This window comes from Bradyrhizobium sp. AZCC 1588 (assembly GCF_036924735.1).
Taxonomy (GTDB): domain Bacteria; phylum Pseudomonadota; class Alphaproteobacteria; order Rhizobiales; family Xanthobacteraceae; genus Bradyrhizobium.
Genome location: NZ_JAZHSC010000001.1, coordinates 397,128 through 1,313,592, shown reverse-complemented (window position 1 = coordinate 1,313,592; position 916,465 = coordinate 397,128). Strand labels below are relative to the sequence as shown.

The following is a 916,465-nucleotide window of genomic DNA, read 5'->3' as shown; positions in this document are numbered from 1 at the left end:
GGAAGCGCTGCAGGATGATCTCAACTCTTGGTCCTTGTTGCGGGCGGAGTCGCAAAAAAATTGCGGTTGCGCCCCCGGAGTTCTAGGATTGGATAGGGCGCAATCGGCATACGTCCGCGGGGCTGGCGGAAGGCCCCATGAGGGCGAGTGTTCAGTATGAGTGATGCAAAGCACGAACGATATGTCGGCCCGAACGATCCGGCATATTATGCGCCGCGTGAGCAGAGGGAACGGACGAGCAGCGATCAACCGGGCACAATGCTGATGCAGAACGACGATGGCTGGCGTCCGCGAACGCCAACGGAAGGACCGCCCTTGCAGCCCTTCAGCAAGCCCGCACGCCGCCAAGATTCCGAAATGTTCACCAAAGCCGTGGCCCAGGCCATGCAGGAGGCGAGGGAGACCGCGCCGGTCGAAGCGCCATCCGTGCTCCGCGACCTGTCGGGACGCCGCGCGCTGTTCCAGCAGGTCATCCGGTTCTCGATCGCCGTGGCGATCGCGGCGAGCATCGCGATGCTTCTCGTCATGGCCATTCCGTCGTCGCAGCGCCCGGCCAACCAGGATAATGCGTCGCTTTCGGCCGCCTGGCAGTCGGTGAAATCGTCGGTGCTTCCGGCGCCGCAGCCGCAGCCAGCGAGGCGTACGGCGACCTTGGCCGTACAGGACGGCAGCGGGTTCGCCAACGATCCCGTGCCGCTCGGGATCCACGTCGGCTCTCCGCCGCCCGACGCCTATGTATCCATCAATGGACTTACTGCCGGCGCACGGCTCACATCCGGCAAGCGTGTCGGTCCGAGCGAATGGCGCGTGTCGGCGACGGAGATTTCCGGCGTTTCGGTCATTCCGCCGGATGGCTTCACCGGCCAGATGCTGGTGACGGCGGAACTGCGTGACGGCAACGGCGTGGCGCTCACCGGCACCTCCACGCGGCTGACCTGGGCGCCTGTGCCAAAGGCCCCCGTCGCTGCGCCGCCGGTTGCCGCGCCAGCCCCGGTCATTGCCGCGCCGGTTGCTGTAGCGCCGGTCGCCGCACCGCCGCCGGTCGCCATGGCCGCAGCCGCGCCGCCGATGCCGGCCGTGCGGCCGCAGGCGGAGGTCGTGCGAAGCCTCGATCCGAAGGAGATCGCTGCCCTGATCAAACGCGGGCAGGACCTGCTCGCCGCCGGCGATGTGCAGTCGGCGCGGCTGGTGCTGATGCGTGGAGCGGAAGCGCAGGATGCGCGCGCGGCGCTGCTCGTCGGCTCGACCTACGATCCGGCGCGGCTCAGGCAGATGGGCGCCGATGGCCCGCTGGCGGACGTCGCGCAGGCCCGTATCTGGTATCAGCGAGCAAAGGAATGGGGCGAACCCGACGCGCAGCGACGGCTCGACGCGCTGGCGCTCTCGCGCTGATCTTTTCGACGGGCGCACTACGCGCGCCCGTCGAAATCGCACAGTCACCCGCCATCCATCTGCGAGACCATGAACTCCGTGAAGGCCTTGACGCGTGGCGCGCGGTGACGGCCGGGTACGGTCACGACGTGAACCGGAAACGGCTCGCTGAGATGGCTGTCCATCAATAGCGGCACGAGCGTGCCCTCCTGCAACGCGCGCGCGACCACGAAATCCGCCAGTCGCGCAATGCCGAGCCCCGCCACCGCCGCGTCGAGCAGCAGGTCGGCATTATCGCTCGCAAGCGTGCCTGAGATGGCAAGCCGGTTGATGCCTTCGCTGGTGTGGAACGGCCATTGGTTGAACTGCCCAAAGCCGGTGATCGTCAGGCAATTATGCTGCAACAGATCGGCGGGCACGCGCGGCGAGCCGTGTTTCTGCAGATAGTGCGGGCTGGCGCAGATCAGGCGTCTGGCGTCGTGGAGCTTGCGCGCCACGAGGGTGGAGTCGCCGAGCCATCCGGAGCGGATGGCTATATCCACTTGCTCGGCAACAAGATCGATTTGCCGGTCCGAAACAAGAAGCTCTACAGTGATCTCAGGGTAGCGGGCTAGGAAGAGCGGCAGCGCGGGACCGAGGATCTGCTTGGCATAGGTCGTTCCGACACTGATCCGCAAATGGCCGCGCGGCGCGCGGCTGGCCGCCGTGATCTCGGCTTCCGCGGCCTCGATCGATGCAAGTATTTCGCGGCTGCGGGCGACGAACAACTCGCCTTCAGCGGTCAGGACCAGACGGCGCGTGGTGCGCGTCAGCAGGCGGACGCCGAGCCGGTCCTCGATCCGGGTTACGAGCTTGGAAAGCGCCGACGGGGTGATCCCGAGATCGTCAGCCGCGGCGGCAAAGCTGCCGCGCTCGATCACGCGCACAAAGGCATTCATCTCGTCGGAGGTACTGTTCATGAAATCATTTCACGAATGAAGCGAAATTATATGCGATTATCTCCTTTGTGGGAAGGAATAGATTGGGTCCATCGACTTCATGGAGACCCAGACGATGTTAGCGCATGAGATTCTGAGTGGCGGTTCGAAACGGCTCGCCGATGGCGATGGCGGTGCCGTGCTGCGCCATGCCAATGGCAGCATCAATGTCGCGGCCTATGCAGCGATGGCGCACCGTCAACGGGCGGCAGCGATTGCGTCATCGATTCAGTCAGCAGTTCGACGGTTACGCGACGCCTGGCAGGCCATCGCCTTGCGGCGTGACCATCAACGAACCGCTGCGGCGAAACCCTGCGGCTGATATCGGGAGATGAACGGCGGGGCTGCGAGGAAACCCGCCGTGAAGCTGCACGAAAATTGCGAAAGTTCTGCCAGAGAGCCGGCGTGAGATCTCACTCACGCCGGCTGATTGTCTCGGCTGTCCCTGCCGAGCCGGCAGCGACAGGATCGCCTCACGCCGCCGCGTTCGGGAAGCGGTAGCTCTTGAACTGCTCGCGCAGCGCCGTCTTCAGGATCTTGCCGGTTGCGGTGTGGGGGATACCGTCGACAAAGACGACGTCGTCGGGCATCCACCATTTCGCGATCTTGCCATCCATGAATTTCAGGATGTCCTCGCGGCTTGCCTGCTGGCCGGCCTTGAGTTGCACGATCAGCAGCGGACGTTCGTCCCATTTGGGATGATAGACGCCGATGACGGCGGCTTCCGCGACCGCGGGATGGCCGACGGCAAGGTTTTCGAGGTCGATCGACGAGATCCATTCGCCGCCGGACTTGATGACGTCCTTGGAGCGGTCGGTGATCCGCATGTAGCCATGCTGGTCGATGGTGGCGACGTCACCGGTGTCGAAATAGCCTTCCTCGTCGAGGATGTCGGTATCGACCTTGAAATAGGCCTTGGCGACCGCCGGCCCGCTCACCTTGAGGCGGCCGAAGGTCTTGCCGTCCCACGGCAGTTCCTTGCCGGCATCGTCAGTGATCTTCATCTCCACGCCGAACGGCGGGTAGCCCTGGGCCTGCAGGATGTCGAGCCGCTCCTCGCCGGTGAGTTCGGCGAACGGCGGCTTCAGCGCGGCTACGGTTCCGATCGGGCTCATCTCGGTCATGCCCCAGGCGTGGCGCACGCGCACGCCCATGTCGACGAACGACTTGATCATCGAGCGCGGCATCGCCGAGCCGCCGCACACCACGCTCTTCAGGTGAGGCAGTTTCAGATTGTTGGCCGACATGTGGTTCAGCAGCATCAGCCACACCGTCGGCACGCCGGCGGTATGGGTGACTTTCTCGGTGTCGAGCAGTTCATAGACCGAAGCACCGTCGAGCTTGGCGCCGGGCATCACGAGCTTGGTGCCCATCGAAGGCGCGGAGAATGCGATGCCCCAGCTATTGGCATGGAACAACGGCACCACCGGCAGCATGGTCTCGGCGGCGCTGGTGCCGAGCGCGTCGACGTTGTTGGCCATCAGCCCGTGCAGCACGTTGGAGCGATGCGAATACAACACGCCTTTGGGGTCGCCCGTGGTGCCCGAGGTGTAGCACATCGCGGCCGCGGTATTCTCGTCAAAGTCCTTCCACGTGAACTTGCCGTCCGCTTCCGCGATCCAATCCTCATAGGCGACCGCGTTCTTCAGCGTGGTCTGCGGCATATACGCCTTGTCGGTCAGCACGATGTAGCGCTCGACGCTCGGCAGGTTGGCCGCGATCTTTTCCAGGATCGGCACGAAGGTGGTATCGGTGATCACCACGCGGTCCTGCGCGTGGTTGATGATCCAGGCGATCTGGTCGGGGAACAGCCGCGGATTGACGGTGTGGCAAATCGCGCCGATTCCCATGATGCCATACCAGCATTCGAGATGGCGCCAGGTGTTCCAGGCGATGGTGGCGACACGGTCACCGAGCTTGATGCCGTCGCGGTCGAGCCGTTGCGATACTTTCAGCGCGCGTGCATGAATTTCGGCGTAATTGGTGCGATGAATGGGACCTTCGACCGACCGCGTGACGACCTCTTGCGTGCCGTGATACTTCGCCGCGTGTTCGATAATCCGATGGCAAAGCAAAGGCCAGTCTTGCATCAATCCGAGCATACGCACTTTCCTCCGATGGTTTGTTTGTTGCCGCACGATCCGCCGAACATTGTCCGCGGATCGGGGTTAAGTTCATGGAATTGAAATGAACTTTACCGCGCAGAAAGCAAGCCGAAAATGGGCTAATGGCGCCTTTGGCCGCATTGCAGCGGCAATGGTTACCACTGCCGCCGCGGCGCTGTTGATTGGCATGCCAGTCGAGCCGGCCTGGGCGGCGAAAACCTCGCGCGCCGCGCCGTGGGATGACCTGTTCAGGGAATTCCAGCCGCGTGCGCGAGGAAAGGCGCGCCGTGTGGCTGTGCCGCTGCCGAAGCCGCGTCCCGCTGAGGCGCCGTCTGCCAAGCCCGAGAAGCCGGCCGAGAGGGAGCAGGCGTCGCCTGAGAAAGACAAGGCCAAGGAGCAGGCCGCGCCTGCACCGGAGCCCACGCCACAGCCCTCCGAGTGCCGCCTGGCGCTGACGGACGAAGTCGCCATTGCGCCCAGCATCCCGGACATCCGCGGCGCCAATGGCTGCGGCGGCGAGGATCTGGTGCGGCTCGAGGCGATCGTGCTGCCGGACAAGCGACGGGTGTCGGTAAAGCCGGCGGCGATCCTGCGCTGTACCATGGCGTCCGCGCTGGCCGAGTGGATCCGCAAGGACATCGCGCCGCTGGCAGAACGCCTCGGCAGTTCCGTCTCCGATCTCGACAATTTCGATTCGTTCGAGTGCCGCGGTCGCAACCGTATCGTCGGCGCCAAGCTCTCCGAGCACGGCCGCGCCAACGCGCTCGACGTTCGCGCCTTCAAGCTCGCCGATGGCACCTCGATCTCGCTGACCGACCGCACCGTGCCGCGGCAATTGCGCGAGGCCGTATTGCATTCCATGTGCGCGCGGTTTTCGACCGTGCTCGGCCCGGGCTCGGACTGGTACCACGAGGACCACATCCATCTCGATCTGATGGAACGACGCGGCAATTACCGGATCTGCCAATGGGACGTCTGGGACCCGCTGCCGCAGAGAGCGCCGCTATTGCCGGCCGAACGGCCCGAGGAAGCCCCGCCGCGCGAGGTCGCCGCCAAGCCCGACGACGCCAAATCCGACGCGAACAGGTCTGACAAGCCTGATGCAAACAAGTCTGGTGCGAAGCCCGATGCGGCCAAACCGGACGCTGAATCAAATGGCGAGAAATCGGAAAAGGCCGAGCCGGCGCGCGAGGAGAAGCCCGCAACGAAAAAGCGCCGGAAAAACCGGCGCTCTTGATCTTCCACTGCAGTGTAACCGGCGTCGGCTACTGCGCCATCGGGCCGCTGTTGCCGCCGCCCTGCAGCGCCATCTTGGAATTGAACGGCGAGTCACCCTGCTTGGGCTCGAGCACGACGACCACGGTGCCCGTCTTCACCCGGCTGTAGAGGTCGATGACGTCTTCGTTGGTCATGCGGATGCAGCCCGACGAGATCGAGGCGCCGATATATTCCGGCTGGTTGGTGCCGTGGATGCGGAACAGCGTGTCGCGGTTGCCCTGGTACAGGTAGAGCGCGCGGGCGCCGAGCGGATTGTCGACTCCACCGGGCACCGAAGCCGGCAGGCCTTCGATACGCTTGTGAATGTCGGCGGTCGGCGTCCATTTCGGCCATTCCGCCATGTTGCCGACGCGCGCGATGCCGGAGAATGCGAGGGCTTCCTCGCCGACGGTGACACCATAGCGGATCGCCTTGCCGCCGTCCTGGACCAGATAGAGGTAATGGTTGTCGGAATCGACAACGATGGTACCGGGCAGTTCCTTGCGGTGATAATCGACGATGGCGCGGCGGAACGGCTCTGGGGGCTTGACCGCAGCGTAGCGCGCCTTGGCGAGCTGGGCCTTGTCGTTCGGCTTGAGGGTGGCTTCAGGGGCGGCTTGATAGGTGGTTGCCGGCATGCAGCCAGACAACGCAAGGCCGGCGGCGAGCAGCCCCAAAATTACTTTCAGCGACGACATGGTTACACTTCCAATCGAAAGTCAGGCGTTCGCAAGCCGCAATCTTGCGCCTCAAACGCGACGATTCCATTAATCTCATTATCCGCAAAAGCCGGCTGATATGCCAGCATTTGCGCGTCCATTCTGCGCTGCGGAAGGCTGGCTGTGGCTTTTATGCCGCAAATTTTGCGACTTCTGGTTGTTTTCCGGGCAGGTATGGCGCAGGGCCAAATCGCGGCCGCGCCGCCGCCACCCCGCTGCCATAAATATCGACCGCCGGTTAATGCGAGGGTCATGAAGCGCTTGCCAGAATCGGGTTTAGTGCCCTGGGTGGGATTTCCGCCGGTTCCGGAGTTGCCTATGTTTTCGGTGTTTGTTCCCTTCGAATCTACCCTGAAGAAGCTCCCGGCCGTGGACCCGGCGGCATTGCCGGACAATGCGGTCTGGATCGACCTGTTGAACCCGACGGGGCAGGAGGACCGCGCGGTCGAGCGGCTGGCCCGGATCGCGGTGCCGACCCGGGAAGACATGCAGGAGATCGAGATTTCCAGCCGGCTCTACATTGAGAGCGGCGCCCGCTACATGACCGCGACGCTGATGTGCCAATCCGACACCGATATGCCGAAGACCACGGCCGTCACTTTCATCCTCGCCGGTCACCGTCTGGTAACGGTGCGCTACGACGAGCCGAAGCCGTTTGCGCTTGTTGAGCACAAGCTGGCGCGCTCATGCCTGCCGGGGATATCGGGCGAGATGGTGCTGATGGAACTGCTCGACGCGGTGATCGACCGCTGTGCCGACATTCTGGAGCGCGCCGGCGCCGAGGTCGACCAGGTCTCGCACGATATCTTCGAGCCCGAAAGCGCACGGCATGGCCAGGCCAAGCGATACTCGCAGATCCTGATCGCGATCGGGCGCAAGGGGGATCTGGTCTCCAAGATCCGCGAGAGCCTGGTCTCGATCGGCCGCGTCGTCACCTTCCTGTCGGCGGTGGTGGAGGGTGTCAAATGGTCCAAGGACATGCGCGAGCAGCTCAAGACCATGCAGCGCGACGTCGGTTCCCTGACCGATCACGCCTCCTACCTCTCCAACAAGATCACCTTCACGCTCGACGCCATGCTCGGCGTCGTCAATCTCGAACAGAACAACATCATCAAGCTGTTCTCGGTGATGGCGGTGGTCTTGATGCCGCCGACCTTGATCGCCTCGGTCTACGGCATGAACTTCAAGGTGATGCCGGAACTCGAATGGCCTCACGGCTATCCGATGGCGCTCATCATGATGCTCATGGCAGCAGTGCTGCCGTACTTGTTCTTCAGATGGAAGAAGTGGTTGTAGATCACAGTTCCGTGCGGTTCCCGATGTGCGAAAGATCGGCTCAATCCCACCGCTAAAATTTGAGCGGTGGACTGAACGAATGGTCGAAACTTGTCTGCGATAACGTGTCTCTCAGGCCGCGAGGATCCCATGGTTGAGAAACTCATAATGTCGCCACGCAACGTCATCGATCTGGCCCGCTATCAGCAGGGCCGCAGCGTTGGCAAGGCGCAGGCGTTCTCGACGCGGCTTTGCCGGCACTGCGGTGCTGTGCTGGCGGACGGCGAGAACGAGGACGAGTGTTCGAGCACATCCAACGTCGCTGCGACGACTGCTCTGCGCACTGCGCAGCGGAAGTCTTGCGCGGAGTGAATGGCAGCGATCTTGTAGGGTGGGCAAAGCGAAGCGTGCCCACCATCAAGCAGCGCGGTCGGTGATAGATGGTGGGCACGTCGCTAGCGCTCCTTTGTCCTACTGCGTCACGAGCGCTTTCTGACATATCGAGCGGCACGGGCTCCGCAACAGGGGCATCGCGGGAGCCACTTTGTAAGCGCTTTGATCAAGCGTGCACGCATGGTCGCGATCGAGTTTGGAATGTGGCGTTCAGGCCGCAAGGGCGGATCCGCGGGGTCGATAACCGTCGGGTAATGCAGGCGTCGAGAGCAGCGCGGGGGAACGAGGTCCTGAGGGGGGAATCGCGGCTCGCTCGGAGACCAGGAACCCATAGGCCGCGATGCAGAGCGTTGCGTGATGATGGAAGCCACGCCATCCGCGCCCTTCGTAGTGCCCAAGCCCGACCTCCTGCTTGAGTTCCTGATAGTCGCGCTCGATCCGCCAGCGCATCTTGGTGATATCGACGAGCTGGCGGAAGCTGATCTCTGCCGGCAGTGTGGAGAGCCAGTATTTGTATTTGCTGAGCTTTGTTTCGCCCTCCGGCCACTCGATCAGCAGCCACTCCTCTGCGACCTGCCCGGGGATTGCACCATTGTAGCCGACGCGTACGCGCACCCGTGCAAAGCGCGAGGACAGCCAATCGGCCGAGCCTTCGCGCCAGCGGATCGTGCGCCAGGCGTGCTCAGGTAGAGCACGCACCACTTCTTGGGCCGAGATCAGATCGGGCTCATTGCGTCGGCCGTTATTGTTGAGCGATTTGTCGGGCCGCTTCGGACCGGTGCCAGGCGCCCACATCAACACGTTCGGCTGAATGCCCGCCACATAGCTCAATCCCAGGGCAGACACGCTCGTGCGCAATCGCGAGTCACGGCCGTAGTCGAGGTCCATCAACAGCACTCCCAGCGGAAGGCCTGCCGCGTGCGCCCGTTGGATCAACTCGAGCGCAATCTGCTGTTTGGTCTTGAAGCGGATGTCCTCAGGCACCCCGGCCCGATCCCGACGCGCGCGATCCTCGGCCCACTCTTTCGGCAAATAGAGCCGATACCCGACCGGCAAGCTGGCAAAGTGGTTCGCAATCGACAGCGACACTGCCACTTGGCAATTGGCTTCCTTGCCAAGCTGCCCGCAATACTGCGGCTTCACCCCAACCGAATGTCGGCCCTTCTTCGGGATGCCGGTGTCATCGATGATCCAGGCCTCGATCGGCCCGTGCTTCGTGATTGCCGGAACCACCAGTTCGCTGATCTTGGCCAGCACCTTCTCGTCCGACCAACCGCCAGCACCGACAAAGTGCAGCAACGACTGGTGTTGCGCAGAGACACGCGCTGGATCGGTCCGCGCCGCCATCGGCTCTACGCTCTTGCGCTCGCCCGGCAGGATCAGCCCGGTGCAGTAGTCGCGCAGCGGTCGAGCCCGATCCGCCTGACCCATCGCGCTCGCAAGTTCCTCAACATAGGACGCAAACCGGATATCGAGATTCATCTTAGCCTCCACGCTGAGCTTGAATCTCGCAATTATCTGATTCTTCTAGTCGATCGCCCGCGACCCTCTGACTCAGTAGGGTTTGCCCACCCTACGAGATACGTCGCACTAAACGTGCTGGCCGCCGTTGATGTGAATCTCGGCGCCGTTCACATACGAACTGGTTTCCGTGCACAACACGTAGATGATCTTCGCCACCTCGTCCGGCGTGCCGAGGCGGTGCATCGGAATCTGCTGCTCGACGATCTTCTCGGTGCCCGGCGACAGGATCGCAACCCAAGCCGATATAAGCCCGCAGCATTGCGAGTCGCTGGCCGATGATCCCGTTGACCTCCCGACGGCTTATATGGATGATCTGCACTTTCTGGTTGAGGCGCGTAGGTAGGCCTGTAGGCCTGCATCTCTTCGCTTTGTCCGCTGCGCGCCACGGATACTTTGGAGATTGAGTGATGGATCACACCACGCTTTTTCTTGTTGTTCTGGTTGGCGGGTTGTTGGGACTATTCGCGCAAGGCTTGAGAGCTGCTAGCGGCCTCTCGCGGCTGCGGGATACGGCGTCGCGCATGAGCCTGCGTTTCCGTGATCTTTTCGTGCCGAGCCGCTTGATCGTCAATCTGCTAATCGGCTTCGTTATCGGGATTGTGGCAACATTTATCGTCGGCGTTGAGAAGCTGATCCCATTTGATCGGAGCAGCTGGATCGGGCTCGCTGGGATTGTAGTCTCAAGCTACTCTGTAACCGATATCATAGACCATCTTCTACGAGCTCTGAATATCTGGAAGCCCAAGAAAGCGCAGGCCTCGCCACCGAGCGGTGAGGAATTACCATCGCATCCAGCCTCGGACGAACTCCTGAAGTTGATTTTGAGCCAGTTGTCGACGGGAACGCCGACTAGCACCTGGTCGGCCCGTCAGATCGGCAGTTCGACGGATCCCTCCAGTGCGGAAAACCGCGACAACGTCGCAGGCAGCGAGGTCGCATCGCTCCGCTACAACAATCCCGGGGCCCAATATCCCAGCGCGAGTGCCGCGCGCTTCGGCCAGATCGGCAGGTCTACAGATCCCTCCACCGCGGAAAACCGCGACGATGTCGTAGGTAGTGAGGTTGCATCGTTCCGCTACAACAATCCCGGCGCACAATATCCCAGCGCGCGCGCCGCGCGCTTCGGCCAGACCGGCTATGGCATCATCGGTGGCGGCCACAAGATCGCGCGCTTTCCCTCGCCGGTGAACGGCGCTGCCTCGAACTTCGACCTGTTGTCGCGCAGCTATGTCGGCATGCGGATCGGCGAGGCCGGAACGAAGTGGACCGGCGCCCACGGTTTCGGCGTGCCCGGCTATGACGCGAACGCCATCCTGACGAAGGAGATGGTCGACGATGCCGTGCAGGCCGTTGCCCTGCTGAAAGCCATCGCAGGCCGCGAGTCGGGCAAAGGCAATAACCTGACCGAGGAGCAGTGGCGTCAGGCCCATCGCATGTACAAGGCCGGCAGCGCCGACGCCTTCTTCGACGGTCTGCCTGCCGTAGCCGTTGCCCAGCCGCCCGCGAGCGGTGTGCCCTCGGGTGCGGGCCTGGTGCAGCGCGCCCGCGCGCATATCGGCGAGCAATACGTCAACACCCAGGTGCCGAAGGACGATCCGCATTGGCATGGCCCGTGGGACTGTGCCGAGTTCGTCTCATGGCTGGTCTATCAGGAAGCCGGCACGCTTTACGGCTGCGTCGACCACACGGCACAGCCGGCCAAGGCCGATGCCTATACCGGCGCCTGGAAGGCTGACCTCGAGCGGCTCGGCAAGCGCGTTTCGGTGGAGGAGGCGGCGGCGACCGTCGGCGGCATCGTGCTCCGCTATCCGCCGGGTCCGGGCAAGATGGGCCACATCGCGGTATGCGACGGCAACGGCGGCACCATCGAGGCCAAGGGACGGCGTTACGGCGTGGTGGCCGACACGGTGCATGGCCGCGGCTGGCACACCGGCATCCTGATTCCTGGCATCTCCTATGACAATGCCGCGCCGATCAAGGTCAGCTCGCCTGCCGTCATCTACGAGGTCGGTGCGCCGAACATGGATATGGCCGTGGTTGCGCGCATCCAGGCGGCGCTGGCCGCCAAGGGCTTCGATCCCGGTCTGATCGACGGCGAGTTCGGATTGAACACGCAAGCTGCCGTGCTGCGTTTCCAGGAAGCCGAGGGCATGGTCGTCGATGGCGCGGTCGGGCCGGAGACGGCGGCAGCGCTCGGCGTCTCGCTCGGGGTCGAAACCGTCAAGCCCGGCGTTACGGTCGCGGAGACGGGTCCCGCCGCTGGCGCTGCCGCGCTCGACCTGCAGCAACGGCTGCCACTCCTTCTCATGTTGCTATCGAAGGAGAAGCCGATGGCCGCCGATCCAGCCAAGCCGGGCCAAGGCCTCGAACTGTTGCTGCCGCTGATTCTGCAGTCGGCGCTTACCGGCAAGCAGCTCGACATCATGCAGCTTCTTACCGTGCTTGCGACCGGCAAGCCGGCGCCGGCGGTCACGCCGATCGCCAACGCGCCGGCGCTCGCGCAACCGGTCAACACCGTCCCGGCGCCGGTCGTCTCGCAGCCGGCAACACAGCCTGGCGCCGCTGCGCCGGTCGATCCCATCACCGTGCTGATGCCGCTGCTCTACGAGCGGTTGACCGGCAAGCCGCTTCCAGGCACCGAAAAACCGGACAAGCCCGCCGAGCCGCTCGCGCCGGCCATGTCGCGGCTGAGAGGTAAGCTGTTCCCGGGCACCGACAAGCCGGATAAACCCACCGAACCGCTTGCGCCAGCCCTGACGTCGTCCTTCCTATATGCCACCAACCGCAGGGCATCGTCCGACGAAGCCTACTTTTCAGGAGAACGAGCCGACGAGATCACCTACGGCACCGCAAGTGTCCAAATTCCCGAGGCTCACAAGATCGGCAAGGTCGAGCTGCCATTCAAGCTGAGCGTGCTCTCGTTCACCTTCTACGAGGAAAGGCTGGATCCTCAGAAGCACTTCACCATCAAGAGCGTCGATGTCCGGCCGGTCGAGGACTGGATGAAGCTCATCTCGTCATCGAGCAAGAGTAGCGCTCTCGTGTTCGTGCACGGTTTCAATACGACATTTCGAGACGCGCTTTACCGCGCCGGACAGATCTTCTGGGACCTGCAGTATCAGGGCATTCCCGTTCTGTTTTCATGGCCGTCGCGGGGCGCTGTCCTTGATTATGTTTATGACCGCGACAGCGCCTATGGTGCGCGCGATTCCTTCGTCGAAGTTTTGCGAAAGCTTCGCTCCGCCGGCGCGATTCGCGTCGACATTCTGGCTCATAGTATGGGCAACCTTGTGGTGCTGGAGGCGCTCGCCAATCATCAGCATGCGAACGATCCGCTCGGAATTGCGGAGATACTGATGGCTGCGCCCGATGTCGACAAGGATAACTACAGAAAGATCGTAGCTAAAGTCAGAGCGGCCGTTCCCGGGATGACCCTATATGCGTCATCAGCGGATCGTGCGTTGGCTGCATCGAAAAGGATTGCCGGCAATATCGCCCGGGCCGGAGACGTGTCTGAGAGCGGACCACTTCTTGTCGACGGAATTGATTCAATCGACGTGACCGCAATTGGAGAAGAGTTGTTCGGCTTGGGTCACAGCCCCTATGCGACCACAGTCTCCCTCCTCAACGACATCTCGATACTGATCACGCAAGGTACGCGGCCGCCGAATGCGCGTCAGCCGGTGGAGATCAGTGGCATGCCTATGGGCCAGCTTCCTCCGAGCTGGTGGCGTCTTAAGCCGCGCTAGGCGATCCGCGGGAGCCAACGAAAGTGAGCGCCGCCGACTTGCGCGACAGTCAAACGTGCTGGCCGCCGTTGATGTGGATCTCGGCGCCGTTCACATACGAACTGGTTTCCGTGCACAACACGTAGATGATCTTCGCCACCTCGTCCGGCGTGCCGAGGCGATGCATCGGAATCTGCTGCTCGACGATCTTCTCGGTGCCCGGCGACAGGATCGAGGTGTCGATCTCGCCGGGCGCGATCGCGTTGACGCGGACGCCGACGCGGCCGAAATCGAACGCCATCTCGCGCGTCAGCGCGGCAAGCGCCGCCTTCGAGGTCGCATAGGCCGCGCCCGCGAACGGGTGCACGCGCGAGCCCGCGATCGAGGTGACGTTCACCACCGCGCCCCTGGCGTGTTTCAACTCCTCGAGCAGTCCGCGCGCGATCATGATCGGCGCGAAGAAGTTGACGTGAAAGACGTGGTTCCAGGTTTCGACATCAGTGTCCATGGTGCCGAGCCGCCCGCCGTCCGGCGCCTTCGGCGAGATCGCCGCGTTGTTGACCAGCGCGTGCAGCTCGTCGTTCTCCAGCCGCCTGCGAATCTCCGAAATCGCGCGCACGGTGTCGTCATGGCTGCCGAGGTCGACCTCGATGTGATCCTCCGGGCCGGCGCCCCACGGGCAGACTTCCGGGAAGGCATGCCGCGAACAGGTGATGACGCGCCAGCCGGCCGAGGAAAACCGGATCGCGGTGGCATGGCCGATGCCGCGGCTGGCACCGGTCAGGAGCAACGTGCGCCGCGGCGCGTTGGATGAAGAGGGCATTTAGGTCCTTCAGCTTTGAACGTCGTCGCGTGCGTTTGACATCATGGATAGAGCCTTACCTTGGACCATGCGCCATCGGGCGCATCGCGGCGGAATTCGATGCGGTCGTGCAGGCGGTACGGTCGGTCGTGCCAGAATTCGAAACGCTGGGGCGTAATGCGCCAACCGCTCCAGCCGGATGGGCGCGGCACTTCGCCGATGAAGTATTTGGCCGCGACCTTGGCGATTGCCTGCTCGAAGGCGAAGCGGCTCTCCAGCGGCTGCGACTGCTTGCTGGCCCAGGCGCCGATCTGCGCCTGCTTCGGCCGCGTCGCGAAATACGCATCGGCTTCCTGGTCCGTCACCGGCGTCACGCTGCCGCGGATGCGCACCTGACGGCGCAGCGACTTCCAGTGAAATAGTAAAGCGGCCTTAGGATTTGCGGCGAGTTCGCGGCCCTTCTGGCTGGCGATGTGGCTGTAGAACACGAAGCCATCCGCATCATAGCCCTTCATCAGCACCATCCGGACATCGGGCAACCCGTCGGCATCGACGGTCGCCAGCGCCATCGCGTTGGGATCGTTCGGCTCGGACTTCACGGCTTCCGCAAACCACTCGGCGAACAGCGCAAACGGTTCCTCGGCCGCGGTAAAATCACCCGATGTTAACGGTGTCGGGTGTTTGATGGAGGTCGTGTCCGTCATGTCAGGAGTCCCAGTTGCGTACCCTCGCGTCCCAGAACGCGTTGCAGCCCCGATACGGGCACGCCCTATATAGGGCATGGGGACGCGTTGGCCTATCGGCGATCGGGCCGAGGGGCGCTGTGATGACGTTGATTTTGATCGGTCTCGGCTCGGGCGGCTGCAGCCTGTCGCGGCCGGATGCCTACGCCAGGATGCACGCTGCCGACGTCACGGGGGCGCTGGGCAAGCAAGCGGCGACGCCGGTGCCGACCGAGAGCGATCTCGCCTTTGCCCGCACCGCCGCCTCCGACGTGCTGACCAAGGGCGACAAGGATTCCAGCCAGCCCTGGGAAAATCCGGAGACCGGCGCGCGCGGCTCGGTGACGCCGCTGTCCCAGGCCTATTCTGCGGAAGATGGCCGCACCTGCCGGGATTTCCTGGCGAGCTACGTCAACGGCCGCTCGGAAAGCTGGCTGCAGGGCGCCGCCTGCAAGGCCGGCCATGGTCGATGGGAAATCCATACGATTAAGCCGTGGACGAGGGGATAACGCCTCAAATCGACTTCAAGCGACGTGGTAGTTGCAAAAATGCAACTGGCTCCCCAGATGAAGCCAAAGCGGGCGAATTGCCCTAAGCTTCAAGAACCGAATTTCCGTGAAGGAGACGTGACGGATGCGCGACCCCTATGAGGTCTTGGGGGTGCCGCGAGGCGCCAGCGCTACGGCGATCAAGAGTGCCTACCGCAAGCTCGCCAAGAAGCATCACCCCGACAACAACAAGAACGATCCGAAGGCTGCGGCGCGATTTTCCGAGATCAACGCGGCCAACGAGATCATCGGCGACGAGGACAAGCGCAAACAGTTCGATCGCGGCGAGATCGATGCCGAGGGCAAGCCGCGCTTCCAAGGTTTTCCTGGTGGCGGCTTTTCCGGCGACCCGCGCGGCCGCGCCGGTGGAGGCGGTTTCGAATCCTACACTTTCCGCAGCGGGGGCGGCCCCGGTGGCATGGGCGGCGCGGGCTTCGAGGACATCCTCAACAGCATGTTCGGCGGCGCAGCCAGGGGCGGACGCGCCGGCGGCGGCCGGACCTTTGAATTCGACACCGGTGGAGTCGGCCTCGATCTCGATCTGAACGTCGCCATGACGGTGTCGCTGGAAGAGTCGGTCAAGGGCGGAGAAAAGCGCGTCCGTTTGCCGACCGGCAAGGAGCTCAACGTCAAGATCCCCGCAGGCGTCACCGCCGGTCAGCAGATCCGGCTAAAGGGGCAGGGCGAAACCGCGCCAGGCCACCCGCCGGGTGATCTCCTGATTACGGTCAGCATCGCCCCGCATCCCTTCTTCAAGGTCGATGGCAGCGATTTGCGCCTGGATCTGCCCATCACGCTCTATGAGGCGGTGTTGGGCGGCAAGGTCCGCGTGCCCACCCTGGGTGGCGCGGTCGAGCTCTCGATCCCGAAAAATACCTCGAGCGGCCGTACCTTCCGCCTCAAGGGCAAGGGCCTGCCCAAGCCCGGGGAAACCGGGGACCTGCTCGTGACCACCCGAATTATTTTGCCCGACGGGAACGATAGCGAGCTCGAGGCATTGATGCAGAAGTGGCGCGATGGCCACCCGTACAATCCGCGCAGCGATTTCGGCTGATTCGGCCGGGTTCGCGGCGCAGATTTTGCGTAATTGGATAGCGGGGTTCCGAGCAGGAGTTTCCCAAAAAACGCACTTCTTTCCTGGAAACAAAGGGTTTCCCGGAAAAGGGGCGGCCTCGAAAGGGGGACCAGCGCGGTACCAAACCCCGATCGAGGCCGCTTGCGCCGATCGGCGGATCGAACGCTGCTCATTTTCGCGTGATCACCCGGTGCATTAATGAGACGCACCGGTGTTTTGATTCCAGATTTTCGATGTCAGAATTTGGACAAGCGGCGCGGGTGTTGCCAATTCGTCGCTTTTCGCCGCCGTAGCCCCGGAAGAAGCGAAGCGCAATCCGGGAACACGTGATCTGGTCGCAACGATCCCGGGTTTCGCGCTACGGGGTCAGCCCTTCTTTTCCAACTGATCGTAGACAGCCTGGGCGATCTGGGTCAGCCGCCCCCGGTCGGCGCCGGTAGATACCACCGCATAGACGACGCCATCGTCGGCCCAGAACAAGGTGCTCTCCTTGCCTTGCGCCGCGTACCGCATCTGGGTCGTCTCGGCATCCGATTTTGCGGTGTAGATCGTGAAACGTTCGCCTGAGGCGCTCTCATACATCATGAAGGATGCCGGGCCCGCGGAACCCGGCAATAGCCGTCCGCCGACGAGTTTCAATCCGGCCCCCGCCAGTTCCGGCGCGCGGACGACCCAGCCGCAGCGCTTGGTCAGCCATTGCTGCAGATGATGGCGTTCGCTGCCCGGCACCTCGACGGGATGCCGCACCTCCACCACGTAAAGCCGGTGCGCTTCGATCGCATGCACCGTCAAATTTTGGAAAGCCGAGGGTGCAGTCGCCGCGCCGCGCGCGAACCAGCCGATGCCGCCGCCGACGATGAACGCCGCCAGCGTCGCCGCCACCGCGCCGTACACCCATCTGCGCGGCTGTCGCACCAGCCGTTCGATCTCGAGCCGTTTCGGCACCGCCTCGTCGACAACCGAATCGTACCTGGTATGCAGCGCTTCCGCCATCGTGCGCCACGACTGCACCCGCGCGGCATCGTCGGGATGCGAGGCGAGCCACGCTTCGACGTCGCCGCGGCGTTCAGCCGGCAGTTCGTCGTCGACGTAAGCATGCAGCTCGTCTTCGGTGACGGGAATGTTGCGATCGGTCATTGTCGTCTCTGTCTATTCCTGATCTGCTGCGTAACGCGTTTCATGCGCCTTCATTTCACCCGCCTGAGCGCCGCGCGTTCGCCCTCGAGCGAAGCTTTGACATGCGCGCGTGCGCGGGCAAGCCGGGACATTACGGTGCCGATCGGCACGCCCTGGATGTCGGCGACCTCGCGGTAGCTCAGCCCTTCCAGCATCACCAGGAGCAGCACCGAGCGCTGTTCTTCCACCAACGTTGCCAGCGCCCGCGCAATGTCGCGGCCCTCCGCCTCGGTGCCGCTGGCGTCCGGGTTGTTGTCGAGCAGCGGCATGAATTGCGGCCGCCGCGCCAGCGACCGTCGCCGGTTCTTGTTCAAATTGGTCAGGATCGTATAGAGCCAGCTCCTGACGTCGCCGCCGAGAAACAGCCGCTCGGAACGCAACGCACGCACCAGCGTATCCTGCACCAGGTCGTCGGCGATGTCGGCATCGCGCGCGAGTGCGCGTGCATAGCGGCGGAGCGCCGGAATCATGGCTTCGACACTTTGACGAAACGCGCTCATCAGCACCAGATTGCAAGAGTTATGAGGCGCGAACGCCTTACCTAGCATAACACCCAATTGACACGTCTATTCCAGCCATTGAGCCGCACCCGAAACAGCGTTAAGCCGAACGGCGGATTTGGGCTCGACCGCGCCGGAGTGCTGGTGTACCTCCAAGCCTGGATGGAAAGCCCTGGATGGAAGCGCGATTGGAAAGCAGATGTCGCAAAAATCAGGTCTGATGCAGGGCAAGCGCGGGGTGATCCTCGGCGTCGCCAACAACCGCTCGATCGCCTGGGGCATCGCCAAGGCATGCCACGACGCGGGCGCGGAAATCGCGCTCACCTGGCAGGGCGATGCGCTGAAGAAACGGGTCGAACCTCTGGCCAAGGAATTAAACGGCCTCCTGCTGGGCCATTGCGACGTCACCGATGCCGCGACGATCGATGCCGTGTTCGATGTGCTCCGCGAAAAGTGGGGCAAGATCGATTTCGTGGTCCACGCCATCGCGTTCGCCGACAAGGACCAACTCGAAGGCCGCTATCTGGAGACGACGCAGGATAATTTCTCCAGGAGCATGCTGATCTCCTGCTATTCGCTGACTGCGATCACGCAGCGCGCCGAGAAGCTGATGACCGACGGTGGCTCGATCCTGACGCTGACTTATTACGGCGCCGAGAAATGGATGCCGCATTACAACGTCATGGGGGTTGCGAAGGCAGCCCTGGAAGCCAGCGTGCGCTATCTCGCCGCTGACCTCGGTGAAAAGAACGTCCGCGTCAACGCGATCTCGGCAGGGCCGATCAAGACGCTGGCGGCGTCCGGCATCGGCGATTTCCGCTACATTCTGAAGTGGAATGAATACAACGCGCCGCTGCGCCGCACCGTGAGCATCGAGGAAGTCGGCGACAGCGCGCTGTATCTGTTGTCGGACCTGTCGCGCGGCGTCACCGGCGAGGTTCATCACGTCGATTCCGGCTATCACGTCGTCGGCATGAAGCGCCCCGACGCGCCCGACATCTCGCTCTCCAATTCGGTAGCCAAGGAATAGCCGTAAAATTCGATGCCTGCGCCCGTGATCTACTACATCCGCCATGGCGAGACGTCGTGGAACGCGGAAGGCAGGCTGCAGGGCGCGCAGGACATTCCACTGAACGATCTCGGCCGCAAGCAGGCGGCCCACGCCGGCAATGTCCTCGCCGAGCTCCTCGCGCGCGACGGCCGCGACACGTCCTCGCTGCCGTTCGTTGCAAGTCCGCTTTCACGCGCGCGGGCGACGATGGAATTGGTGCGCGGCGCCATGAAACTGCCGCCGGAGAGTTATGCGCTCGACGATCGTCTGCGTGAGATCGGCTATGGCGTCTGGGAGGGCTCGACGCTGGCCGAGATGCAGGCCGCCGACCCCGTGCTCTACGCCAAGCGGCTGACAGCAAAGTGGACGATGGCGCCGGAAGGCGGCGAGACCTATGCCGAGGTGCAGCACCGGATGCGCGACTGGTACGATTCCGTACGCGCGGACACCGTCGCCGTGGCCCATGGCGGCACCGCGCGGGCGCTGATGGTGGCGCTCGGTATCGAGACGCCGGCCACCGCCGCCGACCTCGTGATCGAGCAGGGCGCGGTCTACGTGTTCCGCGACGGGGATCTGCGGAAGTATAGTTAAGGGCTGGAGCCTTTAGCGCCGTCATTCCGGGGCGATGCGAAGCATCGAACCCGGAATCTCGAGATTCCGGGTTCGGTCCTGCGGACCGCCCCGGAATGACGGTTGCCGGTTTGACCGCCGCGCGTTACGACACAAGTCAGAACTGACTTACTTTGGCGAGCAAATACGACGTCATGTCCCACAACACCTTCGGCCATCTGTTCCGGGTCACGACCTTCGGCGAAAGCCATGGGGTCGCGATCGGCTGTGTGGTCGACGGCTGTCCGCCGCTGATCCCGCTGACATCGGAGGACATCCAGCACGATCTCGACCGCCGCCGTCCGGGCCAGTCGCGCTTCACCACCCAGCGCCAGGAGCCGGATGCGGTCAAGATCCTGTCCGGCGTGATGGCGCATCCGGAAACCGGCGTGCAGGTGACGACGGGAACGCCGATCGCGCTGTTGATCGAGAACACCGACCAGCGCTCCAAGGACTATTCCGAGATCAAGGACAAGTTTCGGCCCGGCCACGCCGACTTCACCTATGAGGCCAAATACGGCCTGCGCGATTATCGCGGCGGCGGCCGCTCGTCGGCGCGCGAGACCGCGACGCGCGTCGCGGCCGGCGCCATCGCGCGCAAAATCCTGCCTGACGTGAAGGTCCGCGGCGCGCTGGTGCAGATGGGGCCGCACAGGATCGATCGCGACAAATGGGACTGGGACGAGATCGCGCGCAATCCGTTCTTCTGCCCCGACAAGGACAAGGCCGCGTTCTTCGAGCAGTATCTGGACGGCATCCGCAAGAGCGGCTCCTCGATCGGCGCTGTGATTGAGGTGGTCGCCGAAGGCGTGCCGGCCGGATGGGGCGCGCCGATCTATGCCAAGCTGGATGCCGACCTGGCGGCCGCCATGATGAGCATCAATGCGGTGAAAGGCGTCGAGATCGGCGCGGGCTTTGCTGCTGCCGAATTGTCGGGCGAGGAAAACGCCGATGAGATGCGCACCGGCAATAACGGCACGCGCTTCCTGTCCAACCATGCCGGCGGCGTGCTCGGCGGCATCTCGACCGGCCAGCCAGTGGTGGTGCGCTTTGCGGTGAAGCCGACCTCGTCGATCCTGTCCCCGCGCAAGACGGTGGATCGCGCCGGCGCCGACACCGACATCATGACAAAAGGCCGTCACGACCCCTGCGTCGGTATCCGCGCGGTGCCGGTCGGCGAGGCGATGATGGCCTGCGTGCTGGCGGACCATTTCCTGCGCCATCGCGGGCAGGTGGGCGGGTAGGAATCCCGGCCTCCCTCACTGCATGGCGTCCGCGATCTTTTCCGCCGCCATCAGCACCGGGAAATTGGTGTTGGCGCACGGCACCACCGGAAAGATCGAAGCGTCGACCACCCGCAAACCCTGCACGCCCTTGACGCGGCCTTGGTTATCTACGACCGCCATCGGATCGTCCGTTCTGCCCATCCGGCACGAGCAGGAGGCATGCCACACGCCGATCGCCGCTTTGCGCACGAACGCTTCGAGCGCCTCGTCGTCGCTCATGACCTGCTCGAACGTGAAACCTTCGACGATGAAGTTGTCGATCATGTAGTGGCGCAGCGCCGCCGGCCCGTCCATCAACGTCGCGGCAATGGCGGTGAGGACCTTGTTCCTGGTGTTGACCACGCCGATCTTGCGCACGCGGTCGGAATACGAGGCCGGGAACGGCTTGTCGGTGACCGCCTTGAGCGGCGCGCTCATCTGCAGCGCCGCCATCTTGCGAAAGCCGCTCATCAGGCGATCGAGATCGCGCCTGTCGGACAACAGGTTGAACTCGACAATCGGTTCTATCAGCGGGTCGCGCGAGGCGAGTTTGACCTGCCCGGTCTCCGAGTAGGTCTTGTTGACGAAGGTGAGCAGCGAGGCGATCTGCTCGCCGACCGAATGCCAGGCCGACTTGCTGAGGACGGCGACGAACATGTCGCCGGCAGGTACGCCCGGAAGCCCGGAGGAGTAGCGCAGCCCCATCTGGATGTGCCGTCGGGTGTGCTCGTTCATGCGCGCGCCAGGGCGGACATAGGACGACAACGCGATCGAGGGATGATCCATCAGACCCTGGCCGACGCCCGCGAGGCCCATCAAGACCGGAATGCCCATCTCCTTCAGATGCCCGACCGGTCCGATGCCGGCGCGCAAGAGATGCGCCGGCGAATGAATCGCACCGCACGAGAGGATGACCTCGCGACCGCGGAACTCCTGTTCCCGGCCATCGACCAGCGCCTTCACGCCGACGCATTGCGTGCCCTCGAACAGCAGCTCCTTGACTTGCGTGTTGGTCGATATGGTCAGGTTGGCGCGCTTGCGTGTTTCGCGATCGAGATAGCCCATCGCGGCCGAGACGCGTTGCTCGTCCTGATTGGAGTGTGTCACCGGGAAGTAGCCTTCGACGAACTCGCCGTTCTGGTCGGGCAGGAACGCAAAGCCGGCGAGCTTGCAGGCCTCGCCCACCGCTTGCGAGTGCCGCGTCCAATGCTGGTGCGGAATGCGGCGGACGGGGATACGACCGTCCTTGCCGTGGAACGGTCCGTCGAAATCGAGGTCGCGCTCCACCTTCTTGAAATAGGGCAGCACGTCCTTCCAGTTCCAGCCCGCGGCGCCGCGGGCCTCCCACTCCTCGTAATCGGTCGGCGCGCCGCGGTTGGCCATCTGGCCGTTGATGGAGGACCCGCCACCTAACACGCGCGCCTGCTCATACTTGCGCAATGGCGGGCGGCTCTCATCCGGGTTGTTGTGACTGACGACCTGGGTGGTGACCTTGAGTTCGGTCCAGTGGAAGCGCGGATCGAAATACGCCAGCCCCGAATAGCTGTCGCGAATTTCGGGCGGCTCATTGCCGGGCGGCGTGTCCTGGCCGGCTTCGCAGAGCAGGACCTTGTTGGCGCTCCTGGCGGAGAGCCTGTGGGCCATGACCGAGCCCGCTGATCCGCCGCCGACGATGATCAAATCGTACACTTTGACGTTTCCCCTTATTATTGCGCCGTAAAGCTAGCGCAGCTCCGTCGTCGGGTCACGCCGGCTGTCATGGAAGCGCGCTTGACCTTTCACGGAGTTGCGCGGCAAATACCGGTGTGATGAATGCCTCCGAACTGCAGAAGCTGACCGACTGGCTGATCGACGGCGGCAGATCCAGGGCCAGCCCGAAGAGTTTCATGGCGGAGACCTGCGAGCGGATGGTGGCGGCAGGGCTGCCGCTCTGGCGTGTCGGCGTGTTCGTTCGAACGCTGCATCCCGATATCTACGGCCGTAGTTTCATCTGGAGGCCGGGCGCCGAGGTCGAAATCGGCACGGTCGAATACAAAATTCTGGAATCGCCGGATTTTCATTCGAGCCCGCTGATCATCGTGTTCCAGCAGGGCAGCGAGGTTCGGGCTCGCATCGACGATCCCGCCAGCAAGCGCTTTCCGATCATCGAGGACCTGCGTGCCGAAGGCGTCACCGATTACGTTGCGCTGCCGCTTCCTTTCGTCGACAGCACGGTCAATGCGTCGAGCTGGACCACGAAGCAGCCGGGTGGGTTCACGGACGAACAATTGGCGGCGCTACGGGCAATCGTGCGGCCGCTGGCGCGCGTCGTCGAGATCATCAGTCTGAACCGCATGGCTGCCAGCCTGCTCGATACCTATGTCGGCAACCGCGCCGGCGAGCGGATCATGGGCGGGCAAATTCGCCGCGGCCACACCGAGACGATGAATGCCGCGATCTGGCTGTCCGATCTGCGTGGCTTCACGGCGTTGTCGGACCGGCTGCCGGCCGAGGCCGTTGTGGACATTCTGAACCAGTATTTCGATTGCCAGGTCGCGGCGATCAAGAAGCACGGCGGCGATGTGCTGAAATATATGGGCGACGGCCTGCTCGCGGTGTTTCCGATCGACGAATATGTCGGCGACGAGCAGCAGGTTTGCGGCCACGTGCTCGAAGCCGCGCACGAATCTCGCGCCAGCGTCGCCGACTTGCAGTATCCGATCGGCGACGCCGTCGAACGCTTTCGCTTCGGTGTCGCCCTGCATGTCGGGCGAATTCTCTACGGCAATATCGGCGGCGGCAACCGGCTCGACTTCACCTGCATCGGCCCCGCAGTGAATCTCGCGGCGCGGCTGGAAAAGATCGCCAGCCAAACCAGGCGCACCATCGTGGCGTCGGAGGGATTTGCCGGCATCTGCCGGGGAGGGTGGAGCGATCTCGGCGAGTTTCCGGTTGCCGGCTTCGCAAAGGCGGCGCGCGTCTATGGACTGGCCGACGAGACCTCGGCGGCCTGAGGAATCCCGTACCCCCGGATTTCGCTGCGCTCCATCCGGGGTACGGGGCCGGGCGCGCTATTCCTCCGGCTCGGTCGTGAACAGCAGCGGATAGCCCTTGGCGCGGCCGGCGTCGGTGGCGCGGGTGGCCTTGGTCTCGGCAACGTCCTTGGTGAACACGGCGACGACGCAGACGCCGCGGCGGTGCGCGGTGATCATGACCTTGTGGGCTTGATCCTCGGTCATGCGGAATTCGGCCTTCAATACCGTGACGACGAATTCGCGCGGCGTGAAGTCGTCATTGATCAGGATGACCTTGTGCAGGCGCGGCCGTTCGACCTTGGTTTTGACCTTGGTTTTTGGCGTGACGACGGTATCTGCCATTTGTAGTCCCGAAGCGAAGGAAATTCGACGAGCCCGCCGCGTTCAGTTGGCGCGGCAGTCTGCCAGGCGCTGCGCCATGGTCTGACCGCCGCGGCTGACGGCCGTCTCGATCAGTTTACAGGCTCCGGGCCGGTCCTGAAACCGGGGGGTGCCGAGGGTTTCAACTCGATCAGGGCGACCATCGCGCCAGGCTCGGACACGGCAATCGCAGCGTGGAACCTGCCGAGCAGGCTGCTGTGGACGAAGCCTGATCCTAACCCGAATGTGAAGGACAAATGATTTCAGTGCTTTGCGTCAGCCATTTTGCATGTCACCATCACTGACGTTCGACGGGAGGGCCGCAAATGCGCTGGTATGTCTCGATCGGGGTCGTGTTTGTAGCCGGCATGCTCGCTGGCGGCGACGTGGCAGGTGTTGCCGCGCCGAACCCAACGAACCAGGCGAACGCCGCTGCCCGCCAACTGGCCGACAAGGACGCCAATCCGACCGTCGACCTGGAACTCGTCCTTGCCGTCGACGTCTCCTATTCGATGGACATGGATGAACTGGCGCTGCAGCGGGAAGGCTACGCGCAGGCGATCGTCTCCAAGGAGTTTTTGCAGGCGCTCAAGAGCGGGCCGAACGGCAGGATCGCGATCACCTATTTCGAGTGGGCGGCATCGACCGACCAGAAGATCATCATCCCCTGGCGTGTGATCGACGGACCCGAGACGGCCGATGCCGTCGCCAACGAGATCGTCAAGACCCCGATCCGCCGCGCATCGCGCACTTCGATTTCGGGTGCGATCAACTTCGCCATGCCGCTGTTCGACGAGAGCCCGCACCGCGGTTTGCGGCGGGTGATCGATATCTCGGGCGATGGCCCGAACAACAACGGCGCGCCGGTCCTCATCGCGCGCGATGCCGCGTTGGAAAAGGGCATCGTCATCAACGGCCTGCCAATCATGGTGAAGGAGCCGTCTTATTCCACCATGGATATCGACAATCTCGATTTCTATTACGAGGACTGCGTCATCGGCGGCCCGGGCTCGTTCGTGGTGACCATCAAGGATCGCGACAAGTTCAAGGAAGCGATCCGCACCAAGCTGCTGCTCGAGATCGCCGGCCGCACGCCCGAACGCCCGGTGGTACCTGCAGCGGGCAGGGAGCCGCGCGTCAATTGCATGATAGGCGAGAAGATCTGGCAGGACAGGTGGGGGAGGTAGCTGTTCACCCTCCCCTAGAGGGGTCCGAGACGAGCGAAGCTCGCTCGTGGGTCGACGCTCATGAAATGAGCGGCGGGGTGGGGTGACGGTCTCTCCACATCCAGCAGTGCCCGAGTGGAGAGATCACCCCACCCCGTCTCGCATTTCGCTACGCTCAATGCGAGCCGACCCTCCCCCTCCAGGGGAGGGTAAGCAAGAAGCGCCTATCGCCTGAACCGCGCCACCAATTCCACATGCGGCGTGTGGCGAAACTGGTCGACCGGTGTGACGCCTTCGATTTTATAGCCGCCGTCGATCAAGATCTTCGCATCGCGCGCGAACGTCGTGACATTGCACGAGACCGCAACCACCGTCGGCACCTTGCTCGCCGCAAGCTGCGTCACCTGCGCTTGCGCGCCCTGCCGCGGAGGGTCAAACACCACCGTGTCGTAGTCGCGCAACTCCTGCGGCATCAGCGGGCGTCGGAACAGGTCGCGTGCCTCGGCCTTGACCGGCTTCAGCCCTGAGGTGGAGGTCGCGGCCTTCTGCAAGGCTGCTACCGCGCCGGCGTCGCTGTCGAAAGCGGTTACACGCGACTTCGCCGCAAGCCGCAGTGCGAAGGGGCCGACGCCGCAGAACAGATCGGCGATATGTTTGCTGCGTTTGCAATGTTCGGAGACGAGCGCCGCCAGCGCCTCCTCGCCCGCCACTGTGGCCTGCAGGAACGAGCCGGGCGGTAGCGTGACCTGCGCCGCGCCAATCGAGATTACGGGCGGCGTTCGCATCAGCACCAGTTCACCATGGCGCGTCAGCCGCGCCAGCCGGTGTTGTTCGGCGATGCGCGACAGCCGCGCGATCATGGCAGAAGATATCGGCCCGGAGCCGCGCACATCGAGGTCGAGGCCGCTATTGGTCGCGGTGATCTGGATGTCGAGCGGCTTGCCCATCGCGATCAACGGCTCGGCGATGGCCCAGGCGGCCTCGATCGCGCCACTCAATTGCGGATCGAGGATCGGGCAGCGGTCGATCGGAATGATGTCGTGCGAACCGGCCGCGGCATAGCCGACCTTGAGCACGCCATGCGTTCCGATTCGGCCGTGCAGGGTGATGCGCCGGCGGCCCGCGCCATGGGCATCGACGAGAGCTGCGACGTCGCAATCGATTCCCGCCTGCGAGAGCGTCGTCACCACCAACTCGCGCTTCCAGGCGCGATAGGGCTCGGCTTCCCAGTGCTGGATCGCGCAGCCGCCGCAGACGCCGAAATGCGGGCAGAACGGTGCGACGCGCTCGACGCTCGCTGTCTCGACCTTGAGCAATCGCCGGCGGTCGGGATGGTGGCCGGGAACCGGACCGGCCTCTATTGTTTCGCCGCCGAGCGCGTACGGCACATAGATGTTGCCGCCGCCTGATATGGCGACGCCGTCGCCGTGATGGCCGACATGGTCGATGACGAGGCGTTCGCTCTCAGCCACGGCGCGCGCCCATGAAGAACTCGATATTGCCGTCGCCGCCTTTGATCGACGACGGAAACACCTGGATGTCGGTGCAGCCGAGCGAGGCGGCGAACGCCGAGATGTCGTCGCAGATCGCCTGATGCACCATCGCGTTGCGGATGATGCCGTGCTTGGAGTGCTTTCGTTCCGCCTCGAACTGCGGCTTGATCAGCGCGAGCAGATGCATCGGGGCTGCGGCCAGCGACAGCGCCACCGGCAGCACCGCCTTCAAGGAAATGAAGCTGACGTCGATAACGACGACATCCGGCCGGGCGGGCAGGCGCTTGCCCTCGAACTGGCGAATGTCGGTTTCTTCCATCGACACGACTCTGGGATGGCTCTGCAGCGAGGGATGCAACTGGCCGTGGCCGACATCGATGGCGAAGACGAGGCTCGCGCCGTTCGCCAGCAGCACCTCGGTGAAGCCGCCGGTGGAGGCGCCGACGTCGAGGCAGACATGGTCCTCGATCTCGATCGGATACTGCTCCAGCGCGCCGGCAAGCTTGACGCCGCCGCGCGAAACGTAAGGGTGCGCGGGCTGGGCGGACAATTCGGCATTGGCGGTGATCATCTCCGATGCCTTCAGCACGGGCCTGCCGTCGGCCGTCACGCCACCAGCGTCGATCGCGGCGCGTGCGCGGGCGCGGCTTTCGAACAGGCCGCGCTCGACCAGCAGCACGTCCACGCGCTTGCGGGGAGAGGTTTCGCTGTCGCTTTTGTCAGCCAAGTTTAGTCCGATTTGCCGGTGGCGCGATCCGCCGCCAGAGCGACGCAGGCCTCGAACGAGGTGAGATCGTGCCAGATATCTTGCGGCCGCTGCCGCGGCGTCACCAGTCTAGCACCATGCAGATCGAGCGTGTGGATCATCATGAGATTGTCGGGCAGGCCGAAATCTTCCACCGTCAGCCCGTCGCCGTCGATCAGTTGGCCGGTGGCGGATTTGGTCACATCGTAGTTCCGCTTTACGCGCTCAACATAGATTGCGGGGTCGTTGCTATAGGCCAGGCAGAGCTTGCCGCGACCGGCCATGTAGCCGAGTTCATAGACCGTGCCGGCGTCGGCACTGGGGCCGCGAAACGGCGTAAGATTGGCAATGATCGCGTCCGCCGCATCCATCATTGCTTCATTGCCCTTGAAGATCGAAAGCGACGCGTCGGCGGCGGCAAGGTTAACCGCGTTATCGAGTGGATAGAGGCCGGTCAGCCCATACTGGGCGCAGATCGCGACCTTGCGGCGCCCGATCTCGATGGCGTCCGGCAGGAACACATCGGGACCTGCCAGATAGATCTTCATGGGGCTACCGGCGAAAGAGCCAAGGCTTCAAGACAGTTAAGCCTTCAAGACAGTCAAGCCTTCGGTTCTGATCGGGTCAGAACCGAAGGGGCGCTGTGCCTCAGGCGAGCTTGACGGTTTCCGTCTTGTAGTCCTTGCCGAGCGCGTCGAACACCTTGGCGACGATGCCTTTGGCGTCGAGGCCGGCATGGGCATACATCGCGTTCGGCGAATCGTGGTCGATGAACTCGTCGGGCAGGATCATCGCACGCATCCTTAAACCGCCGTCGAGCATGCCGTGTTCAGCCAGCGTCTGCATGACATGCGAGCCGAAGCCGCCGATCGAGCCTTCCTCGATGGTGAGCAGCACCTCGTGGTCGCGCGCCAACTTCAGCACCAGATCGACGTCGAGCGGCTTCATGAAGCGCGCGTCGGCGATGGTGGTGGACAGGCCGTGGGCGGCGAGTTCGTCGGCGGCCTTTTCGCATTCGGCCATTCGCGTACCGAACGAGAGCAGGGCGACCTTGCTGCCCTGGCGGACGATGCGGCCCTTGCCGATTTCGAGCGGAATACCGACTTCCGGCATTTCGACGCCGCGGCCTTCGCCGCGCGGATAACGCACCGCGCTCGGCCGGTCGTTGATCGCGACTTGCGTCGCGACCATGTGCACCAGTTCGGCTTCGTCGGACGCCGCCATGATGACGAAGTTCGGCAGGCAGCCGAGATAGGCATTGTCGAACGAACCGGCATGGGTGGCGCCGTCGGCGCCGACCAGGCCGGCGCGGTCGATCGCGAAGCGGACCGGCAGGCTTTGGATCGCAACGTCATGGACCACCTGGTCATAGCCGCGCTGCAGGAAGGTCGAGTAGATCGCGCAGAACGGCTTGTAGCCTTCGGTGGCAAGCCCCGCCGCAAACGTCACCGCATGCTGCTCGGCAATACCGACGTCGAAGGTGCGCTCCGGAAATGACTTGTTGAAGATGTCGACGCCGGTACCCGACGGCATCGCGGCGGTGATGGCGACGATCTTGTCGTCCTTCTCGGCTTCCTTGACCAGGCTCTGGCCAAACACGTTCTGGTAGGCCGGCGCATTCGGCTTGGCCTTGGCCTGCGCGCCGGTGGCGACGTCGAACTTGACCACGGCGTGATACTTGTCGGCGGAAGCTTCTGCGGGGGCGTAGCCCTTGCCCTTTTGCGTCACGACGTGGACCAGGATCGGGCCGGTTTCCATGTCGCGGACGTTCTTCAAAACAGGCAGCAGATGGTCGAGGTTGTGGCCGTCGATCGGGCCGACGTAATAGAAGCCGAGCTCCTCGAACAGCGTGCCGCCGTCCATCATGAAGCCGCGGGAATATTCCTCGACGCGGTTGGCGCGGTTGGCGAGGATCTTGGGCAGACGCTTGTTGATCTGCTTGGCCGCCTCGCGCAGCGAGCGGTAGGTCTTGCCGGAATAGAGCCGCGACAGGTACGCGCTCATCGCGCCGACCGGCGGCGCAATCGACATGTCGTTGTCGTTGAGGATGACGATCAGGCGCGAATTCATTGCGCCCGCATTGTTCATGGCCTCATAGGCCATGCCGGCCGACATCGCGCCGTCGCCGATCACGGCAATGACGTTGTTCTTGCCGCCGGCGAGGTCGCGCGCCACGGCCATGCCGAGGCCGGCGGAGATCGAGGTCGAGGAGTGCGCGGCGCCGAACGGGTCGTAGTCGCTCTCGGTGCGCTTGGTGAAGCCGGAGAGGCCGCCGCCGGTGCGCAGCGTGCGGATGCGGTCGCGGCGGCCGGTCAGGATCTTGTGCGGGTAGGCCTGGTGGCCAACGTCCCAGATCAGGCGGTCGCGCGGTGTATCGAAGGTGTAGTGGATCGCGGTGGTCAGTTCGACGACGCCGAGGCCGGCGCCGAAGTGGCCGCCGGTCACCGAAACGGCGTCGATGGTTTCCTGGCGGAGCTCGTCCGCGACCTGCCGCACCTGCTCGATCTTGAGCTTGCGAAGATCCTCGGGCGTGCGGATGGTATCGAGAAGCGGCGTTTTACTATATGTGGTCACAGCGATATTCCAATTTTGCATGTCAGGACGAAGGGCCTGACGCGAGACGGGAAGCGCGTTAACCGCGCCGTGAAAATCCAGACGCCGGGTGCCACCTCGGCAGGCCGGTACCTGATTTGAAAGCCTAGATGCACTCCGGTTTTAGCCCTGTGACATGCATCACGTTGGTCGCCTTTAACCCTTCCCGGCCAGTTTCTCTAGCTATTTGAAGTGCTTACTGCCGTCGGAAATCCGTGACAGGCCCTCTCTTTTTAGCCCATAGAACGGCAAGCTTTACACCAAAGCTACCGCCAAAGCCAACCCGGTGAGCCAGGATGGTTCCTGGGTGAGTCGCCGAAAAGTCGAGATTGTTCAACCGCGGCGGCGAGCGGAAGGTTCCATTTTGCCCAGATCGGAGGAATTTTCGGGCTCGGTCGTGGCCGCTTCGATCCTCTTCCAGGCCCGATCTCGCGCTCCGGAATCGCCGGTGGCGACATCAAGCGCAGCGTCGGGGACGGCCATGCGCGCGCTGAGCGGGACCGGCCCGCAGACGATCATGAAGAAGTCGTAGGCGTTGGGCAGTTCGTTGGCCATCACGAACTGGAAATGCACGCGGAAGAACTGCCAGCGGAATTTCTCGTAGTGCTCGGGCCGGATGATGTCACGGAAGCGAACCGGCACGATCTTCGGGTTGCGCCGGGCGGTCCCGACGTCGATGCCGTGACTGGCAATCGGATCGAACTGGTAGAAATTCATCACGTCCTTGCGGGCCTGACAGTCGATCCAGTCGACCGACGGCTCGACCGCCAGCATCCGCAGATGCTCGCGAAATTCTTTCGATACGGCGTGATAGCCGACGATCGGGAAATTGCCGCCGATCGTCAGCAGCACGATCCGCGGCCCGTGACGGCCGAGCGCGGGATCGAGCTTCAGCGCGCGCGCCAGCATTTCCGTCGACAGGAACGATCCTGAACTATGGCCGACGATGACGATCTCGTCGGCGTCGGTGCTCTTGGCGACATTGACCAGATGCTGCGCAAACCGGTCGATGCGCTGGTCCCATTCCGGGCGCTCGCGGTGCGAGAACTCCCAGGTCCAGATCGTGTCGCACAGGAGATAAAGCACGTAGGTGGCATTCTCGGTGTATTTCAGCATCGTGCCGAGCAGGGCAATGAAGATGGCGGTGGCGGCAGCGATGCTGAATGCGTCGGGAATGCCGATGGCGTTCAGGCCTTTCTCGAACACGAAGGAGACGGCCGCAGCACAAGCGGCTTGCAGCAACAGCACCAGGTGCGGATAGGTGATGAAGGTCGCGAACCGCCAGTTCGCCTTGCCGAAGCGGGCGATGGTGCCGGCGAAGACCAGGCGCCAGTAGATCCAGACCGCGCTGAACACCGTGCGCCAGATCGGCGACGCCAGGTCTTGCTGGATGAAGTCCTCGAACCGGAGGAAGTCGTAGGACGTGCGTGTCTGCCAGTCCTCGGCCTTGGTATCGATGGTCCAGGACGCGATTTCGTCGTCGGATGCCACCTTTGGCCGGCTGATGGTGGCCTGGAGCTGATAAAGCCGGCCGAACTTGCGCAGCTCGGTTCGGAACATGCGGTAATATTGCGCCAGCCCGCGCGGATCGTAACCCTGAATATAGATGATATGGCGGTGCTCGACGCGCACGTACTGTCCCCAAATGTCGGCGGACTATATCAGGCTGTGCGGGGGGCAAAGAACTAATTCGGCTGGTCCGCCTCCCACGGCCGGGAGGGCGGAATTCGCCCGATATTCCCGATTGTTGCGCGAAGCCCGAGAGACCAGACGCCAAGTTTACTGTACGTCGAGCGGCTCGGTCCCCGTGACCTGGCCGTTCGCATCGGTCGTGATTTTGTCGACGCGGGCCTCCGCCTGCCGCAGCAATTCTTCGCAGCGGCGCTTGAGCGCCTCGCCACGTTCGTAGATCGCGACCGATTCCTCCAGCGGCACCTTGCCGTCCTCGAGCCGTTTCACGATCGATTCAAGCTCCTCGATCGCCCGCTCGAAGGAGAGTTTTTTGACGTCCATCTGGTTATTTTCGGCCATATCGAGTTCCCGAATGCGCCCCGTTCAGGCGCGGAATCTATAGCGTTTCAAGCGAAGTGGGTACCGGCTACGCGCGAAGAAAACGCGTCAAAACAAAGGGCTTTGCGGATCTATTGTGGCGGAGATTTACGCGCCCATCAGCGCCGTGACATGCGCCGCCACCGACTCTTTCAGCCCCTGCAGGTCGTAGCCGCCCTCCAGCACCGAGACAACCCGTCCGCCGGCGCTTTGGTCCGCCACATCCATCAGCTTGCGGGTGACCCAGCCGAAATCGTCCGCCTTCAGGTTGAGCGAGGCCAGCGGATCGCGGTAGTGCGCGTCGAAGCCGGCGGAGATGATGATCAGTTCCGGCGAGAACTTCTGCAATTGCGGCAGGATCAGGTTTTCGAACGCGGCGCGGAATTTTGCGCTGCCGTCTTCGGAAGCCAGCGGCGCATTGACGATGGTGTCATGCTCGCCGCGCTCGCCGCTGGCGCCGGTGCCCGGAAACAGCGGCATCTGGTGCGTCGAGCAATACATCACGGTCGGATCGTGCCAGAAGATGTCCTGCGTGCCATTGCCGTGATGGACGTCGAAATCGACGATCGCGGCGTGGCCAATGCCGTATTTGCGCTGGGCGTGACGTGCGGCGATGGCGGCATTGTCGAAGAAGCAGAAGCCCATCGGCTTCGAGACCTCGGCATGGTGACCGGGCGGGCGCACCGCCACGAAGGCGTTCTGGTGGGTTCCGGACATCACCGCATCCGTCGCAGCCACCGCGCCGCCGACGCCGCGCATCACCGCTTCCCAGGTGCCCGGCGACATCGAGGTGTCGCCGTCGATGTAGATCATCCCGCTCTGAGGGGCGATGTGGCGGAGTTCGCCGATGTAATGTTCGCCATGGCACAGCGTGACGGAATCAAGATTGCCTTCCGGCGCATCGCCGCGCGAGAGCGGCTTGAAGCGCTCTTCCCCCAGCACCTCGGCAACCGCGCGCAGCCGGTCGGGGCGCTCGGGATGCCCCGGAGGCGTGACATGGTCGAGACAGGCGGTATGGGTCAGAAGCAGCGTCATGCAAAATCCTGGCGTTAGGGCGCGCGCCGGTAAGGAGCGGCTAATCTAGGCTCTTAAGGGCCGCTCGGAAAGGCCTCCGGCCTTTCGGCTCAGTTGATCCTGGTGATGCGATCGGCGGCGGTCGGGCTGACCGGGCTGTTCGCCGCAAAATAGCCGTGCAGCGCGTCGACGTCGTAGATGCCGACCTGCGGCGCGGTTCCTTGCGTGAGCACGGTGAAACCGTCGCCGCCGACGAAAAGGAAATTATTGACGGTGACACGATAGCTCGCGGCCGGATCGACCGGTTGCCCGTTCAGCAACATCCGCTCCGGCAGCACGCGCTCGCCGTCAGGCCTGGTCGCGTCCCACGCATAGGTAAATCCCTTCGACACCTGCAGGATCCGCGGGCGCTTCGGATCGCGCCATTGCTGCTCCAGCATGTCCTTGATCTGCCTGCCCGTGAGCGTCAGCGTCACCAGTTGATTGCGGAACGGCTGGCTAGCGAACACGTCGCCATAGGTCACCGCGCCATCTTCCTTGCGCGTTACGTCGGCGCGCACGCCGCCGGGATTGGTGAACGCGATGACCGCGCCGCCTTTTGCTTCCGTGCTGGTCGCGGCGAGTTGCGCATCGGCGATGATGTCGCCGAGCGGGCTTTCGCCGGCAGCATTCGGCACGCGCGATAGCGTCGCCGTCACCGAGCCCGCGGGACGGTTGGCGATCGGCGCGGCCAGCCGGTCATAGGATTCGATCAGCGCGGTCTGTTGCGCATCCTTCGCCAGCGTTGCGGTGCGGACGATGGTGTTGTCGGCCTTGGCGCTGATGACGTCGCGCGTAACGGGGTCGAGCTTGAGATCGATCGCGGTGACGAGCGTGCCGTATTTGTCGCCGGAGGTAACGAGCCGTCCATCGATCTCGCAGACATAGGCGCGATGAGTATGGCCGGAGACCACGACATCCACCGCCTTGTCGAATTTTTTGACGATATCGACGATCGGCCCCGAAACGCCAGGGCAGTCGTTGTAATCGCCGGTCGGCAATCCGCCTTCATGGATCAGGACGACGATCGCCTCGGCGCCGCGCGCCTTCAGTTCCGGGATCAGCGCGTTCACCGTATCAGCCTCGTCGCGGAATTCGAGATCGGCAACGCCGACAGGTGCAACGAGGCTAGGGGTGCCCTTCAAGGTCAGGCCGATGAAGGCCACCGGGATGCCGTCGAACGCGCGGATTTCGTAAGGAGGAAACACCGTCTTGCCGCTGCTTTTCTCGATCGTGCTGGCGGCGAGATAGCGGAATTTCGCGCCAGTAAACGGGTGCGGCCCCTGGCATTTGTCGACCGGATGGCAGCCGCCGTTCTGCATGCGCAAGAGTTCGTCCTTGCCCTCGTCGAACTCATGATTGCCGACCGAGGAAAGCGCCAGCCCCATCATCGACAGCGCTTCGATCGTCGGCTCGTCATGGAACATCGCGGACAGGAATGGGCTGGCGCCGATCAAGTCGCCGGCCGCGACGAAGATCGAGTTCTTGTGCCCGCCGCGAAGCTGGCTCACCAGCGTCGCCATGTGTTCGGCGCCGCCGGCTTCGACGGTGAGCTTCTTCGCCCTGTCTTCGGGATCGGTGATCGTGATTCCGCCCGACGGCGGACGAAGGTAGCCGTGAAAATCGTTGATCGCGAGGATGCGCAGGTCGACGGGGGCGGGTGTCTGGGCGAGCGATGATGCGGCAAGCGCCATCATGATCGCCAAGGCAAGGATGGGACGAAGGAGGGGGCTCATGACACTGACATTGGTGGGTAGCTTGGTGTTTCCCGTCATTGCGAGCGTAGCGAAGCAATCCATGGCGCCGCATAAAGAAAGAATGGATTGCTTCGCTGCGCTCGCAATGACGGTGTCGGGATTTCGGGCGGCGATGCTGCCGCTGGCCAATTATTCGGTGACATCCTACATGATCCGGCAGAAGGCCCAACTGTCCCAGGCGATTTTTCGTGACGACGAGGATAACGCAATGCAGCTAGGCGGAATTCATCACCTGACCGCGATCTCGGCGAAGCCGCGGGAGAATTTGGCGTTTTACACCGGCCTGCTCGGCATGCGGCTGGTGAAGAAGACCGTCAACCAGGACGACGTCAGCGCCTATCACCTGTTCTATGCCGACGGCAAAGCCAATCCCGGCACCGATCTCACCTTCTTCGATTTTCCCGCGGCCCCCGAACGTCGCGGAACCAATTCGATCTCGCGCACCGGCCTGCGCGTCGCCGGCGAGAAGACCCTCGGCTACTGGCGGGATCGCCTCAAGAAGGCGGGCGCAGCGACCCGCGATATCGTCGAGGTCGACGGCCGCCTGACGCTGCCGTTCGAGGACGGCGAGGGGCAGCGGCTGGTGCTGGTCGACGATGGCGGTGTGGGGCCGGCCTCGCCATGGGAGCGCAGCCCGGTGCCATCAGAGCACCAGATCCGCGGCCTCGGTCCGATCGTGCTGACCGTGCACGAGCTGTCGCGGACCGCCTTTGTGCTGACGGAAATCATGAACATGCGCCGCGTGCGCGAGTATGCCGCCCACGGTGCCGAGATTCATGTATTCGAGATGGGTGAAGGCGGCCCCGCCGCGGAGCTGCATGTGCTCGAAGACAAGGCCTCGCCAATCGCTCGCCAGGGTGCCGGTGGCGTCCACCATGTCGCGTTCCGTACCCCCGACGAAACGCAGTACCACGCCTGGACGCAGCGCCTGAACGAGCTCCGCGTGCCCAACAGCGGCGAGATCGATCGCTTCTATTTCCGCAGCCTCTATTTCCGCGAGCCCAACGGCATCCTGTTCGAGATCGCGACCGATGGACCGGGGTTTGGGACGGACGAGCCGATGGAGAGCCTCGGCGAGAAACTGGCGCTGCCGCCGTTTCTCGAGCCGCGGCGCGCGGCGATCGAGGCGGGGCTGAAGCCGATTAGATAAACCCGTACGCGTGGTGGCTACTCGTTGTGTTCGATCCGTCCGACTTGAGGCAACATACTCTTATAGTTCTGCAAAGCTGACTTTAAGAATGAGGTTTGTCTCGCGTATTCAAGCGCTTCCTTATCATCCGGAAGCGCATTTGAATGTGCGAGGAGATTGCGTGCATCACGCAACGTGTCATACAGTTGTCCTATGCTCTCGGGCAGATATCCGCCGCCCACGAGCGAATACATCACTGAAGATGGTGCGGCCGCGTCGATTCCCATTGTGTCCCCGATTTCGAACAATAGACTGTCCACCTCGTCCAAGCCCGATAGGACTATTCCGAAGGCCGACTTGCCCAGTAGATCTTTGCGCTGCCGTCTGCGATTGACATATCGCTTTGCAATTTCCTCGCGGGTTTGATTTGGGGAGACGGTCTTAGCATTCGGGTCTAGCGGTAGCTGTGGCTCTTCGATTGGCTTAGGAAACTGAGGGGGTGGTGTCTCTTCAATAATCTCGGCGCCCTTCTGAAGAATTTTGTCGAAAGTAATCTTTGCACCACCAAAGCTGAATTCGAGTAAACGGTCAGCCAGCGTACCTAAATGCTTCCGTAAGATCACAAACAGCACGACTATGACGCCAGGCCAAGCCAAATGACCAATCACAGCAGCCGTGAATTGAAGCCAATCCATGCGTCCCCCAATCAGTCATCGCGGCAGAGCAATGCACCAAAATATCGGTAATAGCGCACTCAATTCGACCGCTCAGTAAAACGTGCAGGCACTTTTCTTTGCCGTATGCGTTCGTTGAAAGACATTGTACCCAATTGCAGTGACGGTTCACGCAGGATCACGTATCGCTGCAATCTATCCATCCCGCATTACGTTCGCGCCGCCGCCCACGGGCTTCCAGGCGGGTAGAGGGTTAACCGCGGTCCATGACCGAGGATCGCCCAATGCTCGATACTGGAAAAACCCGGTGCAGAGATTTTGACGGTTAGATCGAAGATAGTGCTATTACCCATGTCGCTGTGCCTCATCCCCAGCATGAGCACATTGTTGGTCAAAAGACGTTGGTGCTCTTTAAAGATCGGGAGGTTCGGGGGAGAACCCATAGTCCACCTAAACCAATGCATCGGTACCTTCCGGTCATTCTCTGCCTGATCTTGTCGCTCATAGTTTCCTCCACTGACGATGACGAGCTCAGCAGCTACGCCAATATCTACTATGGCATGGTAAGCAGGTTGATTTGACCTGTTATCTATCTTGGCGATCAGGTTGAACGGGTTGGATGTATCGCCTCGCTGCGGAAAATCGATGGTGTGTCGGTTTCCTTCCAGGAAGGAAAGCGTGACGAAGAGTTCCGGCGTCGTTAGTCGCCGAAACGCGTCCCTTACTTCGTAATGCTCCATGATTAGACGATTGAAATTATGCCGGCGATAGTACCGGCCGTCAGTTTGGTGCGGATCGCCTTTTGTCGCAGGAATATCGATCACGACAGCCACGCCGCCAGATTGTAGTGGAACGTGGTAGGGCTTAAGGCCCGTGATTGTCGGCGTGATGTGCTGTTGTAAAACCTGTTCAAACCAGATTTCTGGATAAACCTTGGGGTCCAGTCCTTTGTCGAGCCCCGCAGGATCGTGGTCTTTCTCGGTCATTCCGTAAATGATTTGGCCGCCGTCTGCGTTTGCAAAGGCCGACACGTCGCGAGCCATTTCCAGCTTTTTGTTGTTGTCCGCTTTATCGACCGCGCCGGAGGCTTTGTATTCGAGGTGAAGACTCTCCCTTACGCCGCCGGTATGGAGGGCTTCTATTTCGGCTTCTGTCTTCAACGAAAGCATGAAACTGCTCTGGGTAGTAGAAATCTCTTTCTACCATTTGCAGGATTCCCGCGCCATTGTGCTTAATTTCTGGGATGAGAATACGCTGGCGACGGCTCTTTGGCGCCCGCCTGTCTCGGGCTGGCAATCGCCACGCTATGCGCCATCAGGCCTCTTCAACGCACGTTTGGCCGTTGCTCGCAAAAACTAATTTCCCCAGCCAAATCAACGCGATTTGCCCAGTCCAGTCCCTTCCGAAAAAACAATTTCCTTTTCGATCGCCCCAAATCAGCACTAGACATTCCGCCGTCTCATCCCTCACGAGGGGCGGATCGCGATCGTCACGGACGCGGGGTGGGATGCGGTGGACGCAGCAGCGTCAGGCGCGAGAAGTTGTTCGCAGGGCGGTTATCCGTGAGCGAACACGGCGCGCAAGACGTACGGCGCTGAAGCGTACGGCAAAACCGTGTGGTCCTGACACCCGTGGCTGGTGCCAAGCTGCCGGTGGCGAATCTGATCCAACCGGATCGATCTCGCCATCAAGCCGGCAGTGATGGAGGCAAGAGGAATTCGTCTCCAGGGAGAGCACGGCATAAGCCGTCAAACCATTGCGCAGGGAATGCCGGAGTGCTCCGGCTGTACCTGTATGCTCGTGTGCGCATCTCACTCTATCTCTTGCACACGAGACCGCGGGTGCAGCAAGCACCCGGCATTCCCTGCTCCCTCTGTTCCTGAGGGAAAAGGTTCATGCAAACCTCGGGCGCTAGCCGCGCGGCGAGAAGGTGAAGTCATGCTTACGAACGTTGACGCAAGCAAATTCGTTGTGCCCGGCAAACAACCGCGCCCGCGTGAGGCAGCCTGCGGCGCCTCAGGCTTCGTTTTTCGGCACGTACTTTCCGAGCACGCATTTGTAGCGCTGCAATCGCCATTCGCGATACGGGCCCTTGGCGAGCCAGTCGGCAATTCCGATCTGCGCGTTGACCGCGCAGGCGCTCATGGTGATGCCGGACTGGTCACTGGTGGTGACGATTTTTTCGAGACAGAGCTGGCTGTTGCAGAGAACGGCGACGAGAGTAACGAGCATGGGTGACCTTCGTTGCTGAATACCCGGTTCGCTCACGCCATGCAGGGTTCGTGCCAGCAGGGTGCGCGCCCGGCCTTTAAGGAAATCGGCCCGTAAAACTACGCACTGCAAAGCCGCGCCGTTTTCGGCGCGGGACGATCTAGTCGAACGCTCAAGGGAAACAATTGCGGTGAAAGTAGAATTCGGGCGTGGGCGATTCGCAAAGCGTAGAACTACGGTCTCGGCGGCGGATTAGCCTGACTGTCATTATGCAGCAACACTTATGCATGGCGTTGTTCGGAACGTAGGGATGCTCAGCCATAGAAGATTTGGATTGTCCGACTGATTTTCTTCTCGACAACATTTCGGACTCAATCCTGACATCGCGCCATGCTCGCCTCGCGCGCAACGTGTGAAGCGGTTTCGCACGACGAGCAGGATGAGACATTCGTGCAACAACCGGCGTCCTAAATTCCGGAGGGCGAATCGTTGAGCAGCTACGGCCCGCTCGTGGGGATATAATCGCATCGACGAATCCAAAAAGGAGTTTTCGATGTCGAAGTTTGCGATTGGCGAGCAAGTCGAAAACGTTGCCAACGATCACGAGTCTGGGACAGTTGTCGCCGTGGTTCCGGGGGCTCCATGACAGGCCGTGCAACCACGCGAGCGATCTCCGCGACCGAACTGACGGACGGCGACAATGATGCTGCGCGCATCAGGCATCAGCTTGATGCCTGGGCCAATGCCTCAACTCGCGCTCCCAGATTGGGTGGCAACGCCGGCGGAAGAGTTCAGCACTGAACCGTCCGACAAGACGCCCCCAGCAGCAAAGAAACGTGGCCGCTCCGCTTCAGCGGCGGGGCGTGCCAAGGCCGGCAGGGCGACTAAGGCCAAGGCGACGGAAGACAAGGCAACGGAAGACAAGGCAACGGAAGTCCCTACTGAGATCAGTAGCGAGCCGGAGGTGCCCAGCGCGCCGCTTGAGCCACCGCCGGTTTCCGCAGCGCCTGCTGTGCCTGAGATCGTTTCTCCCGTTCCCGCCCCACCAAGGAGCGAGCGCACCAGCCGGACCTTTGCCATTGCCGCGGCTCTCGCGCTGGCAACGGTTGCGGCCTATTTTTCAGTCGCGGGCATGGCCGAAATATTTCCCGGTGATCCGGTTGCCGTGATGGTGCTTGCCGCCACGATGGAGGCCGGCAAGCTGGTGATCGCCGGATGGCTGGCGGCGCATTGGCGCCGGACCAACTGGAAAATGCGTTCGGTCATGGTCGCGCTCGTTGCCGGCCTTGCGCTGATCAACGCCGCCGGCGTGTTCGGCAAGCTGGTCGAGGCGCATGTCAGCGTCGCGGCCACGGCGCGCTCCGGCGTCACCGAGCGCATCGAATCGCTCGACGCCCGCGTCTCGGCGCAATCGGCTGTCGTTGCCGACTTGACCAACCGCATCGCGCAAATCGACCGTGCCGTGGATGAATCGACACGGCGCGGCCGGGTGACGCGGGCCATCAACATCGCAACCCAGGAGCGCGCGACGCGGGACGGGCTGGATACGCAGCGCCAGACGGCGACCGCAACGCTGGTTGGACTGCAGGCGCAACGCGCGGCGCTGGCCGGCGAACGTTCGCGCATCGAGGCATCCGCAGGACCGATTCAGTATCTCGCGATGATGGTCGGTGCCGCACCCGAAGCCGCGGTGCGCTGGCTGATATTGTTGATGGTGCTCTGCTGCGATCCCGCAGCGATCGCCTTGACGGTCGCTGCGGCCAGTTCGCGACGCTAAGGAATACACGTCAACTTCATTCGATCGCGCTTCCCATCAATGGCGGTAAGCGCGTTCGTGAGCCGGTTACATGGTTCTGCCTTTCGACAATTTCGCGGTTTTCGCCGGTTTTGCTGCCTTGTGATCGTGCCGCTTGTGATCGTGCCGCGCGGTCACGCGGACGCGCTTCTTTGCACTCGCTTGCGCGTCTTGCGTCTTCGTTCCGCCGCGGCGAGAGGCGTACTCCTTGCCGTCGATCGGCCCGACGTGCGGCGGATCCCTGTCGAGGTAGGGCCGCCCGATTCCAAATTCCTTGCCGTGCTCATCGATCCATTTCCAGAACTTTTCCGTGGAGACCCATCGCTGCCCCCGGCTTGCGCCCTTGACGCTGACCAGGTCAGCCGCGAGCCCGCGGCCGTAGCCGCCACGCAAACTCCCGCCATGGTAGGACCGGTCGCTTGCTGCCTTCAGGCCGCTGGCGATTGCTTGACGGTAGTCATCGCGAAATGCGCTGGTGATGCCGGGCGAGAGCCCGGCCTGCTCGGCGGCGTGGAGCATATGAAAAAGCTTTAGCTTGAAGCTCTTGTCCATGCCACCGATCACGTAGTCCATCATGGTCATGCCGGCTCTTTCCGCGGCCTTCGGGTCCTTCCACGTAAAATCCTCGTCGACACGCCTGGTAAAGGTTTTGGTGACAGTGACCGTCTTGCCCTTCCTCTTGACTGTCACTTTCCTCCGCTCATGCACCTTGATGGCGTCGATCTTGGGTGCGCGTTCGTACAGAGCCCACAAATAGCGATCGATGCAGGGCTCCACGACCAGACATTCCTCGTTGATTTCGATGGTGCGCACAGCCGGCGCGGCATTGTCGGGTGCGGAATCGGGCGTGAGTGTCGTCGCAATCTCGGCGGAGGAGGGGCCTTCGGGCGGCAGTACCTCCGCCGGATCGGTCAGTGCGGCCACGACAACAGGTTTCGGCTCATCCGAGGCTGCGGTCGTGTCAGGAGCTTTCGTCGTATCAGGAGCTTTCGTCGTGTCAGGCGCTTTCTCGATCACGGATGCGGTAGGGATCGGCACATCGATGTGATCGATGGCGGCGCTTGCCAGGGCGATTGCAGGCGGCGTGCGCGTAGGCTCGGCGGTTGCGGTGAGAGATGGCTCTTGACGTTCCACAATTGAAGGCGCGTCGGCACTCTCGATGAAGACACCGGCATCCTTGATGGAAGCGCTGACAACAGAAGCGCTGACGCGTTCGGTGGAAGCCGAATTGAAGCCAGCGAGACAAACGAGAGTCCAACTCACGAGAGCCAGGGCCGCGAGAACGTTGATGCGGCGCTGCGCCGTCGTCGCCAATTGCCAGGGGTCCATGATCCGGCCTCCCAAGGCTCCGCATGAGCCTGATTACACAAGCACGCGACAGGGGTCATTCTTCGGATTGCGAAATGAATCCGCAACGGCCGAAGACTACGGGATTATCTGTTTTTTCAAGGGTGTTGCCTCAAAACAACGAGCGGCACAATGGAACTTGTTGTGCATTTTTGGGATTCGTGTGCGGTACCCGACAAAGGCTCACCCCAGCAGTGCCGCATCCGCGCCGTTCACCGCATCGGCACTGTCGGTCACCGTCTTCTCCAGCGAGCCCGCCTGCACGGTAATATTCTCGGCAAAGAACCGCGCGACCGTCACGTAGCGCTGCGGATCGCCGGCATCGCCATGGCTCTTCGCGGCCAGCGCTTCGCCGGCCAGCATGCAGCCGCCGAGCGTCGAGCCGAACAGGCGCAGATAAGGCGTGGCGCCGGCGAGCGCATCGTTCGGCGCAGACGCCACGCGCTCCAGGAGCCACTTGCTGGCGCGCTCAAGCGAGCCGAGCGCGTCGCGCAGCTTTGCGCCGGTCGTACCGAAAGCGGGATCGTTCGAGGTTTCGACCTGCTTGACGATGCCGCCGAGTTCATCGAGCAGCGCCCACACCGATGCGCCGCCATTGGCGGCGAGTTTTCGCGTCACGAGGTCGATCGACTGGATGCCGTTGGTGCCCTCGTAGATCGAGGTGATACGCGCGTCGCGGTAGTGCTGCGCGGCGCCGGTTTCCTCGATGAAGCCCATACCGCCATGAATCTGCACGCCGAGATACGTCACCTCGTTGCCGATGTCGGTGGAGAATGCCTTTGCGATCGGCGTCAGCAGCGCGCCGCGCGCGGCCGCATCGGCGCGCACCTTCGGGTCCTTGGCGCGGGCGGAGATGTCGAGCGCCACCGCCGTCGCGTAACAGATCGAACGCGCCGCGGCCGTCATGCTGCGCATCTGCAACAGCATGCGCTTGACGTCGGGATGCACGATGATGGGATCGAGCCCGTCGCCCTTCTTGCCGACGGCGCGGCCCTGTTTGCGTTCTTGCGCAAAGGCCAGCGCCTGCTGATAGGCGCGGTCGGCAATGCCGACGCCTTCGAGGCCGACGCCGAGGCGGGCCTGGTTCATCATCGTGAACATGCATTGCATGCCCTTGTTTTCCTCACCGATCAGGTAGCCGATGGCGCCGCCATGATCGCCCATCGTCATGGTGCAGGTGGGGGAGGCGTGCATGCCGAGCTTGTGCTCGACGCCGGAGGGGTAGATGTCGTTACGCGCCCCGAGCGAGCCGTCGGCATTGACGAGGAATTTCGGAATCAAAAACAGCGAAATCCCCCTGGTGCCCGCGGGCGCATCGGGCAGGCGTGCCAGCACGAAATGCACGATGTTGTCGGTCATGTCGTGGTCGCCATAGGTGATGAAGATCTTGCTGCCCTTGATGCGGTAGGTGCCGTCGCCGGCGCGTTCGGCACGGGTGCGCAGCGCGCCGACGTCGGAGCCGGCCTGCGGCTCGGTGAGCTGCATGGTGCCGGTCCATTCGCCGGAGACGAGTTTTTGCAGATAGACCTTTTTCAGCTCCTCGCTGCCATGGGCGTCGAGCGCCTCGATCGCCGAGAGCGTGAGCAGCGGGCAGAGGCCGAAAGCGATGTTCGACGCGCTCCAGATTTCGGTGCAGGCGGCGTTGATGGCGAGCGGCAAGCCCTGGCCGCCAAACGCTTCCGGGCCCGATACCGCGTTCCACCCGGCGGCGGCCCAGCGCTGATAGGCATCGGGCCAGCCCGGCGCGGTCGTCACCTTGTTGTCCGCAAGCTTGATGCCGTGCTCGTCGCCCACCCGGTTCAGGGGCGCCAGCACGTCGCCGGCGAATTTGCCGGCTTCCTCCAGTACGGCGGCGGCGATCTCGGCGTCGAAATCGCCGTAATGGCCGGCCTTCACGGCCGCCTGCAGGCCGGCGCCGTGGTTGAGCGCGAGCAGGATGTCGGAGATCGGCGCGCGGTAAGTCATGACGAAAATCTCGCTTTTGGCTAATGAGCTGCCGCCGTCTTCCCACGAAACCGGGGTTCTCTCAACTCTCCACCGGGCGGTATTCGCCCGGCCCGGGCAGCGGAAACCGGCGGCGGCGGACGGTCCATATATAAAGGCTCACGCCGCCGCGGGGCGGATTCGGGTGAAATTCGAGATTTCAGCCTGTTGAAATGGCTGAAGTCCCTCTATAGACCGTCGTTGTCCGAACCAATTCGCGCGGGGGCATCCCCGGCGCTTTCGGCCTCGGCCTGTTGGGGCGTAGCCAAGCGGTAAGGCAGCGGATTTTGATTCCGCCATTCGGAGGTTCGATCCCTCCCGCCCCAGCCAGCACTTAAGCTGCTGAGTTCGCTATGTAAGCAGCTCTATTTCCCGCCAAATTTTTGGGCGCGTTTGGAAATGGAGATTCTGAAGCTCGGTCCAGAATCGAACTAAGCGGCGTCGCGCATCACATCGACCATATTGGCTTATCTCCGTGGCTTTGATCCCAACATATACTGCGGAGGCTACTCGGGCAGGCCTATTACGCGCTCATCGTAGAATAGGGTATTACGGCGAACAAATCGGACAACCAGTCGAAAACCGGGCCGACAATTCCGGGTAACGATACAGGCGCGCCGGCGATACCAGTCACCATTTCTCGACCCATGGCCGGAGCACGACTTCGAACGCCCACGTCGACCGATGCTGGCGATGCAGTTGCAGATAGGTTTCGGCGATACGGTCGGGGTCGGCCATGTTGTCGTCGACAGTCATTCCCGCCAGCCGGTGTGCGCGGGTCCCGTCCTCCTGAGTCCAGCCGATCGCGGCGTCGATCGGCACATTTGCTACGTGGATACCCTGCGGCATCAGTTCTCTTGCCATACTCTGCGCGAGTCCCGACTTGGCATGGCATGCCATCGCAAAGGCACCGCTTGATGGGAAGCCTTTGAGCGCTGCGCTGGCGTTCGTGAAGATGATCGTTCCCTTCGCCCCGTTGGCGTCGAGTTTGTTTCCAAGCATGAGCCTGGCTGCCTGTTGCCCTACCAGAAACGCACTGAATGCCGCGTTTCGAAGTGTTTCGAGGGCCATGATCGGGTCGGCTTCGATAACGCTCTTGCGGAAAATGCCGGGGACCCGGCCATCGACGTTATGCACGACAAGCCTCGGCGTCCCGATGTCCTGCACGACATTCCGGAACAACTGGTCCACGGCCGACGGTTCGCTCGCATCGCAAGCGAATCGATGCACCCCATGCATCTTTTCGAGTTTCGCGAGGACCGCTTTTTCGGGATTCCTGGCTGCCACAGCAACACGCATACCGTTCTTCGCGAACAGCCTCGCGCAACTCGAGCTGATGCCCGGTCCGCCACCGACAATGAGTGCAACTTCCTGGACGGAAGGTTGGGCTTCGCGCTTGGACTGAGTCATGTCGCTTACTCGCATGCGTGTTGGAACTGGCAAAGAGCGGACCGTTCTGGTCCCCTCCCAAGAGCAGGAAGGTCGGCAGTGACTTGCCAATGTTGGACAGGTTTGGTCATTGCCAACGTCGAAAGATGACGCTGGCGTTGACGCCCCCGAAGCCGAATCCATTCGAAATAGCATGCTCCATCGTCATGCGCCTGGCCTCACGGGACACGAGGTCGACGCCTTCCGCGGCTGCGTCGCCATTTTCGAGATTGAGAGTGGGCGGCGCGATTTGGTCCCGTAGCGCGAGGATCGTGAAGATCGCTTCCGCTCCCCCGGCTGCACCGAGCAGATGACCGGTCGCCGATTTGGTCGCGCTCACGGCAATTTTTCCGTCGCGGCCGAACACGGATTTGATCGCTTCCAGTTCGGAAACGTCGCCAACCGGCGTCGAAGTGGAATGGGCGTTGAGATGCTGGATATCACCGGGCTTGAGGCCGGCCTGCCGCAAGGCGCCTTCCATGGCGCGGCGCGCGCCGTCGCCGTCCTCGGGTCCCGACGTGATGTGGTAGGCATCAGCGGTCGTGCCATAGCCGGCGATTTCGGCGATCGGCTGAACGCCGCGGCGGAGCGCGTGTTCCAATTCTTCAATCACGAGGATACCAGCACCTTCGCCCATGACGAAGCCATCGCGGTCGCGGTCGAAGGGGCGGGACGCGCGCGCTGGCGTGTCATTGAAGCCGGTCGAAAGGGCCCGGGCGGCGGCGAAGCCGCCGAGGCTCACGAGATCGATGCAGGCTTCCGAGCCTCCGCAGATTGCAACGTCCGCTTCTCCGGAGCGGATCAGGCGCGCGGCATCGCCGATTGCCTGCACGCTCGCGGCGCAGGCGGTGACCGGCGTACCGATGGGACCCTTGAAGCCATAGCGGATGGAGATATGACCGGCTGCGAGATTGGCGAGAAAGGACGGTACGGTGAAGGGCGAGAGGCGCTTGACCCCGCGCTGATCGGTGGTGCGAACCGCCTCGACGATCGCCGGAAAGCCTCCGATGCCCGATGCGATCACGGTCGCCGTTCGCTCTAGCGAGTGTGCGTCGGAAGGAGTCCAAGCTGCCTCCGCAATGGCCTCGGCCGTGGCGGCCAGTGCGAACAGGATGAAGCGGTCCATCCTCCGCTGATCCTTGGCAGGAACAACCAGATCCGGATCGAAGCCGCCATCCGGATCGTCGGCCTTGGTCGGCACGATTCCAGCAACCCGCGCGGGAAGGGCAGCCGCCCATTCGGGAAGGGCAGCCAGCCCGGAACGGGCCGCGAGCAGGCGGGACCATGCCAGCTCACTGCCGCAGCCCAGCGGCGATACCAATCCCAACCCCGTAACGACGACGCGACGCATGATGAGATTACCTTTTTGAGTTATCCCTGACACCTCGTCGTCCGTCGGGCGCAAGGTAGGCTCTTAACAGCAATTGAGGCCTTGCCCGTCGACACGAAGTCGCAAGCGCCGGACCGAACACCGCGCTACAAACGGCGCAAAGGGAACGTCCGAGATCGGCCTGGCCAGTCCAGTTACGCCGGTAACCCCATCTGCTTGCGAAGGCTCTTGTCAAACATCCGTTCGGGGACAAAACGGCGAAGTACGCTCACCTGACGCGCAACCTTGCCGCAGGTGTATCGCCGACGAGGCGATGCCGTAGTCGCGGCTTCAACGACTCGCTCGGCAACTACCCGGGGATCGTCGGCTGTCTTCATGACCTCGTGCATGAGCGTGCTGGTCCGCGTTCGCGCCGAGACGTAAGCGTCTAAGGTCCGATCCGGAAGCACCATGTTCTGTTCGAACGAAGTGCGGGTATACGCGGGCTCAAGCAAGCAAACTCGAATGCCGAAGGTTCGCACCTCATGGTCGAGAGACTCCGAATAGCCTTCGAGAGCATGCTTCGTGGAGGAGTAGAGGGCCGAGAATGGGGCAGGTATCAAGCCAAGGACCGAGCTTATATTGACGATCCGTCCCGCCTTTTGATTTCGCATGATCGGAAGAACCGCATTGGTCGTGCGGATCACTCCGAAAAGGTTCACGTCGAACAACGCTTGAGCTTGATCAACCGAAGATTCTTCGGCTCCGGCGAGCAGGCCCATCCCCGCGTTGTTCACGAGAACGTCGATCCTGCCCGTCGTATCGAGAACCTTGCCGATGGCTGCCTTCACCGACGCGTCGTCTGTCACATCGCAGGTGACCATCGTAATCCCCTCGAGGGTGCTCGCGACGGCGCGCCGGCTGGTGCCGAACACGCGGAATCCAGCTTGGTGCAGCGCCTTTGCGGAGGCCTGCCCGATTCCTGTAGCAGCCCCGGTCACAATCGCCACTTTACCGTCTCGTCGCATAAAAGCCTCCTCAATGCGATTGATCAGCTATTTGGATTAAGATATAAATATCACATGATGAGAATCATACAACAGGCTATTCGCTTGGAGGATCCGGTATGCGGTATGCCAAAGGGCACAAAGATCACTCCCATGAGCGCATCCTGAAGGCCGCGGCCAAGAGGTTCCGGCGGCAGGGCATCGCCGCCACGGGAATGACCGGGGTTATGGCCGAGGCAGGACTGACGAATGGTGGATTCTACTCTCACTTCCGCTCGAAGAACGATCTGGTCCGGGAGGGGCTAGAGCGTGCACTCAATGAGCAACCGCATCGACTGGCCGAAGCTGATGCCGCCCCTGGCGAGCTCCGTGAGCTGATCCGTTATTACCTGTCCTCGGAGGCATCGCGACCGCCCGGAGACTGGATGCGCCTCCGCAGCGCTGCTTCCCGAGATCGGCCGTCAGCCGCGCTCCACCCGGAAGGTTTACACTGCTCGGATGCGCGAGTTCTTCGAACAACTAGCTCGGCGGCTACCGCAGAATAGTTCTAGCTATCCTTCTCATGATGCGGCGATCGGAATTTTCGCCGTACTTGTCGGAGCGCTTCAGCTCTCGCGCGCGGTTGAAGACCGCTCGATGTCCGATGCGATACTTGCGGCCGGCATTCGTGCGGCAAACACGCTCGCAGATACGGCAGAAGAGAAGCTATAGTCAGCTATTCGAGAAGAGTATGATGTTCAGTTATGCGAAGTTGTTGATTGTGGTTTTGTTTGGGTTCGCTGCTGCGATGATTGCTTGTGGTTTGAGCTATCCAGTAAAGGCACCTGCCCATACTGTCGATCAGATGATTGAGTCGCCCATTCATAACGACGCTGTTGGCGCGATCAAGTCATTGAAGGACATGGGACGTCTGTAATGGGATTAATGATGGGTGCGGGGCATATTTGGCCCGAAAGAACGACTGATCCGCGGAGTTTATGCGGCCTCTAGCCCACGCCGAGGAGGAGGTTCGACCATTGCGGAATATTTAGATGTGGGGCGCTCAATCGGCGAGCCTGGTTGCGCTGCTCGACATGAGTTCTATCCGTCCAGGCTGCATTCGGTCGTTCTGGCAAGGGGTGGAAATCGAAGGAGACCGCAAAAGCGGCTTTTCTGCAGGGGGAAATATCGTGAAGCGCTTTTGGCTACAGCAGTATCCGGAGGGAGTTCCCGCCGATGTCGATGTCAACCAGTACCGTTCGTTGATCGAACTATTCGAAGAAAGCTTTACGACGTTTGCGGATCGCAAAGCTGCGATCTGCATGGACAAGGCGATCACCTACGACCAGCTTGACAAGATGTCAGCCGGTATCGGCGCTTACCTGCAAAGCAGGGGGCTCGCGAAGGGCGCCCGGGTTGCGATCATGATGCCAAACGTTCTGCAAAACCCTGTTGCAGTGGCTGCCGCCTTGCGTGCAGGTTATACGGTCGTGAACGTCAATCCTCTTTACACTCCGCGGGAACTCGAGCATCAGCTCAACGATTCCGGCGCAGACGCCATCGTTATTTTAGAGAATTTTGCGACGACCCTTGAAAAGGTGCTGCCGCGGACGAGCATCAAGCACATAATCGTCGGCACGATGGGAGATCTGCTCGGTCTCAAGGGCGTTTTCGTCAATTTTTTTGTGCGCAAAGTCAAGAAAATGGTCCCTTCGTACTCGCTGCCAGGCGCCATCTCGTTCAAGGATGCGCTGTCGGCCGGTCGCAAGATGAAGCTGAACAAGCCGAACATTGGCCCGAACGATGTCGCGTTTCTTCAATACACTGGCGGCACCACGGGCGTCTCGAAAGGTGCAACGTTGCTCCACCGCAATATGGTGGCCAATGTGCTTCAAATTGTTGCGTGGACCAAACCGGTCTTGCGCAAGCCGCCATTGGTTGAGCCCTTACTGACAGTCTGCGCCTACCACTCTATCACATCTTCGCGCTCACGGCCTGTTTCCTGTTTTCCGTGCGAGTAGGCGGCACCAACCTTCTGATCGTAAATCCGCGGGATATCCCTGGATTCATCAAGGAGCTTCGAAAGTACAAGGTCCATAGCTTCCCGGCCGTCAACACATTGTTCAATGGTCTTCTGCGCCATCCCGACTTCAAGAAGGTGGATTTTTCGGAATTGAAGATTGCAATCGGCGGCGGGATGGCGACCCAAAAGACCGTTGCAGACAAATGGCTCGCGGCGACCGGATGTGTCCTTTCCGAAGGCTACGGCTTGTCTGAAACAGCCCCGACTTTGACGGTGACACCGCCAAATCTCACGGAGTTCTCAGGGACGATCGGATTGCCTGTCCCATCAACTTACATTTCGATCCGTGATGATGACGGCAAGGAAGTGTCGATCGGGGAAGCCGGCGAGATTTGCTGCAAGGGGCCGCAGGTGATGGCTGGTTACTGGAACAGGCCTGACGAAACCGCCCGGGTGATGACAAGCGACGGTTTCTTCCGGACTGGTGATATAGGGGTGATGCAGCCGGACGGCTTTACCAAGATCGTGGATCGTAAGAAGGACATGATCATTGTCTCCGGCTTCAACGTCTATCCAAACGAAGTCGAGGAGGTGATCGCCAGCCATCCGGGAGTCCTGGAATGCGCCGCGATCGGCGTCTGCGACCCGAAATCCATCGAAGCGGTCAAGGTATTCGTAGTTCGCCTCGACCCGAATCTGGGAGCCCAGGACATTATTGCTTTCGCCGGGACACAATTGACACCGTACAAGGTACCGAAGCACGTCGAGTTTAGGTCTGAGCTGCCGAAGAGCAACGTCGGAAAAATTCTGCGCCGAGAACTGCGGAACGAAGCTCTAAAAGCCACCGCAACTGCTTGATTTGTAAAATCACAAATCTACTCCTGATCAGGACTGCGGCGACGATCTGTTCGGCTATAACATCATCATCAAGTGCCTGGGGACCGGCCCAGGCAAGCCAGTGCGCGGCCGCCAGGCAGAGGGGGCCTGCTGAGACGCTAACCGGCATATGAAAGCACACAAGCCGAAGCGAACACCGGCTGCGATCACACGAGCAATCGATAGCGGAAGGGAGCAATTTCCTGTTGGGATGCCTCTGTCGGCACCCTCACGATAGCCTCAAACGTCAATCCAATCAGATGACCGCGGGACTGCTGTCCTTCCCGCCGGTGTTTTCGGCCCAAGTGCCAAATCAGAATGAACTCCGGCGCAATCCGATCAGAAATTTGGTATTCCAAGATCCGGGCGAGGGGAGTTCCAATTCAAATTATATTGACTATATATCGGCAAGGCAGTGAGCCGGTGTTGCGGCAAGGTAGATTGAGCTCGGAATGGCAAAGAACAGTCTTGATGCGTCTTGTCCTGTAGCGCGAACGCTCGATATTGTGGGCGCGCGCTGGACGTTGCTGATTGTCCGTGACCTTCTCCCAGGCACCATGCGATTTCAGGACCTTCAAGAACGTCTGCCCGGCATGGCGCCCAATGTCCTTTCTGATCGTCTAAAAACACTTGAGGCACACGGCCTTGTACGTCGCGAATTCTACAGCGACCATCCCCCGCGAGCCGCCTATACCCTTACCGACCCTGGCCGTGAGCTCGGCGTTATCGTTCTGGCTCTTGGCCGATGGGGCATCCGGCACCTCGGCGGCAGGTTGAATCGCGGCCTCCGGCACGACGAGGCTTTCCGGCACCTGCAACAAGCAGCCGACGCTATCGCCCGCCGGCCGGTTCAGCGGGCAAAATCCGGTGCCAAAGCCGTTTCCTGAACTGTCGCATGATCATGCGGCCTCCAGAGCTTTGCGAATACGCGGAGATTGTTCGAGGGCCCATCGGACGACCTTGGGAGCACGCCCGAGTAACCTTTCAAGCTTATCGTTGACAACATCATAACGTCCGCCTGCGACCAGGCGGGTGATGGTTCCCAGGTGGCCTGCAATATGCGGACTGCGAGACGCGATGGCACTATTGATGTACGTCTCGATCCAGGCATCCAGGTCCTGCGGTACATATGAGATACGTCGTCCCAGCGCGGCGCCGTAATCCTCTGCAAACCCATGCATGTCCTTCAACTCCGGTCCGGTGAGCTCATACGACATCGATATATGCGCCGAAGGATCGATCAGGACCTTCGTGCAAACCTCGGCAACATCATAAGCGGCGATTGGCGCGATCTTTTGCATGCCAAAAGGTAGGTGGAGTTCGCTCGCACCAAGCAACTGCCTTAGCGGAAACCAAGAAAGGATAGGATTCTCGACGAACATGGTCGCCCGGATATTGACGACCGGCAGGCCGGACCACTTTAGCGCCTGCTCCGATGCCCAATGGGCTCTCTGTTGCGGTGACCATTCGGCGACCAGTCCCCCGAGCCATTCGAGACGCGCCTCGTAGGCACCGGTCATTTTATCGAACGTCATGTAGGACTGCTCGAACTCCGAAATGTTCACGAAGACCTCAATGTCCTCTTGCGCGCGCGCAGCGGCGGCCATCAGGATGCTCGCGTCGGTATAGTACGGGTTCAAACTCATGCTGAAGTAGATCCGGCGGCAACCCTTCAGGGCGGCGGCGACATCGGCGACGTTGAGTAGATCTCCGACGAATACTTCAGCTCCGATCTGTCGAAGCGCCTCCGCCCGCTCGTCGTCTCGCCTCACGAAGGCACGCACCGGATATCGCTGCTCCAGTAGCATGTTGATCATCGTCTTGCTTACGGAGCCGACTTCGCCGCCAGCTCCAGTGATCAAAATGGGATTCCGTTTCGACATCGAAATGTCCTTTTCGGCTGGGCGTGGGTGGGTATTCGTTGAAGCGAAGCCGGTTCGCGCCATCGAGGTAGGGGCGACCGTTCGCTCTCAGAGCCCGCTCAGCATTTCAGGAAGCGCAAGACGTGGCTCAACACTGCATCGGGTTGTTCAAGATGCAGGAAATGACCGACGCCAGGCATCACGACGCGCTCGAATCCCTTCGTGAACGCCGCCTCCATGCTTTCGCTAAGCTGCGCGGACATGCAGCCGTCGTCCTCCCCATGCAGATAGAGCGACGGGACAGCAATTGGACCGCTCGCGCGGGCTTCAAGGGCCAGGGCTGCCGGATCAGACGGCGGCGTGAACAACTGCCGGTAATAGGCCAGGGTCTGGGTCAGGACTCCGGGTTGGCCAAACGTCTCGTTGAGCGCGGAACGGTCCGCAGGCGGCAGCACGTACCCCGGCGACCATTCTCGCCAGAGCCGGTCGAGGAATGCAAAGTCGTTGAGCTGAACAGCCGTTTCCGCCAGGCGAGTCTGGAAGAAGAACATATACCAGCTTCGCCGCTGTTGATCGCCATCGGCGACGAATGCTGTCGTCAGTCCCTTTCCATAGGGGACTGCCAACCCGACAAGCTTGCGGACGCGGGCCGCATCGAGGCTTGCCGCGGCGTAGACTGCGCGCGCTCCGAAGTCATGGCCGATGAGATCAGCCTGCTCGGCCCCCAGAGCTTCAATGAGTGCTAATACGTCCTGCCCGGTCGCCAAGGCGCGGTAGGATCCGTCGGGTGCGGCGCCACCGACCCAATATCCTCGCAGCGCTGGCGCGACGGCCCAATATCCTTCCTGCGCGAGACGATCCAGGAAGTGAACCCAGCTCTGTGCATGATCCGGAAAGCCGTGCAAGCATAGCACGAGGGGGCCGCTCCCCGCTTCAAGGATCGGGAAATCGAGCCCGTTGGCGCGGACCGTCCGCTTGCGGATATGGTCCAGGGAAGGCGGCGCGGGGCTGTCGGGCATGTTTACACGATCCTCGTTATCACTACTTGGATGATGATAATCATTCAACACAGGAGGAAAAGACGGCGATGCCGGATTTGCCAATTCAATCATGAATAAGGGCGGCACCGAGCTGGCGATAGCTGTGCACGCCGTCTTCGTTCTAGGCAAGCAAACGAGGGTCCATATCGTTCGCGGCGCAGTTGCGAACAAGCTTCGTCCGATGGAATACGCTACGAGTTCTGACACCAAGCGGGGAGTTAATTGCGATGGGTGGATTCGGTCCCTGAATCCACCGCTGAATAACCGTTCTTCAACGTTGTATTTTGCGGCACGATAGTCTCGTGGTGCAATCGCATCCAATCGCGCCGGTCACGTCCAATACAAAGATGAATGGACGCGTCAGCAACCTTCGGAGGATCCCGTGTTGGGCTTAATGCAAGAGTGGCCGTTGCTGTGTCAGCGAATCATTGATCATGCCGCGACTTGTCATCCAGACCGTGAGGTGGTGACTCGGTCTGTCGAAGGGCCGATCCATCGGACCAACTATGGCCAGATCAGAAGGCGCGCGCTGAAAGTCGCCCAGCGATTGGATCGCGACGGCATTGTGCTTGGCGATCGGGTCGCGACCCTGGCGTGGAACACTTGGCGACACCTTGAGATCTGGTACGGAATCATGGGTATCGGTGCCGTCTGCCACACCATAAACCCTCGCTTGTTTCCCGAGCAAATCGCATGGATCATCAATCATGCACGTGACAGAGTTCTCTTCGCTGATATCACCTTCGTGCCACTTCTCGAGAAGCTTGCGCCGCAACTCGAAGTCATCGAGCGCTTCGTCATCTTGACGGATCGCAATAACATGCCCGGCACTTCCTTGCGCGGCGCGATCGCGTACGAAGACTGGATCGATAGCGTAGACGGCGACTTCGCCTGGAAACTCTTCGACGAAAACACCGCCGCCGGGCTATGCTACACGTCAGGCACGACGGGGAATCCAAAGGGTGTCCTGTACTCGCATCGGTCAAATGTACTCCATTCGCTGATGACCGCGCAGGCAGACGTTCTGGGCCTTAGCTGCAACGACACGGTCCTGCCGGTTGTGCCGCTCTTTCATGCCAACAGCTGGGGGCTCGCGTTTCACGCCCCGATGGTAGGGAGCAAGATTGTTTTCCCTGGCGCGAAGCTCGATGGCGCGTCCGTATACGAGTTGCTCTGGGACGAAAAAGTAACGTTTACGGCCGGTGTGCCGACCGTCTGGCTCATGCTTCAGCAGTATATGGAAGCGAACAACTTGCGTTTGCCAGCGCTTCGGGACTTGACCATCGGTGGCGCGGCGCCACCGCCTGCGATGATTGAAGCCTTTGAGCGGATGGGCATCTGTGCACGGCAAGGGTGGGGCATGACAGAGATGGGACCTGTCGGTTCGATCGGAAGCCTGAAGCCGCCGTTCGCAGATTTGACCGGCGCGGAGAAAATTGCCCAGCTTTCCAGCCAAGGTTTTTCACCTTTCCTCGTTGAAATGAAGATCACCGATGAGTCCGGCGAGAAGCTTCCCCACGACGGAAAGGCGTACGGCAGGCTAAAGGTGCGTGGTCCAAGCGTTGCCAAGGCCTACTACGGGCTGAATGACGAGATCCTGGACAAGGAGGGCTATTTCGATACCGGCGACGTCGCGACGATCGACGAGCACGCCTACATGCGTATCACGGATCGATCCAAGGACGTTATCAAGTCGGGCGGCGAATGGATATCATCCATCGATGTCGAAAATGCCGCTATCGCTCATCCTTCCGTACAGGAGGCAGCGGCGATCGCGGTTTCACACCCGAAATGGGGCGAAAGGCCGCTTCTCATCGTTCAGCTCAATCCGAACATGGAGGCGACCAAGGCGGATATCCTTTCATTTCTTGAAGGCAGGATCGCGAAGTGGTGGATGCCCGATGACGTCGTCATGGATTCAATCCCCCACACGGCGACGGGAAAGATCAGGAAGTCCGAGCTTCGTGAGCGTTACAGGAACCACCTGCTGCCCAGCGCATCGGTTCGTCCAGCAACCGTTAAATGACCAATCATCCTGGCTAGAGCGAGGGAGCTCTTACTGTGACATCCGTTAAATTCGAAAAGCTGCGTAACGTTGGTATCCTAACGCTGGACAATCCTCCGATCAATCTCGTCGATGACGACCTGCTGCTGGAGCTCGGCAAGGCGCTCGATGAAGTGGACAGCTCGGGCGTTCGAGCGGTACTTCTACACGCGACGGGGGACCACTTCGGGCCGGGAGTGAACGTCAAGAGCACCTTTTCGGGAGTGGATAGTAGGGGTGCCCGAAAAATGCTGAGCAGAGCCATTCCGATAGCCCTGCGACTGGAGCAGTTGGACGTACCGATAGTGTGCGCGGTTCAAGGATTTTGCTTCGCGGCATCGCTCGAACTGGCGTTGCGTTGTGACGTAATAATTGCATCTGAAGATGCAAAGTTTGCTCAGGTAGAGCGTGATATCGGAGCCGCAACGTATTTGGGCGGAATCTACCTGCTCGCCGAGCGATGCGGACCGGCGCGGGCTCGAGAGATTTGTCTGACAGGTGAACGCTACGATGCCGCCGTCTTCGAGCGGTGGAATATCGTCAATCGCGTCGTACCGCGGGCATCGCTATACACCGAAGCGTTGGCGTGGACGCAAAGGTTTGCGGACGGTCCAACAAAAGCGTATGCGGCGAATGAGCGTTTGCTGCGCGGATTTCTCGACTACGGTACTAGAGGGGCCGACGAACTGCTCCTGGACATTGGGCCTTACCTGTTCGACAGCGAAGACTTCAAAGCTGGGGTGCGGTCTGTGGTGGAATACGGAGCCAAGAATTTCCGCGGCAAAGTGACCTTCCGGGGATCGTGATGGTCGAGAGACGGCGGCCGCAATAAGTCAACGCCACCATCGTCGCTACGTGCTATGGGTCCGACCGATAGACTCCGTACGACCGAGAGAGCAGAGATGCTTGGAAGGAACGCTGGTCCAAAGTCGCGAGGCGCCGCCATGACGTTCAAACTCCCTAATGACATCGCCACCCGCCCCATCGCCGTTCTGGGCGCCGGCACGCTTGGCCGCCGCATCGCGCTGATGCTGGCGACGCGCGGCGCTGAAGTGCGCCTGTATGCCCGTAGCGCCGCGATGCGCGATGCGGGCGTCGCCTTTGCAAGAGAGCAATTACCTGCCGTGCTCGCTACGCTTCCAGGCAGCAAGGCAGGCACCATCATGGGGGTCGACGACATGACTGCCGCGCTAAAGAATGCGTGGCTCGTCGTGGAGTCAGTGCCTGAAAATCTTGAACTGAAGAAGGACATCTTCAAGCAGATCGATGCGCTCTCTGAGCCCGACGCCATCCTGGCCAGCAACTCCTCATCCTATTCCTCGAGCGCCTTTGCCGACAGTGTGAAGAACCCGACGCGCCTGTTGAACATGCACTTCCTGATGCCGCCGGGCATCACGCCGATTGAGTTGATGTCGTGCGGTCAGACCGACCCGGCTGTGATTCAGCTACTGGTCGACGTCCTGCCCGGCTATGGCTTGACGCCCTACGTTGTGCAGCGCGAGAGCATGGGTTTCATCTTCAACCGCATCTGGGCCGCCATCAAACGCGAGACACTGGCCGTGGTAGCCGAGGGTGTCGCGTCGGCGGAGGTAGTGGATGCTATCTACAGCCAGGCGACCGGTTCACAGCGCGGTCCGTTCCGCCTCATGGACGCGGTGGGCCTGGACGTGGTGCTGAGCATCGAAGAGAACTATGCCCAGCACCGGCTCGGCCTGCCTGAAGAGCCGCGGATTTTGCTGAAGAAGATGATCGCCGAGGGCTGCCTTGGCGTAAAAAGCGGTCGAGGATTTTATGACTACTCGTGATGCGACATCTATCGGCCACTTTGAGGGTTTTGAGATACGGGACATGAGCAGCCAAGCATAGGCACCCGAGGCTCAGATCCCCAACATTGCAGACTCTGCTTCGAGGTCCCTGGCTATAACTTTCAGCCACTGGTGCACAGCCTTGATCCTGCCCGATGTTTCATGCACTTTTCGATAGGTAAAATAGAAATCTCGCGAGTCCATCTTGAAGGACGGCCAGAGCGTAAGGACCTTGAGAGCCCCGCTGGTAATCATCGGCGAAACCAAGGGAAACGGTGCAAGAATAACTCCCATGCCGGACCGGGCCATTTGAAGTGCTGTAAGCAGGCTGTCGCCGACTAGTTCCGGTTCGATCGACGGGAGATCAGGGTCGTTTGCCTGAAGCCATGCACGCCAGCTATTTGGCACAGTGCTGAACTCGATCAGGGGCAACTTAGAGAGGTCCTTGACCGTGCTGATGGGCCCAAATCTCTCAAGCAGGTTCGGCGCGGCGCAGGGCGCCGCTCGGGAGCGAAGAAGCCGATGGAATATCAGGCCGGGCACGGGCGGCGTTCCCAGTTGCACCGCCGCATCGATATCATCCTTTGCGAAGTCGACTGTCGTGTTGCGTGCTTCCAGTCTGAGGTCGAGGTTGGACGACGCCTTGCGGAAGCGTTCCAGGTTGGGCAACGCGGCCAGCATTGCAAACGTCGGAGTCACGCTGACGCGTACAACACGATCGTGCTTCCGGATACCCAATATGTCGCTTGCGCAAAACAATTCGTTGAACGCGTTCAGCACGGAGGCGGCGTAGACTGCACCGCTTTCGGTGAGAGCGATGTTGCGTCCCTTGCGCTCCACCAGTTGTACACCGAAGTGCGCCTCTAGGGCCCGAATCTGATGACTGACAGCGGAGGGCGTTAGATTGAGGCTCTCGGCGGCAAGTTTGACGCTGCCAAATCTCGCGATCGCTTCGAAGGCGCGCAGACTCGTGAGAGGTGGAAGAACCGGGCTGGACATGTTCTGGCTTGAGCCTGCTTCAACAATCAGCAACCGAATTCAATTGTGCTTTGGATCGCCATCCGTCAGCTTCCTGAACAGATCGATGGAGCCGAATTGTAGGGCTGGCAAGTGGGAAAAGCCAGCGGAGGTCGGTTGCCGTACAATTTCGCATCGCGAAACATGCAAGAGGAAGAGGGAGAATGCCATGAACGCCTCCGCAAGACAGACTCAGCAGGCGCATGCGGTGGAGACGATGACGCAGGGGCTGCCTCAACCGCCGGTGTTTTCAACCCTGGCCGAAGAACGACAGCATCGCAAAGAACGCCTCGCAGCCGGCTTTCGGTTGTTCGCCAAGTTCGGATTCGATGAAGGCGTCGCTGGTCACATCACGGCGCGCGATCCAGAGTTCACCGACACGTTCTGGGTGAATGGCTTTGGCATGAGCTTTGGCCAGATCAAGGCGTCAGATCTTATCCGGGTCAACCACAAGGGTCAGGTCGTCGAAGGCAACCATCCCGTCAACGCTGCCGCTTTTGCGATTCATGCGAGCGTTCATGCTGCGCGTCCGGATACCGTCGGTGCGGCGCATTCGCACTCCACATACGGTCGAGCCTTCGCGACACTGGGCCGAAAGTTGGATCCGATCACGCAAGACGTCTGCGCCTTTTACAATGATCACGCGCTTTACGAGGACTACGGCGGGGTCGCCGTTGACCTGGATGAAGGTCAGCAAATCGCCCGGGCGCTGGGGCCTCACAAGGCGGCTGTTCTGCAGAACCATGGACTTCTGACGGTCGGGCAGACCGTGGATGAAGCTGTCTGGTGGTTCATCACGATGGAACGCTCGTGCCAGGTCCAGTTGCTTGCTGAGGCGGCGGCTGCACGAACGGGGCAACCTCTCAAGATTATTCCCGAAAAGTCCGTGCAGCAGGCATTCAACATTCTCGGTACGCCGAGGACAGGCTGGTTTCAATTCCAGACTCTCTATTCGAAGATCGTTAAGGAACAGCCGGATCTGCTCAACTGACGGGGCCAACAAGAACCGCTCTGGGGGAAACGCATGAACATCCAAGCCGCACCCGGCCACGTCAGCCGCCATGTAAAGGCGACCGAAGAACGGCTGGTCCGGGAGGATCTCGCCGCGCTGTACCACGTCTTCTTTGATCTAGGCTGGTGCGAGCACATCTACAATCATATCACGGCGCGGGTACCGGGTCCTGATAGGCACTTTCTGATCAATTCGTTTGGGCTGGCGTACAACGAAGTTACGGCCTCCAATCTCATCAAGATTGATCTTGATGGGAACAAGGTTGTAGACGTTCCGGGACGCGTCAACGCGCCGGGCTTCACGATCCATTCTTCGGTTCATACCGCGCGCGATGATGCCCATTTCATCGCTCACACGCACACCACGGCCGGTGTGGCTGTCGCTTGCACGGACGAGGGGCTGTCGCATCATAGCTTCTACGGCGCGATGCTTTATGAGCAAATCGCGTATCACGACTTCGAGGGCATTTCGACGGACCTTGGTGAGCGCGAGCGCCTCGTAAAATCGCTCGGCAACAAGAACTACATGATCCTGAGACATCATGGTCTTCTGACATGCGGGAGGACTGCCGCGGAGGCACTGTTCCGCATGACGATCCTGCAACGCGCGTGCGAAGTGCAACTTGCGGCGGCAACGTTCGGCAAGAGCTGGCGGCCCTTGTCGGAAGAGGTTCTGCGCCGGACGACGCGTCAGATGCAGAGCGAGGTTGCAAAGGGCTTTGACGAAAAAACCTCCTTTGGGCAAGATTCATTCGAAGCATATCGTCGCGCACTTGATGCAAAGGGATCGCGCTACAGGGATTAAGCTGGCTTGTTGGCTGCAGCGGACGTCTCGCAATTGAGCGGCGAGAAGGAGATGAATCTTGCGGATACTGGTAATCGGCGCCGGAGCGTTGGGCGGATATTTTGGCGCTCGGCTTCTGGCTGCAGGACGTGATGTCACGTTCCTGGTGCGGCCGGCCCGTGCAGAAGCGCTCAGGACGAATGGGCTTGTCATCAGGAGCCCAGCCGGCAATCTCAATCTGCCATCACCGCCGAGCGTGACATCCGAACGGCTGAAAGGCCACTATGATCTGATATTGTTGAGCTGCAAGGCCTATGATCTCGACGGTGCCATTCAATCGTTCGCCCCCGCGGTGGGAGACAATACGGTCATCATTCCCTTTTTGAATGGCCTGCGTCATATCGAGGCACTGAACGCTCGCTTCGGGGAGGCGAGGGTGTTTGGCGGTCAATGCGCCATCTCGGCCACGATGTCTGCAAATGGTGAGATTCTCCATCTCGTCGATTTGCATACGCTGGGGTTTGGCGAGCAAAACGAGGCGCGATCGAAGCGCCGCGATGAGATCATCGCTGCATTGTCAGGTGCCAATTTTATTGCCGAGGCCAGCGACAACATCATGCAGAACATGTGGGAAAAATGGGTGATGATCGCCACCACCGCCGGCTCGACCTGTCTGATGCGCGCGTCGATCGGGGACATCGTCGCCGCTGGCGCATCCGGCGTGGTGATGAGCTTGCTTGACGAGTGCTGTGAAATCGCGGCCAAATGCGGATTTGAACCGCGTCCAGCCTACATAGAACGCGTGCGTTCCATTCTTACAACGCCAGGCTCTCCGCTAATGGCTTCCATGGCACGCGATATCGAGAAGGGATCACCGACGGAAGGCGACCATGTTCTGGGCGACCTGTTGGCTCGGGCGAAAGCAGGACAAGTTCCTGTCCTTCTCAATGCGGCCTATGCGCATGTGAAGTCTTATGAGGCGCGTCGGGCCAGAGAAGCCGGCAAGTAGGAACGGAGCAAGGCCCGGATCAAGCTCGTGCGTTCTCGCCATCGTCTCGGACCCGAGGGCGGATCAAAGCCGGCCTTCAGCCGCCAAGACGGCGGCGGTTGGGAGCACGGGCCTCTTCATTTGGCCGCCTGCGGCGTGAATGCTGAAAACGGGAGACGCTGCGCCAAGGACCGGACGGCGATAGGCTGCGCTGGCGCCGCCCGGCAATCACAGTGGATAGGACTACGGGAGGACACATTGGGCCACTACGGCGACTACCAGACAGAAATCTATGTTGGCGGCCTCAGCGGAAGACTGCCGAAACTTCCGGTAGAGTTCCGCGAATTGGAAGCGCGGGCGCACGCTGCGATGTCGCCGAGTCTTGTGTCTTACGTGGCCGGCGGCTGCGGCAACGAGCATACGCAGAATATCAATGTGTCTGCATTTGAACGGTGGGGTTTGATCCCGCGCATGTTTGTCGGCGCCGCCAAGCGGGATATGTCGATCAGCCTTTTCGGGATGCGGTTTCCAACCCCGCTCTTCATGAGCCCTATCGGCGTCATCGGATTATGCGCGCAGGATTTCCGCGGCGACATCGCGACGGCAAAGGCTGCGCAAAAGATCGGCGTCCCGATGATGGCTTCAACCTTCAGCAACGATCCGCTTGAGCAGGTGGCTGCCGAATTTGGCGAAACGCCGGGCTTCTTCCAGCTCTACACTCCCAACGATCGGGAAGTGGCCGAGAGCCTTATCCGCCGGGCCGAGGCAGCGGGATTTAAGGCGATCGTGGTGACTCTGGATACATGGGTCACCGGATGGCGGCCACGGGATCTTAACCTGGCCAATTTTCCTCAGCTGCATGGGGCATGTTCTCTACAACTATTTCTCGGATCCGGTATTTCGCAGCAGGCTGCAAAAGCCACCCGAGGAAGATTTTCAAGCGGCGATCATGCAATGGGCGAAGATTTTCGGAAATCCTTTGACCTGGGACGATCTTCCCTGGTTGCGCTCGCTGACCAAGCTTCCGCTCGTTCTCAAAGGCATTTGCCATCCTGATGACGCGCGGCGCGCGATCGATGCAGGCGTCGACGCCATCTACTGTTCAAATCACGGTGGCCGTCAGGCAAACGGCGGCATTGCTGCGGTCGACCTGCTGCCTGGCGTTGTCAAAGCCTCAGGCAACACGCCCGTTTTGTTCGACTCAGGGATACGATCAGGGACGGACGTCATCAAGGCTTTGGCACTCGGCGCGACGGCTGTCGGCATCGGCCGGCCGTATGCTTATGGACTCGCACTGGACGGCGTAGAGGGCATCGTTCACGTACTGCGATGCATTCTGGCTGAGGCGGACTTGCTGATGGCCGTCGATGGGTATCCCAGTCTCGCCGATCTTCATCCATCCTCGCTGATGGCGGTTGGTTGAACAAACCGGCTGTCTCGAGACCACTTGCGACGAACCAAGAGACTTGCGCGAAATTAGCGGCCGATTTGCCCGATGCTGCGCATTGAATCCGACGCCTTCAGTGCGGCCGTGGACGACGCGCGGAAGAATTCGAAATCCTTCCCGCACGCCAGACCCGTTTGCCCCATCGCGCGAGGCTCGCAATTCGCTGTTTCGCTGAGGCTAAGCGGCCATTCGCAGCAGATCGACGATATCAGATTCGTTTTTGAAAGGCCGCGGATTGGCCTGTACGAAGCGATGATTGATTGCAATCTTGCTGATCTTGCCAAACTTGTCTTCGCCGATGCCGACATCAGCAAGGCGGCCAGGTAATCCAAGGCTTCTGGTGAATTCCGCAAAGGCGTCTGCGGCCTCCATGCCCGGCCCGCCAAGAGCCGCCGCTAAACGCTTCTGCGCATCCTCGGTGAATGGCTTATTGTATCGAAGCAGGCTCGGCATGATAACAGGTGTGCAATAGTAGTGAGGAACGTCGAAAGTCCCTCCAAGCACATGGCCAATGCCGTGACTTGCTCCCATCGGGACGCGTGCCTGAAGACCGAAGGACGCAAGCCAAGAGCCATGTTGAGATAGTCGCCGCGCCTCCAGATCATCAGGTTGCTGCAAGGTCCGGAGCATTCCCTCACGCAGGATGCGGATGCCGGCCAAGACGACCTCGTCGGCTAGCGGGGTGCCGGCGGGCGAGCACAACGCTTCGATACCGTGATCCATCGAGCGCGTTCCCGATCCCATCCAAAGGCTCGAAGGCGTATGAAGGGTGAGGGCAGGGTCGAGAATAATCGCCACCGGCGACATCTGGGGGTGGAAGAATATCTGCTTCAACTTGTGACGCTCATCGGTGACGAGCGCTGCGGCATTGTATTCGCCACCATTCAGCGTCGATGGGATCGCGATCTGGCGGACTGCGGGCGAACGGAACGGAGAGACGTTTATGCCCGGGCCCATGGGGAATGGATCGAAACCCGCTTCATCGCGGATGTCATGTTCCATCGCCATGATAACTATTTTTGCCAGATCGATCGCAGAACCCCCACCGACAGCCACGATCAGATCAGCTCTTGCGTTTTTAGCTTGAAGGGCAACCTCGGCAGCTTGCTTGCGCGTCGTATGCTGCGCAATTCCGTCAAAGGTCGCCGCGTGCTTGTTGCCCAGCGCTCGACGGATCTTCTCGATCTCATCGGTCTTTGTGTTCAAGGTTCGACTGACGATCAGGAAGACGCGCTTTGCGTTCAGCCGCTCTGCCTCTTCGTTGAGAGCTTCAGACGCAGCTTTGCCATAGATGACACGATCAATTGCTGGAAAGTTGTGTACACCAGTCTTCCGCATTTTTTGTCCTCCCGTCCTAAAAAAAGCAAGTGACTATATTATCAATAGGCACGGCATGCAACAGAGGGGCGGAGCGATGCGATCTCACGCCGGCTTTGTAAAACGCATTAGACGTCACTCGCGGGTAAAGCGGTGACCGGAAGCGAATAACCGCCGCGCGCCAAGAAAACTGCTTTTGACCCTAAGCTCCCCTGCCATCCTGTTTGCCAATCGCACGGCGCCACGTCAGCAGGTGCTCGGCGGGATGCTGCTTCATCCATTCGGCGAGCTTGGGAGCACCAATCAGGCAGGACTACATCGAGAGGTCGGCGAAGTCCGAAGTGGTGACGATCTGCTCGTGGCATTTTGCCGGAGAGGAGATGCCGCGAAGTACGGCAATGATCTTGATCAAGACAGGAGAAACTTATCGCTACGATAGGTATTGGCGCCGCTGACCGTATGACTCACTGGTGCGTTATTCCGAATCTCGCTGACTGGATCGGCTGGCGGAAAGATGCTGTCATAAATCGCACGCGCCTCTCGAATGAGACGATCTCGCTCACGCTCAGACTTTGACACAAATCGAATGACTTCGCCCATATTTGCTCCAAAAAACCTAAGTGCCCGTATCCGCAGTTAGCGAACCGCTTCGCCACGATATGATCACCATCATTCAATCTCGATCTAGGATCTCTGCACGAACTTTGAAGCTCTGCAGGTGGTAACGAAGAGATAAATAACTCGTGACTAGTCGTCTTCGAGGGATTAGCGGCGTTCACTGTTGAAGATGACTTTGCAGTTGATGGACGCGGTCATCCGGCGAGCCAACCGGCGTTGTTCGGGACTGGATCTGAAGACCTTCGCGCTCGAGCTTCGCAACACGCTCTTCCAGCCTAAACATGTACTCGCCGCGCGGATCGTCCATGCCTAGGACCTCAGCCCAGTAATTCAAGCCCTTCCAAAAGCGCTTGAACATAGTTGCGTGCTCCCGTGGTTGATCACTGCGATCATTCTGTTGCCAATATCACGCGGGCCAGCTCCGACGGATTCTCGACAGCCGAGAAGTGGCCGGTATTTTTCAGCGTCACCATCTGCGAGGCAGGAATCAGCGACCGTGTGCGTTCGCGTTCATTTGGCCGAGACCAATCGCTATCGCCATAAATGAGGGTCACAGGCGCCGAGATCTGCCGATAGTAATCGCGGGCTTTGCTCCAGGATCGCCAGCCTGCCAGCACCTTGCGTGCGATCCGCTTGTATCCCGGGCGGTGGGCTACTTCATCGAACTCGGCTAGCAAATCGGCCGGCAGTTTGCGCGGGTCGTGATATCCGCCGCCCATGATCTTGCCGAGAACCATCTTGTTTTCGAGCGACGCATTCATCGCGCCGAGTACCGGGATCTGCAGGCTTCCGATGATAAGATTCGCGAACCAGTTGCCGCGTCGAATACCGTCCCCGTAGCGGGTCTCGTAGTCGTAGGGGTTGATCGCATAGACCCGCTTCACCCGCTGCGGAAGCGCCGCCGCCACCGTGAGGGCCAATGTCCCGCCGATCGACTCGCCAACAACCGTGACGGCCGAGAGGTTTAGCTCCTCGATGAAGCGAATGACGGCCTGCCTGAAGTAGGGTTCGTCAAAGCTCGCGCTTGGATCTATTGGTGAGTGTCCGTGGCCTGGGAGGTCAATGGCGTACACCGTGTGCGATCTGGCGAGGAGGGGCGCCAGACTGCGGAAATATTCGAGCTGTGTCCGGATCGTATGTATGAGGAGCAGCGGAGGCCCGCTGCCGATCTCTTGAAAACGCAGGCTAAGCGTATCCGATATTTCGAGCAAACTTGGTTTGCCTTTTGTCACGCTAAGCATTTCGATTTCTCCCGTGCTTTGAGGGATGCGATCTTTCAAGCGGCGGCGGCTTCTCGGACCTGGTTGACTGCTGCATCCAGAATCGCCCGAGCCAAATCCGGATCGTTGACGACGCGCGATAGCGTCACCGCACCGACCATCGTCATGAGAATGGCCATGGCCTTGCCACTGGGCTCGTCGCCGTCGGTCTCGGCAATGAAGTGGCCGAGCACTTCGAGATGCGCCTTGATTCCCGCTTCGAATGCCGCCTTCACGTCGGGTCCCTGTCTGGCGGCATCTGAGCCGAGCGCCACGATCGGGCAGCCGTCCATCTTTTCTTCGCGATGGTCACCACTGAGGTAAAACGCGATCACCGCGCCAAGTGGATCATCAGGATTTGCCGCGGCCGCGTCCGACCATCGGCCGGAAGCACTCTCCAATGCGCGCTTGGACGCCTCTACCGCCAGACCCTCTTTTGAGGCGAACTGCTTGTAGAAGGCACCTTGGGTTAGGCCGGCCGCCTTCATCAGATCCTTGAGCCCGATGCCATCAAAGCCGCGCTCCCTGAAGAGGCGACTCGCCACATTGATTACAGTTTCGCGGTTTTCCGCGGCCTGAATGCGACTCACTCGCATCTTGGACCTCCATTTGGATTTTGGTCGAACTCTATAACTTAGATAGAGGTCGAACGCAATCTATCAAGTGGGGCATGGCGGAATCTGAGGCCCCCGGGGTCGAAGTAGCCTATTTCGCGGGATCACGTTTTCGTTAGCGCTCGCAATTTAGATTGCGATCGAACTCTAATGTGATTATAGAGTTCGAATGAAATCTAAGTGGTTTGGAGATGGCAATGAGAAAGAGCAGACTTTTGGTCCTGGCAGGTGTCCTGATCGCGGCGTCCGGAGCGGCCGTCTTCGCTACTCTTGCTATTCTCGCCCAAGAAGCTTCCGCGGCGCGTGACCCGCGGCAGGAACCGCCGATGGTCAGACTGACGACGGCAGCGCGGGTGAATGGATCCGAACGCGGCTTCACGGGCATCATCGGGGCGAGGGTGCAGAGCAACCTCGGGTTTCGCGTCGCCGGCAAGATCGTGGAACGGCTGGTGAACACCGGTCAGCAGGTCAAAGCCGGTGAGCCGCTGATGCGGATCGACGAAACCGACCTTCGCCTTGCGGTCACGGCGAAGCGCAACGCCGTTGCGGCGGCGCGTGCATCTGTCGTTCAGACCGACGCGGATGAACAGCGATACGCCAAGCTGGTGAGCAACGGATGGGCTTCCCGACAGCGCTACGAGCAAGCGAAGGCCGCGTTGGACACGGCCGAGGCGCAACTCGCCACCGCCGAAGCTGATGCGCGGGTCGCCGAGAATGAGGCGACCTACTCGGTCCTGGTTGCGGATGCGGACGGAACGGTGGTCGAAACGCTTGGCGAGCCCGGGCAGGTCGTTTCTGCCGGCCAGACAGTCGTTCGGATCGCCAAGGCCGGCCCCCGCGAAGCGGTGGTCGCGCTTCCCGAAACGATCCGGCCAGCGATTGGCTCCGAGGCTGAGGCCAGCATCTATGGCGCCGATGGGCGGCGCTATACGGCGCATCTGCGGCAGTTGTCAGATTCCGCCGATGCTCAGACCCGCACCTATGAGGCCCGTTATGTGCTCGACGGTGAGGCCGCGGCGGCACCGCTTGGCGCGACGGTAACCATTCGGCTCGCAAGCCATGCGAGTCAGCCGGAAGTTCAGGTGCCGCTGGGAGCCGTGCTCGATGACGGCCGGAAGACCGGTGTGTGGGTTTTGGATAGCGCCACCTCAACCGTTCGCTTTCAGCCGGTCAAGCTTGTTCGGGTGAGCAGCGAAACCGCTGTGATCTCCGGACTGAGCTCCGGTGATGCGGTTGTTGCCCTCGGCGCTCACCTTCTCCAGGAGGGCGCTCGCGTCAGGACTGCATCTGAAAACAACGGAAACTAACGAGCTTCAATCTTTCCGCGATCACCGTCGGAGGACGGCAAATGCTATACAGCTACATTGTCAAGAAAGAAATCCGAAAGACCTTCGACCACGTCAATAACCATCGCTGGGATGACGCGGTGAATGCGGTCGCGCCGAACGTTCATCACCGCGTTTCCGGCGCCCATGCGCTTGCTGGTGAGCGCCACGACAAAGAAGCCCTGCGCCGCTGGTTTGAGCGTCTCGGCCGCGTCCAGCCCACTCTTCACATCACGGTCAACAACATCTGGGTGAAGGGCTGGCCGTGGCACACCACCGTGTTTGCCGAGTGGGACGCCACCGCAACGCTGCTCAACGGCGACGCGTCGTACGTCAACCGTGGTCTCCACGTGTTCACCCTGCGGTGGGGTAGAGTCTTTGCACTCGAGGAATTTCAGGATTCCCAGGAGGCGGCCCGTGGGCTTGCCGCCCAAGCGGCAGCAGGCCTTAAAGAAGCTGTCGCCGAACCAATTGTAAGTAGCAGAAGCGCAGTCAGAGGCCGCGCTTTTTAGACAAGCGCGGTTCACTCGGCGCCCACCTGCTGCAGGACGGCGCGAGCGTCAGGACGAACGTCGAGGAAACAGGAGTGGTCAAATGATGAATTTCAATCTTTCCGCGATCGCGGTTCGCGAACGGGCCGTCACCCTGTTCTTCATCATCCTGATGGCGGCCGCAGGCGCCTACGCCTTCATCATGCTCGGCCGGGCGGAGGATCCCTCGTTCACCATCAAGACCCTGACGGTCACGACGGTATGGCCGGGCGCGACGGCGCGCGAGATGCAGGACCAGGTCGCCGAGCCGTTGGAGAAGCGGATTCAGGAGTTGACCTGGTACGATCGGGTGGAGACGACCACACGGCCAGGTTATGCGTACATGACGGTTACGCTGAAGGACAGCACACCGCCATCTAGCGTGCAGGAGGAGTTCTACCAGGCCCGCAAGAAGCTTGGGGATGAAGCGCGCAAGTTGCCGTCTGGTGTGCTCGGCCCGTTCGTCAACGACGAATATTCGGACGTGAGCTTCGCCCTCTATGCCCTCAAAGCGAAGGGCATGCCGATGCGGGAGCTGGCCAGGCAAGCCGAGACCATTCGCCAGGACCTTCTGCACGTGCCCGGCGTCAAGAAGATCAACATCCTCGGTGAACGTCCCGAACAGATCTTCATCGAGTTCTCCTATGCCAAACTGGCAACCCTCGGCGTGTCGGCCCAGGATATCGTTGCCGCCTTGCAGCGGCAGAACACCGTCACACCGGCAGGCTCGATCGACACCAAGGGGCCGCAGGTCTTCATCCGGGTCGACGGCGCTTATGACAGCGTCCAGGCGATCGCCGATACGCCGATCGTCGCTGCGGGGCGGACGCTGAAACTCTCCGACATCGCCGAAGTCCGCCGCGGCTACGAGGATCCTCCCACCTACCTCATTCGACACCAGGGTGAGCCCTCCGTCATGCTGGCGGCGGTTATGCAAGAGGGCTGGGATGGCCTCGCGCTCGGCAAGGCGCTGGAGGAGAGGTCCGCCGCTATCGCTCGGACGCTGCCACTCGGGATGAGTCTGGCCAAGGTCAGCGACCAGGCCGTCAACATCACCTCGGCGGTTGACGAATTCATGATGAAATTTGCGATGGCGCTCGGCGTGGTGCTGCTGGTGAGCCTGCTCAGCCTCGGCTGGCGCGTCGGCATCGTCGTGGCGGCCGCGGTCCCTCTGACGCTTGCCGTTGTGTTCCTCATCATGCTGGAAACCGGCCGGTTCTTCGACCGCATCACGCTCGGCGCCCTCATCCTGGCGCTTGGTCTGCTCGTGGACGACGCCATCATTGCCATCGAGGTGATGGTGGTGAAAATGGAAGAGGGCATGGACCGCATCAAGGCGGCGGCCTACGCGTGGAGCCACACCCGGCCGCGCCAATGTTGTCGGGCACACTCGTGACGGTCGCCGGGTTCCTGCCGGTGGGCTTCGCGCGCTCGACGGCCGGCGAATACGCCGGCAACATCTTCTGGGTCGTGGGGTTCGCCCTTATCGTCTCCTGGATCGTCGCGGTGATCTTTACGCCTTACCTTGGCGTCAAGATGCTGCCTGCGATCAAGCCGGTCGAAGGCGGTCACCACGCGATTTACGGCACACCGAACTATCGGCGCCTGCGAGGGCTCATCACCTTCGCCGTGCGCCACAAGTTCGTAACCAGCGGCATCGTCGCCATCGCTTTCGCGCTTTCCGTCGTCGGCATGGGCGCCGTCAAGCAGCAGTTCTTCCCGACGTCCGACCGCCCCGAAGTGCTGGTGGAGGTTCGTCTGCCGGAAGGCACCAGCATTGAGACCACGACCGCCACAGTCGAGAAGCTCGAACACTGGCTGAACCACCAGTCGGAGGCCAAGATCGTCACGAGCTATGTCGGCCAGGGCGCTCCCCGCTTCTTCTTCGCGATGGCGCCGGAGCTGCCTGATCCGGCCTTCGCCAAGATCGTCGTGCTTACACCGGACGCGGAGGCGCGCGAGGCTTTGAAGCACCGGCTCCGACAGGCGGTGTCAGAGGGGCTTGCACCTGAAGCCAATGTGCGCGTCACGCAGCTTGTGTTCGGACCCTACACGCCGTTCCCGGTCGAGTTTCGGATCATGGGCCCTGATCCGGCGCAACTGTACGCCATCTCTGAAAAAGCGCTCGGTATCATGCGTGGCGTTCCCGATGTGCGACAAGCGAACCGCGATTGGGGCAATCGCACACCCGTGCTCCGCTTCATCCCGGATCAGGATCGACTGAACCTCATCGGCCTCTCGCCGGCGGAGGTGGGCCGGCAGCTCCAGTTCCTTCTTACTGGCATCCCCGTTACGCAGGTCCGCGAGGACATCCGCAATGTCCCCATCGTGGCACGCAGCGCCGGCGGCGAGCGACTGGATCCGGCGCGTCTGGCGGATTTCTCCCTGATGAGCCGGGACGGCCGCTCGATTCCGCTCGACCAGATCGGCCATTCGCAAGTCCGTCTGGAAGAGCCGATTATGAAGCGCCGCGATCGCACGCCGGTCGTCACGATTCGCTCTGATATCAATGAGGCGACCCAGCCTCCAGAGGTCTCCAAGGAGATCAAGACGGCCCTTCAGCCGCTGATCGCATCCCTTCCGGCCGGCTATCGCATCGAGTTGGGCGGATCGATCGAGGAGGCAACCAAGGCCAATGACGCGTTGGCGACGGTCTTTCCCGCCATGATCGCCGCCATGTTGATCGTCATCATGCTGCAGGTGCGATCCTTCTCGACGATGGCCATGGTCATGCTGACGGCACCGCTTGGCCTCGTCGGCGTCGTGCCCGTATTGCTCGCCTTCAACCAGCCCTTCGGATTCAACGCCATTCTGGGCCTGATAGGACTGGCCGGCATCCTGATGCGCAACACGCTGATCCTGACCGAACAAATCAAGGAGAACCGTGCTGCCGGCCTTGACGACTATCACGCCGTCATCGAGGCCACCGTGCAACGCACGAGGCCCGTGATCCTGACCGCACTTGCCGCCGTGCTCGCCTTCATCCCTCTCACGCATTCCGTCTTCTGGGGATCGATGGCCTATACGCTGATCGGCGGCACCGCGGTCGGCACCGTGTTGATGCTGCTGTTCCTTCCTGCGCTTTACGCCGCGTGGTTTCGGGTCAAGCCGACTGCAGATGAGATCCATGAGGATTCGACGAAGGAATCGGAATTGCAAACAGCAATGGCTGCCGAGTAGGGCTCTGTTGGATCCATGAATCGTCCGGTCCGAACGGGAACTGATCCCGATGAGGCGCGCGCGCGCATTCTGGAGGTGGCGGAGGAGCACTTTCGCCGCATCGGTTACCATAAGACGTCGGTGGCCGACATCGCCTCCGAACTCGGCATGAGCCCGGCGAATGTCTACCGCTTCTTTTCCTCCAGGGATGCGATCAACGAGTCGATCTGCGAGCGGGTTTTGAACGAGGTTGCTGACATCGCCTTTGCGATCGCACACACGAACGCGCCGGCCATGGAGAAGCTCGATCAACTCCTGACCGCCGTTCACCGCCACAACAAGATGACGCTGGTCAAGCAAAGGCACATGCACGACCTGATTGTCGCCGCCATGCAGGAGAACTGGACGATCATCAAGGCGCACGTCGAACGGATGGTGGCGATCTTCGAGGCGATCATACGCGAGGGCATCGAAGCGGGCGAGTTCGAGGTCGAAGATGCCGCGGAAGCCGCGCGAGCGGTCAAATCCGCCTTCACGCCATTCTTCCATCCGACTCTGATCGAGCACTGCGTTCGACACGGCGAAGATACCGAAGCAGACCTGCGCAACCAGATCCGCTTCATCCTGAAGGCTCTCGGCAGGTCCGGCTAAACCAATCCGCGTATTCAGGTCTGTGGTTCCGAACTAAGCCGACTGCGTCGGAAACCGCAGGCTATGCTCTGTGGGAGTTGGAGGCTGGTAACTGCCTCCGGCGACCCGGTGAGTACAGTCGAGAGGCTTTCTCCTACCAATTTGTCACGCGAATTTGACGTTCTTGTTTAGGGGCAGTTCGCGCACACGCTTTCCGGTGAGAGCAAAGATGGCGTTCGCGAGCGCCGGCGCCGCTGGCGGAACGGGAGGTTCGCCAATTCCGCGCACCTCACTGCCAAGCTGCAATCCCTTGACGATGATTTCCGGCGCTTGGTGGAATCTCATTGCCTCGAACTCATGATAATTGGTCTGGACCGGCGCGAAGTTGTCGTAGGTCAGCTCACAATTCATAGCGTGGCCCAAGCCCCAGATAATGCCTCCCTGGATCTGCGCCTCGAAATTGATCGGATCGAGAACACGGCCCACGTTGCAAACGGCATATACTCTGTCGATCCTGATGCCTTGCGGCGTATCGCTCACTTCAACGACTTCTGCCATCGGCACACCAAATGATAAGGTCAGGGCAACCCCGCGAGCTCGCCTGTCGTCTATGCGGCGTCCCTTCCAGCCGGAGATATCCCGCAGAGTTTCCAGGACAGCCTTCGAGGCGTCATGATTGCATAGCCGAATAAGCTCTGCCATCGGGTCCGCGCCCGCGGCATGGATCAATTCGTCCAAGAAGGATGCATGATGGAAGCCATTGCCGGAGGCTCCAACCGATCGCCACGGGCTGACGGGCACCATTTCCTTCGCCCGGTAACCTGTCACCCGGTAGTTCGGTATTGCGAAGGGTTGGTCCCAAACACCATTGACACTGCTAGTATCGGGGCCGGGAGGAACGGGCGCCTGCAGACGGTTAAACCAGGAGGCCCCCATTGATTGGCCGGCGATATCGATGCTCATGCTCTCGACCTTGCCATCGCGAACCGTTCCCTTTGCGCGCGAGAGCTGGATTGGGCGCGGATAGTCGTGCGCCATGTTCTCTTCTCGGCTCCAAGTCATTTTGACCGGAACGCCTTCCATCGCAATCGCGAGCTCGATGGCCTGCAGCGCATAGGTGTCGTCGAGTCGTGCGCCAAAGCTGCCGCCAATCGGCTGAGCGTGCACATGAACCTTGTCTTCCGGCAGTTGGGCCAGCTTAGCAGCGTGCATCTGGAGGAATAGCGGGATTTGCGTTCCGGTCCAGACGTCGAGCCGTTCCTTCGTATAGAGTACGACCGCACTCATGGGCTCGAGCGGCGCGTGAGCCAGATATGGCGTTCGATACTCCGCCTCAATCTGGTTGGATGCGGCGGCCAATACCTTCTCGACGTCTCCGTCGTTGCGAAATCGGCTGTCCTGCAGTTCCTTGGAGAACGAACTCTCCAAAACCTTCCACATTCCAGCCGAGTTGGCCGGATAGGGAGGATCGTTCCATTCGATCTTGATCGCGGCCGCGGCCTGAAAGGCTCTCCACGTGTTGTCGGCGATGACGCCCACGCCGTCTTTGACCGGGACGATCTTCTTTACGCCCCTCATCTTTTCCGCGGTAGAGGCATCATATCGTTTGATCGTGCCTCCCATGCCGGGATTGGCACGCACGGTTGCGTACAGCATCCGGTCCAAACGAACATCAATCCCATACTGCTGTGTACCGGTAGACTTCGCAACGATATCGATCCTGCGCATGCTCTTGCCGATGTAACGCCACTCCCGTTCCGATCGGAGCGTGACATCCGTAATGGGCTCAAGCTGCGCGGCCTCGACGGCTAGTTCCGCGTAAGTAACGGACTTGCCATCGGGCAGGATGACCTTGCCGTCTTGAGTTTTCAGTAGCGATCGAGACACTCCCGATCTCTTGGCGGCCGCCTGCTTCAAAGTCTCGCGCGCAACGGCCCCCGCCATGCGGAGTTTGTGAAAACCGTCCGGTACGGTGGAGGATCCGCCCGTTATCTGCATGCCTAGCAGGCGGCTTAATACTTCGCCGCCACCGCGCGCACCCCGTGCCAGGAAACCATCATCGATTGTCGCAAAGGGCAGGCTGTCGTCCATGATCCGGCTGTTGTAGTATGCCGAACTCGGCGGACCAGGGTCGACGCGAACCTTATGCGGATCCACATCGAGCTCTTCGGCAATCAGATGAGCTTGGATGGAATAGGCGCCCTGGCCTTTGTCGGCTCGCGGAGTAATAAGAGTGACGCCCTTCGCATCAACGCGGACGTAGGGCGTGATCGCGGCTTCACCCGGCTGGAGGCCTTTGAGCAACGGATTGAGAGGTTCCTTGCGCAAGTTGTAATAGCCGAACGCGACGCCACCGGCGATCGCAGCAGATCCGATCAGAAACGTGCGTCGTGCAATTTTTCCAAGCCGAGCCACGCTATTTCCCCTTCATCATCTGGGCTGCAGTTTTGACGGCGCTGTGGATGCGAGGATAAGTTCCGCATCTGCAAAGATTTCCGCTCATGGCGTCGGCAATATCGGTCTCAGACGGGTCGGGGGTGTTCGACAGGAAGGCTGCTGCAGTCATCATTTGGCCGGACTGACAATAGCCGCACTGCGCAACTTGGTGCTCGATCCAAGCCTGCTGAACCAGGTGTGGGTTTGCCGGCGTTCCGAGACCCTCGATCGTCGTGACGCTGCCGCGAACTTCGCCAGCACTGATCGAGCATGAACGAACCGCGGCACCGTCGACATGCACGGTGCATGCGCCGCAAAGCCCGGCGCCGCAGCCATACTTCGGTCCCGTAATGCCGAGTTCATCCCGAAGTACCCAAAGAAGCGGCATTTCCGGTTCGATGTCCAAGTCGTGTCGCTTGCCATTGACGGTCAATTGCATTGCGAATGCTCCAGCGATTGAGAAAACGACGATTGGCGCCCGTCTGCTCTTCAGGAGCTCCCAACACTATTGGCAGAGTTGAGGTCCCGCGGACAACGCGCGGTCATTCCCTATGAGTCGTTCCTCGTCTATTACCAGACTTGACTAGTTTTTTGCAAGTGACTAAGTTTTGCTCAGACATTTTGATTTGAGCGAGATCGGAGCCGATTTGGACCTGCTGATGAGGGAGCTGGTGTGTGGTCGATTTAGCGAGTCATCCAACCGTTGTAGCGCATCGAGCTGAGACAAAATCGTCGCGGCCGCACACATTGGACGCCGATCGGCTCCGGTCATTGTGTTTGGAGGCTGGGGCGGACGACGTAGGCTTCGTCGAAGTCGATCGCGAAGATATCGCCGCGCACCGCGCAGATATCATCGGCGTGTTTCCCCGCACGAAGTCGATCATCAGCATTGTGTGCCGGATGAATCGCGAGAACATCCGAACTCCAATGCGGTCCATCGCAAACATCGAGTTTCATCACGTTGTTCACAAGACCGACGACGTCGTTCGAGAGATCGTCAGTAAGCTGGAAGCCATCGGCGTTCGAGCGATCAATGCGGCTGCCGTTGGCTTTCCCATGGAAATGGACCGTTTCGGCGCGGGCAAGCAATGGCTGGTATCGCACAAGCCGATTGCCGAAGCGGCCGGCCTTGGTCGGATGGGCATTCATCGCAACGTCATCCATCCAAAGTTCGGCAACTTTGTTCTTCTCGGGACCGTCTTGCTGGATGCGGAGGTCAGTGCTTACTCGCGGCCGCTTGATTACAGCCCTTGCCTGGAATGCAAGCTGTGCGTTTCCGCCTGTCCCACTGGTGCGATCGCCCCGGACGGGCATTTTGATTTCGCGGCCTGCTACACCCACAACTATCGCGAATTCACAGGCGGTTTCACCGATTGGGTAGATGCGATCGCCGACAGTCCGAGTTCGCGTGCCTATCGGGATAGAGTCACGCCGGCAGAAACGGCCTCAATGTGGCAAAGCCTTTCCTTCGGAGCGAATTACAAAGCCGCTTACTGTATGGCGGTGTGTCCGGCAGGCGAAGATGTGATCGGTCCGTATCTTGCCGACCGAAAGCAATACATGGAAGAGATAGCCAGACCGCTAAACGAAAAGGCTGAGACCGTCTATGTCGTCGCCGGATCTGACGCTGAAGCCTACGTGCCCCGCCGCTTCCCGCACAAGCCGATCAAGCGCGTCCGCAACGGGCTCTCGAACATACGTTCGATTTTCGCCTTTCTGAGATCTCTTACATTGGTCTTTCAGCGGGGACGTTCTGCCGGCCTTAATGCGACGTTTCATTTCACATTCGTCGGCCGCGAAACCGCGGAAGTGACCGTCGAGATCAGGAACAAGACGATAAAGGTTACCAATGGCCGCCACGGTGCGGCAGATTTCGCTATGACAGCCGATAGTGACGCGTGGCTGAGCTTTGTCCGCAAAGAGGTGAAGCTGCCTTGGCTGCTGCTGCGCAGGAGACTTCGCTTCCGCGGTTCACCGCGGCTGCTGCAGGCCTTTGGCCGGTGCTTTCCGTCTTGATCGTTCTGAGCGTGGACAGACGGCCATAAAGCCGTACAGATCTGATGCCCGAGCGTCTAAGCGTTGGCGCGGTAGCGCCCCCGGTCGCCAGTGTATCCTATCCTGCTATTTTGAAAGCACCGCGGACGGATGATCAACGCACTGCTTTACGAATCAAGATGCTCGCCGAGGCAAACGTTTTGCCTTGACGTTGTGCATGATGACCATCATTCTCGTTGCTGAAGATGAGGAACGAGGCAGAAAGCGCACCGAACTCTGGGCACTCTGGCAACTGTTCAGACGTCAACGTTGCCCGTGCGGAATGGAGCAGATGCGCGCTGAGTGTCCAGGGGGGGCGGCGATGGCGGTTGAGGTTCTGACGCAATCTTCCGGAGGCGATAGGGACGCTTGCCAGACCGTCGAGTCGACTACCGAAGCTGCAAGCGGTCAGGTGCAGATTTCGTCGCCGAGAGCACGAGGACGAGCGGCGGAAGTAAACTGGGATCTCTTCCGACTATTCGTTTCCGTCGCCAAGATCGGCAGTCTCAATCGGGCGGCTCGCGAAATTGGTATGAGCCAGCCGACACTCGGTCGGCGATTGAAGGAGCTGGAACGCTACATCGGAGCTCCGCTGTTCTTTCGAGTGTCGTCTGGTGTCAAGCTCACACAGGAAGGCGAACAACTCCGTCAGTCGGCGGCCGACATGGTACGTTCGTTCGAGTTGTTTCAGCGCGACCTGTCATCGCGCGTCGGGGACAGATCCTACTCTATCAAGATCTCTGCCACGGAAGGCCTGACCAAGCACTGGTTGTTGCCTCGCGCCAAAAAGCTGCGTGCGCTGGACGACCAGATCCGACTCGAGATTAACTCCACGGTTCTGCAGCAGAATCTTGCCGCAAGCGACCTCGATTTCGTTCTCAGGATGGGACATCCGGGCGACAACGAGCTGATTGGGCGGCGGGTGGCGACGGTTGCATTCGGCTTGTTCGCGTCCGAAGCCTACCTGGCTGAGCATCCAGCGCCACGGTCTGTTGCGGATCTCGACAAGCACGAGATTATCGGGAGTCCGGTTGACTTTGCCGACCTTCGCAGTGAACGTGCTGGACAAATGGTTCTCCTCACGCGCTTCAAGGCTGCCGCGGACGCCCGCGGCGCATTGAGGGTAATGCCGATCGCAAATCATTTTTCGGCCGCTGCCGCGGGACTTGGGTTGGCATTCCTGGCGGTCCCGTTCGCTCTCGCAGAGGGCTTGGTGCGTGTTCTTCCGCACGAATCGTCGTCAATGGATCTTTGGCTATTGCGTCGACGCGAGAGCGATCTACGCAAGCTGACACGGCAGGTCCGTCGATGCCTCGAAGCAGAGTTTGCGGAGTCTCGTGCGTGGTTTCTGGGGCAGCAAGGGCCTCGACGGCGTTTGCAGCGCATTGCGTGACGGTCTCATGATGTCCTGAAAACGAGCGCACCGGATCTTCCGCGACCAACGGAACTCAACGGCGTTCGCAGGCAGCGAAAAGAGCGCCGGTTTTGAGCGCAGATTAGTTCCTTGAATGCCTGAGACGGAGATAGGTCACCGGCACCGACTAGACGGTATTGACTCAACCGAAAAAAAATGGCTCGGCAAGATGTGCGCTCGCCTTGCAAAGCTTGGTTACGAGCGGGAAGATCGGCCGCGCATTTCCGCGCAATCGAGGACTGATCTTCGCGCCGCTAGCAAGATCTTCTTCGATCCTACCTCGTCTCTCATCACGCGGGAAAGAATCATGGCGCCTACGATCGTGCACATCACCGAAATAGCGAACTCGGCCGCGTCCTCGTCCTCAATAAGCGCAGCGATGCTGTCGAAGGATGATTCGAGATACGCCGTCATGATTTCCCGCGTTCGCGAATCGGCGCGGGCGACGTCGCCGGCCAGAGCAGCAACGGCGCAGCCGGACGCCGGGTGATCGCGATGTGCCTTGCTAAGGTAGGCGTTCAGGAAAGATTTGAGCGTGCGCGGCCCTTTGGCGCTTGCGGCGTTGATTGCCGACGCGTCGCCATCAGCGAGAGCCCGATCGAGCGCTTGGGCGATCAGATCATCGCGGGATTCGAAATGTCCGTAGAAGCCGCCATGGGTTAGTCTGGCGGACTTCATGAGTTCGCCAATGCTGACGCCCGCCAATCCCAGTTCCCTGAGTTGCAGGGCTGCGGCATCCAGAATCCGCTCCCGGCTTCTTGCCTTCCGCGCCTGTGAGTGCCCCACCGGTGTCGCTCCAAGGAAGTTGCGCTTGACGATCTGGATGTCGGCCGTCAAGGGTCGAGTGATGGGGTCAATTACGGTTTTGACAAGATCCGCTTTGTGACGCCGGTGCGTTCGCGAAGCCGGGTACGGGCAAGATTCAAGCTGATGGAGGTGACTGCCCGCGGCCCAAAGGATTCATGACAAGGTCGGAGGTCATCGTCGAGATCGAGGGCTCCGACAAGCCTGCCTTGGTCGCGGAGCGGCTTGGCGTCACCTATTTCGCGGAGCCTCTTGCCGCTAACAGCTATATAGGCAATGCTTGGCATGGCTCAGTTGCCAGAGCTGGCTTCAATTAATATGAGAAGGCCGGATCAAAGCGTTGCCATTGATGCTGGAGCAAATGCCGACAGTTCGGCGAATCGCCTGTCGCGAACTTTTGATGTCCAATATGGATCGGCGATCAGCGCCCGACCTACCGCGACAAGGTCGAACTCGCCACCTCCAAGGCGGGCTTCCAAATCGTGCAACTCGCTGACCTCGGCGCTCTTGCCCTTGTAGGAGTCGATAAAGTCAGCACCTTCGAGGCCGACAGATCCAACGGTGATCGATGGTTTTCCGGTAAGCTTTTTGCTCCATCCGGCGAGATTTAGATCGGAACCGGAGAACTCGGGCTCCCAGAATCGTCGCGTCGAAGCGTGGAATATGTCGGCGCCGGCGTCGACCAGCGGAGTCAGGAGGGCGGCCAGTTCGTCAGGTGTGCGCGCAAGCCGCGCGCTATAGTCTTGCTGCTTCCACTGGGAGAAACGGTGAATGATGACAAAGTCCGGTCCGACGCGCGTTCGAATTGCCTTGATGATCTCAGCGGCGAACCGGGTCCGCTTTACCAGGTTTCCACCATAAGCGTCATCTCGCCTGTTGGACTGTCCCCAAAGGAATTGGTCCACCAGATATCCATGCGCCCCATGTAACTCGACAGCGTCGAAGCCGATCTCCTTCGCAACCAGCGCGGCTCTTGCAAATGCGTCGATGGTGTCGGCGATATCCGCATCGGTCATCGGTTCAGCTACTTGCTTCCCAGAACCCGATAGTCCCGAGGGCCCGTCCGATTTGCCGTCTGGCCGGGGACCGGTACCCGGCTTGCGCACCATGCCTTGATGCCAGATTTGTGGCGCGATCTTCGCGCCGGCGGCATGGACCGCGGCGACGACCTTGCGCCAGCCATCGATGCTTCGGCGTGAATACAAATTTGGGATATTGGAATCGTTTGAGCTGCCGGCCCGGTCGATGGTCGTGCCTTCGGTAATGATCAGCCCAACCCCGCCTTCCGCTCGCCGGCGGTAGTATGCGGCAACATCGTCTCCGGGCGTCTCATCGGGACTTTTGGAGCGCGTCATGGGCGCCATAACCACACGGTTCCGAATTTCAAGCGATTTCACCTGGAAGGGTTCGAACAGTGGATTAGTCGTCATGATGCGCCTCTGCAGCGGGTAGGGGGCGTTTGCAGCGCTAGGCCGCCAACTGTCAGCGCCGGGAAAGTAAACCACAGGCTCGCCGTCGTGAAATTCATTCCTGAATAGGGCAGGCACAAGAATGTTGTAGCCGGCGGCGGGCACAAATTGTCATGTGACCTGATCGAGCGCACCGCCGCGGGCCGATATCCCTCAGGTGTCAAGCGCTGCAAGGAGGGAGCAAATGAGCGAACAGAAGGCCCCGCTGGGTCGGATCCGCACTGAGGTTCACGGGCGGGTGCTGAAAATCATCATCGACAATCCGACGAAGAAGAATTCGTTCAACCCGCAGATGATGGTGCAGATCTCCGATGCGATAACCTTGCTGGATCGCAATGACGATTATTGGGCCGGCGTGGTCTGCGCCGAGGGCAGCGACTTTACCTCCGGTCTCGACATGCCCAAATTCTTCGGCCCGAAGGCCGAAAGGGTTGATCCCCCGGCTGCCAACATCGACGTGTTCGCCCTCAAGGGGCGTTGCCGCAAACCGGTTATCACCGCGGTGCAGGGCATCGTCTACACCATCGGCATCGAAATGATGCTCGCCGGAGACATTGTCGTCGCTGCCTCAAATAGTCGATTCTGCCAAATGGAGTCGAAGCGGGGTATTGCGCCGCTTGGCGGGGCGCACTTCCGATTTCTGACCCGGGCCGGGTGGGGCGACGCAATGTACCATCTGTTCCTGTGCGACGAGTTCGATGCCGCGCAGGCCCACAAGATCGGCCTCGTGCAGGAAGTGGTCGACCCCGGAAAGCAAATTGAGCGTGCGATGGAGCTGGCGCAAACCATTGCCAAGAACGCGCCGATCGGAATCCAGGTCACCAAAGAAGCTGCGTTGAAGTACATCGAAGCCGCTGAACGAGTTGCGATCGACTACATCCCCAAAATCAAGGACCGTGTCTTCAACAGCCAGGACATGATGGAGGGCATCCAATCCTTCGTCGAACGTCGTGCCGCGGTCTTCAAGGGGCGTTAGTCGTCGGCGCCGTGACCAATTCGGCAAGGAAAAGGAGTCACTCATGGGCAGCACGCAAGGCGTCCGATCTTACGAAGATCGCACCGCTCGCGTTGGATTGGTCTCACATTGCCGAGGCACTGAGCGCGCCAAAGGTGGTTTTGCCATCGCGGAGTAGGTGCGTTCGAGCAGATGCGAAGGAGCTATGACTTGTCATGATCGCCGCCAGCGAGACCTTTGGTGGAACTTGGCCTTTCGAACCCTGCTTTTTTGAGGGAGCCGGTTTTCGGATGCATTACGTCGACGAGGGGACCGGCGACCCCATCGTTTGTTTGCATGGGGAGCCCACCTGGGGTTATCTCTATCGACGTTTCATCCCACCGCTTTCCGCCACGCACAGAGTCGTCGTTCCTGACCACATGGGTTTCGGCAAGAGCGAAACTCCTCGGGATCGAGAATATTCGCTGAGGACTCATGTCGACAACCTGACCAAATTGATCGAAGCGCTCGATCTCAAGAACATTACGTTCGTTTTGCAGGATTGGGGTGGGCTGATCGGCTCAGCGTTCACGCTACGACATCCGCACCGCGTCAGGCGCCTGTTTCTCCTCAACACGTTGGCCGGCTATGGAAAGACCTCCGCGGGGTCGACGCCCTGGTTCCAGCTCATCCTGAAGCATCACAAAGCCGGCACGCTCGGGGAGGTGTTGGGGCACCTGGACGTGAATATCCTCAGCATCATGAAGACGCAGGGTTTGGAGAATTTGTCGGCGGTGGATTCCAATTGGCTTGCAGCCTTCGGCTCGGCCTTTCCAACGAAGGAGGACTGCGTCGGGGCAATTGAGTTTCCGCTCGACGCTTTGCTCGGTCGGATCATTCCATACCTCGAGGAGGGCGTTCCGCTTCTCCAAAACCTGAGGTCGAAACCCGCGATGCTTGCGGTCGGCATGAAGGATCGAGCAATTGCGCCGGAGAACCAGATCTCTGATTTCAAAGCAATATGGCCTGACGGGCCGGTCATCAAGCTCCCGCATGCGGGACACTTTAGTCAGGAAGACGCACCGGACACCATCATTGCATCGGTTGAGCTGTTCATCCAAAGCGCCAGGTGCTTGTGCAAGCAAACCTGGCTGGTCTTGCGGGAACAGCGGTGCGTGTCCGGCCATGAAGAGCAACTTTATGAAAAGGAATCGCTCATGGGCAGCGTGAAGAAGGCATTCGATCTTACGGGAAAAATCGCGCTCGTAACGGGCGGCTCACGTGGATTGGGCTTGCAGATCGCCGAGGCATTGGGCGAGCAAGGCGCCAAGGTGATTTTGTCGTCGCGGAAAGCCGCCGATCTCGAGCAGGCGTGTTCACATCTTTCAAAGCTCGGATATCAGGCGGACGCTATCGCGGCCGACAATTCCAAGGATGACGATATCATGCGGTTGGTCGACCAAGCCTTGGGCAAGTTTGGCAGGATCGATATTCTCTTGAACAATGCCGGCGCCACCTGGGGAGCTCCGACAGAGGATCATCCTGTCGAAGCATGGGACAAGGTGATGAATCTCAATATTCGTTCCCTGTTCGTGTTGAGCCAGCAGGTCGCGAAGCGGTCGATGATTCCGAACAAGTACGGGCGCATCATCAACATGGCGTCGATTGCCGGATTGCGGGGGCACGTTGGCGAGCCGCAGATGATTGCCTACAACACGAGTAAGGGGGCGGTTGTCAATTTCACCCGCGCATTGGCGGGCAGTTGGGGTCAGTACGGCATTACGGTCAATGCGCTCGCTCCCGGTTTCTTCCCGTCCAAAATGACGGCCGGAACCATTAAGGCGGTTGGCCTCGAAAAGCTGACTGAGGGTGTTCCGCTGCGTCGCATCGGTGATGAAGACGATCTGAAGGGGGCGATCATCCTGTTCGCCAGCGACGCCGGCAAGCACATTACCGGTCAGATATTGGCAGTGGACGGCGGCATCATGGCTGTCTGACAGCTCGCCCACCGGCCCTTGCTGGCGCGCACTCAATTCAATGTTGAATAGCCGCTCGCCAGATGCGCTGTGGCCAGCACTGACCAAGCCGAACTACCAAGCTGCCAACCAGCCGGTGCCGCGCAAGCGGTTTGGGCGGATCCGAGCGCACCGCCCATCCTAAAGGAGATAGCCGATGACAAGCCCTGTTATTATCGAGAAGCACGGCAGTGTGGCCGTTCTTCTGGTCGACAACCCGCCAGTGAACGCGCTCGGGTCGGCGGTGCGCCAAGGTCTGCGCGACGCCATGCGGGAGGTGCTGGACAATCCGCAGTATGCGGCCGTCGTGCTTGCCTGCGCCGGCCGCACCTTCATTAGCGGGCCGACATTCGCGAGTTCGACCAGAAGATCGAGGGACCCAGTCTCGACGAAATCAATCGCCTGTTCGAGAACCGGTCCAAGCCTGTCGTCGCCGCAATTCATGGCGTCGCGTTTGGCGGCGGGCTCGAAGTCGCGATGGGTTGCCATTTCCGTATTGCGGCGAGCGATGCCAAGCTCGGGCAACCGGAAGTCAAACTTGGATTGATCCCGGGTGGTGGCGGTACGCAACGTCTGCCGCGTGCCATCGGACCGGCGAGAGCTGTGCAATTGATCGTGACGGGCGATCCGATCGGCGCGGAAGAGGCCCTGCAGCTTGGTCTGGTCCACGAAATATTCGAAGGGGATCCAGTCGCGGCAGGTGTTGCCTTTGCGCAGAAAGTTCTGTCCGAACGCCGTCCTGCGCGTTCCCTGCGCGATGACGATTCGAAGCTGCAAGCGGCACGCGCTGACAGAAGCATCCTGACGAAGGCGGCGGCTGAAGCGATGAAGCGCAATAAGGGGCTGGAAGCTCCGGCGGCCTGCGTGGAAGCCGTTGCCTGGTGCCTGGACGTACCATTCGATGAAGCGATCCGGCGCGAATGGGAGCTGTTCACGCGATTGAGAGGTGGCGATCAGTCAAGAGCGCTGCGTCACGTGTTCTTCGCGGAACGCAGCAGCAACAAGATCGCTGGTGTCGAAGCGGGCACGCGCCCGCGCAAGATCGACTCGGTTGCGATCATCGGCGCGGGCACCATGGGTGGGGGCATCGCCATGTCCTTTGCCAACGCCGGCATCTCGGTGAAGCTGATCGAGATCGCAAAAGACGCGCTCGACCGTGGCCTTGGTACCATACGGAAAAATTGCGAGGCGACCGCAGCGCGCTCGGGGATGTCTTCGGACACCGTGACCAAGCGCTTGGGATTGATTGCGGGTGCCGTGGGCCTAGAGCACGCTGGGCAAGCCGACCTCATCGTCGAGGCCGCTTTTGAGACTATGCAGATAAAGAAGGACATTTTCTCCGAGCTCGATAAAGTTGCGAAGCCGGGCGCGATTCTCGCAACAAATACGTCCTTTCTTGACGTCAACGCGATCGCCGCCGTCACGAAGCGTCCCCAAGATGTCCTCGGGATGCACTTCTTCAGCCCGGCGAATGTCATGAAGCTGTGCGAGATCGTGCGTAGTGAAAAGTCGGCGCCGGACGTGCTGGCTACCGCCGCCGCAGTCGCGCGGCGCATCGGCAAGATTCCCGTCGTCGTGGGCGTCTGCCACGGCTTTGTCGGCAATCGAATGCTCGTTGTGCGTATCCGCCAGGCCAGCAAGATGTTGCTTGAGGGGGCGCTGCCGCAGCAGGTTGACGCTGTCGCGACGCGGTTCGGAATGATGGGGCCCTTTGCCATGGGGGATATGGCAGGTCTCGATATCGGCTGGCGATCGCGCAAGGATAGTGGCGAGACATCTCCGATCGAGGATGCGTTGTGCGAAGCGGGAAGATTCGGTCAGAAGACCGGAGCGGGGTACTACCGGTACGATGCTGGATCCAGAACGCCGATTCCGGATGCCGACGTAGAGGCCTTGATCGTGGATACCAGTCGCAAGCTGGGCATCACGCGACGCCAGATCAGCGACGCCGAGATTCATGAACGACTGATTTATCCAATGATCAATGAGGGCGCACGAATTTTGGAGGAAGGGATCGTGGAGCGGGCGAGCGACATCGATCTGGTCTGGCTCTATGGATATGGCTGGCCGCCCCAGACCGGCGGTCCGATGTTTCTTGCGGATAGGGTAGGCCTGCCCGTCGTGGCTGAGCGGCTGGCCTATATGGCCGCGCTGGACAAGGACGAAACACTTCGGCCGGTACCGCTGCTACATCGCCTGGCTATGGCCGACGGAACGCTCGCGGCTTTCAAGTAGAAATGACACGCGCGACGCGTCAAAGGACACGGACGGGATGGTCTACGTGATAGCAACGCTCACGGTGAAGCCAGAAATGAAGGCGAAGTTGTTTTCCGCCGCGAAGGATTGCATCGCCGCCACCCACAAGGAAGACGGATGTATTTCCTATGAGCTGTTCGAAAGTACCACCGATCCGAACAAGCTCGTGTTCGTCGAACAGTGGCAGTCGGCCGACTGCCTCCCTCTGCATTCCAAGAGCGACCACATGAGAGCATTTGGCCGCGTGGCGGTGAAGTGCTTTGCAGCCCCTGTACAGGTCCAGATCATCACTCCCGAAAAGGTCGAGAAGCGGTAGCTCTATCGTCCTCAGACGGCTCGGATAGCGGGTTCCATATAAGAACGATTTCAAGGCTGCACGGACTTCCCGTCCCCTTTGACGGGTCATTCAGTAACGACCCGGTCCCACCCCATGCCGATAGCAGCGTAAGCCGGTCGCGTTTCAAAGGTCAATTGGGGTTCTTGCGCGAGCTCAACCGGAGACGCCAGTCTCCCCACTGGCTTGCTTCCGTACGGATACGCGGGACAATTCTTCTCGAAGCGGCTTGACGAGTTCTAAAAAAGAACTGTAGGTTAACGGAAAGACGGCTGAACAATGGCCGCGGTTTGCAGGATCGCGGGCCCCGCCGGGGCGCGCACTCCGCTGTTCACAGGGAGGACGCTATGCTCAAATTGTTCAAAGCTGCTTTCGCACTGATGCTTTTGGCGCTGGGATCGTCCGCATTTGCCGCTGACGCGCCGGGGGTAACACAGACTGAGATCAAGATTGGCGGGGTCTTTCCTTTCAGCGGACCCGCTTCGTCGATCGGTTTGGTCGGCCGAGGGATTCTCGCTTATGTCCAGTCGATCAACGACCGCGGCGGCATCAACGGACGGAAGATCAATTACATTGCCTATGATGACGCCTACAGCCCGCCCAAGGCCGTAGAGCATGTTCGCAAGCTCGTCGAAAGCGATGAGGTTGCCTTCATCTTCAGCCAACTCGGCACGCCCGGTAATACGGCAGTGGCAAAATATCTGATGTCGAAGCGAGTGCCGGCTATCGGCATCGTCTCGGGGTCGAACAAGTTCACGAACGTGACGGACTTTCCGCTGACGACGACCAGCCTGGTCAGCTTCGACACGGAGGGAAAGATCTACGCCAAATTCCTGACCAAGACGCTGCCGAATGCGAAATATGCCATCCTCTATCAGAACGATGACCTCGGCAAAGATTACGTCAACGCTTTCAAGGCGAGTCTGAAGGGCGATTTCGACAAGAAAGTAACTGCCATCGCTTATGAAATCAGCGATCCGACAGTGGATTCTCAGGTCGTGAATTTGAAGAGCTCAGGTGCCGAAGCATTGCTGGTGGCAGGAACGCCAAAGTTTGCGGCGCAAGCAATCCGAAAGGCGGCCGAGATCGACTGGAAGCCAACAATCCTGCTGAACTACCCCTCCAGTTCGGTTGGCGCGACCCTTAAGCCGGCAGGCCTTGAAAGGTCGGTGGGGGTGATAGTCGGGACCATCCTGATGGATCCGACGGATGCGCAGTGGGATAGCACCGCAGGGATGAAGAATTATCGGGCATTCATCGACAGGTACATGCCGGGCGTCGATATCGCCGACGGCAATTACCTCTTCGGTTATACGCAGGCCATGCTGCTCGAACAGCTGATCAAGCAGTGCGGCAACGATCTGTCCCGCGAGAACATCATCAGGCAGGCGAAGAGCCTGAAGAATGTGGCGTTGCCGACACTGCTGCCCGGCGTCAGCGTCAATACGAGTGACAAGATCAACATGAACTACACGCAGATGAGGCTTCAGCGCTGGACCGGCACGCGCTGGGACCTTTTCAGCGAAGTACTCGATGCCTCCTCGGAGTGATGAGGGGCGACTAATGGCACGCGGAAAAAGAGAACTCGTACCGGCAGGGGTACGGGTATGGAGAGATCAAATGTCGATGAAATGGAAGATTGTGGCGGCTTTGGCTTTGCTTTTGAGCGGCCCGGCATTCGCGGCCGAAGAGCCCGGAATTACAGCGACCGAGATCAAGATCGGCGGCGTTTTTCCCTTCAGCGGACCGGCGTCGTCGATCGGTCTCGTGGGCAGGGGAGTTATGGCCTATATCCAGTCGGTCAACGACCGCGGCGGCATCAACGGTCGCAAGATCAACTACATCGCATATGATGATGCATATAGCCCTCCTAAGGCGGTGGAGCATGTCCGCAAACTCGTTGAGAGCGACGAAGTGTCGTTCATGTTCGGCCAGCTCGGCACTCCCGGTATCTCCGCTACGGCTAAATACCTGAGGTCGAAAGGGGTGCCCAGCATCGCAATTATGAGCGGGTCATCCAAGTTCACGGATGTTGCCAACTACCCGCTGACCACGACAGGTCTTGTCAGCTACGACACCGAAGGAAAGATCTACGCCAAATATTTGACGAGGGCATTGCCAAACGCAAAGTATGCCATCCTCTATCAGAACGACGATCTCGGCAAAGACTATGTCAACGCCTTCAGGGCGTTTCTCGGTAAGGATTTCGACCGAAAGGTCGTAACCGCGTCCTATGAGGTCACCGAACCGACGATTGATTCACAGGTGGTCAATCTGAAGAGCTCCGGTGCGGATGCCCTCGTGATCGCCGGCACGCCGAAGTTCGCCGCTCAGGCCATCCGGCAAGCCGCGGTGATCGGCTGGAAGGCGACCGTAATCCTCAATTTTCCATCCAGCTCGGTCGGAGGCACGCTCGCACCGGCCGGTCTCGACAAATCGGTTGGTGTGATCGTCGGCACGACCAACAAGGATATTCTGGATCCTGCATGGAAAGAGGACCCGGGCATGCAGGCCTACGGGGCATTCTTTGACAAGTATTTGCAGGGCGCCGATATCACCAACGGTAGCTATCTCACCGGCTATCAGCAAGGCATCGTGCTCGAGCAGATTCTAAAACAATGCGGGAGCGACTTGTCCCGCAAGAATATTCTTGCGCAGGCCAAGAACCTGAAGGACTTCGTCATTCCAACTGCGCTGCCCGGCATCAAGGTCAACACCTCCAGCGCCGAGAACATGATCTGGACGCAGATGCGGTTGCAGCGATGGGCCGGCACGAGCTGGCAAGCCTTCGGGGAAGTGCTGGACGCCAGGTCCGAGTGATCTGACCAGCGAAGCCACGAGTGCGGCAGTTCGATGCGAACTGCCCACCGTTCTGGCCCGAAGCTCGGTTGACGGATCACGCACCCAGGCGGTGGACCAGAGGCAATGGCCATCAGGGGGCAAGCGCGTGCAGCGCGCGCGATTGGCTCCGCGCGTAATTAAGGAGATCAATCTCGATGTCGACGAAGGCACTGACATTTGCGCCAAAAGAGGTTTCGATAGCGCGTCGAACCGACGGCACGCTCGTATTGAGCTCGCCTATTCAGTTGGGCGAGTGCGATTGGCGCATCACGGATTTCCTTCCGACCTGGGCAAATTCTGCTCCGGATAGAATTTTTCTTGCGCAACGCAATGCGAAGGGGGAATGGGACGAGATCACCTACGGCGAAGCATGGTTGCAGGTTCAGGCGGTCGGGCAAAGCCTGATCGATATGGGCGCAAAGCCGGCTGACAAGCTGGCGGTACTTTCAGGAAACTCCATCGAGAACGCGGTGATCTCGTTTGCCGCAATGTCAATAGGTGTAATCCTGGCGCCGATATCGCCAAACTACACGCTGATGCCCGGCGGCCTGGCTCGTCTCAAGGATATCGCGGAAACCTTGCGACCGAATTTCGTTTTCGTTCAGAGCGGACGCGACTTTTCCGCTGGCCGCTCCATTCCGGAACTGGCAGCCGCGACCTGGATCAGCGTCGATGGCGCGCCGGACACGGTGCCTTTCCAGACTCTGACCGCCCGAAGCTTGAGTGACGGATTCGAGCGTGCATCAAGTGCGGTGTCTTGCGATGCTGTCGCAAAGATTCTCTTCACGTCCGGTTCGACCGGTTTCCCCAAAGGCGTGCTCAACACCCACCGCATGATGGCGAGCTCCCTGCAAATGGGGAGTCTGCTTGTGTCTTCTCCGGATGCGCCGATCCAGGTTGAGTGGCTGCCATGGCACCATACGATGGGCAGCAACGTAATCCTTCACAGCATCCTCAAGAATGGCGGAACGCTCTACATCGACGACGGTCGGCCGCTGCCTCAGCTCTTCCACAAGACAGTCGCGAATCTCAGGGAGATTTCGCCCACCGCCATGTTCAACGTGCCTGCCGGCTATAACCTGTTGTGTGATGCGATCGAGAACGACCGCGAGCTTGGCGCCAGCGTGTTCAAGCGGATGGATCGATTGAGCTACGCCGGAGCTGCAATTTCGCAAGCGACGCTTGAAAAGCTCTATCGGCTGACATCGTCGATCACCGGCCGACGAATTCCGGTCATGTCGGGCTACGGCACCACCGAAACGGCCCCGACCATCAGTACGACCCATTGGGCGACCGACCAGCCGGGAGAGATTGGTCTTCCCGCGCCGGGCCTGCAGCTAAAGCTGATTCCCGTTTCCGATACTTACGAGGCAAGGGTCAAGGGACCCAACGTTACCCCGGGTTATCTCGGAAGGCCGGATTTGACGGAGAAGGCCTTCGATGAGGAAGGATTCTATCGCATCGGCGACACCGTCTCGTTTCTGGATCCGCAGAAGCCGGAGCGGGGGCTGCGTTTTACGGGCAGAATTTCCGAGAACTTCAAACTCGCGAACGGAACGTGGGTCTCGATCGGGAATATGCGCGCAGCAATCCTGGCTGCAACGCGTGGCGTATTGCTGGACATTGTCGTTGCGGGGGAAAACCGTGAATCGTGCGCGCTGCTCTGCTGGTTGAATCCGACCGAGGCGGCGCGGATATCGAAGACGCCAGCCTCGGATTTGGCCTGCGATGCCGATGTGGTCGAATTTTTGAAGGAACGCTTTCGGGAATACAATGAAACCGTTGGAAGCAGCGAAAGAATCTGTTCGTTCTTCCTGTTGAAGGAGCCGCCGTCAATGGCAGCGGGGGAAATCACCGACAAGGCCTACGTCAATCAACGTGCTGTGCTGAAACATCGCTCTGAACTGGTGGAGCGCCTCTACTGCAACGAAACAAATCGAGATGTGATACGGATTTGAGGCGAGTTCAGTCGTTCGCCTCTGAGGGAGTCCGGGCGAGCGGCTACCTCAAGCGGCTGCTTTGCGGCGCGCTTTTGCCTTCGGGCTCTCTGGCGCCTTTGCCGCTGGAGTGCTTCGGGCACCGGGGCCGGGGTGGGTATGAACCTCCTTAGCCGAAAGCGGCTCGCCGCACTCAGAGCAGACCATGACCGGATCGAAGTTCTTTCCGCATTTGCGGTGCTGGTGCAGCAACGGCCGCCCGCGTTCGTCGACCATGTGCGTGTCGCCCCAATGCACAATCGCCATCATGATCGGATAAAGATCGAGGCCCTTCTGAGTGAGGATATATTCATGCCGTTTGGGCGATTCTTGATAGGGAATGCGACGCAGCACGCCTTGCCGGACCAGTTTCTTCAGTCGTTCGGCGAGCAGGTGGCGTGTGATTCCGAGCGCGGACTGAAATCCCTCGAAGCGGCGCGTGCGCAGGAAGCACTCGCGCAGGATCAGAAGGGTCCAGCGGTCGCCGATCACGCCGATGGTCCGGGCCATCGAACATGGCTCTTCCTCCAGTTCATCCCATCTCATTCCTGCTCTCCGGTCTTCCCACGCTAGTTCCGCTCGAATCGTCCAGTGAACTTTTGGTTCCGCTACCATTCTAGTTAGGTACTAAACTCCAAACAATCCCCTAGGGTTCGTGTCAAACTAGGAAAATTCCGCATAATTTGACAGTTCGTTTTTAGAACTGTAAGGATGGATAGCAAGCTTGGGTTCAGCCTGCTGATTATCGAACCTGACCAACAACGCGCTCTCCGGGAGGAGTCGACATGACCCTGAAGGTAGAATTCCTGTTCGATTTCGGTAGTCCTAACGCCTATCTGGCGGAAATAGCCATTCCGGGGATCGAGCGGCGTACCGGCGTGAAATTCGCGTATGTCCCTATTCTGCTCGGCGGCATCTTCAAGGCGACGGGCAACATGTCCCCATTCGACTCGCTTCGCGGCATCAAGAACAAGCCGGAATACCAGGCGCTGGAGACCCAGCGCTTCATTCGTCGCCATAATGCGACTAAGTTCAAACAGAATCCGTTCTTTCCGGTCAATACGCTGATGCTGATGCGTGGCGCCGTCGCCGCCCAATTCGAAGGCGTGTTCGAGCCCTATTTCCGCGCGGCCTACCATCATATGTGGGAAGAGCCGAAGAAGATGGACGACCTCGAAATCTTCCGGAGCGCATTCATCTCCTCAGGCATCGATATCGACCGGTTGATCGCGCGTGCGCAGCAGGATGACGTCAAGAAGAGGCTGATCGATCTGACCAACGACGCCGTCAGCCGGGGAGCATTCGGCTCACCGACCTTCTTCGTCGGAAAGGAAATGTTCTTCGGCAAGGACCAACTCCGCGACGTCGAGGAATCGATCGTCGAGCAGACCAGACAGCCTGTTTCCAAGACAGCCTAACAGCGCCGACTGTCCGGGTTGATTGACGAAAGCCAAGCTCCGGACCTAACGTAAGAAGTAACTCAGGGAGAATGCCCATGCCTGGCCCGCTTAGCGGTGTTCGCGTCCTCGACCTGACCGGGGTGGTGTCGGGCCCGTTCGCGACCATGTTTCTGGCGGACCAGGGCGCCGACGTGCTGAAGATCGAGCCGATCGGCGGCGATATTACGCGCCGCAGCCGTGCCACCATCGACAAGGACGGCGAGTTCTCCGCGCTGTTCATCTCTTCAAACCGCGGCAAGCGTTCGCTGTCCATCGACGTCAAGAGCACGGGTGGCCGTGAGGTGCTCACCAGGCTGGTCGCGCAGGCTGATGTGCTGGTGCAGAACTTCCGGCCCGGCACCATGGAGCGCCTCGGACTCGGCGTGGAAGAATTGCGGCAGCGCCATCCGCGCCTGATCTACGTCTCGATTAGCGGCGTCGGCGATACCGGCCCGTATGTAAAGAAGCGTGTCTATGACCCGATCATTCAGGGCCTGTCGGGCTTCGCCGATATCCAGTCGCAGCCGGTCACGAACCGTCCGCAAATGATCCGCACGATCGTATGCGACAAGACCACTGCAGTGTTCACTGCACAGGCTGTGGCGGCAGCGCTCTATGCCCGTGAGAAGACGGGGCAGGGCGATCATATCCAGGTCGCGATGCTGGATGCGATGATTTCCTACCTGTGGCCCGAAGGCATGATGCAGTATACGGTTGTGGGGGCCGAGGCCGCCGCCGCCGATCCGAACGATCGGCCGGATCTCGTGTTCAAGACCAGTGACGGCTACATCACCGCCGGCACGATTTCGGATTCCGAATGGCAGGGTTTCTGCCGGGCATCCGGCGATCCCGAGCTTGCCAACGATCCACGCTTTGCGACGCCATCGGCGCGTTCGGTCAACGCCACCGCCCGCATCAACAAGATGGCTGAGTATATCAGCCAGCATACCACCGCAGAATGGCTGGAGCGGCTAGACGCCGCCGACGTGCCTTGCGCGCCGATCCTGCGGCGGAGCGAAATCATCCACAATGAGCAGGTGGTGGCGCGCGATATCATCGCGGAATTCGATCAGCCGAAAGTCGGCCGGGTGCGGCAGCCGAAGCCCGCGGCCCGTTTCGAAATCAATGAGGCTTCAATTGGCGGACCGGCGCCGAGGGTCGGTGAGCATTCGCGCGATGTATTGCGCGAACTGGGGTATGATGACAGCGCCATCGAAAAGATGGTCGCCGAACGTAGCGTGCGCGTGGCCGTCTAGGCCGAAGCCTTTGTGCGAGGGGCGATCGGTTTTCAGACTTTCGCCGGTGCCGGAGTGATCGACGATAACGGGACATTCGCCGCGACCGCTTTCTGGTAGGCCTCCCGCTTCTGGATGCGTTCAAGATAGGGATGTGCGTTGTCACAAATGCCGACACCGTAGGCTATGGCCCACTCAAGGCAAGTCGTAAGCAGGATGTCAGCGCTGGTAAATTGGTCACCCATCAGGAATGTCCGCCCGTCTGCCAGCGCGACCTCCACGTGTCGTAACTGCTGCCGGAAATACTCACCCGCCTGCGCGACGACGTCGGGCGCAATTCCATAGATATGTCCCAGTGCGTCCGCGCGATGGCGGCGCATGACGTAAAGGCTGGTGGAATCGAGTTCGGCCACGATAAAGAAGCACCATTCGAGCCATGCGGCGAACTCGCGCTGGGTTTCGGGAATCAGCGAGCGTTCCGGCGTCGAATAGGTTCGCGACAGATAGGCGACGATCGCGGCGCTTTCTCCGATGCAGAAGTCGCCGTCCTGCAGCAAGGGGATCTTCTGGCGGGGATTGAGCTTGGTGTATTCGGCCGTCTTGGTCTCGCCGGTTCGCGGCCCGATCGGCCTGACCTTGTAGGACAAGCCAAGCTCGTGCATGGCCCAGTGCGGGCGGATGGTGCGGCTTGTACCAACGCCCCACAGGGTGAGATCGGGTGTAGCGTTCATCACCATTTCTCCACGGACGGACGAAGATCGAGTTCATGGGTCCAGCCGTCTCGGCTTTGCTGATGGGCGAACCAATAGGCCTCGGCGATGGAGGACGTCTTCGTCAGGCTGTCCGGGGGAATCTCGCTTGCCTCGATTCCCTTCGCCGCTTTCATGCGCTGATGAATGGCTTCGCTATCTACGCCGGCGTCAATGATGAGATGGACCACGTGGATGTTCTTCGGCCCCAGCTCGCGCGCCATGGCCTGGGCTACCGCGCGAAGGCCGAACTTCGCCGATGAAAATGCAGCAAACCCCTGGCCGCCACGCACACTGGCGGTCGCGCCGGTAAAGAAGATGGTGCCGCGTCCGCGCGGCAACATGACGCGAGCAGCCTCGCGCCCGACCAGGAATCCGGCGTAGCAGGCCAGTTCCCAGGTCTTGAAGAACAGCTTTTCCGTGGTCTCCACGAGGGGCTTATTGACATTCGATCCGGCATTGAAAAGGCAGACTTCGATCGGTCCGATGTTGCTTTCGACGTCGGAAAAAAGCTTTTGAACTTCGGCTTCCTGACGAGCATCGACGCTGAAAGCGTGGATACGATGACCCGCAGCGGCGAGTTCGTCCACAAGCCCCTTGGACTTGGCTGCGTCACGCCGGCAGATACAAACGGTGTAGCCCCCGTTGGCAAAGCGACGCGCGACAGCCGCGCCGATGGCGTCGCCCGCGCCCACGAGTATCGCAACGCCGCGACCTTCCGCCATTTTCGCCTCTCCCTATAAGTTCCTATTTGACACTTACAAGTATCTCTTGTCGACCTCGTTGTAAACGAGCTTTTCGAAGATCCTTAAATGTGACAGGCCTGCTGCCTCTTTTGAGCTGTGGACACCGGAAGACGAATTAGCAATTGACGAGTTCTAAAAAAGAACGTTAACTCGGTCTCGCGCGCGACGCAGCAAGGGTGACGTTGGCTGTTCGGGAGGTTGGCGGTGACGGGTCTTTCACGGGCAATCGATATCGATGAGATTGCTGCGGGGCTGCCAGGCCGCATCCATGAAGTAGCGACTGGCCACGTCGTCAATGCCCCGCACCGGATCGCCCTGATCGAAGATGGCGTCGCCTGGAGCTATCGTGACCTGGATGGGCGGGTCGCCGAGATCGCGGCTGTTCTCGCCTCGCTGGGGGTGAGAGCGGGTGATCGGATGGTCATTATCAGCGAAAACTGCATCGCGCTGGCGGCCTTGCTGCTTGCGGCGAGCCGGCTCGACGCTTGGGCAATCGTCGCCAACCCGCGATTGTCGGCGCGCGAGTTGGACCAGATCCGCGATCATAGCGGCGCCCGCCGGATGTTCTTCACGTCAGGTGTTTCGAAAGAGGCTGCGGCGCACGCATCACGCTATGGTGCGGAGAACCGGCAAATTGGCGTGCTGCGGGAGATTGGCATCAGCCCGCTGAACGAAGGCGCCACTGTCGAGCCGGTGGAGGCCGATCCGGCAAAACAAGTAGCGGTTCTGATCTACACCTCGGGAACAACGGGGACGCCGAAGGGGGTAATGCTCTCTCACGAAAACCTGCTGATCAGCGCCAAGACCACGGCGCTTTTCCGCAAGATGGATCGAGACGACAAGATCTATCTGGTGCTGCCGATCTCGCATATCGTCGGCATCTCGCTCCTGATCATGACGCTGATGGTCGGCGGCACGGTGCGGATGGTCAGCAAATTCGATCCGGCGGCAACCGCCAAGGCGATCGCGGAGGAGGGCGTAACCATCCTCAATGGCGTGCCCGCCACTTATCAACGCCTGCTGGAATACAAGAGCGTATCGGGTCTGAAGCGGCTCGACCGGGGCTCGTTGCGCTTGATTGCCGTTGCCGGCGCGCCGCTCGACCTGAATTTGAAGTTACGCGTGGAGAAGGAGTTCGGCCTTGCGCTCCTCAACGGTTATGGGATCACCGAATGTTCGCCTGGAATATCTGGCGTGCGCTTCGATGCGCCGCGGTCCGATCAGGCGGTTGGTACGCTGCTGCCAGGAGTAGAGGGGCGCATCAGAACAATCGACGGCATACCGCTGTCAAAGGGTGAAGTCGGAGAACTTCACGTTCGCGGACGCAACGTGATGCGCGGCTATTATCGTGCGCCGGAGCTGACGGCCAAAGTGATCGACAGCGAGGGTTGGTTCAATACCGGCGATCTGGCGCGCTTCGACGGCGATTGCCTGTATGTCGTCGGCCGCACCAAGGAAATGATCATCCGCTCGGGCTTCAACGTCTATCCCGCCGAGGTGGAAGCGGTCCTCAGTTCACACAAGGACGTGGTGCAATGCGCCGTCGTCGGCCGTCCGGCCGATGGCAATGAGGAGATTGTCGCCTTTGTACAGTTGCTGCCGGGGTCGCGCGCTACGCCGGCCGATCTGATGGGCTTCATCCGATTTCAGCTCACCTCCTACAAGCGGCCGTCCGAAATCATCGTCCTCGATGCCTTGCCGGCTACTTCGACCGGCAAGATCCTCAAGCATAAGCTCGCTGAGTCCTTGCGCTACGAAGGTAGCCACACCGCACCGGCGCAGCCAGCGCAACTTCTAACACGACAGATCTAACCTGACCGGGAGAAGACCTTTGCAAAAGAGAAACGCAACCGTGGCCGTGATCGGCGCCGGCGATTATATCGGCGGCGAGATCGCCAAAAAGTTCGCCTCGGAGGGCTTCACGGTGTTTGCCGGGCGCCGTAACGGGGCAAAACTCGAACCGCTCGTCAAGGAGATCGAGAAGGCCGGCGGCGAAATTCATGCGCGCTCGCTCGACGCGCGCAAGGAGGAGGAAATCATTTCATTCCTCGGCGATGCCGACAAGCACGCGCCGCTCGAGGTCTGCATCTTCAACATCGGCGCCAACGTCAACTTTCCGATTTTGGAAACCACCGAGCGCGTGTTCCGCAAGGTCTGGGAAATGGCCTGCTATTCCGGCTTTCTCGCCGGCCGCGAAGCAGCGCGACTGATGCTGCCCCGCGGCAAGGGCAACATCTTCTTCACAGGTGCGACGGCGAGTCTCCGTGGTGGAACGGGTTATGCAGCCTTTGCCAGCGCCAAGTTTGGTCTGCGGGCCGTCGCCCAGGCGGCCGCTCGCGAGTTGGGGCCCAAGAACATCCACGTGGCGCATCTCATCATTGATTCCGGCGTCGACACTGAGTGGGTGCGCCAGCGACGGATCGAGGCACTCGGTCCGAATGCGCTGGATAACCCCGATGCTTTGATGCCGCCATCATCGGTCGCGGAATCCTATTGGCTGCTCTATCAGCAGCCGCGCAGCGCCTGGACGTTCGAGCTGGAGATTCGTCCCTTCGGCGAGAAGTGGTAACGGGAGCCTCGCACGATGGAGCTCGAACTTTCCAGCGAGGACGCTGCGTTTCGTGACGAGGTACGCGCCTTTATCGCGGAGAACTATCCGCCGGAAATGCGCGTTCCAAATCCCGAGACCGATTTGACCAAGGAGCAGTCGCTGCTCTGGCACCGCATCCTCTACAAGAAGGGGTGGATTGCTCCGCTCTGGCCCAAGGAGTATGGCGGCCCCGGCTGGTCGGTCACCCAGCGCTTCATCTTTGAACAGGAGACCTCACGCGCCGGAACGCTGCCGCCGCTCGCATTCAGCGTCACCATGGTCGGCCCGGTCATCTACACCTTCGGCAACGAGGCGCAGAAGAAGAAGTTTCTGCCGCGAATTCTCTCCGGGGAGGATTGGTGGTGCCAGGGTTATTCGGAGCCGGGCTCTGGCTCAGACCTCGCCTCGGTCCGCACCAAGGCGATGCGCGACGGCGACCACTACATCGTCGACGGCCACAAGACCTGGACAACGCTGGCCCAACATGCCGACTGGATCTTCTGCCTGGTGCGGACGGACCCTGCAGCAAAGCCCCAAGCCGGCATTTCTTTCCTCTTGATCGACATGAAATCGCCTGGCGTCACCGTGCGTCCGATCATTACCATCGACGGCAGCCACGAGGTTAACGACGTCTTTCTCGAGAACGTCCGTGTCCCCGTTGAAAATCTGATCGGCGAGGAGAACAAGGGCTGGACCTACGCCAAATTCCTGTTGGGTAACGAGCGTACCAGCATGGCCGGGATCGGCCGGTCCACTCGGTATCTCGGGCGTCTCAAGCAGATCGTGAGAACCGAAGTCGGCGAGGACGATCCGTCCTTCGGGGATTTCATCAGGGACATCGCGCGCGTCGAGCTCGATGTGCTGGCGCTGGAGGCGACCGAACTGCGCATCGTGGCTCAGATGTCGCGCGGCATCGATCCGGGACCGGCGGCGTCGCTGTTCAAGATCAGGGGTACCGAGATATTCCAGCGCATCACCGATCTGACGCACCAGGCGATCGGTAATTACGGCCTGGCCATCCGTGAGCACCCGGCAAGCGCCAACCGCTTCATGCCGGGGCCGGACTACGGACACACCGCGACCGAAAAGTACCTGAACTCCCGCAAGCTCAGCATTTATGGGGGATCGAACGAGATCCAGCGCAACATCATCGCGAAAGCGGTGCTGGGTCTCTGATCACATCGCACGAGGCATCCGATGGACATCCAGTTGACGGAAGAACAGGAATTGCTCCGGTCCAGCATTCAACGCTTCCTGCGCGAGCAGTACGATTTCGACGAGCGCCGCAAGATCGTTGCGACCGATGAAGGCTGGAGCCGCAGGCACTGGAAATCGTTCGCCGAACTTGGGCTCTGTGCCGCGCCGTTCCAGGAAAGCTCTGGCGGACTTGGCGGCGGCTCGCTTGCGACGATGATCGTGATGCAGGAATTCGGCCGCAACCTCGTCGTCGAGCCGTATTTTGAGACGGTTGTCCTCGCCGGTGGTCTGATCGAGGACGTCGGCTCGCCCGAGCAGCGCCAGGCGTTCCTGCCGAAGATCATGGAGGGCGATGCGATATGGGCGCTGGCCTGGGCGGAGGGACGGTCACGTTATGATTTCCACAACGTCACTACCACTGCACGCCGCCACGGGGACAAATTTGTTCTGAGCGGAACCAAAGCCGCGGTGGTCGGTGCGCCCTGGGCCGACAAGCTGATCGTTTCGGCGCGCACCTCGGGCCAGCAACGCGATCGCGACGGCGTCAGTCTGTTTGTCGTAGATCGCCATGCGGCCAATCTTCACCTGCAGAGCTTCAAGACCATCGACGGCCGGCGCGCCGCTGAACTCACGCTGATGAAAGTCGAGGTGCCTGCCAGCCAGATGCTGGGGAGCGAAGGCGAGGGCGTCGCGGCCCTGGAGGCGGCTCGCGATCGCGCCATCGCAGCCCTTTGCGCGGAAGCCGTCGGCGCCATGACGGAGCTGAACTCGGCGACGCTCGAATACAGCAAGACGCGCAAGCAGTTCGGGGTTGCGCTGGGAACGTTTCAGGTGCTGCAGCACCGCATGGTCGACATGTTCATCGCGCTTGAGGAATCGATTTCGCTCACTCAGCATTTGAATCTAACCCTGGCGTCGAAGGAGCCGAACGGATCGAAACTGGCGTCCGGCGCGAAGTCGAAAGTTGGCTACGCCGCACGCTTTGTCGCAGAGCAGGCCGTGCAACTGCACGGCGGCATGGGCATGAGCGACGAGTTGAACGTCGGCCACTACTTCAAGCGAATAAGCTCCATCAACGTCCAGTTCGGCGATCCCGCCTATCATCTGATGCGGTACGCGCAGCAGAGCTGAATCTCCCTCCCAACGCAGCAAACCGACTGCCGCACCCCGACCAGAGGTAAACAATGACCGAAGCCGTAATCGTCTCGACCGCTCGCACGCCCATTGGCAAGGCCTACAAGGGCGCCCTCAATCACACCGAAGGCGCGACCCTGCTCGGGCATGCCATCTCTTCGGCGCTGTCGCGCGCGAAGCTCGAGGGCGCCGAGGTTGAGGATGTCGTGATGGGTTGCGCCATGCAACAGGGCGCCACGGGTATGAACATTGCGCGCAAGGCGTTGCTGCGGGCCGGACTTCCGGTCAGCGTGGCCGGAACGACCGTCGACCGCCAATGCGCGTCCGGGCTTCAGGCGATTGCGCTGGCTGCGCGTTCGGTCATTTTCGATGGCGTCGAAGTTGCCATCGGCGGCGGCGGCGAATCCATCAGCCTGGTCCAGAACAACCAGATGAACAGCTTTCATGCCGTCGATCCGGAACTGCTCGCGATGAAGGGAGACGCCTACATCGCGATGCTGGATACTGCCGAGATCGTGGCGAAACGCTACGACATCTCGCGCGAACGCCAGGACGAATACAGCCTGGAGAGCCAGCGCCGGACAGCGGCTGCGCAGCAGGCCGGACGGTTCAACGACGAACTCGCACCGATCAAGACCACGATGGCGGTCACGGACAAGGCGACCGGCGCCGTGTCGTATCAGCAGGTGACATTGTCGGCCGACGAGGGGCCGCGCCCCGATACCACGGCCGAGGGTCTCGCGGGTGTGAAGCCTGCCAAGGGGCCGGGCTTCACTGTTACCGGGGGCAATGCGAGCCAACTCTCGGATGGCGCCAGTGCCGCTGTCATCATGAGCGACAAGCTCGCGGCGCAAAAGGGGCTGCAGCCGCTCGGTATCTTCCGGGGCTTCGTCTCGGCGGGCTGCGAGCCGGACGAGATGGGCGTGGGTCCGGTCTACGCCGTGCCTCGGCTGCTTAAGCGACACGGACTGAAGATCGACGATATAGATCTCTGGGAATTGAACGAGGCATTCGCCGTGCAGGTGATCTATTGCCGCGACAAGCTCGGGATCGACCCGGAGAAGCTCAACGTCAATGGCGGCTCGATCGCGGTCGGCCATCCCTACGGCATGACTGGAGCGCGGCTGACCGGCCATGCCCTGATCGAGGGGCGCCGGCGCAAGGCCAAGTATGCTGTTGTTACCATGTGCATCGGAGGCGGCATGGGTGCCGCAGGCCTCCTCGAAGTTGTCCACTGACGAACGACAAGCTGGCTAGACTAGAGATCTGTCAAAACACATTGGAGGTACGCGTGAAGACTGCAATTACCGAGATGTTCGGCATCGAACATCCGATCATTCAGGGCGGAATGCATTATGTGGGGTTCGCCGAACTCGCGGCCGCGGTGTCGAATGCCGGGGGGCTTGGAATCATCACCGGCCTGACGCAACGGACGCCGGAACTATTGGCCAAGGAGATCGCGCGCTGCCGCGACATGACGGACAAACCCTTTGGCGTGAACCTTACTTTCCTGCCGAGCTTCACCGCGCCGCCATATCCGGAATATATCGCTGCTATCAAGGAAGGCGGCGTCAAGGCGGTGGAGACCGCTGGCCGCAGCCCCGAGCAGTACATGCCTGCGCTGAAAGCTGCTGGCATCAAGGTGATCCACAAATGCACCTCGGTGCGGCACTCGCTCAAGGCCGAGAAGATCGGCTGCGACGCCGTCAGTGTTGATGGCTTTGAATGCGGCGGCCATCCCGGCGAGGACGACATCCCGAACATGATCCTGCTGCCCCGCGCGGCGGACGAGTTGAAGATTCCGTTCGTGGCGTCGGGCGGCATGGCCGACGCGCGGAGCCTCGTCGCGGCGCTGTCGATGGGGGCCGCCGGCATGAACATGGGTACCCGCTTCATCGCCACCAAGGAAGCGCCGGTCCACGACAATGTAAAGCAGGCCTTGGTCAAGGCGACCGAACTCGACACCGTGCTGGTCATGCGCGCGCTGCGCAATACCGAGCGCGTCTTGAAGAACAAGGGCGTCGACCAGCTGCTCGAGATCGAGCGCGAGATGGGCGCAAGCCTGAAGATTGGCGACATCCATGAGCAGGTCGCTGGAGTCTATCCGAAGGTGATGATCGATGGCGACATGGACGCGGGCGCGTGGAGTTGCGGCATGGTCGTTGGACTCATTCAGGACATTCCGACGGTGAGGGAGTTGATCGATCGCATCATGGCGGATGCCGAGCGGCTGATCAGGGGCCGGCTCACGGGATTCCTGGACGCCGACAGCAAGGAAGCCTTGATGGTCGCCTGAAGGCGCGCAAGGAGAACAGGGCGGATGGCCGAAGATCGGATCGAAGTCGACACCGGCACAGAGGAGTTGCTGTGTGAGATCCGGGATCGCGTGGCGCTCGTCACGCTGAACCGGCCCGAGGCCCGCAACGCCTTGTCCGATCAACTGACCCCAGCGCTCCGGCGCATGATCAGGCAGTGCGGCGAAGATTCCAGGGTCGGCGCACTGCTCATCACTGGCGCCGGGACTGCCTTTTGCGCCGGCGGCGACGTCAAGGGCATGGGGAACAATTCTGCGAAGGCAGAAACGCCGATCGATGAGCGGATCGCCGACTTGCGTGTGAAGCAGCGCACCCTCACGGGTGCGCTGGTGGAACTACGAAAGCCGACGCTCGCGGCGCTTCCGGGGCCTGCCGCGGGCGCAGGGCTTGCGCTCGCACTCGCCTGTGACATTCGAATCGCCGCTGAATCGGCTGTGATGACCACAGGATATGCCCGCATCGGGTTGACGGGAGACTACGGCATCGCCTGGTTGCTAACGAGGCTGGTGGGAACGTCCCGAGCACGCGAGTTGATGTTTCTGTCGGAGCGGATCGACGCACGCCGCTGCGAGACCCTGGGGCTCGTCAACCGGGTGGTGGCCGACGCCGTGCTTGGCGATGTTGCATTTGCGCTTGCAAGGTCCTTGGCCGAGGGCCCCTCGCAAGCTTTCGCCGGCATGAAGGACAACCTTGACCATGCCTTGGCCACGGACCTTCTGGATTCGATGGACCAGGAAGCGGCATACATGGTCCGTTCCGCGCGAACGACGGATCACAAGGAGGCGGTGCGCGCCTTCATTGAGAAGCGCAAGCCCGTATTCGCCGGACACTAGCGTGCCTTAAATCTGGAGGTCAGCTTCGCTGACCGGCTTTTCCTGGTAGGGGCGCAGATCAAAAGGCCATTCTGCGGAATTTGATTGTTATATATGATGATAATCATCTAATATAGCTCTGTTTCTTTGGTCATCCCGGAGCAAGCAATGCGTTACCCGAAAGACCATGGGCAGCAGACGCGCAGGCGGATTGTCGAAAATGCTTCCTACGGCCTGCGTCAGAACGGCTCCGACGGCTTGAGTGTGGTCGACCTGATGAAGCTCGCCGACCTGACGCATGGCAGCTTTTACGCCTACTTCAAGTCGCGTGACGCTCTGGTCATTGAAGCGCTCGCCTTGGCCATGGATCAAACCGTCGACCATTGGCTGGATCTCACGCAGGGGTTGCCCGACGAGAAAGGGTTCGACGCAGTCGTCGAGTCCTATCTGAGCCCCCGCCATCGCAACAATGCGGCTCGCGGTTGTGCTCTTCCGGCTCTGGCCGCGGATATTGGACGCTCGGGCCCGGAGGCGCGGCGTACCTTTGCAGGCAGGCTCGAGAAAATGATCGATGTCATGGCTGGTTTGATCCCGAAGAGATCGTCAATGGATGCGCGGCAGGCCGCAGCCGGCGCAATTGCGACCATGGTCGGTTCCATCGTGCTCGCGCGTGCGGCCGGCGACAAGCGGCTGTCTGACGCCCTTCTGAAGGCCGGTCGGCAGGCCTTGCGCAATCAGGACGCTAATGTCTTTCCGAGTCCATAAGCGTCCGCTGCCCCATAACTTGCAAAATGCAAGTTATGGTCTATGACTGCCAGTCAGATGCTCATTTGGCTTGGGAGGTGCGCCTTGAAACTAGCTACCTATCGATCCGCAGGTCAAAATAGGGTCGCGCTCGTCCAAGCCGGCGGCCGCTTGTTGTTTGATCTCGCTGCCGCCTCGCAGCGGGCCGGTAAGCAAAATCCAGCATTCAACTCGATGCTTGACCTTGTGGATTATGGCGACGCCGCGCTGGACGAAGCATCCAACCTGTTCGACCGCTATAGGAAAGATCAGGACTTATGGTCTGCGGTTGCGGAATCCGAACTTCTTGCCCCGTTGCCGGAGCCGCGCCAGATGCGCGACGGCATGTCGTTTCCGGTTCATATCGTTCAAGGCCCGATTGGGCATCTCAAACTAAAGGCGCGTAAGGCAGGCGATACGGCTGAGCTCGCACGTCTGCAGGCTGCGCCGCTGCCCGAGCTGCCCGAGGTGTATCGCAAGCAACCAATCTACTACATTACCAACCGCTTTAGCGTGAAGGGCCCCAACACGACGGTCAAATGGCCGCGTTACAGCCAGGTCATGGACTACGAATTGGAATTCGGAATCGTCACCAAGAACAGGGGCGCGAACATTCCGGCAGCGAAGGCACGCGACCACATATTCGGCTACACGATCTTCAACGATTTTTCCGCGCGCGATGCCCAGCGGGTAGAGATGGAAGGCCGATTGGGACCCCGCCAAAGGCAAGAGCTTCGATGGCGGCAACGTGCTTGGGCCCTGGATCGTGACACCCGACGAAATCGGCGATCCCTACAAGCTCAAGATGGAGGCCCGCGTCAGCGGCGAGATTCGTTCGCAAGGCACGAGCGAAGGCATGCTGTTTTCGTTCGAGGAAATCATCGCTCACATTACCCGGGATGAGACGTTGATGCCCGGTGAGTTCATCGGCTCCGGCACCGTGGGCAATGGCTGCGGGCTCGAACTTGGCTGGTATCTCGAGCACGGGGATAGCATCGAGCTCGAAGTGGAGAAGATCGGCGTCTTGAAAAATCGGGTCGAGCGCCAAGACGTTTGATGCAGGAGCAAATTATAGCTTGCAAAACGCAAGTCATGATATAACTTGCGTTGATAGCTGGAATAATGCGGTCGCGAGAACCGCCGGCAAACAGGAGGCAGCTTTGTCCGAGGATGCATTGGTGACGCGCGAGCAGCGCGGCAATATCTCCGTTTTGACCATGGTTTATCGGCCGCACAACCTGCTCGGCCCCAAACTCCTCAACGCGATTGTGGATCAGGTGGGGGCAGCGCAAGAGGCAGGCAGCCGCGCCATCGTCATCCGTAGCGGACTGCGGCATTTCTCCGCCGGCGCCGATCTGGATATCTTCGAGAAACGGGTAGAGGCAGGCAGCGGAGATCAGGCCGGTGAAAATCGGCAGCTGACCGGCGTCGAATTCCTGCGCTTCATGGAGCTGCTGCCAATCCCGTTAATCGCCAGTGTTCACGGCGTTTGCCTGGGTGGCGGTCTCGAGCTTGCGCTATCGTGCGATTACATTATCGCGGCCTCTTCGGCGAAGATCGGCTCGGTCGAGGCGACGCTTGGGCTGCATCCCTTGCTGGGCGGAATCCAGCGGCAGGTGCAGCGGATCGGCGCGCAGCGCGCCAAGGAAATGTCGATGCTGGCGCGGCGCTACGATGCGCCGACGCTGGAGAAGTGGGGATTGATCAATCTCACGGTTCCGGAAGAGTCGCTGGAGACGGCGACGATGGCGATCGCGGAGGAGTTTGCGCAGGGACCGACGGTGGCGCATGCCGCGACCAAGGAACTCGCGCATATCGCCGTCAACCAGGGCGTGATGGCTGCGGACGAGGCGATGGCAAGAGTACAGGCGCCGATCTGGGCGTCGGAAGATCTCAAGACCGGTCTCACGTCATTCCGCAAGGACGGCCCGGGTCTTGCAAAGTTCGCGGGGCGCTGACATGAGTGGCCCCTTGAGTGGAATCCGTGTCGTCGATTTCTCCCGCGTGCTGGCTGGTCCGCTGTGCGCTCGGACGCTGCAGGATCTTGGCGCCGAGGTCATCAAGATCGAACCGCCAAGCCCCGACGTTTCCCGGTTTGCATTTCCATCGACCGACGGCATGTCGGGCTATTACGCCCAGCAAAATGCCGGAAAACGCAATGTCAGCATCAATCTCAATATGCCGGGTGCCTATGAGTTGGTGCTGAAACTCTGTGACACCGCCGATATCGTCGTCGAAAACTTCCGTGCCGGGACTCTGGCTTTCTTCGGCCTTGACTACGAAACACTGTCCAAACGCAACCCGCGTCTGATCTACGCGTCGATCACCGGCTATGGCCAGGGCGGTCCGTGGCGCAGCCGGATGGCCTATGCGCCAACCGTGCAGGCCGAGGCCGGCTTTACCGACAACAGCGTTCGTCACTATGGCAACACGCTGGCGGAGCCGCGTACCGACAGCCTGTCGCATGCAGACGTCTATGCCGGATTGCAGACCGTGATTGCGATTCTCGCAGCGCTCAACAGCCGCCAGAAGACGGGGCAGGGCCAGTATATCGACGTTGCAATGGCGGCGACGCTGCTCGCCGTCAATGAACGAGCGCATGTCGATCTCTCCGACGACGATATCGGGGCGGAGCCCGCGATACTCGGAGCCACCGATTGCCCATTTTTCACGGGACCGCAAGGCGAGCACTTTACGGTTGCGACCAGTATCATCGGCAGCCTGACCTTTCCGTCGTGGCTGCGCGCCATGCGCCGCGTCGATCTGATGGACGATCCACGGTTCTCCACTGCGGCCGCGCGCCGGCTTAATTTTGGCGTGTTGCACCAGATCATCCAGTCCTGGATCCTGACCTTTCCGGATATGGCGACCCTCGACGCCCAGTTCGACGAGGCCAAGATCGCCATGGGCGAGATCCGTTCGATCAAGCAACTCACTGCATCGGAATGGAGCGACTATTGGGGCGCCGTCCAGCGCGTTCCTGACCGAAGCGGCGGCGAATATCGGTTGCCGGGCCGGCCGTGGCGGTTTTCGGCAGAAGAGTTGACGCCAATTGGCACGCCTGCCTTTCAGGGCGAGCATAATTTCGCGGTCTTCAGCGAACTCGGCGTCAGCGAGGCGGAGCTGAAACGCTTGAGCGAAGCAGGCGTACTCGTCACGCATCGCCGCGCGCTAGAGCCCGAGGTCGTGGCCAAGGCGCAAGCCGAGCCGGGTCAGGCCGCCTGATCAGGGAAACGCCGAAGGGCACTGGACATACACGAATTCCGCTCAATATGGTATGGGGTGAGTTCGGGGTTGAAAGAGCGATGTCCAGTGTCAAGCAAAGCCGTCTTGCCAACAAGGAATGTTCCATGGCGCGCGCCATGGAAATCGTTGGCGACCGCTGGTCCATCCTGATCCTGCGCGAGGCCTATTACGGCGTGAAACGCTTCGACGAGTTCGAATACTATGTCGGGATCGCTCCGAATATCTTGAGCACTCGACTGAAGAAGTTCGTCGAGGCCGGCGTCATGACGCGGGTGCCGCTACCCGAACACGCCGGTCGATATGAGTACGTTCTGACCGAGAAGGGACGTGATTTCTTTCCGGCCTATCTCGCGCTGAAGAAATGGGGTGACGACTGGCTGGCGGAGCCGGCCGGGCCGCAGGTCGTGTTCCGCGACCGCGCTGCCGGACGCCCGATCGAATATCCGGAGTTGCGGACGAGCGACGGCAAGCCGTTGCGGCTCGAGGACGTCGAGATAGTTGCTGGCGCAGGTGCTGTTCCGTTCAACCGCAAGCGGTTTGGCGGCGATGCCGTTGATCGCGTTGCGGCCGGCTCGAAGGCTCGCGTCTCACGACGAAAGCGCAAGTAGCGCTCGCGTGGTCTCGATCCGGATCAGATTCGCTCGGTACTCCGCCGACGCGTAGCGGTCCGAGAGGCACTCGGTCGTCTCACTCAGCAATTTTGCCGCTTGGTCGATATTGTCCCGCGAAAGGGTCTTGCCGGTCAGGAAATCGGCGGCTTGCTGACCGGCGAACGCGTGGTTCGCTGCACCGGTGACGCCAACGGAAATCTCGGCAACCACGCCATGCTGCAGTCGAACGCCGACCGCGATTCCCACGACGGCAAAGCCGCTCGCGGGGTGCCGGATCTTTCGGTAGATGAAGCGCGTGCCGGCCTTCGGCCGCGGGATATGGATGCTGGCGAGAATTTCGTTCGGTCCCAGAACCGTCGAAAAGATATCGACGAAGAAGTCCTTTGCCGCCACCCTTTTCAGGCCATTCGGGCCTGCGATCTCGATCTCTGCCTGCAGCGCCACCACAACCGCCGGCCAGTCAGCCGCGGGATCGGCGTTCGCGAGCGAGCCGCCGATCGTGCCGCGGTTGCGTACCTGGGGATCGGCAATGAGGCTGGCCGCCTGGCGAAAGACCGGCAACTCCTTGTTCAGCGGCTCGGAAGCAAAGAGTTCGGTATGCGTCGTCAGTGCGCCGATCCTGATGCCGGTCTCGCTGATCTCGATTCCCTTGAGCTCGGCGAGGCCTCCAATATCGATCAGGAGCGCGGGCGACGCCAGCCGCAGCTTCAGCGCCGGCAGCAAGGTATGGCCACCGGCCAGAAGCTTCGTTCCGTCGGGATCGTCGCGCAACAGATCGATCGCCTGGGCGAGCGAAGACGCGCGGACATAATCGAAGGCTGCGGGGATCATTGGGAGGCTCCCGTGCGTGCCTTTTGTACCGCCGCCCAGATTCGAGGCGGCGTCAGCGGCATGTCGAGATGGGTGATACCGAACGGTGACAAGGCATCGAGGACGGCATGGACCATGCAGGGTGGCGCGGCGATCGAGCCGCTCTCGCCGATGCCCTTGACGCCGATCGGATTGGTCGGCGAGGGCGTCTCCTGGAACAGCGATCGGATGTTCGGCACATGCTCGGCGCGCGGAACGGCATAGTCGAGCAGCGAGCCGGTCAGAAGTTGCCCATTGTCGGGATCGTAGCTGACCTCTTCATAGAGCGCCTGCGCGATGCCCTGCACGACGCCGCCATGGATCTGGCCGGCCGCGAGGCGAGGGTTGATCAGCGTGCCGACGTCATCGACCGCGACATAGTCGAGGATGTCGACGATCCCGGTTTCCGGATCGACTTCGACATAAGCGAGGTGGATGCCTGACGGCGAACCCATGCCGGTCGGATCATAAAACACCGTCTCATCCAGGCCCGGTGCGACTTCATCCGGCAGTTTGTGCCCGAGATAAGCCATGCGGGCCACCTTGGAGAAGGTAACCGGCGCAATATCGGTGCCGGGCACGCTGAACGCGCCCGCCGAATAGGAAACATCCTTCTCGTCCACTTCCAGCATGCCTGCTGCAATCTTCTTGGCCTTGGCCACAATGCGCTGCGACGACACGTGCACGCTGGATCCGCCGACAGCCATCGAACGGGAATTGAAAGTGCCGTGGCCGGCCTGCACCTGGCGCGTGTCGCCTTGCACGATGTCGATGTTTTCAATAGGAATCTGCAGCACGTCAGCGGCGATCTGCGACAACGACGTGATATGGCCTTGACCCTGGCTCATCGAGCCCGAATAGATCGTGGCCCGTCCGCTGGAATCGATGCTGACCCGCGCGCTTTCCCATCCGCCGCGGTCAAATCCGCCTGGGGCCAGCCGACGCGAAGGTGCCATGCCACACATATGCGTATAGGCGGCGACGCCAACGCCGCGATAGATGCCGCTGCCGCGCAATGCTTCGCATTCGCTGCGGCGTCTATCATAGTCGAAAGCCGTGAGCGCCTTGTCGAGCAGTCCCTGGTAGTTGCCGCTATCGTACATCACGCCCATACTGCCGTAGGGCCGATAGGGAAATTCTGCCGGCTGAACGAAATTCTTCCGCCGCACTTCGACCTGGTCCAGTTTGAGATGGCGCGCCACCGCATCGATCGCGCGCTCGGCGATGTAAGCGCCTTCGGGCCGGCCGTAACCGCGATAGGCATCAACCGGCACGGTATTGGTGACGACGACGCGGGAAATGGCTTCGTAATTGTCGATCTTGTAGGTGCCAGTGCCGAAATTGATGGTGTTTACCGTTGGACCGCCGCTCGCCATGTTGGAGAGATAGGCGCCGACATTGCCGAGCGTTGCCACCTTAAGGCCGAGGATGGTGCCATCGTTCTTGAAAGCGATTTCAATATTCTCGGTATGGGCACGACCATGGCTGGTCGATTGATGACTTTCGGAGCGACTTTCCCACCATTTGACCGGTGCGCCGAGTTCGCGAGCGAGATAGGGGCAGAGCAGGTCCTCTGGATAAAGATGCATCTTGGCGCCAAAGCCGCCCCCGATATCAGGTGCGACCACCCGCAATTGATGCTCGGGGATACCGACCGTTTCCGCGATCCAGCGTCGGTGCATGTGGGGAACCTGGCTGCCGATATAGACCGTCAGCGTGCCGTCCGGTTCTGGTGAGGCAACGATCGCGCGCGTTTCCATACAGGTCGGGATCAGACGGTTATTGACGACGCGCAGGCCGATGACCTGATCGGCTTCGCGGGTGGCTTGCTGGTAGTCGCCTCCGCGCACCTTGTAGATCGTGGTGATGTTGCTCGGAACGTTGTCATGGAGCTGTGGTGCGCCATCGCGGATGGCGATTTCTTCGTCGGTCACGGCGGGCAGCACCTCGTAATCGACGTCGATCAGGCCGATTGCGTCATAGGCCTGCGCCAGCGTTTCCGCCACCACCAGCGCCACGCACTCGCCGACAAAGCGAACGCGATCGGTTGCGAGAACGGGATGGAACGGCACCTTGCTTCCGGGAACGACCCAGTTCGGCACGATCGGCCCAATCCTGCCGACGAGGGCCTTGCCGGACAAGACGAGACGAACACCCGGCGCGATTTTAGCCGCCGACAGATCGACGCTTCTGATCTCGGCGTGAGCGTGTGGCGACCGCAGTACCGCCATATGCAGCATACCCGGCAACCTGACGTCATCGACGTAGCGGCCCTTGCCGGCCAGGAGCTTGAAATCTTCGCGCCGCCTGAGCGGCTGCCCGATATGGCGGATAGCAGTCGTATCGTTCATGGCTGCTTGCCTTGCGATCCCAGACTTTCAACGGCGCGCACGATGTTGTGATAACCGGTGCAGCGGCAGATGTTGCCGGCAAGGCCGTGGCGGATGTCGCGCTCGCTCGGATCGGGTTGATCCTTCAATAGCTGCCGCACGCTCATCACCATGCCCGGCGTGCAGAAGCCGCATTGCAGCGCGTGATGCTCATGGAACGCCGCCTGAACCGGGCTGAGTTCGGCCCCTGTGTCGGTCAGGCCCTCGATCGTCGTGATCGACGCACCGTCTGCCATCACGGCCAGCACCGTGCAGGATTTTACCGCTTGTCCATCGATCTCCACGGTGCAGGCGCCGCACTGCGAAGTATCGCAGCCCACATGCGTGCCGGTGAGGCCAAAATCCTCCCTGATCAGATGGACCAGTAACTTTCGCGCCTCGACGAAGGCGGTTTTGCGCGTGCCGTTGATCTCCAGGGTCATCACGTGACGCTTGGCGGGCTCAAGCATGAATCCTCCTTTGGCGGCAGGTTTGGCCGTTCTTTCGTTTTACTTGTCGCATTAACTCTAATAATAAGAGTGACAAGCGGCAAGCTGTTTTTTTGGAGTCCAAGCGGGGGCACTTGGATCCCCCCGCCGCTCCTATTACTCTGGTAATAAGAGTTATTCGGAGTCGACGTGAATGCGCTCGAAGAGCTTTGAGGGAATGGCCTGCTCGATCGCCGGCGTGCTGGACGCGGTCGGAGACCGCTGGGCCATTCTGATCCTACGCGATCTGTCGCTGGGATTGAGCAGGTATGAGGATTTGAGGAAATCGACCGGCGTTACCCACGCTACGTTGTCCGATCGGCTGAAGCATCTCGAGCAAAATGAACTGATCGAGCGGCGGCAGTATCAGTCGGCTCCTGATCGCTACGAGTATCTCCTGACCCGGAAGGGTAGGGACGTCATTCTGGTCATTCAGGCGCTTGCCCAGGTGGGAGACAAGTGGGCGATCACAGGGAATGCGGGGCCGCCGCTCAAATTTATCAACAAGAATAGCGGCCGTCCGGTGAAGCTCGTGCTCGTCGATGACAGGTCGGGCGAAGCGGTACGCTTAAGGGACGTCCAACCGCAGGCCGGCCCAGGCGCCGATGACCTGGTGAGGTGGCGACTGACCAAGTTCGACCAACGATGATTTAGGTTTGTCGCTAACCAACGCCCGGCTTCAGCGCGTACAGGCCAAGAGCAGCCAGCGAAAAGATCGACAACACCACGCCTAGTGCGAACATTGCTTCATGCGACACGGTGGCGGCCAGCCATACGCCGGCCGCGGCGTTCATCATCTGCCAGAAACCGAGCAGCGCCGAGGCCGCACCGGCCTTCTCGCCGAACGGAGAGAGCGCCTGCGCGGTACCGAGGGGAGTGACAATGCCCATGCCGAGGACGAACGCGCTCATCGCGCAGAGATACGGCAAGAAGGTCGGGCTGAACAGCGAGACAAGCAGGATCCCCACGCCGCCCGCGGCTGTTGCCCCCAAACCGGCACGGATCGAGAGCCCGAGCCCGTAGCGTGCTGCCAATTTCGTTGCCAGCATGCCGGCCGCGAATACGATCAGAACGGTGGCGGCAAAAAAGAGACCTAGCTGGATCGGGGTGAATTGAAGTGCTTCGATGAAGATGCGCGGAGAGGCCGAAAACATCGAGAACAGTCCGCCTATGATCAGGCTGACCGTCGCGGTGCTAGGGTTTCTACGCATTTTCGAGGGCTCTGCCAGCGACGATGATTTGGAAGCGAGCCATTCCGTTGTGGAAGGTGATTGGTCCGGGTGGCCGATGCGAGGCGTAGCCGGTCCATCCGCCGAGCTTGGCGATGATCCATGCCGCCCACTGAAGAGTGTAGGGGTGATGCGGGTTCTTCTGAAGCTCGGTCCTGCCTTTCATGGTTCTGTTGATGGCGGCAAGTGTTTCGATTTCTTCTGGCGTGAAGGCGCATTTGACCGGCAATTGTCCACCACCATTGCGGGCCTGAACGAGCTGAATGACGATACATGCTGCTTTAGTGGCGATCGCCACGAGCTTGATCAGGGCTTCGGCGCTTTCGAGCTGACTGTCCTCGATACGCAGACCCTGGTTCTTCAGCGAGCGAAACAACTGTTCGATGATCCAGCGCTGCTTGTACCAGGAGACGATCCGCCAGGCATCGGCCGCATTGGCGATCGAATGAGTGGTCAAGAGCAGCCAATGAACGGGCTCAGCCCCCTTCGGGGGGTGCAACTCGACGACTTCCACGAAGCTGACTTCGACACGCTCCGGCAGGTCCTTCACGCCGGGGCGCGCCGGCCGCTTGAGCACGATGGTTCCGAAGCGCAGCGAGAGGTGGGCTTGGCGACCGCGACGATCCATCCGCTGCGGCAGATCGATCACCGCCTTGTTGCAGAAGCGGGCTCGCTCCACCGCTTGATAAAGTGTTCTGCCGTCGGCCAGCGCATGATCATGCATGGCCCGCGTCAGCAGGTGGACGTTGTCGCCGGGCGTCAACGCCCAGTGCGCAAAGAACTCCCCCTCACGGTCATTGATGACAGTGATCATGCGCGCTGCAGCCAAAACCTCGCAGCCCTGCTCGGCCGTCGTCACCCAGCGCGCCGATTCCTTGTTGGCCAACTCACGCTCGTCGTGAGGGGTCTTAACCGTGCCCCTGCGCGTCCACACCTTGCCGCCGGTGAGGCCGAGGCAGGCCCCGCTGTCGGCATCGACCGCCATCATGGCATGCAGCAACACGCCGCGGGCATTGCCTTTGCCGACTTTGCCCAGTCTACGCCGACGTCCCTGCCGCGTTTGAAACTTGACCTCGCTGGTGTCCTGGATCGCCAGCACATGACGCCCGCTGACCACGGTCGCCGTCTGCCTGCTCCAGCCTTCAATCAGTTGATCGGTCGTGACTTGCGGATTGTTCACGAACCGCCAGTACGCCATGTACGCGGCCCAGTCACCCTGCGCCATCTGGCGCAAGCAGACGCTGCGCGTGCAAAGCATAGCCTGAACAAACGCCGCCCCCTTTTATCGAGGCGAACGTCGCCAAACTCGCCAAGTGATAAATCCGGCTCTCGCTGCATCTCCGACGCTCCTTCGAATCAAAGCGTCAGAAACAGAATCATACAAACCGCAAAGCGGGATAACATCATGACGCACCGAGTCAATCTGTCGCGCCAGACGTGTAGAAACCCTAGCGTCGCGGTGGGGACGACGAACCGGCGATCTCCTATCAGGCTGACATAGGCTCGGATGATGGCGCTCGGATCGAGCGGAGTTCGAACCGAATTGTGGGTTTCGCCAAGCACGATGCCATAGGCAATGGCACCGACCACCGCAAAAACGGCGACGAGGGCGAACTCGGAGCGCCAACCAAAGGTGTGATCGAGCGCGCCGCCAAGCAGCGGCGAGAAACCAGGAGCGACCGACATCGCAATCATGATTAGCGCCATCGCGCGTGCCAGCACCGCGCCACTAAACATGTCGCGCGCTATGGCACGCGACAGTACTGATGTCGCGCAAGCGCCCGAAGCTTGCAAGACGCGGCCGATCAGAAGATTCGGTAGATCGCTTGCCAGCCCGCACCAGACACTGCCTCCGAAGAACACCGCAAATCCGACTAAAACTGGCCAACGTCTACCGTAGCGATCCGAGATTGGTCCGACCAGAAGCTGGCCGAAGGCGAACACGAAAAGAAAGACCGTGATGGCGGACGTGACCGCCGCGCTTGTGACATTCAACGATATCGCCATCTGTGGCAGCGACGGCAGCATGATATTGGTTGCGAGCGTTCCCATTGACGCCAGCGCGGCGAGGACTGCGATTTGCAAGGCGCCGGAGACGGGCGCGCGTCGCGGTGCAGTCGCGACCGCTTCGCTCTGGTCGGCCATGAGAACTTTCGTCACGTTGAGGTGCCAGCTTCCGGGTGCGTTACAAGACGTCGGGCGACACCGTTCGTGCCGCTCGCCGTAGTATGTTCCTCCTGGTCGATCTGTCAGCGGGCGATGCGCTCGACCGCGATGGCGGTGGCCTCGCCACCGCCGATGCAGAGCGCAGCTACGCCGCGCTTCAGATTGTGCGCTTCGAGCGCGTGCAGCAGCGTCACGATGAGGCGCGCGCCGGTGGCCCCGATCGGGTGGCCGAGCGCGCAGGCGCCGCCGTTCATGTTCAGCTTTTCGCGGGGAATGCCGAGATCCTTCTGCGCGGCCATTGCCACCACCGCAAATGCTTCGTTGATCTCGAACAAGTCGACGTCGGCGACGCTCCAGCCGATTTTATCGAGCAGTTTGCGAATAACCGGGATCGGCGCCGTGGTGAACCATTGCGGCTCCTGGCTATGGGTGGCGTGGCCCTTGATTTCGGCGAGCATCGGAAGGCCGTCGCGATCGGCGAGTGAGCGTTTTGCCAGAATGAGCGCCGCGGCGCCGTCGGCGTTGGCCGAGGAAGCGGCTGGCGTGATGGTGCCGTTGGCGCGGAAGGCGGGCTTCAGGCCCGGGATCTTGGTGGGATCGACCTTGAGCGGATGCTCGTCGTTGGCGATGATCCGCGGCCCGGTCTTCTCGGTCAGCGTGATCGGCACGATCTCGGCCTTGAACGCACCGCCTTCGACCGCCTTGCGCGCACGGGTCAGCGTCTCCATCGCGTAGGCGTCCTGGTCCTTGCGGGTGAACTGATAGGCCTCCGCGGTCGCTTCGCCGAAATCGCCCATCGAGCGACCGGTCTCATAGGCATCCTCCAGCCCGTCCATCATCATGTGGTCAATGATGCGGTCGTGGCCGGAGCGGTAGCCGCCGCGCGCCTTGGCAAGAAGATAGGGCGCGTTCGACATGCTCTCCATGCCGCCTGATAGGACGATGTTGGCGGAGCCAGCATTGATGATGTCGTGGCCCAGCATGGTCGCCTTCATGCCGGAACCGCAGACCTTGTTGATGGTGGTGGCGCCGGTGGCGTCCGGCAGCCCAGCGCCACGCGCGGCCTGGCGGGCGGGTGCTTGGCCCTGCCCGGCCGGTAGCACGTTGCCCATGAATACCTCGTCGATCCGGTCTGGCGCCAATTTGGCGCGCTCCAACGCCGCGCCGATCACGTGGGAGCCCAGCTTGTGCGCGGTAACCGCTGACAGCTCACCCATGAAACGACCCAACGGGGTGCGGGCAGCGGAAAGAATGACAACGGGATCAGAGGGGGCGGGCATGACAGCTTCTCCTGCTGGCTCGTGATCTATTGTATGACGATAGTCATCTATATATTGGAATGCAATGCACTCTTCGCGCCTCCTCTCTAGGGACGCGCTTTCCACCGGAACCCACCTGGTGGACCCAAGTAAATTCCATTTTGGAATTGATGTAGCCGAAAGTTCGTCGTTAGATGCGATTTGAGCTCCCACAAGGCAGGCGGGGTATCGCTCCGCTCAACTTGGACCTCCAGCCGGCTGCATTGCAACCGGCCTTTTTCTTACGCGCGTACCGCGCGCGGACTGATATGCAATTATTGTGAACCCCCGCTGCCGAGCCTGCGGGGGGTTGCGAGACAGTTCTAAAAATGTACTTTGATCTTCCTTGCTCCAGTGGTAACAGAAGCTAGGCTCTCGCCGATCAGATGGAGGGGAGGATCATGAGTATTGCAGATTTCATCCGCAGCGAAGTGAACGCTAACGAGATTCTTTTGTTCATGAAGGGTACGCCGGTTGCACCGGCTTGCGGATTTTCCGCGCAAGTCGTCCGGATACTCGACCATCTCGGCGTACCCTTCAAATCGCACGACATCTACGAGTCCGAAGAACTGCGGCAAGGTATCAAGGATTATTCGGATTGGCCGACGATCCCCCAACTATACGTACGCGGCGAATTCGTGGGCGGCTGTGACATCGTCACGGAGATGTTCCGCTCGGGAGAATTGCAGCAGCTTCTTCTGAAACAGCCGGAAGCTATGCAATCCTGAGCGGCCGCTGTCGCCGCCACATCGAAATCCTCGCTGCCATCTGCCCGCTGTAGATGATGAAGGGAGCTTGCATGGCTACAATCGATCTGTATTTCGATTTCCGCCGTCCCTACTCGTATCTCGCATCATTGGATACGAAATGCGCGGCGAGATGAAATGATAGATATCCAGGTTGGCGATCATCCTTCGGCAGCCCAGTCTTGCTTGTGACTGACGGGATCTAAACATGGTGCGTGATAGAGAGTGCGATCTGGTTGTGTTTGGCGCGACCGGCTTTACCGGGCGGCTCGTGGCAGAATATATCGCCACGAACTACGGAAACAAAATCAAATGGGGAATGGCGGGCCGCGATCTCGACAAACTCGCGGCCGTCCGCGACAGGGTGGGCGCGCCCGACAATACCTTGCTGATCAAGGCTGACTCAGACGATCGAACTTCCTTGCAGGCGTTGGTCCGGACGACGCGCGCCGTCATTTCGACAGTGGGTCCATTCCAGCTTTACGGATCGGAACTGGTGGCGGCGTGCGCTCGTGCGGGTACGGACTATCTCGACTTGAGCGGCGAGACGGTCTGGATGAGGAACATGATCGACGCCCATGAGAACGACGCCCGATCGAGTGGGGCGCGCATCGTTTTCTCGTGCGGCTTCGATTCTGTGCCATTCGAGCTTGGTGTGTTCTTCCTGCAGAGCGCCGCGAAGAAAGCATGGGGTGAGGCGGCCGAGCACGTGAAAGGCCGCGTCCGCGTGATGAAAGGCAACTTCTCGGGCGGAACTGCGGCCAGTTCGCGGGCGACGATGGCCGCAGCGACGAGCAATCCGCAGGTGCTCGCCCAGCTCAAGGACCCGTTCTTGCTGACGCCCGGTTTTGCCGGCCCAAAACAGCCGCATGGAATGAAGATTGAGTTCGACGAGGATCTCGGCGCCTGGGTGGCCCCCTTCATCATGTCGCCGATCAACACGCGCAACGTTCATCGATCCAACGCGCTGATGGGGCATCCCTACGGGACCGGCTTCGTCTACGACGAGATGATCGTAGCAGGGGCCGGCAAGCAGGGAGAGGTTACGGCCGCCAGGATTGTGGAAGAAAACAGATCGTTTGGCGATGAAAGCAGTCCGAAGCCAGGCGAGGGGCCATCCAAGGCCGAGCGCGAGGCCGGTTCTTACGACATCCTGTTCATCGGGCGCAGCAAGGACCACGGCAGGATTTCCGTCGCGGTTCGCGGCGACAAGGATCCCGGCTATGCATCGACGTCGAAGATGATCACGGAATGCGCGCTCTGCCTTTTGCAGGACGCAAGTGACGTTGCTGCCGGCATTTGGACGCCTGGCGCGGCGATGGGCGAGAAGCTGATATCCCAGCTTGTTCGGAACGCCGGGCTCACCTTCAAAGTCGAGGGCTGAAACAGCTCGAGTTGCGGGTGATTTTTTAGCCAGAGAATGAAGCGTATGCCGGCCGGCGGAATCGGGGGGTCTCATGGAATGTGGTCTGACGCTGCTGCTCGCTGCCGAACTCCTTCCCGATCTGAACGCCGATGAAGTAAAAGAAGGTCAGCTCCTCGCGCTGACGTTGGGGCTGCCTTGTGCAGTCGTCCTGCAGGTTGTTCTTTGGCTTGCGCTGTGACGCGTCGCCGGAAGTCCTCAATCGAGCAGCTTGATGCAGGCCAGGCTAAAGATGCCGATAAACAGGGAGGCAAGAGCAGCCAGGAGGGCAGGGCGAAAGCCTCTTCTTCGCAGTTTCGTCAAGTCGGTGCATTCCCATTGCGGCAAGCGCGACCGTCAGCAGGAAGGTCGTCAGCCACATTAGATTCGATTTCAGTCCCGCGGGGATGGTGACGATGCTGTTGATGCAGGTTTCCTAAAGATGCTCTGACCAACAGCCTGTGATCCATGGCTCAAGCTGTTCGGGCTGCAAGTCCAGCCCCGTACCGGGACCATCCGGGACCGCGAGCATGCCGTGCCGGCTAACTGATGGTGTGCCGGCAAGGCGCAGGAGCGGGTTGTCCATCATGTCGTACTCCACGAATGGATACGCGGCGCAAGCTCCGCCGCGGCGCGGTTCAAGCACCGCCGACATTTGAAGCGAGGCGTGGAAGTTCACAGTCGTGCCGAACACGTGGGGCATGATGGGCAGATCATAGGCTTGCGCGAGCGCCCAAATTTGGCGAAAGCCGCTGTAGCCTCCGCATATCGAAAGGTCGGGTTGAAGAATATCGAAGGTGCCTGCGGCGAGAAAATCGCGAAAGGCACGCACGCTTCCGAGCGCTTCTCCTCCAGCCGTTGCGACCGCAGTGGCGCGCGCAAAGGATTGATAGCCCGGGATGTCTTCCGGCTGAACCGGCTCTTCGATCCAGAGCAGGTCGGCACCTTCCATGAACTTTGCCGCGCGGATGGCGGCCGCTGCCGTATAGCCCTGGTTGATGTCGACCATGATGCCGATGTCGGGGCCCACCTGCCTCCGGAGCGCATTTGCCATGATGCCATCGGCTCTCGGCTCAACACCACCCCGGGGTTTGATGGCCTTGAAGTTCAGCGAAAGATATTGGTCGACCTCGCGTTGATATTCCCGGTAGGGATCGGGCTGCGTTCGCACGAATGGTCCGCTTGCGTAAGCAAACACTTCGTTGCGTACCGCCCCGCCCAACAGCGTCGCCACGCTGATATCATGCATTTGCGCGGCAAGCTCGTGCAAGGCGATGTCGATGGCCGAGATCGCCATCATCGATGTACCGCGCCGATCATACCCTGCAGAAGCGCACATCGATTGAAAGTGGCGGCCATACTCGGCGGGCGATTTCCCCAGGATCAGTTTGGCCAACCGAGCGCGGATAAAGGCGCCGGCGGCGTGAGGGGAATTGCCTGCCTCGCCCCAGCCGGCGAGGCCGCTATCCGTGCATATCTGGACAAGCAACGCGTCCCGTTTCCGGAACAGGTTGAGTGCGTTTCCCATCGGCTCGGCTAGCGGGAAGCTAAGATTGAAGCCACGGATTTCAGTAATCTTCATGACAGCTCACGGGTTGTATGTGAGGGACAGAGGTCAGCCCGGTTGAATATTTCCCTTCTCTACGATACGGGTCCATTTTGCGACTTCGTCGTCGATGCGCGCCGCAAACTCCGACGGCGAGCTGCCAACAGAAACAAAACCAAGTTCCGTCACCTTGGACCGGAGTGGCTCGCTCTTGAAGGCCTTGCCAGCAACCTCGCCAAGTTTGTCGATGATTGGAGGCGGCAGCGCCGCCGGGCCGACAATGCCAAAGATCGGCATGGCGTCGATGGCCGGCAAACCGGCCTCTGCCATTGTGGGTACGTCGGGCAACTGTGCGACGCGGTCGCCTCCCGTAACTGCCAGTGCACGAACCAGGCCCTGACGCACCTGCTGTGCAATCGCTGCAACGGTGGCAAACGTCATTTGTACCTGGCCGCCGATCAGATCGGTGATGGCCGGCCCGCCTCCGCGATACGGCACATGAAGAATGTCGATCTCGGTGGCTTGTCGTAGTTGTTCTCCGGCCAGATGAATGGCGGTTCCGAGTCCGGCCGAGGCGAAGTTGATCTTGCCCGGTTGAGTCTTGGCGAGCGCGACAAATTCTTTCAGGCTATTCGCGGCCACAGAAGGATGCACGACGAGAACGAGAGGGGAGGTCGCCAGGAGCGAGATCGGCGCAAAATCCTTTTTGGTGTTGTAAGGAAGCTTCGTGCGAAACAGGCCGGGATTAATGACGAAAGCGCTATCGACAACACCGATGGTATCGCCCACGGGAGAGGCGGCCGCGATCGCCTGCGTGCCAACCATGCTCGCGCCACCGCCACGATTATCGACGATGAAGGGCTGGCCCAAGGTACGCTCTAATTCCGGTGCAATCAGGCGCGCAATGATGTCGGAGGCGCCTCCCGCGGCATAGGGAACGATGATCTTTACGGGCCGTTGCGGGTAACTTTGTGCTTCGGCTCGCCGCAGCAACGGCGAAACAGAGAGCGCAGCCGCCAGTCCTGAGCCGACGATGGTTCTTCGCGTCAATGAGCGCATTGTTCTTCTCCGTGGCCGGGCATCAATCGTTGAACTTGAAACCGGGTGAGGGCTCTCCCGGCGATCCCGGATCGGAAATCGAATCGCAATTGGACTGGATCGGGCTTCCAGCCAGGGCGGCCTGAACGAATGCAAGTCCGTCGGAGTAGGCTGCATGGACCGTTCCGTTGTGGGTCACGCCGGCATAGGTCTTCCAAACCACATTGCTGTTGGCGGCGCAGAGTGCTGCAACCGCAGCATATTGGCGTTGCGGCGGGATCAGCTTGTCGGCCAGACCTGTAGCGAGAAAGACCGGCACCGGCATGCGAACCGGACTCATTTCTATGACAGCGCCTAGACGATCCGCGATCTCTGGATCTTTCAGGCTGTTCGCTATGGTCAGACCGTTGCTGCGAACGATTTGTCCAAGCTCTGCAGTACATCCCTCTCGGGCCGCCTGCAGCAACGGCTTCCCCATTTCAGTCACGAGGTCGTCCGGTTTTATGGTGTCGTCGCCGAGAGCACCTGCGACCATCATGAGAATGGTGTATTGCGGCGGAGATGAACGCGCCAAAGTCTGTTCGCTTGAAGCCTTCTTGGTCGCGTCGGGAAACCGGGAAACGATGCCGGTCGCGATCGATGCCTTGATATTGAGGTCGGGAGCATAGGAAGGCGCGAGACGTGTTGCGCCGAGCGAGGCGCCGGAGCCCTGCGACTGACCGGTAATGATGACGGCATTGGCGATCTGCCCTTTCGAATGATCGAGCGCCGCTCTTGCCGCATCGAGCACAGAACGTCCTTCTGCTTCCCAATTGAGATAGGGATGCGGACCGGGGCCGCCGAGACCCTGGTAGTCGGTCGCGACGACAGCAAAGCCTTGTTCCAGCCAGTTGTTGATGTAGGCGCCGTCGCGGGGCCGATGCCTGCTCCAGGATGGGGCGCACCTGTCCGAGACGCCGAGCGTGCCGTGCGCCCACGCGACAAGCGGCCATCCGCCTTGCGGCGCAGTTCGCTTCGGAAGATAGAGCGTGCCGCTGACCGCAATGATGCCGGACCGCCATCTTGCATCTGTCGACGTGTAGAGGATTCTTCTGGCTGTGGCGGCCGCAACGATCTCGGGCTGATCTTGTATCCCCTCTTCGCGCAGCATGAGGCCTGGCTTCTCGGGCAAGGCGCCGGTCCAGCGGTAGAACGGCGACAAGTCCTGGTCACCAACGCTGGGCCCCTGGGGCAGTGAGTCGGCTGCGGCGTACGATGCGCCCGGATGAGGCGAGGCGCAGAGAGCGAGTGCCATGACGCCGATCCTTGCAAGTGTTTTCATTGCCTGCTTCCTCTTTTGGCGCAGCTCGTGAGGCTGCACTCCTCTTGTGCGTCGTCGCGTTGCTCGCTGCGGCGCCAAACCCTGTCACACTGTCGATTGGGAGCTATTCCACCTGTAGTCCGATCCGGCGGACGACATCTCCCCACTTGTCCGATTCCGTCTTGAGCAGCGCAGTGGCTTGAGCCGGGCTCGTCGGACGCGGGTCGAGGCCGACCTTGGCGAACTGGCCGACCGCGTCGGGCTCCTGCAGCACGGCATTGAGTGCGGTGTTGATCTTGGCGACGACGCCGTCCGGCATGGCTGCCGGGCCGTAGAGCGCGAACCATGTCTCGACCAGATAATTGGGCAAGCCCGCCTCAGTCGAACTCGGCACGTCCGGCAGCAGCGGCGTACGCTGCCGCGACGGGACGACCAGCGGCCGCAATTTCCCGTCGGCGATGTAGGGCGCCGAGTTGCTGACGGCGTCGACCATCACCTGCAGCCGTCCGCCGAGCACATCGGTCAGCGCCGGTCCATTGCCGCTATAGGGAACGTGCAGCATCTCGAAGCCCGCCATGTTCTTCAATAGCTCGCCGGCGAGATGCAGAATGACGCCCGTTGCCGAACCGTAGGCGAGCTTGGTCGGGTTCGCCTTGCCGTAGGCGATGAGTTCCTGCAGGTTGTTCGCAGGCACGCCCGGATTGACCGAGACCACCAGAGGTCCGGTGCCGATCAGCCCCAGCGAAGTGAAGTCGTTGATTCCGTCATAGGGCGCGAGCTTGCGCAGATGCGGGTTCACCGCATGGGTGGATACGCCGCCCAGCAGCAGCGTGTAGCCATCGGATGCTGACTTCGCGACGAATTGCGATCCAACAATCGCGCCCGCGCCCGGCCGGTTCTCGATGACGATCGACTGCCCCAGCCGGTCGCGCATGCGCTCCGCGATGAAGCGCGCGACAACGTCGCTGCTCCCGCCGGCTGCATAGGGCACGATCAGCTTGATGATGCGGTTGGGGTAATCGCTCTGTGCGCGGGCAAGCCACGGGGTTGCGAGTGCGCCGAGCAGGCCGAGGCTAGCCCGCCGCGTCAGCCCTTTCGCCGTTGTCATCCTGTCCCTCCCGGTTCTTCGCCGTTCGCAAGCCGCGCGGCGTTATTTTTCGCCCTTCGAGCATGCCCGCCGTTTCCGCCCTGAGCAGGCCGAAACCGCCCGCAATCGACCACCACATGTGGTCGGCGCGATGGACGATCAGGCATTCGAGGCTGCGCGGCATCAGGTCTCCCTCGTAGGAATGGCCGAGCGCGATGTGCGCGATCTCCTCGGGTAACCCGACTGCGATACAGACATGGGCGCCGTACACCGGGTGGCGCAGCGCGGGCGAACCGGCCTGCGATTTATCCGCTTCCCATCGCTTGCGGTTGGCGGGATCGAACTCCCAGGCTTTGCCGACATCGTGCAGCAGCGCGCCTGCCAGCACGATGTCGCGGTTGACCGCGGCTTCGGGGAATTCCTGCGCAAACTCGTCTGCAATCGCCATCGCGATTCGGGCTACGCTGCGCAGATGTACCGCCTGGCTGCCGCGCTTCAGCGCGAAGACCCCGGGCGTCGCCTCTCCGGGAATGGCGGTAACGCGCGGAAAATCCGTTTCCGCCAATGCATAGGCCCAAGCCTCGATCGCCTTGTGGCGCAGTTCTGCATTATGGATCTGCGCAAGTTCCGGCAGATCCTCGAGCACCGTCGCGCGCAGCGCATCCGTGACGGGGCGGGGTAGGCGTCGGTCAAGGAAATGCATGGGCAACCATCATTCGTCTCAAACGGATGTTGCCGCCGCCCACAACATAGTTTCAAATGCCGATTTGGTCATAGTTCATGCTCTGAGGTTATATATGACGATCAGCGTGCGGGAGATGGACGTGTTCCGATGCGTGATGCAGTCGGGCTCGGTGACGAACGCGGCCGCCGCCCTGAACATTTCCCAACCGGCGGTCAGCCGCATGCTGCAGCAGGCGGAGGAACGTCTCGGTTTCAGGTTGTTCGAGCGCGAGAAGAAACGGCTCAAGCCGACGACCGAGGCGCAGACGCTTTTCGCGGAAGTCGTGAACGTGTTCGCGGCGATCGAGCACACCCAGCGGCTGGCGGTCGAGCTTCGCGACGGCCAGGCGGGGCTCCTGACGGTCGCGACCGTGACCGGGTTCGGTCACACCATTGTGCCGCAAGCGGTTCGGCGCTTTCGCGCTGAACGGCCAGACGTCTCCGTTGTCATTCAAACGCTGACCGGGCCAGAGGTAGTCACCCGCGTCGCCCAAGGGCGAGCTGATCTCGGCCTGACTGTCGGCCCGATTGGGGATCCGTCCCTTGACAGCACCATTCTCTGCACGACCAAGCTCGGCTGCGTGCTGCCGGTCGGTCACCGGCTTGCAGCCAAGGCCGCATTGAGCGCGTCTGATCTTGCGGACGAGCCAGTGATTTGTCCGGGCCCGCATTTGTCGATCGGGGCCGCGATCGTCATTGCCTTTGCCGAGGCCAATCTACGCCTGCGCATCGCCATCGAGGCGTCGCAGTCGAATATCGCCTGCGAGTTGGTACGTGCCGGTGCCGGCATCGCGATACTGGACGGCCTCGGCCTGCTCAGTGCGCGAACCAATGACCTCGTCACGCGTCCATTCGCACCGCGCCTGCAAAGTGTCGCACGGTTGCTGAAAGGCACAAAACGGCCAGCTTCTCGTCTGGTGGAAGAGTTTGCCAGCGTCGTTCAGAGGGTGACAGCCGAGAGCGGCTTGTAACGAAGCAGAATCTCATCTGGTTGACGGAAGTGATTGCATCGCAACGAAATCGCAACGAATTGGGTGAAACGACCGTGAACAAAACGGGACGGAACGATCGCCAGATCAAGAAAGATCAATAACTTAGAAGGTGCGCACTGCGTTCGGGACGCGAGGGGGTATCCTCTTCAGACAGCCGCGACGAGCGAATGTCGGTATCGGTGGTTGCGATTCCACATTTGAACCTGCGAGTTTGAGAACGGACTGGGAAACTTGGCGCTTCCCGATCGAAACTGCACAGGCAGTGGAGGCTCTGCTTGCGGCGATTGCGGCCGGCTGTACGATGGTGGCGCCGAACATGCGTCACTTTTCGAGTTTCCACGAATTCGGCCGCTTTCGCCCGAGACTACACGCCCAAAGTGGCAGCCGAACGTGCAGTCTCGATCACCATGCCGGTGCGAACAGCATCTTGGAATACGCAACATGGTCTCGCGCCGATATTCGACATGAATCTCCCGGAGGGGGCGCTCCGGGCGTACCTTATGCGAAGTTTTGCCAAGGCGACCGGAACATTTGATGATTTCGATTTGCTGGCGGTTGTTGGACGAACCCAGATCGGGCGCACCCGTTATTCTGATCTCGATGCCGAGCTAAATGAGGACGTTCCATTCCAATCGATCGACGAGATCCTCAGCGCAAAGCGCGGTGGCGAGTTGTTCGCTTATCTGCTTGAGAAGTTCGCGGTCCATTCAGGGCTTTCGGGCATCCAGCCCAAGGTGATGATCCGCGCTGTCGAGGACGCGGGAAGAAGTGCGGGTGATCGCCAGTCTCAGGGCTTCCACAGCGCTACGCACATCGTAAAGTTCTGGGACCCGAACGAATATCCCGAGCTGGCTGCCAACGAACATTTCTGCCTGTCGGCCGCAAAGGCCATGGGATTGACCGTTCCGGATTTCCAGCTTTCGGACAGCGGTGCCGCCATCGTTGTGAAGCGCTTCGATCTGCGGCTTGATGGCATTTATCTGGGCTACGAGGACTTTTGCGTCCTCAACGGTGTGCCCACTACCGAGAAATACAACGGTGGCTACGAAACACGCTTATTCAAGGGTGCCCGCGAATTCATTGATCCGGCCGGACAGCGCAACGCGCTAGAGGATCTATTCAAGCTGTTTGTCCTCAATTGTGCACTTCGCAATGGTGACGCACATCTTAAAAACTTCGGTGTCATCTATGAAGATGTGACTGGTCCTGCACGTCTTGCGCCGGTCTATGATCTCGTCAGCACGGTGCCCTATTTGCCGAAGGACGGCATGGCGCTTACATTGAATGGTTCGACCAACTGGCCAGACCGCAAAGCGTTGGTGCGTCTTGGTCAAACCCGCTGCGATCTTTCCCTGCAGGCGATCAATAAGATCATTGAGCAGGCCGCGGACGTTCTGGCGAAGTTGGCACCGGAGGTAACGAAGTATTTCAGCGAGAATTCTGCTCATCGCGAGATCGGAGATAAACTTCTGGCGGCCTGGCAGACCGGCATTCGCGAGAGTCTTGGCTTTTCGAGTGACGTACTCGGATAGCAAGACGCTTTGCGACGTCGGCGCAGATGCGGCACCGTCTCAGGGCGCATGCTGCTACAGGCGACCGTGGTTTCTTCGATAGAGACCGCAAGACATTGAATCGAACCATGCCACTCTCGTTGGTTCGTTCGCGTGCAGCATGCAGCAGTGGCTCGGCGCCCGCGCAAAACCTCTAGAAGCAGGTTTTGCTGAGCATGGGTATTGTGCCTCCGCGCTACATCGGCTTGGCAACAGCGTAAGCATGATTGAATAGGGCGCGAACTTCGACAGCAGCCGCCCAGCAGCGGTGCTCTGCACGCAGTATAGGCGGAAGGTAGTAGTCGAATCCGCCGGAATGGTTGGGCCTTCTGCAGCTTGCTTCTGTCTATCGCAGCGGATGGATGCGGAGTGAATGTGCAGGAAAGTATGATTCAGAACGCTTGTCCCATCCACTTCGCAATCAACGCAGTCAGGGCGCAGCGTGCGCGATAGCGCCGGGTAGGCGATGTCATCTCGAGTTCCTGACAGCCGTGCAGCGCGGTGCGCGTGCTCGGCGTCATCAGTGTTCGATCGAGGTGGAGATTCGGCTCGACGTTCCTGGCAGGTTCGGCGACGGGTGTATGCTGAATTTCAAGGAGTTGAGGCGCCGCCGCATACTACCAAGATCGCGATTACAAAGTTTTGCAGCCGTGTTCCTATTCAAGAAGTTCCGAGGCGCCGGTGAGCGGTACGGTCAGCGGCGCCAATGCCCATCGTAGCAATGAGGTTCTCCTGTCGTGATCAAGATCATCGCGGTGCTCTGCAGTCTCTCCTCTCCGGCAAATTGCTACGAGCAGACCGTTACCACCTCAGACTACGCGGACGTGTCGATGCAGTCTTGCCTGACCGGCGCGCCGCAGCTTGCCGAGTGGATGAAGCAGCATCCCGCCGAGCGCTTGGCGGGATGGCGCTGCGTGGTTGGCAAACAGGATCGCAGGGGAGCCTAGGCTGGAAGGCAACTTTCCTTGCAGCTTCCAGGGAAATGTCTATCCGGCTTGACAAGCGTCCACGCCTGTTCTCATTATGTTCTCATGAGGATTTCCGTCAGATCTCGCGGGTGAACGGTCGGGATGGCTATGACAGCCACGATCCTCCATGCAGACCTGGACGCCTTTTATGCCTCGGTTGAGCAGCTCCTCGACCCTTCGCTACGCGGTAGACCCATCGCGGTCGGTGGCGGGGTTGTGCTTGCCGCTTCTTACGAAGCCAAGGCCTTCGGGGTTCGTAGCGGCATGCCGGGACGGCAGGCGCGTGAACTGTGTCCACAACTCATCTTTGTCGGCGGCCATTTCAAGGACTACCAACGGCTGGGCGACGCCGCCATCAGGGTGATCGGCGATTTCACACCCCTTGTCGAGCGGATTTCCATCGACGAGGCCTTTGCCGACGTTGCGGGCTGCACCCATCTTTTCGGTGTACCTGCTGAAATTGCGGCGGCAATCCGCCGGCGCGTACGCACCGAGCTTGGCCTGCCGATCTCAGTGGGTGTCGCGCGCACCAAGCATCTGGCAAAAATCGCTTCGCAGGTGGCCAAGCCAGACGGGCTTGTGGTTGTCGATCCCGACACCGAACTGGAATTCCTTCACGAACTAACCGTCGAGCTGATGTGGGGAGTGGGTCCGGTCACGAAGGCGCGGTTGGCCGAGATCGGCGTGTTGACCATCGGGCAGTTGGCCAAGACACCAGGATGGTCGCTCGAACGGTTGCTCGGTCCCGCGACAGGCGAGAAACTCGCGGCGCTGGCGTGGAATCGCGATCCGCGGCAACTCAAGCCTCATCGCCGGGCCCGATCGGCCGGGGCGCAGTCAGCGATTGGCAGGAAGCCGGCCGAAGAGCAGGTTATTCGACCCACCTTGCTTCACCTTGCGGACCGCATCGCCGCGCGGCTCCGGGCGAAGTCCAGGCCCGGCCGAACCGTGACGGTCCGCGTTCGCTTCGCCGACCTGCACTCGGTCACGCGCTCGGTAACGCTCGGTGCGCCGATCTCCGCGACCGTGATTCTCGCTGGACTTGCCGAGGAACTGGTGCGCGCGGTCCTCGCAGATCACCCGGACGAGAAGATCATCTCGCTGTTGGCGATCTCCGTATCGCATCTCGAGGAGAACTGGGATTTGGAGCTGGAACTCCCGCTCGGACTTGAAGATGAAGCGCGTCGTCCCGGCAGCAGGCTAGGCATGGCCCGTTGGACGGCAGACTGTGCTGTCGACAAGATCCGCGATCGCTTCGGATGGGATGCGATCGGATACGGCTCGGCAACGCTGGGTGTTTCGCGTTCGGTGCCTGACGAATTTCGTAAACTCGCCGAAAAGAATTTGTAGCCTCCGCCGGCACCTGGATCACGCGCTGGATCGGCGAAGTGTTTCCTGCGCGGCAACGCGCCGATAGGCGGCGAGGCCTACTGTTTCGGTCTTGCGCTCGGACTCGCGGCTGTTTCCCTGGTGCCGCAGCTTTACCGCCCGCGCTTCGCCGTATCGCTCGGCTTCAGTCATCAACGCGCGGTATTGTCGCCCATGCACGGCCTCGAGGTCGATACCGGCACAGGTGAGCTGCTGTGTGAAATCCGCCATCGCGTGGCGCTGATCACGCTGAACCGGCCCGAGGCGCGCAACGCCTTGTCCGATCAATTGACCCCCGCACTGCGCCGCATGATCAGGCAGTGCGGCGAGGATTCCAGCGTCGGCGCATTGGCTCATCACGGGGGCTGGAGCTGCTTTTTGCGCCGGCGGCGATGTCAAGGGTATGGGGAGCAATGTTGCCAAAGCCGAAGCGCGTCGCTCCCCTGCTACTCAATCCCACTATTTTCTCCGCTGAACTGGGATTTTCCACGAATCCCTACGACTGAAGGTGGCGTCCTCGGCAGATGGGCGCTCAAGTCCGGATCTATGCCCTTATGAAGTCGCTCGGCCAACTGCGTGGCTTAAATTGCGTCTATATTGGAGGGGACTAACGCTCATTTCCGTGCGGAACATGAATATGAAGGCTGAGGTCGATGCATACCCGAGACGCAACGCAATCTCTGTAATTCAATCGCCTTGAACAGGCGGACACGCTGACGCCAGGCGCGCAAGCTCATGCCCACTTCGCGTTCAAAATGCCGGGTCAGAGTTCGTGCAGACATCCCAATCTCCCGCCCCCATTTGTCAGCGTGACGAGGATTGGCTGGATCGTTGGGCGGTGCCAGAGCGATCGTCACCACGATTGGCCATGTTCAGTCGGTTGCGGCGCTCATGGACGTTCTCGCCCCGCAGGGAAAACTGGTACTGTTGGGCGTGGCAAAGGACCCGTTGCCCGTGTCGGCGGACCTCTCGTCCGGGGCGAGCGCAGCCTGCTGGGATCGATAACGGGCACGCCCTTCGAAAACGAAAGGACGCTCGATTTCAGCGTGCTCGCGGGCGTACGTCCGCGCATCGAGATCATGCCATTGGAGAGAGCCGCGGAGGCGGTCGCACGGATGAAGTCCGGCCAAGCCAACTTCAGAATGGTGTTGACCATGAGGGAGGAGCGAAATGCGCATCAATGATGATCTGACGATTCCGGTGATAGTCCATGCCGCGCAGCTTCCATGGACATCAAGCCCGGCAGCTGGCGTCGACCGGCGCATGCTGTTTCGCATCGGCGACGAGGTGGCGCGCGCCACCTCGATCGTGCGATACGCACCGCGCAGCGCGTTCCCCCGCCATACGCACGGCGGCGGCGAGGAGATCGTCGTTCTCGACGGCGTCTTCCAGGACGAACACGGCGATTACCCGGCGGGCAGCTACTTCCGCAACCCGCCCGGGACTTCGCACGTTCCCGCATCGAAGGACGGTTGCACGATCTTCGTTCGCCTTTGGCAATTCCGGGACGCCGATCGCGACCAGATCGTACGACGGCCCGCGGAAGGTCGTCCGCTCGAGCCGAGATCGGGGGCTGCGAGCGCGATCGAATTGTTCGACGACGCATTCGAAAACGTACGTTTCGAGACCTGGATGCCGGGCAAGACGATCATGGTCGAGAACGCACGCGGGCTCGAAATGCTTGTTCTCGCGGGGAGCCTGTCGATCGGCGACCAGATGCTGACCTCGCAAAGCTGGGTCCGCTTGCCGGCCGGACAAGCGCTGCGCGCCGTCTCCGGTCCGGAAGGCGCGGAGGTCTGGGTGAAGGAGGCTCCCCTGCTTCATCCGGACGTCTGCCGACTGCCTTGAAGCGATTAGGCCGAAGGCTATGTCCATCATGGCGAGCCATTTCGCGAATATTGGGTGTTGCGCCTCGGGAATTGAACTTGCTCAGTAACATTCGAAGCATAGCTCGATCGCATCCTGAACGCGGGAAATTTACCAATGCTATCAAGGTGCGAACGGAAGAGGAAAATTCAGAAGGCTCATTGATTTTGCTCATCTATTCAGCGGACTTTGATTCCGCCATTCGGTTCGATCCCTCCCGCCCCAGCCAGGGCTCAAAGCGCCAGTCCGGCACGACCGCGGCGCCCTCTCGTGCCGGGTGCGCGGCAACTCGTCGGCAACCCGATGCGCACAAGCAGATTGCGGCGGACTCCGTTGACGACGCCGCGCAGGGACACGACATATCCTGTACCGTCGATCCAGGTCACCGCTCGGGAGCAAGATATGAACGCGCCGCCAAAAATCGATCCCGTTACCGCGCGTTCTGACCGGGACGTGCTGCACTGGCTGACAAACGACACGCGCGATGAGCGCTTCATTGACAATATTTTCGCTGAGCTGTGTATCCGGCTCCAGCGAGCAGGCATTCCCGTCAAGCGGGCGTCGCTTCATATCCTGATCCACCATCCGCAATGGCTTGGCGCACGGATCATGTGGGCCGACGGGATGCGCGAGGCGGAGATTGCGAGGGTCGACTACGACGTCAGGGAGCGATCCGAGTACATCGGCAGTCCCGCCAACGAAGTCCATGACGGTGCCACCGAGGTGCGCGAGAATCTCGAACGGGACCCCTCACTGGGCCGCAAGCACGCCGTCTTTGACGAGATGCGGGCGAAAGGCCTGACCGACTATGTGGCGTGGCCGCTATACCATACGCTCGGCAAGCGGCATATCGTGACCTTTGCAACCGACCGGCCAGGAGGTTTCGACGACGCGCATATCGCCAGCCTGTGGGAACTGTTGCCTGTTCTGGCGCTGGTCAGCGAAATCCGTGTCAAGAACCGGCTGGCGCGAACGCTGCTCGAAACCTATGTCGGGTCGCATGCCAGCGAGCTCATTCTAGCCGGCGCCACCAGGCGCGGCAGCGGGACGACGGTACGCGCCGCCATCATGATCTGCGATCTGCGTGATTTCACCAGGATCTCCGACAACTGGCCGCGCGATGACGTCATTGATCTTCTGAACGGCTATTTCGATGCGATGTCGGAGCCGATTGCGCGACATGGCGGGGAAATACTGAAATTCATCGGCGATGGTCTGCTTGCCATTTTTCCGCTCAGCCAGTCGTCGGCCTGCGCAAATCTGCTGCATGCCGTGGCTGAAGCCCGTCAGGCCATGCTTGTCCTCAACGAAAAAAATAGCGAAACCGGTCGTGAGCCGCTGAATTACGGCATCGGCGTCCACGTCGGAGACGTCATGTATGGCAATATCGGGTCGCGCAGCCGGCTCGACTTCACGGTCATCGGTCCTGCGGTCAACATGGCTTCGCGTCTCGAAGCGCTCACCAAACAGTTGGGAAAAACGGTGCTGCTGTCCCGCGCGTTCGCTGATTTCGTCGAAAACGATTTCGATCTCGAACGCGTCGGCGAATATCCGGTGCGCGGCTTCAACGACCCAATCGAGCTGTTTGCGTATCACGGCTGAACGACGATCTATCGCCAGGTGCCGGGCCGCCGCCCCACGGGCCACCAACATTGATTCGCGCGCAGGCCATTCAGCGCAGTCGCTCCCCGATGTTGCCGGGCTCGATCCTCCGTGGAGGCTGCTTCTATTTGGAAGCGGCTGCCAGGCTATTGAACGGCTACGGGCCGTCTTGAAGCATTTTTCCAAATTCGCCTTGAAATCATTGGATAATTTCGCGGATTTCGATTCCGCCATTCGGAAGTTCGATCTCTCCCGCCCCGGGCAGGCGCTCCGCCGAATTCGGCACCCTCAATTGCCATTGGCGCGGGAACAATGCACGGCCGCAAGAACGGTGCTATTGAGATGCTTCCCTTGCGACATCAACGGAATGCATCACCATCCAGGCACCCATGACCCCGTTCTTGTCGCGCTGTCAGTCCTGATCGCCGCGCTTTCTTCCTACACGGCCCTCGATCTCGCGACTCGCATGCGGGCCGCTTCCGGCTCCGCCAGCCTGGGCTGGCTTGGGGCGGCGGCCGTCGCCATGGGGGGCGGCATCTGGTCCATGCATTTCGTCGCCATGCTGGCGTTCAGCCTGCCCGGCGTCGAAATTTCCTATGATCCGCTCCTCACGCTCCTCTCGCTCGCCCTTCCCATTTTGGTCGCTGCGGCCGCGTTCGTCGTCGTTAGTCAGCGGTCGAACGCGCTCATCATTTCCGGCATTGGAATGGGGCTCGCGATCTCCGGCATGCATTACACCGGCATGGGCGCCATGCGGATGGCGGCTTCGATCCACTACGATCCCCTCTGGGTTGTGCTTTCCATCGCTATTGCGATCGGCGCGTCCATCATTGCGCTGTGGCTCGCCTTTCGCACTACGAGCGTGCTCGAGCGCATATCGGCGGGTGCCGTCATGGGCCTGGCGATCTCCGGGATGCACTACGCGGCCATGCGGGGCTCCTCCTTCGTTGCCACGGATGCCATTCTTGGCCGCGCAGTCCACGGCGCGGTTGGGCAGGCGCCGCTCGCGTTCCTGGTCGCCGGCACCACGATCGTCGTCCTCGTCATCGGGCTCGCCGCGGCCGTGTACGACCGCGCCTCGGCAGAACGTGCCGATCGCGAAGCCGAGGCACTCAGGCGAAGCGAGGAGAAATTTCGCCTGCTGGTGGAGGGGGTGGCCGATCACGCCATCTTCATGCTCGACCCCGAAGGGCGGGTGGCGAACTGGAATCTCGGCGCGCGCCGGCTGATCGGCTACGGCGACGAGATCATAGGTACGCACTACGCCATCCTTCACACCGAGGAAGACCGCGAGTCCGGCGTTCCTGATGCTGTCCTTCAAGAAGCAAAGCGGGAAGGCAAGTCGGCAGGCGAGGGCTGGCGCGTTCGCAAGGACGGCAGCCGCTTCTGGGCCGAGGCGACGATACGCGTGGTGCAAAACGAGCGTGGTGAGGCAATCGGCTACGCCAAGATCGTGCGCGACGTGACGGAACGGCGCCGAGCCCAGGAAGCGCTGGAGCGCACCCGCGATGCGCTCGTGATATCGCAGAAGATGGAGACTGTCGGACAGCTTACCGGCGGCGTCGCCCACGACTTCAACAACATACTTGCCGTGATCCTGGGCAGCCTCGAACTGGCGAAGAAGCGCCTCCAGCCGGAAGATCCCAGGATTCACCGGCTGCTCGATAACGCGATTCAAGGTGCGCTGCGCGGCGCCTCGCTGACCCAGCGCATGCTGGCGTTTGCGCGCAAGCAGGACCTCAAGCCCGTCGTCGTGGATGTCCCGGAGCTGGTGCGCGGAATGGCGGCTCTCCTGAAGTTTGATCCAGCCATCCGGGTCGAGACCCGTTTTCCGATCGAGCTTTCGAAGGTGAAGGTCGATGCCAACCAGCTCGAGCTCGCGATCCTCAACCTCGCCGTCAATGCGCGCGATGCGATCGCGGCAGGTGGCGGGGTCATCAGCATCGCTGCACGCGAAGAGCATGCCATCGATGGCCTTGCCGAGGGACGATACGTCGCGCTCTCGGTGAGCGACACCGGATGCGGCATGGACGAGGAGACGCTCAGGCATGCGCAGGAGCCGTTCTTTACGACCAAGGGCGTCGGCAAGGGGACCGGTCTCGGCCTCTCGATGGTGAAGGGATTGGCCGAGCAGTCCGGAGGCGTGTTGCTGCTGAAGAGCCGCATCGGCGAAGGGACCACAGCCGAGATCTGGCTGCCTGCCGCTCAGGACGAAAAGGTGGAGGCGCCCCATGCGGCGGAGCCGTTGCGCTCCACGCCGCGCAGCAGTCGCCCGCTTTCCGTGCTGGTCGTCGACGACGACCTTCTCGTCCTCGACAGTGTCGCTGCGATGCTCGACGATCTCGGCCACGCCGTGATCGAGGCGCGCTCCGGCGAGGAGGCAGTCCAGCTTCTGCGCCGAATGCCGAAGATTGACATCGTGGTGACCGATTACGCCATGCCGGGGATGAACGGGTTGCTGCTTGCCGAGGCAGTGGCCGCCGAGCGGCCGGGCACGCCCGTGGTGCTCTGCACAGGATATGCCGAGCTGCTGGGCTCGGTGCAGCCTGATCTGCCGCGCATTTCCAAGCCTTTCGATCAGGCGGCGCTCTTGGCTACCATTGATGAGGTGATGCGCGCACAGGCAGCTTCGCGCTCGGTTTTGACCTTGCACCCGAAGAGAGCCTGACGGTTGATCGGTCTCATCGCGTCTCAGTGAGCCGCCGGAGCGGCGGCTCTTCAGAAAGTCTTGCCGTCTCGTTTGCCACTGATCCATCCTCTTGGCCTAGAGGATTGCGGATTCAATGCCGTCATTTGTGAGATGCTTCACAGACATCGCAGGCCCAGGTTTGATAAAGACCTCCGCGCGGCCTGTCCCAGTGTCGGACCAAAACATGGACATCCGCAAGGACGATCCTGGCGCAAAGCGGACATCGTGAAATGTCAGCTCTCTCAAGCGCAGATACCGTTGCAAGTGCAAATCGAACAAACCCAAGCGCCTGCCGCGCGGTCGATAGACTGTGCTGTGAAGGCTTTGCAGCGGGGGAGCGATCTCCCATAATACTGACCCAACAATGCTCAGTGAGTATTAGACAAGTGGTATTATAGTACGGGTGTTGGGGCAGGCGGCGCTTTCGCTTCAATCACCCCTCATTGCGAGGAGGTTTTTATGGCCGATCGCGCGCGCAATAAGGACGGACTGGGCAAAGCCGTTACGTTCAACGTGATCACGCCGATGAATCGCTTGGGCACCTACTGGGTCCGCCTGTGGCTTTGGATATTCGATAATGTGAAAAGAACTCAGAACACGGCCAGGGCGCTGGCGTTTCTGCCCTTCGTTCATTGGGTCGTGGTGAAGCGTGATTGCTTTCCGCGCGTTGACGACGGCCAGCCAGCGGAAAAGCTCAACTACGATTATTTGTTCTTTCTGAGCACGTTCAACGGCCCATGGGGTCCTTATATCGAGGCCTTCGCCGACGTCCTCTATGCGCCGCTCGACATCGTATGGTTCTCGAGCATTCGCTATCCCATGGCGAGGCCTGTCGGGCCGCTGAAGACGTACATCAAGCGCAACCAGGTCGAGTCGGATCATTCGTACAGCGCTTACCCTGGCGCATCGGTGCGCGACGTTCGTGCAGCCCTCGATGTGAGTCGCGAACTCGAACAATTTCAGAAAAATTCGTGCGACCTGGCGCCCGAAAAATTTGAGACGGAGTTCAACCGCCTGCTCATGAGGGTGCAGAACAAGTTGGGTACGTTCGGTCCCATACCGGAAAAGTAATCCGATCGAGCGGAGTTCGCGTATGGCAAATCAAAACGGCGGAAAATACGGCTTTACGGGTCTGTTTCCAATCACGCCTGGGCAAACAGCCGAGTTGCGCACATTTCTGCGTAAGCTGGACGAGAGCGTGAAATATCCGCGCGGTTCGCCCTTGAGCGAGGTGTCGATCGTCCACATGGCCCGCTTCGTCATGATAGACAGACTTGCCTATCAGGGTACGCCGGCGAAGGTCGATGCACTCAAATCAGCCTATCTGCTGTTCGCCTGTGACTTTGACGGTTTCAGCATCGACGTTCTGATCCGTGCAATGGTCAAGTATATTCCGTGTGAATTAGAGGCCATTTGGCGGCACTGCCGTGGCTTTCCCGGCATCGAGAGCTGTGACGATCTCGCTGCGTATTTCGAGCAATGTCAGATTACAACCAATTTGCTGTTGGCCGACCAGCCCGACGCGAGCGTGAACGATATTCTAAAGGGACTGATGTATCGGCGCCGGCTGGTGAAGTTCATCAAGCACGTTCAGAAAGCGCAGCCAAGTCCGGAAGAACTCAAAGCCCGTTTCGAGAAGATGTGGCGAAGCCTGCAAGCGGTCAGGCCGAGCGCAGGGAAGTTGTAACGGCATAGCGATTGATAGTGGGGCCTGCGATGTTTGATTTCTCCAGTATTCAAGGCAATATTCTCCGTGGCTACGCTTCCTTTCCGCATGCACGTTTCCTTTATTTGTTTATTCGTGATGCGGGCCATGCCAAGCGGTTGATGCAGATCCTGCTGGACGAGGGTCACGTCACTCCCGGCCAGTGGCAGGAAAAACCGGACACGACGCTCAACCTTGCCCTGACCTTCGACGGACTGCGGGCCTTCGGCCTTCCGGAAGAAAGTCTCGCGACTTTTCCTGCTGAATTTCGCGAGGGCATGAAGGTTCGTGCAAAGGTGCTAGGCGATGTCGGCAAGAGTTCGCCGCAACATTGGGATGAGCCCTGGAAGACGAGCCGTGTGCATATTTTGGTGATGATCTATGGCAGGACGATGGATGCGCTTGAGGAGCGCTGCCGAACATTTAGGGAATTGCTGCCGGCTGGCATAACTGAGCTGGGTCCCGATCAAGCCGCCGAATCTTTCAGCAATGATGGCGGGAAGACGCGCCGTGAGCATTTTGGCTTCGCCGACGGGCTGAGCAATCCCGATGTCCAGGACGTACCGCGCGAGGCGGCGGCCAGCAAGGATATAGGCAATCCCGATCACAGCGGGCGATTTAGAAAAATTCCGTTGGGGGAGTTCATCCTCGGCTACCCCGGCGAAGGCGGCGATCTCGCGCCTATGCCGCTGCCGAACCTGCTTGCGCACAACGGCACATATATGGTGTTCCGCAAGCTCGCACAGAATGTGCTGGCGTTTCGAGACTACATCAGAGCGCAAGCAGAGTCGTTTTCCCGGACAATCCCCGGTCGTCTGCCGGATGGCGTAAGCGCGGAAGAATTTCTGGCCGCCAAGATGATGGGACGCTGGCAAGATGGATCTTCGTTGATCGAGTATCCGCACAAGCCGGCAGGGTCTCTCGCCAATGCATTCGCCTATGCCGACGATCCTGCAGGCGCGCGATGTCCATTGGGAGCACATGTGCGGCGCACCAATCCGCGCGATGCGCTCGGGTTCGGCGGCAAGACGATGAGCCGGCACCGTCTGATCCGGCGGGGGATCACCTATGGCAAGTTTCTTCCGCCCGACGAGCGGGATGATGAAAACCGCGGCATCATCTTCATCGCCTTCAATTCCGGCTTCGACCAGTTCGAGTTCGTGCAGCGGTTCTGGGTTAATTTTGGCGACGATTTCGAGCAGGGCAATGACACCGATCCGATTGTCGGCGTTGGCCGACGCGGCCAAATGGTGATCCCGGGCGATGAGGCCACGGGGCGGCGGCCATTCATATGTTTCGACATTCCGCGCTTTGTCGAAACCAAAGGCGGCGACTATTTCTTCGTCCCGAGTCTCGCCGCGCTCAGGTTGCTGGCCTCCGGCAGGGTTCATGCGTCATGACCCGGTCCGGCACCCGTCGGCAGTTCGACGCTCGCGCGAGCGGGAAGCGGCTCATGGTGCGCCTCTTCGGAGATCAGCCGGTCAGCCTCGGCTTTCACGCGCTGCGCCGCTTGCCAGAATTCGGGCAGATGCTGCTGGCGATCGTGCGCCCGGCGCGAACGGGCGACGCGCGGACATCGTCCGCGACGCCGGCGCGATATCGGCAGATTGTGAACGCGCTGGAGCTGCCGCCGGACCGGCCAATGCCGTTGCATGAGCTTGAGCGCGCCGTGCCTGGCGAGGCAACCATGGTCCGGAGCATGGCGCGGATCGCCGCAGAAGCGGTCATTACCAACTATTGCGAGATGAAGGTTTCGAATTGCTGCACTCCTGCGATGCGCGATCAGCACGCCAAAGCGCATGGATGCGTGAAGGCAGAATTCATTGTTCGCGACGATCTTCCTGCCGAGTTTACGACGGATCTGTTTCGTCCGGGCGTTCGCTATCCGGCCACGCTCCGGTTTTCCAACGGCCTCGGCACGGCGGGCAGCGACAGGAGGATCGACGCGCGTGGCTTGTCCATCAAGCTTCACGGGGTCGGGACGGACAGCATTCTTCGTATGCTGGCGCCAGACAAGGCATCCGCCGGCGAACATGATTTCGCGCTCAGCAGTTTTCCGATCTTCTTCTGTAAGAACGTGATCGACTATACGCTGTTTATGAATGCGGTGAGTGCAGCACATGCAACCTGGCGTGAAAAACTCGGCAGGGGGCTGCGATGGCTCGAGTTCGGTGTCCGGTGTCCACGCCAGTCTTACCTGTTCGCGCGAACTGCGGTGAAAGGCCTGCTGACGATCCGCAATCCGCTGACTGCCACCTATCACAGCATGTCGCCGTTTTTGTTCGGCGAGCACAAGGTCGTGCGTTACTTGGTCGGTCCTCCCGATAAGAAAAATGGTGGCGCCGGATGGGGGATGTTTGCGCTTTGGACCCGGTCGCAAAGCTTTCTCCAGGATGCGCTTGTGAGGGATCTGGATCCGCATACGCATCGACCCGGCGATCATGCCGTCGTGCTCGATTTCTCCATACGGATACGGCACGCCGCCACGCCGGATGACGTCGAGGATGCCTCGCGGTGGTGGACCCGCCCTCAAGACGAAGTCGTGCGATTGGCCAGGATTGTCATTCCCAAGCAGAGCTTTCTGGCGCAAGATCAGCTGTACGACTGCGAGCACATGGTGTTCAATCCCTGGAATTGTCTGCCCGAGCACAGGCCGCTCGGCAGCGTCAACCGGATGCGCCTCGCGGTCTATCTTGCCTCGCGGCAGGTGCGACGGAAACTGAACATGGTGGCGTCATGAGCAGCCAGCTGAGGCCCGATCGGTCGGACGGACTTCAGGTGCCGCGGGCGCCGCCGAATGCCGAGAACGAAGCTCTGCACGCCGAACGCCGGCAGCTTACCGTTGTATTTATCGACATCGTCGGATCGACGCCCCTCAGCGAGCGGATCGATCCCGAAGAGTTTTTCGCGGTCATCAGAACCTACCGCGATATCTGCGACGAGCAGATTCGCCGCTACGGCGGTCACATCGCCAGAATGATCGGTGACGGGTTGCTCGCATTTTTCGGCGTCCCGCAAGCCCATGAAAATGATCCCGAGCGCGCGGTCCGCGCCTCCCTGGCGGTCGCCGCAGCGATAAGGGAGCAGAAGTTTCTGCTGTCGGATGGCAGCTTCGTCCGCCTGGGCGTACGCATCGGGGTCAACACCGGGGTGGTCGTCGTCGGCAGCGTGCCCGGCGAGCCCCCCAATCGGCGGGAAGTGTTCGGCAGCTCGGCACATGTCGCTGCTCGCCTGCAAGGGCTCGCCGGTGAGAATGGTGTCGTGGTCGGTTCGAGCACTTACGAGCTGACCCGCGGAACGTTCAGCTACGCGCCGCTTGGCAGACGATCGCTCAAGGGCGTGGAGGAGCCGATCGAAGCCTGGCGTGCAGATGCTCTAGCGTCCAGCGAAAGCAGGTTCGACAGGGCGCAGAGGTCGCCTCTTGCCCCGATGATAAACCGAACCAGCGAAAGCGCATTGCTTGCCGAGATGTGGCAGCAGACAATAGCGGGCTGGGGACAGGCCGGCGTCGTTTCCGGCGAGCCCGGCATCGGCAAGTCACGCCTGATCCGCCAGTTCCGCAGTTCCCTCGATGCATCTCCGCGTGATGTTCTGTCGCTGCAGTGCTCGCCGTTTCACGTCAACACGCCGCTTGCGCCTGAAATCGAGAGACTCACGCGCGCGGCCGGCATCCAGGAGGCCGACGATGCTGAACTCGCATTGGCAAAATTGCGATCGCTTTTGGCAAGAGCCATCCCCGATGTCGAGCACGCACTTCGTTACTACGGAGCGATCCTGTCGATACCCGCCTGCTCAGGATACGAGCCCGCGGATCTAGGATCTCCCTTTGAGCGCGAGCGTACCCTTCAGGTGTTCATCGATGTTCTCATCGCGGCCTCGCGCAAGCGGCCGATCCTCGCAATCGTCGAGGACGTCCAGTGGATCGATCCGACCAGTATCGAGCTGCTGGTACGCGTGATAGCTCACTGTTCCGGCGAGCGGATCATGATCCTGATCACGCATCGCGATGACTACCGGGCCAACTGGTTGTCGGGCGCGGCAGTTCGACGGATCGCTCTCCAAAAACTGCCGGTGCGCGAATGCGAGCAGATGGTCGCCGCGATCGCAGGCAGCGATTTCGTTCCGCGCCGGATTACCAGCCAGATCGTGGAAAGAACTGATGGCGTACCACTCTTTGTCGAGGAGTTTACGCGGGCCGTCGTCGATTCCGGAGCGGTCCCGCGCGCTGCTGATGGCCCGGTCCTGAACGGGAAGTTGCCGGAACCTCTGGTGCCCGCAAGTATTCACGATTCACTGATGGAGCGTCTTGATCGTCTCGGTCCTGCCAAGCGCGTCGCCCAGATCGCTTCCGTCTTCGGAAGGAAATTCAATGATGAAGGCATTTCCAGCGTACTTCCAGGTAAAGGCCAAACGCTGAAACACGCGTTGCGGGCGCTGGAGAACGCCGGGATTGTGTATCGTATCGAGGAGCCTCAAGGCGCGGTCTTCACGTTCAAGCATGCGATGATACAGGAAGTCGCCTACGCGTCGCTGCTCAAAGAGGAAAGGCGCGAGCTTCATGCGCGAGTCGCATCGTGGTTGCTTCAGGAGGTAGCCATCGGAGAGAGCAGCCAGCCCGCCGTGCTCGGCTATCACTATGCGCGTGCTGGCAATATTCAGGAGGCGGTCGAGGCTTGGCTTCAAGCGGGAAAATCCGCGCTGCGCCGATCAGCCACCAAGGAGGCCGTGGCCCATCTTCGCGAAGGCCTTTCGCTCATACCCAAGCTGCCCGCTTCACCACGGCGCTTCGAAGCTGAAATCGCCCTGCAATCCAACTTGGCGATGGCGTACACCGCCAACGCAGGGTGGTCAGATCCGAACGTCTATGGCCCCTACAGTCGCGCACTCAAACTTTGCGCAAACCATGGCACCATCCGCGAGAAGGCGACGGTGCTGTGGGGAAGTACCATAGCAAAGCTAGTCAACTGCGAGCTCACCAAGGGCCTCGAACACGCGCAGGATTTCGTCCGCCGGGCCGAAGAATGGCGCGATGACGAGGCTGCCCTCATGGCGTACGCCGCTGCCGTGATCGCCAATTTCTTTCTCGGCCGTCTGGAGCAAGCGAGCGAGCTCGCGGCGCTGATCGGCGCCCGCTACAATCGTCTTGAGCACGGCAAGCTGGTCCAATTCTATCAGCATGATCCATTGATCGTTTCGCTGGTCTATTCCGGACACATCGAATGGCTGTTGGGTCGGCCCGGCCGGGCTAGAGAGTGCTGTGAGACGGCGCGGCAGCTTGCGAATGAGATCGGGCATCCGTTCATGCTGGCATTTGCCTCGATTCTTGGCGTTTCCGATCACTGGTATGAGCGCGACCTTGCGGCCAACCTTGCCAGCGTCGAGCGCGGCATGAAAGTTGCTGATGAATACGGCTATCCGATGTACCGGGTCATCGGTCCGTTGTGGGCAACCGCTGCGCTAGCGGAACGTGGCCCTGCGCCGAAAGTGCTCGAACAACTTTGCGGGTTGCTAGGCAAGCTACCAGCCCGGTGCATTCAGATGCCGCTCTACCGAATTCTGCTCGCCGCTGAATTCGGACGAATCGGGCAGATAGAAAAGGCTCGAAGCTTCGCTGCTTCGGCCGAATCCCTGATGAAGCAAACCGGCGAACGCTGGGCTGCTCCCGAGATTTTTCGGATTCACGGCTCGCTGCTGTGTTGCGAACCCTTGCGAGACGACCGTGCGGCCATGCGCCTGTTCAAACGCTCGCTTACCTCTGCCAGAAAGCTCGGTGCGGTCGGTTGGGAATTGCGTACGGCGATCAGCATCGCACGTTTGATCTGCGCTGGCGAGAGCGCGTCGGGATGCGCAGAGGCACGAGACCTGCTGATATCGACCAAGGCGAAATTTGCCTCCGCGGAAACTTCCCGCGACTTGGGCGAGGCTGATGACCTGATAAGAGCGTTGGCCTAGCAAGGCGTGCGGCGACAAGGGCGCTTGAGACATGCCGTCCTGGCAGCTTAAGGGGTCCGAAAACGGCGAGCGACACCCTTCGCGCCGCTCGCAGTCTTTCCGACGGCCCGATCAGCGCACGGCGCGCTCGACGGCGATCGCGGTCGCTTCTCCGCCGCCGATGCAGAGCGCAGCGACACCGCGCTTTAGGTTCCGCGCTTCCAGCGCATGCAGCAGCGTCACGATCAGTCGCGCGCCGGTGGCGCCGATCGGGTGACCGAGCGCGCAGGCGCCGCCATTGACGTTGAGCTTTTCGGCGGGAATGCCGAGATCCTTCTGCGCCGCCATCGCCACCACCGCGAACGCTTCGTTGATCTCGAACAGGTCGACGTCGGAGGCAGCCCAGCCGACCTTGTCGAGCAGCTTGCGGATTGCCGGGATCGGCGCGGTGGTGAACCATTGCGGCTCCTGGCTGTGGGTGGCGTGGCCCTTGATCTCGGCGAGCACCGGCAGCCCGTCGCGATCGGCGAGCGAGCGCTTGGCCAGAATCAGTGCGGCGGCGCCATCGGCATTCGCGGAGGAGGCGGCCGGCGTAATGGTGCCGTTATTGCGGAACGCGGGCTTCAATCCGGGAATCTTGGCGGGATCCACCTTGAGCGGATGCTCGTCATTGGCGACGACACGCGGACCCGCTTTCTCAGCCAATGTGATCGGCGCGATCTCGGCCCTGAACGCGCCGCCCTCGACCGCCTTGCGGGCGCGGGTCAATGTCTCGATCGCGTAGGCGTCCTGGTCCTTGCGGGTGAACTGATAGGCCTCCGCGGTGGCCTCGCCGAAGTCGCCCATCGAGCGGCCGGTCTCGTAGGCATCTTCCAGCCCGTCCATCATCATGTGATCGATGATCCGGTCATGCCCGGCGCGATAGCCGCCGCGCGCCTTGGCCAACAGATAGGGCGCGTTCGACATGCTCTCCATGCCGCCGGACAGCACGATCGAGGCTGAACCGGCATTGATGATATCGTGCGCCAGCATCGTCGCCTTCATGCCGGAGCCGCACACCTTGTTGACCGTGGTGGCGCCGGTGGCGTCGGGAAGTCCGGCGCCGCGCGCAGCCTGGCGTGCCGGCGCCTGGCCCTGTCCGGCCGGCAGCACGTTGCCCATGAACACCTCCTCGATCCGCTCCGGCGCGAGTTTCGCCCGTTCCAGCGCCGCGCCGATCACGTGAGCGCCGAGCCTGTGCGCGCTGAAGGGGGACAATTCGCCCATGAACCGGCCAAGCGGGGTGCGGGCGGCGGAAAGGATGACGACGGGATCGGGGCTTGCGGCCATTGCGGGTTCTCCTGTTCGATCGCTGTTATATGACGATAGTCATATATTGCGGCATTGCAATAGAATGCCGTCGCTTTCCGCAACGAGGCGCTAGATCTGAGCGTTTTCCAGCGAAAGCCTGTCCCGGACTTGATCCGGGGTGGACACCGGTTCGCGTCAAGAAAACGCGTCAAAACAAGGATCTAGAGCCGGTTCTGATTCAATCGGAACCGAAAAGGCTCTGGCCGCGAATTCCGGCAGGAGCGATGACAGGGAAACGAGGGGAGGGCGAAGACCTCCCCAGCGCCCTATCTTTCGTTTCCCTATATCGTAAGGATTATCACCAATGATCCGTTATCTACTCCAACGCGCTCATTGTGGCAGCGACCGGTTCCCTGTTTCATTTCCGCGGGGGACGATGCAATCCACTCCGAAAACTGAACTTCGATGAGCGCCCATGATGCGCCCATGGCCCACATCCGAAGTCAGCCCGGGCGCCGTTTCTCTTTTGCTGGTGATTTCTTGTGTGCGGATCGCAGAAGCGCCGATCCAGGATGGCCCAATGGCAACCGGCGCAAATGCCGAAAATCAATGGCTAGTGAGATATGGATGACCTGACCGCTATGGGCGAATCCGGAGTAATCAATTCGACGGGACTGTCGAAGCAGACACGCGCCGCAGCGATCGCGACTTGGGTCCGGTTGCTCACGCCCAGCTTGCGCATGATTTCGCGGACATGGACTTTCACGGTTGTTTCGGTCATGCCGAGCTTGCGACCGATCACCTTGTTGGGATCGCCTTGGCAGAGGCAAGCGAGCACCGCGTACTGCCGCTCGGTAAACTCGGGCGGGTGCCGCGTGCCGTTTAGGCCATGGTCGCGCTGCACGCTTACCGCCTTACCGTCGAAGAGGGACCCTGGCTGGTCGTAAGGACCGTCCTCGGGCCCGAGCGGGGGCGCCTGCGTTTGTTGTTCAGGCTCCGGGAGCGCTTGCTCCTGGGATAGGTCTGGTTGTCTGTATTCGAGAGGCGCCGGCGGGCTGAAGGTCTGGCTGGCCAGAATGGCGGTCGCTGGAAAGTAGGTGCCACCATGGAGGACGAATGAAAGGGCGTGCAACGCAAGCTCGGGTGCCATGGAATTGCTGAAGTAGCCCCGGGCTCCGCAACGGATCGCGGCGAGAACGGTGGCGGGGTGTTCATCGTCGGAGATGATGGCGAGTGCCGCCTCCCGGCGAAGGGTATGCAACACCTGTATCTCGGTGAAGACCTCGTGGGGGGAGGGGGCGCCGACGCTGTAAATCAGCATCTCGCATTCGCTCCGCTCGATAAGTCTTGTATGCGCCTCGTCGGGATCGAGCGAAATCAGCTCGACCTGTTCGTGGTTGGCCCAGGGACTTAAGAAGCTCTCCGCTCGAGCTCGTCGAAAGGCCATTGCGTCTACAATAAACACAGTCTTCTTTGGTGGGACTGACATAACGCGCCCCCAGAATGTAATACTGATGATATTGTTGGACTCTTTCAGAACCGCACGTAGTCGCTATGAATTAGTTCACTCTGCATCTTAATTGTTCAAAAAAACTTTACCCTCGTTAGCGGGGGATGCCAAGGAGATCAAATGTGACCGGATGTCGTCAAAATCCGGTCATTAAAGTGTGCTTTTTCATTCCCCAATTGCAAAAAGCCGCACCGCGCAACCTTCGCTAATATATCTTTCGATACGTACGCCTGCCCTGACGAAGCGGGTACGATAGTATCGTTGTCGGCCTCGCACGGCGCGGAACCAAACGATGTTTGTCAGCAAGCTGCCCCCAAAGCCGGATTTCGAAGTGCTGGCTGCGGCTGCGCCGGCTTCCGCAGATCGCCGCACATTCGTTCTCGCCCTGATGGGCAACCTGATCTGTAGCTGGTCGAACAACGAAAGTCTCTTCATCTACGTTCTGATGATCCTGTTGCGGACGGACGAAGCGTCGGCCGCCGTCGTGTTCGCGACGCTGAATACGACTCGCGCGAGACTCGATCTGATCCAGCGGTTGGCCAAGATCAGGGTCAGCGACAAGGCGCTGTCGAAAAATCTGACGACTCTCATCGAGCGCTTTTCGGAATCGACCAAGGTTCGAAATGAGTTGAATCATTGCATGTTTATTTTCGATTCCTCGGGCGCCATCACCCACACGCAGTCGATGCGATTGATGGAAACAAGGGCGAGCCTGAGGTTCGGAGAGATCAAGGCGCTGGACGAAAGCCGTCTACAAGAGATGGTGCGGACGACCCACGAAATGACGAAGATCAACCGCGAGATCTGGGATCTCCTGCCGCGCCTTGAAGCACATGTTCACGGCGTGAAGCCACAAAGCGTGCCGCGCGACGCGGCTTAAACAGTCCGGCGACGACGAATGGTCATGTCTCGTCCCGCTGCTGTTCCCTCCAATATCCATTCGTTCTGAGCGCCAATCGTGTCGATGGTTGATATCGCAAGATACAGCGAGCGATCGAATGCGTGCATGTTGTTGTCGAAGATGTGGCGGCATTCTGACCGGGCCGGCATTCGCAATCACGCGGGTGTCGGCGGTCGGAAGAAACCGACGTTAAAGAGCACCGCCGCGCTTCGAAGACCGCAGACTTAGAAGATCAGCGTTCTCCGTTCCGCCCGCGATGCTCCAAACCCCAGGAGCACGTCATGAACTTCATTCCAAGTTGGGATTGGCAGGACCAGGACCAGAAGCAGGACCAGGACCAGAAGCAAGACCAGGACCAGAAGCAAGATCAGGACCAGGACCAGAGGCAGTTCCAACTCCAGGCCGCGCTACAGTCGCTGGAGTCCAAGAACGAGAACGAGAACGAGAACGACAACAAGAACGAGAACGAGAACAAGAACGAGAACGAGATCGACAACAAGGTCGATAACGAGCTCGACAACAAGGTCGACAACGAGGTCGATAATGACCTCGACAACAAGGTCGACAACAACATCGAAAACAAGATCGAAAATACCGTCGAGAACAAGGTTGACGTCGATGTGGATATCGATGTCGATCTCGACCTGAAGGCCGACGGCCTGAGCAGCCCGGTCATCGATCTCAACCACTTCACCACGAACGGTTCTGTCGTCATGCCCGACGTCGTGAACCAGAAGATGGACGACGGCAACCAGTTCAATATTGATCAGGTCAACAACCTGGTCGATAACGACTCCAACACCTCGAACGCCACCTACAACGGCGGTGGCACCGGATGGGGTGCTGGTTTCAGCATGGATGCCAAGATCGAGGGCGGCGAGTCCAAGATCGACATCGGCAACGATGTTGGAGCGCGTGCAGATGTTGCTTCCAGCGCCGATGCAGCTCTCAACCAGTCTGCATTCGACCAGAACATCACGCAGGGTGCGAACATCCAGTTCAACAGCATCACCATTCAGGCTGCTGGCACCTCACTGAGCGATGACGACGTAGGCTAGTTTCGCGTTCGACCCGCGCGGCGTTTGCCGCGCGGGTCATTTCTTCGCAAATCATTTCAGTTCAGTCGCCGCAGTTGCCGACGAGAAGCTGTGGGGTCGCCGTGCGGCCCTAACAGCTCGCGGCGACAGGGGAGGTTCCCATGGCGTCAGCTAGTTTCGTCGAAATCATTTCCCATTTCGCTGGATATCTGCAGATCTTCGAGGACATCGCTCGCGATCGCATCCAGTACGATGAGACGCCCGCACCCGACCCCTCCGGCGACTACACGACGCTGCGACCGAACTACCACCATCGCTACGCGCCGGAGGATATGGACAGCGCGGCAAGCCCGGTGCCGGAACTGATAGCCGACGATCCGATGGATGTGTTCCGCGGCCGTCCGCTCAAGCTGCTCAAAGGCCCGCAGGACCCCGATTTCGATTTCTTTCCGACGCCGCTGAAACCGAACATCGTGCTGCCGGCAGCGGGCGGCGGTGGTGGCGGAGGCGGCGGCGAGTTTAACATCAAGGTGAAGTACGAGGACGGCGGCGCACAGATTCAGCTTACGGTCCACCAGTACAACTTCATGCAAGACGAGGACATCAATCTACCGGCGGATTTCCTGGCTACGGCCGAGCCCTTGATCATGAGCCTCAACAGCGATGCGATGGCCGTCATCGGGAAGTTGGTGGATGGTGCCAACGCCGAGATTCCCACCGATTGGTGGATGCCGCACAACGATGCCGGCGCGACGGATTTCCTGAAAGATCATGACGCTGCATGGGCCGACCGTAACGGTACGCCGGACGAGCATTCGGTGCCTGCCGGTTACTATGTCAACGGCGAGCCGCAGGAACCGCCAACGGAGCCGAGGCCGCCAGCCGAGCTGAAGGAGTTGCCGGACACCGGCGACGGCATCGGCCAATGGGCGTCGATGGGCGCCAACTACAGCATCAACGCGGCGCTGCTAGTCGATCTGGGCGAGAGCGCCCGGACCATGGTGGTGTTGGGGGATTACTTCAAGACCGATGCCATGTTCCAGACCAACACGACCATCGACAACGATCAGGTCAGCGTGTCGGGCGGGGAGGGCACGCCATCGGTGACCAGCGAAGGCAATGTCGCGACCAACATTGCCAATTTCGTCCAGAACCCCAGCATCTACGCCGACCTGCCGTCCTACTGGGCGGGGCCGAACTGGATCGTCGATGTGGTCGACGGCGACTACTACAGCGTCAATGCGGTGACCCAAACCAACTATCTCTCCGACAACGATGTGGCAACGCAGGTCAGCAGCGAAGGCCACTACAACCTCGTCGGCGGCCACAATCAGCTCGGCAATCTGGCTCAGATTTTTGATGGTGAGATTCAATACGACCTGATCATCATCGAGGGCGCCTATCACGGCATGAACGTGATCTTCCAGAACAACATCCTGTTGAACAACGACAATATCGTGATGTCGGCCGACGGCGCCGATCCGTCTCAATCGGTGAATTCGGGCCACAACAAACTGTTGAACGAGGGAGCTATCGAGAATTATGGCGGCGACAATTTCGACACGCTGACCCCGGGCCTCCAGCTAATCCTGGATCTGCTGGCCTCCGGCGTGACATCGATTGATCCCGAACTGGGCAGCCTCATCGCCGGCAATGGCGGCCCTCTGCGCGTGCTCTACGTCAAGGGAGACTACTACGACATCAATGCGGTCTGGCAGACCAACGTCACCTCCGACATCAACGTGCTGTATCAACTGCAAAACGAGCCGTCAGCCGATCTGATGGCGCTTGATCCCGACGCCGGCGTAACGCAGTCGGCTACCACCGGCGGCAACGAACTCGCCAACGATGCCGCGATTGTCGATGTCAATCCCGACGTCATTTACGTCGAGGGGGAAGTCTACACCGATTCCATTCTGGTGCAGGCCAACCTGCTGCCGGTGGACCAGGATGATGCGGTCAATGGCGATACCGATACCCTGGTGACTGAACTCATCGCGTTCGTCGACGACACCCAGGACCAGACAAACGCGAGCCCGGCTGTCGTTACCAATTCGGTGCAGGCAGATCCGATGGCGAGCGTGCTGCATTAGCGACAAGCAGGATGTTTTGATTATTGGAAGTAACGGAGTTTCCAAATGTGGGGTTGGGATGATCGTCCAGGCGGGAGTTGGCGCTTGAGGGAGTATGACGAAGCAACGCCGCATATGGCAAAGATAGTTCCGCTTCGCCCCTGGTTTGATGAGCCCCCTCGGCATCCCAAGAATCCGCCGGTCGAATCTGCGCGCGAGAAGGCACTTCCAGCCGAAGCCAGAGTCGCGGACCCGCCGGCTGTCGAGCCATCCCTGCGGGAGGAAGCCAAGACCCCGGCGCCGGGATCCACCGTCGTGATCGAGCAGCAGACTCCTGCGCCTCCGCTGCAGCGTGGCGGCAACAGGGACGGTGGCGGCTCCTCCGGCGGCGGTGGTGGCGGCGGAGGTGGTGGCGGCACGCCGCGGCTCCAAAAGCGTTCCGGCGACAATGAATTTCGCGACGTACTCGGCAAGGGGCTTGCGAACGCCCGCCGCAACCTGGTGACCGTGGCGATATTCTCGATCGCGGTCAACCTGCTGGTGCTGGCGATTCCGATCTACCTGTTCAACATGTCCGATCGCGTGATGACCAGCCGCAGCACGGACACGCTGGTGATGCTGACCATTATCGTGGTCGTCGCGATCGCAGCGCATGTGCTCATGGATATGGTGCGCCGCGTCATCCTGATGCGGGTTGCGGTCGAGACCGAAGCCAAATTGGGCGGACCCGTGCTGAGCGCTGCCGCCAAATCCGCGCAGAGCGGATCCAGCCGCGAATTCCAGACGCTGGCCGACCTGCAGCACCTACGCGCGTTCCTTACCGGCCCCGTGCTGCTGACGATGTTCGATACGCCGGTCGCGCCGGTCTATTTCGCCGTCGTGTTCCTGATCCATCCGCATCTCGGATTCATCGTGCTGGGGGCGGGCGTCGCCCTGGTCATCGTGGCGCTGATAAACCAGCGCATCACCGCGATCCCGTTCAACCAGGCCAACAACTACGGCGCCAGGGCAAACCTGCAGGCGGAGTCGATGGCGCGCAACGCCCAGGTCATCAACGCCATGGGCATGATTCCCGAAGGCGTGCAGGTATGGGGCCGCGAAACCGTGGAGTCCCTGAAGGCACAGGTGATCGGGCAGGACCTCAACATCGTGATGACGGGCGTGTCGAAATTCCTGCGACTGTGCACCCAGATCGCGATCCTCGGCTGGGGAGCATGGCTGGCGCTGGAGAGCGAGATCACCAGCGGCATGGTGATCGCGTCCTCGATCGTGGCGAGCCGGGCTCTGGCGCCGCTGGAAGGCACCATCGAAGGCTGGCGCAACTTCGTGCAGGCGCGTTCAGCCTATGCCCGCATCAAATCCCTTCTGCTGAACTCGCCGCTCAACCTAGAGCGGCTTCGGCTGCCGCGTCCGGCAGGATACCTCAGCGTCGAGCGCATTCTCTACGTGCCGCCGCCGAACAAGAAGGTGATCCTGAACGGAATCAGCTTTCAACTGAAGCCCGGAGAATCCCTTGCCATTGTCGGAGACTCCGGTACCGGCAAAACCATGCTGGCCCGCATGCTGGTCGGATCCATCATTCCAACCGCCGGCAGCGTCAGGCTGGACATGATGGATCTGCGCAACTGGGATCCGCGGCAGTTCGGCGAGAGCGTCGGCTATTTGCCGCAGGATGTGCAACTGTTCCCTGCATCCATCAAGGCCAACATCGGCCGGATGCGCGAAGACGCCCGCGACGAGGATGTGTTCGACGCGGCCGAGGCCGCCGACGTGCACGAGCTGATCTCGGGCTTCGCCCAGGGCTACGAGACCATCGTCGGCATGGACGGCAGTCCGCTGTCGGGTGGCCAGCGCCAGCGCATCGGGCTGGCGCGCGCGTTCTACGGCAACCCGCGCCTGCTCGTGCTCGACGAACCGAATTCGAATCTGGACTCCAATGGCGAGCGGGCGCTCGCCAAGTCGCTGCTGCGCGCCAAGGAAAAGCAGATCACGGTGGTGACGATCACGCAGCGCGCGGCGCTGCTGATGAGCGTCGACAAGATCATGATCCTGCATCAGGGCGCGGTGCAGGCGTTCGGAAGCCGCGACGAGATCATTCCCATGATCACCGGGCGCAAGCCGAACAATCTCCCCAACGGCGATCCCCCTCCTGCGTTGAATTCATAGGGACGTCAGCCGGTTTGACAGCAACGAGGTTACGCGATGGCCAGCAGGAAAATTGCGGACCGCTCCGCAGTATCACAAGGCACCTGGTACGATTCGCTGCCGCGATCGACCAAATTTCCGACGGTTGCCGGCGCGCTGATCATGGCCGTGGTGCTGATGGGGTTCGGCGTCTGGGGCAACACGGCGCCGATCGCCGGCGCGGTGGTCGCGTCGGGCGTGTTCGTCGTTACCGGACAGAACAAGATCGTCCAGCACCTCGAGGGCGGCGTGATCCGCGAGATCTTCGTGCGCGAAGGCGACAAGGTGGAGGCTGGACAAATACTGCTCGAACTCGATGACACGGCGGCGCGCGCGGAGTTGCAGCGGTTGTTCCTGCGCCGCATCCGCCTGTCGGCCATGGATGCAAGGCTGCAGGCCGAGATGAGGGAGGAGTCGGATATCACGCTTCCGGCCGAGGTCGTCGGTTGGCTGGGCAAGTCGCCCGAGGTGAAGGAAATCGTGGACAGCCAGCAGATGACGTTTGCGGCACGCCGCAACAACCTCAACAGCGACGTCAAGAGTATCCAGGAGAGCATCAACGCTCTGGAGGAGCGGATCCGGGGGTCGCGGGTGCAACTGGACGCGGTCAAGCGCCAGATCGTCCTGCTCGATGAGGAGATCGTGACCAAGGACCGCCTGGTGCAGGCCGGGCTGGTGCGCAAGCCGGAACTGATGGTGTTGCAACGGTCGAAGGCCAATCTGGAAGGCGAGGTCGGCCGCATCATGGGCGACATCGGCGATGCGAAGGAACGCATTGCCCGCGCGCTCGAGCAGATCAATGGCGTGCGCAAGACCGCGATCAAGACCGCGGTCGAGCAGATGCACGAGGTCCGTGGCGAACTGGCCGACGTCCGCGAGCGGATGCTGAGCGCCAAGGGCATACTCGATCGGGTCCGCGTCACGGCGCCGGTGAGCGGCGTCGTGGTGAAGCTGCGCTATCACACGCGGGGCGGGGTGGTCGAGGCCGGCAAGAACATCATGGAGCTGTTGCCGGTGAAGGACGAACTCATCATCGAGGCGCGATTGCGGCCGCAGGACATCGACAGCGTCAAGCACGGACAGGCCGCGATGGTGCGGCTGACGGCGTTGAACCAGCGCATCACGCCGATGGTCTCCGGCGACGTCGTGTACCTGTCGGCCGATACGCTCGCGGACGAAAAGAAGTCCCAGCAGGTCGGGCCGACCGACATCTATCTCGTCCGCGTCAGGCTCAACAGCGAAGAGAGCCGGAATCTTCCGGGCTTCAGTCCGACGCCCGGCATGCCCGCCGAAGTCTACATCAAGACGGCGGAGCGCACGTTCTTCCAGTACCTCATGAGGCCCATCTACGACAGCTTTATGCGCGCATTCCGGGAGCGCTAGGCACACGACAGGAATTCAACACGCACCTTGGAAAGGCATCCGCCGTGCATATCGACATCATAGAAACCCTGCCGTCGCTGGCGAAACTCGAGGACAACTGGAACGCCGTCTACGACGCGGACGGCGAAGCGCAGATATTCCTGTCATGGAAATGGCTCAAAGGCTGGTTGTCCTGCATCCCGGGACCATGGTTCATCCTGGCGGCGAAGGCCGGTGACGCTGCCGATCTGCCTTACGTGGCGTTCTTTCCCTTGCGGCTGCAGACCAAGATCGAGAAATCCGACATCGTCAGTAACATGCGGATGGCGGGTAATTTCGCTGCCGACTACACCGGCTTGATTTGCAGGCCCGAGATGGAGAACAAGGTCATTCCCGCTTTTGCCCGCTACGTCAGGCAGATGAACTGGACGCGCCTCAACCTGGACAATCTGCGGATGTCGGAGCGGCGCGTGCGCTTGCTGCTGGCCTGCTTTCCGAAAGCCGGCTTTCGCTACACCGAGCTCAACAGGATCAACAAGGTCGACGGTATCGATAACGGTCTGTGCCCGTATGTCACGCTGCCGAAGAGCTGGGATGCCTATCTCGAATCGTTGAGCCCCAATACCAGGCAGAAAATCCGGCGTCTCCTGAAGCAGGTCGACACGAAGGGTGACTATCGAGTAACCGTTGCCACGCCCGAGACGTTCGCGCAGGATCTCAAGACCCTGCTGGGATTCTGGGAGACAAAGTGGCGGCCTCGGAAGGGAGATCGAGTCGATAGCCTGGTTCAGTCGAACGGCGTCATGCTGACGCGCAGTTTTGAATCCGGTCTGGTGTACCTGCCGACGTTCTGGCACGGCGACCGAGCCGTCGCGGCGCTGGCCACGCTGGTGGATCCGCGCAAGCGCACCTTCTCGTTCTACATGACCGGACGCGACGAGACGTTCGATGGACCGCCGCCGGGCGTGATCCTGCATGCCTTCAGCATTCGCCACGCGATCGAGCTCGGCTATGCCGAATACGACTTCCTGCGCGGAAACGAGCCGTACAAATATTCGTTCGGCTGCGCGGAGCGCAAGATCCGCGGCACCGTTCTGGAGACCAGGAACGGCAGGAATCTCGGCGGCAGGATCGACCGCAGGAGCATCCCTGACGTCCTGCAACAGGCGACTGGGCTTCACCGGAAGGGGAAGGCTGCCGACGCCGAGATGGGCTACCGGCGGATTTTGGAGGTTCAGCCAAAACACGCCGACACGTTGCATCGGCTCGGCCAATTATTGGCGGCCAGGAGTGACTTCACCGCCGCCAAGCGGCTGTTCCGAACCTTGACGACGGTTCGCCCTGATGCGGCCAAGGCATGGCAGTGCCTGGGCCAGGTCTGCGAAAGCCTCGGTCAGCACGAGGAGGCGCTGCGTCAGCATCTCGAGTTCATGCGGCTGCAGCCGGATTCGCCGGACGGGTTCGTCGCGGTTGCCAGATGCATGGCGAAGCTCGGGCGGTTGGCGGAAATCAATGCTGCGCTATTGGCCGTGATCGAACCGGCGAGTGGACCGTCGGTGAGGAAGTGGCGCGATTGGCGAAGCATCCCGAACCGGCAGGCTGCGCGCGAAAACTCCATCTCGGCGTAGGGCAGAACTGTCTGAACTGTCCCGTTGGCAGCGCGCGGTGGGGAGGAGGACAGCATGCTCGCGATGACAATAAAGGTCGGTCGTTGGCTGACGGCCGTGATGACGTCCGGGACGCCACCGTTCGTCAATCGCATGGTGCGCCGGTGGATTTCTCGCCATGCATTTGAGACCGAACGTATTTCCTCTCCGGCGCATAGATGAACCGGCGAAGGCGCTCGGCCCCAAGGATGCGATTGCCTAAACAGCCACCCGATCACCGGACTGCGTTACCTGAACGGACACGCGTCAGGATGAGCGCACTCGGAGCGGCGCGATGCCCAAAGTTCGCCGGCCGGGAAGGGGTGATCATCGGCTCCGGCCGCTATCGCAGCACCGTCCGCATCATGTTCGACGGTTTCAAGTCGCCGATCTCGCTGCACAGCACCTACGTCGAACCGGTGGTTGAGGAAGAAAGTGTCTCCCGCCCGGGCCGGAACGCCACGCCCCCCGGATCTCACCGCTAGATGTGTGTGTCCGGTGATTCAACGACGCGCCGAAGGCGGAGGGAAGGCGGCAAGTTCCGCCTGGCTGGAACTGTCGCGCCTGCAGATCGTTGGATTGGCGTCGGGCGAACATTCGTTCGTGATCCCGAGCGGGTTTTCTCATTCTGTTGCCGAGGTGCCGTCTGCTGCAAAGCTCATCCATCCTCATTCCTGGCGAAACCGTCTGGAGAAGGTGCAAGGCAGGGCGGCTGACGATCCTCAATGATGCCGCCGCATATTTCGCCGCTTTGCGGGAAGCGCTACTGCTCGCAACGCGGCAGGTGTACATCATCGGCTGGGACATCCACAGCCAGACCCGGTTTGTCGGGCCTTCCGGGTACGCCGACGACGGCTATCCGCAAGAGCTCGGTGCGTTTCTGAAAGCGCTGCTGAAGACGAAGCCCGATCTGCGGATCAACATCCTGAACTGGAATTTCCCGGCCCTCTACGCCGCGGAGCGGGAATGGAATTCGGCCGCCAAGTTCACCGCGCACGCGTCGGACCGGCTGCGCTTTTGTTTCGACTCCAGCCTTCCCTTAGGCTCAGCGCAGCATCAGAAGATCGTCGTCATTGACGGTGCGCTTGGCTTCGCCGGCGGTCTCGATCTGACGATCCGGCGCTGGGACACCAGCGCGCATGAGACACGTCATCCGCTTCGTACCGATCCCGACGGCAAACCCTATCTGCCGTTTCACGACGTGCAGTGCATGGTGGATGGCGAAGCTGCGGCCAGCCTGACGGAATTGGCAGAGAACAGGTGGCACGCCGCCGGCTGCACGGTCGAAAGACCCGCAGCGACCAAGGGCGAGCGCTGGCCGGCCTCGGTCCCGGTGCAGTGCCGGGGAATGACGGTGGGCATCGCCCGGACCGAGATAGCCACCGCGCGCGGTGGCGGCGTAAACGAAGTCGCGCGACTGTTCGAAGCCTCCATCAACGCGGCCGACCGCTTGATCTATATCGAAAACCAGTTCACCAGCGCCACCGACATCGCGCGCCTCCTGGCGCAGCGGTTGCTGGACGTGCCGCAGCTTCGCGTCCTGCTCGTCATGCCGAAGATGCATTCGTCCTGGTTCGAATCGCAGGCCATGCAGAGCGGGCGCGGCGGATTTATCGCCCAGTTTGTGTCGGCAGGCGTCATGGACCGGGTCCGCTTCGTCTATCCATCGACGCGGGATGCCGGGCAGGCGGCCGCGGTCATGGTGCACAGCAAGGTGATGATCATCGACGATCGCATCCTGCGCGTGGGATCGGCCAACCTCAACAATCGCTCGATGGGGGCGGACACGGAATGCGACCTGGCCTTCGAGGCGACTTCCGACGCGCATTGTGAATATATCGCCTGGCTTCGCCGTAGTCTGATTGGGCATTTCTGCGGCGTCGATGAACGCGAAATCGAACGCCACGAAGCCGACCTATTCGGATTTCTCGACCGCCTGGCGGAGGACGACGGCCCGAAATCGTTGCAGCCGATCGATCCGGCCGCGTCGGTCGGCGGCGTGGCGGTCATGGTGCAGCCGGTCGCCGATCCCAGGGAACCGCTTCACCTCGACCGCGCCGCCAATCGCATGTGGACGGCAAAAACCATTTTGGCCGTATCCGGCCTCGCTGCGGCGCTCGCCGGCCTGGCGCTGGCCTGGCAGTACACATCGCTGCGCGATTTCGCCGATGTCGGCTTCGTCTCCTCGATCATCTCGCAACCGGCGCGGTCGCAATTCGCGCCGCTATTTGCGGTTGCCGCCTTCGTCGTCGGCGGGCTCGTGGTTTTTCCGGTGCTGGTACTGATCGCCGCGACCTCTGCGGCGCTGGGGCCGTGGATGGGTTTCCTGAGCGCGAGCGCCGGCGTGCTGCTCAGCGCGCTCACGCTGTTCTCGATCGGGCGCGTGCTGGGCCAGGCGCGCTTGCAGCGGCTGCTCGGACGCCGGGCCGCGCGGGTTCAGAGCAGCATCATCGGCAAGGGGGTTATGGCGGTCGCCATGATCCGGATGGTGCCGATCGCCCCGTTCTCGATCGTGAACGTGGTGGCGGGCGCCAGTAAATTGAGCCTGCGCGATTTTATGCTCGGCACCGTGCTCGGCATGGCGCCGGGAATCGCTGTCATGGCCGCGCTCGGCGCGCAGATCGCGGATCTGGCGCGAAACGCCTCCTGGATCAATGTGCTGCTGCTGGCGCTGGCGATCCTCGCCTGGATCGCGCTGTGCCTTGGCGTGCAGTTCCTGGTGACTTGGCTGGCGGGACGAAGAACGTGATGGCTACGATTCGCATCATGACCTGGAACGTTCACGGCATCTTCCACCTCAATCCCGGGTTCGATCTGGATGGCGTCTGTTCCGTCATCCGCCAGTGGTCGCCTGATATCGTGGCCCTGCAGGAGGTCGATTCGCGCGGAAGAACCGACGATCCCTTTGCCCTTCTGGCGAAAGCCGTCGCCGATCACAGCGTCGACGCGCGATCGATCGTCACCGAGGACGGCGACTACGGACAGGTGCTGTTGAGCCGCTGGCCGTTCGCCGAGCCCCCGAAAATTTCCGACGTCTCGTATCAGGAGCGGGAGCCCCGCAGGGCCATTACCGCGCGCATTTTGTCTGATCATGGCGAGATAAGGGTCATTGCCACGCATCTCGGCCTCAGCATCCATGAAAGGCACGCCCAGGCGCATGCCCTGGCCGAGCTGGTGCAGCCGACGCGGACGCTCGTGCTCGGCGATTTCAATGACTGGTTCTGGGTGAAATCGGTGCGGGGCGTGCTGGCGCGGATTTGCCCGGTCCGAACGCGGCTGAGGACGTTTCCGGCGCGCTTGCCGATGATGCGGCTCGACCGAATCTACGCCTCGCCCGATCTCGTGATCCGTTCGGCCTGGACCGATCGCAAGGCGCGCACCTTTTCGGACCATCTTCCCGTCATCGCGGATGTTGCGTTTCCGGAATAGAGGTCCGCATCAGTCGGGTTTGGCCGGGTGCTGCGTTCTCGGGTGGCGCTCATGCAGCAGGCAGGCCAGATCGTGACGCAACTCGGAGCGGTTGCGCATCGCGGTTTCGAACAGCGCCTCCTGAATGTCCCGGGGCATGTCGCCCCAAACCGCAATCGCGGCCTTGCCGAGCAATGATGCAAAGGTCTGTTCGTCGGTCATGTCGATCCTCCCGATTTTCGACGTTTGACCGAAACGAAGGTTCCCCATGGACTGGGAATCAATCCGATTTCGTCCGTCGTCGATACGAGATCACGGGCCAAGCGGCCGCCCGAGCCGGCCGACACCCGGCAGTTTCAATGCGGGGCGGCGGATGTCGAAGCCGAGAACGCCTCCGAAAAAATTGAGTTCGATGCCCTCGATCCATCCGATCGTCAGTCCAAGGTAACCTCCGAGCGAAGCAAACACGCCGGTCCGCGACGGCGTGAAGCCGACCCAATTGCCATGGTAAGGATAATCCTTGCCGATCGCCGTCGGCGGCAACACCGCTTCAAGTTCCGGAACGGCATCCAGTATCGCCTGGATGAACGTGTTGGAGTTCGGACCCGGCCAGGCGCTGTAATCTCCATTGGCTCGAAACTTGTAAGTCTCGATGACCGAGCGGATTTTGGGAATCAGCGCTTCCGCTTTCGGACCATCGACGCTGACGACCGTTTCGGGGATCTCGCCAAACCAGCGCCCGTCGGCCTGGAATCCGTCGATCCGGATCGGCTCACCCCAGGCCGTGTAATCGTAGCGGCTGTAACGACTGGCCCCGCGCTCCTTCACGACGATCCAGGTGTGAACCGCGAATATCCCGCGCCAGCGTACGGTTCTTGCCGCGAATACCCTGACCACGGCATCGGTGTGTTCGGAAGCGTTTGTAAGAAGTCCGGCGCTTGAACGGTCCGCCGTTTGCCAGTTCTCGCGCCTGTCGCCGAGCAGGTATTGCACGGCGGAAACCGCCATGGGAACGAGCATGACCAGAAGGAAAATGACGAGGTATCTCTTCACGGCGGGAAATCAATGTGAGGGGGCACTTGATGTAATGGCTTCAACTCTGATTTCCAGTTCGGCGCTGCGCAATTCCGCGATCAAAAACGAAGAATGCCGAGCGCAAAAAGCAGGCCGATGGTCACGGCTGCCGAAAGCAACAGCGAGCCAAGACATCCCAGCCTGTTCGAGAAAAACAGGAACATTACGCTTCTGCGCCTATGATTTCGCTTCTCCGACCGTGTCGGCCATCTTCGCGCCGCGCTGACCCAGCGGCTTGTTTCCGCCCTCCGTGCTGTCGGCTGCGGTCTGATGCTCGATCTCCGCATTGAGTTCGGCACCGAGCAACACGACGATCGTGGACATCCACATCCAGATCATCAAGCCGATCGCGGCCCCGAGTGAGCCGTACGTCGCGTCGTAGTTTGCGTAATGAGCGAGATAGAACGACAGCAAGGCCGATCCCGCAAGCCACGTCAGCGTTGCAACCACGCTGCCGACGCTCAGCCAGCGCCATTGCGGCGAGCGGCGGCTTGGTCCGAACCGATAGAGCACCGCGAGGCCAAACAGCATCGTCAGGACCAGGACAGGCCACCGTCCGAATCGAAACAGCGCATCGGTGACGGCCCCGAGCCCGATCGTGGACAGAACGATCGGAAGCGCGACGACCGAGCCGATGGTGAGAAGCACCGCGACCAGCCCGCCAAAGGTCAATGCGAGGGAAACCGCGTTGAGCTTGAAAAAGCCGCGCTTCTCGTCCTCGTCATAGACCACGTTGAGCGCATCGATGATGGCCTTGATGCCGCCATTGGCGCTCCATACGGCAAGCAGGAAAGAGAACAGAAACGCCAGCCCCAGCGTGACGTCGCCCTTGGCCAGTACGCGATTGACCTGATCTCTGACGATGCCGAGCGCGCCCTCCGGCAGGAAGCCCGCAAGCATCGTCATGTGGTCGTTGATCGTACTCGCCTTGGCGAACAGCGCGTAGGACGAGACGAGAGCGGTGATCGCCGGGAAAAGGGCGAGCAGGCCATAGAAGACGACGCCTGCGGCGACGGCGAGAAGCCGGTCTTCGCCGACCTGCTGGTAGGTCCTGATCAGGATGTCCTTCCACCCTCTCCAGGGAATCTGCCACGGAGACACCGCGCGGCGGCCGCGGCCCTGATCGCCTGGATCTCCCTCAGTATCCGGCTCGCCCTTGGCTGGCTCAGGCTTCGTGTCGTGCAGGTAACTCACATGGTTCATGGCGAACCGTCCCGCGTCTCTACGCCTTAATGCGCAGCGGGCGGCGACGTTCCTGGATCAAGTCGCGATGAGCAGGTGGCGACACCACGCCGGAGCGCGGTGCCGGCTGACCGTGGCGATCTAGCGGCCCCAGCGCAACACCACGGGATCGAGCTGGCGGGCGATTTCGATGAGACCCGCGCGCGCCGCCGGGTGAACCCTTTGCAGGGGATGACGAACCGCGTCCGAACCGATCACGCCGCCTTCCTTCATCAGTATCTTGGCGGCCTGCAAGCCGCACTGGCGGTTCTCGTAATTGATCAGCGGCAGCCAGCGCGCATAGGCTGCCATCGCTTCCTCGCGGCGGCCTGCGAGATAGGGATCGATGATCTGCCGGATGCCATCGGGATAGCCGCCCCCCGTCATGGCGCCGGTCGCGCCTGCGTCGAGATCGGCCATCAGCGTGATCGCTTCCTCGCCGTCCCAGGGACCTTCGATGCTGTCGCCGCCGGCCGCAATCAGATCGCGAAGCTTCGCCGCCGCCATCGGCACCTCGATCTTGAAATAGCGGATACTCGGAATTTCCCGCGCCATGCGGGCCAGCAGGTCGACCGAAAGCGGCGTCCCGGCAACGGGCGCATCCTGGATCATGATGGGAATGTCGATGGCGTCGGAGACGGTGCGATAGAACTCGAAAATGGCCTTTTCCGGCACGCGGAACGTGGCGCCGTGGTACGGCGGCATGATCATTACCATCGCCGCGCCCGCGTCCTGGGCCTGGCGGCTGCGCTCGGCGCAGATGCGCGAACCGAAATGCGTCGTCGTCACGATCACCGGCACGCGGCCGGCGACGTGCTCCAGCACCGCGACCATCACCTTTTCGCGCTCGGCATCGGTGAGGACGAACTGCTCGGAGAAATTGGCCAGAATGCACAGGCCGTTCGAGCCGGCGTCGATCATGAAATCGATGCAGCGCCGCTGGCCCTCGAGATCGAGCTCTCCGTGGTCGTCGAAGATGGTCGGAGCGACGGGGAAGACGCCGCGATAGGGCCGTTGTGCAGTCGGGGTCATTTAGGGATGTTCCGTTCGAAAGGGATCAGTGATTGTATGGCCGTCCCATTCATTCATCAACATGATAGAAGGCACGTCACGATCGGGCAGCCAGACAAGGAAAAAGACCGATGGGGGGAGTTCTGGAGGGCATTCGTGTCCTCGATTTCGGGCGTTATATCGCAGGACCGTATTGCGCGACATTGCTGGCGGAGTTCGGTGCGGAAGTCATCCGGGTGGAAAAGCGCGATGGCAGCGAGGACCGTTTCGTGGCGCCGGTCGGCGAAGGCGGCGAGGGCGCGCTGTTCCTGCAGGTCAACCGCAACAAGAAATGCATCACGCTCGATCCGATGAAGCCGCAAGGCCAGGAGGTGATGCGCCGGCTGGTTGCGACATCAGACGTCGTCGTCGCCAACCTGCCGCCGCAGACGCTGCGCGCGATGAAGCTCGACTATGAATCGCTGAAGGCGATCAAACCGGACATCATCCTAACGACGGCGACTGCCTTCGGCGGCCCCGGGCCATGGTCGGACCGCGTCGGCTTCGACGGTGTTGGCCAGGTGATGTCGGGCGCGGTCTACATGACGGGCAAGGGCGATCCGCCGTATCGCGCCGCGGTGAACTGGGTCGATTTCGGCACCGCGCTGCATTGCGCCTTCGGCACGCTCGCCGCGCTGATCGAGCGCGGCAAATCCGGGCGCGGGCAGATCGTCGAGGGCGCGCTGCTCGCAACCGCGCTGTCCTTCACCAACGCAACGCTGATCGAGCAGGCGGTGATATCAGCCAACCGCGTACCCACGGGCAATCTCGGCCAGACCGCGGCGCCCGCCGACATCTACCGCACCAGGGACGGCTGGGTGTTGTGCCAGGTCACCGGGCACCCGCTGTTCATCCGCTGGGCCAGATTGATGGGCGAGGATCATTGGCTCAGCGATCCGCGCTTTGCCGACGACATCAAGCGCGGCGACCACGGTCCCATCATCAGTGAGCGAATGGCGCGCTGGTGCGCCGAGCGCACCACGCAGCAAGCCGTCGATACGCTCGGCCAGGCGATGATCCCGGCCGGTCCGGTCTTGAGCCCGCAACAGGCGCTGGAGCATCCGCACATCCGCGCCGCCGGTTTCATGCAGGATGTCGACTACCCCGGTTTGCCGAACCCCGCGCCAGTGGCGCGCGCCGCGGTGCGGCTGTCGGAGACATCAGGCGAAATCGTCACGCGCCCGCCGACGCTCGGCGAGCACACCGATCGCGTGCTGGCCGACATCGGCTACGACGCGGATGCGATTGCAGCGCTGCGAAAAGACGGGATTATTTAACATGTAGGGTGGGCAAAGGAGCGTGAGCGACGTGCCCACCATCTATCGTCGAGCTCGCTTCTCGATGGTGGGCACGCTTGCGCTTTGCCCACCCTACAAACTACGCCCTCCGAATGAGAGGGCGGGAAGTGAAGAGCAAACCTCGGGCGCAATGCGTCGCGAGATCGCGAACGCATACTCACTTGTCGTCACCCGCGAAGGCGGGTGACCCAGTATTCCAGAGACAGCAGTGATCGAACGGATAAGCCGCGGCGTACTGGATCCCCGCCTTCGCGGGGATGACAGTCGTTGTGGCGTTCCGGTATTTCCCCGTCATTGCGAGGAGCGGAGCGACGAAGCAGTCCATTCCCCTTCCTTGCAAAAGCTTGAAGTTTAAAATATATGCTGAACCCTGATCCTGGAGGCTTGACCGATGGCCCAATTGTCGCGTTCCTCCCATGCGCTCGTCACCGGCGGCGGGCGGGGCATTGGCCTTGCGATATCGGCGGCGCTGTCGAAAGCTGGTGCAACGGTAACAGTGCTCGGGCGCAACCGCGCGACATTGGATGAAGCGGTTGCGTCCGGCGCAGCGCAGTTTGCAGCCGTCGCTGATGTCGCCGACCAGGCTTCAGTCAAGTCGGCAGTAGCGGAAGCCGCCGCGCGGCAGCCGATCGACATCCTCATTGCCAATGCCGGCGCGGCGGAGTCCGCGCCGTTCGGTCGCTCCGATGCGGCGCTGTTCCAGCGGATGATGGACGTCAATTTCATGGGCGTGGTCCACGCCGCGCAAGCCGTGCTGCCGGGAATGCTGGAGCGCCGCCAAGGCCGGATCGTCGCCGTCGCGTCGACCGCCGGCCTCAAGGGCTACGCTTATGTCTCGGCCTACAGCGCGGCGAAACACGCGGTGATCGGCCTCGTTCGTTCGCTGGCGCTGGAGACGGCCAAGAGCGGCGTTACCGTGAATGCCGTCTGTCCGGGCTTCACCGAGACCGATCTGCTGGAAGGCTCGATCGACAACATCATCAAGAAGACCGGCCGCAACCGCGAGCAGGCGATTGCGGAGTTGTCAAAGCACAATCCGCAGGGACGTCTGGTGGCGCCGTCGGAAGTAGCTGATACCGTGCTCTGGCTCTGCGGCGAGGGCGCAGGCGCCATCACCGGACAGGCCATCGCGGTTGCCGGTGGCGAGGTCTGAGCGGTCAACGACAATGCAATTCAGGGAGATCCCATGAGCAAGCCTGCCAATCCCGTCACGCTGCCGCTGGCCGACTATTCGCCGAAACATTTTGTGCTGGCGGTCGTGGATCGCGTCGCCACGGTGACGCTCAATCGTCCTGAGCGAAAGAATCCGCTGACCTTCGAAAGCTACCGCGAGCTCACCGATTTCTTCCGCGCCTGCGCGATGGACGAGGAGGTCAAGACCGTCGTCGTCACCGGTGCCGGCGGCAATTTCTCCTCCGGCGGCGACGTGTTCGAGATCATCGGTCCCTTGATCCAGATGGACACCAAGGGACTGACCGGTTTCACCCGCATGACCGGCGACCTGGTGAAAGCGATGCGCGCTTGTCCGCAGCCGATCGTGGCCGCCGTCGAAGGCATCTGCGCCGGAGCGGGTGCGATCATCGCCATGGCGTCCGACATGCGCTTGGCCGCCACCGGCGCCAAGGTTGCCTTCCTGTTCAACAAGGTCGGGCTCGCCGGCTGCGACATGGGCGCCTGCGCGATCCTGCCGCGCATCATCGGGCAATCACGGGCGTCGGAACTGCTCTACACCGGCCGCTTCATGACCGCGGAGGAGGGAGAGAAATGGGGCTTCTTCTCCAGGATCGTCACCCCGGAACAGGTGCTGCCGCAGGCGCAATTATTGGCCAAGCAGATTTCGGAAGGACCCACCTTCGCCAACACCATGACCAAGCGTATGCTGGCGATGGAATGGGCAATGTCGGTGGAAGAGGCGATCGAGGCCGAAGCGGTGGCGCAGGCGCTCTGCATGACCACGGAAGATTTCGCGAGGGCGTTCGAGGCGTTTTCGAACAAGCGAACCCCGGTATTTCAGGGGAATTGAGGACGCAGCGGGCCCGTGTCCCGGACGCGGTGCACCGTCTCTTGACGCTGCTCCGCAGAGCCGGGACCCACGCCGGATGGGCCCCGGAACAGCAGCGCACCGCCATAGCGCGTCAAGGACGCGCGTGAACGCGCTTGTGGCGCTGCGCCGCATCCGGGGCACAAACAGCCCCTTGCCCCGAAATTATTTTAGGCTTAAAGTAATTTGGAACTAGCCCGACAGCCTGTTTCGGAGGCGGTAGATGAAGATCGCGATAATCGGCGGCGGACCGGCCGGTCTCTATGCCGCGATCCTCTTGAAGAAACAGCGGCCGCAGGCCGAGATCACCGTCTACGAGCGCAACCGCGCCGACGACACCTTCGGCTTCGGCGTCGTCTTCTCCGACGCCACGCTGGACAATTTCGAAAAATACGATCCGCCGAGCTATCGCCGCATCACCGAGGAATTCGCCTATTGGGACGATATCGCCGTGCATTTCCGCGGCACCGTCCACCGCGTCGGCGGCAACGGCTTCTGCGGCTGCTCGCGCCGCACGCTGCTGTTGATCCTGCAGGAGCGCGCCCGCGAACTCGGCGTGACGCTGTTGTTCGAAACCGACATCGACGACGAAGCCCGCTTTGCCGACACCGATCTCATCGTGCTCGCCGACGGCATCAACAGCCGCTTCCGCGACAAGCACATCGGGCATTTCCAGCCGCAGATCGACCTGCGCTCCAACAAATTCGCGTGGATGGGCTCGACCCGACCGCTCGACGCCTTCACCTTCATCTTTCAGGAGACGGAGTGGGGGCCGTTCATCGCGCACGCCTATCAATACGAGGCCGGGCGCTCGACGTGGATCTTCGAGACCGACGCCGAAACCTTCCACCGCGCCGGCCTCGAAGGCCTCAGCGAACGTGAGTCCGCCGATCGCATGGCCGAAATCTTCGGCTGGTTCCTCGACGGCCATCCGCTGCTGATCAACCGCTCGACGTGGCGCAATTTTCCGATGATCCGCAGCCAACGCTGGATCAAGGACAACATGGTGCTGCTCGGCGACGCCAAGGCGACCGCGCATTTCTCGATCGGCTCGGGCACCAAGCTCGCGATGGAAGACGCGATTGCGCTCGCCGACGCCATGGCGCAGGCGCCGACCGTCGACGCCGCGTTGCAGACCTACGAGCAGGGGCGGCGCGAGGAGGTCGAGAAGACCCAGCACGCTGCCGACGTGTCGCTGGTCTGGTTCGAGCATGTCGACCGCTTCTGGGATTTCGATCCCGTGCAGTTTGCGTTCGGCGTCATGACCCGCGCCAAGGCGATCACTTACGATAACCTCACGCTGCGCGCGCCGGAGTTCGTCCGCGAGGTCGACAAGGCGTTTGCGAAGCAGGTTCGCGCCAAAGGGTTCGATGTCGACCTCGACAGGCCAGTGGCGCCGATGTTCCAGCCGCTCAGGCTGCGCGAGATGGAAGTCGCAAACCGCGCGGTGGTGTCGCCGATGTGCATGTATTCGGCGAAAGACGGCGTGCCCGGCGATTTCCATCTGGTGCATTACGGCTCGCGCGCCATCGGCGGCGCGGGACTGATCTTCACCGAGATGACCTGCGTCGGCCGCGACGCCCGCATCACGCCCGGCTGCACCGGTCTGTGGACCGACGAGCAGCAGGCCGCCTGGACGCGCATCGTCGACTTCGTCCACGCCAATTCGGCCGCCAAGATCTGCCTGCAGCTCGGACACGCCGGCCGCAAGGGCGCAACCAAATTGATGTGGGAGGGCATGGACCGACCGCTGGAGCAGGGCGGCTGGGATACGATCTCGGCGTCACCATTGCCCTACTTCCCCGACAGCCAGGTGCCGCGCGAAATGGATCGCGCCGCGATGGACCACGTCAAGAAAGAGTTCGTGGCGGCCACCTTGCGTGGCGAAGCCTGCGGCTTCGACATGCTGGAGCTGCACTGCGCCCATGGCTATCTGCTGGCGAGTTTCATCTCGCCACTGACCAACCAACGCACTGACGAGTATGGTGGCACGCTCGCCAACCGGCTGCGCTATCCGCTCGAAGTGTTCGAGGCGATGCGCGCGGCGTGGCCGGCGCACAAGCCGATGTCGGTTCGCATCTCCGCCACCGACTGGGCGGCGGGCGGCATCACCGGCGATGATGCGGTTGCGATCGCGCGCGCCTTCGCCGAATCCGGCGTCGATCTGGTCGATGTCTCGACGGGTCAGACCGTGCGCGATGCGCAGCCGGTCTATGGCCGCATGTTCCAGACGCCGTTCTCCGATCAGGTCCGGAACGAGGCCCGCGTCGCGACCATGTGCGTCGGGAACATCACCACCGCGGACCAGGTGAACACGATTCTGGCCGCCGGTCGCGCCGATCTCGTCGCGCTCGCCCGGCCGCATCTGGTCGATCCGTCCTTCACCATGCGGGCGGCCGCCTGGTATGGCGCCGACATCGCGTGTCCGCCGCAATATCTGCCCGGCAAGGAACAAATTTTCCGCAACAGCGTACGCGACCGGCAGGATTTCGAAGACCTCAAGGTTAAGGCTAAACCGAAAACCCGCGCTGAGCTGAAGGCCGAGGCGACAAAGCCGCTTGCAGCCGAATAGGCTGAATGGCAGGCTCCATCGCTCCCTTGCCCCGCGCCAGCGGGGAGAGGTCGAAGAATAGAGTGGAGTTACGCGCATGAAAGCGATCATCGTCGGAGGCGGCATCGGAGGCCTCACCACCGCGCTGATGCTGCGCGCCCGCGGCATCGATTGCGAAGTGTTCGAGCAGTCCGACACCATCCGCGAACTCGGCGTCGGCATCAACACGCTGCCGCATGCGATCAGAGAATTGACCGGCCTCGGCCTGTTGGACCGGCTCGATGCTGCCGCTGTTCGTACCGATCAACTGTACTATCTCAGCCGCCACGGCCAGGAAGTCTGGCGCGAGCCGCGCGGTCTCGATGCCGGCCACGACGTGCCGCAATTTTCGGTCCACCGTGGCCGCCTGCAAAGCGTGATCCATCGCGCCGTCGAGGAACGACTCGGTACTGAAGCGATTCACACCGGTTGCCGTCTCGGCGCGTTTGCGCAGCACGAGGGCGGCGTGGTCGCCCACTTCTTCGACCGCACCGGCGCCCATGTCAAAACCGCGCGCGGCGATATTTTGATCGGCGCCGACGGCATTCATTCGCGCGTGCGCGAGATGCTGTTTCCGGACGAGGGACCGCCGTGCTGGAACGGCTTGATGCTGTGGCGCGGCGCGCGCGACTGGCCGGCGTTCCTGACCGGCCGCTCGATGATCGTGGCCGGTGGGTTGAATGCCAAGGTCGTGGTCTATCCGATTGCGGAAGGCTCGAGTCCATCGAGCCGGCTGACCAACTGGGCGGTGCTGGTGAAGATCGGCGACGGCAATTCACCGCCGCCGCGCCGCGAGGACTGGTCGCGGCCCGGCAAGCGCGAGGAACTGATGCCCCATGTCGAGCGCTTCAAGGTGCCGTATGTCGACGTGCGCAGCCTGATTTCGGCGACGCCGGAATTTTACGAATATCCGTGCTGCGACCGCGATCCCCTGCCGTACTGGACCTGGGGACGCGTCACGCTGCTCGGCGACGCCGCGCACCCGATGTACCCAGTCGGCTCCAACGGCGCCTCGCAGGCAATTCTCGATGCCCGCGCGCTCGCCGATGAGCTGGCGCGCGCCGAGCACCCGCGCCAGGCGCTGGTCGCCTATGAGAAGAAGCGCCTGCCGATGACGGCGGAGATCGTGCGCGCGAACCGCCGCGGCGGCCCCGAGGGTGTGATCGACGCCGTCGAGCAACTGGCGCCGGACGGCTTTACCGACATCGAAAAGGTGCTGAGCCACGCCCAGCGCGAGGCGATCGTGCGCGGCTACGCGTCCAAGGCCGGCTTCGCCCCGCCGCAGGTCGGGCTCGCGGCGGTGCGGGCGTAGTTCACGCCCCCGGAGGCGGCGGCAGGAAGTGGATGTTGTGCTCGGCCGCCAACGCCACCACAGCGTCCGGCTTCTGCTCCTTCATGTTGTGGATCGCCCAGAACAGGTCGTAGAGCCGCCGCGTCGGTGAGACCCAGAACAGCGTCTTCGCGGTCCGTCCCGACTTGTTGAAGATGCCGTGCGGCTTGCCCATCGGCAGGCGAACCAGATCGCCGGGGGTGGCCTGCGTGTCGGCGCCATCGAGGAAGAAGTCGAGCTGCCCTTCCAGGATGTAGAGATACTCGTCCTGATCGGGATGGATGTGCGGCGGCACAAAAGTCTCGGGTGGCAACGTCGCATGCCAGGAGAAGGAATGCTCGGTGACGCTCTTCGGCACGTAGGTCTGGCCGAGGATGCTCCAGGTGATTCCCTGGATTCCCTCGTTGGCGCGGGTAATGCCGGCGATTTCAGTCTTCATGGTCTCGCTCCCTCTCGATTGTTATTTCGCGGGCGTGCAATCCTTGGCATAGCGGTCGCCGTAGTTGGAAAACACCTTCTCGACGATCTCGGTCTGGAATTTACCGTCCGGACGCTTGGCGACCTTGGTCAGATAGAAATTCTGGATCGGATAGCCGTTGACGTTGAACTTGAAGTCGCCGCGCAGCGAAGTGAACTCGGCCTTCCTGAGCGCGGCCGAGACCGCATCTTTGTTCTTCAGATCGCCCTTCACCGCCTTCACCGCGCTGTCGATCAACATGGCCGTATCATAGCCCTGCATGGCGTAGGTGCCGGGCACGCTGTTATAGGCGGCCTCGTACGCAGCGACGAATTTTTTGCTGTGGGGATTGTCCATGTTCGGCGCCCAGTTGGCGCCGCCGAACATGCCGACGGCGGCATCCTGCTGCGCGGGCAGGGTCGATTCGTCGACCGTGAACGCCGACAGCACCGGGATCTTGTCGGCGAGGCCGGCCTGCCGGTACTGCTTCACGAGGCCGACGCCCATGCCGCCCGGCATAAAGGTGAACAGCGCATCGACCTTGGAGGAGGCGATCTTGGTCAGTTCGACCTGGAAATCCAGCGTGCCGAGCGGGGTGTAGCTCTCCTCGACGATCTCGCCCTTGTAGTCCAGCTTGAATCCGGCCGCCGAATCCTTGCCGGCCTGATAGTTCGGCACCAGCACGTACATGCGCTTGTAGCCGCGGTCCTGGGCGACCTTGCCGAGGATCTCGTGAACCTGGTCGTTCTGGTACGAGGTCACGTAGAAGAACGGACTGCACTCCTTGCCGGCATAGCTCGACGGTCCCGCGTTCGGGCTGATCAGGAACGTCTTGTTCCCCGTCACTGGCCGGTGAATGGCCTGCAGGATGTTGGAGAAGATCGGCCCGACGACGAAATCGACCGTCTCGCGCTCGAGCAGGCCCTTGGCCTTGGTCACGGCGCCATCGGGCTTGAGTTCATCGTCGACGACGATCACCTCGACGTCCTTGCCGGCCATCTTGCCGCCGAGCTCCTTGACCGCGAGCTGGAAGCCGTCGCGGGATTGCTGGCCGAGTACGGCCGCCGGGCCGGACAGGGTTGTGATCACGCCGATCTTGATCTTCTCCTGCGCTGCGGCGGGAGCGGCGGCAAACCCCAGCAAAACGGCAAGTCCTGTCAGCTTCAACGACTGCTTCATGATTATTCCTCCGTTTGGCGGCTCTGCAGCCAAAACCTGCGCTACATCAAATGCTCGGGGTGCAGCTTATTCTGACGGCGACGGCACCCGCAAGCGCAACGCATCCATGCAAGCCATGCGCCAATTGCTTGAAACTTAAAGAAATCTGGACAATGATCCCAAGCTGAGCTCTGTTCGGGCTCGCCGAACGTTAAAACGCAGACAAGATAGGATCATGACTCTCGATTCAGAGACCAAGGCCGTCGAGCTCCCGGAGCATCATGGCGACGAACTCAGGCTGTGGCTTCGCCTCCTGACCTGCACGACCCTGATCGAGGGCGAGGTACGCAGCCGCTTGCGCGAGCGCTTCGACGTCACGCTGCCGCGGTTCGACCTGATGGCCCAGCTCGACAAGGTGCCGGAGGGCATGACGTTGTCGGATGTCTCGAAGCGGATGATGGTTTCGAATGGCAACGTCACTGGCCTCGTCGAGCGCCTGGTCGAATCCGGGCATCTCGACCGCCGCACCTCGGAGGTCGACCGCCGCGTGCAGGTGATCCGCCTGACCAAGGCCGGTCGTGCCGAATTCCGCAAGATGGCGGCTGAGCACGAATTATGGATCGCCGATATTTTTGGAGACCTGACGCCGAAGGATGTCCGCGAGCTGATGCGCCTCTTGGCCAAGACCAAAACTTCGGCGCAAAAATCCGCAAGGGCGCGGGGCGATCGAGGCTGACACGGGAAGGGTGATCCGTTGAGCGCCGATGTGGACTTTGAAGCCGAATACAATAATCGCGCACGGGTCGCTGGACGCTAGTTCATCCCGCGCAGGGTCGCCGACGGCGTTTCGCCGAACTTGGCGCGATAGGCGCTTGCCATCCGGCTGAGATGTGTAAAGCCGAGCTCGAATGCGATATCGGTGATGCTGTCGTTGGGGGAGGCGATGGCCAGTCTGACGTTGAGGTGCGCGAGGCGGATGTCGCGCAGCATCTCGGAAATCGATGTACCAAAATGCCGCCGGAAGCCGAGCTGCAGCGCGCGGATGCCGGTGCCTGCGGCCGCGGCGAGCTGCGCCAGATCGAGTGGTTCTTCCGCATGCGCATGCAGGAATTCGCGCGCCCGCTGTAACGACTGCGGCAGCGCTTCGGTCCGGCCACCAAACCGGTCGATCGCGTCGCTGGCGCTGTGGCGCTGGCCGTGGAGCAAAGCACCCAACAACGTCTCGCGTATGTTGGCTGCTGTTATCGGCGACAGCCGCTGCTGCGGTCCGAAGCGCTCGGCGAGATCGACGAACTCAAAAATCTGCGACTGAAGCGCGCGGCCGGCTACGGAGGAGAGATCGACCGCGGGCTCGAACTCGACCGCGCCTGCCGGTCGCCCCGATAACGCCGCGGCCCGTTGCTCGATCAGGCGGCGGTCGACCAGCAGAATGATCTGGGCGCAATTGCTCTGCCAAGTCATTCGCGTCGGGATCGTCGGCGAAAGGAGTGAAGCGTAGGCGCCGGGAGCGGTTGCGATGTCGCGCGAGGCGGTTTGGATCCGCGCTGAACCGTGCACGGGAATTTGCAACAGGAAGAAACGTTCGAGACAGCCGGGGTCGATTGATACCGATCCGCCATAAGCGACGTAGTTGACAGAAAATCCGCCAAAGATCGCACAGTTATGCAGCGCGAAAAATTCGGATGAGGCGCGGGTGGGCTTTAGCTCATGCGGGCAGAATATGCGTCCAATCGCGTCGGCGGCGCCATCGACGCTGTCGGTCGAAACGCGGTTGAATGCCGCCAGGCGGGCGGTCGGGTCATGCCTTACAATGCTGGTGCCCGTCTCCACGGCCCGGCCCTCTGCATTATTTGAAGCCTATAATATCTCTGGGCCGGATGGTTGGGAAGGCGATTTGACGGCCGCTTATGCCTGATTGGAAGGCAGCCGATCGTATCGCGCCGCAGCAATCCAAAATCCCGCGATGGGTTCGGCCGGATTCGTTTTCCGGCTAGACGGCCGTCCCGCTGCGTTAGAGCCTGCGCGAACCGTTCTGGGCCTCGCAACCACACCAACCGCGACAGAGGAGATGGCGATATGGCAGCACTCGAAAAAGGCATCACCGCCAACGGCACCGGCTACGGCGGCAAGACCTGGAATATTCTCGGTCAGGTCTACTTCCCCAAGGCCGTGACCGATTCAACCTTTGCCTTCGAGACCAACAGCGAGCCCGGACAATTCGTGCCGGTGCACGTTCACCCCACACAGGATGAATTCATCCTGGTGCAGGAGGGCGTTCTCGATCTCAAGCTCGACGGCGTCTGGATGCGGGCCAAGGCCGGCGACCTGGTTCGGATGCCACGCGGTATCCCGCATGGCTACTTCAACAAATCAGACAAGCCGGCCCGCGCGCTGTTCTGGGTGTCGCCGATGCAGAAGCTCGAAGCGCTGTTCAACCAGCTTCACAATCTGACCGACCCCGAAGAGGTGGTCCGGATCTCGGCGCAGCATGAGGTGAACTTTTTGCCGCCCGAGGCCAACGAATAGCTCCCTGAACTCATCCTTGCTGGAGACGTCGTCATGGTCATCCGAAAGAAAGTCTGCGTCATTGGCGCCGGCGTATCCGGACTTGCGGCCGCAAAGGCCTTCGCCGCGCGCGGTCATCAGGTCACGATCGTCGAGCGCAGCGGCGATCTTGGCGGCGTCTGGGAACCGGCGCGGTCTTACCCCGAGGTGCAAACGCAGAGCCCGAAGGATTTGTACCGCTACACCGAAAAGGCGATGCCGGATTCCTATCCGGAATGGCCGAAAGGTCCGCAGGTCCACGCCTATCTGACTGAATACGCAAAGGACAACGATCTCCTTGGCGCGATCCGCTTCAACACGACCGTGGTGGAAATGGATCGCCGGCCTGACTCTGCGCCGGGCTGGCGGCTCGATCTGCGTGGGCCGGACGGCCGCACCACTCCCGAAGACTTCGATTTCGTCGCGGTATGCACCGGGCAGTTCAATGAGCCACAGACGCTCAGCCTGCCGGGCGAAGACGCCTTCAAGGCGCAGGGTGGGCGTATCCTGCACTCCTCGCAATATAACGACCCGGCGATTGCCAAAGGGCGCAGGATCGTCGTGCTCGGCGGCTCGAAGTCGGCGACCGATATCGCCGTCAACGCGGTCAATTCCGGGGCGGCCGAAGTGACGCTGGTGTACCGCGAGCCGGTGTGGCGGATTCCCTATTTCATCGGCGGCCTGGTCAATTTCAAACGCATTCTCTACATCCGCGCGCAGGAGGAGATGTTCCGGAGTTGGGGCATCGGCGCGATGTCGCGGTTCGCGCATGCGGTGGCAAAGCCGCTCGTCTGGGCCAACTGGCGCGGGCTGGAGAGCCTTCTGAAAATTCAACTCAAGCTCGGCAGATGCGACATGGTGCCGAAGGAAAGGATCGAAGACGGCGTCAACTGCTCGGTGCCGATCGCGACGCCGGGGTTCTTTCCGATGGTCGCGGACAAGCGCATCAAGGCTATCAGAGGCAGTTTTGAGCGCTATGATGGCAATACGATAGTGATGACTGGCGGGCAGCGCGTCCAGGCCGACGTGGCCGTGCTCGCGATCGGCTACAAACTGGGTGTGCCGTTCCTGCCGCAGGCTTACCGAGACAGACTGGTCGATCCCGACGGGCAGTATCGGCTCTATCGGCTGATTGCCAACCCGGACCTGCCCGAAATGGGATTCGTCGGCTTCAACTCCAGCTTCTGCACGGTGCTGTGCGCAGACCTCGCCGCGAACTGGCTGGTGCGCTATGCCGATGGCCAGCTCCTCTGTCAGCCGACGCCCAAGGAGATGCGGGACAACATCGAGATGATGCTGCATTTCAAGCGCGTCGAGCGGCCGGCGGCCGGTATCTATGGCGGGCTGTGCGTCGCGCCCTATCACTTCAAGCATTTTGACGAATTGCTCGCCGACATCGGCGTATCCGGACGCCGGCGCAATCCGCTGGTGGAGAAATTCACCCCGCCCGATGCCGCCGCCTACGGCCGCTTCCTAGCCGCGGCGCCGGACTACCGGGCCGCCTGAGGGGCGAGTTCCCGGCTCGGGCACGCGGCCGTTAATCTCTGCCGTGGGAATACGCGATTCCACCCTTGATTCCACCCTTGCGAAAAATTGTTTTAAGCCTAAAATGATTTGCGAGACGACGTTGCCGGGCGTCCTCGATATTGATCTCGAGTCTTTCATGGATGGAAGCGAGGGGAGATTGAAAATGTCAGGTAGCACTCCCAGCCGGACCCTTGGTCGGTCTCTTGGCCCGTCGGGCCACGTCGACGATTTTACGCGGCGAAATCTGCCGCCATCAGAGCAACAGCCGGATCTGCTGCTCGACCGGCCGGAATTTCAGTATCCCGAATATCTCAACGCCGCGGTCGAGCTGACCGACCGGATCGTCGAAGAAGGCTGGGGCGACCGGATCGCACTGATCGGCAACGGCCGACAGCGCACCTACAAGGAACTGGCTGACTGGTCGAACCGCCTTGCGCATGCGCTGGTGGAGAACTACGGCGTCAAGCCCGGCAACCGCGTCCTGATCCGCTCCGGCAACAACCCGGCGCTGGTCGCGGCGTGGCTCGCGGCCACAAAAGCAGGCGCCGTCGTCGTCAACACCATGCCGATGCTGCGCGCCGGCGAGCTGAGCAAGATCGTCGACAAGGCGGAGATTGCGCTGGCGCTGACCGATAGCCGCATCGCTGATGAACTGGTCGCGTGCGCGAAGACCAGCCGCTTCCTGAAGCAGGTGGTGAATTTCGACGGCACGTCGAACCACGATGCCGAGCTCGACCGGGTGGCGCTGAACAAGCCGGTCCGGTTCGACGCGGTGAAGACCGGGCGCGACGACGTCGCACTGCTTGGATTTACCTCCGGCACCACGGGCGAACCCAAGGCGACGATGCACTTCCATCGCGACCTCATGATCATTGCGGACGGCTATGCCAGGGAAGTGCTCAACGTTACGGAGGACGACGTTTTCGTCGGCTCGCCGCCGCTGGCCTTTACCTTCGGGCTCGGAGGGCTGGCAATCTTCCCCCTGCGCTTCGGCGCAACGGCGACGCTATTGGAAAACGCATCGCCGCCCGAAATGGTCAAGATCATCGAGACCTACAGGGCGACGATCTGCTTCACCTCGCCGACCGCGTATCGCGCGATGCTGGCGGCAATGGACAATGGCGCCGACCTGTCGTCGCTGCGGCTGGCGGTTTCCGCCGGCGAGACATTGCCGGCGCCGGTGTTCGAAAGCTGGACCCGCAAGACCGGCAAGACCATTCTCGACGGCATCGGCTCCACGGAACTGCTGCACATTTTCATTACCAACCGGATCGGCGATGCGGTGGCGGGGACGACGGGACATCCCGTGGCGGGCTACGAGGCAAAAATCGTCGACGACGACATGAACGAATTGCCGCCCGGAACCATCGGCAAGCTTGCGGTGCGCGGGCCGACCGGCTGCCGCTATCTCGCCGATGCGAGGCAGTCGAACTATGTGCGCGATGGCTGGAATCTGACGGGCGACACCTTTGTCCGCGACGCGAATGGACGACTGTCCTTTGTCGCCCGCTCGGACGACATGATCGTCTCCTCCGGCTACAACATTGCAGGGCCCGAGGTCGAAGCGGCGCTGCTCTCGCATCCTGCCGTCGCCGAATGCGGCGTGGTCGGCGCGCCCGACGAAGCGCGGGGCATGGTCGTCAAGGCTTACGTGGTTCTGGCAGGCGGCGCTGCTGCCGATGCCGCGCTGACGCAGTCCTTGCAGGATCACGTCAAGAAGACGATTGCGCCCTACAAATATCCGCGTGCGATCGAATATGTCGCGCAACTGCCGAAGACCGAAACCGGCAAGCTGAGGCGCTTTGCGCTCCGGCAGATGGCTGCGGCCGGCCCGGCGTCGCCAAGCGTTGCCGCGGAATAATTTCTAACCTGATGGAGAAAAGCCGGTGACCGCCCCCAAAGGCCCCACACTGAGCGTGGTGCCTCATCCCACGACCGACACCTCACCGCCGGGCCCGCAAGTGCTGCAGCCGAGCGGCTGGCCGATGCCGAAAGGCTACGCCAATGGCATGGCGGCCGATGGCCGGCTTGTGGTGACCGGCGGCGTGATCGGCTGGGATACGCAGGGCCGCCTGGAGCCCGATTTCGTCGCGCAGGTGCGCCAGACGCTATCCAACATTTCCGAGATTCTTGCCGAGGGCGGTGCCAGACCTGAGCATCTGGTGCGCCTGACCTGGTATGTCGTCGACATCGAGGAATATCTCGCGAGCCTGAAAGAGCTCGGCCGCGTCTACCGCGAGATCTTCGGCGCGCATTATCCGGCAATGGCGCTGGTGCAGGTGGTGCGCCTGGTCGAGAAGGACGCTCGCGTCGAGATCGAGGCGACGGCGGTGGTGCCGCGCTGAAATCCGCTTATCGGGGTGTCGTCTTAAAGCTCTGTTCTCAGCTTCCAGAGTTCCGGAAAAAGTTCGACCTCGAGCATCTTGCGCAAGTAGAAGACGCCCGACGTGCCGCCGGTTCCGCGCTTCAGGCCGATGATGCGCTCGACCGTCGTGACGTGGTTGAAGCGCCAGCGGCGGAAATAGTCTTCGAAATCGACCAGCTTCTCCGCAAGCTCGTAGAGCATCCAGTGTTTCGCCGGCGACGCATAGATGGTCTTCCAGGCCTTCAAAACCTCGTCGTTTGGCGTGCGCTTGACGCGCCAGTCGGTTCGGCGCGCGTCTTCGCCGATGTCGAATCCATTGCGCGCCAGCAGCAGCAGCGCCTCGTCATAGAGGCCCGGCTCAGCGAGAATTTCCTCGAGCTTTGCCATGATGTCGGCGCGGTGGGCATGCGGGCCAAGCAGCGCCAAATCGCGATTGCCGGCGAGAAACTCGATCGCGCGGTACTGGTACGACTGAAAACCCGAGGACTGCCCGAGTTGATCGCGAAACTCGGAGTATTCGCTGGGGGTCATCGTCCGCAACACATCCCAGGCGGTATTGAGTTGCTCGAAGATCCGGGCGACGCGCGACAGCATCTTGAAGGCAGGATGCAACTGGTCGTGGCGGATCGCCTTGATGGCGGAACGGATTTCGTGGATGGCCAGCTTCATCCAGAGTTCGGAAGTCTGGTGCTGGATGATGAACAGCAGTTCGTCATGCGCGTCCGAGAGCGGCTCTTGCGCGTCCAGAACGCGTTCCAGATGCAGATAATCGCTGTAGGACATGCGCCCGTCGAACGACATCTGGGCTGCCTCACGCGAGGAGTCGTCGGGCTTGCCAGTCATGTTACGAGCGCCTTTTTGCGGTAATCTGCGGTATCCCAGCGGCGATTGGTCAAGACGTCGGCGATGACGTCGACTGCCGCCCGAACCTCGGCTTCTCCGACGTAGAGTGGCGTAAAGCCGAAGCGCATCATGTCCGGCGCGCGGAAGTCGCCTATCACGTCGCGCGCGATCAGCGCCTGCATGATCGCATAGCCTTCCGGGTGACGAAACGAAACCTGGCTGCCGCGCCGCTTTGCGTCCCGCGGCGAAGCCAGCGTCAGCTCGGGACAACGTCCTTCGACTTCGCGGATGAACAGGTCGCCAAGCTCGATCGATGCATGGCGCACGTCGGTCATGCTGACGCTGTCCCAGACGTCGAGGGCGGCGTCGAGCGCGGCCATCGCAATGATCGGAGGCGTGCCGACCCGCATTCGCTCAATGCCCGGCCCGGCCCGATAGTCGAGGTCAAAGGCAAAGGGCGCATGATGACCCATCCAACCGGAAAGCGCCGGCCGCGCCGTATCGGCGTGCTTCGGCGCTACATAGATGAAGGCCGGCGCGCCGGGACCGGCATTGAGATATTTGTAGGTGCAGCCGACGGCGAAATCGGCTTCGGCAGCTTCCAACTCGACCGGAATCGCGCCCGCGGAATGCGCCAGATCCCAGACCGTCAAGGCGCCAGCGGCATGTGCCATGCGCGTCAGCTCGCTCATGTCGTGCAGCCGGCCGGTGCGATAGTCGACCTCGGTCAGCATCAGCACCGCGATCGTCTCGTCGATGGTGGCTTCGACGTCTTCGGGCGCCACGACCTTCAACTCGTAGCCACGGTCGAGCGATTCAAGCAGACCGCTGGCGATGTAGAGGTCGGAAGGAAAGTTGCCGCTGTCCGACAAGATCACGCGCCGCGACGGATTGAGTTCGAGCGCCGAGGCCAGCGCCTGGTAAACTTTGATGGACAGCGTATCTCCCACTACGACCGTCCCGTCGGCAGCGCCGATCAACCGGCCGATGCGGTCGCCGACACGCCGCGGCTGCGTCATCCAGCCGGCGACGTTCCAGCCCTTGATGAGGTGCTTGCCCCATTCCTCCGATATCATGCGGCCGACGCGATCGGCGGCTGCAACGGGCAGGGGACCGAGCGAATTGCCGTCCAGATAGATCACGCCATCCGGGATGGCGAACAGGGATTTTGTTCGCGTGAAATCGGTCATGTCTTTCCCCGGTCCGCGCCCCCTGGAATTATTCGCGCTGATATCGATTATTTCAAGCTTGAAATTTATGGGCGGAAGGTGCGCTTCCCGGTATAGACTGGTTGGGTGTGGGCATCGATCGGACATCCGCCCGGCCCACGAGATCGAATGGAACGAACCGCGTGATTTTTCATCAGATTTCCGACTGGAACGATGCCTACGCGAATGCTCCAAACATTCCGGGCGGGGAACGCTGGCCGGCGGCGTGGGTGCAGCCCGCGCAGGCCTATCGCGACGCCCTTCAAGGCAGCAGCCGCGCGACGCTCGATATCAGCTATGGCGAGCGCGCACGAAACCGCTTTGATCTCTTTAAACCGGAAGGCCGGCCAAAGGGCCTGGTCGTCTTCGTCCATGGCGGATTCTGGAAGGCGCTCGACAAGAGCTTCTGGTCGCATCTCGCGCGCGGATCGGTTGAAAGCGGCTATGCGGTGGCGATGCCCTCCTACACGCTGTGCCCGGCCGTGCGCATCTCCGAGATTACGCGCGAAATTGCCGCGGCCGTCGAGCGTGCCGCCGCGATGGTCGAAGGTCCGATTTTTCTGGCGGGCCATTCTGCCGGCGGGCATCTGGTGACACGCATGATCTCGGCGACGTCGCCGCTCCCGGACGATGTCCGGGCGCGCATCAGCCACACCGTCTCCATTTCCGGCGTTCATGACCTTCGTCCGCTGATGAAGGCCGCCATGAACACGGACCTTCGGATCGACGAGGCCGAGGCGCTCGTGGAAAGCCCGGCATTGCTGGAGCCGATGCCGAATGCGCGCGTAACATGCTGGGTAGGCAGTGCCGAGCGGCCGGAATTCGTCCGCCAGAACGCGCTCCTCGCCAATATCTGGACCGGGCTCGGCGCGAAAACCTGCGTGATCGAAGAACCCGGCCGGCATCATTTCGATGTCATCGACGGGCTCGCCGATCCCTGTCACCAACTCACCAGGACCTTGTTGTCGCCGTAGCTTGCTGAATTTGTGAAATGAACGGCGGTCGCGGTGGCCTTGCCACCCGGTGGTTCTGACCTGCCAATTATGCTGCTTGAAAGGTCTGTACGGCCTGGCGTGCACCGAGTGCGTAGAGTTTTGCGAGCGCCTCGGTGACGGCGCTGCGCATGCGAGGATCGTTACCCAGCGTGCCGAAGATGGAGCTGACCTCCAGCAGCGCGGGAGCAAGCCGCTCTGCGACCGGGCCGGCACGCTCGGCGATATCAGCCAACTCTCGCGCAAGGGGATCGCGCACGTCGATGGCGCGGCCTCGCTCGTCGGCCCCGGTGACGTAACGCATCCAGCCGGCCACCGCGAGCGCATGGGTATCGATCGGCAGCCCCAGCCGCAGCCGGTCCTGCATGGTAGCGAGCAGCCGTTGCGGCAGCTTCTGCGAACCATCCATCGCGATCTGCCAGGTACGATGGTGCAGGGCCGGATTGGAGAAGCGCTGCAGCAGCGATGCGTTGTAGGCTGGCAGGTCAGTGCCCTCAGGCATCGCCAGCGTCGGCGCGGCGTCCTGCATCACCTGTCGGGCAAACGCCACAAAGCGATGGTCGGTCATGGTTGCGGCGATGGTCTCAAAGCCTGCGAGATATCCGAGATAGGCGAGCGCCGAGTGGCTGGCGTTGAGCAGCCGCAGCTTCATATGTTCGAACGGCGTTACATCCGAAACCAGTTGCACGCCCGCAGCCGCAAAGTCCGGCCGTCCGGCCGGAAAGCGGTCTTCAACGATCCATTGCGTGAACGGTTCTGTGATAATGGGCCATGCGTCGATCATGCCGAGCGCTGAAGAAATCTCCGCCCGGTCGAGGTCCGTGGTCTCCGGCACGATCCGGTCCACCATGGTCGAAGGGAAGGCCACCTCGGCTTCAATCCATTTCGCGAGATTGCGCGATCGCAAGGCGGCGAACTGCGTCACGATCCGTTCGACTGTTTGGCCATTGGCGGAGAGATTGTCACAGGAAAGAACAGTGAAGGGGGCTTCGCCCGCGATCCGCCTGCGCGCGAGCGCGGCCACCACGTATCCGATGGCCGAACGCGGCGTGCCGGGATTCTGCAGGTCATGAACGATATCGGGATGACGCTCGTCCAGATCGCCGGTCTGCGGCGTATGGCAATAGCCCTTCTCGGTGACCGTTAGCGAGACGATGCGCGTGGCCGGGTTGGCCATGCGCGCGATCAACTGGCCGGGTTTTTCGGTGGCGACGTCGATAGCGAGAACCGAGCCGATGATGCGGTGATCAGTGCCCGCACCGGAGCGAACAGCCAGCGTGTAAAGGCCGTCCTGCGGGGCGAGGGCATCGCGTGTCGCCGGGCTGCGCAAGCTGGCCCCGATGATTCCCCAATCCAAAGCGCCGCCCGCCAAGAGGTCATCAATCACCACCGCCTGGTGCGCCCGATGGAACGCGCCAATTCCGAGATGAACGATGCCTGGCGAGATCAGCGAGCGGTCATATGCCGGTTGCCGGATGTGGCCGGGAAGCCGAGGAAGGTCGGCGTTCGAAAGGCGGAAATTGCCGTTTTTCGGGCCAGAAGGTGGGATTTTTGCCGTTTCTCTTGACATGGGAAGCTCGATCTATCAATCTTTGGTCAATTGGTAAGGCCAATGTTCCAGATTTATTGACCTTGGCCTGATCAAAGCAAGAAAAATCGATTCGCTAGGGATCGTCAGGGAGAGCCGAGCGTGCCGCTCGAAGCCGTGGAAGCGCGACGCCTTTATCGCCAGGTTGCCGATCAGCTTCGCGCCTTGATCGACAGCGGCGAATACCGCGTGGGCAGCCGTCTTCCAACCGAACGCGATCTTGCCGAACAATTGAAGGTCTCGCGGCCGACGGTACGTGAAGCCCTGATTGCTCTGGAAGTGGAGGGCCGGGTTCGGATTCGCGTCGGTTCGGGGATTTATGTCAGTGAGCCGGCGGCGCTCGCACCGCCTTTGCCATTGGCGGGCGAGATCGAAGGCCCATTCGAACTGCTGCGCGCTCGCGAATTCCTCGAAGGCGCCATTGCCGAACAGGCGGCGCGGGTGGCGACAGCCGAAGATATCGCGCGCATCGACGCTTCGCTGGAGGCAATGGCCACCGTGCAGCATCCCGGCGAAGCCTCGATGATCCATGACCGCGCGTTTCACATCGCGGTGGCAGGATGCCTCGACAACGCCGTGCTGGTCCGCGTGGTCGGTGAGCTGTTCGACCAGCGGCTCAATCCCTATTTCGCCAAGCTCGCGCATTATTTTGAAAATCCGGAATCCTGGAATGCGGCGCTGGCCGAGCACCGCGCGATCCGCGATGCCATCGCCGCGCACGATTCCGATGCTGCCCGCGTGACGATGCGCGAGCACTTGGCGCGTTCGCAGGCACGCTTTGCGCAAAATTTCGGAGCGGGAGCTTCGTCCGCCTCGCGCATCCGCGCAAGCAGCGGCTGAACAACGAGAATTCGAACGGTTCGGCGAAACGCCGGGCCGGTTGGGTAACAAAAGCAAATTGTAACGACGGAGGAAATTCACGTGTTGAAGAAATTGACGATTGCATTCGCGGCGTCTGCTGCGGCGCTGCTGGCCGCAACCACCTCGGGCCTGGCGCAGACCAAACTGAAATGGGCCCACGTTTACGAAACCTCGGAGCCGTTCCACACCGCGTCCGTCTGGGCCGCGGGCGAGATCAACAAGCGTACCAACGGACGCTACCAGATCGACGTCTATCCGGCTTCGCAGCTCGGCAAGGAAACCGACATCAACCAGGGGCTGGCGCTCGGTTCCGTCGACATCATCATTTCCGGCTCGAGCTTTGCGGCCAAGAGCTTTCCCCCGATCGGCGTGACCTATTATCCCTACACCTTCCGCGATGCCGATCATCTGCTGGCCTACACCAAGAGCGACGTCTTCAAGGAACTCGCCAAGGGCTACGAGGACAAGAGCGGCCATCACATCGTGGCGGTGACCTATTATGGGGTGCGCCACACCTCTTCGAACAAGCCGATCAAAGCCTGCGCCGACATGAAGGGCCTCAAGATGCGTGTGCCTGACGTGCCGGCCTATCTCGCGATGCCGCGCGCCTGCGGCGCCAACACCGCGCCGATCGCCTTTGCCGAGGTCTATCTCGCCCTGCAGAACGGCACCGTGGAAGCCCAGGAAAATCCGCTTACCACGATCGAGGCCAAGAAGTTCTACGAGGTGCAGAAGCACATCGTGCTGACCGGCCACATTGTCGATCACCTCAACACCGTCGTCGCCGGCGCGCTCTGGAAGAAGCTCTCGGAAGAAGACCGCAAGATCTTCACCGACGTCGCCCAGGAAGCGGCGGCAAAGGCTACGGCCGAGATCAAGACCAACGAGGCCAAGCTGGTCGATTTCTTCAAGCAGAAGGGGCTGACGGTCACCGAGGTCAACAAGGACGAGTTCCGCGACACCGTGATCAAGACCACGAAGTTCGAGACCTTCGACTACCGCAAGTCCGACTGGGATCGTATCCAGGCGGTGAAGTGACGACGAAGTCGTCATCCCGGGGCGACGCGTAAGCGTCGAACCCGGGATCTCGAGATTCTCAGGTGCGCAATTGCGCACCATAGTTCGGCTCTTCGAGCCGCCCCGGAATGACGTGGGAGCCAGTTGGGGAATAAGCGCATGTCGACGGTTGAAGTGCACAAGCAGATCACGGCGGACGAGATCGCCCATACCTTTGAGGACGAGGTCCCCAAGGGCGCCGATCTCGGCCAATACGCCGCCGAGGACTGGCTGGCGCTCGCGATCTTCTGGATCATGGCGCTGTCCGTCTTCCTGCAGTTCTTCACCCGCTATGTGCTCAACGACAGCTACGCCTGGACCGAGGAGATCGCGACCTATTGCCTGATCGGCGTGGTCTTTATCGGCTCGGCGATGTGCGTGCGGCTGTCGCGGCACATCCAGGTCGATCTGCTGTTCCGCTATCTGCCGCATCTGCCGGCGCGGGCGCTGTCGACGGTCATCGACCTGATCCGGATCGTGTTCTTCGGCTATGCGATCAAGTTGGTCTGGCAGTTCATCCAGATCATCGGCGACGAGCGGATGACCACGATCAAGTTTCAAAAGGGATTTGTGTATTACGCCGTGCTGCTCGGCTTCGTGCTGATGTTCGCGCGCTCGATCCAGATCGCGGTCGAGAACTGGCGGAGGGGCTATTCGATCCTGGAGCGTCCCGGCGCATTCGACGGAACGGAAGGCTAGGGCGATGCTGCTGCTGCTCGGGGGATTTCTGCTGCTGATGCTGGTCGGCCTGCCGGTCGCGCTTTCGATGGCGGTGTCGTCGCTGGTGTACATTCTCGTCACCGGCATCACGCCGGATGTTACGCTGGCGCAGCGCATGATTGCCGGTGTCGAAAGCTTTCCGCTGCTCGCCGTGCCCTTTTTCATTCTGGCCGGCAATCTCATGAACATCGCGGGCGTTACGGGGCGCATCTACAAATTCGCGGTCGCGCTGGTGGGCTGGATGCGCGGCGGCCTCGGCCACGTCAATATCGTCGGCTCCGTGATCTTTTCCGGCATGTCCGGCACCGCGATTGCGGACGCCGCGGGGCTCGGCACCATCGAGATCAAGGCGATGAAGGATCACGGTTACTCGACCGAGTTCGCGGTCGGCGTCACCGCGGCGTCTGCCACGCTCGGTCCGATCATCCCGCCGTCGCTGCCGTTCGTGATCTACGGCATGATGGCGAACGTCTCGATCGGCGCGCTGTTTCTGGGCGGCGTGATTCCGGGCGTGTTCATGACGTTGGCCATGATGGCGACCGTGGCCTATTTCGCCCACAAGAACGGCTGGGGCAGCGATACGCCGTTCTCCTGGCCGCAACTCGGCTCGGCCGCGATCGAAATCCTGATCGTGCTGGCGTTCCCGGTGGTTGTTTGGCTGCTGGTCGTCGCCGGGCTCTCGGTGAACATGGCGGTCGGAATCGGTCTCGTGGCGCTGTTGGCGCTCGACTGGTATTTCGATTTCTCCGCGGTGATGGCGCTGATGGCGCCGGTGATCCTGATCGGCGGCATGACGCTCGGCTGGTTCACGCCGACCGAAGCCGCAGTCGCCGCGGTGATCTGGTCGCTGTTCCTCGGACTTGTGCGCTACCGCTCGATGACGCTGCAGACCGTTGCCAAGGCGACGTTCGATACCATCGAGACCACGGCATCGGTGCTGTTCATCGTGACCGCGGCCTCGATCTTTGCCTGGCTGCTCACGGTGTCGCAGGCGGCACAGACGCTGACGGATGCGATGCTCGGCATCACCCAGAACAAGTGGGTGTTCCTGCTGCTGGCGAACATCCTGATCCTGTTCGTCGGCTGCTTCATCGACACCATCGCCGCCATCACCATTCTGGTGCCGATCCTTTTGCCGATCGTGCTCAAGCTTGGCATCGACCCCATCCATTTCGGCCTGATCATGACGCTGAACCTGATGATCGGTCTGTTGCACCCACCGCTCGGCATGGTGCTGTTCGTGCTGGCGCGGGTAGCAAAGCTGTCCGTCGAGCGCACGACCATGGCGATCCTGCCTTGGCTCGTGCCGCTGCTGCTGGCGCTCGTCGCCATCACCTACATCCCGGAGCTGACGCTCTGGCTGCCTAAATACATGGGACTCTCAAAATGACATCGATGGCTTTAGCCGCAACCCTGTTCGGCCCGGAAGATCTGCGCATGGTCGAGCGGCCGCTCGAGCCGCTTCCCTCTGGCATGGTGCGCATTCGTTTCGGCGCCGGCGGCATTTGCGGCTCGGACATGCATTATTACCGCCATGCCCGCACCGGCGACTTTGTCGTGACCTCGCCGCTGGTGCTTGGCCATGAGATTGCTGGTGAGGTGGTCGAGATCGCAGGCTCGGCGCCCGACGTGAAGGTCGGCGATCGCGTCGCCGTCAACCCGTCGCGCTGGTGCGGCCATTGCAAGCCGTGCCGCGAGAACCGGCCCAATCTCTGCGAAAACATCTTCTTCATGGGATCGGCCTCGAAGACCCCGCATATGCAGGGCGGCTTTGCGTCTTACTTCGACGCCATCCCGGCGCAGTGCGTGAAGATTCCGGACCACGTGACCTATCAGGCGGCGGCGCTCGCCGAGCCGCTCGCAGTCTGTCTGCATGCGGTCGCCCGCGCCGGGGACGTGACCGGCAAGCGCGCCGTGCTGTTCGGCGCTGGCCCGATCGGTCTCCTGACCATGCTGGCGGCGCAGCGCGCCGGGATTGCAGAGATGACCGTCGTCGATATCGCAGCAGCGCCGCTGGCGTTTGCGACGAGATTGGGCGCCAACCATGTCGTCGACATCTCCGGCGGCGAAGAGGCGCTGAAGGCGCAGGCTGCAGCGCAGCCGTTCGATGTGGCGTTCGAAGTCTCGGGCACCGCGGCGGGCTTGGCCAGCGCGATCGGCGCGGTCAGGCGCGGCGGCGTCGTGGTTCAGGTCGGCAACCTGCCGGGCGGACGGATTTCGGTGCCAGCGAATGCGGTGATGGCCAAGGAGATCGACCTTCGCGGCTCGTTCCGCTTCGGGACGGAATTCTTCACGGCGGTCGAACTGATCGCCGACGGCAGCGTCGACGTGCTTTCGCTGGTGACGGCGCAACGCCCGCTCGCGGTCGCGCCTGATGCGGTGCGGCTGGCGCTCGACCGTTCGCAAAGCGTCAAGGTCGTGCTGACAGCTTGATGGCCGTTCTCATTTCAGGAGCTTCCGCATGATGCTGCAGGGATGGCGGTGGTACGGACCCAACGATCCCGTATCGCTCGACGATATCCGTCAGGCCGGCGCGACAGACGTGGTAACGGCGCTGCATCAGGTGCCGATCGGCGAGGCCTGGACGCGCTCGGCCGTCGAGGAGCGGAAGAACCTGATCGAGAACTCGCAACCGGGCCGCTCGCCGCTCATCTGGTCGGTGGTGGAATCGATTCCGATTCCTGACGACGTGAAACGGTTAGGGGGCAAGGCGACTCGCTCGATCGAGACGTGGATCGCGAGCATGGAGGCGGTCGCCGCCGCCGGCATCAAGGTCATCTGCTACAATTTCATGCCCGTCGTGGACTGGTGCCGCACCGATCTCGAATGGGAACTGCCGAACGGCGCCAAGGCGATGCGCTTCGACCAGGAGCGGTTTGCGGCGTTCGACCTGCACATCCTGCAGCGCCCCGAAGCGCCGGCCGAATATTCCGAGGCTGCGCAGCGCCGTGCCAGGCAGGTCTATGAAGCGATGACGCAGGCCGATATCGACGTCCTCATCACCAACATTGCCAGCGCGCTGCCGGGATCCACCACCGATCCGCTGACCATTCCGCAATTCCGCGACCGCCTGCAGCAATACCGCGGCATTGATTCCAAGGTGCTGCGTCAGCACTTAAGCGAATTTCTCGCGCGCGTCGCGCCGGTGGCGGAGCAGCTTGGCGTCACGCTGACGCTGCATCCGGACGATCCGCCGCGTCCGCTGTTCGGCCTGCCGCGCATCGCCTCATCGGCGGAAGATTATCAGGCGCTGTTCGACGCGGTGCCATCCAAGGCCAACGGCATCTGCTTCTGCACCGGCTCGCTCGGCGTGCGCGCGGAGAACGATCTGCCCGCGATGGCCAAGCGCTTCGCGCCGCGGATCGGCTTTGCCCATCTGCGGGCGACCAAGCGGGAAGCCGACGGCCTGTCGTTCTTCGAGTCCGATCATCTCGATGGCGACGTCGACATGATCGCGGTGTTGAAGGCTTTGCTGGCGGAGAACCGAACGCGCTCGTCGAATAATCAAATTGTATTCCGGCCGGACCATGGCCACCGCATGCTCGACGATCTCGCCGCGACCAAGCGCACCAATCCCGGCTACACCGCGATCGGGCGCTTACGTGGCCTCGCCGAATTGCGTGGCGCCATCCGTGCCATCGAGCACGCCGGCTAGGGCGGCCGGGAGAGGGGCCCCATTCTACTTTGCATGGGGTTGTTTTCGCAATTTTGTGCCTAGAGCCTTCCCATCCCGCGCTGGCTCAGCCCGGCATTCGTGCCGTCTTGGCGGCCTCGAAAGCCGCCAGCCGCGCGGCAAATTTGCCGTTCGCAAGGCCAGCGCGCGCGAGGATGGTGGGGGCGGGCAGCGTCTCGAAAAAATGACAGGCCACGCGGTGGCCGGGGGCCGCCTCGCGCAGCTCCGGCTCCTGGGCCGAGCAGCGCGCCTGCGCATGCGGGCAGCGGGTGTGGAAACGGCAGCCGGTCGGCGGCTTGAATGGGCTCGGCACGTCGCCTTGCAGCATCACGCGTTTGGTGCGGAGCGCAGGATCGGGCTTTGGAATCGCGGCGAGCAGCGCCTGCGTATACGGGTGCAACGGCCGGTCGTAGAGCGACTTCTTGTCTGATATCTCGACCAGCTTGCCCAAATACATCACGGCGACGCGGTCGCTGATGTGCTTCACCACGGCAAGATCATGGGCGATGAACAGATAGGAGAGGCCAAAACGCTGCTGCAGATTCTGCAGTAGGTTGACGATCTGCGCCTGGATCGAGACGTCCAGCGCCGATACCGGCTCGTCACAGACGATCAAGTCGGGATTGGCGGCGAGTGCGCGGGCGATGCCGATGCGCTGGCGTTGTCCGCCCGAGAACTGATGCGGATAGCGCCGGGCATGTTCGGGCAGCAGGCCGACGATGTCCAAGAGCTCACGGCCGCGTGCCTCGCGCGATGCATCATCCCCGATTTCGTGAACGCGCAGCGGCTCGGCCAGGATTTCGCCGACTGTCATGCGCGGATTGAGCGAGGCGTAGGGGTCCTGGAAGATGATCTGCATATGCCGGCGCATCCGGCGCAGCGCATCCTTGTCGAGATCGGCGATTTCCTTGCCCTTGAAGCGTACCGAGCCGGCGGTTGGGTCCATCAAGCGCAGGATCAGACGTCCGGTGGTCGACTTGCCGCAGCCGGATTCGCCGACCAGCGCGAGCGTCTCGCCGCGGGCGATCTCGAAGCTGACATCTTCGACGGCGCGCACGAGCCCAATGGTCTTGCGGCGGATCAGCCCGCGGGTGACCGTAAAATGCTTGACCAGGCCATCGACCTGCAAAACGGGGGCGTCGCTCATGATGTCACCTCGACCGGGGCTTTCCAGCACGCGACCTGGTGACCGGGCGCGATGTCGCGCAGCGGTGGCGGATCAAGCCGGCAGCGCCGGTCCGCAAACGGGCAGCGCGGCGCAAAGCGGCAGCCCGCCGGTTGGTTGTTGGGGCTGGGCACCGTGCCCTCGATGGTGGCGAGCCGCTTGCGGTCGATATCGATGCGTGGAATCGACCCGAGCAGGCCGATGGTGTAGGGATGCTGCGGATCGGCGAACAGGTCGTTCACATCGGCGCTCTCGACGATTCGCCCCGCATACATCACCAGCACCTGGTCGGCGACCTCGGCGATGACGCCGAGATCGTGGGTGATGATCAGGATCGCCATACCAAGCCGCCGCTGCAGGTCGCTTAACAGGTCAAGAATTTGTGCCTGGATAGTGACGTCGAGCGCCGTGGTCGGCTCGTCGGCGATCAATAGTGCCGGTTCGCAGGAGAGCGCCATCGCGATCATGACGCGCTGCCGCATACCGCCCGACATGTTGTGCGGAAAGTCGTCGATGCGTTGCGCCGCCGACGGAATCCGCACCAATTCGAGCATCTCGATGGCGCGCGCCCGCGCCGCGCGGGGCGACATCGCGGTGTGAGCAAGGATCGCCTCGACAATTTGCTGTCCCACGGTGTGGACCGGATTGAGCGAGGTCATCGGTTCCTGAAAGATCATCGACATCTTGCCGCCGCGCAGCCTGCGCCGCTCGTCGGCCGTGAGCTTCAGCACGTTGCGATTACCGAACAGCACCGCTTCGGCCTCGACCTTGCCCGGCGGGCTCGGCACCAGACCCATCACCGAAAGCGAGGTCACGCTCTTGCCGCAGCCGGACTCGCCGACGAGGCCGATGGTGCGTCCGCGCGGAACGCTGAAGCTGATGCCGTCGACGGCGCGGAACAGCCCGCGGTCCGTCGCGAAGTGGGTCTTCAACCCGCGAACCTCGAGGAGCGTGTCCATCAGAAGGAGTAATCCAGTCCCTTGTAAAAGGTGTTCTGGTAGAGCATGTGCGGCCTGACGCTCTTCATCTTCTTCGAGCTGGTGGTGTACATCGCAACGTTCATCACCGGCATCCACAAATGCTCGCCCATCACCTTCTCCTGCACCCGGGCGTAGTTGAGCGCACGTTCAGTATCGGTCAACGCGGCGCGGCCGGCACGCAGCCACTCGTCGGTCTCGGCGTCCTTCCAGTTCATGCGATTAGGCGTCGGGGTGTTCTTCGAGTTGAAATAGATGTTCATCAGCTCGCCCGCCGACAAATAGGGCACGGTGACGGTCCACAGCTCGTAGTCCTGCTTGCCCATCTCGGCGGGGGCGATCGTGGAGTCGAAGCCGACGATCTTCCAATCGACGCCGATCTTGCGCATGTAGCCTTGAATAGCTTCAGAGACGCGCGGGAAGTAGGTCACCTGCGTGAACAGCACCCGCGGCGCCAGCTTCATGCCGTCCTTCTCGCGGATGCCGTCGGCGCCGACCTTCCAGCCGGCCTCGTCGAGCAGCTTCTTTGCCCGCTCCACATCTTCCTTGATGATGCCCTTGGTCTTGTCGGCGAAGTCGAGCGCCTTGGGGTCGACGAAGGTGAATGCCGGTTCGGCATTGCCCAGCATGACGCCCTTGACGATGTCGGCGCGGTTGATGGCGATATTCATCGCTTCGCGTACGCGCTTATCCGATACCATCGGGCGCGTGATCTTGTAGCCGTAATACATGAGCTGGAAGTTGGGCTTGGCTTCCTGGACAGTCAGGTTGGGCGCGGCTTTGACCTGCTCGATGAATTGCAGCGGAACCTGGTGGGAGAGGTCGAACTGACCACCCATGATGGCGGCGACCCGGCTGGCGTCCTCGGGCACGATCTTGATGCTGAGTTTTTCGAATTTCACCGGGCCCTTGTTCTGGTACATCGACGGGCCCCATTTGTAGGCGTCGTGGCGCTTCAACACGATTTCCGTGCGCGGCTGCCAGCTCTCGAAGCACCACGGACCGGTGCCGTCGATCCCCTTGATGCCGTAATCCTTACCCAGCGCTTCCACGCTTTCCTGGTTGTGGATCGCGTTGGTGTACATGGTGAGCTGCAGCAGCAGTTCGGAGTACGGCTCGTTCAGCTCGTACTCCACCGTGTAGGGATCAGGCGCGCGCAGCTCCTTGATATCGCCGGCGCGCCAATGGTATGGCGCCTTGGTGTCCGGATCCTTCAGCCGCTTGAAGCTGTAGACGACATCGGCGGCGGTGAACTTCTTGCCGCTGCAGAATGTCACGTCATCGCGCAGCTTGAACGTATAGGTCCTGCCGTCCTCGCTGATGGTCCAGGACTTGGCGAGATAGGGGATCGCGGTCTTGCCGTCCCAGTCGAGCGCCACCAGCGTATCCTGGAACATGTTGACGATGTCAGACGTCGGCGACCAGGTGGTGCGCTGGCCGTCGTAATGCGGTGCGTCCAGCGACTTCATCACCCGTAAGGTCTGCGCCTCGGCCGCCGAAGACATTGCGGCCGCTCCCAGCAGCGCCAAAACTCCCGTCAAAATGCTGCGCATCGTGTTCTCTCCCTCGTTACTTCTGGCGCGACACGTCCAAGCCCTTGTAGAAAGTGTTCTGGTAGAGCATGTGCGGCCTCGCATCCGATATCTTCTTGTTGGCCACCTGATACATGTTGATATTGAGCACCGGCATCCAGAGGTGCTCGCGCATCACCTTCTGCTGCACCAGCGCGTAGTATTTGGCCCGGTCGGTGTCCGTCAGCGCCGAGCGGCCATGCTTCAGCCATTCATCGGTCTCGGCGTCCTTCCAGTTCATGCGGTTGGGCGTCGGGATGTTCCTGGAATCGAAGTAGATGTTCATGAGATCGCCGGCCGACAGATAAGGCACCGTCACCGACCAGATTTCGTAGTCCTGCTCGGCCATCTTGGCGGAGGCAATCGTGGAGTCCCAGGGCTGAAGTTGCCACTGTATGCCGATGCGGCGCAGGTAGCCCTGGATCGCCTCGGCAATGCGCGGCGTGTTGCCGGCCTGGGTGTAGTAGACCTTCGGTTGCAGCTTGACGCCGTCTTTCTCGCGGACGCCATCGCTGCCGATTTTCCAGCCGGCATCATCGAGCAGCGCCTTGGCGCGCTCGACGTCCTCCTTCACGATGGCCTTGGTGGTGGGGTCGTGATCGAGCGCGTCCGGATCGACAATGGTGAAGGCCGGTTCGGCGTTGCCGAGCAGCACGCCCTTGGCGATCTCGACGCGGTTGATGGCGATGCTCATCGCTTCGCGCACCCGTCGGTCTTCCACCATGGGCCGCGTCGTCTTGAAGCCGAAATAGAGCAATTGGAAGTTCGGCTTCGCTTCCGTCACGTTCAGCATCGGTGCAGACTTGGCTTGGGCGATGAACTGCGGCGGGAATTGATTGGTGATGTCGAACTGCCCGGCCATCATCGCCGCAACGCGGCTGGACTCCTCGGGCATGATCTTGACGCTGAGCTTCTCGAACTTCACGGGCCCCTTGTTCTTGTACATCGAGGGGCCCCATCGATAGACGTCATGGCGCTTGAGCACAATTTCGGTGCGCGGCTGCCAGCTCTCAAAACACCAGGGGCCGGTGCCGTCGGCGCCCTTGATGCCGTAATCCTTGCCGAGTGCTTCCACGCTCTCCTTGTTGTGGATCACGTTGGTGAACATGGTGAGCTGCAGCAGCAGCTCGGAAAAGGGCTCGTTGAGCTCGTACTGGACGGTGTAGGGATCGGTCGCGCGCAATTCCATGATGTCGCCGGCCCGCCACGCGTAAGGGGCCTTGATCGCGGGATCCTTCAGGCGCTTGAAGCTGTAGACGACATCCTCGGCGGTAAACTTCTTGCCGCTGCAGAACGACACGTCGTCGCGCAGCTTGAACGTATAGGTCCGGCCGTCCTCGCTGATCGTCCAAGATTTGGCGAGATAGGGGATCGGCGTGCGGCCGTCCCAGTCGAGCGCGACCAGCGTGTCCTGGAACATGTTGACGATGTCGGAGGTCGGGGTCCAGGTGGTGCGTTGCGCATCGTAATGCGGCGCGTCGATCCCTTTCATCAGGTGGAGCGTCTGGGCCGTCGCCGGGCCGGTGACGCATAGTGCCAAGGACATTCCCAGTGCGAACCTGATCATGTCTGCAGCCTCGGGTCGAGGACGTCGCGGAATGCGTCGCCCAGAAGGTTGGCGGCCAGCACGATCACGAAGATGGCACAGCTCGGGATCGTCGCGATATGCGGCGCCATGAACAGGAAGTCGCGGCCCTGCGCTGCCATCATGCCGAGCTCGGCGGTCGGCGGCTGCGCGCCCATGCCGAGGAAGCCGAGCGCGGCGCCGATCAGGATAATCTGGCCGAAGCGCAAGGTAAGAAACACGAAGATCGTCGAAATGCAGTTCAGCGTCAGATAGCGCCAGATCAATTCACCGTCGGAGACGCCGACGGCGCGGCCGGCCTCCATGAATTCCTGGCCCATCACGCCGATCGCCGCGCCGCGTGCAACGCGGGCGACATCGGGTACCGTGGCAACCACGAGCGCGATCACCACGGCGGTCAGCCCGGCGCCGAAGATCGCGGCCACCGCAAGTCCGATCAGGATCGCAGGGAAGGCGAGCATCACGTCGACCAGCCGCATGATCCAGCCGTCCAGCCGCCGGTAGTAGGCGGCGAGGATGCCGAGAACGCCGCCGATGAAGCCGCCGACGATCACGCCGACCAGCCCGAGCATCAGCGTGTTGCGCGTGCCGTAAAGGACTCGGCTGAAAATGTCGCGCCCGGTATTGTCGGTGCCGAACCAGTGCGCGGCGTCGGGAGGCAGCATCACCTTGGTGAGGTCGGTGAAGTAGGGATCGTAGGGCGCGATCCAGGGCGCAAACAGCGCCGCCAGCACGATAGCCGTGAGCGCCAGCCCGGCGAGTGCAGCGACGCGGTCGCGCGCCAGCCGGCGCAACACCCCGGCTCGGGCGAATACGCCGGTTTCGCGCTCCTGGACAAAGCCTTGTTCGAGGGCCTCGACGCTCATCTGCGCTGCACCCTGGGATCGAGATAGACGTAGAGCACATCGACCAAGAGGTTGATCGTCAGGAAGGCGACGGCGAGGATCATGATCGCGCCCTGCGCCGTCGGAAAATCGCTGGAGACGATGGCGCCGACGGCAAGCCGGCCGACGCCGGGCCATGAGAACATGGTTTCCGTGACCACGGCGCCGCCGAGCAGGAACGCCGCTTGCAGCCCGATCAGCGTGACGACGGGGATCATGGCGTTGCGGAGCGCGTGATGAATGATCACCACCCGCTCACGCAATCCCTTGGCGCGCGCCGTGCGGACGAAATCGGCGCCGAGCACTTCGAGCACGGCGGTGCGCGTCAGCCGCGCGATCGGGCCGATCAGCACCGCGCCGAGCGTCAGAGCGGGCAGGATCAGGCTCGGCAATCCGCCGTCCCATACCGGGCCGGTACGACCGGTGAAGGGCAACAGCGCCCATTTGAATCCAACGAACTGGATCAGGATCAGGCCGATGAAGAACACCGGCATCGACACGCCGGCGACCGAGCAGGCCATGATAATGCGATCGGTGAGGCGGCCGCGATGGACTGCCGCCAGCGTCCCGAGCGCGAGCCCGGCCGGCACTGCGATCAGCATCGCACCCAGCATCAGCTCGATCGTCGGCCCGATCGTCATTGCCAGTTCTTCGCTCACCATTCGGTTGGAAATGATGGAGCGGCCGAGATCTCCGCGCAGCACACGCAGGATGTATTCGAAGAACTGAACGGGGATCGATCTGTCGAGACCGAGTTCCTGACGGATTGCGGCGATGGTCTCAGCCTTGGCATCGGGCCCGGCAATGATCATCGCGGGATCTGCCGGAACGACCTGCAACAGGCAAAAGCAGAGAAAGAGAACCCCGAGCAGAGCGGGGAACGAAATCAGCAGACGATGGACAATCTGTTGCCCCATGCGACGCCAACGGACGGGTTGGGCCAAAAGGAATTCACGCGCCCACGCCGACGCTATTGTCTCTCCCTTGGCAGCCGCACTTCGTCCGACGTGTGCGGCATTTGATTATCGGGGAATAGTGGCATGCGTCCGACGCAGCGTCACGCTCAATCTGACAATTCGTTTCGGGCTGCGTCCTTTTGCGTCGACGCGACGACTTCTTGCAATGCGAAAAATCCGTGTCACGGGATTTTCGCTGACGCGCCGGCCGTGCTTGGCACTGCGCCCATCTCGACGATGAGCGAAATCAGTGTGAATGCGTCCAGTGGTGAATGAATGGCGGTCACACGCGCAAAGGATTCGCACCGCGATCTACTGCACGACGTTCCCGATGTGCTTGCTGGACGCGCGGCCCGATGAACGTTGGAACTCATGAGAGCCGTCCATCAGGTGCATTACCTCGATGCAATCGGCGTTCAGGCGGTCGTTGTCGACCAGCCGCCCCGCAAGCACCTTCGCCTGAGAGGGATCGTCGGACTGTACATCGACCCAGCGCTGGAGGCACTTGAAGCTGTGACCGTCGGAATTCAAGAGATCTTTGTAGAAGGAGACGCGGTAATTGCTCATCTTGGCACTCCCCGTCGTACCGGCATCTAGGCGCTAGCTTATACTCTCAGGCGCGGACGTCGGCCAGCCGCTCGCTGGGCCATGACGACGATTTAATTTAACCCGCTCCTTGGGATGCCAGCATGGGGTCTGGCTGCAGCCGCTGGATGCGCGTCACGCGAAAGCTACCGGAGGGATGCCAAGGGGCGACGGCGCGCGCCTACCTGTCAGCGGCGGAATACATCGCGCCGAGGTCGCGAGCGCGCAATCTGCCTCGCCGGATTGACCACCGCTCGAGGCTGTTTTGCATCGCCTCGGCGAGCGCCGGATGCGCGTTCAATCGCTTTTCCGGCACGCACGCGATGATCGCATTTCGATCCTGGACGCCCTGTTCGTCGATGATCCAGGCTGCCAGCCGGTCGCCGGCGAGCCGCGCCGCGATACGATCGGGTACCGGGTCGATGTCGTTCGCGACCAACACGTTCATCACGATGCGGCCGCCGGGCGCAAGCCGCGCGCGGATGGAATCGCAGGTTTCGACGTCGAATTCATCGTCAAAGCGAAAATCCGGACCTCCGACATCGATGGCGATCCCGTCGTAAAGCAGATCGTCGTCGAGAATGAACTTCCGGAAATCGGATGCGATCAGCGGCAATCCGTCCGGCAGCCCAAAATATCGCTGGGCGATCACGAAGCTGATCGGATTGTTGTCGACGATCGTCAGCTCTTTTCCGAGACGCGCCAGCCTGGTCGCGAGATTCCCGCCGCCGCATCCCAGGACGAGAATGTTCGTCGCGCGATGCAAGAGCTCGTCCATGAGCCTGACATAGCTGAAAACGCTCTCGCCGTCGGGCGTGGCCTGACTCTGCCTGATGCCTTCCTCGAAATAGATCAGTGTTCCATCCGCGGTGCATTCGACGATCTCGATCGCGCCGTTCCTGCCCCGATAACGCCCCAGCAACCGCACCTGACATCACCATGCATCAAATAGGATGTATGAAACATCGCTTATCATGTAAGATGCCCGATGCCAATCACGCGGGGTGAATGTTCGTCGGCGTGTATGATGTACTGCACCTCTGAATTGATGCTTGAGCCAGTAATTTAGACGGTATATCCGTATTTATCCGGAATCGGAGAACCGCCCCATGATTACCGCCAATCAACTCAGGGCCGCGCGCGCACTCCTGAACATAGATCAGCGGCAGATGGCCGATCTCGCGGATCTTTCCGTGCCGACCATCCAACGCATGGAAGCCAGCGATGGCGTCATCCGCGCCAATGTCGATTCCCTCATGAAACTGGTTTCCGCGCTTGAGAGCGCCGGGATCGAGTTGATCAATCCGGGCGCCGCGAGCGCGACCGGGGGGCGGGGCGTGCGCCTTCGCGAACATGTCACAAATCCGAAGATGAAGGTCAAGACCGTGCGCCAACCCAAGAAGGTACTGGAGCGGGTTCGATAGCTTTCCTCACGACGTCACGGCGTTCGCGCCCGCCTGTTCCAGCAGTGCAAGAAGACCGCGCAGCATTGCGACCGGGGTGGGCGGGCAGCCCGGAATGTGCAGGTCGACCGGGACGACTTCGGAAACGCCGCCGACGACCGCATAGCTGCCGGCAAAACATCCGCCGTCCCGCGCGCAATCTCCGACCGCGACGACCCATTTTGGGTTCGGCGTCGCGTGATAGGTGCGCTCCAGCGCCTCGCGCATGTTCTTCGTCACCGGTCCCGTCACCATCAGGAGGTCCGCATGACGCGGCGAGGCGACGAACCGCAGGCCGAACCGCTCGACGTCGTAATAGGCGTTGTTGAGCGCATGAATTTCCAACTCGCATCCGTTGCAGGATCCGGCATCGACCTCGCGTATCGAAAGGCTCCGGCCGAGCCGCCGCCGCGCCGTCTGGCCAACGGCGGTCGCAAGTTCCGCTACCGCGGCATCGGCCGCCGATGGCGCCGGCTCGGTGAGCGGCTGGCGAAACACGCTTTCGAAGAGCAGCTTGCGCATCGCGTAACGTCCTTACAGATCGTGGCCCGAATAGGAGCAGTTGAACGACTTGTTGCAGAGCGGAAAGTCCGCGACGATGTTGTTCTCGATCACGGCTTCCAGCAGCGGCCATTGACACCATGAGGGGTCGCGCATGTGACATCGCTCGATCAGGCCATTGCGCAAGCGCAGCCAGACCAGAATGTCGCCGCGGAATCCCTCCACGATCGCCATGCCCTCGCGTACCTCTCCTCCAAGCGGGACTTCCGTGCGTATCGGTCCCTTGGAAAGCCGGCTCAGTATCTGGTCGATCAGCGAAAGGCTTTGCTCGACTTCGCGGATCCTGATCCAGACACGGGCATTGACGTCGCCTTCGTTCAGGACAGGAACGTCGAAGTGCAGACTGTCATACGGCGGATAGGCCAGCGCGCGGCGCGCATCGAACGACCGGCCCGAGGCGCGGCCGACATAGCCGCCGGCTCCATATTGGCTCGCCAGCGAAGCTTTCAGCGTGCCTGTATCGACGGTGCGATCCTGCAGCGAAGCGGTGTTGTCGTAGAGTTCGACCAGCGCGGGAAAGCGCAGGCGGATATTGTCCAGCGCGGCCTGGATGGCTTCCATCCCGTCCTTGCCGATGTCGCGGGCCACGCCGCCGGGCACGATGACGTCGCGCATCAGGCGATGGCCGAAGGCCGCGCCGGCTGCACGCAGTACACTCTCGCGCAACACGCCGCAATGCGCATGCATCAGCGCAAAGGAAGCGTCGTTGCAGATCGCGCCGATGTCACCGAGATGGTTGGCGAGCCGCTCGAGTTCTGCGAGCAGCGCCCGCAGGAACACGGCGCGCTCCGGCACCTTGAGATCAAGTGCGGCTTCGGCGGCGCGCGAAAATGCGTAGGCATAGGCGACGGTGCTGTCGCCCGAGGCGCGGCCGGCGAGCCGAACGCCGCGTTCGAGGCTCGCGCCGGTCATCAGGCCGTCGATACCTTTGTGGACATATCCCAGCCGTTGCTCCAGCCGGACCACGGTCTCGCCGCTGGCAGTAAAGCGGAAATGTCCGGGCTCGATGATCCCGGCATGCACCGGGCCGACCGGAATCTGGTGCAGGCCGTCGCCTTCCGCGGCGAGAAAGCGATAGGGCGCCGCCTTCGGCAGCGCGTCGATGCGATCGCCCAACGGGAAGCGCACGCCCCAGCGATTATGATCGAGCCAGGGCCGTGCATCCGATGATTCCTCGGCGGACAATCCGAACAGATCGTGGATGGTGCGCTCCAACCGCTGGGCCGGCGGGTGATGCCGGCCTACGGAAGGAAAGCGACGATTGGGGCAATCCAGGCTGATGACCGCGATGTCAGCGGCCTGCCCATCCATGATCGCCATGTGAACCGTTGCGGGATCGCCCCACAGGCCGAGCAGGCTCCAGCGTCCATGCGCCAGTTCGCTCGCCGCGAACGTCCAGATCGAAGCATCGACCACGACGCGCCGCCACGGGCTGTGTTGCCCGACCTTGCGGCCTTCCAGCGACAGATCGATCAGCGATGGCATGTCAGTCCTGTCCTCTATCCAAGGAGTTGGGCCACGTGCTGGAACCAGACCACCAGCGGGGCGGGAAGATAAATCCCTGCGCCCAATACCAGTGCGAGATGCGCGAACATCGGAATGTAGGATGCGTCGGCAGGCGCCGTGCTGCCGCGCGGCTCGCCGAAGGCGACGCTGGTCAGGCGCAACGTCAGGGCGCCGAAGGCCAATAGCAGCCCGAACACCAGTACGATCGCAAGCAATGGCTGCCTTGCAAAGGTCGAGCTCACGACCAGGAATTCGCTCATGAAGATGCCGAGCGGCGGCAGTCCCGCGATTGCGACGACGCCCACTACCAGCCCCCAGCCGAGCGCTGGGTGAGTCGCCGTAAGGCCGCGGATCCGCGATATCCGTTGCGTGCCCTTGATTTGCGAAATGTGTCCGACTGCATAGAAGATCGCCGACTTGGTCAGGCTATGCATCACCATGTGCAGAAGCCCGGCGAAATTGGCGAGCGGGCCGCCCATGCCGAATGCAAACACGATGATGCCCATGTGTTCGATCGAGGAGTAGGCGAACAGGCGTTTGATATCGCGCCGCCGGTATAGCATGAACGCCGCGAAGATCAGCGAGACCAGGCCCATCGTCACCATCAGCGGACCGGGCGCGATCGACGCCGGGTTGGCCGCGAGCAATATCTTGAAGCGCAGCAGCGCGTAGAGCGCGACGTTCAGGAGCAGGCCCGACAACACGGCCGATATCGGCGTCGGACCCTCGGCGTGCGCGTCGGGCAACCAGGCATGGAGCGGTGCGAGGCCGACCTTGGTGCCGTAGCCGAGAAACAGGAACACGAACGCGACGTTGAGCAGGGCCGCGTCGAAGTTCGCGGCGCGCTCGACCAGCAGCGTCCAGACCATGCCGTCCTGACCTTCGCCCATGACCGGGCGCGCCGCCATATAGACCAGGATGGTGCCGAACAAAGCGAGCGCAATTCCAACGCTGCCGAGGATGAAATATTTCCAGGCGGCTTCGAGCGCCGCATGGGTACGGTAGATGCCGACCATCAGCACCGTCGTGAGCGTCGCGAGTTCAACCGCCACCCACATCAGGCCGATATTGTTCGAAACGAACGCCAGATTCATGCCGAACATCATGGTCTGATACATGGCGTGGTAGAAACGCAGGTACGTCGGCGTCAGCCGTCCGGTTTCGAGTTCATGCGCGATATAGCTCGCGCTGAAGATGCTGGTGGTGAATCCGACGAACGTATTGAGCACGATGAAGACGATGTTCAGGTCGTCGATCAGCACATACGGTCCGGGGGAGGAACGTTCCATCACGAACAGGCAGAGCGCAGACAGGAAAGTTGCGAGGCTGGCCAGGACGTTCAGCCGCGCCGTCAGGCGGTAGCCGGGCAGGGCGGCCAGCAGCGCCGCCGAGCAGATCGGTATCAGCAGAACCGCTGTGACCGGGTCGAAGAAAGGCAAGGTCATCGGCGTTCGCCCCGGAAGTCGTCGAGCGCGGAGACATCCACCGAATCGAAGCGCTCACGGATTCGGAACAGGAAGATGCCGATCACGATGAACGCGATCAGGATCGAGAAGGCGACGCTGATCTCGACCACCAGCGGCATTCCCTTGGCCCCGGTTGCCGCCAGTACCAGCCCGTTCTCGAGCGACATGAAGCCGACAACCTGGCTGACCGCGTTGCGGCGCGTCACCATGACCAGAAGCCCGAGCAGCACCACGGACAGGGCGAAGGCGAGATCCTCGCGCGCCAGCGGGTCGGCGTCGCTCGTCACCCGCAGCATCAGAACCAGCGAGAGCGCGACCAGGCCCATCCCGGCCAGCATGGTCGGGCCGATTCCGACGGCGGATTCGATGTCGCGGTGAATTCCGAGCTGCTTGACGATGCGGTGCAGCGCCACCGGAATGACGATCGCCTTGAACACCAAGGCGATGAACGCGGTGACGTAGAGATGGGGCGCGTCCTGGATGAAGGCCTGCCAGGCGACCGAGTGCGACAGAACCAAAGCGTGGAGCGCGAAAACGTTGAGCAGCGAATAAAGACGGTCCTGATACAGCATCATCAGGCTGATCAGCACCAGTCCGCCGGCCAGCGTGTGCGAAACGTCGAAGGCGAGGCTCTGCATCTGCATCAGAAACTCCTCGAGACGAACAGTAGCAGGGTGCCGAGCAAGCCCAGCATGAGCGCCGCGCCGAGGAACTGCGGAACACGAAACACCCGCATCTTTGCGGTCGCGGTCTCGAACAGCGCGAGCAGGAAGCCGGCCAGCGCGAGCTTGACGATGTAGGCGCCGGCGCCGATCGTGTAGGACAGCGCTCCGCTGCCGTACAGCGCGATCTGCCAGGGGAAAAACACGCAGGCGATCAGCGAGACATAGAGCAGCAGTTTGAGGAACGCGCCGAGCTCGATCATCGCCAGATGGCGCCCCGAATATTCCAGGATCATCGCCTCGTGCACCATGGTGAGTTCGAGGTGCGTCGCCGGATTGTCGACCGGAATGCGGGCGTTCTCCGCGATCGCCACCATGAACAGTGCGACCAGCGCCATGCCGAGCGACACCCGCAAGCCCACGTAGGACGACGCCAGGAAATGCGCGACCGTCGAAAGCTGGGTCGAGCCGGCGACGAGCGCCAGGCAAAACACGATCAGCAGCATCGCGGGCTCGGCAAGCGCGGCGATCATGACTTCGCGGCTGGATCCGATGCCGCCAAAACTGGTGCCGACGTCCATTCCGGCGAGTGCGAGGAAGAAGCGCGCGCTTCCCAATAGCGCAACGATGGCAATCAGATCGGCTGTCCAGTTGAACAACAGTCCGGTCGCGAAGGTCGGCACCAGCGCAGCGGCCACCCAGATCGCGGCGAAGGTGATGTAGGGCGTGACGCGGAACAGCCATGATGCGTTGTCGGCGAGCACCACCTCCTTGCGCATTAGCCGGAGCAGGTCGCGATAGGGCTGAAAGATGGAGGCGCCCTGGCGGCGTACCAGCCGGGCCTTGATCTTGCGCACATAGCCGGTCAACAGCGGCGCGAGCAGCAGCACGAGCAGCATCTGCACACCTTGCACGATGATGTCGGAGATCACGACCATATCGCGAGCACCAGCAGCAATGTGACGAGGGTGACAAAGACCAGGCTGAGATATCGCCGGATGGTCAGGAACTGCAGGCGGTTGAGCCGCGTGGACAAGAAGCCGACGGCATCCGCAATCGGCGCATACATTCCGCTCCAGACCAGGTCGTGCAATTCGATCCTGAGCCGCGCCGGCCCGATATCTCCCGGCGGCGGCATTGTGACGTGATCGCGGGCGTGGAAGACCAGCGTGCCGAACACCCGGCGGATCGGTTGCGCAAAGCTGACGCCTGAATATTGCGCGGCGGGTGCCGCGTCGGAGAAACCGCATCCCCAGGCCGGCCCCCGTCGCAGCGCGCGCGAGGCGAAGCGGTGAATGAAATAGACCGCCAACGACGCGGTTGCCGTGATGAACACCATCACCAGCAATCCATTGTATGAACTGCGGCCCTCCGCGATCGGCACGATCGAAAGCCAGGGTTGGCTGGCCTGCGCCGGCATGCGGCTGCCGACAATTTGGGTGGCGACCGGCGCAAGGGCGTCGATTGCCAGTCCCGGCAGGATTCCGGCCAATAGACAAAGCACGGCGAGGATGAACATGGCCGCGAGCGAGAAGCGGTCGACTTCACGGGCGGTCTCTGCCGCTGTGCCGCGGGGGCGACCGAGAAAGGTCACGCCATAAGCCTTGACGAAACAGGCGGCCGCCAGCGCCGCCGCCAGCGCGAGCATCGCGCCGACCGCCGGCACCATGATCTTCAGCGCCCATTGCGGCAGCTCCGGGCTTTGCAACACCGCCTGGAAGATCAGCCATTCGGACACGAAGCCGTTGAACGGCGGAAGCGCCGAGATCGCAACGCAGCCGACGAGAACGACGAAGCTCGTGAGCGGCATGCGGTGAATGAGGCCGCCCAGTTTGTCCATGTCGCGCTCGCCCGTCGCAGTCAGCACGGCGCCGGCGCCGAAGAACAGCAGGCTCTTGAAGAAGGAGTGATTGAGCACGTGAAACAGGGCAGCCGTGAAGGCGAGCGCGGCGGCGAGCTTCATGCCATTGGCCTGGAACGCCATCGCCAGCCCGAGGCTGACGAAGACGATGCCGATATTTTCGATGGTGCTGTAGGCCAGGAGGCGCTTCAGATCCTTTTCCATCATGGCGTAAAGAATGCCCATGACGGCGGTGATGCTGCCGAGGAACAGCACGACCGCGCTGACCGGCCATGTCGGCTGTCCCAGCAGATCGAACATGACGCGAATGAAGCCGTAGATCGCGACCTTGGTCATGACGCCGCTCATCAGCGCCGAAACATGGCTCGGGGCCGCGGGATGGGCGAGCGGCAGCCAGACATGCAGCGGCACCAGGCCGGCCTTCGAACCGGCGCCGAGCAGCATCAGGATCAGCACCAGCGTCGCTGAGTATGGCGCGTGCTGCGCGGCGCGTATGGCCGCAAATCCATAGTCTCCGGCAGGCCCTGCCAGCAGGCCGAAGGCCAGCAGCAAGGCGAGCGTGCCGAAACTCGCCATCACGAGATAGATGTAGCCGGCTTTCGCGTTGCCCGGTTCGCGATGGTGCGCCATCACCAGCGCCCAGGACGCCAGCGACATGAATTCCCAGCACAGCAGATAGGAAAATGCGTCGTCGGCCAGCACCACGAGATTCATGCCGGCCAGAAAGGCGGGAAAGAACGGCAGTACGCGATGCGGCGCGGGATCATGATGGCCGTAACCGAGGCCGTAGAGACTTGCCGATGCCCCGCCCAGATTGACGACGATGAGGAAGAACGACGCCAATGCGTCGAGACGGAAATGCGCCCCAAGCCACGGCAAGCCCACCGGCAAGGTGAGGGTGGTGGCGTCCGTGGGGCCGCCGAGCAGGCTGCGCAACGCGCCGATCAGTGCAATCGCGGATACCGCCAGTGTCGCGCCGTAGATGACGGCCGTGACGGTCTTCGAGCGGCTCAGCGCGATCGCCAGCACGGCCAGCCCAAGCAACCCGGCAACACAGATCATTTGCAGAGCGACGGCCGACATTATTTGCGCGACCTCGCTCCGCTGGATGCCTTGTTTTCCGGTCGCGCGTTGGAAGATCCGTAATCGGCCTTCAGCCGCACGCCGCGTCCGCCGTCGGCGCTGCTCGCCCCGGCATCGATCAATTCTATGCCGGCGCCCTCGAGCGCGGTGATCAGCTTCACCAGCGAATCGACATTGCCCCGGACCATGGTCTCACTTGCTTCCATGCGCTGGATGGTCGGCACCGAAAGCCCCGATAGTGCCGCGAGCCGACGCTGATCGATGCCGAGAAGCACCCTGGCAGCCCGCAATTGAGCTGCAGTGATCATCAGTCTGCCTCGCCGGCAAGGCTCGGGCCAATTATGGACGTCATTCCTGCATCCTAAGTATTGATGTTCAAATGTCAACAAGTGATATCTCAGATATCTATTCTGAGGGGTGCGTTTGAGGACGAAGCGTGCTGGCTTCTGGCCCGATGCACGTGGCGTTCCCCGGATGCTGCGCAGCACGCCGCTTCTTGGCGGCGTGGTGCGCTGCTGATCCGGGGTCCATGCTCGGTGCGCTGGGTCCCGGCTCTGCGGAGCAGCGCTACGCGCTGCGCCGCGTCCGGGACACGGAGACTAATTACGCGTCTTCAATCCTGCGCCACCGGCTTGGTCGCGAACTGCGGAAACATCGCCGCGACGACGGGGCCGTCGGTGCGCCAGGAATGGCAGCCGCCGATGAAGAACGGACGCTGGCCGGAGTTCTGCTGGTTCTCCAGCGTATCGCGGCCTTCCGGATTTCTGCCATAGGACATGGTCTGATACAGCGTGGTCACGGCGGGGCCGAGCAATTCGGCAAGATGCGTGCAGGTCTCGATCCGGCCGATCTTGCGTCGCACCGTCTCGCGCCAGCCCGGGCCAATCCGCTCGCCGACCAGGCGCCGCAAGATCGGCTCGACCTCGATGCAGGTCGGGTAGGGCGTGGCGTGCATCATCGCCTCCGCCTCGCGAATGGTCATGCCGTCGTCGATCGCCAGCCGCAGGCCGATATCGTGGACGGGATCGCCCGGCTTCAGTTCGCCGCGGAAACGATCGGCACGCTGGGTGAAAGGCTTTGTATCCCGCAGCCACGCCTCGACTTCCCAGAGCCCGTCATCCCGCAGGAAGCCTTCGCATTCGACCGATCGCGTGTGCATCAGGCGGCGCGATAGCTTGCCGTTTTCCAGAGACATCAGTCCGTATCCTGCTTCGATGCGTCGCTTCAGCCGAATTTCACGATCATCTTGCCGAGCGCCGATCGTGACTGCATGGTCTTGAACGCCTCGCGGAAATTCTCGAACGGCACGATCTTGCCGACCACGGGCAGCAATTTTCCCGATGCCAGCCAGTCGAACAATTGCGCCATCAGGCGGGCGTGCGTTTCCGGCTCGCGCTTCTGGATCTGGGCGAGGTCGACGCCGAGCAGCGCGCCACCTTTCAGCAGCGGCAGGTTGAACGCCAGCGCTGGAATGGTGCCGGAGGCGAATCCGACGACGAGGTGCCGCCCGCGCCAGGCGATCGAGCGAAACGCCTGCAGCGATACTTCGCCGCCGACGGGATCGAAAATGACATCCGGGCCATGTCCGCCGGTCAATTCCTTCAGCGTCTCCCGCCAATCCGCCTGGGTGTAGTCGATGGTCTGATCGGCGCCGTGACGAACCGCGAAGTCGCGCTTTTCCGGCGTTGAGGCCGCGGCAATCACCCGCGCGCCCATCAGCTTCCCAATCTGGACGGCTGCGATGCCGACGCCACCGGCCGCGCCCAGCACCAGCAATATTTCGCCTTCGCGCAGCGACGCGCGGGCATCCAGCGCGTAAAGCCCGGTCAGGTAGTTGGCCTGAAACGACGCCCCAGCCTCGAACGGAACTTGCGGCGGCAGGTGCTGGAGCGCCGCAGACGGCACCGAGATATATTCGGCGAGCGCGCCGGAACGGGCCATGCCGATCACCGGCGTGCCCGGCTTGAACGCGCCGATATTGTCGGCGACGGCATCGACCGTTCCGGCAAACTCCGTTCCCGGCACGAACGGCAGCGGGTCCTTCGTCTGATAAAGGCCCTGCACCTTCAAGCCATCGACGAAGCCGACTGCCGCGGCGCCGACCCTGACACGGACTTCGCCAGCGGCGAGGCCAGGCGTATCGATCTCCTTGATCGAGATACCGTCGATCGAATTGTAGTTCTCGACAACGACCGCCTTCATGCAAATTCTTTCATGCGTTTTCTCTTCATATCCCAAGACCTTGCGCCGGTGTCTTGAGGCGCCTGCAGATACTTGAGGTGAACTCTATTCGGCAGCTTCGGCCTGCCGGTCGATCGCCAGCGCGCCTTGCTTGATGAGTGGAATCAAGTCGCGCCCGATCGCCATCGTGTCGTGCGGATTCTCGAAACCGCGCAGCAGGAAGGAATGAATGCCGAGCCGGTAATATTCCAGCACGGCTGCCGCGATCTGCTCGGGTGTTCCGACCAGGCATGATGTATTGCCGGGCGCGCCGGTGGCGCGGGCGATCCCCATCCATAGCCGCTCGTCATGGACGTCGCCGCGCGCGGCGTAGCCGAGCAGGCGTTCGGCGGAATGATTGGTCGGCTGCGGCGCGGCACCGGTCTTGTGCTCGACATCCGCCAGCAGGGCGTTCGCCTTGTCCCACGCCGCGCCTTCGCTGTCCGCCATGATCGGCCGCAGCGACATGTTGAAGCCGACGCTGCGCCCAAAGGCGGCGGCGCGACGGCGGAAATCCTGCACCCGTTCCCGCGTTTCCTTCAGCGGCTCGCCGAAAATTGCGAACACGTCGCAATGTTTGGCGCCCATCTCCAGCGCGCCCTCCGACGAGCCGCCGAAGAACAGCGGAGGGAAGGGCTGCTGGTAGGGCTTGATGTCGGAGAAACCGCCTTCGACGCGGTAGAATTCGCCCTTGTGGTCGATCGGGCTGTCGCTGGTCCAGAGTTTTTGCATCACCTCCAGATATTCGCCGGCGCGGCGATAGCGGTCATTCTTGGGGAGGAAGTCGCCTTCGCTCGCCTGATCCGCGTCGCTGGTGCCGGCGATGATATGCAGCGCCATTCGGCCCTGCGTGAGCTGGTCGAAGGTTGCGACCTGCCGCGCGGCCAGCGCGGGGGCCACCGAACCCGGCCGGTGCGCGATCAGGAACTTGATCCGCTCGGTGTGGTCGGCCGCATAGAGCGCAATCGCAAATCCTTCGGCGGCGGAGGCATAATATCCGACAAGAACGGAATCATAGTTCCACTGCTCATGCAGCCGGGTGAAATCGACCACCCATTGCCGCGATATTTGTCCCTTGATCAGGTGAACCGCGACGCCCTCCTGCTGGGTGCCGATCATTCCGATGATTCTTGCGGGCATGGGCGCTTCCCCGGTCGCTGACGTTTGACTGGAATGAAACGCGCAAGGCCAAGGGAAAGCAAGGGTTTAGGACCGCTCCGTTACGCGTCGTGTTCACGGCTGGCATCCGCTGCCGCCAGCGCTTCGCCATGCCGGCGTGATAAGGCCGAGGTAATGTTGCGCTCGGTCAGGTCCATCAGGCGATGCATCGCGCGCCGCGCGCCGTCGGGATTGCGCGCCCAGATCTCGTCGAGGATGGCGCGGTGATAGGGCAGGCTCTTGCGCGGCGCGCCCGGGTTCAGCGTCGAGAGATCGAACGACATCCGCAGCGCCGCCTCGACGGTGGCGCCGAAGGCGACCAGAAAGTCATTGCCGGTCGCCGTCAGGATGCCGCGATGGAAGCGCAGATCAGGCTCGGAATAGGCGCGGCTGTCCATCCCCGCGGCGTCCATCTCTCGGTAGGCCCGTTCGATCCGGGCGAGGTCGGCGTCCGAGCCGCGCTCGGCGCAGATCGCGCAAGCCTCAGGTTCGACGATCCGGCGCACCTGCGTGAGCTGGCGGGCGAACTCTTCCGTCGGGCGCAGCGCCCATGTCCATTCCAGAAGCTCTGCATCCAGCATGTTCCAGTTGATCCGCTCGCGCACATGAGTGCCGGCCTTCTGGCGCGCCGCAATCAAGCCCTTTGCCTTGAGGATGGACAGCGATTCCCGGATCGAGGTGCGGCTGACGCTGAATTGCGACGCGAGCTCGATCTCGCGCGGCAGCGTGCTTCCCTCCTGCCACGTGCCGGAGACGATGAGCTTGGCGATTTCCCGCGCGACGTGGGTGTTGGACTGACGGAGTTCGACGTCCCTGGGCAAATCGTGGACCCTCAAGCCTTGAAATAATATTGTCTGCTTTATTGCGATGCGATGTCAATTGATACCATAAAAATAGTACTTCTGAGAGAAGCATCCTTTTGACAGCACATTTTATGTCGGTCATATTATCCAAAAAGACCGTCAGGGAGGCTGCCATGACCAAGAAGAATTCGAGCCATACATCCGCGGGCTTCAGCCGCCGAACGCTGCTTCAGGCCGGCGCCGCCACCCTCGGCGCGGTCGCATTTCCGCTGCCGGCCATTGCACAAACAAAACCGTTTGCCGGCGTCACGCTGCGCGGCGCGTCCTTTCAGCACCGCTTTTTCACGCTGCTGCAGAACTACATTCCGGAGTTCGAGGCGCAGACCGGCATGAAGGTCGATCTGCAGCTCTCGGCGTTTCCGGTCTACAACCAGCAGGCCAATCTCGAATTGTCGTCGGGCGGCTCGGCGTTCGATTTCGTCAACGTCACCTTCATCCTGGCCGCGCGCTGGGTGGCGGCCGGCTTGCTCGCCAATCTCGACGAATTCACCACTGATCCAAATCTGACGGCGGCGGAATGGAATCCGAAGGATTTCGTCGAGGGCGCGCAGGTACCGTACCGCGACGCCAAGGGCGCCACCTACGGCTATTCCTGGGAAGGCGGGGCCATGGTGATGGGCCTGTCGCGCATGGATCTGATGGAGAAAAAGGGACTCAAGATTCCCAGGACCTTTGCCGAATTGCAGCAGGTCTGCGCCGAGATCAACGGCACCGACAACGTCAACGGCATCGTCAGCTTCCAGCTCCATCACTGGTGCCTGCCGCCCTATATCCAGGGCTTTGGCGGCAACATCTTCCGCAAGCCGCCTGCCGACATCATGCCGACGCTGAATTCACCGGAAGCGATTCGGGCCGTTGAATATTACGCGAATCTTCTGAAGAACTACGCGCCGAAGGGCGTACTCACCTACACCGAGGATCAGGCGCGGCAATCCCACATGACGGGCCGCTCCAACATCTTCATTCATTCCAGCGCCTGGATTACGCCGATCCTGCTCTCGAACGACAGCAAGGTGAAAGACACATCACGCGTCGTCAGGATGCCCGCCGGGCCTGTGCACGACTACCCGGCCGCCAACAGCCAGGGTCTCGGCATTCCCAAGAACGCCAAGAACAAGAAAGCGGCGTGGGAATTCATCAAGTGGGCGCTCAGCCCCGAAATCTCGATGCGGCTCGTCAAGGAGCACGGCCATTCCTCGGTCTGCCGCAGATCCGTGATCGAGAGTGAGGAATACCGCAAGCTGAACACGATCAACGGCCAGGACCTCGGCGCGCTCTATCTCGAAGTGCTGGGACTGCCGGCCAAGGGCGAGAACTACATGGCCTATCGCACGGTGAAGGAGTTCCCGATCGTTGGCGATGTCCTCAACAAGGCGTTCGAACAGGTGGCGACGGGGCAGCTCGCAGCCCAGGCTGCGATGAACGCAGCGCAGGAGCAGGCGGTCGCCAATCTCCGCCGCGCCGGGACGGCGCTTTGAGCGGAGAAGGACTGGTCGACGCCGAGCGCCGCCGCTTCAATCGCATCGCGCTGGCGCCGAGCCTGATCGTGTTGTTCGTGATCGCAGGCTTGCCTGCGATCTATCTTGTCGTGACCAGCCTGACGCCGTTCCAACTGGTCAATCCCGGCTCGTCGACAGATTTCAGCTCGCCCTTGCGGAACTATCGCCTGCTACCGGGCGACCCGCGCTTCGTCAATTCGCTATGGGTGCAGGCCAAGCTGTCGTTCTGGGGCGTGCTGTTGCAGGTCTTGCTCGGCATGCTGTTGGCGCTATTGCTGCACACGCAGTCGCGCGTCGTGGAATTCGCCCGCACCCTGTTCCTGATTCCGATGGTGCTGCCGCCGATCGTCGTGGCGATCATCTGGAAGCTGATTTACACGCCCGACATCAGCCCGCTCTACTACGCCGCAAGCCTGCTTAACGTGACCATGCCGTCGCTGACCTCGAGCGTCGATTTCGCGCTGACCGCGATCATCATCGCCGACACCTGGGAATGGATGCCCTTCACCTTCCTGATGGTATTGGCGGCGCTGCAGACCATTCCGGAGGAGTTTTCCGAAGCCGCCCTGGTCGACGGCGCCAACCGGCTGCAGATATTCTTCTACATCACGCTGCCCTTCATCACGCCGATCCTGGTCATCTCGGGCATGTTTCGCCTGATCGACAGCGTCAAGGCATTCCCGCTGGTGTTCCTCTTGACCGGCGGCGGGCCGGGCAGCGTCACCGAGGTGACCAACTACTATGCCTATCTGCTCGCATTCGACTTCAACGAAATCGGCTATTCCAGTTCGGTCACGATCGTGATGCTGCTGCTCGTCGTCGCGGTCAGCCTCGGTGTGGTGTGGATGGGCCGCCGCCGCGAGGCCATGGCATGAGTGGGGGCATGAGTGGCCCGGTCCGCCGTTCGGCCAGCCCGCGCCGGCTCGTTGCGATCGGCGTGACGCTGATCGTTCTGCTGTCGCCGTTCCTCTGGCTCTTGCAGATGAGCTTCAAGTCCAACGACCTGATCCTGCAGTTTCCGCCGCCCTTGATCTTCACGCCGACGCTGCAAAATTACGCGTCGCTCTGGCAAGGCGCGTTCGCGGCCTCCTTTGTCAACAGCCTGATGAGTGCGTCCCTCTCCACGGCGCTGGCGCTCGTTCTCGGGGTGCCCGCGGCCTACGCGTTGTCGCGATGGGCGGGGCGGGGAAAGCACGCGCTGAGCTTCGCTATCCTGGTGACGCGAATGGCGCCGCCGATCGCATTCACGATTCCGTTCTTTCTGTTCTATCGCTGGATCGGGCTGCTCGACACCGTCACCGGGCTGGTGCTGGTCTACACCAGCTTCAACCTGCCGCTGGTGATCTGGATGATGCAACCGTTTTTTGAAACCGTGCCGTCGTCGCTGGAAGAGGCGGCGCTGGTCGACGGCGCGTCGACACGGGTCGTCTTCCTCCAGATCGTGCTGCCGATGGTCGCGCCCGGCATCGCCGCCACCGCGATACTGTGCTTCCTCTACGCCTGGAACGACTTTTTCTTTGCGCTGATCCTGACGCGGACCAACGCGCGCACGGCGCCGGTCGCCGTGGTCAACTTCATGAACTACGAGGGATGGGAGTGGGGCAAGATCGCCGCGGGCGGCTCGCTGGTGATGGCGCCGGTCCTGATTTTCTCGCTCGCCGTGCGCCGCTATCTGGTGAGCGGGCTGACAGCGGGCGCCGTGAAAGGGTGAGGCGATGCGGCTTCCGACCGGTGCTTCACGATTTGTATTCATCTTTGCCCATCCGGCCGACCATGTCGGCGCGCCCCGCCATTACACGCCTTACTTCCAGGGCAATGGGCTGGACTGGCATATGGTGCCGCTCGACATCGCGCCGGAACATCTTTCCGAAACGATCCGCACGCTCGCGAAATCGCCGAGCGTCGCCGGCTTCAATCTCACGATGCCGCACAAGCCGGCGGCGTTCGAGCTGTGCGATGCAGTCGGGCCGGCCGCAGAGTTCGAAGGCGTCGTCAACACGATCCGGATCGAGGCTGGTGGTCGGCTGGTCGGCGAATCCTTCGATGGCGGCGGTTTCCTGAATGCTGCACGCGAGGAGAGAATCTTCGATCCCGATCGTCGCTGCGTCGTAATCGGCGCGGGTGGGGCCGGCCGGGCAATCTGTCACGCGCTCGCTGCCGCCGGACTAAAGCGGCTGCGGATCCTGAACGAAGCGCCGGGTCCGGTCGAAATTCTTGCCGCAAAACTCCGCAGCCGCTTCGAAGATCTCGAAATCAGCCTGGACGAAAAATTCGATGACGCCGGCCTCTTGGTCAACGCCACCTCGCTCGGGCTGCGCGAGACGGACGCCCTGCCGATGAATCCCGCGAGGCTGCCGGATGATTGCGCCGTATTCGATATCATCGCCGCCCGCCGGACCGAGTTCATGCAAGCCTGCGCCGCGCGCGGCCTGAAGGTGGCTGATGGCGTCGCGATGATCAAACACCAACTGCCCCTGCAGACTGCATTCTGGCGCGGCGAATCTTGAGCCATCGCGCGTCGCAACCGCGTGCCATCACGCCAAAGTTCCCGATTTCGCCGCGCGCTGCGGATGCGCTGGCCGGCCGTGACGCTGCTTCTGCAAAGGGTCTCCGGCCCGGCGCGGCTGGCGCTTTGTCTCGTCGCCGTGGCGCTGGTGCTGCCGCTGGCGCCCTTGAACGACGTGCTGCGTGAACAGCTCAGGCACTTCTTCATCGTTGCCGTGATTGCGCTGATCGGATGGATCACGGTTCGCGCCGTGGACATGGGGGCCGCGCGCTATCTTCAGCGCTTCCGCCTCGATACCGACGAGAATTTTCTCGCCCGCAAGCACGTCACCCAGGTGCGTGTCTTCAAGCGCGTGATCCATATCTTGATTGTCATCATTGCCGTTTCCACCGCCCTGATGACCTTCGAGTCCGTCAAGCAGTACGGCGTCAGCCTGTTCGCCTCCGCCGGCGCGGCCGGCCTGATCGCCGGCCTTGCCGCAAGGCCTTTGCTCAGCAACCTCATCGCCGGCGTTCAGATCGCGATCACGCAACCGATCCGGATCGAGGACGCCGTCATCATCGAGAACGAATGGGGGTGGATCGAGGACATCGCCTCGACCTATGTCGTGGTCCGGTTGTGGGACTGGCGCAGGATGGTGGTGCCGCTGTCCTACTTCATCGAGCGTCCCTTCCAGAACTGGACCCGCGATACCCAGTCGCTGATCGGGGCCATCACCCTTCATGTCGATTATTGCACCGATGTCTCGCGGATCAGGCAGCGGTTAGAGGAGGCCGTGCGCGAGTCCAAATTGTGGGATGGCGCCGTGGTCAATCTCCAGGTGACCGAGGCCAGCCCGCGGTCGATCGAGCTTCGGGCGCTGGTCAGCGCCAGATCCGCGCCGCAAGCCTGGGATCTGCGCTGCGAGATCAGGGAAAAGCTGCTCACCTTCATTCGCGAGGAGATGCCGGAAGCCTTCCCGCGCGAACGTGCCATGATATCGCCCCGGCTCGCCGACTTCGGCGACACTTTCGAGCGCGGCGACGCGCGGTCCCGTCCGGTCCCGGCGGCGGCCCACAGCTAGCTCGTGCACGCGAATTCCCGGCTCCGATGCCCTCGCCGAAACTGCCGAATGGGGCCTTGCGTCCGCTTGTTCGGGCTGTAATGGATACGGCTGAACCACGTCCTCACCTATATCCAGAAGAAGAGATCGATGAGCCAACTGATTGTCCGTGCCGGTGAATTTACTTTCCAGGCCCGTTTCGAGGAGCAACTGGCGCCCAAGACGGTCGCTGCCTTTCGCAAGGCGATGCCATTCGAGAGCCAGGCGATCCACGTCCGCTGGAGCGGCGAGGGTGTCTGGATGCCGCTCGGCGATCTCGATTTCGGCGTCTCCTACGAGAACCACACCAGCTATCCCGCGCCCGGCCAGATCATTCTTTATCCCGGCGGCATCAGCGAGACCGAAATCCTCCTGGCCTATGGCGGCGTGCATTTCGCGAGCAAGATGGGCCAGCTCGCCGGCAACCACTTCATCACCCTGACTTCGGGGTTGGAGAACCTGACCGCGTTCGGCAAGACCGTGCTGTGGAAGGGCGCGCAGAAGATCCGCTTCGAGGAAGTCTGATCATGGCGGCGCCGACCTATCCGCGCGACTTTCGTGGCTACGGGCGCAACCCGCCTGATCCGAAGTGGCCCGGCAACGCGCGGGTTGCGGTGCAGTTCGTGGTGAATTTCGAGGAAGGCGGCGAGAACAATGTTCTCGACGGCGATCGCGCCTCCGAGGCTTTTTTGTCAGACGTGCTGGGTGCGCAGCCCTGGCCTGGACAGCGCCATGCCAACATCGAGTCGATGTTCGAATATGGCTCGCGCGCCGGCTTCTGGCGGCTGTGGCGGGTCTTCGCCGAGCGCAATTTGCCGGTCACCGTGTTCGGCGTCGCGAAGGCGTTGCAGCGAAATCCCGACGTAGTTGCTGCCATGAAGGAGGCCGGCTGGGACATCGCCAGCCACAGCCTGAGATGGATCGAGCACAAGGACATGTCTGAAACCGAGGAGCGCACCGAGATCGCGGCGGCGATCCGCGTCCACACCGAGGCGACCGGCGCCCGCCCGCTCGGCTGGTACACCGGGCGCTCCTCGATCAACACCTTAAGGCTTCTGATGGAGGCCGGCGGTCTGCTTTATCTCAGCGACTCCTATGCCGACGACCTGCCGTACTGGATCAAGTCGCGGGGCTCCAAGCCGCATCTGGTCATCCCCTATACGCTCGACGCCAACGACATGCGCTTTGTCAACGCGCAGGGCTTTGGCGGCGGAGATGAATTCTTCACCTACCTCAAGGACAGTTTTGACGTACTTTATGCGGAAGGTGAGAGCGCGCCGAAGATGATGTCGGTCGGCCTGCATTGCCGGGTCGTCGGCCGCCCCGGCCGCGCGGCGGCGCTGATGCGGTTTCTCGACTACATCGGAACGCACGAGCGCGTCTGGGTACCGACGCGGCTGCAGATCGCGCAGCACTGGCACGCCAATCTGTCGCACCTTGCCGATAGCGCTTTCGATATCGGATGAAGCAATGCTCGGCGATGAAATCGTAAGCCGTATCAATCAGCTCGGAATGATTTCCGAGACGCCCGATCATCTGGCGCGGATATTCCTGTCGCCTGAGCATCGCATCGCCGCCGATCTCATTCTGTCGTGGATGCGGGATGCCGGTATGGAAGCGCATCTCGACGCCATCGGCAATGTCTGCGGCCGTTACGAAGGCGACCGCCCGGGACTGCCGTGCCTGATGTTGGGCTCGCACTACGACACCGTGCGCGATGCCGGCAATTGGGATGGGCCGCTCGGGGTCATCACCGCGATCGCCTGCGTCGCCGATCTGAACCGGCGCGGCGTGCGGCTGCCGTTCGCGATCGAGATCGTCGGTTTCGCCGATGAGGAGGGCCTGCGGTTTGCCTCGACGCTGCTCGGCAGCCGCGCGGTCGCGGGAACCTTCGACGCAAGCGTGCTCAACGCGCGCGACCGTGACGGCGTCTCGATGCGCGAGGCCATGGTGCAATTCGGCCTCGACCCTGACGAGATCAGTGCGGCGGCGCGCACCCGCCGCGAGCTGCATGCCTATGTCGAACTGCATATCGAGCAGGGGCCGGTGCTGGAACAGCAAAACGTTCCTGTCGGCGTAGTGACGGCCATCGCGGGCGCCACGCGGCTCGCCGCAAATCTCTCCGGCATGGCCGGCCATGCCGGCACGGTGCCGATGGCGCTGCGGCGCGATGCGCTGGCGGGCGCTGCCGAATGCATCGTCGCGGTCGAGCAATTCTGCAAGGCCGATGGCGCCGGTCTGGTCGGCACCGTCGGCGTCATCACCGCGCTGCCGGGCGCCACCAACGTCATTCCGGGGCGAGTCTCCATCACGCTCGACATCCGTGCGCCGGCCGATCCGCACCGCAAGCGCGCCGTTGCCGAGATCGTGCAGCAGATCGAGGCGATCGCGGCGCGCCGTGAACTGTCGCTGCAGATCGACGTCACCCATGAGAACCGCACCGTGCCCTGCGCGCCCTGGCTGAAAGCGCAGGTCGCGGAAGCGGTTGCGGCCGAAGGCTATGGCGTGTTCGAACTGCCGAGCGGGGCGGGGCATGACGGCATGGCAATGATCGATATCGCCGACGTCGCCATGCTGTTCGTCCGCTGCCGCGACGGCATCAGCCATAACCCGGCGGAGCATGTCGAGACCGCCGATGCCAATGCCGGCGCGCGCGTGCTGCTGCGGCTGATCGAAAATTTCCGGCCGAGGTAAAGGCGGCAGGCCTAAGTTTCAGCGTTCGTCTGGATTAAATTTGCGCAGATGCAAGAGCTGACCTGAGCGCTGCGCGCTGCCGCTTTATGACAATGCTGTGACATCATAATTCATCTGACAGAAAGACGAATCGACGATGTCACGAGTAGCAACACGTGATAATCGACACCACGGGACGTCGTTGATCCAAGCCTATGCATCGTCATATTTCATTTTCATCACATCACGAATACCGATTTTATCAGGGGCCGTTTGCCTCCTGTGTCGCCAACGGTATTCAAGCCGTCAATTTTCTCGGTGATCGCTTCCTGAGAAGGTACCGCCCATCGGCCGGGATCGAGGAGCTGTACAGGCACTCGATCAACAGTGCCTTTTCTCCGACGGAAGACTTTCTGGTCACGGGGGCGCCGCACGCATCCGCCTATTATCCCCGTGACTTTGCCTGGTTTTATCCCGACGTGCTCGATCCCGAGACCATCGTGGATTCCGAGGATGCCGTCCGCAGGGTTCGCTTGCTCGAAAAAAGCGTCCGGCTGATGCTTGAGGCCGTTCGCTCCAATGTCGTCACGACGACCATTGTTCCCGCAGGCCGCGATCGGTACATCGGCATCAATTACTTCTCGCTGCCGTCGGATACGCTGTTGGGCATCCTCGCGGGTCTGGAACAGATCGTGCGCGCGGACCAAGGGACATCTTCGCATTTGGCGATGGCACAAGGCGCGCATGCCGGCCGCTTGTTGCTTGCCGGGTATCGCGACGACCTGAAGAAAGCGATATTTCAACTTGCCGGCTCGTTGCAGCCGTTCGACGACAACGGCCTCACAGCTTTGCTTTGTGACGTAAACGCACCCCGTTCCGCGGCAACGGATACCCGCGCCGAGCGCCGGCGCTTCGTCACCAATGCATGCGTCTACGCGACTTTTGTGCGCGGCACGCGTTTAGGGGTGATCGACCGGATCGAGCTCGAAGGACTGCTCGGACGCGAGCTTTCGCAGTATAAGAAGGAGCTGCTCGGGCTGTTCGGCAAGCATGGTTATGTCAGGCATGCGCTGGATTCCGGGATCGAACCGGCGGCATCCTCCATTGCGCTTGATTTCGTCAATGTGCACCAGGGATTTTGGGATCTGAGCGAGGCGAGCGAACGCGCGCTGTTTGCCGCCACGACGGATCTGATACTTGGCGAGCCGCGGTTTCGAATCCCGGACACATCACATTTCCTGGTGTCCACGGATAACCCGCAGAACAAGATGATCCACAAGATTGCAGCTCCGGCCTACCAGGGGCGTTCCTGCTGGCCGACGTTCAACGTCGAATTCGCCGATCGCATGCTGGAGTACGATGAATTTTCCGGCACCGACAAGTACCGGTCCTGTGCCCGCGATATTTTGAGAGACATCCGTACCGCGACCGAGACGCACGGCGGATATCAGGAACTGCTGTCGGAAAACGGCCTCAAGTATCGCACGTGGGCGTATCAGGGAGCCGTCGCGCACTCCTGGTTTCCCCGTTTCCTGACGGTCTGGAGGAGGGCATACGGGACCCCGCTGCTGAGCTGGAATTCGCAATCTCTAGAGGCGGCCTCTGCATAGCGAGGCGATGCCCGGCGCCAGGACAGACAAGTTGTCGTTCAGCCCGTGGCAGGCACGCGCAATTGCGGTTTGCTTAGATAATGAGCAGGTGCCCGTCCAGAATGCGTAGGACGGAAGGTGCACCGCCTCAGTATCGACAATCAACGAATTGAAACAACGATCAATTTTGCCGCGGTCGGCCGCCGGCCGCCATTGTACACAATGGCACGCGCTTTGCTTGATTTCTCCCGAGGAGTTCTCTCGTTCGGGGCGCGTACGTCATGGCGAACTCAGCAAAGCTCGCAGCGGAGCCGCAGCCGATCGAGCTCGATTGGGCCGCGACCGCGCTTCTCATCATCGACATGCAGCGCGATTTTCTCGAGCCCGGCGGCTTCGGCGAGACGCTCGGCAACGACGTCAGCCAGCTCGCGCGCGCGGTGAAGCCGATCGCCGCCGTGCTGGAAGCGGCGCGCGCGGCCGGCATGCTGGTCATTCACACCCGCGAGGGCCATCTGCCCGATCTTTCCGACGCGCCGCCGGCCAAGGTCAAGCGCGGCGCGCCGTCCTTGCGCATCGGCGATCCCGGCCCGATGGGACGCATTCTCATTCGCGGCGAAGCCGGCCACGACATCATTCCCGAACTCTATCCGCTCGACAGCGAGATCGTGATCGACAAGCCGGGTAAGGGCGCGTTCTACGCCACCGAGCTCGGCGACGTGCTGCAGCGCTACGGCATCGAGAATCTTTTGGTGTGCGGCGTCACCACCGAGGTCTGCGTCAACACCACCGTGCGCGAAGCCAACGACCGCGGCTATCGCTGCGTGGTGCTGGCGGATGGCTGTGCCTCCTATTTTCCCGATTTCCACGAGATGGGCCTGAAGATGATCAAGGCGCAGGGCGGCATCTTCGGCTGGGTTTCGGACTCGGCCGCGGTGCTGGAGGCGCTTTTACCGGAGATTCCAACAACGGCAGTAGCGGGGGCATCACGATGAGCGCAACGGGGACATCAGGTACATCCACTTTCAAGCCGGCGCTGTGGACGCCGGGCGACTGGAACGCCTTGTTCGGCTTCGGCACCAACATCCTCGTCAACATGCTGGTGCTGACCGGGCTGTTGCGCTTCGTGCTGAAGATGCCGGACAGTATCGTGTTCGGCCGCATCCTGCCGGCGCTCGGCCTGATGATGTGCCTCTCGACGTTCTATTACGCGTATCTCGCCTACAGGCTGGCGCAGAAGACCGGCCGCAACGACGTCTGCGCCCTGCCGTCCGGCGTCAGCGTGCCGCACATGTTTATCGTCACCTTCGTGATCATGCTGCCGATCACGCTCAAAACCGGCGACCCCGTGAAGGGCTGGTCGGCGGGGCTAGTCTGGGTGTTCTTCCAGAGTTTTATTCTAATGATCGGCGGATTCATCGCGCCCTACATCCGGAAAATCACCCCGCGCGCGGCGCTGCTCGGCACGCTGGCCGGCGTCTCCGTCACCTTCATCTCGATGCGGCCGGCGCTGGAAATGTACATGACGCCGCAGATCGGCCTGATCTGCTTCGCCATCATCCTGGTGAGCTGGTTCGGTGGCGTGAAATATCCGAAGGGTATTCCGGCGGGCCTCGTCGCCATTGCCGCCGGCATGCTGATCGCCTGGGGCTCCAACCTGTTCGGCCTCGGGCTCGGCGGCTTGAGCCTGAAGGGCCTCAGTGATGCCTTTGCCAATTTCGGCTTCTCGGTGCCGTTGCCTGCCTTCGGTCACGTGTTCTCCGGCTTCGAATTCCTCGGCATCATCCTGGTGACCGCGATCCCGTTCGGCATCTACGACCTCGTCGAAGCCATGGACAATGTCGAAAGCGCGGAAGCCGCCGGCGACGAATATCCGACCACGCGCGTGCTGACCGCCGACGGCGCCGTCAGCCTGATCGGCTGCCTGATGGGCAATCCCTTTATCAACGCTGTTTATATCGGCCATCCCGGCTGGAAAGCGATGGGCGGGCGTATCGGCTATTCGGCCGCGACCGGCATCATGGTGGTGCTGCTGTCCTGGTTCGGCATCATCTCGGTATTGCTGGCGCTGGTGCCGGTGGTCGCGATCTCGCCGATCTTGCTTTATATCGGTATGCTGATCGGCGCGCAGGCGTTCCAGACCACGCCGCTCAAGCACGCGCCCGCGATCGTGCTGGCGCTGACACCGCATCTCGCGGCGTGGGCGAAGCTGCAGATCGACACCATGCTCGGTGCGAGCATGGCTGCGGCGCAAACCGTCGGCGGTCTCGCTGCCGACAAGGTCGATGCGGTCAAGACGGCCGCCATATCGGCGCTGCCCCAACAGGGCGTGCTCTATCGCGGACTGGAAGTGATGGGCGGCGGCTCGATCCTCACCGGCCTCGTGCTCGGCGCGATCGGCGTGTTCGTGATCGAACGCGATTTTCATAAGGCCTCGGCGTTCGCGCTGGCCGGTGCGATCATGACCTATTTCGGCTTCATGCACGGCGAAGCCGTCGGCATCGGCGGCGGCCTCGGTGTTACGCCGGGCGTGGCGCTGGCCTATGCCGTGATGGCGGCGGGACTGTTTGCGCTGGCGAAGACCAGTTCAAGCGCGAACTACAGCGCACATCCCGAGGTGCCGGCGGCGGCGCCCGCGGAGTAACCGGCCGTCGCGTTCCCCGGACGCAGCGCAGCGCGTCAGCGGTGCGCTGCAGAGCCGGGGTCCATGCTGCTTCTGGGTCCCGGCTCTGCGGAGCAGCGTTGCACGCTGCACCGCGTCCGGGACACGCGAATATCAGGCGACGGCTACGTCTTGACAAACACCAGCATCGTGCCATTGCCCTCGGCCGGCGGCACCACAACGCCATCAGCACTCTTCACGCCGGTAGCGCCCAACGCCTTTTCCGCCGCCGCGACATCGGCCGCAATCACCAGCCCCGCGCCGCCGCGCTCGGGCAGCTCCGCCAGCGGGACGTCAGGGTAGCGTGTGCTGAGCTGGGTCTTTGTCAGGAATATGAAGTCGGCGCGGTCGCCGCCCGAGGGGACCGCAATGACGCCGTCCGGTTCGACCTGTGCCTCACGATCGATCATGCTCGCGAGCTGCGCGGCGTCATCCGCGGGCTCCGGGGTGACGATCAGCACCTCCTTCAGGCGCTTGGCGCCATTGGCGTGCTTCATCAATTCGGGAATCCAAACCGTCTCGCGCGTCTTGTGCTGGCAGGCAAACATGCGCACGCCGCCGGGCGCTTCCGCCGTCGGCCATTGGAAGGTGCGAAACTTGGCCGCCGATACCGTGCCATCGGGCATCGTCACGGGACGTTCGAAATCGGTCGGCCCAATCGGCGGATAGCCGCGCGCGCGAATTTCTTCCGCGCCTTCGGCGGAATCCACCGCCGTGAACGCGATGCGCTCGATGCCTTCGCCATTCTTTTCCAGATATGCCCGCGCCGGAGCATTATGTTCTGTCGGCGCCAGCACGCCGAGCAATTCCATATAGTCGGGGTCGAACATGATGGTGTAGTTGCCCGATCCCATATGTGCGCTGTGGGTGCCGCGCGGCGATACGGTGAAGCCGAGCCGCTTGTAGTTTTCGGCGGCTTTGTCGAGATCTTTCACCATGACCACGGCGTGATCTATTCCGATGATGTTTTTGAGTGCCACTCTTTTGTTCCCTGAGGCTCGTTAGCGGTCTAAGCTAATCAGAACGATCAGTTGCCTGCAAGAAAGGATCATGATGAACACGAGCAACGTCCGCTGGCCCGATTCACTGTGGGCGGCCGTGACGCCATCGGGGCCTGATTTACCGGAACTGATCGGCTCGCAGCAGGCCGATGTGATCGTGATCGGCGGAGGTTTCACCGGACTTTCCACCGCGCTGCATCTGCGCGAAGCGGGCGTCGATGTCGCGATTGTCGAAGCCGCGGAGCCGGGCTGGGGTGCATCGGGCCGCAACAATGGCCAGGTGATCCCGACGCTGTCGCGGCCCGATCCGGAAGATATCATCGCCAAGCACGGCGCGGCCGGCGAACGTTTCGTCGGCATGCTGCGTGACAGCGCTTCTTATCTCTTCGACGTGACAAGGCGCTACGAGATCGACGCCGAGGGGGAACAGGCCGGCTGGATTCAGCCCGTGCATTCGCCCGGCCGCATCAAGATCGCGGAACGGCGGGTGCGGCAGTGGTCGAAGTTCGGCGCGCCCGTTGAGTTGTTGTCGCGCGAGCAGACGCGCGACATGCTCGGCTCCGATGCATGGTTCGGCGGCTTCTGGAACAGAAGCGGCGGCCACATCAATCCGCTGGCACTGGCCCGTGGCCTCGCGCGCACCGTGCTCGGCCTCGGCGCGCGCATTTACGCGCGCTCGCCGGCGGAAAGCTTTGAGCGCCGGGGCGACCGCTGGGTGGTTAAGACGGCGAAGGGCGAAATTTCCGGCCGCGCGCTTGTCGTGGCGAGCAATGCCTATAGCGGCGAGTTCTCCAAATCGCTGGTGCCTGAGATTGCGCGCGAGGTGATGCCGGTGCTTTCGTGGCAGATGGCGACGCAGCCGTTGTCGGACAACGTCCGCAACACCATCATTCCCGGCCGGCAGGCGATGTCGGATACCCATGGCGAACTCTATTTCGCGCGCTACGACGCGCGAAATCGCCTGGTCACCGGCGGCGCGGTGATCGGTCCTGGCAACAAGGTGGAGCGGATCAAGGCGCGCGTCACCGAGCGCCTGCATCGGCTGTGGCCGCAGATCGGCGATGTCTCGTTCGATTATGTCTGGAACGGTTATGTCGGCATGACCACGGATTTCCTGCCACGTATCCATCGGCTTGGTCCCAACGCCTATGGCTGGACCGGCTGCAACGGCCGCGCTGTGGCGCTGACGATTCCGCTCGGCAACGAGCTGGCAAAGGCCGTCCGAGGAGTGCCGGAGAACGAGTTGGCACTTCCGTTCACTGAGCCAGTGCCGATCGTCGGCCACGGCATCCTCCGCAAGCTCGCGCCGCTGATGCTGCTGGTCTACCGCCGGCGAGATGCCAAGGAGATGGCGTGATCTTCTCCCTCTTCCCCGCTCTTCGCGGGGAGAGGGAGCTACACCGCCGCCGTGTCGTGCTCCCGCGCGAATTCCCCGCCCGGGATCGAGTCGAGCAGCGCCCGCGTATACGGATGTTGCGGATTGCCGAACACCTCCGCCGCGAGCCCGTGCTCCACGACCGCCCCATCCTTCATCACAGCAACGAGGTCGCAGATTTGCGCGGCGACACGCAAATCATGGGTGATGAAGACGATCGAAAGTCCAAGCCGCGCCCGCAATTCTGCAAGCAGCTTCAGCACCTGCGCCTGCACGGAAACATCGAGCGCCGACACCGGCTCGTCCGCCACCAGCACGTCCGGCTTCAGCGCCAGCGCCCGCGCAAGTCCAATACGCTGGCGCTGGCCGCCGGAGAATTCGTGCGGATAGCGGTCGCCGGCGGAAGGATCCAGCCCGACCAGCGCGAACAGCTCTTTCGCATCTGCAATCGCCTCGGCGCGCGGCGTGCCGTGCACGATTGGCCCCTGCGCCACCAGCTCGGCCGCCTTGCGGCGCGGGTTGAGCGAGGCGAACGGGTCCTGAAACACCATCTGGATATGCCGCGTCTCGCGACGCACTTCTTCGCGCGGCATTTTCGCCCAGTCGCTGCCGTCGAGCACGATCGATCCCGTATCCGGATCGATCAGCCGCACGATGCAGCGCGCCAGCGTCGATTTTCCCGAGCCGGATTCGCCGACAATGCCGAGCGTCGCCCCGCGCGGCAGATTGAGCGACACGTTCTTCACGGCCGCCGTCACCCGCGCGCCGCGCCCGAGAAAACCACCGGTGCGATAGGTCTTCGAGACATCGGTGATCGTCAGGATGTTGTCAGAGGCAAGCGCCCGCGGGGGAGGCGCGTTCAGTGGTGGCACCGCGGCGATGAGCTGCTTGGTATAGGCGTGCTGTGGATGGTGCAGCACGTCGGAAGCCGTGCCGTGTTCAACGATGACGCCGTGCTGCATCACCACCACGCGGTCGGCGATCTCGGCGACCACGCCGAAATCATGGGTGATGAACATGACTGCGGTCCTGCGGCGCTGCTGCAGGTCGCGGATCAGTTTTAATATCTGCGCCTGCGTCGTGACGTCGAGCGCCGTCGTCGGCTCGTCGGCAATCAGGAGTTTCGGATCGAGCGCCAGCGCCATCGCGATCATGGCCCGCTGGCGCTGCCCGCCAGAGAGCTCATGCGGGTAGGCCTTTGCCGCCAGCTTCGGATCGGGAATGCGGACGTCGGCGAGCAGGGCCAACACTTTCGCGCCGATCTCGGCCTTCGACAATTCGGTATGGATCGAGAACATCTCGGCGATCTGGTCGCCGATGGTGCGCAGCGGATTGAGCGCCGTCATCGGCTCCTGGAAGATCATCGCAATGCCGGCGCCGCGTACCTCGCGCATGTCGGCAACCGTAGCTGAGCAGAGATCTCGGCCCTCGAATAGCATCCGGCCGCCATCGATCGTCACCTCATTGGGCAACAGCCGCATGATCGCATTCGCCATCATCGACTTGCCGGAGCCGGATTCGCCGACCACGCAGAGGATCTCGTTGGAAGCGATTTCCAGCGACACGCCCGATAGCGCATGCGCTCTATCCGCGCCGCCGGGGAGGCGGACGCTCAAGCGATCGAGCGAGAGGATGGTCTCGTGCTCGCTCATCGGCCTTTCAGCCTCGGATTGAGCGCATCATTGAGGCCCTGGCCGACCAGCGACACCGCGAGCACGGTAACGAGGATGGCGAGGCCGGGGATTGCCGAAACGTACCATTGCACCCGCAGCACGTCGCGGCCGAGCCCGATCAGATTGCCCCAGGACGCCACGTTCGGATCCGACAACCGCAGGAAAGCGAGCGCGCTTTCGAGCAGGATCGCGACCGCCATCACCACGCTGGCGTAGACGATGATGGGCGGCAACGCATTGGGCAGGATCTCGCCGAAAATGAGCTGGATATTCTTCATGCCGAGTGTCCGCCCGGCCTGGACGAACTCGCGGTTGCGCAGCGACAAAAATTCCGCGCGGGTCAGCCGCGCCGGCGCCGGCCACGACACCACGCCGACGGCGATGGTGACCGTCGTCAAGGTCGAGCCGAACACGGCAACCAGCACCAGCAGCAGCACGAAGTTTGGCAGCGTCTGGAACGCTTCGGTGATCCGCATCAAGACATTGTCGACCCAGCCGCCGTAATAGCCGGCGAAGGCGCCGACGAGAATGCCGATCAGGATCGCGATTGCGGTTGCGACACCCCCGATCAAAAGCGATATCCGCGCGCCGTAGAAGATCTGCGCGGCGATATCGCGTCCCGAATTGTCGGTGCCGAGCAGGAAGCGCGGGTTGGAGAACGGCCAGACCAGCGGCCGGCCGGCGAGCGCCAGCGGATCGCGCGGGTAGAACCAGCTGGCGGAAATAGCCATCGCGATCACGATCAGGAGCAGGATCAGGCCTGCGACCGCGGCGGGACTTCGGAAGTAGCGCTTGACCGCGTCCATGGCGTCAGGCCTCCGCCGTGATGCGCGGGTCGAGCCGCGCATAGATGAGGTCGACGATGAAGTTCACGGTGATGACGAGCAGCGCCGAGACGAAGACGATGCCAAGCAAGGTATTGAGGTCGCGCTGCACCACAGACTCGTAGGCAAGCCGCCCGAGCCCCGGCAACGAGAACACGCTTTCGACCACCACCGATCCGCCCAGCATGGTGCCGGCCTGCAGCCCGATCAGCGTCACCATCGGCAACAGCGCATTGCGCAGCACGTGCCGCGTCACCACGCGGGTCTCGTCGAGGCCCTTTGCGCGCGCGGTGCGGACGTAATCGAGATTGAGAACCTCCAGCATCGAAGCGCGCATGATACGAAGATAAATGGCGAGAAAGATCAACCCGAGCGTGAGCGTCGGCAGCACCAGATGGCTCGCGATATCGAGCACGCGCCAGATGCCGGTCCGCATCGTCCCGATATCCTCGAAACCGCCGGGCGGAAGCCATTGCAGATAGACCGAGAACACAACAATGGCCATCAGGCCGAACCAGAACGAGGGCGTGGCGTAGAAGATCAGGCCAAGCGTGGAGATCAGCGTATCAGGCCAGCGGTTGACGCCGCGCGCGGCGATCACGCCGAACACCAGGCCGAAGAAGAACGCAAACGACAGCGACGCGGTCATCAAAAGGATCGTCGGCGGCAGCCGTTCCAGGATGACCGAAGCCACCGGCTTGCCGTAGATCGAGGAAAAGCCGAGGTCGAGCCGCACCAGCCGCCAGAGGTAATTGCCGAGCTGGGCCGGGATCGAGAGGTCGAGCCCATAGAATTTGCGCAGCTCCTTGGCGGTCGCGGCATCGCCGCCGCCCATCTGCGCCATCATGGCGTCGACGGTGTCGCCCGGTGCGAACTGCAGCAGCAGGAACACGCCGATCAGGATCAGGATCAAGGTCGGGATCGAGGCGGCAAGCCGCCGCCCCGCAAGGCTCAGAATGCGCATAGACCTATCTTGGCGGATATCGGCTTAAGCCGAAAGCCAAAGATCGTGCCAGCTTGTCGATCCCCAGCGCGGGGTATTGGAATGGTTGCGTGCCTTCGCCGTAATCGTGGTGACGAAAATCTGCTCGATCGGCATCCAGACCGGCAGCTCCGTGTTCACTTCCTTGACGAATTGGGCGTAGAGCGCCTTGCGCTTGGCCGGATCGACTTCGGTTGCTGCATCGTCGATGGTCTTGTCCACATTCTTGTCTTCCCAGCCCCACTGGTTGGTCCAGGGCGCGCCCTTCGGCTGGCCGGAGCGATACCAGACCGTGGTCGAGACCGCGGGATCGTTGCGGTATTGGTGCCAGCCGGTGGCGAGATCGAAGGCGTGCTCGTCATAGACCTGCTTGAGGAAGCCGCCGCCGTCGTTACGCACGATCTCGATGGGGATGCCGATCTCGCCCAGCGACTGCTGGATGAAGGTTGACCACAGCGAGATGTCCTCGCCCCACGGCGCGGGCAACAGCTTTAGCGTGAAGCGCGTGCCGCCGGTGCCTGGCTTGAAGCCGGCTTCATTCAGCAGCGCGGCGGCCTTGGCCTTGTCGTAAGGGTATTGCGGCGTGTTCGGGCCCGGATAGAAATCGGTCGAGGTCGAGGGGATCGGCCCGGTGCCGAGCTTGGCGAAATCGCCGAGAAAGTTTTCGATGAAGAACGGCACGTTGATCGCATGCGCGATCGCACGGCGGACGCGGATGTCGGACAGTTCCTTGCGGCGGAAGTTGAACTCCAGCGTATTGGTCCGCGCGTTGCCCTCATTGCCCTTGGTGGAGACGATGAAGCGCTTGTCCTTGGAAAGCCGCGCCAGGTCCGAGAGCGTTAGGCCCGAGAACGGCGAGTAGTGCAGCTCACCGGCCTCCATCTGCGCGGCCGCCGCAGAGCGGTCGGTGATCACGCGCCAGACGATGCGATCGAGATAGGGCGCGTTCGGGCGCCAGTAATTCTCGTTGCGATCGGCGATGACATATTGCCCGCGCTCATATTTGACGAACTTGAACGGCCCGGTGCCGACCGGCGCGAGGTTGGTCGGGTTCTGGCGGATATCGCCGCTCTCATAGAGATGCTTGGCCGAGACATAGCCGAGGTCGGGCAGGGCGCGGAGCAGCAGGTTCAGCGGCATCGGCCGCTCGTATTTGAAGATCGCGGTCTGGGCATCAGGCGTTTCCACCGCAGTGAGGAAGAGCTGCAGCGTCGATCCGTAATTGAGGATCTTCTTCCACATGTTCATGGCGGTGAATTCGACGTCGGCCGAGGTGAACGGCTTGCCGTCGTGCCAGGTGATACCCTTGCGCAGCTTGAACGTCACCGCCTTGCCGTCGGGGCTCGCTTCCCAGCTTTCGGCGAGCACGCCGACCGGCTGGCCGTTGGCGTCGAGATCGACGAGGTTTTCCTGGATCTTGCCGCCGATGATGTAGACGCCGGTGGAAGCCTGGATGCTCGGATTGAGCTGGCGCTGCTCGGCGCCGTAATGGACGTTGAACACGCCGCCCTTGCGCGGCGTCTCCTGCGCAAAGGCCCGCATCGGATTGATCACGTTGGCCGCGATGGCTGCCGACGTCAGCAGCGCGGTGCGGCGATTGATCTCAAGGCGCGTCAAATCCATGCGAAGTCTCCGAACACGATATTGATGGCAGACCGTTCACGCGTCCGCCTTAGCGGCGATGTTACGATGGAAGGCCAACGCGAGTCATTTTCAAATCAACGCGCAGGGCGGAAAATCCTTCCAGAAAACAACGTGCTTACTGGCCGATCAATCTGCGCATTTTGTCCTGTCGGAAGGCAAATCACGGCTCGCCTCGATAGAGACAGGGACTGGAAAGCAGCCCGGGATTGTCCGGAAATGGGGCGTCTGGGTTCGTTGAATCCCCCTAAAAATAGGCTCCGGACGGCTTCCAATGCCAAAAAACCCCGGAAAAATTGGACGAATCACTGCAACTCGACTAGCGAGATAGTTGTGCAGAATGTCGGAAACCCTGTTTTTTAGGCGGTTTCCGACATATCGTCGCCTGTGCCAGAATCAATGGAGCAACCATGGCCACCCAAATGTCTAAGTCGCAGCTCATCGAGAAGATCGCGACCACCACCGAAGTTTCGAAGAAAGAGGTCAAGAACGTGATGGACACGCTCGTTGACGTCGGCCACAAGGAGCTGAAGAAGAACGGGGTGTTCCTCGTTCCTGGCTTCGCGAAGTTCGTCGTGGTGAAGAAGCCGGCGACCAAGGCTCGGAAGGGCACCAACCCCTTCACGGGCGAGGAAATGATGTTCAAGGCCAAGCCGGCTCGCAAGATCGTCCGGGCCCGCCCGGTCAAGGCCGCCAAGGACGCGGTTTAAGAAAAGCGGAAAGGCCTCCGGCGACGGGGGCCTTTTTGTTTTCTTCACCTCGCCCCGTCGTCCCTGCGAACCGCAGGGACCCCTAGCGTGAGCGCAATGGCGCTCATCGCGACCGCGTGATTTCTCTTGCGGCACCGTGGCAAGACGCCGTCCTTCCAAGCGAAGGCCTGTGGTTATGGGTCCCTGCGTTCGCACTAGGGTTTCTACACGTCTGGCGCGACAGATTGACTCGGTGCGTCATGATGTTATCCCGCTTTGCGGTTTGTATGATTCTGTTTCTGACGCTTTGATTCGAAGGAGCGTCGGAGATGCAGCGAGAGCCGGATTTATCACTTGGCGAGTTTGGCGACGTTCGCCTCGATAAAAGGGGGCGGCGTTTGTTCAGGCTATGCTTTGCACGCGCAGCGTCTGCTTGCGCCAGATGGCGCAGGGTGACTGGGCCGCGTACATGGCGTACTGGCGGTTCGTGAACAATCCGCAAGTCACGACCGATCAACTGATTGAAGGCTGGAGCAGGCAGACGGCGACCGTGGTCAGCGGGCGTCATGTGCTGGCGATCCAGGACACCAGCGAGGTCAAGTTTCAAACGCGGCAGGGACGTCGGCGTAGACTGGGCAAAGTCGGCAAAGGCAATGCCCGCGGCGTGTTGCTGCATGCCATGATGGCGGTCGATGCCGACAGCGGGGCCTGCCTCGGCCTCACCGGCGGCAAGGTGTGGACGCGCAGGGGCACGGTTAAGACCCCTCACGACGAGCGTGAGTTGGCCAACAAGGAATCGGCGCGCTGGGTGACGACGGCCGAGCAGGGCTGCGAGGTTTTGGCTGCAGCGCGCATGATCACTGTCATCAATGACCGTGAGGGGGAGTTCTTTGCGCACTGGGCGTTGACGCCCGGCGACAACGTCCACCTGCTGACGCGGGCCATGCATGATCATGCGCTGGCCGACGGCAGAACACTTTATCAAGCGGTGGAGCGAGCCCGCTTCTGCAACAAGGCGGTGATCGATCTGCCGCAGCGGATGGATCGTCGCGGTCGCCAAGCCCACCTCTCGCTGCGCTTCGGAACCATCGTGCTCAAGCGGCCGGCGCGCCCCGGCGTGAAGGACCTGCCGGAGCGTGTCGAAGTCAGCTTCGTGGAAGTCGTCGAGTTGCACCCCCCGAAGGGGGCTGAGCCCGTTCATTGGCTGCTCTTGACCACTCATTCGATCGCCAATGCGGCCGATGCCTGGCGGATCGTCTCCTGGTACAAGCAGCGCTGGATCATCGAACAGTTGTTTCGCTCGCTGAAGAACCAGGGTCTGCGTATCGAGGACAGTCAGCTCGAAAGCGCCGAAGCCCTGATCAAGCTCGTGGCGATCGCCACTAAAGCAGCATGTATCGTCATTCAGCTCGTTCAGGCCCGCAATGGTGGTGGACAATTGCCGGTCAAATGCGCCTTCACGCCAGAAGAAATCGAAACACTTGCCGCCATCAACAGAACCATGAAAGGCAGGACCGAGCTTCAGAAGAACCCGCATCACCCCTACACTCTTCAGTGGGCGGCATGGATCATCGCCAAGCTCGGCGGATGGACCGGCTACGCCTCGCATCGGCCACCCGGACCAATCACCTTCCACAACGGAATGGCTCGCTTCCAAATCATCGTCGCTGGCAGAGCCCTCGAAAATGCGTAGAAACCCTAGTGCGTGCGCAGGGACGAACGGGGGGAGAGAGTTCGCGCACGTCATCCCGCCACAGGTCGTCATCCCCGCGAAGGCGGGGATCCAGTACGCCGGGAAGCCTGAGTTCGAACTGAAAAGTCGCGGCGCACTGGATCGCTCGGTCCCGGCTACGCCACGGCTTCGCCGAGGCTTTCTCTCTTGCTCGCCGTAGCTTTAGCGGAGGCGGCAAGCCGGGCGATTCGTGGCGTGCTGCTTGACCCATTGATCGCTCATGATCAGTCCGACCAGCAGGGCGTTCACCAGAATATTGTGCTCGCCGCTTTCGCTGGCCATCACCTTGGTCACGCGCGCTCTTGTGCGATGACGAACGCGTGAGCGGCGGAAATACCATCCGGTTTGGCAGGCGCATTCGACAAGGATTTTCCCCGTTTGCCGCCACCGGGAACGGCAATGTTGCTATTTTCGAACGCGCCTTGTGGGGCCCTCCGGCCGCGCCAAGATCAAGCAGAACAACAATGGAGTCCGGGAGACCACCATGGGCCTGCAGCAAGCAAAACTCGAATCGCTTCCCTTCGTCACCGCCGAGCTGAACTATCTCGCGCCGACGCCGGGAAAGCCCCGCACCTACGCTTTCGATCCGCCGCCGGGCGAAGCCAAATCCACCGCGCTGCCCGAACCGCACAACGTCCCGATCTTCGACGCGCGCCTGATCGCCGCCAACCTCTCTTTGGACCGCGAGGGCTTTGCGCTGGTCCGCCATCCCACCATCGTCAGGAATTTCTATGACGATAAGGAAGTGAGGAACGTCTACTATCCCGCCGTGGAAGCTTTCCTGAAGGCGACGCTCAAAGCCGATCGCGTCTTCATCTTCGATCACACCGTACGCAAGCGCGTGGAGGGCGCAGCCGACATCAGGGGCGCTGGCCCACGCCAGCCGGCCACACGCGTCCATGTCGACCAGACCGATAAATCAGGCGCCAACCGCGTGCGCGAACATCTGCCGGATCAGGCTGACGAGCTTCTGAAGGGACGGGTGCAGGTCATCAACGTCTGGCGGCCGATCCGCGGGCCCCTGCGCGACGCGCCGCTGGCAATGTGCGATGGTCAGACGGTCAACGCGAGCGATCTCGTCGCTTCCGACCTGATCTATCCGAACCGCAGTGGCGAAACCTATTCGGTAAAATACAATCCGAACCATCGCTGGTACTACATTCCGGAAATGCGGAGCGACGAGGCGTTGCTGTTGAAGTGCTACGATTCCGCAACCGACGGCCGCACGCGGTTCGGGCCGCATACCGCCTTCATCGATCCGACCACGCCGGCCGATGCGCCGCCGCGCGAGAGCATCGAACTGCGAACGCTGGTGTTCCACAGGACCTGATCGCTGCGAGCGGGCGGATTCGCGTTCTCACCATATTGGTGCTACCTCGCCCCGAAATAATTTTGGGGCGAGACGGCTCATGGACGACGGCAAGAGCGATGGTGCGGATGTCAATTTCCGCGCCCTGATTTTTGCTCTGCTGGCGCTGGCCTGCGGTCACATGCTGTCGACGCTGCTGCGAACCATTCCGGCCATCAGCCTCGACGTGATGGCGGCCGATTTCAAAACGCCCTCGCAGACTCTGGCGAGCCTGACCTCGATCTATCATTTCGCCTTTGCCGCTTCGCAGATTCCGGTCGGCGCAGCGATGGATCGCTTTGGCGTGCGGCCGGTGTCGCTCAGTCTGCTGGCGGGAACAATTATCGGCGCGCTGGCGTCGGGTCTGGCCACCGGGCCGGAGGGCTTTCTGTTCGGCCAATTCCTGCTCGGGGTCGCCACCTCGGGCATGCTGATGTGCCCGATGACGCTGGCGGCGAAACAGATGTCGGCGGCGCGCTTCGGCCTGTGGTCCGGCATCATTCTATCGATCGGCAATATCGGCATGCTGCTGTCGTCGAGCCCGCTGGCCTTCGTTGTCGAACAGTGGGGATGGCGGGCCGGGTTCTGGATCTCCGCGGGTTTCGGCGCCGCCGTGGCGCTCGCGGTGTTCGCAATGGTCCCCAGGCAGCCGGCCGCGCATGCCGACGACTCCTCGCCATTATCGCAAATGACCGAGGTGCTGCGCATCGGCCTGTCGCGACCGCTGCGCGGCCTGATCGCGCTGGCGCTGGTGTCACTCGCGGCCTCGCTGGTGCTGCGCGGACTATGGGGCGGACCGTGGCTGATGGAAGTCAAAGGGCTTGGCCGCATCGAGGCCGGCAACGCGCTCGGCCTGTTCACGCTGGCGCTGATCGCAGGGCCACTGCTGATGGGGATTGTCGATCGCACCATCGGCCATCGCCGCGAAGTTCTGGCCGCCACGCATTCCTTTGCCGCACTGCTGCTCGCCCTCATGGCGGCCGGAGCGCCGCATTATCCGCTTTCCGAGTTGCTGGGCGTAAACGCCGTGCCGGCGCAGGTCGACGCCGGGCTGTTTGTCCTGACCGGCATCGCCATATCGACGCAGCCGCTGCTATTCGGCATGACGCAGCAAATGGCGGGCGCGCAGAATGCCGGCAAGGCGCTATCAGCCGTCAATCTCGCGTTCTTCCTGGGCGCCGCACTGATGCAATCGGCAACCGGCGTGGTCGCGGCGCTGCTGGGCCTGCCCGCGGTGCTGCTGTTCATGGCGGCGGCCTTGATCGTGGGGACCGTGGTGTTCTTGCTGTACACGTAGGATGGGTGGAGCGGAAGCGATACCCATCAATGCCAGCCTCCCGTGTTGTGATGGGTTTCGCAAGGGCTCAACCCATCCTACACTCCAGTGCTGAACAGCTGATAATAACGGGTAACCATGTCCGCCAGGATCGATCCCATCACGCGCTCCGTCGTCCAGCACCGGCTCAGCTCGATCGTGAAAGAGATGGGCGAGGCGATGCTTCGCACCTCCTATTCGCAGATCCTCAATTCCAGCCGCGATTTTTCGCTTGCGATCTGCGACACCGTGGGACGGCTGATTGCGCAGGCCGATCACTTACCGGTTCATGTCGGCGCGCTGCCATGGGCGACGCTCGCGGTCGAGGAACGGTTCAAGGACGTTAAGCCGGGCGACGTGATCCTGCTCAACGACCCCTATTATGGCGGCAGCCATCTGCCTGATTTGACCGCCTTCGTGCCGGTGTTCGACGGTGAGCGGCGGCTGCTCTGGACTATCGTGCGCGCACACCAGAGCGATATCGGCGGCGCTACCCATGGCGCCTATAACCCTGCCGCCACCGAGATCTATCAGGAAGGGCTGCGCGTCCCGCCGATCAAGCTCTATGAAGCGGGCAAACTCCGCGACGATCTGCTTGACCTGCTGGCGCTGAACATCCGTAACCCCAGAGAATTCCGCGGCGATCTTGCGGCCATGCTCGGCGCGGCGCATCTCGGCGAGCGGCGGTTGTCGCGACTGTTCGCCGAATTCGGCGCGCCGGTGGTGGAAGCCGCCGTCGAGGCGATCCTCGACGCCACCGAGCAGCAGACCCGCGCGGTGGTCTCGACCTGGAAGGACGGCGTGTTTTACGGCGAGGCGCTTCTCGACGATGACGGCCACGGCCGTACCGATATCCGCATAGCCGCCAAGGTCACCAAGAACGGCAGCGACGTCGAAGTCGATCTCTCCGATTCCGATCCGCAGTCGACCAGCTTTGTGAACTCCTCGCACGCCAACATGCAGGCCGCAGTGGCGATGGCGTTTGCCTATCTGATCGATGCGGAGATTCCGAAGAACACCGGCGCGCTGCGGCCGCTGAAGGTGATCGCCAAACAGGGCACAGTGGTGTGGGCCGATCCGGGCCGGCCGGTGACGTTGTGCACCAGCCATCCCTCCAATGAAATCGTGGAAGCGATCGTGAAGGCATTGTCGGCGTCCTGCCCGGAGCGCGCGATGGCGGGCTGGAGCCGACGCTTTCGCATCGCGATCCAGGGCGAGGACCCGCGCACCGGAAAGAATTTCATCTGGCACCTGTTCCAGGCGCGGCCCGGCGGCGGCGCGTCGTCCGGCGGCGACGGCTGGTCGTCGATCGGCGAGTGGCACTCGGTCGGCGGGCTGAAGTTCGGCAGCCTGGAGGTCGCCGAAGTGCGCTTTCCCTTGCACTTCCGCACGCATGAATTCCGCCCCGGCTCCGGCGGCGACGGCCAGCATCGCGGCGGCCTCGGCGTCTTGCTCGACCTGGTGCTGGAGACGGAAAAGCCCGCAAAAGGCAATACCGCCGGCGACGGCGCGCGACACGGTCCGTGCGGCATGCTCGGCGGTGAGGACGGCAAGCCGCATCACTATCGTCTACTCTCCGAGGGGTGTGAGCCCCGCGTGCTGCGTACCAAGGAGGTCGGTATCGAACTGCGCCCCGGCGATTGCCTCGAAATCCGCTCTTCCGGCGGCGGCGGGTGGGGGCCGCCCGCGAAACGATCGGCGGAGGCACGTCGGCGCGACCGCGAGCAGGGCCTGACCGAAGTCGCGGCGGAGCAGGCGTCCTCATGATGTTCAGGATAGGCGTTGACGTCGGCGGGACCTACACCGATCTCGTGGCCACGGACGAGACCGGCCGCACCGTGTTTGCAAAATCACCATCGACCCCGGCGGATCAGTCGCTCGGCGTGATGGCGGGGCTGGAAGAATTGGCGCGGCGGCTGAACGTCACGCGCGCGGACATGCTCGCGGCTACCGACCGCCTCGTGCACGGTACGACGGTTGCGACCAATGCCCTGCTGGAGCGTAAGGGCGCAAAAGTCGCGCTGATTACCACTAGAGGCCATCGCGACGTCATCGAGATGCGCGAAGGCTTGAAACCCGACCGCTACGATCTACGCTCGCCGCCGCCGGCGCCGCTGGCGCCGCGCGATTTGCGCTTCGGCGTCAAGGAGCGGCTCAAGGCCGACGGCAGCGTCCTCATTCCGCTCGATGCGAAATCGCTCGACGATGCGATTGCCGGCATCAGGCAGTCGGGCGCGACCTCGGTCGCGGTGTGCTTTCTGCACTCCTATCTCAATCCCGTCCACGAACTCGCCGCCGTCGAGCGCTTGAGGCAGGCGCTGCCAGATATCAGCATCTCTTGCTCCAGCGACGTGCTGCCGCAGATCAAGGAATATGAGCGCGTCTCGACCACGATCGTGAACGCCTATGTCGAGCCGATCGTGCGGCGCTATCTGACCAACCTCGAAGCGCGGCTCGGCGAGGCCGGCTTCAAGGGCAGTCTCTTTGTCGTGCTGTCGCATGGCGGCATGGCGCCGGTCGAGGAAGCTTCGCGCCTTGCCGCGGGCACGGTGCTGTCAGGCCCCGCGGGCGGCATGTCCGGCGGACGGCGCTGTTCTGACTTGGTCGGCATTCCCGATCTGGTGCCGTTCGACATGGGCGGCACCTCCACCGATATCTCGCTGATTTCAGGGGGGCAGGTCTCGCTCTCCGTCGACGGCATGCTGGCCGGCCAGCGTATCGCGCTGCGCAGCCTCGATATCGCGAGCATCGCCGCGGGCGGCGGCTCGATCGCGAGCGTCGATGCCAGCCGCACGCTCCGCGTGGGGCCGGAAAGCGCGGGCTCGGTGCCTGGCCCGGCCTGTTACGGCAATGGCGGCGAGGCCGCCACCGTGACCGACGCCAATGTCGTGCTCGGCTATCTCGATGCCGCCGCCTTCATGGGCGGCAAGCGCCCGCTCGACCGCGCGGCGTCGGAGGCGGCCGTCGACCGCATCGCGGCCGCGATGGAGCTGTCGCGCGTCGAGGCCGCCGCCGGCATCTACCGCATGATCAACCTGAACATGGCCGACGGCATCCGCCTGATGACGCTGCGCCGCGGCGTCGATCCGCGAAAGTTTGCGCTGTTGAGTTTCGGCGGCGCGGCGGGCCTGCACGCGGCGGAGGTCGCTCGCGAGCTCGAGATCAAGCGCATCATCGTGCCGACGGTGGCGTCCGTGTTGTCGGCCTGGGGCATGCTGACCAGCGATCTCCGCTACGAAGTCAGCCGCACGCACTATGGCGCCGGCGCGCGCATCTCCGCCGATGAAGTGCGCGAGCTGTTTGCCGGGCTGGAGCAGCAAGCTGCCGGCCGGCTGCGCTCGTGGTTCAATGGTCCGATTGCAATCGAGCGCTCCGCCGAAATGCGCTACGGCGAACAGATTTTTGAAATCGACGTCTCGCTCGACGGCCTCGACTGGAACGCCGCCGATCTCGTCGAGCAGATCGAAGATCGTTTCCATGTCAGGCACGAGGAGCTCTACACCTATGCCTCGCGTGGCCAGGAGGTCGTCTTCGTCAACGCCCGCGTCGCGGCGATCGGCGAAGTCCAACGACAAGACGAAAGCGCACGCGAGGCCGCATCCTCCAGCACCTGTTCGCCGCATAGCCGGCGGCAAGCCTTCTTCGGCGGCTGGCGCGAAGTCCCGGTCTACGCCCTCGACGAACTGCGTCCCGGCCACACGCTGATGGGACCTGCGATCATCGAAGCCGAGACCACGACCGTGCTGGTCGACACTGGCGACCGCGTCACGGTCAATCCGTTGGGCTGGCTGGATATCGCGCTACGCTGACACCGTGATCGTAGGATGGGTGGAGCGAAGCGATACCCATCATCTTTTGTATCCTTTGTGCAGCGCAATTGATGGGTATCGCTTCGCTCCACCCATCCTACAGACTCAATCGGTGCATTACCGATTTCGGCCCCTACACGGCCAATCTCGACCATGTATACGGCCAAGACCCAACTCGTTCGCCAGCCACAACGGAACCGTTGCCTCTTGAGGCCCCTCGCGTATCACGGGCACTACGGGCCCGCCGCATGGATCGACCCGGTCGTCCTCAGGGCGATAACGATATCGTGGAACGATATTGTAATCCCAGTAGGGAGCTGGCCTTACGACGGGCACCCTGATGATGGGCCTTTCCCGTGGTTCACGAACGACTTGGGCCGTCTGCGCATGCGCTGCGGTACCAAACGTGCCCAGGTTACCCAGGACCAGGGCCGTTCCCAGAGCTACGATCGTTATCCTCATGCCTCGACCTCCTTGCCACACACTGCTTAGACGCAACTTGGATATCCAGCGATGTTCGAATTCGTGCCGCTGCAGCGGCATATCGGACATCAAACACGCCTGAATCGCAACGTCTCATTTTATGAAGACTGGCGACCCATTTGGCGTGGCAATGCCGCGCCGCCAACATTTCATTTTAACAACCTGAACTCCCGCGCTATCATCGCCATCGCTGGATGGCGTCACGAGCTCTGAACAGCTCGCGTTCGAGGGCCGCGTTGATGAAAACAAGAATAAAATGGCTGTCACCAGCCTTCTTCGCATTGTTCTTGGCATCGATACTGGCCGCCCTGCAGCCGGCCCAAGCTGCCGGCGTGACCGACACCGAAATCCGCATCGGCAACATCATGCCTTACACAGGCCCGCTTGCCGCGTTCGCTTCGATCGGAAGGGCGGAGGCCGCCTATTTCGATATGATCAACGAGCGCGGCGGCATCAACGGGCGCAAGATCAGGTTCATCTCCCGCGACGACAGCTCCAATCCGAGAACGGCGGTCGAGCATACCCGCGAGCTGGTCGAACAGGAGCGCGTGCACCTGATGTTCGGGTCGTTCGGCACGCCGACCAATCTGGCGACGCGAACCTATCTCAACGAGAGAAACATCCCGCAGCTCTTCGTCGCCTCCGGCGACGAGGAGTGGGCGCATCCGAAGCGGTTTCCCTGGACGATGGGCTGGCAGCCGACATTCCGCTCCGAAGGCCGGATCTACGCCAACTACATTCAAGCCGCCTATCCGAGCCGGAAGATCGCCGTGCTCTGGCAGAACGATCAGTTCGGCCGCGATCTGTTCCGGGGATTGCAGGAGGGGCTCGGCATCACCGCCAACATGATCGTTGCGGATATCGCCATTGATGCTGATATGTCGATCGATACCCAGGTCGACATCCTCAAGAACTCGGGCGCTGAAGTGCTCGTGCTCAACTGCGCACCGCCGATCTCGGCGCGTGCCATTCGTAGAGCGGCCGAACTGGGCTGGCATCCAGTATTGTTGCTGGTCAATGCGGCGGCTTCGATCGCAAACGCGCTGAGGCCGGCAGGCCTTCAGAATTCCGTCGGTGTGATCTCCACCTCGTTTCTGAAGGACGCCAGCGACACCACTTGGAAGGATGACCCCGCCATCAAGGAATGGCTCGCGTTCATGGACAAGTATTATCCTGACGGCGACAAGGAGGATGGCAATGCCATCTTCGGCTACGCAGCGGCCGAGACGTTGGTCCAGGTGTTGACCCAGTGCGGGGACGACCTGTCGCGCGAGAACATCATGCGGCAGGCAGCGTCCTTGCGGAATTACCAGAGCACGGTTGCATTTCCGGGAATAGCGATCAACACCGGACCGGCCGACTTCCATCCGATCGAGCAGATGCGGCTGGTGCAGTTCGACGGTAATTCGTGGCAGCCGATTGGCGATGTGATCGAGAGCGCGTTCCTCGGCGTGGCTGGCGATAAGTGAACGGCGACCATGTAGGATGGGTGGAGCGAAGCGATACCCATCGAGTCTTGCGCTGCGGCGATGGGTATCGCTGCGCTCCACCCATCCTACGAGATATCAGCTCACGGCCTCTTCTGCCCGTAATTCAGCAGCCCGCCCTTGCTCTTCGGCGAATGGGCGCGCAGGCCTTCCTCGTTGGGCTCGGTGCCCCAGCCCGGACGGTCCGGCATCACCAGATGGCCATCGACGATTTCGGGCACGTGGGTAAACAGTTCATGGTCCCACGCCAGGCGGTCGATATCGGTTTCCATGATGCGCAAGTTCGGCACCGCGGCCGAGAAATGTGCGTTCATCATGGTGCAGAGGTGGCCGTAGAAATTATGCGGGGCGACGTTGACCTCGAAATGCTCGGCGGCGGCGGCGATCTTCATCGATTGCCACACCCCGTTCCAGGGCGTGTCGACGATGGCGACGTCCATCGCCTGTTCGTTGAAATAGGGCAGGAACTCGCGCAGCCCCAACAGCGTCTCGCAGGATGAGACCGGATGCGGGCTCTGGCGGCGGATGTAGCCCAGCGCCTGCGGGTTGAAGGTGTCGATCTCCACCCAGAACAGATCCATGTCCTTGATGGCGCGCAGTATCTTGAGGTAGCCCTCGGTCTTGGCATTGAAATTGAGGTCGAGCAGCAGATCGACATCGGGGCCGGCGCCGTCGCGGATGGCCTCCAGATGCATGCAGAGATTGCGCAGCACCTTGCGATCGACATTGATCTCGGGTTCGAACGGCGAACCAAAGCCCGGCCGCCAGCCCTGCGGCTTGCCATCGGTGTAGACGAAGATGTTGGTCTTCATCGCCGTAAAACCTTTTTCGCGTACCTCGCGGCCGATCGATTTCACGCCATCGAGATCGGTAATGGCCGGCTTGAACCAATCAGGATGGTTGATGCGCCAGGTCGCGCAGTGCGACCAGTAGACCCGGATGCGGTCGCGGATCTTGCCGCCGAGCAGTTCGTAGCAGGGCACGCCGAGCGCCTTGGCCTTGACGTCGAGCAGCGCGTTCTCGAGCGCCCCAAGCGCCAGCGCCACCACGCCGCCGGCGGCCGGGCGCGTCGCGGCGAACAGCTCCGCGTAGATACGCTCGTGCTGGAACGCGTTCTTGCCGATGACTCGCGCGCCAAGCCGCTCGATCGCCGCCGTCACGCCGGGCGCCCCAAAACCCTCGTCGTATTCGCTCCAGCCGACGATGCCGTCCTCGGTCATGATCTTGACGAAGTGGTAGTTCCGCCATCCGGCGTCGCAGGCCAGCGTTTCGACGCTTCTAACGGTGGTGGCTTTTTTCATGATTTCCTGCCCCGGGCTTGTTGTTGTAGTTGGCCGATAACAACAATGGATCGGTGGGGAGGTCAATCGCAGGGCAGCGCATAAGGCAGAGCGCGGCCTGCATGGTTTGCCGACGAAGCATCGTCTCCGCTTCTTCGTCATGGCCGGGCTTGACCCGGCCATCCACGTCTTACTTCGCTTTGGCTAAGCTCGTGGCGAAAACAACGTCGGCTTCCGCCGCTCGAACACCTGCCGCCCGTTCTTGAATCCCATCAGCACATCAGGCAATTCCGCAATCGCGTTCGTCCCGCTGTCTGTATCGAGAATGATCAGGTCCGCCGGATTGCCCACCGCGATGCCATAGTCCCTCAAATTCATCAGCCGCGCCGGCAGCTCGGTCACGAGATCGAGGCAGGCGTCGAAATCGCTGATCCCGGCATGCGCGACATTGGCATAGAAATTCGCCATCCGCAGCAGCGAGGCGTCGCCGAACGGCGTGAAGGGATTGAGCACATTGTTGGTCGCGACCGAACAGAGAACGCCATCTTCAACCAACTTGTGCGCCACCGTCAGCCCACGCGGTGCGTTATGCGTGGCGTCGCGGCCCATCAGATAGAGATCGGTCGCGGGCAGCACGGTGACTGCGACGCCGGATTTCGCCAGCCGCGCGGTTGCGGCCTTCAGCCGGTCCGGCGGCAGCGCCGATAATTTGGTGGCGTGACCGATCGCGACGCGGCCCTGATAGTTACGCCGCTCCGTCTGCTGGCAGACCTCGTCGAGATGCCACCAGGACGGATCGAGATCGAAGTCGAGGTGCAGATCGACGTCGACATCGAATTGCTGCGCGAGGTCGAAAATCTTTTCGAGATGCGCGTTCGGATCGGTGTCCATATAGGGGCAGCCGCCGATCACCTCACCGCCGTCGCGCAAGGCCGCAATGAGCAGTTCCTCGGCGCCGGGATCGTTGGTCAGGCCCTCCTGCGGAAACACGCAGATCGAAAGATCGAGCGCCCAGGCATAATCGCGCTTGAGCGCTTTCACCGCCTCAAAACCGCGCAAGCCGATGCGCGGATCGATTTCGACATGGGTTCGCATCCGCGTCGTGCCGTGCACGATGGCGCGCTCGATCACCCGCGCGCCGCGGGTGTAGACGTCTTCCACCGTGAAATCGCGCTTCATCGCGGCGACCGCGGCAATCGCTTCGCTGACGCTGCCGTGGTTATGCCCGCAGCGGCCGAGCAGGCAGGCCTTGTCGAGATGAATATGCGTGTCGACGAAGCCGGGCAGGGCCAATCTGCCGCCGACCTCGATCTCAGCCGCTTCGCAGACAAGCCGGGGTTCGATGGCCACGATACGCCCGCCGGCGATGCCGATATCGACAGGCGTCGCCGAGGTTCGCGTCCTGGCGTTGCGGAAGATCAGGTCAAAGGCGGTTTTCGTGTTCATCAGGCGTCGCGCTGGAGAAGATCTCAACCTATCGGAAGCGGGGGCGCAGGGCAGCCCCAGATTGTGTGCAATTGGAAGGCTGAACTGTTCAAAATATGTGCATGCAGTTTGCGGGCTGGACTGTAGTATCCCCGGCATCAGGAGAAGCCGCCATGTCTGTCGCCGCGAAAGCCGAAGTGAAGGGAATGTCCGATGCCGAGGTGGTCGAGGCCTATCTCACGGCATCGATGATCCCGGATCCCGATGCGGCCGCGGCCTACATGAAGCCGGGCACGATCATCACCTTCACCGGCGGACGCGAGTTCGATCATCCGCGCGGGCCGACCGGCTTCAACGCGAAACGCTATCGCTGGGTCAAGAAGAAGATGGACCGCTTCGACGTCTGCCCGGGCGCCGAGGAGACCGTCGTCTACAGCATCGGCACGCTGTATGGCGAATGGCTCGACGGCACGCCGTTCGAAGGCAATCGCTACGTCGATCGTTTCGTGGTCAGGGGCGGGCAGATCGTGAAGATGGACGTCTGGAACGACAGCGCCGAGCGGATTTTGGTGCAGATGGGGATTGAGGCTTGAGGTTCGGGGCTTTCATCTTCGAGACGCGCGCTAAGCGCGCTCCTCAGGATGAGGTCCTAGACTTTCAAGATGAGGTCTTGGACCCTCATGGTGAGGAGCGCGGCAACGCCGCGCGTCTCGAACCACGAGGCCACCGGCGATTGCTGCGGGCGGTAGACCTACCTCGCCCGCACCACCTTCGGCAGCTTCACCACCCGCTCACTTTCGCCTTCCTCGGCATACGGCGCCAGAATATCCAGCAAATCGCGGCCGCGCGGCGGGGCGGGGGCCACCAGCGCGCGGCTGGCCACGGAATCCAGATGGCTGTGCATCAGGGTCATCACCTTGGCCTCGTCGCCTTTGACCAAGGCGGCGATGATCGCGCGGTGCTCGTTGATGGCGCATTCCGAGGAGTGCGGCCGGCTGTAGAGCGATAGCGTCAGGCAGCAGCGATAGGCGACCTCGCTGACGTAACGCACCAGGATCGGACTGTTCGTCATGTTGGCGAGCAGGATGTGGAATTCCGTCGCGAGGCGAATCGACACCGCATCCGAGCCGTCGCGCGCGCGGCCCTCGGCATCGACATGGGCGTTGAGCTCGGCAATCTGGTTCTTGGTCAGCTTGCCGGCGAGTTGCCGCACCACCAGGCGCTCGAGTTCGATCCGGATATCGAAGGCATCGCGCGCTTCCTGCCAGCTTGGGGTCGCCACCACCGCAATCCGGTTGCGGCGCAGCTCGACGAGGCCTTCCGCGGCCAATTGGCCCAGCGCGTGGCGAGCGATGGTGCGGCTGACGCCGAACCGCTCGCCGAGCGAATCCTCCGGCAATTTCGCGCCGGGCGCCAGCGCCTGCTCGATGATGGCGCGGCGCAGCGCGCGGCAGATCACGCCGACCTTGTCGGATGGGACAACGGTTTTGCTGGCGGGGCGGGGCGCCATCGGCGAATCCTGACGGGTGCTTCGAATGGGTCCTCTTATCACAATTGCCGACTGATTGTGCGCCTCAATTGCATGCACTTTGAAGGTGGAATTGCACAAAAGGAATCCGGCGGATCGGGCGGCAAACCGCGGGTCCCTTGATTTCACAGGCAAGTTTGGCTGGCATCCGGCTTGCATGCACTTCCAGCCATGATGCGCATGCAACCACATTCCGAATTTCGGGGCACGCCGGTTCCGGGCTCCGCCGTTCCGATCGCGATCGAACTGTCGGAGGCTTCCGTCACCTTCGGCCGCGGCCCCCGCGCGGTGCCGGCCCTCTCCACGACAAGCTTGCGGATCGCCGATGGCGAGTTTGTCGCCCTCGTCGGGCCGTCCGGCTGCGGCAAGTCGACGATCCTGCGGCTGGTGAGCGGCCTGGTGCAGCCGACATCGGGCGTCGTCATTGTCGGCGGCCGGGAAGTCGCCGCCCGCGCCTTGCGCGTCGGCATGGCGTTCCAGAATCCGACCATGCTGCCCTGGATGTCGATCGAGCGGAACATCATGCTGCCGCTCAAGATCGTCGAGCCGTTTCGCTCGCAATTCCGAAAGCTGCGCAAGACCGAATTCCGCGACAAGGCCAATGCGCTGCTCGAGCAGGTCGGCCTCAAGGGGTTCGGCAACCGCTACCCCTGGCAACTCTCCGGCGGCATGCTTCAGCGCGCCAATCTCTGCCGCGCGCTGATCCACGAGCCGCGCATGCTGCTGCTCGATGAGCCCTTCGGCGCACTCGACCAGTTCACGCGGGAAGAGCTGTGGTCGATCCTTCAGGATCTCTGGATCGCGCACAAGCCGACCGTGCTCTTGGTGACGCATGACCTGCGCGAGGCCGCATTCCTCGGCAGCCGCATCTGCGTGATGAGCGCGCGGCCCGGCCGCATCCTCGACGACAGCCGGGTCGACTTCGCCCGGCCACGCACGGTTGCGATGACGTTCGAGCCGGATTTCGTGGCGCTGAACCAGAAGCTGCGCGCCTTCATCGTCGATGCCCGAACGGCATCCGCGCAGGGAGCAGCCTGATATGCCCGAGCTCGATTATCGCCAAAAAGCCTGGTCGGCGGCACTGATCGTGCTGTTCTTCGTCGCCTGGGAATTGTTCTGCCTGATATCAGGCATGTCTGACCTGGTGTTGCCGCGCCCCTCGCAAGTATTCGTCACCCTCGTCGAGAAATTCCCCATCCTGTGGCCGCACATCCTGCAGACGTTGGCGACGACGATGATCGGGTTTGTTCTTGGCGTCGGCCTCGGCGTCGTATTGGGCGCGGTGATCGGTGTCTCGAAAACCGCGTATGACACGGCCTATCCGCTGCTGGTTGGATTTTCCTCGATCCCGAAGGTCGCCGTGGTGCCGATCTTCGTGCTGTGGTTCGGCTCCGGCTCGGTGCCGGCGGTGTTGACCGCGCTCTCGATCTGCTTCTTCCCGATCGTGGTCAACATCGCGACGGGACTGGCGACGACCGAACCTGAACTCGAAGACGTGCTGAAAGCACTCGGCGCCAGCAAGTTCGACATCCTCTGGAACGTCGGCTTGCCCCGCACCATGCCGTTCTTTTTTGCCTCGCTGAAGGTCGCGATCTCCTACGCCTTCGTCGGCGCGGTGCTGTCGGAGACCGTGGCGTCCAACCGCGGCATCGGCAACGTCATGATGACCGCGTCCTCGAATTTCAACGTGCCGCTGGTGTTCGCCGGCTTGTTCGTGCTCGCCGGCCTCGGCGTCGCGCTCTACGTGATCTTCTCGGTAATCGAGGGCCGCGTCACCGGCTGGGCCACCCGCAAGAACGACATGATCGCGACATGAAAGCTTTCGCCAACCGCCATCCAACCCTTATCGAGGAGAATACGATGTTAGCCAGAGTAAGCGCCGCGCTGTTGGGAGCCGTTCTGTTCGCCGGTGCCGCCAGCGCCCAGGAAACCACGATCAAGTTTACGCTGGGTTGGAAGACGCAAGGGTCCGACGCCGCGTTCTTCTACGCCAAGGACAACGGCTTCTTCAAGGAAGAGGGCCTCAATGTGGTGATCGACCAGGGCGAGGGCTCGGGTGCGACGGTGACGCGCATCATGTCGGGCGCCTACGACGCCGGCTTCGGCGACGTCAACGCCATCATCCAGAACGCCTCGACCAAGCCGCAGGACGCGCCTGTGATGGTCTACATGATCTGGAACCAGCCGCCGTTCGCCATCGTCACCAAGAAGACCAGCGGCATCAACACCATCAAGGACTTTGAGGGCCGCACGCTCGGCGGCGCGCAGGGCACGCCGACGACGCGGTTGTTGCCGGTGTTTGCCAACAAGAACAAGCTCGAGGGCGAGAAGATCAAGATCTCCAACATGGCGCCGAATCTGCAGGAGCCAATGCTGATCAAGGGTGATATCGACGCGGCTCTGGTGTTCAACATTACGAGCTACTTCAACCTGGTGCTGAACCGCCAGGATCCCGACAAGGACTACAAATGGTTCTCGTTCGGCGATTACGGCCTCGATCTCTATTCCAACGGCATGATGGTGTCGCGCAAGCTGCTGGCGTCCAATCCGAAGGCCGTCACCGGCCTCGTCCGCGCCGTCAACAAGGCCGTGATCGCGATCGCCAAGGACCAGAATGCCGGAATGAAGGCAGCGCTGAATTACGACAATCTGATCAATGCCGAGGTCGAGAAGCGCCGTCTGCAGTTTTCCTTCGACAAGCTGATCGTCTCGCCCGAGATGAGGGAGATCGGCGTCGGCGATGTCAAGGACGACCGCATGGCTCGCGCCATCGGAATCATCGTCGAAGGCTACCAGCTCGCCCGCGCGCCGGCGCCTGCGGAGATTTTCTCCCGCGAATTCCTGCCTCCGCGCAGCGAGCGGGAGTTGGTGTATACGGCGAATTGACTCGGGTCCATCCGGCCGTCATTGCGAGGAGCGCAGCGACGAAGCAATCCATCGCGCCGCAAGCGGAGATATGGATTGCTTCGCTACGCTCGCAATGACGGAGAGGGCGCGTCATGATTATGAAGGTTGCCGCACACAGCCTGTTCTCCGGGCCCGAGCGGGGCCTGCTGGAAAACGTCGTGCTGCGTCACGACAACGGCATCATCACCGACATCACCGAGGCCGCGTCGCCCACAACCAGCCCGCGCTCCCTCATTCTTCCCGCCTTCGTCAACGCCCATGATCACGCGCGGCCGACCGCGTCCTCGTTCGGCGCGCTCGGCATGCCCTTGGAGAGCTGGATCCTGCGCTCTGCGCTCGGCACGCCGGTCGATCCCTATATGACGGCGGCCTCGGCATTGGCCCGTTCGGCGAGGGCGGGCTGCGCTGCGATGATGGTGCACTACACCCGGCCAAGCGGCACCATGCCGCTGGTCGAGGAGGCAGAGGCGATTGCGCGGGCGGCGTCCGACGTTGGCATCCGCATCGCGTTTGCGCTCGCGGTACGCGACCAGAACCCGGTCGTCTATGGCGACAGCGAACCGGTGCTGTCGCAGCTCTCAAGCGACGATCGCAAGGCCATTGAGGAATTGTTCGTCCGCGCGCCGATGTCGCCAAAGGCCTATATCGAACTCACGGATGCCATCGCCTCGGCCATCACAGGTCCAAAAGTCGATGTGCAGCTCGGCCCGGCCGGCGTGCAATGGTGCTCAAAACCGCTGCTCGAGGCGGTGGCCGAGAATTCGGCGCACACCGGGCGACGCATCCACATGCATCTCCTGGAGACAATCTATCAGCGCGCCTGGGCAGACCGGCATTTTCCGGATGGCGTCGTCCGCTATCTCCGCGATATCGGCTTCCTGTCGGAGCGGCTGACGCTGGCGCATTGCATCCATGCCCGCGCCGACGAGATCGAGATGATCGCCGCGTCCGGCGCGCGTATCGTCACCAACTTCTCCTCCAATTTGCACCTGCGCTCCGGCCTCGCCCCGATCGCTGCAGCGCACCGATGTGGCTGCGCCATCGCGGTCGGCGTCGATGGTCTCGCGCTCGACGAAGACGACGACGTGCTGCGCGAGATGCGGCTGGTGCAGATGATGCACGGCGGCCTCGGCTTTGAGCGAACCTGGACCGCTTCCGAATTCCTCGCGCTCGCGATCGCCAATGGCCGCAAGGCGACCGGCGCGCCCGGAACGGGCGCGCTCATATCAGGCGCACCGGCCGATTTCGTCACCATAGATCTCGATCGGCTTGACCGCGACCGGATCATGCCGGTCGACCCCATCGATCTCCTGTTCGCGCGCGGCAACGCGTCTTTCTTGCGCGACGTCGTGGTGGACGGACGGCTGATCGTCAGCGAAGGCCGTTGCACCGGTGTCGATCTTCCCGCAATCGAGCGGGAGCTGCGCGGAATTTATCGCGCCAACGCAAGAGAATTCTCGCCGTTTCAGCGGGCCTGGCCGCCGCTCGCAGCGTCGTTGCAGGGCTGGTTCGAAGCCCAGCTCGATTGCCGGTAGATCGCTAAGCGCCTCAGTTTGCTGTGTGAATTCCGTCATGTGGAACGAAATTCCACTTGCGCAGAATCTCGGCAACGGTTCATGTCGAGCAACAAGAAACTGCCGGTAGCCGCCTCGCGCTGCTGATTGCGGTATGGGAAGCAAGCGGGGCGAGGTGAGCCGATCGCCGCATCATTTCGCTCTGCTGTCCAGACGGAACCGTTCATGTCCTTCCATAAATTGCTGATTGCCAACCGCGGCGAGATTGCCATCCGCATCGCGCGCGCCGCGGGCGACGCTGGCCTTGCGACGGTCGCAATCTACTCCGCTGACGACGCGCAATCGCTGCATGTCCGCGCCGCCGACGCCGCCCTTGAAATCCCCGGGCGCGGCGCGCGGGCCTATCTCGATATCGAGGCGGTGATCGCAGCCGCCAAGGCGACCGAATGCGACGCCGTGCATCCCGGCTATGGCTTCCTCAGCGAGAACGCCGCGCTCGCCCGCCGCTGCATCGAAGAAAGCATCGTCTTCGTCGGCCCGTCGCCGGAAGTGCTCGATCTGTTCGGCGACAAGGCGCAGGCCAAGGCGCTGGCAAAAAAATGCGGCGTCCCTGTTATCGAGGGCACCAGCGGGCCGACCAGCCTCGATGAAGCCAAGACCTTCCTGGAATCGCTCGGCGCAGGCGGCGCCATCATGATCAAGGCCATCGCCGGCGGCGGCGGCCGCGGCATGCGCATCGTCGACGACGCGGGCGGGCTGGAGGAGGCCTATGCGCGCTGCCAATCAGAGGCGATGGCGGCCTTCGGCAGCGGTGGCGTCTATGTCGAGCGCCTGATTCGCAATGCCCGCCACATTGAGGTGCAGGTCATCTGCGACCACCACGGCGCGATCAGCCATCTGTGGGAGCGCGAATGCACGATCCAGCGCCGCAACCAGAAGCTCATCGAGGTCGCGCCGAGCCCCTCGCTGAACGATGCCTTGCGTACGCGCATCATCGACGCCGCCAAGGAACTTGCGGCCGCGGCGAACTACGACAATCTCGGCACTTTCGAATTCCTCGTCGATAACGACGCCAGGACCAGCGACAGGGCGTTTGCCTTTATCGAGGCCAATCCTCGGCTGCAGGTCGAGCATACCGTTACCGAGGAGGTGCTTGGCCTCGATCTCGTGCAGTCGCAGCTTGCGGTCGCGGCTGGCGCGACCCTGGGCTCGCTCGGGCTTGCGCAGGGCTATATCCCGAGGCCGCGCGGCTTTGCGATCCAACTCCGCGTCAACATGGAGGTGATGGACGAGACCGGCGCCACCAGGCCGACCGGCGGCACGCTGGCCGTGTTCGACCTGCCGTCCGGCCCCGGCGTGCGCGTCGATACGTTCGGCTATTCAGGCTACCGGACCAGCGCCGCCTTCGACTCGCTGCTCGCAAAGGTCATCGTGCATTCGCCGGGCGGCAACTGGACCGACGTGGTGCATAAGGCCTCGCGGACGCTGCGTGAATTTCGCATTGGCGGCGTCGCCACCAACGTTCCCTTCCTCGCGGCGATTTTGGCGCATCCGGATTTCGTCGAGAACCGTCTCAGCACCGGCTTTATTGACAAGCATGTCGCCGATCTGGTTGGCGAAACCAACACGACCGCGGAAACGGAACTGGTCGAATCCGGCAGCGCCTCCGATGACGAGACGCTCGCGATCGCTGTCGCGGCATCGGCAACCGGCCCGGCCGGTTCGGTCGCGGTGCCGGCGCCGCTGCAAGGCACGATCGTCGCGATAGACGTCGAGGAGGGTGACCTGGTTCGCCCCGGTCAGCAGATCGCGGTGCTCGAATCCATGAAGATGGAGCATCTGGTCGCGGCGCCGCAGGGCGGCCGGGTGACGCAGATCGCTGCAGGCTCCGGCGTGACGTTGATGCAGGACGAGCCGATCCTCTATCTGGAGCCTGCTGAGATCGACGCCCATGATGTCACCGAGGAGGATGATATCGATCTCGACCACATTCGCCCCGACCTCGCCGAGTTGATCGAACGCCACGCCATCACGCTGGATGAAAACCGCCCGGCATCGGTCGATCGACGGCGCAAGACCAACCAGCGCACGGCGCGCGAGAATATCGCGCACCTCGTCGATGAAGGCTCCTTCGTCGAATATGGTTCGCTCGCCATCGCTGCCCAGCGAAGGCGGCGCACGGTCGACGACCTGATCCGCAACACGCCGGCCGACGGCCTGATTTCGGGCGTCGCCACGGTCAATACGGAAAAATTCGGCGCGGACGCCGCCCGCTGTATGGTGATCGCCTACGATTACACCGTGCTCGCCGGCACCCAAGGCCACATGAACCACAAGAAGATCGACCGCATGCTCGGCCTTGCCGAGCAATGGCGGCTGCCGCTGGTGTTCTACGCCGAAGGCGGCGGCGGCCGCCCCGGCGATACGGACAGGCTCGGCATGACCGGTCTCGACGGGCCGTCCTTCGTGCAGTTCGCAAAGCTCTCAGGGCTGGTGCCCGTGATCGGCGTCGTCTCCGGCTATTGCTTTGCCGGTAACGCCGCGATGCTCGGCTGTTGCGACGTCATCATCGCGACGAAGAATGCCTCGATCGCCATGGGCGGACCGGCGATGATCGAGGGCGGCGGGCTCGGCGTCTATCATCCTGCTGAAGTAGGTCCGGTGTCGTTCCAGTCGCCGAACGGCGTCATCGACATTCTGGTCGAGGATGAAGCGGAGGCGACATCCGCGGCGCAGAAATATCTGTCCTACTTCCAGGGTGCGGTCGCCGACTGGAAAGCGCCTGACCAGCGCCTGCTGCGGCGGGCGATTCCGGAGAACCGGCTGCGGGTCTATGACATCCGAACTGTCATAGATCTCTTGGCCGACGAAGGCTCGGTGCTGGAGATCCGCCGGGATTTCGGCGTCGGCATGATCACCGCCTTTATCCGTATCGAGGGGAAACCGTTCGGCCTGATCGCCAACAATCCAAAGCATCTCGGCGGCGCGATCGACGCGCCGGCCGGCGACAAGGCCGCGCGCTTCATGCAGCTCTGCGACGCCTTCGACATTCCCATTATATCGCTTTGCGATACGCCGGGCTTCATGGTCGGCCCCGAAGCGGAGAAAACCGCGATCGTGCGCCACGTCGCGCGGATGTTCGTGACCGGCGCCAGCCTCACCGTGCCGCTGTTCGGCATCGTCCTGCGCAAGGGCTATGGCCTGGGGGCGCAATCGATGATCGGCGGCGGCTTCCACGCCTCGTTCTTCACGGTGGCCTGGCCGACCGGCGAGTTCGGCGGCATGGGGCTGGAAGGCTATGTCCGGCTCGGTTTCCGCAAGGAAATGGAAGCAATCGAAGACCCGGTCGAGCGCGAGGACTACTACAAGGCCAAGGTCGCCGAACTCTACGCCAACGGCAAGGCGGTCTCGATCGCCTCGGTGCTCGAGATCGACGAAGTCATCGATCCCGCCGACACAAGGCGCTGGATCATGTCCGGCCTGCGCTCGGTGCCAGAGCCGGAGGCACGCGCGACCAAGAAGCGGCCGTGTATCGATGCGTGGTAGCGGTGATCCGTAGGGTGGGCAAAGGCGCGATAGCGACGTGCCCACCATTCAGCACCGAGCGCGTTTCGCTGTGAGCGCTTACCCTCCAGGGGAGGGTGCTACCCCAGCCTCAACTCATCATATCCCTTCGCCGCTACCGCATCGCACCGCGCGCGATACGCCGGCGCGCTGCCGCTGTAGCGGGCGACGATGCGTCTCTGTTTGCCTTCGACGTTGGAATTGATGCCGGTCATCCAAGAATTGACCTCGTTGGACAGCAATCCTTCGCCGAGCGCCTTGACGTGATCGGTCCAGGATTTCACGCCCTCCGGCGTTGCCTCCAGCCGCGTCAGCCCCTCTTTCATCGCAAACCGAAGCAGCCCGGTCACCCAATCGACGCTGTATTCGATGCTGCGCGGGATGTTGCCGAGCGCGGTGTGCGGCCCCATCAGCATCAGCATGTTCGGAAATTCATGCACCATGATGCCGAGATAGGTCTCCGGGCCTTGTCGCCACTTGTCTTTCAACCGCGCGCCGCCAACCCCGCGAAAATCGACCTTGTCGAAACTGCCGGTGATGGCATCGAAACCGGTCGCGTAGATGATGATGTCGAACTCGTAATCCCATTCGCTTGTCCTGATGCCCTCAGGCGTGATCCGCTCGATCGGCGTCTCGTTGATGTCGACCAGCTCGACATTGTCCTGGTTGTAGACCTCGTAATAGAAGGTCTCGAGCGGCAAGCGTCGCGTACCGAAGCCGTGATTTTTCGGAATCAGCTTTTCCGCGACCGCCGAATTCTTCACGCGCTGACGGATCTTGCGCGCGACGAAATCGGAGATCGTGGCGTTCGCCTTGCGGTCGATCAGTATGTCGCGAAAGTTGCCCTGCCAGATGCCGAAGCCACGCTCGCCATAGAGCTTTTCATAAAACGCCTCGCGCTCCTCGTCGGATACCTCGAACGCGCCGCGCGGGTCCGGCGTGTGCAGGAAGCAGGCGAAGGTTTCCTGGCAACGGGCGAAGATCTCGGGATAGCCGGCCTTGATCTTCTTCTGGGTTTCGGCGTCGATCTTGCCGTTGTGCAGCGGCGCGCACCAGTTCGGGGTGCGCTGGAATACGGTGAGATGGCCGACTTGCCCCGCAATGGTCTGGATGGTCTGCACGCCGGTGGCCCCGGTACCGATCACGGCGACGCGCTTGCCGGTAAAATCCACCGGCTCCTTCGGCCATCGCGCGGTGTGAAAGGAGGCGCCCTTGAAATCCTCGCGGCCCTCGATCCTCGGCAGGGTAGGCGTCGACAACGGCCCGATCGCGGTGATCAGGAAGCGCGTACTGAAGCGGCTGCCGTCCTCGAACGTAACGGTCCAGCTTCGCGTGTCTTCGTCGTAGACGGCCGCCGTGACCCGGCTCCGAAACTGGATATCGCGACGCAGGTCGAATTTATCGGCGACATAATTAAGATAGCGCAGCGTCTCCGGCTGGCCGGCAAAATGCTCCGACCACTCCCATTCCTCCAGCAACTCCTTCGAGAACGAGTAGCCGTACGAATAGCTCTCGGAATCGAAGCGTGCGCCGGGATAGCGGTTCCAGTACCAGGTCCCGCCGACATCGGTCGCGGCCTCGAACACCCGCACGCGAAAACCATGCTCGCGCAGCCGGTAGAGCTGGTACAGCCCCGACATGCCCGCGCCGATAATGATGGCGTCAAAGTCCGGAATCGGCGTCGCTCCCGCATTTGTGGTTTGCTCAAAAGCTATCCGGTCTCGCGCCCGCGGACAAACCTGTATCAAGGCGTGGCAGGGTTGCGTGTTTATCCCGCCAAGTCGGCCTCGCTCGGCTTTACTGCCGGTCGCATCTGCCCCTATCGTGGAGCCCAGATCGCCCTCAAGGCGACGACAATTCAGGGAGCGAAGCGACCGCAATGAACGATCCCGTTGACGTCCTCATCATCGGCGCCGGCGCGTCCGGCGCGGCGGTGGCGTGGAGCCTGGCTGAAACCAGGATGCATATCCTCTGCCTCGACCAGGGCGGCTGGATGAAGCCCTCGGAATATCCGAGCACCGGGCGCGACTGGGAGGCGAAGTTTTATGGCGACTGGTCGACCAGTCCGAACATCCGCGGCCGTCCCGAGGACTATCCGATCAACGACGACAACTCGCCGATCAAAGTCGTGAACTTCAACGGCGTCGGTGGCTCGACGGTGATGTACACCGCGCATTGGCCGCGGCTCCATCCGTCCGACTTCCGGGTGAAGACGCTGGACGGCGTCGCCGACGACTGGCCGATCGATTACGACACGCTGGTGCCGTTCTTCGAGGAGAACGATCGGATGATGGGCGTCTCGGGTCTCTCGGGCGATCCGTTGTCGCCGCTGACGCACCCGCCGATGCCGCCGCAGCCGCTTGGACTCTCCGGCCCGCTGATCGGCAAGGCCATGAACAAGCTCGGGTGGCATTGGTGGCCGTCGGACACGACGGTCGCGACGATGGACTACGAGGGCCGGGCGCGCTGTATCAATCTCGGCCATTGCACGCCGGCCTGCGCGCAGGGCGCCAAAGCCTCGACCGACATCACCTATTGGCCGCAGGCGATCCGCGCCGGCGTCGAGCTCAAGACTCATTGCCGCGTCCGCGAGATCCTGACCAATGAGCATGGCATGGCCTCGGGCGTCGTCTACTACGACAAGGATGGCGTCGAGCAATTCCAGCCGGCCGAAGTCGTCATCATCGCCTGCAACGGCGTCGGCACGCCCCGGCTGTTGCTGAATTCGGTCTCCGGCCGCTTCCCGAATGGGCTCGCCAATTCATCCGGCCTGGTCGGCAAGAACCTGATGTTCCATCCCTATGCGCAGATCTACGGTTTCGTGAAGGAGCCGACCGACTCTAACCGCGCGCCGCCGACCTGCCTCTGGAGCAAGGAGTTTTACGACACCGATCTCTCGCGCGGCTTTGTGCGCGGCTACGGCATCCAGTTCGGCCGCGGCGCGGGGCCGGTGTTCGAAGCCGTCGCGAGCGAGCAGAAGGGCATTTTGCCATGGGGCGCGGACCACCACCGCGTGTTCCGGAAGTTCAACGGCCATCGGCTCGCGGTGTCTGCGATCTGCGAGGATCTGCCCGAGGAGCACAACCGCGTCACGCTCGATCCTGTGCTGAAGGACGGCCACGGCATCCCCGCGCCGAAGATCGACTATACGATCAGCGAAAACAGCCGGAAGATGATGGAGCATGGATTGGCGCGCGGCCGGGAAATTCTCGAGACCGCCGGCGCCACCGACATCTGCATCAACAAGCCGATTCCCTGGGGCGGCTGGCATTTGCTCGGCACCGCGCGGATGGGCACCGATCCTGCGCGCTCCGTCGTCAACGAATGGGGCCGCTCGCACGATGTGAAAAACCTCTTCATCGTCGACGGCAGCGTGTTCGTCACGTCAGGCGGCGTGAACCCGACCTCGACCATCCAGGCGATCGCGCTCTATGTCGCCGACCAGATGAAGCAACGCCTTGCCAACCTCTTCGATTGAGACCGCGATGTCCGCAACCAATGAACTGACCGCAGCCCAACGCGACGACCTCCGCACCGTCGCTGCGATGATCATTCCCGCCAGCGACGAGTACAAGGTGCCCGGCGCCGACGATCCGGCGGTTCAGGCCGACATGCTGGCGACGCTCGGCCGCGATACTGCGCAGGTGGCGCAGGCGCTCGATCATCTGGCGCGTCTGGCCGGCCAGCCGTTGGCCGAGCTTGACGCGGCGCGGCGCGATGCCGTCGCGCGGGAGTTCCGCGCTACCGGCGGCGTTGCGGCCGCGACGCTCGTTCGCGTCGTGCTGCAATGCTATTACCGCGATGACCGCGTGCTGCGCTCGCTCGGCCTCGAGTTGCGTGCCCCGTTCCCGAAGGGACACGTATTGCCCGAGGGCGACTGGTCGCTGCTCGATCCGGTCAGGGCGCGAGGCGGCAAGCTGCGGGTTTCCTGAAGCGGAGGCGGAGCAGGCCTGCGCACGCGCCGCGGCTCTTGCGCATCCGGTTCCCGGCCACCATTTGAGGAAACCGAAGGAATCTCACCATGTTGGATATTACCTCAGATATCGTCAATGACGGGCTGTCATCGCGAACGGCCGAGCCTGCCCGGGACAATGACCGGGTTTTGCTCGATGCCTATTCCAATGCCGTGATCGATGTGACCGAGCGGGTCGGTCCCGCAGTCGTGCGCGTCGAAACCGGGCCGAAGGTGCGCAGTGCGCGTGAGCGCGGCGGACTTGGCTCCGGCATCGTCATCTCGCCTGACGGTCTCGTGCTGACCAACAGCCATGTGGTCGGATCGTCGAAAGAGATCCGGCTGCGCGACATCGAAGGCTTCGTCACCGATGCCCACGTGCTCGGCGTCGATCCCGACACTGACCTTGCCTTGCTGCGGGCCGACGGCGCGCGCGATCTGCGTTATGCCTCGCTCGGCAATTCCAAGAGCCTGCGTCGCGGCCAACTCGTGGTCGCGATCGGCAATCCGCTCGGGTTCGAATCGACGGTGACCGCCGGCGTGGTGTCGGCGCTTGGCCGTTCGATCCGTTCGGTGAGCGGGCGCACCATCGAGGACGTGATCCAGACCGACGCGGCGCTCAATCCCGGCAATTCCGGCGGGCCGCTGGTGTCGTCGGCGGCGGAGGTGATCGGCATCAACACTGCGATCATCAGCGGCGCGCAGGGCATCTGCTTTGCGGTCGCCAGCAACACCGCGCAGTTCGTGCTGTCCGAGATCATCCGCCACGGCTATGTCCGCCGCGCCTATATCGGCGTCGCGGGCCAGACCGCGCCGATCCCGCGGCGGCATGCGATCGTCGCCGGCGTCGACAACAAGATGGGCGCGCTGCTGGCGCAGATCGAGCCGGACAGCCCGGCCGCGAAGGCGGGCCTGCTGCCCGGTGATGTCGTGATCAAGCTCGACGGCGTCGAGATCAACGGCGTCGACGATCTGATCCGCGCCCTCGACCGCGACCGAATTGGCCGGACGCTCGCGATGGATGTATTGCGGATGGGAAGATTGCGGGCGATCGATATCCATCCGGTGGAGCGCAGGCAGCCGGGAAGGCAGTGATGATTGCCGCCCGGCGCACTGCACCCTCTCCCCTTGTGGGAGAGGGTGGATCGAATGAGCGTCAGCTCATTCGAGACGGGTGAGGGGTCTGTCTCCGCGGATACAGACCCTTCATCCGGCGCTTCGCGCCACCTTCTCCCACAAGGGGAGAAGGGAAGAAAGGATGCTACTGCCGCAACGCTGCCAGCAATTCATCCGGCGCTTCGGCCATGATCATGTGACCGGCGCCGGGAACGACGACGATCCGCGCATTCGGCGTCGCCGCCGCCAGCGCCTTGCCGCCCTTGGCTGGCGTCATCATGTCGCGCTCGCCGAGAATGAAGGTGACGGGCACCTTCACCTGCGCGGCTGCTGCGAGCGCGTTCTGATAGGAGTTGCAGGCATTGAGATCGCTGTAGAGCACGCCCGGTCGCGTCTGCTGCAGCACGCGCTGCGCGCCCTGATGCATCCACAGTCCCGGCGCGAGGCTGCCGCCGAGCTCGGCCTTGAAGCCGAGGCCCCAGATCGAGACCATGTCGATGGCATCAGGGTTGTTGACCTCGGCGGCCTTGAGCAGATCGGGGCCGACCGTCATCGTAGCAGCGGTGCCGATCAGGCTGAGGCCGGACACCTTGTCGGGATGTCGCGCGGACGTCTCCAGCGCGATCAGCGAACCCATCGAATGGCCGATGAGCTTCGCCTTCGGCGCGCCGGCCGCGTCGAGCAGCGCGGCGGTCCAGTCGGCCATGTCGGCGATGGTCGGCAGCGGGCTGCCTCCCGAGCGGCCATGGCCGGGCAAATCGGGCGCCAGCACGGCGTAGCCGTGATGGGCGAACCAGCGGCTGTGCAGCGCCCAGGTCGAATGATCGAACCCCGCGCCGTGCAGCATCACCACCGCAGGCAGCGACGGATCGAACGGACGGCCGCCGGTCGCGACGAAGACATCAGCACCGTTGACGGAAAGCTGCATGGGTCAAACCTTCTGCGATGCGCGGAGCGCCTGGCCGAGATCGTCGATGATGTCGGAAACGGCCTCAATTCCGATCGACAGCCGCACCAGCTCCTCGCCGACCCCGGCGGCCTTCAACTGGGCGGCATCCATCTGCTGATGTGTGGTGCTGGCGGGGTGAATGACCAGCGTCTTGGCATCGCCGACATTGGCGAGGTGGCTGATCATCCGAAGCTGCTCGATGAATTTTTTGCCCGCTGCGCGGCCACCCTTGATGCCGAAAGAGACGATCGATCCGGCGCCGCGCGGCAACAGCCGCTTCGCGAGCTGATGGTCGGGGTGATTTTCCAGCGCCGGATGCAGCACCCACTCGACCGCCTTGTTGGCGCTCAGCGCCTCCAGCACCGCAAGCGTGTTGCTCATATGGCGCTCCATCCGCACGCCGAGCGTCTCGACGCCCTGCAGCAGTTGGAACGCGTTGGTCGGCGACAGGCAGGCGCCGAAGTCGCGCAGGCCCTCGGTGCGGGCGCGCATGATGAAGGCGGCCTGGCCGAACTGCTCGTCGAAGACGATGCCGTGATAGCCGGCATAGGGCTCGGTGAGCTGGGGGAACTTGCCCGAGCCGTGCCAGTCGAACCGGCCGCCATCGACGATGACGCCGCCGATCGCGATGCCGTGGCCGCCGATCCATTTGGTCGCCGAGTTCATCACGATATCGGCGCCGAGCTCGATCGGGCGGCTGAGGAACGGCGTCGCAAAGGTGTTGTCGATCAGGAGCGGAATCCTGGCGTCATGCGCGATCTGCGCGACCGCCGGAATGTCCAGCACTTCAAGCCCGGGATTGCCGATGGTCTCGCCGATCACCAGCCGCGTGTTTGGCTTGATCGCGGCGCGGAATTCATCGAGCGCGCGCGGCTTGACGAACGTCGTCGTGATGCCGAAGCGCGGCAGCGTGTGCGCGAGCAAATTGATGGTGCCGCCATAGAGCGAGGCGGAGGCGACGATGTGATCGCCGGCGTTGAGGATCGTTGCGATCGCCAGATGCATCGCGGCCATGCCGCTTGCCGTGCAGATCGCGCCGACGCCGGCTTCCAGCGCCGCCAGCCGCTCCTCAAGCACGGCGGTCGTGGGATTGGAAATGCGGGTGTAGATGTGTCCGGCGCGTTCGAGATTGAACAGCGCCGCAGCGTGGTCGGAGTCCTGGAACACGTAGGAGGTGGTCTGATAGACCGGAACGGCACGGGCGCCGGTTGCGGGATCGGGGCGCTGGCCAGCATGCAGGCTCAGGGTCTCGAAGGCAGGCGGTTTGGGTGCGGGCATGCGGGGCTCGTCAGATCAAGTGGTGGCGGGAAAGTATGTGATGGCTCAGACGTGCACGGCGGTGCGGACGCGGCCGGCATTGCCGAACACGCGCAAATAACGTTCGATCTCGGACGGCGTGCCGGTGGCCTTCTCGGGATTATCCGACAACTTGACCGCCGGCCGCCCGTCGACCGACGTCACCTTGCACACCAGCGAGATCGGATCGAGATCGGCCGATCCATCCGGCGCGCAGCCGACGAAATCATTGGTGAGATTGGTGCCCCAGCCGAACGAGATGCGGACGCGTCCGGCGAAGTGACGATAGGTCTCCTCGATCGAATCGACATCCATGCCGTCGGAGAACACGAGCAGCTTCTCCTTAGGCTCGCGGCCCTTCTGCTTCCACCACTTGATGATGTCTTCGCCTGCCGTGATCGGCGGCGCGCTGTCCGGGCGGAAGCCGGTCCAGTCAGCGACCCAGTCCGGCGCATCGCGCAGGAATGTTTTGGTGCCGAAGGCGTCGGGCAGGGCGATCAAGAGGTTGCCGCCGTAGGTGTGTCGCCACTGATCGAGGATGCGATAGGGCGCCCAGCGCAGCTCCTCGTCGGAATTGGCAAGCGCGGCCGCGACCATCGGCAATTCATGCGCATTGGTGCCGATCGCTTCGAGATCGTTGTCCATCGCCAGCAACACGTTGGAGGTGCCGGTGAAGGAGGGGCCGAGCCCCTCCTTGACGGCCTCGACGCACCAGCGCTGCCACAGATGGCCGTGGCGCCGGCGCGTGCCGAAGTCCGACAGCCGCAGGCCTTCGAGCTTGCGCAGCCGCTCGACCTTGGACCACAGCTTGGCCTTGGCGCGGGCATAGAGCACGTCGAGCACGAAGCGTCCCTGACCCTTGGTCGCCTGCCGCGAGCGCAGCTCATTCATGATCGCAAGCGCCGGGATTTCCCACATCGTGGTGTGGGTCCACGGCCCGTGGAAGTGCAACTCGTACTGGCCGTCGACCTTGTTCAGCTCATATTCGGGCAGGCGGAAGTTGGCAAGCCAGTGGATGAAGTCCGGCGAGAACATCTGGGTCTTGCCGTAGAACGTGTTACCGGCGAGCCAGATCAGCTCCTTCTTGGTGAAGCGGATGGTGCGCGCGTGGTCGAGCTGTGCGCGCAGTTCGCCCTCATCGATGATCTCGGCGAGGCGAACCTGCCGGGTGCGGTTGATGACCGAAAAGGTGACGCGCTGCTCCGGGTAAAATTCCCGGATCATCTGCAGCATCAAGAGTTTGTAAAAATCGGTATCGAGCAGGCTGCGCACGATCGGGTCGAGCCGCCAGCCATGGTTATAGGTCCGGGATGCAATATCGGTAACTGCCATGGCGGAACTTTACCGTGCCGCGGGCCGCCCAACCAGTGGGTTTTGCCGGCGGCATGGCAGCTCAGCGCGCTATTCCTGCCGGATACGGCCGATCGCAGCAGGAATATCCTTCCAGGCCGGCTTATCAGGGGCAAATTGTTGCCTCAGATAGGCGACCAGCTCGGCGATCTGGCCGTCGCTCAGGCTGTCCTTGAAGGCCGGCATATAGCCGAGGTCGGTCGTCGCCGGTTTTGCGATGCCGTGCAGGATGACCTGGATCAGATTGTCGGGCACGGTGCTGTGCAGATTGCTGTTGAGCGCCAGCGATGGCCGGCTGCCAAACAGCGGCGCGCCGCCGACCTCATGGCAGACCGCGCAGGCGCCCTGATAGAGCCGCGCGCCGACGCTGGAGGCCGCAAGCGTTCGCGTGCCCGTCGAGGCTTCGAGCTTGACGGCAAGCGCTTGCTGTGCCGGGCGATCGATCGCGGTCTCGTTGAACGAGGCGAGATAGACCGCCATGGCGCGGATGTCAGCATCAGGCAACGCCGCGAGTTCCTTCACCACCGGCGCCATTGGCCCCGCGGCGACGCCGTGAAAGCGCGACTCGCCGGTTCGCAAATACGCGTACAGTTCGTCCTCGTTCCACGGGATCGGCGCCTGCGACAATGAGGTCAGCGCCGGCGCTTCCCAGCCTTCCGCAAATCCGCCGGCGAGATAGGCGTTCGCCTTCTCCGCGCCGAGCGCATTGCGCGGCGAATGGCAGGCGCCGCAATGGCCGAGGCCTTCGACGAGATAAGCGCCGCGATTCCAGATCTCGGATTTTGCGGGATCGGGCTGGAACACGGCGGGTGTGTGGAACAGCGCATTCCATCCGGCCATCAGCGGGCGCAGGTTGAACGGGAATGCCAGCGCGCTGGCCGGCGTCTCCGCTCGCACCGGCGACTGCGCCATCAGATAGGCATAGAGCGCCTGCATGTCGGCATCGGTGGTCCTGGCGAAATGCGGATAGGGAAACGCGGGATAGAGATGCCGCCCGTCGCGATGAATGCCCTCGCGCATTGCGCGCTCGAAGGCGGGATAGGACCACGCGCCGATTCCGGTTTCGACATCGGGCGTGATGTTAGTCGAATAGATCGTGCCGAACGGTGTCGGCAGCGGCCGGCCGCCGGCGTTGAGCACGCCATTCGCAGCGGTGTGGCACACCGCGCAATCGCCGAGCGCCGCAAGTTGCTCGCCGCGGGCGATGGTCGCGGCCGAATAGACCGAGGCGTCGGGCCGCGCGATCGGCGCGATCGCTCGCCACGGCAGCACGGCGGCGCCGATGCCGACCGCAGCCGCGCACAGCGCTGCGGCAGTCGCAAACACGCCGCGTCGTCCGGCGAACGGATTGGGCCATCGATTGAGGTCAGGCTGTGGTGCGGATGCCGGCGCGGGCAACGCCTCGGCTGCCGCTGGCTCCTCGCCGCGCAGACCCCGCGAGATGCGTTCCGGGGTGAACGGCAATTCGCGAAAGCGCACGCCGGTCGCATCATAGATCGCGTTGGCGATGGCGGCTGCGCTGGGGACGGAGGCGGACTCGCCGACACCGAGCGGCGGCTGATCCTGTCGCGGCAGCATCAGCACGTCGATCTCAGGCACCTCGGGAAACTTGATGATGGGGTAGGTGCCCCATTCGCGCGCCGTCACGGAGCTACGATCGAACGACACTTCCTCCATCAGCGCGCGGCTGGTCGATTGGATGACGTTGCCGTGGATCTGGTGGCGCACGCCGTCCGGATTGATCATCAGGCCGGAGTCCTGGCCTGCCACCACCCGCGTCACGCTGACATCGCCGGTCGCCTTGTTCACCGCGACGTCGGCGATCCACGCCGACCACGCTGCGCCATAGCCGGGAAACTTGCTGTGCACATAGAGCGCATAGGCAAAGCCGCGCCCACGCACGACATCGCCTTCGGCCTGCTTCTCCTCGCGTACCGGCCGCGGTTTCCAGCCGGCGCGTTCGGCCACCGCATTGACGAGATCGATCGCGCGTGGATCCTTCAAATAGCGCAGACGGTACTCGATCGGATCGACACCAGCCTCGCTGGCGCATTCGTCGATCCAGGATTCATGCGCAAAGGTGTTCGGCAGCGCCGAGACGCCGCGCAGCCAGGAGGCGCGCACGATCGGCGGCATGTCGTTCGCTACCACGCGCAGATTCTCGTAATCGTAGGGCGGGATCGCGGTGCGATCGCCCATCTCGAAGACAGCGGGTGTGTGCGGTACGGCGCCGGTTAGCAGCAGGGCAAGCGTCGGAGCGCCGTTCGATGGATAGCGCGTCGCAAAATCATAGCCGGCAACGCTGCCATCGACGTTCAATCCGCCGTTGACATCCATCAACTGCGCGGTGCCCTTCGGTTCCCAGGCGTGCTCCTGCTCGCGCGTCAATTGCACGCGGACGGGCCGGCCGACGGCGCGCGACAGCAGCACCGCGTCGGCGGAAACATCATCGGCACAGTTGCGGCCGTAGCAACCGGCGGCCTCCAGCCGGATCACCTCGATCTCGGCTTCGCGCCGGTGGATCAGCCGCGCCAGATCGGTGCGCAGATGATGCGGGTTCTGCGTGCCGGACCAGACTCGCGTCACATCCTCCTGATAATCCGCAACCGCGCAGGACGGGCCGATCGAAGCGTGCATCTGGTAGGGCCAGATGTAGGTTCGCGGCATCGGCTTGGCGGCATCGGCGATCGCCGCATCGACATCACCCTTGTCGATCAGCGTTCGTGGCGTCGATGGATTGGCCCGCAACGTCGTTTCAATGTCCTTGAGGTCGGGCAGCGTCGGCACCGGCTTCCAGCTCACCTTGAGCTGCGCCGCCGCCTTGATTGCATTCTCCTCGCGCTCGGCGACGACGCCGACGAAGTCGCCGATGCGAACGACCGCGACAAGTCCGGGGATGTCGCGCACGGAGCTCTCGTCGACCGCGATCAGGCTGTTACCGATGAAGTCGCCGACATCGACGCCGGCATATGGCGGGCGAACGACGCGGCCATGCAGCATGCCAGGCACGCGCATGTCGTGCACGTAGACCAATTCACCGGTCGCCTTCGCCGGAAGATCGACGCGCGGCACCGATCGGCCAACGATGTTGTAAGCGTCGACGGACTTAACTGGAACGTCGTCGGCGAGTTCAAGGCGAATCGTCTCGCCCGCAATCAGTTCGCCGTAACTGACGCTGCGATTGTCCTTGCCGCGGACGAGGCCGTCTTCAATGACGAGATCCTCGGCCGAAAGCTCCAGCCGCTCGGCGGCGCGCGCGACCAGAAACTGCCGCGCCTGCGCGGCAGCCTTGCGCAACGGAACGGCCGTAATCTGAATTGTTTCGCTCGCAATCGTCGCGCCCTGATTGGGAACGAGGGCTGTGTCGCCGAGCACGACCACAACACGGGCAAACGATACGTCGAGCTCTTCGGCAACGATCTGCCCGAGCGCGGTGCGGATGCCGGTGCCGAGATCGACGTGGCCGTTATAGGCGGTGACCGATCCATCTGCCGTGACCTTGATGAAGGTCTCGAACTTGACGGCCTCGACCGGCGATGCCGGACGCACGACGGACAGCGTGCCTTGCAACCGTTCGCGATTCTCAACCGTGTCAGGGACGGTCATCGCGCCTGCGCCTCAACGAGACGGCCTGTGGCGCGCATTGCAGCGCGCATGATTTCGACATGCGCGCCGCAGCGGCACAGATGATGGCGCAGTGCTTCCAGTACCTCGTCTTCCGACGGGTGAGGGGAGCGCAGCAACAGCGCCTTGGTGGTGATGATCATGCCGTTGAGGCAATAGCCGCATTGCGCCGCCTGTTCGCTGATAAACGCTTGCTGCACGGGATCGGGATGTTCGCGCGTGCCGAGGCCTTCGAGCGTCACGATGTCGCGCCCGGCGCAGCCCTCGATCGGGATCACGCAGGAACGCGCGGCGACGCCGTCGATCAGCACGGCGCAGGCGCCGCATTCGCCGAGCCCGCAGCCGTATTTCGGTCCGTTCAGTTCGAGGTCGTTGCGGAGCACGTAAAGCAATGCAGTGTCGAGCGCGGCGTCAACGTCGTGAACCTTGCCGTTGACGGTCAGGCGCATCATGCTCTCCCGAAGTCCTCGTTGCGCTGCAAAACCCGCACTGGATGCTTCGCGAAAGATACCGTTTGTGTACAAACGTGCAAGCCGCGCGATCCCGCGCTGCAGCGCGCTGCTCGCTTTATGAACAGAGCGGCGAGGCAAATGAGGTATTATGCGGCAAGCGGGGCGTTTCGCAGCGGGAGCGGCTTGACAGCGTTCCAGTCCGCGCGCAACATCATTCGTATACGAACAAATGGTCGAAACCGCGAATAAGCGGCTATGATCGGCGCCTTCCCGACTGCAGGCTTGTTCATGACTGACGAGACCGTTGCCACTGGCGACAAGATCCGCTGCGATGCCTGTCCGGTGATGTGCTACATCAAACCGGGCGCGGCGGGTGCGTGCGATCGCTATGCCAACCATAATGGCGAGCTGGTGCGCGTCGATCCGCATATCGTGCTGGAGCGAACGGTGTCGCACGGCGGACGGCTGGTGCCGTTTCAGGCCGGTGGCGACTGGGACGGCAAACTCGTCCACGAGCCCAACGTGTTCGTCACCGCGATCGGCGCCGGAACAACCTATCCCGATTACAAGCCGGCGCCCTTCATCGTGTCATCGGAGATCGACGGCGTCGACATGGTCACGGTCGTGACCGAAGGCATTTTCAGCTATTGCGGCGTCAAGGTGAAGATCGACACCGACCGTTATCTCGGCCCCGAGACGGCGACCGTCCGCGCGGAAGGCGAGGCGATCGGCCATGTGACGACCAGCGAATATGGCTCGCAGATGCTTTCGCTCGGCGGCGTGCATCATCTGACCGGCGGTTCCAAGAAGGAGGGCCGCGTTACCTGCGACGCGCTGATGGACCTTTCCAACTGCAAGCCGGTGGAGCTGACGATCGACGGCGGTGCCACGGTGGTGGTGCAGGCCGGCCACCCGCCGATCGTCAACGGTGTTGCCGAAGAGCGCATGCGGGTAGGCTGCGGCTCGGCGACCATCGGCATGTTCGCCAAGCAATGGCACGGCAAGGTCGACGAAGTCGTTGTCGTGGACGACCACATCACCGGCGTGCTCTCGGAACACCAGGCCGGCAAGCTGCTCGATATTCCCGATACCGGGATCAAGATGAAGGGCCGGCGCTCGACGCCCGGCCGTTACTTCCAGGTCGCCGATCCCGGGACGGGGTGGGGCGGCACCAATATTTCCGATCCGCTGTCGGTGCTGGGGCCGTTCAATCCGAAGGAGGCGCGGCCTGGGCTCACCATGCTGATGGTCTCGACCACTGGCGAGCACGCAGCCTATTACCAACTCGACGAGGCGTTGCGGCCAATCGAAAAGCAGATTCCGGCCGACCTCCAGTTCTCGGTCGAGCGCATCCAGGAAAATTGCGAGCCGGCCTTGTGCACGGTGCTGTTCATGGGCGGCGCCGGCGGCTCGCTGCGCGCCGGCGTCACCGACAATCCGGTGCGGCTGACGCGGTCGGTCAAGGACGCGCTGACGCGGGTCACCAGCGGAGGCGCGCCGGTCTATGTCTGGCCGGGCGGCGGCATCACTTTCATGGTCGACGTTACGCAAATGCCGGCCGGCGCATTCGGCTATGTGCCGACGCCGGCGCTGGTCGCGCCGATCGAGTTCACGCTGAAACTGTCCGATTACGCGGCGCTGGGCGGTCACATGGATCATGTGCGCCCGCTGGCATCGTTGCGGGAGAACAGCGGGTTCCGCCCGATGCCCAATATGGCGGGACGGCGCACATGAAACGGCTCCCGCAAATCGCGCTTCTTCCTGACGGCAAGCGGCTGCATTTGCAGGACGGTCCGATCGACCTGATCATCGAGGCGAAAGGAAGCGAAGGCGAGGTGCGCGCCGCTTATGAGGCCGCCGCGCGGCGCTTCACCGGCCTGCTCGATGAACTCTGCGAGGAGTTGATCGAACTTCGCAAGGCCGCCGATCCGGCGCGAAGCGCGCTGAACGGTGTCGTTGCGCGCCGCATGCATGCGGCGGTGGCGCCGTTTGCGGGCGAGCACTTCATCACGCCGATGGCGGCGGTGGCAGGCAGCGTCGCGGAGGAGATTCTTGGCGCGATGCTGGGCACGGCGCGGCTCGATCGTGCCTACGTCAACAATGGCGGCGACATCGCATTGCATTTGACCCGTGGCGAGCAATTCACCGTCGGGCTGATGAACCGACCGGACCATCGTGGCGTGATGCAAACCATCACTATCGAAGCCGATGATCCGGCACGCGGCATCGCGACCAGCGGGCGGCACGGACGCAGCTTTTCGCTTGGGATCGCCGACGCGGTGACCGTGCTGGCGCGAACGGCGGCGCAAGCCGATGCCGCAGCGACCATCATCGCCAATGCCGTCGATCTGCCCGGTCACCCCGCCATCATCCGCTGTCCGGCCAATGATTTGCAGCCCGACAGCGACCTCGGAGCGCGCCTCGTCACCCGCGACGTCGGCGTGCTCCGGGAAAGCGAGATCGACGATGCGTTAAGGGCAGGGGTGAGCCGGGCACAACAATTGCTTGCGGCGGGATTGATCGAAGGTGCGGCCTTGCGTCTACTAGGCGAGACGGCCGTGGTGGGTGCAACAGGGATCAGGGCGGGCGCGTTGCCAACATTTCATGGAAACGCACCGGAAAGAACAGCGCATGTTTGATCGGGAGCGAGGCTGACAGATGAGCGCGATCATTCGCAAGATCGTCACGGTGGTCGAGGAAACCCATCTTGAGATGGGACAGAAGATTGCACCGCCGACGCGGCGGGCCGCGGCGATCGCTGTGATCGAGAATCCGTTTGCAGGCCGGTATGTCGAAGACCTCTCGCCTTTGATCGAAATCGGCGAGGAGCTTGGCGAATTGCTCTCGAAGAGAGCAGTTGCCGCGCTCGGCATTGAGGGCGCCAAGGCCCACAGCTACGGCAAAGCGGCCGCCGTGGGCGAAAACGGCGAGCTCGAGCATGCGGCAGCGATCTTGCATCCGAAGATGGGTGCGCCGGTGCGGAAGGTATTGGGCAAGGGCGCGGCGCTGATTCCGTCGTCGAAGAAACGAAGCGGCCCAGGGACGACGCTGGATGTTCCGCTCGGTCACAAGGACGCGGCTTTCGTGCGCAGTCATTTCGACGGCATGGAAGTGCAGATCAACGATGCACCCCGCGCCAACGAGATCATGGTCGCGGTCGCCGTTACCGATAGCGGCAGGCCATTGCCGCGTGTCGGCGGGCTGACGGTTGAGGAAGTCAAAGGCGAAGACGGTTTGAGATAATGAGATCAACATTGGAGGTAGGGATGCGACGGAGACATTTGCTGGGAGCAGGATTGGCGATCGCGGTCGCCGGCATGGCTGGGAGCGCCATGGCGCAGAGCGAAATCAGGGAAATCAAGATCGGCGAGATCAACAGCTATTCGCTGTTGCCGGCCTTCACCGAACCCTACCGCAAGGGCTGGCAGCTCGCAGTCGAGGAAATCAATGCCGCGGGCGGCATCAACGGCAAGAAGCTGGTCGTCATTTCCAAGGACGACGGCGGCAAGCCGGCGGATGCGCAGACCGCAGCCAACGAGTTGGTCTCGAGCGAGAACGTCGCGATGCTGACCGGCACGTTCCTGTCCAACATTGGTCTCGCCGTCTCCGACTTCGCCAACCAGAAGAAGGTGTTCTTCCTGGCCGCGGAGCCGTTGACCGACGCTATCACCTGGTCGAAGGGCAACCGCTACACCTTCCGCCTGCGTCCCTCCAACTACATGCAGGCCGCGATGCTGGTGGAGGAAGCCGCCAAGCTGCCGGCCAAGCGCTGGGCGACGATTGCGCCGAACTATGAATATGGCCAGTCTGCGGTTGCAGTATTCAAGAAGCTGATGTCGGAGAAGCGACCCGATATCCAGTGGGTCGACGAGCAGTGGCCGCCGCAGGGCAAGATCGATGCAGGTCCGGTGGTGCAGGCGGTTGCTGCGGCCAATCCCGAGGCGATCCTCAACGTCACCTTCGGCGCCGACCTGGTGAAGCTCGTGCGCGAAGGCAATACCCGCGGCCTGTTCAAGGGACGTTCGGTAGTGTCCTTCCTCACTGGCGAGCCAGAGTATCTCGATCCGCTGAAGGATGAGACGCCGGAGGGTTGGATCGTCACAGGCTATCCCTGGTACGACATCAAGACGCCGGACCACGACAAGTTCCTGAAAGCCTATCAGGCCAAGTACAAGGACTATCCGCGGCTCGGCTCGATCGTCGGCTACCAGACCATCAAGGCGGCTGCGGCGATCCTTGCCAAGGCCAACTCGACCGATCCTGAGAAGCTGATCGCAGCAACCGAAGGCCTGTCGATGCCGTCGCCGTTCGGCGAGATCACCTTCCGCAAGATCGATCACCAGTCAACGCTCGGGGCCTATGTCGGCAAGACCGCGCTGAAGGACGGCAAGGGCGTGATGGTGAACTCGGTTTATCGCAAGGGCGCGGACTATCTGCCGAGCGACGCGGAAGTGGAGAAGCTCCGCCCGAAGCAGTGAGCTTTGGCTGAGGTCGGGGGCCTTCATGGTTCGAGACGCGCGGCGATGCCGCGCTGCTCACCATGAGGTCTAAGAGGACCTCTCGATCTATGACCTCATCCTGAGGAGGCGCGAAGCGCCGTCTCGAAGGATGAGGGCCCGCTCTGATGATGCCCTAACCCGGACCGCCAATGGCTTTCTACTTCGTTCAGTTCCTGACCGGTCTCGCCAGCGCGGCGTCGCTGTTTCTGGTCGCGTCGGGGCTGTCGATCATCTTCGGCGTGACGCGGATCGTGAACTTTGCCCATGGCGCGTTCTATATGCTCGGCGCCTATGTCGCGTTCACGCTGACGGAGCGGTTCTCCGGCGCGCTCGGCTTCTGGGGCGGCATCCTCGTTGCAGCGCTGATCGTTGCCATCATCGGCGTGCTGGTCGAGATGGTGCTGCTGCGGCGGATCTATCATGCGCCGGAGCTATTCCAGTTGCTGGCGACGTTCGGCCTCACCTTGATGGTTCAGGACATCGTCGTGATGATCTGGGGCCCGGACGATCTGCTCGGCCGTCGCGCACCCGGCTTCAAGGGCGCGGTCGATTTTTTCGGCCAGAACATTCCGAGCTACGACCTGTTCCTGATCGCGCTCAGCCCGATCGTGCTCGGCGTGCTGTGGCTTCTGTTCCAGCGCACGCGCTGGGGCGTCTTGGTGCGTGCGGCGACGCAGGACCGCGACATGGTGGCGGCGCTTGGCGTCAATCAGAAATGGCTGTTCACCAGCGTGTTCGCACTCGGCGTCTTTTTGGCGGCGCTCGGCGGCGCGTTGCAGATCCCGCGCGATGCGGTGCATCACGCGCTCGACCTTCGCATCATCGTCGAAGTGTTCGTCGTCGTTGTGATCGGCGGGCTCGGCAGCATCATCGGTGCCTTCGTCGCCGCCGTCCTGGTGTCCGAACTCAACGCCTTCGGCATTCTCATTTTCCCGAAGATCTCCATCATCCTGGTGTTCCTGGTGATGGCGGTCGTGCTGATCGTGCGGCCGTGGGGACTGTTCGGCAAGCCGGAAGCCATCGCGCGCCGCACGCCGGGCCTGACCGTCAATCCGTGGCGGCCGCTCACGTCAGGGGAGCGCTTGATGTCGATCGGCGCGCTGGTCCTCGCGGCGATGCTGCCGCTCTTCGCCGGCAATTATGCGCTGACAGTCGGATCGGAGATTGCGATCTTCGTGATCTTTGCCGCCAGCCTGCATTTTCTGATGTCGGTCGGCGGCCTCGCCTCGTTCGGCCATGCCGCCTATTTCGGGCTTGGCGCCTATGGCGTCGCATTCCTCGCCAAGGCGGCGGGATTGCCGATGATCGTTTCGCTGCTGCTCGGCCCGGTGCTGGGGCTGCTGGGTGCCGCGGTATTCGGCTTTTTCGCCGTGCAGCTCTCCGGCGTCTATTTCGCGATGCTGACGCTGGCCTTTGCGCAGATCGTCTGGTCCATCGCGTTCCAGTGGGTCGAGGTGACCGGCGGCGACAACGGCATTTTGGGCGTGTGGCCGGAGAGATGGGCGGCGAGCCCCGCTAATTTCTATTGGTTGTCGCTCGGCATCACGGCGCTCGTGGTCACTGTGCTCCGGGTGATGGTGTTCTCACCGTTCGGCTTTGCGCTGCGCGCAACGCGGGACTCGCCGCTGCGTAGCGAGGCGATCGGCATCAATGGCAAGCGCGTGCAGTGGACGGCTTTCGTCATATCAGGAACGGTGGCGGGCATCGGCGGCGCGTTGTTCGCCTATCTGAAGGGAAGCGTGTTCCCGGACAGCGTCGGCATCTCGCTCTCTGTGGATGCGCTGGTCATGGTGCTGCTTGGCGGCGTCGAGACGGTTTCCGGCGCGGTGATCGGCGCCATCGTGTTCAAGGCGGCGAACATCTGGCTGGTCAGTCAGACCGATCTCTCAAAACTGGTGCTGGGCGGCTTCATCGTGCTGATGGTGGTGGCGTTCCCCAAGGGGATCGTCGGGACGCTGGAGACGATCCGCAATCGCCGGCGATCCTCCGAAGCCAAAAAATCTGCGCTGGTCACCTCCCGGATCGAGGCTGCCGAATGAGCATGGTCCCTACATTGCTGTCGGTCGAGGCCTTAAGCAAATCCTATGGCGGCGTGCACGCGGTGCGCAGCGTGTCGTTCGAGCTGCGTGCGGGCGAAATTCTCGCGTTGATCGGACCCAACGGTGCGGGAAAAAGTACCTGCTTCGACATGCTCAACGGCCAGAACATGCCGGACAGCGGACGGATCCATCTGCTCGGCGAGGATACGGTCGGCCGAAAGCCGCGCGCAATCTGGCGGCTCGGTGTCGGGCGCACGTTCCAGATCACGGCGACATTTCCGACCATGACCGTGCGCGAGAACGTGCAGGTCGCACTCGTGTCGTATGGCAGGCAATTGTTCAACCTCTGGGGCTCGACCGCGGCTTACGCCCGCGAGGAGGCGGGCCGGCTGCTCGACCTCGTCGGCATGGGCGCCTATGCCGAGCGTCCGTGCGGTGAGCTTGCCTATGGCGACCTCAAGCGACTGGAGCTTGCGATCGCGCTCGCCAACCAACCCAGACTGCTGCTGATGGATGAGCCCACCGCGGGCATGGCGCCGCGCGAGCGGATCGAGCTGATGCGGCTGACCGCAAGCATTGCCCGCGAACAGTCGATCGGCGTGCTCTTCACCGAGCACGATATGGACGTAGTGTTCGAACATGCAGACCGCATCCTGGTGCTCAACCGCGGCAGCCTGATCGCCGAAGGCTCGCCTGAGGAAGTGCGCGGCAATCCGCAGGTGCGCGCGATCTATCTCGGCGAAGGACTGGTCTACGATGCGCGTCATCGCGAGGGAGCCGGCGCATGAAGCTGCAGGTCACCGATCTCAACAGCTTTTACGGCCCGGCGCATATCCTGTTCGATATCGCGCTCGAAGTCGGCGAGGGTGAAGTAGTGGCTTTGCTCGGCCGCAACGGCGCCGGTAAGTCGACCACCTTCCGCTCCATCGTCGGCCTGGTCGAGAGCCGTTCGGGACGGATCGTCTTCGAGGGCAAGGATGTCTCTCGCGAACCGACGCATGCGATCGTGCGCAGCGGGCTCGGCTACGTGCCGGAAGAGCGGCGCATCTTCACCGACCTGACGGTGGAGGAAAATCTCGAGGTCGGCCGCCAGCCAAAACGGCCGAACGCGCCGCACTGGACGCGCGAAAAGCTGTTCACGCTGTTCCCGAACCTCGGCGAGATGCGTAATCGGCCGGGCGGGCGGATGAGCGGCGGCGAGCAGCAGATGCTGACGATCGCACGGACCCTGATGGGCAATCCCACGCTGGTGCTGCTCGACGAGCCGTCGGAAGGGCTGTCGCCGAAAATTGTCGAACAGATGGTCGATGCCATCCTGGCGATGAAGAAGGAAGGCGTCAGCATCGTGGTCTCGGAGCAGAACCTGCATTTCGCGCGGCTGATTTCGGACCGCGCCTACATCATCGAGCGTGGCAAGATTTGCTTCGGCGGCACGATGGCCGAACTCGACGCGCGGCCGGACGTCCGGGACGCGCATCTGTCGCTGTGATCGGCGAGGGGAAGGGCGGGGAACGCAGATGGGAAGGAGTGTTTCGCCGAAACGGAGCGTCAAGCCGCCGCGCCCGTCCTACATTCTCGACGAACAGATCGGCTTCATCCTGCGTCAGGTCTGGCAGCGCCATGCCACCATCTTCGCCCGCGAGATCGGCATCAACCTGACGCCGACACAATGGGCAGCGCTCGCCAAGTTGACCGAGACCGGACCATGCTCGCAGAACCTGCTCGGCCGGCTGACGGCGATGGATGTGGCGACCATCAAGGGCGTGATCGACCGCCTCACCGCGCGCGGCCTGACCGAGACCAGCCCGGATCCCGAGGACGGCCGCCGCCTGCTCGTGAGTCTGACGCGCGCCGGCCAGCAAATGGCCGAGAAGGCCGCGCCGAATGCCCTTGCGATCTCGCGGGAAACGCTGGCCCCGCTGGACGCCAAGGAGCGCGAGACGTTGATCGCATTGCTCGACAAGCTGCGTTAAGGCGTCAGCTCAGGTTGAGCACCAGCGCGACCGCGCCCACCAGAATGAGGCTCAGTGCCCAGGTCGTATCCAGGTTGAACCAGCTCTGCGATATGAACTGGAGGCCGAGATAGCGGTAGGCGAGCCACGCGCAAACTCCGCCGGCGGCGACCATCGCGATGGCGTGGACGGTGGCAACCAGCACGGCCATGCCGAGATTGGCATTGATGAGAGTGCCGGCGGCCGCGTGGCCGCCGTCGAGCTCGGCTTGCCGGCAGAGCCCGAGATAGATCGGCACCAGCATCAGCGCGGCGCCATGCGCCAGCGCCACGGCAAACGACCATAACCCCAGTTGCGCCGGTGATATCCGCGCTAAAACTCTCGGATGGCGGCGGTTGGCCAACCGGAAAAGGCCGAAGGCGATAACAAGGACGCTGGCGCCGATCTGGATCGTGCGCTGCCACTCGACGATGGCAACGAGCAGCGCGAAGGGAAGGAGTACCAGCAGCATCGCGAGCAGATGGCCGGCCGTGAGCGGCCCAAGCGCGGCCACCAGCGCACGCGGGCTCCGCTCCATCAGTCCAGCCGAAACAGCGAGCGGCCAGCCCATGCCCGGGTTGACGCCGTGGTAAAGGCCGCTCGCGATGACAGCCAGCCAGAGCCAGGCCGGTGTCCAGTCGGCTGCACTCAAATTTCAAACCGACGGATAGCAGAACGAATCCGTCGAACAGTCGCCGCCGTCGAGCCGGATCTGGTGCGCGCGGTAGCCGTCGGGGAAGTTGACCCAGTAATTGCTCGCCAGTTCGAGACCACCGTCCGGCTTCGCATTGGCCATCACCATGGCTCCCGGGACGCCATCGGGGTAAAACTGGTCGTCCCATGTCGAGTACAGCGAGTTGGTCCAGTACACCCGCTTGCCATCGCGGCTGATCTCGACCATCTGCGGTCCGCCTGCAAACGCCTTGCCGTTCGGGTGCTGCGTGCGGCGTGCGATGCCGCCGATGTGAACCGAGCCGGCAAGCTTCGGCTTTCGCGGCTCCCTGACATCGTATTGACGCATCTCGCCGGTGCCCCAGCAAGCGACGTAGAGGAATTTGTCATCCATGGACAGGTCGATGTCCGTCACCAGCGGCGGCACTGCGCCAAAGCCCTGCAGCAGCGGCGGCAATTGCTCCTTCGGCGCCGCCTCCGGTGGGATCGTCGCCGTCTTCTCGACGTGAAACTTGCCGCCCTCGCGCCACCAGGTCCAGATCGAGCCTTCGAGGTTTGTGGTGTCGACTACGGTGCCCAGAAAGCCGTATTCGCGAACTGGATCATGCGCGGGACGCACTTCCAGCCCCATCTGGTGATTGGCCCCGAGATCGATCGTCTGCACGTTTCGCCGGGCCCGCAGATCCCAGAAGTGAATATGGTGACCGTACTTGTTCGAGAGCAGATCCTCCGGCACGATTCCGTTCTCGAACTGCGGCGGCAACCCCCACTCGCTCGTCACCATGTAGTCGCGTGGCAGATTCCACCAGAAATCATAGTGCATTGTCTGGGGGCCGCGATCGATCTCCCACCGTCCGAGGACCTCGAAGGTCTCGCAGTCCATGATAAAGACGCCGGGCGGTCCATCGGTGCCGTCCTTGCCGCCGCCGCCGAGGGTAGAGACATAGATGCCTTCCGGCCCGCAATGAACGGTGTGCGGCCGCGAATATCCCGTCTTCCTGAAGATCTCTTCAGGCTCGATGATCTTGTGTATCGCCGCCTTGGTGGGGTCGGGCTTGGTGTCGACGATATAGATGCGGGACGATCGCATGCCGGGAATGATGAGATAGCGGCGCTCGAGGAAGGCATGCCCGGTGAGCGGCGAGAGTGCCGACGAGCAGGCGTTCCAGCCGAAATGATGAAACTCGTCGCCCTTGTTCGGCATCGTGACGGTATGAACGATCTGGCCGTAGCTCGAGGAGCCCGGCTTGACGTCGATCACGGCGAGGGCGTCCGGCTTTGAAGCATCCGGGCTGAGCAGCACGGTATAGGCGAAGCTCTCCGGCGGAGCTTCCATGGCAAGCTTTGGCGAAGCGTGAAACGTGGGATCGGGCCGAATGTTCATCGTACTCCTCCCTGTTTGTCTGGACGGATTCCAAGAATGATTAAAGTCGGCGGAGGGGGCTCCGCTCTATTTGACCGTGATGGTAATTTTCTTCGAGACTACCGGAGGATTGTGCGGATAGTGGCCGGCGTCGCCCAGCACGAGCTGAAGCGTGTGCTTGCCGGGCGGAAGCTCGATCCGGGCTTCGGTCTGGCCCGCGCCAAAATGAAGGTGCGATTTGTCCTGCGGAATCTCTTCATTGGGATTGAGCGGTTCATTCACATCGATCAGCAGGTGATGGTGGCCGCTGTTTGGGTAGTTGTCGCCCGCGTGGGTTACGCCCATGTTGCGCAGACCAAAGCGGCACCAAAATCCGCCCTTGATGACGGCGCCGTTCTGCGGCCACACGAAATAGAGAAGGGCCTCCTTGTGTGAGGGCTTGCCTTGAGCATACGCGGCGAACGGCAGGCAAGTGAGCGCTGCTGAGAGAGCGATCCACTGCGTGAACTTCATGACCGCCCTCTTAAGACTACTTGGGAGACAGCGCGATGCGGAACCCGTGGGTGGGATATCGCACGTTGGTGTCATAGCTGCCGCGGTTTGATACGCGGGCATAGTCTGAGTCCTTCCTCCAGGAGCCGGAGCGGATGACATGCGAGGAACAGGCATTCTCGACCCATGCTGACCCGTCTCCTGGCGCGCCCTGATAATTTCTGTGCCAGCAATCTTCGACCCATTGATCGACGCCGCCGCCCATATCAAACAGCCCAAATGGATTTTGCTTGAGGCTGCCGACCTTCACCGGCTGGTCGGCCGCTGGAATGTCGCTGCAGTTCTTGCAATTGACCATGCCGGGTTGAAACTGATCGCCCCACCAGTATCGGGTCTGCGTGCCGCCGCGCGCCGCATATTCCCATTCGGCTTCGCTCGGCAGTCGATATGGTTTTCCGGTGGTTTCCGCGAGCCACGCGACATATTGCTTGGCATCGCTCCAGCTTATGTTTGTAACAGGCGCATCGTCCTTTCCGGTCGCAGCGAATTCGCATGCCTTTGCGGCGGCGCATGCGTTCCATTCCTGCACGGTGACGGGAAATTTCCCCATCGCAAATGGCTTGACCGTTACCTGACGGACCGGCCGTTCCGAAACGTCTTCGTTGCTGCCCATGGCGAAGCTGCCACCCCGAAGCGAAATCATCTCGGGTTCTCGAACCGGCGCAGCCGCTTGCTTCGTCGGCGGAGTCTCGGGAGACGCCGGCGGCGGTAGCGGCGCCGCCTGTTGTTGAGTTGGTGAAGGAGAAGGTTGGGGCGCCGGCGCTCGTTGTTTCGCGGCTGGCGCAGGCGCCTTCGGCGCTTCCGTCGGAGATGAAACGGGAGCCGACGCCTGATTTATCGCCTTGCGAGGCTGTGCGAACATGTACCAGAGAGAGCCGATCGCAATGGTCAGCATCGCAATGCCGAGCAAGAGGATCAGAACGCGTTCGCGCCGGTTCCGATATGCGTTAAGGGCGGAGGGGTCGGGAAGCACGCGGTAGACCCGAACGGGATCGGTGATGTTCTTGACTTTTCGATCACCGAGCGACTCGTATCCGCAAACCAGCTTGTGCTTTATCTGCTCATAAATGCCGCCGGAGATATAGACTTCGCCGGGATGGGCTATGCCCTCAAGCCGCGTAGCAATATTGACGCCGTCGCCATAGACGTCGTCGGTCTCGATAATCACGTCGCCAAGATTGACGCCAATTCGATATTCGATCCAATGATGCTTGGGCAGTGATGCATTGCGGCCAACCAGATTTTGCTGGATCACGATGCTGGATCGGACGGCTTCGACCGGGCTGTCGAAAATGGCGATGAAGCCATCGCCCGTGGTTTTAACAAGCCTGCCGTGGTGTTCTCTGATGCTGGGTTCGATGAGGTCGCGCTCGATCCTCTTGACGCGATTGTGCGTCCCTTCCTCGTCGATCTGCATTAGACGGCTGTAACCGGAGATGTCGCCTGCCACGATGGCCGCGAGGCGGCGTGGCATTGGCTCTGGCGAGGGCTCACCAGTTCGGCCTGACTTGATGTCTCGAATTTGGGCCATGGCTTGGATTGGCTCCCAACTGTCAAATACAAATACAGTATGAGGCAAGCAATCTTTCCAGCACCTACAGCGTACCATGGTGGCTGTTCGCCGCAAGCAGCCGTGCGCGGGTTCCACGCGGTTCGTAAGGGCTAAGTGTGAGTGAGCTCACAAAAAATGAGGCCTGACCGGCAATTTGGTCATCGCGTTCGAGGATATAGTCGCCCGGCGCACTCGCAGGGCCAGCGGCATCAATGCCCGCTGACGATCTCCGGCACCTTGCCGGCGGGCGGCGTATTGCGGCTGCGCTGGGTGCGGACGATGCCATCGATGATGGTCATGCCGATGCCGGGGAGGTCGCCGAGTTGCACGCTCTCCAGAATGTTCTTGCCGGGGGAATGCTGGGCCTTGTCCATCAGGACGAAGTCCGCGGAGCGGCCGATTTCGATGATTCCGCAATCGAGCTCGCGCATGCGCGCGGTATTGCCGGTCGCAAGGCAGAAGGCGAGTTCGGCCGGCAGTTCGCCGAGTGACGACAGCATCGAGACCATTCGCAAAATGCCGAGCGGCTGCACGCCGGACCCGGCCGGCGCGTCGGTGCCGAGGATGACGCGATGGAGGTCACCCATCTCGCGCGCGGTGCGCAACGTGAACAGCGCCGAGCGCTCGTTGCCGTTGTGAACCAGCTCCAATCCGCGCTTGCAGCCCTCGCAGATGCAGCGGATCTGGTCGTCGGGCAGCGCGGTATGGCCGCCGTTGATATGGCCGACGACGTCGGTGTCGGCTTCCAGCACCACATCCTTGTCGATCAGGCCGGATCCGGGAATTGAAGGTCCGCCGGTGTGAATCGTGCTCTGAATGCCGTATTTGCGGGCCCAGCCGACCATTTTGCGCGCGGTCGGGCCGTCCTTGACGCCGCCGAGGCCGACCTCGCCGAGCAGCTTGACGCCGGCCGCGGCCATTTCCTTGAAATCGTCCTCGACCATCTCGCACTCGATGACCGGCGCGCCGGCATGCACCTTCACCCCGCCTGGCCGCAGCGTCCAAAACGCGCGCTGCGCAAAGATCGCCATCGCCTTCAGGCCTACGACGTCGCGCGGGCGGCCGGGCATGTGGACCTCGCCGGCCGAGATCATGGTGGTGACGCCACCATGGAGATAGCTGTCGATCCAGTTGCCCTGGTTCTGTCGCGGCGTCCAGTCGCCGGCGACGGGATGGACGTGGCTGTCGATCAATCCGGGCGCGACGGTGGTGCCGTTGGCATCGACTGTCGTGGTGGCGCCCTCGGTATTGCAGTCCTTGAAGCGGCCGATGGCTGTGATCTTGCCGTTCTCGGCCACGATCGTGTCGGCATCCAGGATCGGCTTTTCCAAAGCCCCCGACAACACGAGCCCGATATTGCGGATCACCAGCTTGTTCGGACCGGTCGTCTGGGGTGCGTCGTGGGCCATGGTTTTTCCTTTTGCTTCAATGCCTTCGCCGGACATTCTGCCCGGCTTGACGATCGGATCAAGCTGGATTATTTGTTTGTATACGAATGATCGTATACGAATGATTGGACCGGTCAATCAGTCTTGCGGGTCAGGGAACGGTGCGATGAGCAATTTCAACCAGGAAAGCGTGCTGAGCGTTCATCACTGGACCGATACGCTGTTCAGCTTCACCACCACACGCGATCCCTCGTTCCGTTTCCGCAATGGCGAGTTCACGATGATCGGTCTGAAGGTCGGCGAGAAGCCGCTGCTTCGCGCCTACTCTGTCGCCAGCGCCAATTACGAGGACCGGCTCGAATTCTTCTCGATCAAGGTACCGGATGGCCCGCTCACCTCGCGGCTCCAGCATTTAAAGCAGGGCGACGAAATCATCGTCAGCCGCAAGGCGACCGGTACGCTGGTCATCGATAACCTCGAGGACGGCCGCAACCTCTATCTGATCGGCACTGGCACCGGGCTGGCGCCGTTCCTTTCCGTGATCAAGGACCCCGAGACCTATGAGCGGTTCGAGAAAGTGGTGCTGCTGCACGGCTGCCGCCGCGTCGCCGAACTCGCCTATGGCGAGATGATCACCGAAAAGCTGCCGAACGACGAGCTGATCGGCGAATATGTTCGCAACCAGTTGATCTATTATCCGACCGTGACCCGCGATCCCTTCCGCAACCGCGGCCGCATCACCGACTTGATCACTTCCGGCAAGCTGTTCGCCGACATCGGGCTGGCCACGCTCGATCCGGCCCATGACCGCGTCATGATCTGCGGCAGCCCGGCGCTGGTGACGGACACGCGCGCGCTGCTCGTCGGCAAGGGTTTTGCCGAGGGCAATCACGGCGAGCCGGCGCAGTTTGTGGTCGAGAAGGCGTTCGCGGAGCGGTAAGGCGCCGGGACGACAGACCATCTCGTATCCCGGCAAGCAGCGCGCGCGTGCTGCCGAGCGGGGGCCCATTCTACTTTGCATGGGGTTGTTTTCGCAATTTTGAGTCCGGGCCCATGGTGAGGGGACCCGCTACGCGCTCCTCACCAAGAGGAGGTAGAGCTAAGGCCGCACCGCCGGCGCTTCCATCGGCATCCCGCGCGCCCGCGACATCAGGTATAATTCCAGTTCAACCAGTTCCGGCGCGCCGTAATCATAGGCCTGCGCGCGGATGCCGGTGATGCAGGCGCGCAGCCGGCGCTGCAGCGAGCCAAGCGATTGCCATTCCAGCCGGTAGAGCGGGTAGCCGGTCGGATGTCCTTGTGTGATCGCGGCGCCGGCGAGCCGCTTGTCCCAATTGTCGTCATGGCAATTGGTGCAGCCGAGGTTGAGCTGGCCCTGCCGCTGCATGTAGAGCTCGCGTCCTTTGGCGACGAACGGCGCGAGCTGCGGGTCGGATCTGGTTTCGATCGGAGCCCCCTGTGATTGCCGCGCGACAAAGGCTGTCAGCGCCAGCAACTCGCGGCTCTCGAACGGCAGCGGCGTGGCCTGTTGGTGGTTGGTGCGGCACGAATTGATGCGCTGTTCCAGATCGATGGGGCGGCCGGTTGCCTTGTCGAACGCGGGGTAGCGGGCGGCCACACCCTTCATGCTTGCGCGTGCATTGCCATGGCAATCGGCGCACGCTTTGTCGGCGGCGCCCGTCTTGCGGTTCCACAGTGTCTCGCCATTGAGCACCCAGAGCATGCCGGGATTGGCGGTGTCGTCGTCCTGCATCGTTTTTGTGTCCGGCTTCATGAAGCTGTAGCCGGAACGGCGGTCGGCTTGCGGGATCTCGGCAGCTCCGACGGCGCCCACCACCAGCAATGCGGCGGCTATGGCGCCCAAAAATCTCATTCGACCGAGATCGAGGCGGAAGCGGTTTCGGAAAAACCCTTGTCGCCAATCCATTCGAACTCGAACTTGCCGCTTTCGGTCACGGTCGTGAAGAAGGAGAAGAACGGGTTGGCGGCAATCGCCGGGAACAAATCGGCGCGGAAGATTTCAGCGCCGTTAAAGCGGCACGTAAAGCTCGTGATGATGTCGCGCGGCACAGCTTCACCTGACGCCCTATGGCGAAAGCCCGACTCCATGATGTGCGACATCAGCGTCTTGATCTCGATGATGTCGCCGCGTTTGGCTTTGGCCGGAACGTTGATCAGCGCGGAAGCCATCAGATCACCTCCTCGGTGCAGGCCGCCAGTGTCACCACGACGTCGACGCTGGCCGACCAGAACGACCCGTCCGAGAGTTTGGCGATCGCGACCACCTTCTGGCTGTCGGTGAGGCGAATGCGGGTCGAAACCTGCGCGCGGCCGGCATGGGGGCCGAGGTGGAAGTTGGCGACGTTCGGCTGCGGATTTTTCTCGTTGAACACGTGGATGCTGCTGACGTGGTCCTCCGGCGCCATCGGGTGGGCGACACTCACCGTCAGCGGCACGGTATTGCCGTTCTCGACCAAGGGCGGCACGTCGAGCTTGACCTTGCCGGTTTTCACCGCGCCGCCGCCGGTGACATTGCGGATGGCGGAAGCGAGCATCTCGGGCGTCGCCTCGGCAGGCCGAAGCGTGACGACGGGGGCCGTGCCAAGCACGGCTGCCGCTCCGGCGAGGCCGAGAAACTGGCGGCGTGTCGAATTCGGTGGTTGCTGCATCGGACCTTCCTATTCGCGTAGGCTTGCGAGATACGCCACGATATCCTCGATCTGTTCGGCCGACAGGATCGGCTTTCCGCGCCACAGCGTCCCGACGCGAGTAAGGCCGTCAACGCGGTAATAGGACGGCATGATCGTCTCGGCATTGAGACGAGAGGCATCCACCAGCCGAAGCCGAAGCTGACCTTCGGACCAGCGGCTGCCGGAACCGGAAAGATCAGGCGCCAGGTCGCCCTGGAATTTCTGTTCGGGAAATGGGCCGTTGTGGCACAGGATGCAAGTGCTGGAACGTTCGACGACGAGGGCGCGGCCGCGCGTCGCATCGCCGGCCGTGCCCGTCAGTGACTGCGGAATGGCATCGTCAATGACGGCATAGCTGCGCAGTTCCGTTGCGGCGGCGCAGCCGGGCAGCACGAGGAGAGCTCCAGCAAGAATCGGATCCAACATGCGATAGGTGCGTCTAGCCAAAGACTTCCGCCGTAATGGTCGCGAACCAGGATTGCGCATAGTCGGCCTCGCGGGCGCGGAAATCGCGTGACGCCTCCAGCGGACTAACGCCGCCGGCGCCTTCAACGTCGGCAAGCGATCCATTCTTCGGATGGTATACACCGGCAATCGAGATGCCATAGTCGGGGGCTGCCAGACTGTAGCACGTATTGATCAGTTTCGGCGCGGCTGGCGATCCGCCGGCGACCAGTGTGGCAATCGCGTTTGCGCAAGTCTTGGCCTGCGCATTCGCCGAGAACGCGGATTTTGGCATCGCGCCGGCGAGACAGGCATCGCCGATGACATGGATGTTCGGCGCCGATCTGGATTCGAAAGTGACAGGATCGATCGCGCACCAGCCGGTGTTATCGGTCGCGCCCGCGATCGCCGCGATGCGGCCGGCCCGTTGCGGCGGAATAACGTTGGCCACCTGGGCGGTGTGATTGCCGAAATCCGTGATCAGAGTGTTGGTCGCCGGATCGACGGCATTCACCTTGCCGCCCTGCGATAGCGATATCCATTCGATCATCCCCGGGTAAAGCTCCTTCCAGGCGTTCTGAAACAGACGCTGCTTGGAGAAGGTGTCTTTTGCGTCAAGGATGATCAGCTTCGAACGCGGCTTCCTGGTCTTCAGATAGTGCGCAATCAGGCAGGCCCGTTCGTAAGGTCCGGGCGGACAACGGAAAGGGTTGGCGGGAGCTGCGATCACCACCAGACCGCCATCGTCCATGGCCTCGAGTTGCTTGCGCAGCAACAGCGTTTGCTCGCCTGCTTTCCAGGCATGCGGCATCTTCGCCGCGGCGGCTTCGTCGTAGCCCGACAGGGCGTCGAAACGCAGTTCGATACCGGGAGACAGCACCAGGCGGTCGTAGGCGAGCGAGGTGCCGTCGGCGAGCCCCACGGTCCGCGCCGCTGCATTGATGGTCGTTGCTTCCAGCGCCACCACGGTGATGCCGCTGGCGGCGACCTTGTCATAACCGAATTTTTGCTGCTCGATCGAACGCAGTCCGGCGACAACATTGTTGCTGAACGGGCAGGCGATGAAGGTCCGGTTCGGCTCGACCAGCGTGACCTGCAATTTCGGATCGATCTGTTTCAGCGCGCGCGCACAACTCGCACCGCCGAAACCGCCGCCGATCACGACGATGCGCGCCGCGGATTGCGCCAACGCGGGCAGCGGAGACGCCAAGGCCGTGACTGCGGCGGCCGCGCTGGCGCTACAGAACTTCCGGCGGCTCATGCGACGGCTTACGCCCATGCTGGCGGCCCCTTACTTTTGTGCAGCGAGCCACGCCGCCATCGCGCGCAACTCATCGTCGGAAAAGCCCTTGGCGATGCGGTTCATTACCGTAGCGGGAAGCGAGCCGTCGCGAAATCCAGCCATCGCGGTCGCGATCTCGCCGGCGTCGCGGCCGTTCAGCCGCGAAACGGACGATCCGGTCACCCCACCGGAGTGGCAGCCGGAGCAGGACGCCGCGCCAGGCGGGGGATCGGAAGCCGCAAGCACCGGCAGGCTCGACGCCATGACCGTTGCCAGCCCGATGACGACACACAAGGCTTTCATCAGAAATCTCTCGATGGGCGAGCGGCGGCCGGAAAGGCCGCCGCCCGTTACTCTCAGGCAAACGTGATGTTCTGGTCCTTCAGCGGGACCGAACGGATCCGCTTGCCGGTTGCCGCGAAGTAGGCGTTGAGCACCGCGGGTGCGGCGACGCCGATGGTCGGCTCGCCGACGCCGCCCCAGAAGCCGCCGCTCGGCAGCATGACACTTTCCACCTTCGGCATCGCGGCAATGCGCATTGAATCGTAGGTGTCGAAGTTGGTCTGCTCGATCTTGCCGTCCTTCACCGTGCAGGCGCCATAGAACAGGGCGGACAGGCCATAGACGAAGGAGCCGGCAATCTGCCGCTCGACCTGCGCCGGGTTGACGATGTAGCCCGGATCGGTCGAGGCGACGATGCGATGCACCTTGATCTTGCCGTCGTCGGTGACCGAGATTTCCGCGGCACCTGCGACATAGCTGCCAAAGCCCATCACCTGCGCGATGCCGCGATGGACGCCTTGTGGCGCGGGTTTGCCCCAGCCGATCTTCTCGGCCACCGCATTGAGCACGGCGAGGTGCTTCGGATGCTTGCTCATCAGCTTGCGGCGGAATTCCAGGGGATCCTGGCCCACTGCATTGGCGAGTTCATCCATGAAGCATTCCAGGTAGATCGCGTTGTGATTGAGGTTGACGCCGCGCCAGAAGCCAGGCGGGACGTGCGGATTGCGCATCGCGTGCTCGATCAGCAAATTCGGTACGCTGTAGCCGATCGCTGCCTCGCCTGTGGCATTGAGCCCTTGGAACACCACCGGGTCCTTGCCGTTTTCCAGCGCTGCCGGACGCGCCGAGGACAGGATCGACTGTCCTGATATTCTGACATGCAGCGCCGTCAGATTGTTGTTGGCGTCGAAGGCGCCGGTGAGTTTGCATTGCGTGACCGGATGATATTTGCCGTGCAGCATGTCCTCTTCGCGCGACCACAACAGCTTGACCGGTGTGCCCGGCATCTGCTTGGCAATCAGAACCGCCTGCCGGACATAATCGGTCATGCCACGGCGGCCGAAGCCGCCGCCGACCATATGCTTGTGCACATCGCATTTTTCGGCCGGCAATCCCGATGCTTCCAGCGTAGCGGCTAATGCCGCTTCGCCGTTCTGCGTACCGCACCAGACCTCACATTTGTCAGGCGTATAGATCGCCGTGGCATTGAGCGGCTCCATCGTGGCGTGGTTCTGGTAGGGATAGTTGTAGACCGCTTCGACCTTCTTGGCGGCAGAGGCAATCGCGCCCTTGGCGTCGCCGTTCTGGTTGCCGATGTAAGCCGGCTGGGCGTTGTCGAGGCCTTCGGCCAGCCATTTGGCGATCGACTCACTGGAGACTTTGGCGTTCTCGCCTTCGTCCCAGACGACCGGCAACGCGTCGAGCGCGGTCTTGGCGTGCCACCAGGTATCGGCAATGACAGCGACTGCGGTGTCGCCGACACGGACGACCTTTCTGACGCCCTTCATGCCCGCGACCTTGGCTTCGTCGTAGCTCTTCAGTTTGCCGCCGAAGACGGGGCAATCCTTGATCGCGGCGTTGAGCATGCCCGGCAGCTTGACATCGATGCTGTAGATCATCGCGCCGGTGGTCTTCTCCACCGTATCAAGCCGCTTCAGGGACTTGCCGGCGAGCTTCCAGTCCTTGGGATCTTTCAGCTTCACGTCAGCCGGCGGCTCGAGTTTGGCTGCCGCTTCCACCACCTTGCCATAGGTCGTGGTTCTGCCCGACGGCGTGTGGGTAATGATGCTGTTGGCGGCCGTGCATTCCGAGGCCGGCACCTTCCATTCGTTCGCGGCGGCCTGCACCAGCATCATGCGCGCGGTGGCGCCGCCCTTTCGGACATATTCATGACTGGCGCGGATGCCGCGGCTGCCGCCGGTCGAGAAGTCGCCCCAGGTGCGCTTGCGTGCGACACTTTGACCCGGCGTAGGATATTCGGTGGTGACCTTCGACCAGTCGCATTCAAGCTCTTCCGCGACGAGCTGCGCGAGGCCGGTGAGCGAGCCCTGTCCCATCTCCGAGCGGGCGATGCGGATCACGACAGTGTCATCGGGGCGGATCACCACCCAGGCATTGATCTCGGGCGAGCCGTCGGCGGCGCGAACCACATTCGGCCCGCCGAAGGGAATATCAAGACCGAGTGCGAGGCCGGCGCCGGCGGCAGCCGTGCCGATCACAAAGCTGCGGCGATTGAGTTTGGGCATGACGTACTTGTTCATGGCGTCCCCCTCAAGCGTTCGCGGCGGCGTGGATCGCCTCGCGGACCTGCTGGAAGGTCCCGCATCGGCAGATATTGGTGATGGCCTCGTTAATATCCTGGTCGGTCGGCTTCGGCTTTTCCTTGAGAAGGGCTGCGACCGCCATGATCATGCCGCTCTGGCAAAAGCCGCATTGCGGGACGTCGTTAGCTACCCATGCCTGCTGCACCTTGTGCAACGCGCCTTCTGAGGCGAGACCTTCGATCGTGGTGATCTGCTTGCCGGCGGCCTCGCTGACCGTCATGCCGCAGGAGCGCATCGCGACCCCGTCGACGTGAACGGTGCAGGCGCCGCATAGTGCAATGCCGCAGCCATATTTGGTGCCGGTCAGCCCGACATTCTCCCTGATAGCCCAGAGCAGTGGCGTGTCGTCTTCGACATCCACATTGATTGTTTTGCCGTTTATTGTGAGGTTTGCCATCGCATGTCCCTTTTTGAGTCCAATTCGCCAATTGAACCGGGCGCGATGTGATCCGAGAAAATAGAACAGTTCAAATCAAGAAAACGCGCGCTTGACGAACGGGAAGAAAGTCGATCCGCCGGTGTTACGCCAGGTTTCCGCAACCTGGCCGATCGGGTGTCCTTCGTTCGGGGGATAGAGGCTAGACGGACTTATCAAGGCGCTCGCTCAGCAGCTTCGCGATACGGGTCATCGCGGCGAGCTCTTCGGGACTAAGCCCCTTCGCGAGGGCGTTTGCCCACGGAACCTGGAGCGTGCTGGCGGTTTCGAAGGTATCCTGCCCACGCCTGGTTAGCGCGACGAGGTGCGCCCGGCGGTGATTCGGATTGGGCCGCAGCTCCACGAGGCCATCCTCTGCCATCTCGTTCACAATGCGCTGAACTCCCTGTCGATTGAGTCCCATGCTGCGCGCAAGCCAGGCCACCGGTTGCGGACTTGGCGCAAGCGCGATTGCGCCCAGCACCTGCCAGCGCGCGCTGGTGAGGCCGAGGTCCGAAACAAGCCGGTCACCGGCCGCGAGCAGGCGTCCATTGAGGCGGAACACGGCGAGAACCAGCTCGGTCAAAGCCTGACCGCCGGGCGTATGTCGTTTCGTCGTCATTTGACAATTAATATCCAAGATGACAATATATTGTCAATTAGCAAAACGAGTGTGGAGTGAATAATGTTTGCAGGACAGCTTGCAATGGTCGTCGCGGCGGCGTTCGCCGGTGCCGCCTTCTTCATCAACTTCGCCGAACAGCCGGCGCGTCTCGGCCTCGATGACCGGGGCCTCTTGAGGCAGTGGAAGCCCAGCTACGCGCGCGGCTTTATGATGCAGGCGAGCTGCGCCGTCATTTCCGGCGTGCTCGGCCTGACCGCTGCCTGGCTGACGCGGGATTGGCGCTGGATCGTCGGCGCGGTGCTCATTCTCGCCAACTGGCCCTATACGCTGATAGGCATCATGCCGACCAACCGCCTGCTGAACGCTATCGACGAGAACGACGCCGGCCCGCAGTCACGTGCGCTGATCGTGAAGTGGGGAGGGTTGCACGCGGTCAGAACGGGGCTCGGGATCGCGGCAACGCTGGCTTATCTTTGGGCGCTCAACTAGAGCGTTTTCAAGCGAAAGCCTGCCCCGGACTTGATCCGGGGTGGACACCGGTTCGCGTCAAGAAAACGCGTCAAAACAAGAATCTAGAGCCTGGTTCTGATTCAATCAGAACCAGGCTCCAGGCGCAGCGAACAGGGGTGTGTCCCCGCGTTGCATCATGTCTTTTCGGTGCCCACCGTCAGACGCAGAAAACTCGTCAGGCTTCCGAGCGCGGCAAATCCGGCCCCCAGCATCAGTGCGACCGTCGCACCGTCGTGACCGGCCAGCCCAAAGCAAAGGGCCGCGAGCGCGGCGCCGAGTGTCTGCCCGGTCAGACGAGCGGTTGCGACGATGCCGCTTGCGCTGCCACTGCGATGCGGCGGCGCGCTCGACATCAGCGCCCGCAAATTTGGCGTCTGAAAGAAGCCGAATCCGATTCCGCAAATCACCGTGCGCCAGACGATGTTGGCAACGCTGGGATCCGAAGGCAGCGTTGCCAGCAGCGCCATGCCGATGCCGAGCAATACCAGCCCGAGGCCGCCGAGAATGCCGACAGGATAGCGATCGGAGAGCCGGCCTCCGATCGGCGCCATGATCGCCACCACCAGCGGCCACGGCGTCATGAAGAAGCCGGTCTCGACCTGGGAGCGATGCAGCACGTCCTCGAAGTAGAAGGGCAGCGAAACGAAGGCCAGTCCCTGCACCGCGAATGTGCAGACCGACGTGGCGGCCGACAGCGCGAACATCGGCCGCCGGAACAGGTCGATAGGCAACATCGGCGCCGGATGGTCCGCATCTCGGCGGGTCATGACCCAACCGAGCAGCAATGCTGCGCCAAGCGCCAGCCCGACCAGGACGGGCGGCGCCTGATGTGCCGCGCTGCCGATGCCGATGATGAACAGCCCGAGACAGCCTGCGGTCAGCGCTGCACTCGCAAAATCGAACGCGTGTTTCGCGCGCGGCGTTCTGGGCAAGGTCTTCAGGCCGATCCAGATTGCGATCAGCCCGAACGGAAGGTTGATCGCGAACAGCCACGGCCATGTTCCGACCGAAAGGATCGCGGACGCAATGGTCGGACCGAAGGTGAATGCCGTTCCGACCACGAGCGCGTTATGGCCGAACCCGCGCCCCAGCATGCGCGTCGGATAGACGAAACGAACCAGCGCCGCATTCACGCTCATGATGCCGCTGGCGCCCAGCCCCTGCAGCGCCCGCGCCGCCGTCAGGCTCGGCAGCGACCATGCCAAGGCGCAGCCAAGCGAGGCCAGCGTGAACAGAACGAGGCCGCCGATATAGATACGCTGATGACCGACGATTTCGCCGAGTGCACCAAGCGGCAGCAGCGTCGCGACCAGCGCGATCTGGTAGATATTGACGACCCAGACCACGTCGGCCGGGCTGACATGTAGGTCGGCCGCGATGGCGGGGAGCGCGATATTGGCGATCGCCGTATCCAGCGAGGCCAGCGCCAGCGCGGTGAAGATTGCCGCCACCGCCCAACGCCTGAGTTCCGGCGGCAAGCCGTCGATGGGCGCGGGGGCGGGCGACTTTGCGGTTGTATCCAGTGACATTCTCTCGGGCTCTCCACGCCGGGGCGGTCGCGCCCTCTGCGGCGTGTACTACGGACGCAGCACGGACCACAGGCGCGCCGCTGCATGATGCATATGCGAACTGACCGTCGGCCTCGGAAAAAAGCCCCATCCGCGCCAAATCCGCGCGCCGACCTTCGGATACCTTCCCGCCCGCCAAGCGATCGACTAGGCTTGAGACGCACAGCGACCGCAATTTCATAAAAAGACGGTCACGGCGAGAGGAAACGCTTTGAACGGACTGGCGAGCCGGCGCAGCGAAGCCATGCGTAGCGTAAGCGGGGGCAGGCGTGGGCGCGTAGGGGCCGGCCTGTGGGTTTCCCTCCTGCTGGCGATCCTTGGCTTTCTCGTCATCTACCCGATCCTGATGCTGCTGCTCGGCGCGCTTACCGATACCAATCCGGTGGTCGACGGCATCAGCTTCAGTCATCTCTCGGTGACCAACTTCCTCACCGTGCTGGCGAACCCGAATGTCGCCGAGGCACTCGCCAACACGCTGATTGCCTGTGGCGGCGGCACGCTGATCGCGGTCGCGGTCGGATTGCTGTTTTCCTGGATCGTTGTCCGCACCAATACGCCGTTCAAGGGTTTTATCGCGGCCGCCAGCATCCTGCCATTGTTCGCGCCGCCGCTGGTCGCGGGCGTCGCATGGGCGATCCTCGGCTCGCCGAAGACCGGCCTGATCAACACCATGTTCAAATGGGTGGGGCTGGATTGGCGCGTCGATTTCTATTCGATGTGGGGACTGGTGTTCGTGTTCGGCATCTACTACGCGCCGTATGTCTACATGTTCACCTCTTCGGCGCTGCGCAACATGGATCCGAGCCTGGAGGAGGCCGCCGAGATTTCCGGCGCCAGCGCCTTCGCGACGCTGTTCTCGGTGACGTTTCCGCTGATCATGCCGGCGATCATCTCGGGCATGCTGCTGTCGTTCATCGTGATGCTCGGCATCTACGGCATTCCGGCGGTGCTGGGCGCGCCGACCAACCTTGCCGTGCTGACCACCTATATTTTCAAGCTCACCAATTGGTCACCGCCGCTCTACAACACCGCCGCAGCGGTGGCGATCATCCTGATGGTCGTCACGGGCCTGCTCGTATTCCTGCAGCACAAGGTGCTGAGCGGCCGCAGCTACACCACCGTCGCCGGCAAGGCGTTCCGTCCGCGTAGCCTCGATCTGGGGCGCTGGCGCTGGTTCACCTTCGGTCTCGGCATCGTCTATCTCCTGGTCGTCGTGGTGCTGCCGTTGTTCGCGCTGATCGTTGCCGCGTTCCGCAAGTTCATGTTCATACGCGACGTCTCGAGCCTGTTCGATGCCAGGCAGTATTCCCTGATGCATTTTGAAAGCATCTTCGACAATCCGCTGACCATGCGTTCGATCTACAACGCGGTCGAAGTCGGGCTGATCACAGCGGTGGTTGGCGGTGCGCTGGCATTTGCGATCGGCTACACCATTCACCGCACCCAGGTGATGGGCCGCCGCTGGATCGACGTGATCTCGACCTTGCCGGTCGCAATCCCAGGCCTCGTGGTCGGTGTCGCCTACCTCTGGGCCTGGATCGGCATTCCCGCAGGGCTTTACGGCACGATCTGGATACTGGCGCTGGCGTTCATCGCGCGCTTCATGCCGGACACGGTCAAGTCGCTGTCGACCTCGTTCCTGCAGATCCATCGCGAGCTCGAGGAAGCCGCCTGGGTCTGCGGCAACGGCGTGCTCGGCACCATCAGAACGATCGTGCTGCCGCTGGCGCGGCCGGGGGTGATCGCCTCGATGACGCTGTTGTTTGTGCTGGCAATCCGAGAACTCGGCTCGTCGCTGTTCCTCTATACCAGCAACACCATGGTGATGTCGGTGCTGTTGCTCGACTATTACGAAGGCGGCAACCTCGGAAAGACCGCCGCATTCAGCCTGGTGCAAACCGTTCTGCTCGGCGTTCTCATCGGCGGCGCCAATTGGCTGTCGCGCGGTGCGGCGCAGAGCAGTGTCGCCCGAACCGGATAACAAAACGAAGGGGAGGATTGGCTATGACTGGAAGGATCTTCACCAAGCTTGCTGCAATCGCCGGCATCGCCGGTCTTGCGCTGACATGGAGCGCAGCGGCGCAGGCGCAGGAGTTCGGCTCGCCCGAACTGATTGCCGCGGCGAAGGCCGAGGGCAAGCTGATTTACTACACCGCGAATTTCGCCGAGGTCGAGCAGCAGGTCATCAAGGCGTTCAACAAGCGTTTCCCCGAAATTAGGATCGAGATGGTGCGCGCGCCCGGCGGCCAGCTCATCACCCGCGTGAAGACCGAGGCCGCGGCCGGCAAATTGATCGCCGACGTGGTCGATCATTCCGACCGCGCGCTGATGCAGCCCCTGGCGGATATGTTCCAGGATTACGCGCCGCCGAATGCCGCGGACTACAATCCCGAGGCGCAGATCGCACCGCAGCTCTGGCCGCGTGTCACGCTGGTGTGGGCGATCGCCTACAACACGGAATTGGTAAAGAACCCGCCCAAGAACTGGATGGACCTCACCAAGCCCGAATACAACAAATTGACCGGACAGGTGGTCGCTCCGTCGGGCGGCACCACGTGGACCCGGGTGATGTTCGAGCGCCAGGTGCTCGGCGAGGACTATTGGGCCAAGCAGGCTGCGACCAAGCCGGTGTTGTATCCATCGGGTGCGCCAATGTCAGACTCGCTGGTGCGTGGCGAAATCGCGATGGGGCCTTTGCTCTACAATGCAATTTATCCGAAGCAGAAGGACGGCGCGCCGATCCAGATCTTCTTTCCGCCGGAAGGCGCGCCGGTCAATCCTTATGCCACGGGCATTCCGAAGACCGCCGCGCACCCGAATGCTGCAAAACTGTTTCTCAACTGGTGCCTGTCGAAAGAGGGGCAGACATTCATGATCAAGGAGCTCGGCAACCTCACGTCACTGAAGGTGCCGCCGGCATACCCGGAAGGCTTTGATCCAAAAGTGGTCAAGGTCTGGTTCCCGAAGTTCGACGAGTATGTGAAGTTGCACGCGGCCTGGGTGGCCGACTGGAACAAGGCCTACGGCTACGGGCAGTGATCGTCATAGCAGAGAAATTATCGAACCCATGACGGCAACCCTGGAAGTCACCGACCTGCGCAAGCAGTTTGCGATCGGCCGGCCGGCGATCGATGGCGTCAGTTTTGGCGTGCCGGCCGGCGAGATCGTGGTTTTGCTCGGCCCCTCCGGCTGCGGCAAGACCACGACGTTGCGCTGCGTCGCGGGGCTGGAACACCCGACGTCAGGTGAAATCAGCATTGCCGGCAAGGTCGTCTCGTCACCCGAGCGTGGTATTTTGGTGCCGCCACGTCTGCGCGATCTCGGCATGGTGTTTCAGTCGTATGCGGTGTGGCCGCATATGACGGTACGACAGAACGTGGTCTATCCACTCAAGCACCGGAAACTTTCGCGCAGCGACGCCCGCCGCAAGGTCGATGAAGTGCTCGAACTGGTCGGTCTGTCGGAATACGCTGATCGAGCGGTCGTCGCATTGTCAGGCGGCCAGATGCAGCGCGTGGCGCTGGCGCGCAGCATCGTGTACCGGCCGCAACTACTGCTGCTCGACGAGCCCCTGTCGAACCTCGACGCCAAGCTGCGCCTGCGGCTGCGCGATGATCTGCGCGTGATTCTCAAGCAAACCGGGATGACTGCGCTCTATGTCACTCATGACCAGGCCGAAGCCGTCGTGCTCGGCGACCGCATCGGCGTGATGCGCGACGGCAAATTGCTGCAGATGGATACGCCGGATGCGATCTATAACCGCCCGGCGGATTTGTTCGTTGCCAACTTCACCGGCGCGACCAACGAGCTCGCCGGCACGCTGGTGTCGCGCAACGGCCAGTTCGGCATCGTCGATTTCGGCGAGGGGCGGCGGGGCGAGGTGGCTTTGCTGCATTCGCTCGGCCCGGACGAGAGGGTGCGTATTGCGCTGCGGCCGGAGAACATCACGATCGGCCAACATGACGGCGCCAACATTTTTCCCGCCCGCGTTCTCGACCGCCGCTATCAGGGCACACAGACGGCCTACGGCATCGAACTGTTCGGCCGGCGGCTGGAGGTGGTCGAGCTCGGCACCGCGGCTCGCCATCAGGTCGGCGTCGAGACCCGGGTTTCACTGCCGCGGGAGAGTTGCTGGGCCTATCGCGATACGGGACCGACGGCATATGAATAGCGGCTGATAGGTCTTACGTGCCCGGGCTCAACCCCAGCCGCGCGTAGATTCGCCGCGCATAGGCGCCGAACTCATCTGTGGTCTTGATCGGCAATGCGCGGGGAAACGGGAGCTCGATCGGGAAATATTCCGCCATTCGCGCCGGACCTGCGGTGAGCACGGCGCAGTGCGAGGCGAGGAACACCGCTTCCTGGATCGAGTGCGTCACGAACAGGATGGTCTTGCCACTTTCGCGCCAGATCCGCAGCATTTCGAGGTTCATCTGCTCGCGGGTCAGCGCATCGAGCGCGCCAAACGGCTCGTCCATCAGGATCAGCTTGGGATCGTGGATGAAGGCGCGCGCAATCGCAGTGCGCTGTTGCATGCCGCCGGACAATTGCTGCGGGTATTTATCCTCGTAGCCAGCCAGTCCCACCAGGTTGAGCAGATCGCGGGCGCGGCTCCGCGCAGCCTTCATCGGCAGGCCGACGATTTCAGCCGGCAGCAGCACGTTATCCAAAATGGTTCGCCATTTCAGCAGCAGGGCCTGCTGGAACACCATGCCGATGTCGCGAGCGGGGTCGAACGATGTGTTCGCATTGCCGATCTTGATCGTGCCGCCATCGGCCTCGTGCAATCCGGCCAGGATCTTCAGCACGGTGGTCTTGCCGCAGCCGGACGGGCCGACCAGCGAAACCAGTTCGCCTTCCTTCACGTCCATGGTGACGTCGGAGACGGCGAGGAATTCCGCGCCCTTGGACCGGTAAACCTTGCGGACGTTGCGCAGGCTGATGAAGGGCTCGTCCGCCGTCATGCCAACCATTTCTGCAGGTTCGCCTTCACGAAGGCGTCGTCGGAGAGATCGGCATGCTCGCGGCAGACGCGGTCGATTTCCTGCATCTGGCCGGGGCTCAGCCCTTCGGCCGGATCGAGACACCAGAGACCTTGCATCAATCCCTGCCGCCGCAGGATTTCGTGGCAACCGGCGATGCAGCCGTGAAAATTATTGGCAACGTCGAAGAACGCGCCGTTGCAATCGGTGACACGCGCGTCGAGCGCCAAGAGATCGGCCGGCACGGCGTCCTTGCCGCGTGCCGCCTTGCACATCTCGAACTGCCTGATCGCGCTCGCGGTCCATACCGACCAGTGCCCGAGCAGGCCGCCCTTGAAGTACGCTCGCGTGGTGACGCCGTTGTCGCGCAGGTCGAACGGCAAAGTGAGGTCCAGCAGGATGTGATCGTCGTTGCCGGTATAGAGCGCAACGCGGTCGAGTGCGCGCGCTGCCGCGACGCCGCGCAGAACGTCCAGTGTCCGATAGCGATTGAACGGCGCGATCTTGATCGCAATGACGTTATCAATAGCCGCAAAGCGCTTCCAGAAATCGGCGCTGAGGATCACGCCGCCGACGGCCGGCTGCAAATAGAAGCCGACCAGCGGGATCTCGCGTGCCACTGCCTCGCAATGCGTGATGATCTCGTCCTCGGATGCCGATTTCATCGCAGCCAGGCTGAGCAGGCCGGCGTGATAGCCGATGTTGCGTGCCGTTTGCGCCTCTGCAACAGCCTGCTGGGTCGGACCGGCCAGGCCTGCGACCATCGCGACCGGCCGCTTGGTCCATGAAGCGGCGGTCTCGGCCGCCAGCTCCAGCACCGGACGGTACATGCCGACGTCGCGGATCGCGAATTGCGTGGTGTGCACGCCCACGGCCAATCCTCCGGCGCCAGCATCGAGGTAATAACGCGTCAGCGCCCGCTGATGCCGTACATCGAGTGCGCGGTTGGCGTCGAGCGCGAGCGGATGCGCCGGAAGCACGGTGCCGTCGGCGATCAGCTTTCGAACCTCGGCCTTGATTTCGCTATGATGCATGGCGGCTATTCCTATCCGAATTCCGGGCCGGCGACGGCGAACGGCGGTTGCGCGGGCGAGGCGATCGAGGAGCCAAAGCGCATGCGCTGAAATGGCCGCTCGATATTCCAGCCCGAGCGAACGAGGCCGTTCAGAAACGCATCCTGAGAATGAACGGCGTCGATCAGCCAGGGGCCGGTCTCGGAGCTAGTGATGGCGTCGACCAATGCCAGCGCCTGATCGGCGTGGTCCGCCAGGACTGGACCGATGTGCCGTGCGGTGCGTCCATCGCGGATCAGGGCCATGGCTCGAGCATCCGACACGATGCGAGAACCCGGGCGCGCGGCAAATTCCGACAGCAATGTGCTGCGGTCGAATCCCATGGCGCCGCCATCGCGCGCTGCCAGGGCTTCGAGGCTGCCGGCCGCTGGCGGCCTTGTCGCTGTGGTGCCTTGCGGCTTTTCCAACCGCAACCGCCGTAATTGCAGCGTTGGCGCAAAGCCGAGCGGACCATAGACGGTCGCGCCAGCCGGCGTGGCATCAAGCCAGGTTGTGAGCCGGCGCCGCGCGGCCGCTTCCAGGCAGGTATCGACGAGCCTGGTCGCAAGGCCGCGCCGACGAAAATTGGCGGTCACGAGCACCATGCTGATCCAGGCATTGCCCGCCGAGTAGGGCAGGAGCGCCGCTGATGCCACCAACCGGTCGCCGTCGCGCGCGCCGAATACGATCCCATGGCTCAGGAAAAAGCGCCAGTCGGCTTCGTTCTGGTTCCAGCCGGCTTCGGTCGACAGCACGAGCCCGGCCTTCGCATCGCTGACATCGAGTTCGACGATGTCGATGGGCTCAATAGCGGCCATCGCGCACCTCGTATTTGGTGGGCTTGCCGAGGCTCGGCATCGAACGCGACACCCAATCAGCGGTCCAACTGATGAGCTGCTCGGTATCGACGATCGGCAAGCCGAATAGTTTCACCGCCTGCGACGTGTCGGTGAGCCACGCCGTAGGCTCCTCTTTGCCGACAATCACGGGCGCGCGGCCGAAGCGCTGGCCTAATTTTGCGGCGAGATCGCGCACCGCCAGGATCTCGTGGCCACTGACATTGATCGGCGAGGTCGGCGTCTCGCAATGCGCGAAACAGCGCAGCGCCTGCGAGGAAGCGTCGCCTTGCCAGATGAAATTGACATGGCCGAGGCTGACGTCGATCGGCTGGCCCTGCAGCACCTTGCTCGCGATATCGTGCAGCACGCCGTAACGCATGTCGATCGCGTAGTTCAGCCGAAACAGCCGTCCGGGCGTTCCATGCTTACGTGAGAAATACTCGAACATACGCTCGCGCCCGACGCAGGATTGCGCATATTCGCCCGGCGGATCGGGCGCCATATCCTCGGCCGAGCCCTTGCCGTTGACCGGCACGAACGGATAAACGCAGCCGGTCGAGAACGCGACGATACGCGAGGTCGCAAAGGCCTGCGCGACCAGGGCAGGGACGTGCGAATTCATCGCCCAGGTCAGCGAGAGGTCGCCCTCGGCGCCGAACTTGCGTCCGGCCATGAAGACGATATTCGGAACTTTCGGGAGGGCCTTGATGGCATTTTCGTCGAGCAGGTCGCAATTGATGGTCTCGACGCCGCGCGCCTGCAGCCAGTCCTTGACGGCGGGATCGCTGAAGCGGGCCACGCCGATCACGCGGCGCTCCGGCGCGGCCGCCTTGGCAAGGCCGGCCAGCGTCGGCCCCATCTTGCCGGCAACACCCAGGATCATGATGTCGCCGTCGACCTTGCGCAGATCGTCGATCAATGCCTGGGTCGGGCGACACAACAGCTCGTCGAGTGCGGTGATATCGGCGATCGTCTGCGGCAGGTTCTCGCGCGTCAGCAGCATCTTCATTCCCTGTCTTATTGCAGCCGGATGTCACGGACGACGAACATCCGCTCTAACCCGAGCACGAGCCCATACAGCGCCACACCGAGCAATGTCAGGAGCGCCACCGCCATCACCATCGCCGGCGTGTCGAGCGAAGACTGCACCTGGATCATGAGGTAGCCGAGCCCCCGCTCGGAGGCGATGAACTCACCGACAATCGCGCCGGCAACCGCCAGGATGGCACCGACTTTCATTCCGGAAAACACGTAAGGCAACGCACCCGGCAACTGGATCTTTCGAAACAGCGTCCACCGCGAACCGCGCAGCGACTTCACGAGATCCAAGAGATCAGGCTCGACCTCACTCAATCCACGCGCAGTGGTGAGCAGGATCGGAAAGAAGCAAATGGAAAACGCGATCAGGATGTTCGGAAAGATGCCGTAGGAAAACCAGACGATGAACAGCGGTCCCAGCGCCACTTTCGGGATCATGTTCAGCGTCACGAACAGCGGCAGCAGCAATAGGCTGACCAGCGGCGACCAGGTGAACAGCATGGCCAGCATGATGCCGACCAGCGCGCCGAGGCAGAACCCGCCGAGAATTTCGATGGCCGTCACCGCGAGATTGGAGGGCCAGGCATAGCTGGGAGAACCCAGCGTTGCGACGGTCGCGAGTGGCGAGGGCAGAATGAATTTCGGCACCTGGAAGGCGTCGACCAGAACCTGCCAGAGCACGATCACCGCCAGATGTACGATCAGGATGATCGCGAAAGACCGTGCCGATCCGCCGTCACCGCTGAACACCGTGCGCTCCCTTATGATGCGCGGCCGGTTCCGCGCCGCGTGGCGGCAATCTACCGCGGCCCCTGCCAGTAATCAACCATATGGTTGATTATGGGCGCAGCGAATGCATCACCAGGTCGACCACGTGCCTGCGGCGCGCCTGCCGCGCGGCCCGGCTCGACAGGTCCCTGCCGAAGATGGCCGACAGGGTCGGCGTGTTCGAAAAGTAGAAGTAGCTGAGCCCGGCAATCGAGATATAGAGGTGCACGGGGTTGATACCTTTACGGAATATGCCGGCTTTTACGCCCTCGCCGAGAATGGTCGAGACCAGGCTGACCAGCGGCGAGTGCATCGCTTCCAGTTTTTGCGATCCGCGCACATGCCGGGCGCCGCCGCGGTTTTCATCGTTCAGCAGCACGATGAAGTCCGGATGCGCGGCGAGGTGATCAAAGGAACTCTCGATCAGCTTTTTGATTGCCTGCTCAGGCGGCAGCCCTTCGAGATTGAGCTTGCGCTCCTGGGCGCGGATCTCCTCATAGACCCATTCCAGCACCGCCAGATACAGCGCGTCCTTGTCGCCGAAATAGTGATAGACGAGCTGCTTGTTGACGCCCGCCCGCGCGGCGATCTCGTCGACCCTGGCCCCAGCGAGGCCGCTGCTGGCGAATTCGCGCCGCGCCGCCGTCAGCAATTTTTTGCGGGTCGCGGCCGGATCGCGCCGCTGCGGCCTGGTATCGTCAGAACGTTTTTTGGGCATTTCCAACCAAATAGTTGACAAGTCGTCTGGTCCCTTGTTGCATTGGTAGCGTCAGGAATGCGCGACGACAAGATCGGTTACAGAACGAGGAGGGTGCGATGAAGGCTTTGCGAATTGCAGGATTGGCGCTTGCGCTTGCCGTGCCGGCTGCGCCCTGTGTGGCCGCCGAGTCGGTTAACCTGATCCTGAACTGGACGCCGACGGCCGATCATTCGCCGTTCTACTACGCCAAGTCTCAAGGCTGGTACGAGAAGGCCGGCATCGATCTCACGATCGAGGTCGGCAAGGGCTCCGGCGTCTCCTCGCTGAAGGTCGGCTCCGGCGGCTCGCCGTTCGGCATCGCGGATCTCGCGACCGCGCTGGTGGCCAAGAGCAAGGGCGCCGACGTGGTGGCGCTGATGAGCATCTACGCCAACACCGGACAGACCTTCTATTGGCTGAAGAGCTATGGCGTGAATGGGCCGAAGGACTTTCCGAACCACAAGATCGGCAATCCGCCTGGCGACGCGTCACGGGTGATGTGGCCGGCCTTTGCCAAGGCGGCGGGCATCGCGCCAGATTCAGTGAGCTTCGTCAATGTCGGCCCGACCGCCAAGATCGCGGCGCTGAAGAGCCATACCGTCGATATCATCAGCGACTTCTACAACGAGCACGACCTGAAGGTGATCGAGTTCGGCGCCGATCTCGGTTACGTCAACTGGAAGGACATCGGCCTCAACCCTTACGGCAATTCGCTGGTCGTCAACGGCGCGTATCTTGCGAAGAACCCGAAGCTGGTCGAGGAGTTCGTCAAAATCAGCCAGAAGGCCTATGCGGCCTGCGTCGCCGACGTCGAGCCCTGTCTGAAAGCGTTGCTCGACCAGGCCTCCGGTCTCGACAAGCAAAACCAGCAGCGCCAGTGGGAGCGCATCAAGTTCCTGATGACGGACGAATTCACCACGACCAAGGCCTTGGGCTGGATCGATGCCGAGCGGATGAAGAAGGACTACGAGCTGGTGCAGACCTATCTCGGCATGGAAAAGCCGTTTGATGTGAACACGGCGTTTTCGGTCAAGATGCTGGATCAGGCGATCAAGATGGATGCGAGTAAGGTCAAGAGGTAGGCGGGCTCTCCGCCGTCATTGCGAGGAGCAAAGCGACGAAGCAATCCATCTATCCCCGCGCGGATAGGTGGATTGCTTCGCTTCGCTCGCAATGACGGTGAGCCAGTCGTCCCGAGCTGTGCTAATGATGGGCACGTTCGCCACTCCCGAAAGGCGCCCCGGATGACAATCACCGAGCAAGCCCCGTCCTCAGACAAGGAGGGGCTGCGGCGTGCAAATGGCTATTTTGTGCCACCGCCATCGTCCTGGACCATCCTTTTGCAGTGAGATGTCATGATGGAAGATCACCCTCTTCTGAACGTGCTGGCGAACTGGCCAGGCCGTGTTTCGACACAGCTTGCCTTCGAGGCGCGCGGCTTCATGATCCACAGGGCATGGCAAAATCGAATGATTGAGTACTGCGGCGAACACCAGGCGGACTTGCTCAATCGATACTGGGATGAAGTCGCGTTGGAAACAATGCGGTGCGCAGGAATGGTGCGTTCCGAGATGCGGTACTTTGGCATTGAACCAAGATACCGTTCTGCATTTTTGGACGAGCTCTTCGCGGCCAGGGATTTTCTTGAGCCTCCTTTTCAAGCTCCCCCGCTCATCAGATGCTTGTTTGAGCATCTCAAGAAGACCTGGTTTGATGCAGAGTTTGGAAATAGCGAAGCAGCCTTCATAGGGATGCAGAAGAAGCAGGAGAGCGAGCGTTTAGAAATTCAGACGGCGGGTTGGACAGGAAAGAAGCGGGACGTCCTTCCCTTCATTGATAAGTTTTGCTCAGCGCATGCATTCAAGCGCCGTCGTAACCTCTGGCATAAAAATCTGAGCTGCGGCTTTGTCTTCGAGGTCAGTACTGATCTCGGGGGGAGTCCCTATTGTACCCAAATGCCATTGATGTTTCGGATATTCCACGCGGACGATCCCAAATTTGCGTTTGAGTTGGGAGGGAATGAGCCGTTCGATCAGCTTGTCTACGGAAGTCGATTGTACGGTGGAGGAGGGGATGCCAGCGATTTTGTTTTGGGAGTTCGGGCAAGCATTGAGCTGTTCGATGTAATCGCCGTATCCTTTGGGACTTCTCCGCAAGCTTAGAATCGGAAGCAGTCTTGGCTTCCCGCAAATTGCTGCGAATCTCTGTACTTCCATTCATCTCCGTGGGGAGAGGTGGATTGCTTCGCTTCGCTCGCAATGACGGCGTGAAAGAAGCAGGCGCCGCCTCACTGCAGCGCCATCCCTGCGGTCGCGATCACCTTCGTCAGCTTCTCGTAATCGGCCTTCATCAGCGCGGCGAGGTCGGCGAGCGGCATCGGCTTGCCCGGGATATTGGCGACCGCGAGTTGGCGCTGTACCCCCGGATTCTGTAGCGCCTTGTTGATGCCGTCGTTGATCTTGGCAACGATGTTATCCGGCGTGCCGGCCTGAACATAGATGCCGTACCAGGGCAGGTATGCGGCTTCCGGAAATCCGGCTTCGGCGATTGTCGGCACGTCGGGCAAATCGGCGACGCGTTTGTCGGTCATCACGGCCAGCGGCTTCACGCTGCCGGCCTTGATGTGCGGCAAGGCGAGCTCGAGCGAGACGATCTCGAAATGCATCAAGTTCGTCATCAGGTCGGTCAGAGCCTGCGGCTGGCCCTTGTAGCCGACATTGGTCAGCTTGATATCAGCGGCCTGAAACAGTTTTTGCGCGCTCAGGTCGATGGAGGAGCCGGTGCCGGGATTGCCGAAATTGAGTTCGCCCGGCCTCTTGCGCGCGATCTCGACGAATTCCTTGATGGTGCTGGCCGGCATCGACGGATGCACCAGCGCCACGCTCCGATTCCAGACCGCAAGGCCGACGCATTTAAGATCCTTCAGCGCGTCCCAGCCGGCGTCCTTGTAAAGCGTCGGGTTGACCAAAGCCGCGGGGCCGGTAACCAGCCAAGTGTAACCGTCGGGTTCGCTGCGCGCCACGGACGCGGTGCCGATGTTGCTGTTGCCGCCCGGCCTTGCTTCGATAACTACCGTCTGTTTCCAGTCGCGGCCGACTTGCTCGGTCACCGCGCGCGCGACGATGTCGACGATGCCGCCGGCGGGGTAGGGCACGATGACGCGGATCGGACGGTTCGGATAATTGCTCTGCGCGTGCGCCGCGTTGCCGAGCAGCATGATTGCGCCCAAAGCAAAACCCAAGGCAGGATTCACGGCAAAGCCCAGCACGGTTTTGATCCGGCTCATTCTTCCCTCCCCATGTTTGCCGCATCGTTCCCGCGATGCGCCGCGCCCCTCTGACGGGGGTATTCAGTCGTTGGCCACCAGCGAGCGAATGCTGCGCGCCAAGCCCAGCATGCGCGGCCCGCATTCACGCTCGATCTGTTCGGCGTTGAAGCGAAACGAGGGAATGCCGCAATTGACCGACAGGCAATCGCCCGACGGCGTGCGGTATAGCGGCGCGGCGACGCCAAAAATCTCGCGCCGCCATTCGCCGAGCGAAATCGCAAAGCCGCGCTCCTTGCAAAGCTCGACGTCCGGCAGCGTCCGCCTCTGGACATAATCGGCTTCTTCCGGGCGCTCGGCCTTCACCTTCGCCACGTACGCGTCGAGTTCTTCCCCTGTGAAGAGCGAGAGCAGGGCGCGGCCGACTGCGGTGGGCGCCAGCGAACTAGCAAAGCCGACATCCGGCAGATGCGCCACGGCGTCGGTGGTGCGCAGCGTTTCGACATAGATGAAGTCGAGCCCGAACGGCATCGCGATCGAAACCGTGCCGCCGGTGTAGGCCGCAAAATCGCGCATCAGCGGGCGTGCCAATTGCCGCACCTTCAGCGCCGACAGCACCGGGTAGGCCGCGGCCAGAATGCCGAGCCCGAGCTGGAAGCGTCCCTTCGCATCGCGCTTGAGATAGCCGAGTTGCGCCAGTGTGTAGGTCAGCCGCGACACCGTCGGCCGCGACAGGCCGGTATGGAGCGCAAGCTCGGCGTTCGACAGCGAGCCCGCGCGGTTGCGGAACGCCGCCAGTACGTCGAGCCCATGCGCCAGCGTGGTCGCGAAGGAGGGATCGGCCTGATCCTCCGCAGTCCGGGATATCGAGGGATCGACATTGGAAATCGCCATGGCCGAAAGTTGGCCATGGTTCCCTAAATATGTCAATATATCGAAATGAATTTGCATATTGTGTCGATATACGCTTAGCTTCCCGAAAAATCGGGAGGCAGCATGGATTTCGACCTTTCCGGGCGATCGGAAGACTGGCGGAAGAAACTTCAGGCGTTTTTCGACGGCGAAGTACTGCCGCGCCATCGCGGCTGGCTCGATCACTCCGCCAAAGGCGAGCCAGCACCCTTCATGGAGGACCTGCAGCGCAAGGCGCGTGCGGCGGGGCTATGGAATCTCGGGCTTCCCGAACTCGGGGAAGACGAGCCCGGCACGCGTCTTTCCAACCTCGAATATGCGCCATTGGCTGAGATCATGGGCCGGTTGTTCTGGGCGCCTGAGGTCTTCAATTGCCAGGCGCCCGACGTGCCCAACATGATCGCGCTGCAGAATTGCGCGACGCCCGAGCAGAAGGCGCTCTGGCTGCAGCCGCTGCTGGAAGCCAGGACGCGTTCGGCGTTCGGCATGACCGAGCCGGACGTGGCTTCATCCGATGCGACCAACATCGCCACGCGCATGGCCAGGGATGGCGATGACTACGTCATCAACGGACGGAAATGGTTCATCACCGGCGCGGCACATCCGAAATGCAGCTTCCTGATCGTGATGGGCGTGACCGATTCCGACGCTGACCGGACGCGGCGCCATTCCTGCATCATCGTGCCGATGGATACGCCAGGCGTTCGGCTGGTGCGCCGGCTGCGCTGGATGGGGTGTGAAGATCACGTCGCGCCGATCGGCGAGCTTGCGTTCGATAACGTGCGCGTGCCCCGCGCGAACCTGCTTGGCGCGGAAGGCGACGGCTTCAAGGTTGCGCAGATTCGTTTGGGGCCGGCACGCATCCATCATTGCATGCGCTCGATCGGGCTGTGCGAACTGCTGATCGAATTGATGATGGTGCGGTCATCCGAACGGTCCGCGTTCGGACGTACCGTGATGCAATACGACACCGTGCAGCGCTGGATCGCCGAATCCCGCGTCGAGCTCGAGCAGGCACGCCTGTTGACCTATCGTTGCGCATGGCGCCTCGATCAGGCCGGCCATCACGGCGCCTGGCGCGATGTGTCCTTGATCAAGGTTGCAGTGCCCGCGATGCTGCAGAAGATCGCCGACCGCGCCATGCAGGTGTTCGGCGCCATGGGCGGCTCCGACGACGCGCCGATCCATCAGGCGCTGGCCTGGGGACGCCTGCTGCGGATCGGTGACGGGCCCGATGAAGTCCATCTGCGGCAGATCTTTCGCATGGAGCCGATGCCGGCCTGGTCGATTGCCAACTCGCCATATCTGTCCGCACATCCGTCCTGAGCGGCGGATACGTAACGGCGGCCGGTTCGAGGGACTCGCGTGTCGCTGACGCTATTCGAATTTCGACCTTCTGTTTCTTCTGCGTAGGGAGCACACAACAATGAGCCAACCAGCCACGATCGAAGCGCTTAAGGAGTCTCCAAAGGAAGCGTCCGCCTCCGTCATCGCGCAGCATGCGGCGACGCTGAAGGCGCTGCCGTTCTCCGACACGCGTGATTTCGACGACGCCGCGCGCGGCTTCCTCGGCACGATCGAGAATGCGAAGATTACGTCGCCGCAGGGCAGGGTGGTCTGGAGCCTGGAGCCCTACGGCTTCCTGTCCGCGGAAGAAGCGCCGCCGACGGTCGATCCCAGCCTGTGGCGGCAGTCGCGGCTCAACATGCATCACGGCCTGTTCGAGGTGGTGCCCGGCGTCTACCAGGTGCGCGGGCTCGACATCGCCAACATGACGCTGATCGAGGGCGATAGCGGTGTGATCGTGGTGGATACGCTGACCTCGATCGAGGGCGCGCGGGCGGCGATGGAGCTCTACTTCCAACACCGCGGCAAGCGGCCCGTTGCGGCCGTGATCTTCACCCATACCCACACCGATCATTGGGGCGGCGCGCGCGGCGTACTCGACGATGCAACACCTACCGGCGACAGCGTGCCGATCATTGCGCCCAATCTGTTCATGGAGCATGCGGTTTCGGAAAACATCATTGCCGGCCCCGCCATGCTGCGGCGCGCGCAATATCAGTTCGGGCCGTTTCTTGCGAAAGGCGTGCGCGGGCAGGTCGATTGCGGACTTGGCAAGACCATGGCGGCGGGGGCGGTCGCACTCGTCCGTCCGACCGACCTGATCATGGCGACCGGCGACCGGCGGACCATCGATGGGGTCGAATTCGAATTCCAGATGGCTCCGAACAGCGAAGCGCCGGCGGAGATGCATTTCTTCATACCGCGTTACAAGCTTCTCAACCTTGCGGAAAACTGCACGCATAATTTTCATAACCTGCTGCCGTTCCGCGGCGCTGACGTACGCGACGCACTGGCCTGGTCAAAATATCTCGGCGAGGCCTTACAGATGTGGGGCGGCAAGGCGGATGCGATGTGCGGCCAGCACCATTGGCCGGTCTGGGGCCGGGAGCGGATCGACACCATGATCCGCCAGCAGCGCGACCTCTATAAATTCGCGCATGACCAGACCATCCGCCTGATGAACCATGGGCTGACTGCAGCCGAAATCGCCGAAACCATCCGCCTACCGGCGAGCCTTGAGGGCGCCTGGCATGGCCGTGGCTATTACGGCCACATCAGGCATAACGTGAAGGCGATCTACCAAAAGTATCTCGGCTGGTACGATGCCAATCCCGTCAACCTCGATCCGCTGCCGCCGGTCGAATCGGGCAAAAAATATGTCGAGTATATGGGCGGCGCGGACGCCGTCCTGACGCGCGCGCGAGAGGATTTTGCCAAGGGCCAATTCCGCTTCGTCGCGCAAGCCGTGAGCCATCTGGTGTTCGCCGACCCCGACAACCAGGCGGCGCGCGCGTTGCTCGCCGATACGTTCGAACAGCTCGGCTATGCCTCCGAAAGTTCGACCTGGCGCAATGCCTATCTGTTCGGCGCGCAGGAACTGCGGCAGGGCATGCCCAAGACGCCGCCGCGCGCCGCGATGCCACGTGAAACGCTGGCCGCGCTCCGCACCGAGCAGCTCTGGGACGTGCTCGGCGTGCGCCTCAACGGTCCCAAGGCCGAAGGCAAGCGCATCGTCCTGAACTGGAATTTCACCGATACCAGGGAGAGCTTCATCCTCAACCTGGAAAACTGCGCGTTGACCTATGTCGCCGGTGCAGAAGCCGCCGACGCCGACGCCAGCTTCACGCTGCCGCGCGGAGTGCTCGACGAAGTGATCGCCAAACTGACGACATTCCCGGAAGCTGTCGGCTCCGGCAAGATCACGGTCAGCGGCAATCCGGTGCGGCTCGGCGAATTGATGATGATGATGGACGAATTCCCGCGGATGTTCGAGATCGTCGAGCCGAAGCGGACGGTGGTCTCTTAGCGTCATTGCGAGCCAACGGGTCGCGCGAATGCGCGCCCGATGACAGGCTCCGCGAAGCAATCCATCTCTCCACTCGCGGTGACATGGATTGCTTCGTCGCTTCGCTCCTCGCAATGACGATGACGTGTGGACGCCGTTACTCTGCGCTGCTCACGAGCTTGATGCGCGGCTCTTCCTCCATCAGCCCGCGATACGCAGCAAGATAGTCGAGGGCCATGCGGCGCGCCGTGAAACGGGCTTCGAACTGCCGGCGGATGGCGCCACGATCCAGCATGGATAGTCGATCGACCACGGCCACTGCGCTGGTTTCATCTTCCACCACGAAACCTGTGAGACCAGGGTCGATGATCTCCGCCACCGAGCCACGGTTGTAGGCGACCACCGGTGTGCCGCAGGCCATGGCCTCGATCATGACGAGGCCGAAGGGCTCCGGCCAGTCGATCGGCACCAGCAGCCCGATGGCGCCGCTGAGGAAGTCGGGCTTTTCGCGGTCAGTGATCTCACCGATGTATTCGACCAGCGGATTGGCCTTGATCAGCGGGGAAATCAGCTCGTCGTAGTAGTCCTGGTCGGCGCGATCGACCTTGGCCGCGATTTTCAGCGGGATGCCGCATCGGGTGGCGATGCTGATGGCGCGATCCACGCCCTTTTCCGGCGCGATCCGCCCGAGCACCGCCAAATAGGACGGCTGCACCGGCTGCGGTGTCAGCAGATTCTGCGGTAGCCCGTGGTGAATGGTGCGCACCCAATTGGCCTGCGGCACCGGCCGACGCTGCGCGTTGGAGATCGAGATCACCGGGACTTTGGAGAAGGTATTGAATACCGGTTGATGCTCCGGCAGGTCGAGCCTGCCGTGCAGGGTGGTCAGGAACGGCGTCGGCTGTCGGTAGAACAGCGAGAACGGATAGTAGTCGAGATGAAAGTGCAGAAAATCGAACTCTTCATCGTCGCATTTCTGCCGAACGCGTTCCAGCATCACCATGTGCAGCGCGTTGGGGTCGCGGACGGAGCCGTCGAGGCGCAACGCCTTCGGCCATGTCGCATCGAGTTTCGCCGAGGTGCGGGAATCCCCGCTGGCGAACAAGGTGACTTCGTGCCCCAACGCTACCAGTTCTTCGGTCAGCCAGTGCACCACCCGCTCGGTGCCGCCGTACAGTTTGGGGGGAACAGCCTCCGTCAGCGGGGCGACCTGCGCGATGCGCATCTTTCGTCTCCTATTTCGAATGTTGGTTGGATAAATCCCTCAGCCCGCAGATCGGCACCGGCGTGCCGGAAGCTGGAACGTTCTTGCATCTGCGAAGTTCCCATCATTGGCGCATCTTGGTTCTTCCACACGACTGTCTTGCTGATGCCATCTGACACCAACAGATTTAAGGCGACTTCGATGCTGCAGAATTGTTGCGTGGTGATGGCTGCGCGCCAGCAAATCCGAAGCGGCACCGTTCACGACCTCGTGCGCGATGTGCGTTAGGGATTCCCTTTCACTCTCAACAGGTTTGCAGACGACATGGACAATCTTTCAGGGTATGTGCGGCGGCCGCTTCCATTTGTCTTGCGCTATCTGCGCAGGCGCCGCGGAGCCCATGTGGTCATCGTGTCTGCCGTCGTTGCAGCGGTTGCCTGCTCGGTGGGCACGCAATATGGCGTGAAGAGTCTGGTCGACAGCCTGACCGCCGGTTCGTCGCACGCAAGTAGCGTATGGCTGGCATTCGCTTTTCTCATGTCGTTGATCGCGGCGGATAATCTGCTGTGGCGGGTCGCGAGCTGGACGGCGAGCTTCACCTTCGTCGGCGTTACCGGCGATCTTCGCCGTGACATGTTCCGCCACCTGACCGGTCACGCCCCCAGCTATTTCTCTGATCGGCTGCCGGGCATGCTGACCAGCCGTATCACCGCAACATCCAATGCCGTCTTCACCGTCGAAAACATGTTCGTCTGGAATGTGTTACCGCCGTGCATTGCGACCGTTTCGGCGATACTCCTTATAGGAACCGTCAGTCTTGCGATGTCTGCGGGCTTGATCATCATCGCGGGTATCATGCTGATGGCGATGTTTCACCTCGCCGCGGCGGGCAAGCCGCTGCATGATGACTTTGCCGACAAGGCGGCTGCGGTGGATGGTGAGATGGTCGACGTCATCAGCAATCTGCCGCTGGTCCGTGCGTTCTGCGGCCTCAGCTACGAACACGACCGTTTCGACGCCACCGTCGAACGGGAACTCGACGCACGTGGGCGCAGCCTCCGCTATCTCGAGAAGCTGCGGCTGCTTCACGCCGTTGTGACCATTCTGCTGACGATCGCGCTGCTGGCGTGGGTCATCACGCTCTGGCAGCGGGGCGCGGCGACCACCGGCGATGTCGTGCTGGTATGTACGCTCGGGCTCTCGATCCTGAGCGCGACGCGCGACCTTGCAGTGGCGCTGGTTGACGTGACCCAGCACGTCGCCCGCCTGACGGAGGCGATCGCCACCTTGCTGCTGCCGCACGAATTGAAGGATCATCCCGAGGCCGAGCCGCTGATCCGCAGCGGCGCCGCCGTCGCCTTCAACAACGTCTCGTTCCACTATCCAGGCGGCGTTCAGGTGTTCGAGAAGTTCTCCTTGCGCATTCAGCCGGGACAACGGGTCGGGTTGGTCGGCCATTCCGGCGGCGGGAAATCCAGTCTGTTTGTGTTGCTGCAGCGGTTCTACGACGTCCAGCACGGCAGCATCATGATCGACGGCCAGGACATCTCGCGGGTGACGCAGCAAAGCCTGCGCGAGGCGATCTCGGTCGTGCCGCAGGACATCTCGCTGTTCCACCGCTCTATCATGGAGAATATCCGCTACGGACGTCCAAACGCGACCGACGACGAGGTGCTGCGCGCAGCGATCGCGGCGCGCTGCGATTTCATCGAGAATCTCCCAGAAGGCATGGCGACGATGGTTGGCGATCGCGGCATCAAGGTTTCCGGCGGGCAGCGGCAGCGGATCGCCATCGCGCGCGCCTTCCTGAAAGACGCGCCGATCCTGTTGCTGGACGAGGCAACCGCTGCGCTCGACAGCGAATCTGAAGAGGCGATCCGCGAGGCGTTGTCGCGGTTGATGCGAGGGCGCACCGTGATTGCCATCGCCCACCGTCTCGCCACCTTGCGCAATTTTGACCGTGTTGTGGTATTGCAGGGCGGGCGGATCATCGAGGACGGACCACCGGATATTCTCCTGCAGGGAAGGGGCCCTTACCGCGAATTGGTGGCGCGCGAAATGGGCCGTCTCGCCACCCACGCGGCCTGATCTGCGGCAGTAGCGTTTGCGTCCCGATGCGTCCATCACAACGCAAGGAAATCGCTTGAGGGGTCAAAATGACAGCCGAAGTCACCCAACTGATCACCGTTCAGGCTGCCGAACACGTCGCGGAGTCGCCATTCTACATCCCGATGACGGGCCCGGCGACGCGGCCGCGCTGCTCGCTCAAGCACGATGATACCTTTATCGTGCTGGACAGCCATGGCGATATCGGCGCCTCCGCCGGCGGGCCCGACGGTCTGTTCAACGCCGATACGCGTTACCTCGCCCGGCTGGAGATGGTGCTCGACGAAGTCCAGCCGCTGTTGCTCGGCTCCAATCTGCGCGACGATAATTCGGCGCTGACCGTCGATCTCACCAATTCCGACGTGTACCGCAACGGCAGGCTGGCGTTGCAGAAGGACACGCTACACATCGTTCGCTCGATTTTCCTGTGGCGCGGCACTGCTTACCAGCGCATCGCGCTGCAAAATCACGGCGACCGGCCGGCGAGCTTCGACCTGACGCTGCTGTTCGACAATGATTTCGCCGATTTGTTCGAGGTGCGCGGCGAGCGCCGGCCGCGCCGGGGCGTAGGCTCCAGCCGGTTGCTCGGTCCCGCCGATGTCATGCTGGAATACAGCGGGATCGACGGTCAGGCCCGCATTACAGCGTTGCATTTCGAGCCGCGGCCGACGCGGCTCGCGGTCAATTCTGCAACCTATCATTTCGAGTTGGCGCCCAGGCAAGTGATTGCATTGTTCGTCGCGGTATCCTGCAACAAGCCGGCCATGCAGAAGCCGGTACCGTTCTATCGCGGCCTGCTGGCGCATCGCCGCGAGATGCGGCGGTCGACGGCCGGCGCAGCCAGCATCGAGACGTCGAACAATATCTTCAACGAGGTGCTGTGCCAGGCGATGGCCGATCTCAACATGCTGATGACGGATACGCCGCAGGGCAGATATCCCTACGCCGGCATCCCCTGGTATTCAACGACGTTTGGCCGCGACGGGCTGATCACCGCGCTGCAGATGTTGTGGGTCGATCCGCGCATTGCCAAGGGCGTGCTGCGGCGGCTGGCTCATTTTCAGGCCAAGGAGGTCGATCCGCTTGCCGATGCCGAACCTGGCAAGATTCTGCACGAAATGCGCGGCGGCGAGATGGCGGCGCTGCGCGAAGTGCCGTTCGCGCAATATTACGGCAGCGTCGACTCGACGTCGCTGTTCGTGCTGCTGGCCGGCCTCTATGTCGAGCGCACCGGCGACGAGGAAACGCTGGCCGAACTGTGGCCCGCGATCGAGGCGGCGTTGCGATGGATCGACGGGCCCGGCGACCCTGATCGCGACGGCTTCGTCGAGTACCAGCGCGCCACCGAGCAGGGGCTTGCCAACCAGGGCTGGAAGGATTCCTTCGACGCGATCTTCCACGCCGATGGACAGCTCGCCGAGGGCTACATCGCGCTGGCGGAAGTTCAGGGATATGTATTTGCCGCCAAGCGGCTGGCGGCGCGTTGCGCCCGGCGGTTGGGATTGATCGATCAGGCAGCAGAACTAGAATCCGCAGCCCTGCTGCTGGCCGAGCGCTTCGAGGAGGCGTTCTGGTGCGAGGAGCTCGGCACCTACGCGCTGGCTCTCGATGGCGCCAAGCGGCCGTGCAAGGTCCGAACATCCAATGCCGGCCAGCTTCTCTTCACCGGCATCGCTCGGACCGATCGTGCCCGTCTTGTTGCGGCCGATCTGATGAGCCAGAAATTCTTTTCGGGATGGGGCATCCGCACCGTTGCCTATGGCGAAGTTCGCTACAACCCGATGTCCTATCACGACGGGTCGATCTGGCCGCACGACAACGCGCTGATCGCGCTCGGTTTTGCGCGCTACGGCCTGAAGCATTCGGCGGCGCATCTGTTCAAGGGCCTGTTCGACGCTGCGAGCTACATGGACTTGCGGCGGCTGCCGGAATTGTTCTGCGGATTCCGGCGGGAGAAGCGGCGCGGACCGGTGCTTTATCCGGTCGCCTGTGCGCCGCAGGCCTGGGCCAGCGCGACGCCCTTTACCCTGCTGGAGGCGACGCTCGGTCTCGAATTCGATGCTGCGTGCGGCGAAATCCGTCTTCGTGATCCGCGCCTGCCGGAATTCCTCAACGAGGTGGTATTGCGCGATCTGCGGATCGGGCCCTCCAGCGTTGACTTGAGGGTCCGCCGCCACGGCGAGGTTGTGTCGCTCGAGGTATTGCGCACGCGCGGACAGATTCAGGTGTCGATCGTGTTGACGCACTAGCGGTCGTGCATTCCTAGCCATGCGTCTTCGGAGTTCAGGAGGCCATATGCGCGCCGGTATTGTCATCATATCGCTGATCGCCGGGCTAGCGATGAGCCTCCCGGTTTCGGCAGCGGAAGATAATGGAACGCCGGGAAGCCGTGCTGCTCCGGCCGATACCGCTAAAGATGCGAAGGATCCCCCGAAAAAGGAACCGGCGCCTCCGCCGTCGGTCACTGTGATCGGCGCCCGCGACGCGCTCGGTATTCTGGGCCGCGAGGTCCGCAGTGCGGCCAACGAAAATATGGGACGCATCGTCGACGTGATCGTGGACCGCGAGGGCACTGTGCGCGCCGCCGTCATCGATTTTGGCGGTTTTCTCGGTGTCGGCAGCCGAAAGATCGTCGTCGACTGGAGTGCGCTGCGTTTTGGCCGTGTTGCCAACAAGAGTGACAGCATCACGCTCGAGCTGACAAAGGAGCAGGTGATAGCGGCGCCGGAATACAAGCAGGACGCGCCGGTCATCGTGCTCGGTGCGGCCGGCCGCTTGCAGCCGTGGGATTTCGACAAATAAAGGAGAAACGGTCTGATCGTGCGTCCGTCCCAGTCGCTCGATCCGATGAACGACGATCGCCATCGGCGATCCGCCGGCGAGGGTAATGTTGTGCCGGTGCCGCCCGCGTCCAGCGAGCGGCCCAAACCGTCGCGCGAGAGCCAGCGCGGTCTCGACTGGTTCATCTTCTTTCTCGCCGACGTGCAGACCGGATTCGGTCCGTTTATCGCGGTTTACCTCACCACGCAGAAATGGACGCAGGTTGAGATCGGCTTCGTGCTGTCGATCGGCGGGATCATCGGCCTGCTCGGGCAGATGCCGGGCGGAGCCGTTGTCGATGCCGCCCGTTCCGAGCGGCTGGTGGCGGGGCTCGCGGTCGCCACCATCGGCTGCGCCGCGCTGGCCTACGCTTTGTGGCCGATCTTCCCGGTAGTGACTGCGGCCGCCATCTTGCATGCGCTTGCGAGCTGCGTGCTGGGTCCGGCAATCGCCGCGATCAGCCTCGGCCTGGTCGGGCCGTTTGCGATCGGGGAACGGCTCGGGCGCAATGCCCGTTTCGCGTCCCTGGGTAATGGTTCAGCGGCGGCGCTGATGGGCGCATCCGGCTATCTGTTGTCAAGCCAGTCGGTCTTCTTCGTCACCTTCTTTCTTGCAATCCCTACCCTGTTGGCGCTTGCCCGGATTCGCGGCCAGGAAATCAACGTGGCGCAGGCGCACGGTGCCTTGAGCGAGGACGGTGATGATACCAAGGCCGCCGACAAGGAGGCGACCAGTGTGCTTCATCTCCTTCGGCAGCGCCCACTGCTGATCTTCGCCGGCGGCGTGTTGCTGTTTCAACTCGCCAACGCCGCCATGCTGCCGCTGATGGCCGGCGTGGTCACGACGCGATCGGCTCAATGGGCGCCGGTGCTTATTGCGGCCTGCATCATCGTACCTCAAGCGATCGTCGCGTTGACCTCACCCTCGGTCGGGCGCAAGGCTCAGGCGTGGGGGAGACGACCGCTGCTGCTCTTGGCGTTCGCTGCGCTGGCGATCCGTGGTTTGCTGTTTGCGGTGGTTCGCGATCCCTATGTTCTGGTCCTGGTGCAAGTGTTCGACGGCATTACCGCGGCCGTGCTCAGCGTGATGGTGCCGCTGATCGTGGCCGATGTCGCCTACGGCAGCGGCCACTTCAATCTGGCGCAGGGGATCGTCGGAACCGCGACCGGCATTGGTGCTTCGCTGAGCACGGTATTGGCAGGCTATATCAGCGATATCTTTGGCAGCAGCGTCGCGTTCATCGGGCTGGCGGGGATCGCAGCCCTTGGCTTGACGGTGATCTGGGCGTTCATGCCGGAGACCCGGCGGACCGAGGTTTAAGCGTGAGGCCCACGGTCAATAGCGCCGCGATGGCCAGCGACGCGCCGACGCCGGCGATGCAGGCGCTCCATCCGAACCGGTCGAACAACTGGCCCAGCACGGCGCTGCCGACGAGACCACCGAGGAAATAGCAGGCAAGATAGGTTCCGCTGGCAATGCCCCGGTGGTCGCTGGCGGCCTGGCCGACGAAGCCGGTGGCGCAGGCCTGCGCAAAGAACGTCCCGACACCGACCAGTACCATGCCGGCCAATACTTGCGGCAGGTGGGAAGACAGCATCAAAGGCAATCCAACGGCTGCCACCGCCAGCGCCCCCCAGATCGCTGGCCGCGTGCCAAACCGGGCGACAGCACTGCCGGCAAATAGCGTCGTGACCACGGAAGGCGCGAAGACGAAATAGACGAAGCCGAGATCCATCCGCCCGAGCGCCAGCGGTTCGCGCACCAGCACGAAATTGACGAAGGTGAAGGTGCCGATAAAGGCGAACAGGATGCAAAAGCCGATGGCAAAGGCAGCGCGCAGCGCCGGGTTGCGCCAATGGCCGAGCGTTGCCGCGAACGGCGATTGCATTGAAGGCATCGCGTGCATCGGCTTGACACGATGGATGGTGAAATAAACCAGCACGGCGCCGGCGAGATTGAGCAGCGCGAAGAAATAGAAGTTCGAGGCCAGGCCGAGCGTGTCGACCACCGCCGCCGACACCAGCCGGCCGATCAGATTGCTTGCGACGTTGCCGGTGATATAGGCCGCGAACGCGCCGCCCGCATCCATCGAACTGCATTGCTCGCCGAGATGCGCCAGCGTCAACGCGAACGCCGAGGCCATGCAGAGGCCCTGGGCGATGCGAAGCGCCGTAAACGTCATGAGATCAGGCGCGATCGCCAGCAACGTGGTGGGGACCGCGAGCACGACCAGGCTGACGAGGATGCCGAGCCGGCGATCGATATGCGGGCTCAGGAAGCCGACAACGAGGCCGGCGACGGCCATGCCGATGGTGCTGGCATTGACTGCAATACCCATGGCGGCCGGCGTTACATTGTAGTGCCGGGTCAGCGAAGGAAGAATCGCCTGCGTCGCGAACAGATCCACCACGGTCAGGAACGCCGTGAGGCCAATGACCAGGGATCGTAGCGCCACGCCCGGTGAGTGACCATGCATTTCCATCGCTTGGGATTTCATCGGCGCGGACATGGCGGTCATGGCGCTTCTCAATATCTTATCGAGAAAGAAGGATGTGACGCCTGGGCGTGTGGGGCGACACGGGGACCCCAGGCCGTCACATCCGGCAACGAGACGTCGGGTGGCGCTCGTTACAGCTCCTTACATATTGTGGTCATGCGGATCCTTACGGACGTCGCCGACATAGAGAATGACGGTCTCCTTGCCGAGATTCTTCCACCAGTGCGAGGTGCCGGCGACTTCCGGCCTGATCTCGCCGGCCTTGTGCACGATCGGCTCCGAGCAGTTGCTGGCGTATTCGACGATCTCGCCCTGCTGGACATAGATTAGCGCAGGCCGGTCGTCATGGCTGTGCCAGGGCACGATGCCGCCGGGCTCGATGGTCAGCTTGCGGAAGCGCAGCTCGCGATTCCTGATGTTGGCCGGCTGTTTCTCGAGGTTGATCGAGCCAAGGGTGACGTCGGTGACGCCGACAGGCTTGTAGTCGACCATTGCGCGGACGTTGGGCTGCATCTTGCCGGCCGGGCATTCGCCCGCAATGGCGGTCGAGGTGGTTGCAACCGAACCTGCAACCATTCCGGCGAGTGCGAGACCTTGCCAGATTGTGCATGAAGCGACGTTGGATTTGGACATGTCGTGGTCTCCTCTGTTTCTATCTTTGCCGTGGGCTCCGAATGATCTCGCCGGCTACGTCATCACCATCAAGGAAACCGCTCACGAGAGGAAATGCCGGTTGGCTCTTGACTCCATAGCGTCGCGCTATGCGGCTAATCGTGGCCGAGCATGTGCTTTATGTCGGAGGAGAACGTCGGATAGGCGTAGATATTTTCCCGGATCTGGCTCGCGGTGATGCCGAAGCGCATAGCCAGTCCGAAGATATTCACGAGCTCCTGGCCGGCATGCCCGACGAAATGCGCGCCTAGGATGCGGTCGGTCGATTGATCGACGATCACCTTCGACCACGCCACTGTTTCGGCATAGGTTTTCGCGGAGAACCAGTCGAGCATGTCATTGACGTGGACGTCGATCGCAAGACCGTTCTGCCTGGCGGCGGCTTCCGTCAGGCCGACCGAGGCGAGCGGCGGCACCGTGTAGACCGATGTCGCCATGCTCGCGTAGTCCGGGCTGTATTTAGCGCCTTCGACGATGTTTCGGCCGACGATGTCGCCCTCATAGGTCGCGATCGGCGACAGTTGCGGCGAGGTCGGAACTGCGTCGCCGCAGACATAGACGTTGGGATTGGAGGTCGACCGCAGATGGCGGTCGAGCGCGACGCGGCCATCGGCTTGCTCGACATGGCCCGCGGCGAGATCCAGCGTATCGACATTGGCGACGCGTCCGGCGCCGTTGACGACACGGTCGGCTTCGGCTGCGTGCTCAGCGCCGTTATGGCTGAAGACGACGCGCAGGCGGTCCTTCGCCTTTTCAATTTGCTTGACGCTCACTGCAGTTCGGATGCGAATGCCGATGCGCTCGCTCTCGGCCTGCAAGCGCGCGACGGCGTCGGCGTCCATGGCAGGCAATAGCTGCGGCAGCGCCTCGAGAATAGTGACCGCAGCACCGGCGCGCGCATAGACCTGGCCAAACTCGAGCGAGATGACGCCGCCACCGATGAAGATCACGGAAGCCGGCAGTTCGCGCTCGCTCAGCATTTCGTCCGAGGTGATCATGAGCTCGGCGCCTGGAATCGGCAGCGGCCGCGGCTTCGATCCCGTCGCAATCACGATATGCCTGGCCCCGAGTGTCCGGCTTCCGACGCGGATTGTATTGGAGCCTGTGAACGCGCCGTGGCCCTTGATGACCTCGACATTGCGCTTGGCCATCGCGCGGGCGAGATTGGCAGGGATGTCCTTGATCATGTCCTTCTCGCGGTCGATCAGCGCGGCCCAGTCGAGTTTCGGCTTGCCGACGGCTATGTGATGGATGGATGCGCGTTCGATTTCGTGCAGCGCGTGACCGGCGGCGACCAGCACCTTCTTCGGCGTGCAGCCGCGGTTCGGGCAGGTGCCGCCGAGAAGATCGGCCTCGATCATCGCGACCGACATTCCCGCGCGCCGGACCGGTCCGGTGACACCGATGCCGGCATTGCCGCCGCCGAGAATGACAACGTCAAATTTCTCCGGTGTCATCGAACGAACTCCTCTGTTGGCAACGCCGGATGCGATCAGGCCGCGCCGGCGGCGCAGCCTGATGAGCCTGCGGCAAGCGGGCCGGCACGGTTACTTGGTTGTGATGGTCGAGGTGATCGAGCCCACCACCTTGGTCGCCATCTCGAACTGCGCCACACGGTCCCTGATGTTGTGACGCCTGGCGATCCATCCGAAATCGGTCCAGACTGCCCAGACGTCGCCATTGTCGTCCTGCGTCAGCAATAGCCGGACCGGCCAGTCAAGTCCGGCGTTCGGATTCGAGGTGATGAACTGCGTCCCGAGCGGCGGATTGCCGAACACCAATAGCGTCGAGGGGCGCAGCTTGATGCCGGCGTCGGCCGCGAGTTTCGACTGGTCGATCTCGCTGAAGAATTTGATGCCCTTGGCTGAGATATCCGCCTTGATGCGGCTGATCGCCTCCGGCATCGGCACCGCGCTCTTGACACGAACGATACCATCGTCGCTGTCCGCCCGTGCTGCCGAGACGACGGAAAGCACGAGCACCGCCAGCAGCAGTGTGGCGAAGAAATTTGCAAAGGGGTTCGTCAGATGGCGTGTCATGGGAAACCTCCTGTCGGTGGCGCATGCCCTCCGCATGCCTTCGAGGACAGGATGAACGTTCGGTGGGCCGATATGAAATGCGCATCCGCTCTCAAGTCGATAGCGGCGGACTATCGGTGCTCTCAATACGCCATGGCTATCGAACCGATTGTGCAACGGCATTTCAAATCAAGGGAAGTCCATCCTCTGATGGGCCAGCGCCCGATTGGCGGGCGCGATGTCAATCTTGAGGAATTTCCCATGACCACCCTTTCCAAGACCCTGATTGTCGCCGCGGCCTTTGCTGCCGTCGCAACGACCGCCTTCTCGCAAGTCCCCTGGGAATTCAATCCGGGCATGGCCTACATGTATGCCGGTCCGGGGAAGATGTCGGCGATGGCGATGGCGGCGACACCCAAGAATCACGACGCAATGATGAAGAACGCCAGGAAGGTGCCTGCTAACACCGTGTTCTTCATGGACAAGGGCCAGCTCTATTCGACCTCGGGCATGCTTGACCCGACCGGCAATTTCTATCTGCCCTGAGGCGGGAGCACTGCAGGTTTGGGCCGCACTTGCGGGGCGGCCCAAGCCGGAAAATAATACTGATATGCCGGAGCAAGCCATGACGACAACGCTATCGCCAGCCAACGCCGAACGCCTCAAGGAGGCGTTCCAGCAATGCCGCGACATGGAGGGTACCTTGCGCGAGCAGCTCGAGGCCTACGCCGCGGCGGGGCGGGAGATCTTTCCGGCCTATGGCGAAGCGGTCGACCGGCTGGTGGTGCGGCTCAATGAGAACGGCGGCGGCGAAAATGCGCCGAGGCCGGGCGAAGTGATGCCGCTGTTCCTGTTGCCGGACGAGACCGGCCGGCTGGTCAGCCTGAAATCGCTCCTCGACCACGGTCCTGTCGCCGTGATGTTTTATCGCGGCCATTGGTGCCCTTACTGCCGGCTAAACGTGAGGGCGGTGATCCATGCCCAGGACCGGATCAGGGCATTGGGCGCGCAGACGGTTGCGATCATGCCGGAGACGCAGGCCTATGCCGAGAAATTCAAATCCGAGGCCGCAGCGCCGTTCCCGGTGCTGACCGATCTCGACAACGGCTACGCGCTGTCGCTCAACCTCGCGATCTGGCTCGGCACCGAAATCCAGCGGCTGCTTTCCTATCAGGATATGGCGAGTTTTCAGGGCAATGACGGCTGGGTGCTGCCGATCCCGGCTACCTTTGTGGTCGGCCGCGATGGATTGGTGAAGGCCCGCTTCGTCGATCCCGATTTCCGCAAGCGCATGGAGATCGACGACCTGATCGCCGCGTTGAAGAGTGCAAGCGAAGAGCGATAGCCCGAGCCCATCCCGGCCGTCCTCGCATTGCGTCTAGCGGGAGGAGCTCTTGCGCTTCGTTGCCTGGGCCTTGCGTATATTGCGGGTCCGCGCGCGCCGCATGGCCGGTGTCGGCTTGGCGCGTTCGGGTACGTTGGGCCGATCCGTCGCCTTGAAGCGGTCACCGGAAAGATGGCGCGGCGGTGCGCCGAGAGTTTTCAAAATCTTTCGCGCATCCGCGGTATCCGGCACCAGACGGGCGCCGACGCGATGGGCATGCTCCTTGCTGATCAGCCATTTCTGAGTATCCCAGGAACCGCTGCCGCGCTTGCCGGCGACCCGTTCGATTCCGCCTTTCGTTCCGATATCCTGGGTGCGGAACGTCTTGAATTCCCGCCGCGGCCGCACCTCGATATGGAAGAAGCTGCCGCTGCTGCGGGCTCCGGGCTTGGCGCGGCGGCGCCCCTCGGGCTGAACCCTTGCGTGGGCTTGCGCCGACATGCCGCGCCATGCCGTGCGGGCCTTGCGAATGTTCTTCTTCGCTGCGGCCTTTTGCTTTGCCGTTACCATCGTGAACTCCTCACTGTTGGTTCCGACATATCGTCAACACGAGGATTCTGGCAAGGTTCCCGGGTGATCGACGTCAGCGTTCGATAGTGCCTGAACGCCGGATCTTCTTCTGCAATAGCATCACGCCGTACAGCAGCGCTTCGGCGGTCGGCGGGCAGCCCGGAACATAGATGTCGACAGGAATGATGCGGTCGCAGCCGCGCACGACCGAGTACGAATAGTGGTAATAGCCGCCGCCGTTGGCGCACGACCCCATCGAAATCACATATCGGGGCTCGGGCATCTGGTCATAAACCTTGCGCAGCGCGGGGGCCATCTTGTTGCAGACTGTACCGGAGACGATCATGACATCGGCCTGCCGTGGACTGGCTCGGGGCGCAAATCCAAACCGCTCGGCGTCGTAGCGCGGCATCGCCATCTGCATCATCTCGATTGCGCAGCAAGCGAGGCCAAATGTCATCCACATCAACGAACCGCCGCGGGCCCAGGTGATCAAATCATCGGCGGCGGTAACGAAGAAGCCTTTGTCGCTGAGCTCATGGTTCAATCCAGCAAAAAAGTACTCGTCACGCACGGGAGCGCCGGTCCCCGGGTCCAGGATTCCCGTTCCGGAGGGCGTGATCAATGGTCGGGAGTCCGGCATCGGGCTGCTCCCACTGGTTGTTGCGGGGCTTACGTTTTCCCGTCTATGACGGCAGAAACTTCATACAAATGTGGATCGATCTCGCTCGTGATTTCGTCGAAGTGGCCCCACTGCTTGCGAAACTCCGGCGATTGATGGGCCGATCGCAGCAGATCGCTGTTCTGCCATTGCACGTAGTTGACGATGCGGCGTCCATCCAGACTGCGATGCAGGCTGATCGAAATGAAGCCCGGCTGACGCGCCATGAAGCGGGCGCGCTCGGTCATGACCGACAACGCCTCGGCCTGCTTCTCGGGCTCCGACTCGATGATCGTGATCTGGGTAACGGGTTGGTTGTCGGCTTGGATCTGCGGCATGGCTGATCTCCCTTGATCGAGACCGAATTCAGCGCAGCTTCGTGGCGCAGCGCCCGGCGCAGGCCCCCAGCGTTGCTGGCGCGGGCCGGCATCCGCAAGCTCGACGACGCCGGCGGGCAGTCCAGTCATGGCGACCTCGCCTCAGCTACGGAAATTCCGGGAAGGGGAAGCAGTTCCGAGAAATTGCCCGAGGGCGTGCAAGACTCGCGCGAACCGGATCGCTGCCGCACAAGGCCGGTGGCCGGCCGACCGGATGCAAAGCGTTGGTAGTGGAACCGGTGGAGAAACTTCAAGGAAGAGAAATCTCCGAGAAAAGAAAAATCTCGAAGAAGCCCGGAACGTGATCGCGCGTCGAAAGTTACGTCTGCAAGGAGCAAGTAACCCTCATAGAAGGTGAAAAGCTCCGACGGCCCCGTCATTTTGCGATTTCAAATGGCGGGGTCGCTCTTTATCGACCTTCACTCTACCGAGGAAGCATGCGTCGCGGTTCCGCCGGGCGGAGCGCTGCATCAGCGGGGTGGTTGCATGCCCGGGGAAGTCAGCCAATTTCTGATTTCAACTGCCTTCCTCATTTGCAACGCCTTGCGTTTGGCGGCTTCCTTGTCATCGCCGGGCGGCAGCTTATCCGCTGTCTCCTGCAAATCCTCGGCGATCTGTTCCCAATCTTTGCGGTTCGGGCGCGGATGAGATTTCATCGGTCCCTCCAACTCCCAGCCGAATCCCTATATGGTGCGGCCGTCCTGGATTTTAAGGGGATCCTATTCTGCGCAAATGCGGCGGAAAGCCCGGGAACCGATCCAGTCGGGGCTTCTCAGGCGGGGCTTTTCAGGGAGTTCCATTCCTGTCGATGAGTTGCTGCCAGTTGGTGCTGCGCAGCATCCGCATCACGGCGGATGCCACCGCAGTCCGTTCACGTCCGGCCACGCCGTAAAGATTTACCGTTCGCCGCGCATCCAGCCCTTCGACGCTGGCGCGCTTTAGCGTCGGCGGGATCGACGCAGTATCGGGCACCACGGCGACGCCGATATCGGCCTCCAACAGCTCGATCAGATCGCGCTCGGATGCGATCTCGTGGCTGCGATCGACGTCGAGGCCGTGTTCGCGAAGCGAAGAGTTCACCCGCGCCGCATGCTCGCAGTAGTTCCGCGACAGCAATTGCTCGGCGCGAAGATCGCCGAAGTCGAGTTTATCGCGGTCTGCCAGCGGATGCTTCCGGTTGATGACGAGCTGAAAGTTTTCGGTAAACAGCGGCCAGGTATCGAGCCGGTCCCACTCTTCGCTGATTTCGGCGGCAATGCCGAGTTCGGCTTCGCCCTTCTTGAGATATTCCGCGACTTCGCGGGCGTTGCCGCGCAAGAAACGAAACTCCAGACGATTGAACATCCGCTTGATCTGGTCGAGATGCGGAATCAACAGCGACAGATCGACCGAATGGGTCAGCGCGATCCGGAGCGCGCCGACTTCGCCGCTCTTGAAGGATGAGGCAAGTTCGCGCGCGCCGGTCGCCGCCTCATAACATTGCTTGAGCAGCGGATGCATGCGCTGGCCGAGCTCGGTCAATTGCGCGGCCGGGCGCTCGCGGCGAAACAGATCGCCGCCGAGTTCGGCTTCGAGTTGCTTGATCGCCCGCGTCAGCGACGGCTGCGTGACGTTGCACTCGTCGGCGGCGCGCGTGAAGTTGAGCACGCGCGCGACCGCAAGGAAGTAGCGAACCTGATGCATCTCCATGGTCGTGCCTCGCTCTGCCGTGCAGGAAAGCTACCCGATTGCGCCCCCCGATGACTACCCAAACCGCCATAGCGCGGGCGTATGGTTTTGGAAGCCAAAGGGCATTTCCTTGAAGCCGTGCCAAGCGTGCAGATTGCGGCGGAAATGGTTTCGTTACGACGTTGACCAGTCACACGAAAGGGCAGCCCATGAATATTCAGCTCAAGACACAGGGTGCTTCGGCCTTACGGCCACTGACAGGTAAGGTCTCACTGGTCACGGGCTCGACCAGCGGTATCGGGCTCGGGATCGCCCGTGCGCTGGCCGAAGCCGGCTCGGCCGTGGTGCTGAACGGTTTCGGCCTCGCGGCCGAGATCGCCAAGACCCGCGATCAGCTTACCGCCGATTTCGGCATCGAAGTCAGCTATTCCGCGGCCGATATGACGAGCCGGGAAGCAATCGCCGAGATGATCGCGACCACGGTCGCCAGTTACGGCCGGCTCGATATTCTGGTCAACAATGCCGGCATTCAACACGTCGCCCCGCTCGATCAGTTTCCGGTTGAGAAGTGGGACGCGATCCTGTCGATCAATTTGTCATCGGCATTTCACACCATGCGGCTCGCATTGCCCGCGATGCGCCAGAACAGGTTCGGCCGCATCATCAACATCGCCTCGGCGCACGGCCTGGTCGCTTCGCCTTTCAAGGCGGCCTATGTTGCCGCCAAGCACGGCATCGTCGGCCTGACCAAGGTGGCGGCGCTGGAGACCGCGGAAGAGGGCATCACCTGCAACGCGATCTGCCCCGGTTACGTCTACACGCCGCTGGTCGAGGCGCAGATCGACGGCCAGGCCAGGGCGCACGGCATTTCCCGCGAGCAGGTCATCCACGACGTGCTGCTGGCGCAGCAACCGAACAAGCGTTTTGCCACTGTCGAAGAGCTCGGCGCGCTGACGGTGTTTCTTGCCAGCGACGCGGCGGCCTCGATCACCGGCATCGCGCTGCCGGTCGACGGCGGCTGGACCGCGCATTAGCACGACAAAAATCCGAGGGAGCGTGACATGAAGGACGTTCAGGATATCGGTTCTTCGCCGAACTTGCGATCGCTGGCCAGGTCCGAGTCGGGTCAGATCGTCCTGGTGCTGCAGGGCGGCGGCGCACTTGGCTCTTATCAGGCCGGTGTCTATCAAGCGCTGCATGAGGCCGGAATCGAACCGGACTGGATCATCGGCACCTCGATCGGCGCGATCAATGCCGGCCTGATCGCCGGCAACGCGCGGCAGAACCGCTTGCCGCGCCTTCGCTCGTTCTGGAAGAAGATGGAACAGAGTCCGGTCTGGACCTTTCGCGACATCTTTCCAGGTTTCAACGAAAAGCTTTCTTATTGGTCGACCGTGACCAACGGCATTCCCGGCTTCTTTCGGCCCAACCCGTTGGCCCATGCCGGCGATTCCTATCCGCTCGGCGCCGACAATGCCGGCTATTACTCGACCGCGCCGCTGGAGCGGACTCTGAGCGAGCTGGTCGATTTCAAGCTGGTCAATCAATGCACGCCGCGCCTGACCGTCGGCGCCGCCCATGTCCGCACCAGCCAGATGCGCTATTTCGACAGCCGGGACTGTGAGCTCGGCGTCAGGCACATCATGGCGTCGGGCGCGCTGCCGCCGGCATTCCCGGCGATCCGCATCGACGGCGAGCTTTACTGGGACGGCGGCATATTGTCGAACACGCCGACGGAAGCCGTCTTCGACGATAATCCGCGCAAGAACTCGCTGATCTTCGCCGTGCATCTTTGGAATCCGTCCGGCGCCGAGCCGACCACGATGGCGGAGGTGCTGAACCGGCACAAGGACGTGCAGTATTCGAGCCGGATCTCCAGCCACATTGCCCGCCAGCAGCAGGCGCACCGGCTGCGCCATGTCATCAACCAGCTCGCCGCGCGTCTGCCGGAGGCCGAGCGCAACAGCGAGGCGGTGAGGGAACTGACGGGCTATGGCTGCCCGACGCGGATGCATGTGGTGCGGCTGCTCGCCCCGCAGCTCAGCCGCGAGGACCACACCAAGGACATCGATTTCAGTCCGTCCGGAATCATGCAGCGCTGGGATGCCGGTTACCGCCACACCAAAGCAGTGCTCGAGAAGCAGCCCTGGGTCGGCGAATTTGATCCGTTATCCGGCGTCATCCTCCACGAGCAGATGGAGGCGATGCCGGAAGCGGCGGAGTAGATGGGAGTTACGCGGCGATCGAAGGCGCGACCGTCTTGTGGTAGAGCGCGCTGTAGCAGGCGGCCGATAGATCCCAGCTAAACGATCGCGCCATTGCGTTGCGTCGCATCGTGTCGAGCCGGTCCTTGGCGCGGAAGGCTTCGAACGCCCGCCGCACGCCGCCGAGAAACGACTCCGGCGACGGCTTTGCGAACAGGAATCCGGTTTCGCCGTCCTTGATGGTCTCCGCCAGCCCGCCGGTCTGGTGACCGATCGGCAGCGATCCGAACCGCTGCGCATACATCTGGCTCAGCCCGCACGGCTCGAACCGTGATGGCATCAGCGTGAAATCGCTGCCGGCAAACATCCGCCGCGCCTGTCCATCGTTGAAGCCGATGACGACACCGATCGCATCCGGCCGGCGCAGATGTGCCTCGACCAGCGCCTTCTCGATGTGGGGCTCGCCGCTGCCGGTCACGACGATCTGGCCGCCGGCATCGATGATTTTGTCAGCGGCTGACAATACGAGGTCGACGCCCTTCTGGTGGACGAGGCGGGCGACAAGCGCAAAAATCGGCCCGCGTGACACCGCCAGGCCAAACTGTTTGCGGACATAGTTCGCGTTCGCCTGCTTGCCTTCCCAGTCGCCGGCGCCAAAGGTTTGCGCCAATTGTGCGCAGGCGCGCGGATCCCAGCTTTCGTCGATGCCGTTCAGGATGCCAGTCAGTTGGTCGGCGTCCGAGCGGCGCTTCAGCAGGCCTTCGAGCCCGCAGCCGAGCTCGCGCGTCGTGATCTCCTTTGCGTAGGTCGCGCTGACGGTGGTCAGGTGCGAGGCATAGACGAGGCCGCCTTTCAGGAACGACATGTGATCGTAGAATTCGAGCCCGTCGATGTGGAAGGAGCTTTCGGGCGCCCCGATGCGGCGCAGCGAATCCGCGGGAAACAGTCCCTGATAGGCGAGATTGTGGATGGTCAGGATCGAAGGAACTTTTGCATCCTTCCAGGCCAGGTAGGCCGGCGTCAATGCAGCCTGCCAGTCATTGGCGTGAACCAGGTCCGCTGCCCAATTCCTGTCCACCTTGCCCAAGGCAAGTTCGGCGGCAGCGGATGCAAGCCGCCCGAAGCGGATGTCGTTGTCGGGCCAGTCTTGGCCGTTTTCATCGCCGTAGGGGTTACCGGGGCGGTCATATAATTGCGCGCAGAGCAGGACGTAGACCGGCAGGCCGTCCTTGGTCGCTGCCCGCCCCACAGTGCAGGCCGGCATCTCCGCTAACGCCGCACATTGTCCAACGATATCAATGTGCGTGAGCTGTTCGACGACGTCCCGATAGCCGGGCAGCATGACCCGGACGTCACTCCGCCGACGAAGCGCCCGGGGTAGGGCGGCGGACACGGCGGCGAGCCCGCCCACCCGGACGAAATCATCCATTTCCGTAGTGATGAATAAGACTCTCAAAGGAATGCCCTCTACCAGCCTCTGATGAGAGGAAATGCAAGAAAGGGTCCAGTTTACTCTAAGGGTCCAGTCTACTGGCGATAATGCCGGGCCCTAGCTATCGGTTCCTGATGCGAAAGGCTTTCCTGCCGCGGCGGCGCCCTTTAGGGTCACGCCGCGCCAACAACAAGTGCCGTTAGGCCCAAGGAGCTACACGAGAATGACGATAGCCGGTAACGAGCAGAGGAATATGACAGGCAGCTTCGCAGGCCTACGCGTCCTCGATTTCTCAACCACGATTGCCGGGCCTCACTGCACGCGCATGCTAGCCGATATGGGCGCCGAGGTCATCAAGATTGAAACCGAGGAGGGCGAGACGATGCGGACCCGTCCGCCGGTACGGAATAATTGTTCGACCGCCTTCGGCCAGCTTAACGTCGGCAAGAACAGCCTGGTGCTCGATCTGAAATCGCCCAAGGGCGTCGAAGCCGTTCGCCGATTGGTCGCGACTGCTGACGTGCTGGTGGAGAATTTCCGCCCCGGCGTCATGCGGCGATTGAAGCTTGATTATGCCTCCCTGCACGGCCTCAACCCGAAATTGGTCTATTGCTCGATCTCCGGATACGGCCAGACCGGGCCGTCGGCGGAGCTGCCGGCCTATGCGCCGGTGATTCACGCGGCATCGGGCTATGAGATGGCGCATCTGGCCTACCAGCGCGGGACGAAGCCGGCCGGATTATTGCGGCATCTATCACGCCGACGTACTCACCGGTGTCTACGCATTCGGCGCGATCTCGGCGGCCCTGTATCAGCGCACAGCGACCGGGCAGGGCCAGCAGATCGACGTCTCGATGCTGGAATCCATGCTGAGCCTGACCTTGAACGAACTGCAATGGTCGCAGTTCGAAGTGAAGCCGACGCAACGGCCGATGTTCGGCCCGATCGAGACGACCGACGGCTATGTGATGATGGCGATCGCCAGCGAGAAAACCTTCCAGAGCCTGATGCAGGTGATCGGTCATCCGGAGTGGGTGAGCGATCCGCGCTTTGCCAAATACTCCGATCGGAGGGAAAACTGGACGAGCCTGATGGAAGGCGTGGAGGCATGGTCGCGCACCGTGACGACCGAGCAGTGCCTTGCTGCGCTCAATGAGTATGGCGTGCCTTCGTCGGCCTATCGCACGGTCGCCGAGGCGCTGCGCGATCCGCAGATCTCCCATCGCGGTGCGTTGGCCGAGGTCGAGGACGGCGGCGGCACTTTCAAGGTCCTCAATCTGCCGTTCCGCATGTCCGGCGCCAACGTGTCGGCGGCGAAGCGCATGTCGACGCTCGGCGAGCACACGCGTGCCTATCTGAAGGAGACCGGCCTGTCGGAGGATGAGATCGCATCCTTCGCTGGCAAGGCGCAGTTGGCCGAGCGCGCCTGACGGCGGGGCGTCGCGACGCAAGGGTGGCGATGCTGCGGCTTTTCATCCGCGGCTTGCAAACGCCCTTGCCCGCGCCGGCGTTTCCGGACAATCTCCGAGAGCCATCGACGATCCGGAATACCGGACGAACGACATATCGGAGGGAACATCCATGAAAGCGGCGATCCGTTCGAGCGCGCTCGCGCGAATATTTCTTGTGGCGGGATTTGGCGTGGCGTTGTCGGCAATGCCCGCCAGCGCGCAGAAAGCGGGCGGCAGCATCACCGTCGGCCTTGAGCTCGATATCCCCGGTTTCGATGTGCTGAAGGTCGGCGTTTACGACACGGCGGCACTCACCGCGTCATCCGCGCTCTTCGATACGCTCACCACTCTCGATGCGAACGGCAAGCCGCAGCCGAAGCTGGCACTGTCCTGGGAGCCCTCCGAGGACTTCAAGATGTGGACCTTCAAGCTGCGTCCGGGCGTCAAGTTCCACGATGGCACGCCGTTCAACGCCGAAGCGTTCAAAGCGAATTTCGACCGGCAGAAAGATCCCGCCAACAAGTGCCGCTGCGCCTTCTATATCTCCAACGTCAACAACGTTCAGGCGCCGAACGAGCTGACGTTGGTCTATAATCTCAATGACCCCTCAGTGAACTTCCCGTCGTTGGTGTCCTACGCGAGCCAGACCAACGCGATACACTCCCCGACCGCGTGGAAGACCAAGGGCGACGATTACAACCGCAATCCTGTCGGCACCGGTCCCTACATTCTAAAGTCCTGGACGGCCGGCGATCGCATGATCCTGGAGAAAAATCCGAACTACTGGGACAAGGACAAGATCAACTTCGACCGCATCACGCTGAAGCCGCTGCCCGACGCGCAATCGCGCTTTGCGAGCCTGCAATCCGGCGAGGTCGATCTGATCTGGGATGATGAAACTTCCGCTGATAACATCCAGAGGGCGCAAAAGGATTCCAAGTTGACCGTGCACACCTATGCCGGCTCGGGGGCTGCGGTTTACGCCATGAACACCAAGACCCCGCCGTTCGACGACGTGCGCGTGCGCCAGGCGCTGGTGATGGCGCTTGACCGCAAGAAGATGTCGCAGGCCATTACCAATGGTCTCGCTAGACCTGCCAGCAACCCCTACGGCGACGGCTCCTGGGTCAAGTGCAAGGACGACGGCGCGCTTCCCGAAGACCTTGAGAAAGCCAAGGCGCTGATCAAGGACTACGGCAAGCCTGTCGATTTCAAGATGCTCGTCACGGCGACGCCCCGTGGGCGCACCGTTGGCCAGGTGCTGCAACAATTGTGGAAGCGGGCCGGTGCCAACATGGAGATCGAGCAGGTCGATCAGGCGACCATTCCGCCGCGCGCCTTCATGCGTCAATTCCAGTTGACGCCGTGGCGGATCGTCGATCTCGCCGATCCTGACATCCAGATGTATGCCAATTTCCGTACCGGTAGCCCGGTCGCGCTTGCCAATTATTCGAATCCGGAGCTCGATAAACTGCTCGACCGCGCGCGAATCACCGCCGATCAAGGCAAGCGCAACGAGGACTACTGCGCGATCACCCGGCTGATCAACAAGGAGGCGATCTGGTTCTGGACCTTCCAGAATACCTACTACGCAATCTCGAGCGCGAAGGTTAAGGGACTTCCCAAGATGTATAGCGGGGTGATCGACGTATCGCGCGCCTGGAAGGAATAACCGTCGATGGCGTTCTTCGTCGCACGCCGGCTGTTGTACTTGTTGCCGGTGCTGATTGCGGTTTCGCTGCTCACCTTCTCCATCGCGTCGCTGCTGCCCGGGCGATCTCGCGTACACCATCCTCGGTGACCAGGCGACGCCGGAGAACGTGGCGGCGTTGCGGCACGACATGGGACTGGATCAGCCGATCTGGTGGCGTTACCTGAGCTGGCTCGGCAATGTGCTGCAAGGCGATTTCGGCCGTTCGTTCCGCACCGGACAGACGGTGCTACAGGCGGTTGCCGAGCGGCTGCCGGTCTCGATCGAGTTGATGTTGTTGGCGCAACTCGGCGCGCTCGGAATCGGCGTTCCCCTGGCGATCATCTGCGCGGCGCGGAGCGGTGGACCGTTCGACCGCTTCATGACCGGCACTGCTTTCGGCATGTTGTCGGTGCCGACCTTCCTGTCGGCGATCCTGTTGATCTATTTCTTCGCGGTCGAACTGCGCTGGTTGCCGGCCACCGGCTATGTGCCGTTTGCCGAAGACCCGCTCGCCAACCTTCGCTTCATGGTGCTGCCGGCGCTGACGCTGGCGCTCGCCGAATGGCCCACCATCATGCGCGTGCTGCGTTCCGACATGATTGCGACCTTGCAGGAAGACTATATCGCGCTCGCCAAGGCAAAAGGCCTGACGCCGGCGCGAATCCTCTTCGTGCATGCCCTCAAACCATCGTCGCTGACCTTGGTCACGATCACCGGCATCAATATCGGCCGGTTGATCGGCGGCGCTGTCATCGTCGAGACGATCTTTGCGCTTCCGGGCATTGGCCGGCTGCTGATCGGCGCGATTCTGACGCGCGACCTGATCATTCTGCAGGGGGTAGTGCTGTTGGTCGGGGCGGGTTTCGTCATCATGAATTTCATCGTCGACATGCTCTACGCGGTTCTCGATCCCAGGATTCGCCATGGCCACGCTTGAACTCGATGTCGCCGAGGTGGCTGTAACCCAGCCTGCGCGCAAGGGCCGGCGGCTTGGCATGCTGTTCTGGGCGGCGATCGGCTGGATGACTTTCGTCTTCGCGCTGGCAGTCTTTGCACCCGCCCTGCCGCTGCCGAGCCCGACCGACATGGACATGCTGGAACGGCGGGCCCCGTTCTCTGCGGAACATTGGCTGGGGACCGACGGGCTCGGCCGCGACGAACTTTCGCGCCTGATCTACGGCGCGCGGATTTCGCTCGTGGTCGGTCTCTGCGCGCCTGTAATCGGGCTCACCATCGGCGGCGCGCTCGGCATGCTCGCGGGCTATTTCCGCGGCCGGTTCGAATCGATCGTTGTCGGCAGCATGGACGTGCTGCTGGCGTTTCCGCCGCTTATCCTGGCGCTGGCCGTAACGGCCTATCTCGGGCAGTCGATTCTCAATCTCACTCTCATTCTCGGCTTCCTTGGCGTTCCCGCCTTCATGCGGGTGGCGCGCGCTGCGACGCTGACGCTGTCGCGGCGCGAATTCGTTATAGCGGCGCAGGCACTGGGCGCCACGCATGCGCGCATCCTGTCGCGCGAACTGTTGCCGAACGTGATCCTGCCGCTGTTTGCCTTCTTCCTGCTCGGCGTTGCCATCACCATCGTCGTCGAGGGCTCGTTGTCATTTCTCGGGCTCGGCGTGCCGCCGCCGATCTCGAGCTGGGGCAGCATGATCGGGGAGGGGCGCGAGAGCCTCGACGTGGCCCCGCGGCTCGCCTTCTTGCCGGCAGCGGCGATGTTTCTCACCGTGCTTTCCTTCAATCTAGTCGGGGACACGCTGCGTGCGCTCACCGATCCACGACAGGGCGCGCTGTGAACGCGAATAACTTGCTTTCGGTCGAAGATGTCGTCGTCGATCTTCCGACCCCGCGCGGCAATCTGCGCGCGGTGGATCATGTCGACCTCACCGTCGGCGCCGGGCGCACGCTCGGTATCGTCGGCGAATCTGGTTGTGGCAAGACCATGCTGTCGCGGGCGGTCCTGCAATTGTTGCCGAAGAAGGCAAAGCTCTCCGGCCGGGTGATGTTCGACGGGCAGGACCTGCTGCAGCTTCCGCCGGAGAAACTGCGCAAGCTACGCGGCCGGTCGCTGGCGGTGGTATTTCAGGATCCGATGACCTCGCTCAACCCGGTTCTCACGATCGGGACGCAGTTGATCGAGACACTGCAGGAGCACCTCGAACTGGACGACGCTGCCGCCACCAGGCGCAGCGTCGAGCTGCTCGCGGCGGTCGGAATCCCCGCGCCCGAGCAGCGGCTGGCGCAGTATCCGCACCAGCTCTCCGGCGGCATGCGGCAGCGCGTGGCAATCGCGATCGCGCTGTCGTGCGAACCGAAACTCCTGATCGCCGACGAGCCGACCACCGCGCTCGACGTCACGATCCAGGCGCAGATCCTCGATCTCCTGGCGCGGGAGCAGCGTCGCCGCCACATGGCAATGATCATCATCACCCACGATCTCGGCGTCGTCGCCGGCCGCACCGACGAAGTTGCGGTGATGTATGCCGGCCGCGTGGTTGAGCGCGCGCCGACGCCTGCCTTGTTCAAAAAGATGCGGATGCCCTATACCGAGGCGCTTCTGGCGGCGCTCCCCAAACTCGACGCCGCGCCCCACACGCCGCTGCCGGCGATATCGGGACGTCCGCCAGATCCGACGCGGCCGCTGAAGGGATGCTCGTTCTCGCCGCGCTGTCGCTATGCGGTGGCCCGCTGCCAGAACGAGAAACCGGCGCTCGAGGCGGCAGAGACGAAGGCCCATCAGTTCGCCTGCTTCCACCCGATAGAAGCCCACGCGGATGCCAATGCATGATGCCGCAATCCGCTCCATCGATTTCGTCTGACGCGTTGCTCGAAGTCGACAATCTCGTCGTCGAATATCCTGTCGGTTCCAGGATCGTTCATGCCGTGTCCGGCGTCTCCTTGCAGATCGCCCGCGGCGAAACGCTGGGTCTGGTCGGCGAATCCGGTTGCGGGAAATCGACGCTCGGCCGCGCTGTCCTGCAACTGCGCCGCCCTACCGCCGGGCGTGTGCTGTTCGATGGCCACGATCTTACGACGATGCAAGGCGATGCCCTGCGGCTGATGCGCCGGCGCGTGCAGTTGATTTTCCAGGATCCGATCGCCTCGCTCAACCCGCGCCGCAAGATCGGCGACATTGTCGCCGAGCCGCTGGTGATTGCGGGCGTCAAGGATCCGGAGAAGCGCAAGCGGCTTGTCCACGAGGTGCTGAGCGCGGTCGGACTTGACCCGATGCTCGTCGTCGGGCGGCTGCCGCATGAGTTTTCCGGCGGCCAGTGCCAGCGCATCTGCATTGCACGCGCGCTCATTCTCAATCCCGAGTTCATCGTCTGCGACGAGCCGGTCTCCGCGCTCGATGTATCGATACGCGCCCAGATCCTCAATCTGCTCGAAGAGATGAAGGCCCGGTTCGGGCTGACGCTGCTGTTCATTGCGCACGATCTCGCCGTGGTGAAAGCCGTGAGCGACCGCGTCGCGGTGATGTATCTGGGGCGGCTCTGCGAGGTTGGTCCCTCCGAGCAGCTCTTCGCCACGCCGGCGCATCCCTATACCGCGCTCCTGATCGAGGCGATTCCGATGCCCGATCCGGATGTGCGCCCCACCGAGACTGTGCCGGTGGGGGAGCCGCCGTCGCCGATCGCGCCGCCGTCCGGCTGCCGGTTTCGCACCCGCTGTCCCCGCGCGGATCAACGATGCAGCGACGAGATGCCGGAACTGCGCGCGGTGGCGCCCGGCCAGTTCGTGGCTTGCCATCACCCGCTGATCTGAATACCCGGGGAGCGCTGCCCGCGTTTGTCTCGACGGGACGGACGTGGCAATGTCCGTTCTCAAGAAGTATCTAGCGCCCAAGAAATGGTTCAAGAACAAGAATGACGGGAGAGAAGCGATGAAGAGTTTTCAGGTCGCTGAGTTCAACGCACCGCTGAAAGAGGTGGATCAGGAGACGCCGCAGCCCACGGGTACGCAGGTGCTGATCAAGGTGAAGGCCGCCGGCGTCTGCCATAGCGATCTCCACATCTGGGAAGGCGGTTACGATCTCGGCCATGGCCGCAAGCCGCTGTCGCTGAAGGACCGCGGCGTGTCGCTGCCGCGCACGATGGGCCACGAGACGGTCGGCGAGGTCGTCGCGTTCGGGCCTGACGTCACCGCTGCCGATAAAGGCGATCTCAAGGTCGGCGATGTCGCGCTGGTCTATCCCTGGCTCGGCTGCGGTAAATGCGCTACCTGCGTCGGCGGCGACGAGAACATGTGCGCGGTGAAACCAAATTCGCTCGGCGTTTATTGCGACGGCGGCTATGCCGACTACATGACGGTGCCGAATCCGAAGTATCTTCTGAACCTCAGGGGGCTCGCCCCCGTCACCGCCGCGCCCTATGCCTGTTCCGGCGTCACCACCTATAGCGCGCTGAAGAAGGTCGAATTCGCGTTCAACTCGCCGATCGTCATCTTCGGCGCCGGCGGCCTCGGCCTGATGGCGCTGTCGCTCTTAAAGGCGATGGGCGGCAAGGGCGCCATCGTCGTCGACATCGATGCGCGCAAGCGCGAAGCGGCCGAGGCCGCCGGTGCGCTTGCAACCGTCGACGGCAAGGCGCCGGACGCGTTGGAGCAGCTCACGAAAAAGGCCGGCGAACCCATTCGTGCCGTGATCGACCTCGTCGGCAATGCGCAGACCACGCAGCTCGGCTTCGACTGCCTGACCAAGGGCGGCAAGCTCGTCATCGTCGGCCTGTTCGGCGGCGGTGCGACCTTTGCTTTGCCGCTGATTCCGATCAAGGCGATCACGATCCAGGGCAGCTATGTCGGCAATCTACGCGAGACCAAGGAATTGCTCGAACTGGTTCGAAACAAGATGATCGCGCCGATTCCGGTGACGACGCTGCCGCTCGCGAAAGCCAACGAAGCGCTCGCCGATTTGCAGAAGGGCAAACTGGTCGGCCGCGCGGTGCTGACGCCGTAGCCTGTTGCCGCTGTCATTGCGAGAAGCGAAGCGACGAAGCAATCCATCCATCCGTTATGCCGCGAGATGGATTGCTTCGCTTCGCTCGCAATGACGAGGAAAATTCCCAAATCTCTTTCAAGGAACCCCCATGTCCGCGAATAACGCTCTCCACATCGCCGTGCTCGGCGGCGATGGCATCGGCCCTGAAGTGATGGCGCCGGCGCTGGAAGTCCTGCGCAAGATCGAGGCGACGAGCGAGCTGAAGTTTCGCTTCACCGAGGCACCGGCGGGTGCCAACAATTATCTCGCGACCGGCAAATCGATGCCCGACAGCACGGTGCGGCTGTGCGAGGAGGCGGACGCCATCCTGCTCGGCGCTTGCGGCCTGCCGTCGGTACGCTACCCTGATAACACCGAGATCGCTCCGCAGATCGAACTGCGCTTCCATTTCGATCTCTATGCCGGCGTGCGCCCGGCGCGGCTGATCCCGGGCGTGCCAAGCCCGATCGTCGGCGCCGACCAGCGCGGCATCGACCTCGTGCTCATCAGGGAATCGACTGAAGGCCTGTTCGCCTCGATGGGCAAGGGCGTAGTGACGGAAACCGACGCGCGCGAGACGCTCGTCATCACCCGCAAGACCTCCGAGCGGCTGTTCGAGTTTTCCTTCAAGCTTGCCGAACGGCGCAAGGCCCGCGGCAAGGCGAATGGCGGTCTGACCTGCGTCGACAAGGCGAATGTGTTCAGGGCCTTCGCGTTCTTTCGCGAGATGTTCGATGAAGCCGCAAAGCGCCATCCGGCCGTCAAGACAGACCGCGTCTATGTCGATGCCTGCTCGCTGATGCTGGTGAAGCGTCCCTGGGATTTCGACGTCATGGTGACCGAGAACATGTTCGGCGACATTCTCTCCGACCTCGCCGCCGGCCTGATCGGAGGCCTCGGCATGGCGCCATCAGCCGATATCGGCGACCGCTACGCCGTGTTCCAGCCGTGCCACGGCACCGCCCCTGATATCATGGGGCAGGGCAAGGCCAACCCCACCGCGATGATTCTGTCGGCCGCGATGATGCTGGACTGGCTCGCCGACAAGCACGGCCTCGAGAGCGCAGCGGAAGCCGGTGAACGCATCGAGCGCGCAGTCGACAAGGCCTATGCGGGCGGAATCAAGCCGATGGAATTCGGCGGCAACAACGGCACGGCGGATATCGCCAAGGCGGTGCTGGCGGCGTTGTAGCTAAAACCATCCGCATCGTCATTGCCTGCGACAAACGCGAAGCGTTTGCGCAAGGGAGCGCAGCGGACGAAGCAATCCATTTGTCCCCGCGCGGAGAGGTGGATTGCTTCGCTTCGCTCGCAATGACGCGGATAGGGTTTCGCTCATTGGGCTACGGGATCCAACGCTACTTCCCCTTGAACTGCGGCTTGCGTTTTTCCATGAAAGCCGTTCGGCCTTCGCGGAAATCCTCCGAATCCATGCAGGCGCGGCCGATGGCTTTGATCGCATCCATGTCGCGCTTGCTTTCGTCCTTCAGCACCTCGGCGATGGTGATCTTGGCGGCATTGATGGCGAGCGGCGCGTTGCCGGAGATGGTGCGCGCGATCTCCGTGGTGGCGTCCCACAACTCCGCGTCCGGCAACACGCGGTCGACCAGTCCGATCCGCAACGCTTCCGCAGCTTCGATCCGCATGCCCGTGTACATGATGAGCCGCGCAAAGGATGGGCCGACCAGCGAAACCAGGTGCTTGAGCCCGTCATAGCCATAGGCGATGCCGAGCTTGGCGGCTGGAATGCCGAACTGGCTGTTGTCGGAGGCGATACGGATGTCCGTGAGCATCGCGACCTGCATGCCGCCGCCGAGGCAGAAGCCGCGGATGCAGGCAATCGTCGGCTTGGGGTAACTTGCGAGCAGCGCGCGTTGCGCCTCGCTCCGCTTGGAATATTCCTCCGACGCCGCCGCATTGTGGCGGGTCTTTTCGAACTGGCTGATATCGGCGCCCGAGACGAAGGCCTTGTCGCCGGCGCCGACCAGGATCACGACGCGCACGTCCGCGTCGTCGCGCAGTTCGGTCAGTGCGTGGCCCAGGCCTTCCCACATTTCGAGCGACATCGCATTGCGCTTGTCGGGATTGTTGAAGGTGATGACGCCGACGCCATCGCTGACGCTTTGCAGGATCTTGCCGTCGGCATAGGATATTTCGGCAGTTTTGGCGATGTCGAGCATCGGTTGCGGCTTTCACTCGTGAGGCTTGGTCCATTGTCGGACAAGCGTCGCGCCGAGGTCAATTGCCGCCTTTGCACGTGCGACCAGCAGAGGGCGCCGGGCAATGGGGGGAGTCGTCAGGGCAGGAGCGGGCTCACGCGCATTGCGTGTGAGGGAATATCGGCGTGACGGTGATGCAGTCGTTGTTGATGGTCGAACCGGCAGTGGTCGTCGGAGACCTACCGCGTCGGCTTTTCGCTGCGGTGCATCCGAACTCCGCCATCCCCATCCTGATGGCGTCGCACGGGTATGGTCCCGGCCAGCTCAAGATTTGGCCCAGCGCAGCAACAGGCTACCCGGCGATTTCTCGCACGATTGATCGGGTCCGCGGTGCTGCGATCCAGGCGCGATAGTGCCTAGCCCTCGTTGGCGGCGATCGATTCCATCAAAGACACCAACTGACGCTGTACAGTCTGGTCCTTGATCTTGCTGTAGGCACGAAGCAGCCTCAGGCTGAACGCGCTGTCCAGGAAGAGCAGGCTCTCGACTTCCCGCGCCTTGCCGTCGCCGTCGTAGAAGAACGTCACCGGCACGTCGAGCGCGGTAGCGATTTGCTGAAGACGAGCAGCGCCGACACGATTGACGCCCTTCTCGTACTTCTGAACCTGCTGGAAGCTGACGCCAAGCTTGTCGCCGAGCTCCGCTTGCGAGATTTTCTGTTCCACACGCCGCAGGCGAATCCGCTTGCCCAATTCGATATCGGGTTTGCCGGCGCTGCGCTGTTTCATCTTTTTCGCTGCTGATCTGTTCATTCTGGTTTTACCGTCCTTCAATCGGGAAACCCTGGCAAAAGTAGGTCAGGGGTTCATCCATATGTACCGCGTTAAAGTCAGTCCGGTCCGTGAGTTGGTAGTGGGAACCACGGAATTCCTGAGAGATTGCGGGATGGTAGCCAAACGCCTTTGCGTATTGGAAGCATCCTGATACCGGCGTCGCCAACTACCTAAAGCTGTCGGCGCCCGGGGCGTATTGACAAAACCCCGCCCACTACATTTGGCAAAATATTCGACAAACCACAACCACCGCGAGTTCAATGGCCACAGATTTTGGCCGGCATGCTTACTGTGTCGCATCAAGCACCGGATTTCTACGGGGGATGAGGGCCGATCGTGCCGTCGTTCGCAGCGCGTCGGCGGTTGTTGCTAAAGTTTCCGCGGACACTGATGCCTGATAAAATACAGCAGAGTTCAGCTCCGCTTTCGGATCAGGCGTGCTGGGAAATAGCAGCAATTCGCGTGCTCGCCGCGCTATCGGAATCCTGCAAATGGATCTGGCGCAGCGTCGTTCGAACGGGAGGGACGGGCCGGATCCGACATCGCGCAATATTTGCGGCGTGTCGGTTGCACCGTGCCGGCGGCATCCCACGGATCGATCGATGTCGCGCAGCAACGCACATGCCGAAGCCGTGTCGGGGCGCTTACGGCTATTGGCCCCGGGGGACGCAGGTTCGGCTCGAGCCGGGATTTGCCCAAAATGATGCAATCATCGGCCTGGCCGTCTGCGGCTTATTGGCCTGGGGTACCACTTAAATTGGCTTCCACAGCCGCACCGTTTTGCATACGCTTTGCGGTAGTGGCCGCGTCGTCGGCCAGGCCAAAGTCCCGCTTACAAGGGACGGGCGTTACTGGGGAGGAAGCCATGAAACGAAGAACCCTACTTGTGGGCCTTGGTGCGACGGCTGCGGCCGGCGTCCTGGGCATGCCATCGATCGTCAGAGCACAGGCGCCCGTTACCCTCAACGGGGCGGTGCAGTTCAACGACGATCACGCCTTCACCAAGGCGCTGACCAGGTTCGAAGAGCTGGTGAAGAAGTACTACGGCAAGCCGGTCAACTTCACGCTGCACAAGAACTCGTCGCTCGGTCTCGAGAAGCAGTATTTCGAGTACATGTCGCAGGGCAAGGCGGTCGATTACGGCATCGTCTCGCCGGCCCACATGTCGACCTTCGCCAAGGCGGCTCCCTTCATCGATGCACCCTTTGTGTTCAAGGGCATCGAGCACATGAATAAGGTGGTCGAAAAGAATATTCTGGCACCTGTGGCCGACGAAATCGCTGTTAAGGCGGAGGTCGTCTTGATCGGCTATGCGGGCGGCGGCATTCGCAACATCTTCGCCAACAAGCCGCTCAAGAACCTCGCCGATCTCAAAGGCCTCAAGGTGCGCGTGCAGGGCGCTCCGATCTGGTCGAAGACGTTTGCAGCCGTCGGCATGAGCCCGACGGTGATCGCCTACAACGAGGTCTACAACGCCATCCAGAACGGCGTGATCTCGGCGGGCGAAAACGAGGCGGCCGGCGTCGAGGCGATGAAGTTCTACGAAGTCGCCCCGCACCTCAATCTGACCCAGCACGCGGTATCGATCCGGCCGATCTGCTTCTCGGTGAAGACGCTGAAGACCCTGCCGAAGGACCTGCAGGACGCGATCATGAAGGCCGGCAAGGAAGCCGGCGATTATGGCCGTCAACTGGAGTCGAGCGAGGAGGTCGTCAAGCTCGATACGCTGGAAAAGGCCGGCAAGCTCAAGCGCGTTCCGTTCGAGGAGCGCGATGCCATGAAGAAGCTCGCCGATCCCGTGATGGCCACTTATGCCAAGGAAATCGGCGCCGAGGCCATCTTCGAGAAGATCAACGTCGCCTGATATTTGTCGCGCCGAGCGATAGGAAGTGGGGCAAGCCATGCGGCTTGCCCCATTCCGTGATCGTTACCTTCCGGAGCCATGATGACTGAAATACCAATGCCGCCGAACCCGTCGCTATGGCGACGAGCGACGGCGGCCTATGCGAAATTACTCGAAATCCTGCTCGCCGCATGTGTCGGCATTCTGGTCGTTCCGGTCACCCTGCAGGTCATCTCGCGCTACACGCCGTTCATTCCGTCCTACATCTGGACCGAGGAGATGGCGCGCTTCCTGTTCATCTGGACGATCATGATCGGCGCCATGGTCGGAATCAGGGAGGCGCAGCATTTCGAGGTCGACGTCTGGCCCACCCTTTCGCGGCGGGCGGAAGCCGCGGTGCGGATCGTCGCGCGCCTCGGCGTGCTGGCGATGGCGCTGGTATTCATGTGGGCTGGCCTGGAATTTACGCGGTTCGCCTGGAACCGAACGTCGGAACTGGCCGATCTACCGCTCTGGATGATTCATGTCGCATGGCCCGCGGCGGGTGTGACGTGGATCGTCTTTGCAGGCGAGCAGATCATCGACGAATTGAAAATTCTGGTCGGGGCGAGCCGATGAACGGTAATGTGCTTTCCGCCGGAGAGGCCGCACTGGTCCTGTTCGGCGTTTTCGTTGGCCTGCTCATCGTGCGCGTGCCGGTAGCGTTTGCGCTCGGCCTTGCCTGCGTACCGATCCTGCTGATCGAGCCCCGCCTGTCGATGATGTCGCTCGCGCAGGAGACCTTCAACGCCTACAACTCGTTCATCCTGCTCGCCGTGCCCTTCTTCCTCTTGACCGCCAACCTGATGGGCATCGGCGGCATCACCGACCGCCTGGTGGCGTTGTCGCGCTCGATGGTCGGGCATTGGCCGGGCTCGCTGGCGCAGATCAACGTTGTGCTGTCGGTGTTCTTTGCCGGCATTTCCGGCTCTTCCACTGCGGACGCCGCGAGCCAGTCCAAGATCTTCATCGATGCCCAGACCAAGGAAGGTTACGACCTCTCGTTCTCGATCGCCATCACGGCGGTAACAGCGGTGCTTGCCGTCATCATCCCGCCCTCGATCCTGATGATCGTCTGGGGCGGACTGATCTCGACCTCGATCGCCGCGATGTATCTGGCCGGCATCGTCCCCGGCCTGTTGATCGCGGGCGCCCAGATGGCGACCGTGCATGTCTACGCGGTGCGGCGCGGCTATCCGACCTACCCGAAATCGAGCTGGACCGACATCGGCTACGCCATCTGGCGATCGATACCGGCGCTGATGACGCCGTTCATCATCGTCGGTGGCATCCTGCTCGGATGGTTCACTGCCACCGAATCCGCCTGCATCGCCGTGCTCTATTCCGTGGTGCTGTCGGCGTTCTTTTACCGCGAAACCGGCCCGCGTGAACTCTACAAGGCGCTGCTCGATACCGGGCGCCTGGCAGGCGTCGCGCTGTTCTGCATCGGCACCGCGAGCGCGTTCGGCTGGCTGCTGGCCTATTACAAGATACCGCAGGAGCTCTTGGCCAACGTTTCGACCTGGGGCATGGGCGCGGTCGCGGCCGGCTTCTTCATCGCGTTCTGCTTCCTGGTCGTAGGCTGTTTCCTCGACGCCATTCCGGCGATCGTGATTGTCGGCACCGTGCTGGAGCCCTTAGCGAAGTCGGTCGACCTGCACCCCGTTCAGTTTGCGATCATCTCGATCGTGTCGCTGGCGTTCGGACTGGTGACGCCGCCCTATGGCCTGTGCCTGATGATCGCCTGCTCGATCGCGGGCGTGCGGCTGCGCTACGCGCTGAAAGACACATTGATCATGCTGATACCGATGCTGCTGGTATTGGTCGCCGTCATCATCTGGCCGAGCGTCTCATTGTTCTTGCCACGTCTGATCGTGCCGGAGATGCTTAAATAGCTATTCTTCCCTGTCGAGTGCGCAGCTTACGGTGTAGACAACGCCGCGCGGCAGAAAGTCGACGGTTGCTTCGCCGCCGAGCTGGTCGCGTGCGCTGCGCTCGATCAGCCGTGAGCCGAAGCCACGCTGCACCGGTGCCGTGACGGGCGGGCCGCCTGCCTCGGTCCAGATCAACCGCAACTTGCGCCCGTCGCTTTCTTCGAGGATTTCCCAATCCACCGCGACGGTTCCGGTGTCGTTCGATAGCGCGCCGTATTTAGCGGCATTGGTTGCGATCTCGTGCACGATCATCGACAGCACGACGGCGAGCCGCGGCGACAGCGGGATCCGCGGTCCGAACATCCGCGTCCGCTCCGGATTGTTGAGCAGGTAGGGCTGCAGCACCCGCGCAATCACTTCCCGCAGCTCCGCGCCCTGCCACTTCTCCTGGCTGAGCAAGTTATGCGCCTCCGCCAGCGCGCCCAGCCTTCCCTCGAACTTTTCGCGCTCCGCCCGGCTCGCGCTGCGGAAGGTCTGGGTGGTGATCGACTGCAGGACCGCGAGCGTATTCTTGACGCGATGGTTGAGCTCCTCGATCAGGAGATTGTGGAGCATCTCGCCGCGGGCGATCTGGGTTGCCATCCGCACCGCGAAGGCGAGCCCGACCATCAGCAGCACGGCACCCATTACGCTCGTGATCGCGAGGTTGCGCCAGAGCGGCGCGACCAGCGAGCTTTCGGCAACGCCGGCGGCAACGGTCCAGCCGGTGAGCGAGGAGCGAGTAAAGCTCGTAATCAGCCGCACGCCCTCGAGCGATACCGTCGGCAGGGTGGCTTCCGGATTGTTGAACATCTCCGTATAGAGCGAGGGCGATGCACGCTTGCCGACAGTATCCTGTGGGTTAGGCACGCGCGCGAAATTGGTGCCTTCGCCGTCGAAGATCGAGATCGTCCAGTCCTTGCTCGGCCGCTGCTGCTCGACCATCGCCTGGAAAATCTCGATCGGCGGACTGAAGGAAATGTCGTAGAGTACTTCGCCATCGACGATGACGGGCACCTCGACCGTCACGATCAGCCGCTTCTTCACCGACCCAAAGAACAGGTTGGAATAGACCGGCTTCTTCTCCGCAAATACCCTCCCGACCAGGGCGAGGTTGTTGCGCAATGGCAGGTTGGCCGTATCAGGCGTGAGAGAAGAGAACAATTGGCGGCCTTCGCGGTTCGCCACCAGCACGACGCCGCCTTCGCCATACTGGTCGAGGAAGCCTTGGCAGATGCGGCGGAATCCGTCGAAATCTCCGTCGCGCAGCGCGTTTGTCAGCGATAGCACCTGGAGCGCGCCGGTGATCCGCTGCATCTCCGAGTCGAGCACGAGGCGAATGCTGCGAACCGTTTCGAGGACCCGTTGCGTCGCGTTCTGGCGGTCCTGCTTGTAATGGCTGAAAACGATGCCGGCAGCGAAAACAATCAACGGCAGCGTGGTTCCCGCGACCAGAAGGGCAAGACGCACTGGCAGTGAAAGTTTCGGCAACGCAAGCCCCGGATACACGCCTAATCGGGGGCAAGCATAGGAGAAGCCGCCGAATTTCGCCAAGGATATTAGGAGGATGTTGCTGCGCTATCGGCAGGGCATCGGGTTCCGCAGCGGCCGCCCCGCGCTGCGGAATGCCTCTCTTTTTGCCTAGAGATTACTGTCGGTGATCGCGGCATACACCATGGTGCGCAGCTCGCGCCGCAAGGGATAGGCGCTCGACGGCAGCACCTGAGTCATGAAGATCGTGATCAGCTCTTCCACCGGGTCGATGAAGAACGACGTTGTCGCCGCACCGCCCCAGTTGAACTCGCCGGGACTGCCGGCAATCAAGGTCTGCGCCGGGTTCATAGTGACGGCGAAGCCGAGCCCGAAGCCGATGCCGTTATAGGCCGCTTCCGAGAACAGCGAGCGCGACATCGCCGGCAGGTCGACACCGCCGGGCAGATGGTTGGACGTCATCAGCTTCAGCGTCTTGGGACCTAACAATCTGATACCGCCGAGCTCGCCGCCATTGAGCAGCGCGCGGCAGAAGGTGAGATAGTCGGCCGTGGTCGAGCACAGGCCGCCGCCGCCGGAGATGAAGGAGGGCGGCGACAGGAATGAACTCGTCGCCGGGTCGTCCTGCAGCGTCAGCGTGCCCTTGCGCTCGGTGGCGTGGAACGTCATGCCGCCCTGCGGGTCGGCCGAATAACACGCCGCGAACCGATGCGCCTTGTCCTTGGGCACGAAGAAGTCGGTATCATTCATCCCGAGCGGATCGAGGATGCGCTCTTTCAGAAACTGCTCGAATGGCTTGCCGCTGATCAAACCGATGAGATAGCCGATCACGTCCGTGGCGACGGAGTAATTCCAGGCCTCGCCCGGCGAAAATTCCAGCGGAATTTTTGCAAGGTCGTCGATCATGCCTTGCAGCGTGCCAGCCTTGATGACTTCGCCGATCTTGTTCTCGCGATAGGCCGCGTCGACGTTGCTGCGTTGTTGGAAGCCGTATGTCAGGCCGGAGGTATGCCGCAACAGATCCACGATCAGCATCGGCCGTGACGGCGGCCGGGTCAGGAAGGCCGGGTGCGTACCGGCCACGAACACGCCGAGGTTCTCCCATGCCGGAATGTATTTGTGCACGGGCTCGTCGAGCGCGACGCGGCCTTCCTCGACCAACATCATGAAGGCGACGGAGGTGAGCGGCTTGGTCATCGAATAGATGCGGAAGATCGTGTCGTCCTTGACCGGCACCTTGCGCTCGAGATCGGCAAAGCCCTGCACGGACGAATGGACGACCTTGCCGCGGCGATAGATCAGGAGCTGCGTCCCCGGGAAGCGGCCGGCATCGATGTAGCGCTGCTTCAGATGATTTTCGAGGCGATCGAGGGCCGCCTTGGACATTCCGGCGGATTCGGGGGAGGCGGGGGCTAACATCGGCATCTCCGGCTGGCGACTGCGGCCTTGATAGCCGAAAAGTGTCCCCTGTTCCAACGGGCCGTGCTTATGTGGGCTGGAAGGGTGATATAGGCTGACTCCAGCCATCGCATATCTCCGCAGGACAGCAAAAATGCGCCAATTCAGCGAGACCGAACTGACCGCCGCCGTCATCCGCAGCTTCGACAATACGCCTGATACGCGCGCCAAATTCCTGCTGCAGGAACTGGTGAAGTCCCTCCACGACTATGTCCGCAAGACCGACCTCACCTTCGAGGAATGGGAATATGCGATCGATTTTCTCACGCGGACCGGCCAGAAGTGCACCCCGATCCGGCAGGAGTTCATTCTGCTGTCCGACGTGCTCGGCGTGTCGATGCTGGTCGATGCCGTGAACCACCGGGAGCGCGAGGGCGCCACCGAGACCACGGTGCTCGGCCCGTTCTATGTCGGCGAGCACAAGGTGATGCCACACGGCACCGATATCTCGGCAACGCTACCCGGCGAGCGGATGTTCGTGCAGAGCCGCGTCACCGACCTCGAGGGCAAGCCACTGGCCGGCGTGCCGGTTGACATCTGGCATGCCGACGATGACGGCTTCTATGATTCCCAGAAGCCGGCCTATGCCACTGAAGGGCCGTCGTCGCGGGCGCGTTTCATCACCGATGCCGATGGAAGGTTCTTCTTCCGCACCATCCTGCCGTGCAGCTACCCGATTCCGACCGACGGCCCGGTGGGCGAGATGATCGTGCAGACCGGCCGTCACCCGATGCGGCCGGCCCACGTGCATTTCCTGGTCGATGCGCCCGGCCATCAGCCGCTGATCACCCACGTCTTCATCGACGGCGACAAGTATCTCGATTCCGACGTGGTGTTCGGGGTCAAGGACGAGCTGGTCGCCAGAATCGAAAAGCGTACCGATCCGACGATGCCGGACGGCAAGCCCGCGGGTGAGCCGTGGCACCTGATGAGCTACGCATTCCGCATGAAGCCAGGCGAGGGAAGCGCGCCGAAACCGATGATGGCGAAGACCGCGGAGGATGCGTAAGCCGTCCGTCTTTGGGCCTGCCCAATTCTTGTGCGCCGCACAAGGATTGGGCGAATCGCAAATTTTGGATGCGGAACCGGTCTGTCGTTTGGCTGCCGAGTTTTGCGGCGACGAATGAATAATACATTGAAATAATTACATATTTTTCACTGCGGGAGGCTTGGCACGAAGCTTGAATAGCTTGTGTCGACGCCATTGAAGCCGTCCCTCGAGACCACTCATCCGAATTGTGACGCCGCCATTCCGGGGCCTCCCTGGAACGCGCCTTTCTGCGCCTGGCACGGTGACACCAATCGGACGGCCCGTTCAACGCACCGACGCAAAAGGACAACGACGCCCATGACGAAGCCTACCCATCCGACCTCACGCCACGGTTTCAGCCGCCGCCAGCTCCTTAAGGCCACCGGCGGCACGGCAGCATTACTCGCCGCGGCCAAGCTGAATTTCCCGGCCGGCGCGTTTGCGCAAGGCGCGGGTCCGGAAGTGACCAAGGCGACGCTCGGGTTCATCGCGCTGAGCGACGCCGGTCCACTGTTTGTCGCCAAGGACAAGGGATTCTTCGCCAAGCACGGCATGCCCGACGTCGAGGTCGCCAAGCAGGCGTCGTGGGGTACCACCCGCGACAACCTCGTGCTCGGTTCGGAAGGCAACGGCATCGACGGCGCCCATATCCTAACGCCGATGCCGTATCTGATCTCGGCGGGCAAGGTGACGCAGAACAACGTGCCGACGCCGATGTACATCCTGGCGCGGCTCAATCTCGATGCGCAGTGCATCTCGATTGCCAAGGAATATGCCAACCTCAAGATCGGGACTGACTCTTCACCACTTAAAGCCGTGTTCGAGCAGAAGAAGGCCGCCGGCAAGTCGGCCAAGATTGCGATGACCTTCCCGGGCGGCACGCACGATTTGTGGATCCGTTACTGGCTCGCCGCCGGTGGCATCGATCCCGACAAGGACGTCGAGACCATCGTGGTGCCGCCGCCGCAGATGGTTGCCAACATGAAAGTGGGCACGATGGATGCCTTCTGCGTTGGCGAACCCTGGAATCTGCAGCTCATCAACCAGGGCATCGGCTACACCGCGGTCAATACCGGCGAACTCTGGAACAAGCATCCGGAGAAGTCGCTCGGCATGCGCGCAGCCTGGGTCGACAAATATCCAAAGGCCGCCAAGGCCATCCTGATGGCTGTCATGGAGGCGCAGCAATGGGCCGACAGGGCCGAGAACAAGAAAGAGCTCGCCACCATCATGGGCAAGCGGCAGTGGATGAATTGCCCTGTCGACGACGTTTATGACCGTTCGGCGGGCAAGTTCGACTACGGCATTCCCGGAAAGGTCGTCGAGAACTCGCCGCACATCATGAAGTACTGGCGCGACTTCGCTTCCTATCCGTTCCAGAGCCACGATCTCTGGTTCATGACGGAAGATATCCGTTGGGGCAAATACGAAGCAGGCTTCGACAGCAAGGCGCTGGTCGCCAAGGTCAACCGTGAGGATCTCTGGAAAGAAGCCGCCAAGACGCTGGGCGTCCCCACCGCAGAGATACCGACTTCGACCTCGCGCGGCAAGGAGACCTTCTTCGACGGCAAGGTGTTCGATCCGGAAAACCCGGCTGCGTATCTGAAGTCCCTTTCGATTAAGCGCGTTGAAGTCTGATCAAGCCCGGGCCGCGCGCGGTTGCGGGCGGCCCGCTCATTGAACACGGAGATGCATTTTCAATGACGATGCCTGCGATCAAAGCTGAAGCCACTGCCGTGGCCATTCCGACCGCCTCGCCGACCTCTGCGGCACCGGTGGTGATGATGACGCCGAAGCCGGCGCCACGTGCCGAGAAATACGTCAAGATGGGCAAGGAGATCGCGGTGCGCATCGTGCCGCCGCTGATCGTTCTCGCACTCTTGATGCTGTTCTGGGAATTGGTCTGCCGCCGCACCGGCTCGACCCTTCCGCCGCCGTCGCGCGTCTTCAAAGACACCAAGGAACTGATCTTCGATCCGTTCTTCGACAATGGCGGCATCGACAAGGGCCTGTTCTGGCATCTGTCCGCCTCGCTCCAGCGCGTCGCGTTTGGTTACTCGATTGCCGCGATCGTCGGCATCGCGCTCGGTACGCTGGTCGGGCAGTCGGTGTGGGCGATGCGCGGGCTCGATCCGCTGTTCCAGGTGCTGCGCACCATTCCGCCACTGGCCTGGTTGCCGCTGTCGCTGGCCGCGTTCCGTGATGGACAGCCGTCGGCGATCTTCGTCATCTTCATCACCTCGGTCTGGCCGATCATCATCAACACCGCGGTCGGCATCCGCAACATCCCACAGGATTACCGGAACGTCGCAGCCGTCGTGCAGCTCAATCCATTGGAGTTCTTCTCCAAGATCATGATCCCGGCAGCGGCGCCCTACATCTTCACGGGCCTGCGCATCGGCATCGGCCTGTCGTGGCTGGCGATCGTGGCTGCGGAAATGCTGATCGGCGGCGTCGGCATCGGCTTCTTCATCTGGGACGCCTGGAATTCCTCGCACATCAGCGAAATCATCCTAGCGCTGTTCTATGTCGGCATCATCGGCTTCGTGCTCGACCGCCTGATCGCGGGACTGGCGAAGGTCGTGACCCGCGGCACCGCGCTGAACTGAAGGATCAAGTCATGCACGCCTATCTGAAGCTCGACCATATCGACAAGACGTTCACCCGCGGCAACGCCACGACGGAAGTGCTGAAGGACATCAGCCTGACCATCGCGAAGGGCGAATATGTCTCGATCATCGGCCATTCCGGCTGTGGCAAGTCCACGCTGCTCAATATCGTCGCCGGCCTCACCGGCGCCACAAACGGTGGCGTGCTGCTGGAGAACCGCGAGGTCAATTCGCCGGGACCGGATCGCGCGGTTGTGTTCCAGAACCACAGCCTGCTGCCGTGGCTGACGGTGTACGAAAACGTCAAGCTCGGCGTCGACAAGGTGTTTTCGTCGACCAAGAGCCGCGCCGAGCGCGACGCCTGGGTGATGCACAATCTCAATTTGGTGCAGATGGCGCACGCCAAGGACAAGCGCCCGTCGGAGATTTCAGGTGGCATGAAGCAGCGCGTCGGCATTGCCCGTGCGCTGGCGATGGAGCCGAAAGTGCTTTTGCTCGACGAGCCGTTCGGCGCGCTTGACGCGCTGACACGTGCGCACCTGCAGGACTCGGTGATGGCGCTGCACCAGAAGCTCGGCAACACCATCCTGATGATCACGCACGACGTCGACGAGGCCGTGCTGCTGTCGGACCGCATCGTGATGATGACCAACGGCCCGAGCGCACGGATCGGCGAAGTGCTGGACGTGCCTTTGGCGCGTCCGCGCAAGCGGCTCGAGCTCGCGCGACCAATCCTGGCTACCTCAAGTGCCGGCAGCGCGTGCTCGAATTCCTCTACGAGCGGCATCGTTTCGTCGAGGCGGCGTAGGCTCCTACGAAAGCGGCTAGGGAAGGACGTGCCATAAGCGAACCGCTCGTCATCGTCGGCAACGGCATGGCTGCTGCCCGTCTGGTCGATGAACTCGCCAAGGTGGCCTTGGGCCGCTACGCCATTGCCGTGATCGGCGACGAACCGCGGCTTGCGTATAATCGCGTGCTGTTGTCATCGGTGCTGGCTGGCGAAACCACCTCGCAGGACATCGAGCTGCGGCCGGCGTCCTGGTGGCGCGACCGCGGCGTGACCCTGAAGTATGGTTGCGTGGCGACCGAGATTGATGTCGGTCGCCGCGAACTCAAGATCGAGAACGACGAGAGCATTCCGTTTTCGAAATTGGTGCTGACCACCGGCTCGTCGCCGCTGCGGCTGAATGTACCCGGCGCCGATCTCGCCGGCGTGCACACATTTCGTGACAGCCGCGACGTCGACTTGCTGCTGACACTGGCCGCGCAGAAAAAGCGCGTGGTGGTGGTTGGCGGTGGACTGCTGGGTCTCGAGGCGGCTCATGGCCTCGCCAAGGCCGGCGCGCCGGTGACGCTGGTGCATCTGATGGACCGCCTGATGGAGCGACAGCTCGACGCGCCTGCGGCGGCGCTATTAAAATCCCTCGTCGAGAGCAAGGGCATCGAAATTCTTCTCAACGCCAACACGGCGAGCATTCATGGCGAGACGCGGGTTGAAGGCGTCGAACTGGCGGACGGGCGCCTGCTTGAGGCCGACGCCGTGATCTTTGCCGCAGGCATTCGTCCGAACATCGCGCTCGCCAAGGAAGCCGGTATCCCTGTCAACCGCGGCATCATGGTCGACGATCATCTGCAGACCGGCGCTTCCGGTATATTCGCCATCGGCGAGTGCGCCGAGCATCGCGGCGTCTGCTACGGCCTGGTCGAGCCGGCCTATGAGCAGGCGATGGTGCTGGCGCGGCATCTCGCCGGGCGTGAAGCGTCGTACAGCGGAAGCATCGTTGCGACCAATCTGAAAGTTTCCGGCGTCAGCGTGTTCTCCGCCGGCGATTTTATGGGCGGCGACGGCAGCGAGGCCATCGTACTCTCCGACATCAACCACGGCGCTTACAAGAAGCTCGTGATCGCGGATGGGAGATTGACCGGCGCGGTTCTGATCGGCGATGTCGCCGACGCACTCTGGTATCTCGAATTGATCCGCACGCGTCAGCCGACGGCCCGAATTCGCGCCGATATGATGTTCGGCCGCTCGCTCGCGATCCGTTCCGAGGCGGCATGATCGGATTGCTGGCATGACAGTCGTCGATCCCGATCTCCGCGCTGTCAAAACCACCTGCGCCTATTGCGGCGTCGGCTGCGGCATATTGGCGACGCCGGACGGGCGGGGCGGGGCGGCGATCTCGGGCGATCCTGACCATCCCGCCAATTTCGGCCGGCTGTGCTCGAAAGGTTCGGCGCTTGGCGAGACGCTCGGGCTGACGAACCGGCTGCTCTATCCGATGACCCGCTGCGGCAAAGGAACCATGGAGCGGGTCGCCTGGAGCGACGCGCTCGATCATGTCGCGCACAGGTTTCAGCACATCATCGCGCGCGACGGTCCGGGCGCGGTCGCGTTCTATCTTTCCGGCCAGTTGCTGACCGAGGATTACTACGTCGCCAACAAGCTGATGAAGGGCTTTATCGGCAGCGCCAATGTCGACACCAATTCGCGGCTGTGCATGGCCTCGTCCGTGGCCGGCCACCGCCGCGCTTTTGGCGCCGACACCGTGCCGGGATGTTACGAGGATCTCGACGAGGCCGACCTCTTGGTGCTGGTCGGCTCCAACGCGGCCTGGTGCCATCCGGTTCTGTACCAGCGCATGCTCGCCAACAAGCAGAAGCGCGGTGCGCGCATCGTCGTAATCGATCCGCGCCGAACCGATACCGTCGGCGACGACGATCTGTTCCTGGGATTAAGGCCGGGCACGGACACGGCGCTGTTCAGCGGGTTGCTGGTTTACCTCTCGGACAATGGCGCGCTCGACCGCGACTACATCGAACTCCACACCACCGGCTTCGACGATGCCATCGCCCGCGCACGCAGCATCACCAGCAGCATCGGGGCCACTGCGCTCGCGACCGGCCTGTCCGAGCAGGATGTTGCGACGTTCTTCCATATGTTCGCCAATACGCCGCGCGTGGTCACCCTCTATTCGCAGGGCGTCAACCAGTCGGCGCAGGGCACCGACAAGGTCAACGCCATCCTCAATTGTCACCTCGCGACCGGGCGGATCGGCCTGCCGGGCGCGTCGCCGTTCTCGCTGACCGGGCAGCCCAACGCGATGGGCGGACGCGAGGTAGGCGGGCTCGCCAACCAGCTCGCCGCCCATATGGGATTCGCGCCGCCGGATATCGATCGCGTGCGGCGGTTCTGGAAGGCGCCGCGCATCGCCACCCATGAGGGCCTGAAGGCGGTGCAGATGTTCGAGGCCATTGCGCGCGGCGAGATTAGGGCGTTGTGGGTGATGGGTACCAATCCGGCAGTGTCGCTACCGAACGCGGATGCTGTTCGCGAAGCCCTGAAGAAGCTCGAGCTGTTCGTGATTTCTGAGAACGTGATCTCCAACGACACGGTGGACGCCGGCGCGCATGTGCTGCTGCCGGCGCAGGCCTGGGGCGAGAAATCCGGCACGGTGACCAACTCGGAACGGCGCATCTCGCGGCAGCGCGCATTTCTTCCCTCGCCGGGAGAGGCCAAGCCCGATTGGTGGATCATGGGTGAAGTCGCCAGGCGCCTTGGCTTCGGCGCAGCCTTCAGCTTTACCTCGGCGGCGGATATTTTTCGCGAGCACGCCGCGCTCTCGGCCTTCGAGAATGCGGGCGCGCGCGACTTCGATATCGGCGCGCTGCAGTCGCTGTCGGACAGCGATTTCGATGCAATGGCGCCGGTGCAATGGCCGGTCCGGCAGGGGACCGAGCCGCAAGCGCGCTTCTTCGCCGAAGGCGGTTTCTTTGCCAACGATTTCAGAGCCCGTTTCATCGCGCTGGAAACCCCGGCGTTGCGGACCGAGACCAGCGCGGCGCGGCCGTTGCGGCTCAACACCGGGCGCATCCGCGACCAGTGGCACACCATGACGCGCACGGGGATGAGCCCGCGGCTCGGCCAGCATCTGCCGGAGCCGTTCGTGGAGGTCCATCCCGACGATGCCGCAAAATTTGGCGTTGCCGACGGCGATTTCGCGCGGGTCACCACCGATTACGGGCAATGCACGCTCCGCGTCATCGTCAGCGAACGCCAGCAGCGCGGGATGCTGTTCGCGCCGATCCACTGGAGCGAGGCCAATGCGACCGGCGCGCGCGTCGGCTCGCTGGTGGCGCCCGTCACCGATCCGTTCTCCGGTCAGCCCGAGAACAAGGCGACGCCGGCCTCGATCGTGCCTTACGAATACGTCTTCCGCGGCTTTGCGTTGTCGCGCAAGGCACTCGAACTGCCCGCGCATGCTTGGGTGGCGCGCGTTGCCGTCAAAGGCGGCCATGGCTACCTGTTCGCCGACAATGCCGATGTCGCGGGCTGGCAATCCTGGCTGAAATCCATCGCGCGCGACGATCTCGCCGAATACAAGGACCTTGGCGGCGGCGTCTATCGCGCCGCATCCTTTGACGGCGACCGTATCGACACCTGCCTGTTCACCGGCCCGGCGCGCGACGCCGGCGACTGGAACGTGGTCAAAGACCTGTTTGCCGCTGATGCGCTGAACCACGACCAGCGTCGCATGCTGCTGTCGGGCAAATCGGCTGACGGCCTCGCCAACGCCGGCCCGATCGTCTGTGCCTGCTTCGGCGTCGGCCGCAACACGATCTGCGAGGCCATCGCAGCGGGTGCGGGCACCGCCGCCGACATCGGCGCCAAGCTGAAAGCCGGCACCAATTGCGGCTCCTGCATTCCGGAATTGAAGCGCCTGATCGCGCAGACGGGAACGGACGACGCCGCGCAGCGGAAGCTCGCGGCGGCGAACTGACCTTTCCACGTCATTGCGAGGAGCGAAGCGACGAAGCAATCCACTCTTTCTTTGCTCGGAGAAATGGATTGCTTCGCTGCGCTCGCAATGACGGCACCTCACCCCTTCCTGTTCTTCGCATTCACCGCGATCGCCGCCGCGGCGGTGCGGTTCTCGACGCCGAGCTTGGAATAGATCTGCTCGAGGTGCTTGTCGACGGTGCGCGGGGAGAGTCCCAAAATCTGTGCGATATCGCGGTTGGTCTTGCCCTTGGAGAGCCACGACAGCACTTCGCCCTCGCGCGTCGTCAGGCCCAACTCGCTGGAGAATTCCACTGGCGCCTCCGCGCCGGAATCTTTCGCCAGCCGCAGCAGGAATTCGTTCGCACCGAGCTTCCCCATATATTGCAGGCGAAGCTGCTCGCTGCCGTGACGCGTCGGCATGGCGACGGCCTTTGCGCCGGCTTTGCCCTTGCGTGCCTCATCGAGCCATTGCGGAATCGGCTCGGGCAGCACGACGTCATCGTCGCCGTCGGCGGCGAGCGAGTCGGAGAGCAGCTTTTGCGCCTGCGGTGTCGCCCACATGATCTTGCCTGCGCCGTTCACCGCGAGCAGATAGCGGCCGGAGACGTCGAGCGCGGCGCGCGCGCTCTGGGTCAGGCGGGCATTGGCGAGATGGACGCGGATGCGCGCCAGCATCTCCTCGACCGCGATCGGCTTTGTCACATAGTCGACGCCGCCGGCCTCCAGCCCGCGCACAATGTGTTCGGTTTCGGCCAGCCCCGTCATGAAGATGATCGGAACATGGTCGAGCCCGGCGTCGCGCTTCAGCCGCCGGCAGGTCTCGAACCCATCCATCCCCGGCATCACAGCGTCGAGCAGCACGATGTCAGGCGTGATCTGGTCGACGATCCGCATGGCGGAAGCACCATCGAGCGCGACCATGACGGTCATGCCCGCGCCGTCGAGCGCATCGGTCAATAGCCGCAGCGTCTCGGGCGAGTCGTCGACGACGAGAGCGACGTCGCGCTTTTTTGGTTCAATGATCATAGCTGTGCAGGGCTTTCAGGGTCGCCATGTACTGATCGAGATCGAAGCGGTCGATCAATACGCGCATTTGCGACACGAAGTCGGCATGTTCGGGGTAGTCATTTCCGATCTCGTCGAGCTTGACCTGGATCGCGCGGACGTAGCCGAGTTGCCCAAGCCCGATCAGTTCCTCGACATGTTTCACTGGCGGCCGCGAGCCGGTCTCCGGCCTCCAATGGGGGGCAGGGACATCGTCTGCCTCATACTGCCATTCGAGCTTGAGCAATTGCCGGATGGTTTCGAGCAGCTTGGGAATATCGATCGGCTTCATCAGGTAGCCGTCGTGGAACGGTTGCGCCAGCGGCGCGCCATGCGCTTCAAGCGCGCTCGCCGACACCATCAGGATACGCGCCTGGTGATGGCCGCTTGCGCGCAGCGTTTCCGCCACCGTCCAGCCATCCATCCCGGCCATCGAGATGTCGAGCAGGAACAGATCAGGCCGGCAATGCTGCGCCAGCGCGAGACAGCCGGGGCCATCGGGCGCGCTGAGCAGAATGAAGCCGAGCGGCGTCAGCACCTGGCGCAGGAGATCGCGGTGGGTCGGGTCGTCGTCGGTGATCAGGATCGTCTTGCGGGGGCCGTGATAGCCGAAGATCGGCGCCTCCACCGGCGCGATCCGCGTCGGATTCGTGACTTCCGACAGCAGGATTTTCACTCGAAACGTGCTGCCGTTGCCGACTTGGCTGGTCACCTTGATGTCGCCGCCCATTACGCCCGCCAGCAGCCGGCTGATGGTCAGCCCAAGCCCGGTGCCGGTTTGCGGCTGCGAGACGCCGAGCGCGCCGCGTTCAAAGGGTGCGAAGATACGTTCGAGGTCGTCCGGCTGGATGCCGGGCCCGGTATCGATCACCTCGAACTCCGCAACGGGGCTGCGGTAGTGCACGACGAACTGCACGTTTCCGGTCTGCGTGAACTTCAGTGCATTCGACAGCAGGTTGATCAGAACCTGCCGCAGCCGCTTCTCATCGGCATAGACGACGAGCGGCAGCACCGAAGGCCGTTTGAAGATGAAGTCGATGCCCTTGGCGGCGGCCTGAACACGAAACATGCCGACGAGCTGATCGAGAAATTCGCTCAGGCGGACCTCGTCGCGCGACAGATAAAGCCGGCCTGCTTCGATTTTGGAGATATCGAGGATGCCGTCGATCAGTCCTGACAAATGGTCGGCGCTGCGCCGGACCACTCGCACCTGGTCGCGGGGCTTGGCGGGGAGATTGGCATCCTGCTCGAGCAATTGCGCATAGCCTGAGATGGCGTTCAGCGGCGAGCGCAGTTCATGGCTCAATCCCACCACGTAACGGCTCTTGGCAAGGTTTGCCGATTCCGCGACTTCCTTGGCGCGCTGCAGTTCGGCATCGGTCCGCTTATGCGCGTCGATCTCCTGAATCAGGAGCGCAGTCTGCCGCCGCGTTTCAGCTTCCGCCGCGCGGCGGCTCTGTTGCGCCAGCACGAACAGCCATGCCACCACGCCGATGATGATGGTGAGCGCGAAGAACACCTTCCACAGCACGTCCGACAGCGCAAAATTTTCGACGGGCATTGCCGCCGAGGTCTGCAGGTAGATCAGCCCCAGCGTCAGCCCGACCAGCCCCGCGGAAACCGCGAACACGCCGAGATAGTGCCCGAACTGCGAATTGATCCGCGCGTAGATCGCCTCCGGCAACAGTTTCCCGAGCATGTCCGAGACCTGAGCGCCGGCGCGCGCATGCGGCTTGCAGAGATCATGGCAGCGCGCATCGAGCGAACAGCACAGCGAACAGATTGGGCCGGCATAGGCCGGGCATGAGGCCATGTCCTCCGGTTCGAACGAGTGCTCGCAGATGCAGCACTGGATCGATTCGAGGTTCTGCCAGCTCCGCTTCGGCTTGCGCGCGATGTAATATTTGCCGTCGGTCGCCCATGCGATCAGGGGCGCGGTGACGAAGGCAACCGCGAGCGCCACGAAGGCAGAGAGCGCCTTCGCCGTCGGGCCGAACAGGCCGTAAAAGGCAGAGATCGAAACGATGGTCGCGATCGTCATCGCGCCGACGCCGACCGGATTGATATCGCAGAGATGCGCGCGCTTGAACTCGATGTGCTGCGGGCGCAAGCCGAGCGGCTTGTTGACGACGAGATCGGCAACCAGCGCGCCGACCCAGGCAATCGCTACATTGGAATAAAGCGCCAACGTCTGCTCGAGCGCCTTGTAGACGCCGATTTCCATCAACAGCAGCGCCACCAGAACGTTGAAGACGAGCCACACCACGCGGCCGGGATGGCTGTGGGTCAGTCGCGAGAAGAAGTTCGACCAGGCGATCGAGCCGGCATAGGCGTTGGTGACGTTGATCTTGATCTGCGAGAGAATGACGAAGGTGCCGGTTAGCGCCAGCGCCAGATCGGGCTGGGACAGCACATAACGGAACGCCTCAAGATACATATGCGCGGGCTCGGCGGCCTGCTCGTTGGAGAGTCCGTGGCTCAACGCGAAAAAGGCGAGAAACGATCCTAACAGCAGCTTGAGCGCGCCGAAAATGATCCAGCCGGGGCCGGCGCTGAGCAGCGCAATCCACCACGACGTCCGCGAGGTGCGGCGGTCGCGGGGCAGAAACCGCAGGAAGTCGACCTGCTCGCCGATCTGCGCAACCAGCGAAAACACCACCGACGCGGCGGTGCCGAACAGCAGCAGATCGAGATGGCCGCCGGCGTCGCCATGCTCACCTGCGAATTTGCGCCACTCCGTGAAAGACTGCGGGTTGGCGTAGGCGATCGCCACGAAGGGCAGGATGTGAAGCACGATCCAGATCGGCTGCGTCCACAATTGAAAGCGGCTGATCAGGGTGATGCCGTAGGTCACCAGGGGAATGATGACGACGGCGCTGATGAGATAGCCGATCGGGCGCGGGATGCCGAAGCACATCTCGAGTGCCGCGGCCATGATAACTGCCTCGATCGCGAAGAAGATGAAGGTGAACGAGGCGTAGATCAGCGAAGTGATGGTGGAGCCGATATAGCCGAAGCCGGCGCCGCGGGTCAGCAGATCAATATCGATGCCGCATTTTGCGGCATGATAGGCAATCGGCAGGCCGCAGAGGAAGATGATGACGCTAACGACAAGAATGGCTGATGTGGCGTTGGCCGCGCCGTAGTTGAGTGTAATCGTGCCGCCGATCGCCTCCAGCGCCAGAAAGGAGATCGCGCCGAGCGCAGTATTGGCGACGCGGGCGGCAGACCACCGCCGCGCGCTCTTGGCGGTGAAGCGCAGCGCGTAGTCTTCCAGCGTCTGGTTGGCAACCCATTGGTTATATTGGCGCCTGACGCGGTCTATCCGCTGCCGCCCTGCCACTTGCAGCTCCTGCCCAGTTCGACCGACCCGCTTGGCCCAGCAAACTCCGTACCAAAGCCTCACGTCGCTATTTTGCGGTGCAATATACGCAATCCCACGTATCTGTGCGGTGCACAATTCTGGGCAATCCTCGCCTGACCAATAAGCGTTCTCGAACAAAATGGGGTGCTCATGTCAGACGAACCAAACAAGGGCCTGCGGTCTCCGCTTCGCCGCAAACTGCTGATGGGCGCGGCGGCGCTGCCGCTCATTTCGATCCTTCCTCGGCCCTCATTCGGGGCAGGTCCCGCAACCGCCACGGTCAACACCACGGGGCTCGCGGTCACCGATACGGAGGTCACCGTCGGCATCCTGCACTCGGCCACCGGCACGATGGCGATCTCGGAGACGGGCTCGATCCAGGCCGAAAAGCTCGCGATCGAACAGATCAACGCCGCCGGCGGCGTGCTCGGGCGCAAGATCAAGTTCATCCAGGAAGACGGCGCCAGCGACTGGCCGACCTTTGCGGAAAAGGCCAAGAAGCTTCTCGTCAACGACAAGGTCGCAGCGATCATGGGCTGCTGGACCTCGGCATCGCGCAAGGCGGTGCTGCCGGTGGTCGAGCAGTACAACGGTATGCTGTACTATCCGACCTTCTATGAAGGTCTCGAGCAGTCCAAGAACGTCATCTACACCGGTCAGGAAGCGACCCAGCAGATCCTCGCCGGCCTGAACTGGATCGCCAAGGAGAAAGGCGCCAAATCGTTCTTCTTCATCGGTTCGGACTACATCTGGCCGCGCACCTCGAACAAGATCGCGCGCAAGCACGTCGAGAACGTGCTGAAGGGCAAGGTCGTCGGCGAAGAATATTACGCGCTCGGCAGCACCCAGTTCAATTCGGTGATCAACAAGATCAAACTGACGAAGCCCGACGTCATCTTCACCGACGTGGTCGGCGGCTCGAACGTCGCCTTCTACAAGCAGCTCAAGGCGGCCGGCGTCGACCTGTCGAAGCAGGCGCTCCTGACGATTTCGGTGACCGAGGACGAGATCGACGGCATCGGCGGCGAGAACATCGCGGGCGCCTATGCCTGCATGAAGTACTTCCAGTCGCTCGACAATGCCAACAACAAGACGTTCGTTCCCGCCTTCAAGAAGATGTGGGGCGAGAAGACCGTGATCGGCGACGTGACGCAAGCCGGCTATCTCGGCCCGTGGCTGTGGAAGCTGACTTGCGAGAAGGCCGGTAGCTTCGACGTCGACAAGATCGCAGCCGCTTCGCCCGGCGTCGAATTCAAGGAGGCGCCCGAAGGCTACGTGCGCATCCATGAAAACCATCACCTCTGGTCGAAGACCCGCGTCGGGCGCGCCAAGCTCGATGGCCAGTTCGAACTGATCTTCGAGACCGCGGACCTGATCGAGCCCGATCCGTTCCCGAAGGGCTACCAATAAGCGCGGAACCTTCCCGCAACTTTCCAACCGCTCCCTGGCGTGGACCGTCAATCCGCGCTTCACGACCCCGCGTCGCGAATTCTCTCGCGACGCGGGGACCTTCCTCCGGCGGAGAAGTCAGATGTTCGGCGACTATTCGATTGGCGATCTGGGCTCCATCTTCGTCATGCAGGGTTTTGCGGGCCTGATCCTGTTCTCCGTCTACGTGCTGATGGCGCTCGGCCTTGCCATCATCTTCGGCCAGATGGGCGTCATCAACATGGCGCATGGCGAGTTTATGATCCTGGGGGCCTACGTCACCTGGATGACGTCGAATTTGTTCCAGAGCTATCTGCCAGGTCTTTTCAGCGGCTATTTCTTTCTCGCGATGATGCTGGCTTTCCTCGCCTCCGGCGCGCTCGGAATGCTGGTGGAGTGGGTGCTGATCCGTCATCTCTACAAGCGCCCGCTCGACACGCTGCTCGCCACATGGGGCCTCAGCCTCATACTGCAGCAGGCCTATCGCTCCGTCTTCGGCGCCCGCGAGGTCGGCGTCGAGCTGCCGCAGTGGATGCTGGGCTCGCTCAAAGTGACCGACAGCATCGAGGTGCCGATCAACGGCATCTTCGTGATGGGTCTCACCGTCTCGATCACGTGCGCGGTTGCGTACGTCATTTACAAGTCGCGCTGGGGCCGGCAGGTCCGCGCGGTCGTGCAGAACCGGATCATGGCCGGCGCCGTCGGCATCAATACCGAAAAAGTCGATCGCTACACCTACGGCCTCGGTTGCGGGATCGCCGGGATAGCGGGAAGCGCTTTTACCATGATCGGCTCGACCGGTCCGACCTCGGGGCAACTCTACATTGTCGACACGTTCCTGGTTGTCGTGTTTGGCGGCGCCGCGAGCCTGCTCGGCACCATCGCGTCGGCCTTCTCGATCTCGCAAACGCAATCGACGCTCGAATTCTTCATGTCGGGCTCGATGGCCAAGGTTCTGACGTTGCTCGCCGTCGTCGGAATCCTGATGTTGCGGCCGCAGGGTCTCTTCAGCCTCAAGGTTCGCAAGTAAGAACAAGAAAGCACGGTCATGATCATCAACGCGCGCTTCTTCAATCGCTCCGAACTTATCGGCTTCGTTGCACTGGGCCTGATCCTGCTCGTGATCCTGCCGCTGTCGCTGGATGTGTTCCGTCTCAATCTGGTCGCGAAATATTTGACTTACGCCTTTGTCGCGATCGGCCTCGTGCTGTGCTGGGGCTATGGCGGCATCCTGAGCCTGGGCCAGGGCGTGTTCTTCGGCCTTGGCGGCTACTGCATGGCGATGTTCCTCAAGCTGGAGGCATCCAGCGTCGAGAACACCAAGATCCAGTCCACGCCCGGCATTCCCGATTTCATGGACTGGAATCAGATCACCGCGCTGCCGCTGTTCTGGCAGCCGTTCCACAGTCTCACCTTCACCGTTCTCGCCATCATCCTGGTCCCAGGCCTCTTCGCCCTGATCATCGGCACGGCAATGTTCAAGCGCCGCGTCGGCGGCACCTATTTCGCGATCATCACCCAGGCCGTCGCCGCCATCCTAACCATCCTGATTGTCGGGCAGCAGGGTTATACCGGCGGCATCAACGGCATGACCGACCTGCGTACGCTGAAGGGATGGGACATCAGGCCGGACCACGCCAAGGTCGTTCTATACTTCTTTGAAGTGTTCCTGCTGTTCGGCTGCATCCTCTTCGCGCAGTTCATCCGGCTGACAAAGCTTGGCCGCATCCTGGTGGCGATGCGCGAGCAGGAAGATCGTGTCCGCTTCTCCGGCTACAGCGTCGCCAATTTCAAGATTTTCGCCTTCTGCATGGCTGCGATCTTCGCCGCGATAGGGGGCGCCATGTTTGCACTCAATGTCGGTTTCATGTCGCCGTCCTTTGTAGGCATCGTGCCGTCGATCGAAATGGTGATCTACACCGCCGTCGGCGGACGGACGTCGATCTTCGGCGCGGTGTGGGGGGCGCTGCTGGTCAATTTTGCCAAGACCGGCCTTTCGGAATCCTTCCCGCAGCTCTGGTTGTTCGGCCTCGGCGCGCTGTTCATCGCGGTCGTGCTCGCTTTCCCGAACGGCTTGTCCGGCATCTGGGCGGATCACGTCCAGTCGCGCATCGATCGCCTGATCAGCTCGATCAAGAAGAAGTCCGGCGGCTGGGCCAGCAATTCTGTCGCCGATGGCGCGCCGGCAGAGTGAGGAGGACATCATGCTCATCGGTCATCTCGGTTGCCGATGCCACACTGGCGAAATGAGGAGATAGATAATGCTCATCGGTCACCAGCCCAAACCCTTCCTGCTCGCGGTCGAAGCGCTCACGGTGTCGTTCGACGGCTTCAAGGCGGTGAACAATCTTTCCTTCTATGTCGAGGAGAACGAGATCCGCGTCATCATCGGCCCCAACGGCGCCGGCAAGACCACGGTGCTCGACCTGATCTGCGGAAAGACCAAGGCCACCTCAGGCTCGATCCAGTTTCGCGGCAAGGAGCTGACGAAGCTGAAGGAGAACCAGATCGTACAGACCGGCGTGGGGCGCAAGTTCCAGACCCCATCGGTGTTTGAGGATCTGACCGTATTCGAGAATCTCGAGATTTCCTATCCGCGCGGCCGCACTGTGTTCGGCTCGCTCGCCTTCCAGCGCGATACTTCCGTCAAGCAGCGCATCGCGGAAGTCGCCGAGATGATCTTCCTGAAGGATCGTCTCGATACCTATGCCGATCAGCTCAGCCACGGCCAGAAGCAATGGCTCGAGATCGGCATGCTGCTGATCCAGGATCCGGAACTCCTGATGCTCGACGAGCCCGTCGCCGGAATGAGCGTCAACGAGCGCGCCAAGACCGCCGAACTCTTGAACCGTATCATCAGGGATCGCTCAGTGCTCGTCATCGAGCACGACATGAAATTCGTCGAGGACATCGCCCACAAGGTTACGGTGCTGCACCAGGGCCAGATCCTGTCGGAGGGAACGATGGAGAAGGTCAAGAACGATCCGAAGGTGATCGAAGTTTACCTCGGGCACTAGCGCATGATCCCGGAAAGTGGCGTCCGGTTTCCGGACAAGATCATGCGCAACAAATAAGGAGCAGGGCAGATGCTGGCTATTTCGGATCTCCACGTTGCCTACGGCCAGAGCGAAGTGCTGCACGGCCTCAACGTCTCGGTCGCGCCCAATGAGATCGTGGCGATCATGGGCCGCAACGGCATGGGCAAGACCACGCTGATGAAGTCGCTGATGGGCATCGTGCCGACCAAGAGCGGCTCGGTGAGCATGGCTGGCGTCGAGCTCAGCGTAATGCCGAGCTACGAGCGCGTCGCCAAGGGCCTCGCCTACGTGCCACAGGGCCGCATGATCTTTTCCACCATGACGGTCAAGGAGAACATCGAGACCGGCCTCGTGGTGTCGGGCGGCTCGGAGGTGCCCGGGGACATCTACGAATTGTTTCCGGTGCTGCTGGAGATGAAAGGTCGGCGCGGTGGCAATCTCTCCGGTGGGCAGCAGCAGCAGCTCGCGATCGCCCGCGCGCTCGCCACCAAGCCAAAAGTGCTGCTGCTGGATGAGCCGACCGAGGGCATCCAGCCGTCGATCATCAAGGACATGGCGCGCACCCTGAAGCGCATCCGCGACGAGCGCGGCCTGTCGATCGTCGTTTCCGAACAGGTGTTGAGCTTTGCGCTCGACATAGCCGACCGCGTGCTGGTCATCGAGAACGGCGAGATCGTCCGCGACGAGCCGCGCGACAGCGTCGATGCCGCGCAAGTCTCTAAATTCCTGTCCGTGTAAACCCGCAAACCGTGCTGTCTAAAAGGGGAGCTATAGATGCCAGAGACACTGATCAAGGTCGATCTTTCGAAATCGGCCTACGACAACGACATGATCCACAACCGCTGGCATCCCGACATTCCGATCGTGGCGTGGGTCAATCCGGGCGACGATTTCATCATCGAGACCTATGACTGGACCGGCGGTTTCATTAAGAACAACGATTCCGCCGACGACGTGCGCGACATCGACCTCTCGATCGTGCACTTCCTGTCCGGCCCGATCGGCGTGAAGGGCGCCGAGCCCGGCGATTTGCTCGTGGTCGACCTGCTCGACGTCGGTCCGTTGAAGGAAAGCCTGTGGGGTTTTAACGGCTTCTTCTCCAAGCAGAATGGCGGCGGCTTCCTGACTGACCATTTTCCGCTGGCGCAGAAATCGATCTGGGACATCAAGGGTCTCTACACATCGTCGCGCCACGTGCCCGGCGTAAATTTTGCTGGATTGATCCATCCCGGCTTGATCGGTTGTCTGCCCGATCCGAAATTGCTGGCGACCTGGAACGAGCGCGAGACCGCGCTGATCGCGACCAATCCGACGCGCGTGCCGGGCCTTGCCAATCCGCCGTTCGCCGCGACCGCGCATGCCGGCCGCGCCAAGGGCGATGCCAAGGCCAAGGTCGGTGCCGAAGGCGCCCGCACCGTGCCGCCGCGTGAGCATGGCGGCAATTGCGACATCAAGGATCTGTCGCGGGGCTCGAAGATCTTTTTCCCGGTCTATGTGCCGGGCGGGGGGCTCTCGATGGGTGATTTGCACTTCAGCCAGGGCGACGGTGAGATCACTTTCTGCGGCGCAATCGAAATGGCCGGCTGGCTGCATCTGAAGGTCGATGTCATCAAGGATGGCGTCGCCAAGTATGGGATCAAGAATCCCGTGTTCAAGCCGTCGCCGATCACGCCGAACTACAAGGATTACCTGATCTTCGAGGGCATCTCGGTCGACGAGGCCGGTAAGCAGCATTACCTCGACGTCCACATCGCCTATCGCCAGGCGTGTTTGAACGCGATCGAGTATCTTAAGAAGTTCGGCTATTCCGGCGCGCAGGCCTATTCGATCCTCGGCACCGCGCCGTGCCAGGGCCACATCTCCGGCGTGGTCGACGTGCCGAACGCCTGCGCCACGCTGTGGCTGCCGACGGAGATTTTCGACTTCGACATCATGCCGTCGTCGGCCGGACCGATCAAACACATCAAGGGCGACATCCAGATGCCGATCTCGCCGGACAAATGATGCAGCGGGCGAAGGATGCGGGACGGCCAGTATGCCGGCCGCCCGCATCCGTCGCGGAACGACAACGAAAGATCGCGCGAGGAAACCAGATGCCCGTCTACGAATATCTCTGCAACGATTGCGGCCCGTTCACGGACATGCGGCCGATGGCCGAATGCGACGACCCGCAGGACTGTCCGAACTGCGAAAATGAATCGCCGCGCGTGATCCTGACCGCACCGGCGTTCTTCTGCATGCCATCAGAAAAGCGCAAGGCGATCGCCACTAACGAGCGCAGCGCCCATGCGCCGAAAACGGTCGCGGAATACAAGGCTTCGCACGGTCCCGGCTGTGGCTGCTGTTCGACCGGCAAGAAGAAGCCGGCCCGGCTCATGACCAAGACGAAGAGCGGCGCCAAGGGCTTTCCAACCGCGCGCCCCTGGATGATCAGTCACTAACGGCGCGATCCTTCCAACTCAAACCAGAAGAGGCGGTCCAATGCTCCACGGTGACATTTCCTCCAGCAACGACACGGTCGGCGTCGCCGTCGTCAATTACAAAATGCCGCGTCTGCACACCAAGGCCGAGGTGCTCGACAACGCCCGAAAGATCGCCGACATGATCGTCGGTATGAAGCTCGGCCTGCCAGGCATGGATCTCGTGATCTTCCCGGAATATTCCACCCACGGCATCATGTATGACTCCAAGGAGATGTACGAGACAGCCTCCCAGGTCCCGGGTGACGAGACGGAAATCTTTGCCGAAGCCTGCCGCAAGGCCAAGGTGTGGGGCGTGTTCTCGCTCACCGGCGAGCGCCACGAGGAGCACCCGCACAAGGCGCCGTACAACACCTTGATCCTGATGAACGACAAGGGCGAGATCGTCCAGAAATATCGCAAGATCATGCCGTGGGTACCGATCGAAGGCTGGTACCCGGGCAATTGCACCTATGTTTCCGAAGGCCCCAAGGGCCTGAAGGTCAGCCTCATCATCTGCGACGACGGCAATTTTCCGGAGATCTGGCGCGACTGCGCCATGAAGGGCGCCGAGCTGATCGTGCGCTGCCAGGGCTACATGTATCCCGCCAAGGAACAGCAGATCCTGATTTCCAAGGCGATGGCCTGGGCCAACAATGTCTATGTCGCGGTCGCCAACGCTGCAGGCTTTGACGGCGTCTACTCCTACTTCGGTCATTCCGCGATCATCGGCTTCGACGGCCGCACGCTCGGCGAGACCGGCGAGGAGGAATACGGCATTCAGTACGCGGGATTGTCGAAGAGCCTGATCCGCGACGCGCGCCGCAACGGCCAGTCGCAGAACCATCTCTTCAAGCTGCTGCACCGCGGCTATACCGGCATGATCAATTCCGGCGAAGGCGCGCGCGGCATGGCGGCCTGTCCCTACGATTTCTATGCCAAGTGGATCGCCGACCCCGAAGGCACGCGTGAGATGGTCGAAGCGATGACGCGTTCGACCGTCGGCACCGACGAATGCCCGATCGAGGGGATTCCGAACGAGGCGACGGCGAGCAACTACTAGCCGGTGAGCGTGCCACACATTCGAATGTCGTCCCGGCCCTCATGCGCAATTGCGCATCAGGAGCCGGGACCCACAACCACGAATGTGGGTTGTAGCACTGCGGTCGCAGTTCCTTCATGTCTGACCTTCGTGGTTATGGTCCCTGCTTTCGCAGAGACGACGTTGTGGAGACATCATTGCCCGTTTCGTCTAAGATCCGCGTCTGTGACTTTTGACGAGCGAGGCGACCTTGCAGAAAAGAAAATTCGGCACCAATGGCCCCGACGTCTCCGTGATCGGCCAAGGCACCTGGTATCTCGACCGCGGCGACCGCAAGGCCGCGACTGCGGCGCTGCGCCGTGGCATCGAAACCGGTATGACCCATATCGACACCGCCGAGATGTATGGCGATGCTGAGCCCGTGATAGCCGATGCGATCGCGGGACTGCCGCGGGAAAAACTCTTCCTGGTCTCAAAGGTGTTGCCGAGCAACGCCTCGCGGCGCGGCACCATCACCGCCTGCGAGCGCTCGCTAAAGCGGCTGAAGGCCGATTATCTCGACTGCTACCTGCTGCACTGGCGCGGCTCCTATCCGTTCGAGGAGACGGTGGCGGCGTTCGAGGAACTGGTGACGAGCGGAAAGATCCGTTCCTGGGGTGTCAGCAATTTTCATTCAGATGATCTCGACGAACTCGTCGATATCGCAGGCGAGGGCAAGATCGCCTGCAACCAGGTGCTCTATCATCTGCAGGAGCGCGCGATCGAGCACGCCGTGATCCCGTGGTGCGAGAGGCATGGCGTCGCCGTCGTCGCCTATTCGCCGTTCGGCCACAATGACTTTCCGTCGCCGCGCAGCAAGGGCGGCGAGGTGCTGCAGGCGATTGCCGATGCACACAAGGCGACCCCGCGCCAGATCGCGCTGGCGTTTCTCACGCGCACGGCGTCGGTGCTCGCGATTCCAAAAGCTTCCAGCGCAGAACACGCGGCCGAGAATGCGCGGGCGGGGGACTTGAAGTTGAGCGAGGCCGAGATTGCCGCGCTCGACAAGGCTTTTCCGCTTGGTCCCAAGCCGCGGGGTTTGCCGATGCTGTAGCCTCTCCCTATCCCCGCGCTTCGCGCGTCTGACGGACTTCAGGCGGCCGGAAACTGCAGTTCGAACGCGACGCCCTTGTCGGACGGCAGGAGCCGGATCGATCCGCCGTGGCTGGTCATGATAGCCTGGACGATAGAGAGTCCCATTCCCGTGCCGCCGGTGTCGCGGCGCGTGGTGAAGAAAGCGTCAAAGATCTTCTCCCGGTTCGCTTCGGATATCGGATCGCCATCATTGCTGACCGTCATCCTGACGGATCCATTTTCCTCGGCCGCTTCGAGCCGCACGGCCTTGGCGTTATGACGGATGGCGTTGTCGGTCAGATGCGACAACACGATCAGCGCCTTTTCGCTGGACATGCCGATCGCGCGGTCTGGGCACCCCGTTGCATCGATTGTGCGTGTCGGAAACCGGCTCTTCAATCCGCCGATGACCTGCGACAGCTCGCTCTGCTCGTTCTGCGGCGCGGCCTCGGCGCGCGCCAGTTCGCGTAAGCGCTGGCTCATGGCTTCCAGGCGCCCGGTGTCCCCCAGAATGTTCGATATGAAGTTCTTCTGTTCCATCCGGGTGAGGGTGTCTGTCTTGCTCTGCAGGGAATCCAGCAGTAGTTCGGCGGCACCCTTGATCGATGTCAGCGGCGACTTCAATTCGTGGGTAAGGTGCGCCGAGAAGGTCGCGATGTAATCCGACCGTCGCGACAATTGTTCGGCCATGTCGAGAAAGCTGTGCGACAACTGGGCAAACTCGCGCGTGCCGTAATGGGCGAGGGGCCGAAATGCATCGCGATCGCCACGGCTGATGCGCGCGGCGCGATCGACCAGCTCGCGCATCGGGCGGGTGATGGTTCGGGAGAATACCAGGCCGATAAAGATGGTCGCGAAAACAACCGCAAGCGCCGCCAGAATGAACTTGCCGCGTTCCTGATAGAGGTGGTCGAAGATGTTGCTCGGGGTCCTCGACGTATAGATCACGCCTGCGACACGGTTATTGACGACAACAGGCATTGCCGAGAACACGTGGACGCCGACGCCGCGGCTGATCGAATAGATCGGAGGAGGAGGCTTGTCGGGTTTGCGAATCCGCAAGGCCGCCCGGTATTGTCCCTTGAGCGCTGTGGCTATCTCCTCGATATGGGCGAGCGATTGGCCGACCTCGTCACGGCCGGCAATCACGACGCCATGGGGATCGAGGATGCGGAAGCCGGCCAGCGTGACTTTCTGGGTTTCCCGGATAATCGGCGTCAGCCGCGAGCCGATCTCGACATAGGGTTGCGATGCGGGTGCGCTTGCCGGAAGTGCGTCAGGCCGCCGCCGAAGCAGGTCGCCGCCGGCAGCGAGATCGAGCGCGGGTCGGATCGGCGTAAGCTGGTCTTCCCGGCCCAGGCGCGCTTCGGCCGGAATTTCGGCGCCGAGTGCGATGCCGGCGTTAAGGCGGGTTTCCACTTCCCGCGCATAGACCGCGGCAAGCACCCGGCTTTGCGCGATCAGCTCGGCCTGGGTTTGGTGAATGAGCTGGTTGTCATAGAGGCGGAAGAAGAATAGCCCGACCAGCGGCAGTGTCGCCGCAGCGGCGAGCGCGGCAAAAATGACCTGTCCTACCGACGGCCGCCATTTTTCAGCCTTGCGAGGCATCATGCCTGGAGCTCGCATCGCCCGAGCTTGAAGCCGACGCCGTGAATGGTTTCGATGACGTTGTCGCAGTTCACGGCGGACAGCTTGGCGCGGATATTGCGAATATGGCTGTCGATGGTGCGATCCGACACCTGGATGTTGAGCTGATAGGCGGCGCTCATGATCTGCTCGCGGCTGAAAACGAGCGTTGGCCGTGTCAGGAATGCCCTGAGGATTCCAAACTCGATGGCCGTGAGGCGCAGCGGCCTGCCCGCAAACTCGGCAATATGCTGGCCGGGATCGATGAACAACTTGCCTTGCGACAGCGTAGCCGAGGACGCCTTTGCGTCCTGCCCACGTGAGGTGATGCGGCGCAGGATGACGTTTACCCTCGCTACGAGTTCGCGCGGGCTGAAGGGCTTGGTGACATAGTCGTCACCGCCGATCTCCAGGCCCAGTACGCGATCGATCTCGTCGTCGCGCGCGGAGAGAAACAGGATTGGAACGTCTGAGGTTTTTCTTATTTCGCGGCAAACGTCCAAGCCGTCGAATTCCGGCATGCCGATATCCAGAATGATCAGATCCGGCTTGTCGGCGGCAAAGCGGGTCAACGCTTCCTTGCCGTCGCGCGCTTCAAAGACGGTCATTCCGACCTTCTTTAGTGCAACACGGATGACCTCGCGTATATGAAGGTCATCGTCAACGATGAGAATGCGGTGCGTCAAACGTCTCTCCCGGCGCAATCGGCTTGCAGTCGAACTAACCTGTGGTCGAACTCTTCGGTTGGGCTTCCAGGGCACGCTGGAGGCGCCAACTCCGAAAACCCCAGGAGCGCCAGGAAGCGGTCTCTTTGGCTTGTTGTTCTACAAGGCAACTACGGCGGGAAACAAGGGCCGGATCGAACCCGCGAAGGGCGATGGCCCGGTCGACCGCAGGCAATGCCTGCGGCCCGAGGGATAGCAGATAGGTCATATCGATCCACACTCCTTTGCCGCCCGCTTCGCGGCTATGGTTGACATTATAGTTTGCGATGATGGCGGCGAAGTTCACCAGCGAACAGATGTAGAGGGTCGCCGTCAGGGTGATGAGGTTGGCGCGGATCAGCCAATCATTCGAGCGGTTCAGAACGATGCGGACGACGATGAGCACGAGCCCCACCGCGACCAGCGCCATCCAGATGAAGGCCGCGACGCGCCACCAGGTCAGCAGATAGATTTGGACATAGAGATCGAGGCGCAGGATCGACGACATCACCAGCAGAACATTCTGCGCCACCCATAGATAGACCAGCGGCCGAATCACTTTCGATTGCTCGGCCGGCCCACCCGGTCTCATCGCGGCCAGAACGAAGCCTGCCGCCAGAAGCGCCGTGACAATGAGGGGATAGGCGCCTCGATGGGCGTAGGAGGCGTAGCTGATATCGGCGGGCAGGGCCACGTTGCCCCAGAGATAGATCGCATCGAGGATGGTTTGAACGGCGAACAACAAGTTGAACAGGACCAGCGAACGCAGGATCGTCGCGACGCCGAAAAACTCCATCCGGTCCGATCGCGGCGTCTGATCCGCCGCTTCGACCAAGGCGGACGAAACCGCCATCTTGCTGCGCCACCAGACGTGGATGAAGGGCCATATGATCGACAGCGCCACAGCCCAGAACAATATCCGACCCAGGCTCAGATAAGAGGCAGCATCGCCCGGGTTCATCAGGCGGATCCACTTCTCCAGCAATGGATTTGCCGAGACCAGCAGAAGAACGAAGATACCGCCGAGGGCCACGGGAATGAACCAGATCGTAAGACCGGTCTTCAGTGACGGCAGATTGAACAAGCCTATGGCATCCCGAAAAAACCGGAAGGGGCCGACCAGAAACAGATCGCATAACGCCGCCGCCTGTTCACTGAGCTTGTATCTTTGCAGATTGGTGGTCAGCAACAGACCAACGCTGAGCGCCAGAATCATGGAGGCCAGAGAAGCCGTGTTGAATTCCTCGATAGCCGGTACAAGTCCGGCCAACACGAGCACGCCGGCCAGCAGCATCCGACTTCTGTTCAACGTTGCGAAATTGGCGGTGAGTGAGCCCAGAGCCAGTGCGAGCGCAAAGACGACCGCAGAAATTCCGATTTGTTGGCCGTAGAACAACCAGTCGGCCAGGGCCGCCAGCGCCACGGCAATCGCGGGTTTGACCGGGATCGGGCTCTCCTGGGCAGAGCCTGCATCGGATGCCGGCGTGGTGAGGTCGGTCATTGTTGCGCTACCTGTCTGGAGGGGAAAATTGCAAATCAGCGCCGTCGCAGGTCGCTCGCATAGCCACCACCCGTCGTTAGCTAATCTTGTGGGAATAGGCATTCGAAGACCGACGCTGCGTTGCAAGACGGACTATCTGGCGCGGTTGTGCAATTGGTTGGAGCGCCGTCTGCAAGAGTTCAGGATTTTTCTGCAGTTTCCGTGCAGGTGCGATTATGCGCTCGCGCCGGCATGACAAGTTTGATACGGGCAATGGTCTCATCTGATCCCCTTGCCCAAGCTCCCATCATTTTTCATGCAAAGTCTCAAACGTATCGGCCTGATCCTGGTCTGGCTCGCTGGAATAGCCTTCGTTTTCGCTGCTGCGAACAAAAACGATCCCTATCTGATTTCGCTGCGGGGAACGGGAAACATTGCTCTGGCTACTGCGAGCGTGATTGCCGCCGTTTTGCTCATCCGCTGCGGTTATTGGAGAAGAGGCGTTGCGGGAAGGGCGCTCATACTGCTGTGGTGCCTGCCATTGCCGTCGATGCTCGGTGCGCATGCTGCGTTTGAATGGCGCAAGCAACGGGTTCTGCGGGCCGATGCTGCACAGGTGCGCAGCCTTGGAAAGCATTTTATCGTTGGGTACTCGTCATTCCCGGAGGTTTCAGTTCTCGCCGAGAAGGGCCTGATATCCGGCGTCTACATCACCAAGCACAATGTCGCGGGATCGCCGGCGACGCGTCTGAAGGAGGAGATTTCGGCGCTGCAGGCAAAGCGGCGCGCTGCCGGCCTGCCGCCCCTGATCGTCGCGGCCGACCAGGAAGGCGGCATCGTATCGCATCTGGCACCGCCTTTGACCAAGCTGCCGGCGCTATCGACGCTTGCGAGCCTGGCGCCGGATTTGCGCGCCGAGAAAGCAGAGGCGTTCGGGCGCACGCACGGGCAGGAGCTGGCGGCGCTCGGCGTCACCCTGAATCTTGCGCCGGTGCTGGATTTGCGACCTGAACTGAAGCATAGCCGGTTCGACTTCAACACGCTGATCGGCCGCCGCGCGATTTCCGATGATCCGGCGGTCGTCGCCGAGATCGGACGAGCTTATGTGAGCGGCCTCGAAGCGTCCGGCGTCGGAGCGGCCGTCAAGCATTTTCCGGGGCTCGGCCGCGTGCGAGCCGATACCCATCATTTCAGCGCCGACTTGGATGCGCCGCTCGATGAACTCGAATCGTCGGACTGGATTCCATTCAGGAAGGTGCTGGCCGGCACGAAAGCGCAACTGATGATCGGGCATGTGACGCTGACGTCCGTCGACCCGGACCGCGCCGCGTCTCATTCCAAACGCGTCGTCGACGGCATCATTCGCAAAAAATGGAGCTATCAGGGCGTCGTCATAACGGACGACCTTGTAATGGGGGCAATCTATCAACGCAATGTCTGCACGGCAGTGGTCGAGGCGCTCAATGCCGGCGTCGATCTGCTGCTGGTTGCCTTCAACGGCGCGCAGTTCTATCGCATCTTCACCTGCGCCATGGCGGCGTCGGCCGAAGGCAGGCTCGACGCCGCCATGTTGGACGACAGTGAGACGCGGCTGAAAGGGGCGTTCCCTGTGGATTGAGGGACCGCGGTGCGGGGGGCGGAAGGCAAGATGCCGGCGCGAACTACTTCGCGAACCGGCCTTCCTTCGGCAGCTCCGTCATTGCCCGGGTCCGGAATGCGGGCTTGTGATCCTGCTGTTTGGACCACGACACATAGTAGGCGATGGCTGTCATGATCGAAATCCCAGCGAAGCTGACCAGGACATGCAGGGCAAGCGAATCCGGGCCTGTGATCAGGACGAGATGCGCGGCAAACGAGAGAAACACCCCGGCGCAGAACACCGCCAGCCATTCCTGGCCGCACTTCATGATCGGCTGTAACGCCTGCCATCGGAATCCGCGCCAGCTCCGCGGCACCATGTAGGTAAAGAGAAAGGCCAGTGCCAGGAAATGAAGCACCCTGTAGGGGGCAAGGTTTTCCCCATCGTTGGAAGAAAAGACATCGCGCAGGAAATCCGGCACGATGCCAGCTTGCGGAAACTTCCCTGCAACTGTGACGACCAGCGCAAAGAGCAGGTACAGCCATGCCGCAGCGCGCAGGATTGCGAGGCCCTGGAGGGTGCGTATGGCGTGCACCTGGCTGGCACCGCCTAGCCCAAACCAGGCGCCGAGCACAAACAGGAGTTGCCAGGAGAATGGGTTGAGATGCCAGCGTCCGTCCGGAAACGAAGACAGATTCCAGTCGAGCAGGCGGGATGCGAAGTAGAGACCAATCGATCCGGCGATCGTGAGGTTCGGCCGCCGCATCATGCCGAACAGCACGATCGGAAAGAACGCCATCAGCACGATGAACAGTTGCAGCACGTCGAGATTGAGCGGCTTGGCCTGAAGCAGCAGGCCGTGAATCAGCGTCCGGATCGCATGGTCGACGATCCCCGTAACATTGAACTCGCCGATAAGCTCGGGGGCGCGGGATCTGCGCGCGACATATCCGATCAGTTCGATATAGATCACGAACAAAACGACGTAAGCGGCGTAGAGCTGCCATAGCCGCTTGAAGATGCGGGTCGTCGACACGACGAAACCGCGTTCCAGCATCATCTTTCCATAGAGGATCGCCGCGGTGTAGCCGCCGATGAATACAAACAGATCGGTGGCGCCGCTGAAGCCGAAATTGCGCATGGTCAGCAGGCTCACCGCATTATGCGGGACGTGATCCAGAAAGAGAAACCAGGCCGCGATGCCAAGCAGGAGACAGAGTCGGAGATCGCGGTCGCGCGCGGCGAGCTCGGCCTTCATTGACGGATACATTTCTGGCTAAGACTTTACATGTCGGAGGAATCGAATCGCGAATCTAGCGCGATTGTCCGCACCGTCGGAATAGACTTTGCGTGAAGAATAATTAAGCAAGTTGTCGGCGATTAAAGCCCGCCCATCAATCACAATGTTTTGAGGGAATAGCTTGACCGAACGCGGTCACACTCTCTCGTGCTTGCGCAGATCGCGGATGTGATCGAAATGGCCGGCCTGCAGATCGGCGCCTGTCGCGCCGATCTCAGGAAGGGCCGCCTCGCTCAGAATGTCGGCCGTGATGTCCTCGACCGAGCAATCCGCGATTTCGTGGATGAAGCTGATATTCTTATACTCACCCGACGCGACCCGGGAGATGACCTCGCGCCTTGTGATTTCCGGATCGACGATAGCCTCGCGACCGCGGCGGCCGTAGTCGATCATCACGACGAAATATTGCATATTGGCGATCTGACCTTATCCCGCGCGCCGAAATCGACGAAAAAGAGTATTTCTGAAAATCGGAAATTAGTCAAGTTAAAATTCCGAAAAACAGAAGTTGCGATCGAGGTCGGTGAGACAGTCACGCCTCAGGCAGGACTTGTTGATTCGGAAGGTGCGAGCCGCGCTGATTACTTTTCCGACATGCGTCCGCCGGTCGCCCTTGCTGCCTTGCGCGAACGGGCCGCCGCCTTGTTGCGCAATCGTTCGATCTGGCCCCTTGGCAGGGTGACGCAGATCTCGCCGATCCATTCGAGCTTTACGCCGGCGATCGGCTTGGCATTGAAGCTCGTCAGGTTAACCGACGCTGGGGATTTTCCGCGCTCGATCGTCTTCAGATAGCGCTCGCCGGTCTTCAGGCGGACTGCGGCTTCCTCGCCGTAGAAGCTCGACAGCGGGTGGCGCTGCTCGCGATAGACGACGATAATATCGCCATTTTCGTACTTTGGCAGCATGGAATCGCCGGCTACCTCGAAGGCGATGGTTTCTTCCGCGATCGGGAAGGGCAGTTCGACTTCGCCGAGGCCTTCCGGCGGCACCTGCTCATGTTCCGGCTCGATCGAGGCGCCAGCGCCTACCCGACCCATGATCGGCACCGAGTTCAGCTCGAGATATTCGATGATCGGCGCGATTTCAGACGCCTTGATCAGCCGTATCCCGGACAGGATTTCCGAAACCGCGCCGGGACGAACGCCCATCGCGGCGGCCAATCCGCCCTTGGTCTTGCCCGGCTTTTCCAGGCCCCGCTCGATCAATCTGATGTCCAGCATGATCACACCTTTCCGAATTTCAGAAACAATAGCAGTTCCGATTATCGGAAATCAAGCTTGACTTTCATTTCGGAATATCAGAAATTGATTGCCGGCGTCGGGCGGCGTTGACACGAGCAAGGAAAACAAGATGGAACTGTCGAACTGGGCGCCCGAGCATTCGGACGCGCTGCGGGAATTTCTTGCCAAAGGCATGAGCTATTCGGAGGCCGCGCGAGCGATCAATTCACGATTCAATACGTCCTACACTCGCAGTGCAGCGCTCGGACGCGCACGGCGCCTCGGACTAGGAGCTGACGATCGCCTGCAACCGTCTATGCCCACCAAGCCGGCGGACCTGCACGAGATCGGACAGCCTCGTGCCAGTGATTCGAGGACGTCTGCGCTTGTCTGGCCGGTGCCGTTGTTTAAGGAGATCAAGCCGCTCAAGCTGCGCTGCGCGGCGATCGAGCCACTGCATATCTCCCTGACCGAGCTGGAGAGTGGTGACTGCCGCTATCCCTATGGCGGCGATGAAGAGAGTGAGGTTATTACTTTCTGCGGTCACCCGCGCCGCCCGGGTTCGGCTTACTGCACGCCGCATTTTCATTTGAGTCGCAACCCGGTCGTGCCGTCCGAACACGCGGTGAGCACCGCCCTGCTGCGGATGTTGGAGACGGCATGACGAACGCTGCTGTCACATGCGTAGCCGACAGGCTGAAACGGCTGCCGCGCCGCCATCGGATCGCTCACCTGCGTGCGCTGATCGGACTTCAGCCGGAGGGCTGCGGCCGGCGGGATGAATTGTCCGAATTGCTGCGCGACGAGATATCGAGCGCATCAACCGAATAGATCTTCCGGTCGATACCGAAATTCACTGTTTTCAAGGAGCATATCAGATGCCGAGAGCCAAACGCCGAAAGCCGTACAATCCCGCCAAGGCGCATGACCGGAGGTCGCGCGATTTGTTACGCAATGCCGAAGTCGCAACCATCGAGGTTGATAATCCCCTGGCGTTGGAGCCGGGCGAGAAGATCGTTGCGCTACGGTCGATCCGCAACGACCCCCTCGCTCGGTTACATTCCCACCGCCAGATCGACGAGGCGCAGTACCAGGCGGGAAGGGCGTTCCAGAGCGACTGGGAGAAGGCGGAGCGCGGCCCGCGTGCGGTCGATCCGACCCGGGAATATGTCGATGGCGGGCAGCAGCGCGAACCGATCACCGAGGGCCAACGCAAGGCCGTGCTGCGGTTGAACCGTGCCGAGCGCGAACTTGGGGCGGATGGCTCGGCGCTGGTGCATGATGTCCTGGTCCAGGGAATGACCATGGAACAGGTCGGCGAGCGGAGGGGACTGCGCACCAAGCGATGGCATGACTATTTTTCAAGGCGATTGCGCGAATGCCTCGACCGGCTAGCGCTGTTGTACGGGTTCGCGACGGAGCATCCTGTTCCGGTCAAAACCCTCCCGCGCTAAAGCGCAGAGGCTGCACCACGTCATAGGCCGCCTTCGTCAACGGTACGGCATAGTCGACGGTCAAGGCGCCGAATGGCGAGGCCCAGGTCAGGCCGGCACCGACCGACGAGCGCACGACATTCTTGTTGGCGACCTGAAGCGATGCCGTCGATCCGCTGTAGCGGAATACGCTGCCGGCGTCGACGAAGGCCGTGGCCCTGAGGCCGTATTCGTTGGGCACGCCGGGGATCGCGCTCTGCAGTTCGGCGGTCGTTGCCCAATAGGCGCTGCCGCCGACATTATCCATCGTGGTGCCCGGCGTCAGGTCGCGTGGGCCGAAGCCGTTCGGAGCAAAGCCTCGCACCATGGTCGGGCCGCCGAAGAAGTTGTTCATCAGTGGCACCTGCTGACCGCCCCAACCAGTAACGTAGCCGCCCTGGGCGCGCACCATGCCGACCAGGTCGCTATTGAGCGATTTGTAATAGCGCACGTCTTCCGTGGTCTTGAGGAATTTCACGTCGCCGCCTAGTCCGGCCAGATCCTGGCTGAGCTGCGATCTGATTCCGCTGGTCGGGCTCTTTGTGTTGTCAAGCGTACTGTAGGTCACCGTACTGCCGGGGGCGGAGACCCAGGTCGGGCCGGCGGCGGCCGCCTGCCGGACGGCCAACGAGGGCGTCAGGCCGGAGCTGTTCGGCGATAGCGTGATGTTCTGATTGTAGATCGAGTAGCGCCACTGCACGCCGAGCTCCTCGTTGATCGGCGTACCCAGTTGCAGCCTCGCGCCGTAGGTGGTGCTGCCGTAGGATTGGTAGCTATTGGCGTCGTTCTGGCGACCGAAAAGTTCGATTCCCGCGGCGACCTTCGTGCCGAGAAAATACGGTTCGGACGCGGCCAGATTGATGCCGCGCGCATATTGGCCATACGTGAAGGTGGCCTGCACATTCTTGCCCGTGCCGTAGAAATTTCGCTCGCCTACTTTGACCTCGACGAGCGCACCATCGACAGTCGAGTAGCCGCCAGCGATGTTGAAATCACCGGTCGCCTGATCAACCGCCTCGACATCGAGGACGACATGATCCGGCGCTGAGCCCGGCCGGTTCGATATTTTCACCGTCTTGAAGTAGTTCAAGTTCTTCAAGCGCCGCTCGGCCCGATCTATCAATGTCTTGTTGTAGGGGTCGCCTTCGGCGATATCGAATTCGCGTCGGATCACATAGTCGCGGGTCCGCGTGTTGCCGTGAATTTCGATCCGCTCGACATAGGCTCGAGGCCCCTGTTCGATCACGAAGGCAACGTCGATGCGTTGCGCTGTGGCATCACGGGTGAGTCGCGGCGTCGCCTGGGCAAAGGGATAGCCGAGTTTTGCCATTTCGACCGCCAGTAGCTCGGTGGTCTTGTCCAGGGTGTTGCCGTCGAACACCGCGCCTGGATGGGCGGCGGGAAGGGCACGAAGCTTGTCGCAATCCATGCCCGGGACGTTGCAGGCGACGCTGACTTCCCGGAAGCGATAAAGCGGGCCTTCGTCGATTGCGAAGTTGAGCGTGAACCCCTTCGCCGCCGGATCATACTCCGCCTTTGCCGATGAGACGCTGACATCGGCATAACCTTTGCTGCGGTAGTAGAGGCGTAGCTGTTCCTGGTCTTGCGCGACGCGGTCGGGATCGTAGACGTTACCGCCGGTCAGAAAACTCAGCATATGGGTGGCGGAGGTCTTGATCACGGCACTGAGCTGTCGCTTGCCGAAGGCCTTGTTGCCCGTGAAATCGATCCGCTGTACCGGCGTCTTTGCGCCCTCCGTTACGGCATAGATGAGGTCGACCCGGCCGTTGCCGCGGTCGATGATTTGCGGATCGACGCTGACCTCGGCGCGGCCGACACGCCGGTAGGCCCCGATGATGCGGCCGACGTCGGACTGCACGGTGGCGCGTTGCAGCGAGCCGCGCGGCTTGGATTCGATGGCGGCGGCGAGGTCGGCGTCCTTGACTTTCCTGTTGCCTTCGAATGCGACGCGGTCGAGTACGGGCGCTTCGGACAGATGCACGACAAGCCGATCGCCGGCGCGTTCGATGGAAACTTTCTCGAACAGGCCGGTTGCAATCAGTGCTTTCAGCGCCGCATCACGCGCGGCATCATCGAAATGTCCGTCGGCGTTTGGATGAAAGTGTGAGCGTACAGCCTCGGCGTCGACACGGCGGTTGCCTTCGACGATGATCGTATCTTGCGATGCCGGCGCGGCTTCGGTGACGACCGGCGTCGCGAAAATCAGACCGAGGGCGCCGGCAAGGCGGCAAACGGCCACCCCCGATCGGAACGGTCGGTTGCGCTGCGTGATGCGTCTGATCTCCACGTCCCGCCGGACTCCCAGTTGATCGGCTGAGATCGAATTGCCCGCGCGGGGCGAAAAAATGTCTGGGATAAGGTGAGTTGCGGGCGACTTTTTCGCGACACGCCACAATTTAGGCGCCTTCTGTTAATGCCGATTTTCTCAGAATTGTCGCAATGCACGCTTCATGCTTCGCCATCGAGAGAGCCTCGGATGCTTGCGCAGGAACCGCGCAGGCGTTCACGCTCGCAGGAGCATCACATGCGATATGCCGCCTTCATTGCCGCCGCGCTGATCTTGATTCAGCCTGCGCACGCAGAGAAGGCGCCGGAGGTCGATCCGCGCGCCTCGCTCGGGGTAGTCCAGCAGTGGATCTATAACTACCGCGCCAAGCCAGACTATGCACATGTCCCCGCAGCCGTCCGGGTGCTGTTTCACTCGCAAACATTCAAGGAGCCGGAGAACGCCGGCATTTACCTGGGCTTTATCGCCGGTGCGATTGGTTCCAACCCGGCCAAGGCCGAGCAGCTCATTGCCAGTTTCTTCCCCGTTCGGCCGGAAGACGAATGGGTGATTGTCCGCGCCATCGCCTATTCGGGGCTGCCTGACTGGAGAAACGTTCTGCGCCGGGTGGCGCCACGAATGCCGGGCAGGCGGGTCATGATCGACAGCTATCTCGCGGGCAAGCTGCCGACGTTGACCGACATCCCGTTGGAAGAGGCAAAGCCCGGCATGATGGACAAGTTGCGCGGCGCCTTCACCAAGAATCCGTTTGCCAAGGAAGAGCGGAAGCTGAACACGACGCTCACGTTGGCGAGCAACCAGGATTTGCTGGATACGCTGTGGGGCTACTATTTTGCGACCGGCTCGCATGCCCCGATCCAACGCATTATCCAGATGCTGCCATGGAGCAAGAGCCGCGACACGATCGACAAGCTGACGGTCGGAAGCATGGCGCGGTATACGTTGGCAAGCTATGCGATCCGCGATGCCAGTTTGCGCGAATACCTCCGCAGCGAACTTGCAAGGCAACCGGCGGCAGTCAAGGCACCGCTTGCCGAAGTAGTCGAGGCGGCGGACACAGTGCAGATTGCAGCGCTGCGCAAGGATGCGCTGGCCGCCGTGGATGAACTCAAGACCAAGGGCTCCGATAGCCGCCGGGATCTCAGCTTCTGGGGCCAGGTTGGCGTCGGCGCGGTTGCGCTCGGTTGCGTCTCTGCGGCCGCGTTAGGGCAGGTCGCAGTCGGCATTCCCTGCGTGATCGGAGGCTCGGCCTCGCAGGGATTGCTGTCGTTCTGGGAAAAGCAGCAGTAATCAGGGCCGGTCGCGGAAGCTCATTCCAATCCGGCGCGGCGAAAGCCTTCGAGATAGTGCTCGCGATCGGCATCGAGCTTCCAGGGTAACTGCGTCGCGATCCAGGCGAGCGAGATATTCGGCTGAGTCCGGCGCAACTCCTGAAGCGCGGTGCGCGCCAGTTCGATCTGGCCGGTCATGCCGGCGGCGACCGTCAGCACCCGATAGGCGCCGGTGAGGTCGCCACGCTGACGCGTCGCCTCGCGTGCCAGTGCGATGGCTTCCTGATAGTTCCGTCCGACAAATTGGGCGTAGGCGGCAACGCCGTAATAGATCGCCGAAGAAGGATCGCGGGGACTCTGACGGATGGCGCGTTGCGTCGCCGCATAGGCGTCCGTCCAACGCCCGGTATAAGACAGCGCAAGGGCATAGTACCCCTGCGCCAGGGAGAAATTGGGGTTGAGCTGGAGCGCCAGTTCGAATTCGGCCAGCGAACGGTCGAGCCGGCGCGTGGAGAAATACACGCTGCCGAGGGCCGTATGCGCCCAGGCATCCTCCCTGTCGGCGGCAATCGCCGCCAATGCTGCTTGCTCGGCCACGGGTGCTGCGGTTGCAAGATCCGTCCAGCCCAGATGCACGCCGAACATATGGTTGGTCGCGAACAGCGCCAGCGCCTGGCCGTAGTCCGGATCGAGCGCAATGGCGCGTTCCAGCAGCGCTTGCGCGGCGATGCTGTCGGGTTGCGTTACACGCCAGTGATGCGAAAGCGCCCGCATCACCAGGTCCCATGCATCGATGCTGTTGGGCGGCTTGCGCCGGCTGCGAAAATTCTCCGCCGCGTAAATCTGCGGCTCGATCGCGGTGACAATGGCATCCGTGATCTCGTCCTGTACCGCGAATACGTCAGTTAGGTCGCGGTCGTAGTGCTCCGCCCAGATGTGGCTACCGGTTGCCGTGTCGTTGAGCTGCGCGGTGATGCGTACGCGATCGCCGCTTCTTCGCACGCTGCCTTCGACTACGTAGCGCACGCCAAGCTCGGCAGCGACCTGCCTCATATGCACCGGCTTGCCTTTATAGGTGAATGACGAGTTGCGCGCGATCACGAAAAACCAGCGCAATTTCGACAACGCAGTGATGATGTCCTCGCTAATTCCGTCGGAGAAATACTCCTGCTCGCGGTCGCCGCTCATATTGTCGAACGGCAGTACGGCTATCGCCGGACGGTCGGGCAGCGCGAGTCCCGCACGTGGCTGTTCTGCTTCTATTGACAATGCGACCTTTGCATCGCACGGCCCATTCACGTCGCCGACGAAGCGAACTCCTTTGCGGGGAATGGTGCGGATGAGTCTCTGTTCTTTTCCGTTGTCGCCGATCGCATTGCGGGCAGCGTTGATTCGGCTGTCCAGCGTGGAGTCCGAGACGATCCGCCCACCCCACACCAGCGCAATGAGATCATCCCGGCTGACCACGCGATCGCGGTGCTTCAGCAGGTGAACCAGCAAGTCGAATACTTGCGGCTGCATCGCAACCAGATCGCCGCCACGGCGCAGCTCGCGACGATCGGTGTCCAGGATGTGATTATCGAAGTTGAATCTCACTGGCCTCATCGCATCTATTCTCAAGAAACAATCAAGTCCGTCTCATGAAGAGATCAAGCGTCAGGCAAAGACCTGTCGCCGTTCTCCGCGCATCCTGCCAAAATCGGGAGTTCCAATCCCATTGCCCGGACCGGAGCCAATTTCATGATGGAAAATCAAACCCTCAGCCCGGCGATGCCGGGCAATCGAGTGCTAAGATTCACTGCATTTCTGTTCGGAGGTGTGGCCTATCTCACATTTCTGTTCACGATTCTGTACGCCATCGGGTTCGTTTCGGGCCTCGCCGTGCCGAAGACGATCGATACCGGCGCGAAAACAGGGATATTGGAGGCAATTGTCGTCAATCTCGGGCTGATGTCGTTATTTGCCATTCAGCACAGCGTCATGGCGCGTAAGTCGTTCAAACACTGGTGGACGCAGTTTATTCCGAGATCTGTCGAGCGAAGCACTTATGTGCTGTGTGCAAGCCTGACACTTCTGTTACTGTTCTGGCAATGGCGTCCGATGCCGGCCGTCATCTGGAATGTCCAAGAGCCTGAAATGGCCATGGTGATCGCGACGCTGTCATTCGTTGGTTGGGTAGTCGTGTTCACGAGCACCTTCCTGATCAATCATTTCGAACTGTTCGGATTGCATCAGGTCGCCAACAATCTCGTTGGCCGCGAGATGCCGGCACCAGTCTTCCGGACGCCGTTGTTCTACCGGTTTGTCCGGCATCCGATCTATCTCGGCTTCATCATCGCCTTCTGGGCGGCCCCGACGATGAGCGCCGGGCATCTGCTGTTCGCAGCGGTGACCACAGCCTACATTTTTATTGGTATAGTGCTTGAGGAACGCGACCTCGTCGACATGTTCGGCGACGAATATCGCCGTTATCGTCAGCGCGTTTCGATGCTGTTTCCTTGGCACAAACTAACCTAGCCACTTTTCAAGTGGCTGGATAGGAGACGGAGAATGATGAAGCATACTGGAAGCTGTTTTTGCGGTGTGGTTGAAATCCAGGTCACGGGGGCGCCGGAAGGAATGGGCTATTGTCATTGCCGTTCTTGTCGTTCGTGGTCCGGGGGACCCGTGAATGCGTTCACGCTGTGGAAGCCGGATGCAGTACGGATCACGGCAGGTGCGCAACATGTTTCGACGTTCGAGAAGACGCCGATGAGTCAGCGCAAGTACTGTGCGGAATGCGGCGGTCACCTGATGACAAACCACCCGACGCTTGGGCTGGTCGATGTCTTTGCCGCAACCCTTCCGACGCTACCTTTCTCGCCCGGCGTGCACATCAACTACGCCGAGACGGTGCTGCCAATGCGGGATGGGTTGCCCAAACTGAAAGATTTCCCGGCTGAGTTTGGCGGGTCCGGTGAAGTGATTGCCGAGTAGGCGAAGCGGAGTTGCCGTAACGACTCAGCGGACGCTGTTCACTGCGCCTCTAATCGATAAGACGCGGCCCGTCTCCCGGACCCAACCCCGGGGGGCGGGTGGCGGCCTTTTTGGGTGCCCGTCACGGTCGGGCAACGCTGCACGTCTGTCTTTCGCCCTGAGAGCTATGTCAGCGGCAGGTCCCGCCCTGCAAAATCGGGGTTTGGCGTTGCCCATCCGGTTCCGGTAAGAAAGTCTTGAAATCGCCTGTCGCGGCGAAGTTTTCGTTTCGCCAGGCAGAATAACAAGAGGAAATGCCGGAAATGACTGCCAGGCCGCAATTGCCGGAGCGAACGCCGCGCGCGAACGGCGAACCGACCGCACTGGACGGTCTACTGGTCGTCGACTTCACCAGGGTCGTTGCCGGTCCGGCCTGCACGCAAACGTTGGCCGATTTCGGCGCCGAAGTGATCAAGATCGAAAACCCCGACGGCGGCGACGATACCCGGCACTACGAACACGCGGAAATTGGCGGCGAGAGCGCGGCCTTCCTCAGCCTGAACCGCAACAAGCGCGGCATCACGCTCGATTTCAACAATCCTGCGGCGCTCGAAGTCGCCCGCGAACTGATCGCGAAAGCGGATGTCGTGGTGGAGAATTTCTCCGGCGGCGTGATGAAGAAGTTCGGTCTCGACTATGCTTCCGTCGCGCCGACCAATCCGCGGCTGATCTATTGCTCGATCTCGGCCTATGGCCGCAAGGGTGAGTTCGCGTTGCGTCCGGGCTTCGATCCGATTACGCAGGCCGAGAGCGGCTTCATGTCGCTGAACGGCTTTCCGGATGGTGAGCCGGTGCGGACCGGTCCGCCGATCGTCGATATGGCGACGGGCATGTCGGCATGCAACGCAATCCTGCTGGCGCTGATCGCCCGCGACCGGCTCGGGCGCGGCCAGCAGGTCGAGATTGCGCTGATCGATACCGCCGTGTCGATGACCGGTTTCTATGGCATGGCCTATCTCATCAGTGGCGCGAACCCGGGTCGCTTCGGGAATTCGCCGAACGGCTCGCCCACCGTCGGCGTCTATCAGGCATCCGATGGACCGCTTTACATGGCCTGCGCCAATGACCGGCTCTACCGCCGGCTTGTGGTGGACGTGCTTGGACGGCCGGATCTCGTCACGGATCCCGAGTTCGCGCACAGGAAAAACCGAACTGCCAACAGAGAAAAGTTGCGCGCCGTCATTGCCGGTGTCTTTGCGACCGACAGTCTCGAGAACTGGATGGCGAAGATGAAGAAGGCCAACATACCGGTTGGCTATCTGCGAACGGTAGAGGAAGGATTCAACGCGCCGGAAGTGCGCGACCGCCATCGCCTCAGCCGGATCCCGCATCCGACCGCGGGCGCCGTCCCCAATATTGAAACGCCGTTGCAGATGAGCTTGACGCCAACCGTCGATCCCGTGGCGGCGCCGCTGCTGGGTGAGCATACCAGGGAGGTGCTCCAAAAGACGCTCGGATACGATGAACGGCGTATTGCGGCTCTGGCCGAGGCGGGGGCTTTCGGGAAAACGGATAATGCCGCTTGAGCGGCGCTGACCTTCGTTCTATCCCGATGTATCTCGCAAACGAATGACATCCCTGCGTTTGCACCACGCCTAACCCCTTCAAAGCGGTAGCTTTTTCCGTTCTTCTGCGGCTAATGTGCCGCCAAAGCGGGAGAGAAACATTATGAACGACGGGACCCCCATACGGTCGGCGAGAAATGTCGAGCTCGGCGCCAGCGGCGAAGAATTCCAGAATCTCCACGAATTCATCCGGAAAGCGCGCGCCCGGCTCAACCAGAACGCATGGGACTATATCGTCGGGGCCTCCGAAACGGAGACCACCATGCGTCGCAACCGCATGGCGCTCGACGAGATTGCATTCCGGCCTCGGGTATTGCGCAATGTCGTGGAAGTCGACCCCTCGACCGAGGTTTTCGGCCGCCGCCTGCGTTTGCCTGTCATGATTGCGCCGGTCGGTGCGCTGGAGATTTTCGATCCCAATTCAGGCGCCGCGGTCGCGCGCGGAGCCGGGCAGTTCGGCGCCGCTCACATGTTGAGTTCGGTGTCCGAACCGGGGCTGGAAGCGACGGCCAAAGCTGCACCCGGCGCATTGCGTATCTATCAGCTCTATGTCCGCGGCGACGACGCCTTTGTCGAAGACGTTGTCAGCCGCTCTATCGAGAATGGTTATGCCGCCTTTTGCCTGACGGTCGACACCGCGCATTACAGCCGGCGCGAGCGCGATATCGCTAAGCGGTATGTCCGCGAAAGCCGTATCCGGGCCACCGGCGGCGACTTCCAGAAAGGGCTGGAATGGCGCACGGTGAAGCTGATCAAGGACAAGTATAAAATTCCACTGGTGATCAAGGGCATCGCCACCGCGGAAGACGCGGCCATCGCGCTCGATCATGGCGTGGACTGGATCTACGTGTCGAACCATGGCGGCCGCCAGCTCGACCACGGACGCGGCGCGATGCACGTCTTGCCGGAAATCGTCGACGCGGTTGCCGGTCGCGCCAGGATCATGGTTGACGGGTCGTTCTGCCGCGGTACCGACATCGTAAAGGCGATTGCCTCCGGCGCCGATCTGGTCGGCATCGGACGTCTGCAATGCTGGGCACTCGCGGCCGCAGGCGAGGCCGGCATCGTGCGGATGCTTGAATTGCTGGAAGACGAAGTGATGCGCTGCCTCGGGCTGCTCGGCGTCACCCGCTTGGGCGAGCTCGACAAGTCCTATCTGCATGCAGCTACGGCGACCAATCCACCCAGTGTGTTCAGCGCTTTCCCCCTGCTGGATATCGAGCCCTACCGATATTGAGGAGCCGAAAGCTGCGGCCGGTCCGGAGCGCGGATACCTTTGGTCGGCACTGTCTTCGCATCGTCGGGAACCTGACGTCGATTGCCGCATTATCAGGCGCGTCCCAGGGGGCGCCGCAGCCATGACAGATCTGATTCAAATGGCCCAATAAGTGGAAGCGAATGGCAGAAAATCCTTTCGCTGAATTCAGCCTCGAGAAGGCTATCGATCTCCGCTGGACGTTGCGGGACATTCAGGCTCGCCGACTGAAATTGTCGCCGATCAGCGACGAAGACTTGAGAACATTGACGGGTCTCGGCCTGGTCGAAGTGCGCGACGAGGGGATCGTGCTGACGCAGGCAGGAATCGCCGTGCTGAACGGCTCGTAATCAGCGCGCCTTCAGGAAGCTCTCGCCGGAGTCGCAAGGCGTGCAGCGGTAGGTCAGCACGTCGTAATTCTGATCGCGTGGCTCGATCATGGTGAGCCGCATCTGGGCGCCGCATTTCATGCACGGCATTTCTATGCTGGTTTGAAAGCGCGTACAGGTTGGCGTGGGTCGAAATGTTTGCAGCATCTTATCTCCATGTCCCAAGAGAGACTTAAAACCAGAGACGCAACGCTACCGGACAGCCCATCTCTAAGCCCGAATCACTATGCCACACTGTTGCCACCATTGGAATCGGGCACCGCACCCGTACGGCTACGGGCCGCGAGGAAGGAAATCATTCCTTGGGTCATTTCTGAAATTGGGCCGGCCGCATGGCGGCCACCGAGGCCAATATCGAAGCTCGGTCCAATACGGCGCAGACGCAGCCGGGAATTATGCTAACCTGCCAATGTCGACATTGGAGAAGCGACCATGACTGAACCGAAACTCGAAGTCCCGGCCGAGCTGCGCGAGTTGGCCGAGAGAACCATCGATCAGGCAGAAAAGGCGTTCGGCATGTTCTTCGATGCCGCCGGAAAGTCCATGACGTCGATGCCGGGTGCGGGTACGGAAATTTCCAAGCAGGCGCTGTCGTTTACCGAACAGAATATGAAGGCTGCGTTCGAGCATGCCCGCAAGCTGGTCCATGCGACCGATCTCCAGGAAGCGATGCAGATCCAGTCTGAATTCCTGCGCAGCCAGTTCACCAACGCGGGCGAACATATGCGACAGATAACCGGCGGCGTCATGTCCGCCGCAAAGGATTCGACGAAGGGCAAGTTCTGAGGGGCCTGCTAGCGGCGACGTCCGATCGCGACACCGAACAAAAAGGCGACGAACAGACTGGCCAGCGGCGCTTCGCGAGTGATCGCGCTGATGGTCGAGAGCGGCATTCCCGGTTTCCGTGCCGCGGTGATTGCATCGCTGAGCCGGCTCACCGCGGCCTGCAGCGCGGCGGACACTTCTGTCAGCGTGCGTGACACATCGGTCGCGGTATCAACGGCGCGTTCCGCCATGCCGGGCTGGGATGGTCCTGAGATTTCATTCACAATTTGCAACTCACTCGATCGCTTTGGCATTCGCCGAGCGACGGCTGACGTTCCTACAATGCGGGGCCAATATTTTTGTTCCAATAGGTCCACCTCCGGCAGATCGATGAGGGAACTTTCGGCATCGTACGGATTTGATTTAGTGAGAGGAAAAAGCAACACGGATTTTCCGATGGCGAAAGAATTGACTGAAGATCAATTGATCAGAAGCGGTGGCGCGCCATTGAAGGTCGCGATTGGGGTAGCCATTCTCGGCGTGCTCGGCATGCTGATCGTTGACCATGGGCCGTGGAACAAGCCGAAAGTACAGCACCCAACGACTGCCAGTTACAGTACCACCGGGGAAGCTGCACGGGCAGCCGGTGCGCAGGTCATTCCAACCGAACCGAAGCTTGAGGTGGAGCCTGAACCGCCCGTACCAAAGCCGGTTCACCCGGCTAATCGAGCGCCGCAATAAAGCGTGAGTCGCGGGTGCGCCATCCACGGCCAACGATTTCGTTTCGATCTCGCTGCGTTCGATTTGAGGCTGCTCCGGTACTTGACGTGTCGGGCAAATCAGGTACACGATGACATTATCGCCGATATCGTGGAGCCCGCGCCGGAAACGGTGGCGGGCTTTTCGCTTCATAGAGTTTCAGCCAGGGCGATTTCAAATCGTCGAAGCCGGTTTGTCGAATTTTCCGCAATTCGCTGACCACTCGAAAACGGTTTGACATGTCGGGCAAATCACCGGCATAACGCCATCATCGCGAAAATTGCAAAGCCCGCACGGAGAAATCTGTCGCGGGCTTTTTGTTTGGAATTCTCGAATCGGACGGCTGCGCACATCGACGGCGCAACTCCCAACGCCCCCGCCCGGGCGTCGCAAGCGCGCCGCCGTCCGAACCTTCTCATCACCACACAATTGGCCGGCATGCGCGAACATGTCGGCCCGCGGCGCGGATCGTCGCGCGCCGCACGCGGCCCCCGACGGGATAAGGTTCGCGCCCCAAATGATCTGCGCCTGCAAACCGCGATCATGCCGCACATTTTTTTGGGGGGAGAAGCCGATGACGGCTTATCTGTTCTGGCTTGCCCTTGTCGGTCTCGTTGTCATGGCCGTATCCGAGGAGTTCTCGTGAGCGAGATCATTCAGTTCATTCCGCGCCCGGACGTGACGATGCGCCGACGGATTTTCCGACGATCGCCTTCCGCTCTGCGATGCAGGAACCCGTAACCGATCCTGTCGATAGAAATGAAGCGCGAGGCAAGCTGACAGTTCCGGACACCGCCTCTGGCATCTGCACAAAAAATCCTGAAATCCTCGCCGCGACCGATAGGAATTTGCGCAGAAAATCCTCGCAGGTCTGACAGAATTGATGCGGTCGGCTTCATGGTTCGCCGAACACCCAGCGAAATTGTCGATATTTCGCACCGTCGCAATCACATGAAGCTGCTGAGTCACTGCCGAGTATGCTCTCATGAATGCTTTACCGAACATAAGGGTGGGCAGGCTAGGCGTTGCGGCGGTCGCCGCACTTCTGTGTCTCGTGGACGTGTCCGTCGCGCGAGCCGGATCGAATTCCTGCACCGAAAGAGTATCCTCCTACGTTGCCGAACTGGATCAATTGCTTTCCAAGGAAAGGGAATGGATTACTCCGTACGACGATTTGAACTCCCGATACGCACCATTTCTGGATTGCGAGGGCGATGCGTTACTGGAAGCAGTCGTGAAATCACGGTTCATTGAGCCAATTACCTATAACCCCCGATCAAAAGAATTTTTGATCGAATTCTCGAGCGGCGACGTCAAAGTCCAGTTTGCCTACGATGTCAAAGAGCGAAGGTCCAGCTACGCTTCTGCCAAATTTACAAGGAAGTAAGGGCGCCGATAATGCGTGCTAGATCGCGGTTGGGGCAAGGCCAAGCTATTGCGTGTCGGTGGACAGTCGTAGGCAATAGATGTACCCGGATTTCGGCCAGCCTGAAGAGTGCCGCTGATGGAGATCGAGGAGTCTCTGCACGAAAAATCCTGAAATCATCAGCGAGACTGACAGGAGTATGCGCCAAAAATCCTCACAGGCCTGACAGAATTGATTTCGCCGAGCACTTGGCGAAAAGTGCCGATACCTCGCAAGTCGCATGAAACTGCTGAGTGCCAGGTACGCTCTGATGAATGCTTTGCCAAAGATGAGGTTGGACAGACTGGGCTTTGCGGCGATAGCAGCGTTTCTTTGCTTCGCACACGAGTCTGTCGCGCAAGCCGGATCGAATTCCTGTATCGAGAGAGTATCCGCCTATGTTGCCGAGCTGGATCAATTGCTTTCAAAAGAAAGAAACTGGAGAACTCCGTACAAAGATCTGGAGGTCCGATACGCTCCATTTCTGGGCTGCGAGGTCGATGCCTTGTTGGAGGAAGTCGTGAAGTCACGCTTCGTCGAGCCAATTGGCTATAGCCCCCGATCAAAGACATTTTTCATCGATTTCACGAACGACGACGTCCAGGTCGGCTTTGTCTATGAAACAAAAGAGCGAAGGTCTTCTTACCACTATGCCATATTTGTAAGGAAGTAACGGCACCGATGATGCGTGCCGGTAGCTAGGGTATCTCGCAGACTAACTGCCGATTTCTTTTCGACCGTGCGTCGACAGAATAGTTGGTAATTCCAGGTCGGCCAATCGTCTAGCGATCGCGACCTTCGATATCGACCAATCCTCCACACGCGATGGTCTGCTCCTCGAATGAAAAAGCGAGTATTCAGATGCCTGAAAGAATTTTCATCACGTATACAAATGCAACAGCTATTTCCTATCAGGGCACGACGTGGGCGCACACACGCTGTGTTGAACTACATTGATTCCAAGGGAAATCATTACACCCTTGAAGGGGTGCCAGAGCGCAAGTTCAATCGTAATGCTGAAAAGCTGTTGGCGGCTGTTCGAGAGGAGGCGTTTTCTAATGGCGCGAACAATATGGATTCGCCTTTCAGCGACTTCAAGCCGAATCTCGCACAGTAAAGCCCAACGGAGCTGTTTCTGGACCACATACAATGATCGCCGAGGGCAGCGATCTGAGTTCGGCGTGGGCGAAGATGATACGCTTCGGTGACGAAGTGAATTCAACAGGCTATGAATACCGCCCATATTCTCAGAACAGTAATTCTTTCGCGGCGGCGGCTTTGAAACACGCCGGGTTTTTCGGCCCGGGAACGCCGTTTCCCGAATTCTATGATCGCCTGCTCGCGGTTGATCCGGTTAGCGGCAAAGTGAGTCCCGTCTTCGTCACGGGTTTTGACCAACGCCTAACCAATCCACTCAACAAGTCCGCGACGATGCGGACTCCTGTGCAGGAATTGGAGATTCCGCTAGTTCCGACTAACGGAAACCCCCAACATCGTCGTCAGAATTTGTTCAACGGCCGTTTTGGAATCTGGGCCGCACCTCCCAGTGGCAGTCTGAACCAACCTGCGCCATCGTTGCTGACCGGCAGACCCGCCAGCATGGGCGATAAGCCGGTGCGATATCTCAGTCGGCGCATCGCTGGTAAACCGGAGGCATCAGTATTCGGCACGGGCACGCCACCCGTGCCGTTTGTGCCGACCAACGACTTTTTCTCTCCCGATATCAACGTTTCGTTCGGTGACCGTTTGGGAGAGGAGCCCTCGTCAGCCTACGGCCATGGCAGCGCACGCGAAACTTTTCCTCCAACTACGCCAAGTGGGCTTGCCGGCCGGATTGCCGCTCTTGCCGGCATCGACCCGGCCAAGCCGACAGGGACACCGCAGACTTCCGACGGTGCGACATCCTCTGATGTCGATGCAAATCGTCGATTTCTAACTCGACACATCGCCGGTCAGCCAGGTGCTTCCGTATTTGACACGGGGGCGCCACCCGTGCCCGTCGTGCCGATACCGCGGCTTCGTTCGGTGACCGTTTCGGAGACCAGGCTCCATCAGGATTCAACGGCCTGCTCGGGAAACGCGCACGCGATCCTTTTTCGCCGGATACACCGGGTGGCCTCGCTGGCTGGATCGCTGCGTTGGCCGGCATCGACCGGGCCAATCCAGATCCGCGCGTATTGCCGCCGTACGATAATGGGTCTTACCCCGACAGGCTGCCGCAGCCTTGGCTGTTTCGCGCGCTGACCGGACGTCCTCGGTAGAGAGCAGCGTCCGCCGAAGCCGTTTCAATTCATCGAAACCGTTTCGTCGAATTCTCTGCAATTCGTTGGCCATTCGAAAACGGATTGACATGTCGGGCAAATCACCGGCATAACGCCATCATCACGAAAATCGCAAAGCCCGCGCGGAGAAATCCGCCGCGGGCTTTTTGCTTGGAATCCTCGAATCGGACGGCGGCCGCACATCGGCGCCGCAACTCCCAACGCCCCCGCCCGGGCGTCGCGAGCGTGCCGTCGTCCGAGCCTTCACACAAATTGGCCGGCATGCGCGAACATGTCGGCCCGCGGCGTGGATCGTCACCGCCGCACGCGGCCCCCCACGGGATAAAGGTTCGCGCCCCAAATGATCTGCGCCTGAACCGCGATCATGCCGCACATTCGTTTTTGGAGAGATGCCGATGACCGCCTACCTGATATCGCTTGCGCTCGTCGGTCTCGTTGTCATCGCCGTTTCGGAGGAGTTCTCGTGAGCATCGACATCATTCAAATCATCCCGCGTCCCAAACGCCATGACGTACAGACGGATTTTCCAACAATTGCCTTCCGCTCTGCGCGGCAGGAACCCGTCACCGATCCTGTCGATGCTGCATCAGATAAGCGCGCCGGATCAGCCAACCGAGAAGCCTAGATGGGAAAGGCAAAGGCCCTTCTCGAAATTCGCTCTCTCGCACGCAGCCACACCCGAACCGCGATCCGTGTTCTCGTCGGCATCATGCGAAGCAAGGATGCAACGCCGGCCGCGCGCGTGTCCGCAGCCAACGCCATCCTCGATCGCGGCTGGGGCAAGGCGACGCAGCCGCTGGAGAACAGCGGCGACGGCGCGCTCGAGCTGATCCACCGTATCGAGCGCGTCATTGTGCATCCTGAGAAGGGAGACGAGTAACGCTATTACATGTCTGCGGACAGTTGGCAGACAATAGATGTACGTGGATTTCAGTCAGCACTGAAGAGTGCCGCTGACGGGGATCCAATAGTCTCTCTGCACGAAAAATCCTGAAATCTTCACCGAGACTGGTAGGAAAGTGCGCCAAAAATCGTCATAGGTCTGACAGAATAGATGCGGTTAGTTTCGCCGAGCACTTGGTGAAAAGTGCCGATATCTCACAAGTCTCATGGAATGGCTGCGTGCCGGGTACACTCTGATGAATGCTTTGCTAATGATAAGATTGGACAGACTGGGCTTTGCGGCGATCGTGGCGCCTTTGCTGAGCCTCGTACACGGGGGCGCCGCGCAAGGCGGATCGAGCTCCTGTACCGAGAAAGTATCCGCCTATGTTGCCGAACTGGATCAATTGCTTTCCAAAGAAAGAGAATGGATTACTCCGTACGATGATCTGAACGCCCGATACACGCCCTTTCTGGATCGCGATGGCGATGCGTTCTTGGAAGAAGTCGTGAAATCACGCTTCATTAAGCCAATTGCCTATAACCCCCGGTCAAAAGGATTCGTGATCCATTTCTCGAACGACGACGTCCAAGTCGGCTTTGTCTACGAAGTCGAAGAGCGAAGGTCCGACTACTATTCTGCCAAATTTGTAAGGAAGTAACGGTGTCGATAATGCGCGCCGGTAGCTAAGCGCAGGGCTGCAATCATGGTAAGCGGTCCAGTAGCCGCTAGCGAATCTCTGCTTCGGTCGACACTGACGCCGCCAAGTCCACGGGCGCCGATGCAAATCGCCGATTTCTGGTTCGACGCATGATACGGGGGCGCCAGCCGTACCATTCGCGCCGCCCAACGACTTTCTCTCTTCCGGTACCGATGCTTCCGTCGGTGACCGTTTTGGAGCCTGGCCTTCAACAGGCTTCAACGATGGCGGTGGTGAGCGCAAGCGACGCTCTTTCGCCGGATTCAGTTGGCGGCCTCGCGGCTCGGATTGCAGCTCTGGTTGGCATGGACCCGGCCAATCCAAATCCTCGGGTGCTAACGCCGCCCGGGAAGGGATCCTATGACGACGGATTGCCGCAACCCTGGTTGTTTCGTGCGCTGACCGGCCGTCTGCGGTAGAGAGAACGGCGCCAGTAAAGCGCATTGCACGGAACGTGCCGATGTCGCGGTCGTCAGTTTCCAGGCGCGTCCACAACCTGCGGCGCGATTACCCATCCACCGAGTAGGTCCCGCCATTGTCGATCCTGAAAATCCCGACAGCGAAGGTCTTCGAGCCGCTGCTGGCGTCCGCACGCTACAAGGGGGTGTACGGCGGTCGCGGCTCGGGCAAGTCGCATTTCTTCGGCGAGCTCCTGGTCGAGACCTGCCAGGCCGAGCGTGGGACGCTTGCTGTCTGCATTCGCGAGGCGCAGCGGACGTTGGTGCAATCCTCGAAGCGGCTGATCGAGAGCAAGATCGCGTCCCTCGGCGTTGGTAGCGGCTTCAAGCTCTACAGCGACAAGATCGAGACGCCCGGTGATGGTCTTGTAATCTTCCGTGGGATGCAGGACGACGCCGGCAAGTACCGCCTGATGATGAAAGCAAGGGATGCCGCCACTGCAAGACCACTGCCGCCGGTCGTGCGGCCTGGCACGTCGCGTACACCTTCGGAGCGGCAGCAGGCCGATCTGCGGACGCTTAGCGCCAAACTCTCAAGCTCCGGCGACATCAAGGATGCTGTGGCGCTCTATCACGCGCGGAAGTCTGGCAGACACTGAGGATGTCGCGCTGATAGTCGAGGCTGCAGATCTGCACAAAAAATGCTGGAATTATGCGTGTAAAGTCAGGGCACTGTTCACGAATAATCCCATCGACAGGCCGTAGAGTTGGTCCCTGCTGCGGAGGCCGAGGCTAGCATGAAGAAGATCTTTCGCACCAGAAACGTGTTGCTTGCTCTGGCAGCGTTGCTCGTCGTGTCGATAGCTGAATTTGCCTATCGCAAGAACAATCGTTGCGCGCCTGGAGATCGCCCTATTCAGTCAGAGGCTGACGCGATTAATCAAGCAAGGATACGAATTAGTCGAGCCAGCTACGTGCGCCACGAAATCTATGGATATGTTGATGTGATGCCCGAACTCGTTGCCTGGGATCAGGAGGATAGTTGCTGCGAAGTTACCAGAACCAGAAATATCTTCGGGGTCATCATCTGGAACGTTGTTATTAGAGGAAGCACAGAAGGAGAAGCGACAGAACGGCGCGTTAACGCGGAAATGTCGCTTTCAAACTGCGGCGCTGTGTTCACCGAAGACTCGTTCATATATGCGCAACCAGTTGATGCGGATCGCTTAAGGCAACAAGTGCGGATACCGCCCTGGAGCCTTGGCAGAAAATAGAGCTGCGGGGTAAGACGCCAGCCTAGGCCCGCGCTTTCATTACGGCCCGCATGATCGCAATTTTGGTAGGTTGTGACGAACGTCATCAGCCCGGTGAGGCGGATAATCTCTCATTCATTTGCCGTGGTCCCGGACATTTCCAGGCGGGAAGTGCGCCGTGATCGACTGAGTAACATATCTGATCGTCTCCTGCTGCGAACGGCGAAGCTCGCAAAGTGCGATCACGCGCTTGCACCTAGCGAGTATATTGAGGCGAAACAACAAGCAGGTGTGGTATGTCTGGAAACGAAGTCAAGCTGGCAAACGGTAGACGTTGGACGGCGCAGCAGTTTGTGGATCATTATCTGAGTGCGAGAATTGGCGGAACGCCGACGCCTGTTGGTGACGCACCTGCGCCGATTCCTGTCGACATGCCGTGGTATATGGCCCACGGGCCAGGCAGGTTTTACCACCCGGGAATGTTCCCGATTGTGAATGAAATTATCGATAACAGAAAACTCGCACCAGGCACGTACGACTTGTGGAAGCTGGCACCGAAGAACAAGGAGGACCCTGCTGTAAAGGCCACGATATCAAATTACACTACGGAACCATTTTCTGCAGATTACAAAACGAGGGCACTGGTGTTTGGAAATGAAAGCGCAAGAATTTCTGGCCAGGTGGTCGTCAACCAGGATGGCTCCAAGACATTCAAAGGTGTTGAGATCAAGCCGCTTGATAGCAATTTCGACTTCGAGCGCAATACTCGCAACTATCTTCTTGAAGCAGCACGTGAAGCGGCGAGGCGATATTATGATCCGAGAAATCAGGGGATAACGTTTGAAATTCCGTATCGTGGACTGGGGCGGCTCGATGATCCGCTTCCCGATAGTGGAATAGGGCGGATCTATCATCCCTTTACGGACTCACAATTGAAGGCAGCTCTGTGCAATCCCGCTAGCACGCCGCCAGGATTGCTGCCGAGCTTTACCGCCGCTCCGCCACCCGCGATCAAAGAGCATCTTCGTCATCTGGATCAAACCGGCGGCAACGGGCCAAAAGCAGCCGCGCCGAGCGTTGGTGGTGGACCCACTGCCGCTCCTTCTGCCAATCGAAATCCGCTCCCCAGCGATATTGGCAACTGGGTAGCTTCTCTTGCGGGCGTTGATCCCGCGAATCCGATGCTGCCGCAGCAGGGAACGTCTATCGGCGGCGATTCATCGAAACAGAGACTTCTCCCGCCCTGGGTCTTTTTTGGGTCGCCGTAGGCCCGTCGGCCACGTCCATTCCCGTCGAGCCTTTCGCGAGCATGGCTGTCGGCCGCGTCGCTTCCGTGCGCGCAGCCTTCAGGCCGACGACGCTCTTTCAAATCTTCGAACCACTGCCTGGAAATGGCGGCTTTTATTCTAGGGAGGATTTACCGATGCAGGACAATCGTGACTTCATCGACCGCGCCGAATCCTCAGCCGAAAAGCTCTACGGTGAGCCGATAACAACTGAAGAGATCTCGAAGAACTTCGCGCTCTACGGAGTGCAGAAGCGCGCGGAAGCTCTCGAAAGATTTGACAGCGAGCTGCGAGGTGAGATCGACTCCAGTCCGCACAGTCTGCGCCGGCGCGTCCAGTTGATGGCCTTGCGCAAGAAGATGGGCACCGTTCACGAAGCGCTGCGCAAGGCCAGGCGCTAGAACGCCTGATGCGTCCCACCATCAACCCGGTGCTCGCCGCTCTGGCGCGGGCGCGGATGCAGGCTGCGCCGATGTTCGCGAAATGGTGCGAGCTGAACGGCCTGTCGCCTTGGCCCGCAGCGCCGGCACATATCGCGCGGTTTGTCTTGGACTGCGCTCCGCTCGGTATCGAGCGGCTTTGGCCTGCGGTCCAGGACATATCGCGGCTGCATGTCTCGGCCGGCTTACCCGACCCAACGCTCGGGGGCGCGGCAGCAGCCGCTATCAGCGATCTCGCCGGCATCGATCCGCCGCGCTCGTGGCCGAGCGACCGCAAGCAGCGCTTCAGGTCGCTGCCGTATGACCTGCAGGTCTATGTGGCAGCCCACGAAGCCCAACGCGAAAAGGCGCTGCGGCGGGCGCAGAACGAGGCAGCCACCGCCAGGCACAAGCTGGCGGCATACCAGAAGAGCGAGACCCGCACGAATGAGGAAACCAAATCCAATGAAAACGACACGCACCCCAACGCTTGAAGAGCGCATCAAGCAGGTCAGGGCTGAAGTTGAGGAAATCATGGACGCGCACGTAGACGCCGTGGCCAAGCAAAGTCCCGGCGTTCCGCCCGGCGTTATCCGCAATCTTCTTACGGCGCGGGCGCCGGCATGCCCCTGCGCGCAATATCTCGAACTGGACAGCAAGGCATGACCGGTCATTTGCTGGAAACGGAGGAATTCGAAGATGACTCTCTATAGATGGTCGCAGACGGCGGCAAACAACGCGACTGCCGATCCTTCGATCAACTGGCAGGAAGGGCAGTCGCCCTCCAGCGTGAACGACTCGGCGCGCGCGATGATGGCATCGATCGCCAAACATCGTGACGATATTACGGGCGCGATCGTCACCGGCGGGACAGCGACGGCATATACGGTCACCTCCTACGAGGCGTTCGATACGTTAACTCGCCTTAACGGACAGATCATCGCGTTCACGCCGCATGTGACGAACGGCGCGACCGTGACGCTCAATGTGGATTCACTTGGAGCAAAACCGTTGCGGTCCGCACCGGCAACGGAATTGTTCGCGGGAAACGCTGATCCAGGGGACGCCGTATCTGGCGCTCTATAATAGTTCGGATGCTGTGTTTTACTTGCACGGATTTTACGGCAATCCCTACAACGTGCCTCTCGCGGCCGGATTGGATTATTGGGGACCGACCACCCCGAACAGCGCGTTCGCATTTCCGATGGGGCAGGCAATATCGCGTACGACTTATGCGAGCCTATTCGCCTTGGTCGGGACTACCTATGGCTCAGGAGACGGGTCGACTACCTTCAATTTGCCGGACAAAACGGGTCGCGTGTCGGCGATGAAGGAGAGTTCCGCCACGCGGCTAACTTCCACATATTTTGGCGGCAACTCCGCGAATCTCGGGGCTGCAGGAGGGATGGAAAGCGTCGGGTTGGAGCCCGCTAAAATTCCCACGTTGACCGCGAGTGGAGCCAACAACATTTCCGTTATCTCTACTGTTGGCGGCATCGCTTCTGGCATGACAAATGGCGACCTCCTTGCTCATGACAACACGAGTTTTGGGTTTTATGGGCCGGGCAAAATTGGTGGCGGGGACACTATTTCACTAGGTCAAATTACGTCGCAGGGATCGAACCCAATCAGCGTCACGACGCAGGGCACAACAGCTACCACGGGTGCTGCACACAACAACGTACAGCCGACGATCGTCTGCAACTACATTATTCGGATTATTTAGCTTCTGGGTGCGGAGATTGCGGCCACCAGGGCCGGCGTCCATTGACGATAGCCGGCCGCATTAAGGTGGATGCGGTCGGGGAGACGCGTTCCTTCAGACAGCGACATTTCAACGAAGTGGACGCCTACGCTACCAGCCGCGGCTTTGATTTGAGCGTTCATCAAATCGGAACCGTCAAGCGGCGTCACGCCAACGGCTAACAGCCGAGGGCTTAGTTTCTTCAACTCCGAAAGCAGGGAGACATAATCGCGCTGCATCGTGGATGAACCAATATCATTCGCGCCCAGCGCCACGACAATAAGTGACGGTTTGAAATCTCGCATGAGGCGGGGTGCGATAGCCACGAAGTCCGCAACGGTCGCTCCGCCGATCCCGGCATTGACCACCGGTCTGCCGTCGATCTCTTCGGGAAGTCGCGACATTTCGGTGATGCTGTCGCCGATAACGACAATGGGCTGATCCAAGCCCGCCAACGCGGCTCTAATCATGTACTGCCGTACGTCCTGGTGATCGTGGAATTGATGGCGGGTTACTTCGCCGAACCGTCCCCGCATCCGTTGTAGTTCTGAAAACGATGCAACGAATCCTGCCGCGCAAACAGCGGCCACAATCCAAGGGAGCGTTCGTTTCATAGGCGATCTCTATCACTACAACCCGACCTAGAAAACCCAAAAATCGGAGAATTTGCTATGACGTGGCCCTTACTCGCGGCGGCCTGCCATGCTCGCTGACCTCGTAAAGCTGAAGGCCGACAACATCCCCCGCTGGAATAATGCCAAGCTGACGCGAAATTTCACGCCCATTGCCCGTCACCTAGTCGCACCTGCTGCCAAAGCTCGATACCAGGCCGTTGCCGCCAAAACCGGCGTGCCTTGGGCGGTGATTGCCGTTATCCACCAGCGCGAGTGCTCGCAGGATTGGACGGGGTCGCTGGCGCAGGGCGATCCCTGGAACAGGGTTTCGGTTCATGTGCCCGCCGGCCGGGGGCCGTTCAGGTCCTGGGAAGAGGCTGCAATCGACGCGCTCGTCAATTGCGCGCCTCATGCTGCACGCAACAAGGACTGGAGCATTGGCCGGACGCTGGCCAAGCTCGAGCAATATAACGGGCTTGGTTACGCCGCGCGCGGGAGGCCGTCGCCCTACATCTGGTCCGGCACCGATCAGTATCGATCCGGCAAGTATGTCCGCGACGGCGTCTACGATCCGAACGTCGTGGACGGCCAGCCTGGTTGCGCCGGCCTCTTGATGGCGATGATGGCGCTTGATCCCACCATCACGTTCACTGATGCGACGATTGCGCCCGCGGCTTCGGTCAAGCCGATCCCGGCTGAAAAGCCCGCCACGCCATCGATCGTCAATCCGTCGAAAGACTCGATCGGGGCGTTCATCGCCAACATTTTCAACGTGGTTTTCAGGAGGAAAGCATGATCAGCACATGGAACGAGGTCAAGGCATGGTTCAAGGATTCCGTGACGATCCTCTGGGCGCGTATCCAGTACGTCGTCGGCATCGTTGGCGCAGGGCTCATCGCCGCCTTTTCGGGGTACGACTTCACCCAGCTATCGAGCCTAGACGCCAGGTCGGCGTTCAAGATGCTGGCCTTTGCAGCGCTGGCCGGCGTGATCACCGAGGCCTGCCGCCGCCGAACGCTCTGACATGAAAATCGTGCTCGCCCTGCTGGCTTGGACGGCCGTGCTGGCCGGCGGATGGGTGATCTGGATGGCGAGCCAGCTCTATCAGGTTCGCCCCGGCGTGTTCGGCGCTGAAGGGTTGGCGGTCGTGGTCGCGGTATGGATGACGCTGGAGACGCGCAAATGTGGATGACCATCGTCAGTTTCATCGGCGGCCCGGTCATCAAGGGTCTGATCGAAGGTTACAAAGCGAAGCTTGCTGCCGGTAACACCTCGGAGAAGATCGCGAGTGAGACGGCATCTGCCGAGATCGCAGCGCAGGTCTCCGAAACCAACGCGATCATGCAATATCGCCTCGCCGAGATCGGACACTGGTATGAGCCGGACAAGCTGATGGGATATTTCGTGGCTGTCTATTTTGGAAAACTCTTGATCTGGGACAAGGTTCTCGGCCTTGGCACGACCGATCCGCTCGCGGGCTTTGCGGCGATCACCTCGAATCTCGTGGTGTCGTTCTATTTCGCCAAGCGAGGTTTCGAGAACGTGGCGCGGATTATCAAGCGATGACCGGGATGCAGGCGGCGGATGTCAGGGCCATCGTCATCGAGACGCTGGCCGAACAGCAACGGATTCGTCACGACGATATCGACGCAGTGGTTCTCAAAGCCGTCGCAACGACACTGACTTCGTTTGGGATCGACGAGGACGATCGAAGAGAGCTTCGCGCTGATTTTCAGCACCTGCGGCGCTGGCGCAGAAGCGTCGAGCAGGCACAGAGCTATACCTTCAAGGCAGTCGTCACGATGATCGTGACGGGATTCGTCGGTGCCGTGTGGCTCGGCATCAAGGCGACGCTCGGCAAATGATCGGTTGACTTGCCGCACACATAGACGAACTCGGATGCAGGCGCGACATGTATCAAATTCGCGAGGTTGACGGGAGCGAGGACGATATTGCGGACACACTTGCAGAGCTTCATCAGTTGACGTTTCTTGACACCGCACCCGTTCCGCAATTCGATCAGGGGCACTGGTGGCTTGCGCTTTGCGGAACCAGGCCTGTCGCTTTCGCCGGTGTCATTCCGTCGACGCACGTTTTCAAAGCGGGCTATTTTTGCCGCGTTGGCGTGCTGGGCAAGCATTGCGGACGTCGGCTTCAGTTGCGCCTGATGCGGGCCATGGAGGCGCGTGCACGTCTGAATGGGTGGTGTTCGATCGTATCTGACACTACGGATAATATTTCGTCAGCCAACAACTTCATTCGCGCGGGTTACCGCCTGTTCAGCCCAACGCATCCCTGGGCCTGGCCGAACACGCTTTATTGGCGCAAGGACATGAAATAGCTGCTTGGCATTTTCATGCCTCAAAATGCCTCTACTCGCCCGGTGGCCATCGGCCGCCGGGCTTTTTGCGTTTTTTGAGCAGCCTCTTGCGGCGGATAGCCATGTTCCGCCGCCTTGATCATTGGCCATCAGCCGGTAGACTGGCAAAGCGCGGGCGGCGTAAAGCAGCGGAGCAGGCGAGGAAACACATGGCAGAGGACGGCCGCAAGCCGGATGCAGGTTCACCCGCGGGGCCGGGCTCGGACAGCTATGTCGCCATGGTTGCACGTGCCAAGGCCCTGATTCCGGAATTGCGCGATCGCGCTTCAAAGACGGAAGAGCTCCGCCGCCTGCCGCCGGAGACCGAACGTGATTTGCATGACGCCGGCTTGTTCCGGATCGTGCAGCCCAAGCGCGTCGGAGGTGCCGAGCTTGATTATATTGCTCTGGTCGATTGCTCCGACGCGTTGGCGCAGGCGGATGCTTCCGTAGCATGGAACTTCGCCAATCTTGCCAGCCACCACTGGATGCTGGGCATGTTTGACAAGCACGCGCAGGATGCGGTCTGGGGCAGGAATGTCGATGCGTTGATCGCCTCGTCTTTCATCTTTCCAGCCGGGCGCGCGAGAAAGGTGGAGGGGGGATACTTCCTGCGCGGTCATTGGCCTTTCTCCTCGGGTGTCGAGTCCTGCGACTGGAATATGCTTGCAGGGGTGGTGTCCTCGGACGATGAGGCTGAGGGTATCGAATATCGGATATTCCTGCTCAACCGGAGCGAATACAGGATCAACGACACCTGGAATGCGACGGGCCTGTGCGGTACCGGATCGAACGATGTATGGGTCGAGGATTGCTTCGTTGCGGAGAACATGACCATCGCAGTCAGCGATCTGACCGGCGGACCGACGCCCGGAAGCGCCGTCAATCCAAATGCGCTCTATGCGCTACCGGTATTCTCGCTGTTTCCTTACGTATTGTCGGGCGTAGGTTTGGGCAATGCGCAAGCCTGTCTCAATGATTACGTCGAGTTCGCGCGGCATCGGGCCTCGACCTACAATCGGGCCAAACTCAGCGATCTGCAGACTACCCAAATCAAGATCGCGGAGGCGTCCGCCAAGATCGATGCGGCTCGTCTCGTGATGCGTGCGAACTGCATCGATGCGATGGCCGAGGCGAGGCGGGGTCATATTCCAGACCTTGCGGTCAAGACGAGGTTGCGGCGGGATGGCGCCTTCGCAGTGAACCTTTGCACCGAAGCGGTCTCGCTGTTGTTCGCGGCAAGTGGCGCACGCAGCCTGTTCACATCAGGCGCGCTGCAGCGGCAGTTCCGCGACGCTCACGCCGTGAACTCGCACCTCGCATTCAATTTTGATGCGGCAGGAACCAACTATGGACGCGTGGCGCTTGGCCTGCCGTCCGAAAATCTGACGCTCTGAGGCCCGGCGGATGTCTGATGCACCCAAACATCCGGCCGATCCGGCCAATGAACTTGCCAGCGACAACTCGGCGATTGACCCACGGGATTTTCGCAATGCGCTCGGCACATTCGCCACCGGTGTCACCATTGTCACGGCAATGACCGCGGACGGGAGGCCGTATGGCGTTACCTGCAACTCCTTTGCTTCGGTATCGCTCAATCCGCCGCTGGTGTTGTGGAGCCTCGGGATGTTTTCGCAGGGGCTTACGATCTTCCAGAATGCCAGCCATTTTGCGGTCAACGTTCTCGGAGCTTCCCAGCAGGCGCTGGCGTCGCAGTTCGCAAAGTCGTCGGATGACAAGTTCGCCGGCGTGAACTGGACGCCGGGGCTTGGCAACGCGCCGGTGTTGACCGATTGCGTCGCCAATTTCCAATGCCGCGCGGCCAATCGGTATTACGGCGGCGACCACATCATCTTCCTCGGCGCCGTCGAGGCCTATGCCTATAATCGGCAGGAACCTCTGCTGTTTGCGCGCGGTAATTTCGGCCGGTTTATTGCCGGAGATGACAGTAAGTCCTCGTGAGCAACCGCCGAATCTCGCTGGGCCTTCGACGATGCTGCGGCAGACATCAAATCTGGATCTTTGCCATCTCTGCGCGATACCAGTCGCCAATCTCGCTGGCTGTCATCAGGGCCACGCCGTCGTGACCCAGGACATAGTCGAGCAACGCCTCCAGATATTTGATGCGATGCGGCACGCCCGTGATGTACGGGTGAACTGAGATCGCCATGATTCGCGCGTTCGATGCGCCTTCGAGATATAGCCGATCGAACTGATCGGTGCAGCGTTTCAGGAATTGCTCGGAAGAAAGATGCTGCAGTGCGTGGATGACGATGTCGTTGGTTTCGACCGAATAGGGAATCGTCGTGATGGTGCCGTGAGGCGTAGCGATGTCCTGTGGCAGATCGTCGATCACCCAGTCCGCGACATATTCGATGCCGTTCAGTCGCAGCAGATCTAGGGTTTCCTCGGTCTCGGTAAGGCCGGGGCTTTCCCATGACCGCGGCGGCTTCCCTACAAATCTCGAAATTGTCTCGACCGATCGTTTGATGGCATCGGCCTGATTCTCGACTTGGTGCATCGGCCCTTGCACGAAACCGTGACCCATGAATTCAAAGCCGGCGTCAAGCGCAGCGGAGGCGACCCGTGGGTAGGCGTTGCAGACATTGGCATTGAGCGCCAACGTCACCGGTATATTGCGGTCGGTCAGTGCCTTGAGCTGTCGCCAGAAGCCGGCACGCATCCCGTATTCATGCCAGGACCAGTTCGGCACGTCGGGCAATAGCGGCTGGCCCATCGGCGGACTCAGCACGGTGCGAGGCATCGCGTTCTCGATCCGCCACTCCTCGACATTGAGGATGACCCATACCGCGAGTTTCTTGCCGCCGGGAAGCGTGAGCTTCGGCCTGTCGACTTGCGCTTGATAGGGAATGCGGTCGCTCAGTGCCACGGCAAGCTCCCCCGCGGATTACTCGGCGGATTTGGACTCGCCGGATGCGCCGGCATTGATCCTCGGCATGACCTGTTCGGCCATCAGGACCATCGACTGTCGCCCCAGTTCGCGGTCTTTCCAGTCCTTGCCGGCATACAGCAACGTGCCGAAGGGGCCGGTCTCTTCCTGAAAAGCCAGCAGTTGATCCGCCACGCTGTCCGGCGTGCCATGAATGATCAGCTTGTCGCAGATCGACTCCAGCGTCACCTCGTCGTCCGGCTGATCGCGGCGGGTCTTGAACAGCTCGATGCGACCGCTCCGCTTCAGCTTGGTAAGCAACGAGCGATAATAGTAGACATAAGGTCCGTTTGGATCGGTGGCATAAGCCTTTGCGGTAGCTGCGTCCTTGGCTACGAACATGCTCTTGGCAACGCGCCAATTCGCTAGATCCGCAGGACGGCCGGCGCGTTCGCATCCCTCTACGTATTTCGGCCAATGGCTCTTCACCCAGGCCGGCATCAGGAAATTTGCCGAGATGGGTTCCCAACCGCGCGCGGCGGCTTCCGTCACACCCTTTGAAAACGGCGCCACCGCAGTGACCACGATCGGCGGATGCGGCCGCTGCAGTGGGCGCGGAATGAAGCCCTGGCCGATGTCTTCGATCAGAGTCTTCTGCACCGATATATTCCAGAATTGACCTTGCAGATTATAGGGCGGCTCGCTGGCCCAGATCTGAAGCACCTGATTGATCGCCTCCAGGAACATGGCATTCCTGTCCGCCTCGAGATTGCCAAACACTTCCGCGTCCGACAGCAGGCCGCCCGGGCTGATGCCGAAGATCAGTCGCCCGTCGAGCATATGATCGAGCATCGCTATCGAGGCCGCAATCGCCGCCGGATGAGCGTTCGGCATGTTGACAGTGCCGGTGCCAAGTTTGATCTTGCTAGTTGCCGCGGCGAGCCATGCAATGAATGCGATGCAAGATGTGATGTTCTCGGCTCTGTCCGTGGTGTGCTCGCCGACATAGCCCTCGGTGAACCCGAGCTCATCGGCCAGCAGGAAAGCCTCTCGATCATCCTTGAGCGAAAGCCGCCAATCCTTGTCGACAGGATGGATCGGCATCGTAAAGAACCCAAGCTTCATGGTCACTCTTCCCCAATGGCAGGCTTTTTATTTGCACAGAACGTGCGTCGTTCGTCGCTCGAAAACAAGCTCAAAGTCGAAATAATCATTCAACAAACTTGACCTTTGGCGATCACAGCCGTCTAATTCCGCGAAAATGATGATTGTTGGCCGGGGAGGTCACGCCAAAAATGAAAGCCTCGGCTTTCGGTTATGCCCGCGCAACCAGCGTCGCCAATGCGCTGGAGTTGCTGACCGCGTATGGCGAACGGGCCAAGGTGTTGTCGGGCGGCCAGAGCCTGTTGCCGGCGATGAATCTGCGCCTGGTCGCACCGGAGCTCATTGTCGATATTGGCGAGCTGACCGAGTTGCGTGGGGTCTCGGTCGAGGGAGGCGTCCTCACGATAGGTGCGCTGACACGTCACGTCGATCTCTTGAAATCCCCCGAAATAGCAGCCCATGCTCCCTTGCTGAAGGATGCGGTCGCTCATCTCGCCCATCCCGCAATCCGCAATCGCGGCACGATTGGGGGAAGCCTTGCGCACGCTGATCCGGCTTCGGAACTGCCGGCCTGCATGCTCACGCTTGGCGCTACCATCATTGCCCGCGGACCGGGCGGCGAGCGGCGGATTGCGGCAAACGAGTTCTTCGCCGGGATCTACGAAACTGCGCTTACGCCGCAGGAGCTGCTGGTTGCCGTCGAGCTGCCGCTGACTCCAAAGAACTCGACGCATTTCTTTCATGAGTTCGCCCGTCGGCATGGCGATTACGCCATTGTTGGCCTCGCAGCGCAGGCCTCCATCAAGGATGGGCGCTTCGCCGATCTTCGACTTGGCTTCTTTGCCGTCGGCGATCGCCCGTTGCTGGCCAAGTCTGCCAGCAAGCTAGTCGATGTCGCCGTCACGTCTGCGGTGTTGTCTGAGGCAGCTTCCGCATTGGACGATGAACTCGATCCGCTGGAGGATCAACAGGCGACACCCACCATGCGTCGGCATCTGGCGAAGGTTCTGTTGAAGCGCTGTGTGTCGTTACTGCTTGCCCGGCCTGATCTTCGTGCGGGAGCGTCAGCGTGACGGCTACGGTTGCGATTGCGCTGAGCGTCAATGGCGAGCTCGTCGAAGCGAATGTACTGCCGCGCCTGAATCTGGCAGATTTTCTCCGCGAACATCTCAAGCTGACCGGCACGCATGTCGGATGCGAACATGGCGTGTGTGGGGCATGCACGGTCCGCGTCAATGGCGACATCGTCCGCTCCTGCCTGATGCTCGCGGTTCAGACGCACAATGCAGCGATCGAGACGATCGAGGGACTGTCCGATAGCGGCGAGATTGCCGATTTGCAGTCAGCATTCCGGGAGCGTAACGCGCTGCAGTGCGGTTTCTGCACGCCGGGAATGCTGATGGCGGCGCAGGACCTGCTGAAGCAATCACCGTGTCCGGATCGAGAGCAGATACGCGAACATCTTTCCGGCAATTATTGTCGCTGTACGGGCTACCAGGCAATCGTCGACGCCATCGAGAGCACGGCGTGGACGCGTACGGGACGCCGGCCATGACATCGGAGCGGGCAAATCCTCAAGCACTTTCTGCGCTGGACCGCCCGAACTCCTATATCGGCAAGACAGTGCCGCGGCCGAACCTCGATCGGCTGATGCAGGGACGCGGGCTTTATGTCAGCGACATCGAGCTCCCACGTATGGCGCATGTCGTGTTCCTACGCTCGCCGCACGCGCACGCGAGAATCGTTGGCATCGAGACTTCAGCGGCCAAGCAGATGCCCGGAGTCATCGCCGTCGTTTCAGGCAGGGAGCTATCTACCGTCATCACGCCGTGGGTCGGCGTACTTTCGCATCTGAAGGGACTCAAATCCGCCCCGCAAAGTGCTATCGCTGTCGATCGAGTGTGCTGGCAGGGTGAAGCGGTCGCGGCCGTGGTGGCGGCCAGCCGCGCACAGGCCGAGGACGCCGCAGAGCATGTCTTAGTTAAATATGAAGAGCTGCACGCCGTAACGGATATGCGTGCCGCGCTCAATCCGGCAACGCTTGTGATCCACGCCTCCCTCGGGGACAATCTGGCGTTCGAGCGCATTCACGACACGGGCGGCGTCGATCAGGCCTTTGCCGAGTCCGACGAGGTGGTCGAAGCAGAGTTCGTTTTCGGACGGCACACCGGTGTGACGCTGGAGCCGCGCGCGGTGGTGGCAGACTGGAACGCTGCGGAAACCAGGCTGACCATCTATCAAGGCACGCAGGCGCCGCATATGGTGCAGAATATCGCGGCGCTCCATCTTGGCTTGAAGGAATCGCAGGTCCGCGTCGTGTGCAAGGACGTCGGCGGCTCCTTCGGTATCAAGGTCCACATCTATGCCGACGAGATGGCGACCTACGCACTATCCAAACTCCTGCGGCGTCCGGTGAAGTTCGTGGCCGACCGGGTCGAGAGCTTCAACACCGATATTCATGCCCGCGACCATCGCTGCAAGGGAAAGATCGGCGTCAAGCACGATGGCACCATCATGGCATTCGAGGTCGACGATCTTACGGGCATCGGGCCTTATTCGATGTACCCGCGCACCAGCGCGATCGAGGCCAATCAGGTCGTCAATCTCGTCGGCGGGCCCTATGTGACCAGAAACTACCGGGCCCGTGCCCGCGTCGTATTCCAGAACAAGAACGTGATGTGCCAGTACCGTGCCGTTGGTCATCCGATCGCCTGCTCGGTGACGGAGGGCCTGGTCGATCTGGCGGCGATGAAGATTGCCATGGATCCGGTTGAAATCCGTCGCCGCAATCTGATTGCCGACGACGCCTACCCCTGCGCCTCGCCATCAGGTCTGCGCTTCGAGCAGTTGTCGCACCATGCGGCGCTCGCCAAGCTCGTCCAAATGATGGACTACGATGCGTTGCGCGCTGAGCAGGTCGCCCTGCGAGTGAAGAACATCCATCGTGGCATCGGCATCGCGAGCTTCATTGAAGTTACCAATCCGAGCGCGGCGTTTTATGGCGTAGGTGGTGCGAAGATATCCTCGCAGGATGGTGTCGCGGTGCGGGTTGATGCGCAGGGGTCAGTGATCTGTCAAACAAGTATCACAGAGCAAGGGCAGGGATCGGAATCGCTTACCGCACAGATCGTTGGAAGCGTGCTTGGCGTCTCAATGGATCGCGTCCGCGTAATCCTGGGCGACACCGACAATACACCGTATGGTGGCGGCACCTGGGCTTCGCGCGGCGCTGGTATCGGTGGAGAGGCCGCGCTTCAAGCCGCCAAGGTACTGCACAAGAACATCCTCGACGTAGCGGCTGCCGTCCTGCAATCGACGCCAAGCGAACTCGATATTGTCAACAACGTGGTAGTGAATGTCGTCGATGGCGCGCCGCGGATCGATCTGAGCGAGCTCGCGCGAATTGTCTATTTCCGCCCCGACACGCTGCCCCCGGGTATTCAGCCCGAACTGATGGCGACCAGGCACTTTGTCCCGCGCGAATATCCTTTCGCGTTCACCAATGGCGTTCAGGCCTCGTGGCTGGAGCTTGATCCCGATACGGGCTTTGTGAAGCTGCTGAAGCACTGGGTGGTCGAGGATTGCGGCACGATTATCAATCCGCAACTGGTTGATGAGCAGATCAGAGGCGGCGTGGTGCAGGGGCTTGGCGCCGCGCTATTCGAGAAATGTGTGTATGACGAACGTGGCCAACTCACCAACGCAAATATGGCCGACTATCTGGTTCCGATGTCCGGTGAAATGCCGGACATCGACGTCGGACATGTGGTCACACCGACCCTCGAATCGGAACTGGGCGCGAAGGGCGCAGGGGAAGCCGGCACGGCAGGTGCGGCGGCCGCTGTGACCAATGCGGTCAATGACGCGCTCAAGCCGTTTGGGACAATCATCACAGAGATCCCCCTGACGCCTCAGGTTATTCTGACCGCCTTGGGACGCATCTAATGCGACCGCGATAGGTTTGATCAGGAGGAGCAGCGGCAAGACCACCATGCTGCGCATTATCGCCGGCCTCGAACTGCCCGATGCTAGCCCCGCGTGCAGTTGATCGCAACTGGACATGTGCACCGCGCGGCACTGGCCATGTTTGCGGGCGTGCCGACCACGATCTGTCCCGCCCCCAACCATGCCGTTGATCTCGATCTGGCCGAACTACGCGAACCTTCGTTCAAGGTGGAGCCGCCGGCCTTTCATCTCCATAGCTGGTTTCCGGGTGAGGGATTCGGCACGGTCGTTACCCATCAAGTCCCGATAGGTACGTTCGACGGCCCACATCCGTTTTTTGGGCCAGATGGGAAGCTGCTGTAGCCGTGCGGCATTCCTTGGCCGGACCGATTGCATAAGCCGAAGATCGGGCGCAATCTTTCCCAAAATAGCGGCAGCAATCCTAAGATTTGTGCCGCTCATATTGGGGGAGATGATGCGGCCGCTTCATCTGGTGCTTCCAACGCTTGCCTTGCTCCTAAGCCATCATGCGATGGCGCAGGGGAGCTATCCGGATCGGCCCATCAAGATGATCGTGCCGCTGGCTGCGGCAAGTGCGGTCGACGTCGCGGCGCGGATCGTCACCCAAAAGATGGCCGACAATATGCGCCAGCAAATCGTGATCCTGAACCAGCCGGGCGCTTCGGGCCTGATCGGGGCGGAGGCCGTCGCCCGCGCCGAGCCGGATGGCTACACGATTGGCGGGTTCAATGACAGCATCATGACAATGGTGCCGAACCTGCAGTCCAAGATGCGCTGGGACATCCTGAAGGACTTCGAGCCGGTGTCGCTGGTCGCGACGGTGGAGTGGGGGCTGGTAGCCAACAATCAGGCCAGCTTCAAGAACGCAGCAGATCTGATCGCGGCCGCGAAGGCGACGCCCGGCAAGATCGACTATGGTTCGGGCGGGCCGGGCAGTCCGCAGCATCTGGCGATGGCGATGTTCGCGTCGGCCGCCGGCATATCGCAGACGCATGTGCCCTACAAGGGCGCCACCCAGGCTGCAACCGACATCGCCGCCGGCCAGATTCCCGTAGGTTTCCAGGGCCTGGGCACGGTCGCAACGCTCGTGCGCGGCGGCCGACTCAAGCTGATCGGGGTAACCACCGAGAGAAGATTGTCGCAATTTCCCGATGTGCCGACCGTCTCGGAATCCGGTCTGCCCGGCTTCTTCTTCAATTCATGGTTCGCAATTCTTGCTCCCGCCCGTACCCCGAAGGATATTGTTGCCCGCCTGAACGCCGAGGTGCTGAAGGCGGTTGGCGATCCTGACGTGCGCCGCAAGCTTGAAGAGCTGGGTTTCGCCGTGCACGGCAGTTCAGCGGAAGAGCTGCGCGCCATGACGCGCGATCAGCTCGCGAAGTATGAGCGCGTGATCAGGGAAACGGGAATCGCCAAGGAATAGTTGCCGACCGATGCGCCGCAGCGCCAGGGTCGGCAGCCTATTTTGTAATCAATAGCAGGCGTAACGGCGGCCGCTGCGACCGACATAGTAGTCGGCGCCCATCGCACAGGGACCGGCTCCCCACGCATAAGCACCGCGAATCTGACTGCGTAGCAGGTGGTCGCCGGTGCAATCGGACTCGGCGTTGCGTTTTCGGGAAGATCGATCGCAGGTCTTCTTACACATGTCGAAGAAGTTGTCGTTGCGGCATCCGGCCATTTCTACGCGCCGGGCCTGGTTTACGGGTTCATGGCCGCATTTGTGATGCCGTTTTCCGCCTACCAGGGATGGGGACAGGCGACGGCTCCGCTGCTTGTCAGCCTTTTGAGGTTTGCTATCGTATTGGCCGGCGGATGGATGCTGCAGCAGCACGCGCCTCGGCTCGAATGGCTATACTATCTGTCGCAGGTTCCACGGTTATTGGAGCGCTAACGCTGGGCATCGTTTTCGCATTCCGGCCGCCAAATCGACGTGTTTTGATGCTTTCCGGTTGAAAAGCTGACCGGCGTTGATTACGGAAGGGTTGCATCCCCTGCAGCTTTCTCTGGAGTTTGACTGACGTGCCTCAACGAAGGACGGGTGAAGCTCACGGATTTTCGAACGGCAAACTGTCGGTCTTGCGTAAGCACCCGATTTTTGCCGACCTCGAGCCGGAGGCTTTTGACCAGCTCTGCCGTTACGCCAAACACTCCACGCTGAAGCGGGGGGCCACGCTGTTCTCCAAGGGGGATCCCGGCAACAGCCTGTATGCGGTCATTTCAGGCACGGTGAAGATGAGCATTTCTTCGCCCGACGGCCGCAACGCGATCCTGAATATCATTGGACCTGGGGAAATTTTCGGCGAGATCGCGCTGCTCGACGGACAAGCCCGCTCGACCGATGCCATCGCAAACAGCAATTGCGAACTCTTCGTCATCGACCGACGCGAATTCATCCCCTTTGTGAAGGCTCAACCGGCGTTGGCAATGAAATTCATCGAATTGCTCTGCGAGCGGTTGCGATCGACCAGCGATCAGGTCGAGCAGATTATCCTGCAGAATCTGCCCGGGCGGCTGGCCAGCGCACTGCTTCGCCTGTCCGAAAAGCACACGTCTGCGCCGCAGGGTCGAACCATCGCGATAACCCAGCAGGAGATCAGCGAGATGGTCGGCATGACCCGGGAAAGCATCAACAAGCAGTTGCGCGCCTGGGCGGCCCGCGACTGGGTACGCCTCGAGCATGGCGCCATCGTTGTGTTGAATGCCGAGATGCTTCGTGATCTGGCCGAAGCCGGATCCGGAAGCGAAGGCGAATAGGCCTCTCATTTTCCTTCACAGGTCGAACACCGCAACCGCGCGGATCGGCGATGCTGTCCCGCCGCGCCACTTCATCGGCAGGCCGATGAACGTGAACTGGCCGCACCCCAACAGCGCTTCGAGATTGCACAGGCTCTCGATGTGCGTGATGTCGAGCTCGAGACAGGCCTTGTGGACGAGGGCATTCACCTTGCCCTCGGGTCCCGGCCGCATCGAATCGATACCGAAATGCACGACGCCCTGCTGCGCCAGCCATTCGGTGGCGGCGACGTTCACGCCGGAATTGTCGGTCGAATATTCCTTGTGGGGGAATGTCCGTTCGTGGTGACCGGTGCAGAGCAGGACGGTACCGCCCCTCGGGACCGGCACGCCGGCCTTCGCCACAGCCGCCTCCAGGTCGGCGGGCGTAATCTCGGCCCGCGGCGCGATGTGGCGCAGGTCGATGCAGATACCCGGCACGATGCATTTTTCCAGCGGATATTCATCGATTGATATGCCGCTCTTGCCGAAATGTCGGGGCGCGTCGATGTGGGTACCGGCGTGGTCCACCATGGAGATGAACATCGACGCCAACCCGTGCACATCGCCTGATTCGGCGAAGGATTCTTCGTGGGTTTTCCAGACGCCATGCATGACGGGAGGATGGCCGGGATAGCTCGGCGTGCGGTGATAGAGTTCTCGGCTGAGGTCGACGATCTTCACGCGGAGTCTCCGTGACGCGAACTGCGTCTGTTCTAGAACCCGAACGCCCTCGGCAGCGCCAGCGACAGCCAGGGCACATAGGTCACGATCATCAGCACCGTAAACATCACGTAGTAGAACGGCCAGATGCCGCGCATCACCTCGTCGACCGAAACCTTGCCTATGGCGCACCCGACGAACAGCGTCGTCCCTACCGGCGGGGTCAGCAGGCCGATGCCGAGATTGAGCAGCATAACGATTCCGAAATGTACGGGATCGATGCCGAAGCTTTTCACGACCGGCAGCAGAATCGGGGTGCAGATCAGCAGCAGGGGGGCAAGATCGAGCGCCGTCCCCAGAACCAGCAGCATGATGTTCAGCCACATCAGCAGCACGTATTTGTTGCTCGATATGGCGACGAAGAACTCGGTCATCTTGGCCGGCATCTGCATCAGCGCGGCGACGTAGCCGAAGCACGACGCGGTTGCGACCAGGGTCAGGACCATGGCCACGGTTTGCAGCGTCTTGTAGACCAATAGCGGCAGCTCGGACCATTTGTAGTCGCGATAGATGAACATCGTGACGAAGAACGCCCAGACGCAGGCAACCGCGCCCGCCTCGATTGGTGTGAAGACGCCGGTAAGGATGCCGCCCAGCACGATGGCCAACGTTACGATTCCCCACATGGCGTCGCCGAGCATCTTGAGGGCTTGGCGGATCGGTACAGGCTCACCCTTCGGGTGTTTGTCGCGATATGCGTAGAACAGACAGAGCACCATCAGCGAGAAGCCGAGCAGTAGGCCAGGGAGCACGCCGGCCAGGAACAGGCTGGTGATCGACACCACGCCGCCGGTCGCCAGCGAATAAATCACCGAATTGTGGCTCGGCGGGACGATAATGGCTTGCAGCGAGGCGCTGATGGTCACGTTGGTTGCGAAGACTCGCGGATAGCCTTTGTCGGCCATCTGGGGAATCATCACCGAGCCGATCGCGGAGGTGTCGGCGACCGACGATCCGGAGATGCCGCTCATGATCGTGGTCGCAAGGATGTTAACCTGCGAGAGGCCGCCCCGAATTCGCGTGAATCCGACGAGCACGGCTGCAAAGTCGACCAGTCGCCTGGCCATGCCCCCCTCGGCCATGATGGCGCCCGCCAGCACGAAGAAGGGGATGGTCAGCATCGAGACTTTTCCGACGCCGCTGGCAAATTGCTGCATGACCGCGCCGACCGGCAAATCGATCCAGAGCGCACCGACGAGCGAAGACAGTGCCAGCGCGTAGGCGATCGGCATGCCGATCGCGAAGAACAAGCACATGCTGAGAAGCAGAACGGCGATATCCATGGCAATTACTCGACCGGTACGTGGGCGTCAGCGCCATCGCGTGGCGGTGGGCCAATTGTCAGGCGTTCGATGACGAACAGGAGCATCATGGCGCCGCTGACTACGATCGGAAGATAGGTGATGCCGACCGAGAGCCATGGAAACTCATCCACCGAATTATCCCAGGTGGTCCGAACGAGCCGCAGTCCCCAAACGACCATGAAGATTGCAATCACGCCCATCAATATTTCGCTGAGGAACAGTGAGGCGCGGCGCAGCAGTGGCGGCAGCAGGTCGGTACCGACAGTCATATTCATGTGGATGCGCTGGCGATAGCAGTTCGCCGAGCCGATGAAGGTGATGCCGACGGTGAGCAGTACGGCCATCGGCTCGGGCCATGATGAAGCGCTGTTGAGAACGTAGCGGGTGTAGACGGCCCACGGAATCACCGCCGAGACCAGCACGAGTGCGACGCACGCGACCACGGCGCCGGTCCAGTAAACCGTATCGTTCACACGCCGGAAAATTCCGGCCGCAGAATTGGACATTTTGACCTCAGAGAGTAGCGGCGCTTCGAATCGCCTCTGTAGCTCGGAGGAGTGGCCGGAACGGAGGTCGCCCGGCCACCCGCCGACCGCGCGCAGTACCTATTGGACCGCTTCGATACGCTTGACCATCGCGGCGTACTTCGCGCCATACTTGTCCCAGACCGGCTTCACCGCATCCTGGAACGGTTTCTTGTCGATATCGGTGATGATCTGGGTGCCGGCCGCTTTCATTTTTTCGATGGCCGCATTCTCCGCTTCATACCAGAGCACGCGCTGCTCTTGCTGCGCTTCCTTCGCAAATTTCTTGATCAGCGCCTGATCTTCGGGCGAAAGCTTCTGCCAGGAGATGCGCGAGAACACCAGAAGCTCTGGAATAATCAGGTGCTCGGTCATCGTGAAATACTTGGCCACCTGATAATGGTTTTGCGCGATGAACGATGGCGGATTGTTCTCCGCGCCGTCTACCACGCCTGTCTGCATCGAGCTGAAAACCTGATCGAAGCCCAGCGCGACGCCGTTGCCGCCCAGCGCATTCATGGTGTCGACGAACAGCGGATTGCCCATCATGCGAACCTTGAGGCCCTTGAGGTCGGCCATGGTCCGGATCGGCCGCTTGTTGTTATAGACGTTGCGTGAGCCGGCATTCATCCAGCACAGCGCGATCAGGCCGGTCTTTTCGTTCGCGGAAATCTTCGCCAGCAATTCGTCGCCGATCTCGCCGTCGATCACCTTCTCCATGTGTTTGGAGTTGCGGAAGACGAACGGCATGTTGAAGACGTTGACGTCGTCCACGACAGGGCCGACGGCACCGACCGAAATACGGGCGAACTGCAGCGCGCCGAGTTGGGCCTGCTCGATCATTTCCTTTTCGCCACCGAGTTGCATCGACGGAAACATCTGGATTGTCAGCCGGCCATTGGTGGCAGCTTCCAGCTTCTTGCCCATCCGGACGACGGCTTCGACTGTCGGATAGCCGAGCGGATGAACGTCCGATGCTTTCAGCACCATTTTCGTTTGCGCAAATGCCGATGAAAGCGGCGTCGCCGTCGCCATGGTAGCCCCGAGTCCTGCGCTCAACTTGATGAAGTCGCGGCGTTTCATGTTGTTCCTCCTGATGTTTGTTTATCGTTTTATGGACTTTTCGAACTCTAAGGTCGTTCGTCGAAGTACTCCGGATTGATATGTTGAGTAGCCGAGATGTTCTCGAGAAGGCTTTCGAGGTGGATTTCCATTGCCCGCCTTGCGCCCTCCGCATCATGCGCCTCGATCGCGGTCAGGATGGCCTCGTGTTCGACGATGACCTTTGCGATCCTCCCGCGCTGGGGCAGCGTTAGCCGACGATAGCGATCGACGTGAACCTTCACCTGCTGGATATATTTCCAGATTCCGGGATAGCCGGCGACGTCGGCGACTGTAGCATGAAACGCTTCATCGGCCTGATGAAACGTCTCGCTGTCTCCGGCCGTGCTGGCCTCGCGCTGTCGCTCCAGGATCGACCGTAGCGCCAGTTTCTGGCTCGACGTCGCACGTTCCGCCGCGAGCCTGGCGGTGGTTTCCTCCAGCGCCTTGCGGATAATGATGGCCTCGGGGAGTGCTGCGACCGGAATGCGCGAAACGAAGATGCCGGATTGGGGATAGATCTCCAGCAGCCCTTCATCCGATAATTTGAGGATCGCCTCGCGAACGGGTGTGCGGCTCACCCCGTAGGAGAGTGCGATCTGCGCCTCCGAGACCGCTTCCCCGGGCCGGCGCTGCAGCGACACCAGTTCGCCTCGAAGATCGGAATAGATCCTGGATGCCGCCGTCGCCGCGCGCGGTCTGCCGCTTCGGCGCGTGCCGGCAGCAATTCGGCGAACCTTTGGATCAGTCTTTTTCGAAGCGCGGGCGGGCATGGCTGCTTTCTCGATTGATATATTAGTATATGAATTGGCTTTGACAAACCAAAAATCGTGCCGCGCACCGATTTGCGGCTGCATGCGGGCCCATCCACAGCCGAGCGGGCCTCGTTCTACCCGCTGATGAAGCCAGCGCGCTTCCGCAGTTCACGTTGTCCGTCGCCGATCAACAAGTCGATCAGATGCTGGGCTTGTTGCGGGTGGGCGGCGGCAGTGGTGATGCCTGCCGTGTACATCGTTGCAAGTTCGCAACCTGCTGGCAGCGAGCCGTATAAGGTTACGCCCTTGGTGCTGATGATCTCGGTCGATTGCGTGCATCCGATCGGGCGCCGTGCCTTGGACGCCGCTAGTTCGCGCATCGCCGTCGCGCCATTCGGGAAAATCCTGAGTCGGGCGGCGAGCTCATCGGCGATGCCGAGCTGCCGAAGGACATTTGCAACGTGAATTCCGGCCGTCGAGGCTTTGGTATCCGGCACGAAGATCGCATCGGAGGCGAGCAAAACCTCGCGCAAGCTGGCGGCATCCTTGGCTACGGTCGGGGGATCGCCGGCGCGAACGGCGAGGGCGGTTTCGACCAGGCCGATATCGGCTATCGAAGCGGCAACAACCAGCTTCTCATGCGCCAGTTTGGCGAGGAGCGCCGCGGTCAGGATGACGATGTCGGCCGGTGTGCCCTTGCGAAATTTGTCGGCCATCACGCCGACCGCGCCGAATTCGCCCGCGATATCGAATCCGGTGTTAGCCTTGAAGGTTGGCACCAGGCTTCCGACCAGGCCCTGTGCGGCGCCGCCGCTCAGGAGGTTCAGGCTGCTCATCAGCTTAAGTCCATCGCGGCGATGATCCTGTCACGCGTGATGGGCAAATCGCGCACCCGCACGCCGAGTGCGTCGAACACGGCGTTGGCAATGGCCGCTGTAACCGGGCCGTGGGCGGCCTCGCCGGCACCGACCGGATCCATATCAGGCCGCTGGATGACCTCCACCTCGACATCGGGCACTTCGCTGAAGCGCAGGATCGGATACTCCGTCCAGCTCGTGCTGGTGATGCGTTCTCGGTCAAAGCGCACTCTCTCTTTCAACACCCAGCTCGTGGCTTGAATGGCGCCGCCTTCAATCTGGTTGATGACGCCATCCGGATTGATCGCTTCGCCGACATCGACAGCCAGTGTCAGCTTCCTGACGCTGATCTCCTCGGCGCCCTCGATCTCGGCGATTGCAGCGCAATAGGCGCCGGTGTTCTTGTAGCGGCCAAAGCCTATGCCGTGCCCAATGCCGGGCTGCTTCTCGGGCTTCCACCCCGCGCGCGCCGCCACGGCGCGGATGACGTCCTTGGCCCGCTCATCCCGCAAGTGGCGCAGCCGGAACGCGACCGGGTCCTCGCCGCGCTCGGCTGCGATTTCATCGAGGATGGATTCAATCGCAAACACATTGCCCTGCCCACCGAGCGTCCGCAGCGCGGAGGTTCGTATCGGCATGGTTGTCAGGCGGTGGCTTTCGATGTGCCAGGATGGAAAATCATAGAGCGGGATCGAGTTGCGATCGCCACCCCCGCCGTTGGCCTGCGGCGGATTGGTCGAGACCATACGTGGAAACGGGCTCTCCAGTTCGAACGCTGCCAGCAAGGCGGGCTGAGCCGCGCGCCCCGGTCGCGCCGCATGCCCGTTGCTCCAGATGGAATGTCGCCAGTCGATAATTTCACCCTGCGCATCAAGATCGGCCTCGATCTCGATCGCCATCGCTGCGCCAAACGGCGCATCCGACATTTCGCCCTGGCGCGACCATTGGGCCCGGACCGGCCGGCCGCCGGCGGATTTGGCGAGCAGTACGGCATCGAGGGCGACGTCGTCGGCGGCGTTGTGGCCGTAGCAGCCCGCGCCTTCCAGGTGCTCAACGGTGATGTTCTCGACCGGGAGATTGAGAACCAGCGCCAGATCGGCACGCAAGAGATAGACGCCCTGGCTGTGCGTCCAGACATGAACGCGATCGCCGTCCCACTGCGCGATCGCACAGGACGGGGCGATCGACGCGTGAGCAATATAGGGGCGGGTATACTGCCGCCGGATGGTCTGTGCCACCGTGCCGGGTGATGCGGCAGTTTTCTTGCCGATTACGGTGGATTCGGACGGTTGCGCCTTGAGGAAGCTTGCGAGATCGTTTTCGTCTGGCAGCAACTCGCCATCGGACCAGGTCGCGCCCTTGCGCAACGCATTGAGGGCTGCCTCCGCGCCATGCTCGGTCTCGCTGACGACGCCTGCAAAGCTGCCGTCGCGCACGATGGCAACGAGACCAGCCACCGCACGGGCACTATCCTCGTTCAATTCCGCAAGTCTCGCCCGCGCATGCTCGGGACGCAGCACGCGTCCGTGCAGCATTCCCGCCAACGCGCGGTCGTGGATGAAGCGCGGCCGGCCAAGAACCTTGTCCGGAATGTCGATCCGTTGGACCGAATGCCCGGCCAGGTTCCGGCTCGTTGCGATCTTGGACGTTACGCCGGGTGTGGCGTTGCGATCGAGCGAGACCTCATCGGCAAGTTCCCAATAGCTGGTCCTGACGTTGCCTGGGCCCGAAATGATGCCGTCCTCGATATGGAGGGCGTCGATGCCAACGCCCAACCGTTCGGCCGCCTGCTGAAGGAAGATATGGCGAACCTCGGCGCAGGCATGACGCAGCGCACGGCCCGATTGCTGGATGGAAAGGCTCCCCGATGTGACGCCCTCGTTGGGGCTGACGGCAGTCGACGCCCGGATCACCTGCACGCGCGACAGCTCGACATCGAGTTCGTCGGCGGCGATCTGCGCCAGCGCCGTCACGATGCCTTGTCCGATCTCCACCTTGCCCGGCGAGACCGTCACCTGTCCGCTGCTCGAGAACGTCAGCCACGACGATAATTTCGGGTTCGCCGCAAGGCTTACCGGCAAAGCGGGCGCGGAGGGAGCGGGCGCTGGCTGGTTCATCCTGCCGCCATTTCTTCGGCCGCGCGGAGCACCGCCCGCACCATGCGATTATGCGAACCGCAGCGGCAGAGATTGCGGTCGAGCGCTTCTTTTACCTCCGTGCTTGTCGGCGATGGATTTCGCCTCAGCAGCGCCGCCGCGCTCATCAGAATGCCGGAAACGCAATAGCCGCATTGCAGCGCCTGCTCAGCGATGAAGGCGCGCTGCAGCGGATGCGGCCGCTCGCTCGTTCCCAGCCCTTCGATCGTCGTGACATCCTTGTCCGCCACCGACCAGAGCGGCGTGTCGCAGGCCGATATCGCGCGATCACCGACGATGACGTTGCAGGCGCCGCATTCGCCGGCGCCGCAGCCGAAATGCGGTCCGGTCATACCGAGCTGCCCGCGCAGAATGTCCAGCAATGACCGGTCCGGATCGGCGTCAACCTCGGTCTCAGCGCCGTTGAGGCGAAATCGAACGCTCGGCATCGAACCTTCTCTCGCAGCTTCTTATTGCGGCGGCTTATCGAATTTCTTGACCACTTCCGCCCATTTCACGATATCGCCGCGCAGGAATTTGTCGAACTCTTCAGGCGTCATCGACATCGGGACCGCACCCTGCTGGGTCCAGAGCTTGACGATATCGGGCCGTTTCACGACCGAGTTCACCGCCGTATTGAGCTTGTCGATGATCGGCTTTGGCGTGCCTGCGGGCGCCATCAAGCCGAGCCAGATGGTGGCCTCATAACCGGATATGCCGGCCTCAATCACCGTCGGCGCATTGGGAAGGACGGTCGAGCGCGTCTTGCCGGTCGTCGCCAGCGCGCGGACCTGGTTTTCCGCGACGTTCGGGGCCATCGCCGGAACTGCGTCGATCATCATCTGAACCTGGCCGCCGATCACGCCGCTGCGCGCCTCGCCGCTGTTACGGTAAGGCACATGCACGAGGTCAATGCCCGCCATGGCTTTGAACAGCTCGCCTGCCATATGGTACGGCGTGCCCTGGCCGGAGGAAGCGTAGTTCAGTTTGCCGGGCTGCGATTTGGCGAGCGCGATGAATTCCTGCAGCGTCTTCGCCTGCACGGAAGGGTGAACCACGATGACGAGGTCGGAAGAGTTGACCGGCGCGATCGGCGCGAGGTCGCGCATCAGTTCGTATTTGCGTTGCGGCACCAGCGATTCATTCGCCGTTTGGGTGTTCGACATCATCAGCAGCGTGTAGCCGTCCGGCGGCGACTTGACGACGTCCTGCGTGCCGATCACGCCGCCGGCGCCGGTGCGGTTCTCGATCACGAAGGCCTGCCCAAAGCTTTCCTGCAGGATGCTGCCGATCTGCCGGGCGGTGACGTCGGCAGGCCCTCCGGCGCCGAAGGGAACAATCACCTTCACCTGCCGCGACGGATAGTCCTGCGCCTGTGCACCAGTTGGCGATGTCGCGAGCAGAGTTGCAGCCAGAGCCAATGCAATCCTTGGACCCGTCATTTCCCATCCCCTGACGCTTGTTTTGTTTCTTGCCCCAAGCTTAGCTGCAATCGGAACGGGCTGTCGACGAAAGACTGGCTGCGCGCCCTTGGAATAAAAGATAATCTCGGGTGTATCGCACTGGAGCGAGCCCAATGAGAAGGCTCGAAAGACAATTGGGAGCGCCCAATGAAGAACTCGATCTCGCGACGCAATGTGCTCCAGGGGGCCGGCGCCGTTCTCGCAGGCGCAGCATTTTCCACCCGCGTGATGGCGGCTGCGCCGCCGCCGGAAGCGGTCACACCCGCGCTGATCGAAGCGGCGAAGAAGGAAGGCAAGGTCATCTATTACACCTCGACCGACTTGCCGGTCGCGGAGAAGCTGGCCAAGGCGTTCGAGGCGAAATATCCGGGCATTGCGGTGCGTGTCGAGCGCACCGGCGCGGAGCGCTTGTTTCAGCGTATCGGCCAGGAATATTCCAGCAACATCCATGCCGTCGACGTGGTGAACTCGTCCGATGCCGCGCATTTCATCGTCTGGAAGCGTGACGGCATTCTGGCGCCTTACGTGACGGAGGATGTCGCAAAATTCTATCCGGCCGAACACAAGGATCCGGACGGCCAGTTTGCGAGCTTCCGCGTCTGGCTCAGCATCATTGCCTACAACACAAATCTGGTGAAAGCGGAGGACGCGCCGAAGAGTTTTGCCGATCTGCTCGATCCCAAATGGAAGGGCAAGATCGTCAAGGCGCACCCGGGCTATAGCGGCACCATCATGACGGCGACCTACCAGATGCAGCGCGATCTCGGCTGGAGCTTTTTCGAGAAGCTCGCCAGGCAGAACATCATGCAGGTGCAGTCGTCGGCCGATCCGCCGAAAAAACTCGATCTCGGCGAGCGCGCGGTGATGGCCGACGGCAACGAATACAACATCTTCCAAATGAGGGAGGCAGGTCGTCCGGTCGAGCCAATTTATGCCACGGAGGGCTCGCCGCTGATTATCGGGCCGAACGGCGTCTTCAAGGATGCACCCAATCCCAACGCGGCCAGACTGTTCCAGTCGTTCAGTCTCAGCCGGGAGGCCCAGCAATTGATCATCGATGTCGGTGGCCTGCGCTCGGTGCATTCTCAAACCGTCGAGAAGGCAGGGCGCAAGCCGCTCAAGGACATCAAGACCATGAAGGACGACGCCGCAGCAGTCGAGAAGGAAAGCGAGGCCATCAAGGCGCGCTATACCAAGATCTTTCGCATTTGACCGGGATGGCCTCCGGACTGCCAAGGATTTCGGTCGCCGAAACGCTTGCCGAAAGGATCGCCGCACTCAGACCCGGCGCGTTACCGGCTGAAACCGTCCGCAAATGCGAGGATCTGCTGATCGATGTGGTCGGCCTATGCGTCACCGCGCGCAACGAGGACTATGTCGGAAGCGCGCTGGCCGGTTGCGACGATGACGGTCACTGCACGGCGATCGGGCACAAGCGCACGCTGAGCGCGGCCGGTGCCGCCTTCGTCAACGGCACTGCCGCGCATGGCGAGGACTTCGACGACACTTTCGAGGGTGGTCCGGTGCATGCCGGCGCCGTGATTATCCCGGCACTGCTTGCCGCCTGCGAGCGGCATAATCCGGATGGTCGAATGGCGCTGATCGGGATTGCGGTCGGCACCGAAGTGCTGTGCCGGTTGAGTCTCGTGGTGCCGAAGGCGGTTCACAAGGCGGGCTTTCACCCGACTGCGGTCTTCGGCGCGATGGGCGCGGCCGCGGGTGTCGGTGCCGCCCTTGGCCTCAACGCCAGGCAGATCGTCGATGCGCTCGGCATTGCCGGCAGCATGGCCGGGGGCATCATCGAATATCTTGCCGAAGGCGCCTGGACCAAGCGGCTGCATGCCGGATGGGCGGCGCAATCAGGCATCCGCGCGGCGCTGTTGGCGCGGGGAGGGTTCGTCGGGCCGCGCACGGTATTCGAGGGGGTGCACGGCTTGTTTCATGCCTTCGCACACACCACCGATGGCGATTATGGCGCGCTGATCGGCGATTTCGGCATGCGCTGGGTGACGGACACGCTGGCGTTCAAGCCCTATCCATGCGGAACGATGGCGCAGCCCTATATCGATTGCGCGCGCCGGTTGGCCGCTCGCGGCATCAAACCAGAAGACGTGACCGAGATCGTCTGCGAGGTGGCGGAGGGAACGGTGCATCGGCTGTGGGAGCCATTGGCCGACAAGCAGCGTCCGCGCAACGGCTATGCCGCAAAATTCGCCGTGCCTTATCTGCTGGCCACCGGCTTCGTGCATGGCGGGGTCGGGCTTGCCGCGTTCACCGAAGGCGCGATCCGCGATCAGCAAGTGCTGGCGCTCGCCGCCAAGGTGAAATTCGTGATCGACCCGGACAATCCCTATCCGAACAACTACACCGGCCACATCCGCGCCACGCTCCGCGACGGCAGCGTGGTGGAAGAGCGGCAGCCGTATCTGCGCGGCGGTGCGCAGGAGCCGTTGACGCGACAGGACGTGATCGACAAATTCAGGCTCAACGCCGAGCATGGCGGCTGGAGCGCCATACAAAGCGACGCGGCGTTGAAGCTGTTGGCGGGGCTGTATAATGGCCGCATCGATCTTTCCTCATTGCGCGGGTAGCGGCTCATGACCAAAGAACTCGCCGGCAAAGTCGCCATTGTCACCGGCGCAGGCCGCAATATTGGCCGCGCGATCGCGCTGACGCTGGCGAAAGGCGGCGCGTTCGTCGTGGTGAACGCGCGCAGCAACCGCGCCGAAGCGGAGGCAGTCGCCCAGGAGATCGAGGCCGCCGGCAGCAAGGCGGTGGTTCATATCGGCGACGTCGCTGATGCTAACGCGGTGCAGGCCATGGTCGATGTTGCCGTGAAGCAATTCGGCCGTATCGATATCCTCGTCAACAACGCCGCGTTGCGGCGCGAAAAGCCATTCGCCGAGATGGACTATGCAGCGTGGCGCGAAATCCTCGATGTGACCCTCGATGGCGCGTTCCACTGCGTGAAGGCCTGTCTGCCGGCGCTGCGGAAGTCCGGCGCGGGGACTATCGTCAATATCGGCGGCCTTAGCGCGCACACGGGGGCAAAAAATCGCGCGCATGTGGTGACGGCGAAGGCTGGCATCATCGGCTTGACCCGCGCGCTGGCGCACGACCTCGCTGACGACGGGATCACCGTGAACTGCGTGGTTCCCGGCCTGATCGGCACGCCCCGGCCGAAGGATAGACCGGAGCCGGCGCATCATTTGACGCATCAGACTATCACCGGCAATCGGGGGCTGCCGGAAGACGTCGCCGCAACCGTGCGTTTCCTGTGCGGGCCCGGCGCCCGCTACATCAACGGGCAGGCGATCCATACCAATGGCGGCGCCTATTTGGGCGCCTGATGCATGGCTAAAGACCGTTTTTGCAGACGTACTGCCAGGCAAAGCCTCTCGGCGGCCGCGGCGTTTGATGTTACCTAGAAACGCATGAACCAGCATGCCAAGGTCGATATCCGCCACTCCACCTGTCCGCACGATTGTCCGTCGGCCTGCGCGCTCGACATCGAGGTGATCGACGGGCGTTCGATCGGACGGGTCCGAGGCTCCAAGCTGCAGACCTATACGGCAGGCGTTGTCTGCGCCAAGGTGGCGCGCTACGCCGAGCGCATTCATCATCCCGAGCGGCTGCTGTATCCGATGCGCCGCACCGGAGCGAAAGGCTCCGGTCAGTTTGCGCGGATTTCCTGGGATGAGGCGCTGGACGAAATCGCGGCGCGGTTCGATCAGGCCGAGCGTGAATTCGGTGCTGAGTCGGTCTGGCCCTATTACTATGCCGGCACCATGGGGCTCGTTATGCGCGACGGCATCAATCGCCTGGCGCATGTAAAGAAATATTCGCGCTTCTACTCGACGATCTGCGCCAACATCGCGCGCGTCGGCTTCGCCATCGGCACCGGCAAGATCGCCGGCGTCGATCCGCGCGAGATGGGCGTCTCCGATCTCGTCGTGATCTGGGGCACCAATCCGGTGAACACCCAGGTCAACGTGATGACGCATGCCTCGCGCGCCCGCAAGGAGCGCGGCGCGAAAATCGCGGCGATCGACGTCTACAACAACGACACCATGAAGCAGGCCGACATCAAGATACTGCTCCGGCCCGGCACCGACGGCGCGTTCGCCTGCGGCGTCATGCACGTGCTGTTCCGCGAAGGGTACGCGGATCGCGCCTATATGGATCGATATACCGACTGCCCCGACGAACTCGAGATGCATCTGGCGACCCGCACTCCGGAATGGGCTTCGAAGATCTCGGGCGTGCCGGTCGAGGAGGTCGAGGCGTTCGCGCGCCTGGTCGGCCAGACCAAGCGTACGTTCTTCCGCCTCGGCTACGGCTTTACGCGCAGCCGCAACGGTGCAACGCAGATGCATGCGGCGCTGTGCATCCCAGCGGTGACCGGTGCCTGGCAGTATGAAGGCGGTGGCGCATTCTTCAACAATGCGGGGATCTGGAATTTCAACGAGTCGATCATCGAGGGCCACGACGCGATCGATCAGACGACCCGCTGGCTCGACCAATCAAAAATCGGGCGCATCCTGACCGGCGATGCCGACGCCTTGAAGGGCGGCGGTCCCGTCAAGGCAATGTTGATCCAGAACACCAATCCGGTGACGGTCGCCCCCGAACAGGCACTGGTGCGCCGGGGCTTTGCGCGCGAGGACCTGTTCGTCGCGGTGCATGAGCAGTTCATGACCGAGACGGCGGTCATGGCCGACATCGTGCTTCCAGCCACCATGTTCATGGAACATGACGATCTCTATTACGGCGGCGGCCACCAGCATATTTCGGTGGGCGCGAAGCTGATCGATCCGCCCGGCGAGTGCCGTTCCAACCATGAGGTGCTGCAAGGCCTCGGCCGTCGCCTCAATGCCATGCATCCCGGCTTTGAGATGACGCCCCGCGAACTGATCGATGCGACGCTGAAGAAGAGCGGTCACGGCGACATCGAAACGCTGGAAGCGGATCTGTGGCGCGATATCCAGCCGGATTTTCGAACCTCCCATTATCTCGACGGTTTTGCGCACCCGGACAAGAAGTTCCACTTCAAGGCCGATTGGGCGCACCCTCCGTCCGGTAAGCCTGGCCTAGGTCCGTGGGAGCAGATGCCGTCGCTGCCGGACCACTGGACGGTCATCGAGGAGGCGGATGAGGCGCATCCGTTCCGGCTCGCCACCAGTCCGTCGCGCAGCTTCCTCAATACCAGCTTCAACGAAACCCCGTCGTCGATCGCGCGCGAGGGCAGTCCGACCGTCATGATCCATCCCGAGGACGCGGCGTCACTCGGGATTGCCGACGGCGATGCCGTCGCGCTCGGCAACACGCGCGGCGAAACGACGTTGACGGCGCGGCTATTCGACGGTCTGCGCCGTGGCGTGCTGGTCGCGGAATCCATTCATCCCAACAAGGCCCATATCGGGGGCCGCGGCATCAACATGCTGACTGGTGCCGAAGCCGTCGCGCCCGTCGGTGGCGCGGCGTTTCATGACAACAAGGTCTGGGTGAAAAAGGCGACCTCAGCCAGTGGGCGCAAGAGTTAGATCGCTCTTGCAGTCCACCGTCATCCTGCCGCAAATGCTTCCCAGCATTTGACGAAAAGGCGAGCGGGACAATGACCGACCACAAAAGCGTAATCTGCGAAAAACGCGGGCAGGCGTTCTGGATCACCATCAACCGCCCGGACAAGCGCAACTCCATCAATGCCGATGTGGTCGCCGGCATCGCCCGCGGCTATCGCGACGCGCATGACGACAAGGACGTCCGCGTCATCGTGCTGACGGGAGCAGGCGACAAGGCGTTTTGCGCCGGCGCCGATCTGCAGAACAGCGGTGCTGCCTTCGCGATGGACTATTCGCGACCGAATGTCGACTACGCCGATCTGCTGCGGCTGTCGCAAAACGCCACCAAGCCCGCGATTGCGCGGGTGGGGGGCGTCTGCATGGCCGGCGGAATGGGCCTTTTGTGCATGACCGACATGGCGGTCGCTGCCGATCACGTCATCTTCGGTTTGCCCGAGGTGAAGGTGGGCGTGTTCCCGATGCAGGTGCTGAGCCTGCTGCAGTCGATCGCGCCGAGGCGGCTGGTCAGCGAGTGGTCGCTGACCGGTGAGCCGTTTGATGCGCACGCGGCACAGGCTGCCGGGCTCCTGAACTACGTGGTGCCGGCGGCCGAGCTTGACGCCAAGGTGGAGTGGCTGGTCAGCCGCATTGTCGACAAGTCGCCGACGGCGATCCGCCGCGGCAAATATGCGATGCGCGCCATCGCCTCGATGTCGTTCGACGAAAGCATCGCCTATACCGAAAGCCAGATCGCGCTGCTGGCGATGACGGAGGACGCCAAGGAAGGCCTCAAGGCGTTTAGCGAGAAGCGCAAGCCGTCGTGGCCGGGCCGGTAATCAGCCCACGCTGGCCTTCAGTCCTGCAGCCTCGATGCCGGCGACGGCGCAGATCTCGTCATTGTCGGAGGTGTCGCCGCTGACGCCGACGGCGCCAAGCAGGCCGCCGTCACCCTGGATCAGCACGCCGCCCGGCACCGGCACCAGGCGACCTTGTGCCAGCGCATTCACGGCTCCGACGAAGTAAGCCTGCTCCTGCGCGCGCTGGAACAACGCCCGCGATCCCATGCCCATCGCGAGCGCGCCATAGGCCTTGCCGTGCGCAATCTCGGCCCGCATCAGGCTGGTGCCGTCCTGCGCCGCCGTGACCTTCACGCAGCCGCGGGCGTCCAGAATGGTGATCACCAGCGGCTTCAGTTTCTTCTCGACGCCTTTGGCAAGCGCGGCATCGAGAATCTTGCGGGCGACGTCGAGACTGAGTTCAGCCATAGATAAATTCCTTTGCGATTAGGCAGGATTAACGGTTGGACAGCGCGCTGTCGAGGCTCATCGCAAGCACACGGGCGACGTGAAGCGGTGCACGGTTTGTGCCATCCTTGATCTGATGGCGGCATGAGGTGCCGTCGGCAACGATCAGCGTGGCGGTATCGGCGCGGCGCACCGCCGGTAGCAGCGACAGCTCAGCCATCTCCATCGAAGCCTGATAGGTGTCGGCGCCGTAGCCGAAGGCGCCAGCCATGCCGCAGCAACTGGACTCGATAGTTTCGACGCCGAGGTCGGGAATGAGACGCAGCACCTTCTCGACCGGCTTGAACGCGCCGAATGATTTTTGGTGGCAGTGGCCATGCACCAACGCTTTCGCCGGCATGGCGCCAAGCGGCAGCTTGAGGCGGCCGGCCTCCGCCTCGCGAACCAGAAACTCCTCGAACAGCAATGCGTGCGTGCTGATGCTCTTGGCGTCATCGTCCGAGCGTAGCGAGAGCAATTCGTCACGGAGCGTCAGCAGGCAGCTCGGCTCCAGCCCGACGATCGGCACGCCGCGTGCGGCGAATGGCGCATAGGTGGCGACCAGCCGGTTCAATTCGTTGCGCGCATGATCGACCAGACCCGCCGAAAGGAAGGTCCGCCCGCAGCACAGCGGCCGGGCGCGATCCGTCGGTCTCGGCAAGTGGACGCGGTATCCGGCTTCGATCAGAACGCGTAGCGCGGCGTCGAGATTCTCCCGCTCGTAAGCACGATTAAACGTGTCGGCGAACAGCACGAGCTCGCGGCCATCTGCCGGGCCGAAGACTTCGGCTTCCGGCCTGAATACGTCGCGACGGAATGCGGGCAGGGCGCGTTTCGCGCTGATGCCGGCAAACTTCTCGAACAGGGCACGCAACAGTGGACTGCTATTGCGCCAGTTGGTCAGCGGGGCAAAGCGGGAGGCGAGATCCGCATAACGCGGCAGATAGCCGACCAGCCGGTCGCGCAGGGAAAGGCCGTGTTTCTCCGTGCGTGCGGCCAGCACCTCGATCTTCATCTTGGCCATGTCGACGCCGGTCGGGCATTCATGACGGCACGCCTTGCAGGACACGCAGAGTTTCAGCGTCTCCATCATTTCATCTGAAGCCAGCGCGTCAGGACCCAACTGTCCCGAGATCGCCAGCCGCAGCGTATTGGCGCGGCCTCGCGTGACGTCCTTCTCGTTGCGGGTCGCGCGATAGGACGGGCACATCACGCCGCCTTCGAGCTTCCGGCAGGCGCCGTTGTTGTTGCACATCTCGACCGCGCCCTGAAAGCCGCCGCCGGCGCCGGGATAAGCCGACCAGTCGAGCACGGTCTTCAGCTCGGTGACGCGATAGTCCGGTCGATAACGGAACAGCGAACGGTCGTCCATCTTCGGCGGATCGACGATCTTGCCGGGATTGAGCAGATTGTCCGGATCGAAGCGCTGCTTGACCTCCCTGAAATCGGCAACGATCCGCGAGCCGAACATCGCTTCATGAAATTCGGAGCGAACCAGTCCGTCGCCATGCTCGCCGGAGTGCGAGCCCTTGTACTCGCGCACCATCTCGAATGTCTCTTCGGCGATGGCGCGCATCGCCTTGACGTCCTTTTCAAGCTTCAAATTGAGGACGGGCCGCACGTGCAGGCAACCTTCGGAGGCATGCGCATACATGGTGCCCCGCGTGCCATGCTTGGCGAAGATGGCGTTGAGCCGCTCGGTGTAGTCGGCGAGGTGCGGCAGTGGCACGGCGCAATCCTCGACGAAGGAGACCGGCTTGCCCTCCTGCTTCATCGACATCATCACGTTGAGGCCGGCGGCGCGGAAATCGGCGATGCCGGTCTGCAAGCCTGGCTCCGTGATCTCGACCACGCCGCCCCATTTGCGCTGCGGCTTGTCCCAGCCAAACCCGAGATCGGCCATCAGTTCGCCGAGTTGCTTCAGCCGTTGCAAATTCTCGGCCTGATCTTCCTCGGCGAATTCGACGACCAGCACCGCATCGGGATCGCCGCGCACGGCCGTGGCGATGATCGGCTGGAACATCGCGATCTCGCGGCCGAGCGCAATCATGGTGCGGTCGACCAATTCGACAGCGATCGGCCGTAGCTTCACGAGATGCTGGGCGGCGTCCATCGCTTCATAGAAGCTGCCGAAATGGCAGACGCCGAGCACCTTGTTGCGGATCACGGGCCACAGCTTGAGCTCGACCTGCGTTGTGAAGGCAAGCGTGCCCTCGGAGCCGACCAACAGGTGCGCCATGTTGTTGGGCGCATTGCGCGGCACCAGCGCATCGAGATTGTAGCCGCCGACGCGGCGCTGCACCTTTGGAAACCGCTCGGATATCTCGGTAGCCTCGCGCTCGCCAAGATCGAGCATGTCGCGGAACAGCGCAAGCCCGCTCCGGGGCGAATTCACCCGCGCGAGATCCCGCGGCACCTCGCCGAAATGCAAAAGCGTGCCGTCGGCCAGCGCCGCATCCATCGACAGCGTGTTGTCGCGCATGGTGCCGTAGCGCAGCGAGCGGCCGCCGCAGGAATTGTTGCCGGCCATGCCGCCGATGGTAGCGCGCGAGGCGGTGGAGACGTCGACCGGAAACCAGAGCCCGTGCTTCTTGAGCTGGCGGTTGAGATCGTCGAGCACGATGCCGGGCTCGACCACGCAAATGCGGTTTTCGACGTCGAGCGAAAGCACCCGGTTCAGGTGCTTGGAGAAATCGACGACGATTCCCTCGTTGACGGTCTGGCCGCATTGCGAAGTACCGCCGCCGCGCGGGGTGATGATCCGGCCCTCGTCCCAGCAAATAGCGAGCGCCTTGAGGGCTTCGTCCATGCTGCGGGGCACCACCACGCCCGCCGGCACGATCTGATAGAACGAGGCATCGGTGGCATAGCGACCGCGGTCGAAGGCGTTGAAAAGGACGTCGCCGGTCAGATCTGACCGCAGGCGTCGCTCGAGCGTTGAGGCGTTTTTCATCCCAAATCCAAGGCGATCCAAGAGGGCTGTTGTAACCCCTCTACGGGATTATGCACTTTTTCTAGGACGAATTGCATTATGAATTCATAATCGGCAAGCTAGCTGCCTGCGGCCGTCGTGGCATCCCGTGCCACGGCCAGATGTTCAATGGCTGCGGTTCGCTTGTTGCGCAAGTGCTGGAACAGGATGTCGCTCAGCTCGCTTGCTGCGCGGCGGCGCAGCGCATCCAGGATCGCCTCGTGCTCGCGCATGGCCTCGCCCCAGCGCTGCCGCTGGCGCGCGAAATTGGCGGAATAGCGGACGCGGCGGATCCGGCCGGCAAAACTGGCGTAGGCCGCGCGCAGGGTCTCGTTGCGTGCGGCAGCAACGATGCTCTCGTGGATGCGCTGGTTGACCTGAAAATAGCCGTGCATGTCGCTATTGAGGTAATGGCCGTACATCTCATAGTGCAGCCGCTCGATCGCGGCGATTTCCTCGTCCGTGATGGCCTCGCAGGCAAGGCGTCCGGCGAGGCTTTCCAGGCCGGCCATCACGTCGAAAAGCTCCTCCAGATCCCGCTCACTAAGCTGGCGCGCGCGTGCGCCGCGGTTGGGCAGGAGTTCGATCAAGCCCTCCGCAGCCAGGACCTTGAGCGCCTCGCGTAGCGGTGTCCTGGAGATTCCAAGCATCTCGCAGAGCTGCCGTTCCGGAACACGTGCACCCTCTGGAATGTTGCCTTCGACGACGTAATCGCGAAGCCGCAGCAGGATTTCGCCGTGAAGCGAGGCCTCTTGGCGGTCGGACTGGACGATCGGCACCCCGGCTTCGGGAATCGTGGATTTCATTTGCATAACAGTAGTTTGCGGAATCTGCGGCGTCGACGATCTAAATTGAATACCAAAAATAGGTTGAAAAGACAAAAAATGAATGCAAAATAATGCTCGACGCTCTTTGGGAGGTTGCCATGCGGCAAGGACGGCATTTTCTGCAGATTCCAGGACCAAGCCCGGTCCCAGACCGCGTTCTCCGCGCCATGGACATGCCCGTGATCGATCACCGCAGCGCCCAGTTCGCCGAACTCGGGCGGGCCGTGCTCGGCGGCAGCCAGAAGATTTTCCAGACCTCGGGACCGGTGGTGATCTTCCCGTCGTCGGGGACAGGGGCCTGGGAAGCCGCCATCGTCAACACGCTGTCGCCCGGCGACAAGGTTCTGATGGTGGAGACCGGCCATTTTGCGACCCTGTGGCGCCAGATGGCGGGACGTTGGGGAATTGACGTCGACTTCTTGCCCGGCGACTGGCGCCGTGGCGCAGACCCGGCGGTCATCGAGGAAAGGCTGGCGCGCGACACATCCCATGCGCTCAAGGCGGTGATGGTCGTTCACAACGAAACGTCGACCGGTGCGACCAGCCGGATCGGTGAAATCCGCGCCGCGATGGACCGGGTCGGTCATCCGGCCTTGCTGATGGTCGACACCATCTCCTCGCTGGGATCGGTCGAGTACCGGCACGACGAATGGAAGGTCGACGTCAGCGTCAGCTGCTCGCAGAAAGGGTTCATGTTGCCGCCCGGCTTGGGCTTCAACGCGATCTCGGACAAGGCCCGCGCTGCAGCCAAGATCAACAAAATGCCGCGGTCGTATTGGGATTGGGAGGAAATGCTGAAGCCGAATGCGAATGGCTTCTTTCCCTATACCCCGGCGACCAACCTGCTCTACGGCCTGCGCGAGGCCATTGCGATGTTGCTTGAGGAGGGGCTCGACAAGGTCTTCGCGCGCCATCAGCGGCTCGCCGCTGCTACGCGTGCCGCCGTCAATCACTGGGGACTGGAGGTGCTTTGCCAGGAGCCAAAGGATTTTTCCCCGGTGCTTACCGCCGTGCTGATGCCGCCGGGGCATGACGCGGACCAGTTCCGCAAGGTGGTGCTCGACAACTTCAACATGTCGCTCGGCTCCGGACTGTCGAAGGTGGCTGGCAAGGTGTTCCGCATCGGGCACCTCGGCGAATGCAACGAACTGACCTTGCTCGCTGCGCTGACGGGCGTGGAGATGGGATTGTCGGTCGCCGGCATTCCGTACCGGGCCGGCGGTGTCGATGCCGCGATGAAGTATCTGGAGCAGCGTCCCCAAGGCAATTCCCCGGCGCATCTCAAGGTCGTTGGCAGCTAGCCGGCAGCTCGCGCCTGCCGGCGACGCCGCTCCAGCCCTGCTCCTTGCGCATTGACGTGCTGCGTCCGGCGGGCGACAAGCCCGCCAAATGGTGATATTCGAGCGGCTCGAAACGCCAAGGCAATACCGGGAAGGACGCCCATGACGACCGTGCATACTGGAAGGCATTTTCTGCAGATTCCGGGACCGACCAATGTGCCGGACCGGGTGCTGCGCGCCATGGACATGCCGACCATGGACCACCGGGGTCCCGAGTTCGCCGAGGTTGGTTATGCCGTGCTGGCCGCCATGCAGCGGGTATTTCGCACCAAGCAGCCGGTAATCATCTATCCGTCGTCCGGCACGGGCGCATGGGAGGCGGCACTCGTCAATACGCTGCAGCCGGGCGACAAGGTGCTGATGGCGGAGACCGGGCAGTTTGCCGTGCTGTGGCGCGGCATCGCCGACAAGTTCAAGCTCGAAGTGGATTTCATTCCCGGTGACTGGCGTCATGGCGCCGACCTCGAGCAGATCGAGGCGCGGCTGTCGGCCGACAAGGCGCACAAGATCAAGGCCGTGTGCGTGGTTCACAACGAGACCTCGACCGGCTGCGTCAGCCATCCGCAGGATGTCCGCAAGGTTCTCGACCGCGTCAACCATCCCGCGCTGCTGATGGTCGACACCATCTCTGGCCTGGGATCGCTGGAATATGAGCACGATGCCTGGGGCATCGACGTGTCGGTCGCCGGGTCGCAAAAGGGCCTGATGCTGCCGCCGGGTCTCGGCTTCAACGCCATCTCGGAAAAGGCGCTCGCGGTGGCGAAGGCCAATCCCGCGATGCGCTCCTATTGGGACTGGCAGGAAGTCATCGCGATCAACAAGGCGGGCACCTGGCCCTACACGCCGGCAACGAACCTGCTGTTCGGGCTGCGCGAAGCGGTGAAGATGCTCGAGGAGGAGGGCCTCGAGAACGTCTTCGCCCGCCATAAGCGCCACAGCGCCGCGACGCGCGCGGCGATCAAGGTGTGGGGCCTGGAAACGCAATGTCAGGAGCAGGGCGCGCATTCGCCCGCGCTGACCGGCGTCGTCATGCCGGAAGGTCATGACGCCGACAATTTCCGTAAGGTCGTGCTGGAAAACTTCGACATGTCGCTCGGCACCGGCCTGAACAAGATCAAGGGTAAGGTGTTCCGGATCGGCCATATCGGGCACTTCAACGACCTGATGCTGATGGGCACGCTGTCGGGTGTCGAGATGGGTCTCGATCTCGCCAAGGTACCGCATCGCGGCGGCGGCGTGCTGGCGGCGATGGAAGTGCTCAAGGGACGCGATGTCGTGGCGATGCCGAAGGCCGCCGTTGCCTGAGCCTGTTTGACCGAAACAAAAATAGAGAGAGCTGCGATGAACGCTCCGGTAGCTTCGACCGAAGACCTGATCTATTCCGTCGAGGACGGCATCGCCCGACTGACGTTCAACCGTCCGCAGGCGCGCAATGCCCTGACCTTTGCCATGTACGAGCAGATGGCGGCGATCTGCGAGACCATCAACAATGATCGCTCGATCAAGGCGATGATCTTGACCGGCGCCGGCGACAAGGCGTTCGCATCGGGCACCGACATTTCGCAGTTCCGCGCCTTCAAGACCGCACAGGACGCGCTCGACTATGAGGCGCGGATCGACCGCGTGCTCGGTGCGCTGGAGGCCTGCCGGGTGCCGACGATCGCGGCGATTGCCGGCGCCTGCACTGGCGGCGGGGCTGGGATTGCGGCGTGCTGCGATATCCGCATTGGTACCGAAACAACGCGGATGGGTTTTCCGATCGCGCGTACGCTCGGCAATTGCCTGTCGATGTCCAATATCTCCAGGCTCGTTTCGCTGGTCGGCCCCGCGCGGACCAAGGACTTGATCTTCAAGGCGCGGCTGGTCGAGGCGCCGGAAGCGCTGGCGCTCGGGCTGCTCAATGAGGTCGTGCCCGATGTCGCAACGTTGCAGCGCCGCGCCGACGAGACTGCGAAACTCGTTGCGAGCCATGCGCCGATCACGCTCGAAGTCACCAAGGAAGCGGTGCGTCGCATCCGGCGGACATTGACGCGTGACGAGGGCGAGGACCTGATCCTGCGCGCCTATATGAGCGAGGATTTTCGCGAGGGAATGGACGCGTTCCTCAACAAGCGCTCGCCGAACTGGAAGGGCAAATAGGGTACTCAAGCGTTCAGAACCGCCCACTATGGTTTGGCGGCCTTTTTTGCCAATTCCATACCGAGGTCGAGCGCCGCGATACCTATTCTGTCGGAGGGCGTGGTGAGGCAACGTTGATCCATCCATGCGATGATCGCGTCGAAATCGCCGCCACCCACCATGTCTCGCTCGCCGCTGATGTTCAGGCCGCTGATAAATCCAACCAGCCAGGATTCAAAGCTTCCTTTGACGACCGCATTCTTCTTGCGGTTGGTCCAGGCCGTGCAGCTTTGAGAGCCCGCGCCAATTATTGAGGAACCGGCGTCCGCGGCGGTGGCAAGACAAGCCAGGAGAAAACCAATCGCGAACGCTTTCATGTTTTTCCGCCGACCATTATTCGTCGGATCGTAGCGCAACAGGGCGGCTACTTCTTGAGACAAAGACCAACGGCCGGACCGGTGCCGCATTTGGCGCCATCGGGGGTACCGCCGGACGGACAGAACACCGACACCAGATTTTCATTTGCGTCGCAGCCGACCTCGCCGCTGGCCTGGACCGACCTGATGGAAGTGCCAGCCGGTCCGGGATCGCCCTTCGGACCGGGCACACCCTGCGGTCCCTGTGGCCCTTGGGGACCCTGTTGCCCTTGAGGGCCGGGCACGCCTTGCAAGCCCTGTACGCCCTGCGGCCCGGCCGGTCCTTGTGGGCCGCTATCTCCTTTCGGTCCTGGATCCCGTCCGCACCCCGCGAGGGTCAGCGCCGCACCCATGAGGGCGGTCATCAAAATCCGTCTCATTCAGCCTCTCCTCCTGATGTTTCTTGTAGCGTGCATTAAACGGGCTCACTCGCCGCCGCACAACGGAAAAGCGGCGAGACTGAATTCGGCTGTTCGTAGCAGCAGGCCCTCCTGCTGGAAGGATTTGCACCTGATGCGAAAGTCATGATGCGAAAGTCATGGGCGGCACATTGCGGTGCAGCTTGAACTCTGATCGGTTCGCTCGCAAGATGTGGCAACCATGCAAATACATAGGGAAGAAGCACGTGGGACAGATCCTCAAAGCCGCGGCCGCCTTGACGGCTATGATCGCAACCACCCCTGCGTTTGCCGCTTGGGAGCCGACCAAGCCGGTGGAAATCGTGGTCGCAGCCGGCGCCGGCGGTGCCTCCGACCAGATGGCGCGGATGATGCAGGCAGCGATCCAAAAGAACAACCTGATGAAGCAGCCGATGGTTGTGTCGCTCAAGGGCGGGGCGTCCGGCGCCGAGGCGCTGATGTACATGAAATCCAGCGACGGCGATCCCAACAAGGTGCTGGTCGCCTATTCGCTGATCTACATGCTGCCGCTGTCGGCCAAGATCCCGTTCAACTGGCGTGACCTGACGCCGGTGTCGGTGGTCGCGCTCGACCAGTTCGTGCTGTGGGACAATGCCGACGGCCCCAAGACGGTGAAGGATTTTATCGCGGCCGCCAAGGCGGCGAGCTCGCCGTTCAAGATGGGCGGCACCGGCTCCAAGCGCGAGGACCATGTGTTGACGGTTTTCATGGAGCAGAAGACCGGCGCGAAGTTCTCCTATCTGCCCTACAAGTCCGGCGGCGAGGCGGCGACGCAGCTTGTCGGCAAGCACACCGAAGCCAATGTCAATAACCCGTCTGAAAACCTCGAAGTCTGGCGCGCCGGCCAGGTCCGTGCGCTGTGCGTGTTCGACAAGGAGCGCATTTCCTACAAAACCAAGGTCACGGAGACGCAATCCTGGAACGATGTCCCGACCTGCAAGGAGGAAGGGCTCGACGTGCAGTACCTGATGCTGCGCGCGATGTTCCTGCCCGGCAAGGTGACGCCGGAGCAGCAGGCGTTCTATGTCGATCTGTTCCAGAAGGTGACGCAGACGCCGGAATACAAGGACTATATGGAGAAGCAGGCGCTCAAGCCGATCTTCCTGACCGGCAAGGACATGCTGAAATTCCTCGAAGAGGACGACAAGCTGAATGCCTCGCTGATGAAGGAAGCGGGCTTCGTCGCGAAGTAACGCGCTTACTCCTCCGCGTGGCCGTATCCGGCCATGCGGAGGCGGACTTTTTCGATTTCCGCACTTGACAGCAATGGCGGCGTGCCGATTTGCAGGCAGCCGTGATATTGCCGCGCCAGCGTCTCGACCTCGACCGCAAGCCACATCGCCTTTGCCAGTGACGGCCCGACCGCGATCATGCCGTGATGTTCGAGCAGGCAGGCCAGCCGTCCCTCCAGCGCGCGGACGGCGTGTTCGGAGAGCTCCTGGGTGCCGAAGGTCGCATACGGCGCGCAGCGGATGGTGTCGCCACCGGCGACGGCCACCATGTAGTGCACCGGCGGAATCTCCATGCCCATGATCGCCAGCATGGTCGAGTAGGGCGGATGGGTGTGGACGATCGCCTGCACCTCCGGGCGGGCCTTGAGGATGTCGCGGTGAAACCGCCACTCGCTCGATGGCCGCTGGGCGGGGTCGTGGTTGCCGTCGAGGTGCATGTAGACGATCTGCTCGGGCTTCATCGCCTCGTAGGGCGTGCTGGTCGGGGTGATCAGCATGCCATCGCCATGGCGCAGGCTGATATTGCCCGACGTGCCCTGATTGATGCCGAGCGCATTCATGCGCAGGCAGGCATCGATAATCGACTGGCGTTTTTCCCGGTCTTTCGTGGTCGGCATTTCGAACCCTCTTGCAGCCCGCGGACAATGCTTGAATATTGCGTCGCAGTATAGTCGAACATCTTGCGTGTAATCGTAAGTGGGAGAAGTCATGACGCGTGCCGTGCTTGGCATCATCGGCGGATCCGGTATCTACGACCTGCCGGGGCTGGAGGATGTCCGCGAGGAAACCATCGAGAGCCCCTGGGGCGAGCCGTCCGCACCGCTGATGCGCGGCATCATCGCCGGGCTGCCGGTCGCGTTCCTGCCGCGCCATGGCAAGGGACATGTGCTCTCGCCCTCCGACATCAACTACCGCGCCAATATCGACGTGCTGAAACGGGCAGGGGTTACCGACCTGGTTTCGCTGTCGGCCTGCGGCTCCTTCAAGGAGGAACTGCCACCCGGTACGTTTGTGCTGGTCGATCAGTTCGTCGACCGCACCTACCGTCGTGAGAGCTCATTCTTCGGCAAGGGTTGCGTCGCCCACGTCTCGATGGCCCATCCGGTTTCGCCGCGGCTGCACGTGCATCTGGCGGCAGCGGCCGAGGCTGAGGGGATCGCGGCGGTGCGGGGCGGCGCCTATGTCTGCATGGAGGGGCCGCAGTTCTCCAGCCTCGCGGAGAGCCAGACCTACAAGGCGCAGGGTCATTCGGTGATTGGCATGACCAACATGCCCGAGGCAAAACTCGCCCGCGAGGCCGAGATCTGTTACGCCAGCGTGGCGATGGTCACCGATTACGATTGCTGGCATCCTCATCATGAGGCCGTCACCGTGCAGGATATCATTCGCGTGCTGAACTCGAATGCCGGCAAGGCCAAGGCGCTGGTCGCGCGTCTCGCCCGGGATTTCCCGCGTGAGCATGAGCCGTGCCCGATCGGCTCGGACAAGGCGCTGGACACCGCCCTGATCACGGCGCCGGAAGCGCGCGATGCAAAATTGCTCGCCAAACTCGATGCGGTGGCGGGGAGGGTGTTGAACTCATGAAGGTCGATGGCCGGCATTTTCGCAGCATCTGGCTCGAGGACGACGGCTGCACGGTCGGCGCGATCGACCAGCGGCGATTGCCGCATGAATTCGTGGTGGCGCGTATCGCGAGCGCCGCGGATGCGACCGAGGCTATCCGCTCGATGCTGGTGCGCGGCGCGCCGCTGATCGGCGCGACTGCGGCTTACGGCATGGCAATCGCCATGCGCACGGACGCTTCCGATGCGGCGCTCGATCGCGCCTATGCCATGCTGTTGGCGGCACGGCCGACGGCGATCAACCTGAAATGGGCGCTCGACGAGATGACGCGCTTGCTTCGGCCGCTGACGGCGTCGGAACGCGTCGCGGCAGCCTACCAGCGCGCCGGCGAAATCGCCGATGAGGACGTCGCGATCAACCAGGGGATCGGCCGGCATGGTCTGGCGTTGATCGAACAGATCGCGGCAACGAAGCAGCCGGGCGAGCCGATCAATATCCTGACCCATTGCAATGCCGGCTGGCTCGCGACGGTGGACTGGGGCACGGCCACGGCGCCGATCTACCTTGCCCATGATAGCGGCCTGAAGATCCATGTCTGGGTCGACGAGACCCGGCCGCGCAACCAGGGCGCTTCCCTGACTGCCTGGGAACTCGGGCACCACGGCGTGCCGCACACGGTGATCGCCGACAACACCGGCGGCCATCTGATGCAGCATCACATGGTCGATCTCGCGATCGTCGGCACCGACCGGGTGACGGCCAGTGGCGATGTCTGCAACAAGATCGGCACCTATCTGAAGGCGCTCGCCGCCCACGACAACGGCGTGCCGTTCTATGTTGCACTGCCGTCGCCCACCATCGATTTCAGCATCGACGACGGCATCCGGCAGATTCCGATCGAGCAGCGCAGCATGGAGGAGGTGGCGACCATGACCGGCCGCACCGCCGATGGGCGCGTCGAGACCGTGCGCGTTGTTCCCGACGGCTCGCCGGTTGCCAATTACGCCTTCGACGTCACGCCGGCGCGGCTGGTGACGGGCTTGATCACCGAGCGCGGCCTGCTGCGGCCCGATCGTGCTGCACTTGCGAGCGCATTCCCGGAGCGCAGCGCCGGACATTGACGCCGGCGACGTCGGCACGTATCCCCGTTTAGGACTGTCGTACCGGGGGTCACCGTCTCCATGTCCAACACCGACATCGAAATCGTCGTCGAGGATCCGACCGCGCCGGAAGCGGACTCGCCTCAGATGGCGAGCGTTCGGGTGGTCGACGTGGTCGTCTGCCTTCTGCTTCTCGTGCTTGCGCTGACGCTCGGTTTTGACAACTGGCGCACAGGGGCGGGCTGGGAATCCACCGGTCCGCAGCCCGGCTATTTTCCGTTCTATCTGTCGATTATCCTCGGTAGTGCCAGCCTCTACGGCCTGGTTGCGGCGTTCCTGTCGCGCCGGGAAGCCTCGGAATCCTTCGTGACGCAAGCGCAGCTTCGCCGCGTGATGGCGGTGTTCGTGCCGACGGTTCTGTTCTGCCTCGCCACCCAATTCCTCGGGCTCTATGTCGCAAGCTTCCTTTTGATCTCCTGCTTCATGCGTCTGGTCGGCAAGATCGCATTGTGGAAGTCGCTGCTCACCGCCTTCGTGTTCACCGCTGCGATGTTCGTGACCTTCGACGTCGCCTTCGATGTCATCATGCCAAAGGGCCCGCTCGAAGCGGCGCTCGGCCGCTAACCGGTCGGTGGGACACACGCCATGGAAGCCCCGTAAATGGAAGCTTTGGGCCTCTTGATGCACGGCTTCGCCGTGCTGTTGACCTGGAAGACGCTGCTCCTGATGATGACCGGGCTGGTGCTCGGCATTTTCGTCGGCGTGCTGCCCGGCCTCGGCGGCCCGAACGGGGTTGCGATCCTGCTGCCGCTGACGTTCACGATGGACCCGACCTCGGCGATCGTGATGCTGTCCTGCATCTACTGGGGTGCGCTGTTCGGCGGCGCCATCACCTCGATCCTGTTCAATATCCCCGGTGAGGCCTGGTCGGTCGCGACCACCTTCGACGGCTACCCGATGGCGCAGCAGGGCAGGGCGGCGGAAGCGCTGACCGCGGCCTTCACTTCGTCGTTCATCGGCTCGCTGGTCGCGGTCATGCTGATCACCTTCCTGGCGCCGATGATCTCGTCGTTCGCACTGAGGTTCGGACCACCCGAATTCTTCGCGGTATATCTGCTCACCTTCTGCTCCTTTGTCGGGCTCGGCCGTGAGGCCAAGCACAAGACCGTCATTTCGATGTCGCTCGGTCTCTTGCTCGCGGGCATCGGCATGGACACCGTGTCCGGCCAGTTGCGCATGACCTTTGATTCGGCGGAGCTGCTGCGCGGCGTCAACTTCCTGGTCGCGGTGATCGGCCTGTTCGGCATCAGCGAGATCCTGCTCACGATGGAGGAGCGGCTCGCGCTGCGCGGCCACGCCGCCGGCATCTCCCTGCGCGTGGTGCTGTCGGTGTGGAAGGACCTGCCGAAATACTGGGTGACGCTGTTCCGCTCGTCCTTCATCGGCTGCTGGCTCGGCATTACGCCGGGCGGCGCGATTGCCGCGTCCTTCATGGGTTACAACCTCGCCAAGCGCTTCTCCAAGGACCGGGACAGCTTTGGCAAGGGCCGCATCGAGGGCGTGTTCGCGCCGGAGACCGCAGCGCACGCCTCCGGCACCGCGGCGCTGCTGCCGATGCTCGCGCTCGGCATCCCCGGTTCGGGCACCGCGGCGATCCTGCTCGGCGGCTTGATGGTGTGGGGGCTTAATCCCGGGCCGCTGCTGTTTGTCGAGCACAAGGATTTCGTCTGGGGCCTGATCGCATCGATGTATCTCGGCAACGTCGTCGGCCTCGTGCTGGTGCTGACGACGGTGCCGATCTTCGCATCCGTCCTGCGCGTGCCGTTCGCCGCCGTCGCGCCGATGATCGTGGTGTCCTGCGCGATCGGCGCCTATGCGATCCAGAACGCGATGTTCGACATCTGGCTGATGCTGGGCTTCGGCGTCGTCGGCTACGTCTTCAAGAAGATCGGCATCCCGCTCGCGCCGTTCACGCTGGCGCTGGTGCTCGGCAACCGCGCCGAGGATGCGTTCCGCCTGTCGATGATCGGCGCCGGCGGCGATTTGAAGGTGTTCTGGTCGAACGGCCTGGTCGGCTCGATCACGACACTGGCGATCGTGTTGCTGTTCTGGCCCGTCATCGACAAGGCGTTCGGCAGCGTCACGCGCATGTTGCGGCCGGCGAAGGCGTAGCTGCGCTGGTCTAGATCTTGTGTTTTTGGATGGAGCGGGCCCCATTTCTACTTTGCATGGGGTTGTTTTCGCAGTTTTGCTGACCGTCGAATGTACGGCACCTCTCTTAGCCCGGTAGCAGCTGCTTCGGCAGGCTGAAGGCGAGCTGGTAGAGCGGCAGGTCGTCGATGGCCGCGTGATCGTCTGCAGGCAATGTCTTGCGCAGATGATGGAGCGCGTCGCGGACGGCGGTCTCGTCCAGCCCCTCGATCAGCAGCAAAGCGGCGAAGGAGCCGTCGTTGCTTCGCATGCCTTTCTCACGGGTCTTGATGGCGTCGACAAGGCGTTCGGCAGCGTCACGCGCATGTTGCGGCCGGCGAAGGCGTAGCTGCGCTGGTCTAGATCTTGTGTTTTTGGATGGAGCGGGCCCCATTTCTACTTTGCATGGGGTTGTTTTCGCAGTTTTGCTGACCGTCGAATGTACGGCACCTCTCTTAGCCCGGTAGCAGCTGCTTCGGCAGGCTGAAGGCGAGCTGGTAGAGCGGCAGGTCGTCGATGGCCGCGTGATCGTCTGCAGGCAATGTCTTGCGCAGATGATGGAGCGCGTCGCGGACGGCGGTCTCGTCCAGCCCCTCGATCAGCAGCAAAGCGGCGAAGGAGCCGTCGTTGCTTCGCATGCCTTTCTCACGGGTCTTGATTTCTAGCGGAAGCGATACACTCACACTGAAGAATACCAAGCTGAGTTCGCTGAGTAGTCAGGACTTTCACTTCGCCTGAGCAAGGTTTGTAAAAGGAGTTGGTATAAATCTGCAATCTTTTGATGCTCACGGGGCTCATTCTTCATGCTCCAGGTCGCCCCTCAATGGGTGAGACGGGCAGAGTTATGCGACTGATTTGCCTCTTGCGTTAAACGAAATATTTTTGATCGAGGTTTGCGCCATGTCGGTGCGCAGTACCCGCGCGGCGATGATGCGGTCGAGGTGGGTGAGCTCCGCGACAAGCGCGGCGGCATCCCAGGATGGCGCGGTGTCGAGGCGCAGGGGCGCGACGATGCCGCCCTGGCCAGTGCCGGCAGACGCCGCGACACGTCCGCCGCCGCGCGCGAAATTGCCGAGCCGGGGCATGATGCGTTGCGACCATGGCGTCGGCGCGTTCAGCCGCGCCAGATAGTCCGGCCCGCCGACGACGCGCTCGTCCTCGAGTTCGTAGAGGATGAAGTAGCGGTTCACCGATGCGCCCAGCGCGCGAAAGATGCGGCAGGCCAGGAAGCCGTTGATGCCGACGCGCTCGGCGGCATGTTCGCGCGTGATCCAGTGCGCCCAGTCGGTTTCGTCCTGCGGTGCAAGATCGCTCCAGATCGCGAGATAGCCGGATCCCTGCATGTCGGGCCTCCTTACTTTGGTCCGATGCGCATGGCGGCCGGAAGGGCCGCGGGCAGTTGGCCGGCCCCCTGCAGTGCGGCCTGCATCGCGACGATGTAGCCATAGGGGCCGAGGCCCGCGATCACGCCTTTCACGGCTGCCGAAAGCTTGGAGTGGCGGTGCAGCTCGTCGCGGGCATGAATGTTGGAGATGTGCACCTCGTAGATCGGCCCCTCGAAGATCTTCATGGCGTCGAACATCGCAATCGAGGTGAAGGAGTAGGCGGCGGGATTGATGATGAGGGCGTCGGCCGAGGTCCGCGCGGACTGGATCAGGTCGACCAGCTCGCCCTCGTGGTTCGACTGGTGAAACGCCAGTTGCGTGCCGGTGAAGGCGGCGAACTCCTCGCACGAGGCCTTGATGGCATCGAGCGTGGTCGAGCCGTAGATATGCGGCTCGCGGATGCCGAGCATGTTCAGGTTCGGGCCATTGAGGATCATGATGCGCATGGAATGCCTTTCACGGGATAATGACGGGGCAGTGTAGCCGGTAGCCGATCGCGGCAACATGTCAGCCGGTGAACCATTTCGCCGGCACGGTGACAATTGATGGAAACAGCACCATCAGGAATAGCACGATCAGTTGGGCGATCATGAAGGGCCAGACGCCCTTGATAATGTCCTCCATGCTGATGCGCGACACGCCGCAGACGACGTTGAGGACGACGCCGACGGGTGGGGTGATCAGGCCGATTGCGTTGTTGATGATGAAGAGCACGCCGAAATAGACGGGGTCGATGCCAGCCTGCTTGACAATCGGCATCAGTATCGGGGTGAGGATCAGAATGGTCGGCGCCATGTCCAGCGCCATGCCGACAATCACCACCAGCAGCATGATCGCCAGCATCAGCAGCGTCTGGTTATCCATGAAGGGACGGACGAGGTCGACGATTTGGGTGGCGATTTCCGAAACGGTGATGAGCCAGGACGACACCAGCGCTGCCGCGACCAGGAACATGACGACGCTGGTGCTGAGAGCAGCCGAGACGAAGACTTCGTAGAGTTGGCCGATCTTGAGCTCGCGGTAGATGCAGGTCGCGACAAACAGCGCGTAGACGGCAACGACGACGGCGGCTTCGGTCGGCGTGAATACGCCGAACCGCAGGCCCACGATGATGATCGCGGGCAGCATCAGGGCCCAGAAGCCGTCGACAAAGGCCCAGACGATCTCGCGGAGCGACTTGCGCGGCGGGCTTTCGATATTTTCTTCGCGCGCGACCCACCACCAGGCGATGCACAATCCGACACCGAGCATGAGGCCGGGGAAGATGCCGGCGAGGAACAGTTTCGATATCGAGACGCCGCCGGCCACGCCGAACAGCACGAAGCCGATGCTCGGCGGGATCACGGGCGCAATGATGCCACCGGCGGCGACGAGGCCCGCCGCATACATCTTGCGGTGACCGGCCGCGACCATCATGGGGACGAGCAGCGCCGCCAGCGCCGCGGCGTCCGCCGCAGCAGAACCCGACAGCGACGCCAGCACGCAGGAGGCGAGGATGGCGACGTAGCCGAGGCCGCCTTTGACGTGCCCGACCAGCGCGAGCGCGACATTGACGATCCGCCTGGCGAGGCCGCCGCGGTTCATGACCTCGCCAGCGAGCATGAAGAACGGCACGGCCATCAAGGGAAAGCTGTCGGCGCCGTTGATGATGTTCTGGGCGACGATCTGCGAGTCGAAAATGTCGAGCGAATGCATCAGCGCGACGCCGCAGACGATCAGCGCGAAGGCGATCGGCATGCCCAGCGCCATCGCGCCGAGCAAGGAGAAGGTGAAGACCGCAAGCGTCATGCCCGGCTCCGCGCCATCGAAGGATGATCAGGTGTGCTCATCGCTTTCCGTCACAGCGATCAGATCTTGTTCCGACGCTGATCCGCTCATCACCCGCACGAGATCGAGCAGCAGGATCACGGCGGCCGACACGCCGAATACGAGCCCGGAAGAATAAAAGAACAGTCCGACCGAAATGCCTGAGGCGGGCGCGCTGTCGCCGAAGGTCAGCACCGCCTGCTTCCAGCTTCCGAGCGTCAGCAGCGCGTCCACGTAGAGCATCAACAGATAGCTCACCACGAAACAAATGAGCTTGCCGCGCGGCGGCAGCGCACGGACCAGCGTGTCAACGCCGAGATGGGCATGCAGGCGCAGCGCCACGATGGCGCCGAGGAAGGTCAGCCAGACGAGTAGCCAGCGCGACAGTTCCTCTGACGTCGCTATCCCTGAGTTGAAGAGATAGCGCAGCACCACATTGGTGAAGACCAGCACGACCATCGCAGCGAGGCAGATCGCGATCGCGACCTTGAGCAGCCGGCAGTAAAGGTCGATCAGCCGCTCGATAGTGCCCATGGCGGGCCTACTTGGCGCCACGGATGCGTGCGACCTCGCTCGTGAATAGCTTTACGCGGGCGGGGTCATATTCGGCCGAGAATTTTTCGACGACGGGTTTGGTGGCGTCCTGCATGCGGGCGTATTCGGCAGGCGCAATCTCGTTGAACTGCATGCCCTTGGCCTTCAGTTCATCCAGCGCTTTTTCAGCGGCGAGCTTGGTCTGATCGCGCTGATATTCGCGCGTCTCGGCAAAGCTGTCGCGCAGCATCTTCTGCTCTTCCGCCGACAGCCCGTCCCAGAACTTCTTGCTGACGATGACGACGTTCTGAGTGAAGGTGTGGTTGGTGGCCGAAACGTATTTCTGCACTTCGTAAAACTTGTTCGACAGGATGACGCTGTAGGGGTTCTCCTGGCCGTCGACGGTCTTGTTTTCCAGCGCGGTGTACAATTCGCCGAACGCCATCGGCACCGGGTTTGCCTTCAGCGCCTTGAAGGTTTCGAGATAGACCGGGTTCGGAATCACGCGCAGCTTCAGCCCGGAGAAATCCTCGACCTTCGCAACCGGGCGGCTGCTGTTGGTGGCGTTGCGGAAGCCCAGCCCCCAATAGCCCAACCCGATCAGTTCCTTCTCGGGCAGCAACTCCAGCATCGCCTTTCCGAATGCGCCCTGGGCCAGCGCCTCGGCCTGCTCGAACGTGCTGACGGTGAAGGGGAAGTCGAACAGGCCGAGATCCTTGACGACGCCGGCGAGCGAGGTGGTCGACGCCGAGAGGATTTCCTGCGTACCGCCACGCACCGCCGACTGCTGCTGCATCTCGTTGCCGAGTTGCGAGGCCGGAAACTCGCGGATCTTCAGCTTACCGCCGCTCTTGGCCGCCAGCACCTCGGCGAACTTCTTCACGCCAAAGCTGATGGGGTGGTCGGTGTTGTTAAGGTGGCCCCAGCGGATGGTGCGTTCCTGCACCTGGGCGGAAGCCGGTGTCCCCAAGAGCGCGCAAACGCTGACAGCAGCGCACAGCAATCCGATCCGCATGGCGGTTTTCTCCCTGTTGGTACGCGATCTTCTCGACGTCGCGGTGAGGGCAGTATTCATATGATAAAATCAAAGTCAAAATATAATTTTGGAATACTCATATGAAATAGGTTATATATGGCGAATAGTGGCGCTTGAGCGGAATCGGCTGACGTGGCACTTGCCGGTTGGCTGCCTGGCGCATGGATTGGCAATGACACTGGTCGAGCGAACGGAAGAGCAGGAAGCGGTCGGCGATGACGGCTATCGCCGCATCCGCACCGACATCGTGTTCGGCCGCCTGCGTCCGGGGCAGAAGCTCAGGCTGGAAGGTCTCAAAGAGGACTACGGCGTCAGCGTCTCCACGCTGCGCGAAATCCTCAACCAGGCTCGCCGCGGAAGGTTTTGTGCTGGCCGAGGGCAGGCGCGGCTTCGAGGTGGCGCCGATCTCGGCCGAAAACCTCCGCGAACTCGCGGAGCTTCGACTGCTGCTGGAGCAGCACGCGATGGGCGTGTCATTCGCCAATGCCGATGTCGAGTGGGAAGGGCGCGTGGTTTCCGCACATCACAAGCTGGCGTCAACGGAGCGGTTGATGGAAACTGGCCTCGGCGAGCTCGAGCAGTGGAAGCGCTATGACGGTGAATTTCATCAGGCGCTGATCTCCAATTGCGGCTCGCGCACGCTGATGGAGACGCACGCCTTGGTGTTCGACAAATATTTCCGCTATCAGATGGTGGCTTTCAGCTACCGCGGCAGCGAGCCCGCCGCCCAGCACAAGGCGCTGCTCGATAGCGCGCTGAAGCGCGACGCCGAGACCGCGACTGAGACGCTGCGCGCGCATGTGAACAATTGCGTGGAGCACGCGCTCGCAACGGCAACGCTGAAGTAAAACTGGAACGGATTAGCGACCCGTCCGCCGTAGCAAGAGCGAAGGCGGAAGCGTAATCCGCCGACCGTTTGCCGTGAATGGCGGATTACGCTGACGCTAATTCGTCCTACGCACTACCGATCACACCACCTTGCGCTGCCTGAGATCCGCTATCTCGTCCTTCGCGAAGCCGAACTCGGTGAGCACCTCTTCCGTCTGCTCGCCGAATTCCGGCGGGCGCGCGGCCATCCTGCTTGGCGTGCGCGACAGCGTCACCGGCTGGCCGACGAGCTGGATTTGGCGGTTCTCATCGTTCGGCACGTGTTGCGCGATGCCGAGGTGCTTGACCTGGGCGTCCTCGAACATCTGGTCGATCGAGTAGATCGGGCCGCAGGGCACGCCGGCCTCGTTCAATTCCTTGACCCAGGTTTCCGTCGACTTCTTTTCGGTGAGCTTGCCGATCGTTTCGTTCAGCGCGTCGCGGTTCTTGGAGCGCGCGGGCGCGGTGGCGTAATCGGGATTGGTGATCAGTTCGGGGGCGCCGATCGCTTGCGCGCAGCGTTCCCAGATCCGCCCGCCCGTGGTCGCGATGTTGATATAGCCGTCGGAGGTCTTGAAGACGCCGGTCGGGATCGAGGTCGGATGGTTGTTGCCGGCCTGCTTGGCGACTTCCTTCTCCATCAGCCAGCGCGAGGCCTGGAAATCCAGCATGAAGATCTGCGCCTGCAACAGCGATGTCTGCACCCACTGACCCTCGCCGGAAACATCTCGCTCCAACAGCGCGGTGAGGATACCGAGCGCACAGAACAGCCCGGCGGTGAGGTCGGCGACGGGGATGCCGACCCGCATCGGGCCCTGGCCCGGCGCGCCGGTGACCGACATCAGCCCACCCATGCCTTGCGCGATCTGATCGAAGCCCGGCCGCTTGTGGTAGGGGCCATCCTGGCCGAAGCCGGAGATGCTGCCATAGACGAGGCGTGGGTTGACCTGGCGCAGGCTCTCATAGTCGACGCCGAGTTTTGCCTTCACGTCGGGACGGAAATTTTCGACCACCACGTCGGCCTTGGCGGCGAGGCGCTTGAACACTTCGAGGCCCTTCGGGTCCTTCAGGTTCAGCGTCATGGCCCGTTTGTTGCGGTGCAGATTCTGAAAATCCGAGCCATGGCGCGGTCCGCCCGGCTGCTCGCCACCGCCATCTTCCAAGAGCGCGTCGATCTTGATGACGTTGGCGCCCCAGTCCGCCAATTGCCGCACGCAGGTCGGTCCGGATCGGACGCGGGTCAGATCGAGCACGGTGAAGCGGGAAAGGGCCTGCGAAGCAAGTGGGAAAGGCATTGAGAAACCTTGTTTTTTTGGATTTTCGCGGAGGGAAAAGCAGCCCGACCTGACTTAAACAAATCTCGCGCTGATTTCCAACTGCTTGTTCGCCCGGCAGGGGCGGTCATCGGGGCAGGGCGAGCCACCAATTTTTGGGGGATCGGAAGCCGGCTGCCCGGCACGGCCCCGCAAGACTACGGATGGGCGCCTGAGATTCTGCTTTTCGCCGTAATGCACCGTAAAGCAGGCGGGTGACAAAGCCCGCTGGTAAACAAGCATTAATGAAGGCGATTCTAGCCTTCCGGGTGCTTTTGCGATTCTCGCGCAACCGAACGACCTGCTGACAGGCCTGATCGATGAAGAAGAATGATCTGTTTTCCGATGAGATCTGGCCCTTCCAGCCGTTCGCGTCCGGGGCGGGCGACGGCGCGCTTCAGCCTGACGAGACGCAGGACCAAGAGTTCGGTGACGAAGGCGAGCCTTACCCGCTGGCGCTAGATGCCGCCAGCGTGTCCAGCGGCGAGGTGTATGCGGCGAAGCCGGTCGCGTCGATCGCGACGCTCGCCGACTACTTGGTCAACGGCTTTTGGCAATACAACAACAACATCGCCCATCGCTTTGCTTCCAACACCATCACCTTCAATATCAACGGGCTGAATTCGGCGGAACAGTTCCTCGCGCTATCGGCGCTGCAGGCATGGTCCGACGTTGCCAACATCAGCTTCGTCCAGACCTCCGGCTCCGCGAACATCACGTTCACCCACAACGGCACGATGCAGGCCTATAGCAGCGGTAGCTGGCCCGGGGGCTGGATCACATCCGCGATCGTCAACATCAGCACCGACTGGGTCACCACCGACGGCGGCGCCAACGACGGCAAGACTGGCATCGATAGCTACGCCTACCAGACCTACATCCACGAAATCGGCCATGCGCTCGGGCTTGGCCACCAGGGGCCGTACAACGGCAGCGCGTCGTATTCGACCAATGCGATCTATGCCAACGACACCTGGCAATATTCGATCATGTCGTATTTCGGCGAGCACAATTATTCCGGGAGCTCGTACCGCTACGTGGTCACGCCGCAGATGGCTGACATCTACGCCATGGCTTCGATCTACGGGGCGGCGACCTCAACCAGGACCGGCGACACCGTCTACGGCTTCAGCAGCAATGCGGGCGCGGTCTTCAATTTCGGCAACTACACTTCGGCGCCGGCGCTGACGATCTACGACAGCGGCGGCAACGACACGCTCGATTGCTCCGGCTATTCGTCGGCCCAGACCATCGACCTGCACTCGGGCGCGTTTTCCTCGATCGGCAGCCTCGTCAACAATATCGGGATTGCACTCAACGCAATCATCGAGAAAGCGATCGGCGGCAGCGGCAACGACAGGCTGATCGCGAGCGATTCAGGTTGCACGCTGTCCGGCGGCAACGGCAACGATACGCTGGACGGCGGGACGGGCAACGACATCATCGTGGGCGGTTCCGGCACTGACGTTGCAATATTTTCAGGCGCCCGCAGCAGCTATGTATTTACATATAATTCAGCCACACAGACGTTCACGGTAATCGATCAACGTTCCTCCGGTCAACTCGACGGCGTAGATACCCTTACCGGCGTGGAGAACTTTCAGTTTTCAGACGGGACGTTTGCGAGCACGACATTCCTGAGCCCAACGGTCATTGAGGCATTTGGGGCAACCAGTCTGGTCCAGAATTCCTCTTATTACTTTCTTCAGAGCAACAGCAGCGGAGCCGGCCCTCAACTGTATTGTTTCGGAGCGCCGGTGGTCGTGGGCCAGTTTGGCGCCTGGACGCCGATCGCAACAGAGCAGACGAGTAGCGGCTATCAGGTTGTCTTGAAAAACGGGACGGCTGACAGCTACATCGTCTGGAGTCTCGACAGCAACGGCAACTACCTCACCAATACCGCGGCTGCATCGGGGGCCAGCTCTGGCATTGTTTCGCTGGAAACGAGCTTCCAGCAGGATCTCAACGGCGACGGCACGATCGGCGTTCCCGTCGTGTCAGGAACAGCCATCGAATCTTTCGGATCGACCAAGCTGGTCCAAGTCGGCAATAACTATTATCTCGCCAGCGTCAGCAGCAATACCGGACCCGAGCTGAAAATCTACGGAGCGCCGGTAGCCGTGGGCCAGTTCGGCGCCTGGACGCCGATCGCAACAGAGCAGACGAGTAGCGGCTATCAGGTTGTCTTGAAAAACGGGACGGCTGACAGCTACATCGTCTGGAGCCTCGACAGCAACGGCAACTACCTCACCAATACCGTGGCTGCATCGGGGACCAGCTCTGGCATTGTTTCGCTGGAAACGAGCTTCCAGCAGGATCTCAATGGCGATGGCACGATCGGTGTTCCCATCGTGTCAGGAACAGCCATCGAATCCTTCGGATCGACCAAGCTGGTTCAGGTCGGCAATAACTATTATCTCGCCAGCGTCAGCAGCAATACCGGACCCGATCTGAAAATCTACGGAGCGCCGGTAGCCGTGGGCCAGTTCGGCGCCTGGACGCCGATCGCAACCGAACAGACGAGTAGCGGCTATCAGGTTGTCTTGAAAAATGGGACGGCTGACAGCTATATCGTCTGGAGCCTCGACAGCAACGGCAACTACCTCGCCAATACCGTGGCTGCATCGGGGACCAGCTCTGGCATTGTTTCGCTGGAAACGAGCTTCCAGCAGGATCTCAATGGCGATGGCACGATCGGTATTCCCGTCGTGTCAGGAACAGCCATCGAATCCTTCGGATCGACCAAGCTGGTTCAGGTCGGCAATAACTATTATCTCGCCAGCGTCAGCAGCAATACCGGACCCGAGCTGAAAATCTACGGAGCGCCGGTAGCCGTGGGCCAGTTTGGCGCCTGGACGCCGATCGCAACAGAGCAGACGAGTGGCGGCTATCAGGTTGTCTTGAAAAATGGGACGGCTGACAGCTATATCGTCTGGAGCCTCGACAGCAACGGCAACTACCTCACCAATACCGTGGCTGCATCGGGGACCAGCTCTGGCATTGTTTCGCTGGAAACGAGCTTCCAGCAGGATCTCAATGGCGATGGCACGATCGGTGTTCCCATCGTGTCAGGAACAGCCATCGAATCCTTCGGATCGACCAAGCTGGTTCAGGTCGGCAATAACTATTATCTCGCCAGCGTCAGCAGCAATACCGGACCCGATCTGAAAATCTACGGAGCGCCGGTAGCCGTGGGCCAGTTCGGCGCCTGGACGCCGATCGCAACAGAGCAGACGAGTAGCGGCTATCAGGTTGTCTTGAAGAACGGGACGGCTGACAGCTACATCGTCTGGAGTCTCGACAGCAACGGTAACTACATCACCAATACCGCGGCAGCGTCGGGATCCAGCTCGACGATCGAATCGCTGGAGCCGAGTTTCCAGCAGGACCTCAACGGCGATGGCGTGATGGGCGTTGGATCGCCTACCGTAGTCAGCACAGCTTCGTCCCTCAATATATCGGAAGCTCCGGCCGTGCTCGGCTCTGATAGCTCATTCCTGTTTCGGGCGGATTTAGGTGTGCAGACCGGTGAAGCAAATTCGGTCGTTCTGGCGGAATTCTTAGCATTAGGCAGCAATCCGCGCCTGGAATCGTTCTTAATGAATGCAGAGGCGGATTCACTGCCGGCGTTACTTCACACAGCGAACGGCACTCAGGACGCAACAGTCGATACCTCCAACTATGATAGCTTAAAGTTTCAGGCGAGCGAATTGTATGCGGGGCATTTCATTCTGCACACTTGAAATCCGTGAACACACGTCATCCATTATCCGCATCCGCTACTTCTGCTGAGCTTCAGCTTGCTTCATCCTTTGCTTCACGACCGTGGCTGGATAATATCGCTGATCGCAGTGACGGCTGTCCTCGTGCCGATCGCCTAGGTCGATTGATCGTCTTATTATACAAATATATTCAATAACTTACTTGGAGTGCATTGCGGCCTCTTAGCCGCTCCTGTAAATGGGCTCGGGTGGGGCAACTCAAAAAACTCCTGGCTCGGTTCTTGACCAAGTCGGCAAGTGTTTGTGCTTCTTAATCATCTCGGCATGGCATGTTCCCTGGTCGTTGGGTAGGTGAGCCAACTCCTGATCGACCGATCCATGTCGCCGCGGCCTAAAGCTGATATGCGGTGAGAAAAAATCCGACCGATTTGCTGGGTAATTCTGCCTGGAACGCGATCGCCTTTATCGTGGCCGTGGCACTGAACTTGATTGTCCTGCCGTTCGTGGTGTTTCGCCTCGGTGTCGCTGCGTTCGGCGTCGCTGGGCTCGTTACGGCATGTGTTGCGCCCGCGCTGGCGTTCAGCAACGCTCTTGCATTGTCGATGACCCGGGAGCTGGCCCTGCGGCTGGAGCCGTCGGAGCGCCACGATGCGCGACGAATGTTCGCTACGGCGGCGATGCTGGCATTGGCAGCCGGCGGCGCGATCGCGATGCTGCTTGCTTTGGCCGGGGCACCGCTTGCGCGGCTTGGATTTCATTTGAGTGGGTCGTCCGCGGATGATCTGGGACTCGCATTTGTGCTGGCCAGTGCCGGATGGTTGTGCCAATGCCTGGCCGCCGTCTTCCTGACCCTGTTCACGGCGCGCCAGGACTATCGAAGGGTTGCTTCGATCAGCATCGTCAGTACCGTGGTCGCAACAAGCTCCATGCTGTTGTTGATTCCACGCTGGCCTCAGGCCTCGACGTTTCTCGGCTGTCAGGCGTTGGGCTTTGCAACGAGCCTTGTTCTGGCCTTCGGATGGTCTCGACGTGTCATAGGCGATTGGCTCGCGCGCCCGACGATCGATCGCAGGTCGCTTCGTGACCTTGTCAAGCTGGGTGGCTGGCAACTGGCCGCACAGAGTGGCGCGCTCATTGCCGCACAGGCGGATCGTTACTTGCTCGGAGCTTTGCTGCAGCCGCAATTCGTCGGCTTCTATACGATTGCGCAGCGGCTGGAGGAGGCGGTGTATATCGGCGTCCTGAAGGTCGGCGAAATCCTCTTCCCGTTCTTCAGCGCTCTGCAGAAGGAGACTGACGATCGCAAGGCCGATCTCCTGTTCCGCTCGTCCTGGATACTCAATGTGCTCGCCGCGAGTGCGCTTGGCGGCCTTATCCCCGTCGCCGGCCCGTTGCTTCATCTGTGGACCGGCGCCGAAGTGGCTGCCGAGGCCCAGCGTGTGCTGGTGATACTGTCGATCGCCGGCATCCTCGGGTCGAGCTCGAATGTCTTTGCTTTCTATCTTCTGGCGCAAGGGCGATCGAGTTCGAATGCCTTGATCGCACTGCTCACGGGCGTGTTCACGCTGGCGACCAGTGCGATCGCTTTGCCGTATTTCGGATGGCAAGCGGCGGGGTGGAGCGCCTGCATCGGCATGATCGTTCAGATGGTCACCGTCTTGATCTTGCTGCGCCGGCATTTCGGCCTCGCCGGTATGCGGTCGCGTCTGACCCACTTCGTGTTGATGCCGATTGGGATCGGCATCGCAACCGCGCTGGCGTTGCGATATGGCTTCCGCAACGCGCAACTCGACCAGGCAATTGGCTGGTGGTACGTGGGGGGCTGTTATCTGCTGGCGGCTGGTATCATCTTCGTCGTCACGGTCGCGGTTTCACGGGCCGGTCCCTATGGCGTGGCCTGCTGGCGGGATCTCCGCGTCATCGCCAGCCGTTTCCTGTCCCTCAAGGCGATCTGACAAATGTGCGGAATTGCAGGCATCGTGAACCTCCGCGGCAACGCGGTCGAACCGGCGGAAATCTCGCGACTGACGAATCTCCTCTCGCATCGCGGACCCTTTGGCGAGGGCAGTTGGTTCAGCGCGAACCGCAATTTGGCGTTCGGCCACCGCAGGCTCGCCATCATCGATCCTGGCGAAGGAGGCTTTCAGCCGATGGTCTCCGGCGACGGCCGCCATGTGATCGTGTACAACGGCGAGATCTACAACTTCCTCGAGCTGCGGCGCGAACTCGAGGCACAGGGCGCGGTCTTTCGCAGCCAGTCGGACACCGAGGTCATTCTGGCCGCCTGGCGGGCCTGGCGGGAAAGGATGCTGCTGCGCTTCAACGGAATGTGGGCGCTGGCGATCTTCGACACCAAAACCGAAGAACTGTTTCTGGCGCGCGACCGCTTCGGCATCAAGCCGCTGTTGTATGCGCTGACATCGGAGCGCTTTGTCTTTGCATCCGAGCAGCGCGCGTTGGTGCGAAGCGGCCTGATCAACGTGTCGCTGGATATCGACGTGGCGCGACGGCTTATGCTTGATGCCTTCGGAGTCGAAGGAAGCGAACGGACCCTTTGCGGGGAGGTGCGCCGCCTTCAGGGCGGACATTGCATGTGGCTGCGCCAGGGCAAATTGGAGGTCCGGCGTTGGTGGCGGACGGTGGATCACCTGCCGGTGGTCCCGAACACCGAAGCCGAACAGGTGGAACGCTTTCGCGAACTGTTCCAGGACGCGGTCGCGCTTCGGATGCGCAGCGACGTGCCGATCGGGACCTGCCTATCGGGCGGATTCGATTCGTCGGCCGTGATCTGCACCATGGCCGCGCACGAAAAGGCCGGGATGGGTCCGCGGGACAGCACCTCGTGGCGCCACGCTTTTGTGGCGACGTTTCCCGGCGCCTCGAATGACGAGCGGCCGATGGCCGAGGAGGCGGCGGCGTGGGCGGATGTCGTGCCGACATTCCTCGAGATTGGGCGGGCCGACGCGCTGACCGAACTCGACCAGATCCTCGACGACAATGATGACGTCTATATCGGACTTCCAAGCGCACCCTGGCTGATTTATCGAGAACTCAGGCGTCACAACGTGACGGTGTCGCTGGATGGCCATGGTGCGGATGAGTTGATGGGGGCCTATCTTCAGGAGGGGCAATCGGGGGCGTTCTGGATGCGAAACCTGCTCGCTGGATTTGCTTCCCGTTCGGCACCGGCGCGGCGAGGCATCGATCTGTTGCGGGCGCTGATGATCCGGCGCCAGGGAAACTATTTCCTCCGTGGCGGTCTGCGCGACGTGCCGGCGGAGCTTCCGCTGGTCGGAGCAGACGACGTGCTGCCGCGCGACTGGGGCGCATTGAACCGACGGCTCTACCGGATGTTTCACAGTACCGTGCTGCCGACCATCCTGCGAAACTTCGACCGCCTGTCAATGGCTCACGGCATTGAGGTCCGCATGCCGTTCATGGACTGGCGTCTGGTTACCTATGCGATGGCGTTGCCGGAATCCAGCAAGTCATCGAATGGCTATACCAAGGTCGTTGCACGAAAGGCGATGGCTAACCTGATGCCAGAGTCCATCCGGATGGGACGCCGTAAGGTCGGATTCAATTCGCCGATGCCCGAATGGTTGAACGGACCTCTGGCCGGCTGGACCGCGGGTTTGCTCGACCAGAAGGTACCGGCGTTTGCCGAGCTGGTGGATGAGGAACGCTTGCGCCGGACCGTTGGCCATTTGACCTCCTCGAAACAGTGGGATTGGGAGTCGGTCGGCCGCATCTGGCCGTATCTGAACATGAAATGGATGCTGATGAGGTTTGCGTGAGCGATGCGCTTGTTCCAAAACAGTGGGCTCTACCCGTCCTATCTCGCGCACCTGAACCAGCTCGCGGCGAAAGCTTCGAGTTTCGCAGAGCGTCGTCGCATCTTCCTGGACGACCGCTTTGGCGCGCTGCATTTTCTGAAGCCGGTGCTCGAGCAGGAACCCGAGGCGTTCTTCACCAATGGCGACGATGAAATCCTGCAGCGTCACTGGGCGCGGGAGCAGGGACTTCCGGGCAAGCCGACGCTTGAGGCCATATTGCTTGCCCAGATCGAGCATCACCGGACCGAAGTTTTCTACAATCTTGATCCCGTGCGCTATCCCAGCGCGTTCGTCGGCAAGCTGCCCGGCTGTGTCAGGAAGACATTTTGCTGGCGTGCCGCGCCATCAGGAAACGCCGATCTGACGGCCTATGGCGCGGTGCTCGGAAACTTTCCCTCCATCCTTGAATCTTGGCGCCAGAGAGGTTGCCGGGCAGAACTGTTTTTTCCGGCACTGGACCCTTTGATGGATGAGTATGGTCACGGCGAGCGTACGATCGACGTGCTTTTTGTGGGCGGCTATTCACGACATCATACCGCGCGTGCCAAGACGCTCGAACAGGTGGCGAGCCTGGCGGGCACGCGCCGGATCGTCTATCGTCTCGACGCTTCGCGGCTGACCAGGCTCGCCGAAAGCCCCATCGGCGCTTGGCTGCCGTTGCAAAAGCACCGGCGTCCCGACGCCATCGCCAGGATTGCAGAGCCGCCAGTGTTCGGCAGGCAGTTTTACGAATTGATCGGATCATCGAAGATCGTGCTCAACGGCGCCATCGATATGGCGGGCACCGATAGGGGAAACATGCGCTGCTTCGAGGCCATGGGGTGCGGCGCACTGCTGGTATCCGACGTCGGCGGTTATCCGGATGCAATGGAACCGGGAGTGACGATGGAGACGTACGGCTCGGCGCGGGAGGTAACCGAAGTCATTTCAAGGTGCCTGCGAGATTGGCCGGAATCGGCCGAAATGGCGGGGCGGGGAAGGACCCGGGTTGCGGAGACCTACAGCAAGGCTTCGCAGTGGAAACAGTTTGGCGATCTCGTCGCCGGGGTCTAGCCGTGCTAGAGCGGCTGCATAGCGGACGGACGGGGCGGTTGATTGGGCGTCGATGATGCGTACGGATAGGCTTATTTATGGGGTCAAGTGGCTGCTCGATGGGGCAGCCGCGCCCGTGTTCAAGATGCGGCCGCGGCCCTTCGGTCCAGGCTATCAGACGGTGAAGCGCGGGATCATCACGTCGGCAATCGACAGCGGCCTGCTTCGCGACGGGAAAGAGCTGCCGCGCGGCTATGGCCTCGCCATGGACGAAAGGGTGGTGGAGTATCCCTGGCTGTTCTCGCGATTGTCCAAGGTCGGCACCATGCTCGATGCCGGCTCGACCTTCAATCACGACTTTCTCCTGCGGCGTCCTCCGTTGCGGGACGCCGATCTCACCATCATGACCCTGGCGCCGGAAAAGCGCTGCTATTGGCATGAGGGGTATTCGTACGTGTTCGGCGATCTCAGGAATACGATGTTTGCCGATCGTGTGTTCGACACGATCGCCAGCATCTCGACGATCGAACATATCGGCCTGGATAACAGGATGCTCTATACGGGAAAACCGGAGGATGCGGAATCCGATCAAGATGGCTTTGTCCCGGCCGTCAAGGAATTCAAGCGCATTCTCAAGCCCGGTGGCAATTGCCTTATTTCGGTGCCATTTGGCAAGCGCGACAACCTCGGCTGGTATCAGGTTTTCGACCGAGCCATGGTTGAAAAGATCGTTGAGACCTTTGGTCCATCGTCGCACCAGATCGACTATTTCGGATATTCGCGGGATGGCTGGTCCCGGCAATCGGCCGCAGCGCTTGCGAACGCAACAGTATATGACGTCCATACGGGCAAGGGATGGGGCGATGACCTGGCGGCATCGTCACGCGCTGTGGCGTGCCTCCAGTTAACAGCATGAACGTCGATTACCTGATTCAGCGGCTGATCGGGCGGGCGACCTGCCGGTTGCAGCGCGACGCCGTGCTCGGCTCTCGGGCAAGGATCAGAAACATCCGGGGCGATACGGACAAGATCGTTGTCGGCCAACATAGTCGTATCCTGGGAGAGCTCTTGACGTTCGCGCACGGCGGAGAGATCAAGATTGGCGAGTGGTGTTATGTCGGAGAGGATAGCCGGATCTGGTCGGCCGCTTCCATCGTCATCGGCAATCGCGTCCTGATCTCGCACTCTGTCAATATATTCGACAACCTCACCCATCCACTTCGGGCGGCGAAACGGCACGAACAGATCAGGCAAATCTTCACCCACGGCCATCCGCGCGAAATCTCGCTCGATGAGAGCCCGGTGACGATCTGCGACGATGCCTGGATTGGCGCCGGCGCAATGGTCCTGCGCGGGGTGACGGTGGGTAAGGGCGGCGTTGTGGCAGCCGGCGCCGTCGTCACCAAGGATGTCCCGGCCTTTTCCATCGTGGCAGGAAATCCGGCGGAGCGCATCAGGGAGATTCCACCTGATGAAAGGTGAGCAGAAATTCACGACGTGGGAAGATGCCGTGGTTTGGCTGCGCAACCAGCCGGACCAACGTCAGCTTGTGCTCGACGCGTTCTATGACGACCCTCTGATCGATGCGGCCGAGCGTTATTTTACCAGTGCCGAATGGCAGGCGGTTTCGAAGTTCTTGGAGAATCGAACCGGCAAGGCGCTCGACGTCGGCGCCGGGCGCGGAATTGCGAGCTACGCGCTGGCGCGAAGCGGATTTGCGGTCACTGCGCTCGAGCCTGATCCCAGCGCGGTGGTCGGGACGGCGGCGATCCGCGGTCTGGCGACCGAGGCTGGCCTGCCGATCGAGGTGGTCGAGGAGTTTTCCGAGCGCCTCCCGTTCGCTGACGGCGTGTTCGATGTCGTGTTCGCGCGGGCCGTGCTGCACCATATGCGCGATCTCGACAGCGCCTGCCGGGAAATGTTCCGCGTGCTTCGTCCCGGCGGAATGCTCATCGCCGCGCGCGAACACGTGATCAGCAGGGAATCCGATCTCGGGGCATTCCTCGATCAGCATCCCCTGCATCACCTCTATGGCGGCGAGCACGCGTATCTTCTCGATCGATATATCGGCGCGTTGAGGAATGCGGGATTTGCTGCGATCGAGGTGCTCTCGCCACTCAAGAGCCCGATCAATCTGTTTCCCCATACAATCGAGACGCTGCGAGCGGCCGTCGTGGAAAGATTGACGGACAAGATTCCGGTCAAGCCCGTTTGGCGCACCGCGCTCGCTTCCAGGAGCGTTTTCACATCGCTGCTTTCGATGGCAGAGCGCTTTGACCACCGGCCCGGCCGGCTTTACTCGTTTGTCTGTCACAAGGCACAGTCATGAGCATGTGGGTTACCGGCGCCAATGGCTTCATTGGCCGGCATCTCGTTCGAGTGCTGGCCGATCGGGGCTGTCGCGTTCACGGCATCGGTCACGGCGCGATCGGGGAAGCCGAACGGCATCGCATCGGTCTCGAGCATTGGCTGAACGGTGAGATCGATGCGGCCAATCTCAACGCACTTGCGGAGCGCGCCGGACTGCCATCGACGATCTTCCATCTGGCCGGCGGATCGTCGGTCGGATTGTCGATCGCGCAGCCGTTTGAGGATTTTTCGCGCACCGTTACGAGCACGGCCAGGCTGCTGGAGTGGCTGCGCGGGGCCGCCAGGGATTGTCGCTTGATTGTCGCGTCGAGCGCGGCAGTCTATGGAGAAGGTCACGGGGGAGCGATCCCGGTGGATGCCGCAACGCTTCCGATGTCGCCCTATGGGCAGCACAAGCTGATGATGGAGCAACTGTGCCGCAGCTATGCCATCACGTTTGGGATTCGCAGTACGGTGGCGCGGTTGTTCTCGGTCTACGGGCCAAACTTGCGCAAGCAATTGCCATGGGACATCTGCTCCCGCTTGCAAGCTGGTGAGCGGAACCTGGTGCTGGGCGGAACAGGTACGGAGGTGCGGGACTGGACCGATGTTCGCGACGTCGCCCGGCTGTTGGCCGTGATCGGCGGAACGCCACAGGCGGAGACCTTTCAAGTGATCAACGCTGGCTCCGGGCTTGGAACGACGGTGGCACGGGTTGCCGCCATGCTTGCAGAATGCTGGGGCGGAACCGTATCGGTACGATATTCGGGCATTGTACGCGCCGGCGATCCGTCCAGTCTGCTGGCGGACGACGCAACGGTCCGCGCTCTGCCCTTCGACTGGACGATCTCGCCTGAACAGGGCTTTGCGGACTATGTCTCGTGGTTCAAGGGTCAGAGCCGGTGAACAAGGGTGCGCCGCTGCGTCTCGCTTTTACGCATATTCCCCGCAGGCTCTGGGCCGGCGGCTACAACTATCAAAGCAATCTATTTCAGGCGCTGAGCAAGTTCCGCACCGGCGAGTTTGCGCCCGTCCTGTTTGCCGGGACCGGTGACGATGATGCCGATCTTGCGCCGCTTGCCGCGATACCTGATGTGGAGGTGGTGCGATCGGCGGCGTTCGACGGCCGTGCCGGTTTGGCTGCGGCGCTGGCATGGGGATTGGACCGGGAGGCGGCGGCAGAATTCCGGACGCATCGCATCGACGCCGTCTTCGAAGCTGCCCGCTTCTTTGGCTGGCGACTGCCTTATCCCGCAGTAGCCTGGTTTCCCGATTTTCAGCATCGACGATTGCCGCGGCTGTTTCCGGCGGCGGCGCGGTGGCGTCGCGAAGCCGGCTTCCGAATGCAGATCGCATCCGGGCGTACCGTCATGCTGAGCAGCGAAAGCTCGCATCGCGACTTCCGGAAGTTCTATCCCGGAGCGAAGAACGAGGTCTGTGTGGTTCGTTTCGCGACCGGGCCGTCGCCGGCGTTCCTGACCGCAAATCCGGCTGAGATCGTTGCGCAGTATCAGTTGCCTGAAAAATATTTCTACCTGCCAAATCAGTTCTACACGCACAAGAATCACCAGGTGGTCGTCGATGCGCTGGCCATCCTGGCGGAGCGAGGGTTCGATGCGGTCGTGTGTGCCTCGGGCAGCACCGAAGATCGTCGCGAGCGAGGCTATTTCGATGAGGTCATGGCGGGCGTCCGAAGTCGCGGGCTCGAAAAACGCTTCCGTCATCTGGGAATGATTCCGCTTTCGCATGTCTACGCATTGCTGCGGGCGTGCACCGGGCTGATCAATCCGTCGCGATCGGAGGGATGGAGCACAACCGTCGAGGAGGCGAAGTCGTTTGGCGTGCCGATGATATTGTCTGATCTTGATGTCCACCGCGAACAGACCAACGATACGGCGAGCTATTTCGGGACGGATGATCCCGCGGCCCTGGCCGATCACATTGTGCGAGTCTCGCAGGACTCCGAAGTTTCGATCAGTCGAAATCAGGTTCCGCATCAAAACGACCGCGTGGCTGCCTTTGCGGCTGATTTTGCCGATGCGCTTCGAACTGCAATGCAGCCATTTGGAAGATAGCATCTCTGCCGTCGCGGCGGGCCACTAAGGCTCGCGGGATATCCTTGCGCGCCGGGACATGAATTAGCTCTTCGGCTCGTTCGCTGCCAAACCAAATGAATCTCGTGGCGTGATGTACCAGAGAAGGAAAAGGATGGAGCAACCGTGGGTAAGCAGCACGGTGGTCAGGGGCACGTTGAGAAGTGCCTGCACAATGACGGCGCCCGAGATCAGGATGAACCGTGGCGGCAAACCAGCAGAAACTCGATTGCCAAGCGCTATCACAAGCCCCGACACGAGCGCCGTAACTGGGGCAAAGAAGGCTCCCACGGAGGCGATACCTTCCGTCGCAAACAGCGACGCATTGAATTGTCCGCCAATGCCAAAAGCATTGTAAATGACGTTCGCCAGCTGCTCCTGATAGGGGCAAGCGACGAAGGGTTTCAGCAAGAATACCTGACAGAAATTCGTTACGGGATGAGTGAAGAAAAAGCCATTGTAATAGTCCATGGCCAATGAGGGAATCGCGATCATCCGAAAGTTCACGAGCCCAAAATAGGGGATGGCCAGACTGTAAGGCAACATCCCCTGCTGGAACAGGATGATTAGCAACAATCCGACGGATATCGGCACCAGCAGCGAAAGAGTAACAGCAAGCTTGAAGTTGAAATACCTCGAAAGGGCCAACATTGCCACGAGCCAAAACGGCGTGAACAGGGCCAGTTTGCTCAGCGTGATCGGGTAGAACATCAACAACAGAAACAGAGCCGCGCCGGCGCGCCAAATATTTCCGCGTCCCACAAAACAGGCGAATGCAAATGGTAGCAGCGCGTTGGATGTTATTCCGATCACGTAGTTCAGAATCACCGGAAATCCAAGTTCGGAGCGGTAGTTGTAGATGTTTTCAATCGTGACAAATTTGAAGCTGTAGCTGGCACCGATGAGGATCGTCGCGAAACTCAGCGACAGAATCAGAGTGAGCAGACGGTCCAATCCCGATTGGGACAAAGTATAGATTTGGCGAATGGGCGAGGAGATGAACAGGGCCGGCAACAAGAACGCGATCGCCGATGCCGCAGCAGAAAGCCCGGCTAACCGATGATTGTAGACCAACTCTGAAAAACTATTCAGCCACAAATACCCCGTGAGCATCGTATAGGAATAGAAGCCGACGATGTAACCGAAGCTATTTCCGGCAAATGCAAAAAGCACTGAAATGAGGGCAAATGCAGCTATCAGGACGATAGCGTTAGGCAGGCGCGAAGGATGAAAGGATATGTAGTACTCCGAATAATAGTGGGCAGTATAAACAAGAGAAATACAGGATACCGCGATCAGAATCCAGTTCAGGAGGATCAGGCCCTGACGCTTCCCAAACAGAAGGTTTGGTACGGACATTTGCCTTTGCACGGTCAGATTTTCCATTTTTCGGGGCCGGCATCTAGGTTTGCGATGGCTTACATTCGAGGTTTTCCGAGCTTAGGCAAGCGAAAGCTGGCAGGCACTGCACCATTTGAGGAATCAACGAGGGTCAGGTTGCAATCTCCGTAGCCGAGCCAAGAGTCGCAGGCGAAAAGGTTGGTTCGTTGTTCTTGCAATCGGCTGCCGAAACGTCGCGCCTTCTTGGCTGAGGTCGTCAGATTCGGGCCCCTGCGTCGGATGACGCAGTCCGGGTTCGGTAAGTCCGGTCTCCCGGGTTGACAATATTTGAATAGCCAGTGAGGACATATTATGAATGTCGGCCGGCTAGGTCGTATCAGGCGATCAGATCCACGAACAAGTGTCTAGCGACAACAGGTGTTTGACTATCGAGAATGGCCTTTGGTTGCTTGCTAAGCTTGTCATCGCAATGTAGTCGGTCAGTATAGGGACGTATGATGATCAGATTTGGCCTGCTCGGGTGTGGGCGCATTGCCAAGCGTCATTCCGAGTTGCTCGGAGGCGGCTATATCAACGGAGCAAAGCTCGTCGCGGTCTGCGACCCGATCCGGGAGCGGGCTGACGCGATTGCATCGAAATTCGTCGTGCCGGCGGATTATGATATCGATGCCTTTCTCGCTCGAACGGATATCGACGCGGTGGCGGTGCTGACGCCGAGCGGGATGCATCCTGCACATGTCGTCGCCTGCGCCAAGGCCGGAAAGCACGCCATCGTCGAGAAGCCGATGGCATTGCGGCTTCAGGACGCCGACGACATGATCCGCGCCTGCGACGAGGCCGGCGTCAAGCTGTTCGTCGTCAAGCAGAATCGCTTCAATGTTCCGGTGGTGAAGGCGCGCGAGGCGCTGGAGGCCGGCCGCTTCGGCCGCCTGATACTCGGCACCGTGCGCGTCCGCTGGTGCCGCGACCAGGCCTATTACGACCAGGATGCCTGGCGTGGCACCTGGGCTTATGACGGCGGCGTGCTCTCGAATCAGGCCAGCCATCACGTCGACATGCTGGAATGGTTTTTCGGCGACGTCGTCAGCGTTCACGCCCGCGCGGCGACGGCGCTGGCGAAGATCGAGGCCGAGGACACGGCGGTCGCGACGCTGAAGTTCCGCAACGGTGCGCTCGGGATCATCGAGGCGACCACGGCCGCGCGTCCAACCGACCTCGAAGGCTCGCTTTCGATTCTCGGAGAGAAGGGAACGGTCGAAATCGCCGGCTTTGCCGTCAACCAGATCCGGCACTGGCGCTTTGTCGAGGAACTTGCCTCGGACAGAGACGTGATCGAGAAGTTTTCCGTTAATCCGCCGAACGTCTACGGCTTCGGCCATCAGGCCTATTACCAGCACGTGATCGACTGCCTGGTCAACCAGCGCTCCGCGCTGGTTGACGGTCTCGAAGGGCGCAAGAGCCTGGAACTGATTTCGGCGCTCTACGAATCAATCGAGACGGGCGCCGAGGTGCCCCTTCGCTTCGCGCCTCGGCTGGGCCGGCTCGGTGTCGTGTCGTGAACCGGCCGGAGATGCATCAGGCGGGCGTGCGCGATGTCGCGTTCGGCGCGCGTGTCAAGATCGTCGAGCCGTGTAATCTCTACGGCTGCAAAATCGGCGATGATTGCTTTGTCGGGCCGTTCACCGAGATCCAGAAGGGCGTCGTGATCGGCGCCCGCACGCGGGTGCAGTCTCATGCCTTCATCTGCGAACTGGTCACGATCGGCGAAGACTGCTTTGTCGGGCACGGGGTGATGTTCGTGAACGACACGTTTTCGACAGGCGGCCCGGCCCGCGGCAACAGGGATTTATGGCGCGAGACCGTGATCGGAAACCGCGTCTCGATCGGCTCCAACGCCACCATCATGCCGGTGAGGATCGCCGATGACGTCGTGATCGGCGCAGGCTCCGTTGTGACCAAGGACATCACGATATCCGGAACCTATGCCGGCAATCCGGCGCGACGGCTGCTGACGGACAAGTAGGAAGACGACCGATGCCAGTGCCTTTTGCGGATCTGCAACTGCAGTATCAGACCATCAAGAGCGAGATCGATGGCGCGATTGCTTCCGTCATCCGCGACAACGCGTTCATTCGCGGGTCCTACGTCGACGCGTTCGAACGGGAGTTCGCCGCTGCCGTTGACGTCAAGCATTGCGTGTCCTGCGCCAACGGCACCGATGCGCTGTATCTCGCCATGGCCGCGCTGAAGGTCAGGCCGGGCGACGAGGTGATCACCACGGCGCATTCCTGGATCAGCACGTCCGCAATGATCACGCATGCCGGCGCCACCGTGGTGTTCTGCGACACCGACGGCTCGACCTTCACGATCGATCCGGCGGCGATCGAGGCCGCGATCACGCCACGCACCGTCGGCATCATCCCCGTGCACCTGTACGGGCAACCGGCCGACATGGACGCGATCATGGCGATCGCGAGCAAGCATAAGCTCTGGGTGATCGAGGACTGTGCGCAGGCGCATCTGGCGCGTTACAAGGGCCAGCAGGTAGGTACGTTCGGCGCGGCCGCGACCTATTCGTTCTACCCGGGCAAGAATCTCGGCGCGATGGGGGATGCCGGCGCCGTCGTCACCAACGACGCCGCGCTCGCCGAGCACATGACGATGCTGGCGCGGCACGGTGGTCTGGTAAAGCATCAGCATCATATCGAAGGCATCAACAGCCGGCTCGACGGTATGCAGGCCGCGATCCTGTCGGCGAAACTGCCGCATCTCGCGCAGTGGACCAAGGCGCGTCAGGACGCGGCAAAAGCCTACGGCGCCGGCCTCAACCAGATCGAGGATGTGATCGTGCCTCAGGTCGCGCCTGACCGCACCCACGTCTATCATCTCTACACGATCAGGCATCCGCGCCGCGACGCGCTGGCGGCGCATTTGAACGCGAACGGCGTGCAGACCGCGATCAATTATCCGACGGCGCTGCCGTTCCTTGCCGCGTATCGGCGGTTTGACCATCGTCCCGAGCAATTTCCGAATGCGTTCGCCGATCAGGGACGCATCCTGTCGCTGCCGATGTTTGCGGAAATCGCTACCGAACAACTCCAAAGTGTCATCGATCTCATCCGCGCGTTCCGCGGACCAGGTTGATGCGGTATCATGGTAGTCGTCGATTCCTGGCGCTGTCCCGGTAATTGTTATTGGGATCAAGGCGTTACGGGGAAAGGCAATTTGCCGACGTAAGAGCCATGGTGCCTTTTTTCTGTGTGTTCCGGCTGGCCTCTCGCAGAAGGACTGTTTAGAAGCGGCCATACCAGATCGGGTACCTCATTCTTCAGGGTAGCTTGGCTTGGCGAAGGGAACCGAGAAGTTGCGGAAAATTTTGCTGACAGGCGCAGGCGGATTTATCGGATCTCACCTCGCGGAGGAACTGGTCCGCCTCAATTTCGCGGTCCGTGCGTTTGTGCACTACAACAGCATGGGCTCGCACGGCTGGCTTGATTCCTCTCCACCCGAGATACGCAAGGAACTCGACATATTCGCAGGCAACGTGTGCGATCCGAATGGCGTGCGCACAGCGATGAAGGGATGCGATGCCGTCTTGCATCTCGCAGCGCTAATCGCGATTCCCTATTCCTACCATTCGCCGGACACTTACGTCGAAACCAACATCCGCGGCACCCTCAATGTGCTGCAGGCGGCGCGAGATCTCGGCGTTGAGCATTTGGTGCACACCTCCACCAGCGAGGTCTATGGCACGGCCCAGTTCGTTCCGATCACGGAGGAGCATCGGCTGCAGGGGCAATCGCCCTATTCCGCGACCAAGATCGGCGCGGATCAACTCGCGCTGTCGTTCGAGCGTTCGTTCGGGACGCCGGTCACCGTGGTGCGGCCGTTTAATACCTACGGTCCCCGGCAATCGGCGCGCGCGGTGATCCCGGCCATCATTACCCAGATCGCTGCGGGCGCGCGCAAGGTCAAGCTCGGCAGCATCCATCCAACGCGCGATTTCAATTATGTCGCCGACACCGTCGGCGGCTTCCTGGCGGCGCTCGACTCGAAAGCCGGTATCGGCGAGGTCATCAATATCGGGAGCGCGTTCGAGATTTCGATTGGCGATGTCGCGCGCATGATCGCGGAATTGATGGGCGTGACGATCGAGATCGAGCAAGACGACGTCCGCGTCCGCCCCGAGCGCAGTGAAGTTGATCGCCTATGGGCCAGCAATGCCAAGGCGCATAAGCTTCTCGGCTGGTCGCCGCGTTTTGCCGGCGTGGATGGCCTGCGCAAGGGCCTCGAACAGACCATCGCCTGGTTCACCAAGCAGGAGAACCTGTCTCGTTATCGTGCCAATGCGTACACGCTGTGAATAACATGAGCACTTCCTCTGCCCAGGCGAGCCACAATCGTCCCGCCATGCCTGACCTCAAGCCTGTGCTCGACGCCGTGGATGCCGTGCTCGGTACGGCCGCTCGCCCCGTCGAGTTGCACGAGCCGCGCTTTGGTGAGCGCGAGCGTGAGCTGGTGCTCGATTGCATCGATACCAACTGGGTGTCGTCCGCGGGCAAATATGTCACTCGTTTCGAGGAAATGGTCGCCGCCGCGACCGGCTCGCGCCATGCGGTGGCGATCGTCAACGGTACCGCCGCGCTTCATGCCGCATTGGTGCTCGAAGGTGTCGAGCAAGACGACGAGGTGCTGCTGCCTTCAATCACCTTCGTCGCCACAGCGAACGCGGTGAGCCATGCCGGTGCCATCCCGCATTTCGTCGATTCGACCTGGGATACGCTGGGGCTCGATCCTCAAGCGCTCGAGGCGCATCTCGACGCTATCGCCGCGCGGCGGAATGGAGCATGGGTAAACAAGCAGACGGGCCGTCGGCTTCGCGCATTGGTTCCGGTGCACATCTTCGGGCATCCGGTGGACATGACCGCACTGGGCGCGGTGGCCGCCAAATACGATCTCGTGATCGTCGAGGACGCGACCGAATCGCTCGGTTCGACCCTGAACGGGCAGGGCTGCGGCACGTTTGGCCATTCCGCCGTACTCAGCTTCAACGGCAATAAAATCGTCACTACTGGCGGCGGCGGCATGATCGTGACCGACGACGAGGCGCATGCCCGTCACGCGCAACATTTTACCTCTACGGCGAAGAAGGCGCACGCCTGGGCATTCGACCATGACGAGGTCGCCTACAACTACCGCCTGCCGAATATCAATGCGGCGCTTGGTTGTGCGCAGATGGAGCGCCTGTCGGCGATGGTCGATGCCAAGCGCGTCCTCGCCGAGCGTTATCTGCGTGCTTTCAGCGATTTCCCCTGGGCGCGCATCTATCGTGAGCCGAAGGGCTCGCAAAGCAACTACTGGCTCAATACGCTCGTGCTCGATCGCGAATACGCCGCCGAGCGCGACCGGCTGCTCGGGGCCCTGCACGGTCACGGCATTCGCGCAAGGCCGCTGTGGACGCCCATGCACCTCTTGCCGATGTACCGGGACTGCCCGCGTTCGCCGCTCCCAGTCGCCGAAGACATGCATACGCGCTGCATCAACCTGCCGAGCAGCCCCTTTCTGGCCGAAAGCGCCAACAAGAACAAGATCTGATGCCCCGCGTTGTCTTCTTCACCATTCACAGCACGACGCCGTGGTGGAAATACTTGGCGTCGCGCATGGAATTTGCCGAGGCGGTCGTGCTGAGCGACCTGCGGGATGACGGTGATTATTCACTGGTCGACGATTTCTACCGCTTTATCGGTAAGGGAAATGCGGCCTCTGTCGCGCTTGCGCGGTTTGGCGAGGAAGGATGCGCCGATATCATCCTGCGCTGCCGCGTGCTCCGCAGCATCAACCGCGATCTCGCGCTCAAACTGATCGGCGGCATGGCCCAGGCGATCGAGCAGGCTTTCGACAAGCTCGATCCGCATCTCGTGGTGACGTTTACCATCGACCGCTATGTCATGGACGTGATGGAGCGGATCGCGCGCCGGCGCGGCATCGATTTTCTCGAAATGACGACATCGATCATTCCCGACCAGGTGATGCTGATGCGTCGCGGACGTCCGGCCAAGTTGCGCGAGCCCTCGATCGAGGACATCGATGCCGCGATTGGTCAGCTCTGCGCCGAAGATTTCGCGCCCGCTTATGTGCGCGATGCCAAACGCTTTTCACGGGCCAGGTTCTGGCGCATATTCGGTTACTACGCCCTGCGTGGTGCCTTCTTCAATGTGTGGCGCTTCCTCAAGCGCGACCGCTACAATTGCCATTATCTCGATGCGCTAAAGCGACTCGAGCACAAGGTGCGCATCCGCGACGTTGCCGCGCTCAAGCTGCTCGACGATGGCTGGGATAAGCGGCTGGCCGATTTGCCGCCCGAGCGGCGAGTGTTTCTCGGACTGCAGCTCTTTCCCGAAGCCTCGATGGACTATTGGCTGAAGTCCCAGGATATGCTTGCGCATGACGATGTGCTGCTGCGCTATTGCGAGGTGCTTGGCCGCGCGGGCTATCGCATATTCGTCAAAGATCATCCGCTGCAATTTGGCTTCCGCCAGCGCGAGTTGTTCGAGCGGCTGTCAAAGCTACCCTTCGTGACGCTGGTGCCCTATGATGTGCCGGCTAACCTGCTGATCGGAAAATGCGCAGTCTCGGTGACGTTCACGGGGACGATCGGGCTCCAGGCGGCGTTGGCAGGACTTTGTTCGGTCGCGACCGAACCCTACTATGCAACCGAGCAGCATTTCGTGCACATCCGAGATGTCGACGAAATCGACGTGCTTGCGGAGCGGCTTGCGCGATGGCGTCGGCCTGATGATCTCGCGACGACGCGGCGCGAGATCATGCGGCACCTCGCAGCAATTAGTGCCGAGGGAGATTATTTCGGCTGGCGCAATTTCGATCCTGAAAATGCTGCCGCGCGCGCGTCAGTCGAGCCATTGGCACGTTCGCTGAACGCGCACTTGCCGCACTTCCTGAAGTCCTGCAGAACCGCCGCCTGACGATCACGCAGGGAACACGCTGCAATGGCCGGTGAGGATGGAACAGCGTGATGCGATCCCGTCTCGTTGATCTCGTGACTCGGCCTGCGATTGCGGGCACCGTCTCGGCGCTTATCCTGCGCGCATTGACGCTGGCAAGCCGCTTTCTGTTGTCGCTGCTGCTGGCGCGCATGCTGTCGCCGGTAGAGATGGGGCAGTACGGCCTCCTGACTGCGACGCTGGCGTTCGCGCTGCTCGCGGTCGGGCTCGAATTCTACTCCTACACGCTACGCGAATTGGTGCCAGCGACGCCGGAACGGCGGGCACGGATCATCGCGGATCAGATGACGCTTGGCTCGGTAGCGCTGCTTGCAATCGGTGTGATGGTTTTCGGTGCGATTGCCGCGGGTTGGTTTCCAAGCCGTCTCGCACCGTGGTTCGTCGTGATCCTGATCACCGAGCATGTCTCGTTGGAGGCAACGCGGATCCTGATCATCACCTGGCGGCCGGTGCGCGCCTATATCTGCGTGTTCCTTCGCGGCGGGATCTGGGTCTATGCAATGGCGCTCCTGATGTTCGCGGCACCTTCGACGCGGACGCTTGAGACCGTGCTGGTCTTGTGGGCGCTCGGCGGCGTGCTGTCGATCGCCTTTTCCGCTTTCTCACTCACCGAACTTCCCTGGCGCGAGCTGAAGGGATACCGGCCCGACTGGTCGACCATCGGCGGGGGTCTGCGAACGGCGCGCCCCTTCATGTTCACCGCGGCCGGCGCGCTGGTCATCTCCTATGTTGATCGCTTCGTCATTGACATCTTCGTTGGCCGGGATGCGCTCGGCATTTACACATTCTATTCGACGATCCTGATCGGACTGCTGTCGCTGGGCGGATCGGTGTCGCATCAGTTTCTGCCGAAGGTCATCGCGGGATATGCGGCAGGCGTCGACGCCTACCGCGCTGCACTCCGCTCGTTCCTGTGGTCGATGCTGGCGCTGGCGTCGGGGACGGTGATCGTCAGTAGTGTCGCCATGGCGCCGATGTTGTCGGTGCTCGGACTAACCGCCTATGCGTCGGACATCGGAGTGTTTTATGCCATGCTGCCGGGAATCTTCCTGCGCATGTTGGCCGATGTTCCCTCCTACGCGCTCTATGCAGCGCGGTCGGACAACTATCTCCTATTCTGCAATGTCGGTTCGGCTGTGGTGTCGACGTTGCTCAATATCCTCCTGGTTCCCGTGTACGGAATCTATGGTGCGGCGGTGGCCGGTGGCATCGCCAGCGCCATGCTGCTCCTGTCGCTGGTCGTACTGGCTATCCGGAGAATGCGCGAGACTCGCAGGGAACCCGCCAAATTGGATACTGTCGGCCTTCCAACTGATCCGGACATGCTCTATCCGTGAGCGGCGGGCACTGTCATTGCGGTGTCAAAGTGACTCTGCTATACAACTCTAGGGCGTGTTCCTGACGGCAAAATGCAGCGGCTTACTCAACTGGCGGGCGGTCTCTCGTCACCCGCGATCCTCATCGTTGTGATCTGGTGCGCAGCGCTATTCAGCGTCGCCGTCGGACCAATAGACTATCCGGGACAGCCGTCCATTGTCGTGCTTATCGTAGTCGGCTCGGGCATCGCACTCTTCCTGCTCGGCTATTGGGGGGGCAGGGTCCTCTTCGTCCGCTATTTTTCGCGTCAGGTCGAAATGCCTCCGCTTTCCAGGCGGACGCTGAATCGCATCGTGATCGCTACGTCGCTGTTCGGCATCGTCGGAATTGCGTTGGTCGCGCTTGACCGCACGGTGCTGAGCGGGGTGAGCAATAGTGCCTATTCGGAGCTGTTGCGCTGCGCGCCCGGGCTGGTCGACGCCATATCGATCAAGCGGACACCGCTACTTTATGCCGGTTATGCCATGTTCTCCTTCGGCTTTGTGTCGGTGGTGCTGTTCTTGCTCAAGGGAGAGGAAATCACGGGATGGGCGGCGGCGCTGGCGCAATTGTCCATCGTCTCTCCAGTCGGTTATGCGGTGCTCTATTCAGGGCGCATGCCGATCCTGTTCGTTCTCGTTCTGATTGCGGTGGCGATACTGGTCCGCCTCGCGCAGGGGCGCCCGCCGTTGCCGCGCGGCCATCATCTTATGGTCAAGACAGTCGCCGCGATCGGGCTGTTCGCCGTCTATTCGAGCGCGATCTGGGCGAGCCGGCAGAATTTCTGCATCCAGATGTCGCCACTGATCACCGAGCTGCAGCAGGAGATGAAGCTCAAAGCGCCTTCTGGCGTTGCCAACAAAGCGCCCGAGACTGACGAGAAGATCACGGCAACGGATATTAGCAAGCGAATTGCAGGGGCGCGTGCGGCGCCGCCGCCGGAGCAAAAGCCGACTTCCGCAGATGCGGTCCTCGCGATGATGTTGGAAGCTTGGAACGTGAAACCGCGGGGCTACGTCATGTCCGCGATCGAGTCCAACCGCCTATCGGCACGTGGCGCGATGATCGGCTTGAGCACCTATTTCTATCTGACCCACGGGGTGCGCACGATCGATATCGTGTGGCACGCACGCGACAAGTTCACGCCGAAATGGGGAGTTTACGAGATCGGAGTACTTTCGCCACTGCTGCGGGTCTTCTTCCCGAACAACCAGCAGGTCGAGGCCCTGGAGGCCGAGCTGAAATCTACCATGATCTACGGATTCTTCCCGACCGTGTGGGGCGCCGCCTTCATCGACTTCGGCCTTATCGGTGCAATCATTTACATCCTGATCTGGGGCGTCGTGGCAGGCTGGAGCGCGGCGGGAAACAAACGCTGCGACCTGATGACGCCGTTGCTGCTGTTGGTCTTTGTCCTTGCCAGCATCCTGCTCAGCGTGGTGCAGGGGCCGCTGGGTATGGCAAATTCGGCGCTGGTGCTGGTTTCGACGGTAGTGACTGGCTTTATGATCGACTTTGCCAGGCTGCGGTCGGGGTCACCGGAGGATGCCGGGGAGCTTCAGTTGAAGGGTTCGGCCACCTGAGACCGATCAGCGCGCCGGGATGTCGCGCAGCCATGCAACCGTGGCAGCGACGCCTTGCTCCATGTCAAACGGCAGATCGCCGCAGACCGAAGCCGTAGGCTTGAGGTCGAATTGATACTGCGTGAGCACGTTGTTGAGGCGGAATGAATTGAAGGGAAACTTCTTCATCCCGATCGCGTTCACAGCGTCGCCACACAACGCCAATGCGCGCGCAACGGCGATTGGCAGATGCCGAACGGAGCGAGAGCCGAATGCGCGCTGGAAGGCGTCGCACCAGGCGATGAGATCGATCGGGGTGTAGTCCGCAAGATAAAATGTTCGGCGCTGGATCTGTTCGGCAGGTACCGCGAGCATGCGCCAGTACTGAAATGCAATGTTGTCGATGTAGCTGTAGGACTTCCAGAGTGGTCCGTGCCCGACGTGGAAATAGGACCCGCGCTCGATCATGCGCAGGAAGCGTTGATAGTGCGCGCTCATGCCGGGCCCCCAGACGGTGGTGGGGCGCGCCAGACACCATTCGCGACCGGCGCCGTCCGCGCTGCGGACGATCTGTTCGGTGCGGACCTTGCTCTTTCCGTACAGTGTGTCCGCCGTGTAGTCGGTGTCACTCTTTGGTACATAGCCGACGCGGCAGACGAGCTGCGACGAGGTCCATATCCCCCGCCTGATCGATGGCGTTAGCCGTACCGCCTCGACCAGATTCTCGACGCCCTCAATGTTCGCGGCATAGCCCGCAAGATTGGTTTTCTCATCGAGGTCGATGCGCGCGGCGAGATGGACTAGCGCATCCGGTGCCGCGTTCTGCACAACCTCTTTGAGGCGATCGGCCTCCAGGATGTCGCAGACAATATCGGTCGCGGTAGCCGGAACCTTGTCTAGCCCCACGACCGTACACCCTTCGGTGCGCAACCGCCGCACCAATGCCTGGCCGATGAAGCCGGAGCTTCCGGTTACGAGAATTTTCATGCTGTCGCTGTCACTGCAGAAGAGCGGTCGCTTGACCGGCTTGCCCGGCTGATCTACCAAATCGACCTATCGATTGCAAATTCCACCGGGATTCTCTCGCGGACAATGCATTTTGTGATCGATCTTGATTTGTCACCCCGGCTCTTGCCCAACTGGCGCACGCTTCATGAAGGCATTCGTCTCAGCCGCGTTCCAGGCGATCAATCGCGTGCTGGAGCCGATCGGCCTGCGCCTAATGCGCACCAACGCGCCGGTCCGGAACTTCGCGCTGTTCTTTAAGCACCTGAAGTCGCTGGGCTTCGAGGTCAAGACGGTGGTCGACGTCGGCATCGCTTTCGGCACCTCGCCGATTTACGACGCGTTCCCGCGCGCGAAGTATTTTCTGATCGAGCCGGTCGCGGAATGCCGTCCCGTGCTCGAGCAACTCAAGCAGCGTCTTGACGCGGAATATTTCCTGGTTGCCGCTGGCGCCGAGAATGGTGAGATCACCTTCAACGTCCATGACGATATCTCGGGCTCGAGCATCTTCGCGCAGGTCGAAGGCACGGCGCTCGATGGCGAAGCGCGGAAGACGCCAATGCGTCGGCTGGATTCATTGCTGCCGGAGAAGCTGGAGCATCCGGTATTCATCAAGGTCGATACCCAGGGTGCCGAGATCGAGGTGCTGAAGGGGCTGGGCTCGCGCATCAATGAAATCGACCTCATGATTCTCGAGACCACGATGATGCCGATGCGCCATGGCATTCCGCAATTCGCCGACATCGTTCGCTTCTGCGACGAGGCAGGGTTCGCGGTCTATGACGTGCTTGAGGGGCACATGCGCTCGCTGGATGGCGCGCTCGCCCAGATCGATCTGGCCTTTGTCCGCAAGGATAGCCCGCTGCGCAGCCAGTCAGCCTATTTCAGCCCCGAACAGCTCGCCGATTATCTCACGCGGCCGAGCAAGCTGCACCACGCGAAGAACTGATCGCTCGTCGCGCCAGCATTTCGCCAGGACAGTGCTCAGATTTCCGCGAGCAGGATGAACAGGCAGCGGCGCTCGCCCTTGTTCACCATGCCGCCGCGATGCATCCCGTTGCCATCGAACAGCACGCAATTGCCGTAATTCGAGGTCGCGGCGAAATGTCCCTCGCGCAGCCGCGCTACGTCGGGCGAATTGTCGGGCAAGTCGCCGCCGAAATCGGCCTTCTTGCGCAGGAACGCCGGCAGCGCCATGAATTTCTTGCGCGCGTCGGGCCGCCGGCCCGAGAAACCGCTGAAGTCGTTGGTCCGGCGCACCATGCCTTCGAACCAACCGATCTTCGCATTCTGGCTGCCGCGGACGTAGCAGAACGGTCCGCCGTCGGGGCCGATATCGTGGACATAGATCGCGCATTTCAGCATGCCGTAAGTGGCATCGATGTGCAGGTAGCTGCCCCAGGGGTCGGCGAGCTGCGTGTCCGGGAATACCCGCTTCCAGAACGCGAGATCCTGGTCGTTGATTTGCGCATTGACATGCTTCACGCCGGCCGGACGGCCAAGATAGGCGCTCGCGGCCTCCATGATGCCGTAACGCTTGAAGATGTTCTCCACTGCCGCGAAGGCCTCAGGATTGGCGGAGCGCGTGCACCAGTAGACGTTGTCGTCGAACTTGCGCTTCTCCGGCGCAATGCCGGCACGGCGCTCGTCGAGCTTGGCAAAGGCCGGATTGGTCACGCTTCGGATCTGATCGAGTTCATCCGGCGCGAGCGTCAGGCAGACGATGCCGTCGGACTTGATCTTGTTCAGCAACGCCGGGTTGTCGGGCACCGCAGGACGTCGTGCACCGGTCAGCGTGCCGATCGCCCGGCTGGCGCGGATGCGCGCATACATCGAGATGTAGCGCAGCGCCGTCCGTGCGTTGAGACCGCTAAAGCCGGCTTCCTTGGTCAGCAGCGGCATGTTGTCGTAATCGACGATGCGGCGGATGGTGACGAAGGCGAAGGTCCGCAGGAACACGTTCAGCGCGTAAAGCCGCTCGCGGAAAGTCGGTCGGGGGAACATGCCACCATAGGCTGGATGCGCATCATAGTCGATCGAGGGCAGGGTGTTGCCGCGATAGGGCGGGATTGGCAGCTCACTGATGTCGGCGGCACGTGCCGCGGGCACCGCATCCGTGAGGGAATCGATTGCCGTCATGTCACGCTTCTCCGGACCTGGCGAGGATCGTCATAAGGTCGCCCGATCTATACAACCTGCCGCGTTGTACAGGCAATGATGGCCGGCAGTTTATCCGTCCATCCTGCGGTGTTCCGGCGCGACGGCTAAATCGTGGAAATGCTTCGGGAAAGCGTCACGAAGGTCGATCTTTTGAAGGGTTCCAGCAATCTTCTCCGACGCACCCCCACGGCCATAGGGTGGCTCTACGCCCGGATCAGGGGGGAACTGACCTTCGAAGATGCGCGCTAGACTTGCGAGAATGGCGGCCGAATCGGCTGGGCAATCGAGGATCGAGGCGGCGCGCAGCCGCCCCTGCTGGCGGTCGCCGATATTGATCGAGGGCACGCCGATAGCGGGTGCCTCCAGGATGCCGCTCGACGAATTGCCGACCACGGCGTCGGCAAGCCGTAGCGCCGCCCAGTAACGCTCGCTGCCAAGCGAGGTGAAGTGAAAAGCGTGGTCTGGCCGCGCCGCGACGAAGGCCTTAATGGCATCGTCGATCGCGCGATAGCCGGGATCGGCGTTGACGCCGGTGAAGATGATGCTGCGGTCCTTGACTTCGGCGAGCGCGCCGAGAAGTGCGGCAACGTTCGTTGCGTCCGTATCCGGCCGTGCCGTGGTTGGATGCAGCGTGACCAGGAGAAAGCGTTCCGGGCCACTGATGCCAAGCTCTGTGAACAGCGCGGTCCGGCTTAGCGCGGGCGCCGTGCTGGCGAGATCAAGGCCCGGTGCGCCGACATTGAAGACGAAATCGGGATTTTCGCCCATCTGGATCACGCGCTGCCTATAGGGCTCGGCCGCCACGAAATGCAGGCAGGCCATCTTCGTGATGGCATGGCGGATCGCGTCGTCGAAGGCGCCGGCGGTGATCTCGCCGCCATGGATGTGAGCGATCGGAATGTTCAACAGCGTCGCCGCGACCGCGGCAGCCAGCACCTCGTAGCGGTCGCCGAGCACGACCAGAACATCCGGCGCGAGCTGGGGAAGCACTTCGGCAAAGCCGGAAACGCCTATGCCGGTACCGCGTGCCACCGTCTCGGCGCGGTCGTCGTGCAGTTGCAGATCGATCTTCGCTGCGATTGAAAAACCGTCGGCCTCGATGGCTCGCCAGGTCTCGCCGAAGCGCGGCATAAGATGCATGCTGCAGGCGATAATGCTGAGTTGGACGTCAGCCATCTCCTTCAGCCCGCGTCAGGATGCCTCGCAACAATCCGTAGTCGGCCCGCGAACCGGTGACAACGGCGATGCGGCGACTTGCGGTCATGGGGATTTCCGCCATGGCGACGCATCGAGCATACGGTGTTCGATGACATAGGATGCGTAGGCGAGGTCGGCAGCACTCTCGATTTCGATCGAATGCAGGCGGTCCATCATGATGCCGTAGCTTGCGGAGGGATCGGCATAGATCTTTCGGTGCTTGCGCATCGCGTCCCAGCCGACGAGATAGAGCGCACCGTTCATGGTGACCTCAGGCGCCTGGTCCTGCCGTCGCTGCGCCGTCGTCTTCAGCATCTTCTCGACGATGCCGCCGATCGAGCCGTCCTCGCCCAGCGTCCCGACGAAGATTGAGGCCACTTCGGTCTCGCGCATGCCGACCACCAGGCTCGCCTTGCGCCTGGCGAACAGCTCGACCGCCTCGTCAAAATGTTCCGGCCGCGCGAAGGGCGATGATGGTTCCAGCAGCATGATGCCGTCGTAGCGCCGTCCTTCATGCGTCTCGATCCAGTCCATCGCGTGAACCACCACGTCGTTGGAGGAGGCGGTGTCGGTCGCAAGCTCGGCCGGGCGCTCGAACAGCACCTCGGCGCCATGCCGCTTCGCCTCGGCCCGGATCTCCGCGCTGTCGCTGGAGACGATCAGACGCGAGCAGTAGCGCGACTGCCGCGCCGCCCTTGCCTTGTAGCCGACCAGGCTGAGGCCGCCGATCTCGCGCAGATTCTTGCCGGGCAATCCCTTGGATCCGCCACGGCCCACCAGTAGGAACAAAATCTCAGGCGAATTCGTCATTTACTCTCGACAATCCCGCTGTCAGCGCCGCGATTCGTCACGCGTCAGGGGCTTAAAGGGAACACCTCAAGCCGCCTGCTTGCGTTGCTTTTACCAGTGTACTCGACTAAGACAACCGCTTGACGGGCGGGCGATTTCGATCGTCCCCCGCACCCAGCGACGAAGACCGCATGCATCGCCGAACCCTGATCATTGCCGAGGCCGGTGTGAATCACAACGGCGATCGCGCGCGGGCGCTTGAGCTCGTGGAGGCCGCCGCGCGGGCCGGGGCCGACGTCGTCAAGTTTCAATCGTTTCGTGCCGATAAGCTGGCGACTGCGGGTGCCGCGAAGGCGAGCTATCAGCAGGCGACCACGGGCAACGAGCAGTCGCAGCTCGAAATGCTGAGGGCGCTCGAGCTCAGCGAGGATGACGAGGAGCGCATTGCAGTCGCCTGTGCCGCAGCCGGCATCACCTACATGTCGACCCCATTCGATGCCGAAAGCGCCACGCATCTGGTCCGCCGAATCGGGGTCTCGACGCTGAAGGTCGGATCGGGCGATCTTACCAATGCGCCGCTTCTGTTGCATCTGGCGCGTTTTCGGCTGCCGATCATCCTGTCGACGGGCATGGCGACACTGGCGGAAGTGGAGCAGGCCCTCGGCGTCATCGCCTTCGGCTATTTCAGTGACGCGACTGTGCGTCCGGCAAGTGCCGATTTCGCAAAGCTTCTGCTCGACCGCGAGACCTGGACCGAACTACGCACCAAGGTCACGCTGCTGCATTGCACGACCGAATATCCGGCCGATCCGCGGTCGATCAACCTGCGCGCGATGGCGACGCTGCACGATGCGTTCGGGCTTCCCGTTGGCTTTTCCGATCACAGTCGTGGGATCCATGTTGCGGCAGCCGCGGTCTCGCTCGGTGCGGCCGTGATCGAAAAACATCTGACGCTCGATCGCAATCTGCCGGGGCCCGATCACCGCGCCTCGATTGAACCCGACGAGATGGCCGCGATGATTGCGTCGATCCGCGACGTCGAGCTCGCGCTCGGTGACGGCCGCAAGGTGCCTGCGCCGGAAGAGATTCCAAATCGCGCAGTGGCACGGCGGAGCCTGGTTGCGATCCGCCCCGTTCGCGCCGGCGAGCGCTTCACGGAAGACAATCTCGGCGTCAAGCGGCCCGGTGACGGCATCCCGCCGATCGAATATTGGAGCTATCTCGGCAAGACGGCACAGCGCGACTATGCGGCCAACGAGGCGCTGGAGCCATGAGCCTGATCGTGCTCTGCGCCGGTGGTCATGCCCGCGTTGTCATCGAAGCATTGCGGAGTCGTGGCATACGTCCCGCCGCGGTGACGGATAGCGACCCCGCCCTCTTGGGTGACATGGTCGGGGGTATTCCGATCACGGGACCCGACGAAGATATCCTGAAGATGAGCGTGGATGCGGTCGAGCTTGTGAACGGCTTGGGCAACCGCGCCTCGCGCGCCGATTCGGGCATGTCCGGCCGGCGTACATTGTTTGGCCGTTTCGCAGCTCTGGGTTACAGGTTTCCAGTAATCGCGCATGTCTCCGCGGCGATTGCCTCCGATGCGACACTCGGCGAAGGCGCTCAGGTGATGGCGGGTGCCGTCATCCAACCGGCGGCGCGGATCGGGCGGAATGCTCTGGTGAATACGCGCGCGGTGGTGGAGCATGACTGCATCGTGGGAGACCACGCACATGTCGCGCCGGGGGCGGTGCTCTGCGGCGGCGTGTCGATCGGCGAGAGCGCCCATATCGGCGCGGGCGCGGTGGTTCTGGTGGGCGTCAGCGTGGGAGCGGGAGCTGTGGTTGCCGCGGGCGCCGTGGTCGCAAAGAACGTCGAGGCCGGCGCCTTCGCCAGCGGCGACCGGATTGGTTCGTGATGAAAGAAATATTCGTCGTCAGTGAAGATACGCCTTTGATCGAGACGCTGCGGCGGATCGATCAGGGCCATTTGCAGCTCGCCGTGGTCGAACGTGACGGCAAGATCGTCGGCACCGTCACCGATGGTGACGTGCGGCGCGCGTTGCTCGGCGGCGTCGGGCTGGATGCCTCCGTCGACCTCGTGATGAACCGCTCGCCGATCACAGCGCCGGTCGGCATTACCAACCCCGCCGCGCTCAACCTGATGCGCAAGCATTCGATCCACCAGCTTCCGATCGTCGATACGGAGGGAAGGGTGGTCGAGGTCAAGCTGATCGACGATCTCGCACTGGCGCAGCAATCCGATCACTGGGTGGTGCTGATGGCCGGCGGCCTCGGCTCGCGGTTAAGACCTTTGACCGACGATATTCCAAAGCCCTTGATCCGGGTCGGCGAAAAGCCAATCCTGGAGACTGTGCTCGGCGGATTCGCCAAGGCCGGCTTCGGCAAGTTCTTCATTTCAGTCAACTACAAGGCCGAGATGATCCGCGACTATTTCGGCGATGGCTCGGCCTGGGGCGTCGAGATCAACTATCTCCAGGAGAGCGCGCGCCTCGGCACCGCGGGCGCATTGTCGCTGTTGCCCGAGCGGCCAACGCAGCCGTTTTTTGTCATGAACGGCGATCTGCTCACGACGGTCAATTTCGAGCAGATGCTGAAATATCATCGCGAGCATCAGGCGTTCTCTACCGTCTGCGTGCGCGAGCATTCGGTGACCGTGCCGTTCGGCGTGATCGATTTCGACAATCATCGCCTGCTCGGCATCCGCGAGAAGCCGACGCAGAAGTTTTTCGTCAATGCAGGTGTCTATCTCCTCGATCCGGGCGTGCTCGATCATCTCGACGGCAACCAGGCCGTCGACATGCCGGCCCTGATCGAGCGGACGATCGCCGCCGGCAACCGCTCCGTGGTGTTCCCGCTGCGCGAGTACTGGATCGATGTCGGCCGACTCGACGATCTGCAGCGCGCTTCCGACGAGTTTCAGAGGATTTTCGGATGAGTACCGAGCGTTCGCTCCGCGAGATGATGTCACTCGACGGGCGCGTCGCTGTCATCACTGGGGGCGCCGGTCATATCGGCCGTGCAATTGCGGGCGGTCTGGCCGAGCTCGGCGCCACGATCGCGCTGGTGGATATTGCGGCGTCTGCGGGCAAGCAGGCTGCGGCGGAGCTCACGAAGAGCTGGCCGGTCAAGGCGGACATGTTCGATTGCGATTTCGAGCAAGGGGAGGCGGTGAAGGATCTGCCGCGACGGGTACGTGAGGCATTCGGCGGCATCGACATCATCGTCAATTGCGCGGCTTTTGTCGGTACCAGCGGCCTTCAGGGCTGGGCCGCGCCATTTGAGCAGCAATCAGATGTGACCTGGCGGCGCGCGCTCGAGGTCAACCTGACCGCACCGTTCGTCCTGGTTCAGGCAGCAGCGGAAGATCTTGCCAAATCCGGTCATGGCAGCGTGATCAACATTTCCTCGATCTATGGGCTCGCCGGGCCGGATTGGCGGCTTTACGAGGGAACCACTCTGGGGAACCCCGCGGCCTACGCGGCGAGCAAGGGCGGCCTTGTCCAGATGACGCGCTGGCTTGCCACCACCATGGCTCCGAAAGTCCGGGTCAATGCGGTGGCGCCCGGAGGCGTCTTCAGGGCTACGCCAGAGCCCTTCTTGAGCCGGTATGTGGCCCGCACGCCGCTTGCGCGCATGGCGCGGGAGGACGATATGAAGGGCGCTGTGGCCTTTCTGGCGAGCGATTTGTCGGCCTATGTGACGGGCCAGTGTATTGCGGTCGACGGGGGCTGGACGGCGTGGTAAGCCGACGGCAAATCATGCAATCGCGAGAATCTCCGAAATGTTGAGCTGTAGCAAATGCTTGTTGCCGGAAACGGCTGAGGCAACATCGTTCGACGAGGCCGGTTCCTGCAGCGTTTGTCGTCAGATCGAGGTCCGTGACACTCAGATCGATTGGGACGATCGCTACAAGCAGCTCACCGAGTTGGTCGGCCAGTACCGCGACAAAGGCCTCTACGACTGCATCCTGCCCTATTCGGGCGGCAAGGACAGCGTGTTCCAGCTCTGGTACGTGGTGCGCAAGCTTGGTCTGAAACCGCTGGTCGTGCGTTTCGACCACTGGTTCTATCGGCCGCTGGTCGAGGAGAACAACACCAGCGTGTTCAAGCAGCTCGGCGTCGATGTCCTGAATTTCACGCCGAATTGGCATGTCGTACGCGAATTGATGCTGGAATCACTGAAGCGCCGCGGCGACTTCTGCTGGCACTGCCACACCGGCATCTACGCTCACACCATGCAAATCGCGATCCGCTACGAGACGCCCCTTCTGATCTGGGGCGAGAGTCTCGCCGAATACCAGTCGTTCTATTCTTACGACGAAATGGAAGAGGTTGACGAGAAGCGCTTCAATCGCGCCATGAATCTCGGCATCACCGCCGACGATATGTACGAATTCCTCGGCGGCCGCGTTGCCAAACGCGACCTCTATCCGTTCGTATATCCGCCGCGCAAGGAACTGATGCGTATCAAGTGCCGCTCGGTCTGCCTGGGCAGCTACATCAAGTGGGACACCAAGAAACACGTCGATATCATCAAGAGCGAGCTGGGCTGGAAAGGCCAGGAGGTCGAGGGCATTCCGCCGGAATACGACTATGAGAAGATCGAGTGCTTCTTCCAGGGCGTGCGCGACTACCTGAAATACATCAAGCGCGGCATGGGGCGGACCAACCATCTCGCCAATATCGACATCCGCAACAAGCGCATGACCCGGGAGCAGGGAGAGGCCTTGGTGCGCGAATATGACGGCAAGCGGCCGCCGAGCCTCGATCTGTTCCTCGATTATCTGCAACTGACCGAAGAACAGTTCCTCGGCATCGCGATCAAGCACGAGGTCAGCCCGTGGCAGTTTTCCCCGAACGCGGTGGAGCCGGGCAGGAGAATGCCTGACATGGACAAGTGGGACCGGACCTCGGTGCCATGGCCGAACCATCCGGGTGTCGAAATCGGCGGCAAGGGCTGATTTTGTCGGCCGCGCTGTCGGCGGGGGCTAAGGGATGTCAGACGTTGCGATCGTCGACTACGGTATCAACAATGTGCGATCGGTCCGCAATGCTGTTGAGTACTGCGGACACAATCCGATCGTGACCCACGACGCCGACGTGATCGCCGATGCCTCGCATGTGATCCTGCCCGGCGTCGGTGCCTTCGGCGACGCCATGCTCAACATCCGCGCCCGCGGCATCGACGAGTTGCTTGAACGTCACGTCCGTGAAAAAGGCAAGCCGTTCCTGGCCGTATGCCTCGGCATGCAATTGCTGGCGCAGTCCTCGGAAGAGCATGCCGATGACGGGGGCCTGCATCGCGGGCTGGGCTGGTTCGACGCCGATGTCGTGCGCCTGATGCCGAACGATCCCGCGCTGAAGATCCCGCACATGGGCTGGAACATAGTGGCTCGGGAGCGCGACCATCCGATCCTCGCCGGTATCCGCGAGAGCAATCTCGCTTTTTATTTCGTGCATTCCTTCGCTATGCGCTGCAAGAGCTCGGGCGACGTCGTAGGCCTTGCGCAATACGGTCAATCCGTGACCGCAATCATCGCGAAAGACAATATAGCTGCGACCCAGTTCCATCCCGAGAAAAGCCAGGACAGCGGCATCGAGCTGATGAGCAATTTCCTCCGCTGGAATCCGTAAAGCGCGCGCGATGCTGAAGAAGAGACTGATCCCAAAATTCCTGCTGCGCGACGGCAGGCTGGTGAAATACGTCAGGTTCTTCGAGAACGAGCGTGTCGCCGGCAATCCGGTGACGACCGCAAAAGTCTATAACGACTACGGCGTGGATGAGCTGATCGTGCTCGACATCGTGCCGAGCGAAGCCTCGCGCGGCCGCGTGGTCGATATCATCGAGCGGATGTCGGAAGAGATATTCATGCCGTTCACTGTCGGCGGCGGCGTCAAGACGCTTGAAGATGTCAACATGTTGCTGCGCGCCGGCGCAGACAAGGTTTCGGTCAATTCGGAAGCGGTGCGGCGTCCCGAATTCGTCCGCGACGCAGCGCGGGTGTTCGGCGACCAATGCATCACGGTGTCGATCGACTACAAGAAGATCAGCCCAAATCACGCCAGCGTGTTCATCGACGGCGGCCGCGAGCACGCTGCACTCGATCCGGTCGAATGGGCGCTGCGTTGCGAGGATCTGCATTGCGGCGAGATTCTGCTCGGCTCGATCGACCGTGATGGCACCATGTCCGGCTATGATTTGGACATGATCCACAAGGCGGCGAATGCACTCAGTGTGCCCTTGATCGTCTCGGGCGGTTGCGGTTCACTGCAGCACGCGATCGACGCGCTGGAGGCCGGCGCGTCCGCGGTGGCGATTTCGTCGATGTTTCTGTTCACCGACCACAGCCCGATCAAGTTGCGCAGCCATCTCTTTTCGCGCGGCCTCGATGTGCGGGCGAGTTCGAACAGCAGGAACTAGCACCGTGCAGCTCTCGCTTCAGCGCAATGACCTCGCCATCTACGTGCGGAAACAGTTCGAGAATCTGTTTCCAGATGGTGCCGATCTTCGCGACCTGCCGAAATTCGTGGATCTCGCGCTCGGGCGGATCGAGTACTGCTTCTCGCGCGTGAGGCTCAAGGGCTTCTTTGTCAATGGCGAGGCGCGGTTCTCGCATTGGCACTCCGACCAGTATGCGATCTTCCTCTACTACCTCGCAAACACCGTGTTTCGCGAGCGACCGGGCCATCCTATCGCCGACAAAGCCTACGCGCTCAACAAAGCCTTGCACGCGCTGGACGCATTCTACGAGGTGGAGTTGCCCGACATATTCGCGGTCCAGCATCCGGTCGGCACCGTGCTCGGCCGTGCCAGCTATTCGGATTATTTCATCTGCTACCACAACTGCACGGTCGGCGCGAATCTCGAGAACGACTACCCGTCGTTCGGTTGTGGCATCGTGATGTATGGCGGTAGCCGCGTGATTGGTAAGACAGACGTCGGCGACAACACCTTCTTATCCACTGGTGCAATCATCATCGATGGCGGCCCGCTCGCCGCCGACAGCGTGCTGCACGGCATCTATCCGAAGGCCGCGCGCTCGCCGACGTCGCGCAATGTGAGGCGCGAGATTTTCGGTGTGGGCGCCTGATCGATCAGGTTAGCCGCTTGAACCCGGAATGGGCGACCGGGCCGCGCAGCAATTGCTTGACGGCCTTCTGGTCCACTGCGGTGCGCAGCTCGCGGAACACCTCGTTCACGGTTTCCAGATAGCGATCGACATGGGCATCGGTATGCGCCCACATCGCATAGAACGAGCCGGTGGCAAGGATGCCGCGGTCGAGCATCATCTGCGTGAACAATGTGCGCACCTCCTGCGCGTCAGGCAGATCGAAGGCGAAATGCCCGAGCGGCGAGATACCGGAGACGTGCACCGGCAGGTCGGTTGCCCGCGCCGCATGGGTCCAGCCCTCCTGGATGCGGGTGCCGATGCGCATCAAATGTCTGGCGACATTCTGCTCGCGATGCTTGCGCAAGGTGGCAAGTGCTGCAACCGGGCCGACGCGCTCGGTCCACGCGGTCGAGCTGACAAATGTCTCCTGCGCCGCGTCCATCGACGACGCGCGGCCGACGATCGCTGCCATCGGATACCCGTTGGCAATGGCCTTTGCGAACACCGCGATATCAGGGTCGACGCCATAGGCGAGATGCGCGCCGCCGGAATTGATGCGAAAGCCCGACGTCACCTCGTCGAAGATCAGCACTGCGCCGCAGCGGTCGGCGAGCGCTCGTATACCCTTGATGAAGGCGGGTTCAGGCTCGCTAGAACGCACCGGCTCCATCACGATCGCTGCGAGCCGCTCGGCGTGAGCGGCAACGATCGCCTCGATCTCGTCGAGCTTGTTGAAGTGGAACGGATGCATCAACCCGGCGAGGCCGCGCGGCACGCCTTTGGTGTCGAGGCCCGGCAGCAGGTGGCCGTCGAGCGCCGTGGTCTCGCCGAGATTGGCGCTGAGATACCAATCATGCCAGCCGTGATAGCCGCAGAATGCCACCATGTCGCGGCCGGTGGCCGCGCGCGCGATGCGGATCGCGATCGCCATCGCTTCGCCGCCGGCGCGGCCAAAGCGGACCATATCCGCCCAGGGATGCAGCTCGACCAGGAGTTCGGCGAGCTCGATATCCTCGGCGCAATTGAGCGTCGACATCGAGCCCATGTCGATCGCGGTCTTCACCGCGGCGTCGACGTCGGGATCGGCAAAGCCCAGGATGGTGGCGCCGATGCCGCAATAGCTCATGTCGAGATAGGTCCTGCCGTCGAGGTCGACAACTTCGGCGCCCTTGGCCGATTTGAAATAGGTCGGCCACTGCTCGGGCAGGAACATTTCGGGCCGTTTGGAGAGCAATTGCGTTCCGCCGGGCATGACCTTGCGCGCGCGCCGGTACAGCGTTTGGCCAGTGCTCGACATCGCATGTTTCTCCTGCAGGTAAAGCAGGCGGTGGATACCCCAAGCCCCCCGGTCAGGCAAGGTGCCGTGGCTGGTTCACCGCTCGCAATCGAATTGCATAAGGGGGCGCGTCACGGCACCGTCTGCCTTGACGAGCAATACGTGACTTCTGCGGCCAAAGGTCTTCAGGTCGTTGGATCGTTTCTGCGGTCCATCCTTGCCTGCCGGACCTCGTTGACGACGCGGCGATAAAGGGCAAGCGCAGCTTCTTCCCGGTATTTGTAGGCGACGCTGGCCGCTCGCATTCCTTTTTCGGTCGTCGCCTGACGATCTCGTGCAGCCTCCCGGATCGCCCGGGCAAGCTCGACCGGATCCTGGGGCGGCACGACCCATCCGATGGCCTGTTCACCGAGCGCCAGAGCTCCTTCGGAATTTGCCTCTGACGCGATAACGACCGGTCGGCCGACAGCCAAGAGATTGTAGAGACGGCTCGGGATCGACACGCCGGCGATATTTCGACGATAGGGTATCACCCAAAGATCCGCCGCGGACAGGAACTCGATGAGCTCATCCTCGGGGACCGGGCTCAGGATCGTGACGTTGGTAAGGCCTTCCTGCGCGTACAGGTCATTCAATTCCTTCCAGCCGACGCCCCATCCGGACAGGATGAAATGAATGTCGCTCTCTGACTGCAGAAGTTTTGCTGCTTCAAACACCGTTGCAGGAGAGTGGGTGAAGCCGAGGTTACCTGATAATCCAACGATGAATTTGGAAGCATCCGGAGCGCGGAAACGGCTGGATGGGTCGATCTCCCGATATCCGATTGGGATCAGAGGCCAATTGGGGATGATGTGAAGCTTGTCTGGTTTGACGCCTGGGTACTTCAGGATCAGGGGCGGCACATCCCGTCCGATGACGATGATGCCATCCAGGCTTCGAAACAGGAGCGTGTTGGCGAGGCGGATGAGCCGGGCCGCAAAGGACCTGGATTGGATCAGGCCGGCTGCTTCGAGCGCTTCGGGGTAGAGATCGTAGATGAGGAGCAGCGTCGCTGCACCGCGCAGTTTTGCAGCCAGAAGCACGGTGTACGGCAACGTAAAAGGAGACGTTACGCAGAAGACGATGTCGCTGGATGTTGCTCGCCTCAAGACCGAGAAGAACATCCGCGCGGCTAGCAGGCAAACCGCCGCCGCGCGTTGCACAAGTGCGGACTTGCGCGGACTCCAGTTTCTGATTTCGACAACGGTTGGATTGCTGCGCGGGTCCGCGCTGCGCGAATCCGGGTTGGCGGTGGCGGAAACAACGACAACCCGGTTGTCTGCCGCAAGCGTATCGGCGATCTTGCCCAGATACACCGCCGTCGTGCTCGTATCCGGAGGATAGAACTGAGTAGCGAGGATCAGCCTTGCAGAGCGGTGCATGTGTGAGGGCTGTCTGAGATGTGGAGCTCCGATAGTCGATCTGTCGACTGTTCCGCCCGGGTGTTGTTGGCAACGATGCCGCCGACCATGCCGCGGTGGCCGGCGACGTAGACCGCCTTGCCCGTCAGCTCAAACGGCAGGCTTGCCATTGGCGACCTCCCGCTTCGCTTCGTCGAGATCGTTCGCCACCATTTCCTTGACCATCTGGGCGAACGACGTCTTGGGCTTCCAGCCCAGTTTCTCGCGCGCCTTGCTGGCATCGCCGACCAGAAGATCGACTTCGGTGGGGCGGAAATAGACCGGATCGATGCGGACCACGGTCGTGCCGGACCTGGTGTCGACGCCGGTCTCGTCGACGCCCTGGCCGCGCCATTCGATCCGGCGGCCGACTTCGGCGAACGCCAGTTCGACGAATTCGCGCACCGAGCGGGTCTCGCCGGTCGCCAGCACGAAATCGTCGGGGGCATCGGCCTGCAGGATCCGGTGCATGCCCTCGATATAGTCCCGCGCATGGCCCCAGTCGCGCTTGGCTTCGAGGTTGCCGAGATAGAGCACCTCGTCGAGGCCAACCTCGATGCGGGCGACGCTGCGGGTGATCTTGCGGGTGACAAACGTCTCGCCGCGGATCGGGCTCTCATGGTTGAACAGGATGCCGTTCGAGGCAAACATGCCGTAGGCCTCGCGGTAGTTCACCGTGATCCAGTAGCCGTACAGCTTGGCGACGCCGTAAGGCGAGCGCGGGTAGAACGGCGTGGTCTCCTTCTGCGGCACCTCCTGGACCAGGCCGTAGAGTTCGGAGGTCGAGGCCTGGTAGAACCGCGTCTCCTTCTCCATGCCGAGGATGCGGATCGCCTCCAGCAGCCGCAGCACGCCGATGGCGTCGGCGTTGGCGGTGTATTCCGGGCTTTCGAAGCTGACCCCGACATGGCTCTGGGCGGCGAGGTTGTAGATCTCGGTCGGCCGGATCTGCTGCATCAGCCGGATCAGGTTGGTCGAGTCGGTCATGTCGCCGTAATGCAGCAGGAACGGCACCTTGCGGGAATGAGGGTCCTGGTACAGGTGATCGATCCGCGCCGTGTTGAACGAGGACGACCGCCGCTTGATGCCGTGGACTTCATAGCCGAGGCCGAGCAGATATTCGGCCAAGTAGGCGCCGTCCTGGCCGGTGACGCCGGTAATCAGCGCAACAGGCGATTTCCGTGTCATAGCTCCAACCTATACAAAGGTTCTGGAATATCCCGACGAGACGCGTGACGCGAATCATTGGCAAGCAGGCCAACAGCCTAAAGCTTGCCGGGCGCTTCCCGTGCTGGTTCGGTTGCCGTTCACGAGTTTATCCAAGCCGGCTTGGCCTCCTTAACCCAAAAAAGTTGGCAAATGCAAGCGAAGGACCCTGTTCATTCGGCCGTCGGCTTCGTCGTCTGCATTTCAGCGCCTATCAGGTTAGCTCAGTCTACATCGCCGAGCCGGGCACATCGACAGTCGACGTGCCAAACACAAACAGTTAGAGTAGAAGGATTCCGCATCTGCATGATGTTTCGTGATGCAGAGGCGTCCAGTTGTGTATCTCATGGACGCACACACTATTTTCGTTCTGTCGAAAGACGGCTTTTGCCAACACGAACCGGCTGCCATACGTTTTCACATTTGTGACCATTAGCCCCAGTGATCGTCTCACATAGGCTCATAAAGCTGTCCTGCGGTATCGCTGCAGTTTGCACCTATTTTGTTGCAGCACATTGGCTGCAGGTTACCTACGCGCCAGATCCAAACTTCGCTTTTGGTCCTGATGTTCCGGGTGTGAAGATCCGGCTCATGCCACCATTTGCGCAATTCGGAGGCTCGAAATTCGCAGTAGCGAAGGAGAGAAATAAGTTGTTCGACGAATTGGCCGACTCCGAAGATAACAAGGGCCGCTCCACCATCGAACTTTACGAGAATGACAGACGTCTTGGGCCGGCACACAGCGATCATTCGGACATCGCTAGGTTAGGTCGCGGCCGGTTTTCGCATTGGAGGAAGAATGGCACGACGGTATATTGGTCTTCAAGCGACAATACTGATCCAGCGACAAATGGTAGAGCTTACTGGGTGGTTGGACCCTCTCAATCTGAAAAACATTAGCACCATGCGCCAGATAATGTTGATGCTTTCACTGGCATCCCAACCTCCGGAGTCGATGCTTATCATCTCTGGCCGCTAGATACTTTGATTGGTGTTAGGCCTGCACCCATCCGATCTAGCACTCAGGGACGATGTGGACGAAGTATGCTAGGTCCTCATTCCAGGACCGACCTCAAGAAATGCTCGAGGTTATGGCTCGCAAACAGATACCCTTTTATTCCAGCCGCCCGTGCTGCTTCGAGATCGCTGGGCTTGTCGCCTATGAGAATGCTGCGACTGACATCCACCGGAAAGCGCTCCAACAGATCGTTGATCATGCCTGGAGCGGGCTTGCGTCGATGGCTTACTCGACGATACCGCTCTATCACGGCCTCGGGGTGATAAGGACAGAATTCGAATGCATCGACGTGTGCTCCAATTTTGGCCAAATCGTCCATCATCACCTTATGTAATGCTTCAACGTGAGTTTCCTCGTAGAAGCCTCTGGCTACGCCCGATTGATTTGTAACGACGAATACAAAGTAACCAGCATCATTGGCTGCCTTTATTGCTTCGCGTGCGCCATCAATCCACCTCAGCTTACTGATGTCGAACACATAACCGCTATCCTCGTTCAGTACTCCGTCCCGATCGAAGAAAACTGCTGGTCTCTTCATTTCGCTACCTTGAAGCCACGGACTGCTATCGGCCACAGCTAACTAGATTGCAATTCTAGCTCTTAATGGTGCAGGAGTTTTGCTGCGTAGCAGCTGTTAAGACCTTGTTGCGCAGCGCAATTCGCTTAGGATGGCTCCCAGCCGATCGCGAGTAGTTTGGTTGGAGGAGCCACCAGGGGCCGCCCGATCCGTTCCCAAACTGCGATCTGGCCTGTGGCCTTAAGCGCTACCCCAATCCAGCTTTCGGGTACTGGAATCAACCAAGGTGATCTGCCCGCGCCGACGCGGTAACGCGCGATGAGATCTGCGACCGTTACCGGTTCGGGATCCGATACGATAAAAGTTTCACGCTTCGCGCGGGGATTATTGAGCGCTAGCTCGACCGCCGAGCTGAAGTTTTGAATCGACAGGACGGACCTTTGCGCGGTCAGGGAACCGAACGGCAGCGGGATCGGAAGACGCGAAAGCCGGTGAATGACCGCGAAGTTTCCCTTTTCGCCATCACCATAAATCACGACGGGCCGCAAGATCGTGAATGAAATGCCCGCCGCGCGAATGGCCTGTTCCGCGGCGAACTTGGATCGTCCATACGCATTATGAGGCGTTGGAAAATCATCCTCGGTAAGCTCATGATCTGCATAAGAGCCGGACTGGGCGGCGATCGAAGAAACGAACACTAGGTGCTTTGTAGCGCCGCGGGATATCGCCTGCGCGAGCGCCGAGGTCGCACGATGATTGACGTGATCGTAAAGGCTATCATCGGCATATTTGTGCGCTACTCCGGCGAGATGTACTACGGTGTCGCATTGCGACAGGAGAGGCTGCCAGTCGAACAGCCTCGATATGTCCGGAAGAGAGACGGCGGCGATGTTTGGATTGTCAAAAGTAAATGTCGCTCTTGATGCCGCGATTACCCTGTACCCCCGCATGGCGAGGTGGCGAACGAGATGGCGTCCGACGAACCCGTCGGCGCCGGTCACGAGCACTCTGGGCTTTTCCATGTTGAGGCCATCCTGGCAGAAGGATGCCACCGCGCTATCTTGCGATCCGGCCGGCCCCGTAGCAGGCTCCTGTCGCGAGATCATTGGCCCGGTGACAGGCTTTGGCCAAATTTGCTGTTGCATGAAACCCGCATTTTAAGCTCTGGGCGACAAGCCTCAGGGAGCCAATATAGCCGCCCGAATCAGTTCTGGCCAACCAAGGGTTTAGCAAGGGAACTTCCAGCAAAGGCAAATTGATACCCGTGGAAGATATGGACTGCAGTTGTGATCCGCTTGCGGTTGACAACCTCGAATTTAGTTTAAGAGCGTGTCACGGTTCTGTCAAAAGCTCAAAATGCGACAACTGTCCTCCTCTGACAACGCGCCGGTACGGCACGGCAGCGGGGTCTGGCCCGGCGATTTCACCATGGCCGCACCATTAGCTTGAAGAGGTGAGCTCGGCGCGACGGCCGGCGCGTTGCAATTGGTCTTACGATTGTCCTCTCTCCATGCCCCGCTAGTAACGGCGGATGAATGGGCGAGCAACGTGATCAGATGAACGTGCACCATGACCTGTGCATCTCAATCGGTTCCATCGCGCCGGACCTCAAGCGCTTCGCTCGGATACTGTACTCGATCGCCTCCTTTGCTTCCTCAGGGACGAGTTTCTTGAGCCCAGCTTTGACAATCTCGTGATTCTGGTGCGTGTGTCCTGTCATTCGAGGAAACTATGATCTCCTCAAAGTGATGGACACGTCGATCCACTCGTGATAGTTGTATGAGGCCACCGATGGAACCCACGCGGCATGCAGGCCAGTGGTAAATTGAAATGGGTAGTAGCAATAGCCGGCATCATCGGCTATTTCGCGCTCGCCTCTTACTTCAAGTATTCCTACCCTCTTTCAGGAAAAGAGATTGCTGTCCTTCGCGGCTTCGAGCGATTGGGAGATTCGCCCCATGCCGTCGTCGCACATAGTTGGATTCCCACAGGCGCGCGCTTAGGCGAACCAGATTCCGAGGACGACAACGAGCGCTCTCGCGTCTTGATCTATGAAGACGACAAGCCGCTAGGCCCACCGCACAGCGTGCACGCAGATATTGCCAAGCTGGGCATGGGCCGTTTCTCACACTGGCGCGGTCAGGGTTTTGTGTTTTCCTCAAGCGACAACAGTGATCCGGCGACCAATGGTCGTTCATACCGAGCCGTCGTGCCGGAGACGACCGATTAGGCCGACTCCGAAAACGGAAAGCCCGCCAGCTCTCGCAGGCGAGCCGCTGCTCTACCATCGGCAGCGCCGTGACGTCGTCTGCGGCATCCTTGTAACAAATCAGGTCCGCTCGTCGGCGATCACCTTGCCGTCGTTCGGCAGCGCGCCTGCGCCAACCAGTTCGACATTGCCGCCGAGCTTCGTCACCGCGCGCAGCGTTGCCGCGAGTTCGACCTGTAGCGCCTCGCCGGGCGAAGCCGTTTCCGCCTGCAGCGTCATCAGATCGCTCTCGCCCGATCGCGTGACGACGAGGCGCAGCCGTCCGAGTTGCGGATGGCGCTTGGCGATCTCGGCGATCTGCTCGGGGCGGACGAACATGCCCTTGATCTTGGTGGTCTGGTCGGCGCGACCCATCCAGCCCTTGATGCGCATGTTGGTGCGCCCGCATGGGCTTGTTCCCGGCAGCGCCGCAGTAAGATCGCCGAGCGCGAGCCGGATCCAGGGATGCTGCGGATCGAGCGAGGTGACGACGATCTCGCCGACGTCGCCGGGTGCCACGGGATCGCCGGTGCCGGGACGCACGATCTCCATGATGATATCTTCGTTGACGACCATGCCCTCGCGCGCCGGCGTCTCGAACGCGACCATGCCGAGGTCGGCGGTGCCGAACGCCTGATAGGCGTCGATGCCGCGTGCCTTGACTTCGTCCTGCAGTGATTTCGGAAACGCCGCGCCGGAAACCAGCGCGCGCTTGATCGAGGAGACATCACGTCCGGCATTCGCGGCCGCGTCGAGCAGGATCTTGAGGAAATCAGGCGTGCCGCTATAGCCGACCGGGCGATAGGCCTCGATCAGTTCAAACTGCTGCTCGGTATTGCCGGGGCCGGCCGGAATCACCGCGCAGCCCAGCGCCCGCGCCGAGGCGTCGAAAATGAAGCCGCCCGGCGTCAGATGGTAGCTGAAGGTGTTGAGCACCACGTCGCCGGGCCGAAAGCCCGCCGCGAACAGCGCCCGCGCGCCACGCCATGGGTCGGCGTGAACGGGTTCGGGCTCGAAGATCGGTCCCGGCGAGGTAAACAGCCGTCCGAACGACCCAAGCGGCCCCGCCACAAACCCGCCGAAGGGCGGCGCGGCCTTGTGCAGGGCAGGGAGTTCCGATTTGCGCAGCACCGGCAACTCAGCAAGCGCGGCGCGGCTGGTCACGGAAGCGGGATCGATGCCTTTCAAGCGCTCGGCATAGGCCGGCGCGGCGAGCGCCTTGCGCAGGACGTCCGGAAGCTTTGAAAACAGGTCCGCCTCGCGTATGCCCGGCTCGCGCGTTTCAAGGGCGTCGTAGTGGTCGGTCATGGCTGATGCCTCAGGTGAGGGCCGATTGCGTGCCGCCTCTGACGTGCTATCAGACGGCTTCCACCGGTGTTGATGTTCCAGGGAACGCAATGGCTGAAAGAGATACCGCTGCGGCGGCAGACACGCTGGATTCGGCCGATATCGTCGCCAAGCTGAAGCTTCGCATGATCGACCATTGCCTGCCGCTGTGGTCGACCGAAGGGTGGGACGACGTAACGGGCGGCTTCATTGATCGGCTCAATCCGGACGGCCGTGCAGACCGCCTGGCGCCGCGCCGGGTTCTCGTGCAGGCGCGCCAGATCTATTGCTTCGCCAAGGCGGCGCAGATGGGCTGGTATCCGCAGGGGCGCGCGATCGCGCTGAAGGGGCTGGAGCACCTGCTGGCGAAGGCGAAAGCCCCCGACGGCAAACCGGGCTTTGTGCATACGCTGAAGCCTGATGGGTCCGTGCTGGACCCGCTGCGCGATTCCTACGATCACGCTTTTGTCCTGCTCGCCCTTGCGACCGTCTATAGCCTCGATCGCGATGCGCAGATCCGCGCCGAGATCGACGGGCTGTGCCACTTCATCGAGACGCAACTGCGCTCGCCGCATGGCGGCGTTCACGAAGGATTGCCGGTATCGCTGCCGCGGCGGCAAAACCCGCAGATGCACCTGTTCGAGGCGATGATTGCCGCGTTCGACGCGACACATGACCTCGTGTTCCAGAACAGGGCCGGAAATTTCTTCAGCCTGTTTCTGGCCAACCTCTACGACAAGCAGCGGCAGGTGCTTGGCGAATATTTCGAGGAGGACTGGTCGAAGATCGAGCCGGTCAGTGTCGAGCCCGGACATCAGGCGGAATGGGCGTGGCTGCTGAAAGGCTTCGAGCGCATCACCGGCTGTCCGACCGGGCGCTATCGCGGCGAATTGCTGGCAACAGCCCTGCGCTATCGCGACGAGGCGACCGGCTGCCTGATCGACGAAGGCGACGCCCGCGGCAACATCAGGCGGCATACGCGCCGGCTGTGGCCGCAGACCGAAATCGCCAAGGCGTGGATCGCGCAAGCCGAGGCGGGGGAAGCGGGAGCGGCCGATGAAGCGCGCGCGGCGCTGGCGCGGCTCGAACGACACTATCTCAGCCATCCCGTCACGGGCGGCTGGCACGACCAATTCGACCGCGACGGCAACTCCCTGGTCGCCACCATTCCTGCGTCTTCGTTCTATCATGTCCTTTGTGCAGTCGCGGAAGCGGAGCAGGTGCTCGGCTAAGCATTTGATTCTTTTGTTTTGACGCGTTCTCTTCACGCGAACCGGTCTCCATCCCCGGATCAAGTCCGAGGACATGCTTCGCTCGAAAACGCTATGGCTCACAGCCACCGCTTTCGCCGCTTGAAGCTTTTGAGGTTCTTGAAACTCTTGCGCTGGTCGCCGGCGCCGCCGAGATAGAACTCCTTGACGTCCTCGTTGTCGCGCAACTCGTCAGCGGTGCCGTCGAGCACCACCTTGCCCTGTTCCATGATGTAGCCGTGGCTCGCGACCGACAGCGCCGCGCGCGCGTTCTGCTCCACCAGCAGGATGGTGACGCCGAGGTCGCGGTTGATCGCCTTGATGATCCCAAACACTTCCTTGACCAGGAGCGGCGACAGGCCCATCGATGGCTCGTCCATCAGGATCATCTTGGGGCGCGCCATCAGAGCGCGGCCGATCGCCAGCATCTGCTGTTCGCCGCCGGAGAGATAGCCGGCGAGCCCAGTGCGCTCTTTGAGCCGCGGGAAATATCTGAACACCATGTCGATATCGGCGGCGATCTCGTTGTCGGTGCGGGTGAACGCGCCGAGCTTCAGGTTTTCGATCGACGTCATGTCGGCGATGATGCGGCGGCCTTCCATCACCTGGAAGATGCCGCGGCGGACGATCTTGTCGGGATCGATGCCGTTGATGCGCTCGCCATCGAAGACGATTTCGCCGCGGATCACTTCGCCGTCCTCGGTTTTGAGCAGGCCCGAGATCGCCTTCAGCGTCGTCGACTTGCCGGCGCCGTTGGCGCCGAGCAGCGCCACGATCGCGCCCTTCGGCACTTCAAGGCTCAAGCCGCGCAACACCAGGATGACCTTATCGTAGACCACCTCGATGTTGTGGACGCTGAGCAGCGGGGCGGCGGCTTGCGCGGCAGTCTTCGCAGGACGATTGAGTTCGGTTGCTTCAGTCATGTTGACCTCTCGGTGTCGTCACCCGCGCAGGCGGGTGACCCAGTATTCCAGAGGCGTCTGCGATCGACCGAGACGCTGCGGCGTACTGGATCCCCCGCCTTCGCGGGGGATGACAGTTGAGTGTTGAGGCGCCTGTAGGCGCGCCTTGCCTTACCAGCCGAGCCAGTCGGGCTTGCGCGGCAGGTCGATCGTCTTCACCTTCTCCATCTTGATGCCGCCGTTCTTGACGAGCTCGTTGAGCGGGGCGTCGGTCGCACCTGCGACCTTCATGCGATACAGATCGACCTTGAGCGTGCCACGGTGGTCCTTCTCGGTGAAGGTCGAGGGGTTGCAGATGCCTTCGCCGCCGGCGGGCACCCAATCCTTCTTCTGGTAGAAGCCCTTCTTGACGTTCTCGCCGGTGGCGCCGCCGTTCTTGGCCGCCCATTCGACGGCTTCCTTCATGTAGAGCGCAGTGCAGACGCCGGCGAGGTAGTGCACGGGACGGTAGGCGGTACCGGCCGTGTCCGACATCTTGGAGATTTCCGTGAACGCCTTCATGCCGGGCGCGTTGCCGCCCCAGGCAATCGCGGTGCGCAGCGGAAACACCACGCCGTCGGCGGCAGCACCGGCAGCCTTGGCGGCGTTCTCATCCATGCCCCAGACGTTGCCGAGGAACTGAACGTCGACACCGGCGGCCTTGCAGGCGTTGAGCACGGAGATGTTGGAGCCCGCGGTATTGCCGAGATAGGCGTAATTGGCGCCCGAGCTCTTCAGCGTCAGGCACTGCGCGCTGTAGTCGCCGGGCGTCAATGCGAACACGATCGGTGGCAGCACTTCGAACCCGAGGTCGGTGGCAATCGCTTCACCTGCGGCCTTCGGCGCGTTCGGATAGGGGTGGTTGGCACCCATGTGGACGTATTTCGGCTTGCCGGACTTGCCCTTGGCTTTCCAGTCCTCGGCGGCCCAGGTCAGCATGCCGCGAAGTGCGTCCGAATAGCTCGGTCCATAGAAGAAGTTGTAGGGCGCGGGCTTGGCTTTGCCACCGGCGCCGGTCGGATCGGAGAGTGCTGCGGCATAGGATGCCGAGATATCCGGGATCTTGTCCTGGGCCAGGAAACCCGTCAGCGCTTCGGTGTCGGCGGTGCCCCAGCCGAGAATGGCGGCGACCTTGTCGGCGCCCGACCATTTCTTGTACTGGGCGATCGCGCGCGGCACCTGATAGCCGTAGTCGACGGTATCGAGGTTGACCTTGGCGCCGTTGATGCCGCCGCTCTTGTTGATCCATGCGTAGGTGTCGGCGACACCCTGTCCGAACGGCGTTCCGACGTCCGAAGTTGGTCCTGAATAGTCGGTGAGATGCCCCAGCGCGACCGGCGCCTGGGCCGATGCAGCGGTAGAACCCAACAGCAAAGCAAGCGAGGCTGTGCTCAACAGAGTCTTCATCGTCATGGACATAGTCCTCCCGGTTACTTCTCGAGGTCTTCTCGTTGTTCGTCCCGTTCCGACCTCAATGCGAGAACGGGTAGAGTTTCCAGTATGCCTTGATCTGCCGCCATCGATGCGCAAGTCCATCCGGCTCGAACACCAGAAAGATGATGATGATCAGGCCGATGGCCATCTCGCGCAAGAAAGCGATATTGTTCTTTAGTCCCAGAAATTGATCGATCGGGCTGTCGCGGAGCGCGACGCTGAGCCATTCCATCGATTCCGGCAGCAGCACCATGAAGGCGGTGCCCATCAGCGTGCCCATGATCGAACCGAGCCCGCCGATGATGATCATGGCGAGGAAGATGATCGAGCGATCGATGCCAAAGCCTTCGTTGGAGACAACCTGATTGTAATGCGCATAGAGCGCGCCGCCGACGCCGGCAAAGAAGGCGGCGAGGCCGAACGACAGCGTCCGGTATTTGGTCAGGTTGATGCCCATGATCTCGGCGGACAGATAATGGTCGCGCACGGCGACCAGCGCGCGTCCGTCGCGCGAACGGATCAGGTTGGTGACCAGGAGATAACAGACGACGACGTAGGCCAGCACGACGTAGAAATACTGCTTATCGCCACGCAGCATGTATCCGAAGATCGAGAATGGCTCGGCACTGGCGGGAACGCTGCCGCCGGTGAACCACTCGGCGCGGGCAAAGAAGTCGAGCAGAATGTACTGCGCCGCCAGCGTCGCGATCGCGAGATAAAGCCCCTTCAGCCGCGCCGCGGGCAGGCCGAAGACCAGACCAACCGCGGCCGTCACGACGCCGGCGAGCGGAATGCAGAAGAAGACGGGAATGCCGAACCGGTTCGAGAGATAGGCCGAGGTGAAGGCGCCGAAACCGAAGAAGGCAGCATGACCGATCGAGATCTGACCGGTAAAACCGACGACGATGTTCAGCCCAAGCGCCGCGATGCCGAAGATGCCGATCTGGATCAGCAGGCTGAGGATGTATTCGTTGACGACGTGTGGCGCAAAGCAAATCAGCACTATGCCGGCAATCATGGCGTTGCGGCTGGTCGTGGTCGGAAACACGGTGGTATCCGCCGCATAGCTGGTGCGGAAATCGCCGGCGGGAATGAGGGTCTGGCCTGCCATAATGATTTACACCCGCTCGATGTCTTTGGTGCCGAACAGGCCGTACGGCTTGATCATAAGGATGATGATGAGCGCATAGAACGGCGCGATCTCGTAGAGATTGCCCCAGTGCAGATATTCGCTGTCGAGAAAGTGCGCGAGGTTTTCCAACAGGCCGATGATGATGCCGCCAAGCACGGCGCCGCCAACGCTGTCGAGACCACCGAGGATCGCGGCCGGAAACACCTTGACGCCATAGGCAGAGAGGCCTGCCGAGACGCCATTGACGACGGCCACCACCACGCCCGCGACGGCCGAGACGGTCGCCGAGATCGCCCAGGCCATCGCGAATACGCTTTTGACGGAAATGCCGAGCGACTGCGCCACCTGCTGGTTAAACGCAGTGGCGCGCATCGCCAGACCATATTTGGACAGCCGGAAGAACCACGCCATCCCAATCATCATCGCGACCGAGACTGCGAGGCTCATCAGATAGACGGTCTGTACCTGCAGGCCGAGAATGTTGACGTTCTGGGTCTGGAAGACGCGCGGGAATGGCTGCAAATTGACGCCGAACATCCACTTCATCAGCGCGGCGAACACAGTCGATAGCGCGATCGTTACCATGATCACGGAAATGATCGGCTCACCGATCATCGGCCGCAGGATGACGATCTGGATCGCGATGCCAAACAGGAACATGAACACCAGCGTGATCGGCATGCCCAGATAGAACGGCACCTGATATTTGGTCAGCAGCCACCAGCATACCCAGGCGCCCACCAGCAGCAGTTCACCCTGCGCGAAGTTCACCACCTGCGTCGCCTTGTAGATCAGCACGAACGACATCGCGACCACGCCGTAGAGCGTGCCGACCACGAGGCCGTTGACGAGGAGCTGGATGAGAAGCTGGGTGTTCATGCTGCTAGACGCCATTGGATTGCAGGCCACTTTCCCTCTCCCCTTGTGGGAGAGGGTGGCTTCGCGAAGCGAAGACGGGTGAGGGGTTCTCTCCGCATTCGCGAATGTGGAGAGAAACCCCTCACCGAGGTAAGTTCGTGGTGAATGGCGGTGTAGCCCTCTCCCACAAGGGGAGAGGGCGCATTAACTGGCACCGCGCGAAGCCGCTGCAACATCCTCATTCCGCGGCCTCCGCCATCGGCGCGGGTCCGCCGAGATCGACGACCCGCAGCGTGGTGCGGATGCGCTGGGTGGTGCCGTCCTGGAAGCGGATCACGGTATCGACGGGAATGTCGCTCTTGCCGCCGTAGATCGCGTCGATGATGTCGGCGTATTTTTCGTTGATGACGCTGCGACGGACCTTGCGGGTGCGCGTCAATTCGCCGTCGTCGGCGTCGAGTTCCTTGTAGAGCAACAGGAAGCGCGAGATGCGCTGCGCCGGCGGCAGCGTGGCGTTGACGCCTTCCACTTCCTTGCGCAACAGCGCATAGACCTCGGGGCGCGAGGAGAGGTCGGTATAGGTCGTGAACGAAATGCGGTTCTTCTCCGCCCATTTCGAGATGATCGAATAACGAATACAGATCATCGCCGCCAGCGCGTCGCGGCCGGCGCCGAGCACGACGGTCTCGGCGATGTAGGGCGAGAATTTTAGCTTGTTTTCCAGATATTGTGGCGAGAAGCGCTCACCGCGCGCGGTCTCGGCGAGATCCTTGATGCGGTCGATGACGACGAGTTGGCCATCATTGTTGAAGTAGCCGGCGTCGCCGGAATGCATCCAGCCGTCCTTGATGTCGGCGGCCGAGGCTTCCGGATTCTTGTAATAGCCTAAGAACATGTTGGGGTGGCGCACGACGATTTCGCCGACGCCGTTGACATCAGGGTTGTCGACGCGGATTTCGATATCGCCGGCCATCGGCACGCCGGTCGTATCCGGATCGACCTTGCCGGCCGGATGCAGCGTGTAGGCACCCAGCAGTTCGGTCTGGCCATAGAGCGTGCGCAGCGGCACGCCCATGGCCTGGAAGAACTTGAAAGTATCGGGCCCGAGCGCGGCGCCGCCGGTTGCCGCCGAGCGCAGCCGGGTGAAGCCCAGGCGATCGCGCAGCGCGCGAAACAGGAGCTGATCGGCGAACATCGAATGCTTACCCTGCGCCAGCGCGGAAAGGCCCGTCTTTATTCCGATGTCGAACAGCTTTTGTTTCAACGGCGAAGAATCCATCACGCCGGCGCGCACGTCGGCGGCGATCGATTCCCAGAGCCGCGGCGCGAACAGCACGAAAGTCGGCGCGATCTCGCGGAAATCGTGCATCATGGTCTCGGGCTCTTCGACGAAGTTGACCTTCATCCGGCAGAGCAGCCCTTTGCCGAGCGCGTAGACCTGCTCCATGATCCAGGGCAGCGGCAGTACCGAGACGTATTCGTCGTCCGGTCCCTTCGGATCGAAGGCGAGATAGGTCGCGCAATGTTTGAGGACGCGGCCCGCTGCCAGCATCGCGAGCTTGGGATTGGCCGTCGTGCCTGATGTCGTGCAGAGGATCGCGACATCCTCACCGCGGGTGGCGTCGACCAGCCGGTCGTAAAGGCCCGGCTCGCGCGCGGCGCGGTCGCGGCCCATCGTGGCGAGCTTCCCGGCTTCCATCAGGCGGGGATCGTCGTATTTCCGCATGCCGCGCGGATCGGAATAGACGATGTGCTTGAGGTTGGGGGCGCGATCGGCCAGCGCCAGCAGCTTGTCGACCTGCTCCTCGTCCTCGGCAAACACCAGCTTGGCCTCGCCGTAGCTGAGCAGATAGGCCGCTTCTTCGTCCAGCACGTCGCGATAAAGACCGAGGCTCATGGCGCCGATGGCATGCGTTGCGATTTCGGCGGCCACCCAGTCCGGGCGATTGTCGCCGATGATGCCGATGACGTCGCCGCGCCCAAGACCCAGTTCGACCAAGCCGAGCGCGAAATCATGGACGCGGGTTTGGTAATCGCTCCAGGTGAAGATGCGCCACAGCCCGAGATCTTTTTCGCGCAGCGCAATCTCGCCGCCGTGCTCCCTGGCGTTGAGGCGCAGCAGCTTTGGAAAGGTATCGGCTAGGGCGGCGCGCCCGGCGTAATCCATCATGCCACGCTCTCCCGAGGCGCCGGCGTGTCGTCGGGGTCGACGAGGACCTCATCCTCTTCGCCGAGATAGGCGCGTTTCACATGCGGATCAGCGAGAACGGAAGCGGGATCGCCTTCGGCGATCTTGCGGCCGAAATCCAGCACCATGACGCGGTGGGAAATATCCATCACCACGCCCATGTCGTGCTCGATCATCATGACGGTCATGCCGAACTCTTCGTTGAGATCGACGATGTAGCGCGCCATGTCCTCCTTTTCCTCGAAGTTCATGCCGGCCATCGGCTCGTCGAGCAGAATCAGTTGCGGCTCCAGCGCCATCGCGCGGGCCAGCTCGACGCGCTTGCGCAGGCCGTAGGGCAGGGTGCCGGCGGTCGCCTTGCGCACCGACTGCAGGTCAAGGAAATCGATGATCTCTTCCACCTTGCGGCGGTGCTCGAGTTCCTCGCGCCGCGCGCCGGTCAGCCAGTAAAGCGAACCGGTGATAAAATTGTTCTTCAGAAGGTGGTGCCGCCCGACCATGATGTTGTCGAGCACGCTCATGTGGTGGAACAGCGCCAGGTTCTGGAAAGTGCGGCCGATGCCAAGCTGTGGCCGCGCGTTCGGATTGAGGCCGGTGATATCCTTGCCGCGGTAGAATAGCCGGCCTTCGGTGGGCTTGTAGCGGCCGGAAATGCAATTGACGATGGAGGTCTTGCCGGCGCCGTTCGGGCCGATGATCGAGAACAATTCGCCCTCGTTCACGCCGAACGAGACCTCGGTCAGCGCACGGACGCCACCGAAGCGCAGCGACACGCCGCGCACTTCCAACGTATGAGCCACTCATTCCCTCCAGATAAGGCGCTTGCCGCGCTCTTTATCTATCGTTCGCAACTGCACCCGCAATCTTACATCCGGGGTAACCTTCCGGCCATCCGACTAACGATGCCGATCACGGCCGGCATCACGCGTGGTAACGCCGCACCCCAACCGGTAGCGCCATGGGCACACCCGCCGAGGTGGCCCTCCTTAGGGCAATGCGATAGTTTGAAATGTCTTTTGCCTGACAATTCGTCGGGAAATTTTGCCAAACTGTACTTCTGCTGCAGTGCAGCAAGTGGGGCGCGACGGTCGATGCGATCATGATTGCTGCGGATAACCTCAAGCGCATCGCGGCCTGGTCGCGCGAACTGAACGAGCGGGAAATCGAGGTCGCCCGTGCCGGCATCGTCGAGAAATCCTACCGCGCCAACGAGCATATCTTCATGCGCGGCGATCCCTTCGACTATTGGACCGGTATCGTCACGGGTCTTGCCCGGATGAGTACGGTGTCGAGCGGGGGCAAGGCCGCGACCTTCGCCGGCCTCACGGCCGGCGCCTGGTTCGGCGAAGGCTCGGTGCTCAAGGGCGAGCCGCGCCGTTACGACGTGGTGGCATTGCGCGACACCAGGCTGGCGCTGATGGACCGCAGCACCTTCTTTTGGCTGTTCGAGAACAGCGTCGCGTTCAACCGCTTTCTGGTCCGGCAGCTCAACGAGCGGCTCGGCCAGTTCATCGGAGCGGTGGAACATGGCCGCACGCTCGACGCAACCAGCCGCGTTGCGCGTTCCATCGCCTCGCTGTTCAACCCGATTCTCTATCCGGACATGACGCGCCACCTGGAGATCACGCAGGAGGAAATCGGAGCGCTCTCCGGTATTTCGCGGCAAAACGCCAACCAGTGCCTGAAGCGGCTCGAGAAGGAGGGCTTGCTGCGGCTTGAATATGGCGGCGTCACCATCATCGAACTCGAACGCTTGCGCCACCATGGCGATTAAGTGCCTAAGAGCCTGATTTCAAACGGTTTTGGCGATAGACTTGGCGCAGGTCGAATGCTATGGCCTGCGCGACAAGCGGGTTTGGAGAAGATATGGCGGCTCAAGATTCACAGCGGCGCGTGGCGCTGATTACCGGCGTCACCGGCCAGGACGGCGCCTACTTGGCCGAATATCTGCTCGGCCTCGGCTATGAAGTCCACGGCATCAAGCGGCGGTCGTCCTCGTTCAACACGGCGCGGATCGATCACCTGTACCAGGACCCTCATTCCCGCAAGGTGCCGTTCCTGCTGCATTACGGCGACATGACCGACTCGACCAACCTGATCCGGCTGATGCAGCAGATCCGGCCGACCGAGATCTACAACCTCGCCGCCCAGAGCCATGTCGGGGTCAGCTTCGAAAGCCCGGAATACACCGCCAACGCCGACGCCATCGGCGTGCTGCGGCTGTTGGAGGCGATCCGCATCCTCGGCATGGAGAAGGAGACGCGGTTCTACCAGGCCTCGACCTCCGAACTCTACGGCCTGGTCCAGGAGGTGCCGCAGAAGGAGACCACGCCGTTCTACCCGCGCTCGCCTTACGGCGTCGCCAAGCTGTACGGCTACTGGATCACGGTGAACTACCGCGAGGCCTACGGCATGTTTGCCTCGAACGGCATCCTGTTCAACCATGAGAGCCCGATCCGCGGCGAGACCTTTGTCACCCGCAAGATCACCCGCAGCGTCGCCCGCATCGAGGTTGGCCTCGACGAGGTGCTCTATCTCGGCAACCTCGAGGCCAAGCGCGACTGGGGCCATGCGCGCGATTATATCGAGGGCATGCACCGGATCCTGCAGGCCGATGCGGCGGACGATTTCGTGCTGGCGACCGGCGAGACCCGCTCGGTGCGCGAATTCGTCGAACTGGCGTTCGCCGAAGTTGGCCGCCGCATCGAGTGGCGCGGCCAGGGCGTTGACGAGACCGGCGTCGACGCCAAATCCGGCACGACCGTGGTCCGCATCGATCCGGTCTATTTCCGCCCCACCGAAGTCGATCTTCTGGTCGGCGATGCCAGCAAGGCGCGGCAGAAACTGGGCTGGAAGCCCAAGACGTTGTTCGCCCAGATGGTCAAGGAAATGGTGGCGAACGATCTCGACGAAGCGAAGCGGGAGGTCGCCAATGGCAAGCCTGCCGTTTGAGCTGACGGGCAAGACCGTCTACGTCGCCGGCCACCGCGGCATGGTCGGCGCCGCGCTGGTGCGCCGGCTGGCGAGCGAAAGCGTCGAACTGCTGACGACGCCCCGCAATGAGGTCGATCTGCGCGATCAGGCTGCGGTCAACCGCTGGTTCGCCGCCAACCGGCCCCAGGCGGTGTTTTTGGCGGCCGCCAAGGTCGGCGGCATCGTCGCCAACAACACCCTGCGCGCCGAATTCCTCTACGACAATCTGGCGATTGCAGCGAACGTGATCCATGCCGCGCATGTCCACGGTGCCGAGAAGCTGATGTTCCTGGGCTCCTCCTGCATCTATCCCAAGCTGGCGCCGCAGCCGCTGCGCGAGGATTCCATGCTGACGGGGCCGCTGGAGCCGACCAACGAGCCCTATGCGATTGCCAAGATCGCCGGCATCAAGATGGTGGAGGCCTATCGCAGCCAGTACGGCGCCGACTTCATCAATGTGATGCCGACCAACCTATATGGGCGCGGCGACAATTATCATCCCGAATACAGCCACGTCGTCGCCGCGCTGATCCGCCGCTTTCACGAGGCCAAGGTTGCCGGCGCGAAGGAGGTCGTGGTCTGGGGCACCGGCACGCCGCGGCGCGAATTCCTCTATGTCGACGACCTCGCGGACGCCTGCATCCATTTGATGAAGACCTATTCGGAGAGTGAACTGGTCAATATCGGCACCGGCGAGGACATCACGATCGCCGAATTCGCCCGCGTCGTCGCGGCGACGGTCGGCTACAGCGGCGAGATCGGTTTTGATGCCTCGCGCCCCGATGGTACCCCGCGCAAGCTGCTCGATGTCAGCCGCTTGGCCAAACTCGGCTGGCGCGCCAGCACGAAGCTCGAGGACGGCATCCGGCTCGCCTACCAGGCTTATCTCAGCGAGCACGCAATGACGCAGTAGAAATAGGCCTTCCTGCAATAAAAAAGCCCCGGATGTATCCGGGGCTTTTTGCTGTCGTAAGTATCGTCGGCTTATTCCGGCTTGCCGATATTCACCTTCAGCGTGCCGACGCCGTCGACGCCGCACTCGATCTTGTCGCCGGGATTGAGCTGCGAGACTCCAGCCGGCGTGCCGGTCATGATGATGTCGCCGGCGGCGAGTTTCACCTGCTGCGAGAGCTGCCAGATGATTTCGGGCACGCTCCAGATCAGTTCGGTGAGGTCGCCCTTCTGCGTTTCCTTGCCGTTGACCGTCAGCCAGATCTTGCCCTTGGCGGGATGGCCGATCTTGGATGCGGGCTGGATAGCGGAGCAGGGCGCGGAATAGTCGAAGGACTTTCCGACTTCCCACGGCCGCTCCTTCTTGCGCGAGGCGATCTGCAGGTCGCGGCGAGTGAGGTCGATACCGACGGCGTAGCCGTAGACATGATCGAGCGCCTTGTCGGCCGGAATGTTGAGGCCGCCGCTCTTCATCGCGACGATCAGTTCGACTTCGTGATGCAGGTCCTTGGTCAGCGGCGGATAGGGGATCGTGGCGCCGTCGGGCACCAGCATGTCGGCGTGCTTGGCGAAGAAGAACGGCGGCGCGCGCTCGTCATTGCCCATCTCGCGGATGTGCTCGAGATAGTTGCGTCCGACGCACCAGATGCGGCGAACCGGATAGGAGCCGGTCTCGCCGACGACGGGAAGCGTGGGCTGCGGGGCTGCTGATACGACGTAGGAGGCTGCGGTCATGAAAAGGGTCTCGGGTTACGGTGGAATTCCGGATTCTTCTAGTTGAGCATGATCTTTTCGGAAAACCGGTGCCCACTTTTCCGGATCATGCTCTAGCTTTTACGCGGTTGCGCTGATCGGCGCCAGACTGGGTGGACCGGCTTCGCGCTGCTGCAGGCGGAAGAAGGAGGCATAGCGCCCGCCGCGGCGCAGCAAATCGTCATGCTGGCCGCGTTCGACGATCTCGCCGGCCTCGACCACCAGGATGGCATCGGCATGCATGATGGTGTGCAGGCGGTGGGCGATCACGATGGTGGTGCGGTTCTGGCAAAGATGCTCGATCGCCTCCTGCACGGCTTTCTCGGATTCGGAATCGAGCGCTGCGGTCGCCTCATCCAGCAGAATGATCGGCGCGTTCTTGATCAGCGCCCGGGCCACTGCGATGCGCTGGCGCTGGCCGCCGGATAGCTGCGTGCCGTGCTCGCCGACCGGCGTGTCGTAGCCGAGCGGAAAGCCCATGATGAAATCGTGCGCGCAGGCCGCCTTCGCGGCCGCCACGATCTCGTCCTGGCTGGCGCCTTCCTTGCCGAAGGCGATGTTGGCGCCGATGGTGTCGCGGAACAGATAGACGTCCTGGCCGACATAGGCGGTCTGCCGCCGCAGCGATTGCCGCGACACGCTGGAAATGTTCTGGCCGTCGACCAGGATTTCGCCTTGGTTCACCTCGTAGAGCCGCAGCAACAGCGCGAGCACGGTGGACTTGCCGCCGCCGGAGGGGCCGACCAGCGCGGTGGTCTTGCCGGGCTCGGCGACAAAGCTCATGCGATTGAGGACCGGCTCGCCTGGCCGGTAGCCGAAGGTCACGTCGCGGAACTCGACCCGCGCGTCAGTGAGTTTCAGCGTTGGCTTGTCACTATCGTCAGGCTCGCTCGGTGGGGTGTCGACGATTTCGAGCAGCTTGCGCGCGCCGATCAGGTTGCTATTGAGCTCGATGTTGAGCCGCGCCAGCCGCTTGGCCGGCTCATAGGCCAATAGGAACGCGGTCAGGAATGAAAAGAACTGGCCGGGCGAAGCGCCCATCGCGACCACGCGATAGCCGCCATACATCAGGCCGCCCGCGATCGCGAAGCCGCCGAGGGTTTCCATCAATGGGCTGGAGCGGTTGGAAACGCGCGCCATCTTGTTGGCGTTGCGCTCGACCGCGGCGATACTGGCGTCGATCCGTTCGCGCATCGCCTGTTCGAGCGTAAAGGCTTTCACGGTGCGGATGCCCTGCAGCGATTCCTGCATCGTCTCCATGATGTCGGCGGTGCCGGAGAACTGGTTGTGTGCAAGACCCTTGATGCGCTTCACCAGCTTGCGCAGCACGATCATCGCCGGCGGCGCCACCGCAAAACCGAGCAGCGCCATCAGCGGATCGGTCATCACCATGACGACAACGAGCGCGATCAGCGACAGCAGATCGCGGCCGATGGCGTTGATCAGGAGATTGAGCACCTGCGTCACCGCGGTGGCGCCAGCAGTGAGCCGCGCCAGGAATTCCGATGAATGCCGCTCGGAGAAGAATGCGATGTTTTCGCTCATCAGCTTGGCAAACAGCCGGCGCTGGTTATTTGCGAGGATCGCATTGCCGATCTGCGACAGGATCACGGTGTGCCCGTAGGTCGCCGCACCCTTGATCGTAAAGATGACGACGGTGACCAGCGACAAGAGCGCAATCCCGCGCACATCCTTGTCGACATAGGCCTTGTTGATGACCTCGCCGAGCAGGTAGGCGGAACCCGCGGTTGTCACCGCAGCTAATCCCATCAGCGAAAAGGCGAGCAGATAGCGCCGCCAGTAGGCGAGCCCCTGTTCAGCGACGAGGCGCCGAATCAGGATCGCCGCACCATATGGGTCGTCGGTGATTTTCTTCGGAGTTTGTGTAGGAAGTTCGGTCATCCGCGTTCCATTGACGGCGCCTGGATAGCCCGGCGCGTCAGGGCTGCTGCGATGCCTCCTTGCCTGCGAAAGCGAGCTTTTTCAAGCCCAATAAGCGCTTGATTTCAGGCCGATTCCGCGTGCTGCGGAAGGCCGCCGCGTTCGCTGAACAACCTCTTTTCCCAGGTCAGCGCGTGGCCGGCGATGGTTTCGAGATTGTCGAATTGCGGCGTCCACTCCAGCATCGAACGGATGCGGCTGGTATCGGCAACCATGGTCACGATGTCGCCGGGCCGGCGTGGCGCATATTGAACCGCGAAATTGCGCATCGAGACGCGGCGGACGGCCTCGATGGTTTCCAGCACCGAGTAGCCGCGGCCGTAGCCGCAGTTCAGCGTGATCGAGCTTCCGCCGCCTCGCAGGTACGACAGCGCGGCGCGATGGGCTTCCGCGAGATCGCTGACATGGATGAAATCGCGGATGCAGCTTCCGTCCGGCGTCGGGTAGTCAGTTCCGTACACGTCGACCTTGGCGCGCTGCCCGGTGGCGGCTTCGACCGCAATCTTGAGCAGATGCGTCGCGCCGACGGTCGAGAGGCCGCAGCGGCCGTTCGGATCGGCGCCGGCGACGTTGAAATAGCGCAACACGACGTACTGCATGTCGTGCGCACTAGCGACGTCATGCAGCATGATTTCGGTCATCAGCTTGGAGGAGCCGTAAGGCGACATCGGCCGCGTCGGCGCCTGTTCCGGCACCGGCACATGGTCCGGATTACCGTACACGGCAGCCGTCGACGAAAAGATGAAGCGGCCGACTCCGCCCTTCACCGCTGAATTCAAGAGGCTGCGGGTCGTCATGGTGTTGTTGCGGTAATAGCCGAGCGGATCCCGCATCGAATCCGGCACTACAACGGAGCCCGCGAAATGAATGATGCTCTCGACGCGGTGCTGGGCGATCACGCCCTCGACGAGGTTTTCGTCGCCGGCGTCGCCGATGAACAGCGGCACGGGGCGGGGCAAAAGCGAGGAAAATCCGGTGGACAGGTTGTCGATCACGACGACGCTTTCGCCGGCGTCCACCAGCGCATGAACCGTATGACTTCCGACATAGCCGGCGCCACCGGTGACGAGCACGGTCATGGGTCACCTCTCCCGATTTATTTGCGGGCGATGCTAGGGGGCTCGCGGTGAAGAGGGGGTTTCGGCACAGGCCGAACTGGCCACTATGCTTAATGTTGCGTATAGGAACTGGCCGAAACGGAGCCGGACGTGCCGATCGAGAACAATTTGGCCAGTGATCTGCAACTGATCGTGCCGAATCTGCACAGGCGCTATTCGGGCGTCACGGCGACCAACCGGATGGTGGCGCCGAAGCTCGCGCAGATGTTCCGCGCAGCATGGCTCGGGCCACACGCTCCCGACGGCATCGCGCGGATGGGTTTTGCGGATCTGTTAAAACTCTGGCGGCATCGCAACTCCCTGATCTGGCACGCGCGACGCAACGACGAGATGATTGTCGGTGTCTTGCTGCGTGCGCTCGGCTGGCCGCTGAAACTGGTCTTCACCTCGGCGGCGCAGCGGCATCACACCTGGCTGACGCGCTGGCTGATCCGGCAGATGGATGCCGTGATCGCAACCTCCGAATTGTCCGCGTCGTTCCTCAAGCGCGGGGCGACGGTCGTGATGCATGGCGTCGACACCAAAGCCTACGCGCCGCCGGCCGACCGCGCGGCGGCGTTTGCCGAGGCGAAACTGCCGGGACATTACGCGATCGGATGCTTCGGCCGGGTGCGCGCGCAAAAAGGCACGGATGTCTTCGTCGAGGCGATGTGCCGGCTGTTGCCGCGCTATCCCGATTTCACCGCTGTCATCGTCGGCGCGGTCGTGCCGGAGCAGCAGGGTTTTGCCGACGGCTTGAAGCGGCAGATCGAGGTGGCCGGGCTGCAATCGCGCATCGTCATCACGGGCGAGCTCGAAATCGAGGAAGTGCAGCGCTGGTATCCGCGGCTGACGATCTACGCGTTCACCTCGCGCAACGAAGGCTTTGGCCTGACGCTGATCGAGGCGATGGCGGCAGGTGCGGCGCTGGTGGCGGCGCGGGCAGGCGCAGCGGAGTTCGTGGTCGAGGACGGCGTGACGGGCGTGCTGACGCCGCCGGGAGATACTGAGGCGCTGGTCGCGGCGCTCGAGCCCTTGATGCGCGATCCGGCCTCGGCACATGCGATGGGCGAACGGGCGCGTGCGCGCGTGCTGGAAAAATTCAGCCTTGAGGCGGAGGCGAATGCGATCGCCGCAGTTTACCGCATGCTCGGCTGAGTCACCAGCAGGCGATGCGCGAGGTCGGCCACGTAGGGGGCGTCGATGTCGCGCATGCACCGATGGTCGTTCATGGTGCAGACCGTGCGCTGGCAGGGCTGGCAGGCGAGCTCCGTCTTGGTCTGAACGACGGTTGCCGCGAGACCGTTCAACGGCGCCCAGAGGTAGGGGCTGGTCGGACCGAAAATGCCCATGGTCGGCGTGCCGATCGCGGCCGCGATGTGCATCAGGCCCGAGTCGTTCGAGATGGCGACGCCGGCGGCTGCCATCGCCAGAATACCGTTGCGCAGGTCGGTGCCGGTGAGGTCGCGGACTTTGTCGCCGCCGGCGGTGACGATGTCCTGCGCCAGCCCCTTCTCGCCGGGACCGCCGACCACCCAGACGTCGAGCCCGCGCTCGATCAACAGCCGCGCGACTTGCGGATAATAGGTCCATCGCTTTGACGCGCCGACCGAGCCGGGCGCCAGCGCCACCGCAGGTCTGGTGCCGAGCCCATTGGCCTTCCGCCAGCGGGCGGTTTCCTCCTGCGGAACCACGAGCTGCGGCACTGGCCATTCCGGCGGCAGCGGCGCGCCGTCGGGCAGCGCCAGCGCGGCATTCTTGTCGATGAAGCGGGGCAGGGCCTTTTCGCCCCAGCGCATCCGGTTGATCAGCCCGAATCGCGCCTCGCCGAAAAAGCCGACGCGCTCGGGGATTCCGGCCAGCGCGGGCGCAATCGCCGCCTTCCAGGTGCGGGGCAGGACGAGGGCGGTTCCATAGCCGCGGGCGCGCAGTTCGGCGGCGAGGCCCCGCTGCTTGGCCAGCGCAAGCCGGCTGCGCGGCAGGTTCCAGACGATGCCCGCCCGGACACCGGGCATATAGTCGACCAGCGGTGCGCAAAGGGGGGTCACCAGGAGGTCGACCGGGCGGTTCGGCCAGCGCTGCTTCAAAACCCGCACCACGGTATGGCCGCGGACGAAGTCGCCAATCCACATATAGGGAACGATCAGAATAGGCCTGGTGCCGGCGCTATCTTCCATTTCGATCCCATTTGGTGAATTAAAATTCATATCTTGGCTGTTTCGCCGCTAACCGATTGCCGGCCCGTCGGTAACCGCTCCAAGGCGACACGTAAAGCCGGTCGATTCGGTCTTCGATCCGCCGAGGAGCAAAGTTGCCTGCCGCGCGGGAGTGAGGCAAAGCTTTCGCCCGAACAATCATGGCAGGGGATGGCATGTTGCTGGTGACCGGGGGTGCCGGTTTTATCGGGTCGAACGTCGTGGCTGCGTTGAATGACGCCGGCCGGGACGTCGTCGTGTGCGACGTGCTCGGCCATGACGGCAAATGGCGCAATCTGGCCAAACGCCGGCTGGCCGATTTTGTACCGCCTTCGGAACTGATGGACTGGCTGAAGGGCCGCCGGCTGGAGGCGATCATCCATCTCGGCGCCATTTCCGAGACCACGGCAACCGATGGCGACCTGGTGATCGAGACCAATTTCCGCCTGTCGATGCGGTTGCTCGACTGGTGCACGGCCAACGCCACACCGCTGATCTACGCGTCCTCGGCCGCGACCTATGGCGACGGCAGCAGCGGCTTTCGCGACGACCAATCGATGGATGCGCTGAAGAAGCTGCGGCCGATGAACCTCTATGGCTGGAGCAAGCATCTGTTCGACATGGCGGTCGCCGAACGCTCAGCGCGCGGCGAACGGCTGCCGCCGCAATGGGCGGGATTGAAGTTCTTCAACGTGTTCGGCCCCAACGAATATCACAAGGGCACGATGATGAGCGTGCTGGCGCGGCGCTTCGACGACATCAAGGCCGGCCGTCCGGTGCAATTGTTCAAGTCGCATCGGGAAGGGATCGCCGACGGGGACCAGCGGCGCGACTTCATCTATGTCGACGACGTCGTGCGCGTCACGATGTGGCTGCTCTCGACGCCTGATGTCAGCGGTATCTTCAACGTCGGAACCGGCACGGCCCGCAGCTTTCGCGATCTGATGCTGTCGGCCTATGCCGCGCTCGGCATCGCACCGAACATCCAGTATATCGACATGCCCGAGCAGATCCGCGGTAGCTATCAATACTTCACCCAGAGCGAAGTCGATCGGCTGCTGAACGCCGGGTATAATGGCGGCTTCACTGCGCTCGAAGACGCGGTCGAGACCTATGTGAAGGTTTTTCTCGACCGTCCCGATCGCTTTCGCTGATGGGCACCAGGTAGACAGATGTTCGATTTTGAAGCCCTGAGCCAGGCGATCCCAAATCAGACCGTGCTCTGCGTCGGCGATCTCATGCTCGACGAGTTCGTCTATGGCGATGTATCCCGTGTTTCGCCGGAAGCACCGGCGCCCGTTATCGCGGTCCAGCGTAGCGAGACCAATGTCGGCGGTGCCGGCAATGTCGCGCGCAACATTGCGTCTCTCGGCGCGCGCTGCATCTTTGCCGGCCTGATCGGCGAAGACGAGGCGGGTGCGAAGCTGAAGGCCGATCTGGCGCGGGAAAGCCTGATAGAGGCCGTGCTGGTATCCGATCCCTCCCGCCCGACCACGCGCAAGGTGCGCTTCGTCTCCGAGCATTTTTCCACCCACATGCTGCGCGCGGATTGGGAGCAGGCCGTGCCGGCCTCGGCCGATGTCGAGCAGCGGCTGATCGGTGCGATCCTGCCGCTGGTCGCGCGCGCTGACATCGTGCTGCTGTCCGATTATGCCAAGGGTGTGCTGACGGCGCGCGTCATCCGCAACATCATTGACGCCGCGAAGAAGCTCGGCAAGCGCGTGATCGTCGACCCCAAGAGCGCCAATTTCGCGATCTATCGCGGGGCTACGCTGCTGACTCCCAACCGCAAGGAGTTTGCCGAAGCCACCCGCAGCCGCGCCGACACCGACCGGAACATTGCCGAGGCGGCGCAGGACGCGATGTACCTTGCCGACTGTGAGGCCATGCTGGTGACGCAAAGCGAACACGGCATGACGCTGGTGGTTCGCGGCGGCGAAGCGATCCATGTGCCGGCGCTGCCGGTCAAGGTACGCGACGTCTCGGGCGCGGGTGACACGGTTGCCGCGGTGCTGGCGCTGACGCTTGCGGCCCAAGCCGATTGGGAGACGGCGCTCAGGATGGCGAACGCCGCGGCCGCGGTCGCGGTCGGCAAGAAGGGCACCGCTACCGTCACGCCCGCGGAGCTGCGGCGGAAAATCCTGCCGCATGCGTCGCTGGCGGCCGAAGAGAAGATCGTGCCGGCAGGCGGCGATCTCGCCGTGCATCTGGCGGAGTGGCGCCGGCAGGGGCTGCGCATCGGCTTCACCAATGGCTGCTTCGATATTCTGCATCCCGGCCACGTCAAGGTGCTGACGGCGGCGCGCGGCGCCTGCGACCGCCTGATCGTCGGCCTCAACAGCGATGCCTCGGTGAAACGATTGAAGGGCGAGGGACGCCCGGTGCAGGATGAGCGGGCGCGCGCCGAAGTGCTGGCAGCGCTGGAGGCGGTCGATCTCGTCGCGATCTTCGCGGAGGACACGCCGATCGACCTGATCACGCGGGTGAGGCCGAGCGTGCTGGTCAAGGGCGGCGATTATACGCGCGAGCAGGTCGTCGGCCACGAGATCGTCGAGGCTACCGGCGGCGAGGTCGTGCTCGTCGATATCCTGCCGGGCCACAGCACGACGTCGCTGGTTGGCCGCGCCCGGGGAGGCAAGGCGTGAGCGCTAACGCAGCTTCGTCGCCGATCGCCAAGGCGCTGCCGATCTGGCGCGATCCGGCCGCATGGATGAAGGTGAGCGACGTCGTCGCGGTCCTGCTTGCGCTGTCGCTGCCATGGTCGACTTCGCTGGTCGGTATTTTCGGCGCTATGCTTCTGGTCACGGTTGCGCCGACGGTCGAGTTGAAGGGCTTTCTTGCCTCGCTGAAGCGCCCGATTTCCGCGCTGCCGATCGTCCTGTTCGTTCTGGCGCTTGTCGGAACCCTGTGGTCGGACGCCGCTTGGGGCGCGCGATTCTATGCTGTGGGGCCGGCCGCGAAGCTCCTGGTGCTTCCGGTCCTGCTATATCATTTCGAGCGCTCGGCGCGCGGGTCGTGGGTGTTTGGAGCGTTCCTCGTTTCGTGCACGCTGTTGATGCTGATGTCCTGGCTGGTGTTTTTGCGTCCCGAACTTTCGTTGCGGACGCCGGAGCTCGCCGCGCGCGGCATCTTTGTCAAGAACTACATCGCCCAGAGCCAGGAATTCACGCTGTGCGCGGTTGCGCTCGCCTATCCGGTCATCATGCTGCTGCGGGAAAAGCGGATTGCGCTGGCCGTGCTGCTCACCGCCGTCGCCTTCGGCTTCTTCGTCAACATGGCGTTCCTGGTGGTGTCGCGCACGGCATTGGTCACGGTGCCGATCATGTTTGCGGTGTTTGCGCTGCTGCATCTGAGGTGGCGCAGCATCGTCATCATCCTGTGCGTAGCGGCCGCGTTCGCCGCCGTTGCCTGGCAGACCTCGCCAGCGTTGCGCCGGACCGCGGAGACGTTTGCCCGGGATTATCGGCTCTACAAGGAACAAAACATGCCGACATCGATCGGGCTGCGGCTCGAGTTCTGGCGGAAGTCTTTCGGTTTCTTTGCCGAGGCACCGCTGATCGGCCACGGCACGGGCGCGACGCGCGGCCTGTTCGAGCGCGTCGCCACGCACGACTCACACCAGGCCAGCAGCGAAGTGATCGGAAATCCCCATAACCAGACGCTCAACGTCGCGGTGCAATGGGGCATTGTCGGTGTCGTCATACTGTACGCGATGTGGCTGTTGCACCTGCTCCTGTTCCGTGGCGACGGGCTTGCGAATTGGATCGGGCTTTTGGTCGTAGTGCAGAATATCTTCACCTCGTTGTTCAACTCACACATCTTCGACTTCCATGAAGGCTGGATGTATGTGCTGGGCGTCGGAGTTGCCGGAGGCATGGTGCTGCGCGCCAGGTCAGAGGCAGCGGAATCTTCCGGAACAGTCCGGCCATGATCGCTGGCGTGCACGCCGCAGATAAGATATCAGCGGGCGAGGGACGCCCCGCGAATCCCGATCGTTTCCGCAGCCGGCCAATGGAATGACGCCTCTTTCGCAACTGACCCGTCGCAATTACCTGATCGCAGCGCATGATGCGTTGGTGACCGCGCTTGCGTTGCTCGCAAGCTTCTACCTGCGCTTCGAGGGAGGCGACGGCTTCTATGCCCGCCTGCCGCTGCTGCTCAAGATCTTACCGCTGTTCGTCGCCTTCAGCATCGTTATCTGCTACGTCTTCAATCTGACGACGACGAAATGGCGTTTCATTTCGCTTCCCGATGCGCTGAACATCCTGCGCGTGGCGACCATTCTGGCGGTAGCGCTCGTCGTGCTGGACTACGCCTTCATTTTCGCCGCATCGAACGGCAAGGCGCCGGTGCTATTCGGCCGTGTCACCATTGTGCTCTACTGGTTCCTTCAGGTGTTCGCGCTGAGCGCGCTCCGCTTCGGATATCGCTATTTCCGTTACACGCGGGTTCGCCGCCATGCGCGGACCGAAGGCGCGTCGGCGACGCTTTTGATCGGCCGCGCCGCCGACGCCGAGGTGCTGTTGCGCGCGATCGAGAGCGGCGCAGTTAAGCAGCTTTGGCCGGTCGGCGTGCTGTCGTCGTCGGCCGCGGACCTCGGGCAGTCGATCCGCAACGTGCCGGTGCTGGGCGGGATCGACGACGTCGAGGACGTGGTCCGCGATTATGCCGGACGGGGAAAGCCGATTTCGCGCGTCGTCATGACGCCGTCGGCGTTCGAACCGGAGGCGCACCCCGAGGCGGTTCTGATGCGGGCCAAGCGGCTCGGGCTGTTCGTCAGCCGCCTGCCGTCGCTCGAAGGCGGCGACGTGCCGCGGCTGACCAATGTCGCCGTCGAAGATCTTTTGCTGCGGCCAAGCGAGAAGATCGATTACGCGCGGCTTGAAGCGCTGGTGAAGGGCAAGGCGGTGATCGTCACCGGCGGCGGCGGCTCGATCGGTTCGGAGATATGCGACCGCATCGCGACCTTTGGCGCTGCGCGGCTGTTGGTGATCGAGCACTCGGAACCGGCGCTTTACGCAGTCACGGAAGCGCTGACGGCACGCGCAGCCAATGCCGCCATCGAAGGCCGGATCGCCGACATCCGCGATCGTGACCGGATCATAAGCCTGATGCGGGAGTTCAAGCCCGATATCGTGTTCCATGCCGCCGCGCTGAAGCACGTGCCGATCCTCGAGCGCGATTGGAGCGAGGGCGTCAAGACCAACATCTTCGGATCCGTCAATGTCGCCGACGCCGCGCAGGCGGCGGGCGCCGAAGCCATGGTGATGATCTCGACCGACAAGGCGATCGAGCCGGTCTCGATGCTGGGCCTGACCAAGCGCTTCGCCGAAATGTATTGTCAGGCGCTCGACCACGACCTGATGACGCAATCGGAGGGCAAGCCGCACATGAGGCTGATCTCGGTGCGGTTCGGCAACGTACTGGCCTCGAACGGATCGGTGGTGCCGAAATTCAAGGCGCAGATCGAGGCCGGCGGTCCTGTCACGGTGACGCATCCGGAAATGGTCCGGTACTTCATGACGATCCGCGAAGCCTGCGATCTCGTGCTGACCGCAGCCACGCACGCGCTGACGCCGGCGCGGCCCGACGTCTCCGTCTATGTCCTCAACATGGGACAGCCGGTCAAGATCGTGGAGCTTGCCGAGCGGATGATCCGCCTGTCCGGCCTCGAACCGGGCGTCGACATCGAGGTGGTGTTCACCGGCATGCGGCCGGGCGAGCGGCTGAACGAGATCCTGTTCGCCAGCGAGGAGCCGACGGTCGAGATCGGGGTCGCCGGCATCATGGCGGCTAAGCCGAATGAGCCGCCGATGCAGATCTTGCGCAAATGGCTCGCGGCACTGGAGGATGCAATCGCGCGGGATGACCGCTCCACCATCCGCGCGGTGCTCAAGGATGCCGTGCCGGAATTCGGATCGAACGCCGCCTGATTTTGCTGCCTCGCCCGGTCGGTCCCCGCGGCCATTCGTGCCCCTTCGGAAGCCATGATGCAGAAGTCCGGAAAAGTCGTCGTCGTTAGCCAGCATTACCCGCCCGATCCGAGCACGACGGCAGCGATCATGGCCGCGATTTCCGACCGCGTGGCGCAGGAGGCCGAGGTGCTGGTGCTGTCGGGAACGGTAGGTTCCGCGATATCGGTGCAAGCGGGCAAGCCTGAGGTCGTCGAGGTCAAGAACTGGATGCCGGGCAAGGGCGCGCTGGGAAAGCGCGCCGTGGCCGAATTGCTGTTCACGGTCCGGATGTTTTTCGTGATGCTGGCGAGGTTGCGGCGCGGTGACGTCACGCTGACCGTGCCGGCACCCTTCATGCTGCCTTACGCTTTTGCCGCCGCGGCCAAATTGAAAGGCGCGAGGTCGGCGCTGATCATGCACGATCTCTATCCCGACGTCCTCGTCATGGCTGGCCTGTTGAAGCCGCAGTCGATCGTGGCGAAAGCGATGCGCGCCTTGAACGCGCCGATGTTTCGCGCGCTCGATGCCGTCGTCATCATCGGCCGCGACACCGAGAAGCTGCTGCTGCGCTATGGCGGAATGACAAGCGACAAGATCCGCTTCATTCCAAACTGGGCGACACTTGCACGTGGCGTTCGCGCGATCGACCCGGACAATCCGTACCGCCGTTCGCTTTCCGCCCGCTTCGTCGTCGGACTGTCAGGCAATCTCGGCTTTACCCACGATCCCGTCGTCGTGTTCGAAGCGGCGCGCCTGCTGCGTGACGACAAGGATATACACTTCCTGCTGTCGGGCTGGGGGATTGGGTTCGACCAGTTGAAGGCCATGCAGGCTGAGGCAAAGCTCCCGAACGTGACCCTGGTCGATCGCGTCGAGGAGGAGCAGCTAGAGGCGTTTCTTTCGGCGGCGGACGTCTGGATCATTCCCTACCGCAGGAACGTCGCCGGCGTGTCGGTGCCCAGCCGGTTCTACAATCTGCTGGCGATCGGCCGTCCGGTGATCCTGGTTTCCGAAGCGGATGCCGAGGCGGCGCTGACGGTCATCGAGCACGATGTCGGCTGGGTGGTGGAGCCCGGCAACGCCGGCGAACTGGCGAAAGCGGTCAGTCGCGCCGCCCGGGCCGACGACCCACAGCGGGCCGAACGCGCGGCTGAAATCTCCAGGCGTTTTGATTTTGAGATCGCCATGGACGACTATTGCGGGCTGATCCGCGAACTCGTGCAGAAGTAGCTGGATCAGACGCGAGACGGTTGCCGACGTGAGAAACGGTGCATCAAGAGCGCCGTCACGGCGCCTCCAGCACCGAGTAGCAGGCCGGCGATCGCCGTCGACGAGGTCATGAACGAGCCGACCGCCAGCGCAGCCAGCACGAGGTTGAGCGCGAACACCTCGCTCACCACGCGCCACACCGAAAAGCCGTTGTCGGTGGCGCGCTGATAGAAGTGGGTGCGATGCGCGGCCCAGAACGGCTCGCGCCGCGCGACGCGCCGCAGCAGCGTGACGGTCGCATCGGCGAGGTAATAGAGCGGCAACAGCAGCGCCGCTGCCACTTGCTGATGCCAGGCGAGCTGCAAGAGACACCAGCCGGCCAACAGGCCGATCGGCAGGCTGCCGACGTCCCCGAGAAAGATTTTTGCTACCGGCCGGTTGAAGGGCGCGAAGCCGAGCATCGCGCCGAACAGCGCTGCGGCGGCGACCGTCGTCGATGCCGGAAGTCCGCCGAGCCAGCCGAGCAGAACGAGTGCGCCGGTGATGGGCACGATCTCGGCGACCGTCATCAGGTCCAGCCCGTCCATGAAGTTGACGAGGTTCACGAACCACAAGCCTGCGAGGATCAGGAGGCCACGCTCGAGCCAGAGCGGGCAGGCAGGAACGATCCGTAAGCTGTCGGGGGCCACCAAGATCACCGCCGCGACGGCTAGTCCCTGCAGCAATAGCCGCGGCACCACGGGAAGCGAATTGACGTCATCGGCAAAGCCGACGGCCGCGATGAACAGCGTCGCGCCGAACACGGCTATGGGGATTTTCATCTCCGCCGTGCCGGCAAACGCGATGACTGTGACGGCCGCGATCAGCGTGGCCGCGATCACCGCGATGCCTCCACCTTGCGGCGTCGGAATCCGATGGGAAGAGCGCGCATTCGGTTTTGCCAACGCGATTCGCGCGAGTAGCGGCCGGACCGCCCAGGTCAGGACGGCCGACAACAGCACAGCCGACGCCGCGGCAGCAAACGACAGCAATAATTGCGAATTGGCCATTCTGTCCGTGCGGAAAGCTACTCGAAGGTTATTTGGGAACCTCGATCGGCGCCGTGCCCTGCGCGGCCTTCTCGGCGCTCAATATCCAGACCAGCCCGCCGATCGCGCCGACGATGAAGGATACTGCGCCATAAAGCAGGGAGATGTTGACGCCCTCGTTGGCCATCAGGCCGGCATAGCCGAACGCCAGCCCCATGGTGGCTTCGCGGACGCCCCAGCCGGCAATCGAGATCGGCAGCATGGTGATCAGCATGACGGGTGGAACGAGCTGGAAGATCTGGCCGAACACCACGGGGGCGGCGATCGACTGCACCACGCACCAGGCGATGACGACGGCAAGCACGTGCACCAATAACGACAGCACCGCGACTTTCGGGCCGTGAGTGCGGCTGAACAGCACGCGATTGGCGATCACCGAGCAGGCGTGGATGTGATGGGTACCCCACCAGTGCTTCAACCATGGCCACCGCAGCCTGCCGAGCAGGAGAAACCCGAGGCCGCCGGCAAGCGCTGCGAAATCGACGAACAGCAGCGCCGACCTGCCGTGGGGATCGGTGATCAGGCGATAGCTCCACGGCAGGCTCGCAACGATGACGACCGCGAGCGCGATCAGGCCGATGGCGCGGTCGACGAAGATGGAATAGGTCGCCGCCCGCCAGCCGGCGCCGTTACGCGCGACGAGCCATAGCCTGACCGCATCGCCGCCGATCGAGGACGGTAGCGTCTGGTTGAAGAACATCCCGATCACGTTGAAGCGCATCGCCTGCCGGGTCGGCAGCGGCGCGCCGCATTCCGCGCCGATCTCGCGCCAGCGCAGCACGCCGACGAATATCTGCAGGAACGTCACGGCGATCGCCACGCCGATCCAGCCCAGGCTGGAAACGTCGATGCGGGCCGCGAGGTCGGCGAGGTCGACCTTGCGCAACGAGAAATACAAGAGCGCCGCCGAGACCAGTATCTTCAATGTCGAAAACAGGATTCGGCGCATCTCGCCCGTGCCGGATTTGAGAAGAGGGTGCAAAAAGCGATGCAATTCGGCGCCTTGGTATGGTTTTCGGGCCGATCTGGCAATAGCCGGGCTGGTAGGTGTTGCGGTGGCCTCGGCAACGCAGGTAAAGAGGCGCTAGCGACAGAAATTTCAGCCATTGAGCGGCGCCTTCCAAGGATATGATGCCGGATCAACCCATATTGGTCACCGGAGCTGCGGGTTTCATCGGCTTCCACGTTGCGCGCCGGCTGCTGGCCGAAGGCCGCGCCGTGATCGGGCTCGACAGTCTCAACGATTATTACGACCCGGCGCTGAAGCGGGCGCGGCTGGACGTTCTGCGCCCGGAGCAGGGTTTCACATTCGAGCAGATCGATCTCGCCGATCGTACGTCAGTGGAACGCCTGTTCGCCAAACACCGCTTTCCCAGGGTGGTGCACCTGGCGGCGCAGGCCGGCGTGCGCTATTCGATCGATCATCCGCATGCCTATGTCGATGCCAATCTCGCAGGCTTCGTCAATGTGCTGGAAGGTTGTCGGCATCATGGCTGCGGCCATCTGGTCTATGCGTCGTCCTCATCGGTGTACGGCGCCAATACGAAACTACCGTTTTCGGTGGACGACAAGACCGACCATCCGATCAGCCTATATGCCGCCACCAAGAAGGCCAATGAGCTGATCGCGCATTCCTACAGCCATCTCTATCGTCTTCCGGTGACGGGCTTGCGGTTCTTCACCATCTATGGGCCGTGGGGACGGCCCGATATGGCGGTTTTCCTCTTTACCAAAGCAATCGTGGAAGGCGCGCCGATCCGGCTCTTTAACCATGGCAGGATGCGGCGCGACTTTACCCATATCGACGATGCGACGCGCGCCGTGTTGCGGCTGGTCGACCAGGCGCCCGGCGACGCCGGTGGGGCCGCCGGGGCGCCAGCAAAAGTTTACAATGTCGGCAACAATCGTCCGGAAGAGCTGACCCATGTGGTAGCAGTTCTGGAACAGGCGCTGGGCCGCGCGGCGGTCAAGGAGATGCTGCCGATGCAGCCCGGAGACGTGACCGAGACCTTTGCCGATGTTGCGGAACTGATGCGCGACACCGGCTTCAGGCCGCAAACCTCGATCGAGGACGGGCTTGCCGAGTTTTGTCGCCTGGTATCGTGACTATTACAGGATTTGAGACGCCGATGAACCGACGAATTATTCCCCTGATCATGTGCGGCGGCGCGGGAACGCGGCTGTGGCCGGCCTCGCGCGAGGTTCATCCCAAGCAGTTCCTGTCCCTGTTCGGCGCGCGTTCGACGTTCCAGGATACGCTGTTGCGGGTTTCGGATGCTGGTCTGTTCGAACGGCCCGTCATCATCACCAACAACGCCTATCGCTTCATGGTGCTCGAGCAACTGGCGGAGATCGGACTGGAAGCCGACGTGCTTCTCGAACCGATGCGGCGAGATTCCGGGCCTGCGATCGCGGCCGGCGCCGCCTTTGCACAGGCGCGCGACAAGGATGCCATTCTGCTGGCGCTCGCCGCCGACCACGTCGTGCGCGACACGTCCGCTTTCCTCGCCGCCTGCCGCGAGGGGTTGGCAGCGGCGGAAGCCGGGCACATCGTGACGTTCGGCGTGCAGCCCGAACGCGCCGCCACCGAATATGGCTACATCAATCCCGGCGAGGTCATTTCCGGCAAGGTTCGCGCAGTCGCCAAGTTCGTCGAGAAGCCCGATCCGACAACCGCGGCTGATTACGTCAAGTCGGGCTATCTCTGGAACAGCGGCAACTTCATGTTCCGCGCCGCCGTGCTGTCGGATGAGTACGGCAAGGTTGATGCGGACAGCGTCCAAGCCGTCAGTGATGCAGTGACGAAGGCAGGTACCGACCTTGGCTTCGTCAAGCTCGACGAGGCCGCATTCGGATCGGCGAAATCGATCTCGATCGACTATGCGGTGATGGAGAAGACCTCTCGTGCCGCGGTCGTGCCGGTCTCGTGCGGCTGGTCCGATGTCGGCTCCTGGCATGCGGTGTGGGAATTGTCCGGCAAGGACGGCGAGGGCAACGCGGCGCGCGGCGCAGCCGTGTTTGAGGATTCGCGCAATTGCAACGTATCGACTGATCGCGCGCTCGTCGCGCTTGAAGGCGTCGACGACCTCGTGGTGGTCGCAACCCAGGACGCCGTGCTGGTTAGCCGGCAGAAGGACGCCAACGGGTTGAAGCGGCTGGTCGCGAAACTGAAGACAGTGGCGCCGCAGGTGACGGAAGACCACATCAGGGTGCATCGGCCCTGGGGATCCTATCAGTCGGTCGACAATGGCGACCGGCATCAGGTCAAACGCATCATCGTCAAGCCGGGCGGGCGGCTGTCGCTGCAGAAACACCACCATCGCGCCGAGCACTGGATCGTCGTGCGCGGAACGGCGCAGGTGACGGTCAATGAACTGGTCAAGACCGTGCACGAGAACGAATCGATCTACATCCCGATCGGCGCGGTGCACCGGTTGGAAAATCCGGGCAAGATCCAGCTCGAGCTGATCGAGGTCCAGACCGGCAGCTATTTCGGCGAGGACGACATCATCCGCATCGAGGACGACTACCAGCGCAGTTGAGCCGACCGTAGTTTTACCGGGCCGGGGTTGTAATTCTTTGAATCAAAACGTGTCCGAAAACCGTCGATCGCGTTCGCCACATCTGTGATGGCGTGCTAGAGAACCGCCGGGGATACTCCGGCGCAGTTCTGCTTAGAATCCGCCTAAAATCTGCTTGGGGTCGACAAATCATGAGTTCCAAAGGGTCCGCATTCGATGCGAAGGCCGACGCAAAACGCGGCTTGCGCGTCGGCGTGGTCGGCGCGGGTGTGATGGGCAGCAACCATGCCCGCGTGCTGGCCGGTCTGCCCGGCGTGACGCTGGTCGGCATTGTCGATCCGTTGCCCGAACACCGGGCGCGCGCTACCGCGCTCGCCGGCTGCCGTGCGTTCGCCGAACTCGACGAGCTGTTTGACGAGGGCGTCGATGCCATTACGATCGCGGCGCCGACCCATCTCCATCACGAGATTGCGCTCGCCTGCATCACCCGCAACATCCACCTCCTGGTCGAGAAGCCGGTGGCCTCGACCGTTGAGGAAGGGCAGGACATCGTCAATGCGGCGCGCAGTGCCGGCGTGACGCTGATGGTCGGCCATGTCGAGCGCTTCAATCCAGCGGTCGCCGCGATCAAGCAGGCGATCTCGGGCGAGGACATTCTTTCGATCGGTATCACCCGCGTCGGGCCATTTCCGCCGCGGATGTCCAATGTCGGCGTCGTGATCGATCTCGCCGTCCACGATATCGACCTGATCCGCTGGTTCACCGAGTCCGATATCGTCGAGGTGCAGCCGCAGCTCTCCAGCGCGGTCGCCGAGCGCGAGGACATCGCGCTGCTGCAGTTCCGCACTGCCTCCGGCGTGCTCGCCCACATCAACACCAACTGGCTGACGCCGTTCAAGGCGCGCAGCGTTACGGTCGCGACCCGCGGCAAATATGTGATGGGCGATCTCCTGACGCGGCAGGTGACCGAGTGCTTCGGCTTCAAGCCCGACGGCAGCTACTCGATGCGGCATCTGCCGGTCGGCCATGATGAACCGCTGCGCGCCGAGCTGATCGCATTCCTCGATGCCGTCCGCACCGGCAATATGCCGGCGGTTTCCGGCGACGAGGGCGTCGCCAGTCTCGAGATCGCGATCCGCTGCCTCGAGCAGCCCGCCAAGCCTGCGGCGTCTGCCGCGCGCAAGGGACCGCGCCGCATCGCCGGCTGAGAACCTCTCACTTTGATTTCTGCAAGGCTCCATGAACCAGCACATGCGTCCAGAACCCGTTCCCTTCTATGACCTCGCTTCGCAGCGCCGTCGGCTCGGCCCATCGATCGATGAGGCGCTCTCGCGTGTGACGAGCCATTGTCTCTTCATCAATGGTCCGGAAGTCGCCGTGCTGGAAAAGGCCTTGGCCGATTTTTGCGGCGCCAAGCACGTCGTGAGCTGCGCGAGCGGCACCGATGCGCTTTTGATGGTGCTGATGGCCAAGGAAGTCGGCCCGGGGGACGCCGTCCTGTGTCCATCGTTCACGTTCTGCGCGACCGGTGAAGCAGTAGCGCTGACCGGCGCAACGCCGGTGTTCGTCGACGTCGACGAAGCAACCTTCAATATGGATGCCGCCTCGCTCAAGCGCGGTATCGCGACGGCCAGGCAGCGCGGCCTGAAGCCGCGCGCCGTGATCCCCGTCGACCTGTTCGGCCAAAGCGCCGACCACGATGCGATCGCAGAGGTCGCGCAGGCCGAGGGCCTGTTCGTGCTCGATGACGCCGCACAGGGTTTTGGCGCGAGCTACAAGGGCCGCCATATCGGCTCCTTGGGACTTGCGACCGCGACCAGCTTCTTCCCGACCAAGCCGCTCGGCTGTTTCGGCGATGGCGGCGCCATCTTTACCGACGATGACAAACTTGCCGAGACGTTGCGCAGCATCCGCGTGCACGGCCAGGGCTCCGACAAATACGACAACGTACGCCTTGGCCTGACCGGACGTCTCGACACCATGCAGGCGGCGGTCCTGATCGAGAAGTTGAAGATTTTCGAAGACGAGATCGCGGCCCGCAACCGCGTTGCCGAGCGCTATGCGCGCAGTCTTGGCAATTTCGTGACGGTGCCGCGGTTGGCTTCCGGATGCACCTCGGTTTGGGCGCAGTACACCATCCGCCTGCCAAAGGGGACCAACCGCGACGGTTTTGCGGCAACGTTGAAGGTGCAGGGCGTTCCGACGATGGTCTACTACACGAAATCGATGCATCAACAGACCGCCTACCGGGATTTTCCGATTGCGGATGGCGGGTTGCCGGCGAGCGAAAAGCTCTCGGCTGATGTCATCAGCCTGCCGATTCACGCCTATCTCGACGAGCCGACGCAGGATCGCGTCATCGAGGCCGTGCGCGGCGCGCTTCAGGCATGATGGCGACCCGAAGGGCCGCGTTAGCGCGAGGCGGCCTTCCGGTTTTCGGACCGGATCATGCCTAAACGTTAGCTGCCCGATTTCCCCGTCTCGCGATATGCGCTAGAAGCGGCGCATGCTCGGACGCATCTTCACCGTCGGCGGTTATACGCTGCTTTCGCGGCTGACCGGATTCGCGCGCGATATCATGCTCGCCGCGATTCTCGGCGCGGGTCCCGTCGCGGACGCGTTTTTCGTGGCGCTGCGGCTGCCCAATCATTTTCGCGCGATCTTCGCCGAAGGCGCCTTCAATGCCGCCTTCGTGCCGGCTTACGCGCATCTGCACGGCAAAAGCGAAGCATCGGCAAAACTGTTCGCCGATCGGATCTTCACGCTCTTGTTCGCCGCCCAGGTTGTTTTGCTGGTTGTGGCCTGGGTGTTCATGCCGGAAGTGATCGCCATTCTTGCGCCGGGGTTCAAGGACGATCCGGCGCGTGGCGAGCTGGCGATCTCGTTGACGCGGATCACGTTTCCGTATTTGCTGCTGATCACGCTGGTGACGCTGTACGGCGGCATGCTCAACGTGATGCATCGTTTCGCCAGCGCCGCCGCCGCGCCGATCTTCCTCAATCTGTCGATGATGGCGACGCTGGCGCTGGCGGCGTTCTTTCCGGGCGCGGGCTACGCCGCCGCATGGGGCCTTCTGCTCGCTGGCATCCTCGAGTTCCTGCTGCTGGCGGGTGATGCGGCAAAGACTGGCATTCTGCCGAAATTCGCTTCGATCAAATTCGATGAAGACGTGCGCGCGTTCTTCCGGGCGCTGGGGCCTGCGACCATCGGCTCGATGGGAACGCAGATCGCGTTGTTCGCCGATACGATCATCGCGACCTTTCTGCCGGCGGGCGCGCTTTCGGCGTTGTATTACGCCGACCGTCTCAACCAGTTGCCGATCGGCGTGATCGGGATCGCGATCGGCACCGTGTTGCTGCCGGAAATGTCGCGGCGCCTTGCGGCGAACGATATCACCGGCGCATCAGCCGCGCAGCGGCGGGCGTTCGAATTCTCGCTGTTGTTTTCGGTGCCATTCGTCGCCGCCTTCCTGACCGTGCCTGATGTGATCATGCGCGCGATGTTTGCGCGCGGCGCCTTCTCGAACGCGGATGCGGTGGCTGCCGGCGCCACGCTGGCCGCTTACGCAATCGGACTCATCCCGTTCGTGACCATCCGCAGTGCGGTAGCAACCTTCTATGCCCGTCAGGACACCGCGACGCCGGTCAAAGCGGCGCTGACCGGCGTTGCCGTCAACGTCGCGCTGAAGGTCGCGCTGATGGGCGCACTGGCGCAAATCGGCCTGGCGCTCGCCACCGCCATTGGGGCCTGGGTCAATCTTTTGCTGGTGCTCGCCTTCGCGGTGCGGGCGGGCTACCTCGAACTCGACCGCGCCTGGATGACGTCGCTCGCCAAGTTCGCCGCGGCCGGCGTCGTGCTCGGCGCTGCGCTGTGGGCCACCGCGCGATTCGCGAGCTTCTATTTCGCGCAGATGCACACGTTCCGCGATGAGACCGCATTGGCGTTGCTGATCGTGACCGGTGCATTCGTGTACGGGGTCGCAATCATGCTGCTGTTTGGCCGGGGGTGGATATTCTCGCTGCTGCGTGACCGGAGGTCTGGTCCTAAACGGCTGTAAACAAATGGGAATGCCTCTACATGGATTTCGACAGCTTCCATGCGCGTAGTTTCATGCTCGCACCGGCCAGCGCGATCCGGGCCGACGTAGATACGCGCTTCCACGACCACGTCCAGCGTGTCGGCCTGAACTACACCTTCGGCGGCCCAGTGGTCGCGAAGTATTGATTGCGGCGTTATCTTCCTTCCATCCCGGCATTGGCCGGGGCTTTTTTGTTGTGCAGCCGCGAAAAGGGTCGCGGTGCGCAGCGATTTGCTTGCGCCGGTGCTGTGGTTATTCGGGCGAAAGCGGTTTGCGCTGAGCCGACAACCGCTGCAATATGGCGCCGCTGGAAAAACCGGGAATTGGAGATACGATGGCTGCTCCCATCAAGTTCGGCGTCGGTCAAAGCGTCCTCCGCAAGGAGGACGACGCGCTCATTCGCGGCAAGGGCCGCTATACCGACGACCATTCGCCACAGCCGGCGTTGCACGCGCTGATGCTGCGCTCGCCGCATGCGCACGCGAAGTTCACCCTCAACGTCACCAAGGCCCGCGGGATGCCGGGCGTGGCTGCGATCCTGACCGCCGACGACGTCAGGGATCTCGGCGACCTGCCGTGCCTGTTCAACCTGGAAGTCGATCCGTTCACCGGCCCGCCTTATCCGATTCTTCCCAAGGACGAGGTGCGCCATGTCGGCGACGCCGTCGCCTTCGTAGTCGCCGACACCATCGACCAGGCCCGTGACGCGATCGAGGCGATCGACGTCAAATGGACGCCGCTTCCGTCGGTGGTCGGCGTCGTCAATGCCGTGAAGAAAGACGCGCCGCTGGTCTGGCCCGACAAGCCCGGCAATGTGCTGTTCGACGTGTCGGTCGGCGACAAGAAGGCGGCTGAGGCCGCCTTTGCCAAGGCGCATGCGATCGCCGAGATATCGATCGTCAACCCGCGCGTCATCACCAACTTCATGGAGACGCGCGCCGCGGTCGCCGAATACGATGCCAAGCGCGATCATCTGACGCTGACCATCGGCAGCCAGGGCAGCCATCGCCTGCGCGAAATCCTGTGCGGCATGGTGCTGAAGATTCCGATGGAAAAGATGCGGGTGATCTGCCCCGACGTCGGCGGCGGCTTCGGCACAAAACTGTTTCCCTATCGCGAATATGCGCTGATTTCGGTGGCGGCGCGCAAGCTGCGCAAGACCATCAAATGGACGGCCGATCGCTCCGATCACTTCATGGGCGACGCGCAGGGCCGCGACAACGTCACGACGGCTAAGATGGCGCTGGCCGAGGACGGCAAATTCCTCGGCATGGACGTCGATCTGATGGGCGACATGGGCGCCTATCTCTCGACCTTTGGGCCCTACATCCCGCATGGCGGCGCCGGCATGCTGCCGGGTCTCTACGACATCCAGGCCTTCCACTGCCGCGTCCGCACCGTGTTCACCAATACCGTGCCGGTCGACGCCTATCGCGGCGCCGGGCGCCCCGAAGCGGCCTATGTGGTCGAACGTCTGGTCGATGCGGCCGCGCGAAAGCTCGGGATGACGCCGGATGCGATCCGGCGCAAGAACTTCATCCCGCCGAAGGCGATGCCCTACAAGACCGCGACCGGAAAGGTCTACGATTCCGGCGACTTCACCGCGCATATGAAGCGCGCGATGGAAGTCGCCAACTGGAAGGAATTTCCGAAGCGCGCCAAGGCGGCGAAGAAGCAAGGTCTCGTGCGCGGCATCGGCATGTCCTGCTATGTCGAGATCTGCGGCACGATGGGCGAGGAGACCGCTAACGTCGCGCTCGATCCCAATGGCGACATCAACATCCTGATCGGCACGCAGTCGAGCGGGCAGGGCCACCAGACGGCCTATGCGCAGCTCGTTGCCGAGCAGTTCGGCGTGCCGCCGGAGCGTGCCCATGTCTTGCAGGGCGACACCGACAAGATCGCCACCGGGCTCGGCACTGGCGGCTCGGCGTCGATCCCGACCGGCGGCGTCAGCGTCGAGCGCGCCACGCGCGAACTCGGCAACAAGCTGAAGGAGATCGCGGCCGAAGCGCTGGAGACCAGCGCCGGCGACCTCGAGATCAGCAATGGTGTCGTGCGCATCGCCGGCACCGATCGCTCGATCAGCTTCGCCGACCTCGCGAAACGGCCAGGCGTCGATCCGTCGAAACTGAATGCGAGCGCGACGTTTGCGCAGGCCGATGGCACCTACCCGAACGGCACGCATCTCGCCGAAGTCGAGATCGATCCCGCCACCGGCATCATCAGAATCGTCAACTATGTCATCGTCGACGATTTCGGGGTCACGCTCAATCCGTTGCTGCTCGCCGGCCAGGTGCATGGCGGGGCGATGCAGGGCATCGGTCAGGCCTTGATGGAGCACGCGGTCTATAGCGCAACCGACGGCCAGCTCGTGACCGGCACATTCATGGATTACGCGGTGCCGCGGGCGTCTGATGGTCCGTCATTCCATTTCGAAACGCACAATGTGCCGTGCACGACCAATCCGCTCGGCGTCAAGGGTGCGGGTGAGGCGGGCGCGATCGGTTCCTGCCCCGCGGTGGTCAATGCGATCATCGAGGGGTTGTGGCGCGAGTACAAGATCGACCACATCGATATGCCGGCCACGGCCGAGCGGGTCTGGATCGCGATCCGCGAGGCGCAGAAACGGCATAACCTCTGATATTTTGTCGCATGCGGAATGATGCGCCGAACGCGGTGTTTGCAAACAGCCGGCCTGCACCATCTTGGGGCCGGAACAAACCCGAATTGAAGGGAATTTGCCAATGAAGCGGATCGTCGTCGTCGCAGCTGTGCTTGCATTCAGTGCCGGTGCGGTCGTTGCACAGCAGGACCAGCTCAAGCGTACCCAGGCCATGATGAAGGACAATGGCAAGAACGCAGGCGCGTTGTCGGCGATGGTCAAGGGCGAAAAGCCTTACGACCAGTCGACTGTCAATGCCGCGCTGGCCCAGTTCGATGACACCGCCAAGAACCTTCCGACGCTGTTCCCCGAGAGCATGAAAGGTGTCAAGTTCGAGGGTGATTACGACCCCTCGCCGAAAATCTGGACAGACAAGGCCGGCTTCGAGTCCCAAATTAAGAGCTTCGCCAAGGTCGTCGCCGATGCGAAGGGCAAGGTCAAGAATCTCGAGACGCTCAAGGCGGAAATGCCTGTCATCGGCAAGCAGTGCAGTGGCTGCCACGAGACATACCGGATCAAGAAGGGCTGATCGCATTCTAGCTTTGAGCATGATCTCCGCGCAAACGCGTTCCGCGTTTGTCGCGACGGAAAAACGCTACACATTTTTCCGGATCATGCTGTGGCCTCAGAAAAGGGCGGACGCCGCGAAGCGTCCGCCCTTTTGTGTTAGCGTTTCTTGTTTGCTCGCGTTCGAACCTACCTACTTCGTCACCAAATTTACTAGGTGACTTGATTTATTTGGTTACCTGGCCGCGGATTTCGCCGCCCGGATTGGCTGCGGTGTGGATGTTGATGTAGTACCTGCCCGCCACGAGATCCGCGGCCTGCGCATCGGTCAACGTCGCGCTGCCCTCGACCGGGCTCGACGTCGCATTGGGAATGGCGACAGCGACGCCGGCATTTTTGCCAGCTTCTGCAGGCCCGTGGAAATGCGCAGCGGTGGCAGGGCCGGACAGGCCGGAATAGCTCAGCTTCCAGCTCAGCTTCTTGCTGGCGGGATCGTAGTCGATGTCGGCGGCACCCTTGGCCGCGCTGGTGCTGGGCGGCACCTGGGACTTGCCGTCGAGTGTCGCCTTCATCTTGTCGGCAGACGCGGGTCCGGAAAAAGCAATCGCTGCCCCCAACGCAAGCGTGACAAGCATGGTCTTGTTCGACATGGTGTTTCTCCCTGTGGACGTCAAAACGGTGATGTCAGCCTCAAAACAACGCCTTTCCGAATTTATTCCCGAAACGCAGACAAAGGCTCGAAATTTCGCAGACGCCTATGGCGCAAAGTGCGTCCATACTGGTTGTTGAGTTTAGGACTCCCTGACAACGGATCAGTGAATGCTGCGACGAATTCTCCTTGGCTTGATTTTGGCTGGCGTCGCCGGCGCCGGTGTTTTCTGGTGGCTCACGATCCCGGCGGTCGTTGCCCCAGCCTCGCTTCCTCCCCGCACGCCGAACCTTGCCAACGGCGTTGCAACGTTCAATGCCGGAGGCTGTTCCTCCTGCCATGCCGTTCCCAACCAACCCGATCGGCTGCAACTGGGCGGCGGGCTCGCAATGCCGTCTCCGTTCGGGACGTTTTACGTTCCCAACATCTCGCCAGATCCTACCTACGGTATTGGCCGCTGGAGCGAGGCTGATTTCGTGACGGCGGTGCTCAGGGGGACGTCGCCGGACGGCGTGCATTATTTTCCGGCCTTTCCATATACGTCATACCAGAACGCGAGCGTCGACGACGTGCGCGATCTCTTTGCCTACCTCAAGACGCTTCCAGCGGTGACCGGCAAGACGCGCGATCACGACGTGCCGTTTCCATTCAACATCCGCCGCAACATCGGTGTCTGGAAATGGTTGTTCATGAACGGAAAGCCTCACATAGCAGACGCCGCACATTCGGCGTCGTGGAATCGCGGGACTTACCTCGTCAACGGTATGGGCCATTGCGCCGAGTGTCACAGCCCGCGCAATTTCCTCGGCGGCATCGTCGAAGCGCAACGCTTCGCAGGCGGGCCTAATCCGGAAGGAGAGGGCTGGGTACCCAACATCACCCAGAAAAGATTGGAGGAGTGGAGCGCGAAGGATATCGCCTACTTCCTCGAAACGGGGCAAACGCCGGATGGCGACAGCGCCGGCGGATCGATGGTGCGCGTGATCAAGAACACCTCGCAATTGCCGCCAGAAGATCGCGATGCCATCGCGGAGTATGTCAAGTCGCTGCCGCCGGTCGAAGGACCGCCGCGGCCGAAGAAGAAGGAAGCAGAAAAGTCATGACGGAAAGTAGCTTCGCGCGCCGTCAGGGCGTCAGGGCCGCGGTGATCGGCTCGCGCCGTTCCGGCAAGGAAGGCACGATCGTCAACGGTGGCTTGCGCGGCGCGGGCGTGGCGTTTTTGGTCCGTTTCAAATCCGTGGCACGTTTGGCCGCCGCAATGTCGGCGAACGATTGATCGAAATCGCCGGTCCGGTACAGCACCACGCCGCGATCGAGATAGGCGGTTGCGAAGCGCGGATAATATTGAACGCCCAGATTGTACGTGGCGAACGCCGGGACAGGCTCGAAGCGGCCAATGGGGGCGGCGCCCGATTCCTTGGCTGCGGTTACTGTGGAGGCGAGTGTGACCGCTCCGCCGGTTAAAGCCTCTCCGCGCTGGATGCGTGGTTCATCCTGCGCTGGAGCGTCTGCCTGCACGGCCGCAACTTGCTGCGCGCCGCGGCTGTCCTCCGGCATTTCTGCGGCACCCGGTGGTTTTGAAAACAATCCGAACACGGTGTAGCCGCCGACCAGCACCGCGGAAATGATCGTTGCCGCCATCGTATTGGAGGCGACCTTTCGTACGGTCTCGTAAGTCTGGATCGCCTTCGTGGCAGGCGGCTGCAGCGCAATGGCGAGCAGTTGATCGTAGGTCGCGCGCTGCTCGGTGTCGTTCAGGATGTCATAGGCGCGCATGAGTTCCCTGAACCTCAGCGCGGCCTCGGGATTGTCGGGATTGATATCGGGATGGGTCGCCTTCGCGGCCTTGCGGAATGCCTTCCGCAATTCCTCGGCGTCGTCACTCGGAAGCGCTCCGAGCAAATCGTACAGCGTCCCCATGGTGGTACTCGCGACCGTTTCCCCCTCGGACCGTCCCCGCCGCGGAACTTCCGATTGACGACGCCCCAGATAATCAAAAATATCAAGGCGGTAGCATGATCCCCTTATGGCAAAAGCATGCCATGGTTAACGTCGTTAACCATCCGTTGCGGTCGGGGCGCTCAATTGGCGTGGCAGGCGGGCAGGGCTGGCAGCCCGTCCTCACAAGCAGGCGGGCCTATCGGCCGCACCAGGGACGCGGCCTTGGGGAAGGCGGGCCGACGCCTAACCCGTGCCGAACGCCTTGAAGGTGATGATGGTGTGGGTGTCCTGGATACCCGGAATCACCTGCACCCTCTCGTTGACGAAATGGCCAATGTCGGTGTCCTTATCGACGTAGAACTTGACCAGCAGATCGTAGTCACCGGCAGTGGAATAGATCTCCGAGGCGATCTCGGCCTCCGCGAGCGCATTGGCGACGGCATAGGATTGGCCGAGTTTGCATTTGAACTGGACAAAGAAGGGAACCATCGCTGTCGTCTCCGAATTGGTTGGTCCCAATAGGCCAAAAACCGCTGATAATGGCAAGCCAGCTTGCTGCCGATGCCATGGCGCGGTAGGACATTCCATGGCCTTCAACCTACGACTTGCACGAGGCTTGCGATGACGGCGCCGATCGCGCTGACCATCGCCGGCTCCGATTCCTCTGGCGGAGCCGGTATCCAGGCCGACCTGAAGACGTTTGCCGCGCTCGGTGTCTACGGCGCCTCCGTGATCACGGCGCTGACTGCACAGAATACCGAAGGCGTCAGCGGCATCCATCAGGTGCCGGCGGAGTTCGTGACCGCGCAGATCGATGCGGTGTTTTCCGATCTCGACGTCGGAGCGGTCAAGATCGGCATGGTGGCGCAGCCATCGGTTATCGACGCCATCGTCGCCGGCCTCAAGCGCTGGTCGCCGAAGCACGTCGTGCTCGATCCTGTGATGGTCGCAACCTCCGGCGACCGGCTGCTGGCTGCGGAAGCGGTCGAGTCGCTCAGGACAAAACTCATTCCGCTTGCTTCGGTCATTACGCCCAATTTGCCTGAGGCCGCCGCGCTGCTCGACGAACCGGTGGCTGCGGGTGAGGCCGCCGTCGAAAGCCAGGGCAGGCGATTGCTGGCCATGGGGTGCAAGGCGGTGCTGATCAAGGGCGGCCACGGGGAGGGCGCCGAGTGCGTCGACTATCTGATCGGCACGAGCGGCACCATCGCGCTGGCCGCGCCGCGCATTGTGACGAAAAACACCCATGGCACCGGCTGCTCATTGTCCTCGGCGATCGCGGCGGAGCTCGCGAAGGGCGAGGGCATGGAAACCGCCGTGCGTAACGCCAAGGCGTGGGTCAGCGCTGCGATTGCGGAGGCAGATCGCTTCAGCGTCGGCCACGGTCACGGCCCGATCCACCATTTTCATAAGTTTTATTAGCTGAACTGTCGTCCCTGCGAACGCACGGACCCAGAGCGTGAGCGCAATCGCGCTCATCGCGCGCCGCGGCTTATCAATTGAAGCAAGCGGATTGTTATCTTCTCCACAGTAAGCATCGGTGGTTATGTCCCTGCGTTCGCAGGGATGACATTGAGTTGTCGCCGCCGCCGTGTCGCTTGCCTGTCGCATCACGCTGCTATCCGCGAGAGCCAAGGGCGCGGCATTGATTCTCGTGGGGCTATAGGTCGCGTGATCAGTCATCGCCCTGTCACAGAAATCTGGTAGGTGCACAGATATGGGCAGTGACTCCTTGAGTGAAGAGAGCCCCGAACGGCGCTTTCGTACTTTGTTCATCTCCGACGTCCATCTCGGAGCCCGCGGCTCGCAAGCCGACCGTTTGCTGGACTTCCTCAAAAGCCACGACGCCGACACCATCTATCTCGTCGGCGATATCGTCGATGGCTGGGCGCTGAAGTCGAGCTGGTACTGGCCGCAATCGCACAACGACTTCGTGCAGAAGATGCTGCGCAAGGCGCGCAAGGGCGCCAAGGTCATCTACGTGCCGGGCAATCACGACGAGTTCCTGCGCAACTACTACGGCACGCATTTCGGCGGCATCGACGTGGTGGAAAACACCATCCACACCGGCGTCGACGGCAAGCGCTATCTCATCATCCACGGCGACATCTTCGATCTCGTGGTGCAGAACGCGCGCTGGCTCGCCCATCTCGGCGACAAGGCCTACGACTTCGCCATTCAGATGAATCGCCTCGTCAACTTCTTCCGCCGCATGTTCGGTGTGCCCTATTGGTCGCTGTCGCAATGGGCGAAGCTGAAGGTCAAGAACGCCGTGAACTACATCGGCGCGTTTGAACAGACGCTGGCCGGCGAGGCGCGACGTCATGGCGCCGATGGCGTGATCTGCGGCCACATCCACTACGCCACCATCCGCGACGAGCACGGTATCCGCTACATGAATTGCGGCGACTGGGTGGAAAGCTGCACCGCGCTCGCTGAGCACGAGGACGGCCGGTTCGAGATCATCATCTGGACCGATCCGCAGCGAAGGGCGGCGCCCGTTCCCCGCGTCGCGGCGCGCGCGGCATGACGCATATCCTGGTCGCGACCGATGCGTGGCATCCCCAGGTCAACGGGGTGGTACGCACGCTGACCGCGCTGGCGGAGGCGGCCAGGGGGCTTGGCGTCGAGATGAGTTTCCTGACGCCGCAATCGTTTCGCACCTTTGCGATGCCGAGCTATCCCGACTTGCGGCTGGCTCTGCCGCTTCCCGGCAAGATCGCGCAACTGATCGAAGCGGCAAAGCCCGACAGCATTCATATCGCGACCGAAGGGCCGATCGGGCTGTTGGTGCGGCGCTATTGCCGCAAGCGCGGCTTGCCGTTCACCACGAGCTTTCACACCCGGTTTCCGGAATATGTCTCGGCGCGCTCGCCAATTCCGGAATCCTGGGTTTGGTGGGCGCTGCGTGCCTTCCACCGGCCGAGCCGGGCAGTGATGGCCGCAACGCCGGCGCTTGCGGCTGAGCTGCGCCTGCGCGGCTTTCGCAACGTGGTGCTGTGGTCGCGCGGCGTCGATACCTCGCTGTTCCATCCGCGCAGCGCCGATCTCTGCCTTCCGACGCCGGTATATCTCAGTGTCGGCCGCCTCGCGGTCGAAAAGAATCTCGAGGCCTTCCTCGATCTCGATCTGCCCGGCACCAAGCTCGTGGTTGGCGACGGGCCGGCCCGGATGGCGCTGGAACGGAAATATCCCGACGCCGTGTTCCTCGGCGCGCGGCATGGCGAGGAACTGGCCGAAATCTACGCGGCGGCCGATATTTTCGTCTTTCCCAGCAAGACCGACACGTTTGGCTTGGTGCTGCTGGAAGCGCTGGCCAGCGGCTTGCCGGTCGCGGCTTTTCCGGTCACCGGTCCCCGCGACGTGATCGGCTCGGCGCCGGTTGGCGTGCTGAACGAGGATTTGCGCACGGCCTGCCTGGAGGCGCTGCAGATTTCGCGAGAAGAATGCGTGGAATTTGCCGCCGCCCATACCTGGCAGGCCTCGGCACGGGTTTTTGTCGACCATGCCCTCAACCTTGGTCCCCTGCAGCCGGAAGGCGAGCTGGTCGAATTTGCGGCCAAGGACCCGCATTTCGCCGCCTGATATCACCTGAATCTGTATTGCCCGCCGGTCCGCTTGCGCGATACAAAGTGCGCATGACGGAAAAAGCCTCAACGGCACCGGTCGGTGCTGCAGATATCGACGCGGCGGCGCGAGTAGTCGGCCCGTTTGCGGTGCGGACGCCGCTGTTGTCGTTCCCCGTTCTCAACGAGCGCGTCGGGACCAAGGTCTTTCTGAAGCCCGAAATGCTGCAGCGGACCGGATCGTTCAAGTTCCGCGGCGCCTTCAACAAGCTGGCCTCGATCCCGCAGGACAAGCGCGGCGGCGGGGTGGTCGCATTCTCTTCCGGCAACCACGCCCAAGGGGTGGCGGCGGCGGCGCAGATCCTCAACATGCAGGCCACCATCGTGATGCCGGCGGACTCTCCGGTCACCAAGCGCGAGCGCACCAAGGGCTATGGCGCGGAGGTGGTGCTCTACGACCGCGACAAGGAGGACCGCGAAGCGATCGCCAACGGTATCGCCGGCAAACGCGGTGCGACGCTGGTCCGGCCGTATGACGATCCCTTCGTCATTGCAGGGCAGGGTACTGCGGGCCGCGAGATCGCCGAGGACATGACAGCGCTCGGGCTCGTGCCCGATATCGTGGTAGCGCCGGCCTCTGGTGGCGGGCTGATCGCTGGCGTCGCGACGGCCGTGAAGGCAAAATTTCCGCAAGCGCAGGTCATCGTCGCCGAGCCCAAGGACTATGACGATCACGGCCTCTCGCTCCGCGCCGGCCATCGCGAGGCGCATCACGCCGCCGGCCGCACCATCTGCGACGCGCTGATGGCGGCGATGCCGGGCGAACTCACCTTCTCGATCAACAGCAAGCTGCTCGCAAATGGCGTGACCGCATCCGACGAGGAAGTCGGCGCGGCGGTGGCCTATGCCTACCGGGAATTGAAACTGGTGGTCGAGCCCGGCGGCGCCGTCGGCCTCGCGGCACTGTTGGCCGGCCGCATCGATGCCAGGGGAAAGAACGTCGTCATCGTGCTTTCCGGCGGCAATGTCGACGCGGACCTGTTCGCCAAACTGGTCGCCTGATCATCACATCTTAAACGGAAGCGGGCAGAGCATGTGCTCTGCCCGCCTTTCGTTGTCCGGAGCTCCTTATTCAGCGCCTGAAGCCGCCGCCGAATGACCCGCCGAACGAGCTGCGGGACGGGCTTGAGGCGAAGCGCTGGCTGAAACCTCCGCCGCCCATGCCGCCGCTGAACCGGCGCGGCGCAGTGGTCATCATGGGCCTGGTCATCATGGGCCTGGTCGTGATGGGTTTGGTGACCCGTATCGGATTGTTCTGAATCCTGGGCGGCAAGGTCGTGACCTTGCCGACCTTGCTGCTGCTGTTGTTGCTGGCATTGACAGGGATCGGGTTGATCTTGCCGGGCAGGGTCGTGCCCTTTCCGCCAATGCCATTACTGTTGCCAGTGAGCTTGCCAGGCAGGGTCGTGATCTTGCCTGTCTTGCCGTTGTTGATGCCGCCATTGATCGGGTTATTCGTTGCCGCGCCCTTGGCAGGCAGCGTGATGATCTTGGAAGGCACCGGCATGTGGGCCTGGGCACCAAGATTGTGCTTGGAGATGCCGAGGATGGGCGAGTTGCCGATGTTGCCCGGCTTGAACGTCGGCGACTGCTTCGCCAGATGCGTGAACTGCATCAGGGGCACGGCCTTCGGCGCGACCTGCAGCTTCAGCGCGGACTTGGCGTAGGGGCTGTTGGAATAATTTTCGTGGAACGTCTTGTAGGCGAACGGCGAGTTGGCGACCACCGCTTTGTGCCACGCCGTCGCCATCCGCAAATTGCCGAGCAGCAGGCGGATGTGGTCGCACAGCGGATCGTGCGGGTAAAGGCGGATGAATTCTTCATAGTACTCGGGCGAGCCTTCCGACAGCACGTAGTCGTAAGCCTGGCGCACCGAACGCGACGGCAGATTCGACGCGGTCTGGACGATCGGGCGGCGATCCGGCGCGCGGCCTGCGGCGACCGCGGTATCGCCGAAGAAATAGAAGTCGGAGGTTAGCGACGAACTTTCCCACGGTGTCTGCTTTCCGGAGGTGGTGTTGTTCACTTCGAGCCGCACGCGCTTGAACAATTGCTCGATCGGCAGGTTCGGCTCGCGTGCGACATTCAGGAAAGCTGACGTGTACGGGCTGTGGTTGCCGTCGCCGTCCTGCGCTTCCATGCCCGGCGCGGTCGAGTAGCCGACGATCGAGCCTCGGGGCGCATCGACGATCGCCAAGCCCCGCCCGGCGTCGTTGATCTCGGGGAACGGATTGTTGCGGCAGGCGTCGAGCACCACGATGCGCATCCGGCTCGGGATCGATTCCAGCGTGCCCATCACATCGACCAGCCGGACCGAATTGCCGTCAAGATCGGACGGCGAAGCGATCTTCGCATCGACCGGAAGCAGATAGTTCTCACCCGCCACCTGCACGCCGTGGCCGGCATAATAGATCATGGCGACGGTGCCGGGGCCGCGCTCGGCGACCCTGGCGGAGAAGTCCTGCACGACCTTGACCATGTCGCTGCGCGTCAGGTCGGTGGCCTGGGTGACCTCGAAGCCGGCAGAGTTCAAAAGCTGCGCCATCGATTGCGCGTCGTTGCCGGGATTGGCGAGCTTTGGCGCGATCTGGTAATTCGAATTGCCGATCACCAGCGCGACGCGCTGGTCCGCCGGCGGCGTTTGCATGCCGTTGCGGATGTCGACGTTAGGGGCTTCGGCCAACGCTGCACCGGCGAAGCCGAGCAGGCCTGCCAGCAGGCCGGCACCCAATAGCGATGACTTAAAACGGGACATGGCTGCCTCCTCAGGCGAGACCTTGTTGCGAGATTTGCTGCTGGGGACGCTAAGCCGGGCGCGGGCTGTCGTACGTGACCGCGATCACGGTTGCAGCGCGCGGCGCTTCCACGCTTGCCGCCGCGCGATACCGCTGACAATCTCGGGTTGCTGAACGGTCGAAGGAACCCAAAATGGGCTTCGGGCTAAAGACCACCACAGGAATCATTGCGGGCGTGCTGGTCACGGCGGCGCTGGCTCAGGCGAGCAAGGTGTTCGCGCCGCTTGCGGCGGCATTGTTCATCATTGCGATTGTGTGGCCGATCCAGAAGCAGTTGCAGTCCTGGATGCCAAAACTTGCCGCGCTGGCGATCACCATCGTCGCCACCGTGGCAATCTGCCTCGGCTTCGCCTCGCTCGCAGCCTGGGGATTTGGTCGGGTAGGGCAATCACTGCTCGCCGACCTGGCGCGCTACCAGGCCCTTTATGCGGCGACCGTCAATTGGCTGGACGGCCACGGCGTCTCGGTTGCGGGGTTGTGGGCTGAACATTTCAACGTAAGCTGGCTGCTGCGCGCCACGCAATATGTCACCGGACGGGTGAACACGACGCTCAGCTTCTGGGTGATTGCGCTGGTTTACGTCATGCTCGGGCTTCTCGAAGTCGAACACATCAGGCGAAACATCGAACGGCTGGATAACCGTACCGCAGCACGCGTGCTGCTCGACGGCGGCGAGGCGACCGCGGCGAAATTCCGAAAGTACCTTTTGGTGCGGACGCAGATGAGCGCCGTCACAGGCCTGCTGGTCGGCAGCTTCGCCTGGATTACCGGGCTGCCATTCGCGTTCGAATGGGGCGTGATCGCGTTCGTGCTGAACTATATCCCGTTCATCGGCCCGTTCGTTGCGACACTGTTTCCAACCCTGTTGGCGATGACGCAGTTCGAGACCTGGCCGGCGGTGCTCGGCGTATTCGTGTGCCTGAACATCATTCAATTCGCGGTCGGCAGCTACATCGAGCCGCGGGTGGCCGGCAGCCTGTTGTCGATCTCGCCAGTGGTGGTGCTATTTGCAATCTTCTTCTGGACGTTCCTGTGGGGCCTGTTCGGGACCTTCATCGGCGTGCCCATCACGCTTGCCATACTCACCTTCTGTGCCCAGCATCCGTCGAGCCGCTGGATTGCCGATCTGTTCGGCGGACCGGAGCCGGAGAAACCCGGCAAGCTCTAGTCGGCTGTCTCGCCCTCGATCTCTACCCGCTCGGGCGGCAACAGGCCCAGCCGGCCATCCTGGCCGGCCGTCAGTGAATGAATGTAGAAGTACGTCGCTGCAGCGTCGGTTGCACCCATCACGGGCGAGGGAGCGGAGATGATTCTTAACCCGCCGCATGCGCCGATCCAGTCGATATGACGGTGGCCATGCATCACGACGGCGCGATCTCCCAACGCTTCCAATCTGCGGACGAACCAACTGCCGTTGATCAACGCCGTTCCGATGCGCTCGGAAAATGCTTTTACCGGCATGGGATATTCCGCCAGGTGGTGGTGCAATGCGACGATCCAGCGCGCCCGCGGAAAACATCTGATCGCTGCCTCGAGGCGATGCGCCTGTTCGACGGATACCAGTCCGAGCGCGTTGGTGAAGGAAAAATGGGTCTTTGCATTCGAGTTCAGGATCGCGATTCCGAGGCCATCTTCCGGTTCCGGCGGCAGGATCATCGGAAACTGGTCGTCGAACAGGCTGCGCAGCGCGGCGACACGGCGCAAACCGCCAAACTCAGCAACGGCCGCGATCGCGTCGCGGTAGAGCGCCAGCGCCTGTTGCAGCGTAGCGGCCGGTCTTCCTTTGGCATCGACGACGTGTACCCGTTCGCCTTGCACGGCCGCCATCGCCGACAGCGTCCGGATTTGCCGCAGCCGTTTGCCGGTGCTGAACGGCAGGTCGAGCCTTGCCGGATTGGCGCGGTCGACGATGTTGACGTCATGATTGCCCGGCAACAGGATCGTGCGCGCGGCAAGCTCCGGGTGGCGCGCCAGCGCTTCGAGGACTAACGCCCATTCGCTGGCGCGACCGGCGTCGGTCATGTCGCCCGTGATCAGAACGTGATCGAGCGGATTGCTGGCGTGGATGGCGGCCAGCCGCGCCAGGATTCGATTGAGCCGGCCATTGCCGCGGGGGCCAGCCCGTCCGCTTTCGATGCGAAAGCCATATTGCTCGCCGATCGCGTGAAGATCCGACAGATGCGCAACGCGCCAAGTCCGGCCTTCGGTCGAGGCGGCATCGAACATGGCAAGATCGAGCGGTTGAGGCATGCTGGCATCGGCAAAACCCCAAACCAGCGATGCGACCGCCAGATAGCCTGCCATCAGTACAACGGCATTCGCAAGCGTGGGCATGGCGAGCCGATGCAGCAAGAGCAGATCGCTCCAGTTACCAGCCCAACGCGAGGCAGGCCAGGCGAGTATCGCGATCACCGCCGCGGATGCGGACAACATGATACCGGCGCCAACCGAATTGGCGCTGCGCAAGCGCGCCCGGCCGGCAGGAGTGAAGTTTTTTCCTACGATCAGTTCCGTCAGATGACGCAAGGCTTCGCGCGAAAACGCATAGCCCGGCTGCACCGCGAGTGCATTGAGCGACCAGAAATTGATCTCGGCGATCCGAAGCAGCGGGCGCCATCCGATCCATCCCACCGCGACGATCGCGGCCAGCAACAGCGCGGTGCCGATTTCGGTCAGCGCTGCAAGCTGTTCCGACAGGGTGGAAAACCAGGCCGAAGCCAGCAACGGCGCCAGACCGAGCAGCACCGACGGCAACAACAGCAAGACCGTCCAGGCGAACAAGAGCTTCGGCAAACTGATTTCGACCAGCAGGCTTCCGGCGATTGCCAGCAGCGACCGCTGTCCCGGACTGGCGGCATCATCCTCGATATCGCCGTTCCGCGGATCGACCAGCATATTCTCTGCGGCTTTGGTGACGTGTCGCTCGGAGATCGGCTTCGTCATTGCTCAATACCGCATTAGCTCGGTCAAATTGGTCGCTAATTCGCGAAGGTTTGTCGATGCGGTGCCATTGGCGTCTCGGGATTTGTCACAAAGTTGTGTAGCGGAACATACCCGACGCAAACGTACTTTAAGGTTGTGTGATTGACTCGATGCACTTTCGGGCGTTACCGTACGTGCAAGTCAAACGAAGCTGAGACGGTCAACGCAGACCGTCTATCAGCATGTAACTCGTGTTGCCGAACGGCCCGATCATCTGCGCGCAGCATGTCGAGCCGGATGGAGGAGTCCGATGGACTCACCTTCGATTTCGGAATCCATAGAACGCCCCTACATCTCGACAGGACACCTGCCAGAACCCGAGCTGGTGCAGGAGCTGGTGTCGGACGCGCACCGGCGCTTCAAGTCGAACGGAGACGGACAGAATTCACAGGTCTATCCGGCCCTTGCCAGGGTTCCCCGCGAACTGTTCGGGATTTGCGTTGCCGGCACCAGCGGACGCATTTACGAGGCGGGAGACACCGGCCATGAATTCTCGATCATGAGCGTATCGAAGCCGTTCGTGTTCGCGCTTGTTTGCGAGACGATCGGCCCGGAAGAGGCGCGCAGAAGACTTGGGGCGAACGCTACCGGATTGCCCTTCAATTCTCTCGCAGCCATCGAGCAGGGCAGTGGCCGCACCAACCCGATGGTCAACGCGGGCGCGATCTCGACCACCAGCCTCGTGCCGGGCCTGACGGCCGAAGGCCAATGGCAATTCATTCATGACGGGTTGTCGCGGTTTGCGGGGCGCAAGCTCACGCTCAATGAAGAGGTGTACGCCTCGGCGTCGCAAACCAACTATCGCAATCGCAGTATCGCCCGGCTGCTGCAGAGCTACGACCGGATCTATTGCGACGCCAAGCAGGCGACCGATCTCTATACCAAGCAGTGCTCGCTGAATGTGAGTGCGCGGGATCTGGCGGTCATGGGCGCGACGCTGGCGGACGGCGGCGTCAATCCGGTTACGCGGCAGCGCGTAGTGGATGCTGCGGTCTGTCACTACGCACTCACCGTGATGATTACCGCTGGCCTATACGAGACCTCGGGCGACTGGCTCTACGACATCGGCCTGCCGGGCAAGAGCGGGATCGGCGGCGGCATCGTCGCGGTCTCTCCCGGGAAAGGCGGCTTCGGTACCTTCGCGCCGCCGCTCGACGCGGCCGGCAACAGCGTGAAGGGGCAACTCGTAGCAAAATTCCTGTCGCAGCGGCTGGGAATGGATCTGTTCGTATCGCAACCGGAAAACTGAAGCAGATGCAAAGAGTGGATTGATCGAGCCGCTAGCTCGATCGATCCGGGACCGAGCCGCTCGGGAGGACACCATGGCGACGCACTCGATGTCGATCGGAGCAATCCGGGAGGAAGCGCGGGAGTCATGGGTACCGATGATCGCCATCGCGCTCGGCCAGATGATCATGTCCTACAATGTTGCCTCGCTACCAGTGGCGCTCGGCGGGATGGTGAAGAGTTTTGGCGTCCCGCCGACGACGGTTGCGACGGGTATCGTGGCCTATTCCATGCTGGTGGCCGGCTTCGTGATGCTCGGCGCAAAACTCGCGCAGCGGTTCGGCGCGCTGCAGGTGTTTCGCTTCGCCGTCATCCTGTTCTGCGCGTCGCAGATATTGATGACATTCAGTCCCACGGCGACGTTGATGATCACAGCGCAAGCGCTTTGCGGCGCGGCCGGCGCCGTGATCGTGCCGTCGTTGGTGGCGCTGATTGCCGAGAATTACACGGGGCGGCAGCAGGCGACGGCGGTGGGCGCACTCGGCTCCGCGCGCGCGGCGGCCGGCGTGCTGGCGTTCATCATCGGCGGCGTGCTCGGCACCTATATCGGCTGGCGGCCCGCATTCGGTATCTTGATCGCGGTTTCTGCGATTGTTTTCCTGTTGAGTTTCCGTCTCAAGCGCGACTATGGCCGCCCGGATGTGCATATCGATCTCTTCGGCGTGGTCCTGGCGGCATCGGCGATCGTTCTCATCAGTTTCGGCTTCAACAATCTGAACGGATGGGGGCTGGCGCTGGCCACCGCCAATGCGCCGTTCGACCTGCTTGGCCTTTCGCCGGCGCCGATCATGATCGTTCTCGGCGTCGTGCTCGGGCAGGCATTCCTGATGTGGACGCATCGGCGTCAGGCCGCCGGGAAGACCCCGCTATTGGCGCTCGAGGTGATCGATTCGCCGGAGGAGCGCTGCGCGGTCTATGCACTGTTTGCCGTGGTCGCGCTGGAGGCGGCGCTTAATTTCTCAGTGCCGCTGTACATTCAGATCGTGCAGGGCCGCTCGCCGCTTGCGACCGCGATTGCGATGATGCCGTTCAATCTGACGGTGTTCTTCACGGCGATGCTGATCGTCAATGTCTACGACCGGCTGACGCCGCGGCAGATCGGCCGCTACGGCTTCCTGTTGTGTACGGTTGGTCTGGTGTGGCTGGCCGTTGTCGTGCGCAACGACTGGAGCGAGATTCCTGTGCTGATCGGCCTGGTTCTGTTTGGGATCGGGCAGGGCTCGCTGGTGACGTTGTTGTTCAACGTGCTGGTCACCGCCTCGCCCAAGGAGCTTGCAGGCGATGTCGGGTCGCTGCGCGGCACCACGCAAAATCTTGCCGCTGCGGTTGGAACGGCGGTGGCGGGTGCGCTTCTGGTCGGTCTGTTGAGTGCGATCGCGCTCAGCAGTATCGCGGCCAGCCCCGAGCTGCCGAAGGAGATCCAGAGCCAGGTCGATCTCGACAACATCACTTTCGTCAGCAACGACCGGCTGCGGAGCGTGATGGAGAGCACGACCGCGACGCCGCAGCAGGTCGAGGAAGCGGTGCGCGTGAATACCGAAGCGCGGCTGCGTGCGCTGAAGATCGGATTGTTGATCATGGCCGGTCTTGCGCTGCTGGCGGTCATCCCGGCCGGCCGGCTTCCGAATTATCTGCCGGGCGAGATACCGAGCGATGCGTCGGCTGCCGAGCGCCCGAGATCAACCTGATGTGAAACAAGAGCTTCGGAGCTGGGCAAAGGGACATCCGGAAAGGAGACCAGGTAATGGATGCAATCGATCGCCGCACGGCGCTGCTTAGCCTTTTTGGTGGTGTGGTCGCCGCAGGATTGGGCGCGGACATATTGGGCGGTTCGGCCGAGGCGATGCCACTCGCGATGCAGAAGGATCCCGGAAAGAAGTCGGGTGATTTCAAGGAAGAAGCTCAGGCCGTGGTGACGCGGCCGCCACGGCGGCCTCCTCCTCACTGGCGCCGGCGTCCTCACTGGCGCCGGCGTCGCCCGCGCCGCGTCTGCTATTGGCGTCGCGGCCGGCGTGTCTGCGTCTGGCGATGACGATCATTGAGCCGGCGAGCGCGGCGACGGCCGAACTTCGCGCGAACGCGCTAGCCACGACTCTCGCCGGCTTCGCTCCAAATAGACCAAATAGAGGAGGCTGACATGACCACAGTTGACAACAGCTCGCCGATCGGCGCCACCAATTTGACTGCGCCGCCGTTCTGGATCTGTGTTCTGCTTGGACTCGCCCTGATCCTGGCCGGCTTCCTGGTTCTCGGCGACGTCATGCTCGTCACCGTGATCAGCACCATCTTCATCGGTTGGGTTTCGATCGTCGCCGGCGCCTTCGAGATCGTCCATGCATTCTGGACCAAGGGATGGGGAGGTTTCGTATGGCAGGTGCTTCTCGGCATCCTGTACATCGCCTTTGGCGTCGTGCTGGTCGGCCAGCCGGTCGCCAGCGCCTTGATTCTCACCTACGTCCTGGGCCTGGTGTTGGTGATTTCCGGTTTCGTCCGCATCTTGATCGGCATCAGTCATTGGCGAGACGCAGGCTGGATCATGCTGCTGTCCGGCGCGTTTGGTGTAGTGGCTGGCCTCATCATTCTGACCGGATTTCCGATGACCGGCCTATGGGTCCTCGGATTGCTGCTCGGCGTCGATCTGATTTCCCATGGCATCGGATGGTTGGCTTATGCGTGGCAGCCTACCACCCGAAGCGCGTAGCTCCTCCCTGCCTACTAGAGCGAGATGGCTTTTCTTCGAATCGCTATCTCGCTCCTTTTTTCTGTTTGAGCATGATCTCCAGGCAAACACCTCCCAACATCCCTCGTTACGGTCGCGATGTTTCTGGTTCTTGCCGAACCCCTGCGTTATTCAGCCGAGGTCTTCCATGTCTTGGCATCGAGTCGTCAAAATTCTTGCAGTCGTTGCGTCGACGGCATTGAGCCTCACGGCGGGTTTACTCCCTGCACAAGCTCAGCAAGGCGCGGCTGTGCTATTTCAGAACGTTCGTATCTTCGATGGAAGAAGTGACACGCTTTCAGCATCGTCCAATGTGCTGATCAGGGACAACAAGATCGAGAAGATCTCGCCCGCAGCGATCACCGCAGACGCCGCGCAAACGGCCGTCATTGACGGTGGAGGACGCGTGCTGATGCCGGGACTGATCGACGCGCATTGGCACGCGATGTTGATCCGCCCAACGCCGGCGACCGCCATAGCGGGCGACGTCGGCTACAACAATCTTCTTGCGGCTGCCGAAGCGACGGACACGCTTATGCGGGGCTTCACCACTGTTCGCGACGTGGGCGGGCCGAGCTTTGGGCTCAAGCAAGCCATTGATGACGGCCTCGTCACCGGCCCTCGCATCTACCCATCCGGTGCCATGATCACAGTCACCAGCGGCCATGGCGACTTCCGGCAGCGTTCAGAGCTGCCAAGAACGATCGGCGGCATGCTCAGCCGCATGGAGCAGATCGGCGGCAGCATGGTCGCGGATAGTCCCGATGAGGTGCGCGTGCGGGTGCGCGAGCAGCTCATGCAGGGAGCGTCCCAAATCAAGTTGACGGCGGGCGGCGGTGTGTCATCGCCCTTCAGTCCGATCGACGCCGTCACCTTTACCGAGCCCGAACTGCGCGCCGCGGTCGAAGCGGCTGAGAATTGGGGCACATACGTCGTCGCGCATGCCTTTACGCCGGCTGCGATCCAACGGGCTATTGCCGTTGGCGTGAAGTGTATCGAGCACGGGTTCCTGATGGACGACGCAACCGCCAAGCTGATCGCCGAGAAGGGCGTTTGGCTGAGCCTGCAGCCGCTCCCCGAGGCGTTGAGGCAAGGCTTTCCCGAGGGTTCAGTCGAACGAGCCAAGGCGGATGAGGTCTGGCCGGGCATAGGCAGGGCATACGAATTTGCGAAGAAGTACAAGCTCAAGACGGCGTGGGGCACCGATGTTCTGTTCTCCCCCGCGCTGGCCCAGCGCCAGGGGGCAATACTGGCCTCGCTTGTCCGTTGGTACACCCCCGCCGAAGCACTCGCCATGGCGACTGCGACGAACGGCGAATTGCTGGCGCTATCCGGCAAGCGCAATCCCTATCCGGGAAAGCTTGGCGTGATCGAAGAGGGCGCGTTGGCTGACCTGCTGCTGGTCGACGGCAATCCGATCGAGAACATCAAGCTGATCGAGTATCCGGCGAAGAACTTCCTGGTCATCATGAAGGACGGGAAGATTTACAAGAACCTGGTCGCCAGCGGCAAGGTGAACTAGGGCGGGGACTATTAGCTGACTTTCGGGAGCGAAGTCCGCTATGCGGCGTCTTACGGACTGTGTGCGTGCACACCGGAAGGCGCATGAGTTCCGCAATGGGCCAACAGGATTCACTCGATCACTTCGTTGGCGCAGACGAGTTGCCGCTACGCGGTGCGAGTTCTCCATGCTTTCCAAATACCAACGAAAAATAAGATCGCGCCTGCAAAAAAGGCGAAGATCGCTCCTCCGCCAAGCCATGTGTAATATTCTATCCGCTGTTCAAGCTGCTCAATCACTGGAAAGAATTCCGTCACCATGCCGATCGCAACCAAAAGCACGAGGAAGCCAAACAGAATCAAAATGACTCGCAGAATCGTTGTCCACACTAGCCGAAATCCAGAGGGCCCCTTACGGACGGAGCTTAAGAGATACAGGCCTGCCAGCGGTAGGTAGATTCCGAGCAGGACTCCACAAACAAAAAACAAAAGCTTTAGTGTGAAGGAATCAAGCATCATGGCTCCCCGCGTCTCCTTCCAAAGTCTTCGCCAAGCTGCATTATCCAGCGAGCAGCTGGATAGAGTGAAATGGAAGAAAAAGTGACTGCTAAGGATGCAACGTAGGGGTTAATTAGTTCGCTCATTTGCACAGCCTCTAGCAGCTTAGTAGTAAGCCAAGGGCCGCCGAACCAGAAAGTTGGCATAGCAAAAAGCTGCGCTGTCAATGTGACAATCGACGAGGCGCCTTTATCGGGATTGCTCACAGCAGTTTTGAGCAGCAGCAGAAATACAGTTCCGCTTATTATCCCAATCAGAAATCCCAGCGCCAATCCTACACCCAAGCTATCCTCCAACTCGGTCTTCGCTGCCGCCGAGCCACAAATGGCAGTGGTAATCCTGACCTGGCTGCACTTGCTCATTCAAGTTGCTGGTCGATATGTAGAACCAGCCCAAACCTGTCTCGACCAAGTGATCGCAGACGCCGGGGAAGAATTCCATTTTGACGAAGCAGACTAGCGGATGCGAGGAGTGCGCCAGCGCTGGGATGGCGGCCGCCCGCGCCGCTACAACAAATAGTGCCGCGATCAGCCACGTTGCCCCCGCCTCGCGGAGGAGCCCGATGAAGGAGCGCCGGTTCATTGCCCAGTCCCTCCTGTGCTATCGGTCGAAAGGATAGCACACTTTGGTACGACAGGAGACTGCCGAGCTACGAGATTTGAACCCAGCTTATGTCGCAGATTGGGCATTCGCGTTGGTGTTGCCGCTCCACGATGTATCTGCTGCCGGGCTATCTCGGACCTGCCGGTTCGACGTAGCGAACGTTCTGTTCCAAACGACAACGCTGTGATCTGGCGACGCCGAATGCGACGGGCGCGCCCCCCTACAATCGATTGATCGCCGCCACCTTCAAATGGAACGGCAACATCGTCACCGACATCGGCAATTGCCCGATGCTTTCGCCGTCGACGTCGGCGCGCACCATGGTGTCGCTGTCGATCGTGATCCGTGACGCGTGGCGGCGCGAGACCTTTGGGTGCGCCAGATAGCTGCCGTCGGCAAGGTTAGGGACGATCTTGATCAGGGTTTCCCAATGCCCGAGATCGCCGACCATGATCAGGTCGAGCTTGCGGTCGCCGGGGTCGGCGCCCGGCGCGAGCATCAGGCCTTCGCCCGCGCCATCGAAGCTGCACAGCATCATCGACCACATCAGCAGATTCTGCTCGGCCTCGTCGTCGATCCTGATGCGGTAGCGGCGCGGGTTGTAGGTCAGCGAGGTGAACGCTGTTGTCAGGACGTAGCTGATCGGGCCGAGCCGCTTCAGGAGCGGCACGCGTTGCGCGCGCCAGGAAATTGTGGCCGCGGCGCCGACGATGGCGAGCACGAAGCCGTAGCGCGTCACTTGGTCGCCTGCATAGCCCTTGGCATCAGCGCGGAATACGTCGACGTCTCGCGTGTGTCCCATGGCGATGGCCTTGCTGGCCTGCTCGAGCGAGAGTTGTCCGAACGAGCGGGAGAGTTCGTTCGAGGTGCCGCCCGGCAGTTGCGCCAGCACGAGATCGGGCGCGATCGGCCGATCGTCCGAGATCAAGCCATTCATCATCTCGCTGAAGGTGCCATCGCCGCCGACGGCGATCAGGCGCTGGTAACCGGAAGCGACGGCTTCCTGCGCCAGCTTCGTTGCGTGGTTGCGCGCGCAGGTCATCGCAATGTGGTCGCTATCGATCGGGCCGAGATGCTTTTCGAGTTCGGCACGTATCTGCGGCCAACGCTTGCCGCAGTTACCCTTGTTGGCCATTGGATTGACAATGATCCTGGTTTTCACGGCTATCTCCGCAGGGAAGACAATCGTGCCAGCTTGATCTCGGCGGTGAGGCGAATCAACCGGAAAGCGAACTATTCGCAGGTGCAACAAATGCTGCGGGCGCGTCGTCGATGCCGGCGAGCTTCAGGCGGCAGCGCTTTACGAGAAGAACGCGATCTTCTCGGCTTGGCTCATGCGCCGGATCGGCGCCAGCGGGTCGTTGGCCGCCATGACCGGCTTTCGCAGCATCCCGCTCGCAATGAGGGTCGAGCCGAGCGACACTTCCACCGCTGGCGTGGGCGCAGGCGCGGCGGCGGGCGGTGGCGACGGTTGAACGGTCTGTTGAACCGGCTGCGGCGACGCCGTGGCGACCGGTTCGGGCGCCTTGGCGACGATCTTGGGAGCAATCGGCGCAGGCTCCGCCAGACGGACCTGCTCGGCTATCGCTTCGGCGATCTCCTCGTCGCTGATCGGATCCGGCGCACCCATCTCCATCGCGATCATGTCGAGGATCGCCTCGTCTTGCGCATCAGCGTCCTGGGTATCAGCGTCCTGGGCATCAGCGTCTTGGGCGTCGGCGTTCCGGACGGAGTTGTCTTGGGCGGCTGCGTGCTGGACGGTCGCGTCTTGCACAGCGGTATCTTCGACCGAGGCCTCTGGAGCCCTGGCGCTTTCGGCAGCCAGCGGCGTTTCCGCTTCCGTCAGCACGGCTTCCGCCGCCGCAAGCACGGCCTCCGCGGATGCGGCCATCGAAGCGAACGGCGTCTCGGCAGTTTCCGGTGCTTCCTGCGCGAAGGCTGTCTCCGCTGCCGGCGGCATTTCCTGCGCGGCCGGGGAGGGCGCCGCCGCCTCGGACTCGGCAGCCGGCACTGGCGCGCCGTCCTCGTCCCCGAATTCCACAAGCCGACCCTGGAGGGCGGCAAAGGCCGCACGCAGCGCTGCTCGCGCCTCCTCGGAGGAGAACTGTTCGGTGCCCTTTTCGATGACGGTGACCTGTGAATCGATCAGGTCGCAAATTCGCCCGTCATTGCCGATTTCGCGCAGCCGCCAGGCGATTTCGCGCAGCACCCGCGCGCCCTTGCGGACCGGGGCCAGCCGCTGCTCCAGCGCTAGGCTGTCGAGCGCCTCGACCGCCGATTCCTCGGCCGCCTCGACCGCGCCGCGGATAGCGGCAAGCGCCTCGGTCAGGCGCTCTTGCGCCGCGGCAGCCGCGGCGACGGCCTCGGCCGCCTGCTGCGCCGAAAGGCCTTCCTCCCGCTGGAGGCTTGCTTCCCGCTGAAGGGTCTCTTCCCGCTGGGCGGTGAGGCTTTGCTCGATCCGCGCCACTGCGTCCAGCACCATGCGGGTGTCGGCATTGCGGTTGCGCTTGGCGTATTCGGTCAGGAACCAGCGGCCCCGCGAAGTCTCCATGAAGGCTTCGGCGATTGCAGCATAGTCCTCCTCGCTCGGCAGCGCGGCGCGTGCTGAGATCGGCGAAAGGGCGAATGCTTCGTCGGCCATGTCAAACTCTTCGCGCAAATCGGCGCGCATTGCGATAACGAAACAACACGATATTGACCGAATCGCAATTGAATTGATGCCAAGCGAATCACAAATCCCCATCGCTTCTCAAGGTGCATCGAAGCGATTCGCGACCCGGGTAGCGCTGTTTTACGGCACGCTGTTCGGCATGACCGGCACCCATCTGCCGTTTTTCACGGTATGGTTGAAGGCGGTCGGGATCGATGCGTTTTGGATAGGGCTGATCACGGCCGTGCCGCCGATGAGCCGATTTACCGCCCTTCCGGTGGTGACGGGCCTTGCGGAACGGCGGCAGGCCTTGCGCGGCGGCATCATCTTGACCGCCTTTGCCACCGCCTTGGGCTTTTTCGTGCTGGGCACCCAGCATTTGCCGGTGCTGGTGTTCCTGATCTACGCGCTGACCTGCTGCCTGTGGACGCCTATGGTGCCGCTCACGGATGCCTATGCGTTACGGGGAGTGAAGCGCTACGGCCTCAACTACGGACCGTTGCGACTGTGGGGCTCGGCCGCCTTCGTTTTGGGCGCGCTGGTCTGCGGCATGCTGTTCGACCTCATCGCCGCCCGAAATCTGATCTGGATCATCGCAGGCTCTGCCGCGCTTGGGGCGCTGGCCAGCCTCGCGCTCGAGCCGCTGGACGACGTCAAGGCCGTTCGCCCCGCCGCCGGCGACGCGAGCACGCTGCTGCGCGACGGCGGCTTCATCACGATCATCGTGGCATCGGCGCTGATCCAGGGCAGCCATGCCGCCTATTACATTTTCGCGTCGATTGCCTGGCAACAAGCGGGGTTCGACGGACTGACGATTGCAGTTCTGTGGGTGCTCGGCGTGATCGCCGAGATCGTGCTGTTCGCCCTGTCGCCGCGGTTCACCCTGCAGCCGTCGATGCTGGTGGTGATCGCGGCGCTGAGCGCGGCCACACGCTGGGTGTTGACGGCGCAGGACCTGCCGCTCGCTGTTCTCGCGATCGTCCAGCTCGCGCATGCGCTGAGTTTCGGGCTGACGCAGATCGGCATCATGGGATTGATGCTGCATCACGTGCCCGGCCACGTGATGGCGCGCGCGCAGGGCTATCTGACCGCCTGCGGCGGCATCGTCGCCGGCCTCGCCTCGGTCGCGTCAGGCACGATCTACGAGACCTGGGGACAGGACATCTATTACGTGATGGCGGTGATGGCCGCCCTCGGCGGGCTGGTGGTCTGGCTGGCGCGGGACCGGCTCGCACATCAGCCCCACAAGGCGGCTTCCGGCGGATAGACTAGGCTGCCGTCGTAGCGCAGTCCTTCGCCGCGGTCGCGCGCCAGCAGCAGCGGGCCGTCGAGATCGACGAATCTCGCCTGTTGCGCGAGCAGCATGGCCGGCGCCATTGCCAGCGAGGTCGCGACCATGCAGCCGATCATGATCTCGAATCCGAGCGCCTGGGCGGCATCCGCCATCGCGAGCGCCTCCGTCAGCCCGCCGGTCTTGTCGAGCTTTATGTTGACGGCGTCGTAGCGCGCGCGCAGGCCTTCCAGCGAGGCGCGGTCATGCACGCTTTCGTCGGCGCAGACCGCGACCGGGCGCTTGATGCGGGCCAACGCCTCGTCGCGCCCGGCCGGCAGCGGCTGCTCGACCAGCGTGACCCCGGCGTTGGCGCAGGCGGCGAGGTGGTATTCGAGGTTGTCCGGCGTCCAGGCTTCGTTGGCATCGACGATCAATTCGGATTGGGGGGCCGCCTTGCGGACCGCCGCAATCCGCGCGTCATCGCCGTCGCCGCCGAGCTTGATCTTAAGGAGCGGCCGATGCGCGGCCTTGGCGGTTGCCGACGCCATAGCCTCCGGCGTGCCCAGCGAAATCGTGAAGGCGGTGGTGCAGGGGCGCGGCGCCGGCCGTTCGAGCAGTGTCCAGACTCGTTGGCCGGAGCTCTTGGCTTCGAAGTCCAATAGCGCGCAATCCAGCGCGTTGCGGGCGGCGCCAGCGGGCATCGCCGCCTGCAGGGCGGCTCGGTCCAGTCCCTTGGCAAGGGGCTTCTGCATCGCATTAAGTGCTTCAAGCGTCGCCTCCGCCGTCTCGCCGTAACGCGGGTAGGGCACGCATTCGCCGCGCCCGGTACAGTCCCCCTGGCTCACGATGGCGACGACGGTGACGGCCTCGGTTTTGGCGCCGCGGCTGATGGTGAACGCGCCTGCAATGGGCCAGCGTTCGATGCTGACGGCAAGCTTTCGAGATAGGCTGGAAGTCATTTTAAAATCTGGCAATTTTCTGAACCGCAAGCTTGCCCGCCGCTACCAACTATGGCTGGTTAGGGACAGATTCGACAAGGCAATACGGCGTGCGGAACCCAAGGGATTCGCATCGGTATCGGCCGAGGGGTGGGCATTGTGAGCGGCGACCCGACATTGGAGCGGATAGCCAGGGGCAACGGGCTGGCGCTGTGCGCGGCCGGCTCGTGGACGGCCCGCTTTGCCCCTGTGCTGGAACGCATGGTCGCCGACGCCGAGAAGCTCGGCGGCACCCGGCCCAACATCTCCATCGACGTCTCGCAGGTGTCGAAGCTCGACACGTTCGGCGCCTGGCTGATCGAGCGGCTGCGCCGCAGCCTGACCCATGGCGGCATCGAGGCGCAGATCGCCGGGCTCTCGGCCAATTATTCCAGCCTTGTCGACGAGGTGCGGCGGGTGAAGGCCGAGCCAATCGTCGACACCGATCGGTTGACGATCACCGGCATGCTGGAGCAGATCGGCCGCGCCGTGGCCGGCATCGGCGGCACCTTGATCGGGCTGATCGATATGCTCGGCGCGGTGCTCGCCGCGGCCGCCCGTGTCCTGATTCGTCCCCGCCACTTCCGCCTGACCTCGACCATCCATCACTTGGAGCAGGTGTGCTGGCGCGCGGTGCCGATCGTGGTGCTGATCACGTTCCTGATTGGCTGTATCATTTCGCAACAGGGCATTTTCCATTTCCGCAAATTCGGCGCCGACATCTTTGTGGTGGACATGCTGGGTGTGCTGGTGCTGCGCGAGATCGGCGTGCTGCTGGTGGCGATCATGGTAGCGGGACGCTCGGGCTCGGCCTACACCGCCGAACTCGGCTCGATGAAGATGCGGGAAGAGATCGACGCGCTGCGCACCATGGGCTTCGATCCGATCGAGGTTTTGATCTTGCCGCGGATGCTGGCGCTGGTGCTGGCATTGCCGATATTGGCGTTCCTTGGCGCGATGGCGGCGCTTTACGGCGGCGGGCTGGTGGCGTGGCTCTATGGCGGGGTCGAGCCCGAGGCTTTCCTGCTGCGGCTTCGCGACGCCATCTCGATCGACCATTTCGTCGTTGGCCTCATCAAGGCGCCGGTGATGGCGGCTGTGATCGGCATCGTCGCCTGCGTCGAGGGACTGGCGGTGCAGGGCAGCGCTGAATCGCTCGGGCAGCACACGACGTCCTCGGTGGTGAAGGGAATCTTCTTCGTGATCGTGATGGACGGCGTGTTCGCCATCTTCTTCGCGTCGATCGGAATGTGACCATGGTGGGTGAGATTTCCGACGCGATCATCCGGGTCCGCGACATCACCGTGCAGTTCGGCAAGACGCGGGTGCTCGATGGACTCAACCTCGACGTCAAGCGCGGCGAGATCTTGGGGTTTGTCGGCCCGTCGGGCGCCGGAAAATCGGTGCTGACGCGCACCATCATCGGTCTGGTGCCCAAGCTCAGTGGACGCATCGAGGTGTTCGGCGTCGATCTCGATGCAGCGAGCGCCTCCGAGCGCCGCGGCGTCGAGCGCCGCTGGGGCATCCTGTTTCAGCAAGGCGCGCTGTTTTCTTCTCTCACCGTGCGGCAGAACATCCAGTTTCCGGTGCGCGAATATCTCAACGTCTCGCAGCGGCTGCTCGACGAGATCATGGTGGCCAAGCTCGGCATGGTGGGCCTGCGGCCCGAAGTCGCCGACCGCTATCCGTCCGAACTGTCGGGCGGCATGATCAAGCGCGTGGCGCTGGCGCGCGCGCTGGCGCTCGACCCCGAGCTGGTGTTCCTGGACGAGCCGACCTCCGGGCTCGATCCGATCGGCGCCGGGGACTTCGACGAGCTGGTGCGCACCCTGCAGCGTACTTTGGGCCTGACGGTTTTCATGGTAACCCATGATCTCGACAGCCTTTATACGGCCTGCGACCGCATCGCGGTTTTAGGGAACGGTAAGATCATTGCCGCAGGATCGATTGCCGACATGCAGGCCTCGCAGCATCCCTGGCTGAGGCAATATTTCCACGGCAAGCGCGCCCGCGCTGTGATGGGCTAGGGCCCCAAAAGTGTGATCGGTTTTTCGGATCAGATCGTGCTCAAACATGAGATAAATGACGGGTCTATCGGCGACGCTGGATAGATCTGATTTCGGAGTACCTTGAATTATGGAAACGCGGGCGAATTACGTCCTGATCGGAGCCTTCACGCTGGCGGTGATCGCCGCCGCATTCGGCTTCGTGCTGTGGTTTCAGAGCCTGCACACCACCAAGCAGCGCAGCCCGATACGTATTGTATTCGAAGGCCCGGCGTCCGGGTTGCGCAACGGCGGCAGCGTCAACTTTAACGGTATTAGAATAGGGGAAGTTGTCTCGGTCAAACTCGACAACCCGCGGCGCGTGGTCGCACTGGCGATGGTCGAGAACAATGCCCCGATCCGGAAAGACACCCTCGTCGGTCTCGAATTCCAGGGGCTGACCGGCGTCGCGGCGATCTCGCTGAAGGGCGGCGAGGAAACCGCGCCTGCCGTGCCGCTCGATGAGGACGGCGTGCCGATGCTGACCGCCGACCCGAGCGCGCTACAGGATGTCACGGAGTCGATCCGCGCCACGCTGCAGAACGTCAACCGGCTTGTCGCCGACAATCAGGAATCGGTGAAGAACTCGCTGCGAAACCTCGAGACCTTTACGGCTGCGCTCGCGCGCAACTCCGAGAAGATCGACAACGTCATGCTCAGGGTCGATGGCGTCATGGGCAAGGCCGACAGTCTCATGCTCGGGCTTAACACCATCGCTGGCGGCGCCGCCGGCGGCGAACTGAATCTCATGGTCAAGTCGATCCGCGAACTGGCCGAGGATTTCGACAAGCGGTCGGGCGCGCTGATGGCCGATGGCCGCCGCACACTCTCCGACATCAGTCGCGCCGTGAACAATTTCGACCGCAACCCGACCCGGGTGATCTTCGGGGGAGGCAGCAGCAACAGCCAGGCGGCGGCGCCGCCGCCAGCGCCGGCGGCACCGGCGAGGGCACCGAGCGGGCAGAAGCGGCAGTAGGCAACGAATGGTTTGCCTCACTCTGTCACCGCCCGCGAAACTGCACTTCGCCGCGTCATTGCGAGCGAAGCGAAGCAATCCATAGCTTCCGCGCAGACGGTATGAATTGCTTCGTCGCTTTGCTTCTCGCAATGACGAAAATAGCCGCATCTTGAACGAAAAACGGAGGCATCGCTGCCTCCGTTTCCATTCGTCACGATTCGCTATTCGCTGCTTACCCCAGCCGTCCCGCTGCGTGCGCGAGCAGGGTGTAGACCAGCCCGGTCTCCGAGGTGAGGTGGCCGCGCAGCGCCTGCGGTCCGCGATCCTCGCGTGCAACTTCGTCCAAGAGCCGTTCGAACTCGGCGATATAGCGGTCGACCGTCTGCTTGAAGCTGCGGTCGGCGCGATATTTGCGGGCGACCTCATCGAACGCCTTCTGGCCGGCCGGCGTGTAGAGGCGTTTGCTGAACGCCTTGCTCTCGCCGCGCTGGTAGCGATCCCACATTTCGGCGGCGAGATTGCGATCCATCAGCCGGCCGATGTCGAGCGACAGCGACTCCAGCGGATTGGCCGGGGTCTGCGGCGAGCGGCCACGGGGAGCCTCGCGTCCCGTACCTGCGTCGGTGCGGTGGAGCAGGTCGGACAGCCATCCGTCGCCGCGTCCGGCATCCTGGCTCACCGGACTGACCGGCGGGGCTTCGGCGCGGCGCGGTGCGGGCATGCCGAGATCCGGCGGCGGTAGCGTCGATGCGCTGCCGGCGTCGCGCATCCGCACTTCGTTGCGGCCGCCGGCGGCCGCTGCCATCACGGGCTCTTCCTGGCGTTGCACGCTGGCGCGGCCGGAAGTCACGACGTCGAGACCGCGGCCATGATGCGCGACAATCCGATTGAGCTCGGCAAGCGCCTCGATCTGGTCGACGATCACCTTGCGCATCTGCGCGGTGTTGTCGGCCGCCTCCTGCGGCATCTCGAGCACGCCGCGGCGCAGCTCGTTGCGTGTCGCCTCGAGCTCCTGATGCATTTCGGCGGCCATCTGCTTCATGGACTGCACCATTGTAGCGAACTTCTCGGTCGATTGCTTGAACATCGCATCGGTTTCATGCGTGCTCTGCTGGTACAGATCGTTCATGGCGTCGAGGGTCTGCTGCCGCTCGTTTTCGGCCGCAGTGCGCACGGCTTCGAACTGGCGGCTAATCGCGGCCGATCCTGCGCCGGCGGTTTCCGCCACGACGCGCGCGATATCGCGGGCGCGTTCTTCCGCCGCGGCAAGCGATTCGTCGAGCAGGCCGGTGAAGCGCGACAGCCGCTGGTCGAGGTCGGTTGTGCGCAGGTCGATGGTGGTCACCAGCGATTCAAGCTGCGACTTGCGGTCGGCGACCGACGTCGAGGTGGAGCGGTTGGCCTGTTCGACCACGCCGGCTGCTTCGACCAGCTCCTTGCCGTGCTTTTCGAACTCGATCGACAGCGCGCCGAGATCCTCCAGCGCCTTCGTCGTCTTGGAGTTGAACACGGTCAACTGGTCTTCCAGCGTCTGGGTCGCGACGCCGTTGCGCGCGGTGACGTCGTTCATGGCGGATACGAAGTCGGCCACGCGGGTCACCAGCGCGCGTTCCAGCGAGTTGAGATTGTCGTGGGCGCCGGTGAGCACTTCCTGTAGCAGGATGTTGCCTTCACGCAGCCGCTCGAACAGCGCCACCGTGTCGGTGCGCAGGATCTTGCTGGTCTCCTGCATTTCGGTGACGGCGGCGATCGATACCTGGCGCGACTGGTCGATGGCCGAGCGCGACGCCTGTTCGAGGTCCTTCAGCGACTTGGCCACCGCGCCGGTGGCGAGGTCGCCTGCGGTGGTAATCGTGCGCGCAACTTCCGAACCGTGGGTCGACATCGATTGCGAGAACGCCTGGCCGCGTATTTCGATCGATTTCAGGGCGTCGCCGGTGACACGGTCAATGTCTGTCGTCAGTTGCGTGGTCCTGGCGCTGAGCGCCTCGACCAACGAACCGCGGCGGCTGTCGACGATCTGCGCCAGACGGTCGGTCTGCTGCTGGACATAGGTGACGATTTCGTCGGTCTTGCCGGTCATCGTCGAGCCGAAATTGCTGCTCGCGGCGAGCACCGAACGTTCGATATCGGCCGAGGTCGATTTGACCTTGGAGCTGACCTCGTTCGTTGCGGCGACCAGCACGCTCTGCGCGTTCTGCGCCGTGGTCTGGATGGTATCGGTCGTGCTGGCGGTGACGGTGCCGAGCGAACGCTCCATGTCGGCGGCGATCGCCTTGATCTGATTGGCGGCCTCTGCAGAGGTCGCAGAGAACGAGTTCTGGGCTTCGCGCGCGGTGCCGAGGATGGAGGCCGCGGTGTCGGTGCCGACGGAAGTCAGCGTACGTTCGACGTCGATCGCCAGCGACTTGACGTGGTTGGCGGCTTCCGTGGACGCCGTGATCAACGCGTTCTGGGCTTCGCGTGCGCCCGACGTGATCGATTCGGCAGTGGCATTGCCGGCCATCGAGAGCGAACGCTCCATGTCGGCGGCGAGCGCCTTGACCTGGGTCGATGCGTCGGCTGACGCGTTCATCAGGGTATTCTGGGCCTCGCGGGCGCCTGCCGTGATCGCCTCGGCGGTCGCCGTTCCGGCGATCGAGAGCGAACGCTGTACGTCGGCCGCAAGCGACTTGACCTGATTGGCGGCCTCGGTGGAGGCGGCAACCAGCGTGCTCTGCGCCTCGCGGGCACCTGCGGTGACAGCCTCGGCGGTTGCCGTGCCGGCGACCGACAGCGAACGCTCGACGTCGGCTGCAAGCGACTTGACCTGATTGGCGGCCTCGGTAGAGGCGGTGACCAACGTGCTCTGTGCTTCACGGGCACCTGCGGTAACGGCTTCGGCGGTTGCCGTGCCGGCGACCGACAGCGAGCGCTCGACGTCGATGGCGAGCGACTTGACGTGGCTTGCAGCGTCGGCGGACGCGGTCACCAGCGTGGTCTGCGCCTCGCGCGCGCCGGCGAGAACCGATGCGGCCGTGGCGTCGCCTGCGGCCGAGAGGGTGCGCTCGACGTCGGCGGCGAGAGATTTGATTTGGGCGGCAGCCTCGGAGGACGCGGACACCAGCGAGGTCTGGGCATCTTTGGCGCTGGTCAGGATCGAATTGGCCGCGCCGGTGCCCACCGCGGTGAGGGCGGCCTCGACCTCGGCCGAGGTCAGCTTGAGTTGCGCGCCGACATCGGAGGAAACCGTCAGCAGCGCCTGCTGCGCGCTGCGTGCACCGGTCTGGATGGTCTCGGAGGTATTGACCACGAGGTTGGTCAGAGAACGCTCGGCGTCCTCGACATGCGACTTGATGCCGGAGGACAGCATTTCGGCGCGCGACATCATATCTTCGCTGGCCTGGCGGCCGCTGCTTTCGATCCGGCCGGCCACAGCCTCGATGCGCGAACCGAGCAGATCCTCAAATTGCGCCACACGGGTGTCGATGTCGCTGGCGATGGCGCCGACCCTGGTCTCGACGCCGTTGGCAATGTCGCCGACGCGGGTTTCGATGCCCTGATGAATGTCCTGGAACCGCGCCTGGATGGTGTCGGTCAAATGGGCGCTGCGGCCGTCGATGGTCTCGGTGACGTTGGCAATGCGATGGTCGACCGCGGCAATCGCCTGTGCGGTGCCCTCGGTCAGCGAGGAGGTGAGCAGGGTGAGCCGCTGGTCGATCGACTGGATCGCCTGCGTCGCGCCATCGGTCAACGAGGTTGCCAGCGTGCCGAGGCGGCCGTCGATGGTTTCGGTGACGGATTTGGCGCGGGTGTCGAAGGTGGTTTCCAGCGATTTCAGGCGGCCGTCGATGGCCTCGTCGAACGACTTGATCTTGTTGTCGAGCGAAGCGTCGAGACTGTTGACCCGGGTGCCGAGCTGGGTTTCGAACTGCAGCAGCCGCTGATCGAGCGAAGCGGTGATCTCGCCGCTGTTCGAGACCAGGCGGGTGTCGAAGGTGTCGACGTAGTTCTTCAGGTTGTCTGATATCTCCTGGGTCCGCTGGCCCATGCGCTCGACGATGTCGCCGCCAAAGGTCTTGACGGTGCGATCGAATTCGGAGATGTGCCGCGTGATCAGCGCGCCCAGCGTGCCGCTGTCGCGGGCGAACTTCTCCGAAAGCTCCGAGCCCTGGTTCTTCACCAGCTCGTCGAAAGCGTTCATCTGCAGGGCGAGGCTGTCGTGCGCGTTTTCGGTCTGGCTGATCACTTTGGCGACCAGCGTGTTCACGGTCACGTCCAGCGCGTCACTGGCCTTGTCGCCGGAGGTGAGAATGCGGCTCGCGAGGCGGTTGCCGGCGTCGTCGATCTTGCTGACGAGATCACCTGAGCGCAGCTCGAGTTCGAGCAAGAGCGAATCGGAGGAATTCTTCAGGGAGTCGTGGACCTGCTCGGTGCGGTCCGAGATGCCGTCGACGATGGTCGAGGAGCGCTGCTCGAATTCGCTGGTGATGCGATCGAGGCGCTCGTTCAGCATCTCATGGACGCGATCGGCCAGATCGACGAACTCGTCATGGACGTGCCCGGTCTTGAAGTTGAGGCTGGTGGTCAGCCGCTCGGAAGCGTCGAGCACGGCACGCGTGGTCTCGGCGCTGGCTTCTTCCAGACGATCGAGCAGGTCGCCGCCGCGCTCGCCAAGCGCGAGGATCATGTTGTCGCCGGCATGGCTCAACGCGCTCGTGATGTGCTGGCCGCGCTCTTCCAGTGCGCCGGTGATGCTTTTTGCGACCTCGTCGACGCGTGAGGCGATCGCGTCCGAGATCAGCGCGATGTCGTGGCGCAAGTCGATCTGGACGCCGGAGATGGCGCTGCGAACCTGCTCGGCCTGGCCGACCAGATTGTCGCGCTGATGGGCGATGTCCTGCAGCAGCGCGCGAATGCGCACTTCGTTATCGCTATAGGCGCGCTCCAGCGCTGCGACTTCATTGGCGACCAGCGTTTCCAGCTCGCCGGCGCGCGCGATCGCGCGCTCGACGCCGTCGCCCATCGCGGCGACTTCACGGCGGATTGCCTGACCGACAGTCACCATCGAATCGGCGGCGGCCCCCTCGGGCTCGGAGAAGCGGATCGCGACCTGCGCCATCGACTGCGCGATCATCCGCATTTCCTGGCCGCGCCAGGCAAGGCTGGCGAGGAAGTAAAACAAGAGCACCGGCGCAAAGAACAACGCCGCAAGCCCGGCGAGCACCAGCACGCCGCCGCTCTGTCCGATCGCCGCCTGCAGCGAGGGCAGGAAGCTGGCGGTCAGAAGGGCGCAACCGAGCACCCAGACGCCGCCAAACACGGTGGCAAGCGTGTAGACGCTGCGGGCAGGATGGTTCTTCTGGATCGCCTGCAGAATCTGTCCGATGGTTTCGCGATCGTCGTTGGCGGCGCGACGGGGGCTGCGCGGCTCGTCAATCGAATCAAACGCCGGCCGCTCAACGCCTGCGCGCGTGTCGAACTGCGTTTCTGAATAGGGCGGCGCGGCGGTGGGCATGATCGGCTGCGTGAGTTCGCCGCCGATCGCATTTCGGCTGGGGTCGACGGTCGTATCGCTGATGTTGAGCGCTTCCTGAATGGCGGAGAGCGCGACTTCAGTGGGATCTTTGACCTTCTTGGGATTGTTCGCCATGTGCAGTCCGAGCCCTCTTAAACTTACGCATCCGGCCGCTCTGGCAAAAATGCCCCCGCAAGCTCGAAGCCGGATTCATAATCCCCCGCGGACCGCAAGCATGCCCGCCGGCAGCTTGTCCGCTACATCCGCGAACATCCTATTGGTTGAGCGATACGAATGAAATGGCCGTGATTAAGACATTCTTAATCATCGTTAACAGCTTTGTTCCTTAAGGCCCTAAGGATACACAATTTTTTGGAACCGAATCTGGGATCGGGGCGGTTTGTCGGCAAAAACAAGGCAAAGTTGCGGCGCATTCCGAGAACGTTCCGTTAACTGCTGTCGTGATTGGCTGACCAAAATGCCCTCCGGGAATCACGCGGCAGGGTGATCCGGACCTTGCCATGCCGCTTCATCTCGAACGGGTAGAATGGATGCCATCGCCACCGCTGGTTCCCGGCGACGGGCCGATTGATTTCGAACATCTCGACCGCATGACGTTCAGCGATGCTGGCCTCGAGCGGGAGGTATTGGCGATGTTCTCGGCCCAATCGGCAAGACTGCTGCACAGGCTCGCCGCCATGCCTGCCGATGCCGGCGCGCTGGCGCACACGCTCAAGGGTTCGGCCCGTGCGATCGGCGCGTTTGCGGTCGCCGACGCCGCAGCCCGGCTGGAGGCGGCAATCGCTGGCGGCTCCGACGCATCAGCGCCGCTCGCCGAACTGGACGAGGCGGTTGCGCAGGCGCGGGCGGCGATCGAAGCGGTTCTGCATCGTTCCTGAACGGAAAGCGGTCCGGATCGGCCAAAATCCCGGTAAAATGCTGCCTCAGGTTTTCGTCCCGACCGCTGGCGCTGTGCGGATCGACCCGTTATAGGACTGCCGGGACTCCTATTCCGGCAGCACGAGCGATCATGGCCAAAATCCACTTTATCGACCACACGGGCGAAAAACGAACCATTGAAGTCGAGAACGGCGCGACCGTGATGGAAGCCGCGATCCGCAACGCCATTCCAGGCATCGAAGCCGAATGCGGCGGAGCCTGCGCCTGCGCAACCTGTCACGTCTATGTCGACGAGGCCTGGCGCGAGAAGGTCGGCGCGCCGACCCCGATGGAAGAAGATATGCTGGATTTCGGCTTCGACGTGCGGCCGAACTCGCGCCTGTCGTGCCAGATCAAGGTGAGCGACGATCTCGACGGCCTCGTGGTGTCGACGCCGGAACGGCAAGCCTGAACTCCGGAAGACGTCGCCGCGAGCGTCATGTCGGCTTTGCTCCGCGGCGAATCCAGCGCTGAAAATTGGCCAGGATGTCCGGCGTCAATGGCGTTGGCTGGCGCATAGCTTCGTCAAGCAGCACCGAAACCGATTGCGCCGATGCAACGCATTTGCCTTCGGAGAAAACCACCTGATCGAAGGTGACCGAAGTTCGGCCGAACTTGACGACGCCCAGTCCCATTTCGATCGTACCAGGCCAGCGCAATTCAGCGCGGAAATGCATGTCGAGCCGGACCATGATCCAGGTGACGCCGTCCGGCATCAGCCCGTAGCTGCGGTCCTTCATCAGCGTGACGCGGCCGGTTTCGAAATAGGTCGCGTAGACTGCGTTGTTGACGTGCTGGTTGGGGTCGAGGTCGGCAAATCTCACATTGTCCGACAAGCGGTACGGAAAATCCTCCAGACGCGGGGTCGCGTCGGGACGCAAGTGGGCATTCACGGGGCAATCTCCGAAAGTCTCATTTCCTTACAGCCCACTTGTCGAGTGACGGCAAGGGGTTGCCGCGGCCAGGAGTGCGATATTTGGCTTTCCTGTTGCCGCTGCCTTGGCTAGACAGATGCGGCATTTCGCCAGGTTCAACCGAAAAGAAGCTGATATGAGCGAAGCGATCAAAACCGATGTGCTGATTATTGGCGCAGGTCCGTGCGGCCTGTTCGCCGTCTTCGAATTGGGCCTGTTGGACATGAAGGCGCATCTGGTCGACATCCTCGACAAGATCGGCGGCCAGTGTGCCGAACTCTACCCGGAGAAACCGATCTACGACATTCCCGGCATTCCCTTCGTCACCGGGCAGGGCATCACCGACGCGCTGCTGGAGCAGATCAAACCGTTCGGTCCGACCTTCCATCTCAACGAGATGGTGGAGACGATCGAAAAGATCGGCGATCCGCTGTTCCGCGTGACCACCGATGCCGGCAAGGTGTTCGAGTGCAAGGTGGTGGTGATTTCCGCGGGCGGCGGTTCGTTCCAGCCGAAGCGTCCTCCAGTGCCGGGCATCGAGGCGTATGAAGGCAGCTCGGTATTCTATGCCGTGCGCAAGATGGAGCAATTCCGCGACAAGAGCATCCTGATCGTCGGCGGCGGCGATTCCGCGCTCGACTGGACGCTCAATTTGCATCCGATCGCGAAGCGCGTGACGCTGCTGCACCGGCGCGACGATTTCCGCGCCGCGCCGCACAGCGTCGAGCAGATGCGTGCGCTGGTCGCGAGCGGCAAGATGGATCTGAAGATCGGTCAGGTGACGTCGCTCGAAGGCGATGGCGGCAAGCTGTCCGCGGCGATGATGAAGGGCAACGACAATGCGGTCTCGAAGATCGAGTGCGATACGATGCTGCCGTTCTTCGGGCTGACGATGAAGCTCGGTCCGGTTGCGAACTGGGGCGTCGCGCTCGAGAACAATCTGGTGCCGGTCGACACCGCGGCGTTCGAAACCAATGTCCCCGGCATCTTCGCGATCGGCGACATCAACACCTATCCCGGCAAGCTCAAGTTGATTCTATCCGGATTCCATGAGGGCGCGCTGATGGCGCAGAAGGCGCACCGCTACGTCTATCCGGACAAGCGGCTGGTGTTCCAGTACACCACCTCGTCGTCGAGCCTGCAGAAGAAGCTCGGGGTCAACTGATTCCCAAAAATGACAGTTGGGCTCGCGGAGCTTTGTCGGGGCGCGCGGCGATCATCGCTGGAGCCGTCCGCGAAATGGCCTTAGTCTGCGGCCATTCCTTTAGCGAACGGATCAGGTGATGACGATGCGCAAGCTGGCCGGATTTCAACTGATACTCCCGATCGTGATCGGGCTCGCGTTTGCCGGTGAACTCGCCGCGCAGCCGGCGGAACCTTCTGCTGCCGGGCTGTGGGAGAAGGTCGAGAAGGGCAAGCCGGTCGGATGGTTCCTCGTCGTCGATCGCAATGGCGCCTTCGAGGGCGTGTTCGCCAAGCTCTTTTCCGAACCTGGCGATGCTCCCAATCCGACCTGCTCGAAATGCACTGACGATCGCAAGGATGCGCCGTGGCTCGGGCTCTCCTTCATCCGGGACATGAAGCGCGACGGATTAAAATACGAGAACGGCAACGTGCTCGATCCGCGCGATGGCAAGATCTACAAGGCGAAGATGACGCTCAGTCCCGATGGGCAGACGCTGACGATGCGCGGCTATCTCGGCATCTCGCTGCTCGGCAAGGATGAGGTCTGGACGCGGCTGCCGGACACGGCGTTGGCGCAGGTCGATCCTGCTGTCATCGCAAAATATCTGCCGGCGCATGCCGCGGTCACGAAGCAGCCCGCAGGTTCGGCGAAGGCCCCCGCCGCAGCCAAGAAGACCACGGCGCCAGCACCGGTTCCTGGACCTGCGCGCTAATTCAATCCGGTTCTGCCTGGTGGACGCGGCACGTCCGGCAAAACCGGTATTGGCTGCATTGGTTGCGAGGTGACTTCAGGCACCGCCGCATCGAGCTGCAGCACGGCGGCCGCCGCCGGCACGGCGGCATCCGCCATCGCGGCGTGGCCCTCGGCGCTCGGATGCACCGCGCCGCCATAGACCGCGGACAAGACGCCCCAGGTCGCATCGTGGATATCGGATGGCTGCTGCGATGCGGGCAGGCCCTGCGGGTAGGTCATCGCCGCGAAGTAGCTGTCGTTGGCGTCGCGGATCCAGCGCGCGCGCGGCAGATAGGCGCGGTACTCGCCGGCGCTGCGGCCGCACAGCATCGGCTGGTTGGCGGCCGTGACGAGATCGGGATCGAAGCTGTCGCCGGTCGCCGAGAAACATTGCCGATCGAATTCGGGATCGCTTTCGGCGCGTGCGCAGAAGCCGTGGCTGGCAAAACTGGCTTGATGGCTGTCGACGAAGGTCATGCGGTCGGCGCGCTGATTGCGGCACAGGATGCCGCCCTCGCAGAGCGCCAGCGCTCGCAACTGCGGCAGGAATTCGCTCTCGACGAAGTTCGACACGGCGGCGAGCCGCTGCGGCTGGGCGTTGAACGAGGGATGAATGTCGAAGCCGGCGCGTCCGCCGGGGCAGGGCGCGCCGCCATTCGACAGCGTCGGATTGGCGTAGGCGGTGTAGACCACCCGCGACAGGTCGCCGCCGAGAAGCGGCTTCAGTGCCTCGCGCAGCTTGGCAAAGCCCTGCGGCAGGTCCCGCGTCATCGCACTGCGTGCGTCGTCCACCGAGGCCATCACGCCGCTGCGCCGAAACAGCGCGCGTTCGGTCGTCGTGTCCACGATGACGTCAGCGACAAGGCCGGAAAAGTAGATGTCGTTGGCGCCGATCGACAGCAGCACCAGGTCGAGCTGGCGGTCCGACTGGCGGCGTTTCGCGGCGGCGACGGCCTCACGCAGTTCGGCCAGTTGCCCGTTGACGGTGCCCTGGCACGCACCGCCCGATTTCGACGGCAAGCAGTCGCGGGCGCGCTGCGAGCCGAACAGCCCGTCGGCAATGGTGGCGCCCGTGCAGGCCAGCGGCAGATAGGTTACCGCGATGTGCGGATATCGCACGGCAAGGGCCAGCGCGGTCCGGGTCTGATAGCTGTAGAGCGAACGGTGGCAGGCAGGGTTGAACCAGAGCGCGCTCTGCCGCTGCCAGACCGCCAGCAAATCGGGCGCCTCGCACGCGCGCCCGCCCTTATAGCCCGCGCGGCTCGGCCGGTAATATTGCGATGCCGCTGTTCCGAGATAGGAGCGGAAGCAGAAGCCTTCATCGGCGAGCGCAATTGGGCGGTCCGGATTTCCCTCGCCGGACGCGACGCTGTCGCCGAGACCCGCTATGAAGATGTCGCGCACCGCGATCTCGGTGAAAGCGCGCTGACTGCCCTCCGAGCTGGATACGTCGGCGGTCACGACTGTGGTGCGGCCGTAGCGGACCCGGAGATTGACCGGTTCGGCGCAGTCGAAAGCGGAAGTTTGCGGGCCGTCACCGTCGTCGACCGTCCAGGCGCAGGTGGCGCCGACCGGCACCGGGCCCGTCAGGCGGATCACGACCGGATGATCGATCGGCGTCAGATAGCTTTCTTTGGTGTTGTCGCGCGTGCAGGGCTCGCTGACGCGGCCCGCAAGATCGATACAGAGCCGGTTCACGGTGTTGCGCGCCCAGCCGCGGCCGTCGCTCTGGATCGCCAGCACCTGCTCCGAAGCCAGCACGCTGCGACCGCGTCCGCTTTCGGCATGCAGCAGGAAATCCCGCTCCTCGCGGAACAGGCGGAAGCGGTTACGCACCTCCCAGGAAATCTGCAGCGGCCCGTGGCCGCCGACGGTCTGGGCTTCCGCAGCGGACGTGATTATTCCAATCAGCACGCCGGCAAGCAGCGCGGCCGACATCATCGAACGTAGGAAAATTCCAGCCATGGCGTCGTTTGACGTTAGTGGTAAGGCAGAAATAAGAGAATGGGGCAGCTCCGGCCCAAAACACCAGACGGCGCAGATAACGACGCCGTTACCAGCTTCAGGGTTGCCGGCCGTTGATCGGGTGCCGCACCCTGGCCTTGGCCGTACAGGCTTCGCTGAGCCGGCGCCGTTCCTGCCAGGGCTGCACCACGCTGAGCCAGACTTCGCGCGTTCCCATGATCGAAATCGAGATGCCGAAGGGGATCAGGAAGTAGAGGATCCGGAACACCACCAGCGTCGCCAGCAATTCTTCCCTGCCGAACTGCGGCAGCGCCACCAGCATCGCCGCGTCGAACACGCCGATGCTGCCGGGCGCATGGCTGGCAAACCCGAGCAGCGTCGCCAGGATGAATACCACCGCCAGCGAAACGAAATCGATGTGCGGCGCCATCGGCATCAACAGATACATCGCCAGCGCGCAGAAGCCGAGATCGACGACGCCGATGAGAACTTGCAGCAGCGTCAGCCGGGCGGAGCGGCAACACGACCTTCCAGCCGTTCTGGCCGAGCTCGCGGCGGCCCTCACCCATCAATAGCCAGACGAAATAGGCGGCGATGCCGGCAAGGCAGCCGATCGCGATCAAGCGGTTCATGGCCGGCGGTAGCAGGTCCATCGCCGACGCCGCCTCGGGATGCCAGGCCATGCCCAGGCCGAGCACGAACAGATTGCCGAGCCAGAAGGTGAGGCCCGAGAGGAAGCAGATTTTTGCGACATCGATTGCCGTCAGGCCGTAGTCGGAATAGATCCGGAACCTGATCGCGCCCCCGGTAAACACGGTGGCGCCGATATTGTGGCCAATGGTGTAGCTCGTGAAGCTCGACAGCGCGGCGATGCGATAGGGCACGTGCGTCTTGCCAATGGTTCGCAAGGCAAAGAAATCATAGAAGGTCAGCGTGCAAAACGCCCCCACCACGCAGAGCGCTGCCAGCGCGATGCGATGCGGTGCGATTTCGGTCAGCGCAGTTAGAATGACCCCGGTGTCGACGCCCTTGAGGGTGCGCACCAGATGGGTGATCGCAAGAGCTATGATGAGAAGACTCGCGACAATTCCCAGCCGTTTCCAGCCGATCTTCTCCTTGAAGCCACGCCTGAGCGCGGTCAGCAGCCGATGCATTCATCCTCCCGGCGGGGCGGCAATACGTAAAGATGGGGCCTGTCACGACGGGTGACAGTCGACGGTCAGAGGCACCGTGCGCGAAACCCATAAGCCAAAACCGGGCCGTTGTGCAGCCCTTGACAAGCATGCCTTTTGGCGTCGTTCGCCGCCTTTGTCATACGCCATACATATGTCGCGGCGTTAACGAATTTGAGTCGCAACGAGGTCCGTTCCCGCGGGTGCTTTTTGCTGCGCCGTTCCGTTCGTTCCATCGCGGCGCTTTCGCGGCTTTCAGGAACGTCCTTCTCGCAACCAAGTTAGCCTTTAACAGCACCGAATATGAAGCGCGCCCGGCCAGCACGGGGCCTGCGCCGTGCGTGTTCCCAAATGGAGGAGAACCGCAATGGGACTGTTCACCAAAGACATCAAGACGATGAATGACCTGTTCATCCATCAATTGCAGGATATCTACTATGCCGAGAAGCAACTCGTGAAAGCACTGCCAAAAATGGCCGAAAAGGCCACTGACAAGCAGCTCAAGCAGGGCTTCCTGAGCCATCTCGACGAAACCAAGACGCATGTGCAGCGCCTCGAAGAGATATTCCGCATGCACGGCGCCGAGGTGAAGGCGGCCGATTGCCCGGCGATCGACGGCATCATCGAGGAAGCCGACGATGTCGCGGGCGACATCGCTGATAAGGCCGTATTGGACGCGGCCCTGATCAACGCCGCCCAGGCTGCCGAGCACTATGAAATCACCCGTTACGGCAGCCTGGTCGCGTGGGCACGGCAACTCGGCCGCAACGATTGCGCCAGCATCCTGCAGAAGACGCTCGACGAGGAAAAGACGGTCGACAAGAAGCTGACATCGCTGGCGGAAGGCAAGGTTAACCTGCGAGCCGCAAGCTGATCCATCGCGCCATTGAGGCAAAACGCCGCGCGGGAACGTAGCTCGCGCGGCGTTTCCGCGCCGGCATGCCTGGCATGCCAAAAAGCGTTTGTTCACCATCCGCGCAACTGCGCCGCGGCGGTTACGCCAAATATACCAATAGGGGTGCTGTTACAGGCCTTCGGGGGTCTGTATGTACCGCGTCCTAACTTGCCTCACTTCCGAGCATGACTGGCGCCTGGTCGTGCTCGCCGGTGTCATTTGCTGGCTCGCCAGTGCAGTCGCCATCAGCCTGTTTCATCGTGCCAGGGCCTCGCGCGGCCGTACGCGTGCGATCTGGATCGGCCTCGACGCAGCGGTCGGCGGCTGCGGAATCTGGGCTACCCATTTCGTCGCGATGCTGGCCTACGATCCCGGCGCCGGAGCCGGATACAGCATTCCGGTTACGCTGTTGTCGCTGGTCTTCGCGGTAGGCATCGTCGCCGTCGGTCTGTGCATTGCGCTGTCGAGCGCACGGTGGCCGGTGGTTGCGATTGGTGGTGCCGTGATTGGCGCGGGCGTCGCAGCGATGCATTATACCGGCATGGCCGCACTCGAGCTTCCGGCGTTCATTGTGTGGTCGCCCGGCATCGTTGTGGCCTCGATCGTGCTTGGCAGCGTGTTTGCGGCCATGGCGCTTCTTGTTGCCGTGCGTCGCGATCATCCCGCCTATACCATGGGCGCCACCGGGCTGCTGACGGTTGCCATCGTTTCGCATCATTTCACGGCGATGGGCGCCGTCACGCTGATTCCCGACCCGACGCTCGGGACCGACGGGCTGTCGATTTCACCGACCGCGCTTTCCTTCCTGACAGCGGTGGCGGCGTTCGCCATCCTCGGGCTATCGCTGCTGGCGGCCATGATCGATCGCCGCGCAAAGGGCGAGCTGCATCAGCAGAAAGTGCTGCTCGATACCGCACTCGACAACATGTCGCAGGGACTTTGCATGTTCGATGCGGACGGCCGTATTCTGCTGTTCAACCAACGCTACGTCGAGCTGATGGACCGGTCCGGCATGCCGCTGCAAGGCCGGTTGCTGATCGACGTTCTGCGCGAACTGAAATCGGTCGGCGAATGGGACGGCGATCCCGATGAATTCTTCGCTGCGGTGGTAGCGGATGCCAAGGCCGGCAACACCGTGACCAAGTTGATCGGCCGCAACGGGCGTTCGCTCCGCGTCGTCGACCAGCCGATGAAGGGCGGCGGATGGGTCGCGACGTTCGAGGACATCACCGAATGGCAGGCTGCCCAGGAACAGATTTCCCACATGGCGCGCCATGACGCGCTGACCAATCTGCCGAACCGGACGTTGTTCCGCGAGCAACTCGAGAAGGCGTTGCGGCTCGCCAAACGCAGCGATCAGCTTGCGGTGCTCTGTCTCGACCTCGACCACTTCAAGGATATCAATGATTCGCTCGGCCATCCGGTCGGCGATGCGCTCTTGAAGGAAGTCGCCCGCCGTCTCGGCGAATGCATCACCGAGAATGACACGGTGGCGAGGCTGGGTGGGGACGAATTCGTAATCGTACAGTTCTGCAACGATTGCGACCCGTCGGCCGTTTCCTTGCTCGCCAGCCACGTGGTCGAGAAGGTTTCGGCGCCCTACGAGATTGCCGGCCACCAGCTCGTCATTGGGGTCAGCATCGGCATTTCGCTGGCGCCGGAAGACGGCAAGAACCCCGACGAGCTTCTCAAGAAGGCCGACCTCGCGCTCTATCGCGCCAAGGAGGACGGCCGCGGCACCTACCGCTTCTTCGAGACCGGGATGGACGCGCGTGCGCAGGCAAGGCGACTCCTGGAGCTCGACTTGCGCGCCGCGCTGCAGCGCGGAGAATTCGAAGTCTATTACCAGCCGATCCGCGACGTCGCGAAAGATGTCGTCGTCGGTTTCGAAGCGCTGGTGCGGTGGAGTCATTCGCTCCGCGGCATGATCTCTCCGGCCAACTTCATTCCGCTGGCGGAGGAAACCGGCCTGATCGTGCCGATCGGCGACTGGGTGTTGCGCCGAGCCTGCCTCGACGCGGCCCAGTGGTCGCAGGATGTCGGTGTCGCCGTCAATCTGTCGCCGGTGCAGTTCAAGAATCCCAATCTGGTATCGACGGTGACGGAGGCGTTGAAAACCTCGGGTCTTCCGGCGCACCGGCTCGAGCTCGAGATCACCGAATCGGTGCTGCTGCAGAGCAGCGAGGCCACGCTGTCGGCTCTGCACGAGCTTCGCGCCCTTGGCGTCCGGATTTCGCTCGACGACTTCGGAACCGGATATTCGTCCCTCAGTTACCTGCGCAGCTTCCCGTTCGACAAGATCAAGATCGATCGCTCGTTCATCACCGAACTGGCGACACGCGATGATTCGATGGCGATCGTCCGCGCCGTGACCGGCCTCGGCAAGAGCCTGGGTATCATCACCACGGCTGAAGGCGTCGAGACCGACGCGCAGTTCGACCTCTTGCGCCAGGAGGGCTGCACGCAGGCGCAAGGCTATCTGTTCAGCCCGCCGCGTCCCGCTGCCGAGGTGGAAACGATGCTGTCGAAGCCACGGGCGCGGGTCGTCGCTTAGTTTCTCTCTTTAAGCCTTGCGCAACGCGAAATGCGCGCCGCAGAATGCCATCACGGCGCCGAGGCATAAGGCCGCAAGGCCGGCGAGCACGCCCGACACGGTCGGGACCGGGCTCGGCGACGAGGCGGCCTGTCCGGCGCCGGCAAGGATCAGCACGCCGACCGCGATCAGGAACTGTCGCATCCGCTGCGGAATTTGGCCCGAGGCCGCGCTGTGCATCAGGTTGGCGGTAAAATAGCCGCCGGAAAAGCCCACTGTCGCGATCAGCCACCACGCGATTGCCGCGCCCGCGGGCATGAATTCGCTTGTGTTTGTTCGCCACAGGCCGCCGAGATCGAGCCCGTAACGTGCGCCCAACATGTGCACGGCCAGCGCCAGCAGCACTCCGGAAACAATCGCGCCGGCCAGGATCAGGCGACGCGGAAAATAAGTCGTATCGGCCATGGCCCGCTTGTAAGGTAAAGCCAGCTCGCCGCGCAAGCAGGCCGCATTCAACTCACAACGGGATTTTTGGATTGTCCACCGCACGACCGGAACAGACAGCGACAGCAGGCGAGAGCACGCTCGGGACCCGCTACACCTACAAGGCATCGCTGATCGGATCAGCGCATGAATTTGAACTGACGGAACAAGGCCTGTCGTGGGAGGCGAGGGGAAAATCCGGGATGTGGCCCTATGCCGACATCGCCGCCGTGCGCCTGTCCTATCGACCGATGTCGATGCAGTCGCGCCGCTTCCGCGCCGATATCGAGCACAAGAGCGGCCAGAGCATTTCGGCTTTTTCGACGACTTGGCAGACGGTTGCGCTGATGGCGCCGCAGGACCGCGACTACCGCGCCTTCATTGAGCTGTTGCACGCGCGCCTGAAGGCCGCAGGCGGCAGGGTCGCGTTGGTCGGCGGCATCGGGCCGATGACCTATGCCGGCGGCTGTCTGCTGCTGGCGCTGGTTGCGATCGCGATCGCAGGATTGCTCGCGCGCGCAGTCGCTACGGGTGAATTCGCCGGCGCCTTGTTCCTGGTCGGGTTCGCCGCCCTGTTCGGATGGCAGATGGGCGGCTTCATCCGGCGCAACAAGCCGCGGCTCTACACGTTCGAAGAGCTGCCCGAGACGTTGCTGCCGGCGGCGCCTCGCAATCCGGCGAAATGAAATGTGACTTCGCCGGACGCATGACGCGCGGCATCATGATCGGACCGTTTTCGCTATCAGACGAACTGCCGTGACAGGTCGAAACAGGCGATCGCCAACCGAGGCCGAAATTGCCGCGATCAACACGCGGCATCTGATCGAGACGCCGTTACGGCCGGCCGATCTGCTGTTCGTATTCGGAACGCGCGAGGATGTCGAGGAGCGCGTCGATGAAGCCTGCAGGCTTTGGCGCGACGGATATTTTCGCTGGGCGATCGTGAGCGGCGGCGTGACGCCGGGATCGGATCTGTCGGAATGCGAGGTCATTGCAGGCGCCATGATCGCGCGGGGCGTTCCGGCCGACATCATCCTGAGAGAGGACCGCGCGATGAACACCGGCGAAAACGTGATCCTTTCGCTGCCGGTTATCGACGCTGCGCTCGGCCTTGCCAACATCCGAAGCGTGATCTGCCTCGGCAATACCTGGACCGCGCGCCGCTATCCGATGACGCTGCACCGGCACTGGCCGGAAGTGGAGAAGATGCTGGTCATGGTCGACAGTTTCAAGACGCCGCGGGCGCTCTGGCACACCGACGTCGAATTCAGCAGCCGCATGCTCCACGAATGGGACAAGATCGAGCCGTACAAGGCGAGGGGCTTTATCGCGGAGTGGCCGGCAAGCCGGGCAGGCGACCGATAGTTCTACTCGGTCGTATCGACGTCTTCTTTCGCAGTCAGCATTCCCGACAACGTGCGCAGCGCCAGATCGAGCTGTTCGGTGCTGGGGGCGCCGAGCGCCAGGCGGACGGCGTTGGGGGCGTGGCCTGGACTTACGGCGAAGGTAGTCGAAGGCGTCAACGCGATGTCGCGCCGGGCCGCGGCCGCGACGAATGTCTGCGAGCGCCAGTGCTGGGGCAAGGTCAGCCAGAGATGGTAGGATTTGACGTTGGCCTGAACGTCGAATCCGGCGAGGTATTTGGCCGCCATCTGCTGGCGCCGTGCCGCATCGATGCGTTTCAGGCGTGACAGCTCGGCAACCGTGCCGTCCGCCATCAATCGTTGTCCGGCGGCGAACGCAAATCCCGAAGCCGTCCATCCACCCGATCGAACCGCGGACATCACGCGTTCGCGCAGCCGCGGCGGCGAAACGATGAAGCCGAGGGCAAGGCCGGGCGCCACCTTCTTCGACAGGCTGTCGAGCGTGATGCAGCTATCCGGCGCGAGCGCGGCCATCGGGGTTTCTTCGTCAAGAAAGCCGTAGACCGTATCCTCGATGACGGTGAGGCCGAGCTTCTCGACTACGCGCAGCAAATCGGCCCGGCGCGCCGCTGGCATGGTCATGCCGAGCGGATTTTGAATCGTCGGCTGAACGTACAGCGCCGACAAATGAGCTTCGCGGTGAGCCTTCTGCACCGCGTCCGGGCGAACACCGTACTCATCCATCGCAAGCGGCACCAGCGTCACGCCAAGCCTGACGGCGATGTCCTTGATGAACGGATAAGTCAGCGCCTCGACGCCGCAGCGGCCGCCGCTCGGCACCACCGCCGCTAGCGCCGCGGCGATGCATTGCCGCCCGTTCGCGGTGAAGACGAGTTGGTCGGGGGCAGGAGACCAGTCCTCGCGGGAGAGAAACTCGGCGGAAATGGTCCGTGCGGCAAGAGTGCCTGCCGTGGTCGAGTGCCGCAACGCGAGATCGAGCACCTCGGGGCGTTCCAGCCCTGCAAGGCTTCTTGCGATCATCGCCGATTGCGTCGGCAATATTGGATAATTGACTTCCAGATCGATGCGCGCGCCGCGCGGTTCGGCCGGCATGGCGATGCCGCGGCGCATCTCGCCCGAAACGAACGTGCCGCGTCCGACTTCGCCGACCACCAGGCCGCGGCGCAACAGCTCGGTATAGACGCGGCTCGCGGTCGAGACCGCGATCTTGCGCTGATAGGCGAAGCTGCGCTGCGGCGGCAGGCGATCGCCGGGCTTGAGCGCGCCGTTGGCGATCTCGGCGGCGACGGTATCGGCAAGCTTCAAATACTCGAACTTCGACATTATTGCACCGAGAGCAATGTTTTCCTTGCACCGAGAAATGTATCGGATCATTTTGAACCCATCAAGCCCGTGATTGCACTGAGAGGGGTGCAAGCAATCAGAGCTCAATAGGTGCAAGCGCTTGGACGGCGTTTGCGCCGGCGGCAGCGCTTTGCCGCTCGCAAGCGAGGAGAAAGACGATGACGACGATATCCCAGACGGCAGGTCAGCCTGCTTCCCGGAAGGGCCCGGTCGGATTTTTCGGCCTGCTTGGACGCTGGGTGAACGGCATCGTTACTCATTTTGCGCACCGCGAGGCCATCAAAACACTAAGTGAGCTGGATGATCGCGCACTCCGCGACATCGGGGTCGAGCGCAGCCAAATTGAAGCGGCCGTGCGCGGCAGCATTGATCCGATGTACGGGCGGATAATGTAAGACGCGTTCGACTTCATCGATCTGCAATGCCAACGGCCTGGTCAATCGATCGGGCCGAATTGCGTCGAACGCCGTTCTGTTGAGGTGCGCGACGCCTGCCGGGCGGCGTTCAATCCGAAGCGCCTGCGTGGCTAAAATATCCCACTACCCAGAATAGAATGAAGACCCGTGGCCGTCTCCTAGGTTCGTAGGACGCCGACTTCGTGCGCGATCGGTACGTCAACGATCAACGCAACGGAATCGAGTGAATCTGGAGATGGAAATGACTTTGTTGGCCCAACGCCATTCTATGCTGCGACAGGCAATCGGGCTCGCGCCATTGATTGCACTGGCCGCGCCGGTGGACCGCGCCGAGGCAGCGTGCGATCCGGCATCGCCGGTCAACAACGTCACCGTCACCTGTTCGGGTACGACGACCGATGCGAATGGCACCACTGGCTACGGCAGCAATAGCGATAAGGGCAACACATATAATATTCTTGTCGGCGCTTCGGTGACCGGAACGGCAATAGGCCTGCGGTTCAATACAGAGGGGACGGTCAACAACTCCGGGAGCATTGCAGGTCTCAGCGGCGACGGCATCTTTGGCCTGGTTCGGGGTACAGTGAACAATTCCGGTACGATCTCCGCAACTGGTGCAGGAAGCTCAGCCGTTAATTTCAATGGCACGGGGGTTATCAACAACTCGGGAAATATCTCTGGCGTAAGCAACGGCGTTCGCATGCAGAACGGCGAAGTCACCAATGCCTCCGGTGGCGGCATCAGCGGCGGAATTGACGGTGTGAATATCGTCGATGAAACAAAGGTATCTAACGCCGGTACGATCTTCGGAGGGGTGCGCGGCGTCAACATCGGTGCGACCCTCTCAGAACCGTTCGCCGAGATGTTCAATACCGGAACCATCACAGGCGGTACAAATGGAATAGAGAGCCTCAAAGCACTGAACGTCACCAATTCCGGGGCCATTTCCGGATCAGCCGCTAACGGGTTTGGAATTTCGTCGGCGACCGAGGCCAACGTAACCAATAGTGTTGCCGGTACTATCTCGGGCGGATTGTTCGGCATCAGCGGCGTCACGGTCACGTTGAACAACGCTGGCAGTATCTCGGCGACGGCTGCGAACAGCGTCGGCATCAATGCCACCAGCAACGCTACGGTAAATAATTCCGCGACGGGCGACATATCCGCTGGTCTGATTGGTATCAATGCCGTCAATGGCACCATAATCAACGCTGGCACGATTTCCTCAGGTGGCCAGGCCGTGGCATTTTTTCAGGGCGGCACCATCAACAATTCGGGCACAATTTCGGGCGAAGCGGGCGTTAGCGGCAACCCTGAAGAGGTGATCAATTCCGGCAACGTTGTTGGAGTAGGGAGGGGGATTGTTGGTATCGCCGTCGGTGTAACTAACGCCAGCACTGGTCAAATCACAGCGACCGGAGCGACCGGTATCGGCATCCGTGCAGCCAGCTTCACGATAAGCAACGCAGGAACCATTTCAGGCGACGTTGGCATCGAAGCCATCGGCACTGTCAAGGGCAGCACCATTGACAATTCCGGCACCATCGCCGGCACCGGTGGCACCGCCATCAAGCTGACCTCCGCCGCCGATACGCTGACATTGAGGAGCGGTTCGCGCATCGTCGGCGTCGTCGACATGGGTCTTGGCAACGACGTCATCAATGTGATCGCCAGCGCGCCCAATACCAGGGTGTCGTCGCTGACGTCAGTGGCGCTGCCGACCTTCATCAATTTCACCGGCGTCCTCAACACCAGCTTCTCCGGCGGCAATAACAGCAATCCGGCGGTCACAGTCGGGACGACGCTCGCAACCCTCGATCCGACCGCGCTGGCGCTGGCCGATCGCGCGCTGATGGATTTCACCGGCGGCGTGTCGTCGCTGGTGCAGGGCCGTCTCAATGGCGTGCCGCCCTCGGCGAACGGTTCAATGATGGCGATGGCTTACGCGCTGGACGGCGGCACTACCGGGCGTTTCACCAAGGCTCCCAGCGCGTCAGGCTGGAGCACTGCGGCACCGATCACGGTGTGGGCCAATAGTTTCGGTGGTCAGCGCACCCAGGACGAAACGGCGGCCACCTTGCGCGCCACCAACACCGCCTGGAGCAGCGCCCTGGGCATCGACCGCAAGATACGGCCGGACTGGCTGGTCGGCGCCTTCATCGGCGGCGGCTCGGGACGGCTGTCGGTCGATCTCGGCTCGCAGCGCGTCGATACGGATTATTTGTTCGCCGGCGGCTACAGCCGCTTCGAATGGGCCTCGCAGTTCTTCGACTTCACCGTGCAGGGCGGCAGCTCGACCAACAAGTCGGATCGGCTGGTGCTGAACAACGGTGCTGCGGAGACGGCCAAGGGGACGTATGACGGCTGGTTCATCAGTCCGGAACTGGCCTACGGCATGCGCTATCAGATCGGCAACGGCTATGTGCTGACGCCCACCGCGCGCGTGCGCTATGTCGCCGGCTTCTTCGATGGCTATTCCGAGACGGGTTCGGCCCAGGGGCTGACAGTCGGCCACCGCACCCTGCAGAATTTCGAGGAGCGCGGCCAGCTCGAAGTGTCGAAGACGACGAACTTCTTCGGCGGCGACCACACCCTGAAGACCAGCGTCCACGGCGGCGTGATCGCGCAGCAACGCGTCGGCGACACCACCGTCAACACGGTGCTGATCGGGCAGGGGCTTTCCTTCGCGACACCAGGCAAGGGCAGTACGGTGGGCGCGGTGTTCGGTGCTGGCTTCGACTACCATACCGCCAAGAACGTCGCTGTGTTCGGCGCCGTGGAAGGCGTTGCACTGTCCGACCAGAGCCGCATCGGCACCGCCAGGGGCGGCATTCGCGTCGCATTCTGACGGGGCGCAGGACGCCTCGCACCGGCAAGGCGTGATCTTGATGATGCGCCGCGGCGCCGCGATTGGCCTGTGCCCGAACAGCCATCCTCCAATCGGAGGATGGCTGTTATTCCCGGCGACCAGATCAATATAATTTGAGGCGACGATGAGCCCGGATCATCGCAAGTACGCAAGCGCGCATCATGACCCCTGCACCGGGAAGCGTTTCGGAAATGAACACAGTGTCACATCTGCGGTCGGTCTCCGAAGGCGCTTTCCATAATCAGCAACAGCTCAGTGACCTGGTTGGCATCGTTTATGATGCCGCCATTGATCCATCGCTTTGGCAGCGCACCCTCGAAAGGGCCGCCCTTTTTGTCGGCGGCTCCGGCGCCGGACTTTTCTGCAAGGACGTCGGAGTCCCGCACGCCGCGATACCGCACAGCGTCGGCTTTGAGCGGCCCTTGCCCGTTGCCCTCTTTCGACAGATCTATTCGGCTGCGGAGGGGCACTTTCTCGGCGACCTCGAAGTGCCGATTGCCACCACTGACCTGATGCCTTTCGCAGACTATGCTCAGACCGACTTTTATCGACAATGGGCCGAGCCTCAGGGCCTGGTTGATTTCCTGAGCGCGGTCCTCGACAGGACGGTGATCAGCTCAGCCATCTTCGGAGTGTTCCGCCACAAGCGAAACGGCATGGTCGACGACTACGCGCGCCGGCAGATGAGGCTGATCGCTCCGCATATCAGGCGCGCCGTGTTGATCGGGCGGCTGTTTGAGTTCAAGGCGGCGGAAGTGGCGACGTTCGTCGATACGCTCGATGGGCTTGGTGCGGGCATGTATCTCGTCGATGCGGCAGGGCGCCTCATTCACGCCAATGCCGCCGGCGACGCCATTCTTGGCACCAGCGACATTCTGAGCTCGGTGGGCGGGCGGCTGGCAGCCAATGATGCGCAGGTCGACCGCGCCTTGCGAGACGTCTTTGCGGCTGCAGGGCAGGGCGATGCGGCGCTCGGCAACAAGGGGATCGCCGTTCCTCTGATCGGAAGCGATGGCGAGCGCTATGTCGCCCATGCACTGCCGCTGACCTCGGGCGCGCGCCGCCGCGCCGGTGTTGTCTATACCGCTGCCGCGGCTTTGTTCGTACGCAAGGCGACCCTGGCGGTCTCGTCCGCGCCTCAGGCCATCGGCAGCGCGTTCAAGCTGACGCCGACCGAACTTCGCGTGTTGCTGGCGATCGTCGAAGTCGGCGGTATTCCGGAAGTCGCGATCGCATTCGGCGTTGCCGACACCACGATCAGGACGCATGTCAGCCGCCTGTTCGAAAAGACGGGCACCGCGCGGCAGGCCGATCTCGTCAAGCTTGTAGCGGGATATGCGACACCGCTGGCTGACTGAGCGCGACCGGGATCGTCACGCTACATCGCCTCTTCGATCTGGGTTGTCGCGCTAACGGGCATGCGTAACGCCGCGATGCTGACGAATCAACAATTCCTCCCGTATTCGTAGGACGACAGCCGAACGGCAATTGTTCAGGATCGCAAGCGCCCGGACGGAAGCGCTGTGGCAACGCAGGCGATCAGATATTCGATCCTTCTGCGTTTCATCAAGCTCGGGAACGCAAGCAATGAGCATTGAAGCCATTCCGAGCAAGGCGTCGGCAACAGAACCCAGGCAGCGAACAGCGACAGCCCGCAGAGCGGTGATTTGCGCGTTCGCGGCGACGGGAGGCCTGGCAATCAACATCTTTCTACCCTCGCTGCCGGCAATCGCGGCCGATCTGCGTGTCTCCAGCGCTGCCGTCACTTCGAGCATAACGGTTTTTCTGGCGATCTTTGCCGTGGGACAATTGATCGTCGGCCCGGTGTCGGACCGGTTGGGACGACAAATGCCGATCCTGATCGGGCTCTGCATTTTCGTGCAGGGAACGATATGGTGCGCCCTCGCAGGCGATCTGTTGGGTCTGCTGATCGGCCGATCGATACAAGCTGCCGGAGCATGTGCGGTCGCCGTGCTGTCGCGCGCTATCGCGCGGGATCTGTTCGACGGCCAGGCGCTCGGAAAGGTCATGGCGTCGATCACGATCGCCACCGCGGCTGCGCCGGGATTCTCGCCCCTTGTCGCCAGTGCGCTCGATCAACTTTTCGGCTGGCGCTATGAATTTGCTTTTGTCGCGGTTTTCGCCATCTGCGCCGGAGCGGCGTATGTTGTCTTCGTCGGCGAAACCAAGGCAGCCGCCGAGAATTCGCTGCATCCGCTCAAGGTTGCCAGTTGCTATCTCGGCCTGATCCGAGACGCGCGGTTTGCTGCGCCTGCCAGAACCGCAAGCCTTCTGATGGCCGGCGTGTTCGCTGTCTTCTCGGGCGCGCCGCGCGTGCTTCTCGAAGGTTTCGGCTTGTCGCCGATCACGATCGGCTCGCTGTTTGCCAGCGTTGTCGTTCTGGTGTTCGGTGCCGGCATGCTGGCGCCAAGACTATCGGCGCGGTTCGGTTCCCGTCTTGCGACGTTGGCTGGGTTGGCATTGGCGGCCATCGGAGCTCTCTTGCTGCTTGCCGTGGTGCTGACCGGGAACGACGCGCTGTTGCCGTTTCTCGCCACCGCTTCGCTCTTTCTGTTCGGGATGGGAATCGCGAGCCCGCTGTCAAGCGCGGCCGCGCTATCGCCATTTGGCGACAGGGCCGGCCTCGCGGCAGCCTTGTTCGGCTTCTCGCAGATGGCGGGGGCGGCATGCGGCGTGTCGCTCGCAGCGATTCTCTCCAGCGACCCGGCCATCGGGCTTGGAGCCGTGCTGGCCCTGACATCTCTTGTCGCGCTGGTCCTGCACGGGTGGGAGGGGCAACTGAAACAATCGCACCTTCAATTATAGCGAACGAAGTCGAATGCGGTTGCGCGGCACGACTAAGCAGTGACGCAAGCGGGGTGAGTGCGAGCCGGGGGCCCCATTCTACTTTGCATGGGGTTGTTTTCGCGTTTTTGTGTCTGGACCCTGCGGTGTACCGCCGAAGAGTATCTGCACTGCGTCCGGGACACGAAATCGTTAGCGCTTCGCCAACGGTGACTCGATTCGACTCCAACCCATCCCGCTTTAGAGTGCGTTTTCCAGCGAAGTGGAAACCGGTTCGCGTCGAGAAAACGCGTCAAATCAAAAATCTAGAGCTCCGTTCCGATTCCATCGGAACGGAGAAGGCTCTAATGGCGGACCACCAGCACCGAGCACTTGGCATAGCGCACCACATGGCCGGCATTGGAGCCGAGAAAATAGGTCCGCATCGCCGGCCGGTGCGAGGTCATCACGATCAGGTCGGCCTTGACCGCCGCCGCCTCTTCAAGGATCTCGTGATAGATGCCGCCTTTCCGCACTGCGGTGGAAATGCGCGGCGCCTCGATGCCGGATTCCTGCGCCACGATCGCGAGCGCTTCCTCCGAGGTCGCGCGCTGCTGGGCGTCAAAATCGGCCGGCACGTATTCCGCCAGCATCACCGGCGTCATCGGCAACACATTGAGCAATCGTACCGAGCCGCTCCAGGTTTGCGACAGCGTCGCGGCGGTCGCGATCGCGGGCTTGGCCAGATCGGTATCAGCCAGATCGATCGGCACGAGAATCGACTTGAACATCGGAGCCTCCCGCTGCAGCCATCCGGTTCTGATTTGTCAGAACCCGACTCCAGCCCTTTGTTTTGACGCGCTTTCTTTTATGCGAACTTGTTCTTAATTCGCTCGAAAACTGCATCGTGGCGAGCTTAGCACGGGAGAGCCTGGATGTCCGCGCGCCTCAATCGTCCAGCGCCTGCTTCAGCAATTTCGGGCTGGTGAAGCGCACGAGCTTGCCGCGGCGGAACGCCACCTCGCTCCAGTCCTCGGTGGCAAAGTCGAGGATCGCCAGTCCCGCGGTCGGCAGATTGTCCTCAAGCGCCTTCTTCGCCGCCGCGTCGCCGCTGCCGGCGAGCATCAGCGCCAGCTCATGCATGCCGGGATTGTGGCCGATCAGCATCAGGCGCGCGGGGTCGGTGGCCTCGGCCATGCGGATGATCCGCAGGAGCTGCGTCGGCTCAGCGCCGTAGAGTTCGTCGAGCAGCTCGACCTGCGGCTTCGGCGGCCGTTCCCGCACTGCATCCATTATCGCATCGCGTGCGATTTCCCAGGTCTGCCGCGCCCGCACCGCGGTCGAAACCAGAACGGCGTCGGGAAAAGGCGGATGCCGGCCGATCCAGGTTCCGATAGCGACGGCATCCCGCCGGCCGCGCTCGTCGAGTCGGCGGTCGTGGTCATGGCCCGAAGGCGCGTCGTGTTCGGTCTTGGCGTGACGCAGCAGCATCAAACGGCGCATTGGCGCGATCTCGATTCGGTCTTAGTCTGGACTAATCTACAAGCTCATGTCTGGGACGAGGTGACAAGCGCTGCAGCCGGCCGTAAGAAACGCCATGCCCGAGACTTTCTCAAGTGCGACCAACAGCCCCGACGACGGCCCTTTTCGCTCGCGTCTTTCGTTCGACCTGGATGTCGACATTTGCGTGGTGGGAGCCGGACTTGCCGGTCTTACGGTAGCGCTGGAGGCCGCGCGCCGCGGCGCCAGCGTGGCCGTACTCGAAGGCCGGCATGTCGGCTGGAACGCGTCCGGCCATCAACTCGGTACGGTCATGCCGGGCTACAGTCTTCCGATCGGTGACCTGATCGAGCGCGTGGGCATCGAAGACGCGCGCGAATTGTGGGCGCTGTCGAAGGAGGGCGCCGATTACGTTCGCGCCGCCGCAACCGAAGAGGCGATGCCGGGAATTGCGCTCACTGAAGGCGCGCTGGAGGTCTCCAACGTCGATGCCGGCGAGACGCTGATCAGCCGGCTGCAGACGCTGAGCGAGGATTTCGAGACCGAAGTCGAGGGATGGCAGGTCGATCGCGTTCGCGATCAGCTCGGGACGGCACGCTATTTCCACGGCATCTATTATCCGCGCGCGTTCCAGATCGACGGCCGCAAATACATCCATGGCCTTGCCGCGCAGGCAAGGCGGGCGGGCGCGCGCATTTTCGAAGATACCCCGGTCGTCAGCATCGATCCGTCGGGCATTCGCAAGCGCATCGTGACGCCGTCGGCGCGGCTGCGCGCCTCTCATATCGTGCTGGCCGGCAACGTTCATCTCGGCGCCCCGTTACGGCGCTTGTCGGAGACGCTGCTGCCGGTCTGGCGCTATGCCGCGGTGACGGAGCCGCTCGGCGAACGGCTCGGCGAGGTGATCGCCTTCAGGGGCTCGGTGGCCGACAGCGACGGCATCGACCATTTCCGAATCGTCGACGGCGACCGGCTGATGTGGGCGAGCCCGGAAACCACCTGGGAGGCGCGGCCGCGCCGCTTTGCCCCCCTCGTTCAGCGCCGCATTGCCACCATCTTCCCAGCGCTCGGCAAAGTCCCGATATCAGACGTGTTCGGCGGCGCGGTCGGGGTGACCGTGCACGGCATGCCGCAGATCGGCCAGTTGCGCAAAGGGCTGTGGGTTGCCAGCGGCTTCGGACGCCACGGCCTGAACACTTCGGCGATGGCCGGCCAGGTCATCGCGCGCAGCATCCTGTGGGGTGAGGACCGCTGGAAACTGTTCTCGCCATTCGAACTGGTCTGGGCGGGCGGCGCCACCGGCCGCGTAGCCGGCCATTTGATCGGCCTGTGGGGGCGGGGCCATTCCGCGGCGGCGGGTGCACTGGCCCGTTACCGCGAAGGCGCCCGCGCCCGGGAACGGGTGCGCGAGGCGCGGTTGGCGGAGGCCAACCGGCAGGCCGGAACCAGGCCGCCGCGCCGTCCGCCGGTCGCGCCGCGCCCCGTGCGTCCACGGCCGGCAGAGGCCCGGGACGGCGGGATGCCGGTCGCTCCCTCGCAGGAAAGTGAGAAAGTCCGGGACGGATCGGTGTAACTTCGGCGCTTCCGGGCCGTACTTGATGGCGAACCGTTAGGCCCGCCTCGCACGGAGAATTCCATGTTCGACCGCCGTATCCTGCTCGCATCCGTAGCCGGCCTGTTTGGCTTGGCCGCTTTCCGCTGGCTGCGCACCACGCCGGCGCAGGCCGCCGGGAAATTCGAGGTGGAAAAGACCGACGCCGAATGGCGCGCCCAGCTCACGCCGCAGCAGTATGAAATCCTGCGCAAGCACGGCACCGAGCGGCCGGGCTCGAGCCCGCTCCTGAAGGAAAAACGCAAGGGCATCTTCGCCTGCGCCGGTTGCGATCTGCCGCTGTTCTCCTCGGAGACCAAATATGACAGCGGCACCGGCTGGCCGAGCTTCTGGCAGCCGCTCGACAACGCCCTGGGCAAGACCGAGGACCGCACCTACGGCATTCTGCGCACCGAAGTGCATTGCCGCCGCTGCGGCGGCCATCTCGGTCACGTCTTCGATGACGGGCCAAAACCGACCGGCTTGCGCTATTGCATCGATGGGTTTGGGCTGGTGTTCCACCCGGCGGGGCCGTCGGCATCATAGCGGCCACGGCTCGGCAATTGTTGCCCGCCCGGCAAATGTGCCCCGGTCTTTGGACCGGGGCTTTTTTCTTAAAGCATTGATTTATATTGATTTTGCTGTTTGGCACAACGCTTGCGACATCTTCTCCCGACGCGGCCTGCACCGGCGAGCCGCCCGGATCGAATTTGGAGAAAATGTCATGGGTATCTTCGGCGCTCTTACCACCGCGGTCGGCGGCCTCCGCGCCAACTCCTACGCGCTGGAAAACGTTTCGGGTAACATCGCCAACTCGCAGACCACGGCGTTCAAGCGCGTCGACACCTCCTTCCTCGATCTGATTCCGCAGACCTCAGCGACCGCGCAACTCGCGGGCGGCGTCACCACGCAATCCCGCTCCACCAACTCGGTGCAGGGCGACGTGCAGACGGCCTCTGTGGCGACCTTCATGGCGATCAACGGCAACGGCTTTTTTGCGGTGCAAAAGCCTGGCAACTTCACCGACGGCACGCCGGTGTTCGACGGCGTCGACCGCTATACCCGCCGCGGCGACTTCCAGCTCGACAAAAGCGGCTATCTCGTCAACGGCGCCGGCTATTACCTGCAGGGTGTGCCAATCGACCCGACCACCGGCAACCCGTCCGGCAGTTCGCCGCAGGTTCTCCGATTCCAGAACGACTTCTTGCCGGCGCAGCAAACCACCAGGATCGACTATCGCGCCAACCTCGCCAGCTATCCGCTGACGACCAAGCATGACGTCTCCGTTCCCGGATCGGAATTGATCGTGCCCGGATCATACAGTTCCGGACATAATCCGCTGGCGCTCGGCACGCCTATGGCGCCCTATACCGACGCCTCCAGGAGTGGCACCACCCAGAACAACAAAGCGACGCCGTCGGTTGCGAACACGGCCGCGACCCTGCTCAGCGGCGCGGCCGGCACCAACTCGATCTCCACCAACTTCGTCGCGGGTGACACCATCACGGTCAACGGCCAAACCCTCACCTTCATGGCGTCGGGCACCGCCGCCGGCCCCAACCAGATCAACGTCGACGACAGCATCGGCACCTTGCTGGGCAAGATCGACGTGCTCCAGGGAACGTCAGTCGCATCCACAATCAGCGGCGGCTCGATCACGCTGCATTCCGGCACCTCCTTCAATCTCTCGGTCTCAAGTTCAAACAGCACGGCTTGGGCCGCGCTCGGCTTTACCGGCACCGTGACGGCGACGCGCGGCGGCGGCGGCGGCGTCGGCACCGGTCAGGTCGTCGGCAACGACAATTCGACGTTCCTCGCCGAGTCGATCGCGGGTGGTGCGGTTACGACCTACGACGTCTCGGGCGCTCCGGTGAACCTGCAGTTCCGTTGGGCCAAGGTCGACAGCGCCTCGCTCGGTGCGGGCCATACCGACACCTGGAACCTGTTCTACCAGGTCAATCCCAACGCAACCGGCACTCAGGTCGCGTGGCAGAACGTCAACACCAATTTCACCTTCTCTGCCTCAGGCCAGATGACGCCGGCGATCCCTTCGATCGAGCTCACCAATGCCGTCGTCAACGGCGTCGCGCTGGGCAGTCCCGTCATCAACTTCGGCACCGGCGGCGTCACCCAGTTCGCGGACGCCAACGGCAACGTGCAGGTCAACCAGATCCAGCAGGACGGCTTCCCGGCCGGCCAGTTGCAGTCCGTCGGCGTCGGCACCAATGGCCGAATTGTCGGCAACTATTCCAATGGCCGCAACCTCGACCTCGCCGAAATCTCGGTCGCGACCTTCAACGGCACCAACTTCCTCAAGCGCGTCAACGGCGGCGCATTCGAAGTCACCGACGCGTCGGGACAGGCGCTGTTCGGCAAGGCCGGAACCATTGTCGGCTCGTCGCTGGAAGGATCCAACACCGACATCGCCGACGAGTTTACCAAGCTGATCGTCACCCAGCAGGCGTACTCGGCCAACACCAAGGTGATCACGACTTCCAACACGATGGTGCAGGATCTCCTGAACGTGCTGCGATAGTTCGCCGCGACGCTCACGATGCGATTTGAGATGGGCAATTAGTCATGGGTTTGAGTCAAGCTCTCTCCACCGCAATGTCCGGCCTGCGCGCGACGCAAGCCGCGATCTCGCTGGTCGGATCGAACGTCGCCAACGCGGAAACGCCCGGTTACGTCAGGAAATCGATCATCCAGTCCGCCGGCGTGACCGGCGATTACGGCTCGAGCGTTCTGCTCCACGGCGTCGACCGTCAGCTCGACCAGTATTTGCAGACGCAACTGCGCACGGAAACCTCCGGCGCAGCCTATGCCGATATTCGTTCGACCTACCTCCAAAATTTGCAGAACGTCTACGGAAACCCGTCCGAAACCGGCACGATCGAGGATGCATTCAACAAGCTGTTGACCGCATTTCAGGGCCTGTCCACCAGCCCGGACTCGCAGTCGGCGCGGATCGGCGCCGTCAGCGCCGCGCAGACGATGGCGCAAACGCTCAATGCGGCGACACAGGGGATCCAGGCTCTGCGCGCCAACGCTGAGATGGGCATCAACGATTCCATCATCACGGCGAACAACGCGATGGCCCAGATCGCGTTCATCAACAACCAGCTCCAGAACAACGGCAAGACGGACGCGGCGACGGCATCGCTGCTGGACCAGCGCGACCAGTACATCACCCAGTTGTCGAGCCTGATGGACATCAGAACCGTCGTCAACGACCTCAACCAGGTGACCGTGTTCACGAATTCCGGCGTGCAACTGGTCGGCACCGAGGCGGCGCAGCTTTCGTTCAATCCCCAGGGCACGGTGACGCCCAACACGCTGTACAATCCCGACCCGACCAAGAACAACGTCGGCACCATCACCATCAACTTCCCGCACGGCGGCAGCTACGATCTGGTGTCGACCAACTCGATTCGTTCCGGCAAGATCGCTGCCTATCTCGAGCTGCGCGACAACACGCTGGTGAAGGCGCAGGCGCAGATCGACCAGTTCGCGGCGTCGATGGCGAGCGCACTGTCGGACAAGACGACGGCCGGTACCGCTGCTCCGGCGTCCGTGCTGCCGCAGGCCGGCTACGATCTCGATCTCACGGGCCTGCAATCCGGCAACGTCATCCACGTCAGCTACAAGGACAACACCACCGGTGTTACGCACAATCTGTCGATCGTGCGCGTCGACGATCCGAGCGTGCTGCCGCTGAGCAATACTACGACCCTCGATCCCAACGATGAGGTGCTCGGCATCAATTTCGCCGGCGGCATGGCGTCGGTGGTCTCCCAGCTCAACGCCGCACTCGGGTCGAGTGATCTGCAGTTCTTAAACCCGTCGGGATCGACCCTGCAGGTGCTGGATGATGGCGCGCCAAACCGCTCCGACATCCTGGCGGCGTCGGTCACAACGACCATGTCGTCGCTCACCAGCGGCAACCCACAGCTTCCACTGTTCACCGATAATGGCGGCCTGTTTTCCGGTGCGATCACCGCCAATGGTTCGCAGCAGACCGGCCTTGCCGGCCGCATCAGCGTCAATCTCGGCCTGCTCGGCGATCCCTCGCGCACCATCGTGTTTTCCACCAGCCCGCTGACGCCTTCGGGCGACACCACGCGTTCCGATTTCATTCTCACGCAACTGCAGTCGGGGAACTATCGCTATTCGCCGGAGACCGGCATCGGGACCACCGGCGCTCCGTTCACCGGCACGCTGACAAATTTTGCCAAGCAGTTCATCAGCCAACAGGGCGAAGCCGCAACCGCCGCGAAGCAACTCGCCGACGGTCAGTCTGTAGTGCTGAACACCCTACAGAAGAAGGTGACCGATGCCTCAGGCGTCAATATCGACGACGAGATGGCGCATCTGCTCGCGCTGCAGAACGCCTATTCCGCCAACGCGCGCGTAATGTCGTCCATCAAGCAGATGTACGACACGCTGATCCAGGCTATGTGAGGGTATCATGTCGATCGATGGCGTTAACGGCAGGACGTCCTATATCGGGACCTCGATCCTCAATATCCGCAAGCAACTCGATGATCTGACGCAGCAGCTTGCCAGCGGCCGGGTCTCGACGACCTATGCAGGGCAGGGCGCCAATCGCGGCTTTGCGCTTAGTTTGCGCGCGCAGGTCAGCAGCATCGACGCGTTCAAGGACACCGCAACCAACGTCAACACGAGACTCAACGTCGTCAACCTTGCGCTGCAGGGATTGGCCGATATCGGCACGTCGGTAAAGAAAGCGGCCAGCACGTCGACCATCGTGCTCAACGACAACGGTCAAACCTCCGGTCAGATCACGGCGCAGGCGGCGTTCTCGAATGCGGTGTCGCTGCTCAACAGCCAGACCGGTGACCGCTATCTGTTTTCCGGCCGCACCACCGACACATCAGCGACGGTGCCGGCCGACGTCATGCTTGACGGTGTGGGAACCCAGGCCGGGTTGAAGCAACTTATCAACGAACGCCGCCAGGCCGATCAGGGCGTCAGCAACATGGCGCATCTGACGGTCTCGTCGCCGCCGTTGACGACCACCGTGACCAGCCTGGCCGAGGATGGTTCATCGTTCGGGTTGAAGCTTGGTTCAATCAGCTCATCGCTGACGGGAGCGACCGTGACGCAGCCGGCCGGCACGCCGCCGGCCGCCACCGTCGACCTCGGCGCCGTCCCCCCGAACAATGGCGACAAGATCACGTTCAACTTCAACCTGCCCGACGGCACCACAGAGTCGATCGCGCTGACCGCGACGACCACCAATCCGCCGCCTGCCGGCTCGTTTCTGATCGGCGCCGATACGGTTGCGACCACGGCCAACCTGCAGGCTGCGTTGACGTCCTCGATCCAGACGCTGAGCGACACCGCGCTGGTCGCCGCCTCGGCGATCGAGGCTTCCAACAATTTCTTCAATCCATCGGCGACGGTCGTTGGAGGTACGGCCAACAACAAGGACACGGTGCCGGCGCCGATTACTGGCGCCACGCTGCTTTTCGGCGCTGCGAATACGGATTCGCTGGCCGTAAACTTTGCAGCGGGCGATACCATTACCGTCAACGGCACGCCGATTACCTTCGTCGCTGCCGGCGCGACCGGCAACCAGCTCAATATCACCGACAGCGTTCAGACCCTGCTGGCCAAGATCGATTCGATCACCGGCACCGGTACCCCGTCGACCGTCACCGGCGGCGTGATCGCGCTGCATGGCGGCGACGGCGCGAGCCTGACGGTTTCCAGCTCGAACGCGGCCGCATTCGCGGCGCTGGGCTTCAGCGCCACGACGAGCGCAAATCCGGCGCCGCTGCGTGTGAACGGTCCGCCGTTTGCCACCGCCACCAATCTGATCGGCGGCACAACCGCCAACACGGTCTCGTGGTACACCGGCGAAGTCGGCACCGATCCGCCGCGCGGCACGGCGATCGCGCGCATCGACCAGTCCATCACGGTGCAATACGGCGCGCGTGCCAACGAGCAGGCGCTGCGCTACGAGTTGCAGAACATCGCGGTGTATGCCGCGGTCACGACCAATGCCGCCAACCCAAATTCGAAAGCGCAGGTGAATGCGCTGCAACAGCGGATTTCGGCAAATCTGGCGCCGCAGACCGGCCAGCAATCGATTCAGGACATGCAGGCGGAATTCGCCGGCGCGCAGAACGCCATCAAGGCTTCGACCGACCGCCAGACCCAGCTCAAGGGAATGGCGCAGACCATGCTCGACCAGATCGAGGGCATCAACCAGGACGAAGTGGCGACCAAGATCCTGGCGCTGCAGACAAGTCTGCAGGCCTCGTATCAAACGACATCGATGCTCTACCAGACCACGCTAACCAAGTTCCTGCCGATCTGAAGAAAACTTGTTCGCTTCAAAGCAAAAGGCCTCCTTCGCGGAGGCCTTTGTACGTTTGAGCGATGCGATGGCTACGCGGATTTGCGATCGGGCTCTTCGTGCGATTGCAATTTCCGGGCGCTTTCCAGGATCTGCTCTTCATGGCTGATCAGTTTCTTCGATTCCTTCAGCGCGTGGTAGAGATCGCCATTCAGAATGAAGTTGTTGATCCCTTCGATGAAGGGCCAGGCACTCGGCATCGCGGTCAGGATGTCGCGCACGAGGCTGAAATAGGTCGGATGGTGCGCCATCGGATCCGGTGACAGGTACATGAGCTGTACAGCGAGATAGACCAGCTTGGCCGGCGTGTCGGCGCTCCCGGGTGTGAGAATGTCTTTCTCGCGCAGGATCGGAATCCTGTCGCCGTCGATCAACAGCCTGGCGCGCTGATCGGTATTGGTGACCACGCAGGCACCGATGATGATTCGCTCGTGCGGTTTGAGCTCGACTTTCAAGGCCATGCCTGTTCTCCGTTTGACGCTTTTCGCGCGTTGTCGATTGCCCGCCGGCAGATTCGCATCCTTCCCGATGATGGTTAACCAATGGTGAACATACGATTAGTGCCCATTTGGCGGGGCTTTCTTGTGCCTGACCAGTAGGAATACGGAGCAGATTCCAACCCGACGAATTAATTTCACCGGCGTCAACTCCAACGCGGCCGGTGTCGGTCTCGCCAACTTCATCGACAACGCAGCGACTAACAATGTCGTTGCCAACCTGGCCAGCGCTTCGACGTTGCTGCGCACGGAGGCGTCAGCCTTGGGTTCGAACCTGTCGATCGTGCAGATCCGTCACGAAACTTTTCCGCTCGAGAAGAAAAATCTCGGCATGAAGAAAAGTACCGAAGGTGAGAATTTGGGCTTCGATGTTAATTCCATCAGAACCTGATGGTCGGCATGCTGACGAAAAGGTGGATTTCTGCCGGACTACCGACACAATCGGTAACACTTGCTAACCATATTTAAAGGCGCAACCTGTATGAAAGTTGGGCAGTTTTTCTGCAGTCCCGCGGTCAACCGCTCCCATCGAGGTTAGTGAATGTCTAATGCAGCCCAAGCCTACGCGCGTACATCGCAAACGACGACGTCTCCCCGTGAAATCGAAGCGCAGGCGCTGCTGAAGGCCGCACGGCAACTTCAGGAAGTTCAGTCGAACTGGAACGGCCCCGACAAAGCGATGCACAATGCATTGCTGTTCAACCGTCGGCTATGGTCGATCTTCATGAGCGCCGTTGAGGCGAACGAGAACCCTCAACCGATCGAAGTGCGGCAGAACATCGCGAACATCGGCGTCTTCGTGATGAAGCAGACTGTCGACATGCAATTGAACCCGGATCCGGCGAAGCTGAAGTCGCTGATCGACATCAATTGTAATCTCGCCGCTGGCCTCTCCGGCCGCAGCTAACGACCGAGTGTGCCAAGATGGCTGACCTCTGGAGCATCATATCGGCCAACTACAAGACGGTGGGACTGACCGTTCCGTCCAAGACTCCGTACGTGGCGGTCGATCCCAAGCTCTACGAAGGCACCTGGACCGGGAAGTACCCCGACAACAAGACGTTCAAGTTCACGATCTCGAACGTCACGGGCTTTCGGGCCAAGGTGCAGTACCAGAGCGGCGGCACCAATAAATTCCAGGAAGTTCTGATCAAGGATCTTTCATTCCGAGTCGGTGACACCAAGTTTACGCTCAGCGCCCTTGGCAAGGCGGAGATCAAGAACGTCGTCACCGATGCGGCGAGCGGCCAGACCTATCTCGACCAGGCCTACGCCTCACGCTCCGGCTGAAATCGGCTCAGGCCTTGCGGTCGGTTGCGCGAAGCCGCGTCGGCGCGTCCTTGGTCAGGTCGAGCGTGTGGAAATAGGCCCGCCGGCGCAGCACGGCTTCCTCCGGAAACTGCTTCACGACCTGGCTCGTCTTGACGTCGACTACCTGATAGACGACGGCGCGCGCATCGCGGTCGATCACGACCTGGTTCGATACTGCAGGACTTGAAATGGAGACGCGGACCGCAGCGGAATCCGTGCTGGCGCGCGCGCTTGAGTCGACTGCCGAGACGCTCTGGCTCGCCGGCAGTTCGGTTGCGACCGCATGTTGTGCCGCCTCGCTCACGTGCTGAACGATCGGCGCGGCAACCGGTGCCCCCACCGGTTTGATGTTGAAATCTGTACTCATGGCAGCCTCCAGGCTTGCTGCGAGTCAAATCCCAACCCCTCGTCGGTTGCAATATAGCCCTCTACATCTCAACGTGATGTTAGGGAACACGCTGAATTCCGCTCTGACGCGAGCGCGCAAATTTAATGAAAATTGTAGATAGTCGAAAACGGCGATCGCTTACAGCGAACGGCTGACCGAGAGCGGGGTGATGTTGCGTGGTCCCGGCGCGGCCCGTTGTCCCGAAGCCGTATAGGTATTCGGAATGTTCTTGCGCTGGATCTCGGCGTTGACGCCGCGCACGATGCCCTCCGACACCGCGTGCGCGGTCGCAAGCACGGTGAGATTGATCTGCAGCATCGCGCGGAAGGTGTCGTGATGGCGGCGCAACGTCGTCAGCAATTCCGGCGATACCTGCGCCAGATATTTTTGCGCGTTCTTCAGATTCTCGACCGCGACCATGTAGCGGCGTGACAGCTCGCCTTTTTGCTCTTCCAGCCTTATCGCCTCGCGCACGTTGCCGGCGCGAACCAGTTCGGTTTCGCGCTCGATGATGCCGAGCAGCCCGCTCATCACGTCCATCAGTTCTTCCGCGAGCTTGCGCGCCTCGGTTGGCGTGGAGATCGCTCTTGCTGGCGCGGGGGCCGGTGCGGGCCTGGCCTGAGGATGCTGATTCATGTCGGGGGGTTCCTTTGGATCAGCCGACGCGGTTGGCTTGCTGGAGGATCAAGGTGCGGAAGACATCGTTGGAGATACCGATGCCGCCGGACTTGGCGAATGATTTCGAATACTCGTCCGTCAGCATCGAGCGCCAGACGCCGGTGCCGGTCGTGTCACCGAACGGCCCTTCGCCTTTGACGCCGGTGGTCATCTGCGAAAACATCGAGTTGAGGAACATCGCCTCGAACTCCTCGGCCTTGGCGCGCGTCTTTTTCTGCGCTTCCGGCGAAATCTTGGTCAGGGCGTCGGCAAGCAGCGGGTCCTTGCGGCCGTTGATCAGCGAGGTCTTGTCGTAGGGATTGGCGATGCCGTTCATCACATCACCTCGATGTCGGCCTGGATCGCGCCGGCGGCCTTGATCGCCTGCAGGATGCCGATCAGGTCGCGTGGGCCGATGCCGAGACCATTTAGGCCGTCGACGAGTTGCTGCAGCGAGACGCCGTCCTTCACGACCGCGAATTTCTTGCCGTCCTCGGAGACGCTGACGCCGGTGCGCGGCGTGACGACAGTTCGGCCGCGCGACAGCGGATTGGGCTGGCTGACCTGCGGGCTTTCGGAAATTGTCACGGTAAGATTGCCTTGCGCCACCGCCACGGTGGCGACGCGAACGTCCCGCCCCATCACGATGATGCCGGAACGTTCGTCGATGACGATCTTGGCGGCGAGATCGGGATCGACCTGCAATTGCTCGATCTCGGTAAGAAAGGCGACGACGTTGCCCTTGAATTCGGCGGGGATCGCCAACTGCACCGTGGAGGGGTCGATCGGTTCGGCAGTCTTGACGCCGAGGAAGTCGTTGACGGCCGCCGCGATGCGTTTGGCGGTGGTGAAGTCGGCGTTGCGCAGCGCGAGCCGCACATTCGGCAGGCGATTGAGCGCGAATTCGATCTCGCGCTCGATGATGGCGCCGTTGGCGATGCGGCCGACGGTGGGCACGCCGCGCACGATCTTGGCGGCTTCGCCTTCGGCCTGGAAACCCGAGATCGCCAGCGAGCCCTGGGCTACCGCATAGACGTTGCCGTCGGCGCCGAGCAGGGGGGTGACGAGCAGGGTGCCGCCCTGCAGATTCTTGGCGTCGCCGAGCGCGGAGACCGTGACGTCCATCCGCGTGCCCTGGGTGCCGAAGGCCGGCAGATTGCCGGTGACCATGACGGCGGCGACGTTGCCGGTGCGGATGGTGGCGCCGCGGATGTTGACGCCCATGCGCTCCAGCATCGCCTGCAGCGACTGCTTGGTGAAGGGGATGTTGTTCAGCGTGTCGCCGGTGCCGTTGAGGCCGACGACGAGGCCGTAGCCGATCAACTGGTTCTGTCGCACGCCTTCGATATTGGCGAGATCCTTGATCCGCGACGTCGCGCCCGCGGACGAGGGCGATAGCGCCAGCGCCAGCAGCGCGGCGCAGGCCACCCAAATCACTCTTGCCGAACGGATGCCGGGCATCCTGTGCTCCCCTCGAGGTCTTCCACCGGACCGCAGGCGCCACTCCCATGACGACGGTCCGGCATTAACTATGCGAGTGCCGTGCCACACTGCGTTTCCGATGCAATGCATTGATATTGCTGGGTCTTCGTCGGAGGCGCGAGGTCGCGGCGGCTTCACCACGATGGGCGAAACTGCCGTATGTCGGCAGATTTTGCCGGGCCGTTTACGCGTCATTAACCATAAGAAGGCGAAGGTCGCTCTATTCTCAGGGCGAGATCACCACGATGCGCATCTACGGACCGAACGGCACCACGCTTGGATCGCCCGCAAGTCATACGCGGCGAACCAGTTCGACCGGCTTCTCGCTGCCGGAGACGCCGACCACGCCCGAGGAGCCGCGCGCGGCTGTGGCGCCCAAAGCCGCCGGCAACATCGACGCGCTGCTCGCCCTGCAGGGTGTCGAGGATCCGACGGAGCGCCGCAAGCGTTCGGTAGCACGGGGCAGGGGCGCGCTCGACGTGCTCGACGAACTCAAGATCGGCTTGCTCTCCGGCAATCTCGATGCTTCTACGGTGAACCGGCTGCGCGATGCCGCTGCCAATCTGAAGTCGTCCTCCGGCGATCCCGGCCTCGATGCGGTGCTGGCCGAAATCGAGCTGCGCGTTGAAGTCGAACTGGCGAAGGCCGGGCGGTTCTAGCTCCTGATGTCATTTCCGGGCTTGCCGCCTCCGCTAAAGCTTCGGCGAGCCAAGACATGAAAGCCTCGGCGAAGCCTTGGCGTAGCCGGGGCCGGGCAACCCAGTATTCCAGAGTTGTTCGTGCTCGACCGAAAGGCCGCGACGTACTGCATGCCCCGCTTGAAGCGAGGCATGACGGCGGTGGATTGATTCACGCCGCCATATCCTTGCGCGCCGCGTCGTAACGGCGCTGCGCGTTCAGCACCTCCTTCAGGTTCTTCTCCGCCCAGTCCCGCAACGGATCGACCGCGTCGGCGAGCGTCGCGCCGAGCGGTGTGATCGAATACTCCACCGTGACCGGCACGGTCGCGATCGCGCGGCGTTTGATCAATCCGTCGCGTTCGAGCGATTTGAGAACCTGGCTCAGCATCTTCTGCGAGATGCCCTCAATGGTGCGGCGTAACGCATTGAAACGCATCGGCTCGTGCCTGATGAGAAGCAGGATGAGTACGGCCCATTTGTCACCGACGCGATCGAGAATCTGCCGCGTCGGGCATTGAGCCGAATAGGCGTTCGGGGTTTTGGCGCTGGCTTTCACGGCGGTTACTCCGGCGTAATCAGGTGACCCAAAAGTGCTCTCTTAACACTTACATTCATTTCGCTATCTAGTCACCATTGGATACCACATCCATCAATTCGCAGGGAGACCTCCATGAAAATCGCCGTCATCGGCGCGTCCGGCAATGCCGGTTCGCGCATCACCGCTGAACTCGCCCGCCGTGGCCACACTGTGACCGCCATCGCCCGCCATCCCGAAAAGATCGCCGCCCAGGCCAACGTGACGCCCACCGCGGGCGATGCCATGGACCAAGCGGAACTGGCCCGGCTGCTCGCCGGTCATGATGCCGCGATCAGTTCGATCCACTTTCTCGCCAGCGACCCGGCCAAGCTGATCGGCGCTGCCAAGGATTCGAAGGTCGGCCGTTACCTCGTGGTCGGGGGCGCCGGCAGTCTTGAAGTGGCCCCGGGCGTTCGGCTGGTCACCACCCCGGGTTTTCCCGTGGCATACAAGGCGGAAGCCGAGAAGGGCGCCGCCTTCCTCGATCTGCTCCGAGCCGAGAAGGAACTCAACTGGACCTTCCTGTCGCCCTCCGCCCTGTTCACCGCCGGCGAGCGAACTGGCAAGTTCCGCCTCGGGACCGACCAGCTTTTGACCGCTGCCGACGGCAAAAGTTCGATTTCCTTCGAGGATTTCGCAGTTGCACTCGCCGACGAGATCGAGCGTCCCGCCCATATCCGCCAGCGCTTCACGGTCGGCTACTAGGCGCTAGGTGGTCCCGATAACTTTGCCTGTGCAAGGCCTTGGGGGAGGTACCCCCAAGGAGACGGCCTATATTGTCTGTCACAACCCGCCGCTATATAAGGCCCGCGCGGACGGACAATTTTCCGCCCCGCCTTGCACGTGAAGATGGGCTGGCCTTGGAAAAGTTGAAGAATTATCGACCCTCCGAAAAAGAGCCTTTCATGAACGACCGCCAGCGCGAGTATTTTCGCGCCAAGCTGCTGGCGTGGAAGGACGAGATCCTGAGGGAATCGAAGATCACTCTGCAGACCCTTCAGGAAGAGAACGTCAATCATCCGGATCTCGCTGATCGCGCCTCTTCCGAAACCGATCGCGCCATCGAACTGCGCGCCCGCGACCGCCAGCGCAAATTGATCTCCAAGATCGACGCGGCGCTGCAACGCATCGAGGACAACACCTACGGCTATTGCGAGGAGACCGGTGAACCGATCTCGCTCAAGCGGCTGGAGGCTCGCCCCATTGCAACGCTGTCGGTGGAAGCGCAGGAACGTCACGAGAAGCGCGAGAAGGTTTATCGGGACGAGTAGGACAGGGCCTGGCGGCTGACCGCGACGGGCGGTCAGCGCTGCAGGCTGCAACCATGAAAGCCGCCGCTGATGGACAAGATTCTCGCGGCCGCACAGAACATCGCTACCGCCCGCCGCAATCGCGCGCCGCTGGCCGCGCTGCCGCCTGAGCTAGCGCCTGCCGATGAAGCCGAAGGCTATCAGATCCAACGCGCCGTCCACGATCTGCTGCTGCCGCAGACCGGCGCGCTGGTCGGCTACAAGATCGGCTGCACCAGTCCGGTGATGCAGGAATATCTCGACATTCCCCATCCTTGCGGCGGTGGCGTGTTCGCCAAGGGCGTGCATGACTCCGGCGCCAAGCTGCGCTTCGGCGATTACGTCCGCGTCGGCGTCGAATGCGAGATCGCGGTGCGGCTGGCACGTAGCCTCGCGCCGTCAGAAGCCCCGTTCACCGCGGAGTGGGTGATGGAGGCAATCGAGGCGTATCACCTGGCAATCGAGATCGTCGACGACCGGTACGTCAAATGGGAGACGATGGGCGCGCCGACGCTGGTCGCGGACGATTTCTTCGCCGCCGGCTGCGTGCTCGGCAAAGCGGTGGCGCGCACCAAGGCGCCGGACCTGCTCACGGCCAAGGGCCGTGCCCTCGTCAACGGCAAGGAGTTGGGCCGCGGCACCGGCGCCGACGTGCTCGGCCATCCCCACAACGCGCTGGCTTGGCTTGCCAATCATCTCGCCGAAGAGGGCGCGGGGCTGCATGCCGGACAGATCGTTCTCACCGGCAGCCTCGTGAAAACCGTGTGGCTCGACCAGGGCGATGCCGTGAAGATGGAGTTGGAGGGGCTGGGGACGGTAACCGCGACATTTGCGTAGATCTCGTAGGGTGGGCAAAGGCGCGCTTGCGCCCGTGCCCATCATTTTTGTGTCGGTGGGCACGCGGAGCCTGTCATCAGGCGCGCATTCGCGCGACCCGTTGGCTTTGCCCGCCCTACAGTCCGAGTGAGAGTGATGGCAGAGAGCATTCCCTCGGTTCTCGAATCGGAGGCCAGAGGCGAAATCGCAGACATCTATGCCGACATCCGCAAGGTGCTCGGCACCAGCGTGGTCAACCTGATCTGGCGCAACCTCGCGACCATGCCGGGTGCGCTGGAATGGACGTGGGCGACCGTGCGACCGCTCTATCTCGGTGACGCGCCATTGCACGCCGAAGCCGTCAGGCGAACGATCGCGCTGCCGGATTGGCCTGGCTTCTCCATCGACACCTTGCTTGCCGCCGGCGTGGACGAGGCCGAACGCGCACTGATTCGTGACGTGCTCGACAGCTATCAATATACCAATGCGCTCGCGCTCGTCGTGCTCTCGGCGTTGCTGGCGCATTACGAGCCGCCCCCGGCCGATGCCGTGACGGCCGTCGATATGGCGCCAACGGCGCCCGGCACAAAAATTCCGGAGCTGCCGCCGATGGAGGCGCTGGACCCCGAGGTGGCGGCGCTGGTCGCCGAATTGAATTCCTTTGGAGAGGACACCGAACCGCAACTGATTGCGAGTATGTACCGGCACCTGGCGTACTGGCCGTCCTATCTGGCGCTGGTGCGAACAATGCTGGCGCCACTGCAGTGGGAAGGGCGGCTGAACGCGCTGACGCTTTCGACTCGCGCGCTCGGGCACGCGCATGGTGCGACTCTCGCAAAGCAACTGAAGCCGGCGCCGTCGCCGGATACGCTCAAACCCGCACTCGTCTCCTGCCGCCTGTTCGTCGAACATCCGATCGCGCGGATGACAGGGCTCTGCGCCCTGATCCGGCGCGCGACGCCGGAGTGAGGCATCAGCCGTCGGAGCACTTCAACTCGGACTTATCCCAGAATGATTTGATTGCATTGAAGGGGACGGTGACCCGTTCGCGAGCCCCCCGCAATCGCAGCAGGACATCGAAGCGGTCATCCTTTACGTTCAACTGCTCGAAGTCACTCTGCAGGATGATGGTCATATCGTCGGGATATTTCGTCTTGAGGCCGATCGATAGTTTCACGCCGTCGGCGCCAGTGCGAAACGTGAGATTGACAGGCCGCTGCTCCGAGGCGAGGCGGAGCGTCTCGGCAATCTTGGAACGCACCGTCGGCTTGCTGCACGGCTCGGCGAATGCAGGCGAGGCCGGAATCAGGATCACGAGGAAGAGAAGCAGCATGGCCCCACAAGAAATGGTCACACCCCGCACTTGCGGGGTAGCCAGTACGCCGCGACCTGTCGTTTCCATCACTGCGGTCTCTGGAATACTCGATCGCCTGCTTCTCGGGCGAATGACAAATGGGTGTATGCTCGCGTCCCCGCGGCTTGCCGGGTCATGCTAACGGGTTCCCTCAAAAAAGAAAGAGGGCGCGGGAGCGCCAGATGCCCGCAGCACCCGCCGTCCGTGTGTATTGGTAGTAAGGATACGGTAATCATCGCAGGTGTGCCTATCACCGGCGGTGCGCTGCGCAATGAGCCTAACGGCTTATATCGGGTTTTCCTCGGCCGTCTCCCCGGCCATGAATCCATCTTGCCATCGTCGTCGGCGAATTAATGGTTAATTGAAAACCTAGCCGGGCTCGAAGAACCGTCACCGCTCGTCCGCGCGGTTGCTCGCTCAGTTGATGCCGCCCTGCGACAAACTTGCGCACCCGAGGTGCCGCTACCGGCGGAGTCGCCATGAGGAACGGCGCAACGGGCACCACGACCAGCAATTCCAGGTCTTCATCCAGGACGCCAGCACGCAGGGCGCCGGGACTGCAGGCGCCGTGGACAAGAAGGGCGATGCTACTTTCTCCCGCAGGAACCATGAAGAAGTAACGTTCGGGAGGGGAACGATTCTTGGTCGGGAAAATTATGCAATCGTGTTTTTGAACACGCGGCTACCCTTCAGGCTCTGGCGCAATCTTCCCCCCGAGAGGCGCCGGGGCCTGCTTTTTGGCTGACCGGTGGCCCATTCCACGCCGGGCGCTGTTTGATCGAACTGTTTGGCAAGCCGTATCGCTGTCACAGGCTGATGACGTATGCACTCATCGCCAGCAAAACGGCGACGCTGACAGCGATAATGATCAAGAAGAATTTTCCCATTGCTCCGCCTTTCGCAGATCACAACGCAAGGCAGCAGGAATAGTTCTCTGCTGACAGGCGAACGCAGGCCCTGCGTTCGCGCCTGCCAGGCAAAGAAAAGCCCGCCACTGCGGCGGACCCCAAGGAGCGACCACGATCAGATCGCGATGCCGTAGTAGTCGTTGATGGCGCGGGTCCGGGTCGGATCGCTCCAGTTCCAGGCGTTGTCGTTGCCGTAATGCGGTGCGCTCTTGAGCTGCGCTTCCGTCACGCCGGTGACGTAGCCACCGAGCGAGGTATCGTATTTCAGCGATTGCCAGGGTAGCGGATAGTGGTCGTCGCCGATGCCGAGAAAGCCGCCGAAGGAGAGCACGGCGTAGGACACCCTGCCGCTCTTCTTGTCGATCATGACGCGCTCAATCGAGCCGATCTTGTTGCGATCGGCGCCATAGACGGCAGTTCCCTCGACCTTGTCGCTGCCGATCAGGTTGCCGGTTTCGTTTGCGTCTAGTGCCATGGGATTCTCCTCCTGCTAGATGGATGAACGAAAACAAGGGGCGGGGGGAGACGTTCCGGAGTGTGGCAGCTACCCATCGACGCATCGATGTGGATGTGGCGCGTCCAGCCGCATGTCGGTTTGCCCACGATACCGACATCAGTCGGTCTGGTGGACATGTCCGCTAAAGGCCACTGACATCCGAGGCTTGGCCGGCACACCCAGCGGAGGGCCGTTCCTAAAGCCGATCTGTTAAAAGCCTCGACGAAACCTCCGCCTAGTTGTTCCCGGGAATGCAACATGCGGGTTTGATGGCTCTCGGACGGGCGCAGCAACATTCGCCGAGGTCAGCGCTGCGCTTGTGCGGGTGGCGAAAACCTGAATAATTTCTGTCGCCCCGACGCACGGATCGGAGGATTGCGGTTGCATGCATGCAGCCGCTAGTTGGAGCTATCCACATGTCGACGCTCACCGCGCACGGCGCGTGCTTATTGTGGAAGCCGGAACTGATCTGGCTGAATGTCATTTCCGACGCGATGCTCGCCGGCGCCTTCTTTGCCACGGCGTTCGTCCTCGCGTTCTTCGCGTGGCGGCGCTACCGCGAGCTTATGTTCCGGGGCGTATTCTTGACATTCGCCATCTTCGTCGCGGTCTGCGGAGTTACCCGCCTGCTGTCGATCTACACGATGTGGGTGCCGGCTTATGAAATCGAGGCCCTGACCAAAGCTTTCCTGGCGCTGATCTCGGTCGTGATCGCGGCAGCACTGCTACTGCTGCTGCCGCGGATCCTGGTGCTGCCCACGCGCATCCAGCTTGCGGGTGCCTATGCGGCACTTGAGGAGGAGGTCAAGCAACGCCGCGAAGCTGAGGCCATGGTCAGGCGTTTTGAGGAGAAAGAGGCCACCGAATCCAAGGTCCGGCAAGCGCAGAGGATGGAAGCCATCGGCCAGCTCACCGGTGGCGTCGCGCACGACTTCAACAACATTCTGACTGTGATCACCGGGACCATCGAAATTCTCAGCGATGCGGTCAAGGATCGTCCACATCTCACTCAGATCACCAATCTGATTAGCGGTGCCGCAGCAAGGGGAGCTGAGCTGACGAAGCATCTGTTGGCCTTCTCCCGTCGACAGCCGCTGCAGCCGCGCAATACCGATGTCAACGCGTTGGTGATCGATGCAGCGAGTCTGCTACGACCGACCCTCGGCGAACACATCGAAATTGAATCGATGCTGGCGCACGATTCCGCGCCGGCTCTGATTGATCCCAGTCAGCTCTCGACCGCGATCCTGAACCTCGCCCTAAATGCGCGCGACGCCATGCCTAACGGCGGCAAGCTGACGTTAGAAACCAAGAATGTGGTGCTCGACGAGAACTACGCTCGCCTGAACAGCGAGGTTAGACCGGGCAACTACGTCATGATTGCAGTAAGTGACACGGGGGACGGAATTCCCAGCAGCCTGCTCGAAAAGGTGTTTGAACCATTCTTTACCACCAAGGAGGCCGGGAAGGGATCGGGGCTCGGCCTCAGCATGGTCTATGGCTTCGTTAAACAGTCGAATGGACACATCAAGATCTACAGCGAAGAGGGCCACGGCACGACCGTGAAGCTATACCTGCCGCAGGCCACGGGTGGTGGCCCGGAGGCACCCGCCGGCGAGACTGGCGGGTATGCGGGCGAACACGGCGATGAGTCTATCCTGATTGTCGAGGACGATCCGCTGGTTCGCGAATACGTCGTGGCGCAGATCACCCGTTTCGGGTTCCACACGCTCGCCGCCGGCAATGCTACCGAGGCGCTGGCAATCATCGATGGACCCGAACGCATTGACCTGCTGTTCACTGACGTAATGCTTCCCGGGGGAATGAATGGCCGCCAGCTCGCGACCGAGGGGGTCAAAAGGCGCCCAGGGCTCAAAGTGCTTTATACCTCTGGCTATGCGGAGAATGCCCTCGTACATCACGGCCGTCTCGATGCTGGCGTGCTGCTGCTGCCGAAGCCTTACCTCAGCGCCGATCTCGCGCGGATGCTTCTAACCGCGCTGGCATCGTGAGTTCTGCTGGACGAGCAGGCGTTTCCTTGACTTCGACGTACGCGCGGTCTCCGCCCAAGTCACGGAGACCGCGTTGATCATCGTCTCGTGCCTGAGTTCGCTAGGGAACGACGGACCGCTCCGCTGATCAACACCTAACCATCAGGTCCAGTTCTTAAATCGATCGCCGTTGCCGGCCGGCGAAGAGGCCGTAGACGAAGAGCACAATGATGGCGCCGACCACCGCACCGATCAGGCCCGCGCCTTCTCCGGGCCGATACCATCCGAGCGACTGGCCGAGATAAGTCGACACGAAAGCGCCGACGATGCCCAGTATGGTGGTTAGAATGAAGCCCGAGGGCTCATTGTCTCCCGGCATAATGAATTTCGCAATCACGCCGGCAATGAAACCAATGATGATCGTCCAAATTATGCCCATCTCGATGCTCCCTGTTGTTTGCCCCAACGTCACGTCCATTGACTCATGCTGTGGGCAAACGGCCGTCCGGCGTGTACCTGTCGACGGCTGCCGGAAGCTCGCGAGACAATCTCGCCAGAATCTCTTCCTGCGAAAGTCCGGTCTGCTGTTCGAGTTGTGCCAGAACGTCGGACCCGATCGCTTGCTTCAATTCCGGAGGCGAGACATCCTTGTTCGGGCCTTGGTTGATCCAGGATTCGGCCTTGTCACCCTGGCCGTTTTGCTTGAAACTTTCGAGCAACTCGCCGATCCCGCCGTTGAGCAGGCCGCCAACCCCGGCGCCGCCCAACATTCCGCTCAAATTGCCCAGCAAGCCGCCCGGCGGCTGCTGTCCCCCGCCTGTGTTCGGCTGGCCCCCAACGCCCTTGAGAAGTTCTGCCAGTTTGTCGCGGTTCTGATATCCCGCAATGGCGAGCAGCCCGAGCAGAGCAGTCATCGATGGCATTCCGCGGCCCATGATTAGCCTCCGTGCAGATCGTTGCTGTCAGGAACGCCGGCGGGTAGGTTCGGTTCCAACACCGGAAGACGACAAGGGGCAGGCGGCTTGCGCTGGAGCAAGCTCCAAGATGATACGGCTCCTTGGATCACAAAACGACCACGGCCTCCGCCAGGGGAGCTGACGGAGGCCGCGTTGATACACTTCATCGCGCCTAGGTTCGCGATGGAGTGTGGGAGCTCGGGAGAAACTAGAACGGCAGCAGCACGTCCATCACCTGTTGCCCGTAACGGGGTTGCTGCACGTCGGTGATCTGGCCGCGGCCGCCATAGGCGATGCGGGCCTGCGCGATCTTGGTGGAATCGATGGTGTTGTCGCTCTGGATGTCTTCGGGGCGGACGATGCCGGCGACGATCAGTTCGCGGATTTCGAAGTTGACGCGAATCTCCTGCTTGCCTTCGACCACGAGATTGCCGTTCGGCAGCACCTGCGTGACCACGGCCGCGACGTTGGTCTGCAACGCTTCCTGGCGGTTGACCGAGCCCTTGCCGTCGCTCGACGACGTCGAGTCCGTGGTCAGGATCTTGCCGGGCAGGATCTTGTTTGCCTGCGTGATCGTGCTCGACCCAATGAAATCGGTGATCCCCGAGTCTTCCTTGGCGGAGCGGCTGCGTTGGGTCTCGTTGGACAGGTTGGCCTTGTCGGTGATGTTGACGGTCACCGTCAGGAGGTCGCCGATACGCGCCGCGCGCTGATCCTTGAAGAAGGCGCGAGAGCCGTTCCGCCACAGCGAGTTGGCATTATAGGAGGCCTGCTCCGGCTTCGGCATCGGCATCTGCACCGGCTTGTAGCCGGGCTGCGTGGTCGGATTTTCGATCTCCGTCAGCTTCGGCTTTTCGCCGATCTGCGACAGACGGTCGATCGAGGAGCAACCGCTCGCCAAGGCGGCCAGCGACAGCATGGCGCCGGAGAGAGCGAGGCGGTTGAGACGGGTGACTGACATTTACATTACTCGGCTTTTGGAGCGACTGGCGAACTGACGGTAGCTACGGCGACGGGTGCCGGTGCTTTGCCGAGCGAGGAGGTGGCATCGCTGGTCTGTGGCAGGCGAGACGCCGGCGGTGAGATCGAGACCTGCCCACGGCCAGTCACGGTGCCGGACACCGTGCGCTTCGACTGCAGGTTCATGACGGTGACGACGTCGCCTTCGGTGCCGCTGTCCAGCGCCTTGCCGCGCATGGTGAGGTAGATTCCGGGCGTCTCGTAGATCAATATGACGTTCTGGTCGCGCTGTACCAGATCGGGCTTGGCGAGATCTGCGGTCCTGATGGCCTGACCGGCGCGGAGCTGGCGGCGGGCCTGCATGCCCACCGTGCGATCGCGCGCAGCGGCATCAGGGCCGACTTCCGTCTTGGGGCGGCGCTCGATCATCACGTCGGACGATTTCAAGACCTCATTGCGCTCGACGTTGCGCGCCAGCACTGCGGCCTCGACGGTCTCGATCGCCGTGCCGGCAAAACGCAGCTTGGCAGCAGCGGCACCGTTCTCGTTGGCGATCTCAAAGGTGACGTCGAAGCGGCCGTTGCGGTTGTCGTAGCGCACGATGGCCGCCTGCAGGCTGCCGCTGAAGCCGGCATCCAGCCTGACGTCGCCGGGATCGCGATCGAAGGTCAGCGACAGATTGGCGGCGTCGCCGAGACCATTGCGGCGCTCCAGCGCGCGCGCAACCTGCAGCTCGATGTCCCTGCCTTCGAGCGTGCGGGCCAGACGCGTTACCGAAATTTCCCTGAGGTCGCGGGTATCGACGCCGATCACATGGTGGGCACGAAGGGTGTTGAGCACCTGCGCTACCGGCAGCGAGCCGGTGGTGCCGAGATCCGGGGCGCGATAGATCGCGATCTGCGCGGCGCTGCCGGCATTGTCGATCACGTCGCCGATCCGTACGAGATCGCCCGATACCTGCACGTTGGCACGCAGCACTGGCGTGGCGATCACGTTGCGGTTCGCGAAGCTTTCCTGGGTCTGCGCGACAGCGGCCGTACTCGATGCGGCGATCAGGGCGGCGGCCAGGAGGAGGGCGCGGGCGATCATGACCAGTCCTTTAGCGGAACATGTTGGATGTGGATTGCAGCATCTGGTCGGCCGCGCTGACGACCTTGGCGTTCATCTCATAGGCGCGCTGGGCGGCGATCAGGTCGGAGATCTCGGTCACCACCTCGACATTGGCTTGTTCGAGGTTGCCCTGCTGCATGTCGCCAAAGCCGTCGGTGTTGGCGATGCCGTCCTGCGGCGTGCCGGAGGCCGGGGTGTCGGTGAACAGATTGTCGCCGATCGGATTGAGGCCGGCCTTGTTGATGAAGCGGGTCAGGCCGATCTGGCCAACCAGCGTCGGCGTGGTCGAGCCCGGCAGCATCACCGTGAGCTGGCCCTGCGCGTTGATGGTGATCTGCGAGGAATTCTGCGGGATCGTGATCGTCGGCTGCACCGGGTTGCCCTGGGCGGTGACGACGCGGCTTTGCGCGTCCATCATGAACGAGCCGTCGCGGGTATAGGCATAGGTGCCGTCGGGCACCTGGATCTTGAAGAAACCTTCGCCGCGGATCGCGACGTCGAGGTCGTTGCCGGTCGGCGACAATGTGCCCTGGCCCATCAGCCGCGGCGTGCCGACGGTCTTGACGCCGCCACCGATATCGACGCCGACCGGCAGGATGGTGCCCTGGTCGGAAGCCTGCGCGCCGACGCGGCGCACATGGTCATAAATCAGGTCCTGGAACGCCGCGCGCTGCTTCTTGTAGCCGGTGGTGCGCATATTCGCGATGTTGTTGGAGATCACCTGAACGTTGAGTTCCTGTGCCGCCATGCCGGTCGCTGCCGTGTAAAGTGCGCGCATCGATCTATGCCTTAAGCGTTATGCCGGAACGTCGGCGAGTTTCTCGACTGCGGTTCGGTGCAGGTCGTGCTGCTGCTGCAGCATTGCCGAGATCTGCGTGTAGGTGCGCGTGATCTCGATCATGCGGCTCATTTCGTGGACTGAATTGACGTTCGACTTTTCGATGAAGCCCTGGCGCACCCGCGAAGTGGTGTCGGGCTGGGCGGCGACGCCCTGGCCCGCCGAGTAGAGGTTGCCGCCTTCCTTGACGAGCTTCTGCGGGTCGGCAAAAGAGACCAGCCGCAGCTTGCCGCGAATGGAGTCGGTGCTGCCGGTGCCCTCGAGAACCGTGATATTGCCGTCGGCTGCGATGTTGATCGCCTTGTCGGTCGGCTGGAACACGATCGGGCCGGAGGTCCCCAGCACCGGATCGCCGCTCGCGGTTACGAGCTGGCCCTGATTGTTGATCTGCAGGCCGCCGTCGCGGGTGTAGCGCTCGCCGGCGGCCGTCTGCACGACCAGAAAGGCGTTGCCGTCGATTGCGACGTCGAGCGGGTTCTTGGTCTGCTCGGAGGGGCCGGCCGAGAAATCGTGGAAGGTGGCGCGGTCATGCACGAAGGAGACGCGGCGATCGGCGCGCATGAAATTGTCTTCATGCGCTGGCGAGCGCAGATATTCCTCGAACAGCGACCGGTCGGCCTTGAAGCCCGTCGTGTTGATGTTCGCGACGTTGTTGGCGACGACATCCAACTGCCGTTCCAATGTCATCTTCCGCGAAAGTCCGACGAGAAGCATATTCTCCATCGGTGGTTCTCCCCTTGATCGATCCGAAGCAGGCTCTCCCAAGCCCGTAATCCGGATCCGCCGTAACCTTTGGGCTCTCCCAAGCCGGCGGGTCACGCCGTTTACTCAGCGAAAGCCGTGCCAAGTCCGGAAATGCTGATTTCTTAAGGGGTTAGGCATTTTTCTGCGGGCGGAGGGGGCGGCAGAAAGGTCTTGTTGACCATGTTTGCCCGGCAGATTTTTCCCAGTTGGGCGCGAATGGAAAGGTTCCGTTAACCATTATTACCCTAGCGTTGCACGTGTAGAGGGCGCGTGTGCGCTGGCGGCTTTTGTTTCGCGTTGTGGGGGCATTGTTACCCAGGCTGGTGGCAACCGCGTTCGTTCCTAGATGGAAGCGGGCGGGGCAATGGCTGATAACGAGCAGGCGGAAGGCGCAGACGGCGCAGACGCCGCACCGTCGAAAAAGGGCAAGCTCAAGCTGATCATTGCGGTCGCCGGATTCGTCGCCATCCTTGGCGCCGGCGCCGGCTGGTTCTTCCTGATGCGCGGCCACGGCGAGGAGAAGCACGCCGAAGCGCCGCCGCCGAAGCCGCCGTCCTTCATTGAAGTGCCCGATATGATGGTCAACCTGGTCGGCGCCCCGGGCGAGCGGGTGCAATATCTCCGCGTCAAGGTCGTGCTCGAGATCAAGGAAGAAAAGCAGGTCGAGGCGATCAAGCCGAACCTGCCGCGCGTCACCGACCTGTTCCAGACCTACCTGCGCGAACTGCGTCCCTCCGACATCAACGGTTCGGCGGGCCTGTTTCGTCTCAAGGAAGAGCTGACCAAGCGCGTCAACAACGCGGTGGCGCCGCAGCAGGTAAGCGCCGTGCTGTTCAAGGAAATCGTCGTGCAGTGATGGGGCGGATCTAGCATCATGGCCGGCAACCAAGACCAGATGGACCAGGACGCCATTGCCGCGCAATGGGAAGCCTCGCTGGATTCCGAAGATCCCGCGGCGGCTGCGGAAGAGGCTGCCGCCAATGAACTCTCCGAGAGCATGGCGCTCCAATGGGCGGCCATGGTCGAGGATGGCGGCCGCGAATTCGGCAACAAGAATTCCGGCGAGCGGGTTCTGTCGCAGGAAGAAATCGACAATCTGCTCGGCTTCACCGTCGGCGATGTCAATCTCGACGACCATTCCGGCATTCGCGCCATCATCGATTCCGCGATGGTGTCCTACGAGCGTCTGCCGATGCTCGAAATCGTGTTCGACCGCCTGGTGCGGCTGATGACCACGAGCTTGCGCAACTTCACCTCCGACAACGTCGAAGTCTCGCTCGACCGCATCACCTCGGTCCGCTTCGGCGACTACATGAACTCAATTCCCTTGCCGGCCGTGCTCAGCGTGTTCAAGGCTGAGGAGTGGGAGAATTTCGGCCTTGCGACGGTCGATTCCAGCCTGATCTATTCGATTATCGACGTGCTGCTCGGCGGCCGCCGCGGCCAGACCTCGTTGCGCATCGAGGGCCGGCCCTACACCACGATCGAAACCAACCTCGTCAAGCGGCTGGTCGAGGTGGTGCTTTCAGACGCCGAGCAGGCGTTCCGGCCGCTGTCGCCGGTGACGTTCTCGATCGACCGGCTGGAAACCAATCCGCGCTTCGCCGCGATCTCCAGGCCCGCCAACGCTGCGATCCTGGTGCGGTTGCGCATCGACATGGAAGACCGCGGCGGCAACATCGAACTGCTGCTGCCCTATGCGACCATCGAGCCGATCCGCCCGGTTCTGCTGCAGATGTTCATGGGCGAAAAATTCGGCCGTGATCCGATCTGGGAAGGGCACTTCGCCACCGAAGTGGCGCAGGCCGAGATATCGGTCGATGCCGTGCTGTATGAAGCCGACATTCCGCTCAAGCATTTGATGAAGCTGAAGGTCGGCGACACGCTGCCGCTGGAGATGCGGCCCGATGCGCTGGTGTCGGTCCGCTGCGGCAACGTCACCCTGACCGAAGGGCGGATGGGCCGGGTCGGCGACCGCGTCGCCATCCGCGTCACCAAGCAATTGCGCAAGCCGAATACCACCTTCGCGATGTTCGAGAAGGCCGACGAGCAAACCAAGTTGATGGAGGCACAATGAGTCATTTCCTTGGCATTGTGATCGAGAGTCTGGTGGCGGTTTTGCTACTGCTCACGATCGGTTACTGCATGCTGCTCAACAAGCGGCTGAAGCGGCTGAAGGCGGACGAGCATTCGCTGAAAGCCACCATCGCGGAACTGATCACGGCAACCGAAATCGCCGAGCGGGCGATCGGCGGCCTCAAGCACACGGTGCGCGACGTCAACGAGAATCTCGGCAGCCAACTCGCCGCCGCGACTCAGATGGCGGGGCACCTGAAGGGCATGCTCGCCGAAGGCGACGGCGTCATTCGACGGCTGTCCAAGATCGCGATCGCGGCGCGGCCCTCGCAAGAAGCCGAACCCGCAGCACCCAGGGTCTCTACAGCCAAGGCGGTAGCCGCGGCGGCTGAAGCATTCTCCGAACGCCGAAAGGCCAGTGGCCTCGCCGCATGAAGTCGTTTCGCGATATCCGTGTCATTCCGGTCGTGCTGGTCGCGATCTTCGGCCTTGCAGTGCTGAAGGTCGCCGGCCTCGTGATCGATGGCGGATACGTGTTCGATTATCAGGTCAGCCAGCCGGCCAAGCGCTCCTGGGCGCAGGACAATCTGGGCTATCCCGGCGCCCGCGGGCCGGACCCCGCCGACATCACCGGTTCGGTCAAGAAGGAAGAGAAAAAGGAAGAGGCGCCGAAGCCGGCAGCGCCGGCTACCGAGGCACCGAAGCACGACGGCGTCGTGGTGTTTCCCGACCAGAACCCGCAATCGGTGTCGCCGTCGGAGCGCGCCATCCTGGAACGGCTGCAGGCGCGGCGCCAGGAACTGGAGCAGCGCGCGCGTGAAATCGAAATTCGCGAAAGCCTTCTGAAATCGGCCGAGAAGCGCATCGAGGGCCGCGTCGAGGAAATGAAGGCCACCGAGGCGCGGATCTCGACAGCGAGCGGGCAAAAGGCCGAACAGGACGCTGCCCGCTTCAAGGGCATCATCACGATGTACGAGGGCATGAAGCCGAAGGACGCCGCCAAGGTGTTCGACCGGCTGGAAATGTCCGTGCTCTACGAAATCGCCTCCCAGATTGCGCCGCGGAAGATGTCGGACATTTTGGGCCTGATGCAGCCGGAAGCGGCCGAACGGCTGACGGTCGAACTGGCCCGCCGCGCTGCCGGCACCGATAAGTCCACGTCCACGGCCGAGTTGCCGAAAATCGAAGGCAAGATCCTGCAGCCAAAGCCGAACTGACGCAGGATGCGCTCCCCGGCACGGGTATTGGCGCCGGTCAGAACCTGCGTGGCCCTGACGAGACAAACGAGCGGTGGGCTACGGCAAGCGCGCCACGCTCGTTGGTTTCAAGGGCGACTTTCTGCGCCAGCATGACATCGCCGGCGACGAGGTCGCCATCGGGAACAAAGCACCATTTGCAAACATGTTGGCCGGTGCCGCTGATTTCCTCGATGTTCGTCTGCGTCCCATGATGGATCCGATAGCGCGTCCCGGTGTGGCTGCCGACGACGTCGAAATAGCGGAATCTCTCGTAAGAGGCCCGCTGCTTCGGCGACAGCCAATCCTTCAAGAGCGTGAGGGCTCGCGCCTCAGTCTCGAAGCGAAACGATTTGCTGCAGGAACCGGACCGCGCCACTGCCAGCGAAAGCGCCGACAGCAGCACCGTACCGAGTAAAGCCAGGACGAACGAGCATATCGCAAGGACGATCTGCTGGGTCACTGCCGTCAGCCGCCAACGAGACGCGGATAAAACAGCGTTTCTTCCGCCGTCGGATCGAAGGAGCGGATAACCCGTTGCTCGCCGGGTCCCGTTCGAACCGCTGCGGTAAATCCTGCGCCGGTCAATTCCATAAAGCGCCGCTCGGCCTTTTCGACCTCCGCGCGGTCATGGACGTCGAAAGTATGCCGGGTGTCGCCAGTACGATCCATCACGATCTGGGTTGCCATTTCACGCACTCCGAATTGGCTGCCTGAGGCAGGTTAGCGACCCGGGAGCATTGGTTGATCGACTGCCGGCCCCGCTTCCCGGGTCCATTGTTTCCCTAAGACGGAACCGCCGATGTTAGTTCCAACGCTGCGTGAGATAAATAATGCAGATCAATCATGGCACGGGCGTGATGGTGATCGCTGCGCTCCGAGGCTCGCGACGTCCGAGCGGTGACCCCGAGAAAGGTCCGGATACCGACCCATTACGATGTGTAATTGCTCGAGGCCGCAGCCCATCGTCCCTTCAATGAAATCAATTGGTTGACGTTAACAAAGCCTTAAGCCGGCCAATCCAAGATTCAAACGTGCGGGCGAGAGCGCTTCGCCGAAGAATTCATCGAGGCACGAGATCTTCTGGATGGGGCAAAGGGCCGCCGCTGAAACTGGGTCGCCGGGCCGCGCATTGGCGCGGGCGGCGCGGCATTGCCTTCACAACTATCTCGGCCAGCCCCTTGCTGTTGCTTTGTTATTCGCTGGCCTGACGCTTTCGCAGCCCTGCCGTGCTGACGATCCGGTCCGAGGGGAGGCGACCTTTGCGGCCGGAGGCGGCTTCGCGCGGCTGGTATTGAAACTGGCCGAGGACGTCGAATCCGACGTTTCGACCGCGGGCTCGATCATTATCATCCACTTCAAGCGCCCGGTGGATATTCCCGTCGACAAACTGTCGGACGCCGTCCCCGATTATGTCGGCTCGGCGCGGCGCGATCCCGACGGCACCGCGATCCGGCTGTCGCTGGCGCGGCGGGCAACCGTCAACACCATGACGGCGGGGGAGCGGATCTTCGTCGACTTCCTGCCCGATAGCTGGACCGGGCCGCCGCCCCCGCTTCCGGCTGCGGTCGTTCGCGAGCTGGCGGAGCGGGCGCGGGCCGCCGAGCGCGCACTCCGTGCGCAGCTTGCGGTGGCGTCCGCGAAAAAGAAGCCGCCGGTGCGTGTCCGCGCCTCGGTGCAGCCGACTTTCGTCCGCTTCGTGTTCGAGATGCCCGACGGCGTCAACGTCTCGTCGGTGCTGAATGATCAGAAGCTGACGCTGCAGTTCAACGGCGTGCTCAATTTCGACCTGGCGGATGCGAAGGTGGCGGCGCCGCCGAACATCGCCTCGATCAACCAGCGCGCCGACGTCGATTCTTCCGCCGTCGACATTCTGCTGATCGGCGAGGTCGACGTGCATTCCTTCCGCGAGGAAAAGAACTATGTGATCGACGTAGCCTTCCAGCAGCCGGAAAAGCCTGCGCTGGCCGAGCCGCAAGCCGCGGCCAAACCGGTCGTGCCGGCCAAGCCCGGACCCGCCTCGCGGATCGCGCGCGACAAGGCCCTAAAGGAATCGCCGCCACCACAGCAGCCGGCCGAGATCCCGCCCGTCACGTCGGAGATGATTGCCGAACAGGCTAGGATCGAGATCAAGCCCGCGCAGGTGAATGAAGCACCGGCCGCTGCGGAGGCCGCAATGCCTGGCGTCGAAAAGGCGCCGCCGGCCAATGGCAACGCTATCCCTCCGACCGAGAAGATGGCCGTTGCACCGGAAAAGACGTCGCCTCCGACGGAAGTCGCGAAAGCGGCGCAGCCCGCCGAACCGGTCCTGGCAACTGCGGCGGAAGCGCCAAAGCCCGTGGCATCCAAGCAGACTCAATCTTCCGCGGAGCCGCCGGAAAGTGGTGCCAAGGACAGGACCCCGGCCGTCGAGGCAAGGCGTGACAGTGACGGCCTGCGCGTGACGTTCTCCTTTGCCGCGCCGACCCCGGCTGCGCTGTTTCGCCGTGCCGACACGGTATGGCTGGTATTCGACCAGACCAAGCCGGTCGATATCGAGCCGATCCGTAGCAAGGGCGGCGCCATCATCGGCGATGTCAGCCGGCTGCCGCTGGAAAAGGGCCAGGCCGTCCGCATTCGCCTCAACCGGCCGCAGATCCCTTCGCTCGAAAGCGAAGGCCGCGCCAACGGCGCCGAGTGGACGCTGACCTTCGCCGACCGCGGCCAGACGCCGCCGCTGCCGCTGATGGTGCTGCGGAATATTACCGATCCCGCGCTTGCCAATGTCACCGTGCCGCTGGCCAATCCCGGCGCGATGCACCGGCTGGTCGATCCCGACGCTGGCGATACGCTGTGGGTCGTGACCGCGCCGCCACCGACCCGCGGCCTCATCAAGCGGCAGGATTTCGTCGAACTGTCGCTATTGGAATCGGTGCATGGCGTGGTGGTGCACCCGAACTCCGACGATATCAACGCCGAGGTCGGCGCCGACAAGGTGATGTTCGGCCGGCCCGGCGGATTGACGCTGTCGTCCGCCGACGTCGCGGCCGAACGCGCCACCGCGGCGGTCAGGCCGCTGTTCGACGCCGATGAATGGCGCAAGAACCGGGAAGAAAAATTTCTTTCCCGGCTCGATGCGCTGATCAAGGCCGCGGCCGCCGCGGGGCCTGAGCAAAAGACGCACGCTCGCCTCGAACTTGCGAACTTCTACATGTCGCGCGGCATGTATCAGGAGGCGAGAGGGGTGACTAACCTCATCCTCTCCGAAACCAACCCGGGGAACGAAGACGGCGCCGTGCTGATGGTGCATGCGGTCGCCAGCATCTTGATTGGCCATCCCGAGCACGCGCTGAAGGACCTTGCCAATCCGGCGATCGGCAACGGCTACGATTCCCAATTGTGGAAAGGGTTCGCGTTCGCCCGCCAAGAAAAATGGGTGGACGCGCGTGAAAAATTCAAGAACGCCGAATTCTCGATCGCCGCGCTGCCATTGGAGCTGCAGCGCATCATCATTACCGACGCGATGCGGGCCTCGCTCGAGGTGAAGGATTATGGTGGGGCCTCGCGGCGGCGCAGCGAACTGGAAGTGATCGGCATTCCCAACGAGATGAAGCCCGAGATCGCCGTGCTGCGCGGGCGTCTTGCCGAGGCATTGGGGCACGACAAGGACGCGCTCGACGCCTACAGGTTCGCGGCGCAGTCCAGCGACCGGGAGGCATCGGCGGAGGCGAGCCTGCTGCAGACCCTGCTGCGGCACCGGCGCGGCGAACTCGGCCAGGCCGAGTTGATACATGAACTAGAGACCTTGTCGGTGATCTGGCGCGGCGACGCGATCGAGTTGAAGGCATTGAACAAGCTGACGCAGCTCTATGCCGAAAACGGGCGCTATGCCGAGGCGCTCTCCGCCGCCAAGACCGCGACGAAGCTGCAGCCCAACTCCGAACTGTCGCGGCAGGGCCAGGATGCGGCGTCCGCGCTGTTCACGGACCTCTATCTCGGCCAGAAGGGCGACGACATGAAGCCGGTCGATGCGCTCGCCATGTTCTATGAGTATCGCGAATTGACGCCGATCGGCCGGCGCGGCGATGAAATGATACGGCGCCTCGCGGACCGGCTGGCCGCCGTCGACCTGCTCGACCAGGCCGCCGAACTGTTGCAGTACCAGGTCGACAAACGCCTGGAGGGTGCCGCGCGCGCGCAGGTGGCGGCCCGGCTTGCCATGGTCTACCTGGCCAACCGCAAGCCGGACCGGGCGATCATGGCGCTGCGCCTCACGCGGATCTCCGATCTGTCCGGCGAATTGCGTCAGCAGCGCCTACTCCTGGAGGCGCGGGCCCAGAGCGATGTCGGTCGCCACGACCTCGCGCTCGATATCATCTCCAACCTCACCGGCCGCGAAGCAATCCGGCTGCGCTCCGACATCTATTGGGCATCCCGGCAGTGGCGGGAGGCTTCCGAACAGATCGAATTGTACTACGCCGACCGCTGGCGGGACTTCAAACCGCTGAATGCCGCCGAGAAGAGCGACATAATCCGTGCCGTGGTTGGCTATGCGCTGGCCGAGGACGCGATCGGCCTGGCCCGTTTCCGCGAGAAATACGCGCCCCTGATGATCGGCGAGGCCGACCGGTTCGCATTCGAGACCGCGAGCAAGCCGGCCGCCTCCAACAGCGCCGAGTTCGCTTTGATTGCCAAAATGGCCGCCAGCGTCGACACGCTCGACGGCTTCATCCGTGAAATGAGGATCCGCTTCCCGGATGCCACCGCCCGCGCGCCGCTGTCGCCGGAAATCTCCAGGGGCGAGCCGGTTCACACCGGCGCCTTGCCGGCGATTGGCCGCATCAGGCGGATCGGCGCGGCAAGATAGCGCCGACTTCGTTCTCTCGGTGAATTGCTCGCAGTTTGAAGTCGGAGACGGTTTGCCCGCCCGAGCACCGGTGCATTTTCTATGGCGTGGACCCAATGCCCTCCCGGCACGTTATCGCAGGGCAGGGTCGGTCGAAGCCAGCCATGGAAACACTTGAGGCTTATCTCGACAGGAAATACGAGGAAATCACGTTGCTGAACGGTTTCCTCGAGACTCCTTTGGCGCTGCAGCGTCCGACCTCGGTGGCCGAGGTGATTGAACAAAAATTTCACATCGCCGCCGCCCTGAAGGCCCAGCATGCGCTGCACGATTGGGCGTTCACGGAGACAGCCTGGGCACATCCGGGCCGGCTGCGTGCCGGGCCGTTCACGTTCAGCTACGATTATCAGCGTGCAAACCTCGAAGTGCGCGGCCCATCCTTTTATGACCATTCGACATCGGCGAACCAGACCATCTATACGTCCTCCGGGATGGCGGCGATATCGGCACTGCTGCTGGCCTTCGCACGCTTGGCATCTGAGGCGGACATCCTGGTTTTGCCTGGCGCCTATGGTGAGACCCTGGAGCTGATCGAAAATCATGCACGTCAGTTTCGCCTGGTCCCGCTGAAAAGCTCTCCCGACGAGGTCGCCGGCGGTGCGGACCAACCGCGAATTCTTCTGTTCGATTCATGTACGCCCGCTGCCGCATTCGAGGCGACCCTCCGTTGCGCAAGGCCGCGCCTCGATCTCGTGATTTTCGACACGACCTGCTTCTCGACGGGCTCGGGGCGGATCCGCCGGGTTGTGAGCTGGGCGCGACGTTGGGAAGTCCCGATCGCGCTGGTGCGCAGCCATACCAAGCTCGACTCCCTCGGGGTGGAGTACGGCCGGCTCGGCTCGGTGGTTTTCGTCGCTTGCGAAAAGCACGTCGTTCCGGCCAAGCAGGAGCGGCTGGAGGACCTCGCCAACGAAACGCGCAATGCGGTGCGACTGTTCGGCGGCGCGGCGGTGCCTGCGCATTTCCCGCCCTACGTCGGAACGAAGGCCTATCAGGCTCTGACTGACAGGCGGATGGCGGCCATTTTGCGTAACAGCAGGCGGACGGCGCGCTGTTTTGCATCCGGGCTTGCCGGCTCGTCGGCGGAGCTGCATTTCGCGCACGGTCTCTATGTCACACTGGCGCCGAAGCGAATGCTCGACGAGAAGCAGACGAAGCAAGTGGCGGCGAATTTGTGTGACGACCTGCGAAGAGCCGGATTACCGCTGCGGCATGCGGGGAGTTTCGGCTTCGATTTCGGCGCAGCGGAATGGTTTCGCGATACCGCACGCAATCGCCATGTGGTCAGGATCGCGGTACCCGATCTTCCAACGCTGCTGTGGGACCAGGTCGCTCGAGCCGTGGTGGAATGGTGGTCGGCGCACGAGGGAGAGCCCGAACAGCCATACCGCGCAGACGACCGCGCCTATTCCAATGAGCCCGAGGACGTAGCCAGGTAGCGGATTTGGCCGCAGGTCCGGCCAATTTTTGACGTGTTGGCGCATTACGAAAGCTCTGGCGCCCTCTCACGCGCTTCTAGCCACGTCTACTCTAGGCGCTCAAAGCTGATCGTCCGATGCCGTTGACCCGGGACAGAATTGTTGGACATGACAGAGAACGCCTTGCGTTCAAGTTCACCATGCTGAACGACGGCGAGACGGTCGAATGCCAGATCAGCGATGCCGCGATGGATGAGCTCGGAGGTGTCAGGGGCACCGAGAGCATCGCAAGGCAGGCGCAGTTCGTGGCCTTGCGGGACGCGGTGGAGGAGATCGCGTCCGATCTCTTCGACAAGCTGCCGCCCGTCAAAGGTCGCGTCATCCGGATATTCACCAAGCATATTCCCCAGCCGGCTCCGGACAACTTGCCGGCCGGGCCGCCACCTGCTTCTGCGGCCGACGATCACCTCGGCATCAGTTCGTAGACCTGACGCTCGATATACGATCGCCAAACGCTTTCACACCGTAAAAATTCGCCCCGGGTTCAGAATATTCTTCGGGTCGAGCGCGCGCTTGAGTGTTCGCATGGTTTCGATCTCTTCTTCGGTGCGACTCATTTTCAGATAGGGTCGCCTGAGGATGCCGATGCCGTGTTCGGCCGAGATCGAGCCGCCGAACTCGCCCGTGAGGTCGTAGACCAGCTTCTCGAACTCATCGTGCTTGTCAGGCGTATGTTCGTGATACACGCTGGGATGCAAATTGCCGTCGCCGACGTGTCCCATCACGATGGTGAAGGCTTGCGGATCGATCGCTTTGACGAGTGCATCCAGCGTATCCACATATTCCTCCATCCTGTCGATGGCCACACTTACATCGAACCCCATCCGTGCCGTGAATGGAAAGCTGCGACCGAGTTCGACGCTGGAATCGCGGATGCGCCAGATCGCAGCCACGGACGCGTTCGAGGTCGAAAGCGTGGCGTCGAGGATCAAATTATCTCCCATCGCCGTCTCCAGCATCTTCTCGAGGTCGTCCCGAATGCGTTCAGCGTCGCTTCCTGAGGCCTCCAGCAGCACATAGAAGGGATGGTGGGTCGGCAGCGGGCCAACCACCCCCTTCACGCGCTCGACGGTCTGGCGGTAATAGGCATTCCACATCACCTCGAACGCGGTCAGATCGCCGCCGAGCGATTTTCGCGCCAGCTTCAGGAATGCCATGACCTGGCCGAACGAGGGCAGGGCGCACAGCGCCACCTGCCGCTCCGCCGGCGCGGGAAAGACACGCAGCGCGGCACGCGTTACGACGCCGAGGATGCCTTCGCTGCCGATGAAAAGCTGCTTTAAGTCGATGCCGGTGTTGTTTTTGATGTATTTGCGCAGACCCTTCAGAACGGTGCCGTCGGCGGTGACGACCTCAAGGCCGAGAATCAGGTCTCGCGTCATGCCGTAACGGATGACGCGGTTGCCGCCGGCATTGGTCGAGATGTTGCCGCCGATGGTGCAACTGCCGCGCGCGCCGAGGTCGAGCGGAAACATCAGGCCGTCCTGCTCGACACGCTCCTGCAGTTTTTGCAGTGGCGTGCCGGCCTGCGCGATGGCGACCCCGGCTGAGGCATCGACCTCTTCGACGCTGTTCATGCGCTCCATCGACAGCACGATTTCGTTCGCATTCGGCAGCGCGCCGCGCACCAGCCCGGTCATGCCGCCCTGCGTCGTAACGGGTACGCCTTCGCGGTGACAGAGCCGCAGCAGCAGGGAGACGTCCTCCGTCGTTCTGGGGCGGACGACTGCGCGCGGTTTGGGCACCGGATTGCCGGTGAAGTCGTGGTGATAGCGCGCGTCGATATCAGCGCCTGACAGCACCGCGCCCTTGCCGAGCGCGTTGTGCAGTTCGTCAATGAAGCCCTCGGACATGCCCTGCCTCTTCTTCATGTGGAGTTTGGCCGAAGCTATACATGCGGCATTCCTGAGATGAAACCCGGTCCAGCCGCAATCGCGGCGTTTTCCAGGAATTAGGAAGGTCGCGCTCTGAAGCCGGCGATCAGTGTGGCTGTCGCCGGGGGACCCTGTGCGGAGCCTTCTTGCTGCGCGACTTCGGCATCGGCGGGGTGACGGTAGGGCTGATGGTGGGGCTGTCCTGCCGCTCGGGCTCGATCGAAGTGATCTGGTTGCAGGTGTCGCATTTATAAACGTAGACGAGAGGACGCAGTCCGATCCGGGGCAGCTTTCCGATCTGGACCGTACCACCGCCGCAGATCTCGCAGCGCGGCGGCAGACCGGTTTCTGAAGGCTGGGCGGGCATATCGAACTATCGCTGAAGCAACAAACGACTCAATTCAGCAATGCTGGTTGCCGATTGCATCCTAATCGTGGACAGAAAGTCCGTAAGACTACGAGGTCGTGCCACTCATTCGCCGCCAGCGTCCGTGTTTTGCCACCAAATCGACCCCGGCCGGGCATCCAACCAACACACTGTGCGGTGCAAAGTCGGAGCACCAGCGCGCCAGCACAGAAAAGTTCGCCGAATCGAATCCGGCCCGATTGTGCATTTGTGAGGCGTGCAAAATGTCTTCCACCGACGGTCGCGACACATCGATGCAAGCAGCGCTGGCAACCGCAGAGGCTGCTGCGTCCCGCCCATCGCCCGCCGACAGATTTAATATTGATCGGGAAGGGCCGGCGAAGCGCGCCGTCAGACTCTTGGCGCTGCAGCAACGATTCCAGAAATTAAACGAGTATTGCGACGAGGCGGCCGCTGAAATTCGCGCTTCGCTCGAGCGGTCGCCGCGCTAAAGCGTCATTTGCGGCAGATCAAGGCACGCCTGCCAGATTGCTTACAGTGCTTTCTACACCGAACGGCTCCCTGTTTCGGATGGGGCAGTTGCGGTGACGAGGCCCCGGACTCGCCAAAGCAAAATGACGTTTCGAAGAAACGTCATTTTGCCTTAGTTAGGACACTCCGGGTCTCGCTGTTTTTGATGGAAGCAATGCATCACAAAGGGGGATGCTGCTTCGCCTCACTTCTTCTCGATCTTGGTGACCGCGTCCGTCTTGTCGATCTTCGTGATGGTCTTGGTCCCCGGCGTGTCGTTCACGGCGAAGGTGACCCTGTCGCCGGCGTGCAGGGCGTTCAGCCGCGCGCCATCCTGGATCTTGAATTCTTCGGCTGCAGCGCCGGTATTCGCGCCGGTGGTGCCTTCAGGCATATCCTTGATGGTGATGGTGCCGCTGATCCGGTCTATTCTCGTCACCATTCCCGTACGCGGTTGCTGGGCAAGAGCCGACGTCCCCGCGATGCTGAGGGCCGCGGCGGCAGCCATAATCATCCCTGCGATTTTCATAAAACACTCCCGGCTGTAAGGGGGGTCTACCATAAGACGGGATTGCGGCATTTGTTCCACGCCGGAGTGGACTGCCGCCGTTTTGTTTCTTAGGAATTGGGGCAATGATGGCTTACCGAGCGAAGCCGAAGCAGATCCGCACAACGAAGATGATGGGCGTTTGTGATGGGTCGGAACGAAGAAGACTTTACGCCGCGCCGGCCTCGGGCTCGAGCTCGGTTTCCGTCACCGTGCGGTTGCGGCCGAGTCGCTTGGCTTGATAAAGCCCGCGGTCGCAGCGCTCGATCATGGCTTCCGCGGATTCGGCGAGGCGGAATTGTGACACGCCTATCGATACCGTAATGCTGCCGATCTCCTTGCCCGTCGCACGGCGTGTCAGCTTCGCTTCGGCAATGCGCCGGCGAACGCGTTCGGCAACGGCCGTGCAAGCCTGCAGATCGGCGCCTGGCAGCACCGCGATCAACTCCTCGCCGCCGTAGCGGGCGGCGAGATCGACTTCGCGAACACCTTCCTGCAAGACCTTGGCGACCAGCCGAAGCACCTGATCGCCGACCTGGTGGCCATAATCGTCGTTGAATTTCTTGAAGTGATCGATGTCGATCAGGAAGACGCTGAGTGGCTCGTCCTTTTCCATCGCTGCGATCTGGGCGAGGCGAAGGAATTCATCCATCGAGTGGCGGTTGGCCAGCCCGGTCAGCGCATCGGTGTTGGAGCGTTGCTCGGCCGCTTTCAGCGAGTCGCGGATGCTGTCCAGTTCCTCCGACGTGGCGGCGAAATTCGCCTCCAGCTTGGCGGCCCGCGCCGTCGCCTTTGACAATTCATCAACCAGTTTTGCAATGATCGTCCGGGGATCGCCGGTACCAGCGGCCTCGGAAGACACTTCATCGAGCGCCTCGATGTGGCTGCGGTTGTCGGTGACGGCAGTGTTGAGGAATTGCTGCGCGGTCTCGATCAGCCCGCTCAATTGATCGGGAAGGTCGCCAAACGGATCGGTACCGGCCTGCGCCACATAGGTGACATAGAGTTCGTGGTTGGTTGCCGGGTCGAATTTGCGCTTGCCCGCAATCAGAATGTCGATAGTCTTTCGCAGCGCCAGCGAACTGCCCAAGGAATATTCGAACCAGACGGCGAAATTGGTTGGGGTGGGAGGGACCGACTGCTGCGACATCAACCGCATAGCCCGGTCGGCAATCGTCGTGGCGTATTCGACGTCCATGTCGCCGATCGGCTGGCCTGCCATCTTTAATCCGGTGATGCGTTTGGTAAGTCAGTTCTTGGCATCCATTGTGCACGAAGGAACTAATCTCACCTTAAATTCCCCGCGAAACTCCGCTGCAAATACGTAACCAATATTGACCTATTTGCACGCGGAACCGGCGGGAACCGGGCGCTAACTCCCACCGTAGCTCTGCACCAGGCTTCCTGCCACCAGCGACCAGCCGTCCACCAGCACGAAAAAGATCAACTTAAACGGCAGCGACACCACGACCGGCGGCAGCATCATCATACCCATCGACATCAGGACGGATGCGACCACCAGGTCGATAATCAGGAAGGGGAGGAACAGCAGGAAGCCAATCTCAAAGGCGCGTTTCAGTTCGGAGATCATGAAGGCCGGGACCAGGATCCGCAGCGACAGGTCTTCCGGCGTTGCCGGCGGCGGCTCGCCGGAGAGGTCCAGGAACAGCTTCAGATCCTTTTCGCGGACGTTCTTCTGCATGAAGCCGCGCAGCGGCACAGAGGCCTTTTGCAGCGCTTCCTCGACGCCGAGTTCGTTGGCGACCAGCGGCTTGATGCCGTCGTCATAGGACTTCTGCAGCACCGGCCCCATCACGAACGCGGTCAGGAACATCGCAAGCGCGATAATCACGGAGTTGGGCGGGGCGGTCGCGGTGCCCAGCGCCGTGCGCAGCAGCGACAGCACGACGACGATCCGTGTGAACGACGTCATCATGATCAGGATCGAGGGCGCGATCGACAGCACCGTCAACAGCGCGATCAACTGGATTGCGCGCTCCGTCACCCCGCCGCCGCCCTGGCCGAGATTGATGCTGATGTCCTGCGCCAGCGCCGGATCGGCGAGCGATCCGGCGACGGTCAGGATTAAGAAAAATAAAACTCTACGCGGAGAAGTCGCCGGCCTCACGAAGGGTTCTTCGGACGGCCCAGCAATGACGCCATCTCGTCTTCGAGATTCTCGAAGCCGCTCTTCTGCGGAGCGGGTGTGGGAGGAACGGGGGGTTCGCCGCGGGAGGTACGGGCAGGCGGCGTTTCCGGCGCTACCGGCGGCGCCACGGGTTCGGCCGGCCGGCGCAGGGCGGCTTCCAGCCGCTGCGCCATCTCGGCGAGATTTTGGTCGGCGCTCGACGGTGCGGGGGGTGGAGGGGGTGGAGGCGGCGGCGCCGCGGCCGCACGTTCCGGCGCTCGGGTCGGCGCCTCGCGGACGGGCGGCACCTCACGGATAGGCGGCGCTTCGCGGGCTATCGGTGCCTCGCGGACCGACGCTGCCTCACGAACTGGCGGCGCCTCACGGACCGGCGGTGCCTTGGGCAACTCACGCTGCGGCAACTCGCGCTGCGGCCGCGGCATCAGCGGTTCGTTGCGGGTCACGCGCGGCGGGGCCGCTTCGGGACGACCGGTGATCGATTCCGGCGCAAAGCCCGTCAATGGATCGCTGCGACGCTCCGGCGGCGGCGCGGGCCGGCGGAGATCGTCTGCGAAGGAGGGACGTGCGGGGCGCGGCGGCGGCTCCGGCATTTGCGGTTCGGCGTGATGATCGAAGCCGTCCGTCGGTCGCAAATCGGCTCTCGCCGCTTCCTCGCTCCAGGCGGCATCGGGCAGCGGGGCAATCCGCGGCGGTTGCTCGCCGACGGCAGGGCGCGGCGCCATCTGATCGCGATTGGGCATTGCGCGCACAATGTTGGGTTCGACCACGATGTCGCTTGGACCGCCGATCATCAGGAGATGCTCGACATTGTCGCGCCGTACCAGCACAAGGCGCCGGCGGCCGTCCACGGCGGCGGCGTCGATCACGGCAAGCCGCGGCATCCGCCCGCGCTGGGTGTTGGCGCCGAGGCGGTTGTTGGCGAAGCGGCGGACCAGCCATGCGGCCACGCCGATCAGCGCCAGAACGGCGATGAATGCGAAGAGGAATGTCAGTGTCTGCATTCTTTAGTCCCCGGCCACGGGCCGTTCTCTTGCTGCTGGCTTCGACGAGTGCGGTCTAGGTCTTCCTGTCCGGGCATGTTCCCTTTGGGAAAGCGGTTCCCGTTTGCCGGATCATGCCCGGAACGATCCGCAACCGGCGAATCATGCCCGAGATCAGCCTTATTTCTTAATCCCCACGGCGAACGCCGCCATCCGGGTTAATTAATAGACCAAGAATCGTTTGACCCAAAACGACTTCTGAGCGCCCCACGCCGGGTTGGTTGCTGCTGGTTAACGCAGTTTTCGTGGCGAAAATGCGCTCGTTTCGTCGCTGTCGGCGGGCATTGGCCGACGTCCACGGCCGCAGGCGTGATTTTAACCAGCCGTTAACCATACACCGGGCAAATTCTGCCTACCTCGCGGCGTCTGCCAGAGGTTAACGGGGAACAGCTCGATGGCCATCAACGATCTTCCGATCCTGTCGGCGCTGCGTACCAAGATGCAGTGGCACCAGGAACGCCAGCGGGTGCTCGCCGAAAACGTATCCAACGCAAACACCCCGAATTTCAGGCCGAGCGACCTGGTTGAGCCGAAATTCGACAACAAGGGCACCGATGTCGGCGGCGCGATGGGCTCGCTCGCCATGCTGCGCACCAGCGCCACCCATATCGGCGTCTCCGGCGGCCACGAGAGCTTCAGGGGGGACGGCGGCAGGAGCGGCTTCCTGACCAAGCCTGCCGGCAACTCGGTCAATCTGGAAGACCAGATGTTGAAGGTCTCGGCCAACCAGATGGATTACGCGGCCGCCACTTCGCTCTACAGCCGCAGTCTCGGCCTGCTCAAAACCGCCATCGGAAAGCGCTGACGCGGCGCGATTAGGAGAACCGGATCATGGCAGATGATGGAAGCGATTTCGCCCGCTCGATGAGCATCGCGACCTCCGGCCTGCGCGCGCAGGCGGGACGGATGCGGGTGATCTCGGAAAACATCGCCAATGCGGAATCTACCGCGCCATCGGCGGGCGGCGATCCCTATCGCCGCAAGGTGCCGACATTTTCCTCGGCGCTCGACCGCACGCTGGACGCCCGCGTGGTGACGCTCGGCAAGGTCAGGGCTGACCAGTCGGCGTTTCGCGTCAAGCACGAGCCGAGCAATCCGGCGGCGGATGCTGCCGGCAACGTCAAATATCCGAACGTCAATCCGCTGGTCGAAATGACCGACATGCGCGAGGCGCAGCGGTCCTATGAAGCCAACCTCAACATCATCAGCGCCACGCGCCGCATGATTCAACGCACCCTCGACATCCTCAAGGCCTGAACAGGAACCATAGAAAATGGCTTCACCGACCGTTGCAGCAAACGCCTACGCCGCGCTTTCGCGCATCATGGAATCCGGCGGCGCCGAGAAGGGCGGCCAATCGACCGGCGGCCCGTCCTTCAGCGCGCTGCTCAAGGACGCGGTGGGAAGCGTGCTGGATGCCGGCAAGAAATCCGACGCCCAGACCATGGCGATGACCGCGGGCAAAGCCAATGTCATGGACGTGGTGACGGCGGTGGCGGAGACCGACGTCGCGGTCTCGACGCTGGTGTCGGTGCGCGACCGGGTGATCCAGTCCTACGAAGACATCATGAAGATGCCGATCTGACGTCCCTTGGGACGTCATCCCGGGGCGCGAAGCGAACCCGGGATCTCGAGATTCCGGGTCTGGTGCTTGCGCACCATCCCGGAATGACGGTGCAAGTGAAAGCAAGCGAGAGAGCAAACAATGACCGGTGCCGAAACCCTCGACGTGGCGCGCGATGCGATCTGGACCATCGTGGTGGTGTCGTCGCCCTTGATGGTGATTGGCCTGGTGGTCGGCGTCGTGGTGTCGCTGTTCCAGGCACTGACGCAGATTCAGGAACAGACGCTGATCTTCGTACCGAAGATCCTCGCGATCTTCGTGACGTTATTGCTGGCGTTACCGTTCATGGCCGATTCGATGCACAGTCACATGATGCGGATATCGTCGCGAATCATAGGCGGTTGATGCATTGTGAATAAATGCGCGTCGACATATCGCTGCTGCCGGCCCTTGCCGCCACCTTCATGCTGGTGTTCGCCCGCGTTGGGGCCATGGTGATGCTGTTGCCGGGGTTTGGCGAGAGCAATATCCCGGTGCGCATCAAGCTCGGCATTGCATTGTTGTTGACGTTGATCATCCTGCCGCTGCACCGCACCGCTTATCAGGTCGATCTGACCTCGATGACGGCGATCGGGGTGCTGCTGGTGCACGAGATCGCCATCGGCATCGTGCTCGGCGCCACGGCGCGCGTGACGCTGGCGGCGCTTGCGGTGGCGGGCTCGGTAATCGCCCAGCAGCTCGGCCTCGGCTTCGTCACCGCCGTCGATCCGACGCAAGGGCAGCAGGGCGTGCTGATCGGCAACTTCCTCTCCATTCTCGGCATGACGTTGCTATTCGCCACCGACACCCATCACCTCGTCATCGCGGCGCTGAACGAGAGCTACCGGATCTTCTCGCCGGGCGAGCTAATGCCGAGCGGTGACGTGGCGGCGCTTGCCACGCGCGCCTTCGCGACCGCCTTCAAAATCGGCATACAGCTCTCCGCGCCGTTTCTGGTGTTCGGCCTCGTCTTCAATATCGGCCTCGGCGTGCTGGCGCGGCTGATGCCGGCGATGCAGGTCTATTTCGTCGGCGTGCCGCTGTCGATCATGGTGGGCTTTCTGATCTTCGCCCTCGTCCTCACCGGAATGATGGCGACTTATCTCAACTACTTCATCGGCGTGATGCACGAATTGACGCCGCTGAAATAGAGCATGATCCGGAAAAGTGGGTACCGGTTTTCCGAGAAGATCATGCTCAAACAAAAACTAGAGCGCCGCGATGGCCGACGATACCGATGACAAAACAGAAGACCCTACGCAAAAACGTCTCGACGATGCGCTTGCCAAGGGCGACGTTGCCAAGAGCCAGGAGGTCAACACCTGGTTCATCATCGCGGGCGGCACACTGATATTATCGACGTTCGCGGGATCGATCGGCGGCGGCATTTTGATGCCGCTGCGCAACCTGATCGCCAATGCAGGCCAGCTTCGCGCCGACGGCGCGGCGCTGCTCGCGCTTGGCAACACGCTGGGCTACGCCGTGCTCGGCGCGATCGGCGTACCGCTGCTGATGCTGGCGCTTGCCGCGATCGCCGGCAACATGATCCAGCACCGGCTGGTGTGGTCTTCGGAATCGCTGAAACCGAAATTCAGCAAGGTATCGCCCGGCGCGGGACTGAAACGCATCTTCGGCAAACAGGCGGTGGCGAACTTCGCCAAAGGGCTGTTCAAACTGATCGCGCTCGGCTCCGTCATGATGGCGGTGCTGTGGCCCGAGCGTCATCGGCTGGAATCGTTCCTGATGTTCGATCCTTCGGCGATCCTCGACATTACCACCAACCTGACGCTGCAATTGATGGGCGCAGTGGTGGCGATGCTGGCGGCCGTCGCGATCGGCGATTACTTCTTTCAGTACCGGCAATGGTACACGCGGCAGAAGATGTCGCTGCAGGAGATCAAGGACGAGTTCAAGCAGTCGGAAGGCGACCCCCACATCAAGGGCAAGATCCGACAGTTGCGCCAGCAGCGCATGAAGAAGCGCATGATGGCCGCGGTTCCAAACGCCAGCGTGATCATCACCAACCCGACCCACTATTCGGTGGCGCTGTCCTACGATCGGGGCATGTCGGCGCCGGTCTGCGTGGCCAAGGGCGTCGACAACGTCGCGTTCAAGATCCGGGAGATCGCCAAGAAGCACGACATACCGATCGTGGAGAATGTGCCGTTGGCGCGCGCGCTTTATGCCACCGTCGATATCGACGAGGAGATTCCGGTCGAGCACTATCACGCGGTGGCCGAGATCATCGGCTATGTCATGCGCCTCAAGAACGGACTTGCTAGCCGGGGAATGTGAGGGGAACCGCTGGAAAACGCCTTGAAATGCCTTCAACCTGTCAAATAACCGCCTGATGGACTTGCGCTTGCGGGTCCGATTCAGGCACTCAGAAGCGGCGCGCCCCCGCGCGTCACCTCCTTGCCGACGGGCAGTGCCTCTTCAGATGACCGCCGAAACCGACCCCCATCCGCCCACCGAGCCCTTCGCGGCCCACGAGCCGGCGCGGCGGGGCGGTAGCATCGTGCTGGTGTTGCTGGTGGCCGCGGGCATCGTCGCGGTGGCGGTGGCCCTGATGACCATCGGCCGCGCCCAGGCCCAACCTTATATCCTCGGCGTGTTGGCCCTTTTGGCCATGGTCGGCCTGTTCAATCTGTTCGCTTTTGCCGCCGGTATCATCCGCTTCACCGACCGCGGCGCCGACGATCCGGTAATGGGCCGCATCGCCGATCACGCCTATGACGGGCTGGCGGTGACCGACCCCAAAGGCCACGTGGTCTATTCCAACGCCGCCTACCAGGCGCTGACCGGAGCTGCCACCGCGCAGGATGTGCGGCCGGTCGAGCGCGTCTTCATCGGTAATCCCGACGTCTCCGAAGCCGTGTTCCGCCTGCTCAAGGCCGCCCGTGAAGGCAAGCGGCAGCAGGAGGAGGTCCGTATCGCCGGCTCTGACGGCGCGCAGGGCCGCTGGCTGCGGATGCGGGTTCGCCCGCTCGGCCGGAGCAAGCGCGAAGCAAAATACGCGGTGTGGTCGATCGCCGACATCACGCGGGACCGCGAGCGTCAGGAAGATGTGTTCCGGGAACTGCAGCACGCGATCGAATATCTCGATCATGCGCCATGCGGCTTCTTCTCGGTCGATCCGGCCGGCGACGTCATCTATGTCAACGCCACGCTGGCGAACTGGCTCGATCACGATCTCGCCGAGATTGGATCCGGCGGGTTGAAGCTAACCGATATCGTCTCCGGCGATGGCGCCTCGCTCCTGACCTCGATCGTAGCGGTACCCGGCGAGGTCAAAACCGAAGTGTTCGACATCGACCTGCGCATGCGCGGCGGCAAGACCATGCCGGTGCGGCTCTACCACAAGCTCGCTTTCGGCGCCGACGGCTCGCCGGGCTCGTCGCGCACGCTCGTGATCAGCCGCGCGCGCGACGAGCATTCCGACCCCGAACGTGCCGCCGAAGTCCGCTTCATGCGGTTCTTCGACCATACGCCGATGGCGATTGCGACGGTGGACCGCGGCGGCACGGTGGTGCGCGCCAACGCCCGCTTCGCCAAGCTCGCGCAAAGCCTGAGCTCGGACGGCGCGGCCAACAAGTCGATCTTCCGCACGGTGAATGCGCGCGACCGCAGCCTTCTGATCTCGGCGATCAACCAGGCGGCCGAAGGGCAGGGCGACATCGCACCGGTGGAAGTCATGCTCGATGGCGCCAAGGAGCGCTGGGGACAGTTCTTCGTCACCGCTGTCGAGGAAGACGAGCGCGACACCGAAGCTGCCATCGTCTATCTGCTCGAGACGACTGAGCGGCGCACGCTGGAAAACCAGATCAATCAGTCGCAGAAGATGGACATGGTCGGCCAGCTTGCCGGGGGCATCGCGCACGACTTCAACAACGTGCTGTCAGCCATCATGATGGCGAACGACTTCCTCTTGAACGCGCATAAGCCGACCGATCCGTCGTTCCAGGATATTATGCAGATCAAGCAGAACGCGACCCGCGCGGCGACGCTGGTGCGGCAACTGCTCGCGTTCTCGCGCCGCCAGACGCTGCGGCCGCAGGTACTCGACCTCGGCGATGCGCTTTCCGATCTCACCATGTTGCTGCGCCGCCTGATCGGCGAGAAGGTCAAGCTCGACCTCGTGCACGGCCGCGATCTCTGGCCGGTCAAGGTCGACGTCTCGCAGTTCGAACAGGTGGTCGTCAATCTCGCGGTCAATGCGCGCGATGCGATGCCCGATGGCGGCAAACTGACGGTGAGGACCGCCAACGTGACGGTAGACGAAGCCGCGCAGCTTTCGCACAAGGGTATGCCGGCCGCCGATTACGTGCGGATCGACATTTCCGATACCGGCACCGGTATCCCGGCCGAGATCGTCGACAAAATCTTCGAGCCGTTCTTCTCGACCAAGGAGGTCGGCAAGGGCACCGGGCTCGGCCTCTCCACGGTGTACGGCATCGTCAAGCAAACCGGTGGCTTCGTCTATGTCGACTCCACGCCCGGCGAAGGCACCACGTTCCGCATCTTCCTGCCGCGTCATCGGCCCGAACTGGAAGCGCAGCCGGAGGCGCACGCCGCCAATGGCGCGGCCAGGGAAGGGGCGGCCGAGCCGCCGAAGCCGCGGCCCGACCTGACCGGGCAGGGCACCATCCTGCTGGTCGAAGACGAGGACGGCTTGCGCTCGCTGAACGCGCGGGGCCTGCGTTCGCGCGGCTACAGCGTGATCGAGGCCTCCAACGGCATCGAGGCGATGGAGGCGCTGGACGAAAAGGACGGCGCGGTGGATCTCGTCGTTTCCGACGTGGTGATGCCGGAAATGGACGGCCCGACGCTGTTGCGCGAAATGCGCAAGCGCAATCCGAATCTGAAGATCATCTTCGTCTCAGGTTACGCTGAAGAGGCTTTCGACAAGAGCCTGCCGGAGAACGAACAATTCGCCTTCCTGCCGAAGCCGTTTGCGCTGAGCGCACTGGTGGAGAAGGTGAAGGAGACCATGACGGCGTCCTGAGGTTTTGATCACCGGTCTCACGCTTCCCGGGCGCCTTGAACGATCTTGGGCGCCCGTTCGTCACACCGGCGTGAACCTTTTCGGCTATATCGTCACATCCCCGCGACCGAGGGCCGCAGCCATGCGTCCCTATAGCGGCTTCACTTTTGGGCCCGTCTGCCCATCTTAGGGGCACTTCCCCATGTCGGGGAAAGAGGAAAAAGACATGAATTTCACGCAGACTGCGCGCGGAATTGTACGCACCATCGCCATCGTGATGTCGGTGGCGGTTCCCCTGGCGATCACGATCTCTGCGGCTGACGCCCGCGTTGGCGGTGGCGGCAGCTCCGGTTCGCGGGGATCCAAGACCTATTCGGCGCCCCCGAGCACGACCACCGCTCCGGGCACGGCGCAACCCATGAACCGAAGCTTTACCCAGCCGGGCACCCCCGCAGCGGGTAATCCGGCCGCGGGCGCAGCCAACAAGGGCGGCTTCTTCAACCGGCCCGGCATGGGCATGCTCGGCGGCCTTGCCGCCGGCTTCCTCGGTGCCGGCCTGCTCGGCATGCTGTTCGGCGGCGGATTGTTCTCCGGCCTCGGCGGCCTGTCCTCGATCATCGGCCTGCTGCTGCAGATCGCGCTGATCGTCATCGTGGTGCGTCTGGCAATGTCGTGGTGGCAGCGCCGCCATACGCCGGCCTCCGCCTATGCCAACGCGCCTGCCGCCAGTGGGCCTGCTGAAGGCCCCGGCGCCCAGACCAGCTTCCGCTCCGGACTGGGTGGCTTTGGGCTGGGTTCGAGCCAGCCGGCGCTGGAAATCCAGCCGGCCGACTATGAAGCCTTCGAGCGGCTGCTTGGCGAGGTTCAGGCTGCCTGGTCGAACGAGGACGTCGCCAAACTGCATACGCTAGCGACGCCGGAGATGGTGTCCTACTTCTCCAAGGACCTCGAGGAGAACAAGGCCCGCAACGACGTCAACAAGGTGTCCGACGTCAAGCTGCTGCAGGGCGACCTCGCGGAAGCCTGGCGCGAAGGCGAAACCGACTATGCCAGCGTGGCGATGCGGTTCTCGCTGGTCGACAAGACACTTGAGCGCAACACCGGCCGTTTGGTCGCGGGCAGCGAAACCCCGATCGAGGCCACCGAAGTCTGGACCTTCGCTCGTCGCCGCGGCAGCGACTGGGAACTCTCGGCGATCCAGCAGACGAGCTGATCGCCTGCACCAACACGAAGAAGGCGCTGCGGCTTGTTCCGCAGCGCCTTTTTCTTTGCGGGAATGCATGCTCCATTTCGGACTTCGCCCTGCAGGAATAATGATTGCGGCCGCGTGTTGATGAGACATGGCCCACAACAGGGAGGTCTTCAATGAACAGCTTCGCCCGGATCATCTCGCCGGCGTGCTTCGCCCTCGCCGCCATGTCGATTCTCGCAAGCGTGCCTGCGCATGCGCAATCCGCCAATGCCAGCTTCTTCGTGACCAGCAACGGCATCGGCAATGGCGGCAATCTCGGCGGTCTTGCCGGCGCCGACAATCATTGCCAGACGCTGGCGCAGGCCGCCGGTGCCGGAGGCAAAACCTGGCGCGCCTATCTCTCAACGCAAGGCGCCGACGGTGCGCCCGCGGTGAACGCGCGCGACCGTATCGGCAAGGGGCCATGGCAGAACGCCAAGGGCGCGGTGGTTGCCAAGGATGTCGCCGAACTGCACGGCACCAACGGCCTCACCAAGCAGACCGCCTTGAGCGAGAAGGGCGAGGTCATCAATGGCCGCGGCGATACGCCCAATCGCCACGACGTGCTGACGGGATCGCAGCCCGACGGCACCGCGTTTACCGCCGGCGAAGATCGCACCTGCAGGAACTGGACGAGTTCGACGCAAGGCTCCGCCATGGTCGGACATTCCGATCGCGTGGGACTGCGCGACGACGACGCCTCGAAATCCTGGAATTCGTCGCATCCCTCGCGCGGGCCCGACGGCGGCTGTTCGCAGGCCGACCTGAAGAGCACCGGCGGCGACGGGCTGTTCTATTGCTTCGCGGCGAATTGACGGGCGATCGGTCTTGAGCTCGCCCGGCGAGTGACGCAAACAGGATCGACCAATCGAGGCCCTTTGCACGAACGTGCGTCCAATGACAGCTCCGCAACATCTGCCCTCTCGATGTCGCGGAACTTATTCAGCGTATTTTCTTGCTCGTGCGATCCGGCTGTCGATCGCGGAACTCCTGAGTGTTTGGCGAGTTGCCAATCGGCATTCGGAGGCCTTGCAATGAAACGAGTCCTTGTCGCGTTGGCTTTTACCGTCTTGGCAACGCCGCTGGCGCTGGCGGGCAACACGTCGTCGAACTCCAGCTCTAACTCGTCGAATGGCGTGCACACCCGCGTCGATACGATCACCACCGACGACGGCCGTGGACGGACATTTTATCAGCGGCGCAGCGTCCGCATCGACGCTGATCGCGGACGACCGACATACATGCGCAACTCCGTTCGCGAACGCTACGGCCCTGCGCGCCGCTGGCACCGTGACGATGATGATGATTGAAGCCACGAGGAGGGCGTCGCCCGGGTCGACGACGTTCCCGGGCGCTCGGCGCTGAAGCCGTCAATTTTCAAGTTTTGTCGATCAAAAGCCGCCCCAGAGGCGGCTTTTTCTATTTGCGCCGCTCTCGGAAGCTTTCCCGTCCAGTCCAGTTCCGCAGTGTCTGGCGTGACGAACGAATGGCGGGATGATTTGTTGGGCCTGTCAAACCGGAGCGTGATGACTTGTCGTCGAATCGTCATCCCGCTTTATCTCTTTGTTTGAGCGTGATCTTTTCGGAAACCGCTTCACACTTTTCCGGATCATGCTCTAGGAGGCGCCTTCGATGCATTACGAGCTTTATTACTGGCCGACCATTCAGGGCCGCGGCGAGTATGTGCGTCTCGCGCTGGAAGAGGCGGGCGCCGGCTATGCCGACGTGGCGCGCCACGGCAACGGCATGGCGGCGATGACGCGCATGATGGAAGTCGGGAAGGGAACGCCGCCCTTCGCGCCGCCGTTCCTGAAAGCCGGGAAGCTCGTGATCGGGCAGACGGCCAACATCCTGCTCTATCTCGGATCACGGCATGGGCTGGCGCCGAAGACGGAAGCCGGCAGACTACGGGTGCACCAGCTACAGCTCACGATTGCGGACCTGGTGCTGGAAGTTCACGACACCCATCATCCGCTCGGGCCGTCACTTTACTATGAGGAGCAGAAAGCGCCGGCAAAAAAACGCACTGATGAGTTCTGGAAGGCGCGCGTGCCGAAATATCTCGGCTATTTCGAAGATCTGCTGCAGGCCAATGGCGGGACATATGTCACCGGCCGCCGCCTGACCTATGTCGACTTGTCGCTGTTTCAGATCGTCGAAGGCCTTCGCTATGCATTTCCGAAACGGATGAAGGCCTTCGAGAGCGACATTCCCGGTCTCGTCGAACTGCGCGACCGCGTCGCGGTGCGGCCAAACATCAAGGCTTATCTTGCGAGCGATCGAAGGATTGCGTTCAATGAGGACGGGATTTTCCGAAGGTACAACGTGCTGGATGGCTGATGTTGTCATTCCGGGGCGATGCGTAGCATCGAACTATGGGGCGCCCCTTGCGCCCCTGAGATCTGGTTCTTACGGACCATTCCGGAATCACCGCTCCGCCGTCACATGTTCCTCCCATCCACCGGCGTCATCTTCAACTTCGACAGCTCGATGCCGTCGAAGCAGCTCACATTGACCGCCACCACGTCGGTGCCGTCGGGCTTCTTGCCGCGTGCGAAGACGTCGACGCCGCAATCGATGCAGAGCTGGTGGTGGATCGCGTGCTTGTTGAAGAGATACTCTTTCAGATTTTCCTCGCCGGCGCGGAGATGAAAACTCTTCGGGTCGAGGAAGGTGAAATGCAGCCCCTTCTTGGTGCAGATCGAGCAGTTGCAGGCGGTCACCATCGCCAGATCGGTGGTGCACTCGAAGCGTACCTGCCCGCAATGGCAGCCGCCGGTATAGGTCTTGCTGTCGGGCATCTCTCCGTCATCCTTTTCACCAAATTCCAGGCACCAGACGATAGCGCACGCGGGCGGCGTAGTCAGCATAGCCCGGAAGCCCCTCGACCAATGTGCGCTCCTCGATGCGGGCGCGAATGGCGAACAGCACGGCGAATACCGGCACGAACGCCACACCCCACCACGATCCGAGGAGCAGCGGTGTTCCAATGAAGTACAGCATGACGGCGCTATACATGGGATGGCGGATGAAGGCGTAGGGCCCGCTCGAGATCACGCGTTGGTGGCGCGCGGCTTGCACCTTCACGACCGGCGCGGCGAACGAATTTTCGCGGAACACCCACATGATGAACGCGATCGAGAGTAAAAACATCGCAAGGCCGAGCGCCTGCAGCAGCAGCGGAACATCGGAGGCGTCGGCCCGCCGGTCGAGGCCGATCGCGACGAGCCAGATCAGCAGCACTGCGACAAATATCAGCATGAATATCTTGTCGGCGGTGGGCTGGTCGGCCTGAAATTTCGGCCGCATACGCTCGGCGAGCAACGCCGGATCGGTCTTGGCAAGCCACAATCCGCAGGCAGGACCGAGGATCGCACTGACGATCAACATCACCCACGCCCCCGGCCAGTCCAGCGAACCCGCCGCGGCGAACAATAATGCGCCCATGCCGACGACGACGATGGTGTTCTGCAGCAAAAGCTTTGCGATCATGCGCGGGTTCCATTGACCCCACGCGCAACAGGATCGCGCATTTTTTCGGCAAACTTGCGGCGCTGAGGTGGGGAAGGGTACCCGCTTCCTTCGCCTGTCATAGCCGCGAAGGCAGGTATCCAGTACGCCGCGGCCTATCGGCTCAAGGCGACGTTTCTGGAATACTGGTTCACCCGCTGGAGCCTGTCATCGGGCGGCGCTACGCGCCGACCCGTTGGCGGGTGACGACAACCGGATGGTTGGCTCAAGCCAGTTGGTCGATCCGCGTTCCCTGACCCGGCGGTAGGGGAGCGACCAGCGTCGGCCGCGGCGTGCGGGTGCCGTCGGCGGCAGCGCCGTTCTGCACGTCGGGGGTCTTGTCGGGAGCCTTGAACACGGGGACTTCGGGCGGTCTGATCACCACCGTTGCGGGGACAGCAGAAACACTCATCGGAAGCATCCTTTTGGCTGCCTCCTACACTGGCCGGGTTGAAACGAACGGTTGGTGAATCCGGCCCGGCAATCCCGCGGCAACGCCGTCAATCCCGTTCAGTGGTGAACAGACGGCTCGCGGAATCGTTAGAATGCGACGGATCGGGAGCGACTTGGGCCTATTCGTCCTTGCCGCGGGTCACCACGATCGAGGCTTCGGTCTTGGTGCGCGTGCATTCCATGTTGAGCCGGCGGAAGCGCATGGAAACCTTGTCGCCGCGCAGGATGCCCATGCGCTTGATGCAGCGCGAGGAGCCGGTCGCCACATCGGGCTTCGGAATCGTGAAAATGATGGCGCCGGCCGAGGCGACCAGTTCGAAGAATTGCGGCTTCGGCTTGCGGTCCGTCTTGGCGTAGAGTTCGTTGGAGTAATTGCGGCCGCGGCAGCCGAGCGACAGCTCTTTCGCCGCCGGATGCGTCAGATAGATCATGTTGCCGGTATTGACGCTGATCTTGAGGCCGTCGATCTGGTTCTTCAATTCCTTGGCGATATCGTCGCAGCGGTCGGCCTGCGCCGGCGATGCGTCGACCGTCGCAACCAGCGCCAGCGTGGCGGCAACCAAGGTCGATCGGCGAAATTGTGATTCCAAAGCCATCTGAAATGCCCCTTTGCGCATATTGAAGCCCGCGCGCGGATTTCCTGCAAGGGCCCCGCGCCGAAGTCAACTTGCTTGTCAGAAACCGTAGAGGAAGACGCTGATGCCGAAGGCGATTACGGCGATCACATCGAACAGCGTGGGAATGCTGACCAGCAGCGTGGCAAGCCCAAGCCGCTCCTCGCGTGCGGCGAGCGCGATGGCGCAAGCGCCCATCAGCGGAAACGCGATGATCTGGACGGGGGTCTGGAGGGCGGAGAGGCCGCCGAAATCGAGGCCGTGCCGCACCACTGAGGGCATGTAGTTCAGCCAGTTCATCAGCACGAGCGCGCCGAGCGCCATGACCGCGTAACGCAGCCTGCCGACGGTGGCAAACGCCAGCGCCGCCAGCGCCAACACGGGATGCGCAGCGACATAGGCCTTGATGATCGCGCCGCCGATGCCAGGGCCCGGAATTTCCGACGTGTCGCCGAACAGCATCGGCGCATGCGAGAGCCCTTCGAAGGCTTCGATCGCGGCAATGATGATGAGAAGCAGATAGAGCCCGAGCAGACGCGGGGGACGCGCTGGGACAGAGGCTGCGTCGGGCAATGTGGTGGCGGAGTTCATTACCATCGCAATCGGTTCAGGGACCATCGAAAATCTCGGGTTTGTCTGAAGATGGCCCGGAACGGTTCAACGGCGATCAAGTTCTGCAATGCAGGTTGCCATGGAGGTCAGCGCAATTATAAATTGTATTTTAGGCGCACGTCTCCGTTGATTGATAAGGCTTTTGATCGATGCGTTCTCGTCAGGTGGTGATCTGTTGAAGCCAGTGTGCTAGATTGGATCCGTGAAAGAAGCTCCTTGAAATAGTCTTGCAGGACTTTCGCGAGGGCGTTCCAACTAACCTGAATCGGCCAAGCTATGCTTGATGAGAAACGAATACGCGAGATTGCGCAGGAAGTTGCCACGGCAAATCTCGCGAGTGCAAATGTCTCTTCGGTGTCGAGCAGCACGGCGATCGATTCGGAGGGACACGATGCGCTTCGAATTACGATTGTGATTAAGCCCGGCGCGGAGTCGAAGCTTAAGGGCGATGCCACACTCGACACCCTCGTTGGTATCAAGGACCGGTTGCGTCGCGAGGGAGAGGAGCGATTGGCCATCGTGGAGTACGCCACTAAGGAAGAGCTGGAAGCGGGTGGCGATTCTTAACCCAGATCACTTATTCGAGCAGGCCGAAAAGCTCATAGCACCTCAGGCGGGGCGCCCACGCCAAGTCGATGTAAGACGCGCTATCTCGGCAGCGTATTACGCCATTTTTCATGCCATCATTGCGGCGGCTGCAGACCAGTTCATTGGAGTGACCAACCGCGATGAAAGCCGTTACGGCCTCGTTTATCGCAGCGTCGATCACGGATGGCTTCGTAAGTTGTGTGAGGAGGTCCAAAAGCCCACGCTCTCCAGCAAATTCAGACGCTGTGCTCCGGCGGCGGGGTTCGGTGCAAATATTGTCGCGTTCGCGGCAGCGACTGAAGAGCTCCAAGAAAAGCGGCATTCCGCCGACTACGATGTCATGATCCGCATCAACCGATCGGATGCTGCCCTTGCGATCACCACGGCTCGAGCGGCCCTGGGTCGCTTCCACGGGGCCGGCGAGCCGGAGCGGCTGGCGTTCCTCAGCCTCCTGTTATTCCCGCCTCGTGCATAGGGAAATCTGTACGCACAGTATTTGTCTGCTTGGGCTGGTCCTGTGGTATCCAGGCCGGCGGGGTCCTCTTCCCTTTACACAAAAAGTGCTTAGAACGGCTCTATATCCGGTCGGCCTCATGCGGCCGTTCCGGTCCCCGAACCGACGAGCAATCCATGAACGCCCCGACCGCCTTTCCCGACCAGAAACCCGTTCCGCCCTACAAGCATACGCCGCTGTTTCCGCTGGGGCCGGACACCACGCCCTATAAGAAGATCACGACCGAGGGCGTGCGGGTCGAGAAGGTGCTTGGCAAGGACATGCTGGTGGTGTCGCGCGAGGCGTTGCGGGCGCTGTCGGAGGCTGCCTTCGGCGATATCAACCACTACCTGCGGCCCGGCCACCTGAAGCAGCTCCGCTCGATCCTGGAAGACAAGGAGGCCAGCGACAACGACAAGTTCGTCGCCTTCGACTTCCTGAAGAACGCCAACATCGCCGCCGGCGGCGTGCTGCCCATGTGCCAGGATACCGGCACCGCGATCATTATGGGCAAGAAGGGCTGCAACGTCATCACCGATGGCGACGACGAGGCGGCGCTGTCGGAAGGCGCGCGCGATGCTTACCTGCGCCGTAACCTGCGCTATTCGCAGGTCGCACCCTTGTCGATGTATGAGGAAAAGAACACCGCCAACAACATGCCGGCGCAATGCGAGATCTACGCCGAGGGTGACGACGCCTACAAATTCATGTTCATGGCCAAGGGCGGCGGCAGCGCCAACAAGAGCTTTCTGTTTCAGGCGACGCCCTCCGTTCTGACCAAAGATCGTCTGCTGGCGTTTCTGAAGGAGAAGGTGCTCACCCTCGGCACCGCGGCGTGTCCGCCGTATCACCTCGCCATCGTCATCGGCGGCACCTCGGCCGAGCTTTGCATGAAGACGGTGAAGCTCGCGTCCGCGCGCTATCTCGATGCGCTGCCGACCCACGGCTCGGCCGACGGTAACGCGTTCCGTGATGTCGAAATGGAGCAGGAAATCCTGAAGATGACGCAGTCGCTCGGCGTCGGCGCACAGTTCGGCGGCAAGTATTTCTGCCACGACGTACGCGTGATCCGGATGCCGCGCCATGGCGCCTCGCTCCCGATCGGGCTCGGCGTCTCCTGTTCGGCCGACCGCCAGGTGCTCGGCAAGATCACCAGGGATGGCGTCTACCTCGAAGAGCTTGAGCACAACCCGGCGCAGTATCTGCCGGCGGTCGAGCAGTCGCTCGGCGGCGAGGTCGTCAAGATCGACCTCAACCAGCCGATGAAGGAGATCTTGGCGACGCTGTCGAATTATCCGATCAAGACGCGGGTCTCGATGACCGGCACCATGATCGTTGCGCGCGATTCCGCGCACGCCAAATTGCGCGAGCGGCTGGAGAAGGGTGAGCCGCTGCCGGACTATTTCAAGAATCATCCAGTGTATTACGCCGGCCCCGCCAAGACGCCCGATGGTTACGCGTCCGGCGCGTTCGGCCCGACCACGGCGGGGCGGATGGATTCGTTCGTCGACCAGTTCCAGGCGGCGGGAGGCTCGATGGTGATGGTCGCCAAGGGCAACCGCGCGGTCGCGGTGCGCGAGGCCTGCAAGAAGCACGGCGGCTTCTATCTCGGTTCGATCGGCGGAGCTGCGGCAAATCTCGCCGAGCACTGCATCAAGAAGGTCGAGGTGGTGGAATATCCCGAACTCGGCATGGAAGCGATCTGGCGCATCGAAGTGGTGGATTTCCCGGCCTTCATCATCATCGACGACAAGGGCAACGACTTCTTCAAGGAACTGAATCTGGGGTAACCTGTTCGCGTTCGGCGTGAAATGTGAGCGAGGACGCGATGATCGAGTGGTTCGACGACCTGAAGATCGGGATGCGCTTCAAGAGTGAGGCGGCGACGGTGTCGAAGGAGGACATCATCCGCTTCGCCAAAGAGTACGATCCGCAGCCGTTTCATCTCGATGAGGAGGCGGCCAAGAAGTCCATTCTCGGGGGCCTCGCCGCCTCCGGATGGCAGACGGCAGCGATCGCCATGCGGCTCGCCGCGAGCGCGCGCCCGTTCGGGCCGCATCCGCTGTTCGGCGCCGGCGTCGACGATCTGCGCTGGCTGAAGCCGGTGCGGCCCGGCGACACCATTTTTCTCGAAGGGGAGGTGGTGGAATTGGCGGCGTCGCGCACGAAGCCGCAAGGCATCGCCCGGGTCAGGTGGACCGCCTACAACCAGCATGGCGAAGCGGTCTATACCTTCAATCCGATTGCGATCGTGCCCAGCCGGCCGAAGTGAGCAAGAGGTCGGGCTGCAGGGCGCTTGGCCTCGACGGGTTCAGCAAAGGCTGGGTCGCCGTTCTCCTCGACGGTGACGTGCAGGAAATCTCCTTTCATCGCGACATCACGGACGCGCTGTCGCGTTCTTGCGACAGAGCGGGGATAGATATCCCGATCGGGATGAGCGATCACGGCGAACGCGACTGCGACCTGCTGGCTCGAGCAAAATTGCGGCCGCACGCGTCGCGCGTCTTTGCCGGCGCTCGCCGCTGGCTGTGGTCGGAGTTCAGCGATCCCAATGATGCCAACCGGGAGGCGCAGCGGCGCGGGCAGAAGCGGGTGTCCCGCCAGCTCTGGCATCTGGGTGCGAAGATCATGGAGGTCGACGCGTTCGTGCGCGCGAATCCATCTCGCGATATTCGCGAGGTGCATCCCGAACTGGTGTTTCTGCGATTGAACGACAACGAGCCCTTGCCGTCGAAGAAATCCGCCGGGGGAGTTGCTCTGCGCCGCGCGCTGCTCAAGCAATCAGGCTTTCGGCAGATCGATCGCTGGCTGACCCATGAACGTAGCGGTGCAAAGCCTGACGATGTGCTGGATGCCTGCGCTGTTGCGATTGCGGCCCGCGAGCCTGCGGGCAGCGTCCCCGAGGGGGCGCCGCCCGTTGATGCGCACGGCTTGCCGATGCGGATCTGGTTTTAGGGAGAACCTACGCCCGCGAACCCGTGAACGGGAAGCTGCCCATCGGACCGATGCCCATTTCGCCGGACATGGTGTCGCCGGAAACCTTGCCGGTGAAGGCAAGCGTGAGCGGCATCGGGTTGGTGATGGAGATCTTCCAGGCGACGTCATCGCCGTCGACGGTGCCGTCAAAAATGTCGCCGGAATTGCCGTCCGCTCCTTGCGTGCCCGTCAGCGCGCCGCCCGCGCTTTGCAGCGACAGCGTTGCCTTGCGCTCGCCCATCGGCGTGCTCATGGTGATATTCCAGTTTCCGTCCACGGCCATCTTTGTCTCCCCGACATTTCCACGGCAAGCCGGAATGGCCTGCGAGATCCGCTAAACTCGTGCGCGGTATAGCCTATCTCGCCACACAAGCCCAATCGTCTCAAGCGCCTTTTTGACGCGTATTTTTCAGGCTTGCTGGGCGGCGGCGCGAAGGCGGCTGCCGACCAAAATACGAAACGCGACGTATTGAATTGCAAAGGCGGCAATCTTGGCGCCGACCAGTATGACGGTCACGTAGAACGTCCACAGCTTCATGTCGCCGGTCATCGCGACACCGATGGTGCCGGCGGCGAGTGCGAAGCACAGTGCGGCCCAGGCGTAGCCGGCGAAAGTGACATATTCGGGAATGGTCTGGGTCACGATCGAGGGCATGTAGCGCAACATCCAGCCGCGCTTGAGCATGATGACGCCGATGGCGAAATGCCCAATTGCGGGTTTCGCCAGCACGAAGCGCGGGTCGTGGGTCAGAAGCGTCGCGCTGCCGAGCACGATGACGAGCCCAAGGCTGGCCCATGTCATGTAACCGAGCTCTTTGCCCTTGATGCGAAAGTAGATCACCTGCGCAATGGCGCCAGCGATCGCGACGGCAGTCGCCAGCAGCACATTGTCAGTCGTCAGGTAGATCGCGATGAACAGGATGGTGGAGAAAAAATCGGCGCCCAGTCTGGCGAATACGTCCTTCATCGGTTTGCTCTCTGCTGATGGGTTTCGGTTGGAAGTCTGCTTCAGTTGGTGCCGGGAAGGGCGTTTGCAGGCGGCTTACCATGCTTCGCCTTGCGATATTGCGGATACCATGCCGTGAAGTAGGCGGCGCTGTTGCGGGCGGCGAACGCGATCGCAAGTCCCGACCAGAGCGGCAGACCCGGGACATAGATCGGCAGCACGTTGCCGATAATCATCAGGACAAACGCGACGTTCCAGGCCCAGGTGATGAGGTAGACGATTTTCACAAAACCCGGCCGCTTGGCCGTTTCGGCATCGACCTCCTCAAGCGCATATCGCAGGACGAACGGCTTGCGGATGATCAGCGAAACCAGCGAGATCGCGAGCACGCCGACGTCTACCGTCAGCTTGACGGCCGAATGGCTGAGGTTCGGATCGACCAAGGAGACGTATGCGCCGAGCGCGGCAAATACGACGACCGAGCCCGCGCCCAACATCTTGACCGAGCGGCCGCGATACACGTCGATGCCGATGACGGCAAGGCAGATTGCGGCCGCAACGAAGAGGCTGATCTCGGCCGAGGTCACCAGCATCAGCAGGGCGAACGAGCCGAACGGGGCGAGGACTAGGAAGATGGTCATGACGGCCTCTTGAAGCTAATCTTTACACCGTAAAGATACCATAGGGTTGGGCGTCGGAGCCGTCAAGCGAAATCTTTACAGTGTCTAAATTCGACGACGCGACGATCTGTGATCGTCTTTGCAACGGTTTGCGGGCGCTTCAGGCGCCCAATATCGCGACCGAGAGAAACATGAGGGCGCAGGCGAGCAGCAAAACGAGCGTGATCGTGATGCCGCCGACTCGGCCGACGCTTGCAACGTAGGGTGCGACAACGTCGCGCCCCGGCATCGCGGAGGCTATAGCGCACTTAGGCCGCGCCAACCCAATTGCCGTGGATGCCGTCGGGGACACGATGTCCGAGCTTCACCAGTGCCACCGGTCCGGCGTCGACATCGGTGGCATTGAATACCGCGAGGTCGCTGCGGTTTTCGCGGGCTCGCCAGACCACCGACATCAGCCAGCCGTCACCCTCGCTGGCGTCACCGCCGCGTGGAACGAACACTGCTTCCGAGATCGTATCGCCGGCGGGCAGCAGGTACTGGCCAAGCCGCGATCCATTGCCGTCGACATGTACCAGGCCCGACAATCCGCCTGAAGTCGGCAGGTCGGGATTGGCGCAGGCGTACCATCCATGCCGGTTGGCTGAACCGACGCTTCGATCGCAGACGCGGGGGAATTCGCCGGTAATGTCGTCGAGCCAGGTTTGCGTGAAGCGATCGGTATTGCCTGCGAGATCGAAGGTCCAGCGGCACAGCCGGGCGCGCGACTTGGCGGGATCGGTGGGCGTGCCGTCGGGATGGGTGAACAGCGGCGGCTCCTCGTACTGCATGACGTCGGCAACGATGCGGTCGCCGTCCTCCCACGCGTTCATGACGTGGAAGACGTAGCAGCACTCGGCGCGAAACCAGACGATGTCCTTGGCGGAGCCGTCGCGCTTCATGACGCCGACATAGGCGCCCTTGTCCGGCTCCCAAGCATAGGGCGGCCGGCCCGTCATGGCGCGCTCGATGCTGCCGGTGAGCGGCAGGATCGGAAACAGCAGATGATTTTTGGTGACGATGAAGTCGTGCACCATGCTCGCATAGGGGGCCTCGAAGCGATCGAACCGCGTTACTATGCCGACGGCATTGACCGACCCGAAGGAGAGGGCGGGGGTGAGGGGGCCTGCGGCGTTGTAGCCAAAGAACACCATTTCGCCGGTCACCGGATCGATCTTCGGATGCGCGGTGAAGGGACCCTTGATAGCGCCCTTGTAGTCGCAATAGCCTGTTCGCTTGAGCGTGCCGGGTTCGATCTCTGTCGGCAGGTGGCCTTCCTCGAGCGCCAGCAGTTTTCCGGCATGGAAGATGATGTTCGTATTGGCGACGCCGCCATCGTCGGTGGTCCCGGCCGGTGCGCCCGGCAGCTTGCGGCCGAAGCCGCCGAACAGCGCGCGGCCAGCGTCGTGCTCGGCCAGCCATTTCGGGGTGCGGACCCAGCGATTGCGATAGCTGGCACGGCCGTTCTCCAGATGGAAGGCGTGCAGCATGCCGTCGCCGACGAACCAGTGGGCGCCGGGCGCGTCGAATTGCGGGTTGGGGCCGTTGCGATAAAGCGTGCCGTTAAGCTCGCGCGGTAATTCGCCAGTCACCTTGAGGTGTGCCGCGTCGCATTCCATCGGGATCGGCGCCAGATTGTCCCGCGTCGCATTGGTCGTCGCCAATTGGTCGAGCATCACACGTTCCCTCCGGTTATATCTTTACATCGTAAAGATATAAGTAGGCGCGTTGCCAATGGGTCGTCAAGCAAAATCTTTACAGTGTAAAAATTGTGGTTATAAAGATTCGCATGGCAAGAACATCGAGAGCAACCAAAACGAACCGCCCGGCCGCGAAGCGCAGGCCCGCGAAGACTGTAGCCGAAAGGCCGGCCAGCCGGCGTCGTCGTCCGGCCGGCGAGACGCCTTATCATCACGGCGATCTGCACGACGCCTTGCTCGCCGCGGCGGAGCGGGTGCTGGAACGCGACGGGCTGTCGGGCCTGACGCTGCGGGCGGTTGCGCGCGAGGCCGGCGTATCGCATGCGGCACCGACTCATCATTTCGGCGATCTCACCGGGCTGCTGAGCGAGCTTGCCGCCATCGGATTCCGGCGTTTCAACGCGGCGATGACCGCGGCGGGCAACACCGAAACGCTCCCGCTCATGAAGGCGTTGGCGCGCGCCAAGGCTTATGTCGCCTATGCGCAGGCGCGCCCCGGCATGTACGGGCTGATGTTCCGGACCGAGCGGCTCGACATGACGCGGCCCTCGCTGCACGAGGCGGCGACCGCCTCCTTCGAAGGACTGGCGACCGCGGTGAGCCTCAGCCGCAATGAAAAACTCACCGGCGAAGCGCTGGAGGCTTTGTCGCTCGACCAGGCTGCCGCGATTGCCCGTGCGTGGTCGCTGGTGCACGGCTTCACCACGCTGCTGCTTGATGGAAGGCTCAAGGACATCCTGCACCGGCTGCCCGAGGGGACCGGCGTCGACCAGCTTCTGGATGCAATGCTGCGTTCGACAGTGCCGCGACCGCCGGGGGCGTAAGACGGCGGCCGCTCTGCGGGAGTTCGCAGGCGGGATGAAGCTGCGCGGCGACGGTTGCGGCTGGCGTCCCGCGCTCAGCAGCCCCTGCAAATTTTGGTTTGCCGCGCGAGCCTTGCGTCGGCTTCCGCGTCTTCGTTGGGCTGCCGCGTCCAGTCTTCGTACGCCGCTTTGACGCCCGATCCGGCTGACCTGTCCCTGGAAGACGCTTCGTTCAGGGGGCCCAGAATGATCTCGCGGTTGCGCGCCGTCCTCCGCTTCGGCTTGGCCACCCCGGCTTGTTCGCCATCTGCGGTAGGCGGTTCACCCAAGCCGTCCCAGGCGATCGGCGCGCCCGCGGTCTGCGTCGAGCAGCCAGTTCCGGAGGCGCAGCAGCCGGAGAGGGCGATGCCGGCGATGAGGAGTGCCAGGAGTTTTATATGCATCGCTGCCCCGGGTGATGCCGTGAAATAATATGGTTTGACAAGGTTCAAGCACTCAAGCCCGAAGCTTTGACGTTAATGCGGCAAGAAAGCGCCAGACTGTGTCTACCATCACCGCTTTGCCAATTCCACCGCGCGGCCGCGCTCGCCAATCACCTTCACTTCGTCCTTGCCGCACTTGAAATCACGCGCAAATTCGTCCGCGGCCTGGCGCGCGAGCTCGTTGGCATTGCGGTTGGCCTGGCCGTCGACATAGGCGACGTGGCAGACCGGCCCGGGCGGCAGCCGCGTCACCGCGAGCATCGGTTTCGTGATCGGGTTTCCGGTCTTGTCCGGGTCGTTGTTATCGGCGATCAGCCAGCGCTGAATGATCGCGAACGGCCTGCCGTCGACCGCCCGCCATTCGACGGTGTGGCCGGTCGAATTGAAGGGGCCGAACCAGGCCTCCGCGGCCGGCTCCTTGGCGGCGGCCTCGCGGTTTCGTCCCACCGAGACGGTTTCACGCAGGTCGCCCTCGCTGATCAGTACCATCAGCCCCGATTTACCGGGGCAGACCTGCGTCGTGCTGCCGTCGGATTCGGGCTTGCCGACCGTGTGGCAGTCCTTTGGCGCGGTCGACGTGTAGCTGCTGCTGAAAGTTTGGGCGTTCGCCGGTGACATCAGGCCAAATGCAACGGCGAACAGCGTCATGGCGGCCGACACGGCGAGCTGCCGATGGGAGACGCGTTTCATCTGAACCTTCTCTCGTGGAACCTTTGGGGGTAGACGGTGCAATCTGGGGAAGGTTCAAGGCGAATGTGCGAAACACCTGACAATGCCGCGGAATCGTCCTAGAAGGGCGGCTTCGCAATTCCTCGTTTTTTGAGCGCGCAGTTATCCAATCGTCATGCCCTCCATTCCTTCGAATAAACCCTATCGCGTCGGCCGCTCCCGCACCGGACTTGGCCTTTTCGCCACTAAGCCGATCAAGAAGGGCACCAAGATTATCCGCTATTTCGGGCCGCTTCTTGATTCGAAGAAGAAAGAAGAAGACGCGATCGAGAACAAATATTTGTTCGAACTGAACGACCGCTGGACCATCGACGGCTCGGTGCGCAAGAACATCGCCCGCTATATCAACCATTCCTGCCGGCCGAACGCCGAATCCGATGTCAAACCCCGTAAGCGCAGGGTGTTCATCCGCGCCATCAAGAACATCGAGCCGGGCGAGGAGATCAACTACGATTACGGCACCGATTATTTCAAAGCCTATCTGAAGCCGATCGGCTGCAAATGCGCAGCCTGCGAGAAGAAACGCAAGAAGAAGCGTGCCGAAGCGCGGGCGGAGAAGGCGCGGCTGAAGGCCAAGGCCGAGCGGAAGGCGCTGAAGAAGGCGGAAAAGTTGGCCAAGGCCGACGCGAAGCTGAAGGATAAAGCAGAGGCCGAGCGCACGTCGAAGAAGAAGCTCAAGCTGAACGGCCATTCGGCCAATGGCATGTCACTGAATGGGACATCACTGAACCCCAACAGCCGTGTCAGAGCGTCCGGCAAGAAATTGGCTGCCAGGAAACAGCCGGTTTTCGCGCCGGCGCCGGCCCTTCAGGCATAGGGCTCATCCGCCGGATTTGCGTACCGACTTCGGCAGCAGCGAATTGCCGTAGTCCACCGCGGAGCGCTTAATGATCACGCCCTTCTCGTCGACCACAACGCGAAACCGCCGATGTGCGGACAGGAAGGTCAGCCGATGCCGGCCGGAATCGGCATCGACCCCGCGCTCGGCAAAGCTCGTGATCTTGCCCGCCCGCATCTCTTTCTGAAGGAGCGGCAGCGCAAGGCCGAGGCCTTCGGCGACGATCGCGGCATCGATCTGCACGATTCCATTCTCGAATTCGATCGGTTTCATGTTCAAGTCCTGATGCTTCGGTGCGGGCCTCACGCGGTCACCGGACTGCGTCCGGGCTGCGCGGGGTAGGCGCATTCCGCCAGCGTCGTGGCATCGAGCTCGCGCATGAAGGCTTCGCGCGCGGCGGCCAGCTTCGCTTTCAGCCGGCAACGCGGCTTCAGCACGCAACTACCGCCATCCTCACGAAAACACTCGACCAGCGGCGGCCCTTCCAGCGCGCGCACCACCTCGCCGATGGTGATCGACTGGGCCGGGCGGGCCAGCATGAAGCCGCCGCCGACGCCGCGTTGGGTCGAAATGAAGCCGCTATCGGCGAGGTCGCGCACCACCTTGGCCAGATGGTTGCGGGAAATGCCGAACTCGGCCGCAATTTCGTTGGTGGCGAAACAACGGCCGGGTTCGCCCGCCAGCCGCATCAGGGCACGCAAGGCAAAATCCGTGAACGACGTCAGGCGCATGGGGCCCCTCTCGAAAGATCTGCTTGCAAATCATCTATAGCCGTCTAAATAGGTATTTGAAATACCTATTTAAGGGCAGGCGAAATGGAAGCGATCGTGGCAGGGCCGGAGCGGCGCGAACGGCTCACGGCCGAGATCATGCAACGAACCGGAATTGACGAGACGATGATCGAGCGCCTGGTGCGCGGCTTCTATGCCAAGGTCCGCGAGGACGCGGTGCTGGGGCTGATCTTCGACGCGCGCATCAAGGATTGGGAGCCGCATCTGAAGCAGATGTGCGCATTCTGGTCGTCCGTCGCGCTGATGACCGGCCGCTACCACGGTACGCCAATGGCCAAACATCTCCCGCTGCCGGTCGATGCCGCGCATTTCGACCGCTGGCTCGCGCTGTTCGAGGCCACCGCACGCGAGGTCTGCCCGCCGGAGGCGGAAGCGCATTTCGTGGAACGGGCGCGGCGGATTGCGGCGAGCCTCGAGCTTGGCATCGCCGGCGCCAACGGCGTGATGCTCGCAAACGGTGAAAGATTTCGATGCAATCAGGCAGGAGCAGTGTGATGGCTTATCGTGCACATATCGTGACGAACAAGGAGCAGGCTGATCCGTATTCGGGCAGCAGCCTGGTGCCGATGCTGGTCATCGGGCTGGTGCTGACTTTTGCCGGAATGATTGCGGCGGTGGTATTGAGCTGAGGCGCTCGCGCGCGTCATTCCGGGCTGGTGCGTTAGCACCAGACCCGGAATCTCGAGATTCCGGGTTCGATGCTTTCGCATCGCCCCGGAATGACGGTGCCCACTTTACGCCGCCACCGTCTCACCGCTCTTCCGCAGCCCAATATACTGCAGCTCGGCAAACACGCCCGTTGCAATCGCCTGCGCCACGATGAAGACCTGACCGAGCAGGTTCGGCGACACCGCGCCCGAGAAAAGCAGCGCGATGCTGCCCAGCGTCCAGGCGGCATTACCGATGATCACGAACAGCACCAGCGCCTTCATCACCGTCGACCTCGTCGCCAGCCAGCCGACCAGCGCGGTATAGGCGATCAGGAACAGGCCGGTTTCGCGCAACAAGACTTCCGGCAAATTGAGGAACGGCGCGAGCGCGCCGGCGCCGAGCGTTAGCGCCACACCGGCGACGCCGCTGAAGATGGCGTCGGCGAGCAGAGCGCGGCTCAGGAAGGTGGACGGATGGATCATGACGTTCTCCTGTGCTTGGGAATGACCGGGGGCAGGGATCAGCGTTGCAGCAGCGACCGGAGCTGACGCATCAGCCGCACCGGGCAGAGCGCCTTGCCGACCCTGTTCTCGATCGTCTGCACCTGCACGAACACGAAGACGCCGGTGTCGTACACCAGGGGCTCGGGCATGTTCAGGGAGCGTGCCACGAGCCAGGTGACCAGATTGCGCACCCAGGGGATCATGGCGGCGACGAAGCGGAACAGTGAAAGCATCAGCATGGGTCATCTCCTGTGCCTCCAAAGATGACCCGGCCCGCGACCCGTTTCGATTACCTCGGACGTAATGGAATGGACGAAATTCGCATGGTAGGTTTTCCACCATGAACGCACATGCTGCCACGGCGCGAGCCGAACGAACCCAACCCCTCCACATTGGCGATCACTTGCGCGAATGGCGCCAGCGGCGCCATCTGAGCCAGCTCGATCTGGCGAGCGATGCCGAAATATCCGCGCGTCACCTCAGTTTTGTTGAAACCGGCCGCGCCGCGCCATCGCGGGAAATGGTGCTCAAGCTCGCCGAGCGATTGGAGGTCCCCTTGCGTGAACGCAACGTGCTCCTGGTCGCGGCGGGTTTTGCTCCAGCCTTTCCGCAACGCTCGCTGGATGATCCGGCGTTAAAGTCAGCCCGGCAGGCGATCGATCTGGTACTGAAGGCACATGAGCCCAATCCGGCGCTGGCCTATGACCGGCGCTGGAATTTGGTGACGGCCAACCGCATGGTGGCGCCGTTGCTCGAAGGTTTGCCGCCGCATCTGCTCGGGCACCCCTTCAACATTCTGCGGCTTGCCTTTCATCCCGAAGGGCTCGCGCCGCGCACGGTCAATCTCGCCGAATGGAGCGCGCATCTTCTGGAACGGCTGCATCGCCAGTGTGAGGCAACGGCCGATCCCGAACTGCTCAAACTGTATCAGGAGCTCAAAGCCTATCGCATGCCGGCGCGCTCGGGGCCGATCTCGGCCGACAATGTCGCGATCCCGTTCAAGCTGCGCCACAATGGCGATGTGCTGAGTTTCATCTCCACTACCATGGTGTTCGGCACGCCCGTCGACATCACGTTGCAGGAGCTTGCGCTGGAAACTTTCTTCCCCGCCGACGATCTGACCGCCGATCGGATGCGGCAGATAGCGGCAGCTTTGTAGTTTGTAGGATGGGTGGAGCGAAGCGATACCCATCATGTGAGCGGCGCACGGTTGATGGGTTTCGCTTGCGCTCTACCCATCCTACATTGTGCGGTCGCCGGGGAGTTGCCGACTAGCGACAGGGCCGTGGTCGCGCTGCCCTGCAGCATATCGGTGACCACGGCCCGCCAGTGAAGTGATACGAGACATGCGGCGATCGCCCTTGTCTCCTTGTCCGATCGGATTACCTTCCGGGACATCATTCAGCGAGGACGTTCCGATGAGCACCCTAAAACCCCTCAAGATCGACATCGTCTCCGACGTGGTCTGCCCCTGGTGCTACATCGGCAAACGCCGGATCGAGAACGCCTTGGCGCTGGTGCCGGATGTTCCCGTCGAAGTGCGCTGGCGGCCGTTCTTCCTCAATTCCTGGGTGCCGCGCGAGGGCATCAGCCGCGACGAATATCTCACCGCAAAATTCGGTTCGGTGGAGGCTTACAAGGGCATCGCCGGCCGCGTCGTGGCGGCTGCGGGGGAGGAGGGGCTGACCTACCGGCCCGAACTCGTGAAGCGCCAGCCCAACACCATCGATTGCCATCGCCTGATCCATTGGGCGGAAGCGCAGGGCAAGGCCGCTGAGATGAAGCAGCGCCTGATGGAATTGTACTTTCGCGATGGCGGCGATCTGACCGATATCAACGTGCTGGTGCAGGCCGCGGCCGATGTTGGCCTCGACGCCGACGATGTGCGCAAGCGTCTTGCCACCGATGAGGACGTCGCACTGATCTCCGGCCAGGCGCAGGAAGCTTCCGACAAAGGCATCTCGGGCGTTCCCACTTTCGTCTTCGCGCAGAAATATGCCGTGTCCGGCGCCCAGCCGGCCGAGCAACTCGCCCGCGCGATCCGGCAAGTTTCCGGCGAAATCAACGCGCAGGCCGCGGAGTGACCTTGCGTGTCCCGGACGCGGTGCGGCGCGCAGCGCTGCGCCGCAGAGCCGGGACCCAGGCTGCAGGGGAGACCCCGGAGCAGCAGCGCACCGCCATGGCGCGTCGAAGACGCGCGTAAACGCGCTTATGGCGCTGCGCAGCATCCGGAGAACGCGGCGATGAAACTAGAATAAACTTGGGGAGGCAATCATGATCTACGAACTGCGCACCTACACCTTAAGACCCGGCACGCTCGGCGACATGATCAAGGCCGCGAGTACGATATCGCGCGAGATCCGCAAGGACGATTACGGCAAGCTCGAAGGCTACTGGTCGACCGAGATCGGCCCGCTTAACCAGGTCCTGCACATGTGGAGCTACAACAGTTTTGACGAGCGCGCCCGGTTGCGCGCCGAGCTTGCGAAAAGCCCGCGCTGGACCGGCGAGTATGTGCCGCTGATCCGCCCCTGGTTGGTCCGTCAGGACGTCCGCCTGATGAACGCGGTGAGGCCGCCGGTTGCCCCGGCATCGACGGGCAATGTCTACGAACTCCGCAACTACCGCGCCAAGCCGGCCGGCGGCCTCAAGCAATGGCTCGATGCGTTCACCGCCGTGCTGCCGGAGCGGGAAAAGTATTCAAAGATCGTCGGCCTCTGGACGACCGAAGCGGGGCAACCGAACGAAGCCTGCCACATCTGGGCCTATCCCAGCCTGAACGCCCGCGCCGAAGCGCGCGGGAACGCGATGAAGGATCCGGCCTGGCAGGAATTTCTCGGGAAGGGTCCCGGATTTCTCGACGAGATGCACTCGACCATCATGCTGCCGGCGCCGCATTCGCCGCTGCAGTGAGGCTGGTTACGCGCCCTTCAAATAATAGTTCGCGCGTTTCCCGAGCGCGATCCGCCGCAGCACGCGGCGCATCGCCATCGAGGCGCGCAGCGGCTTTATCGCGGTCGTTACGGTGCGATAGAACGCCAGCTTGAGCGCGTCGAGCACCGGCTGTTTGCCCGGCGCCTGCTGCGGCAGGCCGATGCTGCGCAGCATCGAATTGAAGAAGTGCAGATCGTTCATCCGCCGCACTTCGCGCGTCTTCCAGGTGATCGCCATCGAGATCGAGAACGAGCCTGCAGTGCGCACCCAGTGCGGCCATTGATACGGCACATAGCAGCCGTCGCCTGCGAACAGGCGGAATTCCTTGCCCAACGGCGCAAGGCTCTCGTCATATTTCAGGTTGCGATGCTTGGTCATCGAGCGCTCGATCTCGTCGTCGGAGACGATCGAACGGTTGGTGTTGTCGAAGATTGTGAAGAATTTTTCGCCGTGGATGTGCACGAAGAAATTGTCTTCGCTGTCGAGATGAAAGGGCGTGGTCGAATTCGGCGAGGACACGAACAGGAAACCTTCGACCTGCTCGAAGCCGGCGTCAGCCAAGCTGTCGAAGCCGCGGGCGCGGGCGACGGACAGCAGCGTATCCTCCAGCAACGCCCGATATTCCGGCGAATTCTCGATGCGCTTGAGCACCATCCAGGCGCCGGCGGTCTCAATGCTCTTCACGACTTCGACAGGGTCGAGGTCGACGGTTGGAATCGCATCCGGATCCTGGCTGATCGCGACCTTGCCGGAATTATATTCGATCAGGTCGCGCGGCAGCTCGGAAGCCAATTGCGCGATGCGTGGCAGCGTCAGCAGCGGATGGCCGCCGAGCTTGTGGCGGATCGCAAACGGCTTTAGCGGAAAGTCGCGGCGGAGCGCGTCATGGTCGGCCGTAATGACGGGCGCTATGGCGGTGAGCGTATTCATTTAGGATTTCTCCCGACTCTTTCTGACGAAATGGACGAGACGCCGCGCCGGCTCGCGGATTGCGGACCGCAAGGGGAGCGCGGCGCGAATCAACGCCACCACCGGATCGTTCCGCCGCAGCGGAATCAACACGTCGCCGATCGCAAGGCGTCCGCGCCAGATCGGGTTGATCATGGGATGGTCGGGATTTGCGGTGGAATCCACCATGGCAATGGCTGGATCGGTGCAAAGATGCTGCGTCAGCTCCAGCGTCAGTTGCACGCCCGGCGAAAACTTCGCAAAGCGCTCGTCGACGCCGAGCTTGAAGTAGAAGGCGCGATCCTGATGGCGCAGCACGATCGCTGCTGCCACGGGTGTTTCGCCGGCGCGCAAGGTCACGATCTCGCATTGGCCGGTCTCTGCCAGCGCCGAAGTGGCGCGGCGGACGAATGCCGCATCGCCCTCGTGCTGGCCGAGGGCCGTGCCACGCTGGCCCTTCCAGCCGCTGGCTTCCAGTACCAGGAAGGTTTCGACAGCGGCAGCAATCTCGCCGGGCGTCCGCGCCACGTCGAAATGGACGGCGCCGTTTTCGGCGAGGCGGTTGCGCTGGCGGCGCAGTTCTTTCAGTTTCTTTGCGCCGAGCGCGTCGCGCAGCACTGTATCGGCGTCGGCCGTGGCATCGAGGCAGGCGCGGACATGCGACTGCAGCACCAGCGGCTGCATGCCGCCGTGATGCAGCACATTGGTGAAGGCCTTCATGGCTGCGCCATCGAGCGGGGTGGCGCGGAAAATCAGCGCATGCGCGCCGGCCCGCCTGGCCCGGCGCAGGATGCTCGTGACGGCTTCCTCAGCCATGTCACGATCGAGCAGCGGCGTGCAAAGCGTGCCGTAGGGATCGGCGCTGACCAGAGCGGGCAGTGGGATCTTGTAGGCGCGCCACATCGAGATCACGGGCACAAGGCCGATCAAGGTGGATGCATCGTGCCACGCGCCGAGCGCGGCGGCGTTCAGCCGCCCCCGCGCCGAAGCATTCACCGCCAATTCCCATTCGGGCAAGTAATAGCCGTTCGGCTCGGCGGCGCCATCGGTGAGTGCGCGCCATTGGGGCGCGGAGATGTCGGTAAGCGGCGTCAGCGCCTCGCCGATGGCTGGCGCATTCGCCTCCTTGCTCGATGCCCGGCGCACCGTCGATGTATCGGTAATATCGACCACTTCCCCGAATCCCCGTTCGCGTTTTTTTATGCCGGCGACACCTTGAGGGCGCCGCCGGCTCATCGCGTTCACGGGGTGACCCTAGCGAAAAGAGTTGGAAAATAGCGTTGCTGCGATGCTCGGATTTGAGGTGTCGCGTTAACCGATCGTTCAGCCTGATCAAACCGCTCGGCGTCACGCCACCTCGGCGGCTGCGGGAGCGGTCAGGAATTTGGCTTCAAAATCCCGAGCCGGCATCGGCTTGCCGAAGAAATAGCCCTGTCCCTCTTCGCAGCCCATCCTGACCAGGAAGTCGGCCGTGGCGCGGTCCTCGACGCCTTCGGCGATGACAGACAGGCCGAGCTGCTTGCTCAGTCCGATGGTCGAGCTGACGATCGCCGCGTCGTCGGGATTGGTCAGCAAGCCCAACACGAACGAGCGGTCGATCTTCAGCCCGTCGAGTGGGAATTTCTTCAGATAGCTCAAGCTGGCAAAGCCAGTGCCGAAATCGTCGAAGGACAGGCGAACGCCAAGCTCCTGAATCTCGAGGAACGTATTCAGCGCGCCCTGCTCATCGTGGAGCAGGATGTCTTCGGTGACCTCGAGCTCGAGGCTGGTTGGACTCAAGCCGGTGCTGGCGAGCACCTGCCCGACCGAGACCGCGAGGTCACCGGACTCCAATTGGGACGGCGAAAGGTTGACGCCGATGCGGAGCTTGTGTCCCGCGCGTTCCCAGGCGGCTCCCTGGGTGCAGGCGGTTTGGAGAACCCATTCGGCGATCCGCTCGGAAATCGGGGAGGTGTTGACGACCGGCATGAATTCGCCCGGCGAAACCAGGCCCCGCACGGGATGACGCCAGCGGATCAGGGCTTCGGCGCCGATCAATCGGCCGTCGGCCAGATGAAATTGTGGTTGGTAGAACAATTCGAACTGATTGCGTTCCGCGGCCAGCGCAAGCTCTGCTTCCAGCGTCAGGCGCGTCTCCAGCTCGCGGCGGATCGAGTCTTCGAACAGCACGTGGCCGCCGCGGTTGGTCGCCTTGGCGCGGCTCAGCGCCAAATGGGCGTTGCTGAGGAGTTCGTCCGCCGTTCGTCCATCGCCCGGGCAAACGGCGGCTCCAATGCTGACCTTGACGCGGAGGTGGCGGTTTCCGGCCAGCAGCGGCGCATCGAAGCCGTCGCCGATCTGTTCGGCGAAGCGGCTGAGGTTTTCTCCGATGTCGCTGGTCGGAACAGCGATGGCGAATTCGTCTCCGCTCAAGCGGGCGACCAGACCCGCCGGCGGAATAGCCGCCGTCAGTCGCTGCGAAATGGCGCGAAGCACGAGATCGCCACAGGTGTTGCCGAGCATGTCGTTGATCTGCTGGAAGCCGTCGATGCCGATCACCAGCAGTGCCACCTTGCGGCCGTCCGTCTCGGCCGCGGAAATTTTGGCCTCGAGCTGGACGTGAAGCGTGTTGCGGTTGATGAGCCCCGTCAGCGTGTCGTGTTCCGCAAGATATCTGACTCTCTCGGCTTCACGCTTGCGTACCGAGATGTCGCGCAGGATCGCGCCAAACTGAAGCCCGTCGGTGCCTTGCCAGCCGGAGAAGGAGGCTTCGACCGGAAACACCTCGCCATTGCGGCGGCGTCCATCGAACTCGACCACCGATCCGGCAGCCAGATGAGCAGCGTTCTTGATGGAGAAGGCGGATGTAGCGAGGGCTTCGTCACGTGCGCAAATCTCGTCGAACGGCCGACCGATCATCTCTTCGGGCAGATAGCCGAAGATCGCGGTCGCGCCCGGATTCCACACCGTGATCAAATAGTTGGAGTCGGTACAGATCAGGCCGTCGCCGAGCGACATCGCCACGCGCTGAAAGCGGCTCTCGGCGACCCGGCCGAGCAGATCCCTGATATCGATTTCGTCGAGTGCGATGGCCGCGACGTAGATGATGATGGCGATGTGAAGCAGCGACGTATCCAGAATGAGCGGGAACGCCGCCTGCAGGGCAAACGCGCCTGCCTCGAGCGTGAACGCCGTTGCGCCGAGCAGCGCGACCCGCTTGCCGGCGGAGAGGCGGCGCCACGAGAACAGCATCAGCAAGGCGAGCAACACCAGGCCGGCCGCCGTGACGGCGCCTGAGGTCCATTGCAGCGCGCGGTTCTGCAGCAGCGATTCGGCAGCCAGCGTCTGCAGCACCGGGCCGGACAGGATCACACCGTTCGGCACGCTGAAGCGGTCACCAAGTTCGAGCGCCGTGCCGCCGATGACGACCTTCTTGCCCTGAAGTTTTTGCAGTGTCGCCGGGTCACCGCTCAGAACGTCGGCAAAGGACACTTTGGTGATTCCGGCCGTTCGGATGCTGAAGTCGATCAAAAAGGGCGTGCGCTTTTCGGCGTACTGGCCGGCGAGCACGGCAGCCATCGAGGGTACGAATTTGCCGTCCAGCTTCTCACCGAACGGATAACGCCGGACGAGGCCATCGGGCCCGACCTCGACGTTGACGATCGCCGACCACGAATGTTCGGCGAATTGCTGCAGCGGGCGATTGATGTGAAGCGTCGTCCTGTCGGTGCGGGGCTGCTGGAAGGAGGGCAGCACCACCGATCCGCCGGCGCGCTCGAGGGCTTCGGCAAAGTTTCGGTCCGACGACGCATCGGAAGGCGTCGAGAAGTCGACATCGAGTGCGATGTCCTGGACGTCCGTCTTCTGAAGCTGCCGGATCAGTTCGGCGTGGAGCAGGCGCGGCCACGGCCAGACGCCGATCCTGTCGATCGACGATGCGTCGATCGCGATCACCACGATGTCGCCGCTGACCTGTCGCGACTGCCAGGCGAACCGCAGGTCGGCCAGGGTGTTGCGAAGCGAACTGTGCCAGCCGCCCGCCAGGACGATTGCCAGCGCAATCGTCACGAAAATATGCGGCCGATATCGTTTCACTTGGTCACCATTCTGGTGTTTCGGGTTTGACCGGTCGTTCAGCTCTCTTGCAGTTGATTGTGCGGTTACCGGCCTCTTCCGTGTCCACTGTTGCCGCGGCCACTGCCGTTGGCTCCGTTGCCATTCCCGTTGGCAGCATTTTCGCTGCCGCCATTGCCATTGCCGTTGCCACTACCACTGTTGCTACTACCACTGTTGCCATTACCGCTGTTGCCATTGCCGCTGTTGCCGTTGCCGCTATTGGCATTACCCCCGGCGACAGCCGCTACCGTGCTTGCATTTGCGCGACCGGCGGCGCTGGCGACGGATCCGTTGCCATTATCTCCCTGACCAGTGTTGGCAGCGGCCGTGTCCGTGCCGGGAGTTGATGAACTCCAGACCGTATTGGGTTCGGAGGCGCCCCGCGCCGCGCCGACCGAAGCCGAACCGCCATGGGCGAGGCCGTTGGTGACGCGATGGAAGTTCAACCGAACTTCGCCGATCGACGAGGAGATGCGAGTGACGCCATGCCTCGCGGGATGGGCGTTCGCATGCTTGTTTTGTCCGTTGGCTGCATGGCGTGGCGCGGAGAGACCGTTGCGCGGCACCGGCACTCGCTCGATGGAAGGCGCGCGTGGCTTGCCATGCTCGATCGGGGCAAGGACGCCGGCTCCGCCCAGCGACAGCCCTGTCTTGCCGCTCGCGAACGCCGTCGCGTGCTGCCCGGCCATCACTTGCGCGATCTGTCCCGACTTGAAATCGGCGACTTCGACCTGACCGCGGATCACATCGACGGTGGTCTTGCCAGCGTTCACCGTGACGCGGAATTGCGTGCCCTTCACCACGGCGGCGAGGTAGGGCGTTTCGACCTCGAAATGCTTGACGTTGCGTTTTTCGACGTCGAGCAGGATCGAACCCGCCTGCTGCACGATCGTGGTCGACAGCCCTTCCTTCTTTTGGGCGGGGACGCCGACCACGGAATTCGGCGCGACCATGATCATTTCCTCGCCGCGCTTCAACAGAACGCGCCCGGTGCGGCCGGTGCGAACCGTATCGCCCGGCTTCAACGCGTCTTCCTGCTTGATCGATGCCTGCTGCACGCCGCTGCCGGTGAGCCAGACCTCGCCGGAGGATTTGCTGACCGTCCACTCGCCGCCATCGGCGGCGTTAGCGATCGAAGCCGTCACTAGGAAGAACATCGCCGCGAGTGTTCTCGAGGCGTGAGGGATCGCACGCATGAAACTCTCTCCGATTGCCGCTTTGTCCCGGACGCTATTGGAAATGTTTCAAGATTGAGTGAGCGGAAACCGTACTCTGCGAGGGGCGCGTTAACCTTTCATTGACCATAATTTTCTATTAAAAATCAGATGGCTAGCGGTTTCACTCACTATCCCGGTTTCTTATCCGTACAACTACGGAAACGGGCATGTTCAGCTTTATCCCGCACGGTGATGGTAGGCCTCGGGCTGTGGGCTTCGCTCGTCTGTTTGCCGGCGCAAGCGCAGCAAGCGCATCAGCCCGGTTACGATCCGCGGCAGACCGAAAAGCGTTTCGAGGACCAGCAATCGAGCCAGGGCGCGAACGGGCGGCCCCGATTGCCGTCGCCGCAATTCGCCGGGACGGAGGGGCAGGGAGATACCAAGCCGCTGTTCGTGCTTCGGCGCGTCTCGATCGGCGGCGCCGTCGCGATACCGCAGGACCGGCTGGTGACGGCGTATCAACCCTATATCGGGAAAAAGGTGTCGCGGGCTGACCTGGCGGCGATGGCCAGTGCGGTCAGCGAGGTCTATCGCGCCGCCGGATTCCACCTCAGCCGGGCGATCATCCCGCCACAGGATATCCAGAGCGGCGAACTTCGCATTCAGGTCATCGAAGGCAGCATCACGGAGTTGACGCTGAAGGGGGACGGCGCCGACGAATTCGGCGTCCGGCCGATGCTCGATGCGGTGCTGGCGGAGCGGCCCTCGCGGCTTGCAACGTTGGAACGGCAATTGCTGCTGATCAACGGCCGCCCCGGCGTGCGGATCGTGGACACCGCGCTCGATGAGATCGGTACGACAACCGGCGATTTCCGCCTGATCGTCTCCGTGAAAACCTGGCACGTCTTCACGTCGTTCGGCATCGACAATCTCGGATCCTCGTCGGTCGGACCGTGGCAGAGCTATGGGACGGCGGCGTTCAACTCCTATCTCGCGCCCGGCGATTCGCTGGTGTTCAACCTTTCGACCACGCCCGGCGATCCCAGGCAGCTCGCATTCGGCCGTCTGTCCTACGAAGTGCCCGTCGGCACTGACGGCGCGCGCATCGGCGCGTCCGGCTATTACAGCGAAGTCTGGCCCGGCGATTACCGCCGGCTCTACAGCGACAACATCAAGACCCACTCGTTCGAAGTTCGCGGCAGCATTGCTCCGTTGCAATCGCAGAAGTCCAGCCTGACGCTGACCGCGGCTGCGGGATTCACCAACGCCACCGAAAACGACGTGTTCGGCCTGATCTATGCCGATCGCATCCGCACAGCGAGCCTCACGTCGGACTACCGCCTGCAGGATAATTTCGGCGGCACCAATTATCTGACGGTGAACTATCGCCAGGGCCTCGACATTCTCGGCGCCTCGCACCGCGACGACGACTACCTGTCGCGCGTCGGCGCGTCCGGCACATTCTCCGCGTTGAATTTCTGGTTCACGCGCTATCAGAAGCTGACGGATGCATGGTCGGTGAAGCTCGCCGCTGCCGGCCAGGCCGCGTCCGGCCCGCTGTTCGTGTCGCAACAATTCTATCTCGGCGGCATTGCGTTTGGCCGCGGCTATGGCAGCGCCGAGATCAGCGGCGACAACGGTCTTGCTGGTACGGTCGAACTGCGCTTCGACCAGAAGACGAACCTGCAATATCTGAGCGGCTACCAGTTCTACGGCTTCGTCGACAGCGGCGTGGCCTGGAATGACGGCTACCAGCTCAGCGATGGCCTCTCGCTGACCTCGGCCGGCGGCGGCGTTCGCTTCTTCCTCGCCGAAGGCCTGCAGGCCGACCTCGGCGCCGCCGCGCCGCTCAGCTATCGCGCGCCTGACAACCCCACCCGCGGCGCGCGCGTACTGTTCTCGCTGACCAGCGCGCTGAAGCTCTGTCCGGTGCGGGCGACGACAAGGTGTTTGTAGGGCTAGACCGGCTCGTAGCTCTCGGTTGCGCAGGTATCCTCGGCTTCGACCTTTTGGCGATCGGCGATCGCGCCGTCGGATATTTCGATCCGATAGGTCTGCGTGCCCAGCGGCTTGCCGGTCACCGAAACCACTTCGGCCCTGACGCAGGCGGTCCAGCCCAGTCCGCGGAGGTTGGGGCGCGGCTCGGAGACGCGGACCTGGGTCGGTTGCGAGGCCGCCACGAACACCGAATCCAGTTTTTGCCGCAGCAGCAGCTTGACGTCCGGCGGCGTCCCCAACGCGGGCGGGTCGGGCGCCTTGCCGCGCATGAAGTCGGGCACCGGCGCGCGGACGTCGGCAAAACCGCAACCCGCAAGCGTCAGCGCTGCGCCCGCTACCAGCGCTATGTGAATCACGATCCGCCGCATCGGAGGTTGTTTTACCCCGGCGGCGCCATTTCGGACAGGGGATTGCCGTGCACATAACGATCTCGCGACTGTGATTTGGATCACTGCGCGGGATTCTGGGCCTGCGACAAGGTCGCCGTCGAATGGGGCCGCCATCACGTCTCACAGGGCGCGGCCGGCTTGAACCTTTGGCTTCGAGGCCGTGACCAATCCGAAGCCTGCATTGTCGGGAGGTGCCATCATGTTCCGTCACGCGCTGCTCAAGCTGATGATTCCTGCGGCGGTTCTGCTGGGCGCCCATTCTGCCTCCGCCGAAAGTCGCCTCGCACTGGTGATCGGCCAATCCGCCTATCGCTCGGTGCCCGCGCTGCCCAATCCGGCCAATGACGCCAAGGCGGTCACGCAATTGCTGACCGATTCCGGCTTCGAGGTTTCGACCGCGGCCGATCTTTCGCAGAATCAAATGCGGGAGGTGGTCAGCGAATTTGCCGGCAAGGTGGCCGCGAAAGGCGCCGATACGGTCGCCCTGGTGTTTTACGCCGGCCATGGGCTGCAGATCGACGGCGAGAATTTTCTGGTCCCGGTCGATATCGATCCCAAGCGGGAAGCCGACATTCCGATCCAGGCGGTGCGCCTCAACGACATCCTGAACACGCTGACATCGGTGCCGAGCCGGATGCGCATCCTGATGCTCGATGCCTGCCGCAACAATCCGTTCCCCGATCTCAAGACCGCCGGCAGCGGCCTTGCGCTCGTCGATGCCAAGGTTGGCTCGCCCGGCACGTTCCTGTCGTTCTCGACCTCGCCCGGCGCGGTCGCGGAAGACGGCTCCGGCTCCAACAGCCCGTATACGACCGCGCTGCTCGCGGCCGGTAAGGAGCAGGGGATTCCGATCGAGGAGACTTTCAAGCGGGTGCGGCTTGCGGTGAACAAGGTCACCGAGGGGCGGCAGACCCCGTGGGACAGCTCTTCGCTGACCGAGGATTTCCGCTTTTCCGGCGCCTCGGTCGCCGGACCCAAGCCTGCCGCGCAGCCGAAGAAGACGGTTGCCGAATGGACGCGCGATCTGAAAGGTAAACCGGTCGAGGCGGCGAACGAGTTGATTGTGGCTGACGGTACCGATGAAGCCTATGAGGCCTTCGCCGGCCTCTACCCGCAAACCTCGCTCGGGCGACTGGCGCGGGACTGGCTGGTCCGTCACCGGCGCATGGTGGCGTGGAATAATGCCGTGCTGATCAATACCGCGTCCGGATATCGCTCGTTCCTGACCCGATTCCCCGACAGCGATCTGTCCGCGACCGCGCGCAAGCTGGAGGAACGGCTGCGCAACCGTCCCGACTTCACGCCGGCCGTTTCGGCCGCCAACGCAGCCGTGCCGCAGAACGTCGCGCTCGCCGCGCCGATGTGCCCCTGCAACGTCCAGCCGCCGCAGCAGCCGATCAAGGTCAATGCGCCGGTCCGGCGCGTCGAGCCCGATCCGCCGAAGCGGGTCGATCGCAAGCCGCCGCGGCGCGTGCGTGAGCCGGATGACGACGTTGTGGTCGTTCGCCGTCCGCCGCCGCGCGTGGTCTACGAGCAGCCGCCACCGCCGCCGCCGGTCAGCATCGGCATCGGGATCGGTCTCGGCGGGTTTGGCGGCGGCCGCGGCGGCAACTATGGCGACCATGGCGGCCGGGGTAGATACTGAAGTGCCAATAGGGTAATCGATCCCGCAAGCGTGGGTTGCGCTTGCGGGGGCAGGATGCGAAATCCGGTTTGTCTGTTCGCTTTGATCGTTGCCATCTTCTGTGCGGGTAATCCGCTTCCTGGTTCCGCCTGGGAGCATTGGGGCGGCGATCGTGGCGGATCGCGATTTTCGCCGCTCAAGCAGATCACGCCCGACAATGTCGGCAGTCTCGTCCGCGCCTGGGAGTTTCGCACCGGCGATCTCGATCGCCGGCCGGTCGAGGCGATGAAGCGGACCAAGTTTCAGGCCACCCCGCTGCTTGTCGAGGACAGTCTGATCTTCTGCTCGCCCTTCAACGAGGTCATAGCGCTCGACCCCGGCAGCGGCGTACCGAAGTGGCGGTACGATCCTGACATTTCGACCGCGCAACGCCCGGCCAACCGCTACACTTGCCGTGGTGTCGCCTATTGGCTCGACGAGCGCGCCGCTGAAAATGCCACCTGTCGCGCACGGATATTCATGGGCACCAACGACGTGCGCCTGATCGCGCTCGACGCCAGGACCGGCGTCCCCTGTGCCGATTTCGGCAACAATGGCGAGATCAAGTTCGCACTCGGTCCATTGGAGTGGCCCGGCGAATTCCAGATCACGTCGGCGCCCGTCATTATCAGCGACACCGTCATCGTCGGCTCCGCAATTGCAGATAATCGCCGCGTCGAAGCGCCGCCGGGCACGGTGCGCGCTTTCGATGCGCGGACCGGGCAACCGCGCTGGAGCTTCGATCCGCTGGTGCATGATGGCGTGATTGCCGGCCACGCCAATGTCTGGGCGCCGATGTCGGTGGACGAGGAGCGCGGCCTGGTATTCTTGCCGACGTCCTCGCCGAGCCCGGATTTCTGGGGCGGCAAGCGGCCCGGCAACAACGACTACGCCAATTCGGTGGTGGCGCTGCGCGCCGAAACTGGAGAACGGGTCTGGTCGTTTCAGACCGTGCATCACGATGTCTGGGATTACGACCTGCCGGCGCAGCCGACATTGGCGCGCATCGATACCGGCGAGGGCCTGCGCGACGTCGTGATTCAGCCTACCAAGCAGGGCTTTGTGTTCGTGCTCGACCGCGATACCGGCGAGCCGGTGTGGCCGGTGGAGGAACGCGCGGTGCCGCAGGGCGGCGCCGAAGGCGAGCAGCTCTCGCCGACGCAGCCGTTCCCGACCCACGTGCCGGCGCTGCTGCCACAACAGATCTCGGCCGACGACGTGTTCGGCCTGATTCCGTTCTTGGACAGCGGAGCCTGCCGCGCGCAGGTCGCCTCTGCCCGCAACGAAGGCCTCTACACGCCGCCGTCCACGCCGGGCACCGTGGTGTTTCCGATGACCGGCGGCGGCGTGAACTGGGGTGGCGTCGCATTCGATCCGGTCAGCCAGATCCTTTACGCCAATACGACGCGGGCAATTCACATTATCAAATTGCTTCCACGTGCTGCTGTGGCCGATGGCTTTAGCCCGCCGCCCGGTCACGACTTCGGACGGCAACACGGCACGCCGTTTGCGATGACCCGAGCCGTTGCACTGTCGCCGCTGGGGCTGTTGTGCAACAGGCCGCCTTGGGGCGAGATGGTCGCGGTCGATCTGAAGGCGGGGAAGATTCTCTGGCGATCGAGGGTAGGTACCACGGAAGATCGTGCGCCGCTCGGCATCGCTTTTCCCTTCGGCACGCCGCTTGTCAGCGGCGTCGCGATCACCGCCGGCGGTCTTGTCTTTACCGGCGCGATGGATGCCTATTTGCGCGCCTTCGACGCCCGATCGGGGCGGGAGCTGTGGCAGGGCCGGCTGCCGGTGCCGGGCGTGGCCAATCCAATGACGTACATCTGGAAGGGCGAGCAATATGTCGCGATCGGTGCCGGCGGTCATTCCGAGTCCGGCACTACGATCGGCGACAGCGTGGTGGCGTTCCGCCTGGCGCGGCCGGGCGAGGCGCCCTCGCTGTGGTCGCGCACCATCGACCGGCCGGGCGGACGGTTTATGAGTGGGGCGATTGCGGTCGGGTTGGCGATCGTGTTGATGGCGATCGTGCTGTGGCGCTGGCGGCGGAGCAGGGCGGGGACGACGGAATAGAGGCGAGAACCCCTCAACTTGTCGCCCCTGCGAAAGCAGGGGCCGATACGCCGCGGCTGACGAAATGGGCACTCGGGGCGACGGCTGCGTTTTCAACAATGCAGGCCGGTGGTTATGGGTCCCTGCGTTCGCACTAGGGTTTCTACACGTCTGGCGCGACAGATTGACTCGGTGCGTCATGATGTTATCCCGCTTTGCGGTTTGTATGATTCTGTTTCTGACGCTTTGATTCGAAGGAGCGTCGGAGATGCAGCGAGAGCCGGATTTATCACTTGGCGAGTTTGGCGACGTTCGCCTCGATAAAAGGGGGCGGCGTTTGTTCAGGCTATGCTTTGCACGCGCAGCGTCTGCTTGCGCCAGATGGCGCAGGGTGACTGGGCCGCGTACATGGCGTACTGGCGGTTCGTGAACAATCCGCAAGTCACGACCGATCAACTGATTGAAGGCTGGAGCAGGCAGACGGCGACCGTGGTCAGCGGGCGTCATGTGCTGGCGATCCAGGACACCAGCGAGGTCAAGTTTCAAACGCGGCAGGGACGTCGGCGTAGACTGGGCAAAGTCGGCAAAGGCAATGCCCGCGGCGTGTTGCTGCATGCCATGATGGCGGTCGATGCCGACAGCGGGGCCTGCCTCGGCCTCACCGGCGGCAAGGTGTGGACGCGCAGGGGCACGGTTAAGACCCCTCACGACGAGCGTGAGTTGGCCAACAAGGAATCGGCGCGCTGGGTGACGACGGCCGAGCAGGGCTGCGAGGTTTTGGCTGCAGCGCGCATGATCACTGTCATCAATGACCGTGAGGGGGAGTTCTTTGCGCACTGGGCGTTGACGCCCGGCGACAACGTCCACCTGCTGACGCGGGCCATGCATGATCATGCGCTGGCCGACGGCAGAACACTTTATCAAGCGGTGGAGCGAGCCCGCTTCTGCAACAAGGCGGTGATCGATCTGCCGCAGCGGATGGATCGTCGCGGTCGCCAAGCCCACCTCTCGCTGCGCTTCGGAACCATCGTGCTCAAGCGGCCGGCGCGCCCCGGCGTGAAGGACCTGCCGGAGCGTGTCGAAGTCAGCTTCGTGGAAGTCGTCGAGTTGCACCCCCCGAAGGGGGCTGAGCCCGTTCATTGGCTGCTCTTGACCACTCATTCGATCGCCAATGCGGCCGATGCCTGGCGGATCGTCTCCTGGTACAAGCAGCGCTGGATCATCGAACAGTTGTTTCGCTCGCTGAAGAACCAGGGTCTGCGTATCGAGGACAGTCAGCTCGAAAGCGCCGAAGCCCTGATCAAGCTCGTGGCGATCGCCACTAAAGCAGCATGTATCGTCATTCAGCTCGTTCAGGCCCGCAATGGTGGTGGACAATTGCCGGTCAAATGCGCCTTCACGCCAGAAGAAATCGAAACACTTGCCGCCATCAACAGAACCATGAAAGGCAGGACCGAGCTTCAGAAGAACCCGCATCACCCCTACACTCTTCAGTGGGCGGCATGGATCATCGCCAAGCTCGGCGGATGGACCGGCTACGCCTCGCATCGGCCACCCGGACCAATCACCTTCCACAACGGAATGGCTCGCTTCCAAATCATCGTCGCTGGCAGAGCCCTCGAAAATGCGTAGAAACCCTAGTGCGTTCGCAGGGACGACGGAGATGGGGATCGTCGCGATACAAAATATGACTCCACGTTCTCGCGACGCATTGCGCCCGAGGTTTGCTGATAACTTCCCGCCCTCTCCAATTAGAGGGCGCAGGGAAGACCGGGTGCTGGCTGCACCCGCGGTCTCGTGTGCAATTGCGCATAGCAAAAGCGCACACGAGCATACAGGTACAGCGGGAGCATCCCGGCCTTCCCTGCGCAATGGCTTTACGGCTTACTTCGCACTCTTCCCGGAGAACGGCTTTCTTGCCTCCGTCGCTGCGCAAATAGTTTCACGCAGCTTAGCGCCAGCACCGCGGCGCCCGAACCACACGACTTCGCCGTACGCCTCCTGCGCGTACGTCTAGCGCGCATTCAGCGTCCATCGCATCTCACCGCACGTTCGTGACGATCGCGAGCGCCCCTCAATGGGTGAGACGGGCGGAGTTATGCGACTGATTTGCCTCTCGCGTTAAGTGGAATATTTTTGATTGCTGGGCTTGACACGATTTCTGAAAATCAGAATTGATTTGCCCGTCGTGCCAATTGGTCGCAGCCGCGCATTGAAATTTCGCTTGGGGCGCGTGGCAAATCAGTTCGCAGTTTGTAGGGTGGGCAAAGCGCAAGCGTGCCCACCATCGGGATGCGTGCTCGATGATAGATGGTGGGCACGGCGCAAGGGCGCCTTTGCCCACCCTACGGCGCTACAGCATCGCGAACGCGCTCGAGACCATCGCCACGGGCTTGTTGTCGGTGGCGGAAAGCAGCGTGACGCGACCAAAACTCATGGTGCGTCCGAGGCGGACCACGCGCGCATCGGCCAGTACGTCGGAGGCAGAGACCGCGCGCATGAAATGCGTGGTCTGGTCGACCGTCGTCATTGCGCGGTAGCCGCGGTTGGCGGCGAGGTTGGCGATCACCATCGCGGTGTCGGCGAATGCCATCAGCGCCTGGCCCGAGACCGTGCCGCCATTGCGGCACAGCCGCTCCGAGAACGGCAGGCGCAGGATCGCGCCCGGCTGCCAGTCGGCGGCATCGCCGGGCGGAGCTGAGTCAAAGCGCTCGATCGACAGGTTGAGATCCATCACCCATGGCGCAAATACCTCGCCGAGCACGCGCGTTGCTTCCGCAATGCCGAATTCTCCCGCTTGTGGCTGTTGTTGCATGAACGTTCCGTTTCCTCGTCCGATCTTGTTGTCGGCGCATTGTAGTGGTCATTGCGGCGAGGGGACAGCGGCGGTGGGTGGCGAATACGGCGCGATCCGCAAAGCAATTGGGCGCAAGCGCCGAAATCCCGCAAGCTAGGCGTCGAACCAAAGGCGAGGCCCGCGCGTGCTTGGCTTGGCGGTTGCGTCGGTGGTATCTTTGCCGAAACGCTGAAAGCATCCAAAGGAGAGCGTCATGAGAATGCTGAGCGCGGCCGCGATGGTGGTGTTGTTGATGGTGCCGGCCCACGCGCAGACCCCGAATATCAACCTGATACCGGAACTCCAGTCCAAATCGCCGGAGGAAAGGGAGCAGGAAGCGATCAAGGAGAAGGCTTACAAGGATTCCTTGCGGAAGATTCCCGACGCCAAGACCTCTTCCGATCCCTGGGGCACCATGCGTAGCACCGAGGCGCCCAAGGCCGCGGCGCCCGCCAAGAAGAACAAGACCGGCAGCACCAGCCAGTAGCTTCCCTGCCAAAGCGGCGGGTAGGATTCGTTCGCCGCTACCCCTATATTTGACCTGTCGTCATCGTGTCTGGAGTTACGACATGGTCTTTCGTCCGCGCGATCTCGCGAGCCGGATGGCCGGCCGGCGCAAGCTGGGCGACGGCTACCTGCGCGAGACGTTTACTTTGCCGCGCGACCAAGCGAGGTTGAGGGCGCGCGACTTCCTCAACCGCTATCCCAAGGCAGCCTATATGAGCTCGGTCGAGAGCTGGCGCGAGCTGCCCAGTGGCGACATCGAATTCACCATGCGCCGGCTTGCCAGCGCGGATTAGGCGACGCGGCTCCGCTGACGCCCGAATTTAACATCGACTCTCCGATTTTTGCCGGATTCCGATAACCCGGTATTGAGGTATTCCGCCTAGCTCTACGGACGGACGCGGGCGAGAAGGGCGGACGGCCGTTGCTTTCTCCGTCATTCCGGGGCGTGCGGAGCACGAGCCCGGAATCCATTTCACCCCGGCCTATGCGGTCCAATGGATTCCGGTTCTCGCTTCGCGAGCCCCGGAATGACGCAGACTGCGACAGGACGACCCGACAGGAGAAATCATGGCGAGAGACCGCAAAGACCTTGGTGCCCGCAAGTTCGTTCGGGTCGACTTGCGCAAGCCGGGATTCCTGATTCCGGCGCCGGATGCGCCATGGATCGAGTGTTACGTCCTCGACATTTCGGAGAACGGCGCCTGCCTGGATGTGGGCGACCTCGCGGTTCCCAAGGTGTTCGGCCTTTCTCTCACCGCAGGGGGCGAGGTGCGGAGGGTATGCACGCTGATCTGGCGCAGGGGCGAATTGGTCGGCGTCCGCTTCGTCTCCGCCCGGGAGCTGCGCAACGGCGTGGCGCCGCCAGATGAACCCGATGCCGCTTCCTGGAAGGCCCACGCCTGACTAATTTGCCCTCCGTTTAATCAGGATCCTGCAGCGTCTCGGCCACCAGGCGAATCCGGAATACCGGCTTTTTGGATTCATCCAGCAGTTCCATCTGCCACTCGGTGTTTTCGGGCAGCTTGCGGGAAACGTCCGCGATCATGTCGCCGCAAACCCCGGTCATTTCCTTCCACGCGGCGTTGTGGTCGGCAAATTCCGCGCCGTCATTGCTGACGCATGCATCTTCGCCATGTCGAACGGTGAAGAAAAAGATCGGCATGGCAAGCTGACCAAATGTAGAATGGGCCACCGCTGGCCCTGAGATCCCCATCCGCCGGGGAGTGGATTCCTCGCGTATGGAAAGATCAACTCCGGGTTTTTACGGGCCCAAGCACGTTGCCGGGCATATAGGCCGGGTTATCGCTCAGGTCTAACCTGATGTAGTTGCAGAGAAACTTCTCCGGCTGGAAGGCCCGTGGAAGTGGACGCCGAGCGGGGTTATTCCCGTTCGGCTTTTTTCAGCTCCCGATCAATCCGAAGCTGGACCCGCCGGATGGCAAGCAGATTGAGCCTGGCTTCGGTCTTGCCCGTGACAACCCTGTCGCCAATACGGAATTGCCATTTCCAGATGCCCGGAGCGACCGCCGTCACGGTGTATTCGACGCCCTTGTGGATCATATAGAAATCCCGCTGCGGCTCCCGACCGCTTCAAACCGGACCTCTGACTTAAAATTGCAATTGTTCCTGCCGAGGGCAATGCCTTTGCCGCGACGCGCACGGCCGAAATCCGCTCCCGGGGCTTCAACCCCATGGGCGTGATCGAATTCCCTTGCCCAGCCTAATTTCCGCGGCGCGCAAAAAGCACTGCGCCGCGCAAGCGGAGTATGGTCGCTTGGCGGCGCAGGCCTATTCCCCGAGTGATGCAATGTCCCAGGCAAGAATTTTGTCGGGAGCGATATGAAAAAGGTTCAACGCGCCCGAGACAAATTTGCCGGGCGATTTGCACGGGCGCGGCCGCCCGGTGGCCGGCTTCCTTCCTATTCCTGCCGTGACGGATGAGGCTGCCGTGGCGGAATATGGGTTCTCGACGGCGCGTCCGGCCGGACGGGCTGCGGAAGCCTTGAGGGCTCCGGCGTGCGGCTGAGGTTCAACAGCCATGTGAGGAGATGGGCACCATGGTGTTGAAGCGTCGGCAGGATGGGTTCGTAGGTGAGGACGGTCACGGGGGCGGTCGTTTGTATCTGCATGCCGCTGGGCATAGCCTGCAGCGCCTTGAAGGACGGTTCAGATGAAGCCGCAAGCACGCTTAAAATTGTAGGCGACGTCACCACGTCCCGATTTGCAGGTCGGATAACGATGAGGCCGCCGGTTCGGCGGCCTCATCGCGAGAGCTAGCCTTCCGGCTGCTCTACATCGGGCGCCCGGGGGCTGGCGTCGGGCGCCTCTTCACTTCTGGCCCGAAGATCGGCGGCCTTGTCGAGAAAGCCCGCGGCGATCTCCGGATCCGTGGTGGCCATTGCAAATTTGAGAAAGGTTGCCGCTTGTTCCGTGAGGTATTTCTTGCCCGGCACAATACTGGTTCCCCGTTACTACCCGTCACTACCCTGCCGCACCCGCTGCAATTACGCACTGCGGCGAAATCCGTTCCGGGGAAAAGTGCAAAACTATACTTAAGTCGGGGTGCGCTCACGCGGATGGTGCGTTCGGACTGGTTGGGGCGGGCGTCGAAGGCGGCAACCTCACGAGGCAGAGGCAGGGGGCGCGGTGTCAGCCTCGCCCAAAAGCTTCCCGGTTTCCTTATGGATGAAGTGAAGCCGGGTGCAGGCGAGGCAGACGACGGACACATACGAATTGGGCTCGTCTTCCGGCGCGGTCGCCGGAAGCCAATGCTGCATCTTCGTGCCCAGCCGTGGGCATGTGAAAAGGATATGTCGGCCCGTCATTGGCGAGAGATATGCAGAGGCTGGGTGCCGGGTCACCTCCGTATGTTTGCGTAGTTGGGGGCTGTCCGGGCAGCGAAGGCGAGGAGCGGGCGGCCATCCTCGTCAGGACGCACCGGGAGCCGGGTCGGATATTCCTGAGTTCGGTATCGGAAACACCGTGATGTTACGGACTCCAAAAGTGCGTGTGGAAAACACTATGCTTGATGTCGCCGGGGCTGCTTTTCATCCCGAACCAATTTGTACCGGCTGGGGGCCGCCGAAAGGCGGCCCTTTCAATTTGGGCGAGGCCTTTTGGGGAAGAAGTCGCCAACAGAGGCGGCTCCTTCAATCGCGCGCTCGGTCCCGGTCCCGTTGCCGTTGGTGCTGTCCTAATTCGAAGCTGCGCGAGCACTTAGGCGCTGTTGTCGCAACGATGCGGCTTGGCTCTAGCTGGCAGGACTTCAAAGATAAGCTAGATCGTAATTACAAACGATATAGCGGCCCAACCCAGACGAACTTTGACTTTGGAGAAGAGGACACGGGTAAGGGTCTGTAACGAAAGAGGCCACCAACTGGAGGCGGCCCGCTACTCCCGCGTCTAGCTCTGGAAGCTCTCTAATGAAGAGAGCCGCCAACTGAGGCGGCCTTACCTTAGGCCGATCAGCGCCACGGCTACTTCCGCGATCTTGCGAGGCTTCCTAGTGCCGGTCGCGCTGACCTCGATAACGGTGCGAGCCACCATATCGCAAAGGGGGTCGTTACGGTCAGCCACGCTCAGCAAGTTTAGGGCGTGATTGAAGGCACTGTTCAAAAGCTCGATTTGCTCCGGCGTGTGTTGGCCGTCCTTCAACAACCGATTGATTGGCATTGTCCCGCCCCTAAACCGACGCAAGACCCGGCTAGTTCCGGTGAGGGAACTAGATTCCCTTTTGGGCCGGGAGTCGAATTAAATTCTTGCTATGTTCGCAGCGGAATAATTTCCTTGACCTTGCTCAAGATTTCCATCCCGTCGCCCGGAATGGCGAATTAGGACACTCGCCAAATCAACTTAGGACACTGGGGCTTAAATACGGGCAGTACCCCTGCGGCGAAAAGAACATATTGCGAACATAGAACAAAGATGGTACAAAGATTTCCTCGACGAAATCGAATCCCAAAAGCCGCTCACCGCCATTTGTCCCGCTCGCGAATCCCCGCCATAAGGAGCACGTATTATGTCCGCCACTGCCCTGCGTATCGTTGAAGGATCCTCCATGGATAAGACCAAGGCCCTGTCCGCCGCGCTCTCCCAGATCGAGCGCCAGTTCGGCAAGGGCTCGGTGATGAAGCTGGGCAAGAACGATCGCTCGATGGACGTCGAGACGGTGTCCTCGGGCTCGCTCGGGCTCGACATCGCGCTCGGCGTCGGCGGGCTGCCGAAGGGGCGGGTGGTTGAAATCTACGGGCCGGAATCGTCGGGCAAGACCACGCTGGCGTTGCACACGGTGGCCGAGGGACAGAAGAAGGGCGGCATCTGCGCCTTCATCGACGCCGAACACGCGCTCGATCCGGTCTACGCGCGCAAGCTCGGCGTCAACATCGACGAACTCCTGATCTCACAGCCCGACACCGGCGAACAGGCGCTGGAAATATGCGACACGCTGGTGCGCTCCGGCGCGATCGATGTGCTGGTGGTCGATTCGGTGGCGGCCTTGGTGCCGAAGGCCGAACTCGAGGGCGAGATGGGCGATGCGCTGCCGGGGTTGCAGGCGCGGCTGATGAGCCAGGCGCTGCGCAAGCTCACCGCCTCGATCAACAAGTCCAACACCATGGTGATCTTCATCAACCAGATCCGCATGAAGATCGGCGTGATGTACGGCTCGCCGGAAACCACCACCGGCGGCAACGCGCTGAAATTTTACGCCTCCGTCCGCCTCGACATCCGCCGCATCGGCGCCATCAAGGAGCGCGACGAAGTCGTTGGCAACACCACCCGCGTCAAGGTGGTGAAGAACAAGCTGGCGCCGCCCTTCAAGCAGGTCGAATTCGACATCATGTATGGCGAGGGCGTCTCCAAGATGGGCGAGATCCTCGACCTTGGCGTCAAGGCCGGCATCGTCGAAAAATCCGGCGCCTGGTTCTCCTATGACAGCCAGCGGCTGGGCCAGGGTCGCGAGAACGCAAAGGCCTTCCTCAAGGCCAACCCCGACATGGTCGCCAAGATCGAGATGGCGATCCGCCAGAACTCCGGCCTGATCGCCGAGCAGATTTTGGCCGGTCCCGCCGAGCGCGACGCCGACGGCGAGGAGCCGGCGGACGACGAATAAGTTTTGAGAAACGCTTCAGGGGTTAAGGCCTGAAACGTGACGACGGGTGCTGCGGACGTTGAGTTGCCGACGTCCTCAGTGCCCGTTTTGTTTGGGTGCCGTGGGTGGGTGTGATGAAGCCTCTGATCCTGACCGGCTGGCTGTTGCCGGACTTTCTAAAGAATGACTTCGCTGATCTCGCACTGGATTTAGCATTTTTCGACTTCATCTGGGGACCGCAGCCCTCGCCGGATGAACTCGCAGCCCATCTCGGTCCCCGCACTGCAAGCCACAGCCACGACAGAGCCACACACTGGTCGGACTGGGGCGGTAGCCAGTGGAAACACAGCAAAAGCAGGAAGCACCGGGATCTCAGCCTGGCCGAATTCTGCCAGCACTATGAAACCGTCGAACTATGGTTTGACGTGCGGCCGAAAGCGCAGCTGAAATTGATCTGGCTGCTCGATTATTTCCGCTCTTATCCGCAAACCGTTGGCAGGTTGAAGCTGCGTCTTGTCGATCTGGAGATGAGAGCGCTTGACAAATTTGGCCGGTGGGATCCGCCGGCCGTTCAGGTTACGGAAAAGGAATTGGCGACGGCGAGCGCCGCTTGGCAGGCTTGGCGATCGCCCACACCGGAAGCTTGCTTCGATTTGCTCAGCAAGGATTTGAGTGCCTTGCCGCTTCTCAAACCCGTTTTGATCGATCTGCTCGAAGAACTGCCGTCAAGTTCGACAGGCCTTGGCGCCTCGGAAATGCGGATGCTCGAGCTGATCGGCCGGGGATACTCGCTGACGAATGCGCTCTTCCATCTCTACCAACTGCGGCAAACGCGCATCTTCAGCGAGTGGGAATACGGCTATTTGCTGGATGGGCTTGCGCATGGTCCGCGACCGGCCGTGGCAGGCCTCGATGAGGAACTGCGCACCCTCGACCGCGAAAACTTGCGGGACCGACACGCGGCTTACCTGCGAAGCAGGCTGTCGCTGACCGAATTCGGCGAGGCCGTTGTCGCCCACAAGGAAGACTTCAGTCGACATAATCCAATCGACCGCTGGTGGGGTGGTACGCACCTGACCAACGATAATATGTGGCGTTGGAATCCGGCGCTGGTCGCGCCGTAGCGGCACGACTGTAGCAAGGATGGGTAGAGCCACCGGGTTCGGCCTTTGGCCCGCCCGATGATAAACTCCGCGAAACCCATCGCGTCTATCACCGCAGGGGCGGCACGATGATGGGTTTCGCTATCGCTCTACCCATCACAAAGCTACTCCGCCGCCTGCGCGTAATCCTCAACCGGCGGGCATGAGCACACCAGATTGCGGTCGCCATAGACGTTGTCGACGCGACCGACCGGGCTCCAATATTTGTCGGTGCGCGAGATGCCATCGGGGAAACAACCCGTGGCGCGGCTATAGGGGCGGTTCCATGCATCATCGACAATGTCGTGCACTGTGTGCGGGGCGTGGCGCAAGGGCGAGGCTTCGACCTTCCAGCGGCCGATCTCGATCTCCGTGATCTCGCTTCGGATCGCAATCATCGCATCGCAGAAACGATCGAGCTCCGCCTTCGATTCCGATTCGGTCGGCTCGATCATCAGCGTGCCCGGCACCGGAAAACTCATGGTCGGCGCGTGGAAGCCGTAGTCGATCAGCCGCTTTGCGATGTCATCGACGGTGACGCCGCTCGTCGTCTTCAGCGGCCGCGGATCGACGATGCATTCATGCGCGACGCGTCCCTTGGCATTCTTGTAGAGCACCGGGAAATGCGGATCGAGGCGGCTGGCGATGTAGTTGGCGTTGAGGATCGCCATTTCAGTGGCGCGCGTCAGGCCTTCGCCAGCCATCATCAGGATATAGATGTAGGAAATCGTCAGGATCGACGCCGAGCCGAACGGCGCCGCCGATACCGGGCCGATGGGATGCGGCACCGCGCCGTCGGTTGAGGGATGGCAATTTGAAGGATGACTTGGCAAATAGGGCGCAAGATGCGCTCTTACGCCGATCGGGCCCATGCCCGGGCCGCCGCCGCCATGCGGGATGCAGAACGTCTTGTGCAGATTGAGATGCGAGACGTCGGCGCCGTAATCGCCGGGGCGGGAGAGACCGACCTGCGCGTTCATGTTGGCGCCGTCGAGATAGACCTGGCCGCCATGGCTGTGCACGATGTCGCAGATCTCCGTGATGTGCTCCTCGAACACGCCATGCGTCGAGGGATAGGTGATCATCACGGCGGCAAGATTTTTGGAATGCTTCTCCGCCTTGGCGCGGAGATCGTCGACGTCGACGTCGCCGCGCGCGTCGCAGGCGGTCACCACCACCTCCATGCCGGCCATGTGGGCCGACGCCGGATTGGTGCCGTGCGCGGAAGAAGGGATCAGGCACACCTTGCGGTGCGGCTCGCCACGCGCGGCATGATAGGCGCGGATCGCGAGCAGCCCGGCATATTCGCCCTGCGCGCCGGAATTCGGCTGCAGCGAGATCGCGTCATAGCCGGTGATGTCGCACAGCCATTTTTCCAGCCGCGCAAACAGCGCGTGATAGCCGGCGGCCTGCTCGCGCGGCGCGAACGGATGGAGCGAGCCGAATTCGGGCCAGGTCAGCGGGATCATTTCCGTGGTCGCGTTCAGCTTCATGGTGCAGGAGCCGAGCGGGATCATGGCGCGGTCGAGCGCGAGGTCGCGATCGCCGAGCTTGCGCATGTAGCGCAGCAGCTCGGTCTCGGAGCGGTGCGTGTGGAACACGGGATGGACGAGGAAGGCGCTGTCGCGCTTCAGTTCGGCGGGCAGCGTTTCGCGCGCGCCCAGCTCGACATCCGCATAGGACAGCTTGCCGCCGAAGGCGCGCCACACCGCTTCGACGATCGCAGGCGTGGTCGTTTCGTCGACGGCAATGCCGAGCGTGCCGTCACCGACGCGCAGATTGATCTTCTCGGCGAGCGCGCGGGCAATGATTTCACTCTGCTTCGCGCCAGCCGCGACGGTGATGGTGTCGAAGAACGCCGGCGACGCCGGCGCATAGCCGAGGCTCGTCAGCCCCGCCGCCAGCACCGCCGCCCGGCGGTGCACCGTGCGCGCGATATGCGTCAGCCCCTCAGGGCCGTGATAGACTGCATACATCGAAGCGATCACCGCCAGCAGCACCTGCGCGGTGCAGATGTTGGAGGTCGCCTTCTCGCGGCGGATATGCTGCTCGCGGGTCTGCAGCGCCAGCCGATAGGCTGGCTGCCCCCGCGAATCCACCGACAGCCCGACGATGCGGCCGGGCAGCGAGCGTTTCAACGCGTCGCGCACTGACATGTAGGCCGCGTGCGGACCGCCATAGCCCATAGGCACGCCAAACCGCTGCGCCGAACCAACAGCGATATCAGCGCCAAGCTCGCCGGGGGAGGCGATGAGCGTCAGCGCCAGCAGATCGGCCGCGACAACGGCAAGCGCGCCTTTCGCACGCAACGCCGAGATCGCCGGCCGGAGGTCGCGCACCGCGCCCGTCGTTCCCGGATATTGCAGCAGGCCACCAAAGACATCGGCGCCTTCGAGATCGCTGACGGGATCGCCGACGATCAGATTCCAGCCCAGCGGCTCGGCACGGGTGCGCAGCACCGCGAGCGTCTGCGGATGCACTTCCGCATCGACGAAGAACGATTTTGTCTTCACCTGCGAGGCGCGCTCGGCCAGCGCCATCGCCTCCGCCGCGGCGGTACCTTCATCGAGCAGCGAAGCGTTGGCGACGTCGAGGCCGGTGAGGTCGCAGATCATGGTCTGGAAGTTGAACAGTGCTTCCAACCGTCCCTGGCTGATTTCCGGCTGATACGGCGTATAGGCCGTGTACCAGGCGGGGTTCTCCAAAATGTTGCGCTGGATCACTGTGGGCAAAATCGTGCCGGAATAGCCTTGGCCGATCAGCGAGGTGAACACCTGGTTCTGCGCGGCGAGCTCGCGCATATGCGAAAGCGCCTCGGTTTCACTCAGCGCGGTGCCGAGATCGAGCGGCTTCTTCTGCCGGATCGAGGAGGGCAGCGTCTGGCCGATCAGCTCGGCGAGGCTGTTCGCGCCGACGCTCTCCAGCATCGCGCTGATGTCGCGGGGCGAGGGGCCGATATGCCGGCGCACAAAATCGGTGGCGGCTGCGGCGGTGGTCTTGAGCGGCGCGTTCATGGGTGCCTCGCTAGAATTTGCAAAATTCGGTGTCATCGTCCGCGCAGGCGGACGATCCAGTGCGCCGGGAATTCAGTGGTCGAGCCAACAGGCCGCGGCGTACTGGGTCGCCCGGTCCCAGTGCGCAACTGCGCACAAGGCCGGGCGATGACAGTGAGTGTGTGGTGGCGGAGCGCCTCATCATCCTCACGCCGTATGTGCCTTGTAGGCGGCTTCATCCATCAGGCCGCCGAGCTCGCTTTTGTCTGCGATCTTCAGCTTGAAGAACCAGGCCTTGCCGCCGGCGTCGGAATTCACCAGCGCGGGTTCGGCGGCGAGCGCCTCGTTGACCTCGATCACTTCGCCCGAGATCGGCGCGTAGACGTCGGAAGCGGCTTTCACCGACTCCACGACGGCGGCGGCTTCGGCCTTCTTCAGGGCGCGGCCGACTTTCGGCAATTCGACGAACACGACGTCGCCGAGCTGCGATTGCGCATAATCGGTGACCCCGATGGTGGCGACATCGCCCTCGATGCGGAGCCATTCGTGGTCAGATGTGAACAGCGTCGTCATGAAAACTTCCCTTTGGCGTTTGCAAGTTCAGCGTTTGTAGGTGTTGGGAACGAAGGGCATGGCTGCGACCTGCAGCGGCAGGCGCTGGCCGCGCACTTCGGCGAAAACCTGCGTGCCGTTTGCGGCGAGCGCGGTCGGCAGATAGCCCATCGCAACCGGGGCATTGAGGCTCGGACCAAATCCGCCCGAGGTGACCTTGCCGACCGGCTCGCTGGAAGCGCTATCTGCGAATAGCAGCGCACCTTCGCGCACCGGCGCGCGGCCTTGCGCGCGCAAGCCGACGCGGCGGCGCGATGCGCCTTTTTCAAACTGTGCGAGGATTTTTTCTGCGCCCGGAAAACCGCCGGCGCGGGCGCCGCCGCTGCGGCGGTTTTTTTGCACCGACCATTCCAGCGCGCCCTCGACCGGCGTCGTCGTGGTGTCGAGGTCGTGGCCGTAGAGGCAGAGCCCGGCTTCCAGCCGCAGGCTGTCGCGCGCGCCCAAGCCGATCGGCAGCACGTCCGGATTGTCCAGGAGTAGCGTCACCAGCGCCTCGGCCTGTTCGGCCGGCACTGAGATCTCAAAACCGTCCTCGCCGGTATAGCCGGAGCGGGAGACGAAGCAGTCGAAGCCGGCGACCTTGCGCGGCCCGGTATCCATGAACCGCATGGCGGTGACGTCTGCACCAAGCTTCGCCAGCACCGATTCCGCCTTGGGCCCTTGCAAAGCGATCAGGCCGCGACCGGTTAGCGAATCGATGATGCAGGTCTCGGAGAGATGCGCGCGCAGATGCGCCTCGTCCTCGGCCTTGCAGGCGGCGTTGACGACCAGAAACAGGTGGTCGCCGAAATTCGCCACCATCAGATCGTCGAGAATGCCGCCGTCGCTATTGGTGAACTGGGCGTAGCGCTGCCGTCCCGGCGCAACCGCCAAGATGTCCTGCGGCACCAGCCGCTCCAGCGCCAGCGCCGCGTCTTCGACCCGGCCGGATTTTGCCCGCAGCGCAAGCTGGCCCATGTGAGAGACATCGAACAGGCCGGCGGCGCTTCGGGTATGCAGATGTTCCTTCAACACCCCGGCCGGGAATTGCACCGGCATCTCGTAGCCCGCGAACGGAACCATCTTGCCGCCGCGCGCCACATGGAGCGCGTGCAACGGGGTGCGTTTGAGGGAGGATTTGTCGCTTGCCAGCATCGTCAAGGCCCTCATGGGTTCCGGAGACCAGTCTCCAAAAACCCAAAGAAAGCCCCATCTGTCGCTGTGCCTGAGAGTATTATCCCGTCGGCGGACGCCCTGGGCGCATGCCGCCCGGCGTCTCTTTCCAGATGCTATTTCGTCACGCGGTCCGTTTGCCTGAGAGTTTCCGGGGCGGTTGCTCCTTCGGCGCCGGCGCTTAAGCCGATCTCTCCCGACGTGACGTCTTACAGATAAGAGGGAAACACAGCCCTGCCAAGCCTGTCAACGCAGCCGCAGCATTATCAACGGGACTTGCGCGCCCATCTTGTGTGCTGCGGCAAGCCTATGATCCGCCTGCACAGTTTCTGGACACCGCAGGCGGCCTTGTCTAAAAGCGTTCCGGGGAGCGCGGCCAGCAAAAGTGGCTCCCGGTTTTGCGTCCGGCCGCGCTCCAAAACCATAAAATTGGGCGCATGATCTTTTCACCAAACCGCTTAACACTTTGGCGGATCATGCGCCGAGGTTAAAGGCTGGTTGCGGCCCATTCCGGCCCTTTTTTCCGATTGGATGAACATGAGCGGCGTCAACGAGATCAGGTCGAAATTTTTGGACTTCTTTGCGGAGAACGGTCACGAGATCGTGCCGTCCTCGCCGCTCGTGCCGCGCAACGACCCGACCTTGATGTTCACCAATGCCGGCATGGTGCAGTTCAAGAACGTCTTCACCGGCGTCGAGAAGCGCGCTTACCAGCGCGCCACCACCTCGCAGAAATGCGTGCGCGCCGGCGGCAAGCACAACGACCTGGACAATGTCGGCTACACCGCGCGGCATCTCACCTTCTTTGAGATGCTCGGCAATTTCTCGTTCGGCGACTATTTCAAGGAGCGTGCGATCGAGCTCGCCTGGAACCTGATCACAAAGGAGTTCGGGCTGAAGAAGGACAAGCTGCTCGTCACCGTCTACCACGACGACGAGGAGGCGGCGCGCCACTGGAAGAACATCGCCGGCTTCTCCGACGACCGCATCATCCGGATCGCGACGTCGGACAATTTCTGGGCGATGGGAGATACCGGCCCGTGCGGTCCGTGCTCCGAGATATTCATCGACCGCGGCGAGCACATCTGGGGCGGTCCTCCGGGTAGCCCGGAAGAGGACGGCGATCGCTTCCTCGAATTCTGGAACCTGGTCTTCATGCAATTCGAGCAGCTGACGAAGGACGAGCGCGTCGCGCTGCCGCGCCCCTCGATCGACACCGGCATGGGACTGGAGCGCATGGCCTGCATCCTGCAGGGCGTCGACAGCGTCTTCGAGACCGATCTTTTCCGTCACTTGATCGATGCCGCCGCTTCGGCGCTCGGGCATGGACCGGACGAGAAGAACGTCGCGTCGTTCCGGGTCATCGCGGATCACCTGCGCTCTTCGGCCTTCCTCGTCGCCGACGGCGTGCTGCCGTCGAATGAAGGCCGCGGCTATGTGCTGCGCCGGATCATGCGCCGCGCGATGCGCCACGCGCAGCTCCTCGGCGCGCGCGAGCCGCTGATGCATCGTCTGGTGTGGGCGCTGGTGCGCGAGATGGGCCAAGCCTATCCGGATCTGGTGCGCGCCGAAACGCTGATCGAGGAAACGCTGCGGCTCGAAGAGACCCGCTTCCGCAAGACGCTGGAGCGGGGGCTAGCGATCCTCGACGAGAAGAGCGCCGGCCTGAAGAAGGGCGACATGTTCGACGGCGATACCGCGTTCACGCTGTATGACACCTACGGATTCCCGCTCGACCTGACGCAGGACGCGCTGAAGTCACGCGGCATCAGCGTCGACCAGGCGGCATTTTCGGATGCCATGGAGCGGCAGCGCGTGAAGGCGCGCGCATCGTGGGCCGGCTCGGGCGATACTGCCAGCGAGGCCATCTGGTTTCCGTTGCGCGAAAAGCTCGGCGCCACCGAATTCCTCGGCTACGACACCGAGAGCGCCGAGGGTGTGGTGACGGCGCTGGTCAAGGACGGCAATGATGCCGACAGCCTGAAGGCCGGCGAGACTGGCGCGATCGTGCTGAACCAGACGCCGTTCTATGCGGAGTCCGGCGGCCAGGTCGGCGACATCGGCCTGCTGACGGGCGAGGGCGTCAAGTTCCGCGTTACCGACACGCAGAAGAAGGCGGGCGATCTGTTCGTGCATCTGGGCACGGTGGAGCAGGGCACGCTGAAGGTCGGCACCGCGCTGCAGCTCGAGGTCGATCATGCGCGCCGGTCGTCAATCCGTGCCCATCACTCGGCGACGCATCTGCTGCACGAGGCGCTGCGCCAGGTGCTCGGCGATCACATCGCCCAGCGCGGCTCGCTGGTGGCGCCCGATCGTCTGCGCTTCGACTTCGTGCATCCGAAGCCGATCACGGCGGAAGAACTCGCCCGCGTCGAGGACATCGCCAACGAGGTTGTGCTGGAGAATGACGAGGTCACCACCCGCATCATGGCGGTGGATGACGCTCGCGAAGCCGGCGCGCGCGCCCTGTTCGGCGAGAAATACGGCGACGAGGTGCGAGTGGTCTCGATGGGCAAGCAGGCCCGCGCCCACGGCCAGAACGCGCTCGGCTGGTCGGTCGAACTGTGCGGCGGCACCCATGTGCGCCGTACCGGGGATATTGGCTTGATCTCGGTGACCGGCGAAAGCGCGGTGGCCTCAGGGGTACGGCGCATCGAGGCGTTGACCGGACGTCACGCCCGCAAGCACGCCAACGGTACGATGGCAATTGCGAAGACGGCGGCGTTCGAGTTGCGCACCAGCGTCGACGACATGCCCTCGCGCATCGCAGCGCTGATGGAAGAGCGCAAGAAGCTCGAGCGCGATCTTTCGGATGCGCGCAAGAAGCTCGCGATGGGCGGCGGCGCCGGCAACGGCGCGGCAGCGGGCGGCGTGCGCGAAGCCGGCGGCGTCAAGCTGCTCGCCCGCGCGGTCGAGGGCGTCGAGACCAAGGATCTGAAGAGCCTGGTCGACGACGGCAAGAAGCAGATCGGCTCCGGCGTGGTCGCGATCGTCGGCGTCACCGAGGACGGCAAGGCCGGCATTGTCGTCGGAGTCACCGCCGATCTCACGGCGCGATTCAACGCCGTCGAACTGGTGCGCAAGGGCTCCGAGGCGCTCGGCGGCAAGGGCGGCGGCGGCCGGCCCGACATGGCGCAAGCCGGCGGCCCCGACGGCGCCAAGGCCAATGCGGCGCTCTCCGCGATCGAGCAGGCGATGGCGGGGGCGTAGGGCACAGGTAAGCCGGAACGTCTTGGCGATCGCCAGCATTGTAGCTGGCGATTGCAATGGCTGATTGGCCAACTTGGCACAGCATTCCGGCAAACAGCCCGATCGCTGGACTTACGCAACAGCCGACCTTGGCGTTCGAGAGGTGCCAGGATGATCCGGTGGATGATAAAGCCATCGCTCTTTGCGTCGATCATCTTTGGCGCTTCGGTCTGCGTGGCGACAGCGCAGGACGCCAAGGTTTCGGTCGAGATGATCGGCGCAGGAAGCATGAGTTGCGCTCACTGGCGATCCAAGGAAGAGCACGTGTTGGAGGGGACTGTCTGGATTCACGGTTTCTGGACGGGACTTAATTACGTTGCGGCGGCCAGTGGCCAGTCACAGCCGAGAATCAGCGTGTCATCGATCGTTGCCGAAGTCGAAAAAGTGTGCGCTCGCAAGACATCACAGACCTTGGCCAGCGCCGTATGGACGACGTATCTTGGGGCCACGAGGTAGGGCGCCGAACAGCAGTGATGCTGCGCCGCTTTCGTCATTCTGACGCGCTTGCTGGAACTCAGAGGCCCGCGAAAAGTTGGCAGTTGGCCAATTGAGCCTCGGTCCTGGAAGGCTGACGATGATCCGCCCGGTATGCGCCGCCTTGGCGCTTAGCTGTCTATCTGCGCCTGTATTCGCCGAAACCTGCATTGCTTCTCGCTACGGCTACAACGGTGGCCGAACCGCATCGGGGGAGCGGATGAATCCAAATGCGATGACTGCGGCGCATCGCGCCAGACCATTCGGCTCCCATGTCACAGTCACCTCACATTCCAGCGGGCGAAGCGTTACAGTGCGGATAACTGATCGTGGTCCGTTCGTGAAGGGACGGTGCATAGACCTTTCCGCTGGCGCGGCCCGGGTGCTTGGCTTCTCCGGGACTACGACGGTCTCTCTCCGCTGAGGTGGATGATCCGGCCGCCAGGAGAAACTTCGCGACAGCAGGCTCTCCAGTCGCTCACTGGCAATTCGGTGTCAGCGCGCGCATAGTTGCCAGGTCGTTATACCGGATAGGTTCGTCGGTGTATGACATGGACTCTCCAGGTCAGCGCCGGTGATCTGCGGTTCGGACAACCGGAGTCCCGCCATGTCTGTTACGGCTTCCAGCGAAACCCAACACCAACACACCTTCAATTCCGCTGAAATGGGCGCCATCGCTCATCTCTACCGCGGCGAAGTCTACCGTTCGACGATCTGGAGAACGCGGCTCGACAACACGACCAACTGGGCGATCGTCACCATGGGCATCGCCTTGTCGACGACCTTTTCGAGCCCGGAAGCTTCACCGCTGCCATTGCTGCTCGTTGGCCTGCTCATTGCCGTGTTTCTCGGCATGGAGGCGCGACGTTATCGCTACTTCAATGTCTGGCGCGCCCGAGCGCGATGGATGGAGACGAATTTCTACGCGCCGATATTCACCGGTGAAGCCCGCGACGATAGCTGGCAAGTGGTGCTCGGGCGCGATTACACGGCGCCCCGCCATCACATTTCGTTTGTCCGCGCGGCGGGGCGGCGGCTGCGTCGCAACTACGTCTGGATTCTCGCCGTCCAGGTGATTGCCTATTACGGCAAGATCGCAATCCATCCGACGCCCGCGTCAACCCTCGCTGAATTTGTCGATCGCGCCGCAGTCGGACCGATTCCCGGCTGGGCCGTTCTGATAATTGGCTGCCTCTACAATTTCGGCTGGCTGGCGTTTGCGCTCGGCACGATGTGGCTCGACCAACGCGAGCACGGCGGCGATAAGGTGGCGATGGGTTAGCGCGCCTGCCGCCCGCGGTATTGATGGAATGGGACGCATTCCATCAACCGGTCACTCCATCGGCATACCTAGCCCTTGCGCAGGAACACGTAGTCCGCCGAGTAGGGGACGCTTTCATAGGCGCCTGCCTTGTAGCAGGCGCCATTGACCCTTCCACCCACCGTGTTGATTCGTTGCACGGTCGTCACCGGACTGAGAACACCCGTTGCCGCGCCGGGAAGCTACTGCGAGTTTCAGCCAGGGAATGTCCATTGCGACTTGCCCGGGGGCGGTGCCGACGACCTGGCCGACCACCGCGCTGCCGTCGCTGTATTCCCAGTTCGGTCCGGCATAATGCCGGCCGACCGTCTTGCCGTCCAGGAAAAGCGTCGCGATCGGCTCGCGAAACACCCAGCCCAGTGTGCCATCGGCGCCGGTCTTGCATTCATAGACCTGCGCGCCTTCGGCATGCAGCGTGAGAACGGCGATTTCACCGGGAGCTGCAATAGCCTCGGGAAGCGATTTTTGGGCGGTCGCATTGACGAGCGACCCGATCAGTAGGAAGGCGGCGAGCGCGATGCTCTTGGAGAACGACACGGTGATGCTCCGTCGTTGATTTTTCTGTTATTGCGAGGCGGCGGGCCACGCGAATGCGCGCCCGACGGCAGGCTCCGAGCAATCCACCGCGCCAAGCTTGGGCCGTGGATTGCTTCGTCGCTCTGCCCCTCGGTACGGATGTAGGGGAGTCGCGAAGGCGGCTTAGGCCGCCATCGCCTTCTCGAGATTGGCCGCAACCTTGTCGAGGAAACCAGTCGTCGACAGCCAGCGCTGGTCGGCGCCGACCAGGAGCGCGAGGTCCTTGGTCATGTAGCCTTCCTCGACGGTCGCAACGCAGACCTTTTCCAGCGTGTCGGCGAATTTTGCGAGCTGCGGGTTGTTGTCGAGCTTGGCGCGGTGGGCGAGGCCACGGGTCCAGGCGAAGATCGACGCGATCGAATTGGTCGAGGTCTCCTTGCCCTTCTGATGCTCGCGGTAGTGCCGGGTCACCGTGCCGTGCGCGGCTTCGGCTTCCACCGTCTTGCCGTCGGGCGTCAGCAGCACCGAGGTCATCAGGCCGAGCGAGCCGTAGCCCTGCGCGACCGTATCCGACTGCACGTCGCCGTCGTAGTTCTTGCAGGCCCAGACGTAGCCGCCGGACCACTTCAGGGCGGAGGCGACCATGTCGTCGATCAGGCGGTGTTCGTAGGTGAGCCGCTTGGCCTCGAATTCCTTCTTGAACTCGCGGTCGTAGATGTCCTGGAAGATGTCCTTGAAGCGGCCGTCATAGACCTTGAGAATCGTGTTCTTGGTCGAGAGATAGACCGGGTAGCCGCGCAGCAGGCCGTAGTTGAAGGAGGCGCGGGCGAAATCGATGATGGAATCGTCGAGATTGTACATTTCCATCGCGACGCCGGCGCCCGGGGTCTTGAACACTTCCTTCTCGATGACGGTGCCGTCCTCGCCGACGAATTTCATCGACAGCGTGCCCTTGCCCGGGAACTTGAAGTCGGTGGCGCGGTATTGGTCGCCATAGGCGTGACGGCCGATGATGATCGGCTTGCTCCAGCCGGGAACCAGGCGCGGCACGTTCTTGCAGATGATCGGCTCGCGGAAGATCACGCCGCCCAGGATGTTGCGGATGGTGCCGTTCGGCGACTTCCACATCTCCTTCAGGCCGAATTCCTTCACTCGGGCTTCATCAGGGGTGATGGTGGCGCATTTGACGCCGACGCCGACCTTCTTGATGGCATTGGCGGCATCGATCGTGACCTGGTCGTTGGTCTGGTCGCGGTACTCCATTCCGAGGTCAAAATAGAGCAGTTCGACATCGAGGAACGGGGTGATCAGCTTGTCCTTGATGTACTGCCAGATGATCCGGGTCATCTCGTCGCCATCGAGTTCGACGACGGGGTTGGTCACCTTGATTTTTGCCATGATGGAGGGGGCCTTCTTTGGAAAACCGCGCGTTTCGGGCGGGTGGAGTGATTATAGGCGGCCTATAGCACTGCAAACCGGCCGGCGAAAGCCAAGCCGTTATGCACTTTCAGCCCATCCTTTAGATTAGATTGCGGCCTGGGTCGCCGTCCCCGCCACCACGTACCAGGTAATGAACAGGCCGCAGATCAGGGCGCTCGGCGGCTGGAGCCGGTTCGCCGCCAGGTAAAGGTCGCGATCACGGCGCAGATGCCGAGCAGCGGCACGAACTGGATGGCGACGATGGTCGACAGCGGCACAAAGCCGGGATCAGGCAGCGGGTTGAACAGCTTTCCCGTTAACCACAGCGTGCCGCATTGTAGCACCACCAGCACGATCCGAAAGCGGAACGCCCGCAAGGCGGCGGCGATGGGTGCAATCGCGGGATAAGGCCGCCAGCTAGAACTTCTCGATCTTAATCTGGCCGCTGGAAAACCGCGCCACAAGATTGCGGCAATGGGGTTCGCCGCACCGTCGAGCCCAAGCCTCCATGCGGTCGATCTCAGGCCGAAGGGCGTCCAAGGCCGCTGTTTGCCAGTGCGCTCTCATCCCGCCAAATGGCAGAGCTTCGGTTTCAGAAACAACGCCGACGAAGGGCAGGAAATCTGCGTCCCATTCATCAAGCTTTGACGCCCACCAGGCCGCAACAATTTTTCGCGCACCTTCGATGTACGTAAGCCTTCCCGCCAACATGTCTTGCGCGGCGTCAAAGATCGCATTCCGGGCTTTCAGGATCTCGGATTCATTCCAGCTCATCCACCACGTATCCTAACCGGCCTCTAGTCCGCATTTCGATGGGGTTCCCATCGATTGTTCCTCACTGCAAGGCGACAGCGCCTTGAAGTTTGACCAAGGTTCAAACAGGGGTACTAACCCCATATTTTGCTTGAGAAATTATCCCAGTCAGGCAATCGAAGGCAGCCTGCGAAGGTTTGTCGAATCCTCCTGATCCTTCAGGAGCTGAATCAGAAAGTGAAGTCGAAAATGTCCGGTTCGGGCACCGATAAAACCAAGTCTGGGTTGGACTTAGCCGGACCCATTGTGATCCTCGTCGAGCCGCAGCTCGGCGAGAATATCGGCATGGCCGCGCGGGCGATGGGCAATTTTGCGCTGTCGCGCCTGCGGATCGTCAATCCGCGCGACGGCTGGCCGAACATCGCGGCGCAACGGGCCGCTGCCGGCGCGGACCAGATTTTGGAACAGGCGCAGTTGTTCGACACGGTAGAGCAGGCGGTCGCCGATCTCACACTGCTGTTCGCGACCACCGCCCGCGCGCATGACCAGGCCAAGCCGGTGGTCGCGCCGGCGCAAGCGGCGGCCGAGATCGTGGCTCATGTCGGAAGTGGCGGCGGGGCCGGTATCCTGTTCGGCCGCGAGCGGTACGGCCTGCAGAACGAGGAGGTGGTGCTTGCCAACCGGATCATCACCTTTCCGGTCAACCCCGGCTTCGCCTCGCTCAATCTGGCGCAGGCGGTGCTGCTGATCGGCTACGAGTGGTTCAAACTGTCGACCGGCGGCGCCCTGCCGTTCGCGATGCCGGAACGCTCCGAGCCGGCCTCGCAGCACCAGATGCAGGCCTTCTTCGACAATCTGGTTCGGGAACTCGACAAGGTCGAATTCCTCCGCCCACGCGAGAAGCGCGAAACCATGCTGGTGAACCTGCGCAACATCTTTACCCGGATGGACCCGACCAAGCAGGACATGCACACTTTGCACGGCGTGGTGATGGCGATCGCGGAGGGACGCAAGGGACCGGCCAAGGGCGGCGTGCTCGACGGCGAACAGGCGACAAGGCTGCGGGCGCTGTTGGCCGAGCACGGGCAGGGGCCGGCGGTGCCTGGCGACAGCTCTACCGTCCGCGGCCTGGCACGGCTGCTTCGCCGCAACCCGACCGATGCCGAGCGCATCCTTTGGCAGGCGCTGACGCGCGACCGCCGCTTCGCCGGCCAGTTCAAGCGCCAGACCCCGGTCGGGCGCCACATTCCGGACTTCGTCTCCTTCGTGCATCGCCTGGCGATCGAACTGGTCAACCCGAACGAGACGGAAACAATTGTCGCCGACCGCGCCGGGCGGAAGGCGTGGCTGGAGGCACGGGATTACCGCGTGATCGAGGTGCGGGTTGCCGATGTCGAGCGGGATCTGGCGACCGAGCTGGAGCGGCTTGAGAAAGCCGTAGGGTGGACAAAGGCGCGTTAGCGCCGTGCCCACCATTTGTCGGCATCGTTGTCTTGAATGGTGGGCACGCTCCGCTTTGCCCACCCTACGGGTCGCTGTCCCTTGGGGCACAAACGGAGTAAGCTTGCAGCGCCCGACCAAGGAGAAGTTCAAGCGGCTGCAGTCCAATCGATAACGCAACGGGAGGTGTGCGATGGCTACATCTGACTGGCGTCTCGAAGGCGAATGGATCAAGAACTGCAATTGCGCGTTTGGCTGTCCGTGCGATTTCAACGCGCGGCCGACCCAAGGCTATTGCAAGGGCCTGGTCGGCATGAGGATCACCAAGGGATATTTCGAGGGCACTAAGCTCGACGGCCTGGTTTTCGCGGCTACCGTCCATTTCCCCGGGGCGCTGCATGAGGGCAACGGCCAGTTACAGCCGATCATCGACGAGCGTGCCACACCCGAACAACGCGAAGCGCTTTTCAAGATCATGTCGGGCCAGAACTCCGCCGAAGGCACGCTGTTTCAGATCCTCAGCCTGATCGTAACCAAGATGCATGACCCGTTGTTTGTGCCCATCGAGTTCTCATTCGACAAGGATGGACGCGTTGCGCGCATGGTGGCCAAGGGCGTGCTGGAGACCGAGGTCGAGCCGATCAAGAATCCGGTGACGGGAGAGCCTCATCGCATTCAGGTCGTGATGCCCGAGGGCTTCGAACATATCTCTGCCGAGATCGCCTCGGCCAACATCCGCTCGACCGGCGCGATTGCGTTCGACACCAAGGGGTCGCACAGCTCGCTGGCAAACGTCGTGCAGACGCCGGAGGGCGTCGCGGCCTGACGCTGCATTGGAGGCGGCCCTTCGACGGGCCGTTTCCGTGGCGGAGGTTAAGTCCATGTCCGGGACCTCTGCGCTTGAACAGACCTTGCGCCACGATCGCCTGATCGTGGCGTTCAGCATGGCTTCAGTGATCGCGTTTGCCTGGGGCTATCTGGCCGCTGGCGCCGGCATCGACATGAGCATGGCCGATATGCCGATGGACCCCGAGCCATGGTCGGCCTCGCAGGCCGCGCTGATGTTTGCGATGTGGTGGGTGATGATGATCGCGATGATGGTGCCGAGCGCCGCGCCAATGGTGCTGCTGTTCACGGCAATCAAGCGCAGGCAGGAGACCGAAAATCCCGTCTTCACGAGCTGGCTTTTTCTCGCCGGCTATCTCCTGATATGGGCCGGCTTTAGCCTGGTCGCGGTCGCGGTGCAGTGGGCATTGGATCAGGCCGGGCTGCTGTCCGGCATGATGGCGAGCACCAGCGCCATGCTTGCCGGGACCATCCTGCTTGCCGCCGGGCTCTACCAGCTCACGCCGATCAAGCGCGCCTGCCTGCGCTACTGCCAGAATCCGGTATTCTTCCTCAGCCGCTATTGGCAACCGGGCGCCATGGGCGCGCTGCGCATGGGCTTTCGGCATGGCAGCTACTGCGTCGGCTGTTGCTGGTTCCTGATGGCGCTGCTGTTCGTTGCCGGCGTGATGAACGTGGTGTGGATCGCGGCGGTGGCGATCTATGTCGCCTTCGAGAAGCTGCTCGCCCGCAGCCCGTGGCTCAGCCGCGCGGCAGGCGTGGGCCTGATTGTGGCCGGCGGGGTGGTGCTGGCGCGCGGTCTGATCGTCACGGCGCCCGCGTCGCTCTGGGGCGTGTACTCATAAAATCAAGACGTCAATGGACTTGGCGATGTCGCTTTACCATCGGTAAGCGGACAGCCAAGGCTGGCCTTCAGCAGTCTGCTTTGTGCCAACTACGGAACTCCCTGCACAGCAGCATCCTCACTCGATCCACCACCTCGGCGAGTTGCTGAATGTGCAGTGGGACATCAAGCCCCGCGTTTTGCGGTCCCGGGTTCTCCAATGACGAAGAGGCCGCCGATGCATGGCGGCCCCTCGACTCCGGTGATGGGGCGTCCGCTATTGCGGCGTGCCCTCGATGGCGAAGGAGCGGAATTTCGCGTATTTGTCGCCGACCTCTCGTAGCTTCTTGTACTCCGGATCATTGCGCCAGGCTTGGAGTTTTTCCATGCTGTCCCAGACTTGGACGACGGCGCGCTTTGGTGTTTGGCCATCAAATCCAGTTATTTGTTTCGCGTTTGCGCCAGCGATTCCTCCAATGGCAAGAAATTTACCGCCGTGTGACTTGATGAGGGCCTGCGCTTTCGGGGCATATTCCTTGCCATAGGCCTCCTGATCCATCACGTCGACTTCCGCGACGAAGTACACGGGCGGCTTCGCTTGCGCGTGCAGCCCCTGGACCGCCGCGGCACCGAGTGCAAGGCCGGCCACCATGGCCAGCCCCATCTTGTATCTCGTATTCATGAGTGATCTCCGCGCTGTTCGATTGAGCCCTAAAAAAGCCCGGCTCACGCAGAAATTTGCCGGCCGAACGGCACTATCGCTGCCCGTTTACCTGCGAAGAACTCGGCACCTCCCGCTTCAAGGCAGCTCGCCGAGAAGCCTAGACCACTTCATTGGCGGGTAAAAGGGAGAAGGGCCCGCTGCGGTGCGGGATTTCAATCTGGCCTAGGTCTGCTCAGGGTCAAAGGCGCAATTCTGGCGTGACCAACGCATATCTGCTTTAGCTCCAAGAGCGGACTATGAGTAGCGCCCTAGCCTGCCTCAGACGGCGACAAGCTCCGCAGGGTTACCGGCGCGCTTCGTCCTCTTCACATTGGAAGGCCCGAACAGGTTGGCCGCCGCAAGCCCCGCGGTATCCGCGACGGCGGGATCGCGCGTGACCATGGCGGCAACGATGGCGCCGTCTATTAACAGCGCGAGTTGATGGGCCAGCACCTGCGGCTCGGCGGCGCCCATCTCAGTGGCGAGCTTTTCGATGTGCGCCAGCACCACCTTCTTGTGGCGCAGCGCGATGTTGCGGAACTGCTTGGCGTCCTTGTCGTGCTCGGCGACCGCATTGATGAAGGGGCAGCCGTAGAAACGCTCCTCGGCGAACCAGCGCTTCAGCGCCGGAAAAATCCGCTTCAGCTTCGCCTGCGCATCGCCGCCGCCATTTTCCATCGCGCCGATGAACCATTCACGCCAGGCCTTGCCTTCGCTTTCCAGTACGGCGTTGACGAGCTTGGTCTTCGATCCGAACAATTTGTAGAGCGTGGTTTTGGCGGTGCCGGCCTCGTCGATGATCGCATCGATGCCGGTGGCGTTGATGCCGTTCTTGCAGAACAGATGCGTCGCCGCGCTGAGCAGGCGGCCGCGCGCGGATTCCTCGTCGCCTGCGGCCGATGCCGCGACAGCTTTCCGCTTGGAAACTGATTTGCCCATGCGCCGCAGTTAATCGGAGCGCGGCACAATCATCAAGCCGCATCTTTGCGCCGAAAATAATCGCAAGCACGCGGCAACTGCTTCGCGCCTGAGCAGCACGGCGCTGACCAATTTCCGGGCAGGCGCACTAAGCGACGAGAGACGTTCGGCTTTTGATTTCGGCCTGATCTGGCACGCTTCATGCAGGAAACAGAACGTTCGGTATCCTACCCAAGGGAGAGAAATGATGACCGCGCTCGCTCAAAAAACGGTGCTCACGGGCTGCCTGGCCCCGATCGACAAAAACGGGCTCGATCAGCTCATCGCCAACGGCAAAGCTAATCCGAAGGTCATCAAGACCTTGAAGTGCAAGACGGTGGCGGAGGGCAAGTTCCGTCACGCCAACTACATCCGCAACCTCGCGCCCTACATCGTCGACGAACCGCCGGGCCTTTTGGGCGACGACACCGCGCCGAACCCGTCGGAGGCATCGCTGGCCGCGCTCGGCTCATGCCTTGCCGTTGGCCTGCACGCCAACGCCGTGCATCGCGGCTGGACCGTCAACAAGCTCGAACTCGAGCTGGAGGGCGACCTCAATATCACGGCGGTGTGGGGCACCGGCGACGTCAGCGAAAAGCCGGTCGGCTTCACCGACGTCCGCGTCAAGGTCGACATGGAATGCGAGGGCATTCCGAAGAGCGAGATCGATGCGCTGGTCGCCCACGTCAAGAAATGGTCGCCGGTCGCCAACACTTTTACGCGGCCGGTCAATCTCGAAGTCAGCGCATAAGCAGTCGCAACAAGCCAGTGGGGTGCGGAGGTTCTCATGGGTTCAGTGGCGGTATCGCGGCTCGCAGTTGCCGAAGATCTCCCCGCGGCATCGATTGTCGATCAGGTCGCGGCGATTGCGCGTAGAGAACTCGCACCCCAGGCCGCGGCCATCGACGAGGGCACCGTCTATCCGGATGCGTTGCTGCGGCGGCTCGGGGACGTCGGCGCGTGGGGCAGTCACCAGCCTGCGGATGGCATGGCGGACCTGCGCTGTGCCATTCAATCGATCGCGGCACTTGGAGAGGTCTGCGGCGCCACCGCCTTCATGGCGTGGTGCCAGAACACGTTGGTCTGGTACGCCTCCAATTCGAACAATCCAAAACTCGTTGCCAAATTCGCCGGCAAGTTTGCCAGCGGCGAGATGCTCGGCGGCACCGGGCTCTCCAACCCGATGAAGAGTTTTTTCGGAATCGAGAAACTCAAACTCAGGGGACGCAAGGTCGAGGGCGGTTACGTCGTGCGCGGCGCGCTGCCCTGGGTGTCGAACCTCGGTCCCGATCATTTCTTCGGCACCATCTTCGAGCGCGAGGACGAGGGCGGCGGTATCGTCATGTTCCTTGCCGATTGCTCCGATCCCGCGATCACGCTGCAGCCATGCAAACCATTTCTCGCGATGGATGGCACCGGCACCTATGCCGTGCAGTTTCGGGACGTCTTCGTGCCGGATGAGCTGATCCTTGCCGAACCGGCGGGACCGTTCGTGAAGAAAATCCGTGCCGGTTTCATCCTGCTGCAGGCCGGCATGGCGCTCGGCCTGATCAGGGACTGCATCCAGATCATGGACGAGGTCGAGGCGCCCTTGAGCCATATCAACCGCTATTTGCCGCAACAGCCTACTCAATTCCGCGAACTCCATGCCGAGTTCGAGAAGGAGACGATGGCGCTGGCGCGCGACCCCTACAATTCCGACGATAGCTACTGGCGCCGCGTCATTGCGCTGCGGCTCCGGCTCGGCGACGCCAGCGTCGCGGCTGCGCATGCGGCGATGCTTCATTGCGGCGCGCGCGGTTATTTGAAGAGCCACCGCGCCCAGCGCCGGCTGCGCGAGGCCTATTTCGTCGCCATCGTCACCCCCGCCACCAAGCAGCTTCGCAAGATGCTGGCCGGCGACGAGCACTAAGGGATTTCCGATCGACCCCAACCAGCAACCACGAACAGGAGAGGCCTGCCATGACGGACGTTCTGATTACTGCCGGCGAACTCGCGGAATTCCTCAAGCAAGAGCCGTGTGTCGTCATCGACACTCGCAATCCCGAGGCTTACGGCGTGGGGCATCTCCCGAACGCCGTCAACGTCCATGAAATCTTCACCTATCTCGCGACCTCGACGCCGGAAGGTATTCACGAACTGAAGACGAAATTCGCCGACGCGTTCGGCGCCGCCGGGCTTTCGGGCAAGGAGACCGCCGTCATCTACGAGCAGTCGATGAATTCCGGCTTCGGGCAGTCCTGCCGCGGCTACTATCTGCTGACCATGCTCGGCTATCCCAAGGTCAAGGTGCTGCATGGCGGTTACGATGCCTGGGCGGCGGCGGGCCTGCCGGTGACCCAGGACGTGCCGTCGCCGGTGAAGGCGTCGTTCTCGGTTCTGCCTGAAGCGGGCGACATCCTGATCGATGCCAAGACCATGCTGGCCGCCGTCGGCAAGCCCGGTATCGCCTTGCTCGATGTGCGCGACATCGACGAGTGGATCGGCGAAAGCTCTTCACCTTACGGGAAGGATTTCTGTCCGCGCAAGGGACGCATCCCCGGCGCCGTCTGGCTTGAGTGGTACCGTATGATGAAGCCGACCGCGGAAGGGCCGCGCTTCAAGTCCAAGAACGAGATTTTGGCGGAATGCGCCACCGTCGGCATCACACAGAATACGCCGGTCTATCTCTACTGCTTCAAAGGCGCGCGCGCCTCGAACACCTTCCTCGCCTTGAAGAACGCCGGCGTGAAGGATGTGCGGATGTATTTCGGCTCCTGGAACGAATGGTCGCGCGATCCCGCGCTGCCGATCGAGGAGGGGCTGCCGATGGAGGCCAAGCTCACCACCAAGGCGGCGTGAGGACGCTTGATGTTTGCAGCCTGATTCGACCGGATCGGGCTGCAACATCGCCAACAGGCGGAACCGCGCCATCGCGCCGCTCTGGCGTTCCCGATCTCCGCTGCGTATAATCGCGGCGCAGTCGGGTGGTCGCGGATGTCGATGTCTTCACGCAAATTCGGTCTCGTATTGGTCGCGGCGACGCTGTGCCTTGGCGCTCGCGCCGCTCACGCCCAGGCCTCGCCGGTGAATTACTGGATCCCGGGCTGGCCGATGGGCTTCAGCGGGGATGCGGGCGAGAGCCCGGACGCATACGGCAACTTTCCGAGCTTCGACTTCCGCGACGCCGGCAACGGCTCGTCCTATGCGCGCTACAATTTTTCGAACGGCTTTTTTGTCGGCAGCCAGCGCAGCAGCATGGGCCTCAGCGGCATCAGCCAGAGTGCGTTCGGCAATTTCGGCTCGATCTATAGTGAAGGCATGCAGGTCGGCTACAGCCTGAAGAACAGCGGCTTGCCCGTCACCTTCTATGCCGGGTTCGATACGTTGAAATACGATACCGGCATCGGCGGCCCGTTCGCGCCGTTCGATTCCAAATCCGGCACGCTGCCGATCTCCAGCGTGAATGCCGGCATCGAATTCCAGCCGACGTCGAATCTCAGCCTGTCGCTCGGCGTCGGCTACGTCCAGCAGTCGGGCCGCCTCGACAGCGAATTCAACTCGCTGCCCGGCGCCTCGTCGTTCGCCGTCGGCGGCCGCCGCTACTAGGCATGTGCTGGTAATCAAGTCTGGTCCGCTTTACTCTCGGAAGGCGATTATCAAGCCAACATTGATGCATGTGGCCTTTGGGCCCAGAAGCGGACAATCGAACTGCGGACGTAGGTTTATCGCTTGACCAAGCCCGCGGCACATTTGGCGTATCTCGACTTCTGTTCGCCCTCAGTTAAAGAAACCATGCGATCTACGCCTAAGGATCGCTCACATTCTCGCAACGCACCGACGACGGCTACGAACTGTAGATAGCCGTCGTCACTGCGTAGAATCAACTTGCGATTTGACCTGACCCCAAAGGCACGAAGGGTTCCATCGATGACACAATCTGTCATGGTTTGAACGTCAAGCTTGCTATCTGCAAATACGATGCTTAGCCCTACTTGACCCGTTTGAGCATTGCCGAACGAATACACGCCACACCCCGACGCCCAAGGCCCCGCCTCCGAGACAATCTTGTACATCTGGTCATCCAAGCCAACTCGTTTCCAAAGCGCAGGGTTCGGCTTGTCTCCAACACTAATTGGGGTATCCACGACAATCGCCAAATTTACGTTAGCCGATGTTTGCTGGTGGGCTACCCCGGCCGCTTTCGATAGGTCCTCTATAAGTGCGCTCACCTCATTCTTCAGCGTGCCTGTGAGACCGACGAGACCGACATTGACCGGTTCTCGCCTTAAGAACAGCTTCGCATTACCTCTAGGATCGCGAAAGAAGTACAAATCCCGCTCAATCCACTTTTGAAGGCCGTTGGGTCCATTGGAGAGAGATGTGCTGTCCTGCGCACGGCATTCTCCAGCTTGAGCAAGGAAAATGACAAGCAATGAAGCGGAAAGTGCCAAGCCCGAACGCACTGCCAGACACTGTTGTGCGATTCTCTTGAAAACGGATTGAGCTGAGCATGCGAGCGAGTCTTGGGCGTTGAGACTAGCAACTCTAACGTGCCGGTTCCTGAATTCGCAAGCCCTCGGTCGCCCAATCCGCTGTGAATGCCCATCAAGCGAAGCTCGGCATAGCTCGGCTTTGGGTCCACAAGCCGCTGATCACGGTTAAGTCGGGTAACCTCCGCCTTGCCGTGGGAAGCCGACGTTTATGAGTACACGCCCTGATTAGCCAGCCAACCCACGCATATTCGTAATCCCCAGCGCCTTGATGCGGGAGGCAAGCGTGGTCGGCTTGATGTCGAGCATCTCGGCGGCGCCGCCGGGGCCGAACACTTTTCCGGAGCAGGCCTGAAGTGCTGCGAGAATATTGGCGCGTTCGTGGGAGCGCATTTCCGATGAGGTCATCACCGCGGGGCGGCTATCTGCTTTCACGCGCGCCGCGCCGGGGGAGGGCGGCGCGCCTGATACATCAGGCAGGTCGATGCGCAGGCGGCCGTTCTGGGCGAGGATCGCCGCGCGCTCGATCACGTTCTGGAGCTCGCGCACATTGCCGGGCCAGTCGTAGCGCGCAAGCCGCCTTGCGTCGCCTTCCGACAACCGCAGCTCGGATTTCAGCGCCTTGCTCTCGCGCGTCAAAAAATGCTGCGCCAGCAGCGGGATGTCCTCGCGCCGCTCGCGCAGCGGTACCGATTCCACCGGAAAGACGTTGAGGCGGAAATAGAGGTCCTCGCGAAACCGGCCGCGTTGCACTTCCTGCTTGAGATCGCGGTTGGTGGCGGCGATCACGCGCACGTCGACCGCGCGGGTGCGCTCTTCGCCGACGCGTTCGAAATTACCCTCCTGCAGCACGCGGAGCAGCTTGCCCTGCAGCTCCAGCGGAATTTCGCCAACCTCGTCGAGAAACAGCGTGCCGCCGTCGGCGAGCTCGAACCGTCCGATGCGGTCGCGCATCGCACCGGTGAAGGCGCCTCTGATATGGCCGAAGAACTCGCTCTCAAAGAGTTCGCGCGGGATCGCCGCGCAGTTGACGCGGATCAGCGGCCGGTCGCGGCGGCTGCTCGCTTCATGAATGGCGCGCGCGATCAATTCCTTGCCGGTGCCGGATTCACCCGTGATCATCACGGCGGCGGTGGTCGGCGCCACCAGCTTGACCTGGCGCAGCGTCTTCTGGATCGCCTCGCTCTGGCCGATGATGCCGCGCGGATTGGTCTCGATGCGGATTTCTTCCTGCAAATAGGCGTTTTCCAGCTCGAGCCGCTCGCGCAAGCGATCGACTTCGGCAAGCGCTGCATGCAGCTTCTCGTCGGCCTCGCGGCGCTGGCTGACGTCGCGAAACACGATGACCGCGCCGACCACCACGCCGCGGTCGCGGATCGGCGTCGAGGTATATTCGACCCAGACCGGCGTGCCGTCCTTGCGCCAGAACACTTCGCCTTCGACCTGGTGCACGGCGCCGTCGCGAAACGCCGCGTAAATCGGGCAGTCGTGATCGGGATAGTGCCGCCCGTCATGATGGGTGTGATGCACGATCGGGTGGATTGCCTTGCCGACCAGTTCTTCCGCGCCCCAGCCCAGCATGCGCTCGGCGGCCGGATTGACGAAGGTGGTCTTGCCCTCGGCGTTGACGCCATAAATGCCTTCGCCGGCGGCGCGCAGGATCAACTGGTTCTCGCGCTCGATATCCTGGAACACCCGTTCGACCCGCTGCCAGGTCGCGATCCCGCCGCGCATGTGGTCTTCGGCCGCCGCGTCGACATAGCGTCGGCGCCGTGCGTCGAGATCGCTCATGGTGAGCAGCACCAGCGAGCGGCCGTCACTCGGCACGAGTGAGCCGGCATATTCCAGGCGCAGGCTTTGCCCCGTCGCGTGGCGCGGGGTGAGCGCGTTGGTCCAGTATGCGCCCTTGTCGAGCACGGCCTGCGTGAACACGATCAGAACAGGCAATTGTCCTGCATGCAGCGTGCTGGCCTTGGTCTGGCGCAGCAAGGCGCGGTCATAGCCGAGCAGGGTGCAGGCCGCCGGATTGGCGTCGAGGATTTGGTCGGCATGGGGATCGAGCAGTAGCGCGGGCTCGATTGCGAATTCGAACGCGGCGGTGCGCAGTTCGACATCCTCTAGTGAGGCGGTTGAGCCGAGGGCCAGATCCATCCGAACGCTACTCCGAAATCTCGTAATTCAGCTACGACATTTCGTGTATCACGAATTTTCGTAGCCGCCAACGTCAGTAGAAACCCTGTGATCTCAGAGCCATCGCCGCAGAACCGGGGCTGGCATGTGCCTTGCTTAATTAGGGTGCAACGTCGCGCAGGAGGGCTGATGTCTACCTTCGACAATCCATTCGATCCCAACCGCCGTCTTCATGCCGGTGGCTGTAGCTGCGGCCAGCATGTCGGCGAAGCCGAGCACCAGGCCGCCCAACTGCAGATCCAGGCCGCCATCGACAGCGAGCAGAAGCGCTACGAAGGCGTAGTCGCCTCCGCCGTAATGCGCGCGATGTTTCCGCAGGACGTCGCGCGACGCGCGTTTTTGAAGTCGGTGGGCGCGGCAACCGCAGCGGCGGCATTATCGCAATTCTTCCCGCTCAAGACGGCGACGGAAGCGTTCGCGCAAGGCGGGCCGCTGGAAAAGAAGGACCTTAAGGTCGGCTTCATCCCGATCACCTGCGCCACGCCGATCATCATGGCCGCGCCGATGGGGTTCTATGCCAAGAATGGCCTGAACGTCGAAGTGATCAAGACCGCCGGCTGGGCCGTCATCCGCGACAAGACCATCAACAAGGAATACGACGCCGCGCACATGCTGTCGCCGATGCCGCTCGCCATCACCATGGGCGCCGGCTCCAATCCGATTCCCTACACCATGCCGGCCGTGGAAAACATCAACGGCCAGGCGATCACGCTGTCGATCAAGCACAAGGACAAGCGCAATCCGAAGGACTGGAAGGGCTTCAAGTTCGCCGTACCCTTCGACTATTCGATGCACAATTACCTGCTGCGCTATTACCTCGCCGAGCACGGCATCGATCCCGATACCGACGTGCAGATCCGCGCGGTGCCGCCGCCGGAAATGGTCGCCAATCTGCGCGCCGACAACATCGACGGCTTTCTCGGGCCCGACCCGATGAACCAGCGCGCGGTGTTTGACGGCGCCGGCTTCATCCACATCCTGACCAAGGATATCTGGGAAGGGCACCCGTGCTGCGCCTTCGCCGCGTCGAAGGAATTCGTCACCACGATGCCGAACACCTATGGCGCCTTGCTCAAATCGATCATTGAAGCCACCGCGTACGCGCACAAGGCGGAGAACCGCAAGGAGATCGCGGCGGCAATCGCGCCGGCGAACTATCTCAACCAGCCGACGATCGTGCTGGAGCAGATCTTGACCGGCACCTTCGCCGACGGGCTCGGCAACATCGTCCAGCAGCCGAACCGCGTCGATTTCGATCCGTTCCCGTGGCAGTCGTTTGCGGTGTGGATCATGACCCAGATGAAGCGCTGGGGCCAGATCAAGGGCGACATCGACTATGCCGGCATCGCCGCACAGGTCTATCTCGCCACCGACGCCGCCAAGCTGATGAAGGAAGCAGGACTGACGCCGCCCGCCGCCACCACCAAGAGTTTTTCGGTGATGGGCAAGACGTTCGATCCTGCGAAGCCCGAGGACTATCTCGCCAGCTTCAAGATCAGGAAGGCGTCGTGATGAGCGATGCTCTCGTGTCCCGGACGCAATGCAGCGCGCAGCACAGCGTGCGGAGCGGTGCGTTGCTGAGCCGGGACCGCCTCACGCGCGGTGGGTCCCGGTTCTGCGGCGCATCACTTCGCTGCGCTTCGTGCTGCACCGCGCCCGGGACACGGAGCTTGTCGTCATGACCTCATCCCTTCGTTTTCGCGCGGCCGTGGTTTCGATCGTGCTATTCGCGGCGTTCCTCGGCATCTGGCATCTCGCCACCCGCTCGACGGGCGCGGTCGGCAACATGTCGCCGGAATACGCCAAGCTGATGGGGCTGACGGCCACCCAAGGCAAATCGGCGATGCCGGGGCCGCTCGATATCGGCGCGAAATTGTGGGAGCACCTCAGGCAACCGTTCTACGACAATGGTCCGAACGACAAGGGCCTCGGCATCCAGCTCGGCTACTCCATCGCCCGCGTCGGCCTCGGCTATTTTCTCGCTGTCATCGTGGCCATTCCGCTCGGCTTCCTGATCGGCATGTCGCCGCTGATCAGCAAGGCGCTAGATCCCTTCATCCAGGTGCTGAAGCCGATTTCGCCGCTGGCCTGGATGCCGCTTGCACTCTACACCATCAAGGATTCTTCGATCTCGGCGATCTTCGTCATCTTCATCTGCTCGGTGTGGCCGATGCTCTTGAACACCGCGTTCGGCGTCGCCGCAGTACGCAAGGAATGGATCAACGTCGCGCGCACGCTGGAAGTCGGCACTGTCAGGCGTGCCTTCACGGTGATCCTGCCCGCGGCGGCACCGACGATCCTCACCGGCATGCGGATTTCGATCGGCATCGCCTGGCTCGTGATCGTCGCGGCCGAGATGCTGGTGGGCGGCACCGGCATTGGCTACTTCGTCTGGAACGAGTGGAACAACCTCTCGATCACCAACGTCATCATCGCCATCCTCATGATCGGCATCGTCGGCATGCTGCTCGACCAGATCCTGGCGCGGTTCACGCGCATGGTCACGTTCCCGGAGTGATGGAGATGACCGACAAATTCATTTCCATCGAGGGCATCGCGCGGCGTTATCCGGGCGCGGGTGGCGGTGAGACCACGATTTTCGAGGATCTCTGGCTGTCGATGAAGCGCGGCGAATTCGGCTGCGTGATCGGCCATTCCGGCTGCGGCAAGACCACGGTGTTGAACATCCTGGCGGGGCTTGACCAACCGAGCGAGGGCGCCGTCATTGTCGACGGGCAGGCCATTGAAGGCACGAGTCTTGATCGCGCCGTGATCTTCCAGAGCCATGCGCTCTTGCCATGGCGCACGGTGCTCGGCAACGTCGCCTATGCCGTGACCTCGAAATGGCGCAACTGGGATCGCGCCAAGGTGAAGGCGCATGCGCAGAAGTTCATCGATCTGGTCGGGCTAACCGGGTCCGAGCACAAGCGGCCGTCGGAACTGTCGGGCGGCATGAAGCAGCGCGTCGGCATTGCACGGGCGCTTTCGATCACGCCGAAGATCATGCTGATGGACGAGCCATTCTCGGCGCTGGACGCGCTGACGCGCGGTACGCTGCAGGACGAGGTGCGGCGCATTTGCCTCGAGACCGGGCAGACGGCGTTCATGATTACCCATGACGTCGATGAGGCGATCTATCTCGCCGACAAGATTTTTCTGATGACCAACGGTCCGGGCGCCGTGCTGGCCGAGATCGTGGAAAATCCGCTGCCGAAGGATCGCGGCCGCATCGATCTGCACCGCCATCCGCTCTATTACGCGGTGCGCAATCACATCGTCGATTTCCTGGTCAGCCGCAGCAAGACGTTTGCTGCCACCGTGACTGATCATGATCCGCGCAACGTGCCGGTCGTGCGGCCGGGCAAGCCGGAACTGGTAGTGGCTGCCGAGGCGGAGGATTCGATTGAGGCGTCGTGGCCGAGCGTGGCCCGGCCATCCACGTCTGCATAGACACAGCAAAAACATGGATGCCCGGGACAAGCCCGGGCATGACGAGTACACAAGGAGATAGGCATGAAGCGCGAAGACCTCACCGAAAAGCTGCTCGACATCAAGCGCGAGAAGGGCTGGAGCTGGAAACACATCTGCGAAAAGATTGGCGGCTATTCGGAAGTGCTGATCGTCGGCGCCATCATGGGCCAGATGAAGCTGACGAAGCCGCAAGCCGCCAATGCCGGCGAATTGTTCGGGCTGTCGAAAGCGGAAGTAGCGATGCTCAACGAGGTGCCGATGCGCGGCACCGGCACGCCGATGCCGCCGACCGATCCCTTGATCTACCGCTTCTTCGAAATGGTGATGGTCAACGGCCCGGCGTGGAAGGCGCTGATCGAAGAGGAATTCGGCGACGGCATCATGTCGGCGATCGATTTCGACATGGCGATCGACCGCGTCGCCCATCCCAAGGGCGACCGGGTCAAGATCACGATGTCCGGCAAATTCCTGCCGTACAAATATTACGGCGCGAGTGGGAACGTGCCGGAGTATGGGTTTAAGGAGGAGTGACGTTACCGCCGCCCCGCGGCGGTAACGTCATTCCGGACGACGCGAAGCGGCGATCCGGAATCTCGAGATTCCGGGTCTGGTCCTTGCGGACCATCCCGGAATGACGGCGGAGAGACCTATTACCCGAAGGCCGCCCGCACCTCTGCGATCGGCGCCATCTCGCGCACAAACGTGAACGCGCCGCGCTCCTTCATCTCGCGGGCGCACTTCAAGAACGCCGCCAGCGCGTAGCGCGCCATCGCGCCGCCAACGCTGATGCGCTTGACGCCGGCCTCGGCGAGTTGCGGGACGGTCAGCGTCGGATCGGCAAATCCCATCACCAGGTTGAACGGCTTGCCGACCGACGACACCACGGCGCGGATCGTGCCGATGTCGTAGAGGCCGGGGGAATACAGGACATCAGCGCCAACGGCCTCGAACGCCTGCAGACGCTTGATGGTGTCGTCGAGATCCTTGCGGCCGTGCAGGAAATTCTCCGCCCGCGCGGTCAGCGTGAACGGGAAGGGCAGTGCGCGCGCCGCCTCGACCGCCGCCTGCACCCGCTCTACCGCGAGCGAGAAATCGTAGATCGGCTTCTCCGGATCGCCGGAAAAATCCTCGATCGAGCCGCCGACGCAGCCTGCTTCAGCCGCGCGTGCGATCGTCTTCGCCGCGGTCTTCGGATCATCGGCGCCGCAGTTTTCCAGATCGGCGTTGACGGGAAGGTCGGTTGCTTCCGCAATCGCCCGGCAGTTCTCGAGGATGGCGTCCAAGCTCACGGTCGCGCTGCCGAGCGTATTGGCAAGCCCCAGGCTCGTGGTCGCGAGCGCCTCAAAGCCCATCGCTGCGAGCAGCTTTGCGGTGCCGGCGTCCCAGGGATTGGGGATGATGAACGCGCCGGGCCGCGCATGCAGCGCGCGAAACGCCTCGGCTTTTTCCGTCTGACTTCGCATCGGCAATCTCCGCTTCGTTTGTTGGTCGGGTCTGGTTGGCGGCGAAACTAGCGGGCTATCTGCCATCAGCCAAATTTGTTATTTCTCTAGGCATCATCAGCTTTTTGCATGGACGAAACATGGACAGCGATGCGCTTCTCACCTTCCTGACCATTCATCGCCGCGGCGGCATTTCGAATGCCGCGAAAGCGCTGCACCGCTCGCAGCCGGCGATTTCGCGGCGCATTGCGCTGCTGGAGCAGGAGCTCGGCGTGCCGCTGTTCGAGCGGATCGCGGGGCGCACCATGCTCAGCGATGCGGGGCGGGTGCTAGTGCCTTACGCCGAGCGTGCGGTGGCGGCGACGCAGGATGCGGAGAATGCGGTGCGCGCGCTGGCGCGGCCGGATTCGGGACCGGTCGCGCTCGCTGTCGTCGGCACGCTTGCCGGCGGGCGGCTGTCGGCGGTTCTCAGGCGGTTTGCTGCCGAGCATCCCGAGGTCGAATTGTCCTTGCGCACGGCGACCAGCGCGGAGGTCAGCGACATGGTCCGCCGCGGCGAGGTGACCATCGGCCTGCGTTATGACCGCGACCCTTCGCGCGACCTCGACTGCGAATTGCTGCTCTCCGAACGGCTGCAGGTCGTATGCGCCCTCGATCATCCGCGCGCCGGCCGCCGGATCGCAAAGCTCGCCGATCTGCGCGGCGAGCGCTGGATCGCATTTCCGGTCGTACCGGGACGGCGCGAGATCACGGCCGCGCATGTCTTTGCGCTGTTCCAGACCCACGGCCTCGGCGAAATCGACTGGACGCCAGTCGACAGCCTGACCGCGCAGAAGCGCCTGGTCGAAGCCGGCCTTGGCATTGCGCTGTTATCGGAGAGCAACGCTGCAGAGGAACTGCGACACAAGACGATTTCGACAATCGCCGTGCGCGATCTCAAGGCGAGCCACGACGTCGTCGCGATACGCGCCGCGGCGGATTTCTGAGCGCGGCGGCGCGGCGATTGATGGAGATCGTGCGCAGAGAATATCGCGGCACGAAGGCGTTCGGATGTTAGCACCGTCATTCCGGGATGGTCCGAAGGACCAGACCCGGAATCTCGAGATTCCCCGATGCGCAATTGCGCATCTGAGATCGCCGCTTCGCGTCGTCCGGAATGACGGTGAGGTGTCAGTTCCCCGCCTTCACCTGGGCGGCGGCAACCGCGATCAGTTCGTCCATCTTGATGCGAACTTCCTGCGCGGTGACGGCGACGCCCTTGGCGGTAAGATCCTTCACCACCTTGTCCTGGACGTCCTTGTCGCCGGCCTGCTCGAAATCGGCCGCGACCACTTCCTTGGAATAGGCGGTGGCGGCATCGCCCGACAGCCCGAGCTTTTCCGCTGCCCAAAGACCGAGCAGCTTGTTGCGGCGTACCTCAGCCTTGAACTTCTGCTCCTCGTCGAGGGCGAATTTCTTCTCAAAACCTTCCTCGCGCTTGTCGAAAGTGGTCATTCTTCGGTTCCAATCCCCGCAAACGGTAAATAAGGCCGCGTTGTCGCGGCCCGATGGACTACCTAGATAGAGGGGGCGAATCGGTAAAACAACGGTCCGTTAAGCCGCAGGCAATCGGGATAAGTTGGGCCCAATCGGGCCGGGTCGATTGTGCTGGATGGGCCAATCGGATAGGTTGCCATCAGGCTAGGTTCTTGTTCTGTTTCCGGTCGCTTAAGTTCAGGACGCCGTTAGGTTCAAGACCTGGCCTTCACGGCAGCTCCGTCGTGGTCGCAAACCCTTGTCATCCGGAGCACACCAATTTCATGGATTTCAACAAAACACGGTACATCCCAATGAGCCGTCGACGCCGTATTTATGAAGGCAAGGCCAAGGTCCTGTATGAAGGTCCGGAGCCGGGAACCCTGATCCAGCACTTCAAGGATGATGCGACCGCGTTCAATGCCAAGAAACACCAGGTGATCGAGGGCAAGGGCGTCCTCAACAACCGGATTTCGGAGTACCTGTTTCAGCACCTCAACGACATTGGGGTGCCGACCCATTTCATCCGCCGCCTCAATATGCGCGAGCAGTTGATTCGCGAGGTCGAGATCGTGCCGCTGGAGGTGGTGGTGCGGAACGTCGCGGCCGGTTCGCTGTCGCAGCGCCTCGGCATCGAGGAGGGCACCCAACTGCCGCGCTCGATCATCGAATTCTATTACAAGAACGACCAGCTCAACGACCCCATGGTGTCGGAAGAGCACATCACCGCGTTCGGCTGGGCGACGCCGCAGGAAATCGACGACATCATGGCGCTCGCCATCCGCGTCAACGACTTCCTCACCGGACTGTTCCTGGGGATCGGCATCCGCCTGGTCGATTTCAAGATGGAATGCGGCCGCCTGTTCGAGAACGAGATGATGCGGATCATCGTCGCCGACGAAATCTCGCCCGACTCATGCCGGCTGTGGGATATCAAGTCGAACGAGAAGCTCGACAAGGACCGTTTCCGCCGTGATCTCGGCGGCTTGCTTGAAGCCTATACCGAGGTGGCGAAACGTCTGGGCATTCTGATGGAGAACGAGCGCCCGGCCGGTTCGGGTCCGGTGCTGGTAAAGAGCTGAGAAGAACTGGGGCAAATCTCGTGAAGGCACGCGTTACCGTTACGTTGAAGTCCGGCATCCTCGATCCGCAGGGCAAGGCCATCGAAGGCGCGCTGAAATCGCTCGGCGTCGATGGCGTCGCCAGCGTTCGCCAGGGCAAGGTGTTCGACATCGAACTCTCAGGCTCGGACAAGGCCAAGGCAGAGGCGGCATTGAAGGATGCCGCCGACAAGCTGTTGGCGAATACGGTGATCGAGAATTACAGGGTCGAACTGCTCTAGGCGCGCATTCATGAAATCAGCCGTTCTCGTCTTTCCCGGAATCAACCGCGAACGCGACATGGCGCGCGCGCTCAAGCTCGTCTCCGGTGAGGAGGCGGCGATGGTCTGGCACGCCGACACCGCGCTGCCCAAGGGCACCGATTTGGTGGTCGTGCCCGGCGGGTTTTCCTATGGCGATTACCTGCGCTGCGGCGCCATTGCCGCGCGCGCGCCGGTCATGGACGCGGTGCGCAAATATGCCGCCGATGGTGGGCTCGTGCTCGGCGTCTGCAACGGTTTTCAGATCCTGTGCGAAGCCGGCTTGCTGCCCGGCGTCTTGATGCGCAATGCGCGGCTGAAATTCGTCTGCAGGGACGTGCATCTGCGGGTCGAGCGCTCCGACACTCCGTTCACGCGTGGCTACAATGCCGGCCAGGTCATCCGCGTGCCGGTCGCGCATGGCGAAGGCAATTACGAGGCCGATGAAGAGACCGTGAAGCGGCTCGAGGGCGAGGGGCGGGTGCTCTACCGCTATTGCTCCGCCGAGGGCATCGTCGACGAGGAGTCCAACATCAACGGCGCCGCGCAGTCGATCGCCGGCATCGTCAACGAGCGCGGCAACGTGCTCGGCATGATGCCGCACCCGGAAAACCACGTCGAAGACATCATGGGCTGCACCGACGGCCGCGGCCTGTTCGCGGGCCTTGCCGCGCATCTGCAAAAAGCCGCGTGAGGTTCCTGGTGTCGCGCCTGACGATTGTCGTTGTGGCGCTACTATGCGCCGTGGCAGCCCACGCGCAGGATTATCCCAAGCGTCCCATCACCATGATCGTGCCGTTCGCGGCCGGCGGCACCTCCGACGTGATCGCGCGTGTGGTCGCCGAGGAGATGACCAAGTCGCTCGGGCAGCCGATCGTGATCGAGAATGTCGCGGGCGCCGGCGGCTCGACCGCGCTGACGCGTGCCGCGCGGGCGGAAGCCGACGGCTATACCATCGCGATCGGCAATGCCGGCACCAGCGCCGCGACCTATACGATCTATCCGAAACTGCCGTTCACGCCGGAATCCTTTGTGCCGATCGCGGTCGTTGCAAAGACGTTTGGTATCGTCGCGTTGCGCAAGGATTTCCCCGCCAAGAACCTGCAGGATTTCATCGCCTATGCGAAGAAAAATCCCGGCAAGGTCAATCTCGGTCATGCCGGCGTCGGCTCCTCGAATTTTCTGATCTGCAAGAGCTTTGTGCAGGCCGCCGGCATCGACGTGACGCTGGTCGGTTATCGCGGCGCGGCGCCGGCGCTGACGGATGCGATCGGCGGCCAGATCGACGGCGTCTGCGACGCGGCCGCGTCGGTGTCGCAGGCGATCGATGACAAGCTGGTAAGGGGCCTCGTCGTCGGCTCAACGGTGCGGCTTGCAACCTTGCCGGGCCTGCCGACTTCCTCCGAGGCCGGCCTTCCGGAATTCGAGGCGCAGGGCTGGAACGGCCTGTTCGCTCCAAAAGGCACGCCGCCTGCGATCATCGCGAAGCTGAACGCCGCCGCCAAGACCGCCGTCGAGAGCGAGGCGGTGAAGAAGCGTTTTCACGATCTCTCCACCGTTGCGCCCGACGCCAACGAGCATGCGAGCGAAGTGCTCGGCCAGTTGGTGACGCGGGACGTCGAGAAATACAGGAAGCTGCTGGAAGAGAAGAAATAGCAGCGGCGACCATGTGATAAAAAAGCCCCGCTGAGCGGGGCTTTTTGTTATCGGCCGGTGGTCGAACCCGGCCCTGTCGGCGACAGGGTCGAACCGCTCGGTGATGGGTTGATGTGGGTGTTCCCTGACGGGTTCGCTGGACTGTTTCGGCCGGCTGCTGTACTGCCGGCATCGTTGCTCATGCCGGTGGTGGAATTACCGCCCGTTCCACTTCCGGCCGTCGTTCCGCCGGTGGGGGATCCTGCCGCCGCGCCACCCGTGCCCGAACTTCCGCCCGCGCCGCTGCCGCCGGCTTGCGCCAGGGCGAAAGTGTTCGTGAATGCCAGCGCCATGACCAATCCGATTGTTGCGAGTTTCATGATTGTTCCTTTTCTTGCTGCGTAACGGCGCAACACGATGCGCTGGCATCCGTTCCTGTGTGTCAATCACGGTTGATTGCTGTTCCGCCACCGTTCCCGCAGGCGAAATGCGACGCGCGCCGAAATAGTTGCGCGAAGCCCAGGCGGAGTGGCTTTCGATCGCCGAGAAACAATTGTCGACTTGAACGCTGGCGGCTTTCATCCGCCTTTCGGCTTCCCGCGCATGCGCTCGATCCACTTGCGATATTGGCCGCGCGGGATGGTCATCGCGGCGACGCCCGCCATCACCAACACGAGGCCGAGTGCCAGATTCGGCGGCACGGGTTCGCCGAGCAGCAGGACTGACAGGCCGACGCCGATCGGAATTCGCAAGTATCCCTGCGCATTGGTGGTCAGTGTGCCGAGCCGCGTCAGGCACATGTAGAACAGCATCAGCCCGAACGCGCTGGAGAAGATGCCCATCGCGGCGGTGGCAACCAGCGCTTCAGTCGTCGGCCGCAGGGTCCAGGGATGATCGACGATCAATGCGAGCGGCAACAATACCGTGCCGCCGAACAACAGCGAGCCCGCCGCCACCACCATCGGGTCGTAATTGGTCAGCTTGAGCCCGAAGATCGTGGCGCAGGCGAACGAGATGGTGGCGATCAGGATGACCATTTCGGCAAAGAGGTTGCTGGAGAGCCCGCCGAGCGTATCGAAGCCGATGGTCACGGCCGTGCCGGCCAGGCCCAGAATGGCGCCGATCAGCTTGAGCAGCGTCGCGGGCTCATGCCGCGTGACGGCCCAGGTGATGAGGAAAGCGAAGATCGGCGTGGTCGAGGCCAGCACCACGGTCGGCGCCGCCGCCACATATTGCTGCGCCCAGGTGATCATCAGGAAAGGAATCGTCGAGTTGATGGTCTGCTGGAACGCAAACAGCCTCCAGGCCTTGCCGTCCGTCGGCAGCCGCAAGCCGCGGGCACGCAGGATCACCAGCAGAAAGCCTGCCGCGATTAGCGAGCGCGCCGAGATGAAGGTGACCGGCGGGATCGAGCCGAGGCCGATCTTGGTCAGCGGATAGGTCGAGCTCCAGCAGCACGCCAGCGCGAGCAGCAATGCATAGTCGCGCCAGCCGCGACGGGCCTGTGGCGCGTCAGGTGGCAACGGCGGCGTTGCCAGTCGGCTTCTTCCACTTCACCCGCTTGATCGTGCCCGAGAAGGTGAACAGCGAGCGTTCGCCGGATTTCAGCACGCCGCGCAGGAAGATCAGCGAGCCGCCGGCGCGGGTGATTTCACCCTCGCATTCGACCAGTTCGCCCTCGCGCGCGGCATCGAGAAACTCGCAGGCAAACGATACCGTCACGCCGGGCCCCTCAAGTACGGAGGAGGCGATTGCGAACAGGCAATAGTCGGCGAACGACATGAAGCAGCCGCCATGGACGTTGCGCATGCCGTTGAGGTGCTTCTTCTCGACCCGGAACGCGCAGCGGACCTTTCCGTTTTCGTCCATGCGGTGCCAGAAAGGGCCGTTATGGGTCTCGAAACTGTCGCGGGTCCAGGTCCGCCAGCCGGCAAATTCGCCCTCGGTTTCGACATGCAGATCGGGGCGGCGGTGAAATGCATTTTGGGGGAGTTCGTTCACTAAAAATGACCTTCAATTCGATGTTTCAGCCCTTAAATCCGATCCGGGGGCGATGTGCAAACGCCGATCCCGCAAAGCGCGCCCCGCGCAAAGCTCTGGACAGGGCGGAAATGCGCCATAAAAGGCCTTTTCGCACCCCCTCGATCTTCCTATTAAGGCACCCATGAACGAGCCCCAGATCACCCCCGAACTCGTCGCCAGCCACGGTCTGAAGCCCGACGAGTATGAGCGCATCCTCAAGCTGATCGGGCGGGTGCCGACGTTCACCGAGCTCGGGATTTTCTCGGCGATGTGGAACGAGCACTGCTCGTACAAATCCTCGCGCATCCATTTGCGCGGCTTGCCGACCAAGGCGCCCTGGGTGATCCAGGGCCCGGGCGAGAACGCGGGCGTGATCGACATCGGGGACGGGCAGGCGGTCGTCTTCAAGATGGAGAGCCACAACCACCCGAGCTACATCGAGCCGTATCAAGGCGCGACCACCGGCGTCGGCGGCATTTTGCGCGATGTGTTCACGATGGGTGCGCGGCCTGTTGCCTGCCTAAATGCGCTTTCCTTCGGCGCGCCGGAGCATCCGAAGACGCGCCATCTGGTGTCGGGCGTGGTGGCCGGCGTCGGCGGCTACGGCAATTCCTTCGGCGTGCCGACGGTCGGTGGCCAGGTGCGCTTCCACACCCGTTACGACGGCAACATCCTGGTCAACGCGATGGCGGTCGGCCTCGCCGAGACCGACAAGATTTTCTATGCGGCAGCCTCCGGCGTGAACATGCCGATCGTCTATCTCGGCTCCAAGACCGGCCGCGACGGCATTCACGGCGCCTCGATGGCGTCGGCCGAATTCGACGATGACTCCGCCGAGAAGCGGCCGACGGTGCAGGTCGGCGATCCCTTCGCCGAGAAGCTATTGCTGGAAGCCTGCCTCGAGATCATGGAAAAGGGTTGCGTCATCGCGATCCAGGACATGGGCGCGGCGGGCCTGACATGCTCGGCGGTCGAGATGGGCGCCAAGGGCGATCTCGGCGTCGAACTCGATCTCAACGCGGTGCCGACCCGCGAAACCGGCATGAGCGCCTACGAGATGATGCTCTCGGAAAGCCAGGAGCGCATGCTCATGGTGCTCAAGCCCGAGAAGGAAAAAGAGGCCGAGGCGATCTTCAAGAAGTGGGGGCTCGATTTCGCCGTGGTCGGCTACACCACGCCGACCAAGCGCTTCGTGGTGAAGCATGGCGGCGACGTGATGGCAGATCTGCCGATCAAGGAATTGGGCGACGAGGCGCCGGTCTACGACCGGCCGCATGTCGCCTCTCAGCCGCTGCCGGTGGTGCACGCGCGCGAAGTAGAGCCGCCGATCGGGATCATGCCGGCGCTGGAGAAGCTGATCGGCACGCCCGAATTATGCTCGAAGCGCTGGGTCTGGGAACAGTATGACCACGTCATTTTGGGCAATACTGTGCAGCGTCCGGGCGGCGATGCCGCGGTGGTGCGCGTCGAGGACGGGCCGAAGGGGCTCGCGCTCACCGTCGACGTGACGCCGCGCTATTGCGAGGCCGATCCGTTCGAAGGCGGCAAGCAGGCCGTTGCCGAAGCCTGGCGCAACATCACTGCGGTCGGCGGCCGGCCGCTCGCGATCACCGATAATCTCAATTTCGGCAATCCGGAACGGCCCGAGATCATGGGCCAGTTCGTCGGCTGCCTGAAGGGCATTTCCGAAGCCTGCCGCATGCTCGATTTCCCTGTCGTGTCGGGCAACGTCTCGCTCTACAACGAAACCAACGGCCGCGGCATCCTGCCGACGCCCTCGATCGGCGGCGTCGGTCTGCTCGACGATTTCACCAAGTCGGCGACGCTGGCTTTCAAGGCGGCCGGCGAAGCAATCCTCCTGATCGGCGATACGCAAGGCTGGCTCGGACAGTCCGTCTACCTGCGCGACATCTGCGGCCGCGAAGAAGGCGCGCCGCCGCCGGTCGAGCTGGCCGCCGAAAAGCGCAATGGCGATGTGGTGCGCGGCATGATCCATGCCGGCACCGCGACCGCGGTGCATGACGTCTCCGACGGTGGTCTGCTGATCGCCTTGGCCGAGATGGCGATTGCCAGTGGCATCGGCGCGCAGCTATTGGCGGCGCCGAACGCGATCGTGCCGCACGCTTACTGGTTCGGCGAGGACCAGGCGCGCTACATCGTGACGATGCCTGCGGCCGACGCCGGCCTGGTGCTGGCGAAGATGAAGGGCGCGGGCGTGCCGTGCGCGCGGATCGGCTCCACGGGTGGCGATGCGATCGCGGTTGCCGGTGAAGCGCCGGTCGCGGTGGATGCACTGAAAACAGCGTTCGAGCACTGGCTGCCGGCCTATATGAGCGGCAAGGCGGCGTAGGCTTGTCGTCATTCCGGGATGGTCCGAAGGACCAGACCCGGAATCTCGAGATTCTCAGGTGCGCAATTGCGCACCGTAGTTCGATGCTTCGCATCGCCCCGGAATGACGAACACGCTACAGCACCCTTGTCGCGCCCGGGATCTGCCGCAACGCTCGCGTCAGCGCCCAGCTCGCCGCGACTGTCAGCACCAACCCGATCGTGGCCTTGACGATCGCTGGCAGCTCACAATCGAACAGCCAGTATTGCAGCCACAGCGCGATCGGGTAGTGCACCAGGAACATGCCGTAGGCATCCGCCTGCATCGGATCGAGTAGCTTGGCTGAGCCTGATTGCCTGAACCTCTGGAAAAAGGCCAGGATCAGAAACATGATGGCCACGCTGAAGACAGTGAAGCAGATAGCGTAGAGCGCTTCATACCAGTCCGGCAACGGCGACGGGTTGCCCAGTATTTCGCGTTTGATGAAGATCAGCACCCACAAGAGGCAATACGGAACGATCGCCAGCACCATCCAGTCCCAGCTTACCTTAGCCATCCGGCCGTCTGCAGCGAGCAGCCCGCGGTCCATTTGCGCAACGCCGATGCCGGCACCGAAAAAGAAGTAGCTCGCATAGAGCATCACGCGCCCGTGCTGGACCGAGAACGGCCCGAACTCAAACCAACTGCTATGTCCGTAGTGAACCAGCCCGGGAATGTAGAACGCAGCGGTGACAGCAAGCATGACCGCGAAGAACACTGCGGGCCGGCGACGACCGTGCAGCGAGAGGCGGTTGATCGGATCGAGCAAGTTGGGTGACAGCCGATACAAGATGCAGGCCACCACGTCGAAAACGAGCAGGACCCAAAGGAACCAGATCGGCCCGCTCGGCCACGGGCCCTTCGTGACCATATTCCACCAGTATTCCGAAAAGCCGATCTCGGGATGGTGCCGCAGTGAGATGGCGTAGTAGGCGAGCGGAATGACCGTGAAGGCGCAGATCACGAAGGGTAAGCCAAGCCGAAGCAGGCGATCTGCCAAATAGCTCAGCGGTCCCTTCCGGGCGATACCGGACCAAGCGAACAGTCCCGACAGGAAAAAGAACATCGCCATGAAGAAACTGTCAGTGGCGAGCACGATCATGTCGAAGCCGAAGAATGACGTCGGATCGGTATGACCGAAATAGGTATAGGGGATGACGGCGTGGTGGAGCAGCACCACCAGCGTCAGGAAGGTGCGCGCGCGATCAAGCGAAAGGTTTCGCGATTTGGCTTGGGGCACTGCGCCCACGTCGGCATGCCCCACGGTGGAAATCGATGTCATGCGCGCCTCCCAGCCAGGCTATGTGGTCAAATGTTGCAGCGGGGAACCTGATTCAGCAAGGCCCAATCGAACGCTGCCCAATCCGCATATCCGGCGTGCACGGAACCGGCGGTGCAACCCGTCGTTAGGACTGGTGAATTTATGGGCCACCATTGGGCATGATCGAAGCTAGCGGAGCTCGTAATGACAATTCTCAAATGGGCGCTGATCTTCTTTCTGGTGTCGATCGTTGCCGGCATCCTCGGCTTCACCGGCATTTCGGAGGCCTCCGCCGACATCGCCCGCTTCCTGTTCTATGTCTTCGTCGTGATCTTCCTGGTGCTCCTGATCCTCGGGCTCACGATATTCAGGGTGTAGCTCAATGGTCGTCATTCCGGGGCGATGCGAAAGCATCGAACCCGGAATCTCGAGATTCCGGGTCTGGCGCTTTGCGCCATCCCGGAATGACGTCCTCGCTGACTACGCCACTTCCTCGATCGTCACCTTGTCCGGATAGAACGCCAGGTGGCCGGCGATCTCGGCCATGGCCGGGAAGGGCGTCTCGTAGGTCCAGATCGAATTTTCGAGGCTCTTGCCGTTGGCGTTGATGCTGAAATAGTTCGCGTCCCCCTTGTAAGGGCAGTGCGTGGTCCGCTCGGTCCGGGACAGTAACGCCATATTGGCATCCTCGCGCGGCACATATTGCACCGCCGGATAGCTGGCTTCCTTCAGGGTCAGCGCGCGGGTGGTATCGGCAATGACCACGCCGCCCACCGAGGCCCGGACGCGCTTGGGGTTTGCCGTAATCGTGATCGGATGGTCGGGACCGGGCAATTTCATGATTTTGAGCCTCTTTTTGGTCCGCCCGAAATGATCGGGCGCGACGCGATCTCGCGGTGTCAAACGCTTCGGCCCGGAATATAGTGCCGCCAGGCGTGACCTAGAAGAGCGTACGCGCTAGGTTTGGCCGTCACGGTCGCGCGAGCCGGCCGTGATTCGAAACACCTGACGGAGACATGCTGGAATGCCGATGGATGCCCACGATATCGAGTCGATGATCAAGGCAGCTATCCCCGATGCCGAGGTGACGATCCGCGATCTCGCAGGCGATGGAGACCACTACGCCGCGACCGTGATCTCGGAGTCGTTCCGTGGCAAGTCGCGCGTGCAGCAGCACCAGATCGTCTACCAGTCGCTCAAGGGGCAGATGGGCGGCTTGCTGCATGCGCTGGCGCTGCAGACCGGGGTACCTGGCGGACCCGGGTTACCAGACAGCTAGTCCCCGACGGGCGGCTGGGCATCGATGACAGACAACGCACACGGCGCGCTGTTTCGCCGAATCGTGCCGCACCAGCATAGCCGCGTCACGTACGCGGAGTTGTTCTTCGATCTCGTCTTCGTCTTCGCGATCACGCAAATTTCGCACACGCTGCTGGCTCACTTTACGCCGCTGGGCGCGTTGCAGGTCACGCTGCTGTTTCTCGCGGTCTGGTGGGTATGGGTATTCACTACCTGGATCACCAACTGGCTCAATCCCGAAAAGACTCCGGTCCGTCTCCTGCTGTTTGCGATGATGCTGGGCGGGCTGGTGCTATCGACCTCGATTCCAAAGGCGTTTGACGAACGCGGCTTGTGGTTTGCCATCGCCTACGCGGGGATGCAGGTCGGCAAGACGATATTTCTCTGGTTGTCGACGCCGCCATCGCGCCCGCGGACGCGCATGAATGCAGTACGGATCGCTGTCTGGCTGTCGGTGTCGGCCATCTTCTGGATCGTCGGCGGGATAGTCGAAGGCCAGTTGCGGTTGGCGCTATGGGCGGTTGCGCTCGTCATCGAATATATCTCGCCGGCGGTGCGGTTCTGGATTCCCCGCCACGGCGCGTCCTCGGTCTCGGACTGGATGATCGAAGGCGGGCATATGGCCGAGCGCTGTGGGCTGTTCATCATCATCGCGCTTGGCGAGTCCATCGTCGTCATCGGCGCGACTTTTGCCGAACTCGACTGGACCACCGAAAACGTTCTGGCGTTCGTCTCGGCCTTGGTCGGCAGCATCGCGATGTGGTGGATCTATTTCCACGTCGGCGCCGAAGCCGGCTCCGAGCAGCTTTCAAAATCGAGCGAGCCGGGGAGGCTGGCACGGCTGGCCTACACCTATCTGCACCTGCCGATCGTGGCCGGCATCATCGTCGCGGCGGTGGCGGACGAACTGGTGCTGAAGCACCCCGGCGGACATTCCGATCTCAAGACGGTAATGAGCGCGATCGGCGGCCCCTTGCTGTTTCTGTTAGGGACCATCCTGTTCAAGCTGAGCTTTCGCGGCTTTCTTCAACTCTCCCACGGGGCGGGCATCATCACGCTTTGCGTGCTCGCCTGGTTCGCAAGCGAGCTGTCGCCGTTGATGCTGTCGATCCTGACCACCGCGATCATGATCGCGGTCGCGGTGTGGGAAACGGTCTCGCTGCGATCCGATCCGGCAGAATAGTACCTTTAATCCAGCCTGGGTCGCCTCACCGGCATTAATTGCGGCGAGTTGTGCTGATCGACGACATTTCTGAGGACGAGATCTGACAGTTGGACGACGAGAGCCCGGAGCCTCGCATTTTCCTCGCGAAGCGCCACCCGCTCGGTGTCTGCTCCCTCGTCCCAGCCCGTGTCCGTATCACTGTGTACGGACGAAGATGCCGAACGTTGCCTGTGGTTGCCGGACGCTGGAAATGCGTTGCCCATAACTGATATCCCCTGGCACGAACTCACCCCAAGCCATGCTGCCGCGGAGGCTCGGCTGAGTCCGCGTCAAAAATTGGACATTTCGAAGGGGAAACGACAGCGCAGATGGACCGTTTTGCGGGCGAGGTAATAAAGATGAATACTTGTTAAGAAGTTTGGTTATACTGAGCCCGGACAAGGTGTGGGGACGCGCGGCGGCGTAAGCACCTTTCCATCAAACCTTGACCAGCGCGATCACTCAGTGCCCACGGGGGTGCCGTGGTGGGAATACGCGCCTATGAAACAGAGCGAAGCAAGAGTACGGATTATTCAAGAGTGGGACCGCTGGATCTTGACGCAGACGGTTGAACCGGACGGACCGACTGGAAAAGACTCGTTGAAGTTCTTTCACGAACTGCAAGACGCAGGATCTCCGCTACTGGATTTCCAGTCCCGCGGACAAGACAAGTGGCGGATCATTCACGCGTGGTTGTTGGGTGCAGACCGATTGTCCGATGATTGGATATCTGTCGCTCCCCGGATTGCGCCGACACGCAGGCCGCGACCGGACCGCAGGCGGTCCGTCTGCAAGACGTGAGCTGCAAGGCCCCGCGGCTAGAGCCTTTTCGGTTCCGATTGAATCAGAACCGGGCTCTAGATTCTTGTTTTGACGCGTTTTCTTGACGCGAACCGGTGTCCACCCCGGATCAAGTCCGGGGCAGGCTTTCGCTTGAAAGCGCTCTAATCCTCAGTCCGACGCCACCAGCGCGTGAACGGAGAACATCTGGTCGCGATCGTTCCAGGATTCCCGCACCGACCAGCCCGACTCGCGCGCCAACGCGGTGAAGCGGTCGAGACTGTACTTGTAGCTCGACTCGGTGTGGATACTCTCGCCGGGACGGAATGAAAAATTCCGTCCCAGGATGCGCACGCTCTGCGCCTTCTTGGAAATCAAATGCATCTCGATGCGATGGCGCTCGCGATTATAGACCGAGCGGTGCATGAAGGCGGAGACGTCGAAATTGCCGCCGAGTTCACGGTTGATCCGAACCAGTACGTTGAGATTGAACCGCGCGGTGACGCCGGCGGCGTCGTTATAGGCGTCGTAAAGCACCCGCTCGTTCTTCTCGAGGTCGACGCCGATGATCATCTGTGCGCCTTTGCCCAGAATGTCGCGTGCGCTGCGCAGGAAGGCGCGCGCCTCGTGCGGCTCGAAATTGCCGAGCGTCGATCCCGGAAAGAAGCCGACCTTGGGCTGGTCTGCGATTTCCGCCGGCAGCTCGAACGGCGCGGTGAAATCGGCGGCAACCGGATAAACGCCGAGCTCGGGAAAATCCTTGCGCAAGCCGCCGGCCTGCGCGTTGAGGAAATCGCCGGAAATATCGACCGGGACATAGGCGGAAAAATCGCAGCGCTCCAATAGCAGGCGGACCTTGGTGGTCGCGCCGGCGCCGAATTCGACCAGGGCCGCGCCTTTCGGAATGAGTGCGGCGATTTCGTCGCCGCGGCTGCGCAGAATGCCGAGCTCGGTGCGGGTCGGGTAATATTCCGGCAGCACCGTGATCTGCTCGAACAGCTCGGAGCCCGTGGCGTCGTAAAAATATTTCGGCGACAGCCGCTTGGGGAACTGCGAGAGGTCGCCGATCACGTCGCCGGCAAAGGCGGAGGTCTGTTCGTCGAACGGGTGCGTTTGGGCCAAAGCGGCGGCATGCACATTCATGATACTCTCCTGAACGCGCTTTCCGGCGCGCTTCGATGATCGAAAATGTCAGGCGTAATCGGCGAGGCGTAACCCCGTGAATTGCCAGCGGTGGTGCGGGTAGAAGAAGTTGCGGTAGGTGATACGGCTGTGGCCGGCCGGAGTTGCAAGCGAGGAGCCGCGCAGCACGAGCTGGTTGACCATGAACTTGCCGTTGTATTCCCCGAGCGCCCCCTCGATGGCGCGGTAGCCGGGGTAGGGGGAGTAGGCGCTGCGGGTCCACTGCCAGACGATGCCGAAGGCATCGTTGAGCTGGCCGGCGCGGGCGGCGACCTCCCACTCCATTTCGGTCGGCAGATGGCGGCCGGCCCAGCGTGCAAACGCGTCCGCCTCGTAATAGCTGACATGGCAGACCGGGGCAGCCGGATCGATCGGCTGCAACCCGCCGAGCGTCATGATCCGCCACTCGCCGTCGACCTGGCGCCAGTGGCCGGGGGCCTGCCAGCCCTCGTTGGTCGCCGTGGCAAAGCCGTCCATCAGCCACAGCGTGGCCGTGCCGTAGCCGCCGTCCTCCATGAAAGCCTGCCAGTCGGCATTGGTCACGAGGTTGCGGGCGAGCCTTACCGGGCCGACCAGGGCGCGGTGCGCGGGCTTTTCATTGTCGAAATGGAAGCTGTCGTCGGCGTGGCCTACGGTGTGGATGCCCTCGTTGAGCGTGGTCCACTCCTCTGCCGAACGGTGCGATGTCGGGAAGTGCCAGGATGGATCATAGGCCGGCGGGATCGGGTTCTGGGCAAAGGCGTGCAGGATGTCGGTCAGCATCAACTCCTGATGCTGCTGCTCGTGATTGAGGCCGACCTCGACCAGCGGGACCAGTTTTGTGAGGCGCTCCTCGCCGGCGGTCTGGAAGAATTTGACCACGGCGGCATCGACATGCCGGCGATAGGCGGTGATCTCGTCGGCGCTCGGGCGGGTCAGATGGCCGCGCTGGTGACGGGCGTGTCGCGGTCCGGCGCTGACATAATAGGAATTGAATAGAAACGCATAATCAGGGTGGAAGGGCTGGTAACCCTCGCAGTGCTCGCCGAGCAGGAATTGCTCGAAGAACCAGGTGGTATGGGCGCGATGCCATTTAGCCGGGCTGGCGTCCGGCATCGACTGGATGAGCTGGTCCTCGGGGCTCAACGGGGCGGCCCGACGCTCGGTCTCGCCGCGGACGGCCAGATAGGCTTCCACCAAATTCTGGGCGAGGGCGCCGGAATCCGAGAAAAGTGACGGGGCAGGGCTGGCGAACGCGGCGGCGGATACTGGTTTCGTCACAGGTGTCTCCAGTGAAAGGAGAGAACGTTAGGCTGGCAAACTGGTTCCTGACGGGCAGTCCGTCCTAGATAGGGGTTCCGTCGCGGGAAAAAAGCCCGCCCGCGCTATGACAATAATGCCGTCAGACTATGGGCTGTGGTCGCCCCGGGCGCCCTGAGCCGGCCCCGCGCATGCCAGCTCCTCGCCATTTTACTTTGGATACACAACGGTTTGGGCTACATATATGGCAAGTATCCGGGTTACATGGACGAGCCGGCCCGTTACGCGACGCCGCAGGGGGCTGAGCCCCAAAAGGAAGCAAATATGAGCATCGAACAATTCATCGACAACGAAGTGAAGTCGAACGACGTCGTGCTGTTCATGAAGGGCACGCCGCAGTTTCCGCAGTGCGGTTTCTCTGGCCAGGTGGTTCAGATCCTCGACCACGTCGGCGTCGGCTACAAGGGGCTGAACGTCCTGGAATCCGCCGAGCTTCGCAACGGCATCAAGGAATATTCGAACTGGCCGACCATCCCGCAGCTCTACGTCAAGGGCGAATTCGTCGGCGGCTGCGACATCATCCGCGAGATGTTCCAGGCCGGTGAATTGCAGCAGCTCTTTGTCGACAAGGGCGTCACCGTCAACGCGGCGGCTTCCGCCTGAGCGGCATCGCGCGTCAGGTCGGCCAGGCGCGGCTGGAAGTCATTGTTGCCGACATCACCACGCTTCCCGTTGACGCCATCGTCAACGCCGCGAACTCGTCCCTGCTCGGCGGGGGCGGGGTCGATGGCGCAATCCATCGGGCGGCCGGACCTGAACTGCTTGCCGAGTGCCGCACGCTGAAAGGCTGCGCGACCGGCGACGCCAAGATCACCCGGGGATACCGGTTGCCGGCCAGGCATGTGATCCACGCCGTCGGGCCGGTCTGGCGCGGCGGCAATGATGGCGAGGACGGGCTGCTCGCTTCCTGCTATCGGCGCTCCCTCGAGCTCTGCCAGGCCAATGCGCTCTCCTCTCTTGCCTTTCCCGCGATCTCTACGGGCGTCTATCGCTTCCCTGCTGACCGTGCGGCCGGCATCGCAGTCGCAACCGTCGTCGACGGACTGGCCGCGGCGCCTGCCGTGACAAGGGTCATCTTCTGCTGTTTCTCCCCTGACAGCGGCCTGCTGCATGAACAGGCAATGGCAACCTTTGGCAGCCCTTGCGCCGACTGACGCCGCAGCTACACTCCTCTCCGAATTCCGGAGGGGGGTTCCAATGAACTTACGTCAAATGCTGCGTGCGCTCGCCTGCGGCGTGCTGATGCTGGCGGTTGCGCCACAGGTCCGCGCCGAAGGCACCTTTGATATTCCCGCCGGCGCGCGTTTCAACAAGGACAAGCTTGCGAAGGTCACCGAATTCTTTGGGAATGAGGTGGCGACCGGGAAGATCGCCGGTGCGAACGTCCTGATCCAGCAGCATGGTAAGCCGGTCTATCACGAAACCTTCGGCGTTCAGGACGTGGAGTCCAAGAAGCCAATCAATGACAAGACCATCTTCCGCCTGTTCTCGATGACGAAAGCGATCACGTCGGTCGTGGCGATGCAATTGGTCGAGGACGGCACGATCAAGCTCGACGATCCCGTCTCAAAGTACATTCCGTCCTTTGCGAATGTGAAGGTCGGTGTCGAGAAGAAAAACGAGGACGGTACCAAGACGCTCGAGCTGGTGCCGCCCACCCGGCCGATGACTGTCCGCGACCTGATGGTGCATACGTCGGGGATCACCTACGGCTTCTACGGCGACACCCTGGTCCGCAAGGCCTATGCGGCCGCCAATATCTATGACGGAGATTTCGATCTGGCCGGGTTCGCCGAGCGGATCGCCAAACTGCCGCTGCACAACCAGCCGGGCGCGCTCTGGCAATACGGGCATTCCACCGATGTGCTGGCGCGGGTGATGGAAGTCGCGTCCGGAAAATCCCTGTTCACGATCATGCGCGAAAGGCTGCTCGATCCGCTCGGCATGGTCGACACCGGCTTCTATATCACCGATCCGGAGAAGCAGAAGCGGATGGCGCTGCCGGTGCCCAACGACAGCAACTTTCGCGTCGGCCGCGACACCAACCCCACCAATGTCAAGAAGATCGAATTCGCCAGCGGCGGCATGTACTCGACGATGGCGGACTACCGCCGCTTTACGCAGATGCTACTCAATGGCGGCACGTTCGAGGGTAAGACCTATCTGAAACCCGAAACGTTCAAGCTGATGACGACCGACTATGTCGGCCCCGGGTCTGGGGTCGAGCGGGACTATTTCTATTTCCCCGGGGACGGCTTCGGAATGGGCCTCGGCCTTGCGGTGCGCACCGATCCCGGTAACGCCAAGCCGCCGCCGCCGGGATCCCTTGGCGAATTGAAATGGGATGGCGCCAGCGGCTGCTATTTCGTGGTCGACCGCAAGCAGGACATGTTCTTCGTGCTGCTCGAGCAGACGCCGACGGAACGCCAGCGCATCCAGCGGACGCTGAAGCAGTTGGTCTATGAAGCGCTGGAGAACTGACGGCACGGCAGGGCGTTGCCTTGCTGCGGCGGCGCTTGTGGTTTGCCTGGTCGGCGGCCAACCGCAGGAGGCGCGGGCCGAGCCGAAAGCGCCGACCGCGCCAACTTTTTCGCGCGCGGCCCTTGACCGGATCGGTGACTACGTTCGCAACGAGGTCACGACCGGCAAGATTCCCGGTGCGGTGCTTCTGATCCAGCAGCACGGCAAACCAGTCTATCTTGAATGTTTCGGCGTGCGGGACCCTGCGTCCAGCCAGCCGATGACGTCGGACAGCATTTTTCAGATCTATTCGATGTCAAAGGCCGTCACCTCGGTCGCCGCGATGATGCTGGTCGACGACGGGAAGCTGGCCCTCGACGATCCCGTGTCGAAATACATTCGCTCCTTTGCGGATGCGAAAGTCGGCGTCGATCTTTCCGATGAAGCAGGAAAGTATCCCCTCAAGCTCGAGCCGCTGAAGCGCCCGATCACGATCAAGGATCTGCTCCGGCATACCTCGGGTATCACCTACGGTTTCTTCGGCGAAACCGCGGTGCAGAAACTCTATGCCAATCCGCAACTATACGTCGGCGACTTCGACAACGCCGAATTCGCTGATCGCATTGCGACACTGCCGCTCGCCGATCAACCGGCGACGCGTTGGAACTACAGCCACTCGACCGACGTGCTCGGCCGCGTCGTCGAGGTGGTCTCGGGGCAGACGCTATTTCAATTCGAGAAGCAGAGACTGTTCGATCCGCTCCGCATGTCCGAGACCGCATACTATGTCGCAGATGAAGCGAAGTGGCCGCGCATCGCCCAGCCATTTCCCGTTGATCGTTTTCGGGTGGCCGGAATCGGAGACCCGACAGTGCCGCGGCGCTGGGAATCCGGTGGCGCGGGTCTGGTCTCGACGGCGGCCGACTACGCCCGCTTCCTGCAGATGCTGCTGAACGGAGGTACGCTGGACGGCAGGCGGTACCTCAAGCCCGAAACAGTCGCGCTCATGACGTCCGATCAGATCGGTCCGGAAACCAGGATCATTCACGATCCCTTTTATTTTCCGGGACCGTCCAGCGGCTTCGGTCTCGGCTTTGCCGTGCGCACCTCACCGCCGCCAAACACGACATGGCCGCTCGGCGAATACCGGTGGGATGGCGCAGGCGGAAGTTTCTATTTTGTCGATCCGCAGGACGACTTGCTCGTTGTCTTGATGGTGCAGGCTCCGACGCAAGGCGGTCGAATTCAACTGGCGCTGAAGACGATCATGTACGAGGCGCTTGGGAAAGGTCTGCGCAAGGATTGACAATCGCCTGATTACGCCACGGCGTTTTTCGCGATGGTCTCGCGATAGAACGACGCGCTCAGCTTGGGCGTACGACGCTTGGTATCGAAGTCGACGTGGTAGATGCCGAAGCGCTGCTCATAGCCATCAGACCATTCGAAATTATCCATCAGGCTCCACAGGAAGTATCCGAGCACGGGCACGCCCTCGGATGTCGCGCGCTGCAACTGCGTGAGATAATTGCGCAGATACATGATGCGGTCGACGTCGTAGATGGTCCCGTCCGGCGCCGGCTGGTCGCTCCCTGACGTTCCGTTCTCGGTGATATAGATCGATTTCACGTTCCACAGTTTTGCGACATGACGCGGCACCCAGTAGATGGCCTCGGGGCCGGGCCTGAGCCAACTCGCTTTCATGTGCGGAAACGAGGCGGGAAACGGCGCCAGCGTGAAGCCGCGTTCGTTGTCGGCGGCAACGACGTAATGGTCCGGCGTATAGACGTTCAGCCCGACGAAATCGATCGGCGACGAAATGACGCGCAGATCCTCGGCGGTGAATTTCGGTGCGTCCTGGCCGGACCGCGCCAGGTACGCCTCGGTATATTTTCCCTCGAGCATCACGGTCAGGTAGCCGGCGTTGAGTTCGCGCGTCGCCATCTCGGCGGCGCGGATGTTGGCTGATGTTTCGATGGCAGGGATGCAGCTCACGGCATTTTCCGCCGGACCGACCTTCGTTCCGGCACGCCCGTGGGCGCGGATGGCCTGAACCGCGAGACCATGTCCAAGCGCAACGTGGTGACGGACCTGGTTCAATCCTGACTGAGGCAGTTTGAGGCCGGGCGCGTCGGCACCGAGGCCGTGGCCGAGATGAACGAGCCTGGAGCACTCGTTGATCGTGAAGAAATGCTTCACGAGATCACTCATGCGGGCAGTGACATGGGCCGCGTAGTCCGCGAATGCTTTCGAGGTGTCGCGCGAAGTCCAGCCGCCGAAGCGATCCTGCAGCGCCTGCGGCAGGTCCCAATGATACAGCGTCGCAAACGGCTCGATGCCGTTGGCCAACAATTCGTCGACAAGGCGGTGATAGAAATCGAGGCCCTTTGGATTTGCCGATCCGGTCGCATCCGGGAAGACGCGCGGCCATGCGATCGAGAATCGGTAGGCTTTTGCGCCCAGCGACTTCATGATCTGGATGTCTTGCTTATAGAGACGATAATGGTCGGTCGCGGTGTCGCCATTGCTGCGATCGGAAATGGTGCCGGGCGTGTGGGCAAAGCGGTCCCAGATCGACGGCCCGCGGCCATCTTCGTTGACGGCGCCCTCGACCTGATAGGCCGAGGTCGCCGTGCCCCACAGAAAGCCGCTCGGGAAATCCGACGAGGGTCGTCGATTCCGTGTTCCGGTCGCTTGATTCGATTGCGCCGTGCCGGACTTGGCTGACAGCATCGACATGCCAAGAGCCGACCAGCCTGCAAGTCTGCCAAATTGTCGCCGGGAAAATCTCTTGAATGCCATCATTTTACTCGTCAGGCGCGATCAATTTTGCGCAAACAAAACTCACTTTTGAAGGGCTCAATATCGCTGCTTCCGGGCTCTCGCGCAATTGTACACATGGCAGGACCAGCGGGTCGACATGCCTGCCGAGCAGGGCTAAACAGGCTCATCTATTCGTCCTACTAGGGGAGCAGGACCAATCGGCTTTCGCACGCCGCTGGCGCTTTTATTTGTATCGCTCGGCATCGTTGTCGCGGTGTGGTGGTGGCTAGCCACGCCGGTAGCGCTGACGCGTGCGCCGATCGATCATGCATCGAAGCTGGAATGCGTTTCCTACGCGCCGTTCCGCAACGATCAGACGCCGCACGATCCGACGCTCATCGTCAAGCCGGAGCAGATCGCGGAGGATCTGAAGGAGCTTGCCATGGTCTCCAAATGCATCCGCACCTATTCCATCGACAACGGGCTGGACAAGGTGCCCGAGCTTGCGTCCAGGGTCGGGTTGAAGGTTCTGCTCGGCGTGTGGATCGGGCGTGATCGCGCCAAGAACGCGCAACTCGCCGATATTGCGGTCTCGCTGGTCAAGGATCATCCGGGCACGGTCGCAGCGCTCATCGTCGGCAGCGAAGTGCTGCTGCGCGGCGACATGACGGTCGGCGACCTTCGCCAAACGATCCAGTCGGTCAAGCCGCGCGTGGACATTCCGGTGACCTATGCCGATGTCTGGGAATTCTGGCTGCGCTACCGCGAGGTAGGCGCCGATGTCGATTTCGTTACCGCCCATTTCCTGCCCTATTGGGAAGACGTTCCGCCGCGCGCCGAGGATGCGGCCGCGCATATAGATGAGATACGCAAGCAGGTGGCGGCAGCCTTTCCCGGCAAGGAGATTTTGATCGGCGAAACCGGTTGGCCAAGCCACGGGCGGATGCGCGATGGCGCGCTGGCTTCCCGCGTCAACCAGGCACGTTTCATCTCCGAGATTCTCGAGCGGGCACGGCGCGATAACTTCCGCGTCAATTTGTTCGAGGCCTATGACGAGCCGTGGAAGCGGCGCTGGGAAGGAACGGTGGGGGGCTATTGGGGACTGTTCGACGGGGCCGAACGCAAGCTGAAATATCCGGCCGGCGTGGCCATCAGCAACTATCCGTTCTGGAAGCTGCAGATGGCAGGCGGACTGCTTCTTTGCCTCTGTGTATTCGCAGTTGCCGGGTTCACGCAGAAGCGCCAGCAGGCCGCGGCGCCGTTGGCATCGTGGGCCGCGGTTGCCGCATCCGCGACCGCTGGCGGAATCTTGCTCGGCATCAGCATCGACAAGATGCTCCAGGAAAGCTACGGGCTCGGCGGTTGGCTAGTTCAGGGTTTTCTGCTGACGGCGGCAGTGACAGCGCCGCTGCTGGCCACCTACGCGCTGATGTCGGGGCGGGGGCTTCCGGCGTTTCTTGAAGTGTTGGGGCCGCGCAAGGGCCTGACCCCATTGTTCATGAGCAACATACTGGGCGTGACGCTGATCGTGACGACGCTGATTGCCGCGCAGACCGCGCTCAGCCTGATATTCGACGCGCGCTGGCGCGATTTCCCGTTCGCCGCCCTGACAATGGCCGTGGTGCCGTTCTGGACATTGGCGTTTCTCAACGGCTCAAAATTCGGCGAGCGGCCGCTCTCTGAGGCCGTGTTTGCCGGACTCTTCGCCTCGGCCGCGATCTATATCGTCCTCAACGAGGGTTTCCAGAACTGGCAGGCGATGTGGACGGGCGCAGTGTACCTGCTGCTCGGCAGCGCGCTGTGGCGGGCGCGCACATCAGCCGTTGCCTGAGTTTACGGCTTCCGGCTGACGCTTCTCACGCCCCGCGCACGATCTCGCGCACCAGCCCAACCGTCTCCACGATCATCGCGGCGCTGACGTCGAGATGCGTGCAGGCGCGGATGCGGCCGTCCATCATCGCGAGCAGCACGCCGCGTTTGCGCAAGGCCTCGACCATTTTGTCGCCAGCGATGCCGGCTCTGTCAGGCTTGAAGAACACCAGGTTGGTCTCGGGCTCTTGCACCTCGATGCCCTCGATCTGCGACAGCCCCCGCGCCAGCGCACGCGCATTGGCGTGATCGTCGGCGAGGCGGTCGACGTGATGGTCGAGCGCATAGACGCAGGCCGCGGCGCAAATGCCGGCCTGCCGCATCGAGCCGCCGAGGCGCTGCTTCCAGCGCCAGACGTCGTCGATGAAGGCGCGCGAGCCCGCAATCACGCCGCCGATCGGCGCACCGAGGCCTTTTGAAAAATCGATCCAGGCCGAATCCCAGCCCGCGGCCATGTCGCGCGCCGATATTTTCGTGGCGACGCAAGCGTTCAACAGCCGCGCGCCATCCATATGGGTGATCAGCCCATGGGCCTTGGCGATCTCGACGATTTCATCCAGCGCCGTCTTCTTCCAGATCGTGCCGCCGCCGATATTGGCGGTTTGCTCGACGCTGACGACGGTCTGCGGCGGCTGGTAGCGCGAGCGCGGGTGCAGCGCGGCGCGGAACGTTTCGGGCGTGAATTGCCCGTCATCGCCCGGCAGCGCCGTGATCTGGAATCCGCCCAGCGCCGCATGCGCGCCGCCCTCGCGGGCGATGATGTGCGCGCTGGCATGGGCGAGGATTTCGTCGCCCGGCCGGCAATGGGCGAGGGTGGCTGAGACGTTGCACATGGTGCCTGACGGCATGAACACGGCGGCTTCCTTGCCGAGCAGGTCAGCGACGCGCTCGCAAAGTAAATTCACGGTCGGATCGTCGCCGATCTGCTCGTCGCCGACTTCCGCCCGCGCCATCGCCTCCCGCATCGCGGGCGTCGGTCGCGTCTGCGTGTCCGACAGCAAATTGATGCGGATGGGATCGGCCTTGGGATCGCGCGGGGCAGGGGTGTAGTGCATGGCAGTTTCTCGTCTCTTTTGACTTGATGGCGGGACAGAAATTATCTGAACCGCAGATTTTCGCGAGAGAGCTGATTGATCGCAGTACATCCCATCAGCTTCATTCCCCGCTCGAGTTCCGACCGCATCAGATCGAGCGCCCGCTCGACGCCGGCCTGGCCGGCCGCCGCGAGAGGATAGAGATAATAGCGGCCAACGCCTACGGCCTTGGCTCCAAGCGACAACGCCTTCAAGACATGGGTGCCCCGCTGAATTCCGCCGTCCATGATCACGTCAATTCGATCGCCGACGGCATCCACGATTTCGGCCAATTGATCGAATGGCGCGCGCGAACCGTCCAACTGCCGGCCGCCATGATTGGACAGCACGATGCCGGTGCAACCGATCTCGACGGCGCGCCTGGCGTCCGCCACCGACATGACACCCTTCAGGCAGAATTGCCCGTTCCATAGCCCGACCATTTCAGCCACATCGTCCCAGTTCATGGAAGGGTCCAGCATCTCGGTAAAATATTTGGAGATCGACAGCGCGCCGCTGCCCATGTCGACGTGCTGTTCCAGTTGCGGAAGCTTAAACCGCTCATGCGTGAGATAATTGATGCCCCAGGCCGGCTTGATCCCGAACTGGTACATCCCGGCAAGCGTCAGCCGAAATGGAATCGAAAAGCCGGTGCGCTTGTCGCGCTCGCGGTTGCCCCCCGTGATGCTGTCCACGGTGAGCATCATTACCTGGACGCCGGCTTCTTTCGCGCGTTGCATCATCGCGCGGTTGAGACCGCGATCCCGGTGATAGTAGAATTGATAAACTTGCGGCGTGTCGTGCGCCTTGCGCAGCTCCTCGAGGCTTACCGTGCCGAGCGAAGATACGCCGAACATCGTGCCGTACTTCGCCGCAGCGGCGGCGACGGCGCGCTCGCCGGTATGGTGGAATAGGCGTTGCAGTGCGGTCGGAGAGCAATAGATCGGCATCGCGAGCTTCTGGCCCAGGACCGTCACCGACATATCGATGTTTTCGACGCCGCGCAGGACGTTGGGTACCAGGTCACAGCGCTCGAAACTTGCGGTGTTCCGGCGATGGGTCACCTCGTCGTCAGCCGCGCCATCGATGTAATCGAAGATAGGGCCGGGCAGCCGTCGTCGGGCCAGCCTGCGGAAGTCATGAAAGTTGTGGCAGTCGCGCAAGCGCATGTTGGATCCGCATTGATTCAGCCCACGGCGAGGTTCGGCGTTGAGACGACGCCATACTCGCATACAAAAAGGCCCCGGCAAAACCGGGGCCTTTGATATCTCGTAACTGAAAACCGATCAGCGCGAATAGAATTCGACGATCAGGTGCGGCTCCATCTGCACTGCGAACGGCACGTCCGACAGCGCGGGGATGCGGGTGAACTTCGCCATCATCTTGGAGTGATCGGTCTCGATGAAGTCGGGCACATCGCGCTCGCCGAGTTGGCTTGCTTCCAGAACGGGAGTGAGCTGCTTGGAGGATTCCTTGACCTCGACGACGTCGCCGGGCTTGAGCTTGTAGCTCGGAATGTTGACGCGGCGGCCGTTCACCTTGATGTGGCCGTGGTTGATGAACTGCCGCGCGGCGAACATCGTCGCGACGAACTTGGCGCGATAGACCACGGTGTCGAGACGGCGCTCGAGGAGGCCGATCAGGTTTTCACCGGTGTCGCCCTTCATCCGGCCGGCCTCGACATAGATGCCGTGGAACTGACGCTCGGAAATGTTGGCGTAGTAACCTTTAAGCTTCTGCTTGGCGCGGAGTTGGACGCCGAAGTCGGACAGCTTGCCCTTGCGGCGCTGGCCGTGCTGGCCGGGGCCGTATTCCCGGCGGTTCACGGGGCTCTTCGGGCGGCCCCAGATGTTCTGGCCCATACGGCGATCGATCTTGTATTTCGCCTCACTGCGCTTTGTCATCGCGTCCTCTGCTTAAGAGTTTGAGTTTTGAGGAAACGCGCCCTCCTGTGCACCGGGGTTGCCGGGGCCGACAGGTCCGCCTCGAAAGCTCGGGGAGGACCACGGGTCGCGAAACGCATCGCGGGCCGAAACCGGCCCGCGAGCAAGCGGGTTCTTAGGGAGAAACCGCCGTTCTGTCAACGAAAAGGGCCCTTACTGAGACCGTCATTCCGGGGCGATGCGCAGCATCGAACCCGGAATCTCGAGATTCCGGGTCTGGTCCTTCGGACCATCCCGGAATGACGGCCAAGAGGCCGTCACGTCGCCACCGCCCGGACCGGTTTGGGCTCGGTTTGCTGCCGATTGGCCCGCAATTCGGCTGATATTTCGCGGTTCAGCACCTGTTCCAGCCGATTGAGGGCCCTGGCCATCGGGGCGGCATCGGTAATCCGGTGATCCCAGCGCAACACCACATCGATGGTTTGGTCGGGCTTTTCCACCCCATAGCTCAGGACAAAGGGCCCGGGGCTGATGGCATGGAGCTGGCCCGCGCCATAGGCGGCCACGGAGGTGACCCCAAAACTACCGAAATAATTGGCCCGCTGGCGGCCGAAATTCAACCCGACCGCCCAGAACAGCCGCCGCAGCGGCAGCGGCAGCCGCGTGGTTCGCAGGATCTTCCGGAACGCCGGCACCTCGTCGATCGCCGCCACCTTGGCGTGCCGGATCAGGGCGTCGACTTCGGCAAGCGGCATTTCGTCGGGCGCGGCGACCTTTTGCGGCAGCACGCAATCCTGGCCGTCCTCGACCCGGGCGATCGCCACCATGGCGACGCTGCGCGGCAGTTCGTAGAAGGCCGGCATCGGCCATTTGACGTAGAGGGTGCGCAGGATCGGCTGTTCCTTGGCCACCAGCGCGAACGCTTTGACGAAAATCGCGGCCCAGCCCGGCCGCTGGGCGGCCTGCGCGCGGGCTTCCTGCAGGGCTCGGATATGAAGCGGGCGCGAGAGCGAAACAAAGGGCACGCGGTTCGAGGCGTGCATGAGGTCGGCGACCAGACGGCGCGGTAGTGTGATTTTTCGAACCGTTCCGCGCATCGCTCCGCCCGCGTTTCCGCAATAGATCAATCAAAAAGCCGGCAGGCCGCCCCGGCAACCTGCCAGCACCTCATCTAGCACGAACAAGGCGTTTTGACGCCAGAAGGTTCGTATCCGGATTGCCCCGGGTGGGCGGCGCCGTGCCCCGAGGGATCCCGTAAACCCCGAGAACTTTGAAGGGCTTGCCGCCGTCTCGGCACCTATCGCTTGATCCCTTCAAAGCTTGCCGCGATGCCGCGCTGGAACAGCGACCAGTCGAAGCCGAGCGCCAGCGCGACGTAGCCGCGGTCGATCATCTTGTTGGCTTGCTCGGCCGTGCGCGCGACGCCGCCGATTGGTACGCCACTCCTAAGGATGCCTTCCTCGGCGCGCTTCATCAGCGCCACCACCTCGGGATCATCCGGCAGGCCGCGCTTATTGATGGAGGTGGCGAGATCGCCGGGGCCGATCACGGCGACATCGATGCCAGGCGTCGCCATGATCTCGTCAATGCGCTCGACCGCTTCGACATGCTCGACGGTGACCATGCAGATCATGTCGTCGTCGGCGGTGGCCATGTAATCCGCCATCGACACGCCCCAGCGGAACGGCGCATGGAACGGGCCCCATAGCCGGTCGCCGTGCGGCGGATAGCGCACGCTGCGCACGGCTTTTTCGGCAGCCGCGCGGCTGCAGATCATCGGAAAGTTGATGCCGAGCGCACCAATGTCCATCGGTGCTTTCGCCAGCCACGGCTCGTTGGCGGCAATCCGCACCATTGGCACGCAGGGCGTGCCCGAGGTGGCGGTAATCATCGCATGCGCCGAGCCGAGATCGATCGGGCCGTGCTCGAGATCGACGATGATAAAGTCGATCCCCGAACGCGCCATGATCTGCACGGTCTGGATCGAGGGAATGGTCGCGATCGCGCCGAAGGTCGGACGTCCCTCGCGCCATAGCTGGCGGAGGCGGTTCAGCGGCGCAGGCTTCGCGGAGGTCACGGCGGGGAAACTCCCTGATGAAATGAGCGAGTCATCATTCGGCAGGGAGACCATAGGGTTAAATTCACGCCGTATCGAGCCACGCCGTATCGAGCCACATCGTTTTTAACGCAGCCCATTCGCCATGCCACGATTCCTATGCAAGCGTAATTCAGCTCGATCGCTTGGCTGGCAGCAAATTGTAGCGTTTTCGATCTGATTGACCGATCGACGTTTTCGTCCGTCCCGGTATAGTTCCCCTGCACAATAAACCTAGGGAGGAGACAATGATGAGGACAATTCTGGTCGCCGCTGCACTCGTCGCCCTTGCCACCGGCGCATCTGCTCAGGACAAGCGCCCTGACTACGGCACGGCGGTCAATGCCGCGGGCGCAAAGAAGATCGCAGCCGGCGTCCTTGCCGAATGCCAGAAGAACGGCTGGAACGTGGCTGTCGCTGTGGTCGATAATCACGGATTCCTCGTGTACTTCGAACGAATGGACAACACGCAGACGGGCAGCATGGACATCGCCGTCGGTAAGGCGAGGTCCGCCGCAACCTATCGGCGCCCGACACGCGTTTTCATGGAGGCGATCAACAAGGGCGGGCCGGCCACGGCCACACTTCCCGGTGTCTTCGCCTCGCCGGGCGGATTGCCGATCATGGTCGATGGCAAAGTCACTGGCGGCGTGGGAGTGAGCGGCGTCACCGGCGACCAGGACGAGCAATGCGCGAAGGCCGGACTCGGGACTACATAAGGAATTGCATCCTGCACTCCAGCGTACCGTGACGCGCGCCCAGGCGACCTACGCCGGGACGCGCCCGCCGAAAAACGGCATCAGCGCCCGGCTCAGCGCGTGCGGCCGCTTGGACGTGAAGATGATCTCGGCCCCGGCCTCATTGCTTTCCCGGCCTGGTGACGCCAGTAGCTCGGACACGCGTCGGGCGATGGCGGGCGCCGGGTCGATCCAGTCGACCGGCCAGGGTGCGAGCTTGGTCAGGCGGTCGAGCAACAGCGGAAAATGGGTGCAGGCCAGCACGACGGTGTCGGTGCGATCCTTGCCGCTGCCGACAAAGCAGGGGGCGAGCTCCGCCGCAATATCCTCGTCGCGCACGTCGTTGCCGTTGAGTGCGGCTTCGGCCAGCGAAGCGAGTTCTGCCGATCCCACCAGCGTCACTTCGCAGCCTTGCGCGAAGTCGTCGATCAGGCGCCTGGTGTATTCGCGTTTGACGGTGCCCTTGGTGCCGAGCACCGACACGCGCTTGGTCTTCGAGCTGGCGCAGGCCGGCTTGATCGCAGGCACGGTGCCGACGAACGGCACGCTATAGGCGTTGCGCAGGTGCGACATCACGAGCGTGGAAGCAGTGTTGCAGGCAATCACCACCAGGACAGGGACGTGACGTGCGAGCAGCTCACCGACTAGCGGGACCACGCGGGCGATAATCTGATCCTCACCGTGATGGCCGTAGGGGAAGAACGCGTCGTCGGCGACATAGAGGTAGTGCGCGTCGGGCCGGGTGCGGACGATCTCGCGCAGGACCGTGAGGCCGCCAAGGCCGGAGTCGAAGACGAGGATTTTCGGCGGGGATGACACGCTGCGACCTTAGCCGATTTGCGGTTACCGTCAGGTTGCTTCGAGGGTGCCGGCGGGAGTCACGGCGGTTGCGACAATTTGGAACCATCTGAATCGGCTTGGCAAGGCCGGAAAACTGCTGGGGTGGCTACCCAGGACGTCCTGCAAGCGGGGACGCTCGCCGCCAATCGGTCAGGTGGATTGAGGAAGTCGCGCGATGACTTTGATTTCAAAATCGAAGCCCGCTAGCCAGTTCACGCCCACCGCAGTCCAGTTCGGATAGGGCGGTTCACCGATCTCCTTCAGGCGAACTGCATTGACCGCCTCCCACTGTGCGGCCGGATTGGTATGGAACGTGGTCACGTCAACGACGTCGTCAAATGTGCAACCGGCAGACTTCAGCACGGCCGAGAGATTGTCGAAGGCAAGCTGGACCTGCTTTTCGAAGACCGGCTCGGGCGACCCGTCATCGCGGCTGCCGACTTGGCCCGAGACGAACAGAAGATCGCCCGAGCGGATCGCCGCCGAATAACGGTTGATCTCGTAGAGCGCCTGCCGGCCGGCAGGGAAGATTGCATCGCGTTTGGCCATGACGTCACTCCTGTTCAAAGGCAAGCCAGACCTCCACGGGTCCGGCTGTTTGCATCCTACTCGAGCGATAAATTGACATACGCTCCGTATGTTTCTATAAATTACATACGCGGCGTATGTCAACTAGCATACGGAGCGTATGTAATTTGCGGAGATAGCGGTGGCCGCGAAGCGACGCGCACAGATGGTGGAGGAAACCCGGGCCAAGCTCATCCAGGCCGCCCGTAAGGCCTTCGCGACCAAAGGCTATGCGGCGGCGTCGATGGACGATTTAACCGCCGAGGCCGGCCTAACGCGCGGCGCGCTCTATCACACCTTCGGCGACAAGAAGGGTCTGCTGCAGGCCGTGATCGAGCAGATCGACGCGGAAATGGTGGCGCGAATGCGCGCTGTACAAGATCAGGCGGAGACCCGGTGGCTCGGCTTTCTCGCCGAGGGCGTCGCCTATATCGAGATGGCGCTGGAGCCGGAGATCCAGCGCATCATGCTGCTAGACGGGCCGGCCGTGCTCGGCGATCCATCGCTATGGCCCAATCAGACTGCGTGTCTTCGCTCGACGACGCAAACGATCCAGGCGCTTATCGACGAAGGAACGGTGAGGCCGATGGATGCGGAAGCTGCCGCGCGGCTGATCAATGGAGCGGCGCTCAACGCCTCGCTCTGGATTGCCGCAACCGACGATCCGCACGCCGTCTTTGCAAAGGCTGTCGAGGCTTTCCGATATCTCGCGGTCGGTTTGCTGCAGACCGAGAGATGACCGTCAAGCGTTCGGACGGCGTGCGTTGTCAGCTCTCGCCGAACACGCGCCTGAAGATCGTATCGACGTGCTTGAAGTGATAGCCGAGGTCGAACTGCTCCTCGATTTCGGCATCGCTCAGGTGCTTCTTCACGTCGGGGTCTTTTTTCAGCAGCGTCTGGAAATCGCCTTCGCCGCGCCAGACCGGCATGGCGTTGCGCTGGACGTATTTGTAGGCGTCCTCGCGGCTGGCGCCCTTCTGCGTCAGCGCGATCAGCAGCCGCTGCGAATGCACGAGACCGCCGAGGCGGTCGAGGTTCTTCTGCATGTTGGCGGGATAGATCAGGAGCTTCTCGATCAGGCCGGCAAGCCGCATCAGCGCGAAGTCCAGCGTCACGGTGGCATCCGGCCCGATCATGCGTTCGGCCGAGGAGTGCGAGATGTCGCGCTCGTGCCAAAGCGCCACGTTTTCCATCGCCGGCATCGCATAGGCGCGCACCATGCGCGACAGGCCGGTGAGATTTTCCGACAGCACCGGGTTGCGCTTGTGCGGCATCGCCGACGAGCCCTTCTGGCCCTCGGAGAAGAACTCTTCGGCTTCCAGTACCTCAGTGCGCTGCAGGTGCCGGATTTCGATGGCGAGCCGCTCGACCGAAGAGGCGATTACGCCAAGCGTTGCAAAATACATGGCGTGACGGTCGCGCGGGATCACCTGGGTCGAGATCGGCTCCGGCTCCAGCCCCATCGCTTTCGCGACGTGCTCTTCGACGCGCGGGTCGATCTGCGCAAAAGTGCCGACGGCGCCCGAAATCGCGCAGGTCGCAACTTCCTTGCGGGCGGCGACCAACCGCTCCCGTGCGCGGGAGAATTCCGCGTAGGCAAAAGCGAGCTTGAGCCCGAACGTCACCGGCTCGGCATGGATGCCATGGGAGCGCCCGATGGTCGGCGTCATCTTGTGCTCGAAGGCGCGCTTCTTCAGCGCGGCCAGGACCTTGTCGAGGTCTGATATCAAGAGGTCGGCGGCGCGGGTGAGCTGCACGTTGAGGCAGGTGTCGAGCACGTCGGAGGACGTCATGCCCTGGTGGACAAAGCGGGCCTCCGGGCCAATGATTTCGGCCAGATGGGTCAGGAAGGCGATGACGTCGTGCTTGGTCTCGCGCTCGATCTCGTCGATCCGCGCCACGTCGAAGGTCGCATGCTTGGCCTTGGCCCAGATCGTCTTCGCCGCCTCCCTGGGGATCACGCCGAGTTCGGCCTGCGCATCAGCCGCATGCGCCTCGATCTCGAACCAGATCTTGAAGCGGGTCTGCGGCTCCCAGATGGAGGCCATTTCCGGGCGGGTATAGCGGGGGATCATCGAAGACTCCGAAGCGGGCAGGCGAGGCGCGCGAGGCGGCTCCCGGCCGATTTGTTTTTACGCCGTGCTTTAGCAAATCGTTCCGGGGGAGGCCACCCGTACGGTGGCCGCGAGCGGGGAAAACCGGGCCGCCGCTACAGGCTGGCCAGTCCGCATTCCACAGCCAGGCGGACAAGCTGCGCATCCGTCCGCATGCCGGTCTTGGTCTTGATCAGGTAGTGGTAGTTCTGCACGGTCTTGATGCTGAGATTGAGGTTCGAGGCGATCTGCTCGGTGGTTGCGCCGGCGGCCAATTGCCTGAGGATCTCGATTTCCCGCTCGCCGAGTTGATCGAGCAGCGATCCCGAGGGGGAGAGGCTTTCCAGCGCCAGCACGCGGGCGATGTCGTCGCTCATCGCTTGTTCGCCGCGGACAAGCGAACGGATCGCCCGGATCAGCGCTGATGGGTCGGAGCCCTTGGTGACGTAGCCGTTCGCGCCGGCATTGAAGGCGGCCTTCACCTGCGCCGCCTCGCAATGCATGCTGAAGACGAGAATGCGCGTATCGGAGGAGCGGGCGCGAATGTTCCTGATCGCCTCGAGCCCGCTGGCACCCGGCATCGATATATCCATGACCACGACGTCAGGAGCGTGCGCCTTGAACGCGCGATAGGCGTCGGCGGCGTTTTCGGCCTCGGCCACCACCTGGAAATCGTCCTGGTGCTCCAGCACGCGCCGGTAGCCTTGCCGGACCACGGGATGGTCGTCGACGAGCAGGATCGAAATGCCTTTGGTCTGCGACGCGGTCATCAGGCTGCAAGCGGGATCGTGGCGGCCACGCTTACCCCGCGGTTCGCGTCCGCGATCGACAGCGAGCCGCCGAGCGCGGCGACCCTCTCGCGAATGCCGGTCAGGCCGAAGCCGGGAGAGCGGGCCAGTTTGGCCGCATCGCCGCCGCCATCGTCCTCGACGTGGACCAGCAGCGCGTTTTCCGCGCCGGTGCGCCGCTCGATCCGCAGCACGATCACCCGCGCCGAACTGTGCCGCAAGGAATTGGTCAGGCACTCCTGGGCGACCCGATAGGCGGTCGCAGCGACGGCGCCGCGGACGTCGGCGAGATCGCCCTTGAGATCGAGCTGGATCATCGGCTGCGTCGCATTCCGCGAGCGCCAGCTATCGACGAGATCGACGAGGCAGGCTTCGAGCCCGAGTTCCTCGGCGGGCGGATGGCGCAGGCGGTTCAAGGTATCGCGCAGGCACGCCATGATGCGATGGGTGGCTTGCGAGATCATCCGCGCGTCCTGCGCGACCTCGCCTCTCGCCGTTTCCCGCGCGCTGGTTGCTTCGATCGTGTTGGCGAAAGCGAGGATCGCCGTCAGGTTCTGTCCGAATTCATCATGTAGTTCACGGGCAAGCGCCCGCCGCTCGTCGCTGCGGATTTCGAGCAGGCGCCGGGTCAGCGCGGCGCGTTCCTCCATGGACTGCGCGAGGCGGTCGCCGAGATCGCCGACGGCCTGTCCGATCATGGCAAGTTCCATCGATCGGAAGCGGGGCAGCGACGTGCTGTATTGCCCGCGCGCCATCCGCTGCAGCGCGGCGACGATCTGCTGCGCCGGCGCAAGCGTATGCGCAATCGCAAGTGAAGCAAGCAGCGCGATCGCCACCGCCATCAGCAGGGCGACGTGGATGTTGTCGAGGATGTGCTGCCAGGCGAGTGCGATGGCCGCATTTGGATCGGCGGCGGCCGAGACGCTGCCTGCATTGGCCGCGCGGGTGCTGATCGGCCGGACGACCGCGGCATGATCCCCAAGCAGTGTCTGCACGGTGGCCGCGAACCAGCGCGGCGGAGCTTGGCCGATTCCCTTGCTCTGTCCGCAGAGCGGCTTCTCGAACGCGCCCGCCGGCTCGAGCCGGACGCAGATGCCCGGCGAGATCAGCCCCATCGTTTCGATGGTGCGCCATTCCGGCACCGGCAGCAGTTGCTCGCGCATTCTGTTGCTGCGCAACATCAATTCGCGCCAGTAGAGCGCTTCCAACGCCACCGAGACACGCTCGGCGGAAGCGGCCGTGGCACGATCGACGCTGCGATGCGCGTCGATCGTTGCCCAGATAGTCGCCGCTCCCAGGCACAGGATGACCACGAGAAACAAGCGGGCGACGAGCTGAAGCACGAGGCGCATGCGATCACTCCCGAACGTGCGGATAAGCGTAACAGCACCGCCAACCCATGCCAATGCAGTGGGTTCTAATTCGGGAAAATTTCCCAACCAACCGTGGGCATATGTCTTTGGACGCGGTCGTGACCGCTGATCTATCAAAGCCAAGGGACGTGTTTGCAGGCGGCCTTCCGGCCGCGGCGCGCCATTCCAGGGAGCTGACGCAGCATGAGTGCAACGGCTGGCGGGAAGACCGCATCATCCGGCGCGGATACGTCGGAACGCAGCGTTCTCCTGCTATGGATGATCTTCACCGGGCTCTCCGTTTTTGCCGTGGTCGTCCTATGGCGATACGGTCTGCTCCATCTCATGGTCATTTCAGACCGCACCTACATTTCGAGCGTCATTGCCGTCCTCTATATCGTCACTTGCTTCCATTGCTTCTGGCGGACGCGCGCGATCGCGCGGGAGGGCGAGATCACGCGACGCTGCCGCGCGATCCTGTCGGTTCCGGGCGGCGCAAGGGGGCTGGACGAGGATGCACGCGCCTTGCCGGGCGGGCTGGTGACGGATCACATCCGCAGCCTGGTGCAGAAGGCGAGGGCGCAGGCTGCCGGGCGCATCGACCAGACGCTGCTGCTCCGCTCACTCGCCGACCGGCTGCGTGGCTCCAACGGATTTGGTGCGTTCGTGTCCGACACGCTGATGAAGCTCGGGCTGCTCGGCACCATCATCGGCTTCATCATCATGCTGGCGCCGATCGCCACGCTCGATGCGGCCGACAAGGTCGCGATGAAATCATCGATGGGTCTGATGAGCGACGGCATGGCGGTGGCCATGTACACGACGCTGGCCGGCCTGATCGGATCTATCCTCGTGAAGATCCAGTACTACATGCTGGATGCCGCGACCCAGCGGGTGTTTTCCGATGCCGTCATGCTGACCGAGACGCACGTCACCCCGGCGCTGGAGCGCCATCCTGGAACGCCGGCATGATGGATGATTTCGGTCTCTATCCGCGCGAGGAGGCCTTCGATCCGCTCGGCGTCATGCTGTTCAAGGCGCTTCAGGTGATTGCGTTCCTGTTCTTCCTGGCGCTGCTCGCAGTCTCGCCGGACGCGAAGGACGGCAAAATCGATTCCAAGGCCGAGTTCATCATCACGATGGACTGGCCGGACAATCATCCCGACGATCTCGACCTGTTCGTGCAGGATCCTGCCGGCAACATCGCTTGGTATCGCCACCGCGAAGCCGGTTTCCTCACGCTCGACCGCGACGACCGCGGCGGCGCCAACAATTTCATCGTCGTCAACGGCAAGAAGATTGCGTCGCCGATCAGGGAAGAGATCGTCACCGTGCGCGGCATCGTCGCCGGTGAATACACCGTCAACGTCTCGCACTTTCAGGCGACGACCGGCCAGCCCGTCGCGGTGAGCGTGAAAGTCCAAAAACTCAATCCGACCGCGCAGGTGATCTTCGACAACAAGCTGACGCTCGACCACACCGGCGAGGAACAGACCGCGCTGCGCTTCTGGCTCGATGCCGAAGGCAAGGTGCTCGACGTCCAGCAACGGCAGAAGTCGCTGATGGAGACCTTCCGCAACGTCCGTGCCAATGGCGCGGATCTCGATCCGAAAACCGGCGTCAGGATGCCGCGTCGTGAGTAGCCTGCAATCGGTCGTCCTCACGCTCTCTCTCAGTTACGCGCTGATCGGCGCGCTGTTGCTGATTGTCCTGGTCTATGCGCGCTTGCCCTGGTCAGCCAAGGCAGTCGCTGTGGTGGTGACGAGCGCGTTCTACATTGCGAGCTTCACGGGTGTGCGCGGCCTGTTGGGGTGGGCCAGCATCGACAGGCTGCCCGCAAGCTTCAAGCTGTTGCAGGTCCGGATCGTGGAGCCGCACTCGCTGGAAGGCGACCCGGGCTCGATCTATCTTTGGGTCGAAACGCTCGACGACGGCAACCGGCCGAGCGGTGTGCCAAGGGCCTTTCGCATTCCCTATAGCGACAAGCTCGCGCAGAAGACCGACAAGGCGGCCAGTGAGATCGCCGCCGGCCGCCCGCAGGGCGGTCGCGCCGCTGATTTTGGCGATGGCGGGGGCCGCCTGCTCGAGGCCGCCCGGGAATACATCATGCCCACGGCGATCATCGATACGTCGGGAGGCGATCCCTCCACGGGCGGGGGATTGGCCGCCGTGCCCCGCGACGGCGACGGAGTGTCGTTTGCGCCGCTGCTCCCGCCGCGGATGCCGCCCAAGGACGAGCAGTAGGCTTGGGACGGTGAAGCGGCGGGCCCGGGAGGCCGGTCAATCACGGATTATTGACTAACAGATATTGAAATCTGTCAGCGAGAGATGCTATATCCATTGCTGACGCCGGTACTGGGCGTCACCCGGCTCGTTGGCCCTGAGCCCGGGTACTTGCAAAGGACTGCGCCATGACTGCCCATCTCATTCATCTCACCGCCCAACTCCAGCGCTGGCTCAATCAGAGCGTCGCCCGCCATCTGGCCGCCCAGGCCGAGCGGCTGGAGCCGGTGAAACATTAATCCGTCAAAGGATTTACAACGCGGATTGCAAGGGGATTAGAATGACCACCCGTCCCATCGTTTCGCAGGTGCGCGCATGAACGAAGTCGTGGTTTTGACCCCCGAACGAATCCTGGAGGTCACCGAGGACGTCTTGCGCCGCTATGGGCTCGCCAAGGCAACGGTGGTGGACGTTGCCCGCGCGCTGGATGTCAGCCACGGCAGCGTCTACCGCCATTTCCCCAGCAAGGCTTCGCTGCGCGAGGCGGTGGCCAAGCGCTGGCTCGACCGTCTCAGCGCGCCGCTCCTGAAGATCGCTGAAAGTTCCGGCCCGGCGCCGGCGCGGCTGGATCAGTGGCTGCGCACGATGTTTTCGATGAAGCACAAGCGGCTCGGCGACGACCCCGAGATGTTTGCGACCTACCTGACGCTGGCGCGCGAGGCCTGCAAGTCCGTGAACTGCCACAAGGACTGCCTGGTCGATCAGATTGCGCTGATCCTGACCGATGGCGTGAAGCAGGGCGAATTCCAGGTCGCCGACGTCAAGGTGACGGCACGTGCTATTTTCGACGCCACCAGCCGCTTCCACCATCCCGCACATGCCGAGGAATGGAATGAGCCGGGCGCCCCGGCACGGATCGATGCGCTGCTGGCGCTGCTGCTTAAGGGGCTTGAAGCGCCGCGCAAGCACTGACGATCCTTCTGAAACCGACTTGCAGCCCGTTTTCCCGCGAGCCGTGATGTTTGGTTTTGGGGCGGTAGAAACAGCTATGCAAAGATCGGGTGCCGAGGTCTCACGTTGACCCTCAAGCAGACATTTCGCGATAGCAGAAATCGCTAATAACCCGCCTAGAGTGCGGCCGCCCTCTGTTGGCGGCACTTCCATTTCAAGCCGTCAGCGATGTCGCTATTGGACCCAACGCGGGACATTCGAGCAACAGACGTTCGGCTCTTGGTTGAGCGGCGCCGGACGCGAAAGAAGCTGTAATCCGACGTTTTCTAGCAGATATCTGCTCAATTCTGTTCCCATCGGAAATCCACCCGCGCGAAAGGCATCCTGCCCGTCGACTGTTCCGCATATGATGCTTTGGCAATCTCATGGGTCCGCTTATCTCTTGGGACTGGAGAAAACGCATGAAGCGGTGTCCGGGCCAGCAGAAGCGCGGAGGTGCGAACAAATCCGGCGAGCTCGATCTGGCCCGTGAATATTATCGACAGCGCGCCTGGGCCGACGCTTACCAGGCGTTCTTGCGCGCCGACCAGGAAGCCTCGTTAGCTGCCGAAGCTCTCGAACTGCTGGCGATGGCCGCATACCTGGTCGGCCGGGACGAGGATTATCTTAAGGCGCTCGAACGGGCCTACAATGCGCACCGGGATACTCCCCGGCGCCTTCGCGCCGTCCGTTGCGCGTTCTGGCTCGGCTTTCGCCTGCTAATGCGCGGCGAGATGGGCCATGCGAGCGGCTGGTTTTCCCGTGCTCAACGTTTGCTGGAGCGTGACACGCGCGAATGCGCCGAGCGGGGCTATTTGCTGCTGCCGGTCGTCGAGCAACGTCTCGGATCTGGTGAGTACGAGGCCGCGTTCGTCGCTGCAGCCGAGGCCGCCGCAGTCGGCGAGCGCTGTGGCGACCCGGACCTCGTCGCCTGTGCCCGCCACCAGCAGGGCCGCATACGACTGCAGCAGGCGCAGCTCGGAGCCGGACTCGCGCTCTTGGATGAGACCATGGTCATGGTCACTGCTGGAGAGCTATCGCCGCTGGTGACTGGCTTGATGTATTGCAGCGTGATCGCGGCCTGTCAGCAGGTATACGCACTCGACCGAGCCCGCGAATGGACAGGCGCCCTGGCGCGGTGGTGCGAAGGCCAGCCCGATATGGTCGCCTTCGCCGGGGTTTGCCAAGTGCATCGCGCGGAGATTCTGCAGTTGCAGGGCGCCTGGCCTGAGGCGATCGAGGAAGCGCGGCGCGCCTGCGCGCGGTCGCAGGGCTTCGACCGGAGGGCTGCCGCCGGAGCGCTCTACCAGCAGGCCGAGGTCCATCGTCTGAAAGGGGAGTTTGCAGCGGCTGAAGAGGCGTATCGAGGCGCGAGCCAGCTTGGCCTGGAGCCACAGCCGGGCTTAGCGTTGCTGCGCCTTGTGCAGGGACGCCTCGACGCGGCCGTCACCGCCATTCGCCGCGTCGCAGGCACGACGGCGAACCGCCTGAAACGCATGGGTTTGCTGCCCGCCTATATCGAGATCACGTTGGCCGCCGGTGAGGTTCAGGACGCACGCAACGCCTGCCGAGAACTCGAGGACATTGCGCGGAGCTTCGATACGAGCGTGCCGGATGCAATTGCCGCGCAGGCCTGCGGAGCGGTGGACCTCGCCGAAGGGGACGCGCGGGCCGCGCTCGGTTCGCTGCGCCGTGCCTTCGAGGTGTGGCAGGGGATCCCGGCGCCCTACGCGGCTGCGCGCGTGCGCGTGCTGATCGGACGGGCCTGCCGCGCCCTCGGAGACGAGGACGCTGCCGATCTGGAGTTCGACGCGGCCCGGACCATTTTCGAGCGTTTAGGTGCCGGCCCCGATCTCACGCAGATCGGCTCACTGAAGAAGGGCGTCGCTTCCAGCAATGTGCATCGCCTGACCCCGCGTGAGCTTGATGTTCTTCGCCTGGTCGCCGCCGGCGAAACCAACAAGGCGATTGCTGGCAGGCTCTCCCGAAGCGAGAAGACGGTCGACCGGCACGTCAGCAACATCCTCGCCAAGCTTGATGTCCCCTCGCGGGCCGCGGCGACGGCCTTTGCGTGCCGACACAAGCTGATCTGAACACTGAGATTAAGGTCGAAGGTTTCTTCGATCAGCTTCGGACGGTCAAACAGGCGAGCCGGACTCGGCTTCCGGGTGCAACCACGGAAGCCGTTCGCCTGCAAACGCCTCTCCCGTGGGCTTGAGCTTCTCGGGTTCTTCGAACGCGCCGAGATGAAAGTGTGTCTCATTGGGCCGTCGCTGGTTCGCGCAGGTCAGGGTCGAGCCGCACCTTGCGCAGAACCCGCGCTCCACGCCCGGCGATGAATTGTATTTGCTGATCGCTCCGCTTGTTACCGTGACGGCGGAATCGTCGAAGGCAACGAAGACGGATGCCGGCGCTCCGGTATGGCGCCGGCAACTCTCGCAGTGGCACCACAGGACCCATTTCGGGCGCCCAGCCGCACGGAAGCGTACGGCACCGCAGAGACAACGCCCCTCGAATGCATCGCTCATATCGTTTCTCCTTCCCCGGCGGCTTGCCGCCGGCTTCGACACGTCACGATCGTGCCATACCTACGGCGCCCGCGAATGGGGAAGATCACCCATACGTTTGCAAGGGCCCGATTGGGGCGTTCTCCCGAAGCGCCGGCTCCCGTTTCTCTCTAGCACCAGCCATGGCACGCCGCGGACCCGCGATGCGCCGAGCCCGCGTCTGACTTGTCAGCACAAGGAGAGAGCCGCGATGACCAAGGCATTCGACGCAATCGTAGTGGGCGCCCGCTGCGCAGGATCGCCGACCGCAATGCTGCTGGCCCGGAAAGGATATCGGGTTCTCGTGGTCGACCGCGCAACTTTTCCGAGCGACACGGTCTCTACGCACATCTTGCATCCCCTTGGCGTAAGTGCCCTGTCCAGTTGGGGCCTTCTCGATCGTCTGGCTGTGACCGGGTGCCCGCCGATCGACAGCTATGCTTTCGACTTTGGTCCTTTCACGATTGTGGGCGCGCCAGGCACGAGTGAAGCGCCGGTTGCGTACTGTCCGCGCCGCACGACACTCGACAAGCTGCTCGTCGATGCTGCGGCTCAGTCCGGCGCGGAAGTTCGCGAAGGCTTCGCCGTGGATGAAATCTTGATCGAGGACGGACGGGCGGTCGGCATCAAGGGCCGCTCGAAGCATGGCGGCGCTATCACCGAGCGCGCTGAAATCGTCGTCGGCGCCGACGGCAGACACTCGTTCGTGGCCGAAGCGGTCCGGCCAGAGCACTATGACGAGAAACCCATTCTGCTCGTCGCGTATTACACCTACTGGAGCGGACTGCCGATGTTCGGCAAGTTTGAGCAATATATCCGTGACGGGACCGGATTTGCCGCCGCTCCAACCCATGACGGGCTGACGATGGTGATCGCCGGTTGGCCATACGCAAGGTTCGACGATTGCAAGAAGGACATCGAAGGGAATTACCTGAAGACCATCGCGTTGGCGCCGGCGTTCGCCGAACGCCTGCACGAAGCCAAGCGGGAAGCGCGCTTCGCCGGTGCGGCGGTGCCGAACTACTTTCGCAAGCCCTACGGCCCCGGCTGGGTGCTCGTGGGCGACGCGGGCTACAACCGGGACTTCATCACCGGACAAGGAATCATGGACGCCTTCCATGACGCCGAGCTCTGCGCGGTCGCGCTCGACAGGGCCTTCTCGGGAGCGCAGCCGTTCGACGCGGCGATGAGCGATTACCATCGCGCGCGCGATACACGGGTGGCGGCAATGTATGAATTCACCTGCATGCTGGCGACGCTGGAACCACCGCCACCGGATATGCAGCACCTCTTTGGCGCGATTCACGGCAATCAGAGAGCTATGGATGCGTTCGCGCGGATGAATGCCGGAACAATATCACCCGCTGAGTTCTTCGCGCCGGAAAACGTCAATGCGATTACGGCCGCTTAGGACGACCGATGCTGCGGACGTTGCTAGGCAACGTTTCGGCCAAGGTCGCGACCGAGGCCGCATGCACCGTGACGGTGGTGCGCCCGCCACGATCGACCTTGGCGCCGGTGCAGGAGGGCGGCAAGGGGTAACGCCGCTATCAGACGGCGCGTGCGCTCACTCGAGAGTCTGGACGGGCGGCAGCGTCTTGGCGGAGCGCGGCGGGTTCGGCACGGGATAGCTGGTGACGCGGCCGCTCCGTTCGGCCTGACCGGCCGAATTGGATGCAGGGCCTACCGCTTCCGCCCTGGCGCCTCGCACGCTGTCCCTTGAGGTATGTCTGCGGTGCCGCGACGAGCGCGAGCCTTCCAGTCCCCACGAGCGCGATATCGAAGGCCCGGCCGTATAGCCGACGAAGGCGCCGGCGACAGCCCCGACCGGACCCAGCACGACCGCGCCGGCCACGGCGCCGAGGGCCGCGTCGCCTGCGCGCTGCGCGAGCGCGGCAGAGGGCGCGAGTACCAGGAGCATTGCGGCTGTGGTGAAGGCCTTGATCATATCTCTGTCCCGTCCGTGAAAGGCGGGATGCTGGTCCGCGTTTATGGCGAGATGCGTGAGGCTTTGTGGCCGGAGCGTGGACTTTAGGGTTCCATAGCTCGCTGCATGCCCGGTGTGGCTTTCCTGCCGGCTATCGCCGTCGCCCCTGCGAACGCAGGGGCCCATAACCACCGGCGGTGCTTGTGGAAACAAGATCGAACGGCAGGCACTTCCTCAATTCGCGCGGGCCGCGGCGTATGGATCCCTGGTTCGCAGGGACGACACCGTTTGCTTGTCAGCTCGCTTCCGCCAGCAGCGACAATTGCCAAGGCTGCGGCACGACCTGGGTGTGGTCGGTGAGCTAGCTAAACCGCTTCGCCGCGCGCCAGCGCCGCCGCGTTGCGGATCGCGGAAATGTTGGCCTTGTAGCTGTCCACGGTGCCGCCCTTGAACACCGCGGAGCCCGCGACCAGCGCATTGGCGCCGGCGGCGGCCAAAAGGCCAGCGACATCAGGGCCGACGCCGCCATCGACCTCGATGTCGATCGGACGTCCCGCGGCCATCGCCCTGACGTCGCTGACCTTGCCGAGCGCGGATTTGATGAAAGCCTGGCCGCCAAAGCCGGGATTGACCGACATCACAAGCACCAGATCGATCAGGTCGATGACATACTCGATCGTGCTCGCCGGCGTGCCCGGGTTGAGCGAGACGCCGGCCTTTTTGCCGAGCGCGCGGATCGCCTGCAGCGAGCGATGCAGATGCGGGCCGGCTTCGGCATGGACAGTGATGTGATCGCAACCGGCCTTTGCAAAGGCCTCGAGGTAGGGGTCGCAGGGCGAGATCATCAGATGCGCGTCGAAAATCTTCTTCGTATGCGGGCGCATCGCCTTGATGACATCGGGGCCGTAGGAAATGTTCGGCACGAAATGTCCGTCCATCACATCGAGATGGATCCAGTCGGCGCCCGCGGCGTCCACAGCGCGTACTTCCTCGCCGAGCTTGGCGAAATCCGCCGCCAGGATCGACGGTGCGATGACCAGGGGACGCGACGCAAATTGCTGGGACATGTGCGCTTTACCGAAAGGCTTGCGAGAGGGCGGAATGGTCTCGCGTAACATGCAGCACGGCCGGGGGCAATGCGCGGCGCTGCCGTCTCCTGTGGGCGGAAAAATCTGCCGCGGCGGGCAGCTATTGCCGGGTTTGCCGGTCGGACGGGATACGGAAAGGCCCGGCTTTATTGGGTTTTCTTCATGGCACGGCGCTTGCTGAGGAAAACGGAACACGAGCTGTAGGCCGCTTTGCGCGCGGCATTGTTGGAGTTCCGCCATGTTCTTTGCTCTGAGTGCCGCGTCATCGGCCATCGATGTCCTCAAGGCGCTGACGTCGTCCAAATCGTCTGCGCCAACCACCGGCCTCAGCCAGAACTTCGCTAGCTTCGGCCAGTCGTCCCCGACTGCGCCGGCTTCGATTGGTCCAGGGTCCGGCTCGGGCAACGGCTTTTCGACGATATCGCCGGAAACCATGAGCGCGCTGCTTGACGCGCAAAGCCAGTCCTCGACGGGATCGGCCACGGCTTCCAAGAGCCGTCACGCCGCGCTGAAGGACCTGTTCGGGCAGATCGATGGCGACGGTGACGGCAAGATCAGCAAGACGGAATTCGAAGAGGCGCTCGGTGCCGGTGGCACCAACCTCGCGCAGGCCGACAGCGTGTTCGGCAAGCTCGACCAGGACGGCGACGGCTCGGTCAGTCTCAAGGAACTGGCGTCGGCGCTCCGGCCCGACAAGGGCCATCATCGCGATCGCGATGAGGCGAGCGGTAGCGACGGATCAGGCTCCGATCCAGTCTCACAGGCACGGCAGGGCGCCACCACCACGACCGTCACCAACAGCGATGGTTCGGTAACGACGTCGCTGACCTATGCGGATGGCTCGAAAGTGACGATGACGTCGCCCGCCTCCGGAAGCTCGTCCGCATCAGCGACATCGTCCTACAATTTCATCGAGCAGATGATCCAGCGCGAAGCCAAGGCAATCTCATCGAGCGCCACCGGGTCGCTCTCGGTCAGCGCCTGAGCGGACCATGCTCTAGCCGAAACGATCGCCCCACGCCGGGAGCGCACCCGGAAAGGGTAGCGCGGTCGCAGCATGGACGCCGCGCGCGATCGCGCGCGCGACCGTATTAGCGGCCACCATGCCGAGTTCGGTGAGGCCGAACAATGGATCGATCGGCTTCTTGCCGGTCGCGGCGGCAAACACCACGTCGCCGTCCAGCGGCGCATGCACGGGATAGATGGCGCGCGCCATGCCGGTTTGCGCGATCATCGCGAGCCGCCTGGCCTGCGGTTTGGTCAGCACCGCATCGGTGACGACGACCACCAGCGTGGTGTTCTGCGACGGAGTAGCTAACGGCGCGCCCTTGAGGCGGGCTCTCAGCATATCGGGCGTGAACGAGGGCGGCAGTCCGCGCCCGCCAAACTCGTCGTCCTTCTCGAACGGCGCAGCCCAGAACCACGGGCCGTCGCCGACCGTCACGCTGCCCACCGCATTGACCACCGCGAGCGCGCCGACGGTCACGCCGCCGTCGGTCTGTGCCGAAGCGGAGCCGAGGCCGCCCTTGAAATTGGCAGTGGTCGCGCCGAGGCCGGCGCCGACGCTGCCGAGCGCGAAATCGTCAGTCGCCGCACTGGCCGCGGCGTAGCCGAGATCGCGATAGGGGGGGAAGCGTCCCCATGCCTTGTTGCCGCCGTTGAGCAGATCGAAGCAGATCGCTCCCGGAACGATCGGGATGACCGCGTCACGGATGCGAAAACCGCGCCCCTGTTCGGCAAGCCAGGCCTGCACGCCGCCCGCGGCATCCAGTCCGAGCGCCGAGCCGCCGGCAAGCGCGATGCCGTCAATTGCCTCGACGGTGCTCTCAGGGCTGAGCAGCGCTTCTTCGCGGGTGCCGGGGCCGCCGCCGCGCACGTCGATCGAGGCCACGGCGGGCGAGTCGAACAGGATCGCGGTGACGCCGGAGGCGACGCTTGCGTCATGGGCGTGGCCGACGCGAACGCCGGAAATATCTGTGAGCAGGTTTTTCAAAGCGCCGGTCCGTGAGGCTGCATCCGGTTGGGGCGTCCATCCACGGATATATCAGCCGCAGCGCTGCTTCAACTGGCCAGCGCCAGCCGGATCATCCGGGCAAGCTCGGACTTGCGATAGGGTTTTGCGAGCAGCAGCACGCCGGAATCCAGGCGGCCATGATGGACGATGGCGTTTTCGGTATATCCCGAGGTGTAGAGCGTCTTGAGGTCAGGCCGGCGCTTCAGCACTTCGTCGACGAGTTGGCGGCCGTTCATGATGCCGGGCATGATCACGTCGGTAAACAGCAGATCGACGTTCGAGACATCGTCGATGATGCGCAACGCATCGGAAGCGTTGGCTGCCTCCAGGGTGGTGTAGCCCAGGCTCTCGATCTGGGTCATCACATAGCGCCGCACCAGCGCATCGTCCTCCACGACGAGGACAGTTTCGTTGCCGCCCTCGATATTTCCCGAGACCAGCGCTTCCGCCGCGGTCTGCTGCAATCCCGTTGCCCGCGGCAAATAGATCTTGACGGACGTGCCGTGGCCTTCCTCGCTGTAGATCTTGACGTGGCCGCCCGACTGCTTGACGAAGCCGAACACCATGCTTAGCCCGAGGCCGGTGCCCCTGCCGACTTCCTTGGTCGTGAAAAAGGGTTCGAATACCCGTTCGAGCAGCGCGGGCGGGATTCCGGAGCCGGTGTCGCTGACTGCGATCATGACGTAATTGCCTGATGTGACCTCGCTGTGCATGCTCGCATAGTTTTCGTCGAGGAAGACATTGCTGGTCTCGAGCGCAAGCTTGCCGCCGTTGGGCATGGCGTCACGCGCGTTGATGGCCAGATTGAGGACGGCCGTGGTGAGCTGGTTCGGATCGGCCAGCGCGGTCCACGCATCCTCGGCCAGTAGCGGCGTGATTTCGATGTGTTCGCCGAGCGTGGGGTGCAACAGCTTGGCCGCCTCCAGCACCAGCGCATTGACGTCGACTTCGACGGGCTGCAGCGGCTGCTTGCGGGCAAAGGCGAGCAGATGCTTGGTCAAATTGGCCCCGCGTTCGGCGGCCTCATCGATCAGCTTGGCGACGGCGGCGAGCTGGGGCTGATCGGCGACCGCTTCTTCCAGAATGCCGATGGTGCCGGTGATCACGGTCAGGATGTTGTTGAAGTCGTGCGCGACGCCGCCTGTGAGCTGGCCGACCGCATCCATCTTCTGCACATGCCGCAATTGGGCTTCCGCGGCCTGCTTTTCGGTCAGGTCCCGGCCGATGAAGAAGTGGCGGCGGACCGGCTCCGACCAAGTCCCGGTCCAGTTCAGCGCGACTGATTTGCCCTCCTTGCTGATATAGCGCGTCTCGAAATTGCGCTTGCTTTGTCCCCGTCGGCCCACCCGCATCTCCTTGCGGGTGTGTTCGAGGTCGTCGGGGTGGATGAACTTGATCGCGTTATGTCCGACCATTTCCGACGGCTGATAGCCGAGGATGTCGGTGACGCTCGGGCTGACCTGGATCAAATTCCCGACAGAATCGCTCACCAGGATGAGGTCGTTCGAAGATTCGAATATGCGCCGCCGCTCTTCCATCTCCTGGTCAAGCGCCTGCTCCGTTCGCTTGCTTTCCGTACGCGATGTTCCGAGCAGGCGCGCGAGCTTGGCTTGCAGGCCGACATTGTCGACGAGCAGCACGGCGAGCACGAAACTCGCGGCGCAGAGGCCGTAGATGCGGCCGAGATAGAAGCCGACATCGAACCGCGCCACGTTCAGGATCGCCGAGAGGGCGATGTCGAACAACCAGGCGCTCATCACGACCATCAGCCAGACGTCGAGAACGAAGTGCGGCCTGCGAAGCCACAGCACGATCAATGCAGCGAAGCTCAGGCACCATACGGTCGAAACCACGGCGAGCATGATGGGCGTGTAATGACCGCCGCTCAGAAGAATCGGCAGACGATCGTGCTGGGCGGTGACGAGCCAGGTGAATGCGATCATCGCGACACTGACCGCAACGATGCTCGTAACGACGGCCGTGCCGGCCGAACTTCGCATCTTGTCGTTGTCCGTCGCCTTCAGTAGCGCATAACCGAGCACCAGTAGCGGGAATACGCCGTGCCAGACCATATAGAGCCAAACGGTGGTCTGCGGTCCCGCGCCGAGCAGCCCGCCGGGCGCAAACAGGCCGGGAAAGGTGAGGGCGTGGACGATCGCCGCCATCGCCGTGAACAAATATCCGCTCGCAAGCAACAGCAGCCCCCGTGAGCGGGTAATCGCGAACTGTGAAAACAGCAGGACAGCGGTGATCAGGTCATTGATCGCCAATGCGGACTGGTAGCTCGCGACGAACGCCGGGACCGGGGCAAGCGGCACGCCGGCAAACGGCACGGCGCAGGCGAACAGTATCGCCGAGACGCCGACCACGGCCAGCGCAGCCATGCGATCGCTGCGCGTCGCTTTCATCGTGGAAAGAAAGATGCTGCGCTCGTCACCCATGTCGTCTTCCGGCCAAACTGGCAGCGCACGCGCCATCACAGAAGCTATAAGACCCGCAACAACAATGCATCCGATGCGGCCGGACATCCAGCCGATACCAGTAGGAATCGCACCGCCAAGCTACGCTAGCGGCGCCGCGGCGGGAATCAACCCAAGGTCACGTATCTATCACCTGAAGGAAACAGCAGGGGAAGCCGATTGGGGTAACCACCTCTTTACCGACCGGCTGAATAAAGACTGTGGAACTGCCGAAACCCACGGAGTCTCGTCGTAAGCTCGTGCGACCGACCCGGGAGGCTTCGATGCCCCGCGTGCTTGTTGTTGACGATCAGGCCGGCGTCCGCACGATGATTTCCATCGTGCTGCGTATCCATCGTTTCGAAATCATCGAGGCAGACAGCGCCGCATCTGCATTGAAGCTGTTCGAAGATACGAGCTTCGACCTTGCGATCGTCGACATCTTTTTGCAGGGCACCAACGGCTCCGATCTGATTGCGGCGATGCGCGCCCGCGTGCCGGGCCTGCCCGTTATTGCGATTTCGGGAATGACCGCGCTGGACTTTCTGTCCGAAACGCCAGAACTTTCCGACGTCATCTGTCTGCAGAAGCCGTTTCGTCCGCCGGATTTGATGCGTGCAATCGAATTGGCGATGGGACCGGCCCGACCGCAGGGCGCTACCGTTGCGGGGGCAATGCGTTAGCAGTCTTACCGCTCGGCGCGTCGCAGACCATTGCCATCGACAGTAACCTCGATGAGGGAAACCGGATCGGCGGCAAACTGCCGGTGCGACAACGGAACCGACAGGCGGCAAACGAGGCCTTCCGGGCGCCAGTCGAATTCCGCGCGGCCACCAAGCTGCGACTCGATGCTGGCGATGACGCTTCTGGTTCCGAACCCTCGCGACACCGGCTTCTCGACATGTGGCCCGCCAGTCTCCGACCATATGATCTTGAGAAGGCCCGCCTGGTCTTCCCAACTCACCGACAGCCGGCCCGACAGCGCAGAGAGCGCGCCGTACTTCGCCGAATTGGTGACGAGCTCGTGCAGCGCCAGCGCAACCGTCTGAGCCGTCGCCGGCTCGAATTGGACCTCCGGACCGGACAAGTCGATCTGCTCTCCGGTGGAATAGGGCGCCAGCTCCTCGGCGATCAATTTCCTTATCTCGGCACCTTGCCAGCTCGACAACGAGAGCACGGTGTGCACGCGCGCAAGCGCATTGATCCGTCCTTCGACAGAGCGGACGTAGCTCTTCACATTCTCGCCGCGCGTCAGCCGGACGATGGATTGCGCGAGCGCCAGCGCGTTCTTGGCGCGGTGGTCGACCTCCCGGGCCAGCAGGCTTTGCCGCTCCTCGGCCTGCTTGCGTTCGGTGATGTCGACGGTGACGCCGCTGACGCGGATGACGCGGCCACCCTTGTCGGTGCTTGCCGCCGCCGTTCCCGCGCACCAGCGCACCTCGCCATTCGGCCGGATGATGCGGAATTCCGCTTCGTATGATTTCGCGCCCCGGGCGAAGCTGGCCCACGCCTCGTGCAATTCATGAACGTCGTCAGGGTGAAGCAGCGCCTGGATATTGGCCGGCGTCAGTTCGAACTTGCCGGGATCGACGCCGAGGATCTGATACTGGCCTTCGTCCCACATGAAGTCGCCATTGACCCAGTCCCAGTCCCAGGAGCCCATTTTTCCGGCCGCGATCGCCAGACTGCGGCGCTGCTCGCTTTCCAGAAGCCTGGCATGCGATTCCTCCAGTTCAGCGGTGCGCGCGCGAACCCGGTCCTCGAGTTCGACGTTGAGCCGTTCGAGCTGGCGCGTTTTGCGATAGAGCTCCGCGAACACCTTGATCTTGGCGCGCAACACTTCGGGCACGACAGGCACCGGAACGTAGTCGACCGCGCCCATCTCATAGCCACGCAGCCGGTCGATATCGCTGACCTGGATCGCGGAGATGAAGATCATCGCCGTCTTCTGGAAGCGGGGATGTTCGCGGATCATGGCCGCGAGCTCAAACCCGTCGAGTTCCGGCATGCAGACGTCGACCAGGATGATGGCAACATCGTTCTTGAGCAGGAATTCGAGCGCTTCGCGCCCGGACGAGGCCTTGACCAGGTTCTCGCCGAGTTCTTTCAGGATGACCTCATAGGCGAGCAGCTTCGCCGGCTGATCGTCAACCAGAAGAATGTTTACCTTCTCTTGATCCATCATCTGTTTACGCCGGTCAGCGGTGTAACCACATTCGGATGGCGAGCAGCAACTGCTCGGTATTGACGGGTTTGGCGAGATAGTCCGAAGCGCCGGCTTCGAGGCATTTCTCGCGGTCGCCCTTCATCGCCTTGGCGGTCAGCGCAATGATCGGCAGGCGATTGAAGGATGGGTTTTGCCGGATGACGCCAATGGTCTGATATCCGTCCATTTGCGGCATCATGATATCCATCAGCACGATTGCGATATTGGGGGTGGATTCGACCAGCGCGATGGCCTCATGGCCGGTCGTTGCGGTCAGCACTTTCATTCCGCGCCGTTCGAGAACGCTCGATAGTGCGAAAATGTTGCGTGCGTCGTCGTCAACCAGAAGCGCGGTCTTGCCAACAAGATCCTCATCGGAGCTATTGAGCTTTTCGAGCATTCTCTGCTTCTCGACGGGCAATTCCGTGATCACACGGTGCAAAAACAGCGACGTTTCGTCGAGCAGGCGTTCCGGCGATTCGACGCCTTTCACCACGATGCTCCTCGCCATGGTGTGAAGTTCCGCATCCTCCTCGGCCGAAAGTTCCCGCCCCGTGAACACCACAACCGGAACGTTCGATAGCGCTTCGTCGTTGCGAAGCCGGTCAAGCACCTCGAAGCCGCTCATGTCAGGCAATCGCAGATCGAGCACGACGCAGTCGCAGGGCTGGTTCCGCAACGTCGACAAGGCATCGGCGCCAGTGTCGGCGGTGAGGATCTCGATGTCGTCATGGCCGAGCAATTCGGTGATGCTCATCTGCTCGGCGGCATTGTCCTCCACGATCAGCAGGCGCTTGCGGCGGGGCTTGGCGTATTCCTTGATCTGCGACAGCGCCGCGCTGACACCCTCGGTCGTCGTCGGCTTGTTGACGAAGGAAAACGCGCCACGCGCCAGCGCATGCTGACGGTCTTCGTCGAGCGTGATGATCTGCACCGGAATGTGCCGCGTCAGCGGACTGTGCTTGAGTTGGCTCAGCACGGTCCAGCCCAGCATGTCAGGCAGGAACACGTCGAGCGAAACCGCTGTCGGCTGGAACTGCTTGGCGAGCTCGAGCGCTTCGGCGCCGCGGCTCGCGACCAGCACCTTGAAGCCCTTGTCGCGGGCCAGATCGATCAGCACCCGCGCATAATGCGGATCGTCCTCGACGATCAGGAGGATGTTGTCTCCCGGCGCGAGATCGCGGCGGTCGTCCGGCAATTGCTCGGCGACGCGCTCCTGCGTTGAGGTGGCTGGCAGCGCCGGCGCGGACGTGAATGGCGACGGCGCAGCGATGCGCGGCGCGATCGTGGGGCCGGAATATTTCAGCGGCAGATAAAGTACGAAGGTGCTGCCCTTGCCGGGTGCGCTGCGCAGATGGATTTCGCCGCCGAGCAGGCTCGCGAGCTCGCGGCTGATCGCAAGGCCGAGACCGGTGCCGCCGTATTTCCGGCTGGTGCCGGCGTCCGCCTGCTGGAACGCCTCGAAGATCAGTTTCTGTTTCTCCAAGGGAATGCCGATGCCGGTATCCGTCACCTCGAAGGCGACAACGGCGGGCGCGTGATTGAGGATCGGGTGTTCGGCACTCCAGCCGCCGACGGCGGCCGACACGCTCAGCTTCACGCCGCCTTCCGCGGTGAACTTGAACGCGTTCGACAGTAGGTTCTTCAGCACCTGCTGCAGCCGCTTGGAGTCGGTGACCATGCTGCGGGGAAGGTTCTCGTCGACATTGATGTTGAACCAGAGTTGGCGGTTTTCGGCCTCGTGCTTGAACGGGCGGCCGACGGTCTCCAGCAGGCTCGACGTCATGATTTCCTCGGCATCGACCGTCACCGTGCCGGATTCGATCTTCGACAGGTCGAGGATGTCGCTGATCAGGTTGAGAAGATCGGTGCCGGCGCCGTGGATGGTGCGGGCAAACTCGACCTGCTTCAGCGACAGATTGCCGTCGGGGTTTTCGGTGAGCTGCTGGCCGAGGATCAGGATGCTGTTGAGCGGCGTGCGCAGCTCGTGCGACATGTTGGCGAGGAATTCGGACTTGTACTTCGATGTCAGCGCAAGTTCCGTTGCCTTTTCCTCAAGCGCGCGTCGCGCTTGTTCGATTTCCTGGTTCTTTCGTTCCACCTCGACGTTACGTTCGGCGAGCTGCTGGGCCTTCTGTTCGAGCTGTTCGTTGGTCTGCTGCAATTCCTTCTGCTGCGTCTGCAGTTCACCGGCGAGCTGCTGGGACTGCTTCAACAGGCCCTCGGTCTGCATCGTGGCCTCGATCGAGTTGAGCACGATGCCGATGCTGTCGGTGAGCTGTTCCAGGAAGGTCATCTGTGACGTCGTGAAAGACGAGATCGAGGAAAGCTCGATCACGGCCTTCACCTGGTTCTCGAACAGCACCGGAAGCACGACGATGTTCTTCGGGATCGCGCGCAGCAGCGCCGAATTGATCGGAGCGGTGTCGCTGGGGATATCCGATACCAGCCGCTGCCGCTTGTCCATGGCGCACTGGCCGATCAATCCTTCGCCGAGCTGCACGAGCTGCGGATGCGGATTGGCGCCATCGCCGGCATAGGGGGAGAGCAGGCGCAATTGCGGCGTCTCGGCATTCTCCACCTGGTAGATTGCGCCCATATGCGCGTTGACGAGCGGCGCCAGTTCGGTCAGCAGCAGCCGGCCGACGGTGGACAGTTCGCGCTGGCCCTGCAACATGTTGGTGAATCTTGCGAGGTTTGTCTTCAGCCAGTCCTGCTCGGTGTTCACCTGGGTGGTGAGGCGCAGGTTGCCGATCATCGTGTTGATGTTGTCCTTGAGTTCGGCCACTTCGCCGCGGGCGTCGACCTGGATCGAGCGGGTCAGGTCGCCCTTGGTCACGGCGGTCGCCACCTCGGCGATCGCGCGCACCTGCGAGGTCAGGTTGGCGGCGAGCAGGTTGACGTTGCCGGTGAGGTCCTTCCAGGTGCCGGCCGCGCCGGGCACGTTGGCCTGGCCGCCGAGGCGCCCCTCGACGCCGACTTCGCGCGCCACGCTGGTGACCTGATCGGCAAAGGTCGCGAGCGTCTCGGTCATGTTGTTGATGGTGTCGGCAAGGGCCGCGACTTCGCCCTTTGATTTCACCGTCAGGTTCTGCTTCAGGTCGCCGTTGGCCACCGCGGTCACCACCTTGACGATGCCGCGGACCTGTTCGGTTAAATTGGCCGCCATGAAGTTGACGGTGTCGGTGAGGTCCTTCCAGGTGCCGGCGACGCCCGGGACCTGCGCCTGACCGCCGAGCTTGCCCTCGGTGCCGACCTCGCGCGCCACGCGCGTCACTTCGCCGGCAAAGGCGTTGAGCTGGTCGACCATCGTGTTGATGGTGTTCTTCAGTTCGAGGATTTCGCCCTTCACGTCCACGGTGATCTTGCGCGACAGGTCGCCGCGCGCCACGGCGGTCGTGACTTCCGCGATGTTGCGCACCTGCGTGGTCAGGTTGGCCGCCAGCAGGTTGACGTTGTCGGTCAGATCCTTCCAGGTGCCGCCGACGCCGGGCACCACGGCCTGGCCACCGAGCCGGCCCTCGGTGCCGACCTCGCGCGCCACGCGCGTCACTTCGGCGGCGAAGGAGCGTAGCTGCTCGACCATTGTATTGAGGGTGTCCTTTAGCAGCAGGATCTCGCCGCGGACGTCCACAGTGATCTTCTTGGAGAGGTCGCCGCCGGCGATCGCGGTTGCGACCTCAGCGATGTTGCGGACCTGTGCCGTCAGGTTCGAGGCCATGAAGTTGACGTTGTCGGTCAGGTCCTTCCAGGTGCCGGCGACTTCAGGCACCTGGGCCTGGCCGCCGAGCTTGCCTTCGGTACCGACCTCGCGCGCCACGCGCGTCACTTCCGACGCGAAGGCGTTGAGCTGGTCCACCATCGTGTTGACGGTGTTCTTCAGTTCGAGAATCTCGCCTTTGACGTCGACGGTGATCTTCTTCGACAGGTCGCCCTTGGCCACCGCCGTGGTCACCTCGGCGATGTTGCGGACCTGGCCCGTGAGGTTGCCGGCCATCGAGTTGACGTTGTCGGTGAGGTCCTTCCAGGTGCCGGCGACGCCGGGCACGTTGGCCTGGCCGCCGAGCCGTCCCTCGGTGCCGACCTCGCGCGCCACGCGGGTCACTTCACCCGCGAAGCGGTTGAGCTGGTCGACCATCGTGTTCAGCGTTTCCTTGAGCTGCAGGATTTCGCCGCGCACGTCGACCGTGATTTTTCGCGAGAGGTCGCCGCCGGCAATGGCGGTCGCCACTTCCGCGATGTTGCGCACCTGTGCGGTGAGATTGCCCGCCATCGAGTTCACGGAGTCGGTCAAATCCTTCCAGGTGCCGGCCACTTCAGGCACCTGTGCCTGGCCGCCGAGCTTACCGTCGGTGCCGACCTCGCGCGCCACGCGCGTCACTTCGCCGGCGAAGGCGTTGAGCTGGTCGACCATCGTGTTCAGCGTTTCCTTCAACTGAAGGATTTCGCCCGAGACGTTGACCGTGATCTTCTTCGACAGGTCGCCCTTCGCCACCGCGGTCGCGACTTCGGCGATGTTGCGAACCTGAGCGGTGAGGTTGCCGGCCATCGAATTGACGTTGTCGGTGAGGTCCTTCCAGGTGCCGGCGACGCCGCGCACGTTGGCCTGGCCGCCGAGCTTGCCTTCGGTGCCGACTTCGCGCGCCACGCGCGTCACTTCGCCGGCAAACGCGTTGAGCTGGTCCACCATCGTGTTGATGGTGTCCTTCAGCTCCAGAATTTCGCCGCGGACGTCCACCGTGATCTTTTTCGACAGGTCGCCATTGGCGACCGCGGTCGTCACCTCGGCGATGTTGCGGACCTGCGCCGTCAGGTTGGAGGCCATCGAGTTGACGCTCTCGGTGAGGTCCTTCCAGGTGCCGGCGACGCCGAGCACGTTGGCCTGACCGCCGAGCCGTCCCTCGGTGCCGACTTCGCGCGCCACGCGCGTCACTTCGCCGGCAAAAGCATTGAGCTGGTCGACCATGGTGTTGAGCGTTTCCTTCAACTGAAGGATTTCGCCCGAGACGTTCACGGTGATCTTCTTGGAAAGGTCGCCGCCGGCAATGGCGGTCGCGACATCGGCGATGTTGCGGACCTGCGCCGTCAGGTTGGAGGCCATGAAGTTGACGTTGTCGGTGAGGTCCTTCCAGGTGCCGGCCACACCAGGCACCTGGGCCTGACCGCCGAGCTTGCCTTCGGTGCCGACCTCGCGCGCGACGCGCGTCACTTCCGAGGCGAACGAGTTGAGCTGGTCGACCATCGTGTTGATGGTGTCCTTGAGCTCGAGGATTTCGCCGCGGACGTCGACCGTGATCTTGCGGGAGAGGTCGCCACGGGCGACCGCGGTAGTGACGTTGGCAATGTTGCGGACCTGTGCGGTGAGGTTGCCGCACATCGCGTTGACGGAGTCGGTCAGATCCTTCCAGGTGCCGGCGACGCCAGGAACGATCGCCTGGCCGCCGAGCTTGCCGTCGGTGCCGACTTCGCGGGCCACGCGCGTCACTTCGGAAGCGAAGGAGCGGAGTTGGTCCACCATCGTGTTGATGGCTTCCTTGAGCTGCAGGATCTCGCCGCGGACGTCGACCGTGATCTTCTTCGACAGGTCGCCATTGGCGACCGCAATGGTCACTTCGGCAATGTTGCGGACCTGGCCGGTGAGGTTGTTGGCCATCGAGTTGACGCTCTCGGTCAGGTCTTTCCAGACGCCGGTCACTTCCGGCACCTGGGCCTGGCCGCCGAGCTTGCCCTCGGTGCCGACTTCGCGCGCCACGCGCGTCACTTCCGAGGTGAACACGCCGAGTTGCTTGATCATCGTGTTGACGATGGTGGCAGACTGAAGAAATTCGCCGCCCAGCGGGCGGCCGTCGACGTCGAGTTTTACGGTCTGCAGTAGATCGCCCTGTGCCACCGCGGCAACCGCGCGCGTGACTTCGCGGGTCGGCCACAGCAGGTCGTCGATCAGCGTGTTGACGGAGCCTTCCATGTCCGCCCACGAGCCGCTCGAGAGGTCGAACTTGACGCGCTGGCGCGTCTTGCCTTCGCGGCCGACGACCTGGCCGACGTGCTCCAGTTGCTGCGCCATTCGTTGGTTGGAGGCGACGATTTCGTTGAAGGTGTCGGCAATCTTGCCCTCGATGCCGAGGTGATCGCCGGTCATACGCACCGAGAAATCGCCGGCGCGCATTGCCTGCAACGCGTGCAGCAGGTCCTGCATCGGATCGGACGTGCCGTTGGTGGGAGGTGGTTTGGGTTTGGGCGACCCGGCGAGCGGAGGGAGATGCTCCAGGGGAAAGATCACTCATGGTGTCTCCTCGGCCAGTTCGCGCAAAATCTCAAAATCTCATTGGCTGAGATGCAATTTCACGAAATAGACCCGCTGCCCCGCGGCAGATCAAGCTGGAATAACGGTTAAGGTCGTGAAATCAATGACATGGAACTCAGCCCCAACTCTCCACAATGCCGTGGGAACCCAATTGTTCCGCCCGGTTAAAAATTATTTGGAACCGAAAATAAAAACGCCCCGGTTGGCCGGGGCGTTTGATGTTGTGATCGGTGCTGATCGTCGAAGGGATCAGGAGCCCTTCGGATTGATCTCGGCGTAGTTGCCCTTGGCGTCCCATTTGTAGACGACGTAGTCGATCACCTTGATGTCACCCTTGGCATCGAAGCCCAGCTTGCCGAGCACGGTATCCCATTCGCCGGCCTTGATGGTCTCCATCACCTTCTTCGGATCGGTGGTCTTGGCCTTCGTCACGGCCTGCGACCAGACCTGCATCGCGGCGTAGGTGTAGAGGGTGTAGCCTTCGGGATCGATGTTCTTGCCCTTGAACTTCTCGACGATCGCCTTGGCGGTCGCCTTGTTGCGCGGGTCGGGACCGAAGGTGAACAGCGTGCCTTCGGCGGCGGGACCTGCGATCGAAGCGAACTCCTTGTCGTTCAAGGCGTCGCCCGCCATCAACACTGTCTTGAGGCCCTGGTCGCGCATCTGACGCAGGATCAGGCCGGATTCCTGGTGGTAACCGCCGACAAAGACCAGATCGATACTGTCGCGCTTCAGGCGCGACACGATCGCGTTAAAATCCTTGTCGCCCTTGTTGTAGGACTCGAACATCTTCTCGGTGACGCCGGCCTTGTTGAGCGCCTTCTTGGTTTCGTCGGCAAGGCCCTTGCCGTAGGTGGTCTTGTCGTTGAGGATGGCGACGTTCTTGCCCTTGTAGTTCTTGACGATGTAGTCGGCGGCAACCAGGCCCTGCTGGTCGTCGCGGCCGCAGACACGCGCCACGTTCCAGAGCTTGCGCTCGGTGAACAGCGGGTTGGTCGAGGCCGGCGTGATCTGCAGCACGTTGCCGTCGGCATAGGCTTCCGACGCCGGGATCGACGACGACGAGCAGAAGTGACCGGCAACGAACGGGATTTTTGCGCTGGCGAATTTTTCCGCGATCGAGCGCGCCTGCTTCGGGTCGCAGGCATCGTCGCCGACCTGCAGCGCCAGCTTCTTGCCGAGCACGCCGCCGGCGGCATTGATGTCGGCCACCGCCTGTTCGGCGCCGTTCTTCATCTGTCGGCCGAATGCGGATTCGCCGCCCGTCATCGGGCCCGCCACTGCGATGGAGATGTCCTGCGCCAGTGCCGTTGTCGATAGCGCCAGCGATGCGCCCAATGCCAGGCCGATGAGTTTCAGTGATTTCATGAGGTGTCCTCGCAGGTCAGTCGATTTCAGGAAGCACCCGGCAGGCCGGGTGCCAAAATCACGCCTATTGTCGGCTGATTTTACGGCGAAGTCATCGGCAATTTTCGGGCAAATCCACGGTCCGTTCGCAGCATCTTGCCGCACTTCGTGTCCCGGACGCGGTGCAGCGCCCTTCAGCGCTGCTCCGCAGAGCCGGGACCTGTTAGGGATGGACCCCGGATCAGCAGCGCACCGCCATAGCGCGTCGAAGACGCGCGTAAACGCGCTTATGGCGCTGCGCAGCATCCGGGGAACGCACTCGGAGCGTTACTCCCGCCGGCCGCCCTCCAGATAGGCGGCGCGGATTTCCGGGCGCTGCAGCAATTCGCTGCCGGTTCCGGACAGCGTAATCAGGCCGTTGACCATGACATAGCCGCGATGGGCCAGTTTCAGCGCGTGGTTGGCGTTCTGCTCGACGATCAGCACGGTCAGGCCGTCCTGCCGGTTCAGGGTCCGGATCGCATCGAAAATCTGCCGCGCGATCAGGGGGGCCAGCCCCAGCGACGGCTCGTCCAGCATCAACAGGCGCGGCCGGCTCATCAGGGCACGGCCGATCGCCAGCATCTGCTGCTCGCCGCCGGACAGCGTGCCGCCGCGCTGGGTCATGCGTTCCTTGAGCCGCGGGAACAGTGCGAAGACGCGTTCCAGGCCGCTCGCCCGGTCGGCCTCGCTGCTGTCGGTCGCGTCAGCGCCCATCTGCAGGTTTTCCGCCACGCTCATGCGCGGGAAAATCCGCCGGCCCTCGGGGGATTGGGCGATGCGCAGCCGCGCAATCTCATGCGTCGGAACGTCGGTGATGTCCCGGCCGTCGAATTCGATGCGGCCCGCGCGGGCGCGGGGCCGGCCGAAGATCGTCATCATCAGCGTCGACTTGCCGGCACCGTTGGCGCCGATCAGCGCGACGATTTCGCCGGCATTGATGTCGAGGTCGACGCCCTTCAGCGCCTCGATCTTGCCGTAGGCCGCCCGCAGCGAGCGGATCGCGAGCAGGGGAGTTGCGGGTGACACGCTCACGTCCCGCTCTCCATCACCGCGATGGCTTCCTCCTCGTCGGCGCCGAGATAGGCCGCGATCACCTTGGGATCGTCGCGAATATGCCGCGGCGTGCCTTCGGCGATCTTGACGCCATGGTCCATCACCACGACGTGGTCGGAGATTTGCATCACCACGCTCATGTCGTGCTCGATGAGAAGTATCGAGGTGCCCTGGTCGGCACGGATCGAGAGCAGCAATTCGCTCAATGCAGCGCTTTCGCGCGCATTCAGTCCCGCCGCGGGCTCGTCGAGGCAGAGCAGGGCGGGCTGGGTGCACATCGCGCGCGCGATCTCCAGGCGCCGCTGGTCGCCATAAGGCAGGTTGCCGGCGGCGTCGTCGGCGCGATCCAGAAGACCGATGCGGTCGAGCCAGGTCCGCGCCAGATCGATCGCGGCCTGTTCGGCGTGGCGCCAGGACGGCGCGCCGATCAAGCCAAGGAACGTCAACCCGGAGGCGCGCATCAGCGCGTTGTGCTGTGCGACCATCAGGTTTTCCAGCGCTGTCATCCCGGGAAACAGCCGGATGTTCTGAAAGGTGCGCGCGACCTTGGCCAGTTTGGCAATCCGGAAATCGTTCAGCCGCTCGAGCCGGATGGCGCGGCCATCATCATGGGTAAGGCCAATGGCGCCCGAGGTCGGCTTGTAGAAGCCGGTGATGCAGTTGAACACCGTGGTCTTGCCGGCGCCGTTCGGCCCGATCAGCGCGGTGATCTTGCGCCGCTCGGCGTCGAAGGAGAGGTCGTTGACGGCGACGATGCCGCCAAAGCGCATCGACAGGCGATCGACGGAGAGAATCGGATCGCCGCTCATCCGTGTCCCTCCTTGACGAGGTCGGACGAGATCGCCTGGCTGCGCTTGAGGAACACGGTCGGCGCGCGATGTCCGATCAGGCCGCGCGGCCGCCAGATCATCAACAGCACCATCGCCATGCCGAACACCAGCATGCGGTACTGGTCGAGCCCGCGAAACAGCTCGAAGCCGCCGATCATGGCGAGCGCCGCCAGGGCTACGCCGAGTTGCGAGCCCATGCCGCCCAGCACCACGATCGCCAGCACCAATGCCGATTCATGGAAGGTGAAGGATTCCGGGCTGATGAAGCCTTGTCTTGTAGCAAAGAACGCGCCGGCAAAACCGCCGAACATCGCCCCCGTCGCGAACGCGGTCAGCTTGGTCGTGGTGGTGTTGATGCCGAGCGCGCGGCAGGCGACTTCGTCCTCGCGCAGCGCCTCCCAGGCGCGGCCGAGGGGCAGGCGGCGCAGGCGGATCGTGACCCAATTGGTGAGCAGCGCCAGCGCCAGGATAATGTAGAACAGAAATACGATGCGGTGCGTCGGCGAGAATTCGATGCCGAGCAGGGCCGCCAGCCCGTCATCGGCCGGCGTCAGCGGAATGCCGAACAGGGTCGGGCGGGGAATGCCGGTGACGCCGTTCGGCCCGCCGGTTAGGGTCTGCCAGTTGATCAGGACGAGGCGGATGATCTCGCCGAAGGCCAGGGTGACGATGGCGAGATAGTCGCCACGCAGCCGCAGCACGGGAAAGCCCAGCAGCACGCCCCAGAAGGCGGCGAGAATGCCGGCCAGCGGCAGGCAGATCCAGAACGACAGCCCGAAATTGGTGGCGAGCAACGCATAGGAATAGGCGCCGACCGCATAGAACGCGACGTAGCCGAGGTCGAGCAGGCCAGCGAGCCCGACCACCACGTTCAGCCCCCAGCCTAGCATCACATAGGTCAGCACGAGGATGGCAAGGTCGAGAATGTAGCGCTCATCGTAGAAGAGGACCGGCACCAGGAACGTGAACACCAGCAGCACCGGCGCGATCAGGCGTCCGGCAAGCGACAGCGCGCTTTGCACCGAAGGTGGCACCACCCTGACGGTGTCGACCGGTCCCCACCAACGCCGCAGCAGCTCGACGAGGATGCTGCCGCCGAATACGGCCGCGACCATGACGGCGAGGTCGTCGAAGCGCGTCCAGTAGACCAATTGCCCTTGCGGGCCGGCCTCGGTGCGCACGCCGATCATCAGCGAAAACAGCACCAGCGCCACAAATGCGCTGATCAGCGCTTTCTTGAGGATGAAGGCGGCGCCTGGAGCGTGCGAGGTTTGGGCGGCGGGGGGTGCGCTCACGCTGCGGCCCATCAGACTTTTTCAACTTCAGGCCGGCCGAGCAGGCCGGTCGGAAGGAAGATCAGGACCACGATCAGGATCGAGAACGCGGCGACGTCCTTGTATTCGACCGAGAAGTAGGCCGACCACAGCGTCTCGATCAGGCCGATCAGGAGACCGCCGAGCATCGCCCCGGGCAGCGAGCCGATGCCGCCGAGCACGGCCGCGGTGAATGCCTTGATGCCGGCGACGAAGCCCATGAAGAAATCGACCAGCCCGTAATAGAGCAGGTACATCATGCCGGCCACTGCAGCGAGCGCAGCGCCAATCACGAATGTCATGGAAATGGTGCGGTCGACATCGACGCCGAGCAGGGAGGCCATGGTCTGGTCCTGTTCGCAGGCGCGCATGTCGCGGCCGAGCCGGGTGCTCGATACCAGCCAGGTGAACAGCGCGAGCAGCACGATGGTGGTGACGACGACGATGATCTGGATGTTGGAAAGCTGCACGACAAAGCCTTCAGAACCCTCATGCAGGGTATAGCCGCCGGTGATGATCGGCGGCACCGGTTTGACGCGCGCGCCCTGCGCGACCTGCGAATAATTGGTCAGCACGAATGACATACCGATGGCGGAGAGCATCGGCGCCAGGCGGAACGAGTGCCGCAGCGGCCGGTAGGCGATGCGCTCGACCGTCCAGCCATAGAGCGCCGTGATCGCCATCGATACCAGCAGCACGACCAAGAGGATGAGCGGGATGGCGGTAAGCCCGAACGAGACCAGGATCAGGAAGGTGATCAGGGCGATGAAGCCGCCGATCATGAAAATATCGCCATGGGCGAAATTGATCATGCCGACGATGCCGTAGACCATGGTGTAGCCGATGGCGATCAGGCCGTAGATCGAGCCGAGCACGAGGCCGTTGATCAGTTGCTGGGCGAAATAATCCATGCGCTGCCGTTTTTTGTATGAGGACGCGGCGAGAGCTCCGGCAGCCCATGACGCGCGTCGTGGCATTTTCTAACAGTGGGAACTGGGGGCGGCAACAGCGCCGGCTGCGGCTTATTTGGCTTGTACAGAGCTAGTTTTTTGCGCAGCGGTTCCGGCGCCACAGTCCGGACACGGCGTTGCCTTCCGATGATCCCACCGGAACCGCTGTTCCGCTGCAACCGACGCCGCGGCTCTCCGTTGGTTCCGGCTACGTCTCAACAACGGAGATCCCTCGATGAGCAAGATGAACCAGAACCCGGGTCAGAAGCCCGGTCAGCAGCAGCAGGGCGGCGGTCAGAAGCCGGGCCAGCAGCAGCAGGATCCGGGCCGTCAGGGCCAGAAACCCAGTCAGGATCCACGGCAGATGCCAGAGTAGAAGGGCACATGCAGACAGAAAAGGCCCCGCCGAAAAGGTGGGGCTTTTCTTTTTGTGCGTTGCGTTTCCGTGTCCCGGACGCGACGCAGCGCCCTTGGCGGTGCGCCGCAGAGCCGGGACCCAGATGCAGCCGCCTTGGGTCCCGGCTCTGCGTCGCGCCACTTCATGCCGCGCCGCGTCCGGGACACGGGATAGTGCCGGGCTAGCTCTTCAGCAAACCTAGTTCGGCGATGATCGCGTTCGCCTCCTTGACGGCGTGGTTGGCTGCCGGCACGCCGCAATAGATCGCCTGCTGCAGCAGGATCTCCTTGATGTCGTCGGGCGTGAAGCCGCCTTCGGCGAGCGCCGCGCGCACATGCAGGCGGAATTCATCCCACTGTCCCAGCGCCACCATGGTGCCGATCACGAGCACGCGGCGGGTGCGGTGGTCGAAATGCGGCCGGGTCCAGATGTCGCCCCAGGCATAGCGGGTGATCAGGTCCTGGAAGTCGGTATTGAACGCGTTGCGGTTCTTGATCGACTTGTCGACCCATTCATTGCCGAGCACCTTGCGGCGCTGCGCCATGCCGTCGTCGCGGCGTTGGTTGTCGTCCATGGTAAGATCTCTCCCCGTCATTGCGAGGAGCGAAGCGACGAAGCAATCCACGTATCCGCAAGCGGTGAAATGGATTGCTTCGCTTCGCTCGCAATGACGTCTCTGGTTAGTTACCGTTGCGTCAGGAAACCGATCACCGCGTCGGTGAAGGCGTGCGGCTGCTCGACGTTCGAAATATGCGCGGCATCGAGCAGCGTCATGTTCGCGCCGGGAATCCGGCTGCGCATGAATTCGGCATCTGCGACCGTCGTCGACATATCATGGCGGCCGGCGATCACCAGCGTCGGGCTCTTGATCTTCGGCAAGAGCTCGCGCTGGTCGAGCGTCGACAGCGCCTCGCAGCAGGCGATATAGCCCTCGACCGGCGTGGTCAGCATCATTGCCTTCATGTTGGCGGTGATCTGCGGCTCGCGCTCACGAAAGTCCGCCGTCAGCCAGCCGGCAATGACGGTATCGGCCACCGCGGCGATGCCGCCTTCCTTCACCGCCTTGATGCGCTCGTGCCAGCGCGTTGGGTCTGGGTAATAGCAGGTGGTATTGGACAGAATAATCTTGCCGAACCTGTCAGGCGCGTTGGCGCCCAGCCATTGCCCGACCATGCCGCCCATCGACAGGCCGCACCAATGCGTCCGCGCGATGTTGAGATCGTCGAGGATCGCCAGCACGTCGCGGCCGAAGCGTTCCAGCGAGTAGGGCCCGGGCGGCACGCCCGACTTGCCATGGCCGCGCCGGTCGTAGCGGATGACGCGGAACACCTGGGTGAGCGCCTTCATCTGCGGCTCCCACATCTGCATGGTCGAGCCCAGCGAATTCGACAGCATCAGCGTCGGTCCGCCGTCGCGGCCTTCGACGGATACGTTGAGCAGGCAACCGTCGGCGTTGATCATCGGCATGGGAGGTCTCCGGTCTCTTACTTGTCGTGAAGCGAGGCGAGCAGGCGGTCGATCAGGGCTTGCGAGGCGCCCTGATAGGCCATCGGCTCGAACAGTTTTGCAATCGCGTCGGCATCAAGCTGTGCGGTGACGTTCGCATCCTCTAGCAGCACATCGCGTAGATGTTTCTTGTCCTTGACTGCCTTCCTGCTGGCCGCCTCGAGCAGATGGTGCGCGTCGCTCTTGCCGATCTTTTCGGCCAATGCCATCGCCACCGCTTCGGCCATGATCAGCCCGTCGGTCGCGTCGAGATTGGCGCGCATGCGCGCAGCGTCGACTTCGAGCCCCTCCGCGATATCCACAATGGCCGCCAGCGCGCGCGAGGTGACCAGCAGCAGCGTCGGCAGCGTCGGCCATTCCGCGTGCCACGGACCGGCGCTGCGCTCGTGATCCTGCACTTGCGCAGCAAATATCGTCGCTGCGAGATTGGGCGCCATAGTGGCTGCCGCGAGCGCGCTGGCTGCCGCCACCGGATTGCGCTTGTGCGGCATGGTGGAAGAGCCGCCGCGGCCTTCGCCCGAGGGCTCGAACGCTTCGCCGACATCGGTCTGCATCATCAGCGACACGTCGCGCGCGATCTTGCCGCAGGTGCCGGCGATGATGGCCAATACTGAAGCCGCTTCGGCGATGCGGTCACGGTGGGTATGCCAGGGCGCGTCCGGCAGTGGCAGCTTCAGTTCCTCGGCCAGTTTTTCCGCGACCGCTAAACCCTTGTCACCGAGGGCCGCGAGCGTGCCGGCGGCGCCGCCGAATTGCAGGGCCAGCGCCTCGCTGCGCACGCGCTGCAGCCGCAGCTTCGAGCGGTGCAATGCAGCTGCATATTCGGCGAGCTTCAGTCCGAACGGCATCGGCAGCGCATGCTGCAGCCAGGTGCGGGCGACGACCGGCGTGTGGCGGTGCTGACGCGCCAGCCCGGCAAAGCCTGCGATCGCGCAATCGATGTCGGCGAGCAGCGCATCGATGCCGGCACGAAGGCCGAGCATGACGGCGGTATCGATGACGTCCTGGCTGGTCGCGCCCCAATGCACAAAGCGTGCAGCCGCGGCATCCGATCTGGCGACATTTGCGGTCAGCGCCTTGACGAGAGGGATGGCGAGGTTGCCAGCCTTGGTCGCCGCCTCGGCCAATGCGGCGATGTCGAATGATTCGGCCCGGCACGCGCTGGTAATCGGGTCGGCCGCGCTTGCCGGAATCACCCCGGCTGCAGCCTCGGCGCGCGCCAGCGCGGCCTCGAAATCCAGCATGTTTTGCAGGCTCGCCATGTCGTCGCAGACGGCGCGCATCGCTGCGCTCGACAGCATCGGGGCAAGCAAGGGGGAGAGGGACGTGCTCATTGACGCGACCTAACCATTCCGGCCAGTCAATGCCAATGCCCCTTGTCGGGTTCGCGCCTGCTGCGGTTGCGAATATGCATCGCCCATCGCGTCGGCGGCCTTCCTTTTGGCCCGGGCGTGCTTTACTTGGGGACTATCAGGTTGACGCGATCCAGGAGGGCACCCCATGGCCATGACGATGAACGGCGAAGTCCAGCTTGCGGCGTCGCGCGAGGCCGTGTGGGCCAAACTGAACGATCCGGAAGTGCTGAAGGCCTGCATCCCCGGCTGCGAGGAGCTGGAAAAGACTGATGAAACCAGCTTCCGCGCCGTCGCCAAAATGAAGGTCGGGCCGGTCTCCGCCCGCTTCAAGGGCAAGGTCATGCTGAGCGATCTCGACCCGCCCAACGGCTACAAGATCACGGGCGAAGGCGAGGGCGGCGTTGCCGGCTTCGCCAAGGGCGGCGCCACGGTGGCGCTGACCGAAAAGGATGGCGGCACACTCTTGAGCTACAACGTCGAAGCGCAGATCGGCGGCAAGCTGGCCCAGCTCGGACAGCGCCTGATCAACGGCGCGGCCAAGAAGCTGGCCGACGAATTCTTCACCAATTTCGGCAAGGCCGTGCAGGGCTGATTCTGGCGAGGCTGATTCTGGCGAGTCCGATCCCGCGAGCCCCCTCCGATAGCCCCGTCAAGTCACTCAGGCCATGCCCCAGAAGAGGGGCTCCTGAGGTTGCTCATTATCGGGATGGCCCATATTATGGGCTTTGGAATGAGTATAAACGCCTGCGTTGCCGGCCCCGGCGGTGCGGCCCAAGAGAGTGGTGATGGCCAAGATTTCCCTGATCGTGAACGGTAATCCCGTAAACGCCAACGTCGATCCCCGTACCCTTCTGGTCCAGTTTCTGCGGGAAAATCTCCGGCTGACGGGCACCCATGTCGGCTGCGACACGTCGCAGTGCGGCGCCTGCGTCGTGCACCTCGACGGCAAGGCGGTCAAGTCCTGCACCACGCTCGCGGTGATGGCTGACGGCCATGAGGTCAAGACCATCGAGGGCCTGGCGCCCGACGGCGCGCCGCTGCACCCGATGCAGGAAGCTTTTCGCGAGCATCACGGATTGCAGTGCGGCTTTTGCACGCCCGGCATGATCATGACCGCGGTCGATCTGGTCAACCGCAAGGGCCACGACCTTTCGGACCATGTCATCCGCGAAGAGCTCGAAGGCAATCTGTGCCGCTGCACCGGCTATCAGAATATCGTGACCTCGATCGCCGCCGGCGCCAAGGCAATGGCCAAATCCGCTTAACCGACATGCCCGCTCAATCGACAAGTTCGCCCAATCGATTTCATCGCGAGTAGCGATCAGGAAGTTCTCATGTACGAATTCAAATATCATCGGCCGGCGACCGTGCGGCAGGCCGCCAATCTCCTGGTGAAGAACGAAGACGCCAAGGTGATCGCCGGGGGCCACACGCTGGTGCCGGTCATGAAGCAGCGGCTTGCCAGCCCGCCGCATCTGGTCGATCTCTCGCACATCGAAGGGCTCGATACGATCGAGATGAAGGGCCGTTCGCTGGTGATCGGCGCGACCGCCAAGCATGACGATGTCGCGACGTCGCCGATCGTCGGCGAAGCCATTCCGGCGCTTGCCGAACTCGCGGGCGGAATCGGCGATCCCGCAGTGCGTCACAAGGGCACGCTCGGCGGCTCGCTCGCCAATAACGACCCGACGGCGGATTATCCCGCCGCCGTTCTCGCGCTTGGCGCCACCATCGTCACCAACAAGCGCCGGCTGAAGGCGGAAGAATTCTTCCAGGGCCTGTTCACGACGGCGCTCGAAAGCGACGAGATCATCACCAAGGTGATGTTCCCGCTGCCGAAGAAGGCGGCTTACGTCAAATTCCGCAACCAGGCCTCGCGTTATGCGTTGGTCGGCGTGTTCGTTGCCAAGCGGCCGTCGGACGTGCGCGTTGCCGTCACCGGCGCGGGCTCGGAGGGCGTATTCCGCGCCACCCAGTTTGAGGAAGCGCTGAAGAAGCGTTTTTCGCACAAGGTGCTCGACGGCATTTCGGCATCGCCGGAAGGGCTGAACAGCGATCTACACGGCAGCGCTGAATATCGTGCGCACCTGATCGGCGTGCTGACGCGCCGCGCCGTCGAAGCCGCGACGGCGAAGTGAGTTTGCCGGTTCGCGGCCCATCAAGACTGGTTTTGCCATGAGTGCATCGGCGCTACCCAAATCCGTCGATGGGATGCTGGAGCTATTGACCTCGCGCGGCTATCTCGCGGAGCGGTCGCTGGCGACGGTCGCCTATCTGTCGCTGCGCATGGGCCGGCCGCTGTTTCTCGAAGGCGAAGCCGGCGTCGGCAAGACCGAAATCGCAAAGGTTCTGTCGGCCGCGCTCGGACGAAAGCTGATCCGCCTGCAATGCTACGAAGGCCTCGACGTCGCCTCCGCGGTCTACGAGTGGAGCAGTGCGGCGCAGATGATCGCGATCCGGCTTGCTGAAGCAGCCGGCGATACCGATCGCGAGCAGTTGTCGTCGGATATCTTTGCCGAGCGCTTTCTGATCAAGCGTCCGCTGCTGCAGGCGCTGGAGCCGGACGTTGCCGGCGCGCCGGTGCTGCTGATCGACGAACTTGACCGCGCCGACGAGGCGTTCGAGGCATATCTTCTGGAAATCCTCAGTGACTTCCAGGTCACGATCCCCGAATTCGGCACCATCAGGGCGCCGCATCCGCCGATTGTCATCATCACCTCGAACCGCACCCGCGAGATCCACGACGCGCTGAAGCGCCGCTGTCTCTATCATTGGGTGGATTACCCCGAAGCCGAGCGCGAGCTGGCGATCGTCAAGTCGCGCGTACCAGGCATTTCCGCAAAGCTGTCGCAGCAGGTCGTCCGTTTCGTGCAGGCGCTGCGCGACCAGGATTTTTACAAGTCGCCGGGCGTTGCCGAGACCATCGACTGGGCGACTGCACTGACCGAGCTCGACGCCCGCTCGCTGACGCCGCAACTGGTCGGCGATACGCTCGGCGCGCTGTTGAAGTATCAGGACGACATCGCGCGCATGCAGGGCGATACGCTGCAAAGGGTTCTGAAGGACGCGACGAGCGAGACATAGCTGTCGTCATTCCGGGGCGCACGCAGTGCGAACCCGGAATCTCGAGATTCCGGGTCTGGTCCTGCGGACCATCCCGGAATGACGAGAGTGGAAACCGGGTTGACCATGACCACCATCGACCACCTCAATCCCCCGACCGGGTACATGGCCGACAACGTCGTCGGCTTCGCCCGCGCACTGCGCGCCGCCGGCATTCCCGTGGGTCCCGGCGCGGTGATCGACGCCCTCAACGCGCTGCAGGCGATCGAGATCGGCAACCGCGCCGATGTCTACGCCACGCTGGAGGCGATCTTCGTCAAGCGCCACGAGCATATGCTGATCTTCGCGCAGGCCTTCGATCTGTTCTTCCGCGCCGCCGAGGATTGGAAGCACATGCTGGATTCGGTGCCGTTGCCCGATCACGCCAAAAAGAAGCCGCCGCCGGCCTCGCGCCGCGTGCAGGAGGCGTTGGCGCAGCCCTCGACGCGCGAAGAGGCTCAGCACGAGCAGCAGCAGGAACTGAAGCTGTCGGTCTCCGACAAGGAGATCCTGCAGAAGAAGGACTTTGCCCAGATGAGCGCGGCCGAGATCGCGGAAGTGACCCGCGCCATTGCCAATATGAAGCTGCCGCAGGCCGAGCTGCGCACCCGCCGCTATCGGCCCGATGCAAAAGGCCTGCGGCTCGACATGCGCCGAACCTTGCGCAGCTCCTTGCGCACCGGCGGCGAGATCATCGATATCAGAAAGCTCGGCCGGATCGAAAAGCCGGCACCGATCGTGGCGCTGCTCGATATATCCGGCTCCATGAGCGAATACACCCGCCTGTTCCTGCATTTCCTCCATGCCATCACCGACGCACGCAAGCGCGTCTCGGTGTTCCTGTTCGGCACGCGGCTCACCAACGTGACGCGGGCGCTGCGGGCGCGTGATCCAGACGAAGCCTTGGCGAGCTGTTCGTCTTCGGTGGAAGACTGGGCCGGCGGCACCCGCATCGCCACCTCGCTGCACTCTTTCAACAAATTGTGGGGTCGCCGCGTGCTCGGGCAGGGCGCCATCGTGCTCTTGATCTCCGACGGGCTGGAGCGCGAGGCGGATGCCAAGCTCGCCTTCGAGATGGACCGGCTGCACCGCTCCTGCCGCCGCCTGATCTGGCTCAACCCGTTATTGCGCTTTGGCGGATTCGAGGCCAAGGCGCAGGGCATCAAAATGATGCTGCCGCACGTTGACGAATTCCGCCCGGTGCATAACTTGACGTCGATGGAAGGGCTGATCGAGGCGCTTTCGGCGCCGCCCCCGCCGCACCACATGAGCCGCATCCGCTCAGCAGCTTGAAAGGGCATCAAATGCTCAATCGCGACGAAGACATTCTGCAGGCCGCCGAAAACTGGCAGAAGGCCGGTCACGGCGTGGCGCTGGCGACCGTGGTCGAGACCTGGGGCTCGGCGCCGCGCCCGGCCGGCTCCAGCCTCGTCATCAACGACGACGGCACGTTTTTAGGCTCGGTTTCCGGCGGCTGCGTCGAAGGCGCCGTCGTCACCGAAGCGCTCGACGTGATCGCCAGCGGCAAGCCAAAAATGCTGGAATTCGGCGTCGCCGACGAGACCGCCTGGAATGTCGGCCTGTCCTGCGGCGGCACCATCCGCGTCTTCGTCGAGAAGGTTGGCCAATCGTGAAGCTGGAAACCCTCACTCAGGTCAATGCCGAGCGCGCCGCGCGCCGACCGGTCATCGTCGTCACCGATGTCTCCAATGGCGACCAGCGGCTGGTGAAAGCCAAGGACATCGCCACCGATCCCTTGAGCGCCGAGCTTTCAAAGCAGCTTCGCATGGGCAAGAGCGGCATGGTCGAGTCCGGCGGCAAGAAGCTGTTTCTCAACGTTCATGCGCCGACCGCACGGCTTGTTATTGTCGGCGCAGTCCATATCAGCCAGGCGCTGGCGCCGCTCGCGCGTTCGCTCGACTACGACGTCACGGTGGTCGATCCGCGCACGGCGTTCGCAAGCCCCGAGCGGTTTCCCGATGTGCCGCTGATCGCGGAATGGGCTGATGTGGCGCTGCCGCCGCTCAATATCGACCACTACACGGCGTTTGTCGCGCTGACGCATGATCCGAAGATCGACGACCCGGCACTGCTGCACGCGTTCGAGCGCGACTGCTTCTATATCGGCGCACTTGGCTCGCGAAAGACCCACGCCAAGCGCGCCGAGCGGCTGAAGGCGCAGGGCGCATCCGACGCCGATATCGCGCGCATCCACGCGCCGATCGGCCTTTCGATCGGCGCGGTGTCGCCGTCGGAGATCGCGGTCGCGATCATGGCCGAGATCACCGCCGAGCTGCGGCTGCCGAAAGAAACCGCGAAGGTGCAGGCGGCATGAAGTTCGGTCCCGCCAGTCCGGCCGATGCGATTGGCGGCGTCACCGTGCACACGCTGCGGCAGGGTTCGCTGGTGCTGAAGAAAGGCACCACGATCGGGCCTGCCGAGGTCGAGGCGCTCGACAAGGCAGGCGTCAAGGAAATCGTCGTGGTGCGGCTGGAGGAGGGCGACGTCTCCGAAGACGAAGCCGCCGCCAGCATCGCGCAGGCGGTTGCGGGCGAGGGCGTCAATGTCGAGCGCGCCTTTACCGGCCGCGCCAATCTGTTTGCGGCGCAAGCCGGTGTGCTGGTGGTCGACCGCGCGGCGGTTGACCGTATCAACGGCGTCGACGAAGCCATCACCTTTGCGACGCTGTCCGCCTTCAAGCCGGTGGTCGAAGGCGAGATGATCGCCACCGTAAAACTCATTCCGTTCGGCGTCGAGGCGAAGCTGCGCGACGCGGCCGTGGCCGCTGCAGGCCGCGACGTGCTGCGAATTGCGCCTTATGTCATCAAGCGCGTCGGCGTGGTCTCGACCATGCTGCCGGGACTCTCGCCAAAAATCATCGACAAGACCTTGCGGGTGACGGCGGAGCGACTGGCCCCGGCCGGTGCCAGCATCATCGCCGAGCGGCGCGTTCCGCACGATGAGGCGACACTGGCGTCCTCGATCAAGGAATTGCTCGCCCTCGGCGCCGAGCTCGTCATCGTGTTCGGCGCCTCCGCAATCGCCGACCGCCGCGACGTGATCCCGGCCGCGATCAGCGAAATCGGCGGCGCTATCGAGCATTTCGGCATGCCGGTCGACCCCGGCAATCTGCTCCTGATCGGCAGCGCCGGCGGCGTGCCGGTGTTGGGCGCGCCGGGCTGCGCGCGCTCGCCGGTCGAGAACGGCTTTGACTGGGTGCTGATGCGGCTTCTCGCCGGGCTGAAGGTCACGCGCGCCGAGATCACCGGCCTCGGCGTCGGCGGCCTGTTGATGGAAATCGTGACAAGGCCGCAGCCGCGCACGGTTGCCGATACCGAGGCCAACCGCAACGTCACGGCCATCGTGCTTGCCGCCGGCCGCTCGACCCGCATGGGGGGCCCCAACAAGCTCTTGGCCGAAATCGAGGGCAAGAAGCTGGTGCGCATCGTCGCCGAACAGGCGCTGGCCTCGAAGGCAACGGATGTGATCGTCGTTACCGGCCACCAGGCCGAATTGGTCGAGCAGGCCTTGGCAGGCCTCAATGTAAAGTTCGTCCGCAACCCGGATTTCGCCGGCGGGCTGGCCTCATCGGTGAAGGCCGGCATCGCCGCGGTGCCCGACAGCGCCGACGGTGCCGTCGTCTGCCTCGGCGATATGCCGCTGATTGATGCGAAGCTGATCGACCGCTTGATCGAGACGTTTGCGCCGGATCGCGGCCACCTGATCGCCGTCCCCGTCAGCGATGGCCGCCGCGGCAATCCCGTGCTGTGGTCGCGCCGCTTCTTCAAGGAGCTGATGACGCTGGAAGGCGACGTCGGCGCCCGCCACTTGGTCGCGAAGCACACCGAGGCCGTGGCCGAAGTTCCGGTCGAGGGAAACAGCGCCTTCCTCGACATCGACACGCCGCAAGCGCTGGAGGCGGCGCGGCGATCGTAGGGTGGGCAAAGGTGCACTTGCGCCGCGCCCACCATCTCTCCGGTTCGCCGATGCATGGTGGGCACGCTTGCGCTTTGCCCACCTTACAAACCCTTCATTCACCAACTGGAAACTCCCCCGGCTTAGATTCTATCCGTTACCTCGGGGGAGGGGATTTTGATCGTATCGACTGTCGCGGCACAGCGCCGCGCGCTGTTCGTCGTTGCATTGACGCTGATACTGGCCGTCTCGAGCTACATCACCAGGGCATGGGCGGCCGGCGCGGTCGCGATCGGCAAGTGCGGTGCTTACGGCCAGGCCTATGATTATGCCGCCGAGGCCGACGCGCGCACCGCGGCGCTGAAGCAGTGCAAGGGCACCTGCACCGCGATTACCATGAAACGCGCCTGCGCCGCGTTCGCCATCGACATGACCAATCCCTGCGGTCCCCACGGCTACGCGGTAAAGCCGAAGATTTCGAGCTCGCTCAACGCCGCAACAAAGAAATGCTATGAATTCGGCGGCAAGGAATGCGTGATCCGCGCCTGGGCCTGCGACGCCAAGGGGTGATTTTTGCTATTGTCATTCCGGGGCGGCTCGCAGAGCCGAACTATGGTGCGCAATTGCGCACCTGAGAATCTCGAGATTCCGGGTCTGGTGCTGGCGCACCATCCCGGAATGACATCGGGAGTTCTCATGCAATTCGACACCAAGATCGCGGTCGTGATCCGGAGCGATCTCGAAGCCTGGCAGAAGCTCAATGTCGCGTCTTTTCTGGCCGGCGGCATCGCCGCTTTCCCCGAATGTATCGGCGAGCCCTATGGCGACGGCTCAGGCACCAGATATCTGTCGCTGATCGGCCAGCCGATCCTGATCTACGGCGCCGACCGGCCGGCGCTGTCCCGCGCGCTGGAACGCTCGCTCGCCCGCAACGTCACGCCCGCGGTCTATACCGAGGACATGTTCAAGACCACGCATGACGCCGCCAACCGCGAGGTGCTTAAGGGCGTGATCCGTGCCGAGCTCAATCTGGTCGGGCTCGCGATGCGCGCCGAGCGGAAGGTGATCGACAAGATCGTCGACGGGCTGAAGTTTCACAGCTAGGCGTTTTCGAAAGCCTGAGCTATTGGCCCGGCGTTGCGCCAGGCTGGCCTCGTTGAAGAGGTAATAGAATAACGAGTGACCTCAGGACAGCCACTGCGATTGACCAAGTCAGACCGCATCTGCCCCGACTAACTCGGCTGCGCAATTTCAAAGAAGAGCCGAGGAACATCTGCCGTAACAGACTTGTTCGTTCGTCGGGGCAGCACGAGGAGGCTACCATGAGGACACCTCAGCTCTCCGCATTAATGTTAGCTGTTCTTACCTTCAGCGCCGGCGCCGCGGAACCTCAGAAGCTGTGGGAGGCGAGTGGCTTCAAGAACCCCGAATCGGCGGTCTTCGACCGAACTGCGGGGGCCGTCTATGTGTCGAACGTCAACGGCGATCCGATGAAAAAGGATGGCAACGGCTTCGTTTCAAAGCTCGGGCCGGATGGGAAGGTCGTAACAATCGAGTGGGTCAAGGGACTCGATAGTCCGACCGGGCTCGCGCTTGCCAATGGCAAGCTCTACGTCGCAGACGTGGACCGGATTGCGGAAATCGACCCCGCCAAGGGCGAAGTCCTGAACCGGTTCGAGGCACCCGGATCCAAGTTTTTGAACGACCTCGCCGCTGACAAGAGTGGACGGATTTACGCTTCCGATATGGTGTCAAACAGCATTTGGGTGCTCGACGGCGGCAAGCTGTCTCTCCTGATGCAGGATGACGCGCTCGAAAATCCGAACGGGCTCCTCGCCGAGGACGGCCGGCTTGTGGTTGCGTCGTGGGGCAAAATGGCTCCCGACTTCTCGACGAAGGTGCCCGGCCGCATGAAGACGGTCGATCTCGCGACGAAGAAAGTATCTGATCTAGGAAGCTCGGCACCAGTCGGCAATCTCGACGGCGTCGAACCCGATGGCAAGGACGGCTATCTCGTCACCGATTGGATGACCGGCGGGCTGTTCCGCATCGCGAGCAATGGCACAGCAACGCGCCTCCTTCCGCTTGCGAAGGGGAGCGCTGATCTTGGGATGGGGCCGGATGGTACCGTCATGATCCCGATGATGATGGAAGGCACTGTTGTGGCTTACAGGGTCGATACACGCTGAGAACAGGCGTGCGCCTGGGCTGAGCCGGGCGTGGCTTCTGATGAAGTGCGCTTCGGACACGATGGTCAACGCATGACGCTGCCAACCGCGGGTGGTTAATTGCGTGATCCGTGCCGAGCTCAACCTGGTCGGCTTCGCTGTTCGTGCCGAGCGCAAAGTGATCGACAAGATCGTCGACGGGCTGAAGTTTCATATCTAGAGCAATCGACCGATAAGTTCAGAGCGGTCGGCGGGCGTTCGTTCTGATGTGCAAGTATCCTGCTTAGTCTTCGTCCGGCTCACGTATGACCGGTGCTTCGTCTGCGCCCTCTTCTTCGTCCTCTTCCTCTTCGTCCTCATCGTCTTCATCAGGAGGATCTCGAGGCGGCATCGTGTTGCCCGCGATTAGGGAGGGATTCCAGTCGATCAATCCGCTAGAAATTTTCTCGGGGATGTGTGGGGTCATGTTGTTGCTCCTTGGATGTGACCGTGCGACCAGCGGACACCCATCGGGAGCGGTGACAATGTCAGCTTGTCCCAATGACAGAAATGGTGCCGTCAGACATCGCCCCGTCGTGTCCGAAGAAGAGCGGACACCGGAGCGGCAACCGTCATGCGCCTCAGCTCTGCAGTCCAACAAATCCACGCAGCTTCTTGACCGTCTCGGCAGCGTCGTTGGCTTCCTCGGTGGTCAGGACGGTGATCTCGCCATTGCGCCTGTGCATGACGCTGTGGTGGATTGGTGCGCCTGAAAGGCTGTCCACGTCGGACTTCACCGCGATGTCGTCGATTTCGGAGAGCGCGAACTCGACAGGCTTCTTGTTCCACAGCAACATTTTTTGCTGCAGTATCGCCTTGCCGGAATCCTTGTCGAACGTAAGCGTGGTCGAGCCTGCTTTCAGAACGAGCTTGCTCGGAGCTTCTTGGATACTAGTCATGGCAGGTCTCCGCTGTTTCCAACTTTGACTTGGCAGCTATCGGGCGATGCCTCGATAGCCGACGATACCTGCCCCTCGGCGACCGGTGGTGATGATTGCTGCCAGTACAGAAAGTTGCGAGCAATGCAAGTCTGACGACAGGCATGTCCCGCCTTCCTTGTGCGGCGGTCGCATCTTGCGAATCTCGCAAGGTTTGTGGGCCCTGTCGAGCGACAAATTGACGCCAATGCCGGACGCCTCGAAGCGCACGATCCTGCGCGGCGGCTCCTCCAGGCCGTCTTGCGGCAAAGCCGCAAAACGCGAATACTCCCGCCAGCCGGGTTTCCCGAGGGGAACTGCGGCCAAAAAGCCCGGCATAGGGCAATGAGGGAGGATATCATGTCGCGGGAGTCCGGGCGCGATGCGCCCAATGGCAACAATTTCAATACCAGCCGGCGCAGATTTTTGGGCAGTTCAGGGCTGGCTGCGATCGGCGCCGTCATCGGAGGCGCGATGCCGCTCTCGCGCAACGGCGGCGGAATCCCTCAGGCCCAAGCGCAGGCCGCTCCGGCCGCCGCGCCCCCGTCGGCCGCCGCGCCCGCGCCGGCCAAGGGACCGCAACACCTGAAATATCCCGGCAAGAGCGAGGGGCTGGTCGTGCTCGGCGAGCGGCCACTGGTCGCCGAGACGCCGGAAAGCCTGCTCGACGACGACACCACGCCGATCGAGAAATTCTACATCCGCAACAACGGGCAGATCCCCGAGGCGGCGAAGGATCCCGACGCCTGGAAGATCACCATCGATGGCGAGGTCAACAACAGGATAGAGATCACGCTCGGCGAGTTGAAATCGAAATACAAGGCCGTGACGCGGCGCATGGTGCTGGAATGCGGCGGCAACGGCCGTGCCGGATTCTCGCCGCCGGCGCGCGGCAACCAGTGGACCAATGGCGGGGCGGGCTGCGCCGAATGGACCGGCGTGCCGCTCGCCGATCTGCTCAAGAAGGCGGGCCTGAAGCCATCAGCAAAATACACCGCGCATTATGCGGCCGATCTTCATCTGTCGGGCGATGCCAATAAGCCGAGCCTCTCGCGCGGCGTGCGGCTGGAGAAGGCGATGGACTCCAACACGATGATCGTCTGGGCCATGAACGGCAAGCCGCTGCCGAACATCCATGGCGGACCGGTGCGCCTGATAGTGCCCGGCTGGTCGGGCTCGGCCTCGCAGAAATGGCTGACGCGCATCACCATCCGCGACCGCGAGCATGACGGCCCCGGCATGACGGAGTTTTCCTACCGCACGCCGATCAAGCCGATGGTGCCCGGCGGCAAGGCCGATCCGGCAAACTTCCGCATCCTGGAATCGATGCCGGTGCGCTCGATCATTACCAATCCGGCCAACGGCGCCAAGTTCGCGGCCGGCACCAAGGAGCTGAAGCTGCGCGGCGCGTCCTGGGCCGGCGATCTCACCGTCAAGCAGGTGGATATCTCCACCGATTTCGGCGCGAGCTGGCAGCGGGCCACGCTCGAGAAGCCGAAGAACAAATATGACTGGCAGCGCTGGACCGCGACCTTGAAACTGCCGAGTGACGGCTATTTCGAGATCTGGGCGCGCGCAACCGATTCCAAGGGCGCGATGCAGCCGCATCAGGCCGGCTTCTGGAATCCGCAAGGCTATGGCGGCAACGCCATGCACCGCATCGCCGTGCTGGTCGGATGATGCAGCGCTTGGTGTGGTTCGCGATGGCCGGCGCGCTCTGGATCGTGCCGGCCATGGCGCAGACAGCGTTTGCGCCACGCGAGGAAAGTCCGGAGGAGTTTCCCGCAGGTCCCGGCCGCGATGAGACTTTCTACGCCTGCACCGCCTGCCACGGTTTCCGCCTGGTGGCGCAGCAGGGCATGACGCGCGCGCAGTGGGAGGATTCGGTCAACCTGATGATCCGCCGCCACAACATGCCGCCGCTCGACGACAAGGACCGCGAAAAGGTCCTGAGCTATCTCGAGACGGCCTATCCGCCGCGCGCGCCGGCGGGCCGGGGAGGCTGGGTGAACCCGTTCGCGAAGTGAGCGCTCGCGACTCACACTTCGTCCAGTGATCTCGCAGATCAGACGATTCGCCTGGGTCGGCGGACATGCGTATTTGATACTACAGCCATGTGATTGCGCCGGGCATTTTGCGCGGCGAGGTGCAAAATTGATGCATGAGTGCGAGCTATTTGGTCTCGCATTTGTTGGCACCAATACCTATCTCTCGCATCAGGGAAGGAAATTCGCCCAAGGACAACTCCGATAAAGGAGCCATCCATGGCGAACGCACTCACCACTGGGGCCTGGTTTTCTGCCCCGACCGGAAAGCCCTCGTTCTTCACCCGATTGTTGCGCGTTCAAATCGAAGCCCGTCAGCGGCGGGCTGACCGTGTCGTTGCGCAGCACCTTGCCGCCCGCGGGTTCAAACCGACTGACGACGCCGAGCATCAGGCCGGGCGTCTGCTTGCTAAAGCGGGGCGGCAGCCATGATCACACTCATCCTCGTGCAGTTGGCAACCAGGCTCGCGCGCCTTGGGAAGGAGGGTCTTGCGGCGTGGCACGAAGCCCAGCGCCTTCGCCGTCTCCTTCCGGGCCCGACCGAGGAGTAGCCCGGTTGGCGTGAACAGACGCGCCACGACAAAATCCTGAGCTTCGGTTCTGGTTTGATCAGAACCGAGGCAAGGGCCCAGCCGCATATCGCTCGCTCATGCGGGCTACCGGTTGTCCTAAGCCGCTACCTCACCGCGATCGGTGACACCGTGGAGCCGGAGCCGCCCTGAATTTTGAGCGGCTGCATCACGAAGGCGAATTCGCCGACGCCCTTCTGCACGAGTTCGTCGAGCTTGAGATTCTCCAACAGATGGATACCGTTCACCACGAGCGCAATCTGGTGCACCGGAAGGGACAATTGCTTGTCGGGGTTAGGTGAGACCTCGACCGGCCAGTTGTCGGCGCCGAGCAGCATCGGGTCCTTTGCGGCTAACCAGAGCGCGGCCGGCACGCCGATGCCTGGGCAGGATTTCACGTAGCGCGGGTTGTCCTTGCCGTAAAGCTTGCCCCAGCCGGTGTGGATGACTACCGCGTCGCCGGGCTGCAGCGTCAGATTCTGCTTCTTCAGGGCACCCTCCAGATCTTCCACGGTGATTTCGTAATTGTCGCCCAGCATCTCGACGCCCTTGAAGCCCGCGACGTCGATCAGCACGCCGCGCGTGAACAGCGTGCCCACATTATGGATTCCGAACTTCTTGAATCCGGTGCGATCTGAGTTCTCGTCGACCTTCTGGCAATTGTACCAGCTATTGAGATGGGTCTGGTGCGCAAAGCCGTCGAACTGCGTGCCGACCTGGCCAAGCTCGGTAATGATGATCTCTTCGTTCGAGCCACGCATGTTGGAGAACTGGTTCATGAACGTGCGCTTGGTATGCATGTCGAAGCGCCGCGTTCCGAAGAAGGCCATGCTGGGACCGAGCACGTGCGCGAGCTCGATCACCTCACCGGTCTTGATCAGCTTCGCCGCGTTCATCACGGCCGCGGGCTTCTGGTGATTGGCCGAACCGCGCTCGTCGGCCGCGCCCCATTTCGACGGACAGCGTTGGCTTTCGGACGGAACGGTCCAGGTTGGTGCTTGCGCGTAGGCAGCGGCGGAAAACGCAAGCGCGATCGCCGCACCCAATGTGAATGCTTTCATCTGTAACCTCCCAGGAGAGGGCGCTCTGGAGACGGCACCCCTGAGATAAATAATGCTGGTCCGATTGAGGCGGTTCAAGCGGCAATTCGCCTGATAACGGTGAGGTTGTGCTTCCACGCATGTCTCGAAGTCCGTTATGATGAGGTCAAACGGGCGGGGAAGGCTCTTTGCCTTCCGCTAATCGACTTTCATTGAGGGAGCACATCATGAAACGCCGTACGTTCCTCAAAGGCAGCGCCGTGGTCGGCGCGACGACGCTGGTTGCGGCACCTGCGATCGCGCAAGCAGCGCCCGAGATCAAATGGCGTTTGACCTCGAGCTTTCCGAAGTCGCTCGAAACCATCTTCGGCACGGCGCAGACTTTCGCGAAATACGTGGCTGATGCCACCGACAACAAGTTTCAGATTCAGACCTTTGCGGCAGGCGAGATCGTGCCCGGCTTGCAGGCGCTTGATGCGGTGAGCTCCTCGACCGTCGAGATCGCGCAGACGCCGCTCTATTTCTACATCGGCAAGGAGCCGGCGCTGGCCTATGCGACGGGCGCGCCCTTCGGCATGAACCATCGCCATCAGCACTCCTGGTGGACGTTCGGCGGCGGCGCCGATCTCTGCAACGAGGCGCTGAAGCCTTTCAAGGCGCACGCGATTCTGTGCGGCAATTCCGGTACGCAAATGGGCGGCTGGTTCCGCAAGGAGATCAAGACGGTCGACGATCTCAAGGGCCTGAAATTCCGCATCGCAGGCATGGGCGGCCATGTGCTCGCAAGGCTTGGCGTCGTGCCGCAGCAGATCGCGGGCGGTGACGTATATCCGGCGCTCGAGCGAGGAACGATCGATGCCGCGGAGTTCGTCGGTCCCTACGATGACGAGAAGCTCGGCTTCTACAAGGTGGCGAAGTACTACTACTTCCCCGGCTGGTGGGAAGGCGGGGCCATGCTGCACATGGCCGTGAACGACGAGAAGTGGAATGCGCTTCCCAAGCCATACCAGGCGATCCTCAACCAGGCCGCTTCGGCAGCCGGCGCGTGGATGATCGAAAAATATGACAGCGTCAATCCTGCGTCGTTGAAGCGACTCGTCGCCAACGGCGCGGAGCTGCGCGCATTTCCGCAGCCGGTCCTGGAAGCCTGCTACAAGGCCACGCAGGACCATCTGAACGAGATCGCCGAGAAGAGCCCGCTGTTCAAGAAGACCAAGGAGAGCCATGACGCGTACATGAAGGAAGTGCTGTTCTATACGCAGATCGCGGAAAATTATTACGACAACTACCTGCTCAGCAAAATGCGCAAGGGGTGAGTGGGCCGGTCGGGAGAGAGTAAGCGTAGGTCCGGATGAGCGAAGCGACATCCGGGTCAGGTCCCGCATGTCGCTTCGCCCATGTGGGCTACGGGCTGCTTGGGGAATAATGACGAGACGGCGGAGCTCGATCGCGATCGTGCTAATGGTGACAACGCTTTCTGTCGCTGCAGCCGCGCCATGGCCGATTTATTGGATTGCACTCAACGAGATCGAAGGCCGCCCGACGCCAGCCACGCACACGGCCACCGCGGAGCAGGTAGATAGCTTGTTTAGGAAACTACGGTTATCTCAACCTGTCCAAATCGATCCGATCTCGCAATACTCCTATTTTCTTCAAGGAGTACGCCCAAGCGCAAGCACTCGGATCGCCTGGATCATTGCACGCTCTCATAATATGAACCACTTGAGCGATCATCGATATTGGCACTTGTCTGGCGCGGCGTTGACCATTTGGCTCACGCGCAACTGGACGTCAACCGAGCTGATCGCCAGGGCCATTGAGCTGGAAAACCTGACGGCCACTTCAGTTGTGCCTTGATAAGCAAGCACGGCCTGGACGGGCCGCGCGCGAATGTGGACCCCGACGATAAATTTCCGCGACGACATCCGGGTCAAGACTCGCATATCGCTCCGCTCATGCGGGCTACCTAGCGATTATGCTGAGGTCGCGCTGACATAAGGAATGCTGCCCACTGCGACATCCCGCATGCATGGGATGTGACACTCCTTTGGCGAGGCGCAACATCCTCCGAAAGGGCAGCGCGATCGAGCGGATCTCCAGCCGGGGTCACGCCCATGTGAAAGGTCGCTTTCTGGTTCCAGTTGACAATGACTGACCGGTCAGTCATAAATGAAGCATGACAAAAGAAGCCACCAAAACCGCCAGGAAATCGGCTCCGAAGCCGGCCAATCGCCGGACCGGGGCGAAAGCGTCGGCGTCCTCGAAACCGCTGCCGGCTTCCAGCCGCGCCGAACGCGCGGCCGAGCGGCGCGGGGCCATCATCGCGGCTGCGATGGACGAATTCATCGCGCGCGGCTTTGCGGCGACACGGCTCGACGACATCGCCAAACGCGCCGGTGTCGCCAAGGGCACGATCTATCTGCACTTCAAGGACAAGGAATCGATGTTCGAGGAATTGATCCGGACCGCCATCGTGCCGCTGGTCACCCGCCTCTGGGCGACGCCCCCGCAACCCGGAGCATCGGTGCGCGACATGGTGGAGGGCTTTGCCAAAACCTTCATCGAGGAGGTGGCCGCCACGCGGCGCGGCGACCTTGTGCGGCTGATCGTTGCCGAAGGCCCGCGATTTCCTGAGGTCGCCGACTTCTATTACCGCGAAGTGGTGTCGCGAGGCCTCGCGGGCATGCGCGCGCTGATCGAACTCGGCATCGCGCGTGGTGAGATCCAACACAAGAACCTGGCGCGGTTTCCGCAAATCATGGTGGCGCCCGCGCTCATCGCCGTGATCTGGCAGAGCCTTTTCAGCAGACATGCGCCACTGGATGCCCTCGAAATGTTTCGCGTGCATCTCGATCTGATTTTTGGCGAACGGAGGACGGCATGACTTCGTCGCGAATGATAGCGATCCTGGCCGCGCTGGCGCTCGCTGCCGTGCTCTCAGGCTGCAATGAGCGCAGGGATCCGGGCTTCCAGGGCTGGGTGGAGGCCGACATGATCTTTGTCAGCCCCGACGAAACCGGACGCGTCACCAAGCTTAACGTGCGCGAGGGCGACGAGGTGAAGCCCGGCATGCAGCTCTATACCGTCGACGACGATTTGCAGCAGGCCGACCTCAATCAGAACAAGGCGACACTCGCCAATGCGCAGCAGACCTATGACCGCGCGGCGTCGCTGAGCAAGACCGGCTCCGGCACGCAGGCCAACCTCGATTCGGCAACCTCGGCATTGCGCGTCGCGGAAGCCCGCGTCAACACCTCGCAGACCCGCCTGGCGCGGCGGAGCGGCTTTGCGCCGGTCGGCGGCACCATCCAGCAGATCTATTTCCGCGAAGGCGAAATGGTGCCGGCGCAGCGGCCGGTACTGTCGATCATGCCGCCCGGCAACATGAAGATTCGCTTCTTCGTGCCGGAGACAGAACTGCCGAAGCTTGCGATCGGCGACGAGGTGAAGGTGACCTGCGACAATTGCGCGGCCGATCTCACCGCAAAAATCTACTTCATCGCGACGACGGCGGAATATACCCCGCCGGTCATCTACAGCCTCGATGAGCGCAACAAGCTGGTCTACCTGATCCAGGCGCGGCCGAGCCGGCCGGACGTCTTGCGCGTTGGCCAGCCGATCAGCGTATTCCTCAACGCCCGGAGGCCGGTAGCGGAGAAGAAATGAGTTCGGTTTCGACGACATCTGCCGCGGATATCGCCATCAAGGTCGACGGGCTGTCGAAATCGTTCGGCGGCCGCGAGGTCGTGCATGACCTCTCGATGCAGGTGAAGCGCGGCTCGATCTACGGCTTTCTCGGGCCGAACGGCTCCGGCAAGACCACCACCATCCGCATGCTGTGCGGGCTACTGACACCCGATGCCGGCGAGGGCACCTGCCTCGGCTACGACATCCGCCGCGACGCCGACAAGATCAAGCGCCTGGTCGGCTACATGACCCAGCGCTTCAGCCTGTATCAGGATCTGTCAGTGCGCGAAAACCTCGAATTCGTCGCGCGGCTTTACGGCCTGCGCGACGCGCGCGGCGCTGCACGTGACATGATCCAGCGGATCGGCCTGAACGGCCGCGAGGAGCAGCTTGCCGGCGAACTGTCCGGCGGCTGGAAGCAGCGCCTGGCGCTCGGCGCCTGCACGCTGCCCAATCCGCAACTGCTGCTATTGGACGAGCCGACCGCCGGCGTCGATCCCAAGGCGCGGCGCGATTTCTGGAACGAGATCCACGCGCTCGCCGCCGAAGGCCTGACGGTGTTGGTCTCCACCCATTACATGGACGAGGCCGAGCGCTGTCACGAGATCGCCTATATCGCCTATGGCCACCTGCTGGCGCACGGCACGGTCGACGAAGTGATCGCGAAATCAGCGTTGTCGACCTACACGGTTTCCGGCGACGATCTCAACGGGCTTGCGGCCGAGCTCGCAGGCAAGCCCGGCATCGACATGGTGGCGCCGTTCGGCACCAGCCTGCACGTCTCAGGGCGCGACAAGTCCGCGCTTGAGGCAACCATCGCGCCTTATCGCGATAAGAGGGGATGGCGCTGGGAGGACAGCGAGCCGTCGCTGGAAGACGTGTTCATCGATCTCATGAACCGCTCAAAGGACAATTTCCAATGAGTGCAACCGATGCTGCCAGCCAAAATCGCGACGTGCCGGAGCCGGCCTTCGGCTTCTGGCGGCGCAGCTATGCGATGCTGGTCAAGGAATTCATCCAGCTCCGCCGCGACCGGGTCTCGTTCGCGATGATCGTGATGATCCCGGTCATGCAGTTGTTGCTGTTCGGCTATGCCATCAACACCACGCCGCGCCATCTGCCGACCGCGGTGCTGATCCAGGAGGACAGCGATCTGGCGCGCTCGGTGCTGAAGGCGCTGGAGAATACCAAATATTTCCGCTTCACCCGCGAAGTGCACAGCGTCGCGGAGTTCGACGATCTCCTGCAGTCGGGCAAGGTGCTGTTCGGGGTCGAGATCCCGCGCGGCTTTGAGCGCGCGGTGCGGCGCGGCGACCGCCCGGCGCTATTGGTCGCGGCCGACGCCACCGATCCGGTCGCGGCCGGCTCCGCGCTGGGCACGCTCGGTGCAGTGGTGCAGACCGCGCTCGCGCACGACCTCCACATCGGCGATCCGCCCGCGATGCCGTTCGAGATCAGGGCGCATGCCCGCTACAACCCGGCCGCGGAATCGCGGCTCAACATCGTGCCGGGCCTTGTCGGCACCATCCTGACCATGACCATGCTGATCTTCACCGCGTTGTCGGTGACGCGCGAAATCGAGCGCGGCACCATGGAGAGCCTGCTGTCGATGCCGATCAGGCCGGTGGAGGTGATGTTCGGCAAGATCATTCCCTATGTGATCGTCGGCTTCATCCAGGCCTCGCTGATCGTCGGCATCGGGACCTTGCTGTTTGGGGTGCCGATTCTCGGCAGCGTGGCGCTGCTGGCGGCGCTGACGACGCTGTTCATCACCACCAACCTGTCGATCGGATATACCTTCTCCACCATCGTGCAGAACCAGTTGCAGGCGATGCAGATGTCGATGATGTTTTTCCTGCCGAGCATTCTGTTGTCCGGCTTCATGTTTCCGTTCGCCGGCATGCCGGTCTGGGCGCAGTATCTCGGCGAGGGACTGCCGCTGACCCATTACATCCGCATCGTGCGCGCCATCATGCTGAAGGGCGCGGCTCCTTCCAACCTGCAATACGACACGATTGCACTCATTGTACTGATGCTGGTGGCAATGACGATCGCCGTGACACGCTTCCGTCGCACGCTCGATTGAGATTATATGCGTATCGTCATTCCGGGGCGACGCGCAGCATCGAACTATGGTGCGCAATTGCGCACCTGAGAATCTCGAGATTCCGGGTCTGGTCCTTCGGACCATCCCGGAATGACAGGGGAAGAAGAAAGTGAAGTTCTGGGGCAAGAGGAAAAGCGACCAAGACACCGGAGTTTCCGCTGACTTCCAGCGCGCACTGATGCGCGAGGTCATGGCGACCGAGCTGCTGCGGATCAAGGCGCTGATCGCGACTACCGTGTTGCTGGCCCTGATCCTCTGGACGGTCTACTTCTTCGCGTCCGACGTGGTCAGCCGCGTCTGGCACGGCAATCTGAAGCCGGAATACCTCTATGCGATCCTCGTGCCGTTCATCCTGTTCGAACTGTGGGTGCATGGCGCGATCACCCGCCATATGCGTCAGGGGCGCGACCTGCCGATCTTCCGGCGCTACCTCGGCGCGCTGATCGAAACCTCGATGCCGACGATCGCGCTGGCGCTGCACATCAACAGCATGGGATCGGTCGCGGCGCTCGGCTTCGTGGTGCCGATGACCTATTTCATCTTCATCATCCTCTCCACGCTGCGGCTGGATTTCTGGCTCTCCACTTTCACCGGCGCGGTCGCCGCCGTTCAGTTGTTTTGCATGGCGATCTTCTATCATCCGCCCACGGGCGACGCCGAGCCCAGCATTTACTATCACGCCGCGCGCAGCCTGATCCTCCTGATCTGCGGCTTGCTGGCTGGCGCCGTCGGGCACCAGTTGCGGCGGCAGTTCGAGGCGAGTATCAAGGCCGCGACCGCGCGCGACCGCATCACCAACCTGTTCGGCCAGCACGTCTCGCCGCAGGTGGTCGAGCGGCTGATGGCCGAGGGCACGAAAGCCGACAGCGATATCCGCCGCGTCGCCGTCATGTTCGTCGATTTTCGCAGCTTCACCGCCGGCGCACGCACGCGCACACCGCAGGAGGTGGTGGATCGGCTCGACGGCGCCTTTGCCGTCCTGGTCGACATTCTCGATCGGCACGGCGGCATCGTGAACAAATTTCTGGGCGACGGATTCATGGCGTTGTTCGGCGCGCCGCTGCAGGCGCCGGACCCAGCGCACCGCGCGGTCGCCGCGGCGCGCGAAATGCTGGAAGCCAATGCGCGGATTAACGAGGCGGCAAGCTGGCCGCTGCGCATCGGCATCGGCATTCACCTCGGCGAGGTGGTCGCGGGCAACATCGGCTCGCCCCGGCGCAAGGAATACACGGTGATCGGCGACACCGTGAACTTCGCCTCGCGGCTCGAAGCGCTCAACAAGGACTTCAACTCGCAATTCCTGATCTCCGAAGCGGTTCGCGACGCGCTGGGCGAAGCGTGCCGCGATGCCGTCTCGCTCGGCGAGGTGGAGGTCAGGGGCTATGAGCGGCCGATGGCCGTGTGGCGGCTGGCATAGGGAGAGAAAGAATGCAGCGGCGTTACATCACTGTCGACGTTTTCACCGACCGCGCCTTCGGCGGCAATCCGCTGGCCGTCGTGCTTGATGCCGGCGGGCTGTCGACCGAACAGATGCAGGCGATCGCCACCGAGTTCAACTATTCGGAGACGACCTTCGTGCTGCCGCCGGCCGACAAAGCCCACGACGCGCAGGTTCGCATCTTCACCGTGAACAGGGAGTTACCCTTCGCGGGTCATCCCAATGTCGGCACGGCCTTCGTGCTGGCGATGCTGGCGGCCAAGCCGCCGGCGCGATTGCTGTTCGAGGAGGGGGCAGGGATCGTGCCGGTCGAGATCGTGACCGAGCAGGGCAAGGTCGTCAGCACCGAATTCACGGCGCCGCAGCCGCTCAAGCGGATGTCGCATGTCAGTGTCGAACAAGCGGCGGCCTGTCTCTCGTTGTCGGCGAATGACGTCAAGACCGACCGTCATCCGCCGCAGGTCATCTCGGTCGGCCTGGCCTTCCTCGCGGTGGAAGTTGCCTCCCGCGAAGCGCTGCGGCGAGCGAGGCCCGATGCCGCCGCGTTCGCAAACACCTTCCCGTGTGACGGCAGCGACGCCGTCTATTTCTATACGCGCGACGTGCCGGCCGGTGAAAAGCCATGCGACTTGCAGGCGCGGATGTTTCATCCGGGCGCCAGTGGATTGTCCGAAGACCCGGCCACCGGCAGCGCGACGGCCGCCTGCGCGGCGCTGCTTGCCGATCTCGACGATGCCAGAGACGGCGAATTGAAATTGCGGATCGGGCAGGGCATCGACATGGGCCGGCCAAGCCTGTTGCTGACGCGCGTCCGCAAAGAGAATGGCGCGTTGGCTTCGATTCATGTCGGCGGTAGCTGCGTGAAGATGATGGAAGGAACGTTCTGGCTTGATGGGAAGGGGTGACGGAGAAAACATCGCCACACCGTCATTGCGACCCGTTGGCTCCCCGCAGTGACGGCGAGAGGCTAAACCTGTGGCGCGACCAGATTCTCCACCTTCGCGCCGTCTCGGTCCTCGATCATCTCGGCGATCCATTGCCGGTGGCAATGGGTGTGGTCGCGCTCGTAGCAGAGAATGCACACCGGACCCGACTTCCGCACCAGCGCCGACAGCTCGTCGAGCTCCTCCTTCGCCTGTGCCGTCTTGAGGTGGGCCGAATAGATCCTGTGCAGCAGATCGAACTTGCCGCTGCGCGCCGCCTCGCGGCCCTCCTTCGGCGTTCCCAGCCCCTTCAGGTGCAGATAGGAGATGCCGCGCTCGTCGAGGCCGGCCGCGAGCTGAGTTTTGGAGAAGCCCGGCCGCCGCGAGGAAGCAACGGCGCGCACGTCCACCAAGAGTTTGACGCCCGACGCTTCTAGCTTGTCGAGCACGGCCTTCGCCGGCGTTTGCTCATAGCCGATGGTGAAGAGGCGTTTGGTCTTGCGGGCCATGTCGATATCCGGTGCGTTGATCTGTCATCGGGAAAGCTAGGGTCGTGCGCGGATGATTTCCATATGCCGCGTTGCCGCCGGGCGCGGCATGTCGCATAGTCCCTGCAAAGAGCCTGTCGAAGGCCCGCATGCACGGGGGACACGATGAACCGATTTTGCCGGACGCTGGCAGGGCTGCTCGCGCTTGTCGTTGGCGGCATTGCCGCAGCGCACGCCCAGACAAGCTATCCCGATCGCCCGGTGAAGATCATCGTCCCGATCGGGCCCGGCGGCAGTTACGATCTGGTCGGGCGGTATGTGGCGGACGCGCTGTCGAAGCGGATGGGGCAGGCGTTCGTGGTCGAGAACAAGCCCGGCGCCGGCACCGTCGTCGGCACGCAGGCCGCAAGCCAGAGCGAGCCGGACGGCTACACGCTGGTGGTCGGCGGGCTCTCCAACATGGCATTCAATTCGGCGCTGTATTCGAAGCTCGGCTACGAGCCGCGCAAGGATTTCGTGCCGGTCGCGCTGGTCTATAAGTTCGGCTACGTCATGGTCGGCCGTAAGGATTTGCCGCATGGCAAGCTGGCGGACATCGTCGCCACCGCAAAGGCGAGCCCGGGCTCGATCTCGGTCGCGACGGCAGGCGTCGGCACCGGCCAGCAACTGGTAGCGGCTGCCTTCATGAAGGCTGCGGGCGTCAAATTCCTGGAGGTGCCCTACAAGGGGTCTCCGCCGGCCTTCACCGATCTGCTGGCCGGCCGCATCGACCTGTTCTTCGACTCAATCGCCGCCGGGCTGCCTTACGTGCAATCGGGGCAGGCGCGGGGCATTGCAGTGCTATCGTCGAAGCGAAGCCCGCTGGCTCCCGACGTGCCGACGATGTCTGAGGCCGGCGTGTCCGGCCTCGATGTCGATTCCTGGCTCGGGATATTTGCACCTGCCAAGACCCCGCCGGAGGTCATCGCCAAATTGCGCCGCGAAATCCGTGCCTCGCTGCCCGAACTCAAGGAGCGTTTCGAGAAGAGCGGCGGGGAGCCGTGGGATCTGCCGGACGACAAGCTCGATGCGTTCGTCGCGTCCGAATACGAGACCTGGACGAAACTGATCCGCGAGGCCGGCATCAAGCTCGACTGAGGATCACTTCACCCGCTCGATCAGCTCCATTGCACCCGCAGGCGCACGCACCTTGCCCTCGTGGATCACATAGGCGAACACGTCGCGCGGCATCTTCTTCGGCTCGGCCTTGTCGAGGCGCGGCAGGTCGTGGGGCTCGCCGCCGGCGGCCCAGGCCTGAAACCGCTTGGCCCAGGCGTCGAGCTGCTTCGGCGGATAGCAGGTCTTGAGCTCGTCATTGCCCTTCTGCAGGCGCGCATAGACGAAATCGCTGACGACGTCGGCGATCGCGGGATATTTGCCGTGCTCGGCGAATACGACCGGCGTCTCGAATTGTCGCAGCAAGGCGATGAACTCCGGCACACAGAAACTGTCATGCCGCACCTCGACCACGTGGCGCAGCGCGCGACCGTCGAGTTTGCGCGGCAGCAGTTCGAGGAATTTGCCGAAATCGGCCCCGTCGAATTTTTTGGTCGGCGCGAATTGCCAGAGCACCGGGCCGAGCCGGTCGCCAAGCTCCATCACGCCGGAATCGTAGAAGCGCTTTACGGAATCGCCGGCCTCCGCCAGCACACGACGATTGGTCGCGAAGCGCGGTCCCTTCAACGAGAACACGAAGCCGTCGGGCACTTCACGCGCCCATTTGCGAAAACTTTCCGGCTTCTGCGAACCGTAATAGGTGCCGTTGATCTCGATCGAGGTCAGCTTCGAGGCGGCGTAAGACAGCTCCTTCGCCTGCGCTAGCTTCTCCGGATAGAACACGCCGCGCCACGGCTCGAAGGTCCAGCCGCCGATGCCGATATAGATGTTGCCGCTGCTGGTTGCGGTCGACTTCGAGGGCTTGCTCACTGGAGGACTCTTCGGAAAGGGGGAGGGCTGGCGGATGTTAGCCAAATCGGCTCTGGTTGGCCAGTTGTCGCAGCCGGCGGCAAGGCTTTCGGAATCCAAACGCGCGGTCTCGTGGAGCATGTTTCGAAAAAAAGAAGCTCCGGAAAACCGGAGCCTCTCCCTTTCGCTCTACGCAAAAGCCGTAGTTTCAACGCGCCCAGGGCTTGTTATGGCTTGTTATGTCTCTCCGGCGCCTTGCCGACCAGGCCCTGAAACGGCTGCAGCGATTGCTTGGCAAGCCGGTTGTGGAGTTCGCAGATCTTCTGCGACTCGGCCACTGACGTCTCATAAGCCCGCTTCACAAATTCGCTTTGAACCGTCATCGCCTTGTCGAGCGAGCGAACGCCGCTGAGTTGCTCGACAAAGGACCCGAAATCCTCGAGCGATTTCCTCGTGTAGTCGCGATAGGCGTTCGCGATGGTCTGCAGGCTGACCGGCGCAGGCTCCGCCGCGGGTTCGACTGGCGCAGAGGGGATCGATGCGGCCTCGGCTGGCGTGGGCTCGGCCGGCGAGGGTGCCGCGGTCGGCTGCGGCTCGGGCGATGCGGCGACGGCTGGTTCGTCGACGGCCGGCTGATCGACCTTCGGGCTTTCCGCGTGAGCCGGCTGCGGCTGCAGCGGCGGATCCTGATCCGGGCTTTGCAATTCAACCGGCGCCGGGCTCGCTGTTGGGCTCACCGTCGGGTTCTCTTGGGGAGCGGCCTTTTTACCCCGCTCTCCCTTCCGGTTGCGCCGTCCGGATTTCCCGGTCGGCTTGCCCTGATCTGTATTCGACATCTGCTTCCCCTATTCCCTGTCAAATCAAAGGTCGAGACTCCGCCATGTTTGCGATCTAATCGCGGTTCTTGCTTGTCAGTTGCGCGGCACTCGCGTGGTCAGATTTTGAAAGATGGACTCGATGGCCGGTTTTCTCGATGGTCGACGTAGGGACTATTCCGCCCCGCGCTTTTTCCATGATATCAGTTCCCGGTCAGGCGTAGGGGAACGTTGAGATGAATTCGCAGTCATTCGCCGGTCTTTTGGGAGCCATCGTCGCCTCGATCGTGATGGTGGTCGCCGTTGCCTACGGGCCGATCGGCCAATATGGAAAGCCCGCGAAGCCGGCCAGCATCCAGCAACCGGCGCCGGTGCAGCAGGCTCCTGCGGCGCCAGCGCCGAGCGGGCCGGTGATTCGGGAAGTGCCGAATTAGGAGAGACAGGCCGCCCCTTGCGGAACGAGGGCGGTGTTCCCATGTTATGTTCAACGGCGACGTTGACGCTTCAAGGCTCCGGCGCTGGAACGACCATGAATTGTTTGGCTGCGCCGGATGTACGCGCGCCCTCTGTTCGTGGTCGTTGGCATTTTAGACTCCTTTTTAAGGCCGTTTTCCCCGATTGAGTGGCTGTTCCGGAACCCCCGCCTTGGCATGTGGGACGGCTGCGGATATACGCTGGCGGCCATGAATGACGCCATCAAACCGGGCCCCGAAACCCCGTCGCAGGCCGGTTTGCCTGAGCTTTCGGTCGTCGTCCCGACATTCAACGAACGCGACAACGTGACCGTGCTGTACCGGCGGCTGGAGGCGACTCTGGCCGGCATCGCTTGGGAAGTCGTCTTTGTCGACGACAATTCCCCCGACGGAACCTGGGAAGTGGTGCGGGGGCTGGCACGGAAGGATTCCCGCGTCCGCTGCATCCGCCGGATCGGGCGACGTGGACTGTCAGGTGCTTGCATCGAGGGTATCCTGGCATCGAGCGCGCCTTATGCTGCGGTGATCGACGCCGACCTGCAGCACGACGAAGCACAACTGCCGAAGATGGTTGCGCTGCTGCGAAGCGGCGAGGCGGAACTGGTGGTCGGCAGCCGCTATATCGAGGGCGGCAGCGCCGACAGTTTCAACAAGCAGCGGGCAGGCGCCAGTCAGCTTGCGACCGAGGTCGCTAAGCGCACGCTGAAGGTCGAGATCGCCGATCCCATGAGCGGCTTCTTCATGATTCGCCGCGATCGTTTCGAGCAACTGGCGCCGCAGCTCTCGACCCAGGGTTTCAAGATCCTGCTCGATATCGTCGCCTCCGCGCAGGGCAAGCTGCGCGCCGTCGAAATTCCCTATACCTTCGGCTCGCGTCAGCATGGCGAGAGCAAGCTCGATTCCATGGTGGCGCTGGACTTCCTCGGGCTGGTGCTGGCGAAGCTGACGCATGACGTGGTGTCACTGCGTTTCCTGTTGTTCGCGATGGTCGGGGGCACGGGCCTTGTCGTACATCTCGTGGCGCTGTTCATCGCGCACGAAATCTTCAATGCCCGGTTCGCTGAGGCGCAGGCCATTGGTGCGCTGGTCGCGATGACCAGCAATTTCATTCTGAACAATTTCCTCACCTATCGCGACCAGCGGCTGAAGGGATTTGCGATCCTGCGCGGCCTGCTGCTGTTTTATCTGGTGTGCGGCGTCGGCCTGCTTGCCAACGTCGGGGTGGCGTTCTCGATCTTCGAGCAGGAGCCGATCTGGTGGCTCGCGGGGCTTGCCGGCGCGCTGATGGGCGTGGTCTGGAATTACGCCATGTCCGGTTTGTTCGTCTGGCGCAGGCGATAGTCGGAAGATGACCTCGAGCGAAGCGCGGGTTGCCCTCAACACGGGTCTGGCGATCCTGGCGCTGATCGCGCTGCGCCTGATCGCCGCGGCGTTCACGCCGATCACCTTCGACGAAGCCTATTACTGGATGTGGTCGAAGCATCTTGCCGGCGGCTACTACGATCACCCGCCGATGGTCGCCGTTGTGATCCGACTCGGCACCCTGATCGCAGGCGATACCGAGTTTGGCGTGCGGCTGGTCTCGATCCTGCTGGCGCTGCCGATGAGCTGGGCGATCTATCAGGCCGGCGCCATCCTGTTTGGCAGCCGGCGCGTGGCGGCCTCGTCGGCGATCCTTTTGAACATCACGCTGATGGCTGCCGTCGGCACCATGATCGTGACACCGGACGCGCCGCTCCTGGTGGCGTCCAGTCTCCTGCTGTTTGCGCTCGCCAAGGTGCTGCAGACTGGCCGCGGCGTGTGGTGGCTGGCGGTCGGCGCAGCGGCCGGCTGCGCGCTGCTGTCGAAATACACCGCGCTGTTCTTCGGACCCGCCATCCTGATCTGGCTGATCGCGGTTCCCAAACTGCGGCACTGGCTGGTCTCGCCCTGGCTTTATCTCGGTGGGCTCGTTGCGCTAGCGCTGTTTGCGCCGGTCATTCTGTGGAACGCCGAGCACCACTGGGTGTCTTTCATCAAGCAGATGGGACGGGCGCGGATCGAGGATTTTCGGCCCGTCTTCATCGCCGAACTGATCCCGACGCAGATCGCGTTCGCGACGCCGCTGGTGTGGGTGCTCGGCGCGATGGGGCTTTACGCGCTATTTCGTCGACGCGCCGGTGCGCTGCCGGCGCGCGCGCTGATCAACGCGATGTTCTGGATCATCGTCGCCTATTTCGTCTGGCATTCGCTGCATGCGCGCGTCGAGGCGAACTGGTTTGCGCCGGTTTACCCGGCGTTTGCCATCGCCGCCGCCGTCGCCGCCCATCTGGTCGAGTGGGAGCCGCGCTGGCAGCGCCTGGCCGATTTCTGCCGGCGCTGGGCAGTGCCGGGCGGCATCCTGTTATTTGCGCTGTTGGTCGTGCAGGCCAACACCGGCGTGCTGTCAGGTTATCGCCGCGATCCCACGGTGCGCAGCGTCGGCATCGGCTGGCGCGAAACGGCCGAAGGAATTGAGGCGGTGAGGGCGCGCGTCGGCGCAACATGCGTGCTTGCGTCAGATTACGGCACCACCGCCTGGCTAGCCTTCCATCTGCCGAAGGGCACTTGCGTGGCGCAACAGAACCTGCGCATCCGCTGGGTCAACATGCCCGAACCTGATGGTGCGCAGCTCGCCGGCAAATTGCTATATGTGTATGACGCCTTGCTTGGCGACACGCCCTATCTGAAGGACAGGTTTGCCCGTATCGAGCGGGTCGGCGAGATCCAGCGGAAGCGCGGCCCACTATTGATCGAGACTTATGCCCTCGATGTGCTGGAAGGCCCGAAGGGCGACGTGTTCGACCGCACGCCGCCGCCGGAATTGCGATAGGACGCGTGGGTCAATCACTCGGCGGCGTCGCGATGCGTGCGTTGGTCCAGCGTGGGGCGTTCGCTCCGCCACAGCCAGACCGCGAGCGAGCCTGATCGGCCGCGAATCTGCGCTTCGACGGGACCGGCAAGGCTTCCGGTTTTCAGCCGCGCGCCGCTGCGTTTGGCTGCGGTGCGCAACGTGTCGCTGAGCGCCAGCCGGACATCGTGGCGGGCCGCCACTTCCATCAGCCGGCTCGCCACGTTGACGGTGTCGCCGGTCGCGGTGATGTGCTGATGGTTACGGCCGCCGAGCCGTGAGGCGACGATCGGCCCGAAATGCGCGCCGATCTTGAAGCCGATCCGCACGGCGATCGGTGGCGGCAACGCTTCGATCCAGCGGTCGGTCTTGACGCAGAGCGCGATCGAACATTGTGCCGCGCGCGTAGCGTCATCCTCGGCCGGCTTCGGCAGGCCGAACAGGATCATGGCGCCGTCGCCGAGAAAACTCGTGATCATGCCGCCGCATCGCGTCGCTTCCTTGTCGACCAGCGCGTGAAATTCCTTCAATAGCCCCCGCGTGGCATCCGGATCGAGCGTTTCGCTGAGCGAGGTAAAGCCAGAGAGATCGACGAACACGACCGCGGCATTCTGCCGGACCGGCGCCACCAGGAAGTCAGGATCGCGTGTCAGCCATTCCTGCAGGCCCGGCGTGTGGAATTGTTCGAGCAGCCTGTTTTGTACGGCGAGATGCTGGGCGCTGCGTCGGCCCGACCATAGCTGGACCGCGCCGAACAGCATGAGCGGCGGCGCCGCCGCGGTAATGGTCGTTGCGGCGTCGAGCCAGATGCCGTGCGCGAAAGCAATCGTGTTCGCGGTCGCCCATGCCAGCACGACTGCGCTGACCGCCACGAGACCGATCGGGTTTCGCCGCCACACCAGCAAACCGACCAGCAACATCGGGAGCAGGATCGCCGTGATCGCCCCGGCGATGCGAACCGTTTGGTTGCGTACGAGGCCGTCGCCTGCGACCAGATGCGTAATCGCAGTGGAAATGATTTCCACCCCAGGCATCAGTGAATCGAACGGCGTCGGAAAGAAGTCGCCGGCGCCGGTTGCGGTCGCGCCGAGCACGACGATGCGGCCCTGAATCGCTTCCTTGTCGATCTGGCCGTCGACCAGATTGGCGGCGCTGATCGTGCGAATGGTCTGGCGTGGGCCGTAATAGGAAATCGGCAGCGCATAGTGGGAGGCGGTCGGGATCGGCCGATCGCCGAACCTGAGGCGGTCGGGCTCGATCGTCAGCGGTTGGTCGATCGCGATCGATGCGACACGGAGCGGAAACGACAACTCGATCTTGTCGCGCGTCCGGAACAGCATCGGGACCGAGAGCGGCGTGCCGGTCTGGCCCGTCGCCACATTGGCGATACCGACTTCCGCGCGGTCGGCGAATGCCGGCAGCGGCAGCAGGAAGCGGCTGGCCTTCGGCAGGCGGGCCAGTGGCCCATCGTTGTCGGCGGAAGGCTGAACGGTGTTCGAAAACACCGCAGCCGCTGCAAGCACCGTCGGACCCGCCGCGAGCGATTTCGCGAGCGCCGCATCGCCGTCGGCCGGTCCCTTGTCGATCAGCAGGAGATCGATCGCGATGACTTTCGGCTCCAGCCGCGCGATCGCCTCGACGATCTTGGCTATCTCTGCGCGCGGCAGGGGATAGGTGCCGACGAGTTTGACGATGGTGTCGTCGATCGCAACGATCGTGACGAGGTCCGGCGGCGCCTTCACGCCGCGCACCAGCGTGCGCACGTCGGTCAATGCCGACTCGAGCCGGTCGAGAAACCGCAAATGGCCGGCCGAATGGCCGAGCCATATCGCGCCTGCCCACAATCCCGTGCAAAGCAACACAACCAGAATGTGAAGGCGTCGACGGTTCATCCGCTCGGCTTCTATTGTCCCAATCTTGCCATCAGGGCCGCAACGCGCGCAGGCGGCCAGCGCTTTATAATCAACTCGCCCGACGGCTCGACATCGACGCCATCACCGGCGCCGAGTACGACGCTGCCGCGGCCGGCGGGCCGCGCCACGCGCACGCTGCCGTCGACGACGAAGACCGATGTCTTTGCACCTTCGGCGTCCACCGTCCATTTGGTACCGCGCACCGCGGCAATCGCCTGTGGCGTCATAACCTCGAACCTGGCGCGGCCCGGCTTCTTCGGCACTTCGAGCAGCAGGGCCTTGTTGCTGAGTTCGACGGAATCGACCTGGCCATCACGGTTGCGATCCCTGAGTTCGAATTTCGCGCCGCTTTCGGCCACGATCGTGATCGCGTTCTGGCAACGCAGCGTTTGCGTCCCCTGGGCCGTCGATGCGGACGTGCAGCCCGATTTTGCCGGCTGCGCCGCCGCAGGTCCGGCGAACAGCAGCATGCCTGCGAAGGCGATCGATCCGGCGCGCGCCAGCATTGTCATGGCGGTTCCCTTTTGGGGTACGGCGAAACCTAGGAGTAGGGCGATACGGTGCCGTATCAAGCGCCGCGATCCAGTGCAAAGCCAACAGTAGACGATAGTATGTCTGCCTTCGGCGGGTAAGGTTCGGTGAAGTCTTCCGATCCGGCAGTCAGCAAAAAGATCCGGTAAATCAGCACGGAAACGGCTCGAAAATGGACCGAAAGGCGGCTGGAACATCGAAATTTCCGTGCACAGGTGTCGGACCGATGAGGCGCGAAACGTCTTGTAACCACTCGACCACAACCGAGGTGTTGCCATGTCCAGTTCCGCACTGAAACCTGCCACCGACCTCGCCCGCGGAAACAGCGTGCGTTGTCCCAATGAGAGCGCCGAATATCGCCGCGCCCGCGAGCAATTGCTGGCCGAGGAGATCGAACTGCGCCGTCACATCGAACGGGTCGCCGAATTGCGCCGGGCGTTGCCGCCGGGCGGCGCGGTGACGAAAAACTATCAATTCGAAGGCGAGGGCGGCAAGGCCACCTTGTCGGACCTGTTCGGCGACAAGCAGACGCTCGTGATCTACAGCTACATGTTCGGCCCGCAGCGCGAACAACTGTGCCCGATGTGCACCTCCTTCATGAGCACCTGGGAAGGCAAGCTGCCCGACGTCGAACAGCGCGTCGCCTTCGTGTTCGTGGCGCGCTCGCCGATCGCGCGATTGATCGAGGCGAAGAAGGCGCGCGGCTGGACACGGCACCGGATCTATTCGGATGCGTCGGGCGATTACACGCGCGACTATGTCAGCGCGGCGGATGCCGATGCGCCCGGCTACAACGTGTTCACCCGGCGTGACGGCAGCATCCGCCATTTCTGGTCCGGCGAAATGGGACCATCGACCGCCGATCCCGGACAGGACCCGCGCGGCGCGCCCGACTTCGATCCGCTGTGGACCATCCTCGACACCACGCCCGAAGGGCGTGGCAAGGACTGGTATCCGCGGCTGAGCTATTAGCGAGGTGCTCGCGGCTGACGCCGACCCATTTACAAATCCAGAAATTGGTGTAAGTGATCGCGCGCTTCCGCAGATCCCTGGAAAGACGATGCTTCGTATAGACACCCATTTGTCACGTTGTGCAGGCCAGCCGGTCGTCCGGCGCGGTCGTGCTTTGGCGTGCGCAATTGGCGTGTATTCGATTGGCGCATCGTATCCGCAAGGCAAACTACCAGCGTAACGCGGCAGCGGGTCTCCCTCTGCCGTCGAGGCAGGGAATGATCCGCGGTATGCCATTCGTGGCAAGCTCGACCTTGTAATTCCTCCCTGCCTGCAAACCAACCAGACCTGTGTCGCGACTGATGCAGGTCCTTCCGGAGTCCTGAACGGATCTCGGAACGAAGTAATGCAGTGAAGGAGAGTGAGATGCGATCCGATCCCTACCAGGAGCGCGCCAGGGCCCTGGCCGTTGAAGCCGGGCTCGACCCCGATGCGAAGATCGACAAGCCCGGCCAGCGGCCGATGCCGACCTGGTGCCTGTTCCGTGATGCCGCGCGCAAGGAGAAGCTTGCGCGCGACGCGGAAGCCGTTGCTTGCGATATCGCGCTGAAGCCGCAGGCGGCGCAATACCAGAACAGCCCGCTCAAGATCTTCGGCAAGCACGACGACGCCACGATTGCGCAGATGCGCAATTGCATGTCGGTCGGCAACGTGGTCGCCGGCGTCATTTGCGCGGACGGCCATCTGGGCTACGCCCAGCCCGTCGGCGGCGTGATTGCCTATGAGAAGCAGATCAGCATCTCCGGCGTCGGGTTCGACATCGGCTGCGGTAACATGGCCGTGCGCCTCGACACCCCGTTCCGTCAGATCGAAAGCAAAGTCGGCACGATCATCAAGGACGTGCGCGACGTGATTTCGTTCGGCGTCGGACGCACCAACGACGAGCGCGTCGAGCATGAACTGTTCGACGATGTTGACGCGTGGCGTGAATCCGACATGGGCGCCTACCGGCAGAAGGCAGTGTCGCAACTCGGCACCGTCGGATCGGGCAACCACTACGTCGACCTGTTGCGCGACGAGGAGGGCTTTGTCTGGATCGGCGTGCACTTCGGCAGCCGCGGCCTCGGTCACACCAGTGCGACCCGCTACCTCAAGGCCGCGGGCGGCAAGGATGGCATGAACGTGCCGCCCGCCGTCATCGACGAGGATAGCGAGATCGGGCGGCGCTACATCGCGGCGATGCAACTCGCCGGGCGCTACTCCTATGCCGGCCGCGAATGGGTGGTCGAGCGCGTGCGCCGGATCATCGGCGGCGAGGTCACCGACATGGTTCACAACCACCACAATTACGCGTGGCGGGAGAACCATGGCGGCAAGGATTTGTGGGTGGTTCGCAAGGGTGCGACCCCGGCATTTCCGGGCCAGCGTGGCTTCATCGGCGGATCGATGGGCGACGATGCTGTCATCGTCGAAGGCGTCGACAGCGAGGAGGCGAAGGCCTCGCTCTACTCGACCGTGCACGGCGCGGGCCGTCTGTTTGGCCGCAAGGAGGCCAAGCGGCGGTTCACGCGTGGCGAGATGGACGCCTGGCTGCAATCGCGTGGCGTGACATTGATCGGCGCCGACCTTGACGAAAGCCCGATGGCCTATCGCAGGCTGCCGGAGGTGATCGCCGAGCACGCCGGCTCGATCAGGGTTCAGCACACGCTGCGTCCGTTCGCCGTGGCGATGGCGGGCGGGAATGAGTTCGATCCATTCAAGGATTGAGGCCGAACTTGGCCCGTTATGGGACACCCGGCGCTTACGTCACGCCGGGTGTCCCTGATCGGGACCAGCGCCCGCATCATTGCGGGGAAATTTCTCCAATAGTTCCATGGATTTGAGCCCGCCTTACATCCGCCCGCGTTTAAGCCGGATTTAACTAAAAGTCGCCTTAATGACGCTCTGTGCCTCTGCGAGATGCTGCCCGGGGACATATCCGGACGCGGCATCAAAGGGGGACTTGGTGGAACTTGTTGTTCTGGGCGTTGTGTGAATGAGTAAGCGTACGCGTGCGTTCGGTCCTGCGGCCCGCAGCCGCGGGAAATCCTCCCGCAGAGGCATTCCCCAATATTTTCTCGGCGGTGTCGCGGTCGCAGGCCTCGTGCTGGGCTGCGCCTGGACCGTTTACACCAACGTGCTCGGCGCCAGCATCTATCCATCCGTGAACAACGCCGGCTTGGAGGCGCGCGCCGTCAACAACCCGAGCACCGTCGCGGCGCACGCCGTGCGGCCGGCCTTCAATGAGATTTTCGCCTCGCTGCCGCAACAGTCGCTGGTGATACCCGCCCCAGAGAACGTCGCGAGTTCGCTGATGTTCAACGAAAGGTTCGCAGCCGCCGCCGCGCAAGGCGAGCCCTCGAGAGCGGCCGAATTTAAGCCCGTCGAACCGACGAAACTGGCGGAAGCTTCGCCGCCGGCCGAAGCGCCGAAAGCCGTTCAAGCTCCGAAGCCCGTGGAAGCGGCAAAGCCGAAGATTTCTGCTCCAGCCACCAAGCTCGCCTTGAACACACCTGCGCCGGCGCCAGCAGAGATCGAAGCCAAGACCGGCAAGGCATCCGGCTCTACCGTTCGCGATATGGCGCAGCGCGCCAAGGCCGCTGTGATGTCGATTGCTTCCAACGACAAGCAGACCATGGTTGAGAAGCTGTGGGGCAAGCAGCCTTCGCAGAACTCGCTGCTCGCTTTCGCATCCGCCGACGCCAACGTCACCGGCAGCATCATCGATACGCGAAGCCAGAACCCGATGATGGGCGGCTCGCCGCCCTATGATCGCCAGACCGCCGTCTACGACATCACTGCGCGCAAGGTCTATCTGCCCGACGGCACCCAGCTCGAAGCGCATTCGGGACTCGGCTCGAAGATGGACGATCCCAAATATTCGCATGTGCGGATGCAGGGCGTGACGCCGCCGCACATTTACGAACTGAAGCCGCGCGAGGCGCTGTTTCACGGCGTACCGGCACTGCGGCTGACGCCGATCGGCGGCGAAGAGAAAATCTACGGCCGCGACGGGCTGCTCGCGCACACCTACATGCTCGGGCCGAGCGGCCAGTCCAACGGCTGCGTTTCGTTCAAGGACTACTATGCGTTCCTCGACGCCTATCGCAACAAGGGCATCCGCCGGCTCGCCGTGCTGGTGAAGGTCCAGTAGGCGGCGCTGCGGCCGCTTCAACGCAGATACGAATTTCAAACGGCCCGCCGAGGTCATTCCTGGCTCGCGCCATCCAACACGCCGCGGCCTGACCACGTCATAGCGACGCACACACCAATCGTCGTCCCTGCCTCCGTGCGCAATCGCGCACTCGGCGCAGGGACCCATCGCCACCGCTGCTGATCGTTGAGGGAAAGTCGTCGACCATCCCCGCAAGACAACACCCGCCGCGGCGTATGGGTCCCTGCGTTCGCACTAGGGTTTCTACACGTCTGGCGCGACAGATTGACTCGGTGCGTCATGATGTTATCCCGCTTTGCGGTTTGTATGATTCTGTTTCTGACGCTTTGATTCGAAGGAGCGTCGGAGATGCAGCGAGAGCCGGATTTATCACTTGGCGAGTTTGGCGACGTTCGCCTCGATAAAAGGGGGCGGCGTTTGTTCAGGCTATGCTTTGCACGCGCAGCGTCTGCTTGCGCCAGATGGCGCAGGGTGACTGGGCCGCGTACATGGCGTACTGGCGGTTCGTGAACAATCCGCAAGTCACGACCGATCAACTGATTGAAGGCTGGAGCAGGCAGACGGCGACCGTGGTCAGCGGGCGTCATGTGCTGGCGATCCAGGACACCAGCGAGGTCAAGTTTCAAACGCGGCAGGGACGTCGGCGTAGACTGGGCAAAGTCGGCAAAGGCAATGCCCGCGGCGTGTTGCTGCATGCCATGATGGCGGTCGATGCCGACAGCGGGGCCTGCCTCGGCCTCACCGGCGGCAAGGTGTGGACGCGCAGGGGCACGGTTAAGACCCCTCACGACGAGCGTGAGTTGGCCAACAAGGAATCGGCGCGCTGGGTGACGACGGCCGAGCAGGGCTGCGAGGTTTTGGCTGCAGCGCGCATGATCACTGTCATCAATGACCGTGAGGGGGAGTTCTTTGCGCACTGGGCGTTGACGCCCGGCGACAACGTCCACCTGCTGACGCGGGCCATGCATGATCATGCGCTGGCCGACGGCAGAACACTTTATCAAGCGGTGGAGCGAGCCCGCTTCTGCAACAAGGCGGTGATCGATCTGCCGCAGCGGATGGATCGTCGCGGTCGCCAAGCCCACCTCTCGCTGCGCTTCGGAACCATCGTGCTCAAGCGGCCGGCGCGCCCCGGCGTGAAGGACCTGCCGGAGCGTGTCGAAGTCAGCTTCGTGGAAGTCGTCGAGTTGCACCCCCCGAAGGGGGCTGAGCCCGTTCATTGGCTGCTCTTGACCACTCATTCGATCGCCAATGCGGCCGATGCCTGGCGGATCGTCTCCTGGTACAAGCAGCGCTGGATCATCGAACAGTTGTTTCGCTCGCTGAAGAACCAGGGTCTGCGTATCGAGGACAGTCAGCTCGAAAGCGCCGAAGCCCTGATCAAGCTCGTGGCGATCGCCACTAAAGCAGCATGTATCGTCATTCAGCTCGTTCAGGCCCGCAATGGTGGTGGACAATTGCCGGTCAAATGCGCCTTCACGCCAGAAGAAATCGAAACACTTGCCGCCATCAACAGAACCATGAAAGGCAGGACCGAGCTTCAGAAGAACCCGCATCACCCCTACACTCTTCAGTGGGCGGCATGGATCATCGCCAAGCTCGGCGGATGGACCGGCTACGCCTCGCATCGGCCACCCGGACCAATCACCTTCCACAACGGAATGGCTCGCTTCCAAATCATCGTCGCTGGCAGAGCCCTCGAAAATGCGTAGAAACCCTAGTGCGTTCGCAGGGACGACGGAGATGGGGATAGTCGCGATACAAAATATGACTCCGCGTTCTCGCGACGCATTGCGCCCGAGCTTTGCTCTCAACTTCCCGCCCTCTTGATCTGAGGGCGCAGGGAAGACCGGGTGCGCGCCGCACCCGCGGTCTCGTGTGCAAAGTGCGCAGAAGAGAACGCACACGAGCATACAGGTACAGCGGGAGCATCCCGGCCTTCCCTGCGCAGTGGCTTTACGGCTTACTTCGTGCTCTCCCCGGTGAACGGCTCTTTTGCCACCGTCGCCCCCGAGAAGCTTCGCTTCTTAAGGACTTAATGCCAGCACCGCGACATCAGGACCACACGACTTCGCCGTACGCGTCGGGCGCGCTCGCCTGCTGCGCCTTCCGTGTCCACCGCATCTCACCGCACGTTCGTGACGATGGCGAAGCGCCCCTCATCTGCCGTGAGACGGGCGGAGTTATGCGACTGATTTGCCTCTCGCGTGAAGCGGAATATTTTTGATTCCCGGGCTTGACACGATTTCGGAAAATCAGAAGTGATTTGGTCTTGCGTTAGCTTGTCGCGGCCGCTGCACGAATTTGCGCTTGCGCGCACGCAAATCAGCTAGGCCAGCCCTGCCTGGAACTGGAACTCCGGTTCCCGCACTTTTACGGGGCTATGCATGATATTTTACAGTTGCGTCCGACCGCCGATTTACATCTAACTTCTTAGAGCGTTGCGAGCACAAGGGTCCTGCGCGCAGCCAAGCGTTGGAGTTTTTGTCAGAACGAGAGTGTGTTTGCTTGAGTGAGCATAGAGGAAGCGGATTTAGACCGATACCAGCACCGCCGTCTTGCGACGCTCCAAACGGAGATGGGGCGCGGACTCCTCACCGCCAGTTTGCAATGACGCCTCGCGGGGGAATGGGCAATCGCCTTCTCGCATCATTGCCGGAATCGGACCTTGCTCTGCTCGCTTCCGAGCTTGAATTGATCGCGCTCGAGCAGGACGCAATCCTTTCGCGGGCGGGTGACGATATCCAGTATGTCATTTTCCCACATAGCGGCGCCATCTCGCTGATGATCGAGATGGCGGACGGACACACGGTTGCCACCGCTGCGATTGGGCGTGAGGGTGCTGTCGGCACACTTTCGGTGCTCGGGCCGTCACCCTCGGCGATTACGGCCGTGGTTCGCGCGGCCGGTACCGCCGCTCGGATCCCTGCATCGCGATTTCATGCCGTTTTTGGCCGCAGTCCCGCGATCCGGAGCGCGGTACAAAGCCACATCAGGGCGATGCTGATACAGTTTCAACTCGGTGCGGCCTGCAATGCGCTGCACCCGGTCCAGGCCCGGATGGCTCGCTGGCTGCTGCAGCTTAGCGACCGCGTCGACAATGAGGTGCTCCCGCTCACCCAGCAGGCGCTGTCGCAGATACTCGGTGTGCGGCGCACGACCGTGACGCTCCTGATGCGGAATCTGCGCGCGCGGGGAGGGATCAGATCCGAACGACGAGGATTGATCGAGATCGACCGGACGCGGCTCGCGAGGGCAGCGTGCGAATGCCACCGCGCCATGCGCCTCGAGGCCGAGGAGGTTTTCCCGGCTACCTCCGACCGGGCTCGCGCCGCGGTTCTGCTCGAAGATGGGGCGTCCCTGGAAATAGAACCGGATTCCGTGTGAGCGCGTCTTCGCGCGATGGTTTGCCGCTAAGCCAAATTGACGCGCCGATCCTGTGCCAGATCAGGTGCTCTGCCGCCAATCGCGTTCGAGCGCTGACTCGGATTTCGCCTCGAGCTTCGCAATCTCGCGCAGCACCTTCGCTGTCTGGCGCAGCTCGTCGCGCTCAGGGCCCGGCTTCAGCCGTCGTGCCTCGTCAAGAATGTCCTTTGCCTGTAGCAGCCAGGTGGAGGTTTCGGTTGAGACTTGCATGCGCGCCATGGTGTCCCCCGATCGCGATCATAACTCGATCTGTGTCGATGCTGGTCGTTTTGATTTGATGTGCTTCTTACGCCAACCGGTGCATGCCCTCGGATCACCTTCGAGGGCATGCTTCGCTCGACGCTATGCCGAGCTGGCGCTGCTATGCCGCACACGGATGCTCGGCTCGTCGACCCAGGCTTCACGGGCAAACCAGGCGTGATCGGCGTGGCAGATCACGCAACGGGTCCGTGAGAAGAACACTGCGCTGCGGCTAAAGCTCTCCCGATCAGTCTTGATGCCGGTGGGAATCGCATGTCCGGTCCGCGGACATTTGACCATGACCATTCCCATATCGCCCTCCTAGAGATTGGTTTCTTTGTTTGAAAAAAGCACCGGCCGGTTGGAGTGCGCCACTTGTCGGTGCGGGTTACTTGGGGGGCATCGCGCACCGCGCCTGATCGAGCATCGGGTAGTGGGCCGTATGCTCATCCCTTGGACGTGTTTCCAACCGGCCGGATCCCTCCTTGGTGTAGTCTCGGATGTGAATTGGACGCCGGTCTTTTAGCCGGCCCGGTGGAGAACCTTGGTGAAGTGCTTCCTGATCGGCTCACCCGTTTCCGTCGCAAGCTTCTGGGTAAGCACCCACAATTCCCTGTTCTGGTCAGAAGCGGTGTTGAACGCCTTGCGCGCTTGCGCCGCTGATACGCTAAGAACGTCAGTGGCTGACTTGCTGCCGCACAGACGAACGAAGAAATCGAGCGTGGAGGCGGCATTGGCGTTTGAGATTTCGAACAGCTTGAGCCCGTAATCGGTCGCGCCCCTCGCATTGCTCGAATAGCTCTCTCGCAGCGCTTCCGTCATCTCCTCCGAAGCGGCCTTGATTTTCTCGCAGCCTTCACGTGCGCGGGCGAAGCCCTGCTCGGTAAGTTCGCTAACCACGCCAGGCGCGGCGATTTTCGAGAAGTCCAACCACGGCATTCCGAGAACATGCGTTCCGTTCGGCGTCGCTTTCATTTCGCTTTCACTCACGGCAGCATTACCTTTCCCAAGCGAAAGCATTCCTCGCAGACGCCGGCTCGCGTCACGAGAGCTCGCGCTCTGCGTTCGATCAGATTGTGGATGAGGATTTTGCCCAGCCCTCGACGTTACTTTGCCTAGGAGGATCGGGACTGTCGGTTCGGTTTGCGACTCTCGCGAAAAGTTTTTTTGAAGTTGTCAACGCATACGCTGGTATATTTTACACAGCGCTGTGCATAACTGGGATATCTCAAGCAGCGGGAAGGTTTTGCTTCAGCGTGACGTTGCAGAAACACCGCGCCGTTGCGGTCCGGATCCGCCCAAACAAAAACCCATCCACGTCATTCCGGGTCGGCGCGAAGCGCCGAGCCCGGAATCCATTCATCCCAAACCTCAGGCCGATATTTGCGGATAGATCAATCCACTGCGGGTTCTGCTCTTCAATGAGCCGGATCTTCCAATCCCGCCGCCACTTCTTCAGTTCCTTTTCACGTGCAATCGCCGTTAAGGGGTCATCGTAGATTTCGAGCCAGACCAGTTTGTCGACGGAATATCGCTTCGTGAAGCCGGGGACGGCCTTGCTCTTGTGCTGGTATACACGGCGAACGATGTCGTTCGTCACGCCGAGATAGAGCGTTCCGTACTTGCCGCTTGCAAGAAGGTAGACGTAGTAGGCCATGGCAGGGGAGCAATGGATTCTCTGATGTGCAATTGCACATCATAGCTCGGCGCTACGCGCCGCCCCGGAATGACGGGACATGCTATTGTTGGTTCGCGATCAAAATCAACCATGCCCAAACAAAAACCCCGGCATTTCTGCCGGGGTTCTGCATTCTCGTATCGCCTGAGTGGCTGGATCAGAAATCCATGCCGCCCATGCCGCCGCCCGGAGGCATGCCGGCGCCGGCGCCGGCGTTCTTCTTCGGCAGTTCGGCGATCATGGCTTCGGTGGTGATCAGGAGAGCCGCGACGGAAGCCGCGTTCTGGATCGCCGCGCGAACCACCTTGGTCGGGTCGATGATGCCCTTGGAGACCAGATTGCCGTATTCGCCGGTCTGCGAGTCGAAGCCGTAATTGTACTGCTCCTTCTCGAGGATCTTGCCGACGATGACGGAGCCGTCTTCACCCGCGTTGATCGCGATCTGGCGGGCCGGCGCGGAGAGCGCCTTGCGCACGATCTCGACGCCGGTCTTCTGGTCGTCGTTCTGGGTCCTGAGGCGCTTGAGCTGCTCGGAGGCGCGGAGCAGGGCGACGCCGCCGCCCGGCACGATGCCCTCTTCAACCGCTGCACGGGTCGCATGCATCGCGTCATCCACGCGATCCTTGCGCTCCTTCACCTCGACTTCGGTCGCGCCGCCGACGCGGATCACGGCTACGCCGCCCGCGAGCTTGGCCAGACGCTCCTGCAGCTTTTCGCGGTCGTAGTCCGAGGTGGTTTCCTCGATCTGCGCCTTGATCTGCTGCACGCGCGCCTCGATGTCGGCCTTCTTGCCGGCGCCGTTGACGATCGTGGTGTTTTCCTTGTCGATCATCACCTTCTTGGCGCGGCCGAGCATCTGCAGCGTGACGTTCTCGAGCTTGATACCGAGATCTTCCGAGATCGCCTGACCACCGGTCAGCACCGCGATGTCCTGCAGCATGGCCTTGCGGCGATCGCCGAAGCCCGGAGCCTTGACGGCCGCGACCTTCAGACCACCACGCAGGCGGTTGACGACGAGGGTGGCGAGGGCTTCGCCTTCGACGTCTTCGGCGACGATGACCAGCGGCTTGCCGGTCTGAACCACGGCTTCGAGCAGCGGCAGCAGCTCGTTCAGCGAGGAGAGCTTCTTCTCGTTGATCAGGATGTAGGCGTCGTCCATTTCAACGCGCATCTTGTCGGCGTTGGTGACGAAGTAGGGCGAGATGTAGCCGCGGTCGAACTGCATGCCTTCGACGACGTCGAGTTCGGTTTCGAGCGACTTGGCTTCCTCAACCGTGATCACGCCCTCGTTGCCGACCTTCTTCATGGCGTCGGCCAGGAACTTGCCGATTTCGGCGTCGCCGTTGGCGGAGATGGTTCCGACCTGAGCGATTTCCTCGTTCGAGGTGACCTTCTTGGAGTTCTTGACGAGGTCGGCGACCACGGCTTCCACCGCCAGGTCGATACCGCGCTTCAGGTCCATCGGGTTCATGCCGGCGGCAACCGACTTGGCGCCTTCACGGACGATCGCAGCCGCGAGCACGGTCGCGGTGGTGGTGCCATCGCCGGCCGCGTCAGCGGACTTGGAGGCGACTTCGCGCACCATCTGCGCGCCCATGTTCTCGAACTTGTCGTCGAGCTCGATCTCCTTGGCGACGGTGACGCCGTCCTTGGTGATGCGGGGAGCGCCGAACGACTTGTCGAGCACGACGTTGCGGCCCTTCGGGCCGAGCGTGACCTTCACGGCGTTGGCGAGAATATCAACGCCGCGCAGCATGCGGTCGCGGGCGTCGACGCCGAATTTGACTTCTTTGGCTGACATAATTGGTTTCCCTGAGTTGATCTTTGTTTCTCACCCTGTCGGGGAGGCGCCTTGCGGGCGCTCCTCAGGGTGAGCGTGGCAGGCGATGTCTTAGGCGGCCTTCTTCTTGGCCGAGGTCGCGTCGAGCACGCCCATGATGTCGGACTCCTTCATGATCAGGAGTTCCTGGCCGTCGATCTTGACCTCGGTGCCCGACCACTTGCCGAACAGCACGCGGTCGCCGACCTTGAGGTCAATCGGGATCAGCTTGCCGGCCTCGTCACGGCCACCCGGGCCGACGGCGACGACTTCGCCCTGGGAGGGCTTTTCCTTGGCACTGTCCGGAATGATGATGCCGCCAGCAGTCTTCTCTTCGGCGTCGATGCGTTTGACGACGACGCGGTCGTGAAGCGGACGGAAGTTCATGCAGTCCTCCTAAACGTCTGGGAATGTTGTAGAATTCTGGAATTTTGGCAGTCCGGTCCAGCGAGTGCCAGTCCGGCTGCGGCTGATTTAGGCCAGTATTCTTCGGGGGACAAGGGCTTCTAGCAGAAAAATTGGCACTCAAATATGTCGCCTGCCAATTTCATTAATCATGATTAACCGGGCGGCGGGATGTTAGGACCCCGTATTAGCACCTGCGGTAAGCTGCTGCTAGCGCGTGAATTTTCAACAATTCATTAAACATTTAGGCTTGTGATAGGTTGGTATCGTGCGTCACATTTCTCTCATGTGAGCGCATCTCCGCCGGGGTGGCTCGGTGTGTGGCCACCACGACAATGCGCTCCTGAAACGGAGGTATTGGCATGGTCTCGCGGGTTGGAGTTGCTTCCGACGACTTCCGGAAGCAGGTGCTGGGTTACGGGCTGACGACGGCGCAAATTCTGTATCGGATGCCGGATCATCCCTCATTGCTGCAGACCTATGTCTGGCAGAACTACGATCTGTTTCCGAAATTCCCCGCGCTGAAGGACTTCCTCGCGTTCTGGCAGGAAAAGCTTGATGGCCCGCTGTTTTCCGTAACGGTCGCGCATTCCAGGCTGATCAAGCCGACGGAGCTGCGTGCAGTCGACGGTGTGTTCAGGCTGCATTGATTGGGATGCTGTAGGGTGGGCAAAGGCGCGACAGCGCCGTGCCCACCACGTCAGCGTAGATCTCCGCTCTTGATGGTGGGCACGGCGCAAACGCGCCTTTGCCCACCCTACAAAAGTTTTCTGTGTTAGCCTCCTGCCATAACAACAAGGGAGGCAGCAATGGCCAAGCAGAAGGCGGCATCACGTCCCGCGGCGCAGCCCGCCGTGAAGAAGAAGTGGTCGGGTCACAAGGCGGCAGCCAAGTCCTCAGCACGCAAGGCCGTCAAGTCAAAGGCGAGAGGCGCGCTGGCAGTCAAGGCCAAACCGGCCAGGAAGGCGCGGCCGAAGCAGCGCATCGCCATCAGTCATCACCGCGAAGAAGATTTTAAAACCGACGGCCTGCGCGCTTACGCAAAGTACCGCGACCTCGGGATAGCGGACGCCACCCATGGCCTGGCGCAGGCGCATGTCATCCGCCTGATCGGCCCGTGCAACCCGGCGGAAGTTTCAAAACTGCATTACCACGACGTCGAATTCCAGATGGTCTATGTGCTCAAGGGCTGGGTGAAGACCTACATGGAAGGGCAGGGCGAGACGCTGATGAAAGAAGGCAGCGCCTGGACCCAGCCGCCGCGCATCAAGCATCTGATCATGGATTATTCCGATGATGTCGAGTTGCTGGAGGTGATTTTGCCGGCGGAGTTCAAGACGGTGGAATTGGCGGGGTAGTGCGGCATGCACGTCGTTCCGGGGCGACTCGTAGAGCCGAACCCGGAACCTCGAGATTCCGGGTTCGCGCTCCGCGCGCCCCGGAATGACAGGACACGGCTACGTCATCACCCCCACGACCGCCCCCATCAAACACGTCGCCAGCGTGCCTGACACGATCGACTTCAATCCCAGCGAATTGATCTCCTCGCGCCGCTCCGGTGCCATGGTGCCGAGGCCGCCGATCATGATGCCGAGGCTGGCGAAGTTGGCAAAGCCGCACATCGCGTAGAGCATGATCAGCCGCGAGCGCGGATCGAGCGCGTCCGTGCCGAGTTTCGAGAGGTCGAGATAGGCGATCAGCTCGTTGAGCACGGTCTTGGTGCCCATCAGGCTTCCGGCCGTGACGGCTTGCGGCCAAGGCAGGCCCATCAGCCAGCACACCGGCGCCATCACAAGCCCCAGCAGCCGCTGTAGCGAAATTTTGGCGCCGCCGATCTCGGGCAACAGCCCGAGGATCGCATTGACGAGATAAACCAGCGCCACCAGCACCAAGAGCATCGCGACGATGTTGAGCAGCAGTTCGAGTCCTGCCGCCGTGCCCTTGGTGATTGCATCCATGGTCGAGGACGCATGCATGTCGGGATCTCTGAGCGAGCCGCCAGTGCGCTTATCTGAAGTCTCCGGCACCATGATCAGGCTGATCAGGATCGCGGCCGGCGCGCCCAACACCGATGCAATGACAAAGTGCGCCGCCGCGTCCGGGATCAGCGGCGCCAGGAATGTGGCGTAGAGAACCAGCACGGTGCCGGCGATGCCGGCCATGCCGCCGGTCATCACCAGGAACAATTCGCTGCGCGTAAGCTGCGCCAAATAGGGGCGGATGAACAGCGGCGCCTCGACCATGCCGAGAAAGATATTGGCCGCGGTCGATAGTCCGACCGCGCCGCCTACGCCCAGCGTGCGCTCCAACAGCCATGCCATGCCGCGCACGATCGGGGGCAGTATGCGCCAGTAGAACAGCAGCGTGGTCAGAACGCTCATGACCAGCACGATCGGCAGCGCCTGAAATGCCAGGATGAAATCCGCGCCCGGCGCCTTGAGATCGAACGGCAGCGCGCCGCCGCCGAGATAGCCGAACACGAAGGAAGTGCCGGCGCGCGTCGCCGCCGCGATCGTGCCGACGGCGTCGTTGATGGCGCCGAAGGCTTGTGCCACCGGCGGCAGCTTGAGCAGCACCAGCGCGGTGACGATGGTGACGGCCAGCCCGATCGCCACTTGACGGAGCGACACGGCGCGGCGGTTCTCGCCGCACGCCCATGCGATCGCCAGCAACGCCAGCACGCCAAACGCCGATTGCAGTTGCAGCATGAATCCCCCGAAAACCCCGGCAGGGATTATGGCAGCGTTGGGCAGGCGTGAAAACCCGGCGCGTGTCCCGGACGCGGTGCAGCGCCTTGGCGGTCAAAGTAGCTCGGCCAGCTCGTTGGCCTCGCGGCGGCTCGGGATTGCGGGGAGTTTCATCCGCACTTATCGCGCAAACCGTGGACCAGTTCGACCGCGGCCGCGCGCCATCGATCAGCGCTTAATGATGAGCTGGGACAGTGGCCCATCTGTTCTGAGACGACGTAGCGGGCGTTGTCAACTGATCAGCCGCCATGTGCAGCAGCAATCCGGGAGCCGCTATGAAATGCAGCGTCAGCACGCTTGCGATATTCCACGGGTTGAGAAGGTTAACGAGAGCCCAGAAGCCATCCAAATGCAGAATGACGAGGTGACTGGACACGATAAGCAAGCCCGCCGCCCACAGCCAAACCGTTCCCATCAGCCGCAACGCCTTTGCCAGGATGGACATGGATCGCCCCTATTCCTTCACCTGATCGCGTTTTAGGGGCAAAGAATGAGAAACCGCGGAAGAAAACCGTCGGCATTTTCCATTTCAAATTCAGCATTGCTAAAGGTTGCGACGTCGCGGCTGGATGCGATTTGGCTGAATTGTGCTGAGCGATTTATCCCGTGTGGACGCTCCGCTGCTTCTTGTGCCCCACAAAGGGACGCACCTTGATTCAAGCAGATGAAGGAGCGCGGCAGCGACCTCGCCATCTTCAAACCCAGGCGGCCTGTCCGACGCGCGGCCGTAATCAACCGGAATGGATGCCAGCTTGGATTTTCTTTAAGGGGAGCGCCGCTGCCTAGAATTAACAAAAGGTTAAATCGCTTCGAGTCTTGCCGTCGTCCGTTGCGACAACTGTCGATGAGGATGGCTGAGTATGGTCGCCGGGGGGCCGCCATCTCTGTGCCGCTACAGTAGCGGCTGAAACTTATGCTCTCTGAAAGGTTGTGTCGCGGCTTCAGCGATACGAGCGAGCACGTGAATCATGAACGAAATACTTATCTCGCTCTTCCTGCTCGTCAGCCTGCTGATGAACCTGTCATCGCTGGACGATATCTTCATCGATCTGCTCTCCTTCGGGATCGCGCATTTCCCTTTTCGGCGCGCCGCCGCCAAGCCGGCCCCGCTTCCGAATATTGCGATCTTCGTCGCCAACTGGCGTGAGGAGGATGTCATCGGCAAAATGGTGGAGGGCAACCTCGCCCGGATCGATATTCCGCAGGTTTCGCTCTATCTCGGCGTCTATCCAAACGACACGGGCACGCGGCGCGTAGCTGAAGCCCTTGCCGCAGCCCATCCCGATCGCGTGCGGGTCATCGTCAACAGCTTGCCCGGCCCCACATCCAAAGGGCAGATGCTGAACGAGATGTTTGCCCAGAGCTTCGCGGGGAAGCAGGCTCCGGACCTGGTCGTTCTGCACGACAGCGAGGATGTCATCGATCCACGCAGCTTTGAGATCTATGCGAGATATGCGGGCGAATATGATTTCATCCAGGTTCCTGTCTTCTCGCTCAGCCGCCGCAGAGGGGCCTATGTGGCTTCGACCTATATGGAGGAGTTCGCCGAGCGCCACACGCGCGAACTGATCGTGCGCAACGCGCTCGGAGCCGCCATCCCTTCCGCCGGGGTCGGCACCTGCCTGACGCAGGCGCTCGTCAGGCACTTTCTGAAGACACGCGGGCAGGTCCTGATGTCCGGGACGGTCACCGAGGATTACATTATCGGCATCGAGGCCAAGCGCGCGGGCTTCAAATCGCTTTTCGCCGCGCTGTCCGCGCCGGCCGAAGAGGGGGTCTACTATGTCGCGACCCGCGAGTTCTTCCCCCAGCGTCTGGAAGCCTCCATCAAGCAGAAGACCCGCTGGGTCTATGGCATCGCTTTCGAAGCAATGCACAAACTTGGCTGGCGAGGTCAGCCCTGGGACAGCTATTTCTTCCTGCGCGATCGCAAGGGAATGATCACGAACTTTCTGGCCCCTGGATCTATCGTCCTGATGATCTTGGCGCTTGCCGGCCTGATCGATCCCGAGACCCTGCCGCGCGAGATGTACCAGCTCTTCCAATGGTCTCTGTCATTCAACCTTCTCGCGGTGGTGTTCCGCTATGTCGCGCGCCTCACCGCCAGCTACCGCGTCTACGGCAGGGTCGACTGGCTCGGCGTCGCGATACGATGGCCGGTATCGCTCTACATCAACATGGCCGCCACCTTCCGTGCGTGGAAAATCTATCTGGGCGAATCGCAGTTCGCCACATCCCCCATCGTGTGGTCGAAAACGACTCACGACGTCCCCGACGATTTCCTGGCCGCCACACGCTGATCTCCCGGTTCAAGATATGCGCATTCTCCTCGCCTTTGGCACTCGGCCAGAGATCATCAAACTCGGTCCTGTCTATCGCGCCCTGCGTCAAGCCGGCGCGCATCTGGATGTCTTCTGGTCGGGGCAGCACATCGATCTGGCGGACGGGCTGCTGGATCTGTTCGAAATCGAGCTTACCCATGGCTGCACTGGGGTCATGCAGGAGCCCAGTCTCGCCGGCAAGTTCGCGCTGATCACGCAGCAGATGCAATCCGTGCTTGGGCCGGGGGAGTATGATTGGGTCGTGGTGCAAGGCGACACGATGACCGCTGCAGCCAGCGCCCTGACAGCCTTTCTGAATCATGTCCCTGTTGCGCATGTCGAGGCCGGGCTGAGGACCGGAACGCTTCATTCGCCCTGGCCGGAGGAGTTCAACCGGCGGTTCATCACGATCGCCTCCACATTGCATTTCGCGCCGACCGCGCGGTCGCGCGATCACCTGTTTCGCGAGGGTGTGCAGAGGGATCACATCAGCGTGGTCGGCAATACCGCGGTCGACGCGCTGGTTTATGCACGCTGCAGGCTTGCTGGAGGTTATGTCCCGATCGACCGCGAGATCGCAGGCCTCCCGCGCGACAGGAAGCTCGTGTTGGCGACATTGCACCGGCGCGAGAACATCGGGGCGCCCCTGGACGACATCCTGGAGGCCCTGCGCGAACTTGCAAATGACGGCGACAAGCTGATCCTCCTTCCCGTTCACCCCAACCCGCATATCCGGGCACAGGTCGTGCGGGCGCTGGGCGCGCGGCCGAATATCCGCCTGCTGAAGCCTCTCCGATATACCGACTTGGTCTACCTGCTCAGCCGGTCATGGACGGTCGTGACCGATTCGGGCGGCATCCAGGAAGAAGCGCCGACATTCGGTCTCCAAATCCTCATCACGCGCGAGAGCACTGAGCGGCCCGAGGTCGTCGAGACCGGGTTTGGAACGCTGGTGGGGTCCGACCGCGATGCGATTATCGCGGGGGTGAGGCGTCTCACCAGCTCCGATGCGCCGCAGCTTCTGCCTGCCCGCAATCCGTTCGGCGACGGCGAAGCGTCGCACCGCATAGCGGAGCAGATCTTCAGCCTCAGACCGTTGCAGCAAGCCGCCGAGTAGAAGATGGCAGTTTTGGAAGTATATGCGCCGAGCGCGCCACTCAACGTCAGCCAGGTGCGCTGGAGGCGGTTGAGGAACCTCGTCCTCATCGCCATCGGTCTCGCCGTCACCGGTACGATCGCCGTCTATCTGATCTCCGGCGGGGTTGTGCTGCTGAAGGCCTCCGGGCTGGTGACGCGCGAGCGTATCACCATCGGGGCGCCCTATCAGGAGACGCGGCTCAGTCAGGTGTTCGTTCACCCGGGAGACCGGGTGGAGGCCGGGCAGAAGATCGCCGTCGTCGAATCGACATCCATTTCCCGCACGCTCGCGGAGCTCGCCGTGGAAAAGGCCAGGCTGGACACCCGGATCGGGACGATCGAGGCGAGGCAAGCCGCGATCGACATCTTGCTGCCGGCGGCCCAGGCCAACGCCAGGCAGGTGCAGGACTATCTCGACAAGGTGTCCGGTGCGAGCAGGAACGGCCTTGTGGTGGACAAGCTCTTGACCGACACGACCAGCGCGGCCTTTGCCGCCGCCGAGAAGCACCAGTCTTTGAAAGCGGAGCGGGTCTCGCTCGCAGGCGAGCTGGCCGTCTATCAGAATGCGCTCAAGGAGGTGTCGGACACGTATTACTCCTTGCAGCGCGCCTATGCCGGCGGAGCCTTGTATGCGCCGGTCAGCGGGTACGTCGGCAGCAAGGTCATGAGCGCCGGAGCCGTGCTCGGCCCGGGCGGCAATGACGTCGCCACCATCTACACCGGCCCGAGCTTCATCCTCGCCTATCTCCCCGACAGCTATCTGTTCGATCTCAAGGTCGGGCAGCGCGTCTATGTGCGTTCCTACACCCAGTCCATCGTTGGCGTGGTCGAGGACCTGCTGCCGATGACCGACGCCATGCCGCCTGAATTCCAGGTGCCGGGTGATGTGCGCCAGAGGGGGCAGGTTTTCAAGATATCGATCCCAGAGGGGGCTTTCCTTCCTCTCGATCAGAAGGTGAAAATCTCCACCTGCTATTTCAGCATGTGCGGTTCTGGCGCCGGAATACCTCGGGAGATCATGCGCCGCATCATGAACTACGTCGAACGAATTGAAGGCTACGCGCGCTAGAACTGAGCTTCCAGGAGGTTGTCCATTCGGCCCTGACGGAGGAAGCTGAGGTTGCTGAAGCTTCACGTCGTCCCTGCGAACGCAGGGACGCATACGCCGTGCTCTCTCTACATGAACACGAACGGTAGACGCCTCGTAACCCAACCAGAGCCGCGGAGTATGGGTCCCCGCTTTCGCGGGGACGACGGCGCTGGTTTGCTCAACCCCGTCCGACGAACGGCATCTTGGTCGCCATGACCGTCATGAACAGCACGTTGGCATCTAGCGGCAGGCCCGCCATGTAGGCAACCGCGTCGCCGACCGCCTTCGCGTCCATGCGCGGCTCGTGTTTCATCGTGCCATCGGGCTGCATCACACCGGGGCCGGCGACCATGCGGTCGGTCATTGGGGTTGCGGCATTGCCGATGTCGACCTGGCCGACTGCGATGTCGTACATGCGGCCATCGAGGTTGGAAGCCTTGGTGAGGCCGGTGATCGCGTGCTTGGTCGAGGTATAGGCCGCGGAGAAGGGCCGCGGCGCGTGCGCCGAGATCGAGCCGTTATTGATGATGCGGCCGCCGCGCGGGGTCTGGTCCTTCATGATGCGGAAGGCATGCTGGGTGCACAGGAACGGGCCGGTGAGGTTGGTGTTCACCACCGCCTGCCACTGCTCGAGGCTGAGGTCCTCGAAATTGACCGGCGGCGCGCCCATGCCGGCGTTGTTGAAGAGAACATCGAGCCGGCCATAGGTTTCCATCACCTTGGCAAATAGCGCTGCGATCGAATCGGGCTTGGTCATGTCGGCGGAAACGCACAGGCTCTTGCCGACATTGTCACCGAGCTTCTTGGTTTCTTCCAGCATCTCCATGCGACGCCCGGCGAGCACCACGGTGAAGCCGGCATTCATCAGCGCCAGCGATGCCGCGCGTCCGACGCCGGTGCCGGCACCGGTCACGAGCGCGATCTTGTTGGTTGCTTCGGCCATTGTTTCCTCGCCTTCAGTTCTTGGTTTCTGTTTCGGATTTGTAGGGTGGTCTCGGAATATTCTGGTGCGCCGCCCGCAAGGCCGCCGACCAGCGCGAACGCAGATCGTGGAAATAGGGCTCGCCGGCCTCGATGCGGTGGTTAAGGTCGGCCTCGCAGGCATCTGCGCGCACCACCAGCACGTCGATCGGCAGGCCGACGCCGAGATTGGAGCGCATGGTCGAATCCATCGAGATCAGTCCGGTCTTCAGCGCCTCATACAGTTCGACGTCGTAATGCATCGCGCGGTCCAGTACCGGCTTGCCGTATTTGTGCTCGCCGATCTGCAGGTAAGGCGTGTCGGTGGTGCATTCGATGAAATTGCCGGCGGTGTAGACCATGAACAGCCGCATCCGCGAGCCCTTGATCTGGCCGCCGAACAGGAAGGAGACGTCGAAGGAGACATCTTCGGATCGCAGCGCCTCGCCTTCGGTGGCGTGCACGGCGCGGATGGCGCGGCCGATGCGTTGGGCTGCCTGGAACATGGTCGGCGCGTTGATCAGCGTTTCGAGCTCACCAGTGTGCGGATCTTCCATGCCCTCGGTGAGCGTCGACAGCACCGACTGGCTGATAGCCAGATTGCCGGCGCTGGCGACCGCCATGATGCGCTCGCCGGGTTTTGAGAAAATATGGAGCTTGCGGAAGGTCGAGACGTTGTCGAGGCCGGCATTGGTGCGCGTATCTGCGATCATGACGAGACCGTCCCGCACCAGAATTCCGCAGCAATAGGTCATTCCAAGTCCCCGAACGCATCCGTTTTTGGGCGGCCAAACTAGTAGCCAATTTCGAGGGGGCATCCAACCCCAATTCGATCCGGCTGATCCGCCCGCTGGCGGAAGCGGGCAATCCGAAGGCACAAACCCAGATCGGGACGATGTCGCAGGCCTAAGCCATGACTGAGGCTTGGCTGAGGCCTGCGCCGCCTCCAACTATCGAGCCTGCGAATATTGATTATGTCCGCGGCCTCCGGCACGCTGGCTCTCCCACAAGAACAAAAAGCATTGGGAGGCCATCATGCGTGCCAGCCGGCTGTCAGGCGAACTCTCCATCTCTGTGACGACGCTTTGCATCGCATTGCTCACGGCGGTTCCCGCCGCAGCGCAGAAAAAGGGCGGCACGCTTCGGCTCTATCACAACGACAATCCGCCCTCGACCTCGCTGCACGAGGAAGCGACCATCGCCTCGGTGACGCCGTTCGCCGCCGTCTTCAACAACCTCGTGGTGTTTGACCCCGCCAAGGTCCACGAAAGCATCGATACGGTCATTCCGGATCTCGCCGAAAGCTGGTCGTGGGATTCCAGCAATACGAAATTGACGTTCAAACTGCGGCAGGGCGTGAAATGGCACGACGGCCAGCCGTTCACGGCCAAGGACGTGCAATGCACCTGGCGGATGCTGATCGGCAAGGCCGAGACCCAGGACTTCAAGCGCAACCCGCGTAAGGTCTGGTACACCAAGCTGCAGGACGTCTCGATCAACGGCGATTATGAGGCGACCTTCGAGTTGAGCGAGCCGCAGCCGAGCTTGCCGGTGCTGCTGGCGAGTGCGTTTTCGCCGGTCTATCCCTGCCATGTACCGCAGCAGGTGATGCGCACCAAGCCAGTCGGCACCGGGCCGTTCAAATTCGTTGAGTTCAGGCGCGGCGAACAGGTTCGCCTCGTGCGCAATCCCGACTACTGGAAGACGGATCGTCCGTATCTCGACGAAATCACGTTCCGGATGATCGACAGCCGCGCGACGCGGATGCTGGCCTTTGCCACCGGCGATTACGACATCACCTTTCCTTCCGACGTCAGTGTTCCCCTGATGAAGGACGTGAAAGCGCGCGCGCCGCATGCGATCTGCGAAATGACCGCCACGGGAACGCAGATCAACCTGATGGTCAATCGGGCCAATCCGCCGTTCGACAGCCCGGATATCCGAAGGGCAATGTCGCTGACGCTCGACCGCAAGCCGTTCAACACCATCCTGATGGAAGGCTTGGCGCGAATGGGCGGGGCGATGCTGGCCAAGCCCGAGGGCGAGTGGGGCATGCCGCCGGACATGGTCTCCTCGCTGACCGGCTACGGCCCAGATACCGAGAAGAACATCGCCGAGGCGCAGGCGATCATGCAGAAGCTCGGCTATAGCGACGCCAAACCGCTGCAGATCAAGATCCAGACGAGGAACCTGCCGACCTACCGCGATCCCGCCGTGATCCTGATCGACCAGTTGAAGAAGATCTACATTACAGGCGAGCTCGATATTCTCGACACGCCGCGCTGGTACGCGCGGCTGGCGAAGAAGGATTACACGATCGGGCTGAACGTCACCGGCGTCAGCGTCGACGATCCCGACGGCAACATCGTCGAGAACTATTCCTGCAAATCGGAGCGCAACTATACCCAGTACTGCAACGCCGAGGTCGACAAGTTATTGGCGGAGCAATCGCGCGAGCTCGACAAGGAAAAGCGCAGGAAGCTCGTCTGGGATATCGAGCGGCTATTGGTCGAGGACGCCGCGCGGCCGATCATCCTGCACTCCTCGGCCGGCAATTGCTGGCAGCCTTACGTGAAGAACTTTCGGCCGCACGCCAACAGCCAGTACAACAACCTGCGGTTCGAGGAGGTATGGCTGGATAAGTGACCGTCATTCCGGGATGCGCCGTCAGGCGCAGGCCCGGAATCCATTTAGCCGCGGAGTTGATGTCGCGATGGATTCCGGGCTCGCGCTCCGCGCGCCCCGGAATGACGACGTGGGGAGGCCTACGACTGCGACTGACTCTGCCACTGGCCGGGCCGGCCGGCCTGTTCGACCTTGACCGCAACCGTCAGCGTTTCCGTGCCGCCGCCGTAGCGGGTGCCGCGCACGGGAGCTGCGCCGAGATAGTCGAGCCCGATCGCGACGCGGGCGTGGGCGTCGGTGGTGCAGATGCCGTTGGCGGCATCGAAGCCGACCCAGCCGAGATCGGGCACGTAGGCTTCCGCCCAGGCGTGGCCCGCCTGCTGGTGAAGCATGCCGTCGGAGCGCAGGAAGTGGCCGGAGACGAAACGCGCTGGCACGCCGCCGGAGCGGGCGCAGGCGATGAAGATGTGCGCATAGTCCTGGCAGACGCCGCGCTTGAGCGCGAAGGCTTCCGCCGCCGAGGTGCCTGAATTGGTCGGGTCCTCGTCGAATGTCATGTGCTCGTTGATCTGCACCATCAGCGCATGCAGGAAACCGAGCACGTCGCCATCGGACTCCGACCGTAGCTCGCGGGCAAAGATCGCCATCGCCGGATTGACTTCGGTCAGCGCGGTTTGGCGCAGGAACAGGCTCGGCGGAAAGCGCTCGTCGGTGCCGCGCAGCACGCCGCCCGTGTCATGGGTCTCGATCAGGCCCTCGACATGGATGGTGAGGTCGGCGATCGGCCCGTGGGTGAGCACATGCGTGACGTTGCCGAATGCATCCTGGTGCATGTCGAGGCGAGAGTCGGTCGAGACATCGATCTGCCATTCGGCGACGTATTGCCCGTCATGGCTGCCGGGCGTCATGCGCAGGATCTGGATCACGCCGGAGGCCGGGGGCTCGTAGCGATAGCTGGTGGAATGGGCAATTCGCAGGCGCATGGTGGACCGCTATTTTCTGTTGTCATTCCGGGGCGCGAAGCGAACCCGGAATCTCGAGATTCCGGGTCTGGTCCTTCGGACCATCCCGGAATGACCGAGCATCTCAAATCAAATACTGCCTGGTGATGATCTCACCGAGCCGCGAATTGTCCGCGATGAATTCCTGGATGAACTCATGGACGCCGTGCTGGAAGATATCGTCCATGTGGCTGTGTTCAAGCCGGTTGCGGACGCCGCGGGCGTGGCGCTGGGCGGCGCCCTGGCGACCGTAGGCGACGCCGATCTGGTCGAGATTGCGGACGAGGTTGCTGTAGCAGCTCGCCAGCGAGCGTGGCAGCGTGTCGTTGAGGATCAGGAGGTCGGCGATCAGCCACGGCTTTAGGGTCTCGCGATAGACCCAGTGATAGGCGGTCAGCGCGGAGACCGAGCGCAGGATCGAGGTCCACTGGTAGTAGTCCAGGGGGCCGCCGACGTGCTCCTCCTCGGGCAGCAGCACGTGATACTTCACGTCGAGAATGCGCGCGGTGTTGTCGGCGCGCTCCAGGTGCAGCCCGAGCCGCGAGAACCAGTAGGCGTCGTTGCGCAGCATGGTCCGGTAGGCCGAGCCGTCGAACCGCAGCGAGGTCTCCTGCACGAAGCGGAGAAACCGCGCCAGTTCCTCGCGGCTCGACGTGCCCTTGCCCCAGATCTCCTGCAATTCGATCCAGGCCGAGTTGATGGTGTCCCACATCTCGGATGTCAGCGCGGTGCGCACCGAGCGCGAGTTGAGCCGGGCGGCCTCGATGCAGTTCTTGATCGAGGAGGGATTGGAAGGCGAGAACGCCAGATATTCGACGACGTTCTGCTCGGTGGCTTCCGCATAGGCCTCGTAGAAGCTTGCGCTGACCCCAGCCGTCAGCAGCGCCGATTCCCACTCATTGGTCTTGCCGATATAGGCGGCGGGAAGTGCTGTGACTCGCAAGGTCGCATCGATGGTGCGCGCGATATATTCGGCGCGCTCGACATAGCGGGCCAGCCAGTACAGGTTTTCGGCAGTGCGCGACAGCATACGAAAAATTCGCCCTCTATTCGTCCAGTATCCAGGTGTCCTTGGTGCCGCCGCCCTGGCTGGAATTGACCACCAAGGAGCCTTCCTTCAGCGCCACCCGCGTCAGTCCGCCCGGCACGATGGTGACGTGCTTGCTGCCGGTCAGCACGAACGGGCGCAAATCGACATGGCGCGGGGCGAGGCCGGAGGCGGTACAGGTAGGGCAGGTCGAGAGCGCCAGCGTCGGCTGGGCGATAAAACCCTCCGGCTCGCGCTTGAGCTTGTCGCGGAACGCCTCGATCGTCGCCTTCGTCGCGGCCGGGCCGATCAGCATGCCGTAGCCGCCGGAGCCGTGGACTTCCTTCACTACTAGGTCGCTTAGATTGTCGAGCACATAGGACAGGTCCTTCGGCTCGCGGCAGCGCCACGTCGGCACGTTCTTCAGGATCGGTTCTTCGCCGAGATAGAACTTTACGACATCCGGCATATAGGAATAGATCGCCTTATCGTCGGCAATCCCTGTGCCGACCGCGTTCGCCAGCGTGATATTGCCGGCCGCATAGGCCGACATCAGCCCGGGCACGCCGAGCGCCGAATCCGGGCGGAAGGTGAGGGGGTCGAGGAAATCGTCGTCGACGCGACGGTAGATCACGTCGACGCGTTTCAGCCCCTCGGTGGTGCGCATGAACACCTCGTCGTTCTTGACGATGAGGTCGCGGCCCTCGACCAGCTCGATGCCGAGCTTGTCGGCAAGGAAAGAGTGTTCGTAATAGGCGGAATTGTAGACGCCCGGCGTCATCAGCGCGACCGTCGGCTCGGCCGAGGCGGAGAGCGGCGCCACCGAGCGCAGCGCCGACAGCAATTCGTCCGGGTATCGCTCCACAGGTGCTACGCGGTGGCGGGCGAACAGGTCCGGAAACAGCCGCATCATGATTTCGCGGTTTTCCAGCATGTAGGACACGCCGGACGGCGTCCGCGCATTGTCCTCCAGCACGATGAAATTGTCGGCGTCGACCCGGACGATGTCGATCCCGGCGATGTGGACGTAGACGTCGTGCGGCACGCTCTGGCCGTTCATCTCGGGGCGGAAGACCGGGTTTTGGAAAATCAGGTCGTCGGGAATGATGTTGGCGCGCAGGATGTCGCGGCCGTGATAGATGTCACGCAGGAACATGTTGAGCGCGCGCACCCGCTGCTTCAGGCCCTTCTCCAAAACGGCCCATTCCTTCGCCGACATGATTCGCGGGATCACGTCGAAGGGGATCAGCCGCTCCTGCGCCTCGGCGTCGCCATAAACGGCGAAGGTGATGCCGATCCGGCGGAACAACAGTTCCGCCTCCTGACGGCGATATTCCAGGGCATCCGGAGGCGTCTCCTTCAGCCAGCGGGAGAGCTCCCGATAGGCCGGGCGGAGGTCGCCGCCGGGCCCGTTCATTTCATCGAAGGCAACTGCCATAAATCCTGACTATCTCTCGAAGCCATGCGGCACGGTGCATGAGTTCACGGGATGGTAGCAAGGCTCGGGCCAGCGCGATATGCATTGGCTTGCGGCATTTCGTGTGGGTAGCCGGCCACGCTGCCCTAAAAAAGGGCTGCCGGGTGCTTATTTCGGCAGCAAACCCCCGTGACTTCAATGCGTTGCTTGCGCAAAGTACGGGGCAGGTGGGAGAAGTCATGAGCGAGATCGTCACGGCGGGTATTCTGGTCATCGGCGATGAGATCTTGTCCGGCCGTACCAAGGACAAGAACATCGGCTTCATCGCCGAGTACCTGACCAATATCGGGATCGACCTCAAGGAGGTCCGCATCGTCGCCGACGACGAGACCGACATTGTCGATGCCCTTAATGCACTGCGGAATCGCTACACCTATGTCTTCACCACCGGCGGTATCGGCCCGACCCATGACGACATCACCGCCGACAGCGTCGCCAAGGCCTTCGGGGTCGGGATCGGTCATCATCCGGAGGTGGTGGCGCGCTTCCGCGAGCGCTGGAGCGAGCAGGATCTGAACGAGGCGCGGCTGCGCATGGCGCGTGTGCCCGACGGCGCCGAACTGATCCAGAGCGCGACCATCCTGGCGCCCGGATTCAAGCTCGGCAATGTAATCGTCATGGCCGGCATCCCCTCGATCATGCAGGCGATGATGGACATCGTCGCGCCCAAGCTGAAATCAGGCGTGCGGATGCTATCGGACTCGGTCCGCGCCAATGCGCGCGAAGGCGACATCGGCGGGCCGTTGCGGGAGATTGCCATCGCCCATCCCGACACCATCATCGGCAGCTATCCGTTCATGGACGAGGACAAGAAGCCGAACACCAACCTCGTCGTTCGCTCGCGCGATCCCGACAAGCTCAACGCCGCGATGACCGCGGTGAAGGAGATGCTGGCGGCATTGAACGTCACCACCCGGTAGCAGACAGGCCCAGAACAAGACGAAGCGACAAGGCGAAGCAGCGTGGCAGACAACAATTACGAACCGAGCGCCGAGGCGAAAGCCGGCCGGCCCTTTCCGGTGTCCTGGGACCAGTTTCACCGGGATTGCCGGGCGCTGACCTGGCGGCTCAATGAGGTCGGGCCGTTTCACGCCGTGATCGCGATCACCCGCGGCGGCCTGGTGCCGGCTGCGATCGTGGCCCGTGAGCTGGGCTTGCGTGTGATCGATACGGTCTGTGTGGCGAGCTACGACCACGACAAGCAGGGCGATCTGCAGGTGCTCAAGGGCGTTTCGCCCGATGTCGCCAAACTTGGCGGCGGCACCGGCAAGGGGCTGTTGATCGTCGACGACCTCGTCGATACCGGCACCACCGGCCGCCTGGTGCGCCAGTTGCTCCCCGATGCACATTTCGCCACCGTCTACGCCAAGCCGAAAGGCAAGCCGCTGGTCGATACTTTCATCACCGAAGTATCGCAGGATACCTGGATCCATTTTCCATGGGACACCGCGCTGTCGTTCCAGCCGCCGATCCGTCCGTGAGGTGTTCGTCATTCCGGGGCGCCTCGAAGAGGCGAACCCGGAATCTCGAGATTCCGGGTTCGACGCTGCGCATCGCCCCGGAATGACGGTAGCCACAGATGCCCCTGCAAAACCGCATCACCCCCACCGGCGAAATCATCGCCACCCCGCATCGCGGTATGTTCACCGGTAACCGCGGCATCATCCACGACCCCGCAACCAAGACGCTATTGAAGAAGCGCTGGTCGAGCCCGGCCTGGATTACCTGCGTCTGCGAGTTCAGAGGTTGGCGGCGGCCCGTGATGGGCCGGCGGAGCTGGACCGAGCTGTTCTTTCTCGACGAGGCGACCGCGTTCGCAGCCGGGCACCGCCCATGCTTCTTCTGCCGGCGTGACGATGCCAACCGCTTCCGTAGCTGCTGGGAAGCGGGCAATGGTGCGAAGAACATTCGGGCGCGGGAGATGGATGCAGTGCTGCATGGTGAGCGACTGGAGCGCGGCAAGAAGCGGCTGCATCCGCCGCCGGTGCCGGTCAAGCAGTTGCCTGACGGCGCGATGGTGCAGCGGGGCGAAGACAGTTTTCTGATCCTGCAAGGCAGGGCGCTGCAATGGTCGATGGCAGGATATCGCGAGGCGGTCGATGCGCTCGATGACGCATTGCTGTTGACGCCGCCGTCAACGCTGCGTGCGCTCAGTGCCGGATATCAGCCAGTACTGCATCCGAGCGCGATTAGCTAAGATTTCACGCCAGAGCCACAACTTTTGACCAGCGTTGCGGCAGCTTCCGACCTCAAGCAGACTATCGGTCGTCTCGTTGGTAGACTTAATCTTTTTGCTGCCCGCCCATATTGAGCCAGCCAGTGTTCTGAAGAATGATCTCTGCCAGTTCCGCAGGTCTTTTGCCGTCCGTAGGCAGAACGATAATGCCTTCGGCATCTTCGCTCGCCATGCGCCTTGCTTGCTGAAGCGAGCGCTGTGCCTGTTCGTCTGCCCCAGAACCGATCTCGCGCTGCGCCAGTCGTGCCAACAGTGTAGGCTCGGCAGCCAACATACGGACTACCGTAATCCGCGCTTCGGGTATGGCAGAAAGTATCCATCGTTTGTCAAAATTCGGGTGCATCATGACTCCTGACATGATCAGGCGCGTGTGCCCCAAGGCTCGGTATGTCGACCAGATCGCAGCCAGGTTGATGCTGCTGACGTCAATCGTGCCGGGCTGAATTCTATCAAGCTCGTTTGTATTGGGGCGCGGGAACACCCTATCGAGTTCATCGGTCTCGATAACTGCATGCGCGACTTGAGCCGCGGCGAGTTGGGCACTCATTTCCCAGCTCAACGTCGATTTACCTACGCCGGCGGGCCCAGTAATCAGCAACAGTTGCATGCCACCTCGGCTTCCAATTCGATCTCAGGGCCTCTGGTGCACCGGGCGGCTCGGCAAGTCCAGCGCATTTGAAAGTCCGCTTTCCACCAAACTGCGTCGTTTCCCGATGGCTGGGATTATTCCGAACTGCCGCATGGCCGAAAGCGGGTGTGACAGCCACCAAACCCGGCCATGCGGCACAATCCGGCTTACGGCATAACGGATTGCTTCGCTCGCAATGACGGAGCTAGCCCAACTTCTCCCTCGCCAGCTTCGCACCCGCGCCGAGCGCCGCGAGCTTCGCCTCTGCAATATCCCGCCGCATCGGTGCCATGCCGCAATTGGTGGTCGCGACGATGTTGCTAAGCGGCACGAATTTCGCGACCGCCTCGATCACCTTGACGACATCCTCGGCCGTCTCCACCGTGTCGCTGGCGACGTCGATCACGCCGGCCTGGATGACCTTGCCGGGCAGCAGCGCCAGCAGATCCAGCGGCACCTTTGAATTGCGGCACTCGATCGCGACCTGCTGGATCGGGCTCTTGGCGATCGCCGGGAAAATATCCTCATACTGCCGCCACTCGCTGCCCAGCGTTTCTTTCCAGTCGGTGTTGGCCTTGATGCCATAGCCGTAGCAGATGTGAACGGCGGTGGTGCAGGTCAGGCCTTCGGCCGCGCGCTCCAGCGCCGTTATGCCCCAGTCGGAGACCTCGTCCATGAAGACGTTGAAGGCGGGCTCGTCAAACTGGATCACGTCGACGCCATCCGCCTGCAACGCCTTGGCCTCGTTGTTGAGCAGTTCGGCAAAGGCGAACGCCATCTTGACCTTGTCGCCGTAATACCGGTCGGCCACGGTGTCGGCGATAGTCATCGGGCCGGGCAGGGTGAATTTCAGTTTGCGCGTGGTATGGGTGCGGGCGACGCGCGCCTCGTCCGCATGGACGCGCCCCTTGAGCGTCAGCGGTGCTGTCACCTGCGGCACCATCGCCTTGTAGCGGTCCTTGCGGATGCCCATCTCGACCTTGTGGGCGAAGTCGATGCCCTCGACCTTCTCCAGAAAACCGTGGACGAAGTGCTGGCGGGCCTGCTCGCCTTCGGTGACAATATCGACGCCGGCATCCTCCTGCAGCTTCACCGCCAGCATGGTGGCGTCGCGCTTGGCGCGGGCGAGCTCGTCACCCTTTGATTTCCAGGGTGCCCACAGCGTATTGGGCTCGGCCAGCCATTCCGGCTTCGGCAAGGAGCCTGCGATCGTGGTTGGAAACAGCATGGGAGCCTCCCGTCGGTTCTGATTGAGCGTCTGTCTGCCATGTCTTATGGTCAAGGTACAGAACAACAAAAGTCGCCATTGCCTGGAAAATCTCGATCATACTGGAGAGGAACTGGGGCTTTCGGTAGGCCGCAAGGCAGCCGCCGCGGAGGAGAGGCCCCTCCAGTGCCCTCATCCTTCGAGACGCGCGTTCCGCGCTCCCCAGGATGAGGCTCGAGAGCCAACAAAAGGAAACCCCATGCTCGAATTCTTCTTCGATTGCTCCAGCCCCTGGACCTATCTCGCCTTTCATAACATCCAGCCGTTCGCCAGGGAGCTCAGCGTCGAGATCACCTGGCGGCCGATCCTGGTCGGCGGCATCTTCAACACCGTCAACCCGAGCGTCTATGCGCAGCGCGAGACGCCGGTGCCCTTGAAGGCGCGCTACATGAAGAAAGGACCTCGCCGACTGGGCGCGCTCCGCGGGGCTTGCGATCAAGATGCCGCCGACGGTGTTTCCGGTGAATAGCGTCAAGGCGATGCGCGGCTGCATCTGGGTTGCACAGGAATCTGGCGAACGCATGGTGCCGTTCGCGCGCGCCGTGTTCGAGGCCTATTGGGGTGACGACAAGGACATCTCAAAGGATTCGGTGCTGACGGAGATCTGCGAGAGCCTCGGCGTCGATCCCGTCAAATTTTTCGATGGCATCGGCCAGCAGGCGATCAAGGATCAGCTCAAGGCCAACACGGACGAGGTGATGGCGCGCGGCGGATTCGGTTCGCCGACGATCTTCGTTGGCAAGACCGACATGTATTTCGGCAATGACCGGATGCCGCTGATCCGCGAGGCGCTGCTGCGCCTGAAAGCGCGGGCCGCCTGATGCCGAAGGCCGTCGTCTGCCGCGAGCTCGGCCCGCCAGAGAGCTTGCGCCTGGAAACATTTGCCTCCGCGCCGCTGGCACTCGGGCAGGTGCGCGTGGCCATTCGTGCCGCCGGGATCAATTTCCCTGATATCCTGATGGCCGCGGGCGAGTATCAGCTCAAGCCGCCACTGCCGTTCACGCCGGGCGTCGAAGCCGCGGGCGATATCGTCGAGATCAATGACGCCGAAGGCGTTGCAGTGGGCGACAGGGTGATCGTGAAGATGCGGCACGGTGCTTATTCCGATGAAGCGATTGCCACACCCTCGCAGCTCGTGCCGCTGCCATCGACGTTCGACTACGCCGAAGGCGCGACGTTCCTGGCCGGCCACGGCACGGCCTATCACGCGCTGATCGACCGCGGCCAGCTTCAACCGGGCGAAGTACTGCTGGTGCACGGCGCCGGCGGCGGCGTTGGCCTTGCCGCCGTCGAAATCGGCAAGATGCTCGGCGCCACCGTGATTGCGACCGCGTCAAGCGACGAGAAACTCGCGATCGCCAAGGCGAGGGGCGCCGATCATCTCGTGCGCTACGACCAGGAGCCGTTCCGCGATGCCGTCAAGCGCATCACCGACGGGCAGGGCGCCGACGTGGTGTTCGATCCCGTCGGCGGCGAGGTATTCGAGAACTCGATGCGCTGCATCAACTGGGGCGCGCGGCTGTTGGTCATAGGCTTCACCGGCGGCATCGGGCTTGCCAAGACCAATCTGTTGATGATCAAGGGCGCGAGTGTGCTCGGCATCCGTGCCGGCGAAGCCGTGCGGCGCAATCCTGCGCTTGGCGAGATCAGGATCAAGGCGCTGACGGAATGGGCAGAGGCGGGAAAAATCCGCCCCAACGTCTCGCATCGGCTGCCGCTGGAGGAGTATGCGAAAGCGATGCGGCTGTTGATCGACCGCAAGGCGATCGGCAGGGTGGCGCTGACGATGGGATGACAACGGAGGTTTCCTCACCGCGCTTCGGCATATCGCAGGCACGTCCGTACGATCTGACCGCAGGCTGCATCCTGCGCGTTGCCGATATCGGTCGCACCGGCATACTGTACTTGCGCGACCTTTCCTGCGACGAAGCGGAGCTGAACGCGACAGTAGCCTGTTGGAGGCTGGCCGCCGATGTTCAGCCCGGGCGGGATTGTGACAGTGGGAGGCAGTACCCCGCCGGGAGGACTGGTCGCGTGCTCATACATCCAGATTTCGCCACGGCCATCCTTTGTCGTGCCCGTGGGCAGACCGGCACACATGCGGATCGCTGATTGGTCGAGACCAACGAGGCTTTCCCGGCCTCGCCGTGCCCATTCGGCCTCCCGATCGGCACAGCCGGCGAGGACGAGGGGTGCCAAAATGAGCATCCGCAGGCGAAAGCGCATCGATATCGGTCCGGGTAGTTGAATTGGATGACAATATCGCAGCGCGATGTCGCAATTGCAGCGGGACGGGAGCGCGGCTCCATGCTCAACGAACATGGATCAAAAAGCGACGTGCGACGTTAGTTTGCCCGCCGCCGACCGACCGACTTAGCGTAGAGCGCCTCGGCTAAATCTCGCGAAAACTGCCGGTTCGAACAAACGCAATCGTCTGCTCGATCGCAACGCGATTTCGCACCAGCCAGGGATGCGACGCACCGATCACGATGTGACCTGTCATGCCGTCAAGTGCGGTATTCGCCACCGACACCCGTCCGTCATGCGGCTTCGGCAAGAATGCCGAGGCGATCGGATAGATCGAGCGGTTTCCGGCGATGATGCCGACGGGATAATCGACCGGCGGAAACAGCGCTTCGATGGCGGCGTCGCGCTGCGTGCCGAGTTGCTGTCCTGCCGGTCCGAAGAAGGCGCAGTAGGGTCCGAAATTCTTCAGGCGGTCGGCGATCTCGCTGCCGCTGTTCGGCGTGCCGATCATTACAACGCGGCCCAGACGTGGCGGCCGGTGTCGGGCGATGTAGACGCGAGCCAGCAGTCCACCCATGGAATGGCACACGAAATGGACGGAACCGGCAACGCCATCGGCAAAGCGCTGGATGGAAGGATGGATGTCCTCCGCCAGCGCGTCCAGCGCCCTTCGGCGGCTCGCATAATCCAGGTTAAGCGCCGTCAGCCCGGCAGCCTCGATTGCCGTCTGCATTCTTCGAAACGATCGCGCCGTCCTGCTGATGCCATGCAGCAGGATGACGCCGTCTCGCGTCGCGTCTGCCGAAGCCGGCCGGTCGCTCACTTATATTCGCGCTCCGTCCACCACGGGAAATAGTCGGGCATGTCGCTCGACACCTTGTTCTTGAACTCTGCCGGGCGCTTTTCCAAGAACGACACCACGCCTTCCTTGACGTCTTCCGAGCGGCCGCGGGCGTAGATGCCGCGGCTGTCGACCTTGTGGGCTTCCATCGGATCGTCGGCGCCCAGCATCCGCCACATCATCTGCCGGATCAGCGCCACCGAGACCGGCGCGGTCTTGGCGGCGAATTCCTTGGCAAGTGCGCGTGCGGTCGGCAATAGATCGTCCGGCGGCACCACCTTGCTCACGAGACGGCCGGCGAGCGCTTCCTGCGCCGGGAACACGCGGCCCGAATAGCACCATTCCAGGGCCTGCGAGATGCCGACGATGCGCGGCAGGAACCAGCTTGAGGCCGCCTCCGGCACGATGCCGCGTTGGGAGAACACGAAGCCGAAGCGCGCGGCCTCTGAGGCGATGCGAATGTCCATCGCGAGCTGCATGGTGACGCCGATGCCGACCGCTGGCCCGTTCACGGCCGCGATCACCGGCTTCAGGCACTTGAATATCCGCAGCGTCACCTGGCCGCCGCCATCGCGCACCATGGGATCGCTGTAATCGACCGCGCCGCTCGCGAGCCGCGTCACCGGGCCACGCCGCGCGTCGCGGTCGAACGTATTGGCGCCGGAAGAAAGATCGGCGCCGGCGCAGAAGCCGCGGCCCGCGCCGGTCACGATGATGGCGCGGACATTGTCGTCCTTGTCGGCGGCGTCGAACGCGTCAATCAGTTCCTGCTGCATCGTGCCGTTGAAGGCGTTGAGCTTGTCGGGCCGGTTCAGCGTGATGGTGAGAATCTGATCGTCGACCTCGTACGTGATGGTCTCGTACGCCATGGGTGTTCCTTCCCGTATGTTCTTTTCATTGGAATTTCTAGCTCGTCATTCCGGGCCTGGCTCTGCGGACCATCGCGGAATCATGGCGGTGGTTACTTGCCCGGCGGCGACGGCCACGGCCGCTGCGCACCGCGCAGGCCCTCGAACGCCTTGGCCATGCCGAGCACGCCGAGATCGTCGAAGCGGCGGCCGATGATCTGCACGCCGATCGGAAATCCCTTGGCGTCATATCCGCCATTGATCGAGAGCGCCGGGTTTTCCGCCATATTCCACGGCACGGTATAGCAGATGTGCTCGAACGGCCTGTCGGGATCGTTGATGGGAGCAGCGAACTCGGCCGGGAAGTTCACCACCGGCGACACCGGGGAGATCACGTAGTCGAGTTCGTGGAATAGCTTTGCTGCCGCGGCGCGGATCGCCATGGTGGCGTTAAAACCTCTGACGACGTCGACACCGGAGAGCTTTGCGCCGGCTTCTGCCCATTTGTGGATGTAAGGCAGTGTCTTGCCGCGCTCCTCGGGCGAAAGCTTTGAGAGATCGTCCCACAACCGGGCCCGCCAGAAATTATCGAGCCCGTCGACCATCTCGCGCGTCAGGATGCCGTTGACTTCGGTGACGATCGCGCCGGCGGATTCGAACGCCTTGGCGGCGTTGACTGCTACGTCACGCACTTCCTGCTCAAGCGGCTGGCCAGTGCCGGCATCGAGCATCAGGCCGATGCGCAGCTTGCGCGGCGACTTGTCGAGTGTCTTCCAGTGGATGCTGCTGTCAGCCGGCAGACTCATGCCGTCGCGACGGTCCGGCTTCGCCAGCACGCACATCATCAGCGCGGCGTCGTCGACGGTGCGGGTCATGGGACCTGCGACCCGGCCGACGTAGGGTGGATCGATCGGAACGCGCCCGAGGCTCGGCTTCAGCGCGACGAGACCGCACCAACAGGCCGGCAGCCGCACCGAGCCGCCAATGTCGGTGCCCAGATGCAGCGGGCCGTAGCCGGCCGCGCCCGCCGCGCCAGCGCCGGCAGACGACCCGCCGGGATTCTTGCTGAGATCCCAGGGGTTGCGGGTGAGGGGATGGAAGCTGGAGAGGCCTGACGACAGCATGCCGTAGTCCGGCATCGTCGTTTTGGAGAAGATGATCGCGCCGGCTTCGCGCAGCCGTGCGGCGGGCGGCGCGTCCTTTTCTGCCGGTACCAACTTCACGCTGGCCGCGCCCAGCGGTATCGGCTGGCCTTTGGTCGCGATATTGTCCTTGATCGTTACCGGCACGCCGTCGAGCGTGCTTACAGGTTCACCCTTCTGCCAGCGGTCACTCGACGCCTTCGCGACCGCGCGCGCGCCGTCGGGATCGAACAGATAGAGCGCCTTGATGTGCGGCTCCCAGGCCGCGACATGCTCGATCACTTCTTCCAGCACTTCCGAGGGCGAGAACTGCTTGGCGCGATAGCCGGCGATCAGGTCGGTGGCGGAGAGGTCATGCAGCGAGGTGACCTCTTCCTCGGGGGCTGGTTTATGCATGCTAACCTACCGGCAAACGGGTTTCGATGATGCGGGCGAACATGCTGGCGCCGATCGGCAGGATCTTGTCGTCGAGGACGTAGCCGGGATTGTGCACGGGCACCGAGCCGTCGTGGCCGATCCAGAAATAGGCGCCCGGCACCACCTGCATCATGTCGGCGAAATCCTCGCTCCCCATCTTCGGCGCCGAGCGCGTCAGCACGCTGGACGGATCGACCACGGTCTTCGCCACCGCTTCGACCACTCTGGATTGTTCTTCCTCGTTGACGAGCACGCTGAACGTGTCGCGGATGTCGACCGTGATCTCGCACTCGAACGTCGCGGCAACGCCGGCGCAGATCTTGCGCATGCGATCGCGGATCAGCGCGCGCACGCCGTCGTCGAAGGCGCGCACCGTGCCGCCGAGCCTGGCCTCGCCGGGGATCACGTTGTTGGCGGAGCCGGCATGGATCTGCGTGACCGACAGCACCGCAGCCTTCAAGGGATCGACGTTGCGGCTGACGATAGTCTGCAGGGCCTGCGCCAGCGTGGTCGCGATCACCACCGCATCCTTGGAGCGCTCCGGCATCGCGCCATGCGCGCCGTAGCCCTGGATCGTGATGTCGAAGAAATCGGCGCCGGCCATCGCCGGTCCGGGCAGGATCGCGATCTCGCCGTGATTGAGATCCGGCGCGTTGTGCAGGCCATAGACCTCGTCGCAGGGAAACTTTTCGAACAGACCATCCTTGATCATGGCGCGCGCGCCGCCGAGGCCTTCCTCGGCGGGCTGGAAGATGAAATGCACAGTGCCGTCAAAATTCTTCGTCTCGGCCAGATAGCGCGCGGTGCCGAGCAGTATGGTGGTATGACCGTCATGGCCGCAGCCGTGAAAGCGGCCCGGAATGGTCGAGCGCCATTTCAGGTTGGTATTCTCTTCCATCGGCAGCGCGTCCATGTCGGCGCGCAACCCGATGCGCTTGCCGCCATCGCCCTTGCCCTTGAGCACGCCGATCACGCCGGTGCCGCCGAGGCCGCGATGGACCTCGATGCCCCAACCCTTCAGCTTCTCGGCGACGATGCCCGAGGTGCGCACTTCCTCGAAGCCGATCTCGGGATGGGCATGCAGATCGCGGCGGATGGCGGTGAGTTCCTCGGCATAGCCGCCGATGCGTTCGATGATGGGCATGTCTGGTTATCCCGTGACTGAGGATTTTGAGCGTGAGGGAGCGAATGGGGCAAAGGCGGGGCCGTTCGGCTTGAGGCGGATGCCCGGACGCAGCCGCGTCCAGGGCAGCGCTGCGGTATCGGCCGGCATCGCGCCTGGGGCCGCGCAGATCAAAAGCTTTTCGGCGATGGGTTCGAAATCGGCACGGAAATGCACCGAGCTCTTGTTGACCAGGATTTTCTGTTCGGTCGGCTCGATGCCGACATAGCGATACATCGCTTGATCGGCGAGCTGCGCCTTGTAGGAGCCCACGACGACCCTGACATCACCGATGCGCAGGCAGGCCGAGGGGCCCATGTCCATGTCGCGGCCGCCGTAATAGGGGCCTGGCGCCACGAATTTTCCGTCCGACAATTTTTCGACGACGAACGTTTCCTTGTATGGCGCATCGCCCGGGATGCCCGATTTGCCGCCGAGCGCCAGCGTCACGGTGGCGCCGACGCCGGCCGCATGCGCCGCCTTGGCCGACTCCGGATCGTAGATCACGCCGGTGGCGGCGCCGGACGCGTTGTTGCGCACAAGAGCGCGCAGCATGCCGGTGGTGTCGGAATCGCCGCCGGCGCCGGGATTGTCCTGGGTGTCGGCGATGATGATCGGCTTCTTGGCCGTTTTCGCAAGCTCGATGGCGAGGCGCACGCCGTCATCGGGCGAATAGATGCAGCCGTCGAAATCGTCTTCATGGCCCTCGACGAGCGCGACGATCTTGTCGGCGGCGGCGTCCGCGTCGGCCTGCGTCCTGCCATAGGCGAACACGCTCGGCCCGCAATGGGGAAAATCCGCAGCCGGGAAGCCCGGTGCAAAGGATAGCGTCGGCACGGCGTCGCTTTGGAGCGCCGCGAGCTGCTCGTAAATGCTCCTGGTCGGCTGGTCGTTGGTGCATTGCCAGGAGATCGGGATCAGGAACGGCAGTTGCCGGAACGCTTTTGCAAGGCGCTGCCCGGTCTTCAGCAGCAGCGCGAGGTGTTTGGCGCAGGCGCGGCCGGTGTCGGCCATGTCGACGTGGGGATAGGTGCGGTAGGCGATCAGCGCATCGGCATGCGCGATCATCTCGGGCGAGACATTGGCATGGAGATCGAGGCTTGCGACCAGCGGCAGATCGGGGCCTACCGCCTTGCGCACGCGCGCGAGGATTTCGCCTTCGCCATCGTCGTAATGTTCGGTCACCATGGCGCCGTGCAGATCGAGATAGACGGCATCGATCGGCCCGGCATTGGCGATGCCGTCGACCATCTCCTTCATGACGCGTTCGAAGGCATCGGTTGTGACATGCGCCGACGGGCTGGCGGCTGCGGAGATGGTCGGGACCAGTTCCCAGCCATTGGCTTCGGCCGCCTCGACGAAGCCGGCAAGGCCGACATTGATCTTGCGCATGACCTTGAGGACATCGGGCCCATGCGCCATCGCCGGCCAACCGCCGCCATGAACAAAATCAGCATAGGTCGCCTTGGTCGGCGCGAAAGTGTTGGTCTCGTGCAGGAAGCCGCCAACGGCGATGCGGGTCATAGTGCCTCAGCCAATGTTTTTGGTTGGGGGACGTTAAGCGGGACATCGTGGCAAGCGCAAGGAGTGAAGCAATTCCGTTTTGCATGCCGCGTGGTACGGAATAGCTACGCGAAGCAAGACGAATTTGAGAGCTCGTCATTCCGGGATGGTCCGAAGGACCAGACCTCAGGTGCGCAACTGCGCACCGGGGAATCTCGAGATTCTCAGGGGCGCAAGGGCGCCCCGTAGTTCGCTTCGCGTCCCGGAATGACGCTGACGCGTCACTCCGCCGCCACTTCCACAGGCCGGAAATTGGCGAAATCCCAGCCGCGGCCGGGGGCGGCATCGAGCAATGCCCGGGTATAGGCCTGCTGCGGATGGGTCAGCACCTGCGCGGCCGGGCCCTGTTCGACGATCCGGCCATGCTGCATCACAGCGACGTCGTCACAGATTTGCGCCGCGACGCGAAGATCATGGGTGATGAACAACAACGCAATGCCCAGCCGCTTCTGGATTTCGTCGAGCAGTTCGAGCACCTGCGCCTGCACGGAGACGTCGAGCGCCGAGACCGCTTCGTCCGCAACCAGCACGTCGGGGTCGAGCGCGAGCGCGCGCGCAATCGCGATGCGCTGACGCTGTCCGCCGGAGAATTGATGCGGGTAGCGCGACACGGCATCGGCCGGCAGATCGACCAGTTCGAGCAGCTCGCGCGCCTTCGCCAGCGCTTCGGCACGCGGCATGCCGTAATTGATCGGGCCCTCGGCAATGGTTTCGCCGACGGTCACGCGCGGATTGAGCGAGCGGTAGGGGTCCTGGAAGATGATCTGGATCTTCTTGCGGTGCGGCTGCAAGAGCCGCCGCGAGAGGTCGGAGATCTCGCGGCCCGCGAGCCGCACGCCGCCGGAAGTCGGATCGATCAGGCGGACGATGCAGCGCGCCACCGTCGACTTGCCCGAGCCGCTTTCGCCGACGATACCGAGCGTGCGGCCCTTGCGCAAAGTGAGGGTGACGTCCTTGGCGGCGGCGACTTCGCGCGCCTTTCCGAGGAAAGAACGCTCGCGATAGACCTTGCCCAGTTCGTTGGCTTCCAGCACCACCGGTTCGTCGGTCTCCACGCGGGGCGCCCGCGGCACCAGGCTCGGCACCGAGGAGAGCAGGTTGCGGGTGTACTCCATGGTCGGCGAGCGCAAAATGCTGTCGAGCGTGCCGGTCTCGACGAGCCGGCCGTAGCGCATCACCGCGACGCGATCGGCGATCTCGGCGACCACGCCCATGTCATGGGTGATGAACAGCACGGCGGTGCCGTGATCGCGCTGCAGGTCGCGGATCAGCGTCAGTATCTGCTTCTGCGTGGTGACATCGAGCGCCGTCGTTGGCTCGTCCGCGATCAGGAGCTTCGGTTCGAGCACCAGCGCCATCGCAATCATGATGCGCTGGCGCTGTCCGCCCGACAGCCGGTGCGGGTAGGAAGCAAAGATGCGCTCCACGTCGGGCAACCGGACATGCTCCATCATTGCCAAAATCTTCTGGCGGCGGGCGCGGGCGTCGAGATCGGTGTGGGCGCGCAAGACTTCGTCGATCTGGCGGCCGACCGGCACCACCGGATTGAGCGCCGTCATCGGCTCCTGAAAGATCATCGCCATCCTCGTGGCGCGCAACTGCCGCAGGCGCTTGTCGGTGGCGGTGAGCAGTTCCTCGCCGACCAGCTTGATGCTGCCGCCCGAGGGCACCAGCGCGCCTTTCTGCAACAGCCCCATCACGGTCAGCGACGTCACCGATTTGCCGGAGCCGCTTTCGCCGACAACGCAGAGGGTTTCGCGCTCGCGCACCTGCAGCGAGACGCCGTCAATGATGCGCTGGCCGGATGGATTTTTGCCGAGGCCGACGACGAGGTTGTCGATGTCGAGGATGATGTTGGTCATATAGGTCTCTCAGCCGTCATTGCGAGCGAAGCGACGAATTCAGAGGCTGTCATTCCGGGATGGTGCGCAAGCACCAGACCCGGAATCTCGAGATCCTCAGGGGCGCAATTGCGCACCATAGTTCGATGCTTCGCATCGCCCCGGGATGACGGCTTCAATTGCATTGAAGCCGTCACTTCCCGGCCTCCCGTTGTTTCATGCGCGGATCGAGCGCGTCGCGGGCGGCGTCGCCGATCAGGTTGACGCTCAGGATCGCGATCGACAGCAATAGCCCCGGCCAGAAGATCAGCGATGGCTTGACCTGGAAGTAGGCGCGGCCCTCGGCCATGATATTGCCCCAGGTCGGCGTTTCCGGGCTGATGCCGGCGCCGAGGAACGACAGGATCGCCTCGGTAAGGATGGCGGAGGCGGCGACGTAGGTGCCTTGCACGATCAGCGGCGCAATGGTGTTCGGCATCAGATGCCGCCACATGATCTTGGGCAGGCTGGTGCCGACCGAGATCGCGGCTTCCACATAAGGCTCCTCGCGCGCCGATAGCACGACCGAGCGCACCAGCCGCGCCACGCGTGGAATTTCGGGAATGGTGATCGCGACCAGCACGGTCATCAGGCTGGCGCCCGACAGCGACACCACGGCGATCGCGAGCAGGATGGAAGGGATCGCCATCAAGCCGTCCATCACCCGCATCATCACGGCGTCGACCCATTTGAAGAAGCCGGAGACGAGGCCGATCACGAGGCCGATGCCGATCGAGAAGACCGCTGCGCCCAGGCCGATCAGGAGCGAAATCCGCCCGCCATAGATGATGCGCGAGAGCACATCGCGGCCGTACGCGTCGGTGCCGAGCAGGAACTGCGCGCTTGATGGTTTCAGCCGCTGTGCCGGCGCCAGCAATTGCGGATCGTGCGGCGCGAGCAGGGGAGCAGCGATCGCCATCGCGATGATGAGTGCGAGGCAGACAGTCGCGGTCGCGATGATCGGCGTCGCCGTGAGGAATCCAAGTGTCGGCCGGAATGGCGTGGTGACAGGGATTGACGGTTCGGGAAGGGTTTCGATCGCCATCAGTAGCGAATCCTCGGATCAAGCAGGGTGTAGGCGACGTCGATCAGGAGATTGACGGTGACATAGATCAGCGACGTCAACAGGATCATCGCCTGGATGACGGGATAATCGCGCGCCAGCACGGCATCGACGGTGAGCCGGCCGATGCCGGGCAGGTTGAACACGCTTTCGGTGACCACGACGCCGGAAATCAGCAGCGCGAATCCCGTTCCGATCACGGTGATGACGGGCACGGCGGCGTTGCGCAGGGCATGGCGCAGCAGCACGCCGGTCTCGCTGATGCCTTTGGCGCGCGCGGTGCGGACGTAGTCCTCGCCGAGCACATCCAGCATCGCGGCCCGTGTCATGCGCGCGATCAGCGCGACATAGATAAAGGAGAGCGTGCAGGTCGGGAGGATGATGCGCTCGAAGAACGGACCGAAGCCGGCCGTGATGCTGCGGAAACCCTGCACCGGCACCCAGCGCAGGTCGATGGCAAAGATCTGGATCAGAACATAGCCGATCACGAACACCGGAACCGAGAAGCCGACCACGGACAGGCCCATTACGAAGCGGTCGATCCAGGTGCCGTGCTTCCACGCCGCAATCACGCCGAGCGGCACCGCAACGACGATCGCCAGAATGATCGTGGAAAGGGCAATCGAGATCGACGGCTCAACGCGCTGACTGATCATCTTCAAGACCGGCACGTTCGAGATCAAGGAAACGCCGAGGTCGCCTTGCAGCAGCTTGCCGATCCAGGTGAAGAATTGGGTGTAGAGCGGCTCATTGAGGCCGAGCGAGGTGCGGATGCGCTCGAGTTGTTCGGGCGTTGCGTTGTCGCCGGCCAGAATCGCGGCGGGATCGCCGGGCGTCAGCCGCAGCAGAAGAAACACAAACAGCGCCACCACGCCCATCACGGGAATGGCGGCGAGAATGCGGCGAAGCAGATATCCGAGCATCTTGATCCGTTAGTTGTAGGTGAATTGGGCAGCGCTGCCCTTAGACTTGGTTTCGGCGCCACCAGCGTAGCATTTCAGCAAGTCTCGTGCCATTGCGCCTGCGTTTTTTGCGATGCAGCTAGGCGGTGGGACGAAATGCGTGCGTCATTCTCTTCGTCATTCCGGGATGGTGCGTTAGCACCAGATCCGGAATCTCGAGATTCCGGGTTCGATGCTTCGCATCGCCCCGGAATGACAGATGCACCTCACTCCAGCGTCGCGAGCAGCCCCGCCGTCAGGCGCCCGCGTTCGGCGAGGCTGTCTACTTCAATATGCTCATTTAGCGTATGCGCATCGGCGCCGCGGACGCCTAGGCCATCGAGCGTCGGGATGCCCATGGCACCGGTAAAATTGCCGTCGGATCCGCCACCGGCGCTGCAATGGGGCAGTTCGAGGCCCAACTGCGCGGCAATCCCGCGCGCCTTTTCGTATAACGCCATGGTGCCGGCATCTGGTTCCCACACCGGGCGGGTGACGCCGCGGGTTACCGTGAACGTGACGTCGTTGCTGGTGCCTGACAACGCCAGCATACGCTCGACGCCGCGGTCGAGATCGGCCTGGCGCTTGGCCATGCTCAGCGCTTCGCCGGTGCAGGTGGTGGCGACGCAATTGACCCACTGGCCGCCATGCACGATGCCGACCGAGAACGTACAATCTTCGGTCGTCATGCCGTCGATCGCGATAATCTGGCGTGCCATTTCGCGGATCGCGGAACGGCCGGAAGAAAGCGTGGCGCCGGCATGGCTCGGCTTGCCGACGGCCTCCAGATTGAAGCGCGCAATCGCATAGCGTCCGGTGACGACGCCATTGTTCGGTCGTCCGGGCTCCGGCACCAGCACGTATTTGTTGCGCGCGGCTTCCGCCTCGATGATGTCGCGGGTCGAGGGCGTGCCGACTTCCTCGTCGGGCGTGAACAGCACCGTAATCGGCAGCGGCGTCGTGAACGCGGCGCGGGCCAGTTGCCGGATCGCTTCCAGCGAGAGGTAATTGCCGCCCTTCATGTCGAAGATGCCGGGGCCGAAGCATTTGTTGCCCTCGCGCCGCCATCGCAGCTTTTCGATGGTGCCGACGGGGTGGACGGTATCCATGTGGCCGGCGATCAGGATGCCGGGCTCGCCCTGCTTCGGGTGAGGAAAGCGGGCGCGGACGCAGCCGGCAAATCCCTGGCGGCCGGCGATGCGCTCGATGGTCGCACCCATAATGGCCATGTCGCGCGCGGCGAGGTCGAGCATGCGTTCCACCGCAGCCTTGTCCCAGGTCGGGCTTTCGCACTCCACCCAGCCGCGCAATCCCTGCAGCATGGCCTCGGAATCAAAGGGAAGATTGGCTGGGTTCATGGACTTCTCTTGGTTTTCTTAGTTTCGGGTTTCGACCGATAGGGCGCGGCCTCGCCGTGTACGAGAATGATCTCGCGCGGATTTGTAAAGTGAAACATGAACGCGCGTCCCGCGGTATCCGCAGCGCGGTAGCCGCCTCAAAGCGGATTGACGTGCCGCGCGCTTGATGCAAGTCTTCAAATAGTCAGGATTTACAGCGTGTTAGTTCGCCCAAATAACGAACCGCATGCATAATGAATCAGCGGACATTGAACAGATTCACGTCAGGAGGAGATCGAATGTTCCACATCATGCGTTGGAAACGTCCCACGATAGCGACTGCGTTGTCGGTGCTTGCGCTGTCGGCGGCGCTGACGTCGATAGGCCCGACCTCGCAGGCCACGGCCGCCAGCAAGAAGACCATCACCGCGGTGATGCACTCCGATCTGCGCGTTCTCGATCCCGGCTTCACCACCGCCTACATCACCCGCGATCATGGCTACATGATCTACGATACGCTGCTGGCGACCGATTCCAATTTCAAGGTCCAGCCCCAGATGGCGGACTGGAAAGTCAGCGATGACAAGCTGACTTATACGTTCACCTTGCGCGATGGCTTGAAGTGGCACGATGGTGCGCCGGTGACGGCGGAAGACTGCGTCGCCTCTCTGAAGCGCTGGGGCCGCAACGACAATATGGGCCAGAAGCTGATGGATTTCACCGCCAGCATCGAGCCGATCGACGCCAAGAGTTTTGCGTTGAAACTGAAGGAGCCCTACGGCCTGGTGCTGGAATCGATCGGCAAGCCGTCGTCCTATACGCCGTTCATGATGCCCAAGCGCCTTGCGGAAACGCCGGCCGGTCAGCAGATCAAGGAACATATCGGATCCGGCCCGTTCAAATTCGTGCAGTCGGAATTCCAGCCGGGCGTGAAGGCGGCCTATGAAAAGAACGCGGACTACGTGCCGCGCAAGGAGCCGCCGAGCTGGACCGCCGGCGGCAAGGTCGCGAAGGTCGATCGCGTTGAATGGATCACCATGCCGGATGCGCAGACCGCGGTGAACGCATTGCAGTCCGGCGATATCGACTTCATGGAAAATCCGTCGTTCGATCTGTTGCCGGTGGTGAAAGCCAACAAGGACATCAAGATCGAGATTTTGAACAAGCTCGGCTTCCAGACGCTCGGCCGGATGAACTTCCTCCTTCCACCCTTCGATAACGTCAAGGTTCGCCGCGCCGCGCTGCTGGCGATGAACCAGAAGGACGTTCTGGACGCGCTGGTCGGCAACCCCGAATATTACAAGATCTGCGGTGCCTACTTCGTCTGCGGCACGCCGCTGGCGACCGAAGAGGGCGCCGGAAATCTGACCAAGGCCGGCAGCATGGCGGAAGCCAAGAAGGCGCTCGCCGAGTCCGGTTACGATGGCACCCCGATCGTGATCATGGCGCCGGGCGACGTCGTCACGCTGAAGGCGCAGCCGATCGTCGCAGCGCAATTGCTGCGCGAGGCCGGCTTCAAGGTCGACCTGCAGGCCACCGACTGGCAGACCGTCGTCACACGCCGCGCCAGCCAGAAGCCCACGAAGGAGGGCGGCTGGAATATGTTTTTCACCAACTGGGTCGGCGCCGACGTGATGAACCCGATCGCCAACGCGTCGATCGGCGGCCGCGGCACCAAGGGCGGCTGGTTCGGTTGGGCGGAAAGCGCCAAGATCGAGGAGTTGAAGGACAAGTTCGCGCGCGCTATCTCGCCGGACGAGCAGAAGAAAATCGCTGCCGAAATCCAGAAGGAAGCCTATGAGCAGGTGATCTACGTTCCGCTCGGCCAATATCTCGCGCCGAGCGCGTGGCGGAAGTCGCTTACCGGTGTGCTCGATGGCCCGGCGACGCCGGTCTTCTGGAACATTGACAAGAGCGAGTAGGGCAGTTCGCTTTAAGTCGAATATCAGCAAAGCGCGACGGAGGACGGTTCCTCCGTCGCGTTTTTGTTTTCATCGTCAGCAGTGGGTATCGCGTACCAGTTCCGGGCCGTCATTCTCAAGTGGCGGAGAGACTTGCGGCGGTGGCGGCGACGGGGAGCGCTGATCCCGCGCTTGCTTGCGCTCGGCTGCAGCCTTTTCCCGATCTTTTTCACTGGTCATGTTGTCATACTCCATTTTGTGCACGACAACATTTTTGTGGGCGTTGCGTTCCTCACGCAGGATGCGCGGCCAGATGTTCCAGCAGCAGTTCGCACACCCGCTGCGGCGCTTGATCCGCCGCAAAATGCCCGACGCCGGGCAGCACCTCGAAACAATAGGGCGCGGCGATGAAATCCACCGTGCCTTCGGCGGCGGGGCGACCGACCGTGTCGTCGGCGTCGCCCCAGATATAGAGCGTCGGCACGCGGATCGGACCGAGCGGGCCACGGATCGCGCCGCGTGCGCGATACCAGGCGAGCGCCGCTTCCATCGCGTCCTTGTTGCCGAGCACGGCAAGATGCCTCTCGATCGCATCAGAGGGAACGCCATTGGCGGCGAGACGCTCGCGCAGCCATTTGGCATCGTTCGCGAGCACGACATCGGCGGCATCCGGCTCCAGAAACGCCTTGTGATGCCTTGAGCGCTGCGCCTGCTCGCCGTCGGCTGCCAGCGCGCGGTTGAACGCGTTCGGATGCGGCCGCGAGAGAATGGTGAGCGACGCCAGCCGCTCGGGATGGCGGTCGGCGACCCCCCAGGCGATGCTGCCGCCCCAGTCATGGCCGACCAGATGAAACCGCGCATCGCCATAGCCGGCAGCCGCCACGATCGCCATGGCGTCGTCCATCAGGCGGTCGATCAGGTAGTGCGAAAATTCCCGCGGATCGGGCCGTGCGCCCGGCGAGTAGCCGCGCTGGCTCGGCGCAACGGCGCGATAGCCCATATCGCCGAGCGCCGTCACCTGGGCACGCCAGCAATGCATCGATTCCGCAAAGCCGTGCAGCAGCAGCACCAGCGGCGCGCCGGGCGTGCCGGCGCTGATGGCATCGAAGGTGAGGTGCGGAGCGATGGTGATTTGCTCTGACGCCGGCATGCGACGAACCTAACGAGGCGATTCCGGCCGGCCGATGACGGAATTGTGCAACGGCGGGAAAGTGCTGTATTGGGTGGCCACAAAGCGCCCAAGGGGACAATCGTTGCACTATTTGAGATCGATCATATTCGATACGGCGGTGGTAATCCTGACGCTCGCCGTGTCGCTGACGGTGCCGCTCATGTGGCTGTTCAATGCGAGCGGCCGGACCGTGCGTGCGGTTTCGCAGGTCTGGGTCAACGGCATCATGTTTCTGATGAAGCATGTCGTAGGCCTCGATTACACGGTGCAGGGGCGCGAGAACGTGCCCGACGGTCCCTGCATCATCGCCTGCAACCATCAATCGCTGTGGGAAACCGCGGCGCTCTGCGCGCTTTTCCCGGACGCCAGCATCGTCGCCAAGAAAGAGCTGCGCAAGGTGCCGTTCGTCGGCTGGTTCCTGGAGCGCTATCCGATGATTTTGGTCGATCGCTCGGCGGGCCGCCATGCGCTGCGCCAGATGGTCGATGAAGCCAGGCGAGCGACCGGCGAGGGCCGTCAGGTCTTGCTGTTTCCGCAAGGTACCCGCCAGGCGATCGATGAGCCGATGAGATTCCAGTCCGCTGGCATCTCGGCGCTCTACACCAACCTCGACGTATCAGTCGTTCCCGCGGCGTGCAATTCCGGCCTGTTCTGGGGCAAGAAGACCCTGATCATGCACTCCGGCACCATCACGCTGTCCTTCCTGCCGCCGATCGCGCCGGGCCTGCCGCGCAAGGAATTTCAGGAAAAGATGGAGCGGATGATTGCGGAGGAGGCGAGCCGGCTGCTCACGCTGAGCAAGGCGAAGGTGCGCTAGGCGGAGCGACGCGCGGCGAGCCAGCCGGCAAAGGGCGCGAGAAACGCCAGGCACCAGATATATGGCGCAACCCGCGGCTCGATAAAGGCCATCGCCGCGCCGAGCACGAACACACAGACCGGAAACAGCGCCGTCGCCAGCAATTGCGGATCGCGGCGGCCGCGCAGAGCCAGAACCCACAACACCGCGTTCAGCGCTGCGATCGCCAGCAGGTGAAAGCCGTAGATCACCGCCACCACGCCATCGAGCCGATAGCTGCCATAGAGGCCGTTCGTCACCGGCAGGATGATGATCGAGAGCAGAAAAAACAGATTGAGGAACACCACGCCGCGCCCGCCTTCCGGTGCCACCGCCAGCCGCCGGTGATGGCTGAACCAGAACAGGCCGGCGACGACGAAGCTGATCGTCAATGCGATGACGGGCTGGGCATAGACGCGAAGCACGTCGTGCCAATCGGGCGCTTGCGCAAAACTGGAGGCCTTCGGCAAATCATAGGCGAGCAGCGTCATGGCAACGCCGAAGATGGTGTTGCTCAGCATCTCCAGCCGGCGCATTTCGAACAGATGGATTTGCGGCAATGTGATCCCCCAGTCTCCCCAATCTGTCCACGCTTCCGCTGCGCCTTGATGGTCCAAACGTGGTTGCGCCAGCGTCCCCGCCAAGGTGGCTTGCCAAGCCGCAGCTCGCGGACACAAAGCCCGCCTTCGCCTGTCGGCTTCGGCGTGGCAGCCTTCATTCGCTTCGCGAGCGAAGGCTGGTGCGGGCGGCCGGACTCGAACCGGCACAGAGGTCACCCTCCGAGGGATTTTCTTACCAGCTACGGCTTTCGCCGCCTCGCCAGCGTGGACATCCGCGCCGGCTCGTTTGTGGTCTGGACTATACCTTCACCATTGGTGCGTTCGCGCCTTTAGGTGCTGCCCGTCTAGTCTCTACACCTTCGCACTAACCGTTAGGTTCGGGCGCTTGGCTCGGGATTGCCATATGAAAGGTTTCCCCGAATTTGAGCAGTTCTACAGCTTGGGTTTCCCCAAGAGCACTCAAATGCTTAAGTCCCTTGCGTCTACCATTTCGCCACGCCCGCTTTCACTAGCAGATCAGACACTTAGCGCGTTTTCCGGAGAAGCGGAATTGGGAATAATCTCCGGCCCAAACGCTCCCCACCTTTAAGTGAGCGCGGCGCCAAAGCAAAGCCTCAATGCGGACACTTGGGGTGTTTACCTGCGGCGAGCTTTAGGCAATCTCAAGATAATCCACTTAATGAAGGTCCGATGCCCAACTCGCTGTCCCATCGCCGGTTATTCTCGCACAGCCTCGCGGCGTTGGCGCTGGTTGCGCTCGGCGCCGGCCTGTCCGGTTGCGCCGGGATGAGCGACACCATATCGCCGGCCTTTGCCGATCCCGCCAAATACGATCTCTACGATTGCAAGCAGCTCGAGCCCGAGCGCAAGAGCCTCGCGACGCGCACCGCGGAATTGCAGGGGCTGATGACCAAGGCCGAAACCGGCGTCGCCGGTCCCATGGTGGCGGAGCTCGCCTATCGCAACGACTACATCGCGTTGCGCGGACAGTCGAAGCTGGCCGATGAAGCCTGGCAGAAGAACAGGTGCCAGGAATCTAAACCGGAAGCCAGGCCGGCGCCGGTCCCGCCATCGATCGCGCCGGCTCCTGTTGCCAAGGGCCGTACGAAGGCAAGCCGGTCGGCAAATTAGAACGTTGTCGGTTGCGGCCGTCGAACTTCGCTCACAGCCGCCAATTATAAATCCAGTCCTGCCGCGCCAGCATCCGCTCCGGGCCCATCGCTTTGATCGTGAGGTCGCGCGCCAGCGCCAGTGGTCCGGTGAGATGATAGATGCGTCCCTGTTGTCGGGCGGCACGCTGCACCCGCAGCACGCGGCCGCGCCGCTGCCGGCCATAACGCTTCAGTGCCGCCGGGATGCCTGCGATCGGATCGCCGGGGCTTTCGCTCAAGCATTTGGCAAGCACGGCGGCGTCCTCGATCGCCATTCCCGCGCCCTGCGCGGCAAACGGCAGCATCGCGTGCGCGGCGTCGCCGAGCAGCGCGATCGCACCGTCGGTCCATTCGCCGACTTCGGGTAGGGTGAACAGCGCCCAGCGCCGCCACTCGTCGACGGCCCCGATCAGCATCCGCGCGGTCGCAGGCCATCGCTGCGAGGCGAACGCGTTTTTCAGCTCGTTGGCATCGCCCGGTGCGCTCCAGCCCGGCCTGTTCCAGGTTCCCGGCACGATAGCGACCACGTTGATCTGCCGCGCGGCCGAGATCGGGTAGGCGACCAGATGCGCGTCCGGCCCCATCCAGAGCTGCACGCGGGCAGCGGTATATTCGCGCGGCAGCGTGGTCGCATCGAGGGTTCCGCGCCAGGCGATCAGGCCGGAAAATTGCGGTTGCACTTCCGGGAACAAATGGTTCCGCACCGCGGACCAGATGCCGTCGGCGCCGATCAGCGCCACCGCCAACTCCTGTTGGCGTGCATTGCCGCGGCGCTGCACGACAGTCAGCCCTTTGGCGTGCGAGGTCACGTCTTCGAACTGGCAACCAAGCCGCAGGTCGATGTCCGGATGGTCGTTGACCGCGGCCTGCAACGCGCCTTGCAGATCGGCGCGGTGCATCACCCAATAGGGCGCGCCAGCGCGAAGGCCGGCGGCCTCGCCGAGCGGCAGGCGGGCGATCTCACCGCCCGCACGCGCGCTCACGATACTAATGGCCTCGGGTGTCACCGCGCGTGGCGCAAGCCGCGGCCGCAGGCCGAGGTCGACCAGGATCCGGCTGGCGTTGGGCGAAAGCTGCAGGCCGGCGCCGGCTTCCTCCAGCCGTTCGGCCTTTTCCAGAATGATGACGCGAAAGCCTTTGGCTGCGAGCGAAAGCGCTGCCGTCAGTCCCCCGATCCCGGCACCAGCAACGATGATGGTGCGCGCGGCGGCCACCGAAAGGTCAGGCGACCTTGTCCCTCAGGACGCATTCGGGCGGGCGGGCTTCGCCTGCGGCGAGGTCGGGGGCAAAGCGGTACAGCGTCGAGCAATAGGGGCAGATGATCTCGTTGTCGTTGCCAAGGTCGAGAAACACGTGGGGATGATCGAACGGCGGCTTGGCGCCCACGCACATGAATTCCTGCGAGCCGATCTCGATTACCGAGACTCCGGCGTCGTTATGGAAATGCGGGACGACATGGTCGGACATCAGCTTCACCTTGGATTTCAACGATGAGCGCACGCAATCAACGCGACGCGGCAGCTTCGAAATGCCGCGCACCATAGTGGGGGGTGCCGATGATTCCTAGAGCCGATTCGGGATGTCCCCGCCGCACATTTGCTCATGCAAATTCGACACAATTCTGTCGTCGGAGAAAAGCCCTTCTTTCGTCGGGGCAGTTGTGTCTTAAAAACGGCATACCATCTTGAGAAAGACGAAAACATTGGACTTTTTTGGATGAGGCGATTGCGGTTCGGTTCGGCTCTGGCAGGGGCGCTAGGATGCTTGGCGCTCAGCGTGGCGGTGTGCGCGGCGCTGTGGCCGCACGCCCGCGAGGCCGGCGCCATCCTGGCCGCGCAGGACGATCCCGCGACGCTGTCCGACATCCAGATCAACTCGGCGTTGCGGGCCAACCAAGCGCTGGTCGCCGGTCATATCGAGGCAGCGCTCGCGGAGGGCGATTCCGATCTCGCCAACAGCTTCGTCGAACTTGCCCGCGACAAGGGCATTGCCGTCAGCGACGAACTATCGAAGCGCGTCAGCGATGCCGTTACTGACGCAGGTTCGGCGTCGCATTTTGCCAACCGCTTTGCCACGGGTTTCGTGGTCGGCAATGCCGACGATGTCGCAAGCCTGTCGGGTACGGTTGCCGGCGATCTCTTCGTCTACGGCGATATCAGGGACGTTGTTCGCGAAGGCAAGCACCTCGCGACGGGCGAGGACGTGGACCGGCTGGTGCTGGGCCTTGCGACGGTCGGCCTCGCAGTGACCGCGGCGACCTATGTATCGGTCGGCGGTGTTGGTCCGGTGCGCGCCGGCCTCAGCATGGTCAAGAGTGCCCGCAAGGTCGGACGTCTCGGCGAGGGACTGACGCAATGGGCCGGCCGCTCGGTGCGTGAGGTCGTCGATGCGCCGGTCCTGCAGCAGGCGGTCGCGAAAGGCTCGGTGCTGCGGCCGGGCCAGACCATCAGCGCAATCAAGGCGGCGTTCCGCGCCGAGAAAGCCGGCGCGCTGGTGCGGCTGGCGAAAGATGTCGGACGCGTCGGCGAAAAGGCCGGCACGCGTGGCGCGCTCGACGCACTGCGCATCGCGCAAGGCCCGAAGGACATCGCCCGCGCCGCGCGGCTTGCCGAATCCAAGGGCGGCCAGACCCGCGCGATCTTGAAGGTGCTCGGCCGCGGCGCGCTGCTGCTGGCAACCGGCGCTTTCAATCTGACGATGTGGGTATTCGGCGCGCTATTGGCGCTGTTCGGATTTCTGTCGTCGATCAAGGCGACCACCGAGCGGGCGACCCAAGCGTGGCTTCGCCGCAAGAAAGCGCGGCGTTTGAGAAAGGAGGCGGCGGCAGCATGCTTGCCGGCCGCCCCGGCGCTGGCGGGCGCTGCCGCACAAGGCTAGATTTGCAGCCATTGCAGGTCGTCCAATTCCGATCCCCCGAAAAATGGAACTGATGATGCCGAGTTTTCACAACGGCGCTGTCGAAATTGCTTATCTCGACGAAGGCGAGGGCGATCCGATCGTCCTCGTGCACGGCTTTGCCTCCAGCAAGAATGTGAACTGGGTTTATCCGACCTGGGTTTCCGATCTGAGGAAAGACGGCCGCCGCGTGATCGCGCTCGACAATCGCGGCCATGGCGATTCCGAAAAGCTCTACGATTCCACTGCTTACGAAATTGCGATCATGGCAAGCGACGTCATTGCGCTGCTGGATCATCTGGGAATCGAGCGCGCCGACATCATGGGCTATTCGCTGGGATCGCGAATGACGGCGATCCTGGCGCGCGAGCAGCCGCAGCGGTTGCGCTCGGCGATTCTCGGCGGCATCGGGATCGGACTGATCGAGGGCGGCGGTCCCGGCGAGAACGTGGCCATCGCGCTGGAAGCGCCGTCGCTGGAGGATGTCACCGATCCGGTCGGCCGCACCTTTCGCGCCTTCGCCGATCAGACCCGATCCGACCATCGCGCGCTTGCCGCCTGCCTGCGCGGCTCGCGGCGGTTGATGACATCGGATGAAGCCGCCGAGATCCGCGTGCCGGTCCTGATTGCGGTCGGCACCAGGGATGAAATCGCCGGCTCAGCCGCGGCGCTCGGAAGGATCATTCCGGGCGCCGAGGTGCTCGACATTCCGAACCGCGATCATATGCGCGCGGTCGGCGACAAGGTCTACAAAGTCGGTGTCATCGATTTCCTGTCGCGACGGCAATGAGCGGTCGCGCGCGTCTTCACCGGCGAATTGCCTGATGGCCGCGATCAGCACCACCGTGGTCGCAAGCCACGCCAGCCGCGCGCCGTAACGATCGTGCGGACCGGATATCACGGCGCAGACGAAAGCATTGCCGAGGAGCGCGAACGAGACCGTGCCGGCGAGCAAGGTGAGATCGTCGAACAGTCGGCGCAGCACACCGCGGCCGAACAGGATGACGGCCAGCAGCATCGACGCCAGCGCAACGGGAATGTGAATCCGGTTGATCGCGGTGAAGTCGAAGTGCCAGCGCTGCTGCTGCGCCGCGCGCATCGGCTTCACCTGTGCGGGAAGAAAGCGCTCGATGATGCCGTAGGTATGGCCGAGCCAGCCGTCGGTGCCTTCGCCGGTCCCGACGTAGACGAATTGCTGCGCAGTGGCGATAGCCGCCGCCTTGGCCTGCCAGGCCGGATACTCGGCCAGCGAATGCAACACGATAAAGCCCATCTCGTCGTTCAGTCCCTGAAAACGGCCAAGCGTGTTGAACATGCTGTTGCCCCACAGAAACTGGTCGGCGGTGGCCGGCAGCTGGTCTCGGTAGGGGCAGAGCTTGAAATTCTGCTTCGGGCAATGATCGCGCAAATACTGCGCGACGATGCCGTCCTGCAGCATCCGTGCGAACGCCACGCCGAAACCGCCAGGCGTCCACGCCAGCTTCCCGGATAATGCGAAATTGGTCGACAGCAACAGCGCAGCTCCGGCGACGATGGTCAGGCTGCCCTGCGTCAGTCCGGAAACGGAAATCCGCCCGCGCAGAAAGGGACGCGCGATCCAGCCGACGCAGCACAGTCCGAGCAGCACCGCGAGCGTCGCGCTGTGAGTCGCCGCGGCGAAAGCTGTGAGGCCGAACAGCAGGCATTTTTCCGGGATCGAAGTCCGCTCGCCGAGCACGACCAGGATGAAGAGCGAAAGCACCGACAACCCGGCGAAAATGTCGGTCAGGAGCGTGCTGGCAAGAAAAGGCAGCGAGGTGGTCAGGGCCAGCACGAAGCTCATGGCCAGGAGCCGCAACGGCTCGGAGATACCAAGCACCCGCAGCGTTAACTGCAGGATCCACAGCGTCGCCAGCGCGTTGATCCCGAGGTTGATCCAGAAGCTCGAATCCTCGCCGAAGTGAAGATAGAGGCCGAACGTGGTGGAGCGGCTGGGGACCAGGTAGCCCTCGTACCACCGGGCCAGATAGCCGCCAGTGTCCCACTGGAGCAGGGGATAGCCATTCCACAGGGCAGGAGCCAGCAACATCAATGGGATGGCGATGGCGGCGATCCAGGCCGAGCGCGAATTCGCAGCGGTACGCGCCCGCAATATCTGCGTGCTGATGTGGCTTCCCCCCATTTGGGCAGCATCCGCCGAATGGCAGGTCCGCCGAAATTCACCAATAGTCGCAGGCCCGCCGGCTTGATTTCTTGATATCGCTGACCACCTTGAACTAACCCCCACGGCATTCGGAGGCGGTTTACGCTGGCCTGCGCCTGCCCGGGACAGAAGTCCGCCCGCCGTGCTATAATAGCAACGTAATCAGTGAATTTGCGAGAGCAATCATGGCAGTGCATCAGGTCAATCCGCAAGCGTCGAAGCTCGCCGCACTCGATCCGATCTGGGACCGCATCCGGGGCGAGGCGGAGGACATCGTCCGCCGCGAGCCGGAGCTTGCTTCCTTCCTCTATTCGACCGTGCTGCATCACGAGCGCCTGGAGGAATCGGTGGTGCATCGTCTCGCCGAGCGGCTCGATCATTCGGCACTATCGGGCGATTTGATCCGGCAGACCTATGACGAGGCGCTGCGTGACGAGCCCGATATCGGCAATGCGTTCCGCGCCGATCTGGTCGCGGTCTACGACCGCGACCCCGCAACCTCGCGCTTCATTGATCCGTTGCTCTACTTCAAGGGTTTTCACGCGCTGCAGGCCCATCGCCTGGCGCACTGGCTCTATCAAAAGGGCCGCAAGGATTTTGCCTATTATCTGCAGAGCCGCTCGTCGGCGGTATTTCAGACCGATATCAACCCCGCCGCCAAAATCGGCCGCGGCATTTTCCTCGATCACGCGACCGGCTTCGTCTGCGGCGAGACCGCCGTGATCGATGACGACGTTTCGATCCTGCACGGCGTCACGCTGGGAGGCACCGGCAAGGAGAACGAGGATCGTCATCCGAAGATCAGGCGCGGCGTGCTGATCGGGGCAGGCGCCAAAATTCTCGGCAATATCGAGATCGGCCATTGCGCGCGCATTGCCGCGGGCTCGGTGGTTGTCAAGCCAGTGCCGCACAATGTCACGGTGGCCGGCGTCCCCGCGAAGATCGTCGGCGAGGCGGGCTGCGCGGAGCCGTCGCGCACCATGGATCAGATGCTCGGCGCTATCGGGCTTTGATTTTCCACATATTCTGCGGCCGATCTTTGTGAAGTTACGCGCATAGCGTTTTCAAGCGAAGCGTGAAGAAAACGCGTCAAAACAAGGAATAGAGCCTCGGTTCTGATCCAATCAGAACCGAAAAGGCTCTGGCGGTTGGCGCCGTCTCGTCCTAAAACCTCCCCGGAAATTTAAAGAATCCGATTGGAGACCGCCGTGGACGTTCAGGAAGTCAGGAAGCTCGACGCCTATCTCAAGCGCGTATTCGGCAATCCCAAGATCCGCGTCGTGCCGCGGCCGAAAAAGGACGACTCCGCCGAAGTCTATATCGGTGAGGAATTCATCGGCGTGCTGTTCGTCGATGACGAGGACGATGATCGCTCGTTCCAGTTTCAGATGGCGATCCTCGAGGAAGATCTCGCCGACCTCGGCTGAGGTGTGCGTGATGCCGTAGGGTGGGCAAAGCGCAAGCGTGCCCACCACTCTCATTTTCCGCGCTGGAAATAACGTGGTGGGCACGGCGCGATGCGCCTTTGCCCACCCTACAAGATCCCGGCTAGTCCTTCGGCCCGCGCATTTGCGCCGTCAGGCGGTCCATCGCATTCGCAACGTCGCGCCATTGCGACAGCCAGCTCCGCGGAAAGCGGAACGTCAGGTCGGCGCCGTCGACGCGACGCTCGCTCAGGCACATGCCGGGGGTCAGGCCGTCGCGGGTGCAGCGCGCGTTGAGGCTCGGTGCGCCGGCGGAGAACAGGTCCTCGTTGGCGTAGGGCGAGCCGTCGCGGAAGGCGCGCATCGTCAATCCGTCGTCGATCGGTGTTGCCTTCTGTTCGAGGTAGCGCGGATAGATCGTACGCACCCGCGTGTCCGGTGACAGCGTGTCGTGGTGGGCCGATATCGACAGGAAGATCCGGTCGATCGGCTGCACCTTCTCCTCGATCGTATCGGCGCTGACGTGCTTCGGTGCATCCGGCGGTTCAAGCGACGGGAAGACGAAACTGAGATCGACCCGCTCCTGCGGCCCGGAGTGGCGCTGGATCTTGCGGCGGACCGCTGCTGTCGGCACATTGAAGAGCGTGGCGCCGACGCTCACCGGCAACCGGCCCGGAGCGCTGGCGGGCCGCGCTACCCAGGTTGGCCACAGCAAATAAGCGACGAGGGCAATGGCGCCCGCGGTGATGGTTACCGCGACCATGATGAGCATCATGTGCGAGCGCGGATCCCTGCGGGTGTCGCGGGCGAGGTGCTGGGCCGTCGAAAGCAGGGTCATGAACGAGGTATCGGTCGGGTTTCGAGGCTCGGGCACGATCCCGAGAGCTAAGGCGAATCATCCCGCGAATATGCCATGGGCAGCGTCATTTCCGCATGATTTCACGGGAGTGCCGGCCCTGCAGCCATGCGCAAACGAGGTCCCGGCGGTTCGTTGTTAACCCTTCCTTAAGGATACTATGGCGGCCGCCGGCCAATTTTGCGAAAGCAGGGCACGGTTCGTCGAGTACGGGAAGTTGTCATGTCGCCCGATGCGTTGAATTCCCTGTTCTCCCTGTGCATCGGCTTTGCGCTCGCAGGCGCGCTCGCCAGCGGCTATCAGGCGATGGCAGCGCGGCCGGCGGGATTCGGCCTGCTTGGGGAAGGCGTGGCGCCGAAGACATTTGCGGCCGTGCCGTTTCTGGTTTTCGCCGCACCCTTCATCATCATGCGCAACACGCTACGCGGCGCGAAGATCGAGCGCCGTCGCTTCGAATTCGTGATGATGGCGACCGTGCTTTCAGGCTTCTGGAGCTTGATGTCCGGCACGTTCTTCCTGATGACGCTGCGCGCTGCGGGCGTGCTGGCCTGAGGCTCGCGGCCTGTTCGCTTGATCCGCTGCCTGGGGCTGTGCCAAGGTCTCCGCCAACGGAGATCTTTTGTTATGGCGATCTACGAACTCGACGGACAGGGGCCTGAACTCCCCGCAAATGGAAACTACTTCATCGCGGACACCGCCGTCGTGATCGGCAAGGTGCGCCTTTTGGACTCGGCCAGTGTGTGGTTTGGCGCAGTGCTGCGCGGCGACAATGAGTGGATCGAGATCGGCGAGGGCTCCAACGTGCAGGACAATTCCACCTGCCATACCGACCGCGGCTTTCCGCTCACGATCGGCAAGAATTGCACCGTCGGTCACAATGTCATCCTGCATGGCTGCACGCTCGAAGACGACGCGCTGGTCGGCATGGGCTCGATCGTCATGAACGGCGCGAAGATACGTCGCGGCAGCATCGTCGGCGCGGGATCGGTCATCACCGAAGGCAAGGAATATCCCGAATATTCCCTGATCATCGGCTCGCCCGCGCGCGTGGTCCGTACCTTGTTGCCCGAGCAGGTGACGGCGATGGGAAGTGCTGCGAAATTCTACGCGATCAACGGGCCGCGATTCAAAAATGGACTGAAGAAGATCGGTTGAAGGCGCCTTGGTTCCGTCTCTGGCGCTTTCGCGAGAAGCCTCCGAGCAATATCTCGCTCACGCGTCGCTAACCGTCATGCAGGGAGCCGTGGTTCCATGGCGGCATCCCGTATTACTACCGGTTGTAACCTTAAGCCTATGATAGCGCTGGCGGCTTAGGCTCTATCGTTCTGGAGCGATGGCCAACAGACGCAGCAACCCTGAAGGCCCGACCTCATACCCTGCCGGAGGCCGGATCGATGAAGAGAATGATGGCTGGGCTCGTCGGTTGGACGAGCGATCTCAGCGTTGCCCAGAAAATCTACGGCATCGCTGCCGGGTTGATAGTCGTCACCATCGTGCTGATGGTGATGTCGATCCAGTCGGTACGGCTGCAAACCGGATATCGGCACCTGCAGGCATCGTCAGCCCAGGCCGCGGCCAACGTCAGCCAGGCCAATGGTCTCATCTACGCCATCGTCATGGAATCGCGCGGCATCTACATGTCCACCGAGCGAACGAAGGTGAAGCGGTACGCCGACGAACTCTTAAAGCGCAGCCGCGAACTGGCCGACGCGATGGAGCGGTGGCAGAAAACGGTCCGCGCTGACGACGTTGAGCAGTTCACGGCCTTCAAGAGACGCATCGACCAGTTCATCGACTTCCGCAAGGAACTCGCACGACGCGCGGTCGACGTCAGCCCGGCGGCAGGCCGCGAATGGGGCGACACCGATGCCAACCGAGCGCTGCGCACGCAGCTCAGCAACGATCTCGAGGCGCTGGCGCGAATCTACAACGAACGCATCGTCGAGGCTGCGAATCTCGGCGACCAAGGCCGCTATGCGGCATGGTACCTGTTCGCGCTCGGGCTCGGTGCGCTGATCTTTGCCGCGCTCAATGTGCTCGTGATGCGACGGTCCGTCGTCAGGCCGCTACACGAAATCACCGAAGCGACCGACCGGATCGCCGCCGGCAACGTCAATAGCCATATTCCTCATTACGCCCGCGCCGACGAGATCGGGCGACTGGCTTATGCCGTGCAGAATTTTCGTGACGCCGTGAGCCGCAACGTCGAGCTCGAGGAGCTCGAAGTCGGTACCGCGAAACAGCGCGATGCAGCCATGGATGAGCGCGACAAGTTCAACGACAAGTACCAGGCGACCAAATGGCAATTGACTGCGGCCATCAACAGCATGCCGCAAGGCCTGATCATGCTCGACGGCAAGGCGCAGGCCCTGGCGCTGAACGACCAATATCGAAAACTCTACAGCCTGCCGGTGAAGATCAAGGCGGGATCGTCGCTGGAGGAAATCCTGCAGCATCGGGTCGACAGCGGACTGTTCGACGGCGACATCATGCAATATTTCGCTGGGATCATCGATCGCATCGGAAAACGGCAGCCGACCTCTTATGAAATCAGCCTTACAGATGGCCGCGTGATCAAGATCTACGAGCGGCCGATGGACGGCGGCGGCTGGGTGTCGGTGCAGGAAGACGTTACCGCACAAAGGAAAGGTCAAGCCATTCTGGAGCGGACGGAAGAGTTCCTGGCCGCGATCGTCGAAAACATACCCGAGGGGATTCTCGTCAAGGACGCGCCCAATCTGCGGTACCTGTTCGTCAACAAGGCGGCCGAGGAAATGATCGGCATGTCGCGCGCGCAGATCATGGGGAAAACACCCCGCGAGCTGTTTCCGGAATCGGCTGCCGAATTGATCGAACGGCGCGATCGGCAGCTGCTGGAGCGCAAGCAGCAGCTCGAAACGATCGTCGATACCGTCGATAACCCGGTCAAGGGCCGGCGTACCATTGCGGTGCGGCGGCTTCAGATCGGCGGGCCCGAACGCGAGTCCCATTTGTTCGTGAGCATGGTCGAGGACCGGACAGGCCAGACCGATGTTGCGGCCCCGATCGAAGCTGCGGCCTAACGATCAAAAGGCGGCTCAGCCGCCTTCACTTTCGTTCGCCTCGCGAGGGGGCCCGGCGACCTTTTCATGGCCGGCGGCCCAGAGCGCATGCTCCTCGCTGCCATCCCGATACGGATTGGCTTCCGCCGGAATGTTCTGGCGTGCGGCGCGCTGGCCTTCCTCGAAAGGGTCGGGGTCGGAATTCATGATGCCGCCTTTCGGGTTTTCGATCTGGTTTTTTTCGACGCCGCCTCGTTCGAAGCGGCTGCGCTTTTCCGCAGCGCGTCCTTGAGGTCGATGGGGATGCCGTGCTTCTTCAAGAGGTCCGCAAAGGCTTCGTCAGCCAGTTCCTGAAAGGTCGCCATCCGGTCACGTGCAAGCTGTTTCAGCTTGTCGAGCGTATCGTCGTCGAAGGCGATCAATTTGCGCAAAGCGTGGCCACTCCGGCCGTCGAGCGGATGTGAATGAATGATCTGGCAGTGGAATCGTTCCGGCAGGAACAAGGCCAGGGCGCTGTCGTTGCTTCCTAAAAGGAGATTTCCGATGAAGCTGGCGTCTGCAGCCGCCGCTGTCGCGGCCATCACAATCCTGATATCGCCGGTCACTTCATTTGCACAGAGTGTCGGCGGAACATCCGCCGGCAGCCCCGGCACCACAGGTTCGCCGGGCGCAGGCTCGGCCGGTGTAGGTACGCCAGGTGTTACCGGTGCGCCGCCAAGTCCCACGACTCCGGGCGCGGCAAATCCGTCCGGGCTTGCGCAGCCGCCTCCGCCTGGCACCAATACTGCCGGCACCGCCCAGTCGTCAGGCCGGGGCGTTACGACCGGCTCGGCCAGACCGGGCAGTTCAACCGATGATGCTGTCATCAACGAAGAAAACAAGACGGTCGAACGCAAGATAAAGGGCATTTGCCGCGGCTGCTGAATCCATGCCCGAGCGACGTCCGGTCGCAGGGCGACGCTTATGACACAGCAAGATTAGCCGACGTCGACAACATCGCGCGCAGTCATGTACTGCGCGCGATCCCTGCCTGCCATCACCAGCCATCAATCGCAATTTTCCGAAAAATTGCGCATAGTTCTTGATGCATCCTTAGATAGCCGCGTGGAACTTTGCCGCGCGCGCATGGAACCCATGCGTGTCTAAACAAAGAATTTGTGGAGACGGAAAGATTTGCGCTCCCGCCTTAAGCGGATGGTGGTTCGATGATCGTCTCATCCACGTCCTATCTCTCATCGGTCATCAAATCCTGCGCCAGGGATTTTCGAGCTTCCGCCAGCTCCATCGCGCTGTTGTGGGGCTTGGGTTGCGCGCAGCCGTCGATGGCGCAATCGCTGCCGACCGGCGGAACGGTGGTGAGCGGGAACGTTGCGATCGGCTCGACGTCGCCGACCAATCTGACGATCACCCAGTCGAGCGCCACCGGCATCGTCAACTGGTCGAGCTTTTCGGTCGGCCAAGGCAACCAGGTCCAGTTCAACAACGGCAGCGGCGCGACACTCAACCGTGTGACGGGTAATGTGCCGTCGTCGATCAACGGCGTGGTGTCGGCCACCGGCTCGGTCTATCTCGTCAACCCGTCGGGAATCGTGGTCGGACCGACCGGCGTGGTCAAGACCGGCGGCAGTTTCGTCGCCTCGACGCTCGATGTCAGGGACGCGGATTTCCGGGCCGGAGGCGCGCTGACCTTCAGCGGCAACAGCAACGCCTCGGTCGTTAATCTCGGCAAGATCGGGTCTTCGAACGGCGACGTCGTTCTGGTCGCGCGCCAGGTTCGCAACGACGGCTCGCTGACCGCGCGCAACGGCACCGCCGCGATGGCGTCCGGCAGCGAGGTGGTGCTGAGCGACGGATCGCTCGGCAATGGCAAGGTGCTGGTGCGGCGTCCGGCGCAGGACGGCGATATCCGCAACAGCGGCGCGATCCGCGCCGCGGAAGTGGAATTGCGCGCCAATGGCGGCAACATCTATGCGCTCGCGGGCAACACCGGGCGCGCGATCTCGGCAACAGGTTTTGCCAGCAAGGGCGGACGAATCTTTCTTACGGCCGAGGGCGGTTCGGTCAACGTGACGCAGAAGGTCGTAGCGCGGCGTATGCAAGCAAGCGTGGTGCCCACGGGGACCGCCGGACGGCGCTCGTTCACCGGCGGCGACGTCGTCGTGAGCGCCGACAAGGCCGTGATCGGCGGCGCCATCGCCGCCAAAGGCAGCGACGGAGCAGGCGGCACCGTGGTGGTGACCGGCAAGGACGTCACCCTGGCGTCGGGTGCACGGATCGACGCGAGCGGGACGTCCGGCGGCACGGTGCTGATCGGCGGCGACCGCGCCGGCGGATCGGACGCCGCGCGGAAGTTTCTGCCGCAAGGCATCGCCAATGCGCAGACCACGACGATCGAGGCGGGCGCGACGATCACCGCCGACGGCACGTCGGGCGCCGGCGGCAATGTGGTGGTGTGGTCGGACGGTACGACGTCGTTTGCCGGCGCGATCAGCGCCAACGGGCTGCGCGGCGGCTTCATCGAGACTTCGGGGCATACGCTCAACTTCAATGGCGGCAGCATCAATGCCGGCCGAGGCGGCACCTGGCTGCTCGATCCGGTGGATCTCACGATCGATGCGACGCTTGCCGGCACCATCGCGACCGCGCTCAACGCGGGCAGCAACGTTACCCAGGAGACGAATGCGTCCGGCAGCGGCGGCTATGGCGATATCACCGTGGCAAGCGGCATCAACTGGTCGACCAACGCGACGCTGACGCTCAGCGCCTATCGCAACATCGCCGTCAACGCCAACATCGCGAGCACCGGCGGCGGCGGTGTGGTGCTGCGCGCCGACAATGCCGGCACAGGCACCGGCACCGTGACATTCGGCGGCGGGCAGATATCGACGGCGGGAGCCGTCTCGATCTTCTACAATCCGACCGGCAGCAATTCGACCGTCAACGCCACTAAATACACGGCGCCGACGCAGACAACTTTCAGCGGCAACATCGCCGGCGGCGCCGCGCTCAAGACCTACATGCTGGTCAACACCGTCTACGACCTGCAGAACATGAAGAACAATCTGGCCGGCACCTATGCGCTCGGCCGCGATATCGATGCCGGCATTACATCCGGCTGGAACAGCGGCGCCGGGTTCCAGCCGGTTGGCGGCGGGACCAGTTTCACCGGAAACCTGAACGGCCAGGGTCACACGATCTCCGGTCTCTTCATCAATCGAATAACCCAAAACGTTGGGCTGATCAGCTATCTCGGCCCCGGCGCCACGGTAAGCAACATCGGCGTTATCGGTGCGACCGTCACCGGCCGGACCGCTGTCAGCGCGATCGTCGGCTCGAATTACGGGACGGTCACCAATGTCTACTCGAGCGGATCGGTCACCGCCACCGAGGCCGGTGCCGGCGGTCTCGTCGGCTACAACTTTCAGACCGTGTCAAATGGCTATTCGAGCAGCACCGTCAGCGGACCGCTCTACGTGGGCGGCGCCATCGGGCTGAGCAATATCGGCACTGTCGACGGCACCAATACCACCCCTTCGATATCACAGGTCTATGCGACGGGCGCCGTGACCGGCACGGGCGGCAGCCCGAGCTATGTCGGTGGGCTGGTTGGCTTGAACGGCGGCTCCGTCACGGTGTCCTACTGGGACACTTATACGAGCGGGCAGGCGTCCGGCATCGGCGGCGGTGGGGGCAGTGTGACGGCCGTGACCAGCGACCCGGCGCTATCCGACGCGGCCAACTACGCCTTCAAGCAGAGCGCCTACGGCAGCTTCAGCTTTCCGGGAACGGGCTCGACCGGCTGGTTCATGATCGACGGCCAGACCCGGCCATTCGGCCGTTGGGAATACCAAACCACCATCACCAATGCGCACCATTTGCAGTTGATGGCGATGAATCTCGGCGCGAGCTACACGCTGGCCCGCGACATCGACCTTGGTCCCGCGCTTGCGGCGGTCGGCGGAAAATATCCCGGCATGTGGTCGTCGGCGGGCTTTTCGCCGATCGGCAATCTGTCCACCCAGTTCACCGGAAGCTTCGACGGTCAGAACCATGTAATCTCTAACCTTGCGATCAACCTGCCAGCAACCAACTATGTCGGACTTTTCGGATATGCCGCGCCCGCAGTCACGCTAAGCAACGTCAGCTTGCAGGCCGCATCCATCACCGGGCAGGATCGCGTCGGCATCCTGGCCGGCGTGTCGAGGGGGACCATCACCAACGCCTCGGCAACCGGCGCCCTCACGGCAAGATTCTCTGGCGGCGGACTGGCAGGCGAATCTTCGGGTAGCATTGCCAATAGCTGGGCGGCCGTGACGGTCGCTGGCACGGAGACGACCAGTTCCTCCATGGGCGGTCTCGTTGGATCGAACGGCAACGGCGGCAGCATCCGGGACAGCCACGCGACCGGTAACGTCACTGCCGGCACCGGCGGCACGCGTGCTGGTGGCCTCGCCGGTTCGAACCAGGCGGGTGCCAGCATCCTCAGGAGTTATGCCACTGGAGCGGTTAGCGGCGGCAGCCAGGGAGTCGGCGGCCTGGTCGGCTACAACACCAGTGCCGCAGATGGCTTTCCGGCAGCCTCCATCGCCGATTCTTACGCGACCGGAGCAGTGACCGCCACGGCCTTCGGCGGCGGACTGGTCGGCATCAACTCCGTGGCAGCCTCCATCATCAGATCCTACGCGACCGGAGCGGTCAATGTCACGGCCGTCAGCAATGTATCGTATGCCGGGGGATTGGTCGGGAGCAACTCCGGAATAGTCACTCAGTCCTACGCGAGCGGGACGGCCAACGCGACGTCCTCCTCTCCGACGGCGGCGGCAGGCGGGCTGATCGGCGGCAACGGCAGCACGGCTACGGTCACGCAGTCCTACGCGACCGGGGCTGCGAGCAGCGTGATCACCGTCTCCGGCACATCAGCGGCCGGTGGATTGATCGGCAGGAATATCGGCGCAGCCACCGTTCGACAGTCCTACGCAACTGGTGCGGCCACCGCCACCGCCGCTGCCGGGACCGTAATGGCGGGCGGACTAATCGGCCACCACGCCGGCTCGGGCACCATCGCACAGACCTACGCGATCGGCGCTGCGACGAGCGCCGTCTCGGGTTCTGGCACCGCAGTGATGGGCGGCCTGATCGGATCGGTCACTGGCACCGGGGCCGTCACGTCGTCCTACTGGAACACCGATACGTCCGGGAGGACGAATGCAGTCGGAAGCGGCAGCAGCGCCGGCATCACGGGCCTCACCATCAGCCAGATGCAGAATCCGACTAACTATGCATCGACCTACGCAGGCTGGGATTTCTCCGCCGTCTGGTCGGCGCCGAGCATCGGCTACTATCCGCAGCTCTACGGCGTCAACTACGTGCTGCGGGTCGATCCGGCCAATGCGTCGCGGGTCTATGGCGAAGCCAATCCGGCGTTCACCTATTCGATCTACGGCTTCCATGCCGGCGATACGGCCGCGATCGTCAACGGCTTCTCGGTAACGACGGCGGCGACCGCGATTTCGAACGTCGGTACCTACGAGATCAGCGCAAGTGGCGGCAGCGCCGTCAGCGTTTCGGGGCAGGCCTATCGCTTCATCGATGCACCTGGCACATTGACGGTCACGCCGCGCGCCATCACCGTAACTGCAGATAACCAGAGCCGCGTCTATGGCGACGCCAATCCCGTTCTCACTTATCAGGTCGGCGGCTCCGGCCTCGTCAACGGCGATACGCTATCGGGCGCACCGGCGACATCGGCGACGACTTCCAGCGCTGCTGGCGTCTACGGCATCACGCAGGGAACGCTGGCGGCCTCATCCAACTACGCCTTCGCCTTCGTCGGCGCGAACCTCACGGTTACGCCGGCAGCCGCTACGCCAGCGCCCGCTCGCGTGCCGACCGCAGAACTCGGATCCTACGTGAAGTCGCGGGTGGCTCTGCCTGCGCCACAACCGCCCGAGCAGATGCGTGAGCCCGCAAACATCGAGCAACCGGCTCCCGCGATCATCTGCAAATCCAGGCAATGCCTCGCGCTTCCTCATCCCGACAACCGTCGGATTGGCGCACGCGCCAGATTCGTCGGCGCGATGACAGATCGCGATCGCCTTCCGGCCTTCGTCGACAATTGATGTTGATCGCGTGCGGTCGCACGACGCGGCTTCTTCTACGACCTCGATACACGCAATGGTTGGTGTAATTGCAGGCAATTCAACCGTGCACGCTGCAGTTCTGCCACACGTGGAACTCAACCTTAAACCGTTCTTAATCCATAAACCATATTGGTTGACTTATTCATTGTTCGCCGTGTGCGACAGAACGTCGAAATGTGCAGCGTCATGCGAACTTACATATCGATATCCCGAAGCCCTGACGGGCTCCGGTCGTCATGACGCTGGTACTTCCCGAACGTTTCGGATCGCACGTAACACAGCGGGTGCGAACGTCCGCGCGTCATGAGAGCAGAGTCGGTAGGCGTTGCGCGCTGCTCATGGTCTGCGCCTTTGCAATCGCGACTGACGGCGTCGCGCAGGCGCAGGTGGTGGAGCGCAATCTGCCGCCGGAGCCGCCGCGTCGCACGCCGGCGATCAAGATCGATACCAACGATCTGCTCAAGAGCGATGATGCAACGCCGCTCGGCGTGAACGTTCATGCCATCGTCCTGATCGGACCAAATGCCAGCGTGAAGCCGCATAGCGGCACGAAGGGTGTCGATGTCGATCAGGTCAGCGGCATCGACGCCGCCGCGGTCCGCGAGCCACTCACGTCGTTTCTCGATCGGCCGCTCAGCCGCAAGCTGATTGCCGAAGTGCAGGCGGCGGTGGCTGCGGCTTACCGTGAGGCCGGGCGACCGTTCGTATCGGTCACGCTGCCGCCGCAGGAAGTATCGTCCGGCGTGCTCCAGCTACGCGTGATCCTCTTCAAGGTTGCCGGCATCAAGGTTACGGGGGCGGCACCCGAGAGCTACCCGCAAAGCCGCATCCGGCTCGTCCCCAGACAGGAAATCGACGCCCGCAAGCTCGAGACTGACCTCGACTGGGCCAACCGCAATCCGTTCCGGCAGGTCGAAGCGGTGTTCGGTCCCGGCAAGGACCTCGGCATGACGGACGTCGACATCCAGGTGACGGACCGCAAGCCATGGCAGGTGTACGCCGGCTATGCCAACAGCGGCACGCTGCTGACCGACCGCCATCGCTATTACGTCGGCGCCAGCGGGGCGCCGTCAGCCGATATCTTCGCCTCCTATCAGCTCACGGGCAGCGGCAATTTCTGGGCCAATGACGGTCTGTTCAACCGGCCCGACGATGCCAAGTATGTCAGCCAAGCGGGACGGCTGCTCACGCCGCTCGGATTGCGCACAAGTCTCGAAGTCGTCGGCGATCATGTGCTGACCAATGAGCGGCCCACCAACCTGTTCCGGATCAAGACTCAAACCAGCCAGGCCTCGGCGATCGTTCGCACCGCGCTGTCCGATCTGCTGCCGCCGACGACCGGCGATCTGCTCGGCGGCGTCGAACTCAAGCATCAGCTACGCACCACCATCTTCGATGGGACGCCGGTCGCCGAGGGCAGCGCCGACGTCGCCCAATTGGTGGTGGGATGGAATGGGCGCTGGTCGGACAACCTCGGCACCAACAATCTCGATGTCCGTTTCAAGTCCAATCCCGGCGGCATTCTATCCGGCAACAATTCGAGCGCCTGGAGCGCCTTCACCAATGGACGCGTCACCGACGTGCAAACCAATCTCGTGACCCTCGAGTATGGCCGCGTGACGCCGCTGCCGAAGGGCCTGTCGCTGAAATCGGAAGTATCCGTGCTGGCGTCGTCCAAGCCGCTTCCGGACACCGAGCGCATTGGGCTCGGCGGGATACACGCCGTGCGCGGTTATGTGACCGAAGACGGCGTCGTCGATCAGGCCGTGATCCTGCGCAATTCGCTCTACGCCTCGCTGCCCGGCATGCCCACCTGGATGCCGAGCACGCTGGCGCCGTTCCTGCTGGCCGATGTCGGCTGGGGGCGGGATCTGTTTTTCCGGCGTGACACCACGCTATCGTCGGTCGGGGCCGGGTTCGACTTTGCGGCCGGGTCAAACTTCAACTCGAAACTGCTGGCGGCAAGGGCTCTGAGCGACGGGCTGCACAGCCGCGCCGGGGCCTGGCGCGTGTCGTTGCAGGCGTCGGTCAGCTATTGAAGGTCTAATGGCCGGGTAGTTGACGGAAGCCCCAAAAAGAACAAGGCCGTCGACGCAGTATACCGTCAACGACCTTGCCAGCCCCGGATATTGAAATCGGCTCACGCCATCCGGTGAACTACAGGATGCCCGGGATTCACCCGGAGATATGTGATCCAGTTCACAAAAGCGCGGAAAAAAGTTGCGGAGATGCATGCTGCAACGGTCGAAAATATCCCGTCCCCCGGCCGCATGATGCAATTCCCGATCCGGGATCAAGGATGAAAAATCGCTGGATTGCCCGAGTGGGCGCCGCGGCTTGCGGCGGCGCCGGCATACGACCCCCGGCGCGACTTCGTCGCCGAGCGCCGCCCAGACCAATTAGCCGCGGGCCTTGGCGCGGCTGCGATTTGCGCTCCGGGCCGAGCGGGGCTTTGCCTTGGCTGTTCGCTTACGCGGCGCGGGAGCGGCGGTGGGTTCGGAGGCCTGCGCGCTGGCAAAGGATTGCCGCAAGCCGTCGATCGCTTCCGTCAACGTTCCAACCTGCTCGGAAAGCTTCCTGGTGTCGGCCTGCTGCGCGGCGAGCAGGCGGCGCACGGTGAGCAGTTGGTCCTGCACCACCTGCAACTGGTCGATCGATTCCTGCTGCGTCGCTTCCAAGCCCTTGGTCTTCTCGACCAGTTGCTCGGACGCTTGCGCGGTGCGCGCCTGCAACTGGCGTGTCGCGGCCGCGCGATCGGTCTCGGGAGCGCTGCCCGTATAGGCGCGCCACAGGGTGATAAAGCTTACTCCAAGCACGACAATGACGAGAGCCGCAGCGGCGATCGCAATCGGCTGACCGCCGAAACGCGCGACGGGGCTGGCACTCCGGGGGGCGAGTTCGAGCATGCGACTCCAAATCCGGACGTGATTTCAATGCCCCCCAAATAGCACAGCCGCGCTGCCGCTAAAACCCGGGATTGCGGCAAAAATCGACTTCGCGTGGCGCTGGCGGCGTAGTCGTCAGATCAAAACACAACAGTGCGCGGCGGCCCAGGGGGCCATCCGCTGTTCATTTCCGCCCAGTCGAAATCGCCATCAGGCCGATTTGCGGTGGACCATCTCCGTCAGGGCTCGATCAGCCACAGCCTTCAAGCCGCTGAGAGTGGTATTTCCCTTCCTGGCAGCTTGAATGAGTTTCGTGGCGATCTTTTTTCGGGTTTCGTGGTCGCCGCCGTGTTTCAATCCCCTGCAGGCCTCTTCCAGAACCACATCCAGACTTGCCGCGGTACGGTCGTCCACATGGATCATCTTGCGCCTCCAAGGCGACGAAAATAGGGGATTGATTTGAAGGGCAGATCGACGGTCCTGTCTGTCTGCTAATGGGCATATAAGGGGATTTAAATGCCGGCCCCCAAATAACCCCGCGGCAAGATCCATATTCGTGGATCAAGAAGCGCTGCGGGAGGCGGCCTGCGAATGCTACGACACCGTCAACTCGCATTATCGCGCGCTGCTCGGCAACCAGTACTGGCACCGGGTGCAGGGCTACGAGTGGAAGGCCGCTCAAAAAAGTTGCGGCCACCCTTTGGGGGAAGGGTGGCCGCGCGCGAACCGGTCTGGGACGGGGAGGGGTGGGGATGTGACCGGGTCGCGGGTTGGTAAATTCCTTCTCTCGTTATCGATCGCGTGACGAGGCGGTGGCGACCGCCGGGCGGCTGTCACCGAGCGAGACCCATACGTTCGGGTCGCTCTGTGACTGACGCTTGACGAAGCGGTAGCCGGTCTCGGTCCAGGCCAGGACGTTTTCGTTCTGGTTGTCGAGAACGAACTCGCCCTTGTCGGTCTTCACCGTCAGCACTGCGTGGCCTTCGCCCTTCTTGTCGCGCACCACCGTGATCAGCAGCGCCTCGCGCGGCCATCCGGCGTCGATCAACATCTTGCGCTTCAGAAGCACATAGTCCTCGCAGTCACCGTAACCGTCCGTCGGCAACGACCATTTCTCGATCACGCCCCAATGATCCATGTCGGTGATCGGCTTGATGGCCTCGTTGACCCACTTGTTGACCCGCAGCAGATCCCGCCACGCCGTCTGCGACATCACGATGTCGCGCGGCTGTGAAGCGCCGCTGCGGCACTCGCCCGTGTTTTCGGCGCAGAATTCGACCCAGCCGATCGGCGAACGCGCGGTATCGCCAAGGCTGGCATAGAGCGCGTCGCCGGCTTTCGCCGAGACGCTCATCGAAGCGTTCATCCCTATCAGGACGGCGATCACCGCCAGTCCCTTCCCCTGTCCCCTGAACAACATCGTGGCCCCCGTTTCTTGTTGGGACCACGTTTCGCACAAAGGATTTGCGCCGGCGCTAAGTCAGGCAAGTACATTTGACGTGAATACTAGTAAAGCTAGCGGCGAATTCGATCTATACTTGAATCGAATTCGAATAAAATTTGAAACAACTGCAATTTATTCAAATTTTACGGATTAACGCCTGTGGCGCTGCAATAGAAGGGGATGCGCAGGCAAACGCGCCCCGCATTAACCGACTTTGGCCGTTGCCGGACAGCGAAAAGGCGGCATCCGGCAACGCGGAAACCGCCTTTGGAGCTGAAAAATCAGGGATTTTTGGCGGCTGGCGCTTTACCGCGCGGTAACCGCGTCTTCGAGCGTCTCAGCGACTTGCTCATGGACGAACTCGAGCGCAAAGCCTTCTTCGAGGTTTCGCACCACGCGGGACTGTACTTTGCCTAGCATGACCAGCGATTTCAGCGGCGGGCGGTTCTCCGCGGCGATCGCCGCGCCCCGACAGTGACAGGTCGATGATGCGGCAGGTCATCTTGCTGCCGTCCTCGAGGGTCAGTAGCGCAATCGGGTTGCGCGGCACGATACGGTCGTGGCGGCGGTCTTCGGGCAGATTGAGGATATCGCGGTTGGCGAGCCAGGTGAGCTGGGCGGCGAGCTTGTCGCGCTTGCGCGCGGTGGCGCCGACCGTCATGGCAAAACCGTTGTCGATGATGCGGGTGATCTTGCCCTCGACGCGGCCGATATGGTCGAGATAGGCGATCACGCGGTCGCCGACATTGCCGATGCCGGGCGCCAGCAGCGCCAGCCCACCCGGCGACATGTTAATAATCTGGCAAGGAAATTCGCGGCGATCCGGCAGCATGTAGCGGCCGAGCAAGTGAACCTTGACGCGCTGGAAGCGCCGGCGCTCCTCCGCGGACGGCACAGTGGAAGTTTTCTTTTGCGCAAACGACATCTTCGCCACCAGACAGCCGGTCCTTCGGCGTCAGGAAGACCCTAAGGCCGACAGGGTTAACGATGTGTTAGCGCCGGTTGCATGAAAGCGGTATCCACCGCGGATTGGTCGTATCGCCGCAATTCCGTTGCAGCGATACATCAAAACGTCCGGACTGATCCCTCGCGCTATCAGGCGCTCACGCTGCTCGATCGCGTTCAGAAGGGGGTCTGTCGCGCCCGCCAGGGCCGGCCCAAAATTGCGAGCAGGGAGGAATGAGATGCCGGGAGTGAAGCGAGAGCACGACGGCAACGTCCGCGTGCTGACATTGGACGAGCCCGACACCCTGAACGCGATGACGCCCGCTCTGCTGGGGGACCTCGCCATTGCCATTGGTGAAGCTAACGATGATCCTCAGGTGAGGGCGTTGGTGCTGACGGGCGCCGGGCGTGGCTTCTGCTCGGGCCAGAACCTCAAGGCGGCGCAAATCCTGGGCGACGACATCGCGGCCGGCGTGATGAAATATTACTGGCCGGCGTTCAGGGCGCTACGCGAATGCCGCGTGCCGGTCGTGGTCGCGGTCAACGGCGTGGCGGCGGGCGGCGGATTCAGCCTTGCGATGGCGGGCGACATGATTGTTGCGGCACGTTCGGCTCGCTTCATTCAGGTGTTCAGCCGCATCGCGCTGGTCCCCGATCTCGGCTCGACCTGGCTGTTGCCGCGCCTCGTCGGCCGGCAACGCGCGCTCGAATTGATGATGACCAACGAGCCGCTGTCTGCCGATCTCGCGAAGGAGTGGGGATTGGTCCGCGAAGTGTTCGACGACGCGGCGCTTCGTGACGGGGCGCTTGAGCTGGCGCGCCGGCTCGCTGATGGCCCGACGCGGGCGCTGGTCGCGACGCGCCGCCTGATCGACGAGAGCGAACACGCCAGCTATGCCGACCAGTTCCGCCGCGAGATCGAGACGCAGGCGGAAATTCGCCTGAGTGCGGACGCGGTGGAAGGGCGCAATGCCTTCCTCGAGAAACGTGCGGCGGTGTTTACCGGACGCTGAGGCCGAAACTCAACCGACCTGGCCGACGAACTGCTGCAGTTCCGGGGTTCGCGGGGCGGCGAAGACCTCTTTCGGCACGCCTTCCTCATGCACCTTGCCGTGGTGCATGAAGACGAGCTTGGTGCCGACGTCGCGGGCGAAGCGCATTTCGTGCGTCACCAGAATGAGCGTCATACCCTCGCGCGCCAATTGCTCGACCACGCGCAGCACCTCGTTGACCAGTTCGGGGTCGAGGGCGGACGTGATCTCATCGCACAGCAACACCTTCGGCCGCATCGCCAGCGATCGCGCGATCGCGACGCGCTGCTGCTGGCCGCCGGAAAGCTCGCTCGGATAGGCGTCCATCTTTTCCGACAATCCCACCTTCGCCAGCACTTCGGCGGCGGTGGCGCGGGCCTCGGCCTTCGATACCTTGTTGACGACGGTGGGCGCCAGCATCACGTTCTCGGCGGCCGTCAGGTGCGGAAACAAGTTGAACTGCTGGAACACCATGCCGACATGGCGGCGCAGTTCGCGCAGATTGGTGTTGGCGCCGGCGACCTCGATGCCATCAGCGACGATGCTGCCGGATTGATAGGTCTCCAGGCCGTTGATGCAGCGGAGCAGGGTGCTTTTGCCGGAGCCGGAGCGCCCGATGATCGCCACCACGTCGCCCTTGGCGATGTCGAGCGAGACGCCTTTCAGCACCTCATTCGGGCCAAAACTCTTCCTGACGTCACGGATGCTAACGAGCGACATTGAGGCGGCCTTCGATTTTCTTCGCCCACCACGACAGCGGGAAACACAGGCAGAAATAGATCAGCGCGACTAGCGAATAGACCAGGAACGGCCGGAAGGTCGCGTTGTTGAGCATGGTGCCGGCCTTGGTCAACTCGACGAAGCCGATGATCGAAGCGAGCGCGGTGCCCTTGATCACCTGCACCGAAAACCCGACCGTCGGCGCCACCGCGATGCGCGAGGCCTGTGGCAGGATAACGTAGCGCATCTGTTCGATGTAGCTGAGGGCGAGGCTGGAGGAGGCCTCCCATTGACCCTTCGGGATCGCTTCGACGCAGCCGCGCCAGATCTCGGTCAGGAACGCGCTGGTCCAGAACGTAAGCGCCAGCGTCGCCGCCATCCACGGCGAGACCTCGACGCCAAACAGCGCGATGCCGAAGAAGAACAGGAACAACTGCATCAATAGCGGCGTGCCCTGGAAGAATTCGATGTAGATCTTGGTGAACCATTCCAGCGGTGCGATCCGCGAGGTGCGCATGAACAGCAGCACCAGCCCGACGATACCGCCGCAAAAGAAGGCGATCAGCGACAGCACGATGGTCCACTGCGTGGCGATCAAGAGGTTGGAGAGGATGTCCCAGAAGCTGAACTGCAGCATGGTTCACCTCGCCTTGAAGATGACGCGGCCGAGCGCCCGCAAGAGCGAACGCGTCAGCATCGCCAGCAAGAGGTAGGCCAGCGCGACGAACAGGTAGACCTCGAAGTTGCGGAAGTTTCGCGAGGCGATGTAGTTGGCGGCATAGGTGAGGTCTTCTGCGGAAATCTGCGACACCACCGCCGAGCCCAGCATCACGATGATGATCTGCGACGATAGGGCCGGATAGATTTTTCGGAACGCCTGGTTCAGCACAATATGGCGCAGCACCTCCCATTTGCTCATCGCGAGGCTCAGGCCGGCCTCGATATGGCCTTTCGGAACCGCCTCGATGCCGGCGCGGATGATCTCGGTCGAGTAGGCGCCGAGATTGATCACCATGGCGAGGAAGGCGGCGGTGGTCTCGCTGAGTTTCAGCCCGAGCGCCGGCAGGCCGAAGAAGATGAAGAACAACTGCACGATGAACGGCGTGTTGCGGATCAATTCCACGTACACAGCGACGATACGGCCCAGCCAGCCGGGGCCGAAGGTGCGCGCTGCGGCGCCCGCGGTGCCGACCGCGATGCCGACAACCGTCGACACGATCGTCAGCACGATCGTGAAGACCAGCCCATACAGCAGCACGTTCCAATAGGGCAGCAGTTCGGCGAATTGCAGTTTATAGGACACTGCCCAGCCTTGCGCTTAGAAGCCGGGCGGTAGTGGTGCCTTCAGCCACTTCTCCGACAATTTTCCGATCTCGCCAGATGCCTTCGCCTTGGTGATGATCTCGTTGACCTTGGCGAGCAGCGCCGGCTCGTTCTTGTTGAGTCCGACATAGCAGGGGCTGTCCTTGATCACGAATTTCAGCGTCGGCGCGCGGGCAGGGACCTTTTCGGCGATCGCAGCCGCGACCGTGTTGCCGGTGGCGATCAGATCGACCTGGCCGGACACGAAGGCCGCGATGGTCGCGTTGTTGTCCTCGAAACGCTTGATGGTCGCGTCCGGCGGCGCCGAGGCGGTCAGCGCCTGCTCCTCGATCGCGCCGCGGGTGGCGCCGATGGTCTTGCCCTTGAGATCGGCCACGCTCGCAACTGTGATCGCCTTAGTGCCGAACACGCCGGAGAAGAACGGCGCATAGGCGATCGAGAAGTCGATGACCTTTTCGCGCTCCTCGTTCTTGCCGAGGCTGGAAATCACCAGGTCGGCCTTGTTGGTCTGCAAATAGGGAATGCGGTTGGCGCTGGTCACCGGAATGATTTCGGTCTTCACCCCGAGTTCCTTGCCGATCAGATTGGCCATGTCGATGTCGTAGCCCTGCGGCTTGAGATCGAGCCCGGCGGAGCCGAACGGCGCAAAATCCTGCGGCACGGCGATCTTGATCACCTTGGACTTCATGATCGAATCGAGGGCGTCGGCATGGGCCTGCGTCGCCACCGCGGCAGTGGCAATTGCGGCGGCAAGCATCAATCTCTTGAACAGCATACTTGGGATCTCCGAGGTTACGGCGAATACGCGCCTCCGAGGTTTTCTCTCGGTGCGTCTCATTCAGCGGATGTGGCCCGGCTCCACGTCTTGGTTCGACCCTGCCTGACGCCTCGCATTTAGGCAATGCTTGGTCGTGCTTTTTTTGGAGGCTTTTTGTGGGTCGATTTCGAGCATGATCACGCGACCATGCGTTGGGCTGCAGCGTTCGACATACCCGACGGTTCGTGACTACCGCAGGCCCTCATACACCATGAAGCCGCGCGCGATCGCGAGCTTGCGCAAGGCGCGCGGGACGAATTTTTGCGGCCGATGCAGATAGCGCCACGACGTCACCTTGAAATCCCTGATCGTGCCGAGATCGCTTTCGAACGGCGCCAGCAATCCGGTCAAGCTGATCGGCGCATGCGCGCGGTTGTTGAAAGGCAGCAGCAGCAACTCCAGATGCGCCGTCGTGCCGTCCTCCGACGTCGCGGTGATGCCGGCAATCGCCGCCAGCATTTCTTCGGCGACGTAGCAGATGATGTCCTCGATCTCGCGGCGGCTGTCCGGAGTGAACAGCGCCGAGAAACTCGCGTCCTTCATGTCGCGGCCGAGCAGGGCGCAGACCCGCGTTCCGGCGACACGAAACGGATAGCCGGCCTCGTTGTCATAGGACAGCACGAAGATGTCGCCGAGCAGCTCGCGCACCGCGCCGGGTTCGATCTCGCTACGGTCCGGTGCCCGCGCGTCGCCGCGTTTCGCGTCCCAATAGGCGAAGAACTCGCGGCTCGATGGGTGTTTCATGCTTACCTTTCCCCGGCTTGTCTTGGCGGGACACATCTGTCCCGCTTTTGCGCAGCACGCCTTCCCTTGTTCGTTGTGCAGGACAGGCTGTGCAGCGTCCATGCCGGGGACGCGATTTGGCCGCGCGGGTCGCGGCTTTGCGTTGTTAACGTTAAGTTAACTATGCGGTTGGCGGTGGTGCTGCGCCGCGCGTAATGTGGAACGCATCAGGCGGCGCCGACTTATCTGTCCGGCGCGGTTGGTACACAGGTGGCGTCAAACAGTTTGGTCATCGCGCGGGGAGGGGCGGGGATGTGATCCCGGCTCCGGGCGCGAAAAGGCCAGCAAGACAAGGGAGAGCTTTCTCAGAGCTCTCCCTTTTTCTTTTGAGAGAAGGTGGCCGCACCCGTGTCCCGGACGCGGTGCAGCGTTCTTCACGCTGCTCCGCAGAGCCGGGACCCAAACGCAGCCACATGGGTCCCGGCTCTGCGTCGCGTCACTCCGTGCCGCGCCGCGTCCGGGACACGGGAATAGCTGCGATTGTGCACTTGCACAGGGCGGGTAAAGCCGCCTATCTGGGCCCATACGACTCGAAGCCGCCAGCTAAGGTCCTGGACCCCTTGGAATCCCAGTCTTACTCATCCCCGGTCGAGCCGCCGGACGCCCCGCACGAGCCGATCTTGACGCTACCGGGCGCGCTCACGGCCTATATCGCGCTGATCGCTGCGATTCATTTGCGGGTGCTGCTGCCGGTTGAGCTGGAGAACTGGACCATCGACGTCTTCGGCTTCATTCCGAAGCGCTACGACTCCACCTTACTCAACATCACCTTTCCCGGCGGGGACGGCGCCAAGGTATGGACCTTCGTCACCTATTCGCTGCTGCATGCCAATCTCAGCCATATCGGCTTCAACCTGTTGTGGCTGTTGCCGTTCGGCAGCGCGCTGGCGCGCCGGTTCGGTGCCGTCAGGTTCTTCGTCTTCATGGCGGTGACGGCCGCGGCGGGCGCCCTGGCGCATCTCGTCACCCATGAACACGCGATCGCACCGATGATCGGCGCCTCGGCCTCGGTATCCGGCGCCATGGCCGCCGCCATCCGCTTTGCCTTCGTGCGGGGAAGTTTTCTTTCGTTCCACCGGGGCGATGCGGATGCCGCCGCGAAGGTTCCGGCGCTGTCGCTTTCCCGGGCGTTGCGCAACGCGCGCGTGCTCGGATTTCTGGCGGTGTGGTTCGGCGTCAACATCATCTTCGGCCTCGGATCAATCTCGATCGGCGCAGAAGGCGCCAGTGTTGCCTGGCAGGCGCATATCGGCGGATTTCTCGCCGGCCTGATGCTGTTTTCGCTGTTCGATCCGGTACCGCGTGCGACGCCGCATGCCGCGGATGCTTCATGGCCGGACGAATCTGGCCGCGTCTGATCGCCGCTTGCGGCGAGGGGCGATTTCATTCATCATCCGCACTGGTTGTAACGCAAGCCAATGCCGCTGCCATGGATGACAGCCGCGCTTGTAACCGCGCCCTGAAACGAAACCGGCGCGGAACTGTTGATTGAAGCTCACGAACAAGTCGGGCCCCTTGGGCACCAACGGATTCAGGGAGGCGACAATGACGGTACGTTCAATTCTCGACACCAAGGGCCATCAGATCATGAGCATCGAGCCGGATGCCAAGCTTTCGGCCGCGATCAAGATCCTTGGCGACCGCAAGATCGGCGCCGTGCTGGTGATGAACCAGGGACGCGTGGAGGGGATCCTTTCGGAGCGCGATATTGTCCGCGTGTTGGGCGAGCGCGGCGCCAGGGTGCTCGAGGAGCCGGTCAGCGAGGTCATGACGAGCAAGGTCGTGAGTTGCCGGCAGTCCGACACCGTCGCGGGGATCATGGAAATGATGACGCTCGGCAAGTTCAGGCATCTGCCCGTTATCGAGGACGGCAAGGTGGTTGGCCTGATATCGATCGGCGACATCGTCAAGCGCCGTGTCCAGGAATATGAGGCCGAGCAGGAAGCGCTGCGCGACTACATCAAGACGGCGTGAGCTCGTTTTGACGCGTTTTCTTGGCGTGAGCCGGTGACCACCCTCGGATCACGTCCGAGGGCATACTTCGCTTGAGAACGCTACGCTATTCCTTGTCAGGCTTTTCGAGCGCCTTCTCGGCGTCGATCTGCGGCGGCGCCAGGATATGGATCGCCTCCTGGATCGAGTCGATCGCCCGCTCGGCCGCTTTCACGCCGTGGGCGATCAGATCGTCAGCGCGATGAAAATCGAACCAGCCGATCTTGCCGACGCGGGGCGAGATCAGGAGATCCGGCGGATCGCCGGCAAGCCGAGCGCGGGTGATGCGGTCCTGCATGATGTTGAAGGCATCGACCATGACCGAGGAGATGCCCGGCCGTCCGCCGCCACCGAAGAATTCGCGCTTCATCGTGCGCTCGGCGGAGAAGAATTTTCCGATGCCGCGTTTGCGCGGCTCGGGTTCGGGCAGTGCTTCCGGCATCACCGATACCGAAACGCCAGCCGTCGGGCCGTGGGAATAGATCGTCGTGGAGTGCGCGAAGACATCGCTGGAGAGATTGGCAGCGATCACGATTTCCGCGCCGAGCGCGCGCGCCGCCGACACCGGCACCGGATTGACCAGGGCGCCGTCGACCAGCCAGCGGTCGCCAACCAGGATCGGCGAGAATATTCCCGGCAGCGCGTAAGAGGCGCGCATCGCGTCCACCATTGGGCCATGGGTCAGCCAGATTTCGTGGCCGGTGCGCACTTCGGTCGCGACGGTGGCAAATTTCACCGGCAGATCCTCGATCAGGCTTTGGCCGAGCGCCGCCTCTAGTTGGGCCGCAAGCTTGGCGCCGCCGATCAGCCCCGAGCCGTTCAGGCGGATATCGAGATAGGAGAGGACCGTTCGCGGCTGCAGGCTGCGCGCCCATTCTTCCAGCGTGTCGAGATGTCCCGCGGCATAGGCGCCGCCGACCACGGCGCCGATCGACGTTCCGACCACGACGTTGGGAAAGATTCCGTGGGCCACCAGGGTGCGGACGATGCCGATATGGGCAAAGCCGCGTGCGGCGCCGCCACCCAGCGCCAGTCCAATTACCGGCCGGCGGATACTGCCGAGCCCGACCTTGTCTTCGGCGTCGGAGCCCTTTTGGCCGCGGCCCATCCAGCTATCCAACACGCCAACTCTCCTGCGGCCTTGAAGGATATCCGCCGCGGCGTGGCCGCGCCAGAATTTCCGCCAGTCCTTTCCGTAAGCATGGTTTATGCCCGGCCAAATCGGGCTAGACAGGGATTGTGACGGGGCCGCGGCCTCAAGATCAACATCGGGTGTGGCGCCCGGTTCCGTAACCTCCCGGGGGCCGAACCGGCCGTTGGTGGCTTGAATTTGCCGCGTTTTCGGTGAAAAGCATGCCCATGATTTCGCGGGGTGACGGTATCGGTAGATTCGGGCGGGGCAGATGGCCTTTCCCGGCGGTGGCGGTCGCCTTCATGCTGGTTGCTTTGTATCCGGCCCCGGTCTCGGCCCAGTGGTTCTCGGATCGCCCGCCTCCGGTGCCGCCCGCCGTGGTTCCGGACACCCAGACCGGGCCTGCCATGAATCTGGCACCGCCATCGGGGACGGGGGCGGTTCCACCGCTTCCCGCGCCGCTGAACCAGCCGACCATCGTTCAGCCACAAGTCACCGCCGTGCCACCGGTGGTGCCGCCGCCGGGTGCGGCGACTGCAGGCCAGGCGGTGCTGTCGCTCACGGCGCGCTACGGCAAGGACCTGCCGGTTATCAACGGCGGGCTGGTGTGGCGGGTGTTCGCCGACAAGCCCGACGATACCGGCACGTTCAAGCTGATCCGCGAGGAGCGCGGCGCGACTCCGAACATCGTGCTGCCGCCCGGCAATTACGTCGTCCATGTCGCTCTCGGCCTGGTCAGCGCGGTGCGGGCGGTGAGCCTGAAAGCCGAGACGGACCGCGTGGCTTTCGTGCTTCCGGCCGGCGGACTGCGCATCGAAGGCCGCGTCGGCACCAGCAAGATTCCCCCGAACCAGATCTCGTTCGCGATCTACAAGGGCAGCCAATTCGAAGGCTCCGAACGCACCCCGCTGCTTCCGAACGTCGCTGCGGGCGACGTCGCGCTGCTGCCGGAGGGCACCTACTACATCATCTCCAACTATGGCGATGCCAATTCGGTGGTGCGCTCCGACATCCGCGTCCAGGCCGGCAAGCTGACGGACGTGACCGTCTCCCACCGCGCGGCGGTGATTACGCTGAAGCTGGTCAGCGACAGGGGCGGCGAGGCGCTCGCCAACACCGCATGGTCGGTGATCACGCCGGGCGGCGACGTCATCAAGGAATCGATCGGCGCGTTTCCGCGTGTGGTGCTGTCCGAAGGCGAGTACCGGGCGATTGCCAAGAACGAAGGCAAGGTTTTCGAGCGCTCCTTCAACGTCGTCAACGGCGTCGACGGCGAGGTCGAGGTCGTGGCGCGCTGACCGTTTGCGCGTTTGGCTGTCATAGTCTCTAATGCCGACTAACCATCGCGCAATTTAAAACTGTCATAATCGCCATATCGGCGTACCGCTGCCGCAATTTTTACACAGCCTTAAACCCGGCTGCATTGGATGCCGCAGGATTGAGTGCGCGTAGCGGGGCAGGTCATGGTTGCGGCCAACAGATCGTCGAAAAAAACGTCAGAGAAATTCAACACCGAGATGTTCGCCGACGTCCCGGTCCTGAAACGCAAATGGCAGGCCGCATTGCGTCCGGGCGACAGGCTGCCACGCTATGAAGATGTCATGCTCGGCAGCCTCGGCCGGCTGGCGGATCACATCGTGCTGCTGCGGAACGACAACGACACGCTCGCTGTCTTGCATACCGGCCGCTACGTCCAGCAATGGCTGAATGATGATCGCTGGGACATTTCCTTAAGTGCATTGCCGCCCGATTGCGCGACCGCGCTCGGCGAGGCAGCATCCAACGCGCTGCAGAACGGTCGTCCGTACCTCGCCACGGCGCATTGCGTGCGCGATGGGCTGGTTCGGACCTATGACGTGCTGGCGCTGCCGACGTCGTCACGCTGGGGTACCACCCTGGTCGGCGCCTACGTCAACGAGCGCGACGCGCAAATCAACCTGCTGGACACGATCTTCTCCGCGACCGACGAGGGCATGCTGTCGCTGGCGGCTATTCGCGATGCGGACGGGCAGCCGTCCGATTTCCAGATCGTCCATCTCAATCAGGGCGCCGCGCGGCTGCTGCGGAAGTCGTCGACGGAATTGTTGTGGCACAGGCTCGGTGCGGGCGGAAACCTGTTATGCGCGCCGGAGGTGACCGAGCGTCTGCGCGACATCATCGCCAGCGGCAATGGTGGTCAGATCGAAATCAACAGCGAGGACCGCTGCCTGCGGTTGGGCGTGACGGCATTCGGCGACATGCTGTCGCTAACGGTTTCCGACGTCACGGCGCTGAAGCGGAGCGAGGTTTCATTCCGCCTGCTGTTCGACAACAATCCGATGCCGATGTGGGTGTTTGATGCCGAAACGACCCAGTTCCTGAACGTCAACGACGCGGCCGTACGGCATTATGGCTATCCCCGAGAAACCTTCCTGCAGATGCAACTTCGCCAAATCTGGCCGGAGGACGAATGGGCAAGCCACAGCCAGGCGCTGCAGCAAGTCGGCGATGTCTATAATTCGAGCCGCGACTGGCGGCATCTCAAGGCCGACGGCAGCGAAATCCATGTGCTGACATTTGGGCGGCGCGTCGCCTTCGACGGGCGTGACGGCTATCTGGTGGCCGTCGTCGACATCACCGAACGCCGCGCGGCGGAAGCGCGAATTGCCCACATGGCCCATCACGACGGCCTGACCAACCTGCCGAACCGCGACTTCTACCAGCAGCGCCTTCGCCAGGCGCTCGAACGGGCGGCGACCGGCAACAGGCGCGTGGCGGTGCTGTGCGTCGATCTCGACCTGTTCAAGAACGTCAACGATTCACTCGGCCATCCGATGGGAGACCGCCTGCTGAAGCAGGTGGCCGAGCGGCTGAAATCCGAAGTGCGTGGCGACAATCTCGCCGCGCGGCTTGGCGGTGACGAATTCGCCATTGTGCTGGTCTCCGAGGTGTCGCCGAACGACGTGAGCGATTTCGCCGACCGGCTGATCGGCGTATTGAGCGCGCGCTATGACCTTGACGGCATCGAGGTGGTTGTCGGCGCCAGCGTCGGCATTGCGCTATCGCCCGGCGATGGCACGAGTTGCGAGGAATTGATGCGCAACGCCGACATGGCGCTCTACCGGGCGAAGTCCGATGGCGGCGGCGTCCACCGCTTCTTCGAGCGCGAGATGGACCGGCAGGCGCAGAGGCGCCGCGACATGGAGCGCGACCTACGCCGCGCCTTCGCCAGTGGCGAATTCGAACTGCACTATCAGCCGCTGGTGGATATTGCGGCCAATCGGATCAGCGGGTTCGAATCGCTGTTGCGCTGGCGCAGTCCGGAAAAGGGCATGATCTCGCCGGCCGATTTCGTTCCGGTCGCCGAGGATATCGGATTGATCGTGGCGCTCGGCGAGTGGGTGCTGCGCGAGGCCTGTTCGGAGGCAGTGAACTGGCCGGATGACATCAAGGTCGCCGTCAACCTGTCGTCGGTCCAGTTCCGCAGCCGCAACCTGGTTCAGGCGGTGATTTCGGCGCTGGCGCATTCCGGTCTGTCGCCGCGCCGGCTCGAACTCGAGATCACCGAATCGGTCTTCCTGGCCGAAACCGAAGCCAATCTGGCGATCCTGCATCAGCTTCGCGAGCTCGGCGTCAGCATATCCATGGACGATTTCGGCACCGGATATTCGAGCCTGAGCTATCTCAGGAGCTTTCCCTTCGACAAGATCAAGATCGACCGATCGTTCGTGAAGGACCTCGTCGAGCGTACCGATTGCGTTGCGATCGTACGCGCTATCTCCGGCCTCGGGCGCAGCCTGAACATCACGACGACGGCGGAAGGCGTCGAGACCATGGACCAGCTCGACTGGCTGCGCGCCGAAGGCTGTAACGAGGTGCAGGGTTTTCTGTTCAGCGCAGCAAAGCCGGCATCCGAACTCGCCGCGTTATTGTCCGGGTTCGATAAGCGGGCTTCGAAGGCGGCGTGAGCCCTAGAACCGTGTCACGATGTCCGACAGCGCCGGGCGAGGGCGATCCTCCGCGGGCTTCGACGGCGTGCCGATATGGATGAAACCCGCAAGCTTTTCATCCGCCTTCAGTCCGAGCCCGTCGAGCACGTCGCGGTCGAAGGCGAACCAGCCGGACAGCCAGCAGGCGCCATAACCGAGCGCGGTGGCGGCGGTGACGATGTTCATCGCGCTGGCGCCCGCGGACAGTTCCTGCTCCCACGCCGGCACCTTGGGATGCGGCTTTGTAAAGCTAACCACGGCGATCACCAGCGGCGCGTCCATCAGCCGGCGTTTCTCGACCTCGATGTCGGCGGTAGGAGCAGACGGATTCTTTTTCGCGAAGACCTTGGCAATGACGTCGCCGGCCCGCGCGCGGGCGTCGCCCTCGAACACGATGAAGCGCCACGGCGTCAGCTTGCCGTGATCGGGCACCCTCGCGCCGATGGTCAGGATGGTCTCGAGTTCGCCCGCGGTCGGGCCGGGTCCGCTCATCTCGCGGGGCTTGACCGAGCGGCGGATCTTCAGGAGTTCGATGGCGTCGGGCACAAGGGTCTCTTTCGTCGGAAGTGGCTGTGCCAGAGATAGTGGCACAGCCGGTCCAGCGGAAGCGGATTTAGACCGATTATGATCAGACCGCGGACCGCGCCCGCTTGACGTCCGGCGGGGTCGCTTCCTCGACGAGAGCGGCCAGCGCCTCGGCCGTCGGCATCACCTTCTGCCCATCGCTGCCGAGCCGGCGGATCGAGACCGAATGGGTCTCGGCTTCCTTCTTGCCGACGACGAGCAGGGCAGGGATCTTCGCCAGCGAGTGCTCGCGGACCTTGTAGTTGATCTTCTCGTTGCGCAGGTCGATTTCGACGCGCAGGCCGGCGCGCCGCGCGGCAGCCGCAACCACCTTGGCGTATTCGTCGCCTTCGGACGTGATGGTCGTGACCACGACCTGGATCGGCGCCAGCCAGAGCGGGAAATTGCCGGCGAAATGCTCGATCAGGATGCCGATGAAACGCTCCATCGAGCCGCAGATCGCGCGATGCACCATCACCGGCGCCTTCTTCGAGCCGTCGGCATCGATATAGAACGCGCCGAACCGTTCGGGCAGGTTGAAGTCGACCTGCGTGGTGCCGCATTGCCAGTCGCGGCCGATGGCGTCGCGCAGCACATATTCGAACTTCGGCCCATAGAACGCGCCTTCGCCCGGGTTGATCTCGGTCTTGATGCGGTTGCTGCCGCCGGCCTGAATTTCCGCCAGCACGGTGGCCATCACGCGCTCGGCATGATCCCACATCTCGTCGGTGCCGACGCGCTTCTCCGGCCGGGTCGAGAGCTTGACCGTGAGCTCGCCCTCGAAGCCGAAATCGGCGTAGGTCGACAGGATCAGCTCGTTGATCTTGAGGCACTCCTCGGCGAGTTGGGCTTCGGTGCAGAACACATGCGCGTCGTCCTGCGTGAAGCCGCGCACGCGCATCAGCCCGTGCATGGCGCCGGACGCCTCGTAGCGGTGCACCACGCCGAACTCGGCCAGACGCAAGGGCAGGTCGCGGTAGCTCTTCAGGCCGTGCTTGAAGATCTGCACGTGGCCGGGACAGTTCATCGGCTTCAGCGCAAACCAGCGCTTATCCTCCGCCTCGTCGCCGGCGGACTGCGCCGCGAACATGTTCTCGCGGTACCAGTCCCAGTGGCCCGAGGTTTCCCACAGCCCCTTGTCGAGAATCTGCGGCGCATTGACCTCGTCATAGTCGCCGGTCAGGCGGCGGCGCATATAGGCAATCAGCGCCTGGAAAATGGTCCAGCCCTTCGGGTGCCAGAACACCACGCCGGGGCCTTCCTCCTGAAAGTGGAACAGATCGAGCTCGCGGCCAAGCTTGCGGTGGTCGCGTTTCTCGGCTTCCTCGATCTGCTTGAGGTAGGCGTCGAGCTCTTCCTGCCTGGCGAATGCCGTGCCGTAGATGCGCGTCAGCATCGGGTTGTTGGCATCGCCGCGCCAATAGGCGCCCGCCACCTTCATCAGCTTGAAGGCGTTGCCGATCTTGCCGGTCGAACTCATGTGCGGGCCGCGGCACAGGTCGAACCAGTCGCCCTGGAAATAGATTTTTATGGGCTCGTCGCCGGGAATGGCGTCGACCAGCTCGACCTTGAAGGCCTCGCCCTTGTCGCGGAACACCTGCTTGGTCTTCTCGCGATCCCAGACTTCCTTGGTGAAGGGCTTGTCGCGCGCGATGATCTCGCGCATCCGCTTTTCGATCGCCGCGAAATCTTCCGGCGTAAACGGCTCGTTGCGGAAGAAGTCGTAATAGAAGCCGTTCTCGATCACCGGGCCGATCGTGACCTGCGTGCCCGGCCACAGCGACTGCACCGCTTCGGCCAGCACATGCGCGCAGTCGTGCCGAATCAGTTCGAGCGCGCGCGGGTCTTCGCGGCTGATGAGTTCGATCTTCGCATCGTGCGAAATCGGATCGTTGAGGTCGGCGACCACGCCGTCCAGCGCCATCGCGACCGTGCGCTTGGCGAGCGAGGGCGATATGCCCTTGGCGACGTCGAGCCCGGTGGTGTCCTTGGCGAAGTCGCGCTTCGCGCCGTCGGGGAAGGTGAGGGTGATTTTTTGCACGGGTTCGGCCGGTTTCAAATTCGCAAGGCCAAATTGGAACCCCGATGCGGGTGCATTGCTGTCAGGCATTGGCGTCTCCTAAAGCTCACTCCTGCGAACGAGCGCAGGTAAGCGGGAAAGCAGCGGTATAGCAGGGGATTCGGCCCCTGCAATCGGGCAATTTCGCAAAATAGGCCGTGATGGCAGGGCCGCAAGGCAAACATCTGGCCGGGAAAGAATGCTTCTCCGTCACGGCGACGTGCGCAGAGCCGCTCGGCATCAGCGCCGTCAAATCAATGAAACTCATAACAAGCGATGACAAATAATCCGGTATCGCGTCCTTTTCTTGGCACGGCTCACAGTCTACATGCATCTGCATGAAACATGTGCCCGGGCCCGTCCACGCCGAGCGCCGCTTTGCACCGACTGCGCTGATGCTCGGCAACGTTGTCACCGGCTGCTCGGTATTGGCGCCGGCCGGTATGCTGGTCGAACTGTCTGCCGGTCTCGACGTTTCGATCCGCACCGCTGGTCTTCTGATCACCTTCGGTGCGATCATGCTGTGCGTCGGTTCGCCGGTCACGGCGTGGCTGACTTCAAGGATCGAGCGCCGCACCCTGTTGACGGCCACCCTTGCGGTGCTGGCGCTCACCAACATTGCCTCCGCCTTTGCGCCGGACTACGCGAGCCTGCTCGCCATTCGCCTGGTCATGCTGGCAATCGGCGCGCTCTACACGCCGCAAGCGGCGGGAACGGCCGCACTGATCGTGCCTGAAGAAAGACGCGGCAGCACCATCGCCTATATCTTTCTCGGCTGGTCGCTGGCGGCGGCCGTCGGTCTGCCGGCGATCACGTTCATCGCCAGCCGCTATGGCTGGCAGGCGGTCTATGGCGCCATCGGGGCAATGAGCTGCCTGAGTTTTCTCCTGCTGGCGTGGCGTCTGCCTCGCGGGCTGATGGGTGCGCCGGTCGATCTCAAGACCTGGGCAGCGATCGGCCGCAACCGGATGATCCTGCTGTTGCTGTTGATCACGACCGCGCAGATGTCCGGCCAGTTCGTGGTGTTCACCTATATAGGCCCCTTGCTGGCGCGGCTGACGGGCGCGGGCCCGGACCCGATCGCCCTGGTATTTGCCTTCTACGGTATCTGCGGCGTCATCGGCACCGCGATCGGGAACCCGCATCGTCGATTCCTGGGGCGCGTGGAAGACCTCGATGCTGTTCACGTCGATATTGCTGGCCGGCGTGAGCGGATGGGCGCTCAGCGCCGGCATCTATCCGCTGATGGCTATCTCGGTCGCGATCTGGGGTATTGGATTTGCTTCCACCAATTCGATGCAGCAGGTGAGGTTGGTCGGTGCCGCGCCTACACTGGCGTCCGCATCGGTGTCGCTCAACACATCCGTGCTCTACGTCGGACAGGCCATTGGTTCGGCCATCGGCGGTTTCCTGTACGCGCGCGATTTGCTCTTCGCCAACGGCTATGTCGGGGCGGCCTTTGTCGCGCTTGCACTGACGACGGTGATCCTGACCAAACCCAGGAAGGTCTAATCGCGACGACGAAGCCGCTACCGGTTGCTCATTTGCTTCCACCAATTCGATGCAGCAGGTGAGGTTGGTCGGTGCCGCGCCTACACTGGCGTCCGCATCGGTGTCGCTCAACACATCCGTGCTCTACGTCGGACAGGCCATTGGTTCGGCCATCGGCGGTTTCCTGTACGCGCGCGATTTGCTCTTCGCCAACGGCTATGTCGGGGCGGCCTTTGTCGCGCTTGCACTGACGACGGTGATCCTGACCAAACCCAGGAAGGTCTAATCGCGACGACGAAGCCGCTACCGGTTACCGGTTTGCGTAGGGGACACTCGCAACCCGGGTCAAAGCCGGCGTTGCGGCCATCTTGACCAGCACGTCCTTGACCGGGTGCTCGGTCCAGGCCTGCGTGACGTAATCGCGATGGGTGACGCCGTCGGGCGTCTGCACGAACACGACGCTGCCGGGCTTCAACGGCCCGTCCATACTCTCGGTGACGGCGATGCCCCTGTCGCGGAGCATCTGCATCAGCTCCAGGTCGCGCCGCTTGGTGTAGCGGGTATACGAAGAGACAAAGAAGCCGGTCCGATTTTTCTCGATCCACGACGCGAACTTGTCGAGCTCGCCATAGACGGCGTCGAGCAGGAACACACCGCGGACCCGGTTGGGAAGGCCGCCGACTTCGAGGCTCCACGCCGTCGGCAGGAAGCCGCCGCTATAACCGACGATCACGATCGGCATGTTGGCGAATGCCTGCGCCGACTTCGGATCGCCGTGGAGGCGGGCGAGGTGGCTTGCCGACTCCTCGATGAAGCGCTTGAAGCCGCCCGGCTGCCAGAACTTGCCGGCCGAGGAGTCGGCGGCGTTGACAGCCATTTGCGGGGCGAGCAGCACGGCGTTGACGCCTGAATCCGAGATCTGCTGCGGCACCAATTGGCGGTCGCGGACGTCGCGTTCCAGCGTCGCGCCGTTGCCGTGGAAGAACACCACGATCACGCCCGGCTTCCTGACATCGAACGTCTCGGGAACATGTACCAAGACGCGGCTGTCGTTGTAGGTCTCGTCATGCCAGTAGACCTTGCCGCTGTAGCTGCGATGGCCCTTGCGGTCGCCTTTGACGATGTTGAGGAACGGTTCTTCCGAGCGCGGATTGGTGCCGAAATAGGGGAAGGCGGAGGATTTCATGCTGACCAGCGTGGTCAGCTCTTCACGCTCATTGCGGGGTAGCGTCAGCGTTGGCGTCAGCGAGGCAATCCGCACCGGTTCGGTACGCACCGCGCGCTGCTGCGGCGCCAGTGCGACCTGACTCTGGACTTGCGGCAGGCTTTCACCCGCTGTCGGGAAACGGTCGGCGAATTGCGGCTGGGGGAAACGGTCGTCGAACGTGTCGGCGGAAGCCTGCGGCTTGGCGGTCCGGGATTTGGCGCCATCCGTGTTCGCCGCCAGCATTTCCGGGGTCGGCGCCTTGCCGCATTGAACCAGGACGAAGGATAGCGGCACGATCAGCGCGGCCATCGCCGCCCAGTGCCATCGAAGGGGCAGAACACGGCGCGGCATGGCCGGAGACGTCGCCCAGCTGGCGCGATCAACTGTCGGGAAATTCGGATTAGCTCCGACCATCCATCCCATTGCCCCAAGATCTACCGTCAACCGGCGTAAGCTCGCACGCGTTTAGGCGACGTTAAGCGTCCGGAAAAACTCCCCGCACCCGGAAGCCTGAGCAGACCATGCAATCGTGTCGCGATTGTGGGATCGCCACGATGTTTTCGCAATCCAGTAGTGGCCCGGTGCACTTGGAGGTACCATGCAACCTATTTTGTATCTCAATTTAAACCCTTGTTAACATTGCTTGAATTGAGGGGCGTCAGCCTGCACGATGAGCTCCTGGCTGGGCGCTGAAGGTACGGTCCGAGATGGCGGCATCAGAAACGGGAAGCCCGGCCTGGCCTGGCTCGCGCTCCGGCAGCGGCTCCAGCGTTTCGGTCGTGGTGGCAGTTGCCATCGTGGTTGCCGATATGGTCGGTGTCGGCGTCTTCACCAGCCTCGGCTTTCAGGTCAAGGACATCCCGTCGGGCTTTTCCATCCTGCTGCTGTGGACGGTCGGCGGCATCGTCGCGCTGTGCGGGGTGTTTTCCTACGGCGAGCTCGGCGCGATGTTTCCGCGCTCGAGCGGTGAGTACAACTTCCTCGGCCGGGCCTATCACCCGGCCTTCGGTTTTGTGGCGGGCTGGGTGTCGGCGACGGTCGGCTTTGCAGCGCCTGTGGCGCTCGCCGCCATGGCGTTTGGCGAGTATGGCAAGTCGGTGTTGCCCAACACGCCATCGCTGGCACTTGCGATCGGCGTGGTCTGGCTGGTGTCGCTGGTGCAACTCGCCGGCATCAGGCACTCCTCGACCTTTCAACTGGTCGCGACCATCCTGAAGGTGGTGCTGATCGTAGCCTTCCTGGTCTGCGGCTTCGTGATCGGCACCGCGCAGCCGGTTTCGTTCGCGCCATCGGCGTCCGACTTCACCCATATCGTCAGCGCACCGTTCGCGATCAGCCTTGTGTTCGTGATGTATTCGTTCTCAGGGTGGAACGCGGCAACTTACATTATCGGCGAGGTGAGATTGCCGGAGCGCAACGTGCCGCGGGCGATGCTGATCGGAACGCTGATCGTGCTCGTGCTGTATGTCGCGCTCAACGCCGTGTTCCTGCACACCGCGCCGATCGACAAGCTTGCGGGCCAGCTCGATGTCGCCCGCATCTCCGGCAGCTACATCTTCGGCGAGCTCGGCGGCCGCATCGTCGGCGCGATGATCTGCTTCGGGCTGATCTCCTCGATCAGCGCGATGATGTGGATCGGGCCGCGCGTCATGATGACGATGGGCGAGGACATTCCGGTGCTGCGGCCGTTCGCCAGCCGGTCGGCCAGCGGTGCGCCGGCCTACGCCATTCTGTTTCAGCTCACTGTCGCGAGCCTGATGCTGCTTACGCGCAGCTTCGAGGCGGTGCTCGACTTCATCCAGTTCGCGCTGCTGTTCTGCTCGTTCTTTACCGTGCTCGGGGTGATCAAGCTGCGCATCACGCAGCCGGACCTGCCGCGGCCCTACCGTGCCTGGGGATACCCGGTAACCCCTGTGGTTTTCCTGCTCGTGACCGGATTCATGATGTACTACCTTCTGACCGAACGGCCGTTGCAGTCGCTGCTGGGTCTTTTGATCATGTTTTCAGGTCTCTTGATTTACGCCGTCTTCCGCAAGCGGGTAGATCAAGTTCCCGTGGCCGCAACGGGTCGGGAATGAGCATGCTGCACTGTCTGAGAACGGCGACGCTTGCTGCTGTCATGCTGCTGGCGGCCGTGGCTGCCGTCCGTGCCCAAACCGCGACGGCGGATGACACTGCGAAATTTCTCGCAGGCCTGATGCCGTCGGCGGACTCGCCGCTGGCGCCGCTCACCAAAGATCCTGCCTGGCAACGGCACGCCAAATTCTTCGACACCGCGTTCGGCCAGCTCGAGCAGCGCCAATTGTCGCGGATCCGCGCCTGGGCAGATACCAATCTGGCGGCGCCGAAGCCGACCATGTTCTACATGTTCTCAGGCCCGGATTTTCTCTATGCGAACGCTTTCTATCCCAGGGCCTCGACCTACGTGCTGAGTGCACTCGAGCCGGTTGGCTCGGTGCCCGACCTGACGGGTTTGCCGCGCGGCGGCATCGCGTCCGCGCTCTACAACGTCGAACGTTCGCTCAGTTCGATCCTGAGCTTCAGCTTTTTCATCACCAAACAGATGAAGACCGATCTGCAGGCGGGCCAGATCAGCGGCACCTTGCCGATCCTCTATGTGTTTCTGGCGCGCTCGGGCATGACCGTGAAGGGCGTCAGTCCGATCTCGCTGGACGACAAGGGCGCGGCGTATTTCGCAGGCGAAAATCCTGGGCCGAATGCCGTGCGCGGCGTGCGCATCATCTTCGTGGACTCCGACGGCCAGGAAAAGACGCTGTATTACTTCTCGACCGATCTTTCCAACTCCGGCGTCAAGGCGAGCGGATTCCTGAAATTCTGCGCAACGCTCGCGCCCGGCAACAGCCTGATCAAGAGCGCGTCCTACCTCCCGCATTCCGGCAACTTCACCACGGTGCGCGACTTCCTGCTCAACAACAGCGCCACCATCATCCAGGACGATTCCGGAATTCCGCTTGCTTACTACAGCACGAGGAAATGGCGTTTGTTCCCGTTCGGCCGCTATCTCGGACCGATCGACGAATTCCCGGGACGCTACCAGGCGTCATATGCAGCACTCTTCCAGCGTGCGCAGCCGATCGATTTCGGCATCGGCTATCGCTGGCGCACGCCTGAATCGAATTTGCTGCTGTCGGTACGATTGCCCGACGATGGATCGCCCGCCACGGAGGCCGTGTCGTCCGTCGAGACGCCGCCGCCACCGCCGCGTCCGCGAAGGCCGCGACCGCCGGCGGATATCGGACCTTGGCCGAGGGGCGATGGATTCTTCTTCTGGCGCTGAGCGGCGGAATCCAGGCTCGCCGCGAGCGTTGCATTCACGAGGGGTTGACGCCGCGCCACCGTCCGTAGCGCCACGGCAGATACCATCGCGCACCCGCGGGCGTCGTAAGCGGCACGTTGTCGATGCCGGACGTACCCCAGGGATGGCAGCGCAACAGCCGCGCCAGCGTCATCCAGCCGCCGCCCCACAAACCGAAACGTTCGATCGCTTCGTCGCCATACACCGAGCATGTCGGCAGATGCCGGCAGTTGTAGCCGACCAGCAGCGACAGCGAATGCCGATAGATCCATATCAGCGCGCGTCCGGCATTGCGCGGCAGACGACGGGCGATGCTGGCACAATCCGTGCATTGTTTTTGCTGTGACGATGAAGGACCTGCCGATGCCATGCAGCACTATGTACGTAGTCTTGCGGGAGTTCCCAAGCCAGGAACTGAATTCCTGCAGATATTTAGCCACACTTAGGAATTATCGCACTGCAATGCAGCGTACCAAGCCAAGGTATTATGGACGACACACGTCAGCACAGTTACCGTTTTCATACGGATCGATGACAGAATCATCTCGCGCTAAAACGGGGCCATCGCCACCAGTCGTAGACGGGGCTGCTTGGGGGAAGGAACCAAATTGAGGTTTGAGACGTCGCTGAAACTTCGCGGCTGGGCCCTTCTCGGTGCCACCGCCTTTTGCCTCGCATTGCCGGGCGCGATCACGATGCTGGGTAATTCGGCGTATGCCGGTGGTACCCTCGAAGAACGCAAACAGCCAATGCATTTCAAGTGGAATGCATGCCAGCCGGATTGCAAGGGCTGGGTCTCGGCCGTCGGCATCGTCACAGGGGACAGTCCGCGGGCGTTCGACGAATTCGCCAAGGGCCGCCAACTCGCCGGCGCGACCATCGTGCTGGATTCCAGCGGCGGCTCGGTCAACGATTCCATCGCGCTTGGCCGGCGGTTCCGCAGCCTCGGCGCGCTGACGACCGTCGGCACCACGGTGCGCACGAAGACTCCGCGTGGCGAACGCGTCAGCGTGGCGCCGGAAGCCTATTGCGAGTCGATGTGCGTATTCCTGCTGCTGTCGGGCAAGACGCGTTACGTGCCGCCCGCCGCACATGTCCGCGTGCACCAGATCTGGATGGGCGATCGCGCCGATGACGCCAAGGGCTCGAGCTACAGCGCGCAGGACCTGATGATCGTGCAACGCGACATCGGTCGCCTCACGAAATATACCTTCGACATGGGCGGCACCGGCGATTTGCTGTCGCTCGCGCTCAGTGTTCCGCCGTGGGAAGATTTGCACCAATTGTCGCGCGATGAATTGCGCCTGAGCAATCTCGTCACGACCGATGCGGTCGCCGACGTGTTCCCGCAGGACAATGCGTCGGTGCCGATGGCCGAGGCCAAGCCTTCCAAGCCGCAGGATCGCTTCGTCAGTTCCGTGACGGAGGGCGATGCGCAGTCGCAGTCGGGCAAGTCGACCAAGACTGCCGAAGCCGCGGTTCCGACCGGCTCTGCGACCGCGCCGGCGCAGCCGGCTCAGCCGCAACAGAATCAGCCGCAACAGAAATAGGCTGCATCGCAACGCACGGTGGTCATCGTCCGCGAATGCGGATGATCCTGTACGCCGTGACGGCGGTGATAAATCGAGAATTCCCGGCGTACTGGATACCCCGCATTCGCGGGGTATGACGGCGATGTACCGGGTTCACGCCTGCGCCGGCTGCTTTGCCTTGGCTTCGATCTGGCCGATGGCGTCGACCACGGCGTCGAACGTCAGCATGGTCGAGGCGTGGCGGGCCTTGTAGTCGCGCACCGGCTCGAGCAGGGCGATGTCGGCCCATTTGCCCTGCGGGGGACCGCCGTTTTCCTTCAACATCTTGCGCACGGTTTCTCGCAGTTCACGTAACTCGCTAGCCGTCGAGCCCACCACATGGCTTGCCATGATCGAGGAGGAGGCTTGTCCGAGCGCGCAGGCCTTCACGTCATGGGCGAAGTCGCTGACCACGGGCCCGTCCATCTTGAGGTCGACCTTGACGGTCGAGCCGCACAGCTTGGAGTGGGCGGTAGCACTGGCGTGGGGGTCGGGGAGGCGACCGAGGCGGGGGATATTGCCCGCTAATTCAATGATCCGCTTGTTGTAGATGTCGTTCAGCATGAGAATCGGTGTCCCGGGCGGCGATCCGAGCGCCCTTGGCGGCTGGGTTTCATCGTCCTATATATGGACAGGAACGGCGGAAAAACAGCCCGGCCGTTTTGCCGTAGGCGGACGGACATGGACCAGACATGGAAACCAGTTCGGCCGTCAACGTGTTGTGGATGGGACTCAGGCGCCCGGCGGCAAAACCGCCCCGTCTGCCCGGTGACACTCCGGTCTTTGCAGGCCGGTCGAACGGAGAAGACATGGACGCATTGATCAAATCCCTCCGCCCTGGCAAGTCTTCCGATTTGAAGTCTTCCGATTTGAAGCCTTCCGAAGTGAAATCGCCCGACGTGGCCGCGGAAACCCGCCCGGCCGAACTCGATCCGGCCGAGTTCCTGGCCGCTGCCGTCCGCGCCGACCTGCCGCGCCCGTCGCGCGCCGAGGCCGAACACGCCGTACACACGCTGCTCAGCTATATCGGCGAAAATCCCGATCGCGAGGGCTTGCTGGATACGCCCCGCCGTGTGGTCGAAGCCTTCGACGAGCTCTATCAGGGCTATCATCAGTGCCCGGCCGAGGTGCTGGACCGCACCTTTGGCGAAACCGCCGGATATGACGATTTTGTCCTGGTCCGCGATATCGAATTCACCTCGCAATGCGAGCATCACATGATGCCGTTCTACGGTAGGGCGCATATCGCCTATACGCCGGTGGAGCGGGTGGTCGGATTGTCGAAGCTGGCGCGGCTCACCGATATCTTCGCCCGCCGCCTGCAGACCCAGGAGCACCTGACGGCCCAGATCGCGGCCGCGATCGACGAGGTTTTGAAACCCCGTGGCGTTGCCGTGCTGATCGAGGCGGAGCATACCTGCATGTCGGTGCGCGGCGTCGCCAAACATGGCGCGATGACGTTCACCAGCCGCTTTACCGGCATGTTCCGCGACAATCCGGCGGAGCAGCAGCGTTTCCTGTCCCTGGTGCGAGGGCCGAACCGGTAGCCTCGCCGAATTTCTCCGCGAGGCCCTGTCGTGTCCACATCCGCAACGACCAATGAACGTGAAGAGGGGCTGACCTTCCAGCCCAAATTCGACGCGTCCGGCATCGTGACTTGTGTGGCGACCGATGCCGCGACCGGTGACGTGCTGATGGTCGCGCACATGAACGAGGAAGCGCTGCGCAAGACGATCGAAAGCGGCGACGCCTGGTACTTCAGCCGATCGCGCAATGCGTTGTGGCGAAAAGGTGAGACGTCAGGTCAGACCCAGCGCGTGGTCGAGATGCGCGTTGATTGCGATCAGGATGCCATCTGGATTCGCGTCGAGCAGCAGGGCGCTGCGTGTCACACCGGGCGGCATTCCTGCTTCTACCGCAGGATCGAGGCGGCCGATGGCGGCACGCGCGTGTCGTTTGTCGATGCCGAGAGGCAATTCGATCCAGAGAAGGTGTATCGCAAGTGACTCTGTCATTCCGGGGCAGCCCGCAGGGCTGAACCCGGAATCTCGAGATTCTCTGGTGCGCAAGTGCGCACCAGAGTTCGCATCTTCGATGCGCCCCGGAATGACGGTGCGGCCCCTTAACCCCCTCTTAACCATAATTGCGGCAGTCTTGCCCTTGTAATAGGCACTGATTGCCAGCGCCTTGAGAGCCCGCGCGAGGTTTCGCGAGGAGCGGGGCACCACAGATATGGCGGTCGACACATCAAGCGCCACGGCTGCGGCAGGTGTCGATTCCGCGCGCGCGAGGATCGCGGGCTCGATCAAGCAGGCCGCATCCACGACGGGCGCCAGCTTCGAATATCTGCTCGCCACCGCCAAGATGGAATCCAACTTCAACCCGAAGGCCGCCGCAACCACCTCGTCGGCGCGCGGGCTGTTTCAGTTCATCGACCAGACCTGGCTCGGCACGGTGAAGGAGGCGGGTGCGCATCTCGGCTACGGCAAATATGCCGACGCCATCACCAAAAATCCGTCCGGCAGCTATTCGGTGGACGATCCCGCGGCACGCGCCGCGATCATGCGGCTGCGCGACGATCCCGACGCTGCCTCATCGATGGCGGCGGTGCTGACGCAATCCAACAGTTTCAAACTGACCGGCAAGATCGGGCGCCGCCCGACCGATGCCGAACTCTATATGGCGCATTTCATGGGCGTCGGCGGCGCCGGCAAGCTGATCCAGAACGCCGAGGACAATCCGAACGCGTCAGCCGTGCAGATGTTTCCGAACGCTGCGGCGGCCAATCAATCGATCTTCTATGACCGCTCCGGGCAGCCGCGCAGCGTCTCACAGGTCTATTCGGTGCTGAGCACGCGCTATGCGGCTGCCGCCAGTTCGCCGGTGACGCGCACGGCGATGGCGGCCGCCGGCGGCGATCTGCCCCGGCGCATCACGGTCGCGAGCGCGCCGGCAGTGATGGCGGTCGACAATGCCGCCTATCTCTCGAGCTTCCCGGATTCGCGCGCGGTGGCGGCAACGGCGCAGACCGCGTCGACGTCAACGGAGCCGATCTTCCGCTCGCTGTTCCAGGCCGGCGAACGCACACAGCCGATTTCGCCGGCGGTGCAGGAATTGTGGGGCAGCAATTCGTCGCCAGCGTCAGTTGCCTCCGCGAGCACCGTATTGTCGGGACATAAACCCGAAGTCCGCGCACCCGGCCGGCTCGACCTCTTCAGCGACCGCAGCGGCACGTTCAGTAGCTGACATTGACCCGTGTCCCGGGCGCGATGCAGCGCGCAGCGATGCGTCGCAGAACCGGCACCCATCGCGGTGGGCGAACTCGGATGGACCCCGGATCAGCAGCGCAACACGGCGCGTTGCGCAGCATCCGGGGAGCGGGATATTCGCAGCCGGACTTCCCACCCTTAACAAAACGTCAATGAAACCAGCCGTTTATGGTGAACCCTTTGTTAAGCGTCATGGTTTATTTTTTCTAATAGTGGCACCGCGTCACGGTGTCGTTTCAGGTTGCGTAAAGCCAGGACCATGATCGTTCGGCAGTTCATCAGTTGGATTCGTACCGCTCCGGCAGGCGAGCGGGCAGAGGCGACGCGGGCATTGGCGCGGGCCTGGTTGATTTCAGATCTCAGCGAGGATGATCGCATCGCTGCCGAAGGCGCGCTGCTGATGCTGCTCGATGACCCGTCGCCACTGGTGCGCCAGGCGATGTCGGAAGTCTTCGCGCGCAGTTCGGATGCGCCGGCCGCGATCGTGCAGGCGCTCTCGCTCGATCAGCCCTCGATCGCGCTTCCCCTGCTCGAACATTCGCCGCTTCTGATCGACGCCGACCTGGTCGACATCGTCGCCACCGGCAACAGCGAGACGCAATGCGCCATCGCCCGCCGCATCAATCTGCCGCCCTCGGTTTCCGCCGCGATTGCCGAAGTAGGTTCAGCCGCCGCGGCGCTCGAACTGATCGAGAATGCCTACGCCGAGCTCGCGCCGTTTTCCTGGGACCGTATCGTCGAACGTCACGGCCATCTCGCCGCGATCAGGGAATCGATGCTGGTGCTGGAAGGCCTGCCGGCCGCCACCCGCGCGGCGCTGGTCGCGAAACTCTCCGACACGCTGGCGCAATTCGTGGTCGCCCGGAACTGGCTGAGCGCCGACCGGGCAGGGCGGCTGGCGAGTGAAGCGCGCGAGCGCTCGGCCGTAAACATCGCGGCGCGTTCGCGCGGCGATGACATGCTGGGCCTGGTGCGGCACCTGCGCGCCACCGGGCAACTGACCGCCGGCCTGATCCTGCGCGCGCTATTGTCGGGCAATCTTGAACTGTTCGATGCGGCGCTTGCGGAGCTGGCCGACCTGCCGCTGGCCCGCGTCACAGCGCTGCTGCACGACCGCGGCGGCGCCAGCCTGCAGGCGCTCCTGATCCGCGCAGGCCTTCCCGAATCCACGTTCGGCGCCTTCCGTATCGCGCTCGAGGTCAGCCGCGAGACCGGCTTTGTCGACACGATCGGCGGCGCCGCGAGACTGCGCCGCCGCATGGTCGAGCGTGTGCTGACCCATTGCGAGACCGACCGCAAGGCCGCCGAGCCGCTCTTGATCCTGCTGCGGCGCTTTGCGACCGAATCCGCGCGCGAGGAAGCCCGCCTGTTCTGCGAGGAGCTGGTCGCCGACGAAGCGTTCGTGCCAGCCGTGCGCGATCTGATCGCGGCGTAAATCCAGCTTTTGTAGGGTGGGCAAAGCGAAGCGTGCCCACCCTTCCAACCGCGCAAAAGATGGTGGGCACGGCGCAAGTGCGCCTTTGCCCACCCTACAATTTCTCGCAATGACGGGCGGTTTACTCCGCCGGCACGATGCTCGGCGCCAGGATCGCTTCGAGATGCTCGGGGCGGTCGCGGTTGACCTTAAGCAGGAATTCATCCGCGACGCCGCGGAGCTGCTTGCTCAGCGCGCTCGCCATCACGGCGGTGTCGAGCTTCGTGCGTTCGCGCACGATCGCCTGAATGGCATTGATGTGATGGGTGATCAGCTCGGATGGGACCTGATCGAGGTCGGGGGCATGTTCGATGATGCGGCACAGGCTTTCGGCGGCGGCGCCGGCGGAAGGGAAGCCGAACGTGGCGGCATCGCCCTTGATGTCATGGGCGGCGCGAAACAGCTCTTCGCGGTTGTCGATGGTGAAGCCGTCGCGGAGAATGGCCGCGTGCGCGGCCGAGAGCCGGTCCGCCTCGATCATCATCCAGTTCTTGAATTCACCGGATAGTCCTGCAAGCGCCTTCTCCGCGCGCCCGACAGGATCGTCGAGATCGGATTCGGGAACGCGCAGTAAAACCCTGCGCAACGGATTGGGCTGCGTGATCACGTGATGATCGGCAAACGATTTGACCTGTATCGTCCCCGGCTTTTCTTTCGCCATGATGGTCTCTCCAGGCTCGCGCTAAACGTTCGACCGCGCCTTGTCGAGCAACGACGGCTGCTGCATCACTTCCATCTCGCCACCGACCCGGCGCTCGGGGCCGATATAGGCGTTGTTGGTGTTGCGCCGCCGGTCGGGGCCGAAATAGGTCTTGGTCTTGATGAAGGGGCGCGGGTTGGCGACGACGTTGAGGATGCGCTGATAGAGTCCCTTGGCCGAGATCGGCTTGGCCAGAAATTCAGTGACGCCGGCGTCGCGCGCGACCGTGACGCGCCGCTTCTCCGAATGTCCGGTCAGCATGATGATCGGCGCGTAAGGGTTACCCTTCGATTCCGGCTGCCGGATCATCTGCGCCAGTTCGAGGCCGTCGAAGATCGGCATCGCCCAGTCGGTGATGACGATGTCGGGCACGTAGTGGCTGTACATTTCGAGCGCGGTGGCGCCGTCCTCGGCTTCATAGGCTTCGCGCGCGCCAAACGAATGCAGCAGCGTCCGCAGGATGCGGCGCATATGCGGATTGTCGTCGCAAATCAGAAACCGCAGCTTGTTGAAGTCAATGCGATACATGGTCCGGCCCGGCCAAACGGTATACTGGCGTTAACCATATCGCGGCGCCGTTAAGGAATGGTTGCAAACCCGGCGTCAGGAGAGCTCCGGCGAACCCGAATTAATACCCGAACTGCTCGCGCAGGATGCGTTCCTCGAGGCTGTGACCGGGATCGAACAGCATCCGCATCGAAATCGTCTTGTCGGACAATACCTCGACGCGGCGGACGTCGCGTACGTCGTCATGGTCGGCGGCGGCCGCGACCGGACGCTTCTCACCCTCAAGCACCTCGATCACCACAAAAGCGGAGTTCGGGAGGAGGGCGCCGCGCCAGCGTCTGGGTCGGAACGCGCTGATCGGGGTCAGCGCCAGAAGCGCGGCGTTGATCGGCAGGATCGGTCCCTGCGCCGACAGATTATAGGCGGTGGAGCCGGCCGGCGTCGCCACCAGGATGCCGTCGGCGATCAATTCCGCCATCCGCTCATGCTCGTCGATCAGGATGCGCAGGTGCGCGGCCTGGTTGGTCTGGCGAAACAGCGCGACTTCGTTGATAGCGTGATGCAGATGCACTACGCCGTGCACATCGGTCGCGCGCATCAAGAGCGGATTGATCAGGGATTCCCGCGCCGCCGCCAGCCGCGTATGCAAATCGTGCGTGGTGAATTCGTTCATCAGGAAGCCGACGGTGCCGCGATGCATGCCGTAGATCGGCTTGCCCGAGCGCATGTGGGCGTGCAGCGTCTGCAGCATCAATCCGTCGCCGCCAAGCGCCACCACGACGTCGGCGTCGTCGGCGTCATGATTACCGTAGAGCTTGACGAGCTGCGCCAGCGCGGTCTGCGCCTCGGCGCCTGCGCTCGCGACGAAGGCGATCCGGTCGTATCGCTTGGGGGTGGCCATCGGACGACGAACTCATACCTGGCGCCGGATTGCGCCGCGCTCGTCTATACACCTTGGACAGGCTTGTCGAGATGGCCGTCAGGCACTTTCGCGCCGGTAACCTAAACCGGCGGTCATCGGGCCGTCATTTTTCCTGCAACGTCCGGATCGGGTCCCAGTCGTCGCCCGGCAGGTTTTGGGCCAATTCCCGGGCCCGCGCGGCAAACAGCGATGCCGGCCGGTCGATATCGGCCGAACGGCCGAAACACTCTGCGGCGCGCGCGAACTCGCGGGCCCGCCAGTGCGCCAGCCCGTCGGCGTAGTTGGCGATTACGGTCTGCTGCGACGGCGCCAGTCCGGCCGACAGCGCCAGCAACTGGTAGATTTTCAGCGCCTGGGTTCGCCCCTTGACCCGGATGGCGTCGAGCTCGCGCCAGGCGAAGGCCTCGCCGGTAAGGGCCACGGTGGTTTCGGAAGCGATCACGGTGGTGCCGTAGAATTTGTTGGCGCCCTCCAGCCGCGAGGCCAGGTTCACCGCGTCGCTCATCACGGAATAGTTGAAGCGCCGCCGCGATCCGAAATTGCCGACCAGCGCCTCGCCGGAATTGATGCCGATCCGCTGCGCCAGCTTGCAGTCGCGAAACACGGCAGAGGAGGCGTTGAGTTCCGCCAGTTGCGTGCAGCAGTCCAGCGCGGCGCGCGCTGCGTTCGCGGCATGGTCGGGATCGTCGGCCGGCGCGCCGAACACAGCCACGATGGAGTCGCCGATATATTTGTCGACATATCCGCCATGGCTCTCGATGACGTCGGTCATCGCCGAAAGATATTCGTTCATCAGCTCCATCAGCCCGTCGGGCGACATCTTTTCCGCGATCAGCGAAAATCCTTCGATGTCGGAGAAGAACACCGTCACGTTGCGGGTTTCGCCGCCGAGCTCCGGCAATTTGCTCGACGACAGCATGCGGTTGATGACGTGCGGGGCGAGGTAGAGCGCAAAGCTCTTCTGCAGCAGGCGGCGGTCCTTGTCGGCGACGACGAAGCGAAAACCGATGGTCGCGGCCAGCGCGGTCAAGCTGGCCAGGAACGGCTCGACGAGCGGCAGCGCCAACGCGTGGTTGAACGCGACCGTCGCGCCGGCCACGCCAAACACGATCGTGCCCGTCCAGGCAGCGAATGCGATGACGGGCCGGAACAGCCAGGCAGCGGCCGCGGCGAGCGCAGCAAATAGCGTCGCGATCAGCAAGCGGGGAAGCGGCCCAGGTTCGACCACGCCATTGTGCGCGATCAGGTTATTGACCGCGGTGGCATGGATGTAGACGCCTGCAATCGTGCTGATCCTGGATCTCGCGGTGACCGGCATGCTCTCGGCCGTGCAGCGTGGCGAACGTGCCCCTTCGATGCCGGTCGCAAAGCGCTTGGATGTCATTCGCCGATCTTCGATATCGAGAACGGTACCGAAGATCACGACCTTTCCGTCGAACCAGCGCCGGAAATACTCCTTGTCGTTCTTGACAGCACAGGCACGCAGGTCGGCAAACGAGAAGGTAGGGATGTCGTCCGCGCCACCTTCGAAATTCAGCGTCATCGTGTTCGGCACCCGGCCCGGAACCCGGTAGCCGGCGAGCGTCAGCCTGCCGCGCTCGTCGAATTCGGGCGCGGCGCCGAGCGCGCGCGAGGCCAGCTCCACCGCCATGGTAGGCACTTTCGCGCCGTTGATGGTAAAGCTTAGCGGCAGTCGGCGCACAATGTCGTCGCTGTCGGCATGGTCGTTGAGCGGACGGATGTTCTGGCGTACCGCGATGCGCTGTCCTGGCGACGGCAGGATCGGGCGGTCGCCCAGAACTTCGCCCAGCACGACCCTGCCTTTGGCGGCCCCGCCGGCCAGCGCGCGCAGGAAGTCGCGGTCGAAACCGCGAACTTTTTCGCCCAGCATGCCATCCCCAAGCGGTATCTCGGACTGTTCGAGCGAGTTCGGAATCACCACGTCGAAGCCGGCGACCTTCGCGCCGCCTTCGAGCGTCGCGGACAGCACGCGGCCGATCTCGCCGGTCCAGGTCAGCATCGGCGCGCCCTTAAACGGGGCGGTGCGCAGGCTCTCCTCGTCCATCGCAACGACGACTGCGGGCGAAGCGGCCGGATCCTGCTTACGGCCGAACACCTCCCAGCGCAGCGCGGTGAGAATATCGAGCGAGAGCCCGCGGATCGGTCGGGCCGCAGGAGAAACCGAAGCCGCCGCGCAAACCAGCGCGATGGCGGCGATCACAAGCCTGTCGCGCGTGCTGCGTCTTATTCTCAAGCTGGACGGTCCGGCACGCCTATTGCAGCCGCAGCAGCCGGCCGACGATCGGCGTCGCGCCGGGCTTGGCTTGCTCATCAACCCGGAACACGATCTGCGATGACTTGAACGAAGCGGCGTAGAGGCCGCCGGGAGCCAGCGCGACGTTCTCGCTGGCAAAATCGACGAAGCGTCCCTTGAGCTGGGTGCCACCGAGGTCGATCTGCTGACGCTCGCCCGCCGCGTCGAGACGCCGGATGATCAGCTTGCCGCGTCCCTTGGCTTCCACCAGCGGCGAGGCGCCGTAAAGTGTGAGCTGCGGCTGCGGCAGGGAAGCCGCCTTGTTGCTGTCGACGCTGCGCAGCACGGTGGCGGCGACGCCGCTGGTTTCGCGCGTGGTCACGTTGGCCTGGTTGGCATCGCAATTCGTTTTCTCGGCTTTGACCTCGGCGAGGTGAACGGCGCTCTCCTCGGTGCCGACGACAATGGTGCCGGTGCCGCTGATCGTCTCGCGCCGGCATGACTTCAGGTAGCTCAGAATGACCGAGCCGCCGTCGCCGATCTTGATCACAGCCTTGGGCGTCACATAGTCCATGAATTCCGCGCCGGTGACCTTGCCCTGAACGTCTTCGACCACCGCGGCCGGCGAATCTGCGACCGCCGGAGAAGCCAGCGTCAACAGGCCGAGACAAACAGCAATCGAACGTTTCATTCTAAGACCCCATAAAAAAGCGCAGGTTCGTTAGTCGCGCCAGCGCCCGAATGGTTTCATGGATAGATCAAAATATCTGGCCGGTAGGCCAGCGGAACCGACCGATATCACCTAACGGCCGCCGAGGACAACCATCGGGCGCAGTGCAGGGCATTCCAACCCTCTCACGCGATGCTGTCGGGATTGTGATTTCCGCGGGTTTCCTGCCCTTGTGTACCAACGCGTTGTCGCAGTCTCCGGGCAGATTGGCAGGCCTGACGGATCGCGAGCGCAGGGAGTGAATGCATGGCTTCTCGTTTTATGGCAACGCGTCCCATGCGTCTGGCCGCCGCGATTCTGGTCCTGTGTTGCGCGACCGGCGTAAGCGCCGAGGAGGCGAGTTCGCCGACTTCGCAGCAGCCCGCCGCAGCGACGCCATCGCCGTCTCCCTCGGGCCAGAAGGGCGAAGCAGGGCGGGGCCCCGCCGCGACGCCATCGCCGGCAGCCGAACAACATCGCCTGCCGCCGGATTCCACCACCCGGCAAACGCTGACGTTGCCCGGCCGCACGCTCAACTTCACCGCCGCCGCCGGCTCGATCCGGCTGTTCGACGACAAGCGCGAGCCGCAGGCCGATATCGCCTACACCTCCTACCAGCTCGACGGCGCCGATCGCGCAAGCCGGCCGGTGACGTTTCTGTTCAACGGCGGCCCGGGCGCGTCCTCGGCCTGGCTGCAGTTCGGCGACGCCGGACCCTGGCGCATATCGATCACGGGTGAGGGCGCAGTGTCGTCGGCGACGCCCGATTTGCTGCCCAACGCCGAGACCTGGCTGGACTTTACCGATCTCGTCTTCATCGATCCCGTCGGCACCGGATACAGCCGTTTCGTCGCGACCGGCGAGGACACGCGCAAGCGGTTCTACTCCATCGACGGCGACGTCAGCGCCATCGCACTCGTGATCCGGCGCTGGCTGGAAAAGAATGATCGTCTGCTCTCGCCGAAATTCGTGACCGGCGAAAGCTATGGCGGCATCCGTGGACCAAAAATCGTTCGCAACCTGCAGACCCAGCAGGGCGTCGGTGTGCGCGGGCTGATCCTGGTCTCACCCTTGTTCGACTATCGCGACTTTTCCGGCTCGAGCCTCTTGCAGTACATGAACACACTGCCAAGCATGGCGGCGGTGGCGCGCGAAGCCAAGGGACCGGTGACGCGCGCCGATCTCGCTGACGTCGAGCGCTACGCGCAAGGCGAGTTTGTGACCGATCTCGTCAAGGGGCAGGCGGACCGCGAGGCCGCGACGCGGCTTGCCGACAAGGTGGCCGCGCTGACCGGCATCGATCAAGCGGTGAGCCGCAGGCTCGGAGGGCGTTTCGAGGTCGGCGAGTTCCGCAGGGAGTTCGACCGCCGCAACGGCCGTGTGACGGGACGTTATGACGGCTCGGTCTCAGGCTTCGATCCCTATCCGGATTCGAACTCCGCGCATTTCGGCGATCCCTCCGGCGATTCCCTGACAGCGCCGTTGACGAGCGCGGCCGTCGACCTCACCACGCGCAAACTCAACTGGCGTCCCGATGGCTCGTATCACCTACTTAACCCAGCCGTGTACAGGGCCTGGGATTTCGGTCGCGGTCCGGCCGAGTCGGTTTCGGAGCTTCGCCAGATTCTCGCGCTCGACCCGAAAATGAAATTGCTGGTCGGCCACGGGCTTTTCGATCTCGCCACGCCCTATTTTGCCTCGAAGGTAATTCTCGATCAGTTGCCGGCCTATGCGCGATCGGACCGGGTCAAACTCGTCGTCTATCCCGGCGGCCATATGTTCTATTCGCGCGACGCCGCGCGCCAGGCATTCCGCGCGGAAGTTGAGAAGGTGATGAAGTAAATTCGGAAACAACAAAAAGCCGGCGCAGTCCTTGCAACTGCTCCGGCTTTTTCTTCGTCATTGCGAGGATCGGGATAGGGAGGAGCCGTGAGACTGCCCCTATCCCGATCGCAATGACGGGGAGAGAGCGATGCCTCAGTACGCCAATCCTGTCCCCGGCGGCTTTTCGAGCGCGGCGGCGAGCGAGCGATATTCCTCGCTTGTCGTGCCGGTGAGCTGCGCGATCCGGTTCAGGTGATATTGCGCCTGATCGCGGTTGCCCTGTTCGACCTGCCACAGGCCGTAATACTGCCAGGTCTTGACGTGGTTCGGATCGGCCTTCAGCGCGCGCTCGTACCAGATCTGCGAGACCTTGTAGTCGCCGAGCTTGCGATAGGAATAGCCTATCAAATTGGCGACGGCAGCCGAGTCGTCACGGCCGAGCGCCTTCAACTGCTCGATCGCCGACGCATAGTCATGGCGCTCGTAGATAGCGGCGTAAGCAGCGCGATAGCCATCGACGAATGCGGTTTGTTCAATGGCCGGGCGGGCTTCGCTGGATTTCTTTTTCTTCTTCGGCGGCGGAGGCGGCTCGCTGTCGGGATTTGCGTAGACGACGGAAACGACAGGGGCTGCCGCGAGCGTAAGCGACAACATTGCGAGCGTCAAAAGCCTGATCGCTAGTTTGTTCATGCATCTCTCCTGATGGCCGGTTCCACAATCCTACACCGAAGGCCGTTGATGTGAACCCCCGGCAGTTGCGAACATTCCCGCCATCCGCCTTCGATTCTGCCGATTGTAGATTCTGCCGATTTGCCGGCCGCAGTTCGCCTTCAAAAGATGGCGAACCTGCCATGGAGATGAACGAAGTCCGCACGTTCGATTCAGGACGGGTTCACCGCGCCGTGCCTAACGTCGCGCGCATGATCGGCGAGCCCGGCCATTCGGACCGGAGAGCCCGCAGGTCCCCATGGAAGAGGAGACAGCTATGCTCAAGACCTTTTCTGCAGCGCTCGTTGCCGTGTCCGTTCTCGCCGCGCCCGTGTTTGCCGGCACTGCGGGCAAGACCGCGCAAGCTCCAGTGAGCAAGAGTACGCAGGCCCCGGTCACCAAGGCCGAGCAGGGAAAATCGAAGGCGCTGAACGCGAATGCGAGCAGCCATAAGAAGCAGGTCGGCCTCTCGAAGAAGCGTGCCACGGTCAAACCCGCCGCGCCGGCTGCCAAGCGCAGTTGAACCAGCGCGATCGAATCTGATCCGCCGGCACGTTTCGCCCCCGCGTCGGCGGATATCGGACCAGCCCACGTGCCATTGCTTCCCCGATGGCCGTGGGCTGGCGCTGCTTCGATCTGTTCGGGACCGGTAACCGAGATGCGAATTCCATTTCTCCGCCGGGCAGTCTAAGAGACGGCCAACGGGGGCCGGGGAAGCATTTCGCTTGCGAAGTTCAGTCAAAATTGCGGCGGTGGTGCTGTTGCCGCTCGCGCTGTCGGCCTGCGCCGCCAGCGACGAGAGCAAGCCGATCACGTTTACCGACGATCGCGGCGTCTCCAGCCAGCCTTTTCCGAAAAATTACCGCGCGGAAGTGCTGGCGTTTCTGAAGACTTATCTCAACGATCCCGTCGGCGTACGCGGCGCCGTGATGGCCGAGCCGATCGAGCGCGTGGTCGGCGGGCGGCTGCGCTATGTCGTCTGTCTCCGGTTCAGCCCGCGCGAATCCGACGGCGGCTACCGCGAGCCGCGCGAACGCGCCATCCTTTTTGTCGACGGCCGGCTCGACCGCATCATCGAAAACGCCGCGGAGCCCTGTGCGGGGCTGCCCTACGCGCCATTTGCGGAACTGGAGAAACTGACGCGCTAGATCGCGCGCGTGCTGTGCGCTCCACACGAGAGTGTGATGCTGCGCGCCTATACACATCGTGTCCGACCATTTATATCGTATGCGATATAATCGCATGAGATATAGATCGGAGAAAAACTATGTCCTATCCCATCACGCCTGACCGCCGCCGCTTCCTCGGTACCGCGGCCGCAACCCTTGCGGCCGCACCGTTTGCCATGAGCGGGGCGCTGTTCGCGCAGTCCGGCGACGCCGGGGCAGGCGCGGGCAGGCCGGGCGCCCACGCCTCGTTTGCCGCGCTGAAACAGATCGAAGCCGGCGTTCTCAATATCGGCTACGCCGAAGCCGGGCCCGCCAATGGTCCCGTCGCCATCCTTCTACACGGCTGGCCGTACGACATCTACGCCTTCGTCGACGTGGCACCCGTGCTGGCATCGGCAGGCTTCCGGGTCATCGTGCCCTATCTGCGCGGTTATGGCACGACGCGCTTCCTCTCAGGCGATGCGCCACGAAACGGCCAGCAGGGTGCGCTCGCCACCGACGTCATCGCGCTGATGGATGCGCTGAAGATCGAGAAAGCGGTGGTGGCTGGCTTCGACTGGGGCGCCCGAACCGCCGGCATCGTCGCCGCGATCTGGCCGGAGCGCGTCAAGGCGCTGGTTTCGGTCAGCGGCTATTTGATCGGCAGCCAGGAAGCCAACGCAAAGCCGCTGCCGCCCTCGGCCGAGCTGCAGTGGTGGTACCAGTATTATTTTGCGACCGACCGCGGCCGGCTGGGCTACGAAAAGTACCGGCGCGAGTTTTCCAAGCTGATCTGGCAGCTTGCCTCGCCGAAATGGAATTTCGACGACGCCATCTTCGAACGCAGCGCGGCGTCCTTCGACAACCCCGACCATGTTGCCATCGTGATCCACAATTATCGCTGGCGGCTTGGCCTCGCCCCGGGCGAGGCCAAATACGACGCGCTGGAAAGGCGGCTGGGCGAATTTCCAGTCATTACCGTACCCACCATCACCCTCGAAGGCGACGCCAACGGCGCACCGCATCCGGACCCGAAGGTTTACGCCAAGAAGTTTTCCGGCAGATACGCCCACCGTCTCATCACCGGCGGGATCGGACACAATCTGCCGCAGGAGGCGCCGCAGGCCTTTGCCGACGCCGTCGTCGAAGCGGCTCGCTCTTGAAGACGGACGGTCTTGCAGCCGGCAGCCGCGATGGCTGCCCGGCACGGGGCGTCATCTGGCGTTCCCGGGACGGAACCGTGAACGAAATTGGATCACTTTTCGGCGAGGGTTGAACCTTGCCTTAGTCATCCCGGACATCCGCTAAGCGGGAAACCACCTCCTTAACCGGGGAAAAAGCCTGACGTGCGAGGGAACTAAAACGCTTTGTTGCTGTGCCATCACAGTGGCGCGCCATCCGGTCGCGGGCGTTTGCCGCAAAGCAACCTAAATGAAGTCACGTTGTTTGGATTGGTATCCGCGACGTTCGTAACGGGGAAATAGGATGAAGAAGATACTGCTCGGGGCTGCCGCGCTGGCCGTCATGGCGGCTCCAGCCTTCGCGGCCGACATGCCGCCCCGGCCGTACACCAAGGCGCCTGCCTATACGGCGCCTCAAGTCGTCTACAACTGGACCGGGTTCTATGTCGGCGGCCATGTCGGTGGCGCCTTTGCGGGCGACAACTCCCTGCAGGGCAGCGACGTCCGCTTCCTCGGCGGCGTGCAGGGTGGCTTCGACTATCAGTTCGCGCCGAACTGGGTGCTGGGCGCCGAAGCCCAGTATAGCTGGCTGCCCAACAACAATAATAACGGCGTGCTGTTTCCGGGCGGGACGCTCGTGACCTCCAACACCGATCAGATCGGCTCGGTGACCGGCCGGCTGGGCTACACCTGGGGTCCGGCGCTGCTTTACGCCAAGGGCGGTTACGCCTGGCGTGACAGCAATAATCTCGGCGTATCGGTGGCCGGGGTGCCCGCAGGCTTCACTACCAACGGAAACCAAAAGGACGGTTACACCGTGGGCGGCGGCCTCGAATACATGTTTGCCCCGAACTGGTCGGCCAAAGCCGAGTACCAGTATTACAATTTCGGCGACACGACCTTCACGTCCGGTCCTGCCGACATCACCGGCCGTAGCTTCCGCAACGACGAGCACACGGCCAAGGTGGGTGTGAACTACCGGTTCGGCTGGGGTGGTCCCGCTGCTAAATATTGATACCGACTTTGGTATCGAGACGCGCAAGGGCCGGCTTCACGCCGGCCTTTTTGCTTGGCGAGTGCCGAGCGAGCGTGCGCCGGTAATTTTTTGGCAGCCGCGAAAAAAATTTCGCGCTGCATGCAACTTTTCGTCACGATCCGATATTATGGTTCCGGCCGGCTGGTGGGACGACGAACATGCGTGCTTTTGCGTTAGGGCTGATCTTTTCCGCAGCGGCGTTTCCGTGCCTTGCTCAAACTGTCCTGAAATCCGAACCGCTTATCCTTGCTCCCTATGAAGTCGCCTTCGTGCAGGATCCCTCGTGCGGGGCCGGCAAGGTGCGCAAGGTAACCGGTGCGATCAGGGGACTGCAGCGGCGCAAGGCCTGTGTCACCCTTGCTTCGGAACAGGCATCGCTGGTCTCAGCGACGCCGTAGGACCCGACTTCCCGTCTCGGATATCGTCCCGGCGAATGGGGCCCATTCACCGAGGCCTGTCGTGTGTCGGCCGCTTGCCGGCCGACACTACGACGCGAGCTGCAATTCCGTCTGCGCGTCGCGCTCGGCGTCGGCCTTGTTGCGGGCGGGGTCTTCCTGCGGCTCAAGCTGGCAGGGCTTGATCTCGTAGTCATGGTCCAGCACCGGACGGGGACCGGTGTTGTCTCGCCCGGAGATGACGTCGACGACGAGACCGCTCTTCTGGGCGATCTTCCAAACGTCGGCTGCGGTTGGATAGGCCTTGCTCAGCTTGGCATCCTTCGAGAACAGCGCGTAGGGCATTGTTAGCTCCGGTAAAAACGGTCAACGCGGAAGCGGGGGCCGGGTTTCAGGCTTGGCTGCCATGCGGCCATTCCACAGGCTGTTTCGGGAGCAAATTGGCTCGTTTCGGCCCATTTTCGTGGAGTCTCTGAGTCTTTAACGAGCCGTAAATTCCCGAAAAAAGAATCCCCGAGACTCAGTCGCCAGAATCGCCGGATGTTTCCGGCCCATGAGAACGAGCCTCCAGACCTCCTGCGAGCGTGTCCAACTCACGCTGACCGTTTGCCTGTTGGCTGCCTGCGCAGCCAACATGGCGCTGGTCTATGCCTGGCTCTGAACATCAGGACGGAGGCAAGGAGAGCGCAGCAAGATGTCTGGGGTCTACTTCGCCGGCCGCGCCGGCGGCTCGCCTTCCCGGAGCGCAGCGTGCACCTTTGCCATGGTCGCGGTGCAATAGGCCTCGCGCTCGCGGTTGAACCGCTCCTGATGGGCACGGAAATTCGCGACCCGCGCCTTGATCTCGGACTGGATGTCGTCCCGCAGGTCAGGACGCGTGAGAGGGGCCAGCCTCGCTATTTCCCTCGAGGCTTCCTTTGGCGCCTGCGCAATGGGCATCGTCTCCGCCAGCAGGGCCTGGATGTCAGAAAGCGGCGCGGCCGCACGGGTGGGCTCGGATGCCTGGACGGAGAGGACGGTGACCGACGTCGTGACCGTCTTCTCGGCCTCCGGCGGCTTGCCGGTCACCGATTGAACAAACGCCATCGTCTGCGCGATCAGGAGATCGCGTTCCCTCATCCATTTCATGAGACACCTCGGCCCAAGTCATTCGACCAAACGGCTTTTGTGGAATCAAGCAGATGGGGATGTAACTGGGGATAACTGCCGCTCTTTTGCGCGCGAGGTGACAAAACGGTGACAGTTCATGACTGCCAACGCCCACATGGCGTGGGGCGCATCAGGTGATGGTATCCGCAAGCGTGATCGCGCCAGGCGGGGCGCCTAGCGTTCGCGGGGATTGGTGTTCGGGACAAAGGGCGCGCCGATCATGCGCACCGGCGGCTGCTCGCCGACATAGATGATCCGCTTGTCGGCTGCCGGCGAATGCTCGACGCCGGCGGTTGTCCGGTCGGCGAACCGGACCGGCTTGTTGTCGAACCCAAGCAGCGTAGCGCCACCGGCAATCGCCACGCTGAAACACGTGACGATAGCGAGCAGCACCATGTTGCAGTTTTCTTCGCGAATTCTCATGCCGGGAAAACGCGGGAGGGGAAGGGTAGTTCCTGCCAACAGGGTTGAGAGGCGCGCGACGCCCGCAGCAGTGTGACGCCCACTGGATGAGACAGAAGAAGGATTCAGACAGCAATCGTACCTGACTGAGGTGACATCAGGACATGCATTCGACGATGAGGGCGTATGACGATTTGGTATTCGAATCCACCCATAGCTGTATCGGTCGGACCACTCAAAGAAACTGCGGTGGTGGCGGTGATGGCCGGATGCCAAATGCACCTCGCGCAAAGTTGTCCGCTAACTGTCTTGAATCCGTAGTAGACACCTGACGCAATCAATTAAGCTGCGCCAGTAATATGACAATTCACTTTGGTCCGGAAAGCCATGTTCATTGGCCGGACAGCGATGAGTTCTCGACCGAATTCCTGAGGTTGCTGGGGGCAGCGCAGGAAGGCGGCTCGATGATTTCCGAATGCTTCCTCGCCGCGAGCCGGATCGACCCGAGCGATCGCGCCAACTCCTGGCATCGGGAATGGATCAGGATCGCCGATTTCAATCATGAGCGCGCCAATGATGCCTTCGAGCGCGGTCACGTGTTGACCGCACAAAGTAACTGGCTTCGAGCCATCAACTACTATCAGGCATCAACGTTCGCATTGGACGCTGCCGACGAGAAGTCGCAGGACGCGCTCAGAGCCATGCGAGCCTGCGCCCGTCGCTACATCGCGCATCTGACGCCGGCCGGCGAGGTGGTCGAGATTCCCTGGCTGGAAGGCCACGCGTTGGAAGGTTATTTTTTGCCCGCCCTGACCGCTTCTGATCGAGCGCCTGTCGTCGTGTGCATGGGTGACCCCGGCCATCGGAAGGAAGAATATCTCTTCAAAGTGGCACGCTACGCACGCGAGCGGGGCATGTCGCTGCTGGCCGTGGATCTCCTCGGTTCGGGCACCGGCAGCAAATTCGACAAGGTGGTCAGCCGTCCCGATCTGGAATCCTCAGTAGGCCACGTGATGGACTACCTGACGACGAGGGACGACATCGATGAACACCGGATAGGCATCCTCGGCGATGGGGCAGGGTCGTCCTTTGTGGCGCGTGGCGTCGCGCTCGACAATCGTTTCGCCGCCGTGGTTTGTGACGGCGGAATCTGGGATATGCACGAGCGCGCCTTCTTGATGAATCGCCTCTCGCAGGATGGCGCCGAAAGCAGGGGAATTGAAGGTGGGTGGCCCGGACGAAGATTCCATTGCCCGGTTCTGATTACCGTGGGCGGACAAGGCTGGTTGAAAAGCAGCGTTGTTACCGATCTGTTCGAACGGCTTAAGTCCTATCATCCCGATATTTCACTGAAGATTTTCGAAAGCTCGGAAACAGCCGCTGCGCAAGGCCACCATGACAACCCGACGCTCGCTAACGAATTCATCTTCGACTGGGTTGCCGATCGCCTCGGCCTGATATCGGCCTGACGCCGCCGCAAATAGCAGCAAATAGTCATATGTCCATCGCGACCTTCAGGCAGGCCTTCTCGAGGCGATTCTTCAGTGCCGCGAGCTTGGCGGTGAAGTCGACGAGTTCGCGGTCGCTGAATTCGGCAAAGATGAAGTTGTTGAGCTCCTCCTGCTGGGACGCCAAACCTGCAATGTGCTTGTAGGTCTTGTCCGTCAGCGACATCTGCACGACTCGGGCGTCGTCCTCCGAGGTCTTTCGGCGCATGAAGCCCTTCTTCTCGAGCATTTTGGACTGAGTGGTGACGAAGGACGGGTCAACGTGGAGCATCTTTGACACGACCTTCACAGGTACGCCCTCTCCTTTATCCAGATCGGCCAGAGCCATCAGGATCATCCATTGCGGCCCGCTGACGCCGAGGGCCTTTGCCCAGTAATAACGAATCTCCTGGAGATGCACGTTGATGGCGGCGATCTCCCAGGCGAACTGCCGGGCGATGTCGTGATTCTTGCCCCTGAGCTCATGCGACTCTCCGCGTTTGGCGCGGCTCGACGAGTCCGATCCCTTGCGCGGTTCCTGTCCCATGGCGCTCCTTGTTTTCAAGTCTGCATGAAGCAGCTTAGCTGATTTAATAACAAATTCATCCGATTGGGGAGCGCTAAGGTGGGTCTGTGCACACGGCGCGCGGCGCGTACCATGGTGTTGCCGCAGCGACACAGTCGGTTGGGATAGATATAGCTGAGTTCATAAAGTATTTTGATTAAGTAAATTGCGCATGCATAGTTCTGGAGACGGTCAGGGGGTCCTCGATCGTTCCGTTTTGGTGGTTCGCTTAAGTCCCTCGCGTTTGTGCGGGTGTGTCCGAAGACGCGAAAGACTGAGCGGTTTTTAGGGGCGAGGGCGGACCGTCCTCTGGGGGATCATTCAGAGGTCCGCCCTTGGTCTGCAGAGCAACTTGGAGGTTTAACATGAATATGATCAAGAGCCTTGTTCTCGGCTCAGCGGCGGGTCTGATCGCCATGAGCGGGGCGCAGGCGGCCGATCTTCCCGTCAAGGCCAAAGCGGTCGAGTACGTCAGGATCTGCTCCCTGTACGGCGCGGGATTCTTCTATATCCCGGGCACCGACACCTGCATCAAGCTGGGTGGTTATCTGCGCGTCGACACCACGTTCAATGGCGGTATCCAGGGTGGACCGTACTGGTCCGGTGACAACGGCCAGGGCAATCGCTACCGCAACTACTTCAATTCCCGTGCTCGTATGGCGCTGACGGTTGATACCCGTACCGCCACCGAATACGGCGTCGTTCGTACCTTCGGTCAGGGCGACTTCCAGTTCGACACCATCGGCGGTGCCAACCCGACAACCAACGCGACCTTCACTTCAAACTCGCTTAATACAGCAGGCGGTGGCTATGTCGCGGTCGAGTTCGCGTTCATCCAGTTCGCCGGTTTCACCTTCGGTAAGTCGGCTTCGGCCTACGCGACGCCGTGGAACGGCTATCCGGGCAACAACAACTCGTTCTTGATGGGCGGTCCGGACTACGTCACCGGCGTCAACAACATCCAGTACACCGCTCAGTTCGGCAACGGCGTATCGGCCACCATCGGCCTCGATGATCCGACCGTGTTCGGTCGCACCTCGGTGCTGAACCTCAGCACGGGCTCGGCCTTCGCCACGGCCGGCTCCAACGCCTACGGCGGCACGCATGCTCCCGACATCGTCGGCAACATCCGCGTCGACCAGGCCTGGGGTCTGTTCCAGATCGCAGGTAAGGCGCACCTCGTGAACGCTTCCTACAATGTCCTCGGCGCCGGCGGCGTTCCGAACCAGCTGTCGGAAATCTCCGGTCACCCCGAAGACAAGTGGGGCGGTGCTGTGACGGCTGCGTTGCAGATCAAGAACATCCCGACCGGTGCGGGCGACGACATCAAGATCGATGCCACCTACGCCAAGGGCTCCACCAAGTCGGTGGTCTCCACGAGCAGTGCCTCGCCGAGCTTCGTGATGTTCGGCGATACCAGCCGTGCGGGCGCCTACCAGAGCGTCGGCTTCGGCCAGACGGCTGACGGTGTCTACCTGCCCGGCTTCACTGACGGCATCAAGCTGGTGGATTCGTGGGGTATCCGTGGTGCGTACAACCACAACTGGGATCCCTATTGGTCGACCAGCCTCTGGGGCAGCTACGGTCAGGTGCGTTACGGCGGCAACACCGCGGATATCAGCTCGGCCAAGGGTGCCTGGTGCGCCGCCTACAGCGCCGGCAAGGCCGTGTCTTTGGACTACGGCTGCAACCCGGACTTCAACTTTGCCCAGGTTGGTCTGACCACCCGCTGGACTCCCGTCAAGAACCTGACGTTCTCGGCTGAAGTCGGTGCGTTCTTCCTCGACCAGAAGATGAGCGGTGCTGCCACCCTGTCAGCGACGGCTCCCAAGCCGAACACCGTGTACGAGTTCAAGGACCAGAGCACCGTGTTCCTGAACGTTCGCGCTCAGCGCAACTTCTGATCCGGTCGTCCGATCGCTATGCAACAGAGACCCCCCAGCGGAAAGCCGCTGGGGGTTTAGTTTTGGATCACTCTCCGTCCGGGAATCTATCACGCGGGAAGCGTTCGCGAATGGGGCGGCATAACAAAAGCTTGAAGACCTCAAAAAATCCAAAAATATGATTTACTCATGTAATTACATAATCTAATGTGAGTTTATGATAGCCAGCCAAGCTCTTTGGTTGCCTCTCGATCAGAAGGAAACACAACACTCCTTCATGATAAACCTCCGAAACCTCCGGCAATGCCCTGCCGGAGGTTTTTCGTTTTTGGACGGGCTGCGGCGACAACGCGTGATCCGGTTGGCTCTTCCCGGCCTCGATCGAGCCGCGCTACCGAATCATGAGAATCATGTGAAATGGGTGGTGCCGGCTGAGGGGATTGAACCCCCGACCTTCGGTTTACAAAACCGCTGCTCTACCGCTGAGCTAAGCCGGCGAAATTGAAGCGATGGGCGAGCGGTGAGATATCCACCGACTTGGTCCGATCGCGGCTCGAATACCAGACTTGCCGGCAAAGGGCCAGAACCTCCGCGTCCCGCCCAACCAGTCCCGCGCACGGGAAAGGCGGCCCATCGGCCGCCCTTTCTGTGCTCGATTCGGCTGGGCTTACTGGCAAATGTGCCTGCGGCCGTCATCGCCGCGGAACCAGGTGCCGGGGGTGCAGACAAAACCGTTGCGCCGGGCGTATTCGCCGCCGCCGATCGGGGCCCTGGAGGCGGCGACCGGGGCGGTCGCGATGGCTGCGGCGGTCCCCACAGCCCCGCCGACGACTCCGGCCGCGACGTCGCCCGGCCCGAAGCCGCTGTCGTAGCGGTTATAGCTGTTGCGCCAGGTGCGATCCCGATAGGTGCGATCCCGATAGGCCTGATCGCGATAGATCTGCCGCTGGTAACTGCCGGTATAGGGATTTCCCGGTCCCTTGTTCTGGCAGTTGGCGTTTGGATAAAATTGCGCGCAATAGCCGGGATTTCGGATGACCTCCTGCGCGGTGGTGGGGCTAGCGAGCGCCGACACTACTACCGCGGCGGCGGCGAGGATTCCGGATTTTGTCATGGGGGTACTCCGTTGCTGGTGGTGCGGGCTAAGCACGCCCCGCTGCCGATCGTTCCGGTGTTCGCATTCCGGTTGAGTAAAACCGCCGTGATGCCGCTCAACGGGAAGGCGCCGGGCACCGCAATTTCGGTTGTGCGATCCTCAAGCCGGTTGAAGTTCCGGCTTCTTATCATTTGAAGGATCGGGAAATTTGATTGAGCCGCGCCGATGCCCACTACCGCTGCGACGAAGTCCATTTGCGTGGCTATCTTGCAATCGGCGAGAACGCCGCCGAAAAGCGAGCGTGCTACGCCGCCGGCGGCTCGATCATGCGCGCCGCGCTCTACAACGAGCAGGCCGACCGCCGCTCCTGGGCGTCGATGATCAGCCTGTTCGGTGAAGTCTTGACCTGACAAAGGTTTCGGCGTGGTGTTTGATCGGATCGTAGAGAGAGCAGGGGGCGTATGTTCGGAATTCTGGGGCTGGGGTTTTTGCTGGGCATGCAGCATGCGCTCGAAGCCGATCATATCGCCGCCGTCTCCAGCATCGCCGCGCGCCGCAGTCATGTGGCCGATATCGTCAAGCATGGGCTGACCTGGGGGCTCGGCCATACGCTTACCTTGTTCGCCTTTGCCGGCGCCGCCATTCTGCTCGGCCGCGCGATCCCGGACGGCGTTGCCCGGCCGCTCGAGACCGCCGTCGGCCTCATGCTGGTCGGCCTCGGGGCGCATGTGCTGTGGCGGCTGTGGCGCGACCGGGTGCATTTTCATCAACACGGTCATGGCGACGGCACGGTGCATTTCCACGCCCACAGCCATGCCGGCGAAATCACGCCGCACGCCCGCGCCGCTCACATCCACGAACATGGTTTCCGCTGGCGGACCCTGCTGGTCGGCCTGATGCACGGCATGGCGGGCTCGGCCGCACTTCTGGTGCTCGCGGTCACGCAGGCGTCCAGCCCTGCCGTCGGGCTCGGCTATATCGCATTGTTCGGCGTCGGCTCGATGATCGGTATGGGCGCGCTGTCGACGGCGATCGCGGTGCCGCTTGTGGTCTCCGCCCGCTGGCTCACCTGGGCCAATCGCGGCCTGCAGGGCGCGGTCGGCCTTGCCACCGTCGCGATCGGAATTATGACGGTGGTCGAGACGGTGTTGGCGTGACGCGGCATCGTCTCAGCGTTAGGGGCCGGTGAAGAATTATAAGAAACAATCATAAAGTGTTTGGAGGAAATAGAATGAAGCGCCGAGATTTTCTGGCCGGAAGCGCCGCGTGTTCGCTGGCGGCGATGACGGCCGAGGCATTCGCGCAGGCCGGGCCATTGACCAAAATCATCTTTCCCTTTGCCGCCGGCGGTGGCGGGGACGCACTTTGCCGGTTGCTGGCGCAGCACATCAGCCCATTGCTCGATCGCAACATCATCGTCGAGAACCGCACCGGCGGCGACGGGCTGATCGGCATCAAGGCGGTGAAGGGGGCCAATCCCGACGGCACCACCATCCTCGTCACCACGGGGCCAACGATGTATCTCTTGCCGATGGTCGAGACCACGCCGAGCTTCGACGCGGCAAAGGATTTCGTTCCGGTCAGCCAGCTCGTGCGGTTCGAATTCTGCGTCTTCGTCGGCAAAGCCGTCCCGGCCGAGGTCAAGGATTTCAAGCAATTCGTCGCCTGGCTGAAAGCCAATCCGGATCAGGCCACGTTCGGCGTGCCGAGCAACGGTACCATTCCGCATTTTACCGGCTCGCGGCTCGAGCAGGCGCTGGGCGTCAAGCTGACCCGTGTGGCCTATCGCGGCAGCGCGCCGATCATCAACGACCTCGTCGGCGGCCACATGCCGTTCGCGATTTCCACATTGACCGATGCCATTCCGCAGCATCGCGCGGGCAACCTCCGGATTCTCGCGGTCGGCAGCGCGCAGCGCTCGCCGTTCCTGCCCGACGCGCCGACGCTGAGGGAGAGCGGCGTCGATCTGGTGGCGGATGCCTGGTACGGCATGTGGCTGCCGGCAGGCGCCTCGCCGGATCATGCGAAAAAGCTGAGCGGGGCAGTCGCCACCGCGCTCGCCAAGCCGGAGGTTAAGGAGAAGCTCGCAGCGATCGGCCTGATCCCGGTCGGCTCGACGCCCGAAGGCCTGACGAAGGAGCTCGCCGCCAATAACGCCTTCTGGCAGCCGATCGTGAAGGAGACGGGGTACAAGATCACGAACTAAGGCGGGCACCCGGCTCGCACCGACGAAAAAAATGGCCCCTTGAAGGGGCCATTTTCACGCGTGAGCGTTTTTACTAGTCGTCCCAGTAGTGACGCCGGATGACGACGTCTCGGTCGCCATAATAGTTATAGTTGCGGTGGTACCATCCGCGACGCAAGCCGCGATCGCGTTCATAGAAGCCAAAGCGGGGACCACCGTAGTAACGGTCACCGTAATAGTCGCGATCACCGCCCACATAGACGCCAAATCCGCCTGCGCTGGCTGCTGTGGGCGCACCGATGGCGACCGTCGCCAACGCGGCCAGCACGTAAAAGAACTTCCTCATTGTTCCTCTCCATTCGCTGCTACCCGAGGAAAACGAATGCCGCCTTGGCCTGTTGCAGGGAACACCAGGAAACTTTCCTGAATACGCGTTCACCATCATTGCAATGCATGTTCATTGCGCCGATTGCGCCGCGATTCGCACGCGTCGCCTAATCCCCGAGCGTGATGAGATTGCAGCGCCGTCGTTCGATCTAGCCGGTGCGAAGGCCGAAAGTCTGCTTTAATCTGGAAGCTGATGGAGCATTGACCAAATCAAGCTGGCACACAAAGGAGGGTTCCTTGGGCGGTGAAGGTAGAGTGACGCACACGCCGCGTGAAAAACCTGCTGCATAGCTTGTCATGCGACCGATCTTCCATCCGAGCCTGGTCAACGGTCGCTACGGCGACCCGACCGTCTATGTGGAGACGCTCTTCAAGACGCACAGTGTGTTGTTCGATCTCGGGGAAATCGCTTCACTGTCACCGCGGAAGATACGACGCGTCGATCGGATCTTCGTCTCGCATGCGCATATCGATCATTTCGTTGGCTTCGATCATCTGCTCCGTTTGCACGTAGGACTGGAGAAAACTGTACATCTTTACGGCCCGGCCGGCTTTGCCGAGCGCGTCTTTCACAAGCTTCAGGCCTATCGATGGAATCTGGTTGAGAGCTACGGCGCCGATCTGGTCTTCGTTGTCAGCGAACTTGAGACGCCGAACTCCATCTCGACCAGGCAGTTCCGATTGAAGAAGGCCTTTGCCGCGGAACCGCCGGTGTCGAAGACAATTCTTGACGGCGTCCTGTCTGACGAGCGGACCTGCCGGGTTTCAGCCGCCATCCTCGAGCACGGCACGCCCTGCCTGGGCTTTGCCCTGCAGGAGGC

General features: G+C 62.3%; 842 protein-coding genes, 2 tRNA genes, 24 pseudogenes and 2 riboswitches (1 of these 870 running past the window's edge). Of the genes and pseudogenes, 484 read left to right on the top strand and 384 right to left on the bottom strand.

The window, feature by feature from the left end; genetic code table 11:
* Positions 1 to 357 precede the first annotated feature (357 nt).
* Positions 358 to 1,392 carry a hypothetical protein gene (locus V1277_RS06240; RefSeq protein WP_334373717.1) on the top strand — a complete coding sequence of 345 codons (1,035 nt, stop codon included), beginning with the start codon at positions 358 to 360 and terminating at the stop codon, positions 1,390 to 1,392.
* A 44-nt stretch (positions 1,393 to 1,436) separates the two neighbouring features.
* Here V1277_RS06240 and V1277_RS06235 read toward each other — a convergent pair whose 3' ends face one another.
* Positions 1,437 to 2,330, bottom strand: coding sequence for a LysR family transcriptional regulator (locus V1277_RS06235; protein ID WP_334415447.1), 894 nt, complete (start codon positions 2,328 to 2,330; stop codon positions 1,437 to 1,439).
* A gap of 94 nt (positions 2,331 to 2,424) precedes the next feature.
* On the opposite strand from V1277_RS06235, the gene V1277_RS06230 reads away from it, so the two are divergent.
* Positions 2,425 to 2,670, top strand: a complete 246-nt coding sequence (locus V1277_RS06230; RefSeq protein ID WP_334415446.1) for a hypothetical protein — start codon at positions 2,425 to 2,427, stop codon at positions 2,668 to 2,670.
* A 151-nt stretch (positions 2,671 to 2,821) separates the two neighbouring features.
* Here the strand turns inward: V1277_RS06230 and V1277_RS06225 are convergent, their stop codons facing one another.
* Entirely contained in the window at positions 2,822 to 4,450 is a 1,629-nt protein-coding gene (locus V1277_RS06225; protein WP_334415445.1) for a fatty-acid--CoA ligase, read from the bottom strand.
* 85 nt (positions 4,451 to 4,535) lie between these two features.
* Here V1277_RS06225 and V1277_RS06220 point away from each other — a divergent pair, with 85 nt between their 5' ends.
* The gene (locus tag V1277_RS06220) at positions 4,536 to 5,690 is read left to right on the top strand and encodes an extensin family protein (RefSeq protein WP_334415444.1); all 1,155 of its coding nucleotides are present in this window, start codon (positions 4,536 to 4,538) and stop codon (positions 5,688 to 5,690) included.
* A 28-nt stretch (positions 5,691 to 5,718) separates the two neighbouring features.
* Here the strand turns inward: V1277_RS06220 and V1277_RS06215 are convergent, their stop codons facing one another.
* Positions 5,719 to 6,408, bottom strand: coding sequence for a L,D-transpeptidase (locus V1277_RS06215; RefSeq protein WP_334373720.1), 690 nt, complete (start codon positions 6,406 to 6,408; stop codon positions 5,719 to 5,721).
* A gap of 339 nt (positions 6,409 to 6,747) precedes the next feature.
* On the opposite strand from V1277_RS06215, the gene V1277_RS06210 reads away from it, so the two are divergent.
* Both V1277_RS06210 and V1277_RS06205 read left to right on the top strand, forming a co-directional pair.
* The gene (locus tag V1277_RS06210; protein ID WP_334415443.1) at positions 6,748 to 7,725 is read left to right on the top strand and encodes a magnesium transporter CorA family protein; all 978 of its coding nucleotides are present in this window, start codon (positions 6,748 to 6,750) and stop codon (positions 7,723 to 7,725) included.
* A 129-nt stretch (positions 7,726 to 7,854) separates the two neighbouring features.
* Entirely contained in the window at positions 7,855 to 8,076 is a 222-nt protein-coding gene (locus V1277_RS06205) for a hypothetical protein (RefSeq protein WP_334415442.1), read from the top strand.
* A gap of 231 nt (positions 8,077 to 8,307) precedes the next feature.
* Here the strand turns inward: V1277_RS06205 and V1277_RS06200 are convergent, their stop codons facing one another.
* On the bottom strand, positions 8,308 to 9,579 hold the full coding sequence (locus tag V1277_RS06200) for an IS701 family transposase (protein ID WP_334415441.1): 1,272 nt from the start codon (positions 9,577 to 9,579) through the stop codon (positions 8,308 to 8,310).
* A 108-nt stretch (positions 9,580 to 9,687) separates the two neighbouring features.
* A pseudogene (locus V1277_RS06195) lies at positions 9,688 to 9,852 on the bottom strand (SDR family oxidoreductase); the annotation flags it as partial.
* 590 nt (positions 9,853 to 10,442) lie between these two features.
* On the opposite strand from V1277_RS06195, the gene V1277_RS06190 reads away from it, so the two are divergent.
* A complete protein-coding gene (locus V1277_RS06190) occupies positions 10,443 to 13,370 on the top strand; it encodes an alpha/beta hydrolase (RefSeq protein WP_334415440.1) in 2,928 nt (975 codons plus the stop codon).
* A gap of 49 nt (positions 13,371 to 13,419) precedes the next feature.
* Here V1277_RS06190 and V1277_RS06185 read toward each other — a convergent pair whose 3' ends face one another.
* Both V1277_RS06185 and pdxH read right to left on the bottom strand, forming a co-directional pair.
* Positions 13,420 to 14,172, bottom strand: coding sequence for an SDR family NAD(P)-dependent oxidoreductase (locus V1277_RS06185; RefSeq protein WP_334373723.1), 753 nt, complete (start codon positions 14,170 to 14,172; stop codon positions 13,420 to 13,422).
* Between the two features lie 41 nt (positions 14,173 to 14,213).
* Positions 14,214 to 14,855, bottom strand: coding sequence for a pyridoxamine 5'-phosphate oxidase (gene pdxH, locus V1277_RS06180; RefSeq protein ID WP_334415439.1), 642 nt, complete (start codon positions 14,853 to 14,855; stop codon positions 14,214 to 14,216).
* 122 nt (positions 14,856 to 14,977) lie between these two features.
* Between pdxH and V1277_RS06175 the strand changes: the two genes are divergently transcribed.
* Positions 14,978 to 15,382 (top strand): RT0821/Lpp0805 family surface protein, encoded by a 405-nt coding sequence (locus V1277_RS06175; RefSeq protein WP_334415438.1) that lies wholly within the window; start codon positions 14,978 to 14,980, stop codon positions 15,380 to 15,382.
* Positions 15,383 to 15,506: 124 nt separating this feature from the next.
* On the top strand, positions 15,507 to 16,475 hold the full coding sequence (locus tag V1277_RS06170; RefSeq protein ID WP_334415437.1) for a J domain-containing protein: 969 nt from the start codon (positions 15,507 to 15,509) through the stop codon (positions 16,473 to 16,475).
* 387 nt (positions 16,476 to 16,862) lie between these two features.
* On the opposite strand, the gene V1277_RS06165 is transcribed toward V1277_RS06170, so the two are convergent.
* Positions 16,863 to 17,633, bottom strand: a complete 771-nt coding sequence (locus tag V1277_RS06165) for an anti-sigma factor family protein (RefSeq protein ID WP_334415436.1) — start codon at positions 17,631 to 17,633, stop codon at positions 16,863 to 16,865.
* A 50-nt stretch (positions 17,634 to 17,683) separates the two neighbouring features.
* Positions 17,684 to 18,172, bottom strand: coding sequence for an RNA polymerase sigma factor (locus V1277_RS06160; RefSeq protein WP_027537716.1), 489 nt, complete (start codon positions 18,170 to 18,172; stop codon positions 17,684 to 17,686).
* A 199-nt stretch (positions 18,173 to 18,371) separates the two neighbouring features.
* Between V1277_RS06160 and fabI the strand changes: the two genes are divergently transcribed.
* From fabI to aroC, 3 genes are all read left to right on the top strand, one after another.
* Positions 18,372 to 19,202, top strand: a complete 831-nt coding sequence (gene fabI / locus V1277_RS06155) for an enoyl-ACP reductase FabI (protein WP_334415435.1) — start codon at positions 18,372 to 18,374, stop codon at positions 19,200 to 19,202.
* A gap of 12 nt (positions 19,203 to 19,214) precedes the next feature.
* Positions 19,215 to 19,814: a histidine phosphatase family protein gene (locus V1277_RS06150; RefSeq protein WP_334415434.1), complete on the top strand. Its 600-nt coding sequence runs from the start codon at positions 19,215 to 19,217 to the stop codon at positions 19,812 to 19,814.
* A 173-nt stretch (positions 19,815 to 19,987) separates the two neighbouring features.
* A complete protein-coding gene (aroC, locus tag V1277_RS06145; protein WP_334373730.1) occupies positions 19,988 to 21,076 on the top strand; it encodes a chorismate synthase in 1,089 nt (362 codons plus the stop codon).
* Between the two features lie 15 nt (positions 21,077 to 21,091).
* On the opposite strand, the gene V1277_RS06140 is transcribed toward aroC, so the two are convergent.
* Entirely contained in the window at positions 21,092 to 22,786 is a 1,695-nt protein-coding gene (locus V1277_RS06140; protein WP_334415433.1) for a GMC family oxidoreductase, read from the bottom strand.
* Positions 22,787 to 22,905: 119 nt separating this feature from the next.
* Here V1277_RS06140 and V1277_RS06135 point away from each other — a divergent pair, with 119 nt between their 5' ends.
* A complete protein-coding gene (locus V1277_RS06135; protein ID WP_334415432.1) occupies positions 22,906 to 24,090 on the top strand; it encodes an adenylate/guanylate cyclase domain-containing protein in 1,185 nt (394 codons plus the stop codon).
* Between the two features lie 57 nt (positions 24,091 to 24,147).
* On the opposite strand, the gene clpS is transcribed toward V1277_RS06135, so the two are convergent.
* The gene (gene clpS, locus V1277_RS06130) at positions 24,148 to 24,453 is read right to left on the bottom strand and encodes an ATP-dependent Clp protease adapter ClpS (RefSeq protein ID WP_057843371.1); all 306 of its coding nucleotides are present in this window, start codon (positions 24,451 to 24,453) and stop codon (positions 24,148 to 24,150) included.
* A gap of 344 nt (positions 24,454 to 24,797) precedes the next feature.
* Between clpS and V1277_RS06125 the strand changes: the two genes are divergently transcribed.
* On the top strand, positions 24,798 to 25,658 hold the full coding sequence (locus tag V1277_RS06125) for a DUF1194 domain-containing protein (RefSeq protein ID WP_334415431.1): 861 nt from the start codon (positions 24,798 to 24,800) through the stop codon (positions 25,656 to 25,658).
* A 203-nt stretch (positions 25,659 to 25,861) separates the two neighbouring features.
* Here V1277_RS06125 and V1277_RS06120 read toward each other — a convergent pair whose 3' ends face one another.
* The 8 genes from V1277_RS06120 to V1277_RS06085 all read right to left on the bottom strand — a co-directional run bounded on the left by V1277_RS06120 (position 25,862) and on the right by V1277_RS06085 (position 35,305).
* Complete coding sequence (locus tag V1277_RS06120) at positions 25,862 to 27,109, bottom strand: class I SAM-dependent RNA methyltransferase (protein ID WP_334415430.1); 1,248 nt, start codon at positions 27,107 to 27,109, stop codon at positions 25,862 to 25,864.
* Entirely contained in the window at positions 27,102 to 27,857 is a 756-nt protein-coding gene (locus V1277_RS06115; RefSeq protein ID WP_334415429.1) for a TlyA family RNA methyltransferase, read from the bottom strand. The genes V1277_RS06120 and V1277_RS06115 overlap by 8 nt, the downstream gene beginning before the upstream one ends.
* 2 nt (positions 27,858 to 27,859) lie before the next feature.
* A complete protein-coding gene (locus V1277_RS06110) occupies positions 27,860 to 28,423 on the bottom strand; it encodes a nucleoside 2-deoxyribosyltransferase (protein WP_334415428.1) in 564 nt (187 codons plus the stop codon).
* A 100-nt stretch (positions 28,424 to 28,523) separates the two neighbouring features.
* Positions 28,524 to 30,470: a 1-deoxy-D-xylulose-5-phosphate synthase gene (gene dxs / locus V1277_RS06105; RefSeq protein ID WP_334415427.1), complete on the bottom strand. Its 1,947-nt coding sequence runs from the start codon at positions 30,468 to 30,470 to the stop codon at positions 28,524 to 28,526.
* Positions 30,471 to 30,800: 330 nt separating this feature from the next.
* Entirely contained in the window at positions 30,801 to 32,099 is a 1,299-nt protein-coding gene (locus V1277_RS06100; RefSeq protein WP_334415426.1) for a hypothetical protein, read from the bottom strand.
* Between the two features lie 147 nt (positions 32,100 to 32,246).
* A complete protein-coding gene (locus V1277_RS06095; RefSeq protein ID WP_028346794.1) occupies positions 32,247 to 32,498 on the bottom strand; it encodes an exodeoxyribonuclease VII small subunit in 252 nt (83 codons plus the stop codon).
* Positions 32,499 to 32,624: 126 nt separating this feature from the next.
* A complete protein-coding gene (locus V1277_RS06090; RefSeq protein ID WP_334415425.1) occupies positions 32,625 to 33,551 on the bottom strand; it encodes a histone deacetylase family protein in 927 nt (308 codons plus the stop codon).
* Between the two features lie 89 nt (positions 33,552 to 33,640).
* Positions 33,641 to 35,305 carry a bifunctional metallophosphatase/5'-nucleotidase gene (locus V1277_RS06085; RefSeq protein ID WP_334415424.1) on the bottom strand — a complete coding sequence of 555 codons (1,665 nt, stop codon included), beginning with the start codon at positions 35,303 to 35,305 and terminating at the stop codon, positions 33,641 to 33,643.
* A gap of 229 nt (positions 35,306 to 35,534) precedes the next feature.
* Between V1277_RS06085 and V1277_RS06080 the strand changes: the two genes are divergently transcribed.
* Complete coding sequence (locus tag V1277_RS06080; protein WP_334420293.1) at positions 35,535 to 36,476, top strand: ring-cleaving dioxygenase; 942 nt, start codon at positions 35,535 to 35,537, stop codon at positions 36,474 to 36,476.
* A 17-nt stretch (positions 36,477 to 36,493) separates the two neighbouring features.
* Here the strand turns inward: V1277_RS06080 and V1277_RS06075 are convergent, their stop codons facing one another.
* Together V1277_RS06075 and V1277_RS06070 are read right to left on the bottom strand one after the other, a co-directional pair.
* Complete coding sequence (locus tag V1277_RS06075) at positions 36,494 to 37,150, bottom strand: hypothetical protein (protein ID WP_334415423.1); 657 nt, start codon at positions 37,148 to 37,150, stop codon at positions 36,494 to 36,496.
* Between the two features lie 188 nt (positions 37,151 to 37,338).
* Complete coding sequence (locus V1277_RS06070; RefSeq protein ID WP_334415422.1) at positions 37,339 to 38,298, bottom strand: AlbA family DNA-binding domain-containing protein; 960 nt, start codon at positions 38,296 to 38,298, stop codon at positions 37,339 to 37,341.
* Between V1277_RS06070 and V1277_RS06065 the strand changes: the two genes are divergently transcribed.
* Positions 38,297 to 38,488 (top strand): hypothetical protein, encoded by a 192-nt coding sequence (locus tag V1277_RS06065; protein WP_334415421.1) that lies wholly within the window; start codon positions 38,297 to 38,299, stop codon positions 38,486 to 38,488. The two genes, V1277_RS06070 and V1277_RS06065, sit on opposite strands and share 2 nt — an antisense overlap.
* A gap of 657 nt (positions 38,489 to 39,145) precedes the next feature.
* Here the strand turns inward: V1277_RS06065 and V1277_RS06060 are convergent.
* A complete protein-coding gene (locus tag V1277_RS06060; protein WP_057843360.1) occupies positions 39,146 to 39,361 on the bottom strand; it encodes a hypothetical protein in 216 nt (71 codons plus the stop codon).
* 721 nt (positions 39,362 to 40,082) lie between these two features.
* Here V1277_RS06060 and V1277_RS06055 point away from each other — a divergent pair.
* Positions 40,083 to 41,117, top strand: coding sequence for a hypothetical protein (locus tag V1277_RS06055; RefSeq protein WP_334415420.1), 1,035 nt, complete (start codon positions 40,083 to 40,085; stop codon positions 41,115 to 41,117).
* 66 nt (positions 41,118 to 41,183) lie between these two features.
* Here V1277_RS06055 and V1277_RS06050 read toward each other — a convergent pair whose 3' ends face one another.
* Positions 41,184 to 42,464: a hypothetical protein gene (locus V1277_RS06050; protein ID WP_334415419.1), complete on the bottom strand. Its 1,281-nt coding sequence runs from the start codon at positions 42,462 to 42,464 to the stop codon at positions 41,184 to 41,186.
* A gap of 201 nt (positions 42,465 to 42,665) precedes the next feature.
* Positions 42,666 to 44,447, bottom strand: a complete 1,782-nt coding sequence (locus tag V1277_RS06045) for an acyl-CoA dehydrogenase (protein WP_334415418.1) — start codon at positions 44,445 to 44,447, stop codon at positions 42,666 to 42,668.
* Positions 44,448 to 44,720: 273 nt separating this feature from the next.
* Between V1277_RS06045 and V1277_RS06040 the strand changes: the two genes are divergently transcribed.
* Positions 44,721 to 44,795: transfer RNA gene (locus tag V1277_RS06040), tRNA-Gln, on the top strand.
* A gap of 300 nt (positions 44,796 to 45,095) precedes the next feature.
* Here V1277_RS06040 and V1277_RS06035 read toward each other — a convergent pair.
* From V1277_RS06035 to V1277_RS06025, 3 genes are all read right to left on the bottom strand, one after another.
* Positions 45,096 to 45,875: an SDR family NAD(P)-dependent oxidoreductase gene (locus tag V1277_RS06035; RefSeq protein ID WP_334415417.1), complete on the bottom strand. Its 780-nt coding sequence runs from the start codon at positions 45,873 to 45,875 to the stop codon at positions 45,096 to 45,098.
* Between the two features lie 106 nt (positions 45,876 to 45,981).
* Positions 45,982 to 47,244 carry a beta-ketoacyl-ACP synthase II gene (gene fabF / locus V1277_RS06030; RefSeq protein WP_334415416.1) on the bottom strand — a complete coding sequence of 421 codons (1,263 nt, stop codon included), beginning with the start codon at positions 47,242 to 47,244 and terminating at the stop codon, positions 45,982 to 45,984.
* Positions 47,245 to 47,417: 173 nt separating this feature from the next.
* Positions 47,418 to 48,230 (bottom strand): oxidoreductase, encoded by an 813-nt coding sequence (locus V1277_RS06025; protein ID WP_334415415.1) that lies wholly within the window; start codon positions 48,228 to 48,230, stop codon positions 47,418 to 47,420.
* 98 nt (positions 48,231 to 48,328) lie between these two features.
* Between V1277_RS06025 and V1277_RS06020 the strand changes: the two genes are divergently transcribed.
* From V1277_RS06020 to V1277_RS06005, 4 genes and pseudogenes are all read left to right on the top strand, one after another.
* On the top strand, positions 48,329 to 48,754 hold the full coding sequence (locus tag V1277_RS06020; protein ID WP_334415414.1) for a TetR/AcrR family transcriptional regulator: 426 nt from the start codon (positions 48,329 to 48,331) through the stop codon (positions 48,752 to 48,754).
* 185 nt (positions 48,755 to 48,939) lie between these two features.
* Positions 48,940 to 49,125: a hypothetical protein gene (locus V1277_RS06015; RefSeq protein WP_334415413.1), complete on the top strand. Its 186-nt coding sequence runs from the start codon at positions 48,940 to 48,942 to the stop codon at positions 49,123 to 49,125.
* Positions 49,126 to 49,378: 253 nt separating this feature from the next.
* Positions 49,379 to 51,069: pseudogene (locus V1277_RS06010) on the top strand (long-chain-fatty-acid--CoA ligase).
* Between the two features lie 470 nt (positions 51,070 to 51,539).
* The gene (locus tag V1277_RS06005) at positions 51,540 to 51,974 is read left to right on the top strand and encodes a winged helix-turn-helix transcriptional regulator (protein WP_334415412.1); all 435 of its coding nucleotides are present in this window, start codon (positions 51,540 to 51,542) and stop codon (positions 51,972 to 51,974) included.
* 12 nt (positions 51,975 to 51,986) lie between these two features.
* Here the strand turns inward: V1277_RS06005 and V1277_RS06000 are convergent, their stop codons facing one another.
* Together V1277_RS06000 and V1277_RS05995 are read right to left on the bottom strand one after the other, a co-directional pair.
* Positions 51,987 to 52,970, bottom strand: coding sequence for an NAD(P)H-binding protein (locus V1277_RS06000; protein WP_334415411.1), 984 nt, complete (start codon positions 52,968 to 52,970; stop codon positions 51,987 to 51,989).
* Between the two features lie 98 nt (positions 52,971 to 53,068).
* Positions 53,069 to 53,968: an alpha/beta fold hydrolase gene (locus V1277_RS05995; RefSeq protein WP_334415410.1), complete on the bottom strand. Its 900-nt coding sequence runs from the start codon at positions 53,966 to 53,968 to the stop codon at positions 53,069 to 53,071.
* A 403-nt stretch (positions 53,969 to 54,371) separates the two neighbouring features.
* Between V1277_RS05995 and V1277_RS05990 the strand changes: the two genes are divergently transcribed.
* The 3 genes from V1277_RS05990 to V1277_RS05980 all read left to right on the top strand — a co-directional run bounded on the left by V1277_RS05990 (position 54,372) and on the right by V1277_RS05980 (position 57,838).
* Positions 54,372 to 56,015, top strand: a complete 1,644-nt coding sequence (locus tag V1277_RS05990; protein ID WP_334415409.1) for a long-chain-fatty-acid--CoA ligase — start codon at positions 54,372 to 54,374, stop codon at positions 56,013 to 56,015.
* Positions 56,016 to 56,050: 35 nt separating this feature from the next.
* Positions 56,051 to 56,839, top strand: coding sequence for an enoyl-CoA hydratase/isomerase family protein (locus tag V1277_RS05985; RefSeq protein WP_334415408.1), 789 nt, complete (start codon positions 56,051 to 56,053; stop codon positions 56,837 to 56,839).
* A gap of 138 nt (positions 56,840 to 56,977) precedes the next feature.
* Positions 56,978 to 57,838 carry a 3-hydroxyacyl-CoA dehydrogenase family protein gene (locus V1277_RS05980; protein WP_334415407.1) on the top strand — a complete coding sequence of 287 codons (861 nt, stop codon included), beginning with the start codon at positions 56,978 to 56,980 and terminating at the stop codon, positions 57,836 to 57,838.
* Between the two features lie 72 nt (positions 57,839 to 57,910).
* On the opposite strand, the gene V1277_RS05975 is transcribed toward V1277_RS05980, so the two are convergent.
* Entirely contained in the window at positions 57,911 to 58,870 is a 960-nt protein-coding gene (locus V1277_RS05975) for a LysR substrate-binding domain-containing protein (protein ID WP_334415406.1), read from the bottom strand.
* A 154-nt stretch (positions 58,871 to 59,024) separates the two neighbouring features.
* Here V1277_RS05975 and V1277_RS05970 point away from each other — a divergent pair, with 154 nt between their 5' ends.
* The 5 genes from V1277_RS05970 (at position 59,025) to V1277_RS05950 (ending at position 63,061) form a co-directional block, all read left to right on the top strand.
* Positions 59,025 to 59,846 carry a class II aldolase/adducin family protein gene (locus V1277_RS05970; protein WP_334415405.1) on the top strand — a complete coding sequence of 274 codons (822 nt, stop codon included), beginning with the start codon at positions 59,025 to 59,027 and terminating at the stop codon, positions 59,844 to 59,846.
* 33 nt (positions 59,847 to 59,879) lie between these two features.
* Positions 59,880 to 60,671 carry a class II aldolase/adducin family protein gene (locus V1277_RS05965; protein ID WP_334415404.1) on the top strand — a complete coding sequence of 264 codons (792 nt, stop codon included), beginning with the start codon at positions 59,880 to 59,882 and terminating at the stop codon, positions 60,669 to 60,671.
* Positions 60,672 to 60,729: 58 nt separating this feature from the next.
* Positions 60,730 to 61,659 (top strand): 2-dehydropantoate 2-reductase, encoded by a 930-nt coding sequence (gene panE / locus V1277_RS05960; protein WP_334415403.1) that lies wholly within the window; start codon positions 60,730 to 60,732, stop codon positions 61,657 to 61,659.
* 237 nt (positions 61,660 to 61,896) lie between these two features.
* On the top strand, positions 61,897 to 62,694 hold the full coding sequence (locus V1277_RS05955) for an alpha-hydroxy-acid oxidizing protein (protein ID WP_334415402.1): 798 nt from the start codon (positions 61,897 to 61,899) through the stop codon (positions 62,692 to 62,694).
* The gene (locus tag V1277_RS05950) at positions 62,588 to 63,061 is read left to right on the top strand and encodes an alpha-hydroxy-acid oxidizing protein (RefSeq protein WP_334415401.1); all 474 of its coding nucleotides are present in this window, start codon (positions 62,588 to 62,590) and stop codon (positions 63,059 to 63,061) included. Before V1277_RS05955 ends, V1277_RS05950 begins: the two co-directional genes overlap by 107 nt.
* A 201-nt stretch (positions 63,062 to 63,262) precedes the next feature.
* Here the strand turns inward: V1277_RS05950 and V1277_RS05945 are convergent, their stop codons facing one another.
* The 6 genes and pseudogenes from V1277_RS05945 to V1277_RS05920 all read right to left on the bottom strand — a co-directional run bounded on the left by V1277_RS05945 (position 63,263) and on the right by V1277_RS05920 (position 66,875).
* A complete protein-coding gene (locus V1277_RS05945) occupies positions 63,263 to 64,423 on the bottom strand; it encodes an iron-containing alcohol dehydrogenase (RefSeq protein WP_334415400.1) in 1,161 nt (386 codons plus the stop codon).
* A gap of 181 nt (positions 64,424 to 64,604) precedes the next feature.
* A pseudogene (locus tag V1277_RS05940) lies at positions 64,605 to 64,814 on the bottom strand (hypothetical protein).
* On the bottom strand, positions 64,811 to 65,002 hold the full coding sequence (locus V1277_RS05935; RefSeq protein ID WP_334415399.1) for a hypothetical protein: 192 nt from the start codon (positions 65,000 to 65,002) through the stop codon (positions 64,811 to 64,813). Before V1277_RS05935 ends, V1277_RS05940 begins: the two are co-directional and overlap by 4 nt.
* 175 nt (positions 65,003 to 65,177) lie before the next feature.
* Positions 65,178 to 65,378, bottom strand: a complete 201-nt coding sequence (locus V1277_RS05930) for a hypothetical protein (protein ID WP_334415398.1) — start codon at positions 65,376 to 65,378, stop codon at positions 65,178 to 65,180.
* Between the two features lie 31 nt (positions 65,379 to 65,409).
* Positions 65,410 to 66,261: an alpha/beta fold hydrolase gene (locus tag V1277_RS05925; protein ID WP_334415397.1), complete on the bottom strand. Its 852-nt coding sequence runs from the start codon at positions 66,259 to 66,261 to the stop codon at positions 65,410 to 65,412.
* A 35-nt stretch (positions 66,262 to 66,296) separates the two neighbouring features.
* Positions 66,297 to 66,875 (bottom strand): TetR/AcrR family transcriptional regulator, encoded by a 579-nt coding sequence (locus V1277_RS05920; protein WP_334415396.1) that lies wholly within the window; start codon positions 66,873 to 66,875, stop codon positions 66,297 to 66,299.
* Between the two features lie 215 nt (positions 66,876 to 67,090).
* On the opposite strand from V1277_RS05920, the gene V1277_RS05915 reads away from it, so the two are divergent.
* The 4 genes and pseudogenes from V1277_RS05915 (at position 67,091) to V1277_RS05900 (ending at position 72,558) form a co-directional block, all read left to right on the top strand.
* Positions 67,091 to 68,200 (top strand): efflux RND transporter periplasmic adaptor subunit, encoded by a 1,110-nt coding sequence (locus tag V1277_RS05915; protein WP_334415395.1) that lies wholly within the window; start codon positions 67,091 to 67,093, stop codon positions 68,198 to 68,200.
* Between the two features lie 41 nt (positions 68,201 to 68,241).
* Positions 68,242 to 68,730 carry a nuclear transport factor 2 family protein gene (locus V1277_RS05910; RefSeq protein WP_334415394.1) on the top strand — a complete coding sequence of 163 codons (489 nt, stop codon included), beginning with the start codon at positions 68,242 to 68,244 and terminating at the stop codon, positions 68,728 to 68,730.
* Between the two features lie 85 nt (positions 68,731 to 68,815).
* Positions 68,816 to 71,928 (top strand): annotated as a pseudogene (locus V1277_RS05905) (efflux RND transporter permease subunit).
* Between the two features lie 15 nt (positions 71,929 to 71,943).
* On the top strand, positions 71,944 to 72,558 hold the full coding sequence (locus V1277_RS05900) for a TetR/AcrR family transcriptional regulator (RefSeq protein WP_334415393.1): 615 nt from the start codon (positions 71,944 to 71,946) through the stop codon (positions 72,556 to 72,558).
* A 144-nt stretch (positions 72,559 to 72,702) separates the two neighbouring features.
* Here the strand turns inward: V1277_RS05900 and V1277_RS05895 are convergent, their stop codons facing one another.
* Entirely contained in the window at positions 72,703 to 74,952 is a 2,250-nt protein-coding gene (locus tag V1277_RS05895; RefSeq protein WP_334415392.1) for a xanthine dehydrogenase family protein molybdopterin-binding subunit, read from the bottom strand.
* Between the two features lies 1 nt (position 74,953).
* The gene (locus V1277_RS05890; RefSeq protein ID WP_334415391.1) at positions 74,954 to 75,412 is read right to left on the bottom strand and encodes a (2Fe-2S)-binding protein; all 459 of its coding nucleotides are present in this window, start codon (positions 75,410 to 75,412) and stop codon (positions 74,954 to 74,956) included.
* A 236-nt stretch (positions 75,413 to 75,648) separates the two neighbouring features.
* Here V1277_RS05890 and V1277_RS05885 point away from each other — a divergent pair, with 236 nt between their 5' ends.
* Together V1277_RS05885 and V1277_RS05880 are read left to right on the top strand one after the other, a co-directional pair.
* The gene (locus V1277_RS05885) at positions 75,649 to 76,989 is read left to right on the top strand and encodes an SCP2 sterol-binding domain-containing protein (RefSeq protein ID WP_334415390.1); all 1,341 of its coding nucleotides are present in this window, start codon (positions 75,649 to 75,651) and stop codon (positions 76,987 to 76,989) included.
* Positions 76,990 to 77,185: 196 nt separating this feature from the next.
* Positions 77,186 to 78,400 carry a LysR family transcriptional regulator gene (locus V1277_RS05880; protein WP_334415389.1) on the top strand — a complete coding sequence of 405 codons (1,215 nt, stop codon included), beginning with the start codon at positions 77,186 to 77,188 and terminating at the stop codon, positions 78,398 to 78,400.
* Between the two features lie 216 nt (positions 78,401 to 78,616).
* Here V1277_RS05880 and V1277_RS05875 read toward each other — a convergent pair whose 3' ends face one another.
* Both V1277_RS05875 and V1277_RS05870 read right to left on the bottom strand, forming a co-directional pair.
* Complete coding sequence (locus V1277_RS05875) at positions 78,617 to 79,258, bottom strand: TetR/AcrR family transcriptional regulator (RefSeq protein ID WP_334415388.1); 642 nt, start codon at positions 79,256 to 79,258, stop codon at positions 78,617 to 78,619.
* A 299-nt stretch (positions 79,259 to 79,557) separates the two neighbouring features.
* The gene (locus V1277_RS05870; protein ID WP_334415387.1) at positions 79,558 to 80,655 is read right to left on the bottom strand and encodes an NADH:flavin oxidoreductase; all 1,098 of its coding nucleotides are present in this window, start codon (positions 80,653 to 80,655) and stop codon (positions 79,558 to 79,560) included.
* Positions 80,656 to 80,878: 223 nt separating this feature from the next.
* Between V1277_RS05870 and V1277_RS05865 the strand changes: the two genes are divergently transcribed.
* From V1277_RS05865 to V1277_RS05835, 7 genes and pseudogenes are all read left to right on the top strand, one after another.
* Positions 80,879 to 81,670 carry a crotonase/enoyl-CoA hydratase family protein gene (locus tag V1277_RS05865; RefSeq protein WP_334415386.1) on the top strand — a complete coding sequence of 264 codons (792 nt, stop codon included), beginning with the start codon at positions 80,879 to 80,881 and terminating at the stop codon, positions 81,668 to 81,670.
* Between the two features lie 194 nt (positions 81,671 to 81,864).
* The gene (locus tag V1277_RS05860; protein ID WP_334415385.1) at positions 81,865 to 83,625 is read left to right on the top strand and encodes an SDR family NAD(P)-dependent oxidoreductase; all 1,761 of its coding nucleotides are present in this window, start codon (positions 81,865 to 81,867) and stop codon (positions 83,623 to 83,625) included.
* 175 nt (positions 83,626 to 83,800) lie between these two features.
* Positions 83,801 to 85,878, top strand: a pseudogene (locus V1277_RS05855) (3-hydroxyacyl-CoA dehydrogenase NAD-binding domain-containing protein).
* A 37-nt stretch (positions 85,879 to 85,915) separates the two neighbouring features.
* Positions 85,916 to 86,215, top strand: a complete 300-nt coding sequence (locus V1277_RS05850) for a putative quinol monooxygenase (RefSeq protein WP_334415384.1) — start codon at positions 85,916 to 85,918, stop codon at positions 86,213 to 86,215.
* 365 nt (positions 86,216 to 86,580) lie between these two features.
* Positions 86,581 to 87,783 carry an ABC transporter substrate-binding protein gene (locus tag V1277_RS05845; RefSeq protein WP_334364329.1) on the top strand — a complete coding sequence of 401 codons (1,203 nt, stop codon included), beginning with the start codon at positions 86,581 to 86,583 and terminating at the stop codon, positions 87,781 to 87,783.
* 70 nt (positions 87,784 to 87,853) lie between these two features.
* Complete coding sequence (locus V1277_RS05840; protein ID WP_334415383.1) at positions 87,854 to 89,053, top strand: ABC transporter substrate-binding protein; 1,200 nt, start codon at positions 87,854 to 87,856, stop codon at positions 89,051 to 89,053.
* Positions 89,054 to 89,229: 176 nt separating this feature from the next.
* The gene (locus V1277_RS05835; protein WP_334415382.1) at positions 89,230 to 91,032 is read left to right on the top strand and encodes an AMP-binding protein; all 1,803 of its coding nucleotides are present in this window, start codon (positions 89,230 to 89,232) and stop codon (positions 91,030 to 91,032) included.
* 48 nt (positions 91,033 to 91,080) lie between these two features.
* On the opposite strand, the gene V1277_RS05830 is transcribed toward V1277_RS05835, so the two are convergent.
* Complete coding sequence (locus V1277_RS05830) at positions 91,081 to 91,596, bottom strand: winged helix-turn-helix transcriptional regulator (protein WP_334415381.1); 516 nt, start codon at positions 91,594 to 91,596, stop codon at positions 91,081 to 91,083.
* A 239-nt stretch (positions 91,597 to 91,835) separates the two neighbouring features.
* Here V1277_RS05830 and V1277_RS05825 point away from each other — a divergent pair, with 239 nt between their 5' ends.
* Positions 91,836 to 92,468 carry a 2-hydroxychromene-2-carboxylate isomerase gene (locus V1277_RS05825; RefSeq protein WP_334415380.1) on the top strand — a complete coding sequence of 211 codons (633 nt, stop codon included), beginning with the start codon at positions 91,836 to 91,838 and terminating at the stop codon, positions 92,466 to 92,468.
* Positions 92,469 to 92,545: 77 nt separating this feature from the next.
* Positions 92,546 to 93,745, top strand: coding sequence for a CaiB/BaiF CoA transferase family protein (locus V1277_RS05820; RefSeq protein WP_334415379.1), 1,200 nt, complete (start codon positions 92,546 to 92,548; stop codon positions 93,743 to 93,745).
* Positions 93,746 to 93,777: 32 nt separating this feature from the next.
* Here V1277_RS05820 and V1277_RS05815 read toward each other — a convergent pair whose 3' ends face one another.
* Positions 93,778 to 94,455 carry a glutathione S-transferase family protein gene (locus tag V1277_RS05815; RefSeq protein ID WP_334415378.1) on the bottom strand — a complete coding sequence of 226 codons (678 nt, stop codon included), beginning with the start codon at positions 94,453 to 94,455 and terminating at the stop codon, positions 93,778 to 93,780.
* Positions 94,455 to 95,198, bottom strand: a complete 744-nt coding sequence (locus V1277_RS05810) for an SDR family NAD(P)-dependent oxidoreductase (RefSeq protein ID WP_334415377.1) — start codon at positions 95,196 to 95,198, stop codon at positions 94,455 to 94,457. The genes V1277_RS05815 and V1277_RS05810 overlap by 1 nt, the downstream gene beginning before the upstream one ends.
* Before the next feature lie 225 nt (positions 95,199 to 95,423).
* On the opposite strand from V1277_RS05810, the gene V1277_RS05805 reads away from it, so the two are divergent.
* The 12 genes and pseudogenes from V1277_RS05805 to V1277_RS05750 all read left to right on the top strand — a co-directional run bounded on the left by V1277_RS05805 (position 95,424) and on the right by V1277_RS05750 (position 107,904).
* Positions 95,424 to 97,031 (top strand): class I adenylate-forming enzyme family protein, encoded by a 1,608-nt coding sequence (locus V1277_RS05805; protein WP_334415376.1) that lies wholly within the window; start codon positions 95,424 to 95,426, stop codon positions 97,029 to 97,031.
* Positions 97,032 to 97,050: 19 nt separating this feature from the next.
* Positions 97,051 to 97,788, top strand: a complete 738-nt coding sequence (locus V1277_RS05800) for an SDR family oxidoreductase (RefSeq protein ID WP_334415375.1) — start codon at positions 97,051 to 97,053, stop codon at positions 97,786 to 97,788.
* 15 nt (positions 97,789 to 97,803) lie between these two features.
* Complete coding sequence (locus V1277_RS05795; RefSeq protein ID WP_334415374.1) at positions 97,804 to 98,985, top strand: acyl-CoA dehydrogenase family protein; 1,182 nt, start codon at positions 97,804 to 97,806, stop codon at positions 98,983 to 98,985.
* Between the two features lie 21 nt (positions 98,986 to 99,006).
* A complete protein-coding gene (locus V1277_RS05790) occupies positions 99,007 to 100,137 on the top strand; it encodes an acyl-CoA dehydrogenase family protein (protein ID WP_334415373.1) in 1,131 nt (376 codons plus the stop codon).
* Positions 100,138 to 100,190: 53 nt separating this feature from the next.
* Positions 100,191 to 101,378 carry an acetyl-CoA C-acyltransferase gene (locus V1277_RS05785; RefSeq protein WP_334415372.1) on the top strand — a complete coding sequence of 396 codons (1,188 nt, stop codon included), beginning with the start codon at positions 100,191 to 100,193 and terminating at the stop codon, positions 101,376 to 101,378.
* 53 nt (positions 101,379 to 101,431) lie between these two features.
* A complete protein-coding gene (locus tag V1277_RS05780) occupies positions 101,432 to 102,436 on the top strand; it encodes an NAD(P)H-dependent flavin oxidoreductase (RefSeq protein ID WP_334415371.1) in 1,005 nt (334 codons plus the stop codon).
* A gap of 24 nt (positions 102,437 to 102,460) precedes the next feature.
* Entirely contained in the window at positions 102,461 to 103,288 is an 828-nt protein-coding gene (locus V1277_RS05775; RefSeq protein WP_334415370.1) for an enoyl-CoA hydratase-related protein, read from the top strand.
* Between the two features lie 147 nt (positions 103,289 to 103,435).
* A complete protein-coding gene (locus V1277_RS05770) occupies positions 103,436 to 104,032 on the top strand; it encodes a TetR/AcrR family transcriptional regulator (protein ID WP_334415369.1) in 597 nt (198 codons plus the stop codon).
* 84 nt (positions 104,033 to 104,116) lie between these two features.
* Positions 104,117 to 105,107 (top strand): annotated as a pseudogene (locus V1277_RS05765) (fumarylacetoacetate hydrolase family protein).
* 103 nt (positions 105,108 to 105,210) lie between these two features.
* The gene (locus tag V1277_RS05760) at positions 105,211 to 106,008 is read left to right on the top strand and encodes an enoyl-CoA hydratase/isomerase family protein (RefSeq protein ID WP_334415368.1); all 798 of its coding nucleotides are present in this window, start codon (positions 105,211 to 105,213) and stop codon (positions 106,006 to 106,008) included.
* 13 nt (positions 106,009 to 106,021) lie between these two features.
* Positions 106,022 to 107,275 carry a CaiB/BaiF CoA transferase family protein gene (locus V1277_RS05755; protein ID WP_334415367.1) on the top strand — a complete coding sequence of 418 codons (1,254 nt, stop codon included), beginning with the start codon at positions 106,022 to 106,024 and terminating at the stop codon, positions 107,273 to 107,275.
* 80 nt (positions 107,276 to 107,355) lie between these two features.
* Positions 107,356 to 107,904, top strand: coding sequence for a winged helix-turn-helix transcriptional regulator (locus V1277_RS05750; RefSeq protein WP_334415366.1), 549 nt, complete (start codon positions 107,356 to 107,358; stop codon positions 107,902 to 107,904).
* Here V1277_RS05750 and V1277_RS05745 read toward each other — a convergent pair.
* Genes V1277_RS05745 through V1277_RS05735 form a run of 3 tightly spaced genes read right to left on the bottom strand, consistent with a single transcriptional unit; the run spans position 107,884 to position 111,595 of the window.
* On the bottom strand, positions 107,884 to 108,738 hold the full coding sequence (locus tag V1277_RS05745) for an FAD binding domain-containing protein (RefSeq protein ID WP_334415365.1): 855 nt from the start codon (positions 108,736 to 108,738) through the stop codon (positions 107,884 to 107,886). The two genes, V1277_RS05750 and V1277_RS05745, sit on opposite strands and share 21 nt — an antisense overlap.
* Complete coding sequence (locus V1277_RS05740) at positions 108,735 to 111,107, bottom strand: xanthine dehydrogenase family protein molybdopterin-binding subunit (RefSeq protein WP_334415364.1); 2,373 nt, start codon at positions 111,105 to 111,107, stop codon at positions 108,735 to 108,737. Before V1277_RS05740 ends, V1277_RS05745 begins: the two co-directional genes overlap by 4 nt.
* Positions 111,104 to 111,595, bottom strand: a complete 492-nt coding sequence (locus V1277_RS05735) for a (2Fe-2S)-binding protein (RefSeq protein WP_334415363.1) — start codon at positions 111,593 to 111,595, stop codon at positions 111,104 to 111,106. Before V1277_RS05735 ends, V1277_RS05740 begins: the two co-directional genes overlap by 4 nt.
* Before the next feature lie 172 nt (positions 111,596 to 111,767).
* On the opposite strand from V1277_RS05735, the gene V1277_RS05730 reads away from it, so the two are divergent.
* Positions 111,768 to 112,262: a winged helix-turn-helix transcriptional regulator gene (locus V1277_RS05730; protein WP_334415362.1), complete on the top strand. Its 495-nt coding sequence runs from the start codon at positions 111,768 to 111,770 to the stop codon at positions 112,260 to 112,262.
* 13 nt (positions 112,263 to 112,275) lie between these two features.
* Here V1277_RS05730 and V1277_RS05725 read toward each other — a convergent pair whose 3' ends face one another.
* The 4 genes from V1277_RS05725 to V1277_RS05710 form a co-directional block, all read right to left on the bottom strand.
* Positions 112,276 to 112,824 carry an MFS transporter gene (locus V1277_RS05725; RefSeq protein ID WP_334415361.1) on the bottom strand — a complete coding sequence of 183 codons (549 nt, stop codon included), beginning with the start codon at positions 112,822 to 112,824 and terminating at the stop codon, positions 112,276 to 112,278.
* A complete protein-coding gene (locus V1277_RS05720) occupies positions 112,817 to 114,100 on the bottom strand; it encodes an IS4 family transposase (protein WP_334414870.1) in 1,284 nt (427 codons plus the stop codon). Before V1277_RS05720 ends, V1277_RS05725 begins: the two co-directional genes overlap by 8 nt.
* Positions 114,101 to 114,198: 98 nt before the next feature.
* Complete coding sequence (locus tag V1277_RS05715) at positions 114,199 to 114,987, bottom strand: MFS transporter (RefSeq protein WP_334415360.1); 789 nt, start codon at positions 114,985 to 114,987, stop codon at positions 114,199 to 114,201.
* A gap of 104 nt (positions 114,988 to 115,091) precedes the next feature.
* On the bottom strand, positions 115,092 to 116,288 hold the full coding sequence (locus tag V1277_RS05710; protein WP_334415359.1) for an acetyl-CoA C-acyltransferase: 1,197 nt from the start codon (positions 116,286 to 116,288) through the stop codon (positions 115,092 to 115,094).
* A 419-nt stretch (positions 116,289 to 116,707) separates the two neighbouring features.
* On the opposite strand from V1277_RS05710, the gene grxD (V1277_RS05705) reads away from it, so the two are divergent.
* The 3 genes from grxD (V1277_RS05705) (at position 116,708) to V1277_RS05695 (ending at position 118,656) form a co-directional block, all read left to right on the top strand.
* Positions 116,708 to 117,034: a Grx4 family monothiol glutaredoxin gene (gene grxD, locus V1277_RS05705; RefSeq protein WP_334415358.1), complete on the top strand. Its 327-nt coding sequence runs from the start codon at positions 116,708 to 116,710 to the stop codon at positions 117,032 to 117,034.
* 229 nt (positions 117,035 to 117,263) lie between these two features.
* Positions 117,264 to 118,436 (top strand): saccharopine dehydrogenase family protein, encoded by a 1,173-nt coding sequence (locus tag V1277_RS05700; RefSeq protein ID WP_334420292.1) that lies wholly within the window; start codon positions 117,264 to 117,266, stop codon positions 118,434 to 118,436.
* A 73-nt stretch (positions 118,437 to 118,509) separates the two neighbouring features.
* Positions 118,510 to 118,656, top strand: coding sequence for a hypothetical protein (locus tag V1277_RS05695; protein ID WP_334383243.1), 147 nt, complete (start codon positions 118,510 to 118,512; stop codon positions 118,654 to 118,656).
* Between the two features lie 234 nt (positions 118,657 to 118,890).
* On the opposite strand, the gene V1277_RS05690 is transcribed toward V1277_RS05695, so the two are convergent.
* The 5 genes from V1277_RS05690 to V1277_RS05670 all read right to left on the bottom strand — a co-directional run bounded on the left by V1277_RS05690 (position 118,891) and on the right by V1277_RS05670 (position 124,128).
* A complete protein-coding gene (locus V1277_RS05690; protein WP_334415357.1) occupies positions 118,891 to 120,036 on the bottom strand; it encodes a mandelate racemase/muconate lactonizing enzyme family protein in 1,146 nt (381 codons plus the stop codon).
* A 33-nt stretch (positions 120,037 to 120,069) separates the two neighbouring features.
* Positions 120,070 to 121,059, bottom strand: a complete 990-nt coding sequence (locus V1277_RS05685; RefSeq protein ID WP_334415356.1) for a Bug family tripartite tricarboxylate transporter substrate binding protein — start codon at positions 121,057 to 121,059, stop codon at positions 120,070 to 120,072.
* A 22-nt stretch (positions 121,060 to 121,081) separates the two neighbouring features.
* Complete coding sequence (locus V1277_RS05680; RefSeq protein WP_334415355.1) at positions 121,082 to 122,359, bottom strand: lipase family protein; 1,278 nt, start codon at positions 122,357 to 122,359, stop codon at positions 121,082 to 121,084.
* Between the two features lie 103 nt (positions 122,360 to 122,462).
* Positions 122,463 to 123,446: a Bug family tripartite tricarboxylate transporter substrate binding protein gene (locus V1277_RS05675; protein ID WP_334415354.1), complete on the bottom strand. Its 984-nt coding sequence runs from the start codon at positions 123,444 to 123,446 to the stop codon at positions 122,463 to 122,465.
* Positions 123,412 to 124,128, bottom strand: a complete 717-nt coding sequence (locus V1277_RS05670; RefSeq protein ID WP_334415353.1) for an HD domain-containing protein — start codon at positions 124,126 to 124,128, stop codon at positions 123,412 to 123,414. Before V1277_RS05670 ends, V1277_RS05675 begins: the two co-directional genes overlap by 35 nt.
* On the opposite strand from V1277_RS05670, the gene V1277_RS05665 reads away from it, so the two are divergent.
* The 4 genes from V1277_RS05665 to dinB all read left to right on the top strand — a co-directional run bounded on the left by V1277_RS05665 (position 124,127) and on the right by dinB (position 129,008).
* Positions 124,127 to 125,119 (top strand): LysR substrate-binding domain-containing protein, encoded by a 993-nt coding sequence (locus tag V1277_RS05665; protein ID WP_334415352.1) that lies wholly within the window; start codon positions 124,127 to 124,129, stop codon positions 125,117 to 125,119. The two genes, V1277_RS05670 and V1277_RS05665, sit on opposite strands and share 2 nt — an antisense overlap.
* A gap of 296 nt (positions 125,120 to 125,415) precedes the next feature.
* Entirely contained in the window at positions 125,416 to 126,672 is a 1,257-nt protein-coding gene (locus V1277_RS05660; protein WP_334415351.1) for a type II toxin-antitoxin system HipA family toxin, read from the top strand.
* Positions 126,673 to 127,427: 755 nt separating this feature from the next.
* Positions 127,428 to 127,637: a hypothetical protein gene (locus tag V1277_RS05655; protein WP_334415350.1), complete on the top strand. Its 210-nt coding sequence runs from the start codon at positions 127,428 to 127,430 to the stop codon at positions 127,635 to 127,637.
* Positions 127,638 to 127,760: 123 nt separating this feature from the next.
* Positions 127,761 to 129,008 carry a DNA polymerase IV gene (gene dinB / locus V1277_RS05650; protein WP_334415349.1) on the top strand — a complete coding sequence of 416 codons (1,248 nt, stop codon included), beginning with the start codon at positions 127,761 to 127,763 and terminating at the stop codon, positions 129,006 to 129,008.
* An 18-nt stretch (positions 129,009 to 129,026) separates the two neighbouring features.
* Here dinB and V1277_RS05645 read toward each other — a convergent pair whose 3' ends face one another.
* Positions 129,027 to 129,257 carry a hypothetical protein gene (locus V1277_RS05645; RefSeq protein ID WP_334420545.1) on the bottom strand — a complete coding sequence of 77 codons (231 nt, stop codon included), beginning with the start codon at positions 129,255 to 129,257 and terminating at the stop codon, positions 129,027 to 129,029.
* Between V1277_RS05645 and V1277_RS05640 the strand changes: the two are divergent.
* A pseudogene (locus tag V1277_RS05640) lies at positions 129,201 to 129,441 on the top strand (enoyl-CoA hydratase/isomerase family protein); the annotation flags it as partial. The gene V1277_RS05645 and the pseudogene V1277_RS05640 sit on opposite strands and share 57 nt — an antisense overlap.
* A gap of 199 nt (positions 129,442 to 129,640) precedes the next feature.
* Here the strand turns inward: V1277_RS05640 and V1277_RS05635 are convergent.
* Complete coding sequence (locus V1277_RS05635; protein ID WP_334415348.1) at positions 129,641 to 129,808, bottom strand: hypothetical protein; 168 nt, start codon at positions 129,806 to 129,808, stop codon at positions 129,641 to 129,643.
* 388 nt (positions 129,809 to 130,196) lie between these two features.
* Between V1277_RS05635 and V1277_RS05630 the strand changes: the two genes are divergently transcribed.
* The 8 genes from V1277_RS05630 (at position 130,197) to V1277_RS05595 (ending at position 142,840) form a co-directional block, all read left to right on the top strand.
* Complete coding sequence (locus tag V1277_RS05630) at positions 130,197 to 130,874, top strand: cupin domain-containing protein (protein ID WP_334415346.1); 678 nt, start codon at positions 130,197 to 130,199, stop codon at positions 130,872 to 130,874.
* A 420-nt stretch (positions 130,875 to 131,294) separates the two neighbouring features.
* Positions 131,295 to 132,494: an adenylate/guanylate cyclase domain-containing protein gene (locus V1277_RS05625; RefSeq protein ID WP_334415345.1), complete on the top strand. Its 1,200-nt coding sequence runs from the start codon at positions 131,295 to 131,297 to the stop codon at positions 132,492 to 132,494.
* Positions 132,495 to 132,861: 367 nt separating this feature from the next.
* Entirely contained in the window at positions 132,862 to 135,162 is a 2,301-nt protein-coding gene (locus V1277_RS05620; protein WP_334415344.1) for an MHYT domain-containing protein, read from the top strand.
* 480 nt (positions 135,163 to 135,642) lie between these two features.
* Positions 135,643 to 136,254, top strand: a complete 612-nt coding sequence (locus V1277_RS05615) for a hypothetical protein (protein ID WP_334415343.1) — start codon at positions 135,643 to 135,645, stop codon at positions 136,252 to 136,254.
* Positions 136,255 to 136,276: 22 nt separating this feature from the next.
* Positions 136,277 to 136,870: a hypothetical protein gene (locus V1277_RS05610; RefSeq protein WP_334415342.1), complete on the top strand. Its 594-nt coding sequence runs from the start codon at positions 136,277 to 136,279 to the stop codon at positions 136,868 to 136,870.
* Positions 136,871 to 136,899: 29 nt separating this feature from the next.
* The gene (locus tag V1277_RS05605) at positions 136,900 to 138,288 is read left to right on the top strand and encodes a Dyp-type peroxidase (RefSeq protein WP_334415341.1); all 1,389 of its coding nucleotides are present in this window, start codon (positions 136,900 to 136,902) and stop codon (positions 138,286 to 138,288) included.
* 53 nt (positions 138,289 to 138,341) lie between these two features.
* Entirely contained in the window at positions 138,342 to 139,628 is a 1,287-nt protein-coding gene (locus V1277_RS05600; RefSeq protein ID WP_334415340.1) for a hypothetical protein, read from the top strand.
* Complete coding sequence (locus V1277_RS05595; protein ID WP_334415339.1) at positions 139,625 to 142,840, top strand: ATP-binding protein; 3,216 nt, start codon at positions 139,625 to 139,627, stop codon at positions 142,838 to 142,840. The genes V1277_RS05600 and V1277_RS05595 overlap by 4 nt, the downstream gene beginning before the upstream one ends.
* A 111-nt stretch (positions 142,841 to 142,951) precedes the next feature.
* Here V1277_RS05595 and V1277_RS05590 read toward each other — a convergent pair whose 3' ends face one another.
* Together V1277_RS05590 and V1277_RS05585 are read right to left on the bottom strand one after the other, a co-directional pair.
* Complete coding sequence (locus V1277_RS05590; RefSeq protein ID WP_334415338.1) at positions 142,952 to 144,148, bottom strand: acetyl-CoA C-acyltransferase; 1,197 nt, start codon at positions 144,146 to 144,148, stop codon at positions 142,952 to 142,954.
* Between the two features lie 574 nt (positions 144,149 to 144,722).
* Positions 144,723 to 145,556 (bottom strand): response regulator transcription factor, encoded by an 834-nt coding sequence (locus V1277_RS05585; protein WP_334415337.1) that lies wholly within the window; start codon positions 145,554 to 145,556, stop codon positions 144,723 to 144,725.
* 355 nt (positions 145,557 to 145,911) lie between these two features.
* Here V1277_RS05585 and V1277_RS05580 point away from each other — a divergent pair, with 355 nt between their 5' ends.
* The 9 genes from V1277_RS05580 (at position 145,912) to V1277_RS05540 (ending at position 158,250) form a co-directional block, all read left to right on the top strand.
* Entirely contained in the window at positions 145,912 to 146,499 is a 588-nt protein-coding gene (locus V1277_RS05580; RefSeq protein ID WP_334415336.1) for a hypothetical protein, read from the top strand.
* A 302-nt stretch (positions 146,500 to 146,801) separates the two neighbouring features.
* Positions 146,802 to 147,578, top strand: a complete 777-nt coding sequence (locus V1277_RS05575; protein ID WP_334415335.1) for a hypothetical protein — start codon at positions 146,802 to 146,804, stop codon at positions 147,576 to 147,578.
* 140 nt (positions 147,579 to 147,718) lie between these two features.
* Complete coding sequence (locus V1277_RS05570) at positions 147,719 to 149,650, top strand: hypothetical protein (protein WP_334415334.1); 1,932 nt, start codon at positions 147,719 to 147,721, stop codon at positions 149,648 to 149,650.
* A gap of 114 nt (positions 149,651 to 149,764) precedes the next feature.
* Entirely contained in the window at positions 149,765 to 151,795 is a 2,031-nt protein-coding gene (locus V1277_RS05565; protein WP_334415333.1) for a type I secretion system permease/ATPase, read from the top strand.
* A 36-nt stretch (positions 151,796 to 151,831) separates the two neighbouring features.
* On the top strand, positions 151,832 to 153,196 hold the full coding sequence (locus V1277_RS05560) for an HlyD family type I secretion periplasmic adaptor subunit (RefSeq protein ID WP_334415332.1): 1,365 nt from the start codon (positions 151,832 to 151,834) through the stop codon (positions 153,194 to 153,196).
* A gap of 44 nt (positions 153,197 to 153,240) precedes the next feature.
* On the top strand, positions 153,241 to 154,803 hold the full coding sequence (locus V1277_RS05555) for a GNAT family N-acetyltransferase (protein WP_334415331.1): 1,563 nt from the start codon (positions 153,241 to 153,243) through the stop codon (positions 154,801 to 154,803).
* Positions 154,804 to 155,093: 290 nt separating this feature from the next.
* Positions 155,094 to 155,306, top strand: coding sequence for a hypothetical protein (locus tag V1277_RS05550; protein WP_334415330.1), 213 nt, complete (start codon positions 155,094 to 155,096; stop codon positions 155,304 to 155,306).
* Positions 155,307 to 155,452: 146 nt separating this feature from the next.
* On the top strand, positions 155,453 to 157,570 hold the full coding sequence (locus V1277_RS05545) for a VTT domain-containing protein (protein ID WP_334415329.1): 2,118 nt from the start codon (positions 155,453 to 155,455) through the stop codon (positions 157,568 to 157,570).
* Positions 157,570 to 158,250 carry an endonuclease/exonuclease/phosphatase family protein gene (locus tag V1277_RS05540; protein ID WP_334415328.1) on the top strand — a complete coding sequence of 227 codons (681 nt, stop codon included), beginning with the start codon at positions 157,570 to 157,572 and terminating at the stop codon, positions 158,248 to 158,250. Before V1277_RS05545 ends, V1277_RS05540 begins: the two co-directional genes overlap by 1 nt.
* A 9-nt stretch (positions 158,251 to 158,259) precedes the next feature.
* On the opposite strand, the gene V1277_RS05535 is transcribed toward V1277_RS05540, so the two are convergent.
* From V1277_RS05535 to V1277_RS05520, 4 genes are all read right to left on the bottom strand, one after another.
* The gene (locus tag V1277_RS05535) at positions 158,260 to 158,451 is read right to left on the bottom strand and encodes a hypothetical protein (RefSeq protein ID WP_334373868.1); all 192 of its coding nucleotides are present in this window, start codon (positions 158,449 to 158,451) and stop codon (positions 158,260 to 158,262) included.
* Between the two features lie 90 nt (positions 158,452 to 158,541).
* Complete coding sequence (locus tag V1277_RS05530) at positions 158,542 to 159,249, bottom strand: DUF3750 domain-containing protein (protein WP_334420291.1); 708 nt, start codon at positions 159,247 to 159,249, stop codon at positions 158,542 to 158,544.
* Between the two features lie 231 nt (positions 159,250 to 159,480).
* Positions 159,481 to 160,506, bottom strand: a complete 1,026-nt coding sequence (locus tag V1277_RS05525) for a YihY/virulence factor BrkB family protein (RefSeq protein ID WP_334415327.1) — start codon at positions 160,504 to 160,506, stop codon at positions 159,481 to 159,483.
* 120 nt (positions 160,507 to 160,626) lie between these two features.
* Positions 160,627 to 161,556, bottom strand: a complete 930-nt coding sequence (locus V1277_RS05520; RefSeq protein ID WP_334415326.1) for a dihydrodipicolinate synthase family protein — start codon at positions 161,554 to 161,556, stop codon at positions 160,627 to 160,629.
* 110 nt (positions 161,557 to 161,666) lie between these two features.
* Between V1277_RS05520 and V1277_RS05515 the strand changes: the two genes are divergently transcribed.
* From V1277_RS05515 to V1277_RS05495, 5 genes are all read left to right on the top strand, one after another.
* Positions 161,667 to 162,851 carry a CaiB/BaiF CoA transferase family protein gene (locus tag V1277_RS05515; RefSeq protein WP_334415325.1) on the top strand — a complete coding sequence of 395 codons (1,185 nt, stop codon included), beginning with the start codon at positions 161,667 to 161,669 and terminating at the stop codon, positions 162,849 to 162,851.
* 412 nt (positions 162,852 to 163,263) lie between these two features.
* Entirely contained in the window at positions 163,264 to 164,025 is a 762-nt protein-coding gene (locus V1277_RS05510; protein ID WP_334415324.1) for an SDR family NAD(P)-dependent oxidoreductase, read from the top strand.
* A gap of 33 nt (positions 164,026 to 164,058) precedes the next feature.
* The gene (locus tag V1277_RS05505) at positions 164,059 to 164,895 is read left to right on the top strand and encodes an enoyl-CoA hydratase family protein (protein ID WP_334415323.1); all 837 of its coding nucleotides are present in this window, start codon (positions 164,059 to 164,061) and stop codon (positions 164,893 to 164,895) included.
* Between the two features lie 241 nt (positions 164,896 to 165,136).
* Positions 165,137 to 167,485 carry a bifunctional salicylyl-CoA 5-hydroxylase/oxidoreductase gene (locus V1277_RS05500; protein WP_334415322.1) on the top strand — a complete coding sequence of 783 codons (2,349 nt, stop codon included), beginning with the start codon at positions 165,137 to 165,139 and terminating at the stop codon, positions 167,483 to 167,485.
* A 76-nt stretch (positions 167,486 to 167,561) separates the two neighbouring features.
* The gene (locus tag V1277_RS05495) at positions 167,562 to 168,815 is read left to right on the top strand and encodes a flavin-dependent oxidoreductase (protein WP_334415321.1); all 1,254 of its coding nucleotides are present in this window, start codon (positions 167,562 to 167,564) and stop codon (positions 168,813 to 168,815) included.
* Position 168,816: 1 nt separating this feature from the next.
* On the opposite strand, the gene V1277_RS05490 is transcribed toward V1277_RS05495, so the two are convergent.
* Positions 168,817 to 169,272 carry a cupin domain-containing protein gene (locus V1277_RS05490; protein ID WP_334415320.1) on the bottom strand — a complete coding sequence of 152 codons (456 nt, stop codon included), beginning with the start codon at positions 169,270 to 169,272 and terminating at the stop codon, positions 168,817 to 168,819.
* Positions 169,273 to 169,293: 21 nt separating this feature from the next.
* Positions 169,294 to 170,469: an ABC transporter substrate-binding protein gene (locus V1277_RS05485; RefSeq protein ID WP_334415319.1), complete on the bottom strand. Its 1,176-nt coding sequence runs from the start codon at positions 170,467 to 170,469 to the stop codon at positions 169,294 to 169,296.
* 214 nt (positions 170,470 to 170,683) lie between these two features.
* On the opposite strand from V1277_RS05485, the gene V1277_RS05480 reads away from it, so the two are divergent.
* On the top strand, positions 170,684 to 171,184 hold the full coding sequence (locus tag V1277_RS05480; protein WP_334415318.1) for a MarR family winged helix-turn-helix transcriptional regulator: 501 nt from the start codon (positions 170,684 to 170,686) through the stop codon (positions 171,182 to 171,184).
* A gap of 77 nt (positions 171,185 to 171,261) precedes the next feature.
* On the opposite strand, the gene V1277_RS05475 is transcribed toward V1277_RS05480, so the two are convergent.
* A complete protein-coding gene (locus tag V1277_RS05475) occupies positions 171,262 to 172,278 on the bottom strand; it encodes an AraC family transcriptional regulator (protein ID WP_334415317.1) in 1,017 nt (338 codons plus the stop codon).
* A 246-nt stretch (positions 172,279 to 172,524) separates the two neighbouring features.
* On the opposite strand from V1277_RS05475, the gene V1277_RS05470 reads away from it, so the two are divergent.
* The 4 genes from V1277_RS05470 (at position 172,525) to V1277_RS05455 (ending at position 176,864) form a co-directional block, all read left to right on the top strand.
* Positions 172,525 to 172,974, top strand: coding sequence for a cupin domain-containing protein (locus tag V1277_RS05470; protein WP_334415316.1), 450 nt, complete (start codon positions 172,525 to 172,527; stop codon positions 172,972 to 172,974).
* 33 nt (positions 172,975 to 173,007) lie between these two features.
* Positions 173,008 to 174,498 carry a flavin-containing monooxygenase gene (locus tag V1277_RS05465; RefSeq protein ID WP_334415315.1) on the top strand — a complete coding sequence of 497 codons (1,491 nt, stop codon included), beginning with the start codon at positions 173,008 to 173,010 and terminating at the stop codon, positions 174,496 to 174,498.
* 184 nt (positions 174,499 to 174,682) lie between these two features.
* Positions 174,683 to 176,380: a benzoate-CoA ligase family protein gene (locus tag V1277_RS05460; protein ID WP_334415314.1), complete on the top strand. Its 1,698-nt coding sequence runs from the start codon at positions 174,683 to 174,685 to the stop codon at positions 176,378 to 176,380.
* Between the two features lie 25 nt (positions 176,381 to 176,405).
* Positions 176,406 to 176,864 (top strand): RidA family protein, encoded by a 459-nt coding sequence (locus V1277_RS05455; protein ID WP_442894450.1) that lies wholly within the window; start codon positions 176,406 to 176,408, stop codon positions 176,862 to 176,864.
* Between the two features lie 23 nt (positions 176,865 to 176,887).
* On the opposite strand, the gene kynA is transcribed toward V1277_RS05455, so the two are convergent.
* The gene (kynA, locus tag V1277_RS05450) at positions 176,888 to 177,727 is read right to left on the bottom strand and encodes a tryptophan 2,3-dioxygenase (RefSeq protein ID WP_334415313.1); all 840 of its coding nucleotides are present in this window, start codon (positions 177,725 to 177,727) and stop codon (positions 176,888 to 176,890) included.
* Complete coding sequence (gene kynU / locus V1277_RS05445) at positions 177,724 to 178,917, bottom strand: kynureninase (RefSeq protein WP_334415312.1); 1,194 nt, start codon at positions 178,915 to 178,917, stop codon at positions 177,724 to 177,726. The genes kynA and kynU overlap by 4 nt, the downstream gene beginning before the upstream one ends.
* 161 nt (positions 178,918 to 179,078) lie before the next feature.
* Between kynU and V1277_RS05440 the strand changes: the two genes are divergently transcribed.
* A complete protein-coding gene (locus tag V1277_RS05440) occupies positions 179,079 to 179,909 on the top strand; it encodes an alpha/beta hydrolase (protein WP_334415311.1) in 831 nt (276 codons plus the stop codon).
* Positions 179,910 to 179,976: 67 nt separating this feature from the next.
* Here the strand turns inward: V1277_RS05440 and V1277_RS05435 are convergent, their stop codons facing one another.
* The gene (locus V1277_RS05435; protein ID WP_334415310.1) at positions 179,977 to 181,497 is read right to left on the bottom strand and encodes a mannitol dehydrogenase family protein; all 1,521 of its coding nucleotides are present in this window, start codon (positions 181,495 to 181,497) and stop codon (positions 179,977 to 179,979) included.
* 120 nt (positions 181,498 to 181,617) lie between these two features.
* On the opposite strand from V1277_RS05435, the gene V1277_RS05430 reads away from it, so the two are divergent.
* From V1277_RS05430 to uxuA, 6 genes are all read left to right on the top strand, one after another.
* Positions 181,618 to 182,355, top strand: coding sequence for a FadR/GntR family transcriptional regulator (locus V1277_RS05430; protein ID WP_334415309.1), 738 nt, complete (start codon positions 181,618 to 181,620; stop codon positions 182,353 to 182,355).
* Between the two features lie 81 nt (positions 182,356 to 182,436).
* A complete protein-coding gene (locus V1277_RS05425) occupies positions 182,437 to 183,414 on the top strand; it encodes a sialic acid TRAP transporter substrate-binding protein SiaP (protein ID WP_334415308.1) in 978 nt (325 codons plus the stop codon).
* Positions 183,415 to 183,552: 138 nt separating this feature from the next.
* Positions 183,553 to 184,131 (top strand): TRAP transporter small permease, encoded by a 579-nt coding sequence (locus tag V1277_RS05420; RefSeq protein WP_334415307.1) that lies wholly within the window; start codon positions 183,553 to 183,555, stop codon positions 184,129 to 184,131.
* Between the two features lie 4 nt (positions 184,132 to 184,135).
* Positions 184,136 to 185,542: a TRAP transporter large permease gene (locus V1277_RS05415; protein ID WP_028347458.1), complete on the top strand. Its 1,407-nt coding sequence runs from the start codon at positions 184,136 to 184,138 to the stop codon at positions 185,540 to 185,542.
* The gene (locus V1277_RS05410; protein WP_334415306.1) at positions 185,539 to 186,585 is read left to right on the top strand and encodes an L-idonate 5-dehydrogenase; all 1,047 of its coding nucleotides are present in this window, start codon (positions 185,539 to 185,541) and stop codon (positions 186,583 to 186,585) included. The genes V1277_RS05415 and V1277_RS05410 overlap by 4 nt, the downstream gene beginning before the upstream one ends.
* A gap of 31 nt (positions 186,586 to 186,616) precedes the next feature.
* On the top strand, positions 186,617 to 187,807 hold the full coding sequence (gene uxuA, locus V1277_RS05405) for a mannonate dehydratase (RefSeq protein WP_334420289.1): 1,191 nt from the start codon (positions 186,617 to 186,619) through the stop codon (positions 187,805 to 187,807).
* 85 nt (positions 187,808 to 187,892) lie between these two features.
* Here the strand turns inward: uxuA and V1277_RS05400 are convergent, their stop codons facing one another.
* From V1277_RS05400 to V1277_RS05365, 8 genes are all read right to left on the bottom strand, one after another.
* Positions 187,893 to 188,972 (bottom strand): ABC transporter ATP-binding protein, encoded by a 1,080-nt coding sequence (locus V1277_RS05400; RefSeq protein WP_334415305.1) that lies wholly within the window; start codon positions 188,970 to 188,972, stop codon positions 187,893 to 187,895.
* The gene (locus tag V1277_RS05395) at positions 188,969 to 189,949 is read right to left on the bottom strand and encodes an ABC transporter ATP-binding protein (RefSeq protein ID WP_334415304.1); all 981 of its coding nucleotides are present in this window, start codon (positions 189,947 to 189,949) and stop codon (positions 188,969 to 188,971) included. The genes V1277_RS05400 and V1277_RS05395 overlap by 4 nt, the downstream gene beginning before the upstream one ends.
* Positions 189,949 to 191,520 (bottom strand): ABC transporter substrate-binding protein, encoded by a 1,572-nt coding sequence (locus V1277_RS05390; RefSeq protein WP_334415303.1) that lies wholly within the window; start codon positions 191,518 to 191,520, stop codon positions 189,949 to 189,951. The genes V1277_RS05395 and V1277_RS05390 overlap by 1 nt, the downstream gene beginning before the upstream one ends.
* A gap of 16 nt (positions 191,521 to 191,536) precedes the next feature.
* Positions 191,537 to 193,105 (bottom strand): ABC transporter substrate-binding protein, encoded by a 1,569-nt coding sequence (locus V1277_RS05385; protein ID WP_334415302.1) that lies wholly within the window; start codon positions 193,103 to 193,105, stop codon positions 191,537 to 191,539.
* Positions 193,102 to 193,989 carry an ABC transporter permease gene (locus V1277_RS05380; protein WP_334415301.1) on the bottom strand — a complete coding sequence of 296 codons (888 nt, stop codon included), beginning with the start codon at positions 193,987 to 193,989 and terminating at the stop codon, positions 193,102 to 193,104. The genes V1277_RS05385 and V1277_RS05380 overlap by 4 nt, the downstream gene beginning before the upstream one ends.
* On the bottom strand, positions 193,986 to 194,924 hold the full coding sequence (locus V1277_RS05375) for an ABC transporter permease (protein ID WP_065748841.1): 939 nt from the start codon (positions 194,922 to 194,924) through the stop codon (positions 193,986 to 193,988). Before V1277_RS05375 ends, V1277_RS05380 begins: the two co-directional genes overlap by 4 nt.
* 351 nt (positions 194,925 to 195,275) lie before the next feature.
* Positions 195,276 to 195,530, bottom strand: a complete 255-nt coding sequence (locus V1277_RS05370; RefSeq protein ID WP_334415300.1) for a hypothetical protein — start codon at positions 195,528 to 195,530, stop codon at positions 195,276 to 195,278.
* Positions 195,531 to 195,729: 199 nt separating this feature from the next.
* The gene (locus tag V1277_RS05365; RefSeq protein ID WP_334415299.1) at positions 195,730 to 196,476 is read right to left on the bottom strand and encodes a class I SAM-dependent methyltransferase; all 747 of its coding nucleotides are present in this window, start codon (positions 196,474 to 196,476) and stop codon (positions 195,730 to 195,732) included.
* Between the two features lie 181 nt (positions 196,477 to 196,657).
* Between V1277_RS05365 and V1277_RS05360 the strand changes: the two genes are divergently transcribed.
* Positions 196,658 to 196,972 (top strand): helix-turn-helix domain-containing protein, encoded by a 315-nt coding sequence (locus V1277_RS05360; protein ID WP_065748838.1) that lies wholly within the window; start codon positions 196,658 to 196,660, stop codon positions 196,970 to 196,972.
* A 6-nt stretch (positions 196,973 to 196,978) separates the two neighbouring features.
* Here V1277_RS05360 and V1277_RS05355 read toward each other — a convergent pair whose 3' ends face one another.
* The 11 genes from V1277_RS05355 to V1277_RS05305 all read right to left on the bottom strand — a co-directional run bounded on the left by V1277_RS05355 (position 196,979) and on the right by V1277_RS05305 (position 208,328).
* The gene (locus tag V1277_RS05355; RefSeq protein ID WP_334415298.1) at positions 196,979 to 197,512 is read right to left on the bottom strand and encodes an NADH-quinone oxidoreductase subunit B family protein; all 534 of its coding nucleotides are present in this window, start codon (positions 197,510 to 197,512) and stop codon (positions 196,979 to 196,981) included.
* A 12-nt stretch (positions 197,513 to 197,524) separates the two neighbouring features.
* Positions 197,525 to 199,036, bottom strand: a complete 1,512-nt coding sequence (locus V1277_RS05350; RefSeq protein WP_334415297.1) for a hydrogenase large subunit — start codon at positions 199,034 to 199,036, stop codon at positions 197,525 to 197,527.
* Between the two features lie 14 nt (positions 199,037 to 199,050).
* Positions 199,051 to 200,502, bottom strand: coding sequence for a hydrogenase 4 subunit F (locus tag V1277_RS05345; protein WP_334415296.1), 1,452 nt, complete (start codon positions 200,500 to 200,502; stop codon positions 199,051 to 199,053).
* Positions 200,499 to 201,161, bottom strand: a complete 663-nt coding sequence (locus tag V1277_RS05340; RefSeq protein WP_334420288.1) for a hydrogenase-4 component E — start codon at positions 201,159 to 201,161, stop codon at positions 200,499 to 200,501. Before V1277_RS05340 ends, V1277_RS05345 begins: the two co-directional genes overlap by 4 nt.
* A gap of 5 nt (positions 201,162 to 201,166) precedes the next feature.
* Positions 201,167 to 202,123, bottom strand: a complete 957-nt coding sequence (locus V1277_RS05335) for a respiratory chain complex I subunit 1 family protein (protein WP_334415295.1) — start codon at positions 202,121 to 202,123, stop codon at positions 201,167 to 201,169.
* On the bottom strand, positions 202,114 to 204,129 hold the full coding sequence (gene hyfB, locus V1277_RS05330) for a hydrogenase 4 subunit B (RefSeq protein WP_334415294.1): 2,016 nt from the start codon (positions 204,127 to 204,129) through the stop codon (positions 202,114 to 202,116). The genes V1277_RS05335 and hyfB overlap by 10 nt, the downstream gene beginning before the upstream one ends.
* The gene (locus V1277_RS05325; RefSeq protein WP_334411329.1) at positions 204,129 to 204,437 is read right to left on the bottom strand and encodes a helix-turn-helix domain-containing protein; all 309 of its coding nucleotides are present in this window, start codon (positions 204,435 to 204,437) and stop codon (positions 204,129 to 204,131) included. Before V1277_RS05325 ends, hyfB begins: the two co-directional genes overlap by 1 nt.
* Positions 204,438 to 204,742: 305 nt before the next feature.
* Positions 204,743 to 205,324: a DUF2889 domain-containing protein gene (locus tag V1277_RS05320; protein ID WP_334415293.1), complete on the bottom strand. Its 582-nt coding sequence runs from the start codon at positions 205,322 to 205,324 to the stop codon at positions 204,743 to 204,745.
* Positions 205,325 to 205,353: 29 nt separating this feature from the next.
* Complete coding sequence (locus V1277_RS05315) at positions 205,354 to 206,331, bottom strand: NADPH:quinone oxidoreductase family protein (protein WP_334415292.1); 978 nt, start codon at positions 206,329 to 206,331, stop codon at positions 205,354 to 205,356.
* An 84-nt stretch (positions 206,332 to 206,415) separates the two neighbouring features.
* Positions 206,416 to 207,489, bottom strand: coding sequence for an LLM class flavin-dependent oxidoreductase (locus V1277_RS05310; protein WP_334415291.1), 1,074 nt, complete (start codon positions 207,487 to 207,489; stop codon positions 206,416 to 206,418).
* Positions 207,490 to 207,569: 80 nt separating this feature from the next.
* Positions 207,570 to 208,328 carry a FadR/GntR family transcriptional regulator gene (locus tag V1277_RS05305; protein WP_334415290.1) on the bottom strand — a complete coding sequence of 253 codons (759 nt, stop codon included), beginning with the start codon at positions 208,326 to 208,328 and terminating at the stop codon, positions 207,570 to 207,572.
* Between the two features lie 155 nt (positions 208,329 to 208,483).
* Here V1277_RS05305 and V1277_RS05300 point away from each other — a divergent pair, with 155 nt between their 5' ends.
* From V1277_RS05300 to V1277_RS05250, 11 genes and pseudogenes are all read left to right on the top strand, one after another.
* On the top strand, positions 208,484 to 209,848 hold the full coding sequence (locus V1277_RS05300; RefSeq protein WP_334415289.1) for an ABC transporter substrate-binding protein: 1,365 nt from the start codon (positions 208,484 to 208,486) through the stop codon (positions 209,846 to 209,848).
* The gene (locus V1277_RS05295) at positions 209,845 to 210,744 is read left to right on the top strand and encodes a carbohydrate ABC transporter permease (protein WP_334373903.1); all 900 of its coding nucleotides are present in this window, start codon (positions 209,845 to 209,847) and stop codon (positions 210,742 to 210,744) included. The genes V1277_RS05300 and V1277_RS05295 overlap by 4 nt, the downstream gene beginning before the upstream one ends.
* 8 nt (positions 210,745 to 210,752) lie before the next feature.
* On the top strand, positions 210,753 to 211,580 hold the full coding sequence (locus V1277_RS05290; RefSeq protein ID WP_334415288.1) for a carbohydrate ABC transporter permease: 828 nt from the start codon (positions 210,753 to 210,755) through the stop codon (positions 211,578 to 211,580).
* A gap of 4 nt (positions 211,581 to 211,584) precedes the next feature.
* The gene (locus tag V1277_RS05285) at positions 211,585 to 212,376 is read left to right on the top strand and encodes a shikimate dehydrogenase family protein (RefSeq protein WP_334415287.1); all 792 of its coding nucleotides are present in this window, start codon (positions 211,585 to 211,587) and stop codon (positions 212,374 to 212,376) included.
* Between the two features lie 51 nt (positions 212,377 to 212,427).
* Positions 212,428 to 213,438: pseudogene (locus tag V1277_RS05280) on the top strand (mechanosensitive ion channel family protein); the annotation flags it as partial.
* A gap of 129 nt (positions 213,439 to 213,567) precedes the next feature.
* Positions 213,568 to 213,981, top strand: a complete 414-nt coding sequence (locus V1277_RS05275) for a DUF3830 family protein (RefSeq protein ID WP_027536371.1) — start codon at positions 213,568 to 213,570, stop codon at positions 213,979 to 213,981.
* A gap of 2 nt (positions 213,982 to 213,983) precedes the next feature.
* A complete protein-coding gene (puuE, locus tag V1277_RS05270) occupies positions 213,984 to 214,922 on the top strand; it encodes an allantoinase PuuE (protein WP_334415285.1) in 939 nt (312 codons plus the stop codon).
* A gap of 4 nt (positions 214,923 to 214,926) precedes the next feature.
* Complete coding sequence (locus V1277_RS05265) at positions 214,927 to 216,150, top strand: allantoate amidohydrolase (RefSeq protein WP_334415284.1); 1,224 nt, start codon at positions 214,927 to 214,929, stop codon at positions 216,148 to 216,150.
* 194 nt (positions 216,151 to 216,344) lie between these two features.
* Positions 216,345 to 217,739 carry a hypothetical protein gene (locus V1277_RS05260; RefSeq protein ID WP_334415283.1) on the top strand — a complete coding sequence of 465 codons (1,395 nt, stop codon included), beginning with the start codon at positions 216,345 to 216,347 and terminating at the stop codon, positions 217,737 to 217,739.
* Positions 217,740 to 217,999: 260 nt separating this feature from the next.
* Positions 218,000 to 218,710 carry a cysteine hydrolase family protein gene (locus tag V1277_RS05255; protein ID WP_334415282.1) on the top strand — a complete coding sequence of 237 codons (711 nt, stop codon included), beginning with the start codon at positions 218,000 to 218,002 and terminating at the stop codon, positions 218,708 to 218,710.
* Entirely contained in the window at positions 218,707 to 220,359 is a 1,653-nt protein-coding gene (locus V1277_RS05250) for a regulator (protein ID WP_334415281.1), read from the top strand. The genes V1277_RS05255 and V1277_RS05250 overlap by 4 nt, the downstream gene beginning before the upstream one ends.
* Before the next feature lie 143 nt (positions 220,360 to 220,502).
* Here the strand turns inward: V1277_RS05250 and V1277_RS05245 are convergent, their stop codons facing one another.
* Complete coding sequence (locus V1277_RS05245; RefSeq protein WP_334415280.1) at positions 220,503 to 221,357, bottom strand: VOC family protein; 855 nt, start codon at positions 221,355 to 221,357, stop codon at positions 220,503 to 220,505.
* A gap of 73 nt (positions 221,358 to 221,430) precedes the next feature.
* Between V1277_RS05245 and V1277_RS05240 the strand changes: the two genes are divergently transcribed.
* A complete protein-coding gene (locus V1277_RS05240; RefSeq protein ID WP_334420287.1) occupies positions 221,431 to 222,735 on the top strand; it encodes an NAD(P)/FAD-dependent oxidoreductase in 1,305 nt (434 codons plus the stop codon).
* A 38-nt stretch (positions 222,736 to 222,773) separates the two neighbouring features.
* On the opposite strand, the gene V1277_RS05235 is transcribed toward V1277_RS05240, so the two are convergent.
* The 4 genes from V1277_RS05235 to V1277_RS05220 are packed head-to-tail and all read right to left on the bottom strand — an operon-like array spanning position 222,774 to position 227,855.
* The gene (locus V1277_RS05235) at positions 222,774 to 224,405 is read right to left on the bottom strand and encodes an ABC transporter ATP-binding protein (protein WP_334415279.1); all 1,632 of its coding nucleotides are present in this window, start codon (positions 224,403 to 224,405) and stop codon (positions 222,774 to 222,776) included.
* Positions 224,402 to 225,232, bottom strand: coding sequence for an ABC transporter permease (locus V1277_RS05230; protein WP_334415278.1), 831 nt, complete (start codon positions 225,230 to 225,232; stop codon positions 224,402 to 224,404). Before V1277_RS05230 ends, V1277_RS05235 begins: the two co-directional genes overlap by 4 nt.
* A 4-nt stretch (positions 225,233 to 225,236) precedes the next feature.
* Positions 225,237 to 226,214, bottom strand: coding sequence for an ABC transporter permease (locus V1277_RS05225; protein ID WP_334415277.1), 978 nt, complete (start codon positions 226,212 to 226,214; stop codon positions 225,237 to 225,239).
* A 24-nt stretch (positions 226,215 to 226,238) separates the two neighbouring features.
* A complete protein-coding gene (locus V1277_RS05220) occupies positions 226,239 to 227,855 on the bottom strand; it encodes an ABC transporter substrate-binding protein (protein ID WP_334415276.1) in 1,617 nt (538 codons plus the stop codon).
* 428 nt (positions 227,856 to 228,283) lie between these two features.
* Between V1277_RS05220 and V1277_RS05215 the strand changes: the two genes are divergently transcribed.
* Together V1277_RS05215 and V1277_RS05210 are read left to right on the top strand one after the other, a co-directional pair.
* Positions 228,284 to 228,583, top strand: a complete 300-nt coding sequence (locus V1277_RS05215; protein ID WP_057851696.1) for an HU family DNA-binding protein — start codon at positions 228,284 to 228,286, stop codon at positions 228,581 to 228,583.
* Positions 228,584 to 228,971: 388 nt separating this feature from the next.
* Positions 228,972 to 230,255 carry an IS4 family transposase gene (locus V1277_RS05210; RefSeq protein ID WP_334414870.1) on the top strand — a complete coding sequence of 428 codons (1,284 nt, stop codon included), beginning with the start codon at positions 228,972 to 228,974 and terminating at the stop codon, positions 230,253 to 230,255.
* 201 nt (positions 230,256 to 230,456) lie between these two features.
* Here V1277_RS05210 and V1277_RS05205 read toward each other — a convergent pair whose 3' ends face one another.
* Positions 230,457 to 230,588 (bottom strand): hypothetical protein, encoded by a 132-nt coding sequence (locus V1277_RS05205; protein ID WP_334415275.1) that lies wholly within the window; start codon positions 230,586 to 230,588, stop codon positions 230,457 to 230,459.
* Between the two features lie 190 nt (positions 230,589 to 230,778).
* On the opposite strand from V1277_RS05205, the gene V1277_RS05200 reads away from it, so the two are divergent.
* The 6 genes from V1277_RS05200 (at position 230,779) to V1277_RS05175 (ending at position 238,718) form a co-directional block, all read left to right on the top strand.
* Positions 230,779 to 231,624, top strand: coding sequence for a CmcJ/NvfI family oxidoreductase (locus tag V1277_RS05200; RefSeq protein ID WP_334415274.1), 846 nt, complete (start codon positions 230,779 to 230,781; stop codon positions 231,622 to 231,624).
* A gap of 79 nt (positions 231,625 to 231,703) precedes the next feature.
* Positions 231,704 to 232,939 (top strand): MFS transporter, encoded by a 1,236-nt coding sequence (locus V1277_RS05195; protein ID WP_334415273.1) that lies wholly within the window; start codon positions 231,704 to 231,706, stop codon positions 232,937 to 232,939.
* A gap of 117 nt (positions 232,940 to 233,056) precedes the next feature.
* Positions 233,057 to 234,724 (top strand): hydantoinase B/oxoprolinase family protein, encoded by a 1,668-nt coding sequence (locus V1277_RS05190; RefSeq protein WP_334415272.1) that lies wholly within the window; start codon positions 233,057 to 233,059, stop codon positions 234,722 to 234,724.
* The gene (locus tag V1277_RS05185; protein ID WP_334415270.1) at positions 234,721 to 236,766 is read left to right on the top strand and encodes a hydantoinase/oxoprolinase family protein; all 2,046 of its coding nucleotides are present in this window, start codon (positions 234,721 to 234,723) and stop codon (positions 236,764 to 236,766) included. Before V1277_RS05190 ends, V1277_RS05185 begins: the two co-directional genes overlap by 4 nt.
* 513 nt (positions 236,767 to 237,279) lie before the next feature.
* Positions 237,280 to 237,462, top strand: coding sequence for a hypothetical protein (locus V1277_RS05180; protein ID WP_334415269.1), 183 nt, complete (start codon positions 237,280 to 237,282; stop codon positions 237,460 to 237,462).
* Between the two features lie 26 nt (positions 237,463 to 237,488).
* A complete protein-coding gene (locus V1277_RS05175; protein ID WP_334415268.1) occupies positions 237,489 to 238,718 on the top strand; it encodes an ABC transporter substrate-binding protein in 1,230 nt (409 codons plus the stop codon).
* A 101-nt stretch (positions 238,719 to 238,819) separates the two neighbouring features.
* On the opposite strand, the gene V1277_RS05170 is transcribed toward V1277_RS05175, so the two are convergent.
* On the bottom strand, positions 238,820 to 240,037 hold the full coding sequence (locus V1277_RS05170) for a mandelate racemase/muconate lactonizing enzyme family protein (RefSeq protein ID WP_334415267.1): 1,218 nt from the start codon (positions 240,035 to 240,037) through the stop codon (positions 238,820 to 238,822).
* Positions 240,038 to 240,220: 183 nt separating this feature from the next.
* Entirely contained in the window at positions 240,221 to 241,462 is a 1,242-nt protein-coding gene (locus tag V1277_RS05165; RefSeq protein WP_334415266.1) for an amidohydrolase family protein, read from the bottom strand.
* 152 nt (positions 241,463 to 241,614) lie between these two features.
* Between V1277_RS05165 and V1277_RS05160 the strand changes: the two genes are divergently transcribed.
* On the top strand, positions 241,615 to 242,034 hold the full coding sequence (locus tag V1277_RS05160) for a nuclear transport factor 2 family protein (protein WP_334415265.1): 420 nt from the start codon (positions 241,615 to 241,617) through the stop codon (positions 242,032 to 242,034).
* Between the two features lie 158 nt (positions 242,035 to 242,192).
* On the opposite strand, the gene V1277_RS05155 is transcribed toward V1277_RS05160, so the two are convergent.
* Positions 242,193 to 242,951 (bottom strand): GntR family transcriptional regulator, encoded by a 759-nt coding sequence (locus tag V1277_RS05155; protein ID WP_334415264.1) that lies wholly within the window; start codon positions 242,949 to 242,951, stop codon positions 242,193 to 242,195.
* Positions 242,952 to 243,143: 192 nt separating this feature from the next.
* Between V1277_RS05155 and V1277_RS05150 the strand changes: the two genes are divergently transcribed.
* The 5 genes from V1277_RS05150 (at position 243,144) to V1277_RS05130 (ending at position 250,936) form a co-directional block, all read left to right on the top strand.
* A complete protein-coding gene (locus V1277_RS05150) occupies positions 243,144 to 244,007 on the top strand; it encodes an ABC transporter ATP-binding protein (RefSeq protein WP_442894449.1) in 864 nt (287 codons plus the stop codon).
* Between the two features lies 1 nt (position 244,008).
* Positions 244,009 to 244,785 (top strand): ABC transporter permease, encoded by a 777-nt coding sequence (locus V1277_RS05145; RefSeq protein WP_065748799.1) that lies wholly within the window; start codon positions 244,009 to 244,011, stop codon positions 244,783 to 244,785.
* 44 nt (positions 244,786 to 244,829) lie between these two features.
* On the top strand, positions 244,830 to 245,855 hold the full coding sequence (locus V1277_RS05140) for an ABC transporter substrate-binding protein (protein WP_334415262.1): 1,026 nt from the start codon (positions 244,830 to 244,832) through the stop codon (positions 245,853 to 245,855).
* A gap of 113 nt (positions 245,856 to 245,968) precedes the next feature.
* Positions 245,969 to 247,411 (top strand): amidohydrolase family protein, encoded by a 1,443-nt coding sequence (locus V1277_RS05135; protein WP_334415261.1) that lies wholly within the window; start codon positions 245,969 to 245,971, stop codon positions 247,409 to 247,411.
* 204 nt (positions 247,412 to 247,615) lie between these two features.
* Positions 247,616 to 250,936 carry a carboxyl transferase domain-containing protein gene (locus tag V1277_RS05130; RefSeq protein ID WP_334415260.1) on the top strand — a complete coding sequence of 1,107 codons (3,321 nt, stop codon included), beginning with the start codon at positions 247,616 to 247,618 and terminating at the stop codon, positions 250,934 to 250,936.
* Between the two features lie 98 nt (positions 250,937 to 251,034).
* On the opposite strand, the gene V1277_RS05125 is transcribed toward V1277_RS05130, so the two are convergent.
* Complete coding sequence (locus V1277_RS05125; RefSeq protein WP_442894563.1) at positions 251,035 to 252,606, bottom strand: flavin-containing monooxygenase; 1,572 nt, start codon at positions 252,604 to 252,606, stop codon at positions 251,035 to 251,037.
* Positions 252,607 to 252,833: 227 nt separating this feature from the next.
* Between V1277_RS05125 and V1277_RS05120 the strand changes: the two genes are divergently transcribed.
* From V1277_RS05120 to V1277_RS05110, 3 genes are all read left to right on the top strand, one after another.
* The gene (locus tag V1277_RS05120) at positions 252,834 to 254,432 is read left to right on the top strand and encodes a GMC family oxidoreductase (RefSeq protein ID WP_334415258.1); all 1,599 of its coding nucleotides are present in this window, start codon (positions 252,834 to 252,836) and stop codon (positions 254,430 to 254,432) included.
* 7 nt (positions 254,433 to 254,439) lie between these two features.
* Positions 254,440 to 254,886 (top strand): hypothetical protein, encoded by a 447-nt coding sequence (locus V1277_RS05115; protein WP_334415257.1) that lies wholly within the window; start codon positions 254,440 to 254,442, stop codon positions 254,884 to 254,886.
* A gap of 89 nt (positions 254,887 to 254,975) precedes the next feature.
* Complete coding sequence (locus V1277_RS05110; protein ID WP_334415256.1) at positions 254,976 to 256,001, top strand: S1C family serine protease; 1,026 nt, start codon at positions 254,976 to 254,978, stop codon at positions 255,999 to 256,001.
* Positions 256,002 to 256,167: 166 nt separating this feature from the next.
* Here the strand turns inward: V1277_RS05110 and V1277_RS05105 are convergent, their stop codons facing one another.
* From V1277_RS05105 to V1277_RS05085, 5 genes are all read right to left on the bottom strand, one after another.
* A complete protein-coding gene (locus tag V1277_RS05105; RefSeq protein ID WP_334415255.1) occupies positions 256,168 to 256,950 on the bottom strand; it encodes an alpha/beta fold hydrolase in 783 nt (260 codons plus the stop codon).
* Positions 256,951 to 256,953: 3 nt separating this feature from the next.
* Positions 256,954 to 258,249, bottom strand: coding sequence for an O-acetylhomoserine aminocarboxypropyltransferase (locus V1277_RS05100; RefSeq protein ID WP_334415254.1), 1,296 nt, complete (start codon positions 258,247 to 258,249; stop codon positions 256,954 to 256,956).
* Between the two features lie 45 nt (positions 258,250 to 258,294).
* Complete coding sequence (gene pncB / locus V1277_RS05095; RefSeq protein WP_065748789.1) at positions 258,295 to 259,599, bottom strand: nicotinate phosphoribosyltransferase; 1,305 nt, start codon at positions 259,597 to 259,599, stop codon at positions 258,295 to 258,297.
* 69 nt (positions 259,600 to 259,668) lie between these two features.
* Entirely contained in the window at positions 259,669 to 263,223 is a 3,555-nt protein-coding gene (locus V1277_RS05090; protein ID WP_334415253.1) for a molybdopterin cofactor-binding domain-containing protein, read from the bottom strand.
* Positions 263,220 to 263,690, bottom strand: a complete 471-nt coding sequence (locus V1277_RS05085) for a (2Fe-2S)-binding protein (RefSeq protein ID WP_334415252.1) — start codon at positions 263,688 to 263,690, stop codon at positions 263,220 to 263,222. Before V1277_RS05085 ends, V1277_RS05090 begins: the two co-directional genes overlap by 4 nt.
* A 291-nt stretch (positions 263,691 to 263,981) precedes the next feature.
* On the opposite strand from V1277_RS05085, the gene V1277_RS05080 reads away from it, so the two are divergent.
* From V1277_RS05080 to V1277_RS05045, 8 genes are all read left to right on the top strand, one after another.
* Positions 263,982 to 265,427: a 6-hydroxynicotinate reductase gene (locus V1277_RS05080; protein WP_334415251.1), complete on the top strand. Its 1,446-nt coding sequence runs from the start codon at positions 263,982 to 263,984 to the stop codon at positions 265,425 to 265,427.
* Positions 265,424 to 266,332 (top strand): UPF0280 family protein, encoded by a 909-nt coding sequence (locus V1277_RS05075; RefSeq protein ID WP_334415250.1) that lies wholly within the window; start codon positions 265,424 to 265,426, stop codon positions 266,330 to 266,332. Before V1277_RS05080 ends, V1277_RS05075 begins: the two co-directional genes overlap by 4 nt.
* 19 nt (positions 266,333 to 266,351) lie before the next feature.
* Positions 266,352 to 266,936 (top strand): amino acid synthesis family protein, encoded by a 585-nt coding sequence (locus tag V1277_RS05070; RefSeq protein ID WP_334415249.1) that lies wholly within the window; start codon positions 266,352 to 266,354, stop codon positions 266,934 to 266,936.
* Between the two features lie 23 nt (positions 266,937 to 266,959).
* Entirely contained in the window at positions 266,960 to 268,171 is a 1,212-nt protein-coding gene (locus V1277_RS05065; RefSeq protein WP_334415248.1) for an ABC transporter substrate-binding protein, read from the top strand.
* 170 nt (positions 268,172 to 268,341) lie between these two features.
* Positions 268,342 to 270,231 carry an ABC transporter permease gene (locus V1277_RS05060; RefSeq protein WP_334415247.1) on the top strand — a complete coding sequence of 630 codons (1,890 nt, stop codon included), beginning with the start codon at positions 268,342 to 268,344 and terminating at the stop codon, positions 270,229 to 270,231.
* The gene (locus tag V1277_RS05055; protein WP_334415246.1) at positions 270,228 to 271,019 is read left to right on the top strand and encodes an ABC transporter ATP-binding protein; all 792 of its coding nucleotides are present in this window, start codon (positions 270,228 to 270,230) and stop codon (positions 271,017 to 271,019) included. The genes V1277_RS05060 and V1277_RS05055 overlap by 4 nt, the downstream gene beginning before the upstream one ends.
* Entirely contained in the window at positions 271,016 to 271,720 is a 705-nt protein-coding gene (locus V1277_RS05050) for an ABC transporter ATP-binding protein (RefSeq protein ID WP_334415245.1), read from the top strand. The genes V1277_RS05055 and V1277_RS05050 overlap by 4 nt, the downstream gene beginning before the upstream one ends.
* 28 nt (positions 271,721 to 271,748) lie before the next feature.
* On the top strand, positions 271,749 to 272,204 hold the full coding sequence (locus tag V1277_RS05045) for a MarR family winged helix-turn-helix transcriptional regulator (protein WP_334415244.1): 456 nt from the start codon (positions 271,749 to 271,751) through the stop codon (positions 272,202 to 272,204).
* A gap of 4 nt (positions 272,205 to 272,208) precedes the next feature.
* Here the strand turns inward: V1277_RS05045 and V1277_RS05040 are convergent, their stop codons facing one another.
* The 5 genes from V1277_RS05040 to V1277_RS05020 all read right to left on the bottom strand — a co-directional run bounded on the left by V1277_RS05040 (position 272,209) and on the right by V1277_RS05020 (position 277,770).
* Positions 272,209 to 272,874, bottom strand: coding sequence for a hypothetical protein (locus tag V1277_RS05040; RefSeq protein WP_334415243.1), 666 nt, complete (start codon positions 272,872 to 272,874; stop codon positions 272,209 to 272,211).
* A 3-nt stretch (positions 272,875 to 272,877) separates the two neighbouring features.
* The gene (locus V1277_RS05035; protein ID WP_334415242.1) at positions 272,878 to 274,278 is read right to left on the bottom strand and encodes a selenium-binding protein SBP56-related protein; all 1,401 of its coding nucleotides are present in this window, start codon (positions 274,276 to 274,278) and stop codon (positions 272,878 to 272,880) included.
* Positions 274,279 to 274,344: 66 nt separating this feature from the next.
* On the bottom strand, positions 274,345 to 274,770 hold the full coding sequence (locus V1277_RS05030; protein WP_334373953.1) for a DUF4399 domain-containing protein: 426 nt from the start codon (positions 274,768 to 274,770) through the stop codon (positions 274,345 to 274,347).
* Between the two features lie 16 nt (positions 274,771 to 274,786).
* Positions 274,787 to 276,340, bottom strand: a complete 1,554-nt coding sequence (locus V1277_RS05025) for an SUMF1/EgtB/PvdO family nonheme iron enzyme (RefSeq protein ID WP_334420286.1) — start codon at positions 276,338 to 276,340, stop codon at positions 274,787 to 274,789.
* A gap of 230 nt (positions 276,341 to 276,570) precedes the next feature.
* Positions 276,571 to 277,770 carry an amidohydrolase family protein gene (locus V1277_RS05020; RefSeq protein ID WP_334415241.1) on the bottom strand — a complete coding sequence of 400 codons (1,200 nt, stop codon included), beginning with the start codon at positions 277,768 to 277,770 and terminating at the stop codon, positions 276,571 to 276,573.
* Positions 277,771 to 277,915: 145 nt separating this feature from the next.
* Here V1277_RS05020 and V1277_RS05015 point away from each other — a divergent pair, with 145 nt between their 5' ends.
* Positions 277,916 to 278,689, top strand: a complete 774-nt coding sequence (locus V1277_RS05015; RefSeq protein WP_334415240.1) for a ferredoxin--NADP reductase — start codon at positions 277,916 to 277,918, stop codon at positions 278,687 to 278,689.
* Positions 278,690 to 278,848: 159 nt separating this feature from the next.
* Here V1277_RS05015 and soxA read toward each other — a convergent pair whose 3' ends face one another.
* From soxA to V1277_RS04970, 9 genes are all read right to left on the bottom strand, one after another.
* Complete coding sequence (gene soxA, locus V1277_RS05010; protein WP_334415239.1) at positions 278,849 to 279,622, bottom strand: sulfur oxidation c-type cytochrome SoxA; 774 nt, start codon at positions 279,620 to 279,622, stop codon at positions 278,849 to 278,851.
* Entirely contained in the window at positions 279,619 to 279,939 is a 321-nt protein-coding gene (gene soxZ / locus V1277_RS05005; RefSeq protein WP_334415238.1) for a thiosulfate oxidation carrier complex protein SoxZ, read from the bottom strand. Before soxZ ends, soxA begins: the two co-directional genes overlap by 4 nt.
* A complete protein-coding gene (locus V1277_RS05000) occupies positions 279,939 to 280,418 on the bottom strand; it encodes a SoxY-related AACIE arm protein (RefSeq protein WP_334415237.1) in 480 nt (159 codons plus the stop codon). Before V1277_RS05000 ends, soxZ begins: the two co-directional genes overlap by 1 nt.
* 9 nt (positions 280,419 to 280,427) lie before the next feature.
* Positions 280,428 to 280,865 carry a sulfur oxidation c-type cytochrome SoxX gene (gene soxX / locus V1277_RS04995; RefSeq protein WP_334373960.1) on the bottom strand — a complete coding sequence of 146 codons (438 nt, stop codon included), beginning with the start codon at positions 280,863 to 280,865 and terminating at the stop codon, positions 280,428 to 280,430.
* Between the two features lie 13 nt (positions 280,866 to 280,878).
* Complete coding sequence (locus tag V1277_RS04990; protein WP_334415236.1) at positions 280,879 to 282,144, bottom strand: FCSD flavin-binding domain-containing protein; 1,266 nt, start codon at positions 282,142 to 282,144, stop codon at positions 280,879 to 280,881.
* Between the two features lie 30 nt (positions 282,145 to 282,174).
* Positions 282,175 to 282,468 carry a c-type cytochrome gene (locus tag V1277_RS04985; RefSeq protein ID WP_334415235.1) on the bottom strand — a complete coding sequence of 98 codons (294 nt, stop codon included), beginning with the start codon at positions 282,466 to 282,468 and terminating at the stop codon, positions 282,175 to 282,177.
* A 53-nt stretch (positions 282,469 to 282,521) separates the two neighbouring features.
* Positions 282,522 to 284,708 carry a xanthine dehydrogenase family protein molybdopterin-binding subunit gene (locus V1277_RS04980; RefSeq protein ID WP_334415234.1) on the bottom strand — a complete coding sequence of 729 codons (2,187 nt, stop codon included), beginning with the start codon at positions 284,706 to 284,708 and terminating at the stop codon, positions 282,522 to 282,524.
* A 10-nt stretch (positions 284,709 to 284,718) separates the two neighbouring features.
* Entirely contained in the window at positions 284,719 to 285,168 is a 450-nt protein-coding gene (locus V1277_RS04975; RefSeq protein ID WP_334415233.1) for a (2Fe-2S)-binding protein, read from the bottom strand.
* A gap of 181 nt (positions 285,169 to 285,349) precedes the next feature.
* Positions 285,350 to 285,772 (bottom strand): MarR family winged helix-turn-helix transcriptional regulator, encoded by a 423-nt coding sequence (locus tag V1277_RS04970; RefSeq protein ID WP_334373966.1) that lies wholly within the window; start codon positions 285,770 to 285,772, stop codon positions 285,350 to 285,352.
* A 99-nt stretch (positions 285,773 to 285,871) separates the two neighbouring features.
* Here V1277_RS04970 and V1277_RS04965 point away from each other — a divergent pair, with 99 nt between their 5' ends.
* Positions 285,872 to 286,300, top strand: a complete 429-nt coding sequence (locus tag V1277_RS04965) for a DUF1772 domain-containing protein (protein ID WP_334373968.1) — start codon at positions 285,872 to 285,874, stop codon at positions 286,298 to 286,300.
* Positions 286,301 to 286,455: 155 nt separating this feature from the next.
* Here the strand turns inward: V1277_RS04965 and V1277_RS04960 are convergent, their stop codons facing one another.
* Positions 286,456 to 287,850, bottom strand: a complete 1,395-nt coding sequence (locus tag V1277_RS04960) for an MFS transporter (protein WP_334415232.1) — start codon at positions 287,848 to 287,850, stop codon at positions 286,456 to 286,458.
* 283 nt (positions 287,851 to 288,133) lie between these two features.
* Here V1277_RS04960 and V1277_RS04955 point away from each other — a divergent pair, with 283 nt between their 5' ends.
* Genes V1277_RS04955 through V1277_RS04945 form a run of 3 tightly spaced genes read left to right on the top strand, consistent with a single transcriptional unit; the run spans position 288,134 to position 292,060 of the window.
* Positions 288,134 to 289,870, top strand: a complete 1,737-nt coding sequence (locus V1277_RS04955; RefSeq protein WP_334415231.1) for an ABC transporter permease — start codon at positions 288,134 to 288,136, stop codon at positions 289,868 to 289,870.
* A 23-nt stretch (positions 289,871 to 289,893) separates the two neighbouring features.
* Positions 289,894 to 290,928 (top strand): ABC transporter substrate-binding protein, encoded by a 1,035-nt coding sequence (locus tag V1277_RS04950; RefSeq protein WP_334415230.1) that lies wholly within the window; start codon positions 289,894 to 289,896, stop codon positions 290,926 to 290,928.
* Between the two features lie 28 nt (positions 290,929 to 290,956).
* A complete protein-coding gene (locus V1277_RS04945; protein ID WP_334415229.1) occupies positions 290,957 to 292,060 on the top strand; it encodes an ABC transporter ATP-binding protein in 1,104 nt (367 codons plus the stop codon).
* A 13-nt stretch (positions 292,061 to 292,073) separates the two neighbouring features.
* Here the strand turns inward: V1277_RS04945 and V1277_RS04940 are convergent, their stop codons facing one another.
* The 6 genes from V1277_RS04940 to V1277_RS04915 all read right to left on the bottom strand — a co-directional run bounded on the left by V1277_RS04940 (position 292,074) and on the right by V1277_RS04915 (position 297,286).
* Entirely contained in the window at positions 292,074 to 292,862 is a 789-nt protein-coding gene (locus V1277_RS04940; protein ID WP_334415228.1) for an ABC transporter ATP-binding protein, read from the bottom strand.
* Positions 292,850 to 293,905: a dihydrodipicolinate synthase family protein gene (locus tag V1277_RS04935; RefSeq protein ID WP_334415227.1), complete on the bottom strand. Its 1,056-nt coding sequence runs from the start codon at positions 293,903 to 293,905 to the stop codon at positions 292,850 to 292,852. The genes V1277_RS04940 and V1277_RS04935 overlap by 13 nt, the downstream gene beginning before the upstream one ends.
* A gap of 11 nt (positions 293,906 to 293,916) precedes the next feature.
* Positions 293,917 to 294,741 (bottom strand): GNAT family N-acetyltransferase, encoded by an 825-nt coding sequence (locus V1277_RS04930; protein WP_334415226.1) that lies wholly within the window; start codon positions 294,739 to 294,741, stop codon positions 293,917 to 293,919.
* Positions 294,728 to 295,765 carry an NAD-dependent epimerase/dehydratase family protein gene (locus V1277_RS04925; RefSeq protein WP_334420285.1) on the bottom strand — a complete coding sequence of 346 codons (1,038 nt, stop codon included), beginning with the start codon at positions 295,763 to 295,765 and terminating at the stop codon, positions 294,728 to 294,730. The genes V1277_RS04930 and V1277_RS04925 overlap by 14 nt, the downstream gene beginning before the upstream one ends.
* 14 nt (positions 295,766 to 295,779) lie before the next feature.
* Positions 295,780 to 296,550 carry an ABC transporter permease gene (locus tag V1277_RS04920; protein WP_334415225.1) on the bottom strand — a complete coding sequence of 257 codons (771 nt, stop codon included), beginning with the start codon at positions 296,548 to 296,550 and terminating at the stop codon, positions 295,780 to 295,782.
* 88 nt (positions 296,551 to 296,638) lie between these two features.
* Positions 296,639 to 297,286 carry a TetR/AcrR family transcriptional regulator gene (locus V1277_RS04915; RefSeq protein WP_334415224.1) on the bottom strand — a complete coding sequence of 216 codons (648 nt, stop codon included), beginning with the start codon at positions 297,284 to 297,286 and terminating at the stop codon, positions 296,639 to 296,641.
* Between the two features lie 98 nt (positions 297,287 to 297,384).
* Here V1277_RS04915 and V1277_RS04910 point away from each other — a divergent pair, with 98 nt between their 5' ends.
* Positions 297,385 to 298,389, top strand: coding sequence for an ABC transporter substrate-binding protein (locus V1277_RS04910; RefSeq protein ID WP_334415223.1), 1,005 nt, complete (start codon positions 297,385 to 297,387; stop codon positions 298,387 to 298,389).
* A 273-nt stretch (positions 298,390 to 298,662) separates the two neighbouring features.
* Positions 298,663 to 299,469 (top strand): hypothetical protein, encoded by an 807-nt coding sequence (locus V1277_RS04905; protein WP_334415222.1) that lies wholly within the window; start codon positions 298,663 to 298,665, stop codon positions 299,467 to 299,469.
* 125 nt (positions 299,470 to 299,594) lie between these two features.
* Here V1277_RS04905 and V1277_RS04900 read toward each other — a convergent pair whose 3' ends face one another.
* Both V1277_RS04900 and V1277_RS04895 read right to left on the bottom strand, forming a co-directional pair.
* Positions 299,595 to 300,593 carry a Bug family tripartite tricarboxylate transporter substrate binding protein gene (locus V1277_RS04900; RefSeq protein ID WP_334415221.1) on the bottom strand — a complete coding sequence of 333 codons (999 nt, stop codon included), beginning with the start codon at positions 300,591 to 300,593 and terminating at the stop codon, positions 299,595 to 299,597.
* A 63-nt stretch (positions 300,594 to 300,656) separates the two neighbouring features.
* The gene (locus V1277_RS04895; RefSeq protein WP_334415220.1) at positions 300,657 to 301,466 is read right to left on the bottom strand and encodes an IclR family transcriptional regulator; all 810 of its coding nucleotides are present in this window, start codon (positions 301,464 to 301,466) and stop codon (positions 300,657 to 300,659) included.
* A 102-nt stretch (positions 301,467 to 301,568) separates the two neighbouring features.
* Here V1277_RS04895 and V1277_RS04890 point away from each other — a divergent pair, with 102 nt between their 5' ends.
* Together V1277_RS04890 and V1277_RS04885 are read left to right on the top strand one after the other, a co-directional pair.
* Positions 301,569 to 302,810: an acyl-CoA dehydrogenase family protein gene (locus tag V1277_RS04890; protein WP_334415219.1), complete on the top strand. Its 1,242-nt coding sequence runs from the start codon at positions 301,569 to 301,571 to the stop codon at positions 302,808 to 302,810.
* Positions 302,811 to 302,910: 100 nt separating this feature from the next.
* Complete coding sequence (locus V1277_RS04885) at positions 302,911 to 304,857, top strand: alkyl/aryl-sulfatase (protein WP_334415218.1); 1,947 nt, start codon at positions 302,911 to 302,913, stop codon at positions 304,855 to 304,857.
* Between the two features lie 136 nt (positions 304,858 to 304,993).
* On the opposite strand, the gene V1277_RS04880 is transcribed toward V1277_RS04885, so the two are convergent.
* Entirely contained in the window at positions 304,994 to 306,061 is a 1,068-nt protein-coding gene (locus V1277_RS04880) for a glycosyltransferase family 4 protein (RefSeq protein ID WP_334415217.1), read from the bottom strand.
* A 303-nt stretch (positions 306,062 to 306,364) separates the two neighbouring features.
* Here V1277_RS04880 and V1277_RS04875 point away from each other — a divergent pair, with 303 nt between their 5' ends.
* The 4 genes from V1277_RS04875 to V1277_RS04860 all read left to right on the top strand — a co-directional run bounded on the left by V1277_RS04875 (position 306,365) and on the right by V1277_RS04860 (position 312,286).
* The gene (locus tag V1277_RS04875) at positions 306,365 to 308,128 is read left to right on the top strand and encodes an ABC transporter ATP-binding protein (protein ID WP_065748755.1); all 1,764 of its coding nucleotides are present in this window, start codon (positions 306,365 to 306,367) and stop codon (positions 308,126 to 308,128) included.
* 68 nt (positions 308,129 to 308,196) lie between these two features.
* Positions 308,197 to 310,395, top strand: coding sequence for an amylo-alpha-1,6-glucosidase (locus V1277_RS04870; protein WP_334415216.1), 2,199 nt, complete (start codon positions 308,197 to 308,199; stop codon positions 310,393 to 310,395).
* 46 nt (positions 310,396 to 310,441) lie between these two features.
* Positions 310,442 to 310,948 (top strand): PRC-barrel domain-containing protein, encoded by a 507-nt coding sequence (locus V1277_RS04865; protein ID WP_334415215.1) that lies wholly within the window; start codon positions 310,442 to 310,444, stop codon positions 310,946 to 310,948.
* 45 nt (positions 310,949 to 310,993) lie between these two features.
* Positions 310,994 to 312,286 (top strand): MFS transporter, encoded by a 1,293-nt coding sequence (locus V1277_RS04860; protein ID WP_334420284.1) that lies wholly within the window; start codon positions 310,994 to 310,996, stop codon positions 312,284 to 312,286.
* On the opposite strand, the gene V1277_RS04855 is transcribed toward V1277_RS04860, so the two are convergent.
* The 4 genes from V1277_RS04855 to V1277_RS04840 form a co-directional block, all read right to left on the bottom strand.
* Positions 312,255 to 313,484, bottom strand: coding sequence for an MFS transporter (locus V1277_RS04855; protein ID WP_334415214.1), 1,230 nt, complete (start codon positions 313,482 to 313,484; stop codon positions 312,255 to 312,257). The genes V1277_RS04860 and V1277_RS04855 overlap by 32 nt on opposite strands.
* A gap of 120 nt (positions 313,485 to 313,604) precedes the next feature.
* The gene (locus V1277_RS04850; RefSeq protein ID WP_442894562.1) at positions 313,605 to 314,039 is read right to left on the bottom strand and encodes a cupin domain-containing protein; all 435 of its coding nucleotides are present in this window, start codon (positions 314,037 to 314,039) and stop codon (positions 313,605 to 313,607) included.
* Positions 314,040 to 314,230: 191 nt separating this feature from the next.
* Positions 314,231 to 315,592 carry a dihydrolipoyl dehydrogenase family protein gene (locus tag V1277_RS04845; protein ID WP_334415213.1) on the bottom strand — a complete coding sequence of 454 codons (1,362 nt, stop codon included), beginning with the start codon at positions 315,590 to 315,592 and terminating at the stop codon, positions 314,231 to 314,233.
* 90 nt (positions 315,593 to 315,682) lie between these two features.
* Positions 315,683 to 316,174 (bottom strand): DUF302 domain-containing protein, encoded by a 492-nt coding sequence (locus V1277_RS04840; RefSeq protein WP_334415212.1) that lies wholly within the window; start codon positions 316,172 to 316,174, stop codon positions 315,683 to 315,685.
* 240 nt (positions 316,175 to 316,414) lie between these two features.
* Here V1277_RS04840 and V1277_RS04835 point away from each other — a divergent pair, with 240 nt between their 5' ends.
* Together V1277_RS04835 and V1277_RS04830 are read left to right on the top strand one after the other, a co-directional pair.
* On the top strand, positions 316,415 to 316,699 hold the full coding sequence (locus tag V1277_RS04835; RefSeq protein ID WP_334415211.1) for a hypothetical protein: 285 nt from the start codon (positions 316,415 to 316,417) through the stop codon (positions 316,697 to 316,699).
* A gap of 79 nt (positions 316,700 to 316,778) precedes the next feature.
* Entirely contained in the window at positions 316,779 to 317,498 is a 720-nt protein-coding gene (locus V1277_RS04830; RefSeq protein WP_334415210.1) for a peroxiredoxin-like family protein, read from the top strand.
* Between the two features lie 33 nt (positions 317,499 to 317,531).
* Here the strand turns inward: V1277_RS04830 and V1277_RS04825 are convergent, their stop codons facing one another.
* From V1277_RS04825 to V1277_RS04805, 5 genes are all read right to left on the bottom strand, one after another.
* Entirely contained in the window at positions 317,532 to 318,047 is a 516-nt protein-coding gene (locus tag V1277_RS04825; protein ID WP_334415209.1) for a hypothetical protein, read from the bottom strand.
* Positions 318,048 to 318,120: 73 nt separating this feature from the next.
* On the bottom strand, positions 318,121 to 318,690 hold the full coding sequence (locus tag V1277_RS04820) for a NuoB/complex I 20 kDa subunit family protein (RefSeq protein ID WP_334373994.1): 570 nt from the start codon (positions 318,688 to 318,690) through the stop codon (positions 318,121 to 318,123).
* 29 nt (positions 318,691 to 318,719) lie between these two features.
* A complete protein-coding gene (locus tag V1277_RS04815) occupies positions 318,720 to 319,175 on the bottom strand; it encodes an antibiotic biosynthesis monooxygenase family protein (RefSeq protein ID WP_334415208.1) in 456 nt (151 codons plus the stop codon).
* A 380-nt stretch (positions 319,176 to 319,555) separates the two neighbouring features.
* Positions 319,556 to 319,741 carry a hypothetical protein gene (locus V1277_RS04810; protein WP_028347356.1) on the bottom strand — a complete coding sequence of 62 codons (186 nt, stop codon included), beginning with the start codon at positions 319,739 to 319,741 and terminating at the stop codon, positions 319,556 to 319,558.
* Positions 319,742 to 319,871: 130 nt separating this feature from the next.
* Positions 319,872 to 320,774: a LysR family transcriptional regulator gene (locus tag V1277_RS04805; protein ID WP_334373997.1), complete on the bottom strand. Its 903-nt coding sequence runs from the start codon at positions 320,772 to 320,774 to the stop codon at positions 319,872 to 319,874.
* A 188-nt stretch (positions 320,775 to 320,962) separates the two neighbouring features.
* Here V1277_RS04805 and V1277_RS04800 point away from each other — a divergent pair, with 188 nt between their 5' ends.
* Together V1277_RS04800 and V1277_RS04795 are read left to right on the top strand one after the other, a co-directional pair.
* Positions 320,963 to 321,787: a 3-hydroxybutyrate dehydrogenase gene (locus tag V1277_RS04800; protein ID WP_334415207.1), complete on the top strand. Its 825-nt coding sequence runs from the start codon at positions 320,963 to 320,965 to the stop codon at positions 321,785 to 321,787.
* 27 nt (positions 321,788 to 321,814) lie between these two features.
* The gene (locus tag V1277_RS04795) at positions 321,815 to 322,978 is read left to right on the top strand and encodes a patatin-like phospholipase family protein (protein ID WP_334415206.1); all 1,164 of its coding nucleotides are present in this window, start codon (positions 321,815 to 321,817) and stop codon (positions 322,976 to 322,978) included.
* 7 nt (positions 322,979 to 322,985) lie between these two features.
* Here V1277_RS04795 and glgA read toward each other — a convergent pair whose 3' ends face one another.
* Positions 322,986 to 324,413: a glycogen synthase GlgA gene (glgA, locus tag V1277_RS04790; protein WP_334415205.1), complete on the bottom strand. Its 1,428-nt coding sequence runs from the start codon at positions 324,411 to 324,413 to the stop codon at positions 322,986 to 322,988.
* A 199-nt stretch (positions 324,414 to 324,612) separates the two neighbouring features.
* Between glgA and V1277_RS04785 the strand changes: the two are divergent.
* From V1277_RS04785 to V1277_RS04745, 9 genes and pseudogenes are all read left to right on the top strand, one after another.
* Positions 324,613 to 325,819 (top strand): annotated as a pseudogene (locus V1277_RS04785) (CaiB/BaiF CoA transferase family protein).
* Positions 325,820 to 325,970: 151 nt separating this feature from the next.
* On the top strand, positions 325,971 to 327,512 hold the full coding sequence (locus V1277_RS04780) for an ABC transporter substrate-binding protein (RefSeq protein WP_334415204.1): 1,542 nt from the start codon (positions 325,971 to 325,973) through the stop codon (positions 327,510 to 327,512).
* Between the two features lie 6 nt (positions 327,513 to 327,518).
* Positions 327,519 to 327,641, top strand: a complete 123-nt coding sequence (locus V1277_RS04775) for a hypothetical protein (protein ID WP_334415203.1) — start codon at positions 327,519 to 327,521, stop codon at positions 327,639 to 327,641.
* A 19-nt stretch (positions 327,642 to 327,660) separates the two neighbouring features.
* Positions 327,661 to 328,470: an ABC transporter permease gene (locus V1277_RS04770; protein ID WP_334415202.1), complete on the top strand. Its 810-nt coding sequence runs from the start codon at positions 327,661 to 327,663 to the stop codon at positions 328,468 to 328,470.
* Positions 328,457 to 329,329: an ABC transporter permease gene (locus tag V1277_RS04765; RefSeq protein WP_334415201.1), complete on the top strand. Its 873-nt coding sequence runs from the start codon at positions 328,457 to 328,459 to the stop codon at positions 329,327 to 329,329. Before V1277_RS04770 ends, V1277_RS04765 begins: the two co-directional genes overlap by 14 nt.
* An 11-nt stretch (positions 329,330 to 329,340) precedes the next feature.
* Complete coding sequence (locus V1277_RS04760) at positions 329,341 to 330,321, top strand: ABC transporter ATP-binding protein (RefSeq protein ID WP_334415200.1); 981 nt, start codon at positions 329,341 to 329,343, stop codon at positions 330,319 to 330,321.
* Positions 330,318 to 331,298 (top strand): ABC transporter ATP-binding protein, encoded by a 981-nt coding sequence (locus tag V1277_RS04755; protein WP_334415199.1) that lies wholly within the window; start codon positions 330,318 to 330,320, stop codon positions 331,296 to 331,298. Before V1277_RS04760 ends, V1277_RS04755 begins: the two co-directional genes overlap by 4 nt.
* A gap of 118 nt (positions 331,299 to 331,416) precedes the next feature.
* On the top strand, positions 331,417 to 332,487 hold the full coding sequence (locus tag V1277_RS04750) for an alcohol dehydrogenase (RefSeq protein WP_334420283.1): 1,071 nt from the start codon (positions 331,417 to 331,419) through the stop codon (positions 332,485 to 332,487).
* A 130-nt stretch (positions 332,488 to 332,617) separates the two neighbouring features.
* Positions 332,618 to 333,700, top strand: coding sequence for an isocitrate/isopropylmalate dehydrogenase family protein (locus tag V1277_RS04745; protein WP_334415198.1), 1,083 nt, complete (start codon positions 332,618 to 332,620; stop codon positions 333,698 to 333,700).
* Positions 333,701 to 333,866: 166 nt separating this feature from the next.
* Here the strand turns inward: V1277_RS04745 and V1277_RS04740 are convergent, their stop codons facing one another.
* Positions 333,867 to 334,688 carry an enoyl-CoA hydratase gene (locus tag V1277_RS04740; RefSeq protein WP_334415197.1) on the bottom strand — a complete coding sequence of 274 codons (822 nt, stop codon included), beginning with the start codon at positions 334,686 to 334,688 and terminating at the stop codon, positions 333,867 to 333,869.
* Positions 334,689 to 335,083: 395 nt separating this feature from the next.
* Complete coding sequence (locus tag V1277_RS04735; protein WP_028347342.1) at positions 335,084 to 335,479, bottom strand: helix-turn-helix domain-containing protein; 396 nt, start codon at positions 335,477 to 335,479, stop codon at positions 335,084 to 335,086.
* A gap of 886 nt (positions 335,480 to 336,365) precedes the next feature.
* Here V1277_RS04735 and V1277_RS04730 point away from each other — a divergent pair.
* The 3 genes from V1277_RS04730 to V1277_RS04720 all read left to right on the top strand — a co-directional run bounded on the left by V1277_RS04730 (position 336,366) and on the right by V1277_RS04720 (position 339,277).
* On the top strand, positions 336,366 to 337,364 hold the full coding sequence (locus V1277_RS04730; protein WP_334415196.1) for a TRAP transporter substrate-binding protein: 999 nt from the start codon (positions 336,366 to 336,368) through the stop codon (positions 337,362 to 337,364).
* 81 nt (positions 337,365 to 337,445) lie between these two features.
* A complete protein-coding gene (locus tag V1277_RS04725) occupies positions 337,446 to 337,961 on the top strand; it encodes a TRAP transporter small permease (RefSeq protein WP_334415195.1) in 516 nt (171 codons plus the stop codon).
* Entirely contained in the window at positions 337,958 to 339,277 is a 1,320-nt protein-coding gene (locus V1277_RS04720) for a TRAP transporter large permease (protein WP_334415194.1), read from the top strand. Before V1277_RS04725 ends, V1277_RS04720 begins: the two co-directional genes overlap by 4 nt.
* On the opposite strand, the gene V1277_RS04715 is transcribed toward V1277_RS04720, so the two are convergent.
* Both V1277_RS04715 and V1277_RS04710 read right to left on the bottom strand, forming a co-directional pair.
* Positions 339,278 to 340,786, bottom strand: a complete 1,509-nt coding sequence (locus V1277_RS04715; RefSeq protein ID WP_334415193.1) for a sensor histidine kinase — start codon at positions 340,784 to 340,786, stop codon at positions 339,278 to 339,280.
* A 150-nt stretch (positions 340,787 to 340,936) separates the two neighbouring features.
* Complete coding sequence (locus V1277_RS04710; protein ID WP_442894448.1) at positions 340,937 to 342,211, bottom strand: serine hydrolase domain-containing protein; 1,275 nt, start codon at positions 342,209 to 342,211, stop codon at positions 340,937 to 340,939.
* 127 nt (positions 342,212 to 342,338) lie between these two features.
* Here V1277_RS04710 and V1277_RS04705 point away from each other — a divergent pair, with 127 nt between their 5' ends.
* The 6 genes and pseudogenes from V1277_RS04705 (at position 342,339) to V1277_RS04680 (ending at position 350,661) form a co-directional block, all read left to right on the top strand.
* The gene (locus V1277_RS04705) at positions 342,339 to 343,253 is read left to right on the top strand and encodes an intradiol ring-cleavage dioxygenase (protein WP_334415191.1); all 915 of its coding nucleotides are present in this window, start codon (positions 342,339 to 342,341) and stop codon (positions 343,251 to 343,253) included.
* 339 nt (positions 343,254 to 343,592) lie between these two features.
* On the top strand, positions 343,593 to 344,912 hold the full coding sequence (locus V1277_RS04700) for a CmpA/NrtA family ABC transporter substrate-binding protein (protein ID WP_334415190.1): 1,320 nt from the start codon (positions 343,593 to 343,595) through the stop codon (positions 344,910 to 344,912).
* 62 nt (positions 344,913 to 344,974) lie between these two features.
* Entirely contained in the window at positions 344,975 to 345,883 is a 909-nt protein-coding gene (gene ntrB / locus V1277_RS04695) for a nitrate ABC transporter permease (RefSeq protein ID WP_334415189.1), read from the top strand.
* 11 nt (positions 345,884 to 345,894) lie between these two features.
* Positions 345,895 to 346,691 (top strand): annotated as a pseudogene (locus tag V1277_RS04690) (ABC transporter ATP-binding protein).
* A gap of 33 nt (positions 346,692 to 346,724) precedes the next feature.
* Positions 346,725 to 347,942, top strand: a complete 1,218-nt coding sequence (locus V1277_RS04685) for an NAD(P)/FAD-dependent oxidoreductase (RefSeq protein ID WP_334420282.1) — start codon at positions 346,725 to 346,727, stop codon at positions 347,940 to 347,942.
* 13 nt (positions 347,943 to 347,955) lie between these two features.
* Positions 347,956 to 350,661, top strand: a complete 2,706-nt coding sequence (locus tag V1277_RS04680; RefSeq protein ID WP_334415188.1) for a molybdopterin-dependent oxidoreductase — start codon at positions 347,956 to 347,958, stop codon at positions 350,659 to 350,661.
* 98 nt (positions 350,662 to 350,759) lie between these two features.
* Here V1277_RS04680 and V1277_RS04675 read toward each other — a convergent pair whose 3' ends face one another.
* On the bottom strand, positions 350,760 to 351,689 hold the full coding sequence (locus V1277_RS04675; protein ID WP_334415187.1) for a response regulator transcription factor: 930 nt from the start codon (positions 351,687 to 351,689) through the stop codon (positions 350,760 to 350,762).
* A complete protein-coding gene (locus V1277_RS04670) occupies positions 351,679 to 355,050 on the bottom strand; it encodes a hybrid sensor histidine kinase/response regulator (protein WP_334415186.1) in 3,372 nt (1,123 codons plus the stop codon). Before V1277_RS04670 ends, V1277_RS04675 begins: the two co-directional genes overlap by 11 nt.
* A gap of 171 nt (positions 355,051 to 355,221) precedes the next feature.
* On the opposite strand from V1277_RS04670, the gene urtA reads away from it, so the two are divergent.
* The 9 genes from urtA (at position 355,222) to V1277_RS04625 (ending at position 364,131) form a co-directional block, all read left to right on the top strand.
* The gene (urtA, locus tag V1277_RS04665) at positions 355,222 to 356,481 is read left to right on the top strand and encodes an urea ABC transporter substrate-binding protein (protein ID WP_334415185.1); all 1,260 of its coding nucleotides are present in this window, start codon (positions 355,222 to 355,224) and stop codon (positions 356,479 to 356,481) included.
* 121 nt (positions 356,482 to 356,602) lie between these two features.
* Positions 356,603 to 357,529 carry an urea ABC transporter permease subunit UrtB gene (gene urtB / locus V1277_RS04660; RefSeq protein WP_028347328.1) on the top strand — a complete coding sequence of 309 codons (927 nt, stop codon included), beginning with the start codon at positions 356,603 to 356,605 and terminating at the stop codon, positions 357,527 to 357,529.
* 18 nt (positions 357,530 to 357,547) lie between these two features.
* Positions 357,548 to 358,693 carry an urea ABC transporter permease subunit UrtC gene (gene urtC / locus V1277_RS04655; protein WP_334415184.1) on the top strand — a complete coding sequence of 382 codons (1,146 nt, stop codon included), beginning with the start codon at positions 357,548 to 357,550 and terminating at the stop codon, positions 358,691 to 358,693.
* A gap of 67 nt (positions 358,694 to 358,760) precedes the next feature.
* Positions 358,761 to 359,516, top strand: coding sequence for an urea ABC transporter ATP-binding protein UrtD (urtD, locus tag V1277_RS04650; RefSeq protein ID WP_334415183.1), 756 nt, complete (start codon positions 358,761 to 358,763; stop codon positions 359,514 to 359,516).
* A 69-nt stretch (positions 359,517 to 359,585) separates the two neighbouring features.
* On the top strand, positions 359,586 to 360,275 hold the full coding sequence (gene urtE, locus V1277_RS04645) for an urea ABC transporter ATP-binding subunit UrtE (protein WP_334415182.1): 690 nt from the start codon (positions 359,586 to 359,588) through the stop codon (positions 360,273 to 360,275).
* Between the two features lie 36 nt (positions 360,276 to 360,311).
* Positions 360,312 to 361,541: a formamidase gene (gene fmdA / locus V1277_RS04640; protein ID WP_028347324.1), complete on the top strand. Its 1,230-nt coding sequence runs from the start codon at positions 360,312 to 360,314 to the stop codon at positions 361,539 to 361,541.
* An 89-nt stretch (positions 361,542 to 361,630) separates the two neighbouring features.
* On the top strand, positions 361,631 to 361,978 hold the full coding sequence (locus V1277_RS04635) for an FmdB family zinc ribbon protein (protein ID WP_334415181.1): 348 nt from the start codon (positions 361,631 to 361,633) through the stop codon (positions 361,976 to 361,978).
* Positions 361,979 to 362,018: 40 nt separating this feature from the next.
* The gene (locus V1277_RS04630; protein WP_334415180.1) at positions 362,019 to 363,059 is read left to right on the top strand and encodes an aliphatic amidase; all 1,041 of its coding nucleotides are present in this window, start codon (positions 362,019 to 362,021) and stop codon (positions 363,057 to 363,059) included.
* Positions 363,060 to 363,288: 229 nt separating this feature from the next.
* Entirely contained in the window at positions 363,289 to 364,131 is an 843-nt protein-coding gene (locus V1277_RS04625) for an aldo/keto reductase (protein WP_334415179.1), read from the top strand.
* A gap of 38 nt (positions 364,132 to 364,169) precedes the next feature.
* On the opposite strand, the gene V1277_RS04620 is transcribed toward V1277_RS04625, so the two are convergent.
* From V1277_RS04620 to V1277_RS04605, 4 genes are all read right to left on the bottom strand, one after another.
* Positions 364,170 to 365,759, bottom strand: a complete 1,590-nt coding sequence (locus V1277_RS04620; RefSeq protein WP_334420281.1) for an ATP-binding protein — start codon at positions 365,757 to 365,759, stop codon at positions 364,170 to 364,172.
* Positions 365,759 to 366,463: a response regulator transcription factor gene (locus V1277_RS04615; RefSeq protein ID WP_334415178.1), complete on the bottom strand. Its 705-nt coding sequence runs from the start codon at positions 366,461 to 366,463 to the stop codon at positions 365,759 to 365,761. The genes V1277_RS04620 and V1277_RS04615 overlap by 1 nt, the downstream gene beginning before the upstream one ends.
* Positions 366,464 to 366,497: 34 nt before the next feature.
* The gene (locus V1277_RS04610; RefSeq protein WP_334415177.1) at positions 366,498 to 367,982 is read right to left on the bottom strand and encodes a DUF4153 domain-containing protein; all 1,485 of its coding nucleotides are present in this window, start codon (positions 367,980 to 367,982) and stop codon (positions 366,498 to 366,500) included.
* Positions 367,983 to 368,268: 286 nt separating this feature from the next.
* The gene (locus V1277_RS04605) at positions 368,269 to 368,598 is read right to left on the bottom strand and encodes a hypothetical protein (RefSeq protein WP_334415176.1); all 330 of its coding nucleotides are present in this window, start codon (positions 368,596 to 368,598) and stop codon (positions 368,269 to 368,271) included.
* On the opposite strand from V1277_RS04605, the gene V1277_RS04600 reads away from it, so the two are divergent.
* Entirely contained in the window at positions 368,578 to 369,579 is a 1,002-nt protein-coding gene (locus V1277_RS04600) for a glycoside hydrolase family 3 N-terminal domain-containing protein (protein WP_334415175.1), read from the top strand. The two genes, V1277_RS04605 and V1277_RS04600, sit on opposite strands and share 21 nt — an antisense overlap.
* Positions 369,580 to 369,622: 43 nt before the next feature.
* On the opposite strand, the gene V1277_RS04595 is transcribed toward V1277_RS04600, so the two are convergent.
* The 3 genes from V1277_RS04595 to V1277_RS04585 all read right to left on the bottom strand — a co-directional run bounded on the left by V1277_RS04595 (position 369,623) and on the right by V1277_RS04585 (position 372,060).
* Positions 369,623 to 370,798 (bottom strand): OpgC domain-containing protein, encoded by a 1,176-nt coding sequence (locus V1277_RS04595; protein ID WP_334415174.1) that lies wholly within the window; start codon positions 370,796 to 370,798, stop codon positions 369,623 to 369,625.
* Between the two features lie 177 nt (positions 370,799 to 370,975).
* Positions 370,976 to 371,251 (bottom strand): hypothetical protein, encoded by a 276-nt coding sequence (locus V1277_RS04590; protein WP_334415173.1) that lies wholly within the window; start codon positions 371,249 to 371,251, stop codon positions 370,976 to 370,978.
* Between the two features lie 170 nt (positions 371,252 to 371,421).
* On the bottom strand, positions 371,422 to 372,060 hold the full coding sequence (locus tag V1277_RS04585) for a S24 family peptidase (protein WP_334374036.1): 639 nt from the start codon (positions 372,058 to 372,060) through the stop codon (positions 371,422 to 371,424).
* Positions 372,061 to 372,190: 130 nt separating this feature from the next.
* Here V1277_RS04585 and V1277_RS04580 point away from each other — a divergent pair, with 130 nt between their 5' ends.
* From V1277_RS04580 to V1277_RS04570, 3 genes are read left to right on the top strand one after another with little or no spacing between them, the layout of a single operon-like run.
* Positions 372,191 to 372,724 carry a GcrA family cell cycle regulator gene (locus tag V1277_RS04580; protein ID WP_334415172.1) on the top strand — a complete coding sequence of 178 codons (534 nt, stop codon included), beginning with the start codon at positions 372,191 to 372,193 and terminating at the stop codon, positions 372,722 to 372,724.
* On the top strand, positions 372,721 to 372,891 hold the full coding sequence (locus tag V1277_RS04575) for a hypothetical protein (RefSeq protein ID WP_334415171.1): 171 nt from the start codon (positions 372,721 to 372,723) through the stop codon (positions 372,889 to 372,891). Before V1277_RS04580 ends, V1277_RS04575 begins: the two co-directional genes overlap by 4 nt.
* A gap of 47 nt (positions 372,892 to 372,938) precedes the next feature.
* On the top strand, positions 372,939 to 373,514 hold the full coding sequence (locus V1277_RS04570; protein ID WP_334415170.1) for a DUF6456 domain-containing protein: 576 nt from the start codon (positions 372,939 to 372,941) through the stop codon (positions 373,512 to 373,514).
* On the opposite strand, the gene bamA is transcribed toward V1277_RS04570, so the two are convergent.
* Complete coding sequence (bamA, locus tag V1277_RS04565) at positions 373,495 to 375,840, bottom strand: outer membrane protein assembly factor BamA (RefSeq protein WP_442894447.1); 2,346 nt, start codon at positions 375,838 to 375,840, stop codon at positions 373,495 to 373,497. The genes V1277_RS04570 and bamA overlap by 20 nt on opposite strands.
* A gap of 237 nt (positions 375,841 to 376,077) precedes the next feature.
* Here bamA and V1277_RS04560 point away from each other — a divergent pair, with 237 nt between their 5' ends.
* Entirely contained in the window at positions 376,078 to 377,130 is a 1,053-nt protein-coding gene (locus V1277_RS04560) for a hypothetical protein (RefSeq protein WP_334415169.1), read from the top strand.
* Positions 377,131 to 377,150: 20 nt separating this feature from the next.
* Here the strand turns inward: V1277_RS04560 and V1277_RS04555 are convergent, their stop codons facing one another.
* A complete protein-coding gene (locus V1277_RS04555; protein ID WP_334420279.1) occupies positions 377,151 to 378,707 on the bottom strand; it encodes a winged helix-turn-helix domain-containing tetratricopeptide repeat protein in 1,557 nt (518 codons plus the stop codon).
* A gap of 144 nt (positions 378,708 to 378,851) precedes the next feature.
* Here V1277_RS04555 and mddA point away from each other — a divergent pair, with 144 nt between their 5' ends.
* The 6 genes from mddA to V1277_RS04525 all read left to right on the top strand — a co-directional run bounded on the left by mddA (position 378,852) and on the right by V1277_RS04525 (position 384,121).
* Complete coding sequence (gene mddA / locus V1277_RS04550) at positions 378,852 to 379,628, top strand: methanethiol S-methyltransferase (RefSeq protein WP_334415168.1); 777 nt, start codon at positions 378,852 to 378,854, stop codon at positions 379,626 to 379,628.
* A gap of 36 nt (positions 379,629 to 379,664) precedes the next feature.
* Positions 379,665 to 380,087 carry a GFA family protein gene (locus V1277_RS04545; RefSeq protein ID WP_334420278.1) on the top strand — a complete coding sequence of 141 codons (423 nt, stop codon included), beginning with the start codon at positions 379,665 to 379,667 and terminating at the stop codon, positions 380,085 to 380,087.
* A gap of 302 nt (positions 380,088 to 380,389) precedes the next feature.
* Complete coding sequence (locus V1277_RS04540) at positions 380,390 to 381,652, top strand: CaiB/BaiF CoA transferase family protein (protein WP_334415167.1); 1,263 nt, start codon at positions 380,390 to 380,392, stop codon at positions 381,650 to 381,652.
* Between the two features lie 142 nt (positions 381,653 to 381,794).
* Positions 381,795 to 382,928, top strand: a complete 1,134-nt coding sequence (locus tag V1277_RS04535) for an alpha-hydroxy acid oxidase (RefSeq protein ID WP_334415166.1) — start codon at positions 381,795 to 381,797, stop codon at positions 382,926 to 382,928.
* A gap of 161 nt (positions 382,929 to 383,089) precedes the next feature.
* Entirely contained in the window at positions 383,090 to 383,296 is a 207-nt protein-coding gene (locus tag V1277_RS04530; protein WP_334374045.1) for a hypothetical protein, read from the top strand.
* A 471-nt stretch (positions 383,297 to 383,767) separates the two neighbouring features.
* Entirely contained in the window at positions 383,768 to 384,121 is a 354-nt protein-coding gene (locus V1277_RS04525; RefSeq protein ID WP_057844519.1) for a phasin, read from the top strand.
* Positions 384,122 to 384,129: 8 nt separating this feature from the next.
* Here V1277_RS04525 and V1277_RS04520 read toward each other — a convergent pair whose 3' ends face one another.
* Positions 384,130 to 384,414, bottom strand: coding sequence for a hypothetical protein (locus tag V1277_RS04520; protein WP_334420277.1), 285 nt, complete (start codon positions 384,412 to 384,414; stop codon positions 384,130 to 384,132).
* Positions 384,415 to 384,556: 142 nt separating this feature from the next.
* Between V1277_RS04520 and V1277_RS04515 the strand changes: the two genes are divergently transcribed.
* The 15 genes and pseudogenes from V1277_RS04515 to V1277_RS04445 all read left to right on the top strand — a co-directional run bounded on the left by V1277_RS04515 (position 384,557) and on the right by V1277_RS04445 (position 395,211).
* Entirely contained in the window at positions 384,557 to 384,841 is a 285-nt protein-coding gene (locus V1277_RS04515) for a hypothetical protein (RefSeq protein ID WP_334415165.1), read from the top strand.
* 1,664 nt (positions 384,842 to 386,505) lie between these two features.
* Positions 386,506 to 386,937: a hypothetical protein gene (locus V1277_RS04510; protein ID WP_334415164.1), complete on the top strand. Its 432-nt coding sequence runs from the start codon at positions 386,506 to 386,508 to the stop codon at positions 386,935 to 386,937.
* A 267-nt stretch (positions 386,938 to 387,204) separates the two neighbouring features.
* The gene (locus tag V1277_RS04505; RefSeq protein ID WP_334415163.1) at positions 387,205 to 387,381 is read left to right on the top strand and encodes a hypothetical protein; all 177 of its coding nucleotides are present in this window, start codon (positions 387,205 to 387,207) and stop codon (positions 387,379 to 387,381) included.
* 32 nt (positions 387,382 to 387,413) lie between these two features.
* Positions 387,414 to 388,508, top strand: a complete 1,095-nt coding sequence (locus V1277_RS04500) for a hypothetical protein (RefSeq protein WP_334415162.1) — start codon at positions 387,414 to 387,416, stop codon at positions 388,506 to 388,508.
* A gap of 501 nt (positions 388,509 to 389,009) precedes the next feature.
* Entirely contained in the window at positions 389,010 to 389,171 is a 162-nt protein-coding gene (locus V1277_RS04495; RefSeq protein ID WP_334415161.1) for a hypothetical protein, read from the top strand.
* Entirely contained in the window at positions 389,172 to 389,426 is a 255-nt protein-coding gene (locus V1277_RS04490; RefSeq protein ID WP_334415160.1) for a hypothetical protein, read from the top strand.
* Positions 389,427 to 389,655: 229 nt separating this feature from the next.
* Positions 389,656 to 390,090 carry a hypothetical protein gene (locus V1277_RS04485; RefSeq protein WP_334415159.1) on the top strand — a complete coding sequence of 145 codons (435 nt, stop codon included), beginning with the start codon at positions 389,656 to 389,658 and terminating at the stop codon, positions 390,088 to 390,090.
* Between the two features lie 574 nt (positions 390,091 to 390,664).
* A pseudogene (locus V1277_RS04480) lies at positions 390,665 to 390,979 on the top strand (phage terminase large subunit); the annotation flags it as partial.
* Between the two features lie 345 nt (positions 390,980 to 391,324).
* Positions 391,325 to 391,801 carry a hypothetical protein gene (locus tag V1277_RS04475; RefSeq protein WP_334415158.1) on the top strand — a complete coding sequence of 159 codons (477 nt, stop codon included), beginning with the start codon at positions 391,325 to 391,327 and terminating at the stop codon, positions 391,799 to 391,801.
* Positions 391,802 to 392,076: 275 nt separating this feature from the next.
* The gene (locus V1277_RS04470) at positions 392,077 to 393,048 is read left to right on the top strand and encodes a hypothetical protein (protein ID WP_334415157.1); all 972 of its coding nucleotides are present in this window, start codon (positions 392,077 to 392,079) and stop codon (positions 393,046 to 393,048) included.
* 41 nt (positions 393,049 to 393,089) lie between these two features.
* Entirely contained in the window at positions 393,090 to 393,467 is a 378-nt protein-coding gene (locus V1277_RS04465) for a hypothetical protein (RefSeq protein ID WP_334415156.1), read from the top strand.
* A gap of 8 nt (positions 393,468 to 393,475) precedes the next feature.
* Positions 393,476 to 393,979, top strand: a complete 504-nt coding sequence (locus V1277_RS04460) for a hypothetical protein (protein ID WP_334415155.1) — start codon at positions 393,476 to 393,478, stop codon at positions 393,977 to 393,979.
* A complete protein-coding gene (locus V1277_RS04455) occupies positions 393,951 to 394,151 on the top strand; it encodes a hypothetical protein (RefSeq protein WP_334415154.1) in 201 nt (66 codons plus the stop codon). The genes V1277_RS04460 and V1277_RS04455 overlap by 29 nt, the downstream gene beginning before the upstream one ends.
* A 33-nt stretch (positions 394,152 to 394,184) precedes the next feature.
* Entirely contained in the window at positions 394,185 to 394,571 is a 387-nt protein-coding gene (locus V1277_RS04450; protein ID WP_334415153.1) for a hypothetical protein, read from the top strand.
* A 22-nt stretch (positions 394,572 to 394,593) separates the two neighbouring features.
* The gene (locus V1277_RS04445; RefSeq protein WP_334415152.1) at positions 394,594 to 395,211 is read left to right on the top strand and encodes a phage tail protein; all 618 of its coding nucleotides are present in this window, start codon (positions 394,594 to 394,596) and stop codon (positions 395,209 to 395,211) included.
* On the opposite strand, the gene V1277_RS04440 is transcribed toward V1277_RS04445, so the two are convergent.
* The gene (locus V1277_RS04440) at positions 395,208 to 395,843 is read right to left on the bottom strand and encodes an SGNH/GDSL hydrolase family protein (protein WP_334415151.1); all 636 of its coding nucleotides are present in this window, start codon (positions 395,841 to 395,843) and stop codon (positions 395,208 to 395,210) included. The genes V1277_RS04445 and V1277_RS04440 overlap by 4 nt on opposite strands.
* An 88-nt stretch (positions 395,844 to 395,931) precedes the next feature.
* On the opposite strand from V1277_RS04440, the gene V1277_RS04435 reads away from it, so the two are divergent.
* The 8 genes from V1277_RS04435 to V1277_RS04400 all read left to right on the top strand — a co-directional run bounded on the left by V1277_RS04435 (position 395,932) and on the right by V1277_RS04400 (position 400,164).
* The gene (locus V1277_RS04435; RefSeq protein ID WP_334415150.1) at positions 395,932 to 396,639 is read left to right on the top strand and encodes a hypothetical protein; all 708 of its coding nucleotides are present in this window, start codon (positions 395,932 to 395,934) and stop codon (positions 396,637 to 396,639) included.
* The gene (locus V1277_RS04430) at positions 396,636 to 396,866 is read left to right on the top strand and encodes a hypothetical protein (RefSeq protein WP_213284891.1); all 231 of its coding nucleotides are present in this window, start codon (positions 396,636 to 396,638) and stop codon (positions 396,864 to 396,866) included. The genes V1277_RS04435 and V1277_RS04430 overlap by 4 nt, the downstream gene beginning before the upstream one ends.
* Position 396,867: 1 nt before the next feature.
* Positions 396,868 to 397,035, top strand: coding sequence for a hypothetical protein (locus tag V1277_RS04425; protein ID WP_334415149.1), 168 nt, complete (start codon positions 396,868 to 396,870; stop codon positions 397,033 to 397,035).
* Positions 397,026 to 397,409 (top strand): hypothetical protein, encoded by a 384-nt coding sequence (locus V1277_RS04420; protein ID WP_334415148.1) that lies wholly within the window; start codon positions 397,026 to 397,028, stop codon positions 397,407 to 397,409. Before V1277_RS04425 ends, V1277_RS04420 begins: the two co-directional genes overlap by 10 nt.
* 5 nt (positions 397,410 to 397,414) lie before the next feature.
* Positions 397,415 to 397,708, top strand: coding sequence for a hypothetical protein (locus V1277_RS04415; protein WP_057844588.1), 294 nt, complete (start codon positions 397,415 to 397,417; stop codon positions 397,706 to 397,708).
* 47 nt (positions 397,709 to 397,755) lie between these two features.
* Positions 397,756 to 398,184 (top strand): GNAT family N-acetyltransferase, encoded by a 429-nt coding sequence (locus V1277_RS04410; RefSeq protein ID WP_334415147.1) that lies wholly within the window; start codon positions 397,756 to 397,758, stop codon positions 398,182 to 398,184.
* 188 nt (positions 398,185 to 398,372) lie between these two features.
* Positions 398,373 to 399,599 (top strand): acyl-CoA dehydrogenase family protein, encoded by a 1,227-nt coding sequence (locus V1277_RS04405; protein WP_334415146.1) that lies wholly within the window; start codon positions 398,373 to 398,375, stop codon positions 399,597 to 399,599.
* A 10-nt stretch (positions 399,600 to 399,609) separates the two neighbouring features.
* Positions 399,610 to 400,164 carry a flavin reductase family protein gene (locus V1277_RS04400; RefSeq protein ID WP_334415145.1) on the top strand — a complete coding sequence of 185 codons (555 nt, stop codon included), beginning with the start codon at positions 399,610 to 399,612 and terminating at the stop codon, positions 400,162 to 400,164.
* 46 nt (positions 400,165 to 400,210) lie between these two features.
* Here the strand turns inward: V1277_RS04400 and V1277_RS04395 are convergent, their stop codons facing one another.
* Together V1277_RS04395 and V1277_RS04390 are read right to left on the bottom strand one after the other, a co-directional pair.
* On the bottom strand, positions 400,211 to 401,092 hold the full coding sequence (locus V1277_RS04395) for a polysaccharide deacetylase family protein (RefSeq protein WP_334415144.1): 882 nt from the start codon (positions 401,090 to 401,092) through the stop codon (positions 400,211 to 400,213).
* 18 nt (positions 401,093 to 401,110) lie between these two features.
* Positions 401,111 to 402,217 carry an LLM class flavin-dependent oxidoreductase gene (locus V1277_RS04390; RefSeq protein WP_334415143.1) on the bottom strand — a complete coding sequence of 369 codons (1,107 nt, stop codon included), beginning with the start codon at positions 402,215 to 402,217 and terminating at the stop codon, positions 401,111 to 401,113.
* Positions 402,218 to 402,387: 170 nt separating this feature from the next.
* Between V1277_RS04390 and V1277_RS04385 the strand changes: the two genes are divergently transcribed.
* The 7 genes and pseudogenes from V1277_RS04385 (at position 402,388) to V1277_RS04355 (ending at position 408,919) form a co-directional block, all read left to right on the top strand.
* On the top strand, positions 402,388 to 403,269 hold the full coding sequence (locus tag V1277_RS04385) for an FAD binding domain-containing protein (RefSeq protein ID WP_334415142.1): 882 nt from the start codon (positions 402,388 to 402,390) through the stop codon (positions 403,267 to 403,269).
* On the top strand, positions 403,266 to 403,751 hold the full coding sequence (locus V1277_RS04380; RefSeq protein WP_334374075.1) for a (2Fe-2S)-binding protein: 486 nt from the start codon (positions 403,266 to 403,268) through the stop codon (positions 403,749 to 403,751). The genes V1277_RS04385 and V1277_RS04380 overlap by 4 nt, the downstream gene beginning before the upstream one ends.
* Complete coding sequence (locus V1277_RS04375) at positions 403,748 to 406,141, top strand: xanthine dehydrogenase family protein molybdopterin-binding subunit (protein ID WP_334420276.1); 2,394 nt, start codon at positions 403,748 to 403,750, stop codon at positions 406,139 to 406,141. The genes V1277_RS04380 and V1277_RS04375 overlap by 4 nt, the downstream gene beginning before the upstream one ends.
* 87 nt (positions 406,142 to 406,228) lie before the next feature.
* Positions 406,229 to 406,504: pseudogene (locus V1277_RS04370) on the top strand (phosphodiesterase); the annotation flags it as partial.
* 112 nt (positions 406,505 to 406,616) lie between these two features.
* Complete coding sequence (locus V1277_RS04365) at positions 406,617 to 407,585, top strand: Bug family tripartite tricarboxylate transporter substrate binding protein (protein ID WP_334415141.1); 969 nt, start codon at positions 406,617 to 406,619, stop codon at positions 407,583 to 407,585.
* 156 nt (positions 407,586 to 407,741) lie between these two features.
* On the top strand, positions 407,742 to 408,056 hold the full coding sequence (locus V1277_RS04360; RefSeq protein WP_334415140.1) for a hypothetical protein: 315 nt from the start codon (positions 407,742 to 407,744) through the stop codon (positions 408,054 to 408,056).
* A 128-nt stretch (positions 408,057 to 408,184) separates the two neighbouring features.
* Positions 408,185 to 408,919, top strand: a complete 735-nt coding sequence (locus tag V1277_RS04355; RefSeq protein ID WP_334415139.1) for a Crp/Fnr family transcriptional regulator — start codon at positions 408,185 to 408,187, stop codon at positions 408,917 to 408,919.
* Positions 408,920 to 408,934: 15 nt separating this feature from the next.
* On the opposite strand, the gene V1277_RS04350 is transcribed toward V1277_RS04355, so the two are convergent.
* The 9 genes from V1277_RS04350 to V1277_RS04310 all read right to left on the bottom strand — a co-directional run bounded on the left by V1277_RS04350 (position 408,935) and on the right by V1277_RS04310 (position 417,778).
* Positions 408,935 to 409,621 (bottom strand): cyclase family protein, encoded by a 687-nt coding sequence (locus V1277_RS04350; RefSeq protein ID WP_334415138.1) that lies wholly within the window; start codon positions 409,619 to 409,621, stop codon positions 408,935 to 408,937.
* Between the two features lie 32 nt (positions 409,622 to 409,653).
* Positions 409,654 to 410,943, bottom strand: coding sequence for a TRAP transporter large permease (locus tag V1277_RS04345; protein ID WP_334415137.1), 1,290 nt, complete (start codon positions 410,941 to 410,943; stop codon positions 409,654 to 409,656).
* A gap of 5 nt (positions 410,944 to 410,948) precedes the next feature.
* Entirely contained in the window at positions 410,949 to 411,470 is a 522-nt protein-coding gene (locus V1277_RS04340; protein ID WP_334374084.1) for a TRAP transporter small permease, read from the bottom strand.
* A 99-nt stretch (positions 411,471 to 411,569) separates the two neighbouring features.
* Positions 411,570 to 412,571, bottom strand: a complete 1,002-nt coding sequence (gene dctP / locus V1277_RS04335; RefSeq protein ID WP_334415136.1) for a TRAP transporter substrate-binding protein DctP — start codon at positions 412,569 to 412,571, stop codon at positions 411,570 to 411,572.
* 47 nt (positions 412,572 to 412,618) lie between these two features.
* A complete protein-coding gene (locus tag V1277_RS04330) occupies positions 412,619 to 413,362 on the bottom strand; it encodes a GntR family transcriptional regulator (RefSeq protein WP_334374086.1) in 744 nt (247 codons plus the stop codon).
* Between the two features lie 116 nt (positions 413,363 to 413,478).
* Positions 413,479 to 414,180 carry a molybdate ABC transporter substrate-binding protein gene (locus V1277_RS04325; RefSeq protein ID WP_334415135.1) on the bottom strand — a complete coding sequence of 234 codons (702 nt, stop codon included), beginning with the start codon at positions 414,178 to 414,180 and terminating at the stop codon, positions 413,479 to 413,481.
* On the bottom strand, positions 414,180 to 416,318 hold the full coding sequence (locus tag V1277_RS04320) for a xanthine dehydrogenase family protein molybdopterin-binding subunit (RefSeq protein WP_334415134.1): 2,139 nt from the start codon (positions 416,316 to 416,318) through the stop codon (positions 414,180 to 414,182). Before V1277_RS04320 ends, V1277_RS04325 begins: the two co-directional genes overlap by 1 nt.
* A complete protein-coding gene (locus V1277_RS04315) occupies positions 416,315 to 416,785 on the bottom strand; it encodes a (2Fe-2S)-binding protein (protein ID WP_334415133.1) in 471 nt (156 codons plus the stop codon). The genes V1277_RS04320 and V1277_RS04315 overlap by 4 nt, the downstream gene beginning before the upstream one ends.
* 21 nt (positions 416,786 to 416,806) lie before the next feature.
* Positions 416,807 to 417,778 (bottom strand): Bug family tripartite tricarboxylate transporter substrate binding protein, encoded by a 972-nt coding sequence (locus V1277_RS04310; RefSeq protein WP_334415132.1) that lies wholly within the window; start codon positions 417,776 to 417,778, stop codon positions 416,807 to 416,809.
* 168 nt (positions 417,779 to 417,946) lie between these two features.
* On the opposite strand from V1277_RS04310, the gene V1277_RS04305 reads away from it, so the two are divergent.
* From V1277_RS04305 to V1277_RS04285, 5 genes are all read left to right on the top strand, one after another.
* On the top strand, positions 417,947 to 419,011 hold the full coding sequence (locus V1277_RS04305) for an ABC transporter substrate-binding protein (protein WP_334415131.1): 1,065 nt from the start codon (positions 417,947 to 417,949) through the stop codon (positions 419,009 to 419,011).
* Between the two features lie 5 nt (positions 419,012 to 419,016).
* Positions 419,017 to 420,390, top strand: a complete 1,374-nt coding sequence (locus tag V1277_RS04300; protein ID WP_334415130.1) for an MmgE/PrpD family protein — start codon at positions 419,017 to 419,019, stop codon at positions 420,388 to 420,390.
* A gap of 6 nt (positions 420,391 to 420,396) precedes the next feature.
* Positions 420,397 to 421,149 carry a 3-oxoacyl-ACP reductase family protein gene (locus V1277_RS04295; RefSeq protein ID WP_334415129.1) on the top strand — a complete coding sequence of 251 codons (753 nt, stop codon included), beginning with the start codon at positions 420,397 to 420,399 and terminating at the stop codon, positions 421,147 to 421,149.
* Positions 421,150 to 421,233: 84 nt separating this feature from the next.
* Entirely contained in the window at positions 421,234 to 423,342 is a 2,109-nt protein-coding gene (locus tag V1277_RS04290; protein ID WP_334415128.1) for a molybdopterin oxidoreductase family protein, read from the top strand.
* Positions 423,343 to 423,413: 71 nt separating this feature from the next.
* Complete coding sequence (locus V1277_RS04285) at positions 423,414 to 424,196, top strand: enoyl-CoA hydratase/isomerase family protein (RefSeq protein ID WP_334415127.1); 783 nt, start codon at positions 423,414 to 423,416, stop codon at positions 424,194 to 424,196.
* Here the strand turns inward: V1277_RS04285 and V1277_RS04280 are convergent, their stop codons facing one another.
* The 3 genes from V1277_RS04280 to V1277_RS04270 all read right to left on the bottom strand — a co-directional run bounded on the left by V1277_RS04280 (position 424,197) and on the right by V1277_RS04270 (position 428,420).
* Positions 424,197 to 424,625 (bottom strand): GlcG/HbpS family heme-binding protein, encoded by a 429-nt coding sequence (locus tag V1277_RS04280; RefSeq protein ID WP_334415126.1) that lies wholly within the window; start codon positions 424,623 to 424,625, stop codon positions 424,197 to 424,199.
* 28 nt (positions 424,626 to 424,653) lie between these two features.
* On the bottom strand, positions 424,654 to 427,596 hold the full coding sequence (locus V1277_RS04275; protein WP_334415125.1) for an FAD-binding and (Fe-S)-binding domain-containing protein: 2,943 nt from the start codon (positions 427,594 to 427,596) through the stop codon (positions 424,654 to 424,656).
* Positions 427,597 to 427,694: 98 nt separating this feature from the next.
* Positions 427,695 to 428,420 (bottom strand): GntR family transcriptional regulator, encoded by a 726-nt coding sequence (locus V1277_RS04270; protein WP_334420275.1) that lies wholly within the window; start codon positions 428,418 to 428,420, stop codon positions 427,695 to 427,697.
* Between the two features lie 119 nt (positions 428,421 to 428,539).
* Here V1277_RS04270 and V1277_RS04265 point away from each other — a divergent pair, with 119 nt between their 5' ends.
* The 3 genes from V1277_RS04265 to V1277_RS04255 all read left to right on the top strand — a co-directional run bounded on the left by V1277_RS04265 (position 428,540) and on the right by V1277_RS04255 (position 431,920).
* Positions 428,540 to 429,742, top strand: coding sequence for a pyridoxal-phosphate-dependent aminotransferase family protein (locus V1277_RS04265; protein WP_334415124.1), 1,203 nt, complete (start codon positions 428,540 to 428,542; stop codon positions 429,740 to 429,742).
* A 141-nt stretch (positions 429,743 to 429,883) separates the two neighbouring features.
* Positions 429,884 to 431,086 carry a pyridoxal-phosphate-dependent aminotransferase family protein gene (locus V1277_RS04260; RefSeq protein ID WP_334374100.1) on the top strand — a complete coding sequence of 401 codons (1,203 nt, stop codon included), beginning with the start codon at positions 429,884 to 429,886 and terminating at the stop codon, positions 431,084 to 431,086.
* A 36-nt stretch (positions 431,087 to 431,122) separates the two neighbouring features.
* On the top strand, positions 431,123 to 431,920 hold the full coding sequence (locus V1277_RS04255) for an enoyl-CoA hydratase/isomerase family protein (RefSeq protein WP_057844561.1): 798 nt from the start codon (positions 431,123 to 431,125) through the stop codon (positions 431,918 to 431,920).
* A gap of 26 nt (positions 431,921 to 431,946) precedes the next feature.
* Here the strand turns inward: V1277_RS04255 and V1277_RS04250 are convergent, their stop codons facing one another.
* Both V1277_RS04250 and V1277_RS04245 read right to left on the bottom strand, forming a co-directional pair.
* Complete coding sequence (locus V1277_RS04250; protein ID WP_334415123.1) at positions 431,947 to 432,276, bottom strand: hypothetical protein; 330 nt, start codon at positions 432,274 to 432,276, stop codon at positions 431,947 to 431,949.
* A gap of 47 nt (positions 432,277 to 432,323) precedes the next feature.
* The gene (locus V1277_RS04245) at positions 432,324 to 432,695 is read right to left on the bottom strand and encodes a hypothetical protein (protein ID WP_334415122.1); all 372 of its coding nucleotides are present in this window, start codon (positions 432,693 to 432,695) and stop codon (positions 432,324 to 432,326) included.
* A 284-nt stretch (positions 432,696 to 432,979) separates the two neighbouring features.
* Here V1277_RS04245 and V1277_RS04240 point away from each other — a divergent pair, with 284 nt between their 5' ends.
* Positions 432,980 to 433,927: a Bug family tripartite tricarboxylate transporter substrate binding protein gene (locus V1277_RS04240; RefSeq protein ID WP_442894561.1), complete on the top strand. Its 948-nt coding sequence runs from the start codon at positions 432,980 to 432,982 to the stop codon at positions 433,925 to 433,927.
* Between the two features lie 5 nt (positions 433,928 to 433,932).
* Here the strand turns inward: V1277_RS04240 and V1277_RS04235 are convergent, their stop codons facing one another.
* The gene (locus V1277_RS04235) at positions 433,933 to 434,583 is read right to left on the bottom strand and encodes a class II aldolase/adducin family protein (protein WP_334415121.1); all 651 of its coding nucleotides are present in this window, start codon (positions 434,581 to 434,583) and stop codon (positions 433,933 to 433,935) included.
* A 91-nt stretch (positions 434,584 to 434,674) separates the two neighbouring features.
* Here V1277_RS04235 and V1277_RS04230 point away from each other — a divergent pair, with 91 nt between their 5' ends.
* The 4 genes from V1277_RS04230 to V1277_RS04215 are packed head-to-tail and all read left to right on the top strand — an operon-like array spanning position 434,675 to position 438,801.
* Positions 434,675 to 435,550: an S-methyl-5'-thioadenosine phosphorylase gene (locus tag V1277_RS04230; protein WP_334415120.1), complete on the top strand. Its 876-nt coding sequence runs from the start codon at positions 434,675 to 434,677 to the stop codon at positions 435,548 to 435,550.
* The gene (gene mtnA, locus V1277_RS04225) at positions 435,547 to 436,650 is read left to right on the top strand and encodes an S-methyl-5-thioribose-1-phosphate isomerase (RefSeq protein ID WP_334415119.1); all 1,104 of its coding nucleotides are present in this window, start codon (positions 435,547 to 435,549) and stop codon (positions 436,648 to 436,650) included. The genes V1277_RS04230 and mtnA overlap by 4 nt, the downstream gene beginning before the upstream one ends.
* 60 nt (positions 436,651 to 436,710) lie before the next feature.
* Entirely contained in the window at positions 436,711 to 437,253 is a 543-nt protein-coding gene (locus tag V1277_RS04220) for a tripartite tricarboxylate transporter TctB family protein (protein ID WP_334415118.1), read from the top strand.
* Positions 437,254 to 437,289: 36 nt separating this feature from the next.
* Positions 437,290 to 438,801 (top strand): tripartite tricarboxylate transporter permease, encoded by a 1,512-nt coding sequence (locus V1277_RS04215; RefSeq protein WP_334415117.1) that lies wholly within the window; start codon positions 437,290 to 437,292, stop codon positions 438,799 to 438,801.
* A gap of 106 nt (positions 438,802 to 438,907) precedes the next feature.
* On the opposite strand, the gene V1277_RS04210 is transcribed toward V1277_RS04215, so the two are convergent.
* The 7 genes from V1277_RS04210 to V1277_RS04180 all read right to left on the bottom strand — a co-directional run bounded on the left by V1277_RS04210 (position 438,908) and on the right by V1277_RS04180 (position 443,559).
* Positions 438,908 to 439,090, bottom strand: coding sequence for a hypothetical protein (locus V1277_RS04210; protein WP_334415116.1), 183 nt, complete (start codon positions 439,088 to 439,090; stop codon positions 438,908 to 438,910).
* A gap of 184 nt (positions 439,091 to 439,274) precedes the next feature.
* On the bottom strand, positions 439,275 to 439,457 hold the full coding sequence (locus V1277_RS04205) for a hypothetical protein (protein WP_334415116.1): 183 nt from the start codon (positions 439,455 to 439,457) through the stop codon (positions 439,275 to 439,277).
* A 204-nt stretch (positions 439,458 to 439,661) separates the two neighbouring features.
* A complete protein-coding gene (locus tag V1277_RS04200; protein WP_334415115.1) occupies positions 439,662 to 440,162 on the bottom strand; it encodes a hypothetical protein in 501 nt (166 codons plus the stop codon).
* 11 nt (positions 440,163 to 440,173) lie between these two features.
* The gene (locus V1277_RS04195) at positions 440,174 to 440,650 is read right to left on the bottom strand and encodes a type II 3-dehydroquinate dehydratase (RefSeq protein WP_334415114.1); all 477 of its coding nucleotides are present in this window, start codon (positions 440,648 to 440,650) and stop codon (positions 440,174 to 440,176) included.
* 61 nt (positions 440,651 to 440,711) lie between these two features.
* Complete coding sequence (locus V1277_RS04190) at positions 440,712 to 441,992, bottom strand: TRAP transporter large permease subunit (protein ID WP_334415113.1); 1,281 nt, start codon at positions 441,990 to 441,992, stop codon at positions 440,712 to 440,714.
* A gap of 27 nt (positions 441,993 to 442,019) precedes the next feature.
* Positions 442,020 to 442,535, bottom strand: a complete 516-nt coding sequence (locus V1277_RS04185) for a TRAP transporter small permease (protein WP_442894560.1) — start codon at positions 442,533 to 442,535, stop codon at positions 442,020 to 442,022.
* 16 nt (positions 442,536 to 442,551) lie between these two features.
* The gene (locus V1277_RS04180; protein ID WP_334415111.1) at positions 442,552 to 443,559 is read right to left on the bottom strand and encodes a TRAP transporter substrate-binding protein; all 1,008 of its coding nucleotides are present in this window, start codon (positions 443,557 to 443,559) and stop codon (positions 442,552 to 442,554) included.
* A gap of 193 nt (positions 443,560 to 443,752) precedes the next feature.
* Here V1277_RS04180 and V1277_RS04175 point away from each other — a divergent pair.
* Positions 443,753 to 444,428: pseudogene (locus V1277_RS04175) on the top strand (GntR family transcriptional regulator).
* Between the two features lie 120 nt (positions 444,429 to 444,548).
* Here V1277_RS04175 and V1277_RS04170 read toward each other — a convergent pair.
* Entirely contained in the window at positions 444,549 to 445,742 is a 1,194-nt protein-coding gene (locus V1277_RS04170; protein WP_334415110.1) for a CaiB/BaiF CoA transferase family protein, read from the bottom strand.
* A gap of 338 nt (positions 445,743 to 446,080) precedes the next feature.
* Here V1277_RS04170 and V1277_RS04165 point away from each other — a divergent pair, with 338 nt between their 5' ends.
* The 9 genes from V1277_RS04165 to V1277_RS04125 all read left to right on the top strand — a co-directional run bounded on the left by V1277_RS04165 (position 446,081) and on the right by V1277_RS04125 (position 458,774).
* The gene (locus V1277_RS04165) at positions 446,081 to 449,503 is read left to right on the top strand and encodes a M10 family metallopeptidase C-terminal domain-containing protein (RefSeq protein WP_334415109.1); all 3,423 of its coding nucleotides are present in this window, start codon (positions 446,081 to 446,083) and stop codon (positions 449,501 to 449,503) included.
* A gap of 386 nt (positions 449,504 to 449,889) precedes the next feature.
* Positions 449,890 to 451,437, top strand: coding sequence for a lipopolysaccharide biosynthesis protein (locus tag V1277_RS04160; RefSeq protein ID WP_334415108.1), 1,548 nt, complete (start codon positions 449,890 to 449,892; stop codon positions 451,435 to 451,437).
* A 3-nt stretch (positions 451,438 to 451,440) separates the two neighbouring features.
* Entirely contained in the window at positions 451,441 to 453,279 is a 1,839-nt protein-coding gene (gene asnB, locus V1277_RS04155; protein WP_334415107.1) for an asparagine synthase (glutamine-hydrolyzing), read from the top strand.
* 3 nt (positions 453,280 to 453,282) lie between these two features.
* Positions 453,283 to 454,371, top strand: a complete 1,089-nt coding sequence (locus tag V1277_RS04150) for a glycosyltransferase (RefSeq protein ID WP_334415106.1) — start codon at positions 453,283 to 453,285, stop codon at positions 454,369 to 454,371.
* A gap of 55 nt (positions 454,372 to 454,426) precedes the next feature.
* Positions 454,427 to 455,266: a hypothetical protein gene (locus tag V1277_RS04145; RefSeq protein ID WP_334415105.1), complete on the top strand. Its 840-nt coding sequence runs from the start codon at positions 454,427 to 454,429 to the stop codon at positions 455,264 to 455,266.
* On the top strand, positions 455,263 to 455,832 hold the full coding sequence (locus V1277_RS04140; protein WP_334415104.1) for an acyltransferase: 570 nt from the start codon (positions 455,263 to 455,265) through the stop codon (positions 455,830 to 455,832). The genes V1277_RS04145 and V1277_RS04140 overlap by 4 nt, the downstream gene beginning before the upstream one ends.
* On the top strand, positions 455,822 to 456,679 hold the full coding sequence (locus V1277_RS04135) for a class I SAM-dependent methyltransferase (RefSeq protein ID WP_334415103.1): 858 nt from the start codon (positions 455,822 to 455,824) through the stop codon (positions 456,677 to 456,679). Before V1277_RS04140 ends, V1277_RS04135 begins: the two co-directional genes overlap by 11 nt.
* Complete coding sequence (locus V1277_RS04130) at positions 456,676 to 457,605, top strand: NAD-dependent epimerase/dehydratase family protein (protein WP_334415102.1); 930 nt, start codon at positions 456,676 to 456,678, stop codon at positions 457,603 to 457,605. Before V1277_RS04135 ends, V1277_RS04130 begins: the two co-directional genes overlap by 4 nt.
* A gap of 230 nt (positions 457,606 to 457,835) precedes the next feature.
* On the top strand, positions 457,836 to 458,774 hold the full coding sequence (locus V1277_RS04125; protein WP_334415101.1) for a glycosyltransferase family 4 protein: 939 nt from the start codon (positions 457,836 to 457,838) through the stop codon (positions 458,772 to 458,774).
* A 63-nt stretch (positions 458,775 to 458,837) separates the two neighbouring features.
* On the opposite strand, the gene V1277_RS04120 is transcribed toward V1277_RS04125, so the two are convergent.
* Complete coding sequence (locus tag V1277_RS04120) at positions 458,838 to 460,178, bottom strand: hypothetical protein (protein WP_334415100.1); 1,341 nt, start codon at positions 460,176 to 460,178, stop codon at positions 458,838 to 458,840.
* Between the two features lie 452 nt (positions 460,179 to 460,630).
* Here V1277_RS04120 and V1277_RS04115 point away from each other — a divergent pair, with 452 nt between their 5' ends.
* The 8 genes from V1277_RS04115 to V1277_RS04080 all read left to right on the top strand — a co-directional run bounded on the left by V1277_RS04115 (position 460,631) and on the right by V1277_RS04080 (position 470,094).
* Positions 460,631 to 461,692, top strand: coding sequence for a Gfo/Idh/MocA family protein (locus tag V1277_RS04115; RefSeq protein ID WP_334415099.1), 1,062 nt, complete (start codon positions 460,631 to 460,633; stop codon positions 461,690 to 461,692).
* Positions 461,689 to 462,156 carry an acyltransferase gene (locus V1277_RS04110; RefSeq protein ID WP_334415098.1) on the top strand — a complete coding sequence of 156 codons (468 nt, stop codon included), beginning with the start codon at positions 461,689 to 461,691 and terminating at the stop codon, positions 462,154 to 462,156. Before V1277_RS04115 ends, V1277_RS04110 begins: the two co-directional genes overlap by 4 nt.
* A gap of 11 nt (positions 462,157 to 462,167) precedes the next feature.
* Positions 462,168 to 463,277, top strand: coding sequence for a DegT/DnrJ/EryC1/StrS family aminotransferase (locus tag V1277_RS04105; protein WP_334415097.1), 1,110 nt, complete (start codon positions 462,168 to 462,170; stop codon positions 463,275 to 463,277).
* A gap of 220 nt (positions 463,278 to 463,497) precedes the next feature.
* Entirely contained in the window at positions 463,498 to 464,496 is a 999-nt protein-coding gene (locus V1277_RS04100; RefSeq protein WP_334420274.1) for an NAD-dependent 4,6-dehydratase LegB, read from the top strand.
* A gap of 47 nt (positions 464,497 to 464,543) precedes the next feature.
* On the top strand, positions 464,544 to 465,728 hold the full coding sequence (locus V1277_RS04095; protein ID WP_334415096.1) for a LegC family aminotransferase: 1,185 nt from the start codon (positions 464,544 to 464,546) through the stop codon (positions 465,726 to 465,728).
* Positions 465,728 to 467,116, top strand: a complete 1,389-nt coding sequence (locus V1277_RS04090; RefSeq protein ID WP_334415095.1) for a hypothetical protein — start codon at positions 465,728 to 465,730, stop codon at positions 467,114 to 467,116. Before V1277_RS04095 ends, V1277_RS04090 begins: the two co-directional genes overlap by 1 nt.
* Before the next feature lie 50 nt (positions 467,117 to 467,166).
* Entirely contained in the window at positions 467,167 to 468,492 is a 1,326-nt protein-coding gene (locus tag V1277_RS04085; protein ID WP_334415094.1) for a lipopolysaccharide biosynthesis protein, read from the top strand.
* Between the two features lie 72 nt (positions 468,493 to 468,564).
* Entirely contained in the window at positions 468,565 to 470,094 is a 1,530-nt protein-coding gene (locus V1277_RS04080) for a hypothetical protein (RefSeq protein WP_334415093.1), read from the top strand.
* Between the two features lie 6 nt (positions 470,095 to 470,100).
* Here V1277_RS04080 and V1277_RS04075 read toward each other — a convergent pair whose 3' ends face one another.
* A complete protein-coding gene (locus tag V1277_RS04075; protein ID WP_334415092.1) occupies positions 470,101 to 471,060 on the bottom strand; it encodes an NAD-dependent epimerase/dehydratase family protein in 960 nt (319 codons plus the stop codon).
* A gap of 166 nt (positions 471,061 to 471,226) precedes the next feature.
* Between V1277_RS04075 and V1277_RS04070 the strand changes: the two genes are divergently transcribed.
* Positions 471,227 to 472,027, top strand: coding sequence for an FkbM family methyltransferase (locus V1277_RS04070; RefSeq protein WP_334415091.1), 801 nt, complete (start codon positions 471,227 to 471,229; stop codon positions 472,025 to 472,027).
* 35 nt (positions 472,028 to 472,062) lie between these two features.
* Here the strand turns inward: V1277_RS04070 and V1277_RS04065 are convergent, their stop codons facing one another.
* From V1277_RS04065 to V1277_RS04055, 3 genes are all read right to left on the bottom strand, one after another.
* On the bottom strand, positions 472,063 to 473,217 hold the full coding sequence (locus V1277_RS04065; protein ID WP_334415090.1) for a hypothetical protein: 1,155 nt from the start codon (positions 473,215 to 473,217) through the stop codon (positions 472,063 to 472,065).
* 90 nt (positions 473,218 to 473,307) lie between these two features.
* Positions 473,308 to 474,414, bottom strand: a complete 1,107-nt coding sequence (gene neuC / locus V1277_RS04060; protein ID WP_334415089.1) for a UDP-N-acetylglucosamine 2-epimerase — start codon at positions 474,412 to 474,414, stop codon at positions 473,308 to 473,310.
* An 84-nt stretch (positions 474,415 to 474,498) separates the two neighbouring features.
* Positions 474,499 to 475,245 (bottom strand): acylneuraminate cytidylyltransferase family protein, encoded by a 747-nt coding sequence (locus tag V1277_RS04055; RefSeq protein ID WP_334374138.1) that lies wholly within the window; start codon positions 475,243 to 475,245, stop codon positions 474,499 to 474,501.
* Between the two features lie 170 nt (positions 475,246 to 475,415).
* Between V1277_RS04055 and neuB the strand changes: the two genes are divergently transcribed.
* Genes neuB through V1277_RS04015 form a run of 8 tightly spaced genes read left to right on the top strand, consistent with a single transcriptional unit; the run spans position 475,416 to position 482,328 of the window.
* Positions 475,416 to 476,498 carry an N-acetylneuraminate synthase gene (gene neuB, locus V1277_RS04050; protein ID WP_334415088.1) on the top strand — a complete coding sequence of 361 codons (1,083 nt, stop codon included), beginning with the start codon at positions 475,416 to 475,418 and terminating at the stop codon, positions 476,496 to 476,498.
* A complete protein-coding gene (locus tag V1277_RS04045; protein WP_334415087.1) occupies positions 476,495 to 477,133 on the top strand; it encodes an acetyltransferase in 639 nt (212 codons plus the stop codon). Before neuB ends, V1277_RS04045 begins: the two co-directional genes overlap by 4 nt.
* Entirely contained in the window at positions 477,133 to 478,173 is a 1,041-nt protein-coding gene (locus tag V1277_RS04040) for a nucleotidyltransferase family protein (RefSeq protein WP_334420273.1), read from the top strand. Before V1277_RS04045 ends, V1277_RS04040 begins: the two co-directional genes overlap by 1 nt.
* Positions 478,170 to 478,982 carry an SDR family oxidoreductase gene (locus V1277_RS04035; protein WP_334374142.1) on the top strand — a complete coding sequence of 271 codons (813 nt, stop codon included), beginning with the start codon at positions 478,170 to 478,172 and terminating at the stop codon, positions 478,980 to 478,982. The genes V1277_RS04040 and V1277_RS04035 overlap by 4 nt, the downstream gene beginning before the upstream one ends.
* 37 nt (positions 478,983 to 479,019) lie before the next feature.
* A complete protein-coding gene (locus V1277_RS04030; protein WP_334374143.1) occupies positions 479,020 to 480,198 on the top strand; it encodes an N-acetyl sugar amidotransferase in 1,179 nt (392 codons plus the stop codon).
* A 34-nt stretch (positions 480,199 to 480,232) separates the two neighbouring features.
* Positions 480,233 to 480,871, top strand: a complete 639-nt coding sequence (hisH, locus tag V1277_RS04025; RefSeq protein ID WP_334374144.1) for an imidazole glycerol phosphate synthase subunit HisH — start codon at positions 480,233 to 480,235, stop codon at positions 480,869 to 480,871.
* 10 nt (positions 480,872 to 480,881) lie between these two features.
* Positions 480,882 to 481,658, top strand: coding sequence for an imidazole glycerol phosphate synthase cyclase subunit (locus V1277_RS04020; protein WP_334374145.1), 777 nt, complete (start codon positions 480,882 to 480,884; stop codon positions 481,656 to 481,658).
* A 4-nt stretch (positions 481,659 to 481,662) separates the two neighbouring features.
* Positions 481,663 to 482,328 carry a hypothetical protein gene (locus tag V1277_RS04015; protein ID WP_334374146.1) on the top strand — a complete coding sequence of 222 codons (666 nt, stop codon included), beginning with the start codon at positions 481,663 to 481,665 and terminating at the stop codon, positions 482,326 to 482,328.
* Between the two features lie 4 nt (positions 482,329 to 482,332).
* On the opposite strand, the gene V1277_RS04010 is transcribed toward V1277_RS04015, so the two are convergent.
* The 6 genes from V1277_RS04010 to V1277_RS03985 all read right to left on the bottom strand — a co-directional run bounded on the left by V1277_RS04010 (position 482,333) and on the right by V1277_RS03985 (position 488,827).
* Complete coding sequence (locus V1277_RS04010) at positions 482,333 to 483,646, bottom strand: aminotransferase class III-fold pyridoxal phosphate-dependent enzyme (RefSeq protein WP_334415086.1); 1,314 nt, start codon at positions 483,644 to 483,646, stop codon at positions 482,333 to 482,335.
* A gap of 164 nt (positions 483,647 to 483,810) precedes the next feature.
* On the bottom strand, positions 483,811 to 485,046 hold the full coding sequence (locus V1277_RS04005) for a glycosyltransferase family 4 protein (RefSeq protein WP_334415085.1): 1,236 nt from the start codon (positions 485,044 to 485,046) through the stop codon (positions 483,811 to 483,813).
* Positions 485,025 to 485,195 carry a hypothetical protein gene (locus tag V1277_RS04000; protein ID WP_334415084.1) on the bottom strand — a complete coding sequence of 57 codons (171 nt, stop codon included), beginning with the start codon at positions 485,193 to 485,195 and terminating at the stop codon, positions 485,025 to 485,027. Before V1277_RS04000 ends, V1277_RS04005 begins: the two co-directional genes overlap by 22 nt.
* Positions 485,176 to 486,252, bottom strand: coding sequence for a GDP-mannose 4,6-dehydratase (gene gmd, locus V1277_RS03995; RefSeq protein WP_334415083.1), 1,077 nt, complete (start codon positions 486,250 to 486,252; stop codon positions 485,176 to 485,178). The genes V1277_RS04000 and gmd (V1277_RS03995) overlap by 20 nt, the downstream gene beginning before the upstream one ends.
* Before the next feature lie 1,073 nt (positions 486,253 to 487,325).
* Positions 487,326 to 487,826, bottom strand: a complete 501-nt coding sequence (locus tag V1277_RS03990; RefSeq protein ID WP_334374151.1) for a D-glycero-alpha-D-manno-heptose-1,7-bisphosphate 7-phosphatase — start codon at positions 487,824 to 487,826, stop codon at positions 487,326 to 487,328.
* A gap of 125 nt (positions 487,827 to 487,951) precedes the next feature.
* Positions 487,952 to 488,827, bottom strand: a complete 876-nt coding sequence (locus V1277_RS03985) for an NAD-dependent epimerase/dehydratase family protein (protein WP_334415082.1) — start codon at positions 488,825 to 488,827, stop codon at positions 487,952 to 487,954.
* 785 nt (positions 488,828 to 489,612) lie between these two features.
* On the opposite strand from V1277_RS03985, the gene V1277_RS03980 reads away from it, so the two are divergent.
* Positions 489,613 to 490,035, top strand: a complete 423-nt coding sequence (locus V1277_RS03980) for a hypothetical protein (protein WP_334374153.1) — start codon at positions 489,613 to 489,615, stop codon at positions 490,033 to 490,035.
* A 99-nt stretch (positions 490,036 to 490,134) separates the two neighbouring features.
* Here the strand turns inward: V1277_RS03980 and V1277_RS03975 are convergent, their stop codons facing one another.
* Complete coding sequence (locus V1277_RS03975; RefSeq protein WP_334415081.1) at positions 490,135 to 491,361, bottom strand: phenylacetate--CoA ligase family protein; 1,227 nt, start codon at positions 491,359 to 491,361, stop codon at positions 490,135 to 490,137.
* A gap of 89 nt (positions 491,362 to 491,450) precedes the next feature.
* On the opposite strand from V1277_RS03975, the gene V1277_RS03970 reads away from it, so the two are divergent.
* On the top strand, positions 491,451 to 492,611 hold the full coding sequence (locus V1277_RS03970) for an AGE family epimerase/isomerase (RefSeq protein WP_334415080.1): 1,161 nt from the start codon (positions 491,451 to 491,453) through the stop codon (positions 492,609 to 492,611).
* A gap of 98 nt (positions 492,612 to 492,709) precedes the next feature.
* Here V1277_RS03970 and V1277_RS03965 read toward each other — a convergent pair whose 3' ends face one another.
* The 6 genes from V1277_RS03965 to V1277_RS03940 form a co-directional block, all read right to left on the bottom strand.
* Positions 492,710 to 493,552: an ABC transporter ATP-binding protein gene (locus V1277_RS03965; protein WP_028351617.1), complete on the bottom strand. Its 843-nt coding sequence runs from the start codon at positions 493,550 to 493,552 to the stop codon at positions 492,710 to 492,712.
* 150 nt (positions 493,553 to 493,702) lie between these two features.
* The gene (locus V1277_RS03960; RefSeq protein ID WP_334415079.1) at positions 493,703 to 494,983 is read right to left on the bottom strand and encodes an ABC transporter substrate-binding protein; all 1,281 of its coding nucleotides are present in this window, start codon (positions 494,981 to 494,983) and stop codon (positions 493,703 to 493,705) included.
* A gap of 58 nt (positions 494,984 to 495,041) precedes the next feature.
* Positions 495,042 to 496,115, bottom strand: coding sequence for a branched-chain amino acid ABC transporter permease (locus V1277_RS03955; protein WP_028351615.1), 1,074 nt, complete (start codon positions 496,113 to 496,115; stop codon positions 495,042 to 495,044).
* A gap of 6 nt (positions 496,116 to 496,121) precedes the next feature.
* Positions 496,122 to 497,015 carry a branched-chain amino acid ABC transporter permease gene (locus V1277_RS03950; protein WP_334415078.1) on the bottom strand — a complete coding sequence of 298 codons (894 nt, stop codon included), beginning with the start codon at positions 497,013 to 497,015 and terminating at the stop codon, positions 496,122 to 496,124.
* A gap of 217 nt (positions 497,016 to 497,232) precedes the next feature.
* Positions 497,233 to 499,164: a long-chain fatty acid--CoA ligase gene (locus V1277_RS03945; protein ID WP_334415077.1), complete on the bottom strand. Its 1,932-nt coding sequence runs from the start codon at positions 499,162 to 499,164 to the stop codon at positions 497,233 to 497,235.
* A complete protein-coding gene (locus tag V1277_RS03940; RefSeq protein ID WP_028351612.1) occupies positions 499,161 to 499,982 on the bottom strand; it encodes an ABC transporter ATP-binding protein in 822 nt (273 codons plus the stop codon). Before V1277_RS03940 ends, V1277_RS03945 begins: the two co-directional genes overlap by 4 nt.
* 299 nt (positions 499,983 to 500,281) lie before the next feature.
* Between V1277_RS03940 and V1277_RS03935 the strand changes: the two genes are divergently transcribed.
* The 3 genes from V1277_RS03935 (at position 500,282) to fcl (ending at position 503,068) form a co-directional block, all read left to right on the top strand.
* On the top strand, positions 500,282 to 500,956 hold the full coding sequence (locus tag V1277_RS03935) for a Crp/Fnr family transcriptional regulator (RefSeq protein ID WP_334363816.1): 675 nt from the start codon (positions 500,282 to 500,284) through the stop codon (positions 500,954 to 500,956).
* A gap of 92 nt (positions 500,957 to 501,048) precedes the next feature.
* Positions 501,049 to 502,134, top strand: a complete 1,086-nt coding sequence (gene gmd / locus V1277_RS03930) for a GDP-mannose 4,6-dehydratase (protein WP_334415076.1) — start codon at positions 501,049 to 501,051, stop codon at positions 502,132 to 502,134.
* Positions 502,115 to 503,068, top strand: coding sequence for a GDP-L-fucose synthase (fcl, locus tag V1277_RS03925; protein ID WP_334415075.1), 954 nt, complete (start codon positions 502,115 to 502,117; stop codon positions 503,066 to 503,068). Before gmd (V1277_RS03930) ends, fcl begins: the two co-directional genes overlap by 20 nt.
* Positions 503,069 to 503,139: 71 nt before the next feature.
* Here fcl and V1277_RS03920 read toward each other — a convergent pair whose 3' ends face one another.
* The 3 genes from V1277_RS03920 to galE form a co-directional block, all read right to left on the bottom strand.
* Positions 503,140 to 503,841: a fumarylacetoacetate hydrolase family protein gene (locus V1277_RS03920; RefSeq protein WP_334415074.1), complete on the bottom strand. Its 702-nt coding sequence runs from the start codon at positions 503,839 to 503,841 to the stop codon at positions 503,140 to 503,142.
* Between the two features lie 99 nt (positions 503,842 to 503,940).
* Complete coding sequence (locus tag V1277_RS03915; RefSeq protein ID WP_334415073.1) at positions 503,941 to 505,761, bottom strand: ABC transporter ATP-binding protein; 1,821 nt, start codon at positions 505,759 to 505,761, stop codon at positions 503,941 to 503,943.
* A 104-nt stretch (positions 505,762 to 505,865) separates the two neighbouring features.
* The gene (gene galE / locus V1277_RS03910) at positions 505,866 to 506,879 is read right to left on the bottom strand and encodes a UDP-glucose 4-epimerase GalE (protein WP_334415072.1); all 1,014 of its coding nucleotides are present in this window, start codon (positions 506,877 to 506,879) and stop codon (positions 505,866 to 505,868) included.
* Positions 506,880 to 507,008: 129 nt separating this feature from the next.
* On the opposite strand from galE, the gene V1277_RS03905 reads away from it, so the two are divergent.
* Positions 507,009 to 508,055, top strand: coding sequence for a glycosyltransferase family 4 protein (locus V1277_RS03905; RefSeq protein WP_334415071.1), 1,047 nt, complete (start codon positions 507,009 to 507,011; stop codon positions 508,053 to 508,055).
* Here the strand turns inward: V1277_RS03905 and waaF are convergent.
* Positions 508,037 to 509,104: a lipopolysaccharide heptosyltransferase II gene (waaF, locus tag V1277_RS03900; protein WP_334415070.1), complete on the bottom strand. Its 1,068-nt coding sequence runs from the start codon at positions 509,102 to 509,104 to the stop codon at positions 508,037 to 508,039. The two genes, V1277_RS03905 and waaF, sit on opposite strands and share 19 nt — an antisense overlap.
* A gap of 164 nt (positions 509,105 to 509,268) precedes the next feature.
* On the opposite strand from waaF, the gene rfaD reads away from it, so the two are divergent.
* The 5 genes from rfaD to V1277_RS03875 all read left to right on the top strand — a co-directional run bounded on the left by rfaD (position 509,269) and on the right by V1277_RS03875 (position 516,276).
* The gene (rfaD, locus tag V1277_RS03895; protein ID WP_334415069.1) at positions 509,269 to 510,246 is read left to right on the top strand and encodes an ADP-glyceromanno-heptose 6-epimerase; all 978 of its coding nucleotides are present in this window, start codon (positions 509,269 to 509,271) and stop codon (positions 510,244 to 510,246) included.
* 18 nt (positions 510,247 to 510,264) lie between these two features.
* Positions 510,265 to 511,737: a D-glycero-beta-D-manno-heptose-7-phosphate kinase gene (rfaE1, locus tag V1277_RS03890; RefSeq protein ID WP_334415068.1), complete on the top strand. Its 1,473-nt coding sequence runs from the start codon at positions 510,265 to 510,267 to the stop codon at positions 511,735 to 511,737.
* Positions 511,734 to 513,023, top strand: a complete 1,290-nt coding sequence (locus tag V1277_RS03885; protein ID WP_442894446.1) for an O-antigen ligase family protein — start codon at positions 511,734 to 511,736, stop codon at positions 513,021 to 513,023. The genes rfaE1 and V1277_RS03885 overlap by 4 nt, the downstream gene beginning before the upstream one ends.
* An 85-nt stretch (positions 513,024 to 513,108) precedes the next feature.
* Positions 513,109 to 515,025 carry an SDR family NAD(P)-dependent oxidoreductase gene (locus V1277_RS03880; RefSeq protein WP_334415067.1) on the top strand — a complete coding sequence of 639 codons (1,917 nt, stop codon included), beginning with the start codon at positions 513,109 to 513,111 and terminating at the stop codon, positions 515,023 to 515,025.
* A 57-nt stretch (positions 515,026 to 515,082) separates the two neighbouring features.
* Positions 515,083 to 516,276, top strand: a complete 1,194-nt coding sequence (locus V1277_RS03875) for a glycosyltransferase family 4 protein (RefSeq protein WP_334415066.1) — start codon at positions 515,083 to 515,085, stop codon at positions 516,274 to 516,276.
* A gap of 5 nt (positions 516,277 to 516,281) precedes the next feature.
* On the opposite strand, the gene V1277_RS03870 is transcribed toward V1277_RS03875, so the two are convergent.
* Together V1277_RS03870 and V1277_RS03865 are read right to left on the bottom strand one after the other, a co-directional pair.
* Positions 516,282 to 517,304, bottom strand: coding sequence for an MraY family glycosyltransferase (locus tag V1277_RS03870; protein ID WP_334415065.1), 1,023 nt, complete (start codon positions 517,302 to 517,304; stop codon positions 516,282 to 516,284).
* 28 nt (positions 517,305 to 517,332) lie between these two features.
* Positions 517,333 to 518,292 carry a lysylphosphatidylglycerol synthase transmembrane domain-containing protein gene (locus tag V1277_RS03865; protein WP_334415064.1) on the bottom strand — a complete coding sequence of 320 codons (960 nt, stop codon included), beginning with the start codon at positions 518,290 to 518,292 and terminating at the stop codon, positions 517,333 to 517,335.
* 182 nt (positions 518,293 to 518,474) lie between these two features.
* Here V1277_RS03865 and V1277_RS03860 point away from each other — a divergent pair.
* The 8 genes and pseudogenes from V1277_RS03860 to V1277_RS03825 all read left to right on the top strand — a co-directional run bounded on the left by V1277_RS03860 (position 518,475) and on the right by V1277_RS03825 (position 528,136).
* A pseudogene (locus V1277_RS03860) lies at positions 518,475 to 519,465 on the top strand (SDR family NAD(P)-dependent oxidoreductase).
* Between the two features lie 7 nt (positions 519,466 to 519,472).
* Entirely contained in the window at positions 519,473 to 520,885 is a 1,413-nt protein-coding gene (locus tag V1277_RS03855; protein ID WP_334374175.1) for a mannose-1-phosphate guanylyltransferase/mannose-6-phosphate isomerase, read from the top strand.
* A gap of 170 nt (positions 520,886 to 521,055) precedes the next feature.
* A complete protein-coding gene (locus V1277_RS03850; RefSeq protein ID WP_334374176.1) occupies positions 521,056 to 522,072 on the top strand; it encodes a Gfo/Idh/MocA family oxidoreductase in 1,017 nt (338 codons plus the stop codon).
* A gap of 31 nt (positions 522,073 to 522,103) precedes the next feature.
* A complete protein-coding gene (locus V1277_RS03845) occupies positions 522,104 to 523,255 on the top strand; it encodes a DegT/DnrJ/EryC1/StrS family aminotransferase (protein ID WP_334415063.1) in 1,152 nt (383 codons plus the stop codon).
* Positions 523,256 to 523,370: 115 nt separating this feature from the next.
* Entirely contained in the window at positions 523,371 to 524,921 is a 1,551-nt protein-coding gene (murJ, locus tag V1277_RS03840) for a murein biosynthesis integral membrane protein MurJ (RefSeq protein ID WP_334374178.1), read from the top strand.
* Positions 524,922 to 524,941: 20 nt separating this feature from the next.
* A complete protein-coding gene (locus V1277_RS03835) occupies positions 524,942 to 525,088 on the top strand; it encodes a hypothetical protein (RefSeq protein ID WP_334415062.1) in 147 nt (48 codons plus the stop codon).
* A gap of 188 nt (positions 525,089 to 525,276) precedes the next feature.
* The gene (locus V1277_RS03830; protein WP_334415061.1) at positions 525,277 to 527,586 is read left to right on the top strand and encodes a xanthine dehydrogenase family protein molybdopterin-binding subunit; all 2,310 of its coding nucleotides are present in this window, start codon (positions 525,277 to 525,279) and stop codon (positions 527,584 to 527,586) included.
* A gap of 103 nt (positions 527,587 to 527,689) precedes the next feature.
* Complete coding sequence (locus V1277_RS03825; protein ID WP_334415060.1) at positions 527,690 to 528,136, top strand: c-type cytochrome; 447 nt, start codon at positions 527,690 to 527,692, stop codon at positions 528,134 to 528,136.
* Between the two features lie 205 nt (positions 528,137 to 528,341).
* On the opposite strand, the gene V1277_RS03820 is transcribed toward V1277_RS03825, so the two are convergent.
* On the bottom strand, positions 528,342 to 528,764 hold the full coding sequence (locus V1277_RS03820; protein WP_334374184.1) for a CHRD domain-containing protein: 423 nt from the start codon (positions 528,762 to 528,764) through the stop codon (positions 528,342 to 528,344).
* Positions 528,765 to 528,933: 169 nt separating this feature from the next.
* On the opposite strand from V1277_RS03820, the gene V1277_RS03815 reads away from it, so the two are divergent.
* Complete coding sequence (locus V1277_RS03815; RefSeq protein ID WP_334415059.1) at positions 528,934 to 529,866, top strand: c-type cytochrome; 933 nt, start codon at positions 528,934 to 528,936, stop codon at positions 529,864 to 529,866.
* A gap of 22 nt (positions 529,867 to 529,888) precedes the next feature.
* Here V1277_RS03815 and V1277_RS03810 read toward each other — a convergent pair whose 3' ends face one another.
* Together V1277_RS03810 and V1277_RS03805 are read right to left on the bottom strand one after the other, a co-directional pair.
* Positions 529,889 to 530,683 (bottom strand): J domain-containing protein, encoded by a 795-nt coding sequence (locus tag V1277_RS03810; RefSeq protein WP_334415058.1) that lies wholly within the window; start codon positions 530,681 to 530,683, stop codon positions 529,889 to 529,891.
* Between the two features lie 264 nt (positions 530,684 to 530,947).
* On the bottom strand, positions 530,948 to 531,193 hold the full coding sequence (locus V1277_RS03805) for an Lrp/AsnC ligand binding domain-containing protein (protein ID WP_213256806.1): 246 nt from the start codon (positions 531,191 to 531,193) through the stop codon (positions 530,948 to 530,950).
* Positions 531,194 to 531,325: 132 nt separating this feature from the next.
* Between V1277_RS03805 and thiD the strand changes: the two genes are divergently transcribed.
* The 4 genes from thiD (at position 531,326) to V1277_RS03785 (ending at position 535,332) form a co-directional block, all read left to right on the top strand.
* Positions 531,326 to 532,126: a bifunctional hydroxymethylpyrimidine kinase/phosphomethylpyrimidine kinase gene (thiD, locus tag V1277_RS03800; RefSeq protein WP_334415057.1), complete on the top strand. Its 801-nt coding sequence runs from the start codon at positions 531,326 to 531,328 to the stop codon at positions 532,124 to 532,126.
* A gap of 295 nt (positions 532,127 to 532,421) precedes the next feature.
* Positions 532,422 to 533,234 (top strand): UDP-2,3-diacylglucosamine diphosphatase, encoded by an 813-nt coding sequence (locus V1277_RS03795; RefSeq protein WP_334415056.1) that lies wholly within the window; start codon positions 532,422 to 532,424, stop codon positions 533,232 to 533,234.
* Positions 533,231 to 534,289, top strand: coding sequence for a glycosyltransferase family 4 protein (locus tag V1277_RS03790; protein WP_334415055.1), 1,059 nt, complete (start codon positions 533,231 to 533,233; stop codon positions 534,287 to 534,289). Before V1277_RS03795 ends, V1277_RS03790 begins: the two co-directional genes overlap by 4 nt.
* Before the next feature lie 53 nt (positions 534,290 to 534,342).
* Entirely contained in the window at positions 534,343 to 535,332 is a 990-nt protein-coding gene (locus V1277_RS03785; RefSeq protein WP_065749361.1) for a threonine ammonia-lyase, read from the top strand.
* A gap of 70 nt (positions 535,333 to 535,402) precedes the next feature.
* On the opposite strand, the gene V1277_RS03780 is transcribed toward V1277_RS03785, so the two are convergent.
* Positions 535,403 to 537,085 (bottom strand): caspase family protein, encoded by a 1,683-nt coding sequence (locus tag V1277_RS03780; RefSeq protein WP_334415054.1) that lies wholly within the window; start codon positions 537,083 to 537,085, stop codon positions 535,403 to 535,405.
* Positions 537,086 to 537,258: 173 nt separating this feature from the next.
* Between V1277_RS03780 and V1277_RS03775 the strand changes: the two genes are divergently transcribed.
* A complete protein-coding gene (locus tag V1277_RS03775; RefSeq protein WP_334415053.1) occupies positions 537,259 to 538,293 on the top strand; it encodes an AI-2E family transporter in 1,035 nt (344 codons plus the stop codon).
* On the opposite strand, the gene V1277_RS03770 is transcribed toward V1277_RS03775, so the two are convergent.
* Positions 538,290 to 540,068 (bottom strand): metallophosphoesterase family protein, encoded by a 1,779-nt coding sequence (locus V1277_RS03770; protein ID WP_334415052.1) that lies wholly within the window; start codon positions 540,066 to 540,068, stop codon positions 538,290 to 538,292. The genes V1277_RS03775 and V1277_RS03770 overlap by 4 nt on opposite strands.
* 289 nt (positions 540,069 to 540,357) lie before the next feature.
* On the opposite strand from V1277_RS03770, the gene glsA reads away from it, so the two are divergent.
* Both glsA and V1277_RS03760 read left to right on the top strand, forming a co-directional pair.
* A complete protein-coding gene (glsA, locus tag V1277_RS03765) occupies positions 540,358 to 541,356 on the top strand; it encodes a glutaminase A (protein WP_334415051.1) in 999 nt (332 codons plus the stop codon).
* Positions 541,357 to 541,429: 73 nt separating this feature from the next.
* Complete coding sequence (locus V1277_RS03760; protein WP_334415050.1) at positions 541,430 to 543,082, top strand: MFS transporter; 1,653 nt, start codon at positions 541,430 to 541,432, stop codon at positions 543,080 to 543,082.
* A gap of 201 nt (positions 543,083 to 543,283) precedes the next feature.
* Here the strand turns inward: V1277_RS03760 and V1277_RS03755 are convergent, their stop codons facing one another.
* The gene (locus V1277_RS03755; protein WP_334415049.1) at positions 543,284 to 543,484 is read right to left on the bottom strand and encodes a hypothetical protein; all 201 of its coding nucleotides are present in this window, start codon (positions 543,482 to 543,484) and stop codon (positions 543,284 to 543,286) included.
* Between the two features lie 47 nt (positions 543,485 to 543,531).
* Here V1277_RS03755 and V1277_RS03750 point away from each other — a divergent pair, with 47 nt between their 5' ends.
* The gene (locus tag V1277_RS03750; protein ID WP_334415048.1) at positions 543,532 to 544,095 is read left to right on the top strand and encodes an HdeD family acid-resistance protein; all 564 of its coding nucleotides are present in this window, start codon (positions 543,532 to 543,534) and stop codon (positions 544,093 to 544,095) included.
* Between the two features lie 166 nt (positions 544,096 to 544,261).
* Positions 544,262 to 545,635, top strand: coding sequence for a metal-dependent hydrolase family protein (locus tag V1277_RS03745; RefSeq protein WP_334420271.1), 1,374 nt, complete (start codon positions 544,262 to 544,264; stop codon positions 545,633 to 545,635).
* A 146-nt stretch (positions 545,636 to 545,781) separates the two neighbouring features.
* Here the strand turns inward: V1277_RS03745 and V1277_RS03740 are convergent, their stop codons facing one another.
* From V1277_RS03740 to V1277_RS03720, 5 genes are all read right to left on the bottom strand, one after another.
* Positions 545,782 to 546,132, bottom strand: a complete 351-nt coding sequence (locus V1277_RS03740) for a hypothetical protein (RefSeq protein WP_334415047.1) — start codon at positions 546,130 to 546,132, stop codon at positions 545,782 to 545,784.
* Positions 546,129 to 546,455 (bottom strand): hypothetical protein, encoded by a 327-nt coding sequence (locus V1277_RS03735; RefSeq protein WP_334415046.1) that lies wholly within the window; start codon positions 546,453 to 546,455, stop codon positions 546,129 to 546,131. Before V1277_RS03735 ends, V1277_RS03740 begins: the two co-directional genes overlap by 4 nt.
* A gap of 1 nt (position 546,456) precedes the next feature.
* Positions 546,457 to 546,753 (bottom strand): hypothetical protein, encoded by a 297-nt coding sequence (locus V1277_RS03730; protein WP_334415045.1) that lies wholly within the window; start codon positions 546,751 to 546,753, stop codon positions 546,457 to 546,459.
* A gap of 241 nt (positions 546,754 to 546,994) precedes the next feature.
* Positions 546,995 to 547,936: a diacylglycerol/lipid kinase family protein gene (locus V1277_RS03725; RefSeq protein ID WP_334415044.1), complete on the bottom strand. Its 942-nt coding sequence runs from the start codon at positions 547,934 to 547,936 to the stop codon at positions 546,995 to 546,997.
* A gap of 138 nt (positions 547,937 to 548,074) precedes the next feature.
* Positions 548,075 to 549,415 (bottom strand): hypothetical protein, encoded by a 1,341-nt coding sequence (locus tag V1277_RS03720; protein WP_334415043.1) that lies wholly within the window; start codon positions 549,413 to 549,415, stop codon positions 548,075 to 548,077.
* 76 nt (positions 549,416 to 549,491) lie between these two features.
* Between V1277_RS03720 and V1277_RS03715 the strand changes: the two genes are divergently transcribed.
* Positions 549,492 to 550,691: an MFS transporter gene (locus V1277_RS03715; protein WP_334415042.1), complete on the top strand. Its 1,200-nt coding sequence runs from the start codon at positions 549,492 to 549,494 to the stop codon at positions 550,689 to 550,691.
* Here the strand turns inward: V1277_RS03715 and dgcA are convergent.
* The gene (gene dgcA, locus V1277_RS03710; RefSeq protein WP_334415041.1) at positions 550,661 to 551,656 is read right to left on the bottom strand and encodes an N-acetyl-D-Glu racemase DgcA; all 996 of its coding nucleotides are present in this window, start codon (positions 551,654 to 551,656) and stop codon (positions 550,661 to 550,663) included. The two genes, V1277_RS03715 and dgcA, sit on opposite strands and share 31 nt — an antisense overlap.
* A gap of 138 nt (positions 551,657 to 551,794) precedes the next feature.
* On the opposite strand from dgcA, the gene V1277_RS03705 reads away from it, so the two are divergent.
* From V1277_RS03705 to V1277_RS03695, 3 genes are all read left to right on the top strand, one after another.
* Positions 551,795 to 552,928: an MlaE family ABC transporter permease gene (locus V1277_RS03705; RefSeq protein ID WP_334415040.1), complete on the top strand. Its 1,134-nt coding sequence runs from the start codon at positions 551,795 to 551,797 to the stop codon at positions 552,926 to 552,928.
* A 2-nt stretch (positions 552,929 to 552,930) separates the two neighbouring features.
* Entirely contained in the window at positions 552,931 to 553,701 is a 771-nt protein-coding gene (locus V1277_RS03700; RefSeq protein WP_065749298.1) for an ABC transporter ATP-binding protein, read from the top strand.
* 109 nt (positions 553,702 to 553,810) lie between these two features.
* Complete coding sequence (locus V1277_RS03695) at positions 553,811 to 554,695, top strand: MlaD family protein (protein WP_334415039.1); 885 nt, start codon at positions 553,811 to 553,813, stop codon at positions 554,693 to 554,695.
* 214 nt (positions 554,696 to 554,909) lie between these two features.
* Here V1277_RS03695 and V1277_RS03690 read toward each other — a convergent pair whose 3' ends face one another.
* Entirely contained in the window at positions 554,910 to 560,309 is a 5,400-nt protein-coding gene (locus tag V1277_RS03690; RefSeq protein WP_334415038.1) for a hypothetical protein, read from the bottom strand.
* A 386-nt stretch (positions 560,310 to 560,695) separates the two neighbouring features.
* On the opposite strand from V1277_RS03690, the gene V1277_RS03685 reads away from it, so the two are divergent.
* Together V1277_RS03685 and V1277_RS03680 are read left to right on the top strand one after the other, a co-directional pair.
* Complete coding sequence (locus V1277_RS03685; protein ID WP_334415037.1) at positions 560,696 to 561,073, top strand: Hpt domain-containing protein; 378 nt, start codon at positions 560,696 to 560,698, stop codon at positions 561,071 to 561,073.
* Positions 561,074 to 561,204: 131 nt separating this feature from the next.
* Positions 561,205 to 561,525 carry a 2Fe-2S iron-sulfur cluster-binding protein gene (locus V1277_RS03680; protein WP_028348595.1) on the top strand — a complete coding sequence of 107 codons (321 nt, stop codon included), beginning with the start codon at positions 561,205 to 561,207 and terminating at the stop codon, positions 561,523 to 561,525.
* A 25-nt stretch (positions 561,526 to 561,550) separates the two neighbouring features.
* On the opposite strand, the gene V1277_RS03675 is transcribed toward V1277_RS03680, so the two are convergent.
* Positions 561,551 to 562,006: an acyl-CoA thioesterase gene (locus tag V1277_RS03675; protein ID WP_334415036.1), complete on the bottom strand. Its 456-nt coding sequence runs from the start codon at positions 562,004 to 562,006 to the stop codon at positions 561,551 to 561,553.
* A 157-nt stretch (positions 562,007 to 562,163) separates the two neighbouring features.
* On the opposite strand from V1277_RS03675, the gene V1277_RS03670 reads away from it, so the two are divergent.
* Positions 562,164 to 563,192, top strand: a complete 1,029-nt coding sequence (locus V1277_RS03670) for an NAD(P)/FAD-dependent oxidoreductase (RefSeq protein WP_334374210.1) — start codon at positions 562,164 to 562,166, stop codon at positions 563,190 to 563,192.
* Between the two features lie 124 nt (positions 563,193 to 563,316).
* Positions 563,317 to 563,925, top strand: coding sequence for a DUF2147 domain-containing protein (locus V1277_RS03665; RefSeq protein WP_334420270.1), 609 nt, complete (start codon positions 563,317 to 563,319; stop codon positions 563,923 to 563,925).
* On the opposite strand, the gene V1277_RS03660 is transcribed toward V1277_RS03665, so the two are convergent.
* Both V1277_RS03660 and V1277_RS03655 read right to left on the bottom strand, forming a co-directional pair.
* A complete protein-coding gene (locus V1277_RS03660) occupies positions 563,922 to 565,910 on the bottom strand; it encodes a hypothetical protein (RefSeq protein ID WP_334415035.1) in 1,989 nt (662 codons plus the stop codon). The genes V1277_RS03665 and V1277_RS03660 overlap by 4 nt on opposite strands.
* A gap of 97 nt (positions 565,911 to 566,007) precedes the next feature.
* Positions 566,008 to 567,064, bottom strand: a pseudogene (locus V1277_RS03655) (lysylphosphatidylglycerol synthase transmembrane domain-containing protein).
* A gap of 385 nt (positions 567,065 to 567,449) precedes the next feature.
* On the opposite strand from V1277_RS03655, the gene V1277_RS03650 reads away from it, so the two are divergent.
* Both V1277_RS03650 and V1277_RS03645 read left to right on the top strand, forming a co-directional pair.
* Complete coding sequence (locus tag V1277_RS03650) at positions 567,450 to 567,956, top strand: YciE/YciF ferroxidase family protein (protein ID WP_334374213.1); 507 nt, start codon at positions 567,450 to 567,452, stop codon at positions 567,954 to 567,956.
* Between the two features lie 172 nt (positions 567,957 to 568,128).
* Positions 568,129 to 570,531 carry an EAL domain-containing protein gene (locus V1277_RS03645; protein ID WP_334415034.1) on the top strand — a complete coding sequence of 801 codons (2,403 nt, stop codon included), beginning with the start codon at positions 568,129 to 568,131 and terminating at the stop codon, positions 570,529 to 570,531.
* A gap of 9 nt (positions 570,532 to 570,540) precedes the next feature.
* Here V1277_RS03645 and V1277_RS03640 read toward each other — a convergent pair whose 3' ends face one another.
* Entirely contained in the window at positions 570,541 to 570,975 is a 435-nt protein-coding gene (locus V1277_RS03640; protein WP_334415033.1) for a hypothetical protein, read from the bottom strand.
* Between the two features lie 71 nt (positions 570,976 to 571,046).
* On the opposite strand from V1277_RS03640, the gene V1277_RS03635 reads away from it, so the two are divergent.
* Positions 571,047 to 571,679: a hypothetical protein gene (locus tag V1277_RS03635; RefSeq protein WP_334415032.1), complete on the top strand. Its 633-nt coding sequence runs from the start codon at positions 571,047 to 571,049 to the stop codon at positions 571,677 to 571,679.
* Positions 571,680 to 571,749: 70 nt separating this feature from the next.
* The gene (locus tag V1277_RS03630; RefSeq protein WP_334415031.1) at positions 571,750 to 572,358 is read left to right on the top strand and encodes a YdcF family protein; all 609 of its coding nucleotides are present in this window, start codon (positions 571,750 to 571,752) and stop codon (positions 572,356 to 572,358) included.
* A gap of 2 nt (positions 572,359 to 572,360) precedes the next feature.
* Here the strand turns inward: V1277_RS03630 and V1277_RS03625 are convergent, their stop codons facing one another.
* Positions 572,361 to 573,701: an aminotransferase-like domain-containing protein gene (locus V1277_RS03625; RefSeq protein ID WP_334415030.1), complete on the bottom strand. Its 1,341-nt coding sequence runs from the start codon at positions 573,699 to 573,701 to the stop codon at positions 572,361 to 572,363.
* 179 nt (positions 573,702 to 573,880) lie between these two features.
* Here V1277_RS03625 and V1277_RS03620 point away from each other — a divergent pair, with 179 nt between their 5' ends.
* The 4 genes from V1277_RS03620 (at position 573,881) to V1277_RS03605 (ending at position 579,833) form a co-directional block, all read left to right on the top strand.
* On the top strand, positions 573,881 to 574,117 hold the full coding sequence (locus V1277_RS03620) for a DUF1127 domain-containing protein (RefSeq protein WP_334415029.1): 237 nt from the start codon (positions 573,881 to 573,883) through the stop codon (positions 574,115 to 574,117).
* Positions 574,118 to 574,379: 262 nt separating this feature from the next.
* Positions 574,380 to 576,986: an autotransporter family protein gene (locus V1277_RS03615; RefSeq protein ID WP_334415028.1), complete on the top strand. Its 2,607-nt coding sequence runs from the start codon at positions 574,380 to 574,382 to the stop codon at positions 576,984 to 576,986.
* A 212-nt stretch (positions 576,987 to 577,198) separates the two neighbouring features.
* Positions 577,199 to 578,365: a helix-turn-helix transcriptional regulator gene (locus V1277_RS03610; RefSeq protein ID WP_334415027.1), complete on the top strand. Its 1,167-nt coding sequence runs from the start codon at positions 577,199 to 577,201 to the stop codon at positions 578,363 to 578,365.
* A gap of 229 nt (positions 578,366 to 578,594) precedes the next feature.
* Complete coding sequence (locus V1277_RS03605) at positions 578,595 to 579,833, top strand: Bcr/CflA family efflux MFS transporter (protein WP_334415026.1); 1,239 nt, start codon at positions 578,595 to 578,597, stop codon at positions 579,831 to 579,833.
* 323 nt (positions 579,834 to 580,156) lie between these two features.
* Here the strand turns inward: V1277_RS03605 and V1277_RS03600 are convergent, their stop codons facing one another.
* Both V1277_RS03600 and V1277_RS03595 read right to left on the bottom strand, forming a co-directional pair.
* On the bottom strand, positions 580,157 to 580,582 hold the full coding sequence (locus V1277_RS03600; protein WP_057843980.1) for a universal stress protein: 426 nt from the start codon (positions 580,580 to 580,582) through the stop codon (positions 580,157 to 580,159).
* A 157-nt stretch (positions 580,583 to 580,739) separates the two neighbouring features.
* On the bottom strand, positions 580,740 to 581,294 hold the full coding sequence (locus tag V1277_RS03595; protein ID WP_334415025.1) for a SixA phosphatase family protein: 555 nt from the start codon (positions 581,292 to 581,294) through the stop codon (positions 580,740 to 580,742).
* Between the two features lie 94 nt (positions 581,295 to 581,388).
* Between V1277_RS03595 and V1277_RS03590 the strand changes: the two genes are divergently transcribed.
* The 5 genes from V1277_RS03590 to V1277_RS03570 all read left to right on the top strand — a co-directional run bounded on the left by V1277_RS03590 (position 581,389) and on the right by V1277_RS03570 (position 589,228).
* On the top strand, positions 581,389 to 582,864 hold the full coding sequence (locus V1277_RS03590) for an NAD(P)/FAD-dependent oxidoreductase (RefSeq protein ID WP_334415024.1): 1,476 nt from the start codon (positions 581,389 to 581,391) through the stop codon (positions 582,862 to 582,864).
* A 63-nt stretch (positions 582,865 to 582,927) separates the two neighbouring features.
* Positions 582,928 to 583,428 carry a peptide-methionine (R)-S-oxide reductase MsrB gene (gene msrB / locus V1277_RS03585; RefSeq protein WP_334415023.1) on the top strand — a complete coding sequence of 167 codons (501 nt, stop codon included), beginning with the start codon at positions 582,928 to 582,930 and terminating at the stop codon, positions 583,426 to 583,428.
* A 178-nt stretch (positions 583,429 to 583,606) separates the two neighbouring features.
* Entirely contained in the window at positions 583,607 to 585,418 is a 1,812-nt protein-coding gene (locus V1277_RS03580) for a flagellar hook-basal body complex protein (RefSeq protein ID WP_334411075.1), read from the top strand.
* Between the two features lie 44 nt (positions 585,419 to 585,462).
* Positions 585,463 to 587,343 carry a flagellar hook-associated protein FlgK gene (gene flgK, locus V1277_RS03575; RefSeq protein ID WP_334415022.1) on the top strand — a complete coding sequence of 627 codons (1,881 nt, stop codon included), beginning with the start codon at positions 585,463 to 585,465 and terminating at the stop codon, positions 587,341 to 587,343.
* A gap of 7 nt (positions 587,344 to 587,350) precedes the next feature.
* Positions 587,351 to 589,228, top strand: a complete 1,878-nt coding sequence (locus V1277_RS03570; protein ID WP_334415021.1) for a flagellar protein — start codon at positions 587,351 to 587,353, stop codon at positions 589,226 to 589,228.
* Positions 589,229 to 589,299: 71 nt separating this feature from the next.
* Here V1277_RS03570 and flbT read toward each other — a convergent pair whose 3' ends face one another.
* Positions 589,300 to 589,728 (bottom strand): flagellar biosynthesis repressor FlbT, encoded by a 429-nt coding sequence (gene flbT / locus V1277_RS03565; RefSeq protein ID WP_334415020.1) that lies wholly within the window; start codon positions 589,726 to 589,728, stop codon positions 589,300 to 589,302.
* 121 nt (positions 589,729 to 589,849) lie between these two features.
* Between flbT and V1277_RS03560 the strand changes: the two genes are divergently transcribed.
* From V1277_RS03560 to V1277_RS03550, 3 genes are all read left to right on the top strand, one after another.
* Positions 589,850 to 590,155: a hypothetical protein gene (locus V1277_RS03560; RefSeq protein ID WP_334415019.1), complete on the top strand. Its 306-nt coding sequence runs from the start codon at positions 589,850 to 589,852 to the stop codon at positions 590,153 to 590,155.
* A 150-nt stretch (positions 590,156 to 590,305) separates the two neighbouring features.
* The gene (gene flaF, locus V1277_RS03555) at positions 590,306 to 590,671 is read left to right on the top strand and encodes a flagellar biosynthesis regulator FlaF (protein ID WP_028348615.1); all 366 of its coding nucleotides are present in this window, start codon (positions 590,306 to 590,308) and stop codon (positions 590,669 to 590,671) included.
* Between the two features lie 17 nt (positions 590,672 to 590,688).
* Positions 590,689 to 591,054 (top strand): hypothetical protein, encoded by a 366-nt coding sequence (locus V1277_RS03550; RefSeq protein WP_334415018.1) that lies wholly within the window; start codon positions 590,689 to 590,691, stop codon positions 591,052 to 591,054.
* 7 nt (positions 591,055 to 591,061) lie between these two features.
* Here the strand turns inward: V1277_RS03550 and V1277_RS03545 are convergent, their stop codons facing one another.
* From V1277_RS03545 to V1277_RS03530, 4 genes are all read right to left on the bottom strand, one after another.
* On the bottom strand, positions 591,062 to 591,442 hold the full coding sequence (locus tag V1277_RS03545) for a hypothetical protein (RefSeq protein WP_334374235.1): 381 nt from the start codon (positions 591,440 to 591,442) through the stop codon (positions 591,062 to 591,064).
* Positions 591,443 to 591,601: 159 nt separating this feature from the next.
* A complete protein-coding gene (locus tag V1277_RS03540; protein ID WP_334363738.1) occupies positions 591,602 to 592,099 on the bottom strand; it encodes a hypothetical protein in 498 nt (165 codons plus the stop codon).
* A 19-nt stretch (positions 592,100 to 592,118) separates the two neighbouring features.
* Positions 592,119 to 592,457 (bottom strand): flagellar assembly peptidoglycan hydrolase FlgJ, encoded by a 339-nt coding sequence (flgJ, locus tag V1277_RS03535; RefSeq protein WP_334415017.1) that lies wholly within the window; start codon positions 592,455 to 592,457, stop codon positions 592,119 to 592,121.
* Entirely contained in the window at positions 592,457 to 593,581 is a 1,125-nt protein-coding gene (locus V1277_RS03530; RefSeq protein WP_334374237.1) for a flagellar basal body P-ring protein FlgI, read from the bottom strand. The genes flgJ and V1277_RS03530 overlap by 1 nt, the downstream gene beginning before the upstream one ends.
* Before the next feature lie 266 nt (positions 593,582 to 593,847).
* On the opposite strand from V1277_RS03530, the gene V1277_RS03525 reads away from it, so the two are divergent.
* A complete protein-coding gene (locus V1277_RS03525; RefSeq protein ID WP_028348621.1) occupies positions 593,848 to 594,261 on the top strand; it encodes a flagellar assembly protein FliX in 414 nt (137 codons plus the stop codon).
* 190 nt (positions 594,262 to 594,451) lie between these two features.
* Here V1277_RS03525 and V1277_RS03520 read toward each other — a convergent pair whose 3' ends face one another.
* The gene (locus tag V1277_RS03520) at positions 594,452 to 594,838 is read right to left on the bottom strand and encodes a winged helix-turn-helix transcriptional regulator (protein WP_057843965.1); all 387 of its coding nucleotides are present in this window, start codon (positions 594,836 to 594,838) and stop codon (positions 594,452 to 594,454) included.
* Positions 594,839 to 594,952: 114 nt separating this feature from the next.
* Here V1277_RS03520 and V1277_RS03515 point away from each other — a divergent pair, with 114 nt between their 5' ends.
* The 4 genes from V1277_RS03515 to V1277_RS03500 all read left to right on the top strand — a co-directional run bounded on the left by V1277_RS03515 (position 594,953) and on the right by V1277_RS03500 (position 597,933).
* Positions 594,953 to 595,564, top strand: coding sequence for an NAD(P)-dependent oxidoreductase (locus V1277_RS03515; protein ID WP_334363734.1), 612 nt, complete (start codon positions 594,953 to 594,955; stop codon positions 595,562 to 595,564).
* Between the two features lie 200 nt (positions 595,565 to 595,764).
* The gene (gene dksA, locus V1277_RS03510) at positions 595,765 to 596,130 is read left to right on the top strand and encodes an RNA polymerase-binding protein DksA (protein WP_141686941.1); all 366 of its coding nucleotides are present in this window, start codon (positions 595,765 to 595,767) and stop codon (positions 596,128 to 596,130) included.
* A gap of 69 nt (positions 596,131 to 596,199) precedes the next feature.
* Positions 596,200 to 596,985 carry a 2-keto-4-pentenoate hydratase gene (locus V1277_RS03505; RefSeq protein WP_334415016.1) on the top strand — a complete coding sequence of 262 codons (786 nt, stop codon included), beginning with the start codon at positions 596,200 to 596,202 and terminating at the stop codon, positions 596,983 to 596,985.
* 135 nt (positions 596,986 to 597,120) lie between these two features.
* Positions 597,121 to 597,933, top strand: a complete 813-nt coding sequence (locus V1277_RS03500; protein WP_334415015.1) for a hypothetical protein — start codon at positions 597,121 to 597,123, stop codon at positions 597,931 to 597,933.
* 4 nt (positions 597,934 to 597,937) lie between these two features.
* Here V1277_RS03500 and V1277_RS03495 read toward each other — a convergent pair whose 3' ends face one another.
* Both V1277_RS03495 and V1277_RS03490 read right to left on the bottom strand, forming a co-directional pair.
* Positions 597,938 to 598,297, bottom strand: coding sequence for a ClpXP protease specificity-enhancing factor SspB (locus V1277_RS03495; RefSeq protein WP_334415014.1), 360 nt, complete (start codon positions 598,295 to 598,297; stop codon positions 597,938 to 597,940).
* Between the two features lie 1,044 nt (positions 598,298 to 599,341).
* On the bottom strand, positions 599,342 to 599,701 hold the full coding sequence (locus V1277_RS03490) for a PRC-barrel domain-containing protein (protein ID WP_334374241.1): 360 nt from the start codon (positions 599,699 to 599,701) through the stop codon (positions 599,342 to 599,344).
* 437 nt (positions 599,702 to 600,138) lie between these two features.
* Between V1277_RS03490 and V1277_RS03485 the strand changes: the two genes are divergently transcribed.
* Entirely contained in the window at positions 600,139 to 601,734 is a 1,596-nt protein-coding gene (locus V1277_RS03485; protein WP_334415013.1) for an ATP-binding protein, read from the top strand.
* Between the two features lie 154 nt (positions 601,735 to 601,888).
* On the opposite strand, the gene V1277_RS03480 is transcribed toward V1277_RS03485, so the two are convergent.
* The 6 genes from V1277_RS03480 to flgF all read right to left on the bottom strand — a co-directional run bounded on the left by V1277_RS03480 (position 601,889) and on the right by flgF (position 606,300).
* Positions 601,889 to 602,152, bottom strand: a complete 264-nt coding sequence (locus V1277_RS03480) for a GlsB/YeaQ/YmgE family stress response membrane protein (RefSeq protein ID WP_334420269.1) — start codon at positions 602,150 to 602,152, stop codon at positions 601,889 to 601,891.
* Between the two features lie 43 nt (positions 602,153 to 602,195).
* A complete protein-coding gene (locus tag V1277_RS03475; protein ID WP_334374243.1) occupies positions 602,196 to 602,648 on the bottom strand; it encodes a YidB family protein in 453 nt (150 codons plus the stop codon).
* Positions 602,649 to 602,877: 229 nt separating this feature from the next.
* Positions 602,878 to 603,630, bottom strand: coding sequence for a flagellar basal body L-ring protein FlgH (gene flgH, locus V1277_RS03470; RefSeq protein WP_334374244.1), 753 nt, complete (start codon positions 603,628 to 603,630; stop codon positions 602,878 to 602,880).
* Between the two features lie 5 nt (positions 603,631 to 603,635).
* The gene (gene flgA / locus V1277_RS03465) at positions 603,636 to 604,718 is read right to left on the bottom strand and encodes a flagellar basal body P-ring formation chaperone FlgA (RefSeq protein ID WP_334415012.1); all 1,083 of its coding nucleotides are present in this window, start codon (positions 604,716 to 604,718) and stop codon (positions 603,636 to 603,638) included.
* A 10-nt stretch (positions 604,719 to 604,728) separates the two neighbouring features.
* On the bottom strand, positions 604,729 to 605,517 hold the full coding sequence (flgG, locus tag V1277_RS03460; protein WP_334415011.1) for a flagellar basal-body rod protein FlgG: 789 nt from the start codon (positions 605,515 to 605,517) through the stop codon (positions 604,729 to 604,731).
* A gap of 18 nt (positions 605,518 to 605,535) precedes the next feature.
* Positions 605,536 to 606,300, bottom strand: coding sequence for a flagellar basal-body rod protein FlgF (flgF, locus tag V1277_RS03455; protein WP_334374246.1), 765 nt, complete (start codon positions 606,298 to 606,300; stop codon positions 605,536 to 605,538).
* 385 nt (positions 606,301 to 606,685) lie between these two features.
* On the opposite strand from flgF, the gene fliL reads away from it, so the two are divergent.
* Genes fliL through V1277_RS03435 form a run of 4 tightly spaced genes read left to right on the top strand, consistent with a single transcriptional unit; the run spans position 606,686 to position 609,614 of the window.
* Positions 606,686 to 607,177 (top strand): flagellar basal body-associated protein FliL, encoded by a 492-nt coding sequence (fliL, locus tag V1277_RS03450; RefSeq protein ID WP_334374247.1) that lies wholly within the window; start codon positions 606,686 to 606,688, stop codon positions 607,175 to 607,177.
* An 18-nt stretch (positions 607,178 to 607,195) separates the two neighbouring features.
* Positions 607,196 to 608,398 carry a flagellar motor switch protein FliM gene (gene fliM, locus V1277_RS03445; RefSeq protein ID WP_028348636.1) on the top strand — a complete coding sequence of 401 codons (1,203 nt, stop codon included), beginning with the start codon at positions 607,196 to 607,198 and terminating at the stop codon, positions 608,396 to 608,398.
* Positions 608,395 to 608,832 carry a DUF6468 domain-containing protein gene (locus V1277_RS03440; protein ID WP_028348637.1) on the top strand — a complete coding sequence of 146 codons (438 nt, stop codon included), beginning with the start codon at positions 608,395 to 608,397 and terminating at the stop codon, positions 608,830 to 608,832. Before fliM ends, V1277_RS03440 begins: the two co-directional genes overlap by 4 nt.
* Positions 608,829 to 609,614 (top strand): MotE family protein, encoded by a 786-nt coding sequence (locus V1277_RS03435; protein WP_334374249.1) that lies wholly within the window; start codon positions 608,829 to 608,831, stop codon positions 609,612 to 609,614. Before V1277_RS03440 ends, V1277_RS03435 begins: the two co-directional genes overlap by 4 nt.
* A 37-nt stretch (positions 609,615 to 609,651) precedes the next feature.
* Here the strand turns inward: V1277_RS03435 and V1277_RS03430 are convergent, their stop codons facing one another.
* Positions 609,652 to 610,095, bottom strand: a complete 444-nt coding sequence (locus V1277_RS03430; protein ID WP_245320103.1) for a hypothetical protein — start codon at positions 610,093 to 610,095, stop codon at positions 609,652 to 609,654.
* Between the two features lie 5 nt (positions 610,096 to 610,100).
* A complete protein-coding gene (locus V1277_RS03425; RefSeq protein WP_028348639.1) occupies positions 610,101 to 610,322 on the bottom strand; it encodes a hypothetical protein in 222 nt (73 codons plus the stop codon).
* Between the two features lie 397 nt (positions 610,323 to 610,719).
* On the opposite strand from V1277_RS03425, the gene V1277_RS03420 reads away from it, so the two are divergent.
* From V1277_RS03420 to V1277_RS03410, 3 genes are all read left to right on the top strand, one after another.
* Positions 610,720 to 614,478: a tetratricopeptide repeat protein gene (locus tag V1277_RS03420; protein WP_334415010.1), complete on the top strand. Its 3,759-nt coding sequence runs from the start codon at positions 610,720 to 610,722 to the stop codon at positions 614,476 to 614,478.
* A 143-nt stretch (positions 614,479 to 614,621) separates the two neighbouring features.
* Positions 614,622 to 615,956, top strand: coding sequence for a hypothetical protein (locus V1277_RS03415; RefSeq protein ID WP_334415009.1), 1,335 nt, complete (start codon positions 614,622 to 614,624; stop codon positions 615,954 to 615,956).
* A gap of 116 nt (positions 615,957 to 616,072) precedes the next feature.
* Entirely contained in the window at positions 616,073 to 616,420 is a 348-nt protein-coding gene (locus tag V1277_RS03410; RefSeq protein ID WP_334415008.1) for a DUF1488 family protein, read from the top strand.
* Positions 616,421 to 616,453: 33 nt separating this feature from the next.
* On the opposite strand, the gene V1277_RS03405 is transcribed toward V1277_RS03410, so the two are convergent.
* Positions 616,454 to 617,848, bottom strand: coding sequence for an FAD-binding oxidoreductase (locus V1277_RS03405; RefSeq protein WP_334415007.1), 1,395 nt, complete (start codon positions 617,846 to 617,848; stop codon positions 616,454 to 616,456).
* Between the two features lie 651 nt (positions 617,849 to 618,499).
* Between V1277_RS03405 and V1277_RS03400 the strand changes: the two genes are divergently transcribed.
* Entirely contained in the window at positions 618,500 to 618,727 is a 228-nt protein-coding gene (locus V1277_RS03400; RefSeq protein ID WP_334415006.1) for a hypothetical protein, read from the top strand.
* A 224-nt stretch (positions 618,728 to 618,951) separates the two neighbouring features.
* On the opposite strand, the gene V1277_RS03395 is transcribed toward V1277_RS03400, so the two are convergent.
* From V1277_RS03395 to V1277_RS03380, 4 genes are all read right to left on the bottom strand, one after another.
* Entirely contained in the window at positions 618,952 to 619,275 is a 324-nt protein-coding gene (locus V1277_RS03395; protein WP_334363710.1) for a copper-binding protein, read from the bottom strand.
* A 187-nt stretch (positions 619,276 to 619,462) separates the two neighbouring features.
* The gene (locus tag V1277_RS03390) at positions 619,463 to 620,443 is read right to left on the bottom strand and encodes a GGDEF domain-containing protein (RefSeq protein ID WP_334377091.1); all 981 of its coding nucleotides are present in this window, start codon (positions 620,441 to 620,443) and stop codon (positions 619,463 to 619,465) included.
* Positions 620,444 to 620,665: 222 nt separating this feature from the next.
* Positions 620,666 to 621,421, bottom strand: coding sequence for a flagellar type III secretion system pore protein FliP (gene fliP, locus V1277_RS03385; RefSeq protein WP_334415005.1), 756 nt, complete (start codon positions 621,419 to 621,421; stop codon positions 620,666 to 620,668).
* The gene (locus V1277_RS03380; protein WP_334415004.1) at positions 621,418 to 622,443 is read right to left on the bottom strand and encodes a flagellar biosynthetic protein FliO; all 1,026 of its coding nucleotides are present in this window, start codon (positions 622,441 to 622,443) and stop codon (positions 621,418 to 621,420) included. The genes fliP and V1277_RS03380 overlap by 4 nt, the downstream gene beginning before the upstream one ends.
* A 433-nt stretch (positions 622,444 to 622,876) precedes the next feature.
* On the opposite strand from V1277_RS03380, the gene flgB reads away from it, so the two are divergent.
* The 11 genes from flgB to V1277_RS03325 all read left to right on the top strand — a co-directional run bounded on the left by flgB (position 622,877) and on the right by V1277_RS03325 (position 632,640).
* Positions 622,877 to 623,287, top strand: a complete 411-nt coding sequence (gene flgB, locus V1277_RS03375) for a flagellar basal body rod protein FlgB (RefSeq protein ID WP_334415003.1) — start codon at positions 622,877 to 622,879, stop codon at positions 623,285 to 623,287.
* 26 nt (positions 623,288 to 623,313) lie between these two features.
* Positions 623,314 to 623,739 carry a flagellar basal body rod protein FlgC gene (gene flgC / locus V1277_RS03370; protein WP_057846814.1) on the top strand — a complete coding sequence of 142 codons (426 nt, stop codon included), beginning with the start codon at positions 623,314 to 623,316 and terminating at the stop codon, positions 623,737 to 623,739.
* Positions 623,740 to 623,755: 16 nt separating this feature from the next.
* On the top strand, positions 623,756 to 624,067 hold the full coding sequence (gene fliE, locus V1277_RS03365; RefSeq protein WP_028348650.1) for a flagellar hook-basal body complex protein FliE: 312 nt from the start codon (positions 623,756 to 623,758) through the stop codon (positions 624,065 to 624,067).
* A 120-nt stretch (positions 624,068 to 624,187) separates the two neighbouring features.
* Positions 624,188 to 624,451, top strand: coding sequence for a flagellar biosynthesis protein FliQ (fliQ, locus tag V1277_RS03360; RefSeq protein WP_057855657.1), 264 nt, complete (start codon positions 624,188 to 624,190; stop codon positions 624,449 to 624,451).
* Positions 624,452 to 624,465: 14 nt separating this feature from the next.
* A complete protein-coding gene (gene fliR, locus V1277_RS03355) occupies positions 624,466 to 625,236 on the top strand; it encodes a flagellar biosynthetic protein FliR (protein WP_065749244.1) in 771 nt (256 codons plus the stop codon).
* Between the two features lie 70 nt (positions 625,237 to 625,306).
* Entirely contained in the window at positions 625,307 to 626,380 is a 1,074-nt protein-coding gene (gene flhB, locus V1277_RS03350; RefSeq protein ID WP_334415002.1) for a flagellar biosynthesis protein FlhB, read from the top strand.
* A 145-nt stretch (positions 626,381 to 626,525) separates the two neighbouring features.
* The gene (gene cckA / locus V1277_RS03345) at positions 626,526 to 629,090 is read left to right on the top strand and encodes a cell cycle histidine kinase CckA (RefSeq protein ID WP_334415001.1); all 2,565 of its coding nucleotides are present in this window, start codon (positions 626,526 to 626,528) and stop codon (positions 629,088 to 629,090) included.
* A 181-nt stretch (positions 629,091 to 629,271) separates the two neighbouring features.
* Positions 629,272 to 630,282 (top strand): Tim44 domain-containing protein, encoded by a 1,011-nt coding sequence (locus V1277_RS03340; RefSeq protein ID WP_442894445.1) that lies wholly within the window; start codon positions 629,272 to 629,274, stop codon positions 630,280 to 630,282.
* Positions 630,283 to 630,485: 203 nt separating this feature from the next.
* On the top strand, positions 630,486 to 631,115 hold the full coding sequence (locus V1277_RS03335; RefSeq protein WP_334377092.1) for a lectin: 630 nt from the start codon (positions 630,486 to 630,488) through the stop codon (positions 631,113 to 631,115).
* A 219-nt stretch (positions 631,116 to 631,334) separates the two neighbouring features.
* Positions 631,335 to 631,610: a hypothetical protein gene (locus V1277_RS03330; RefSeq protein WP_334414999.1), complete on the top strand. Its 276-nt coding sequence runs from the start codon at positions 631,335 to 631,337 to the stop codon at positions 631,608 to 631,610.
* A 322-nt stretch (positions 631,611 to 631,932) separates the two neighbouring features.
* Complete coding sequence (locus tag V1277_RS03325) at positions 631,933 to 632,640, top strand: glutathione S-transferase (RefSeq protein WP_334414998.1); 708 nt, start codon at positions 631,933 to 631,935, stop codon at positions 632,638 to 632,640.
* Between the two features lie 101 nt (positions 632,641 to 632,741).
* Here the strand turns inward: V1277_RS03325 and V1277_RS03320 are convergent, their stop codons facing one another.
* The 5 genes from V1277_RS03320 to V1277_RS03300 form a co-directional block, all read right to left on the bottom strand.
* Complete coding sequence (locus V1277_RS03320; RefSeq protein ID WP_334374262.1) at positions 632,742 to 633,101, bottom strand: GFA family protein; 360 nt, start codon at positions 633,099 to 633,101, stop codon at positions 632,742 to 632,744.
* Positions 633,102 to 633,117: 16 nt separating this feature from the next.
* Complete coding sequence (locus V1277_RS03315) at positions 633,118 to 633,792, bottom strand: methyltransferase family protein (RefSeq protein WP_334414997.1); 675 nt, start codon at positions 633,790 to 633,792, stop codon at positions 633,118 to 633,120.
* Between the two features lie 244 nt (positions 633,793 to 634,036).
* On the bottom strand, positions 634,037 to 634,222 hold the full coding sequence (locus V1277_RS03310; protein WP_334414996.1) for a hypothetical protein: 186 nt from the start codon (positions 634,220 to 634,222) through the stop codon (positions 634,037 to 634,039).
* 160 nt (positions 634,223 to 634,382) lie between these two features.
* Positions 634,383 to 634,859, bottom strand: coding sequence for a hypothetical protein (locus V1277_RS03305; RefSeq protein ID WP_334414995.1), 477 nt, complete (start codon positions 634,857 to 634,859; stop codon positions 634,383 to 634,385).
* 78 nt (positions 634,860 to 634,937) lie between these two features.
* Positions 634,938 to 635,495, bottom strand: coding sequence for a hypothetical protein (locus V1277_RS03300; RefSeq protein WP_334414994.1), 558 nt, complete (start codon positions 635,493 to 635,495; stop codon positions 634,938 to 634,940).
* Between the two features lie 270 nt (positions 635,496 to 635,765).
* On the opposite strand from V1277_RS03300, the gene V1277_RS03295 reads away from it, so the two are divergent.
* The 5 genes from V1277_RS03295 (at position 635,766) to V1277_RS03275 (ending at position 639,525) form a co-directional block, all read left to right on the top strand.
* Positions 635,766 to 636,056, top strand: a complete 291-nt coding sequence (locus V1277_RS03295) for a hypothetical protein (protein ID WP_334414993.1) — start codon at positions 635,766 to 635,768, stop codon at positions 636,054 to 636,056.
* Entirely contained in the window at positions 636,043 to 636,552 is a 510-nt protein-coding gene (locus tag V1277_RS03290; protein ID WP_334414992.1) for a hypothetical protein, read from the top strand. Before V1277_RS03295 ends, V1277_RS03290 begins: the two co-directional genes overlap by 14 nt.
* Before the next feature lie 155 nt (positions 636,553 to 636,707).
* The gene (locus tag V1277_RS03285; protein ID WP_334374268.1) at positions 636,708 to 638,360 is read left to right on the top strand and encodes a fumarate hydratase; all 1,653 of its coding nucleotides are present in this window, start codon (positions 636,708 to 636,710) and stop codon (positions 638,358 to 638,360) included.
* 38 nt (positions 638,361 to 638,398) lie between these two features.
* The gene (locus V1277_RS03280) at positions 638,399 to 638,842 is read left to right on the top strand and encodes a MaoC family dehydratase (protein WP_057855673.1); all 444 of its coding nucleotides are present in this window, start codon (positions 638,399 to 638,401) and stop codon (positions 638,840 to 638,842) included.
* Positions 638,764 to 639,525, top strand: coding sequence for a DUF429 domain-containing protein (locus V1277_RS03275; RefSeq protein ID WP_334414991.1), 762 nt, complete (start codon positions 638,764 to 638,766; stop codon positions 639,523 to 639,525). Before V1277_RS03280 ends, V1277_RS03275 begins: the two co-directional genes overlap by 79 nt.
* 7 nt (positions 639,526 to 639,532) lie before the next feature.
* On the opposite strand, the gene V1277_RS03270 is transcribed toward V1277_RS03275, so the two are convergent.
* From V1277_RS03270 to V1277_RS03255, 4 genes are all read right to left on the bottom strand, one after another.
* Positions 639,533 to 639,829 carry a hypothetical protein gene (locus tag V1277_RS03270; RefSeq protein WP_334414990.1) on the bottom strand — a complete coding sequence of 99 codons (297 nt, stop codon included), beginning with the start codon at positions 639,827 to 639,829 and terminating at the stop codon, positions 639,533 to 639,535.
* Between the two features lie 126 nt (positions 639,830 to 639,955).
* Complete coding sequence (locus V1277_RS03265; protein WP_334414989.1) at positions 639,956 to 640,513, bottom strand: inner membrane-spanning protein YciB; 558 nt, start codon at positions 640,511 to 640,513, stop codon at positions 639,956 to 639,958.
* 41 nt (positions 640,514 to 640,554) lie between these two features.
* Positions 640,555 to 641,133, bottom strand: a complete 579-nt coding sequence (locus tag V1277_RS03260; protein WP_334414988.1) for a hypothetical protein — start codon at positions 641,131 to 641,133, stop codon at positions 640,555 to 640,557.
* Between the two features lie 287 nt (positions 641,134 to 641,420).
* A complete protein-coding gene (locus V1277_RS03255) occupies positions 641,421 to 642,827 on the bottom strand; it encodes a carotenoid oxygenase family protein (RefSeq protein ID WP_334414987.1) in 1,407 nt (468 codons plus the stop codon).
* Positions 642,828 to 642,940: 113 nt separating this feature from the next.
* Here V1277_RS03255 and V1277_RS03250 point away from each other — a divergent pair, with 113 nt between their 5' ends.
* The gene (locus V1277_RS03250) at positions 642,941 to 643,675 is read left to right on the top strand and encodes a TetR/AcrR family transcriptional regulator (protein WP_334414986.1); all 735 of its coding nucleotides are present in this window, start codon (positions 642,941 to 642,943) and stop codon (positions 643,673 to 643,675) included.
* Positions 643,676 to 643,749: 74 nt separating this feature from the next.
* Here V1277_RS03250 and V1277_RS03245 read toward each other — a convergent pair whose 3' ends face one another.
* Complete coding sequence (locus V1277_RS03245) at positions 643,750 to 644,097, bottom strand: hypothetical protein (protein ID WP_334363684.1); 348 nt, start codon at positions 644,095 to 644,097, stop codon at positions 643,750 to 643,752.
* Between the two features lie 108 nt (positions 644,098 to 644,205).
* Positions 644,206 to 644,784, bottom strand: a complete 579-nt coding sequence (locus V1277_RS03240; RefSeq protein WP_334414985.1) for a hypothetical protein — start codon at positions 644,782 to 644,784, stop codon at positions 644,206 to 644,208.
* Between the two features lie 196 nt (positions 644,785 to 644,980).
* Here V1277_RS03240 and V1277_RS03235 point away from each other — a divergent pair, with 196 nt between their 5' ends.
* Positions 644,981 to 645,682: an SET domain-containing protein gene (locus V1277_RS03235; RefSeq protein ID WP_334414984.1), complete on the top strand. Its 702-nt coding sequence runs from the start codon at positions 644,981 to 644,983 to the stop codon at positions 645,680 to 645,682.
* Between the two features lie 3 nt (positions 645,683 to 645,685).
* On the opposite strand, the gene V1277_RS03230 is transcribed toward V1277_RS03235, so the two are convergent.
* On the bottom strand, positions 645,686 to 645,976 hold the full coding sequence (locus V1277_RS03230; RefSeq protein WP_334374276.1) for a DUF6522 family protein: 291 nt from the start codon (positions 645,974 to 645,976) through the stop codon (positions 645,686 to 645,688).
* 29 nt (positions 645,977 to 646,005) lie between these two features.
* Positions 646,006 to 646,434, bottom strand: a complete 429-nt coding sequence (locus tag V1277_RS03225; protein WP_334414983.1) for an RrF2 family transcriptional regulator — start codon at positions 646,432 to 646,434, stop codon at positions 646,006 to 646,008.
* An 84-nt stretch (positions 646,435 to 646,518) separates the two neighbouring features.
* Between V1277_RS03225 and V1277_RS03220 the strand changes: the two genes are divergently transcribed.
* Complete coding sequence (locus V1277_RS03220) at positions 646,519 to 646,989, top strand: group III truncated hemoglobin (protein ID WP_334414982.1); 471 nt, start codon at positions 646,519 to 646,521, stop codon at positions 646,987 to 646,989.
* A complete protein-coding gene (locus tag V1277_RS03215; protein ID WP_283807553.1) occupies positions 646,989 to 647,123 on the top strand; it encodes a hypothetical protein in 135 nt (44 codons plus the stop codon). Before V1277_RS03220 ends, V1277_RS03215 begins: the two co-directional genes overlap by 1 nt.
* A 105-nt stretch (positions 647,124 to 647,228) precedes the next feature.
* On the opposite strand, the gene V1277_RS03210 is transcribed toward V1277_RS03215, so the two are convergent.
* Positions 647,229 to 647,627 carry a hypothetical protein gene (locus V1277_RS03210; RefSeq protein ID WP_334414981.1) on the bottom strand — a complete coding sequence of 133 codons (399 nt, stop codon included), beginning with the start codon at positions 647,625 to 647,627 and terminating at the stop codon, positions 647,229 to 647,231.
* Between the two features lie 38 nt (positions 647,628 to 647,665).
* Positions 647,666 to 647,887, bottom strand: a complete 222-nt coding sequence (locus tag V1277_RS03205; protein WP_334414980.1) for a hypothetical protein — start codon at positions 647,885 to 647,887, stop codon at positions 647,666 to 647,668.
* Between the two features lie 101 nt (positions 647,888 to 647,988).
* Here V1277_RS03205 and V1277_RS03200 point away from each other — a divergent pair, with 101 nt between their 5' ends.
* From V1277_RS03200 to V1277_RS03190, 3 genes are all read left to right on the top strand, one after another.
* A complete protein-coding gene (locus tag V1277_RS03200; protein ID WP_334414979.1) occupies positions 647,989 to 648,807 on the top strand; it encodes a helix-turn-helix domain-containing protein in 819 nt (272 codons plus the stop codon).
* Between the two features lie 259 nt (positions 648,808 to 649,066).
* The gene (locus V1277_RS03195) at positions 649,067 to 649,732 is read left to right on the top strand and encodes a DsbA family oxidoreductase (protein WP_334414978.1); all 666 of its coding nucleotides are present in this window, start codon (positions 649,067 to 649,069) and stop codon (positions 649,730 to 649,732) included.
* Positions 649,733 to 649,922: 190 nt separating this feature from the next.
* Complete coding sequence (locus V1277_RS03190; RefSeq protein WP_334414977.1) at positions 649,923 to 650,561, top strand: NIPSNAP family protein; 639 nt, start codon at positions 649,923 to 649,925, stop codon at positions 650,559 to 650,561.
* A gap of 6 nt (positions 650,562 to 650,567) precedes the next feature.
* Here the strand turns inward: V1277_RS03190 and V1277_RS03185 are convergent, their stop codons facing one another.
* From V1277_RS03185 to V1277_RS03170, 4 genes are all read right to left on the bottom strand, one after another.
* Entirely contained in the window at positions 650,568 to 651,512 is a 945-nt protein-coding gene (locus tag V1277_RS03185; RefSeq protein ID WP_334414976.1) for a cupin-like domain-containing protein, read from the bottom strand.
* Positions 651,513 to 652,703 carry a GNAT family N-acetyltransferase gene (locus V1277_RS03180; RefSeq protein WP_334414975.1) on the bottom strand — a complete coding sequence of 397 codons (1,191 nt, stop codon included), beginning with the start codon at positions 652,701 to 652,703 and terminating at the stop codon, positions 651,513 to 651,515. It abuts the gene before it with no gap.
* A gap of 174 nt (positions 652,704 to 652,877) precedes the next feature.
* Complete coding sequence (locus V1277_RS03175; protein ID WP_334414974.1) at positions 652,878 to 655,604, bottom strand: EAL domain-containing protein; 2,727 nt, start codon at positions 655,602 to 655,604, stop codon at positions 652,878 to 652,880.
* A 65-nt stretch (positions 655,605 to 655,669) separates the two neighbouring features.
* Complete coding sequence (locus V1277_RS03170) at positions 655,670 to 656,821, bottom strand: FecR family protein (protein WP_334414973.1); 1,152 nt, start codon at positions 656,819 to 656,821, stop codon at positions 655,670 to 655,672.
* A gap of 213 nt (positions 656,822 to 657,034) precedes the next feature.
* Here V1277_RS03170 and V1277_RS03165 point away from each other — a divergent pair, with 213 nt between their 5' ends.
* On the top strand, positions 657,035 to 658,738 hold the full coding sequence (locus tag V1277_RS03165; protein WP_334414972.1) for a ShlB/FhaC/HecB family hemolysin secretion/activation protein: 1,704 nt from the start codon (positions 657,035 to 657,037) through the stop codon (positions 658,736 to 658,738).
* A 2-nt stretch (positions 658,739 to 658,740) separates the two neighbouring features.
* Here V1277_RS03165 and V1277_RS03160 read toward each other — a convergent pair whose 3' ends face one another.
* Positions 658,741 to 659,136 carry a hypothetical protein gene (locus V1277_RS03160; protein ID WP_334414971.1) on the bottom strand — a complete coding sequence of 132 codons (396 nt, stop codon included), beginning with the start codon at positions 659,134 to 659,136 and terminating at the stop codon, positions 658,741 to 658,743.
* Positions 659,137 to 659,368: 232 nt separating this feature from the next.
* Between V1277_RS03160 and V1277_RS03155 the strand changes: the two genes are divergently transcribed.
* The 3 genes from V1277_RS03155 to V1277_RS03145 all read left to right on the top strand — a co-directional run bounded on the left by V1277_RS03155 (position 659,369) and on the right by V1277_RS03145 (position 664,519).
* On the top strand, positions 659,369 to 660,814 hold the full coding sequence (locus tag V1277_RS03155; RefSeq protein WP_334414970.1) for a caspase family protein: 1,446 nt from the start codon (positions 659,369 to 659,371) through the stop codon (positions 660,812 to 660,814).
* A 54-nt stretch (positions 660,815 to 660,868) separates the two neighbouring features.
* Complete coding sequence (locus tag V1277_RS03150) at positions 660,869 to 662,908, top strand: pyrroloquinoline quinone-dependent dehydrogenase (RefSeq protein ID WP_334414969.1); 2,040 nt, start codon at positions 660,869 to 660,871, stop codon at positions 662,906 to 662,908.
* Positions 662,909 to 663,235: 327 nt separating this feature from the next.
* The gene (locus tag V1277_RS03145) at positions 663,236 to 664,519 is read left to right on the top strand and encodes an IS4 family transposase (protein ID WP_334414870.1); all 1,284 of its coding nucleotides are present in this window, start codon (positions 663,236 to 663,238) and stop codon (positions 664,517 to 664,519) included.
* 721 nt (positions 664,520 to 665,240) lie between these two features.
* Here V1277_RS03145 and V1277_RS03140 read toward each other — a convergent pair.
* Entirely contained in the window at positions 665,241 to 665,702 is a 462-nt protein-coding gene (locus V1277_RS03140; protein ID WP_213285844.1) for a PaaI family thioesterase, read from the bottom strand.
* A 235-nt stretch (positions 665,703 to 665,937) separates the two neighbouring features.
* Between V1277_RS03140 and V1277_RS03135 the strand changes: the two genes are divergently transcribed.
* From V1277_RS03135 to V1277_RS03125, 3 genes are all read left to right on the top strand, one after another.
* Positions 665,938 to 666,210 (top strand): hypothetical protein, encoded by a 273-nt coding sequence (locus V1277_RS03135; protein WP_334374293.1) that lies wholly within the window; start codon positions 665,938 to 665,940, stop codon positions 666,208 to 666,210.
* Between the two features lie 82 nt (positions 666,211 to 666,292).
* Positions 666,293 to 666,523: a hypothetical protein gene (locus V1277_RS03130; RefSeq protein WP_065747891.1), complete on the top strand. Its 231-nt coding sequence runs from the start codon at positions 666,293 to 666,295 to the stop codon at positions 666,521 to 666,523.
* A 274-nt stretch (positions 666,524 to 666,797) separates the two neighbouring features.
* On the top strand, positions 666,798 to 667,133 hold the full coding sequence (locus V1277_RS03125; protein ID WP_334414968.1) for a PilZ domain-containing protein: 336 nt from the start codon (positions 666,798 to 666,800) through the stop codon (positions 667,131 to 667,133).
* 16 nt (positions 667,134 to 667,149) lie between these two features.
* On the opposite strand, the gene V1277_RS03120 is transcribed toward V1277_RS03125, so the two are convergent.
* The 3 genes from V1277_RS03120 to V1277_RS03110 form a co-directional block, all read right to left on the bottom strand.
* A complete protein-coding gene (locus V1277_RS03120) occupies positions 667,150 to 667,392 on the bottom strand; it encodes a DUF6894 family protein (protein ID WP_334374296.1) in 243 nt (80 codons plus the stop codon).
* 218 nt (positions 667,393 to 667,610) lie between these two features.
* Positions 667,611 to 667,790: a hypothetical protein gene (locus tag V1277_RS03115; protein WP_213285841.1), complete on the bottom strand. Its 180-nt coding sequence runs from the start codon at positions 667,788 to 667,790 to the stop codon at positions 667,611 to 667,613.
* Positions 667,791 to 668,503: 713 nt separating this feature from the next.
* The gene (locus V1277_RS03110) at positions 668,504 to 668,683 is read right to left on the bottom strand and encodes a hypothetical protein (RefSeq protein WP_156434032.1); all 180 of its coding nucleotides are present in this window, start codon (positions 668,681 to 668,683) and stop codon (positions 668,504 to 668,506) included.
* A 1,565-nt stretch (positions 668,684 to 670,248) separates the two neighbouring features.
* Here V1277_RS03110 and recA point away from each other — a divergent pair.
* Both recA and V1277_RS03100 read left to right on the top strand, forming a co-directional pair.
* The gene (gene recA / locus V1277_RS03105; protein WP_028350014.1) at positions 670,249 to 671,340 is read left to right on the top strand and encodes a recombinase RecA; all 1,092 of its coding nucleotides are present in this window, start codon (positions 670,249 to 670,251) and stop codon (positions 671,338 to 671,340) included.
* A 113-nt stretch (positions 671,341 to 671,453) separates the two neighbouring features.
* Positions 671,454 to 672,443: a hypothetical protein gene (locus tag V1277_RS03100; RefSeq protein WP_334414967.1), complete on the top strand. Its 990-nt coding sequence runs from the start codon at positions 671,454 to 671,456 to the stop codon at positions 672,441 to 672,443.
* Positions 672,444 to 672,586: 143 nt separating this feature from the next.
* Here V1277_RS03100 and gcvP read toward each other — a convergent pair whose 3' ends face one another.
* From gcvP to gcvT, 3 genes are all read right to left on the bottom strand, one after another.
* A complete protein-coding gene (gene gcvP, locus V1277_RS03095; RefSeq protein WP_334414966.1) occupies positions 672,587 to 675,475 on the bottom strand; it encodes an aminomethyl-transferring glycine dehydrogenase in 2,889 nt (962 codons plus the stop codon).
* Between the two features lie 186 nt (positions 675,476 to 675,661).
* The gene (gene gcvH / locus V1277_RS03090) at positions 675,662 to 676,027 is read right to left on the bottom strand and encodes a glycine cleavage system protein GcvH (RefSeq protein WP_065728594.1); all 366 of its coding nucleotides are present in this window, start codon (positions 676,025 to 676,027) and stop codon (positions 675,662 to 675,664) included.
* A 27-nt stretch (positions 676,028 to 676,054) separates the two neighbouring features.
* Positions 676,055 to 677,200, bottom strand: a complete 1,146-nt coding sequence (gene gcvT / locus V1277_RS03085) for a glycine cleavage system aminomethyltransferase GcvT (protein WP_334414965.1) — start codon at positions 677,198 to 677,200, stop codon at positions 676,055 to 676,057.
* A gap of 55 nt (positions 677,201 to 677,255) precedes the next feature.
* Positions 677,256 to 677,334, bottom strand: a riboswitch (glycine riboswitch).
* 3 nt (positions 677,335 to 677,337) lie between these two features.
* Positions 677,338 to 677,428: riboswitch (glycine riboswitch) on the bottom strand.
* Positions 677,429 to 677,755: 327 nt separating this feature from the next.
* Between gcvT and alaS the strand changes: the two genes are divergently transcribed.
* From alaS to V1277_RS03065, 4 genes are all read left to right on the top strand, one after another.
* A complete protein-coding gene (gene alaS, locus V1277_RS03080; RefSeq protein ID WP_334414964.1) occupies positions 677,756 to 680,428 on the top strand; it encodes an alanine--tRNA ligase in 2,673 nt (890 codons plus the stop codon).
* A 162-nt stretch (positions 680,429 to 680,590) separates the two neighbouring features.
* The gene (locus V1277_RS03075; protein WP_334414963.1) at positions 680,591 to 680,923 is read left to right on the top strand and encodes a hypothetical protein; all 333 of its coding nucleotides are present in this window, start codon (positions 680,591 to 680,593) and stop codon (positions 680,921 to 680,923) included.
* 118 nt (positions 680,924 to 681,041) lie between these two features.
* A complete protein-coding gene (locus tag V1277_RS03070; protein WP_334374301.1) occupies positions 681,042 to 681,365 on the top strand; it encodes a septal ring lytic transglycosylase RlpA family protein in 324 nt (107 codons plus the stop codon).
* A 183-nt stretch (positions 681,366 to 681,548) separates the two neighbouring features.
* A complete protein-coding gene (locus tag V1277_RS03065; protein ID WP_334414962.1) occupies positions 681,549 to 682,223 on the top strand; it encodes a DUF2270 domain-containing protein in 675 nt (224 codons plus the stop codon).
* A gap of 68 nt (positions 682,224 to 682,291) precedes the next feature.
* Here V1277_RS03065 and V1277_RS03060 read toward each other — a convergent pair.
* The 4 genes and pseudogenes from V1277_RS03060 to V1277_RS03045 form a co-directional block, all read right to left on the bottom strand.
* Positions 682,292 to 682,760 (bottom strand): annotated as a pseudogene (locus V1277_RS03060) (DUF3455 domain-containing protein).
* A 201-nt stretch (positions 682,761 to 682,961) separates the two neighbouring features.
* Entirely contained in the window at positions 682,962 to 684,176 is a 1,215-nt protein-coding gene (locus V1277_RS03055; RefSeq protein WP_334414961.1) for an NADP-dependent isocitrate dehydrogenase, read from the bottom strand.
* 188 nt (positions 684,177 to 684,364) lie between these two features.
* Positions 684,365 to 684,574: a hypothetical protein gene (locus tag V1277_RS03050; RefSeq protein WP_334414960.1), complete on the bottom strand. Its 210-nt coding sequence runs from the start codon at positions 684,572 to 684,574 to the stop codon at positions 684,365 to 684,367.
* Between the two features lie 40 nt (positions 684,575 to 684,614).
* Positions 684,615 to 684,971 (bottom strand): hypothetical protein, encoded by a 357-nt coding sequence (locus V1277_RS03045; protein WP_334414959.1) that lies wholly within the window; start codon positions 684,969 to 684,971, stop codon positions 684,615 to 684,617.
* 228 nt (positions 684,972 to 685,199) lie between these two features.
* Between V1277_RS03045 and V1277_RS03040 the strand changes: the two genes are divergently transcribed.
* From V1277_RS03040 to V1277_RS03030, 3 genes are all read left to right on the top strand, one after another.
* Positions 685,200 to 686,411 carry a TrmJ/YjtD family RNA methyltransferase gene (locus tag V1277_RS03040; RefSeq protein ID WP_334414958.1) on the top strand — a complete coding sequence of 404 codons (1,212 nt, stop codon included), beginning with the start codon at positions 685,200 to 685,202 and terminating at the stop codon, positions 686,409 to 686,411.
* A 172-nt stretch (positions 686,412 to 686,583) separates the two neighbouring features.
* Complete coding sequence (locus tag V1277_RS03035; RefSeq protein WP_334414957.1) at positions 686,584 to 687,216, top strand: DUF1326 domain-containing protein; 633 nt, start codon at positions 686,584 to 686,586, stop codon at positions 687,214 to 687,216.
* A gap of 55 nt (positions 687,217 to 687,271) precedes the next feature.
* Positions 687,272 to 688,081 carry a DUF2182 domain-containing protein gene (locus V1277_RS03030; RefSeq protein ID WP_334414956.1) on the top strand — a complete coding sequence of 270 codons (810 nt, stop codon included), beginning with the start codon at positions 687,272 to 687,274 and terminating at the stop codon, positions 688,079 to 688,081.
* 255 nt (positions 688,082 to 688,336) lie between these two features.
* Here the strand turns inward: V1277_RS03030 and V1277_RS03025 are convergent, their stop codons facing one another.
* Complete coding sequence (locus V1277_RS03025) at positions 688,337 to 688,741, bottom strand: DUF1330 domain-containing protein (RefSeq protein WP_334414955.1); 405 nt, start codon at positions 688,739 to 688,741, stop codon at positions 688,337 to 688,339.
* A 300-nt stretch (positions 688,742 to 689,041) separates the two neighbouring features.
* The gene (locus tag V1277_RS03020; protein WP_334414954.1) at positions 689,042 to 689,701 is read right to left on the bottom strand and encodes a TetR/AcrR family transcriptional regulator; all 660 of its coding nucleotides are present in this window, start codon (positions 689,699 to 689,701) and stop codon (positions 689,042 to 689,044) included.
* A 226-nt stretch (positions 689,702 to 689,927) separates the two neighbouring features.
* On the opposite strand from V1277_RS03020, the gene V1277_RS03015 reads away from it, so the two are divergent.
* The 4 genes from V1277_RS03015 (at position 689,928) to V1277_RS03000 (ending at position 693,307) form a co-directional block, all read left to right on the top strand.
* Positions 689,928 to 690,470, top strand: coding sequence for an OsmC family protein (locus tag V1277_RS03015; RefSeq protein ID WP_334414953.1), 543 nt, complete (start codon positions 689,928 to 689,930; stop codon positions 690,468 to 690,470).
* Between the two features lie 36 nt (positions 690,471 to 690,506).
* A complete protein-coding gene (locus tag V1277_RS03010; RefSeq protein ID WP_334414952.1) occupies positions 690,507 to 691,631 on the top strand; it encodes an acyl-CoA dehydrogenase family protein in 1,125 nt (374 codons plus the stop codon).
* 50 nt (positions 691,632 to 691,681) lie between these two features.
* Complete coding sequence (locus V1277_RS03005) at positions 691,682 to 692,560, top strand: sulfurtransferase (protein WP_334414951.1); 879 nt, start codon at positions 691,682 to 691,684, stop codon at positions 692,558 to 692,560.
* A 135-nt stretch (positions 692,561 to 692,695) separates the two neighbouring features.
* On the top strand, positions 692,696 to 693,307 hold the full coding sequence (locus V1277_RS03000) for a hypothetical protein (RefSeq protein WP_334414950.1): 612 nt from the start codon (positions 692,696 to 692,698) through the stop codon (positions 693,305 to 693,307).
* Positions 693,308 to 693,423: 116 nt separating this feature from the next.
* Here the strand turns inward: V1277_RS03000 and V1277_RS02995 are convergent, their stop codons facing one another.
* Both V1277_RS02995 and V1277_RS02990 read right to left on the bottom strand, forming a co-directional pair.
* Positions 693,424 to 694,152, bottom strand: coding sequence for a hypothetical protein (locus V1277_RS02995; protein ID WP_334414949.1), 729 nt, complete (start codon positions 694,150 to 694,152; stop codon positions 693,424 to 693,426).
* Between the two features lie 267 nt (positions 694,153 to 694,419).
* Entirely contained in the window at positions 694,420 to 696,342 is a 1,923-nt protein-coding gene (locus V1277_RS02990) for a sigma 54-interacting transcriptional regulator (protein ID WP_334414948.1), read from the bottom strand.
* 168 nt (positions 696,343 to 696,510) lie between these two features.
* On the opposite strand from V1277_RS02990, the gene V1277_RS02985 reads away from it, so the two are divergent.
* From V1277_RS02985 to cynS, 4 genes are all read left to right on the top strand, one after another.
* Positions 696,511 to 697,893: a CmpA/NrtA family ABC transporter substrate-binding protein gene (locus tag V1277_RS02985; protein WP_334414947.1), complete on the top strand. Its 1,383-nt coding sequence runs from the start codon at positions 696,511 to 696,513 to the stop codon at positions 697,891 to 697,893.
* Between the two features lie 166 nt (positions 697,894 to 698,059).
* Positions 698,060 to 698,899: a nitrate ABC transporter permease gene (ntrB, locus tag V1277_RS02980; protein ID WP_334414946.1), complete on the top strand. Its 840-nt coding sequence runs from the start codon at positions 698,060 to 698,062 to the stop codon at positions 698,897 to 698,899.
* 5 nt (positions 698,900 to 698,904) lie between these two features.
* Positions 698,905 to 699,831, top strand: coding sequence for an ABC transporter ATP-binding protein (locus V1277_RS02975; RefSeq protein ID WP_334414945.1), 927 nt, complete (start codon positions 698,905 to 698,907; stop codon positions 699,829 to 699,831).
* A gap of 63 nt (positions 699,832 to 699,894) precedes the next feature.
* Complete coding sequence (gene cynS / locus V1277_RS02970; RefSeq protein ID WP_334414944.1) at positions 699,895 to 700,383, top strand: cyanase; 489 nt, start codon at positions 699,895 to 699,897, stop codon at positions 700,381 to 700,383.
* Positions 700,384 to 700,502: 119 nt separating this feature from the next.
* Here the strand turns inward: cynS and V1277_RS02965 are convergent, their stop codons facing one another.
* Complete coding sequence (locus tag V1277_RS02965; protein ID WP_334414943.1) at positions 700,503 to 701,315, bottom strand: isocitrate lyase/PEP mutase family protein; 813 nt, start codon at positions 701,313 to 701,315, stop codon at positions 700,503 to 700,505.
* 119 nt (positions 701,316 to 701,434) lie between these two features.
* Between V1277_RS02965 and V1277_RS02960 the strand changes: the two genes are divergently transcribed.
* Entirely contained in the window at positions 701,435 to 702,280 is an 846-nt protein-coding gene (locus V1277_RS02960) for a LysR family transcriptional regulator (protein ID WP_334414942.1), read from the top strand.
* Between the two features lie 184 nt (positions 702,281 to 702,464).
* Here V1277_RS02960 and V1277_RS02955 read toward each other — a convergent pair whose 3' ends face one another.
* A complete protein-coding gene (locus V1277_RS02955) occupies positions 702,465 to 702,788 on the bottom strand; it encodes a DUF1476 domain-containing protein (protein ID WP_028349991.1) in 324 nt (107 codons plus the stop codon).
* A 335-nt stretch (positions 702,789 to 703,123) separates the two neighbouring features.
* Here V1277_RS02955 and purC point away from each other — a divergent pair, with 335 nt between their 5' ends.
* The 4 genes from purC to V1277_RS02935 are packed head-to-tail and all read left to right on the top strand — an operon-like array spanning position 703,124 to position 705,825.
* Positions 703,124 to 703,891, top strand: a complete 768-nt coding sequence (purC, locus tag V1277_RS02950; RefSeq protein WP_008974302.1) for a phosphoribosylaminoimidazolesuccinocarboxamide synthase — start codon at positions 703,124 to 703,126, stop codon at positions 703,889 to 703,891.
* Between the two features lie 20 nt (positions 703,892 to 703,911).
* Complete coding sequence (gene purS / locus V1277_RS02945) at positions 703,912 to 704,151, top strand: phosphoribosylformylglycinamidine synthase subunit PurS (RefSeq protein WP_028349990.1); 240 nt, start codon at positions 703,912 to 703,914, stop codon at positions 704,149 to 704,151.
* A 10-nt stretch (positions 704,152 to 704,161) separates the two neighbouring features.
* A complete protein-coding gene (gene purQ, locus V1277_RS02940; RefSeq protein ID WP_334414941.1) occupies positions 704,162 to 704,863 on the top strand; it encodes a phosphoribosylformylglycinamidine synthase subunit PurQ in 702 nt (233 codons plus the stop codon).
* A gap of 8 nt (positions 704,864 to 704,871) precedes the next feature.
* Complete coding sequence (locus tag V1277_RS02935; protein WP_334414940.1) at positions 704,872 to 705,825, top strand: tripartite tricarboxylate transporter substrate-binding protein; 954 nt, start codon at positions 704,872 to 704,874, stop codon at positions 705,823 to 705,825.
* A gap of 47 nt (positions 705,826 to 705,872) precedes the next feature.
* Here the strand turns inward: V1277_RS02935 and V1277_RS02930 are convergent, their stop codons facing one another.
* The 3 genes from V1277_RS02930 to V1277_RS02920 all read right to left on the bottom strand — a co-directional run bounded on the left by V1277_RS02930 (position 705,873) and on the right by V1277_RS02920 (position 707,805).
* Positions 705,873 to 706,184, bottom strand: a complete 312-nt coding sequence (locus tag V1277_RS02930; protein ID WP_334414939.1) for a hypothetical protein — start codon at positions 706,182 to 706,184, stop codon at positions 705,873 to 705,875.
* 198 nt (positions 706,185 to 706,382) lie between these two features.
* Entirely contained in the window at positions 706,383 to 707,327 is a 945-nt protein-coding gene (locus V1277_RS02925) for a DMT family transporter (protein WP_442894444.1), read from the bottom strand.
* The gene (locus V1277_RS02920; protein ID WP_334414938.1) at positions 707,317 to 707,805 is read right to left on the bottom strand and encodes a PaaI family thioesterase; all 489 of its coding nucleotides are present in this window, start codon (positions 707,803 to 707,805) and stop codon (positions 707,317 to 707,319) included. The genes V1277_RS02925 and V1277_RS02920 overlap by 11 nt, the downstream gene beginning before the upstream one ends.
* Before the next feature lie 163 nt (positions 707,806 to 707,968).
* On the opposite strand from V1277_RS02920, the gene purL reads away from it, so the two are divergent.
* On the top strand, positions 707,969 to 710,176 hold the full coding sequence (gene purL / locus V1277_RS02915; RefSeq protein WP_334414937.1) for a phosphoribosylformylglycinamidine synthase subunit PurL: 2,208 nt from the start codon (positions 707,969 to 707,971) through the stop codon (positions 710,174 to 710,176).
* Between the two features lie 115 nt (positions 710,177 to 710,291).
* Here purL and V1277_RS02910 read toward each other — a convergent pair whose 3' ends face one another.
* Complete coding sequence (locus V1277_RS02910; protein ID WP_334414936.1) at positions 710,292 to 711,476, bottom strand: acyltransferase family protein; 1,185 nt, start codon at positions 711,474 to 711,476, stop codon at positions 710,292 to 710,294.
* Positions 711,477 to 711,659: 183 nt separating this feature from the next.
* On the opposite strand from V1277_RS02910, the gene V1277_RS02905 reads away from it, so the two are divergent.
* Complete coding sequence (locus tag V1277_RS02905) at positions 711,660 to 711,833, top strand: DUF1328 domain-containing protein (protein ID WP_028349982.1); 174 nt, start codon at positions 711,660 to 711,662, stop codon at positions 711,831 to 711,833.
* A 102-nt stretch (positions 711,834 to 711,935) separates the two neighbouring features.
* On the opposite strand, the gene V1277_RS02900 is transcribed toward V1277_RS02905, so the two are convergent.
* Entirely contained in the window at positions 711,936 to 712,295 is a 360-nt protein-coding gene (locus V1277_RS02900) for a DUF427 domain-containing protein (protein ID WP_334374334.1), read from the bottom strand.
* A gap of 184 nt (positions 712,296 to 712,479) precedes the next feature.
* Between V1277_RS02900 and V1277_RS02895 the strand changes: the two genes are divergently transcribed.
* The gene (locus V1277_RS02895; protein ID WP_334414935.1) at positions 712,480 to 712,734 is read left to right on the top strand and encodes a BolA family protein; all 255 of its coding nucleotides are present in this window, start codon (positions 712,480 to 712,482) and stop codon (positions 712,732 to 712,734) included.
* 24 nt (positions 712,735 to 712,758) lie between these two features.
* On the top strand, positions 712,759 to 713,937 hold the full coding sequence (locus tag V1277_RS02890) for a low temperature requirement protein A (protein ID WP_334414934.1): 1,179 nt from the start codon (positions 712,759 to 712,761) through the stop codon (positions 713,935 to 713,937).
* Positions 713,938 to 714,909: 972 nt separating this feature from the next.
* On the opposite strand, the gene egtD is transcribed toward V1277_RS02890, so the two are convergent.
* Positions 714,910 to 715,881, bottom strand: a complete 972-nt coding sequence (gene egtD / locus V1277_RS02885; protein ID WP_334414933.1) for an L-histidine N(alpha)-methyltransferase — start codon at positions 715,879 to 715,881, stop codon at positions 714,910 to 714,912.
* A 48-nt stretch (positions 715,882 to 715,929) separates the two neighbouring features.
* Positions 715,930 to 717,180: an ergothioneine biosynthesis protein EgtB gene (egtB, locus tag V1277_RS02880; protein ID WP_334414932.1), complete on the bottom strand. Its 1,251-nt coding sequence runs from the start codon at positions 717,178 to 717,180 to the stop codon at positions 715,930 to 715,932.
* 303 nt (positions 717,181 to 717,483) lie between these two features.
* Here egtB and grxD (V1277_RS02875) point away from each other — a divergent pair, with 303 nt between their 5' ends.
* Genes grxD (V1277_RS02875) through V1277_RS02860 form a run of 4 tightly spaced genes read left to right on the top strand, consistent with a single transcriptional unit; the run spans position 717,484 to position 720,985 of the window.
* The gene (grxD, locus tag V1277_RS02875) at positions 717,484 to 717,822 is read left to right on the top strand and encodes a Grx4 family monothiol glutaredoxin (protein WP_057843761.1); all 339 of its coding nucleotides are present in this window, start codon (positions 717,484 to 717,486) and stop codon (positions 717,820 to 717,822) included.
* Entirely contained in the window at positions 717,819 to 718,373 is a 555-nt protein-coding gene (locus V1277_RS02870) for an O-acetyl-ADP-ribose deacetylase (protein ID WP_334420267.1), read from the top strand. Before grxD (V1277_RS02875) ends, V1277_RS02870 begins: the two co-directional genes overlap by 4 nt.
* Before the next feature lie 43 nt (positions 718,374 to 718,416).
* Positions 718,417 to 719,700: a serine hydrolase domain-containing protein gene (locus V1277_RS02865; protein ID WP_334414931.1), complete on the top strand. Its 1,284-nt coding sequence runs from the start codon at positions 718,417 to 718,419 to the stop codon at positions 719,698 to 719,700.
* Positions 719,681 to 720,985 (top strand): serine hydrolase domain-containing protein, encoded by a 1,305-nt coding sequence (locus V1277_RS02860; RefSeq protein WP_334414930.1) that lies wholly within the window; start codon positions 719,681 to 719,683, stop codon positions 720,983 to 720,985. Before V1277_RS02865 ends, V1277_RS02860 begins: the two co-directional genes overlap by 20 nt.
* Before the next feature lie 11 nt (positions 720,986 to 720,996).
* Here V1277_RS02860 and V1277_RS02855 read toward each other — a convergent pair whose 3' ends face one another.
* On the bottom strand, positions 720,997 to 722,415 hold the full coding sequence (locus V1277_RS02855; RefSeq protein WP_334414929.1) for a GH1 family beta-glucosidase: 1,419 nt from the start codon (positions 722,413 to 722,415) through the stop codon (positions 720,997 to 720,999).
* 298 nt (positions 722,416 to 722,713) lie between these two features.
* Here V1277_RS02855 and V1277_RS02850 point away from each other — a divergent pair, with 298 nt between their 5' ends.
* Positions 722,714 to 724,270, top strand: coding sequence for a glycoside hydrolase family 17 protein (locus V1277_RS02850; RefSeq protein WP_334414928.1), 1,557 nt, complete (start codon positions 722,714 to 722,716; stop codon positions 724,268 to 724,270).
* A gap of 25 nt (positions 724,271 to 724,295) precedes the next feature.
* Here the strand turns inward: V1277_RS02850 and V1277_RS02845 are convergent, their stop codons facing one another.
* From V1277_RS02845 to V1277_RS02825, 5 genes are all read right to left on the bottom strand, one after another.
* Entirely contained in the window at positions 724,296 to 725,363 is a 1,068-nt protein-coding gene (locus V1277_RS02845) for a threonine aldolase family protein (RefSeq protein WP_334414927.1), read from the bottom strand.
* A gap of 41 nt (positions 725,364 to 725,404) precedes the next feature.
* On the bottom strand, positions 725,405 to 726,550 hold the full coding sequence (locus V1277_RS02840) for an alpha-hydroxy acid oxidase (protein WP_334414926.1): 1,146 nt from the start codon (positions 726,548 to 726,550) through the stop codon (positions 725,405 to 725,407).
* 117 nt (positions 726,551 to 726,667) lie between these two features.
* Positions 726,668 to 727,285: a 30S ribosomal protein S4 gene (gene rpsD, locus V1277_RS02835; protein ID WP_334374345.1), complete on the bottom strand. Its 618-nt coding sequence runs from the start codon at positions 727,283 to 727,285 to the stop codon at positions 726,668 to 726,670.
* Between the two features lie 296 nt (positions 727,286 to 727,581).
* Entirely contained in the window at positions 727,582 to 728,361 is a 780-nt protein-coding gene (locus V1277_RS02830; protein WP_334414925.1) for an acyltransferase, read from the bottom strand.
* A 200-nt stretch (positions 728,362 to 728,561) separates the two neighbouring features.
* The gene (locus V1277_RS02825; RefSeq protein WP_334493375.1) at positions 728,562 to 729,341 is read right to left on the bottom strand and encodes an HpcH/HpaI aldolase family protein; all 780 of its coding nucleotides are present in this window, start codon (positions 729,339 to 729,341) and stop codon (positions 728,562 to 728,564) included.
* Between the two features lie 266 nt (positions 729,342 to 729,607).
* Here V1277_RS02825 and V1277_RS02820 point away from each other — a divergent pair, with 266 nt between their 5' ends.
* Positions 729,608 to 730,078: a GlcG/HbpS family heme-binding protein gene (locus V1277_RS02820; RefSeq protein WP_334363599.1), complete on the top strand. Its 471-nt coding sequence runs from the start codon at positions 729,608 to 729,610 to the stop codon at positions 730,076 to 730,078.
* Positions 730,079 to 730,126: 48 nt separating this feature from the next.
* Here the strand turns inward: V1277_RS02820 and murI are convergent, their stop codons facing one another.
* On the bottom strand, positions 730,127 to 730,915 hold the full coding sequence (murI, locus tag V1277_RS02815; protein ID WP_334414923.1) for a glutamate racemase: 789 nt from the start codon (positions 730,913 to 730,915) through the stop codon (positions 730,127 to 730,129).
* 171 nt (positions 730,916 to 731,086) lie between these two features.
* Complete coding sequence (locus V1277_RS02810; RefSeq protein ID WP_334414922.1) at positions 731,087 to 731,485, bottom strand: RidA family protein; 399 nt, start codon at positions 731,483 to 731,485, stop codon at positions 731,087 to 731,089.
* Positions 731,486 to 731,645: 160 nt separating this feature from the next.
* Here V1277_RS02810 and V1277_RS02805 point away from each other — a divergent pair, with 160 nt between their 5' ends.
* Complete coding sequence (locus V1277_RS02805) at positions 731,646 to 732,242, top strand: TetR/AcrR family transcriptional regulator (RefSeq protein ID WP_334414921.1); 597 nt, start codon at positions 731,646 to 731,648, stop codon at positions 732,240 to 732,242.
* 28 nt (positions 732,243 to 732,270) lie between these two features.
* Here V1277_RS02805 and purB read toward each other — a convergent pair whose 3' ends face one another.
* The 3 genes from purB to V1277_RS02790 form a co-directional block, all read right to left on the bottom strand.
* Positions 732,271 to 733,578 (bottom strand): adenylosuccinate lyase, encoded by a 1,308-nt coding sequence (gene purB, locus V1277_RS02800; RefSeq protein WP_334414920.1) that lies wholly within the window; start codon positions 733,576 to 733,578, stop codon positions 732,271 to 732,273.
* Positions 733,579 to 733,712: 134 nt separating this feature from the next.
* Positions 733,713 to 734,366 (bottom strand): response regulator transcription factor, encoded by a 654-nt coding sequence (locus V1277_RS02795; protein WP_334363590.1) that lies wholly within the window; start codon positions 734,364 to 734,366, stop codon positions 733,713 to 733,715.
* Complete coding sequence (locus V1277_RS02790; RefSeq protein ID WP_334414919.1) at positions 734,366 to 735,736, bottom strand: histidine kinase; 1,371 nt, start codon at positions 735,734 to 735,736, stop codon at positions 734,366 to 734,368. Before V1277_RS02790 ends, V1277_RS02795 begins: the two co-directional genes overlap by 1 nt.
* Positions 735,737 to 735,940: 204 nt before the next feature.
* Between V1277_RS02790 and V1277_RS02785 the strand changes: the two genes are divergently transcribed.
* The 5 genes from V1277_RS02785 (at position 735,941) to V1277_RS02765 (ending at position 741,042) form a co-directional block, all read left to right on the top strand.
* Complete coding sequence (locus tag V1277_RS02785) at positions 735,941 to 736,708, top strand: MotA/TolQ/ExbB proton channel family protein (protein WP_334414918.1); 768 nt, start codon at positions 735,941 to 735,943, stop codon at positions 736,706 to 736,708.
* Entirely contained in the window at positions 736,705 to 737,379 is a 675-nt protein-coding gene (locus V1277_RS02780; RefSeq protein WP_334414917.1) for a hypothetical protein, read from the top strand. The genes V1277_RS02785 and V1277_RS02780 overlap by 4 nt, the downstream gene beginning before the upstream one ends.
* Entirely contained in the window at positions 737,372 to 737,980 is a 609-nt protein-coding gene (locus V1277_RS02775; RefSeq protein WP_334414916.1) for a hypothetical protein, read from the top strand. The genes V1277_RS02780 and V1277_RS02775 overlap by 8 nt, the downstream gene beginning before the upstream one ends.
* A 354-nt stretch (positions 737,981 to 738,334) precedes the next feature.
* On the top strand, positions 738,335 to 738,931 hold the full coding sequence (locus V1277_RS02770) for a TetR family transcriptional regulator (protein WP_334414915.1): 597 nt from the start codon (positions 738,335 to 738,337) through the stop codon (positions 738,929 to 738,931).
* 440 nt (positions 738,932 to 739,371) lie between these two features.
* Positions 739,372 to 741,042 carry a helix-turn-helix transcriptional regulator gene (locus V1277_RS02765; RefSeq protein WP_334414914.1) on the top strand — a complete coding sequence of 557 codons (1,671 nt, stop codon included), beginning with the start codon at positions 739,372 to 739,374 and terminating at the stop codon, positions 741,040 to 741,042.
* 45 nt (positions 741,043 to 741,087) lie between these two features.
* On the opposite strand, the gene V1277_RS34935 is transcribed toward V1277_RS02765, so the two are convergent.
* Positions 741,088 to 741,477 carry a GFA family protein gene (locus V1277_RS34935; protein WP_442894443.1) on the bottom strand — a complete coding sequence of 130 codons (390 nt, stop codon included), beginning with the start codon at positions 741,475 to 741,477 and terminating at the stop codon, positions 741,088 to 741,090.
* 229 nt (positions 741,478 to 741,706) lie between these two features.
* Here V1277_RS34935 and V1277_RS02760 point away from each other — a divergent pair, with 229 nt between their 5' ends.
* Together V1277_RS02760 and V1277_RS02755 are read left to right on the top strand one after the other, a co-directional pair.
* Entirely contained in the window at positions 741,707 to 742,906 is a 1,200-nt protein-coding gene (locus tag V1277_RS02760; protein ID WP_334420266.1) for an NAD(P)/FAD-dependent oxidoreductase, read from the top strand.
* A gap of 8 nt (positions 742,907 to 742,914) precedes the next feature.
* Positions 742,915 to 743,037: a hypothetical protein gene (locus V1277_RS02755; RefSeq protein WP_334414913.1), complete on the top strand. Its 123-nt coding sequence runs from the start codon at positions 742,915 to 742,917 to the stop codon at positions 743,035 to 743,037.
* Positions 743,038 to 743,062: 25 nt separating this feature from the next.
* On the opposite strand, the gene V1277_RS02750 is transcribed toward V1277_RS02755, so the two are convergent.
* Together V1277_RS02750 and rpe are read right to left on the bottom strand one after the other, a co-directional pair.
* Positions 743,063 to 743,443, bottom strand: a complete 381-nt coding sequence (locus tag V1277_RS02750) for a hypothetical protein (protein WP_334414912.1) — start codon at positions 743,441 to 743,443, stop codon at positions 743,063 to 743,065.
* A gap of 344 nt (positions 743,444 to 743,787) precedes the next feature.
* A complete protein-coding gene (gene rpe / locus V1277_RS02745) occupies positions 743,788 to 744,489 on the bottom strand; it encodes a ribulose-phosphate 3-epimerase (protein ID WP_334414911.1) in 702 nt (233 codons plus the stop codon).
* 259 nt (positions 744,490 to 744,748) lie between these two features.
* On the opposite strand from rpe, the gene V1277_RS02740 reads away from it, so the two are divergent.
* On the top strand, positions 744,749 to 745,495 hold the full coding sequence (locus tag V1277_RS02740; protein ID WP_334414910.1) for an EF-hand domain-containing protein: 747 nt from the start codon (positions 744,749 to 744,751) through the stop codon (positions 745,493 to 745,495).
* A 12-nt stretch (positions 745,496 to 745,507) separates the two neighbouring features.
* Here V1277_RS02740 and V1277_RS02735 read toward each other — a convergent pair whose 3' ends face one another.
* Positions 745,508 to 746,503 carry a P1 family peptidase gene (locus V1277_RS02735; protein WP_334414909.1) on the bottom strand — a complete coding sequence of 332 codons (996 nt, stop codon included), beginning with the start codon at positions 746,501 to 746,503 and terminating at the stop codon, positions 745,508 to 745,510.
* Positions 746,504 to 746,571: 68 nt separating this feature from the next.
* A complete protein-coding gene (locus V1277_RS02730; RefSeq protein ID WP_334414908.1) occupies positions 746,572 to 748,965 on the bottom strand; it encodes an MASE4 domain-containing protein in 2,394 nt (797 codons plus the stop codon).
* A 302-nt stretch (positions 748,966 to 749,267) separates the two neighbouring features.
* On the opposite strand from V1277_RS02730, the gene V1277_RS02725 reads away from it, so the two are divergent.
* Positions 749,268 to 749,666: a response regulator gene (locus tag V1277_RS02725; RefSeq protein ID WP_334420265.1), complete on the top strand. Its 399-nt coding sequence runs from the start codon at positions 749,268 to 749,270 to the stop codon at positions 749,664 to 749,666.
* A gap of 5 nt (positions 749,667 to 749,671) precedes the next feature.
* On the opposite strand, the gene V1277_RS02720 is transcribed toward V1277_RS02725, so the two are convergent.
* The 7 genes from V1277_RS02720 to V1277_RS02690 all read right to left on the bottom strand — a co-directional run bounded on the left by V1277_RS02720 (position 749,672) and on the right by V1277_RS02690 (position 762,989).
* Positions 749,672 to 751,165, bottom strand: a complete 1,494-nt coding sequence (locus V1277_RS02720; protein ID WP_334420264.1) for a sensor histidine kinase — start codon at positions 751,163 to 751,165, stop codon at positions 749,672 to 749,674.
* A gap of 16 nt (positions 751,166 to 751,181) precedes the next feature.
* The gene (locus tag V1277_RS02715; RefSeq protein WP_442894559.1) at positions 751,182 to 757,385 is read right to left on the bottom strand and encodes a HAMP domain-containing protein; all 6,204 of its coding nucleotides are present in this window, start codon (positions 757,383 to 757,385) and stop codon (positions 751,182 to 751,184) included.
* 357 nt (positions 757,386 to 757,742) lie between these two features.
* Positions 757,743 to 758,861 carry a branched-chain amino acid ABC transporter substrate-binding protein gene (locus V1277_RS02710; protein ID WP_334414907.1) on the bottom strand — a complete coding sequence of 373 codons (1,119 nt, stop codon included), beginning with the start codon at positions 758,859 to 758,861 and terminating at the stop codon, positions 757,743 to 757,745.
* 306 nt (positions 758,862 to 759,167) lie between these two features.
* Positions 759,168 to 759,908 carry an ABC transporter ATP-binding protein gene (locus tag V1277_RS02705; protein WP_334377100.1) on the bottom strand — a complete coding sequence of 247 codons (741 nt, stop codon included), beginning with the start codon at positions 759,906 to 759,908 and terminating at the stop codon, positions 759,168 to 759,170.
* Positions 759,909 to 759,910: 2 nt separating this feature from the next.
* Positions 759,911 to 760,744: an ABC transporter ATP-binding protein gene (locus V1277_RS02700; RefSeq protein WP_334414906.1), complete on the bottom strand. Its 834-nt coding sequence runs from the start codon at positions 760,742 to 760,744 to the stop codon at positions 759,911 to 759,913.
* Positions 760,741 to 762,072: a high-affinity branched-chain amino acid ABC transporter permease LivM gene (gene livM, locus V1277_RS02695; RefSeq protein ID WP_442894442.1), complete on the bottom strand. Its 1,332-nt coding sequence runs from the start codon at positions 762,070 to 762,072 to the stop codon at positions 760,741 to 760,743. The genes V1277_RS02700 and livM overlap by 4 nt, the downstream gene beginning before the upstream one ends.
* On the bottom strand, positions 762,072 to 762,989 hold the full coding sequence (locus V1277_RS02690; RefSeq protein WP_028349939.1) for an ABC transporter permease subunit: 918 nt from the start codon (positions 762,987 to 762,989) through the stop codon (positions 762,072 to 762,074). Before V1277_RS02690 ends, livM begins: the two co-directional genes overlap by 1 nt.
* Positions 762,990 to 763,263: 274 nt before the next feature.
* Between V1277_RS02690 and V1277_RS02685 the strand changes: the two genes are divergently transcribed.
* The gene (locus tag V1277_RS02685; protein WP_334414904.1) at positions 763,264 to 763,404 is read left to right on the top strand and encodes a hypothetical protein; all 141 of its coding nucleotides are present in this window, start codon (positions 763,264 to 763,266) and stop codon (positions 763,402 to 763,404) included.
* 202 nt (positions 763,405 to 763,606) lie between these two features.
* On the opposite strand, the gene V1277_RS02680 is transcribed toward V1277_RS02685, so the two are convergent.
* The 3 genes from V1277_RS02680 to V1277_RS02670 all read right to left on the bottom strand — a co-directional run bounded on the left by V1277_RS02680 (position 763,607) and on the right by V1277_RS02670 (position 766,265).
* Complete coding sequence (locus V1277_RS02680) at positions 763,607 to 763,999, bottom strand: carboxymuconolactone decarboxylase family protein (protein WP_334414903.1); 393 nt, start codon at positions 763,997 to 763,999, stop codon at positions 763,607 to 763,609.
* A gap of 110 nt (positions 764,000 to 764,109) precedes the next feature.
* On the bottom strand, positions 764,110 to 764,892 hold the full coding sequence (gene pcaD / locus V1277_RS02675; RefSeq protein WP_334414902.1) for a 3-oxoadipate enol-lactonase: 783 nt from the start codon (positions 764,890 to 764,892) through the stop codon (positions 764,110 to 764,112).
* A gap of 17 nt (positions 764,893 to 764,909) precedes the next feature.
* Positions 764,910 to 766,265, bottom strand: coding sequence for a 3-carboxy-cis,cis-muconate cycloisomerase (locus tag V1277_RS02670; protein ID WP_334414901.1), 1,356 nt, complete (start codon positions 766,263 to 766,265; stop codon positions 764,910 to 764,912).
* Between the two features lie 166 nt (positions 766,266 to 766,431).
* Between V1277_RS02670 and V1277_RS02665 the strand changes: the two genes are divergently transcribed.
* The 12 genes and pseudogenes from V1277_RS02665 to V1277_RS02610 all read left to right on the top strand — a co-directional run.
* Positions 766,432 to 766,878, top strand: a complete 447-nt coding sequence (locus tag V1277_RS02665; RefSeq protein ID WP_334414900.1) for an SRPBCC family protein — start codon at positions 766,432 to 766,434, stop codon at positions 766,876 to 766,878.
* 193 nt (positions 766,879 to 767,071) lie between these two features.
* Positions 767,072 to 767,551, top strand: coding sequence for a (2Fe-2S)-binding protein (locus tag V1277_RS02660; protein ID WP_028349934.1), 480 nt, complete (start codon positions 767,072 to 767,074; stop codon positions 767,549 to 767,551).
* A gap of 69 nt (positions 767,552 to 767,620) precedes the next feature.
* Positions 767,621 to 768,424 (top strand): FAD binding domain-containing protein, encoded by an 804-nt coding sequence (locus V1277_RS02655; RefSeq protein ID WP_334414899.1) that lies wholly within the window; start codon positions 767,621 to 767,623, stop codon positions 768,422 to 768,424.
* Positions 768,425 to 768,461: 37 nt separating this feature from the next.
* Entirely contained in the window at positions 768,462 to 769,370 is a 909-nt protein-coding gene (locus V1277_RS02650; protein ID WP_334414898.1) for an AAA family ATPase, read from the top strand.
* Positions 769,371 to 769,448: 78 nt separating this feature from the next.
* Complete coding sequence (locus V1277_RS02645; protein WP_442894441.1) at positions 769,449 to 770,681, top strand: vWA domain-containing protein; 1,233 nt, start codon at positions 769,449 to 769,451, stop codon at positions 770,679 to 770,681.
* A gap of 11 nt (positions 770,682 to 770,692) precedes the next feature.
* The gene (locus V1277_RS02640) at positions 770,693 to 771,022 is read left to right on the top strand and encodes an XdhC family protein (protein ID WP_025589337.1); all 330 of its coding nucleotides are present in this window, start codon (positions 770,693 to 770,695) and stop codon (positions 771,020 to 771,022) included.
* Positions 771,019 to 771,723 (top strand): XdhC family protein, encoded by a 705-nt coding sequence (locus tag V1277_RS02635; protein ID WP_334414897.1) that lies wholly within the window; start codon positions 771,019 to 771,021, stop codon positions 771,721 to 771,723. The genes V1277_RS02640 and V1277_RS02635 overlap by 4 nt, the downstream gene beginning before the upstream one ends.
* Positions 771,720 to 773,324 carry a molybdopterin-binding/glycosyltransferase family 2 protein gene (locus V1277_RS02630; RefSeq protein WP_334414896.1) on the top strand — a complete coding sequence of 535 codons (1,605 nt, stop codon included), beginning with the start codon at positions 771,720 to 771,722 and terminating at the stop codon, positions 773,322 to 773,324. The genes V1277_RS02635 and V1277_RS02630 overlap by 4 nt, the downstream gene beginning before the upstream one ends.
* 159 nt (positions 773,325 to 773,483) lie before the next feature.
* Positions 773,484 to 773,873, top strand: coding sequence for a DUF4189 domain-containing protein (locus tag V1277_RS02625; protein WP_334420262.1), 390 nt, complete (start codon positions 773,484 to 773,486; stop codon positions 773,871 to 773,873).
* A 126-nt stretch (positions 773,874 to 773,999) separates the two neighbouring features.
* A complete protein-coding gene (locus V1277_RS02620; protein ID WP_334414895.1) occupies positions 774,000 to 774,407 on the top strand; it encodes a DUF2000 family protein in 408 nt (135 codons plus the stop codon).
* A gap of 218 nt (positions 774,408 to 774,625) precedes the next feature.
* On the top strand, positions 774,626 to 775,492 hold the full coding sequence (locus tag V1277_RS02615) for an SMP-30/gluconolactonase/LRE family protein (RefSeq protein WP_334414894.1): 867 nt from the start codon (positions 774,626 to 774,628) through the stop codon (positions 775,490 to 775,492).
* Positions 775,493 to 775,557: 65 nt separating this feature from the next.
* Positions 775,558 to 775,691 (top strand): annotated as a pseudogene (locus V1277_RS02610) (DUF2000 domain-containing protein); the annotation flags it as partial.
* Positions 775,692 to 775,754: 63 nt separating this feature from the next.
* Here V1277_RS02610 and V1277_RS02605 read toward each other — a convergent pair.
* Positions 775,755 to 775,937 (bottom strand): hypothetical protein, encoded by a 183-nt coding sequence (locus V1277_RS02605; RefSeq protein ID WP_334414893.1) that lies wholly within the window; start codon positions 775,935 to 775,937, stop codon positions 775,755 to 775,757.
* 154 nt (positions 775,938 to 776,091) lie between these two features.
* Positions 776,092 to 776,409 carry a hypothetical protein gene (locus V1277_RS02600; protein ID WP_334414892.1) on the bottom strand — a complete coding sequence of 106 codons (318 nt, stop codon included), beginning with the start codon at positions 776,407 to 776,409 and terminating at the stop codon, positions 776,092 to 776,094.
* Between the two features lie 378 nt (positions 776,410 to 776,787).
* Between V1277_RS02600 and V1277_RS02595 the strand changes: the two genes are divergently transcribed.
* The 3 genes from V1277_RS02595 to V1277_RS02585 all read left to right on the top strand — a co-directional run bounded on the left by V1277_RS02595 (position 776,788) and on the right by V1277_RS02585 (position 778,904).
* Positions 776,788 to 778,107 (top strand): sulfite oxidase, encoded by a 1,320-nt coding sequence (locus V1277_RS02595; RefSeq protein WP_334414891.1) that lies wholly within the window; start codon positions 776,788 to 776,790, stop codon positions 778,105 to 778,107.
* Positions 778,104 to 778,454, top strand: a complete 351-nt coding sequence (locus tag V1277_RS02590; protein ID WP_334414890.1) for a hypothetical protein — start codon at positions 778,104 to 778,106, stop codon at positions 778,452 to 778,454. Before V1277_RS02595 ends, V1277_RS02590 begins: the two co-directional genes overlap by 4 nt.
* A 237-nt stretch (positions 778,455 to 778,691) precedes the next feature.
* Positions 778,692 to 778,904 carry a hypothetical protein gene (locus V1277_RS02585; RefSeq protein ID WP_334414889.1) on the top strand — a complete coding sequence of 71 codons (213 nt, stop codon included), beginning with the start codon at positions 778,692 to 778,694 and terminating at the stop codon, positions 778,902 to 778,904.
* A 244-nt stretch (positions 778,905 to 779,148) separates the two neighbouring features.
* Here V1277_RS02585 and V1277_RS02580 read toward each other — a convergent pair whose 3' ends face one another.
* Positions 779,149 to 780,102 (bottom strand): cyclase family protein, encoded by a 954-nt coding sequence (locus tag V1277_RS02580; RefSeq protein ID WP_334414888.1) that lies wholly within the window; start codon positions 780,100 to 780,102, stop codon positions 779,149 to 779,151.
* A 206-nt stretch (positions 780,103 to 780,308) separates the two neighbouring features.
* On the opposite strand from V1277_RS02580, the gene V1277_RS02575 reads away from it, so the two are divergent.
* The 8 genes from V1277_RS02575 (at position 780,309) to V1277_RS02540 (ending at position 788,218) form a co-directional block, all read left to right on the top strand.
* Positions 780,309 to 781,397: a TRAP transporter substrate-binding protein gene (locus V1277_RS02575; protein ID WP_334414887.1), complete on the top strand. Its 1,089-nt coding sequence runs from the start codon at positions 780,309 to 780,311 to the stop codon at positions 781,395 to 781,397.
* A gap of 145 nt (positions 781,398 to 781,542) precedes the next feature.
* Complete coding sequence (locus V1277_RS02570) at positions 781,543 to 781,938, top strand: hypothetical protein (RefSeq protein ID WP_334414886.1); 396 nt, start codon at positions 781,543 to 781,545, stop codon at positions 781,936 to 781,938.
* Between the two features lie 319 nt (positions 781,939 to 782,257).
* Positions 782,258 to 782,965 (top strand): TetR/AcrR family transcriptional regulator, encoded by a 708-nt coding sequence (locus V1277_RS02565; RefSeq protein WP_334414885.1) that lies wholly within the window; start codon positions 782,258 to 782,260, stop codon positions 782,963 to 782,965.
* Complete coding sequence (locus V1277_RS02560) at positions 782,962 to 783,747, top strand: HlyD family secretion protein (RefSeq protein WP_334414884.1); 786 nt, start codon at positions 782,962 to 782,964, stop codon at positions 783,745 to 783,747. Before V1277_RS02565 ends, V1277_RS02560 begins: the two co-directional genes overlap by 4 nt.
* Entirely contained in the window at positions 783,744 to 784,691 is a 948-nt protein-coding gene (locus tag V1277_RS02555; protein WP_334414883.1) for an ABC transporter ATP-binding protein, read from the top strand. The genes V1277_RS02560 and V1277_RS02555 overlap by 4 nt, the downstream gene beginning before the upstream one ends.
* Complete coding sequence (locus V1277_RS02550) at positions 784,688 to 785,854, top strand: ABC transporter permease (protein ID WP_334414882.1); 1,167 nt, start codon at positions 784,688 to 784,690, stop codon at positions 785,852 to 785,854. Before V1277_RS02555 ends, V1277_RS02550 begins: the two co-directional genes overlap by 4 nt.
* Positions 785,855 to 785,984: 130 nt before the next feature.
* Positions 785,985 to 787,292, top strand: a complete 1,308-nt coding sequence (locus V1277_RS02545; protein ID WP_442894440.1) for an adenylate/guanylate cyclase domain-containing protein — start codon at positions 785,985 to 785,987, stop codon at positions 787,290 to 787,292.
* An 11-nt stretch (positions 787,293 to 787,303) separates the two neighbouring features.
* Positions 787,304 to 788,218 carry a PhzF family phenazine biosynthesis protein gene (locus V1277_RS02540; protein ID WP_334414881.1) on the top strand — a complete coding sequence of 305 codons (915 nt, stop codon included), beginning with the start codon at positions 787,304 to 787,306 and terminating at the stop codon, positions 788,216 to 788,218.
* 62 nt (positions 788,219 to 788,280) lie between these two features.
* Here the strand turns inward: V1277_RS02540 and V1277_RS02535 are convergent, their stop codons facing one another.
* Positions 788,281 to 788,745 (bottom strand): DUF488 domain-containing protein, encoded by a 465-nt coding sequence (locus V1277_RS02535; protein ID WP_334414880.1) that lies wholly within the window; start codon positions 788,743 to 788,745, stop codon positions 788,281 to 788,283.
* A gap of 144 nt (positions 788,746 to 788,889) precedes the next feature.
* On the opposite strand from V1277_RS02535, the gene V1277_RS02530 reads away from it, so the two are divergent.
* Positions 788,890 to 789,861, top strand: a complete 972-nt coding sequence (locus V1277_RS02530) for a Bug family tripartite tricarboxylate transporter substrate binding protein (RefSeq protein ID WP_334414879.1) — start codon at positions 788,890 to 788,892, stop codon at positions 789,859 to 789,861.
* A 3-nt stretch (positions 789,862 to 789,864) separates the two neighbouring features.
* Here V1277_RS02530 and V1277_RS02525 read toward each other — a convergent pair whose 3' ends face one another.
* A complete protein-coding gene (locus V1277_RS02525) occupies positions 789,865 to 790,689 on the bottom strand; it encodes a DUF72 domain-containing protein (RefSeq protein ID WP_334414878.1) in 825 nt (274 codons plus the stop codon).
* 206 nt (positions 790,690 to 790,895) lie between these two features.
* Entirely contained in the window at positions 790,896 to 791,504 is a 609-nt protein-coding gene (locus V1277_RS34930; RefSeq protein WP_442894439.1) for a phasin family protein, read from the bottom strand.
* A 215-nt stretch (positions 791,505 to 791,719) separates the two neighbouring features.
* On the opposite strand from V1277_RS34930, the gene V1277_RS02515 reads away from it, so the two are divergent.
* The 3 genes from V1277_RS02515 (at position 791,720) to V1277_RS02505 (ending at position 794,807) form a co-directional block, all read left to right on the top strand.
* Positions 791,720 to 791,917 carry a hypothetical protein gene (locus V1277_RS02515; protein WP_334414877.1) on the top strand — a complete coding sequence of 66 codons (198 nt, stop codon included), beginning with the start codon at positions 791,720 to 791,722 and terminating at the stop codon, positions 791,915 to 791,917.
* A 249-nt stretch (positions 791,918 to 792,166) separates the two neighbouring features.
* Complete coding sequence (locus V1277_RS02510) at positions 792,167 to 793,297, top strand: glycosyltransferase family 2 protein (RefSeq protein ID WP_334363534.1); 1,131 nt, start codon at positions 792,167 to 792,169, stop codon at positions 793,295 to 793,297.
* A gap of 7 nt (positions 793,298 to 793,304) precedes the next feature.
* On the top strand, positions 793,305 to 794,807 hold the full coding sequence (locus tag V1277_RS02505) for a glycosyltransferase family 39 protein (RefSeq protein WP_334414876.1): 1,503 nt from the start codon (positions 793,305 to 793,307) through the stop codon (positions 794,805 to 794,807).
* Between the two features lie 14 nt (positions 794,808 to 794,821).
* On the opposite strand, the gene V1277_RS02500 is transcribed toward V1277_RS02505, so the two are convergent.
* Entirely contained in the window at positions 794,822 to 796,717 is a 1,896-nt protein-coding gene (locus V1277_RS02500) for a CHASE2 domain-containing protein (RefSeq protein WP_334414875.1), read from the bottom strand.
* 11 nt (positions 796,718 to 796,728) lie between these two features.
* Positions 796,729 to 797,250, bottom strand: a complete 522-nt coding sequence (locus V1277_RS02495; protein WP_334414874.1) for a FecR family protein — start codon at positions 797,248 to 797,250, stop codon at positions 796,729 to 796,731.
* 295 nt (positions 797,251 to 797,545) lie between these two features.
* On the opposite strand from V1277_RS02495, the gene V1277_RS02490 reads away from it, so the two are divergent.
* The 5 genes from V1277_RS02490 to V1277_RS02470 all read left to right on the top strand — a co-directional run bounded on the left by V1277_RS02490 (position 797,546) and on the right by V1277_RS02470 (position 804,821).
* Positions 797,546 to 798,241 (top strand): DUF899 family protein, encoded by a 696-nt coding sequence (locus V1277_RS02490; protein ID WP_334414873.1) that lies wholly within the window; start codon positions 797,546 to 797,548, stop codon positions 798,239 to 798,241.
* A gap of 405 nt (positions 798,242 to 798,646) precedes the next feature.
* The gene (locus tag V1277_RS02485; protein ID WP_334414872.1) at positions 798,647 to 799,987 is read left to right on the top strand and encodes an RtcB family protein; all 1,341 of its coding nucleotides are present in this window, start codon (positions 798,647 to 798,649) and stop codon (positions 799,985 to 799,987) included.
* A 268-nt stretch (positions 799,988 to 800,255) separates the two neighbouring features.
* Complete coding sequence (locus tag V1277_RS02480; protein ID WP_334414871.1) at positions 800,256 to 801,413, top strand: DUF2778 domain-containing protein; 1,158 nt, start codon at positions 800,256 to 800,258, stop codon at positions 801,411 to 801,413.
* Between the two features lie 449 nt (positions 801,414 to 801,862).
* A complete protein-coding gene (locus V1277_RS02475) occupies positions 801,863 to 803,146 on the top strand; it encodes an IS4 family transposase (RefSeq protein WP_334414870.1) in 1,284 nt (427 codons plus the stop codon).
* Between the two features lie 898 nt (positions 803,147 to 804,044).
* Positions 804,045 to 804,821, top strand: coding sequence for a Crp/Fnr family transcriptional regulator (locus V1277_RS02470; RefSeq protein ID WP_442894438.1), 777 nt, complete (start codon positions 804,045 to 804,047; stop codon positions 804,819 to 804,821).
* Between the two features lie 60 nt (positions 804,822 to 804,881).
* On the opposite strand, the gene V1277_RS02465 is transcribed toward V1277_RS02470, so the two are convergent.
* The 6 genes and pseudogenes from V1277_RS02465 to V1277_RS02440 all read right to left on the bottom strand — a co-directional run bounded on the left by V1277_RS02465 (position 804,882) and on the right by V1277_RS02440 (position 808,984).
* Complete coding sequence (locus tag V1277_RS02465) at positions 804,882 to 805,079, bottom strand: hypothetical protein (protein WP_334414868.1); 198 nt, start codon at positions 805,077 to 805,079, stop codon at positions 804,882 to 804,884.
* A gap of 123 nt (positions 805,080 to 805,202) precedes the next feature.
* Positions 805,203 to 805,412, bottom strand: coding sequence for a hypothetical protein (locus V1277_RS02460; RefSeq protein ID WP_334414867.1), 210 nt, complete (start codon positions 805,410 to 805,412; stop codon positions 805,203 to 805,205).
* Positions 805,413 to 805,622: 210 nt separating this feature from the next.
* Positions 805,623 to 806,090, bottom strand: coding sequence for a phasin family protein (locus tag V1277_RS02455; RefSeq protein ID WP_334414866.1), 468 nt, complete (start codon positions 806,088 to 806,090; stop codon positions 805,623 to 805,625).
* A gap of 388 nt (positions 806,091 to 806,478) precedes the next feature.
* Positions 806,479 to 806,757 (bottom strand): annotated as a pseudogene (locus V1277_RS02450) (GIY-YIG nuclease family protein); the annotation flags it as partial.
* A gap of 178 nt (positions 806,758 to 806,935) precedes the next feature.
* Positions 806,936 to 808,579: a chaperonin GroEL gene (gene groL, locus V1277_RS02445; protein WP_334414865.1), complete on the bottom strand. Its 1,644-nt coding sequence runs from the start codon at positions 808,577 to 808,579 to the stop codon at positions 806,936 to 806,938.
* Positions 808,580 to 808,669: 90 nt separating this feature from the next.
* Positions 808,670 to 808,984 (bottom strand): co-chaperone GroES, encoded by a 315-nt coding sequence (locus tag V1277_RS02440; protein ID WP_057843921.1) that lies wholly within the window; start codon positions 808,982 to 808,984, stop codon positions 808,670 to 808,672.
* A gap of 380 nt (positions 808,985 to 809,364) precedes the next feature.
* Here V1277_RS02440 and V1277_RS02435 point away from each other — a divergent pair, with 380 nt between their 5' ends.
* On the top strand, positions 809,365 to 809,652 hold the full coding sequence (locus V1277_RS02435; RefSeq protein ID WP_028349895.1) for an usg protein: 288 nt from the start codon (positions 809,365 to 809,367) through the stop codon (positions 809,650 to 809,652).
* 159 nt (positions 809,653 to 809,811) lie between these two features.
* The gene (locus V1277_RS02430; RefSeq protein WP_334414864.1) at positions 809,812 to 810,360 is read left to right on the top strand and encodes a cupin domain-containing protein; all 549 of its coding nucleotides are present in this window, start codon (positions 809,812 to 809,814) and stop codon (positions 810,358 to 810,360) included.
* A gap of 99 nt (positions 810,361 to 810,459) precedes the next feature.
* Here V1277_RS02430 and V1277_RS02425 read toward each other — a convergent pair whose 3' ends face one another.
* The gene (locus V1277_RS02425) at positions 810,460 to 811,710 is read right to left on the bottom strand and encodes a NupC/NupG family nucleoside CNT transporter (RefSeq protein ID WP_334414863.1); all 1,251 of its coding nucleotides are present in this window, start codon (positions 811,708 to 811,710) and stop codon (positions 810,460 to 810,462) included.
* Between the two features lie 214 nt (positions 811,711 to 811,924).
* On the bottom strand, positions 811,925 to 812,194 hold the full coding sequence (locus V1277_RS02420; RefSeq protein WP_334414862.1) for a hypothetical protein: 270 nt from the start codon (positions 812,192 to 812,194) through the stop codon (positions 811,925 to 811,927).
* A 523-nt stretch (positions 812,195 to 812,717) separates the two neighbouring features.
* Between V1277_RS02420 and V1277_RS02415 the strand changes: the two genes are divergently transcribed.
* Genes V1277_RS02415 through V1277_RS02405 form a run of 3 tightly spaced genes read left to right on the top strand, consistent with a single transcriptional unit; the run spans position 812,718 to position 816,276 of the window.
* A complete protein-coding gene (locus V1277_RS02415) occupies positions 812,718 to 814,049 on the top strand; it encodes a glycosyl transferase family protein (RefSeq protein WP_334414861.1) in 1,332 nt (443 codons plus the stop codon).
* Positions 814,050 to 814,065: 16 nt separating this feature from the next.
* Entirely contained in the window at positions 814,066 to 815,187 is a 1,122-nt protein-coding gene (gene wecB, locus V1277_RS02410) for a non-hydrolyzing UDP-N-acetylglucosamine 2-epimerase (RefSeq protein ID WP_334414860.1), read from the top strand.
* 3 nt (positions 815,188 to 815,190) lie between these two features.
* Positions 815,191 to 816,276, top strand: a complete 1,086-nt coding sequence (locus tag V1277_RS02405; RefSeq protein ID WP_334414859.1) for an HlyD family secretion protein — start codon at positions 815,191 to 815,193, stop codon at positions 816,274 to 816,276.
* Between the two features lie 199 nt (positions 816,277 to 816,475).
* On the opposite strand, the gene V1277_RS02400 is transcribed toward V1277_RS02405, so the two are convergent.
* Positions 816,476 to 817,240 (bottom strand): SDR family oxidoreductase, encoded by a 765-nt coding sequence (locus tag V1277_RS02400; RefSeq protein WP_334414858.1) that lies wholly within the window; start codon positions 817,238 to 817,240, stop codon positions 816,476 to 816,478.
* Between the two features lie 13 nt (positions 817,241 to 817,253).
* Positions 817,254 to 818,012 carry a proteasome-type protease gene (locus V1277_RS02395; protein ID WP_028349888.1) on the bottom strand — a complete coding sequence of 253 codons (759 nt, stop codon included), beginning with the start codon at positions 818,010 to 818,012 and terminating at the stop codon, positions 817,254 to 817,256.
* A gap of 280 nt (positions 818,013 to 818,292) precedes the next feature.
* On the opposite strand from V1277_RS02395, the gene V1277_RS02390 reads away from it, so the two are divergent.
* Entirely contained in the window at positions 818,293 to 819,903 is a 1,611-nt protein-coding gene (locus tag V1277_RS02390) for an ABC transporter substrate-binding protein (RefSeq protein ID WP_334414857.1), read from the top strand.
* Between the two features lie 119 nt (positions 819,904 to 820,022).
* On the opposite strand, the gene V1277_RS02385 is transcribed toward V1277_RS02390, so the two are convergent.
* From V1277_RS02385 to V1277_RS02375, 3 genes are all read right to left on the bottom strand, one after another.
* Positions 820,023 to 820,865, bottom strand: a complete 843-nt coding sequence (locus V1277_RS02385) for a transglutaminase family protein (protein WP_334414856.1) — start codon at positions 820,863 to 820,865, stop codon at positions 820,023 to 820,025.
* 103 nt (positions 820,866 to 820,968) lie between these two features.
* Positions 820,969 to 821,913, bottom strand: a complete 945-nt coding sequence (locus V1277_RS02380; RefSeq protein ID WP_334414855.1) for an alpha-E domain-containing protein — start codon at positions 821,911 to 821,913, stop codon at positions 820,969 to 820,971.
* A 16-nt stretch (positions 821,914 to 821,929) separates the two neighbouring features.
* A complete protein-coding gene (locus tag V1277_RS02375) occupies positions 821,930 to 823,348 on the bottom strand; it encodes a circularly permuted type 2 ATP-grasp protein (protein ID WP_334414854.1) in 1,419 nt (472 codons plus the stop codon).
* Positions 823,349 to 823,566: 218 nt separating this feature from the next.
* On the opposite strand from V1277_RS02375, the gene V1277_RS02370 reads away from it, so the two are divergent.
* The 3 genes from V1277_RS02370 (at position 823,567) to V1277_RS02360 (ending at position 825,584) form a co-directional block, all read left to right on the top strand.
* Positions 823,567 to 824,307, top strand: a complete 741-nt coding sequence (locus V1277_RS02370) for a competence/damage-inducible protein A (RefSeq protein WP_334414853.1) — start codon at positions 823,567 to 823,569, stop codon at positions 824,305 to 824,307.
* A 42-nt stretch (positions 824,308 to 824,349) separates the two neighbouring features.
* Positions 824,350 to 824,868: a xanthine phosphoribosyltransferase gene (gene gpt / locus V1277_RS02365; RefSeq protein WP_334414852.1), complete on the top strand. Its 519-nt coding sequence runs from the start codon at positions 824,350 to 824,352 to the stop codon at positions 824,866 to 824,868.
* A 98-nt stretch (positions 824,869 to 824,966) separates the two neighbouring features.
* Positions 824,967 to 825,584 carry a hypothetical protein gene (locus tag V1277_RS02360; RefSeq protein ID WP_334414851.1) on the top strand — a complete coding sequence of 206 codons (618 nt, stop codon included), beginning with the start codon at positions 824,967 to 824,969 and terminating at the stop codon, positions 825,582 to 825,584.
* A gap of 85 nt (positions 825,585 to 825,669) precedes the next feature.
* Here V1277_RS02360 and V1277_RS02355 read toward each other — a convergent pair whose 3' ends face one another.
* Both V1277_RS02355 and V1277_RS02350 read right to left on the bottom strand, forming a co-directional pair.
* The gene (locus tag V1277_RS02355) at positions 825,670 to 826,230 is read right to left on the bottom strand and encodes an AAA family ATPase (protein WP_334414850.1); all 561 of its coding nucleotides are present in this window, start codon (positions 826,228 to 826,230) and stop codon (positions 825,670 to 825,672) included.
* Positions 826,231 to 826,456: 226 nt separating this feature from the next.
* A complete protein-coding gene (locus tag V1277_RS02350; protein ID WP_334414849.1) occupies positions 826,457 to 827,479 on the bottom strand; it encodes a methionine synthase in 1,023 nt (340 codons plus the stop codon).
* Between the two features lie 238 nt (positions 827,480 to 827,717).
* Between V1277_RS02350 and V1277_RS02345 the strand changes: the two are divergent.
* Together V1277_RS02345 and V1277_RS02340 are read left to right on the top strand one after the other, a co-directional pair.
* Positions 827,718 to 828,339, top strand: a pseudogene (locus tag V1277_RS02345) (2-hydroxychromene-2-carboxylate isomerase).
* Positions 828,339 to 829,313, top strand: a complete 975-nt coding sequence (locus V1277_RS02340) for an NADPH:quinone oxidoreductase family protein (RefSeq protein WP_334414848.1) — start codon at positions 828,339 to 828,341, stop codon at positions 829,311 to 829,313. Before V1277_RS02345 ends, V1277_RS02340 begins: the two are co-directional and overlap by 1 nt.
* A gap of 14 nt (positions 829,314 to 829,327) precedes the next feature.
* Here the strand turns inward: V1277_RS02340 and V1277_RS02335 are convergent, their stop codons facing one another.
* The 10 genes from V1277_RS02335 to V1277_RS02290 all read right to left on the bottom strand — a co-directional run bounded on the left by V1277_RS02335 (position 829,328) and on the right by V1277_RS02290 (position 840,980).
* Positions 829,328 to 829,744: a hypothetical protein gene (locus V1277_RS02335; protein ID WP_334374433.1), complete on the bottom strand. Its 417-nt coding sequence runs from the start codon at positions 829,742 to 829,744 to the stop codon at positions 829,328 to 829,330.
* Between the two features lie 166 nt (positions 829,745 to 829,910).
* Positions 829,911 to 830,588 carry an esterase/lipase family protein gene (locus tag V1277_RS02330; protein WP_334414847.1) on the bottom strand — a complete coding sequence of 226 codons (678 nt, stop codon included), beginning with the start codon at positions 830,586 to 830,588 and terminating at the stop codon, positions 829,911 to 829,913.
* Positions 830,585 to 831,475 carry a crotonase/enoyl-CoA hydratase family protein gene (locus V1277_RS02325; RefSeq protein WP_334374436.1) on the bottom strand — a complete coding sequence of 297 codons (891 nt, stop codon included), beginning with the start codon at positions 831,473 to 831,475 and terminating at the stop codon, positions 830,585 to 830,587. The genes V1277_RS02330 and V1277_RS02325 overlap by 4 nt, the downstream gene beginning before the upstream one ends.
* A 92-nt stretch (positions 831,476 to 831,567) precedes the next feature.
* Complete coding sequence (locus V1277_RS02320; protein ID WP_334414846.1) at positions 831,568 to 832,992, bottom strand: amidase; 1,425 nt, start codon at positions 832,990 to 832,992, stop codon at positions 831,568 to 831,570.
* Position 832,993: 1 nt separating this feature from the next.
* Entirely contained in the window at positions 832,994 to 834,157 is a 1,164-nt protein-coding gene (locus V1277_RS02315; RefSeq protein ID WP_334374438.1) for a M20 aminoacylase family protein, read from the bottom strand.
* A 6-nt stretch (positions 834,158 to 834,163) separates the two neighbouring features.
* Positions 834,164 to 835,699 (bottom strand): M81 family metallopeptidase, encoded by a 1,536-nt coding sequence (locus tag V1277_RS02310; protein ID WP_334414845.1) that lies wholly within the window; start codon positions 835,697 to 835,699, stop codon positions 834,164 to 834,166.
* A 260-nt stretch (positions 835,700 to 835,959) separates the two neighbouring features.
* On the bottom strand, positions 835,960 to 837,600 hold the full coding sequence (locus V1277_RS02305; RefSeq protein WP_334414844.1) for an ABC transporter ATP-binding protein: 1,641 nt from the start codon (positions 837,598 to 837,600) through the stop codon (positions 835,960 to 835,962).
* 172 nt (positions 837,601 to 837,772) lie between these two features.
* A complete protein-coding gene (locus V1277_RS02300; protein ID WP_334414843.1) occupies positions 837,773 to 838,663 on the bottom strand; it encodes an ABC transporter permease in 891 nt (296 codons plus the stop codon).
* Positions 838,663 to 839,604, bottom strand: a complete 942-nt coding sequence (locus V1277_RS02295) for an ABC transporter permease (RefSeq protein ID WP_065748014.1) — start codon at positions 839,602 to 839,604, stop codon at positions 838,663 to 838,665. The genes V1277_RS02300 and V1277_RS02295 overlap by 1 nt, the downstream gene beginning before the upstream one ends.
* A gap of 245 nt (positions 839,605 to 839,849) precedes the next feature.
* Complete coding sequence (locus V1277_RS02290; protein WP_334414842.1) at positions 839,850 to 840,980, bottom strand: M20/M25/M40 family metallo-hydrolase; 1,131 nt, start codon at positions 840,978 to 840,980, stop codon at positions 839,850 to 839,852.
* Between the two features lie 278 nt (positions 840,981 to 841,258).
* Here V1277_RS02290 and V1277_RS02285 point away from each other — a divergent pair, with 278 nt between their 5' ends.
* On the top strand, positions 841,259 to 842,881 hold the full coding sequence (locus tag V1277_RS02285) for an ABC transporter substrate-binding protein (protein ID WP_334414841.1): 1,623 nt from the start codon (positions 841,259 to 841,261) through the stop codon (positions 842,879 to 842,881).
* Positions 842,882 to 843,152: 271 nt separating this feature from the next.
* On the opposite strand, the gene V1277_RS02280 is transcribed toward V1277_RS02285, so the two are convergent.
* Positions 843,153 to 844,010 (bottom strand): alpha/beta fold hydrolase, encoded by an 858-nt coding sequence (locus V1277_RS02280; RefSeq protein WP_334414840.1) that lies wholly within the window; start codon positions 844,008 to 844,010, stop codon positions 843,153 to 843,155.
* A gap of 103 nt (positions 844,011 to 844,113) precedes the next feature.
* Here V1277_RS02280 and V1277_RS02275 point away from each other — a divergent pair, with 103 nt between their 5' ends.
* A complete protein-coding gene (locus V1277_RS02275; protein ID WP_334414839.1) occupies positions 844,114 to 844,848 on the top strand; it encodes a lysophospholipid acyltransferase family protein in 735 nt (244 codons plus the stop codon).
* Here the strand turns inward: V1277_RS02275 and V1277_RS02270 are convergent.
* Both V1277_RS02270 and V1277_RS02265 read right to left on the bottom strand, forming a co-directional pair.
* On the bottom strand, positions 844,845 to 845,432 hold the full coding sequence (locus tag V1277_RS02270; RefSeq protein ID WP_334420260.1) for a TMEM175 family protein: 588 nt from the start codon (positions 845,430 to 845,432) through the stop codon (positions 844,845 to 844,847). The genes V1277_RS02275 and V1277_RS02270 overlap by 4 nt on opposite strands.
* 171 nt (positions 845,433 to 845,603) lie before the next feature.
* Positions 845,604 to 845,702, bottom strand: a pseudogene (locus V1277_RS02265).
* Between the two features lie 414 nt (positions 845,703 to 846,116).
* On the opposite strand from V1277_RS02265, the gene V1277_RS02260 reads away from it, so the two are divergent.
* Positions 846,117 to 846,557 carry a twin-arginine translocation pathway signal gene (locus V1277_RS02260; protein WP_334414838.1) on the top strand — a complete coding sequence of 147 codons (441 nt, stop codon included), beginning with the start codon at positions 846,117 to 846,119 and terminating at the stop codon, positions 846,555 to 846,557.
* A 31-nt stretch (positions 846,558 to 846,588) separates the two neighbouring features.
* Here V1277_RS02260 and V1277_RS02255 read toward each other — a convergent pair whose 3' ends face one another.
* The gene (locus V1277_RS02255; protein WP_334414837.1) at positions 846,589 to 847,791 is read right to left on the bottom strand and encodes an FAD-dependent monooxygenase; all 1,203 of its coding nucleotides are present in this window, start codon (positions 847,789 to 847,791) and stop codon (positions 846,589 to 846,591) included.
* Between the two features lie 7 nt (positions 847,792 to 847,798).
* Positions 847,799 to 848,044, bottom strand: coding sequence for a zinc-finger domain-containing protein (locus V1277_RS02250; protein ID WP_057843934.1), 246 nt, complete (start codon positions 848,042 to 848,044; stop codon positions 847,799 to 847,801).
* Positions 848,045 to 848,293: 249 nt separating this feature from the next.
* On the opposite strand from V1277_RS02250, the gene V1277_RS02245 reads away from it, so the two are divergent.
* On the top strand, positions 848,294 to 849,454 hold the full coding sequence (locus V1277_RS02245; RefSeq protein WP_334414836.1) for a hypothetical protein: 1,161 nt from the start codon (positions 848,294 to 848,296) through the stop codon (positions 849,452 to 849,454).
* Positions 849,455 to 849,509: 55 nt separating this feature from the next.
* The gene (locus tag V1277_RS02240) at positions 849,510 to 850,262 is read left to right on the top strand and encodes an alpha/beta fold hydrolase (protein ID WP_334414835.1); all 753 of its coding nucleotides are present in this window, start codon (positions 849,510 to 849,512) and stop codon (positions 850,260 to 850,262) included.
* Between the two features lie 15 nt (positions 850,263 to 850,277).
* On the opposite strand, the pseudogene V1277_RS02235 reads toward V1277_RS02240, so the two are convergent.
* Positions 850,278 to 851,633 (bottom strand): annotated as a pseudogene (locus V1277_RS02235) (hypothetical protein); the annotation flags it as partial.
* 206 nt (positions 851,634 to 851,839) lie between these two features.
* Between V1277_RS02235 and cysE the strand changes: the two are divergent.
* Together cysE and V1277_RS02225 are read left to right on the top strand one after the other, a co-directional pair.
* The gene (cysE, locus tag V1277_RS02230) at positions 851,840 to 852,667 is read left to right on the top strand and encodes a serine O-acetyltransferase (RefSeq protein ID WP_334374453.1); all 828 of its coding nucleotides are present in this window, start codon (positions 851,840 to 851,842) and stop codon (positions 852,665 to 852,667) included.
* 195 nt (positions 852,668 to 852,862) lie between these two features.
* The gene (locus V1277_RS02225) at positions 852,863 to 853,081 is read left to right on the top strand and encodes a DUF3126 family protein (protein ID WP_057843888.1); all 219 of its coding nucleotides are present in this window, start codon (positions 852,863 to 852,865) and stop codon (positions 853,079 to 853,081) included.
* Positions 853,082 to 853,202: 121 nt separating this feature from the next.
* On the opposite strand, the gene V1277_RS02220 is transcribed toward V1277_RS02225, so the two are convergent.
* The gene (locus V1277_RS02220) at positions 853,203 to 853,850 is read right to left on the bottom strand and encodes a hypothetical protein (RefSeq protein WP_442894558.1); all 648 of its coding nucleotides are present in this window, start codon (positions 853,848 to 853,850) and stop codon (positions 853,203 to 853,205) included.
* 306 nt (positions 853,851 to 854,156) lie between these two features.
* Between V1277_RS02220 and V1277_RS02215 the strand changes: the two genes are divergently transcribed.
* The 3 genes from V1277_RS02215 to V1277_RS02205 all read left to right on the top strand — a co-directional run bounded on the left by V1277_RS02215 (position 854,157) and on the right by V1277_RS02205 (position 856,996).
* Complete coding sequence (locus tag V1277_RS02215; protein WP_065748028.1) at positions 854,157 to 854,486, top strand: DUF6949 family protein; 330 nt, start codon at positions 854,157 to 854,159, stop codon at positions 854,484 to 854,486.
* 72 nt (positions 854,487 to 854,558) lie between these two features.
* Positions 854,559 to 855,089: a gamma carbonic anhydrase family protein gene (locus tag V1277_RS02210; protein ID WP_334414833.1), complete on the top strand. Its 531-nt coding sequence runs from the start codon at positions 854,559 to 854,561 to the stop codon at positions 855,087 to 855,089.
* 251 nt (positions 855,090 to 855,340) lie between these two features.
* A complete protein-coding gene (locus tag V1277_RS02205; protein WP_334414832.1) occupies positions 855,341 to 856,996 on the top strand; it encodes a PAS-domain containing protein in 1,656 nt (551 codons plus the stop codon).
* Between the two features lie 15 nt (positions 856,997 to 857,011).
* Here the strand turns inward: V1277_RS02205 and V1277_RS02200 are convergent, their stop codons facing one another.
* Together V1277_RS02200 and V1277_RS02195 are read right to left on the bottom strand one after the other, a co-directional pair.
* Positions 857,012 to 857,182: a hypothetical protein gene (locus tag V1277_RS02200; protein ID WP_334414831.1), complete on the bottom strand. Its 171-nt coding sequence runs from the start codon at positions 857,180 to 857,182 to the stop codon at positions 857,012 to 857,014.
* Positions 857,179 to 857,406, bottom strand: coding sequence for a hypothetical protein (locus V1277_RS02195; protein WP_334420259.1), 228 nt, complete (start codon positions 857,404 to 857,406; stop codon positions 857,179 to 857,181). The genes V1277_RS02200 and V1277_RS02195 overlap by 4 nt, the downstream gene beginning before the upstream one ends.
* Positions 857,407 to 858,180: 774 nt before the next feature.
* Here V1277_RS02195 and V1277_RS02190 point away from each other — a divergent pair.
* Complete coding sequence (locus V1277_RS02190; RefSeq protein ID WP_334414830.1) at positions 858,181 to 863,094, top strand: beta strand repeat-containing protein; 4,914 nt, start codon at positions 858,181 to 858,183, stop codon at positions 863,092 to 863,094.
* A 359-nt stretch (positions 863,095 to 863,453) separates the two neighbouring features.
* Positions 863,454 to 865,154 carry a ShlB/FhaC/HecB family hemolysin secretion/activation protein gene (locus V1277_RS02185; protein ID WP_334414829.1) on the top strand — a complete coding sequence of 567 codons (1,701 nt, stop codon included), beginning with the start codon at positions 863,454 to 863,456 and terminating at the stop codon, positions 865,152 to 865,154.
* A 360-nt stretch (positions 865,155 to 865,514) separates the two neighbouring features.
* Here the strand turns inward: V1277_RS02185 and V1277_RS02180 are convergent, their stop codons facing one another.
* The 3 genes from V1277_RS02180 to V1277_RS02170 form a co-directional block, all read right to left on the bottom strand.
* On the bottom strand, positions 865,515 to 866,021 hold the full coding sequence (locus V1277_RS02180) for a hypothetical protein (protein WP_334374461.1): 507 nt from the start codon (positions 866,019 to 866,021) through the stop codon (positions 865,515 to 865,517).
* Between the two features lie 189 nt (positions 866,022 to 866,210).
* Entirely contained in the window at positions 866,211 to 866,423 is a 213-nt protein-coding gene (locus V1277_RS02175) for a hypothetical protein (protein ID WP_334414828.1), read from the bottom strand.
* Positions 866,424 to 866,790: 367 nt separating this feature from the next.
* On the bottom strand, positions 866,791 to 867,420 hold the full coding sequence (locus tag V1277_RS02170; protein ID WP_334414827.1) for a transglutaminase-like cysteine peptidase: 630 nt from the start codon (positions 867,418 to 867,420) through the stop codon (positions 866,791 to 866,793).
* 140 nt (positions 867,421 to 867,560) lie between these two features.
* Between V1277_RS02170 and V1277_RS02165 the strand changes: the two genes are divergently transcribed.
* A complete protein-coding gene (locus V1277_RS02165; protein ID WP_334414826.1) occupies positions 867,561 to 867,764 on the top strand; it encodes a hypothetical protein in 204 nt (67 codons plus the stop codon).
* On the opposite strand, the pseudogene V1277_RS02160 reads toward V1277_RS02165, so the two are convergent.
* Positions 867,751 to 868,369, bottom strand: a pseudogene (locus tag V1277_RS02160) (PilZ domain-containing protein). The gene V1277_RS02165 and the pseudogene V1277_RS02160 overlap by 14 nt on opposite strands.
* Before the next feature lie 259 nt (positions 868,370 to 868,628).
* Between V1277_RS02160 and V1277_RS02155 the strand changes: the two are divergent.
* Entirely contained in the window at positions 868,629 to 869,402 is a 774-nt protein-coding gene (locus V1277_RS02155; RefSeq protein WP_334414825.1) for an enoyl-CoA hydratase-related protein, read from the top strand.
* 9 nt (positions 869,403 to 869,411) lie between these two features.
* Here the strand turns inward: V1277_RS02155 and V1277_RS02150 are convergent, their stop codons facing one another.
* From V1277_RS02150 to V1277_RS02130, 5 genes are all read right to left on the bottom strand, one after another.
* Positions 869,412 to 870,140, bottom strand: coding sequence for an amino acid ABC transporter ATP-binding protein (locus V1277_RS02150; protein ID WP_065748040.1), 729 nt, complete (start codon positions 870,138 to 870,140; stop codon positions 869,412 to 869,414).
* Positions 870,127 to 870,777 (bottom strand): amino acid ABC transporter permease, encoded by a 651-nt coding sequence (locus V1277_RS02145; protein ID WP_028349152.1) that lies wholly within the window; start codon positions 870,775 to 870,777, stop codon positions 870,127 to 870,129. Before V1277_RS02145 ends, V1277_RS02150 begins: the two co-directional genes overlap by 14 nt.
* A gap of 3 nt (positions 870,778 to 870,780) precedes the next feature.
* Positions 870,781 to 871,443, bottom strand: coding sequence for an amino acid ABC transporter permease (locus V1277_RS02140; RefSeq protein WP_334374469.1), 663 nt, complete (start codon positions 871,441 to 871,443; stop codon positions 870,781 to 870,783).
* Positions 871,444 to 871,458: 15 nt separating this feature from the next.
* A complete protein-coding gene (locus V1277_RS02135; RefSeq protein ID WP_334414824.1) occupies positions 871,459 to 872,238 on the bottom strand; it encodes a transporter substrate-binding domain-containing protein in 780 nt (259 codons plus the stop codon).
* Positions 872,239 to 872,469: 231 nt separating this feature from the next.
* Complete coding sequence (locus V1277_RS02130; protein WP_334414823.1) at positions 872,470 to 873,024, bottom strand: PAS domain-containing protein; 555 nt, start codon at positions 873,022 to 873,024, stop codon at positions 872,470 to 872,472.
* A gap of 599 nt (positions 873,025 to 873,623) precedes the next feature.
* Between V1277_RS02130 and V1277_RS02125 the strand changes: the two genes are divergently transcribed.
* Together V1277_RS02125 and V1277_RS02120 are read left to right on the top strand one after the other, a co-directional pair.
* Entirely contained in the window at positions 873,624 to 874,421 is a 798-nt protein-coding gene (locus tag V1277_RS02125; RefSeq protein WP_334374472.1) for a rhomboid family intramembrane serine protease, read from the top strand.
* A gap of 187 nt (positions 874,422 to 874,608) precedes the next feature.
* A complete protein-coding gene (locus V1277_RS02120) occupies positions 874,609 to 875,037 on the top strand; it encodes a CBS domain-containing protein (protein ID WP_334374473.1) in 429 nt (142 codons plus the stop codon).
* A gap of 85 nt (positions 875,038 to 875,122) precedes the next feature.
* Here V1277_RS02120 and V1277_RS02115 read toward each other — a convergent pair whose 3' ends face one another.
* Positions 875,123 to 876,178 (bottom strand): patatin-like phospholipase family protein, encoded by a 1,056-nt coding sequence (locus V1277_RS02115; protein ID WP_334414822.1) that lies wholly within the window; start codon positions 876,176 to 876,178, stop codon positions 875,123 to 875,125.
* A 311-nt stretch (positions 876,179 to 876,489) separates the two neighbouring features.
* Between V1277_RS02115 and V1277_RS02110 the strand changes: the two genes are divergently transcribed.
* A complete protein-coding gene (locus tag V1277_RS02110; RefSeq protein ID WP_334414821.1) occupies positions 876,490 to 877,485 on the top strand; it encodes a hypothetical protein in 996 nt (331 codons plus the stop codon).
* Between the two features lie 165 nt (positions 877,486 to 877,650).
* A complete protein-coding gene (locus tag V1277_RS02105) occupies positions 877,651 to 880,134 on the top strand; it encodes an EAL domain-containing protein (protein WP_334414820.1) in 2,484 nt (827 codons plus the stop codon).
* Positions 880,135 to 880,137: 3 nt separating this feature from the next.
* Here V1277_RS02105 and V1277_RS02100 read toward each other — a convergent pair whose 3' ends face one another.
* The gene (locus tag V1277_RS02100) at positions 880,138 to 880,701 is read right to left on the bottom strand and encodes a nitroreductase family protein (RefSeq protein ID WP_334414819.1); all 564 of its coding nucleotides are present in this window, start codon (positions 880,699 to 880,701) and stop codon (positions 880,138 to 880,140) included.
* Positions 880,702 to 880,783: 82 nt separating this feature from the next.
* The gene (gene thrS / locus V1277_RS02095) at positions 880,784 to 882,829 is read right to left on the bottom strand and encodes a threonine--tRNA ligase (protein WP_334414818.1); all 2,046 of its coding nucleotides are present in this window, start codon (positions 882,827 to 882,829) and stop codon (positions 880,784 to 880,786) included.
* Positions 882,830 to 883,116: 287 nt separating this feature from the next.
* Between thrS and V1277_RS02090 the strand changes: the two are divergent.
* Both V1277_RS02090 and V1277_RS02085 read left to right on the top strand, forming a co-directional pair.
* A pseudogene (locus V1277_RS02090) lies at positions 883,117 to 884,290 on the top strand (MFS transporter).
* A gap of 13 nt (positions 884,291 to 884,303) precedes the next feature.
* Positions 884,304 to 884,555, top strand: a pseudogene (locus V1277_RS02085) (MFS transporter); the annotation flags it as partial.
* Between the two features lie 24 nt (positions 884,556 to 884,579).
* On the opposite strand, the gene V1277_RS02080 reads toward V1277_RS02085, so the two are convergent.
* Positions 884,580 to 885,827 (bottom strand): alpha/beta hydrolase, encoded by a 1,248-nt coding sequence (locus V1277_RS02080; RefSeq protein ID WP_334414817.1) that lies wholly within the window; start codon positions 885,825 to 885,827, stop codon positions 884,580 to 884,582.
* A gap of 356 nt (positions 885,828 to 886,183) precedes the next feature.
* On the opposite strand from V1277_RS02080, the gene V1277_RS02075 reads away from it, so the two are divergent.
* Both V1277_RS02075 and V1277_RS02070 read left to right on the top strand, forming a co-directional pair.
* Complete coding sequence (locus V1277_RS02075; protein ID WP_334414816.1) at positions 886,184 to 887,554, top strand: APC family permease; 1,371 nt, start codon at positions 886,184 to 886,186, stop codon at positions 887,552 to 887,554.
* Positions 887,555 to 887,556: 2 nt separating this feature from the next.
* The gene (locus tag V1277_RS02070) at positions 887,557 to 888,774 is read left to right on the top strand and encodes a hypothetical protein (protein ID WP_334414815.1); all 1,218 of its coding nucleotides are present in this window, start codon (positions 887,557 to 887,559) and stop codon (positions 888,772 to 888,774) included.
* A gap of 34 nt (positions 888,775 to 888,808) precedes the next feature.
* Here the strand turns inward: V1277_RS02070 and yidD are convergent, their stop codons facing one another.
* Positions 888,809 to 889,162, bottom strand: coding sequence for a membrane protein insertion efficiency factor YidD (gene yidD, locus V1277_RS02065; RefSeq protein ID WP_334374482.1), 354 nt, complete (start codon positions 889,160 to 889,162; stop codon positions 888,809 to 888,811).
* A gap of 238 nt (positions 889,163 to 889,400) precedes the next feature.
* On the opposite strand from yidD, the gene V1277_RS02060 reads away from it, so the two are divergent.
* Positions 889,401 to 890,342 carry a hypothetical protein gene (locus V1277_RS02060; RefSeq protein ID WP_334414814.1) on the top strand — a complete coding sequence of 314 codons (942 nt, stop codon included), beginning with the start codon at positions 889,401 to 889,403 and terminating at the stop codon, positions 890,340 to 890,342.
* Between the two features lie 135 nt (positions 890,343 to 890,477).
* Here the strand turns inward: V1277_RS02060 and V1277_RS02055 are convergent, their stop codons facing one another.
* Positions 890,478 to 890,927, bottom strand: a complete 450-nt coding sequence (locus tag V1277_RS02055; protein ID WP_028349133.1) for an iron-sulfur cluster assembly scaffold protein — start codon at positions 890,925 to 890,927, stop codon at positions 890,478 to 890,480.
* A 245-nt stretch (positions 890,928 to 891,172) separates the two neighbouring features.
* On the opposite strand from V1277_RS02055, the gene folE reads away from it, so the two are divergent.
* From folE to V1277_RS02035, 4 genes are all read left to right on the top strand, one after another.
* The gene (folE, locus tag V1277_RS02050; RefSeq protein WP_334414813.1) at positions 891,173 to 891,910 is read left to right on the top strand and encodes a GTP cyclohydrolase I FolE; all 738 of its coding nucleotides are present in this window, start codon (positions 891,173 to 891,175) and stop codon (positions 891,908 to 891,910) included.
* 30 nt (positions 891,911 to 891,940) lie between these two features.
* Positions 891,941 to 892,369, top strand: a complete 429-nt coding sequence (gene hisI, locus V1277_RS02045) for a phosphoribosyl-AMP cyclohydrolase (RefSeq protein ID WP_334414812.1) — start codon at positions 891,941 to 891,943, stop codon at positions 892,367 to 892,369.
* Between the two features lie 226 nt (positions 892,370 to 892,595).
* Positions 892,596 to 893,609 carry a transglycosylase SLT domain-containing protein gene (locus tag V1277_RS02040; RefSeq protein ID WP_334414811.1) on the top strand — a complete coding sequence of 338 codons (1,014 nt, stop codon included), beginning with the start codon at positions 892,596 to 892,598 and terminating at the stop codon, positions 893,607 to 893,609.
* 282 nt (positions 893,610 to 893,891) lie between these two features.
* The gene (locus V1277_RS02035; RefSeq protein ID WP_334414810.1) at positions 893,892 to 895,067 is read left to right on the top strand and encodes a DUF2336 domain-containing protein; all 1,176 of its coding nucleotides are present in this window, start codon (positions 893,892 to 893,894) and stop codon (positions 895,065 to 895,067) included.
* A 121-nt stretch (positions 895,068 to 895,188) separates the two neighbouring features.
* On the opposite strand, the gene V1277_RS02030 is transcribed toward V1277_RS02035, so the two are convergent.
* The 5 genes from V1277_RS02030 to V1277_RS02010 all read right to left on the bottom strand — a co-directional run bounded on the left by V1277_RS02030 (position 895,189) and on the right by V1277_RS02010 (position 900,180).
* Positions 895,189 to 895,767, bottom strand: coding sequence for an Hpt domain-containing protein (locus V1277_RS02030; RefSeq protein WP_334414809.1), 579 nt, complete (start codon positions 895,765 to 895,767; stop codon positions 895,189 to 895,191).
* A gap of 21 nt (positions 895,768 to 895,788) precedes the next feature.
* Entirely contained in the window at positions 895,789 to 896,334 is a 546-nt protein-coding gene (locus V1277_RS02025) for a response regulator (protein WP_028349127.1), read from the bottom strand.
* 100 nt (positions 896,335 to 896,434) lie between these two features.
* Positions 896,435 to 897,214 carry an NAD kinase gene (locus V1277_RS02020; RefSeq protein ID WP_028349126.1) on the bottom strand — a complete coding sequence of 260 codons (780 nt, stop codon included), beginning with the start codon at positions 897,212 to 897,214 and terminating at the stop codon, positions 896,435 to 896,437.
* A 124-nt stretch (positions 897,215 to 897,338) separates the two neighbouring features.
* On the bottom strand, positions 897,339 to 899,483 hold the full coding sequence (locus tag V1277_RS02015; protein ID WP_442894557.1) for an adenylate/guanylate cyclase domain-containing protein: 2,145 nt from the start codon (positions 899,481 to 899,483) through the stop codon (positions 897,339 to 897,341).
* Positions 899,484 to 899,508: 25 nt separating this feature from the next.
* Positions 899,509 to 900,180 carry a hypothetical protein gene (locus V1277_RS02010; RefSeq protein WP_334414807.1) on the bottom strand — a complete coding sequence of 224 codons (672 nt, stop codon included), beginning with the start codon at positions 900,178 to 900,180 and terminating at the stop codon, positions 899,509 to 899,511.
* Between the two features lie 285 nt (positions 900,181 to 900,465).
* Here V1277_RS02010 and V1277_RS02005 point away from each other — a divergent pair, with 285 nt between their 5' ends.
* Positions 900,466 to 902,040 carry a S10 family peptidase gene (locus V1277_RS02005; protein WP_334414806.1) on the top strand — a complete coding sequence of 525 codons (1,575 nt, stop codon included), beginning with the start codon at positions 900,466 to 900,468 and terminating at the stop codon, positions 902,038 to 902,040.
* 135 nt (positions 902,041 to 902,175) lie between these two features.
* On the opposite strand, the gene V1277_RS02000 is transcribed toward V1277_RS02005, so the two are convergent.
* Positions 902,176 to 902,712, bottom strand: coding sequence for a tetratricopeptide repeat protein (locus V1277_RS02000; protein ID WP_334414805.1), 537 nt, complete (start codon positions 902,710 to 902,712; stop codon positions 902,176 to 902,178).
* A 295-nt stretch (positions 902,713 to 903,007) separates the two neighbouring features.
* Between V1277_RS02000 and V1277_RS01995 the strand changes: the two genes are divergently transcribed.
* From V1277_RS01995 to V1277_RS01975, 5 genes are all read left to right on the top strand, one after another.
* Positions 903,008 to 903,253 carry a His-rich protein BRANT gene (locus V1277_RS01995; RefSeq protein ID WP_334374498.1) on the top strand — a complete coding sequence of 82 codons (246 nt, stop codon included), beginning with the start codon at positions 903,008 to 903,010 and terminating at the stop codon, positions 903,251 to 903,253.
* Positions 903,254 to 903,455: 202 nt separating this feature from the next.
* Positions 903,456 to 903,878, top strand: a complete 423-nt coding sequence (locus tag V1277_RS01990; protein WP_334374499.1) for a hypothetical protein — start codon at positions 903,456 to 903,458, stop codon at positions 903,876 to 903,878.
* Between the two features lie 119 nt (positions 903,879 to 903,997).
* Entirely contained in the window at positions 903,998 to 905,041 is a 1,044-nt protein-coding gene (locus tag V1277_RS01985) for an alpha/beta fold hydrolase (protein ID WP_334414804.1), read from the top strand.
* 322 nt (positions 905,042 to 905,363) lie between these two features.
* Complete coding sequence (locus tag V1277_RS01980; protein WP_334414803.1) at positions 905,364 to 906,074, top strand: outer membrane protein; 711 nt, start codon at positions 905,364 to 905,366, stop codon at positions 906,072 to 906,074.
* A gap of 179 nt (positions 906,075 to 906,253) precedes the next feature.
* Positions 906,254 to 906,493: a hypothetical protein gene (locus V1277_RS01975; protein ID WP_334360988.1), complete on the top strand. Its 240-nt coding sequence runs from the start codon at positions 906,254 to 906,256 to the stop codon at positions 906,491 to 906,493.
* A gap of 87 nt (positions 906,494 to 906,580) precedes the next feature.
* On the opposite strand, the gene V1277_RS01970 is transcribed toward V1277_RS01975, so the two are convergent.
* From V1277_RS01970 to V1277_RS01955, 3 genes are all read right to left on the bottom strand, one after another.
* Positions 906,581 to 906,835, bottom strand: coding sequence for a hypothetical protein (locus tag V1277_RS01970; protein ID WP_334374504.1), 255 nt, complete (start codon positions 906,833 to 906,835; stop codon positions 906,581 to 906,583).
* 360 nt (positions 906,836 to 907,195) lie between these two features.
* On the bottom strand, positions 907,196 to 907,618 hold the full coding sequence (locus tag V1277_RS01960) for a hypothetical protein (protein WP_334414802.1): 423 nt from the start codon (positions 907,616 to 907,618) through the stop codon (positions 907,196 to 907,198).
* A 195-nt stretch (positions 907,619 to 907,813) separates the two neighbouring features.
* Positions 907,814 to 908,062 carry a hypothetical protein gene (locus tag V1277_RS01955; RefSeq protein WP_334414801.1) on the bottom strand — a complete coding sequence of 83 codons (249 nt, stop codon included), beginning with the start codon at positions 908,060 to 908,062 and terminating at the stop codon, positions 907,814 to 907,816.
* Between the two features lie 413 nt (positions 908,063 to 908,475).
* Here V1277_RS01955 and V1277_RS01950 point away from each other — a divergent pair, with 413 nt between their 5' ends.
* Positions 908,476 to 909,510 carry an alpha/beta hydrolase family protein gene (locus tag V1277_RS01950; protein ID WP_334414800.1) on the top strand — a complete coding sequence of 345 codons (1,035 nt, stop codon included), beginning with the start codon at positions 908,476 to 908,478 and terminating at the stop codon, positions 909,508 to 909,510.
* Positions 909,511 to 909,535: 25 nt separating this feature from the next.
* Here V1277_RS01950 and V1277_RS01945 read toward each other — a convergent pair whose 3' ends face one another.
* The gene (locus V1277_RS01945; RefSeq protein ID WP_334374507.1) at positions 909,536 to 910,075 is read right to left on the bottom strand and encodes a MarR family winged helix-turn-helix transcriptional regulator; all 540 of its coding nucleotides are present in this window, start codon (positions 910,073 to 910,075) and stop codon (positions 909,536 to 909,538) included.
* Between the two features lie 383 nt (positions 910,076 to 910,458).
* Here V1277_RS01945 and V1277_RS01940 point away from each other — a divergent pair, with 383 nt between their 5' ends.
* On the top strand, positions 910,459 to 911,997 hold the full coding sequence (locus tag V1277_RS01940; protein ID WP_334414799.1) for a porin: 1,539 nt from the start codon (positions 910,459 to 910,461) through the stop codon (positions 911,995 to 911,997).
* Positions 911,998 to 912,398: 401 nt separating this feature from the next.
* On the opposite strand, the gene V1277_RS01935 is transcribed toward V1277_RS01940, so the two are convergent.
* A tRNA-Thr gene (locus tag V1277_RS01935) sits at positions 912,399 to 912,473 on the bottom strand.
* 170 nt (positions 912,474 to 912,643) lie between these two features.
* The gene (locus V1277_RS01930) at positions 912,644 to 913,090 is read right to left on the bottom strand and encodes a hypothetical protein (RefSeq protein ID WP_334414798.1); all 447 of its coding nucleotides are present in this window, start codon (positions 913,088 to 913,090) and stop codon (positions 912,644 to 912,646) included.
* A gap of 194 nt (positions 913,091 to 913,284) precedes the next feature.
* Between V1277_RS01930 and V1277_RS01925 the strand changes: the two genes are divergently transcribed.
* The 3 genes from V1277_RS01925 (at position 913,285) to V1277_RS01915 (ending at position 915,278) form a co-directional block, all read left to right on the top strand.
* Positions 913,285 to 913,482, top strand: coding sequence for a hypothetical protein (locus V1277_RS01925; RefSeq protein WP_334414797.1), 198 nt, complete (start codon positions 913,285 to 913,287; stop codon positions 913,480 to 913,482).
* 51 nt (positions 913,483 to 913,533) lie between these two features.
* Complete coding sequence (locus V1277_RS01920; protein WP_334414796.1) at positions 913,534 to 914,229, top strand: HoxN/HupN/NixA family nickel/cobalt transporter; 696 nt, start codon at positions 913,534 to 913,536, stop codon at positions 914,227 to 914,229.
* Between the two features lie 74 nt (positions 914,230 to 914,303).
* On the top strand, positions 914,304 to 915,278 hold the full coding sequence (locus V1277_RS01915) for a Bug family tripartite tricarboxylate transporter substrate binding protein (protein WP_334414795.1): 975 nt from the start codon (positions 914,304 to 914,306) through the stop codon (positions 915,276 to 915,278).
* 73 nt (positions 915,279 to 915,351) lie between these two features.
* Here V1277_RS01915 and V1277_RS01910 read toward each other — a convergent pair whose 3' ends face one another.
* Positions 915,352 to 915,603, bottom strand: coding sequence for a hypothetical protein (locus V1277_RS01910; RefSeq protein WP_334414794.1), 252 nt, complete (start codon positions 915,601 to 915,603; stop codon positions 915,352 to 915,354).
* A 338-nt stretch (positions 915,604 to 915,941) separates the two neighbouring features.
* Between V1277_RS01910 and V1277_RS01905 the strand changes: the two genes are divergently transcribed.
* A protein-coding gene (locus tag V1277_RS01905; protein ID WP_334414793.1) for a ribonuclease Z crosses the window boundary here: on the top strand, positions 915,942 to 916,465 show its 5' portion. The gene runs 493 nt beyond the window's last position; 524 of the gene's 1,017 nt are visible here — the first part of the coding sequence; it begins with the start codon at positions 915,942 to 915,944; its stop codon lies off the right edge, out of view.

Coding starts and splice junctions, on each gene's coding strand:
- V1277_RS06240 (WP_334373717.1), top strand. CDS start 358: ATGTTCACCAAAGCCGTGGCCCAGGCCATGCAGGAGGCGAGGGAGACC.
- V1277_RS06235 (WP_334415447.1), bottom strand. CDS start 2,330: ATGAACAGTACCTCCGACGAGATGAATGCCTTTGTGCGCGTGATCGAG.
- V1277_RS06230 (WP_334415446.1), top strand. CDS start 2,425: ATGTTAGCGCATGAGATTCTGAGTGGCGGTTCGAAACGGCTCGCCGAT.
- V1277_RS06225 (WP_334415445.1), bottom strand. CDS start 4,450: ATGCTCGGATTGATGCAAGACTGGCCTTTGCTTTGCCATCGGATTATC.
- V1277_RS06220 (WP_334415444.1), top strand. CDS start 4,536: ATGAACTTTACCGCGCAGAAAGCAAGCCGAAAATGGGCTAATGGCGCC.
- V1277_RS06215 (WP_334373720.1), bottom strand. CDS start 6,408: ATGTCGTCGCTGAAAGTAATTTTGGGGCTGCTCGCCGCCGGCCTTGCG.
- V1277_RS06210 (WP_334415443.1), top strand. CDS start 6,748: ATGTTTTCGGTGTTTGTTCCCTTCGAATCTACCCTGAAGAAGCTCCCG.
- V1277_RS06205 (WP_334415442.1), top strand. CDS start 7,855: ATGGTTGAGAAACTCATAATGTCGCCACGCAACGTCATCGATCTGGCC.
- V1277_RS06200 (WP_334415441.1), bottom strand. CDS start 9,579: ATGAATCTCGATATCCGGTTTGCGTCCTATGTTGAGGAACTTGCGAGC.
- V1277_RS06185 (WP_334373723.1), bottom strand. CDS start 14,172: ATGCCCTCTTCATCCAACGCGCCGCGGCGCACGTTGCTCCTGACCGGT.
- pdxH (WP_334415439.1), bottom strand. CDS start 14,855: ATGACGGACACGACCTCCATCAAACACCCGACACCGTTAACATCGGGT.
- V1277_RS06175 (WP_334415438.1), top strand. CDS start 14,978: ATGACGTTGATTTTGATCGGTCTCGGCTCGGGCGGCTGCAGCCTGTCG.
- V1277_RS06170 (WP_334415437.1), top strand. CDS start 15,507: ATGCGCGACCCCTATGAGGTCTTGGGGGTGCCGCGAGGCGCCAGCGCT.
- V1277_RS06165 (WP_334415436.1), bottom strand. CDS start 17,633: ATGACCGATCGCAACATTCCCGTCACCGAAGACGAGCTGCATGCTTAC.
- V1277_RS06160 (WP_027537716.1), bottom strand. CDS start 18,172: ATGAGCGCGTTTCGTCAAAGTGTCGAAGCCATGATTCCGGCGCTCCGC.
- fabI (WP_334415435.1), top strand. CDS start 18,372: ATGTCGCAAAAATCAGGTCTGATGCAGGGCAAGCGCGGGGTGATCCTC.
- V1277_RS06150 (WP_334415434.1), top strand. CDS start 19,215: ATGCCTGCGCCCGTGATCTACTACATCCGCCATGGCGAGACGTCGTGG.
- aroC (WP_334373730.1), top strand. CDS start 19,988: ATGTCCCACAACACCTTCGGCCATCTGTTCCGGGTCACGACCTTCGGC.
- V1277_RS06135 (WP_334415432.1), top strand. CDS start 22,906: ATGAATGCCTCCGAACTGCAGAAGCTGACCGACTGGCTGATCGACGGC.
- clpS (WP_057843371.1), bottom strand. CDS start 24,453: ATGGCAGATACCGTCGTCACGCCAAAAACCAAGGTCAAAACCAAGGTC.
- V1277_RS06125 (WP_334415431.1), top strand. CDS start 24,798: ATGCGCTGGTATGTCTCGATCGGGGTCGTGTTTGTAGCCGGCATGCTC.
- V1277_RS06110 (WP_334415428.1), bottom strand. CDS start 28,423: ATGAAGATCTATCTGGCAGGTCCCGATGTGTTCCTGCCGGACGCCATC.
- dxs (WP_334415427.1), bottom strand. CDS start 30,470: ATGCAAAATTGGAATATCGCTGTGACCACATATAGTAAAACGCCGCTT.
- V1277_RS06095 (WP_028346794.1), bottom strand. CDS start 32,498: ATGGCCGAAAATAACCAGATGGACGTCAAAAAACTCTCCTTCGAGCGG.
- V1277_RS06090 (WP_334415425.1), bottom strand. CDS start 33,551: ATGACGCTGCTTCTGACCCATACCGCCTGTCTCGACCATGTCACGCCT.
- V1277_RS06085 (WP_334415424.1), bottom strand. CDS start 35,305: ATGAGCCCCCTCCTTCGTCCCATCCTTGCCTTGGCGATCATGATGGCG.
- V1277_RS06080 (WP_334420293.1), top strand. CDS start 35,535: ATGCAGCTAGGCGGAATTCATCACCTGACCGCGATCTCGGCGAAGCCG.
- V1277_RS06075 (WP_334415423.1), bottom strand. CDS start 37,150: ATGGATTGGCTTCAATTCACGGCTGCTGTGATTGGTCATTTGGCTTGG.
- V1277_RS06065 (WP_334415421.1), top strand. CDS start 38,297: ATGAAACTGCTCTGGGTAGTAGAAATCTCTTTCTACCATTTGCAGGAT.
- V1277_RS06070 (WP_334415422.1), bottom strand. CDS start 38,298: ATGCTTTCGTTGAAGACAGAAGCCGAAATAGAAGCCCTCCATACCGGC.
- V1277_RS06060 (WP_057843360.1), bottom strand. CDS start 39,361: ATGCTCGTTACTCTCGTCGCCGTTCTCTGCAACAGCCAGCTCTGTCTC.
- V1277_RS06055 (WP_334415420.1), top strand. CDS start 40,083: ATGCCTCAACTCGCGCTCCCAGATTGGGTGGCAACGCCGGCGGAAGAG.
- V1277_RS06050 (WP_334415419.1), bottom strand. CDS start 42,464: ATGGACCCCTGGCAATTGGCGACGACGGCGCAGCGCCGCATCAACGTT.
- V1277_RS06045 (WP_334415418.1), bottom strand. CDS start 44,447: ATGACTTACCGCGCGCCGATCTCCGACATCCTGCTCGCGCTCAACCAC.
- V1277_RS06035 (WP_334415417.1), bottom strand. CDS start 45,875: ATGACTCAGTCCAAGCGCGAAGCCCAACCTTCCGTCCAGGAAGTTGCA.
- fabF (WP_334415416.1), bottom strand. CDS start 47,244: ATGCGTCGCGTCGTCGTTACGGGGTTGGGATTGGTATCGCCGCTGGGC.
- V1277_RS06025 (WP_334415415.1), bottom strand. CDS start 48,230: ATGCGACGAGACGGTAAAGTGGCGATTGTGACCGGGGCTGCTACAGGA.
- V1277_RS06020 (WP_334415414.1), top strand. CDS start 48,329: ATGCGGTATGCCAAAGGGCACAAAGATCACTCCCATGAGCGCATCCTG.
- V1277_RS06015 (WP_334415413.1), top strand. CDS start 48,940: ATGATGTTCAGTTATGCGAAGTTGTTGATTGTGGTTTTGTTTGGGTTC.
- V1277_RS06005 (WP_334415412.1), top strand. CDS start 51,540: ATGGCAAAGAACAGTCTTGATGCGTCTTGTCCTGTAGCGCGAACGCTC.
- V1277_RS06000 (WP_334415411.1), bottom strand. CDS start 52,970: ATGTCGAAACGGAATCCCATTTTGATCACTGGAGCTGGCGGCGAAGTC.
- V1277_RS05995 (WP_334415410.1), bottom strand. CDS start 53,968: ATGCCCGACAGCCCCGCGCCGCCTTCCCTGGACCATATCCGCAAGCGG.
- V1277_RS05980 (WP_334415407.1), top strand. CDS start 56,978: ATGACGTTCAAACTCCCTAATGACATCGCCACCCGCCCCATCGCCGTT.
- V1277_RS05970 (WP_334415405.1), top strand. CDS start 59,025: ATGAACGCCTCCGCAAGACAGACTCAGCAGGCGCATGCGGTGGAGACG.
- V1277_RS05965 (WP_334415404.1), top strand. CDS start 59,880: ATGAACATCCAAGCCGCACCCGGCCACGTCAGCCGCCATGTAAAGGCG.
- V1277_RS05950 (WP_334415401.1), top strand. CDS start 62,588: ATGCAATGGGCGAAGATTTTCGGAAATCCTTTGACCTGGGACGATCTT.
- V1277_RS05945 (WP_334415400.1), bottom strand. CDS start 64,423: ATGCGGAAGACTGGTGTACACAACTTTCCAGCAATTGATCGTGTCATC.
- V1277_RS05935 (WP_334415399.1), bottom strand. CDS start 65,002: ATGGGCGAAGTCATTCGATTTGTGTCAAAGTCTGAGCGTGAGCGAGAT.
- V1277_RS05930 (WP_334415398.1), bottom strand. CDS start 65,378: ATGTTCAAGCGCTTTTGGAAGGGCTTGAATTACTGGGCTGAGGTCCTA.
- V1277_RS05925 (WP_334415397.1), bottom strand. CDS start 66,261: ATGCTTAGCGTGACAAAAGGCAAACCAAGTTTGCTCGAAATATCGGAT.
- V1277_RS05920 (WP_334415396.1), bottom strand. CDS start 66,875: ATGCGAGTGAGTCGCATTCAGGCCGCGGAAAACCGCGAAACTGTAATC.
- V1277_RS05915 (WP_334415395.1), top strand. CDS start 67,091: ATGAGAAAGAGCAGACTTTTGGTCCTGGCAGGTGTCCTGATCGCGGCG.
- V1277_RS05910 (WP_334415394.1), top strand. CDS start 68,242: ATGCTATACAGCTACATTGTCAAGAAAGAAATCCGAAAGACCTTCGAC.
- V1277_RS05900 (WP_334415393.1), top strand. CDS start 71,944: ATGAATCGTCCGGTCCGAACGGGAACTGATCCCGATGAGGCGCGCGCG.
- V1277_RS05890 (WP_334415391.1), bottom strand. CDS start 75,412: ATGCAATTGACCGTCAATGGCAAGCGACACGACTTGGACATCGAACCG.
- V1277_RS05880 (WP_334415389.1), top strand. CDS start 77,186: ATGATGACCATCATTCTCGTTGCTGAAGATGAGGAACGAGGCAGAAAG.
- V1277_RS05870 (WP_334415387.1), bottom strand. CDS start 80,655: ATGACGACTAATCCACTGTTCGAACCCTTCCAGGTGAAATCGCTTGAA.
- V1277_RS05865 (WP_334415386.1), top strand. CDS start 80,879: ATGAGCGAACAGAAGGCCCCGCTGGGTCGGATCCGCACTGAGGTTCAC.
- V1277_RS05860 (WP_334415385.1), top strand. CDS start 81,865: ATGATCGCCGCCAGCGAGACCTTTGGTGGAACTTGGCCTTTCGAACCC.
- V1277_RS05850 (WP_334415384.1), top strand. CDS start 85,916: ATGGTCTACGTGATAGCAACGCTCACGGTGAAGCCAGAAATGAAGGCG.
- V1277_RS05845 (WP_334364329.1), top strand. CDS start 86,581: ATGCTCAAATTGTTCAAAGCTGCTTTCGCACTGATGCTTTTGGCGCTG.
- V1277_RS05840 (WP_334415383.1), top strand. CDS start 87,854: ATGTCGATGAAATGGAAGATTGTGGCGGCTTTGGCTTTGCTTTTGAGC.
- V1277_RS05835 (WP_334415382.1), top strand. CDS start 89,230: ATGTCGACGAAGGCACTGACATTTGCGCCAAAAGAGGTTTCGATAGCG.
- V1277_RS05830 (WP_334415381.1), bottom strand. CDS start 91,596: ATGAGATGGGATGAACTGGAGGAAGAGCCATGTTCGATGGCCCGGACC.
- V1277_RS05825 (WP_334415380.1), top strand. CDS start 91,836: ATGACCCTGAAGGTAGAATTCCTGTTCGATTTCGGTAGTCCTAACGCC.
- V1277_RS05820 (WP_334415379.1), top strand. CDS start 92,546: ATGCCTGGCCCGCTTAGCGGTGTTCGCGTCCTCGACCTGACCGGGGTG.
- V1277_RS05815 (WP_334415378.1), bottom strand. CDS start 94,455: ATGAACGCTACACCCGATCTCACCCTGTGGGGCGTTGGTACAAGCCGC.
- V1277_RS05810 (WP_334415377.1), bottom strand. CDS start 95,198: ATGGCGGAAGGTCGCGGCGTTGCGATACTCGTGGGCGCGGGCGACGCC.
- V1277_RS05795 (WP_334415374.1), top strand. CDS start 97,804: ATGGAGCTCGAACTTTCCAGCGAGGACGCTGCGTTTCGTGACGAGGTA.
- V1277_RS05790 (WP_334415373.1), top strand. CDS start 99,007: ATGGACATCCAGTTGACGGAAGAACAGGAATTGCTCCGGTCCAGCATT.
- V1277_RS05785 (WP_334415372.1), top strand. CDS start 100,191: ATGACCGAAGCCGTAATCGTCTCGACCGCTCGCACGCCCATTGGCAAG.
- V1277_RS05775 (WP_334415370.1), top strand. CDS start 102,461: ATGGCCGAAGATCGGATCGAAGTCGACACCGGCACAGAGGAGTTGCTG.
- V1277_RS05770 (WP_334415369.1), top strand. CDS start 103,436: ATGCGTTACCCGAAAGACCATGGGCAGCAGACGCGCAGGCGGATTGTC.
- V1277_RS05750 (WP_334415366.1), top strand. CDS start 107,356: ATGTCCAGTGTCAAGCAAAGCCGTCTTGCCAACAAGGAATGTTCCATG.
- V1277_RS05745 (WP_334415365.1), bottom strand. CDS start 108,738: ATGATCCCCGCAGCCTTCGATTATGTCCGCGCGTCTTCGCTCGCCCAG.
- V1277_RS05740 (WP_334415364.1), bottom strand. CDS start 111,107: ATGAACGATACGACTGCTATCCGCCATATCGGGCAGCCGCTCAGGCGG.
- V1277_RS05735 (WP_334415363.1), bottom strand. CDS start 111,595: ATGCTTGAGCCCGCCAAGCGTCACGTGATGACCCTGGAGATCAACGGC.
- V1277_RS05730 (WP_334415362.1), top strand. CDS start 111,768: ATGCGCTCGAAGAGCTTTGAGGGAATGGCCTGCTCGATCGCCGGCGTG.
- V1277_RS05725 (WP_334415361.1), bottom strand. CDS start 112,824: ATGCGTAGAAACCCTAGCACCGCGACGGTCAGCCTGATCATAGGCGGA.
- V1277_RS05720 (WP_334414870.1), bottom strand. CDS start 114,100: ATGCTTTGCACGCGCAGCGTCTGCTTGCGCCAGATGGCGCAGGGTGAC.
- V1277_RS05715 (WP_334415360.1), bottom strand. CDS start 114,987: ATGGCCGACCAGAGCGAAGCGGTCGCGACTGCACCGCGACGCGCGCCC.
- V1277_RS05710 (WP_334415359.1), bottom strand. CDS start 116,288: ATGCCCGCCCCCTCTGATCCCGTTGTCATTCTTTCCGCTGCCCGCACC.
- grxD (WP_334415358.1), top strand. CDS start 116,708: ATGAGTATTGCAGATTTCATCCGCAGCGAAGTGAACGCTAACGAGATT.
- V1277_RS05695 (WP_334383243.1), top strand. CDS start 118,510: ATGGAATGTGGTCTGACGCTGCTGCTCGCTGCCGAACTCCTTCCCGAT.
- V1277_RS05690 (WP_334415357.1), bottom strand. CDS start 120,036: ATGAAGATTACTGAAATCCGTGGCTTCAATCTTAGCTTCCCGCTAGCC.
- V1277_RS05685 (WP_334415356.1), bottom strand. CDS start 121,059: ATGCGCTCATTGACGCGAAGAACCATCGTCGGCTCAGGACTGGCGGCT.
- V1277_RS05680 (WP_334415355.1), bottom strand. CDS start 122,359: ATGAAAACACTTGCAAGGATCGGCGTCATGGCACTCGCTCTCTGCGCC.
- V1277_RS05675 (WP_334415354.1), bottom strand. CDS start 123,446: ATGACAACGGCGAAAGGGCTGACGCGGCGGGCTAGCCTCGGCCTGCTC.
- V1277_RS05665 (WP_334415352.1), top strand. CDS start 124,127: ATGGGCAACCATCATTCGTCTCAAACGGATGTTGCCGCCGCCCACAAC.
- V1277_RS05670 (WP_334415353.1), bottom strand. CDS start 124,128: ATGCATTTCCTTGACCGACGCCTACCCCGCCCCGTCACGGATGCGCTG.
- dinB (WP_334415349.1), top strand. CDS start 127,761: ATGGCTATGACAGCCACGATCCTCCATGCAGACCTGGACGCCTTTTAT.
- V1277_RS05645 (WP_334420545.1), bottom strand. CDS start 129,257: ATGGCGGATTTCACACAGCAGCTCACCTGTGCCGGTATCGACCTCGAG.
- V1277_RS05635 (WP_334415348.1), bottom strand. CDS start 129,808: ATGTCTGCACGAACTCTGACCCGGCATTTTGAACGCGAAGTGGGCATG.
- V1277_RS05630 (WP_334415346.1), top strand. CDS start 130,197: ATGCGCATCAATGATGATCTGACGATTCCGGTGATAGTCCATGCCGCG.
- V1277_RS05625 (WP_334415345.1), top strand. CDS start 131,295: ATGAACGCGCCGCCAAAAATCGATCCCGTTACCGCGCGTTCTGACCGG.
- V1277_RS05620 (WP_334415344.1), top strand. CDS start 132,862: ATGCATCACCATCCAGGCACCCATGACCCCGTTCTTGTCGCGCTGTCA.
- V1277_RS05615 (WP_334415343.1), top strand. CDS start 135,643: ATGGCCGATCGCGCGCGCAATAAGGACGGACTGGGCAAAGCCGTTACG.
- V1277_RS05610 (WP_334415342.1), top strand. CDS start 136,277: ATGGCAAATCAAAACGGCGGAAAATACGGCTTTACGGGTCTGTTTCCA.
- V1277_RS05605 (WP_334415341.1), top strand. CDS start 136,900: ATGTTTGATTTCTCCAGTATTCAAGGCAATATTCTCCGTGGCTACGCT.
- V1277_RS05600 (WP_334415340.1), top strand. CDS start 138,342: ATGGTGCGCCTCTTCGGAGATCAGCCGGTCAGCCTCGGCTTTCACGCG.
- V1277_RS05595 (WP_334415339.1), top strand. CDS start 139,625: ATGAGCAGCCAGCTGAGGCCCGATCGGTCGGACGGACTTCAGGTGCCG.
- V1277_RS05590 (WP_334415338.1), bottom strand. CDS start 144,148: ATGGCCGCAAGCCCCGATCCCGTCGTCATCCTTTCCGCCGCCCGCACC.
- V1277_RS05585 (WP_334415337.1), bottom strand. CDS start 145,556: ATGGCCTTTCGACGAGCTCGAGCGGAGAGCTTCTTAAGTCCCTGGGCC.
- V1277_RS05580 (WP_334415336.1), top strand. CDS start 145,912: ATGTTTGTCAGCAAGCTGCCCCCAAAGCCGGATTTCGAAGTGCTGGCT.
- V1277_RS05575 (WP_334415335.1), top strand. CDS start 146,802: ATGAACTTCATTCCAAGTTGGGATTGGCAGGACCAGGACCAGAAGCAG.
- V1277_RS05570 (WP_334415334.1), top strand. CDS start 147,719: ATGGCGTCAGCTAGTTTCGTCGAAATCATTTCCCATTTCGCTGGATAT.
- V1277_RS05565 (WP_334415333.1), top strand. CDS start 149,765: ATGGCAAAGATAGTTCCGCTTCGCCCCTGGTTTGATGAGCCCCCTCGG.
- V1277_RS05560 (WP_334415332.1), top strand. CDS start 151,832: ATGGCCAGCAGGAAAATTGCGGACCGCTCCGCAGTATCACAAGGCACC.
- V1277_RS05550 (WP_334415330.1), top strand. CDS start 155,094: ATGAGCGCACTCGGAGCGGCGCGATGCCCAAAGTTCGCCGGCCGGGAA.
- V1277_RS05540 (WP_334415328.1), top strand. CDS start 157,570: ATGGCTACGATTCGCATCATGACCTGGAACGTTCACGGCATCTTCCAC.
- V1277_RS05535 (WP_334373868.1), bottom strand. CDS start 158,451: ATGACCGACGAACAGACCTTTGCATCATTGCTCGGCAAGGCCGCGATT.
- V1277_RS05530 (WP_334420291.1), bottom strand. CDS start 159,249: ATGCTCGTTCCCATGGCGGTTTCCGCCGTGCAATACCTGCTCGGCGAC.
- V1277_RS05525 (WP_334415327.1), bottom strand. CDS start 160,506: ATGAACCATGTGAGTTACCTGCACGACACGAAGCCTGAGCCAGCCAAG.
- V1277_RS05520 (WP_334415326.1), bottom strand. CDS start 161,556: ATGACCCCGACTGCACAACGGCCCTATCGCGGCGTCTTCCCCGTCGCT.
- V1277_RS05515 (WP_334415325.1), top strand. CDS start 161,667: ATGGGGGGAGTTCTGGAGGGCATTCGTGTCCTCGATTTCGGGCGTTAT.
- V1277_RS05510 (WP_334415324.1), top strand. CDS start 163,264: ATGGCCCAATTGTCGCGTTCCTCCCATGCGCTCGTCACCGGCGGCGGG.
- V1277_RS05505 (WP_334415323.1), top strand. CDS start 164,059: ATGAGCAAGCCTGCCAATCCCGTCACGCTGCCGCTGGCCGACTATTCG.
- V1277_RS05500 (WP_334415322.1), top strand. CDS start 165,137: ATGAAGATCGCGATAATCGGCGGCGGACCGGCCGGTCTCTATGCCGCG.
- V1277_RS05495 (WP_334415321.1), top strand. CDS start 167,562: ATGAAAGCGATCATCGTCGGAGGCGGCATCGGAGGCCTCACCACCGCG.
- V1277_RS05490 (WP_334415320.1), bottom strand. CDS start 169,272: ATGAAGACTGAAATCGCCGGCATTACCCGCGCCAACGAGGGAATCCAG.
- V1277_RS05485 (WP_334415319.1), bottom strand. CDS start 170,469: ATGAAGCAGTCGTTGAAGCTGACAGGACTTGCCGTTTTGCTGGGGTTT.
- V1277_RS05480 (WP_334415318.1), top strand. CDS start 170,684: ATGACTCTCGATTCAGAGACCAAGGCCGTCGAGCTCCCGGAGCATCAT.
- V1277_RS05470 (WP_334415316.1), top strand. CDS start 172,525: ATGGCAGCACTCGAAAAAGGCATCACCGCCAACGGCACCGGCTACGGC.
- V1277_RS05465 (WP_334415315.1), top strand. CDS start 173,008: ATGGTCATCCGAAAGAAAGTCTGCGTCATTGGCGCCGGCGTATCCGGA.
- V1277_RS05460 (WP_334415314.1), top strand. CDS start 174,683: ATGTCAGGTAGCACTCCCAGCCGGACCCTTGGTCGGTCTCTTGGCCCG.
- kynA (WP_334415313.1), bottom strand. CDS start 177,727: ATGACTGGCAAGCCCGACGACTCCTCGCGTGAGGCAGCCCAGATGTCG.
- kynU (WP_334415312.1), bottom strand. CDS start 178,917: ATGACCGATTTCACGCGAACAAAATCCCTGTTCGCCATCCCGGATGGC.
- V1277_RS05435 (WP_334415310.1), bottom strand. CDS start 181,497: ATGTCAAGAGAAACGGCAAAAATCCCACCTTCTGGCCCGAAAAACGGC.
- V1277_RS05420 (WP_334415307.1), top strand. CDS start 183,553: ATGTCGACGGTTGAAGTGCACAAGCAGATCACGGCGGACGAGATCGCC.
- V1277_RS05415 (WP_028347458.1), top strand. CDS start 184,136: ATGCTGCTGCTGCTCGGGGGATTTCTGCTGCTGATGCTGGTCGGCCTG.
- V1277_RS05410 (WP_334415306.1), top strand. CDS start 185,539: ATGACATCGATGGCTTTAGCCGCAACCCTGTTCGGCCCGGAAGATCTG.
- uxuA (WP_334420289.1), top strand. CDS start 186,617: ATGCTGCAGGGATGGCGGTGGTACGGACCCAACGATCCCGTATCGCTC.
- V1277_RS05400 (WP_334415305.1), bottom strand. CDS start 188,972: ATGAGCGACGCCCCCGTTTTGCAGGTCGATGGCCTGGTCAAGCATTTT.
- V1277_RS05395 (WP_334415304.1), bottom strand. CDS start 189,949: ATGGACACGCTCCTCGAGGTTCGCGGGTTGAAGACCCACTTCGCGACG.
- V1277_RS05390 (WP_334415303.1), bottom strand. CDS start 191,520: ATGCGCAGCATTTTGACGGGAGTTTTGGCGCTGCTGGGAGCGGCCGCA.
- V1277_RS05385 (WP_334415302.1), bottom strand. CDS start 193,105: ATGATCAGGTTCGCACTGGGAATGTCCTTGGCACTATGCGTCACCGGC.
- V1277_RS05380 (WP_334415301.1), bottom strand. CDS start 193,989: ATGAGCGTCGAGGCCCTCGAACAAGGCTTTGTCCAGGAGCGCGAAACC.
- V1277_RS05375 (WP_065748841.1), bottom strand. CDS start 194,924: ATGGGGCAACAGATTGTCCATCGTCTGCTGATTTCGTTCCCCGCTCTG.
- V1277_RS05370 (WP_334415300.1), bottom strand. CDS start 195,530: ATGAGCAATTACCGCGTCTCCTTCTACAAAGATCTCTTGAATTCCGAC.
- V1277_RS05360 (WP_065748838.1), top strand. CDS start 196,658: ATGATTACCGCCAATCAACTCAGGGCCGCGCGCGCACTCCTGAACATA.
- V1277_RS05355 (WP_334415298.1), bottom strand. CDS start 197,512: ATGCGCAAGCTGCTCTTCGAAAGCGTGTTTCGCCAGCCGCTCACCGAG.
- V1277_RS05350 (WP_334415297.1), bottom strand. CDS start 199,036: ATGCCATCGCTGATCGATCTGTCGCTGGAAGGCCGCAAGGTCGGGCAA.
- V1277_RS05345 (WP_334415296.1), bottom strand. CDS start 200,502: ATGACCTTGCCTTTCTTCGACCCGGTCACAGCGGTTCTGCTGATACCG.
- V1277_RS05340 (WP_334420288.1), bottom strand. CDS start 201,161: ATGCAGAGCCTCGCCTTCGACGTTTCGCACACGCTGGCCGGCGGACTG.
- V1277_RS05335 (WP_334415295.1), bottom strand. CDS start 202,123: ATGGTCGTGATCTCCGACATCATCGTGCAAGGTGTGCAGATGCTGCTC.
- hyfB (WP_334415294.1), bottom strand. CDS start 204,129: ATGTCGGCCGTCGCTCTGCAAATGATCTGTGTTGCCGGGTTGCTTGGG.
- V1277_RS05325 (WP_334411329.1), bottom strand. CDS start 204,437: ATGATCACTGCAGCTCAATTGCGGGCTGCCAGGGTGCTTCTCGGCATC.
- V1277_RS05320 (WP_334415293.1), bottom strand. CDS start 205,324: ATGTCTCTGGAAAACGGCAAGCTATCGCGCCGCCTGATGCACACGCGA.
- V1277_RS05315 (WP_334415292.1), bottom strand. CDS start 206,331: ATGAAGGCGGTCGTTGTCGAGAACTACAATTCGATCGACGGTATCTCG.
- V1277_RS05310 (WP_334415291.1), bottom strand. CDS start 207,489: ATGCCCGCAAGAATCATCGGAATGATCGGCACCCAGCAGGAGGGCGTC.
- V1277_RS05300 (WP_334415289.1), top strand. CDS start 208,484: ATGACCAAGAAGAATTCGAGCCATACATCCGCGGGCTTCAGCCGCCGA.
- V1277_RS05290 (WP_334415288.1), top strand. CDS start 210,753: ATGAGTGGCCCGGTCCGCCGTTCGGCCAGCCCGCGCCGGCTCGTTGCG.
- V1277_RS05285 (WP_334415287.1), top strand. CDS start 211,585: ATGCGGCTTCCGACCGGTGCTTCACGATTTGTATTCATCTTTGCCCAT.
- V1277_RS05275 (WP_027536371.1), top strand. CDS start 213,568: ATGAGCCAACTGATTGTCCGTGCCGGTGAATTTACTTTCCAGGCCCGT.
- puuE (WP_334415285.1), top strand. CDS start 213,984: ATGGCGGCGCCGACCTATCCGCGCGACTTTCGTGGCTACGGGCGCAAC.
- V1277_RS05265 (WP_334415284.1), top strand. CDS start 214,927: ATGCTCGGCGATGAAATCGTAAGCCGTATCAATCAGCTCGGAATGATT.
- V1277_RS05260 (WP_334415283.1), top strand. CDS start 216,345: ATGCATCGTCATATTTCATTTTCATCACATCACGAATACCGATTTTAT.
- V1277_RS05255 (WP_334415282.1), top strand. CDS start 218,000: ATGGCGAACTCAGCAAAGCTCGCAGCGGAGCCGCAGCCGATCGAGCTC.
- V1277_RS05250 (WP_334415281.1), top strand. CDS start 218,707: ATGAGCGCAACGGGGACATCAGGTACATCCACTTTCAAGCCGGCGCTG.
- V1277_RS05240 (WP_334420287.1), top strand. CDS start 221,431: ATGAACACGAGCAACGTCCGCTGGCCCGATTCACTGTGGGCGGCCGTG.
- V1277_RS05235 (WP_334415279.1), bottom strand. CDS start 224,405: ATGAGCGAGCACGAGACCATCCTCTCGCTCGATCGCTTGAGCGTCCGC.
- V1277_RS05230 (WP_334415278.1), bottom strand. CDS start 225,232: ATGGACGCGGTCAAGCGCTACTTCCGAAGTCCCGCCGCGGTCGCAGGC.
- V1277_RS05225 (WP_334415277.1), bottom strand. CDS start 226,214: ATGCGCATTCTGAGCCTTGCGGGGCGGCGGCTTGCCGCCTCGATCCCG.
- V1277_RS05220 (WP_334415276.1), bottom strand. CDS start 227,855: ATGGATTTGACGCGCCTTGAGATCAATCGCCGCACCGCGCTGCTGACG.
- V1277_RS05215 (WP_057851696.1), top strand. CDS start 228,284: ATGGCCACCCAAATGTCTAAGTCGCAGCTCATCGAGAAGATCGCGACC.
- V1277_RS05210 (WP_334414870.1), top strand. CDS start 228,972: ATGCTTTGCACGCGCAGCGTCTGCTTGCGCCAGATGGCGCAGGGTGAC.
- V1277_RS05200 (WP_334415274.1), top strand. CDS start 230,779: ATGGGCCTGCAGCAAGCAAAACTCGAATCGCTTCCCTTCGTCACCGCC.
- V1277_RS05195 (WP_334415273.1), top strand. CDS start 231,704: ATGGACGACGGCAAGAGCGATGGTGCGGATGTCAATTTCCGCGCCCTG.
- V1277_RS05190 (WP_334415272.1), top strand. CDS start 233,057: ATGTCCGCCAGGATCGATCCCATCACGCGCTCCGTCGTCCAGCACCGG.
- V1277_RS05185 (WP_334415270.1), top strand. CDS start 234,721: ATGATGTTCAGGATAGGCGTTGACGTCGGCGGGACCTACACCGATCTC.
- V1277_RS05180 (WP_334415269.1), top strand. CDS start 237,280: ATGTTCGAATTCGTGCCGCTGCAGCGGCATATCGGACATCAAACACGC.
- V1277_RS05175 (WP_334415268.1), top strand. CDS start 237,489: ATGAAAACAAGAATAAAATGGCTGTCACCAGCCTTCTTCGCATTGTTC.
- V1277_RS05170 (WP_334415267.1), bottom strand. CDS start 240,037: ATGAAAAAAGCCACCACCGTTAGAAGCGTCGAAACGCTGGCCTGCGAC.
- V1277_RS05165 (WP_334415266.1), bottom strand. CDS start 241,462: ATGAACACGAAAACCGCCTTTGACCTGATCTTCCGCAACGCCAGGACG.
- V1277_RS05160 (WP_334415265.1), top strand. CDS start 241,615: ATGTCTGTCGCCGCGAAAGCCGAAGTGAAGGGAATGTCCGATGCCGAG.
- V1277_RS05155 (WP_334415264.1), bottom strand. CDS start 242,951: ATGGCGCCCCGCCCCGCCAGCAAAACCGTTGTCCCATCCGACAAGGTC.
- V1277_RS05150 (WP_442894449.1), top strand. CDS start 243,144: ATGCGCATGCAACCACATTCCGAATTTCGGGGCACGCCGGTTCCGGGC.
- V1277_RS05145 (WP_065748799.1), top strand. CDS start 244,009: ATGCCCGAGCTCGATTATCGCCAAAAAGCCTGGTCGGCGGCACTGATC.
- V1277_RS05140 (WP_334415262.1), top strand. CDS start 244,830: ATGTTAGCCAGAGTAAGCGCCGCGCTGTTGGGAGCCGTTCTGTTCGCC.
- V1277_RS05135 (WP_334415261.1), top strand. CDS start 245,969: ATGATTATGAAGGTTGCCGCACACAGCCTGTTCTCCGGGCCCGAGCGG.
- V1277_RS05130 (WP_334415260.1), top strand. CDS start 247,616: ATGTCCTTCCATAAATTGCTGATTGCCAACCGCGGCGAGATTGCCATC.
- V1277_RS05120 (WP_334415258.1), top strand. CDS start 252,834: ATGAACGATCCCGTTGACGTCCTCATCATCGGCGCCGGCGCGTCCGGC.
- V1277_RS05115 (WP_334415257.1), top strand. CDS start 254,440: ATGTCCGCAACCAATGAACTGACCGCAGCCCAACGCGACGACCTCCGC.
- V1277_RS05110 (WP_334415256.1), top strand. CDS start 254,976: ATGTTGGATATTACCTCAGATATCGTCAATGACGGGCTGTCATCGCGA.
- V1277_RS05105 (WP_334415255.1), bottom strand. CDS start 256,950: ATGCAGCTTTCCGTCAACGGTGCTGATGTCTTCGTCGCGACCGGCGGC.
- V1277_RS05100 (WP_334415254.1), bottom strand. CDS start 258,249: ATGCCCGCACCCAAACCGCCTGCCTTCGAGACCCTGAGCCTGCATGCT.
- pncB (WP_065748789.1), bottom strand. CDS start 259,599: ATGGCAGTTACCGATATTGCATCCCGGACCTATAACCATGGCTGGCGG.
- V1277_RS05090 (WP_334415253.1), bottom strand. CDS start 263,223: ATGACCGTCCCTGACACGGTTGAGAATCGCGAACGGTTGCAAGGCACG.
- V1277_RS05085 (WP_334415252.1), bottom strand. CDS start 263,690: ATGCGCCTGACCGTCAACGGCAAGGTTCACGACGTTGACGCCGCGCTC.
- V1277_RS05080 (WP_334415251.1), top strand. CDS start 263,982: ATGACTGACGAGACCGTTGCCACTGGCGACAAGATCCGCTGCGATGCC.
- V1277_RS05075 (WP_334415250.1), top strand. CDS start 265,424: ATGAAACGGCTCCCGCAAATCGCGCTTCTTCCTGACGGCAAGCGGCTG.
- V1277_RS05070 (WP_334415249.1), top strand. CDS start 266,352: ATGAGCGCGATCATTCGCAAGATCGTCACGGTGGTCGAGGAAACCCAT.
- V1277_RS05065 (WP_334415248.1), top strand. CDS start 266,960: ATGCGACGGAGACATTTGCTGGGAGCAGGATTGGCGATCGCGGTCGCC.
- V1277_RS05060 (WP_334415247.1), top strand. CDS start 268,342: ATGGCTTTCTACTTCGTTCAGTTCCTGACCGGTCTCGCCAGCGCGGCG.
- V1277_RS05055 (WP_334415246.1), top strand. CDS start 270,228: ATGAGCATGGTCCCTACATTGCTGTCGGTCGAGGCCTTAAGCAAATCC.
- V1277_RS05050 (WP_334415245.1), top strand. CDS start 271,016: ATGAAGCTGCAGGTCACCGATCTCAACAGCTTTTACGGCCCGGCGCAT.
- V1277_RS05045 (WP_334415244.1), top strand. CDS start 271,749: ATGGGAAGGAGTGTTTCGCCGAAACGGAGCGTCAAGCCGCCGCGCCCG.
- V1277_RS05035 (WP_334415242.1), bottom strand. CDS start 274,278: ATGAACATTCGGCCCGATCCCACGTTTCACGCTTCGCCAAAGCTTGCC.
- V1277_RS05030 (WP_334373953.1), bottom strand. CDS start 274,770: ATGAAGTTCACGCAGTGGATCGCTCTCTCAGCAGCGCTCACTTGCCTG.
- V1277_RS05025 (WP_334420286.1), bottom strand. CDS start 276,340: ATGGCCCAAATTCGAGACATCAAGTCAGGCCGAACTGGTGAGCCCTCG.
- V1277_RS05020 (WP_334415241.1), bottom strand. CDS start 277,770: ATGGCCCACGACGCACCCCAGACGACCGGTCCGAACAAGCTGGTGATC.
- V1277_RS05015 (WP_334415240.1), top strand. CDS start 277,916: ATGAGCAATTTCAACCAGGAAAGCGTGCTGAGCGTTCATCACTGGACC.
- soxA (WP_334415239.1), bottom strand. CDS start 279,622: ATGAGATTTTTGGGCGCCATAGCCGCCGCATTGCTGGTGGTGGGCGCC.
- soxZ (WP_334415238.1), bottom strand. CDS start 279,939: ATGGCTTCCGCGCTGATCAACGTTCCGGCCAAAGCCAAACGCGGCGAC.
- V1277_RS05000 (WP_334415237.1), bottom strand. CDS start 280,418: ATGCAGCAACCACCGAATTCGACACGCCGCCAGTTTCTCGGCCTCGCC.
- soxX (WP_334373960.1), bottom strand. CDS start 280,865: ATGTTGGATCCGATTCTTGCTGGAGCTCTCCTCGTGCTGCCCGGCTGC.
- V1277_RS04990 (WP_334415236.1), bottom strand. CDS start 282,144: ATGAGCCGCCGGAAGTTCTGTAGCGCCAGCGCGGCCGCCGCAGTCACG.
- V1277_RS04985 (WP_334415235.1), bottom strand. CDS start 282,468: ATGAAAGCCTTGTGTGTCGTCATCGGGCTGGCAACGGTCATGGCGTCG.
- V1277_RS04980 (WP_334415234.1), bottom strand. CDS start 284,708: ATGAACAAGTACGTCATGCCCAAACTCAATCGCCGCAGCTTTGTGATC.
- V1277_RS04975 (WP_334415233.1), bottom strand. CDS start 285,168: ATGGCAAACCTCACAATAAACGGCAAAACAATCAATGTGGATGTCGAA.
- V1277_RS04965 (WP_334373968.1), top strand. CDS start 285,872: ATGTTTGCAGGACAGCTTGCAATGGTCGTCGCGGCGGCGTTCGCCGGT.
- V1277_RS04960 (WP_334415232.1), bottom strand. CDS start 287,850: ATGTCACTGGATACAACCGCAAAGTCGCCCGCCCCCGCGCCCATCGAC.
- V1277_RS04955 (WP_334415231.1), top strand. CDS start 288,134: ATGCGTAGCGTAAGCGGGGGCAGGCGTGGGCGCGTAGGGGCCGGCCTG.
- V1277_RS04950 (WP_334415230.1), top strand. CDS start 289,894: ATGACTGGAAGGATCTTCACCAAGCTTGCTGCAATCGCCGGCATCGCC.
- V1277_RS04945 (WP_334415229.1), top strand. CDS start 290,957: ATGACGGCAACCCTGGAAGTCACCGACCTGCGCAAGCAGTTTGCGATC.
- V1277_RS04940 (WP_334415228.1), bottom strand. CDS start 292,862: ATGGTTGGCATGACGGCGGACGAGCCCTTCATCAGCCTGCGCAACGTC.
- V1277_RS04935 (WP_334415227.1), bottom strand. CDS start 293,905: ATGCATCATAGCGAAATCAAGGCCGAGGTTCGAAAGCTGATCGCCGAC.
- V1277_RS04930 (WP_334415226.1), bottom strand. CDS start 294,741: ATGGCCGCTATTGAGCCCATCGACATCGTCGAACTCGATGTCAGCGAT.
- V1277_RS04925 (WP_334420285.1), bottom strand. CDS start 295,765: ATGCTGCTGACGCGCGAGAACCTGCCGCAGACGATCGCCGATATCACC.
- V1277_RS04915 (WP_334415224.1), bottom strand. CDS start 297,286: ATGCCCAAAAAACGTTCTGACGATACCAGGCCGCAGCGGCGCGATCCG.
- V1277_RS04910 (WP_334415223.1), top strand. CDS start 297,385: ATGAAGGCTTTGCGAATTGCAGGATTGGCGCTTGCGCTTGCCGTGCCG.
- V1277_RS04905 (WP_334415222.1), top strand. CDS start 298,663: ATGATGGAAGATCACCCTCTTCTGAACGTGCTGGCGAACTGGCCAGGC.
- V1277_RS04900 (WP_334415221.1), bottom strand. CDS start 300,593: ATGAGCCGGATCAAAACCGTGCTGGGCTTTGCCGTGAATCCTGCCTTG.
- V1277_RS04895 (WP_334415220.1), bottom strand. CDS start 301,466: ATGGCGATTTCCAATGTCGATCCCTCGATATCCCGGACTGCGGAGGAT.
- V1277_RS04890 (WP_334415219.1), top strand. CDS start 301,569: ATGGATTTCGACCTTTCCGGGCGATCGGAAGACTGGCGGAAGAAACTT.
- V1277_RS04885 (WP_334415218.1), top strand. CDS start 302,911: ATGAGCCAACCAGCCACGATCGAAGCGCTTAAGGAGTCTCCAAAGGAA.
- V1277_RS04880 (WP_334415217.1), bottom strand. CDS start 306,061: ATGCGCATCGCGCAGGTCGCCCCGCTGACGGAGGCTGTTCCCCCCAAA.
- V1277_RS04875 (WP_065748755.1), top strand. CDS start 306,365: ATGGACAATCTTTCAGGGTATGTGCGGCGGCCGCTTCCATTTGTCTTG.
- V1277_RS04870 (WP_334415216.1), top strand. CDS start 308,197: ATGACAGCCGAAGTCACCCAACTGATCACCGTTCAGGCTGCCGAACAC.
- V1277_RS04865 (WP_334415215.1), top strand. CDS start 310,442: ATGCGCGCCGGTATTGTCATCATATCGCTGATCGCCGGGCTAGCGATG.
- V1277_RS04860 (WP_334420284.1), top strand. CDS start 310,994: ATGAACGACGATCGCCATCGGCGATCCGCCGGCGAGGGTAATGTTGTG.
- V1277_RS04855 (WP_334415214.1), bottom strand. CDS start 313,484: ATGACCGCCATGTCCGCGCCGATGAAATCCCAAGCGATGGAAATGCAT.
- V1277_RS04850 (WP_442894562.1), bottom strand. CDS start 314,039: ATGGTTGCAGGTTCGGTTGCAACCACCTCGACCGCCATTGCGGGCGAA.
- V1277_RS04845 (WP_334415213.1), bottom strand. CDS start 315,592: ATGACACCGGAGAAATTTGACGTTGTCATTCTCGGCGGCGGCAATGCC.
- V1277_RS04840 (WP_334415212.1), bottom strand. CDS start 316,174: ATGACACGCCATCTGACGAACCCCTTTGCAAATTTCTTCGCCACACTG.
- V1277_RS04835 (WP_334415211.1), top strand. CDS start 316,415: ATGACCACCCTTTCCAAGACCCTGATTGTCGCCGCGGCCTTTGCTGCC.
- V1277_RS04830 (WP_334415210.1), top strand. CDS start 316,779: ATGACGACAACGCTATCGCCAGCCAACGCCGAACGCCTCAAGGAGGCG.
- V1277_RS04825 (WP_334415209.1), bottom strand. CDS start 318,047: ATGGTAACGGCAAAGCAAAAGGCCGCAGCGAAGAAGAACATTCGCAAG.
- V1277_RS04820 (WP_334373994.1), bottom strand. CDS start 318,690: ATGCCGGACTCCCGACCATTGATCACGCCCTCCGGAACGGGAATCCTG.
- V1277_RS04815 (WP_334415208.1), bottom strand. CDS start 319,175: ATGACTGGACTGCCCGCCGGCGTCGTCGAGCTTGCGGATGCCGGCCCG.
- V1277_RS04810 (WP_028347356.1), bottom strand. CDS start 319,741: ATGAAATCTCATCCGCGCCCGAACCGCAAAGATTGGGAACAGATCGCC.
- V1277_RS04805 (WP_334373997.1), bottom strand. CDS start 320,774: ATGGAGATGCATCAGGTTCGCTACTTCCTTGCGGTCGCGCGCGTGCTC.
- V1277_RS04800 (WP_334415207.1), top strand. CDS start 320,963: ATGAATATTCAGCTCAAGACACAGGGTGCTTCGGCCTTACGGCCACTG.
- V1277_RS04795 (WP_334415206.1), top strand. CDS start 321,815: ATGAAGGACGTTCAGGATATCGGTTCTTCGCCGAACTTGCGATCGCTG.
- V1277_RS04780 (WP_334415204.1), top strand. CDS start 325,971: ATGAAAGCGGCGATCCGTTCGAGCGCGCTCGCGCGAATATTTCTTGTG.
- V1277_RS04775 (WP_334415203.1), top strand. CDS start 327,519: ATGGCGTTCTTCGTCGCACGCCGGCTGTTGTACTTGTTGCCGGTGCTG.
- V1277_RS04765 (WP_334415201.1), top strand. CDS start 328,457: ATGGCCACGCTTGAACTCGATGTCGCCGAGGTGGCTGTAACCCAGCCT.
- V1277_RS04755 (WP_334415199.1), top strand. CDS start 330,318: ATGATGCCGCAATCCGCTCCATCGATTTCGTCTGACGCGTTGCTCGAA.
- V1277_RS04750 (WP_334420283.1), top strand. CDS start 331,417: ATGAAGAGTTTTCAGGTCGCTGAGTTCAACGCACCGCTGAAAGAGGTG.
- V1277_RS04745 (WP_334415198.1), top strand. CDS start 332,618: ATGTCCGCGAATAACGCTCTCCACATCGCCGTGCTCGGCGGCGATGGC.
- V1277_RS04740 (WP_334415197.1), bottom strand. CDS start 334,688: ATGCTCGACATCGCCAAAACTGCCGAAATATCCTATGCCGACGGCAAG.
- V1277_RS04735 (WP_028347342.1), bottom strand. CDS start 335,479: ATGAACAGATCAGCAGCGAAAAAGATGAAACAGCGCAGCGCCGGCAAA.
- V1277_RS04730 (WP_334415196.1), top strand. CDS start 336,366: ATGAAACGAAGAACCCTACTTGTGGGCCTTGGTGCGACGGCTGCGGCC.
- V1277_RS04725 (WP_334415195.1), top strand. CDS start 337,446: ATGACTGAAATACCAATGCCGCCGAACCCGTCGCTATGGCGACGAGCG.
- V1277_RS04720 (WP_334415194.1), top strand. CDS start 337,958: ATGAACGGTAATGTGCTTTCCGCCGGAGAGGCCGCACTGGTCCTGTTC.
- V1277_RS04710 (WP_442894448.1), bottom strand. CDS start 342,211: ATGCCGATGTTAGCCCCCGCCTCCCCCGAATCCGCCGGAATGTCCAAG.
- V1277_RS04705 (WP_334415191.1), top strand. CDS start 342,339: ATGCGCCAATTCAGCGAGACCGAACTGACCGCCGCCGTCATCCGCAGC.
- V1277_RS04700 (WP_334415190.1), top strand. CDS start 343,593: ATGACGAAGCCTACCCATCCGACCTCACGCCACGGTTTCAGCCGCCGC.
- ntrB (WP_334415189.1), top strand. CDS start 344,975: ATGACGATGCCTGCGATCAAAGCTGAAGCCACTGCCGTGGCCATTCCG.
- V1277_RS04680 (WP_334415188.1), top strand. CDS start 347,956: ATGACAGTCGTCGATCCCGATCTCCGCGCTGTCAAAACCACCTGCGCC.
- V1277_RS04675 (WP_334415187.1), bottom strand. CDS start 351,689: ATGATCATTGAACCAAAAAAGCGCGACGTCGCTCTCGTCGTCGACGAC.
- urtA (WP_334415185.1), top strand. CDS start 355,222: ATGTCAGACGAACCAAACAAGGGCCTGCGGTCTCCGCTTCGCCGCAAA.
- urtB (WP_028347328.1), top strand. CDS start 356,603: ATGTTCGGCGACTATTCGATTGGCGATCTGGGCTCCATCTTCGTCATG.
- urtC (WP_334415184.1), top strand. CDS start 357,548: ATGATCATCAACGCGCGCTTCTTCAATCGCTCCGAACTTATCGGCTTC.
- urtD (WP_334415183.1), top strand. CDS start 358,761: ATGCTCATCGGTCACCAGCCCAAACCCTTCCTGCTCGCGGTCGAAGCG.
- urtE (WP_334415182.1), top strand. CDS start 359,586: ATGCTGGCTATTTCGGATCTCCACGTTGCCTACGGCCAGAGCGAAGTG.
- fmdA (WP_028347324.1), top strand. CDS start 360,312: ATGCCAGAGACACTGATCAAGGTCGATCTTTCGAAATCGGCCTACGAC.
- V1277_RS04635 (WP_334415181.1), top strand. CDS start 361,631: ATGCCCGTCTACGAATATCTCTGCAACGATTGCGGCCCGTTCACGGAC.
- V1277_RS04630 (WP_334415180.1), top strand. CDS start 362,019: ATGCTCCACGGTGACATTTCCTCCAGCAACGACACGGTCGGCGTCGCC.
- V1277_RS04620 (WP_334420281.1), bottom strand. CDS start 365,759: ATGCCTCGCAAGGCTGAAAAATGGCGGCCGTCGGTAGGACAGGTCATT.
- V1277_RS04610 (WP_334415177.1), bottom strand. CDS start 367,982: ATGACCGACCTCACCACGCCGGCATCCGATGCAGGCTCTGCCCAGGAG.
- V1277_RS04605 (WP_334415176.1), bottom strand. CDS start 368,598: ATGCTTTCCAAGGCTGCGCACCTGTGCAGCATCGGCCCGCAGAACCCG.
- V1277_RS04595 (WP_334415174.1), bottom strand. CDS start 370,798: ATGAAGGCCGAGCTCGCCGCGCGCGACCGCGATCTCCGACTCTGTCTC.
- V1277_RS04590 (WP_334415173.1), bottom strand. CDS start 371,251: ATGCAATATTTCGTCGTGATGATCGACTACGGCCGCCGCGGTCGCGAG.
- V1277_RS04585 (WP_334374036.1), bottom strand. CDS start 372,060: ATGCTGGACATCAGATTGATCGAGCGGGGCCTGGAAAAGCCGGGCAAG.
- V1277_RS04580 (WP_334415172.1), top strand. CDS start 372,191: ATGGAACTGTCGAACTGGGCGCCCGAGCATTCGGACGCGCTGCGGGAA.
- V1277_RS04575 (WP_334415171.1), top strand. CDS start 372,721: ATGACGAACGCTGCTGTCACATGCGTAGCCGACAGGCTGAAACGGCTG.
- V1277_RS04570 (WP_334415170.1), top strand. CDS start 372,939: ATGCCGAGAGCCAAACGCCGAAAGCCGTACAATCCCGCCAAGGCGCAT.
- V1277_RS04560 (WP_334415169.1), top strand. CDS start 376,078: ATGCGATATGCCGCCTTCATTGCCGCCGCGCTGATCTTGATTCAGCCT.
- mddA (WP_334415168.1), top strand. CDS start 378,852: ATGATGGAAAATCAAACCCTCAGCCCGGCGATGCCGGGCAATCGAGTG.
- V1277_RS04545 (WP_334420278.1), top strand. CDS start 379,665: ATGAAGCATACTGGAAGCTGTTTTTGCGGTGTGGTTGAAATCCAGGTC.
- V1277_RS04540 (WP_334415167.1), top strand. CDS start 380,390: ATGACTGCCAGGCCGCAATTGCCGGAGCGAACGCCGCGCGCGAACGGC.
- V1277_RS04535 (WP_334415166.1), top strand. CDS start 381,795: ATGAACGACGGGACCCCCATACGGTCGGCGAGAAATGTCGAGCTCGGC.
- V1277_RS04530 (WP_334374045.1), top strand. CDS start 383,090: ATGGCAGAAAATCCTTTCGCTGAATTCAGCCTCGAGAAGGCTATCGAT.
- V1277_RS04525 (WP_057844519.1), top strand. CDS start 383,768: ATGACTGAACCGAAACTCGAAGTCCCGGCCGAGCTGCGCGAGTTGGCC.
- V1277_RS04520 (WP_334420277.1), bottom strand. CDS start 384,414: ATGCCAAAGCGATCGAGTGAGTTGCAAATTGTGAATGAAATCTCAGGA.
- V1277_RS04515 (WP_334415165.1), top strand. CDS start 384,557: ATGGCGAAAGAATTGACTGAAGATCAATTGATCAGAAGCGGTGGCGCG.
- V1277_RS04510 (WP_334415164.1), top strand. CDS start 386,506: ATGAAACTGCTGAGTGCCAGGTACGCTCTGATGAATGCTTTGCCAAAG.
- V1277_RS04500 (WP_334415162.1), top strand. CDS start 387,414: ATGATCGCCGAGGGCAGCGATCTGAGTTCGGCGTGGGCGAAGATGATA.
- V1277_RS04490 (WP_334415160.1), top strand. CDS start 389,172: ATGGGAAAGGCAAAGGCCCTTCTCGAAATTCGCTCTCTCGCACGCAGC.
- V1277_RS04485 (WP_334415159.1), top strand. CDS start 389,656: ATGGAATGGCTGCGTGCCGGGTACACTCTGATGAATGCTTTGCTAATG.
- V1277_RS04475 (WP_334415158.1), top strand. CDS start 391,325: ATGAAGAAGATCTTTCGCACCAGAAACGTGTTGCTTGCTCTGGCAGCG.
- V1277_RS04470 (WP_334415157.1), top strand. CDS start 392,077: ATGTCTGGAAACGAAGTCAAGCTGGCAAACGGTAGACGTTGGACGGCG.
- V1277_RS04465 (WP_334415156.1), top strand. CDS start 393,090: ATGGCTGTCGGCCGCGTCGCTTCCGTGCGCGCAGCCTTCAGGCCGACG.
- V1277_RS04460 (WP_334415155.1), top strand. CDS start 393,476: ATGCGTCCCACCATCAACCCGGTGCTCGCCGCTCTGGCGCGGGCGCGG.
- V1277_RS04455 (WP_334415154.1), top strand. CDS start 393,951: ATGAAAACGACACGCACCCCAACGCTTGAAGAGCGCATCAAGCAGGTC.
- V1277_RS04450 (WP_334415153.1), top strand. CDS start 394,185: ATGACTCTCTATAGATGGTCGCAGACGGCGGCAAACAACGCGACTGCC.
- V1277_RS04440 (WP_334415151.1), bottom strand. CDS start 395,843: ATGAAACGAACGCTCCCTTGGATTGTGGCCGCTGTTTGCGCGGCAGGA.
- V1277_RS04435 (WP_334415150.1), top strand. CDS start 395,932: ATGCTCGCTGACCTCGTAAAGCTGAAGGCCGACAACATCCCCCGCTGG.
- V1277_RS04430 (WP_213284891.1), top strand. CDS start 396,636: ATGATCAGCACATGGAACGAGGTCAAGGCATGGTTCAAGGATTCCGTG.
- V1277_RS04425 (WP_334415149.1), top strand. CDS start 396,868: ATGAAAATCGTGCTCGCCCTGCTGGCTTGGACGGCCGTGCTGGCCGGC.
- V1277_RS04420 (WP_334415148.1), top strand. CDS start 397,026: ATGTGGATGACCATCGTCAGTTTCATCGGCGGCCCGGTCATCAAGGGT.
- V1277_RS04415 (WP_057844588.1), top strand. CDS start 397,415: ATGCAGGCGGCGGATGTCAGGGCCATCGTCATCGAGACGCTGGCCGAA.
- V1277_RS04410 (WP_334415147.1), top strand. CDS start 397,756: ATGTATCAAATTCGCGAGGTTGACGGGAGCGAGGACGATATTGCGGAC.
- V1277_RS04405 (WP_334415146.1), top strand. CDS start 398,373: ATGGCAGAGGACGGCCGCAAGCCGGATGCAGGTTCACCCGCGGGGCCG.
- V1277_RS04400 (WP_334415145.1), top strand. CDS start 399,610: ATGTCTGATGCACCCAAACATCCGGCCGATCCGGCCAATGAACTTGCC.
- V1277_RS04390 (WP_334415143.1), bottom strand. CDS start 402,217: ATGAAGCTTGGGTTCTTTACGATGCCGATCCATCCTGTCGACAAGGAT.
- V1277_RS04385 (WP_334415142.1), top strand. CDS start 402,388: ATGAAAGCCTCGGCTTTCGGTTATGCCCGCGCAACCAGCGTCGCCAAT.
- V1277_RS04375 (WP_334420276.1), top strand. CDS start 403,748: ATGACATCGGAGCGGGCAAATCCTCAAGCACTTTCTGCGCTGGACCGC.
- V1277_RS04365 (WP_334415141.1), top strand. CDS start 406,617: ATGCGGCCGCTTCATCTGGTGCTTCCAACGCTTGCCTTGCTCCTAAGC.
- V1277_RS04345 (WP_334415137.1), bottom strand. CDS start 410,943: ATGGATATCGCCGTTCTGCTTCTCAGCATGTGCTTGTTCTTCGCGATC.
- V1277_RS04340 (WP_334374084.1), bottom strand. CDS start 411,470: ATGTCCAATTCTGCGGCCGGAATTTTCCGGCGTGTGAACGATACGGTT.
- dctP (WP_334415136.1), bottom strand. CDS start 412,571: ATGAAACGCCGCGACTTCATCAAGTTGAGCGCAGGACTCGGGGCTACC.
- V1277_RS04330 (WP_334374086.1), bottom strand. CDS start 413,362: ATGCCCGCCCGCGCTTCGAAAAAGACTGATCCAAAGGTTCGCCGAATT.
- V1277_RS04325 (WP_334415135.1), bottom strand. CDS start 414,180: ATGAGCAGCCTGAACCTCCTGAGCGGCGGCGCCGCACAGGGCCTGGTC.
- V1277_RS04320 (WP_334415134.1), bottom strand. CDS start 416,318: ATGAACCAGCCAGCGCCCGCTCCCTCCGCGCCCGCTTTGCCGGTAAGC.
- V1277_RS04315 (WP_334415133.1), bottom strand. CDS start 416,785: ATGCCGAGCGTTCGATTTCGCCTCAACGGCGCTGAGACCGAGGTTGAC.
- V1277_RS04310 (WP_334415132.1), bottom strand. CDS start 417,778: ATGACGGGTCCAAGGATTGCATTGGCTCTGGCTGCAACTCTGCTCGCG.
- V1277_RS04305 (WP_334415131.1), top strand. CDS start 417,947: ATGAAGAACTCGATCTCGCGACGCAATGTGCTCCAGGGGGCCGGCGCC.
- V1277_RS04300 (WP_334415130.1), top strand. CDS start 419,017: ATGGCCTCCGGACTGCCAAGGATTTCGGTCGCCGAAACGCTTGCCGAA.
- V1277_RS04295 (WP_334415129.1), top strand. CDS start 420,397: ATGACCAAAGAACTCGCCGGCAAAGTCGCCATTGTCACCGGCGCAGGC.
- V1277_RS04290 (WP_334415128.1), top strand. CDS start 421,234: ATGAACCAGCATGCCAAGGTCGATATCCGCCACTCCACCTGTCCGCAC.
- V1277_RS04285 (WP_334415127.1), top strand. CDS start 423,414: ATGACCGACCACAAAAGCGTAATCTGCGAAAAACGCGGGCAGGCGTTC.
- V1277_RS04280 (WP_334415126.1), bottom strand. CDS start 424,625: ATGGCTGAACTCAGTCTCGACGTCGCCCGCAAGATTCTCGATGCCGCG.
- V1277_RS04275 (WP_334415125.1), bottom strand. CDS start 427,596: ATGAAAAACGCCTCAACGCTCGAGCGACGCCTGCGGTCAGATCTGACC.
- V1277_RS04270 (WP_334420275.1), bottom strand. CDS start 428,420: ATGAAATCCACGATTCCCGAAGCCGGGGTGCCGATCGTCCAGTCCGAC.
- V1277_RS04265 (WP_334415124.1), top strand. CDS start 428,540: ATGCGGCAAGGACGGCATTTTCTGCAGATTCCAGGACCAAGCCCGGTC.
- V1277_RS04260 (WP_334374100.1), top strand. CDS start 429,884: ATGACGACCGTGCATACTGGAAGGCATTTTCTGCAGATTCCGGGACCG.
- V1277_RS04255 (WP_057844561.1), top strand. CDS start 431,123: ATGAACGCTCCGGTAGCTTCGACCGAAGACCTGATCTATTCCGTCGAG.
- V1277_RS04250 (WP_334415123.1), bottom strand. CDS start 432,276: ATGAAAGCGTTCGCGATTGGTTTTCTCCTGGCTTGTCTTGCCACCGCC.
- V1277_RS04245 (WP_334415122.1), bottom strand. CDS start 432,695: ATGAGACGGATTTTGATGACCGCCCTCATGGGTGCGGCGCTGACCCTC.
- V1277_RS04240 (WP_442894561.1), top strand. CDS start 432,980: ATGATCGCAACCACCCCTGCGTTTGCCGCTTGGGAGCCGACCAAGCCG.
- V1277_RS04235 (WP_334415121.1), bottom strand. CDS start 434,583: ATGCCGACCACGAAAGACCGGGAAAAACGCCAGTCGATTATCGATGCC.
- V1277_RS04230 (WP_334415120.1), top strand. CDS start 434,675: ATGACGCGTGCCGTGCTTGGCATCATCGGCGGATCCGGTATCTACGAC.
- mtnA (WP_334415119.1), top strand. CDS start 435,547: ATGAAGGTCGATGGCCGGCATTTTCGCAGCATCTGGCTCGAGGACGAC.
- V1277_RS04220 (WP_334415118.1), top strand. CDS start 436,711: ATGTCCAACACCGACATCGAAATCGTCGTCGAGGATCCGACCGCGCCG.
- V1277_RS04215 (WP_334415117.1), top strand. CDS start 437,290: ATGGAAGCTTTGGGCCTCTTGATGCACGGCTTCGCCGTGCTGTTGACC.
- V1277_RS04210 (WP_334415116.1), bottom strand. CDS start 439,090: ATGCGAAGCAACGACGGCTCCTTCGCCGCTTTGCTGCTGATCGAGGGG.
- V1277_RS04205 (WP_334415116.1), bottom strand. CDS start 439,457: ATGCGAAGCAACGACGGCTCCTTCGCCGCTTTGCTGCTGATCGAGGGG.
- V1277_RS04200 (WP_334415115.1), bottom strand. CDS start 440,162: ATGCAGGGATCCGGCTATCTCGCGATCTGGAGCGATCTTGCACCGCAG.
- V1277_RS04195 (WP_334415114.1), bottom strand. CDS start 440,650: ATGCGCATCATGATCCTCAATGGCCCGAACCTGAACATGCTCGGCATC.
- V1277_RS04190 (WP_334415113.1), bottom strand. CDS start 441,992: ATGACGCTTGCGGTCTTCACCTTCTCCTTGCTCGGCGCGATGGCGCTG.
- V1277_RS04180 (WP_334415111.1), bottom strand. CDS start 443,559: ATGCGGATCGGATTGCTGTGCGCTGCTGTCAGCGTTTGCGCGCTCTTG.
- V1277_RS04170 (WP_334415110.1), bottom strand. CDS start 445,742: ATGCCTTTCCCACTTGCTTCGCAGGCCCTTTCCCGCTTCACCGTGCTC.
- V1277_RS04165 (WP_334415109.1), top strand. CDS start 446,081: ATGAAGAAGAATGATCTGTTTTCCGATGAGATCTGGCCCTTCCAGCCG.
- asnB (WP_334415107.1), top strand. CDS start 451,441: ATGTGCGGAATTGCAGGCATCGTGAACCTCCGCGGCAACGCGGTCGAA.
- V1277_RS04150 (WP_334415106.1), top strand. CDS start 453,283: ATGCGCTTGTTCCAAAACAGTGGGCTCTACCCGTCCTATCTCGCGCAC.
- V1277_RS04145 (WP_334415105.1), top strand. CDS start 454,427: ATGCGTACGGATAGGCTTATTTATGGGGTCAAGTGGCTGCTCGATGGG.
- V1277_RS04140 (WP_334415104.1), top strand. CDS start 455,263: ATGAACGTCGATTACCTGATTCAGCGGCTGATCGGGCGGGCGACCTGC.
- V1277_RS04135 (WP_334415103.1), top strand. CDS start 455,822: ATGAAAGGTGAGCAGAAATTCACGACGTGGGAAGATGCCGTGGTTTGG.
- V1277_RS04130 (WP_334415102.1), top strand. CDS start 456,676: ATGAGCATGTGGGTTACCGGCGCCAATGGCTTCATTGGCCGGCATCTC.
- V1277_RS04120 (WP_334415100.1), bottom strand. CDS start 460,178: ATGGAAAATCTGACCGTGCAAAGGCAAATGTCCGTACCAAACCTTCTG.
- V1277_RS04115 (WP_334415099.1), top strand. CDS start 460,631: ATGATCAGATTTGGCCTGCTCGGGTGTGGGCGCATTGCCAAGCGTCAT.
- V1277_RS04105 (WP_334415097.1), top strand. CDS start 462,168: ATGCCAGTGCCTTTTGCGGATCTGCAACTGCAGTATCAGACCATCAAG.
- V1277_RS04095 (WP_334415096.1), top strand. CDS start 464,544: ATGCCTGACCTCAAGCCTGTGCTCGACGCCGTGGATGCCGTGCTCGGT.
- V1277_RS04090 (WP_334415095.1), top strand. CDS start 465,728: ATGCCCCGCGTTGTCTTCTTCACCATTCACAGCACGACGCCGTGGTGG.
- V1277_RS04085 (WP_334415094.1), top strand. CDS start 467,167: ATGCGATCCCGTCTCGTTGATCTCGTGACTCGGCCTGCGATTGCGGGC.
- V1277_RS04080 (WP_334415093.1), top strand. CDS start 468,565: ATGCAGCGGCTTACTCAACTGGCGGGCGGTCTCTCGTCACCCGCGATC.
- V1277_RS04075 (WP_334415092.1), bottom strand. CDS start 471,060: ATGAAAATTCTCGTAACCGGAAGCTCCGGCTTCATCGGCCAGGCATTG.
- V1277_RS04070 (WP_334415091.1), top strand. CDS start 471,227: ATGAAGGCATTCGTCTCAGCCGCGTTCCAGGCGATCAATCGCGTGCTG.
- V1277_RS04065 (WP_334415090.1), bottom strand. CDS start 473,217: ATGACGGCAATCGATTCCCTCACGGATGCGGTGCCCGCGGCACGTGCC.
- neuC (WP_334415089.1), bottom strand. CDS start 474,414: ATGGCTGACGTCCAACTCAGCATTATCGCCTGCAGCATGCATCTTATG.
- V1277_RS04055 (WP_334374138.1), bottom strand. CDS start 475,245: ATGACGAATTCGCCTGAGATTTTGTTCCTACTGGTGGGCCGTGGCGGA.
- neuB (WP_334415088.1), top strand. CDS start 475,416: ATGCATCGCCGAACCCTGATCATTGCCGAGGCCGGTGTGAATCACAAC.
- V1277_RS04045 (WP_334415087.1), top strand. CDS start 476,495: ATGAGCCTGATCGTGCTCTGCGCCGGTGGTCATGCCCGCGTTGTCATC.
- V1277_RS04040 (WP_334420273.1), top strand. CDS start 477,133: ATGAAAGAAATATTCGTCGTCAGTGAAGATACGCCTTTGATCGAGACG.
- V1277_RS04035 (WP_334374142.1), top strand. CDS start 478,170: ATGAGTACCGAGCGTTCGCTCCGCGAGATGATGTCACTCGACGGGCGC.
- V1277_RS04030 (WP_334374143.1), top strand. CDS start 479,020: ATGTTGAGCTGTAGCAAATGCTTGTTGCCGGAAACGGCTGAGGCAACA.
- hisH (WP_334374144.1), top strand. CDS start 480,233: ATGTCAGACGTTGCGATCGTCGACTACGGTATCAACAATGTGCGATCG.
- V1277_RS04020 (WP_334374145.1), top strand. CDS start 480,882: ATGCTGAAGAAGAGACTGATCCCAAAATTCCTGCTGCGCGACGGCAGG.
- V1277_RS04010 (WP_334415086.1), bottom strand. CDS start 483,646: ATGTCGAGCACTGGCCAAACGCTGTACCGGCGCGCGCGCAAGGTCATG.
- V1277_RS04005 (WP_334415085.1), bottom strand. CDS start 485,046: ATGCACCGCTCTGCAAGGCTGATCCTCGCTACTCAGTTCTATCCTCCG.
- V1277_RS04000 (WP_334415084.1), bottom strand. CDS start 485,195: ATGGCAAGCCTGCCGTTTGAGCTGACGGGCAAGGCGGTCTACGTCGCC.
- gmd (WP_334415083.1), bottom strand. CDS start 486,252: ATGACACGGAAATCGCCTGTTGCGCTGATTACCGGCGTCACCGGCCAG.
- V1277_RS03990 (WP_334374151.1), bottom strand. CDS start 487,826: ATGAAGAGACCAGCAGTTTTCTTCGATCGGGACGGAGTACTGAACGAG.
- V1277_RS03985 (WP_334415082.1), bottom strand. CDS start 488,827: ATGGAAAAGCCCAGAGTGCTCGTGACCGGCGCCGACGGGTTCGTCGGA.
- V1277_RS03980 (WP_334374153.1), top strand. CDS start 489,613: ATGCAGGCCAGTGGTAAATTGAAATGGGTAGTAGCAATAGCCGGCATC.
- V1277_RS03975 (WP_334415081.1), bottom strand. CDS start 491,361: ATGACCGACCACTACGACGCCCTTGAAACGCGCGAGCCGGGCATACGC.
- V1277_RS03970 (WP_334415080.1), top strand. CDS start 491,451: ATGGCTGAAAGAGATACCGCTGCGGCGGCAGACACGCTGGATTCGGCC.
- V1277_RS03965 (WP_028351617.1), bottom strand. CDS start 493,552: ATGACTGAAGCAACCGAACTCAATCGTCCTGCGAAGACTGCCGCGCAA.
- V1277_RS03960 (WP_334415079.1), bottom strand. CDS start 494,983: ATGACGATGAAGACTCTGTTGAGCACAGCCTCGCTTGCTTTGCTGTTG.
- V1277_RS03955 (WP_028351615.1), bottom strand. CDS start 496,115: ATGGCAGGCCAGACCCTCATTCCCGCCGGCGATTTCCGCACCAGCTAT.
- V1277_RS03950 (WP_334415078.1), bottom strand. CDS start 497,015: ATGAACACCCAGCTTCTCATCCAGCTCCTCGTCAACGGCCTCGTGGTC.
- V1277_RS03945 (WP_334415077.1), bottom strand. CDS start 499,164: ATGATGGATTACGCCGGGCGCGCCGCCCTAGCCGATACCTTTCCAAAG.
- V1277_RS03935 (WP_334363816.1), top strand. CDS start 500,282: ATGATTGCTGCGGATAACCTCAAGCGCATCGCGGCCTGGTCGCGCGAA.
- gmd (WP_334415076.1), top strand. CDS start 501,049: ATGGCGGCTCAAGATTCACAGCGGCGCGTGGCGCTGATTACCGGCGTC.
- fcl (WP_334415075.1), top strand. CDS start 502,115: ATGGCAAGCCTGCCGTTTGAGCTGACGGGCAAGACCGTCTACGTCGCC.
- V1277_RS03920 (WP_334415074.1), bottom strand. CDS start 503,841: ATGACCGCAGCCTCCTACGTCGTATCAGCAGCCCCGCAGCCCACGCTT.
- V1277_RS03915 (WP_334415073.1), bottom strand. CDS start 505,761: ATGACCGAACTTCCTACACAAACTCCGAAGAAAATCACCGACGACCCA.
- galE (WP_334415072.1), bottom strand. CDS start 506,879: ATGACCGTGCTCGTCACCGGTGGCGCCGGCTATGTCGGAAGTCATACG.
- waaF (WP_334415070.1), bottom strand. CDS start 509,104: ATGAATTTTAATTCACCAAATGGGATCGAAATGGAAGATAGCGCCGGC.
- rfaD (WP_334415069.1), top strand. CDS start 509,269: ATGTTGCTGGTGACCGGGGGTGCCGGTTTTATCGGGTCGAACGTCGTG.
- rfaE1 (WP_334415068.1), top strand. CDS start 510,265: ATGTTCGATTTTGAAGCCCTGAGCCAGGCGATCCCAAATCAGACCGTG.
- V1277_RS03880 (WP_334415067.1), top strand. CDS start 513,109: ATGACGCCTCTTTCGCAACTGACCCGTCGCAATTACCTGATCGCAGCG.
- V1277_RS03875 (WP_334415066.1), top strand. CDS start 515,083: ATGCAGAAGTCCGGAAAAGTCGTCGTCGTTAGCCAGCATTACCCGCCC.
- V1277_RS03870 (WP_334415065.1), bottom strand. CDS start 517,304: ATGGCCAATTCGCAATTATTGCTGTCGTTTGCTGCCGCGGCGTCGGCT.
- V1277_RS03865 (WP_334415064.1), bottom strand. CDS start 518,292: ATGCGCCGAATCCTGTTTTCGACATTGAAGATACTGGTCTCGGCGGCG.
- V1277_RS03855 (WP_334374175.1), top strand. CDS start 519,473: ATGAACCGACGAATTATTCCCCTGATCATGTGCGGCGGCGCGGGAACG.
- V1277_RS03850 (WP_334374176.1), top strand. CDS start 521,056: ATGAGTTCCAAAGGGTCCGCATTCGATGCGAAGGCCGACGCAAAACGC.
- V1277_RS03845 (WP_334415063.1), top strand. CDS start 522,104: ATGAACCAGCACATGCGTCCAGAACCCGTTCCCTTCTATGACCTCGCT.
- murJ (WP_334374178.1), top strand. CDS start 523,371: ATGCTCGGACGCATCTTCACCGTCGGCGGTTATACGCTGCTTTCGCGG.
- V1277_RS03835 (WP_334415062.1), top strand. CDS start 524,942: ATGGATTTCGACAGCTTCCATGCGCGTAGTTTCATGCTCGCACCGGCC.
- V1277_RS03830 (WP_334415061.1), top strand. CDS start 525,277: ATGGCTGCTCCCATCAAGTTCGGCGTCGGTCAAAGCGTCCTCCGCAAG.
- V1277_RS03825 (WP_334415060.1), top strand. CDS start 527,690: ATGAAGCGGATCGTCGTCGTCGCAGCTGTGCTTGCATTCAGTGCCGGT.
- V1277_RS03820 (WP_334374184.1), bottom strand. CDS start 528,764: ATGTCGAACAAGACCATGCTTGTCACGCTTGCGTTGGGGGCAGCGATT.
- V1277_RS03815 (WP_334415059.1), top strand. CDS start 528,934: ATGCTGCGACGAATTCTCCTTGGCTTGATTTTGGCTGGCGTCGCCGGC.
- V1277_RS03810 (WP_334415058.1), bottom strand. CDS start 530,683: ATGGGGACGCTGTACGATTTGCTCGGAGCGCTTCCGAGTGACGACGCC.
- V1277_RS03805 (WP_213256806.1), bottom strand. CDS start 531,193: ATGGTTCCCTTCTTTGTCCAGTTCAAATGCAAACTCGGCCAATCCTAT.
- thiD (WP_334415057.1), top strand. CDS start 531,326: ATGACGGCGCCGATCGCGCTGACCATCGCCGGCTCCGATTCCTCTGGC.
- V1277_RS03795 (WP_334415056.1), top strand. CDS start 532,422: ATGGGCAGTGACTCCTTGAGTGAAGAGAGCCCCGAACGGCGCTTTCGT.
- V1277_RS03790 (WP_334415055.1), top strand. CDS start 533,231: ATGACGCATATCCTGGTCGCGACCGATGCGTGGCATCCCCAGGTCAAC.
- V1277_RS03785 (WP_065749361.1), top strand. CDS start 534,343: ATGACGGAAAAAGCCTCAACGGCACCGGTCGGTGCTGCAGATATCGAC.
- V1277_RS03780 (WP_334415054.1), bottom strand. CDS start 537,085: ATGTCCCGTTTTAAGTCATCGCTATTGGGTGCCGGCCTGCTGGCAGGC.
- V1277_RS03775 (WP_334415053.1), top strand. CDS start 537,259: ATGGGCTTCGGGCTAAAGACCACCACAGGAATCATTGCGGGCGTGCTG.
- V1277_RS03770 (WP_334415052.1), bottom strand. CDS start 540,068: ATGACGAAGCCGATCTCCGAGCGACACGTCACCAAAGCCGCAGAGAAT.
- glsA (WP_334415051.1), top strand. CDS start 540,358: ATGGACTCACCTTCGATTTCGGAATCCATAGAACGCCCCTACATCTCG.
- V1277_RS03760 (WP_334415050.1), top strand. CDS start 541,430: ATGGCGACGCACTCGATGTCGATCGGAGCAATCCGGGAGGAAGCGCGG.
- V1277_RS03750 (WP_334415048.1), top strand. CDS start 543,532: ATGACCACAGTTGACAACAGCTCGCCGATCGGCGCCACCAATTTGACT.
- V1277_RS03745 (WP_334420271.1), top strand. CDS start 544,262: ATGTCTTGGCATCGAGTCGTCAAAATTCTTGCAGTCGTTGCGTCGACG.
- V1277_RS03740 (WP_334415047.1), bottom strand. CDS start 546,132: ATGATGCTTGATTCCTTCACACTAAAGCTTTTGTTTTTTGTTTGTGGA.
- V1277_RS03730 (WP_334415045.1), bottom strand. CDS start 546,753: ATGAACCGGCGCTCCTTCATCGGGCTCCTCCGCGAGGCGGGGGCAACG.
- V1277_RS03720 (WP_334415043.1), bottom strand. CDS start 549,415: ATGGCCGACGAAGCATTCGCCCTTTCGCCGATCTCAGCACGCGCCGCG.
- V1277_RS03715 (WP_334415042.1), top strand. CDS start 549,492: ATGCCAAGCGAATCACAAATCCCCATCGCTTCTCAAGGTGCATCGAAG.
- dgcA (WP_334415041.1), bottom strand. CDS start 551,656: ATGACTTCCAGCCTATCTCGAAAGCTTGCCGTCAGCATCGAACGCTGG.
- V1277_RS03700 (WP_065749298.1), top strand. CDS start 552,931: ATGGTGGGTGAGATTTCCGACGCGATCATCCGGGTCCGCGACATCACC.
- V1277_RS03695 (WP_334415039.1), top strand. CDS start 553,811: ATGGAAACGCGGGCGAATTACGTCCTGATCGGAGCCTTCACGCTGGCG.
- V1277_RS03690 (WP_334415038.1), bottom strand. CDS start 560,309: ATGGCGAACAATCCCAAGAAGGTCAAAGATCCCACTGAAGTCGCGCTC.
- V1277_RS03685 (WP_334415037.1), top strand. CDS start 560,696: ATGCCGCTTCATCTCGAACGGGTAGAATGGATGCCATCGCCACCGCTG.
- V1277_RS03680 (WP_028348595.1), top strand. CDS start 561,205: ATGGCCAAAATCCACTTTATCGACCACACGGGCGAAAAACGAACCATT.
- V1277_RS03670 (WP_334374210.1), top strand. CDS start 562,164: ATGAGCGAAGCGATCAAAACCGATGTGCTGATTATTGGCGCAGGTCCG.
- V1277_RS03665 (WP_334420270.1), top strand. CDS start 563,317: ATGCGCAAGCTGGCCGGATTTCAACTGATACTCCCGATCGTGATCGGG.
- V1277_RS03660 (WP_334415035.1), bottom strand. CDS start 565,910: ATGGCTGGAATTTTCCTACGTTCGATGATGTCGGCCGCGCTGCTTGCC.
- V1277_RS03650 (WP_334374213.1), top strand. CDS start 567,450: ATGGGACTGTTCACCAAAGACATCAAGACGATGAATGACCTGTTCATC.
- V1277_RS03645 (WP_334415034.1), top strand. CDS start 568,129: ATGTACCGCGTCCTAACTTGCCTCACTTCCGAGCATGACTGGCGCCTG.
- V1277_RS03640 (WP_334415033.1), bottom strand. CDS start 570,975: ATGGCCGATACGACTTATTTTCCGCGTCGCCTGATCCTGGCCGGCGCG.
- V1277_RS03625 (WP_334415030.1), bottom strand. CDS start 573,701: ATGTCGAAGTTCGAGTATTTGAAGCTTGCCGATACCGTCGCCGCCGAG.
- V1277_RS03620 (WP_334415029.1), top strand. CDS start 573,881: ATGACGACGATATCCCAGACGGCAGGTCAGCCTGCTTCCCGGAAGGGC.
- V1277_RS03615 (WP_334415028.1), top strand. CDS start 574,380: ATGACTTTGTTGGCCCAACGCCATTCTATGCTGCGACAGGCAATCGGG.
- V1277_RS03610 (WP_334415027.1), top strand. CDS start 577,199: ATGAACACAGTGTCACATCTGCGGTCGGTCTCCGAAGGCGCTTTCCAT.
- V1277_RS03605 (WP_334415026.1), top strand. CDS start 578,595: ATGAGCATTGAAGCCATTCCGAGCAAGGCGTCGGCAACAGAACCCAGG.
- V1277_RS03600 (WP_057843980.1), bottom strand. CDS start 580,582: ATGTTCAAGTCGATTCTCGTGCCGATCGATCTGGCTGATACCGATCTG.
- V1277_RS03595 (WP_334415025.1), bottom strand. CDS start 581,294: ATGCGCCGTTTGATGCTGCTGCGTCACGCCAAGACCGAACACGACGCG.
- V1277_RS03590 (WP_334415024.1), top strand. CDS start 581,389: ATGCCCGAGACTTTCTCAAGTGCGACCAACAGCCCCGACGACGGCCCT.
- msrB (WP_334415023.1), top strand. CDS start 582,928: ATGTTCGACCGCCGTATCCTGCTCGCATCCGTAGCCGGCCTGTTTGGC.
- V1277_RS03580 (WP_334411075.1), top strand. CDS start 583,607: ATGGGTATCTTCGGCGCTCTTACCACCGCGGTCGGCGGCCTCCGCGCC.
- flgK (WP_334415022.1), top strand. CDS start 585,463: ATGGGTTTGAGTCAAGCTCTCTCCACCGCAATGTCCGGCCTGCGCGCG.
- V1277_RS03570 (WP_334415021.1), top strand. CDS start 587,351: ATGTCGATCGATGGCGTTAACGGCAGGACGTCCTATATCGGGACCTCG.
- flbT (WP_334415020.1), bottom strand. CDS start 589,728: ATGGCCTTGAAAGTCGAGCTCAAACCGCACGAGCGAATCATCATCGGT.
- flaF (WP_028348615.1), top strand. CDS start 590,306: ATGTCTAATGCAGCCCAAGCCTACGCGCGTACATCGCAAACGACGACG.
- V1277_RS03550 (WP_334415018.1), top strand. CDS start 590,689: ATGGCTGACCTCTGGAGCATCATATCGGCCAACTACAAGACGGTGGGA.
- V1277_RS03545 (WP_334374235.1), bottom strand. CDS start 591,442: ATGAGTACAGATTTCAACATCAAACCGGTGGGGGCACCGGTTGCCGCG.
- V1277_RS03540 (WP_334363738.1), bottom strand. CDS start 592,099: ATGAATCAGCATCCTCAGGCCAGGCCCGCACCGGCCCCCGCGCCAGCA.
- flgJ (WP_334415017.1), bottom strand. CDS start 592,457: ATGAACGGCATCGCCAATCCCTACGACAAGACCTCGCTGATCAACGGC.
- V1277_RS03530 (WP_334374237.1), bottom strand. CDS start 593,581: ATGCCCGGCATCCGTTCGGCAAGAGTGATTTGGGTGGCCTGCGCCGCG.
- V1277_RS03525 (WP_028348621.1), top strand. CDS start 593,848: ATGCGCATCTACGGACCGAACGGCACCACGCTTGGATCGCCCGCAAGT.
- V1277_RS03515 (WP_334363734.1), top strand. CDS start 594,953: ATGAAAATCGCCGTCATCGGCGCGTCCGGCAATGCCGGTTCGCGCATC.
- dksA (WP_141686941.1), top strand. CDS start 595,765: ATGAACGACCGCCAGCGCGAGTATTTTCGCGCCAAGCTGCTGGCGTGG.
- V1277_RS03505 (WP_334415016.1), top strand. CDS start 596,200: ATGGACAAGATTCTCGCGGCCGCACAGAACATCGCTACCGCCCGCCGC.
- V1277_RS03500 (WP_334415015.1), top strand. CDS start 597,121: ATGGCAGAGAGCATTCCCTCGGTTCTCGAATCGGAGGCCAGAGGCGAA.
- V1277_RS03495 (WP_334415014.1), bottom strand. CDS start 598,297: ATGCTGCTTCTCTTCCTCGTGATCCTGATTCCGGCCTCGCCTGCATTC.
- V1277_RS03490 (WP_334374241.1), bottom strand. CDS start 599,701: ATGGCACTAGACGCAAACGAAACCGGCAACCTGATCGGCAGCGACAAG.
- V1277_RS03485 (WP_334415013.1), top strand. CDS start 600,139: ATGTCGACGCTCACCGCGCACGGCGCGTGCTTATTGTGGAAGCCGGAA.
- V1277_RS03480 (WP_334420269.1), bottom strand. CDS start 602,152: ATGGGCATAATTTGGACGATCATCATTGGTTTCATTGCCGGCGTGATT.
- V1277_RS03475 (WP_334374243.1), bottom strand. CDS start 602,648: ATGGGCCGCGGAATGCCATCGATGACTGCTCTGCTCGGGCTGCTCGCC.
- flgH (WP_334374244.1), bottom strand. CDS start 603,630: ATGTCAGTCACCCGTCTCAACCGCCTCGCTCTCTCCGGCGCCATGCTG.
- flgA (WP_334415012.1), bottom strand. CDS start 604,718: ATGATCGCCCGCGCCCTCCTCCTGGCCGCCGCCCTGATCGCCGCATCG.
- flgG (WP_334415011.1), bottom strand. CDS start 605,517: ATGCGCGCACTTTACACGGCAGCGACCGGCATGGCGGCACAGGAACTC.
- flgF (WP_334374246.1), bottom strand. CDS start 606,300: ATGGAGAATATGCTTCTCGTCGGACTTTCGCGGAAGATGACATTGGAA.
- fliL (WP_334374247.1), top strand. CDS start 606,686: ATGGCTGATAACGAGCAGGCGGAAGGCGCAGACGGCGCAGACGCCGCA.
- fliM (WP_028348636.1), top strand. CDS start 607,196: ATGGCCGGCAACCAAGACCAGATGGACCAGGACGCCATTGCCGCGCAA.
- V1277_RS03440 (WP_028348637.1), top strand. CDS start 608,395: ATGAGTCATTTCCTTGGCATTGTGATCGAGAGTCTGGTGGCGGTTTTG.
- V1277_RS03435 (WP_334374249.1), top strand. CDS start 608,829: ATGAAGTCGTTTCGCGATATCCGTGTCATTCCGGTCGTGCTGGTCGCG.
- V1277_RS03425 (WP_028348639.1), bottom strand. CDS start 610,322: ATGGCAACCCAGATCGTGATGGATCGTACTGGCGACACCCGGCATACT.
- V1277_RS03420 (WP_334415010.1), top strand. CDS start 610,720: ATGGGGCAAAGGGCCGCCGCTGAAACTGGGTCGCCGGGCCGCGCATTG.
- V1277_RS03415 (WP_334415009.1), top strand. CDS start 614,622: ATGGAAACACTTGAGGCTTATCTCGACAGGAAATACGAGGAAATCACG.
- V1277_RS03410 (WP_334415008.1), top strand. CDS start 616,073: ATGCCGTTGACCCGGGACAGAATTGTTGGACATGACAGAGAACGCCTT.
- V1277_RS03405 (WP_334415007.1), bottom strand. CDS start 617,848: ATGTCCGAGGGCTTCATTGACGAACTGCACAACGCGCTCGGCAAGGGC.
- V1277_RS03400 (WP_334415006.1), top strand. CDS start 618,500: ATGTCTTCCACCGACGGTCGCGACACATCGATGCAAGCAGCGCTGGCA.
- V1277_RS03395 (WP_334363710.1), bottom strand. CDS start 619,275: ATGAAAATCGCAGGGATGATTATGGCTGCCGCCGCGGCCCTCAGCATC.
- V1277_RS03390 (WP_334377091.1), bottom strand. CDS start 620,443: ATGTCGCAGCAGTCGGTCCCTCCCACCCCAACCAATTTCGCCGTCTGG.
- V1277_RS03380 (WP_334415004.1), bottom strand. CDS start 622,443: ATGCAGACACTGACATTCCTCTTCGCATTCATCGCCGTTCTGGCGCTG.
- flgB (WP_334415003.1), top strand. CDS start 622,877: ATGGCCATCAACGATCTTCCGATCCTGTCGGCGCTGCGTACCAAGATG.
- flgC (WP_057846814.1), top strand. CDS start 623,314: ATGGCAGATGATGGAAGCGATTTCGCCCGCTCGATGAGCATCGCGACC.
- fliE (WP_028348650.1), top strand. CDS start 623,756: ATGGCTTCACCGACCGTTGCAGCAAACGCCTACGCCGCGCTTTCGCGC.
- fliQ (WP_057855657.1), top strand. CDS start 624,188: ATGACCGGTGCCGAAACCCTCGACGTGGCGCGCGATGCGATCTGGACC.
- fliR (WP_065749244.1), top strand. CDS start 624,466: ATGCGCGTCGACATATCGCTGCTGCCGGCCCTTGCCGCCACCTTCATG.
- flhB (WP_334415002.1), top strand. CDS start 625,307: ATGGCCGACGATACCGATGACAAAACAGAAGACCCTACGCAAAAACGT.
- cckA (WP_334415001.1), top strand. CDS start 626,526: ATGACCGCCGAAACCGACCCCCATCCGCCCACCGAGCCCTTCGCGGCC.
- V1277_RS03340 (WP_442894445.1), top strand. CDS start 629,272: ATGTCGGGGAAAGAGGAAAAAGACATGAATTTCACGCAGACTGCGCGC.
- V1277_RS03335 (WP_334377092.1), top strand. CDS start 630,486: ATGTCGATTCTCGCAAGCGTGCCTGCGCATGCGCAATCCGCCAATGCC.
- V1277_RS03330 (WP_334414999.1), top strand. CDS start 631,335: ATGAAACGAGTCCTTGTCGCGTTGGCTTTTACCGTCTTGGCAACGCCG.
- V1277_RS03325 (WP_334414998.1), top strand. CDS start 631,933: ATGCATTACGAGCTTTATTACTGGCCGACCATTCAGGGCCGCGGCGAG.
- V1277_RS03320 (WP_334374262.1), bottom strand. CDS start 633,101: ATGCCCGACAGCAAGACCTATACCGGCGGCTGCCATTGCGGGCAGGTA.
- V1277_RS03315 (WP_334414997.1), bottom strand. CDS start 633,792: ATGATCGCAAAGCTTTTGCTGCAGAACACCATCGTCGTCGTCGGCATG.
- V1277_RS03310 (WP_334414996.1), bottom strand. CDS start 634,222: ATGAGTGTTTCTGCTGTCCCCGCAACGGTGGTGATCAGACCGCCCGAA.
- V1277_RS03305 (WP_334414995.1), bottom strand. CDS start 634,859: ATGGCTTTGGAATCACAATTTCGCCGATCGACCTTGGTTGCCGCCACG.
- V1277_RS03300 (WP_334414994.1), bottom strand. CDS start 635,495: ATGGTCCCTGAACCGATTGCGATGGTAATGAACTCCGCCACCACATTG.
- V1277_RS03295 (WP_334414993.1), top strand. CDS start 635,766: ATGCTTGATGAGAAACGAATACGCGAGATTGCGCAGGAAGTTGCCACG.
- V1277_RS03285 (WP_334374268.1), top strand. CDS start 636,708: ATGAACGCCCCGACCGCCTTTCCCGACCAGAAACCCGTTCCGCCCTAC.
- V1277_RS03280 (WP_057855673.1), top strand. CDS start 638,399: ATGATCGAGTGGTTCGACGACCTGAAGATCGGGATGCGCTTCAAGAGT.
- V1277_RS03270 (WP_334414990.1), bottom strand. CDS start 639,829: ATGGCCGTGGACGGAAACTGGAATATCACCATGAGCACGCCGATGGGC.
- V1277_RS03265 (WP_334414989.1), bottom strand. CDS start 640,513: ATGAAGGACGTATTCGCCAGACTGGGCGCCGATTTTTTCTCCACCATC.
- V1277_RS03260 (WP_334414988.1), bottom strand. CDS start 641,133: ATGACCATCTTCCTAGTCCTCGCCCCGTTCGGCTCGTTCGCCCTGCTG.
- V1277_RS03255 (WP_334414987.1), bottom strand. CDS start 642,827: ATGCTCGACCAATTGGCGACGACCAATGCGACGCGGGACAATCTGGCG.
- V1277_RS03250 (WP_334414986.1), top strand. CDS start 642,941: ATGGCAAGAACATCGAGAGCAACCAAAACGAACCGCCCGGCCGCGAAG.
- V1277_RS03245 (WP_334363684.1), bottom strand. CDS start 644,097: ATGCATATAAAACTCCTGGCACTCCTCATCGCCGGCATCGCCCTCTCC.
- V1277_RS03240 (WP_334414985.1), bottom strand. CDS start 644,784: ATGACGCTGTTCGCCGTTGCATTTGGCCTGATGTCACCGGCGAACGCC.
- V1277_RS03235 (WP_334414984.1), top strand. CDS start 644,981: ATGCCCTCCATTCCTTCGAATAAACCCTATCGCGTCGGCCGCTCCCGC.
- V1277_RS03230 (WP_334374276.1), bottom strand. CDS start 645,976: ATGAAACCGATCGAATTCGAGAATGGAATCGTGCAGATCGATGCCGCG.
- V1277_RS03225 (WP_334414983.1), bottom strand. CDS start 646,434: ATGCGCCTGACGTCGTTCACGGATTTTGCCTTGCGTGCCCTGATGCGG.
- V1277_RS03220 (WP_334414982.1), top strand. CDS start 646,519: ATGGAAGCGATCGTGGCAGGGCCGGAGCGGCGCGAACGGCTCACGGCC.
- V1277_RS03215 (WP_283807553.1), top strand. CDS start 646,989: ATGGCTTATCGTGCACATATCGTGACGAACAAGGAGCAGGCTGATCCG.
- V1277_RS03210 (WP_334414981.1), bottom strand. CDS start 647,627: ATGATCCATCCGTCCACCTTCCTGAGCCGCGCTCTGCTCGCCGACGCC.
- V1277_RS03205 (WP_334414980.1), bottom strand. CDS start 647,887: ATGCTGATGCTTTCACTGTTCCGCTTCGTCGCCGCCATGATCCCCTGG.
- V1277_RS03200 (WP_334414979.1), top strand. CDS start 647,989: ATGAACGCACATGCTGCCACGGCGCGAGCCGAACGAACCCAACCCCTC.
- V1277_RS03195 (WP_334414978.1), top strand. CDS start 649,067: ATGAGCACCCTAAAACCCCTCAAGATCGACATCGTCTCCGACGTGGTC.
- V1277_RS03190 (WP_334414977.1), top strand. CDS start 649,923: ATGATCTACGAACTGCGCACCTACACCTTAAGACCCGGCACGCTCGGC.
- V1277_RS03185 (WP_334414976.1), bottom strand. CDS start 651,512: ATGAATACGCTCACCGCCATAGCGCCCGTCATTACGGCCGACCATGAC.
- V1277_RS03170 (WP_334414973.1), bottom strand. CDS start 656,821: ATGCGTGCGATCCCTCACGCCTCGAGAACACTCGCGGCGATGTTCTTC.
- V1277_RS03165 (WP_334414972.1), top strand. CDS start 657,035: ATGGTAGGCCTCGGGCTGTGGGCTTCGCTCGTCTGTTTGCCGGCGCAA.
- V1277_RS03155 (WP_334414970.1), top strand. CDS start 659,369: ATGTTCCGTCACGCGCTGCTCAAGCTGATGATTCCTGCGGCGGTTCTG.
- V1277_RS03150 (WP_334414969.1), top strand. CDS start 660,869: ATGCGAAATCCGGTTTGTCTGTTCGCTTTGATCGTTGCCATCTTCTGT.
- V1277_RS03145 (WP_334414870.1), top strand. CDS start 663,236: ATGCTTTGCACGCGCAGCGTCTGCTTGCGCCAGATGGCGCAGGGTGAC.
- V1277_RS03140 (WP_213285844.1), bottom strand. CDS start 665,702: ATGCAACAACAGCCACAAGCGGGAGAATTCGGCATTGCGGAAGCAACG.
- V1277_RS03135 (WP_334374293.1), top strand. CDS start 665,938: ATGAGAATGCTGAGCGCGGCCGCGATGGTGGTGTTGTTGATGGTGCCG.
- V1277_RS03130 (WP_065747891.1), top strand. CDS start 666,293: ATGGTCTTTCGTCCGCGCGATCTCGCGAGCCGGATGGCCGGCCGGCGC.
- V1277_RS03125 (WP_334414968.1), top strand. CDS start 666,798: ATGGCGAGAGACCGCAAAGACCTTGGTGCCCGCAAGTTCGTTCGGGTC.
- V1277_RS03120 (WP_334374296.1), bottom strand. CDS start 667,392: ATGCCGATCTTTTTCTTCACCGTTCGACATGGCGAAGATGCATGCGTC.
- V1277_RS03115 (WP_213285841.1), bottom strand. CDS start 667,790: ATGATCCACAAGGGCGTCGAATACACCGTGACGGCGGTCGCTCCGGGC.
- recA (WP_028350014.1), top strand. CDS start 670,249: ATGTCCGCCACTGCCCTGCGTATCGTTGAAGGATCCTCCATGGATAAG.
- V1277_RS03100 (WP_334414967.1), top strand. CDS start 671,454: ATGAAGCCTCTGATCCTGACCGGCTGGCTGTTGCCGGACTTTCTAAAG.
- gcvP (WP_334414966.1), bottom strand. CDS start 675,475: ATGAACGCGCCGCTCAAGACCACCGCCGCAGCCGCCACCGATTTTGTG.
- gcvH (WP_065728594.1), bottom strand. CDS start 676,027: ATGACGACGCTGTTCACATCTGACCACGAATGGCTCCGCATCGAGGGC.
- gcvT (WP_334414965.1), bottom strand. CDS start 677,200: ATGCTGGCAAGCGACAAATCCTCCCTCAAACGCACCCCGTTGCACGCG.
- alaS (WP_334414964.1), top strand. CDS start 677,756: ATGAGCGGCGTCAACGAGATCAGGTCGAAATTTTTGGACTTCTTTGCG.
- V1277_RS03075 (WP_334414963.1), top strand. CDS start 680,591: ATGATAAAGCCATCGCTCTTTGCGTCGATCATCTTTGGCGCTTCGGTC.
- V1277_RS03070 (WP_334374301.1), top strand. CDS start 681,042: ATGATCCGCCCGGTATGCGCCGCCTTGGCGCTTAGCTGTCTATCTGCG.
- V1277_RS03065 (WP_334414962.1), top strand. CDS start 681,549: ATGTCTGTTACGGCTTCCAGCGAAACCCAACACCAACACACCTTCAAT.
- V1277_RS03055 (WP_334414961.1), bottom strand. CDS start 684,176: ATGGCAAAAATCAAGGTGACCAACCCCGTCGTCGAACTCGATGGCGAC.
- V1277_RS03045 (WP_334414959.1), bottom strand. CDS start 684,971: ATGAGCTGGAATGAATCCGAGATCCTGAAAGCCCGGAATGCGATCTTT.
- V1277_RS03040 (WP_334414958.1), top strand. CDS start 685,200: ATGTCCGGTTCGGGCACCGATAAAACCAAGTCTGGGTTGGACTTAGCC.
- V1277_RS03035 (WP_334414957.1), top strand. CDS start 686,584: ATGGCTACATCTGACTGGCGTCTCGAAGGCGAATGGATCAAGAACTGC.
- V1277_RS03030 (WP_334414956.1), top strand. CDS start 687,272: ATGTCCGGGACCTCTGCGCTTGAACAGACCTTGCGCCACGATCGCCTG.
- V1277_RS03025 (WP_334414955.1), bottom strand. CDS start 688,741: ATGAATACGAGATACAAGATGGGGCTGGCCATGGTGGCCGGCCTTGCA.
- V1277_RS03020 (WP_334414954.1), bottom strand. CDS start 689,701: ATGGGCAAATCAGTTTCCAAGCGGAAAGCTGTCGCGGCATCGGCCGCA.
- V1277_RS03015 (WP_334414953.1), top strand. CDS start 689,928: ATGACCGCGCTCGCTCAAAAAACGGTGCTCACGGGCTGCCTGGCCCCG.
- V1277_RS03010 (WP_334414952.1), top strand. CDS start 690,507: ATGGGTTCAGTGGCGGTATCGCGGCTCGCAGTTGCCGAAGATCTCCCC.
- V1277_RS03005 (WP_334414951.1), top strand. CDS start 691,682: ATGACGGACGTTCTGATTACTGCCGGCGAACTCGCGGAATTCCTCAAG.
- V1277_RS03000 (WP_334414950.1), top strand. CDS start 692,696: ATGTCGATGTCTTCACGCAAATTCGGTCTCGTATTGGTCGCGGCGACG.
- V1277_RS02990 (WP_334414948.1), bottom strand. CDS start 696,342: ATGGATCTGGCCCTCGGCTCAACCGCCTCACTAGAGGATGTCGAACTG.
- V1277_RS02985 (WP_334414947.1), top strand. CDS start 696,511: ATGTCTACCTTCGACAATCCATTCGATCCCAACCGCCGTCTTCATGCC.
- ntrB (WP_334414946.1), top strand. CDS start 698,060: ATGACCTCATCCCTTCGTTTTCGCGCGGCCGTGGTTTCGATCGTGCTA.
- V1277_RS02975 (WP_334414945.1), top strand. CDS start 698,905: ATGACCGACAAATTCATTTCCATCGAGGGCATCGCGCGGCGTTATCCG.
- cynS (WP_334414944.1), top strand. CDS start 699,895: ATGAAGCGCGAAGACCTCACCGAAAAGCTGCTCGACATCAAGCGCGAG.
- V1277_RS02965 (WP_334414943.1), bottom strand. CDS start 701,315: ATGCGAAGTCAGACGGAAAAAGCCGAGGCGTTTCGCGCGCTGCATGCG.
- V1277_RS02960 (WP_334414942.1), top strand. CDS start 701,435: ATGGACAGCGATGCGCTTCTCACCTTCCTGACCATTCATCGCCGCGGC.
- V1277_RS02955 (WP_028349991.1), bottom strand. CDS start 702,788: ATGACCACTTTCGACAAGCGCGAGGAAGGTTTTGAGAAGAAATTCGCC.
- purC (WP_008974302.1), top strand. CDS start 703,124: ATGAGCCGTCGACGCCGTATTTATGAAGGCAAGGCCAAGGTCCTGTAT.
- purQ (WP_334414941.1), top strand. CDS start 704,162: ATGAAATCAGCCGTTCTCGTCTTTCCCGGAATCAACCGCGAACGCGAC.
- V1277_RS02930 (WP_334414939.1), bottom strand. CDS start 706,184: ATGAAACTCGCAACAATCGGATTGGTCATGGCGCTGGCATTCACGAAC.
- purL (WP_334414937.1), top strand. CDS start 707,969: ATGAACGAGCCCCAGATCACCCCCGAACTCGTCGCCAGCCACGGTCTG.
- V1277_RS02910 (WP_334414936.1), bottom strand. CDS start 711,476: ATGACATCGATTTCCACCGTGGGGCATGCCGACGTGGGCGCAGTGCCC.
- V1277_RS02905 (WP_028349982.1), top strand. CDS start 711,660: ATGACAATTCTCAAATGGGCGCTGATCTTCTTTCTGGTGTCGATCGTT.
- V1277_RS02900 (WP_334374334.1), bottom strand. CDS start 712,295: ATGAAATTGCCCGGTCCCGACCATCCGATCACGATTACGGCAAACCCC.
- V1277_RS02895 (WP_334414935.1), top strand. CDS start 712,480: ATGCCGATGGATGCCCACGATATCGAGTCGATGATCAAGGCAGCTATC.
- V1277_RS02890 (WP_334414934.1), top strand. CDS start 712,759: ATGACAGACAACGCACACGGCGCGCTGTTTCGCCGAATCGTGCCGCAC.
- egtD (WP_334414933.1), bottom strand. CDS start 715,881: ATGAATGTGCATGCCGCCGCTTTGGCCCAAACGCACCCGTTCGACGAA.
- grxD (WP_057843761.1), top strand. CDS start 717,484: ATGAGCATCGAACAATTCATCGACAACGAAGTGAAGTCGAACGACGTC.
- V1277_RS02865 (WP_334414931.1), top strand. CDS start 718,417: ATGAACTTACGTCAAATGCTGCGTGCGCTCGCCTGCGGCGTGCTGATG.
- V1277_RS02860 (WP_334414930.1), top strand. CDS start 719,681: ATGAAGCGCTGGAGAACTGACGGCACGGCAGGGCGTTGCCTTGCTGCG.
- V1277_RS02855 (WP_334414929.1), bottom strand. CDS start 722,415: ATGTCGATGCTGTCAGCCAAGTCCGGCACGGCGCAATCGAATCAAGCG.
- V1277_RS02845 (WP_334414927.1), bottom strand. CDS start 725,363: ATGCACTACACCCCTGCCCCGCGCGATCCCAAGGCCGATCCCATCCGC.
- V1277_RS02840 (WP_334414926.1), bottom strand. CDS start 726,550: ATGCGCTTGCGCGACTGCCACAACTTTCATGACTTCCGCAGGCTGGCC.
- rpsD (WP_334374345.1), bottom strand. CDS start 727,285: ATGACAAAGCGCAGTGAGGCGAAATACAAGATCGATCGCCGTATGGGC.
- V1277_RS02830 (WP_334414925.1), bottom strand. CDS start 728,361: ATGCGCGGAACGGTTCGAAAAATCACACTACCGCGCCGTCTGGTCGCC.
- V1277_RS02820 (WP_334363599.1), top strand. CDS start 729,608: ATGATGAGGACAATTCTGGTCGCCGCTGCACTCGTCGCCCTTGCCACC.
- V1277_RS02810 (WP_334414922.1), bottom strand. CDS start 731,485: ATGGCCAAACGCGATGCAATCTTCCCTGCCGGCCGGCAGGCGCTCTAC.
- purB (WP_334414920.1), bottom strand. CDS start 733,578: ATGATCCCCCGCTATACCCGCCCGGAAATGGCCTCCATCTGGGAGCCG.
- V1277_RS02795 (WP_334363590.1), bottom strand. CDS start 734,366: ATGACCGCGTCGCAGACCAAAGGCATTTCGATCCTGCTCGTCGACGAC.
- V1277_RS02790 (WP_334414919.1), bottom strand. CDS start 735,736: ATGCGCCTCGTGCTTCAGCTCGTCGCCCGCTTGTTTCTCGTGGTCATC.
- V1277_RS02785 (WP_334414918.1), top strand. CDS start 735,941: ATGAGTGCAACGGCTGGCGGGAAGACCGCATCATCCGGCGCGGATACG.
- V1277_RS02780 (WP_334414917.1), top strand. CDS start 736,705: ATGATGGATGATTTCGGTCTCTATCCGCGCGAGGAGGCCTTCGATCCG.
- V1277_RS02770 (WP_334414915.1), top strand. CDS start 738,335: ATGAACGAAGTCGTGGTTTTGACCCCCGAACGAATCCTGGAGGTCACC.
- V1277_RS02765 (WP_334414914.1), top strand. CDS start 739,372: ATGAAGCGGTGTCCGGGCCAGCAGAAGCGCGGAGGTGCGAACAAATCC.
- V1277_RS34935 (WP_442894443.1), bottom strand. CDS start 741,477: ATGAGCGATGCATTCGAGGGGCGTTGTCTCTGCGGTGCCGTACGCTTC.
- V1277_RS02760 (WP_334420266.1), top strand. CDS start 741,707: ATGACCAAGGCATTCGACGCAATCGTAGTGGGCGCCCGCTGCGCAGGA.
- V1277_RS02755 (WP_334414913.1), top strand. CDS start 742,915: ATGCTGCGGACGTTGCTAGGCAACGTTTCGGCCAAGGTCGCGACCGAG.
- V1277_RS02750 (WP_334414912.1), bottom strand. CDS start 743,443: ATGATCAAGGCCTTCACCACAGCCGCAATGCTCCTGGTACTCGCGCCC.
- rpe (WP_334414911.1), bottom strand. CDS start 744,489: ATGTCCCAGCAATTTGCGTCGCGTCCCCTGGTCATCGCACCGTCGATC.
- V1277_RS02740 (WP_334414910.1), top strand. CDS start 744,749: ATGTTCTTTGCTCTGAGTGCCGCGTCATCGGCCATCGATGTCCTCAAG.
- V1277_RS02730 (WP_334414908.1), bottom strand. CDS start 748,965: ATGGGTGACGAGCGCAGCATCTTTCTTTCCACGATGAAAGCGACGCGC.
- V1277_RS02725 (WP_334420265.1), top strand. CDS start 749,268: ATGCCCCGCGTGCTTGTTGTTGACGATCAGGCCGGCGTCCGCACGATG.
- V1277_RS02720 (WP_334420264.1), bottom strand. CDS start 751,165: ATGGATCAAGAGAAGGTAAACATTCTTCTGGTTGACGATCAGCCGGCG.
- V1277_RS02715 (WP_442894559.1), bottom strand. CDS start 757,385: ATGCAGGACCTGCTGCACGCGTTGCAGGCAATGCGCGCCGGCGATTTC.
- V1277_RS02710 (WP_334414907.1), bottom strand. CDS start 758,861: ATGAAATCACTGAAACTCATCGGCCTGGCATTGGGCGCATCGCTGGCG.
- V1277_RS02700 (WP_334414906.1), bottom strand. CDS start 760,744: ATGAGCGGCGATCCGATTCTCTCCGTCGATCGCCTGTCGATGCGCTTT.
- livM (WP_442894442.1), bottom strand. CDS start 762,072: ATGGGCCGCAGCGTGAGCGCACCCCCCGCCGCCCAAACCTCGCACGCT.
- V1277_RS02690 (WP_028349939.1), bottom strand. CDS start 762,989: ATGGATTATTTCGCCCAGCAACTGATCAACGGCCTCGTGCTCGGCTCG.
- V1277_RS02685 (WP_334414904.1), top strand. CDS start 763,264: ATGAGCAAGATGAACCAGAACCCGGGTCAGAAGCCCGGTCAGCAGCAG.
- V1277_RS02680 (WP_334414903.1), bottom strand. CDS start 763,999: ATGGACGACAACCAACGCCGCGACGACGGCATGGCGCAGCGCCGCAAG.
- pcaD (WP_334414902.1), bottom strand. CDS start 764,892: ATGCCGATGATCAACGCCGACGGTTGCCTGCTCAACGTATCCGTCGAA.
- V1277_RS02670 (WP_334414901.1), bottom strand. CDS start 766,265: ATGAGCACGTCCCTCTCCCCCTTGCTTGCCCCGATGCTGTCGAGCGCA.
- V1277_RS02665 (WP_334414900.1), top strand. CDS start 766,432: ATGGCCATGACGATGAACGGCGAAGTCCAGCTTGCGGCGTCGCGCGAG.
- V1277_RS02660 (WP_028349934.1), top strand. CDS start 767,072: ATGGCCAAGATTTCCCTGATCGTGAACGGTAATCCCGTAAACGCCAAC.
- V1277_RS02655 (WP_334414899.1), top strand. CDS start 767,621: ATGTACGAATTCAAATATCATCGGCCGGCGACCGTGCGGCAGGCCGCC.
- V1277_RS02650 (WP_334414898.1), top strand. CDS start 768,462: ATGAGTGCATCGGCGCTACCCAAATCCGTCGATGGGATGCTGGAGCTA.
- V1277_RS02645 (WP_442894441.1), top strand. CDS start 769,449: ATGACGAGAGTGGAAACCGGGTTGACCATGACCACCATCGACCACCTC.
- V1277_RS02640 (WP_025589337.1), top strand. CDS start 770,693: ATGCTCAATCGCGACGAAGACATTCTGCAGGCCGCCGAAAACTGGCAG.
- V1277_RS02630 (WP_334414896.1), top strand. CDS start 771,720: ATGAAGTTCGGTCCCGCCAGTCCGGCCGATGCGATTGGCGGCGTCACC.
- V1277_RS02620 (WP_334414895.1), top strand. CDS start 774,000: ATGCAATTCGACACCAAGATCGCGGTCGTGATCCGGAGCGATCTCGAA.
- V1277_RS02615 (WP_334414894.1), top strand. CDS start 774,626: ATGAGGACACCTCAGCTCTCCGCATTAATGTTAGCTGTTCTTACCTTC.
- V1277_RS02605 (WP_334414893.1), bottom strand. CDS start 775,937: ATGACCCCACACATCCCCGAGAAAATTTCTAGCGGATTGATCGACTGG.
- V1277_RS02600 (WP_334414892.1), bottom strand. CDS start 776,409: ATGACTAGTATCCAAGAAGCTCCGAGCAAGCTCGTTCTGAAAGCAGGC.
- V1277_RS02595 (WP_334414891.1), top strand. CDS start 776,788: ATGTCGCGGGAGTCCGGGCGCGATGCGCCCAATGGCAACAATTTCAAT.
- V1277_RS02590 (WP_334414890.1), top strand. CDS start 778,104: ATGATGCAGCGCTTGGTGTGGTTCGCGATGGCCGGCGCGCTCTGGATC.
- V1277_RS02585 (WP_334414889.1), top strand. CDS start 778,692: ATGGCGAACGCACTCACCACTGGGGCCTGGTTTTCTGCCCCGACCGGA.
- V1277_RS02580 (WP_334414888.1), bottom strand. CDS start 780,102: ATGAAAGCATTCACATTGGGTGCGGCGATCGCGCTTGCGTTTTCCGCC.
- V1277_RS02575 (WP_334414887.1), top strand. CDS start 780,309: ATGAAACGCCGTACGTTCCTCAAAGGCAGCGCCGTGGTCGGCGCGACG.
- V1277_RS02570 (WP_334414886.1), top strand. CDS start 781,543: ATGGTGACAACGCTTTCTGTCGCTGCAGCCGCGCCATGGCCGATTTAT.
- V1277_RS02565 (WP_334414885.1), top strand. CDS start 782,258: ATGACAAAAGAAGCCACCAAAACCGCCAGGAAATCGGCTCCGAAGCCG.
- V1277_RS02560 (WP_334414884.1), top strand. CDS start 782,962: ATGACTTCGTCGCGAATGATAGCGATCCTGGCCGCGCTGGCGCTCGCT.
- V1277_RS02555 (WP_334414883.1), top strand. CDS start 783,744: ATGAGTTCGGTTTCGACGACATCTGCCGCGGATATCGCCATCAAGGTC.
- V1277_RS02550 (WP_334414882.1), top strand. CDS start 784,688: ATGAGTGCAACCGATGCTGCCAGCCAAAATCGCGACGTGCCGGAGCCG.
- V1277_RS02540 (WP_334414881.1), top strand. CDS start 787,304: ATGCAGCGGCGTTACATCACTGTCGACGTTTTCACCGACCGCGCCTTC.
- V1277_RS02535 (WP_334414880.1), bottom strand. CDS start 788,745: ATGGCCCGCAAGACCAAACGCCTCTTCACCATCGGCTATGAGCAAACG.
- V1277_RS02530 (WP_334414879.1), top strand. CDS start 788,890: ATGAACCGATTTTGCCGGACGCTGGCAGGGCTGCTCGCGCTTGTCGTT.
- V1277_RS34930 (WP_442894439.1), bottom strand. CDS start 791,504: ATGTCGAATACAGATCAGGGCAAGCCGACCGGGAAATCCGGACGGCGC.
- V1277_RS02515 (WP_334414877.1), top strand. CDS start 791,720: ATGAATTCGCAGTCATTCGCCGGTCTTTTGGGAGCCATCGTCGCCTCG.
- V1277_RS02510 (WP_334363534.1), top strand. CDS start 792,167: ATGAATGACGCCATCAAACCGGGCCCCGAAACCCCGTCGCAGGCCGGT.
- V1277_RS02505 (WP_334414876.1), top strand. CDS start 793,305: ATGACCTCGAGCGAAGCGCGGGTTGCCCTCAACACGGGTCTGGCGATC.
- V1277_RS02500 (WP_334414875.1), bottom strand. CDS start 796,717: ATGAACCGTCGACGCCTTCACATTCTGGTTGTGTTGCTTTGCACGGGA.
- V1277_RS02495 (WP_334414874.1), bottom strand. CDS start 797,250: ATGACAATGCTGGCGCGCGCCGGATCGATCGCCTTCGCAGGCATGCTG.
- V1277_RS02490 (WP_334414873.1), top strand. CDS start 797,546: ATGTCCAGTTCCGCACTGAAACCTGCCACCGACCTCGCCCGCGGAAAC.
- V1277_RS02485 (WP_334414872.1), top strand. CDS start 798,647: ATGCGATCCGATCCCTACCAGGAGCGCGCCAGGGCCCTGGCCGTTGAA.
- V1277_RS02480 (WP_334414871.1), top strand. CDS start 800,256: ATGAGTAAGCGTACGCGTGCGTTCGGTCCTGCGGCCCGCAGCCGCGGG.
- V1277_RS02475 (WP_334414870.1), top strand. CDS start 801,863: ATGCTTTGCACGCGCAGCGTCTGCTTGCGCCAGATGGCGCAGGGTGAC.
- V1277_RS02470 (WP_442894438.1), top strand. CDS start 804,045: ATGACGCCTCGCGGGGGAATGGGCAATCGCCTTCTCGCATCATTGCCG.
- V1277_RS02465 (WP_334414868.1), bottom strand. CDS start 805,079: ATGGCGCGCATGCAAGTCTCAACCGAAACCTCCACCTGGCTGCTACAG.
- V1277_RS02460 (WP_334414867.1), bottom strand. CDS start 805,412: ATGGGAATGGTCATGGTCAAATGTCCGCGGACCGGACATGCGATTCCC.
- groL (WP_334414865.1), bottom strand. CDS start 808,579: ATGTCAGCCAAAGAAGTCAAATTCGGCGTCGACGCCCGCGACCGCATG.
- V1277_RS02440 (WP_057843921.1), bottom strand. CDS start 808,984: ATGAACTTCCGTCCGCTTCACGACCGCGTCGTCGTCAAACGCATCGAC.
- V1277_RS02435 (WP_028349895.1), top strand. CDS start 809,365: ATGGTCTCGCGGGTTGGAGTTGCTTCCGACGACTTCCGGAAGCAGGTG.
- V1277_RS02430 (WP_334414864.1), top strand. CDS start 809,812: ATGGCCAAGCAGAAGGCGGCATCACGTCCCGCGGCGCAGCCCGCCGTG.
- V1277_RS02425 (WP_334414863.1), bottom strand. CDS start 811,710: ATGCTGCAACTGCAATCGGCGTTTGGCGTGCTGGCGTTGCTGGCGATC.
- V1277_RS02420 (WP_334414862.1), bottom strand. CDS start 812,194: ATGTCCATCCTGGCAAAGGCGTTGCGGCTGATGGGAACGGTTTGGCTG.
- V1277_RS02415 (WP_334414861.1), top strand. CDS start 812,718: ATGAACGAAATACTTATCTCGCTCTTCCTGCTCGTCAGCCTGCTGATG.
- wecB (WP_334414860.1), top strand. CDS start 814,066: ATGCGCATTCTCCTCGCCTTTGGCACTCGGCCAGAGATCATCAAACTC.
- V1277_RS02405 (WP_334414859.1), top strand. CDS start 815,191: ATGGCAGTTTTGGAAGTATATGCGCCGAGCGCGCCACTCAACGTCAGC.
- V1277_RS02400 (WP_334414858.1), bottom strand. CDS start 817,240: ATGGCCGAAGCAACCAACAAGATCGCGCTCGTGACCGGTGCCGGCACC.
- V1277_RS02395 (WP_028349888.1), bottom strand. CDS start 818,012: ATGACCTATTGCTGCGGAATTCTGGTGCGGGACGGTCTCGTCATGATC.
- V1277_RS02390 (WP_334414857.1), top strand. CDS start 818,293: ATGCGTGCCAGCCGGCTGTCAGGCGAACTCTCCATCTCTGTGACGACG.
- V1277_RS02385 (WP_334414856.1), bottom strand. CDS start 820,865: ATGCGCCTGCGAATTGCCCATTCCACCAGCTATCGCTACGAGCCCCCG.
- V1277_RS02380 (WP_334414855.1), bottom strand. CDS start 821,913: ATGCTGTCGCGCACTGCCGAAAACCTGTACTGGCTGGCCCGCTATGTC.
- V1277_RS02375 (WP_334414854.1), bottom strand. CDS start 823,348: ATGGCAGTTGCCTTCGATGAAATGAACGGGCCCGGCGGCGACCTCCGC.
- V1277_RS02370 (WP_334414853.1), top strand. CDS start 823,567: ATGAGCGAGATCGTCACGGCGGGTATTCTGGTCATCGGCGATGAGATC.
- V1277_RS02360 (WP_334414851.1), top strand. CDS start 824,967: ATGCCCCTGCAAAACCGCATCACCCCCACCGGCGAAATCATCGCCACC.
- V1277_RS02355 (WP_334414850.1), bottom strand. CDS start 826,230: ATGCAACTGTTGCTGATTACTGGGCCCGCCGGCGTAGGTAAATCGACG.
- V1277_RS02350 (WP_334414849.1), bottom strand. CDS start 827,479: ATGCTGTTTCCAACCACGATCGCAGGCTCCTTGCCGAAGCCGGAATGG.
- V1277_RS02340 (WP_334414848.1), top strand. CDS start 828,339: ATGCCGAAGGCCGTCGTCTGCCGCGAGCTCGGCCCGCCAGAGAGCTTG.
- V1277_RS02335 (WP_334374433.1), bottom strand. CDS start 829,744: ATGCGCTTTCGCCTGCGGATGCTCATTTTGGCACCCCTCGTCCTCGCC.
- V1277_RS02325 (WP_334374436.1), bottom strand. CDS start 831,475: ATGGCGTACGAGACCATCACGTACGAGGTCGACGATCAGATTCTCACC.
- V1277_RS02320 (WP_334414846.1), bottom strand. CDS start 832,992: ATGCATAAACCAGCCCCCGAGGAAGAGGTCACCTCGCTGCATGACCTC.
- V1277_RS02315 (WP_334374438.1), bottom strand. CDS start 834,157: ATGCCCATCATCGAACGCATCGGCGGCTATGCCGAGGAACTCACCGCC.
- V1277_RS02310 (WP_334414845.1), bottom strand. CDS start 835,699: ATGACCCGCATCGCCGTTGGCGGCTTCCTGCACGAGACCAACACTTTC.
- V1277_RS02305 (WP_334414844.1), bottom strand. CDS start 837,600: ATGACCAACATCATCCTCGACATCGACAACCTCGTCGTCGGCCTCGGC.
- V1277_RS02300 (WP_334414843.1), bottom strand. CDS start 838,663: ATGGCGATCGAAACCCTTCCCGAACCGTCAATCCCTGTCACCACGCCA.
- V1277_RS02295 (WP_065748014.1), bottom strand. CDS start 839,604: ATGCTCGGATATCTGCTTCGCCGCATTCTCGCCGCCATTCCCGTGATG.
- V1277_RS02290 (WP_334414842.1), bottom strand. CDS start 840,980: ATGAACCCAGCCAATCTTCCCTTTGATTCCGAGGCCATGCTGCAGGGA.
- V1277_RS02285 (WP_334414841.1), top strand. CDS start 841,259: ATGTTCCACATCATGCGTTGGAAACGTCCCACGATAGCGACTGCGTTG.
- V1277_RS02280 (WP_334414840.1), bottom strand. CDS start 844,010: ATGCCGGCGTCAGAGCAAATCACCATCGCTCCGCACCTCACCTTCGAT.
- V1277_RS02260 (WP_334414838.1), top strand. CDS start 846,117: ATGCCCAACTCGCTGTCCCATCGCCGGTTATTCTCGCACAGCCTCGCG.
- V1277_RS02250 (WP_057843934.1), bottom strand. CDS start 848,044: ATGTCCGACCATGTCGTCCCGCATTTCCATAACGACGCCGGAGTCTCG.
- V1277_RS02245 (WP_334414836.1), top strand. CDS start 848,294: ATGAGGCGATTGCGGTTCGGTTCGGCTCTGGCAGGGGCGCTAGGATGC.
- V1277_RS02240 (WP_334414835.1), top strand. CDS start 849,510: ATGCCGAGTTTTCACAACGGCGCTGTCGAAATTGCTTATCTCGACGAA.
- cysE (WP_334374453.1), top strand. CDS start 851,840: ATGGCAGTGCATCAGGTCAATCCGCAAGCGTCGAAGCTCGCCGCACTC.
- V1277_RS02220 (WP_442894558.1), bottom strand. CDS start 853,850: ATGCTCATCATGGTCGCGGTAACCATCACCGCGGGCGCCATTGCCCTC.
- V1277_RS02215 (WP_065748028.1), top strand. CDS start 854,157: ATGTCGCCCGATGCGTTGAATTCCCTGTTCTCCCTGTGCATCGGCTTT.
- V1277_RS02210 (WP_334414833.1), top strand. CDS start 854,559: ATGGCGATCTACGAACTCGACGGACAGGGGCCTGAACTCCCCGCAAAT.
- V1277_RS02205 (WP_334414832.1), top strand. CDS start 855,341: ATGGCTGGGCTCGTCGGTTGGACGAGCGATCTCAGCGTTGCCCAGAAA.
- V1277_RS02200 (WP_334414831.1), bottom strand. CDS start 857,182: ATGAATTCCGACCCCGACCCTTTCGAGGAAGGCCAGCGCGCCGCACGC.
- V1277_RS02190 (WP_334414830.1), top strand. CDS start 858,181: ATGATCGTCTCATCCACGTCCTATCTCTCATCGGTCATCAAATCCTGC.
- V1277_RS02185 (WP_334414829.1), top strand. CDS start 863,454: ATGGTCTGCGCCTTTGCAATCGCGACTGACGGCGTCGCGCAGGCGCAG.
- V1277_RS02180 (WP_334374461.1), bottom strand. CDS start 866,021: ATGCTCGAACTCGCCCCCCGGAGTGCCAGCCCCGTCGCGCGTTTCGGC.
- V1277_RS02175 (WP_334414828.1), bottom strand. CDS start 866,423: ATGATCCATGTGGACGACCGTACCGCGGCAAGTCTGGATGTGGTTCTG.
- V1277_RS02170 (WP_334414827.1), bottom strand. CDS start 867,420: ATGTTGTTCAGGGGACAGGGGAAGGGACTGGCGGTGATCGCCGTCCTG.
- V1277_RS02155 (WP_334414825.1), top strand. CDS start 868,629: ATGCCGGGAGTGAAGCGAGAGCACGACGGCAACGTCCGCGTGCTGACA.
- V1277_RS02150 (WP_065748040.1), bottom strand. CDS start 870,140: ATGTCGCTCGTTAGCATCCGTGACGTCAGGAAGAGTTTTGGCCCGAAT.
- V1277_RS02145 (WP_028349152.1), bottom strand. CDS start 870,777: ATGCTGCAGTTCAGCTTCTGGGACATCCTCTCCAACCTCTTGATCGCC.
- V1277_RS02135 (WP_334414824.1), bottom strand. CDS start 872,238: ATGCTGTTCAAGAGATTGATGCTTGCCGCCGCAATTGCCACTGCCGCG.
- V1277_RS02130 (WP_334414823.1), bottom strand. CDS start 873,024: ATGAAACACCCATCGAGCCGCGAGTTCTTCGCCTATTGGGACGCGAAA.
- V1277_RS02120 (WP_334374473.1), top strand. CDS start 874,609: ATGACGGTACGTTCAATTCTCGACACCAAGGGCCATCAGATCATGAGC.
- V1277_RS02110 (WP_334414821.1), top strand. CDS start 876,490: ATGCTGGTTGCTTTGTATCCGGCCCCGGTCTCGGCCCAGTGGTTCTCG.
- V1277_RS02105 (WP_334414820.1), top strand. CDS start 877,651: ATGGTTGCGGCCAACAGATCGTCGAAAAAAACGTCAGAGAAATTCAAC.
- thrS (WP_334414818.1), bottom strand. CDS start 882,829: ATGCCTGACAGCAATGCACCCGCATCGGGGTTCCAATTTGGCCTTGCG.
- V1277_RS02080 (WP_334414817.1), bottom strand. CDS start 885,827: ATGCCGCGCCGTGTTCTGCCCCTTCGATGGCACTGGGCGGCGATGGCC.
- V1277_RS02075 (WP_334414816.1), top strand. CDS start 886,184: ATGGCGGCATCAGAAACGGGAAGCCCGGCCTGGCCTGGCTCGCGCTCC.
- V1277_RS02070 (WP_334414815.1), top strand. CDS start 887,557: ATGCTGCACTGTCTGAGAACGGCGACGCTTGCTGCTGTCATGCTGCTG.
- yidD (WP_334374482.1), bottom strand. CDS start 889,162: ATGGCATCGGCAGGTCCTTCATCGTCACAGCAAAAACAATGCACGGAT.
- V1277_RS02055 (WP_028349133.1), bottom strand. CDS start 890,927: ATGCTGAACGACATCTACAACAAGCGGATCATTGAATTAGCGGGCAAT.
- folE (WP_334414813.1), top strand. CDS start 891,173: ATGGACGCATTGATCAAATCCCTCCGCCCTGGCAAGTCTTCCGATTTG.
- V1277_RS02040 (WP_334414811.1), top strand. CDS start 892,596: ATGGCGGTCGACACATCAAGCGCCACGGCTGCGGCAGGTGTCGATTCC.
- V1277_RS02035 (WP_334414810.1), top strand. CDS start 893,892: ATGATCGTTCGGCAGTTCATCAGTTGGATTCGTACCGCTCCGGCAGGC.
- V1277_RS02030 (WP_334414809.1), bottom strand. CDS start 895,767: ATGGCGAAAGAAAAGCCGGGGACGATACAGGTCAAATCGTTTGCCGAT.
- V1277_RS02025 (WP_028349127.1), bottom strand. CDS start 896,334: ATGTATCGCATTGACTTCAACAAGCTGCGGTTTCTGATTTGCGACGAC.
- V1277_RS02020 (WP_028349126.1), bottom strand. CDS start 897,214: ATGGCCACCCCCAAGCGATACGACCGGATCGCCTTCGTCGCGAGCGCA.
- V1277_RS02010 (WP_334414807.1), bottom strand. CDS start 900,180: ATGAAACGTTCGATTGCTGTTTGTCTCGGCCTGTTGACGCTGGCTTCT.
- V1277_RS02005 (WP_334414806.1), top strand. CDS start 900,466: ATGGCTTCTCGTTTTATGGCAACGCGTCCCATGCGTCTGGCCGCCGCG.
- V1277_RS02000 (WP_334414805.1), bottom strand. CDS start 902,712: ATGAACAAACTAGCGATCAGGCTTTTGACGCTCGCAATGTTGTCGCTT.
- V1277_RS01995 (WP_334374498.1), top strand. CDS start 903,008: ATGCTCAAGACCTTTTCTGCAGCGCTCGTTGCCGTGTCCGTTCTCGCC.
- V1277_RS01985 (WP_334414804.1), top strand. CDS start 903,998: ATGTCCTATCCCATCACGCCTGACCGCCGCCGCTTCCTCGGTACCGCG.
- V1277_RS01980 (WP_334414803.1), top strand. CDS start 905,364: ATGAAGAAGATACTGCTCGGGGCTGCCGCGCTGGCCGTCATGGCGGCT.
- V1277_RS01975 (WP_334360988.1), top strand. CDS start 906,254: ATGCGTGCTTTTGCGTTAGGGCTGATCTTTTCCGCAGCGGCGTTTCCG.
- V1277_RS01970 (WP_334374504.1), bottom strand. CDS start 906,835: ATGCCCTACGCGCTGTTCTCGAAGGATGCCAAGCTGAGCAAGGCCTAT.
- V1277_RS01960 (WP_334414802.1), bottom strand. CDS start 907,618: ATGAAATGGATGAGGGAACGCGATCTCCTGATCGCGCAGACGATGGCG.
- V1277_RS01955 (WP_334414801.1), bottom strand. CDS start 908,062: ATGAGAATTCGCGAAGAAAACTGCAACATGGTGCTGCTCGCTATCGTC.
- V1277_RS01945 (WP_334374507.1), bottom strand. CDS start 910,075: ATGGGACAGGAACCGCGCAAGGGATCGGACTCGTCGAGCCGCGCCAAA.
- V1277_RS01940 (WP_334414799.1), top strand. CDS start 910,459: ATGAATATGATCAAGAGCCTTGTTCTCGGCTCAGCGGCGGGTCTGATC.
- V1277_RS01930 (WP_334414798.1), bottom strand. CDS start 913,090: ATGACAAAATCCGGAATCCTCGCCGCCGCCGCGGTAGTAGTGTCGGCG.
- V1277_RS01920 (WP_334414796.1), top strand. CDS start 913,534: ATGTTCGGAATTCTGGGGCTGGGGTTTTTGCTGGGCATGCAGCATGCG.
- V1277_RS01915 (WP_334414795.1), top strand. CDS start 914,304: ATGAAGCGCCGAGATTTTCTGGCCGGAAGCGCCGCGTGTTCGCTGGCG.
- V1277_RS01910 (WP_334414794.1), bottom strand. CDS start 915,603: ATGAGGAAGTTCTTTTACGTGCTGGCCGCGTTGGCGACGGTCGCCATC.